We start from the raw sequence: 922,746 nt of genomic DNA on the forward strand, positions 1-922,746 counted from the left end.
AGTAACTCCCAAAGGGCAATCGGGAAACCCAAAAAAGCGTTTATTCCGCTTAAAAAGCGACCAAGGGATTATTAACCGAATGGGTTTTAATAACGAAGGGGTAGAAGCTGCCATTTTGCAATTAAAGAAAAACAAGGGCAGACTTATAATAGGAGGTAACATTGGAAAAAATACGGGTACCAAACCAGAGGATTATACTAAAGATTATCTAGAGTGCTTTAATGCCCTGCACCCCTATGTAGATTATTTTGTGCTGAACGTTAGTTGTCCTAATGTAGATAGTCATGCAAAATTGAACGATAGAGATTATTTAGAAGAATTGATAAGTGCCATACAAAAGGCTAATCAATCCTTTAAAAAGTCAAGACCCATCCTTTTAAAAATAGCCCCCGACTTAAACAATACCCAATTAGATGAGATTGTAGAGCTTGTTGAATCTACCCATTTAGATGGCGTAATAGCCAGTAATACATCTACAGATAGAACAGGCCTTAAAGCCACAGAAGCGCAGTTGGAAGCTATAGGACATGGGGGATTGAGTGGCCAACCAATAAAGGATAAAAGTACCAGGGTTATAAAATATTTAGCAGATAAAAGCAACAAAGCCTTTCCTATAATAGGTGTAGGTGGCATACATTCGGCCAGTGATGCCCTGGAGAAAATTGATGCCGGAGCCGATTTGGTACAGATATACACGGGGTTTATTTATCAAGGTCCGGGTTTGGTAAAAGCCATCAATAAAGCGATACTTGAAAAACAACAACTTTAACCATCTTAGCTTTTAAAATTATAGTATTTTTATCATCCTGTAATTTAAAGTAGCGCATGTTAAACCCAGTAAAGATTATAGAATGTCCGCGCGACGCGATGCAAGGTATAAAAAGCTTTATTCCAACAGCTAAAAAGGTGCAATATATACAATCGTTATTGCGTGTTGGGTTTGATACGATAGACTTTGGCAGTTTTGTATCGCCTAAAGCCATTCCTCAAATGGTAGATACCGCAGCAGTTTTATCAGGATTGGATTTAAGCACGACTACTAGTAAATTATTGGCCATTATAGCCAATACACGTGGTGCTAAAGATGCCTGCAAGCATCCCGAAATAGATTATTTAGGGTATCCGTTCTCTATTTCTGAAAATTTCCAAATGCGTAATACCCACAAAACCATTGCGCAATCGGTGGTGGTGCTCTCTGAAATTCTGGAAATAGCCAATGCATCCAACAAAGAAGTGGTTGTATATATTTCCATGGGATTTGGTAACCCATATGGCGACCCGTGGAATGTGGAGATTGTAGGGGAGTGGACTGAAAAGTTGAGCCATATGGGCGTAAAAATCTTATCATTAAGTGATACGGTTGGAACTTCTAACGCTGAGAATATCAATTATCTATTTTCCAATTTAATACCATTATATCCCAACATAGAATTTGGGGCACATCTACATACAACGCCATCCACATGGTTTGAAAAAGTAGATGCTGCTTATCGTGCAGGCTGTAAGCGTTTTGATGGTGCCATTCAAGGGTTTGGTGGTTGCCCTATGGCCAAGGACGAATTAACCGGTAATATGCCTACCGAAAAACTACTTTCATATTTTACTTCAAACAAAAACAACACCTTAAATGCACTAAGTTTTGAGAGTGCTTATAATGAGGCCTCTAAGATTTTTAATGTCTACCATTAATTTTAACATTTTTAAGTTGTTGTAATACAGTAACTTACATTTGTGTTAATACTTTATTTAAAATTAATCTTAATAAACTTTGTGTAATTGATTATCTGTTTTAAATTTGCGGCTTTAAACAAATAGTTATTTGTAATAAGTCTAAATAAACACAATCAATTAAATTCAGCAATGAAAAAAATCACCTTAATTTTAGCAATTTTTACTGTAGCATTGTCAAATGCACAAACATCACCAGATTCACTTAGTATGAATCCGCAAACCCAAATTAATGCCGCACAGCGTATTTTAACAGGAAACATTAACACCGGAGTAACCGTTGGGGGATATGGTGAAATGGTATACTATCAACCAGAGGGCGATAACGGAAAGTTAGATGTACACCGTTTAGTAATGCTTTTTGGATATAAATTTAACGATAAAGTTCAGTTTGTTACAGAGATTGAATTTGAGCATGTAAAAGAAGTCTATATTGAGCAAGCTTTTTTACAGTATAGCTTAAGTGATAATGTAAATTTACGAGGTGGTTTAATGTTGGTGCCTATGGGTATAGTAAACGAATACCACGAGCCTACAACGTTTAACGGTGTAGCTAGGCCAAGCTCTGATAATGCTATTGTACCATCTACCTGGAGAGAGTTGGGTGTTGGTGTTTCTGGGCGTTTTAACGAGGCGTCATTGCGCTATCAAGCTTATATTTTTAATGGATTTAAATCTGTTAACGGTACTAAGTATTTAGGCGGCAGTAGCGGTCTTCGTAACGGAAGACAAAAAGGAGCAGAGTCTACCATTAATACCCCAAACCTTTCCGCTAAGTTAGATTACTATGGTTTACCTGGATTACGTTTAGGTTTGGCGGGCTATGTAGGGCGTACCCAAGCGGAAGATGATGTAGATGATATTGAAGGTGCCGATGTAGGTGTTTCAATGGTTGGTTTAGATGCACGTTATGCATTTCAACGTTTTACAGCACGTGGCCAGTTTATATATGCCAGTTTAAAAGATACCGAAGCTTACAACACATTATATGGTGCCGATTTGGGTAGCAGTTTGCAAGGTTGGTATGTAGAAGGCGCATACAATTTATTGCCACTTAAAAGCAAACAACAATTATTTGCATTTGCTAGATATGAAGATTTTGACACGCATGCCTCAGTAGATGGAAGCTTGTCTAGAAATGATGCTTATAATAGAGATGAGTGGACTCTAGGTTTAAGTTATAAAGTAGCCCCAGGAGCTGTTATTAAAGGCGATTATCAAATTAAAAACAACGCCTCGGATAACGATATCCCTAACCAATTGAATTTTGGAATAGGCGTTTGGTTCTAAAAGCACCAAAGGTGTTTTAGGTACTTAAAAGTAGAATATTAAGTACTGGATGTTATATAATATAAACCAAAAGCTAAAACAATTAATTTTTGTTTTAGCTTTTGGTATATTAATTGTTTTAAAAAGCAAATAAATCAATATTTTTGCAGTATGAATTTTAAACAGGTATTCTTTTTATTAGCACTATTTATACTAGGATCTTTTACCAACCACAAAGGGTTTAGTAAAAAAGTAGATAAAGAGATTAAAGAAGCCTTTAATATTGAAAGCTATGCGTGTACTTCTGTGGTCATAGCAAAGGATGTAAAGCAACAATTGCCAGCAACCATTACCGACAATAATTTTTTTAAATTAGAGGTTGATAACAAGCTTATTGGCTATGTGTATTTAGGAAGTGCACCCAGTAAAACAGATACTTTTGATTATTTGGTATTGCTAGACACCGATTTAATTGTGGTTAAAACCAAAATACTGGCATATCGTGAAGATTACGGGGGAGAAATAGGCAGTAAACGTTGGCTAAGGCAATTTACAGGCAAGACACAAGACGATACCTTAACCTATAACAATAGTATAGTGGCCATTTCTGGGGCTACCATATCGGTACGGTCTATGACAACTTCAATGAACAACCTATTAAAGTCTTTAAAAATACTTCACAAAAAAAACATACTCTAAATGCAGTTTAACGGTTTAATACTATCACTTCCAAAAGAAATTAAGCTATTAATTGGGGTCTTTGTTATAGTGTTAAGTATTGGATTTTATACGGGGCTATTGTTTGTTGGCGAAACCTCTTCGGCAAACCCCAATGGCATTGAAGAACAATATTTAGGAAACGAGGATGATGAAAATGCCACGGTTATGCGCTTTAAAAAAAGCGAAAAAGAAATGCTTACTTTGGTGCACAACCATATATTATCAATGTCCATCATCTTTTTTTTAGTGGGCTTGCTTATCTCCATAACCAAACTCAACAAGAAACTAAAATTGTTTTTAATGGTAGAACCTTTAGTATCAGTTATTCTAACATTTGGCGGGCTCTATCTGCTCTGGACTGGTATTTTATGGATGAAATATGTAGTTATGTTTTCAGGAACCCTCATGACATTAAGTTATACCCTGGCCGTTATTATTATTTTAAGTCAGGTTCTTCAAAAAAATAACACCTGATTTTAAAGTTCGTTTAAACTATTGGTCCATTGTTAAGTCTAAATGGGTAATATAATATAAGAACTCAATCAGAAAAGACACATTGAAGGCCCTAACTTATATCCTACTTTTTTTCACATCATTTGCATTTGCCCAAAAATTCACTCTAGAAGGTCTTGTTAAAGATCAAGACTCAATAGTCTTAGATGGGGCTACAGTATATCTACAAAGCGTAAGTGACAGTGTTCCCATTTCCTATGGTATTACAAATAAAGACGGTAAATTTTCATTGCAAGTGAATGCGGAAGACGAGACCAAAGCCATTTTCAATATCGCCTATTTAGGCTATAAACCTTATCAAAAGGATATTGCCGTTCCAGAGGGCAATCTGTTTGATATGGGCACCATTATTTTAGAAGACCAAGTCGAGGAACTAAATGTGGTTTCTATTATAGGAAAGGCACCACCCGTAGTTATTAAAAAAGACACTATTGAATATAATGCAGATAGTTTTAAAACCATGCCTAACGATAAGGTGGAAGACCTGTTAAAGAAGCTTCCAGGTGTAGAGGTAGATGTTGATGGCAACATTACAGTAAATGGAATAGAAGTAGAAGCCGTAAATGTAGATGGTATGCGCTTTTTTGGAGAGAAGAAAGGCGATATTGCCGTGAAGAATATCCCCAGCAACGTCATTAGTAAAGTACAGGTAACCGATTATAAAACAGACCAACAAAAGTTTACAGGGGAAGAATCAGATTCTGGTACCAAGGAAATCAATCTAAAAATAAAGAAAGGTAAGAACAAAGCCCATTTTGGAGATGTTAATTTAGGTTATGGTACTGATGAGAAATACCAGGCAAACACCAATGTGTTTCAATTAATAGAAGGAAAACAGTTGGGTCTTATTGCCGGTAGCAATAATATTAATATGTCTAGGGGCTTTAATTCGTTGCCAGATGCCAATTCCAGTACAGGTTATATAGAATCGGATTTTATTGGGGCCAATTTTTCAAAGGGCAAATGGAATGAAACCAGTATTAGTTCAAATTACAGATACAGTGCCCAAAATACAGATAATGCCCAAAAAAGCTACACCGAAAACTTCTTGCCCGATTTTAATTATATTACAAATGCCACTAGCAGTGGGTATAATGATTCAGATAAGCACAATGGAGGACTGGTATTAAAGTTTATGCCAAAGGCAAAAAATAAAATAGAAAGGCAAAGGCTTGTACAGATATTAAACAAAACCAGTTTTGATTTGGGGAACAATGAATCATTCTCAACAGTAAACAGAACATCTGAATATACCAATGGCGATTTAGTAAGCGATTATTTTTCTACCAGTGCCTCTAAGCGTTCAGATTATAGCATTAGCAACGAATTTGAAGTAACTGCTATAACAGGAGAGAAGCATGATTTTTTTAATATAGGACTTAGTACCAATTTTGGTAAACAAGACAGTGAGAGCTCTAATTATTCCTTAAATGCCTTAGAGAGTAGTGCAGAAGATATTGTTCAAGACCAAATTTCAAATGCAGATAATACAAACTCCCGAATTGGTGTAAATGCACGATGGCGAAAAGAATTGTTGCCCAATTTTAGAGTAATGCCAAGATATAATGTATCTGTAAATACACAAAAGGATAAAAAGGATATATATGATTATGATAGTGATACAGATGCGTATACTGATTTTAACGACCAAATTAGTATAGATAGTCGTTACATAGCTACCACCGTGAGGCCAGGATTAAAGTTGCAATATGATTATAAAAAATTCCGTTTTGAACTAGAAGGCACCTACACAAATACTTTTAGGAAGTATGAAGATTATATTATCGCAGCTCGAAATTTTAAAAATGATTTTCAATATACTACCTTATCAGGGCGTATTCGTTTTGGTGAAAATGATGATTATCAAAGAATTACTTTAGATTATAACCAAGGTGTAGACTTGCCCTCAATTGGTCAGTTACAACCCATTGCCAATGTTAGTAACATTACCCATATTGTAACAGGAAATCCACTCTTGGAACCTGCCGTGAGGCATAATATTAATTTTAGGTACCAAAATAATTTAGCCTTTTATAACATTAACATTACGGCCGATGCCCAAGCAGAACTTGTTCAGGATAAAATAATAAATTCAACTATTACCGATACAGATCTCATTAAATATACCACCTACGAAAACATTGATGGTGACTACAGTGTGTCGGGTAATGCAGCCATATCCAAATCCTATTTCAGTAAAAAAACAAATTTCAGCATCAATTTAAGGTTTAATACCAATTACAGAAACATAAGGTCTATACAAAATGCTGTAAAATACACTGCAAAAACAGGACTTGTAAAGCCCGGCATATCACTAAGCTATTCTTATGATAAAAAGATTGATGTTGATGCCACATATAGCTATGCATTAACCAACACACGTTACGATACCGATACGTTTAACAACAACACCTATTTTGTTCAGTACTTAAGGCTTGGGTCTTCCTTGTTCTTTCTTAAAGATGCTTTTTTAACCAATAAATTAACCTATAGGTACAATAGTAGAGTAGGAGACGATTTTGATGGCGCAGCTATTTTTTGGAATGCCGGCTTGGGCGTAGAACTATGGAATAATAAAGCAACATTAACACTGGTGGGATATGATATCCTTGGCAAGAACAATGGTTATAACAGATCTGTTACAGAAAGCGCCATACAAGATGTGGAAAACAAAATACTGGAACAGTACTTTATGCTAACCTTTAGTTACAAGTTTGGCCGTTTTGCAGGACAAAGAATTAATGTTGGGCATGTAAGGGGTAGAGGGCGTTAGGGTAATAATTAATAGCCACAAACAAAAAGCAACGGTATTTTCTTGTATTTTTAATGAGTATGAAACCGTATTGCTTTTTATTAACAATAATTTTAAGTGTTTCCATGTATGCCAAGGAATGGAAAAGCTTGGGCGCCTATCAAAAAGCAACAAAACAACAAAAACTTTCTCCATCAGATTGGTTAAAATTTGATAGAGTGCATAACACCTTAGTATGGCAAAACGCAAATCGTTACAACCTAAATAATAACCTACCAGAAGCGTATCAACGCATTAAAGAGCGCCGCGATTTTTATAAGTGGCTAAACGAAGTCTTAGAAAACAAGGGCCATGATATTGTTTGGGTAAAAATGGCTTATTTTATTTCGAGTAAATTGCATTTGGTAGAAACCTTTCCTTATGTTTTGTTTTCCAGTAAAAGTGCATTGCATTATGCTAGGTTGGGAAGTGTATCGGTGTTTAACCATGCTTTTCCAATGCTTAAGTCTGCATATAATCTAGAAGCCCCCTTAACGGGTAACGCAGCTAAGACATGGGATCGCTACATTATACATCAGGAACAATACGTGTGGATTGCGCCTATTTATGATAAAATGGATCGTAGGAGCCTAAAGAAATTGGAAAACATCGCCAAACGAAAATTTATTTATGCTTGGTTTGTTCCCAAAGATCTCATGTTTAAAGGAGATTTATCTAATGTAGCATCCAGATTTAAGTATGCCATGGAAGTCTTAAAGCCCTATTGTGAAAACAGCTTTAAATAATGCTTTTAATTTGCGTTTTAAAACGAAAAAAAGTGTAAATTTGCACGCAATTATAACGTAATTGCATCATGACTGCACATCAAAATAAAATACTAGGAGAAGGGCTAACCTACGACGATGTTCTTTTAGTTCCAGCATTCTCAGAAGTACTTCCACGCGAGGTTAATATTCAAACAAAGTTTACACGTAATATCACCATTAATGTCCCGATTATTTCAGCAGCTATGGATACTGTTACTGAAAGCAAAATGGCCATTGCCATGGCGCGCGAGGGTGGCATAGGTGTATTGCATAAAAACATGACCATTGAGGCGCAGGCCCTTAAGGTAAGACGCGTAAAACGTGCCGAAAGTGGTATGATTATAGATCCCGTAACCTTACCATTAACAGCTACCGTACTAGATGCCAAAATGAACATGGCCGAACACAGCATTGGGGGTATTCCCATTGTAGACGAAGCAGGTACCTTAAAGGGTATTGTTACCAATCGTGATTTACGTTTTGAGCATGATAAAAAGCGTCCTATCGCTGAGGTTATGACCAGTGAAAATTTAGTAACCGCAGGTGTTGGAACGTCGTTAAAAGATGCAGAGATCATTCTTCAACAACATAAAATAGAAAAGTTACTCATTGTAGATGATGACTATAAACTTTCCGGATTAATTACGTTTAGAGATATTACGAAGTTGAGCCAGAAACCTTTTGCCAACAAAGATGAATACGGACGTTTACGCGTAGCCGCAGCCATTGGTGTTACTGCCGATGCGGTGGACCGTGCCGAAGCGCTTGTAAACGCGGGTGTAGATGCCGTAGTAATTGATACAGCACATGGCCATACCAAAGGTGTGGTAGGGGTGTTAAAAGCTATAAAGGCTAAGTTTCCGGAGTTAGACGTTATTGTTGGTAATATTGCAACAGGTACTGCTGCCAAGTATTTAGTAGAAGCCGGTGCCGATGCGGTTAAAGTGGGCATAGGCCCAGGGTCTATTTGTACCACGCGTGTGGTTGCAGGTGTCGGGTTTCCACAGTTTTCAGCCGTATTGGAAGTAGCTGCAGCCATTAAAGGCTCTGGTGTACCAGTAATAGCCGATGGCGGTATTCGCTATACAGGCGATATCCCTAAAGCCATAGCAGCAGGTGCCGATTGTGTGATGTTAGGATCTTTGTTAGCAGGTACCAAAGAATCGCCGGGGGAAACCATTATATATGAAGGCCGAAAGTTTAAGTCCTATCGTGGTATGGGTTCTGTAGAAGCTATGAAAGAAGGTAGTAAAGACCGTTATTTCCAAGATGTTGAGGACGATATTAAGAAACTGGTTCCGGAAGGGATTGTAGGTCGTGTACCGTACAAAGGTGATCTTTACGAAAGCATCCACCAATTTATAGGCGGCTTACGTGCTGGTATGGGGTACTGTGGTGCTAAGGATATTGAAGCTTTGAAAGAAAACGGACAATTCATTAAGATTACTTCCAGCGGTATTAATGAGAGTCACCCACACGATGTGACCATTACCAAAGAATCGCCTAATTATTCCAGATAATAATGCAAAATAAAAGAAGGGAGCTTAACGATAGGATCGACTCCCTTCTTTATATACTTTAAATCCTAATTTCAACCATTTTTTAATCTTTGTAGACGGTTGAAAATTCAAATGGAATTTCTTAATACTTTTCTTAACGGACAGGTTCTCTGGATTAGATTCGGCTTTACATTTAAAACCGATTTTAAATTTCCCAAGATTATCTAGGTCTACAATCTTGCCTTCTTCTAAATGTTGCTGCAGTTTATCAGCCATGGCGTGCAGGGCAAACTTAACATCTATGGAGGTTAAAGAACATTCTCTACTAATTTCTTCGCAAATATCATCAATAGTCACTACACCTCTGCTAACAGCTTGCATGATGTATTGCGTCTTTTTTTGGTTGCCAATGGTATTTTTTCGTCTTGTGATTCGGTAGCGTAAGGACATGTTTGTAATTTTATAATTTGTGGTCCTAAAAATACAGATTGTATATGAAATTTGAAATAAATTTCGTATATTTAAGATACACCTAATGTTTTAGGTACTTTCCCAATGTTTCCAAATTATTGTAGTATTTCTTAAAAAATATACTAGTATAAACTTAAAAATATACTAGTATTTTTTATGTAATTATACTAGTATATTTAAATCGGTACCTAGTATGTCCGGAGTCATAACATAGTAAGGATGGAGTCATGCATACGTAAGGAGTAAACGCGTGATGCCTATGTAGTGCTTTACGCGTAAGCCCTAAAACTTAATTCGAAAACTAATATTGGGTGTAAGACCAATGGACAGATTGTCAATTTCAATCGCACGGTTGGAGTCTTCAGGGTCCACTTCATAATAGCGATTGATGGTATTTTTTTTATCCGTTAAATTGATAACTCCTGCGGTTAAAGACCCACGCGTTTTTTCGGATACATTAAAACTGTATTTTAACGATGCATCCAGTCTCATAAAATCATCTAAATTTTCGCTATTTGGGGTATCGTAATTTACCACTGTATTATTACCGTCCTGTATAGTCTCATTACCTGCAACAGGTTTTGTATAGGGTTGTCCCGAACGCCAAATACTGCCCAACGATACTTCTAAATTTTGTAAAACATTATAATTAAATGCAAACGATGCCGAATGCCTGATGTCTACATTATTGGGAAATACCGACGGTGTTAAACTTTTAAACTCATAATCGTTAACACTGTAAGTGTAACTTAGCCAAGTACTATAGGTTTGTGCGGTTTTGTTAATTAAAAACTCCACGCCTTTAGCCGTATAGCTGCCCGTAGCATCCAAATATTGAAAGTTGTTATAAAATCCTTGATTAGAAACAGTAATGCCATCTACAACCTTATAAAAGCCCTCAAGATCAATAAGTAGATTGTTGTGGTTAAATTCAAACCCAAAAGATCCTTGCTTACTTTTTGATATGGGGATGGTTTCCTCGTTGGCCAAAATCCAACGGCGGTTCTCAACCCCAAGAAAATCGTCTTGAAAATCTATAATTTGGGTAGCCGATTGGTTTTTAAATTCCCCTTGCAGCTTTAAGGCAAATAGATTGCTTAGCTTTTGCCTAAAGTTTAACCGAGGTTCTATAATAAATTTGCTGAACTTTTGAAAGTAGTTGCCCCGCAACCCCAATCTTAAATAAGTACCGTTTTCTTTGTATTCCAACTCACTAAACAGGGCATGATTAAGCAATACGCTCTTTTTGGTTTTATCATAAGATGGCGCACTTACTGTAGTTTCATTTAAAATACCCAACTCGCTAAACTGGTAACCGTTTATAAGGTTAAGGGTGTTGTTTATTTTTAATTGGGTTTTAAGCTTAATACCCGTTTCTATTACCTCATTGGCCTGGGTTAATTTTTGGTCAGTTTCAATTCTGTAATCTGTAGCATCCACATTGTATTTAGAATAAAACGCATTCACATCCATAGTTAGCCTAGAGTGCCATTGCGCATGCCAACTGGCGCCAGCCCCTAAGTTTTTCTGTCTTAAATTACTGGTTTTAGATTCTGTTTCATCATTACTATTCGTGTAACTTTCTTTGTAATCCAGATTATTGTTAATACCAATAAAGTTAACCCTAAAAGTATGGTGGTCGTTGAGGTCGAACAATAACTTAGCCGTATAGTCGTAAAAATAAAATTCTGATGCCCGGTTGCTCTCACTAATATTATCGCTATTGGTGGTTATTTCACTGTCTTGAAAACTACGCTCAAAATAATTATCATAGGTTGGCGACGTCACTAGGTCTGTAAACGAGCGGCGGCCCGACACATGTATGGCCAATTTTTTACTAAGGGGAATTTCCAGAAAGGCATCGGCATGAATAAGATTGGCCCCAATACCACCAGTAAAACTTTCCCCGATATCATTTTTAGTAAACATATTTATGGTACTGGACACCCCGTCGCTAAATTCACTGGGCGTACCATTTTTAGTTACTTCCACCTTGTTGGTTAAATTAGGGTTGTATGCTGAAATAAGACCGAAGAAATGTCCTGAATGGTACATTTTAATACCATCCCACAAGATCAGGTTTTGATCGTTCGTGCCACCCCTAACATTAATGTTGGCAATGCTTTCGTTAACACTTTCCACACCGGGTAGGGCTTGTATAGACTGCAGGATGTCTGGGTCGGTTAAGCCAGGCAAGATTCCAAATTGCTCTGTATTTAAAACCGTACTTCCATCAAGCTTCTTTTGGAGCCCCGTAGTTAAAAACTTAGATATTAATATAAGATTAAGGGCTTCTTGCTGCTCTGCCATAACCAGTGTTTTACAAGTTTTATTGAACCATAGGTCTTTGGCATTTAATGTAAGTGTTTCATAGCCCAAAAACGATATGATTAAGGTTTGGTCAATGCCCACACCTGTCAGTTCAAAATGGCCGTTTACATCGGTAATAGCGCCCTTGGTTGTATTAGCTATTAGTACAGATGCCCCTACCAAGGGGGTATTATTGGTAGTAGCAAGTAGGGTACCACAAATGGTAATGGTTTTGTTTATAGTAGATACAGTAATGTACCGTGCATCCAAAAATTTAAAATTCAGTAGGGTACCGTCGTTAAGTGCCTGTATAGCTTCTTGCAGTGTAGCCGTTTCACTGGGGGCAGTTACCAAAATGCCGTTAACATCATTTAAAGAATAGGAAAACTTAACATTAAACTTAGCCTCAATACCTTGCATAGCCTCCAATAGGGGTATGCCTTCTTGCGTTTGTAACCCCAAGGCTGTGTTAATGCATAACAAACAAGCAACCAGTATCTTTGTACTATTCATAGTTATAAAACTGTACGTTGTTACCATTTATTTTATAGCTAAGCTTTAATGGAATAGTAACAGCTTGTAAAGCTATATTTTTATCGGTGTGTGTAAAACTTCCTGAAAATGGTTTAGACACATCAACTTTTGAAGCATCGATGGTTAGGCCGTACTGTATTTCCAGTTCGTTAATTACTTGCCAAAGCGGAACATTATCAAAAGAAGACTCTTTGGTTAGCCATGAAGGACTAGCGGCATTAAAATCATTTACCAAAACCACGGCACCATTTACTACCCTAAAGGCTTTACCGGGTGTTAATAGCGTTTCTTTGTTGTTATAAGTCACCTTAACAGCCCCCTCATAGCATTGCACTTCAAAGTACTTGTCACGTTCCTTTACGTTAAATTGCGTACCTACAACTTGTACAGTACCGGCACTGGTATTTACTGTAAAAGTACTTCCCTTGGTAACCTTAAAGAAGGCTTCGCCTACCAAGCGCAAGCGCCTGCGGCGTTTCCAATCCTTTTTGTTAAAGTCTAGTTGAGAGGCAGCATTCAATATCACTTCCGATTGGTCGGGGAGGTTAAAAGTCTCCGTTTGTGCTACTGCGGTAGTATAAGATTTTGTATTGTTAAAGAACACAAAATAAGAAGCCGTAAGTAGAATTGCCAACATAGCGGCTATCTTTAAAAACGATCTAGCGTTTAATGGGATAACTTTTGGGGCTGTCTTTTTAAGCGAGCGTGTTTTAAAATCGGCCAAGGCTTGTTGGGCATCCACTTTAGGCACCGCTATTTGCTTGGCATAAAAGCCTAGCTTTTCAAGGGCCTTAAAATCTTCTTCAGGATACCGTTGCTTCATGGTTTCTGTAGAAAGCTGGCCTTCAAACCATTTTAATATGTCTTTTTCCTTGCTCACTTTTCGTTTTTAGTTTTTCACCTGCCTTTTCGGCAGGCAGGCTTTTCGTTTTTAGTTTTTCACTTTTCACTACTAAGACACCTACACCCTAATTTACCCTACGCTAAATCCTAAATCGTTACGCCTTCTAACTTATTTCTCAGTATTTTAAGGGCGGCAGACATCTTTTTTTCTACCGTTTTTTGTGATATATCAAGCATTTCGGCAATTTCTCTATATTTTTTATCTTCAATTCTGTTTAACAGAAAAATTTCACGTTGGTCATCACTTAAATCTGCAATCGCTGCATTAAGCTTTTCTTTAAACTCTTCTTCTTGCATTACGTACTCGGGACTTAAATTTGTTTTATCCATATAAGGTGCTTCCTTGGCATAATTAAAAACGACCTTTTGGTGGCGCATGGCATTTAAAAACAAATTATTAACCGTAGTAAATAAATAGGTCTTAGCCTTATTAAAGTCTATTTTAGAACAGTTTTCCCATATTTTGGCAAAGGCATCCTGCACATAATCTAACGCAGCAGCATGGTCGCCACATTTATAAAAAGCAAAATTATTTACAGCTTGTATATGTTCTAAATAAAAAGCGTTAAAATGTGATTCTTCGCAAAGTTTATGTTTAGGGGTGTTCATAAATTACTTATATCCTGTAGATTTGTCACAAAAATAGGAATAAATATTTTGGAAACAATAATAGCCACGAACCCGCCTGCCGGACGGACAGGTACACGAATCTTTGGTTTTTTTATACGGTTTTCCACATCTTTGGCGTAACCTACCAAGAAGTTATTTGTGTATCTGCCTGCAGGCAAGGCAGGTTTGTGGCACTTTTAGAGATGTATGCACACAGAGGTAAAACAAAAAAAAACAGCATGCTTTAAATAGGTGTATATGTCTGTAAATCAGCGTAAAACGTAATTTGGGTTAAAAAAAAATAAAAAAACCGTAGGGTAAATTAGGGTGTAGGAGTCTTAAGGACAGAAAAGCGAAACAATCGCTGTGAAAAAGAAACGTTTAATATAAACCCTAAAAAAACAGAATATCATGAAAACTTTAAAATTATTTACAACATTAGTATTCATATCAATTTTAACACTAACATCTTGTCAAGATGAAATTGATAATGAAAACGGACAAAACCCGAACACCAATTCGGCAAACTCTGAAACCGCCAGTAATTTAGAACGTACTTCTATGTACGATGGTAGTTTTGATGACTTTTTAGATGGACTTTCTTGTGCTTCTATCGTATTACCTGCTACCGCCACAGTAAACGGTATTGAGGTGAATTTGCTTAGCCAGGTAGATTATACATTGGTTACCAATATTCTTGGAGAATTTAGTAATGATAACGATGAGGTAATCTTGCAATTTCCATTAACGGTTAAATTAAGTAACTATACCGAAGTGGAAGTTGCTAATCAAACCGAGTATGATGCCCTTTTAGATGCCTGTGTTGAGGCTGAAAACCAAGCAGAAGACGCTATAAGCTGTCTGGAGATCGATTTTCCTATAACCATTTTAACTTATAGTTTAAACTTAGAACAAACAGGAAGTGTTATTATTGAGTCTGAACAGCAATTGTATGGCTACATTAACAATTTGGACGAAGACGATAAGTTTGGTATTAACTACCCCATTACCGCGACCCTAAACAGCGAAACGGTTGTTGAGATTACAAGTGATATGGATTTAAAAAGTAAAATTAGCGAATGTTTGGCCCAAGACGCTATAATGGATGAAGCCAAAGAAGATGCCGAAACCATTAAAACCATTATGGCAGAAAGCACATTTAAAGTGCAATCTTTTGTAAATGCTGGCGTAGACAAGGCTAATGATTATGCCGACTATACCATAGAATTTGCAAACGACTTTACTTGTAAAGCCATTAATATAGTAAATGCATTAGCTAGTGATGTGGAAGGTACTTATGAAGTAGCCTCAGAAACAGAGGTGTTTGTAACTATCATGTTTAGTAACAATGCCACATTTCAATTGCTAAATAGTACATGGGAAGTAACGAATTACACCGAAAATTCCATTTCCCTTAAAAGCAGTACAGATGCTGCTGTAACTCTAGTTTTAAATAAGGTTTAAAAAACTAGATAGCCATCTGCTACTTATGGTTAGGTTAGGTGCAGCCGTCAAAAAATACTTTGACGGCTGTATTATTAGTATAAGTTTAAAAGTTATAATGATGTCAGCCTGACAATTGAAATACATTTAGATGCTTTTAAAATTAAATTTTTTAATCTTTGTATATTTGAATCCTTGAATCCAAATCAAATGAAAATAAAATATATCCCCTTACTGCTATTAATCCTATTTATAAGTGCCTGTACCAGAGATGATATGGGTAACGGAGGTGATAACGCCGATATCACCTTAGCTAATAAAAAAACAACAGGAACTTCGGGAGCCGACCTTTTAACGGATATCACGTTTAAAAGCATGGTTATAGAAGCCGTATATGTAGAAGGTTTTGGGCCTACGCAAACAGCACTGGATAATTTTAAGGCTTTTATAGAAGCCCGAGCTTATAAGCCCAACGGGATAACCATTCAAAAAAGAGCCATTGCATCTCCAGGAAATACAGCGTATTCTTTAGAGTCCATTAGAGATATAGAAGACGCCAACAGAACACAATATAATACCGAAAGCACTATTGCCGTATGGGTGTTTTTTACAGACGGGAAGTCTGATAAAGATACCAACGACAAAGTGGTTTTAGGAACCGCCTATAGAAACACCTCCTTTGTTATCTTTGAAAAAACCATTCAAGGTTTAAGCAATTCGCCCTTAGAACCCAATAGAAACTTATTGGAAACTACGGTTATTACCCATGAATTTTGCCATATTCTGGGTTTAACAAACTTTGGCACCCCTATGCAAACCGACCATGAAGATACAGAACACTCTAACCATTGCAATGTTGAAAGTTGTTTAATGCATTGGACAACCGCAACAGGATCTGGACTTTCTAACATGGCAGGGGCTAGTGCTCCACAATTAGACGCACAATGTATTGCCGATTTACAGGCCATTGGGGGGAAATAAGATTGTATGTTAGACCGCTTCGCTACTAGATGTTAGATCGCTTCGCTACTAGATGTTAGACCGCTTCGCTACTAGATGTTAGATCGCTTCGCTACTAGATGTTAGACCGCTTCGCTACTAGATGTTAGATCGCTTCGCTACTAGATGTTAGACCGCTTCGCTACTAGATGTTAGATCGCTTCGCTACTAGATGTTAGACCGCTTCGCTACTAGATGTTAGATCGCTTCGCTACTAGATGTTAGACCGCTTCGCTACTAGATGTTAGATCGCTTCGCTACTAGATGTTAGACCGCTTCGCTACTAGATGTTAGATCGCTTCGCTACTAGATGTTAGACCGCTTCGCTACTAGATGTTAGATCGCTTCGCTACTAGATGTTAGACCGCTTCGCTACTAGATGTTAGATCGCTTCGCTACTAGATGTTAGACCGCTTCGCTACTAGATGTTAGATCGCTTCGCTACTAGATGTTAGACCGCTTCGCTACTAGATGTTAGATCGCTTCGCTACTAGATGTTAGACCGCTTCGCTACTAGATGTTAGATCGCTTCGCTACTAGATGTTAGACCGCTTCGCTACTAGATGTTAGATCGCTTCGCTACTAGATGTTAGACCGCTTCGCTACTAGATGTTAGATCGCTTCGCTACTAGATGTTAGACCGCTTCGCTACTAGATGTTAGATCGCTTCGCTACTAGATGTTAGACCGCTTCGCTACTAGATGTTAGATCGCTTCGCTACTAGATGTTAGACCGCTTCGCTACTAGATGTTAGATCGCTTCGCTACTAGATGTTAGACCGCTTCGCTACTAGATGTTAGATCGCTTCGCTACTAGATGTTAGACCGCTTCGCTACTAGATGTTAGATCGCTTCGCTACTAGATGTTAGACCGCTTCGCTACTAGATGTTAGATCGCTTCGCTACTAGATGTTAGACCGCTTCGCTACTAGATGTTAGATCGCTTCGCTACTAGATGTTAGACCGCTTCGCTACTAGATGTTAGATCGCTTCGCTACTAGATGTTAGATCGCTTCGCTACTAGATGTTAGACCGCTTCGCTACTAGATGTTAGATCGCTTCGCTACTAGATGTTAGATCGCTTCGCTACTAGATGTTAGATCGCTTTGCTTTTAGATAAAAGACTCGATCTGTATTAGACCTTTGGTATGGACCAAAACGCTCTCTATTCTCTTCTCTCTTTTCTCTTTTTTTAAAACCCCCGTAGGGTAAAATGCCTCAAGGGTGTCTTACTAGTGAATAACAATAAAATTTAAAGTTATGAAACTTAGAAAGACATTAGTATGCATATTGGTAATCGTTGTATCAAGCACCCTATATGCCCAGGACAAAGAAAACACGAAAGTAGAAAGCAAGACTTCATATTACCAAAAGCGAGCGATGGAAGATGCCAAATACGAACAGCAATTTACAGCAGAAACCAAAGCTGAGGAAGAAGCTTTTTGGGAGGAGCAAGAAGCCTATGAAAAGAATCTGAAACGCAAGGACAGAAAAGCTTATAGAGCCTATATGAAAGGTAAGCGTGATGCCTATGCAGAACACTATGAGCATTGCAACCACCACTGTCATCATAGTGATTACTATTACCACCACGCATCCTTTTATTATTACAGATATGATGGATACTATTACAATAGATACCCAAGAAGATCTACCATTAGCACAGGCGTGCGTGTTAGTACCCCAAGTGTACGGTTAGGGGTGCTGTAGTACTTGATAGTTAGTTTGATTTAAAAAGCCTTCTGTTTTTTTTGGAAGGCTTTTTTAATTTTCATAAACCTGTCCTCTGTGCGGTTTTAAGGCATCCCGAATGGGTTTCATGGCATTTTCATTTACAACCAGATAGGCCGTGGCGTGCATGTTATTTAGGACTTCAAACCCGGTAATGGAAATATCCAATTGTTTTGCTTGAATATATTCTTTGAGGTGTATTTCATGGTGTTTAGCAATATGTAGTGCATTAGGGCCATGAAAGTCCCAAATTAATTTAAGTTTGCGCATATATAAAGTCTATTGATTGAGCTTTGCTCTGCGAAGTTTGTAACTTCGCAGCATTATTAACTGTAAATTAGCTATTGAATTACGAAGTTGCAAACTTCGCAAAGCAGATTTTTTATTGGGCATATATCAAATGTTTAGAATTATCAATATTTTGACGGATGTATGGGTTTTTTATGGCTTTGTTTTCTAGTAAATCAATGGGACGTTTCAATAAATCCTGCAAAGCAAATTTCAAATTAAAATAGTAATCAGCATAATCAAGGGGATCGGTGGAGTCTATATCTACTACAAGGTCAATATCACTTTCATCGTTAAATTTATCTGTTAAAACAGAACCAAATACCTAGAGTGATTTCACTTTGTTTTTTTACAAAGCCTTCTCAAGGGTTTTATATAATTATCCAAATACATATTTTGAATTTTATCCAAAATTAATCAATTCTACAAGAACATCTAATAGGCCAACAGGATATGATTCAAGTACTAAAATTTTAAATGCTTAAATTTTTATGCAATAGTCCAAAACTTTAAAAGAGTTCTTACTATTTTTGTGGTTACGACATCATTTTCATGAACTATGAATTTTAAATATTTGCCAAGAATTGTTTTATTAGTGTGCTTTATAAAGTTAAGTGCACAAGACACAAATAAAGAAGTACTTTTTAGTGTAGATGATGCCCCAGTCTATGTTTCGGAATTTGTTAGGGTTTATAATAAAAACCTGGATTTGGTTCAAGACGAATCGCAAAAGGATGTAGATGCCTATTTAGAGCTTTTTATCAATTATAAGCTTAAGCTAAAAGAAGCTATGGCTTTAGGGCTTCAAAACAAACCGTCTTACATTAGGGAGCTAAGCAACTACAAAAAGCAATTGGCTAACAGTTATATGAAAGATACCAAGGCTTCGGAAGCACTTATAGAAGAGGCCTACGATAGAATATCGCAGGATGTAAAGGCCACCCATATTTTAGTAAAGGTAGCAGAGAATGCAAACCCAGCAGATACCTTGGCGGCATACAACCAGATTTTAAAAATACGCGATCGGGCTACCAAGGAAGGCTTTGAAACGGTGCGGGACCAAGTGCATAACGGACAAACCATTTTTGGAGAAGATCTTGGTTATTTTTCAGGCTTTAAAATGGTTTATAAGTTTGAAACGGCTGCTTATAATACGCCTGTTGGCAGCATATCGCAGCCTTTTAGAACCCGTTTTGGATATCACATTGTTTACGTACAGGATAAAAGAAAGTCCAGAGGCGAAATAACCGTAGCCCATATCATGCTGTTTAACAAGCCTGATAGTGTGACCGTTGATAGCCCAGCAGATAAGATACAGGATTTATACAAAAAATTACAGCAGGGAGCAGATTTTGAAACTTTGGCCAAGCAGTTTTCAGAAGATGCTAGTTCTGCATCCAAAGGTGGCTTGTTGGCACCATTTTCTGGCGGTCAGCTAAGTTCTAAAGTATTTGAAGATGTTGCATTTGGTTTAAGCCAATTAGGTGATATATCCGAACCTTTTGTAACGGAATATGGTTGGCATATAGTAAAGCTTTACAATAAAAAGCCCGTTGCCCCTTATGAGGTTATGAAACCCATGTTAGAACAGCAGGTGCAACGCGACGACCGTTCTAAATTAATAGATAAAGCCTTATATGCCAAACTGAGAAAAAAATACCATGTGGACGAAAGTCCTAAAGCCCTGGACTATTTTGCAAAGTTATTAAACGACGATTATTTTAAACATACATGGAAATTGCCAGTAGATTTTGAAGCTGAAAAAACCTTGCTAAAGCTAGGGAACGATTCAGTAAGCTTTAAGGATTTTGGTGATTTTTTAGTGAAGTACCATCACAACATTTCTAGAAGAGATACGTTTGATGACATAGTAAAGCAAGCCTACGATGCGTTTTTAAATACGCGTTTGGTTGCCTATCAAGAAGCACATTTGGAAGAAGAGAACGAAGCATTTGCCCATATTGTAGAGGAATACAGGGATGGTTTGTTGCTATTCGACTTAATGCAAACAAACATATGGAATACAGTTGCGGCAGATTCTGTAGCCCTAAAGGATTTTTACAATACAAATAAAAGTAAGTATATGCTTCCTGAGCGTATTGATGCTGTGGTGGCATCATCAACATCCCAAAGAACACTTAAAAAAGTGTCTAAGTTATTAGAGCAAGATATGCCATTAAAAGTTATTGAAGGATTGGTAAATAGTGATAATAACATAGATGTTATTTTTACATCAAACATTATGGAGGTTACACACCAGGCACTTCCTAAGGGGTTGGAAGTTAAGGAGGGCCTATCAAAAATACATCGCCATAACAATGCCTTTGTGCTTGTACAAATAAAATCCATATGGCCCCAAAAGCAAAAAACCTTTGAAGAAGCCAAAGGTTCTGTAATTAGCGATTATCAAGTTTATAAAGAAGATAACTGGGTGCAAGCGTTACGGAAAAAGTATCAAGTAACCATTAATCAAGGAGCTTTAAAAAAGGTAAAGGCTCAATTAAAAAAACAATAAGTGCGATTCAATATTTTTAGTATGGTACTGCTGTTGGCAGCAACCTCATGTAATTTTTTTAAGGAGACAGACGACCGTGTTCCTATTGCCAGGGTAAACGAGGCCTATTTGTATTATGATGATATTAAGGACTTGGTTTCTGAAGACACCTCAAAAGAAGACAGCATTCAGGTGGTACAAAATTTTATAAATCGTTGGGCTACCCAGCTATTATTGGTAGATGGAGCCAAACGAAATTTAAATGAAACCAAGCAAGCCGAATTTAACAAGTTAACAGAACAATATAAGAACGACCTATACGCAAAAGCGTACCTAGAGGCTTTGGTAAACAGGAGTGTAGATACCAATGTAGATATAAAAGAAGCAGAAACGTATTATAACCTAAACAAAGATGTGTTTAAATTAAATGAAGAGCTCATAAAGTTTAGGTACATTCATTTAAATGAAAACATCAATAATTTTAGTGATATAGAAAAGAAGTTTAAGCGCTATAACAAAAAAGACAAAAGCGAATTAGATTCTATATCCATTCAATTTAAATCCTATTCCTTAAACGATTCTATTTGGATTAAAGTAAGCCAGGTGGTCAATAAAATTCCAGTCATTAATTCAGAAAATAAAGATCAACTGTTAAAAAAATCTAATTTTGTACAGCTCAAAGATTCATTAGGAGTATATTTGATGCAAATTAATGATGTGTTGCTGCGAAATGATACGGCCCCCTTGGAATATGTAAAGCCAACTATAGACCAAATCGTTATCAATAAGCGCAAGCTTGAACATATTAGACAATTAGAAAAGGATATTACTAAAGATGCTATTAAAAACAAACAATTTGAAATTTACGATTAATTTGAAACACATATTGGTTTTATGCATAACGTTACTAGGTGTAAATGTTATGATCTCTCAAGAAATAATTGAAGATGAAGTTAAGGAAGAAACCTCAGAGAAAGCAGTCCCCACAAACCCCCAAGATGCCAAAAAAGTAGATGGTGTTGCCGCTGTGGTGGGGGATTATATCATTTTAGATTCAGACGTTGATAAATCGTATTTACAGCTAAAGGCACAGGGTGTTAACATTAGTGAGATAGAACGTTGTGAGCTGTTTGGTAAATTGTTGGAAGACAAGCTTTATGCCCACCATGCTATACAGGATAGTATTCAAGTATCTGATGCAGAGATTAGAAGCAATGTAGATTATCAAATAGAGCAGTTTTTGCAAAGTACCAATGGTTCTATGGAGCGCCTTTTGGCATTTTACAATAAAGAAGATGAAAAGTCTTTTAGAGAAGAAATGTTTGAAATTAACAAAGCCAACCAATTGGCTGCCAAAATGCAGTCTAAGATCGTTGAGGATGTTGAAATTACGCCTGAAGAGGTTAGGGAGTTTTTTGATAAAATACCCAAAGACCAACGCCCAACATTTGGAACCGAGCTAAAGGTGGCCCAAATAGTGGCAGAGCCCAAAATATCAGAAGAAGAAAAGCAACGCGTTATTAACCGGTTAAAAGAATTTAAGGCCGATATTATTGAAAATGGAGCCAGTTTTCGTTCTAAAGCTGTGTTGTACTCAGAAGACCCAGGATCGGCCAGTAAAGGCGGGAAATATGTTTTAAACAGAAAACAACCCCGCATGGTAAAGGAATTTAGACAAGTGGCTTTTTCGTTGCAAGAGGGTGAAATATCAGAACCTTTTGAAACGGACTTTGGTTACCATATTATCTACTGTGAAAAAATTAGAGGACAGGAATACGATGTTGCCCATATATTGTTAACGCCCAAAGTTTCGGATGAAGCTGTAAAAGAGGCTAGGGAACGTTTGGAAAAAGTAAGACAACGTATAGTAAATGGTGAAATTTCGTTTGCCGATGCTGCTAGAGAAGCCAGTGATGAGAAAGAAACCCGTGGCGATGGTGGCCAACTTATAAACCCACAGACCCAAGATTACAACTTCGAGCTAACCCGAATGGATACAGAACTGTACACCCAAATACAAAACCTAAAGGACAATGAAGTTAGCTTGGTATTAAAAGAAGAAGACAGAACAGGAAAAGTTAAGTTTAAGATTTTAAAGGTAACCGACAGAATTAATGAACACGAAGCCGATTATGCCCGAGACTACTTAAAAATAAAACAATTGGCTTTGGATGAAAAACGCATTAATACCATCTCTAAATGGCAAGAAGAAAAGATTTTAGATACTTACATAAAAATTAGTGGTTCTTATAGAGATTGTGATTTTGCTAGTAACTGGTTAAAAAAATAATCGCCTATGTCTGATGTGAAAGCTATTGAGCAATTTGTTAAGCAGTATAAAGACCTAAAAACCGAAATAGCCAAAGTAATTGTTGGCCAAGAAGCAGTTGTAAACCAAATACTTATCTCTATATTTTCAGGAGGCCATTCGTTATTGATTGGGGTTCCTGGTTTAGCAAAAACCTTAATGGTTAATACCATTGCACAAACCTTGGGTTTAGACTTTAAACGTATACAGTTTACGCCAGACCTCATGCCCAGTGATATTTTGGGGAGTGAGATTTTAGATGAAGACAGACATTTTAAGTTTATTAAAGGGCCCATTTTTGCCAATATTATTTTAGCGGACGAGATAAACCGTACACCGCCTAAAACACAGGCCGCTTTGTTAGAGGCCATGCAAGAGCGAGCGGTTACGGTAGCGGGGCACCATTATAAATTAGATTTACCTTATTTTGTACTGGCTACCCAAAACCCTATAGAGCAGGAGGGCACCTACCCACTGCCTGAAGCACAGTTAGACCGTTTTATGTTTGCCATTAACCTGGGTTACCCTTCATTTGAAGAAGAAGTAGAGGTTGTAAAAGCTACAACAACAGATGCCCAAGCTAAAGTAAGTGCCTTGTTTACAGCACAGCAAATTATTGATTTTCAGCATTTGATACGCCGTATACCTGTGGCAGATAATGTTATTGAATATGCTGTTGCAATGGTGGCCAAAACAAGACCCAATAGTTCGGCGGCAAGCGATTTGGTGAATAACTATGTAGATTGGGGTGCTGGGCCCAGAGCTTCACAAAATCTTATACTAGCAGCAAAAACGCATGCAGCCATTCATGGTAAGTTTTCGCCAGATATGGAAAATGTACAAGCTGTAGCGCATAGCATTTTAAGGCACCGAATTATTAAAAACTACAAGGCCGAAGCTGAAGGTATTTCTGAAGCGCAAATCATTAGCAGTTTATTCTAATAAAACACCAATATCCTGTATTAACTTATTGAGGGATTGTTTGTTTAGCACATCATAAAACCCTCTAATCCGTTGCTTTTTATCCACCAAGGCCACAAATGACGAGTGGTAGAAATCTGTACCGTTATTTAAGGGCTTAAAGCTGGTTCTAAAAAGTTGTGCCATGTGGTTTACTTCTGCATCCGTACCATTTAAAAATACCCATTTGGTATGCGGTATTTTGGTAGTATTGGCATAAGTTAGTAGCGCTGGTACAGAATCGTTTTTGGTATCAATGCTTATAGATACCATCATAAAGTCTGTATGGTCTTTAAATTTGTTGGCAACCTGAGTTAATTCAACCTTCATTTTAGGACATATGCTAGGGCATTTAGTAAAGAAAAAGTTGGCAATGTAAATTTTATTAAGCGTGCTTTGGTGACTAAAAGCATGGTTGGTTTGAGTGGTAAACTCAAAGTCCGTAATAGTATAATCTACTTTCTTTCCATCATCAGCAATATAATAACTAAGTATGGGGAGTTCTTTGTTATTTATGCAGGAACAACACAATAACAGCAGTAGAAAAAATGGCTTAAGGGGCATGTTGGTAGGCTTTAATTTTTGTGTCCATTTCCCCATCATAAAAAAACAAGAACATACTGGCCATCATATCTTGTAGTGTAGGGGTTGTATTGTGGGTTGTTAGGGTTATTTCATAATCGTGGTCGGGGTACAAAAGAACCCCTTCAACGCTGGAAAAGGATGGGGTTTTGGCCAGTCCTATACGGTCTTTGTGGTTACTAACTTGGCAATTGTAAATCAAGCTATCCGTTGTTTTATCTCTTAAGTTAAACTGTGTGGCAAAAGGATGCAAATGGGGCACAATTTGATGCAACCTTAGGGTATCTGTAAGTGCCAGTTGCTCAGTAACATTACATGAAAATGTTTGCGTTCCTTTATTTATTTTCCAGTGCCCGGAAAGCATTTGGCCCTTACTATCATAATACGTATGGTTTTTGGTTTCAACAGGTATGCAAGCATTGGCGGTAACATTATTAATAGCATCAGCCTCCATAGCCTCCATATCTATGGGCAATTGCATAAAAATGGTTCTGGGCATTAAGGATTTTAGTTTTTCAGAACTAAAATCTATGGAAATATCATGTTTAACCTGAAATATAGAATCGGTTATATTGTGGTTTAAAGCTTGTGTTATTACAAAGAACTGCTCATTTCCAAAAAAAGGTACGCCAAAGCCTTTTGGAAACGTAACGGTTTCTACACCATGCGACAATGAGATGAGCCTGGGGTATTGTGAGTTGATTCTGTTTAAAAGATTCCAGCGTCCATAATGTTCCTGATCAATATAGTCAATGTTCATATGGCATATAAAATCATTGGAAATCCTTTCATTAGCTTTGTTTTTAGCGGTAACATGAAATCCCGTCATCCAGAACAATTCCAATTCAGGTTGGTTAAAATTAAAATATCTAAAAGCCTTAGGGCCCTCCATAGATTTGTAAATGTTGTCAATTAAAAGGGCTGGGGATTCCATGTTTAATTTGGTAGGACGCGCTTTAATGTCCCAGCTGGAATCTATGACATTAAAAAAGTGTAAAAGCCTTGTTTTTACAATAGCTTTGTGTCTGTTAGATAAATTAAAATAGTATATTAGGCCAATGGTACTTATTGCCACAAGAATGAGGACTGAAATTTTATGCCATTTTTTTAGGGTCATATATTTATTACGATAGTTAAAAATACTATTTTTTTATTTTAGTACTATAAAAGGAGTCAATGAATTATCTGGTTGTATTAAGTCGGTTTAAAAGCGATACCCTATTCTGGGTTAGGCTGGCTGCTTTTTTATCGTTTTCCATACCATTTATAATGGTACCCCAAGTATGGTTTTCGGAGCGTTTATTCCCTTTAATTCCACTTTTTGATAACCTTCCTGTACCAGGTTTGGCAGGAGACATTGCTTTAATGATTGTTTTTTTTATGGCGTTTCTGGCGTTTGTTTTAAAGCCTCATTGGATATATGGATTGCCCGTTGTGGGCATTTATGTGTTTTGGGCGTTGCTGGACCAAAACAGGATACAACCATTTTATTTTGAAATAATATTTATGGTTTTGGCCCTAACACAATTTAAAGAGCGTCCTGTTGTTGCTAAACAATGTGTACTTTTAATTTTGATAGGCACTTATTTTTGGAGCGGTATTCATAAATACAATGCACATTTTTTTGAATTTTGGTCTAACGGACTGGCAAAAAAAATACCATTTGTACCGTATTGGATGCGCCAACTTTTTACCTATGCTGTACCCTTTTTAGAAGCTTCGTTTGGACTGATGCTGATATTCCCTAAAGCCAGAAAATGGGGTATTTGGTTACTTACATGTATGCATGCCATGATTCTAGGCACTTTTGCTATTGGAGGCTTTGGGTATGTTGTTTTTCCGTTAACCTTATTTAATATTTTTACCCTATTCTATTTATTTTACAATAAACCCTTTAAGGCAAAAGCGGTATTTGTACTGAATACCCCCAAAAGCCTATTGTTTTTTTGCGTAGCCATTATATTGCCCTTGTTTAATTTTTTGGGGTTTTATGATCATTTATTGGCATTCAGTTATTTTTCGGCTAAGCCAAAGTACTGTAGATTGTATTTTTCACAAGAGAAAGACACTAACAGATTGCCCGCTAATATTAAACAACTTGTTAGAGAGTACAATGGAGAATACTACATTGATTTTAATGAATGGTCGGGTAACACGATACGGGTTATGGTATATCCTGAAGACCGGGTTTATAATAAAATACAGAATCATATAAACACGTATTTAGAAACCCCTAATACCCGTTTAGAATACTATTGATGCAAAAGCAACGTACAAGAATTTTTGGATTAGACTGTTTACGGGCCATAGCTATAAGTCTGGTTGTGCTTTCTCATATAACCCTATTGTTATTTCCAGATAGAGAGGACGTTTTACTATTAAATGCCATACGCTTAATGGGCGCCGTGGGCGTTGATTTGTTTTTTGTGTTAAGTGGTTATTTAATAGGAGGGTTGTTACTGAACAGTTTGTATAATGATGGTATAGGATGGTCGCATTTACTGCGGTTTTGGAAAAGGCGTTGGCTTAGAACCTTGCCCAATTACTTTTTAATCTTGTTTTTAAATGTGTTACTAGTACTTGTATTATATGGCAAGGTATTTAAAGTTCAGATGCTCTATGTCTTTTTTGTTCAAAACTTGGCTTGGGAACATCCTGATTTTTTCACTGAGGCCTGGAGTCTGTCTATAGAAGAATATGCTTATTTGTTATTGCCCTTCTGTATTTATCTAGGCACTGCAATGTTTAAAAATGCCAGCAAAAATAAAGTGTTTATTGCCGTAACGCTTTTGGTAATTGTTTTATTGAGTCTATTTAAGGTATGGTATTTTTTAAGTGCCCATATTGAAGATTATAAAGCTTGGAGTGCTTCTTTTAGAAAAGTGGTTATCTATAGAATGGATAGTATCTATTTAGGTTTTATTATGGTGTTTTTAGTGCAATCTTATGCCAACTTTTTTAAGAACCACAGCAATAAGTTGTTGCTTTTTGGGGTGTTGTTATTTTTGGGGCTTCATTTGGTTATTTATGTAGAACACCTATTACCGCAAACGGCCTTGGGCTTTTTTACCTTTTGGTATCTGCAATTGCTATGCATAAGTATTGCTTTGGTGTTTCCGTTTTTTTTAAGTCTCAAGCAAGAGAATAAATGGAAGTCTATTATAGAGTATATAAGTAAACGCTCTTATGCCATCTATTTAACAAATTATTCATTGGTCTTGTTAACCATACAGCATTTTGTTGATGTTTCTGCTGCATCAAAATGGCACCGATTCCTGTTGGTTTTATGCTACCTTGCGGTAACCTTGATAATGTCGCATATCATTTATCGCTATTTTGAAGCTCCCATATTAAAATTAAGAGACCGTAAAATACCCAGAAGTGTATGAATATGACTCATAGGATATTTGGTTTAGATGTTATGCGGGCTACTGCCATTGTATTGGTAGTCTTGGCCCATTGTTGTAGTTATTTTTTTGGAAGCTTTAACAATATCTTTACCGATGCTATGCAAATGGTAGGTGTTTTGGGGGTTGAAGTGTTTTTTGTGTTAAGTGGTTTTTTAATAGGTGGGATGCTTATGAAATTATTTCAGTTAGAAGCTGTTTCATTTAAGCATGTCTTACATTTTTGGGTCCGGCGTTGGTTTAGAACCCTACCTCTATATTTTTTGATGTTATTGGTAAATATTGGTATAGCATATATAGCAGGGTATAACTTGCCTAAGGATTTATGGAAATACGTGGTTTTTTTACAGAACTTTGCTTATGAATATATTTTGTTTTTTCCTGAATCCTGGAGCCTTTCGGTTGAAGAATATGCTTATTTGTTAGCACCCGTATTCATTATGCTGTTCTATAAAGGTTTTAAGAACAACTATGTTTCGGATAGATCGCTTCTATTTTTAATGGCTTCCATTTGCCTGGTTGCTATATTTTTAGCTACCAAAGTATACTATCATATAACATATGCAGAAGACTTTAAATCCTTAAAAAAGTGGAATTTACACTTAAAAGCTATTGTTGTTTATAGACTGGATGCTATTTTTTATGGGTTTATAGTTGTTTACTATTTTAACAAGTATAAGGATGTACTAAAGAAGCACAAACTAAAAATGCTTGTATTGGGGATTATGACTATTATGGTATTTATGGGGATTTTTCCATTAGTGGGGATAACTATTGAAGATTATCCGTTTTATTGGAATGTGTTATGCTTACCTTTACTTTCTATTGGGATTGGGTTGACCATTCCATATTTATATTTTGTTGATTTGAAGTATGAAAAGCTTAAAAATGAAGTTACAAAAATCAGTTTATACTCCTACAGCATGTACCTGTTGCATTATTCATTTATGCTTTACTTAGTGGGGCAGTTTCACGATATTATAAAACTATCTATTGGCCATCGACTTGTTTTTGCCATATTTTATTTAGTGTTAACTTATGTGTTATCTAGGTTTATATTTAGGTATTTTGAAAAACCCATGACCGATTTAAGGGATAAAATGGCTATAAAAGCTTATTTTAGGTAAAAATAGCTTGTTAAATAATCATTTTTACTTAGAAATTTATGAAAAAAATATAATCATATTAATTAAAAATGTGACTATAACAAATTAATATAAGTGCAAATTGTATTACTGGGTTTATTTTTAAAACTTTGTATTAATTTTGTAATTTGCATAACTTTTAAAAAACCAAAAATTAAAATAGAACATATGGCATTTGACATTGACATGATTAAAGGGGTTTACTCCAAAATGGCAGAGAACGTTGATAAGGCACGTGAGGTAGTAGGAAAACCATTAACCCTTTCTGAAAAAATATTGTATAACCACCTTTGGGATGGAGCCCCAACGAAGGCGTTTGTAAGAGGTAAAGATTATGTAGATTTTGCTCCAGATAGAATTGCATGTCAAGATGCCACAGCTCAAATGGCGTTGTTACAATTTATGCAGGCTGGTAAAACAAAAGTGGCAGTGCCTACTACGGTACATTGTGATCACTTAATACAAGCTAAAGATGGCGCTGTAGCCGATTTAAAACACGCAAACAGTGTAAGTAGTGAAGTATTTGATTTCTTGGAATCTGTTTCTAATAAATATGGCATTGGTTTCTGGAAGCCGGGTGCCGGTATTATTCACCAAGTGGTCTTGGAAAATTATGCTTTTCCAGGTGGTATGATGATTGGTACCGACTCTCACACCGTTAATGCCGGTGGATTGGGTATGGTAGCCATAGGTGTTGGTGGTGCTGATGCTGTAGATGTGATGGCAGGAATGGCTTGGGAATTGAAGTTTCCAAAGTTAATAGGTGTTAAGTTAACAGGTAAACTATCTGGATGGACGGCACCAAAAGATGTGATCTTAAAAGTAGCCGAGATTTTAACCGTAAAAGGTGGAACAGGTGCTATTGTAGAATATTTTGGACCTGGAGCAACCTCTATGTCTTGTACAGGTAAGGGAACTATTTGTAATATGGGAGCCGAGATTGGTGCTACCACTTCAACATTTGGTTACGATGACTCTATGGAACGTTATTTAAGATCTACAGATAGAGCAGATGTTGCCGATGCAGCAAATGCTGTTAGGCCTTACTTAACAGCCGACCCAGAAGTGTATGCTAACCCAGAACAATATTTTGATGAGCTTATTGAAATAAACTTATCTGAGTTGAATCCGTTGTTAAATGGTCCGTTTACACCAGATTTATCAACGCCTGCAGGAAAAGAAATGACCGAAAAGGCCAAAGCTAATGATTGGCCTATTGTTGTAGAATGGGGATTGATAGGTTCGTGTACCAATTCATCTTATGAAGATTTATCACGCGCATCATCCATTGCACAACAAGCTATAGATAAAGGCGTTAAAATGAAAGCTGAATTGGGTATTAATCCTGGTTCTGAGCAAGTACGGTATACCGCAGAGCGTGATGGTATTTTGGATGTGTTTGAAAAACTGGATGCCAAAATATTTACCAATGCATGTGGACCATGTATTGGGCAATGGGCACGTTATAGCGATCCTAAAAATGCACCTAAGAACAGTATAGTCCACTCGTTTAATAGAAACTTCGCTAAACGTGCCGATGGAAACCCAAATACGCACGCTTTTGTAGCATCACCAGAGCTTACAGCAGCTATTGCTATTTCTGGACGTTTGGATTTTAATCCGATGACCGATAAATTAATTAGTGAAAATGGTGAAGAGGTTATGTTTGATGAACCAACAGGATGGGAATTACCTCCAAAAGGTTTTGAAGTAAAAGACAATGGGTATCTGGCTCCAGAAGAAGATGGTAGCCATGTTACGGTACAAGTGGCTGAAGACTCAGAAAGATTACAGCTTTTAACCCCTTTTGAACCTATAGGCGATTCTATTACAGGAGCCAAGTTATTGATTAAAGCCTTTGGTAAATGTACAACAGACCATATTAGTATGGCGGGACCATGGTTACGCTTCCGAGGTCATTTAGATAATATTTCAAACAACTGTTTAATAGGTGCTGTAAATGCATACAACCAAAAAACAAACTTTGTAAAAAATCAACTGACTGGTGAGTATGGTGGTGTACCAGATGTACAGCGTCAATATAAAAAAGAAGGTATAAAAACCATTGTAGTGGGCGACCATAACTATGGAGAGGGGTCTTCTAGAGAGCATGCTGCCATGGAACCTAGACACTTAGGTGTTGCTGCCGTTATAGTAAAATCATTTGCCCGTATTCACGAAACAAACCTTAAAAAACAGGGTATGTTAGGATTAACGTTTGACAATGAAGCCGATTACGATTTAATTCAAGAAGACGATACATTTAACTTCTTAGATTTAGATGCATTTGCACCAGATAAGCAATTAACTTTAGAGGTTGTACATGCTGATGGTAGTAAGGATACAATTAAATTAAACCACACTTATAACGATGCGCAAATTGCGTGGTATAAAGAAGGTTCTGCGTTAAACTTAATTAAAAAGCAAAACGCATAACGCATAACATACACATACATATACATATACTATTGGTATGTTAAAATGATAAAAAATCCAGCGCTACAGCTGGATTTTTTATTTATGTACTATAAACATTAAGTTTATAACTTAAAACCAACTTGATTATAACTTATGGACAAGTTGTCAATAACTTACAAAGGACTTGTTCTTAGCTTATTAAGAAGTTGATTTTATAATTGTATTTTTACCAAAATACTTTAAATGAATACAAGAGAACAACAACTTAAAGCATTCGATAGATTATTGACCATTATGGATGAGTTGCGTGCGCAATGCCCTTGGGATAAAAAACAGACTATGGAAAGCTTACGCCATCTTACCATAGAAGAAACATATGAGTTAGGTGATGCTATTTTAGATAACGATTTAGAAGAAGTAAAAAAGGAATTAGGCGATGTGCTGCTGCATATTGTATTTTATTCGAAAATAGGTAGTGAAACAAACGATTTTGATATAGCTGATGTTTGTAATAGTATTTGTGAAAAATTAATAAGTCGGCACCCCCACATTTACAGTGATGTAAAAGTTGAAAATGAAGACGATGTTAAACGTAACTGGGAAAATTTAAAGCTTAAAGAGGGCAAGAAAAGTGTTTTAGAAGGCGTACCCAATAGTTTACCTGCTTTGGTAAAAGCAAATAGAATACAGGAAAAAGTGGCAGGTGTTGGTTTTGATTGGGAACGGCCTAATCAGGTATGGGAAAAAGTACAGGAAGAGCTTACTGAATTTAAAGAAGAAGTAGATCATGGTAACCAAGACGCTATGGAAAGCGAATTTGGTGATGTATTGTTTTCTATGGTAAATTATGCCAGGTTTTTAAACATAAACCCTGAAAATGCTCTAGAGCGTACAAACAAGAAGTTTTCTAAACGTTTTCAATATCTAGAAAATAAAGCACAAGCCCTTAATAAATCACTAAAAGACATGTCTTTGACAGAAATGGATGTGTTTTGGGATGAAGCAAAAAAACTATAGTAGGTTGGTTTTAATAATAGCTTTGAATGAATAAATCAAAAAAGACATTCTTAAGTGTACTGTTTTGTACGTTACTACCTAGTTTAATGTGGTCGCAAAATATAGCGCCAGTATTGTCGGCTTCAGGAAATCAACCCTATTGTCCTAATAGTCAAATTAATATTGTAACGGATTTTGATGTAGTTGATCCCGATGATACGGAGTCCGATGCCATTTACATACAAATATCTGAAGGCTATGTATCTGGTGAAGACACCTTAATGCTTTTGGGCACACACCCCAGTATAGTGGCTACATGGAGCACACTGGAAGGTAAATTGGTTTTGGAACCTGCCACATCTAATCCGGTGACCTATGTGGATTATATAGCAGCAGTAAAGGATATTGTTTTTGAGAGTACCAGTAGTACCCCTACTAATAAGAGCTTTTCCATAACCGTAGGAGATGCTAATTATTTACCTAAAACGGACCATTATTACGAATACGTACCCTCTTTGGGCATTACATGGTCGGCCGCTAAAGCAGAAGCTGCTTCCAGAACTTATTTTGGATTACAAGGTTATTTAGCAACCTTAACTATGGAAGAAGAAGCACAGCTAGCAGGAAAACAAGCAGCCGGTGCTGGATGGATTGGTGGTAGTGATGAAGAGACGGAAGGTGTTTGGAAATGGGTTACGGGCCCAGAAGCAGGTACTATTTTTTGGTATGGTAATGGGGATGGTTATACACCTAATTATGCTTTTTGGAATACCAATAACTATGAGCCCAATCAAGCAGGAGATGAAGATTATGCCCATATTACAGCTGCAGGGGTAGGTATACCAGGATCATGGAATGATTTATCTAATACAGGAGCTGTGAGCGGTAGCTACCAACCCAAAGGCTATATTGTAGAATACGGTGGTATGCCAGGAGATCCGGTCTTAAATATATCCGCCAGTACCAGCATATATACGCCATATATTGAAGAAACCAAATCGGACGCTATATGCGACGGTGGTATGGTAAATCTGGAGGCTACAGCATCTTTTGGGGGTAATGTACTGTGGTTTGATGTTCCAACAGGCGGTACGCCTTTGCATAGTGGTAATGTTTACAATGTAACTATAAATGCAACCACAACATATTATGTAACGACTACTATTGGTAGTTGTGAGCCCAGTAGTAGGGTGGTGGTTACAGCAACAGTAACGCCAACACCGACTATAGATTCGGTGACCCATAATTTTAAGTGTGGTAGTGATGACGAGATGCTTTATGCAACAGTATCTGCCGGTATTGTAAAATGGTATGATGCTCCAACAGGGGGTAATTTGTTGTATACAGGCACATCTTATACCATTTCAGGTATAAATACCACAACAACGTATTATGTTGAAGCCGAACATAATAACTGTGTTAGCGGTACAAGAACACCAGTTACTTTAGAAGTGTATGATGTACCGGAATTTGAAGTGACTGCATCTCCAGTAAATTACTGTTTGGGTACTACGGAAACTCTAACGACCTTCAACCCTAAAGGTGATTATACTTATGAATGGATAGACAATGGCGGACAGGTTTTAAGTGATTTACCATATTTAGAAATTAGTTTAGGTGGATTATACACCGTTGTTGTTACTTCGAGTAAAGGTTGTAGTACTATAGCATCTGTTTTAGTAGAGGTATCTGATAAGGCAATTATTTCTGATACGGATATTATAATTGTTGAAAACTCAAACAATAACAGTATTACTATTGATAATTCTAACCAACGTTTGGGTATAGGTGATTATGAATTTGCTTTAGATAGTGAAAGCGGTCCCTACCAAGAAGAAGCTTATTTTGATTATGTACAGGCAGGTGCACATACGGTTTATGTGCGGGATAAGAATGGTTGTGGAATTACTTCAATTGATGTTTTTGTACTTGGGTTTCCTAAATTTTTTACTCCCAATAATGACGGAAGAAATGATAGATGGCAAATTATTGGTTTAGGAAATATATATACAAGTGTCTCTAATGTTAAGGTTTTTAATCGTTACGGTAAATTAATTAAGCAGTTAAGTGCCAATAACGGTTCTTGGGATGGCCTGTTTAATGGTGAGGTATTACCAAATTCGGATTATTGGTTTTTAGCTGAGTTGGTTTCTGTAAATGGCGAGGTTAAAATATATCGTGGGCATTTTAGTTTGGTACGATAATTTAATTGAATAAAAAATAGCACACAATACATTGTTGTGTGCCATAGTTCAAGTTTATAGTTATGTATTAGTCTGCTGTAAACTAATACAGTTCTTTAATTTTACGAAGCTTTGTTTTCCATAGCTTTAAAGATTCCTTGTGTAATTTAATATTATTACGAACCTCTTTAACTACAGGGTTATCATCATCAACATTGGTGAAAAACTGTAAATTGTTTTCCAATTGGTTTATTTGGCTTTTTACTTCATCAATTTTTTTACGGATAAAAGAACGTTCTTGATCTAAATCTTTGTTATCAATAGATGTATCAATATGGTCTAATTTGTTTTCAAACTTAATCATTTCAACCTCATTCTTGTCCATTTTTAAACTCGATAGTAAATCATCCACAGCCTTATTAAATTTACCTTCTATGTAGCGCTTATCATTGGGGACTTTACCTAAGGTTTTCCAATTATTTATAAACTCTTTGATCGTTTCTATGTCCTCGTTTTTATCTCCAGATAATGTTGTCTTCTTAAGCTTTTCTAAAAGCGCTATTTTTTTGTTGAAAGCATCTAAGGTTTCTTTGTTTGCAGCATTTCTACTAGCGTGTAGCTTGTCAAAGTAAAAATTGCAGGCGGCTTTAAAGCGTTTCCAAATTTTATCACTATCTCTGCGGGGCACATGGCCAATTTTTTTCCAATCGCTTTGAATTTTCTTCATCAGCGGTGTGGTAATATCAAAGTCTTCACTGTCTTTATTATCCTCAGCAATTTTAATTAAGTCTAATTTTTTCTGAAGGTTTTCGTATTGTTCTTTTTTAAGGCCTTTGTAGAACGCATTTTTTTGCCGGTTAAAAGTCCTTACAGCTTCTTTGAATTTGGCCCAAGTGTCTTCATTGACTTTAATGGGAACTTTCCCAGCGTTAAAAAAGTCCTCACGCAAAGCTTCTACTTCCTTGATTTTCTTTTGCCAAACACTATGGGTATTACTTTCTTGTGCTGTTACAGCTTTTATGTTTTCAATGATTTCAAGCTTTTTCTCAAGGTTTTTTTCGTAAACTTTATCAATTTCTTGATAGTAGGCTTGGCGTTTATCATTTATCTTTTTTGTTGCAGCTTTAAACTTTTCCCAAATTTCTTCGCGATACTGTTTGTCTACCGGACCAAGTTCTTCTTTCCACATTTTATGAAGTTCTTGCAATTCCCTAAAGGCACGCATTACATTACTGTCTTCTGCCAATTCCTCAGCACGTTCAATAATCATTAACTTTCTTTCCAGATTGTGCTTAAAGTCTAAATCGCGTAAGTCTCTATTTAGATGTAGAAAATCATAAAACATCTCTACATGGTGGTGGTAACTGTTCCATGCATTGTTGTATTTATCTCTTGGAATGGGGCCAGTATTACGCCATCGTTCTTGAAGCTCTTTAAAGTGTTTGTAAGTGGTATTGATGTTTTCTTCAACATTTATTAACCCTTTTAATTCTTCAATAATTTCAAGCTTTTCAGCTAAGTTTTGTTTTAGGTTTTTTTCAATATTTTGATAATGCTCGTTAAGCTTTTTTCTATATTCTTTATAGGCTGTTTTGTAACGTTTTTGAACAGGTGAGGAGTAATAGAAATCAATTTCGTTTCCTCCATCATTTAAGAAATCTTCCTTTTTTTCATCTAAGAGCGCTTGGAATTTACTTTTAAATTCACTGTTTATGCTATCAACATGCGATCTAATAGCTTGAACTTTTTCAACTTTTAAAAGGCGTTCCAATTCAATGGCAAGTGCTTCCAGCGACATGGTATCGTAGGCTTTCACCTCAATGGTATGGCGTTCTTTATTGCCTTCGTCTTCTGCATCTTCGGCATTAGACTCCTCAATTTCATCAATGCCGTCACCATTTGTGTCTGAATTGGCTGCTTTATCCGCATGCGTTTCTTTAGCAACTTTTGAGGCATCAGTATCCTCGTCAGCAGAATTATCTATTGTTTCTGTGTCTTGGGGCTCTACTGATTTTTGCTCATCTATGTTTGAATTAGATTGGTTTTCGTTCTTGATACCATCATCTTCTCCATCTGCGTTTGGCAGTTTATTTATATCAGACATTTTAAAAAATGTTAGGGTTCGTACAATTTCTTTTGAGTTAAAGATACTAACTAGTAAATTATTTACAAAGTAATTTGTACAGTACTAAAGCCGATTGTGATAATAAATTACAATTTTTATACTAAACCCCATATATCCCAAGCCTTTTCTGCCTGTAGTTTTAGCATATTTAATCCATTAATACAGGTTGCTTGGTTTTGCTTTCCGAGTTTTAAAAACTGGGTTTCTTCTGGATTGTATATTAAATCGAATAAAATATGATTGCTCGTAATACCACTGTAGGGAATATTGGGGCAATCCTTAATATTGGGGAAGGTGCCTAAAGGCGTGCAGTTGATTATGATTTGATGTTCGCTAACATTAGCTTCAGTTAGTGTGCGGTAGGTGAAAGCGATGCCATTTGATAGCTTTCTAGAGACGTAATGGAATGGAATGCCCAGTTTTTCTAAGCTGTATGCAATGGCTTTACTGGCACCTCCTGTACCTAAAATTAAAGCGTTTTTATGGTGCGCTTTTAAGAAAGGTTGTAATGATTTCTCAAAACCGTAGCAATCTGTATTATAACCTATAAGCTGTCCGTTTTTAGCTATTTTTATGGTGTTTACGGCCCCTATGGCTTGGGCTTTATCATTTACCTTATCTAAGTAAGGTATAACCGCCTCTTTATATGGAATGGTAACGTTTAAACCTTTTAGGTTTTTGGTGTTCTGTATAATGGAAGGGAACTCTTCTATAGATGCAATATCAAAATTCTCGTAAGTTGTATTGGTAATTTGTTCGTCTTCAAACTTCTTCTTAAAATATGCCCTTGAAAAAGAATAGGAAATATTTTTCCCTAAAAGCCCTAATTTATTCATGTATTCTCCTGGTTTTTTGTCCGTAATATTCCAATGCTAAAACTATAGCAATTCCAAGAAAAACAAAAGCTATTGCATAATAAGTTTCACTATTTAATTCGGGAATGTAACGTTTGTAATTTTCTATTATTTTTTCTCCTGTGGAATCTAGAAGAAAGTCGCCGTTGGGGTTAAGTTTATAGATGGTCTCTTTCCAGGGCCAAACAACACCCAAAGAACCAATTATAAAACCTATAATGGCCGAAATGGTAATACTTTTATAATGCTTTAAAATGTAGCTTAATATATGTGAAAATGCCACTAAACCTGTAACCGATCCTAAAGTGAACACAATTAAGACTTCCAGCAGTCGGATACGCTCAGAATTATTGATAAACTCGAAGTTGCCTCCTAAAACTTCATAAAACGTATCGAATAAAGCATTAACGGAGTCTACCAGCAGCAATACGTAATTTCCTAGGAGAATGAGAATGAAAGACCCTGAAAAACCGGGCAGTGTCATACCCGATACGCTAATGATACCACAAAAAAACACAAACCATAGGTTGTCATTCTGTGTAGCGGGATTTAAAAAGCTAATACTTAAACCAATTACTATACCTATGGCCAAAGTAATGTAGGTTTTATAATTCCAGTCTTTAAAATCTTTATTTATATAATAAATGGAGCCGATAATCATTCCGAAGAAAACGCTCCAAACATACAATTCGTAGTATTTTATCAAGTAATCTAAAACCTTTGAAACACTAAAGTAACTAATGACCATTCCTAAAAACAAAAGACTTAGAAAACGCCCATTTATATAATTGAAAAAACTTTTATAACGCCCATTGAACAATAGTTTAAAGGCTTTTCTGTTCACTTTTTTCAGTGAATAGATGAATTCTTCGTAAAAACCAGCAACAAAAGCAACAACGCCTCCAGATACGCCAGGAACCTTATTGGCTGCGCCCATGCCCAGACCTTTTAAAACGAGGAACATTTTATCTTTAAGTGTACGGGTACTTTCCATTATTGTTTTTTTGATCCTATTTTTTCCAAAATAAAAATAGTTAAAAATCCTAGAACCATTAAGATAATGGCAAATACAATTTGGTTATCGCCATCAAATGAAAACGGTGAAACACTTTCTTGCAGTAGAGGCGATTTAATACCTTTTGAATCGGTATGCCATGATAAGGTTTTTTTCCAAGGCCAGACTTTGTTCAATGATCCAAATATAAACCCAGTAAGCAATGCCAGCGTAATGTTTCGGTAGTTCTTGAAAAGCCATTTTAATATGTGGCTGAAACTTAGCAACCCTATAACGGCCCCTGAGAAGAAAATTACCAACTTCTTAAAGTCTATGTCATGAATGGCATCACTTAGCGCTTTATATGCTCCTAGAATAATTAGAATAAAAGAGCCCGATATGCCGGGCAATATCATGGCACATATGGCTATGGCTCCTGCAACGAACATAAACCAGGAATGATTATTGTTTGACATGGCAGGTAACATGGTGACGTAAAAGGCAATGCCCGTACCTATTAAAAGCGCTATTGCGGCCATGGCGTTCCATTTTGTTATTTGTTTTCCAACAAAAAAGATACTGGCAACAATAAGCCCGAAAAAGAATGACCAGATTAAAACCGGTTCGTTTTCTAAAAGGTATTTGGCAAGTTTCATAAATGACACGTAGCTTATAATGATGCCGCCTAAGAGTGCCAAAATAAAATTACCATTTACTTGTTTCCAAAAAGCTTTTATGCCATCTTTTAATAGGGTATTGATAAGTGAGGGTTTAATATTGCTAATGGTAGAAATTAATTCTTCATAAATACCGGAAATAAAAGCAATGGTACCACCAGAAACACCAGGAACTGCATCTGCAGCACCCATGGCCAATCCCTTTAAGGTGATAATAAGGTAATCTTTGAAACGCCTTTGCATGGTTTGAATTTTAAGCCAAATCCAAAGGTATGGATTTTAGGCAGACGTTTATCTATTGATTTTCTTTTAGTAAATTTTTAACAAGTAGTTTGTTGGCTACCTCTGGAAAAAGTTCGTCGATTATAAACGAGTAGTCTTCATTATATTTAATGCCATTTTTTAGATGAAATGTGCCTTTGTCGTTTTCGTTTAACAAAAAGTATAATCCAGCCAAACGGTATTCCAGTTCGGCATTTTCTGGGTAAAATTCTGTGGCTTGCTCAAAATTATACGCAGCAGCCTCCATTTCACCTAGCTTTATCAATAGGTCGCCACGGGAAAGCCATGTACTAAGCTCATAATTACCTAACTCAAGTGTTTTTTTGAATCCGCGCTCAGCCTCTTCATAGAAGTTTAGGCGTTGGTTAATTTGCGAATACAATTTCCAGTAGTTAACATTTTCAGAATCAATGTTAATGGCTTTATTTATATAATATAAGGCTTTTTGGTAGTTTCTTTTTCTGTTGTAATATTTTGTTATAGCAATCCAGCCCTTGTCAAGAAGTGGATCTTCATGTACAGTTTTGTAATAGTATTGTACAGCTAACTCATCATTTTTCAATTTTTCATAACAACTTCCAATTCGCAATAGTGCAAATGATGTGGGTTCATCTAATTTTAAGGTTAGACTGTAATTTTCTATGGCTTCTTCAAAACGTTTAAGTTTTTCCAGTACTTTGCCGCGTTCTAGATAAGCACCTACAAAGGTATCATCTGAAATGATAGCAAAATCAAATGCAGCTAATGCCTTTTTGTATTTTTTAAGCGCGTAATATTGTTTGCCCAATTGATGCCAGGCAACTTCGCAATACGGATTTTTGTCTAAGAAAACACTAAGGTACTCTATAGCATTCTTTGTTTGATTTAAATAATCAAAACAATAAATAATGTTGTATAGTGCCGAGTAGTCCTCTAGGTCTTCTTCCAGGCACTTCATGAAATATTCCTTAGCTTCTTCAAATTTGTCCAAAAACAGGTACTCCATACCTATTAAAGAGTAAATATCCACCAAATCATCAGTTAGCTCTAAAGCTTTTTTCAAGACTTCAATAGCTTGTTCATGTTTGTCTTTTTTTGAAAAAATATTGGCTTTTTGAATATAAATCTCCTCGTTGGCAGGATCTAGGCTGTAGAGCTCATCCAATAAAACATCTGCTTCAACAAGCTTATTTTCAAACACGTAAATTTCAACTCGAAAAAGCTTTAGGTTGATAGAGGTGGGGTGTTGGTCTAAACCTAATTTTATAGCCTTTTTAGCTAAAGCTACTTTTCCTTGATTTAGATAGTAATGAATGATGTTTTCAAATTCCTCAGAATCGAAGAATAACACGTGATTGGTTTTTAACATCGATTCAAACTTAGTTAGCGGCAAATTGTTGTTGTCATCATGACTAAACTCCATAAGCACATTTGTAAATGTTCTACATGAATAAATTTAAGCTTCTATTCTTTTTTTTGAGGTAGATTGAACAAATGTTTTTAACAAAGTAATGAACAGTTGTAGTTTTGGTACTAGTAAACCAGTCTTTTTTATTGATTTACAGTGTTTTGAACAACTATATTTCTTCCTGAATTTGATTTAAAACGGTCGTGATTATGGTGCATCCTTTAACAATTTCGTCATTTGAAATGGTTAAAGGCGGGGTGATTCTTGCAGATTTTCCTTCAAAAAGCAACCAAAATAGTACTAAACCGGCGTCTTGACACTTTAAAATTAAGGCATTTGCAATCGTTTCAGAAGGTAATATAAGTGCGAGCATTAATCCTTTGCCCCGTATTTCCTTTATTAGCGGATGTACCAGTAGTTTTCTAAAAAGTAACTCTTTTTCTAAGGTTTGTTGGATTAATTGACTTTCGGTTATTTCTTTTAGTGTTGCTAGTGCTGATGCGGCAATAACAGGGTGGCCCCCAAATGTGGTTATATGCCCCAGTTTTGGGTTTTCTTTTAGTAGGTCCATTAGTTTAGTGGATGCTATAAACGCCCCTATGGGCATACCACCACCTAAACCTTTACCAATAACCAATATATCTGGTATGCAATTGTAGTTTTCAAAACCAAAGAGTTTGCCCGTTCTACCAATGCCTGGTTGAATTTCATCTAGAATTAACAGGGCACCAACGGCTTGGCAACGTTTTTTAACCTGTTTTAAATAATCGTCTTTTGGCTCTATAAAACCAGCGCCACCTTGTATGGTTTCTAAAATAACACAGGCCGTTTTGGTGGTTATTTGTGATAGCTCTTCATTGTTGTTGAATGTAATAAAAGAAACATCGGGCAATAGTGGCCTAAAAGCTTGTTTACGTGCTTCATAGCCCATAACACTCATGGCCCCCATAGTATTGCCATGATACGCTTTGTGGGCCGCTATAATTTCACTGCGTCCTGTAGCGCGTTTGGCTAGCTTTAATGCACCTTCTATGGCCTCGGTACCTGAGTTTGTTAAATAGGTTTTGTTTAAGGTGTTTGGTAAATGCTTAGCTAAAAGCTTAGCAAGTTCTATAGGGGCTTTTTGTGCGTATTCCCCATAGACCATCACATGCATATAGTTATCCAATTGTACTTTAATGGCATTGATAACTTTGGGATGGTTGTGACCAAGCGGGGTGGCCGATACACCAGCTACAAAATCTAAGTAAGCCTTGCCATTGGCGTCATAGATATAACTTCCTTTAGCATGGGATATTTCCATAGCTAAAGGATGGGATGATGTTTGTGCTTGATATTTTAGGAAGTCTGACTTCATGGCTATTATTTAGAGGCTGCATTTGGTTTTGCTTGCGGTCTCTTTTTCTGTATGTTCTTTGGCAGATTTCTTGATGCTTTTGGTGTTTCGCCTTGAGCATCGTTGGCTTCTTTATCGGCCTTGTCGATACGATCTAATAAATCTTTGTCAAAAAAGTCTTTTTCAGGAACATAGTCATCCAAGCCTTTAATAATTGGCAATTTTATAGGTTCATCATCTTTAAATAGATCCTCTACACTTAAAGGGCGTTCTTCTTCGCGCCAATCAAAGCCTTTTAGGCGTTTTTCTTTTGGAGGGTATTTGGATTCTGGATACAAGTTGCCATCTACTTGGTTAAACCTTGTGTAATCTTCTATATCGCCATTGGCAAAAAGTATGGATATGCTTCCGGATTTTGCTTTGTCTATACCAATAAGTTCTTGCTTTTCGTTACGGGCGTAGAAAATGGATTGGGCGTTTTTTGTAATATTGACTTTGTGTAATTCGTTATCATCATTAAACAAGCCTACCAACCGCATTCCTGAAATTTGATTGTAGCCATCGGTACTTAGCGTGTCTTTACTAATTATAAATGCATTGTTAAAAACAAGCAAGGAATCCAGTTTTTCTGTTTCTGTGTTTGAAATTAAGTGAATGGTGTCTCCAGTCATTTGATTTTCAATATTCCATAAAATAGGTCTGCGTTTGGTAGCGAACTGATCGCTTGGAGCAAAACGCTCTAAATTTATTAATTGTGTAAGGCCTGTTTTTTGGTTTGAGTGAATGGAATCGGCTTTGCCACTAAGATCCGATTTGTATATTTTGGCATTGTAGTATGCTTTTAAAATTCTGTTTTCGGGTTTGCCCGTAACCATTATTTTGTCGGCATGAATATATATGGAATCGTTTTCCTGTTTGGTAACGGCCAAAGCACGCTTGGTAATGAAAAGCGAATCTTTTTCCTTAAAGACTTCAGCATAATGTCCTCTAACCACAGTATTATTAATAGTATCCGTCACCTTAATATTGTTGGTTGCTGATGCAAAGCTGGTATTATTGTCAAAATACAGACTGTCGCCTTCAATAATACGGTTGTCGTAGTTTATTTTCGAGTTTTTTAAAGCATAACCTATTTTGTTTTCGGTATCATAAAAGCCTTTTTCGCAATAGGTTTTACTGGTTTCTGTAACAATGGTAGAGGGCCCGTATAAATAAGCGTGGCCGGTATCAGAATAAAAATCGAAAAAGTTTGAGTTTATTGTGGCATCTTTATTAACCAAAACAACATCTTCTACAAATCGGTATTTTTTTATTTCCATAAGATAGCGCCCTATCCTACTGGTTATGGTACCCGAGGTGTCTTTTACAACGGTACCGCCACTTCTGTAAAAGGCTTCTTGTTTTATCCGATCAAAATACAAGGTGTCTGTTGTAATGGTAGAGTTAGGGTCTTTTAAAACCACATTACCACTGGCGAATGCTAATTGGGATTTGCCACTGTATTCCACATATTTAGAGGTCATGTTAATGGTGTCACCTTGAATCATTTTTACGTTCCCGTAAGCTTCAATAAAATTTTCATCGCCGTAATAAATGGCTTTGTCTGCCCACATATTAATACTTTCGTGTGCAATATGCACTTGCTGCGATTCGTCACGCGTTAAAACTTTTGCACCTGGATAATTTATTTCGTCTATATCCAATCTACCAGAATACTTGATTTCAATTTTTCTTTTTTGTTGTGCATTTACTTGTAATGCTGCAAACAGGCAGATAAAAAAGATGAAGTATAAGTATTGTAGTTTGTTCAAAATATAAAAAGTTTGTCGCAAAAATAACGATAATTATGATGTATAATTGTTTTGGTCAAAAAAATCATGCCTCCCGGAAAAAAATCGTTCCTCCCGAAAAAAAATGGCACTGCACCATCAAAAAACGGCTCGTACCGAAAAAAAAATGACATTGCACCACTAAAAAATGATTCCTCCCGAAAAAAAATGGGAGGTAACCACAAAAAAATGGTTCCTCCCGGAAAATAATGACATTGTACCAGGAATGCATATGATATCCTGGGATTTAATGATGAAAAATGCGTTTATTAAACCAATTGTTTCCTAAAAATGGTTTGTTTTCTATCTGGCCCTACAGAAACTATTGTAATGGGGATTTCCAGCTCTTTTTCTAAGAAATCGATATATTCGTTTAAGGTTTTTGGTAATTGATCTGCTTCAGACATGCCTGTTAAATCCTCATTCCAACCGCTAAGTTCTGTATAGATTGGCTCTACATTTTCTGGTTCAATATTATAAGGGAAATGTGAAATCACTTCACCTTTATATTTGTAGGCAGTACATACTTTTAGGGTTTTAAATCCAGAAAGTACATCGCCCTTCATCATCATTAATTGCGTAACGCCATTAACTTGGCACGCATATTTTAAGGCTACAAGGTCAAGCCATCCACAACGTCTTGGGCGTCCTGTGGTTGCGCCAAACTCATTACCAACACGGCTCATGGTAGCACCATCTTCATCGAATAGCTCGGTAGGAAATGGACCAGATCCTACACGGGTAGTGTATGCTTTAAAGATACCAAACACTTCACCAATTTGGTTGGGCGCTACGCCCAAGCCTGTACAGGCACCGGCCGCAGTGGTGTTGCTTGATGTTACGTATGGGTAGGTTCCAAAATCGATATCTAGTAAAGAGCCTTGTGCGCCTTCTGCTAGTATGGATGCTCCTGATTTTTGTGCTTGGCAAATGTATTCTTCGGAATCGATGAACTTTAATGTTTTTAGCACTTCGATGGCTTTAAAGAATTCGGTTTCAAGCTCTGCCAGGTTATATTCAATATCTACATTGTAGAAGGCAATCATGGATTCGTGTTTATCGGCCAAAGCTCTATAACGCGCTTTCCAATCGCTTAATTCTAAGTCTCCCACTCGAATACCATTTCTACCTGTTTTATCCATATATGTAGGGCCTATACCTTTAAGTGTTGAGCCAATTTTGGCTTTTCCTTTAGAGGCTTCACTAGCGGCATCTAGAATACGATGTGTTGGTAAAATGATGTGCGCTTTACGTGAAATGACCAAAGATTTTTTATAGTCTACGTTTTGGGCTTCCAGCTTGTCTAATTCCCCTTTAAAAATAACGGGATCTATAACAACGCCATTGCCAACTAAATTAGTGGTGCCATCGTGAAATATCCCTGAGGGAATGGTGTGTAAAACGTGTTTTTTTCCATTAAAAACGAGTGTGTGCCCAGCATTGGGACCGCCTTGAAAACGCGCAATGATATTGTAGTTGGAGGTTAGTACGTCAACAATTTTTCCTTTGCCTTCGTCACCCCATTGCAATCCTAGTAGTAAATCTACTGCCATTTTAAAATATTAAATTTAGAGTTATTTGTCCCGATTGCTATCGGGCGTTTTTCTATTTCCGTAAAAATAAAGTGAATGATTGTTAATTTTTATATCGAAAACTTCTTCGATTGTTTTTTTTATAGATTGAATTCGTGGATCACAGAACTCAATAACTTCACCGGTATCGGTTAGTATTACATGATCATGCTGTCTATCGAAATAGGACTTTTCATAATGCGCTTGGTTTTGACCAAATTGGTGTTTTCTTACCAGTCCACATTCCAAAAGTAATTCTATGGTGTTGTAAAGAGTGGCTCGAGATACCCGATACTTTTTGTTTTTCATATTGAGGTATAGGGACTCTATATCAAAATGATCTTTATTATTGTAAATTTCTTGCAGTATAGCGTAGCGTTCGGGCGTTTTTCTATGTCCGTTATTCTCTAAAAAGTTGGTAAAAACACTTTTTACGATTTCTTGGTTTTTAATATCAGCTTCTGCACTCATAATTTCGTTGCAAATTTACACTTTTTTTACACTCTAGTAACTTTATCTATACCATTAATTTTTTTTAGTTTTTCTAAAAGCTTTTTTAATAGGGTATTGTTTTTTACCACAACATTGATTTTTCCTGAAAAAATACCATCATCACTTTCAAAGCTGATGCTTTTCATATTGACGTGCATGTTTTCGGAAATTATTTTGGTGATGTCGTTAACAAGGCCAATATGGTCTATACCAGAAACAACAATGTTTGCCATAAACTCTTGTTGTGAGGAATCTATCCATTTGGCAATCATAATTCTATAGGCATAATTGGATTGCAGGCTTAAGGCATTCGGGCAGTTTTTTTTGTGGACTTTTATGCCTTCGGAAACAGTTAGAAAACCAAAAACATCATCACCTGGGATGGGGTTGCAGCAATTCGCCAATTTATAATCTAATTTTTCTTCTTCTTTGCCAAAAACCAAAGAGTCGTAGTTGGAAGTAACCTCTTCTTTTTCTATGATCTCTTTATTAATGCTTGCGGGTGTTTTTCTGGTGATCTTATTTTTAAGATAGCCCATGAGGGTATTTCCTCGTGATGCGGCATAATCTTTAAGCATAGTATTATCTATGGTGCCAATGCCAACCCTGTAAAATAAATCTAAGCTGGTTTTAAGCTTAAAATAACTTACTAATTGGTTTATGGAAGACTCATTAAGTGTTATTTTTAACTGCTTTAATTTTCTTCTAAGTAACTCTTTGCCTTCTTCACCAATACGTTTTTTGTCTTCTCGTAAGGCAGATTTTATTTTGCTTCTTGCCCTTGCCGTTGTAGCGTAGTCTAGCCAATTCGCATTGGGTTTGGCACTTTCGGATGTTAGGATGTCTACTTGATCGCCACTTTTGAGTACATAACTAAGTGGTACTAATTTTCCATTAACTTTTGCTCCGCGGGTTTTCATACCTATTTCGGTATGGATACTAAATGCGAAATCTAAAGGCGTGGCATCTTTTGGCAGTGATTTTAGTTCGCCTGTAGGGGTGAAAACAAATATTTCTTTAGAATATAAGTTTAGTTTAAATTGTTCTACAAAGTCTACCGCATTGGTTTCAGGACTTTCTAGGGCTTCCTGTAATTTGTTAATCCAGTCCTCTAGGCTATCTTCTTTCTCGTCCTCTTGTTTATACTTGTAGTGCGCTGCATATCCTTTTTCTGCAATTTCATTCATGCGTTCACTACGAATTTGTACTTCTACCCAGCGTCCTTTTGGCCCCATAACAGTTATATGCAGGGCTTCATAGCCAGTGGATTTTGGTGAGGATATCCAGTCGCGTAAGCGTATGGGGTTTGGCCTAAAATGGTCGGTTACTATAGAGTAGATTTTCCAAGCCAAAAACTTTTCACTATCGGAATCACTTTTGTAAATAATTCTAATGGCAAATTTGTCGTAAACTTCATCGAAAGAGACGCCTTGTTTTATCATTTTCCGCCTTATAGAGAAAATCGACTTGGGCCTTCCTTTAATTGTGTAGTCTAGTTTTTCCTTATCTAAGGAGTTTTTTATAACCTCACTAAATTGTTCTATATAAAGATCTTGCTCTTCTTTGCTTTCTTTTATTTTGTTTAGAATGTCGTAGTAAACATCTGGTTCGGTATATTTTAAGCCTAAATCCTCGAGTTGGGTTTTAATGTTGTAAAGCCCTATTCTGTGAGCTAATGGCGCATAGATATACAAGGTTTCTGAGGCTATTTTTTCTTGCTTATCGGTACGCATAGCATCCATGGTTTGCATATTGTGCAAACGATCGGCTATTTTAATAATGATAACACGTACATCATCATTAAGTGTTAACAACATTTTTCTAAAGTTCTCGGCTTGCAAGGACACGTCCATGTCTTTTTCCTTGCTTAGGGAGGATATTTTTGTGAGTCCGTCTACGATGGTTGCCACGGTTTTGCCAAATTGTTTTTCAATATCTTCAATTTCGTAATCGGGACTGTCTTCTACAACATCATGCAATAGGGCAGAGGCTATGGAAGTGGCATCCAATCCAATTTCTTGGGCAACAATTTTGGCAACGGCAATGGGGTGGAATATATAGGCTTCCCCAGATTTTCTCCGTTGATTTTTATGACCATCTAAGGCTACTTCAAAAGCTTTACGTATTAGTTTTTTATCGTCGTTTGTAAGTGTGGTATAACTAACTTTTAATAACTCTTTGTAGGCTTTGGTGATAGACGCATTTTCTTTTTCTATTTCTTCCTCTGTCATAATTTAAAATTAACATAAAGAATATTAACAACCAATAGCATTTAACTTTTTTGTAATTATTTTTTAAGAATTTAAAAATGCAACAAGTCGGTTGATGGCTTTTCCGCGGTGTCCAATACTGTTTTTAAGACTTAAATCCATTTGGGCAAATGTTTTTTCGTGACCTTTGGGTTTAAAAATAGGATCGTAGCCAAAACCACTGGAGCCTTTTTTGCTTGTAGTGATTTCACCTTTACATATACCCGTAAAAGTTTGCAACTTGTTGTTTAGTTGCAAGGCTATAACTGTTTTAAACTGTGCGTTACGGTTGTCTTTATGCTTTAAATTGGCAAGTAACTTGTCCATATTGTCGTTTGCATCACGTTGTGTGCCAGCATACCGTGCAGATAACACACCAGGTTCGCCATTTAAAGATGCCACTTCTAGTCCTGTATCGTCTGCAAAGCAATCATAACCATAGTGTTCTTTAATGTAGTTGACCTTTTGAATGGCATTGCCTTCAATGGTATTTTGGGTTTCGGGAATGTCTTCTAAGCATCCAATATCTTTTAGGCTTAAAAGCCTAATGTGGTTAGGTATTAAGGCTTGTACTTCCTTTAGTTTATTTAAATTGTTAGTTGCGAAAACAAGTTGCATAGTAAAGTGTTTTGCATCAAAAATAAGGTTATGATTTTAAAATAATCAAAAAAATAAACGAAATACTGTAAGTCCTTTGTCTATACAAAGACAAAGGTTTAGTATTTTTAATATTAATGTAACCACAAATCAATGAAAACAAAATTTTTAGTAGTAACAGCTTTTTTAATAGCATTAGCAGGAAATGCACAAGTACCCACCAAGGCTGAAGATGTTAGTCCATTGTTAATAGGGGAAACACTACCCCAGGCAACTTTACAAGATACTGACGGTAATATGGTTTTTCTTCAAAGCCTTATCGCTGAAAAGCCAACAGTTCTTGTATTTTACAGAGGAGGATGGTGTCCTTATTGTAACAGGCAATTGGCTGGTTTGGCTTCTGTGGAAGATGATATTTTAAAGTTAGGCTATCAAATTGTAGCTGTTAGTCCAGATAATTACATGCGCTTAAAACCGACTATTGAAGATGCGGATGCCAATTACAAAGTGTTTTCAGATAGTGGCGCTAAATTGATTCAGGATATGGGTATTGGTTTTTCAACCCCCGAAAGTGCTAAACCCTATATTGAAAGAAAAACGAAATTTGAAGCCACCAACATTTTACCTGTCCCTAGTGTTTTTGTGGTGAATACAAAGGGAGAGATTTTGTTTGAATATACAAATGTAGATTATAAGCAAAGATTGAGCGATACGGTATTGCTAGCGGTTTTAAAAGATTTGAAATAATTTAACATCAAAGATACCAATAGGATTCATTTTAAAAGTTTATATTGTATGACGAAAATCATCTAAAATGAATAAACACCTAACTAAATTTGATAAGATAAATTAAACTATAATTATTATGACTACTAATTTCCAATATGTTGATGTAGATGTAAGTGAAACACTAACAGCTTTTACAGAAGAAAAGTTAAGAAAGCTATTTGATAGGTATGAATTTCTTATTAGTGCTTCAGTTCACTTTAAAAAAGAAGATAATGATAATGATGCTGGTAAAATTTGTAATATAGAGTTGAGTTTACCTGGTCCAAGAGTTTTTGCAACTTCAAATGAGCATAATTTTGAAGTAGCGGTAAGAGAAACTATAGGAGACTTGGAGCGTCAATTGAAAAAAAGAAAACAAGTTTATAAAACCTATTGAAGTTACCGATGGTGATAGGGCTCGTTTTTTAATATTGTAAAACCCCTATAAAGTTGTTCGGTAAAAAACAAACGAACCATTTGATGGGAAAATGTCATTTTAGATAAAGATATTTTCCCATTTGCTTTTTTATAAACGGCATTTGAAAACCCGTAAGGCCCACCAATAACAAATACGAGTTGTTTAATACCTGAATTCATCTGTTTTTGTAAATATTCGGAAAATGTAACAGAATTAAATTGTTTGCCATTTTCATCCAGCAACACTAAAAAACCGGTTGCAGCTAGTTTTTTTAAAATAAGCTCACCTTCTTTAACTTTTTGCTGTTCTTCATTTAAGTTTTTTACATTTTTGATATCTGGAATTATATCAATGGTAAATTTAATGTAAAAGCCCAATCGTTTTTTGTAAACATCAATTAAAGATTGGAGATGCTCATTATCGGTTTTTCCTATAGCTATGAGTTTGATGGTCATAATAACAAAATTAGCATTTAGTATTTATGAATATTGAAATTAAATGAGAAAAATTTATAAAAATCGTAAATGTAAAATTTAATAAAGTAAATCAATTTCTTATTTTTGTTGCAAACCAACTTTAAATTATGATAACACAAGAGCAGTTTGATCAGGAAGTGAAGTCTATAATTGCCAATGCCATTAGGGAAGATGTGGGCGATGGAGATCACAGTTCGTTAGCTTGTATTCCAGAAAATGCAAGAGGTAAAGCCAAGCTTTTAGTTAAAGATAAAGGTATTATTGGCGGTGTGAATTTTGCAAAAAAGGTTTTTGCATATGTTGATAAAAATTTAAAGTTAGATATTCTTATAGAAGATGGGTCGGAAGTAACGTATGGAGATATTGTTATGTATGTTGAAGGACCTTCGCAATCCATTTTAAAAGCGGAAAGAACCGTATTAAACTCTATGCAACGTATGAGTGCTATAGCAACAAAAACTAAAATGTTTGTTGATTTGCTAAAAGGCACTAAGACCACAATTTTAGATACCAGAAAAACTACGCCAGGAATTCGTGTTCTAGAAAAATGGGCCGTTAAATTAGGGGGCGGAGAAAACCACAGATACGCTTTGTACGATATGATTATGCTCAAAGATAATCATATAGACTTTGCTGGAGGTATTACCAATGCTGTTGAAATGAGTAAGCAGTATTTAAAAGATACAGGTAAAGATTTAAAGATTATGGTTGAAGCCAGAAATTTAATTGAAGTTGAAGAGATTTTGAAGCTTGATGGTGTTTATAGAATTTTGTTGGATAATTTTGATTATGAAGATACCAGGAAGGCTGTAAAAATGATTGGGGACAAATGTCTTACTGAGTCATCAGGAAATATAAATGAGTCTACCATACGGTTTTATGCAGAATGTGGTGTTAACTTCATCTCATGTGGTGCGTTGACTCATTCTGTCCATAACATGGATTTGAGTTTAAAAGCCATAAAGTAGTTTCATGCTTTTAACAGGTTTATTAATTCAATTATTCTTTTAGGGTAATGGGTTTAAATTTTAATAACTTTGCTTTATTCTAAATGCAAATTATTAATGACCAAACCTATCGAAGACAAACTGGATAAAATCCCGGTTCTTAATATCTTAGTAAGGATTTTTAAGCAACTTAAATTACCGGGACTAGAAGGGTTGTCTTTTTACGATTTATTAGAGTTATACATTACAGGCATTGTAAAAGGCGCTTTAACAACAAGGGCCAGTGCTATTGCGTTTAGTTTTTTTACTGCGCTATTCCCTTTTTTATTATTTGTTCTAATTGTAATACCGTATGTGCCTATTGATGATTTTAAGATTGAGTTTTTACGATTTTTAGAGTCTTTTTTGCCACCTACTACATCAGATTTTTTCTTTCAAAACATTTTTGAAAATATAGATCAAACACAGCGGGGGGGCTTATTGTCGTCTGTTTTTATACTATCCATAGCACTAATGGCCAATGGTGTTAATGCTGCGTTTTCGGGGTTTGAAAACTCTTATCATGAACAGCTTACGCGTAATGTGTTTCGACAGTATATATATGCCTTAGGGGTTGCTTTAATCTTGGCCTTTTTGCTTATAGTTACTATTGTTGTATTGGGGTATTTTCAAATTTACATTGTACAAAAGCTTTTAGACACTTTGCACGACAAGGGCTTTGAAGTTGATACGCAAAGCGTGTTTTGGTTTAATTTAGCCAAATATGTATTTTTTGTGATTATGGTATATATAGCTACAGCTACTTTGTATTATTTCGGTACTAAAGAGGGGAAGTATTCTAAGTTTTTTTCTATTGGTGCCTTATTTACAACTTTGTTGATACTTTTATCTTCTTATTTGTTTGGTGTTTATATTGAAAACTTTGGTCAGTATAACAAATTATATGGTTCTATTGGAGCGTTGTTAATTCTTCTTTTTTATTTGTGGCTTAATGCCAATATCCTTTTGCTTGGACATGAGTTGAATACATCTTTAAATAAATTAAGAAAAAGGAAGTAGTTTATGCAGTATTATATAGATGTTATTATTCCTGTTCCACTGCAAAAATTGTTTACTTATAGCATTACTGTGAGTGAATCTGATTTTTTGAAAATTGGAATGCGAGTAGCCGTTCCTTTTGGAAAGTCTAAAATATACACAGGTATTGTCTATAAAATACATTCCCAAACCCCAACAGCTTATGAGGCTAAGGATATTCATCAGATATTAGATGAAAGCCCTATTGTTAATGAAACGCAATTGCACTTGTGGCAATGGGTGTCAAATTATTATATGTGTACCTTAGGAGATGTAATGCGGGCAGCACTGCCAAGTGCTTTTATTTTGGAGAGTGAAACAATTATAACAAAAAACAAGGATAAATCTATTGACGAATCTATTTTGAAAGATGATGAGTTTTTGGTTTTTGAAGCTTTACAATATCAATCCTCATTAAAAATCCATGATGTATCCAATATTTTAGGAATAAAAAATGTACTTCCGGTAATCAACCGCTTGATAGAAAAAAATGTTATTTGTGTAGAAGAAGAAGTTTATGAAAAATATAAACCTAAATTGGTTCGTTATGTGAAGTTGCATGCTAATTTCTCTTCAGAAAGTGCGCTTCAAAATTTATTGGATGATTTGTCTAGAGCGCCTAAGCAGCATCAAGTTGTTATGACGTTATTTTCAGTTTCTGCAATAACAAAAAAGCCTGTTAAAGTATCTGATTTATCTAAGGAGAGTGGGGCATCCCCTGCTATTATAAAGGCGTTGATAGACAAGGGGGTTTTAGAAGAATACTATATTCAAACGGACAGGGTGCAGTATTCTGGCGGAGATAATGAATCTTCTAAATATCTTAATACCTATCAAGAACAGGCGCTAAATGAAATAAGAAATTTATTTGATGTGCATAATGTTGTATTGCTGCACGGGGTGACTTCTTCTGGAAAAACAGAAATTTATGTAAAGCTTATAGAAGAAGCATTAAATAACAAGCAGCAAGTATTGTACTTGTTACCAGAAATAGCTTTGACTGCACAATTGATAAAGCGATTGCAAAACTATTTTGGGGAGCAAGTGGCAGTATTCCATTCTAAGTACTCTATGCAAGAACGCGTTGAGGTTTGGAACCATGTTTTAAATAATAGCACAAAGGCACAAATAATATTAGGAGCAAGATCTTCTATATTCTTGCCATTTAATAATCTAGGTTTGATTGTTGTTGATGAAGAACATGAACAATCATTTAAGCAATTTGATCCCGCTCCACGATATCATGCGCGCGATACAGCTATTGTTTTGGCTAATCTCCATAAAGCAAAAGCGTTATTAGGGTCGGCGACACCAAGTTTAGAGAGTTATTTCAATGCTAAGCAAAATAAGTATGGGTTTGTAGAGATAACTCAGCGTTATAACAATGTGTTAATGCCAGATATAGAGTTGGTCGATATCAAAGATAAACTCAAAAGAAAACGCATGAAAGGGCATTTTAGTGATCGACTTATTGAAGAAATCACAGAAACCCTTTCAGAAGGCAATCAAGTGATACTGTTCCAAAATCGTCGTGGGTTTTCGCCTATTGTAGAGTGCAATTCTTGTGGACATGCCCCCCAGTGCCCGAATTGCGATGTTAGTTTAACATATCACCAATATAGAAATCAGTTGCGATGCCATTATTGCGGATATACTATGGCGATGTTGGAAACATGTATGGCTTGTGGCAGTCCCGAATTAGATAGTAAAGGTTTTGGAACAGAGCAAATTGAAATAGAAGCTAAGGCCTTATTTCCAGATTTTAAAGTCGCAAGGATGGATTTAGATACTACAAGGGGAAAGTATGGCTATGAAAAAATTATAACAGCTTTAGAGCAACAAGAGATTGATATATTGGTAGGAACACAAATGTTAACTAAAGGTCTGGACTTTAGGAATGTAAAACTTGTTGGTATCATGAATGCAGATAATATGTTGAATTTTCCAGATTTTAGAGCTCATGAACGAAGTTTTCAACTAATGTTGCAAGTGTCTGGAAGGGCAGGGCGTACAGATGAACGAGGAAAGGTTTTAATACAAACGTATAATCCACACCATAATATATTACAACAAGTATCTACCAATAATTATATCCAGATGTTTGATGAGCAGATGAATGACAGGTACAATTATAAATATCCACCAGTATTTAAGCAAATTAAAATAACTTTAAAACATAAGGACTACTCAAGAGTAGATAGTGCGGCTATTTGGTTTGCCAAGTCATTAAGGCAGGTTTTTGGCGATTTTGTTTTAGGACCAGAGTCTCCTCCTATTGGAAGGATTAGAAACCAGTTTCATAAAAATATTTTAATTAAAGTGTCTAAAAAGCAATCATTATCAAAAACTAAAGAAGCTATTATTAAAATAAATAACAGCTTCTTTAGTATTAAAGATTTTCGGTCGGTTAAAGTAATTTTAAATGTCGATAACTTCTAACTTTTAAAATTCAAGGTTGCTTTTAGATATTGTTTAAAGCGTCTACCAGTTGGGTTTTCTTATTCCTGCTTAAAGGAATTTCATAAGCACCAACTTCAACATTTTTACTGTTAAACCTGTCTATTTTATCAAGATTGACAATATAGGATTTGTGAATTCTCAAAAATTTATTTTCTGGTAATTCTTTTTCAAAAGATTTCATAGTAGATAAGACTACCAAACTATTTTCTTCTGTTACAAGTTTTACATAATCACCTAGCGCTTCAATCCACTTTATATCTTTTATGTAAACCTTACGTTTTTTAAGGTTACTTTTAACAAAGATGTGTTCCCCTTCCTCTTCATTAAAGTCCTGGGTTAATTTGTGCTGCTCTAGGGCTTTTTCTACAGATATATTAAAACGCTCTCTTGTAATTGGTTTATGTAAATAATCGGTAGCATCATAATTAAATGCTTTAAAAGCATATTCAGTTTTACCGGTTACAAAAATAATTTGAGGTTTGTTGTTCAATACATCTAAAAGTTCAAATCCGTTCAACACTGGCATTTCAATGTCTAAAAAGATTAGGTCTACTTGGTGCGTGTTTAAACCATTCTTGGTTTCTAAGGCACTACTGTACTCTGCTATTAAGTTTAGAGCGGGGTGATTCTCTACAAGCTTAACAATAGAGAGACGTTGTATTGCGGAATCGTCTACTACTACACAGTTTAAAGTCATAACATTTATATTATTTCGGTTAAGATATCGACAATAGTACAAAAAATTCGGGTAAAAACCAAAAAACATCGTTAAACTGCGTGATTTAACAAAATTTTAACGTTTTTCACAACATAGCAAATATAGTGAAATTATTGTTGTATTATATGTAGTAAATGATTATTTTTGCAGCCAATTTTTAACAATAAAAACGATTTTTATGAATCATTATGAAACTGTTTTCATCTTAAATCCCGTTTTATCTGAAGATCAGATAAAGGAAACAGTAAAGAAATATGAAGATTTTCTTGTTTCTAACGGAGCTAAGATGGTAGCTAAAGAAGATTGGGGGCTGAAAAAATTAGCCTATCCAATACAAAACAAGAAAAGTGGATTTTATCATTTATTTGAGTACACTGTTCCCGGCGACGTAATTGGTGCCTTAGAATTAGAGTTTAGACGTGATGAGCGTTTTATGCGTTATTTAACAGTAACACTTGATAAACATGCTATTTCTTGGGCGGAGAGAAGAAGAGAAAAACTTAAACAAAAAGCTTAATTATGTCATCATCCATAGAACAACAATCTAAAGGAAAAAAAGACGGAGAAATTAGATATTTAACTCCGCTTAATATAGACACAAACAAAACGAAAAAATATTGTCGTTTTAAAAAATCAGGAATTAAATATGTAGATTATAAAGATCCAGATTTCTTATTAAAGTTTGTAAATGAACAAGGTAAGATTTTACCAAGACGTTTAACAGGAACATCATTAAAGTACCAAAGAAAAGTATCTGTAGCTGTAAAAAGAGCTCGTCACTTAGCTTTAATGCCATATGTAGCAGATTTATTAAAATAAAATACCAATAACAATGGAACTTATATTAAAACAAGACGTTGAAAATTTAGGATTTAAAGACGATGTTGTAACAGTTAAGAACGGTTATGGTAGAAATTTTTTAATTCCACAAGGTCAAGCTATTTTAGCGACGCCTTCTGCTAAGAAAGTTTTGGCAGAAAATTTAAAGCAAAGAGCTTATAAAGAAAAGAAAATTGTTGATGAAGCTAATAAGATGGCAGAAGCAATAAAGGCATTGGAAATTAAAATAGCAGCAAAAGTAGGATCGGGTGATAAGTTGTTCGGTTCTGTAAACAATATAGATGTTGCGGCTGCTTTGGAAAAAGAAGGCCATGAAATCGATAAAAAATTCATTACAGTTACTACTGTAAAGCGTACAGGTAAATATAACGCTGTTGTACGTCTACATAGAGAAGTAACAGTCGATTTACCATTTGAGGTTATAGCGCAAGCGAACTAATATCAAATAGTTAAATATTAAAGCCTCAACATATAGTTGGGGCTTTTTTTATAACATTCATTATGAAGTATTCTAGACTTACAAAAGAACAATTTGAAGAATTGCACCAAGAATTTATAAACTTTTTAGCCACACAATCTATAACGGCTGATGAGTGGGACAATCTTAAGGCTAATAAACCAGAACTAGCTGAAACAGAATTAGATGTTTTCAGCGATTTAATTTGGGAAGGCGTTTTAAACAAGGCTGAGTATTTGGAACATTTTTCAGCTCAACATATGTATTTGTTTCGATTGGGTAAAGACAAAATGCATGCAATTGTGATAAATGTGAAAAATGAAGCAATAGACATTACTACTACTGAAGGGTATGATTGGTTACGAGAAAATTTAATGGATGAAAGTGTTGAGTTTTTACAAGCTGATAAAGATTATACCGAAGATAAAAACCTTGATAAATTCAAAATGATTGAACAAGGAGCTGTGATTACTAAAGGTGATTTATATAGATACTTTGATAATCTAATAAATTAAATCTAACTATTCCTGTACAAGCAGGAATCTATTTTCAAATTAAACTGTTATTTTTGTTTCTTTAAAGTTTATTAATTAATTAAAGATACCTGTTTTTTATAGGTAGTAGATATGGCCCAAAAACCAAGCATTCCAAAAGGAACCAGAGATTTTAATCCAGAACAAGTTGCAAAACGCAATTATATATTCGATACCATTCGTAAGACCTTTGAAACATTTGGTTTTCAACCCATAGAAACACCTAGTTTTGAGAACTCCGATACCCTGATGGGAAAATATGGAGATGAGGGGGACCGACTTATTTTTAAAATTTTAAATTCTGGGGATTACTTATCTAAAGCAGATGAAAGTGCCTATACTGATAAAAATTCAAATAAGTTAACAGCCAGTATATCAGAAAAAGCGTTACGCTACGATTTAACTGTCCCTTTTGCCCGATACGTTGTGCAGCATCAAAATGATATTGAATTTCCATTTAAGCGCTATCAAATCCAACCTGTTTGGCGTGCCGATAGACCTCAAAAAGGCCGCTTTAGGGAATTCTACCAATGTGATGCTGATGTAGTAGGAAGTAATTCTCTATGGCAGGAGGTGGAGTTTATACAATTATATGATGTTGTTTTTACAGCATTAAAGTTAGAAGGCATAACCATAAAGATAAACAACCGGAAAATACTATCGGGCATTGCTGAAGTAATAGGTGCTAGTGATAAGCTTATTGATTTCACTGTTGCATTAGATAAATTAGATAAAATAGGAGAGGGCAAAGTAAAGGATGAGATGCGTTCAAAAGGTATTTCAGAAGCGGGTATTTCCAGGTTACAGCCTCTATTTGCATTGTCAGGAACATTTGAGGAACAGATAAACAGCCTGAAATCTATATTGGCTACCTCTGAAGAAGGTAAAAAGGGTATTGATGAGTTGGCATTTATTAATGAAGCGATTTCAGAATTAGGTTTAAAAACAGCAAAACTTGAACTAGATGTTACTTTAGCAAGAGGGTTAAACTATTATACGGGTGCAATTTTTGAAGTTTCAGCCCCCAAAAAGGTAGCAATGGGATCTATTGGAGGCGGTGGACGTTATGATGATTTAACAGGTGTTTTTGGTTTAAATAATGTTAGTGGGATTGGCATTAGTTTTGGGTTGGATCGCATTTTTTTGGTTTTAGAAGAACTGGACCTATTTCCAGAAACTGTTACCAAAAACACAAGGGTTTTGTTTATAAACTTTGGAGATAAGGAAGCGTTATTTAGCTTAAAGGCTATTAAGCTGTTACGCTTAAAGGGAATTAATGCCGAACTATACCCTGAAGCAACTAAAATGAAAAAACAAATGAATTACGCTAATAAACGCGCTATACCATTTGTGGTTTTAGTAGGAGAGCAAGAAATTGCCTCCAATACTTATACTTTAAAGAATATGGTTTCAGGAGAACAGTTTAAAACATCTTTAGAGGTATTAATAGAAAAAATAAAATAAAAAGCCCTAAAATTTATTTCAGGGCTTCCACTAACTAGGAATTGTTAATGATTGATTTGGGAGCGACTAACTCAAATAATTATTGTATAATAAGCTGTTTACTTACTTGTCCTGCTTCTGTTTCGATATTTACTATAACCAGTTTGGGCATTGTTCTATTAAATGGTCTTTTTATATAACTGGTATTTAAATTTGCTGTGCTGTAAATGTTTTGTCCTAAATTATTGGATATACTTATCTTTTTAATTTTAGTTAAATGGTTACTGTTAATATATAATTCATTCGAATTTCTTAGGTATTGTATTTTAACTTTTTGTAGAATTTCATCGTTGGTGGATAAACTTTTGGCATAGCTGGGATTGTTTTCTTCTTTAAAAGCAATATAAAACCGATTTAAATAGTTGCCACTTTCCATGGTATTGGCGTAGCTACTATCATTAATTTTAGTGTATGTGTTTAATAAAGCATCATATACAAAAACATTTATAGGTGTTTCAAAGTTTGATAGTGAATTTAAATCAATTTTAATAGCACCGGCATTTCCTAAGAACATACCCAACGGATATTTTTTTGTATTATCAAATGGACCAACACCTTGTATTACATAACGTTCATTTTCAATCATCCAGTTTAAATCATCTGGAAACGTATCCATATTTAGTGCATCATACCCATAATCAACACCATCAGTAGCAGCACCATCAGGAGTAAACCCTAATAATAAGTGTCTAACATAGCCATTAGGCATTGTAAAATCAATTCGCACCCTTTGTATATTATCAGCAAATAGAGATAATGTGCTTATTAGCATTAATGAGAAACATATTAAATGTAGGTGTATTTTTTTTGCCATTAGATTTGGGTTTAATGAACATTCAGTTATTTACTCTTGCAATATACGTTAATTTTATATATTTAATCGTTTAAAGTTAAAATAAATCGATGAAATGCATTAATTCGAAAGAAAAAACATATATTCACTTTGATTTTTGAGTGAATTTAGACCCCGAACGAAGTATTGATATTTACACATTTGGGTAAATAGGGGGTAAGACAAACAAATAAAGGAGGCCATAATAGCCTCCTTTATTTGTTTAAAATATTTTTTATTAATACAGTTTTATTTGTTGATGATTATCTTTTTATTAACTAACCCCATAGATGTTACAGCTTTTATGATATAGCTACCATCAGTTACATTAGGTACAGTTAGTTTAATATCTTGATCATGAGGGTTTAAAGTATTGCTTGCTGCACTCCAATATTTTATGGTTTGTCCTAAAATATTAATTAAGTATACTTGTTTAACCTCTATTTCTTGTGGAGTTTTAATATGAATGTCTCCATTATTGTGTAAGTAATTAACAGAAACTTGACTGGCTATTTCATTGTCTTCAACAGATAGTGAGTTATCCTTAAAGAATGAAATATAAAATCTGTCTAGATGATTACCAACATCAATGGTCATTTCAAAGCTTTTGTTGTTAATTTTTGTATAAGTACCAAGTAGTGCATCATAAACATATACTTTGGTATTAGCCTCTAAACCTTGTAGTTCAATTATAGATATTTCAATATCACCTCCCGTTTTTGAATAGATGCCTAAAGGATATTGTTTGGTTTCATCAAACGCACCTACACCTTGTATTACATATGGTTTATTTTCAATCATCCAAAGCATATCATTTGGAAATATATCATACTTAGGTGCATCGTACCCATAGTCTGGACCATCTGTTGCTGTACTATTTGCAACAAAACCTAGCAATAATTCTCTTTTTGCACCTTCTGGAGTTTTAAACCCTATTTTCAAACGTTTAATACTAGCATCAGGTTCGGCATTTTTACTATAATCAGCAGTACTATTTTTACCTTTTGTATTGCCAGGTTTTATGAATGTAGACCCATCATTACTGCCAGATACGGTCTCTCGTTGAAATACACGCTGACTATTTTTAAATACAATTTGACCACCAGCACCTGTACCATAGGCGGTAGGTGTAGCAGTAACAAAAAATCCTTGCCCTACTGGGACATAACGTTCAGGAACCTTTGTTCCAACACCACCAATAATAGTATAGCCTTCTGCAGTTGGCGGAGGTGTAGTGGCAGCTATACCACCTGTTAAATTATATACAGCGTAACCACCTAAATAGTCTCTTAAAACATGGGTGTTATTACCTACGTAATGTTCCCAGAAATATAAAGCTCCAGAAATACTATTGGTTCCAGAAGGCCCATTATCTATTATAAATGCATTGGCATCAATCGCTGAAGGATAAGGATTCCCAATTAAAGCATCATTGCCAGAATTTATATAAGTACTAATATCACCATTATTAGGTTTACCAATAAACACATAATTTTGGGTGCCAATAGTGTAGGCTACATAGTTTTTGCCACTGCCTTTCATAATATGTCCAAGACCGGCTGCAAAATTTGCACTACTTCCTAAAGCACGCCAATTAGCATAAGTATTTGTTACATAGTTTTCGTATGCGTACGTCCAACGTGTACTTAATGTTATAGGGTTGGTAGCCGGTGGCGTTAAACTACCAGTCCATGAAATTGTTTGTGGATTGGAAGATACAGAACCGTCTCGCATTACACCACTAATACTTCTAGGGTTATTATTTGTACCTACTGTTTGCGGGCCAACAGGAGATCCCCAGTAATTGTAATTAAATGGATTATTGGTCCCTTGTTGGTCGCGTTCTAGATATCCACTACTATTTACATCCAGCACACTTTCATTAAACTGTACCGTAGGATTACCTGAGGTGCTATAGCGTTTTTGCACAAGTTGTGATTCGCCAACTAAGTCTATGTGGCCGTCAAGTTTTAAATAGTGGGTTACCCAAAGTCCTTGACCGTTATTGGTTTCATTATTAGCTCCAGAAGGGTTTTTAATGGTAAATGTAGCTCCATTATCAACTAGAAGTCCTAAAACCGTAATATCATTGTTGCCAGATTCTATACTATGGGATACCTGAACTATATTCCAATCGATTTTAGTGCCATTTACGGTACTGTTTGGCGTGTACCAAACGGTTGGTTGAGTCCATGTAGTATTCGTGCTCCAAACACCTGTATTTGCTGTAGTATAAGGGAGTGGGGCGGTTTCATCCTGAGCGGAGTAGATGTTTCTTAATCGTCCATTCAAACTACCTTTGGTTGGGGTTAAATATCCGCAACCGACATTCATACGGTAATAGCCGTCCAGATTAGACCACAACAAGGGATCATCGTCAACACTATCTTGTGTGGCATCAGGGCCATATACTTTTATAGGTATAATTTCACCCATTACATCATCCCCACCATTGAGTTTGATTTCCTGATTCATCATCTGGCGGATGTGCTCTACCTTAAGGTCTTTATTCCAAATTCTTAACTCGTCAATCCAACCGTGATAATAGTCCACCGGTTTATTAGGCGGATTATTAGCCTGATCCATAGCGCCTAAGATGCATTCCATATTATTATCACCCGGCGCACTCCCCGAAGCACTCGCTTTTTCAACACCATCGATGTAAAGGGTATAAGTACTGCCATTAAAAGTAACCGCCACATGGTGCCATCTTACGGCATCAATAGCATTACTTGAAATAGAACCGCTATTGCCCCAACGGAATTCTATGTTGCTTCCGTTAAGTCTTAAATCATAACCTGTTGCAAGATTATTGGCATCACGTTTTGAGAATATGGTTTGCGTACCGTTTAAGTCTTCGGCTTTCACCCACATTTCAATACTGAATGGGCCGGTTCTATCGTAGTTGTCTTTAAAGGTAATGTAATCGTTATCGCCATCAAAATCGATTTGACTACAACTGTTAATCGTTACTTCTACGGTGCTGGCACAACCATTTACCGTCCAGGTAAGAGTATAAGTACCAGGCTCTCCGGTAAAGGTTGAATTTGGGTCGTTAACATCAGAAAAACTATAGGTAGCGGCCACACCTGTTGTACAGGATATTGGTGGATTTTGAACACTCCACGTGCCTATTTCACCGGTGCCAGGATAATTCGGTGATGCAGGTGCTGCATTGGGTACTTTATAGCTGCCGTCGTAAACACCGTTATCGAAATTTTCTTGTGCTGAGATTGTATTGTCGTAAGCATGAAGGGTTACCGTATCTTCACCACACTCATTGGTAATTGGTGTAATATTTTCACCGGCATAAGATAAGGTGGCCTCTATGGTAATGAACTCAGTACCGGAAGTGTCTTGACTTCTACAACCATTAATTAATGAAGTTGCTCCGTAATTTTGAATACCTGGCGTTACAGGATCAATATTTACTGTAGATCCGGTAGCTACCACAACGCCATTTGCATCGGTCCATTCTATCACCTCGTCAATAGGATTATTAGGGATTTGAATATTATCTAAAGCCCAGGAACTTCCGGTAGAGCCGCCGCCTTCAAAGTAAAAGCGAAGCCTTACATTATCTAGTCCTACGTAATTTTGTAGATCAATGGAGATATTGACAAAATTTTCCATATGTGTGCCTGCTCCGGAAGTAGAAGGGCCCGTAAAATCATGAGGCTGTCCGTCAAATGTATTGATGCCGGGATCTAATGGGTTTACCAACGGATCATAAGAGGCTCCACCATTAGTGGAAATCTCTACTCTAATCTCAGCACCTGCTTCTAAGAAATAAGCCGTATCAAATGTCAGTGTCGCATCTGCCAACCCATAGGTGCTAAAAATAGGAGTCTCTAATGAAGACCATGTTTGTCCCCAGGAAACACCTTGTCTTTTAATTTTAGGGTCTGTTAAATCACCATGTACAATAATATATTTGGGGTCAGCAGCATTATAAAGGGTACCGGCTGCATTTCTACCACCACTTTGGTTTGTTATTTCTGCCCAAATAAAGTTTTTCTCATTGCTGTTACTTGCTGGTAGTTTCCAGTCGTCAATGCCATTAATACGCCAGCCTTCAGGGTTTGCAAAATTAAATAGTCCACCCTCATTAACTTCTGAACCTACACCATATTCACTTTCCACTACCACCTCGACGGCATCACCTAAACAGATGATATTATATTCAGTACCGTTCACAATGGTTGGCGGTATATCAGGTGGTATCACGCTAATGATGGCAATAGGTGAAAAGCCTTCACAATCTCCCACATCTATTACGGCTCGTACCAGAGTGGTGACTTGGACATCCATGACAGTATAGGCCGTTGTGGTATTGGTTATACCAGTAAAACTAGACCAGGTAACGCCACCATTGATAGAATATTCCCAGCGATTGATATCATCCGTCAAGGCAGGGTCAATACTCGACAATGTTAAAGCCACGTCTTGTTGGATGGTATTACCATCGGCATCAACAGGACAGGCAGTAATTTCTATAATATTAGACGCATCTGCAGCGGTTTCTGTTTGTACATTATATCCTGTAAGTAAACCACTATCAATGGTTGGTGCATCCACCGTGATGATGGTCTGACAGGTATCAAAGTTCCCTTGGCTATCGGTTACGGTTAAAGTCACCGTATTAGTACCTATATCATCACATCCGAAGGTGCTTTTATCTAAGTTAAGTATAGGATTGGCATCACAATTATCAGTAGAACCATTGTCAATTTGACTGGGTAGTATACTGGCCTCACCAGTTACGCCATCCAAAGTAATGGTTAGGGTATATGGTGCAATACAACTTACTATAGGTTTAGTGGCGTCGTTGACGGTAATGGTTTGGGTGACATTGATGCTATTTCCGTAATTATCAGACACACTATAAACTCTGCTAACGGTAGTTGGACAAGAGCCTGTAGGTGTGTCACTTACCCAAGCCACAACAGGAGTAGCAGTACAATTATCTGCTTCATCTGTAACCACATTAATATCCGGATCTGGAGCTGTGCCGGAGACGGTGATAGGCGCAGGGTTAGATGCTGTCGGAGCTTCATTATCATTTACAATTACATCGAAAGTACAGGAAGCGGTTTGTCCGTTACCGTCGTTTGCAACAGCGGTTACCGTTGTGGTTCCAATTTGGAAATTGTATGGGAATGTAATTAAAGACCCACCTATATTATAAGTTATTGTGGGGGAACCACTACCACAGTTGTCTGTAGCGGTGGCAATAAAAGATAGTTCAGCGTCACATTGCCCGGGATCTGTATCGTATGATGCGTTTGGTGTTGGGCATGTGATGGAGGGAGCGATGTTGTCTTCCACAGTTACAGTCGCAGTACAGGTATCTGTGTTGCCATTGTTGTCGGTCACCGTTAATGTTACGGTATTCGCTCCTATGTTGGTACAGTCAAAGCTTGTTTTGTCCAGAGCTAAGGACGCAATGCCACAGGCATCGTTGGAGCCGTTGTCGACCTGAGCAGGTGTAATGGTTGCACTGCCCGAAGCGTCAAGCTGTACGGTGATGTTCTGGCACACGGCACTGGGATCCACATTGTCCTCTACGGTTACCGTTGCGGTACAGGTATCTGTGTTACTATTATTATCCGTTACGGTCAGTGTTACGGTATTCGCTCCTATGTTGGTACAGTCAAAGCTTGTTTTGTCCAGAGCTAAGGACGCAATGCCACAGGCATCGCTGGAGCCGTTGTCGACCTGTGCTGGTGTAATGGTTGCACTGCCCGAAGCGTCAAGCTGTACGGTGATGTTCTGGCACACGGCATTGGGATCCACATTGTCCTCTACGGTTACCGTTGCGGTACAGGTATCTGTGTTACTATTATTATCCGTTACGGTCAGTGTTACGGTATTCGCTCCTATGTTGGTACAGTCAAAGCTTGTTTTGTCCAGAGCTAAGGACGCAATGCCACAGGCATCGCTGGAGCCGTTGTCGACCTGTGCTGGTGTAATGGTTGCACTGCCCGAAGCGTCAAGCTGTACGGTGATGTTCTGGCACACGGCACTGGGATCCACATTGTCCTCTACGGTTACCGTTGCGGTACAGGTATCTGTGTTGCCATTATTGTCGGTCACCGTTAATGTTACGGTATTTGCACCGATATCGGAACAGCTAAATGTTGTAGTGTCCAAAGCAAGGTTTGCAATGCCACAGGCATCGCTGGAGCCATTGTCAATCTGAGCAGGTGTAATGGTTGCACTGCCCGAAGCGTCAAGCTGTACGGTGATGTTCTGGCACACGGCACTGGGATCCACATTGTCCTCTACGGTTACCGTTGCGGTACAGGTATCTGTGTTGCCATTATTGTCGGTCACCGTTAATGTTACGGTATTTGCACCGATATCGGAACAGCTAAATGTTGTAGTGTCCAAAGCAAGGTTTGCAATGCCACAGGCATCGTTGGAGCCATTGTCGACCTGTGCTGGTGTAATGGTTGCGCTGCCCGAAGCGTCAAGCTGTACGGTGATGTTCTGGCACACGGCACTGGGATCCACATTGTCCTCTACGGTTACCGTTGCGGTACAGGTATCTGTGTTGCCATTATTGTCGGTCACCGTTAATGTTACGGTATTTGCACCGATATCGGAACAGCTAAATGTTGTAGTGTCCAAAGCAAGGTTTGCAATGCCACAGGCATCGCTGGAGCCATTGTCAATCTGAGCAGGTGTAATGGTTGCGCTGCCCGAAGCGTCAAGCTGTACGGTGATGTTCTGGCACACGGCACTGGGATCCACATTGTCCTCTACGGTTACCGTTGCGGTACAGGTATCTGTGTTGCCATTATTGTCGGTCACCGTTAATGTTACGGTATTTGCACCGATATCGGAACAGCTAAATGTTGTAGTGTCCAAAGCAAGGTTTGCAATGCCACAGGCATCGCTGGAGCCATTGTCAATCTGAGCAGGTGTAATGGTTGCGCTGCCCGAAGCGTCAAGCTGTACGGTGATGTTCTGGCACACGGCACTGGGATCCACATTGTCCTCTACGGTTACCGTTGCGGTACAGGTATCTGTGTTACTATTATTATCCGTTACGGTCAGTGTTACGGTATTCGCTCCTATGTTGGTACAGTCAAAGCTTGTTTTGTCCAGAGCTAAGGACGCAATGCCACAGGCATCGCTGGAGCCGTTGTCGACCTGTGCTGGTGTAATGGTTGCACTGCCCGAAGCGTCAAGCTGTACGGTGATGTTCTGGCACACGGCATTGGGATCCACATTGTCCTCTACGGTTACCGTTGCGGTACAGGTATCTGTGTTACTATTATTATCCGTTACGGTCAGTGTTACGGTATTCGCTCCTATGTTGGTACAGTCAAAGCTTGTTTTGTCCAGAGCTAAGGACGCAATGCCACAGGCATCGCTGGAGCCATTGTCAATCTGAGCAGGTGTAATGGTTGCGCTGCCCGAAGCGTCAAGCTGTACGGTGATGTTCTGGCACACGGCACTGGGATCCACATTGTCCTCTACGGTTACCGTTGCGGTACAGGTATCTGTGTTGCCATTATTGTCGGTCACCGTTAATGTTACGGTATTTGCACCGATATCGGAACAGCTAAATGTTGTAGTGTCCAAAGCAAGGTTTGCAATGCCACAGGCATCGCTGGAGCCATTGTCAATCTGAGCAGGTGTAATGGTTGCACTGCCCGAAGCGTCAAGCTGTACGGTGATGTTCTGGCACACGGCACTGGGATCCACATTGTCCTCTACGGTTACCGTTGCGGTACAGGTATCTGTGTTGCCATTATTGTCGGTCACCGTTAATGTTACGGTATTTGCACCGATATCGGAACAGCTAAATGTTGTAGTGTCCAAAGCAAGGTTTGCAATGCCACAGGCATCGCTGGAGCCATTGTCAATCTGAGCAGGTGTAATGGTTGCGCTGCCCGAAGCGTCAAGCTGTACGGTGATGTTCTGGCACACGGCACTGGGATCCACATTGTCCTCTACGGTTACCGTTGCGGTACAGGTATCTGTGTTGCCATTATTGTCGGTCACCGTTAATGTTACGGTATTTGCACCGATATCGGAACAGCTAAATGTTGTAGTGTCCAAAGCAAGGTTTGCAATGCCACAGGCATCGTTGGAGCCATTGTCAATCTGAGCAGGTGTAATGGTTGCACTGCCCGAAGCGTCAAGCTGTACGGTGATGTTCTGGCACACGGCATTGGGATCCACATTGTCCTCTACGGTTACCGTTGCGGTACAGGTATCTGTGTTACTATTATTATCCGTTACGGTCAGTGTTACGGTATTCGCTCCTATGTTGGTACAGTCAAAGCTTGTTTTGTCCAGAGCTAAGGACGCAATGCCACAGGCATCGCTGGAGCCGTTGTCGACCTGTGCTGGTGTAATGGTTGCGCTGCCCGAAGCGTCAAGCTGTACGGTGATGTTCTGGCACACGGCACTGGGATCCACATTGTCCTCTACGGTTACCGTTGCGGTACAGGTATCTGTGTTGCCATTATTGTCGGTCACCGTTAATGTTACGGTATTTGCACCGATATCGGAACAGCTAAATGTTGTAGTGTCCAAAGCAAGGTTTGCAATGCCACAGGCATCGCTGGAGCCATTGTCAATCTGAGCAGGTGTAATGGTTGCGCTGCCCGAAGCGTCAAGCTGTACGGTGATGTTCTGGCACACGGCACTGGGATCCACATTGTCCTCTACGGTTACCGTTGCGGTACAGGTATCTGTGTTGCCATTATTGTCGGTCACCGTTAATGTTACGGTATTTGCACCGATATCGGAACAGCTAAATGTTGTAGTGTCCAAAGCAAGGTTTGCAATGCCACAGGCATCGCTGGAGCCATTGTCAATCTGAGCAGGTGTAATGGTTGCGCTGCCCGAAGCGTCAAGCTGTACGGTGATGTTCTGGCACACGGCACTGGGATCCACATTGTCCTCTACGGTTACCGTTGCGGTACAGGTATCTGTGTTGCCATTATTGTCGGTCACCGTTAATGTTACGGTATTTGCACCGATATCGGAACAGCTAAATGTTGTAGTGTCCAAAGCAAGGTTTGCAATGCCACAGGCATCGTTGGAGCCATTGTCAATCTGAGCAGGTGTAATGGTTGCACTGCCCGAAGCGTCAAGCTGTACGGTGATGTTCTGGCACACGGCATTGGGATCCACATTGTCCTCTACGGTTACCGTTGCGGTACAGGTATCTGTGTTACTATTATTATCCGTTACGGTCAGTGTTACGGTATTCGCTCCTATGTTGGTACAGTCAAAGCTTGTTTTGTCCAGAGCTAAGGACGCAATGCCACAGGCATCGTTGGAGCCGTTGTCGACCTGAGCAGGTGTAATGGTTGCACTGCCCGAAGCATCAAGCTGTACGGTGATGTTCTGGCACACGGGTGTTGGATCAGTAGTATCAACAACATTAACAGTCCTAGTAACCTGTGTAGCAGCATTGCCACTAGCATCAGTAATATCATAGGTTAAAGTATAAGTTCCAACAGTGCTAGAATCAACAGTATCACCACCAATAGTTACAGATCCGATAGACAGGCAACCGTCATCAGCAGTAGCGCTAAGTTCGGTGTAAGAAGCACTACAAGCTTCAACATTAACAATAGCATCCCCGTTAAGTGTTATTGTCGGCGCAGTAGTATCCTCAACAGTAACAATAAGCGTCTCAACATTAGTATTCGAATTATCAGAAACTTCAAAAGAAACCAAATAGTCCCCTAAAATAGTAACAGGTAAACTAGCAGTTGTAGTAGTGCTTATTGTTACGGAAGAAACCCCATCTGGATCAATATAGCTCCAGGCATAGGTCACAGTTCCGGTAGTAGTACCAGTAGCTTTACCTACTAATGAAACATTAGTACAGGCTTCAGCATCATAAGGGTCATTAGCTGGGGTAGTAATTTCTGCATTAAAACTACCTCCAGCCGCTATCAAGTTACCAAATGAATATGTATTTGAACCACTACCAACACAAGTAGCATATTTTTCTGATCCAATGAAAATTTCATCATTATTAGAACAACTTCCGTCTATGGTTCCTGAAGGCTTTATAACTATTGCAGCATTTGTATCCGGTAAATTTAATTGCACTTTAACGCCGTTAAAGGTTAGGGTTCCAGTGCCTGAAATGGTCAGGATACTCGTGGTTAATGTGTATGTGTGTTGCGTAGATGTGCCATCACCTAATACTAAAGTTCCATCAATTATAACATCGCCCATGGCATTAGTTGATAAATTAGATGGAATGCTAATCGTATGTCCAGTTTCAATTAAAACATTATTGGTGCCTGTAAATTGTCCTGGATACCCAATTAAAGCAGTAGGGGTAATCCAATTTGTACCATCAAAATACAACCAAGAACTTAAACTGGTCCAATCACCTGATCCTGTAGACTGGTAATCACCAGCAACAGGAGTAAAAAAGACTATGTTGTTTAATGGACCCAAGTGCTCTGTAGCCAAAACATTGTTTAAAGAGAATGTATTTTGCTTTAAACTAGCATATTCCGAAATAACACCATAATAAGGCGTAAGCGAAGATTGGGGCGTGGTTATTTTATTGAGATAGATACTGTTTGCGAATACCTGATTGTTCAGGATGATTACACAAACAACAAAAAGAAATTTTAAAAAGTAATTCTTCTTCATAATTAGTTAATCTTTAGGGCATTGCACAAACATAGACAACCTGCCAAAGGATACATTGTATTCAGAGACAAAGTTATTTATGGTTTAACGTGCTATTAACCAGTTCTATGAGGGAGTTGTAAAATTAGGACTAACCGTACACTTATATCAAAAATACTCGTTGAAATACAATTTTAATCTATTGTATGTTAGTTTTAATTTTACTTATGAATTAATTAATATTTTCTTTTGTAAAACAGACAGTTAACACAATAGTACCATAATTTTATTTTGGTTTTTTGTTGCTGACTATTTTCACAGGGACGAATATAGTATAAAAATTTTAAAAAACATCCATGAAATGCAAAAAAATACGATAAAATGCAAAAACATAATAGAATCAATTATTTAATATACTGAAAATCAGTTTTTTCTGTTTTGTGACTAAAAACAATATGTTGGCTTTTAAAATAATGGTTTTATAATCTTTTTTATTAAAAGAAAGTCTATGTCTATTGAGTTTAGTGTTTAATCGTTACTGTATGGTGTTTACTAAGAATATAATGATAGGTATCGTATCCTTATTGGATAGACATTTTGCCTTTACTAGATAGACAATTTGCCTTTATTGGATAGACATCTTATCATTATTATGGCAAACACTTTATCCCTATTGTATATAGATGTAGAATGTAAAATAAAAAGAATTAAAAGCCTTTACATACTATGAAACTCAATTAAATTTGCTTCGTAATATTGATCGCCTAGTTTTGAAAGCAGGTTTTTAATGATATGGCTATCGCCATCTATTGCTACTGCAGAATAGCCTATATTGTTCAAATTACCTAATCTTAAATCTATAATGTTAATTTGTTTAGAGGCTAATGCAGAAAGGAGTATTAGTAAGACGCCAGGAGCATTATGGTGTTTGGTTAATATAACTTTTTCACTTAACGCTAAATTGAGTTCTACACCATCCATCTCCAATAAGTAAACACCTTCACGATCGTAATTTGGCAACTCAGCATTTTCTTTATAAATTAATTTAGTGAACAATGCAGCATCTGTACCATTTATAAAATCGATAGCGCTTTTAACATTACCATTGTTGTTTTCAATAGTAAGGAATGCCACAGCAGTGCCATCATTATTAGATTTTAAGCGTGCTGTCTCTACATTAATGCCTTCAGAAGCCAATGTATTGAAGAGCGATGACATAGCACCCGGTTTATCTAAATGTTCAGAAAATAAACCATTTACTTTTTCTTGGAAAACTTTTGGTGCTTTATTGGTAACAGTAATGGATTTACCCCATTTACGAATTCTAATAGCATCATAATCCCCCATACCTGTAGAGTTCTTATAGATGTCTACAAACTCAAGAAACGACCCACCAAATGAAAAGTCTGGAATAATCCTTCTTTCAGAAAGGTGTAGGCGTTGGTTTAATAACTCAATGCCTTTATTTAGTACTGTATATTTTACTTTCAATTCATGCTCATCAAAAATAGTACGATTTTCAGGAATTAATTTGGAATAGCTTACATAGCTCTCATAGCCAGCCTCTTGTATATATTCAAGGCTTTCCCTAAAATTTAAACCGTAATAGCGTACATGATGTGTATCGGTCCCAACACAAACAGGTATTTGAAGCTCATTGGCACGTCTTAAAATGCTTTGTGTAGGATAAACACCAACACCTTTAAATTTTCCTGCCATGTTTACATCTAGTGAGAGGTTGCGATCGGCTATAAGCTCTAAAAGTGTTCGAAATTTATTGGCTAGGGGATGTGAGCTTGTTTCAAAATTTATTAAGGGTTCTGGCATATCAACATTCAGTTTCGGTAAATCGATATGTCCGATAATTTGTATCATATCCCCAAAGCATTCAATCATTTGTATCATTTCATTGAAATAGCCATCCCAATACGCTTCTAAACTTCCTCTAAGTTTTAGTAGTTCTAGAGCTTCTTCTTTAGAGCCATCATAGGGAAGGCCCTCGGGAGCAAAATGTACTGACCCTATAACGTAATCGGCTTCTTCGGCTTGAAATATTTTAGATCTACTCCATTGCAATCCCAGACCGGGGCCCATCCATTCTAATTCAACGCCGTATTTAATATTAATTTTACCTGCATATTTTTTACGAAGGTTGGCAATACGTTTGGGGTAATTTAAATATGATCTATTACCACGAATAAATTTCACATTGGTATCTCTTTCAGCGGTATAGCGAAAACTTGTAAGTCTGGGTGAATGTATTATAAAGGTAATGCTTGGGTGCTTGGCTTCTATAGCTTTGTCAACAATATCTTCTAATTTATCAATTCCATGCTTTACGTGGTCTTGTTCTGTACCTGCATGTATGCCATGTGTTTCCCAAATAAATTCATTGAGTTTTCTCATTACCCTAAATACTTAAGTTTTGCTTTTAAACTCCAAATTTAACTATTGGAATAGAATTATCAGCTAAAAATTAATTGTTTTGAATATATTTCAAAAGGAAATCTTTATTGCTTTAAAAAACACTCTTAAAAAGCCAAGATATTATGAATTTAACAACAAAGGAAAGATTAAGTATAAATTAAGCACTTTATATAAACCCATAAAGACTTTATATTTTATCTTGTTGCTAAGAATTGCTATATAAAAAACGGTTTAGAATATGCTAAACCGTTTGTTTTTTTAAGTAAAATACTTTAGTAGCGAGAGCGGGGCACGATCCCGCGACCTCCGGGTTATGAATCCGACGCTCTAACCAACTGAGCTACCTCGCCTAATTTAAGGCTGCAAATATAAAAACAATATTGTTGTGCACAAATATAAGTGATGCAAAATATTATTAAAAATAATTGTTATACTTCTTAATTAATGTATATATTGGGCGTTATAAATTTTTAAGGTACTTATGGACGATAAAATAAAATTTGATATTGAATTTACAATACAAGCTTCACCACAACTAATATATCAATATATATCTACCCCATCTGGTTTGTCTGAGTGGTTTTCAGATAATGTAAATTCCAGAGGCGAAATATTTACATTTATTTGGGATGATAGTGAAGAACAGGCCAAGTTGATTAGTAAAAAAACGGGGGAGCGTATTAAATTCAGGTGGCTAAATGATGAAGATGACCAAGTGTCTTATTTTGAAATAAAAATTCAGGTTGATGAAATTACGAAGGATGTATCTTTGATAGTTACCGATTTTGCTGAAGAAGATGAAGTTGATGAAGCTAAAATGCTTTGGGAAAATCAAATTTCCAGTTTAAAGCAAGTATTAGGATCGGCTTAACTCTAAATCATATATTTAAATTATATTTGTCCCGTTTTCTTTAAAAGTTGAAAACGGGATTTTTTTATGATAAACTATAACGGTAATATCTTAGTAGAAACCAACCTATTATCTACACAAAACAGAGGCTATGCCTATGGTGATGCACTTTTTGAAACCATTAAGGCATCACATGGTAAGTTGTTGTTTTGGGAAGATCATTATTTCAGGCTCATGGCGTCTATGCGCATTATGCGCATGGAGATACCCATGAATTTTACAATGGAATTTTTGGAAAGTCAAATACAAGAAACGCTCAAGGCCAATAATTTATATAAAGCTTCTGCAAGAGTAAAATTGATGGTTTACAGAAATGAAGGAGGTTTGTATTTGCCTAACAATAACAGTGTGAGTTTTAATGTTTTAGTTAAGCCTATTGATGATGATTTTTATGTTTTAAATAATTCTTTTTATGAAGTTGATCTCTTTAAAGATTACTATGTAGCGCCAAGCTTATTATCTACTTTAAAAACTAACAATAAAGCTTTACATGTGGTTGGAAGCATTTATGCCAAGGAGAATGACTTGAATAATTGCCTTATTTTAAACACCAATAAGCATGTGGTAGAAGCGCTTAATGGTAATGTATTTGTAGTTAAAGGCAACACTGTAAAAACTGCACCGCTAAGTGATGGCTGTTTAAAAGGGGTTATGCGCAAGCAAGTAATAGATATTTTAAAAAGCTTTCCAGAATATAATTTAGAGGAAGCTTCTATATCGCCTTTTGAGCTTCAAAAGGCAGATGAAGTTTTTATCACGAATGTAATAGTGGGTATTAAACCTGTAACTAAGTATAGAAAAAAAGTGTTTGATGCTAAAGTAGCTGAACTATTATTACAAAAATTGAATGTAAAGCTTAGATTGGCTAATTAAAGTTAGGGTTTTCTGGAGCATTGGACCATATACTGTACTCATCTCCAAATTCCAACATTTTTTCTTTCCAAAAAGATTCATAGTCCTTTTCAATAATACTGTTTTTGTAAATGTTCTCTGTAACAACCCAAGAATTGCTTTTAAGTTCATTCTCTAATTGATTCGCATCCCAACCGGAATAACCTAAAAAAAAACGTATATCATGTTCGCTAATACTTTTGTTGGCAATCAGTTCAGCAACTTTAGTAAAATCGCCTCCCCAAAAAACGCCAAGGGAAATTTCTATACTATTGGGAATGAGATTGGGTACTTTGTGTATGAAGTACAAATTATCTTGTTCTACGGGCCCTCCATTATATACTCTAAAATCAGCTTCCACTTCAGGAACTAGATCATTAATATTATAGTCTAGAGGCTTATTTAAGATAAATCCGATAGAGCCTTCTTTGGAATGGTCTGCTAATAACACTATAGACCTATTAAAAGACATGTCGCCTATTATGGTGGGTTCTGCGATTAACAAATTACCTTTTTTTGGTTTTGTTGTAATCATACTGTTAAGTAATTAGCAACTAAATCTAATATTTATTTATTAAATAAGCAACAGTTTTAATGATTTATGAAAAAAAATGCCTTCAGATACTGAAGGCATTTTTAATATTAAATAAGATATCTAATTAGTTTATTGCGTTAGATAAATCTGAACCTGCTTTAAACTTAACAACTTTTTTAGCTTTAATTTTTATAGTTTCACCAGTTTGAGGGTTTCTACCTTCTCTTGCAGCTCTTTTAGAAACTGACCAAGAACCAAATCCTACTAAAGAAACTCTGTTTCCTTTTTGTAAAGCACCTTCAATTTCTATAAGTGCACATTCTAATGCTTTTTTAGCTGCTGCTTTAGTAATTCCAGCATGTTCTGCCATTGCATCAATTAAATCTGTTTTGTTCATAATATAAAATTTAATTATTAATAAATTGGTTAAACATTTTTGTTAAATCCTTATACAAATTTATACGGATTATGAAACCACGCAAGTAATAGTAAGGGAAATACAGACTATTGTTGATAACTTGCGGCTTTTGTTAATAAAGGGCGTGCCTTTCGTCGATTATTTTGAAATATCACTATTGATAAGGGTTTTAGAGCATTTTTGAATCTTCTTTAAATTGATAACCGTTTAAAAGTGATTTTGTATCCATAGTTCGTTTGCCAGGGAGTTTAATTGCCTTGATATTAATGTAACCGTTTTTTACGGCTACCTTTAGTTCATTTTTATTTGTTAGAATAGATCCTACGGCGTTTGCGTGAGAGCTATTTTCTTTTTCAGCAGCATGTATTTTTACATCCAAATGCTCATCTCCGTTTATTAAAGTGCACCAAGCTGCAGGATAAGGACTTAAACCTCTAATTAGATTGTAAATATTATTTAAAGAATCTTCCCAATTAATCTTGCAGTTTTCCTTATTTAGTTTGTAGGCTGTTTTTATGTTTGAAGGCTCTATTTGCGGAATGGTTTCAACTGGCCCATTTTCTATTAAAGCTACTGTCTTTAAAACAAGATCACTGCCTTTTACCATTAATTTATCATGTAGGCTTCCAGCATTTTCATTAGGGTTTATTTCTACAGATTCTTGAAGGATCATATCGCCAGTATCGATTTCTTCATCAATGAAAAATGTTGAAACACCAGTTTTTGATTCCCCATTAATAATAGCCCAGTTAATAGGTGCTGCTCCTCTATAATTGGGCAATAATGAAGCGTGTAAATTAAAAGTGCCATATTTTGGCATTTGCCAAACTACTTTAGGTAACATCCTGAAGGCCACAACAATTTGAAGGTTGGCATTTAAGGCTTTTAGTTCGCTTAAAAAGGCTTGGTCTTTTAAATTAGTAGGTTGTAACACGGTAAGGTTTTGCGAATTGGCAAATTGTTTTACAGCACTTTCATTAAGCTTTCTACCTCGTCCTGCGGGCTTGTCTGGAGCTGTAATTACCCCAACAATAGTATAATTGTTTTCAATTAAAGCTTTTAAGCTAGCTACTGCAAAAACAGGGGTTCCCATAAATATGATTCTTAAATCCCTCATAAATGACTTAATTTATATGTGTTTGTTGACGTAATATTAATAATGTTGTGCTCTAAAAGTAGGCTTAAAACTGTTTTTAAATCGGCTTCGGAACAATCTATACTATTAGCTAAGCTTCTTGAAGATTGATCGCCGTTTTCTAACAATTCTATAATATGGTTTTTTAGTTTGCTAAGGTCCTTTGGTTTATTACTGTTTTTGCCACTTATGCAAACAGAACATATGCCACATGGTTTTGTGTTCTTTTCACCAAAGTAGGTGAGTAACTGTACACTCTTACAAACAGCATTGTTATCCACATAATCTAACACAGCTTTAACTTGTACCTGTTTTAGTTTGTTTTGCTGCTCTATAACATCGGTAATTCTATTGATGGTTTTTTCGTCTTCACGCGGCTCTATAAAAGTAATTTGAGCGTCAGTTTTAGCTAAATTTAATGTAATGATTTCATCACTTTCTAATTTAAGAAGTGTTTGGGTAACTTTACTTTCGGAAGCAGATGCTTTAGTAGCAATTTTAGCAAGATCTATCTTGGTGTCATGATCAAAAATACCGCCATACATGCGTAATATGGATTTTACAATAAAATTTAAGTTTGCATGTCTTTCTAAATAGCTAAATAAGGAAGCACTAGAGATTATAAATTGAGCAGAGACTTTATTCTTGAATTGTTTTGAAAGTACTATAATACTGTTTCTATCTAATATTAACAATGCATTATAGGCTAAAACCGTATTAAAATTATACACTTTGCAAAACGCACTAAAATCGAAGTCGAATGTTTGGTATGCTCCTTCACCATAGGGTATTTGGAAATAGCTGCAAAGTTTTCGGTACATAATTTTAACAAAATCAACTGTAGGTAAAACATTTAGAAATTGATTCTTTGCCAATAAAGCATCACTGTTGTTTTTTAAAATAACAGCAAAAGCCTTGTTCCCATTGCGCCCAGCTCGCCCGGCTTCTTGAAAATAGCTCTCAATGCTTTCTGGAAGGTTAATGTGAATAACTGTTTTTACATCAGGTTTGTCAATACCCATACCAAATGCATTGGTAGCAACCATAACTTGTTTCTGGTTGCGGGTCCACTGTGCCATATTCGTTTCTTTTTTATCATTCTCTAAACCTCCATGATAATAGGTTGCAGAGATATTCTTTGAGTTTAGAAAAGAACTAATATCTATAGTTGACTTTCTGTTTCTAACATAAATAATTGAGGATTGCTTATGCTTTTTCAAGATGGTTTCTAGACGATAATATTTATCGTTCTCATGAAATACCATATAGCTTAAATTGGGCCGTAAAAAAGTTTCTTTGAAAATTTTGGGTTGAATAAAATCAAGTTCTTTAGTAATATCATCAACCACATTTGGTTTGGCCGAGGCAGTTAAGGCAACAATGTTTACAGACGGATGTAATTGACGCAATAGAGAAATATTTTTGTATGCTGGTCTAAAATCATTACCCCATTGTGAGATACAATGTGCCTCGTCTACTGCTATTAAGTTAATGTTCATTTGTTTAACACGGTCTTGCACCAATTCTTGTTGCAATCGTTCTGGTGACATATAGAGAAATTTATAGTTTCCGTAAATACAATTATCTAAAAGTGTATCTAGTTGACTATAAGGTATGCCGCTGGTAATAGCCATAGCTTTAATGCCTTTGTTGTTAAGTTGCTTAACTTGATCTTTCATTAATGCAATTAACGGTGAAATTACAATACAAATACCGGGTTTGATTAGTGCCGGTATTTGAAAACATAAAGACTTGCCACCACCAGTAGGCAATAAAACAAATGTGTCTTCACCTTCAAGAACAGCATTTATAATAGCTTCTTGTTTTGGTCTGAATTCTGTAAAATTCCAATAGCGTTCTAATATGTTTATGGGCTGCTCCATTTACATGTTTAGTGCTTTTAAAATATAATCAGTTCTGTTTTTGATAGTATCATGGGGGACTTCAATAATATTATATTGGAATTTTTTATATACCTTTTTTAATAAATTGTAAATTTCTACAGCTTCTTCAAAACTTTCTAAGCGTTCGCTGTCTGATTTATAAATAGATTCCCAAGGAGGAAGTAAAAATACTTGTGAATACCTGTTGTTTAGGCAAGCACTTAAAAACACATTGTTGTAAGACTGATTAAAAAAATCCATATATGCCAAAATATCTGGAATTCCCCGATCAAAAAAAACAATAGGTTTTTCAATGTTAAACGCTTCCTTAAATTGTTGTAATCTTCCCTTTAACAATTTTGTATTGAAATCTATAGGATCATTAACAAAGGTAATTGGATTCGATCTATGAGAGCTTGCATCAGTCTCTTTTTTGGCTTCTATGGTTAGGGTTCTAATAACTTCGTCAAAGCAAAAATGATTTTGATGCTTCAATTCATTTATGATAGATGTTTTACCTGTGCTAGGCCCTCCAGTGATAACAATAGTTTTGGTATTCAAAAGCATAAATTTATGCTGTAAAATTCGGAATTTAACTGATATAAAAAAAATGGGAACACTAACTATATCTAAGTAAAGCCTTAATTAAGTTTATTATTGATTGCTTTTCATGTTAAATCTGAACCTAAAAGTTTAAATAAGTATAATGAAAGTGTATATTTGCAGTATATAAAAATAATATGAGTACATCACCCAATTCTGAAGCATTTTATGAAAAGCTAAAAGAACAATTATATGAAACCAATAGCTGGCCTGCTGAATACCTATATAAATTCATTATTAAGTCTGATATCGAAAAAATAGCATTGTTAGAAGCTATATTTAATAACATGGGAGCTGTAATTAATACCAAAGAATCTAAAAACGGTAAATACACAAGTATATCAGTTAATCTTCTGATGAGAAACCCAGATGCTGTTATAGAAAAATACAAAGAAGTTGCAGAAAAAATTGAAGGAGTTATTAGTCTTTAAATTTTTTTATGTATTTTGCGCTAGTATAGAAAAGTAACTACGTACAAGTAAATTTAAATCTACATATTTATATTTTGACAATAGATCATTTAGAATACAATACAGAACGTGAGCATTTAATCATTCCTGAATATGGACGTCATATGCAGAAAATGATTAATTATGCTAAGACACTAGAAAAAAAAGAAGAACGCAATAAAGTGGCTAAGGCTATAATTGCTGTAATGGGCAACATGCAGCCCCATTTAAGGGACGTTCCAGATTTCCAGCACAAACTTTGGGACCAACTATTTATTATGTCCAATTTTGAATTGGATGTCGAGTCTCCATATGAGAAACCTACCAAAGAACTCTTTGAGGAGCGCCCTGACCCTTTAAAATATCCACAAAACTTCCCTAAGTATCGCTTTTATGGAAATAATATAAAAACGATGATAGATGTAGCTAATACATGGGAAGATGGAGAGTTAAAGGATGCACTAACTTACACGATTGCTAATCACATGAAAAAGTGCTTTTTAAATTGGAATAAGGACACAGTTGAGGATGATGTGATTTACAATCATTTATATGAGCTTTCGGAAGGTAAGATAAACTTAAAGAATGTTGAAGGAGATTTAACCGATGCTTCAAGTTTAATGCGTACTAAAAGTAAATATTCTAACAGTAAAAAAGGACATCATAAAAAGAATTCGTCTAACCGTTCAAGAAAACGCTTCTAATAACATTTATGGGAACATTTAAGATTGAAGGAGGCCACCAATTAAAAGGTAGCATTCAGCCTCAAGGTGCAAAAAATGAAGCACTACAAGTTTTGTGTGCCGTTTTATTAACATCCGAAAAAATAACTATTCACAATATTCCAGATATTGTAGATGTTAATAAACTTATTAAATTATTAAAGAATTTAGGTGTTAAAATAGAGAAATTAACACATGGAACTTACACATTCCAAGCTGATGATATTAATTTGGAATACTTGGAATCTGACGCCTTTAAAGTAGATGGACGTGGCCTACGTGGTTCAATAATGATTGTGGGGCCCTTATTGGCTCGTTTTGGTAAAGGGTATATCCCCAAGCCAGGAGGCGATAAAATTGGGCGTCGTAGATTGGATACACACTTCAACGGACTTGAAAGTCTAGGAGGGAAATTAAGATATAATTCCGAGGAACAGTTTTATGGTGTTGAAGCCGAAAAACTGAAAGGAACTTATATGCTTCTTGAGGAAGCCTCGGTAACAGGAACTGCTAATATTGTTATGGCAGCTGTGTTAGCAGAAGGGCAAACAACCATATATAATGCTGCATGTGAGCCGTACTTGCAACAGTTGTGCAAAATGCTAAACCGTATGGGGGCAAAAATAAGTGGTGTGGGTTCTAATATGCTTGTTATTGATGGGGTTAATAATCTAGGAGGCACAGAGCATACCATGCTACCAGATATGATTGAAATTGGAAGCTGGATAGGTTTAGCAGCTATGACTAAGAGTGAGCTGACCATTAAAAATGTAAGTTGGAATGATTTGGGAATTATTCCTAATGTATTTGAAAAATTAGGCATTACGATTAAAAAGGAAGGTGATGATATATATATACCTGCCCATAAAGATGGCTATGAAATAGAAAGCTTTATAGATGGGTCTATTTTAACCATCTCAGATGCTCCTTGGCCAGGGTTTACGCCTGATTTATTGAGTGTTATTTTAGTGGTTGCTACACAAGCAAGGGGAAGTGTACTTATCCACCAAAAAATGTTTGAAAGCCGTTTATTTTTTGTTGATAAATTGATTGATATGGGTGCTAAGATTATACTTTGTGATCCGCATCGTGCTACAGTTATAGGGCATGATTTTAAATCGACTTTAAAAGCAATGACCATGACGTCTCCAGACATTCGTGCAGGGGTTTCATTATTAATTGCAGCACTTTCTGCAAAAGGTACTTCTACAATTCAAAACATTGAACAAATAGATCGAGGTTACGAGCGTATAGATGAACGTTTAAGAGCTATTGGAGCCAAGATTGAGCGTATAGATTAATAGTGTAGAGATGCACTATTGATCTTACCCTTCTTCTACCCAAAATTCTATGGCATAATTGTACATAAGTCCTATAAGTATTGCTAGTCCAAAGCTTAGCAATGTACCAATTAGTATGTACTCTGTAAGTTTACGGTCTTTAGCTTTGGATAGGTCTCCAAATCTAAAGACTGATTTTGCTGCTATTAGAAAACCTATGGCCTGCCATTGGTTAATTATAATGAAGCCAAAAACAAATAGCCTTTCTAGAACACCAATATATTTCCCGGCTTTTTCTAGAGAATCATTAGAATCGTCTTCATCCAAACGCCATTTACTCATCATTAATTTCATTACAATAGAAGCTATGGAGGTTATTGCTAGTATTGCTAGTATTAAGATTAGATATTTTGGACTGTAAAATTGGTTTATGTTTATTTGGTATGGCTCATAGTAATAAACCACTCCACTTATGACTAAAAGGTGGGCAACTTGGTCTAGAACAAAAAGCAATCGTAGACTTATTTTTTTACCCAGATTTAACTTGATTAAATCGATTATAAAGTGGCTTCCAACAATAATAAGAATAGCTAGCCAATAAGTCCAATCAAATTGTAAAACCAAAAGTAGCGCTATGGTGTGAACAAGTAAATGTAGATACAAATAAGGTGACCTGTGCTTTTTTTGCTTTTTGTCGTGTACCCATTTATCCGGTTGTATAACAAAATCGCCTATAGTATGGGCAATTAATAATTTTAATAATAAAGCGATCATATATTAGAAATTTGGGTTTTAAAATATTTATTTAGACTCATTATTTCTTCATAACCGCCACGCTTTAGAGCTTCGCTTACGCTGCTTTGAGACTTGCTTAATAGTTCTGCAATATCTTTTTGATGCTTATCGGGATTTTCTATAACGGCTGTTATTACTTCTGCAACGGTACTACTCCAATTATTGGCTGTAAGTAAGGCTAGGCTTAACATTAGGTTTACTAATTCATCCCATTTTGGATTATCCGATTTTATAGCAAGTGTTTGTTTTTTTAAAGATTCAAAGGTGTCTCCAGAATATATGTAAGCAGAACCGTTAGATTCGGTTATTTTTTTTGCGCTATGAGTCTCTAGTCCTAATCCAATTGCTATTCGAACATCTTGGGTTTGATTTTGTTTTATTGTACTCTTTATATGAATTGCGGCTAAAAGAGCACTCTTAGGTTCTACCGATAGCTGAAAACTATCTCCTCTGTATATTTCCCATTGTTGAGGAGAATCACCATATGTGTTAAGTACTGATTTAAGCTTGCTTAACCAGTTTTGTGCCTTGCTTTCTCTTGAGTTTATGATATCTCCTGTTAGTACTGCAACCATTTCGCTGTATTTTGTTTTTCAAATATATCGGTTTTTAATACGATATGCAATAAAATCGGCTCTAGACCCGATATTTTACGAAATCGGCTCTAGACCCGATATTTAGTTATATAGGCTTTAGAACCGATATGGTCTTTATTATTTAACAGCTTGTTAGTTTAAAGCTTCTTTATATGTTTTTAAACAGCGCTCTCTAGCAAATTTATGATCTACAATTGGGACTGGGTAAGTGAGTTCTTGAAAATCGGGGACCCAAGTTTTAATGTATTCTAGGTTTTTATCAAATTTTTCTATTTGGGTGGTTGGATTAAAAATCCTAAAATAAGGGGCAGCATCTACACCGCACCCAGCTATCCATTGCCAATTACCAATGTTGCTTGCCATATCATAATCATGGAGCTTTTCAGCAAAGTAAGCTTCGCCCCAACGCCAATCTATAAGTAAATGTTTGCATAAAAAACTACCTACTACCATACGCACACGGTTGTGCATATACCCTGTTTTATTTAGTTGGCGCATACCAGCATCAACTAGCGGGTAACCAGTTTGACCTTTACACCAAGACTTGAATTCATTTTCATTATTTAGCCATACAATATGGTCATATTTTGGTTTAAAACTTTTAGTAACTGTTTCGGGAAAATGCCAAAGTATTTGCATAAAAAATTCACGCCAAATAAGTTCTTGCCAAAAAACTTCATTGGTTTCAGAAATGGCCTTTTTTACCATGTTTCTAACACTCACAGTACCAAACCGTAAATGTGGACCTAATCTGGAAGTGCCGTCCTTGGCAGGAAAATTTCTAGTATCTTCATAATGTTGTATTAGTTTTGGAGTGACACTATAAGGCTCTATTTGTTGATTGGAGATTTTAAACCCAATGTCTTTTAAGCTTAAATTGGGTAAGGTGTCATTTTTATGAGTGTTTTTTAAAACTTTATTAGAACTATAAGGGTTTAGCATGCTTTCCTTAAAATGTGATTTCCATTGTTTCATATATGGGGTGTATACCAAGTAAGGGCCCCCATCACTTTTAACAATATCGTCTTTTTCAAAAATAACTTGATCTTTGAATTTTTTGAAAGTAATGTTGTAGCTATCTAAAAATGCCTTAATCTCAGCGTCTCTATTTTTGGCGTATGGTTCGTAATCATCATTGGTGTAAACAGCTTTAATAGTATAATCTTTAATAAGTTGCTTGTAAATGTCCAAAGGATTACCATGAAAAGAAGCAATACCGCTACCATGATTCTTTTTAAGCGTTTCATGTAAATGTTGAAGGGTTTGATGAATAAATGTAACTCTGGCATCATCTTCCGGAAGTTTGTCTAAAATGTTTGAGTCGAAAATAAAAATGGGAAGCACTGGATATTTGTCATTTAATGCTTCGAAGAGCGCATGGTTGTCGTCAAGGCGTAAATCCCGTCGAAACCAAAATATATTTACGGTATTATTCATTAATAAACTTTATTAGGGTTATAAATACCAAATAGTCCCTCTAGTTTTTTTGCCCGATAGTTAAAGATTTCTTCCAGTTTAGATTTAACTAAAAAGGGATGCACTAATTGACCAATTATTCCAAAAGGCATTTTGTAGTCAATAATGTCTTCCATTTCAACCCCGCCTTTAATTTCTTTTATAAAATGTTTATGATGCCAGAGTGCATAAGGCCCAAAGCGTTGTTCGTCAACAAAATATTCTTTATCAACACTATGAGTTATTTCAGTAACCCATTTGGTTTTTATACCCAGAACTGGTGTGACTATGTATTGTATAATTTGACCAGCAAACATGGGTCTATCTGCTCCAGAGAGTATGTTGAAACCCATGTAGCCTGGCGTAATTTTTTTTAGGTTTTTTGGATTAGATAAAAAACTCCAAGCGATATCAATACTTATAGGAAGGTTTTGTTTTTTATGTAATTGGTAAATTTTCATCGTAGATGTTTAGTAATACTATCACTTAAGGGCTCAATTGCCGATACATAATAATCAATTAAATGCCCATTGGGGCCCACTAAGTACTTTTGGAAATTCCACTTTACAACCGAATTGGTCTTACCATTTTTTGACTTTTCAGTTAACCAATGGTATAACGGGTGTTGGTTATCACCTTTAACATCAATCTTTTCAGTCATTAAAAAAGTAACTCCATAATTTACTTCACAAAAGGTTTGGATTTCTTCTACTGTACCAGGTTCTTGATTTCCAAATTGATTACATGGTGCTCCAATGATCATTAATTTATCGTGATACGTGTTGTACAGTTTTTGTAAATCTTCATATTGATTCGTAAATCCGCATTTTGAAGCTACATTTACAAACAAGATATGTTTGCCTTTGTAAGTAGATAAATCTATAGGTGATCCATCTAGAGAATTAATCTTTATGTTATATATTGATTCTGAGGGGTTTATTTGTGCCATTGTGTCTTGAAATGTGGTTAATAAAAGTGCGATACTGAATAAAATTATTTTTTTCATAAGGTTTTATATTTTAAAAGATACGATTCCACTATCCAACGGGAATATTTGTCCAGAAAGTGAAGATGCTTTATTAGACAATAAAAATACAGCCATTTCAGCAACTTCTTTAGGGTTTAATATTTTTTTTAAAGGATGGCGTTCTGTAATACTATTAATCATTTTTTCATTACGAAGTAGCTTTGCTGCCAATTGAGTATCTGTAACAGTTGGTGCTATAGCATTAATTCGAATATTAGGGGCTAACTCAGCTCCCAATGATTTAACTAAACTCTCAATACCTGCTTTAGCCGTTGCAATACTGGCATGAAAGGGCATGCCTAGTTTTGTGGCTACGGTGCTGAATAATAAAATAGATGGATGTTTGCCATTTTTAAGGATAGGTAAATACTTTTGTATGACTTTCACAGCGCCCATAACATTAATTTCAAAATCCTCACGAAATTCATTTGGCGATAATCTTGAAATAGGCTTTAAATTGATGCTTCCAGGACAATATACTAATGCGTCTGCTTCAGCTATTTCTGGTAACTCATTATTCAGAACATTACAACTTAGGTGTTGTAAGTTGTTATGTGTTATATCTGGTGCTGTTCGACTTATATTTATAACCTTGATGCTTTCTATTAATTTGGAAACTATTGCACGACCTATACCTTTGCTGCCACCAACTATTATAATTGTTTTCATCTGCTCATTTTTATTGTCAAAAATACAAAATGTTTAACATTTACTATTAATTCTAAAACAAAATTTCAATATAACTTTTAACATGTTATAATTATCATTATATTATAAAGTGTAAGTTATTATGCATTGGCTAGTTTATTTATCATGCCATTAAAAATAAGCCCATGGAAAGGTAAAACGCTATACCAATAGAATCTGCCTCCTAACCCTTTTGGTCTAAAAGTAGCACGTTGGTATACTTTGCCTCTAGCAACTTGAAATTCTAACCAGGCTTCTCCAGGTAATTTCATTTCTGCAAAAAGAACAAGGCGTTTTTGTTCTTTATCGGCCAGTAATACGCGCCAAAAATCAAGGGCATCTCCCGGCTTAATGTCTGTTTTACTGGTACGTCCACGACGTAAACCAATGCCACCTACGAGTTTGTCTAAAAAACCTCTAATTTTCCATAGTGTTGTGCCATAATACCAGCCATTTTTACCACCAATAGCCCAAATTTTTTCTAGGGTACGTTGTTCGTTTTTCACTTTTCGTTCTTTAATATCTTTAAAGCATCCATGTTTGGGTACTTTTAAATATTGAGTTGATATACGTTTTTTATTACGGCTGCTAACAAAAGCGTCTTTCCAACTTGATATAATTTCATTGCCTTCAATTTTCACAAAAGCAAATTGAACGGCTTCATTGTAAGTCATGGGTTGGATATCTAATAATGTGTTGATATTGCTTTTTTTGCCAATTATCTCAATGCCCATGCTATTCACTAAACTACGGGCTAATTTAAAGGACGTTGAGGTTACAAAATACAACCAGTAACTGGACAGTTTGGGAGTCATAACTGGTACTGTTACAATGTAACGCTTTAATTTTCTAATGTTTGCAAACCGCATTAGCATTTGTTTATAGGTTAAAACTTCGGGTCCAAAAATATCATGAGATGTGTTGTATAGCTCCTTTTTTCCCAAACCTTTGGTTAAAAAAGCTAAAACATCACGAACACCTATGGGTTGTGTTTTAGTATTAAGCCATTTTGGTGCAATCATAACAGGAAGTTTTTCTACTAAATCACGAATAATTTCAAAGCTGGCACTGCCCGAACCTACTATGATACCTGCTTTAAAAACGGTTAATGCATACATATTGGATTTAAGGGTAGTTTCTACATTTTTTCTGGATAACAAATGTTTTGAAAGTTTTGTGTCGTTGGTAATACCACTCAAATAGATAACTTGTTCAACTTTAGTGGTTTCCATGTAATGCTTAAAATTATCAGCACAGTCCTCTTCCATCTTATGGAATTGGTCTACAGAATTAGACATAGAATGGATTAAATAATAGGCAATATCAATATCCTTTGGGATGTTTTTTAAAGTATTTGGTTTTAAAAAATCTGCTTCAACAATAATTAAGTTTTCTTCCTCGGAATATTTATGCACGGTTCTAAGTTTCCCGCGAACTGCACAAATAACAGTATGCCCTTGCTGTAATAGTAATGGTATTATGCGCTTGCCTATATAACCTGTAGCTCCTGTTACTAATACTTTCATCTAATTTTAGTTTTAAATGATGAAGATACAAAATGTTTAACTTATTTATTGTATAATTAAACAAAAATTAACAAATTACCATGGCAAAGGTGCTTATTACTTCAGGGTAATGTTTTTTCATAGTTACTATGTGTGAAAATATTCAACACCTTAATTTAAGGTTTTGTTAACAAATTACAGATTAAGTTTAGTTAATTTTAGTACCACACTTAAAACTATAATAAAATGAAGAAACTGCTATTAATTTTACTTACAATTACAACTACTTATGCTGTTAAAGCACAAATACAAACACCACAACCTAGTCCTTTTAGTAAATTGGAGCAAAAGGTTGGATTAACAGATGTAACACTGGAATACTCGCGACCATCCATGCGGGGAAGAACCATTTTTGGAGATTTAGTGCCTCATGGAATACTATGGCGTTTTGGAGCCAATAAAAATACCACCATTACTTTTAGTACAGATGTTACCATTGATGGACAAGCTATTAAGGCAGGGTCATATGCTATTTTTGCAACACCAGGTGCAGAATCGTGGGATGTTGTTTTTTATTCTGATGCAGAAAACTGGGGAACACCTCAAAATTGGGATGATACAAAAGTAGCAGCAAATGTTACTGTAAAATCACACCCCATTCCATTTGATGTACAAACATTTACTTTAGATATTAATAATATTACCAACAATAGTGCAACTATTGATATGATTTGGGAAAAAACTTATTTGGCTATTCCGTTTATGGTGCCGACAGATGAAATAGTTTCTGCCTCAATTAATAGTGTTATGAATGGCCCTAGTGCAAATGATTATTTCTCGGCAGCAGTATACTATTTACAGGAAGGTAAAGATATTAATCAAGCAAAAACCTGGATTGATAAAGCTATTGCTATGGCTGGAGATAAAGCCCCTTTTTGGCAATTAAGACAACAATCCTTAATTTATGCTAAAGCTGGTGATAAAAAAGGAGCTATTACAGCTGCTAAAAAATCTTTAGCAGCAGCTGAAGCTGCGGGTAATGCCGATTATGTAAAAATGAATAAAGACTCTTTGAAAGAATGGGGGGCTATTTAGGATTTTAGTCAATTTAGTTTCAAGATATAAGCGTGACCTATATAGGTTACGCTTTTTTTGCGTAAAAAAATCATTAATAATTTAGATTGATGAGATTACGGACATCGTCTAATGTTTTAATAAGGGTTTTACTGAAATCAAATGTCATGATATCGCTTTCTATTTTACCCTCTCTTAAGAGTTTATTAAAATGAATGGTCTCAAAATTGTACCCAATGGTATTGTAATTAAAATCAATAATATCTTCTTCTTTACCTTTTTTAATAATTGAGACTGTTGTTGGTGCGTGAAATTGCGTGTTTATCTTTATAGTAGCATCATCACAATAAAAAATAGCTTCAGTAGGTAATACTTCCTTTATTGAGCTTTTTAATTGTGCTTCAACATCATCATTATACCTAAATGTCATACTACAGGAAGAATCGGTTCCATTCTCAAAAAATGTAGCATTGGCATCAATAGTATTGGGCAACCCCATTGTAGATAGTGAAGTAAAAATAGGGTAGATGCCAATATCTAATAGACTTCCACCTCCAAGAGATTTAGAAAATAAACGTTTGGTTGTATCGTACGGACGTTGAAAACCAAAGTCACAGACTAATTTTTGGATGTTGCCATACGTTTTTTGTTTTAATGTTTTTAGAACAAATTGGTAATGTGGCAAGAAGTAGGTCCATAGCGCTTCCATGAGCAGCACATTATTTTCTTTGGCCTTAGCTATCATAGCTTCAACCTCTTTAGCATTCATGGCAAATGGTTTTTCACATAATACAGCAATACCATTTTCTAAGCACATAAGTGTATTATCTTTATGTAAAGTATGTGGAGTGGCTATATAAACAGCATCTACATTAGGGTCTTTAGCCAAATCTTCATAACTGCCATAGGCTTTTGTGGCTTTATGTTTTAAGGCAAAATCATTGGCTTTTTCTTGATTTCTTGATGCAACGGCATACAGTTCAGCATCATCAATGGTTTCTAAATCTGTTGCAAAACTATTGGCTATCCTGCCTAAGCCAATTATGCCCCAACGGATGTTGTCTTTTTTTAAAGAGGTTTTCATTAGTAATTTAAAACAATTAGGTAACTAAAGTATGATAAAATGGTAAGCAATAAAACTAATATGCTTTTATCTCTGTTTAGTATATTTTTAATGTCTATAAGTAGACTTATGATTATGACCAATATACAACCCACAAAATTTAGCCAAAGAAACGGTAGATTGATAATGTTGTATACATCTAAAAAATATAAGCCAAAAACAATACATTGTGTTATTATGGCGCTAATAAAAACAGCATTGCCTTGTACTTTTTTAAAAAAGAATGCTAACAAAAAAACACCCAAAACATTACCGTAAAAAATAGATCCAATGATGTTTACTAGTTGAATTAGGTTTTCAGCCAAATTGGCAATGCAGGCTACAGCTATGGCTATAATGCCCCAAGCAAAGGTAAACCATTTAGAGGCTTTAACCATTTGTTCTTCAGTCTTTTCACTGGTATTGCGTTTGTATAAATCTATTGTAAAGGTAGAGCCCAATGCATTGAGTTCACTAGATGTGCTGGACATTGCAGCACTTAAAATAACAGCTAGTAGCAAACCTATAAGTCCTCGAGGTAAATTGTTTAATATAAAATGTATAAATACATAGTCTTTGTCATTACTTTCAACTTTTATTTGTTTGCTTTCAGCTGCTTTTTCAATAAGCAGTTTAGCTTCGTTTCTAATATCGGTATGGGCTTCATTTGCTAAAGACATATACTTTGAAGCATTTGTGCTTTCAGTATTTAAAAATGACTTGATAATCGTCTGTTTATCATTAAAAACGACTTTTAGTTCTTCCTGTAATGTTTTGTAGTCTTCTGCATATTCAGAATTTAAAACAAGTTCGGTTGTATTAGGATTAAAATTTATAGGTGCTTCATTAAATTGGTAGAAAACAAAAACCATAACACCCACTAACAAAATAAAGAATTGCATGGGCACTTTTAACAAGGCATTAAAAATTAAACCCAATCGCATTTCCTTAACAGATTTACCTGAAAGGTAACGCTGTACTTGGCTTTGGTCGGTTCCAAAATAGGAAAGCATTAAGAAGGTTCCTCCAATAATGCCACTCCAAAATGTATAGCGGTTGTTTAAATCGAATGAAAAGTTTAAAATATTCATTTTACCATTTGCACCGGCAATATCAAGGGCCTTTGTAAATGTAATATCTTGCGGTAACTTGCTTACAATAATGAAGAATGCCACAAGCATACCAATAAAAATGACCACCATTTGATGTTTTTGCGTTACGTTTACAGCACGTGTGCCACCAGAAACAGTATAAACAATAACCAGCGTACCTATGATGATATTCAAGTACAACAAATTCCATCCTAGAACAACTGATAAAATAATAGCAGGTGCAAATATGGTAATACCTGCAGCTAGCCCACGTTGAATTAAAAATAGAATGGCGGTTAGTGTTCTGGTTTTTAGGTCGAATCTGTTTTCTAAAAACTCATAGGCCGTATAGACATTTAAACGGTGAAACAACGGTATAAATACCATGCAAATAACTATCATGGCCAATGGTAAACCAAAATAAAATTGTACAAACCCCATACCATCATTAAAAGCTTGTCCAGGCGTTGATAGAAATGTGATGGCACTAGCTTGTGTAGCCATAACCGATAGCCCTATGGTCCACCATTTGGAGGTATTGCCCCCTTTTAAATAGTCCTGAACATTTTTGCTGCCTCTGGTTTGCCATGTGCCATAGACTACAATGGCTAGCAATGTAATAGATAATACAACCCAATCTATAAAGCTTAAATTTTGCATATTAAAAGGCTTGCATGATTAAGTAAAATATAATGATGTAGATTGCATTAGCAATTAAAACTAATGAGTAGAGTTTTAGCCACGATTGTTTGGGGGTGTTGTCTTTACTCATAATTAATTATTTAGTTTAGTATCTTGTTTTAAGTCTTCTTTTCCAATGGATAGCATGTTGGCAAATAATCTATAAGCGCCAGATACGCCTTCTGGGAATTCCCTAAAGAAACTCAACCCTGTATATATATAATATCCTTTACCATGCTTAGCTACTAAAATGCTGCCATCCTTGGGAGATTCACCTTTATCATTCATAGATATGATTGGGGTGAATTCACTAGACCATTCATCGGGAAAATACAATCCGCGTTCCTGGGTCCAGCCTTCAAAATCCTTTTGGGTTATTTTGTTTGGGTAGTTTAACAGGGGATGCTGTGGGTTTAAAACTCTAACATCTGCGTTTTCATCCGTTACGCGATCTCTAGACAATGACATAGCATAGGGTGCCAATTGGTCTACTATTAAATTGCGATTAGTATTGTATTGCACAATCATATTACCCCCTTGTTCAACAAAATCGAATAACACTTGTTGTTTATATTTTAAGGCGTCTACAGTATTGTAGGCTCTAATGCCAACAACAACGGCGTCAAATCTGTTTAGGGATTTGGTAGTTATTTCATCGGGTGAAATGGTTAATACATTATAGCCAATTTGTTTTAAACTCTCAGGAACAACGTCCCCAGCACCTGCAATGTAAGCAATGTTGTTACCCTTTTTATTGATGTCTAAGCGTACAACCTTACTTTGGTTGGGTAACAGTACGGTTTGAAATGGAATATGTTCATAATCAATTTCAATAAGCTCTTTATCATAGCTTTTATCAGCTATATATACCTTTGGACTTATATAGCCTTCGCTGTCATTTTTTGGAGGTATTACAGTAAAAGTGAGTGTTTGTTCTTCACCTTTATGGGCAATACTTACGTTTTGTTTTTCGGGGTAAACATTCCAATCATTTGGATGGGAAACTTCAACATATCCATCTAGTTGGTCACGTCCAGCTTTAACTATAACGGTTATATTTCGCTGCGTGTCATTTTCAAAAATAATGACCTTCTCAGAAATCTTTGCAGATGCTTCGGGGATTATTTCAAACGGACGATACAATTCACCTTTATCTGGTTTAGCATACCTGTACACAACAGGTTTGGATATTGTAATGGGAACGTTATTAATGTTTAGGTTAAAATGAATAACTACACTTCTTGGGGTTTCGGGTTTGCCTATTAAACTCTTGTCGTCAACCAAGTACATACCTAGGGTGACTTTTTTGTTTAACCAGTACGGAGTGGTATAGTTTTCTTCTGCCCCAATTTGATATTCGGTTTCAAAGGTTTTTGAGATGTTGTTATTTAAATCTAAATCTTTTAGTATAATTAGCCCATTACCTTGAGTAATAGTTTTTAGTACAATATTTTGATTGCTTCTGTTTAAGGCTTCAATAGTAACTTTAACAGTTTGGTTTGTAGTAGTTGAGGGTATTTCAGCTGAAGCTTCCAAATATAAACCAGCACACATTTCAATAATGGATTTCAGTGCCTTGGTTTTTTGAGTTTTCCAGTGCGCATCTTCAATTTTTTGTAGCAGTTTATAAGCTTCTAAAAGCTGTGGTATGTGTACGGAAGGGTCTTGAAAGTTGAAGTTGGCTTCAATGGCATTAAGTATACTGCCAATAGCTTTCCCTCCTTTTATACGGCTCCAAGAGGTGTTAATACCTTCAAATATGTTTTTGTTGTTGTTTAGTGGAATTCCCTTTAAAAATTCTATATATTCATTCTGGGAGCTTCGTTGTGATAGCCGTCCGAATCCCTGACTTAAATGCTGGCTACTGGCCATAGCGGCAACCTCGTTATTGGAAAGTCCCTTTAATGGATAGTAGACCCCAATATCAAAGCTTAGCATATTGCTTTTGTCGGCTTTGTTAAAATTATCTTGACTGCCATAAAACCACCAGCCCGTATTAAAAAACAAGCGTTTAGGTTGCCAGGTATCAGCATGTTTTAGTAATTCAGGGTATGCAGTGGGGTTGTTGGCCAAATCAAAAGCTTCATAACTTAACATAGCCGAACTGGTATGATGCCCGTGTGTAGAGCCAGGTGTTCTATGATCAAATCGGTTTATTATAATATCTGGTTTAAATGTTCTTATGGCTAATACCACATCACTTAACACTTCGTCTTTATTCCAAATAGATAAGGTTTCGTCTGGATGTTTAGAAAACCCAAAATCATTGGCTCTGGTAAAAAATTGTTCGCCTCCGTCAATACGTCTGGCAGCAAGTAGTTCTTGTGTTCTTATTACACCCAAAAGTTCTCTTATTTCGGGGCCAATAAGGTTTTGCCCTCCATCACCACGTGTTAAGGCCAAGTAGCCTGTTCGAGCTTTTTCATGGTTGGACATATACGAGATAAGCCGTGTGTTTTCATCATCTGGATGTGCAGCTATATATAAAACGGATCCTAAAAAGTTGAGTTTTTGGATGGATTCAAAAATTTCCGAAGCTGCTGGTATTGTGGGTTTTTGGGCTTGTAAAGTTAAAAGCGTAACTATTGTTATTAGAAAAGAGAGAATAGTTTTTTGCATGGGTTAAATAGGTTTGCTCTACCCAAATATAATAAAGTAAAGTAGGGGAGTAGGTGCTTTTAATGTTTCTTTAACGAATCTATTTAGTTAACAGCTAAGCACTAAAAGCTAATAGTAAAGAAGAACTGTTAGATTTTAGCTTTTAGTTTTTTACTTTTTAAAGCCATTTTTTGCGTTTAAAATAGATGAGCATACTAATAAAAAGTACAATCATGACGCCCCATAAAATAAAATAGGAATACTTGTAATGCAATTCTGGAATGTAGTCGAAATTCATACCGTAAATGCCTGCAATAAACGTTAGTGGAATAAAAATTGAAGCCATGATGGTAAGCACTTTCATAACCTCATTCATTTTGTTGCTTATGGTTGTCATGTACATATCCATTAAGCTCCATATCATTTCACGGTAAATATCAATGTTTTCAGATACTTGAATTAAATGGTCGTATATATCTCTGTAATAGTTCTTTGTCTTTTTTAAAATAAGAGAGCTTTCGTGCTTTTCTATTCTACTAATTACTTCCCGAAGCGGAAAAATAGCCCGACGTACCCTAAGGATTTCTTTTTTTAAGTCGCGGATATCCTTATTGATTGAGGTATCAACATCACCTAAAAAGATACCCGATTCCATATCCTCAATTTTATCACCCAGAAGCTCTATAATGCTAAAATAATGGTCTATAATAGCATCCATTAAAATGTATAGAAGATAATCGGCTTGCATGGTTCTTACTCTCCCTTTACTCTGGCGGATACGGTCCCTTACAGCATCAAACACATCCCCTTCAGCTTCTTGAAAGGACAGCACGTAATTTTTTCCCATCACTAGGCTAACCTGTTCACTAACTATATTTTCATTGCTGTCCAGATAAAGCATTTTTAAAACCACGAACAAATAATCATCATATTCATCTATTTTTGGGCGCTGGTTGGTGTTTACTATATCTTCTAGCACCAAGGCGTGCAAATCATAGTGGTCACCAAGTTTTTCAATAGCTTCCACATGGTTTAAACCATTTACGTTTATCCATGTTATGGTGTCGGTGTGTTTGTATTCAAAGGTTTCATCAATGTTGCTTAATTCCTTTTCAATGTACTGCTCTTTGTCATAATCAAAGACATCGATAAACAATTGTTTGGTAGATTTTTCTCCGGTATAGATAACACTACCAGGGGCTTGCCCTATTTTCTTTTGGTATTTTTTATTTCTTAGTTTAATGATGTTGTTTTTCAGCTTTACCATGTTATAAATATAAAGGATTTAAATGGCATTACTATCATCATCGTCATCGTCAATGGCATCCTTTTCAATTAAAGTCACGGCCTTTTGCAGCATAAGGTTGTTAGGGTAAGTTACTAAGTCGCCATTTTCTAAGCGTAGATGCAATTGAAAGGCTCTAATGTCTTCAATAATAGCTGTAACAGGGAAGTCGTTGTCGTGAATGGCAATTTTATCTCCTACTTTATATGGAAAGTTAAAAAACATGATAATTCCTGAAGTTATATTGCTAAGAATAGACCAAATGGCAAATAGGCCAATGCCTATAACGGCAAAAACAGATGAAAATATTACAGCTAGATCCTTAAAACCAGTACCAAAAATAGAAGCTTCAATTAATAAGGCTATTAAAAAAAGTGTAACGGTTACATAGCGACGAATAAGCCGAATACGTGCATCATTAATACCTGTTTTTCTTCCAACTTTGGTTATTGTAAAATGAACTATGGCCCTAACAATAAGTAAAAAGAGAAGGATAAATCCAGTTGCTATTAACTGTGTTTGGTATGTTTTTAAAAATTCTAAGAGCATAAATAAAATTAAAGTTTTAACAAAGATATATCACAAAATGGAAAAAAGCAGTTAATAAGTTGTAAACTTATACACCGTTGGCAATGTCACTAAGGGTTTTATATACGGCATGTATGGGCAATCCCATAACGTTAAAGTAAGAGCCTTCAATTTTTGTAACCCCAATTTGCCCAATCCACTCTTGAATACCATAGGCACCTGATTTGTCAAAGGGTTTAGAGGTTTTTATGTAGTATTGAATTTCTTCGTCCGTTAGATCTTTAAAGGATACTTTTGTTATATCGTGCAACGTTTTTTCAAAATTTGGAGTTGTAAAGCAAACCGAAGTAATAACCTCATGCGTTGTATTGCTCAAGGATTTTATAATATGATAGGCTTCGGCGTCATTATTAGGTTTTCCGAGCGCTTTATTCTTGTGCCAAACAATGGTGTCACTAGTAATTAAAATGTCATTGGCTTTTAGTTCTTCTTTAAACGGTAAAGCTTTTAGTTGTGCAAGATAATTGCTTATCTCAAAATGCGTTAATCTATTTGGGTATTCCTCTTTTACAGGTTTAAGGCGAATTTCAAAACTTAAATCCAGTTGTTTGAAGAATTCTTGCCTTCTAGGCGAGCCCGATGCCAATATAATATGATAATTCTTTAATTTTTCGCTAAGCATATTTTAAAGGAGTAAGTACTTGTATAAAAGTAAGGAAAGCATTCCAGAAAGCATAACCCATTTAAGCATGTTGCTTATGTTGCGGTAGTGCTCTTTGGTATTGGCGTTAAGTATTTTAATACCTATATAAAATAATGGACCTATAATTGCGATTAGGAAATATAAAACTGCCATAGGAGTTCTATACAAAACATTGATAACATATAGTATTATGGCCAAAGTTGTAATAGCGGTTAAAACAAATACAATCATGTTGGTCCTTTTTTTTCCAAAAATAATAGGCAGTGTTTGTATACCAATGGCATCATCACCTTTAATATCCTCTAAATCTTTAATTATTTCGCGCAATAAATTAATGGCAAAAGCAAATAAACTGTATTTAAAAACAATTTGAAATACGGCTAATTGGGTTGACTGATTATATTGTGTAACAACAGGCAATAAATCGAACATACCAACAATTAAAATACTTAATGCCACTAAAACCGAAACGATAATATTTCCAACAATAGGTACTTGCTTTAAATAAGTGGCATATACATAAAGGAGTACTGAGGTAATAACAAATATTGAGAAGAAAGGGCTGCGATTAATCAAGTGGGAAACATAAAACCCAATACCCACCCCCAATACGTTAAAAATGATAAAGAGATTGTAAGCTGTTTGCTCAGAGATAGATTTGTTAACAACAACTTTATTGGGTTTGTTAATGGTATCGGTTTCAATATCGCAAATATCATTAATAATATTACCTGCAGCTGCAATACAAATAGTTGCAAAAATTAATAGGATTATCCCCAAACTGTTTAAAGTTGTTGCCACCCCAAAAGGTTGTAAAAGCGCATACTTAATAAGGACTTGCGCCAAGGCAATCATAAGCAGGTTTTTCCAGCGAATTAGTTTTAGAATGTTCAACATACTGTATTATATTCTAGACATAAAAAGGTCTATTAAAATTTTAATAAGGTAAAGTATAAAAATGAAAACAATAAAAAAAACCGTAATAGATTTTACCAGTCGTTTTTTTTCACCTTTTCTTAGCTTATTTTTAATAGCCTCTTTTTCAGCTTTAGTTAAGTTTGTGTGTAAAAAGTCTAGCTTATGTTGTAAATGTGTTTCTTTATTAAGTTTTTCTTTAAGTGCAGAAAATGGTTTGTTTGCTTTTTGATTAAATACACTTTGGTTATTTCCAAAACCAATATAGCCAAAGCCATTACCAATTCTACGTTTAGTCCTTTTCAAACAACCTTCAATTTATTTAAAATAACCACTTGTTCTGTACTTTAAGTACTTGTTCAATAACATCACGTACAGCACATTCGCCGCCTTTTTTATGCGAAATGTACTTGGCAACACTCTTGATTTCTGGAACAGCGTCCTGTGGGCAGCATGGAAGCCCCACGAGTTTCATAACGTGGTAATCTGGAATGTCATCTCCCATGTAAAGTACATTTTCTTTCTTAATACTATGGGTTTTTATATAGTTTTTAAAAGTCTCCACTTTATTACTGGCACCTAAGTGTACATGTTTAACTCCCAAACCTTCTAAGCGTATTTTCACGCCATCATTAGTGCCTGCCGAAATAATGGCCACATTATACCCAGCATTAACAGCAAATTTAAGGGCATAGCCATCTCTAACATTCATAGTTCGTAACAATTCGCCAGATGATGTAACATTTAAAGACCCATCAGTCAATACACCATCTACATCAAAAATAAAAGTGGTAATGTGTTGTAAATATTCTTTATAGCTTTTTTCTTCCATGTGTTTGTTGTATAGAGGTGGTTAGTAGGTTGTAAATATCTTTATGGTGCTGGTTATGCAGCAGTTTTAAATGTTTTTTAATGGTTTTAGTATCTTGGCGTTTAGCAGGGCCAGTTTGTGCCATGTAAGGCGATAAGTGCTGTACTTTCTTGGCTGTCTCAAGTATTAGTGGTTTCAGAAGTTCGAACTCTGCACTTTCACTTTCTGTAATTTCATGGGCTACTCTATAGAGTTGATTGGTGAAATTATTAACAAAAACAGCCGCTAAGTGCAAAACCTTCCGTTGCTCACTGTTCACTTTTTTAGTTGGACTACCAATGGCAATGGCCAAGTCTTTTAGTAAATGATAATCTGCACTATTAATAGCCTCAATGCAAAGAGGTACCTGGCTAAAATCTATTTCGGCATCCTTACTAAACGTTTGCAATGGGTAAAACACACCACGTTTATGCTTTTTATCAATGTCATGAATATTAACACTCCCAGAGGTGTGTACCACCAATCGGCCCTCAAAAGGCAACTGCAAAGCAAGCGGTGCAATTGCATCATCACTCACGGCCAATATATATACATCAGCGTTCTTAAGTTGGGTTAAATCATCCGTAGTGGCTACATTATTTTTATAGGGTTTAATCACGTCCATACGTCTGTTATACCACTGTATTACAGAAACGTCCTTAGCTTTTTTAAAAGCTTTGAACAAATGTGTTGCCACATTACCAGCCCCAAGGATTACTACTGATATCATCTGGCAAAAATAAGTAATATTACTAGATTTAAAAACCTAATGAATTATCTTTGTCTATTATGGTAAAAAAAGATATTAAATCCAGAGATGATGTGTATTTATTGGTTGCTTCGTTTTATAAAAAGGTAAGGAAAGATGCCGTTCTAGGACCATTTTTTAATGAGGTTATAACGGATTGGGATGCTCATTTAGAGCGGTTAACAACGTTTTGGGAATCGAGCTTATTTTTAAAAACCAAGTATTTAGGAAACCCATTGGAAGTTCATGTAAAGGTAGATAGTGCAAATAACAACAGTATAACCGAGTTGCATTTTGGTTTGTGGCTAAACTTGTGGTACCAAACCATCGATGAGCTTTTTGAAGGCGATTATGCTGAAAATGCTAAGCGGCGTGCACGCAAAATGGGAACCTTTCTTTATCTGAAAATTTTTGAAGCTAGGAGTAAACCATAATGTTGGCACTTTTTCAATTATTCTAGCATTTTAAATCAACTTAAATACTTAAATTTGCACGATCTTAAAACGGGCTTATATTATGCAGGATAAACTATCCAAAATTCTTTTCTCTACGCGCCTTACGGCCATTTTGTTTATCGCTTTTGCAGCAGCTATGGCAACCGGTACCATTTTAGATGTTGGACAAACAACATCACCAACAGCATATACTAGAACACTAATTTATAATGCATGGTGGTTTGAAGCCATAATGGTATTATTCGTGGTAAATTTTATAGGAAATATTTTTAGATACAAACTTTACAAAAAAGAAAAGTGGTCTACACTTATACTGCATTTGTCATTTATTTTTATTTTGTTTGGAGCTTTTATAACGCGTTATGTAAGCTTTGAAGGTATGATGGCTATAAGAGAGGGCGCTACCGAGAACACCTTTCTTTCACAAAAAACCTACATAACCGCTTATATAGATGGCGATTACCAAATAAATGGCGTGGCACAGCGCTTACCTATTGAACGTGAGGTCGATTTTTCAGCAAGGCTGGACAACGATTTAAAAATAGAGACCCAATACGATCAACAACCTGTAACCATCGAGCTTGAAAAGTTTATAAAAGGCGCTGAAGAAGATATTATTCCCAATGAAAATGGGGAATCCTATTTAAAGCTTGTAGAGACAGGTGGTGCAGGGCCACACAATCACTTTTTAAAAGTAGGGCAGGTGCAAAGCATTCACGGCGTGTTAATGGCGCTTAATAAACCTACCAATGGTGCCATTAATATTACCTATGAAAATGGAGAACTAACTATTAAATCGCCTTTTGAAGGTGATTATATGACTATGGCAACCCAAGCTCGTGGCACATTAGTAAAAGACAGTTTGCAGCCTTTAAAATTACGTTCACTTTATACCATTGGCAATATGAAAATGGTATTCCCCAAGCCTATAGTTAAAGGGTTTTTTGATATCGTTCAAAAATCAACGATTTTAAAGAATGATGAGGACGGCGTGGTACTAAAAGTAACCACAAATGGCGAAACCCAGCGTGTGGGTATCTTAGGCGGTAAGGGCATGAACAATCCCTTCAAGCAAATACAAGTTGGCGGACTGGATTTTGCCTTTAAGTACGGGTCAAAAGTTTTGGAACTGCCATTTGCTATTAAGTTGAACGATTTTGAAGCCGAACGCTACCCAGGAACCGAAAAAGGTTATTCGGCATACTCCAGTAAGGTAACCGTTATAGACGAACAAGAAGGCAGCTTCGATTATAAAATATATATGAACAATATTTTGGATCATCGGGGTTATCGTTTCTTTCAATCAAGTTTTGATCCTGATGAAAAAGGAACGATCCTTTCTGTAAACCATGATTATTGGGGTACTTTGCTAACTTATATTGGTTATTTTATACTGTACTTTGGGCTAATGGCCATTTTATTTAGTAAACATTCACGCTTTGGTGACTTAAAAGTCATGCTAGAAAAGGTCAAGGCAAAAAAAGCCAAGCTGCTTGCAATATTGGTATTGTGTTTTGGGCTACAAGCTTTTTCACAAGAGCAGCATACCGAAAATGACGGACACAACCATAGTAAGCCTACCAAGGCACAAATAGACTCCATTTTAAAAGCTAATATTACACCTAAGGCACATGCCGATGCGTTTGGGCATTTGGTTATTCAAGACTTGAGCGGCCGTATGATGCCCGTTAACACCTATGCATCTGAAATGTTAAGAAAACTAAGTAAGCATGATACTTACGAGAATTTCGATGCCAACCAAGTATTCCTGTCCATTCAAGAAAGCCCCATGCTATGGTATAATGTACCAATCATTTATTTAAAGCCCAAAAAAGCAGATACCATTAGAAAACTTATTGGCGTAGACAAGGAAGTGAAATATGTAACATTGGCCGACTTTTTTACTAACAACGGGGCGTATAAATTAAGCCCCTATTTAGATGAAGCTTACAAAGCCATGGCCCCCAATGCGTTTCAGAGAGAATTTAAAGAAGCCGATCAACGGGTTAATTTGTTGTACAATACCATAGAGGGTATGTCCTTAAAAATATTTCCAATACCTGATGATGCTAATAATAAATGGGTGTCTGCCTACGATTATCGCTTTGGAAACTATCAAGTAAACGATTCGCTTTACAGCAATTTCATTAAAAATGGTTTTAAGGCCTATTTGTTTACCTTAAACAAAGCCAAACAAACAAGCGATTTCTCTGAGGCTACAAAACTTCTAGAAGCGTTCAAAAAAACGCAGCATCAGTTTGGGGGTAGTGTTATGTTGAGCGACGATAAAGTAAATACCGAAATTCTTTACAACAAATATGATATCTTTAAAAAACTCTATAGTTGGTATTTGTATGCAGGAACCCTATTGTTCATTGTATTGATGGTACAGATTTTTAAAGAAAGAAGTAAAGCTGTCAACTTTATGGTCACACTGTTTAAAGGTATTGTACTATTGTTGTTCATTATGCATACTGCTGGTTTAATTGTTAGATGGTATCTTTCTGGGCATGCACCGTGGAGCGATGCTTATGAATCTATGATATACGTGGCTTGGGCTACCATGTTTTTTGGTTTGGCATTTGGTAGAAAAAGCGATTTAACCATTGCATCTACCGCCTTTGTAACGGCTATGATTTTGATGATTGCCAGTTGGAATTGGATGGATCCCGCCATAGCCAATTTGCAACCGGTTTTAAATAGTTATTGGTTAATGATACATGTAGCTGTTATTGTAGCAAGTTATGGACCATTTACCCTGGGGATGATTTTAGGGCTGGTAGCTTTGTTGCTTATGATTTTTACTACCAAAAAGAACAAGAGAAAAATAGATTTAAACATCCAGGAGCTTACCATAATTAATGAAATGTCCTTAACCGTTGGTTTGGTTATGCTTACCATAGGAAATTTTTTAGGTGGTATGTGGGCCAACGAAAGCTGGGGGCGTTATTGGGGTTGGGACCCTAAAGAAACCTGGGCACTCATAAGCATTATGGTATATGCTTTTGTAATACATATGCGTTTAGTACCGGGACTTCGCGGGCGTTGGTTTTATAACCTTATGTCTATAGTGGCCTATGCAAGTATAATGATGACGTACTTTGGCGTAAACTTCTATTTATCAGGCTTGCACAGTTATGCCAGTGGCGACCAAATTGTAAGCGTTAAGTTTATTTCCATAGCCTGTGGTATTATAGCCATAGTTGGCTTTTTTGCCTATAGAGGTTATTCCAAATACTACAAAAAATAATTTATTTCCATAGTATTTGTAATGTTTTTATAGATGCTTCGACAAATTTTTGAGAAGCTATTAAAAAACGCACCGCTATGAAACATCTATTTATAATTGGTTTTGTATTATTTTCATTATGTTCCTGTTCTTCATCAGATGCTCCTGTATCAGGCAATAGCGACATGTCCATGAACATGGAAGACGACATGGAAGAAACCCCTTTATACACAGGCGATTTTGTAGAAAGTGCCCATCAAACTTCTGGTAAAGCATTTATTAATAAAGAAAAAACCGTACTATCCTTTGAAAACTTTAGTACCGATAGTGGTCCGTTGTTAGAAGTTTATTTAGCTACTGATACTTCTGCCAGTAATTATATAACACTGGGCGTTTTAAAAGGCACCAATGGTGATTATCAATATGACCTTCCTGAAAATGTAGACTACAAAGTATACAACCATGTTATTATATGGTGTGTAACGTTCTCTGTAAACTTTGGCTATGCCGTGTTAAAATAAATTAAGAACTTTTTGTTAAATTCACGAGTCCATTCGGTAAAAGGGCCAGTGCAATTCGCAGTAGCACCAGTACAATTCGCAGTAGCACCAGTGCAATTCACAGTAGCACCAGTGCAATTCACAGTAGCACTAATGCAATTCGTAAATCCCCTAAGATCATCTATCTAAATAGCGCCTTTACTTCATTAAAATAAATGGCCTTAAAGTCTTTGATAACCAGGTTGGCATGGCTATAATCTTGGTTTTTAGAATGAAAACTATCATACCCAACGCAAAAAATATTTGCAGCATTGGCCGCTTTAATACCATTGGTAGAATCTTCAATAACCATACACTCATGTCTTTCAAAACCCGAAACTTGTGCAGCTTTGATAAAGATTTCAGGATGTGGTTTTGATGCTTTTAAATCGGCACCACTTAATTTTGCCACAAAATAGTGGTTCAAATCAAAGCGCTCAAAAATTTGGTTAATGCTGCTCATAGCAGCCGAAGACCCCAATACAAGCTTTAACCCGTTGGCATGATAATTTTTAATTAAATCCAGCACACCATCAATAAGTGTTAAATGGCTGCTAGTTTCAAAAAAGTGTTTATAGTGTTTGCGTTTTAAAGCCACAAGATGTTCGGGCGTTGTTTCCAGGTTAAAATGATCGCACAGGCGTTTGCAAATATTAATGGTAGATTGCCCCGTAAACGATTCATACAATTCATTAGAAACATCAATGTCCATTTCGGTAAACATATTGTTGTAGGCGCTTCGGTGCAAGGGTTCACTATCAATAATAACCCCATCCATATCAAAAATCACAGCTTTTAGCATCGTTATTTTTTTTGCGAAGATATAAGAATACAACAAAACAGCCCAAAAAGTATTTTGCAGTATTAAATAAAATAACCATATTTGTTTCTATGATTGTTTAAAAATAAACTTATAGACATTTTCGGGTAAGTCTCGAACAAAAAGGGTCTAGCATTTACATGTTAGGCTAAGTTTATATATTATGATATGATTTAAAATGCAATCAAATAAAATTTCCTTTAAACAATTTCTTCAATATTTTAAGATAGCCGTTACAGGCAAAGAACAAGAATTTACCACAAGCAGTATACGACGTGCCGTTTTTATGTTGGCCATTCCTATGATTTTAGAAATGCTCATGGAGTCGGTTTTTGCTTTGGTAGATATTATGTATGTAGCTAGAGTAAGTGTTAATGCCGTAGCTACTATTGGTTTAACCGAATCTGTAATTACCTTGGTATATGCCGTATCTATAGGTTTAAGTATGGCGGCAACAGCTGTTGTGGCTAGGCGTGTTGGCGAAACCGATATACAAGGAGCAGCCAATGCCACTGTACAGGTTATTTTTCTTGGTATTTTTGTGGCAGCCATCATCAGTGCCATAGGTATTATATATCCTAGGGAAATACTGGAACTTATGGGTGGCGAACCAGATTTGATAGCCGAAGGCTATGGCTATACCAAAGTGCTTTTGGGTGGTAACTTTACCGTAATGCTTTTGTTTTTAATCAATGCGGTGTTTCGCGGGGCAGGTAATGCTTCGGTAGCTATGTGGACCTTAATTTTATCTAACGGCCTAAACATTATTTTAGATCCCATATTTATCTTTGGTTTTGGTCCTATAAAAGCCCATGGTGTGGAGGGAGCGGCCATAGCTACAACCATTGGGCGTGGTACTGCTGTATTATTTCAGCTGGGTATCCTGTTCTTTGGATTTAGTAAGATAAAAATTGGTATTAAAGATCTGGTACTTCGCTTTAAGATCATGTTTAATTTAATAAAAGTTTCCTTGGGTGGTATTGGGCAGTTTTTAATAGGTACGTCATCCTGGGTGTTTTTAATGCGTATTATGAGCGAATTTGGCAGTGAGGTTTTAGCTGGTTACACCATTGCCATTCGAGTTATGATGTTTACACTCATGCCCGCTTGGGGCTTGAGCAATGCAGCTGCTACGCTGGTTGGGCAAAACCTAGGGGCTAAAAAGCCCGATAGGGCAGAATTATCGGTATGGAAAACCGGTAAGTATAGTGCTATATTTATGGGTATGGTATCCGTTATTTATTTACTGTTCGCTCCTAAAATAATTGCATTGTTTAACACCACCCCCGATGTTGTAAAATATGGAAGTTTGTGTTTACGTGTTATCGCTTCGGGATATATATTCTATGGGTACGGTATGGTTGTTATAAATGCTTTTAATGGTGCTGGCGATACCAAAACACCTACGTACATAAATTTTGTGTGCTTTTGGTTGTTGCAACTTCCTTTTGCTTACGTTATGGCACTTACCTTGGATTTTGGACCTGCTGGTGTATTTTGGGCCATTACCCTGGCAGAAATATTAATTGCTATTGTAGCAATTGTTTGCTTTAAAAAAGGTGCTTGGAAAACGGTTGAAGTATAGTGCCTTTGCTTTTTTAGGTTACATATGTTTACCCTAGCAGGTTACAGCAGGATAGCCTTAATAAAAATATTGGTGATTTTTACAAAACACATGGAGAACGATGATATGACATGGAAAGAATAACAGCAACTTACCTTATTGAAACCCCTTATGAAGTTGAACAAGCTGCAGCAGTATTGGCAGGGGAGCAGTCTAGTGGAACATTTGTTTCGGTACCAGGAGAAACCGATGCGCTTAAAACACGTTTTGCAGCCAGGGTAGAGCATATTGAACTGTTGGATGAAGTAGACACACCCAGTATGCCCGGCGATGCCATTACAGGTAAAGTTTATAAGCAAGCCAAGGTAACTGTATCTTGGTCTATTGAGAATTTTGGCTATAATGTACCCATGCTTGTGTCAACTTTACAAGGTAATTTGTATGAGCTGAAACAATTTACCGGACTTAAGTTGGATGATTTTAAATTACCAGATTCCTTTAAAGATCACTTTAGAGGCCCTAAGTTTGGTATGCAAGGCACTAAGGATTTGGCTGGTGTGGGTTCAGAACGTCCTATGATTGGTACTATTATTAAACCCAGTGTAGGTTTGACACCCGAGTACACCGCTAATTTGGTAAAGACCCTGGCCGAGGCGGGGATTGACTTTATTAAGGATGATGAGCTTTTAGGGTCTTCAGCCAATTCGCCTTTTATGGAGCGTGTGGAAACTATTATGGCAGTTATTAACGCCTTTGCTGATAAAACCGGGAAGCAGATTATGTATGCATTCAATATCTCCGGTGATATTCGAACCATGCAATCCAATTACGAAACCGTATTAAATGCAGGAGGTATTTGTGCAATGGTAAGCATTAATAGTGTAGGGTGGGCCGGTGTTAGAGAGGTGTGTCGTTGGGGAGGTCTTAGTATTCATGGCCATAGAAATGGCTGGGGCATGCTAAACCGCCATCCGCTTTTAGGTATTAATTTCCCGGCATATAATAAAATATGGCGTTTGGCAGGTGTCGACCAAATGCACGTAAATGGTATTAAGAATAAATTTTGGGAGTCAGATGACTCTGTAGTGCGTTCCATTAAATCATGCCATACACCCTTTTTAAATAATCCGTCCGTGTTACCTGTAGTGTCTTCGGGACAGTGGGGCGGACAAGCCTTTGAAACTTACCGCCGTACACAAACCACCGATTTGCTATATATGGCCGGGGGTGGTATTATGGCACATCCTTCCGGTCCTACAGGTGGCGTTAAAGCGCTACATCAGGCCTGGGATTCCGCAGTAAAAGGTATGAGCTTGGAAGCCACGGCCAAACAATACAAGGAATTTAGGGAATCGGTTGTTAAATTCGGAAGTTAAAAACCTATGCGACAGAAAAACAATCTTTTATTGGCCTTTTATGGTGATGATTTTACAGGCTCTACTGATGCTTTGGAGTTTTTGAGTCGCGCCGGAGCTAAAACAGTACTGTTTCTTGAAAATCCAACCCCCGAATTATTGAAGCAATTCCCGAATTTAGATGCTATAGGTATTGCGGGAATGACCCGGGCGATGGCTCCTGAAGCGATGCAAAAAACTCTGAATGAGTCGTTTAAAGCTCTGAAAGCATTAAAACCCAGACATGTGCACTATAAAGTGTGTTCTACTTTTGATTCATCACCTGATATTGGTAATATAGGAACAGCTATTAAAGTGGGACAGCAGGTTTTTAAAAATAATATAATACCCATTCTAGTCGCTGCTCCCAATTTGGGACGCTATTCAGCCTTTGGAAACCTTTATGCGCGTATGGGGATTGGTAGTCAGGGAACTATTTATCGTTTGGATAGGCATCCGTCTATGAGCAAACATCCCACAACACCCGCTACAGAAAGCGATTTAAGAAAGCATTTGGCTAAACAAATTGATGTACCAATGGGACTGATTGATTTGGTAGATTTAGAAAAGTCGGTACCCGATATTGAAACAAAACTTCAAAACGAAATAAACGATGGGAAATCCTTGGTGTTCTTTGATGCCATGTACGAAGCCCAAATGCAAACCATTGGCCAAGTAATAGATGGCTGTGTTGTTAAAAATAAACCGCTATTTTTAGTAGGTTCTTCTGGTGTTGAAAAAGCTCTGGGAGACTTTTGGGAAACCCAAAATAAGCTCCAAAAACATTATGATTGGACACTTTTAGAAGAAAGCAAACCGCTTTTGGTATTGTCTGGTAGTGTATCGCCTGTTACAGCATCACAAATTGATTGGGCTATTGCCAATGGTTTTGAGGACATTCCTGTAGATATGGCAGTTTTAGAGAATGACGCTACGGAAGCCCGGTTAATTGAGGAATACCAAAACCGTATTGCCAATGCTTTGAAGATTGGCAAAAGTGTGGTATTGCATACATCTAAAGGTCCGGACGATCCGCGGGTAAAAACCGCTTCCGTCCTGCGCTCCCAAACGGCGAAACGCTTTGGTAAAATATTGGGGCAATCGGCCAAAGGGGCTTTAGAACAAATATCGGTAGATCGGTTGGTCATTGCGGGCGGTGACACCTCTAGTTATGTAGCTAGGGAGCTGGGGATTGTTGCTGTAGAAATGATCGCACCTATTTATGTAGGAGCGCCCCTGTGCCGGGCTTATGCCCCCCATTCACCAGTTCATAATACCGAAGTTAATTTAAAAGGCGGTCAAGTAGGTGATGCCTCTTATTTTGGCGCATTACAACGAGGAAAAATAACAGTATAAATTATTAAATAAATACAATTATGTCAAAAACATTAGCACTCATACATACATCGGCTACCTTGGTACCTGTGTTTCAGGAGTTGATAGATAAACATTTAAAAGGGAAGGATATTAAAATATTTAATATTGTAGATGATAGCCTGATTAAGAATACGATTGAGCGTGGACAGGTGACTCCGGATACCTCCCGACGTGTTGTGGATTATGTCGGGTCGGCAGAACAAGCCGGTGCCGATTATATTATGGTAACCTGCTCGTCTATAGGAGCAGCTGTAGAAAGTGCGGCGCCACTTACCAAGGTGCCTGTATTGCGTGTAGATCAACCTATGGCAGATAAAGCGGTATTGTCCGGGAGTCGGATTGGGGTTATTGCTACACTGCCCACAACATTAGAGCCTACCAGCGATTTGGTAAGAAGACGTGCTATTGCCTTAGGAAAGGAAGTAACAATTATATCTAAGCTCTGTGAAGGCGCTTTTGATGCACTCATGGGGGGTAAACCAGAAGTGCATGATACCATGGTGGCCAAAGCCTTAAAAGCTTTAGCAGAAGAAGTAGATGTTATTTTATTAGCACAGGCATCTATGGCCCGAGTAGTAGGACAATTGGATGAAGCTGATAAAAAAGTACCTATTTTAGCGAGTCCGGATATTGCCATGGCTTACCTGGCAGAAGTCTTGTAACCGGATGCAGCAGCTAAGAAAATATACGTTATGGTTAGCAATGGTAACAGTTGCCTTGCTGGCAGTGGTTTTGATAATAAGCCAAGAAACTCTGGTGGCACCTTTGGCTGTTGCTAGTGCAGTATTATTAGCTATTGGGATAGGTGCTTTGGAAGCCCTCAAGAGTTATCAATATACCGCCTGGATTCTTGTAGCTATTGTATGTGGTATGTTTTACCCGGATGCGTTTTTACATTGGGGTGATTTCGATTTACGTAATAAGTGGTTAATCCTCATTGTGGTGCAAGTGGTGATGTTTGGTATGGGAACACAAATGAGTATCCAGGATTTCTATGGGATTAAAACCATGGGGAAAGGTGTGCTTGTGGGGGTGCTTTGCCAATTTACTATCATGCCCTTTGTGGGATATGGTTTAACACGGATTTTTAATTTCGAACCAGAGATTGCAGCAGGGATTATATTAATAGGATCATGTTCCAGTGGTCTGGCATCGAACGTTATGGTGTTTATAGCACGTGCTAATTTAACATTGTCTGTTACCCTAACAGCTGTAGCAACTTTACTGGCACCAATTATGACGCCTTTAATGATGAAACTGTTGGCAGGAACCTATGTGGAAATTGATTTTCTTACTATGTGTGCGCAAATCATCAAGATTGTTATTGTGCCTATAGGAGCTGCTTTATTGTACGATGCTTATGCAAAGAACTTTAAGAATTCCAGGAAACCTATTGTAGTGTGCTTTTACATTGCTCTGGGCTGGTTAGCTATAATGGGCTTTGGTATGTGGGATTATTTATCAGAACACCTCTCGGAAGGTACTATGCTTATTGTAAGTCTTATTAATTTTATGTTTGGAGCTGTCATTGTAGGGAAACTGTATTACAATTTGGTTTCATGGCGTTCAGGTATTCATGGTTTTATGCCCATACTATCTATGTTCGGTATTATCTATTTTACAACGGTTACTACAGCCGCCAGCAGGGATAATATCTTAACTGTAGGTGTGTTTATTTTATTAGCATCTATTTTGCACAATACTTTGGGGTATGTCTTTGGCTATGGTATTAGTAAAGCTTTGGGTATGGACAAGAACTCCTGTAGAACAGTAGCTTTAGAGGTGGGGTTGCAAAATGGTGGTATGGCTTCCGGTTTGGCAGGTGCTATGGGTAAATTGGCTACGGTTGGTTTGGCTGCAGCTATCTTCAGTCCGTGGATGAATATCTCAGGCTCTTTATTAGGAAACTATTGGCGGAAAAGAAAAGAAGGTGAATTGTAAAATTTGTAAATTAGAAGTCTTAAAACCGCATTTCTTGATGTTTAATAATCTTTACTATGATGACTAAAGGAAGATTAGAAGCTTTTACAGATGGTGTTCTGGCCATAATAATTACCATTATGGTATTGGAGTTAAAAGTACCACACGGAGGTACTTTTGAAGATTTGATACCCTTATTACCCGTATTTAGTAGCTATGTATTGAGCTTTATTTATATAGCCATATACTGGAACAACCACCACCACATGATGCAAACTGTAAAACACGTTACAGGTAGTGTGCTTTGGGCTAATATGCATTTATTGTTTTGGTTGTCTTTGGTTCCTTTTGTAACCGGGTGGATGGGAGAAAACCATTTTACTTCGGCCTCAGTATTTTTATATGGTATTGTACTACTGGGGGCAGCCATTGCTTATTTTATACTTCAGTACTTGATTATAAAAAGTCATGGTGCCAATTCCATATTAGCCAAAGCATTGGGGAAAGACTTAAAAGGTAAAGCTTCGCCTGTACTCTATATTATAGGCATTGTTTCAGCTTTCCTGAATGTGTGGATTAGCGGTTTTATGTTTATATTGGTAGCTGTTATATGGCTTATACCTGATAGGCGGATTGAAAATGCGCTTAAAAAGGAACTTGCGGGTAAATAACTAAGTTTTTTTTCTAAGATCGGTTTTAATGTATAACCCAATTTGAAGCCTATGTAGGTTTAAACCATTTATCTTATGGTTTAAATAACCTATTTGAATATGATGGCTTTTGGATAGGTGTGCACCAAATGCCATGTACAATCGGTTTTCGGTAAAAACATCACCTTTTAGATTGGCAAAGAATTCATTGTTTATATTTAAGAACAACCAGTTATTCAATTTTATTTTTGGCCCTAACCTATACCGTATGCGGTGTTCGTTATTATGCTCGTGTGTAAAGTTTAAAAAGCGATGCTCTAATCGTAGTCTATGAAGGATATTGAATTTTACTAACAGATGTTTGTAGCTTAATTGCTCATAAAACCTATTTTCATAAAGGTGTGGGTAGCCAACAGAGGCAAATGTTTTATCAATATCTAAATAGCAATATGCTAGGGTTAATGTGGTATTCTTGCTAGGATAGTACACTGCGCCAGTATAATAAAGAAGAAGGTTCATGTTATTAATAACTTCAAATGAGCGTAGTTGAAACCCTGTTTTTATACAAAATTTATCAGCAACTCTATGATTAACATCGAGCATGTACCATGTGCCTAGTTTGTTTTCTGGCGACTTTTGTGCATGGCTAACATGGATGGCTAAACAAAGAAAAATGCTAATTAAAACTTGCTTCATGGTTTTATTATTGAGACTAAACAATATAGAAGGAGCTCTATTGCGGAGCTCCTTCTAAAGCTATCTATGAATCTTGATTATATGTGTTCTTCTAAATGATGATGCTCATCAATTAAAGGTCCACCTTCAATAATTTGCTGAGATGCCTGATGAGCAAATTTCTCAAAGTTTAAGTGGAATGAGTGTGCTAATTGAATGGCTTTGCCAATATAGGCACCTTTTTGCAGCCAAGTATTCATAGGATCTAGCATTTCTGATGGTACATGAGGGCAGTATTTAGGCATGAATAATCCAAAAATGGGGTTTTGCTCATAATCTACATGATCTAATTCACCATTAAGAATAGCTGTAATCATGGCTCTGGTATATTTTAACTTAATTCTAGAGCCAACACCGTAGGGACCAGCACTCCATCCTGTATTAATAAGCCATACATTAACACCAGCATCTTGCATTTTTTTGCTTAGCATTTCACCATAAACAGTTGGATGTAGTGGCATAAAGGGTTCTCCAAAACAAGCAGAGAATGATGGGACAGGTTCTGTAATTCCCGCTTCAGTTCCTGCTACTTTGGCCGTGTATCCAGATATAAAATGGTATGCTGCTTGGCCAGGCGTAAGTTTAGATACAGGAGGTAATACCCCAAAGGCATCACAGGTTAAGAAAAAGATATTCTTAGGATTGTTTGCATACAAGGTTTCCTGAATATTGTCTATATGATAAATGGGATAGCTAACGCGTGTGTTTTGGGTAATACTACTATCCATATAATCTACTTCGCCATTGTCTTTAATTACCACATTTTCAAGTAAAGCACCTGGTCTTATTGCTCTAAAAATATCGGGTTCTTTTTCTTCTGATAAGTCAATGACCTTTGCATAACATCCGCCTTCAAAATTAAAAATGATATTGTCTTTGGTCCAGCCATGTTCATCATCACCTATGAGCTTTCTCTCCGGATCTGCAGAAAGCGTTGTTTTTCCTGTTCCAGATAATCCAAAGAAAATAGCTGTATCCCCTTTTTTGCCTACATTGGCAGAACAATGCATGGGCAGTACATTTTTTTCGATGGGTAAAATCAGATTAAGCGCAGAGAAAATCCCTTTCTTCATTTCACCGGTATAGGCAGAGCCTCCTATAAGAGCTATTTTTTCGGTAAAGTTTATAATTGAAAAGTTTCCTTGGCGTAAACCGTAATCCGATGGATTTGGACAAACATACCCTGGGGCACAAAGAATTAACCAATCTTCTTTGAAGTTTTTCAATTCTCTTTTACTGGGGCGCAGAAACATATTGTAAACAAACAGGTTAGACCAAGGGAATTCTGTTATAGTACGGATGTTTGTTCTAAATTCGGGATCGGCACATACATAACCATCTCTGGCGTAAAGTTCTTTTCCTGAAAGGTATTTAATAACCTGGTCTTTAAGTTTTTTAAAGTTTTCATTAGAGATAGGTTTGTTGGTTTTTCCCCACCAAACTTTTTTGTTTGTGTAGTTGTCTTTTACTATAAAACGATCTTGAGGTGATCGCCCAGTAAATTTTCCTGTATTGATGGCAAGTGTTCCATTTGCAGTTTCTTTACCCATATTTTTTTCTATGGTAATTTTTTGTAACACCTCGGGAGGTAAGTTCCAATGCACATCTACATTTTTTAAGCCATATGATTCTAAACTCATATGTGTTTCTAAGGTTTGTAAATCATTCATTTTACTAATATTTAAGTTCTTAATAATTTATTTTAAAAAGGCCATATAATTGGCACAAGTATTAACGTAATGATGAATAGAAATAACAATAAAGGGGCTCCAACTTTAAGGTAATCTATAAACTTATATCCTCCGGCAGTCATTACCATAGCATTTGTTGTAGTGCCAATAGGGGTTAAAAATGCTGTTGATGCGCTTATTGCAATTACAATCATAAAGGGTTCTGGAGACAAGTTTAGTGAACTGGCGGCTAGCATAGCTATTGGTGCCATTAATACAGCTGTTGCTGAATTGTTGATAACCTGACTAAATGTTGTTGTTAGTAAAAAAATACCTCCTAATAATACAATAGGGTGTATAGTGCCTAAATTGTTCACCAAACTAGTGGCAATTAATTGTGCAGTGCCTGTTTTTTGTAGTGCAATGCCCATGGGTATCATGGCTGCAATCATAATAACACTTGTCCAGCTAATACCTTTGTAAGCCTTTGCAATAGGAACACAACCTGTTAGCATAACAACACCTGCAGAGATTAGAGCAGCTATAGCTCCAGGCACTACTTTAAACACCATTAATAGAATCATTAACACTAAAGAAGCTAATGCTATATAAGACTTGATATTCAGGTTTTCAACATTTTTAGCCATGCCCTCTGGACTTCCAATAATTACTAAGTGTTCGTGTTGTTTTTTTAGGTCTTCTATATGTTCCCAAGTGCCACGTATTAGAAAAGCATCTCCAGCTTTTACAGTAATTTCCTTCTCTTGTAATGGTTTATTGTTTCTAGAAGCTGCCAGTAATTGAATGCCAAATCGTTTGAAGTAGTCTCCTAATTTGTACTTCCTACCAACTAGCATTGAGTTTGGGTTTACAATCACTTCGGTCATGCCAACCTCTTGGTTAATTAAATTATGTTTTAATTCATCTGTAATTGGCTCAAGAGGTAATAAACCCAACCTAAATGTTATCATGAGTTTGTTAATGGCCTCTGTTTCGCCTTTCACGGTTAGGATGTCATGGTAATAAAGAGGCGTTTTTGGATTGGGGAATTCTTCAAATGTATGGATGCCTTTTAGAACATTTGGGTGCCTACGTTTAATTCGGATAATGGAAACATTATATGTTTTTTCAAAATGCCAGTCTTCAAGTTTGGTATTAATTAATGGAGATAGAGATCGAATACGTAACCTGTAATAATCGTTATCAACTTTATACGCATCTATCCAGTTATGCATTGTAGATTCTATGTTTACAGGTTTATTGTTTGTTTTGTTTTTTGGAAGGAGTTTATAACCTATATATCTAAAATATAACAAGGCAATAACTAAGATAGGCAATCCTATTAAAGCAAATTCAAAGAATGAAAAGCCTTCATACCCAGCATCGACTAATGCGTTGCTAGCTATAATATTTGGAGGCGTACCAGTAAGTGTTAACAATCCGCCAGTATTAGATCCGAATGCTACTGGCATTAGCATTTTAGAGGGTAAAGTACCTATGCTCCAAGCAGATGATATAGTGAGCGGCATTAATGTGGCAACAGTACCGGTGTTACTTACAAAACCAGATAAAACACCTGCGCCAAGAGTTATTATTATTAGTAATTTTGGAATGCTTTTACCTGCCCATTCAACAAATTTTTTTCCGGCCATAGCTGTCCAGCCAGTTTGTGCGATGCCTTCACCAATTATAAATAAGGCTGCAATCATAATAACGGTTGGGTTGCTAAAGCCACTTAGTGTTTCATTTGCGTCTAGAATACCTGTTAAAAACAAGCTTAACATAGATATAAGAGCTACAATATCTGGTGTGAATTTACCCCAAACAAATAGACTTATTGTGATAACTAAAATGAGGAGCATTAAATAAATCATATCTAAGGATTGTTTGTTAATTTTACACGATATAATGTGTCAATTGCTTACTATAAAGTTACAGACTAGTATGGCTTGAAAGCATGACGAATGTCATGCTTTTTTAGAGTGATTCATTTTTAATATATTGTCGTTTTAAGATGTAAAAATGTATGAATTAGGTAAACGAAAACGTATTCGTAATTAAGATTTTGTAGTATTATAGTAAATTTGCGTAAAATTAAGAGCTGCATAACATTATAAGTTTTAAAATAAAACAAAAAGTGTTGTTTAAGTAACATCAAATTTCAATAAATTTAGAGTGGGTTTTATTACCAGAATGAATTAATAATCAACAGTATGAAACTAGATATACTTGCTATTGGGGCGCATCCCGATGATGTTGAACTAGGTTGTGGTGCAACTATAGCAAAAGAAACAGCAAAAGGTAAAACTATAGGGGTTATAGATTTAACTCGTGGTGAATTGGGAACACGTGGTACCGTAGATACCAGAAATGAAGAGTCTGAGGAAGCAGCAAGGATACTTAATGTGTCTGTACGCGAGAACATGGAGTTTGCTGATGGTTTTTTCGTTAATGATAAAGAGCACCAGTTAGCACTTATAAAAAAAATACGCCAGTATCAACCAGATATAGTAATTTGTAATGCCATGGACGATAGGCATATAGATCATGGTAAAGGTGGTAAGTTAGTTAGTGATGCTTGTTTTTTAAGTGGTTTGGTTAAAATTGAAACAAAATCTGAACAAGGAAAATTGCAAGAACCTTGGCGCCCAAAGCAAGTATATCACTTTATACAATGGAAAAATTTAGAACCTGACTTTGTGGTAGATGTCTCAGATTTTATAGACATAAAGATGCAGGCAGTAATGGCTTATAAAACCCAGTTTTATAATGAAAATAGCAAAGAGCCTACAACCCCTATTTCTAGTAAAAACTTTACAGATAGTATTAAGTATAGAGCTAGGGATTTAGGGCGTTTGATTGGTGTTGAACATGCAGAAGGATTTAATGTTGAACGTTACGTTGCTGTTGATAGCTTATTTGATTTAAAGTAAGTACTAGAACTAAGTTATTAAAATATTAAAAAAGGTTTTGTAGAAAAACTGAAATCAGTTACATTTGCACTCGCATTTATAATGCATGCTACATGGTGGTTGTAGCTCAGTTGGTTAGAGCATTGGTTTGTGGTACCAAGGGTCGCCGGTTCGAGCCCGGTCTTCCACCCAAAAGTTAAGCCTTTCAAGAAATTGAGAGGCTTTTTTTGTGTTTTTATTTAAGAAAAGCCCCCTCAGTTTTTAAAAACTGAGGGGGCTTTGTATTATAGCGATTAAGAGTCTTTATTTTTTATCGACTTTAATGCGTTCTTCTCTATTAGCTAATTCCCAAGCCGTACAGAACACCAAACGGGCACGTGTTTCCAATAAGTCATATTGGATTTTATCAGGAGTATCTGTTGGTTTGTGATAATCGGCGTGTGTTCCGTTAAAATAGAAAATCACAGGGATATTGTTTTTAGCAAAGTTATAATGGTCGGAACGATAGTAAAAACGGTTCGGGTCATTATCATCATTATATGTATAGTCTAAATCAATATTGAAGTACTTAGAGTTTACCGCTTCGGAAATATCGTGTAATTCTTGACTTAGTTTGTCAGATCCTATTAAATACACATAATTACGATTGTTTTCGTGTTTCGGGTCTACACGCCCAATCATATCAATATTTAAATCAGCAACGGTATTTTTTAAAGGAAAGATAGGATCTATATCCGTGTAGTAGCGCGATCCAAATAAACCAATCTCTTCACCTGTAACATGAAGAAACAAGATGCTGCGTTTAGGACCATGTCCTTCATCAGCCGCTTTTTTGAATGCCTGGGCAATCTCTAAAATAGCAACGGTACCAGAGCCATCATCATCAGCTCCATTGTTAATGTCACCATTTTTATTAACTCCAACATGGTCTAAATGCGCAGATATAATAATAACTTCATCAGGTTTTTCAGAACCTTTTATATAGGCCAATACATTTTCAGAAGCTTTTGCTTTGCCTGAAAAAAAAGACTCTGGGATTTCCTGGAAGTAGTCTCCTTCAGAAATAGGGGACGGGATACCCCATTTTACATAGTGGTCTTTCAAAAACTCGACAGCTTTCTTTTGCCCTGGTTCACCAGTTTCTCTCCCTTCAAATTCATCTGAAGCATAAGTGTAAAGTGCTTCCTTTAAATCTGAAGCAGTTATGGTATTGGCATAATCAATAACATTGGCATGGTCTTTTATACCATTTTTGTTCTGGGATGAGCTACAGGACATTATAAAAACTGTAGTCATTAGGATAATGAATATTCTTTGCATTTATGTAATAATTTATGTTTTTGCGATATTACAAAAATGAATCTATAGAAATAGGCGTTTTTTAGTTATTTTAACAGTTGGTTATCTTTATCGGGTAATAATCGATGTTCTTGGTTAGCTATTTGCCATGCAGTAACAAATATAAGTTTTGTTCGCTTTTCTAGGAGGTTATATGCTATTTTATCTGGAGTGTCTGAAGGCAAGTGATAGTCTTCATGTTCACCATTAAAATAAAAAATAACAGGTATGCCGTGCATTGCAAAGTTGTAGTGGTCTGACCTGGAATAATAATTATTGCTATCATTTTCTTCATTATATCTATAGTCTAAATCGATGTTAAAATGGGTGTCGTTAATTTTTTCTGAAATATAATGCAGCTCTTTACTTAATCGGTTAGAGCCTATTAGATATATATAGTTTTGGTTGTTTTCGTGTATTTTATCTATACGACCTATCATGTCAATATTTAAGTTGGCCAGAGTGTTTTCTAATGGAAATACAGGGTAATTAGTATAAAAAGCTGATCCTTTAATGCCAAGCTCTTCACCTGTTAAGTGCAAAAACAAGATACTTCGTTTAGGGCCATGACCTTCTTTTTTTGCCATATTAAAAGCTTGTGCCATTTCCATAAGTGCTACTGTACCAGAGCCATTATCATCTGCGCCATAGTTAATTTGTCCATTTTCATTAATGCCAAGATGGTCTAAATGAGCTGAAATTATAATTATATCTTCAGGATATTTTGTTCCTTCAACATAGGCTAGGACATTTTGGGAGGCATTAACTTCTTCAGATAAAAATTTCTTTGGAACGGTTTGATAGTAGTTGGAATTCCCAAAAGGAGAGGGTATGTTCTCAGTTTGATAATACAATTTTAAAAGCTGCGCTGCTTTTTTATGGCCTGATTCACCACTTTTCCTGCCTTCAAATTCTTTTGATGAAAATTTGTATAAATGTGTTTCTAGCTCTTTTGCAGTAATTGTATTAGCATAGTTAGTTACTACTGTACTATCTGTTAGTTTAATACTGTCCTTAAGATTCTGGATTCTTGTAGAGTACTTGGGAGTTGCGCAAGTGCCTATTAATATAAATGCTGAGAGTATGCAAAAGGTTTTCATGTATGTGTAAACATTTTATTGATAGCAACTTACAATAAAACATTCTCTGGGACAGGAAAACGTTTATTTTGTTGATTGTTGATTAGCAGCGACAAATATACAACAAAAGACGAAATTACTTACTAAGTTTTTGTCTTTTGTAAAATTAATTTTCAGAGTCCAATTCATCTATTTCAGTAATGTCAATATCAATAGCCTCATCATCAAGGCCTTCAATATCCAAATTTTCCAATTCCTCAATGGCCTCTTCTTCAAATTTCGTCTCTTTGGCTTCCAACATTTGTGTATCAGTTACTTCGGAAACTGAAAATATGGCTTTATAAATGGTAATGGATAAAGCTACAATGGTTAGTAAAAAGGTGAATTGAATAATTTTTTTTACATGGCCGGACTTTTTTGATAAGTAAAAAGCAACCAAGCCAAAAACAAGGGCCCCAGCAGCAGGAATGATGGCTAAATTTGAAATGGGGAGCACTGATAATATAATAGCCAATACAGATGCTATTATAGACAGAATGGTAAATGTTTTTTTCATTTTATACTAGTTTTTTAATCCTGTTGCCGATTTAATTTTAAGTTCACCATTGCCAACGGGAATTTTAAATTTGCCGTAAACAAGAATTTTATTATCATCGGCTGTTAACCAGATTAGATTGCTGTTTTTTCCTTGAAGCACATTTGATTCGCTAGAACCAACAACCAGTTTATAACATTCTTTTTTACCTATGGCAGTACTTAAGGTCTCCTTTCCCAAATAGGTGATTTGACCTTTAATTTCTTCTCTATCAAATAATATAACAAATGTTTTTTTTGTACCTACAGATAGATTTTTATAATCGATAAGCCTAATGGCGTATAAGGTAGATACAATATCTTTGGTCCCAGAATTAATGGGTATTGTTTTGGCTTCTTCTTTATTATTTCTTTTTTTCTGTAAGGATTTCACCGTTTTGGTCTTATGGCTAAATGTATATTTCATGTACTTGTAGTAGCTGCCCTCATTAATATCTCTTGTGTATAGATAAGGAGTTAGGCTACTGGGGCTTACATAGCTTTCATATAAATCTCTAATTTTAAAAAAATTATCCCATTTACTATAGGTGGCTGCAGTACATTTAAGTCGCATTAAGGTTGCTTTTGAAGTTTTAACGGTACTGGTTTCCATGGTTATCTGGGCAATATCTGTTAAAATACCAGACATATTATAAGAAGCTGTGTAGGTAAGTGTTTCTCCAGCTGCTATTGCATTGTTTTGGGCACCAAGTATATAAGTTACCAGTAGGGCAAAAAGTAATGATATACGCATCATGTAGAATTAAGTTATAGGTTATAAGTAATAAATTAACATTTATTGTGCCGAAAATACAATGCTTTAAGATATTATACTAATTTTTATTTATACATATAGGTGTTATTCTTTATACCTGATAATTATCATAGTTTTTTTTTGTTAACCTCTTTATTTTTACATAGTTGATACAGGTGCTTTAAATGTTTGCAAAAAGTCGAAACATTTGTGGTAGACTTTTAAGGTGGAAAACAGAATCAAAATTTTAGCCATGAAAACAATATTATTGCCTACGGACTTTTCTAAAAATTCGATAAATGCCATAAACTATGCTATGGACATGTTTCGGGAAGTGGAATGTGATTTTTGGTTGCTTAATGTGCAAAAAGCCTCGTCGTTTATTTCAGATGATTTATTGGTGGTTAATTCATCAGCAACAATATATAGTACTATCGTAGATGCTGCAAAAAAATCATTAGCCAATATTATTACTAAAACACAAAAAAAGTACAATAATGATAAGCATACATTCCATGCTTTGGTTGATTATGATAATTTCATTGATTCTATAAATCAAGTTTCAGAAACCCATCAAGTGGATTTAATTATTATGGGTACCAAAGGTGCTACAGGTTTAAAGCAGGTTATTTTTGGAAGCAATACAGCGAGTGTGATGCAACGCTGTGAAATACCGGTGTTGGCTATACCAGACCAATGCACGTATTCAGGTTTAAAAGAAATTACGTTTACTACAAGCTTTCAAACACCTTATGTAGACAATGATATTTTACCGCTTAGAGACCTAGTTAGGTTAAATAAAAGCAAACTAAGTGTTTTGCATGTTATTTGTGACGGTAATTTTGCCATGGAATTAGATCAGAACATTGACTTTTTTAAATCACATTTTAAAGACGCCCACTATAAATATATTAACTCAGACACCAAAAATGTTTTTAATGTTATTAATAATTATATTGTAAACAATAATGTGGAATTGATAAGTATGGTTAATAAAAAACATTCATTTTTTGAGCGCTTGTTCAATCGTCTTATAGTTGAAACTTTTGCGTTTAACATCAATATTCCTTTCTTGGTTATTCCAAAAAGCACATAGAATATATGGATTTGGCTGTAATACAGTATTTTGTGGATAAAAGTTGATAAATAATTATTTTTATAGTATTAACTTTAGGCACATTATCAACCAAACCGTATTCTCAATGAAATGCAAGCTATTTATTTTGGCTTTGCTTATTTGCTTTTGCAAAGCACACGGACAGAATTCAACCCTTGATAGTTTACAAGTAACTTTTAAAAACACCAAGGTAAATGATTCTTTGAGGTTTGAAGCTGGGCTAGATGCTTTTATGCTACTGTTTAGGCAAAATATAGATAGTGCTAGGTCTTTTGGCAATAGTGTATTGGATTATGCTATAGATAAGAACAAAAAATCTTGGGAAGCTACGATACGGCGTTATATTGGTAATACTTATGCATTTCAAGGCAATTTTATAGAGGCTTTGAAATTATTTTATGAAAGCCATTCAATTGTGGAGGCTTTAGGTGATAAAAAGGGAATGGCCACCACATATAACAATATTGGAACTGCTTATTATGAGTTGGGAAATTTTACAAAGGCTTTAGAGTACGAGTTAAAAGGTTTAAAATTAGCCGAAGCTATAAAGGATACCGTTAATATGGCGCGTCTTACTAATAACTTAGGTAATGTGTTTATACGGCAGCATAACCAAGACAAGGCTTTGGAATATTACAAGTATAGTTTAGAGTTAAAAAAAAGGTTAGGTGATAAGCGAGCCTTATCTAATGCTTACAATAACGTAGGTTTGGTTTATAACAATGAGAAAAAGTTTGATTTAGCACTCGATAACTTTTTGTTGAGCATTGAATTTGCAGAGAGTTTGAATGATAAAAGGCTTATAACTAGGGCATATAGTAATATAGGAGAGTTGTATAACATGAAAGGAGAACCTTTAAAAGCTTTAGAGTATTTAAATAAAAGCATAGATATAAAAAGCAGTATTGGTGATAGAGAAGGGCTTATAAGTGCGTATTTGTATAGAGGTGGAGGTTGCTATTTAAGATTAAAAAAGTACACACTGGCTAAAGCTGATTGTGAGAAGAGTTTGGCTTTAGCCAAAGAAATGGGGGTATTGATTGCTATTAAAGAATCGAGTGAATGTTTAAGTACCATTTGGGAAAGGTTAGGAGATTATAACAAATCACTGTTTTATTACAAGCAATCAATTACAGCAAAAGACTCGTTGTTCAATAACGAAAAAACACAGGCCATTACTCGACAAGAAATGCAATATCAGTTTGCAAGACAACAAATGGCTGATAGTATAGCGTTCAATAATCAAAAAGCAGCACAAGAATTGCGTCATGCTGAAAACTTAAGTAAACAGCGTAATAAAGTAAACCTAGTTATTTTTGGTACTATTGGATTGTTGTTTGTAGGCGGTGTTTATTGGCGTTCTAGGCAGAAGAGTATTAAATTAAAGCAAGAGCGTAACGTTATTGCCAAATTAAAGCAGATAGACCAACTTAAGGATCAGTTTTTAGCTAATACATCCCATGAATTACGTACACCCCTTAATGGAATTATTGGACTTTCAGAATCCTTAAAAGATGGTGCAGCAGGCAAATTACCACCTCAAGCTATTGAAAATTTGGATATGATAGCCAATAGTGGAAAGCGCCTGTCTAATTTGGTAAATGATATCCTTGATTTTTCAAAACTGAAGAATAAAGACTTAGTGTTATCTTTTCAAGCAGTTGATTTGTATTCAGTAACTGATTTGGTTTTAAAAGTTTCAGAATCCTTAGCTAAAGGTAAAGCGCTTAAACTATTAAATAGCATTCCTAGAGATATTCCCTTGGTTGAAGCCGATGAAAACAGACTTCAACAAATATTATACAACCTTATAGGTAATGCCATTAAGTTTACCGAAAAAGGAACCGTTGAAATTTATGCAGAAGTAACGAATGGGATGCTATCGGTTTCAATTTCTGATACAGGTATAGGCATTTCAGAAGATAAGTTTGATACCATTTTTAAGTCTTTTGAACAAATTGATGGTTCCATTGAAAGGCAATATACAGGAACAGGTTTAGGGTTGTCTGTTACAAAACAACTGGTAGAATTGCATGGGGGAACTATTGCGGTACGCTCTAAATTACATAAGGGATCAACATTTGTATTTACTTTGCCTTTAAGTAAAAAAGAGCGCATAGCTATTGATCAGAGAATTGTAAACAGCTTGGATGCACCCGTTCAAAATATAAAAAACGACATTGTCGAGAATGAAATTGCAAATACAGATAAACAAAATTCTAATATCACAATATTAGTGGTAGATGATGAGCCTATTAATAGGAGAGTGCTGGAAAATCATTTAAAAGTAGCTGGTTATAGTGTTGTTGAAGCAAACAGTGGTAAAGAAGCTTTAAAACTTATAGATAATAAAAGTTTTGACTTAATACTCTTGGATATTATGATGCCAAATATGTCAGGGTATGAAGTTTGCGAAACCATAAGAAGAACATATTCTGCTGGCGAATTACCTATTGTGCTATTAACTGCTAAGAATAGAGTAAGTGATTTAGTAACGGGCTTTAACGTTGGGGCTAACGATTATTTAACAAAACCATTTTCTAAAAATGAATTGTTGAGCAGAATTAAAACCCATCTCAATCTTAATGGTATTCACAAAGCGACTAGTCGCTTTGTGCCATCAGAATTTTTAAAATCGGTTGGAAGAGATGCTATTACAGAAGTTGTTTTGGGTGACCATATTGAAAAGAAAGTAACCGTTTTATTTACCGATGTTAGAGATTATACCAATTTATCTGAATCTATGACACCAGAACAAAATTTTAAGTTTGTTAATGCCTATGTGGGTAGAATGGGGCCATTGATACAAAAAAATAAAGGTTTTGTAAATCAGTACTTAGGTGATGGTATTATGGCATTATTTCCTGAAAATGCAAATTATGCACTTCAGGCTTCTATAGATATGCAGAAGATGGTTATAAAATATAATAAAAGACGCATTGCAGAAGGCTATGAGCCTATATCTGTTGGAATGGGCTTGCATACAGGAACACTGGTTATGGGAATTATAGGCGACACATACAGAAATGATACTGCTATTATTGCTGATACTGTTAATACAGCGTCACGTATGGAAGGCGTAACTAAATATTATGGAGCCAATATTATTATTAGTGCCGATGGCTTACAAACCATTACAAACAAAGAAGCTTATCATTTTAGATTTTTAGGAAAGGTAAAGGTTAAAGGGAAAAATCAGGTTGTTGGTATTTATGAATGTTTTGATGGGGATGAAGATAATATTATAGCTCTTAAGTTAAGCACACTTGAAACTTTTGAAACGGGTATGAAACACTTTTTTAATAAAGAATTCCCCAAAGCATCCGCGTTATTTGATAATGTACTAGCTAAAAACCCAAATGATAAAGTGGCAAAATATTTTATGACAAAATCGGCTGAATATACAATTTCAGGAGCACCGGAAGATTGGGACATGGTTAATACCATGCATGTAAAATAATTCCTTATAATTGGAGGCTAATCTGTATTGGCATGTTTTTTCATTTCAGATGTCACGATGGTCAAGGCTTTTTCCCATGCTTGCATTAGATTTTTATTGCTCAGCTCTCCCAATTCTTCACGAATAGTTTCAAGCATTGCTTCAAGAACAATAGGGTAGTGCGCTTCGGTTACACCATATCTAGAATGGCTTTCCCCTAACATTTTTAACCCCAAGTTTAAATGTTCTGGTCTGCTCATAGAATACACAATACCCCCTAACATATGGGTTAATAACCTACCTTGCGCAGTTATACTCTTTGAGAATAAAGATTTTAACGCTGGTTCTTTTTCAAATACTTTATTATAAAATTTACTAGCGAATTCATCTTCGTTTCTAAGTAAATAATCAAGGGAATGTTGTAATTCTAATTGAACATCCATGCCCTTAAACCCCTTAAGTTCATAAATTTTAGTTTCGTGGCTATGGCCGGCCATTTGTGTGTTAAACTCCTTGCCAATATCTAAAAAGTCATTTTTCACACTTGAGAGTATGGATGCGGATATTAGAATTTTGGTTTGGGCTTCTTTATTAAAAGATTGAATGCGACTAGCGGTATTAACTGGGTCGCCAACAACGGCAAATTGTTTATGTTTGGGGTGTCCTAAATGCCCAATGTAAGCCTTCCCAAAATTTATCCCTATACCTAACCTTAGCGAAATATCAAAATCAACAAGTTCCATACGGTTTAGTCGTTCTATAGCATATTGCATGCCTAGTGCAGCTCTTATGGCATCGGTACAATTTTTTTCACGTAGACCACCAGAAACACCAAAAAGCCCAATAATTTCGTCACCAACATACTGATAAATAATACCATTATTAATTAAAATGGGATCCCCAAGTACAGTATAAAATCGATTTAAAATGTGGGCCATATCAAATGTGGTATTTTCAGAAGCCATTTTAGTAAAACCACGAATATCACAAAATAGAATGGCTATAGCGCGCTCTTCAGCAGTACCATCCGGAACAGTTTCTAGTTGGAGTTTATTTACTTCAGAACTTGTCCATACAAGCCTTTGAATACTAACATCGCCCTTAACGTAGCATTGGCAAGCAAGCCTAATAGAAGGGTCCCATTTTCGTGATCTAGCTATTTCTTGTTCGGAAAAACTACGAGGGTTTATGTTGTCATGACCTGATAATACCCGAATACGGCAAGTAGTACATTTGCCATTGCCTCCACATTCATGAATATGAGGGATTTGGTTTTTTATAGAGCATTCTAATATGGTGGAATCGGGGTCATCATAAGTTATTTTTTGATTGATACCACTATATGTAATGATTGGTTGGGTAACTTCAGCCATTATTGTTTTAAGATTAAAAAGTTAATTAAAGGTTTTGGAAAGTTACAATATAACTTTTAAACCTAGAAGGGGAACTTGTTTTTTGCCAAGTTCCCTTATAGGATTTATAGTGCAATCTTTCATTGACTTTCTTTAATGTATCCCCAGCCTTCCTGCTGTTTCGATACAATTTCTAGAATACCATCTGGTACGGTTTTAACGCCTTCAATAAGATCGGATGTATCTGTTTTATGACGCTTCATTGTACCTTCGCAAATAACAAAATCGATATTGTCTTTTTCTACGAGTTTGGCTATATCTTCCGCAACAGCCGATTTGTTTTTAAGTACCATGTCCATAGCACCGCTATACATAACAACTTCAAACTTTGAATTTGGATAGGCATTAGACATAGCTTTTACATGTCTTACGGTCGATTTATGAACATTTGTATTGTCACTTGTAACATCAAATACAATTTTAACAGGCTTTTCTTGTGCAAAGGACATGGTAGTGATTATACATGCCCACAATAAATTTATAAATAGTTTCATAATATTGAATTTTAATTATTCTCCTGCAAAAATGTAACCACATCCATGTTTTTGAGCTCTACCAAGAGCCCAAACTCCTGATGGTACAAGTTGTATATCGGGGAGTATACCACTTACCCAATCTTCATAAACAGCTTTAGGGTCTAAGTTCATTTTTGTAGCAACGGCATTGCTGTATACTTTGGTTGCTAAGTCACATACGCAAAACATAGCGCCTCGCTCTTGCATACGTTTTAGACCTTCAATTTGAGGAAGCGGAAAATCACCTTCTTGTGGTTCATAGTAAGGGTTTCTGTCATAAAACTCACCACTGGCTTTAGTCATTTCAAAAACCTCTCCCAAAGGGTATTTTTTCCATAAGCGATCTTCAAAGGCTATAGGTATGGCCTTGTGTCTTAATACAGTCATGGCAGTCATGTCTTCATCTGGTGTACCTGTACCGTTGTTAGACAGGTAAAAAGCCCAGTTCCATGTTATTGGAAACCCTTTATGGGGTGTAGATCCGTCATAAACAATGCGGTGGGTTCCTTTAATGTTGTCAAACCAATTATCTGCTTCATTTATTTTTTTTGTGTCAGATACTGGTACATTGGCATAGATAGGATTTGTAAGTACCGACAAAGTACTTGCAGTTGCACCAAGTGCAAGAGCTCCTAAAAAATGGCGTCTTGAATTGCTTTCTGTTGTTTTCATAATTACTTAGTTTTAGTTATGTTATATGTTTTTTTGTAATACTCCATAATAGGTTGAAAAGGTCCTTTTTGATGTTGCTCAATAGAGAAATTGTCGGCATATGGGGGATAAGGTGTAGAGACGGGTTTCTTTTTTCTGTCCGGGAAATCGTTTTCTGGATTTGATTTCTTTGGGCGTTCTTGTTGATTAATGTATCCAGCAACATCATAGGCTTCCTCATCGGTTAAGAGAGGGTTCAAGTAGGTTGTTCCAAAGGGCATATTGGCTTTTATAAACTGAGCAGCCGTAATTACTCGAGTCATACCCGCTCCGTTATTATAGGAATCGTCACCCCATAATGGAGGGTATTCATAGGTTGATCCATCTAAAGATTTTTTACCTTTTCCGTTTACTGTATGGCAAACAATACAGTTTTTCAAGAAAACTTGTTTTCCATTCTCTAGGTTTACCGCTCGCTTTGGAATTTCAATTTCCATAAACCCTTGACCTTCAATTTGCCCATTGTTTGGGGCATATCTGCTTAACCATGCAAGGTATTTTACTAAGGCTTGCATTTCTTTGCCATATTCAGGCAGTATACGTCCATTCATGCTACGTTCCATACAGCCGTTGATTCGTTCTTCTATGGTGCCCATTTTATTTTCCCTACCTCTAAATTGTGGAAATCGTTGAATAATACCAATCAGTGGCCCAGAATAAGGCTTTGTGCCTGAATTAAGGTGACAGTTTGTACAGGCTAGCCTATTGCCTTGATATACCATATTTAGATTACCATTGTCTGGTCCAATATATTTTGGGGTTTCTGTAAAAAGTTGATAGCCATATTTAATATCTAAGTTTTCTTTCGTGTCATTTAAGTTAGATACATCATAATTCATATAGTAGATATCGGGTAGCTTGTTTGAAGGGGTAGTAGACAATATACCTAAAACAAAAAGGGATAGAATTATAGATAATGCCAGAATAGCTCCAAAGCATAGGAGTGATTGCCATCTTAATTCATTATATGTGATTAAAGCTTTTTTTGCCATAGCAGCATATTTAAAATCAATAATGATTAAGAAGAGGAGCAAAATGGGAAACAAACAAAGTAGGATTAAATTTTATAGGCGTTGTTCGTTAGAATTCTATAGAACAAAAGTTATAAAGGAAGAATGATGCATCAATTAACTTGTAATTTACAAAAAAAAGAGATGCACTCCCTTAAATTATTTTCTTATTTTATTATTGAATTGCTAAATTTTATTTAGAATATGTCAATTGTTTTAAAATGTTATTATTTTGAAGGATTTTACTTCTGCCATAGTTTTGTTGAGAAGACAATCGTAAATACAAGTCAAACCGCTTGTCAACCTGTTTTTGATAATTATTAGTGACAGTTATAAAAAGCTGTTTATCTTTTAATAATTTAGAAAACCGCTTTTCCAGTTTTAGATAGTCTTTAATAGGTATTGTTGGTGTTTTAGAATCTAATTGTAAGGCGTTTTGTCCTTTGTCTAATCTTCTGGGATCATTTCTATATAATAGCCATTGTCCGGAATTTACAGCTGCTTTATGGTATATGCTGGGTTGTTTCATGTTAATGCCATGTGATTCGCTATGGCAGTAAGCTATAATAACAGAAGGTCCATCAAAACTTTCGGCATCATTGAAGGCTTTTAGAGCTTGTTCTTGATTGGCACCTATGGCTACTGATGCAACATATACATTGTTATAATTCATGGCCATAAGGCCTAAATCCTTTTTCTGTTTTTGCTTACCATTGTGCGCAAATTTTGCTTGAGCTCCAAAAGGAGTGGCTTTTGATGCTTGACCACCAGTATTATCATAAACTTCATTGTCTAAAACTAATATATTGACATTTTTACCGGAAGCTAAAACATGGTCTATTCCACCATAACCTATATCGTAGGCCCACCCGTCTCCTCCAACTATCCAAACACTTTTCTTTACTAAGGCATCACATACGGCTAATAGTTGATTGGCCTCAAACGTATTTATGGTCTTAAGTAGTTGTTTTAACTGATTAACTCTTAAGCGTTGTTGGTTGATTTCAGATTCATTCTTTTGCGTAGCATTTAGAATATCACACACTAAATCAAAATTTAGTTTAGGCAAAAGTGTTTCTAGTAAAGTTCTTGCCTGTTGCACTTGTTGATCTAAGGATAGTCTATAACCCAACCCAAACTCAGCATTATCTTCAAACAAGGAATTAGACCAAGCCGGCCCTTGTCCGTTTTTATTTTTACTCCAAGGTGTGGTTGGTAAAGCACCACCAAAAATAGAACTGGCTCCAGTAGCATTCGCTACAAGAAGTCTATCTCCAAAAAGTTGGGACATAAGTTTTAAATAAGGCGCTTCACCACAACCCTTGTCTCCCATGGCATATTTAAACAATGGTTCTTGTAGCTGTTGTTGACTTACTTTGGAAACATCTATACGGTTTCTGTTAAATTCTGGAATGGTTTCAAAATAATCCCAATTTTCATTTTCTTCCTTTAAAATGTTTTTTTTGCTAGCCATTTTTAAAGCTTTTACAGAACATGCGTCTATACAATTGTTGCATCCGTTACATTGTTCTGGGTTTATTTGGATAGTATAATTCAAGATATCTACTTCCCAATCGGTTTCCTTGGATTTGACTGACTTGAAACTTATCGGGGCTTCATTTAAATAGCTATCATCATAAACTTTTGATCTTAATGCAGCTTGCGGACAAGCCATGCTGCAAGCTCCACATTGTGTACACGCATTTATATTCCATTTAGGTATATAGTCTGTAGGTTGAACTGTGTTATATTTTGATGTATCTGTTTGATAGGTTCCATCATTAGGTAATAAGCTTACAGGGATGTCTGAAGCATTTTCAGATAATAGTTTGCCTGTAAGTGTTTGTAAAAATGTATCTTCTTGTTTAACAGTTTCAATATGTTTATTGGCTTCAATATTAGTATTCACCTCATAAATATATTCTTTTATGGAGGTTGTGAGTTCTATATTGGTATTTTGATTTGTCAATGCTAAAAAGCAAGCTTGCAAAGCAGAAATATTATTGTTTATAAGTAGTTTGTTTGTAAAAATCTCTTTAGTATTAACAATAAATACGCGAATCTTTTTTTTATTAATTTGCTGCTGTTTTCTAAAGGATAAAGCTTGCCAGAATTTCTTTGAGGTCATTTCGGTATTAACTAGCAGTATGCCATTGTCTTTTAAACTACCAAGGGTGTTATCGTTTTCTGTAAAATTCACAGTTTCACAAGCAATAAAGTCAGCATCTTCAATGAGATAAGGCGCTTTTATTGGGCTGGAATCTATGCGTATATGTGATATACTTCTGGAATTTGCCTTTTTATAATCACATTCTATGTAACCCTGTACAAAAGTTTTCGGGTCGTTGCCTATAGTTTTAAGAGTATTGTCTAGATACCTTCCAATGTTTTTATGCTTGTATTCGTAAAAAATAGCTTGGTGCATAGTGTCTATTGCCAATGGAGATGTTACATTCAAACTTAGATTTGTAACGTCGTCTATAATACCTATGGTAAAGTTGTTTTTTGGTTGATCTTGTTTTAGATTATTAAATATAGCTTGAACCATGGTAGGGGTGAATTCTTTTGATGATAAGCCATATCGACCACCAATAATTCTAGGCATACTATTTATTTTATTAGTTTGATATGCTTCTAATATGGATTGTAGCACATCCAAATAGAGTGGCTCCCCAGTAGAGCCAGCTTCTTTGGTACGGTCTAACACGGCTAAACTTCTACATGTGGAAGGCAAAATTTTTATAAGATGTTTGGTGCTGAATGGTCTGTATAGACGAACTTTTATAAGCCCCAATTTTTCACCATTTTTGTTTAAATGATGAACGGTTTTCTCAATGGTTTCTGTAGATGAAGCCATTGAAACAATAATGTGTTCAGCTTCTGGGTGCCCAATAAAATCAAATATTTGATAATGTCTACCAGTTAGTTTCCCAAAAGTATCCATAGTGTTTTGTACGACCTCTGGGCAAGCTTTATAAAATGGGTTTATGGATTCTCTACTTTGAAAAAACACATTGGCACCTTGAGAAGTTCCTCTAATAACTGGTTTGTTTGGATTTAAAGCTCTTGTTTTATGATTTTTAATGGCTTTAAAATCCAACATGTATTTTATAGTTTCATCAGTAATTAGTTCAATCTTAGACATTTCATGAGAAGTTCTAAAACCATCAAAGAAATGAACAAAAGGAACTTTAGATTGTAATGTAGCTACTTGAGAAATAAGTGCAAAATCTTGGGCTTCTTGTACAGAAGCACTTCCTAGCATAGCGTATCCAGATTGTCTGGCTGCCATAATATCACTATGGTCCCCAAATACAGAAAGGGCATGTGTTGCTATGCTCCTGGTTGCTACATGAATAACATTGGGGGTTAATTCCCCCGCTATTTTATACATATTTGGAAGCATTAATAAAAGCCCCTGAGATGCTGTGAACGTTGTTGCTAACGATCCTGTTTGTAAGGCGCCGTGCATAGCTCCAGCTACACCAGCCTCACTTTGCATTTGAAATACGTTAGGTGTGTTTCCTAAGCAGTTATACTTGTTTTCAGCTTGCCATTGCTCTGCCAAGGCACTCATCTCTGATGCTGGCGTAATGGGGTATATTGGAACTACTTCATTGGTTTTATAGGCAATGTTTGCTACTGCTTGGTTTGCATTTAATATATGATGTTTTGAAGGTTCCATTTTGTGACTGAATTATTAAAAAAATGGCTGACCCTTAATATTTGGACAGCCATTTTTTTAGGTTGTTACTATTGTTTTACAATTTCTATAGAAACTGGTGTAGGTTTAGTAATGATATCGAATACTGGAGAGAATTTTGCTAAATTTTCCAATTGTTCTGCAGTAGCATCCGATTTTACTCTAAGTGTAACTGTAATACCATTAAAACCAGTTCTTACTTCAGGTTTTAACCCTAGAAATCCGTGTAAGTCCATACCGCCTTTTACGTTAGAGTCTGCACCTTCAATGTCTATACCATTGGCAGCTGCATGGTATACCATAGCACCTGTTAAACAAGAACCTAAAGCGTGTAATACAACTTCTGGTGGTGTAGCGGCTTCATTTTGTCCTAATAATACTTGAGGATGGCTACATTCCATAGTGAATGTTTCTTCTCTAGAGGAGTCTTCTTGTCCAGCTCCATAAAAGCTTTTAATACTTGATACACAATGACCACCATCAATCCAGTTGTTTTTAGCTCTAAATTCAAAGTTTGCTAATTCTGGTTGTTCTTGGATGTGTCCAATAGTTTCTACTAATTGATCTACGTTTACTCCGTTTTTTACATTTGCTGTTGTAATCATGTTTTCTAAATTTTTAATTGTTAAATGATTTGTTTGGCTTATATAATGCATTTGGCGTGCCAAAACAATTAAATATCTGAAAATCAATTTGTTAAATAAGTTTTATGTAATTGTAAGTGTAACGAAAAATCATATATTCACGATATTTCGCTATATTATTTATGAGATTTCGTGAATTTATATAGGGCGTTCTATTCCTAAAGCTTTAATTCTAGAAGTAAGTGTTGTAGGAGGGAGTTGTAATAGTTCAGCAGCACCATGTTTACCGGATATTTTCCATTTGGTCAGTTTCAGCGCTTTTAAGATATTCTCTTTTTCTAACTGTATGAGTTCTTTAGAGTTTAGAATTTTCTCAGTAATATCATCATTACTGCTATGAGTTTGTTGGTTTGGATATATAGGTATAATTTCTTGCCAATTTATGTTTCCGTTTTGTGATACAATGACGGCCCGTTCTATTAAGTTTTGAAGTTCACGAACATTCCCAGGCCAATTATACGATGTCAATAATAATTTGTCTTGCTCTGATAATACAATTTTAGGCTTGCTAAGTTTGTTAGAGAATTGAGTAAGCATTTCTTGAGCTATTAAACAAATATCGCTGCCTCTATCTCTTAGTGCAGGTACATTTATAGGAAAAACATTGAGCCTGTAATATAGGTCTTCCCTAAATTTTCCTGATTTAGAGAACTCTAAAAGGTTTCTGTGTGTAGCAGCAATAATACGAACATCTACTTTAATGGTTTCAGAACTTCCAACAGGGTCAAACTCTCCTTCTTGTATAATACGTAATAGTTTTGGTTGCAGTTCTAAAGGCATCTCGCCAATTTCATCTAAGAAGATAGTGCCTTTATCAGCTAATAAAAAACGACCTTTCCTACTTATAGTAGCTCCGGTAAAAGCGCCTTTTTCATGACCAAAAAGTTCACTTTCTATAAGATTTTCAGGTATCGCCCCACAATTAATCCTAATTAGGGGTTTGTCACTTCTATTGCTTTCACGATGTATAGCTCGGGCTACTAGTTCTTTTCCCGTACCCGTCTCACCTTGTATTAAAACTGTGGCATCAGTTTTTGCAACTTGGTGTACAAGATTAAGTGTGGCCTTCATTTTTTTGTCTTCAGCAATGATGCCATAACTACTTGTAAGCTCTTGAATTTCTTCTTCTAGATACTGCGTTTGTTTTGTAAGTAGATTTATGGTGTCTTCAGCAACTAAACGGTCTTCTATATTCCTTAGTATAAGTGTAAAAAAGGTTTCCTCTCCGTTATCATATTTACTTAAAGTGCCTTCATTGAAGGTTTCAGTATTGTTAGAGCCTATTACTTTTACAATATTAGGTATGTATTTACTGGTAGAGTTTTCACTGTTTTTTAATTCAGATTTAACTGAAGATTCAATTAAACTAGAGCTTTCATCATTAAAAAAGAAAAGTACATTACGCTGGGAAACATCATCATTTTCTAATAATCTATTGGCAGAAGGATTGGTAAGTATTATTCTAAAATCACTATTAAACATTATAATCGCATCCATAGCACCATTAATGAGTCCGCTCATTTTAGCATTGGCTATCTCAATTTCCTTTTTTGATGACGCAAGGTTTTCTTGAATATTGTCCAATTCACGGTGGCGTTTAATCATAACAGAAAGAATACCTTGGGCAAAGCCTCTATCGTGATGCATTAAATCTAAAAAATGTGATCGATCTATTTTTAAAAGGTTTGTTTTTTCTAAAGCAGTCACGGTTGCAGAGCGTGTTTCGTTATCAATTAAAGCATATTCGCCAAAGCAACCTCCAGTTTCTAGAGAATCATATATATGGTCCTTATCATGAATTTTAACTTTACCACTTACAATAACATACATAGAATCTCCTATATCGTCTTTTTTAAAAACTACTTCATTTTTTATAAATGTTACTTCAGTTAAGTTGTCAAACAACCGATTTAATGATGTTGGTGATAATTCTGAAAAAAAAGGAATTTCAGATAAAAAATCAATAAGGTTCTTTGATGCTTGTTTAGACATAGAATAGAATCAATAACGTGTTAAAGATATTAATAAATTATATGAGTTAATAGTCTAACTATTTAGAAATTGTGCTTTTTGTATAAGAACTTGTAACATTTCTTTGTGTTATCCGTCGAATATATGTCAATCAAAAAAAATATATAACCATCATGAGAGAAGACAATCAACTTTTAGTCATTACCCATTTAAGTCAATTAATCACTTTAATAACAGGATTTGGAAGTCTATTGGTACCACTAATTATATGGATTACACAAAAAGAAAAAGTATATCAAATGGATACCCATGGCAAAAGCATCATTAATTTTCAATTGAGTTTAATTGTATACTGCTTATTATGTATTCCATTAATTCTGTTGTTAGGTTTGGGGTTGTTGGGCTTTGTGCTTTTAGGTATTATTTCGTGGGTATTCCCTATTGTCAATGCCATTAAAGCCAGTAAAGGGGAAGTACCTCAATACCCTCTGTCTTTTAATTTCATTAATTAATACATTTGTTTTTTAAATAAACAAAAAGCTCACCAAATTTTGGTGAGCTTTTATATTACTAAAATATAGTCTTATTTAGTTTAGTTATTGGTTTTTAAGTTTATAAAATATTTTAGCAATAAATTAATTAGTTGTTTAACATCACTGGCATAACCAGCATAGTAATATGTTCGCCATCATCAAGGCCATCTACTGGTGTTAAAATACCTGCTCTATTGGGTAAGCTCATTTCTAGTTGAACTTCGTCAGCGTTTAAGTTGCCAAGCATTTCGGCTAAAAAACGTGAGTTAAACCCAATTTGCATATCGTCACCTTGGTAATCACAGGTTAATCGTTCTTCGGCCTTATTGCTGTAATCAACATCTTCAGCTGAAATATTAAGTTCGGCACCTGCAATTTTTAAACGTATTTGGTGTGTTACTTTACTGGAAAAGATACTCACACGTCTTACCGAGTTTAAAAATTGATTTCTATCAATCACTAATTTATTCGGGTTTTCTTTAGGAATTACAGCATCGTAGTTTGGATATTTGCCATCTACAAGTCGGCATATCAATTCTATATTGTCAAATGTAAATTTAGCGTTAGAATCGTTGTATTCTATTGTAACATCTTCTTCACTTCCTGCTAATATACCTTTTAAAAGGTTTAGAGGTTTTTTGGGAACAATAAACTCTGCCGCTTGATTGGATTTTATATCTGCTCTATCGTATCTAATTAGTTTAAAAGCATCTGTAGCAACAAAGGTTAGACCTTCTGTAGAAAATTGGAAAAACACACCACTCATTACTGGACGTAAATCATCATTTCCAGCAGCAAAAATAGTTTTGCTAATCGCCGTTGCCAAAACATCTCCTAGAATGACTGTTTTGCTCGGATCTTCTACAGCAACAGCTTTTGGGAATTCATTTCCATCGGCATATGCCAACGCGTATTTACCATGATTGGAACTTATTTCAACAGTATTATTGTCTTCAATAACAAATGTAAGAGGTTGTTCAGGAAATGTCTTTAAAGTATCTAACAACAATCGTGCAGGAATAGCAACACTACCTTCACTGTCACTTTCTACTTTTAGAGCGGCTGCCATAGTGGTTTCTAAATCACTGGCTGAAACGGTTAGTTTAGATTGTTTTAATTCAAATAAGAAATTATCTAAAATAGGCAAAGTGTTCGAACTATTAATAACACCACCTAAAACCTGTAATTGTTTTAATAAATAGGTACTTGATACAATAAATTTCATTTGTTGGATTATATTTTTTTATGGTCAAATGTAACATTTGTTAAAAAATAACAACCATAGCAGTGAGCAGTTGGTTGCAAATGTTTCATTTAAATAGCTTAGTTTAAGTTTTAATTATGTTACCTACAAATATATTCCATACGAACTAATATTGGAAACAAACTTATTAACATTTAGGTTGAATATTTTTTCTTTCTTACATAATTAAATACAAAACCAAAACCTAACAGCAACACCAATGGTAGTAAGATGTTTACAAGTTGCCATGCGGTTTTTTTTGCTGCTATTTTTTCCTGATCTAAAAAGGCTACGGCTATTTCTTTAGAGCGAATGTTTATAAGTCCGTTATCGTCAAGTAAGTAATTAACGGCATTCAATAAAAATTCTTTGTTACCATAGGTTTGTCCTGTCCATCTATCAAATCCTAATTCTTGGGGTTTATTCCTAACAATATCATTTTTTATAACATCCCCGTCAGCAATCACAATGATCTTGGTAGGGACGCTTTTTTGCTTCTCGTCAGCAATTTTGAAAGGTTTTATGCGGTTATTGTACACGGAAGGAAATTCGCCTTCCAATAAAACGGCCAATGACTGATTGCCCTTATTAAATAACGCAGGGTCTTGCTGTTTTGTAACTAAATTTAAGCTTACTTCCCTAGGTGTACCTTCCAATTTTGTTAAAGGAGCACTTTCTAATAGGATGGTTTTAGAGACATTGTTTTTTAGAGTATCTATTTGATTGGCAAAATCAAATTTTACCAAATTTATATTATTAACAATTGGATTAGTGCTATTTGAAGCTGCTAATGGAGAGTATGGCCATTTCAAATGTTGAAATTGTGACTCACTGCCTTCACCTATAGCTAAGGTAATTGGTGCAGAATAAAGTGTACTAACCATTACGGGATTAATGCGAACGCCATACTTAAAAAAGAAGTCGGTTAAGTTTAAATCACGACTAACGGCAAAGTTTCTCCCAGATTCGTTGTATAGGCTATCTTTTTCCATGGCCACTGCATCAATAAGCCATAGGCTTTTACCGCCATTCATGGTGTATTGGTCTAATACGAACTTCTCATCTTCAGTAAAAGGTTCAATAGGCTTTGCAGAAATGATTAGATCATACCCTTCTAAATCCTCAAGCGTTTTTTGTGGGTTGTTGGCAACACTGTCTAAAGTAAAAGGCGCAATAAAATAGTATTCCCCTAGTTTTTTAATAAAATCAGCAATATACTTATCGGCCAATTGTTTATTGCCTTTTAAGACAGCTATTTTGCGGTGTTTAGGTCTAGTTAGCTTGCTAATGCCATCAGCAAAGGCATATTCTAAGTGTTGTACAGAGTTGGTAACCAGCTCTTGCTGTGTACTGCCAATTTTATTTTTTATTAATGGTATGGTAACCGTTTGGTTATTATAACTAGCTAGTGCCCACGGAAAAATAATAGCTTGTGTGGATTTTCCATTTTCTTGTACACTTAACTGCATTGGGGTTAATCCACGTGCATTTAGTTGTTGTATATTACGGTCGCGAGTAGCATCATCTTCTATAGGATTTATAAAATTAAAAATAATGTTACTGTTTCTTGCCGATAATTCTTCAACTAACTGCTTGGTTTCACTTTGTAACCTTCTAAATTCCGAAGGAAAATCATCACCGCTTAAAAATACATCCACAATTAGAGGGGATTCTACATTCTTAACAATGTTAACAGTGGCAGCACTTAGTGTGTAGCGTTTATCTTCTGTTAGGTCAAATCGTTTAAAAATAAGACTGCTTAAATAATTAATGGCCACTAGGGCGATAAGCAAAGCCCCTATATGTTTTATTTGGTTATTCAAACTTTGTTTCTAATTGATATTGTTTAACACTTGTAACTTTGTTATTTTTAAACACCAACTCTAAGCATTCTTGGTTCATGTTAAAAGCACCGGGCTTGTATCCTAAATTATAATTCCATTTATCGGGCGAATTCGCCTTAATGCTATCATCCCATCCATACCACTCGCTTTTTCCTAAAAGTGTTTCAATGTCATTCTTGGTCTTTCCTAAAAATAGGCTGTCCTCAATAATTTCATCGCTCATTTCATAACGCAATGCAGGTCTGTTTTTCCATGCAGAGCCATCAAAGTGCTTTTCGTGGTGATAACTGCAAAAAATATTTATAAGAGGGTAAAACACATAAAAGTAAACAAGAGGTGTTAAAACCAAACTCATTATAAAACTTAGCCATTTACGTTTGTCTATAGTATTTGTAAATATCCAAACCAAAATAAATACAATAATAAAAAAGACAGCAAATAAAGGAGTTATAATCATTTCTTTGCGTTGTTAATATTTAGTTTAGTAAGCACTAAAAAAAACAAGGTAATGCTTAAAAAATATACAATGTCTCGTGTGTCCAGTACACCCCGGCTCATGCTTTTAAAATGAGAACTCATACCCATTTGGTCTATAAAAGTACTTGAAGTGAAGTCTGCAATACCTTCAAAGCCAATATAAAACACGAAACAAATAAACACCGATGCTATAAATGCCACTATTTGACTATCAGATAGTGTAGAGGTGAAGACTCCAATGGCAGTATAAGAGGCAATTAAGAATAACAAGCCAAAATAAGACCCTAATGTACTGCCAAAGTCTATATTGCCTGTTGGATTTCCTAATTGATAAACAGTATATACATACAATAGGGTTGGGGTAAGTGCTATTATAATTAAAATAAAAGCTCCTAGGTATTTACCCATAACGATATTAAAGTGCGATATGGGTTTTGTAAGTAAGAGTTCTAAGGTGCCTTGTTTTTTTTCGTCTGAGAAACTACGCATGGTTACAGCAGGGGTTAAAAAAAGCAAAATCCAAGGTGATAATAAGAAGAAGGACGATAAATCGGCGAACCCATAATCCAAAATATTGAACTCACCTTTAAATAGCCATAAAAATAACCCGTTAAGTAACAAGAAAATGGCAATAACCAAATATCCCATGGGGGATGCAAAAAATGAATTTATTTCTTTCCTTAAAATGGCAAACATTTATTTAGTAAAAAGTTATTATCAAAACATCTTTATCCATCAATTCAGGGTTTCCAATCTATCCACACTCCAAGCTTCGGGTTTTATGTTAAAAAGTGGTTTGGTATTAGCCCAAACCGTTTTAAACAATTTAGAGTGACGATAACACTCTAAAGCCACTTCATCTACCCAATAACTATAAGTAAAGAACTGAGTTGGATTATTTCTGTCTCTGTACAATTCTAAAAGCAGACACCCTTCAAAAGCCTTAATGCTATTTTTATTAGCCTCAAAATTACTAAGAAAAGCATCAATGTTATGCTCGTGAAACCCCATTTTTACAATTCTTATTAACATAGCAGTGTTTTTAATTATCTAAATTTTAGGTAACAAGGATGACGAAATAAAACCAATACTTACAGTATCCATTAAATTCAACCCCATTAAAGTAGATGCACTTCCAACGGTTGCACTATTACTTTTATAAACAGCAATCTCTAAAAATCCACCAGAATTAAACACCACTAGTCCACGACCTTCATTATGGCGTTTTTCCTCTGGAATTTCAAAGTTCACTATATCACTATACTTTCCATATATTTTTTTAAACTTATAATTTCTAGCTGAAATTTCAAAAGCGCGTCCTTTTTGTATGGTTTCAAAAAAGTGACGTTTAATGTTCGTTATTACGTTTCCATAATTATCAATATAGATAACGCTACCAATAATTTGCGTTTTATCGTCATTTACGTAAGGAACAATATTCTTAATAGGTTTTATTTCTGGAATATTCTTGCCTATTACATCCAAAGTGCCCCCACGGGCAATATGGCAAGCTACCTTAACAAATACGTCTAGTACAGGGAAGCTGGTTTGTATCTTATCATGAATATTTATTTCTACAATCTTTTCAGGAGCAATTTCAGAACATATCATACTCATAATGCCATTATTGGCACAAATAAAATAGTGATCATCTAGTTTAATGGCAATGTGTTTGTTTTCCTCATTAAGTTCGGAGTCTATGCCAATAATGTGTATCGTGCCTTTAGGAAAACTTTTGTAAGCATTTTGGATAATGTATGCTGCTTCAGGAATGTTAAACGGCGATACACTATGTGAGATATCAACAATTTCAACATCGGGTAATTCACTGTATATAGCGCCTTTTGTTGCACCAGCAAAGTGGTCTTTTTCTCCAAAATCAGTTGTTAAAGTTATTATCGCCATTGGCAAAATTGTTGATATGTTTTTAGCGTTAGGTCACCCAAATTTATGTATTTTTGGGTTTTAACTGATACAGAACAAAACTAATAAATCATTTCATCTGAATAAATATTATTTTAATTAATTCAGAAGTAATTTTAAAATTAAATCGACGCATTTGAACGAAATTATTATTGAACTGGAAGAAATCACTCCAAAGGAATTTTTTGGAGCACAAAACACCAACATAGAACTTCTTAAACAACACTTTCCAAAGCTAAAGATCGTAGCGCGAGGTAATAAGGTAAAGGCCTTTGGAGATGAAGAACTACTCGAAGAATTTGACCGTAGAATGACGATGCTGCTCAAACACTTTGCTAAATACAATAAATTAGATGAAAATGTTATTGAACGTGTGCTCACTAGTCAAAGTAGTGATGATTATAATACATCTGAGCAAAGTGGAGAGGTAATTGTGCATGGTGTAGGTGGTAAACTAATTAGGGCTCAAACGGCCAACCAGCGCAAGTTGGTGGAAAGCATGCGTGCTAACGATATGGTGTTTGCCATTGGTCCTGCTGGAACAGGAAAAACCTATACAGGTGTAGCCTTGGCGGTACAGGCTTTAAAAAACAAGGAGGTTAAGCGTATTATTTTAACCAGGCCAGCAGTAGAAGCAGGAGAGAACCTTGGATTTTTGCCAGGTGATTTAAAAGAAAAATTAGATCCGTATATGCAGCCCTTGTATGATGCTTTACGGGACATGATACCCGCTGAAAAATTAGCACATTACATAGAAAATGGCACTATACAAATAGCACCTTTGGCTTTTATGCGTGGACGCACTTTAGATAATGCGTTTGTTATTTTGGATGAAGGCCAAAATACAACGCATAACCAAATGAAAATGTTCTTAACCCGTATGGGGAAAAACGCTAAGTTTTTATTAACAGGCGATCCTGGACAAATAGACTTGCCGCGTCGTACTATTTCCGGACTTAAGGAAGCTTTATTAATATTAAAAAATGTGGATGGTGTCGGAATGATATTTTTAGATGATAAAGATGTTATTCGTCACCGTTTGGTTAAGAAGGTTATTGAAGCTTATAAGAGTATAGAGAATAGGGAGTAGATTTTTAGTGAAAAACTAACAGCTAACAACTAACAGTTATGAGTTCAGAGTTATGAGTGAGCAACTTTTAACTTTTAGTTTTTAACTTTTAACTTAAAAAAATGAATACAATTATAGATACCAATTTTAATTTTCCTGGGCAAAAAAGTGTTTACAAAGGAAAGGTTAGAGAAGTATATAATATTAATGATGAGCAATTGGTAATGATAGCTACAGATAGGCTATCGGCTTTTGATGTGGTAATGCCCAAAGGTATACCATATAAAGGACAAATATTGAACCAAATTGCAACAAAAATGATGGCAGCAACCAAGGATTTAGTTCCAAATTGGTTGGTGGCCACTCCAGACCCAAACGTGGCTGTAGGACATTTATGCGAACCTTTTAAGGTAGAAATGGTTATTAGAGGTTATATGTCGGGCCATGCCGCTCGCGAATACAAAGCAGGAAAACGTTTCCTTTGTGGTGTTCCTATGCCCGAAGGTATGAAAGAAAACGATAAGTTTCCAGAGCCCATTATCACGCCAGCTACCAAAGCAGAAATGGGCGACCATGATGAGGATATTTCACGTGAAGATATTTTAAGACGTAACATTGTGAGCGAAGCTGATTATTTGGTTTTGGAAGACTATACCCGTAAATTATTTCAACGCGGTACTGAGATAGCAGCTTCACGAGGTCTCATTCTAGTAGATACCAAATATGAATTTGGTAAAACCAAGAATGGACAAATTGTGCTTATTGATGAAATCCATACTCCAGACTCATCAAGGTATTTTTATGAAGATGGTTATGAGGAACGTCAACAAAAAGGTGAGCCACAAAAGCAACTTAGTAAAGAGTTTGTCCGTCAATGGTTAATAAGCAATAATTTCCAGGGCTTAGCAGGGCAAACAGTACCATTTATGAGCGATGAGTACATTGAAACCGTTAGCGATCGCTATATAGAACTATACGAAAACATTACAGGTGAATCTTTTGAAAAAGCAGATGTTAGTAATATTCAAGCACGTATCGAGGCTAATGTATTAGCATATTTAAAGGAGTCTTAAAAAGCTTATTTTACTTCTTCTTTTTGCTAGCCTTAGCCAATGGATTATAGGCTAAGCAAAGGTCTATCCAATATGATAAATCAGCATCACTATCAAAACCTTCAGGAGTTACAAAAATATAGCCTTTCATGGGCCTGCCCGTAAAGTCCATAGGTAAACAATGTGGTTTGGTTAGCTCATTCATGTAAACAGCTTCGCCAATACGTGCCATTAAAAGATTGTCACCATATTTTTTGTCTAAATGAATTCCACAAAGCATTTTGCCATCAACTTTAAAGCATAAACCGCCCATCATTTTCAATTCTTCAAAAGGTTTGTGTTTTTCTTTTAATAATTGCCGAATACGATCGGCTAAAAAGTCATCATAAGCCATAATTATTTTTTTAATCTATTTGTTATTTTACTAGCCAATGTATAAACAAAATGGTTGGTGCGTGCATAATAAAAAGAAACAAAGCAAACAACAACAATGAAAAGTAGAGCTCCAATAATCGCTTCAGTTGGGTTTAGTGATTTGTTAAAAAACCGTTTTAAGCCATAACCTGTAAAACTTCCAAATAGGATAATGAAATGGAAGACGTAGATAGATAGTGTTTTTTCACCAATTTTGGTAATGATAGAGTGCTTTAAAAACCGTTCAAAGGTGTAGAAAACACCAAATAGAATGAGCACATTGCCCAAGCGTGTAAACAAGTAATTATAATCGGCACTTAATTTTAAAAGATCAATATCAGTTATTCGATGCATTTTTAACAAAAACCAAGACGAATAATACATAAGCCAATACCCCGTGATAAAAAATGTAACAATAGTAAAAAGTTTAAACCTAGTACGGTGCGCGTGCCTGAAAAATACAGTAGAAATAAAAGCGCCAAAAGCGGAATAACCAAACCATGGCAAAATAGTAAAAATCGACCCATTTACTTTTGTCATATAATTTGCAATTACCAGGGTAAATTGTCTATTACCAGATTTCTGTATAAAGGTTCTGAAACAAAACAAATGCATCCAATAATAAAAAGTATAATTGAGAATATATATGAATAGTTTTTAAACAAAATGTGCAAACAAACTAATATTATAAGCGATAAACCAATACATTGCAAAACATCAATAACTAAAAAGTAAGTATTAAAGCAACCATTAAACCAATTAATGAGATTAATACGCAAGCTATAGCCAATAAACAATAGTAGAAGTCCTCTAAACAATCCTTTTTTAATACGGGGTCTGTCATTACCTTTAGCATGGGCCCGCAATAACAAATAAGTGAATACCAAACCCGAAATAGTAAAAAAGGTAGGTGCGGTAATGCCCCTAAAATCTGACCAGATGTTATAAACAGTGCTAGTATCTACCCGATATATAGGGTTTATAAGTGTGTCAATAAAATGACCTTGGAGCATCATTAAAATAGCAAAAGCTCTAACAGCATCAATAAAATATAAGCGTGTGGTATGCACTAAAGTTTGGTTTGGTTACTATAAAGATATTTTAAATATTTAGAATAAAAAGCACCTTAAGCTGTTATTTTATTCTCTAGCTTTAATTTTTATACCCATATTTTAACGGCTTGGTATATAGCGTAATTGGGAGATTATGAACAAAAAATATTGTTCGTTGCTACAGTTTTATATTCTAAGTACTATATTAGCAGAATGAGATTTTTTTAAAAGCTATTTGGCGCAATCGATTATTCTTTTTATAGATTAACCAACTATAATTTTAAGATTGTACAAGATGATAATAACTAACTAAACATTATAAATGATGACAAAAAACAATGCAACAGCCTATTGGAAAGAGAACATAAGGTATGTCCTTATACTTTTGGCAATATGGTTTCTAGTATCTTACGGAGCGGGTATTCTATTTAAAGACACCTTAAATCAAATAAAAATAGGCGGGTTCAAACTAGGCTTTTGGTTTGCACAGCAAGGGGCCATGTATGTGTTTGTAGTGCTCATATTTGTTTATGTACGTCTTATGAATAAACTCGATAAAAAATACGGATATGATGAATAGTTTGTTTTTTGCAGGATTGATAGATGTACAAAATTGGACCTACATATTGGTAGGCGTAACGTTTACACTTTATATTGGTATAGCCATTTGGTCTAGGGCAGGATCTACCAAAGATTTTTATGTAGCAGGTGGTGGCGTTTCACCATTAGCTAACGGTATGGCAACTGCAGCCGATTGGATGAGTGCCGCATCCTTTATATCCATGGCTGGTATTATATCCTTTGCAGGTTATGATGGAGCTGTGTATTTAATGGGGTGGACAGGAGGCTATGTGCTCTTGGCTTTACTACTGGCTCCCTACCTTAGAAAATTCGGTAAGTTTACAGTCCCAGATTTTATTGGGGATAGATACTATTCCAATACAGCGCGCTTTGTTGGGGTTATTTGTGCCCTTTTAGTATCCTTTACCTATGTAGCTGGTCAAATGCGCGGTGTAGGGCTCGTGTTTTCAAGATTTTTAGAAGTAAACATCAACACGGGGGTTATCATTGGTATGCTTATAGTACTGTTTTATGCCGTACTTGGTGGTATGAAGGGGATAACATATACCCAGGTGGCACAATACTGTGTATTGATATTTGCCTTTATGGTTCCCGCAATTTTTATATCTATACAAATGACGGGCAATCCCATTCCACAATTAGGGTTTGGAAGCGAATTGAACGATGGTTCGGGTATGTACTTACTTGATAAATTAGATGGCCTAAGCACCGAACTTGGCTTTGCTGAATACACCGAAGGCTCAAAGTCTATGATCGATGTTTTTGCCATTACCTTAGCATTAATGGTTGGTACAGCTGGGTTACCACATGTTATCGTGCGGTTTTTTACAGTAAAGCGGGTTAAAGATGCACGTAAGTCGGCAGGGTATGCTTTGTTGCTTATTGCTATTTTATATACAACAGCACCAGCCGTTTCTGTATTTGCAAGAACCAATATGATTGAAACAGTATCTAATAAGCCTTATGCAGAGGTTCCCGAATGGTTTAAAAAATGGGAAACAACAGGTTTAATTACATTTACCGATAAAAACAATGATGGTAATATCCAATACCTGGCAGATACCACTAAAAATGAATTGGTTGTAGACAATGACATTATGGTGTTGGCAAATCCAGAAATAGCACAATTGCCCAATTGGGTTATTGCTTTGGTAGCAGCAGGCGCTTTAGCAGCAGCATTATCAACAGCAGCGGGATTGTTGCTGGTTATTTCCTCATCGGTGTCACACGATTTAATCAAGAAAATGATTAACCCTAACATATCTGAACAGGGAGAGTTGATAGCAGCACGTTTATCAGCAGTAGTAGCTGTTTGTGTTGCAGGGTATTTTGGAATCAATCCACCCGGATTTGTGGCAGCCACAGTTGCATTAGCATTTGGTTTGGCAGCAGCTTCCTTTTTTCCGGCTATCATTTTGGGGATTTTTTATAAGAAGATGAACAAAGAAGGTGCTATAGCTGGTATGGTTGTGGGCATCATTACGATGGTACTTTACATGATTAAATATAAATTAGGATGGTTTGATGAAACCGTGCCCGATAAAAGCGAATGGTGGTTTGGTATTTCACCAGAAGGCTTTGGTACTGTTGCTATGATACTAAATTTCATAGTGTCTATCGTTATCATGAAATTTACACCAGATCCACCAGAGGACGTACAGGAAATAGTTGAATTGATACGTATACCAAGTGGTGCAGGCGAAGCATCTAATCATTAAAAAACTACGTCTTATAATTTTATATTTAATAGAAATCTTAATATTTTAGACTTTTAACTAAACAAGCATATTTCAAAAGAGAAGCATGAGTAATTATCACATTAAACATTTAGAAGAATATTATCAGGTCTATAGAAAATCCATACGAGAACCAGAAAATTTTTGGGAAGAAGTAGCCGAGGAGCACTTTATGTGGCGTAAAAAATGGGATCAAGTTTTAAGTTGGGATTTTAGTAAACCAGAAGTTAAATGGTTTGAAGGTGCCCAGCTAAACATTACTGAAAACTGTATTGATAGACATTTGGCCACTCGAGGTGATAAAACAGCTATTTTATTTGAACCTAACGATCCAAAAGACCCAGCAGAACATATTACTTACAAGCAATTATCTATACGTGTAAACAAGTTTGCTAATGTTTTAAAAGCGCAAGGGGTACAAAAGGGAGATCGTGTATGTATCTATTTACCTATGATACCAGAATTGGCAATAGCTGTTTTGGCATGTGCCAGAATAGGAGCCATACATTCGGTTGTGTTTGCAGGATTTTCATCAACAGCATTGGCTACGCGAATTATTGATAGTGATTGTAAAATGGTTATTACAAGTGATGGTTCTTATAGGGGTTCTAAAACTATTGATTTAAAAAGCATTGTAGACGATGCGCTTAAAGATTGCCCAGGGGTAGAAACGGTTTTGGTAGCCAAGCGCATCCATTCTGATATAGAAATGAAAAAAGGACGTGATCTTTGGTTACAACCACTTTTAGATGAAGCATCAGAAACCTGTCCTGCAGAACTAATGAATGCCGAAGATCCGTTATTCATACTTTATACATCTGGTTCAACAGGTAAACCAAAGGGTATGGTACATACAACGGCTGGATATATGGTTTATACGGCATATACTTTCAAGAATGTGTTTCAATACAGAGAGCACGATGTTTATTGGTGTACGGCAGATATAGGATGGATTACTGGGCATAGTTACATTGTTTATGGCCCTTTGGCAAATGGAGCAACTTCGGTAATGTTTGAAGGCGTACCAAGCTACCCCGATTTTGGTCGCTTTTGGGAGATTGTTGAAAAGCACAAAGTCAACCAATTTTATACGGCTCCAACTGCTATTCGTGCATTGGCAAAAGAAGGTGTCGATCTCATTGAAAAACACAACCTATCTTCATTAAAAGTTTTAGGTTCGGTTGGAGAGCCCATCAACGAAGAAGCTTGGCATTGGTACAACGATAATGTGGGGAAAAAGAACAGCCCTATAGTAGATACTTGGTGGCAAACCGAAACAGGGGGCATTATGATTTCTCCTATCCCATTTGTAACACCAACAAAACCCACCTATGCAACTTTGCCTTTTATTGGAATTCAACCGGCGCTTATGGATGAGAATGGTGAGGAATTGAAGGGTAATCAAGTGGATGGTCGTTTATGTATTAAATTTCCGTGGCCAAGTATGGCACGTACTATTTGGGGAAATCATCAAAGGTATCGGGATACCTATTTCTCGGCATTTAAAAACAAATACTTTACAGGAGATGGTGCGTTGCGTGATGAGGTTGGGTATTATAGAATTACAGGGCGTGTAGACGATGTTATTATTGTATCGGGTCACAATTTAGGTACCGCTCCCATTGAAGATGCCATTAATGAACATCCAGCGGTTGCAGAATCTGCTATTGTAGGCTTCCCACACGATATTAAAGGAAATGCACTTTATGGTTATGTTATATTAAAAGATACAGGAGAAAGTAGGGATCAAAACAACTTGCGTAATGAGATTAACCAGATAATTACAGAGCACATAGGCCCAATTGCTAAGTTAGATAAAATACAATTCACCAGTGGTTTACCTAAAACACGTTCTGGAAAAATCATGCGTCGTATTTTACGTAAGATAGCTTGTAAAGATACTAGTAACCTTGGGGACACCAGTACACTATTAAATCCAGAAGTAGTACAGGATATTATAGATAATGCTTTATAGTTATAAACTCCAATAATACCCTTAACGACTAAGCAGATACCCCCAGTTTAGGTGTTTTCTTTTGTCTAATCGGGCAAGAATTTTTAAAAAAGCAAAGGCCGTAATCAGGGCATCGCCTGTGGCGGTGTGCCTGTCAACGGTTGGTACATTTAATTCTTTACACAAATAATCTAAGGTATAGGGTTTATCATTTTGTCTGTAAATAACATGAATGGATTTTTTGTATAAAACCCCAGTATCAACAACCTTGTTTTTCAGTTTTCCTAAACCATGTCGCTGTAGCATAGCATTTATCATGGACATATCAAAATGCGCATGGTGTGCAATGAGCACATCATCCTTTATATAGGCTAAAATTTTTTTGATAGCCTCTAATTCGCTTACCTTTTCTAAGTCACTATTTCTCATTAAGCCATGAATGGCAACTGTTTCAGGATTAAATATGTCTTGTTCTAAATACAGTTCAAGACTATTGTTAACATTAATGGTTTTACCAACAAACGATACAGCTCCAATAGATAGAATACGGTCTTCTTTTTTATTAAAACCAGTCGTTTCAGTATCAAATGCCACAAAGCGCGTGTTAGATATGGAAGTTTCCTTTTTGGTTTTAAAACAATCTAGGTATACCTTCCAAAAGTCTGGATATTGCTGTTTTTTTTTAAATAACCAACCCAACCACATTTATATAAAGTTTTTTAGGTCGAACTTAAGCTTTAAAGCTTCTTGAATTTCATTGATAGGTTTAAAGCAACGCCTTAGTTTAAGTTGTTCTTCTTTTGTTAAGCTTTCAATTTCAATAAATTTACCAGAATTGTTATGTAGCAAGCCTTGTTTGGCTTTAAATTTAGAAAGCGCTTTAAAGGCATACGAACAAGACTCATAGAGTTCTTTATTATTGGGCTCTATTTCGGCTAATTTTTCATACCGTTCATAAGTATTGTTTACGCCTTTTATCTTATTGCTTAAAATAAGCAATCTGGCGGCATCAATAAGCGGCATTAGTGCTCTACTTTTAATATTAAAAAGGTCTTTTTGTTCACCATTCTTTTCAACTAAAAACTGTTTAAAGAAACTCAGGGGTGGAGGATTTTTAAGTGCATCACTACCTAAAAACTTAAAAAACAGTGCAGTTTCATTTAAGGTTTTATAAATAGAGTCGGTTAACGCATCGGTTAATTTTGTATCGCCATAAACACAACTAAAATCAAAAAATATAGAGGATAGTAAGATGGCCTTTTCATCAGGTTGTAAAATCCAATGGTCAAATTGCTTTTTCCATTCCGAAATCGACTTGCACCATTCTACATTACTGGCCATCATGTCCGCTTCACAATATTCAAAGCCAATTTTGTTTAAGGCTTTTGTAACGTGCTTAGCTAAATCTAAAAAATAAGTTTGAGTCGCTTTATAGTCATTTTTAGTTACATCTTGAAAAATAATGGCGTTATCTTGATCGGTAAACAAAAGTTGTTCTTTTCTGCCTTGGCTTCCCAGTGCTAGCCAAGCAAATGGCACTAGTGGTTTTTTAGGCATTTTTTTTATGGCAAGCTCAATGGCACGAACCGTAACCGCATCATTTATTTGTGCAATAAGCTTTACAATATGTGCTAGCGGAATATTTTGTTCTAAATAACTTTTAATTAATGTGTTGGCCTTTAATCGGGCAGTACGCAACGTTTTAGTTCGTTTAGCACGCTTTATCTCTTTTAGTATTACCGAGGGATTATTACCTAAAGTTACCAAAACATCATGGTGGGTTAGTACACCAATAAGCTTCGAATTTATAGTGCCATCTTTGGTAATGCACAAATGGCCTATATTATGCTTAATCATTTGTAATTGGCCATCGGCTACTGTTAAACCTTTTTTATTGGTAATAACAGGGGAACTCATAATATTACTCACTGGAGTATCAATAGGATACAATCCTGTGGCTATTTTGTTTTTAATATCGCTGTTGGTAATAATGCCTACAGGAAACATATTGCCGTCAACAACAATAATACACCCAATTTTGTGTGCGCTCATTTTTAAAGCAGCATCTTTTAATGACGACTTGATGTTGCACGTAATGGGGTTTTTGGTATAGTTTGCCGTTTGAAAGGTTACAATATCTTGAGAATTGTTGGGAAGATAATCCACGAATATCTTATCAGTTTCCTCTGCTGTATACGGATCATAGGCATTGGTGGCAAAGGCCGTAATTAAAAACTTATAAACGCTGGCATTGTTATCTGTTACTTCTTGAAAAGTATTAATGGGTATGGCGTAAACAATAGACTCTTCGTTTGCAATAGCTGTTAGCTTGTAATCTTCCTTGGCAATGAGGGGGCGCACACCAAAAATATCACCTGAATCACTAATATTTATAATTTCTTGTGTATTGTTTTTTCCAGTATGGAATAAGGTAATGGCTCCATTTCTAACCATATAGAAATGTTCATTAAACGGGTCGCCTTTTTTAAATAACGTATCACCTTTTTCTAGATATACTATGGTTACTTCCTTAGAAATTTTTATTAAACCCTCTGGTTTTATAATATTAAAAGGCGGATAGTTTTTTAGAAAATCGTTAACGCGTTCTGCAATAGAGTTTTTCATGTCATCTTAAAATCCAAAAGCAATTCCCCTTCAACATATGCCTGTAAATGATCTCCCTTATGGATTTCACCAGCCCCAATAGCAGGTGTACCTGTAAAAATAAGATCTCCAGGCTCTAAAGTCATGTATTTTGAAGTAAAAGCTATAATGTCACTAAAATTGTAAATCATAAGTGCTGTATGGCCTGTTTGTTTTTCTAATCCATTAATGCTCAAGCTAAAATTAATGTTGTCCAACGCAGGAAAATCTGCTATGGGTTTAAAGCTTGAAATGGGGGCTGCACCATCAAAACCCTTGCCCAAATCCCAAGGGCCTTTGGTTTCTCTACAAGCATTAAAAATATCTTTTGCAGTAAAGTCTATACCAACACCAAGCTCCGAAATATACGATGCCGCATCTGCTAAGGAAATGTCCTTACCTGTTTTACCAATTTTAATGACCAATTCCACCTCATAGTTCAATTGCTTTGTAAAGCTTGGATACACAACATCTTGATTGTGTTTTACAAGACTGGATTCAGGTTTAGAGAATATAATTTGATTACCCGTTTTATGGGTGCTAATCTCTTCTTTGGCGGTCACATAGTTTTTGCCAATAGCCAATATTTTCATAATGCGTTGTTTAGTTAAAGTTAAGGAAGTAAATTTAATAAAATAACAGCTTATGCGGGACTTGCTAAAACAGATTTTCGTCTTAAAGACATAAAGACTAAAAGCGATAAAACCCCAAAAAAGGAAAACCCAATAAATAAAGGTAGTACAGAGGTTTTAACAAAGCTACCAATATAATTTGCAATAGGAACAGCCATAACTGTAGAAATAAAACCATTTATAGCAGCTCCCACACCAGCAATATGCCCCAATGGTTGCATGGCCAAAGCTCTTAAATTCCCAAACAAAAAGCCTACAGCAAAAAACTGTAAAGCAAAAAAGCCAATTAAAACAAAAATACCAGGGTTATTACCAGACCAAAACAAAAGCACATATAAAAGCGAAACAAGCGCATATCCAATAGCAGCTGTATAGGCAATACGCATCATGCCATACCGTACTACCAGTAAACTATTTAAATAGGTTGCAAGACCTATTGAAATGGCTAAGCTGGCAAAAATGTAGGGAAACATATCTGCTAAGTTATATTGATTTTCAAAAATTTGTTGCGAGGTACTCAAATACACCATAAAGGATCCTGTTATAAAACCAGAAACCAGTGTAAAGGCAACAGCTTCACGGTACTTAAAAAAGGCTCTTATGCCATTAATAAAAAGCATGGGCGTAAACTTAATGCGTTTTTCTTTAGGTAAGGTTTCTGGCTGCCGTTTTAAAAACCAAAACATAATAAGAACCCCAAAAACCAAATTAAAGTAAAAAATGGCCTCCCAATTAAAGAAGTGTAGTAAGAACGTCCCCAAAGTTGGTGCTACTACAGGTACCAAAATAAAAAACATAACCACAATAGAAACTATTTTCGCCATATAATCACCACTGTAAGCATCCCGAATCATGGAAATACTAATGCTTCTGGGCGAGGCCAACCCCATGCCTTGAAATACACGTCCTAATATCATAATTTCAAAGCTTTTGGTAGTTACACACACAAGACTGGCAGCTATAAAAAGTAAAAAACCAATATACACGATGGGTTTTCTACCAAAACTATCCGAAAGCGGACCAAAGACAAGTTGACCTACACCTATACCCAAAAATATCATGGTAATGAGTAATTGGTTATCGTTTGGGTTGGTTACTTGCAGTGTGTTTCCAATATCTGGTAGGGCAGGTAGTAAAGCATCAATAGATAGGGCTACAATGGACATTAATGATGCCATTAAGGCCACAAATTCAAGTTTAAAAGTTTGTGTTTTTTGCATCCTGCAAAAGTATGGCAATTAAATTTGTTAAAATTTAAAATCTAGTTAATAAACCATTTTTATTGTTAAATTTGTTTAACCGCTTTTTGAAAAAGAATGACCATAGCTCCATTAATAACATACATCAATAACTATATCAATTTAACCGAGGCCGAGATAGCCTTTTTAGAATCCAAAGTTTCGATTAGAAGGTATCTTAAAGGGCAATACATTGTACAACAAGGCGATATTTGTAAATACGAATGCTTCGTATTATCTGGTTGCACCAAAACCTTTCATGTAGATGCCGAAGGGCAGGAGCATATTGTCATGTTCTCCATAGAGGATTGGTGGACGTCCGATATGGGTAGTTTTATCACCCAAACCCCGGCCGATTTTAATGTGCAATGCCTAGAGGACACCCAACTGGTTATGTTTTCTTATGATGTTATTGAGGATCTGTACAAAGAAATTCCCAAATTAGAGCGTTTCTTTAGACAAATTATAGAGCGTGCCTTTGTGGCATCGCAAAAGCGCATTGTTAGGAACTTTAGTTTATCGGCTAAAGAACAGTATCTGTTTTTTAGAGAGCAATACCCCCAAATAGAACAGCGTATCCCACAATACATGATTGCTTCTTACCTCGGGATAACCAAAGAATTTCTTAGTAAAATAAAAAGCCAGCTCATCTTAGAGCAGTAAAATAGGCGTAATGTTAATCTAGTTTAACATGATTTAATAAACTATTTCATTTTATTGAAGTCTAATGTTTATGACCTTTGTATTGTAATATTAAAACAGTAAAAAATGAATACATTAATTGAAAAAATAAGCACTGTTAATGATATGATTTTACAAGGTAGAGCCTTAGAGGCTTTTGATAAATATTATCATGACGATGTTGTTATGCAGGAAAACGACAACCCTGTAGTTGTTGGAAAAGATGCTAACAGAAAACGAGAAGAAGACTTTTTTGCTGCCATCACAGAATTTAGAGGTGCCAAACCCTTAAAGGTAACTGTAGGCGAAAAAACAACCATGGTAGAATGGCATTTTGATTATACACATAAAGATTGGGGCGAAAAGAACTATACCCAAGTAGCTGTTCAAGAATGGCAGGATGGAAAAATAATTAAGGAAAAATTTTATTATGGCTCTTAGTTAGAATAGAGAGCAATTTAAGTGACAATAAAGAATAACAATAGAAAATAAATAATAATAGTAATAATAAAAAAATAAAGACAAATGAAAACAATGAAAAATTTAGCAATCGTAGCATTAGTAGCATTTACAACATTCGCTTTCACGGGCATAGACAAAGTGAAAAAAGAAATAAACTTAGAAAAAAGTGAATTGGTTTGGAAAGGTTATAAAGTAACAGGATCCCACGAAGGAACAGTTGCTATACAATCAGGTTCTTTAATCTTTGAAGATGATGCATTGGTAGGTGGCGAATTTGTAATAGACATGACCACTATTGTTTCTACCGACTTAGAAGGTGGTATGAAAGGAAAACTGGAAGGCCACTTAAAATCTGATGATTTTTTTGGTGTTGAAAGCCATCCTACTGCCAAGTTGGTGTTTACAGACGTTAAGGCTTCTGGAAAAAATGCTTACGATGTAACAGCCGATTTAACCATTAAAGGAAAAACAAACCCTATAACTTTTAAGATTTCTGTTTATGGAAGCAAAGCAACAGCATTTTTAAAAGTAGATAGAGCTAAATATGATGTACGTTACGGTTCTACTAGCTTTTTCGACAATTTAAAAGATAAAGCTATTTATGATGAGTTTGATTTAATAGCAGATTTAGAATTCTAATTTTTAAGAGTGACTGATTAATAGTTAGAGTTCAAGGCGTCCAGAAATGGGCGCCTTTTTTTATCTATAGCGTGTTTAAAACCCTGCAAGTTTCGCTTTAACATGGTGTTAAACCCATCTTAAAGTCTGCCCTTTTTTAATGAAGATGATTAACTTTATCTTTTAACTAACAGTATTACCTATGGTATTTAAAACGTTTTCTATTGCTTTACTACTGCTCCTATCTTTATCAATAACCGCACAAGACATATCTTTTGAAGATTACAATCCCACATCCACCTTGGTGGTTCCTAGAAAGGTCATTAATAGGGCCAAGTTTCCATTTATTGATGTCCACGGCCATCAATACCGTATGGCAACACAAGATTTAGCACCTGTTATTGCTGCAATGGACTCGCTTAATCTACAAATCATGGTAAATTTAAGCGGACGCTCTGGCGACAACCTAAAGCAAGCTGTTAAAAATGTGGCCGACCATTATCCCAACCGTTTTGTGGTTTTTGCCAACGTCGATTTTAATGGTGCAGGAGGCGCAGGCTGGATAGAAAAAACAGTAAATCAACTTAAGGAAGATATTAATAATGGGGCCCGGGGCTTAAAAGTTTACAAAAGTTTGGGTATGTACAATAAGGATGTAGATGGCAACCGATTGGCAGTAGACGATCCGCGTTTGGATCCTATTTGGGAAACCTGTGGCGAATTGGGCGTACCGGTGCTAATCCACACAGCCGATCCCAAGCCTTTTTGGGATGATTTTAATGGGGACAACGAGCGTTGGCTGGAGCTAAAAACACACCCCCGCAGAAAGCGTAGCGCTACCGATCCCGCACCCTGGGAACAGATTATTGAGGAGCAACACCGTATGTTTAAAAAACACCCCAATACCACGTTTATTAATGCCCATATGGGGTGGCATGCCAATAACCTTGGCAAGCTAGGAGCCTTGCTAGATGAAATTCCCAATATGAATGTTGGTATTGCTGCTATTATTGCTGAGCTAGGTAGGCAACCGCGTTTTGCAAAAGCCTTTTTTATTAAATACCAAGACCGCATTCTTTTTGGTAAGGATAGTTGGGTGCCCGAAGAATTTCCCACCTACTTTAGGGTGCTGGAGAGTGCCGATGAGTATTTTCCGTACCACAAAAAATACCATGCCTTTTGGCCTATGTATGGTATGGATTTACCCGATGCCGTTTTAAAAAAGGTCTATTATAAAAATGCACTTCGCATTGTACCCGGTCTGGATTCCAGTTTGTTTCCAGAGTAATAATGTTTTTATAGCGGAATGTTACCGTGTTTACGCTTGGGTGGTTCTACATGTTTATCCTCAAGCATCGAAAAAGCCTTAATAAGCTTGCGCCTGGTATTTTTGGGTAATATCACCTCGTCAATAAACCCACGTCGGGCTGCCCTGTAGGGGTTCGCAAACTTCTCGGCATATTCGGCTTCCTTTTCGGCCAGTTTTTTGGCAGGATTTTCAGCCGATGCAATTTCTTTTCTAAAGATAATTTCGCTGGCACCCTTAGCACCCATAACAGCAATCTCGGCACCCGGCCAGGCAAAATTCAGGTCGGCACCAATGTGTTTAGAGTTCATCACATCATAAGCACCACCATAGGCTTTTCGGGTAATAACGGTAACTCTGGGCACTGTTGCTTCACTTAGGGCATACAGTAGTTTGGCGCCATGTACAATAATACCATCCCATTCTTGGTCGGTTCCCGGTAAAAAGCCCGGCACATCCACCAATACCAATAGCGGTATATTAAAGCAATCGCAAAAACGCGTAAATCGCGCTGCTTTTTTAGAGCTGTTAACATCCAATACACCCGCTAAAAACATGGGTTGGTTGGCTATTATGCCAATGCTTCTGCCACCCAATCGTGCAAATCCAACAATAATATTTTCAGCATAGTCCTTATGGATTTCAAAAAAAGAATCGGCATCAATAATGCCTTGAATAACATGGTGCATGTCATATGGTTTGTTGGCATTATCAGGAACAATATCCGATAAAGCGTCCCTAATCTCATCACCCAAATGATAATCCAATTTCTTTGCAGTCTCTTTATTATTTTGCGGCAAATAGCTTAATAAGCGCTTTACATCCTCTAAGCAGGCAATATCGTTTGTAGAGGTTTTGTGTGCTACGCCCGACTTTGAGGCATGGGTAAAGGCTCCGCCCAAAGCTTCGGAAGTCACAGTTTCATTAGTCACGGTTTTTACAACATTGGGTCCCGTTACAAACATATAACTGGTGTTTTCAACCATAAAAGTAAAATCGGTCATGGCCGGTGAGTACACAGCACCCCCAGCACAAGGCCCCATAATGGCCGATATTTGGGGAATGACCCCCGATGCCTGCACATTTCTATAAAAAATATCGGCATAGCCTCCAAGGGAGCGTACTCCTTCTTGAATACGGGCCCCGCCAGAATCGTTCAAACCAATAATGGGAGCACCTACCTTAACCGCCAAATCCATGACTTTACATATTTTCTCAGCATGGGTTTCAGATAGCGCTCCACCAAATACCGTAAAATCTTGGGCATACACATAAACCAGTTTGCCATTAACGGTACCATAGCCCGTAACAACCCCATCACCATAATAAATGTCATTTTCCATTCCAAAATCGGTGGTTCTGTGCGTTACCAAAATACCAATCTCTTCAAAAGAGCCTTCGTCCATTAAATAGTCAATGCGCTCTCTAGCAGTTAATTTTTTATTGGCATGCTGTTTATCAATACGCTTTTGTCCTCCACCTTGGTAAGCCAAGGCAATGCGTTCGTTTAATTTGTTTATTTTATCTTCTTTTGAACTCATTGGTTTTGTCTATTTTAACTATGTTAGGCTAAGCGCAGTCGTAGCATTTTGACTGTGCTTCTACGTGGCATTATTTATGTTTTGGGTAATCTTAATAACTTTTGGTCTTCTAAATATTGTTTTACCGCAATTAAGGCTGCAATGTGTGCCTCCTGCTCGGTTTGGTTATGCAATACTTCTGGCGAATAGTATTTTTTCACAAAATGGGTATCAAAATCCCCAGAACGAAAGGCATCATGCTCACAAACGTATTTACCAAAGGGTAGGGTGGTTTGTACCCCTTCTACATGGTAATCGTCTATAGCCTGTATCATTAATTGTATGGCTTCTTCACGTGTTTTGCCATAGGTAATAAGTTTTGCTAGCATGGGGTCATAATAAATAGGGATATCCATACCAGCTTCAAAGCCATTATCTACCCGAATGCCCGGGCCAACAGGAATTTTGTAAGTATCTAAATGCCCCACACTGGGTAAAAAATCATTTAGCGGATCTTCAGCATATACACGTAATTCCAGGGCATGCCCCTTAATTTTTAAATCATCCTGACTAATGTGCAATGCTTCGCCACGCGCTATTTTAATTTGAAGCTCCACCAAATCAACCCCAGTTATCAACTCTGTAACAGGGTGTTCTACTTGAAGCCGGGTGTTCATTTCTAAAAAATAGAAGTTATGGTCGGCATCCAATAAGAACTCTACAGTACCAGCACCCAGATAGTCACAGGATTTGGCAACTTTAATGGCCGCTTGGCCCATATCGTGGCGTAATTGGGGAGTTAATACCGACGAAGGTGCTTCTTCAACCACTTTTTGATGCCGGCGTTGTATACTGCACTCGCGTTCAAAAAAGTGTAGAACGTTCCCGTGGCTATCTGCTACAACCTGAATTTCAATATGTCTGGGTGAGGTCACGTATTTTTCAATAAACACAGAACCGTCACCAAATGCCGAGGTAGCCTCGCTAATGGCCCGATTCATTTGCGATTCCAGATCACTTGCTTTATCCACCACGCGCATACCCTTGCCGCCGCCGCCAGCCGAGGCTTTTATAAGGATAGGAAACCCAATATCCTTAGCAATGGCTTTAGCTTTGGTAACATCGGTAATGGCTTCATCTATACCCGGCACCATGGGGATGTTATATTGTTTTACAGCATCTTTGGCCGCTAGCTTGCTTCCCATAATTTTTATGGCCTTAGAACGGGGACCGATAAAAATAATATTGTTGGCTTCGCATAATTCTGCAAAGGCTGCATTTTCACTTAAAAAGCCATAACCTGGGTGTATGGCATCTGCCTTAAGGGCTTTAGCAACTTCTATAATGGTATCGCCTTTAAGGTAAGATTGATTAGATGGGGGTTCGCCAATACAAACCGCTTCATCGGCAAACTTAACATGGGGTGCATGTCTATCAATTGTAGAGTATACGGCCACAGTTTTAATACCCATTTTTTGGGCGGTCTTCATAACCCTTATGGCAATTTCGCCTCGGTTGGCAACAAGTATCTTTTTTATCATGATGTTATTCAAAGGCAATTAATAATTGATTTTTATCTACGGCATCTCCTTTTTTTACGGCAATGGATTTAATAATGCCATCACGGGGCGAGGTGATAATATTTTCCATTTTCATGGCCTCTAGGATAAGTAGGGGGGTGTCTTCACTTATAGTATCACCAACGCTTACGGTAATATCCAAAATTAACCCGGGCATGGGTGCTTTTATAGAATCGAGATGTTTTAAGGCACTTTGTGCTAAGCCCATGGCTTTTATAAGTGTATCTAAATCATTAGAAATGGTAACCGTATAAGGGTTGTTATTAACGTTTACTTTGTATGTTTTTTGGTGAAAATGGGCTGTTTCAATGTTAGCTTTATACGATTTGCTTTCTTGTAACACATGAAACGAGGTGTTTGAGGTGGCTACAACATCAAGATTTGAAACGGCTTCATTGGTAATATCAAAATTAAATGACTGGTTTACATTAGTTTTGAAGGTTTTACTCATAAGTACGGTCCTTTTTTAAAATATAAAGATAATAATTTTTATACCCTTAGTAGGCTTTTGCTAGTATAATGATTAAGCCTAGTGCCATGATTGGTAAAATAAATAGTTGTGATGTCGTGGCTAAAAAAGCAGCTCTAAATTTTAAAATTAGAGTTCTCTTGGTGTTTTTGTATGGCCTTTCTAGAAAGCACGATGCCTATAAAGAGCGATATAAAAGCGCCTACCCAAATACCCGGTACAAAATCGATAAACAAGAAAAAGTCGTAAGCCCCATGGAATAAAATGGCTAGAAACAGTCCTGTAAAGTTTAAAAGGATCCTATTGTTTGAAAACTTGGCCTTGCCCATATAGTACCCCATTAAAATAGCAAAAGTAGCATGTGCTGGTATGGCGGTAAAGGCCCTAAGAATGGCGGTAGACATACCGCCTTCTATCACGTAAAAGATATTTTCGGTAGCGGCAAACCCCATAGATACCATAACGGCATATACAATACCATCAAACGGTTCGTTAAAGGCCGCATGCCGTTGGGCATAGTATTTAATAATGATGTATTTGCTAAACTCTTCGGTAAAGCCCACTACAAAAAAGGCTTTAATAAACTGTTGAACAACACTGGTGTGTTCGGTTAAGGGTAAAATAGCATCAAAGCCATAGTACATAACCGTAGTAATGAAAATGCTTAAAAAAGCTCCCAGTAAAAAGCAGTAGAGCAGCACATCTCTGGGTTCTTTTTCATATTTGTCCTTGTAATAAATGTATAGAATTACAATTGCAACAGGAACAATGGCTATAAGTAACAAATTCATTGTATAATGGTCGTTAAGTTATCCAGGACCACCTTGTAATAACTTTTATTGGAAGGCACAAAATGATTTGAGCTACCAATCGTATCTATAAGGGTTTTAAAGGTATTGAACGAAACCAGCTTTAAAGCTTCAACCTCTTCCTCTTGGGGCTTTAAATCTTGAATACCAACCTTTAGCTCGCACAGAAAGGTATGGTGAAATTCATTGTCCTGTATACCATTGTTATAGGACTGGAAGCACTCAAACACCCCAATTTTATGCAAGTCGTTTTCTTGAATGGCAAGTCCTATTTCTTCCTTGGTTTCCCTAATGGCTGCTTGTGTTACAGTTTCACCCGCATCAATATGCCCGGCAACAGATACGTCCCACATAAGCGGACAAATGGTTTTTTGGGCAGAGCGTTGCGATAGTAACACCTGTTTGTCTTGAGTATAAAACCAAACATGTGCCGTATTGTGATAGTGGCCCTTTTGGTGTATAACAGATTTTAGTTCAGATTGCCCCGTGGGGTGTCCATTTTTATCAACAATATCTATATATTCATCCATAACAATTAACAAAAGATAATTGACAGTTAACAATTATTAATTGTCCATTTTCAATTTTCAAAATAACTAAACGTCTCGCCGTCTTTCATGCTAATTAAAGTTTCATAAATAAGTTTAATAACGTTTTCAACATCATCTTGATGTACCATTTCTACGGTAGTGTGCATGTAGCGTAATGGTAACGATATTAGGGCCGATGCCACACCACCATTGCTATATGCAAAAGCATCTGTATCCGTTCCAGTGGCTCTAGACAGGGCACTGCGTTGGAATGGGATGTTTTTGGCCTCGGCGGTATCGGTAATTAAATCGCGTAATTTTTGTTGTACAGCAGGGGCGTATGCCACTACTGGGCCTTTGCCAATTTCTAAATCCCCTTGCACTTTCTTTTCAATCATAGGGGTTGTGGTGTCGTGGGTTACATCGGTCACAATAGCCACATTGGGCTTAATGGTTTGGGTAATCATTTCGGCACCACGCAGGCCAATCTCTTCCTGTACAGCATTCACAATATAAAGTCCGAATGGCAAGGTTTTCTTGTTTTCCTTAAGTAAGCGTGCCACTTCGGCAATCATAAAGCCTCCCATTCTGTTGTCTAAGGCACGGCATACAAATTTATCGTTGTTTAAAATATGAAACTCATCGGGGTAGGTAATAACACAACCTACATGAACGCCCAGTTTTTCAACATCTTCTTTGGTTTTGCAGCCACAATCTATAAAAATGTTGTCCAGTTTAGGGGTTTCTTCTTTCGATTTATCGCGGGTATGTATGGCAGGCCATCCAAAAACACCTTTAACAATACCTTTTTTGGTGTGGATATTAACCACTTTACTAGGCGCTATTTGGTGGTCGCTGCCACCATTTCGTATCACGTATATTAAACCGTTATCTGAAATGTAATTAACGTACCATGAAATTTCATCGGCATGCCCTTCAATAACAACTTTGTATTTAGCCTTTGGGTTAATAACGCCAACGGCCGTACCATAGGTATCTGTTATAAATTCATCTACATAAGGCTTTAAATAGTCCATCCACAGCTGTTGCCCCGTCCATTCATAACCCGTAGGTGCTGCATTGTTTAAATAAGATTCCAGGAAATTTAAAGATTTTTTGTTGAGAATACGTTTCATTTATTTTATGGTTTATACTTTATTATTTATGGTTAAGCTTTATTCTTACTTAAATTATACATGCTGTATAGGCTTGCGCCTTATTCCTAATCCTTAAGAATAAAATTTGCACTAAAATAATAATATAAATGTGAAAAAAATGTTTTACAGAATGAAATTAGTAATTTTGAAGGATTATTGCTCCAGTATTTATAAGATGAAATTTATTGCATACATAATACTCCTTTTTCCGGTTCTTGTTTTGGCACAAACAAGGGATGTGGAACAAGATTCTACCCAGGTAACCTATTTAATTATAGATGGCGATTCCATTCCAAGAACCATTATTAATCTGGATGAGGTAATGCTTTTAAACAAGCTTAAGTTTGATAGTAATGCCGATAGGAGACGCTATTTAATATTAAGGCGAAAAACCATTAAGGTGTACCCTTATGCAAAATTGGCAGCCGAACGTTTAGATTCTATGAACAGCAGGCTTGCCAGGCTAACAAGGAACCGCGATAAAAAGCGTTATACCAAAATGATACAGAAGTATATAGAAGGGGAGTTCTCTGACGAATTAAAAAAGCTTACCCGTACCGAGGGCCAAATATTGGTAAAGCTAATCCATAGACAAACAGGTACCACTACGTTCGATTTGGTGAAGGAATTGCGGAGTGGGTGGCGGGCCTTTTGGTACAACACCACGGCCAGTATGTTCGATATTTCCTTAAAAACAGAATTCGACCCCTATAACGTTAAAGAAGATTATTTAATAGAAGACATTTTACAGCGTAATTTCCAAAATGGGGTATTAGAACGGCAAAAGGCAGCTATAGAATATGATTTTTACGATTTAACCGATAAGTGGTTAAACCAAAAAACGGAATAAACCGGCATGCGCATTCAAACACCTTTTGAAGAAAGACTTAATGCCTTATCGCATGCCATAGGTGCTTTGTTTGGAGTAGCAGCTTTGGTATTGCTTATTGTTTTTAATACCCATAAAACGCCGTGGAGCTTGTTTAGTGTAATTGTTTATGGCCTGTCCATCATTATTTTGTTTACCGCTTCTACTGTATACCATTCCACCAAGAACCAAACCCATAAGCACTATTTTAGAGTAGTAGACCATATAAGCATTTACCTTTTAATAGCAGGCACCTATACGCCCGTTACCTTAATAACGCTTACCAATAGTTTGGGCTGGCCCTTGTTTTATACAGTATGGGGCATTGCAGCGTTTGGCGTGGTATTAAAACTGTTTTTTACGGGTAGGTTTAACGTTTTGTCAACCTTGTTGTATTTGGTAATGGGGTGGCTTATTGTATTCGATTTTGAAAACCTAAGTCACCAGATGCATAGTCATGGTATTTTATTGTTGTTTGCAGGAGGTTTGGCCTATACATTGGGCATTGTATTTTATGCCATAGAAAGAATTCCCTATAACCATGTTATTTGGCATGTGTTTGTACTTGCAGGTGCTTTATGTCATTTTTTTATGATTTTCTTTTATGTCATTTAATGTGGATATTTTAGTAAGGAAAACACATTATTTTAAGTCATTTTTCTGTAAAAATCCGTTAAAAGGTATAAAAAACAGGATGTATAACACCCTAACTTAAGTAGGTGAACAGGTCAACTTGCACTGGCCGTCAGCATCGGTTTACCAGGCCACCAACTCAACCTTACCTACCCAGTATGTAAGGTTGAGTTGTCCAGTAGGTAAGGTTGAGTTGTTCGTTTCTGCAAGTTGCAAAAACCGTCTGGGCAAGTTGATGCTGCTTTTTGCTTAAATTTTGGGCTTTTTATATTTGGTTTAATTATAGAATATGGGGGTATTGTTATAAGTCAGGTTTATTAAAACTTATATTTTCTGCTCATACCCAAAAATACAAAAAGCTACCCTAAAAAATTATATTGAATCAATTTTAGATGGAAGAATACCATACTTTTCCTTAAATAATTTTCTAAAATGTTTTACACTATTAAAACCAACTTCAAAGGAAGCTTCAGAAATATTTAGATTACCATATTTAATAAGATGATATGCTTTTTCTAATCTTGCATCTTGTATTAACTCATTTACAGTTTTACCAGTAAGAGCCTTTATTTTTCTATATAATGAGGTTTTACTCATCCCTATTTCATTAAAAATATCTTCAGTATTCGATTTGTTTTGTGAAATAAATTCACTGATTATCTTATTAAATCGTTCTAAAAAAGCTTTTTCAGAATCAAATAGTTTTTTGTTATCTCCAATGAACTCAGATTTTTCTAATCCATTACTAAAGTAATCCTTAAGTTTTAAGCGATTTTGAATAAGGTTATCGATTCTAGTTATTAATATTTTAGAATTAAAAGGTTTCGTGATATAATCATCAGCACCTTCCTTATAACCTTCATTTATACCTTCAGTATTACCTACGGCCGTTAAAAGGATAATTGGAATATGAGATGTTGTCTGTTCAGACTTAAGTGTTTTACATAAATCAATTCCATTCTCCATAGGCATCATAACGTCAGATATTATTAAATCAGGAACATATTTTATTGCTTTTTTAATACCTTCTTTTCCATTTTCTGCTAATATTAAATCATAATCATCTTCAAGAATACTAGATAAAAATTTAAGTAAATCATTATTATCATCAACAACTAAAATAAGCTTTCTGGTTTTGTCTGATTTAATATTACTTTTTGGCAATTTATTATCTAAAAATTGATCTTGATATTCCCAAATTTCTGATACATTATTTATTTGATCTTCATGATTGACTTCCATTAAAGGTAATTGATTCAAATTTTTTGTCTCTTCTAAAAAAGCATCTTTAGGTAAGGAGAGTGTAAATTTTGTTCCCTTATTTAATTCACTTTCAACTGAAATTGAACCCAAATGTAATTCAGCAAATATTTTAGATAAAGCTAAACCAATACCTGAACCTTTCTTTTTTGATTTTATATTGGATTGATAGTACCAATCAAAAATATGGGGAAGATCTTTTTTTGAAATTCCCATTCCATTATCAGATATGGTAATTAACAAGTGATTATTATCTTCCTTAATTGATGTAAGAACAACATCATTTCGCTTAGAATATTTAAATGCATTAGAAAGTAGATTATGAATAATAATTTCAATTTTTTCTACATCACACAAAATATAAATATCCTTATCAGGTTTTTGTAATTCAAGTTTTATTCCTCTAGAATTGGATAAGGGTTCATAATTTAAAAGTATTTGATGAAGTCGTTTCGAAATATTTATTTTATCAATCGAAATTTTATTCAGGCCTATTTCAGACTTTCTAAACTCTAATAATTTTTGAATGTTTTTTAACAAATACTTAGAGTTTCTAAGTACCATTTTCAATTGTTCTTTTTGCTTCTTTTTATCAATTTTTTCAATGAGATTTTCGACCGGGGCAATTATTAAATTTAGTGGTGTCTTTAACTCGTGGGAAAAGCTGGTGAAAAACCTAACCCTTTCTAAATTAAGCTCATTTTCCAATTGACGTTGCTTTTGTTCGAACAATAATGAGTTTTTCAGTTTTAAACGTTCAGAATAATACTTCATACCCAACCATATTATGCAAATAAAAACGATTAAATAAATTAAATAGGCAGGAAGAGTTTTCCAGAAAGGGGGGTTAATTGTAATTAAAAGATTATTGCTTACTGTTTGTTCAGGATTAATAATTCCCTGAACTACTAAATTATAATCCCCTGGAGGAAGGTTACTTAAATTTATAGAATTACTAGTATTAATATTTACCCATTGATCCTGATAACCTTCTAACAAATAAGTGTATTTTATATTGTGAGCATTTGGGTATTTTAAAGTACTGAAATTAACCGTTATTAAAGTTTCGTCATAGTCTAAGGCGACATGTTTTAAATAGGGGAGAGACTGGCTTAATTTACCGCTACCTTTTGATGCGCTTACTGGTACCTTAGTGTTGGATACCTCTAATGTTTCGAAAATTAAATGAGCATCGATTTTAGAAGTAAATAATTTATTGGGGTTAACAACATAGAGCCCATTATTACTTCCAAAATAAAGGAGGCCTTCACTTGATTTAAAAGAGGCGCCAACATTAAAATCTGTTTGGGGAATATTATCAAATGAATTAAGGTTTTTTACAGATTCTGACATTTTATTAAAATAACTTAAGCCATTATAGGTTCCTAACCAAAAATTTTGGTCATCACCAAGAACAATACTGTTAACCGTATTATTACTTAATCCTTCTATCTCTGTATAGTTTATTGCTTTTCTTTCTAACGGTAAAAACTTAAACAATCCGTTATAACCAGTCCCTATTAGAAAGGTTTCATTAAACAATGGCTCTATGGCATAAACAATGTTACTATCTAACCCTGTAACGTCACCTATTTTAAACATATGGTATTGGTGTGTTTTAACATCAAATTTTGTTACACCATCACCATATGTAGCTAACCATAAATTCCCTTTTTTATCATCACAAATATCCCTGATATCAATTTTCCCCAATTCATTTACATAATCAAAACTATCTGATAACTCATTGTATTTGTAAAGACCTCCTCTATTAGTGCCTACCCAAATGTTACCTAAGCTATCTTCAATAATCACGTTTACTTTATATCCATCTTCGACCGATCCCTGCAAATACTTTTTGGTTTTGCCTGTTATGGGATCCAAAAGGTTTAAGCCGCCCCTATAAGTGCCAACCCAAACACGCCTTTTACTATCTTCCAATACACAATATACGTGATCATTAGAAAGACTAAGCTTATTGTTTTCCTCATGCCTGTAATACTTATATTTACCTGTTTTAGGGTTATAAAGGTTTAATCCACCTCCATCTGTACCAATCCACAATTCTTTATTGAAACGTTCAGTTATACTTCGCACATAATTGCTAGTAATCGTTACTGGAGATTCGGTGAACTTCATTTTAATGTGCTCAATGGGTTCTTCCTTGGGGTTAACGTAATACAAACCGTAAAAAGTGCCAATCCACATATTGTCCTGCGCATCTTTCATGATTGTTGATACAGCCCTGCCTTGAAAATTATTTCCGTTATGATTAGGCAAGTAACTTTTAATATACCTATTCCCGTTTCTATAGGCTTTGAAATCTATAATATTTAAGCCGCCATTTTGTGTACCAATCCAAATATTACCTAAATAATCCTCCTCAAAAGATAGAATTTCCGCGTCGCTTAAACCTTCACCTTCATTATCGCTAGAGTTTATATGTAAGTACTCATTATCTTTGGTTATAACAAGAATACCATTACGTGTTCCAACCCATAAATTTCTATCGCTATCTAAATACAAGCAATTTATTTGTTGTAACTCTTTATTGTCCCTTTCTCCTAAATCAATACGTTTTACATCCTTGGTTTTATAATTTATTTTATTTAAACCATTATTAAAAGTACCCACCCATAAAGTATTCTCCCCATCAAGAAGTATACTGGATATATAATTTGAGGAAATACTATTTTCGTCGTTTGGTTTGTTTTCAAGTAAAATATTCCCTTTAGGAAAGTTTGGTGTAAAAAACTGTAGGCCTACTCCATAAATCCCTAATATGAGCTCATTATTTAGTCCCTTTTCCATACAACTTAGACTAATTCTTGCCAATCCATTAGATTCATCAAATAGGGTAAATACTTCGGATTTAGGATTATAAACATTTAGCCCTCTTCCGGTTACAATTAATAACTCCCCTTTTTTGTTAAAACTTATTTGTTCAATTAAATTATAATTTAAGCTATTTGTGGTATCACTTTCTTTTTTAAAATTATAAAATTCATTCCCATTATACCTGTTAAGTCCATTAGATGTTGCAACCCATATATAACCTAAAGAATCTTGTGCTAAATCAGTAATTAAATTATTAGAAAGCCCAGATTGCACATTGAAATATTCAAATTTCAAAATACTTTTTTCTTTGATAAGGTTATTAGTTCTTACCTCTTGGGCAGAACAAACAGATATTATCATAAAAAATAATAAGGCAAAATAAAATCTAAATACTCTCATGCGTAATCATAATTATGTGCAAGTAAAACAAATCTTTTTAAAAAATTGAAGGATTTAAAATTAAACTTTCTATAATCGTATACAGCCTAAAATAACTTCTTGGAATTTCGTTGTTTATTAACTTATTGAAAAGCAGTCTTTTTGGGTATGTTGTGGTAATTGGTACTATTGTGCCCCATATTTTAACCAATTTTACCCGTACTAACCAACTGATTTAAATGAAATTTGTTGAAGCTATTGTAAAAATTTTCATTTTACATCTATTTAAACAAAGCCACAAACTAAATTAATTCTTTTAACAATATTTTATTTAATGAATAAACATTCTCTTCTATATATAATGTTTCTAATTATACTTGCGTCATGCTTAAATAAGGAAAGACCCAAGGAAAGACCCTTAGACTCCAAAATAAAAACTACTTTAAAAATGGCTTCTGAGCGTTATAAATATATGATGACTCAGGTTACTAATGGTAATTACCCTAAATCCTATGATGCCGAATCTGATTATTTTGAAACTAGCAATTCTGAATGGTGGTGTAGCGGTTTTTATCCTGGAACACTTATATATATAGATGAAGCCCTTAAACAATCAGATTTTGAACATGAGGTCGAAGGTGTTTTAAAGGATTTAAGTAGTGAACAATATAATACATCAACCCACGATCTTGGTTTTATGATGTATTGCAGTTTTGGTAATGCTCAAAGGTTAAATCCCAATCCTAATTATGAGCAAATTTTAATGAATAGTGCCAAATCTTTAGCTAGCCGCTATAACCCCGTTGTTAAATGTATCCGTTCTTGGGATAGTACTTTTTGGAATAAGGCTGGTGATGATGATCTAGTCGTAATCATTGATAATATGATGAATTTGGAACTTTTGTTTTGGGCAACAAAACATAGCGGAGATAGTCTATATTATAATATTGCAGTCAATCACGCCGATAAGACTATGGAAAATCATTTTCGTGAGGATTATAGTTCTTATCATGAAGTAATCTACGATGAAGTTTCTGGAGATGTAAAAGCAAAAATTACTAACCAGGGAGCAGCAGATGATTCATCATGGGCGAGGGGACAATCTTGGGGATTATATGGTTATACTGTAATGTTTAGGGAAACTAAAGATTTAAAATATTTGAAGCATGCAGAGAATATTGCAAATTATATTTTGAACCATCCTAATTTGCCAAAGGATCTCATCCCGTATTGGGATTTTAATGCACCTAACATTCCAAATGAATTAAGAGATTCTTCTTCCGCTTCAATAAATGCTTCAGCATTGTTAGAGCTTTCTACGTTTTTTAAAGGAGAAAAACAAAAACGATATTTTGATTCCGCTTTAAAAATTTTGAGTTCTTTATTAACTACTGAATATTTATCTTTTAATGAGACTAATGGAGGCTTTTTACTTAAACATGGAGTGGGTAATATGCCAAACAAGACTGAAATAGATGTTTCCCTGAGCTATGGGGACTATTATTTTATTGAGGCCATGGTGAGATATCAAAAAATACGGAAAACTTTAAACTAAATATATGACATGAAAATTAATTACAATTAAAGAGTGAATTCTATTAAAAATAGAATTAAGAATTATCAACAACTACTAATACAATTAAACTAAAATGAAAAAAATTATTAAATACAAGAAGCATTGTTTTTATGGATTGCAATTTAATTTATCCATATTATTAGTATTTAGCTTCATTTTTCAAACTCAAGCCTTTGAAACAGTAGGTATAGAATTGAAATATGAGACAAAGCAAAACCAACAAACCCAAATTTCTGGAACTATTATGGATGCATCTGGCCAACCTTTACCTGGTGCAAATATTATAGAAAAAGGAACGACCAACGGTGCCCAAACAGATTTTGATGGAAACTTTTCTTTAGATGTATCAAATTTAAATGCTACAATAATTGTTTCCTATATAGGTTTTAAAACAAGAGAGATTGTTTTAAATGGTGAATCAACAATTAATATAACTTTAGAGGAAGATGCCTCTGTATTAGACGAAGTTGTAGTTGTAGGGTATGGTACACAAAAACGATCGGACATAACCGGTTCTGTTGTATCGGTTCCAAAAGATAGGTTAGAAAACCTACCTGTTACTAATGTGCTTCAAGCCATTCAAGGAACAACAGCAGGTTTAAATATTTCTCAAAGCTCTTCTGTTCCAGGTAGTTCTGCCAATGTTTTGGTAAGAGGTCAAAATTCCATTAATGCCAATAATGACCCTTTAATAGTTTTGGACGGCGTTCCGTTTTTTGGTACAACCAATGATATAAACCCAAACGATATCAGTTCTATTGAGGTGCTTAAAGATGCTTCGGCAGTGGCTATTTATGGTACCAGAGGTAGTAACGGCGTTATACTTATAACTTCGAAACGTGGTAAAAGGGATGGAAAACCAACGGTTAAGATTAATAGTTATTTTGGTTTTGAGGAAATGGCCAACCCTTTAACACCAATGGGACCTGATGCCTATGTGCAAAAATATGCAGATTTTTTAACAGCCAATGGTTTGAGTCAAACTGCAGTATTGCCAAACGCTTCTGAAGTAGAAAATTATGATGCAGGTTTAACTACTAATTGGTTAAACGAAGCAACTAGAACAGGCGTAATACAAGAACATAATATTAGTATATCTAGTGGCAATGAAACTTCTCAATATTACATATCAGCTTCCCATTTAGAGCAAGAAGGTGTTGTAAAGGGGTATAATTATAAGAAAAACTCCATTAGGTTTAATGCAGATTCCAAAATTGTGGATTGGTTAAAAGTTGGTACATCAGCATTTTTTACAGAGAATAATTATAGTGGGGGCAGGGCTAATTTTCTAAATGCTACCGCTATGAGTCCCTATTCTTTGCCAAAAGATGAAAATGGAGATTATGTAATATATCCAATGAGTCCCGAACTGTTATTTAGCAACCCACTATTAGGTTTAACAACAGATAGAGAGGATAAAGCTAGAAACTTAACAGGTACAGGTTTTGTTGAGATAACACCACTTGAAGGCTTGCAATATAAAATGAATGCTTCATATACCTATAATTTTGGTAATGAAAGACGTTATTCAGGGAGAGCGGCTAATGACCAAAGTGGTACCGGAGAGGCAATAAATTCTGAAACAGGAAACTGGGTTATCGAGAATATTTTAACGTACTCTAAAGACTTCGATAAACATCACTTTGATGTAACGGCATTGTACAGTGCCCAGGAAGTAGATTATTTTAAATCGGAATCTAAGGCTGTAGGTTTTGTAAATGATGGTTTGTCTTATTATGACCTGGCCTCAGGTACCACACAATCTGTCAATTCTGAAGGGAATTCATACTCATTGATATCCCAAATGGGTAGAATTAATTATTCTTACGATAGTCGTTATTTATTAACACTTACAGCAAGACGAGATGGGTATTCTGCTTTTGGTTCTAACACAAGCAAGATTGGTGTTTTCCCTTCGATGGCTTTAGGTTGGAATATTAAAAATGAAAATTTTTTAAAGGATTCTGACTTTGTAAACGCATTGAAATTAAGGTTTTCTCATGGAACAACCGGAAATCAGGCTATTAGTGTAAACCAAACGGCAACAACCGGAAAATCGGTGAAACAAACTTTTGATGGTAATGCCTATACAGGTATTATATATTTAACAGAGAACGATTTCAACTCTTTAGGTAATGCCAACCTTAATTGGGAATCAACAACATCTTCAAATATTGGTGTTGATTTTGGATTGTTAAACAATAGAATATCAGGTACGGTTGAGGTTTATAAATCTAAAACCAAAGACATCTTATTAAAAAGAAATCTACCAAATATTACAGGTTATGGGAACATTTGGTCGAATTTAGGAAGTATGCAAAACCAAGGTCTAGAAGTTACTTTAAATACAATTAATGTTGACAATAAAGATTTTTCATGGAGATCTACCATAAATTTTTCAATCAATAAAAATAAAATATTGGAACTTTATGGTGATGGAAAGGATGATATTGGCAATAGATGGTTTATAGGAGAGGCTTTAGATGTTTTTTATGACTATGAAAAAGAAGGCATTTGGCAAGAGGGCGAAGACATTGCCTCTGTAGATCCTAATGGAAACCCTGGAGATATTAAATTTAAAGACCAAAATGGTGATGGACAAATAGATAATGATGATAAAGTTATTTTAGGAAGAACAACGCCAGATTGGGTTGGTGGTTTTACCAATACTTTTCGTTATAAAAATTTCAACTTAAGTATATTTATCCAAACTTCTCAAGGCGGGTTAAAAAGCAATAGAGACCTTACTTATGCCGATGAAGCAGGAAGAAGAAACCTGCCTGCCGATTTTAAATATTGGACTCCTGAGAATAAAGACAACTATTGGCCTTCACTGTCCGCTTATAAAAACTATAAGGGCTATGGCTTTCCAGAAGATTATAGTTATATAAGAATTAAAGATGTGCGTTTAAGTTATTTATTCCCTTCAGAAGTTTTAGATAAAATAGGGGTTCAAGGATTAACCGTTTATTTAGCAGGTAGAAATTTACATACATTTACCAATTGGTACGGGTGGGATCCTGAAGTTAATTATTATTCGAGAGGTTCTTCAGATAGTTCTGGAAGTTGGGAAGATAATTACCCACAGACAAGAACCATTTCTTTAGGATTAAATGTAACGCTTTAATTCTTAATTAAAATTCAAAAAAAAATGAAAAAACATATAAAATTTTTATTTAGTATAAGCATGCTGGTATTAGTTACCTATGCATGCAGTGATTCTTTTTTAGATGAAAAGGTGTTAGACAGGCCGGCACCAGAAACCTTAACAGACAAAGCGGGATATAATGCTGCTGCAATTGGATTGTACGAAAGGTTAAGCAGTGGTTTTTATACCACGACTTCTGGCGGGCAAGCTTTTACAGGTATGTTTCAAGTAGGAACAGATGTTGTATGGGCACCGGCAGGTAGAGCCAATGGCGTAAGAGGGTATTTTGATTATGCACAGCTAATATCTACTGATGGAAACGCTAGAGATCTTTGGGCTAGACTGTACAATATAATTAATAATGCCAATATTTTAATTGCTAATGCCGAAGCAGGAAATGCTATTGGTATGACCCAAGTAGAGATTGATGCTTTTAATGCAGAGGCAAGGTTTTTTAGAGGCTATGCCTATAATATGCTGGCGACCTTATATGGAGGAGTTCCTTTAATTTTAGAGCCTGTAAGTGGCCCTAAAACAGATTTTACAAGAGCTTCTTTAGCAGAGGTAAATGCCATAATTGAAGACGATTTAATAATGGCTGTTGCCAATTTGCCTGAAGTGGGGCAAGCTGCTAATTTTGGAAGGGCCAATAAAGATATGGCGCGTCAGCTTTTAGCGGAGGTATATTTACGAACAGGAAAGCCTGATTTAGCAGAACAACAATGTACAGATATTATAAATAGTGGCAATTATTCCCTTGTTAAAGAAAGGTATGGTGTGCGTGCAGGAGAACCGGGCGACTATTATTCGGATATGTTCCTTAATGGAAACCAGAGGAGGTCACAAGGAAATACAGAAGCCATTTGGGTTTTAGAGCAAGAAAACCCTACCGATGTAGCTGGAGGAAGTACTGGGTTTTCTCAATTTAGAAGAGTTTGGGGAGGATCTTATCATGATTTACCGGGAATGCAACCTACAGACACTTTAGGGGGTAGAGGCCTAGCCAGAATTAGATTGAATAATTGGGTGCTTTATGATCTGTATGATGACGGCGATATACGTAATTCAAAATATTCAATCCACCGTCAGCACTATTTTAATAATACCAATGAAAAGTATGATGCTATTAGAGGAACCGCTGTGCCTTATGGAGAAGATGCGATTTTCCTTTTACCGGATGGAAGTGAAGTGAAAATATTCGCTGCAGATACCATATACAAATATGCGCCTTATACACTAAAATGGGGACAGTTTGATGAGCGGGATGTTTTTGGGTATGGAATGTTTAAGGATTTTATTTTAATGCGTTTTGGGGAAACTTATCTTTTAAGAGCTGAAGCCCGATTTGAACAAAACAATTTAGATGGAGCTGCCGATGATATTAATGTACTTAGAGATAGAGCTAATGCCCCAACAGTTAATCCTGGCGATATAACTTTAGATTTTATTTTAGACGAAAGAGCACGGGAATTAATTGGAGAAGAAAACAGAAGAATGACTTTAGTAAGAACAGGAACCTTGGTTGAAAGAGCTAAAAGGTTAAATGGAACAGCTCCTTTAGCTGGAGGTAATATTGAAACTACAAATGGATTGCAAGAGTTTCACGCACTTTTACCAATTCCTCAAAGTGAAATAGACCTTAATAAGGATGCTGTTTTAGAACAGAATAATGGATACTAAAAATAATTAATTTTTTGTTGACTTAGTTTAGTTTTTTGGAAGGAAGAAGATTTTTAGTCTTCTTCCTTCTTTATTAACTATATTGGAGGGGTTTTTAATTATGTAAATAAATTTATGGTACACATAGCTACATTAAATGTAAATATTTTAAATGTTTTGGTATTGAAAAAAACAATTTTAGTTTTAGGTGTTTCTTTGTTTTTTGTAAACCTTAGTGTTTACTCCCAGAATGCTGAAATTCAAGAAAGAAACCCGGAGGAAGTCCGTCAGTTTTTTGTATCGTCTTTAATTAAAATAGGAGACCCTGTTTTAACGGCATTAAGTAAAAACGAATTAAAAAAAACAATGCCTGTTGAAAAATGTCCGGGTGCATGGGACGATCGTACACATGTTACTTATTTAGAAGCATTTGGAAGATTGTTATCGGGAATGGCTCCGTGGCTAGAGTTGGGGCCAGATGAAACGAGCGAGGGGCTATTAAGAGCTAAATATATTAGCTTGGCTAGAAAGTGTATTAAGAATGCAACCAATCCTGAGGCCCCAGATTTCATGAACTTTAATAAAGACAAGCAACCACTTGTTGATGCAGCTTTCTTTGCTCAAGCCTTATTAAGGGCCCCAAAGCAATTGTGGGAACCATTAGATCTTACAACAAAAGATAATGTTATTAAAGCATTAAAGTCTACCAGGGTTATAGAACCTTATTATAGCAATTGGTTACTGTTTTTGGGAATGATTGAAGCGGCACTTTTAAAGTTTAGCGCAGAACCCGATATGATGCGTTTGGAATATGCCTTAAATAAACATAAAGAATGGTATTTGGGAGATGGAATGTATGGTGATGGTCCTGAATTTCACTGGGACTATTACAACAGTTTTGTAATTCAGCCAATGGTATTGGATATTTTAAAAACGATTAATGAAGTCACCAATCGTAAAGCATCAGATTATAACGAGGCCATTGAAAGAGCTGTGCGATACGCATCTATTCAAGAACGATTAATTTCACCAGAAGGAACATACCCTCCTATAGGCAGGTCGTTAGCCTATCGTTTTGGTGCATTTCAATTGTTATCTCAAATTGCTCTATGGAAACAATTGCCAGCAGAAGTAGCACCCGAACAAGTAAGATCGGCTTTATGCAAAATGATACATAATCAATTAAGTGCTGAAGGTACTTTTGACCAAAATGGATGGCTACAGGTGGGGTTATATGGCCATCAAAATAATATTGGAGAAGGATATATTTCTACTGGAAGTTTGTACTTGTGCTCTGAAGTGTTTTTGGTTCTAGGTTTATCAAGTGACGATGTATTTTGGAAGCATCCGTATCAACCCTGGACTCAGAAAAAAATATGGTCTGGTAAAAAAATACCAATAGACCATGCCATTAAGAATTAGTTGATTTTTTAAACTGATAAAAGTTGCAATTACCTATTTTATTGCTTTATGGATATTTTGAACCCATTCTATCCTCCTCTTTTATTTTAGATGTTATTTTAAAACTTATTAAAATGAAAACTACAAAACAAAATTTTGACATAAACTTTAATGATTATTAATAAAACAACCATATTAGATAGCAAGTTTGCCATACTATGTTTATTTATAGTATGTTTAGCTTCTTGCGCTAAAAATATTTCATATACATATATAGGGGAGGGCTGGAGCAAGAATTCTGTAAATACGGTGAAGTTTAGAAAACATGCTATTACAACCCATTCAGGTTATCAGTTTGTGGGCTATTACGACCAAGAAAGCTATTTGGTTTTAGGCAAACGAAAAGTGCACGCTTCTAAATGGGAAACTTCTAAAACACAATATAGAGGTAATACAAAGGATGCACATAATAGTATAAGTATCGCGGTTGATGGTGAGGGGTATTTGCATGTAAGCTGGGACCATCATAATACGAAATTAAGGTATGCCAAGAGCAAAAGGCCTTTAAGTATAGAATTAGGAAAAGAAATACCTATGACCGGGAATCAGGAAGATAAAGTAACCTATCCTGAGTTCTATAATTTACCAAATGGAAACCTAGTATTTCTATACCGTTCAGGAGAATCCGGGCGAGGTAATTTGGTTATTAATACTTACGATGTTAATACAAAACAATGGTCCCAAATACAAAGTAACCTTATCGATGGAGAAGGACAACGAAGTGCGTATTGGCAGGCTGCTGTAGATGAGAAAGCTGTTATTCACCTGTCCTGGGTATGGAGAGAAACATGGGATGTAGAAACGAACCATGATTTATGCTATGCCCGCTCGCTGGATGGAGGAAAAACTTGGAAAAAATCAACTTCAGAGGTGTATAATTTACCAATAACCTTGGAAACAGCAGAATACGCTTGGAAAATCCCTCAAAATAGTATTTTAATTAATCAAACTGCCATGATTACAGATAGCAAGGGCAATCCTTTTATTGCAAGCTATTGGAATGAAGGTGCAATACCTCAATATCAAATTGTGTATTTAAAGAATAATAAATGGTGTAAGGTAAATACTGGGTTTAGAAGCGATTCATTTGTGTTGGGTGGTAGTGGTACTAAAAATATACCAATTTCAAGGCCAGATATCTTAATTAATGAAGACATTGTTGCTATTCTTTTTAGAGAGGAATCAAGAAATAATAAAGTTTCTATAGCCTATTCAGCAAATCTTGAAAATGATAAACCTTGGCACGTTGTTGATGTTAGTGAATTGTCTCTAGGGCAATGGGAACCCAATTATGATATTGCTCTTTGGAATAGCAAAAAGAGACTTCATGTATTTTTTCAAAATGTAACACAAATTGATGGAGAAGGTGTAGCTAACACCAACTCATCTCCTGTGAAAACCTTGGAAATAAAAAAACTGAACAGAATATTCAAAAATTTATAATATTTTAGAAAATTCCATGCATAAATTAGCTTTATCACCACTATTTATACTTCTTGTTCTTTTAAGTTTTGCACAAGCCAACACAAACGAATGGAAAATGCTTTGGTTGTAGACAGAAACAAGGAGGCAGGAAGAGCATCTTTCATTTTATATAAAGATAAAGGTTTAGCATTAGCAGATGTAGCAGAGAAATCTAATTATTACAAAAGCTTAAATGGTACGTGGAAATTTAACATTGTTAAAAAACCAGCAGATAGCCACTAGATTTTTATAAAGTTGATTTAAACGATTCTAATTGGGAAACAATTAAATGTGCCTTCTAACTTAAAACGTATCGAGGATATTGAACAGCTTGACGACGAGACAAGAAGCAAGCTCTTTTTCCTTATCGATAATATCATACAGAACTTTAAAACCATAAAATGTTTCGTAATCAAAAAAATTACCGAAGGCTTTTATCATAGAAATCGGGGGTTTGGCCTACACATTGGGCATTGTATTTTATGCCATAGAAAGAATTCCCTATAACCATGTTATTTGGCATGTGTTTGTACTTACAGGTGCTTTATGTCATTTTTCTGCAAAAAATCCGTTAAAAGGTATGTAAAACAGGATGTATAACACCCTAACTTAAGTAGGTGAACAGATCAACTTGCACTTGTAGCCTTCCCTAAAAATAAGACAGCATAAAATTCAAATTTACTAATTTTAAATTTTAAACTGTCAGATGAAAAAAAGTAGATTTACCGAGAGTCAGATTATCAAGGTCTTGAAGGAAAACGAACAAGGTCGTGCCGTAGGTGATATAGCACGAGAATTAGGTATCGACAAGAGTACCATTTATTATTGGCGCAAAAGGTACGGAGGTATGGAAACGAGCCAATTAAAACGCTTAAAAGAGTTGGAGGAAGAAAACCGCAAGCTCAAGCAGATGTACGCAGATGCTAGCTTGGATAACCAAATGCTTAAGGATATATTGTCAAAAAAGTTCTAAGGCCTTCCGACAAGAAGCACAGGGCGGTTTATTTAATCAAGGAATATCAGGTATCTATACAAAGGGCCTGTGGTGTTGTGGATTTAACCCGTTCAATGTGGTATTACCAAACCAAGCGTGATGACCGTGAAGTAATCGACAAACTCTCTGAATTGGCTTCGGAACTTCCAACCAGAGGATTTGATGAGTATTACAAACGGATTCGTCGCGAAGGCCATAGGTGGAACAGAAAACGTGTACTACGAGTATATAGGCAAATGAAACTTAAACTGAGACGTAAACACAAAAAGCGTATAACGGGCAGGGTGAAACACCCTTTGGAAGCACCTGAGTCATTAAACATGGTTTGGAGCATGGATTTCATGTCTGATACACTTTCCGATGGAAGAAAGGTACGGATACTGAACATTATGGACGACTGTAATCGCGAGGTATTGGCCATAGATCCAGGATTGAATTATCCGGCTAGAAAGGTAGTAGAAACCCTAGAACAGTTAGAAGAAGAGATTGGCCTGCCACAAACAATTCGTTGTGACAATGGACCTGAATTTATATCCAAAACCTTAAACGCTTGGTGCAAGCGAAAACGAGTAGAAATACGGTTCACCCAGCCAGGTAAACCTATGCAAAACGGATATATAGAACGATTGAATAGATTTTATAGAGAGGATATACTGGATGCGTATTGGTTTAACGATTTGCACCAATTAAGAACATTAAGCAATCAATGGATGGAAGATTATAATAGTAATCATCCACACCAATCACTAGGGAACAAGTCTCCTAGAGAATATAAACCTAGATTCGGTGAAGAATTCTTCATCGAATCTGATGATATTAATGAAAATTTGTTGAATTTAGTAGTGTCTTAATTTGGGTAAGGCTACACATGCTACACACTGGCCGTCAGCATCGGTTTACCAGGCCAACAACTCAACCTTACCTACCCAGTAGGTAAGGTTGAGTTGTCCAGTAGGTAAGGTTGAGTTGTTCGTTTCTGCAAGTTGCAAAAACCGTCTGGGCAAGTTGATGCTGCTTTTTGCTTAAATTTTGGGCTTTTTTACTTGTTTTTATCACGGAAATTGGGGCTTAGGACATTATCCCATTTAATGAATTTATTAAGTACCAATTTAGTACATTAAGCTTTAACAAACCCAGGTTTTAAAACCTCTAACAAGTTTTTAATCTTTCAATAAACAAGAAATAAGCTCCAATTAAGAGGCTTATCATTTCAGTTTGAACCATTTTTAAAAGCGCCAGTTTAGGACATTACCTGTTTTAGGCATAATTCTATTTTTTCTTTTTATTTTGTAATAATACTTTCATCAATATTTAAGTTAATTAGGTTTATTCCCTCAAATACCTCATAAGAATCACTACAGAATTTTTGAGCATTGTAATTAATACAGTCTTGAACATAATTATTGGGTGTAATAATAATTTCTTCCCCATTGACAGTCATACTTCGAGGCTGACTATTATCTTTCTTATGGGTAAGTTGTTTTAATTTGAAAAAATAATTTTCACCTATTTCAATTTTGTTATTCGTTTTAATGTTATTCTCTTTTTTGGATAAAACCTGATACTTTCTGTCCAAAGAATCCTTTACCATTAAAACATATACGGCTTTATCCAATTTTATTGATTCTACTTTACCTATTATTTCTAAAACTAAATTATAATCATCTCCTTTTTTTAAATTAGGTTGACCTAGCAAATTATTGTTATTGGAAGATTTACATCTTATAAAGAGAGAAGAAATAATCAACAATATTAAGATTTTTATTTTATTCATAGCTTTTGTATTACTCTACCATTTGATCTCCATTCGACTCCAGTAAATGATTGCCCAAAATTGTACTGTCCTGTAACGGGATTCTTATAAGTAGATGATTCTACGTGAAGTGGACTTGACCCCACTCTAATATATTCCCTAACTGTCCCTGTCTGTGGTGTTGCTCTATTATGTGCTTCGTTATATACTGAACCTTGCGCCCCAGCCTTTGGTGAAGAAACTCCTGCTTTTTGGCTTATTTTCGCTCCTTGATAAGCTTCCGTAACCTCATGCAAAACGTCTCCTCCTGGGTTATTATTGGCTTCGCTCATATTACCTAAAACATTAGGATTTATTTCTTGATTGGCAACAACTGTACCATCCCCTTGTACAGTATTACCCATAAAACTCCCTCCTATTCTTAACGACCTATCACTATTAAAATTATCATTCTGAGCATCAACTTTTACAGTAATACTACTATCATCAATCGCATCAACTAACTGTTTAGCATCGCTCGATAATTGCACTGGATTTCCTTCTCCATCATCATTTATACAATATGTCACTTTTCCATTTTCATCTTGAGTTAATGTCAATTCGCTACTTACAGATTTTTGTAGTTCATTAAAGGCTTTTTCTCTTTCTTCTCCTTCTATTATTACATCGTCAGGAGCCATTCCATCAGGATCAATAAATCGTAAAGGATTATCAAACGCATAATTATAAGGGCTATGTCGTCTCATCTGCTCTGCCAATGGGTCAATGTTCATCCATCTACCCAATGCAGGGTCATAATTCCTTGCCGTAATATCATACCAGTTCAAGTCCAGTTCATCCTGAAGCTCCTTGCCACCAAACTTTCTCTTAAGGGCAATGTTGGTACTTGCAACGTTCGTATTGTAACCCTTATGTTTAAGACCAAAAGGATAATAATTGTTTTCCTCCAAGATTTCGGTGGAGGTAGCAATACTGCCATTGCCGTTCAGGTCACTATAGCTTAAACGAACGTTCCCCAAATGGTCCTTGTACTGGTAGGTGTACTTATAGGTACTACCGTTAACATCCACATAGCCTTCTGCATGATTAAAGAATTTCAAAGAACCGCCCACGTACACATAGTTGCCCGCATACTCCGTTGTGCTGCCACCGCTCACAATCTTCTTTAGCTTGGTGCCAACGGCATCGTAAATATAGGAAATATTTCCCCTCGTTAGCACTCGTTTGCATCTTATGCATTACAGAATTTTTGCCGTGGTAAAACGACAAACCCCATATGTGGACACAATGAGGTTTGTTGCTTAAATTTTAACAAAATATATTTGTTTTAATCATAGAATACGGGGTAACCTCCTGTTGTATAATAAAAAAAACAGGCATACCTAAATATACCTGCTTATGTGTTTTTATGTTTAATTACTATCTTAAAGCTTGGCAACCTCTAATTTGAGTTACTACCATCTATCAATATAGGGATAATTGCATAATCAATTTTATTTTTGATTAAAACATCTTTTAACTTTACATCAAAAACATCTAAATCAACATTATCAGAACAAGTATTATAAAAATTACCATTCCTAAATCTTATGAAAATAAGTTTAGCACTATCATTTAATTCGGGAATAGTAGGATTTATTAAAAGCTTGTAAGGTCTAATCTTTTCTTTTAATTCTTTTTCTAGCTGACCTGACACTCTATTATTTCCTTGATAAAACACATATGATTGTGATAGTAAAATTAAAAGTTTATCATTTGAAAACGATTTTCTATTTACACATAAATAATCTTCGCCAATTGATGTTTTTAGTAATAATACGTCTCTACCCCTAGTTTTAAAAATATCCCAAAAACCCCAATCATCTATGACATCATTTTCTCCAAAAATAGTATGCTCAATAGTTGATGTGGAATATGAAGGGTTCTCTAAATTATCATCAGTTTTATCAATTCCAAAAGAATAGATTGAAAGAGATTGGTCAGAACTATCATATTTGAAATTTATTCCATATTCCAGAATATTTTGAAGTCCATCAATATTCTTTAACCATTCAAGCATTTTATTAAAATCTTTTTTATTATTTGGGATATTATCTAACCTATTGATTGAATAATGTTCTATCCTTTCAGCTAAAACTGAAGATTCATCATTATAAATATTCACATACTTGTTAAAATTGTAGTATTTGTAAAAAATATAACCACATATTAAAACTGTAAGAATTAATAAAAACTTTCTAATTAGTTTCATGAATTATTATATGTTATAGTTATGACTCATTTTTATTGACTTCCAAAATTTAAATAGCCTTGCTTATTTTTTTCTCCGAAAATTATTCTTACTGCCTCTCCTGACCCTAATCTATGCTGATAGTAATTTGTAGTACTCCCCTTAAGAACAGCACTGTTTCCGTGGGAGGGCAAACCAACAAAGTTAATTCTATCTGCTGACCTCTGTTCAGTTGGTACATTTTGTATCCTAACTTTTACATCATATGATTCACCTCCCCATTCTACTGTGGTATCAAAAGAAGTATAATTCTGACCTACTGGGAATTGTGAAGCAAAGCTCAAATCAACAGGCTCAAATGTAATTGGAGACTCAAGAATATCTTCATATCCTGCCACATCATTATTTTCCCTAGCAACGTCCAAACTCACTTTTCTTTCTTTTTGAGCTTCAACTTGTTTATCAAGGGCTTCATTGTATGCTTCTTTGACAGGAGCATCATAATAGCTTTTAAAATCAAACTCTGGTTGTGATTCAAATGCATTCAATATCCAAGGGCTATCCTCCTTTTTAACTACTTCACTAACTGTCTTACCTCCATATTTAACGCCTGCTTTATTTGCCTGTTCTTCTGATGTTATATTTGAATCCCAATAATATGTGTCTCCTCCGTCTTTACTTACCCAGTCATTAGGTCCCATTCCAGTAGGGTCACCATATCTTAAAGGGCTGTTATATGAATAATTATATGGAGACCATTCATAATAATCTTCTGCAAGAGGGTCAATATTCATCCACCTACCCAAAGCAGCATCATAATTTCTAGCACCAAAATCATACCAATCCAGTTGTGAGCCCCCAACGTTGTCGTCCTGAAGCTCCTTACCACCAAACTTATATTTAAGTGCTAAGTTAGTAGAATTTACTGTACCATTATACCCTTCATGTTTTAATCCAAAAGGATAATAATTATTCTCCTCCAATATTTCAAGAGTTCCATTGTTATCCATATAGCTCAACCTTACATTCCCTAAATGGTCCTTGTACTGGTAGGTGTACTTATAGGTACTCCCATTAACATCTACATAGCCTTCTGCATGATTAAAGAATTTCAAAGAACCGTTTTCGTACACATAGTTGCCCGCGTACTCCGTTGTGCTGCCACCGCTCACAATCTTCTTTAGCTTGGTGCCAACGGCATCGTAAATATAGGAAATATTTCCCCTCGTTAGCACTCGTTTGCATCTTATGCATTACAGGATTTTTGCCGTGGTAAAACGACAAACCCCATATGTGGACACAATGAGGTTTGTTGCTTAAATTTTAACAAAATATATTTGTTTTAATCATAGAATACGGGGGTATTTGGTAGATTTGTGAAGATTCTAAAGCGTTTTATTTATTATGAGTTTCGGCGAACGCCTAAAAAAGGCAAGACAGGATAAAGGATTTTCCCAATCAGAGTTGGGTAAAATCGTGGATGTGCATTACACACAGATTGGTCGTTACGAGAGCAAGGGCGTAAAGCCCTCTGGTGAAGTGTTATCTAAAATCGCGAGTGCGCTCGGGGTTACCTCTGATTTTTTAATGAGCGGTTCTAACCACGAACAGGCAGAAGCTTCTTTAAACGACCGTGAACTACTTGACCAGTTCCAAAGGGTGGAACAGCTCCCACAGGATAAAAAGAACATCGTAAAAGAGCTATTAGAGTCTTTCCTCCTTAAATGCGATTTGCAAAAACGTATGATATAAAAAAAACCGCCCGAAGGCGGCTTTTTCATTTAATTATTACTTTGGTCTCATTTTCTTTTTTACAAACATCAAAACAGGTATAGCCCTTTTTCTTCCTTTTCTTTTTGTTTAACTCAAAATATTCATACAGACAATGAATATCGATACCATCTACTTCATCTCCTGATATTCCTTTAAAAATGGTTAACTCTCTTAATTTTAAGTCATTGAAAAAATCATCTATATCTACTGTTCCAAAACCTCCCAATTTATAGAACCGAGAGTCCACAATACTAAATGCGAGATAATAACTACAAGCCCTATTTAAAGTGGAAGTGCTAAGATTCAAATGCCTATATGGTTGAGAAAAATCCACTTTTATAAAAACAAACTGCTCATATAGAGTTTCTAAAAAAACCGCTTTTTGCTTTTCAATATCTTTCACTATTTGCTCTTTGTCAGCAATCCCATATTCGCTAACTGAAAACAATTTCGCCTTGAATAATATATTCGTAGAATCCCTGGTGCTTAGTGTTTGGGAACTTGCCATAGTAAACACTAAGAGCAATAATGGTGTTATTAGTGTTTTCATATTATAAATCATTCTTTGTTTCCCATTCCTCGGCCCTTTGGCCACTCTTGTCGTCCTTTCTATGACCAGCTTTAAAATTCTTTGCATTCTCCTGATAATACTGCTGATATTCTTGCACATTTTTTATTGTATAATTTGCGTGCCCCATTTCGTGTTTAACCGCTTCTAAAGTGGTTGGCACGGTACCTCTGTAAGATTTCTCCATTACCGGGTCTATCTGTATCTCTAAGGTATTTATGCCAAACTCAGCTGTGGATACTCTAAATTCTGCATTATCGGCGTCTTCGGTGAAAGAAAAGGCATTTTGACCATTGGCATCAGATAAAGATTCTGTGGTCATCATAATATCTACTTCTTCTCCAAATTCATTTTGAATATTATCCATAGCTGCAAACATTTTTGGCGAATTCGTTTTGAATTCATCAATTTTAGCTTGAGTTTCTTTAGCTCTAGCTGTATACTTTTTTACTGCTCTTTCAGACTTATTGACATTCCCCTTTGCTTGCTTGTATCGCTTATAGTCTGTTTTATTTTTAAAATCTCCCTTTTCAGTACCATATTTCGATTCTGCACTAGCTACAATGTCTTGGTTTTTCTTTAGCTCTTGCTCCGCTTTTTGTTTTCGTTCTTCATCAGCATTTCGGACTTTTCTACCATCTGGGTCAACAAAGAACAAAGGATTGTTTAAAGTATAAACATATGGTGAAGTTGCAGAATAGTTTTCTGCGAGTGGGTCAAGATTCATCCATCGTCCTATCGCTGCATCATAGTTCCTTGCACCGAAATCGTGCCAATTTAAACCAAGTTCTTTGTTTAATTCCTTACCTCCAAAAGTCTTATGGTTATTTTCTGTTCCTATGACTACATTGTTATATCCACGATGTTCGAGACCGAAGGGATAATAATTTCGCTCCTGTAGGATTTCGGTCGAAGCGTCGATAGACCCATTGTTGTCAAGGTCCGCGTAGGACAGTCGTACGTTCCCCAAATGGTCCTTGTACTGGTAGGTGTACTTATAGGTACTACCGTTAACATCTACATAGCCTTCTGCATGATTAAAGAATTTCAAAGAACCGCCCACGTACACATAGTTGCCCGCATACTCCGTTGTGCTGCCACCGCTCACAATCTTCTTTAGCTTGGTGCCAACGGCATCGTAAATATAGGAAATATTTCCCCTCGTTAGCACTCGTTTGCATCTTATGCATTACAGAATTTTTGCCGTGGTAAAACGACAAACCCCATATGTGGACACAATGAGGTTTGTTGCTTAAATTTTAACAAAATATATTTGTTTTAATCATAGAATACGGGGTCTTGATTCCGCCTAAAATGTGGATTTCTAAATGCTTGGTTGTGTAACTGTAGTTGTTCGGGTTGGTTGTGTCTAACATTATTTAAAAATATTTTATTCCTACATATATGTAGCAAAACTATAATATCTTTATGAAACGACCAAGCATAACTTAATTTTATCCTACAAATATTGTTTGTATATTTGATCTTTATTAGATAATACTGTATAAAAACATACATTTATGACCTTTGGCGAACGCTTATCCATTGTTAGAAAAAGACGTAAGATGTCCCAAGCTGATGTTGGTAAAATCATCAACATTAATGGCGATGCCTATGGAAGATACGAGCGTGATGAAGTAAAGCCAACCATTGAAATGGCCAACAAGATTGCTAATGCTTTAACGGTTAGTTTAGACTTCCTTGTTGGAAATACGGATTTAGAACTCGATACAGAGACTTTAAAACGAGTAGAGGATATTTCTAAATTATCCAATGAAAACAAAAAGCACATCTATATTTTGTTAGATGCGCTTATTCGTGATTTTAAAACTAAAGAAGCTTACGCATAAAAAACCACTCCGAAGAGTGGCTTTATATAGCTGTGTGTTTATATTTTTAGAATACTATAACTACCTACATCTAAAGATAAACTGTAGTTTACATTTTCTTTGAGCGGCTTATACTTCTTTCTATATTTTCTCTTATCTAAATTAAATATCTTCAACACGTTAAATGGTTCACTTAACCATTTTGGATTATATTCTATCTCATAGAAATAGTTCTTCATTTTCTTTTTGCAAGTTTGAGAGTATGAAAAAACTATTTTTAAAGACTCTATATCTTCTGACTGTAACTTACTGTATATAGATTTGTCAAAAGCCAAATTACCTGGGTGATAATTCGGCGATATAGAAGTTGTTTCTCCGTTACCTTCTTTAACTTGGATTGACAAACCTTGAACAGCATTAACAATCTCATCATCTATTACAATTACAAAATCTATTTCTTCTAATTCTTGAGAAAAGCTTGTAAAAGTTACAAAAGTAAAAACCATTAAATATATTATTCTGCCCATAATCAATTTTGCAATATTTTAGTTACAACTCTTTTAGGTAAAGATATTTGCAATTGTGACCTGCTATTAAAAATAGATATTCCTAAAGTTCTACTATCATTTAATGTTCCATTGGCATTACGTGTAACATTGCCTGAAATAGGCCCTACAATTATATTTGTTGATTGCGTTTTAAAACTGCTTTCATCTACACTTGAAGGAATATTAGCTGAAAAAGGAAAAACCAACCCATTTTTCTCTAAAGCTGTTGTAGGGTGAGAGTGAATTAATGCCGTAACTTTCTCATTACCAAATAAAGGCGCTGCTTCTGATTTAGTTTCTGCCGTAGCAACATAACCTCCTTTACCATCCGATTCTATTGTAGGTGCAGTTCCTGTTTTTGAACGATGAATCCTTTTTCCAAAGTCTACTACTTTACTTGTTTCTTCTTTCAAACCACCATTAGCAACCTGTCTATCGAGTACATTTAAACTCTCACTTAAAGTAGCCTCGTCTGGCAAAACTGTAATATCCGAACCATTAAAAGAAAATTGGTCGTCCAATAAATCTACCTTGCCATCTTTTTTATTTACTTTCTTAACCTGTTTAACTAAATTCTCATTGTTAACCACGACATTAACCCCATTGTCCACACCGTCTGAACCGATTTTATTTCCATTTTTATCGAATAAGTCTGTAAATGGTGCCATTCCATCTGGGTCTGTAAAAACCAAAGGATTATTAAACGCATAATTATAAGGACTCCATCTTCTCATCTGTTCTGCCAATGGGTCAATGTTCATCCATCTGCCCAAACTCGCATCATAATTTCTTGCTCCGAAATCATACCAATCCAGTTGTGAGCCCCCAACGTTGTTGTCCTGAAGCTCCTTACCACCAAACTTATATTTAAGTGCTAAGTTAGTAGAATTTACGTTAGTGTTGTACCCCTTATGTTTAAGCCCAAAGGGATAATAATTGTTTTCCTCCAAGATTTCGGTGGAGGTAGCAATACTGCCATTGCCGTTCAGGTCACTATAGCTTAAACGAACGTTCCCCAAATGGTCCTTGTACTGGTAGGTGTACTTATAGGTACTACCGTTAACATCCACATACCCTTCTGCATGATTAAAGAATTTCAAAGAACCGCCCACGTACACATAGTTGCCCGCATACTCCGTTGTGCTGCCACCGCTCACAATCTTCTTTAGCTTGGTGCCAACGGCATCGTAAATATAGGAAATATTTCCACTAGACAAAGGCGGGTGAATTTAAGTGATCATTTTTGTTATTAGGGTAATGTTACAGATTTTTTAAGCACCAATTTAGTACATTAAGCTTTAACAAACCCAGGTTTTAAAACCTCTAACAAGTTTTTAATCTTTCAATAAACAAGAAATAAGCCCCAATTAAGAGGCTTATAATTTTATAATTTACTGATTATCAGAGTTAAATTTTAAACATAATTCAAAAGTGCCAGTTTAGGACATTACCAGCAACTTTTAAGGCGCTTCCAGGCCATACAGGATATGGACAATGAGGACAAGGCTATGGTCTTGAAGTTCCTCGACCTCGCCATCAGGGATGCCAACGCTAAAAAAGCTTACGCATAAAAAAACCGCCACTTGGGCGGTTTTCCTTATACTTATTTATGTTCTCTATTTTTAATCACAATCCATATCTGGCGCATCATAATAACCTACTGCTTTGTTTGTAGTTACCTTCTTGTATTTCAGTAAATTACTTTTGCAAAAATAGTAATGTACTCCTTTTTGAGCGTCATTAATCGTAAAATCAGGGAACAAAACCGTGCCATCTTCATCATCTTGAAGAAGCCTATACTTACCGAATGTATCAAGTGCTTCTTGCGTTAAAGGGTAATCATCATCCCACCAAAAAAAGAGTTTTCCATCTTTTTCAATGTGTCGAGTAGGTATCTTAACTCCTTTCTTGCCTATTTCTACACTATCAGTTAATAACATTTTCATATTATTCTTACTAATTCTCACAACCAACAAATCTTTGTTTTTGTCTAATTCCAATACATCTACTGAAAAAACAGTATCTTTTTTATAAAGACTGCTGGTATTTGAAAAATCTACGATAGAATTATGTATAACCACATCTATTTGATTTCCCGTTTGCTTAAAATCTTTTTTAAATGAGCCACAACTGACACAAATAAAAAGCACATTAAGTATTAATATTAATTTTTTCATTACAATATCGTTTAATGCTAATCTAAAGGTATTCTATTGCTAGTTATCGACTTCTTAAAATGGCGTTCGAATAGCACAAAATAAAACCAATGCTTGTAAACGTTGTTTGTAGAACATCAATATAATGGACTAAAAGAAAAAGGAAAGTAACTCAAGTTACCTTCCTCCTTTTAATTTGTACTATTTTTATATTTTATATAACTATTTCATTTTCATTTAATTCCCTTATAAGGGACAGTTGTTTTAAAATGTGCTTGGGAATAGCAGGGTAGCACATACTAGGGAACAGCGGGGACAGTTATTGTCCCCTATTGATATTCAAATCCTTTTTTTGATTGTAAAAACTTAATTGAATCACGTTTATATTTATAAACTCCAATATATTTTCCTTCATTTATGTAAAATTCTTTACTAAAAACCTTATTATTATATTTTATACATAATTTGAGCTTCTGATTTATAGTTAACTCTTTTAAGTAAATTGTTTCTGACTTAGTCATAGATAAATTTGCATATTCAAATATTAATTGTTTTTGTTTTGATTCTACTATTCTTGAAGATGTAGAAAGGCCTAATACTACATTACTGTTCAAATTCAAACCTTCAATAACTTTAAAATCATTTATGATTAAGCTGATAGTATCATTCTTAAAATTACCCTGAAAATCAATATTTACTATATGTCTTTGCGCAAATAAGCTGTTTACACATATCATGAAGAATATTAATAATTTAACCCTTCTCTTTAGCTGTTTTCCACTATTAAGTTGTCTATCATCTAGCCGTTTGTATTCCACTATTAAGTTGCCCATTATTAAATGCTTTTTCTATTTTTAATATTTGTTGTTCAGTAACCTCAGTTCCTGCTCCTGAATTTGGATAAACCCAATGCATTATGTTACCAGGCATAGTACCAGGTGCTGGATGATCACCTGGAGAATCAGGCCCCCCTTCTAATGTTCCTGAATGCCCAAGCTCATGACTAGTAGCTCTTCCTATTGTGTCTTTTCCTGTATTGCTAATTCCAGTTCCCCCATATTCTCCTTCTTTAGCAGGGACATTACCAATTAAATCACTAGAAATGTTTACTGAATTATCTCCAGGATTTGCATAACCAGTTGGTAAAGAAGGTAGTAATTTTGCAAATGCAGGAGTCATTCCAGGAACAACATTCATTGGATTTTGTATTCTTATAGCATGATCCGTAGCTTTCAAATTATTAGAGTTTCCAAGTTTAATATTAGCTCTTGCAACAAATTTAATATTCTCTCCTTCACCACTATATGACTGCTTAATTTGGTTTTTTATATCATTTTTAATTCCTCTCATTTGTTTATTAGATAATTTTGTTGAAGAATTATTAAATAATTTACCTCTAAATTTTATTACAACTTTGTCTTTCCCCCGCTAGCGCTCGTTTGCAACGAGTGCTTCTAAATAATTATCCCAAAAACCCAGCATCATCTATTTCTAAAACCGTACTGTCTTCTTGAAAATTTTTGGCACTTGAGTATTTCCAATCTACAGGATCTGTAACAAAACCATTTTCCACGGGATTGTTATGTATATAATCTATTTTTTGTTTTATAACCGATTCACTCCATAATTCTATAGGGTTATTGTGATGTTGCCAAAATTTATATTTATTAACGTTGCCCTGTTTTTTCCCTGCCCGTTCAAACATCCACAACAACCATTCTTTTCTGCTTTCTTGCGGATTGTTTTCAATGGCTTCTATTACTTTTTTTGCTGTGTGCTTTTTAAATGCCTGTAATAGTTCCATGGGCTGTTCGTTGCTGGATCGAAATATAAAATGAACATGCCTAGGCATAAAACAATAGGCATACAATTCCATGCCTTTTTCTGCCTTACAATAATTAATACTTTCTTCCAAAATGCTAAAATAAACTTGTCTTGTAAAAATGTCAAGCCAATATACTGTTGCGAACGATACAAAATATAAGCCAGACTTATTATAGAATTTATATTTTCTGCTCATACCCAAAAATACAAAAAGCTACCCTTACATCATTTAGGATAGCTTTGTTGTTTATATTTTCTTGTCTTACTCGGTACGGCACTCGTTGCAAACGAGCGCTAGCGGGGAGGGTAGGTTGACTCTGCAAGAAACTCATTACCCAAAAGATAAGTAATAATACTTAGCTTGATGATTGCAAGGAAAAAACGAGCATACCTAAGTACACTCGCCTTTAATCTTTATAAACCTATCATATTCATTTAATTCCCTTATATGGGACAGGTTGTTTTAAAATGTGCTTGGGAATAGCAGCGCAAAGACCAAAAAGGCATACGCATAAAAAAACCACAACTTTTATATTGTGGTTCTTGTTTTTTCTTACTCGTAACGCCACCAGTTGCAAACTGGCGGTAGTGCATACTAGGGAACAGCGGGAGTAGCAGAGCTATTACTTATTTGAATAATCACAAATTCGATAATCTTTTCCATTCATCATATTTATTAACTCAAGTTTCTTTTTACTCTTATTTACAATCTTAAAATTAACAGCTGTAAGCATATTATTTTTTAATGTAAACTGAACAAGATAGTTATTTTGTCCCAACAGGTACTTAGCATCTAATGTTGGTTCTACAAATTTAACTTTATCTATTTTATAGTCTGTAAAATCATATCGTAAAATAACATAAACATTCTCTTCTTTAAGATTTAAATCACTTTTAAATTCATTAATATGCTTTTGCATTATATTATCCAAGAACATTTGCTCATTTTGAGCGTAACAATTTTCCAATGCAAAAACCAAAACAAAAAATAAACTTAAATTAAGTAGTGTTTTCATAGATATTATTTTATTTAAAATTAACAAAATTCTTATGTGGTAAAGTAGCCTGAACTCCCGTTTTAGAATTATAAATATATACTTTACCATTCTTTCTTGCAAAGGTATAATTTGTTGTCCCTGCATTATTCTTGTTCACGTCTAAACCAGAGCCGCTTGAAGGTGCATTAGAAAAGCCATAGGTATATACAGTACCACTCATTTGTATTGTGTTTGAATCTGTACTATTACCCTCTACTATTGTTCCACTAGGATGACTATGAAATGTGCCTTTGGTGTTTTTATCAGTTGTATGCGATATGGTGGCAACAGAAGATTCTTTAGGATTTACAACATCTCCTGCTGGTGATTCGCTAACCGCTCCATCCTTAGAAATAGTGCCTCCATATTCTCTATTATTAGCGTCTCCCGTTCCACCACGTCCATTATCCTGCTCAACAATATCAACCATAGATTGCCTTGTTTTAGCACTTCCCTCGATTTCAACACTATTATCGTATGCGATACTGTTTTCTTGAAATGCAGCCGTGTTTCCATCGTTCGCTTTAATAAACTTTTTAGTGGCTTTTGCATCAGCTTTTGATATTCCATCTCCTTTAACTCCGCTATCAAAATCTGTTTCTGTAGTTTTAACTACATAAACTTTACCATCGTTAATTCCATCGCTACCAATTTTTTTACCATCCTCATCAATAAAGTCGCCAAATGGAGAGGCTAACATCCCATCAGGGTCTATAAAGTAAACAGGATTATTAAGAGCATAAGTATAAGGCGAAAATCTTCTTGACATTTCAGATAAAGGGTCTATATTAAACCATCTTCCCAGTGCAGGGTCATAATTACGAGCCATATAATCTATCCAGCCAAGTTCTAATTCATTTTGTTCTTCAAAACCGTTGTATCCATAAGGATGGTCTGTTCCGTTTATCACAAAGTTATACCCTTTATGTTTTAATCCAAAAGGATAATAATTGTTTTCCTCCAAGATTTCGGTGGAGGTAGCAATACTGCCATTGCCGTTCAGGTCACTATAGCTTAAACGAACGTTCCCCAAATGGTCCTTGTACTGGTAGGTGTACTTATAGGTACTACCGTTAACATCCACATAGCCTTCAGGATGGGAATACCACTTGTACCTTAAAACTACGCTATTAAAACGTTTCTTTTTGCACCATACTTCAAAATAAAATCTCAACGTAGCTATGGCTATGTTTCTATTTTCTTTTTCGTCTGGCACAAAAATTATCCGTTTTCCTTACGAGTACTTTTAAGGCACAATTGGTATATAGAATTTCAAAGAACCGCCTTCGTACACATAGTTGCCCGCGTACTCTGTTGTGCTGCCACCACTCACAATCTTCTTTAGCTTGGTGCCAACGGCATCGTAAATATAGGAAATATTTCCACTAGACAAAGGCGGGTGAATTTAAGTGATCATTTTTGTTATTAGGGTAATGTCACAGATTTTTTAAGCACCAATTTAGGACATTAAGCTTTAACAAACCCAAGTTTTAAAATCTCTAACAAGTTTTTAATCTTTCAATAAACAAGAAATAAGCCCCAATTAAGAGGCTTATAATTGTGTAATTTATTGATTATCAGAGTTAAATTTTAAACATAATTCAAAAGCGCCAGTTTAGGACATTACCAATAATAATATTTAATCTGAAAACTTATGAAGATTTAGCTCTTCAAAAATAAATTTTTTTGATTTAAAAAAAGTTAGAATTAAAATCAGTAAATAATAAATTAAAAATAAAACTGCAATTAACAGTATACCTATACTTTTAGGATTAAATAAATTCAGCAAAAAAGATAAAACCGTTCCACAAATTAAAAATAATATTGAATAAAATGCCCTAGAAATAAGAACGTAATTAATAACCAATTCATTTTTATCAAACATAATTGAATAATAGTAATTTACACTCGATTTACTTTTTGAAACAAAAGGAAAAGATGTCTTAAACTCAGGAAAAACGTTAAATAAATCATCTTTTTTCATTGATTTTACCAAATTGTCATTATTTATTAAAGTTTGCTTAATTTTAAAAATGTTATCTGAACTCGTATTTATAACTGTCTTTGAAATTATCATATTAAAATATTACCTCCTAAAATACACTCTTTCTTTCTGTTCTTTACTAGGTTTCATTAACCCATAATTATATTCCATTTTTTCATCGTTATAAAACGGTTTATTAAATCTCAACTCCACATTACCTGTAAACCCCATCATATCAACTCCGCTAGCGCTCGTTTGCAACGCGTGCTTCTGTTAAAACACCCTTAAAAGTCATTGCTTTCTATTTTCTTTTAAGGTACTATAGGCTGTACACGTTATAAGTTTATACTTTTTACGCCTGCCTAAAGTACAAAAAGCTACCCTAATGGTTTAGGATAGCTTTGTTGTTTATATTTTCTTGTCTTACTCGGTACGGCACTCGTTGCAAACGAGCGCTACGGGGGTGATTTCATTTCCAAAATAACAAGAGATATTAGCTCTTTATTTCAACAAGCCTTTCCGAAATTTCTATGCTCAAATCTTTCAAATAATCTTTAAAACATTTTTCGCAGGCACCAGGGTCACCTGCAAAGCTTGAAAATATTGATTCAAACTCTTCTTCATTTGACACATTAATTAAATTATCTATATCCTCATCTGAGGAAAAGTAATGTATAAAATCTGGAAAATCTTTTAATTGAAAAATTAATTTTACTACACCAGAATACTCATTGTCTATATATTTCTCATGAAGCATGCTACTCATTTGTACAATAAAACTCCCTTCATGCTTTTCACATACTATTTTTGCCATTTAATTTGTTTTTATTTAAATAATGATAAAATAAATTTAAACTCTCCAAGTGTACTTGTTGGAACTTCAGCTCCTCCTTTTCTCAGAACACCTCCCACATGATTTACGCAGGAATTACATTGTTTATTGTATGGTCCTAATTGTTCGCCTACCATACTTTTCTGATAACTTTGTGCAGCTTTAGCATTTGGAAGTTTAACTGTTGCCGTACTTGCTACTTCACTTGTAGCAGTTTCTGCTATGGTAGTGGTGGACAAGTCACTGCTTGTTATTACTTGTTCAGTAGATAATTTATTTCCTTTGAAATTAGTCTCTACAGTATAATGTCCAAAAGGGTTTTCTGAAGTGCCTTCGAATTTGGATACTGTAGCAGTACCCTCGGTTTTAGCAGCATTATTTATTTTAGCTTTAGCACTTTTGACTATTTTAGGTCCACCAAATAATAATCCAGCATCTACAAGAGTTTCTCCAGTTGTTTCTGGATTGGTAACAGCTTTTTTCAATCCTTGAGGTGTAGCTATACCTAATGTATTATTAATAGCTTCTTCACTACCAAACATACCTTTTACCATTGAAACAAGTCCTTTACCATCAACAGGGCCAATTAATGCTTCAGGAGTTAAATAAGACTTAACTCTGCTTTTTGCTCCATTCCAAACTCTACTTAACCAACTAGGAGGGTCATCAGGACCACTAGGCTTCATTCCATCATAATCCATGAAATAGATAGGACTATTAAACGCATAATTATATGGACTATGCCTTCTCATCTGTTCCGCTAATGGGTCCAAATTCATCCACCTACCAATAGCAGGGTCATAGTTCCTAGCCGTAATATCATACCAGTCCAAACCATGTTCATCCTGTAGCTCCTTGCCGCCAAACTTTCTCTTAAGTGCAATATTGGTAGAATTCACGTTATAATTGTACCCCTTATGCTTAAGCCCAAAAGGATAATAATTATTCTCCTCCAATATTTCAAGAGTTCCATTGTTATCCATATAGCTCAACCTTACATTCCCTAAATGGTCCTTGTACTGGTAGGTGTACTTATAGGTACTACCGTTAACATCTACATAGCCTTCTGCATGATTAAAGAATTTCAAAGAACCGCCTACGTACACATAGTTGCCCGCATACTCCGTTGTGCTGCCACCGCTCACTATTTTTTTCTGTTTTACGCCAGTGGCATCGTAAATATAGGAAATATTTCCACCCGACAAGGCCACATAGGTGGGTAAATTTAAATGGTTATAGGTAATATTCGACGAAATGCCCTTGTTGTAATCGCGCAGCATGTTGCCATTGGCATCATAGGTGTACTCGGTGGTAATGTTGGAGCCATCGCTAAACCCATAGGTGTCGTTACCGTTGTCCAGTACCTTTTTTAGCTTGTTGCTGCTGGTCTCGTAGGTGTACACCAAATTGTCCATCACCCCAAAGGCGGTCGCCCCGCTATTGGTGTGCCCACGTCTTTCCAACGCGGTGATGTTGCCGTTCTTGTCGTAGGCCACAGAGGTCAGGTTGTAATTGCTGCTGTTGGCAGTTCCACTGGTAATCCGGTTAAGGGCATCGTACCCGTACCGGTACCACTTAAGCCCAGTATCGGTATTGGCGGTCCGCCACTCGGTCTCGGCAATGTTGCCGTTGTATAGCTTGGTGCCACTGTGGTCCACGGTATTGTAATTGAGCTTAAAAGCAAAGAGGTCGGTGCCCAGACTGGCGGGGTTGTTAATCTGTTTGAGCCAGCCCCTTACGTTATAGGTATAGTTTACCGTTTGTAAACGGCTCTGGGTGGTCTTACCGCCCACGCCCTTGCTTATCAATTGGCCGCGGTCGTCGTAGCTGTTGTCCACAATAACCTCCAGCACATTGCTGTTGTTGAGCTCTTGGGTCTGTTTTTTCAAACGGCCCATGTGGTCGTAGGTAAAGAGGTCTTCGGTAATAACGCTGGTGGCCCCCTTAACGTGCGAGGTCTCGGTTTTGTCGGTTAGCCCGGTAAAGTCCAGGGTGTGCTTAACAATATCGGTCGTGCCCAGATAGGCATTTACGCTCTTGGTGTATATGGGCCTTCCCTTAACATCGTAGCCCGTGGTGGTGGTAATCCAGTTGCTGGTGCCCAGTACGCGTACCTTGCTGCCCGTGGCGAGTCCCTTGGTAAGCTTTTGCGTGCCAGCAGCGTTGTTGTAGTTGATAATGGTCTGCCCATTATGGCTGGAGGGAAAGCTTGTAAAGCCATCAAAGGTATAGTTGTCGTAATAATTGATGGTATGTACCTCCGAGATGCTGGTGGGGTAGGCCCCGTTGTTGTAATAGACGGTCGTACCCGCAATGGTAGTGGACGAGCCGCTCTTGGTAACATACTGTGCACTTATGCCATTTACGGTGTTCTGTAGGCTGGTCCTGCTACTGCCATTGCTTGTAAGCCCGGTGTAGGCCACCCTGCCAAAGGCATCGTACTTGGTAAAGAGCCATTTGCTCTGTGCATTGAGCAGGGCGTCCTGGGTAAGTATGGGTTGGTTTAGCTTGTTGTAAACAATATACTCCCAGCCCTTGCCGGGTATCTTTTTTTCTACCAGCCTACCACGGTGGTCATATCTATATTGGTAGCACAGTTCCGATAGTTCGGTGGCATCGGGCAGGGCACTGTGGGGCTCGGCCTTGGGAGGCAGTACATAGCTTAGGTTGCCATAGGTATCGTAAACATAGTACGTATCGTGTGCCGTACTGGCATTGTAGGTACGCTTTAAAACAACCCGCCCCTGTTTGTCCTTAAATTCCTCGGTGGTATGGTTGGTACCGCTGGTCCAGTTCTCGTCCTTGGTAATGGTCTTGAACAAAGTATTGGCGGTATAACTACCATTGAGCACCAAGGTAGGGGTAAATACTGTTATGCTATTTACGGTAGACTGCGAAATGGAAACCTCATATTTCTTGACTTCGGTACTGGTATTGGATTGGTACTCGAATTCTATTTCGTTGCCATTGCCCAGTTTCCAGTCCTTCCCAGGGGCACCTTGCTCAAATACCCTACCCAGCGGTGAATCTTCCAGTTCCTTTTCGGAGTAGGGGTTTATGTTGGCCGTGGTCATGCTGGGGAAATCGGCATCAAAGCTAGTTGCATCGTAAAAACTAAGCGTGGAAGCTTCTGCCCCAGTGCGGTACAGGCCATCGTTGGTGGCTGCCGTATAGGGCAGATACTCCTTGGTCTGTCTGCCATAGGCATCGTAACCAATGTGGGTCACCACATCCTCGCTATCGCCACCTGCCCGTATGCCCACGCTTTGCATGGGCCTGCCCAGTCCGTCAAAATAGGTCACGGCCTCTATTTTATCGTCATCTTGGGTAAGCTGCGACATACTGGTAGCTGCTTCCTGTGGAGTAATGGTATAGATATAGTTTTGGTCGCTAAGGTTAAACACGGGGGGTACCTTAAAGGTAACGCTGCCTGCCCCTGAGCTCCAAAGGCCACTGGTGTTTTTGGCCCTTATGTAGTACACACTATAGCCCTCGTTTACTGTTTTGGTACTGCCACTTCCATTGGTTGTACTGGTGCCAGTGGGGCTGGTCTGCCAGTACCAAGTAACACCACTGGGCGGGGTTCCTGTTCTCTGCAAGGTTACACTGCCCGGGGAACTGCTCTGTACTGTTGGGTTTGCCGGAGTGGCTGGTGGTGTGGCTGCCACATTTACCGTTAAACTGCCATAGTACCAATCTTGGGACGATTCCACCTCGTAATCGATATAGGTGTTTCCGGTAACATTTACCCAGTATATCTGTATGGTGGTTTCGTCTTCGTACTGAGTCTGGGCACTGGTATTCCATTCGTAATATAAAAAATCTCCCGGGTCGTAGAGCCCAAGGGAATTAAGATCGGAAGTATTCAGGTCGTAGGTTTCTGTATCGCCATAGGTTACACTGGTATCGCCAGTAATTTCTATATCCTGTGCCTGCATTTGGGCAATGCCCAATACTAAAGCAAAAAATACCATAGCCAGCTTTAACTTGCTTGTTTTGGTAACATTATATTTTGGTTGTACCTGTATCATGATCATTTGCTTTTAGTTGTTAGACTTTTTTAAATACCATTTGCCAAAGAGCCTTTTTGCCGATTGGTTGCCCCCCAGGTTAAGGCACAGTGCCGTGGCATTGATACTCTCAATACGCTGGGACAATTCCCTACCATTGTCTAAGGTTATATTAAGACTGGTTTGGTCGCTTAAAAGCTGCCAGGTACCGTGTACACTTTTTTCCTGGTTGATTTCAAGAATATAGGTGCCGTTGGCCATGAACGTAATCTTGCGCTTGCTGAAGGAGTTCTTTATACGGCTTTTCTTAGCACTGTCCAGGCTGTTGTAATAGGCCATGGATTGGGACCGGATGTTGTCTATGCTCTTGTTAAAATCCAATGTCCAAGTACCCAAGAGCATTTCGGCATTGCTAGTACCTTGCTGTGCCCCTGCTAAATGGACTGTGGCCAACATGAATATTATGACTGTACTGTTTAATAGATGTCTCATTTGGTGTATGTTTTGGTATATATTATTGTATTGACTTAATGGTTTTTAGTGATTATTGTTTATAATGGTATTCGTTTCTGCTCAAGATTTTCCCCTGGGCATCTTTTACATACTCCAAGCGGTTGTAAACATCGTACTCGTAGTACATGGTATACCCCTTGGGATCGGTCATGCTGGTCATGCCTATGAGTGGATTGTAGGTATAGGTAGTTACCATGGCATTGGGCAATCCTGTCCTAATTTTGTTCAAGATTACAATCATGGAGGCTTGGCTATAAGTACCGTTTTTTATATTAGTGAGTTCTGTGCTATTTAAGGTTGCCAAAACGCCACTCTCAGTTGCATTTTCTACTTTAGCAACTGGGTATGCCTCGTTGTATCCCCAAAGGTATACTGCACTTGTGCCGTCAGCCTGTTTGTATTGAGTAAGTTTTCCTTTATTATTATATTCTTCAAATTCAACTTTCTTTTCGTAGCTGGTAGAACCTCGCTTTAAAGTTTTAACATTCAGGGGAAGGTAAGTACCTGCTTCTGCTTGGAAGTTATTTATTGTACCACTTACAATACTACCATCTACAGTGGTTTCTGTTTTTAGAACGGGATTAATAATATAGTCTGTTACCATTCCTGAAACGATTGTGGAACTTGTTTCATCATTGGAGGTTACATCCTGTGGGTATTTGTTTGTTGTTATAACAGTGTCTCCAAGACTATTTGTGGTAGTAACCTTGGTTACATTTTTATGATCTGAGTTTTCATAATCGTAATTGGTAGTGGTAACAACAGGATTGTTGCCATCTTTATCATAGACTGTCTCTGTAACGGAAGAGGTAACCCACCATTCTGAAACATTATCATAATACCTTAAACCCTCTTCTAGGTCACCTAACCAAGCGGCATCACTAAATGGTACATTGTAAAATTTGATGCCTTTTATATAATCATATTCTTTTCGTAGATAACTATTAACCGTCTTTTTTAAGGTTACGCCTTGAGAATTTTTTTCTTTAACCGATAAAAGCTGCCCATTTCTTGGGTGGAACATATTGGGCAATTCTGGGAATTCCGGATCAAGAAGAACACCATACTCTTCAGCATCAAATATTTCATTATAGTATTCATAAGATGTAGAACCTATATCCCCATTTAAGCCCTCTTGTACGGTAACCATAGTATATCCTATTACATTTGCGCTGGAATAAAATCCAGGGGGTATACATGAGTTTAATGTTTTAACTTCATATTCACCTGTTAAAATCCAAGTAACATCAATTTCAGACTCCCATTGATTGGATCCTATGGTATATCCTGCATATTTAATTTCTTTTTCATAATGGGTAAGCGGACTGGTTAACAACTCTCCAGAACCAGAACTGGTTTCTGCCCCGTCTACGGTATATATAAAATGTTTTAACCCAACCTGTGTGTCGTTATGATCGTAATTAGTAATATTCTTTATTCTAAGCCCCTTTCCTTTATTAGCAGTTCCTGTGAGCAATTGATAAGATGCCTGTAAGTAGGCTTCCTCTCCAGATTCATACCCTGTAGGGAAAGCGGCAACTTCCATAGTATACGTCCCAGCAGCTAAAGTTGTTGTATAAGTAAGTTGCGTAGGCGTAAAAGAATGCAAAAGTACTCCCGAAGAATTTTTCAACCGGGCTACAACCGTATAATTGGGATCTGAAAACGTTGTGTATGCAACAAAATTAACTGAAGTTGATGTATTTAATGTAAATGTTTCTGTTGGTTCAATGACATGGTGTTCTGGATCTGGATCGGTATAATCTAACCATGCCAAGGGCATTATAGTTGTATAAGTATTATTAGCTGAGGTAAAAGCATGTGGCTCATACTCAAATTCTGTCTTTCCCTTGGTTGGATATGTCATCGATTTCAACATCCCACGTTTTACGTATGATCCGTTGGTATCACTACGCTCATCTGGAATAGGATTTGTTGAGAACGGATAGGTATAATACCCTAGCTCATCATATTGGGTTGAGTATTTACTTGGTAAAGTATTGGGGGTTTCATATTCAAAGGTATATTTATTGTCGGGGTTATCGTCCATTTGGATGGCTTCCAACTTTAACCGCTTTTCATAATAATTGGTCTTTTGAGTATTAAAATAGTCATGTGATAAACTTATGGTTTTAACCAAATTATTCAAGGTGTCACTTACCTTAATGGTAGATAGCTTTTGGGGTTTATCAGAAACCGACGAAACTTTTTCAATATCGTTCCTATCTGATGTTGTAAAATCTATGTATCCATTTTTAAAGGTTATCTTTTTTAGATAAACATCCAATATATGCTGTCTTGAAACCAAGTGGTCTGTATGACTGTAAACAGCTGGGACAGTTGGTCCAGGATCACAATTTGATGGAGTATAAGAATACGAAAGCGTATTTTGATCTAGCGTATAACTTCTTTGAGTTTTGGTAATTAAACTTAGACTTTCTCCTATGTCGTACTCAAAAATAATTTCATCACCATTTGGGGCTATTATGCTATCCAAATACCAAGAAGTTACAGGTGATAAATTACCTTGATTAAAAGATGTTAGCCCTACTATATTAGAAAAGTCATTACCAGTAATATTTTTAGTATACTTGTTAAATGTAATCTCTTTGGTGCCAAATGTATAGACTGTTCCATCCGGGGTGGTTACTTTAAAAATAGTGCTGGAGGCACTGTATTGTGTTTCTATTTTGAGATTATTACTTTTTACACAAAACTTTTCACCATTAATGGCGCTTTTATCAATAATAAAGGTGCCTGAATAACCACCAAAATTATAGGAGAAAATATCTGGTTCTGCATCTATACCACCTTCTTGAACACCAGCGTAATAGGAGTGGTTTGTTATTGTATTACCTGTGGAAACATTGCTGTTATCGCCACTACCAACTGGTGGTAAGACTGGATAATTGTAATAGCCCCATCCACTAAAATCATCACCTCCTCGAACCACGCGTGAAATGACCCCCCCTGCTGATAAGGACCACCCCAGACCAACCCAACTGGCATCTTGTGCTACCCGTAGTCCTGTGGATTGGTAAGATATGGTTATGGGTAGTGTTAAACTGCCCGATTTAACCTCGTACAGGGGTATGGAAATGTTGGGTGTGCCTGTATAATATCCAACGGGAATATCTCCAAACTGCCCAAGTGAAGCTGCTGTGGGCGATGGCGGAATAGCCTCGGTATTATCCAATTGGCCAAATGTGGCCATGGACAAGAGCATAAAAACAAGTAAACTTGATTTTTTTAATAAGGGTGTTTTTAATAATTTCATGACTTTAGTGAGTATTTGTAATTCTTAATTTTTTAGATTTAGTAGTAATGTCTCAACTTCTTTAAGACGCGCATTCAATGCTTTATTTATTTCAGCCTGCTCTTTTAATTGCTTGTCCTGCTGGATGGTAGATGAAGTGGTTGTTTTATTTAACATCTTAATGTGGTTTTAATTAATATTCAATTTTAGCACTTTTTTTTTAATTGACAGTAAGGGTTATCCGCAAAATAAGTAAGGGTTAATCATTACTTTTTTACGGTAAATCTGTAAAAATATGGCTGGTAATATTTAGATTTATAGCAAAATGAGGAGAGGTATTTAAAATATTAGTATGCTATAACACCGTATACTATTTCCTTGTAAATTTGTGCTAATGCATGATAATCTATTAATTAAATAACCAAGTTTAGGTGAAATACTATGATTAAAATTAACCAAGCCCTAACAGTACCAGATTTTGAAGTAATAGCCAAGTTGGCCGATAGTATTTGGCGCGACCATTATATACCTATTGTGGGGAAGCCACAAATAGATTATATGCTTGATACATTTCAGTCGGTAAGTGCTATTGAAGACCAAGCACGTAACGGATTTGAATACTTTATAATTCTTTACAATAATGAACCTGTTGGGTATATTGGTTTTAAAAAAGAGCCTGAAGTATTGTTTTTAAGCAAGATATATGTTTTTAAGTCGCATCGTGGTAAGGGCATAGGCAAAGCAGCCTTGCAATTTGTTGAAGACAAAGCGAAGCACTATCAGTTAAAAGGGGTACGGCTTACTGTAAACATTAATAATATTAGTTCTATTAAAGCTTATGAAAAATGGGGGTTTGTTAACAACGGCCCTTTGGTAACCGATATTGGTAATGGCTTTATTATGGACGATTATGAAATGGTTAAATTAGTAGTTAGTAGTTAGTAGTTAGTAGTTAGTAGTTGGTTGTTAGGTGTAAAGCCTTAAGCCTTAATTAATAAAGTCTTTAAATTCGTTCTTCCAACCACTTCCTAAACTCATAAAAATTTTGTGGGGCTACACCATGGCCTACTGGGAATTCAGAGTACTCATGGGCTATGTTTAACGCACTTAAAAAGGGTGGTGTTTGTCTTGCCCAATCAACAGGAATTACTTGGTCTACACTGCCATGCGAGCAATAAAAATCTAAATGGGTATAATTGTAATCATGCAGGTCTTTTGGCAGGATGTCTTGGTTAATATAACCACTTAGCGCAATAATGTTTTTAACTTTTTTAGGGTAAGTTAATGCTACAGCATAGCTTAAAATACTGCCTTGGCTAAAGCCCAAAAGGGACACGTTGTTTTTATTTACAGGGTAGGCCTCAACAGCTTGGTCTATAAATTCAGCAATTAAATCTCTAGACTGTTCGGCTTGCTCGTTATCGTTCCATTTTCCTTTATCGGCATCAAAATTAATGGCATACCAAGCATTACCGTAGGGTTGCATGGAGTAGGGAGCCCGTACGGAAATAATAAAAAGCTCCTTGGGCAATTCTGATGCAAACGAAAACAGATCGTTTTCATCACTGCCATAGCCATGCATCATGATAAGCAATGGTGCATTTTCGGTTAAAGAGGATGGTCTGGTAATATGGTATAGGGGAAGCGATGTGTTTGTCATTTATTTTCCAATACTTGCAAACCATTTTTGGAAATACTCACCCAATAAAGGGACTGTTTGAGCTTTTCCGCCAATGGCATTAATAAATCCGTAAATAAACAATACGCCAAAAAATATCCAAAATCCTAAGGTAGCTAGCCAACTGTTGGCTGCACTAACAACCCAAGCCAGTATAAAATAGGTAAGCCAAAGCCCAAAGGATTGCCTAATGTGAAAACTGGCAAAATCATTTTTCTTGTCGTTGTTCATAAAGTAAGCTATAATGGTACCTATAATAGTAAGGTAGCTTATTATAGCCAAGCCTTTACCTTCTTCAATGTCGTTTGCTGTCATAACTACAAATTTAAATACATATTATTATTTGATATAATACCGTACACAGAGCCTTTTAACGGTTCATTTTCAAAAATGGTGTTTTTGGATTTAGAAACCACTTTATCTATCGTGAACGTATGTTTAGCATCTGGGTTAAAGAGCGTTATGTTACTATTGTTGCCAATGGCTATAGGCAAAGATTCTATACCAAAGCGTGTTTTACCTTTGGTTAAAATATCGATGGTCTTTTTGGTGGTAAATAGGTTTTGTAAGGTGCCAAAAGCACTTTCTAGACCTATGGTACCATAAGCGGCATGGTCAAATTCTACTTTTTTGTGCTCAACATCCATAGGGTTGTGATCGCTGGTAACCATATCTATGGTGCCATCTTTAATACCGGCTATAAGGGCTTCTACATCGGTTTGGCTTCGTAAAGGAGGTAACACTTTAAAGTGGGTGTTAAAATCGGTTATGGCCGTATCGGTATAATACAGATTGTGTATGGCCACACTACAGGTAACATCTAAATTTTTGTCTTTTGCTTCACGAATGAGTGCCACAGACTTTGCTGTAGATATGGTGGGGATGTGCAATTTGCCGCCCGTATATTCAAGTAGGAATAAGTCGCGAGCCACTTGCATCTCTTCGGCTAAAGCGGGAATACCTTTTAAGCCCAACTGCGTACTGGTAACGTGCTCGTTCATAACTCCAAGGCCAGCAATTTTGTTTTCTTGGGGGAACGAACATACAAGTCCGCCAAAATTGCTCGCATATTGCAGGGCAATTTTCATAAGGTTAGGATTGGTAATGGGGGCTTTATAGTCGTAGAATGCTACAGCACCCGCCGTATGCATGTCGTACAGTTCTGCCAGGTCTTCGCCTTTACTACTTACGGTAAGGGCCCCAATGGGCAATAAACTAACGGCATGGTTGGCTGCTTTTGAGGTAATGAAAGTAATATCGGTATTGCAATCAATAACAGGGTGGGTATTGGGGTTCATGGCCACCGCAGTAAAACCTGAAGCTGCTGCTGTTTTTAATCCGTTTTTAATGGTTTCGCGTTCTTCAAATCCGGGTTCTCCAAAACACACACTGCTATCAAACCAACCTTGTGAGATATGAAGGTTGTTATAGGTTACTACTTGATACTTGTTTGGATTTTTTAGGTTACTGCCAATCTTGGAAATCACCCCATTTTCAATTAATAGATCTTGAGTGGTATTGTGAAACTCACTTTTGGGATCTATGATGGTGGCAGATTTTATTAGTATGTTCATTTAAAGTATTTTAAGATGCCCATTTCAATAATCAATAGCGTTAGTGCAAAAATAACAAACCATTTCCATAAGGCGTTAACTTTTGTGTCACTTTTTATGCTATCAAAAACTTCGGCAATGGAATTGCTTACAGATATATTATTTAATGTGGATAGGTTTTGATATACCAGCTCACTTTCATTTCTATTGTAGTTATAGCTAACGTTTTTTATGTGTTCATTTTTATTGTTTATGGAATAAGTGGTGGCAACTGTAGGAGTTTCAAATGTAGTAACAACCACTTTTTTATTTAGGGATTGTTGTTTGGGAATGATGTTTATACCCTTAGCTACTAAAGATAAAATGGCATCCTGCTGTAAGGTGGTTTCCACATCAAAGGTGTTTTTGTTGCCTATGGTATAGTAAATCTCAGGAATCTTTAAACTATTGGTACCTATATTATATAGAGTAGGTACAATAAGCGGTGAGTTTTTAAAATTGGAGTTATCTCTATTTAAGGCAGCAGTAAACACAAAAATAGTATTACTTTGAAACAAGAAAGGTTTTCCGTCTTCAAATTGAAGCGCAGCCGAGGGAGTGTTTGAAGCTATGGTGTAATAGCTGTTTACTTTGGGGTATTGAAAATTACGGACTTCTTTTTCAAAAACACCATGATTGTACAAGGGGTGCGAATAATTAATAGTAGTGATACGTTTTTCATTGGCAATGCGGGCAGTGATATTGGAAGCATATTGAATGAGTAAGTCGTTATAGGATGGTATGTTAGCATTTGTTGCAGGCACAATCACAACAAAACCACCTTGGTTGGTAAAGGCTCTTAGGGCCGCTACCAAGGCATTGGGGATGGTCTCTAATTCGTTTAAAACGATAAGATGTTGCTGTTCTATAATATTATAATTCAACTGATTGCTAGCTGTGGCAGTATAGTTAAACTCATCTGCTGAAAAAATGCGTTTTAAAAAGGTGTCGTCTTGAGCGTTTATGGCCAGTACATTTATTTTGGTACCTGCGTTTATATTAAAATAGAGGGTGTTGTCAAATTGCAGACTGGCATCTTCTATGGTGATTTTACCATTAATGGTTTGATTGACAGGAAGTGTAAATGTGGTCTCAGCTTCCTTGGTTATAGTTACAGATGTTTTTGCTATTAATTGGTCATTGTTAAATAAGGACACTGCCATATTATCGATAGGGGAGCCACTGTTTTTTAAGCGTACATGCAGTAAGATGGCCGTAGCATTAGTTTCAGAAATATAAGCCGTATCAATAGCTACATTGTTTGTGTTTACGGGGCTTAACTTAACAATGTGTAAGTTAACGAGCGAATCGGTAGGTATTTGCCACGGATTGTTTTCTTCTTGAAAATCTGAGATATATACTAAGTTCTTTAACACACCTTTTTGCTTACTGAACAAGGTTTTGCTCTTTAAAAAAGCGGCTTCATGCGATAGGCTGTTTGCTGCATAATCCAATTGCAGTAAATCATTTTTAATGGCTTTTATATTGGTGTTTCTAAAGGTATTGTTATTTGTAACCAGTGTAAAAGGTTCTGTTTCGGGTATGTTGGCTATTAAATCCTGTACTGCACGTTTTAAGAGTTCGCCATGATCGCCCTTAACCTGCATACTAAAGGAGTTGTCTAGGTAAACAATGGTTTCTTTTTTAGTGTTAAGCGCCTTATGGTTTGTGGTAAAAGGCTGTGCAAAGGCTAGCACTATGGCAGCCAGTAATAAAAGCCTTGTAGCTAAGATTAACCACTTTTTTAGTTGGGAGCTTTTACGGGTTTGTATGGTAACCTTTTTTAGAAAGGCAACATTGGTAAAAGGTACTTTTTTAAAGCGTCGGAGTTGAAATAAGTGAACAATAATAGGGATGAGCAGTAAAAATAAAGCATAAAGAAGTTCGGGGTGTTTAAACTGCATACCTTTTTAGATTTGTCAAACCTACATAATTTTTTTTAAAATCAAATCAGCAAAAGAAAAAATAATCTTCCATCGGCTTCATGCCCTGCGTTTTAAAATAAGCTTTAATAGCATCTTGCGCCTTTGGGTTGGCAACGGTTACAATGCTCTGTGGTGTTTTAATAGTCTCTAAATCTGTAAACGGCCTTAATATTTGTCCATAAACCATTTTTCCAATCTTTTTAGGATTGTCACAAATCCATTCAAAAGGAATATGCTTATCTACTAAACACTTGGCAATTGTTTTGCCTTTCCACCCAGCACCCCAAATAACCAATGGCCTGGCATTATCATACTCTAACATTAAAAAGTAATGCAATTTAATATCCAGAAAAGTATTTTCGGCATAATTGGTATGGGTACGTGAGGTGCGTGTTTGGTAATCGCGCCAATAGTGCAAAATGTTTTCACAAGGAATAACTTTTAGCCCATGTTTGTAAAACCGAAACGTTAAATCATAATCCTCGGGATAGCGGTTAGGATTAAAGGCATCTACAGCTATTAAGTCCTCACGATGCAACATCCAACAGGGGGAAGGTATAACGCATTCCTTATAGATCTCGGAATAGTTACTACCTGTTTTGGTTAATTGGTTTAACCAATCTTCATATTTTTTATAGCCATCACTTATGCCATGTTCAGAAAAATAAGCTACCAGTCCGGTTGCTACATGCTGTTTGCCGGCTTGTAGTAGTTTGCCAAGCAAAACCTCCAACTTGTTTTCAGGCATCACATCGTCACTATCCATGCGGGTAATATAATCACCAGAACTAGTTTTAAACGCCAATCGTAAAGCCTCAATAATACCTTGCCCTGTATTTTTTAATAAGGTAATGCGGTTGTCTTCTTTGGCATAACGCGCAACCAAATCATAACTACCATCGGTAGAACCATCATCTACAATAATGAGCTCCCAATGGGGGTAGCTTTGGCTTTGAATGGAAAACAAACAGTCGTCCAAAAAAGCCGCAGTATTCTTAAAAGGCGTAAGGATGCTAATTAAAGGTTGTTGCATTTGGCGAATATACACAATTAAGCTTTTTAACAAAACCTTAAGAGGTGTATCTGTAACATAGTGGTATTTTGGTCGTCAATTTAAAAATTATTAAAACGAATTTGATGAATACTAAAACCTTAGCCGCACTATTTGCGGGTATTATGTTAGCTAGTTGTGGAACTTCAAGAACATCTAGCAATGATTTGGCCGTAAGCTTACCTATAGAAACATCGATAGATTTAACACAAGTACAAAACGATAAGGCTCCTGTAACCATTGATCCAGGACGCTTTACAACAGATAAAGTGACCTATAGATTGCCCAGAGTGGTACAAGGCACTTATTCGGTAAGCAATTTTGGAAAGTATATTGCCGATTTTAAAGCGTTTGATTACAAAGGCAATGAAATGCTTGTTGTGAAGGAAGACGTAAATACGTGGACCATTGCCAATGCAAAGCAATTGGATAAAATTACCTACTTGGTTAATGATACTTTTGATATTGAGGAAGTGGGTGGTATTGGCCATGAGCAACCGTTTTCGCCTTCGGGGACTAATATTGAACCTACTAATTATGTGCTTAATTTACATGGGTTTATTGGGTATTTTGATTCTTTAAAGAACAACCAATATAAATTGGATGTAACAGCACCAGCAGATTTTGTTCGTACGTCTGCATTGCAAAATGTGGGAACCACCACAAGTCCAGATGGCACCAAGGTAACGACAAGCTATTATGCACCCCGCTATTTTGATATTACAGATAACCCTATGTTTTATGGCGATTTAGATGTTGAAAGGTTTAAGGTAGGTAATATTGAAATTGTTTTAAGTGTATATTCTCCCAATAAGGTGCATTCGGCAAAATCTTTAAAAGAAACCGTTTATAAGATGATGCAAGCCCAAAAAATATTCTTGGGCGACATTAATTCTACTCCCCGATACGATATTTACCTGTATTTATCTGATGGCAGTGAAGGCGCACCAAAAGGCTTTGGGGCATTGGAGCATCATACATCTACCGTGGTTGTGTTGCAAGAAGATATGGATGAAGCTGCTTTAGCAGAAGCTATGATTGATGTGGTATCGCACGAGTTTTTCCATATTGTTACGCCTTTAAGTGTGCATTCTGAAGATGTTCATTATTTTGATTACAACAACCCAACCTTCTCTAAACATTTATGGATGTATGAAGGGGTTACGGAGTATTTTGCCACTCTATTTCAAGTAAACCAAGGCTTGGTTGATGAAAACGATTTTTATAATAAGATTGCAACTAAAATTAAGCGCTCTAAAACCTTGGATGATGCCATGAGTTTTACCATTATGAGTGAAAATGTTTTAAAGGAACCTTATAAAGACCAATATTTAAATGTGTACCAAAAAGGTGCCTTGATAGGCATGTGCATTGATATTTTAATGCGTGAAGAGAGTGATGGCCAACGCGGTATTCTATCTTTAATGAAAGAACTATCCAATAAATATGGTAAAAACAAACCGTTTGATGACGATACCATTATTGATGAAATTGTGGCTATGACGTATCCATCATTGCGTGAGTTTTTTGATATGCATGTTATTGGTGATGTGCCTATTGACTATAACGAGTTTTTTAATAAAGTAGGTTTGGAATTGGGTGTAGGTAGAGTTGAAACCAATTATGTGATGAATGGTGTTGAATTGATATTAGGTGCCAATCCGGAAAAAGGAGAAGTCTTCTTTACGGAAATGGTAAATGACAATAGTTTTTGGCATGATAATGGGGTACAACCCAATGATGTTATTAAATCTGTTAATGGTACGGCAATGACCATGGCCAATGCCAATCAACTTTTACAAGGTATGTTTACATGGAAACCAGGTACCGATATAGAAGTAGAACTTAATAGAGATGGTGAAGAGGTTGTAATAAAAACCACTACCACCAAATCGTATACAACAGGCGAGGGTATTATGGAATTACCAGATGCTACGCAAGAACAAAAAGCCTTACGTGAAGCTTGGTTGAAAGGCTAATGTCTTCATATTGTCAGCTTGAGCGCAGTCGAAATTGAAAGCCAGAAAAGGCAAACACTTCAACTGCGCTCAGTGCGACAATTAATTATTGTATAGAATCCGTTAAACTTTCCATAAAAGCAACCAAATCGTTAATTTCTTGTTTGCTTAAATTTAAGGGGTCACTTGGCCAAGTCTGCAACTCCAAGTCCATACCCAAACCATTACCACCACCACGATTATAAAAATCTATAACACCTTCTAAGGAGGAATAAACACCATTATGCATATAAGGTGCTGTTTTGGCTATATTGCGTACAGTAGGTGTTTTAAAGAAATGCTTTTTTTGTACCGTATTATACACATGGTAACGCCCTAAATCGACATCTATTTCAGCCTTAAGAGTATCCTGTGTTTTTGGAACACCAATGAGCTCCATTTCACTTTCCTTATATATAATGGGCACAGTACCGTTAAAGGTTGGCGGAAAATGACAGGTGGCACATTTGGCCTTTCCCATAAAAATATTAAACCCATTTATTTCTGAAGGGGTCAACGTTTCCAAATCACCATTAATGTTTTGGTCAAATTTAGAGTTAAAGGGCGTAAGGCTTCTTATGTAAGTGGCTATGACATGTCTTATATTGGCCTGCGTTACACTGTCTCTGTATAGCTTTGAAAAGGATTCACTGTAATGTTTTTTGGTTTTTACAACCGTTTCTAAGTGATTTAGGTCACTATGAAATTCATTGGTGTTGTTAACAACAGACACAATTTGGCCTTCAAGACTGCCCGCTCGGTTATCATAAAAGAATTTTTTCTGTAATGCAGCGTACAATAGGGTAGGACTGTTTCTGGTAACGCCCTTGGAAATTTTTAAGCCATCTGTAAAATAGTTATCTGCTTGGTGACAGGTTGCACAGCTAATACGATTGCCTTTAGATAGAGCTTTCTCATAAAACAAGGCTTCTCCAAGTGCTATTTTAGCCTTTGGTAGGCTATCAAATGTTTCAGAAGAGAAATAACTCATGTTAAACGTTTGCTTTGAGAATAATGAAGTCGTATCATTATTAAGAGCTAGTGTATAAGGAAATTTAACATGCCAATCTTTCTTGGTTTTCACAAGAAGTTCCAATTGTTGGTGTGTATGGTTTTTTATAAAGCGAAAGCGATCAAAAGTATTAAAATCGCTATCGAGAACCATCTGGGTTTGGGTTATTTCCAAAGTCCATGCATCGTATAAGGCTTCCGTTTTAAAATTGGATTTATACGTTTTTAGAATATCCAGAATGGTTTGGTAGGCAATGGCCGATTCGCTTAAAGCATGCTCCAAAACAGGAGAGTCAAATCCTGTAATACCAGTTAGTGCAATACGGGCTATTTCATCACGAATTAACCAAAGTACATGGTATGCCTTAAACTTTAAGTGGGTGTTACTGTGTATAAACGCCAATCGGTTTTTGGTTTTAAGGGCTATACGCTGTATATCTTGCTTGTTATAGGGCGTTTCGTGTATAAGCTCTTCTATAACTTGAAAGCCAAATGGATTAAGAATTTTTATGTCGGTAGCATCTTCTTCTTCAACTTTCAGAATGTTGGGTTGGTTCAATGCTTTGTAATTCTCAGGATCAGCAAAAGCCAAAATAGGTTCACAAGCTTTAAAATGGTGCCGTGCCTTTAAATAATGTGTTAAGGCTACTTGTTTATCTGTACAGTAGCTTAGAGTATCCAAATACAACATGCATTGGTTTAAATGGTCTTTATAAGTAGACTCTAAGCTGTCTAATGGGTCGGTTACTGTTATGGTGTGTGTTTCTTTTTTACAAGAACTTGCTAAAACAGTAAAAAGACACACGAAAATAACGTGTGCCTTTTTAAATTTTAAAAAGGGTTTAAGCATATATTATCTATCTAAACCTTGAATTAAATAAAGCATACTACCTTCTCTTGAATTTCCTAGGTCTGGGTTTGCCTTAGGGTCGGTAAAAGAAGATCCGTCTGCAGGCACCCAACCGTGGTTTTGTGTAATTAATAAAAAGGTATTATCGTAATCTACAATATCTGAAATATCAATCATACCTGTAATTTCCCAAGCGGAGTTGGTAGTACCATAACCAGCTGCTGCCGCTGCTGTTTGGTCGCACTCCAAGACGGTTTTTAGTTCACCTGTATTTAGGTTATATTGGTATAAGCTGGCAAAGTGTTGCTTGTCTGGTGTATCGAAGTATCCGTTTGGATCTTCTTGTATATAGATGTAATTTTCGGTAGCTAAAATGTTATCAGGACTGTGAAATGCCTTGGCTTTACCATCTACAATATCACCATCTAAAATACAGGTAATGGTTCCTGCTTTTGTAGGATCGTTTTCGTTTAGTACCACTTTGTAAACACGGCCATAGAATGTTCCTTTTCCTAATAAACCATTTTTTTTGCGACCTGTAACACAAAAATAGATTTCTCTATTGTTTTCAGCAGAACCGCGTCTCCAATCAATATCTTCTAATCTTGAAAAGCCCATAACGCCTTTTGCTTTGGCTTCGGCATCCAGTAAGTCTATATTGGTTTCATTTAAAGCCACAAACTCTATAGGGTACGATTGTCCTTCTACCATTTCAGCTTCATAGGTAATGGCTGCATCGGTTACTTTTAAACCGTATAATTGCCCGCCATATAAATCGCCATGGTTTCCAACATACATCCCCAACTGCCCTGAAGGCGTGCTGTCATCAGAATGATCATCTCCAATAAACGCAACCGTTTTACCTGGAAAAGCGTCTTTACCAATTACAACAGCATTTTCGGTAGACCATTGCCCGAAAGCAGATAATAAATGTGATACACTGGCTTCTTTAGTAGTTTTGTAAGGATCGGTTAAGAATACACCTTTTGAAGAACCGCCCCATTCGCCACCAGAAAGGTACAAAGGTCCAAACCCATGCTCTTCAGGTGAAATAAGCGACCCCGAACATTGTGCAGTACTTGCAGTTGCTTGGGCATTTAAAATATATTCACCACGTACGGGCTTAAAAGTTTTGTCTAATGTTATTCTAGCTATGGAATAATCGGCTTCAATGTTATTGATCAATGTGTATTTACCATTGGTTTCTCTTATAAGTCCGGCACCATCGGCCATACTTCCATATACGAAATCTGCAGACTGTTGTAAAACATCTTCAGACGATAGTAAGGTATTTACGGTTACATTGTTAAAACCTGGCTTTAAATCTAAGAAACTTGGTGTTACAGAATGATTAACGAACGCAATACCATCCTTTTTTTTACTAGAAGAAGCATCAGCACTTAGTAGGTCGTTTTGGGTTTCTGCAATATCCTTATCACAAGAAGTAAAAAGTGCTAAAGCAGCAAATGTTAATACCATTGAATTTTTCATTGAATATAATTTTAGTGATTATTTGTTTAGGGTAAAATTATCCTTAATAATCCTCAATGATGTTATGGGAACTTTGGCTTTAAATGAAGAATTGGTTACCTAAATGTTAATAATTTAAACAGAATATTAACGGAGTGTTCAGTAATTAAAAACCTTCAAAAACCCCAAGGCCAAATAAAGCAAAATCATACTTCACGGGGTCGTTTGGGTCTAGTTTTCGCAGTGATGTATCCAGCTCTAATAAGGCTTTTGCATCGTTTTGTTTTCTTTTTAACAGCCCTAATTTACGTGCAACATTGCCGGAATGTACGTCTAACGGACACGATAGTTGGGCAGGTGAGAGGCTAGGCCAGATACCAAAATCTACTCCAGTGTGGTCATTGCGAACCATCCAACGTAAAAACATATTAATACGTTTTGCAGCAGAGTTTTTAAGTGGGTCGCTTACATGTTTTTGGGTTCGTTGTAAATGTGGTACTTCAAAAAATAGGTTTTTAAATTTAGAAATGGCTCCTTGCATGGAATGGGGTTGTGCATATTTGGTAAAAACGGCTGCTAAACCGTTATGGACTTTATATATGTGTTGTAAGGAAGTTATAAATTGCATGGCATCGTTACCATTAAAGGTACGGTGCACAAAGGGCTGTAGCTTCTCCAGATCGGTTGTTGTGTGATTGATAACAAAATCATGGGGAGCATTGTCCAATAGCTCCATAAAGCGCTTAGCATTATTGATAATGCTTTTTCGGTTACCCCAAGCAATGGTGGCCGTTAAGAAGGCAGCAATTTCAATATCTTCTTTTAGAGTAAATTGATGTGGTATTTGAATGGGATCACTTTCTATAAACCTGGTATTGTTATATTGGTTAACCTTGGTATTTAAAAAGTCCTTTAGCTCTAATGCATTCAATATATCCAAACCTTTCAACTTCTACTATCTAACTTCTAACATCTAATATTTTAACCAACCCCTGTGCTATTTAATCTTTCCATCTACCATAAGCAGTTTTCTATCTGCCAAGTTCGCCAGTTCTTCATTATGGGTAACAATAACAAAGGTTTGCCCAAACTCATCACGTAGTTTAAAAAATAGACTATGCAGGTTTTCGGCACTTTCACTATCAAGGTTACCAGAAGGCTCATCGGCAAAAATAAGATCGGGGTTATTAATAAGGGCCCGGGCAACAGCAACACGTTGCTGCTCACCTCCTGAGAGTTCATTGGGTTTGTGGTTATAACGGTGTGACAAGCCTAAAAAATCCAAAAGTTCTTTGGCACGGCTTTCAGCTTCTGTTTTCTTGGTTCCCTTTATAAATGCAGGCAAGCATACATTTTCCAATGCTGTAAACTCTGGTAGTAGTTGATGGAATTGAAAAATAAATCCAATATGCTCATTTCTAAATTTGGCTAAGGCCTTATCGTTTAATGTATTTATATTGGTGTTGTTAATATTTAGCTCAAAATTTTCCTTGGAGGATGCCCTATCTAGCGTTCCCAATATTTGTAACAAGGTTGTTTTTCCAGCACCAGAGGCTCCTACAATGGAAATAACTTCTCCTTTTTTTACATGTATATCCACGCCTTTAAGGACTTGTAGGTTGCCATAGAATTTATGAATGTTCTTTGCTTGAATCATGACTGTAAAATAACAGCCGTGAATTTACTACATTAAGCTGTGATGTACAATTATGAACCGCTTTTCTTGATAAAAGCTTTTTTAAGACTTGAATAATCTATAAAATACTGGATACGTAATGAAAAAGTATTTTCTATGGGTTGTTTAAATAAGGTGCTTAAACTAGTGCTATAAGAATCGGTTGAAGCATTGTCTATATTGAACAGTTGATTTCTAAACAATGCAGTTAAAAAACTACCTGGAGCAAATTGCCAAGAGTAATTAAGATCTAAATTCCAAGTATTATAATTAATGTTTGGATTCTTTTCTAAGCTATCAGTTGTGTAACCTGAGTTTTGGTTTAAGCGCCCGTTATTTTCTAGTGTAAAAAACTGTTCTTTATAATTGACAACAGACCAATAGTTTCTAAAAGTCAATAATAAACCATGAAACGAATTGAATATATAATTAGCAGAAAAGCTATTTATATAGGTTTTCCTGTTGCGCTCACCAAAAACAATATCATCATTAACTGTTGCAGTATAGCCTCTATCGTTAAACGCTTTATTAAAATCAAAGGAAAGTTTTACCAATAAGTTTTCATTAAAACGGATTCTTGGACCTATCCCAAACCAAAAATCATTTGAGTCTCTATTTTTTTCAAAAAAAGTAGCGCCTCCAATATTGGTATCTATAGCAAACGTGTTATTGTAATTTGATGAAAACCAAATATTGGAATTTATTCTGTTTTCATATATAAAAAAGCGCCCTTCGGTTCTTGGCTCAAAATAATCATATTGTTTACCTACTTGAAAATTAATATTTCCTCCAAAATCGTGTAGTGTTTTAGTCTGTGCATTATATGCAAATCCAAAATTAGTACCAGTATAGGCACTTGGACTTGCCAATCTTTTATAGTTTATAAAAGTACCAATGTAATACCTGTTTAGTTTTTTTGTGGGCTCAAAAACCCTGTAGGACATATCAAACCCAAAGTTGTTATAATTATTTCTTAGTAACAACCCTAAGTCATTAATATCATATTTGGTGTCGGCATAGCTATGATCAAAGCTGTACCTAAGATTGCCATGTGACTTTTTGGCTGCAAAGAAAGAACTTAATCCTGTGGAATTGCCATCGACTGAGTTTAGGCTACTCATTTTCACTTCGCTAAAAATATTATAGGTATTTCTTTTGTTCGATATGTCCATAATTAACCCTGTAACGTTAGCATCTCTAAAATGGCCATTTCTTGTAACATTGGTATTTATTAAGCTTATGGATGAGTTTTTGTTGAATTGTTTATCTAAAACCAGAATATTATAATTGGCTATAGGTTCAACAACTTCTTCCCTTATTTCTCCAGTAACACTGTCTCTTATGGTTGCTTTTGTTTTTTCTGTGACGGTATTAAATATCCCTACCCCAAATCCGTTTTTTGTTCTACCAGAAACTTTTACAGCATTTAAAACCTTAACAGTATTGGGGTAATCTTTTAGTTCCTCATTATTGTTTAGTGTTACTTTACCAGTAGGACGACTACCAATACGTCTTGAAAAAAACAAATCTCCTTTACTAAATAAATCAACACCTTCGGTAAAGAATTGGCGCTGTTCTGAGTAAGTCTGCTCAAAAGGGCCTAAGTTTAGCTCCAGATTATCAAATCCTGCTTGGCTAAAATCAGGAATTAAAGTTGCATCTAAAGTAAAATTTTCAGTAATTCCGTATTTTACATCCAAACCAAAATTTAAATCTGTATTTGTTTTTCCCTTGTAGGTGTTTACTAGTCCAGAAGTAAATGGATAAAAGCTCAATCTGGTAGGCGATTCGATATTGTCCAAACCTTTAAGCTCCCCATGATACAGACCAATGTTTCCTATTGTTCTGTCTATTGGATTCCATGAATATTGAGACCGGTGCCTTCTAAAATGCCTGTGAAATTGTAACCCCCAAGTTTGTACTTTTTCATTTGAAAACCGAAGTGCTCTATAGGGTATTTTTACTTCAACAATCCACCCATCATTTACCATGTTTACTTTACTTTCCCATACAGCATTCCATCCAAAATCTTCTTCAATACCCGGATTTACAATGGCATCGGCTTGGGTGCCCGAACTTAATATGAAAAACTCAGTATCGTTTTGCGCATCGTTATTAGGGTTTATCACAATGCCAAAAAAATCAGATTGTCCAAAATTATCCCTTGTGGTAAATTGGCGCATTATTTTTGTTGGATCATCATATAAATAAGCTCCAAAATAAATGGCATTGTCATCATAAGTGATTTTTACAATTGTTTTAATGCCAATGGTGTCTTTTAAGTTCATTTCTGGCTTAAATTGGGTAAAGTCTTTGGCCTCATCGGCATTTTCCCATGCTTCGTCATCTAAAACACCATCAATTTTTGGTGCTTTTAATGCGCGCTTAATTGTATATGATTTTTTATTTTGCCCGATAGCAAAATAGTTACATGCAAGGAAAAAGGAGATTAATAGATAAAACCTCATTGATTTTGATTTGATTGATGTTAAAAAGCCACAAAAATCATAAATAGGTTGCTGTGCCTAACAAAAATAAATTATGTAGGGTTCGTTTTTCATAATTTAAAGTTAAAAGTTTCTTCATATGGGCTTTTCTATGTTGAACATTAAAAATTTACTTAACTTTAAAAGCTATGAATTATGGTTTTAAGTAGTTTATAATAAAAATAAATACCAACTTTGTTACAGTTTATAAAATACTCTTAAACTTAAAAAGTTATAAGCGGCTTATTTAAATAAGTTATAAATCAAATTAAAGTATGCAATACAAGAATTTTGAAGAATATAACATGCAGGTTACTGAAGATGTTAAAAATAGATATAAAAGCATCATTGAAGACTTGGGTGAAAATGTAACACGCGACGGTTTATTAAAAACCCCTGAGCGTGCTGCCAAAGCTATACAGTTTTTAACACAGGGCTACCACCAAGATCCTGTTGAAATCCTTAAAAGTGCTATGTTTAAGGAAAGCTATGACGAAATGGTGATTGTTAAAGATATTGAATTGTACTCATTGTGCGAACACCATATGCTTCCTTTTTTTGGCAAAGCACATATTGCCTATATACCCAATGGTCATATCGTGGGGCTTAGCAAATTGCCACGCGTGGTAGATATATTTGCTAGGCGTTTACAAGTTCAAGAGCGTTTAACCGAACAAATTTTAGATTGTATAAATAATACGTTACGACCACAAGGTGTTGCAGTTGTTATAGAAGCATCGCATATGTGCATGATGATGCGTGGTGTGCAAAAACAAAATTCTATAACTACTACATCTGGGTTTAGAGGACAGTTTGAAAAGATTGAGACCCGAAATGAATTCTTAAAGCTTATAGGGAAGTAGCGGTATGATGGACGGCATGAACAAATACAAAAAGCTGATTTTAGGAATTATATTAGATGCCATAGGTTATGTGTCTTTTATGATTCCTGGTGTTGGGGAGTTTGCCGATATTGTTTGGGCGCCACTTTCTGGTTGGCTCATGACAAAGTTGTATAAAGGGAAACCTGGTAAAATAGCGGGGGTTGTTAACTTTGTTGAAGAAGCATTACCAGGGTTTGATATTATTCCCACTTTTACTTTAATGTGGTTATATACCTATGTATTTAAGAGAGAGCAGAAATCTTAGATAATAATCCCATAATTATAAAGAGGGGTTTGAAAGTGTTAAAACATTCTTTCAAACCCCTTTTTTTAGTAATTTAAAATTGTACTACAAATGATAGGTGAAGCCAATATTAATATTTGTACCCATATTATAGATGTTATCGGGCTTTAAGCGCGATAGATGATTTATATAGGTTTTGTTTGTTAAATTGGTTCCAGACAGGGTAATGGTAGCTTCATTTTTAAACAAAGAAAAAGTGCCTCCAAGCCCCACACTTAATAGATTGTAGCCAATACTTGGAGTTTCAAATGCACTTACGTTATTTTGTTTGAAGGTAGACATCAATTTTACAAAGGCATAGCCGCTTTTTAGCCATGGTCTTTCAAATTCTACCCTTAAAATGTTTGTTAGTGAATTGGCAGGGATAAGCGGTAAATAATCTCCATTGCTTTGTTTGCCCGTAACAGATTCAAAATTTGTTTCAATATGGAACCAGTCGAGTGGATGGGGGTGTATATGTACGCCAATCTCACCTCCGTATAGCTTGGCATCGTTTTGTTGGTAAATAAATACGGGGTCTTCTCCAACAGTCATACCGTTAGGAGACAGGTAAATGTAATTGTTAACCTTGTTGTAAAACCCATTAACATATAGCTCTAAATGGTCGTTTTTGTATTCTAGGGCTATGTCCGTTTGGAAGTTTTGTTCGTATTCTAGGTCTGGGTTTCCAATTTCATACCTATTGGTGCCTTCATGAGTACCGTCTGAAGTCAATTCGGCCAAGTTAGGTGCTCTAAAACCCGTAGCCAAATTAATGCGCGCTGTTAAATGGCTATCTAAATTGAATTTAGCTCCCAAGGCACCATTAAAACTATTAAAATGTCTTTGCAATCCAGATGTAACAGCTATCTGCCTATTATCGTAACGCGCCCCAAGTTGTATATCTAAAGATTCAAAATGAACGTGCGAAACGCCAAGAACTCCAAAATCATTTGTTGTGGCATTCGGAATTAGGGTTTCTTCACCATAATTGGTGTTTACTTGATTCATGCCTTGTATGCCAAAAACGGTTTCAAACTTACCTAGTTTGGGCATATGGTATTTTATATCGTAGTTTGCCGTTTTAAGTTTCATATGAAGGGCAGCTTCCAAGGTTTCATCGCTATGGTCTTCCGCTTCTTCGTCTTCTTCGTTTTCTCCTTCCTCATGATGGTGTTCTTCAAATTCCTTTCGGTCATTGTATATATACCCTAAATTGATATCTAATTTAGAGTTGTTTAAGAACCATGTGGATTTAGAGCTGAATATATGATTGGTAATATTTTGATAAGGCATTTGCGGAGCCTTTCTAGTGGTTTGTTGTGCAATTTCTTCGGGAATACCCAATTTGGAATTGTTAACATTATACCTAAAATCGGTTTTAAAGGCATTGGTTTGATAGCCTATTCCTGCTTTAAAATCTTGTTCTCTAAAACGTGTATTGGTTACACGGTAGGTGTTTGTTTTATAATCGGCATGTTCGGTTAAACTCCCCCTAAACAAGAATTTAAAACGATTGGTAGAGGTTTTGTAACCCGCATTGGTATTAAAGCCCTGGGTATTACTAAAATAGTTGCCACTTACATCACCTGCAGAAGTATGTGCCTGTGCAAACCTTTCCGGATTTAAATACAGTACACCACCAAGTGCATCACTACCATAGAGTAAGGAGGCAGGTCCTTTAATAACTTCAACACTCTCAATGCCAGAGGCACTAATACCCAAACCATGTTCGTCACCAAATTGCTGGTTTTCCAGTCTAACACCTTGGGTATAAACCAAAACGCGGTTAGAGCTAAGGCCTCGTATAACAGGTTTTCCTATGCTTAATCCTGTAGAAATGCTTTCTACACCGGGTATATTTGTAATGCCATCTGCTAAATTTACAGCACCATGGGCTTTTAGGTTTTTTATACTTTCTTGCTCCACTTTCATAACATTGTCGCTTTGCAACTTATGAAAGGGTGTTGAAATAATAATACCTTCCATCTCAATGGCCGAGTGTTTTAGTGCGATGGTAAGAAGGGAATCATTAGATGTGTTTATTTTAACCGATTGGGTTTCATAACCAAGGTATGAAATAAGCATGGTATAGTTTCCAAGCGGTAATTCATTGATGGAAAAGCGCCCTTCTTCATCGGTAGAGGTCCCTTTTTCAAGTTCTGTAATATAAATATTTACAAAGGCCAAATGCTCTTGTGTATTAGCATCTACAACTTGACCTTTTATTGTGTTTTGAGAATATAAATTAGTAATTGCTAGCCATAGCAATATGTTTAGTATAATACGCATTATATATATGTTTAATTTAAAAAATAAATGGATACTGAATGGTATTCAGTTTAACATGATTATTTAAATTAAACCAGGCGGGCCGCGAAGCGCTGTTTGTAAGCGTTGGTATTTGCTAAGGAATTGATACTGTGATACAGCTTGTAAAGGTTGTTCTTTTGGAACAAATAAAGTGACTATAAACTGCGGTAGCGTATAGGAATTGTTTAATTTAAACTTGTAAAAACTACAATCGATATTTAATTCGTGCAAGTGGGTGGCTTTTTCCCCAAAACAAATATCATGTTTGTGGTCTGCAAACATGTGTGCAAACTTTTGAACCGTTGGCGCCAATAAGGTAACCGCCAACAGGAGCGTTAATACTTTAAAAAGGATATGTTCTTTAATTGTTTGCACTAATTTAAAAAACGTTTAAGGCCGATGCGCTTGAGCATCTTTTTTTCAAAGTTCCAGAAAAATTTATATTGACCAAATACCCAGCCAAAAAAGACAAGCATGAATTGGTACATAACAAATAATAGGATGATGCGTAATACCCAATACCAAAAACCTCCAAAGTTTTCGGAAGTAATACTTAAGAAATTTAAAATGGGTTTTCCTATGTATGAAGCCGACGAACCTGTAATGGCAAATACAATTAAAATAACAATAATTTGCCAATTACTATCAATACCCCAACGTTCTTTTAATTTTTTCAAAAAAGTATCTATTTGGATGCAAAAATAGTTAAAAGGGATTTAAATTCTAGGAACAAATCCAGCTAATCTTTGTTTGTAGGTAAGCTGGAAGTAAATAAAATAATTGTAGAGCTTATAATTTACTTCGTAACCATAATCTATACCCTGTTGGTAATCTATTTGCATTTCGTATAAATTAGGATTGTACACTTGAGGTTGCAGGACTCTATTGTTCCATTCGTTTACATAAATAATATTCCTGTTTTCTAGGAATTGTTGTGAATAAAAACCCTCTGGGCGGGCTCTGCTTGCTAGCCAAGAATTAAATCCGGGTTCTATAATAATGATTTCATACTCCAATTCGTCATTGGCTATAGTTACGGTATCATTATCTTTAACGTTAGCAGTTCTTTCATCTTTGGGGGTTGTGGTGTTTTTTGTGCTATGGCAACCTAGTACTAAACCACAAATTAAAAGTATATATATAAGTGTTTTCATTTGTATAGTAAATTTACTATTGAAAATACAAAAATTATTCCACACTTAAAACCGCTGCACGTTAATATGCTTATATATTAATATTATGTAAATTAAAAAGAACTATAATTTAGCTTTTTTTCGTATATTATATAAACCCTAATATTTTAGAGGTCTTCCCGAAGTTTCCAAATTATTGTAGTATTTATTAAAAAATATACTAGTATTATTTTAAAAAAATAGTACTATTTTTTATGTATAAATACTAGTATTTTTATAAAGTTTCTAAGTGAAAAGCATAAAAACCCTAAGCATGAGATGTAAAGTTTATGCGCTTAGATTATAAAAAAGAAGGGCGTCTAGCAATTTTGCTTTTTAGACGCCCTTCTCTATTTTGTAATATTGGTATGTATTAACCTAGAATGCTAATAATTTGATCGGCTAATTCGGTACCAATTCTATCTTGCGCTTCATTGGTGGCAGCTCCTGTATGTGGCGTTAGCGATAATGCAGAGTTCATTAACAGTTGCATTTCAGGTTTTGGTTCGTTTTCAAAAACGTCCAGTGCAGCTCCAGCTACTTTTCCTGAATTTATAGCATTTACCAGTGCTACTTCATCAACTACACCGCCACGTGCTGCGTTGGCAATAAAAACACCATCTTTCATAAGTTCAAATTCTGGCTTGCCAATTACGTATTCTTTTTGTGCAGGTACGTGTAGTGTTATAAAATCAGATTGTTTTAAAACAGCTTCCTTAGAGATGGTGTTAATTTCAAAGTTCAATTTTTGACCATCATAAAAGTCTAATTCTAAATTTACTTTATCTATAAAAGGATCAAAAGCGATGACTTTCATACCAGCGCCCAATGCTACTTTGGCAGTTGCTTGGCCAATGCGACCAAACCCTAAAACACCAAGTGTTTTTCCTTTTAGCTCAACACCTTTAGCGTATGCTTTCTTTAAAGCTTTAAAGTTGCTGTCGCCTTCTAAGGGCATTTCCCTATTAGAGTTATGCAAAAAACGGGCTAAGCTGTAAAAGTGACCAAAAACCAACTCTGCTACAGAGTGCGATGAGGAGGCTGGGGTATTAATGACTGAAATTCCTTTTTCGCGTGCGTATTCAACATCTATATTATCCATGCCAACACCGCCGCGGCCTATAATTTTAATACTTGGGCAGGCGTCAATAAGCTCTTTTCTTACTGTTGTAGCACTACGAACCAATAGCACACTAATTTCTTTTTCATTAATGTAATTGATAAGTTGTTCTTGGGCTACGGTGGTTGTTATTACCTCATAACCACCTTTTTCCAGTGCGTCTTTTCCTGTTTGTGAAATTCCGTCGTTTGCTAATACTTTCATTTTAAAGTTAAAAGTTTGTAAAGTTAAAAGTTTATAAAGTCTATGCTTTGCTTTCTAGTTCGCTCATTACCTCTACAAGTGTTTTTACACTATCAAGTGGTAAGGCATTGTACATGGATGCCCTGTAGCCACCAACACTTCTATGGCCATTAACACCACTAATGCCAGCTTCTTTAAGCATAGTATCAAATGTTTCTTTTAAATTGTCGCTTGTTAAGTTAAAAGTAGCATTCATAAAAGATCGGTCCTCTTTCATTGCAAACCCTTTAAACAATGGGTTTAAGTCAATTTCAGAATACATAACACTTGCTTTTTTCTCGTTTTCTTTTTCTATGGCAGCAATACCTCCCATACTTTTAAGCCATTCTAAGGTTAGCATAGAAGTGTAAACTGCAAATACAGGTGGTGTATTAAGCATACTACCGCTTGCAATGTGTTTTTTGTAATCCATGATAGAAGGTATTTTACGCGATACTTTGCCAAGAATATCCTCTTTAACAACAACAAGTGTTGTACCGGCAGGGCCCATATTTTTTTGAGCACCAGCATAGATTAAATCGAATTGAGAAAAATCCAAGACACGCGAAAAGATATCACTACTCATATCGCAAACCAATGGTATGGGTGAGCTTGGGAATGATTTCATTTGGGTACCTACTATGGTATTGTTTGATGTACAGTGGAAATAATCGTAATCCTCTGGAATTGTGTATCCTTTAGGAATATAATTAAAGTTAGCATCTTTTGATGATGCTACTTCATAAATATCGTCCAACATCTTAGCTTCCTTAATGGCTTTTTCACTCCATGCACCGGTATTTAGATACCCCGCTCTTTTTTCTAAAAGATTCATGGCAACCATTAAGAATTGCGTGCTAGCACCTCCTTGTAAAAACAAGGCTTTATAACCTTTACCTTCTAGGCCAAGGAGTTCTAAAACTAAAGCTCTGGCTTTCTCCATAACATCGACAAAATCTTTGCTTCTGTGCGATATTTCAATTAAAGATAAGCCTGTATTGTTATAGTCTATAACCGCTTCAGATGCTTTCAGTAATACTTCTTGTGGTAAAATGCTTGGTCCTGCACTAAAATTATGTTTTTTCATTTTGTGTTGTAGAATTTTAAGTTGCAAAGTTGCTAATTTATTAGAAATTTAGTGTTATAAATTCAATAATTTTTTCATGAAATTGATAATAAAAATTCAATAGAATCGACCCGATCCGCATAATCCCAAAGATGTGGTTCTTGTGTGGCCCCAAATGCAATCTCATTTTCGGAAAATCCTTTAGACACAATACATTGAATTTGATTTTTGTCGGCTTCAAGCTTTTTGGCCAATTCTTCTTTGCTATCGTAATATTCATAAAAAACAGTAGCAATGGGCGATGCATAGTTGGTATCTTCCTTTATCATTAAAAAGCCATTTTCAAGCATATCAAATTCACTCATTAAATACACTGCTTTGTTATAATCATAGTTATTGGCGTATTTGGCTTTTTCTATAATGGGGTGCCAATGGTACATGGCATTAAAAAAGGCATCAAAATGGTAGTTTTTGGGCACAAATAGTTTAGATACATTACGGCACCCCAACCCATAATACCTAAAAATGTCTTCAGCCAGATTTTTTAAATCGTCTTCTGTTTCATGACCTGTTAGCACAGCTACCGAGTTGCGGTTGTTTCTAATAATGGCAGGTTTGTTTTTAAAATAGTACTCAAAATAACGCGCGGTATTATTGCTTCCTGTAGCTATAACAGCATCAAAATCTTCAATTTTAGCTTCGGTAAAGGTAATGGTGCCTTTAAATCCAGGTTCAACATATTCCAAGTACTTACTTAGGTAAGGCAATATATGTTTATCGCTTGAGGATTGTTTTACCAATACATGATGCCCAGAAATCAATACCGACAAAAAGTCGTGAAACCCCACTAGTGGGATGTTGCCAGCCATGATAACAGCTATGCGTTTTGGGGCTACATGAGCTATATTGTAAGGCGTTAACCATGTGCTTAAATTTGTTGCTGTTAAAGCACTTGACCAGCTGTTGATTGCAAAGCTTAGATTTTCAGGGGTAAACCAACCGTTATGCGCTTCAGCCAATTTTAATTGGTGCTTAAAACCATCAAAGAATAGATCGTTATGTTCCACATTATCCTTTTTTTGAACAACATCGTTAGAAAATTGACTTAAAAAATCTCCTAATTTTACAAAAGCGTTAATTCTTTGTTGTAAATCCATCCTGCATTTGGTTATGAATAGTTTTGGCTTTATTTTTGTGCAAAGTTAGAAAGAAAAAACGCTATGGCAATTATTATAACAGACGAATGTATAAATTGTGGTGCTTGTGAACCTGAGTGCCCAAACACAGCAATATATGAGGGTGCGGACGATTGGCGCTACAAGGATGGCACAAGCTTATCTGGAAAAGTGGTTTTAACCAATGGTACTGAAGTAGATGCCGATGAGGCCCAAGAACCAGTAAGTGATGAGCTTTATTATATTGTACCCGACAAATGTACCGAATGTAAAGGGTTTCATGACGAACCACAATGTGCAGCTGTTTGTCCGGTAGATTGTTGTGTACCAGACGAAGACCATGTTGAAACTGAAGAAGAGTTGCTTGCTAAACAACGTTTTATGCATCCAGATGGATAGTAGTAAACACCACTAATTTTACTCAGTACTACCAAACGCTTTCATTTCGGCCAAGGGCTCTATAATTTCTTCATTTTCCCAAATGGTTTTCTCAAACTTATTTAGGGTTTGATAGCTTAGGTTTTTTTCTTGTTGGATGGCTTTGTAGGTTTCTAAAGTCATATTATTAGTAGCTGTAATAAGTATTTCTTGTTTGTTGCGGCTATTGCCTTCAATTGTAAAATCGAATGCAACTTTATTTTTGGCAGGACTGTTTTCTATAAATTTCAAACCTCTGCTTACATAAAAATAGCTACCACTTTCTTGCTTTATATATTTGGGTTGGTAGGTGTTGTCGGCATTTTTTTGGTACAGTACAATACCTTGGTCTATATTCTCTATAAACTTTACGCCAAGAAGTAATTTTAGGTTGAATTTGTCACCGTGCCTATTTTCATAGTAGGTATAGTCTACTTTAGTAATGGCATAACTGCTATCTGCCACAAAGATTTTTCCAGTGTATTTGGCTCTGCCTCTACGAGGATGGTATTGTATAATATAAGTTAGTACATTATTGTTAAAGGCAATATCCTTAAAAGTGTACTCATACAATCTGGTATTTAAAATACTGTTTAAAAATGAATTATCGTAAAACTGTGATACGTTTAAAAGGCTCTTGGTCTCATTTTTTAAGTCCTTAACATGATATTCATGCGGTTTGTCATCCTTAAACTCACCCTCTTTCATAGATAAAGAATCTTCAACTTTAAAAATACCTGTTTTTACTTTATAGGTTTTAGAGGTGTCTAAGTACTTAAGTACAATGTTTTGTGCTCGTTTTTGGATGTCATCAACCGAGAAATCCTTTTTTTGGTCCAACAGTTTGGTGGCTTTTGCAACAACAAGCTTGCTATTATCTGGGTTTTGTGAGTATAAGGTACCTTTAAAGTCTGTAAAATGAATGGTTTTACTGTTAATGATATCACGCGTTAAAGCGTCTAGGTCATTATTGGCATTTGCGATTTGCTGCTTTTTAACATGTGAAGCCTTTTCAATATCAAAATTTAAATTTTTAAAATCGACATAATCTGTAGCACGATAAAACACATCATATTTTTTAAGGGTAACGGTGTAGTTTTTATAAAGGTTTCTTTTTACCCTAGCAATAATAGAGTCGGCATTGGGTTTTCTATTGCTTACATACACTTCGTTAAGTTGATTGATGGCTTCATCCAATTCAACAATAAATTGATGGGCTTTTATATCGTCTACTGTTAGGGATTTGCTTTGGTAACCAAGGCATGAAATGGTTAGCACATTGTTTTTTACCTTTTCATAAATTAAAGTAAAATAACCTTCTTCATTGGAAATCAAACCGTTATACTCATCTATTTTAACGGTTGCATAAGGTATAGGTACTTTGGTGTTCTTGTCAATTAACTTAGCGGTTATGTTTTGGGAAAAAACATTGAAACCACTAATAGCAATAAAAAGGAGTACTAAAATATGTTTCATTATATGGAGGTACATTATAAAAACACAACGACTGAACTGCCATAATGTTACATGATAATTATTAGGCTTTCAATTTATTTAAAATAATGATGGAAATAACTACATTTGCAAGCGCTAAAAAGCATTAGGCTATATGCTCTATGCTTTAAGCTTTAGTAGAGGATAAACTCATAAACCTATAACTCATAAACTCAAGATGAAAGCAGGCATCGTAGGATTACCAAATGTTGGAAAATCGACTTTATTTAATTGTTTGTCAAATGCTAAGGCACAAAGTGCAAACTTCCCATTTTGTACAATAGAGCCCAATGTGGGTGTTGTAAATGTGCCCGACCCAAGATTGGAAAAATTAGAATCGTTGGTTAAGCCTGTACGTGTACAACCAGCAACTGTTGAAATTGTTGATATTGCAGGATTGGTAAAAGGAGCTAGTAAAGGCGAGGGATTGGGAAATCAATTTTTGGCCAATATAAGGGAAACCGATGCAATTTTGCATGTATTGCGTTGTTTTGATAATGACAATATTGTACATGTAGACGGTAATGTAAACCCCATACGTGATAAGGAAACTATTGATATGGAGTTGCAGCTTAAGGATTTAGAGACCGTTGAAAAGAAATTGGACAAAGTAAAGCGTGCTGCTAAGACAGGTAATAAAGATGCCCAGAAAGAAGAAGCGGTCTTATTGAAAATAAAAGCGGGACTAGAAGCAGGAGTATCTGTTAGGGCTTTAGAGTTTGGTGATGATGAATACCATGATTTTGTAAAGCCATCGCAGTTTATCACAGATAAGCCCGTGATGTATGTTTGCAATGTGGATGAAGCTTCTGCAGTATCGGGAAACAATTACGTAGAGCAAGTAAAGGAAGCTATTAAAGATGAAAAAGCCGAAGTATTGGTACTGGCCGTTGGAACGGAGGCAGATATTAATGAACTGGATGATTATGAAGAGCGCCAAATGTTCTTGCAGGATATAGGTTTGGACGAAGCCGGTTCAGCCAAATTAATTAGAGCAGCCTATAAACTCTTAAACCAGCAAACCTATTTTACCGCGGGTGTTAAAGAAGTACGCGCATGGACCATTGATGTGGGTGCTACGGCACCGCAAGCAGCAGGCGTTATCCATACCGATTTTGAAAAAGGCTTTATTAGAGCTGAAGTTATTGGTTATGAAGACTATGTAACTTATGGAAGTGAATTAAAAGTAAAGGAAGCGGGTAAAATGCGTGTAGAGGGTAAAAACTACATTGTTAAAGATGGCGATGTCATGCATTTCCTGTTCAATGTGTAATTAGGCAATATACTTTCTTCATATTCTTAAGAAACATATACCTTCACAGGCCTATGTTCTCAACAAAAACAATACATATATTGTTAATTACTTTGTGTAAAGGCTGTTTCATTTTTTGCTTGGTTGTGTTATATTAGCAGCCTATCACGAAATCTTACTCTTAATTTATGGCTGAACAAACCAATTACACGGAAGACAATATACGTTCGTTAGACTGGAAAGAACACATTCGTATGCGTCCTGGTATGTATATTGGTAAATTAGGGGATGGTTCTTCGCCAGATGATGGTATATATATTCTTCTAAAAGAAGTATTGGATAATTCCATTGACGAATTTGTAATGGGTGCCGGAAAAACCATCGAAATTTCTATACATGGTAACCGAGTGACTGTTAGGGACTATGGTCGTGGTATTCCTTTGGGAAAGGTGGTAGATGTGGTTTCAAAAATGAACACCGGTGGTAAATATGATACCAAAGCCTTTAAAAAATCAGTAGGCCTTAATGGGGTAGGTACCAAAGCGGTTAATGCCTTGTCGTCTTACTTTAGGGTAGAATCTACCAGAGATAGTAAATCTGCATCAGCTGAGTTTGAACAAGGGAACCTTACCAACCAAGATTTATTAGACGATACCTCACGTCGTAAGGGAACCAAAGTATCTTTTGTGCCAGACGATATCATTTTTAAAAACTATAAATATAGAAATGAGTATATCGTTAAAATGCTAAAAAACTATGTATACCTTAACCCTGGCTTAACCATTGTTTTTAACGGCGAAAAGTATTTTAGCGAGCACGGTTTAAAAGATTTATTGAGTGAAAATATTAATGAATCAGATAGATTGTACCCAATCATTCATTTACGGGGTGATGATATAGAAGTTGCCCTAACCCATAGCAAAACACAATATAGTGAAGAATACCACTCGTTTGTAAATGGGCAGAATACCACGCAAGGCGGTACACATTTAAACGCCTTTCGGGAGGCCTTAGTAAAGACCATACGTGAGTTTTATGGCAAAAACTTTGATGCTTCCGATGTTAGAAAATCCGTAGTCAGTGCCATTGCCATCAAAGTTATGGAACCTGTTTTTGAAAGCCAGACCAAAACAAAATTGGGCTCAACAGACATGGGTGGTAATTTACCAACCGTAAGAACATATATAAACGATTTTGTAAAAACGTATTTAGATAACTATTTACATAAAAACCAAGAAACAGCCGAGAAACTTCTGCGTAAAATATTGCAGGCAGAGCGCGAGCGTAAAGAGCTTTCTGGTATTAGAAAATTAGCAAAAGACCGCGCCAAGAAGGCGAGCCTTCACAACAAAAAACTAAGAGACTGTCGCATTCATTTTGGCGACACTAAGACCGATAGAAGTTTAGAGTCTACCTTGTTCATTACCGAGGGAGATTCTGCATCAGGAAGCATTACAAAATCAAGAGATGTTAATACACAAGCCGTTTTTAGTTTAAAGGGTAAACCATTAAACTGCTATGGACTAAGTAAAAAGATTGTTTACGAAAACGAGGAATTCAATTTATTGCAGGCAGCGTTGAATATTGAAGAGTCCTTAGAAGATTTACGCTATAACAATGTAGTTATTGCTACCGATGCCGATGTTGATGGTATGCATATTAGGTTGTTATTAATAACATTCTTTCTTCAGTTTTTTCCAGAAGTTATAAAAGAGGGGCATCTGTACATTTTGCAAACACCATTGTTTCGCGTGCGAAATAAAAAAGAAACCATTTATTGTTATTCTGAGGAAGAGCGTATTGAGGCCATTGAAAAATTAAAACCAAAACCAGAAATAACAAGATTTAAGGGATTGGGAGAGATATCGCCCGATGAGTTTAAGCACTTTATTGGAGATGATATTCGCTTAGATCCTGTAATGCTGGATGAAAACATGTCAATAGAAGAATTATTGTCGTTTTACATGGGTAAAAACACGCCATCGCGACAAGAATTTATTATTGATAACTTAAAGGTAGAATTAGATATTATAGAATAATTAGGGGCAAAAATTATCGTTTTTGTATTTATAGTTAATAAAAATGAGAATATGGTTATAAAGTTACGTTAAAATAAAGCCAATATACAGAAGTTTAGGCTTAAATTTGCATCGCAAAAAGTAATTATTACCTGTTTTATACAGGCCTAAAACCTAAACAAGATGTTATACAATAAAGACAAAAAAAGTACAGAAAAAAGATCTTATGCTCATTTACATGTAGCTCCTACAACAATTGGAAGACGCATAAAAGAATTTAAAAGAAAAGGAAGGGTGATGCTTAGTGGCAAACCCAAAATAAACATAATTAATTAATGATAGAAGACGGCGACGATTTAATTAACGAACAAGACGAACAACAACCTACTGAAACCATTACCCGAGTTACGGGCATGTACAAAGATTGGTTTTTAGATTATGCTTCATACGTTATTTTAGAGCGTGCCGTACCGGCCATAGAAGACGGATTTAAACCCGTACAGCGACGCATTATGCACTCCATGAAAGATTTGGATGATGGTCGCTATAACAAAGTTGCCAATATTGTTGGTCATACTATGCAATACCATCCACATGGCGATGCCAGTATAGCCGATGCCATGGTGCAAATAGGCCAAAAAGATTTATTAATTGATACCCAGGGAAACTGGGGAAACATCCTTACGGGCGATAGTGCAGCAGCGTCCCGTTACATTGAGGCACGACTGTCTAAATTTGCACTGGATGTTGTTTACAATCCTAAGATAACGGAATGGCAGGCTTCTTATGATGGCCGTCGTAAAGAGCCTGTTAATTTGCCAGTTATGTTTCCACTGCTATTAGCACAAGGAGGAGAGGGGATTGCAGTAGGATTGTCTACCAAAATATTACCACATAATTTTATAGAGCTTATCAATGCGTCTATAAAGCATTTACAAGGGAAACGATTTACCATTCTACCCGATTTTCCAACAGCAGGTATTGCCGATTTTTCTAATTATAATGACGGACAACGAGGTGGGCGTGTGCGTGTTCGGGCAAAAATATCCCAACTGGATAAGAATACTTTGGTCATTACCGAATTGCCTTATGGCACCACAACATCAACACTTATAGATTCCATTTTAAAGGCCAATGATAAAGGAAAGATCAAGGTTAAGAAAATAGAAGATAATACGGCTGCCGAAGTTGAAATTTTAGTGCATTTACCATCTGGGTTATCGCCCGATAAAACCATTGATGCCTTATATGCATTTACAAGCTGCGAAAGTTCCATTTCGCCTTTAGGGTGTGTTATTGAGGATAATAAGCCCTTGTTTATTGGTGTTACCGAAATGCTTTGTCGCAGTACAGATAATACGGTACAGCTTTTAAAACAAGAACTGGAAATAAAGTTAGGAGAGCTTGAAGAACAGTGGCATTTTGCATCGTTGGAACGCATTTTTATCGAGAACAGGATTTATCGCGACATTGAAGAAGAGGAAACATGGGAAGGGGTTATTAGTGCCATAGATAAAGGCTTGCAACCTCACATTAAGCATTTAAAACGCCCCGTTGTTGAAGATGATATCGTACGTTTAACAGAAATACGTATTAAACGCATTTCTAAATTTGATATTGACAAAGCACAACAAAAAATAGATGCATTAGAAGAACAGATAGCAGAAGTAAAACACCATTTGGCGAATCTTATCGATTATGCTATAGCCTATTTTAACAGACTTAAAAAAGATTACGGCGCTGGTAGAGAGCGTAAAACAGAAATACGCACCTTTGATGATGTAGATGCTACCAAAGTGGTAATACGAAACACTAAATTGTATGTCAATAGAGCCGAAGGCTTTATAGGCACTTCACTACGCCGTGATGAATATGTATGCGATTGTAGTGATATTGATGATATTATTGTTTTTACAAGAGAAGGGAAAATGATGGTAACCAAAGTAGATACCAAAACCTTTGTAGGTAAGGATATCATCCATGTTGCCGTATTTAAAAAGAAAGACAAACGTACCATCTATAACATGGTTTATAGAGACGGTAAGGGTGGCCCATCCTATATAAAGCGTTTTGCTGTTACCAGTATTACCAGAGATAGGGAGTATGATTTAACAAACGGAAACAAGGCTTCAACGGTGTTGTACTTTTCAGCAAACCCAAATGGAGAAGCTGAGGTTATCACCATTTTGCTAAGGCAGGTAGGAAGTATTAAAAAGTTAAAGTGGGATATCGATTTTGCAGATATTCTAATTAAAGGCCGCGTATCTAAAGGAAACTTGGTAACCAAATATTCAGTTAAGAGAATTGAGCTTAAAGAAAAAGGCGTTTCTACCTTAAAACCACGTAAAATTTGGTTTGATGATGCCGTACAACGTTTAAATGTTGATGGTAGGGGCGATTTGGTAGGTGAGTTTAGAGGGGAAGATAAAATATTGGTAATCAATCAAAAGGGTATGGCAAAAACCATTATACCAGAGGTAACTACCCATTTTGATGACGATATGATCGTGATGGAAAAATGGGTGCCCAAGAAACCCATATCGGCTATTTATTTTGATGGCGAAAAAGAACGTTACTTTGTTAAGCGATTTTTAATAGAAAACGAAAACAAAGAAGAAAGTTTTATTTCTGGTCACGAAAAATCACATCTGGAAATTGTTTCAACCGATTGGAAACCTATGGCAGAGGTAGAGTTTACCAAAGAACGTGGTAAAGAGAGAAAAGAGAACATGGTTGTTATTTTGGAAGAGTTTATAGCTGTTAAAGGTATCAATGCCTTGGGCAATCAATTAACAAAGGAAAAGGTTAACCAAATTAATTTATTGGATCCATTACCTTACGACGCGCCTGAAGAAGTTCATGCCGAAGACTTAGAAGTGGTTGATGAAGAGACCATTGAAACTGAAAAGGCACCACAGAAAGAAGCAACCGAAGCAAAAGAAGAAAGTGGCAAGCCCTCTAATGATGATGATAAAGGGCAGCCAACATTGTTTTAACTCAGACTTCTAAACCATTCTGTTACGTTTTTTTAAGCTGCTTTTGTATTTTTTTAATAGCAGATTCTATTGACTTTTCAGGCTCAATAATATTGTATTCTCCCCAAAACTCTGGATCTGAAAAACCAGACACTTGATCTGTGAGCACTGTCGTGGGGCGAATTATTAAGTTGTCTTTTAACCTAGAAGTTTTAGAATCTTTTATTTTCCAATCTGTTACAGCCATTTCACTATTTAACGTGTAAACACTATTAAACAGTTTGCCTTTCCAATTAACTTTAAAGGTTAATAGAATATTGCTATACGAGTAATACCATCTGCCATTTTGGGTTCGGTAATTTACACGGTAATTTGCTTCAGTAGGATACACATCCACTCTGGCAGGTTTTTTTCGAACGTACATTTGGCTGGATAATATCTTGTTTTCAACATTCAAGCTATATACAGCACTGGTAAGTGCTAGTGTATTGGCATCAATATAAAGTTTGCCATAGTACATGGGAACTTTTACGCCTGGCTTTTGTTTAAAATTGATAACATATACCAGATTGTCATTAATTTGTGTAGCTTCTCCAAAGCTAAAATCATAGTACGGAAGGTCCTCTTCGGTAAATATGTATTCGGGATACTTAATAATATCAGTATACAAATTACTAAACGGTCCGCCCTGTAATTTTAGAGCAATCGTATCCAACCGTGAGTAATCGGTATTTTTACGAGCTTTTACAAGATGTATATTGTCTTTTTTTAAGTTATTGTAAGGCTGTTTATGTATTTGTACCACGGCTTCAGAAAGTGAAGCATTTTTACGTCTTTTTTTTATGGTTTCTCTATAGAAAGCAGTCATTAACGTATTGTTTGTATTGTAAATTTCATGCTTTTTTCTTAGGGTGGCCATAAATAAAGACCTAGCATCTTTAGAAGTGGTTGTAATTTTTATTTCGTTTAGTTCGGTAACGGCAGGTGCTAAAGTAATCTTCTCGTTGTCTTTGATGGTATTGATCTGTATTTCTTTTTTTTGATAGCCTAGGCGGGAAACAATAAGCGTAGCATTTAAATACGTTTCAGGAATTTTTAAAACGAATTCCCCATCCGAGTTTGAAATGGTACTTATGTTAGAACCATCAATTACCAAATCTGAAAAGATTAGTGGTTCATTGGTGTTTTCGTCAATGATCTTTCCTTTAATTTCCTTAAAAGGCATCGTATCTTGAGCATTTGTAAAGCAGGTGCTACTAATAAAAATAACACAGCATATAACCAACGGCAGGAACAAGTTGTTTTTCATGATTTCCAAAATTTAATATAGAATAGCATTAAAATACAAAAAAAATAAATCTCAATTGCGAATTTTAAGTTAATTTTTATGTTAAAATACTGTTTTACAATTAATTATGGGCTAGTGTACATTTAGATGTGCGTGCATAGAACTCTTAACTATTTTTTTAGATTTTAAAAAACATATAAACTGTATATTTACATACCTATAAATTTTTATAAAAACTATGCAGCCAAACGGAATTACTTTTAAAAACACAGGCTATTTCTCTTCACTTATTTGCGATTATCTAGATGAAAAGCCTGAGTTAAAACCGTTTTATAACCGTTTTCCAAATCTTGAGAATTTTAAGGAGCAAATAGATGAAAAAGGAGCAAGGTTTAATGCCTCATCCAGAACGGTATTGGTAGCAGCCCTTAAGGAGCAATACAAAGCTGTTGAGACATCGGAAGCAACTAGGCAAAACATAGAGGCATTAATACATTCCAATGCATATACGATTACAACGGGCCATCAATTAAACTTATTTACAGGACCATTGTATTTTTTATATAAAATAGTTTCCACGATCAATTTAGCCGAAGCTTTGAGGAAAAGGTATCCAACGGACTTTTTTGTTCCTGTATATTGGATGGCTACGGAAGACCATGATTTTGAGGAAATCAATTATTTTAATTTTAAAGGTAAAAAGGTGCACTGGAACAAAGCTGCGGCTGGAGCCGTTGGCGACTTGTCAACCGAAGGTCTAGAAGCCGTTTTAGAGCTTTTTGCTTTAGATTTAGGGCATAGCAAGCATGCAGAAGACCTAAAGACATTATTTAAAGAAGCTTATATAAAACACACCAATTTAACCGAAGCCACACGGTATTTGGCAAATGAATTGTTTAAGGCATACGGATTGGTTATTATTGATGCCAATTGTAGCACATTAAAAAAGCAGTTTATTCCTTATATGGCTGAAGAGCTAAAACACCAAACCGCATTTAGTGCTGTTACAAAAACCAGTACCCAACTTAATGAATTACCGGGTCATTCCTATAATATTCAAGTTAACCCCAGAGAAATAAATCTATTCTATTTAAAGGATAATCTTAGAGAGCGCATTGTTTTTGAAGATCAGATATATAAGGTGTTGAATACCGAGATTAGCTGGACAGAAGCCGAAATAATAGCACATCTTAACCAAGCACCAGAACATTTTTCGCCCAATGTTATTATGCGCCCCTTGTATCAAGAAGTCATTCTCCCAAATCTTTGTTATATTGGTGGTGGTGGCGAATTGGCCTATTGGTTTCAGTTAAAGGACTTTTTTAATCAAGTAGGTGTGCCTTTTCCTGTGTTGTTACTTCGTAATTCCGTTTTAATTCAATCAAAACAACAGCAAAAGAAACTTCAAAAGTTAAACATTACCAATCAGGACATCTTCTTAAAACGGGATGCTTTTATCAATAAAAAGGTAAGGGAGATATCTAATATAGATATTGATTTTTCTACCCAAAAGAAGCATTTACAAGAACAGTTTAAGGCCTTGTATGATTTGGCCAAGCAAACCGATAAATCATTTTTAGGAGCCGTTAAAGCTCAAGAAGTAAAACAGCTAAAAGGATTGGATAACTTAGAAAAGCGTTTGTTGAAAGCCCAAAAGAAGACGTTGCAAGATCAGGTTTTTAGAATGACCGAGTTGCAAAACGAGCTGTTTCCAAACCAAAGTTTACAAGAGCGCAACGCTAATTTTTCTGAGTTTTATTTGGAATATGGTGAGGCACTTATACCTTACTTAATAGAACGATTAGATCCTTTAAAAAGCGAATTCACAATTTTATCAATGTAATAGAGGGTGTTTTTAAAGCACCCTCTTTACATGATCTTATTTAAGAACAAGCATTTGGAATATCTCTTGTTTCGGTTGAGGTTTGTATAAGTTGATCTATGGTGGTAATGCCTTTTACACTAACTTCAATATAATCTGAACCAATTTCTGTAACAACTCCAGAAAAGCCATTAAAATTAAATTGCGTCATAATTTCTTCACCGCTTAGTGAGCTGTTATCAGAGAATTTTGCACGCACTCTATATTTTTGTACATACGGAATCCTGATATTATAATAAACTTGGTATATATCAGCCGCACTTGTGCCTCTTCCCGGGGGTACTGTTATGGTTCTTTTGGTACCTACGGTTATTGTTTTAGAAGTAGATACTTCAGAGGTCTCTGTTTTGGTTTCGGTTGTACTATGGGTATACGCTACACTACTGGTAGAGGATGCTGTAACAGACGTTGAAGTTCCAAAAAACTGACAATCTACACTAGCTTCCACTGTTGTTGAAATACTAGATGATTCACTGGACTCCTTACTACTGGATACTTGTATAGATTCGCTCCACTGGTAGGTGTCCGTTCTTGTTTTACTTTCTTCAATACCAACTTCCTGACTTAATTGGCCACTGCTACAGTTTTTAAGTGCCGTATTATAAGAGGCTAAGGTTTGGGCAGGTGGCAGGATAGGATTTTGAAATTTTGTGCTTATGGATTGTATATCCCATTCAATATCAAAATTTAAAATCCTAAAATAAGAAGCATTTGTGCCTGAGGTATTAAAAACGACTTGACCCGCTGGCGCATATAATGGATTTCTGGATGGTATTGAAATAATAATATATTTTCCAATACCAACTTTTTGAATTTTGAATTTATATCTATCAATTTCAGAAGCGTTTGTGTTACCACCACCATTGTATGTAATATTCGCTTCAGATTGAACGTACAGTTTATTATCACTAGCATTCAAAAACAGGTAATGTTTTTTGCTACCATTGGGATTGTAAATATTGTATATATTATTGACTTGGTCAACAACCTCAAAACGGAATTTGGTAAATGGAATGGTTTGGCTTGTATCATTAATGTAATCAAGGTCAGAACTAACACGTATTTTAATCTCAGTACTTAAATCAGATGTAGATGTTCTTAAAGTAGCAGAGGGTGCACCCCGTACAGCATTGGCATCATCACTTAATACTTGCATGTAATAATCAACTTGGTCATCAAGTATTATTGGGTTGATATCAAGTTTATTCTCGTCATCAACTTCGGTGTCATCGGGACTGGATTTAAACGTAATTTTAGAATTGCTATATGCAGCAAGTTCTATGCCTGTGGCGTCTTGTATTACAACATCAATGGGCACTCCATTTTTAAGTTCGGTTTTGGCTGTTTCACTTAAATCCTTATTGTTAAAGGATAACAGTGCCAAATTGGTATCTGCATCCAAATCAACTTCATAACTACCAGATTTTTCACCATCGTTTATTGTTACAATAGCTTTAGTAGGGGCATAGCCCTTTCTGGTTAAATTACGAGAACTTATACTAAGGCCCAGTTGGCCTTCGTCATATTCAAAATCTGCTTCGTTAATATTAGACGTAGTGGCTTCTAATTTTCCATTAGAGCCCCCGCCATCAGGTGCATCCATATCACTTTTGCTGCATGCCATAGCCATTAGGAAAAATGATAAGACAAACCATGGTTTTAATAAGTTGTTTTGTGGTTTCATGATGTTTGTATTTTATAGGTTTAACATTTGTTTTGTATGGCCTCACGCCCTAGCGGTCTGCAGCCCAAATAGGCGTAAGACACCACAAAACGGTTATTGCCAAACTAATGGCAAAACAAACCTATACTATAAAATCGCTGAAGGAAAAAAAAGCAGGTGGACAACGGGTGGACATTCTTAAATTAATTTAGAATGTATGCAGGAAAGCCCTGTAAATATGGCTTTAAAGGCTTAGTACTAAATCTTGAAGGGAATCGTCGGTATTAATGTTTAATTTTTTTCTAAGACGATAGCGCGCTTTTTTTACACCCTCTTGAGAAACATTTAAAATACTGGCAATTTCTTTAGAGGATAAATTCATTTTTAAAAGTGACATGAGGCGTAGCTCATTGGCAGTAACATCTGGAAATTTTTGTTTTACATTGCTGTTAAAGTCTTTATGGACTTCCTGGAAATATTTGCTGAAATTTTTCCAGTTGTTATCATCCTGTAAATCAAAATTAATGGTTCTAATAAGTTGTTGATAGCCATTAGAATTATCAGTTGAGGCTTTAAATTCTTTCGCTTTTTGCTTTAAGCCTTCTAGCACTTCATTTTTCTTTGCCAAGTGCAGGGCATGGGTGGTTAACTCTTTCTTTTTAAAGGCCAGCTCTGCATCAACTTTTTCTTTTTCCAATTGGTTTCTTTTTAATTTTTGGCGAAACCCATAAAACCCAAAAACAACTATGCCTAAGCTTAGTAGCATACCAACGCTTAGTAATAATTTTTGTAGTTTATTTATTTCATCTTTTTGTTCTAAGAGTTCAATCTTGTTTTCCTGTAAGGTAATTTGCTGTTCTTTTTTTTCGGTTTCGTAAATGGTTTTTAATTCTTCAGTTGCCTTAGTTTGTTCTATTGTAAAAATGGAATCGCTTATAACTTTGCTTTTCTTAAAAAAAGTAAGGGACTCTTTAAAATTGTTAAGGTTTTCAAGAACCTGAGATTTTTCCAAAAAAGCTTGCTTTAAAATTTCTGGTTCTTTAATGGTATTTGATATTTTAATGCATTTATTTAAGTGGTAAAGTGCTTTTTGGTAATCTTGCTTTTTTGAAAACGACCTGCCTAAGTATAAAAAGGTATAAGCTTCATTGTTGGGGGAGTCAATAGCTTCCCATAAGCGTAAACTTTTTTCAAAAAAATCAATGGCGTTGTTATATTGTTCATTTGAAAACTCTAGAAGTCCCCAATTGGTATATACCCGGGCCGTATTGGCTTTATAATCCAAAGCTTGGGAAATGCTTAAAGCTTCATTTAAATTTTTTAGTGCAAGCGTATCATTTTTTAGCTTAATGTAAGAATCGGCTATGTAGTTTAAAGCTTGGGCAATACTTTGTTCATTATTGATCTTGCCATAATATTCAATACTTTCGTTAAAAATATCAATGGCTTTTTTATGTTCATTGGTTGTTTGGTACATAATACCTATTTGAAATAAGTCTTCACCTATTCTAAAAGTATCGTTTATCGATTTATGGATTTTTAATGCCTTATAGGTCTCTTCAATAGCAATGTTATAATAGCCGTTGGTCATCGCTATTTTACCATTCATTAAATAAGCATTACCAAGGTGAAGTGAATCGTGGTATTTTTTAAAAATAAGAATATTAGTAGCCATAATATTTTCGGCATTCTCGGTGTTGCCCTGGTAGTGGTCTAAAATGCCCAGGTTATGCCTTATAACAGCAGCTCTAAGAGTGTCTTTTACTTGCAGCGACTTTTGTACAGATTGATTAAGATAAAATCTAGCAGAATCGATTTCACCCAATCGATAGAAGTAATTTGCTTTTTGTGCATATAAATTAGCTAGGCCTTTATAGTTATTGGAATTGCTGTAAAGAGAATCGGCTATTTCTAGATATTGAAATGTTTTCTTTTGGTCGTTATACAAAGTCAGGTCAGACAGTTCCAAATAATACCTAGCGTTTAGGGTGTCGTTATCAGTGCCCCTTATAAGTTGGGTTAAGCTATCTATTTGTTTATCGTTTTGGGAAAAAACACTCAATGTAATTAAAAAGATGATTGTAAATACACTGTTTTGCGTCATATGCTTTTTTTTTAGATATTAGACTGACAGCTATTAAACTTTTCAATTCTCGTCCCCATCTCATCTCTTCTCTCTTTTCTCATCTCTAATTCACCAAGATAAAAGTACTTATTTGTTAATTGTAAATCAAATAGTTATTAATTTACTATGTAGGATTTAAAGGTTTTAGGACAAAAAATCCATTACTTAGCATTAAATTTATGCACCTTTTTAAATGAAAGCGTTTAAATTTACTAATATAAGTTAATATGCATAAAATAGACATGGAGCTTGTTGAAATGACATTAGATGTCATGAAATATGCCATAGACAGAATATCATCTACAGATAATAAAATAGGAAAACCTAAAAAAGAATCCGAATTAAAAGCACTTGTTGGAGAAACCATTACAGAAACAGGGATAGGCGGGGAAACAGCGTTTAATTTATGGAAAACCCATTTAATGAAAGCCAATGTGGCGATTGACCACCCAAGGCATTTGGCATTCGTACCTGCATCGCCAACCCGAGCGGCCGTGATGTTCGATTTGGTAACATCGGCATCCAGTATTCATGGCGCTTATTGGATGGAAGGCGCTGGCGGTATTTTTTGTGAAAACGAAGCCATGAAGTGGATTGTGTCCCTAACGGGATTGCCAAAAGGTGCTTTTGGTGTATTTACAAGTGGCGGTACGGCGGCAAACCTTTCAGCAATTGTAACAGCCCGAGAGTATTGGCGTAGTTTAAATAGCCAAAACCAAGGAGAGAAAGGGCTTATCATTACTTCCATAGGTGCCCATTCGTCTATAAAGGCTATGGCAAAAGTAGCTGATATTGATGTGCTATTGGTAGATACAGAAGATAAAATGGAAGCCAAAGCCTTGCAAAGTACCCTGGCAGACTTATCGCCACATCAACGGCAACGGTTGTTTGCAGTTGTAGCTACAGGAGGCACTACCAATGCGGGTATTATTGACGACTTACAGGGTATTGGTAAAATCTGCCAAAAAGAGCACCTTTGGTTTCATGTTGATGCTGCATATGGTGGCGGTGCTTTGGTGGCCGATTCTGTAAGGCATTTGTTTACGGGTATTGAGTTGGCCGATAGCATAACCATCGATCCCCATAAATGGATGTTTTCACCTTACGATTGTGGTGCTGTAATTTACAAACAACCAGAATTAGCCAAAAATGCCCATGCACAAGAAGGCTCTTATTTAGATATATTTAAAGATGAAGGGGCACAAGGGTTTAACCCGACCGATTACCAAATTCAGTTAACCCGACGTGTTAGGGGATTGCCATTATGGTTTTCTCTGGCTATGCATGGAACCAATAGGTATAAGAAAGCTGTAGAGCGGGGTATAGAATTAGCCCAAATAGCAGGGAAAATGATTGAAGAAAGACCCTATGTGGAATTGGTAAGGGCACCCAGCCTGTCCTGTGTTTTATATAGAAGAATAGGATGGCAACCAGAGGATTACACCCATTGGACCTATACCAACCACAAAGCAGAATTTGCATTGGTAACACCCACAAAATGGAAAACCGGTGATCGTTATGAAACGGTATCGCGCTTCTGTTTTATCAACCCAGATACCACAGAAAATGATATCGCTATGATTTTAGATACGATGCAATAAAATTTTAAAAAAATCACGAATCCTAATTCGTCATTAAAAAATCAATTACTATTTTTGCGCATGCAACATGACAAGGTACTAATTTTAGACTTCGGATCGCAATACACCCAGTTAATTGCCCGTAGAGTTAGGGAACTCAACATATATTCCGAAATACATCCATTCAACAAAATTCCGTCAAATATTGAAAGCTACAAGGCTGTAATTCTTTCAGGAAGTCCTTTTTCTGTAAGAGGTGAAGAAGCATTGCATCCAGATTTAAGCAACATTAGAGGTAAAAAACCCATGTTGGCTGTTTGCTATGGTGCTCAATATTTAGCTCATTTTTCAGGGGGTAATGTAGCACCTTCAAATACTAGGGAGTATGGTCGTGCCAATCTGTCTTTTATAAAAAAGGAAGAGCCTTTTTTCGATCACATCCAGGAAGGCAGTCAGGTTTGGATGAGCCATAGTGATACCATAAAGGAATTACCAACAAAAGGTGTGCTAATAGCCAGTACCAATGATGTAACAAATGCAGCATATAAAATTGAAGACGAGCAAACGTATGCCATTCAATTTCACCCTGAAGTGTACCATACTACCGATGGCAAACAATTGCTTCAAAACTTTTTGGTAGCTATTGCTGGTCTTAATCAAGACTGGACACCAGATTCTTTTGTAGAGGAAACTGTTGAAGCCATTCAAAAAAAAGTTGGTAACGACAAAGTAGTATTGGGTTTATCGGGGGGTGTAGATTCTACGGTAGCAGCAGTGCTTTTAAACAAGGCCATTGGTAAAAATCTATACTGTATTTTTGTCAATAATGGGTTGCTTCGTAAAAACGAATTTGAAAGCGTTTTAAAACAATATGAGGGCATGGGGCTTAACGTTAAAGGCGTGGATGCTTCCAAGCGCTTTTTAGATGCTTTGGCAGGGGTGGATGACCCCGAGAAAAAGCGAAAAGCCATAGGTAATGCCTTTATAGAGGTGTTTGATGATGAAGCCCACCAAATAGCAGATGTTAAATGGTTGGCACAAGGTACCATTTACCCCGATGTTATAGAAAGTGTTTCGGCAACAGGCGGACCCTCTGCCACCATAAAGAGTCACCATAACGTAGGTGGCTTACCAGATTTTATGAAGCTTAAAATAGTAGAACCGCTTAGAGCTATTTTTAAAGATGAAGTAAGACGTGTGGGGGCTACATTGGGTATAAATCCAGAGTTATTGGGGCGTCATCCATTTCCAGGCCCAGGGCTGGCTATTCGTATTTTAGGGGATATCACTGCAGAAAAAGTACGTATCTTACAAGAAGTTGATGCTATATTCATTAATGGCCTAAAAGCATGGAACCTATATGATAAAGTATGGCAGGCAGGAGCCATGTTGTTGCCCGTAAACAGTGTAGGGGTGATGGGCGATGAGCGTACTTATGAAAAATGTGTTGCGCTTAGAGCTGTAGAAAGTACCGATGGTATGACAGCCGATTGGGTGAATTTACCATATGAATTTCTTCAAAAAACATCCAACGATATAATAAATAAGGTAAAAGGCGTTAATAGAGTAGTTTATGATATAAGTTCGAAGCCGCCGGCAACTATAGAGTGGGAGTAATACGTATATAGGATGTTTAAGTTCACTTTTGGCATGTTTGTTGTCATTTTTATGGTAAATAAAAATTAAAGTATAGATGATTAGATTTTTTTCCGGTTTATGTTTAGTGTTGTTATTTAGTTTTAATACAATTAGTGCACAAAATTTTAGTACACACCAAGTAAAAAAAGGAGAAACCCTAGAAGGGATTACAGCACGCTACCATGTAACAAAATCTCAACTTTACACCCTAAATCCCGATTTAAAAAAGGGACTAAAGCCCAATACCATATTAATTATCCCCATTTCAAAAGCCAACCCACCTAAAGTTACAATAACCAAAGAACTGCAGGGCTTTAGAGATCATAGAGTTAGTAGAAGAGAAACGCTGTACAGCTTAGCAAAGCGCTATAACATTACAGAAGATGATATAAAAAAGTACAACAAATTTTTATATGCCAATACACTGCAAAAAGGCGATAAACTTCAAATTCCAATATTTAAAATAACTGAAACAGAAGAAGTAGTAGAGGCTACAAAACCTTATATCGTACTTCCCAAAGAGGGTAAATGGCGTATTGCGTATAAATTTGGCATTACCATAAAAGAACTGGAGGAGCTTAACCCTAATATGGGCGAAACACTGCAAGAAGGACAGCAAATTTATGTACCAAATTTGGACGATGCCAGTAAGAAAGAAGTAGATGAAAGGTATAGTTATTATAAAGTATTGCCCAAAGAAGGGTTTTACCGTTTAAAAATTAAGTTGGGCCTCGAGCAAAGTGAGTTAGAGACTTTAAACCCAGAATTAAAAGAAGCCGGTTTAAAAGAAGGGATGATATTAAAAATACCGTATTCCAGTTCGGGTATTGGTGTCTTAGAACGTGAACCGGAAAAGACCAACTTAAGTAATAGGATATCAGATTTTAGTACCAAGCATATAGCAGTTATGCTACCGTTTAGATTAAATCGTGTTGATTTCGATTCTGTTTCAGGAACCAAAAGAAGCATAAAAAAAGACCCTTACCTTAATGCATCCCTTGATTTTTATTCAGGCGTGTTAATGGCTATAGATTCCTTAAAAGCCTTAGGAGTGTCGCTTAAAGTAGACGTTTACGATACCAAGCACCAAGTAAGTGAAGTTAATAGGATTATTAATGAAAATGATTTTGAAGATGTAAATGCTGTTATAGGGCCGTTAACCCCAGAGACTTTTGATAAAGTCGCTACAGCATTAAAACCATACAACACCCCTGTAATATCGCCAATTGGCACCAATTTAAAACTGTATGACAATGTATTTCAATCAAGGCCAGCTGATAATTTATTGAAAACTGAAATTATAAATTTTGTAAAGGCCGACACATTGCCTAAAAACATCATCATTATTTCAGATTCCAAGAACGCAACCGTTGCCAGCGATCTTAAGCGGGAGTTCGCATATGCTAGATCGGTATATTCAAGAAAGAACAAAGAAGGTAAAGATGAAAACTACGTTTTAGTTGATGATATAAAGAATGTTCTAAAGCCAGGTAGGAACATAGTATTTTTAGAAACCCAAAATGATGGTTTTGCATCTAATGCAACTAGTATTTTGGCTTCTTTAATCCAAAAAGAAGATAAGGACAAAAAACTGGAAGGCATTGAAATTGTATTGGTTACAACCAATTTTAATGGCGCTTTTGAAAGTGACGATATTTCTAATGAGCACTTATCCAGACTTAAATTTCATTTTGCTACATCTGCAAGAAGTTATAATGAAGCAGATAACAATATGTTTGTTAAAAAGTATGAACAAACGTATGGTGTAACACCAGATAAGCGTGCTACTAAAGGGTTTGACTTAACTATGGATGTTGTGCTGCGTATGGTTACATCAGAAGATTTATATATGTCGGTAAACCAAACACCGCTTACCGAATATGTAGAAAACAAATTCAGTTACAAAAAACAACTGTTTGGCGGGTATTATAATGCTTCTGTCTATTTGGTTAAGTATGATAACCTGTCCGTTGTAGAAGTAAAACAGTAAGTTTGCTGCCCGATAAACAATTCCTTATAGATTTAGCGCATACCAAAATGCCTTTTGGTAAATATAAAGACCGCTATTTAATAGACCTGCCCGAATATTACATTGTTTGGTACCACCAAAAAGGCTTCCCCAAAGGAAAATTGGGTAATATGCTTCAACAGGTTTACGAGCTTAAATTAAATGGCTTAGAGGATTTGGTACGAAATATTAGAAAGCAGTATCCTAAATGAATTTCAAAGTTTTAACTAGTTAGGGGTGTTTGCATTTAAAATTTTCGGTCTTCTATATTGTTAATAACAACCTATTAAATAACTAAAAAACAATTCGGAATTAACTATTTTAATTTTGTAAATTTGCCTGCGTTTATAAGCGCAACATGACAACGACAGCAAAATTTATATTCGTAACCGGTGGGGTTACATCATCACTAGGAAAAGGTATTATAGCGGCATCTCTTGCCAAGCTATTACAGGCACAAGGATACCGAGTAACCATTCAAAAATTAGACCCTTATATTAATGTAGATCCAGGAACACTAAACCCCTATGAACATGGGGAGTGTTATGTTACAGAAGATGGTGCAGAAACCGATTTGGATTTAGGGCATTATGAGCGCTTTTTAAACGTAGCAACTAGTCAGGCAAACAATGTAACTACAGGACGCATCTACCAAAGTGTTATTCAAAAAGAACGTCGCGGTGAATTTTTAGGTAAAACGGTACAGGTTGTTCCGCATATTACCGATGAAATAAAAGAGCGTATTCAACTTTTAGGACAATCGGGCGATTACGATATCATTATAACAGAAATAGGCGGAACGGTTGGAGATATTGAATCGTTGCCTTATATAGAAGCCGTGCGCCAATTGCGTTGGGATTTGGGCGATAATAACGGTATTGTTATTCATTTAACCTTAGTGCCGTATTTAGCGGCTGCAGGCGAATTAAAAACCAAGCCCACACAGCATAGTGTAAAAACATTAATGGAAAGCGGTGTGCAGGCCGATGTTTTGGTTTGTAGAACCGAGCACGACTTACCAGCAGATTTACGAAGAAAACTAGCCCTATTCTGTAACGTTAGGGAAGAGGCTGTGATACAGTCTATAGACGCTTCCACCATATACGATGTACCAAACCTAATGTTACAGCAAGGATTGGATAAGGTTGTATTAAAAAAACTGGCCCTAGAAAGTTCGGAGCCAGATATTACCAGATGGAATCAGTTTTTAGAAAGACATAAAAATCCTAAAACCGAAATAAACATTGGCCTGATAGGGAAATATGTAGAATTGCAAGATTCCTATAAATCCATATTGGAAGCCTTTATCCATGCTGGTGCCGAGAATGAAGTACGTGTGAATGTAGAATCCATACACTCTGAATACATCAACAAAGACAATGTTAAGCTTAAGCTAGCGCACTTAGATGGTGTTTTGGTAGCACCAGGGTTTGGCGAGCGTGGTATAGAAGGTAAAATAGATGCCGTACAATATGTTAGGGAACATAAAGTACCTTACTTTGGTATTTGTTTAGGTATGCAAATGGCCGTTATTGAATTTGCCAGAAATGTTTTAGGAATTAGTGATGCCGATTCTACTGAAATGAGCCCGAATACCAGCAATCCGGTTATCGATTTGATGGAAGACCAAAAGAATATTACCGATAAAGGTGGTACCATGCGTTTAGGGGCTTGGGATTGTGATTTAAAAATGGGAAGTGCTGTTCGCGACATCTATAAGTCTGAAAACATTAAAGAGCGCCACAGGCACCGTTATGAGTTTAACGGTAAATACCTGGCTTCTATGGAAGAAGCGGGTATGTTGGCAACGGGCTTAAACCCAGAAACAGGATTGGTGGAAATTATAGAGATTCCAGATCATCCTTGGTTTGTAGGGGTACAATACCACCCAGAATATAAGAGTACCGTAGCAAATCCACACCCCTTATTTGTGGCCTTTGTTAAGGCCGCTTTAAACTATAAAAAGAGACATGTGAATGCCAGAATGGCACAAAATTAATATTGGACAGCTTTTTGACAGATGGGGTTGAGCTAAAATTGAAATAAATGGAAGAAAAAAAAATTGATATTAATTCGATAATAGGGTTTGTACTTATTTTCGGAATTTTAATGTACATGCTCTGGCAAAACCAACCTACGCCAGAAGAACTTGAGGCCCAAGAAAAGGCCAAACAAGAACAGGTTGAAGCCGATAAAAAAGCTAGCAAACCACAAGACAACGAAACACTTGTTACAACTGCCGATGACTTTTCAGCAGGAACAGACTCTTTAAAATTAGAGGCCTTAAAAAATAAATTAGGGGCTTTTGCTTATTCTGCAGCCAATGCCTCTGATACGGAAACTACTGTAGAAACAGATTTGCTTACCTTAAAATTCAATAACAAAGGGGGCTACCTTTCAGAAGTTAAGCTAAAGAAGTTTGTCGATTTTAGATCAGAACCCATCTACATTATAAAAGACAACAATGCTGCTTTTAATATCAATTTTGGAACAACCGATAGCAGAATTCTAAATACAAAGGATTTATATTTTGAGCCTACAGTTACCAAAAATGGTGATCAAACAGTGGTTTCTATGAAGCTTAAAGTATCAGAATCTAAGTTTTTAGAATACCGCTATGCTTTGAAGGATGATGATTATATGATGGATTTTAATATCCGTTCACAAGGGTTAAGTGATGTTATCAATAGTTCACAAGACATTAATTTAGATTGGACCCTTAAAACGTACCGTCATGCCAAAAGCTTGACCTACGAAAACCGTTATACCGAGGTGGTGTTTGAGTATGAAGACGGTAAGGATGATTATTTAGGGCAGCGGGAGCTTACAGAAGATAACGCAGAAGCCGTTACGTATGTAGCCTTCAAACAACACTTTTTTACCTCCATATTATTAACAGACACGCCTTTTAAAACGGGCTATTTTAAGTCTGAAAACTTAGTCCAGAATGAAGATGTAGATACGGTATATACCAAAGCCTTTGCCACAAAATTACCTATTGAACTTGCAGGTGGCGAGATTAATAAAAATATGAATTGGTATTATGGGCCCAGCGATTATAAAATATTAAAAGCCTATGACAGGAATTTAGACGAAATCGTGCCTCTTGGATGGGGTATTTTTGGTTGGATAAACAAACACCTGTTCATTCCGTTTTTTGCACTTTTGGGTAGCTTCTTGCCTTACGGCATAGCTATTATTGTGATGACCATTGCCATTAAATTATTATTATCCTTTGTGCAATACAAACAGTTCTTATCGCAGGCCAAACTTAAAATCTTAAAGCCAGAACTGGATGCTATCCGCGAAAAGCACAAAAACAACAAAATGAAGGCACAACAGGAAACCTTGGCCTTACAAACCAAGGCAGGAGCAAGCCCTATGGCTGGGTGCTTACCGGCATTAATACAATTGCCCGTATTTTATGCCTTGTTCCAGTTTTTCCCTTCAGCGTTCGATTTACGCCAAAAAAGCTTCCTTTGGGCCGAAGATTTATCGTCGTATGATACCATTGCCGAACTGCCATTTAAAATTCCATTTTATGGTGACCACGTAAGTTTATTTCCGTTATTGGCATCAATTGCCATATTCTTTTACATGCGTTTAACCACAGGGCAACAGGTAGCCACACAACCACAGCAGGAGGGGATGCCCGATATGGGTAAAATGATGAAGTACATGATGTACTTTTCACCCGTAATGATGTTGTTCTTTTTTAACAATTATGCTTCTGGGTTGAGTTTGTATTATTTTATTTCCAACATCATCAGTATCGGTATTATATTGGTCATTAAAAACTATATCCTAGATGAGGATAAGATACATGCCCAAATTCAAGAAAAGAAAAAGAAACCGAAAAAAGAAAGTCGTTTCCAGAAGAAGATGAAAGAAATGATGGAGCAGGCCGAGCAACAAAAACAGATACAAAAAAAGCGTAAGTAATAGGATATAGCCGACTGTTTAACTTAATCAGTTCAAAACTTTAACCTAATTAGTTCAAGACTTTAACTTAATCAGTCCAACAGATTAACCTAATCAGTTGGACTGATTAACTTTTACCAACTAGTCAATGGCATAGAGGTCATAATCAGCGCTTTAATATTTGGTGACTTATGGATATTGTTTAATTTTGATACAAATTTAGTTGCATTTTAGATACTTAAAAAAGTACATATGAAACACCCACTAATCATTATTTTATTTTTAACAACCTGTTTGGTAACGGCCCAAAACATAAATCAGTTTGACGGGCAAGGCAAACGCCACGGTATTTGGAAAAAGTATTTTGAGGATACAGATGTGCTAAGGTATGAAGGAGCCTTTTTCCATGGCAAGGAAGTGGGACTGTTTAAGTTTTACAAGTACATAAATAACAAAGCGGTGCTTACGGCCACAAAATTATTTAGTAAAGATAGTAACATAGCGGATGTGAAGTTTTTGGCTTCAAACGGAAAAATTATCAGTGAGGGACAAATGGACGGGAAGTTATACATAGGTACCTGGAAATACTACCAAAAAGATTCGAAAAAGCTATTAATTTTAGAAACCTATAATAACGTGGGGCTTTTAGAAGGCGAGCGTTTTGTTTACTACCCTGATGGACAAGTAGCTGAGCACCAAAATTATAAATCGGGCAAACAGGATGGGCTTACAACAACCTATTCGGAGAAAAATGTGGTTTTAAGTGAACTGGTTTATGCAAATGGAGAACTGCATGGCATGTCTAAATACTACGCCCCAACAGGTGAATTAATTGTACAAGGCGCCTATAAAAATGATAAAAAGCATGGTATTTGGAAATACTATGAAGATGGCACCTTAGTTGATGAAAAGGATTTCACTTATTAATGCTATAATTAAAAAGCTCCTTAATTTCTTAAGGAGCCTCTTTTTCATAGGCAATTTTTGCTATTAATCAATTGCCAAACTAAACCAACTACAACTACTAACTAATATTTTAATGTTCCCTATTTAAGGTAAAATTACTTTATCAATAACATGCACTACACCATTGGTTGCTTGTATGTCTACCAAAGTGGTTACAATATTGCTTACCCTTCCGTTGCCATCTGTTAAGGTAAATAATGAGGCATCGGCAGTAATATCGCCACCAAGGGTAGAAACTGTACCACTTGTTAACTGGCTGGATTGTACATTAGCATTAACAATATGGTGCAATAAAACAGCATCTACCGTAGATGTTTCAAGATCTGTTAAAGCCGTCTTTTCTAATTCAACTAGTACAGATGCAAAGGCATCATTGGTTGGAGCAAATACAGTAAATGGCCCAGCTGTTGCATTAGAAACGGTTTGTATATATGGAACCGTTGGCGAGCCTGTATCTGCATACGCAAGGGCTTCAACTAAAATAGATAATGCAGGATTTGAGGTGGCAAATGTAGCAATGGTGGGTAAATCTATAACCTCATCAACAATATGTACAATACCGTTGGAAGTTTCTACATCGGCCGTTATAACTGAGGCACCTCCATTAAAGGAAACCCCAGAAGTACCGTTAAAATAAAGACTTAACTTTGTAGCATTGGGTCCATCGGCCAAAGTATTTGCATACCCTGTATTACCTAAAAGTACCGATGACTCAATATTGGCATCGGGAATAACGTGGTTTAACAAGATTTGGGTAAGGACGTTATTAGGCACTTCAGATAGCGAACTAAAGCCTTTAGCGTTTAAAAAAGCTGTAAATGCTGCATTAGTTGGTGCTAAAACGGTTTTATTGCCTTCGGCGGTTAGAGCATCTACTAAACCAGCTTTAACTACGGCATCAACCAGGATGCTTAAGTTTGACACAGATTGTGCTGTTTCTACAATGTTTAATTGTTCGGGAGTTGAATCGTCATCATCACTACAAGAAAATATGACCACAAGGCCAATTACTAACAGTGCTAATTTCTTTAAATCTTTTAACTTTTTCATATCCATATATTTTTTTGTTTAACAAATATAATATATAATTAAACAAAAAGTCAAATTTTGTTTAACTTTTTTTTAAAATAGTAAAACATTTAAGTATACAGATTTGTTAGATTACTCTTAATTATTGATTAAATTTTATAATAATACGTATCTTTGTGCACTAATTTTTTTTTTGATGAAACGAGTTATAATAGGGTTATCTGGAGGCGTAGATTCTAGCGTTGCAGCTTATTTGTTAAAGCAGCAAGGTTATGAGGTTATTGGCTTGTTCATGAAAAACTGGCATGATGATTCTGTAACGATTTCAAACGAATGTCCGTGGCTGGATGATAGTAACGATGCCATGTTAGTTGCCGAAAAGTTGGGCATTCCTTTTCAAACAGTCGATCTAAGTGAGCAATATAAAGAACGTATTGTAGATTATATGTTTCATGAATACGAACAGGGACGTACACCAAACCCCGATGTATTGTGCAATAGAGAGATTAAGTTTGATGTTTTTATGAATATTGCATTGGAGTTGGGAGCCGACTATGTGGCTACGGGCCATTATTGTAGAAAAGGGGTTATTCAAAAAGATGGTAAAGCCATCTATCAATTACTGGCAGGTGTTGATGTTAATAAAGACCAATCTTATTTTTTATGCCAGTTATCACAAGAGCAGTTGGCAAAATCCTTATTTCCAATAGGGGAGTTAACAAAACCAGAAGTAAGGAAGCTTGCTACGGAATTGGATTTAGTGACTGCCGAAAAGAAAGATTCTCAGGGACTTTGCTTTATTGGTAAGGTAAAGTTACCAGATTTTCTTCAACAGCAATTAAAGCCCAAAGAGGGGGTTATTGTAGAAATTCCTAAAGAACAGACGATTTTTAGTGAGGAAATACCCAGTTTTAATTCTGAAGAAGAAAAGCTGCAATACCTATCTCGTAAAATAGATTATAAAATAGATTATGGTAAAGTTGTAGGCAAACACCAAGGCGCCCATTACTTTACCAAGGGGCAGCGCAAAGGCTTAGCGGTTGGTGGCACTTTAGAGCCTCTATTTGTTATAGATACCAATGTAGAGGAAAACGTTATTTATACCGGGCAGGGAAAAGAACACCCTGGTTTATTAAAAAAGGCCCTATTTGTAACCAATAAGGAACTGCATTGGATAAGAACAGATTTGGCATTGCGAGTTGATGATACTATGCAAGTTAAAGCAAGAATACGTTACAGACAGCCATTACAAAAGGCCACCTTGCACAAAGTGTCAAGCGGATTATATGTTGAATTTGAGGAATTTCAGTCTGCCATAACCGAAGGGCAGTTTGTGGCGTGGTATATAAATGATGAGTTGGTAGGTTCGGGAGTAATTTCATAACTTGCAATAGCTTAAATCGTTTTGTAATGAAAATAATCCTGCTTTTTGTCATGCTATTTAGCTATCAAGCAATGCTTTTGGCACAAGAAGATGCATGGATTTATTTAACCGATAAAGCTAATGTAACCAACGCCATAGCCAATCCCATTACCATTTTAACACAAAAGGCCATTGATAGAAAAAATGCGCATGGTGTTGTTATAGATGTCCGTGATGTTCCCGTTAACGAAACCTATATTTTACAACTTAAAGCCCAAACAGGTATTACCGTATTAGCGAAGTCTAAATGGTTTAACGCCGTGCATGTTAGGGGAAGCCAATCTGATATTAATGCACTTACAGGTTTAAGCTTTGTAAGTGCCATAGATTTTGCAAATAAAAACTTGAATACCTCTAAAATGGTTAAACAGAAAACCATATCTAAATTGGAAGTGGTAACAACCGATTTTAATTATGGCAATGCGGCCAACCAAATAGAGATGATTCATGGTAATGATTTGCATTTAGATGATTATACTGGAACAGGTATGACTGTGGCGGTATTGGATGCAGGATTTCCTAACGTAAATACCATGGCAGCGTTTCAAAAACTAAGGGATGATGGAAACCTTTTAGATGATTATGACTTTGTTAATCGGGATGATGATGTATATACCAATGCCCTAAGCAATCATGGCACCTTGGTTTTAAGTACTATGGCCGGTTATATAGAAAACCAGTATGTTGGTACGGCACCAGACGCCTCTTATTACCTATTTGTTACCGAAGATAGTGCTAGTGAGAACCCTGTAGAGGAAAGTTATTGGGTTGAGGCTGCCGAACGCGCAGACAGTTTGGGGGTAGATGTAATTAATACGTCCCTGGGATATAAAACTTATGATAATCCTAATTATACACATCCCAATACCAGTCTAGATGGTTATACAGCTTTTATTACCAAAGGAGCCAATATCGCTTTTGAGAAAGGATTGCTACTGATTAATTCTGCTGGAAACGATGGCGATAATGGTGTTAATGCACCAGCCGATTCGCCTAATGTGCTGTCCGTTGGAGCTGTAAACGCCTCAGAAGGATATGCTGCATTTAGTTCTAAGGGAAGTGCCATACAGCCAACCCAAAAGCCTGATGTGGTAGCACAAGGACAATCCAGTTATGTTATAACACAAAACAATGCCATTGGAACAGCAAACGGAACATCTTTTAGTTCTCCTATATTAGCGGGAGGTATTGTTTGTTTGTGGCAAGCCTTACCTAATAAAACCAATGCCGAGATTATGCAATTGGTTAGGGAATCGGCATCACAATACAGTGCACCCGATTATTTTTTGGGGTTTGGTATTCCCAATTTGTATTTGGCTTACAATTTAGGGATATCAATGGATAGTGACGAAGCCATTATCACAGATATTACCTTGTATCCTAATCCCACAAGTGGTGAGGTATTTATTATGATACCATCGTCTGCAAAATATGCATCAGTAACTTTATTTGATGTTTTAGGAAAAAAAATAAATGACTATATGGTTTCTAAAGACCATAACAAAATAGATATATCTACATTATCAAAAGGTATGTATATTGCAAAAATTGAGACTACAAGTGCGTATAAGACCTTTAAATTAATAAAGAAGTAATGGCTAATAGAATTACCCAATTATTTAATATTAAGTACCCCATTGTTCAAGCAGGAATGATTTGGAACAGTGGTTGGCGGTTGGCATCTGCAGCCAGTAATTCAGGTATTTTGGGACTTATTGGAGCAGGGTCTATGTACCCAGAGGTACTACGAGAGCATATTCAAAAATGTAAAAAAGCCACGAATAACCCCTTTGGTGTTAATGTACCCATGTTATACCCAAACATAGCGGAGGTTATGGACATAATTGTGGAAGAAGGGGTTACTATAGTGTTTACTTCTGCAGGGAACCCAAAAACATGGACCTCTTGGTTAAAGGAACGAGGCATAACGGTAGTTCATGTGGTGAGCAGTTTAAAGTTTGCATTAAAGGCGCAAGAAGCTGGTGTTGATGCTGTTGTGGCAGAAGGTTTTGAGGCCGGAGGACATAATGGGAGGGATGAAACAACCACATTTACGTTGATACCTATGGTGAAAGAGCACATTACCATTCCTTTGATAGCTGCTGGAGGCATAGCCACTGGAGCTGCGATGCTAGCTGCGATGGTTTTAGGAGCCGATGGTGTACAAGTAGGCAGTCGTTTTGTGGCTAGTGAAGAAAGCTCGGCGCATGATGCTTTTAAGCAAATGGTGGTTCAGGCTAAAGAGGGCGATACGCAATTAACATTAAAAGAGTTGGCACCAGTACGTTTAATTAAAAATAAGTTTTATGATGATATACAGTCGCTTTATAAAACAGCACCAACAGTTGATGATCTTAAGCAACTATTGGGGAGAGCTCGTGCCAAACAGGGTATGTTTGAGGGGAACTTAGAAGAAGGGGAACTGGAAATAGGACAGATTTCTGGTTTAATTCATGATATAAAGCCTGTGTCGCAAATTGTTGAAGATATGGTTCTGGAATTTAAACAGGCAAAAGATCGTATGTCGCACCTGTAAACAGAATAAAAAAGGGGAAAACTAGTTTTCCCCTTTAATTATAGAAACGGCAAGCCCCGAATATTTTTAATCCCTTATAAAAATCAAGCTATATGTTTCTCATTGCTATTAATTATTTATCAGAGAGCATTTTTAAGATGACGCAAGTTAAGAAAATACTGTCTTTATTTAATCGAAAGTTGTTTAGAGTTATTAACATTTGTTAAGATGTACCTAATCTAAAGTTTACTTTTGCTGCATGCAAATAAAAAGTTACACAAAAGAATTTAAATATAACTGGCAGTTGTCAGCACCAGTAATACTAGGTATGTTGGGGCATACTTTTGTTAGTTTTATTGATAATATTATGGTGGGGCAGCTAGGAACAGCTGAACTCGCTGCCGTTTCCCTAGGTAACAGTTTTATGTTTATAGCCATGTCTTTAGGTATAGGGTTTTCAACAGCCTTAACACCTTTAATTGCAGAGGCAGATGCCGAAAAAGATATTAAAAAAGGGAAATTAATATTTAAGCATGGTCTATTTTTATGTACGGTTTTAGGCATTCTACTTTTTTTAATGGTATTTTTTGCAAAACCACTTATGTATTTAATGCAGCAACCCCCAGAGGTGGTTGCATTGGCGATACCTTATTTAGATCTGGTAGCCATATCATTAATACCTTTAGTTGTATTTCAAGCATTTAAGCAATTTAGTGATGGCCTTTCTATGACGCGCTACCCTATGTATGCTACTATTTTGGCCAACATTATAAATATTGTTTTAAACTATGTATTGATTTTTGGTAAGCTGGGACTTCCAGAAATGGGCATTGTGGGTGCAGCCTATGGCACACTCATATCTAGAATAATAATGGCTTGGCACCTTTGGGTATTGCTTGCAAGAAAAGAAAAGTCTAAAAGTATGGTTACAAACATTAAGTTGTGGACTTTAAATAATGCCATGTTTAAAAAGATATTGAACTTAGGAGCTCCCAGTGCCATGCAAATGTTTTTTGAGGTGGCTATTTTTACTGCAGCTATATGGCTAAGCGGACTTTTGGGTAAAAACCCCCAAGCAGCCAACCAAATAGCTTTAAACCTTTCATCCATGACCTTTATGGTTGCTATGGGGTTAAGTGTGGCATCTATGATTCGTGTTGGTAACCAAAAGGGCCTACAAAATTACATAGATTTAAGACGTATAGCATTTTCAATTTTTCTTTTGGGTATTATTCTAGCCTCTTGCTTTGCTGTTATGTTCTTTTTGTTTCATAATCAGTTACCAAAATTGTATGTGGATTTTGATGATGTTGATAATTTATTAGATAACACCGAAGTAATTGGCATTGCTTCTAAATTGTTAATAGTGGCAGCTATTTTCCAGATAAGTGATAGTATTCAGGTAATTGTATTAGGGGCATTGCGAGGGTTGCAAGATGTAAAAATACCAACGCTTATAACATTTATATCTTATTGGCTCGTTGGGTTTCCCATTAGCTGGTTTTTCGGGAAATCATCTGCGTTAGGCAGCTTCGGTATATGGTTAGGTTTGTTGGCAGGATTAACTACAGCAGCGATTTTATTGTATATTCGGTTTAATTATTTAACGAAAAAGCTAATTTTGTCAACTAACAACTAACAACTAACAACTAACAACTAACAACTAACAACCATTATGGCGTTACCAAAATTCATACTAGGCGATAACACCGATTACCCCAATGCTATTTTTGTTATCCATACCGAATTTCCCAGATTTATTATTAATCTTGAAGATGACGAGATTGAATGGTTTGAGGATTTTGATGCAGAGGATGAAAAAGAATTACTTGCAGAAACTGAGAACATGGTTAAACTAGCCACAGAATTTTATGATTCTGAAATTGCTAAATATGAAGAATAGCACATATTTTTTTAATTTTAAGCCAAAATTAAGGTTACTAAAATAAATTTGAATGATTGAGCAACTTTTAGAATATGATACCGAACTGTTTTTATTTTTAAACAACCTAGGTTCACCAACATGGGATAATTTATGGTTAACCATAACACATAAAATAACATTTGTTCCGCTGTATTCTATCTTATTGTTTTTGTTGTACAAAAAGTTTGGTGTTAAGTCCCTTATTGTTTTTGTAATTACTGTGGCGTTGATGATTACGTTTACAGACCAGATAACCAATGTTTTTAAACGTGGTTTTGCCAGGCCCCGTCCTTGTGGTGAAGCCGATTTAATAGACCAGATGCGTTTTATTGCTGTACGTTGTGGTAAGTACGGATTTTTTTCGGGGCATTCGTCTAATTCTATGGCTGCGGCTGTTTTTGCAGGGTTGTTACTAAGACCCTATTTTAAAAATTTAATCTTTATACTCTTGTTTTGGAGTGCTGTAGTTGCATACAGTAGGATATATGTTGGTGTACATTATCCACTAGACATTATTTGCGGATTAACCTTTGGTGCTATTTCTGGGTACGTATTTTATAGGTTGTCCATATACCTGTTAAAACGCTTTGGGATGGTAAATGTCTAGTAGAAGCTCTTAGTTTTAAATTGTTCTAAGCATTTTTTGTGTCTAGGTTTAACAGATAATCAGCAGCTGCAAAGGGTGTTGTTTTATTTGTTTCAATAAGCTTTAATTGTTCTTCTAGAGCTGTTTTTATAACAGGGTTATTAAAAAAGGTAGTTTTTAAGGTATCTTTAATAGTTTCAGTAAGCCAAAATTTATTTTGTTCGTTTCTATGGGTGTTAAAGTAGCCATTTTGGGTTGTTGTTTCTATATAGTTTTCAATCAAACTCCAAATATCATGAATACCTTCATTTTTTAAGGCACTACAAGTGGTTACTTTAGGTTGCCAACCCGAAGCCTTCACAGGGTATAAGTGTAAAGCTCTAGTGAGCTCAGTTTTGGTTAATTTAGCAGTTTTTACATTATCACCATCCGCTTTATTGATAGCTATGGCATCAGCCATTTCAATAACGCCGCGTTTAATGCCTTGCAGCTCATCACCAGCACCGGTAAGTTGCAGCAGTAAAAAGAAATCAACCATACTATGTACTGTTATTTCACTTTGGCCTACACCCACGGTTTCAATAATAATTGTATCAAATCCAGCAGCTTCACATAACGTAATGGTTTCTCTGGTTTTTCTGGCTACACCTCCTAGTGTTTCTCCAGTGGCAGAAGGTCTAATAAATGCATTCTTGTTTTTTACCAAAGCTTCCATGCGAGTTTTGTCTCCCAAAATGCTACCTTTAGTTATCGAACTACTAGGATCTATGGCCAATACTGCCACACGCTTTCCAATACTAGTTAAATAGGAACCAAATGTTTCTATAAAGGTGCTTTTTCCAACACCCGGTACGCCTGTAATACCAATTCTAATGGATTTATTGGCATGGGGCAAACATGCCTTTAATATGGTATTGGCTTTTTTAAGATGTGTGGGGTTATTGCTTTCTACTAAGGTAATGGCCCTGCTTAAAGCCACAATATCTTTGTTTAATAGGGCTTTTACCAGCATTTCGGCATTTGGTACAGCATGGCGTTTTTCTTTAATGTTTTTAATAGAATTGTCATTAGTGGTTTCCACATTAGAAACCCCTTTGTTTTCCCGTAAAGCTGAGTCTTTATTTTTTGCCACTACAATACGATTGTTTTATTACAATTTACAATTTTATTTTTTAGTAGGAAGCAGAAAGCACAGGGATGAATGTGGTTATTTAAGCGGTACAGCAATTTTTACATCGTCCCAAGCCATAGTTAGAAATAAATTATCTGTAGAATTATCAAAAGCGATGGTAAACTGCTCTACAATGGTATCTAAGTCATGCACAGGAACCTCAATGTCAATAACATCATAATTAGGGTCCCACATGGGTTGCATTTCAGAGTTAACTCCCCAAGAGTATTGTTTAGAGTTAAAGATTACCGTCCAAACCGAATCCTTAGGTACGGTCCATAATGTATACTTTCCAGCAGGTAGCGGAATACCTTTAACCTCTAAGGGCTGGTTGGTTTCAAAAGTGGTAGCTTCATTGGCACCAGTACGCCACACTTGGTTATAGGGTACCAAGCCACCAAAAATCTCTCGGCCTTTTTTATATGGCCTGTTGTAAAAAACTTCCAGTTTTAGATCGTTTAGCTTAAATTCAACAGTATCTTTAGGGCTTAAGCGGTTATCAAAAATATTTTCAACAAAAAAGGAGTATAAAAATAGCCCTACTGCTACAATGGATAGTAGAATTAAAACACGTTTTAAAAATGTATTCATAAATTGAATTTTTTTCGGATATAAAGATACTTTAAAAAGTCATAATTAATAAAATGCAAACGTACATTTCTTTAGTTTTGTTTTATTTAGGTAAAAAAAATATTTTTTTGCAACACAGCACTTTTTTAGTCGTCTTTATAAATGAACTAACTTAAACCAAAAGTAAAATCAAGTATGTTTCAGGTTGACATTATTGAGCAATGTAAACAAAACAATCGGAAAGCACAATTGCAGTTATACAACCAGTACTGCGACGGGATGTATATTGTTGCCAAACGATTTTTGAAAGATGCTGAAGATGCCGAGGATGTGGTACAGGAAGCTTTTATTAAGGCCTTTTCTAAATTACATCAATTTAAGGCAGAAGTTACTTTTGGAGCCTGGTTAAAACGTATTGTCGTTAATAAAAGTATAGACTTCTTGAAATCTAAAAAACAACAACTTGTTGAATTAGAGGAGGTGCACCTAAAAGTTGTAGATACTTCATATGATGACAAATGGTTGGTAGACGATGCAATTACATTAAACGATGTAAAAGAAGCAATTAATAAGTTACCTGATAAATACCAGTATGTTGTGATGCTGTACTTGATTGAAGGATATGATCATCAGGAAATTTCAGAAATATTGAATATTACCGAAGTGGCATCGCGCACAAATTTATTTAGAGGTAAAGCAAAATTACAAGAACTGTTAACACTTAAAAAAAATGGCACAAGATATTAGAGCGTTGTTTAAGGACGACCAGACGAAGCATGAAAAGATGCCTGAAAATCATCAAGCACGATTTATTGAGAAATTGGATAAAGCATTGCCTGTTAAAAGTAAATCGAATTACAGTTGGTTAAAAATAGCTGCTAGTATTGTGGTTCTTCTTGGACTTGGTTTTGGAGCGTTTAAGTTTTTTAAACCCACTGCAGTACCTGTAACTAATGTTGCGACAACCAATAATACAGTTGAGACTAAGACTTTGGGAGATGTGTCTCCAGGGTTGAAGAAAGTGGAAGACTATTATTTGGCGAGCATTAATTTAGAACTGTCAAAAATAAAACCCACTGCCGAAACCAAAGAATTGTTCGATGGTTATTTAAACCAATTAAATGAGCTTGATGAAGAATATAAGCGCTTATCATTAGAGCTCACAGAATCTGGACCTAGTGAATTAACGGTTAATGCATTGATTGACAATTTGAAGTTTCGTTTAAACTTATTGTATCGCTTAAAAGCACAATTAAAAACATTAAGCACTTCTAAAGACAGTAAGGTTGAGGAAGTGACACAATCCATCTAAAAAAATCAAAAAATGAACAGATCAATTATAAACAAACTAGTATTTGTTTTAAGTTTTTTTATGGCTGGGCACATGGGTGCACAGCAAAAGCTAACAAAAGTTTCACAATCTATAGACGTTAATAAAGATGTTACTATCAATTTAAATACAAGCTATAGCAATATTGTATTCGATACATGGAATAGAAATGTTGTTGAAATTGAAGCCTATATAGAAGGTGAAAAATTAAGTAAGGAAGAACTTGAAGCAGTGTTAAAAGCTTGGGATATAAATGTAGATGCTACTAAAAATAATGTAGCAATTACTACAAAGGGCAGTGGCCATAACTTGTGGACACATCGCATTGCAGGTGATGAAAATGATGCCGTACATGCTGTGCTAAGAGAATTAAAGTTTGAACTCGCAGACATGCCAGAAATGGACTTTGATTTTGACTTTGTAATGCCTCCTATGCCACCAATAACTGAAATCCCCGATTTACCAGAATTGCCAGAATTGCCAAACGGTATTAATAAGATACAATTTGATTATGAGGCCTATAAAAAAGATGGTGATAAATATTTAGAGGAGTATTCTAAAAAGGTAGAATCTACTTTTGGTAAAGATTATGAAGAAAGAATGGCCGCTTGGGGTGAAAAGTTTGAAAAAGAATGGAGCGAAAAATATGCTGCACAAATGGAAGCTTGGGAAGAACGTTTTGAGAAGCAAATGGAAAAACACCAAGATAGGCTAGAAGATCAAAAAGAACGTGCCGAAGCTATGAAAGAACGCCATGCTGAGCGCCATGAAACCCAAAGAAAGATTCATGAAGACCGTATGAAAGAACGCGAAAAACTGGCTGACAAAAGGCGGGTTTTAATTGAAAAACTGGTGCATGAAAAAAACAATTCTAATGTAAAAAAGACCATCAAGATCAAAATACCTAAAAACGCTAAGTTAAAAGTAAATGTTAGGCATGGTGAAATTGAATTTGCATCGAATGTTGATAATTTGAAAGCAGACCTGTCTTATACCAAACTAACAGCAAACAGCATTAATGGAAGTTCAACTTCCATTAATGCTTCTTATTCGCCCATCCATATCGTGTATTGGAACTTGGGAGAGCTTAATTTAAAGTATGTTAAAGAGGCTAGAATAGATCAGGTAAAACAGATGGTTTTAACTTCAAACTCTTCTAATGTTACCATTGGAAAATTGTATGGTAATGCTATAATTAATGGTACTATTGGTGAATTAAATGTTATGGGTATAGATGATACGTTTTATAACTTAAATATTAGTTTAGAAAATAGTAATGCAACCATAAACCTTCCTAAGGTTGCTTACAACTTGCAGTATACGGGCAATCGATCTATACTTAAACACCCAAAAAAAGCTGCAAATAATACCAACGCTTCGTTTTCTACTGGAAATTTAGATAGTGGTAAAAGCATTATAGTTAATGCCAAATACAGTAATGTTATTATGGAATAGTACTACTATAACTTTAATTATCATTGATTTTCACCTCACAAGCTTCTATAATCATTGATGCATCTGTTAAATAATCAAACCATATAATAGCCTCATTCTTCTTAAACCAAGTTAATTGCCTTTTAGCAAATCGACGGGAATTTTTTTTTATTTCAGATATTGCAAAATCCAGAGTCCATTTACCATCCAAATAATTAAACAGTTCTTTGTATCCAACAGTATTTAAGGCATTAAGGTCTTTATGGACATGTAATGATTTTACTTCATCTAACAAGCCCTGTTGCATCATCATGTCCACACGTTGGTTAATTCGGTTGTAGATAATAGGTCTATCGGCAGTTAATCCAATGCTAATGGTATTAAAAGCTCTGCTAGATTTTTTCTTATTTAAAAATGATGAATAAGGTTTACCAGTGCCTATGCAAATTTCCAACGCACGAATTACACGATGGGGGTTATCTATAGCGATACTCTCATAGGCCACAGGGTCTAATTGTTTTAATTGGTTTTGTAAATAGGGGAGCCCTTCATTTTCTAAGGCAGTGTTTAAATGGGTACGTATGGTTTTATCAACATCGGGAAAATCGTCTAATCCTTTTATAATAGCATCAACATAAAGGCCAGAACCTCCAACCATAATAACAACATCGTGTTTTTTAAATAACGTATTAATGCCATTTAGAGCCTCTTTTTCAAAGGCACCTACATTATAGTCGTCTTTAATGGATTTGTGGTGAATAAAGTGGTGCTTGGCAGCTGCCAATTCTTCTGTAGTCGGTGCGGCTGTACCAATTTGCATTTCCTTAAAAAACTGTCGGGAGTCTGCCGAAATAATCTCTGTATTAAAATGTTTGGCAAGTTTAATGCTCAAAGCCGTTTTTCCAATAGCAGTAGGACCAACTATAGAAATTAAAAATTTATCCATGATTTAATTTATGGCCACAATTATAGCAAAACCCGGCATGGTCTTTATGGTTTTCAGCTGTACAATTTCCGCATGCTTGTGTATTAAGATGCATTCCAGTTTCTTCTGGCCTTTTTTTGTCTTTAGTTTGGTTGGTATATTCCGCCGATACAATACCTGTTGGTACTGCAATGATGCCATAACCCAGTATCATAACCAAAGAGGCTATAAATTGCCCTAAAGCTGTTTGTGGAGCAATATCACCAAAACCAACGGTTGTTAACGTTACAATACACCAATACACACTTTTAGGAATATTGGTAAAGCCGTTTTCCTCACCTTCAACTAGATACATGATGGTGCCAAGAATAATAGCAACAATAATAACTGCAAATAGAAACACCGATATTTTGGCCCTACTAGCTTTAATGGCATTTAACAAGTTATTAGAAGCTCCTAAATACCGGGCCAGTTTTAAAATCCTGAAAACCCGTAACAAACGTAAAGCACGTAAAGCAGCTAGGGCATGCACCCCGCCAACCAATAGCGAGATATATTTAGGAACGGTAGATAAGAAATCTATAATGCCATAAAAGCTAAAAATATATTTTATTGGTTTTTTTACACTAATAATTCGGGCGATGTATTCCAAACTAAATAGAATAGTAATAATCCATTCTGAAATGTTAAGAAAATTATGGTACCGATTATCAAAACTAGTAATGCTTTCCAGCATTACAAGTAGTATGCTTGCTAAAATAGCAAACAACAAAACAATATCAAATAATTTACCTGCAGGCGTATCGGCCTCGTAAATAATTTCATGAAGTTTTTGTTTCCAGTTGGGTTGTGTTTGGTTGCTCATTTAAGTTCAAAATTAAGAAAAGATAAGCTATTTTTTCTTAAGTAGAATCATTGAATTGGTTTGTACATCAACAATCTTGCTCATAAACTCCTTTAGGTAGGGGTAAAATTCAGGTGGGTATATAGCTTGTTTAAAGTTTATTTTCATCACAATACTAACCGAATTTCCCAATACGGTGGTAGACAAAGTAAGTAAACCTTCGTTATTGGGTAAGGCCATAACAATATTCTTTGGGTGTTCCAAAAGCGTATAATTGTCACCAAAATCTAACTTGTACATATATAGGTAATTGTCTTTATAACCAAAATCAATGGGATAGGTTCTTTCTTGTAGTTTAAAAGGGTTTTCTTTAAAAAATTTAACAAAGAAAGGGTTAAGGTATATATTGTCTCCCGTTTCATCAGAGGGGTATGTTACGGTATAGCTTTCAGAAAAATCATTACTGGTCATCCCATCACTAGTCACTTCATAATCGGAAATGTCAACATTATGGTTTCTGGCGTCAAGCTTTTCAATATAAGCATCAGGGTTTGGGTAATAGGCTTTTTTATAACCTAAAGCATGATAACCTGTTCTTTTAGAAACTATTTTTCCAGTTAAAAGGTTTTCAGGGTCTAGGGTTAATTGTACATTGTATAGTACAGAAGATGGTTTGGTGGGGGCAATATCTAACCACTCACTACCTTTTTTAAAATCCAAGACCCTGCCATACTGGTTTAAACACCTAAACGGTATATCGCCAAAGTGTAAATATTTGTCAGTGGCATCAAGTAAATAAGTTTTGTTGTTAATATTGGCTTGGACAATTAGGTAATTGAACTCCGATAAAACTGGAAATATTTTTGTTGCAAAACCATTATTTCTTGTAGACAGTAATACGGGTTTAACATCAATATTACAAGCTTCCAAGAGGTTGTGCAATAAAATGTTTATGGACGAAACATTACCCGATTTATCCTTTATAAGATCTTTTACTGAAACTTCATTGAATATTTTGTAATCACCATTCCAAGTATAATGGTCTTGTATATATTTGTAAACTGCTTTAGCCTTTTTTAGAGGGTCTGTTTCATCAAGTATTGCTTTGCTAAGGAGTTCATTAGCTTCAACAGATTTTGTGAGTTGCTTGCCAATATCGCGATCGGTTTTAAGTTCTTTATCAACAGTCGCCCAGGTTTTGGTATAATCATTCTTTCTACCATCAAATTGAATGAAGGTTTTTAATTCGTATTCAATTCTGGCCAAGTAATTGGATCTACTGGTCATATAGTCTTCTTCAATAAAAGCAGGAATGTCTTTCATGGCATATTGTGTTTCTAAACAATTTGCAACACCGCCATTGCCACCTGTTAAGCAAGCTTCCTTTACTTTGGCTTCATTAATAAAAAGCTGTTTTCCTCCTATTAATTTAATATTGTACTCCCAGTTTCCAGGAATACTGGCACGGTATTCACTATATAGTTTTGGAATATCACCTTGAAAGTTCCATCCTTTGTAATTAAACATATAGGGTGATATTAAATCGTAGCTGTAGGCTATAACAGAGCCTTCCTTTATATTGGGTAAAGTGAATTTAACCAAGGTATGGTGTTCATCATATTCTTCTCGGTAAATATTGTTTTCATCTAGTTTGGTGATTATAACATCTTCTCCTATTAAGTTATAGGTTGTAGCTGTAATGTTTTCAACCTTTTCATACCTGTTATTATCAGTTTTATATAAATAAATAGTTACGTTGGCATTATTAAAGCCATCTTTATTAAAAATCTTTACTTTATGTTTTTCATGCGTTCGTAAATCATAATCACGTGCATCTACATAACTATTGCCATGTTCATATAATACTAGAGCATTTGCGGTGGAGTCTTTACTGTAAGAGCTCATTTTTAAATCGGCTAGTGAAACTCTAAAGTTTGCTTCAGTGTCACTGTTTTGTGCTTTGATAGTAGTGGTGCATACTATAAATAGTATGAGAAGAAAGTAATGTTTCATTTGGTTTGGTTGAATGTAATAACTTTTAATCGCTTATTTCGTCTTAAGTAGCTTTGAATGATATGCTGGGTATCTCTATTGTTTTGCATGGGTGTTATAATAGATTCTAAAACCTCTATATTGTTTATTTGATAGTTTAAGTTGAAAAAGCCAATGCCTTTAAAAACACCATTTTCAATTAGTATGGCACTGCGCTCATCAATATCGCGGCCTTTATCTATAATTACCATGTTTTTATTGGCATAGCTATTCTTTTCTATAAGTACACTAACACGTTTATTGTATAATTCTGAAGGTTCTTTTTGAATGCAGGCACCATAGCAGGTCTTGATGTCGTAATTAAAACAGCTGGTTTTCGTTTTATACAAACCAGCTAATTTTTGGCATAGCGTATATTCTTCCACAACCTTATTCATAAAGCTTTTGCCACTCTGTCTGTTACTAAATGTCGTTATAGGTTTTTTGCGACCATCGGCAATATCAATTTTTAAATTTATATAGCCATCCTCGTCCTTAAAACTATACAGTGCATGTGTAAAAATGGTACGGCGCAATGCCCTGTTGTATACAGGTTTAATACGTTTTATAGCTTCACTTTCTTTTAATAGAGCAACCAACTCACTGCCTGTGGCTTCGTATGTAACCGAGTGTACCAGAGCCTGTATTTTCTTTGATTTTTGGTTGGTACTGGTAAAGTGTTGGTTAATGCGTTTTTTTATATTGTTGCTTTTTCCAATATAGATAATATCTCCATTCTCCCTATGTATATAATAAACCCCAGTAATAGCCGGTAAGCTATCAATGATGTCCAAATGCTTGGGTTCTAATTGGTATTTGGGATTTAGTTTTATGGACTGCTGTATGATGCTTTTCGAGGCATCCTTATCCAACAACATTTTAAATAGTTTTACAGTAGCTAGGGCATCTCCAGAAGCCCGATGCCTATCAGTAACAGGAATACCCAACGATCTAACCAGTTTGCCCAAACTGTAAGAGGCTTGCCCAGGGATTAAATCTTTGGCCAGTTCAACCGTACAAAGAGACGGCCTAACAAACTCAAAACCTAAACGGCTGAATTCTGTGCATAGTATTCGGTAATCAAATTGGGCATTGTGGGCCACTAAAATACAGTCTTCGGTAATTTCAACAATACGTTTTGCCACCTCATAAAATTTGGGAGCGTGTCGTAACATGCTATTGTTTATGCCAGTAAGGTTAACCACAAAAGGTTGTATATCACGCTCTGGGTTTACAAGGCTTATAAATTGATCTACCACTTTATGGCCATCATATTTATAAACAGCTATTTCTGTTATGCCTTCCTCATTATACTTACCGCCAGTAGTTTCTATGTCTAATATTGCGTACAAATTTCAGTTAAAAGTTAAAAGCTAACAGTTAAAAACAAAAAACTATTAAGCATTAGGTTTAGATTTCATGGTTTTAATTGTTGAAACTAGCATTTTAATAAGTTCTTTATTAGAAGCGTGTAAGTTATTAAAATGATTTGGGTTTAAGAAATTAGTATCCTTTAGTAGTAAAAACCAATACGCTGTTTCGTTGGCTTCTTTTAAAGCAATGCTCATTTTACTAATAAAGTCTTTACTAGATTGAGCAAATTCGGCCTCTCTAATATTGGCGCCTATAGATGTGCCACTTTTTAACAGTTGTTTGGATAAAGTAAACTCTTTTTGTTCGGTGCAGATCGTTTTATAGGTATTTACAATTAATATAGCGAAATTATAACTTTTACTTTTTAGTATAGATTCTCTCATAAATTTCATAAGCTTAACTTATACTGTTTGCCGTTAGCCGTTAGCCGTTAGCCGTTAGTTGTTAGTTTTTAATTTTTAGTTGTTAATTAATAATTTCTTTCTCCAAAAATGCTACTTCCAATTCTCACCATGTTGCTGCCACAAGTTATGGCCAATTCATAATCGCTACTCATGCCCATAGAAATGGTTTTAGGTTTAAAGTTAAAAGTTTCTAGCGGTTTTAACGCGTTAAAAACGGTTTTTAATAATGTAAATTCCTTTTTTATTTGGTTGGTATCATCAGTAAATGTTGCCATGCCCATAACGCCAACCACTTTAATGTTTTTTAATGCTGAGAAACCATCAGAAGTTATAATATTTGAGGCCTCCTTAGGTGCCATGCCAAATTTTGAATCTTCTGAAGCAATTTTAATTTGCAGTAAACAATCAATCACCCGATCATGTTTTATAGCCTGCTTATTTATTTCCTTCAACAGTTTAAAATTATCAACACCATGAATTAAACGTACAAATGGTGCCATATATTTCACCTTATTGCTCTGTACATGACCAATCATGTGCCACTCAACATCTTTTGGCATGGTTTCATACTTGGCTACCATTTCCTGGATTTTGTTTTCGCCAAATACCCGTTGCCCCGCGTTATAAGCTTCCATTAATTCACTTACAGGTTTTGTTTTAGAAACGGCTACCAGGGTAACGTCCTTAGGTAAGGCTGCTTTTATGTAGTTAAGGTTTTTTTGTATAGACATGGTTTAAATTTTACTGGTCTTGTAAATATCTAAACCCCAAAACAAATAACCAAATAAACCTCTTTTAAAATTCATAAATGGTTACCCCGCTACGCATTTTAGGTTCTATAAATGTACTTTTTGGAGGCATAGTTAAGTTATCGTCTGCTATAGCTTTCATCTCTTCTATGGTAATAGGGACCAGACCAAAGCCAACCATAAAATCACCTTTGTCTACCTTACTTTTAATAGTTACCAGGTCATTTTTTCCATGAGAGTATTCTATGCGTGTATTGTTGCGTAAATCGGAAATACCCAAAATAGGCTCTAAGATTGTTTTGTATAGAATCTGCGTATCTAAAGCATCTAGTGAGGTTTTAAATTCACAAAGGCCCTTGCGTAGGTATAGTGAATAAAACTCCCCATCTAAATACATACTAAAATGGTGTTTTTTTGTGGGTTTATACAATTCATTGCCCCGATTTTCTATCCGGTACATCGTATCCAGTTGAATTAAAAATTCCTCTTTAGACAAACCATTCAGGTCCTTTATCAGTCTGTTAAACTCATGAATCCTTAAGCTCGACTCAGGAATTAAGTAACTCATAAAGAAATTATAGGGCTCCAGGCCAGTGTGTGCACTATTTTCAGATTTTAACTCCTCTGCCAGTAGGCATGAGGAAGCCGACCTATGGTGCCCGTCGGCTATATAAATAGTTTCAAAACTATTGAATTCGTTCTTTATACGCTCAACAAGTTTGGGGTCGTCTAAAATCCATAGATAATGGGTGTCCCTAAAATGGGTAGTAAACTCAAACTCTGCTCTTTTTTTTTGGGTATTTTTAATAATATCGCCAATAACGGCATTATCAGGATAGGTTAGCAGTACGGGTTCTGCATTAAACCCCACAATTTTTAAATAGTCCTTAAAGATGTTTTCACGATATTCAATAGTATCCTCGTGTTTTTTTATAATATCCTTTGTATAATCGTTTGCACTGGTCGCAGCAATAATGCCAGAAAACGAATACCCATCCCGGTTTACTATTTTGTATATATAATAATTGGGTGTAGCGTCTTGCGTAAAAATGCCATCTTCCTTAAACTCCATATACCTGTTTCTTACCAATGTATAGCGTTCTTCACCATGAAGTTTCTTTTCATACTTATAACCGGGGTTAACAATATGAAGAAAAGAAAAGGGGTTGTAATTTAAGCGTGCTTCCAATTCTGGTTGCGTGTAACTTTGGTAGGAACGCGATGCTACCAGGCTTACTTTATCTCTAGTTGGTCTAACCGCTTTAAAGGGTAATACAATTGCCATGCTTTCATGAAAGTTTAGAAAAAAGATTAAGTGAGGTCTTTAACCTTTTTACTGGGATTATACAAACTGTTTAGAGACCTTCTCTGCCTTTTTGCTTTCGGAATAGTCATAAAAACCCTCACCAGATTTAACGCCTAGTTTACCCGCACGAACCATGTTTACCAATAACGGACAAGGCGCATACTTAGGGTTTTTAAAGCCATCGTACATAACGTTTAAAATGGATAGACAAACATCTAGCCCGATAAAATCAGCTAACTGTAAGGGGCCCATGGGGTGTGCCATTCCTAATTTCATAACCGTATCTATTTCACTTACACCAGCTACATGATTGTATAGGGTTTCAATAGACTCATTAATCATGGGCATTAATATTCTGTTGGCAACAAACCCAGGGTAGTCATTTACTTCTACAGGGACCTTGCCAAGTGTTTTAGAAAGTTCCATAATAGTGTTAGTAACAGCATCACTGGTATTATAGCCCCTAATGATTTCAACTAATCTCATAATAGGTACAGGGTTCATAAAGTGCATACCAATAACCTGCTCGGGTCTTGTTGTAGCTGCTGCTATTTGCGTAATGGATATAGAGGAGGTATTGGTTGCAAGAATTGCAGACTCTTGGCATACATCATCCAATTGTTTAAAAATATTAAGCTTTAAATCAACATTTTCGGTAGCCGCTTCAACAACAAGGTCTGCCATTTTTACGCCATCTGTAACATTTGTAAAAGTAGTTATATTGGCCAGTGTTGCTTCTTTTTGCACCGCTGTAATGGTTTCCTTGGCAACCATTCTGTCAAGGTTTTTAGTAATGGTATTTAACCCTTTTGAAAGGGAGGATTCGTTTAAATCTATAAGTTGAACTTTAAATCCGCTTTGCGCAAAGGTATGTGCAATGCCATTACCCATAGTGCCTGCGCCGATTACTGCAACGTGTTTCATGTATTTAGTTTATTGGTTTTATTAAGTTTACAGGTTTATAGGTTAGAGCAATCAATTCTAACATTTTACTTTTAACTTTTAAAGCAATCTATAATTTGGGTTGCCACCCTTAGTGCCTCGGTGCCATCATGCAGTGTTACAACAGGCGCTTTATTCTCGTTAATGGCTTCGGCAAAAGATTCGAGCTCATCAAGAATAGAGTTGTTGTTTTCTATATGGGGATTGTCAAAATAAATTTGTTTTTTAACCCCTTCAGCATTTTGTAGTACCATATCAAAATCTCCTGGGTGTTCAGGCGCATCCTTCATTTTTACAACTTCACATTTCTTTTCAAGAAAGTCTACAGATATGTAAGCGTCTTTTTGGAAAAAGCGTGTCTTGCGCATTTTTTTAAGCGATATTCTACTGGCCGTTAAATTGGCAACGCAGCCATTTTTAAACTCAATGCGGGCATTGGCAATATCTGGCGAGCTACTAATAACAGCCACACCACTGGCACTTATGTTTTTTATTTCAGATTTTACAATGCTAAGAATAATGTCAATATCATGGATCATTAAATCTAAAACCACAGGCACATCAGTACCACGTGGATTAAACTCTGCCAATCTATGGCATTCAATAAACATTGGCGAATTAATATGCTCCTTAACCGCCAAGTAAGCAGGATTAAAGCGCTCTACATGGCCCACTTGGCCCCTTAGGTTGTGTTCTGCTAAAAGCTCCCTGATATGTTGGGCTTCTTCCACAGTGTTGGTTATGGGCTTTTCTATAAAAATATGTTTTCCTTTAGCAATGGCTTGTTTGGCACATTCATAGTGCGATAGTGTAGGCGTTACAATATCTACCATATCTACCGCATCAATAAGGGCATCAATAGAATTGAAAAATTTATAACCAAATTCTGCTTCTACTTTTTTGCCATTGGCCTCATCGGCATCATAAAAACCTATTAAATTGTATTTCTCAGATTGCTTGAGAAGTTTTAAATGAATTTTACCTAGGTGGCCAGCACCTAGTACACCCGCTTTTAGCATAATTTTTTACGTTTTCAACAAAAATAAGATATTTAAGAGACGAATTTGCTTATTTTTCATGAATTTTTTAGTTAAAACTTAGAGAAAATAAAATATGCTTAAATTGTTTTTAAGCTATAAAATGTTTAACTAATTTTATCCGGATAAACTTCACAGAAATTGAAAGACACTTTTAGGCATAAAGGATTAAGGCAGCATTTGGTTAATGTATTAAAAAGCAAAGGAATAAGTAATAAAGCCGTACTAAACGCCATTGGTAACATACCAAGACATTTGTTTATGGACTCTGGTTTTTTAGACCATGCCTATCAAGATAAGGCATTTCCCATTGCGGCAGACCAAACCATATCGCAACCCTATACCGTGGCTTTTCAAACGGAATTATTGCAAGTTAACAAGGACGATAAAATACTGGAAATAGGCACAGGCAGTGGTTACCAAACAGCTGTGTTGTGCGAGTTAGGCGCTAGGGTATATAGTATTGAGCGTCAACAAGAGCTCTTTAAAAAAACCAGCAAGTTTTTGCCACAATTGGGCTATCGTGCCAAAAAGCTTGTTTTTGGCGATGGCTATAAAGGCTTACCAGATGAAGCACCTTTTGATGGCATTATAGTAACCGCAGGCGCTCCTTTTGTGCCCAAACCCTTGTTGGGGCAGTTAAAAATAGGGGGTAGGTTGGTTATTCCTATTGGGGATGATATACAGACCATGACCCTGTTTATTAGAACAGACACTAAAGCATTTGAACAGCACGAGTTTGGAGAGTTTCGTTTTGTGCCTTTACTAGAGGATAAGAATTAAGCCGCTTTTGGTCTCAAACAATTGTTAAATACCTTAAGGCTGGTACCGTTTAGGTATGGGGTGTTTTTTAGTTTCTTGTGCCCAATATACATTAATAATCCACCAGCGGTCGCCGTCGTTAAACAATTGAATGCTATTAATGCCCCGCATAAAAGGTTTTTCATCATTTTTGCTGTGGTAGGACTCGTAAGTACTAAAAGCCTGTGCCATGGGGCCAAAGTAATTAATAGTACGGTGTATTTCCTTTTCAATAAATCCGTTTTCAACAAGCCATTTGCCCGAACTTTTAATATAATCATTGGGGTTCATATAACGTACCTGTACTTCACCCATTTTATTCTTTCCGGCTGCAATTAGTTTTGCATTGGGGTAAAATAAAAACTTAAACAAATCCCAGTCCCTTTCAACACCCTTTTCGCCCGATATAACAGTATATAAGGCTTTTATAGCACTATCAATAGATTGTACATGGGCCGAATAGTCTTTTTTAACATCCTTTTTGGGGTCTTTTTTTTCTTGGGCATATGTTGCTAGGGGCAACCATGTTATAAGCACCAATACTAAAAACTTTCTCATTAAATACATTTTAATTGTGTTACAAAATAAAACTTTACCAAATGTACAAGCGTTAATGCTTTCTTAAATTATCGGTAGTTTTTTTTAATTCGGTCTAAATCCCGCTTATTGTCACGATCCTTTATGGTTTCTCGCTTATCATACAGTTTTTTACCCTTTGCCAGTGCAATGTCCATTTTGGCATAACCCCTATCGTTAATAAACAAGCGCAAGGGTACAATGGTAAGTCCTGTATTCTGCACCTCTTTAAGCAGTTTTTTTAACTCTCTTTTGTTTAGTAACAATTTTCGTTCCGCCTTTGGTTTATGGTTGTAATAATTTCCAAAAGCATATTCTTCAATGGTCATATTAACAACAAACAGTTCTCCTTTATCATTAAACTCACAAAAGCTTTCTGCAATAGAGGCTTTACTGTTGCGTATAGATTTTATTTCTGTTCCAGTAAGCACAATGCCCGCTGTGTACTTGTCTAGTATCTCATAGAGAAAGCGTGCCTTTTTGTTCTGTATGTTTATATTTTTTTGCATGGGGCACAAAATTACATAAATTTATGAAGTTTGCATTTTTAATTTTGTAGTGTTTGTGCCAAGGCGGGTTTGTAAAATATTGTGTTGGTGCATAACAAAGGCCTCAAAGCAAGTCTTGCTTTGTTTTCTTAAGGGGAGTAATGGTTTTAAAAGATTACTGACTCATAGTAAAGCCCACTTTTAGGGTTACTTGCCACATGGCTACTTGGCCATCTTCAATATTGCCCCGTGTTTCAACAACTTCAAACCATCTTAAATGGTGAATGGATTTAGCTGCTTTTTTTAGTGCGTTTTGTACAGCATCGTCACTAGATATAGGCGATGTGCCAACAATCTCAATTTTTTTATAAATATGTGCGTCCATAATAAAAGGTATTAAACAATACCATTATAAGATACAAAATATATAGGAAACAAGGTATTTTATAAGTATTAGTACTTAATTTATACGTATTTTTTATGCGTTAAATGCTATAAAAAGAAGTGTTCAAATCATTTTTAGTAAATATTTACCCCTATTATTACAGAAATTATAAATTCTTTTATAATGCTTTATTTTTTATTGCCTTACAATAAAACATTCGTATTTTTGATGTTCTATTTATAACAACATTTCAACAATATAATATGAATTCATACGATGTAGCCGTTATAGGCTCTGGACCTGGAGGATATGTAGCGGCCATACGCTGTGCACAGTTAGGCATGAAAACTGCCATAATAGAAAAATACAGTACACTGGGAGGTACCTGTTTAAATGTAGGGTGTATACCAAGTAAAGCCCTATTGGACTCCTCACACCATTATGAAGATGCCGTTAAGCATTTTGAAGAGCACGGTATTGATATTCCCGGAGCTATTAAAGTGAATTTAGAAAAAATGATTGCCCGTAAACAAGCTGTTGTAGACCAAACCACAGGGGGTATTGACTTTTTAATGAAGAAAAATAAGATAGACGTTTACGAAGGCTTAGGAAGTTTTAAAGACGCCACACATATTACAATTTCTGGAGAAGAAACCACCGAAATTGAAGCCAAGAACACAATTATTGCAACTGGAAGTAAACCTTCAAGTTTACCATTCATAGATATTGATAAAGAGCGTATTATAACATCTACAGAGGCTTTAAAACTTAAAGAAATACCCAAGCATTTAATTGTTATTGGTGGTGGTGTTATTGGTTTAGAGCTAGGCCAGGTTTACAAACGACTGGGTGCCGAAGTATCTGTGGTAGAATATATGGATCGCATTATTCCAACTATGGATTCCGGACTTTCCAAAGAACTGAACAAAGTATTAAAGAAACAGAAATTCAATATCAATATATCGCACAAAGTAAAATCTGTAGAACGTGATGGCGATACCGTTATTGTAAAGGCCGATAACAAGAAAGGCGAAGAAGTTGTGCTTAAGGGCGATTATTGTTTAGTATCAGTTGGGCGTCGCCCATATACCGATGGCTTAAATGCCGAAGCAGCAGGCGTTAAAATAACCGATAGGGGGCAAATAGAAGTTAACGACCATTTGCAAACCAGTGTATCAAACATCTATGCTATTGGCGATGTGGTAAAAGGTGCCATGCTGGCCCATAAAGCAGAAGAAGAAGGGGTGTTTGTGGCCGAAACCTTAGCCGGACAAAAACCGCATATCGATTATAACTTAATTCCAGGTGTGGTTTATACCTGGCCAGAAGTTGCTGCCGTAGGTAAAACCGAAGAGCAGTTAAAAGAAGCAGGTGTGGCATACAAATCGGGACAATTCCCAATGCGTGCTTTAGGTAGAAGTAGAGCGAGTATGGATATAGACGGTTTTGTAAAAATATTGGCCGATAAAGACACCGACGAAATTTTAGGAGTACACATGATTGGTGCCCGTGCCGCCGATATGATTGCCGAAGCCGTTGTTGCTATGGAATTTAGAGCCTCGGCTGAAGATGTTTCGCGTATGTCGCATGCGCATCCAACATTTACCGAAGCGATTAAAGAAGCGGCCTTAGCTGCTACCGAGGATAGGGCGTTGCATATTTAGTTTTAGAAATAAATCATTACATAAAAGGCCTCATTTAATTTTAAATGAGGCCTTATGCTTTATTAAAGTGTTAACAATTAGTGTGTTATGTTGTAGTTTAAAAAAAGTTTTATTACATTTAAGCTTCAACAAATTGCTGTGTAGAACTTTTAATAGCGTAGTTCTCAAATCCGTACACCAAGTATTTATTCTCGTAGGTTCTTAAACTTTATCTATACGTGTTATGTTATTTTATTAATCCTTAAAATAACATCTTATGAAAAAAGCACTACTACTAACAGCCCTCATTGTTTCATACACAACAGTTTTTGCCCAATGCCCAGGGGGAACACCTCCCGCCAATTACACCTGTATTCCAGATGCTAATTTTGAACAGATACTTATAGACCAAAATATTGATAGCGAAGGTGGTACTACCGACGGACAAGTACTTACGGCCGATATTAGCGGTATCACTAACCTAGCTTTTGGGTCTGGATTAGGGGTGACAGATTTAACTGGTATTGAGGCTTTTACATCATTAACCAGGTTAGTGTGCGCCGGTAACGATATTGATGTTTTAGATTTATCTAGCAACACACAACTGGATGAAGTAAATTGCAGTAGTAACGGTATGTCATCGCTTACCCTGCCAAACAGTAATTTATTAAGGGACTTAAGGTGCTATAGCAATGATTTAACAAGTATTGATGTTTCCAATAATACAGGTTTAGAACTTTTTTGGTGTTATAGTAATAACATCATCAACACCCTAGATGTTTCAAGTAATACAGCCATGACCCATTTTCAATGTCACGGTAACAATATACAAACCTTGTTGCTACCTGCATCATCAACTTCGCTTACTTGGGTTAAGTGCGATTTTAATTCATTAACCGCTTTAGATGTTAGTGGCCTACCCAATTTAGATTATTTGAATTTTACCCAAAACGCCATTTCAAGTATCAACCTTACCAATAATACCAAGCTAACCAGATTGTTCTGTACCTTGGCGGGCTTAACAGGAACACTAAATTTATCTACAAACGTTTTATTAGAGCGTGTAGATTGCGACAGGAACTCACTTACAGAATTAACCTTACCCACAACAGCTACGCTTACCGAGTTAAGGTGTTGGACCAACAGTTTAACAGCCTTGGATGCCCAAGGGCTTTCTGGCTTGGAGTATTTAGATTGTTGTTGTAATGATATAGCCTCGCTATTATTGCCCAATACCACATCCTTAACCCAATTATGGGCCTGTTGTAACGAATTGGCTACTTTAGATTTTACTAATAATACCGCCCTGCAACGTTTAGATATCGGGATTAATAATTTTACCAGTATAGATGTTAGTATGCTGCCCAGTTTAGAACGGTTTTGGTGTAACGATAACCAGCTAACCTATTTAAATGCAAACAACAACAGTAATGATATCTTAGATTATTTTTATGCCGATACCAATCCAGATCTCGATTGTATCCAAGTAGATGAAGCACCCCCAGTAAATACAACCAATTGGACTAAGCCCTCTGGAGCCAGTTATAGTACAAGTTGCCCTGGTTTGGCTGTAGATATTTTTGCTAAATACCACATAGCCATTTATCCCAATCCTACTTACAGTTATTTAAATGTGCATTTAAAAACCGAGGCCCGCTATAACGTAGTTAACATTATTGGTAAAAAAGTTATGATCGGCCAATTGGTTACTGGTAATAACATAATAGATTTAGGCAACTTGTCTAAGGGGCTTTATTTCTTTAAAGTAGAAACCGAACAGGGGAGTGCAACCAAAAAAGTAATAAGAAACTAAGTTTAAATTAGGAACTGTCTAAAAAGCACATCTATTTAGGCAGTTCCTAAATATATTATTAAAGCTCAATATCGGCATGTGCCCAGCTTTCAGCAATTAGGGCTTCCATTTTTTTAACATTCTGGTTGTCATTAAGCGCTGCATAGGCTTGCTTTAAGCCGTGGTGTGCCCAGCCGTTTTTTGGGAAATGTTCCAAATCGGCTTTATAGGTTTTAATGGCTTCTCTATACTGTTTTGCCTTAATTTGCACAGCACCTAAGTGGTGGCGTATAGAAAAGAACCAATCTGGCGGTTCGTTGTAATTCAGTGCATCTTCCATAACAACAGCCTCTTCCAATAAAGCAATACTGTCCTTATAGTTGCCCTCATGGGCCAATATTTCGGCTTCCAACACCTTCTCGGCAATAAGTACCAGGGCGTGAACCGAATTAATATCCCAAATGGTAATATCCTTTAAGCTATCGTCATACGTTAGTACCGTTAGCGCCTGTAATTCACTTTTGGCCTTATCAACATACCCCATGCCCAAGTACGCCATACCTTCAGCATAATGCTTAATGGCTTTGGGATAGTTTAAATCGTAAGTTTCCATTTTCATGCTTAGAATTGTATCCCATTGTTTTAGCTTAACAGCCACATAATAGGGGATGGTGTAGTAATGCTGTAAAGTACCCCAGCCAGGTTGTTTCATAATATCGGGGTGTACATGTTTAGATACCTTATTGGCGCCAACCATGGCCCAATGGCTATTGCCCTCTAAAGTAGCCGTAGCAGCCATAAAGTGGTAGTTATGCGGATAATACCCCAACGGATACGCCCCTTGCGCATGGCAGGCCGTTACATAGGCACTATCGGCTTTTACAGCGGCAATGTTAGACAGGGTGCCTTTATGGTATTCGCCCGTTCTAATATACGTATGCGATGGCATGTGCAATAAGTGGCCAGAGCCCGAAACCAAACCATCATCAAATACTTTGGCAGAGGCATTGGAGCGCTCTGGCGTTTTAGAAGCCTCCACTGCATGAATGTAAAAATGGTGCGCCCCCGGATGTTTGGGGTTTTGGGCAATCAGCTTTTCTAAAAGCGCTACAATTTCTAAAGTCCAAGATTTTTCAGTGCCATCCTTTTCGTTAAGGTCCCAGGGTGCAGATTCATAATCGACTCTGCATACAGCGCGCTTATCTCGGTATCATTTGGATACTTTTTATAGAGCTTTTTCATGGCCTCGGAATAATTGATGTCTAATTGGCTCCGGTCTTCAGGTGGCGTTTCGGCATAGCGCAAAGCCATGGCACTTATAAATTCCCGTTCCTTATCCGTAGCTTTCTTCATAGCAAGCTCCTTGGCCTTTTGTATAGCTTTATAGGCCCGTTCGTAATTATCGGGTTCCATACCCGCATTGTAATTGGGCCCCAATACATAGGCATAGCCAAATTGGGCCATGGCACATTCGGGGTCTAATCGCGTGGCGTAGTAAAAAGACCGTGCCGCTTCGGCATGGTTAAACGCATAGGCCAATGCCATACCTTGGTTAAAGTAGCGCTGTACCAATACATTATCGGTACTTATGGGATAATCTATAACATCATACCCTTCCAGTAAAGGGGCTATGTGGTCTTCCTGATACCATTCAGCATCAGTAACAGCAGGAATGCAGTTGTATTTAGAGGCTATGGTGGGCTGTTCTACCATAACTTCGTCGGGTTGTTTACTAGTTTGTTTACAAGAAAAAAATAGATTTAGAGCCATTAAAGATAGTATGACCTTTTTCATTGTTGTAAATTTTAGTTGATTAGCTTGTTGTGCAACAAGTTACGTTTTTTTGAGTTTTTTTTGAAATATCTTTGGCGTTAAATTTTATCGTAGCTATTTATGTATTTAAAAATTGCAAGTGCCCAGACCGTTTTTTTTATAAAAATATCCGATAAACGGTATTAAAAAAAAGATGTAGAACACCTCAACTTGCACAGACCATCTATGCAAGTTTACCGGGCCACCGACTCAACCTTACCTGTTCAGTACTAAGGGTTGACCTGCCCAGTAGGTAAGGTTGAGTTGTCCGGTAGGTAAGGTTGAGTTGTTCGTTTCTGCAAGTTGCAAAAACCGTCTGGGCAAGTTGATGGTGTTTTTTCCTTAATTTTTAGGCTTTTTTTAAGAAATTGTTATACTTGTTTACGATTTTAAAAGATGTTAAAAACGTTGTATTAAATACAAAAAGCTACCCTAATGGTTTAGGATAACTTTGTTGTTTATTATAGCTTTCTTTGACTTACCCTGTACGGCACTCGTTGCAAACGAAGGCTAGGGTTCAAAAGCGCCAGTTTAGGACATTACCTATTCTAAAAAACAATAAGCCTCAATTAAGAGGCTTATCATTATATAATTTTCTGATTACCAGAATTCAATTTGAACTATTTTTCAAAAGCGCCAGTTTAGGACATTACCCAGTTTAGGACATTACCATAGCTCGGGTTATTACTTTTTAATTTTCAGTTATACTTGCCCTGTAAATTCGAAATCTGTAATAGACAATTAATCCTATTGCAATAAAAGTAAAAAAATGTAAAAAGAGATTTAACAAATTATTTTCAAAAATAATAAAAATAGGTCTTACATAATCGGAATCAAGGCCTCTAAAAAGAAGGAACGAGATTAAAAATATTATAAAATATTTTATCCAATTAGCTTTAATATAAAAATTGAATAGCAATGATATTAATGTTCCTCCAAAAATTGGAATATAATACATTGCCATATTTAAAACAAACCTCTTTTCTAAGAATTGGTTATTGGCAAAATCAAAATCTCTAAAAAAATCATCTTTGAAAATCAATATTATAAGGCCTAGTGACCTAACAATAGTAAATATAGAATATATCAATATTACTATTAGTAGTGTTTGATAATTGCTTTTATTTTTTATCATTTTATAATTTTTTTAAATAATCTTCATTAAAATTACGTTTGTCAACACCTTCTAAAAGATTTTTAGCTGCGTCAACAGCTGTATCTCTAAAACTCTTAATGTTCGAGTTGACTTCATTAGTAGCATAATCTTTTAATTCTTGATTAACATCATCGAAATTTATATTTGTCATGGTAGATTCACCTGAAACAGTTTTCCCATCGTTAAGTTGCTTGCCATCAAATGAGTTCATTCCCGAACCACCTTCTAGGTTATAAGTAGTAGTCGAAGACTCTGTAGCTCTTGTTACAGCAGATTCACCATCACTAATTCCAAATATACCAATTTTAACAGTCGTTGTGGTGGTTTTCTGAGTAACAGAAAATGAACTAGCATTTTCAATGCTATTTACTTTATTGCCATCTGAATCATAATATTGACTGTTTATTTCAGTTACACTGTGGCTAACAGAGTAAGTAAACTCATTTGCACCTCCAGTAATTAAACTTAATTTATTAACACTTGAGAAATCATCGGCAATTTTAGAATACTCTGAGACTCTTCCAGAACTGCTTTTTCCAGAAGTAGGTAGTGTGTGGCTATGAACTCTTGCAGTCGAACTAAAATCTAAAGCCCCTTTTCTTTTTGCACGATGTGGAAAAAAGTAGGTTTTTGTTGGGGATGTATTACCACTTCTATTAGTTTTTATTACTTTTTTTACTGGATCATTAGCAAATGGAGCCATACCATCAGGGTCAATAAAATAAATAGGATTATCAAACGCATAATTATAAGGGCTATGTCGTCTCATCTGCTCTGCCAACGGGTCAAGGTTCATCCATCCACCCAACGCAGGGTCATAGTTCCTAGCTGTAATATCATACCAGTCCAAACCATGTTCATCCTGTAGCTCCTTGCCCCCAAACTTATATTTTAAGGCAGGATTTGTAGAATTGACCACAATATTATACCCTTTATGCTTAAGCCCAAAAGGATAGTAATTGTTTTCCTCCAAGATTTCGGTGGAGGTAGCAATACTGCCATTGCCATTCAGGTCACTATAGCTTAAACGAACGTTCCCCAAATGGCCCTTAAACTGGTAGGTGTACTTATAGGTACTACCGTTAACATCCACATAGCCCTCAGGGTGGGAATACCACTTGTACCTTAAAACTACGCTATTAAAACGTTTCTTTTTGCACCATACTTCAAAATAAAATCTCAACGTAGCTATGGCTATGTTTCTATTTTCTTTTTCGTCTGGCACAAAAATTATCCGTTTTCCTTACGAGTACTTTTAAGGCACAATTGGTATATAGAATTTCAAAGAACCTCCTTCGTACACATAGTTGCCCGCGTACTCCGTTGTGCTGCCACCGCTCACAATCTTCTTTAGCTTGGTGCCAACGGCATCGTAAATATAGGAAATTTGTTATTTGGGTGATATCAAAGATTTTTTAAGACCTTATAATTAGTCACAGTTCTTAAAAAACAATAAGCCTCAATTAAGAGGCTTATCATTTTATAATTTTCTGATTACCAGAATTAAATTTGAACCGTTTTTCAAAAGCGCCAGTTTAGGACATTACCAGCAATCTTTTTCAAGAGTAAAATCAATCCAATTGCTGCTATTACTATTATAATCCAGTATCTCCAATCAAAACTTAAATGTTTTAATATTTTATTATATTCTAAGGAAAATAATGCGATGATAGATATGATAAAATTGTAAAAGGAATGAAATAAAACAGCTCCTTTTAATTTAAATTTCAAATATATAAAGGCCAATAGGATTCCAAACAAAAATGCAACTAATATTAGCTCATAGTTTAAATTTAAGGGATTCACATGGCTCATTGAAAACAGAAGACTTGAAATCACCATAGATATCACCATATTTAAATTATACTTAAGTAATATACTGAATATTAAACCTCTAAATATAATTTCTTCTAATATTGGAGATAATATAACTGAAGATGTAATATTTGCCCAAAATTTAAGATTTATATTTCTTGTTTTATCTGTCAATACTATATCTTCTCTGTTGAAAACATAATTACTATTGATAATAAAATCGACGAAGGCCCTAAATAATATAACAACTATAATTGCACCAAAAACCACCTTTAGGTCTATATTTGTTTTATCATAAAATTTAAACTTAAAAAGGCTTGAACTTATTAAACATACTAATATTATGAATACTAAATATAGAAGCGGCTTGGCAAGAATAATTAGGTCATAGTGTTCTTGTGGTAGAATATCAAGACCTAACCCTATGAGATAAAAGCTTGCATAATATAAACCGAAATAAAAAATTAAAGCTATTAAAATTGATACAAAAATAGCTTTAATTTTTTCTCTCTTAGTCTTTTTCAATTTACTTTTCTTTTAAGTTTTTCAAAGAATCTTTTTTCTTAACAAGACGTTTTTTAGCCCTATCCAATTTTATACTATCTGTCGTGAGCATTTGGATTTGTTTCCCTGTTGCATATTCCCATGCGAGTGGATTCAACGGATCGCTATCATCAGGTCCCATATCTCTCATGCCTTTAGTTGAATTAATTTGATTCACCTTGGCTTCTATTAATTGATCAATAGAATCCAATTGTTTATCAATTTTTTTATCCTCTGCTACAATCTCATTCTTTTGTGCTTCTTTAATTTCAGCTTGTTCTTTATCAAAAGCAATAACGTCCATTTCTCCTTGAACCTTAACAACATCTCCTTCATCAATATTAGATTTCTCAATTCCATCCTCAACTCTATTTTCCCCATATTGCTCTTCTACCATTGCATCGGTTTCTTTAAAAGTATATCCTCGAGCTTCTAAATGTTGTGTATGTAATGTAGAGGCGCTATCTCCCTTTTCAGCAGTAAAAGTTCCGTCACCATTATCAATCCAATCGGGTCCCATAGGAGCCATACCATCAGGGTCAATAAAATAAATAGGATTATCAAACGCATAATTATAAGGGCTATGTCGTCTCATCTGCTCTGCCAACGGGTCAAGGTTCATCCATCTACCCAATGCAGGGTCATAGTTCCTAGCCGTAATATCATACCAGTCCAAACCATGTTCATCCTGTAGCTCCTTGCCCCCAAACTTATATTTTAAAGCAGGATTTGTAGAATTGACCACAATATTATACCCTTTATGCTTAAGCCCAAAAGGATAATAATTGTTTTCCTCCAAGATTTCGGTGGAGGTAGCAATACTGCCATTGCCATTCAGGTCACTATAGCTTAAACGAACGTTCCCCAAATGGTCCTTAAACTGGTAGGTGTACTTATAGGTACTCCCATTAACATCTACATAGCCTTCTGCATGATTAAAGAATTTCAAAGAACCGCCTTCGTACACATAGTTGCCCGCGTACTCCGTTGTGCTGCCACCGCTCACAATCTTCTTTAGCTTGGTGCCAACGGCATCGTAAATATAGGAAATATTTCCACCCGACAAGGCCACATAGGTAGGTAAATTTAAATGGTTATAGGTAATATTCGACGAAATGCCCTTGTTGTAATCGCGCAGCATGTTGCCATTGGCATCATAGGTGTACTCGGTGGTAATGTTGGAGCCATCGCTAAACCCATAGGTGTCGTTACCGTTGTCCAGTACCTTTTTAAGCTTGTTGCTGGTGGTCTCGTAGGTGTACACCAAATTGTCCATCACCCCAAAGGCGGTCGCCCCGCTATTGGTGTGCCCACGTCTTTCCAACGCGGTGATGTTGCCGTTCTTGTCGTAGGCCACAGAGGTCAGGTTGTAATTGCTGCTATTGGCAGTTCCACTGGTAATCCGGTTAAGGGCATCGTACCCGTACCGGTACCACTTAAGCCCAGTGTCGGTATTGGCGGTCTTCCACTCGGTCTCGGCAATGTTGCCGTTGTATAGCTTGGTGCCACTGTGGTCCACGGTATTGTAATTGAGCTTAAAAGCAAAGAGGTCGGTGCCCAAACTGGCGGGGTTGTTAATCTGTTTGAGCCAGCCCCTTACGTTATAGGTATAGTTTACCGTTTGTAAACGGCTCTGGGTGGTCTTACCGCCCACGCCCTTGCTTATCAATTGGCCGCGGTCGTCGTAGCTGTTGTCCACAATAACCTCCAGCACATTGCTGTTGTTGAGCTCTTGGGTCTGTTTTTTCAAACGGCCCATGTGGTCGTAGGTAAAGAGGTCCTCGGTAATAACGCTGGTGGCCCCCTTAACGTGCGAGGTCTCGGTTTTGTCGGTTAGCCCGGTAAAGTCCAGGGTGTGCTTAACAATATCGGTCGTGCCCAGATAGGCATTTACGCTCTTGGTGTATATGGGCCTTCCCTTAACATCGTAGCCCGTGGTGGTGGTAATCCAGTTGCTGGTGCCCAGTACACGTACCTTGCTGCCCGTGGCGAGTCCCTTGGTAAGCTTTTGCGTGCCAGCAGCGTTGTTGTAGTTGATAATGGTCTGCCCATTATGGCTGGAGGGAAAGCTTGTAAAGCCATCAAAGGTATAGTTGTCGTAATAATTGATGGTATGTACCTCCGAGATGCTGGTGGGGTAGGCCCCGTTGTTGTAATAGACGGTCGTACCCGCAATGGTAGTGGACGAGCCGCTCTTGGTAACATACTGCGCGCTTATGCCGTTTACGGTGTTCTGTAGGCTGGTCCTGCTACTGCCATTACTGGTAAGCCCTGTATAGGCCACCCTGCCAAAGGCATCGTACTTGGTAAAGAGCCATTTGCTCTGGGCATTGAGCAGGGCATCCTGGGTAAGTATGGGTTGGTTTAGCTTGTTGTAAACAATATACTCCCAGCCTTTGCCCGGTATCTTTTTTTCTACCAATCGGTTTTTATCGTCGTACTTGTACTGGTAGCACAGTTCCGATAGTTCGGTGGCATCGGGCAGGGCACTGTGGGGCTCGGCCTTGGGAGGCAGTACAAAGGTTAGGTTGCCATAGGTATCGTAAACATAGTACGTATCGTGTGCCGTACTGGCATTGTAGGTGCGCTTTAAAACTACACGCCCCTGTTTGTCCTTAAATTCCTCGGTGGTATGGTTGGTGCCGCTGGTCCAGTTCTCGTCCTTGGTAATGGTCTTGAACAGGGTGCCAGAGGCATAGCTGCCATTGAGTACCAGGGTGGGCACGTAAGTGGTTACGTTATTGGTGGTGGTAACCGATATGGTTACCCCATATTTTTTCACCTCGGTACTGGTGTTGGATTGGTAATCGAATTCTATTTCGTTGCCATTGCCCAGTTTCCAGTCCTTACCAGGGGCACCTTGTTTAAGGACCCTGCCCAAAGGAGATGCTTCCAGTTCCTTTTCGGAGTAGGGGTTTATGTTGGCCGTGGTCATACTGGGGAAATCGGCATCAAAAGCAGCGGCATCGTAATAGCTTAGGGTGGCAGCCTCGGCATTGGTTTTATAATTACCCCGATCGGTTGTTGCCGTATAGGGCAGATACTCCTTGGTCTGTCTGCCAAAGGCATCATAGCCTATATGGGTAATAACATCCTCGTTGGCACCGCCTGCCCGTATGCCAATATTCTGCATGGGCCTGCCCAGGCCATCAAAATAAGCCACGTTTTCTATCTTTTGGCTATCGGTTAATCCAGAAACACTGGTGGCCGCTATTCTGGGCGTAATGGTGTGTATGTAGTTTTCGTCGTCACTGGGACCACAGGCATCCTGTGTTATGGTGTAGTTTACCGTGCGTGCCGTGCTCCATTGCGCCGAGCTGGTCTCATAGGCCCTTAGGTAGTATACGGTTCCCGAGGTCCTGTCTACATAGGTTGCCGAATTGCTTGTACTGGTTCCCGTAGAGGTACTTTGCCAGTACCATACCTCGCCACTGGGGGGTGTGCCCCTGGTAAGCCGGGTACTGTTGCAGTAATTGGTAATGGTGGGCATGGGTGGGGTGTCCGGCCCCGATGCCTGAATGGTAACGTTCATGCTTTCCAATACCGTAGAGTTGGACTTGCAGGTCACGGTCCCGGTACCTGCCGCTCCCCATTGTACGGTTACATAGTACTCTATGCCCAGGGCTCCCGACGCAACGATGGTACCGCCCGATATTACCCAGTTAACGTTAATGTGCGATACCCCGTCCCAATAGGAATAGCTTTGGGTACTGCCGGCAGCTACCGGTGTGGGCCCAAAAAGGTTTTGGCCCACGGCCAGTTGGCACCATGCCAGCAATATAAAAAGGCCCAGGCTGTATTTTTTATGCGAAATGTTGTTCAATACGTTTTTCATCTGTTTATTTTTATTGTTTTTTAATTGTCAGATGGAACACTTAGATAATCATACTCGTGTGTGTCAAGTGATTTGTCATGGGTGTTTCATGATCTTAATTTTTATTGATAGGTAATGGTGTCAATCTTAAAGCTGTACACTTCGGGGTCTATATTGGGTATCTGTATGGTGAGTGTAGCTGTTGTGCCCTGGGCCTCGCTTCCCTGTACCACTAGGGTGCCCTGGTAGCCCTCGGTGGTAATGTTAAAGGTCAAGCTACCCAGGTTAAGGGTGGCCTCCCAGTTGGTTGCTTCTGTACCGGTTACCGTAAAATTGGTGGTGCTGGTTTTGCCGTTGTTCTGTTGTTTCCATGCCAATAGCCCCCCTGTTTTGGTAAAGGTTGAATGTATTGAAACGGGCTCGCCCTTAATGCTCAGCTCGTTACTGGTAAGGGTAAGGTCTAAACTTGTGCTTTGCGCGCTTAGGTTGGCTGTGGCGCACACAAACAGTATGTGTATTAAAAATAGATATTTCATTTTAAATGTTTTTAAGGGGTTATTGGTCTTTGTAGTGGTATTCGTTTTGTGAAATAATCTTGCCATCGGCATCCTTTACTTGATACAGGCGGTTGTACACATCGTACTCGTAGTACATGGTATAGCCCTTGGGGTCGGTCACACTGGTAACCCCAACCAGAGGGTCATAGGTATAGGTTGTTACCATGGCATTGGGCAGGGCCGTCCTAATTTTGTTCAAGGTGGTTATCATGGTCGCTTGGCTATAGGTGCCGTTTTTAATATTGGTAAGCTCGGTACCTGTTAAAGTGGCCTTTACAGCGGTTTCGGTAGCGTTCTCTACCTTGGCAACGGGATATTGCCCGTGGTAGCCCCAGAGCACACTGGTATTAATACCGTTTTCGGTATGGTATTGGGCAATGTTGCCATCGTCGTAACTATCAAAAGTAAGCACCCGCTCATCACTGTTGGCGGTGTTTACCAAAGCGCCCTTTTTGCTAAAAATTTCCTCGGGCAGGTAATACCCAGAAAAGCTTGCATAGTTGGTTTTTCTATGTGATACAATCTGTGCCCCTTCCAACACTTTTGTTTCTAGGGGTATGGCAATGCTATTGGCATTGATTAACGTGGTATTGCTCAAATCTTGCGCATACTTATAACTGGTTTCAATGGTATTGCCCTTTGAGTCGGTCGTAGTGGTTTTCAATACCTCTTGGTTGGAGCTGTTATAGGTATAATCGGTTGTCGTTAAGGTTTGGTTTACCAGGGTACCACTGCTATTGTAAAAATATTGCGTAAGCTTGGTTTGGTCTTTTTTGTACCAATAAATGGGCAGGTTGGTACTTAGCATTTCTTTAGTTTCTCCTAAATTAAAAGGAGGCGTAATACAGGATGGTGTTGATGTAATGTTGGAGTCCCCATGGCTGTACATCTTAAAATCTTGCCTGCTGTTGCTAACGCTTTGGTTTTCGGTATAGGTGTTCTCCTCTTTGCTTAACAGTTTGTCCTGTTCATTATAGACTTCCTTTTTAAGCAATTGGCCCCGTTCGTGTGCCAAGCTAAGCCGAATAGACCCATGATTGTCATCTGCAACATAATCGGGGGTGGTGGTATATTTATAGTCTGTCCTGCCAATGGTATTGCCAGAGGCATCCTTATCCAGTTCGGTAACATACTCGTAGGTAATGCTGTTGTTTTCCATACCTGAGCGTGAGGAAGCCCCATAAGTGCCTGTATTGGATACTGTCCACTGTTCTGAAGACGGCCAACAATTTCCTACATTAAAATAGTCAAAATCCGAGAAGCGGTCGTACATAAAATGGTCGTTTACAAATTTGCCACTGGAATTGCTTGTACCGGGCGTGTTGTACAGGTACGATTTCTTGCTTACAAAGGTGTCGTCATCATCATAGTTGGTAATATCCTTAATGCGCAGCCCAAACCCTTGTACATTTTCATTGGGTAGGTTGCCCAGTTTGTTAAGATATGATGCCGCAATATGGCCTTCAATTAAACTGCCAAACACTTCTAAAGTTACATAAACACTGCCTGCACTTAATGGAACTGCTTGTGCATAGTTGTTGCTGTAACCGTTAAAATACAATACCTGATTGCTGTTATTGATTACCGTAATCCTGGCATAAGCATATTTACAGGTTGTAGGGTCGCAGCCCGTGCTGGTGAGTTCTCCCGTAAGATATAGGGTCGTGGCTTCGTTTAAACTAAAGCTAAAGGTCTCTTCTTGCATATCGGGAATGGTGGGTGTGTTGGCGGCATTTCCCGTACCTACAATATCCAAGTATTCAGTTACCGTTTCGTCCTTTATAAAAAGGTTTTTACCATAAAAGGAGTTAGGCTCATAGGTAAATTGGGTATAGCCCTTGGTGGGATATTTTATCTTGGTTAGCATACCAGCCTGCATTTTACTAAGATCTATAGAACGATTGGCAGCTCCAATGTCGGTAATGGTCCCAGAACCTGGTATTTGAACCGTCCGTTTAGGGATTAGGTTGCTGTTGCTCTTACCATTGTAATTGCCAAAATAGTCCATAGCATAGGAGGTTAGCGCTGGAAGCTGTACAGACGAATATTCTAAATTAACAATGTCCTTATCATCACTGGGGCCATAGGTTTCATAAACACGATCCAGTTTAAAACGGTATTTACTATTGGTTACCGTACCTGTGGTACTGTAAACAAAACGGATGGTCTTTACTTCAGAATATCCAGAAGATGCATCGCCTTCCTCAACAATAATCTTATCTAAATATACCCCATTGGTACCATCGCCCCCAGCATATTGGGAGTTGCTTGCCGTGATAAAGCGTACCCGACCCCCAGAAAAATTGATTTGCTGCAACTTATTGGCATACGAAAGGGAGGTGGAATTGTTTGATGCCCAACCATATACCTGGGACTGGAAGTAATGTTGGGTATCTTCGGATGTTGATGAAAAAATCTCACTGTTGGTATATTTTTGAGAGTGGCTTTCACCATATGAGATGGCCGTATATTGTGTGCCATAGCTATAGGTAATGCTATCGCCTTTGGTGTTCTTTATTTTAGTGAGCAGCCAAGCCGATTTATAAGCGGTGTTGTGTATGTGTGTGGCACCACCACCAGTAGGCTTGTTTAGTTTGCTTTCCTCATAGTCTGCAAAGTCGTATTGGGTGCCCTGCTTGTCTATAATTCTATAGAAGTATTCGTTTTGTAGGTTTACTACATTATGCCGGTATATCTTAAATTTATCCGGTGGGAATATGTTGGTTACTTCACCGTCATTCTCCGAGTCCAGAAAAAATGTACCGCTTACAGTGGGCAAACTTATATGGTAAGCATCTTTAACCCAGGAATATTTTAAGGCATCTCCAATGTCTGGATGTGAAAAATAATAAATATTGGAATTTATGGTATCTGTTAAATCTGATACATTTGGAAGTGTATAAGGATCGGGTTCCAGTTCATCCGGTGTGTCCCGAGTTTCCAGACTAATAAGCCCCCCGGTATCCAACGACCAGCCCAGGCCTACCCAGGTAGGCATTTGGTTTACCTTAATGCCCGAGGCATGGTATTTTAAAGTAATGGGCACTTGTACATCTCCAGAGCTTAACGTGTAAAGCGGAACCTCAATACGTGGCAACCCAGAAGCGAGGTCAACAGGGTAGGTGCCGTACTTGCCCAGTTCGGCAGCCGTGGGTGCCGGAGGGAATATATCGGGCAAATCTTCTTGTCCCAATACATGGCCAATAGTTAATAGAACCAAAGCGAAAAATGTTGCATATGTTTTCATCTTACAATACAATTAAAGGTGAATGTGTTTAAAAATGTCAGGGATAAATCTATGGAACATTTTTTAATTAACAGTAAGGGTTATCCGCAAAATAAGTAAGGGTTAATCATTACTTTTTTACGGTAAATCTGTAAAAATATGGCTAGTGGCAACTGTATTTGTTTATTGGGCGGTATATTTATACAAACAACAATTTTTTTAATCCTCCATAAACAACTAATTTAGTGCCCGAACTTTTAAACTTTATAACTAAAAACAAACTAATGAAACACCCATGAGGATTACATTCACACACACGATGATGAATATTTGGGTGTTCCATCTGACAAATAAAAAACAATAAATATAAACAGATGAAAAGACACTTTATAACCTTGTTAGCCATTGTATGTTTGGTTGCCTGTGTACAAACTAAAGAAACCAAACAAGCCGAAACCCTCTCTGAAGTATCGGCTAGTACCGTAGGTATGTCTTACGTACGGCTCAGTCAAATAGACTCCATGTTAACTAAAGCTATAGCCAACCAAAACATTCCAGGAGCTGTTGCCCTGGTGGCTAGGCAGGGACATATTGTGTACCATAAAGCCTTTGGCATGGCCAATAACACCTTAAAGGATACCTTACAAACAGATGCTATTTTTAGAATTGCTTCACAAAGTAAGGCCATTACATCTACAGCTGTAATGATGCTGTGGGAAGAAGGTAAATTTAGTCTAGACGACCCCATAGCCAAATACATACCAGAATTTGGACAGGCTAAACTGTTGGACTCCTTTAACCCGGCAGACAGTTCGTACACCACCAAACCAGCAGAAACCCAAATAACCATTAGAAATCTGCTTACCCATACTTCTGGGATTGGTTACGGACAAATAGATGCCGATGCACGCTTTAAAAAGCTATACGCCAAAGCAGGTATTGTTGATTTATTTACAACCGATACTGTGCTTATAGCAGATAATATTAAGAAACTGGCAACCTTACCATTACACCATAATCCGGGCGAAGGCTATACCTATAGTGAAGGCCTAGATGTATTGGGGTACTTTATAGAGGTTGTTTCTGGAATGCCTTTTGACGAGTTCTTAAGGACCCGTATTTTTGAACCACTAGGTATGAACGACACCCAGTTTTACATACCGGAACCTAAACACGACCGTTTGGTAACGGTACAGACCAAAAACGAAAACGGAGACTGGATAAAATACCCCGTAACATTTTATGACACCGATTACCCCATTAAAGGGGCCCAAACCTTTTTCTCGGGCGGGGCAGGGTTAACCAGTACAGCAAAAGACTATGCCACATTTTTACAAATGTATTTAAATAAAGGGGAGTTGAATGGCGTGCGCCTATTAAGCCGAACCACTGTAGAGACCATTTTAACCAATCAAATACCATATATTTCCAATAAAATAGATCGCTCCTATGGCCTGGCATTTGGCTTAGTCGATAAAAAGACACATGATTTAGGTGGCACGGGTAGCGAAGGTAGTTTCCAGTGGGGGGGCTATTTTAATACCAGTTATTTTGCCGACCCTAAAGAAGGGCTTATTGGTATTATTTTGAAACAAACCCGCGATGTGAGCAATGACAATTCCTCAGCAATATTCCGTCGCTTGGTCAATCAGGCTATTGCAGACTAAAATAGTTTAAGAGCAATTATAACTTGTAAGTATAGATATTTCTAACTGAAATTTCAATTATTTGAAACTTATTCTTACAGAATGGCTCAATTTGGGACGATTTGGGACGATTTGGGACACATTGGGAAGACCCCCTAAAAAAGCAGGGGTTTTGTTCGAGGTTTGTTCGAGGTTTGTTCAGCCATTGGTCGGGGACATTTTTTCTTGATGGGAGTTTGGCTGAACAAACCCCGAACTAAGGTGCTATGAAACCAAAGCAAATTATATAAAATGGTATAAAATAATTACATTAGAGACTCTAATTCCTCAATGAAACCATACTTAGATAGTTGTTTAAAAACGCAATAATTTAAATCATGGAAATAAAAAAACAAGGTACCGTTATGCAAATCGTTAAGATAAAAACCAAATTATCTGAAGCAGATATACTTAAAATAGCTAAAGAACGTGAACCACAGTTTAAGGCCATTCCGGGCATTGTTCAGAAATATTATGTAAAAATGAAAGAGCCAGATATGTACGGTGGTGTTTATATATGGGATTCTATGGAGTCTTTACAGGTTTTTAAGGCATCTAACTTGGCAGCTACGATTGCTAAGGCTTATGAAGCAGTAGAGCCTCCTAAGGTAGAAATTGTAGATATTATGTTTCAACTTAGGTCATAACAGTATAAAAACACAGATATTTCAAATAAATAATCAATAAAATTTAAATCTATGGCATCTAGAAACCTATTTTTGTTATTTATATGGGCGCTTATGGTAAGTGCCTGTTCCTCTACTAAAGCCAACCCGTTATACCAAACCACCTGGGAACTTGAGTATATGTCGGGCATACGCATAGCTTTTAATGGGCTGTACCCCGATAAAAAGCCTAAAATAGCCTTTGATAAAGACACCCATAAAGTAACGGGCAATAATAGCTGCAATGGATATTCGGCAGATTTTACCATAGATGGGAATATGATTTCCTTTGGCGAGCCCGGGCCCACAACCATGATGTTTTGTGGCAATGGCGAACAGCAATTTTTAAACACCATTAAAAAGGTAAACCGGTACAGTATTGACAGCGAAGGCAAATTAAACTTAATGATTAATGATATTGCCATGATGCGCTTTAAACCCATTAAAGAATAGAACTCATAGCAGGAGCCTTGGCAAACAAAGAGTGTAATATATTGTTTACCTCTTGGTTTTTTAACGAAAAACTTATTCAATATATTAGTGTAACGCTTAATTTTTGTTAAATTAGCTAAAAGAGGGGTGTATTGGATAGTCAAAGATGTTGACTATCCATTACACCGCATATTTTTTAGAACCAAAATCTAATAGACTAAAAAGCATCGTAAATAAACAATAGTTTTTAGTTTTTAACTTAACTTAAAGCATGGAGAAGCCAGTCTTTTCAGAGAAAGAAAACAACCATTATTTTAAAAACATTCCCTTGAAAAAAATAATGCACTTCCTTGAAAAAAAAGAATACGGTTTTCTTACCAAAATGGCTTCAGGAATTTGCAAAACAGACACCCTATTGGTTGGTATATTAGATACAGAATTCCAATATATTGAATTGTGTAACCACCTAGAAAACACCACGTCTATAAAAGCATTTTCTGTTTTTGCCAATACCGTTAATAACACTTCAGAAATACATATTGTAAATGATGTTAGAAAAGATGAACGCTTTAAAAATGCACCATCCCATAATGGTACACCTCCCATTGTTTTTTATGCAGAAGTACCATTGGCAACTCCCTCTGGAACCCATGTAGGTACATTGTGTATTGCTGATGATAAACCCAATGTATTAACCAACAAACAAATAGAATCTCTTGAGCAGCTAGCTATTCATATAGTGGGTTGTTTAGAACTAAAAATAGAAAATAAGGAAATAGGGAAAGACAAGGAACGTTTTGATAGGTTCAGTAATTTGTCGCCCGACATTATATACCGCTTTTCTTCTGATAATAGTTTAAACTACCATTCTAAACGAGTGATAGACATATTGGGATATACGCCTGAGGAATTAATTGAAAACCCAGATATCTGGATAGATAATATCCATCATGAGGATAAAGACCATGTTAACAAAAGCATAGAAAGGGCTATTGAAGGAGAACATATTGATGTTGTTTACAGAATAAGAACAAAACAGGGTAAATGGAAATGGCTTCACGACAGAAGCATAAACCTTTCTAAAAAAGAAGGCAACATTGTTATAGAAGGGATTGCTTCGGATATTACACTGCAAAAGGAAATAGAAAACAAACTTTTAAAAACCACCAACTTCTTAGAAAAAACAGGTGAAATGGCCCATGTTGGGGCTTGGGACTTGGATGTTATTAAGGGGACTATTTTTTGGACCAGTGTTACCAAAAAAATTTACGGGGTAGCTGCCGATTATGTACCCACCTTAGAAACGGCCATCGAGTTTTATAAAGAAGGAGAGAGTCGCCAGTTGGTAGAGGAAACCATAAAAAAAGCCATGAAAGATGGCAAGTCGTACGACTTAAAATTACAAATAGTTACCAAGAATGGAGAGGAAAAGTGGGTAAGGTCCATCATTAATTCTGAGTTTGTTAGAGGCGTTTGTGTACGTTTGTACGGTACTTTTCAAGATATAGACGAACAGGAAAAGCGCCGTATTGCTATTCTACAAGAAAAAGAGAAAAACCAGAATATTATTGAGGGCACCAATGTAGGTACATGGGAATGGAATGTACAAACAGGGAAAACGGTGTTTAACGAACGTTGGGCAGACATGGTTGGATATACGTTGGAAACCCTAGAACCTATAGATATTAATACTTGGATTACACTGATACATCCCGATGATTTGGTAGAGTCTGAAAAAAGATTGCAAGCCTGTTTTAAAAAAGAGACCGATTTTTATGAGATGGAAATGCGAATAAGGCATAAAGATGGGCGTTGGATTTGGGTGTATAACCGAGGTAAGGTATTTAATTGGAGCATTGATGGTAAACCCTTAATGATGTATGGAACCCAACAAGATATTACCAAAAACAAATTGGCCTTTTTGCAATTTGAATTGTTTATTAAACAGGCGCCTTCTGCCATGGCTATGTTCGATATGAATATGAAGTATCTTTCCGCTTCTGGTAAATGGATAGAAGAATATGATTTAGAAGGTAAGGACATTATTGGCCGTTCCCATTACGATATATTTCCCGAGATTAGCGACGATTGGAAAAAAATACACCAGGAATGTTTAAAAGGTGCCATTGATAAAAAAGACGAAGTCTATTTTTTAAGAGAGGACGGCACAGAACAATGGTTGTCCTGGGATATTAGGCCTTGGTACATTTCTGAAGATAACATAGGAGGAATTATTATGCTAACGGCCAATGTTACTGAAAGTAAAATGGCTAAGCAGGAAATTATTAAAGCCAATCGCGAATTAAACGCTATTTTAGATTCTAGTAACGTATCTATTATGGGTACCAACTTAGAGGGAGTAATTACGCACTTTAGTAAAGGGGCTGAAGGCCTTTTAGGCTATAAAGCTTCTGAAATGATTGGCATACATACCCCTGCTTTAATTCATTTGGAAAGCGAAGTGGTACACCGAGGCAAGGAGTTAAGCACTTTGTTTAACAAGCACATTGAAGGATTTGATACCTTTGTGGAATATGCCCGTCAGGGTAAATCTGAGTCTAGGGAGTGGACCTATGTAAGGAAGGATGGTACGCAAGTACCCGTATTGTTAAATGTTACAGCCATTAAGAGTGGTGAAAATATTTCTGGGTTTTTAGGTGTGGCTATTGATATTAGTGCCTTAAAGAAAATTGAAGGCAAACTAACGCAAATGTTGGAAATAACAAATAACCAAAACAAGCGCTTAAAAAACTTTGCACACATTGTGTCTCATAACCTAAGAAGCCACTCAGGAAATATGAGTTCGTTATTAGAAATTCTGTTAGAAGAAAAGCCCGAGCTTAAAACCGATGAGTTGATAGCGTTGCTGTTAAATGCTGCCAAAAACCTTAAAGAAACTATTGAGCATTTATCTGAGGTTGCTATGTTAAGTGCTACGGGCATTAAACAACTAGAAAAAGTTGATTTATCGGAAACCATTAAAAACGCCATTGGAAGTGTTGGGGCTTTATCTAAAAAAGCAGATGTAAGCATTGTTAATGAGGTGGAAGAGGGGATTATGGTTTTGGGTATTAATGCTTATGTTGATAGCGTGGTGCTTAACTTTTTAACTAATGCTATTAAATATTGTGCTGATGAACGGGAAAGTTATGCTAAATTGTTCATTACAAGAAACAATGGTTATATTGTTTTAAATATTGAAGATAATGGTAGGGGTATAGACCTTGAAAAGCATGGTAATAAGCTTTTTGGCATGTATAAGACCTTCCACAAGCATGAAGACGCGCGTGGTGTTGGCTTATTTATATCTAAGAACCAAGTAGAAGCGATGGGAGGCTTCATTGATGTTGACAGTGAGGTTAATATTGGGACTACTTTTAAAATACATTTTAAACATGAATAAAATTGATATTGTTTGTATCATTGATGATGATCCGGCCCATGTATTTATTACAAAAAAGGCATTAAAGCTTAGCGATTTTTGTGATTCTATAATGGTCTTTAAGAATGGTAAAGAGGCTTACGATATGTTTTCGGCTATTTGTTTGGGGGGAGAAAAGTTACCAGATTTAATACTTTTAGATCTTAATATGCCTATATGGGATGGTTGGGATTTTTTAGATGAGTTCACTAAAATAGAAGTTCCTAAAAAGGTTGTTATTTATATTGTTACCAGTTCTAACGATCCTAATGATTTAAGAAGGGCAGAGCAATATGAAATGGTAAGTAATTTTATAGTAAAACCCATTACCATGAACAAGCTTAAGTCTGAACTGGAAAAGCTAAATTAGGCCTGCTTACTTTTTTCGGCGCTTATTATAATTTTTATCACCACGGGTTTTGGGCTTTTTGTATTTTTTGGCAATCTTAAATTTATAAGAACCTCCTAGATTTTCTTTTTGGTTTTTGGCTTTCTTTTCATGAAAAGCAGGACCGGTTATAGCTTCTTCGGTACGTTTGGTTGGGTTGTTGCGCTCTTTTATTTGTGGACGCTCTTCTTCAATAAGCTCAGTGGATATTTCAACAACATCCGGTAGCTCCAATAAAGGAATAGGCATGTCCATAAGGGTTTCAATGCGTTTTAAAGCGTCGTTTTCCTTTTCTGTTGAAAACAGTACAGCTTCTCCTTTGCGTTCAGCACGACCGGTTCTACCAATGCGGTGCATATAATTTTCAGGGTACTCGGGTGTATCAAAGTTTATAACATGCGATATATTGTCTATATCCAACCCACGGGCCATTACATCGGTAGCAACTAAAATACGGTTGTCGCCATTTCTAAACTGCTCAATACTGCGCAAGCGGTAGTTTTGTGTTTTGTTGGAATGGATAACACACAATGCCTCTTTGTAATGTATATCCAATTTTTCAAACAAACGGTCTGCCATTTTTTTATGGGCCACAAATACCAAGACTTTATTAAAGGTTTCGGAGTCGTTTAACAAATGTATTAATAGATTAACTTTTGTATAAAAGTTGGGTACTTGGTAGCGGGTCTGCTCTATATTTTCAAGCGGTGTACCAGATACGGCAATGGATACACGTTGTGGGCTTTTAAAGAAATCGTTAATCAGTAAATCAACATCGGCTGTCATTGTTGCCGAAAACATGATGTTTTGTCGCCGCTCGGGCAAGATGTCAAAAATATTGATAAGTTGGTGCCTAAAGCCCAAATCGAGCATCACATCCACTTCATCAATCACCAATTTCTGTATGGATTTTAGTTGTAAAACACGGCTTAAAGCCAAGTCGTACAATCGGCCAGGAGTGGCCACTAAAATATCCAGGCCTTCAGCAACGGCTTGTTTTTGGGTGTTGATGTTGGTACCACCATATACGCCTAAAACTCGGGTATTAATGTATTTGGTAAGCGCTTCAATATCATTTACCACCTGTACTACCAATTCACGTGTAGGTACCAATATTAAAATACGTGGGGTATCCTGTTTAGAAAACTTTAAATGCTTTAAAATGGGCAACATATACGCGTAAGTTTTACCCGTACCCGTTTGTGCAATCCCTACCATATCTTTACCAGAGCTTACTACATTAAAGGCTTCGGCCTGTATAGGCGTAGGTGTTGTAAAGCCCAAATCGTCCAGGGCATTATACAAGGGCGTATTTAAATTTAAGTCTTGAAACGTCACAAATAGTTGTTTAGCTTGCAAAGTTAACCTTATTTATCCTAATTAGGTTAAGTGCTCGTTATGTATTTCTATGTGGTAACTAGCCGTAAAGGTTTTTTTTGGAGCCAGTTTTAAGATGCCTTCTTTAGTTTTAAAGTTTTGGTTGGTATCCTCATGGTCGGCAATACCTAGCCAAGGTTCTATACAAACATAGTTACCATTGGGTTTGGCCCATATGCCCAAATATGGAAAGTCCTTATAGCTTACGGTAAGTACGTGTCCGTGCAATTTGCTGGTTAAAGTTGTTTTTTTGGATATAAGGTCTTTAAAAATAAGAGCATCGTCATTAAACAGCTCATGTGTTAAAGGGAGTTCATTAGTATTGCTAAGCATTGGTTTTGTTTTGGATGAAATAAGGCCATTGGAGGTATTGATTAAATGGGTGTTAGAGGTTTCTTGGTGTTCAAATGTTAAGGTATAGTCTGTATAGGTTTCGTCACTATACACAGGGCATTTAAAAGCAGGATGGCCCCCAACCGAAAAGTACATTGCTTTATTGTCGGCATTTTTAATAAGGTATGATATACTAATGCAGTTATCTAGAAGTTGGTAAGTAATATAAAATTCAAATTGAAAGGGGTATGCTTTTAAAGATTCAGAGTTATATATTAGCTTAAAAGTTAAGCTATTTGAAGTCTCTTTATGTAAACTAACAAAGGGATTGTTTCTAACCAAACCATGCTTAGGTAGGCTGTATATACTACCCTCAAATAGATAGTTGTTTTCTTTTAAGGCTCCAATAATAGGAAATAAGTTAGGGGCGTGACTACCCCATACATCTGGATTGGCATCCCACATAAACCCGGTGTTGTGTTTTGTGGATGTTATTTGGCATAGCTCTGCACCAATTGGGTTAACAGCTATTTTAAGCTTGTTGTTTTGTAATGTAAACATGGAAATAAAAGTATAAAGGCGTTCTAAATATACAAAACTTGTCATTTTTTAAGGAATCTGACTAACTTTGCGCAGTAAATTTTAAGGTTGAGAACAAAATATCTATATAAAACAGAGACTATCCAGGTATTCAAGCAAAACTTGTTGGTATGGAGTCAGCAATTTGAAGATGCAGTTTGGTTAGATTCTAATAACTACAAACAAAAACATGCGAAATACGATGCGGTTTTAGCCGTAGATGCGTTTACGAGTATTAAAACCGATTACCAAGATGCTTTTATGCAATTAAAGGACTATCAAACCTTAACCAGCGATTGGATTTTTGGATATTTAACTTATGATTTGAAAAATGATGTAGAGCAATTGCAATCAAACCATCAGGATGGTTTAAAGTTTCCAGACCTCTATTTTTTTCAACCTAAGCGTTTGTTCTTGTTTAAGGGAGATCAGGTAGAGATACAATACTTAAAACTGGTTGATAATGCCATTGAAACTGATTTAAAGGCGATTGAAAATATTGAAATCCCAAAAGACAAGCCACAAACAGACCCTATTAAGATTAAGCTTCGCATTCATAAAGATGCGTATTTTGAGAAGATTACGGCTATGTTGGATCACATTCACCGTGGGGATATATATGAGGCTAATTTTTGTCAGGAGTTTTATGCTGAAGATACCCACATAAACCCTTTGGAGATTTACAATAAATTGAATGGTATTTCCAATCCGCCATTTGCAACTTTTTTAAAGTGCACCGATAAATACTTGCTGTCGGCATCGCCAGAGCGCTATTTAAAAAAGGACGGCAATAGACTTATATCACAGCCTATTAAAGGTACAGCCAAGCGTTCTTTAAATGGGGAAGAAGACCATGCTTTAAAACAAGAGTTGCGTAATAATGCAAAGGAGCGTAGTGAAAACATTATGATTGTGGATTTGGTAAGGAACGATTTGTCTAAAACAGCTATTAAGGGTAGTGTGGCGGTAGAGGCCTTGTGCGAGATTTACACTTTCGATCAGGTGCATCATATGATTTCTACAGTAACTTCAAAAGTAACCCCAACTACACATCCTGTAGATATTATTGCCAGTACATTTCCTATGGGTAGCATGACCGGGGCGCCCAAGATTTCTGCCATGAAGATCATTGAGGCTTTAGAAGAAACCAAACGTGGGCTTTATTCGGGTGCGGTAGGATATTTTTCACCTACGGGTGATTTTGACTTTAATGTGGTTATTCGAAGTATTCTGTACAATGAAACCAAAAATTATGTGTCCTACTCTGTTGGAGGGGCTATTACGGCTAAAAGCGACCCTTTAAAGGAGTATGAGGAGTGTTTGGTAAAGGCCAAGGCTATGCGCGAGGTGTTGGAGGGGTTTTAAGAAACCGACGCTCACTGGCTACTAAAATACGTTCCACTAGTTGTGCTTCAATATTTTTGACTTTGGCAATATCTATAGGGCTTAGTTTTCCAAAAACAAACAAATCAACAATACCAGTAATGCTAAGTGGTGATTTGCTGTAAAAATCGCTAAGCAGTTTTTTAGTATGTTGGGTTTTCTTTTTGGGGATTTCAAAAGCATTGAGTACAGAGGTGGCTTCATCATCATATAAAAAGACACGTGGTTGGTTGTTTGGTTGGTGGTATGAAATATCATTGAGTTCCTCAAGCATAATATAGTCCATGTCAGAGTCAATAGTAAACCGTTCTTCCAAGTCTTGCAGTTCTTCTTTTAAAATGGCATCTGTACTAAGGGTGTTTTTGTGAAAAGCTTCCTTTTTAAAGAGTGCATCTAAATCGGTATCTACAATTTTAAAGAGCTTTAGTTTAATTTGCATGGCATCCATATCAATATCATAACCATTCTCATAGAACTTGGCAATGGCTTCATCGGTCATGTCGCGTGTTGTGTACATGTTTTTGGGAATAATGCCTGTAGATTCTGCAATGTAAAGTCTGTGCTTAATATAAGCCTGTAAATGTTGGGTGGCAGACACCAATTTTTTATTAAAATTTATTTGTGTTGCTTTATCATTTAGTTTTTCTAGAGTACACATGGCTATATGAATTATGGTTACTCCTTAAAGATACAAAATTTAGAAAGGATGGTATATGACAATTATCATTTCAACTCTTTGTGTTTTTAGCTATTGCCTATTTACAAACAGGTTTGGTTAATAATAGACCCTTAGTAAAGCATGGCCTACTCTTTATTCTCTATTCACTACAACCCAATGGGTGCTTATAATAATAAAAATGGTGGGTATTTGAATAGGCAATGTTGTATCTTTGAGGCATGTTTAAACAATTCCAAAAGCATATAGATTCTCATTTGTCTTTTTTAAAAAGCAAGCGCTTGCTCATTGCTATTTCGGGAGGTATTGACAGTGTGGTTTTAACACATTTATGTAACAAGAAAGGCTTAAATATAGCTCTGGCACATTGTAATTTTAATTTAAGAGGACAAGAAAGCGATGCTGATGAGGATTTTGTGGTAGCATTGGCAGACGACTTGGATTTGGAAGTGTTTGTTGAAAGTTTTGATACAAAAACGTATGCTATAACCAATAAGCGTTCTATACAAATGGCTGCACGGGAACTACGCTACAATTGGTTTAATGAATTGGCAACCCAACTTGCATTTGACTATGTTTTAACGGCCCACCATGCCGATGATAATTTGGAAACGTTTTTAATAAATTTTACTAGAGGGACGGGGTTGGAAGGTTTAACGGGTATTCCCGAGGTTAACGATTATTTTGTACGCCCTCTTTTGCCATTTTCTAGAGAAGCTATTGCAGCTTATGCCAAGGAAAACAAGATTACATGGGTAGAAGATAGTGGCAATAGCACAACAAAATATTTACGTAATAAATTGCGGCATGATGTGATTCCTATTTTAAAGGAAATAAACCCTAGCTTGTTACAAAGCTTTCAAAATACAATGGGGTATTTGAATGATACGTCAACCATTGTAAAAGACCATATAGATGCTGTTTTAGAGCAGGTTATTGAAAGCGCAGACGAAACAGCTATTAAGTACAACATAGCAACACTTAAAAGCCTGAGTTCGCCTAAAGCCTATTTGTATGAACTATTTAAAGCTTATGGATTTACAGCTTGGGATGATGTTTTAAGCTTGTTGGATGCACAACCTGGTAAATATGTAGTTTCTGAAACGCACCGCTTGATAAAGGATCGGGACGTTTTAATTTTAAGCGGTTTGGGGCCAGTAGAAACCAATACTATACATGTTTTAAAAACAGATGTGCATGTTGAAACACCTTTGGGTGTTTTGTTTTTTGATAAGACAGATACTCTTGAAAATGTACAGGCCAATACGATTTATGTAGATAAAGCACTATTAGAATACCCATTAACCATAAGAAAACGTAAAGAGGGAGATGTATTTTATCCGTTGGGAATGACGGGTAAAAAGAAGTTGAGTAAATATTTTAAAGATGAAAAGTTTTCTTTGCTAGATAAGGAAGCTACTTGGTTATTGTGTTCGGGAGACCGTATTGTTTGGGTAATAAACCACCGGGCTGATGACCGGTTTAGGGTAACAGAGCGTACCAGGGACATTTTAAAAATTACATTGCATAAATGATTGTACAGGGGCACATAGTAGATATACACAACAAGCGTATTTACAAAGGTGAAATTACGGTTAAAAGCGGTAAGATTGTGTCTGTTATAGAAAAAGCACATGCTGTAAATAACTATATTATTCCGGGCTTTATAGACGCTCACATACATATTGAAAGTTCGATGCTCGTGCCAAGTGAGTTTGCCCGTTTGGCAGTAATGCATGGTACGGTAGCTACAGTATCTGATCCGCATGAAATAGCTAATGTTCTTGGTGTGGAAGGGGTTACGTTTATGATTGAAAATGGACATAAGGTGCCCTTTAAATTCAACTTTGGAGCACCTTCGTGTGTACCGGCCACTACTTTTGAGTCGGCGGGAGCAGTTATAGACTCCAATGCCATTAAAACACTTCTAGAAAACCCTGAGATAAAATATTTAGCTGAAATGATGAACTACCCGGGCGTTTTGTTTAATGACGCAGAGGTTATGCAAAAAATAGCTTGGGCCAAACATTACAACAAACCTGTTGATGGTCATGCACCAGGGCTAAAAGGGGAAGCCATTTCAAAGTACATACAGGCAGGTATTACTACCGATCATGAATGTTTTACCTATGAGGAAGCCTTAGAAAAGCTCCAAAAAGGCATGAAGGTTATTATTCGAGAGGGAAGTGCTGCTAAAAATTTTGATGCCTTGATAGATTTAGCCAATACCCATTTTGAGGCTATGATGTTCTGTAGTGACGATAAGCATCCAGACGATTTAATGCTAGGACATATAAACCAACTTTGTGCTAGGGCCGTAGCAAAAGGTATTGATGTATTTAGTGTATTACAAATGGCCTGTACAAATCCAGTAAACCATTATAACTTAGATGTTGGTTTACTGCGTGAAGGGGATTCTGCGGATTTTATTGTAGTAGAAGATTTGATAGATTTTAAAACGTTACAAACATATATAAATGGCGAACTGGTTTTTAATGATGGTACATCATTAATACCTCGGGTTTCATTTAAAATCTTGAATAATTTTAAATGCACCATTAAAGCGGTTACGGATTTTAAACAGAAGGCTTCGGCAAAAAAAATACGTGTTATTGAAGCCCTGGAAGGGCAATTGGTTACTAATCAACTTACAATGGATGCCTTTGCTGTGGATGGTAACTTGGTTTCTAATACCAATACCGATGTTTTAAAAATGGCTGTGGTAAACCGTTACAATAATAGTAAGCCGGCATTGGCCTTTATTAAGAATTTTGGACTAAAGGAAGGTGCCATAGCATCATCTGTAGGTCACGATTCACATAATATCATTGCAGTTGGAGCTACCGATGCAGCTATATGTAAAGCGGTTAACTTACTTATAGAAAATAAAGGTGGTATTTGTGCTGTCTCAAATACCGATAGTAGTATACTACCACTACCAGTAGCTGGTATTATGAGTGATAAGGATGGAAAAACAGTTGGAAATGCCTATGCCCAATTGGACAAGAAGGCTAAACAGTTGGGAAGTACCTTAAATGCCCCTTACATGACCTTATCGTTTATGGCTTTATTGGTTATTCCTGCTTTAAAGTTAAGCGATAAAGGTTTGTTTGATGGTGCTAATTTTAAATTTATCCCTTTAGAAGTTCATTAAATATGCCCATTATAGAATCTACTTACAAGCCTTTCTTTCTCTTTAAAAATGGATTTATCTCTACAGTGTATTCGGGATTGGTTAGGCGGGTTACATTAAAGCAAGAGCGCGAACGTATCACATTAAGTGATGGAGATTTTCTAGACCTAGATTGGAGCCATTCCAAAACAAAAACCGATAAGCTTATTTTATGCTTTCATGGATTGGAAGGGCACGGACAACGACCTTATGTTACGGGTGTGGCTAAATTATTTAACGCTAATGGTATTGACGCTATATGTGCAAACTTTCGGGGCTGTAGTGGTGAAGATAACCTAAAATATAGAAGTTACCATTCTGGTGCTACAGAAGATATTGAGGACATTGTTGCACATGTGCTAGCTTTAAAAAAATATAAAGTAATTTATTTGTACGGTATAAGTTTGGGGGCTAACCTGATTTTAAAGTATTTGGGAGAAAACAATAAACTTCCGGTAGAAATTAAAGCAGGAGTTGCCATTTCGGTACCTGCTGATTTAAATGGTTCTTGTATGGAGCTTCTTAAATCTAAAAACAGGTTATATGCCAATCGCTTTTTAAATCATTTAAAGAAAAAATTGATTAATAAGTTGGTAAAGTATCCTGACGACCTCTCTGTTGAAGACTTTTGTTCCATTTTAACCTTGAGGGATTTTGATGACGTTTACACGTCTAGAGCCCATGGTTTTAAAAATGCTACCGATTATTATAAAAAGTGTAGTTGTTTGCAGTTTCTACAAAATATAAAAGTCCCTACTTTGATAATTAATGCGCTAAACGATTCGTTTTTATCACAAACCTGTTATCCTGTAAACGAAGCCAAACAAAATCCCAATTTGTTTTTAGAAATGCCAAAATATGGCGGGCATGTAGGTTTTATCGCTAGCAATAATGTGTATTATAATGAGCGAAAGGCACTTAAGTTCGTTATGGATTCATAAAAAAAAGTTAAAATCCTTAAGTAAGCAGGCTTTTTTGTAATTTTAAAAGAAAACGGTTTTATACACTAAGTGTAACACGTTTTTGCTATTACTTAACATAAAACACCAGTAACATGCCAACTTACAAATTAAACGTTAATGAAAAGACACATACAGTGGATGTTGATGAAAGCACGCCATTGTTATGGGTTTTAAGAGATGCTCTAGATTTAGTTGGAACCAAATATGGGTGTGGTATTGGGCAATGTGGTGCATGCACCATACATTTTGATGGCGTAGCCACCAGAAGCTGTCTAATACCCGTATCAGCCGTTGGGGACACTAAGATTACGACTATTGAAGGATTGTCTGAAGACAATAGTCATCCCGTTCAAAAAGCCTGGAAGAAGTAGATGTACCACAATGTGGTTACTGCCAAGCAGGCCAAATAATGACCGCCTCTGCATTTTTGGAACAAAACAGCAGTCCAACTGTAGATGAGGTAAGAACAGCCATGCACAGCAATATTTGCAGATGCAGCGCTTATAATCGGATTGAACAGGCGGTATGTCTTGCTGCTAAAATAGAAACTAAATAACGGGAATTATGGAAACAAGCACAAGCAACATAACGTTTAGTAGAAGATCTTTTATAAAAACAGTAGGCTTATCCAGCGGCGGTATCTTATTTGGGTTTACCTTGCTAGAAGCCTGCAAAGATAGTAGCAAGGTTTTATTGGATGCTGAAAACCTAAACTTTCAAGATTTCAATGCCTTTATAAAAATTGCTGAGAATGGTATGGTAACTATCTATTCGCCCAACCCAGAAATAGGGCAAGGTGTTAAAACCTCTATGCCTATGCTAATAGCAGAAGAATTAGACGTGCCTTGGGAACATGTTTTTGTAGAACAGGCAGGGTTAGATACAGAGAATTTTACCAGACAGGTAGCAGGTGGTAGTAACTCTATAAGACATTCTTGGATGCCCCTAAGGCAAACAGGAGCCACCGCTAGACAAATGCTAATAAATGCTGCAGCCATTAAATGGGGTGTTTCTCCAGATGAATGTTATACAGAACAGGGCATTATAAAAAATGCCAAAGGCGATACCTTAGGGTATGGCGATGTAGTTGCAGAAGCAGCAAAATTAGAAGTACCTGAAGATGTTAAACTAAAAAGTGTTAAAGGTTTTAAAATTATAGGGAAAGACATTAAAAATGTAGATATAGATAAAATTACGTCTGGCGAGCCTTTATTTGGCTTCGATTACAAAAAAGAAGGCATGGTTTACGCTACGGCCTTAAGACCGCCTGCTTTTGGACAAGAGCTTGTAGGCTTTGATGATACAGAAGCTAGAAAGGTAAGTGGCGTTATAGATGTCTTTCAATTTGGAAATAAAATTGCTGTTTTGGCAAGTAATACATGGGCAGCTATTTCGGGAAAAAAAGCCTTAGAAGCTACTTGGAGTTCAGATGAAAACCTTATGAGTACAGAGGATCATGACAGAGAACTTGTAAAACTATTTGATTCTAAGGCTCTAAATGAAGTAATATCTGATGGTAATTTTAAAATGGCCAAACGCCAAGCCGATAAGGTTGTAGAGCACATATATGAAGCGCCTTTTATACCTCATAATTGTATGGAACCCATGAACTTTTTTGCGCATGTAACCGATTCGCATGTTGAGTTGGCAGGGCCTATACAAACGCCAGAAGGCACGGCACGACAAGTAGCTAGGCTATTGAATAGGAATGAGAATGATATTTCTTTACAGATGACAAGAATGGGGGGTGGTTTTGGAAGACGTTTGATAGGTGACTTTGTTTTGGAAGCGGCAGAAATTTCCAATATATCTAAAAAACCAATTAAATTAATCTACACTAGAGAAGACGATATGACATCTGGTATTTACCGCCCCATGGTAAAATATAAAATAAGTGCCGCTATTAAAGATTCTAAAGTCATTGGCTACCATTTGCAGGAAGCTGCTATAGGCAGCGGTATAAACAAATCGCGAGCGAGTTACTTTCCTGCTGGATCGATAGAAAATTATCAGGTAGATGCGGCTAGGCTTGATAGTGAAATTACTACCGGACCTTGGCGAGCGCCAGTTTGCAATTTCTTGGCAAATGCCGAACAAAGCTTTTTTGATGAACTTGCAGAGGAATTAAACCAAGATCCTGTGGCACTTCGTTTGGAATTGCTAGAGGAGGCCAAGAAAAATAAAAGTGATAGAATGCAGTATTCTCCAGAACGTATGGAAGCTGTTATAAAAATGGCTGTAGAAAAATCCAATTGGGGAAGTCCTAAAGAAGGGGTCTATCAAGGGTTTAGTGCTTATTACAGTCATAATTCCCATGTTGCAGAAGTTGCCGAGGTTGTTTTAAAAGATAACATACCTGTAGTTACCAAAGTGTATTGTGTAGTAGATTGTGGGATAGTTGTTAACCCATTAGGTGCTAAAAACCAAATCGAAGGAGGGGTTATAGATGGTATAGGCCATGCGATGTATGGTGAAATAACATTTAAGAAAGGGGCCCCAGAGCTTTCCAATTTTGGAGATTATCGTTTAATTAGAATGGCCGAGACCCCAGTTGTGGAAAGCTATTTTATTGATAGTGATGAAGCCCCAACAGGATTAGGGGAACCTACCTTACCACCTGCCGGAGCAGCAGTTGCCAATGCTATATATGCAGCAACAGGTAAGCGTTTAAGAAAACAGCCTTATATTAAAAACATGAACCTTTCATAAGCTTTTATGACGCATGAGTTTAAAGACATAGTGCAGCAAGCTTTTGCAGCCAATAGCGAGGGGTTAAAATCTGTACTTGCTACGGTTGTAGCGCTAGATGGTTCATCCTATCGTAGACCAGGGGTAAGAATGCTTATCTTAGAGGATGGCAGTATGGTTGGAGCCGTAAGTGGTGGCTGTGTAGAAAAAGAAGTATTGTTGCAGTCGCAATCAGTTTTCAAAACAGGAACTGCTAAAATAATGACTTATGATGGTAGATACAGATTGGGCTGTGAAGGTGTTTTGTATATATTATTGGAGGCATTTACCCCCTCTAAAGCGTTTCATGAAGCTTTTTCCAATTGTTTAGAACAACGAGATGTTTTTCAAATAACATCTTACTATATAAAGGAGGCCGGTGTTTATTTGGATATAGGTTCTATTGTTAAAATAAACACCCTTGAATTTCCCATTCAAGGAGACAGGCATAAAGTAAACAAAAGGCATTTGAATTTTGTGCAAAATATGCCCCCATGCTTTAGATTAATAATCATAGGTGCCGAGCATGATGCTGTGCAATTGTGTAAATATGCTAGTTTAACAGGCTGGGAGGTTACAGTTATTTCTGGGGTTAATGCTTCAAAATCCATTGCAAATTTTCCTGGTGCCAAAGACTTTCATGCTATAGAACCAGAAGCTTTGAATTTGATTTCTATAGATGCACAAACAGCCATTGTTTTAATGACGCATAGTTTTGCAAACGATTTACGTTATTTGGTAGCATTGAATAAAACATGTCCTAACTACATAGGTATCTTGGGGCCAACAAAGCGAAGAGAAGATTTGCTATCTCAGTTTATAGAATATTGTCCAGACGTTGAAGAAGCATTTTTAAATACAATTCATGGTCCAGCGGGCATCGATATTGGTTCTGAAACGCCACAAGAAATAGCGGTCTCTATTGTCTCAGAAATTTTGGCTGTTACACGTAAAAGAGATACCATATCTTTAAGCAAAAAAAGAGGAAAGATTCATTCCAGTCCCTAATGACGGCCAACCATGTAAAACCAAATATTGCAATTGCCATATTGGCGGCGGGTGCATCCAAGCGTATGGGAGAAGCTAAACAGCTTTTGCCTTGGGCAGATGGTACACTTTTAACTCATACAATACAAAACGCATTACAATTAAAAGTTACTGAGGTAAGCGTAGTATTGGGGGCCAATTACCATACAATTTATAATGCTATTAAAGCATATCCCATTAAGGTATTAAATAATAAAGATTGGCAGATGGGTTTAGGCAAATCCATTGCTAATGCAGCTACCTATTATAAGAGTTCAGCATTAAACATTGGCGGACTATTGATTGTTTTGGCCGATCAACCATTTATTACAAGTGCCTATTTAGAGGAGATGATTGCAAACTTTGAGCCTAACAAAAACCAGATTATTGCAACACTTTATGAAACTGGAAAAAGAGGTGTGCCTGTACTTTTTGATAAAGCATATTTAAAGACGTTATCTGATTTAAATGATGACCGGGGCGCACAGCATTTATTGAAAACTTACAAATCTTATGTTAAGGCTTTACAAGCTCCTCAAAAAAACATAGATTTGGATTCAAAAGAAGACTATATAAGTGCTTATAAGGCGAATTTTAAAAAATAACGATGCATTCATCACCTGAAGACAAGGCCAAGACACCTGAAACATTTTCAGATTTGAAAACAACAGCTCCACCAAAAAACAGTGTAGGGTTTCCCGCTATGGGGTCAGTTATAAAGCAGGTATCAAAGTACATGAATCCAGTAGATGCCTTAAAAATATCATTAAAACTTAATCAGAAAGGTGGATTTGATTGTCCGGGATGTGCTTGGCCAGATCCTGATGATGAGCGTTCAGTACTAGGCGAATATTGTGAGAATGGCATGAAAGCCATGGCAGAAGAGGCGCAAAATAAAACCATTGGTGCAACCTTTTTTAAAACACATGCTATAGATACATTGGCAGGGTGGTCAGATTTTGAGTTAGGTAAATCAGGACGTTTAGCAGAACCTATGTTCCTAGAAGCCGGGGCTACACATTACCAACCAATTACATGGGAGGCCGCTTTTAAAATGGTTGGGGCACATTTAAATGCGTTGGATAGCCCTGATGAAGCTGTATTCTATACTTCAGGAAGGACCACTAACGAAGCTGCATTTTTATACCAATTGTTTGTTAGGGAGTTTGGAACAGCAAATTTACCAGACTGTTCTAATATGTGTCATGAGGCCAGTGGTAAGGCATTATCTGAAACTTTAGGCATAGGCAAAGGATCGGTTACTTTAAGCGATTTGCACAAAGCCGAGTTAATTATGGTAATAGGGCAAAACCCTGCAACAAACCATCCAAGAATGTTAACAGCCTTAGAGAAATGTAAAAAGCAAGGCGGAAAGATTATAGCAATAAATCCGCTTCCTGAAGCAGGCTTGGTAAAATTTACAAACCCACAAAGTCCAACTAAACTAGTAACAGGAGGCACCAAAATAGCCGATGTGTTTGTACCTATTACTATTAATGGTGATGTTGCTTTTATAAAGGCCATTCTAATTAAATTGCTTGAACAGGAAACACAACAGGGTGGTGTTTTTGATAAGGATTTCATTAATGAATACACACATGGTTACCAAGCTTTTATTGATGATTTAAAACAATATGACTTCGATACATGCTTAAAACTATCGGGTGTTGCTAGAGACGTATTTGATGCTGCTTACAATTTAATACTCAATAATGAAAAGATTGTTATTTGTTGGGCTATGGGTTTAACACAGCATCAAAACGCTGTTGATAATATTCGCGAGTTAGTCAATCTACTACTCTTAAAAGGAAGTATTGGTAAAGAAGGTGCAGGTACATGTCCCGTTAGAGGGCATTCTAATGTGCAAGGTGATAGAACGGTAGGAATATGGGAAGCCGCCCCTCAAGCATTTTTAGATAAAATTGAAGCTAAGTATGGATTTAAACCAACCACAAAGCATGGCTATTCGGTTATAGAAGCCATTAAAGCCATGTATAAAGGTAATGCCAAAGTCTTTTTTGGCTTAGGGGGTAATTTTATATCGGCAGTTCCAGATACCTTATATGCAGCCAAAGCATTGGCTAATTGCAATTTAACAGTTCACGTAAGCACTAAATTGAACAGGTCGCACTTAGTTACAGGAAAAGAAGCGCTTATATTGCCATGTTTGGGAAGATCGGAGAAGGACTATCAAAAAACAGGTATGCAAGTGCAAAGTGTAGAAAACTCTATGGGTATTGTGTCTTCAACAAAGGGTATTCTAGAGCCATGCTCAAATAAATTACTAAGTGAGGTGGCTGTAGTTTGTGGAGTAGCCCATGCCACATTAAAGGGTCGCTCTAAAATAAGCTGGTTAAATTATAAGGACGATTACAATTTAGTACGTAATGATATTCAAGATGTTGTTACAGGCTTTAACGATTATAATATACGCTTGCAACAGCCTGCAGGGTTTTACCTGCCCAATGGGGCTCGTATTAGGCAATTTAATACCAAAACCCGAAAAGCTAATTTTTCCATAAACAAATTACCAACATGGAAGCTGAAGGGCTTGGAGTTGATGATGATGACCATACGTAGTCACGATCAATTCAACACAACCATTTATGGCTTAGATGATCGATATCGAGGCGTTTATAATGAACGTCGCGTTATATTCATGAATCGTGAAGACATGAAAGTTAGAAAATTACAGGAGCACCAAGTGGTCAATTTAAAATCTGAATTTAATGGCGTTATTAGACAAGCAAATCAATTTAAAGTAGTGGGGTATGATATGCCTAAAAACTGCTGCGCTACCTATTTTCCTGAAGCTAATATATTAGTTCCATTAGATAGTTATGCCCATACAGCCAAAACACCTGCCTCTAAAAGTGTAGTCATAACCATAGAGGCTATTTAATATTCTTTATTTATTTGTATTTCTAGAAGCTATATATTGCTTAATATGTAGTAATGGATGTATCAATTTGTGAAATCTACAAAAATTCACTACTTACGTAAAAAATCAGCACAACTACGTAATCAAAATTAAGTATATTTACTTATATTTGTACTTTAAATACGTAGTTATGAAAAAAATCATTGTTATAGGTAACGGTATGGTTGGTTATAAATTCTGTGAAAAGTTTGTAGCCAAGTCTGGTAGTAACGCATATAAAATAACTGTTTTTGGTGAAGAACCCAGACCAGCGTATGATCGCGTACATTTAAGCGAATATTTTGAAAATAAAGACGCTAAAGCCTTAGAAATGGCTCCTAGGGAATGGTATGAGTCCCATAACATTGAATTGATAACCAATGAGCGTATTACAGACATACACAGGTCTTCAAAAAAAGTAACCTCCTCTAAAGACATTAATTATAAATACGATTATTTAGTATTGGCAACAGGGTCATCGCCCTTTGTACCCAATATTAAAGGAATAGAGAAAAAAGGCATATTTGTTTATAGGACCATAGAAGATTTAGAAGGTATGCTTGCTTATGCCGATGCTATTCAAAAAGGAAGAACCGATAAAATAAAAGCTGCGGTACTGGGTGGTGGTCTATTAGGGTTAGAAGCTGCTAAGGCGGTAATGGATATGGGGTTTGAACCTCATGTGGTAGAATTTGCCCCTAAATTAATGCCTAGGCAATTAGACACAAGATCGAGTAAGGTTTTAATGGAAAAAATAGAGTCTTTGGGTATAAAAGTGCATTTATCTAAAGCCACAAATAAAATTCTGGGAGATGATGCCATAACCGGGATGGAGTTTGGAGAATATGACAAAATAGATGTTGAAATGTTGGTTATCTCAGCAGGTATTAGGCCACGGGATGAGTTAGGAAAGACCTGCGACCTGGAAATGGGTGTTAGAGGAGGTATTGTAGTGAATGAAAAAATGCAAACCTCAGATCCAGAGATTTATGCTATTGGAGAAGTAGCACTATACAATCAAATGATTTATGGGTTGGTAGCTCCTGGTTACGATATGGCTGAGGTTGCCGTTAATCAAATATTGGGTAGTACCGATGTGGTTATGAGCAAGGATATAGATATGTCTACCAAACTCAAGCTTATTGGCGTGGATGTGGCCAGTTATGGAGAGCCTTTTATGCCTGTAGAAAAAGGATATTCCATTATTTATGAAAACAAAACCAAAAACTTATATAAGCGTATCAACGTTAGCCATGATGGCAAAAAGTTGTTGGGAGGCATTTTAGTTGGTGATGCATCCGATTATAATATGTTCCATCAAATATACTTAAACGGCTTACCAATTCCTGAAGATGCTGAAGAATTGATTATAGGAAGTCGAGGAGAAGGCGGGGCGTCTTTTGGTAGTGTTATGGATATCCCTGATGTTGCACAAGTATGTTCTTGCGAAAGTGTTACCAAAGGAGATATATGCTGTTCTATAACAGATGGTGATTGTGAAAATCTGGGAGATGTTGTTACAAGAACAAAGGCAACTACAGGATGTGGAGGCTGTAAGCCCATGGTAGTGGATTTGGTTAATGAAACTCTAAAATCTTTAGGTAAAGAAGTTAAAGAAGTGCTATGTGAGCACTTTAGCTTTAATAGACAAGAATTGTACGACTTGGTAAAAGTCAATAAAGTTAAAGATTATGATGAGGCATTAAACTTGTTTGGAGAAGGTGATGGTTGTGAAATATGTAAGCCAGCCTTGGCGTCCATCTTTGCAACCATAACAATGGAAACACCTAATAAGCAAGTGGGTATTCAAGATACGAATGATCGTTTTTTGGCAAATATCCAACGTAATGGTACCTATTCGGTAGTTCCCAGAGTTGCTGGTGGAGAAATTACCCCCGATAAATTAATAGTATTGGGGCAAGTTGCCAAAAAGTATGATTTGTACACTAAAATAACCGGTGGACAGCGCATCGATTTATTTGGTGCACAGTTACATGAATTACCACTAATTTGGGAAGAGTTGATTAACGCTGGGTTTGAAAGTGGACATGCCTATGGAAAATCACTTAGAACAGTAAAAAGTTGTGTGGGCTCTACATGGTGCCGCTATGGTATGCATGAAAGTGTAACCTTTGCCATAGAAATAGAAAACCGCTATAAAGGTTTACGCTCACCACATAAATTAAAAGGTGGTGTATCTGGTTGTATTAGGGAGTGTGCAGAAGCAAGAGGCAAAGATTTTGGATTAATAGCTGTTGAAGGTGGATGGAATTTGTATGTATGTGGAAATGGTGGCGCAACCCCCAAACATGCTGTTCTTTTTGCCGAACAATTGGATGATAAAACAGCGATCAAGTATTTAGACAGATTCTTGATGTTCTATTTAAGAACTGCAGGTCCTTTGGTTAGAACAGCACCATGGCTAGATAAGCTAGAAGGCGGTATAGAGTATTTAAAGCAAGTAGTAATAGAGGATTCTTTGGGTATTGCCGAAGAGTTAGAGTTAGAAATGCAAGGTCTTGTAAACAAGTACGAGTGTGAATGGAAACAAGCCATCGAAGACCCTAACATGAGAAAGCGTTTCAAGCACTTTGTAAATTCTGATGATACCGATGACAACTTGGTTTTTGTGCCTATGCGTGATCAAAAAATGCCAAAAGCTTGGACATAATAAACAAACCATAAACAGTAAAATATGCAAGATATACTCAATCAATACAAAACAGTAGCAGAGGCCGAGGTGGTTACTTGGTTTAAGGTAGGAGCCGTTTCAGATTTTCCAGAAAACAGTGGCGCCTGTATAAAATATAAAACCAAACAAATCGCTGTTTATAATTTTGTTAGAAAAAACAAGTGGTACGCTTGCCAAAATTTATGTCCGCATAAAATGGAAATGGTTTTATCACTTGGTATGATAGGCGATAAAGAAGGCATAGCTAAAGTGGCATGCCCTATGCATAAAAAGAATTTTTCATTAGAAGATGGAACAAACTTAGGTGGCGACGATTTAAAAATAGCCGTGTATCCTGTTAAAATTGAAGCTGAAAATGTGTATATTGGCTTTGTAGATTAACATATAACAAAGCCATATGAAGCCAACAAGATTTGAAACAGCCATAGCATTAATAGATAAGAGAAATTCAGAAGATATAAATACGTATCACAGCCATGGATTGGAATTCCCAAAAGAATTGTTGTATTCACAGCGTATGTCTCAAAAGTTGTTGCAATTTAAGCCCAATGCCTCCAGAGCGTTACAAATTGCAGCAAGAGCGCAACATATTTGCCGTTGGAAAATAGCCAGAGACGAATATCCTATGGATCGTGTAGGGTACTTAAAATGGCGCGAAACCCTTAAAAAAATGCATGCCGAAATTACGGCCGATATTTTAAATGAAGTAGGTTATGATAAAACGTTTATAGATAGGGTAACGTTTTTAATTAATAAAAAACTAATAAAAAAGAATGAAGAAAGCCAAACCTTAGAAGATGTTATTTGTTTGGTTTTTTTAGATTATTACTTTGAAGAATTTGCTGCTAAGCATGAGGATAAAAAAATCATCGATATTCTTCAAAAAACATGGAAAAAAATGTCTGAAGAAGGACATGCAGAAGCCTTAAAGATTAAGTACACAGATAAAAGTTTAGCATTAATTAAACAGGCTATTTCTTAACAGTAACATTACAATGACAAAAAACGGTAATTCATTAGACCAGCGTACGTTCGATAAATTAAGCCGTTTATATATTATAGCGTTAAGTACCATAGCGCTATCGGTAATTATAAGTCAAATATTAATACGTAAGCACCTTAACGACCAGCAAAGTGATTCTACAGTTATAAATGTTGCAGGTAGGCAACGCATGCTTAGCCAAAAGCTTACAAAAGAAATCTTAACACTTTCATCAGAAAACAATACTGAAGAAAGAATTCGCCTTAAAAACAAAATCAAACAAACCTTAGAGTTATGGGAAACCTCGCATTATGCCTTGCAAAAAGGAAATGACAGCTTAGGGTTACCAGGTAAAAATAGTGCTATAATTGTAAATAAATTTAAAAGCTTAAATCCAACGTTTGATACCATTAGTACAGCTACAAAAGCCATTATAGAGAAAATTGAAAATGTACCACCATTACCTATATCGTCGTTCAGTGAAGACATCGAGAAAGTAAAAGCTAACGAAGGCGATTTTTTGTTGATGATGGACGATATTGTAAACCAATACGATTTAGAAGCCGATAACAAAGTAAGTTGGTTGCGTAAGTTAGAGCTTTTGTTAACAGCCCTAACCTTAATTATTTTACTCATTGAATTTATGTTCATTTTCTGGCCGGCAGCAAAAACAGTTAAGGCAACACTTGCCGAGTTACTGGTAGCCGAAAAGAAAGCAAAGAAAATGGCTATTGATGCCGATGAGTTAAGCGCAGCAAAAGAAAAGTCGATTAAAGAACTACGGGCATTGAGTTATGCCATGGACGAAACTTTATTATTTGCAAGGGTTACACAAAACGGAACGCTATTGCATATGGGTAAAAAGTTCTCTAAACTTTTTAAGTACACACAGCTTAATATCAATGCCCATTTATCGGAAGTCCTGTCTATAAACGAAAACGAACAGCTTTTCATTGAAAACATCATATCCAAGTTTAAAAAAACCGGTTGGCAAGGCGAAGTAAAGGCCACTACAAAAGACAATAAGGATATTTGGCTGGAAATGGCCATAATTCCATTTAACCCAACCGATGACAAATCTGAACTGCTCATCATAGCATCAGATATCACCTCCCGTAAAGCAGCTCAAATAGAAATAGAGCGTTTAACAAAACAAAGCTTTGAGGAAAAAATGAATCAGCAGAAGGTTATTTCCAGTAAGATTATTGAAAATCAAGAGAAAGAGCAAAACCGTATTGCTAAAGATGTTCATGATGGTATAGGACAAATGCTAACAGGGCTTAAGTATAATTTAGAAAGCATTGATATTTCAGATATAGAAAAGACCGCCTCAAAAATCGAGCATTTAAAGGCACTTACATTAAACATTATAAAAGGGGTTAGAACAGCCACCTTTAACTTAACACCGCCAGAGTTGTCAGATCATGGTATTGTTCCTGCCATAACCAAGCTGACCAGTGAACTGACTAGGCTTACGGGTAAGAACATTGTGCTTTTCAATAAAACGGACTTTAATCTACGACTGGATTCACTTGTTGAGATCAATATTTACCGTATAGTACAAGAAGCTATTAACAATGCTATAAAATATGCCGATTCTACACATATTTTAGTGTCTTTATCGCACAGTGAAAACATACTTAGTATAGTAATAGATGATAATGGCAAAGGATTTGACCCCAATAAGGTTAAAAATGTAAAAAATGGCGATGGTGGTATGGGAATGACTTTTATGAGAGAGCGTATTAAATATATAGAGGGCCGTTTATTTTTAAACTCTGAGATAAATAAAGGTACACGCGTAACACTAAACATTCCAATTAAGGATTAAGTATAGTTACGTAAAATTTCATACTTTTGCTAAGTAAATCAATTGAATTATGAGTGTAATAAATGTAGTTTTAGCAGATGACCATGTTCTTGTAAGAGATGGCATTAAGGCATTATTAGAAGACCAAGATGGTATCCAGGTAATAGATGAGGCATCTAATGGTCTTGAAGCTCTTGAAGTAATTAAAAACCATGAGCCTAACTTATTAATTGTTGATATACGTATGCCAGAACTCAATGGCATTGAGGTAGTAAAACAAATAAATGCCAAGCACCCAAATGTTAGAACTTTGGTACTTTCCATGCACGATTCTGAAGAGTATGTTGTAAAGGCCATTCAGGCTGGGGCAGACGGATATTTGCTTAAGGGTGCCAGTAAGGAAGAATTTTTAAAAGCGTTAAACAAGATTGCCTCTGGAGGTAAGTATTTTACAGGAGATATCTCTGCTATTATCATGAACAATTTTGTTAATGGTAACGTAGCTTCAGAACCGCTTGCACCTAAACCAAAAGCAGACGACCCTTTTAAATTAACCAAAAGAGAACGCCAAATACTCGGACTTGTTTTACAGCTTAAAAACAATAAGGATATTGCTGAAGAATTAGAGATAAGCAAACGCACAGCCGAAGTGCACCGTTTTAATTTAATGAAAAAATTAGACGTAAAAAACCTTAAGGAACTAAGTAATAAGGCCCAAGAATATAATTTAGTATAATTCCACCCACCAATCTTTATTGCTAAAAACAAAATATGCACGTTAAAACCGCTTGGTTTTTTGTTATATTCCTAATATGGCAATAGCATAATTACCAATATCATATTAATTCAATAATACGTACTTTTAATTTATTAAATTAAGTATTTATACTTATTTTTGTACGTATAAAAAGTAATTATTATGATACATTCAGAATCGCTTAAAGCAACAAAATTAAACTTATTTAAGATTAAAGAAGTTCCAATACGCACATTTTGGATTACTTCCATATCGTTTTTCTTATGTTTCTTTTCTTGGTTTGGCATTGTTCCATTCATGCCAGACGTTGTTAAAGATTTAGGGTTAACTCCAGAGCAAAAATGGAATTCAATCATTCTTGCAGTTTCAGGAACTGTATTTGCAAGATTACTTATAGGTAAATTATGTGATAAATATGGGCCAAGACTATGCTATACATGGTTATTAATGCTTGGAGCCATACCAGTTATAGCATGTGGTTTGGTGCAAACCCCCTTACAATTTTTAATATGTAGATTGTTTATTGGTTTTATTGGGGCATCATTTGTAATTACACAAGTGCATACATCACTTATGTTCGACTCTAATATAGTTGGTACAGCAAATGCTACATCGGCGGGTTGGGGTAACTTAGGCGGCGGCGCCAATCGTTTAGGTATGCCATTAATAGCGGCTGCCGTAGTTAGTTTTGGCATAGCAGATTCTGAAGCATGGCGTTACTCTATGGTTATAGCAGGGCTTATATGTTTTTTAATGGGCTTGGTATATTACTTTTTTACACAAGATACTCCTAAAGGTAATTTCAAGGATTTACGAGAAAAAGGAGAAAACGTAACAACTAAAAAGAAAGAAGAAGGCTTCTTAAAAGTTATTAAAGATTACAGGACTTGGGTGCTGTTTTTTGTATATGCTGCTTGCTTTGGTATAGAGCTTACGGTTTACGGTACTATGGACGATTACTTGCAAAACACCTTTAAATTAGAGCGTTTAACGGCGGGTAACATTGTATTGTCCTTTGCCTTAATGAATATTTTTGCCCGTACATTGGGGGGCTTTTTTGGTGATAAATTTGGTAAGCTAAAAGGTCTAAGGGGGCGTGTGCTGTTTTTGTCGTTTATCTTAACAATACAAGGAGTTATGCTTATTACGTTTTCAACAACGGCTAATATAGTTATGGCCTTTATGTTCTTAATATTATTTAGTCTGTCAGTTCAAATGGCAGAGGGTGCTACTTTTTCGGTAGTTCCTTTCATTAATAAAAAAGCTGTGGGATCGGTGTCTGGAATTGTAGGTGCAGGAGGAAATGTAGGCGCCTTTCTTGCAGCATTTTTGCTTAAAACCAAATCGGCTGCAGCCGAGAAAGCTGCTATAGTTGCCAACCAGGGCTTAGGAGCCGATGCTGTTAATTCTGCCCAAGCGGCGGCGGCATCAAGTGCGGTTTCAAATGGCTATTTTATAATTGGTGTTATGGTTATATTGGCAGGTTTTGTGGCTTTGTCCATTCGTTTTTCAAATGAAGAAGAGACTGTTCCAAAAATCGGTATAAGAAAATCAATTAAAAAATTGGTTACCGTTAGAAGCTAATTAAAGTGTAAATTTTAATAAATTAAAAATAAACAAGGCGCATTTTTATAGTATTATGAATATTGTTGATGTTGCTTGTTTGGTGTTGTATATTTGTCTTAATTCGTATAAAGCTCTAGTGTAAATGTTTAAAAATGAAGTAAAAACAACATGTTCCTATTGTGGTGTAGGATGCGGTATTATTGTTAAGAAAGATAACAATAATAAGGTGCTTGTTGAAGGGGATAAAGATCACCCCGTAAACAAAGGCATGCTGTGTTCTAAAGGCATGAATTTACATTATGTGGCAAACGATGTGTCCGACAGAATATTATATCCAGAAATGCGCTGGAGTAGATCGCACCCAAGGGAGCGCGTTAGTTGGGATGATGCTTTAGATAGGGCCAGTAGTGTTTTTAAATCCATTATAAAAAAACATGGGCCAGATAGTGTGGCATTCTATGTATCTGGGCAAAGTTTAACCGAAGAATATTACATAGCCAATAAGTTAACCAAAGGTTTTTTAGGAACTAATAATATTGATACAAACTCCAGGTTATGTATGAGCTCAGCCGTTGCAGGCTATAAAAAAACCTTTGGGGAAGACAGTGTGCCCATTTCTTATGAAGATATCGAACTGGCAGACTGTTTTTTAATTACGGGAGCCAACCCCGCTTGGTGCCATCCTATTTTGTTTAGGCGTATTGAAAAGCACAAAGAACAAAACCCAGACGTTAAGATTATTGTGGTGGATCCTAGAAAAACCGATTCAGCCAATTTTGCAGATTTACACCTGCAATTAATTCCAGGAACCGATATTATATTGTACAATGCCATTGGTAGGTGTTTATACCAAAGAGGCTTAATAGACGAAGCATTTATACAGAATTATACCGAAGGATTTAAAGCCTATAAAGATCATATATTTTCAACATCCATAAAACAGGCCTCTCAATTGTGTGGGGTGCCTGAAAAAGATATTAGAAAGGCAGCAGATATTATTGGCTTGTCTAAAGGCTTTATAAGCATGTGGGCCATGGGGCTTAACCAAAGTGTGGTTGGTACCGATAAAAATGTGGCCTTACTAAACCTATCGCTAATAACAGGACAAGTGGGTAAACCGGGCTCTGGGCCATTTTCGTTAACAGGACAGCCCAATGCTATGGGCGGGCGTGAAGTAGGGGGCATGGCTAATTTATTGGCTGTGCACAAAGATTTACAGAATGAAGAGCACCGTAGGGAGGTTGCACAATTTTGGGGTGTAGAAAAGATTTCTCCCAAGCCAGGTTTAACGGCCACCGAAATGTTTGATGCCCTTGAGTCTGGCAAGTTAAAAGCTGTTTGGATAGCTTGTACAAACCCTTTGGTGAGTTTGCCCAATACCAACAGCATAGAAAAAGCAATGGCCAGTGCAAAATTTGTGGTCGTTCAAGATATCTCATATAAATCGGATACTGTGGCGTATGCCGATTTGGTTTTGCCCGCAGCAGGATGGCTAGAGAAAGAAGGTACGATGACCAATTCAGAGCGGCGTATTTCATATTTGCCAAAAGAAATCAATGCACCAGGCGAAGCAAGGCCCGATGTAGAGATTTTTTGTGACTTTGCACAACGTATGGGCTTCCGTGGGTTTAATTACAACAGTACAGAAGAAATCTATAACGAGTATTGCTCCATGACCAAGGGCACCAATATAGATGTATCGTTCTTAAACTACGACCGTTTAAAAAACGAAGGCACTTTCCAGTGGCCAGTTCCCGATTATAGACACCCAGGTACACCTAGGCTTTTTGAAGATAAAAAGTTTTACACACCATCAAAAAAAGCCATATTTAATGTACCTACAACTATTAAAAACACATCGTTACAACCCAATGAAGACTATCCTTTAATTTTAACAACCGGTAGGGTGCGCGACCAATGGCATACCATGACCAAAACAGGAAAGGTATCTCGATTAAAAACCCATTACCCCACACCAGTACTGGAAATAAATCCAGTTGATGCTTACCTGTGTAAGATAAAAAACGGAGACATTACCGAAATTAAAAGTGAAAACGGCACCGTAAGAGTACGTGCCCAAGTAACCGATAATATTGCCAAAAGCGTGGTGTTTTTGCCTATGCATTGGGGCAAACAACTGCAAAGTACCTTAAACAGGGCCAATAACTTAACCAATACACATGTAGATCCAACATCAAAAGAACCCGATTTTAAGTTTACCAGGGTTGCTGTTGCAAAATATAAAAAACCTGTTGAAAAGATTATTGTAGTGGGTGCTGGAGCGGCGGCATTTAGGTTTGTTCAAAACTATCGAGAAAATAATGAAGTAGATGAAATACACGTGTTTTCAAAAGAGCCCAACCTGTTTTACAATAGGGTACTGCTTCCAGAATATGTTACCGAAGAGCTTAGTTGGGACCAACTTCTTAAAATAAAAAAAATTGAACTAAATAAGCTTCATATAAAAACCTACCCAGAGACGTTTATTGATAAAATAGACTCCAATAACAAAGTGGTTACAGATAGCCATGGTGTACAGCATACCTACAGCAAGCTTATTTTAGCAACAGGCAGCCGGGCGTTTATACCCAAAGATGTTCAAATAAACCTGCCAGGGCGTTTTACCATGCGTAATAAAAGCGATGCCGATAGGTTTAAGGCCTATTTAGACGCTACAGGCTTACCGCCCGAAGAACAGCATGTTGTTATTGTTGGCGGCGGATTGCTTGGCTTAGAATTGGCAGCAGCCATGAAACACAAAAACGTTAAAATAACTATTGTACAAAGGGCCTCTAGGCTTATGGAGCGCCAGCTGGATAAAGTTTCCAGCAAACTTTTGTCGCTAGATGTACAAGAGCGCGGTATTCAAATTTATTTTGATAATGAAGTAAGCACGGTTTTTGATGATGAGGATACTGGCGAGCTAAACATTACATTAAAAAGCGGTAAGTTTATTACTGCCAATGCCATTGTTTATGCCATAGGTACCATTCCCAACGTAGAAATAGCCCGCGAAAACGGTATTGTTTGTGGTCGTGGGGTAAAAGTGAACCAATATTTACAATCGTCGCACCCAGATATCTTTGCCATTGGTGAAATAGCAGAATACGACAATCAGTTATTCGGTATAACATCTGCAGCCGAAGAGCAAGCCTCAATATTGGCCAACTATATAGCGGGCGATGTAAGCTGTTCATACAACGGATCGGTATTGATGAATATCTTAAAATTCAACGACCTTAATTTATGCAGTATAGGCAATATTAATGTTCCAGAAAACGACGACTCTTATGAAGAAGTGATATTTACAGACATATCTAAGCGCTATTACAAAAAATGCATTGTTAAGGATGATTTATTGATTGGCGCTGTTTTAATGGGCGATAAGAACGAATTTGCCGAATTTAAAACCATGATTGAAAGTAAGATAGAAATGTCTGAAAAGCGAAACACCTTGTTGCGCGGAGCCTCTAACGATGTGCCTGTTTTAGGAAAACTGGTGTGCTCTTGCAGCCAGGTAGGAGCAGGAAATATTGAAGAGGCCATACAAAATGGCTGTACAAATTTTACCGAGCTTTGTAACAAAACAGGAGCAGGGTTAGGCTGTGGCAGTTGTAAAACCGAGGTTAGGGAAATACTTAATAACACTAAAGTGGTATCGTTATAATGAAACAGTTATATAGATTAATAGTAAACGGTGGTGTGCTTTCTCCAGGAGAGTTAAAATACATTTGCGAAGCTGCTGAAAATTTAGGACTAGATGCTATTTCTTTTGGTTCAAGACAGGATATTATTTTTCCTGATAAAATAGATGAACGTAAATTAAAGGCCTTTGATAAGCTTCAAATAGTTAAACCCAACGACAAGACCATAGAAAACATGATGTCGTCGTATGTTTCGGCCGATATTTTCCCAAGTACATCCTGGCTTACCAGCGACAGGTATTTATATATCTTAGAGCAATTTAAACACGAACTAAAATTACGGGTAAACATTACCGACCCCAAGCAACGGTTGGTGCCTTTGTTTACAGGGCATATTAACTTTATTGCTTCAGAGCATGAAGACTATTGGTACCTGTATGTGCGATTACCAGAATGGAAAAAAACACAAATGTATCCGGCTTTGGTTTACAGCTGGGACATGGATAAGATTGAGTTGGCCATTGAAACTATTTTAAAAGAAGAGCCCGAAACCATTGATATGGTTTTTGAGCTGGTTAACGATGCTATAGATACCAACAATAGAACCGTTGATAAGCCCCTGGAAGTGCCCTTTTATCCATTTCCGTATTATGAAGGCATGAACCGTATAGGCGATAAATATTGGTTGGGATTATACTGGAGAAACAACAGGTACAGTATTCCTTTTTTAAAGGCCATGTGCGAGCTCTGTGCCGAAAACAAAATAGGTAAAATAACCATTACACCCTGGAAATCATTTATTGTTAGGGGCATACCAATAAAATCTAAGTTACAGTGGGAGAAGTTTTTGGGTAAATTTGGTATTAATGTTAGGCATTCTATGCTAGAGCTTAATTGGCATTTGCCGGTAAACGATAAAGATGCCATTAATTTAAAAAAATACTTGGTTACCAATTTTAACCAAAACGACATTAGTACCTATGGTTTAACATTTGGTATTGCCAATTATGCCAGTAATGCCTATTACTTTACATCGGTAGTTATAGAAAAGAATACCCGCCCAGAAACCTTAGGCGATTTTGTTATTAGAGATACTTACAACTTGTTGTATGCCAAGAATTTTGACCCGAATACCAGAGAATATATTATGCATGTACAAGACGTGGATATGGTAGAATTGCCCGGATTGTTAATGGAATTAAGTCAGCTATATTTTGAAGAATTAGGAAATGAAAGAGAAGAAGAAGCTGTAGAAGATACCAAGGTAGATGTTGTAGAAGAAGAAGTGTTTCAATGCAAAGCCTGCTTAACCATCTATAGCGAAATTTATGGCGATGTTACCCAAAGCATACCGCCCAATACCCCTTTTGAAAGCCTTCCAGATACCTACGAGTGTTCACTGTGCGAAGCCCCAAAAAGCAGTTTTGAGAAAAAAATATTAGTCAAGTAAATAAAAACATTAGGCAGATTAATCAATTCGAGTGGTTTAAGTTTTAATACCGTATTTGTAGAAGTTTATAAGTTAATGGTTAATAACTCCTTAAATTTTAAAATTATTTAAAACCCTCGAGTTGATATGCCTATTTTGTGCCTAGGTTTTTTAAGTTTCTACCCATAAAAGCATTTTTTCTACCCATAAACTTGAAGTTTCTACCCATAAAAACCATTTTTCTTTTAAGAAAATCCAGATTTCTTATAAGAAATGGCAAATTTCTTTAGAGTTTTTTTCAATTTCTACCCATAAATTTGGAGTTTCTACCCATAAAAAAACTTTTGCAACCCATAAAACAGGCTTTTTTATCCATAAAAACCATTTTTATACCCATAAATTTTAGCCCCCAATAGTAATCATGCTACGATTGTTGGTATGTAGCTTAGGTTCTTGTAACTTTTTAAGCGTATCCATACCACCACGAACTTTTAGTTTGGCCTTAACGGCCTTTTCAATAACAGGTTCTATGGATTGTCCTGCACGTAGTGTGGTTAACAGATCTGATTCGGTGGCAGAAAACAAGCAATTTTTTAATTGCCCATTGGCCGTTAGGCGTAGGCGGTTGCAAGAATCGCAAAAAGGGTTGGTTACAGAGCTTATAACAGCAAAGCTTCCTTGGTAGCCTTTAATTTTATAGTTCTTAGAAGTATCGTTGGGAGCATCTTGCAGGCGTTCAATTTGGTTTTTAGTAAAGGCTTGGTTTACATAGGCCATAATGTCCTTATAGGAAACCGTTTTGCTTAAATCCCATTTATTGCCATCAAAAGGCATAAACTCTATAAAGCGTACCGAAATGGGAAGTTTTTTGGTAAAGTGAATAAAATCAATGATCTCATTATCATTAAAGTCCTTCATCAACACCGCATTCACTTTTACATGAAAGCCCTCTTTTACAAGCAATAAAATGTTATTGTAAACCTTTTCAAATTGGTCTCGGCGTGTAATGTGCTTAAATTTTTCTTTGTTTAGCGAATCTAAACTAATGTTAATGCTTTTAATGCCGTGCTGTTTTAAAACATCTATAAATTTATCTACAATAACAGCATTAGAGGTTATGGATAGTTCTACAGGAAGGCTGGCCAGTTTTTCTAAAATAATGGGGATGTCTTTTCTAATTAAAGGTTCGCCACCTGTTAACCTTATTTTTCTAACCCCATGTTTTACAAAGGTTTTAGCAATTTCAAAAATCTCTTCGTAGGTCATTAAATGGCTTTTGGGAGATAATTGCACGCCTTCCTCTGGCATACAATACGAACAGCGTAAATTACAACGCTCTATTAACGAAATGCGTAAATAGGCATGGTCTCTGCCAAAGGTGTCCTGTAATATGTTTTTTTCTTTTTCCATTAATCGTGTCGGGCGTTTTTTAGTATTCCAAAAACATGCAGTACCGCCGGAAAAATAGCATCCATAGATTCCCTGGCACCATTGGTAGAACCGGGTAGTGCCAGTACTAGGGTGTTATTTATAGTACCTGCAACACTTCTGGATAGCATGGCATACGGTGTACGGTTTTGTCCGTAATCGCGAATGGCCTCTTCAATACCAGGAATACGCCTATCTAGTAAGGGTATTATGGCTTCGGGGGTAACATCTCTTTTAGAGAGCCCAGTGCCACCAGTATAGATAATTAAATCGAGACCTTCTTGTTGGTAGCTTTTTGCTTTGCTTTGAATACTGTCTTTTTCATCGGGAATGATATTGTAATGGGCTATTTTTACGTTACATTCCTCTAGTTTTTTTATAATGGCCTTTCCGGCTTTGTCTTCTTTTTGTCCTGCTGAAATAGTATCAGAACAAACTATAACGGCTGCTGTTAAAGTATTTCTAAATCGGTCTTTAAAATTCGATTTACCGCCTTTTTTGTCCGATAACTTTATATGGTGTATTTCTATGCCCTTATCTATGGGTTTTAGCATATCGTACATGTTTAGGGCCACTATACTGGCACCATGCATGGCTTCTACCTCTACACCTGTTTTATAGATGGTTTTTACAGTAAATAGAATGGTAATTTCTAAATCATTTATTTGGTATTCAACACTAGTAAACTCAATAGGTAAGGGGTGGCAATCGGGTAAAATATCGGGGGTGCGTTTTACACCCAATAGGCCAGCAGCTTTGCTCATGGCAAATACATTGCCTTTTGGAACGGTGTCGTTTTGTATGGCAACAATGGTTTCGGGTTTGCTAACCTTTACTGTGGCCTGGGCAACGGCCGTTCTTAGTGTGTTATTTTTATGTGTAATATCTACCATGTTGTTCGTTTAACTATTTACTTTCCATTGGTGTGTGTCATCTTCAAAAATTTCCTTGCCAAAAACAGGAACTTGTGCTTTTATAGCTTCCACAATATATTCTAATGCTTTAAAAACAATAGCACGTCTTGGGGCCGATACAAAAACGAACAGACATATTTCTCCTGCTTTTACAGTTCCTAAGCTGTGGTAAATGTGCATGCAGGTAAGGTCGAACTTTTTAAAAGCTGCCTCGCGAATGTCATGAAATTTGTTGTTTGCCATGGTTTCGTAAGCAGTGTACTCTATGGCAGAAACGGTTTTGCCATCAATAACATCGGCCCGTACTTGCCCTAAAAAAATATTGTGGGCACCTATATTGGTTTTAGACTGGTGTTTGGCAATGGCCTCTCCTATAAATGTGGATGGTATTGCGCCTTCCTTAAAAACGTTTTTGGGTTTCTTATTGGTCATTTTGCAATTGTTTTGTCATGTTCGTTTTTTCTTTTATAATATTTAAAGCCCCTTCTTTAATGCTGTAGCAGTTGTTTATATTAAGTGCTTTTAGTTTTAATACGGCTTGCTTGCTACGTATGCCCGATTGGCAAAATATAGCTTTAGCCTTATGGGGGTTAATCTTGTTTAGGTTTTGTTCTAGGCGGCTTAAAGGGATGTAGGTTACTTGTAAGCTCTCTACTTTGGGGTGTTCGTTGGGTTCCCTAACGTCTATAAACTGTATGTTATCTTTAAGAAGCACATCTTTAATAGATATTTCAAAACGGTCCCATTCACAAAAATCCTCTAATTGTTTTGTACTAAAACTGGACTTGCTATTTATAACCCGTGAAATGTTTTTTTCTACCCTTTGTATATTTAAAGTGGTGTTTTGAAGTGTTAGTGCATTGTAGCAATACAGTTTTCCTGACAGTACGTTGCCAATACCCAAGACAATTTTTAACACTTCGTTGGCCTGCATGCTACCAATAATGCCAGGCAAGACTCCTAAAACCCCAATATCGGCACAATTAGGCACCGCATCTTTTTTAGGTGGGTTGGGGAATAGGCACCGGTAACTGGGTCCGTTTTGGTAATTAAAAACAGCTACCTGCCCCTCAAATTTATAAATAGCACCAAACACCAGTGGGGTGTTGGTAATAATGCAGGCGTCGTTTATTAAATAGCGTGTTTCAAAATTATCGGATCCATCAACAACAATATCATAATCATTGAATAGGTTAATAGCATTTTTATAGGTTAGTTTTTCAGGATAGGCATGTATGGTAATGGCATCGTTTAGGTCTTCCAGGCGGTTTTTTGCAGCCAGGGCTTTGTTTTGCCCTAAGGATGTTTTACCAAATAGTACTTGCCGTTGTAAGTTGGAAATAGCAACCGTATCAAAATCCATAACCCCAAGGGTGCCAATACCTGCTGCAGCTAAATATTGCAGGGCAGGGCATCCCAGGCCACCAGCCCCAATAACCAGTACTTTGGCTGCAGCTAGTTTGTTTTGACCGGCTTGGCCAATTTCAGAAAGGACGATATGTCTGCTATATCTACTCATACTATTTATCCGCCTGCAAAGGGTGGTAAAAGGGCTATTTCTTGTCCTGTTACTTGGGAGGTGTTAGAAACCAACTCTTGGTTTTGGGCCACTTTAAAATCTTTATGCTTTAAATCGGGGTATTTAAGGTATAATGCTTCGGTAAGTTCAGATATTAAATCTTTAGAAAACTCAAAAGTTTCTTCACTTAGCTTGGTTACTTCAGCAATTTGCCCCAGATATTTTATTTTAATCATCATTTGCTAATGGCATTTAATTGTTCTGGTGTATTAATGTTTTTGGTAAGCGCGCTTTGCGAGGCACTTAATACAATGTTTTTTACTTTGCATTGTTTAACGGCATTTTGCAAACGGCGCTCTCCCATGTTCAACTGTTTAATAAATAGGTGTTGGCATTCGTTTTTATACAGTGCTATTAACGGCATGGTTTTATTAAAGGCTTCAACTTGTACTATATCTACATTTGGGTTCATGTTATCTATTAGTAGTTTTAGTATTTTAGAGGATACCATTGGCACATCGCAACTTAAAACAAGACTGTAAGCTGTTTTAGAATGTTTTAGGCCAGAGTAAAGCCCGGCCAAAGGGCCTGCATTTTTTATTACATCTGCTACGCGCTTTAACTTAAAACAATCATAATCGATATTGTTTGATACAATAATGGTTTCTGCAACCCATGGCTTTAAAGCATCTATGCTATGTTGGGTAAAGGGTTTGCCGTTTAGGTACAGCATACCCTTATCGGTACCCATACGGCTACTTTTTCCTCCAGCTAGGATAATACCTGTTATGTCTTTTTTTTCTATCACTTTATGTAAAAAACAGTTTAAAGCAAGCAATTACTAAAACAAGCGCCAGTATATAGCGTAATTTTTGGTTATTGATTTTTTTGCTTCCCAAATAGCCACCAAGCGTACCCCCAATAAGTGCTATGGCTACCAATAAGAAGGTTCCTTTTTCTAAGCTTACCCCACTTATTAGTTGTCCGGTTAGCCCCGATGCGGAATTTACCCAAATAAATAGGGCCGATACGGCTGCAGCTTCTTTCATTTTACCCCAATGCAATAACAAAATAATAGGGGTTAGTATAATACCCCCGCCAATACCAATAAGGCCCGAAAAAAAGCCTATAACACCACCTATTACAAGGCCCTGCCAAAGTTTTACCTCTTTTATAGAGGTATGTTCCTTTCCAAACACATTTAACATCTTTAAAATGGCAAATACCAATAATAGGGCCAGTACTTTTTTGTAAATGTTGGCATCTACTTCTATAGTGCCTCCCAAAAAGGCTAGGGGAATGGATGTTAGTGCAAAAGCAAGGAACAGTTTTTTGTTAAAATGCCCAGCCTTATAATAATAGTAAAAGGATATTCCGGCAACAAAAAGATTTAGTAAGAGCGCTGTGGGTTTCATAATATCTGGTGTAAAGGAAAATAACGCCATTAAGGCCAAATAACCACTAGCGCCACCATGGCCAACACTGGCATATAGGAATGCTATTATGGGTAGCACCAATAAAAACAGATAGATATGTTCGTTTTCTAAAATCATGCTATATGCAAGAAGGTTTTACAGGTTTATAATTTTATCTAATTGCGCTTCTAAAAATGTGTTGCAGTTTTTGTTAATATCGTCGTACACCTTAATAAGGGATTTGCCGTATGCGGTTAATTCTGCACCGCCACCGCCTTTACCGCCCGTACTTGTTATCGTTACTGGTTTTTTTGCCGATTTGTTTACAGAATCTATTAACTGCCATGCTTTTTTATAAGATAAATTAAGCGATTTGGCTGCTTTTGATAGCGACCCTGTTTCATCTATTGCTTTAAGCAATTGTACTCTCCCTTTCCCTAGAAGTACGTGGTCTTCAAACTCAATCCATATTCTATTTTTTATCTTAAAACTCATAGCTTTTCTTGTTAAACTGGTAATAAAATAACTTCTACAGCATCACCTACTTTAATTTTAGATTCAGATTCGGGCATAAATACCAAGGCGTTTGATAGGGCAAATGTTTGTAACATGGCCGAGCTTTGGCCTTCTAAAATGGTAACCTGGCCGTTATTGTAAATGGCTTTTAAAAATTGGGGGCGATCGCCATGTTTGGTAAATTTTGAAAGTGATGTTGCTTTAACTCTAGGCAGCTCTGCAGGTTCATTATCCATCATAATTTGTAAAGCAGGATACACATACATATAAAAACAGGTAAGCGATGCGGCAGGGTTTCCTGGCAGTGCAAAAATGTAAGTGCTGCTTTTTGAACCAAAAAACAAGGGCTTACCGGGTTTTTGTTTTACCTTATAAAAATGTTGCGTTACATTTAGTGCGGTAAGTGCTTTGCCAACAAAATCATAATCGCCCACCGAAATACCGCCAGATATAATAACTAAATCATTATCATTAATAACGTCATTTAATTTTTGGAGTGTTTTATGATAATCGTCTTCAACTTTGTGAATGGTAATGTCGTAGAATTTTAAGCTGTATAAAGCGCTGATAAGCATTTTGGAATTGCTTTCGTATATTTTTCCATATGCTAAAGGTTCATCAGCTTCAATCAATTCATTACCTGTAGTAACAATAGCAATAGTTGGTTTTTTATGTACAGATACCGCTTTAATGCCTAACGCACTTAAAAAGCCAATGGTAGCAGGCAATAATTTTGTGTGCTTAGCTAGTGCTTGGACTCCTTTTTTTATTTGTTCGCCTTTAGGACGAATATTAGCGTTTTCTAAAATGGCGTCTAAGATGGTTATTGAGTTTTCTTTGGCAATTACCTTTTCTTGCATAATTACGGCGTTGGCAGAATCTGGCACAGGAGCTCCGGTAAATATCCTAACAGCTTCGCCTTTTCTTAGAATAGGTTGGTGGTTGTCTCCCGTTTTTACTTCTCCAATAAGCTTATAGGAAGGGGCATCATGTATTCTTACAGCATAGCCATCCATAGCAGATTGCCTAAAGGGTGGCATATCTATTGGCGAATAAATAGATGCACTCAATTTATACCCACCAGCTTTAGCTACAGGCTTTTCTGTGACTTGTAAAAGCGGCTTTACTTGATTTTTTACTATGTTACGAGCATCATTAATGGATATCATAATAACATCGTTATGTTTCAGCAAATATAACGTTATTTTATTTGAGAAAAAATAAATACTTATTTTTTGCTTAAATTAAGTATTAATACTTATATTTGTCTAAAATTAAGATATTTCAAGTAACCTTAGAGTTTATTATTTGCAAACAAATACAATACATACAATATCTACGGCAAGCAGAAAGCGTACACTATATGATATGTCCTGCCAGTCATGTGAAAATCAATTGTGTTTAATCAAGCAAAACTTACCAAGTTTAATTAATAACAAACTTGTTGTCGAAAAAAATAATTTAAAGTGCAAAAAAGGCCAACAGTTCATTATGGAAGGTGCTCCAGTTAATGGATTGTTTTTTATTTTAAAAGGAAAGGTTAAGGTTTTTAGAACTGGTATAAATGGCAGGGAGCAAATAGTAAGGTTTGCTAAGGCGGGCGAAATTATTGGCCACAGAGGTTTTGGAACCGAGGAATACTATTCTATAGGTGCTATAGCCTTAGAAGATACTACATTATGCTACTTCTCAAAAAACAATATACAAAGTGCTTTGCTGGGCAATCCTAAATTTGCATATGACTTTATGCTCTTTTATGCCAACGAATTAAACAGAAGTGAGTCTAAGGTAAAGTCTATTTCACAAATGACCGTTCGAGAACGTGTTATTGATACTTTATTATATATCCACAGAAAATTTGGAGACAACAAAGGGTTTCTAGACATTTCCTTAAGTAGAAAAGAATACGCAGATCATGCAGGAACTACAGAAGAGCAGGTTATTAGGGTGTTTTCTGCTTTAAAAAAGGAACATCTTATTACCGCCAAAGGAAAAAGAATAGGTATTAATAGTATACAACTACTTAAAAACGAAATTAGCGAACACAATTTCTACTTAGATAGCTAAACTTTCAATAGGGTTTATGTAGTAAAAGCAGTTTTTTTACAATGTTTCATCATTTTAAAGTATGAATTAAAAGGTGTTTTTACCTGATGTAACCCATACTTAATTAAAAAAAGTCCATTTATTTTTGTTCCATAAATAAGTATTAATACTTACTGGTTATTAATATGCAAATACAATGTAATTATGGAACAAAAAACAATCACTTTAGTACAAGAATCTTTTGAGAAAGTAAAGCCCATAGCTTCTACTGCTGCAGGGATATTCTATTCAAAATTATTTGAATTGGATCCTGCTTTAAAATCATTATTTCCTAATAGCGAAGCAGCTATGAAAGAGCAAGGAAATAAATTAATGACCATGTTGGCTGCAGCCGTAGCTGGATTAAGCAATTTAGAAGCTTTGGTGCCCGTACTGCAAGATTTAGGAAAAAGACATGTGGCATATAGGGTAGAGCCATCACACTATACTACTGTTGGGACTGCTTTATTGGGAACTTTGTCTGTTGGATTGGGAGACGATTTTACGCCAGAAGTAGAGGAGGCCTGGACATCGGTTTACACAACAATGTCTACCGTTATGATTGAGGCATCTTACTAAACCCAATTACTTAACAACAAACAAATCAACAAACCAATAATCAAGAATTATGAAAAACTATATTTTACATACAGGTGCAAAATCCTTTTTACTAATAGTGTCATTAATAAGCCTTACATCTTGTGGCGGTGTTGCAGAGGAATCTTCTGAGACAACTTCAGCAGAAAACGTGTTTTCTGTAGATGAAGTTTTAGAAATGGTGGCCAAAGAAAATGATGTTACCAGAACTCTATACACAAAGGCCATAGTTGGAAAAGGAAAGCTACAGGGGATGAAGTTTGATGAAGATTGGAGAAAAGATGATGTAGAGGCAGGTCCACTACCAGCTTTATTTTTAAGAGGTGTGGCTACAAGCATTAGGAAAAGCCCAGTGCCATTGGGGCTTTACTTGGGATCTGATTTTCCAATCAATTCGGCAAATAAGTTTGAAGGTAAGCAGGCTGAACTTTTTGAAAAAATAAAAGCAGACCAAGAACCCCAGTATTTTTATGATGAAGACCAAAAGTTACACACAGCTATGTTTGCCGATTTGGCAAGTGCAGGTGCTTGTGTGTCTTGCCATAATGGTCATGCACAAACATCTAAAAGCGATTGGAAGTTGGGGGATGTTATGGGAGCTACAACTTGGCAATATCCTAAGGACTCTTTAACCTATAAGGAAACGGTTGCGGTACTTAATTCGTATGCAAAAGGAACTGTAGACATTTATTTGGAATATTTAGATGAAATAGCAGCCTTTAAAGACAGCGAAAAACCTGTTGTGGGCAACAAATGGCCTGCTGAGGGTATGTACCTGCCAACAGCAGAGGTTTTTTTGGATAGTGTTAGAAAGATAGCATCCTACGAAACCATGAAAAAGCTTATGGCTAAAAACTAGGTGTAACATTTGTTCATGAAGCATAATAAATCAACCATACTTGGTATTCTATTGTTGTCTCTCTTTTTTATCCAGTTTTTTTTAAAATGGGAATGGGACTGGTTAATAGCTATGCAAAAACAAGAAATGTACAAGCGCTGGTCTGGTTTAGGTTTGGCGCTTTTTATAACATTTCAATGGGTTTTAACGCTAACAAGGGTGGTTAAGAGGTTTAGAAAACATGCCGTTAATATGACCGTTGTGCATAAATGGTTGGGGGCTTTAAGTCCGCTGTTTTTCTACATACACAGTGTAGGGGTTGGATATGGATATTTAGCATTACTTACCTATGTATTTTTTGCCAATGCCCTTATTGGCTATATGAATTTGGATGTTATTAAAAACAATAGTGATTTGCTCTTTAAGGGGTGGATGGTTTTTCATGTTATGTTCTCAATTATAATTACCATACTAATGGTTTTTCATATTGGTGTCGTGTTTTATTATAAATAGTAGAAATGAAATTGTTAATAAAGAAAATTATAAAAGAGACGGACGATGCTTTGAGTGTATGCTTTAAAAATGGGGGTATATTCAACAGTATTAAATATAAACCAGGTCAATTTTTAACCATACATGTTCCTATTGGGGGTAGTGTACATAAAAGAGCTTATTCATTTAGTAGTTGCCCATACACCGATAAGGATTTAAAAATTACCATAAAAAGAGTGGATAAAGGCTTGGTTTCAAACTTTGTGCATGATAACCTAAAGGCCGGGAGTAAGCTGGAGGTTGATAAACCAATGGGCTCGTTTTATGTAGAGCCAAAAAAGGACAACAATAAAACCTATGTGTTATTTGCTGGGGGCAGCGGTATTACACCTATTTTTTCAATAGTTAAATCTGTGTTGGTAAAAGAACCCCAATCTAAAATAGTTCTTATTTATGCAAACCAAAATGTTGATGCAATTATTTTTCATAATGAAATCAAGGTTCTATTAGAGCAATACCCCAATCATTTTTCAGTTGAACATATCGTGTCAAACTTAAAAATGGAAAGTGAAAACTACCATGCAGGATTAATAAATCAGCAACTATTATTAAATATCTTCTTAAAGCATAATATAAAGTTTGAAAACCATGCTTACATGATTTGTGGGCCATTTGGTTATATGGAGAAAGTAAAAGCGCTTTTAAAGGAAAATGGCATTTCTAGGGAGCAAATTAAAATAGAGGTTTTTAAGATTCCTAAAGTAAAACTATCTGGAAAAGACTTGATTAGTAATGTAACCATTAAAAGTAATGGTAAAGTACATGCCATTAAGGTACGTGGTGATAAATCTATTTTACAGCAAGCGATGTCTAACAATATTGCCTTACCTTATTCTTGCAGGTCTGGAATGTGCTCTACTTGTAAAGCGACCTGTGTTTCTGGTGATGTTAAGATGATAGAAGGTCATTTTCTTGAAGAAAGTGAAGTGAAGAATGGAAAAATACTTACCTGTGTTAGTTATCCAGAAAGCGAATCGGTAGTTATTGAATTATAATTAAAACAAGCATGTATGTTTAAAGTAAGTCCGTTAAGAAAAAGACAATTTATAGGAGGGGTATCTGGTTTGTTGCTTGGTGGTGTTGCTTTTTTTGTTTTAACACTGGATGTTTCTGAAAAATATATATCCATAGGCCCTATGAACACTGGGCATAACGATTTGTCTTGTGTTACTTGCCATGCAGATGCCAAAGGGAATTTGTCACAACAAATACAATCTAATATATCCCATGCTTTTGGTTTTAGAAAGCGGGGCGTTGATTTTGGAACTAAAGATGTTACGGTTGATAACTGTTTGCAGTGCCATGATAGGCCCAATGACAGACACCCAACTTACCGTTTTTCTGAACCGCGATTTAGTGACGCTATTAAAGTGATAGATGCCACTACATGCATTACCTGTCATTCTGAGCATCATGAGGAGCGGGTTTCGGTAGTTTCTATGGATTACTGCATGAATTGCCACCAAGATTTAGTGGTAGAAGATGACCCTGTTGACACCAGTCATGAAAAATTGATTGCCAATAAGCAGTGGACAACCTGCATACAATGTCATGATTTTCATGGGAACCACACATATAAAGTTGCTACTAAACTAAAAGATACAATTCCAATACTAACCATTCAAAAGTACTTTCAGGGTGATAAGGACCCTTATGGATTAGACAAAAAGTACATAGGTCTGTCTGAATTAGAATGGTTGAATAAGCTTAAGGTTAATTAATACGTATTTATTGTTTGTTAAATACGTATTTATATAGCTTAAAAAGAAGTTTATTAAAAAAAATCACCTTTAAGACTCTAAAAATCACGTTTTATACTTAGGTTTTACTATGGTTTTAAGTAATTATTTGTCCAATTAACTTTTTGTTTTTCAGTCTGTTATAACCATTATATGTCTTATGGCAGTTTTTTATATGGTTAAAAAGTGGTATTAACATGGCATTTATCATTGAATAGAAATGTTTCTACGTATATATTTGCTAAAAATAAGTATAAATACTTAAATTAATATTTAAAACTATATAACATGAAATCATTATTAACAAAATCAGTGTGGATATTATCGATTTCTCTACTATTAGTCTCTTGTGGAGGAAAAGGTTCTAAAAAAACAACAGAAGCAGAAGACGTATCAGCAGAAGCTTCGAAAACCAAATTATTAGACATAGAAAAACCTCAGTTAACATTTGGTTTCATAAAATTGACAGATATGGCGCCATTAGCAATTGCTAAAGAAAAAGGCTTTTTTGAAGATGAAGGCTTATTTGTTTCTGTAGAAGCACAATCTAATTGGAAGAATGTTTTAGACAGGGTTATAGATGGGCAGTTAGATGGTTCCCATATGTTAGCGGGTCAGCCCATTGCGGCAGGAGCTGGTTTTGGTAGACAAGCAGATTTGGTTACAGCATTTTCAATGGATTTAAACGGCAATGGTATTACTGTATCAAACGATGTTTGGTCTAAAATGAAAGTTAATGTACCAACAGGTCCTGATGGCAAACCAGTGCACCCTATTAAAGCAGATGCCTTAAAACCTGTTATTACAGAGTACAAAAATAGTGGCAAAGCTTTTAAAATGGGTATGGTGTTTCCAGTGTCTACCCACAATTATGAAATTAGATATTGGTTAGCAGCAGCAGGAATTCATCCTGGTATGTATACGGCTGACAATGTACAAGGACAAATTGATGCAGAAGTACTACTATCTGTAACACCACCGCCACAAATGCCTGCGACATTAGAGGCAGGAACCATTTATGGATATTGCGTAGGAGAGCCCTGGAACCAACAAGCGGTATTTAAAGGAATTGGTGTACCGGTTGTTACCAATTATGATATTTGGAAAAACAATCCAGAAAAAGTATTTGTAATGACAAAAAAGTTTGTTGAAGAAAACCCAAATACTGCCATTGCAGTAACAAAAGCATTAATCCGTGCTGGTAAATGGTTGGATGAACCTGGTAATAGAGCCGAGGCTGTAAAGATATTGTCAATGCCACAGTATGTAGGAGCCGATGAGGTTGTTTTAGCTAACTCCATGACTGGAACCTTTGAGTTTGAAAAAGGTGACAAACGTGAGATGCCAGATTTTAATGTGTTTTATAAATACAATGCTACATATCCTTTTTACTCTGATGGTATTTGGTTCTTAACACAAATGCGTCGTTGGGGACAAATTCCTGAAACTAAACCAGCTGCATGGTACGAAGAAACCATTAAGGAAATCTATAGGCCAGATATTTGGAGAAAAGCGGCCGATCTTTTGGTAGAGGAAGGACAAATACCAGCCTCAGATATTCCTAATACAGATGGATACAAGCCAGCAACCACCGATTTTATAGACGGTACTGAATACGATGCTAAAGATCCAATAGGATATATAAACAGTTTTTCAATAGGCAATAAAGACAAATAATCATTTAAATATTTAGTCATCATGAAGCAAAGCATAACATTAACAAAAGTAACCAAGTTTGTAGGGTTGGGATTTATTTCAACATTGAAATCCTTATTCACTGGGAAGCTTGAAAAAGAAGATTTTAAAAACTTCTTAAGAAAAGTGGTCGTGCCACTTGCTTCCATAGTCTTATTTATAGGGTTATGGCACATGGGAGCTAGGTCTTTATATAATGTTGAAGCAGAATATAAAATAAACAAAGCGTTAACCGAGCAAGGGCAGGAAGCAGCCGATGCCATGAGAGCTTGCATAGCATCTGGAGATATAAGTTGCCAACCAAACACATTACCATCTCCTGCCCAGGTTTGGGATTCTTATAAAACCCTGCTTAGGGATCATAAAATTATTAGCGCAGATAAAAAAGCCTTTATAGAAAAAACAGCTGTATTAAATGCAAAGCGTTTGGCAGAGGGCAAAGATGCCATTACCTATACGGGTAGGCCATCATTTGTAGATCAAATATTTACAAGTTTAAAAACAGTGTTTGCAGGATTCCTGTTGGCCTTGTTTATAGCAGTTCCAATAGGGGTTATAATAGGACTGAGCAAGACCTTGAGGAGTTCAGTGAATTGGTTGATACAAATATTTAAGCCTGTTTCTCCTGTAGTTTGGTTGTTATTGGTTTTTATGATTGTAAAGACCATGACAAAAAATTCAGAATCAGATAGTGCCTTTATCATTTCATTTATAAGTGTTGGACTGTGTTCTATGTGGGCAACCTTGGTAAATACAGCAGTTGGGGTATCCTCAGTAGATAAAGATTATATCAATGTTGCTAAAGTATTGAAATTAGGACCAGTGCAAAAGATTTTTAAGGTGATTTTACCGTCATCACTGCCTTTAATATTCACAGGTTTAAGAATCACATTATCTGTAGCTTGGATGGTGCTTATAGCCATAGAGTTGTTGGCGCAAAGTCCAGGTTTAGGCTCCTTTGTTTGGGAGGAATTTCAAAATGGTGCTAATGATTCCAATTCAAAAATCATTGTAGCCATGTTTGTTATTGGTGGCATTGGTTTTCTTTTAGATAGGCTAATGCTTACCATTCAAAATATGGTATCATTCAATAAAAACGACGGAATTTAAAAACATAAAACCATGGCATATTTAGAGCTAAATAATGTTTATAAAACTTACGGACAAGGCGAACATGCTACTGAAGTACTGTCAAATATCAATTTATCGATAGATGAAGGCGAATTTGTAGCTATAGTAGGGTTTACTGGAAGTGGAAAAACAACCTTGGTAAATCTTATTAACGGACTCTTGCAACCAACAAAAGGTGAAGTACTTTTTAAAGGTGAGCCTGTTGCTGGAACAAGTCATGAACGCGGTGTTATTTTTCAAAACTATTCATTGCTACCATGGTTAACAGTTGGGCAGAATGTGTTTATGGCTGTTAAAGAAGCCTTTCCAAAAGAAAGTAAATCTGTATTACATAAAATTGTAAACGATTATGTTGAAATGGTAAATCTTACGCCAGCCATTAACAAACGTCCCAAGGAATTGTCGGGAGGAATGAGGCAACGTGTTGCAGTAGCAAGGGCATTGGCCATGAAACCAGAGATGATAATAATGGATGAACCATTAGGGGCTTTAGATGCTTTAACCCGGGGTAATTTACAAGATGAGATTTTAAATATATGGGGTAAAGATAAGCGTACAGCTTTATTGATTACAAATGATGTGGACGAGGGAATCTATATGGCAGACAGGATTATTCCTTTACGCCCAGGACCCAATGCAACCTTGGGGCCAGAGTTTAAAATTGATATAGATCGCCCAAGAGATAAGACAGATTTAAATGACAATATCAATTTTAAAGAGACGAGGAACGCTATTATTGAGTATTTGATGGATATAGGGGACGAACGCAAATCAGTTTCAAAGGAAGCATTTGTATTGCCAGAACTAAGCCCTAAAAGTTTTGTTGGACGCTTTTAAAAAAAGAACAAATGAATACAACGGTAAATTATAAAACAACAGATGTAGTAAGTGAAAATGGTATTTTATTTCCATCTAATGTTATGCTAGATCTAAAAAACCTTAAGAAAGTGTATCCAACACCCAAAGGGGATTATACGGTTTTAGAAGATTTGAACCTTCAAATCATGAAGGAAGAATTTGTTACCATTATTGGGCATTCGGGCTGTGGCAAAACCACCATGCTTTCAATGATTGCGGGACTTAATGAAATATCTGGTGGTAATATATCCATTTTAGGAAGACATATTAAAGGGCCGGGCCCAGATAGAGGCGTGATTTTTCAAGCGCCCAGCTTAATGCCCTGGATGACATCTCTTCAAAATGTTATGCTTGGGGTTAATCAAGTGTTTCCACACGCAACTAAAGCACAGCGAACAGATATTGCTAAATATTATCTTCAAAAAGTGGGCTTGGAAACCGCCTTTAATAAAAAAGCTTCAGAATTATCTCAAGGAATGCAACAACGTGTTGGTATTGCTCGAGCCTTTGCCATAAAACCCAAAGTATTATTGTTAGACGAGCCCTTTGGTATGTTAGACTCTTTAACCAGAGGGGAATTACAGGATATTCTAATTGAAATTTGGAATAAAGAGAAAATTACGGCAGTGATGATTACCCATGATGTGGATGAAGCTATTTTTTTAGCAGATAGAGTGGTGATGATGACCAGTGGTCCTAAAGCGAAAATAGGAGATATTTTGAATATTGATTTTGAAAGACCAAGAACCCGAAAAGCAGTATTAGAACATGACGATTATTATAAATACAGAAAGCATTTAATAGACTTTCTAGAACACTAAATACCTTAAAAACAAATCAATATAACTTAAAACAAGAACAATGAAGAAACAATACGTAGTACTAGGATTATTATTGGGGTGCTTACAATTTGCACAAGCTCAATTTACATTAGATGGCGAATTTAGACCACGTACAGAATATAGACATGGCTTTGGAAGCCTAATTGCTGATGATGCTGATGCTGGATTTGGAATATCTACAAGAGCTCGCTTAAACGCAGGGTTTGCAACAGAAAGCTATAAATTTTATTTGAGTTTGCAAGACGTGATGGTTTGGGGAGAGAACAGACAAATATTGCCTTATGACCAAAACAACTCTTTTGCTGTGTTTCAAGCTTGGGCAGAGCTTGCTTTGGGCAAAGGGTTTTCAACAAAACTTGGACGTCAAGTAATCTCTTATGACGACCAACGTATTTTTGGCGGACTGGATTGGGCGCAACAAGGGCGTAACCATGATGCTGCTTTGTTAAAATACAGTAAAGGTAAGTTTATGCTAGACTTTGGTTTGGCTTTTAATCAGGATTATTCCCATCCAACAGGGTTTGTAAGCACTGGAACCACATACAATACTACAGGTTTCTTTTCGTATAAAACCATGCAATATCTTTATTTAAAGCAAGCTTGGGAAAATTTCTCTGGAAGCCTATTGTTATTGAACACCGGGTTTCAAGAAACAGATGGAGTAAGCAACCTACAAACTTTTGGAACGCATTTAGGGTATAATGCAGGAAGTCTTGGTTTTGCGGCAAATGCTTTTGTGCAAACAGGAGAAAGACAAGGGGAGGTAGATGTTAAAGGCGCCTATCTTTTAAGCTTGGATATGTCGTACAAAGCTTCTGCCAAAGTTGGATTAGGTGCTGGTATAGAAATTATAAGTGGTAACGATGGCGATGCTGGTGAAACAGGTGCGTTTTTCCCTTTGTATGGTACAAACCATAAATTCAATGGTTTTATGGACTATTTCTATGTAGGTAATCATGCAAACAGTATTGGTTTGTTTGATGTACATGTAAGCGCTAACTTTAAACTAGGTGAAACGTCTAGTCTTTTAGTAAAGGCATTAAATTTTAGTGGTGAACAGGAATTGACCAGTGGAGAAAAATCACTGGGAACAGAAATCGATTTGGTGTATTCTAAAAAATTCAAAGGATACAGTTTGGTTTTAGGGTACTCACAAATGTTCGCTGCCGATGGCATGTATGAGCTTAAAGGTATTTCAGAAGATGCAGCAGCAAGTGGACAAAATTGGGCTTGGGCCATGTTGGTCATCAAACCTAAATTTATAAACTAAATAAAAAGTAAAAGATATCTTTTAAATTAAAGATGAGTTAGTTAAGTGTTTTTTATCCTTAAGAATCCCACTATATATAGTGGGATTTTTTTTATGACAGGGTTTTTGTAACGCTTTTTAAAATGTTAAAGTAGGTTAGAAATTTAAATAATAATACATTTTTCTTACATTTGTCGCTCAAAAATAATATATGCTTAAAAAGGTTTTTGGTAGTGCCGTTTTTGGCGTTGAAGCTACCACAATTACTGTAGAAGTTAATATCAATTCAGGAATAGGGTATCATTTGGTAGGATTACCAGATAATGCTATAAAAGAAAGTAACTTTCGTATTGCAGCAGCACTGCAAAATATTGGGTACAAAATACCAGGAAAAAAAATTACGATAAATATGGCGCCTGCCGATCTTAGAAAAGAGGGTAGTGCTTATGATTTAACTTTAGCCATAGGTATTTTAGCGGCTTCTCAACAAATTCAAGCGGATAATTTAGAGCATTATTTAATTATGGGTGAGTTGTCTCTAGATGGTAGCCTGCAGCCTATTAAAGGTGCTTTGCCCATTGCGGTTAAAGCTAAAGAAGAAGGTTTTAAAAGTTTCATTTTGCCAAATCAGAATGCAAAAGAAGCTGCCATTGTAGATGGTTTAGAGGTTTATGGTGTTGATAATATAGAACAGGTTATTCAATATTTTGATAAAGGAGTTCCATTGCAACAAACCATTGTTGATACACGAAATGAGTTTTATAAGAAACTGGAATTCCCTGAGTTTGACTTTAGTGATGTTAAGGGGCAGGAAGGTATAAAGCGCTGTATGGAAATTGCAGCAGCTGGAGGTCACAATATTATATTGATAGGCCCACCTGGTGCAGGAAAAACTATGCTGGCAAAGCGTTTGCCAAGTATTTTACCACCAATGACAATGCATGAAGCTTTAGAAACCACTAAAATCCATTCTGTGGTCGGTAAAATAAAGGACTCAGGGCTCATGGCCCAACGCCCGTTTAGGAGTCCGCACCACACCATAAGTAATGTTGCACTAGTTGGAGGGGGCAGTTTTCCACAGCCAGGAGAGATCTCGTTATCACATAATGGTGTTCTGTTTTTAGACGAATTACCTGAGTTTAAACGTGATGTTTTAGAAGTTTTAAGACAACCTTTAGAAGACAGGGAGGTAACTATTTCCAGAGCTAAGTTTACTGTTACGTATCCAAGTAGTTTTATGCTAGTGGCAAGCATGAATCCAAGCCCTGGTGGCTATTTTAATGACCCTGATGCACCAGTAGTATCCAGTCCTGCAGAAATGCAACGCTATTTAAGCAAAATCTCTGGACCATTACTAGATAGAATTGATATACACATTGAGGTAACACCGGTGCCTTTTGAAAAGCTTTCAGAAGAAAGAAAAAGCGAAACATCCATAGAAATTAGGGAGCGTGTAACCAAAGCCAGAAAAATCCAAACAGAGCGTTATGCCGAGAGCAGTACGGTGCATTACAATGCGCAAATGAACACCAAACAAATTCGAAAATATTGTATTTTAGACGATGCTTCAAAAGGATTGCTAAAAACAGCGATGGAACGTTTAAATTTGTCAGCTAGAGCATACGATCGCATTTTAAAAGTGGCACGTACCATTGCAGATCTTGAAGGTGTTGAAAATGTTAATGGCTCGCACATAAGTGAGGCGATTCAATATAGAAGCTTGGATAGAGAAGGCTGGCTGGGATAAACGATATAAAATAATGAACAAAATTAAAAGTGCCATAAAAAATATGGGGCCAGGATCTTTGGTGGCTGCCGCATTTATAGGTCCGGGAACTGTTACGGTTTGTACTTTGGCGGGAGTTAATTTTGGCTATTCATTGTTATGGGCTATGGTATTGTCTGTAATGGCAACAATTGTGTTACAGGGCATGTCTGCAAGATTGGGGCTTATATCTCAAAAAGGGCTTTCGGAGATTATACGAACAGAAATAAACACCCCTATTTTTAAAACAATGGCTATCATTTTAATTCTTATGGCCATTGTAGTTGGAAATACAGCTTATGAGGCCGGTAATATTACAGGTGGCGTTTTGGGCTTAGAGGCTATTATGGAAAATCCAACGGTTCATGTTTTAGGTTTGCATATAAAAGGCGTTAATGTGCTAATTGGGTTATTTGCTTTTTTGTTGCTGTATGTTGGGAATTATAGAATTATTGAAAAGGTTTTAATGTCCTTTGTAATTTTGATGAGTTTGGCGTTTTTGATTACAGCTATTATAACAAAACCCAATCTTATTGCTGTTTTTAAAAGCATTTTTGTCCCTAAGATTCCAGATAGTAGTCTTTTAACAATTATTGCTTTAATAGGTACTACTGTGGTGCCATATAATTTATTTTTACATGCTTCACTGGTTAAAGAAAAGTGGCAGCATGCATCCGATTTGCCTTTCGTAAAAAAGGATACAGTTATTGCCCTTGTTTTTGGCGGCATCATATCGATGAGTATCATTGTTTGTGCGGCATCAGTAGATGTAGAACAAGTGTCTAACGCTTCGGATTTATCAAAAGGACTTGAGCCATTATTTGGAGGCTTTCTAGCTAAATATTTTTTAGCAATTGGTTTGTTTGCAGCAGGTATTACAAGTGCAATTACAGCACCCTTGGCAGCAGCTTATGTAGCATGTGGTTGTTTGGGATGGCCAGCCGAAATGAAAAGTAAAAGATTTAAAAGTGTGTGGATTTTCATACTATTATTTGGGGTTGTTTTTTCATCATTGGGTATTAAACCAATTGATATTATAAAATTTGCCCAAATAGCTAATGGTATTTTATTGCCTTTAATTGCTGGTTTTTTAATTTGGGTTGTAAATAGGCCATCTGTTTTAGGGGTTTACAAAAATAATATGTTTCAAAATATAATAGCATTCCTTATACTGGGTATTAGTATATTGTTGTCCTTTGTAACAATTAATAATGTGTTTAATCTAAACTTGATTTAGTGGTTAGTTTTGCAGTTGATATTAATGCCGATGTAGGTGAAGGTGTTGGTAATGAATCCCAATTGATTCCTTACCTGTCTTCATGTAGCATTGCCTGTGGAGGGCATGCTGGCGATGTTGAAACCATGACATACGTTGTTCAGCTTGCAAAAAAACATCGTGTTAAAATTGGCGCGCATCCATCGTTTCCAGATAAAGAGCATTTTGGGCGTTTAAATATGGATATATCTTATGCCGATCTATTTTCGTCTTTAAAATATCAAGTAGAAAGCCTATTGGCTATTACTCGTAGCGAGCAGGTTAATTTGCATCATATAAAACCTCATGGGGCACTTTACAATTTAGCTGCTGTTGATGAAAAGGTAGCTTTGGTGATTATTGAAGTGCTGAAAAGCGTTGCACAACCAATAAAATTATATGTTCCTTTTAAGTCTGTTATTGCAGAAATGGCTAATAAAAGTAACATTCCAATAGTTTATGAAGCTTTTGCTGACAGAAATTACAATGATGACCTATCATTAGTTTCAAGAACAAAAAAAGAGGCTTTAATTACTGATGCCGAAGCTATGTTTAAGCATGTATATAGTATGATTGTGAAGCAAAAAGTGGTAACCATAACAGGTAAAAGTTTACCTATTAAAGCAGAAACATTTTGCATACATGGCGATGGCGAAAATGCAGTTAGCTTGTTAAAAAGCTTACGGCTAAATTTAGAAAAAGAAGCTATAAAAGTGCACTGAATTAATGGCATATATTTTAACATATAAACCTTATGGAGAACGGTCTGTTTTAGTGGAGTGGCCTTCAAGAATAGATGAAAAAATTCTGAAAGATATTTTAATTTTTAAAAATAAAATTGAAAACAGTAATATTGAATCTATCATTGAAGTGAAATCATCATACTGCTCATTATTAGTTATTTATGAATTATTAAATATTGATTTTAGTAATGAGGTGGATAAGCTTAAAGCTCATTATATGGAGAATAGTAGTACTATGAAATTTGAGTCCAGGTCATGGATTATTCCTGTGTGCTATGATGCTGTATTTGCAATAGATTTAGAAACTATTTCTAAAGAAAATAGTATGTCTAAATCCGAAATAATTGAACGCCACAGCAATGCTGTTTATACCGTTTATTTTATAGGTTTTTTACCTGGGTTTTTATATTTAGGAGGTTTGGATGAATCGTTATCATTTCCAAGAAAGCAAACACCACGATTACAAATAATGAAAGGATCAGTTGCCATAGGGGGGAGTCAAACAGGCGTGTATCCTCAAGAGAGCCCTGGTGGCTGGAATATTATTGGTAACACGCCACTTGAGTTTTTTAATCCGCAACTAAACCCACCTTGCTTTGCAAAAGCGGGCGACAAAATTGTTTTTAAGCCCGTAACTTTAAAAAAGTATAACGATATTAAGGTATTGGTCGAATCAGGGGTTTATCAAATAGAGAGTGAGGTGGTAAATGATTAAGGTAATTGCACCAGGGTTTTATTCGTCCATTCAAGATTTTGGGCGTTTAGGTTACCAAGCATATGGTGTGCCTTATTCGGGGGTCATGGATCGGTTTTCAGCATCATTGGCAAATACTTTATTGGGGAACAATGCGGATTTAGCTGTTTTAGAAATTACCATGATGGGACCCAAACTTCAATTTTCTACTAATACATTTATATGTATTTCCGGTGCTGATATATCGCCACAATTAAATGGGGTGCCTACTAAGAATAATAAAGTTGAACAAGTAAAAGCGGGAGATGTGCTTTCTTTTGGAAAATTAAAGTATGGATTTCGTTGTTACTTGGCTGTTTTGGGAGGTTTCCGTTCAGAAAAAGTAATGAATAGCCAAAGTATGTACAAGGGTATTACAAAGAACCCTGTATTGTTAAAAAATGATGTGTTGCAAATTCCTGAAAATAATACGCCATTAAAAACAAAACATGCTTCGGTTAAAATAAATACAGACCAGTTTCGTACTACTGAAATAGCGGTATTTAAAGGTCCTGAATTTGAGCTTTTGTCAGCAGCTCAGCAAAAACTTTTAATAAAGCAACAGTTTACCATCTCTAAAGACCATAGTAGAATGGCTTGTCAATTAGAAGAAACCTTGACCAATAGTTTGGATTCCATAATAACTTCACTGGTCTTGCCAGGAACAGTGCAGCTTACCCCTTCAGGAAAACTTATTGTCTTAATGCGGGATTGTCAAACTACGGGAGGGTATCCTAGAGTATTACAGCTAAAGGAATCAGCCTTAGATACATTGGCACAAAAATTTAAAGGAGATAAAGTGGCCTTTAAATTAATTTCAAACTAATTCTATAGCAATTTCTATCATATCCTTAAAAGTAGTTTCGCGTTCTTGACTTGTAGTACGTTCACCCGTTACTAAGGAATCAGAAATAGTTAATATGCTTAGAGCATTTACATGATGCTTGGCAGCAACCGTATATAAGCCAGCGGTTTCCATCTCAACACACAGCACACCAAATTTAGACCATTTTTTGTAGGCTTCTATATCATCAGCATAAAATTCATCCGAGGTAAAAATATTACCAGCCTTTATGGGGATGTTTTTGGCCTTAGCTGCTTCTACAGCTTTTTGAAATAATTCAAAATTTGCAGTGGGAGCATAGTCGGCACCGCCAAAGCGAATTTCATTAACTCCTGAATTTGAAGACGCCGCCATAGCCAAAACAATGTCACGGATTTTAACATGTGCTTGGTAAGAACCAGCACTACCAACACGAATTAGGTTTTTTACGCCATATTCTGTTATAAGTTCATGGGCATAAATGGATATAGATGGAACCCCCATGCCTGTTCCCATAACAGAAATGCGTTTACCGTTATAGAATCCTGTATAGCCGTACATGCCTCTTATTTTATTAAAACAAACAGGAGTTTCAAAAAATGTTTCAGCAATCCATTTAGCGCGCAATGGGTCACCTGGCAGTAAAATGGTTTCTGCTATATCGCCTTTTTTCGCTTCAATATGAACACTCATAACTTAATAGTTTTTTTCTAAAGAAGATTTCCCCGTTACTATGGCAATGCCAGATGATGTGCCTAAGCGATCAACTCCCAAATTTATATATTCAATGGCTGTTTTAAAATCCTTTATGCCCCCAGAAGCTTTTATTTTAGCACTATTCTTAGCTACTTGTTTCATGAGCTTAACGTGATGTACGGTAGCGCCACCTGGCCCAAAGCCAGTAGAGGTTTTTATATAATCAGCCTCACATTGTATGGCCAATTCACTTGCCTTAATAATTTCTAGGTCATCTAAGTAACAGGTTTCTATAATAACTTTCAGGATATGATGGTGAATGCTTTTTTTTACGGCTTCAATATCTTTCCATACAGCATCAAAATCTTTACTTTTCAACAGCCCTATATTAATAACCATATCTATTTCGTCAGCACCATCTAAAACAGCCTGCTTGGCTTCAACAACTTTGGCTTGCGTGCTCATGGCGCCAAGAGGAAATCCAACCACACTGCATATTTTAACAGCACTGTCTTTTAAATGTAATTTAGCTACTGGCACATAGGAGCTATTAACACACACAGCATAAAACTTATATTTTTTAGCCTCTTCACAAAGTTGTATAATTTCATCTTTCGTGGCGTTTGCCTTTAGAAGGGTATGGTCTATATAACTACTTAAATGCTTCATAGTGTTTAAGCAGTTTAGGGAAAAGGCATAAAAAGATCAACGTTTCTTATGGAATGCGTTTAAAAATAAAATCTGCTTATATATCAAAGGTAAAAACATTTACTCAATTACGTAAATATTTTTACCTTTTAAGAGAGGTTTAAAAAAACAAATAAGCTAACTAAGTGTACGGGGCGCTTTTGGTGTGTTATGCAGTGCTGAAATACAAATTCTATGAACCCCAGCTTCTAAGTATTTCATTCCGGTTTCAAAATCTACAATACCTCCAGAGGCTTCAATCTTCGCCCTATCTTTTATGGTCTTCTTTATTATTTTTGTAGCAGTTAATGTTGCCCCTTTTTTTGAAAAACCACTGGATGTTTTAATATAGTCTGCTTTAGCGTCAAGGCAAATTTCACAAGCTTTTATAATTTCATTTTTATTAAGTTCGGAAATCTCTAGAATGACCTTTAAAGGCGTATTGCCTATGGCCAGTTTTACATCTATGATATCTTTTAAAACCAGGACATAATTTTTGCTTTTCAGGAAGCCTAGGTTTATTACCATTTCTATTTCATCGGCCCCATCTTCAATGGCTTTCTTGGCTTCAAAAACTTTGGCATCTGTAGACATAGCTCCTAGTGGAAATCCAACAACAGTACTTACCTTAGTGTCTTTTTTGTCTAGCAGTTGTTTAGCCAATGCCACATAGGAACTGTTAACGCAAACAGCGTAAAAATTGTTTTGAATAGCTTCATAGCAAAGGTCAATGATTTCTCTTTCAGTAGAGGTAGGCTTTAACAGCGTGTAATCTATATGTCTAGATATGTCCATAGTTATAAATAGGTTTTAAAAACTTAATTACAAATTAAATTAAATAGTCTATTGTAGTATTTGGGACTAACAATAAATGCTAATTTAGTTATTTTTATTGATTTTTTTTGTTAAAAAATAATTTTTAAAACAAGTTTTAAATGCTTTAAGTAGTAACTGATTTATTTTCATGATATTGTACCTTAACTGTGTTAAAATTTGTTAATGCAAGTAAATAAAAAGAAAAAGCAATGTGGCTCCATGATAAACAGAGGGAGCACATTGCTTTTTCACTAACCAACCAACTAAAAAAACTATTTGTTTATGTTATTATTGCTTTAATTCAGATCTTTTTCGGAAACCAAATCGCTTTGGTTTCTAAATACTAAATGGTCATCAAAAGCGTCGAGTAAAATAATACTGTCTGTAGAAACTTTGCCTGCTAGTATTTCTTTACTCAATGCATTTAGCACCTCTTTTTGTATCACTCGTTTTACGGGTCTTGCTCCATATTCAGGGTTATAACCTTTTTTTGCAAGATATGCTACAGCTTCAGGGGTGGCATCGAATGTAATGCCTTGCTGACCAATCATTTTTGTAATATTCTTTAGTTGCAAGCCAACAATATCAATAATATTCTCTTTACTTAATGGCGTAAACATAATGGTATCATCTATACGGTTTAAAAACTCAGGCCTTACACTTTGTTTTAAAAGAGCCAGTACATCTACTTTTGCCGTTTTAATTGCAGAGTCTATATTTTTAGTAGCTTCAAAATGTTGTTGTATAATATCGCTACCCATATTTGATGTCATGATAATGATTGTATTTTTAAAATCGGCTACTCTACCTTTGTTGTCTGTTAAATGACCTTCATCTAATACTTGTAGTAAAATATTGAAAGTATCTGGGTGTGCTTTTTCAATTTCATCTAGCAAAACTACAGAGTAAGGTTTACGTCTTACGGCTTCGGTAAGTTGTCCGCCTTCATCATAACCAACATAGCCTGGAGGTGCTCCCACTAATCTACTCACAGAGTGCCGCTCTTGGTACTCACTCATGTCTATTCTTGTCATGGCATTTTCATCATCAAATAAATATTCTGCTAATGCCTTGGCTAACTCTGTTTTTCCAACACCAGTAGTTCCTAAAAACAGGAAGGTGCCAATTGGTTTTTGTGGGTTTTGTAAACCTGCACGACTTCTTCTAACGGCATCACTAACAGCTTCAATAGCTTCTTCTTGACCTATAACACGTTTATGTAGTTCATCTTCCAATTTCAATAGCTTTTCACGTTCACTTTGAAGCATTTTTGTAACGGGTATACCAGTCCATTTTGCAACAACTTCAGCAATATCATCATAAGTGACTTCCTCTTTTATCAATGAGTTTTCAGATTGTTCTTGTAGTTGTTTTTGAAATGTTTCCAGTTGCTCTTGTGCTTCTTTTATTTTTCCGTAACGTAATTCAGCCACTTTACCATAATCGCCATCACGTTCGGCACGCTCAGCTTCTAACTTGTAGTTCTCAATAGCCTGTTTGGTGTTTTGAATGTTGTCAACCACTTCTTTTTCGCTTTTCCACTTAGCATTTATTTCATTGCGTTGCTCTTTTAAATTGGCTAAGTCCGAGCGTAGCGATTTTAATTTATTTTCATCCTTCTCGCGTTTAATGGCTTCAATTTCAATCTCCAATTGCATAATCTTTCTATCCAAAACATCCAGTTCTTCAGGTTTGGAGTTAATTTCCATACGAAGTTTAGATGCTGCTTCATCCATTAAGTCAATGGCTTTGTCTGGTAAAAAGCGGTTGGTGATGTAACGTTGTGAAAGTTCTACCGCACCAATAATGGCATCATCTTTAATACGCACTTTATGATGGGTTTCATATTTTTCTTTAATGCCCCTAAGTATGGATATGGCACTTTCGGTATCCGGCTCATCTACCATTACTTTTTGGAAACGACGCTCTAAAGCTTTGTCCTTTTCAAAGTATTTTTGGTATTCATCTAAAGTAGTCGCTCCAATGGCACGTAGTTCTCCACGGGCTAGGGCGGGTTTTAATATATTGGCTGCATCCATAGCGCCTTGTCCGCCTCCGGCACCAACTAAGGTGTGAATTTCGTCAATAAACATTACAATATCACCGTCACTGGCTGTAACTTCCTTTATAACGGCTTTAAGGCGTTCCTCAAATTCTCCCTTGTATTTGGCTCCTGCAATGAGCGCTCCCATATCCAAAGCAAAAATTTGTTTGTTTTTTAAGTTTTCAGGAATATCACCATCTACAATCCTATGGGCTAAACCTTCAGCAATGGCCGTTTTTCCAGTACCTGGTTCGCCAACTAAAATAGGGTTGTTTTTGGTTCTACGTGAAAGAATTTGCAGTATTCTGCGTATTTCTTCATCACGCCCAATAACGGGGTCCAATTTACCATCTTTAACAAGTTGATTTAAATTTTTGGCATATTTGTTAAGCGAATTGTAAGTGTCCTCTTGGCTTTGCGATGTTACCTTTTCTCCTTTGCGTAGCTCTTCAATACTAGAAGTAAGTCCTTTTTCGGTAACCCCTTGGTCTTTAAGCATCTGTGCTATTTTGCTGTTAGATTTAAATACAGCAAGTATTAAATGCTCTATAGACACAAAGTCGTCCTTCATCTTTTTTGCAATAATAGAAGCTTCATTTAAGGTTTTTCCAGCCTCCCTAGAAAGCATAAGTTCACTACCGGTTACCTTTGAAAAACTTTCCAGTTGTTTTTCCAAGGCTTGTTGTAACATAATAATGTTTACATTGAGTTTTTTTAATATAAATGGTAATACATTTTCATCAACCTCTGAAATACCTTTAAAGATATGCTCATTTTCTATTTGTTGATGGCCATAGCCTTGCGCAATTTGCTGCGCTTGTTGTATGGCTTCCTGCGATTTTATTGTATAATTATTTAAGTTCATGATGTATTATTTTGTTATTCCTGTTGTTACAGGTTTTTAATTTTATTTTCTTTACACGTTAGTTAGGTCAATAATCTTACCATGGCATTTAACAAGACAAAATGTCGTTTAAATCCTGTGATAGCGTGACTTTTAGTCATGTGTAAGTTTTAATCCCTATTGCGACTTAGTGCTCTATAAAATATACAAAATGAAATTATTTGATAGGTTATTTAAAAATAACAGCAACGAGAAAGAAGAAAATGCATTGCCTTGGTTGGCATTAACAGAATTGTCCCAATTACAGGAGCTAGAAATTAAATCTACAACAAAGCCCCAGATTGTTTTTAAGCATTCTACGCGTTGTGGTATAAGTAGAATGGTTTTGAACCAGCTTGTTAAAACCTTGGAAGCTTTTGAGCATAAAGTAGATATGTATTATTTAGATTTGTTAAGTTACCAAAACATTTCAAGCGCAATATCTAATAGGTTCCAGGTTGTACATGAGTCTCCTCAATTATTAGTTATTATGAGTGGGAAAGTGGTCGTACATAAAAGTCATGGCGCTATTAACGATTTGGATTTAAACCAATTTTATAATAAATAAGCCATGCCTGAAAGCCAAGAATATCTATTTGTTTACGGAACATTAATGAAAGATTCTAACAATGATATGTCTCGGTTTTTGGCTGAACATTCTGAGTGGGTTGGGGACGGATATTTTTTGGGTAAACTTTTTGAAGTATCTCATTTTCCTGGGGCTATTTTAAGCAATAATCCAAAAGAGCTTGTTTATGGTAGTATTTATAAAATTTTTGATGTCCAGTTGGTTTTTGGGGTGCTGGATGCTTATGAAGGTATTGAAGCAGCAAATCCAGATCCAGACTTGTTTAAGCGACTAAAAACAAAAGCGTATTTAAAATCAGGAATAGCAATACATACATGGGTGTATCTATATAACTTGCCAACAACACATTTGGAATTAATTCCAAGTGGTAAATATCTTCAGCTATAGTCAATATACATTATTGGTTTATTGCTACTCAAAATTTTGTTTCTTTGCAGCATTTTAAAGATACCATAATACAATGCCCAACTTTGGTACGGCCTTATTTCACCCATTACCCTTAAATTTGGAGGTTGAACTTCCAAAGAGCTTTACTTTTCCCTTTTATTACAAGCCACATCCATTATGTGTGCTAGCTGCATCACATTTACAGGCCTACCTAGTACAACAGCATGATTTTGTTCATAATTTTGGATTGAATCCAGAAATGGAAGGCCTACAAATTGGGAAAATGTTTGGCGTTATGGTGGTTAAGGACACCAAGGGTGCCCTGGGGTATTTAGCTGCTTTTTCAGGAAAATTGGCAGATAGCAATACCATAAAGGGGTTTGTTCCACCGGTGTATGATACTTTAAACAAGGCAGGATTCTACAAAAAAGGAGAGGCCATATTAAATAATATAAATGCAGAGATTGAACTTTTGGAATCTGCAAGTGCATTAAAGCAATTAAAGGATGCGTTGAAAGCTTTTACTATTGATTATCAAGATGAATTAAAAACCCTTAAGCTCAAAATAAAAATAGAAAAGCAAAAGCGTGATCAAAAACGGCTTATTGCCAAATCGACTTTAGAAGCTGTTGCTTACAAAACATTACTGGAAACCTTAAAACAACAAAGCATTCAGTATCAATTACAATTAAAGTATTTAAAGCATCATTGGGAGTGTAAGATAGAAGCTGTAAAAACAAAAATAAGTCAATTAGAGCAGCCCATTTTGGAATTAAGGTTAAAACGAGCTAAACTGTCGGCTTCATTGCAAAAGCGTATACATGAACAGTACCGCTTTTTAAATGCTAAAGGAGATATTAAAGACTTGCTTAACATTTTCAACACGACTCCTTCACCCATACCGCCAGCAGGGGCAGGAGAGTGTGCAGCTCCAAAATTGTTTCAATATGCTTATAAAAATGCCTTGCAACCAATTGCCATGGCCGAATTTTGGTGGGGTGCTTCTCCAAAATCCGAGATACGTGTGCACAAGCAATATTATCCTGCTTGCCGAAGTAAATGTGAACCTATTCTAGGGCACATGATGAAAGGCTTGTTGGTAGATGAAAATCCCTTGGATAAGCCTATCACATATCATAAAGATTTGGATATTGTGTTTGAGGACGACTACTTGTTGGCCGTTAATAAACCCCATGAGTTTTTGTCTGTTCCAGGAAAAAAGCAAAGCGAGTCGGTACTTACCAGAATGCAAGACTACCTTCCTAATGCCACAGGGCCATTATTGGTACACCGCTTGGATATGTCTACTTCAGGACTGTTGTTAGTAGCAAAAAATAAAAAGGTCCACAAGCAATTACAAAAACAATTTATTGAGCGTACCGTAAAAAAGCGCTATGTTGCTTTATTGGACGGGGTGCTAGAAAAGGCTTCTGGACAAATAGACTTGCCCTTACGTGTGGATTTAGATAATAGACCACAACAGTTAGTCTGTTATAAACACGGTAAACCAGCAGTAACCCATTATGAAGTTGTTGCCATCAAAAATGGTAAAACCCGTGTATACCTATATCCTCTTACAGGCAGAACACATCAACTGCGTGTGCATGCTGCTCATGTGAGAGGCTTACAAACACCTATTGTAGGGGATGATTTATACGGTGTTTTAGGCGATAGACTACATTTGCATGCAGAGCGCATTCATTTTATTCACCCTATTACCAAAAAAGATATTACAATCATATCTCAAGTTCCTTTTTAAACATTATCGAAATAAAGTGTTAATTAACGTATAAATAATTTTTAATAGAACATAATTAAGTAACTTTAACTATACATTTATTTAATTAAAAACAAATCATTATGAATAAAATTACATTCGCTCTCGCGTGCTTTATTTTAGCAGCTGTGAATGCGCAAACAACAACATTCAACTGGGATTCAGGCAATGTTACTACTGGAAGCTCTCAAGTAATAGAAGTTATCAGTGGTCTTACTTGTACATTTACAGGAACTGCATCTTCAACAATAACTTCGGCTCATGGTGGCGCAGGTGGGGCTACAGGCAATATTGTTGTTTCATCTTCAGGAACTCTATCAACAAGTGTGACGTTCAGTTTTAGTGAGGCCGTTAACATAACTTCAGTAATTGCAATAGCGGGGAATGTTTCAGATGATACAGATTTTACATTTAGTACTAGCGACGGAGGCAATTCTAATGTTGATGTAACATTGTTAGGCACTGAAAGTTATGCGACAACAGTTAATCTTAATTGGACTAACGTAACGACCTTTACTGTATCGACACCTGCACCAGGATGTGCTTTTGGTTTTGATGACTTAGTGGTAGATAAAGTGCTGTCTGCTGAAAACGCTGCCTTTGCTAAGACACTTAAATTGAAAAACCCTGTTCATGACATGCTCTATCTAAATCAAGTGAAAAACTTGAAATCAACTAAAGTGTACGATATGATGGGAAAAGAAGTTTTGAAAACGGAAGGCGACGAAATCGATTTTAGTGTTTTTGCGAAAGGCATGTACCTAGTACAAGTGTCTACCGATAAGCATATAGCGACTAAGAAAATTATCAAAATGTAACTATATTAAACAAAAAGAGCCTCCTAAATTTTAGGAGGCTCTTTTTGTTATCTAATGCATGCTATACGAATTGATAATCTGTTTAAGCTGTGCCTTTAAATCTTCACCAGTATCATAAATCATTTGTTCCTCGGTTGGAAATGGTACTTGTTTATTATTTAAATAAGATATTAAATTGGTTTCAAGAGCTCTACGGTCACCACGGGCATTAGCATAAATATGTTGAAAAACAAACTCACTTGCTACAGGAAATGCATCTTCAAGCTGTTTGGTGTTTAGGTTAACGTATTCAACATTACCAGTAACTTGTACAGATTTAAACTGTGTAAATTCATAGTATTCACAACGTACCGTTTTTAGGTTGTCTACCTGTATAGCATTTCCTAAACTGTCTTTAACTTGATTGCCATTTTCGTCCAGTAAGTTCTTTTTGCCATCAACAATTTGTTTCTCTTTAATAATTTGGCGTTCCTTTATTTGCTCTGGCGAGGTATTGATCTGTCTTAAATTAACGCGCATATTATAGTCGTAAGTCACATTGCTAACAGCATTGTTGTGGTATACGGTCCATAAATTATTAAGGCCATAAGTGCTAAAGTTCAATAAATCATCCTCAAGGCGCTGTGGAATCACTTTTTGGGTATCGTTTACCATGTCCACTAAAACAAAATCAGTTCCTTTAATATGCGCTTGTTCCATAAGTTGGCGCACATCTTTAAAGTTTGGGTTAATGTTCTCTATTTCACTAAAGTTGTTGTAAGCGTACCTAAAGTCCATTTTGTTGTTGGAATTTAAAAGCTTTACGGCATTATCATACATTTGTGAAGAAGCACTGTTTTTATATGTAATTATTTGGCTGGAATAATCTTTGGTACCAAATCGCACCTCCTTACCATTAACATAAAGGGGCAATAACGGTTTAATTATTTCTTGGCGTTGATTTAAGCCAACGTACATATCATAAACACGAATGTAGTTTTCGGGATTGTTTTCCTTTTTAAGGAAGTCTATGGTATTTAAATCGCGCTCATTGGCTTTTTTGTAGGCATCATGGAGCATGATAATAAAATCAGATTTCCCTTTCCTGTCCTTGTTGGTCCGTAGCTTGCTTACAGCATCAGCTATGGCTTGGTCATAATTACCAGTGCTTACAGCTTTTTCTATTTGTTTGCTAGTACTACAAGCTACAATAAACACTAATAATATTGCTGAAAGTAATAGTTTCTTCATATGCTTAAAATTTGGGTTATTGAAATGGTTATTCCAATTGTAGTGCCAAAAATATAAAAATCCTTTAAAATAGCGGTAAAATACTGTTTTACAGATAATTATTTTTTGCTGTATATAGGTAATAGTTTTGTTGAAACTTCACCAAAACCAATACGTGTACCATCCTTTTCACAATACCCACGCATAATAACCGTATCATTATCATTTATAAATTTACGTTGACTACCGTCTTTCATTTTAAGGGGTTTTTCACCTTTCCAGGTCAACTCAAGCATGGAGCCATAAGAGTCTGGTGTAGGTCCAGAAATGGTGCCACTTCCCATCATGTCCCCTGAATTTACAGGACAACCATTAACGGTATGGTGTGCCAATTGCTGTGCCATGTTCCAGTACATGTATTTAAAGTTAGACTTGCTAACAACAGTTTCTTTTGCACCTTCAGGCTGTATGGCAACCTCTAAATTTATATCGTAACTCCTCTTGCCCTTGTATTGCAAATAGGGAAGTTGGGGCTTTAAAGGTTTTGGGCCTTCAACTTTATAAGGTTCTAGGGCGTCAAGCGTTACAATCCATGGTGAGATGGACGATGCAAAGTTTTTAGCCAAAAACGGTCCTAATGGCACGTATTCCCATTTTTGTATGTCGCGGGCGCTCCAATCGTTTAAAAGTACCAATCCAAAAATATATTCATCGGCTTCATTAACAGGAATGGGTTCTCCTAAATCGTTGGCAACAGTTGTAATGAAAGCCATTTCCAATTCAAAATCCACCAATTTACTTGGTCCAAAAACAGGATCTGTGGCTCCGTTGGGCAAAGTTTGGCCTTGTGGTCTATGTACAGGAATACCTGATGGAATAATAGATGAGCTTCTACCGTGGTACCCCACAGGAATGTGCAACCAGTTTGGTAACAAGGCATTATCAGGATCCCTAAACATGGTACCAACGTTGGTAGCGTGTTCTATACTAGAGTAAAAATCGGTATAATCGCCAATTTGTACAGGTAGTTGCATTTCAATTTCGTCTAAACGAAACAATACAATTTCTTTATGGCTTTTATTATCCTTTAATGTATTGTTGTTACTATCAAATATATGGGCTATTCTATTTCTAACGGCACGCCATGTTTTTCGCCCGTCTGCAATAAAATCATTTAGCGTGTCTTGTAGAAAAATATCATCGGTTAAAGGAATGTCGTTAAAATACCCTAATTGATGCAGGGCTCCTAGATCTATAGCGGTATCGCCTATACGTGTGCCAATGGTAATAACATCATCTCGTGTTAAAAAAACACCGAAAGGGATGTTCTGTATTGGGAAATCAGAATTTTTGTCGACATGTAACCATGACTTTCTATCTGGATTGTTAGCTGATAATGGCATAACTTTTTGTGTTTACTGTATTATTAAATTATATTCAAACCTACACATTTTTTTCATTTTAAATGAATAAAAAGCTTAAAAAATGGGTTTCTTTCATAGGTTAATAAAATGGTTAAAAACTTGGTGGTAAATATATGTTTTTTGATGAATTTAAATAATCTATTTGTTATTTTTGCCGAATATTTAACTAGAATTTAATTTTATATGCAACGCGACGAACAAATTTTTGAACTTATACAAGCTGAAAAAGAGCGCCAACTTCATGGTATTGAACTAATTGCTTCAGAGAATTTTGTAAGCGAACAGGTTATGGAAGCTGCCGGATCGGTACTAACAAATAAATATGCTGAAGGCTATCCGGGAAAACGTTATTATGGCGGTTGTGAAGTGGTAGATGAAGTTGAACAAATTGCTATTGATAGAGCAAAAGCATTGTTTGGTGCTGCATATGTAAATGTACAGCCACACTCTGGAAGTCAGGCCAATACAGCAGTATATCATGCCTGCTTAAAGCCTGGAGACAAGATCCTAGGGTTTGATTTGTCGCATGGAGGCCATTTAACACATGGGTCGCCGGTTAACTTTTCCGGTAAACTTTACAATCCGGTATTTTATGGTGTAGACGAGGCTACAGGCGTGTTGAACTATGATAAAATTCAAGAAATAGCTACTAAAGAGCAACCCAAATTAATTATTGCAGGTGCTTCGGCTTATTCTCGTGATATTGATTTTAAGCGCTTTAGAGAAATAGCCGATAGTGTAGGGGCTATTCTCATGGCCGATATATCACATCCTGCGGGGTTAATTGCAAAAGGCATTTTAAACGATCCGCTTCCATATTGCCATGTTGTTACAACAACTACCCACAAAACTTTAAGAGGGCCGCGTGGCGGATTGATTATGATGGGACAGGATTTTGACAACCCATTTGGCATTAAATTAAAAGACGGTAGCTTAAGAAAAATGTCATCATTATTGGATTCTGCAGTATTTCCTGGTAACCAAGGTGGACCTCTAGAGCATATCATTGCTGCAAAAGCGATTGCTTTTGGAGAAGCGCTTACAGATGACTTTTTACACTATCAGCTACAGGTAAAACAGAATGCTGCTGCTATGGCTAAAGCTTTGGTTGCTAAAGATTACCATATTATTTCTGGGGGTACCGATAACCATTGTATGCTTATAGATTTACGCAATAAGGATATATCGGGTAAAGACGCCGAGCAAGCTTTGGTAAAAGCCGATATTACTGTAAACAAAAATATGGTACCGTTTGATACGCGCTCGCCATTTGTAACATCAGGCATTAGAATTGGTACCGCAGCTGTTACTACCAGAGGTATGAAAGAAGCAGATATGGTGGAAATTGTTGAATTGATTGATGAAGTTATATCCAATTACCAAGATGAAGCAGTGATTGCTGCTGTTAAAACTAAAGTAAATTCTATGATGGTGGGGAGGCCCTTGTTTCAATAATGAACATAAGTCTAGCCTAACCCCTAAAATTTAAATACTTACTTATGTTACATTATGCGCTATATGACAACAGTTTTATAGAAGACACAGATGAACAGTTTGCACAACCTATAGATGTGGTGACACATTCGTTTGAAGATTTGATTGATGAAATCGTCATTCCAGGGTCTATTTTAAAACCAACTGAAGTACGGGCGGTATTGTATGCTTATTGGAATAAGATAAAGGACTTTACCCAAAGAGGTGAGGCCTATAGTGATGATTTTTTAAGAACACGCTTTAAAATAGGAGGCACATTTAATGATAAGGAAGATAGTTTTGACCCGCTTCGGCACACACTGTGTATAGATGCTGTTTTAAAGAAACCCATTTTAGAGGTTCTTGATAAAGTTGAACTTAAAAAGGTTGAGGCGCAAAGCAAAACTCCAGAAATTAGTGAGATATATAATTGGGGTACCGATAGCTATAATGTTGCCTTAACCCCAGGAAATGTTTTAGAAATAAGTGGTAAACAATTAAAAATGCAAAATACCCTAGAAGATGAAGAAGGGGTGTTTTTCATTAATCAGGTAGATGGTACCGAGTACCGTCAAAATGAATTTCGTACCAATCAGCCCAAAACACTGGTGTTGCGTATCCCAAGCCTTGTGCCAGGGACTTACCGCTTGGAAGTGCGCAATACAAGTTATCGAGGCAAAAGCTTACGCATTGGTCATTTCGCATCTGCGCTTACTGTAAGTTAGTCGTTTTTTACATTATAGCATGGGTGTTTCTCTATAGACATATTGAGCATGTCCGCATGCGGACATGCGTCATGTCCAATACTGGATATGCACCATGTCCAGTAGTGGATATACTGTGCATCCAGTTATGGGTATAGGGTATTGTACTAGGGAGTACTTGCTTAAAATAACCATATCTAAAGGTTACTCTTCTGGAAAGGTAATATGTTGATAAGCCCCTAAATCGGGTGCTGCGGTACGGTCTACATTTAAAATATCATTAGGCACTTGATTTGCAAACAAAGCCAGACCTTTGTTTATGGCAGCAGAATGGTCTCCTATAATAAGCATATTATTATTGGAATCCATAAAATCGGGTGCTTCGTTAAAAATGGTATTTTCATAGTGGTTGGTATTATTTAAATCGTAGTTGGGCCCTGTAAAATTATTGGCTGTATCTTGAAATTGGATTAAACAGTTGGTAAACTTAAAATTAAAGTTAACAGCAGAGTCTTCTATCTCATCTAATAATATTTCCGCATCGTTATTGCCGTAGATGATACAATTGTTAAAATTGGCTTCAGCAAGATCGGTAATAGTTGCATTGCCTGCTTCATCAACAACAAAATTGTTTAGTAATAGGGCGGGGAACGGCCTGCTGCTTTGGTTCCAATAATTAGCAATGGTACTGTGTGTAAAATTATATGCGCCCCCAAAGGTACCGGCAAACGATGCTTGCCCACTATTGTTAATCACCACATTTTCACCTTTAATGGAAGTATTTCTACCCAGTAAACCAAAACTACTTGAATTATAGATTTGGGTGTTTGATAGCTGTAATTTTGCTGTGGCATCCTCGGGATTGCCATCGCATAAAACACCTACAGTTGCATTTTTAATGGTAGCGTAATTAATGGTGTTATCTACACTGCCGTCAAACAACCAAATGGTGCCCCATTGCCCGGGAACATTAGAAAAAGCAGGTTCTAAACGGTCGCCTTCTAAAATAACTTCGTTTTCTAAAGCTTCCGTATCATTGCTCAAGGCGCCATTAATATGCAGCGAGGCCCCATTGGTAACGATCAAACCGGAATTGTCGTGAAAATGCAAACGTGTCCCAGCCTCAATGGTAAGGGTTTCATTATTAGGCACAGCAGCAAAACCATAAATCACATAGGGTTTTTCATTTGTAAATGTTAGTTCACTAGGTAATAATTCACGGCCTTGTAAAGTGGTTTCAACTGTTTCGCCATCTACCACAAGCTGCAATGTTTCTATTACTTTAGTTGTATTGTCTCTATTAGGATAGATAAAAATAGCATCTTGAACCAGCGTTACTAGCGCCACTTCTTGCAAGTTGGCACCAGTATCAAACTCAATTTGATCGGTGTATAAGTAGTTGCCGTTGGGGTTAGAAAAGTCGTTGAAATCTATGGTTGTTTCAATAAAAACATAAAGACTATCCTTTGCCAGTATTTTAACATTCTCAAATTGTTTTCCAGCCATGCCATCTACATTCAGGCGGTAGTTAGAGGCTTCTCCCAAGGCCAATTTAACCTCCGGAATTACAATATCTTTATTGCTGTTGTTGTATACTTTTAGGTTGTAGGTGCTAGATCCTATATTGGTAAATACAGTATCTAGATAAACAGTGTCTTTAGAAAACTCTAAGCTGCCAGTACTGGGCGCAAAGTCAAAATCTTTACGGCAAGAACTCCAAAGCATCAAAATAAATACAGTTGCAATAAAATAAATAGGTCGTTTCATTAATGCGCGATAGTCTTAAAAACAATTACAATTCAAAAATATAACTTTTGAATTTATGAAATCGTATTGTTGGGGATGTTTCTTTATTTACGGGTTAGCTATTCTACAATGGTGGTGCCATTGCCAAGCTCTACATCATAAAAGGTGCAATTTCTATTAAAGGCACTTAAATAGGCTTTAGAAATGCTTTTCTTAAAGGCTTCAATAGCATCGTTATGAATAAGGTTAATGGTACAACCTCCAAAACCAGCCCCCATCATTCTGGCGCCAAGTACCTGATTGTTCAGTTTGGCTTGTTCTACTAAAAAATCAAGCTCTTTACAACTTACCTTATATTGGTTTTGTAAGCCAGTGTGCGAACTATAAAGTAAAGCGCCGAGTGCTTCTAAGTCGTTTGATTTTATGGCTTTGGCAGCCAAGAGCACGCGATTGTTCTCTTGAATAACGTAAAGTGCTTTTTGGTAATCATCATCATGCACTTTGTGTTTTATGCGTTCTAAATCGGCTTCCGTGGCATCCCTTAGCGCTTTAACTCCCAGTAGTTTAGAAATGTTTTCACAAACAGAGCGCCTATCATTATAGGCGCTTTCAAGCAAACTATGCTTTATATTGGTATCAATAAGCATAAATTGATAATCTTTAAAATCAATTTCAAAGGGTTCAGCTTCTACAGTTCTACAATCTAAAAGAAAAGCATTGTTTTTTATACCAAACATACTGGTGTACTGGTCCATGATACCACATTTTACATCTACATAATTGTGTTCTGCTCTTTGCGATATCAAGATCATTTCCTTTTTTGTAAAGCCTAAATCGAAAAGTTCGTTTAATCCATATACAATGCTGTTTTCCAGAGCGGCAGACGAGGATAAACCAGCACCAATAGGGACATCACCATCAAAGGTCATGCTAAAATCCTCTAAAGTCTTGCCCATTTTTTGAATCTCATAAATAACACCTAAAATGTAATTCCCCCAGCCGTTGTTTTTTAAGGGTTCTATATTTTTAATGGAAAAAACGATGGCCTCGCCTAAAACAATAGCACATACTTTTGATATGTTGGAGTCGCTTTTTTGCATGGCCACGACCATGCCTTTGTTTATGGCAGCAGGAAAAACAAAGCCATCATTATAATCAGTGTGCTCGCCAATAATGTTTATTCTACCAGGAGAAAATATAAGTAAAGGATCGTTTTTAAACTTATTTATGAATTTACTTTTTACACTATCTATTAACACTTGGTTCATTACATTATAAAATTTATTTGAGCATTTTTATGTTCCAGTTTATTTGATAAGTGTCCTTTGGCTTTAGGGTTTGTAATCCCATATTGTTGTTAAAGCTATTAGAGACTCCTGTGGTTGGTTCAATGGCTATGGTATGCGCTTTAGGGGGGGTGTATATTTGTAGATAACTCTCTTTGGAAGATGCACTTATTAATAGCGCGTAATCGGGTGTGTTAAACTGTATTTTATTAGTGTTCAATACAAAACAGTCATCAAGTTTTTTATCCTTAATTTTAAAATCTTTGGTATTGTGTGCTTTTATAGTTCCTGTGGTAATGGCTTGTGCATCAAAAACCAATTGCTCATCACTATTAAAACTCAAGCTGCTGTTGTATAGGTCCTTACTATTAAAATAGGGGTGCCAGCCTATGGTAAAAGGAAATGTATTGCTATCGGTATTGGTAATGGAAACATTTAAATCTAGGGCATCCTTTTTTAATATATATTCCAAAACAATACTATAGGTGTAAGGAAAGCCAGAGGGTTTACTGGTTTCGTCGTACATTAACTTCACCGAAGTAAAATCATCAGTTACAGCACTGTCAATCACCTTAAACGGTTTATTAAAAACAAAACCGTGCAATGCATTGTTTTTGGCCTTTTCGTTGATGTTAAGTTGGTATGTTTGGCCGGCATATTGGTACTTGCCATCTTTTATTCTGTTGGCAAAAGGGAAAAGGATGGAGGAGGCGTATGTATCACTATAGGGCAATGGGTGTAAGTCTGCTATAACCGTTTTGCCGTCTAGGATTAATTCTTGTAAACTTGCTCCCAATTTTGAGTGTATTTTAGCAGAACTGGTATTACTTGAAGTTTCAATTTGAATATAATCCTTATCCAATGTCATGGTTTTTTTAAATTTTAAGCAAACATAAATAATATATTTATCTTTTTCTTTCTATAACATTATTCTTTCTATAACATTATATAATAGCACTTGGCTAATTAACTGTTCTGGTAAGGGGGTAGGGAAGGTTGTTAAAGCCCATTGCCAACTTATTAGTAATGGGCTTTTAATACTAAACGTTCCTTTTTTGAAAATATTTGCTAAAAAGAAGGAACAGGACGCCACATGATAACCAGGTTGGAAGCGTTACGAACGATAAGAACACTTCAAACTGTATGGATATAAAGTAGAATACCCCAAAACTTATGGCCCAAGCCAATAAAACAGACTTGTTGAATTTAATATTGGCGTATTCGGCATAATTTTTAATAATGCCGAACTTTTTATAAAAGAAATGCTCAAAAACAATTACAGCGCCCACAGGTGCTAAGATAAATCCGTACAGTGCTACAAAATCCAATAATTTCATGGCAAATGCTGGAAAAATACCAGCAAGTGTTGCCACACTACCTGCAATAATGGTTACCCAAAATGTAGAGGCTTTTGGCATGATGGCTTGAAAAGCCAAACCAGCACGGTATATAGTGGGGTTGGCTGTTGTCCAACCAGCTAATATTACAGCAATAATTCCAAAAACTCCAATGGCGTTATATGCTAAGGGCCCAGGTGCTACCGATGGTGCTTCACCATTGGATAGAAACGCTTGTGCCTCGGGCGATCTTAAATATACAGCATATAATAAGCAGGCGGCTATCCATGCCATATAATGGCCTACATACATTCCTGCGGCAGTTGTCCAACCAGAACTTGCCTTTTTGGCAAAGCGAAAAACGGATAGGTCGGACATTCCTATGTGCATAGCGGCATTAGCAAACCAAGACCAAATAACCACATGCCAAAAGGTATATTTTATTTGTCCAGGGAAAGGCTCTGAACCTGTACCCCAAATATCCCAAAAATCTGAGAAGCTACTAACGCCTAATTGGCCTAAGGCAACAATACCACAAGCTAAAAAGGCCAAAACAATGATGGGAGACATCCAGTTGGCTGCTTTTGAAACCATATCATAACCACGCGCAGCAATTAAAGAAATTACAGTACCAAGTGCTATAACAATAACAACCCAAGTAACACCGTTGGGCATGGTGTCCGATAATTTGGGCATAGGCATATCAAACGGTATTCCAACTGCAGTGGCCGAAACCGTTATCATAGAGCCTGCTAAAAAGCAAAATAGTATACCATTGGCTAAGTTATAGCCTGTTACAAGGTTTTTACCGCATATCTTTTCAAGCTGGTAGTATAGGGTTAACCTGTTTTTAACAGCAATTTCGGCTGTTAAAAAACGCCAGCTTAATACAGCTAAAAAGTTACCTATTAAAAGACCAATAATTAAATCGAAGGCGCTAACGCCGGCTGTTAAGAATAATGGGCCTATTATAAATTCTGTTCCTGCGGCATGCTCGCCGGCATACATGCCAAGAAAGCTTTTCCAGCTTTTTAATTTAGATTCTGGTACAGGGGTTCTTTCAAATTCCCCGCCTACAATGTCTTCTATAACATCTTCTTCTTTGTGGTACTGTGTCATTGGTGGTAATGTTTATTTAGTTAGTAATAGGTGTTATTTTATAATAAAAGGGACATGTTTTTTTAATGAATAATTCTTTTTAAGGAACTTAGAGTTCAATTTCTTGTCTGATATCGAAATAGCAGCGCCTAATGCCGACCCCAAAGAGGAGTCTGTAGTACGCAGCTTTTTGTCCCTAAAGTAATGTGACAGTAACTTTATGTACAGGTCGTTGTCGCTAAAACCGCCATCTACGTAAAGGCGCTTTATGGCATCATTGCCAATAACGTCCTTAATACTCTTTATCTGTAATAGTACCAGTTCTACCATAAGCTGGTGGTAGGCGTGTTCAAATTTGGTGTAAGGTATCTTGGTTTCGCTCGGCATGTTGGGGTCCACGATACCCTCCCATTTAAACATATGCTCAAAGTTTTTGGTGATCTCAAAATAGGTATCATAGTCAAATTTTACGTGACGGTGGAAGTCTTCGGCAACCCCAAAGTGGGCATCCAGTTTTTTTACCTGTATCTTGTATTCGTTCCCTAGGAACAAGCGTGTGGCCTTAACGGGCTTGCCGTTAATACGCATGTAATTAATAGAGTCTTTGTTTTTACCATCATCATTAATAGGGTGTTCTGTAAAAGGATTTAAAGCAATGCTCCAAGTTCCTGTTGAGACTAAAACAAACTTTTTCTTTACGCTTCTAACGTAGGGCAGTAACGCTGCAGAGCTATCGTGTATACCCACGCCAATTTTAATACGCTTGCCATTGTAGTTCATGTTTATACTAGTCTCTGTAGATACAATAGTGGGCAGGATACGGTCCAGACCCTCTGTGTATACCCATTGGTGATAATCTTTCTTGGTATAGTCCCAAAGCGCCGTATGGCAACCAATACTGGTGTACTCACTAAGAGGTATCCCTGTAAAGATATAACTCAGGTATTGAGGCAAGTGCAGTGAATATCTTATCTTTTTAAACACTTCGGGCTTGGTGTGTTTTATCCAGTAGAGTTGTAGGCCCGAGTTTAAAAGACTCAGGTCAAAACACCCCGTGGTGCTTAAAAAATCTTCTTTTGGACCATATTTTTCAATAAACGAATCAATAATGCCTTGGTCTATGGGCTTGGTATAATTGTAAAGTGGAGTTAGTACATCCCCGTTTTCGTCTAAGTGCACAAAACTAGCGCCATAGGTTGAAAAGTTGATGGCCTGAACATTGAATTCAGATGCCTTTAGGATATTGCTAAAAACACGCTTCAGCCAATCCTGAAGGGCTTCCAAGTTTTCAGTTGGATAGCCATCCTCGTCTTGAACCTCATCAAAATGGATATATTCCTTGTGTACCTCCTTGTAATCCTTATCAAATAGAAAGAACTTTTTGTTGGTTTTCCCAATATCAAAAACAGCTGTTACGTCAATCATATAAATTATTATAATCCTGTTGCCACGGTGTTCTTGCCGCGTTCTTTAATAAGTTCGTTCCTTACCTGTAATGTGCGGTAAGCATTTATAGGGCTTAGGGCGCCACCTGCCTCTAAACGTGATTTCTCAAGTAAAGGCCTTACGTCGGTTCTATAAGCGTCCTGTAACAGCTCCTGGCACTTCACCACATCATTAGCCTGCTGTGCTGCTTTTAGTGCTTCTTGGTCAACCAAAAGTGCCTTGGCATAGGCTTCTTGTATGGCCTCAAGGGACTGTATCAAATCCTCTAAGGGGTCCTTTACGTTATGACTGGCATCAATCATCCATGCCAGATCTGGGTTTTGCGGATTGTTCTGCATGCCGTACACCAGTTCATTAAAGATCAGGAAGAGGGCATAGGGCTTAATACTGCCTACGGTTAGGTCGTCATCGCCATACTTGCTGTCGTTAAAGTGAAACCCGCCCAATTTGCCTTTTAGCATGAGTATAGATACAATTTGTTCTATGTTACTATTTGGTAAATGGTGCCCCAAGTCTACAAGCGAATATGCTTTTTCACCACAGGCATTGGCAAGCATGAAAGAGGTACCCCAATCTTGTATAACCGTACTGTAAAAGTTAGGCTCGTAGGGCTTATATTCAATAAGCATGCTCCAATCACTAGGGAGTCCCTTGTAAATGGACTTTAAACTGTTTTCGGTATTTTGAAGGGCCGTTTGGAAGTTGTTCTGTCCTGGAAAACAGGAACCGTCTGCCAACCAAACTGTCAGGCTTTTAGACCCCAATTGGTTGCCAATGTTTATAACATCCAAGTTGTGCTGTATGGCCTGTTGCCTTACGGCTTCGCTGGTATTGCTTAATGAGCCATATTTATAACTTTCTTTAGCATTTGCTTGGTCTTGAAAGGTATTGGAGTTTACCGCATCAAACTTAATGTCCAAGCCGTGCGCTAGTTCTTTTATGGCTTTATAATCTTCTGGAATGTCCCAAGGGATGTGCAGGGACACAGCACCAGCAGTTTTTGTAAGGGCATGAAGTACTCCTATGTCCTGTATTTTTTGTTCTAGGTTTGAGGGCTCCCCATAAAATGAGAAACGTCCAAATCGGGTACCACCAGCTCCCAAGGCCCAACTTGGAATGGCTACTTGAAAATCTTTTAGCCTGTCTATAATAGCATTAACGTTCATGCCTTTATTGGTCAATTGGTTTGCTAAAAAATCAAAATGCTCATGATGCGATTTTAGCGTTTTGCTATTGGTGTCCTGTATTTTACCCTGTTCTATTTTCATACGTTTATTATTGTTTAGATTCATCGGTCAACCTCTCTATTCTCTATTCTCTATTCTCTATTCTATACTCCCCATCCATTATTTAAAAAAAAACTTCCATATATAACTTAATATGCTATGGAAGTTTTTACAAATTAAAACTAACTCAAATTTTATTATCTTACAAATGCATTTGCCATTCCACCATCAACATTAACAATGTTTCCAGTTGTTTTGTCTAGTATGGCCACCAATGAAAACACACCGTTGGCAATATCTTCAGGGTAAATGATCTCGTTCAATAAATTTCTTTTTGCATAATGTGCGGGCAGTTCATCTACAGAAATACCATAGGCTTTGGCACGTCCTTCGGCCCAAGCGCCTTCCCATATCTTGCTACCAACAATAACGCCATCAGGGTTTACCACATTTACACGTATTTTGTCTGGTGCCAGTTCTGCTGCCAAAAGGCGCGACATGTGCTGCTGTGCAGCTTTGGCGGTTCCATAGCCTACGTTGTTGGGCCCAGATACCAGTCCGTTTTTGCTGGCAATGCTAATAAAGTTACCACCCAATCCTTGCTTACGCATTATTTCAACACCGGCCTTGGCCAGTTCAAATTGTCCCTTTACCAGAACGTTCTGTAGAATGTCCCAGTCCTTTTCTGTAGTCTCTTCGATGGGTTTAGATATAGCCAACCCAGCACTGTGAACAATAATGTCTACACCACCAAATTCTATACAGGCCTTTTTATAAGCCGCTTTTATAGAATCATAGTTAGTAACATCGCATACCGCATAGGCAGCAACATCACGTTTATAGGTTGTATGTGCTTCTTTAAGGCTATCCTCGTTAATATCGGTAAGTACCACATTGGCACCTTCAGCGGCGAATTTATCTGCTATGGCTTTACCAATACCACCACCGGCACCGGTAACCAAGGCTACTTTACGGGATAGTGGTTGCTCTTTGGGCATACGCTGTAGTTTGGCCTCTTCCAATAACCAGTATTCAATATCAAAAGCCTCTTGTCTTGGCAACGATGTATAGGCCGAAATGGCCTCGGCACCGCGCATTACGTTTATGGCATTAATATAGAACTCACTGGCTACACGCGTAGTCTGTTTGTTTTTTGCAAAGCTGAACATCCCCACACCAGGGTAAATGATTATCACCGGGTTAGGATCGCGCATGGCGGGACTGTTGTCCCTTTTGCAAGTATTGTAGTAATCGGCATATTCTTGTCGGTATTGCTCAAATGCAGGTTCTAGTTTTTTAAGAATTGCATTGGCATCCGATAGGTCCTCGTTGGCATCCAATGTAAGTACCAAGGGCTGTATCTTTGTTCTTAAAAAGTGGTCCGGACAGGAGGTGCCCATAGGTGCCAAACGCTCCAGGTCGTTACTGTTAATGTACTCCATCACCACATCGCTATCGGAAAAGTGCCCAATCATTTGGTTTTCAGATGAGCACAGACCTCTTAATAGGGGCATTAACTGTGCTGCTTTTTCCAAGCGGTCCTCTTTTGGAAGACTTTCCACTTTTTGGCCACCAAATACGGTGCCTTTTTCTGCTATTTTGTTTGCTATATATTCAGAAGCCTTTTCAATAACTTCCAGGCTGTTTATGTAACATTCGTAGGAGGTATCTCCCCAGGTAAAGAGTCCGTGACTTCCCAATACAATACCTCTAATACCAGGATTGTCATTCAGGCATTTCTCCAATTGTAGGCCCAGGTCAAACCCAGGTCGTTGCCAAGGCACCCATCCCATAGTATCGCCCCAAATCTCTTTGGTTACCTTTTCACTGTCCTGTGCGGCAGCTACGGCTATAAGGGCATCGGGGTGCAAATGGTCTATGTGAGCAAACGGCAGTAGGCCGTGCAATGGCGTGTCTATAGATGGCGCTTTACTATCTAGGTCATAAATACAATGGTTAAAGAGTCCCACCATACGGTCCTCGTCCTCCAGGCCGCCATAAACATTCTTCAGGTCGCGCAGCCTGTTGGTGTAAAGTCCGGCAATGCCCGAACGTGTTAGGGTACCAATGTCTCCACCAGAACCTTTTACCCACATCACCTCGACATCCTCATTGGTCAACGGGTCTTTTTCTATGGTTTTACAACTGGTGTTCCCTCCTCCGTAATTAGTTATTCTTAGGTCGGCACCTAATATATTAGATCGGTACAAAAATAAAGCTACTTGGTCATCACCTAGTGCATTGGCCTTATCGTCGTCCCAAAGATAGTCTACGTACTTAAAATTTTTTACAATTGTATTCATGTGCATTATTAAAATATTTCAAAGCGAAATTAAATCAAGAATTAAATGTTTCTATCCTGTACTGTACTGTAATCAAGCAATTAATTAGCTTTTTAAGTTATATTATAAGAGAAATTAAACAGGATGTCAAGCCCAAAGTTTTTTTGTTTCGTATTGATTGTGAATTTATTATGAATTGATAGGTAGTTATAACCTAATATAAAAATGTTTTTCCCTAATTTTGGGGCAGTATAGTACAGGGCAGTATTCCTTTGGGTTATATATAAATTTGTTTTTGGAACGGACGAGAGAAGAGAATAGAGAATAGAGAATATATATTATAGAAAAGAGAAAAGAGATATGAGTTTATTTAACATAGAAAACAAAGTCGCCTTGGTAACAGGTGGCGGGGGCGTATTAGGGGGTAGTATAGCAGAATACCTACTGCAGCAAGGAGCAATCGTTATTATTTTGCATTATAAACAAAAAACGGTAGATGAAACCGTTAAGCGCATGGCGGCCATTAGTGATAAAGTGGATGGCTATGTTTGTAATGTGGTAGACGAAGCTAGTCTTGAAGCTGTATCTAAAACCATTATCTCTAAATATGGCACCATCGATATTTTGGTTAATGCTGCAGGAGGCAATATGCCCGGGGCTACTATTGGTCCTGACCAATCGATCTTTGATTTAAAGTTAGACGATTTTAAGCAGGTTGTAGATCTTAATTTATTTGGAAGTATTTTGCCATCAATAGTATTTGGTAAGCATATGGTTAATAAAAAAGCGGGTAATATTATCAACATATCCTCTATGGCAGCCGATAGGGCACTTACTCGTGTAGCGGGCTATTCGGCTTCTAAAGCGGCCATTAGTAATTTTACTAAATGGTTGGCTGTAGAATTGGCCCAGAAGTATGGGGATGGTTTACGGGTTAACGCCATAGCACCAGGATTTTTTATCGGTAATCAAAACCGCGCTTTATTGCTAAATGAAGATGGCAGCTATACCGATAGGGGCCGTACCATTATTTCAAATACCCCAATGAAACGTTTTGGCCATGCTGATGAGTTGAATGGCGCCTTACATTATTTGTGTTCCGATGCCTCAAAGTTTGTTACGGGCATTGTAGTTCCAGTTGATGGTGGCTTTGGAGCTTTTAGTGGAGTTTAAAAAAAAATATAAGCATGCAAGAAACATTTAGGTGGTTTGGCAAATCAGACCCAGTTACATTATCACATATAAAACAAGCAGGTGCCACAGGTGTGGTTACTGCATTGCACCATGTAGCCAATGGCGAGGTTTGGGAAGTTGCAGAAATTTTAAAAGTAAAGCAGGCTATAGAGGCCGAGGGCTTAACCTGGGCATTTATAGAAAGCATTCCTATTCATGAAAATATAAAACTAAGGACGGGCGATTATTTACAGCGTATAGAAAACTATAAGCAGAGTTTAATAAATGTGGCATCTTGTGGCATTAAAAACGTATGCTATAATTTTATGCCTGTGTTAGACTGGACGCGTACGCACCTCTATTGGTCGTTGCAAGATGGCAGTACAGCCTTGCGGTTTGATAAAGTGGATATGGCTGTGTTTGAATCCTGTATTATGGAGCGCCAAGGGGTGGAAGCATCGTATACGCCGGAGGTTTTAGACGCTGCTAAAGCACGTTTTAAAACCATGTCTCCAAGTGCTAAAAACCGGTTGGAAGCTAGTGTGTTAAAAGGGTTACCGGGTACGGTAGACGATTTAACCATACCCGTATTTAAGGAGATGATTGCACAATACGATCATGTATCGCATACCGATTTAAAAGCAAACCTGTCTTATTTCTTAAATGAAGTTATACCTGTTTGTGAAGCTCACGGTATTAAAATGGCCATTCATCCTGATGATCCTCCTATGGATATTATGGGCTTACCCAGAATTATAAAATCTGAAAAGGATTTAGAGGATTTGGTAGGCTTTATTGATAGCCCGGCAAATGGTATTACGTTTTGTACAGGATCTTTAGGGGCCAACCCAGACAACGATTTACCAAAGATGATCCGAAAGTTCAGTGATAAAATTCATTTCCTGCATTTAAGAAATGTAAAGCGGGAGGCCGATGGGAGTTTTTATGAGGACAATCATTTGGATGGTTCTTCGGACATGTATGATATTGTTAAGGCTGTTTTAGAAATTGAACATGCACGCCAGGTACAATTGCCCATGCGTCCGGATCACGGACATCAAATGTTGAATGATTTAGAAACCACAAGTGCTTATGCTGGCTACACAGCCATAGGGCGCTTAAGAGGATTGGCAGAATTACGGGGACTTGCGCTTGGCATTTCTAGAAGTAATGAATGAGTTGTGGGTTTTGATAAGCTAAACCCAAAAAGAGATAATGAACAATAGAAGTAATAATGTCAGGTTTAGCATTTTGTTAAATGAATTTAACTAGTGTATGAAATGGACATGTTTAGCCAGCAATCCCATTGTCACCTCGAGCGCAGTCGATAGGTTTAACTGTCAAAATTTCAAAACCATTAGTAAAAGATGTTAAAGATAGCAAGCGAAGCTTAACGCGATTTTTTAAATGATATCTGTTCAAGGTTCTCGACTGCCTGCCTGCCGGACAGGCTGGCGCTTGAACTGGCAATACGCAAGTAAATGAATTATGAAGCAATAAAACATAACAATAAAAAATGAAAGTCGGTTTATTTATACCATGTTATATAAATCAATTATATCCCCAAGTTGGAATTGCCTCCTTAGAGCTTTTAGAAAAGTTAGGGGTGGATGTTGACTACCCCATGGGGCAAACATGTTGCGGACAACCTTTGGGGAATTCGGGTTATGAAACCGATTCTAAAGGGGCTTGTCAATTATTTGTAGAAAATTTCAAGAATTACGATTATATCGTAGGGCCTTCGGGTAGCTGTGTGTATCATGTTAGAAAGCATTTTGATATTTTAGAGCAAACCCCCGATGTGGTTAAAGTTAGAAACAACACCTACGAGCTTTGCCAGTTTATATACAAGGTGCTTGGTAAAACCGATCTAGGAGCATCCTTTCCGCATAAAGTGGGTATTCATAAAAGTTGTCACGGACTCCGAGGCTTGCGGCTAGGGTCTTGTTCGGAGCGTATGGACGCACCGTATTCTACTGAAGAAAGTCTGCTTAATGCCGTTAAGGGCTTGGAGCTAAAAACCTTGCACCGTACCGATGAGTGCTGTGGTTTTGGCGGTACATTTTCGGTATTTGAGGAAGCCATTTCCGTTAAAATGGGCAAGGATCGCATACAGGATCATCTAGATAGTGATGTTGAAGTCATTACCGGGGCAGATCACTCTTGCTTAATGCATTTAGAAGGTTTGATAAATAGAAACAACCAACCGCTTAAGGTTATGCACATTGCAGAAATTTTAAACAGTAGCATTTAATATGGCACACGCAGAAGAAGCAGCAATATTCAATAAGGACGAAGCTAAAGTAAATTGGCACGACAAAGCCCTGTGGTTTGTTAGGCAAAAGCGCGATAAGGCAGCCCATAATGTTAAAGGTTGGGAAACACTTAGGGACCTGGCATCGGGCATAAAAGCCAATGTGTTGTCCAATTTAGACAATTACTTGGTACAGTTTGAAACCAATGCCCAAAAAAACGGGGTTACCGTACATTGGGCAGCCAATGCTGAAGAGCACAATAAGATAGTACACAGTATTTTACAAAAACACCAGGTAGAAAAGATTGTTAAGAGCAAATCCATGCTTACCGAAGAATGCCACTTAAACCCCTATTTAGAAGCCCAAGGTATGGAGGTAGTCGATACCGATCTAGGTGAGCGCATTGTACAATTGGCCGAAGAGCCACCCAGCCATATCGTGTTGCCAGCCATACATAAAACCAAAGAAGATGTTGATGTTTTGTTTCAAGAACATTTGGGTACAACACCCAGTAATGGCGATCCGCAGTATTTAACCAACGAAGCCAGAAAACATTTGCGCCATAAATTCTTAAAGGCCGATGCAGCCATAACAGGCGTTAATTTTGCCATTGCCGAAACCGGGGGCATTGTAGTTTGCACCAATGAGGGTAATGCCGATATGGGAGCGCACTTAGCAAAAGTGCATATAGCCTGTATGGGTATGGAAAAAATCATCCCCGAAGAAAAGCATTTGGGAATCTTTTTGCGCTTGTTGGCAAGAAGTGCTACCGGACAACCCATAACCACCTATTCCTCGCATTTCAATAAACCAGCACCCGGTACCGAAATGCACATTGTTATTGTAGATAATGGAAGGACGGAGCAGCTAAGTAGAGAAGATTTTAGGCGATCCCTGCACTGTATTCGCTGTGGTGCCTGTATGAATACCTGTCCTATTTATAGGCGCAGTGGGGGGCACAGTTATAAATCGACCATTCCAGGGCCTATAGGCTCTATTTTATCTCCTGGGATAGATCTAAAAAAACACAGTTCCTTGCCGTTTGCATCCACCTTATGTGGCTCCTGTTCTGATGTTTGTCCTGTAAAGATAGACATCCACGAGCAACTATATAAATGGCGTCAAATTATAACCAAAGACGTTCCACAGCCCGTCGTTAAAAAATCCATTTTAAAAATGGCTGGACATGTACTGTCCAACTCCAAACTGTATGGGTTTATAGGGAGATCGGCGCGATTTATGCTAAAACACACCCCAAGGTTTTTAATATATTCCAAATTAAACGCTTGGGGAAAAGCTAGGGAATTGCCAAAAGTAAAACAGGATAATTTCGATCAATGGTACCAAAAAAGAAAGAAACATGAGTAGTAGAACAGCCATTTTAAATGCCGTTAAGAAAAACAAACCCGATTTGTTGCCTTTACCTGAAATCGATCTAAACGTTTTTGCCGAAACTGTTGATTTGGTAGAAACATTCAAAAACCATGTTGCACTTGTAGGGGGGGAGGCCATCGAATTGGAAAATGCATCTCAAATAGATGCCGAGATAAAAAAACGGTATCCAAATGCCGAAAAAATTGTATCTTGTGTAAAGTCGTCGCAACTGGGTACCATTTCCATTTCCAAAGATACCCCGCCACACAGTTTAGAGACTATCGATTTAGCCATATTGCAAGGTGAATTGGCTGTTGCAGAAAATGGGGCGGTTTGGGTACCAGAAAACGAGTCTACAATTCGTGTCTTGCCATTTATTACCAAGGATTTAATTTTGGTAGTTTCAAAAAATGACATTTATTTGCATATGCACGATGCTTATAAGGCTATTTCAAAACGTGATCGTACCTTTGGCGTATTTATTTCTGGGCCATCAAAAACAGCAGATATAGAACAATGTTTGGTTATTGGAGCTCAAGGTGCCATTAGTTTAACGGTTTTGGTGGTTTAATGCGTGTAGAAGTTATGGGGTTCAAAGTTTTATAATTATATTGCAGGGTAATCGATTGTATAACTACCAATAACGAACAACTAATAAAAATAAATTAAAATTATAAATTATGTCAATCACTTATGAATCGCGTTATGCATCAAGCCCACAAGGGGTAAAAAGTTATGATACAACGCAATTACGAAATGAATTTTTAATAGAAACACTCTTTGAGTCTGATAAAATAAACTTGGTGTATTCGCACTACGACCGTTTTATTGCAGGCGGGGCTATGCCCGTTGGAAAAACAATTGCTTTAGAAACTATCGATCCGCTAAAGGCTCCGTATTTCTTAGAGCGTAGAGAGTTGGGTATTATTAATATTGGCGAGAGTGGTACGGTAACTGTAGATGGAACGGCTTATGAGCTAAACCATAGAGAAGCACTTTATATTGGACAAGGCAATAAGGACGTAACATTTTCAAGTAAGTCCGGTAGCAGCCCAGCCCTGTTTTACCTTAACTCAGCACCCGCACATAAAGCCTATCCAGTTAAGAAAATAGGTGTTGACGATGTGGAAGTAATCGAGTTGGGATCTGCTGAAACGGCCAATGCCAGGACCCTTAGAAAATATATTGTAAACAGTGTGGTAGATGTATGCCAATTACAAATGGGTATGACGACCATTAAACCAGGAAGTAGCTGGAACACCATGCCAGCACATGTGCACGACCGTAGAATGGAAGTGTATTTTTACTTTGAAATTCCCGAAGGCCAATCGGTATGTCACTTTATGGGACAAACCAATGAAACCAGACATATTTGGATGCAAAACAACCAAGCGGTTATTTCACCACCTTGGTCTATCCACGCAGGATCTGGTACCAGTAATTATTCCTTTATTTGGGGTATGGCTGGGGAAAACCTGGATTATGGCGATATGGATGTTTGTGCCATTCCTGATTTGCGTTAAACTTTTATAATAGAGTAGAGAGACGAGAATAGAGAATAGAGAGTAGAGAGGTGCTCACTGTTGTGGAATGGATTAACGAACAATAATAGAGATATAAACCCTTCAGATTTTAAAGCCTGAAGGGTTTTTTTAAAATACCAACTTAATATGAAATATACCTGTTATATCATTCTTTTAGTGGTAGGAAGTCTTTATGCACAACCTAATCAGCGTTTTGAAAATGAAGTGTCTGCCATTACAAAGCGTTATAACAGTAGTGATACCGTGCATGGTATTGCTAATAAAGAAACCGTTGTATTTACAGGAAGCTCTAGTGTAAGGCTGTGGCGCAATCTGCAAGACCTGTTTCCTAATTACTATGTTATAAATTCCGGATTTGGTGGCTCGCATGCTTCCGATTTATTGGGGTATAGCGATTCCCTTATTTTAAAGTACCATCCCAAAAAGGTGTTTATCTACGAGGGGGATAACGACCTCTCTGCCAAGAAGCGTCTTAAAACCATATTAAGTGATTTTGAAGCTATTATTACCAAGATTAAAGCGCAGGACCATGCCACAGAAATCATCATTATCTCTCCTAAACCCAGTATTGCCCGTTGGCACCTTAGGGGCAAATACAAACGCCTTAACAGAAAACTAAAACGGATTTGTGATAAGGACCCCAATTTAGAGTTTGCCAATGTATGGGACATTATGCTCCACAAAAGAATGCCAAAGCGGGAGCTTTTTATTAGTGATGGCCTGCACATGAATGTCCAGGGATATGCCCTTTGGTATGCGGTTATAAAGGGTTATTTGGAATAGGCCGTTGTTTTAAGGCAACGTTAATATTATCTTAATTCATCGAATTTGTGCCAATAAATTCGTTATACCCCTTATAAATTAATAGTTTTGTACACATACAAAACAAGAAACAATAATTATGAGTCAAGTAAAAGCGAATGATACCGTAAAAGTTCATTACACAGGAAAATTAAGTAATGGTCAAGTTTTTGACAGTTCTTTGGAACGTGGTCCTTTAGAAGTAACCTTAGGGGAGGGCAAACTTATTCCTGGTTTTGAGAAGGGTATCATCGACATGAAAGTAAACGATAAAAAAACCATTAATATCCCTGTGGCCGAAGCTTATGGCGAGGTACAAAAGGAGTTGTTCCATGAAGTAAAAAAGGAGCAGTTGCCACAGGAAATCACACCAGAAGTAGGTATGGGCTTAACGTCTAGAAATCCCGATGGGAGCGAGGTGCAATTTCGTGTAGCCGAGGTTCATGACGAACATATTGTTATAGATGCCAACCATCCTTTGGCAGGCCAAGATTTAACGTTTGACCTGGAGTTGGTTGAAATTAAATAATTGATTTTAACTTCACAGTAAATTACTTTTAAAACAGCAAATAAAAACCATGGTAGTCTATGCCGTTTGTGCATATGGTTACCATGGTTTTTTTAAGAAGCAACGTTGTAAAAATAGGGTGGTGTTAAGCAACCCCTAGGGTATCATCTAAAACACCACTACGCAGGTTGGCACCTTTACCATAGCCCCTGCTCACTTCCAAAATGTAGCTATCCGCTATTAGTGTGGCCAGGTATGCCAAACTACAAACGAAACAGGGTTTCATATACCACCGTTTCGCCTTCTTTTAGGAGGTTGAAAAAGGAGGGTGTATGCGATTGTTTTGGCCGCAATGGATTAGCGGTTTTGTTACTGCAAAATAATTGAAGTTCATTTACAATAATTTCATGTTTTATTTATAAATATCTGAATAACAATATTTTGTAAGCGCATGTTCTTTTATAAAATTTTTTATAAACATGATAATTATCATTTTAAAAACAGGATTTAGGTTGTAAATTAAAGGGCTAAAATATTTGTTTAACTATTAAATTTTAAGGTATGTCTCTTATTAAATTTAACAACCGAAAAAGACTATATCCATGGTCTGAAGACGGCTTAAAAGGCTTCTTAGGATTCGATGATTTATTCGAAGAAGAAAACCTGGTACCAGCCGTGAATGTTATAGAGCACAAAAACGATTTTGAAATTGAATTTGAAGCTCCGGGGTTTACAAAAAATGACATCAAAATTACCATTGATGACGATGTGCTTACTGTACATGGTGAAAAGAAACAGGAAGACGAAGCAGAAGAAGATGGCTATACCCGAAAAGAGTTTAGCTATAACTCTTTTCAACGTTCTTTAAAGCTTCCTAAAACCATTAATACCGACCAAGACGTTAAGGCTGTTTACAAAAATGGTATTTTGAAGTTAAATCTGAAGAAAAAAGAAGCTGCTAAAGAAGCTTCTAAAAAAGTGATTGAAGTTGTTTAGATAACGCTATGGAAACTTTGCCCAAAACACCAAAATATGATGTATGGTTAAGTGCTGATAATATACATGAAACCATACAGAAATGGCTATCGGAACTCTTGTTTATTGAGGACGAACAGCTATTTTTTGATGATCTTGTAAAGCACTACACTTTACAACTTATAGACTCTAAACATTTTGAAGAAAGTAAGCGTATTATAAATACGCTAAGCCAATTACAAAAGGAAACTAACACCCATATTAAAGCCATAAAGCTCCATGATAGGGATTTTAAAATCCTGGTTGATGGGAAGGACCAGATTATGGAGGAAACTGCATATAAAAAGCAGCACAAAACACTTGGTGCAACCATACAAAACTTTGTAAAAGACTATCAAGCGTTTAAAAGGCAATTGTTCCAGCTTATAAAAGATATTATAAGAGAACAAAAGCAAAAACGGCTATTGCAGTAAGCGCTTGGTGGGCGTTAGGGAAGGCCATCTAAAACATTGTTTTGGGTGGCCTTTTGTATTGTTGGTATATGCTGTATGGGCATAAAACATTTAAGCTGTAACGTTTTTGTTTTACAATCGTCATACTGTTTTATGGAAAGAGATATACCATTACTACTTAATACCATTGGTGTAGGGAATTTATTTTTATTGTCGGTGCACCAATTAACAAGAAGCCAAAAGCAGTCTAGTAAGCGCTATTTTTTGGCCGCTGTTTTTTTTATTTTAAGCTGGGTAACTTTAAATACGATATTAAACCACAGTGGTTACAGTAAATTATTTAATGGGTTTGAACCTGTATCTAATGCTTTACTTTTTGCATTGGCTCCCACACTTTACCTGTATGTTAAAACATTGCACAACAAGGTTGCTATGCTTTCATGGATAAAGCACTTAATACCCTTTTTTATCTATTCACTACTATCACTTTTTTCTTTTTTAACGGCACATTACCATATTTTTGGGACAAACACTATTATTAAGGTTGGAGGATTGCCATACCAAATTGTTTGGAATGCTTATTTCTTTGTTTACGTAGCTGGTATATTTGCTTTTATAAAAAAGACCAATCTGCCTTTAAGTTTTTTTTCTAAAGTATTGGTTGTTGGTGTTATGCTTACCTGGAGTATTAATTTAATTTTATTCTTATATCGGTTTTTTATAGCTCCCTTGCCTTCTAACTTATATCTTAATATTACCTTGTTTTTTACAGGAATAAGCATTGTGTATTTATATGCTACTTTAAAGGAAGTACCACAAAAAAGAGCCCGCTTTTTAAAAGCAGATTTGGATATTGATATTACGCCTAAAGTGTTTGTTAATAATATTATTGAACAAAATATATACACAAAACCTGATTTGAGCATTCGAACTTTATCTAATGAAATAGAAATTCCATATTATAAACTAAGTACATTTATTCACAATGAGTTTAATCAAAACTTTAATGAATTTATAAATAGCATTCGCATACAAGAATTTATTAAAGAGGTCAACAAGAATGGTCACGAGTCCCTTACCATTATTGGGCTAGCCGATAAAGTAGGGTTTAAATCCCCATCTGTTTTTTACAAGGCCTTTAAAAAAGAAACAGGTACTACACCAACAAAATATATTGATGCCCTAAAGTTATAATTTGTATTGTTCTGATTTTAAAATCGAAACAAAACTTATTTGGTTATAAACCTTACCTGCCATTATTTTGCTTGCATCATTAATCAAAATAAATCAAAATTATAACATGAAAAAGCTCTTAACCTTTTGGGTCATTTTTTCTATTTCTTATTCTAGTTTGGGAAGTACTTGCTCTAATGAAATATCAATTACAGATGACCAAACAACAAAATATTCAATAACCATTAATAACCTTGCCGAAAAGAAAGCATACATAGAAGTTTCCTTTATACCCAGTAGCAATACCTTATATATGGCACCCGGAGCAAACCAATTGCCCAATAGATGGGCTACTTTTGTGTCGGACATGAAGTTGTATAATAGTGAGAAAGCGCTATTGGACGTCCAAGCGTTGGGTAGTGCCCAATGGTTAATAAAAACACCGCAGAATGAAAGACTGGTTTTAAGATATACTGTTAACCTAACCCATGAAGATTATGAGTGGGACAGTGGTTTAGACGGTGTTGCCTTTAACACAGATTGGGGTGTTTTTTGTACAACAAGGGCTTTGCTTATTCTTAATGAAGATGATAACAGCAATGCGATTGTAAATATTAACATACCAGATTCGTGGAAACTAACAACTTCGTGGGCGCCTATACCTAATACAAAAAACACATTTAACGTAAAGAATCATGAAGCATTGTCCCAATCGATGTTTTTTGCGGGGACACAAGAAGAAGTGATTATCGATAAAGAAGGGTTTAGATTAATTTTTGCGCTTGGGGGAGCCGATATTGTTAAAAGGAAAGCATATTACGCTTCTATGGCTTCTGGAGTATTGAATTATTACGAAACATTAATGGGTGGCTTGCCAAAACTAGAATCTGCTACATTTACGGTCTTTATAAATGCTTCCAATAAAACTGATGGCGAGGTTATTGGCAATAATATAAGCATATTGGTGGAAAAAGGGGGCGACGATATGTCCAAAAACATTTCCAATTTTATTTTCTCTCATGAGTTTTTTCATTTGTGGAACGGCAAAACATTTCTTCCGCAAGATGAAACTGCTGAATGGTTTAAAGAAGGGGTTACCAATTATTACGCCCTTAAAGCATTGTATGATATTGGCTATTTAACAGAGGCGTCCTTTGCTAGTGTTTTAGATGGGCTATTTTTTAATAAATATATAACAGATAGTGGATTGGGTAAGTTGGCCTTAATTGCAGGGCATGAAAAGCATGCCCATTGGGGACTGATTTATGCTGGTGGCCTTTTTGCTGGTATGGCACAAGACATACAAATACGTTTAAAGTCTAAGAATACTAGAAGCTTGGACGATTTAATGCGGTATCTTTATAAAAACCATTCTGGGAATGATAAGGCCTATACTTTAGGCAATTTAGAGCAACTTTTGTCAGACTTAAATAAAGAAAACCAAAGCTCTTTTTTTAAGAACCATATCTATGGTACAGAACCTATTCCTATAGCAACGTACTTGTCTAAAATAGGATTTGAGGCACATGTGGAGAACAATAAGCTGATTATTGACAAGAAAGCGACCCTTTCGGAGCTTGAGCGCCAAATGATTAATGGCATGTACGGTATTCTTGAATAGACTGTTTTTATAACCAAACTTTTAAATTAAAGAGATGTTAAAAAAAATACTGTTACCAGTCGCATGTTTGTGTTTTGTATGTTGTAAATACCAAACAGACAATGTACAATTGATAGACCTTAAGACCAGTTCTGGACATAGTTTTCAAGGTGAATTAAGGACGATACATGTAAAAGAGAACAGGGAAAAGAACAATTCCCCTTTAATTGAAATCCCCTTTCTTAGAATTAAAACAGGATATTCAAACCCATTGCCCCCCATTTTTTTACTAGCGGGAGGACCGGGTGATGATCCATCAGTTTTACAAGAATTAGAGGCCATTGCACCGCTTTTACATGAGTTTACTTTAAAAAGTGATGTGGTTGTTATAGAACAGCGCGGTAATGGCCTTTCTGTGCCAAACTTAAAATGTCCTGGAGTATTTAATTTACCTTTGGATAAACCTTTGACCTTGGCGTCCTTCACACAGGTATATAGAGATTTTATTGCTTCATGCAGTGATTATTGGGAAGAAAACCAAAGGGACTTGTCTGGTTATAACGTTATTTCCATGGCTGATGATATTGATGCTATTAGAACACGTTTAGGCTATGATAAAATCATGGTTTTTGGTGGTAGCTTTGGTAGTCATCATGGTCTTACTTACACCAAGCGCTATCCAGAACATGTAGATAGAATTTTGTTGGATAGCCCCGAAGGGCTTACACATACTGTAAAGTTGCCATTAAATGCAGACATTATTTTAAATCAACTTTCCGATATGGTAGCAAATACCCCAACTTTAAACAAAGAAATACCTTCTTTTGTTAACTTGGTAAAGAACCAGTTATCTCATTTGGAAAGCTCTCCCCAAACCGTTAAAGTAAAACACCCCAATACCAATAAGTTGGTAGATATAGTTGTTGGGAAATACGACTTGCAATTAATAACGGCCTTAATGCTGGGTAGAAAAAAGTATAGAACACTTCCTTATCGCTATCTACAAATGAAGCGAGGGGATTACACTTGGCTTGCAGAAGAAGCTATTGGAATACGGGTTAACCAAGAAGAAAATATGATGGCTGTATTGACCGATTGTGCTTCGGGGGCTACTGCCAAAAGGTGGTCGCGAGTTAAGAAGGAGACAACTGAAGCCGTTTTAGGAGATGCGCTTAATAATATTATCTTTTCTGCCTGCGATTTACTTCCCAACAAAGACCTGTCTGCAGAACTATCCAGCCCCTTTTATAGTGATAATATTCCCCTTTTATTGATTTATGGCACTCAGGATGCAAGAACACCTCCTAGCAATGCCAAAGAAATTATGAAACATTTTAAAAAGGTTAAAACAGTATGCGTAACTAATGGCTCACATGATTTGTTTAAAGAAGTGCTAAAGGATATAAAGCCTATTATGATAGGTTATTTAACCGCATTAAATCCTGAAACATTTCCTATACCAGCACATATTACAGCACCAATTGACCTTAAACTGGACTAAGGGATAAAAAACATGCCAAAGCCTGCCAAGCGGTAACAGGTTAAGGCAGTTTTAACAGGTTTTCTGATCGTACCACCCAATCGCCATTTTTAGGAAACCCAGGAGCATGGTCGTCCGGACCATCATCCCAACCCGCAGCCATAAGCCCAACAGCTTCAAGAAAGGCACCATTTACGGGTAAATAACAAGGGTTGTTAATGCCTTCTTTGGGTCTGGGAACATAGCCTGTTTTATTAAAATGGGCTTTAGGTGCATTGTTTGTAACAATATCCACTGCGGTCTCACGATTGCCCAATCGTGCTGCTGTTAAGGCACCTTTGCCCATACTCCAGCTAACAAAACTGTTAAGGCCATTACGTTCCATAATGGCATTGAATGTATTTTGCATGATTTGAGGATCGATAAACTCGGTTTCTGGTAGGTAACCCAGAGCCATAATCATGGCGGACGAATAGCCTCTCTTGCGATCATACATTTTAGGATCAGATTCCAATTCTACATATTTACCATCTTGTATGGTGGGTCTTGCCAATTTCTCAAGAATGGTATCCCATAAAGGGTTTCGTGCCATACCAAGACGTTCGCGCCAGTCTTGAGCTACTTTAAGCCCATAGTACCATTGTGCCAGTTCGAAAGTTGGGTTCATGGTGGTGTTTTCTTCAGTGCTTTCATTCACACTTTTTATGGGCGGCCCCAGAATATAGCGATCGGTATTTGAATCATACCAAGCGTAAGATGCCAAAAAATTGGCCGACTCAAAAACGATGTCCCTATACTTGTTAAGTGTTGCTTCGTCTGGATGGGCTCTATAGACCAACTCAGATAAATAGATGGGGTTTGAGGCGTTCCATATAATAAAGGGGTTAATGTCTCCCGGACTGATGCGGCCATTAATACCAGACATTTTGGGCCAACGGGCACCTTCAAACCCTTTACTTTTAGCATCGGCCATAGCCGTTGGCAAAATATTTTGGTACCAGCCTAGGCCTTTTTCAAGTAGATCGGTATGGTTCCATTGGTAAAACTGTGCAGCATGAATCCAATACACCTCAGAGTTATGCTTACCATACCAGCTAATATTGGCCAATCCAGTTTCTTGAGGAGGAAAGGCTCCCGAATAGTTTACTTTAACAAGGTAAAGCGACAGTATAGTTCGGCGTTCCAGTTCGTTGGCCCGTGGGTCTTTACTGCCACTAAGATCTATAATGCCACCTTTTTCCCAGTAAGTTTTCCAGGATTCTGCACTGGCACTTAGGGTTGTTTTAAAGTCAGCCATATTTGTTTCCTCTAAAGATGTTGTATATTGGCAAGTCAGTTCCAGATTATTAGTCCCCGTAGCATCCAATACAAATTCATGAGCGTTTAGTTGTTGCCATGTAGCCATACCTTTCCATTGTATTTTAACGTAATACATACTGGTATCGATGTGACGTTTTAATACAACGCTATGATTGGTTTTTAAAATGATTTCAGTTTGATGTTGATCTGGTTTACTCCAATCGAATGCAGGTTTATTTTTTTTAGAAAGGTCATAAGCATAAGGAAAACGAAATGTAGGCTTTAGGTCGCCAGATTTTAATAAATCTGATTTAAGATGAAAGGCTACCAGGCTTAATTCTGGGTGGCTAACGGTTTGCACTGCTACCGCTTGGTTATTAATAGTAAATTGACTGCTTATGTTGCCTTTCCAAATATCCAGTTTTTGTTGAATGTTTTGAATCATTTCAGGTTCTAAAGGCTTATTGTCACCCGTTCTTAAACTTATTTGCCCCATAGCAATAGGGTGGGGGTTCATCCTGTAATAATCGCCTGCTTCGCTTTTTTGTAAACTGGCATAATGTATTTCACGGTCGTGAAACTTAGTGGCTTTGGTGGCATCTTTTAACTGTAGATTTTTAGGGTTTGGAAAGGCATGCCATGCCCATGTGGTACGGGTTTCTAAAGGGATACCATTGTTGTAATAATAGTTTTCTAACGATTGCATACCTGTTACATCGGCAGTATATGCAAAATCACCATTGCCCACCGTCATAGCTGCAAGCGGATCAATTTCCTGTAAGGTTACATTATGGCGGTTTACAATTTTAAAACGGTTTAATGTAGTGTCTTGGGTGGGTTGTTCTTTTTTAGATTGGCAAGCAGTAACTAATAATGCATAAAATATGGCAATGGTGGTTAGAACCTTGTTTGTGTCTTTCATTTTACAGTCTTGTTGGAGTTATTTAAAAGGGTACTAAATATATAAAAAAGATGGATGCCCTTGTTTATAATCCATTTAAACTACAATAAAATTAAGTAACCTGATTAAAATCATGGTTTTCGTGCCAATACTTAAATAACTTACGACATTAAAAGCATAGGTCATGATTAAAAATTTAAAAACAAAATCATGCAAAGAAATTCTTAGGGATCATTACATTGGTTATTTGTCTTACATCCACAACAGCAAACCTTATGTAATCCCTATTACATATTTTTTTGATGAAGAAAACGTGACCATTATTTGTTATTCTGGGGAAGGACAAAAAATTATGGCCATGAGAAAAAATAAATGGGTTTCTTTGCAGGTATCGGAAATACAATCTACCGACAAGTGGAAATCGGTACTCGTTCAAGGTGTATATGACGAAGCTTATGGAAGCGAATCAAAACATTTGTTACACCTTTTTGCACAAGGGGTTAAACAAACAATAGCTAGAAAGGAAAAAATAAAAAAAGACTTTATAAGTGAATTTTCCAGTAAAGTTTATAATGAAGAAATGCCCATTGTTTTTGTTATAAGAATAGAAGAAATAACGGGTAAAGAAAGGCGGTATTGATAAAAAATCCCACTCAAGTACACCTTGGTGGGATTTTATCTGCGGAGGAAGAGGGATTCGAACCCCCGGAGGTGTGACCCTCAACAGTTTTCAAGACTGCCGCATTCGACCACTCTGCCATTCCTCCTAATGCCCAATACTATTATAAATTCAGCGGGCTTGCTCACCGAAGCCCTACCAAGGGCCTAGGCGGGTGCAAATATAGAACCCTTTTTTAATTCTTTCAAATAAATCCTTAATTTTTTAGAAAATAAATTCTAATGGTTTAGCCATAAAATTATTTTATAGATTACATAAGGAAAAAGATAATTTCAAACCTTATTTTTGCTTAAACATATTACAATATGAGCATTATTAAGCAGTTAAAATGGCGTTATGCCACTAAAAAATTTGATAAAACCAAAAAGCTACCTGCTGAAAAACTGGATATATTAAAACAGGCCTTTAACTTAACGGCAACCTCTTATGGTTTACAAACCATTAAATTGGTTGTATTGGATAATGAAGCTTTACGTACAGAATTGGTACCACATGCATATCACCAAAAACAAGTACTGGAAGCATCTCACTTATTAGTGATTTGTATTCATGAAGATGTTTTAAGTGATGATGTGGTAGATTACTATGATAATATTAAGCTTACCAGAAATACTTCGGAAACCATCTTAAAACCTTACAGGGAGAACCTTATAAAGATGATGCAGGCCATGACCATTGAAGAACGCCAGCAATGGTCTAAAAATCAGGCTTATATTGCATTGGGGAACTTAATGACCGTATGTGCTGTAGAAGGTATTGATTCTTGCCCCATGGAAGGCTTTGTTGCAGAAGCTTTTGACGATATCCTGGAATTGGGAAAAAGTAAATTAAAATCGGTGTTATTGCTGCCCGTAGGGTATCGTTCTAAGGAGGATATATTCTCTGAATTTGAAAAGGTTAGAAAACCTATTAGTGAATCTGTAATTGAACTTTAAGAGTATTGATTTATTATTGATTTTAATTGTAGATTTGAACCTAATTTAGAAACTATATTATGCCAGGATTTGAATTATTTGGAGATTTAGAACGTAAAGAAGTTAATGATGTTTTAGAAAATGGTGTACTGATGCGCTATGGCTTTGATGGCATGCGAAATGGCCATTGGAAAGCCAAAGCCCTAGAAGCTGCTTTAGAAGATACATTTAATGTAAAACATGTGCAATTGGTTTCAAGCGGTACAGCAGCCGTGTCGGTTGCATTGGCAGCAGCTGGTGTGGGTGCTGGCGATGAAGTGATTATGCCTACATTTACTTTTGTTGCTAGTTTTGAAGCCGTTATGATGCTGGGTGCCATCCCCATTTTGGCTGATATTGATGATACGCTAACCTTAAACCCTGAAGCTGTAGTGGCCGCCATTACACCTAAAACCAAGGCGGTTATGGTGGTGCAAATGTGTGGTAGTATGGGGAATATGGACGCTTTACAAACCATATGCAAAAAACACAATTTGTTATTGGTAGAAGATGCTTGCCAGGCCATAGGGGGTACTTACAAAGGTAAAGCGTTGGGCAGTGTAGGTGACTTGGGATGTTTTTCGTTTGATTTTGTAAAAACAATTACCTGTGGTGAAGGGGGGGCTGTGATAACCAATAATACAAACTATTATTTGAATGCAGACCACTATAGCGATCATGGTCATGACCATGTTGGTAATGATAGAGGGGCAGAAGGTCATCCGTTCCTCGGTTATAATTTCAGAATTTCAGAATTACATGCTGCGGTTGGCTTGGCACAAGTAAAGCGCTTACCGGAATTTATAGCCACTCAAAAGAAACATTACACCATCTTGCGTGAGGCCTTATCCCAAATTCCAGAAGTGACGTTTAGGACCGTTCCTGAAGGCGGTGAAGAAAGCTATGCGTTTTTAAATTTCTTTTTGCCAGACCTAGAATCTGCCATCAAGGTTTCTGAAGCTTTTAAAGCTAATGGTGTTGATGCCTGTTTTCAATATTATAATAACAATTGGCATTATATTAGAAAATGGGAGCACTTAAAAGAACTTAAGTCGTTGTTCCCAATATCCAACGAAGTTAAAGAAGGCTTGGAATATCTAAAGACAAAAACATTTAAGGCATCAGACCATTATATTGGTAGAAACATATCATGTTTGATTAAACTGTCGTGGACAGAAACTGATGTTAAGCAACGTGCAGAGACAATGGTAAATGTGATTAAGTCCATACTTAGATAATTACTTTAATGGTATTACCAAAGAGACTTTAGTACCTACGGGCATCTCATTGTTGTACAAATCCTCGAATATAATGCTGTGCTTGCTCTGATAGTTTTCACTGAAGTGCAGTAAGCGTTCTTCGGAAAGTTTGATACCGTAGGAGTTACGACTATGCAGCTTCTTCTCTTTGATTTCTCTGGACTTTTTTCTGCCAATACCATTGTCTATAATATCGATTTGCAATTGGGAATCACTAATTTTAAATATATTTAGGTTTAATATTCTATGGCCTTTTTTTAAGGAAAGTCCGTGCCAAAGTGCATTCTCTATAAAAGGTTGCGTAATGAGAGACGGTAATTTTACAGATAACTGGTTGATGGACTTCTCAACATCCACTTTAAAATCAATCGTGTTATTAAACCGTATGTTCTCAATATTCACATATAATATCATGGTTTCCAGCTCTTCTTCTAACGTGGATTCTTTTTCTACTGTAGAGGCTAAGATTTTCCGGATGAGTTTAGAGAATTTGTTCAGGTAGAAAACCGCATGTTCTTTTTCGTTATCAATAATATACCGTTTTATGGAATTGAGGGAATTAAAGATGAAATGTGGATTCATCTGACTTCGCAATGCGGATACCTTAAGTTCTGCCAGTTCTTTATCATAGCGTATTTTTATAGTCTTTAACTTTTCAACTTCAGCTTGTTTATTTAATAATTCCACCTCTTTTTCCAGTTGTTCTTGAATTTTATTTTTAAGTTTTTCATTTTCTTTAAGCTGGTGGATGAGTGTTTTTTGGGATTGGTTTCGCTCTTCCAAGATGAGTTTTTGTTTGTGTCCTAACCCCAGTGAAAACATTACATTCTCCAAAATAAAGCCCAAGTATAAAATGCTGTATGCAGGTTCGATGGATTTTTCCATGGTTTTCAACTTCAAATAGTAGACTAACGACACTACTGATGTAAGTAATAAGATTAGAGAACCAATGATAAGATAGTATTTTAACGGACTTTTCACTTTAAAGAAAGGAATGTACATTACCAATCCAAAAAGAGTCATAGGGACTGTAAAAATCAAATAGCCATCCAATAGTATATTATAATCTCCCGTAATCAGGTAGGCCGAAAAGTTGATAACACAATAGGCTATAATACCATACAATGCTATAAAACTCCACCGGTACCATTTCGGCAAATGTGTTTTAAGGTTCAAAAATTTATAGGCGAATAGGGTATAGATGATAAAGTAGATTTCTGTGGCTACCATCGGATAGCGGGTCACGTCCTTGATAGGTAAAAAGAGCTCGTATAAAAAGCCGTCTTCTAGATGGTGCAACTGTGAAAAGATTATAAAAAATGTATAGCCGCTGTATAACAGGTACAGTTTATCCTTGTGTTGAAAATAAAGTAAAAAATGAAATACGGTAAGTATAAAGAGAATACCAATGGTAAACGTAATGAATCCGTTTTGAAACGGGGTGCTAAAAAAGTACGTTGTTAAATCCTGTTCCAAGTGTTACCTAACTATTTAGTAATTGCAATAATTCTTGCTTCTTTGCTCTGGAAATGGGTATTGAAGCCCCATTTTTAAGCACCAGATACTGTCCGTCCGTTTTCACAAATTCCTTAATAAAGTTGATGTTTACCAAATAGGAGTTATGTACCCTAAAGAAAGAGTCATTAGTTAGGGTTTCTACCTCCTTAAGCTTTTTTGAAAGCATTTCCATTTGGTCCTGCACCATGTATATCTCAGTATAATTCCCATCCGATTTACAATACATAATATCTTCCATATTAACATAAATGGTCTTGCCTGTTAATTGCATTGCCAATCGTTTAGGTTGTTTAATAGGTGCTATATCAGCAATAAGTTTTTTTAATTCACTACCTAGGACATTGTTTTTTTGGTTATTACGAATGCGTGCTACCGTTTTTAATAAATCTTCGGAGTCAATAGGCTTTAGTAAATAATCCAGTGCGTGTTCCTTAAAGGCTTTAATGGCGTAATTATCATAAGCCGTGGTGATGATCAGGTCGAAGGATCTGAATGTTAATTTTTGGAGGAGCTGAAAACCATCCATTTCCGGCATTTCAATATCCAGAAACACACAATCTGGTTTCAAGTAATTAATAGCAGAAATGGCTTCTACCGGGTTGGTAAAGGTATCGCATATCTCAATATCACTACAAAAATTCTCGATTTCCCATTTCAAATTCTTGATAGCATTCAACTCATCATCAACTATAATAGCTCTAATCACAACTATGCATTTATACCAAATATAAAGACATTTTACTTTTTTAGACTCATATAGTGTATAAATGGCTGATTTTAATGTATCAGGTGACTGATTTTTGGTGTCCTTTACTGTAGTTAAACTTTGGTTGTTAAAATGCTAATAATACTATATATATCCCCATCTGTAAAGCCATTGTAGCAATACATACAAAACTGCCTGGGCTTAAGTGTGCTAATCTTTAATTTTAGCAAAAATTATTTAAATAGCTTATCTTTAGAAACATACATGATAAAAATTATAACCGATACCGGTGTAGAGACTAAAAGTATAGTCATTAAATAACCAAAATTCATTAGACTTTAAGGCATGAAAATACGATTTACCATTTTAGGGTTGTTTTTCATTTTTAGCATTCAAACAACCCAGGCCCAATTCTTAAAGAAATTAAAACAAAAAGCACAAGAAGCCGCAGAGCGAACCATCCTAAAAAAAACAGATGAAGTCGTTTCTGAAAAAACAGAAAAGACCATTGACGACGTTACACAAGGAAGCGGCCAAACTGATGAAAATAAAGAGATTACATTACCTAATATCATTAATCCACAAGTAAGTGAAACCAGGGAAACGCCAGCAAATGCGAGTTCAAAGTCTGTTCCGGTTGGAGTAGATAACAATGTAAAGCTACCGGACACCTATAGCTTTTCATACCACACAACGATGCAAGTTAACAATAGTAGTGGACGATCTCAAACGGAATATTATTTAGAGCCTAAGCAAACCTACTATGCTAAAAAGCTTTCTAAAACGGGTCCCATAGAGCATGTGGTGTATGATACCGAACGCAACAAGCAAGTGTATTTTACAGAAATAGAAGGTGAAAAGAGACGCGCCCATAAAACGATGGACATTTTTACAAAAGCAGCTATTGTAGGGGCTTTTAAAGATACTCCTAATAATCAAGTGAAAGTTATTGGTGAGCAAAATCTATTGGGGTACAACTGTAAGGGTTATGAGATTATCACTGATACCGGTACCACCCAACTTTGGATTACCGATGAAGCGCCCGCCACGTTATTTGGAGCTATGTTTGCCAATCATACAAAGGTTTCCAATAGCATATTTAGCAAAAATGCTATGATAATGAAGCTTTCCTATAACTCTAAGGTTTCACCTAATAAAAACTACAACATGCAATTTACCCAACTACAGCCTACGTCTTTGGTATTTAATAATAGTGAATACACGGAATAATATTATAGAAGATGACACGACACCTGTTAATAATTTTAGTTTTAATAAGCTCTCCTTTTAAAGGTTTGGCTCAAGATAGTATGAGTAGCTTTTTTGATGGTTTTCAAAACAGCTTAAACCATTTTATAAATGGTTATGAGATGCCCACAGAGATGTCTGAAATAATACGCCTGGTCATGCTACGAAAAGAGGATATTCGTTTATACATGTTTGCCAAAGAAGAGCGTCCCGACCAAAAAATTATTTTTACTAATGCCGGTGAAACAGGCGGTTATGCTATTGCTTACGCAGAAGCTCCCAGAGAAGGCTCTATTTATGCGACATTTGACTGGGATAATAAAGCGCTTGCTATGCATGTAAAAGGAAAGAGTGGGGGCTCTATGTTGGGATTGATTGGTGCCGAAGGGGGGATACCTTTGTCTGAACAAGAAAAGACTGATCATGTTCAGTTTACCGATAAAGAAGGCTATTGGTACGTGCCTATTGAATTGAAATCTGGAGATTTTACTTATGTAAAATTTAATGCCAAACGAATGGTAGCTACAGGATTACAGGCGCTTGTTGATATAGCCGTGGAAATTAATACCGATAAATTCGCTTTATTAATACTGGGTATGCTGGATACGGTGACTTTGGATTTTTTAAAGGAAGGAACAGATGATATCGCTTCCTTATTAAAAAATGAGGCCTTTGTTAAGGCCATGACAGAACGTGGCGAAAATGCCAATGCAAAAATACAGGAAGAATTGAAGAAAGTGATTGCTGCTTTGCTAAACGAAAAATATAGTCAGGCCATCGGCTTTCCAGTTTTTATTCATTGGGCATTGTTTTACTCTCCTGATGTTATAAAAGCAAAATACAGTGTGAATGAAAAGAAATACGATTGCTATGGGATGCCCAATGCCTGTTTGGAGTTAACGGTAGCTTCTGGTCCTGAAAAAGGAAAATCCATGTTGTTCGATCCTTTTAATAGGCTTGTTTTTATCAATGCCCTTAAAGAGGGCGGTGCGTTATTCCTTTATGATAAGGATGTAACGGTTAACTTGCCGGAGGCTTTTACCATGTCAGATTTAATGAGTGGTAGAGTGATTTTACCGGAATAGAAAGTAACTAACAATTAAATATATAACTTATGAAACTACACAAACAATTTACGCTTTTAATACTAGGACTCGTTTTGGTCTTCAGTTGTAAAAACGAAAAAAAGCAACAAGTAAAAGCAGATACTCCAGAAGAAGTTAAAAATAGTTACATTGAAATTGTAACAAATGTGATGGACTTCCAGTCGGTTGACACTATACCATCGGGATGGAACACCTTCAAGTATAATAATAAATCCACACAAGCACATTTCTTTCTTTTAGACAAGTACCCAGAAGGTAAAACCATGCAAAACACTATAGAAGAGGTTGGCCCGCCATTTGATAATGGTATGGAATTCATTATGCAAGGAAAAATGGAAGAAGCTATGGCTGAGTTTGGGAAATTACCTGAATGGTTCGGACAAATAGTTTTTACCGGGGGGTCTGGATTGGTTTCTCCAGGACATACTAGTATTACAACGGTAAAATTAGAGCCAGGGCTTTATATTATGGAATGTTATGTAAAAATGGCCAATGGTAAGTTTCATACTTCTATGGGTATGGCTAAAGAACTCCATGTGCTGGACGCTGATAGTGGTAATGTGCCACCAAAAGCAGATATAGATATGAGCATTTCAAGTACAGAGGGAATTACCTATCAAGAGCCCATTACTAAAGGAAAACATACTTTTGCGGTTCATTACAAAGACCAAATTGTACACGAAAACTTTGTTGGTCATGATGTAAATCTTGTAAAATTGGATGATACTGCCAATTTAGAGGCTCTTGAAGCTTGGATGAATTGGGCAACGCCAACAGGTTTGATGGATCCTTTACCTGAAGGGGTTACATTTTTAGGGGGTACAAACGATGCGCCTGCAGGAACAACTCAATATTTTGAAGCCAGTTTATCGCCTGGAACTTATGCTTTTATATCAGAGGTTCCAGCTTCTGTAAGCAAAAATATGTTTAAGGTGTTTGAGGTTACTGATTAATACTTTACATATTCAACAATCTCTAAGCCATAACCAATAAGTCCAACACGTTTGGTTTGTTCTGAATTAGATATAACGCGTAGTTTATGAATATTTAAGTCGTGTAGTATTTGAGCACCAATTCCAAAATCTCTGGCATCCATATCAATTCTAGGCGCCTTAGCTATCTTATTGGTCTTTTGGTTTTTCTTTAAAAAATCCAATCGCTTTAAGATATTCATAGACTGCGATTCTTGGTTTATAAATATGATGGCTCCTTTATCTTCTTTATTAATAACCTTGAACATAGCATCTAATTGGCGGTCTACATTATTGGTAAGTGTTCCTAATATATCATTGTTAACCAAAGTAGAATTTATTCTAGTAAGAATAGGCTCATCATCCTTCCATTGCCCTTTTGTTAAGGCTATATGTATTTGATTGTTAGTTGTTTGTTGGTACGCTCTTAATCTAAAACTTCCAAACCGTGTTTCTATTTGAAAATCTTCTTTTTTCTCAATCAATGAGTCGTGCTGCATGCGGTAAGCCACTAAATCTTCAATAGAAACAATCTTTAAATCTAATTTTTTTGCCACCTCAATAAGCTGTGGTAAGCGTGCCATGGTACCATCATCATTCATAATTTCCACAATCACGCCAGCAGGATTTAGTCCTGCAAGTCTAGCAAAGTCTATAGCAGCTTCAGTATGCCCTGTACGTCGTAATACGCCACCTTCTTTGGCTACTAATGGGAAAATATGCCCAGGTCTTGCTAAATCGAATGATTTGGTTTGCTTATCTACAAGTGCTTTTACGGTTTTAGCGCGATCGCTAGCCGATATTCCGGTACTTACACCTTTACCTCTTAAATCGACTGAAACAGTGAAAGCAGTCTCCATATGGTCTGTATTATTACTAACCATCATGTTAAGGTCTAATTCCTTACAGCGGGTTTCGGTTAAAGGCGCACATATAAGTCCTCTACCTTGTGTTGCCATAAAATTTATCATTTCTGGTGTTACTTTATCGGCAGCAGCAACAAAGTCACCTTCGTTTTCGCGATTTGCGTCATCTACAACAATAATAACTTTACCATTTCTTATATCTTCTATGGCATCGTGGATGGTATTAAGTTTTACCTCTGTAGTTGTATGTTTTGTCATGGGTTCCATTATCATTTTGCAAAGATATTGCTTATTTTAAAGAATCTAAACAATTTTGTTTTAAGTCTTCTTTTATCTTTGAATTTAAAAAAATGTATGTAATAAAATATAGGGGTAGGCCAATGATTAAAAGTACAATATTGGGGGACTTTCTTTTTTTATTGATTTGGTTATAAAACTGAAAAGTGTTTATTAAGGATTTTATATAATATACCGCATATAAAAATAAAGACACCAAGCTAAGCTGTATGGATGCAGAAGCCAAAGAGGGCAGTTTGTTATTTTTAAAAACAAAATGCAGCACCAACAGCACCACGCCAATACAATATAGTGTTATCGCAAATTTAGTATGCTCTTTATAAGTAGTGGTAATTTGCTCTGCGGTTTCATATTTGGGATGAAAGACAACACCATTTTGCCTTATTTGATTGTTGGTTATGCCTCTACTGTTTAATACTTTTATGGCTTCATAACGGCAGGTTTCATCATGCCCTAGTGCTTCATAGTCATTAATAACATTTATTAATTCGTCATTTTTATACGATTTAAGAAAAGTATAGCTAACACTGTCTTTGGGTTTTATGTTGAGTGCTTTTTTAAGAGGTTCAATAAGATGGTCGAACTCAAACAGGCCTTTGTCGGCTGTAGCACGCTTTGTTAAGAATATGCCTAATGGCAGCATAACCAATGTAGAAAACCAACTGGCCACTATAGGGTTAAAACTACCATTTTTTGCACTGTTGGTGGCAAAAATACCTATAAAGTGATAGGTTAAGAACAATAATATGGCAATAACCATGGGGAGTCCTATACCGCCTTTGCGGATTAAAGCACCAAGTGGAGCGCCAACAAAGAACAATATGATGCATGCGAACCCCAAAGCAAATTTTTCATGTAATGAAATGATATGTTTGTTAAGCCATTCTTTAGATATCTTTACGGTAGCTTTTCGAGTTCTTATAAGCTGTTCTGCACTAGAAACGGTTCTGGCAGCTATATCAACTAAATCAGACTTTCTTTTTGTGTCAAAAACATCTAAAATAGAGCCTTTGTAAATGGAATCTAAAGGTTGTGCGGTTTCGGTCGCTTCATTTTCTTCACGATCCAAACTTTTTAAAATACTTGAGCGCTGAGACAAATTGTTGGCAAACGTATTGTGTTGCCATTCTTGTTTATCAGACAAGGAGTCGATGGTTTTTTTTAGATCTACAACATTAAGCATGTTGTATTTGTCTGTTTGCGACTGTTCATCAAAATCGACGTTATTGATTTCTGAAAGATCTATATTGATAATGTACGTTTCAAAAGTACTTTTTGCAAAAGGCAGTTTTTCTCTGGCTTGTATGCTTTTAGGCTTAACATCGCTGTAATAATTACCATCCTTTAAAATGAGCTTTAAAACATTAGAATCCTTTTCACTGGCCAATTCGCCTGTTTTAGATTTAATGGTAGTAGCATTGGTTCTGCCATCATTACCTTTTATATGTATGGTAACATCTTCTAGGTATTGGTCCCGATCACCATGTTTGTTGGCAAATTTAATATTATAGGTGCCCACGGGATTGAACTGTCCTTCGGCAAGTAGCATAGCGGGTTTTAACTTGGCTATATTTCGCCTTAGATTATAAGAGTTCAATTCTGCCCACGGTATAACGTTGTTGGAGAAAAAGAAGGTGGTAATTCCTAAAATAACTATAAAAATACTAAGCCCCTTCATGGCACGTTGCAGGGAAATACCTGTGGATTTCATGGCTGCAAACTCATAATTTTCAGCAAAGCTACCAAACACCATAATGGATGCCAATAGAATGGTTAATGGAAGTACTAATGGAATAAGTTTGGGCATGAAGTATAAAAGAAACTTTATAATAACGGCTATGTCCAAATCCTTGCCCGCAAGTTCTTTTATATACAACCAAATGGTTTGCAAAACAAATATCAGCATGAGTATGATAAACACACTGAAAAAAGTTTTAAGGTAGGAGGTTAGTATGTAACGATCTAATATTTTCAAGCGTCTTGGCTAATTAATCTAAATTATTGATGTAATAATCTTTATATTTATTAGCGTCAAAGGTAAATAAGGATTTTGATAACGGCTCATTTGTTTTAAAAGAATTAACAGTAAGCGTTGTTTTTGTTCCGTTTTTACCAACTTGAATAAGGTTGTAGATATGCTTGGTTTGCTCATCAATACCTAAATAGATGTTCTTTATTTCTGAGTTAGAATCGATAGGTGTTAATTTTACCAATTGTATTTTTCGTCCGTTGATGTTCTGTACAATATCCATCTTATATGTGTAACCGTCTTCATAGAAGGATAGCATTTTGCTAGGGGTTATGGCATCTTCATCTTCACTGTTTTCAGAAGAAATAGTAACCTCTTCATCTTCTATACTAATATTGTAAAGTTTTTTTCCATCGAAAAGACGGGTTACACCTAAAATATTAAGCTTGTATTTTTCACCTTGTAGAATGACATCTCCTTTGGTTTCTTGTTTGATGTTTTCGGCTGTATTTTCTAAAACATACTTAAAGGTTATTTCAATATTATCATAACTCTTGACCTTTTTTGAAACATCGCTAAGTAGCTGTTTAGCATCACTTTGTGAAAAGCTACTTAAAGATATAGTTATAAGTAATAAGGTTGCTATTATATGTTTAGTATTCATTTTTATGTTATAAGTTTTCATTTTCTAGATGTTTGTCTAAAGCTGTTAAATCTGCTATTAGTACCTGTCTGGCTTTACTGCCTTCGAACGGACCAACTATGCCTGCTGCTTCTAATTGATCGATTAACCTACCGGCACGATTATAGCCTAATTTAAGTTTTCGTTGCAATAGGGACGCAGACCCTTGTTGTGCTGTTACAATCACAATGGCTGCATCCTTGAACAGTTTGTCTCTGTCTTCTATATCTACATCAAGACTTGTGCCACTTTCTTCACCAACAAACTCTGGTAATTGGTAGGCTTCGGGATAAGCTTTTTGTGCACCAATATAATCGGTTATACGTTCTACTTCAGGTGTATCTACAAAGGCACATTGTACACGTATTAAATCATTACCTTGCGTAAATAGCATATCACCCCTACCAATCAATTGGTCGGCACCAGAGCCATCTAAAATCGTTCTAGAGTCAATTTTAGAAGTCACCCTAAAGGCAATACGTGCAGGGAAATTGGCTTTTATAATACCTGTAATAACATTTACCGATGGCCGTTGTGTAGCTATAATTAAATGAATACCAATAGCACGGGCCAATTGTGCTAAACGCGCAATGGGTGTTTCTACTTCTTTACCTGCCGTCATAATTAAATCGGCAAACTCATCTACAACCAATACAATATATGGTAAAAATTGATGCCCTTCATTTGGGTTTAGTTTGCGAGCCTTAAACTTGGCATTGTACTCGGCAATGTTACGGCACATGGCATTTTTAAGGAGCTCATAACGGTTGTCCATTTCAATACACAAGGAGTTTAATGTATTTATAACCTTGGTATTATCTGTAATAATGGCATCTTCACTATCAGGTAATTTGGCTAGGTAATGGCGCTCTATTTTATTAAAAAGCGTGAGCTCTACTTTTTTAGGGTCTACTAAAATAAATTTTACTTCTGCTGGATGCTTTTTATACAGTAAGGACGTTAGTACGGCATTTAGACCAACCGATTTACCTTGTCCTGTAGCACCAGCCATAAGTAAGTGGGGCATTTTTGCCAAATCTACCACAAAGGTTTCATTACTAATGGTCTTTCCAAGCGCAACGGGTAACTGCATGTCTGAATTTTGGAACTTCTTGGATGCGATTACGGAGCGCATGGATACAATGGTAGCATTTTTATTGGGCACTTCAATACCAATGGTGCCTTTTCCTGGTATGGGAGCAATAATACGAATGCCTAATGCCGAAAGGGATAATGCAATATCATCTTCTAGGTTTTTAATTTTTGAAATCCTGATTCCTGCTTCTGGTACTATTTCGTATAAGGTTACTGTTGGACCAATGGTGGCTTTTATGCTAGCTATGCCAATATTGTAGTTTTTAAGGGTGTCTACAATTTTATTTTTGTTTTCTTCTAATTCCTCTTGGTTGATGGTAATGCCTTCAGTGTCATACTTTTTAAGCAAGTCTAATGGAGGAAATTGGTATTTAGATAATTCCAATGTTGGATCGAACTGACCAAAATCCTCTACCAATTTGTTAGAAAGATTATCTTTTTCTGAAAGTTCTTCGGCAACTTCTTTCACCTCCATTTCCAATTCATCATCGTCTTCGTCTTTAGAAGCCACACTAACTTCTAAGGGTGTGGTTTCTAAAGGCTCTGATGAATCCGCTTTAGATGTCCTTTTGTCATTATCATCATCTACTGGTATGTGGTAAGCCGATTTAATGGCTTCAGCTTCTTCTGAAAGGTTGTTATCTAAAGCAACAATGGCTTCCTCATCATCAGAGAATTCTGTTTTTATGTCTTTTTTAGCAGATTTAAAGAAACTTAAAATTTTATCGAAGGTTAGTTTAAACCTAATAGCAAGGTAGGTTATCAATCCAAATAAGAGCAGAAGTGAAGTACCTATCTTCCCTATGTATTCCTGCAAAAAGGAATTGATTTCAAAACCAACGGTACCACCAAGCACATCATTTGCTTCACTAAAGAATCCAAAAAACACAGCAAGCCAAATAATGATTGAAATACCCCAAAACCAATGCTTTCTAAGTTTGGCTTTGTTTAAGTTCATCAACACATAAATACCCGATAAAAATATAAGCCCGGCAAATATAAACGATGCAATGCCAAACCCACGTTGTATGAAGAAGTCACTTAGCCAGGCACCTGATTTGCTTAGCCAATTTTGTGTTTCAACATTTCTAGTGGTAAAATTAGACAGACTACTTTGGTCTGCTTTCCCCGTAAAAAAAAACGAGATGAAGGCTATGAAGAGAACAATCCCAAAAATAACCAAAAAGCTACCTAAGACCAACTTTTGTTGGCTGGATAATTTAAAACTAGGCATTTTAAGTTTTGGTTTTGATGATTTAGTTGTCTTGGTTTTTTTCTTCGCCATTAATAAGCAGTTAGATTAAACAAAAATACAAATTACTAACGTTTATCCTAAGAGTTATTGTATTTTAAAAAATCTTTGGAAGATATATAATTAACCCAATAACAGAAGCAAATACAGAGGCAATAAACACGGCCCCTGCCGAAATATCCTTTATCAAACCAATTTTGTTATGGTGCTCTGGGTGGATAAAGTTTGCAAGTTCTTCAATAGCGGTATTAATGCCTTCAATACTCATAACCAATCCAATTGCCAAGAGCTGTAAAACCCATTCTGTAGCTGTAATATTAAAAAAGAATCCTGCAGCCGTAACAATCAAGGCTATAAAAAACTGGATTTTTATACTGGCTTCGGTTCTTAAAAGCAAAATAGCTCCCTTAAAAGCATATCCAATACTTTTAATTCTGTTTCTTAAAAAAGACTCTTTTTTAGGCATGTCATAGGATTAGAGCGTTACTGGTGTATAAATTTTAGATAAAAATAGCAAATACCTGCCAAGTAGGCCGTATTTTATATTTTTTTTAATTCTGTGCATTTAGCTATGGTAATAAATTAGAAAAAATATTCCTAATAAATTTTATCAATTTGTTTATAACATATAAAAATAAATGGGCATGTTATTTTGATTTGTAATTGTTAACTTTATGTCAATTCTAATCTATATAAACATTAAAAAGAAAACAATATGCATTCACACACATCATCAAACGGAGAAAGTAAATGTCCGTTTTCAGGAGGAGCTCCTAAACATTCTGGAGGCGGTGGAACCAAGAATCAAGATTGGTGGCCCAATAGATTAAAGCTAAATATTTTAAGGCAGCAATCTGCTTTGTCCAATCCCATGGATCCAGATTTTAATTACGCAGAAGCATTTAAACAACTAGATTACAAGGCCCTTAAAAAGGATTTGTTGGATCTTATGACCGATTCACAGGACTGGTGGCCAGCAGATTTTGGTCATTACGGTGGCCTGTTTATTCGTCTGGCCTGGCACAGTGCTGGTACCTATCGTATAGGAGATGGCAGGGGAGGTGCTGGTACTGGACAGCAACGCTTTGCGCCACTAAATAGCTGGCCAGACAATGCCAGTCTTGATAAAGCACGCCGATTATTATGGCCAATAAAGCAGAAATATGGAAAGCACATCTCCTGGGCAGATCTTATGGTGCTTTCAGGAAACGTAGCTTTAGAATCCATGGGCTTTAAAACTTTTGGTTTTGCGGGTGGCCGCGCCGATGTATGGGAGCCTGAGGAAGATGTTTATTGGGGCTCTGAAACCAAATGGTTGGAAGATAAGCGCTATTCTGGTAAACGCGACTTGGAAGATCCGCTAGCGGCGGTGGTTATGGGGCTTATTTATGTTGACCCAGAAGGCCCTAATGGTAATGGAGATCCACTATCTGCAGCAGTAGATATTAGAGAGACCTTTAAGCGTATGGCAATGAATGATGAAGAAACGGTAGCTCTTATAGCTGGCGGCCATACTTTTGGAAAAACACATGGCGCTGCCGACCCAGGGAAATATGTAGGGCCTGAGCCAGAAGCAGCACCTATTGAAGAACAAGGCTTTGGATGGAAGAATAGCTTTGGTTCTGGAAAAGGTCCCGATGCTATAACAGGTGGACCGGAAGTAATTTGGACGCAAACACCTACCAAGTGGAGCAATAACTTTTTTGAAAACTTATTTGGTTATGAATGGGAGCTAACAAAAAGTCCTGCAGGTGCCAAGCAGTGGGTTGCCAAAAATGCGGAGGCTACCATACCCGATGCTTTTGATAGCTCAAAAAAGCATTTGCCAACTATGTTAACAACCGATTTGTCATTGCGCTATGATCCTGAATATGAAAAAATATCAAGACGCTTTTATGAAAACCCCGATGAATTTGCTGATGCCTTTGCACGTGCTTGGTTTAAGTTAACACATCGTGATATGGGGCCTCGTGCTCGTTTTTTGGGTCCAGAAGTACCTAAAGAAGAACTTATTTGGCAAGATCCGATCCCTGCAGTTGACCACGATTTAATAAATGCACAGGATATTGCAGCACTTAAAGCTAAAGTATTGGATTCTGGCTTATCTGTTTCCCAATTGGTTTCTACGGCTTGGGCTTCGGCTTCCACATTCCGTGGTTCGGATATGCGAGGCGGAGCCAATGGTGCACGTATTCGTTTAGCGCCTCAAAAGGATTGGGAAGTTAATAACCCAGAGCAATTATCGAACGTATTAAATACGCTTGAAGGCATACAAAAAGAATTTGACAAGCCAGTTTCTATGGCAGACTTGATTGTATTGGCGGGTTGTGCAGGTGTTGAACAAGCTGCTAAAAATGCAGGCCATGCTATTGAGGTGCCTTTTACACCTGGACGTATGGATGCTACTTTGGAACAAACAGATGTAGATTCGTTTACATATTTAGAACCATACGCAGATGGCTTTAGAAATTACCGTAAGACTACATTTCCAGTGTCAACCGAAGAATTATTGGTTGATAAAGCACAGCTTTTAACCTTAACGGCCCCTGAAATGACGGTTCTTGTTGGTGGTATGCGTGTGTTAAATACCAATTTTGACCATTCTAAGCATGGGGTGTTTACTGATAATCCAGAAGCGCTTACTAATGATTTCTTTGTGAATTTGCTTGATATGGGTACAGTATGGAACAAAACAGATACTGAAGAAGTCTTTGAAGGGCGTGACCGTTCTACTGGTGCTGTACGATGGACGGGAACCCGAGCTGATTTAATTTTTGGATCCAGTTCTGAACTTAGAGCTTTAGCTGAAGTTTATGCGAGCTCGGATGCCAAAGAGAAGTTTGTGGCCGATTTTGTAGCTGCATGGAACAAGGTAATGAACTTAGACCGCTTTGATTTGAATTGATTTAAGATTGAAAATTAATCATAAAAAACCACCTTGGTTATGAGGTGGTTTTTTTATTGTAGTAAATGTTTTTATTTATCTATTGAACCCAGTACGCGTGACATAAACATGTTTAAGGCTTCTTTTTTTGGGGTACCTTCCTTAACCATTTTGTTAACTTCAATGGCACCATACATATTTGAGATAAGTTCACCTATAACATCCAATTCATCATCTTTTAACGACGGAACTTCGGTTAGGGCTTCTAAGGTCTCAATAGCTTCAATTACAAAGTCTTCATCATTGTCCTCTATAAATTGGGTAAGATGTTTTATAACGGGTAATTTCATTTGTTTTCAGATTAAGTGTTAGGGGTTGGTGGCTACTTATGGGGTGAATTTTTGTGCTTTTCCTACAAAATAATGCTATAGTCATCCTATAGTGATCCTTCGGTGATCCTATAGTGAAGCTATAATCATTTTTTATTCTTACAAGTTGTAGATAAAAACTTATATTTTAAACAGCTTCGTCTACCAAACCTTTTAAAACTTCAAATTTGTTGGTCTGTACTTGGTTTACAAATGCGCCATTTTTAAATACGGCAAAAGTTGGTAAATTATCAACAGTTGCTAATTTACGGCTTTCGGGAAACTTTTCTGCATCTGCTATTACAAATGAAACAGATTCGTTTTCTGAAGCTAGTTTTTTGAATTTGAGCTTCATAATTCTACAGTTGCCACACCATGTTGCTGAATATTGTACAACAACGGTGTTGTCTTTAGATATGATGTCTGATAGGTTATCTTGATTTAATTCTTGTACCATAATATATTAGGATTAAATTAATGGGACTGCCTAAAATATACTTTTGGCAGCCCCATTTTATTGTTTATAAACGCTTAGTGAGAGGCTAGGTAGTTAGAAACACCATCTCTATTGGCATTCATAGCATCTTTACCTTCTTCCCAGTTTGCTGGGCAAACCTCACCTTTTTCTTGTACATGCGTTAAAGCATCAATAAGTCTTAAATACTCATTTACGTTTCTACCTAAAGGCATGTTGTTAATGCTTTCGTGCTGTACCAAACCATCTTCATCTATTAAATAAGTGGCTCTATAGGTTACATTATCGCCTTCTACTTGCACAGTGCCAGTTTCTTCATCGTAAGTTTCTTTTGTAATATCTAAAATACCTAAGATGCTAGATAGGTTTCTATTGCTATCAGCAAGAATAGGATACGTTACACCTTCTATACCGCCGTTATCTTTAGAAGTGTTTAACCACGCAAAATGAACTTCAGGAGTATCACAAGAAGCACCAATTACTACAGTATTACGTTTTTCAAATTCACTTAATGCCGCTTGGAATGCATGTAATTCTGTGGGACATACAAAAGTGAAATCTTTTGGATACCAAAATAAAAGTACTTTTTTCTTGTTGTTAACTGCTTCTTCTAGAACGTTTACTTTAAAAGTATCGCCCATTTCATTCATTGCGTCAACGTTTAAATCTGGAAATTTTTTTCCTACTAATGCCATGTGTTTTATATTTATTTGTTATTAATATTAGACAGTGCAAATATAAAATACAGCATGAAATTATTAGTGTTACAAAATTTTAATTATTTATTTAGTGATAGATTTTTGTTATCGACTTTGGTTTTTACAATAATTTGACTCTATTTAGAGGTGAGTTGCCTTATTTTAATTGATAAGGCTGCGAATATTAGGGTGGTAAACGGACTTAACCAATTGAATATGGCATAACCCGCATAGTGTAATGTATCTACACCTAAAACACTGCTTTGATAGGCGCCACATGTATTCCAGGGTACTAGCACAGAAGTTACGGTGCCACTATCTTCTAACGTTCTAGATAAGTTTTCTGGAGCCAGTCCTTTTTCTTCAAAGGCTTTTGCATACATTTTTCCTGGTACTACTATAGCCAAGTATTGGTCACTGGCAGTAATATTAAGCGCTAGGCAACTTGCAACTGTGCTTGCAAATAAGCCAAAGGTAGTATGAAACAATTTTAGTAGTGACTTTGTAATTCTGGACAATGCTCCAACGCCATCCATAGCACCACCAAAAACCATGGCACACATAACTAAAAAGATGGTCCAAAGCATGCCTTCCATACCGCCTGCACTAAACAGGTCGTTTAATTTATCATTATCTGTTGCAATTTGGGTTTCAGTAATGATTGCATTGAAAACACCGTTGATTTTAGAGCTTGACAGCTGCACTAAAACATCTGATTGGAATAGGAATGCAAAAATAGCGGCCAATAGTACGCCTATACTAAGTGCAATTAATGGTTTGGTTTTAAACAAAATTAATGCAATAACCACAAGGGGTACAATAAACAGTATTGGAGTAATATTAAAAGTGGTGCTAATGGTTGTAAGCAAATCACTAATATCTGCGCTTCCAGAGGTATCCATATTTAAACTTATAATAGTAAAAACCAAAATGGTGGTTATTATAGTTGGCACAGTAGTTATAGACATGTATCTAATATGCGTAAACAAATCGGTTCCAGCCATAGCAGGGGCTAGGTTGGTGGTATCACTTAATGGAGACATTTTATCTCCAAAATAAGCGCCAGAAATGACTGATCCCGCAATCATAGCGGTATTAATTCCTAGTGCAGACCCAATACCTATTAGAGCGATGCCCACTGTTGCAGTGGTTGTCCAAGAGCTTCCGGTTGCTATAGAAATGATGGCGCATATAATTACCGATGCTGGTAAAAATATACTAGGATTCAATATCTCCAGACCATAATATACCATAGCAGGTATTACGCCACTAATTAACCAAGTACCCGCCAAGGCACCAACGAGCAACAGGATTAAAATAGGGACAAAAACGCTTTTTAGGTTTTCCCATATTTCTGTTAGAATTCTTTTAAAGTTTACTTTATTAAAAAAACCAACTATGCTGGCAATAAGTCCTCCAAGCAATAATATAATTTGATTTGTGTAAGTACCAAACCATTCCTGGCTTTCAACAAAAACAATATTATAGAACAGTAACCCTATTAAAATAACAACGGGAATTAATGCTTCCCATATGCTTAGTTCTTTGTTTTCAATAATATGCTGGTTATCTGCTTCTACAACAGAAATATTTTTGTTGTCTTCCATTTTAAATAAATTGTGTTGTAATGTTACAACTTTACACAATACTTTGCAAATGGAAAAATTGTATTTTCTATGCTGTTTCTACGGAGACTTCCAGAATGTCAAGTTGTTCCATACATAGTCGCATCTTTTTATAGGTACGCTCTATATCGGCATCCAGGCCAATTGAGAATCGAATTAACCCATCACTTAAGCCCATAGTTTTTTGTTCTTCTTCAGGAATTTCAGAAGATGTTGAGCTTCCTGGTGCACTAAACAGGGTTTTATAAAACCCTAAGCTAACAGCCAAATACCCCAAGTTCTCATTTTGCATGCGTTCCATGAGTTCATTGGCCTTATTTACAGACCCTACATCTATAGTTAGCATGCCTCCAAAGCCGTATTGAGCGTTCATCATGCTTTTAAATAGTTTATGTGATGGGTGCGATTTTAACCCAGGATAAACCGTCTTTAAACCATCGGCTTCAAATTTTTCAGCTAAAAACAATGCATTTTTGCTATGTTGTTGCATGCGTATATGCAAAGTTCTTAAATTCTTTAAAATGGAGGCAGCCCTCAAGCTATCCATGGTGGCACCCAATAGCATAGAAGCGCCAGTATTAACATTACGCAGGTTATTAATAAAATCTTGCGTACCACACACTACACCACCAACGGTATCACTAGACCCATTAATAAATTTGGTTAGACTATGTATAACCACATCGGCCCCTAAAACTGCTGGTGAAATGGACAGCGGTGAAAACGTATTGTCTACAACCAATTTTAAATCGTGCTTTTTTGCAATTTTAGCCAGCCCCTTAATATCTGCAACTTCTAAAAGCGGATTGCTAACAGATTCACAATAAATTACTTTGGTGTTTTTGGTTATGGAAGCTTCAACGACCTTTAAGTTGGTAATATCAACAAAAGTAGTTACAATGTTAAGTCTGGGAATAAAGTTCTTTAAAAAGGCGTATGTACCGCCGTAAATCGTTCTGCTGGAAACTATATGGTCACCAGCCCCACAAAGCTGTAATAATACAGGGGTAATGGCACCCATGCCAGATGCTGAAACATTGGCGGTTTCTGTACCTTCCATAGCAGCTAAGGCCTCACCTAAATATAAGTTGGAAGGCGAGGAGTGGCGTGAGTATAGATAACACCCATCGGCATTGCCTTCAAAGGTATCGAACATGGTTTTTGCAGATAGAAACGTATAGGTTGAGGAATCGGATATAGAAGGGTTTACCCCGCCAAATTCCCCAAAATATTGTAAATCCTGTATATTGTTTGCAGGTTTAAAAGCCATTATTTTGGGTTTTTATATTATAACAAATTTCGATATTTTTAGATTTAAAAACAATTGATAAACCATTTTGTAGAATTTAAAACTAATTAAACTAATAATTGTAGATTATTTTATTGTATTTTTGTTGCTATTATATGGTTTAATGAAAAATTTTCTTCTATGGTATTTGATGCTATTGATAAAAAACTGTTAGAGTATTTGCAGGAGGACAGTAAGCAAACTAACAAGGAGCTTTCCAATAAATTGAATTTATCTGTAACGGCTGTATATGAACGTATAAAAAAACTTGAAAAGGAAGGGTTTATAAATAAGTATGTAGCGCTGGTAAAAAAGGAGTTGGTTGATAAATCGTTTGTTGCATTTTGCCATGTCAAATTAACTCAACATTCACAGGAGTATGTTGTAAGGTTTGAAAAAGAGGTTACCAGCTTACATGAGGTTTTGGAATGCTATCATATTAGTGGCGATTATGACTATTTATTGAAGGTTTTAGTTAGTGATATGCCTGCATTTAGAGAGTTTATGGTAAAAAAGCTAACATCTATTAGTCATATTGGAAGCACACATAGTATGTTCGTTATAAACGAAGTAAAGCATACTACCGCCATTAGCTTTTAATAAAAACCACAGTATTTGTGATATAACACTCATTTTTATCAATAGTTTTGTTAATTTTAACCAGCTATCACAATTTTGTTCACTATGAAAAAACTAAGTTACATTATCTTAGGCTTTGTTATCGGAGCTGTATTGACTTATTATTTTTGTCCAAGAAAAGCCGACAAAAACACTACGAAAATTATAAAACCCAAAGGCGTTATCACTCCAGTTCAAGCTAAGGAGTTGAATGCAAATTGGACCTTGTACAGAAAGCCAGCAGTCGATTCGGCCGCTCAAAAACAAGGTCGTAGTCAGGATGACCGTTCTACGTACTGGTCGTTGGAAGATATAGAAAATTACCTAGGGTATGCACAAGCTCAAGCAGATAGTTTGGGTTATGAAATGTCAGGAATACGTGTGTATTTAGGTGTGTATGGTAAAAACGCCGGACAGTTGAAAAAGAACTTAACAACGATGTTTATTGTACCGACAGGAAGAAAAGTGAGAGCCGAAGCAAGTATGATGCCATTTACTTTGGTGGGAGATGATGAGGACATGCCGGTAGATCCATTAAATGAAGGTCAAGGAGGTCCAGAGTCATATCCTAAACCATGATTGAATTTTTAGCAGAATATAAACGCCATATAACATTAACTATAGAGATTTCTTCCGTGTTTACCGGATGGCTGCTTTATAAACATTATAAGCTGACCAACTATAGGTATTTTATATGGTTTTTAACTGTTGTTATTTTTTGTGATATTTTAAGTGGCTATTCCCGACATGCCTATGGAAATCATTTCCTGAATTTTTTGGAAGGGACTCTTATTGCTGAAAATTATTGGTGGGTTACCTTATATTGGAAAATAGGAACGATTGTGTTTTTTGCATATTATTATCAAAAAGTTTTAAAGAATCACACATTCAAACGTATCCTAAAATATGCCCGCTATAGTTTCTTAATCTTTTCAATTAGTTATATTCTATGGCATTGGGATGATTATTTTAGAACGTTTTTTCCGGTTATAAGTATTTTTGGCGCCATCATCATTTTTTTATGTACTGTTTTTTACTTTATAGAAGTCATGCTAAGTGATCATATATTCACTTTTTACAGAACATTAAATTTTTATATCAGTGCGGCTATATTTATATGGTGGCTTATTATAACACCTATTGTTTTTTTTGATATTTATATGACACATATAGATTCTGTTTTAATTGATTTAAGACGACTCATCTATTTATTTGCAAACATTTTTATGTATTCAACCTTTATATTCGCTTTTATATGGTGCAGACCCCGGAACCAATAGCCTCAACCGCTTCAGAGCGTTATTTGTTAGTTTATATGATCATTGTTTTAGTAGCTGTAACATCACTGGTTATTGCCTTTTTGGTCATGTTTTTAAGACGGAAAAATAAATTAATGGTTGAAAAGATGAATCAGGCGCAGGCATTTGAAGCCGAGATAGCACAGGCACAGACAGAAACCCAAGAACAAACCTTAAAGAATATAGGTTGGGAGCTTCATGACAATGTGGGACAGTTACTTTCTTTTGCCAGTATGCAACTAAGTATCCTAAAAATGCAAATGCCAGATGTTGAAAAGGATAAGTTTAAGGACACTACTAATGCATTAAAAGAAAGCTTGGCAGAAGTTAGGCAATTATCTAAGGTACTCAATAACGAAGTGGTGCTGAATGTTGGTTTTGAAAAATCTATTACAAATGAATTGAATCGTTTAAAAAAAATGAAGTTTGACTCTGCCGAGCTTCAAATAATTGGTACTAAAGTAGCGTTTGCAAACAAAAAGCATGAAATTATCCTGTTTAGGATTATTCAGGAATTCTTATCGAATTCGGTTAAATATTCTGAAGCGAAAAACATCCACATCATTGTAAATTATCAATCTAGCCATATAACTATTACTGCAAAAGATGACGGTAAAGGTTTTTTAATCGATAAAGTAGAAAAAGGATCTGGGTTGCTTAATATGAAGAGTCGGGCGGCACTTATAAATGCTACATTGAAATTAGATTCAAAACCAGATAAGGGCGTCACTCTAATTTTAAACTATCCAATGCCAAAGATACCTAGCGACAATTAATCCAAACAGGCGTTCCAAAGCATATCTTTAGGTAATGGCGCTGTAATGCTAATTTGTTCTTTTTTAACAGGGTGCATAAAACTAATATGCCTGGCATGCAAATGTATACCAGCATCTTTATTACTTCTATCAAACCCATATTTTAGATCGCCCTTTATAGGGCAGCCAATAGCACTTAATTGTGCACGTATTTGATGATGCCTACCTGTTTCTAAATTAATTTCCAGCAAGTGGTAATTATCCAGCACTTTTAATAGTTTGTAGTGAAGGATGGCTTTTTTACTATCGTTGACTTCTTTAGAAAACACGGAAGCTTTATTGTTTTTAGAATTCTTTTTAAGCCAGTTCACCAAGGTGTCCTGCTGCTTGGGAGGTTCGTTTTTAACAATGGCCCAATAGGTCTTGTCAATGTCTTTAGAAGCAAATAAGGCATTCAAGCGAGGTAAAGCTTTGCTGGTCTTGGCAAACATAACAAGCCCTGTGGTTGGTCTATCTAACCGGTGTACCACACCTAAATATACATTACCAGGTTTGTTATCCCGTTCTTTAATAAAGGATTTAACAACCTCACTAAGTGGTTTGTCCCCTGTTTTATCGCCTTGTACAATATCGCCTGCACGTTTGTTTACTATAATGATATGGTTGTCCTCGTATAGAATTTGAAGATTGGATGAATCGCTTCGATCATTAGATGGTTTGATTGTTCGATTGTTCGACATTCTGATATTAGACTTGTTTTAGAGTTGTCATGAATTTGGATGTCATTTTTATAACGGTATCTAATTCTTCAAGAAGTAAGTTTAATTGAGGCTCTTGTATAAAACTTAAATCGAAGGCAATCAACAATTGTGTTTCTATCTCGTAAGCAGAGCCCAAGGTTATATGTAGAAACCGTAAAAATTCTTTATTGGATGTTCTTGATGTACCTTCAGCAATGTTTGAAGGCATAGAAACAGATGCTCTACGAAGCTGATTAGTTAATCCAAATTTTTCAGATTCAGGAAAACCAGAAGTAGTGTCATAGATTTTAGAGCAAAATAATCGACTCCGTTTCCAAATGTCTAATTCCTTAAATCTATGCATGCAATCTAAATTTCAGTCTTATCTAACTATCTAATAATCGAAAAATCTAATCTAGTATTGCTCAGAGTCATTAGGGAAATCAACTGACTTTACATCATCAGCGTACTGTGAAATTGCTTGCGTCATGTCCTCATAAAGGTTCATATAGCGGCGTAAAAAACGTGGATGAAATTCATGTGTCATGCCTAACATATCATGAAGCACCAAAACTTGTCCGTCTACACCATTACCGGCTCCAATTCCTATAATGGGAATGCGTACACTTTGGGCCACTTCTTTTGCTAATTTGGCAGGTATTTTTTCAAGTACTATGGCAAAACAACCAATACGCTCTAGCATTTTAGCATCTTCAATTAAATTGGCAGCTTCCTCTTCCTCTTTAGCTCTAACAGTATAAGTACCAAATTTGTATATAGATTGTGGTGTTAATCCCAAATGTCCCATAACAGGAATTCCAGCATTTAAAATACGCTTTATAGAATCTTTAATGCCCTTACCGCCTTCAACTTTTACGGCATGTCCACCACTTTCTTTCATAATTCTTATAGCAGAACGTAAGGCTTCTTTGGGATCACTTTGGTAACTTCCAAAAGGTAAATCTACAACAACCAAGGCACGATCTACAGCTCTAATTACCGAGGATGCATGATAAATCATTTGGTCTAAGGTAATAGGGAGTGTGGTTTCATGGCCAGCCATGACATTACTGGCCGAATCACCAACAAGGATAACATCAACGCCTGCGCCATCAACAATTTTGGCCATGGTATAATCGTATGCTGTAAGCATGGATATTTTTTCACCATTGGCTTTCATATCCACTAAGGTTTTTACTGTAATGCGCTTATATGCTTTTTTGGCTACAGACATGATTGTGTTCAATTTTTAGATAGGCTACAAAAGTAGTAAAACAAATTTGTTTGTACAGTAAATTTTATTGAATGGTCTGGTTGTTCACCTTAACATTTTTAAATGTAATACCATCAACAATAGATGCATCGTACTCAGCATTTTTAGTTTCAATGTTTAGATTTTCAAAAGTGAAGTTAGAAAGTTTATCATATTCGGTAATCTTCATGTCATAAAAAATGTCACATTTTAAGTCAATATTTTTCATGGTAATATGATTGCTATAAGATAGTGGTACGTCCTCACGACCTTTTAAATCAAAAAACTGTGTCCATGGTTTTATATAAATAAAGCTATGGGCTTGACCTGTAATATTTTCGACGGTAATATACTCGTATTTTTGAGGTGTGTCCGGACGCATTTTTAGCCATAACAAGCGTTTGGCTTCATTTACAGTACAATTGCGCATCACTATGTTTCTGTTATGGAGGGATTCGCTACCGTTGGTTAGTGCCGCATGGCAAAAACCAAATTCACAATCTTCAATAATGATATTGTAGTTACCACCATTGCTAAAGTTTTTATCGGCCCAAGGACCTTTTCCGCCTTTTAAAGCAATGGCATCATCATTAACAGCCATATAACAACCTTTAACAAGCACATTGGAGCAAACATCTATATCGATAGCATCTGTACTTGGAGCTTTTATAGGCTCGTGGGGAGACTTAATATTTAAGTCAAGGATTTTAACATTATTACATTGGTAGTAGTGACTGGTCCAAAAGCCGGAATTGTGCAATTTAACATCTTGTACTTGCACGTCGTCACATTTCCAGATGAATACTAATCGGGGCCTAGACACTTCTAGATTAGTACATTTGGGGTTTTCCTCTCGTCTTTGCCAAAATGCTTTCCAAAATTTTAACCCATTACCATCTATTGTACCAGTTCCTGTAATGGTAAAGCCATTAATTCCAAAGGCATTTACTAAAGCAGAAAAATAGGAAATACTTTGGCCTTCTATTCTAGAGGGTATTTTGGGATAATCATTAATATCATCCGATCCCTTTAAAACACCACCTTCCATAACGTGCAAGTGCGTATTGGGCTTAAAGAAGAGGGCCCCGCTTAAAAAGGTGCCCTGAGGAACAACTACAACACCGCCACCATTTTTGTAAGCTTCATCAATGGTGTTTTGAATGGCTTTGGTTTGCAGCAAAGTACTATCGTTTGTTGCTCCATAATCTGTTATCTTATAGAACGTTCCCAATTTGGTTGGATTTATTTTGGTAGTGTCTCTAAACCAAGCAGGTATTTCGGTACCATCAGGAAATGTATCGACTTTGGCAACAGTTTGTTTTGGTTCTGGTTTACAGGATACTAAAGTAATAGCAAATAATAATAAATAAAAGGTTCTCATTAGTTTAAGTTGTTCTGTTTAGTTTAAAAAAAATTCAAGAGAAACAAAAATACTAAATAGACCGCTAATGCTGGGTGTTTTAATCGAGAAATCTAGCAATCTGATACATGCACCCCAACAGCCAAACCGCCTTCTGATGTTTCTTTGTATTTAGAATTCATATCCTTAGCTGTTTCCCACATGGTATTAACGACTTTGTCTAGTGGAACTTTGATGTTTTCAGGGTTTGTTTCCAGTGCTAATTCTGCGGCATTAATGGCTTTTATGGCTCCCATGGAATTACGTTCTATACATGGTACCTGCACCAAGCCTGCAATAGGATCGCATGTTAATCCCAAATGGTGTTCCATGGCAATTTCAGCGGCTATTAAAACTTGTTCTGGTGTACCACCAAGCAATTCGGTTAGGGCGCCAGCTGCCATGGCAGAAGACACGCCTATTTCGGCTTGACAACCACCCATGGCTGCCGAAATAGTAGCTCCTTTTTTAAAGATACTGCCTATTTCACCTGCTACCAATAAGAACTTTTTAATATGCTCAAAATTGGCCTGATGATTTTCAATTACCATATAATACATGAGTACGGCAGGAATAACGCCAGCACTTCCATTGGTTGGCGCTGTAACCACACGCCCTAGTGAGGCATTGACTTCATTAACGCTCAATGCAAAACAGCTTACCCATTTTAATATTTGACGAAACTTAACTTCGGTTTTACGAATCACTTCCAACCATTCTTGGGGAGTACTATATGGTAAATTTCCTTTAAGGTTATTGTGTATATCGTTTGCACGCCTTCTCACATTTAAGCCGCCTGGTAAATTCCCTTCGGTATGGCATCCAATGTACATACATTCTAGCATAGTATCCCAAATGCGTTGCAGTTCAAAATCTATGTCTTTTGCTGTTCGAATGGATTTTTCATTTTCTAAAACAACTTCAGATACAGGTAAGTTAAGCGTTTTACAGTAAGTGAGTAGCTCTGCTCCCAATTGTACAGGGTAAGGAAAGGTTTGGAAAATTTCTTTGTTTCTCTTGGCATTTTTGCGTTCTTCTTTAACTACAAACCCACCACCTATAGAATAAAATGTCGATTTTTTGTTTTTTCCATTTACAGTGGCTGTAAATACTAAAGCATTAGCATGGAATGGAAGGAATTTAGCGTTAAAAACGATGTCGTTTTCTGGATTGAATATAAGTTGCTTATTACCTCCAAAAGTAATGGTTTTATTGTTTTTAATAGAATCAATAATAGTTTTAATAGCTTCTATAGGTATTAATTCTGGATTAGCACCACTTAATCCAAGCATAATGGCCAGATCTGTAGCATGGCCTTTTCCTGTTAATGATAAAGAACCGTACAAATCCACTTTAACTTTTTCAACACCGTCGAACATATTGGCTTGTTTCAATTCTTTTATCCACCGCTCGGCAGCTCTCCAGGGGCCAAGCGTGTGTGAACTAGATGGACCAATCCCAATTTTTAGCATATCGAAAACAGAAATACATTCCAAAATTATATATATTATAGTTGGTTGTAAAAATAGGTTTTTCGAGAATATAACTTTAAAATAATTCAAAGTTTTAAAGTAGACCTGCTTTTGAACTCGGGCTACTTGCCAAAGAACTACGTCGTCTTACTTTAGAGGTGCGTCAGCCTAGTTCAAAGGTTGTTCAATTCAGTTCAGAACATCGCCGACCGAGTTCGGAGCTACGTGAGCCTAGTTCAGAACACTGGCAACCGACCTCTGAACTCCGCGGACCGAGTTAAAAGGTGCGTCAGCCCACCTTTAAAGAGGACCAACTTAGTTAAACGCCAAAAATGACACCTTGTCAGTCTTTTTTCTGTTGGCATAATCATTGACTTTAGTAAAAAGAATTTTAAAACGAAACATTCAACACAATAAATAAAAAATATTATGAGTAAAATTATTGGAATCGATTTAGGAACAACCAACTCTTGCGTTTCTGTTATGGAGGGTAACGAGCCCGTTGTGATCCCAAACGCAGAAGGTAAGCGTACTACGCCATCTGTTATCGCTTTTGTAGAGGGTGGTGAAATTAAAGTTGGTGATCCTGCAAAACGACAAGCAGTAACAAACCCATTAAAAACGGTTTATTCTATAAAGCGTTTTATGGGCAATAAATATTCTGAGTCTAAAAAAGAAGCCGAACGTGTTCCTTATAAAGTAGTTAAAGGAGATAATGATACACCACGTGTAGATATTGATGGCCGTTTGTATACACCTCAAGAGTTATCTGCCATGATTCTTCAAAAAATGAAGAAAACAGCTGAAGATTATTTGGGACAAGATGTAAGTGAAGCGGTTATTACTGTACCTGCTTACTTTAATGATTCACAACGTCAAGCCACAAAAGAAGCTGGTGAAATTGCTGGCTTAAAGGTTAGACGTATTATCAATGAGCCTACCGCAGCAGCATTGGCTTATGGTTTAGATAAAAAAGGTAAAGATCAAAAAATTGTAGTATTTGACTTTGGTGGCGGTACGCACGATGTATCTATTTTAGAGCTTGGTGATGGTGTTTTTGAAGTATTGTCTACCGATGGTGATACACACTTAGGTGGTGATGATGTAGATGAAAAAATAATCAACTGGTTAGCGGATGAATTTAAAAAAGATGAAGGTATGGATTTAAGAGAAGATCCTATGTCGCTTCAACGTTTAAAAGAAGCTGCCGAAAAAGCTAAGATTGAATTATCATCTTCTGCACAAACTGAAATAAATTTACCTTATATAACAGCAACTGCAAGTGGACCAAAGCATTTAGTACGTACATTAACACGCTCTAAATTTGAACAATTAATAGACGATTTAGTAAAGCGTACTATAGCACCTTGTGAAACAGCATTAAAGGCGGCTGGTATATCTAAAAGCGATATTGACGAAGTGATTTTAGTAGGTGGTTCAACACGTATCCCTGCCGTACAAGCAGCTGTTGAAAAATTCTTTGGAAAAGCACCTAGCAAAGGAGTGAATCCAGATGAAGTTGTATCGTTAGGAGCTGGTATACAAGGTGGTGTATTAACAGGTGATGTTAAAGATGTGTTACTATTAGATGTAACTCCGTTATCACTTGGTATTGAGACTATGGGTAATGTAATGACTAAACTTATAGATGCCAATACAACCATTCCTACCAAGAAATCACAGATATTTTCTACAGCAGCAGATAATCAGCCATCTGTAGAAATTCATGTATTACAAGGAGAAAGGGCTATGGCTGCTGATAACAAAACAATTGGACGTTTTCACCTAGACGGTATTCCACCAGCAAAGCGTGGTACACCACAAATTGAAGTAACGTTTGATATTGATGCGAATGGTATTATCCACGTAACAGCTACAGATAAAGCAACAAATAAAACACAAGATATTCGTATTGAAGCGTCATCTGGATTAACAGAAGAAGAAATCCAAAAAATGAAAGCTGATGCTGAAGCCAATGCGGAAGCTGATAAAAAAGCAAAAGAAACAGCTGAAAAGCTAAATGCTGCTGATGCTATGATTTTCCAAACAGAAAATCAGTTAAAAGAATTTGGTGACAAATTATCAGATGATAAAAAGAAACCTATTGAAGAAGCATTAGAAGAACTTAAAAAAGCTTTTGAATCTAAAGACTTAGCGGTTATTGATCCTGCTTTAGAGAAAATTAACGAAGCGTGGAAAGCTGCTAGTGAAGAAATGTACAAAGCGCAAGCAGAAGCACAGCAAGGTGAGGCACAGCCTGGACCAGATGCGAGTCAAAATGGACAGTCATCAGAAGGCAGTGATGTTGAGGACGTAGATTTTGAAGAAGTGAAATAATCACTTTAAATCTATAATACATTTAAAAAGAAGCAATCCAGTATTTGGGTTGCTTTTTTTATGGATGCATTTAGTATATTTGATGAAATCAATTCCTCAACATGGCCACAAAACTTACCGAGTTATTGCACATAAAACATCCGATTATACAAGCGCCGATGTTCCTCGTGTCGAATACGGCAATGGTTATAGAAGCTATGAAATGCGGCATTGCTGGTTGTATACCAGCACTTAATTACAGAACTTTAGAAGAATTGCGAGCTGCTATCCAAATCTTAAAAAAAGCGAAAGTATCGGGTGGTGCTTTTGGGTTTAACCTTATTGTCAATAAATCTAATATCAAGTACAAGGATCAATTACAAATCATTTGTGAGGAAGGCTGTGATTTTATAATAACCTCTCTAGGTAGTCCTGAAGAAACAATACGAGAGGCTCACAAGGTTGGTATAAAAGTATTTTGTGATGTGGTCGATTTAAAATACGCACTTAAAGTAGAGGAGCAAGGCGCCGATGCCATTATCGCGGTCAACAATCAAGCTGGAGGCCACAGGGGAAGCATAGACCCTAAGGATTTAATTGAACAGTTGACAAGTCATTGCAAGATTCCCATCATTTCAGCAGGCGGTGTAGGTTGTAAAGCAGATGTAGATAAGATGTTAGGCTATGGAGCTGCAGGAGTTTCTGTAGGAAGCCCTTTTATAGCCTCAGAAGAGGCAACTATAACAAACGAGTACAAACAGGCCTGTGTAACCTATGGCGCTGATGATATTGTTATGACAGAGCGAATTTCTGGCACACCTTGCACTGTAATAAACACACCCTATGTTAAAAAGATAGGCACGAAAGCCACATGGTTAGAATCCATTTTAAATAAAAACAAAAAGCTAAAAAAATGGGTGAAAATGATTCGGTTTGCTATTGGTATGAATGCTACAAAAAATGCAGCAACCAAAGCTACTTATAAAACAGTTTGGGTTGCTGGACCAAGCATAGAACACACTCATGCTATATTACCTGTAAAAGCTATAGTTTCCCGTTTAATTTCCTAATTTACTAGAGCTACGTTTTTCTTTTTTCTCTTTTTTTATTACCTACAAATAAACTAATTGTTGCGCTCATTGTTAATCCTCCCAATGTTGTTGCAACCAACTCACCAGTATCAAACCTATTATTTTCCTTACCACTATCATAAACTTCTTTAGCAAGTCCTGCTAAGGCAGAAGCACCCAAACTCATCCAAAAGGCTTTTTTCTTATTTTTTGTTGTGGTATAAACAACAGCGTAAGTAGTTCCAGAAATCAAGGCACCTGCCCCAAAGTGTAGTTTGTCATCAGTTGAAATAAACTGAGCTTGACACATCAAACTTCCTGCAAAAAATAAAATAAATAGGGTCGTTACTGTCTTCATAAACTGTAATTGTGAGGGTTAAATATCAAATCTATAAGTTTATATTTCAAATAAAGCATAAATTCGATTTTATATAGTTTTTATACGATAAATAGATTAGATATATTTTAGGAATAATGTATAAGTTGCACACGTTTAAATATAATCCTATTAAATTGGTATGCTTTAAAATATATATATTAATTTTAAAGCACTAAATTAAATTAATGAAACAAAGAGCATTAGGGAACAACGGTTTTGAAGTTAGTGAAGTAGGCTTGGGCTGTTGGCAATTAGGAGCAGATTGGGGGCAGGATATCTCAAACGAAGCGGCTCACAATATTTTAAATGAAGCTGTTAAAAATGGAATCACGTTTTTTGATACTGCAGATGTATATGGCAACGGTAAAAGTGAAGCCATTATTGGGGAATTTATAAAAACATGTGAAGTACCTATTAGAATAGCTACAAAGTTTGGAAGGGCTGGCAACGCCTATCCAGATAAATACACTAAGGATGTTTTGCGTAAAACTATTGAAGGCTCATTAAAGCGGTTAGGGGTGGATACATTAGATTTATTACAATTACATTGTATACCAACACGCTATCTAAAACAAGGCGCCATTTTTGATTGGCTTCGTGAATTACAGCAAGAAGGCCTCATTGCACATTTTGGTGCTAGCGTAGAAACGGTAGAAGAGGGTTTGATTTGCATACAGCAAGACAACCTATTGTCTTTACAGGTTATCTTTAATGTTTTTAGACAGAAGTTAATTACCCATTTATTTCCACAAGCTCAAGCAAATGGTATTGGTATTATTGTGCGTTTGCCATTAGCTAGTGGCTTATTAACAGGGAAATTTGATTCTAATACTACCTTTGCTGAAAATGACCATAGAAACTTTAATAGAAATGGAGAGCTTTTTAATGTAGGGGAAACTTTTGCAGGTTTACCATACGAAAAAGGTCTGGAGTTTGTAGATAAAATTAAAACAAGCATACTGCCTAACAATTTAACTATGGTACAATTAGCTTTACGTTGGATATTAGACCACCAAGCTGTAAGTTGTATTATTCCCGGTGCAAGTAGCCCCAATCAAGTGTTATCTAATGCTGAAGTATCCAATATAAATAACTTGACCAAAGAAACACACACGGCATTGACCAATTTATATGAAACTGAAATAAAACACCAAATACGTGGTGGTTATTGACCGATTATTACCAGACTAACTAATTAAAAATCATTAAAAAGATTATATACATGAAGATAAGAAGCTTGGGGATAACTTTAACGTTATGCTGTTTCGCCATGTTCAATTGTACAAAAGCGCCTAATCTAGAAAAAGTAGGATTGTATAGAACATTTGAGCATACCATAGAAAACAACAATGCTTATAGCAATAAGTTTACTGATGTTGATTTGAAAACAACATTTATCTCGCCTTCAGGAGTCGTAACTGATTTTTTTGGATTTTACGACGGCGATGGCAAGGGTGGTGGTGATATGGCTACAGGAACTATTTGGAAAATGCGTTTTATCCCTAATGAGATTGGAACATGGCTCTATAAATGGTCATGGAGTGATGGCACTAAAGGAGGCGAAGATCAGTTTATCTGTAGTACAGAGAACGCAGGAAAAGGTATTTTAAAAGCCTATAAAGAAAACCCTAGGTGGCTGGCATATAATGGAACAGATCCTGTTTGGTTAAAGTCGTATTACGAAAGCGGTCATGGCTCTATTGGGCAGCCTCTGGAATGGATAACCAAAAACGTCTATCAACCTATTATAGACCGCGGTTATAATCATTTTCAAGTTAACTGGTTGCTGTCACTTTGTTGTTTTGAGCAGTATTACCATGATGGCCCAGAACCCATTGTTAAAGATTTAGCGCTCTACGAAGACGGAAACCCGTCCAGTACAATGCGTTTAAAGGTATGGAACCTCATGGAGCAGCATGTAACATGGTTAAACAATCATGATATTGGTTTGCATATGTTTCTGGGGTTTGATGGCAGTAGAAATGGCGGTCCCAAATGGTCAAATTTAAGTAATCTTGAGAAAGATTTTTATGTGCGCTATGCAGTAGCACGTTTGGCACCTTATGCCAATATAGCAGGCTGGAGTTTTGTTTGGGAGGTTCCGGGCGATAGGATGGATCATGAGCTTGGATGGGCACAATTGGTAAAAAAATATGATGTTTTCAATCATTTGCGTACATATCAGGATGAGCACCCGTTAAAGAATGAATATCAGCGTTCAGAATATAATTTTGCCGCGATAGAAAACCATTATATAGCTTCGGAAGATCGGGATATAGACCGTTTACAATGGAAAACGCCTTGGACACACCATGAAGCATGCTTAGTTGGGTATGTACCAGGCAAACCAGTATATATGATTGAGGGTAATGCCCTTTGGAGACGTTATTGGCAAAAACGTAGTAAGGCTACACAGGATGATTTACGGCGAGCGGCTTGGGGTTGTGTTACAGCAGGGGCTTCTTTTAATTGGTGTGGACACGCAGGGGAAGACTCCTTAGTGGCTTTTGGGCCTGAAGGGTTACCATTTTTTGAAGATGACAACCCTTATACAGCTTCAGCCAAGGCTATAGATGTTTTAAGTGACATAATGAATGATGAAGTGACCTTTTATAGCATGGAGCCATCAGATTACTTGCTTTCAAACCATGATGCTAAAAATGTTTGGTGCCTGTCAGAAATAGGTAGTCAATATTTGGTGTTCTCAGTAGCTGGCAGTCCATTTGCAATACAACTTGAAGCAGGTGAGTATCTTAGCATAAAATGGTTGGATGCCAAAACAGGTAAAGCCAACAAACAAGATACTATTACTGTGAAACATACTAATAGTTTGAATTTTACACCACCCGATAACTTAACCGATTGGGTATTAGTGATAAAAAAGAATTAAAGCCTTAAAATATTATTTTTGCAAAAATGCTTTAACTTAGCATACTTAACTTTTTAGACAAGGTGGCCTTAATATTAGGCCACTCTTCTTTTAAAATCCCATAGCAGCAAGAGCTTCTTTTAAATCCATCAAGCATCAAGATGTCTTTTCGCAAAATACCTTCAAGTTTAGCTCCCAGTTTTTCAACCGCTTTTCTAGATTTAATATTGCGCTCATCAACCCTAAATTCAACTTTGTCAAATACTAGGGTTTCAAAAGCATATTGAAGCATTAAAAATTTCATATGTAAATTCAACCCAGTTCCTTGAAATTGGGTACCTATCCACGTCCAACCGATATGCATAACCTTATGGTGCCAATTAATAAACCCAAAACGGGTGCAACCGGCATAGGCATTGTTTAGCTTATCGAATACAATAAAAGGTAGGGCTGTTTTATGATAATAATCATCAACAGCCATTTGCACATAGGTTTTTAAATCATCTGCAGTGTCAATCTTGCTGGGAGAATATTGCACTAAGTTAGGCTGTTTCGAAATATCGCTTAAGTGTTTATAATTACTTAAATCCAATAAAGATAATTTTACACGGTGGTTTTCTAAGGTTGGCGCTTTCATAGTAATACTTTCCTGTAAAAACAGGAAACTGGTGGTAATTTTAGGTTAATTTTTATTTTCATTCATCTGTCATTTTGTACTTTTACAGCCGCGATTAAAAATACGATATTTTATGCCATTAACTAAAGAAACTATTATAGCGAATGCAAATGCTGCTTGCAAGAACACCTTAATGGAAACCTTGCAAATAGAGGTTGTAGATTATGGTGAAGATTTTTTAGTAGCTAAAATGCCTGTAAATTCTAGGGTTCATCAACCTGATGGGGTATTGCATGGAGGTGCTACTGCAGCATTGGCCGAAAGTGTAGGTAGCTTTGCGTCAGTAATTTTTATTGATGCCGAGAAGTTTTTTGTAAGGGGCATAGAAATTACGGCAAACCATTTGAAAAGTATAAAGTCTGGGTATATATATGCCAGGGCCACATTTATCCATAAAGGAAAGACAACTCAATTACTGGATATTAGAGTAACGGACGACGCTGACAATTTAATATCGGTTTGTAAACTAACCACTATTTCGTTGCCAAAAAAAGTTAGTTGATGACTTCAAAAGATTTTTTTAAACGTATTGAAACCCAGTATCATTCCCATTTACCTTTTGTAATTTATAGAAAGCCCAATGCGGTTAAAATAAATGCTTTGCTTCAACAAGATAACATGCTTCACGTAGCAAAGACTTTTACCGAAAAGGGGTTTGTGTTTTCTCCATTTGACGATGCTCTAGATACTGTTTTAATACCATTTGGGAATTCAGAAACTTTTAGTTTTGATTTTAAAATTGATACGCCTATTCGTTTTGGGACTAAACCGTTAGATATAGAAAACAACAAAGGTGCGAAACAGCAACATATAGAACTTGTAAACAGGGGCATTGAGGCCGTAAATAGAGGTGAATTTAAAAAAGTTGTGTTATCGCGTGAAGAGCGTGTTCCAATGACTGATTCCAATCCTATAACTATTTTTAAATCTCTGCTAAACCAATATATTTCTGCCTTTGTATATTGTTGGTATCATCCTCAAGTGGGGTTGTGGTTAGGAGCTACACCAGAAACACTTATAAAGATTGATGGGCAACAATTTTCAATAATGGCGTTGGCAGGAACACAAGACTACAATGGTACGTTGGATGTTGTTTGGCATGACAAGGAAATACAAGAACAAAAGTTTGTTACAGATTTTATTGTTGATAATTTACAACCTACGGCAGAGCGCTTGCGGATTTCTGATACAGAAACTGTAAAGGCCGGTAATTTACTGCATTTAAAAACAATAATTTCGGCTCGTCTTAAACCCAATGTAGTACTTAAGGAGGTTTTAGAAGCATTGCACCCTACACCAGCTGTCTGTGGTTTCCCGAAGCTGAAAGCGAAGCAATTCATTTTAAAAAATGAACCTTATAACCGTTCTTTTTACACAGGCTTTTTAGGTGAGTTGAATTTAAAAACCACCAATGCCGTTAGATTGGGTAAGCGAAATATTGAAAATAGGGCCTATGCTATAAATAAGAGCAGTACTCAATTATATGTTAATCTAAGGTGCATGCAGATGGTTAACAGTACTGCTATTGTGTACGTGGGTGGAGGTATAACGGCCAATTCTAATGCCGAAAGAGAATGGCAAGAAACCGTTTCAAAATCCTTGGTTATTAAAAATGCATTGTAGTTAGTATAATTACCAAGCTATTTATTACTTTTACACATAGATTAAGAACATATGATTTACCCAAAAATCCCACTTGCACAAACCGTTGTGCAACTTTGTAAATCTAAAGGAATCAAACACATTGTTGTTTCGCCAGGCAGTAGAAATGCACCTTTAACAATAGGCTTTACAAACGATTCATATTTTAAGTGTTATAGTATTGTAGATGAGCGTTGTGCTGCCTTTTTTGCTTTAGGAATTGCCCAACAAACACAAAAAGCTACCGCAGTTGTTTGTACGTCGGGTAGTGCGCTGTTAAACTACTATCCTGCTATTTCTGAAGCTTACTACAGCAATATTCCTTTGATAGTACTATCGGCAGATCGACCAAAGCACTTAATAGGTATTGGAGATGGACAAACCATCAATCAAAAAAACGTGTTTGAGAACCATATTTTATATTCAGCCAATCTTAAATTAGATCTAAAAGATGAGAAGAATGTACCTGGCAATGAAGAATTGCCCATAATTAAGAATATTGAGGATAAGTTGGAACGCTTTCTGGGGTTACAAAAAGATATTCAAACCTTTAATGAGGAAGAAATAGATACGGCTATTAACTTTTCTGTTTTAAAGAAAGGCCCTGTACATATCAATATTCCTTTTGATGAACCCTTGTACCTAACAGTTGATAAGTTAAGTGTTTCTCCAAAAGCAACCGAAGTTAGTACTAAACCTAAAGCCATAGAAAGCTATATTATCCAGGAATGTTTGGAAGATTGGAATTCGGCTTCCAAGAAAATGGTATTGGTAGGCGTAAACCAGCCCGACCAGTTACAAAAAAAATGGTTAGAAGATTTAGCCCAAGACGATAGTGTTATTGTATTTACCGAAACCACTTCAAATCTGCACCACAGTAGCTTTTTCCCAAGTATAGACCAAATTATAGCACCTTTAACTGAAGAAGAGCAAAAACAATTACAACCGGATATTCTAGTGACATTTGGAGGTTTAATTGTATCTAAAAAAATTAAGGCGCTGTTAAGAAAGCACCAACCCAAACACCATTGGCATATTGATGAGAAAGAGGCCAATGATACTTTTTTTTGCTTAAACAATCACATTGAAACGACTCCCGATGCATTTTTTGAAATCTTTTTACCTAAGATAACACATTATGTAAAAAGTAATTATAGTGCACATTGGGCAGCCATTAAACAAAAGCGTTTAAAAAAACACGCACAATATCTAGACCAGATACCATTTAGTGACTTATTGGTGTTCGATAAACTTTTAAAGGCCATACCCAATAACTATATTTTGCAGGTTGGAAACAGCTCTGCCATTCGATACACGCAATTATTCCATTTAAACAAAACACTAGATGTTTTTTGCAATCGTGGTACAAGTGGCATAGATGGCAGTACTTCCACAGCTTTAGGTTGTGCTGCTGTAGCTAGTAAACGAACAGTTTTTATTACGGGCGATTTAAGCTTTTTATATGATAGCAATGCTTTGTGGAATAATTACATACCTAACAGTTTTAGAATTATTGTTGTTAACAATGGGGGTGGGGGTATTTTTAGAATTCTTCCAGGGCATAAGAACACCGAAAACTTTGACACCTATTTTGAAACCAATCATCAATTAACGGCCAAACATTTAAGTGTCATGTACAATTTTGCATATAAGCAGGTATCAACAAAATCGGGATTGAATATGGCATTAAAATCGTTCTATGATGACAGCACCCAGCCTAAATTATTGGAAATATTCACTCCTAGGGAGTTAAATGACGAGGTACTTTTAAATTACTTCGAATATCTAAAATAGAAATAAGCCGAAAGCATTTAATTTTTTAGGTGTTAGTGGTTATACCTGTTAATATTATTACCTTTGTTGCATGATAAACATAGGTCAAGTTAATACATTAGAAATACTGCGTGAAACAGATCATGGAGTGTATTTGGTAGATGCTGAAAACAATGAAGTTTTATTGCCAAACAGATATGTGCCAGAAACATTTAAGATATGGGACAAAATAGATGTATTTGTTTATCTAGACAATGAAGAACGCCCCGTAGCTACTACTGATATGCCATATGTTATGCTTAATGATTTTGCACTATTACGATGCAACGCCGTTACGGAATATGGTGCGTTTTTAGATTGGGGGTTGGTAAAGGAACTATTTTGTCCGTTTAAAGAACAGGCATTTAAGATGAAGCCTAAAGGATGGTATTTAGTGTATTGTTATTTAGATGAAAAAACAGATAGGTTAGTAGCATCCAGCAAAACAAATCGGTTTTTAAGTAATAAAGAACTCACCGTTAAACAATTTGATGAAGTCGATTTAATAGTGTCCCACCCATCCGACATTGGAATGAACGTTATAGTAAATAAAACCCACCTAGGTTTGATATATAATGACCATATTTTCACCGATTTGAGCGTAGGTGATAAGCTAAAGGGCATTGTAAAAAAAATACGTCCAGGAAACAAATTAGATATTGTATTGGGCCAAATAGGTTATAGAAACATAGAGCCCAATGCTGAACGCATTCTACAAGAACTAAATGATAATAGCGGTTATTTAAGCCTTACGGACAAGTCAAATCCTGAAGCAATTAAAGTGGCATTGCAAATGAGCAAGAAAAATTTTAAAAAAGCCATTGGTACTTTATATAAACAACGTCAAATAGATATTAAACCCGATGGTATTTATTTGGTAGAGTAATGTAGCATTTCCTATTTTAGCCTTATGATTTATCAGGATACCATAGTAGCTTTAGCAACACCCTCTGGAGCGGGGGCCATTGCTATTGTTCGCTTATCTGGTCCAGATGCCATTTCATTGGCCGAAAAGCAATTCAAATCTATTTCGGGAAAGTCGCTATCAAAGCAAAAGACCCATACCATTCATTTAGGACATATTGTAGATGGTGTAAAGACCATTGATGAAGTTTTGGTCTCTCTATTTAAAAACCCCAATTCCTATACAGGGGACGATGTTGTTGAGATTTCTTGTCATGGCTCAAATTATATTCAGCAGGAAATCATTCAATTATTTCTTAGAAATGGCTGTCGTATGGCCTCGCCAGGTGAGTTTACACTGCGTGCTTTTTTAAACGGTAAGCTAGATTTAAGCCAAGCGGAAGCTGTTGCCGATTTAATAGCAAGTGATAATGAAGCTTCACACCAAATAGCTATGCAGCAAATGCGTGGTGGCTTTTCTTCAGAAATAGCAAAACTAAAAGAGGAATTATTAAACTTTGCCTCTTTAATAGAGCTTGAGTTGGATTTTGCTGAAGAAGACGTGGAATTTGCCGATAGGTCTCAATTCAATGCTTTATTAGAACGTATAAGCTTTGTCTTAAAACGTCTGATAGATTCGTTTGCTGTTGGTAATGTTATCAAGAATGGTATACCTGTAGCAATTGTAGGAGAGCCCAATGTAGGTAAATCTACTCTTTTAAATGCACTGTTAAATGAAGAACGTGCTATTGTTTCTGAGATTGCGGGGACTACCAGAGATACCATAGAAGATGAAATCTCCATAGGAGGTATTGGCTTTCGTTTTATAGATACCGCAGGAATTCGAGAAACCCAGGATGTGGTAGAGAGCATTGGTATTAAAAAGACCTTTGAAAAGATAGATCAAGCTCAGGTGGTTGTATTTCTTTCTGATGGGACCAATTTGAAAAATGACGCTGCTATTAATGCCTTTAAGGTTGAAATAGAAAAGATCAAGAACAAGTATCCGCAAAAACCCTTGGTAGTAATCGCCAACAAAATAGATAAACTATCAAAACAAGAAACTTCTAGGCTTGAATCTCAAATAACCAACCTTCACTTATTATCAGCTAAAACGGGCTTGGGAGTTGAATCCTTAACGGATAAATTGTTAAGTTTTGTAAACACAGGCGCTTTAAAAAACAATGACACAATAATCACAAATACAAGACATTACGATTCTTTATTAAAAGCTTTAGAAGAAATTAAAAAAGTAAAGTATGGTTTAGATTCAGGGCTTTCGGGAGACCTGTTGGCCATAGATATAAGACAAGCACTTTATTACTTTGGTGAAATTACAGGTGAGATTACTAATGATGACTTACTGGGTAATATTTTTGCTAATTTTTGCATCGGGAAGTAATTATCCTTCTTTTACTTTATAAGTATCTGTTTTTATTGATATTATAGATTTTTATCTTCTTTTATTTGTTGCCTTTTTGTGTTTTATTACCTAAATATGTTGCTAATATGCTGCTCTAAAGGAATTTTTGTTGCTTTTTATTTTACTTTTTAATCAATTACGTTATATATTCATTAATTTCAATATCTTTAATATTCTCTGCTGGTAATGAAAAAAAGAACGAACTTCCTTTTCCTTCAATAGATTCTAACCAAATATTGCCGCCTAGAAGATTTATTAATTTTTTTGTAATGGTTAAACCTATACCTGAACCTTCATACTTTCTATTAAATGCCCCGTTTACTTGCCTGAAAGCCTCAAAAATTACTTCTTGATGGTTTTTATTAATTCCTATTCCTGTATCAGTTACATAAAACTTTATATAAGTTTTATCACCTTTATTACAAAGATTAAACCCATAATTAATGAACCCTTCTTCAGTAAACTTAAAAGCATTTTTTAATAGATTTAATAAAACGTGTTTTAGTTTAAGAACATCTACCTTAACAACAACGGTCTTATAATTTGATGGAATTAATAAATTAAAATCTAGATGATTTTTATTAACTCTTTCCTGATGAATTTTCATTAAATCATGAATTTCATTCAGAAAATCATACAAATCAATATATTTTTTAACGACTTTAACTTGCTCGGATTGAATAAGGGACATATCAAAAAGGTCTTCAATTAATTTAAGCAAATTTTCTCCACTACTGTTAATGATTTTATTGTATTCAACAACATCATCTATCTCTGTGTCTTTATCTATTAAGCTTGACAAACCTATAATAGAATTAAGAGGTGTTCTTAATTCGTGAGACATGGTCGCTAAAAATTCAGATTTTAATCTATCAGATTCTTCAGCCTTTTTTAGAGCAGACTCTAATTTAGAAACATAAGTAATACGCTCTGTTATAACATGCTGAATACCTAAAAACCCTATAATGTCTCCTTTATCATTTAAAATAGGGTCTATAAAACTTTCTACATCTAAAAGACTACCATCCTTTTTTTTGTTTTGATAATGGGACAGTTCAACACTTTTCTTGTTTAAAATTGCTTTCCATAATTGTTCAAAACGTTCCTTGTTTTCTTTTGCTTTAAGAATTCTTGGGGTATGTTTCCCCACAACTTCATAAGCCTCGTAGCCATACATTTTAGTAAATTGCGGATTAACAAAAGTAATAATCCCCTCAGGATCGGTCATTAATACGATTTCGGTAGAGTTTTTAATTGCCGAATGCAATTTTTGTAATAAAAAATCTTTTTGTTTTCGCTCTGTTATATCTCTAAAAATTCCTGTAAAATAGCTATTTTCTTCAAATTCCCATTTTGATATAGAAAGCTCGACGGGAAATTCTGTTCCATCTTTTTTTTGTGCTAATAATTCAATTGTTTGTCCAAGCCTTCTATTTAATCCTATATTTAAAAATCGCTGTAAATGTGCTTCATTTTCTGAATCAATATTATTACTTGTTATAATCTCAAGGATACTTTTGTTTAGTATTTCATTAGAATTATATCCAAAAATGTTTTTTGCCGCCAAATTCCATGATAAAATAAAACCATAATTATCAATAGTAATTATAGCATCGGTAGCCGTTTCAATAATAGATTCATTTAGTTTCTCGAATTTTATTACCTTTTGTTTAAGAATTTCAATCTCAGCTAAAAGTTGCTCTATTGTTTTATCTTCTGTATTCATAATGGGTAGCTTTTAACTGAATATTTTAAATACTTTAGTAATATGTTTTCTATGGTTACTTACGGTTAAAGAATGCGTATACATTTCTTCAATGCCCCTATTTGTATTATTTAATTGGAAAAAAGCTAGTATACCTAACAAGAAAGTAAAAAGCAATAGTATGGTAAGACCAATATTCAAATGTGTTTGAAACCGTAGATTTTCCATAAGAAAAGAGTTTATCCTAACAAAGTTTAAGTATATATCAAAAATAAACTATGATGAATGTCAGGTTTGAAAATGAAGAGATTAATTTCATCAAAAATTACCATAAAAACAAAAAAGCATCAAATTTTTCTAATTCTAATACTAAAAGGTTCGACATTTTTTCTGTTCGCTCTACTAAACCGGGTTCAAGTACATTTTATATTTGAGTTTTTTATCTTTAAAATGGACTAAATAAAAAAACAAAAAACCTTAACTAATTGATTAAGCATATAACTTTTTATTTTTTCTGTATTTACTGATTTTTACTAATATCTGTTGTCATTTTGTTGCCCCATATTGTGTAAAGTCCTTTAAAAACAGTAAACTTCAAATATTGCATCAGGAAAATAGATTTAAGAATTTTTATACCACATTAAATAATTTATATATTTGCTGTAATGAAATTTTTAGCAACCATATTAGCAGTATATATATTAGCACTTAACATAATGCCTTGTGAAGATACTGTGATGTTTGATGATGATGCTAAAACAGAAATTTCAAAAACTACCGACGATAAACACCAACACCAAGATTCAAGTTTGTGTTCACCTTTTTGTTTTTGTCAATGCTGCCACATTAACGTAGCGCATTTCAAAATAAGTAATGCAAGTCATACTGTAAGCTATATTTCAGCTCAAGATTTTTTCTATTTATACAGATCAGAGAAAAAATTTAGTGCTTCTATTTTACAACCACCCAGAGTATAATTCAGTTTTTAAAGGATAGCCATATCCAATTCTAATCTTATACATTTCGATTGATTCTATTTCTTAAATGAGAAGAGGATCAAGAAGTTTAACTGAATTAATATATTTTCTATGATTAATAAAATCATTGATTTTTCAATTAATAATAAATTCATTATTGGTTTACTAACGCTCACCATTATAGGGACTGGTATTTGGAGCATGACAAAAGTTCCTATTGATGCTGTTCCAGACATAACCAATAATCAAGTACAGGTAATTACACAATCTCCAAATTTGGGCACAGAGGATATTGAGCAAATTATCACTTACCCAGTAGAGGTGGCTATGAGCAACCTGCCACATGTTAAAGAAATCCGTTCTATTTCACGTTTTGGATTATCAGTTGTAACAATTGTTTTTGATGATGCTATAGGAACCTATCTGCCTCGTCAATTAGTTGCAGAAAAACTCAACAAAGTAAGAGACCAAATTCCAGATGGTTTTGGAGACCCTTCCATGGGGCCCATTTCTACTGGGTTAGGAGAAATTTACCAATACACCTTAAAAGTAGAAAAGGAATATCAAAATCAATATTCTATAACCGATTTGCGGACTATGCAAGATTGGATTATACAGCGCCAAATGGCTATGGTAAAGGGTGTTGTTGAAGTTAATGCTATTGGTGGAAAAATTAAGCAATATGAAGTTGCTGTCGATCCAAACGAACTCAAGGCCATAGGATTGACTATTACTGATGTATTTGAAGCACTTGAAGCCAATAACCAAAATACAGGAGGGGCTTATATAGAAAAAAATCATCAAGCCAATTTTATTAGAGGAGAGGGTTTAGCACGTAGTTTGGAAGACATCAAAAAGATTGCCATTGAAAACACAAACAACATTCCTATCACTATTGATGATATTGCTACAGTAAGCTATGGTTCGGCCATTAGGTATGGTGCTTTAACGCAAGATGGAGAAGGTGAAGTTGTTGGTGGATTGGTAATGATGCTAAAGGGAGCCAATTCTAATGCTGTAATAGAGCATGTTAAGCAACGAATGGCACAAATTCAAAAATCATTACCAAAAGGTGTTGTTATAGAGCCTTTATTAGATCGTAGTAAATTAATTGGTAAGACAACATCTACTATTACTACAAACCTAATTGAAGGTGCATTAATAGTTGTTTTTGTTCTTATCTTCCTATTGGGGAATTGGCGTGGGGGATTAATAGTAGCTTCTACTATTCCGTTATCCTTGTTATTTGCATTTATTCTTATGAATGCATTTGGTGTTTGGGCTAACCTTATGAGTTTGGGAGCTATTGATTTTGGTATTATAGTAGATGGCGCTGTAATTATTGTAGAAAGCACAGTGTTTCTATTAACCTCCCAAGTATTGAAAAGGAAAAAGCAATTAACAACCAAGGAACGGAATGATTTGACTTCAAATGCCTCAAAGAAAATGATGAATGCCGCCTTTTTTGGTCAATTAATTATACTAATTGTTTTCCTTCCTATTTTGGCATTGCAGGGCATTGAGGGGAAAATGTTCAAACCCATGGCCTTGACTTTTATCTTTGCAATGATTGGTGTTATGGTGCTTTGCCTTACTTATGTACCTATGATGTCTGCCTGGATATTAAAGGCTCCCGAATCTGAAAAACAGTCCTATGGCGATAAATTTGTGCATGGGGTAGAGCGTAAGTATTACTATTTACTGGAGAAAGCTCTAAAAAAGGGGAGATTAATAGTAGGTATTGCTATTGTGCTATTTGGAATGGCCGTTCTTATTTTTTCAAGAATGGGAGGTGAGTTTATTCCACAACTTGATGAAGGCGATATTGCTTTTCACGCTATTTTAAAGCCGGGTAGCTCTCTTACCGAGACCATTGAAACGACCACTAAAATAGAAAGACTAATAAAAGCCAAATTTCCAGAAGTGGTAAAAGTTGTAAGTCGTATTGGTGTGGCAGAGATCCCTACAGACCCTATGCCCATGGATTTAGCAGATGTATTTGTAATTCTTAAACCTAAAGATGAATGGACCTCTGCTGAAACAAAAGATGAGCTCATTGAGGCAATAAAACAGACTGTTAACATCATACCTGGAGTTAATTATGAATTTACGCAACCTATAGAAATGCGTTTTAATGAATTACTTGAAGGTGTGCGGGAAGATATTGCCATTAAATTGTATGGTGAAGACATTGATATACTATCGCAAAAAGCAGAAGAAATAACTCAGATTATTGCAGGCACAAATGGGATAGGCGATATGAAAGCAGAAGCCACAACAGGCTTACCTCAAATGACAATAGCTTATAACAGAAGTAAATTAGCGCAATATGGCCTCCATATTAAAGCTTTAAATAAAATTGTGCAATCGGCATTTGCTGGTGGTACTGCAGGGGTTATTTTTGAAGGCGAGAAACGTTTTGATTTAGTTGTACGCTTAGATGAAGCAAACCGAAAAGATATTTCAGACATCAAAAATTTATTTATAAACCTGCCCTCTGGAGTTCAAATTCCTTTGCGTGAAGTTGCCGATGTTAGTTACAAGGCGGGCCCTATGCAGATAAGCAGGGACAATACCAATAGAAGAACCTATGTGGGTATTAATGTAAGAGGCCGCGATGTAAAGTCGTTGGTAACAGAAATAAAATCGAAGTTAGATACTAATCTTAAATTACCTTCAGGTTATTTTATTCGTTACGGTGGTGCATTTGAAAATTTAGAACGTGCCAGCAATCGTTTAAAAACCGTAGTACCTATTGCATTATTACTCATATTTGTTTTAATCTATTTCGCATTAAAATCTATACCGCAAACCTTAATGATATACATTGCTATTCCAATGGCAACCATTGGAGGCGTTATAGCATTATGGTTACGGGATATGCCTTTTAGTATTTCTGCAGGTGTAGGTTTTATTGTCTTATTTGGTGTTGCGGTATTAAATGGTCTGGTAATGGTTAGTGGATTAAACGAACTAAAAGAAGAAGGTATAACCAATTTAAAAGATAGAATTTTGGAAGGTACAAAACGAAGAATAAGACCTATTATGCTAACGGCTTTAACAGATGTGTTGGGCTTTTTGCCAATGGCTGTTTCGGCATCGGCTGGGGCAGAAGTACAGCGTCCATTGGCAACCGTTGTTATAGGGGGCTTATTAACAGCCACATTGCTAACCTTATTTATATTACCTATTTTGTACCATTGGGTAGAAAGTAAATCATTTAAGTTTAATAAAAAGTTGGCTGTTACGCTAGTTATTGGATTCTTAACAGTTGCTTTTCCGTCAAAAACAAGTGCTCAATCAGTATTAGATACCTTGCCAAAAATAACTCTGGATGAAGCAGTTAAAGTATCTAAGAGTAATTATCCGCTGTTAAGACAAAAGCAATTGGAAGTTAACAAACAGGAAAACTTAATGGCTACAGCCTATGATTTTGGTTTCACACGGTTATTTACTGGCGGTGAGGAAATCAATGAAGAAAACGCCATTTACACCACAATTGGTGTCGGTCAGTCTAATATCGACTTATTTGGAATTGGAGCAAAAAGAAAACTGCAGGAGCAACGCATTCAATTGTCTCAAAAAGCACTACAATTATCTGAATTGGAATTAGAATTGGAAGTAAAAAAAGCTTGGGCAAGATGTTATCAGGCCAAAAGAAATTATCAGTTATACAGTGAATTGGATTCAATCTATGGTAACTTTGAGCGGGCCGTAGCTTTAAATTTCGAAGTGGAAGCCATTTCAAAACTGGAGTATTCGGCAGCTACAAGCCAAGTGTTTCAAATTCAGAACAAAAAAGCGCAAGCCTACAGAGATTATAGAATAGCCATACAACAGCTAAACCTTTGGTTGTTTGTTGATAAAACCTATACGGTTGTTGATGTGTTTGATGCCATAACGTTATTTAAAATGGAACCAATTTCATTAAATGAACACCCAGCTGTTACAATTTCTGATAATCAAGTTCGCTTAGCAGAAGCAGAATATAAAGCAGCTAAAGCTAATAACTTACCAAAATTCAATATTCAAGGAGGGTTGCAAAAAGTGAACGGAGAATCAGGGTATTATAGCTATCAGGCAGGGATATCTATTCCTTTTTTATCTGGCACAAATAACGCTCGAATTAAATCGGCAAAAATTGATAAAGAAATAGCAATAAGTAATTTGCAATTCAAAAAACAAGAGATGCAATCTAGGTTTATTCAAGCAAAAGAGCATTACTTAAAATGGAAAACTACGTGGGAATTTTACAAAAATCAAGCATTGCCATTAACGAAGAACCAAAAATCCGGGGCCCTTTTAGCGTACAAAGAAGGTGAAATAGATTACTCGACATTTACGCAATTGGTAAAAGAAGCAGTGCAAATAGAATTGGATGCCCAAAGCGCATTAATTAACTATTTAGAAAGTGCATTTCAACTACAATATTTTAATTTATAATACAATGAAACATACCATATATAAATATTTACTCATAGTCATTACTTTATTCTTAGCTGCTTGTGGCAATAAAGATGGGCACTCACATTCTCATGGTGAAGCTAACCAAACAAATCAAGGTAAGGAACAACATAAAACAGGACAAGTAACACTTACAAAGCAACAGTTTGAAGCTTTAAAAATGCATATTGATACACTTTCTCAACGACAGATGAGTGGTTATGTTAAAGCCAATGGTACTTTAGAAGTACCGCCGCAAAATGAAGCTTCCATTACAACAATGGTGGGAGCCAATGTAACATCTATTAACGTTATAGAAGGGGACAAGGTGGATAAGGGACAAGTGGTAGCTTATCTATCCCATCCAAACATCATAGCCTTACAAACAGATTATTTAAATGCTTACAGCAACAGTGAGTTTTTAAAAAAGAATTTTGAGCGTCAGAATAAATTGTATGATGCAGGTGTGGGGTCTGGTGCCAATTTTCAAAAGGCAGAAGCAGCGTATAACGCATCAATAGCTTTGGCAAATGGTCTGGCTGCTCAATTAAAAATATTGAATATCAATACGGCCTCGGTTCGTAATGGCACTATTGCTCAACAGACTGCATTACGCAGCCCCATAGAAGGTTATGTGCAAAAGGTAAAAGTGAAAACAGGACAGTATGTTGAACCACAAACCGAATTGTTTGCAATTGTAAATACACATCACGTTCATGCTGATTTAATGGTGTTTGAAAAAGATGTTTATAAAGTAAAAAAGGATCAAAAAGTAACTTTTAATGTTCAATCCATACCGGGAAAAGAACTTACTGCAGTAATTTATTCTGTGGGGAAAACTTTTGAAGACAATCCCAAAGCAGTGCATGTACATGCCGAAATAGAGAACAAAAAAGGAAGTTTAATTCCTGGAATGTACATTCAAGGTAGAATACAAATTGAAAACACGAAAGTTAATGCGCTGCCCGAAAGTGCTATAATAAAGGATGGAAACAAATTTTATGTTTTTTTAGCTGAACAAAAGGATGAAGATTGGAATTTTAGACCAGTAGAAGTGTTCTTAGGAGAAAAAGATGATAATTGGGTTGCCATAAAATTTGTTGAGACATTAAATGGCAATCCTAAATTTGCTTATAATAATGCTTATTATTTAATTGCTGAAATGAAAAAAGGAGAGGCAGAGCACGTGCATTAGTGCTAACAAGCCTACTACTCGCTCGAGAAGTAGGGTACTTACCACTAGGTGAGTACCCTACTCGTCGAGAGGTGAGTAGCCTATTCGCCTATAGGGGAGTGATCTACTTATTGTTTTTCAACAATTTCCACTTCAAATAATTTATCCCACCGCTTACCGGTTACAAACAATGTTTTTGTTTCTGGGTTGTAGGCAATACCGTTTAGAACATCTAAGCCTTCATGTTGTGTAACTAATTTTTTAAGTGGCGAAAAATCTATCACACCAACTACAGCGCCATTTTTGGGGTTAATAATAGCAACACCGTCTTTTTGATACCTATTGGCATAAATATATCCATTAACCCATTCCATTTCATTAATGCCAATTATTTTGCCTTTATTGGTATATACTTGTATAAAGCTTTCTTCTTCAAGGGTTTTGGTGTTTAGTAGCCATATTTTTTCAGTACCATCACTTTTATAAATGGCTTCATTGTTGTTGCATAATCCCCAGCCTTCTTTACTGTTTTCATATTTAAAGCTTCCTGTTCTTTCAAATGTATCAACATTATAAGTAAAGCCGGTTCCAGACTTCCAAGTAAGTTGATAAATAGTATTATTGATAATAGTAAGACCCTCACCAAAATATTCATCAGCTAAGTTTATGTTTTTAACTACTTCACCCGTTTTATAGTTTAGCATTCGTAATTTAGATTCTTTGTATTGCCCTGTGCTTTCATATAAATTTCCATCGTGAAACTCTAAACCTTGTGTGTACGATGTAATATCGTGCGGGTACTTATTAATAATATTGTAAGAATAAATTTTGGGAGACTCATTGTTTAAAATAGTTATGGATGTAGTAACAACTTGTTTTTCGTTATTAAAATATACCGTTGCTTCTATGGTTTGTTTGCCTAATTTAAAATCTTGTAACGGTATGCTTTTACCAATTTTAAGCCCGTCTATTTTGTAGGTTACAGAATCTATGTTGTAACCTTTTTTATTTTCCATAGAGAGCAAGAGCGTTTCATTACTTGAAATATCCCCTTTTTTTGCATTTGTGTTTATTGAAAAGCCTTTTTTATTTTGGCCATTATTGGAACCACACGTACTTATAAGAGTACTTAAGAATATGATTGTTAAGTAATTAATTATTTTCATGAGTAAAACTAAATTTCAAGCAAGATATTTATTAAAAATCAGTTTAAAAAATCATTGTGAAAATTTTAAAAGATCGTATCTTTGCACTTGGCAAGTCCTACACAACCAGCTCCTGTTGAATCCTCCAGGGCGGGAACGCAGCAAAGGTAAACGGTTGTAGCGGTGTGATGTAGGTAGCTTGCCTTTTTTTGTACCCTATAGGCAAATAAAAGGCATGTTTTTTCTACGATTCTCAAATTCATTGTTAATTTTACGGTATCAATTATAAATTGAAATATGTCTAAAGTTGTTTTAATTACTGGAGGGTCTTCAGGTATTGGGAAATCGGTTGGGGATTACCTCACGGATCATGGGTTTATAGTTTATGGTACTAGTAGAAGCCCTGAAAAGCATACAAATTCTAAATTTCCTATTTTAGAACTGGATGTTAAAAAGACTGAAACCATAACAAACACGGTTGACTATATTATAGACCAACAAGGGCGCTTGGATGTTGTTGTTAATAATGCTGGAGCAGGAATTACTGGACCTATAGAAGAAATACCTGAAGTGGAAATTAAAGCGAATTTTGATACTAATTTTTTCGGCCCCATTAATGTTATTAAAGCAGTGCTACCTCAAATGCGAAAACAAAAGGAGGGCTTAATAATAAACATTACATCTATTGCTGGCTATATGGGGTTGCCTTATAGGGGCATATATAGTGCCAGTAAAGGTGCACTTGAACTAATTACCGAGGCTTTTAGAATGGAACTCAAGGATTTTAATATTAATATGACAAACATTGCTCCTGGTGATTTTGCTACTAATATTGCCGCGGGCAGGTATCATGCACCACTACTTAAAGAGTCTCCTTATGCTAGGCCTTATGGTGACACTTTGAGTTTAATGAATGCACATGTTGATAGTGGGAGTGACCCTAATATGATGGCCAAAGCAGTTTTAAAAATTATCAATACTAAACGGCCCAAAATTCATTATAAAGTAGGAGCCTTTATGCAGAAGTTTTCAATTGTACTTAAATGTGTTTTACCAGATAGGATATATGAAAAGTTATTGCTAAACCACTATAAGTTATAGGTTATGCCTATTAATAGCCCCCAAGAGCTGTTCTTCAAAATTAATTGAGAAAATATTGGTATTGCTGTTTACTATCTTGTGGTTTTGGTCTATTACTATTGTTTTTGTCATAGGTTGAATAGCCAACACCTCCATAGACTCCTTAGGGTTTTTAAATTGGTATTCATTAGCAAAAGCAAACCTATTATTTATTAATGATTCTCTAGATTTTTCTAAGCCAAAATCATCGACATTTATAACAATAAACTTAACTTCTGGGTATTTTTCTTTTAGTTCTTTAAGCTTATAATGACTTTCCTTAAAGTGGTCATAATATATATGAGACCAAAAGCAGATAACCGTTGGAGAATTGATTAGGCTATTTAATTCGTATTCTGAACCATTATAATCAACCACCTTAACATTTGGAAGGTCGTATCCTTTTTGCAGGTTGTTTAATGACGATGCAAAACGTTTCATTAAAGTTTTATTGGCGTCATTGGTACTTTTACTTAAATAGGAATCCAGAATAGCATTATTGTTTTTAGCATCAGTGCTTTTGGATAAATAATTCAATGCAAAATGGTATAGTAATTCGTTTTTTATATTAGTGTTGCTTACAAGGCTATCGATCAATTTTAATCTATCTAAATTATAGCAAAGGGATTGTCTTATAAATGATTTGCTTTCACTATGCTTTAAATGATCATAAAGCGACAAGTTATTAATGCTATGCCTTAAGAAAGAATTGTAATAATGATAGTCTTTAAAAAAATCGTTATTATAATTAACATCTTTCCTGTAGTTGTAGAAGTGACTTGGAATGGATTCTAAAATATCAGCTTTGTTACTGCCATAGTGCACAAATGGATACACTTCCTTACTAGAATAGTAATTATAATTTATGTTGGCCAGAGCAATTTCTTCAAAAAGTTTACTTGTATGGTATTTGCTTTTAAAGTTCTTGAATTTTTGAAGCTTTAAGGTTTTTATGGAATCTACTCTGTTTTCATAAGATACAGGGTTGAGTTGGCAGTACTTAAAAATCTTTCTTTCCTGCGTTTCATTTTCTAAAAACTCATTGATTAAATAATTGTTTTTTTTATCGCCATTACCTGTAAACACCAGCGATTCGTCAAACTCCAGAGTATTCAGTCTAAAAAGAATGCTATCTGTAGGTTCTAATAAAACCATTTGAATTTCACCTCCGTGATGAAAAGTGTAAAGACCAGATTTTAGATTTTCAATTTTATAAAGGAATCTATTTCTCCCATCAAGTTTGATGGTATCTAATACGGTGTCTGCTTTAGATATAACAACAAAATCGTTGTTCGGATTAATAATTTCGCCTCCTAAATAGGCATAATTATAATCCACTTGCTTGCTGTCTTTTTTGCAGCCAAGCAAAGTAAGCACTAATAGTATAACTAAAGAATATAGTTTCATAAACCCCTCGTCAATGTTCTACAGCTATATACTGCAGTTGTAAATTAATATACAAAAATATATCTTGTATTTATAAAGTGCTGTTAATGCGCTGTTAAATGTTGTGTTTAGGGCAATTCACTAAATTGAGTACTAGACTTAAAATAAGCTTGCTAAGTTTCGACTTATGACTTGAATTTTCTACTTTTGCAGCAAAATAAAAAAAGCTATATGTTATCAGTATCTAATTTATCCGTACAATTTGGCAAACGAATTTTGTTTGATGAAGTAAGTACAACATTTACAACAGGAAACTGTTATGGGGTTATAGGGGCCAATGGTGCGGGGAAATCCACTTTTTTAAAGATTATATCAGGTAAACAGGAGCCAACCTCAGGACAGGTGCATTTAGAGCCCGGTAAGCGTATGTCTGTTTTAGAACAGGATCATAACTTGTATGATGAGCATACAGTTTTAGATACGGTTTTAATGGGTAATAAACCTCTGTATAATATTAAAACTGAAATAGATGCTTTGTATGCAGATTATTCTGATGAAAATGCCGATAGAATAGGGGAACTTCAAGTACAGTTTGAAGAAATGAATGGCTGGAATGCCGATAGTGATGCAGCAGCTATGCTATCCAATTTAGATATTAAGGAGGAATTTCATTATACATTGATGAAAGACTTGGATGGAAAACAAAAAGTACGTGTACTTTTAGCTCAGGCTTTGTTTGGAAATCCGGATGTACTTATTATGGATGAGCCTACTAACGATTTAGATTATGAAACCATTTCATGGCTAGAGAATTTCTTGGCAAATTATGACAACTGTGTTATTGTAGTATCGCATGACCGCCACTTTTTAGATGCAGTATGCACACATATATCGGATATTGATTTTGGGAAAATAAACCATTATTCCGGTAACTATTCGTTTTGGTATGAGTCGTCACAATTAGCAGCTCGGCAACGCTCACAGCAAAATAAAAAAGCAGAAGAGAAGAAAAAAGAATTGGAAGAGTTTATTCGTCGTTTCTCTGCAAACGTAGCGAAAAGTAAGCAGGCTACCAGTAGAAAGAAAATGATTGATAAGCTAAATATTGCCGATATAAAACCTACCAGTCGTCGCTATCCTGCCATTATTTTTGAACGCGATCGCGAAGCTGGTGATCAAATATTGAATATTAACGGATTAGCTTCATCAATAGATGGCGAGGTTTTGTTTAAAAATATTGATTTAAACTTGGCAAAAGGTGATAAGGTAGTTGTGTTTTCAAAAGATTCGAGAGCTACAACAGCGTTTTATCAAATATTAAACAACAAACAAAAACCTGATGCTGGAAAGTTTTCTTGGGGAATTACCACAACGCAATCTTACCTTCCTTTAGACAACAGTGAGTTTTTCAATAATAGTTTAACTTTGGTAGATTGGTTGCGTCAATGGGCTACTACTGAAGAAGAGCGTGAAGAGGTCTATATCCGTGGTTTTTTAGGTAAAATGATTTTTAGTGGGGAAGAGGCCCTTAAAAAATCTAATGTACTTTCTGGGGGCGAAAAAGTGCGTTGTATGTTAAGCAGAATGATGATGGTACGTGCCAATGTTTTGATGCTGGATGAACCTACAAACCATTTAGATTTAGAAAGTATTACAGCGTTTAACAACTCTTTAACCAATTTTAAAGGAACTGTTTTATTTACTACACACGATCATGAATTTGCGCAAACGGTAGCAAATAGGGTGGTAGAATTAACGCCTAGTGGTGTGATTGATAGATATACTACATTTGACGAGTATATGCAGGATCCTAAAATAAAGGAACAACGCAATAAGATGTATGCTGTAACAGCGTAGTAGTTTTGTATTAAGAAGTCAGTTCTTCAATGATGGCCTTGGCCTTATCAATCTCATCCTTGTGGACATATATTTCTTGAAAACCAGGAAGAATACCACCACCAAAACCTGCCAGTCTTGCTGATTCGGTAGGGTCTTTTACAATAGCGTTAATATCAATATCTTTTAATTCTGTTACAATACGTTGCGCCATGATGGCATCTCCAGTAAATATTTTTAAATAGTTTGAGTCTTTCATAGCCTTGTTTGTTTAGAAGTCCTTTAATAAAATTACAAATTTTATCATTAGTAAACAAGCGCTTTTACTTGTTACATATGATAATAATCAGTTAATAGCAATTTGGTTTTGTGTACTTTTATTTAAATCATTTTGTTTTGAAACATTTAGAGTACACGTTTTTAATCTTAGCTTTAGTTGCTGAAGTTATTGGAACGGTTGGCGGATTTGGATCCTCTGTGTTTTTTGTACCAGTTGCTAACTTCTATTTTAATTTTCAAACGGTTTTAGGAATTACTGCTTTGTTCCATGTAGCCAGCAATTTGAGTAAAATAGCACTTTTTAAAAAGGGAATAGACAAAAAGCTTGTTCTTTATATTGGAGTGCCAGCAGTATTGTTTGTTATTATAGGTGGCTATATAAGTAAATTTTTGAATGTCACATTTCTTGAAATCGTATTAGGCGTATTTCTGGTAGCTCTAAGTTTATTATTCTTAATCCACAAGAATTTAAAAATTTCACCTAATAAAAAGGAAGCGGTTTTAGGAGGTACATTGTCTGGGTTCATTGCTGGTATTTTAGGGACGGGTGGTGCCATTAGAGGACTAACAATGGCTGCATTTAATCTTGAAAAAAGTGTTTTTATTGCCACATCTGCTATTATAGATTTTGGAGTTGATTTTAGCAGGACCTTGGTTTATATCTACAATGGTTATATAACAAAGGACATTCTTATTTATATTCCTTTTTTGGTACTTATTGGCATATTGGGCACTTATATTGGCAAACTACTTTTAAATAAGATATCACAAGAGTGGTTTAAGAAAATCTCTTTGTTTTTAATACTTGGTATTGGCATAATTACCATTTTAAAAAGCTTATTTTAAACACAGTAAGTCGTTTAAAATAAGCTTTTTTATTGGTTAGTTGTAAACTGATTGCTTTATCGTAATTCTGCCCCTAATTGTGTTTTAAATTGGGTTTGTAACTTGCCCATAATCTTATCGATCTGCTTGTCTGTTAGGGTTTTGTTTTCGTCTTGTAACGTAAAACTTACCGCATAGCTTTTTTTGCCTGCTGGCAGATTTTTACCCTGATAAACATCAAATAGGCTAATGTTTTTTAATAATTGTTTTTCTGTTGTTTTGGCAATTTTGTAAATAGACTCAAAAGTTACATGCTTGTCAAGCAATAAGGCAAAGTCCCTACGTACTTCTGGGTATTTAGGTATGGCCTTAAATGTTATTTTGTTTCTTTTAACGATCTCTAAAATAGCGTCCCAATAAAAGTTGGCAAATAAAACTTCTTGGGTGATGTCAAATTGCTTTAAAATGGACTTCTTAACGGGACCAAAATCAACCAATTTAATGTTACCTAGGCTTAAATTAACACCCTCACTAAATAAATCATTTTCTACTGGGCTTTCATTATGTCTAGAAATACCTAAGCGTTCCAATACACTTTCAACATACCCTTTAATATAAAAGAAGTTGCTTTTGTCATGAGCGGTATTCCAATTTTCTTGGGTTTTATTTCCAGTTATAAATACAGATAAATGTTTATATTCTTCTCGCTTAGTATCATACCCATGATAGGTTTTTCCAAATTCGAATAGTTTTAAATCAGAACGCTTTCTGTTAATATTGAATGAAACAGCTTCTAACCCAGAAAATAAAAGTGATTGCCTTAACACAGATAGCTCTTTACTTAGAGGGTTTAGCATAGTAATATTGTGCGTTTCGCTCAATTGCTTACTCAGTGCAGCATAATTAGGTGTTGTTAATGAGTTAGAGAGTATTTCATAAAACCCTTGAGAAGCCAATTGGTTGCCAATAATATTTTGAACCTTATGGTCTTCAAATCGTGTCGAATTTGAAACGGAAGCATTTAACTTATCGGTGGTTTTAACATTGTTGTAGCCATAAATCCTTAAAATTTCTTCAATAACATCAGCTTCTCGCTGTACATCATTTCTATATGCAGGTACAGTTAAGCCCAACCCAGCTTCGGTTACATTATTTACTTTAATCTCCAAGGATGTTAAAATGCGTTTTATGGTTTCTTTTGGAATTTCTTCACCTATCAACTTTTTAGCATTTTCAAAACTCATGCGTACTTGAAAATCCTCAATCTTATTTGGATATACATCAATAATATCACAAGTTACTTCACCTCCAGCTATTTCCTGAATAAGTAAGGTGGCACGTTTTAACGCATATTCAGTAATATTAGGATCAATACCGCGTTCAAATCTAAAAGAAGCATCTGTGTTTAACCCGTGTCGTTTTGCAGATTTACGAATGCTAACAGGGTTGAAATAAGCACTTTCTAAAAAGATACTTGTAGTTTTTTCGGTAACTCCAGAGTCTAAGCCCCCAAGTACACCAGCAATACACATAGGGTTTTCAGCATTACAAATCATTAAATCGTCTTCGTGCAATTCGCGCTCTATACCATCTAATGTTATAAACTTTGTGCCCTTTGGCAAGGTTTTAACGTTGATTTTATTTCCTGAAATTTTTGCAGCATCAAATGCATGAAGTGGTTGTCCAAGTTCATGGAGCACATAATTGGTAGCATCAACAATGTTGTTTATAGGATTTAGACCAATAGCTTTTAAGCGATGTTGTAGCCAAGCTGGGGATGTTCCAACTTTTAAACCTGAAATGGTAATGCCGCAATATCTAGGTGCCAATTCTTTATTTTCTACTTCAACGTCAATTTTAAGGGTGCGGTTATCTGTATGGAAAGCACTAACAGATGGTGTTATAAGCTCTAAGTTGATGTCTTTTTGAACTAAACCTGCTTTTAAATCGCGAGCAGTTCCTAAATGGCTCATGGCATCAGCACGATTGGGTGTTAACCCTATTTCGAATATTTGATCATTTTCAATTTCAAAAATATCGGCACATGGTGTACCTATTTTTGTGTCATTGTCCAAAACCAATATACCGTCATGTGATTTACCTAAACCAAGTTCATCTTCAGCACAAATCATCCCATGGCTTTCTTCGCCTCTAATCTTTCCTTTTTTAATTACCCAGGCTTCACCTGTTTCAGTATATAAAGTGGTTCCAATGGTAGCTACGGGAACCTTTTGTCCAACAGCAACATTTGGCGCACCACATACAATTTGTAGTGGTAATTCGGCACCTATATTAACAGTGGTTATTTTTAACTTATCGGCATTTGGGTGTTTTGTACAAGTAAGAACCTCGCCAACAATTACACCTTCTAGTCCGCCTTTAACCGATTGGTATGTATCTATACCTTCAACTTCAAGCCCTAAATCTGTTAGCAGTTCCCCCGTCTGCTCTGGCGTCCAATCCGTCTTAATAAATTGCTTTAACCAATTATATGAAATCTTCATAAATCATTTACTGTTTGAGTGTGCAAACCTACATATTTTTTTTCATTTTTCCTTTTGAAAATGTTGTTGAAAGTGCGGGTATTATTCGTTTGTTTCTAGATTAGCAATCATTAGGGAATAGTCGTACTGTAAATCTTCATGCAAAGTTGATACTATTTTTTTTACTAATTCTAATTGCCTGGAGTAGATGTTTACTAAGGTAACATTTCGCTTTATGCTAGGTTTAAAATCTTTCAACTTCTGGCAAAAATAGATTAACAATTCTACTTCGGTTTCTTTTTTCAAAGAATAGCGCGCAAATTTTTTAATGTTTCTCAATATTTTGCGAATGCTTTTTTTGATGTAGAAATAACTATTAATGTTAATAAGTTGGAACTGTTCATCAATATATTGTTTAACAGTTTGTATATATTGATCTTCGTCGTGCGATTCAAAGATTAGATAGGAGAGTAGTTCTTTGCTATCTTTCTTAAACTTTGCCAGACGCAAACAAATTTCAACTAATTCATCATTAGATTTGTGGTTTAATTCTTTTTTTATATCTGCAATAGAAGCTGCTTTCAATAGGTTTTTATTTTTTCAATCCATCTATGGCATATTTTCCAGCGCCTGTAAAAAACAGTGCTAAAAATCCGATCATGTAAAGTAGCGCCTTTTCTTTGGTACCTATGGGATCGCTAATATGTATAACAAATGCTGCAACACCCATGGTTATAATAGTGGGTATGGTAGCCAACTTTGTTTTGTACCCAATTAATACTAAAATGGGCGCTATAACTTCGCCTACTAAGGTTAGTACCAATGAGGTTGTTTCTCCAAGTCCAATGGGATCGGCAAATTTTATAGGGGTGGCCATTAGTAATTTAAATTTTGGTATGCCATGTGTTAGCAACAATCCAGACAAACCAATTCTAAGTATCAATAATCCTAAATCTGTAGCATTTTTTATCATAATATAGTAAGTTAAAATATGTTATCTAAGTTTTGGGTAGTCTTCAGGGCTTAATTCATGCATAACTGCGTAAACAGCCTCAAAAATATCCTCGGCTGATGGTTTGGAAAAATAGTCCCCATCATTCCCGTATGCAGGCCTGTGGTCTTTTGCAGTAAGTGTTTTAGGTTGGCTATCTAAATATTCATAGGCATTTTGAATATTTAAAATTTCGTTTAGAATATATGCTGAAGCCCCATTTGGAACATCTTCATCAATAATCATAACACGATTTGTTTTTTGAATACTCTTAAGGATATCGTGATTTAAATCAAATGGCAATAAAGATTGTACATCAATCACTTCGGCATCAATGCCTACTGTTAATAATTCTTTAGCAACTTCTTCTACAATACGAAGTGTAGACCCATAGGACACCAATGTAATATCGGTACCTTCTTTTAAAGTTTCAACGACACCAATAGGTGTTTTAATGTCACCCAAGTTGTTAGGCATTTTCTCTTTAAGCCTATAGCCATTCAAACATTCTACTACTATGGCAGGGTCATCACCTTGCAAAAGTGTGTTGTAAAAGCCAGCAGCCTTGGTCATGTTTCTAGGTACTAGAACATTAATTCCCCTAACAAGGTTTACAATACCGCCCATTTGCGAGCCCGAGTGCCAAATACCCTCTAATCGATGCCCACGTGTTCGTATAATTAATGGGGCTTTTTGTTTGCCCTTTGTTCTGTAATGTAGTGTAGAAAGGTCATCACTAATAATCTGCAGTGCATATAATATATAATCCAGGTATTGTATTTCGGCAATAGGTCTTAATCCCCTTAGGGCCATACCAATACCTTGACCAATAATGGTTGCTTCTCTAATACCTGTATCGGCTACTCTTAACTCACCAAATTTATTTTGTAAGCCTTCTAAACCTTGGTTTACATCACCTATATTACCGGTGTCTTCACCAAAAATTAAGGCTTCGGGATATTTGGTGAAAATTTCTTCAAAATTATCACGTAGTATAATACGCCCATCTACTTGGGCTGTATTTTCAGAATAGGTTGGTTTAACCTCTTTGATAAGGATATTAGACCTTGATGTTTCGGAATATAGATGCGAACTAAATTTAGGCTGTGCATTTTCAATGGTCTTTGTTATCCAATCACTTAAAAGCTTCTTTTCGGGAAATGTTTCTCCTAGAGTATATCTTAAGGCTTTTCTAGCATGCGATAGTATGTCTTTTCTAGTAGCTTCTTCAATGTTTGCAAGATTGTCTTTAAGCTTTTTAATAAAAACACCATTAACACTTAACGATTCTATTTTTTGCAATAGGCTAAGCAGTTCTTGCTGTTCGTCTAAAATAGGTTTTAAAAAGGTGTTCCAAGCATTTCTTCTGGCGTCTTTTACTTCGCGTTTTATAAGCCTTTCAATTTCGGTAAGAGCTTCATGTGTGGTAATACCACTTTCAATAATCCATTCCCGCATTTTTGTATTGCAGTCATGCTGTGCTTCCCAATTTAGACGTTCGGAACTTTTATAGCGTTCGTGCGACCCTGATGTTGAGTGTCCTTGAGGTTGCGTAAGTTCGGTAACGTGTATTATAATAGGCACATGTTCTTCTCGTGCTATAGAAGCTGCTTCTTGGTAGGTTTCTACTAAGTTTGCATAATCCCATCCTTTAACGCGCAAAATTTCAAAGCCTTTTGCTTTCCCGGTTCGCTGAAACCCTTTTAGTATTTCTGATATATTCTCTTTTGTAGTTTGGTGTTTAGCATGCACTGAAATACCGTATTCGTCATCCCAGACACTTATTATTAAAGGAACTTGCAGTACGCCTGCAGCATTTACGGTTTCAAAAAACAAACCTTCACTGGTACTGGCGTTTCCAATGGTTCCCCAAGCAACCTCGTTTCCCTTTATTGAAAACTTAGCAGAATTAATATCTTTAACTTCCCTAAAAATTTTTGAAGCCTGTGCCAAGCCCAATAGGCGTGGCATTTGTCCTGCAGTAGGGGAGATATCTGCACTGGAATTATATTGTTTGGTTAAATCTTTCCAGCTACCATCACTATTTAGACTGTGTGTTGCAAAATGGCCACCCATTTGACGTCCTGCAGACATGGGCTCTAATGTTACATCGGTATTGGCATACAAACCTGCAAAGAATTGCTCCATTGTTAGTTCGCCAATGGCCATCATAAAGGTTTGATCTCTATAATAACCTGACCGCCAATCACCTTTAGCAAATGCTTTGGCCATAGCTAATTGCGGAACTTCTTTGCCGTCGCCAAAAATTCCAAACTTAGCTTTTCCCGTTAAAACCTCACGGCGACCTAACAAACTACACTCCCGACTTCTTACCGCAATTTTGTAGTCATTTAAAACTTCTGCTTTAAAATCTTCAAACGAGATATTGTCTTTTAACTCTGGAATAGTTTGCATAATTTATAAGTGCTTTAACTTCCGCAAAAGTAGTTAAAGTTTACGGTTTATGCAATTAAATTTTATTGTAAAACACTGCTTAATTTTTAAAAATATGGAATATAAAGACTTTTAATTATGTTTTTAATATTAAAAAGACAAAAACAATGATAATTATGCAATTGTTTAACATTTTTAATACCACCGTCTTCTAAACAAGCCCAAAAGCACTTGAGGGTCTATCGTAACCTTAAAACGTATTCTTTGGTCGTAATCTGGTTTGCCTATTTCCCAGCCCAAACTTGAGTATACGGGGAAGTATATTTCAAAATAATCAGTTACTAAATTAATCCGAATACCAGAATCATAAGCAAAGCTAGGACTGTTATGCCTGTTTTTTAACAATCCCATATCTCCATAAGCTAAAACATATTTCCAGAGTGTAGTACTTACATTAACAGTAGACATCCACTGGTTGGCAAACGGTGTTTCTAACTTCGATTTAAAACCGCCCTCTGCATCGATGTATTGCTGACTAAAGATTCCTGTGGATTCAGACCTGCCTAAATACGGATAGTCAAACAAATAATCGGTTGGCCTGTCTAAAGCAAAACTAAAATAGTCGGATGTTGGGTCATTTCTGTTATTTAAAAAAGCCCCTGTATAAAACCTTAAATTTAATTGCCTGTTATTTTCAAATAACCGCCTGTATTCATAATTAAAAGCAATTTTAGTAAACTTTTTGGCGACTTGAAAATCGGTATACCATTTACTGTAATTAATTAAATTATCGTTAGAATTAAGGTAGCGTATGTTTAATATACTGTAATTTGGCTCACTGGTTGTTAGTATGTTATTAAGATCTCTATCTCGATTAATAGTGACATACCTAAAAATAAGGGATTGCCGTTTGTTAGAACGTAAATCATTGTCTTCCCTAAATAAAAAGGTAATAGAGGGTGTTATTTGTCTAACAAATAAATCTTCTGCATAGGATGTATAGCTACCAACAGCGCCATAATTGATGTAATACAAATTACTGTTCTTTAGGTAATGGGTTTTTGAGATTGAGGCAGACCCTGTTAGGGTTTTTGATTTAAACGCATAAAGTGGCTCAATCTTATAATTGAAAAGCTTTCTTAAAACAGTTGTATTGTAAGCCCGCATGCCCAATGTGAAGCCATCATAGATATTATTGAATTCGGCTATGGGCATAAAAAAAACCTGATTGTAATAGGGGTCTTCTATATCTTTAAAAAGCCTGAACTGTAAAGGCTTGTTGTTAAAAAAGAAACCTTTTAATGATTTCCAATTATCGCGAGCATTAACTTCAGGTATAACATTCTCATAATTTAAAACAAGTTTATCGGCATTGTTTCTTGGTATGGTTAATGTCTTGCTTTTAGTGATATTTTCTACCCATCTTTTTGATATAATGCTATCGTTGCTCAATGTATACAACGAAATGGGCATAGTGTTATGCTCTTTATTTTTAATGGTAAGGGTTATAGAGTCTTCTGTTTTTACAACATTCTTAATTTTAAAATCAATGGCCTTACGGGTTTCTAGATAATCTGTAAAAAACCAATCAATATTTTTATTGGTTTTGGTCTTTAAAAAGTCTTCAAAGGCTTTTGTGGATGTTTGCTTTAGTTTTTGCTCTTTTACAAAAGCTTCTATGGTATTTTCTAAAATGTGACTATTGATAAAATCGTCTAAATAGTCTAAACCAACACCTGCTTTGTATTTATTGGCTATGCTATAATTAAACTTTAACAATGAATCTTTGGCCATGGTTAGCGGCTGGTCTCTATTGGTTCTTGCCATAAGCATATAAGCCAATATGTATTTATCGTTAAACTTCATATCAGCTGCATGAAAAGACCGTACACCCCAAATATTGGCTAAAGAGCCTAAGAATTTCATATTTGGGTAATAGGTTTCCACATAATTCATCAAATAGAAAATTTGAATGCCATCCAAGAGCCATTGTTCCTTTCTGGGATTGATAAGCAATGTATTCTCCAAATAGTTACGTAAGGCTATTTTTAATAGCTTTAGTTCATATTTAAAATGGCTGGGGTAAGGTTTTATAAAGTTTGGCAAAAAGTTTAGACCATACAGGGGGTCTTTGTCATAATCTATCTGTGTTAAAAGCAATTTTTTATGCGGATACGGGCCAAAGCTTTGGGTAATGAATTCGGTGATTTGCTCAGTAATTAACACTTTGTCTAAAACATTCAGTTCTTCTCCATTAATATTGGATATTAATGCAAAATCTTCGGTTTGAATGGTATTGAAATGCGGTGCTTTGTTTAAGAACAGCTTTGTGTTTATACGCTTTTCCCCATGTAACTTGGCTGTTTTTTTTGTGGGTAACAGCTGTTCTTCTATAACGTCTAACTCACTGGTTAATTTATGTGTTTCTGGATATTCTATGTCTAGGTTTAAAGTAGCTTCTGGAATAAATAAATCATCCAAACCCTTATTGCTGTAATACTGCCATTCACCATTATAAACCGCGGGGGTAATGTACCAATATCGCAAGTTTAAATCACCTGTTTCTGTAATACCATAGCTGGTAAATTTATCACTAGGTATGTGTACAATGTACTCTAAATAGATGTTGTAAGATTCATTAGGTTTTAGTGGTGTTTCAAGTGTAACCTCAATAACATCAATATGGTTTTTTAGTTGTTTAAAACTTAATTCGTTACCATTTTGTCTTATAGAGGTTATCACAGAATAACCTCTTTCTTCATTTTTGGCTAAATGAAAGTCATTTTTGTATTCATCTGCAATTCTAACAGCTAGCGGCGTTTTTTTTGTGGAATAGCTTTTATTCCAATCATTCAAATAAATAACATCTAAAACATCTGAAGTGGTGTTTTGATATTGAATGGTTTGCGAAATGGCTATTTCTCGATTTTCAATATCGAAAACAGCTTTTAAGTCAATTTTGTTCTGACCAAAGCTACAAAAGCTTACAAGCATACATATAGAAAAACGTAAAAGACTTGGTTTCAATTTTTATTTTAACATTTTAGGGTTCATATATGTTAAGGCGCTGCAATATAGTAAAACTAGGTTAACTAAATATAGTTAAATGTTTGGCAGTCATTAACATTAACGTAATATGCGGATTTGTGGTTTTTTAAAAATTAGGACTTAAGGCTGTTTCTTTATAAAATGCATCGAGTATCGTTATCACTTCCTTTTCTGTATCTACTACATGAATTAAATCTAAATCCTTTTCACTTATATTGCTATAGTCTTTTAAAAGGGTTTGTTTTATCCAATCTATAAGGCCTTCCCAAAATTTAGTGCCAACTAGTATAATGGGGAATTTTTCAATTTTATGGGTTTGTATTAATGTCATGGCTTCAAACAATTCATCTAAGGTTCCAAAACCGCCAGGCATAACAACAAAACCTTGCGAGTACTTTACAAACATAACTTTACGAACAAAAAAGTAATCGAAATCTAAGTTCTTGTCATGGTCTATATACGGATTGTCATGCTGTTCAAAAGGTAATTCTATATTTAAACCAACTGATGTACCCCCACCAATATGGGCTCCTTTGTTACCAGCTTCCATAATGCCAGGCCCGCCACCTGTAATAACACCATAACCCGCATTTACAATACCAGTGGCAATTTTTTCTGCCAGTTTGTAATAAGGATTATCAGGTTTTGTTCTTGCTGATCCAAAAATAGATACACATGGACCTATTCTGCTCATCTTCTCAAAACCATTTACAAACTCGCCCATAATCTTAAATATGGCCCATGAGTCGTTTGTTTTTATTTCATTCCATCCTTTATGGTGTTGTTCTGTTATCATAATGAAAATGTTTATTGTTCTAACCTATTTTCTCTAATCTTCCAAATGTAGTTTTCTATCTAGCTTCTTGCAAACAAGTGTTAATAAATTATCTAGTCTTTAATTAATTCTTTTTTAAGAAACTTGGCCGTATAGCTCTTTTTGTGTTGGATAACGTCCTCGGGAGTGCCTTCTACAATAATCTTACCACCACCTTTTCCTCCTTCATAACCAATATCAATAATGTGGTCAACGGTTTTAATGACATCCAAATTATGTTCTATTATTAATACGGTATTACCCTTGTTGGCTAATTTATTAAGTACAATCATTAAAACACGAATGTCTTCAAAGTGTAAACCTGTTGTTGGCTCATCTAAAATGTAAAAAGTATTTCCGGTATCGCGTTTACTAAGTTCGGTAGCCAGTTTAATACGTTGTGCTTCCCCGCCAGAAAGCGTAGTGCTTTGTTGTCCTAATGTAATGTAACCTAACCCAACATCTTTAATGGTTTTAAGCTTTTTATGGATTTTAGGGATATGTTCAAAGAAATCTACGGCTTCATTAATGGTCATATCTAGTACATCACTGATAGATTTTCCTTTGTAACGAATTTCTAAAGTTTCTCTATTAAAGCGTTTTCCTTGGCAGGTTTCACATTCTACGTAAACATCGGGAAGAAAATTCATTTCAATAACTCGTAAGCCACCGCCTTGGCAGGTTTCACAACGACCGCCCTTAACATTAAAACTAAAGCGTCCTGCTTTATAACCACGAATCATGGCTTCTGGTATTTTAGCATAAAGCGCTCTTATTTCGCTAAAGGTACCTGTGTAGGTAACAGGATTGCTTCGAGGTGTTCTTCCTATGGGAGACTGGTTAATGTCGATTACCTTATCAATGTGCTCTAGGCCCTTAATACTTTTATAGGGCATGGGTTTTTTAACGCCATTAAAATAATGAGCATTTAAAATGGGGTAGAGGGTTTCATTGATTAAGGTTGATTTGCCACTGCCAGAAACCCCTGTAACACCAATCATTTTTCCTAGAGGAAATTTAACCGATACGTTTTTTAAATTGTTACCTGAGCAACCAATGAGTTCTAAAAACTTACCATTGCCTGCTCTACGCTTTTTAGGGACTTCTATTTCTTTAGTACCGTTCAGGTAATCGGATGTTAAAGTGTGGTGCGTTAAAAGTTCTTTTGGCGATCCTATACTAATAATTTCACCACCATGCTTACCTGCTTTGGGGCCGATATCAATTACATAATCGGCACGTTCAATCATGTCTTTGTCATGCTCAACTACTATTACAGAATTTCCAATATCCCGTAACGAGGCCAGTGAGTTAATCAGTTTTTCGTTATCCCGTTGGTGTAAGCCAATACTCGGCTCATCTAAAATATATAGCACGCCTACCAGTTGCGAACCAATTTGTGTTGCTAAGCGTATGCGTTGGGCTTCACCACCAGACAGTGATTTAGAGCTTCTGTTTAAGGACAAGTAATTTAGGCCAACATCTAGCAAAAATTGTAATCTAGACCTTATCTCTTTTATGATTTCCTCTGCAATTTTAAGCTGTTTATCAGATAGGTGTTTGGGCAAGTCTTTAAACCAATCTGCCAATTCAGAAATATCTGTATTGGCCAACTCTGCAATGTTTTTATTGTTTATCTTAAAATAGAGGGACGCTTTCTTTAGTCTGCTACCATGGCACTCCGGGCATTCAATTTTGTCCATATAGTTCTTGGCCCAACGCTTTAGGGAAGTAGATTCGGCTGTTCTATATTGGTTTTCAATAAAATTGGCTACACCTTCAAAATCTATTTTGTAATCGCGCGTTACACCCAATGTTTTGCTTTCTACCGAAAATTTTTCATTTCCCCCATACAGAATCATTTGTTTAGCGTCCTCAGGAATATCTTTATAGGCATCGGTTAATTTAAAGTTAAAACGTTGTGCAATGATTTCAAACTGTTTAAATATCCAACTTTTCTTTTCTGGACCATGTGGTGCTAGGGCACCATTTTTAATGGAAATGGAATCGTCAGGCACTATTTTTTTCTCATTGACCGTGTATAAGGTTCCTATACCATTACAATTGCTACAGGCGCCTTTGGGTGAGTTAAATGAAAAATTATTGGGTTCTGGATTGGGATATGATATTCCAGAAGTAGGGCACATTAAGCTTCTACTAAAGTAACGGGTTTCGTTGGTATCTTGATCTAAAACCATCAATACATCATCACCATGGTACATGGCAGTGTTAATGGTTTCCGTTAGGCGTTTGTCGTTATCAATAGTATCAGTTATAACCAATCTATCAATAACAATCTCTATATCGTGTGTTTTATAGCGGTCTAGCTTCATGCCCTTAACCACTTCCTTTATTTCACCATCAGTACGCACTTTTACAAAGCCTTGCTTGTCAATTTGCTCAAATAATTCACGATAATGCCCCTTTCTAGAACGAATTACTGGGGCCAAAACGTTAATACGTTTGTCCTTAAAGTCTTTAATAATGAGTTCTTTAATTTGTGCATCACTATAGCTTATCATTTTTTCACCCGTATTATAACTATAGGCATCACTGGCCCTAGCATATAATAGCCTTAAAAAATCATAAATTTCGGTAATGGTGCCTACAGTAGAGCGTGGTGATTTGCTGGTTGTTTTTTGCTCAATAGCAATAACAGGAGAGAGCCCTTCTATTTTATCAACATCTGGGCGTTCCAAGCCGCCTAAAAACTGACGGGCATAAGCCGAGAAGGTTTCAATATAACGGCGTTGTCCTTCTGCATAGATGGTATCAAAGGCTAATGACGATTTTCCGCTACCGGACAGGCCAGTTATAACGACAAGTTTTTCTCGAGGTATGGAAACATCTATGTTTTTAAGGTTGTGAACTCGGGCACCTTTTACTTCAATAAAATCATCAAAATGGTTCATATAGTGGCAAAAGTGCAAAGTTACAATTTTAGTTGTTAATTTCTTGTGAAGTTTTATTTCAGAATTATTATCATTGTAAATGAAATAAAGCCAAGGATAAGAATAGGCAATAGGAGAAGCGCTTTAATAGTTTAAATTTATAAACTTCTATGCCTCTAAATAAGTAAAAACAAACATTATGAAATTACTAGGAATAGGATCTCGTATAAATCATTCAGAATATGGCAAAGGGGTTGTGACCAATGTAACCTCACAACATTATTGGGTAACGTTTATTGAAGGTGGTTTAGAGACCATTGATTTAGATAGCGATTTTGAAGTTATTGAAGCTGCTGATGGTGATGTGGATACGGTTAGCTTTTTTGATGTTGAAAGCAGTTTAGTGGAAATTTTAAAGACCTGGAGTGATGTTAGTGAAGTAGTGCCCATAGCCGATAAATATAAGGGAGGAAAGCTTATTCTAGAACCAGGGGATGCCAGTTTAAAACCGTATGAATTGCCCATTGATACATTTTTTCATAAAATAACGATGGTAAGGGACCGCTTGCGTGTTATGGAACAACGCATTAATGCCAGTAATTTGGATGAGCAGGGTAAAATAGACCTGCAGCAGTACATTACTAGAATTTATGGTAGTCTCACCAGTTTCAATATCTTATTCAAATCCAAGAGCCATAACTTTGTTGGGCAACGGGGCAACAAATAAAGACCTATTTGTGATATAATTTTATTTTACCCCCCTAATGTGCCCTAATTCAATACCAATAATAAATAATTTGTGGAATGTGGGTAATTTGGCACCACTTTCGGTAGTAGTCCAATCGCTCCATGAAGCTTCTAATCCTTTAATAGGCAGTATAGAGGCCCATATTTTAAAAGCTTTAGGTTTTCCGTTTGTGTCAAACAGCCACAAATATGAGTCACCGGGCGTAGAACCTCCCGTGGTATAGGTTACCAGTAAAGCTTTTTCATTATTTTCTAGCGTTACTAATCGCCGTTCGACACCAGCATCAAATACTTTATAAGGAGCTACCAGCCAAAACGAATCGTTATTAAAATAACCCATAGCTTCTTCTATAAGTTCTTTGGCTAATTTGCCATCTACTTTAAAACTGTGCACATAAGCCTTGCTTTTAGCATGATCATTTAAATTGAGGGTCACTTTGTATTCTTCCCACTGTACATTGCAAATATTATTGGCTTTTTCCCATTTGTAATGGTGTCTCATTTTAAAGGACCATTCAATATAATTAGTGTTTTTATAGGCTTCGTAATTTAATTGGGCAAGCATTTTATGTGCCAGTGCATCTGCTTCTTTACCCAAGGCGCCTTGTGGAAGATCTTCATTGTACTTAAAGAACACAAAACAGAAAAACAGAAAACTGGGTAGCGTTAAGAAAACAATAACGCCCGCAACAATTTTAAATGTTTTTTTAAATTTCATTAAATAGCGGTTAAGAATGGTTGTCTAAAATATTAATTACTAGTGGTGTAATCAAAGAAAACCATTAAAAAACGACAGCAGTAACTTCCCTTCGGATAATCGGTAATCCCATATGCCTTTAATCTTGCAAAACGGACTTCTATCGAATGGCGTTTTTCTCTACGTTTTTTGTGTGTTCTTCAAGTTTTATTTTAGAAAAATGGATGAGTTCACTAAAAAAGCCTGAGAATTCAGTTTCAAACTCAGAATAAAATATTTCTAGTTCGTTAACAGCTTCATCCATACCAGAACGGTTCTTGGTTCGTCTGTTCATACCATCCAAAACTTTTGCTATGCCTTGTATAGAAGCGTAGTTTAGCAACCAATTATCGGCCATCATGTAAGGCATCATTTTCTGTATGCGTACAGGTAGTATGTCGTAATGGGCTTCTAGAGAATCATAAAACGCCTCAACATAATCTTTTAATGGTGTGCTATGGTATTGGTGCCAGTTTTTTGCCAAAAAATGGTCATATAGAATATCAACAATAACTCCCGAGTAATGGCCATACTTTTCATGTAAGCGTTTGGTACTTTTTCTAACAATTTTATGGGCATCTGTAAAGGTATCGATACTTCTGTGCAATAAAATGCCAATTTGGATGTTCTTGGGGTACTTTTTATAGGACTTTCCTTTAACACCATCGGCCATAAAATTACCAATAGTAATTAGGTCGTTTTCACCAGAAAGGTAAATATGTGCTAAATAATTCATTTGTGAAATTTACGAATTCCGTTTTAAGAAATACAAGTTTGTAATTGTATATTTGCTTTTGAATTTCAAAAATTAACGTAATGACGCTTATAAAATCGATTTCAGGAATTAGAGGTACCATTGGTGGCCAGATAGGTGAAAATTTAACACCCATTGATGCTGTTAAATTTGCAGCAGCTTATGGGGCTTGGATCAAGCAACAACGCAATAAGAAAGACTATAAAGTTGTTGTTGGAAGAGATGCCCGTATTTCTGGGCAAATGATACAAAATTTAGTTATGAACACATTGGTTGGTATGGGTATCCATGTGGTCGATTTAGGGTTATCTACAACACCAACGGTTGAAGTAGCCGTACCTATGGAACATGCCGATGGTGGTATTATTTTGACTGCAAGCCATAACCCGAAGCAATGGAATGCACTCAAACTATTGAATGCTAGTGGGGAGTTTTTAGATAGTGAGGCAGGAGCTAAGATCTTAGAAATTGCCGAAAGCAATTCGGTGGATTTTGCCGACGTGGATAATCTTGGTAAAGTTACCAAGAATAAAGCTTACATGGATTTGCATATTATAGAGGTGCTGGATTTATCTCTGGTAACTGTAAAGCCTATTGAAGAAGCTAAGTTTAAGGTGGTGGTAGATGGTGTAAATTCTACAGGAGGTTTAGCCATTCCACTATTATTAGAGCGGCTAGGAGTAGATGTTGTTAAGTTGTATTGTGAGCCTAATGGACGTTTTCCGCACAACCCGGAGCCATTAAAAGAACATTTATCCGAGCTTTCCAAAAAAGTAGTTGAAGAACGTGCCGATTTTGGTATTGTAGTAGATCCAGATGTAGACCGCTTGGCTTTTGTAGACGAAAACGGCGAGATGTTTGGCGAAGAGTATACCTTGGTAGCTTGCGCTGATTATGTGTTAAGCAGAACCCCGGGCAATACTGTTAGCAATATGAGTTCTACTAGAGCTTTGCGCGACATTACAGAAAAATATGGCGGCACCTATGAAGCCAGTGCTGTTGGCGAAGTAAATGTGGTTAAATTAATGAAGGCCAATAAGGTAGTAATAGGTGGCGAGGGCAATGGCGGTATTATTTACCCAGAATCACATTATGGGCGCGATGCTTTGGTTGGTGTGGCACTTTTTTTAAGCTTGTTGGCTGATAAGGGTCTTAAAGTTAGTGAACTTAGAAAAACCTATCCTAACTACTTTATGAGCAAAAAGAAAATAGAATTAACGCCTGAGTTGGATGTTGATGCCATTCTAAAAACCATGGAACAACAATACCAAAACGAACAACTGACTACCATTGATGGCGTGAAGATAGATTTTTCTGAAAGCTGGGTGCATTTGCGTAAAAGCAATACAGAACCGATTATTAGAATTTACACTGAAGCCAAATCGCAAGAAACGGCTGATGCTTTGGCTGATAGATTTATTAAGGAAATTAGTGAAATTGCTAAAAATTAACTAGGCTTTTTATTAGCATGTTTCCAGCGTTTGTGCGTCCAGAAATAATACTCAGGAGCTTCCTTGATTTGGTTCTCAACCTCACGCAGAAACAGGTCGGTTAATTCATAATCTATATAGCTTTTGGGATTTTCTGCCAATGTGATAATTTCAGCTTCGTAATGGCCTCGTTTTACTTTGCTAATTTTTAAATAGGAAATCGATAGATCTAACTTTTTTGCCAAACGCTCGGCTCCAGTAAAGCAGGGCACTTCAATCCCCATAAATTTACCCCAATAAACATCATTGGTAAGCCTAGGGGATTGATCGCTTAAAAAAGCTGTAATGCTTTTTACTCCATGAGCTTCGTTATCGGTAATTGTGGTTATAGTTTCCTTGGTACTTATCAATGTTGTGTTAAATTTAGAACGGATATTCCTTACCAATTTATCAAAATAAGGATTTGCCAAACGCTTATAAACAGCATAACCTTTAAAGTTTATATGGTTTTGAACTTCAATAGCCCACTCCCAACTAGCATAGTGCCCAAACATTAAAAGAATACTTTTGTTTAGGGATTCTAATCGCTTGAATTCTTCAGGATTAACAATCTTAAAACGTTTTTTAAGTTCTTTTTTAGAAATGGTTAAGGTTTTGGTCATTTCTAAAAACATATCACATAAATGCTTGTAGAATGTTTTAATTATGCCGTTAATTTCAGCATCAGTTTTGTTAGGAAACACCAATCTTAAATTAGTTAACACAACCTTTTTTCTATAACCAATAATATGGTATAACAAAACATATAAACCATTTGAAACAAGGTAAAGAATCCTAAATGGCAAGATAGAAATTACCCATAAAAGTGGATAAACAATAATATATGCTAGAAATTGCATGAATTAATTTTAGATTTGTAGGCGCAAAGATATACTAATTTGAAATTAAACGTTTATACCATATGGGCAATTTAGATTTAATTACCATTATAATTATAGCAGCCAATGTTATTATCTCTTATAAAGGATTTAATGATTATGCTTTTTTTGATACCTACAAATTTCATATAGGAGGTGTGCAACGTGGTGAAAAAATACGCTTGTTCAGTTCGGGTTTTTTGCATGCAGACACACAGCATTTATTGTTTAACATGCTAACTCTGTACTTTTTTGCAGGCACCGTAATAGCCTATGTTGGTACTGTTCGTTTTTTGTTTATATATATAGGGAGTTTGTTTTTTGGGAATTTATTATCACTGTATTTTCACAAAGACGAGTACCATTACAGTGCCGTAGGAGCTAGTGGAGCTGTAATGGGCATATTGTATTCAGCTATTTTATTTGAGCCCCAAATGCGTATTAATTTTATACCCGGATACTTGTTTGGAATAGGATATTTATTATACTCCATTTACGGAATGAAGAAGCGTATAGGTAACATTGGGCACGATGCTCATTTTGGAGGTGCGATAGGAGGGTATGCCATAACTTTGATTTTAGCTCCTTGGCTTTTTCAAACGGATTTACTTATGATAGGTTTATTGGCAATACCAATTCTTGTCCTATTTATTTTGAAGAAACTTGGAAAAATATAACACAAAGGATACCTGAAAAAGCTGAAAGCCCTAATTGTTATTTATTCATTACCAATTTTCAATTGAAAAGTGGCATAAGTATTGACTTATTGTTACGCATAAATAGACTAATGTGTTGCGAAACCACTGGTATTCATGGCGGTTATTTATTTATGTAATTATAAAAAAGTTAAAGAACAGTTTGTTTTTGTGACAGATTGACTTAAAAAATATATATGAAGAAATCCAATTTTATAAGCCTTGACAGTTTGTCATTACAAGATTTTGATGAAAACTCAGAATTAATTCCACTGATGACACCTGAAGATGAAGAAGAAATCAATAATGAGGGTTTGCCAGAAACCTTGCCCATTCTTTCTTTAAGAAACACCGTATTGTTTCCTGGAGTTGTAATTCCCATTACGGCAGGTCGCGATAAATCCATAAAATTAATCAACGATGCCAATAAAGGAGCTAAAGTTATTGGTGTGGTGGCTCAAAAAGATGAGTCTGTAGAAAACCCAACAGCCAAAGAAATCCATGAAATTGGTACGGTAGCGAGAATATTGCGTGTACTTAAAATGCCCGATGGCAATGTAACAGTCATTATTCAAGGCAAAAAACGCTTTAAGGTAGCCGAGGTGATTACCGAAGAGCCATATATGAATGCTACGGTTAGGGAAATACCCGAAGCAAAACCAGCTATTAAAAATAAAGAGTTTTCGGCTATAATAGAATCTATTAAAGACCTAGCGCTCAATATTATTAAGGAAAGCCCCAATATTCCTAGCGAGGCTTCCTTTGCCATAAAAAATATAGAAAGCAACTCTTTTTTAATCAACTTCGTATCCTCTAACATGAATCTTTCAGTAGCTGAGAAGCAAGCGCTTTTAGAGATTAATGATCTTAAGAAGCGTGCGATGGCAACACTTAAATATATGAATATTGAGTACCAGAAACTGGAATTGAAGAATGATATTCAGTCGAAGGTGCAAATGGATATGAGTCAACAACAGCGAGAGTATTTCCTACATCAGCAAATGAAGACCATTCAAGAAGAGTTAGGAGGTGTTAGCCATGATGAAGAGATTGAGGAAATGCAAAAACGTGCTGAAGAAAAGCTTTGGGACGAAAAAGTAGCTAAGCATTTTGAAAAAGAGCTTTCTAAAATGCAACGTATGAATCCTCAAGTTGCAGAATACTCCATACAGCGTAATTACTTAGAGCTATTTCTGGATTTACCATGGAACGAGTTCAGTAAAGATAAATTCGATTTAAAACGAGCCAAACGTATACTGGATCGGGATCATTTTGGATTGGAGGATGTTAAACGACGTATTATTGAATATTTAGCCGTATTAAAATTGCGTAACGATATGAAGTCGCCCATCTTATGTTTATACGGTCCTCCAGGAGTTGGTAAAACATCCTTGGGAAAATCTATAGCCGAGGCATTGGGTAGGGAGTATGTACGCATTTCTTTAGGAGGCTTACGTGATGAAGCAGAAATACGCGGTCATAGAAAAACCTATATAGGTGCCATGCCTGGACGTATCATCCAAAGTTTAAAAAAGGCTGGTACCTCTAATCCTGTCTTTGTTTTAGATGAAATTGACAAACTTTCTAATTCCCATCAAGGAGACCCTTCCTCAGCCATGCTAGAGGTACTGGACCCTGAACAGAACAGTGAGTTTTACGATAACTTTTTGGAAATGGGGTATGACCTCTCTAAAGTTATGTTTATTGCTACCTCAAACAGTTTGGCAACTATACAACCTGCATTACGGGATAGAATGGAAATAATTAATGTAACGGGTTATACCATCGAGGAAAAAGTTGAAATTGCCAAGCGTCATTTATTGCCAAAGCAATTGAAAGAACATGGTTTAAGTGAAAAGCACCTTAAAATTGGGAAACCACAACTGGAAAAGATAGTAGAAGGCTATACTAGAGAATCTGGTGTACGTGGCTTAGAAAAGCAAATTGCTAAAATGGTACGCTATGCGGCCAAAAATATTGCGATGGAGGAAGACTACAATATAAAAGTCACCAACGAAGATATTATAGAAGTGCTGGGCGGCCCTAAATTGGAACGTGATAAATACGAAAACAACAATGTAGCTGGAGTGGTTACCGGATTGGCATGGACCAGCGTTGGTGGTGACATTTTATTTATAGAATCTATTTTATCCAAAGGCAAAGGCAATATGACTATTACAGGAAACCTAGGTAAAGTCATGCGAGAATCGGCTACCATCGCTATGGAATATATAAAATCCAATGCCGATGCCTATGGTATTAATCCAGAGGTTTTTGACAAGTATAATGTACACATTCACGTGCCAGAAGGAGCTACACCAAAAGACGGTCCAAGTGCTGGCGTGACTATGTTAACCTCATTAGTATCGTTGTTTACACAGCGAAAAGTAAAGAAAAGTTTAGCTATGACCGGTGAGATTACGCTTCGTGGTAAGGTGTTACCAGTAGGCGGTATAAAAGAAAAGATATTAGCAGCTAAGCGTGCCAGAATTAAGGAAATTTTACTTTGCGAAGAAAACCGTCGTGATATTGAAGAAATAAAGCCTGAGTACTTAAAAGGATTAAAATTTCATTATGTAACCGATATGGGCGATGTGATAAAAGTAGCTCTGACCAATCAAAAGGTAAGTGGTGCAAAAAAGCTTTAATAGCCTAATTATAAAGCTCCGATATATATTCGGGGCTTTATTAATTTAAAATAAATGATACATGCTATCGTTTTAAGATAGATTTACTTACTTTGTATCGTAATATGCTAAAGAAAATCATTGCGTTTAGTTTGCTCCTCAGTACGTTTGCCAATGCCCAGGTTGGTGGTGAATCTACCTATCAATTCTTAAACTTAATAGCATCACCACGCCAAGCAGCGCTTGGAGGCAAAGTATTCACTAATGTGGATTACGATGTTGCACAGGGTCTTTTTAATCCGGCAACTATTAATGAAGATATGGATAACCAGCTTGCCCTAAACTATACCAGTTATTTAGGAGGCATTAGCTACGGCACTGCTGCCTATGCCTATACTTTTGATAGACACACACAAACATTTCATGCAGGTATTACATATGTTAACTATGGCTCATTTGATGGTTATGATGAAAACGGTAATTCCACAGGATCTTTTACAGGTAACGAAGCCGCTTTATCTTTAGGGTATGCTTTGCAAATTGGCTATTCAGATTTTTATTTTGGAGGTAATATAAAGCTTATAACTTCTAAATTAGAACAATATAATTCCTTTGGTGCTGCGGTAGATATGGGTTTGCTATATATAAACACTCCCATAAATTTTAATGCTGCTTTGGTAATACGGAATTTTGGAACGCAAATAACAACCTATGCCGGGCTTAACGAAAAATTACCTTTTGAAGTTGCCTTTGGTATGTCACAACGTTTAGAGAATGTCCCTATACGTTGGCATGTCACCTTTGAGAATTTACAGGATTGGCCCATAGCCAGGCCAAACCCAGCAAGGGTTGTAAGTGATTTAGGTGGTAATCAATCCGAAGAGAAAATAGGTTTTTTGGGCCAGGTAATACGCCATACCATTTTTGGGGCCGAAATTTTTCCCGAAGGTGGATTTAATATTAGATTGGGTTATAACTTTCGAAGAGCCGAAGAGCTTAGAATTGTAGATCAGCGTAATTTTTCAGGATTATCAGCTGGTTTTTCAATAAAGATGAATAAAATGCGCTTTAGTTATACGCACGCCAAATATACTAGTGCGGCCAATTCTAACTTTTTTGGCCTGCAGATAGATTTAAGGTAAACTTTTTCACAACAAAACTTTAAAACTTTATAACTTTACAGCTTTTAAGCTTAAGCTATTCTTATGCCAAAAATAACCATAGCCATAGATGGGTTTTCTTCAACAGGAAAAAGTACAGTTGCAAAACAGCTAGCAAAGCATTTAGGCTATGTTTATGTAGATTCCGGTGCTATGTATAGAGCCATTACCTATTATGCCATGCAAAAAGGATTGGTAGATGCACAGCATTTTGATGTAGAGGGGTTAATATCCCGTTTAAATGACATCCAAATTAGTTTTAAGTTTAATGAGCAATTAGGGTTTGCTGAAGTATATCTAAACCATGTTAATATAGAACAGCAAATACGCACCCTGGAAGTTTCTGGATTTGTTAGTAAAATTGCTGCAGTACCAGAGGTGCGTCATCAATTGGTCAAGCAACAAAAAAATATGGGCAAGGATAAAGGCGTTGTTATGGATGGCCGTGATATTGGTACTGTGGTATTTCCTGATGCAGAACTTAAACTATTCATGACCGCATCGGCAGAAACAAGAGCTAAACGACGCTATAAGGAACTTTTAGATAGAGGGGAAGATGTAAACTATGAAGATGTTCTAAACAATGTTCAAGAGCGTGATTATATTGATTCTCATAGAAAGGATTCACCATTGGTTAAAGCAACCGATGCTATAGAAATTGATAACTCTAACATGAGCTTACAAGAGCAGTTTGATACCATTCTAAAATTGGTTCATAAGGTCATGGATAGCTAAAATTAAGATTCTTCGCTACACACTGAATGACACTAAGTCCACTTATAATGACAAAGCCTAATCTTCTAAACATCTAAATAACCTAAAAATTAGGTAGATATATACAAATTATGTATTTTTGCACTCCTTTTAGCGATATACGGAAAGATAAAAGGAATGACAATCAATTATTTATAACACTTCTGTGTGTTATCGCATCAATCTTCCGGAACATACAGGATACAAAATTTTAATCAGCACATGGCTGAAGAAAAAGAAAAACAAGCTGAAGTAGTTGAGGCAACAACAGAAGCTGTAGAAACGCAACAAGCACCAGAAGTATCTGAGGCTAAAGCAAACCCCGAAAAATTCTTAAAAGACTTTAACTGGCACAATTACCAAGAAGGTATTGATGAAGTTGATGAAAAACAATTGCAAGAATTTGAAAAATTAGTAGAAGAAAATTTCGTTGACACCTTAGATGATGAAGTTGTAGAAGGCACTGTTGTACACATTTCTGATAGAGATGCTATCATTGACATCAACGCAAAATCAGAAGGTGTTATATCTCTAAACGAATTTCGTTACAATCCAAACTTAAAAGTTGGCGATAAAGTAGAAGTATTGATTGATGTACGTGAAGATGCTACAGGACAATTAGTATTGTCTCACAGAAAAGCACGTGTTATCAAAGCATGGGATCGTGTTATCAAAGCTAATGAAACTGGAGAAATTGTTAACGGTTTTGTTAAGTGTAGAACTAAAGGTGGTATGATTGTAGATGTTTTTGGCATCGAGGCATTCTTACCAGGTTCTCAAATTGATGTGAAACCTATTAGAGATTATGATCAATATGTAAATAAAACTATGGAGTTCAAAGTTGTGAAAATCAACCACGAATTTAAAAACGTAGTAGTATCTCATAAAGCGTTAATTGAAGCTGATATTGAAGTACAGAAAAAAGAAATTATTGGTCAATTAGAAAAAGGTCAAGTATTAGAAGGTATCGTAAAAAACATTACATCTTATGGTGTGTTTATCGATCTTGGTGGTGTAGATGGTTTAATCCATATTACAGACCTTTCTTGGTCTAGAATAAACCATCCAAACGAAATTGTTGAGTTAGACCAAAAGCTTAATGTAGTAATCCTTGATTTTGATGAAAACAAATCAAGAATCCAATTAGGATTAAAACAATTGAGCAAGCACCCATGGGAAGCATTGGCTGATGAAGTACAAGTTGGAGATAAAGTAAAAGGTAAAGTTGTTGTTATAGCAGATTACGGTGCGTTTATTGAAGTAGCCGATGGTGTAGAAGGGCTAATTCACGTATCAGAAATGTCTTGGTCAACACATCTACGCTCTGCACAAGATTTTGTATCTGTAGGAGACGAGGTTGAGGCAGTTATCTTAACTTTAGATAGAGAAGAACGCAAAATGTCTTTAGGTATCAAACAATTAACTGCTGATCCTTGGACTGACATTACTGAGAAATACCCATTAGGTTCTAAGCATACTGGTATTGTACGCAACTTTACAAACTTTGGTGTATTCGTTGAATTAGAAGAAGGTATCGATGGCTTGATTTACATTTCAGATTTATCTTGGACTAAGAAAATTAAGCACCCAAGTGAATTCTGTTCAGCTGGCGACAAACTAGAAGTGATTGTTTTAGAATTGGATGTAGAAGGTCGTAAACTTAGTTTAGGACATAAGCAAACTACAGAAAACCCATGGGACACTTACGAAACAGAGTTTGCATTAGAGACTGTTCATGAAGGCGAAATCTCTGAGATTGTTGATAAAGGCGCAACTGTAGCGTTCAATGAGGATGTTGTAGCATTTATACCATCACGTCATCTTGAAAAAGAAGACGGTAACAAACTTAAAAAAGGAGAAAATGCCAAGTTCAAAATCATTGAGTTTAATAAAGAGTTCAAACGTGTTGTAGCATCCCATACTGCTATTTTTAAGGCAGAGGAAATTGCAAACGTAAAAGCAGCTGCTAAAAAAGTAGCCGATCAAGCTGCAGAAGCAAAACCAACCTTAGGTGATGCCAATGAAGCGTTACAAGCTCTTAAAGATAAAATGGACGGAAAGCCAGCAAAAAGCAAAGCAAAAAAATAATTGTTATATGCTTTTAAATGGCAATTCATTTATAATATTAAAGCCTTCAATTTCTTTGAAGGCTTTTTTTATGAAACCAATTTAAAAAAACAATAAGTTTTAAAATTTTGCATTACCTTTGTATACCAAATACGTTTGGATAGTATATGAGTCAAAAAGTTTTACTTAACGCAAAAGAGGTAAACATCATTCTTCATCGATTGGCTTGTCAACTTATTGAAAAACACAACGACTTTTCAAATACTGTATTAATAGGGCTGCAACCACGAGGTGTGTTTTTAGCAGATAGACTGGCTAAAATACTAAAGGACGACTATAAGGTTAAGAATGTACAATTGGGGCATTTAGACATTACCTTTTTTAGAGACGATTTTCGTAGAGGTGAAAAAACCTTAGAGGCTAACACCACTAAAATCAACTTTTTAGTTGAAGAAAAAAACATCGTTTTTATAGACGATGTGTTATATACAGGCAGAAGTATTAGGGCTGCTCTAACAGCCATACAATCTTTTGGCAGACCCAATGAAATAGAATTACTAACGCTTATTGATAGGCGATTTAGTAGGCATTTGCCCATACAGCCCACATATAGAGGCAGGCAGGTAGATGTTATAAACAGCGAAAAAGTAAAAGTAAACTGGAAAGAGAACGATAATGAAGACGCTGTTTACTTAATAGAAAAATAATCAATTGAAAAATTAAAAGATTGAACTTTTTAGGAGCAACTTTTAACTTTTAACTTTTAACCTAAGAGAATGAGCGAATTAAGTGTCAACCACTTATTAGGAATCAAATATCTAAATGAACAAGATATTCAACTTATTTTTGAAACTGCCGACCATTTTAAAGAAGTGATTAACAGACCCATTAAAAAAGTCCCTTCGCTAAGAGATATTACCATTGCCAATCTGTTTTTTGAAAATTCAACTAGAACCAAATTGTCTTTTGAACTAGCGGAGAAGCGTCTATCGGCAGATGTACTTAACTTTTCATCATCACAATCCTCAGTAAAAAAAGGTGAAACTTTAATAGATACGGTTAATAATATCCTGTCTATGAAAGTTGATATGGTTGTTATGAGACATCCCAATCCTGGGGCGGGTGTATTTTTATCGAAACACGTAAAGGCCAGTATTATTAATGCAGGTGATGGTGCACATGAACACCCTACACAAGCGTTGTTAGACTCGTATTCTATAAGAGAAAAGCTAGGTGATGTAAGTGGAAAAAAAGTAGTGATTGTTGGTGATATTTTACATAGCAGGGTAGCACTCTCTAACATCTTTGCACTACAACTACAAGGTGCCGAAGTAATGGTATGCGGACCAAAAACATTGCTTCCAAAGTATATAGATAAACTTGGAGTTAAAGTTGAAACAAACTTACTTAATGCTTTAAAATGGTGTGATGTAGCAAACATGTTGCGTGTGCAGAATGAGCGTATGGATATTAATTATTTTCCATCCACAAGAGAATATACCCAACAGTTTGGTGTTAATAAAGAACTACTAGATTCTTTAGATAAAGACATAACCATAATGCACCCAGGACCTATCAATAGAGGCGTTGAGATTACAAGTGATGTGGCAGATTCAAAGCAGTCCATCATTTTAGATCAAGTACAAAATGGGGTAGCTATAAGAATGGCAGTCATTTATCTACTGGCCTCAAAAATTAAACAATAAATCATGATTTTAGATCAAGACGGTAATATATCTATCATTACACAGGAAAAAGCCACTATAGTAGAGCTGGTTAAAAAATTACAAGCATTATATCCAAAATTCAAAAATAACAATATCATAGTGGTCCTAACCACATTAAAAACATTACATGTTAGTGATATTGTAGAATTTCTTCAGGTATCAAACACACATAGAAGTTCAAAACAATCTTTTGTTATCGTTACCAATAAAATTGATTTAGACGAGGTACCTGATGAGATTGTAGTGGTACCAACACTTCAAGAAGCCTATGATATTATTGAAATGGAAGAAATGGAACGTGATTTAGGAATTTAATATGCAAGAATTTCATTTAGCACAAGTAAATATTGCTAGAATGTTGGCGCCAATGGACGATCCAATAATGAAAGATTTTGTAGATAATCTAGACAGGATCAATGAAGTTGCAGATCGTAGTGAAGGATTTGTTTGGCGTATGAAAGATGAAGACAAAGATTTAGGGAAATCCATTTTTAAAGAGGATGCCTTACTCATTAATATGTCCGTTTGGAAAGATTTAAAATCACTTTTTAATTATACCTACAATTCATTACATATTGAAGTTTTTAAACGCCGCAAAGAATGGTTTAGCAAATTAAAAATGATGCACATGGTTTTTTGGTATGTGCCAGTAGGGCATAAGCCCAGTTTACAAGAAGCCAAAACCAGATTGGATTATTTACACAAATTTGGAGAAACGCCCTACGCCTTTACTTTTAAAAGTAGCTATACACCTAATGATGCATTAAACTATAAACCCCAAGAATAAAATGAAGCTCACAATTTTAGGCTGTTTTAGTGCTACACCAAGAGCTTTAACCAATACTACATCCCAAGTATTGGAAATAAACAATCATATGTTTTTAATTGACTGTGGTGAAGGAACCCAAGTACAATTACGAAAGCACAAAATTAAATTCAATCGTATTAAGCATGTCTTTATCTCGCATTTACATGGCGATCACTTTTTTGGCTTAGTAGGACTTATATCTACATTTAGACTACTAACTAGAGAAGCTGATTTACACATTTATGGACCTAAAGGCATTAAAGAAGTTATTACACTCCAAATGAAATTGGCCGATTCATGGACCAATTACAATTTAATTTTCCATGAACTGGAATCAACTGCATCTGAATTGATTTTTGAAGATGAATCTGTTGAAGTGCATACCATTCCATTAAATCATCGTATATATACCAATGGCTTTCTTTTTAAAGAAAAAGAAGGAAATCGCAAGCTGGAAATTAATAAGGTAAAAGCGGCCAATATAGATATTGCTTACTACCGGAAATTAGCACAAGGGTTTGATGTGGTAAATGAAAATGGTAAACTCATTAAAAATGAAGCGGTTACCAAACCAGGACCAAAACCAAAAAGTTATGCATTTTGTAGTGATACTATGTATAAAACAGATATTGTTCCGCTTATAAAACATGTAGATGTGCTGTACCACGAATCTACTTTCTTGGAAAAACATGCCCATCTAGCTGCTAAAACAAAACATTCTACTGCGAAAGAAGCGGCCAACATTGCTAAACATGCCAACGTAGACGTATTATTACTTGGACATTATTCAACCAGATATGATGGTTTAAAAGCCTTTAAAGAAGAAGCACAAGAGGTTTTTAAGAACGTAGAGCTATGCGAAGATGGAAAAACCTTCCAATTTTAATTCAACTCCCTTAGCTTTAATATCCAAGTCATGGCCTCGTCCAAAGACTCACAGCGTTTAATACTTTTAGAAGAAAACCGTTTTTCAAGTGTAGCGTTCAGGTAAGCCATATTACTGTAAATAACTAAAGCACTAGCAACAATAACATTATAGTTATCATGTACCTGTTTCCATGTATGCGGATCAAGAGAGTAGGAGTTAACTCTGTTGGATATATATCCTACCTTAGCATCCTTTCCATAAAATGCCACTACCTCTTGCATGATCATTTCAATCATGTTCCAATCAAAATGTATGCCTTCATGTATTTCAGAAATAAAGAAGCGATCACATAAGTAAAAATCACCAAAATCCATCTTAATGTGGTAAGACTTATGTATTTTGTAATATGTAGACTCCTCGAATGTCATGGGTCATTTTTTTAGGGTTTGCAAAAGTAGTATATTTTTTAATAAAATAATCATAAATTGTTGTTATTTTGCATATTATGGAAAAAGATCTAAGCAATTACAGAAAATCTTATGAGAAAGGAGCATTACTATTAGAAGATGCTCCAGAAAACCCGATTGAGTTATTCCAAAAATGGTTTTATGAAGTAGACCAATTCTTTCCAGAAGATGAAACCAATGCTATGACCATTGCTACCGTGGGGCTCGATGGCTATCCTAAGGGTAGGGTTGTACTGTTAAAACGCTATACGTACGAAGGCTTTATTTTTTTTACAAATTATAATAGCGAGAAAGGTAAATCCATAGCAAACAACCCCAAGGTATGCCTATCATTTTTTTGGCATGGTGCCGAACGTCAAGTTATCATTAAGGGCAAGGCAGAAAAAATAGCCGAAAATTTAAGCGATGGATACTTTGAATCTAGACCAAGAGGTAGTCAACTAGGAGCCATAGTATCTAACCAAAGTGATGTTATAGAAAACCGTACTTATTTAGAGAAGAAGCTTTTTGATCTTGAAAAAACATACGAAGGTAAAGACGTACCTAGACCCGTATATTGGGGAGGCTATATTGTAAAACCTATTGAAATGGAGTTTTGGCAAGGCCGTGCTAATAGGTTACACGATCGCATTCGATATACTTTACAACCTGATTATAATTGGCTAAAAAATCGACTATCTCCATAATAATACCGATGTAATACATTTTAAATCTTTTTAAAGTTGCATTTTACCGATTAAAAACATTTAATATCGATTAAGTGCGTGTTTTTAATCGATTTTAACATTTCATTAACACTCTCTTCTAAGTAGGTTGCTAATTTTACAGGACCAAATCTAAATTTAACCTACTTATGAAGTTATTAATTAAACTGCCTTTACTGGCATTGTTGGCTATGCTCACATTTTCCTGTGCCACAGATAGCCTAGATGACAAAGCTGATGCTATTGAATTAAGCTTAATCATACCTGAGGAAAAACCCATAGAAGTAGAAATACTTGAACTTATTAACAATCACAGACTATCTAAAGGTCTCAAACCGCTTAATGACATGACACTTGTTAAGTCCGTAGCATTTTCACATACCGATTACATGGTTGAAAAGAATGAAGTATCGCATGCTTATTTTTATAAAAGAAGCGAATACTTAAAAGCTAATGCCGGTGCTACTAAAGTATCAGAGAATGTCGCTTATGGTTACAGCTCTGCATCGTCCGTAGTAAATGCCTGGCTTAAAAGTGATGGACACCGTGCAAATATAGAAGGCGATTTTACCAACTTTGATGTAGCTGCTGAAGTCAACACCGAAGGTAAGTGGTATTACACCAATATATTTATAAAGAAATAATGGAATGGGATGTCATTACGAACATTACCGAAAAACAAAATATATTTTGTTTTAAAGGTAGCAACGTAGTTGAGAAGTAATCTATTGTTAATTTACAGATTGCTTTGTGTCTCGAAATGACAAACATACCAAACAACATAATCATTTGTTTCATGTTTTACTTGTGATTGGTAACAAAGTACAGTGTGGTTATTGTACTTTGATGAATACAATGGTTATATTAATAACTTAATTGTTATTGAATTTAGCTTTAGGTATAAAATCCTCTCAGTTTTATCTGAGGGGGTTTTTTATAACATAGCCTATCAATTTAGGAGTTATATCCGTTTTAATTATTTAAGCTTTGTTGTATATATTGCTCAGGTATGTAATGTACTTTATATAGGGCATATAACGTGCTTTACATAGGGTATGTAACGAGAGTTACATGGGGTGTGTAATGCCTGTGGTTATGTGGTGGGGAAGACAGAGGAATTTACAAACAAAAAAACCACCAAAAGTATACACCTTTGATGGTTTAATTATTATTGAATTTAGGTTTGTTTTCTATTTTATATTAATCTCAGTTTATATGTTAATTTTTTAGCGTTTCGACTGGTCGCGAACTAACAATCTAACAATCCAATTATCGAATCATCTAATCTACTTCATCTTTATCACAATAAACTGTGTACGTCTGTTCAATTGGTGTTCGGCTTCTGTACATGGCGGGTTGCCATCACAACCGTTTACTAATTGGCGTTCACCAAATCCTTCACGAGCTGTAATCCTAGAGGCCTCTACACCTTTAGATATTAAATATTCGTAAGTGGCATTGGCACGATCTAATGATAACTGGTCGTTGTATGCCATAGTACCTCTAGAGTCGGTATGCGATTCAATTCGAATGGTCATTTCTGGATAGGTATTAACCATTAGGTTAACAATTTTATCAAGCTCTAATGCCGCATCTGGACGAATGTTATACTTGTCAAAATCAAAATAAATCGTATTTAATTTTGCCAGTACCACAACATCTTCAATAGGTTTTAGTGTTATATCTTGTCTAATACTTGTTACAGCAGGTTCTAAATTTTTAGAGCTGAACGCTACGGAAGCATCGGTATAATCTGCTTTGCTAGCTGTTATTTTATAATCGGTATCACGATCAATATTGATTTCGTAGAAACCATCTTCATCCGTTTCTAAACTTACAATTTCATTACCATTGGCATCAAACAATGTTACTGTAGCATTGGCAATGGGCTTTTCATTAACATCATCAATAACTGTCCCTTCTACATGCAATTCAGGAATACGTCTGTAGCTATAAATATCATCGCTACCTATACCACCAGCTCTATTAGAGGCAAGGTAACCTGTTAGGCCATCGCTATTCATGGTAAATGAAAAATCATCTTTACTGGAGTTAACGGGCACACCTAAATTAATAACGCTCACAATGGCCGCTTCTTGATTTGTTGTAGTAACAAAAACGTCTAGCAAACCAAGTCCTTCATGACCGTCGGATGAAAAGAACAATATATTTTCGTTGTTTATAAATGGAAATACCTCATTTCTTTTGGTATTTACAACATCCCCAAGGTTTTGCGGGGTTCCAAAGGAACCATCGGTATTAATATCAACATAATAAATATCGGAATCACCTACGCTCCCTGGCATATCTGATGCGAAGTATAACTTAGTGCCATCTGTATTCAATGCAGGATGGCCACAGGAGTAATCATCACTATTAAAGGGTAATTCTTCTATATTGGTCCAGGCACTATCTACTAAAGTGGCTTTGTATATCTTAAGGTTACTAATACCATTTTTATCTTTTCCAAGGGTTCGCTTTGTAAAATTGGTTCTGGAAAAATACATGGTATTACCATCGGGTGTAATAGTTATAGGGCCATCGTGGTACAGACTGTTTACATCGCCTTTTATTTTGTTTTTATGCTTAATATCTACACTGGCTGTATCTTTCTTTACATAAACATCTAAAAAGGGTTCGTTATTCCAGCCATAAATATGCTTTGTTGAAACGCCCTCATCTCTAGATGATATATAGTAAACATCATCGCCGTATTTATAAGCTCCAAAATCACTGTACTTGGAATTAAAATCAACGCTTGATAAAAAGTAATTTTGCTTAGCATTAAAAATGGCGGTTATAAAATCGTCATCATCAAGGTATTTTGCATCATTGATAGCGCCTCCTGCTTCTTTAAAGCGTTTAAGCCACTGGCGTGAGGCTTTATAGTTTTTAACACCTCTTAAGGCTTGGGCGTATTTGTAATAATACGTTATTGGCACTTGGTCTTGCGCAACAACTTTTTCATAATATACCACAGCACTATCAGGATTTCTCATGTAGGCATAACAATCGGCCAATTGCCTAGTGGCATAATCGGTATTATAGTCTTTTTCAATGAGCTCATGATATACTTCAACAGCATGGGCAAAGGCAAATTTATTGAATAGATTATCAGCCTTCTTTTGTTTACCTTGCTGGGCGAATGTTGCTGTGCTAAGCAAGAACGCGATACAGACTATGATGTGATTCGTTAGTTTCATTTTTTGTTTTTATTAGCACTTGTCACGTTGAGGGGCGTCGAATCCTCCAGTTGCAGGGCTTCGGACTGCGCTCAAGCCTGACATTCGTCTTATTATTCCATTTTAACAACTATAAACTGCGTACGTCTATTTAATTGATGAGCAGCTTCCTCACAATTTTCACCGTCTTCACAACCATTTGTTAATCGGCGTTCACCAAAACCTTCATGCGATGTAATTCTAGCTGGGTCAATACCCTTAGAAATTAAATATTCATAAGTTGAATTGGCTCTATCTATAGATAGTTTGTCGTTATAGGATAATGTTCCTCTAGAATCGGTATGTGATTCTATGCGAATAACCATTTCTGGATAATCGTTTTGCATTAAATTAACGATTTTATCCAATTCTAAAGCGGCATCAGGACGGATGTTGTGTTTATCAAAATCAAAATAAATAGTATTCAATTCTGCCAATTTTATAACATCTTGTACAGGATTCAATAACAGATTGGCTGTAATGGTTGTAAGCTCGGTTTGAATGTTTTTTGATGTAAATGTTCTATAGTCGTCAATATACTTTTCTTGACTTCCAACAATTTTATAATCTTGATTTCTGTCTATGTTAATTTGGTAATAACCATTTTCATCGGTTTCCATATAGGCAATTTGTTTGCCGTTACCATCAAACAATGTAATGATTGAATTGGGTATGGGTTTGGTATTGATGGCATCGGATACTACACCCTCAACTTTCAGCTGGGGTACTCTATGATAGGCATATACATCATCATCGCCACGCCCTCCAGATCGGTTAGAGGCAAAATAACCCGTAATACCGTTTGGGTTCATGGTAAATGAAAAATCATCTTTATTGGAGTTTACAGGAACCCCAAGATTAATAACATCTACTATAACATCATTCTCGTCTTTAACAGTACCAAAGATATCCAATAGACCTAAGCCTACATGGCCATCTGATGAAAAGAAAAGTGACCCTTCGTTATTTATAAAAGGGAAGCCTTCAGCGCCCTTTGTGTTTACAACATCTCCTAAGTTTTGTGGTTCACCAAGACTACCGTCTGGTAATATATCTACCATGTAAATATCAGAACCGCCTTTTCCACCGGGTCTGTCTGATGTAAAATACAGTTTTGTATCATCACTGTTTAAAGCAGCATGCTGGGTAGAGTAGTCGTCACTATTAATAGGTAAGTCCACTACATCTGTCCAAACACTATCCTTATAAGTTGCTCTATAAATTTTCATGGTAGTTAAACCGTGTTTATCTTTTCCTTCTACGTTATCTTTAAAGTTGTTTCGGGAAAAATACATGGTTTTGCCATCCTTTGTAATGGTTACGGGACCATCGTGGTAAATGGAATTGATATCACCTTTTATTTTTGCGGTATGGTCTACATTTTTTTTACTGCCAACTTCTGTAACATAAACATCCAAAAAGGGTTGTTCATTCCATCCATACAGGCGTTTTATAGATACTCCTTCGTCTCTAGAAGATGTAAAATAAACGTTTCCATCATGCTCAAAAGCACCAAAGTCACTAAATTTAGAGTTGAAATAGACTTTATCTAGAAAGTATTGTTGTTTAGCATTGAATACACTGCTTATAAAATTAATATCTTTTGAAAAATCGTTGGCATTAACTACACCGCCAGAATCTTTAAAGCGTTGCAGCCATTGCTCGGATGCCTTATAATCTTCAATACCTCTTAAGGATTGCGCATATCTATAGTAATATTCGATAGGTGCGTTATCTTGCTCTACAACTTTTTTATAGTATTTAGAGGCATTTTTAGGGTCACGCATCAATGCATAACAATCGGCTAATTTTCTAGTAGCATAGTCTACATTATAGTTATTTTGAATAAGTTCTTTATAAACTTCAGTAGCTTTTACAAATGAAAATTTATTGAATAAGGTATCGGCCCGTTTTTGTTTGCCTTGCTGTGCGGTGACAGTAAAGCTTAACAAAAGGATGATACTGGCTAGTATGTAGGTAGTGATTTTCATAGGATAGGGTTCTAAAAATATCTTGGTGATTTTAATTTAGAGCTTATGAACTTAAATTCATAAATAAGCAATACCTCGTGTGTACCATTTGTATATCTTGAGATATCTGAAATAGGCTTTTCATAGGCATACCCCACACGTAATTGTCTTGATACTTGAAAATCTGCAAATCCACCTATAGCACCAGTAGATTCATTAAGTCGGTAAGAACCACCCAACCAGAATTTTTCGTTAAACAGGAAGCTACCTGTAAAATCGTATGATATAGGGGCGCCATTAGTTGCTTTTACTAAAACAGCTGGTTTAAGCTTAACGCTTTTGCTTAAATCGAACACATAACCACCGGTAAAGTAATAACTTAAACGTTCTAAAGCTTCAAAGCCTTCTTCAGTATTTCTATCGGTATTTAATACTCTTGGTGTTGATAGACCTAAATACCATTTGTTGGTACTCCAATATACACCAAGACCAATGTTTGGTGTCCAGCGGTCTGCAATACCATAAATTAAGGGGTCTGAACTTTCAGAGGCTCTAAAATCTGAATCTAAACTATATTGTGTAAATCCTGCTTTTATACCAAAGGCCAGTTTTCCATTTTTTCCTGTTGGAATGGCATATGAGAAGTCGCCATATAGGTATGTAAAGTTTTCAGGACCCAAATCGTCTTCAATAAAAGATAACCCTAAACCAATTCTATCATTCCTAAGTGGAGTGTGTATAGAAAGGGTTTGTGTAATAGGACCACCATCAAAACCAACCCATTGGCTTCTATGCAATCCAACAATGCTTAAGGCTTCTCTACTACCTGCATAGGCAGGGTTCACAGAGATGGTGTTAAACATGTACTGCGTAAATTGTGGCAACTGTTGTGCCACAGAAACTGTACAGCCAAACAACGCAATCGCGATTATGTTATATTTTATAAGTTTCATCTGTTATAGGTTAAAGTTTTTATTTGGTTCCTAAGTAAACTGGTCCTGTAAATGGGGCCAAGCCACTTTCTCTTAATATTATGATATAATAGTACGTACCGTTAGGTACTTTGCCTGCACTACCGATAGATGATTTTGGAGCTGAGCCGTCCCAATCGCCCATACCGTCTCCAATTTGGTAATTATTGGATTCGAACACTAGGGCACCCCATCTATTGAATATTTTTACTTCGGCTTCAAAGCCACATAATTCTATACCTTTAATGTCGAATGTTTCATTATAACCGTCACCATTAGGTGTTACAGCTTTAGAAATCACAACATCATTTTCACCACAAGGTAATACAATACAATCAGCATTGATATTTAAGGTTACTTCATACACACTTAAACAACCATTTTCTGGTACGGTATAAGTAAGCATATAATCGATACCGCCATCATAGGGCACTAGATCCTCACCAACTGTTAATTGTGTTGGATTGAATATATTGCCGTCTAAGATTGCTTTAGAATTTCCTGAAATAAACTCCCAAGTACCACTGGTATTGTTAGTGTTAACAAGCGTATTTAAATCTACCACACCATCATCGTAACATCTGGTTCCTGCATCTACTTGTGTTACTACTTCATCAAAGCTTACAATAATTGTTTGCGTATAGGTTTCTTCATTATTACAATCGTCACTTACCGTCCAGGTTCTTACTATTTGGTAGTTAGATAAAGCACTTTCATCATAAGTACTGGTTTCTTCAAATGTAACTGTTACGTTTGATGAACAATTATCAGCAAATTGTAAGCTTGGCACACTTGGTATATTTGTACAACTTGCATTTACTGTAGTAGCAAAGCTAGCTGTAGGGGTAGGTGCTGTTGTATCTTGTACTGTAATGGTTTGTTTGTGCTCTACAGAAGATCCACAAATATCGGTTGCTTTCCAAGTACGCTCTAGAGTGTAGCTTGATGGGCAATCGCCATCTATTCTAGTTTCAGTATATACCACCGCTACATTGCCGCAAGAATTTGAAGCTGTTAATGTTGATGCAGCTGGTACAGCATCACATTCTACAGTAGCATCTGCTGGTAATGCCGTTTGGTCGAATGCTGTGGCTGTAGGTGCTGTTAAATTAAAGTCGGCACTAACAGTAATAGTTTCACATACATCAGTAATCGTCCAAGTTACAGTTACTGAGCCACCTGTACATAGGGCAGGGATGACTGCAGAACTGCTATCGTTAGACAATTCTGGTGAACATCCACCTGTAGGTGCAATGGCAGCAGATTGAGCATTTACCCAACTGGTAAAGGCCGCATCTACGCCTGCTTGATCGCTATAGCTACATGCCGTTGCATTGGCTGCGACCGGTGCAGTATAAGTTACTGCTGTTGGTGCTGTTAAGGTATATGTTGCTGTTAGATTGGTCGTTCCACAGATATCTTCAACGGTCCATGTAATGGTTACGGTACCACCGGTACAGAAATCGATGGATTGGTCAACATAATCATTGGTCACTGTTGGTGAACAACCACCAGTAAGACTGGTGTTGATAGCATCTGTTTGAGCCACTACCCATGCAGCAATGTCTGCGTCCAGATTGGCTTGAGCTGCTGCGGGATCGGCATTATCGAACTCACAAGAATTGGCCGTATCGTTGGCAGGTGCTGTATAAGCCACGGTTGTTGGTGCTGTTAAGGTATATGTTGCTGTTGGATTGGTCGTTCCACAGATATCTTCAACGGTCCATGTAATGGTTACGGTACCACCGGTACAGAAATCGATGGATTGGTCAACATAATCATTGGTCACTGTTGGTGAACAACCACCAGTAAGACTGGTGTTGATAGCATCTGTTTGAGCCACTACCCATGCAGCAATGTCTACATCCAGATTGGCTTGAGCTGCTGCGGGATCGGCATTATCGAACTCACAAGAGTTGGCCGTATCGTTGGCAGGTGCTGTATAAGCCACTGCTGTTGGTGCTGTTAAGGTATATGTTGCTGTTGGATTGGTCGTTCCACAGATATCTTCAACGGTCCATGTAATGGTTACGGTACCACCGGTACAGAAATCGATGGATTGGTCAACATAATCATTGGTCACTGTTGGTGAACAACCACCAGTAAGACTGGTGTTGATAGCATCTGTTTGAGCCACTACCCATGCAGCAATGTCTGCATCCAGATTGGCTTGAGCTGCTGCGGGATCGGCATTATCGAACTCACAAGAGTTGGCCGTATCGTTGGCAGGTGCTGTATAAGCCACGGTTGTTGGTGCTGTTAAGGTATATGTTGCTGTTGGATTGGTCGTTCCACAGATATCTTCAACGGTCCATGTAATGGTTACGGTACCACCGGTACAGAAATCGATGGATTGGTCAATATAATCATTGGTCACTGTTGGTGAACAACCACCAGTAAGACTGGTGTTGATAGCATCTGTTTGAGCCACTACCCATGCAGCAATGTCTGCATCCAGATTGGCTTGAGCTGCTGCGGGATCGGCATTATCGAACTCACAAGAGTTGGCCGTATCGTTGGCAGGTGCTGTATAAGCCACGGCTGTTGGTGCTGTTAAGGTATATGTTGCTGAAGGCGTAAGGGTCTCACAAATATCAGTGATAGTCCAAGTAATGGTTACGGCACCACCGGCACAGAAGTCAATAGACTGATCTACAAAGTCATGTGTTACTTCAGGAGAACCTCCAGTTAAGCTGTTGTTTATTATCTCAGTTTGATTGGCTACCCATGTAGCAATATCAGTATCCAGTGCATTTTGGGCTGCTACAGGATCAACATTGTCAAATTCACAAGCATTGGCTGCTTCATCAGATGGTACTGTAAAGCTAATACCGTCTGGTTGTGTAAAGCTATAAGTTGCTGTTTCAGTTGTTGTTCCACAAATATCTTCAATAGTCCATGTAATGGTTATAGAATTAGAACCACAGAATGCAATAGATTGGTCTGTAAAGTTATTGGTGACTGTTGGAGAACATCCTTTATCTAAGCTGTTGGTAATAATATCGGTTTGATCGGCTACCCATTGTGCAATATCGGCATCTAAATTAGATTGCGCTACAACAGGATCTGGATCATCAAACTCAGCAGCAGTACTAGAATCGTCGCTAGGAGTTGTGTAAGTTACAGTCTCCGGAGCGGTTAATCGATAAGTAGCAGTTTCCGTAGTGGTACCACAAATATCTGCAATGGTCCAGGTAATGGTAAGCTCACCACCGTCACAGAAATTAAGTGTCTGACCATTGAAGTCGTTCGTAACAGTTGGAGAACATCCACCATCTAAATTTCCGGTAATAGTTGCTGTTTGCGCGGTTACCCATGCAGCAATATCATTGTTTAATGCATCTTGTGCTACTGTTGGGTCTTCGTTGTCAAACTCACAGGAACTGGCCGCATCATCAATTGGCTTGTCATAGGTTACCGGAGTCGGCTTGTTCAAGGTATACGTAGCCTCGTGGGTATGGCCTTGACATAAATCATGTACTGTCCAGGTAATAGTAACATAACCACCTGTACAGAAATCAATAGACTGATTGGTATAGTTATTTGTAACCGTTGGAGAACAACCACCTTCCATATTCATTGTTGTACGGTTTTGTTCTTGGGCTACCCAAGCAGCGATGTCTGCATCCAGAGCCTGTTGAGCTAGGGTTATATCGTCATTATCAAACTGACAAGCATCTACAGTAGTACTCTCCGGTTCGTCATGACCAAGGTCTATTTGTTTTTTAAGCTTAAAGGTTGCCGTTAGTGTATTAATAGTTTCACAAAGATCTGTAATGGTCCAAGTAACAGTTACTTCACCACCGTTACAATACAGCGGTGCACTATAATCACCACTGTTATTGGTTAATACAGGAGCACATCCGTTTGTTGGAGCTATGTTTGTAGATTGTTCGTTAACCCAATCTGTAAAGGCTTGGTCAATACCCGCTTGATCAGCGAAGTCACAAGAGTTTACTTCGGTGTTGGATGGGGTGTTGTATGCAAGGGCTGTTGGAGCCGCATACTTAAAGCTTACCTCTACAGAGTCGTTAGTACATCCGTCATCAGCAGAATAGGTTAAAGTAATATCCACATCCGAACAAATGCTTAGCGTATTGGCAGCCGGAGGCGTTACGTTGAACTCCCCGGTAGCATTACATCCAGCTTGTGTCACTTCAAACTCAGTTAACCAATCGGTATATGCTTGTTGTAGAGCCGTATCATCGGCATAGGCACAAGCCTCAGTATCTATTGCCAGAGGTCCTTTTACTTGTACTGTAGGAGCAGCCGTAGCTTTAAATGAAACAGTAATATCGTCGTTAGTACATCCGTCATCAGCAGAATAGGTTAAAGTAATATCCACATCCGAACAAATGCTTAGCGTATTGGCAGCCGGAGGTGTTACGTTGAACTCCCCGGTAGCATTACATCCAGCTTGTGTCACTTCAAACTCAGTTAACCAATCGGTATATGCTTGTTGTAGAGCCGCATCATCGGCATAGGCACAAGCCTCAGTATCTATTGCCAGAGGTCCTTTTACTTGCACTGCAGGAGCAGCCGTAGCTTTAAATGAAACAGTAATATCGTCGTTAGTACATCCGTCATCAGCAGAATAGGTTAAAGTAATATCCACATCCGAACAAATGCTTAGCGTATTGGCAGCCGGAGGTGTTACGTTGAACTCCCCGGTAGCATTACATCCAGCTTGTGTCACTTCAAACTCAGTTAACCAATCGGTATATGCTTGTTGTAGCGCCGCATCATCGGCATATTCACAAGCCTCAGTATCTATTGCCAGAGGTCCTTTTACTTGCACTGCAGGAGCAGCCGTAGCTTTAAATGAAACAGTAATATCGTCGTTAGTACATCCGTCATCAGCAGAATAGGTTAAAGTAATATCCACATCCGAACAAATGCTTAGCGTATTGGCAGCCGGAGGTGTTACGTTGAACTCCCCGGTAGCATTACATCCAGCTTGTGTCACTTCAAACTCAGTTAACCAATCGGTATATGCTTGTTGTAGAGCCGCATCATCGGCATAGGCACAAGCCTCAGTATCTATTGCCAGAGGTCCTTTTACTTGTACTGTAGGAGCAGCCGTAGCTTTAAATGAAACAGTAATATCGTCGTTAGTACATCCGTCATCAGCAGAATAGGTTAAAGTAATATCCACATCCGAACAAATGCTTAGCGTATTGGCAGCCGGAGGTGTTACGTTGAACTCCCCGGTAGCATTACATCCAGCTTGTGTCACTTCAAACTCAGTTAACCAATCGGTATATGCTTGTTGTAGAGCCGCATCATCGGCATAGGCACAAGCCTCAGTATCTATTGCCAGAGGTCCTTTTACTTGCACTGTAGGAGCAGCCGTAGCTTTAAATGAAACAGTAATATCGTCGTTAGTACATCCGTCATCAGCAGAATAGGTTAAAGTAATATCCACATCCGAACAAATGCTTAGCGTATTGGCAGCCGGAGGTGTTACGTTGAACTCCCCGGTAGCATTACATCCAGCTTGTGTCACTTCAAACTCAGCTAACCAATCGGTGTATGCTTGTTGTAGCGCCGCATCATCGGCATATTCACAAGCCTCAGTATCTATTGCCAGAGGGCCTTTTACTTCCACAGTTGGACCTGTAACATTAATGGTTTGAACAGCAGTGTCTGTATTACCACAACCATCCGTAATGGTAAAGGTTCTGGTTACAACGATAGGGCATGTGCTACCAGGTGTCATCACGTCTTTGTAAGTGATGCTCACAATAGTACCATCATCAGAAGCGATATAAGAGCCACTTACATAGGAGTCTTTAATATCTGCAGAGTCCGTTGTGCTGTATGGATAACGGGCATTGGCTACGTTAATTACTGAGGTATCACAGCCTTCTAAATTAATAGGAGATGGGGCGGCTATGGAAGGTGCATTATCTGTAATGGTAATGTCTTCTGTAGCAACCGCTACATTACATGGTGAAATACCATTAGGATCCGTTACCTTAAATTCAACTGTATACGTACCACTGGATGCATAGGTGTGTGTGGGATTTAATTCGATACTGGTATTTCCATCACCAAAATCCCATTCATAGGTTGTATTGGCACCTCCATTAGTAGTTGATCCAGTAAAATCTACAGTTAAATTACAGTTACTACCGCTGCCGGGTGTTACCGACATGGTACCAGCTGTTACACCATCTCTAAAGACAATTTCTATATCGTTATAAACCGTTACTGTTTGATCAAGACAATCAACACTTAAAGGAACGGTTACAGATATTCTAAGTACATAAGTGCCCGGAACACTAGCTGTTACAGTAGTTATAGCATCATTATCAGGTGAGAATGTTATTGTTCCTGGACCAGATATTTGTGTCCAAGCATATTGTGGTGTTCCTTCGTAATACCCATTAAGCTCAATTGCAATTTCTGTAGGCTCAAAACATACCTCATTATCAGAACCACCAATAACGGCAAAATCGGGATCAATTTGAATAGTCCCGCCATTTTCAATTAAATCTTCAAAAATAACACAAACATTACCACCACCTTCACAAGCTGCATACTTAATAGTACCTATATAAATCGCTCTGTTATTACTACAGGTTGCGGATGTAGAACCTAAAGCTCCAGTTGTTTTGCCTATATCGGTTGTATTTTCAATAACAATATTGGCATTAGGTTGTAAATTGAGGTTTACATTATTATTAGCCCACAAAATTTGAGCTCCATCCTTTATAATAATTTTATCAATAGAACTGGGAATAGTTACACTAGAGTAAAGAATAATATCTACTGGTGAAGCTATTGTTAATGTCCCTGAACAGCTGTTGTCATTAATATAAGTTAATAATTCTGCACCTGTCATAACATTGTCACCACCGGTTGCAGCGGTATCAATTGTACAGTCTGCATTGACATTTAAAAGTCCTATAAATAGAAAAACAAATGCAAATAAAGAACGCTTTATTTGTAAACTTGTTTTTAATAACAGATTAGAGGTAGTTGTTTTCATAAGCCAAAAATTGGTAACAAAGTTACTTTAGTGTTAATTAGGTATTAGATAATTATTACAAATTTGTTGCAATCTAATTCTATTCTTATAAAAGTAGTGAGGGAAGAGTATCGGCTATGCGATGCTAAAACTTAAAAAGTGAAATTAGATTTGGGATCATAATTTTTTAATTTATACAACAAATGAACATACACATATCTGTCTTTTCAAAAAAAAATGTTTAAAAACTTAAAAAAACGATAAAACGTACACCACATACAGTTAATCCTGTTTAATAAGTTATTCAACGACTCTTAAATGAATATTAATCGGCAACATATTTATTAATTCTAATACTTAAAACATTCAAAATACCTTATTTTATATATTTTTATAACATAATTAGGAGCAAATAAAATGAATTTTATCGATAAAAACAACATTTAGTCGATAAAAATTACACTTAATCGAAATATTATGAAATACCGTCATATACATATATTCTAAAAATTAGAGTAATTTTATAAGGTATTCTATCTGACAATTAAAACAACAAATAAATGAAACAGATAAAAAAACTGATTTTAATACGACATGCTAAATCGTCTTGGGAATATAATGTTATTGACCATGAAAGACCATTAAAAAACCGTGGGTTTTTGGATGCTAAATTGATATCCAGTTATTTAAGCAAAAATGAAATACCCATTGATTTGGTAATGTGCAGTGATGCTATGCGTACAAAAATGACAGCTAAAATATTTATTGACGCCCTTAATATTGCTACTGAAAAAGTACATTACAACCATGAATTATATGATTTTTCAGGGCAGAGCCTTATTAAGGTTATTAGATCCTGTGACGATTCTGTTGATAATTTAATGGTTTTTGGACACAATCATGCCATTACGTATTTTGTAAATACTTATGGAGATAAGTATATTGATAATGTACCTACCTGTGGTTTAACCTCTATAATATTTAATATTAACAATTGGAAAGATTTAGATAAAGGACACACGGACAAGACTTTATTTCCCAGAGATCTAAAAAATTAAATTCTGCCAAAATTAACACTTTGTAAACTTTTACAGGAAGTAAGCTAATTCGCTATAAATAGAATATATTTGTTGAATAATTCCAGTATAAGCAAGCGTATGACGAAACATGAAGTTCACAACAATAGTTATATAAATAGAGAAATAAGTTGGTTGCAATTTAATGCAAGGGTTTTACAAGAAGCTTCAGATGAGACAGTCCCATTAATAGAAAGGTTACGATTTGTAGGGATATTTTCCAATAATCTTGATGAATTTTTTAAGGTACGCTACGCTACTGTTAAACGTATTGTTGAGGCAGGTAAAGGCGGTAAGAATGAGCTTGGAGGTATTAAAGCCCAAGAACTTCTGGAAATTATTACCAAAATTGTTATCGATCAGCAAAGCGAAAGCTTGGTTGTATTGGATAGTATACAAAAGCGATTGGAAGCGGAAGGTATTTATATTATTGATGAAACTAAAATTAACGCATCGCAACATGATTTTATTAGGCGCTACTTTATTAGAAAGGTAAGTCCTGCTCTGGTTACCATTATATTGAATGATCTTGTAGTGCTACCAAACTTAAAAGATAGTGCAGCATATCTAGCAGTAAGGATGCTGATGAAAAATGGTGAGAAACAATTTGCGCTCATCGAAATCCCTAAAAATATTAACCGGTTTATAGAATTACCCAGTCAAGGAGGTAAAAGCTATATAATTATGCTTGACGATTTATTGCGTCATTGTCTTAGTGATATTTTCAATATTTTTGATTATGAGAGCATTTCGGCCCACATGATCAAAATTACTAGGGATGGAGAATTGGATTTTGAAAGCGACCTAAGTAAAAGTTTTATTGAAAAAGTATCTGACAGTGTTAAGCATAGAAAGATAGGTGAACCTGTACGCTTTGTTTATGATAAAACAATAAATAAAGAAACATTGGATTATTTAATGTCTAAAATGGGCATTGATGATACTGATAGTATTATTCCTGGTGGGCGTTACCATAACAGACGTGATTATATGAGCTTTCCAAGTTTAGGTAGAACCGACTTGCTGTATGACAAGATAGAAGCATTACCAATTATAGGGCTTAGTTTAGAGGATAGCATTTTTAAAGCTATTGAAAAGAAAGATTACTTATTGCATGCACCTTATCAGACATTTTCTTATGTTGTTAAGTTTTTACGCGAAGCGGCTTTAGACCCGAATGTAAAGACCATTAAAATTACCATTTATCGCTTGGCCGAGATTTCGCATATTGCCAGTTCATTAATTAATGCTGCCATTAATGGAAAGTCTGTAACAGTTTCCATTGAATTACGGGCCCGATTTGATGAACAAGCCAACATAGACTACGCCCAGCAGATGGAGGATGAAGGTATCAACTTAATTTTTGGAGTACAAGGCTTAAAAGTGCATAGCAAAATGTGTGTAATTGAGCGTGAAGAAGGAAAAAAACTAAAACGCTATGGTTTTATAAGTACAGGAAACTTTAATGAGTCCACAGCAAAAATATATACGGATTTCACGCTCTTTACATCTAACCAAAAGATTTTAAAGGATGTAAATAAAATATTCAGCTTTTTTGAAACTAACTATAAGATTTTTAGATACAAACACTTAATTACATCACCACACTATACAAAAAAGGCTCTTTTTAAGCTAATTGATGCCGAAATTGAGCAAGTAAAACAAGGCAGAGAGGGCTTTATTAGGTTAAAATTGAATAGTATTTCCAGCTATACCATGGTAGATAAACTTTATGAAGCCAGTAAAGCAGGTGTAAAAATACAAATGATAATAAGGGGTATTTGCTGTTTAATACCTGGTGTTAAGGGGATGAGCGAAAACATTGAAGTTATTAGCATTGTAGATAAGTTTTTAGAACATTCCAGAGTTTATATTTTTGGGAATAATGGCGACCCCAAAGTCTATATCTCATCTGCAGATTGGATGACGAGGAACATAGATAATAGAGTAGAGGTAACATGCCCCATTTATGATAAAAATATTAAACAGGAAATAATAGATATTTACGATATTAGTTGGCGAGACAATGTAAAAGCTAGGATATTAAACAATTCACAAGAAAATAAATACAAAACAAATAATAAGGAAAAAGTAAGATCACAGTTTGCTATTTATAATTATTATTTAAACCAAATAGACCATTAATATGCTTTCAATAAAGAAATATGCTGCCATAGATATCGGTTCGAATGCTGTTAGATTGCTTATTTCTAATATCATAGAACAAAAGGGGAAACCTGTGAAATTTAAAAAAAACTCATTGGTTCGTGTACCAATTCGTCTAGGTGCAGATGTTTTTGTAAACAAAAAAATATCCAAAGAAAATACGAAACGCATTATAGATACCATGCTGGCATTTAAACTGCTTATGAAATCCCATAAGGTAGTTAAATATAAGGCCTGTGCAACATCAGCAATGCGAGAATCTACCAATGGCAAACAAGTAGTAGATTTGGTTTTAGAAAATTCAGGTATTAGTATTGATGTAATTGAAGGTGAAGAGGAGGCTGCTATTATTGCCGCTACCGATTTAAACACGTATATAGATAGTAGTAAAACCTATTTGTATGTTGATGTGGGTGGTGGTAGCACCGAGTTTACAGTTATTCATGAAGGTAACCCAGTAGCTTCAAAGTCCTTTAAAATTGGTACAGTACGATTGCTAAACGACATGGTATCTAAAGAATCCTGGCAGGAATTGGAATCCTGGATAAAAACGTACACAAGTGGCTATGATAAAATGTCCGTGCTAGGATCGGGTGGTAATATTAACAAAATATTTAAAATATCTGGAAAAGCTTTGGGCAAGCCTTTAACTTATTTTTATTTAACGACTTACTACGACTTATTACAAAGCTATTCCTATGAAGAACGTATAACCGAATTAGACTTAAATCAAGATAGAGCTGATGTTATCATACCTGCTATGCGTATTTATCTCTCTTCAATGAAATGGAGTGGTGCCAAAAACATATATGTACCAAAAATAGGATTAGCAGATGGTATCATTAAAAGTATCTATTATGATACGGTTTCAAGCAATACACAGTAAAATTGTGCACTTCACCTTTTAAAATTGCTTAATTTTAAGATTATCATATATCTTCGTGTATTATAAATTGTACTAAATTTATTAACCCAAGCCTATTAATTATGAAAAAAATATTACTATTAGCAATACTACTTATTACATCATCTTACTCTTTTTCCCAAGATGTAAAATATGGTGTTAGAGGCGGTTACAATATATCAAACTTAAGTTTTGATGATGAGCCTACTATGCAAAACAAGCATAGAAACAGTTTTTATATTGGTTTTTTTGCAAACGTTGGTTTGTCCAAAACAGTATCCTTAATGCCAGAATTACAATTTTCTGCTGAAGGAGCCAATGCAGAGGTGCTTCATTTAGATTACATCCAAGCTCCTATTTTCCTAAGATTTAGATTGAGTGAAAAGATACATATGGGATTTGGTCCTCAAGTTGGATTAAAAGTACACAAATATGAAGATGGTATTAGAAACTTTGCATATTCTGGAGTAGCTGGACTGGAATACAAATTATCACACGTGCTATTTGCTGATTTGCGTTATACATATGGATTTTCTAATATTTTTGACGAATACTTAGATATTACTGCAAAGAATACAAATATTCAAATAGGCATTGGTTATAAGTTTTAACCGTGAATAGCCTCTGTTTTTCCTAAATTAGAAATAATTTCACTTTCATATACAAGAAGTTGTTGCCATTTGGTATCAACTTCTTTTTTATTTCCATATTTTCTGGCAAACCCCAAAAACATGGTATAATGATTGGCTTCACTAACCATTAAGTTTCTGTAGAATGTTGCTAATTCCTGATCCTGTAATTCTTCTGACAACAATCGAAATCGTTCACAGCTTCTCGCCTCAATTAAAGCGGCGTACAATAACCGATGAACTAGTTGTGTGGTTCGGCTACCGCCTTTTGGAAAAAATTTCAAGAGTTGTACTACATACTCATCACGACGATCACGTCCCAGTGTCCAGCCCCGCTCTATAATTTTATCATGCACCATTTTAAAATGACTGATTTCTTCTTTTACCAAAGCAGTCATTTCTTGAACTAATTCGGTATATTCAGGAAAACTTACAATGAGTGAAATAGCCGTACTAGCTGCTTTTTGTTCACAAAAAGCATGATCGGTAAGAATCTCTTCTATATTTTTTTCAACAATATTAACCCAACGTGGATCTGTTGGTAATTTTAGTCCTAACATAATTTAAACATCTAAATCAAAAGTTTTTCTCAAAACATCAATGTTCGGGTTCTTTTCTTTTAGTTTTTCATATTTTTCAAATGGGGTATAAGCATATTGCTTCTCCATAACTTCGTTAACAGTAACTGATAAATTAATGTCAAAATTATTTAACTTCTTTCTTAAATGTGCTAAAAGATCATACTGATTGCGTTCCAATTCAACTTTATTGGTCTCATTAGGAAACTCTATATGTGCCGTTGTTCCTTTAACTTTTGGAGTATCTATGGACAAAATAGAAGCTAAATTGTGTTGTCCTTTTTTTCTAAGTTTGGCAACATAATCATTCCAGCTGGCTACCAATTCCTTTTCGGTAAAGGGGTCTTTTGGTAAGCTTTCCTCATCTACCACCACATCCATTTGCTTAATAAAATGTTCCTTTTTAGCTTTAATACTACTTAAAGAAAGGCCGGAAGTACGCTTGCTTTCTTGTTTTAAAACTATTTTGGGTGGCTCTTTAGCTTGGAAGGCTGTTACATTTGAATCTGTTTTTGGTGTTTCTTGCTTTGCTACTTCGGCTGCTGTGTCACTATCAACTTCCTTTTTGGGCGTTGAAACAGGTATTGGGGTAATGCCTTTCTTTTTGAAAAATGATGCAGGTATTATGTAATGCCTGCTATTTTTTTTTTCTCCATCAAAAGTGATAGAGGCTAATTGCATTAAACATAATTCAACAAGTAGGCGTTGATTTTTACTGCTCTTATATTTGAGGTCGCAGTCGTTCGCCAATTGAATGCCCTGTATTAAAAACTCTTGTGTAGCTTTTTCGGATTGTTCTAAGTATTTAGCTTTGGTTTCTTCACCTACCTCTAATAAATCTATGGTTTGTGGTGTTTTACAAACTAACAGATCCCTAAAGTGCGAGGCCAATCCAGCAATGTAATGGTGACCATCAAAACCTTTAGACAATGTATTATTAAATTGTAATAATAAATCAGGAATCTTATTCTCTAAAATTAAATCGGTACTTGTAAAATATGTTTCATAGTCAAGGACATTTAAATTTTCCGTAACAGCTTGTCTGGACAAGTTTTTGCCCGAAAAACTTACAACCCTATCAAATATTGACAAAGCATCACGCATAGCACCATCTGCCTTTTGTGCAATAATATGCAACGCATCGTCATCAGCTTCTATGTTTTGTTCTTCTGCTATGTATTTCAAATAGGTTTTAGCATCTTTGACGGTAATGCGCTTAAAATCAAAAATTTGACAGCGGGATAATATCGTTGGGATGATTTTATGTTTTTCTGTGGTAGCTAAAATAAAAATACAGTGCTTTGGAGGTTCTTCCAAGGTTTTTAAAAAAGCATTAAAAGCGGCCTGAGATAGCATATGAACCTCATCAATAATATAAACTTTGTATTTACCTATTTGTGGAGGTATACGAACTTGATCTGTTAAATTTCTAATATCATCGACCGAGTTGTTTGAAGCAGCATCCAGTTCAAAAATATTGAAGGCAAAATCTTCATCACTTTTTTCAGAGCCATCACTATTAATCATCTTAGCTAAAATACGGGCACAGGTAGTTTTTCCAACCCCTCTAGGACCGGTAAATAATAATGCTTGTGCTAAATGATTGTTTTCAATGGCATTTAATAGGGTATTTGTAATAGCTTGCTGGCCAACAACGTCTTTAAACGTTTGCGGTCTATATTTCCTAGCAGATACTACAAAGTGTTCCATTGAAATGTATAATGAATAACAAAGTTAAAAATTCAATTCAGAATTCAGAATTCAGAATTCAGAATTTAACAGGAGTTATTAACAAATTTTAGTTATAAGTACTTAAAGCTTTAAACGCCTAAAATTGCAAGTAGATAGTGCTATGTTTCTAAAGTTTACAATGCCATTATATATTTGTGTATTTTTGCAGACAAGTAAATCGCCTTATCGCTGTTTTAATTTATTAAAATGGAGGAAAGTCCGAACACCACAGTGCAACATAGTGGTTAATGGCCACCAGCCGTGAGGTTAGGAAAAGTGCAACAGAAAGGATGTACAGGTAATGCTGTAGTGAAATCAGGTAAACTCTATGTGGTGCAATGTCATGTAAACCAGCGCTTGAAGGCTGCACGCTTAATGCTGGAGGGTAGGCAGCTAAAATGTATTGGTAACAATGCATTTAGATAAATGATAAGGGGCACGCTTTGGCGTGATTACAGAATTCGGCTTATAGATTTACTTACATATAAAACCCTTCTTATGCATAAGAAGGGTTTATTTTTTTGTTTTGGTAAGGAGTAACTATTCTTCAGCAGTTGTATCTGCAGCTTCCATATCACTCATTTTAGCAGCTTCTATGGCTTGCATAGCTAGTACTATAGGCGCTGTATTATAATAGGCATACTCCTGCACAATTTTACCATCAATAAATTGGGCCGTTATATGTACTGGAACAGTCAATTCTTCACCAGTCTCTACTAAGTTACCTTTCCATAAACCCCAGTAATTAACCCAAGTCTCATCATCTTTATCTATAACCATTTCTGAGAAAGCACCTTTATCTTGAAATCCATAAGTTGAAAAGTTAATTAACATGTCTTGCATATCACTTACAGTTTCGTCTGGAGTCTTTCCTTTTATGGAATTGTGGTGAATTTTAGCAGTATCTGCAAAATTTGATTTCCAGGTATCCCAATCTTGACTTTCATAAGCATCAATACCAGCTTTTAGAGTTTCAATTTCAGGGGATTCTTCAAAATACCGTTGGGGCTTTTCTTGACATGCAACGAATAAGCATATTGCAAGTCCAAATAAAAAAAGTTTTTTCATTGTTTGTAGTTTTAATTTGTTGATGTTGTTAGTTAATAGCCACTAACACAAGAAAGCACAATAAAAATGACTGTTTTGCTAAGTAAAAGTTAGAGTTGGGCACTCTTAATAATTGTTGCTTAACGTGGAAGCTTTCTAAAGTACTGAAAAAAAAGCAATTACTAAAGAAAAGTAAATTTTTAATGATATTCAAAAAAGCTAAAAACATTACTACCATAGCTTTTTGCATACAAATAATAATCTAATTTAGACAAATCCGTATGCTTTGAATGTTCAATGATTAACAAACCATTTTCTAAAAGTAATTTGTTCTTAAATACCATTTCATGTATTCTTGAAAATGCTTCTTCAGAGAAATTGTATGGAGGATCGGCAAAAACAATATCGGTTTTTATTGCGGTTTTTTCTAAAAACTTAAATACATCGCTTTTAATGATGTGGATAGGCATATTAAAAGCTGAGGCTGTTTGCCCAATAAATTTTATACATCCATAATCTTGGTCTACACTGGTAATTTGGGTGGCGCCCCTAGAAGCAAATTCATAGCTAATATTTCCAGTGCCCGCAAAAAGATCTAGTACCATAATTGCATCAAAGTAAAAATGATTCCCTAAAATATTGAATAAGGATTCTTTGGCCATATCGGTAGTAGGGCGCACAGGTAATTTTTTAGGAGCAATAATTTTTCGTCCTTTATGTGTTCCAGAAATAATGCGCATTATAAACTGTTAATTAAAGTAAAATTAGCATGCTTTGATGCCGGTGTTTCAATGTATTTGTAAGTTTCGTTTCGTTTACCAAAGCTCACATTACGAACGTACTTATATGCAACTTCATATAATTCATCATTCTGGGTAACGTGCCCCAGAAATATCAAGTGGAATGTTTCAGGGTTTAAACTTAATTGCTCTGTAGCAAACAGTATGTAATAAATAAAGTCTTCTTTTGTTTTATATTCAAAAGTATTGTAAAGCACTAATTTCTCTTTATCTACTACAATTAATTCAAAGTGGTCTTTGCTAACATTCACATATACTTTAGAGTCTTTTGCATTCTTCTCTACATGTAAAATTTCTTCAATGAGTACTGTAGATACATGTTTATAAGTAAATGATCCAAATACATCATAGATAAAGTTATTGATATTTATATAAGGCACATAAACATTAACACTGTCGTTTAAAAAAACATCATCATAAGCTATATAATCAGACTTTAAAATCTTGGCATTGAATTTTAAATAATCTGCAAGGTAATCTTCATTAAATAATGGCTTTGGTACTAATGTAGACAACTCATTGTCGTGCACAATGGTAATGGCACTAAAGGTATTTTTTAAAACATTTTTTGTATCAAGCAACTTTTTTAAGGCATCCAATACTTCTATTGGATTTAACTTTTTCTGAAAGTAGATTTCTTTAAGGGTAATTATGGTATTGGTATCTTTTTGTAGTATACAAAAAGAAAGTCCACTCAAGCTTATTTGAATGGACAATTCTAGATTAGTTAGTTTGTTTGTAATTTTATTCGTTTGCGCCATAAGTTTTTGGCCAGTTTCCAGTCGTGTTAACTTCTTCCATCGATCCTACTTTTAAAGCATCACCATTTACACCATCAACCGAAATAACTTGATTTTCTTGAGCAAGAAGATCTTTATCTTGGTCGTACAAAATAATGTTTTTAGGAACAGACGCTTCAAAAACTGGAATATTGATATTGTTTTGTTGAACAAATCCTGCTTTTAATTCAAATTTAGCACCTGGCTTTCCTACCGGTACATTCATCATTTCCTTGTAACGGTTCGAGTTCTTAAATAAAGAATCTTTTACAGGTACATACCCTAAAGTATCTATTACAACTATGTCCTTGTACATATCTACACCAAACAGCTTAGTTTGTTGCACATCCAGAATACTGGAATCACGACGTTGCGTTATGGTGTATTTAGCAGTATCAACAAATTTTATTAAATTGTCAAAGCTATCAGTGAATTTTCCAGTAACTTGTTTGTGAGCTAGTTCAGAATCTCTAATGTCAATTAATCTTTCAATTACTTTTACATAGCGCTTGTTTTTTTCTTGGTTAAATAATATTGGTGTGTAGATAGACATATATGTTTGGTACCCGAGAAAAATAATAAGTATCCACAACGCTATATTTAAAATAGGCTTGAATTTTGAGGGGATAAATTTATCAACTAACTTAACCAAGCCAATTGTAAGCAGAATTACTGCAACAGCAATAAGAATAAATTTTAACATAGTTGTTTTTAATTAAAAAGTTTAATAAAGGTCTTTCGCAAATCTACAATTTTTTTTTAATCGTAAAAACCTATTCAGAATAAAATCATTTCTATATTTGAATAATTTATAAATTTGTCAACCCTTTAAATGACTTCATCAGAATTTTATTCACTTATAAAGCAACAGTTTCCTTTTCAACCTACCTTAAAGCAAAATATTGTTTTACAACAGTTGTCAGAATTCATTTTTAGTAATACACCAAATGAACTTTATGTATTAAAGGGATATGCCGGTACTGGTAAAACAACTATAATAGGCACCATTGTAAACAATTTATGGAAAGCAAAAAAAAGTGCCGTTTTAATGGCTCCAACAGGTAGGGCAGCCAAAGTAATTTCAAATTATTCAGGAAAAGAAGCTTTTACTATACATAAAAAGATATATTTTCCAAAAAAAGACAAAGGTGGTGGTGTTTCATTTGTTTTACAACCCAATAAGCATAAAAATACGGTTTTTATAGTTGATGAAGCATCCATGATACCCGATGCACCAGATGATTCTAAACTCTTTGAGAACGGGTCATTGTTGGACGACCTTATGCAATATGTTTACTCTGGGTTTAAGTGTAAGCTTCTGTTAATTGGTGATACAGCTCAATTACCTCCTGTAAAATTGAATTTAAGTCCAGCGCTTGATGAAAATTTATTGGCTCTGAATTTCAATAAAGAAGTGACCAAAATAGAATTGGATGAAGTAGTGCGCCAAGAACAAGATTCTGGAATTTTAGCAAATGCTACAATATTGCGTGAGTCATTATCACAAAATAACTTTGATGGTTTTAAGTTTGATCTGGCTCATTATAAAGATATTGTTAGACTTATAGATGGCTATGAAATCATGGATGCCATAAACGATGCCTACAGCAGTTTAGGCAATGAAGATACCGCTATTATAGTACGCAGTAACAAACGGGCCAACCTTTACAATCAAAATATTAGAAACCGTATTTTGTTTAACGACAGTGAACTGTCTGCAGGCGACTATCTTATGGTTGTAAAAAATAATTATTTCTGGGTTAAACCAACCACCGATGCTGGTTTTATTGCTAATGGTGATATTATTGAAGTCCTTGAGATATTTAAAATAGAAGAACTCTATGGGTTCCGATTTGCTGAAGTTAAAATACGTATGGTTGATTATCCCAAAATGCGACCTTTTGAAACCGTACTTTTACTAGATACCATCTCATCTGAAACACCATCATTATCTTATGAAGATTCCAATAAGCTGTATCAAGAAGTTATGAAGGATTTTGAAAATGAAACCAGTAAATATAGAAAGTTTCTAAAAGTAAAAGGCAGCAAACATTTTAATGCATTGCAAGTTAAATTCTCATATGCCATAACTTGCCATAAATCGCAAGGGGGCCAGTGGAATACCGTGTTTGTAGAACAGCCTTATTTGGTTAATGGGGTAGACAAAGACTACTTACGTTGGTTATATACTGCTATAACAAGGGCCAAGGAAAAACTGTACCTTATAGGCTTTAAAGATGATTTCTTTGAAGTCTGAAAATTGAAAAAAAAGATTCCATTATTTAAAACCAGTACCTTTAATAAATATGCTATTTTTGTACAGAAATTGATTTAATTCTATGAAAATAATCTCTATGATTCCAGCACGTTATAGTGCAACACGTTTTCCAGGAAAGCTCATGCAAGATTTGGGAGGCAAGCCCGTGATTCGCCGTACCTATGAAGCAACTGTAGCCACCAATTTATTTGATGATGTTTTTGTAGTAACCGATAGCGATATAATTTATAATGAAATTGTAGATAATGGCGGTAAAGCTATTATGAGCAAAAAAGAACACGAGTGTGGCAGTGATAGAATAGCAGAAGCTGTTGAATTTATGGATATCGACATTGTAATCAACGTTCAAGGCGATGAACCCTTTACAGATAGGGAATCATTAACAAAACTTATAGAGGTATTTAAAAACGACCCAGAAAAAGATATTGATCTAGCGTCGTTAATGGTTCATATAACAGATTTAGAGGAAATTAACAACCCAAATACCGTTAAGGTTATTGTAGATCAATCTAATTTCGCACTTTATTTTTCCAGAAGTCCTATTCCATATCCCAGGGACATAAATGTAGATGTACGATATTTTAAGCACAAGGGTGTTTATGCCTTTAGAAAACAAGCCATATTGGACTTTTATAGGCTACCTATGCTAACATTAGAAGCTTCAGAAAAAATAGAATGTATTCGCTATTTGGAATATGGCAAACGCATTAAAATGATAGAAACCAATATACAAGGTGTTGAAATAGATACACCAGAAGACTTAGAACGCGCTCAAAAAGCATGGAAATAGATTATAAACACATAAAAGTTATTGGCTTTGATGCCGATGATACACTATGGGTAAACGAAACTTATTTTAGAGATGCCGAGGTAATGTTTGGTCAATTGTTATCAGATTATGAAACGCTAAACACCATAGATCAAGAACTTTTCAAGAAAGAAATTGACAATTTACCCCTTTATGGTTATGGTGTAAAAGCTTTTGTTTTATCCATGGTTGAAAGTGCTTTAGAGCAATCTAACTACAATGTATCTCCAAAAACAATTGAGTCCATTTTAAATATTGGAAAAGACATGCTTAACAAGCCTGTTGAATTACTTGACGGTGTAGAAGAGGTCTTAGAAGCGTTGTCAAAAAAATACAGATTGATTTTAGCCACTAAAGGTGATTTACTTGACCAAGAACGCAAACTTGAAAAATCAGGATTAACAAAATACTTTCATCACATAGAAGTGTTGAGTGATAAAAAAGAAGTCAATTATTCTAAATTATTGAATCATTTAGATATTATGCCTTCAGAATTTTTAATGATAGGCAACTCATTAAAGTCCGATGTTTTACCTTTAGTAAACATAAAAGCACATGCTATACATGTACCATTTCATACTACTTGGGCCCATGAACAGGTAAGTGAAAATGAAACGAATGGCAAAGCTTATAAAACTGTTGGTAGTTTAAGGGATGTTTTAAGACTTCTACATTAACTAGACTAAAAGAGCTGTGTTAAAATTCTTAAAATCTAATGCTGTTTATTAGGTAAAATTTAAAATAACACTATTTTTGATTTTTGTAAAAGAAAATATATTAAATGAGTTATAAAAACTTTCCAATGGTGCCAAGAGTTATTTTTGGCAGAGGTAGTTTCAATCAATTAAATGATATTTTAGCCCCAAAACGTTTAAATGCTAAAGCACCATTTATTTATTTGGTTGACGACGTATTTAAGGGCAATATTTGGTTAATCTCTAGGATTGCTTTGGCTTATGACGACAGAATCATTTACATATCATCCAAAGAAGAACCTAGAACGGAGCAAGTTGATGCGCTTGTTGAAGATATTATATTAACCACAAAAGAGCGACCCTCTGGAATTATAGGCATAGGAGGGGGGACCTTATTGGATTTGGCAAAAGCAGTATCTATTATGCTTACCAATGATGGCAAAACAAAAGATTATCAGGGTTGGGATTTAGTAAAGAACAAAGCCATTTACCATGTAGGTATACCAACTATATCGGGTACGGGTGCAGAAGTATCTAGAACAACCGTGTTAACAGGTCCAAATAAAAAACTTGGCATCAATTCAGATTTTACACCTTTTGACCAAGTGATATTAGATTCTGAACTCACTAAGGATGTGCCAAAAAACCAATGGTTTTATACAGGTATGGATTGCTATATCCATAGTATAGAATCTTTAAATGGTACATATCTCAATACATTTAGTGAAACTTATGGAAATATGGCTTTAGAATTGTGCAAAGAAATTTTCTTGGGAGATACGCTTACAGCTACTGAGGCCCAAGAAAAACTTATGATGGCTTCTTGGCATGGTGGTATGAGTATTGTTTATTCTCAGGTAGGGGTAGCACATGCACTTAGCTACGGTCTGTCATATTTATTGGGAACTAAGCATGGCATTGGTAATTGTATTGTTTTTGATCATTTAGAAGCTTTTTATCCAGAAGGTGTAAAACTTTTTAAAGCTATGAAAGCAAAGCACAATATTATATTGCCACAAGGTATCTGCTCAGGACTCAGCGATAAAGAATTTGATGTTATGATAAACATTGCATTAAGTTTAACACCACTTTGGGAGAATGCTATAGGTAAAAATTGGCAACAAACTATTACTCATAAAAAGTTAAAGGAACTTTATGAAAGAATGTAATAATATTCTGTTTCTCAAAGACTTTGGCATGAATATTGAATTATTTATAGTGATATAGTGAGTTAGGTATGAAACATAAAGTAAACGATTACCTTTGTCCCTAAAAAGAAACATCACTAACCCACTAAAAAGCTACTTTTTTGAGTAGCTTTTTCTTTATAGAACCCCTAAAATTTTATCCATAATCCAGTTGGTGTGAAGTCCAGAATCTCCCAACGATGGATGTGTGAAATTTTTATTAATTAACATGTCGCGCATGCCTTCTACATGGTGTATTTGGATATGTTCAGGATTGTCAATAAAAAGTGTTTCATTTTTACTGCTGCTTTCTAGCACGATAGGATTTTCATGGAATATAGAAAACTTTATTTGGCCTTCACTTCCATAAATTGTAACATCATCTAGGTGTTCGTGGCTATTAAAGTTCCAAAAAGCAGTACCTGTAGCATTATTTTCGTGTAACCAACATGCCGTAATGGCATCTTTAGCTGAATAATTGTTTTGTTGATTTATGCTGATACCCTTTACCATGTTTATATCACCCAAAAAATAAGTAAATAAATCAAGGCCATGACTTGCTAAGTCATCAAAATAACCACCTGGGGCAATTTTAACATCCGTTCTCCAATTATATGCTTTGGATTTATCGATATCGCTAGCTGGCTTACAAAACGACCAGCTTATATGCCTAACAGCTCCAATATAGCTTTTCCTTAACCAATCGTTAACTTTAGTATATCGTGGTAATGAACGTCTGTAATAAGCAACAAATAATGGAATTTCTTTTTCTTTAAATGTATTATATATAATCAAGCTATCTGCATAACTAGGTGTCATGGGTTTTTCTATACAGCAAATTTTGCCAGCATTAGCTACTTTTAATGCATAAAGCTTGTGGGTGTCTGGAGGAGTAGCTATGTAAACAGCATCCACTTCTTCATCATTGATTAAATCGTCGGCATCGGTATAAAACTTTTTAATGGCATGTCTTTTAGCATAGTCTTCAGCCTTTGAGGCATTTCGTCTCATAACAGCAACCAATTCAAAACCTTCAGTTTTTTTATAGGCAGGACCACTTTTAACCTCTGTTACATCACCGCATCCAATGATGCCCCATCGTATTATTTTTTTACTCATTTAGTATTTAATTTAGGAGGTTAACCTACTTTTATTCTAATTTACATTATTCTTCACTTTCCTGCATGGTATGGTAAACGTTTTGTACGTCGTCATCTTCTTCTAACTTTTCTAAAAGCTTTTCAACGTCTGCTACTTGTTCTGGAGTTAGTTTTTTTGTAACCTGAGGAATCCGCTCGAATCCTGAAGACAGTATTTCTATTTCTTTTTCTTCTAATGCTGCCTGTATGGCTCCAAAACTTTCAAAAGGGGCATAAATCAATATCCCATCTTCATCTACAAAAACTTCTTCAGCACCATAATCAATAAACTCCAATTCAATTTCTTCGGGGTCTATCCCTTCTGCATTTATTCTAAAATTACAAGTATGGTCAAACATAAAAACCACGGAACCAGATGTTCCCAAACTACCATCACATTTATTAAAATAACTACGGACGTTTGCTACGGTCCTAGTATTGTTGTCGGTTGCGGTTTCTACCAATACGGCAATACCGTGTGGTGCATAACCCTCAAAAATGACTTCTTTGTAATCACCCTGACTTTTGTCGGATGCCCGTTTAATAGCACGCTCTACATTATCCTTAGGCATGTTTACCGATTTGGCATTTTGAATAACAGCTCTTAATCGGGCATTGCTAGCTGGATCTGGCCCGCCTTCTTTTACAGCCATTACAATGTCTTTGCCTATACGAGTAAATGCCTTACTCATAGCAGACCAACGTTTCATTTTACGTGCTTTTCTAAACTCAAAAGCTCTTCCCATATATTTGAAAGTTTATTTTTTACTTCTGCTTAAAAAGAGAATCTAGTTATTGTATTATTTAATTTAATCAAGCAAAGTTAAAAACCTAGCAAAGAAAAACAAATTATTCATCAACGGGTTCAACTATAGCCTCAATTGCTTCAGCCAATTTAAAATCTTTGTCCGTAACACCATTAGCATCATGTGTAGACAAGGAAATGGTAAGTACATTGTAAACATTAGACCAATCTGGGTGATGGTTCAATGCTTCACATTCAAATGCAATTCTGCTCATGGCACTAAAACAATCTTTGAAATTTTCAAATTCAAATTCGGCGTGTATGGCATTATCATAGTAATCCCAATCTGGAAAGTGTAATAATCGCTTTTCAATATCCAATTCAGATAATTTATTCATAATGATAAAATTTTATTGATTTTAATTTGCTTCAATGTACTAATTTCAAGTGGCAATATCAATTAAATTTCAAGCTCTGTTAGTATTTCTTGACTAAGTATTTGCAAGTTCTTGGGAAGCTTGTTAAACTTAGGCAATACTGCTAGGTAGCGATCATCATTTGTTGTATATACGTGTTTGTAAATGGCGTTAGTTATGTTTAAGGATTTTATTATTTCCTTGATAAAATCATCGTGGTGTACCAAATCTGTACTTCCCAAATGGAAAATGCCCGATTTGTTTCTATTAATTATATAATGGATTTGCTGGGTAACTTTTGTATCGGTAGTAACATTCATTATTAAATTAGGAAATATTTCAATAGGTTCTTTGGCTTTTGCGTTTTGAATAATTTCCTGTATTCTTGGTGATTGGGAGCCAAAAACCATAGGCAATCGTAAAATAGCTACTTGATTTTTGGGCATGCGCAATAGCATGTTCTCTACTTTTATTTTAAAATGACCATAAATACTATTGCTTAGTGTTTTGTCTTCTTCATAGCTCGGGTATTTGCTATAGGCGTCAAATACGTTGGCAGAGGATAAAAAGATAAGCTTTAATTTGTTAGTAAACACATATTCGGCAACATGCTGGTGTGCTACAAACTGTGTTGCAAAATCACCCCTGAGTGCCGAAATAATAACAGTAGGTTTAACAAGGTCTAGGATTTCATAAACATCGTCTTCTTCAAAATTATATTGAAAAAAATGCTTATTCTTTTGTAACTGGTTATTGCTAGTGCTATAAGTACCAAAGGTTTTAAAATAGGGGCATAGCTCCTTGTAAATGGCTCCTCCTAAAAAGCCACTAGCTCCTAAAATTAAAATTCTATGTTTACTTCCATTCGCCTTCTGCCTCATTAAAACCTTTAAATTTTAATTATTTGTAAAAAGGTAATTTTACTACCGTTGCTGGCACTGCATTTTTTCTTATTTGAATATTTATTTTACTACCTATTTCTGATAATATAGACGGCACATAGCCTAAACCAATGCCTTTACCTAGACTGGGAGACATGGTACCAGAGGTTACTTGTCCTATTTTGTTACCTTGTGCATCAACAATATCGTAACCATGACGGGGAATGCCTCGTTCATCCAATTCAAATGCAATTAATTTTCGTTGGGGACCATGCGCTTTTTCGGCTTTTAAAGCTTCAGAATTGGTAAAATCCTTAGTGAATTTTGTAATCCAGCCTAAGCCAGCTTCAATGGGCGAGGTGGTATCATCAATATCGTTTCCATATAAACAGTAACCCATTTCCAACCGTAAAGTATCACGAGCTGCTAAACCAATAGGCTTAATGCCATAACTGGCACCTGCCTTAAACACCCTATCCCAAATCTGTTGTACTTCACTGTTTTTACAATAAATTTCAAAACCTCCACTACCTGTGTATCCAGTTGCAGATATAATGACATGCTCAATACCCGCAAAATCACCAACAACAAAATTGTAGAATTTTATTTCGGATAGATTGTGACTGGTAAGCGACTGCATGGCTTCGATAGCCTTGGGGCCTTGAATGGCAAGTAGTGAATATTCATCACTTAAATTACGCATTTCTGCACCTATACTGTTTTTAGATTGAATCCAATTCCAATCCTTTTCAATATTACTAGCATTAACAACCAATAAATAGGTGTTTTCCTTTACTCTATAAATAATCAAATCGTCTACAATACCACCATTATCGTTTGGTAAACAACTGTATTGCGCTTTGCCTATAGTTAACTTAGAAGCATCGTTGCTGGATACTTGTTGTATTAATTCTAAAGCATGTTCACCTTCTATTAAAAACTCACCCATGTGTGAAACATCAAATACCCCTACGGCATTTCTAACAGTTTCATGTTCTAAAGTAACACCCTCATATTGTACGGGCATATTAAAACCTGCAAAGGGTACCATTTTGGCTCCCATTGCTTCATGGGTTTTTGTTAAGGCTGTATTTTTCATTTGCGTATCTATAATATGGAATTTTGTTGCGCAAATGTATATAAAATTTATAGATATATTTTTTAAGATAAGTTAAAATGCCAGTGCAATCGGTTGCTCTATATAAAAGTAACTTAGAGTTTTATTTTGTACTTATTCGCTGTTTCCATTCTGGGTATTGTTGCAATATTTGTTCTGGTGCGGTTGTATACCAACTGTAGCCATTACGACGCTCATAACTTATTTCTGCCAAGGTATTTCGCTTTATACCATCTCGACTGCAAAAGAATGGCTTCCCTGTTTCTAAATCATTAAAGCGCCCCCACATGGCTGGTGCATTTTTATCTTTAACAACAATACGGTTTCTTCTACCATCTGCCTCAGTTATACGTTCTATTTTAATGCCTTCTATTTTATGACTTTGGTACCATGCTACCGCACCATCCACAGCTTCAATAATTTTCTTGGATGGGTTGTCTATCTCCATAAGTAGCATAACTACGCCTACGGATTCTGAACCACTAAAAGAAGCAAGCTCGTAGCTACGGGCATTTTCTGGGACCAGTGTTACAGCATTGTGTTGAGCACACCAAACAGTAGGTTTGCCTTCAATTTTTATTTGTGTTGCAAGGATACAATCTATACCCTTATTAAAAGCAGTTTTAGCTTTTTCTTTTAATTCTGTAGATAAGTTAAGTGCTGTAAAAGTTTCATCATTTGTATAAATATCTTTTAAAAAGCGCATCGTGTTAACCATAGCATTATCATTATAAGTAATATGCATTGAATAAGGCTTGGTTTTATCTGTCATGATTTCTTCTTCAGGATCTTTAACGGGGTAATATTGTGGCCAGCCTCCATTATTATACTGTGAAGTAAAAATATAATTTAAACCAACCTCAAAAGCCTGCTTATAGCGCTCATCCTTTATATGGGTATACACTTTGGCTAGAAACCGTAATTCGGTTATGGTCGACCCATTATCAAATGTACCTCCTTTTTCAGATTTTCCATTTAAATATTCTGCCTTTTCTTCTTCGGTAAACACATGATGATAGGGTTTATTCTTGGCCCAGCCACCAATCGCTTTTTGGGTAAGTATCACATTATCGGCTACTTGTTTGGCTTCTTTAGAACCATACCATGCGGTAGGCATTCTACTGGCCACATAGCGCCAACTTCGTTTTAAATAATCTGGAGCAGTATCTTGATTGTCTTGAGAAAAGCTATAAGTTATTGTTGTTAAAGCTAATACTACAATTAAATTAGCAATCTTCATAGTTAAATTGGTTAGTTACTATGCTTAGACTCTTTAACCCCTTATAAGTTTAATATGAATTCCTATAATATTCAAGATTTACCATCTAGTAAAAAGCTTTTTAAATCTTCGTAAGTTGTTATTTTTACAGATGCTTTTTCCTTATCCATTACCGATACTATTTGAGGAGGAAGTGGTTGCTTTTCTGCAATCACATCTTCAACAACATCTAAAAACTTGGTAGGGTGTGCTGTTTCCAAAAATACGCAATGCGCTTTTGGATGCTCCTTTAAATATGCTTTGCACCCCAGATAACCTACAGCTCCATGTGGGTCGGCGACATAATGATAAGCATTATAGATTTCTTTCATGGCTGCTTTGGTTTCATCATCAGAAAAACTATAAGAAGATAAATTGTCTTTTAGTGTTTCAAAGTTATTTTTATAAATTTCCTGAATCCGGATAAAATTGCTGGGAGCACCAACATCCATAGCATTGCTAATGGTTTGCACAGAAGGCTTGGGTTCGTACAACTGCGATATTAAATACCGTGTTACTACATTGTTGGCATTGTTGGATGCAATAAAATGGGCAATGGGCAAGCCTAACTGCTGCGCCATCATTCCTGCACAGATATTGCCAAAATTTCCACTGGGAACAGAGAACACGATGTCTTTATAATGATTATGCAACTGCTTATAAGCAAACATAAAATAGAACAATTGAGGTAACCAGCGTGCTACGTTTATGGAATTGGCAGAAGTTAACTGCATTCGGCTTGTTAGGGTTTTATCTAAAAAGGCCGTTTTCACCATAGTTTGGCAATCATCAAATGTACCATTTACTTCTAATGCTACTATGTTTTGTCCTAAGGTGGTGAGCTGTTTTTCTTGGATGTCACTTACTTTACCACTAGGGTAAAGTATAACAACATTAACGCCTTTAACGCCTAAAAAACCATTAGCTACAGCGCCACCTGTATCACCAGAAGTTGCAACCAAAACAGTTACCTCTTTTTCATTGTCTTGGTTAAAATAACCTAAGCAACGAGCCATAAAACGTGCTCCAACATCTTTAAATGCCATGGTAGGACCATGAAAAAGTTCTAGTGTAGAAATATTTTCGTTTAACTTAACAACAGGAAAATCAAATGATAGGGTCTCTTCTACAATGGTTTTTAAAATAGATTCTGGTATTTCTGGGGAAACAAATTGTTTAATAGCATTAAAAGCAATTTCAGAATGTGATAAATGATCTATATTCTCAAAAAAAGATTTTGGCAAAGGGGTAATTTTCTCAGGAAAGTACAACCCTTTGTCTGGTGCCAACCCTTTTATAACGGCATCTTTAAATGATGTATTTGCAGCTTGATGGTTTAATGAGTAATAATTCATTGGTGTTTTTATTGACCGATAACGACTATTAATTTAATATTTTGATTCCTTGAGTGTTGATTTTCGATACGTGTATATCAAAATCGATTCCTGTTTTTGAATATACACTTTCCATAGCATCTTTTACATTGTTAGCTATCTCGTAGCCCTTACTTAATGAAAATATAGAAGGTCCAGAACCTGAAATCCCTGCGCCTAAAGCACCAGCATTAAGTATCTCGTTTTTAACCTCCTTATAATACGGGATAAGCTGACTTCTGTATGGCTCTATCACAACATCATGTAGTGATTTTTTTAACAAGTCATAGTTGCCGGTATGCAATCCGTGTATTAAGCTTCCAAAATTGGCCCATTGTGTAACGGCATGTTGTAAAGGAACATCTTTAGGTAATATAGCCCTAGCTTCGGATGTTTTTATTTCTATTTGGGGATGAATGATTGTAGCATATAGATCATCCGGAGATGGAATTTCCAGTATTTCTAATGGATTAATACTTTTAACCAGAGTGAATCCCCCAAACATAGCAGGGGCTAGGTTATCGGCATGATCACATTTACTAGCCAGTGCTTCACCTTTTATGGCAAATGCTATAAGCTGGGTTTTAGTATATGGATTTCCCAAAAGAGCATTCATTCCAAAAACACTTCCCACGGCACTAGCTGCACTGCTTCCAATACCACTGCCAGGTTTAATATTTTTATAGATTTCAATTTCAAATCCGCAATCTGGCTTCGCTGCTTCATACATGGCCAAAGCAGAAACACCTGCAACATTCTGTTCAGCTTCAAGAGGTAAGTCAAAGCCTTCAATTTTAGTAATATAAATGCCCTTTTTATCTGTTTTTCTAATAACCATTTCATCACCAATACTGTCTAAGCAAAAACCCAAAACATCAAAACCACAAGCCACATTGGCAACGGTTGCTGGTGAAAATATTTTTGTCTCGTTTTCCATTTATCAATCATTTCCAATTCTAATAATATCAGCAAATAACCCAGAAGCCGTAACCTCTGCACCAGCACCGGCACCTTTAATAATCATAGGCTGCTCTGGGTAGCGTTGTGTGTAAAACATAACGATATTATCTTTTCCTTCTAAATTATAAAACGGATGTCCGTTAGGTATTTCCTGTAGGCCTACATTAGCTTTGCCATTGTTAAACTGGGCTACATACTTTAATTGGCACCCCTTAGCTTTTGCCGAGGCATATAAACTTTGGTAATGCGCTTCGTCTGCAATCAAGGTTTTGTAAAAATCATCAACAGAATCACTTTTCAATCCCGAGTTAGATAGAAACGATGTGTTTTCAATGTCTTCCAAATTCATTTCAACACCACTTTCTCGTGCAAGAATTAAAATTTTCCTTGCAACATCTACACCACTTAAATCAATTCTTGGATCGGGTTCGGTATAGCCTTCAGCTGCCGCTTGTTTAACCACATCATAAAACTTAGTGCTATCGTTAAAGTTGTTGAATACAAAATTAAGACTCCCTGATAATACGGCTTGTATTGAAGTAACTTTATCGCCTGAAGCAATTAAGTTGTTTAAAGTATCAATAATGGGCAATCCTGCACCTACATTTGTCTCAAACAGAAAGGGTGCATTGTATTTTAAAGATAATCTTTTTAATAGTTTATAACTGTCCAAATCGTTAGAACAGGCAATTTTATTGCAAGCAACTACACCAATACTTTGGCGAAGATATTTTTCATACAGTCCAGCTACCTCTTTATTTGCCGTAACATCTACAAAAATGCTGTTTCGTAGGTTTAATGATTTTGTTTTTTCAAAAAAACCATCCAAACTCGCTTTTTCTCCAGCTGCCAATTGTGCTTTCCAATCACTTAAATCAATGCCATCCGCATTAAAAACCATGGTTCTGGAATTAGATAATCCCGCTATACGTAAATTAATTTTTAAATTCTCCTTTAAATACTTTCGTTGTTGCTTGATTTGCTCTACCAATTTTTCACCAACGTTACCAACACCTGTAATAAATACATTGAGTTGCTTTGTTTTAGACTCAAAAAACTGTTCATGTAAAGTATTAAGTGCTTTTTTTACATCCTGCTGTAATATAACGGCCGATATATTTCTTTCTGAAGCACCTTGGGCAATGGCACGAATGTTAATGTTGTTTTTTCCTAGGGCACTAAACATTTTACCGCTTATACCTTGATGGTTCTTCATATTATCGCCAACCAAAGCAATGATAGAAAGTTCTTTTTCAATAATAATAGGATCAATTTTATGCAGTGCAATTTCATTTTCAAATGTAGCATCAATAACAAGTTTTGCTATTTCGGCATCACCTTCGTCAATACCTAAACAAATTGAATGTTCAGAAGATGCTTGCGTAATCAATATCACATTTATTTTCTCTTGTGAGAGTGTTTCAAACAAACGTTTAGAAAAACCAGGAATGCCAACCATGCCGCTTCCCTGTAAAGTTAGCAAAGCAATATTTGAAATATTACTTATACCCTTAACAGGTGAAACCGATCGGGCAACATCATTGGAAATGATGGTTCCGGCAGCTTTTGGCTCTAGTGTGTTCTTTATGTGTATAGGGATATTTAAATCCAATACCGGTTGTACGGTTGGTGGATAAAGTACCTTAGCACCAAAATGTGATAGCTCCATGGCCTCTTCATACGATATTTTTTCAATAGGGTAGGCCTGTTTTACCAATTTCGGATTACATGTAAACATACCACTCACATCGGTCCATATTTCCAACTGTTCAACTTTTAAAGCAGAAGCTATGATGGCCGCAGTAAAATCTGAACCACCACGACCTAATGTAGTTAGTTCTTCTGCTTGCGACTTTGCTATAAACCCAGGTAGAATGGTTATTTTCTGTTTAGCACTTTCAAAATAATCCTGAATATTTTTATTGGTAATACCATATTGAACTTCAGCTTTGGTAAAGTTTGAATTAGTAACAATGAGCTCTTGCGCATTTTTAAATTCAACATCCAAACCACGATTTTTCATGGTTTCAGTAATGATATAAGAGGAGAGCAGCTCACCAAAACTTACAAGTTTATCTGAAGTTTTAGGTGATAATTCATTGATTAGGTAAATACCATCCAATAAACTCTTAAGTGCATTCAAATGGCCATCTACACAATCCGCTATGGCTTTGTTATTGTCTGGATTAAGCTCGTTTATAATGTTAAAGTGAATCGCTTTTAACGATTTAACGGTATCTATATATTGTGTATCCTTATTTTGCGCCTGTTTACCTGCTAGAAGTAGTTTATCCGTAACACCACCCACGGCTGAAACCACACACACAACAGTGCTTTTTTTAGCATAATCCTCTAAAATGCTGATAACATTATTTATGTTGTTTGAAGAACCTACAGAAGTCCCTCCAAATTTTAAAACCTTCATTTGTTAATGAATTGATAATTAAAAAAATATTTAAGATATTGTAATTAAAATAATTACAAAAATAGCCTGAAGAATATATAATTAGCAACCCCAAAGGGTTGTAATTGTTGTAGTTGTTCCAAAAATAGAAGTGATCCCTTTTGAATAAAAAGAAATTGAACAAGTACTTATATTTTTGTTTAAATGATACATTATAACAGTAATAATACAAGTCAAAAGTATTACTTTTAGACTAATAAAAAAACAAAAACTTTTTTTTTACAGTATTCTTATATTGTGCCTGTATTCTTTTAAAAAAATTAGTAATTGCATTTAAGAACTGAAAAATCAATAATACCAGATGAAAATATTTTCCAAAGAACAAATCTATGAAGGCGATAAATTAACGGTAGAGCGCCAAAACATCACTTCAACAGATTTGATGGAGCGCGCCGGGTCGCAAATTTTCAACTGGATGCATTTACGTATGCAAGGTGCCCAGGTGCCTATACATGTATTCTGTGGTATTGGCAATAATGGTGGTGATGGCTTAGTACTAGCTAGGCATTTAATTTTAGATGGCTACAATGTTAAGACCTATATTGTGAATTACAGCGACAAGCGCTCTAAAGACTTTTTAATTAATTATGACAGGATTAAGAACGTCACCAAAGATTGGCCCATACTTTTGGATTCTGCAGATGACTTTCCAGAAATAAACCAAGACGACATTATAGTAGATGCCATTTTTGGTATTGGCTTAAATAGGCCTCCGGTTGATTGGGTAAAAGCACTCTTCATGCATTTTAAAAATTCGCATGCCTTTACACTATCTGTAGATATTCCGTCGGGCCTTAGCACAGATAAAGTACCCGAAGAAGAAAATAGTGTAGTAAACGCTAACTACACACTTAGCTTTGTAACTCCAAAATTGGTTTTCTTTTTGCCAGACACCTCAAAATATACAGTACAATGGGAAGTGTTAGATATAGGCTTTGATCCAGAGTTTCTGTACAAAACCATAACCGAAGCCGACTTAATTGGTAAGCACGAAGTGTTGCCCATGTATATACCACGTGATAAATTTTCGCATAAAGGCGAATTTGGACACAGTTTAGTTATAGGTGGCAGCTATGGCAAAATAGGGGCTGTTATCTTGGCCAGTAAAGCAGCTTTGTGTACAGGCTCGGGGTTAGTTACTGCCTTTGTTCCACGGTGTGGGTATGTACCATTACAGGCATCATTTCCAGAAGCTATGGTAATAACCGATAATGCTGAAAACTATATCTCCAATATTCAATTTGATTTAGAACCAACCGTAATAGGTATTGGAGTAGGCATAGGCACTAACGCACAAACTATAGAGGCATTCAAAACCTTTTTAAAAAATAATAAAGCACCATTGGTTATTGATGCAGATGGCATCAATATGCTTTCAAAAAACAAAAGCCTAATAAAGTTGTTACCAAAAGAAACCGTTATAACACCACACCCCAAAGAATTAGAACGACTAATAGGGGCATGGAAAGATGATTTTGATAAGTTAAGAAAAGTCAAAGCCTTTTCAAAAAAACACGATCTCATTATTGTTGTTAAAGGCGCTAATACCATTACCGTTTATGAAAATAAACTATATGTAAATACTACTGGAAACCCAGGATTGGCTACCGCAGGTAGTGGTGATGTACTAACAGGTATTATAACTGGATTGATTTCACAAAAGTACAGTCCGTTATTGGCCGCTATTTTTGGTGTTTATTTACATGGAGCCTCGGCTGATATAGCTGTAGAGGATTTTGGATACCAAAGTTTAGTAGCCAGTCATGTTATAGATTATTTAGGAGAAGCATACAAAGACTTATTTAAACAGCCAGAATCACCAGAAATTTCAGAAGCACAACCAGAGGCTTAATTAGCTCCTAGTGTATCTTTTTATTTGTGCAGGTTATATAGTTATGTCTACATAGCTTTAACGCTTAAATTTATTGTAGAACTTTTTCAAAAAAAAACAGTATTTTTATAAAGACCATAGTTAAACACAATAAAACCTTTGCGGTATCCTTATAAAAGTCAAAACTAGAAAACAATTGCCAATAGGTTTCTTACTTTTCGACCCAGAAATAATAATGTTTATCAGGTATATTTATTAATTCAATAAATAGGATGTGCAGATGGTCTTAAAAAAAACACTGATTATCTAAAAGGTTGAAAATAAAATTGATATGTCATTAATAATTTACTAAATTTGATTTTCCTCAATATACCAAAATTATATCCTTTCTTATTTTATAGTACTCCCTAACGAAACGCATTTTTGATTAATAGCAGATTTGAAGATGCCCTCGTCTCACCTTTTATTTAACTATTTAAGTCTATAAGGGATTTAAAATAGTGCACTACCCATTGTTATGTTAACACATTTATTAATTAAAACAAATGTTATGTTAATGAACAATTTTACTCAAAAATTTAAGAACAGTGTATTTGCAAATTGCTTTGGCAATTGGTGCAAATCACATTTAAAAAGCATGATGGGCTTTAGCTTGTTGATGCTTTTTTTGTTGTCTGTAAATAGTTTGCAGGCGCAGGTACCTTGTATTGATGGTGATCCTGCTGAATGGGGAACCGATCCTATTATAGGTCACCCAAATTATTCATATGTTCCAGATCCTATTAGTGATTCGGACCATGATGGCAACAATGACACCGCATATCATACCAATGCTAAAGACATTTATGATTTTGGAGTAGGGGGTAATAACTGGACAATTACTTCTACATTACCCAAGGGTGATATTATGAATGCCGCTGCTGTTGTTGCAGTAGCTGGTCCTCCAGATCCAGGAGATCCATGTATAGGTGCCCTAGATTACATAGAAGGCAATACATATTTATTCTTTTCTGGTGACAGAAGAGAGTCGAATGGGACGGCATATATGGGATTTTGGTTTCTTGTAGGCGGTTCTACTCCTGTAACCCACATGGGTGAGCAAATTTTTATGCCCCCACATAATGATAATGATTTACTAGTATTGGCAAATTTCTCAAATGGAGCTAAGTTTGCTGATATTTTAATATACAGATGGGATGGAGGTGCTCTTACAGATATTACCGCTACAGTACCTGGGGTTGCAGCACAGAATAATGAAGCGACTCTAATTGACGTTCCTCAAGTTTATTTGGATTATGATGAGTATGGCGATGGTACTAATGCAGGGCATGTAAAAACCGGGCAAACCAAATATCAGCAATACGAGTTTTATGAGGGAGCCATTGATTTGACTAGTGTTTTTAACCTTTCACAAAATCCTTATTTACTTTGTAATGCCTCTTGGTTATTAGAAACAAGATCCTCAGATGAGTTAACAGCTAAATTAAAAGATTTTGCCGGAGGTAGTTTTAATTTATCTCCTACAGTTCAGGTAACAGATGATACTGTATGTGAAGGTAAATCTGCAACACTAACAGCTACTGTATATTATGAGGGCGAATTGCAACCTGCTGGAGATTTTAGTTATGAGTGGAGAGACCCTAGTGATGCTATCGTTGGTGGTGACTCAGCTACACTTACTATCAATCCTGCAAACTTATCTGATGCAGGTGCATATACAGTTACAGTAACAGATAATGTTAATGGATGTGATCCTTCTGGCCCAGGAACTGGTAACATATATGTTAACCCGAGCCCAACAGTGACGGTGAACAGTCCGACCATATGCGCCTCTGACGGCAGCGCACAGATTACGGCGACCCCCGCAGGAGGTGTTGGACCGTACAGCTATGCGTGGACCGTTCCAGTGGGACAGGCAGACCCGGGTGATGTGGCAAGCTTCAGCGCCAGTGTGGCCGGTGTATACAGTGTTATCGTTACCGATACCGGTAATGCAACCAACTGTACCGGAACCAACAGCGGCACCCTGACCATCAACCCGAACCCAACAGTGACGGTGAACAGTCCGACCATATGCGCCTCTGACGGCAGCGCACAGATTACGGCGACCCCCGCAGGAGGTGTTGGACCGTACAGCTATGCGTGGACCGTTCCAGTGGGACAGGCAGACCCGGGTGATGTGGCAAGCTTCAGCGCCAGTGTGGCCGGTGTATACAGTGTTATCGTTACCGATACCGGTAATGCAACCAACTGTACCGGAACCAACAGCGGCACCCTGACCATCAACCCGAACCCAACAGTGACGGTGAACAGTCCGACCATATGCGCCTCTGACGGCAGCGCACAGATTACGGCGACCCCCGCAGGAGGTGTTGGACCGTACAGCTATGCGTGGACCGTTCCAGTGGGACAGGCAGACCCGGGTGATGTGGCAAGCTTCAGCGCCAGTGTGGCCGGTGTATACAGTGTTATCGTTACCGATACCGGTAATGCAACCAACTGTACCGGAACCAACAGCGGCACCCTGACCATCAACCCGAACCCAACAGTGACGGTGAACAGTCCGACCATATGCGCCTCTGACGGCAGCGCACAGATTACGGCGACCCCCGCAGGAGGTGTTGGACCGTACAGCTATGCGTGGACCGTTCCAGTGGGACAGGCAGACCCGGGTGATGTGGCAAGCTTCAGCGCCAGTGTGGCCGGTGTATACAGTGTTATCGTTACCGATACCGGTAATGCAACCAACTGTACCGGAACCAACAGCGGCACCCTGACCATCAACCCGAACCCAACAGTGACGGTGAACAGTCCGACCATATGCGCCTCTGACGGCAGCGCACAGATTACGGCGACCCCCGCAGGAGGTGTTGGACCGTACAGCTATGCGTGGACCGTTCCAGTGGGACAGGCAGACCCGGGTGATGTGGCAAGCTTCAGCGCCAGTGTGGCCGGTGTATACAGTGTTATCGTTACCGATACCGGTAATGCAACCAACTGTACCGGAACCAACAGCGGCACCCTGACCATCAACCCGAACCCAACAGTGACGGTGAACAGTCCGACCATATGCGCCTCTGACGGCAGCGCACAGATTACGGCGACCCCCGCAGGAGGTGTTGGACCGTACAGCTATGCGTGGACCGTTCCAGTGGGACAGGCAGACCCGGGTGATGTGGCAAGCTTCAGCGCCAGTGTGGCCGGTGTATACAGTGTTATCGTTACCGATACCGGTAATGCAACCAACTGTACCGGAACCAACAGCGGCACCCTGACCATCAACCCGAACCCAACAGTGACGGTGAACAGTCCGACCATATGCGCCTCTGACGGCAGCGCACAGATTACGGCGACCCCCGCAGGAGGTGTTGGACCGTACAGCTATGCGTGGACCGTTCCAGTGGGACAGGCAGACCCGGGTGATGTGGCAAGCTTCAGCGCCAGTGTGGCCGGTGTATACAGTGTTATCGTTACCGATACCGGTAATGCAACCAACTGTACCGGAACCAACAGCGGCACCCTGACCATCAACCCGAACCCAACAGTGACGGTGAACAGTCCGACCATATGCGCCTCTGACGGCAGCGCACAGATTACGGCGACCCCCGCAGGAGGTGTTGGACCGTACAGCTATGCGTGGACCGTTCCAGTGGGACAGGCAGACCCGGGTGATGTGGCAAGCTTCAGCGCCAGTGTGGCCGGTGTATACAGTGTTATCGTTACCGATACCGGTAATGCAACCAACTGTACCGGAACCAACAGCGGCACCCTGACCATCAACCCGAACCCAACAGTGACGGTGAACAGTCCGACCATATGCGCCTCTGACGGCAGCGCACAGATTACGGCGACCCCCGCAGGAGGTGTTGGACCGTACAGCTATGCGTGGACCGTTCCAGTGGGACAGGCAGACCCGGGTGATGTGGCAAGCTTCAGCGCCAGTGTGGCCGGTGTATACAGTGTTATCGTTACCGATACCGGTAATGCAACCAACTGTACCGGAACCAACAGCGGCACCCTGACCATCAACCCGAACCCAACAGTGACGGTGAACAGTCCGACCATATGCGCCTCTGACGGCAGCGCACAGATTACGGCGACCCCCGCAGGAGGTGTTGGACCGTACAGCTATGCGTGGACCGTTCCAGTGGGACAGGCAGACCCGGGTGATGTGGCAAGCTTCAGCGCCAGTGTGGCCGGTGTATACAGTGTTATCGTTACCGATACCGGTAATGCAACCAACTGTACCGGAACCAACAGCGGCACCCTGACCATCAACCCGAACCCAACCTGTACAGCTGGAAACGACCCAGCACAATGTCCAGGAGCATTGGATATTAATGTTTGGGTAACACCAACAACAGGTGCAGTAGGTGACTATACATATTTGTGGTCAGGTCCAGGTGCAGCATATTTAAGTGACCCAACAATTTATAACCCAGTGTTTATAAATGATGGATCAGCATTACCAGGGGATTACTCTTTAACGGTAACTATAACTAATATAGCAACCCAATGTAGTAATACTTGTGGAACTACTGTAACCATTCAAGAATGTGTTGTAGATTGTGGAACTGCATTTGGTGTAGCGCTTAATGAAGCAGGTGATGCCATAGACGATGACATCAGTAGATGTTTCCGCCAAGATGACTTTAGCCGTTGGGGTTGGACTAACTTCATCCCAAGCTTTGGCACCTATACATTAGATCTTTATAGAGGTGCAGGTAAATGTGATCTTAATAAAGGCACTTATGTAGGTAATGTGATTATTGAGTATACACAAATAGGCGAGTCAGATCAAGGTAATGTAGAAGTTACTTACGACATGGCACCTGGTTATGGTTTGGACGAAGTACACTTATATATTGATTGTGAGATGTATCCAACCACCAAAAAAGGTGAGCCAACTGTAGCTCCAGGACAATATACCTTTGTAGCTGGTAACTTAGCACATGCCGATATGTGGACAACTGATAATGCTGATATTACGGCCACGGGAGGTTTCTATGTGATAGCACATTCTGTAGCTTGTGGTGAAGATATTCCGGAAGGAAGCTTTATACCAGAATCACCTGAAAATGGTGGTAGCTTTAATGGTGGAATTGATCCAGATTGTATTGTTGATGTTGTTTGGGGTAAAGCACCAAGCAAAGAATCCATTACTTTCAAAGCGTATCCAGTACCATTTGAAGACGAAGTAAGCATTAGCTACAAGTTTGATTATGACACTAAGGTTGGTATTGATGTCTATGACACTAAAGGAACCCTAGTAAAACAAGCTGTTGATGAAAGCTACATGAAAGGAACAATTGGAACAACGAAACTAGATCTTTCAAGAACAGATAACCAAATGTTCTTTGTAAGAGTCACTACGGCCAAAGGCACACTTGTTAAGAAAATAGTGTCTTCTAGCACGTACCAGAGATAATAATTATAATTTTAATTCATAAAAAAGAGCGGTTCTATTAGGCCGCTCTTTTTTATTTTTGAGTATTTAGAATCAATATTTCAAAAACTTGATTGCTTTTGTACTATCATTAATTTCCACTTGAGCAATATAAATACCATCAACCATTCCAGACAAGTCTATATCCCCACTGGTATTAGATAATTTGTTATCAATAATTTGTTGTCCCATTAAATTATAAATTTTAACAGCGCTGATGGGCATATTAAAGGATTTTAATGTTAACATTTTATCAGAGGTGTTATAATAGTGCTTAAAATTTTCTTTATTAAAATCTTCTACACTCAATGTTAAATTACTAATAGAAACATCATCTATGTTAAGAATATATTGCGAGCCTGAAATGTTTTGATGCCTAAAAGCAACATAAATCATATTTCCAGCCAATGATGAAATGTCTAAAGTTCTGGTTACAAAAACACCTGATGCACCGACTTCATCAGCATATTCTCCTCTTTTAACTGCACTTGATTGAAAATCTGATATATTGTTGTTGGTAGCAGCATAAACTGTATAATATTCATGAGCCAAATCACTTCTTTCAGCTCTCACTTTCCAAGAGAGTTCAATATTATCTGAGGTATTAAAAGAAGTTAAATCGATACCATAAGAATATATCCAATTATCTGGGGTTAAATCTAAATCGGAAGAATTCCAAGACCTAGAGGTTAAACATTTATGCCCGCCATAAAAAGAGCCATAGTCTCTCCAATACCAATCATATCCGTCACCATCTACATCGTCCACCTGCCAGCACACACCTATGGAGTTCTCATCAAAATGTTCCATAACAGGTAGATTGCTATCACACTGTCCATTTAAATCATAAGCAAAGATACCTACCATTGCTAAAAGTATAATTTTCTTCATAACTAATTAGGTTAAATCGTTGATAAATATATAAATAAAGATGCAAATAAACTGATTTATATGCTTTTTATCGATGAAATACATGTTTTAATAATAAAAATGAAAGTATTAGAACACAAAAAACAACGTTTACATTTAAAAATTTGGCAAAAATAGCTATCTCATTGAATAATAAACAATTAAAAAAAGTAAGTTATTAACAAAAAAAATGGATTATAAACAATCTAAGTGGTTAAAACACAGTCAATAAGAAAAAACAACTGATGCCCTTGTGAATTTAGACAGTAGCATATCAACGAGGTTTTTCAATCCTTTATCTATTATCTTATTACATCAAAAGTTTAATCTATAAATTTAAATAATTGACTCTTAAATGATTATAGAGTTAAAGCTATTATCAAAAACCTATTAGTTATCTTTTTGTTATTATAAAGTCATTACTATGAAAAATATTACTTGTTTATTGGTTGGCTTATGCTGCTCTTTATTTTCATATTCTCAAAACTGTATAAATTCAATTCTAAACACTTCAACAACGTCTACCCCAAATAGTGGGTTTATAGAAGTTATTGCCACAAATCAAGAAACAAATGAATACACCGTTATAACAGGCTTAACTGCAGGCCATAACTATCGCTTTTCAAGTACGCACAGCAGTGGTACAGTAGGTGATTATATTACCATAACCGACACTGATGACACCCCAATATTATCTGGCAGTTCACCTTTAGACATTAACAATATAGCTTATACAACCGTTAGGATGCATATTCGGGTAGATTCTGGCTGTAATACAGATTTCTCTTTTCATGAAACCACTATTGAGGATTTAACCAATGCACCGTTAGCATGTTATAAGCCTACTGTTACACCTAGTGATGTTACCTATAAATCTGATGGGCGCATAGACTTTTCATGGAGTGCTCCAACTATGAGTACACCAGTTGGTTACGATTGGGAAATAGGCTTGTCGAGTTTTACTCCAAATACAGGAAATCATACGGTAAATGGTTCAACAGCAGCATCAACATTAAATGCAAGTTCTGGAGATGTATTGAACAGTGGAACTACTTACGACTTATACATTAGGTCTAATTGTGGATCTGGAAATACAAGTGATTGGTTAGGCCCACTAACTTTTACAACAAACACCATATCGCCACCAGAAAACGACTATTGTAGTGGCTCCATTAACATATTAGAACAAACAGGAAAAGATAACGCTGGTTTGGCTACTGCTACACTAGGTGATTTAGATGGAGGTGCCGGCACCGATGTAGATGCAGAAAACTGTAATGGAACTACTGGAAATGCTAGAGACGATATGTGGTTTTCATTCGTGGCACAAACAACCAATATTAATATAACTGTAGAACCCACTTCTAGCGTAAATTTTATTGTAACATTATATTCTGGAGATTGTAATTCCCTAAATTATTTAGATTGTAGTGACTCCAATACCTCAACTCCTTCTTATGAAGAAATTAATTATAATGGACTTACCATAGGTGACATTTATTATGTTCGTGTATATTACTTTAATACTACAACAAATGTTGATCGCTCTTTTGGGTTAAAAATTTGGTCATCGACAACCACCACTGATAGCGATGGTGATGGTTATAGCAACCATGTTGATGTAGATTGTGATGATACAGACGATACCGTTTACCCCAATGCCCCAGAAATTTGTGACGGTAAGGATAATAATTGTGATGGGCAAATTGATGAAGGTTTAACAAACACATTTTATGCCGATACCGATGAAGATGGCTATGGCGACCCAGACTCTACAACAACAGCTTGCTCTGCACCCACAGGGTATGTAAGTGACAATACCGATTGCGATGATACCGATGATACTGTTTACCCCGATGCACCTGAGTTGTGCGATGGCAAGGACAATGATTGTGACGGACAAACCGATGAGGGTGTCAAGAATACCTACTATGCCGATAGCGATGATGATGGTTATGGTAACATTAGCTCTAGTATATTAGCCTGTTCAGCACCCACAGGGTATGTAAGCGACAATACCGATTGCGATGATACCGATGACACCATATACCCCAATGCCCCAGAGCTTTGTGATGGTAAGGACAATGATTGTGACGGACAAACCGATGAGGGTGTCAAAAACACCTACTATGCCGATACCGATGAAGATGGTTATGGTGACTCAAGTACCACCATACAGGCTTGTTCCTCTCCTGCGGGCTATGTAAGCGACAATACCGATTGCGATGATACCGATGACACCATATACCCAAATGCCCCAGAGCTTTGTGATGGTAAGGACAATGATTGTGACGGACAAACCGATGAGGGCGTCAAAAACACCTACTATGCTGATAGCGATGATGATGGCTATGGCAATCCAGAGGATAGTACACAGGCATGTTCTGCTCCAATGGGTTATGTAAGCGACAATACCGATTGTGATGATACCGATGATACTGTTTACCCCGATGCACCTGAGTTGTGTGATGGCAAGGACAATGATTGTGACGGACAAACCGATGAGGGTGTTAAGAACACCTACTATGCCGATAGTGATGATGATGGCTATGGGGACCCAGACTCTACAACAACAGCCTGCTCTGCACCCACAGGGTATGTAAGCGACAATACCGATTGCGATGATACCGATGACACCGTATACCCAAATGCCCCAGAGCTTTGTGACGGCAAGGACAACGATTGTGACGGACAAACCGATGAGGGCGTTAAGAACACCTACTATGCCGATACCGATGGAGATACTTATGGCGACCCAAATGAAAGCATACAGGCTTGTTCCGCACCAACAGGCTATGTAAGCGACAATACCGATTGTGATGACACTAAGGCAGGGGTAAACCCAGGGGCTATAGAAATATTGGACAATTTAATAGATGATGATTGCAACCCTGCAACTTTAGATAGTTCGGCAGATGTAGATGATGATGGGGATGGCCATACAGAAAATGAAGGGGATTGTGATGATACCAAGGACACTATCTATCCTGGAGCCACTGAAGTTTGCGATGGCATTGACAATGACTGTGACGGGCAAATAGATGAAGGTGTCAAAAACACCTATTATGCCGATAGTGATGGGGATGGCTATGGTGATCCCAGTGAAACTGTACAGGCATGCTCTGCACCCACAGGGTATGTAAGCGACAATACCGATTGCGATGATACCGATGACACCATATACCCAAATGCCCCAGAATTGTGTGATGGTAAAGATAATAACTGTGTTAATGGCATTGATGAAGGCGTTACTACAACCTATTATGCCGATAGTGATGAAGATGGTTATGGTGACTCAAGTACCACCATACAGGCTTGTTCCCCTCCTACGGGCTATGTAAACGACAATACCGATTGTGATGATACAGACGATACCGTTTACCCCAATGCCCCAGAGCTTTGCGACGGCAAGGACAACGATTGTGACGGACAAACCGATGAGGGTGTTAAGAACACCTACTATGCCGATACCGATGATGATGGCTATGGCGACCCAGATTCTACAACAACAGCCTGCTCTGCACCCACAGGGTATGTAAGCGACAATACCGATTGCGATGATACCGATGATACCATATACCCCAATGCCCCAGAGCTTTGCGACGGCAAGGACAATGATTGTGACGGACAAACCGATGAGGGTGTCAAAAACACCTACTATGCCGATAGCGATGATGATGGTTATGGTAACATTAGCTCTAGTATATTAGCCTGTTCAGCACCCACAGGGTATGTAAGTGACAATACCGATTGCGATGATACCGATGACACCATATACCCAAATGCCCCAGAGCTTTGTGATGGTAAGGACAATGATTGTGACGGACAAACCGATGAGGGTGTCAAAAACACCTACTATGCCGATACCGATGAAGATGGTTATGGTGACTCAAGTACCACCATACAGGCTTGTTCCTCTCCTGCGGGCTATGTAAGCGACAATACCGATTGCGATGATACCGATGACACCATATACCCAAATGCCCCAGAGCTTTGTGATGGTAAGGACAATGATTGTGACGGACAAACCGATGAGGGTGTCAAAAACACCTACTATGCTGATAGCGATGATGATGGCTATGGCAATCCAGAGGATAGTACACAGGCATGTTCTGCTCCAATGGGTTATGTAAGCGACAATACCGATTGTGATGATACCGATGATACTGTTTACCCCGATGCACCTGAGTTGTGTGATGGCAAGGACAATGATTGTGACGGCCAAACTGATGAGGGCTTTGATTCTGATAGCGACGGTGTTGCTGATTGCTATGATATATGTGAAGGCTATGACGATTCAGTAGATTCTGATACTGATGGTGTTCCAGATGGTTGCGATCTTTGTGAAGGTTATGATGATAGTATTGATACAAATGGAAATGGCACTCCTGATGGTTGTGATAGTCTTGGTGTGGAAGATTTTAATATCAACACTGTTTTAGTCTACCCAAATCCCTTTAGCAACAAACTATCTATTAGCTTACCACTGGAGTTCAACAATCAAGATTTTAAAATTAGTATATGGGATATCAATGGTCGTGTTATTTTTAAAACTACACATAAAAGTATCAATGGAAAAATACAAGTATTAAATTTAGAAGCTGTAAAGCAAGGTATCTATTTTATCAAAATTACAAATCAAACCCAAGATAGGGTAATAAAACCATTGATTAAGCAATAATAATAATAGGCTCCTGTTTTTTACAGGAGCCTATCTAAATTATAAACCATTTAAAGGATTACTTTACAACAAGTTTTTTAGTTACCTCGTGCTCTCCATCAAAAATTTTAAGGAAATACAAACCACTGTTTAAGGAAGATATATCTAAATCACTTTTATTGTTCTGAAGCCTTTTGCTAGTAGAAAGCACTAATTTTCCTTGAATATCATAAGCTTTTATCGAAATATCATTATAGGATAAATTACTAAATTTAAGATGCACATTGTTTCTTGCGGGGTTAGGGTAGAGGACAAAATTAGCTATAGCAACATCTTTAGTGCTTAGGCTAGAAATATCAGTAGCACAAATGTTAAACGTGCCTGTTTCAACATTATCTATTGCCCAAACACGGACATATAACGTTTCATTTCGGCGCCCCAATAATTCAATTTTAGAGAAGTTTCCACTACCACTATCATCATCACAATCAATTTCAGTAAGTCCTGCTGAACAATCTCCTGGAGTGTTTTCAGTATAGATAGCAAGAGCAGCGTCCAAAATAGAACCATCGTCCTCTGAAGTTTCCACAGCTATGTCATAATCTTTGGCATCATCCAATACAATTTTATACCAAACATCATCACCTAAATAATATCCACATGTAGGATCAGAATCAACAGAGCTTGTAGCTCCAAAATTAGTGCCAACCACAGGGTTGCAAGTTACTTCCAAATCCAGAAGTGTTGCGTCGCTACAGTCATCATTAGTAGCCTCAGCAGGAGGATCTACTTGGTACACACAAATTTTATGAGTTCCGGCATTATCGACAACATTTTTTTGCCATAATCTAATATATATGGTTTCTCCATCAGTTCCAACATAAGTTATTTTTTCAAATTGCGCTAATGCAGAATTCCCATCATCATTACACTCATACAAGGCTAAATTATTACAATCTCCAGTATAAATAGCCATACCACCATCATCAATCCTATTTACTGCACCAAAATCATCCTGATTCGTTTCAACAGTAACAGCACCAGTGGGAGGAACTACAACTTTATACCATAGGTCATCACCTATATACGAGGCACACCCAGGATCTCCAACCCCAGAATTGGTTTCTTCACCATTAAACGAAACTATAACATTGTCACAATCTCCATCAAGATTAACACTCAAAGAAGTAGCACCACTACATTCATCATTTACAGGAGCTTGTGTAAAACCAGTGTGTGCGCAGATTAAAAAAATAAAGCCAAAAAGAATACGTGTAGTTTTTTCCATGCGTTTCAAATATTAGATAAACTTATCATACTAATAAAAATATAAAAAAGGTGAACAACTTACATCTTTTATAGTTTAACTGCTTAATTTATAGCTTGAAAGGGAGAATTATTAAGGCTTTTATTTTTAAAACCAAATGGAATAATGCTTACTACAACTTTTGTATTTTATAATTTATCTAATGTATACTGTATAAGATTTTCAATGGTTTGGGCAGGATGCTTGCTAAAAGTTCCCAAAGCCCTATTGGCAATAATAGCATTTAAGGACATGGCATGGTGCCCAAGAAGTTGAGATAACCCATAAATAGCAGCCGTTTCCATTTCTAGATTGGTAACCTGCAATCCTTTAAAACTAAAGGTATCCATAGCATGGTTTAGTTTGCTGTCTTGAAGCGGTAATCGCAAAACTCTACCTTGAGGGCCATAAAAACCGCCAGCAGTGGCCGTAAACCCTTTGTATATATTGTCGCCATCCAACTGCTTTTCTAAAATGCTGCTTCCCCTAATAACAATGGGACGCGCTTTATTTGGGTGCCAATGGGTATGTTCTATAAAAGCGTCTTCAATATCGGGGTGGGTAACACCATCCAAATTATAGGCATGTAGCATGCCATTAAGATCTAAACCAAACCTACTTAAAACAAAAGCATCTACAGGAATATCCTGTTGTAGGGAACCAGAAGTGCCTATTCTAATAATATTTAGGGACGTATGGACAGCCTTAGGTGTTCTTGTTTTTAAATCAATGTTAAAAAGGGCATCCAATTCATTTAGTACAATATCAATATTATCTGGCCCAATACCTGTGGATATGACGGATACTGGCTTTCCTTTGTAAGTACCTGTATGGGTTTTAAACTCGCGCTTTTGGGTTTTAAATGTAAGGGTGTCAAAATGCTTGGAAACCTTTTCAACACGGTCTTGATCGCCAACAAACAAAATAGTTTTGGCAACTTGTTCGGGTTTTAGGTTTAAATGGTAAATACTACCATCAGTATTTAATATAAGTTCAGAGTCTTTAATGGGCATTCATTACCGTTTTTATGAGTTTGTTTTGTTGCATGTTAAACTGAAAATCGAATTTATGCACACCACCGTAAGTCATACTATTATTTAATTCTAAAGCCACATTAAATTTTCCCAGCAAAGCTTCATGGCCTTTTCGGTTTAGTTTTAAACTGTTTTCTTCTTCTATAATAAAGATACTGAGTTTTTCTATAATTCGTAAAATCTGTAAGTCGCCATACCCATAATAACCTTGGTAATTAAGTGCATAACCAAGGAGGTGGTGCTTAGATTTTATACAGACGTCTCTCAATATTTCTAAAATATTTCTTTCAATATTGTTTAAGCCACTTATCGCATTTGGAAAACGCTCTAGGTGTGCCTTTAAACAACTGTTCAAGTATGTAAATGACGAGCTTTTTACAATAATGGGCTTAAAAAGGTTGTGGTCTTTACCACAATAAATACCCCAAACGGTAGTGGCCAGATCTATAGCTTCGGGTGTAAGCTTTATTTTATCTTGGTAATGCTGTAATAGTTGTTTAGAGTCTAGCTCTCCTAAGCCCTTTAAATTTTTACTGCCCGAAACTTTACCGCTACAAACTAAATAGAGGGGGAGCTCTATATGTTTTTGTTGAATTAAGCTAATAACAGCCATAAGGTTTATATGGCAAAAGAGATCGTATTCAAACCAAAGTACAATTTTAGAATAACGGTCAATACGACTTAGTTTATTTAATTCTGAATTGATTTTTGAAACGTCTAAATCTATATCATAATACGAACTAAAGAAAGACTTTCTAAGCTTTAAAAAAGCATCTGAATAGACTTGCTCTAGGGTAGGGCCTTCACATAGCATTTCTTGCCAACTAAGGGTTTCGCCTTCAACACCCAATTCGCTTAGTCTATTGGTTAAAGCACTTCCGTTGGTTATATGCAAGGGTTGCTTGGTCATCTTATCCACCAACACGTTTCACTAAAAACCCTTTATCCTTTAGCATATCCATAATTTTGTCACGATAATCGCCCTGAATAATAATTTTATCATCTTTAAAACTGCCCCCAACACTTAGGGCTGTTTTAATGGTTTTTGCCAATGCCTTGAAATCCTCATTGGCACCGGTATAGCCTTCTATAATCGTTATGGGCTTGCCTTTTCGTTTTTCATATTTGCAGATTAAGGGCGCCTCTTGCATCCATATATCTGAAGCTGCATCTTGGGGGGCTTCATCAGGAGTTTCATCAATATGGTCTGGAAATAACTTTTTTAGTTGATCTTGTAAATCCATACATTACTTTTTAATAAGTCCCAATTCAATTAAGCGTTCCGTTAAAAATTCACCCGCTGTAATATCGTCATATGCTTTTGGGTTATCTTCATCAACACAACTGTCCAGTACATCTAGTTTCATATCACTTATAGGGTGCATAAAAAACGGGATGGAATAACGTGATGTACCCCAAAGTTCTCTTGGTGGGTTAATAACACGGTGTATGGTAGATTTTAATTTATTATTGGTATGTCTGGATAGCATATCGCCCACATTAATCATCAGCTCATCAGGTTCAGCAATTGCATCTATCCACTCACCCTTATGGTTTTGCACTTGCAAGCCTCTTCCTTGAGCCCCCATTAACAAAGTAATTAAGTTAATATCGCCATGTGCTGCAGCACGAACAGCATTATTGGGCTCTTGGGTAATGGGCGGGTAGTGTATGGGCCTTAAAATAGAATTGCCGTTATGGATATAATCATCAAAATAAGTTTCTTCCAAATCAAGATGTAAGGCCAAGGCCCTTAAAACGTACTTGGCTGTTTTTTCTAGCATCTTATAGGCTTCCTTACCTATTTTATTAAATTCCGGCAGTTCTTCAACAATCACATTGCTAGGATACTCGGCTTTTAGTTTTGGATTGTCTTCTACGTATTGTCCAAAATGCCAAAACTCCTTTAAATCACCTTCCTTTTTTCCTTTAGCACTTTCTTTACCAAACGATACATAACCGCGTTGCCCACCAATGCCGGGGATTTCATACTTCTGTTTAACTTCAACAGGTAAATCAAAAAAATTTTTTACTTCTTTATAGAGGTTTTCAACGAGTGCATCATCTAAAAAATGGCCTTTTAGTGCAACAAAACCAATATCTTCATAGGCTTTTCCAATAGCATCAACAAATTTTTGTTTTCTTTCAGGATCACCAGAAATAAAATCACTTAAATCTACACTAGGTACTTTATTCATTGGAAAATAATTTAATTAATGAGTATATACAAATGTACAAAAACATTGTCAAGATTAATCTAAATTCTAATATCCACCTTCTTCTATTTAACTTTTAACATCCAACTTCTACTATTTAACTTCCAATATTATAATATATTTAATAAACTTTGAAAAACCCCATATTCTAGATTAAACCAAATATAGATTGTTAAAAATTAAGCAAAAAGCAACATCAACTTGCCCAGACGGTTTTTGCAACTTGCAGAAACGAACAACTCAACCTGACCTACTGGGTAGGTCAACCCTTAGTACTGAACAGGTAAGGTTGAGTTGGTGGTCCGGTAAACTTGCATGGATGGTCTGGGCAAGTTGAGATGTTCTACATCTTGTTTTAAATACCATTTATCGAGTATTTTTATAAAAAAACGGTCTGGAAAACGAGCAGTAGTAGCCCTTAATTTTTTAATTATATGATAGGCCTCATTGCTTAGGCACTAGATTCTAGACTTGGCCTGTACCTGTCCTAATTAAAATGTTTAGAGGGTTACTTATAATGCCTTATTTTAACTTCCAATATCTAATTTATAGTATATTTGGTAAACTTTGAACAGCAAGTTAATGGAAAAAACAAATGTTTCTAAACACATGATTTACTATTTAAATGATTTAGATACAACCATTATTATGGGTTTGTACAAGAACATGTTGAAATCGAGGATGGTAGAGGATAAGATGCTTGTTTTATTGCGACAGGGAAAAATAAGCAAGTGGTTTTCGGGTATAGGGCAAGAAGCTATTTCGGTTGGGGTAACCCTTGCATTACACCGCGAAGAATATATCCTTCCCATGCACCGTAATTTAGGTGTTTTTTTATCACGTAACATTCCTTTACATCGTTTGTTTGCCCAATGGCAAGGCAAAGCTTCGGGGTTTACCAAGGGTCGGGATAGGTCCTTTCACTTTGGTAGTCAAGAATATAAAATTGTGGGCATGATATCCCATTTAGGTCCGCAGTTAGGTGTGGCCGATGGTATAGCCCTAGCATCTAAACTAAAAAACAAAAACCAAGTTACAGCTGTTTTTACCGGTGAGGGGGGTACCAGCGAAGGGGATTTTCATGAAGCATTAAACGTGGCTTCGGTTTGGCAACTTCCCGTTTTATTTTGTGTAGAAAATAATGGCTATGGGTTGTCTACCCCCACAGCAGAGCAATACAACTGTAATGATATAGCAGATAAGGCCATAGGCTATGGTATGGAATCGTTTGTTGTTGATGGTAACAATGTTATTGAAGTTTTTAAACTTGTTAGAAAACTGGCTGAAAGCCTTAGAAAAAAACCACGCCCTGTATTATTGGAATTTAAAACGTTTAGAATGCGGGGGCATGAAGAAGCCAGTGGCACCAAATATGTACCAGATGCCCTTATGGATAGTTGGGCCAAGAAAGACCCGCTATTGAATTACCAGAATTTTTTATTGGATGAAGGCATCTTATCAGAATCGCTTATTGCTTCCATTTCCAGCGATTTTAGCAAAGTCATTAAGAAGAATCTAGACATTGCCATAGAGGAACCCCCTATTGTTCCTGATGTAAGTAATGAATTAAATGATGTTTTTAAACATCTTGATTACGAGGAGTTTAAAGAAAATGATGCTTTTGAAAACATCCGCTTTATCGATGCCATTTCCAATGGCTTAAAGCAGAGCATGGAGCGCCATGATGATTTGGTGATTATGGGTCAGGATATAGCCGAATATGGCGGTGTTTTTAAAATTACCGATGGGTTTGTTAACCAGTTTGGCAAGGCACGTGTACGCAACACACCCATTTGCGAATCTGCCATTATAGAAACAGCCATGGGCTTATCTATAGCAGGTATGAAGAGTGTGGTAGAAATGCAGTTTGCCGATTTTATTTCCTCGGGCTTTAATCCTGTAGTTAACTATTTGGCCAAATCGTATTACCGCTGGGCACAACATGCCGATGTGGTTATTCGTATGCCCTGTGGTGGTGGTGTAGCTGCTGGTCCTTTTCATTCACAAACCAATGAGGCCTGGTTTACCAAAACGCCAGGGCTAAAGGTGGTATACCCAGCGTTTCCGTATGATGCGAAAGGATTGTTAAATACTGCTATTAACGATCCTAACCCGGTATTGTTCTTTGAACACAAGGGCTTATATAGAAGCATTAAGCAAGATGTTCCCACAGGGTATTATACTTTGCCTTTTGGTGAGGCCTCGGTTATAAGAGCAGGGGAGGATGTTACCATCATCAGTTACGGTATCGCAGTGCATTGGGCCTTAGAAACTTTAGATAGCAATCCAAACATTCATGCAGATCTCATAGACTTAAGAACTTTACAGCCTTTAGATACAGCTACAATATATGAGTCCGTTAAAAAAACAGGCCGTGCCATCATCTTGCACGAAGACACTTTATTTGGAGGCATTGCCAGTGATATATCGGCGCTTATTATGGAACATTGTTTTGAACATTTAGATGCCCCAGTAAAGCGGGTTGGGAGTATAGAAACCCCTATACCTTTTGCCAAACAGCTTGAAGACAATTACCTTCCAAAGCACCGATTTGAAACAGCCCTAAAAGAACTTATGGACTATTAGTTTAACATTTTATTGTATATTTAATAAAATGGATGGGCTTTGAGAGGGTTGTTATGTATCATATTATTAAGTATTATTAGTTGCAAAAAGGAAGCAATACCCTTTGAAGCACAATACAACTGGCACAAAATGGAAGTTACAGCTACGGCATACAACTCCGTAACTTACCAAACCAATACCAATCCACACATTACAGCTTTTGGAGATAGTTTATATCCTGGATTGCCATATATAGCCGTGTCTAGAGATTTATTAAAAAAAGGATTTAAACACAACACCCCCGTTAAAATTGAGGGTTTTGACAGTATTTATTTTGTTAAGGATAAGATGCACTGGCGTAAAAGAAACCAAATAGATATATACATGGGCTTAGATGTTAAAGCTGCAAAAGCATGGGGCAGAAAAAAGGTAACTGTTTCCTATGGGGTTTTAAAGGATAGTATTTTAACCGAATAAATTATTTGGTTTCTGCTTCAGAGAGTATAAAAGGATACGCTTTTTTAACTTCTAAAAGTTCTTTATTTGTTAATTCACTAGATGTTTTTTTTAATATCTCTTCACAATATGTATTTCGCAATTCATAATAAGCCTTGGTTAATTCATCCTGTACCGCAATGAATTGCCTGTAAGAGGTTTGTTGCCCATTTTGTAATGAAACTACAGCTTTACTCGGGTTTTCAGATGCATGAATGTTTTTCACACCATGACAATAGTTACAGCTACCATCTCCATTATTATCAATGAAATTTTTAGCAATATCCTTTAATTCATCAATAGCAATAATATTGTCTTCTACCATAATCTCATCATTATTGTTTACACGTATGCGAAGAATATTGCGTTCTTTAATAGGGTTGGAACAATCTGTCCCTGGTGGGCATTCTCTTGGAAGCAGTCTATTAATGCCTTGATCAGATGAAATAGTAGCGGTTACCAAAAAGAAAATAAGTAATAAAAATGCAATATCTGCCATAGATCCTGCATTTACTTCGGGCATTAGTCTTGAATGTCTCATGTTATGGATTTATTTGTTAATGTAAATTTAGCCTCACAAAAACAATACCATAAGTATTAGATAATCAATATTTTAATGCGCATACCGCATGGCGCCTTTCCATACCGCTTCGTAAGTATTACTTAAGCTTAGAGTCGTTTTGTTTTCTAAAAAGGTAGTACGGTCTATGCGTTTTAACCGTTTTGATATGTCTATTACTGTTCGCATGTTTTTTTTGATTGATGTTGATGGTAATTTAAAAAGACGTTACTTATCTGTAACGTCTTTTACTGTTCCACAAATAACTCTTAGTGTTCTTAGGAGTATCTGATACTTGATTGGTGTTTAAAGTTCTCATAATTGTTGTTTTTTAATTGATTTATACTTGAAAGACGATTAAGTTTAAAAAACGTTACAGTACTATGCATAACAAAGTAATAATTAACATAATTTTATGATTAATGGGTAGGGGAGTTGGTAGGCTAAAGGGTTTAGGTTGTATATAATAAAAACTAGAAAAGCGATAATTTAGGAACGGTTTTTGTTAAATCCTTCTAAAATATACCTGTACAGTAAGCCATTTTAATATAAAACAATATCTTTGATGATAGCAATTAAGTTACTTACCACAGGTAGTAAAGTAATAGGAGAGACCCAAAACTTTATTGACGCTATGAGATTACTTTTTGTTTGCCTTATTATTTTTAGCATGACAATATCGGTACATGCACAGATTGACAATAGAAATAATTCCGTTTCCATTCCTGCTATTGAGAGTGAAAAAGATTCTACCGATTTACCTATAATAGCTCCTGAAACTCCTAATAATAACCCAAACTTTGGAAGTTTAAATGTTCCAGACCTTACTACAGATATCAATACTCCTAAAAAGCAGTTTTCGTTATTTGGTGAAGCATTTGGAAATCCAGGGGAACATTATATAAAACAGATTAACAAAAGTATTGCCGACACGAAGCTAAGCCCTAAAGAGGTTGAACAATTAAATGGCAGTACAACAGACCAATATTTTGGTGATTTTAGAAGTAATGCGGCATTTGTAAATGTGGTTTATCGCGACCACGGTTATGTGGATGGCGATTTAATTCAGGTTTTGGTTAACGATGATGTTGTACAGGCCCGCGTATTTTTATCTGGTGGATTTAGGGGCTTTAAACTCAATTTGCAAAAAGGGTTTAACAAAATTGATTTCTTGGCACTCAACCAAGGGGAATCGGGACCTAACACAGCCGAATTTCAAGTAGTAGACGATGCCGGCAATTTAGTTTCCAGTAACCGCTGGAACCTGGCTACGGGCGTTAAAGCCACCGTTATTATTGTTAAAGAATAAAATGGCTTTATTATTACCGAATGGCATCAATTAAAGTCAGTTCCTCATCACTAAAATCCAAACAATCCAAAGCCTTTACATTTTCCTTTAATTGATTGGGCGAACTAGCACCAACCAATACAGAGGCCACTTGTGGCTGTCTTAAGATCCATGCAATCGCCATTTGGGATAGTTTTTGCCCGCGTGCATTGGCTATTTTAGATAGTTGCTGGATTTTGTCAATTTTATCAGAAACTGTTTCTTCATTTAAATACGTATAGTTTTTAACAGCTCGCGAATCTTTTGGAATCCCTTTCAAATACTTATCGGTAAGTAGGCCTTGGGCCAGGGGAGAAAAGGCTATACAGCCAACACCCGTGTTTTCTAAAGTGTTTAAAAGGCCCGCTTCAACCCATCGGTCAAATATCGAATAGCGTGCTTGGTGTAATATAAAAGGCACCTTAAGCGCTTTTAAAAGTGTAGCTGCTTCTTGGGTTTCAGCAGGTTGATAATTTGAAATTCCAACATACAATGCTTTGCCCTGCCGCACAATATCAGCCAAAGCACCCATAGTTTCCTCTAAAGGCGTATTAGGGTCTGGCCTGTGGTGATAAAACACATCTACATAGTCTAAGCCCATACGTTTTAAGCTTTGGTCTAAGCTGGCTATAAGATATTTTCTAGATCCCCAGTTACCGTAAGGACCGGGCCACATATCATACCCAGCTTTTGAGGCTATAAACAGTTCATCCCGATATGCTTTAAAATCGTTCTTAAAAATGGTTCCAAAATTCGATTCGGCCGAGCCGTAGGGCGGGCCATAATTATTGGCAAGATCAAAATGGGTTATGCCCAAATCAAAGGCTGTTCTTAAAATATCCCTGCCGTTTTGAAGGCTATCAACAAACCCAAAATTATGCCACAGCCCTAGGGATATGGCTGGCAAAAGCACACCACTATTACCGGTTCTGTTATAAACCATAGTTTCATAGCGTTGTGGGGCCGCTAAGTATGTTTTTCTTCCACTTTTATCGTTAATCTGCATGCTTTATAAATATAAGAGTAAATATATAAATTACTTTATAAGTGCCAGGAAGTTTTGTGCAAAATAACATTCTTCAAAAATTTTCATGGCAATCATTCGGTATAAACGCTTTAAGGTGTTATTTTTGCACGCTATAAAGCTAGATACATGTCCATATCAAAAACAGAACTAGAAGAAAGAAAAACCGGCAAAGATCTCTACAGTTATCAAAAAGGGGCCATCGATAAAATTTTTAAAAGCTTTGAAGAGTCACCTGATGATTACCACTTACTTTACCAGTTACCAACAGGGGGTGGTAAAACTGTTATTTTTTCTGAAATAGTAAGGCAGTATTTAAAGCACCACAAAAAAAAGGTGTTGGTCATGACACACCGTATTGAATTGTGCAAACAAACATCTAACATGCTTACCGAGTTTGCTGTTGTAAACAAGGTTATTGATAGTAAAGCCGATTTAAGCGACCAAGCCAACTACAGTTGCTTTGTGGCCATGGTAGAAACCCTGAACAACCGATTGAATGACGACAAACTGGATATTTCTGATATAGGTTTGGTGATTATAGATGAAGCACATTACAACTCCTTTACCAAACTGTTCAAGTTTTTTAGTCAATCTTTTATTCTTGGAGTCACCGCAACCCCATTAAGTTCGAACATTGAATTGCCCATGACCGATAATTATGATGAATTGATTGTTGGTGAAAGTATTGAATCGCTTATAGAAAATGGCTTTTTGGCCCGTGCCGACATGTATACGTACAATGTTGGCTTAACATCATTGGTGGTTGGAGCCAATGGGGACTATACGGTAAAATCTTCGGAAGACCTGTATACCGATACCGATATGCTTAGTAAACTATTACAAGCTTATGAAGAGCGTTCTAAAGGAAAAAAGACTTTGATTTTTAATAACGGTATTAATACATCGTTGCATGTTTACGATACCTTTAGAAGGGCTGGATACCCCGTTGCGCATTTAGACAATACCAATACCAAAAAAGAACGCGCCTTAATTTTAAAGTGGTTTAAAAAAACACCCGATGCCATTTTAACATCGGTAAGTATATTAACTACGGGGTTTGATGAACCATCGGTGGAAAGCATTATTTTAAATCGAGCAACAAAATCCTTAACCCTATATTACCAAATGATTGGTCGTGGGTCGCGTATTTATAAAGATAAGAAGACCTTTACCGTGGTAGATTTAGGAAATAATTTTTACCGTTTTGGGCCTTGGGGCGATAATTTAGATTGGCAACGCATTTTTAGGTCGCCCAATTATTATTTAGATTCCATTTTAAGTGATGACGAACTGGAGAGCAATTTTAGGTATGAAATGCCGGAAGACCTACGTGCAGAGTTCTCAAACTCAAAAGAAGTGTATTTTGATATCCAGAAAACATATGTAGATTCCATTAGAAATGGCGAATCATCCAAAGTGGTTTTAGAACGATCTATTGCGCAACACGCCAGAATTTGTATAGAAAACAGTGAAGACGTTTACGATGCTTTGGCACTGGCTAAAAAACTGGGAGATGATGTTGATTTTAGAGTACAGCGGTACACCAAGTGCATAAGTAAGAGTACCTACAATTTTGTTGAGTGGTTAAAAGACGATTACAAGAAAAAATTGAATTCGTATTTAAGGGTTAATTTTGATACAGTATTTGAGGACATTTTTGGGTATCCTCCAGAAGATTAGCACAAGGCACTAAATTTACATTATATAATTTTAATGTGCTTAAAAAATAAGTGTACCTTTACGGTAAATTAGCATGCTAAGCAATTTTTATATAAACTTCTCAACACTTAAAGTATTTCTTGTTCAAGATTTTACATAAAAATTACCTCATGGTATTAGCAACAGTAATCATTTAAAAAAACCGATTTATTTTTTATGGCAAAATCGCAAGTCACATTTAACAAAATTGAAAAAGAAAAAAAGCGCTTAAAAAAACGAGAAGAAAAACAAAAAAAGAAAGAAGCTCGTAAGGCAGAAGCTAAAGAAAACCCACAGGGTATTCAATTTGCATACGTAGATTACAACGGAAATTTAACCGATACACCTCCCGACCCATCCATGAAAGTAAAGGTTGAAGCGGAAAACATTGAAATTGGTATTCCAAAGAAAGAAGATAGAGACGAAGAAGTGCCTGCTGCAAAAGAAGGTAAAGTATCGTTTTTTGATACCAAAAAAGGGTTTGGGTTTATTATAGATAGCATAAATCAAGAAAAATATTTTGTGCATGTAAGTGGGTTGCTTGAACCGATTGCTGAAAATGACAAGGTGACTTATGAGTTAGAGCGGGGTTTAAAAGGCATGAATGCTGTTCAAGTAAAAAAAATATAGTCTTTTCAGTTTGTTATAGTTTTAAAATATATGAATGTTTCTCGTAAAACCATTCTTATCATATTAGCATTTTTTGCCATTTATGTCATTTGGGGTTCTACTTACCTTTTAAACAAAATTGTTGTTCAGGAATTGCCTCCTTTTAAATTAGCCTCCATACGTTTTTTTACAGCAGGGGTCCTTATTTTTATTATCTGTAAAATACTAAGGGTTAACATTTCCATTACCAAAGGCCAACTTAAAAACACTATTATAGCGGGTTTTTTATTCTTAACCTTTGGCAACGGCGTTGTTGTTTGGGCGCTTAAATATGTAGACAGTGGCTTTACCGCTCTGGAAATTTCGGCACAGCCATTGGTTGTACTGATTTTAATGCGCATTTTGCAAGGAAAAAAAATATCCAGCATGTCCTACATAGGTGTTGTATTGGGCATTATTGGTATTTATCTTTTAGTGAGCCAAAAACAATTGGTGAGTCAAGAAGGGCAAATAATGGGCATGATCATGATTTTTGCTTGTATGCTTAGTTGGGCCTATGCCAGCTTATTTGTTGGAAACGCTAATTTACCCTCAAACTTTTTTGTTAACACAGGCTATCAAATGCTTGCAGGGGGCATTATGCTGGCCATAGCAAGCCTTTGCTTTGGCGAAACTTGGTCTGCACCCACAACCTGGAGTGTAAACGCACAGCTATCTATGCTTGCGCTCATTATATTTGGTAGTATTATTGCCTTTACGGCATTTAACTATCTTTTAAAAGAAGTTTCTCCAGAAAAAGTAGCCACATCTACCTATGTAAATCCTATTATAGCCTTAATTTTGGGGTGGTGGATACTAGACGAACAAATTACCACACAATCCATAATAGCAGCAGTTATACTGTTAACGGGCGTTTATTTTATCAATTCTAAACGCGTTATAAAACCTAGAAGTATTGGGCGTTAAAAATGCTATAAAATATATGATTATAAGTGCCGTAGCCTTTGCATGTATGAATGCAACTGTAAAGTACTTAAAAGATATCAACACCTACCAAATTGTGTTTTTTAGATCCTTTAGTTCTTTGTTTTTTACTTTTGGGTTTTTATTGAAAAACAAAATCCCCATTATAGGGAAAAAGAATAAGCTTCTTTTTTTAAGGGCTATAGTTGGTGCCACCTCTATGATGCTGTTTTTTATGTCGGTTAAATACCTGTCGGTTGGTACAGCTGTTTCATTGCGCTACATAGCCCCCATATTTGCGGCTATTTTTGCTATTGTTTTTTTAAAGGAAAAAATAAAGCCCCTGCAGTGGGTATTTTTTGTAATATCATTTTTTGGTGTGCTGGTTTTAAAAGGCTTAGACACCCAATTAAACAGTACAGGGCTTTCGCTTGTTTTAATGGCTGCGGTACTAAGTGGTTTGGTGTATATCTTAATCAATAAAATAGGCAATAGTGAACATCCCGTGGTTATTGTTAACTACTTTATGGTATTTGCAACTATTATGGGGGGTGTGCTTTCTATAAACCATTGGGTAACCCCAAAGGGTATAGAGTGGGTTTTATTATTTTCACTGGGTGTATTTGGGTATTTTGGACAAATATTTATGACCAAAGCCTTCCAAACAGCGTCAACCAATCTAGTGGCCCCTTTAAAATATATTGAAGTCGTCTTTACAGCATCTATTGGGGTTATGCTTTTTGGTGAAATTTATACATTTTGGAGTTTGCTGGGCATAGCCTTAATAATAGGGGGTATGGTATTGAATGTTTGGTATAAATCGCGTTTTAAAACTTGATCAATCTATTCTCTCAATTTTAGAGTCTGCGGTAAGATATTCGTGAATAATGGTTGCATCTCCTTTATATCTTAACAAGCAATCTGCCGTTGCATTAATGTCGATGGTGTTGAGAATTGTTATATAAGCATCACAATCTGCTACCATATCTATTTTTAAATTTTCAACTTTTAAACCATAAGAATAAAGTTTCGCATCTGCTCGTAGCTGAGCATTTAATACATCAATGGTTCCAAATAGATTGGCTATAGCATCAGCAGAGGCATTAAGCTCTAAATAATTGGTAATGACTTCTCCTTCAAAAGCACTATCAGCAGTTACATTTATTTTTGCAATATTGGTAATAAGTGTATTTTCTAAATACATATTTGTATTGGCAATGGCACTAAAGTCTGTAAGTGATTTAGTAGTTATATAGACATTTAATGTTGGATGTCCTTTTATATTTATATTGTTTCTTAGTTTTATTTTTAACTTGTTATCATGAACTGTTACCACGATAAGATCATGCAAATTATCATTGGCCTCTATTTCAACGGATTCTTGATTTTCAGAAAAATTTATATAGGCATTAAACCCTCCCGAAACCTCTACAGCAGTAAAATCCTTATAATTTATACTACGTGTGGTAACCAAATCGCTATGCCTAACATCTATAACATCTATGCTACATGAAGATAATGTAAAAGCTAAAATGATGAGTTTTATATAAAGTCTGTTCGTTTTCATTTTGATTGATTTTATTTATTCATTTATTTAATTTGGAGGTGGCAACCCATTGAAAATTTACCGGGTGCCATATGTTGGCGTCATTATCTAATTTAATTGACACTATATTGTTTTCTGAAAATACATGACGTGCATTTATAGCGTTTGTACGTTTTTTATTTTCCATTTTAATTATCTTTTTGTTTGTACCGATTTCTACCCATGTTAAAAACACCTATCTTAATACCAATACCTGTAGAAAATCCATTAATATTAGAAATAGAATATTCTGGCTTAAAGTCAACATTACTCGTTAAACGCTGCTTTATACCAACCTCAAGCTGTATATATCTTGAAATATTGTATAAGATGCTTATCCCTGGCTCAAAAACAAAAACAGGTTGCCAATCATCATCTTCAATAGTATAATCAATAGCATCATCAAGCAAACCAACAGCACCTCCTCCTATAAGTATAGGAAATGACAGGTTTAGCTTAGATTTACTAAATAGTATAGGCTCTAAATGCAATCCTCCATAAAATCCAACCAAATCTCTATCATTAAAATCTAACCCTTGCTTATTCAAATCTGAATAAAAGCCAACCCCCACAAAACCAACTTCAAATTGCTGATTTGCTACATAAGCAACTTGAAAGCTCGCTAAATAAGTATCGGCATGATTTATTTGCCCATATAGCATCCCTAATCCTAAATACACTCCATGAACCGTATTTTTTCTGTCATTAAATTCAATATAATCATCAGATTGTTGGGCATTGGTTGTATAAATACAACAGAAAAATGTTAAAAAAAGGTAAGTAAGAATGTGTTTCATTGTTTTTAATTTTAATTGTTATTGGTATAGACAACCTAGCAGCAAAGAAGTTGCATATATTTCCAATTAATTTTTAAAAAATTTATAATTTAATCTGTATTGAGCGGTAGTGATCTAGTCTTTTAAGGTAATAATTCCTTTTTTACCAGTTATAGTAATAATACCAGAGGTAGGATTTCCATAATTAGCTGTTATTTTTCTTATTCTATTGCTTTTGTCTATAACATTACTTTTAACATTTGTAAATGTTTTTGGAAGTCTTAACAAACCTTCTTCTAAAGTAGCATTGAATTTGAAATCTAACCCATCGATAGTTATGCCAATATCTGAAGATTCTTGATTAATAGTAACATAAGTAGCGGGTTCATTAATTTTAAAAATTCTTAGTTCGACTACTTTTAGTTGAAGATTAATTTGTTTTTCAATACTTTTCACTTCCATATTTGTAAATTTTAAATCGCCTAAAAAATTATCAATATGGTTAATGTAAATTTCATCCTTACTGGATATTATATCAAGATCTAAGATGTTTTGGGCATTAATATAGCTTCCGCTTGTTCTTAGCATCATATTTTTTGAATCTTCAATATCAATGCTTCCATTTTTTAAAGTTATAGATCCATAAGAAATAGATTTTGCTCTAAGTTTGCCAAACTTCATATCTATGTTGGCATTGGTTAGGTTCTTATTAATCCATAAATCACCATGTTGTAACTCAGCTTTAAGCTTTCCTGTCCAATTATCTATTATTACATCACCAAAGGTGTTTTTTACATTAATTTCAGCATTTGTTGGTAAATAAATCGTGTAATTTATTTCAACATTGCTTTTATCAAGAGTAAAAGGATTTACTTTATTAAAGTGCTTTGCAAAAAACCCAACATTTTTATCCGATATTTCCGAAACAACACTTATATAATTACCTGACTCTCTAATATTTGCTCCTATACGATCAAATAGTTCTTTGGCCTTTTCTTTTTTGTCATCGCTAACAAGAATATCCATTGTGATGACTATTTTATTTTCACCCCATCCATTAATAGTTATATTACCATACTTATTTTCTAAGTACAATTCGCCAATATTTGTCATTTTAAATGTTTTCTCTACTTTTTTTGTGAAAACTTCTTGCGAAAACATGGAAAAGCAAACCATCAATAACAGAAGCAGTATGCTTTTTTTAAAGTATGTATGCATCTTCATTATGTTTTTGTTGTTTTTTAGAACCATTAATTTGTTTTAATAAATTTTCGATCAATTCAATTCGTTTCTTATAGTTTGTCACAATGGCTTCTAGTACAAGCTCGGTATCTAAACTGTTTTGCAATTCTAGTTTTAGTGCATCATATTCAACATCGAGTTCGTCCATAAATGATAAAAACTCTTTTTTCTCTTCATTTGACAACGCTGGATTTTCATCTAAGCGTTTTACTTGAAAAGCTAGTAACCCTTTGTAATACATATCTATATCAATTAATTCTTTAGCCATTTGGTTATGCTCTGATGGAGTAGAGGACTTAATGATTGTGGTTTTTATAATTGTAAACAGACCAAGACCAATAACAAGTACAGCCGCGACTTTAAATATGGTTGACTGCCATAGCTTAATTACCTTAGGTTTAGGTTCTTCTTGCTTGTCTAATGCAGTTTCAATACTTATCCATAACCTATTTTTATCCACTTCATGACAGTCAAAAAGGGCTTTGTTTTCTTTTATATGCTTTTCGAAATCGTCCATTATAATCTATTTAGAATTTCAATTAATTTTTTCTTAGCCCTGTGGTATTGTGACTTTGATGTCGAGTCTGTTATCCCTAAAATCTCGCTAATTTCTGCATGGTCATAACCTTCTATTAAATAAAGATTAGTGATTTGCTGGTAGCCAATGGGTAACAACCCAATACCTCTAATAATCTTTTTTACGTCCATTTTAGTATCGCATACTTCTTCATTTTCATCTTCATACTTAATTCTATTCATTTCGGTTTCAATAGGAATTATGGGTATTCTTTTCTTTTTTAAGTGATTGATGCTTTTGTTAACAACAATTTTTTTTAACCAAGAGCCAAACGTACTCTCATACCTAAATGATGAGATATTTTTAAACGCCTCAACAAAACTATCCTGTAAAATATCTTCTGCGTCCTCTTTAACCTTAACCATACGCATACTTACATTATACATAGCATCTACGTATAACATATACAACTTATGCTGTGCCATTCTATTTCCGAGCTTGCATTCTTCAACAAGATCTTTATGAGTATATAAAATACTGTTTTTCAATTAAATTTTGTTAGGCATATTTCACGCAAAAAGCACTTAAATATGTTGTGCTACTATTGTATAGACAACGGCAAAACTAATTAGTTGCATGGATATTAAGAAAAAATTAATTATTTATAATAAATTATAATGAAAGGGTATTTGCTTAAGTCGTTAATATTATTTGTTCAATGTAATCCTTGTTTGTATTTTTGCTCGCTTTACATTGATTTATAACACAGCATGTCTTTTAAAACATCCATCAATAAAATAAGAAGGCGTTTCATGCACAGCATCACCAAGCATGTGGGCAGTTCTTATGCTGAGCCTAAAGTGGGATCTATCAAGCCAACCGACATTAAGAGGGTATTGATTATTAGGCCCAACCACAGGTTAGGTAATCAATTATTACTAACACCTATTGTTCAAGAAGTTATAAACACCTTTCCAAACTGTGAAATCGACCTTTTTGTAAAAGGTGGTGTGGCCCATCCGGTGTTTGAAAACTACAAAGCGGTTAACAAAATCATTCAATTACCCCGAAAACCGTTCAATAATCTGTTTAAATATATCAAGAGCTGGATTTCCATTAAAAATAAAAAATACGATTTGGTGATTAATGGTGACAAGAATTCATCTTCAGGGCGGTTATTAACGCAACTTTCTAGAGCCACTGTTAAAGTATTTGGGGATGTTAATGAAGCTATCCAGCAGACATATCCCGATTATGAACATATTTCAAAATACCCCATTTACAATTTAAGAGACTATTTAACAAAGCTTGGTTTTCCAAAGAATGAAACCCCTTTACCACTATTGGATATTAAACTAAATGCAGAAGAACTTGCTAAAGGCAAAGCGATTTTAGACGGTATCATTAAAAATGATAAAAAAACTATTTGCATTTATACCAATGCCACAGGAGATAAATGCTACTCCGAAGCTTGGTGGAATGCTTTTTATGAACGTTTATTAAAAGCGTACCCCAATTATAATATCATTGAAATGCTGCCCATTGAAAACATTTCGAAAATAAACTTTAAGGCCCCCAATTTTTATAGTAAAGACATTCGTGAAATGGGAGCCATTATTAAAAACACAGCTATTTTTATTGCTGCAGACAATGGTGTTATGCATTTGGCCAGTGCGGCATTAACACCTACTGTAGGATTCTTTTCAGTGACTAATCCAAATGTTTACGCACCTTACGGCAATGGTAGTGTGGCTTTAAACACCAACCATACAACTATGGAAGATTGGATGGCAGCCATACACGATATACTACAAGACAAAGCCTAAATAGGGGGTAAGCACCTTAAAAAATACAATGTTGATTATAATTTGAATTTCAACAACATATTTGTACATTGTATCAACTAAATACTAATGGATAAAATTATAATTATATTATGAAAACACGTTATCACATACTTGCCTTTGCTGCCATATTTAGTTTGGTAATAAGTTCATGCAAAAACAAAACAAAAAATCAAGATACCATAGAAAAAGACCAACCTGTGGCTGTGGCCATAGAGGGAAAAGAAGTTACCTATAGTACCGATAGTACTCAAATGAAGGGGTACATTGTATATGATAAAAATAAGGAAGGAAAACGTCCGGGCATTATTGTAGTACACGAATGGTGGGGCCATAACGATTACACCCGCCAGCGTGCCGATATGTTGGCCGAATTGGGTTATACGGCCATTGCCATTGATATGTATGGGGATGGAAAACAAGCTGCACACCCACAAGATGCCGGGAAATTTTCGGGGATGGTTATGCAAAACATGGATGAGGCCCAAGCCCGCTTTGATGCTGCTTTAGAGGTGTTGAAAAATCATCCATCAGTTAACAGTGAAGATATAGCAGCCATAGGCTATTGTTTTGGTGGTAGTGTGGTTTTAACCATGGCAAATGCAGGTAAAGACCTAGATGCTGTGGCCGCTTTCCACAGTGGTGTACAATTGCCCATTATGCCTAACGACAGATTAAAAGCCAAAGTATTGGTAGCCAATGGTGCTGAAGATCCGTTTGTAGCACCAGAGTCCGTTGAAACCTTTAAAAAAGCGATGGACAGTATTCATGCCGATTATGAATATATTGCATATACAGGGGCCAAACATGCCTACACAAGCGAAGGAGCTACCGCTTTAGGAGAAAAATTCAATTTACCATTAGAATACAATGCTGAAGCCGATGCAAAATCATGGGAAGCCTTACAGCATTTGTTAAATGAAACATTTTGATTATAACGAAATAGTAAAAAAACTTTTAATAACTTTAAAACTTAAATATGAAATTTACAAGAAAAGCCAAAGCCCAATGGAAAGGAACAGGAAAAGAAGGCAAAGGAACATTAACCTCTGCCAGTGGCGTATTAAATAACACCCCATATTCGTTCCATACACGTTTTGAAGATGGTGAAAAGGGTACAAACCCAGAAGAGTTGGTTGGTGCAGCACATTCTGGCTGCTTTGCTATGAAACTCAGTTTTTTACTAAATGAAGCTGGATTTACAGCAACTAGTTTAGATGTAGATGCCACCGTTACATTTGAAGACGGCAGTGTTACAAATATACTTTTAGACCTTGTTGGAGATGTACCCAATATAGAAGCTGCGCAATTTCAGGACATTGCAAATAATGCCAAAGCCTCTTGTCCCATATCAAAATTATTGAACGCAAATATAGAACTAAAAGCAACACTTGCTTAAAATAGTAAACAACAATATCTTTTAGTTTAAACCAGTATGCGCAAAGCATACTGGTTTTGTTTTATGAAGAGTTCTATATTTTTCGTATTTTAGAAATAAAAATGAAAAATTTAAAATACGTCTTGGGTTGTATTATAGCGTTTATAGTGCTATCCTGTGGAACATCCAAAACCATTTCCGCTGAACAAATAGAAGTTCTGGATACTTTAGTTAACAAGAAACAATTCCGAATTGAATCCGATTGGGCCTATCCACAAACTACGGCCGCTTTGCAACAAGTTTTAAACTCTGGCTTATTACAACCGGGTAGCAGTTCTGGGAGTATTAGCTTGGTGGGTAATACTAATTTTTTAAGTATTTCGGGAGATAGTATAGCTTCCTATCTGCCATATTTTGGAGAACGTCAAATGCAAGTGGAGTATGGCAGTACAGATACCGCCATACAATTTAAAGGTCTTGTACAAGATTATAAGGCCGAAAAAAACAAAGACAACAGTTACACCATTACATTTGAAGCCAAAAGCAAATCTGAAAACTTTACTGTTTACATTAAACTATGGCCTACACTAAAAAGTGATATGACACTTAATAGTGCGTCACGATTTCCTATACGGTATTCTGGTACTGTAAAACGGAATGATATGGAATAGTCCCTCTTTTTATATTCTTAAAAGCCATGCAATAGCACATGCCCATACTTTTATAGAGCATACATAATGATGTTCATATAAAAATATACTTAACTAACTATGTAGTTAACTAACTATTTTTTATCTTTACAATAAAAGTAATCAAAAATGGAAAAAGATTTTATTAAAGAGCTTGGTTATAAGGCATTAGACAATCGTTTAAAACGCATAAGTGATAGAATGACTCATGACACTAGAAAATTCTTTAAGCAAATCGATATAGATGTGGAACCTAGCTGGCATTTAGTGTTTAAATTATTAAAAGAGCATGACATGCTTACTATGGTTGAAATTGCAGAACAATTAGGTTATACACATCCTTCCATGGTTGTTATGCTAAAAAAAATGACTGCTAAGGGGTATATAGTATCTGAAAAAGACCCTATTGACAAAAGAAAACAAAACATAAAACTAACTCAAAAATCTTTAGATCTTATCCCCAAATTAGAAACTATATGGAACAGTTGCGAGTATGCCATTTACAAAACGCTAAATAAAGACCTTTCTATAATTAAGTATCTTGATGAAATAGAAATAGCATTAAAAACCGTTCCTCTTAATGAACGCTTTTATAACGAATATGTAAAACAAACAATCAAAAACACATAGTATTATGTTAAACTCAAGAAATGATTCAGAAATATCGCGTAGGGGAATGATCAAAACATTGGGATTAGGATTAAGCCTTACAGCACTTCCTTCCTTTGCAATGTCTTCAATGACAGAAGTCTCAATAGATGCATTAGAGCATGGAGAACGCATTATTCCTGTAAAGGAAAACGAACTCATTGAAATGCAAAAATTTATTGAAGATTGTATTGCTGCTAACAAAGAGTCTAATCCACAAGAGGCCGTTAAAGACGTTTTAGCAAGAGGTGTTTCTAATCCTTCAGCAATGTTAAAGGCCATTGGTGAACCAACCGAAGCTGGTTTAAAGGTTTTTCTTCGCTCAAAAGAATTAACAATTTTTGCCGCATCATGGACACCACAAATGAATCTCATGCCCCATAACCACCTCATGTGGGCAAATATTGGCATATATACAGGACGGGAAGACAATATCCTTTGGGAAAGGGATAAGGATGGATTGGAGGCCAATAATGTAAGATGCTTATTTGCAGGAGATGTTGCAACCCTAAATAATAATGCCATTCATTCAGTGACTAATCCATTACAAAGATTTACTGGAGGACTTCATATTTATGGCGGTGATTTCTTTGCAACAGAACGTAGCCAATGGGATCCAGAAACCCTTGAAGAAGAACCTTCAAATGGAGCTGTAATCCGTGATATTTTCAAAAAAGCAAACGAACAAATGCGTAGAATGAAAACCGATTAGTTTATGAAGCGTCAATTAATATCCAGTGGAAGTCCTTATGAAAACATTATAGGTTTTAGCCGTGCTGTTCGGGTTGGACCATATATTACAGTGGGAGGTACAGCGCCAATAGACAAAAACGGAAATACTGTTGGAGTTGGAGATATTTCCATACAAACCAAACAATGCTTGGAAACTATTAAAATGGCATTGGAAAAGGCAAGTTCTAGTTTGGATGATGTTGTTAGAACCCGAATGTTTTTAACAAACATAGATGATTGGAAAATTGCTGCTGAAGTAAGGGCTTCTTATTTTAAAACCATCAAGCCTGTAGATACCATTATGCAGATTTCTAGTTTTATTGATCCGAATTGGCTGATTGAAATTGAAGTGGATGCTATTATAACCACATAAAATTCAACTACTATACACACGAATTGCTTTTTTTAGTATTTCATCGTATATTCGTGACCTTACATCCTAAATAAACCATTTTTAACTAATGCAGCGATTGAAACTATTGGGAATACCAATACTTGTGATTTTTACGATTTTTGTACTTTCATCAAGTATGCTATCTACTTCCAGCCCTGTGGTAGGGGAAACCGTCCCGGTCCATGATACTGAAAAAGCTTTAATAGACCAGGAAGCAATTAAATTGTATGAATTGCATAAACAAACATTGAGAGATGCCATTTCTGCATATTTTAAAAAAGCCATTGCTTCAGGGGATATTGTGGGAGTAGGTGTTAGTATTGTAAAGGGAGATTCTATAATGATCTCCGACGGTTTTGGAAAGCGGAATATTAAATTTAACGATGCTGTAAACGGGGAGACCGTATTTAGGTTAGGATCGTTATCAAAAGGATTTACAGGTGTTTTGGCCGCCAATTTAAAGTGTGGTGGGAAATTGGATTGGACAGACAAGGTACGTGATTATATTCCCAATTTTCAGTTGGGAGATTGCAATAATACAGAGCACATTACATTATCTACTATTTTATCGCAAACATCTGGGGCTCCTTACCATAGCTTTACCAACTTGGTCGAGGCCGGATTACCATTAACAGAAATTGCCACGCGTTTTAAATCGATACAACCCATAAGCAAACCAGGTTCAATATACAGTTATCAAAATGCCATGTTTGCACTTTCTAGTGAGATAATGCATAAAGCAACAGGTCAAGATTTTAAAACCTTATTAAGTACCAAATTTTTTAAGCCTTTGCATATGGATCACACATCAATGGATTATAAAACGTTAGCGCAAGAGGACAATGTAGCCATGCCACATACCAAAATACGTTATGGGTGGTCTCCTCAAAAACTCAATGATCATTATTACAATGCCGTTGCTGCAGGAGGTATCAATGCCAGTTCTAGTGATATGGCAAAATGGATGCAGTTTTTGTTGGGTCATCATCCAGAAATCATGGATAAAAATGCTTTACAGGAGGCGTTTAACCCTTTTATAGAAATTAAAGGCCGTAGCAAATATTATCAACGCTGGCCAGGACATGAGAGTTCCTACTATGGCTTTGGATGGAGAATTCATAAATTCAATGACCACGGTAAAAAAAGAACTATGGTGCATCATGGAGGCAGTGTGAACAATTATCGAAATGAAATCGCAATCTTTTCTGAAGATGATTTAGGGATTTGTGTGTTGATGAACAATAATTCCCGACTTGCAAAAACAGTGATTCCTGACTTGTACAAGATTGTAAAAGAGGTATTTAAGATTTCTTAACTTTATTAACCAAAATTATGCTTACTATTATTTATAAATTAATATTTATACAATTACCCATAGGTACGCAAAATCCTGATGACAATAAGCCTCTGGATTTTTCGGATCCCTTTGAAGTGATTGTATTTGTTATTCTACCAATACTCTTTATCATACTGTATATTTTATGGAGAAAAAAGAGAAATAAAAAAGATTAATAGTTTTTAGTCTAAATTATAGCAAGTATTGAAATGTAGCTATTTGTGGAATGTTTCGTTTGAGCTATAATGGCTTGAGCTTTGGTTGTTTAATACACTTTTTCTTTGTTCTTTTCTTTCTAAGAATTTCTTTAAAAAATGTAATGGAATACGCTTTGCCCGAAGTGACGATAGGAGTGAAGTGGGAATGTGTATGGAATGGAAATAAATTAACCTATATCGAAATATTTATTGTTTAAAATATATTTACATTACATGCATCAATTATTTAAAACGAGATAATTAAATTGTCGTTTATAATCGTAATAATCACCTAAAATATCATCCTCTTTTGATGTCATTTGATCAAGCCAATCTGCTTTAGCCTTTGCCCATTCTATTCAATTTTATAAATCATAATATGTCCATGCATTTGGATAATATATCTATACCAGCACTAGGTGTTATCTATAATTTTACTATTTCTATTGATTTATAATTTTGAAACTTTCGTTTAGTTGGATCATTAGGGGAGATATTTTTCATCTTCCCCTTTTCAAATAATTTGAATTTGTTTATGAGAGTAATGACACCAATTTTTATTAACAACTCGATTATACAATCTGTTTTATAAGAGAAAATCCATTTCAAAGTAAAATAATAATAACATGAAAAAAATCATTTTTTATCTATTGGTAATAATCGTTAGCCAATATATGTATAGTCAAAACGATTGGGAAAATCCTGGCATGTTCCAACAGAACAGAGAAAAAGCAAGAGCTTCCTTTTTTACATATGCAACATTAAATAAAGCCAAACTTGATAAACCGGAAAATGAAGCATACATCAAGTGTTTGAACGGTAAATGGAAATTCAATTTTACAGATCATTCAGATCAAGGTGTCGCAGATTTTCAGAATGTAAATTTTGATGATAGTACATGGGATGAAATTCCGGTACCTGGGAATTGGGAATTATACGGGTATGGCTACCCTAATTATACCAATATGGATTATCCATTTGATAAAAATCCACCGTTTATAAAAGCATCTCAAAATGCCGTAGGGTCTTATATAACATATTTTACTGTAGATAAGAATTGGTCAGATCGAGAGGTTTATATCCAATTAGGGTCTGTTAAATCTGGTTATTATTTATGGATAAATGGCAAAAAAGTGGGCTACAACCAAGATTCTAAATTGCCTGCAGAGTTTAATATTACATCTTATTTAAAAGAAGGAATCAATAAGTTAGCAGTTAAAGTATTAAAGTTCACAGATGGTAGTTATTTAGAAGATCAAGATTTTTGGAGGTTATCTGGAATCCAGCGCGATGTCTATCTTTTTGCTAGACCAAAAGTTCAAATAAGAGATTTTTATGCTAAAGCATTATTAGACGCCAGTTATAAAGACGGTGTATTTAGTTTAGAAACAGAAATTAAAAACACGTCCAATAAAAGAGCATCTGGTTTAAAATTACAATATCAAATTCTAGATACTCATGGAAAGGAAATATTATCTAATACATCGACTTTTTATTCTAAAGGTTCTAGGACAAATACATTAAATTTTACTGGCAACATTCCCAATGTCAATAAGTGGTCTGCCGAAAACCCATATTTATATACCTTATTAATCAATCTATTGGATAATGAAGGGAAAACGATTGAAGCTACTTCAGTGAAAATTGGATTTAGAACCACTGAAATTAAAGACGGACAATTGTTGGTAAATGGGAAACCCATTCTTTTAAAAGGTGTTAATAGACATGAGCACAATCAAGATTATGGGCATGTAGTTAATAAGGAAGATATGTTAGCAGATATCAAAATGATGAAGCAGAATAATATTAATGCGGTTCGTACCTGTCATTATCCAGATATGCCTTTATGGTATAAATTGTGTGATCAATATGGTTTATATTTGTATGATGAAGCTAATATTGAATCCCATGGTATGGGTTACAAACCTGAGAGTACATTAGCAAACAATCCAGCTTGGAAAGCGGCGCATGTAGAGCGTATTACAAACATGGTAAAGCGAGATAAAAACCATCCATCAATAATCGTTTGGAGCATGGGCAATGAAGCAGGTGATGGACCTAATTTTTTAGCTGGCTATAAAGCCATTTTAGAATTGGACAAAAACAGACCAATACATTACGAACGTGCTGAGAGATTATCGGATATTAAAGAACAGCATACAGATATTATAGGTAACATGTATCAATCTATAGAAGGTGTTCAACAATGGTTAGGGTCCGATGCTAAAAGACCATTTATTTGGTGTGAATATGCCCATGCTATGGGAAATAGTACCGGTAATTTTAAAGAATATTGGGACTTAGTAAGAAGTAATAAGCAACTTCAAGGCGGTTTTATTTGGGATTGGATGGATCAAGGTTTAACAAAATATAACGATGAAGGTGTTAAATTTTGGGCTTATGGAGGACATTTTGAACCAAAAGGTGTGCACCATGATGGGAACTTTTGTTTCAATGGATTGGTCGATCCAGACATGACACCACACCCCGGTTTGTATGAAGTTAAAAAAGAATATCAAAATATTCATTTTAAAGATTTAAAAATTTCAGAAGGAAGTATTACCATAGGAAATGAAAACTTTTTTTCTGATTTAGAAAATTATATCATTCGTTGGGAATTAATGGAGAATGGCACCGTAAAACAAAAAGGTGTTTTCAACCCAACAGGTGTTTTGCCACAAACAGACAAAGCATTCAAGTTAGACTTAAAAGATTTTAATCAAAACAAGGGGAATGAATATTTTTTAAATATGTATGCTTTGCAGGGCAAAGAAACCGAATTGATTCCTTTTGGTCATCCTGTCGCTTCGCAACAGTTTGCATTATCATCTTTTGAGAAAACAGCTGTTAAACCAGTAACTTCAAGCCAAATTGAGATTAAAGAAATGCCTGAAGCCATAGCCGTTACTGGCGAGGACTTCACTATTCAAATATCTAAAAAAACAGGAGCCATTACATCTTACAAATTGAATAGTTATGAGTTAATGAATAATCCTTTGGCACCAACGTTTTGGAGGGCTCCAACAGATAATGATTTTGGTAATAAACTACCTGAGCGCGCTGAAGTTTGGAAGGAAGCAATGAACAATGCAGTGTTAGAAAGTATAAGTTCCAAAAAAGTATCACCATCCGAATTAGTAATTAATTCAAAGCTAAAACTACCAACTGTAGAAGGTGAGATTGCGATGGAGTATACTATTTATGGTAATGGCAAAATAGATGTTAATTATAAATTTGAAACTTCTAAAACCGATTTGTCTGAAATCCCACGTATTGGTATGGTTTTCAAAATGCCTAAAGAATTTAGTAATCTTGAATACTTTGGTCGTGGTCCTTGGGAAAATTATATAGATAGAAATACATCTGCATTTGTGGGACACTATAGCTCGAAAGTAGCAGATCAATATGTTGCCTATGGGAGACCACAAGAGAATGGACATAAAACAGATGTTAGATGGTTTACTTTGAAAAATCAAATAGGTTTAGGCTTCGAAATTGAGGCAATTGGCGAAACCATAGAGTTTAATGCGTTGAACCATAGCACCAATGATTTAGATCCTGGAAAGAAAAAACTGTTGAGAACACCTGCTGATGTAAAGGACAGAGATTTTGTAGAAGTCCATATAGATCATAAAATGATGGGTGTTGGTGGCGATACTAGTTGGGGATCCAAACCACATGCGCCATATATTTATTATGCTGATAAAGTTTATGAATATTCGTTCTCTATAAATCCAAAGTTTTAATCAAGCAAATAATAATTCAATAAAAAGTAAATGATGATTAAATTTATTCAGCAATCAAAAAGACTTCAGACTGTTTCTTATATATGTATCTTGTTTTTAGTAGCATGCAGTTGTAAACAAAAAACGGAATCTAAAAAAGAAGAAAAGCCTGCATTAGTAAAAATAGCCAACCCTATAGTTGATGGTTATTTTGCAGATCCAACCTTAGTAAAATATGAGGGTAAATACTATATGTATGCTACGATAGATCCTTGGGGAGGCGATGAGTTAGCTGTATTTGAATCATCAGATTTTAAAAATTGGGAACGTAAACATATCAATTGGCCAACAAAAGAAGCATGTACGAGTTCAACTTCAAATGGAAGCATGGTTTGGGCACCTTGCGTTATTCAAGCGCCTAACAAGAAGTTTTATATGTATGTATCTATAGGAAGTGAAGTTTGGGTTGGTGTAAGTGATAAACCATTAGGACCTTGGAAAAATGCAAAACCTGATGGAAGCCCATTCGTTAAAGGCGATATGTTCCCTGAATATCATATGATTGATGCTGAAGTTTTTGTAGATGACGATGGTAAATCTTATTTATATTGGGGATCTGGCTTAAAATGGAAAAACGGACATTGTTTCGCGGTTCAGTTAAATGGAGACATGATTTCTTATGATGCGAATGCTATTAAAGATATTACGCCTCCACATTATTTTGAAGCACCATTCATGATAAAGCGAAACAATAAATATTATTTAATGTATTCTGAAGGAAAATGTATCGACAGTACATATAAGGTATGTTATTCGGTGGGTGAAACACCTTTTGGTCCATGGAAAGAAGGCGTAAATAGTCCTGTTTTAACTACATCAAAAGATTCTACCACCTTAGGCCCTGGACACCATGCCATGTTTAAAGAAAATAATCAAGATTATATTTTATACCATAGGATTAAAGATAACAATGATACACTTTTAAGAGAAATAGCCGTGGATAGTTTGAACTTTGATTCAGAAGGAAATATGTTAAAAGTGGAGCCAAAAGGAGGGATAATAAGTTTTATAAATAAGTAAGCACGCCTTAATTATACAAGGAATGAAAACAGATGGATTACAAGTAATTAGAAATTAATGTTATTAAGATGGGTTTAAATTTAAAAAGAGTTTTTTTAATAGTTTTTATTCAATGCTATTCGTCGGTTTTTAGTCAGATCTCATTTGGCAACTCAATAAAGATAAATGAAGATTGGAAGTTCATTCTTCAAGAAAATGAAGAATTTAAGCAACCTAAATATAATACTGATGCGTGGGAAACAGTTAATATACCACATGATTGGAGTATAAAACAACAGTTAAGTCCTACTTTGGCAAGCGCAACAGGCTATCTGCCAGGAGGTATTGCTTGGTACAGAAAAACTATACATGTTCCATTAGAGAAGGATGGACAAAAAGTGTACTTATATTTTGAAGGTGTTTATAATAGAAGTGAGGTATTTATTAATGGCAAATCTTTAGGAAAACGTCCTAATGGATACATTTCTTTTGCATACGATGCTACACCCTATATTAAGTATGGTGAAGCTAATGCAATTGCTGTACGTGTTGACCATAGTCAAAGTGCCGATTCGCGTTGGTACACTGGATCGGGTATTTACCGTAATGTTTGGTTAGTATATTCAAATCCTGTGCATATAGCACAGTGGGGCGTATATGCATATCCTGAAGTTGAAAAACATTCAGGAACACTAAACATTGAAGTTGAAGTAGCAAATGATTCGGATAATAAAGCAAGCTTAGTAGTAGTTAATGAGTTAATTACAAATTCAGGAATAACAGTAGCTAAAAGCTCAAACAAAATTAGAATAGCTTCTAACGAATTAGCGAAGATTTCAACTAAATTAAAAGTTAACAATCCTAAATTATGGAGTATAGATGCGCCAAATTTATACCAACTTAAAACAATGGTCTTTAAAGATGGTAAGGTAATAGACCAATCTATTACACAAACAGGGTTTCGTAAATTTACTTTTGATACCAATAAAGGCTTTGCACTTAACGACACTTGGATGAAAATAAAAGGCGTATGTCTTCATCATGATGCAGGTGTTTTAGGTTCGGCAGTACCACGGGAAGTTTGGGAAACCAGATTGCAAACCTTGAAGGACATAGGTGTAAATGCCATAAGAACGAGCCATAATCCACAAGCACCAGATTTTTATGAACTTTGCGACGAATTAGGCTTATTGGTTTTAAATGAAGCTTACGATGAGTGGGAATTTCCTAAACGTAAATGGTTGGAAGGCTGGAACCAAGGGACACCAGGGTACGAAGGCAGTTATGATATTTTTGCTGATTGGGCTGAAAAAGATCTAGAAGACATGGTGCGCCGAGATAGGAATCACCTGTCTGTTTTTGCATGGAGTATCGGTAATGAGGTTGATTATCCTAACGACCCATATTCACATCCTGTTTTAGATGGAGGCGGTGGTACAGGATTTTCACAAGCGATATATGGCGGTTATAAAAAAGATGCTCCAGATGCTATGCGTCTTGGTGCCATTGCAAAACGTTTGGTTGCAGCAGTGAAAAAATATGACAGCTCACGTCCTACTACTGCTGGTTTAGCAGGGGTAGCTATGTCCAACGAAACGGAATACCCAGAAACTTTAGACATTACAGGGTATAATTATACAGAAAGCAAATATCAATCAGATCACGAGAAATACCCTAACCGTATCATTTATGGTAGTGAAAATAGACACGATATCGAAGCGTGGTTAGCCGTAAAAAACAACGAGCATATTTTTGGGCAATTTTTATGGACAGGTATCGATTATCTTGGAGAATCTGGTAGGTGGCCTTCTAGAGGATTTTATTCAGGATTATTGGATTTTTCAGGAAGCATAAAACCAAGAGGATATTTTAGACAATCACTTTGGTCTAAAAAACCAATGATATATATAGGAACCTATATTTTAAATGGAAGACTATCTATGGATGCGTGGCCATCATGGAATTATCAAGAAGGTCAAATAATAAAAGTGGTTTGTTATACCAATGCATCTAAAGCACGTCTGGAATTAAATGGTGAAATTGTTGGAGAGGAAAAAAACTACAATCCGGAAACGGGAATTATTTCATGGGATATTCCATATCAATCAGGAAAATTGGAAGCAATAGGTATTAATGATGATGGTAAAGAAGTGAGTCGCTATGTAATGAACTCATCAAAAAGACCATATGCTCTAACCGCTAAGGTTGAAAAGAATATTATAAGTAAAGATAAAGGAGTTGTTCAATTAATGGTGGAGGTTGTAGATGAAAATGGCGTACCTGTTATGCGCTCCGATGATGAAATTAAATGTAGCATAAGTGGTCCAGGTAAATTATTAGGATTGGAAGCAGGTAATAATAGTGATATGACCGATTACACAGATAATAAGCAACGGGTTTTTCATGGAAAAATAGCAGCCTATATTCAAGCTGTTGGAAAAACAGGCCATATAAATGTTGAGTTTACCAGTCCTTGGTTAAAACCAGTCAGTGTTGTGTTGGAAGTAAAATAAATTTTAGTACATGACAAAAATAAAAGCGTGTCACATTGAGCCTTTTGGAAACTGCGCTTTTATCTTCAAATAAAAATATATTTGAATTTTAGTCATGTACTAAAAAAGTAAATAGTTACTACAAGTTAAGATGAACCATTCATGCTAAGAATATTTATAACATACAGGAGCGCATTGATTATCTAAGGTGTTTCATGTGGATATTAAAAAACAATAAATAAACGAGTTCAATATAAGAGCCTAAAAAGAAGCCATACATCAAAAAAAATAGAATTAATGTAAAATAGTATCTATAATAATCTTTATATTTGATAAGTGTTATTTATACGCTTATAAAATGGTTTTTTCATTTTTTACAATAAATATTAAAACAAGTAGTAATTCACCATACCAAAAAACCAAACAATAATAACTATAAACATTTAAAAATGAAACTAATAAAGTCAGGATATAGGCTTATTTTGATATGCTTTACAGTGGCAATTTTGTTTTCTTGTAAAAAAGAAGGTAAATACACTAATTATCTATTTACCTATTTCACAGGAAATGGACCAGGAGAAGAATCCATTCATTACGCTTTAAGTAGTGATGGGTATAATTTTTACGCATTAAATAACAATCAACCTATTATAGATTCTAAGGCAATTAGCTCATCGGGCGGCGTTCGAGACCCTCATATTTTACGTGGTGCAGATGGAAAAACGTTTTATATGGTGGTTACAGATTTGTATGTAACAGAACAAGGTTGGAATAATTATGCCATGATTTTAATGAAATCAACTGATTTGATTAATTGGTCGTCAAGCATTATAAACATTCCTGAAACATATCCACAGGAATATGGTGACATTAAGCGTGTTTGGGCACCACAAACCATTTATGACGAAAAGACAAATCAGTATATGATATACTGGTCTATGTTAGGCAACGAAGGACCGGATATTATTTACTATGCCTACGCAAATAAAGATTTTACAGGATTAGCAACAACCCCAAAACAATTGTTTTATAGCCCATCAAACAGTGCTTGTATAGATGGAGATATTATTTATAATGATGGGAAGTATCACCTGTTTTTTAAGAACGAAAGTGCTGGAGGAGGTATTAGGCAGGCCGTGTCTGATAAAATAAATGAAGGTTATGTTCAGTTAGATGGCTTTTTCGATCAAACAGATGCTGCAGTAGAAGGCTCTGGAATTTTTAAATTGATTGATTCAGATGAATATATTTTAATGTACGATATGTATACATCAGGAACATATCAGTTTACTAAAACAAAAGATTTGCAAAACTTTACTATTATAGATGACGAGATTTCTATGAATTTCCATCCAAGACATGGTACAGTTATTAGAATTACCGAGGCAGAAACGCAAGCTTTAATTAAAAAATGGGGTCTGTTAGAGAAAAGTGCTTTTGTGAATTTTGATTCCGATGCCGTTAAAAAGCATAATATTGATATAAATGACGAAACAAGTACGATCTACATTCCTGTAAAATTAGGAACTGACATAACAAATTTAGACCTAAACATTCAAACGGTGCCGTGGGTTAATTTAAAAACTACAGGTGCACAGGATTTCTCTAAAGGTACTGTAGATTATGTTGTTGAATCAGCAGTAAAATCAAAAATATATAAGGTTTCGGTTCATGAAGATAACAATCCCGTTTTAAACGGGTTTTATGCCGATCCGGAAATTATTTATTCCCATAAAAACAACAAATATTATATCTATCCAACAAGTGATGGTTTTACAGGATGGTCCGGTACGTATTTTAAAACATTCTCATCACCGGATTTAATTAATTGGACAGATGAAGGTGTTATTCTTGACTTAAAAAAAGATGTAAGTTGGGCAGACAGAAATGCCTGGGCGCCTTGTGCTATTGAAAAGAAAATTAATGGCGACTATAAATACTTTTATTATTTCACGGCAGCACAAAAAATAGGGGTAGCAGTATCAGACAACCCAACAGGACCTTTTGTAGATTCTGGAGAACCATTGATTTCAGAAAGACCAGAAGGTGCTAAAGGCGGTCAAGAAATAGATCCAGATATTTTTACTGATCCAGTATCGGGTAAAAATTATTTGTATTGGGGCAATGGCCATATGGCGTGCGTTGAGTTAAATGACAATATGGTCTCTATAAAGCCAAACACCATAAAACTTTTAAATCCAGGTAACACTTTTAGGGAAGGTACCGAGGTGTTTTATAGAAACGGAAAATATTACTTTATGTGGTCTGAAGACGATACAAGAAGTCCAAACTATAGAGTAAGGTATGCCACTTCAGATTCACCAACAGGGCCATTAAATATTCCGGAAAACAACATTGTGATAGAAAAAAGACCAGAAGATGGTATTTACGGTACTGGGCACAATAGTGTGATACAAACGCCAGATACCGACACATGGCATATTGTTTATCATCGTTTTAACAGACCTAACGGCATTACAATGGGAAGAGCGGCAGGGTTTAACAGGGAAGTCTGTATAGATAAATTGGAATTTAATGCCGATGGAAGTATCAAGCCTGTTAAACCAACGGTGACCGGAATAAAATCAATAGAATAAGTTTATGAAAAAAGTAATTTTAAGTATAATCGCATTAGGATTTGTCTTACTCACTTCATTCTCAAATGAAAAATATAGTAAATCAGAAAATGGAATCATTGCAACCATTGGAGAAACCAAGATCCAAATTCAATTTTATTCATCTTCAATTGTTAGGGTATTAAAGACTCCTTCCAGTTCTAATTTAAAGAAAGAATCGCTAACAGTCATTAAGCCGTTAGAAGATCTAAAACTAAAGATATCAAAGAACAAAGATGTTGTTATTCTAAAATCAAAAGACATTAAGGTTCAATTAAATTTAAAAACAGGGGAGGTTTTATATGAAGACTTGAATGGAAATAGTCTGTTAAGTGAGCAAAGTGTAGAAAACCAATTTACACCATTTAATGATGCAGGGAAACAAAGCTATATGGTAAAGCAATCGTTTCAGCTTGCTGCAGATGAAGCCATATATGGTTTAGGACAATTACAAAATGGAAACCTCATGCAAAACAATCAAGAGGTCATGTTAAAAAACAGTAACCATAATATTACCATACCATATTTTTATTCTATAAAGGGTTACAGCGTTTTTTGGGATAATTATGCCGAGACAAAGTTTGTGGACTCCAGCCAAGAAACATCGTTTGAATCCTTGGGAGATTGTGTTGATTATTATTTTATGTATGGAAAAGGAGGTGCAGGAACCATATCAAAAATGAGGGATTTAACAGGTCAGGCTCCCATGTTTCCTTTATGGACTTATGGATACTGGCAATCGAAAGAACGTTATAAAACTCAAGACGAACTATTAAATGTTGTAAAAAAATATAGAGATTTAGAAGTGCCTTTGGACGGTATTATCCAGGATTGGAGATATTGGGGAGAAGACAGCTTATGGAATGCGATGAAATGGGATGTGGAAAGGTTTCCAAACCCAAAAGAAATGGCTGACAAGGTACACGCTATGAATGCCCATTTAATGGTCGTTGCGTGGCCAGGTTTTGGACCGTTAACAGAACAATATGCTGAGTTTAAAGATAAGGATATGCTGATTGATTTTGATACGTGGCCACCAAAGAGTGGTACAAAGCCATACGATGTCTATAACACGGAAGCTAGAGATATTTATTGGGACTATTTAAATAAAGGGGTGTTTTCAAAAGGAATAGACGCCTGGTGGCTAGATTCCACAGAACCAGACCATATTAACGTAAAAGACAGTGATTTTGACCAACAAACAAAATTAGGATCCTACCGCTCGGTATCAAATGCATTTTCTTTAGAACACACAAAAGGTATCTATGAACACCAAAGAAAAACCACCGAAAGCAAAAGGGTATATATATTAACCAGATCGTCATTTGCAGGGCAACAACGCCATGCAGCAAATTCATGGTCTGGCGATGTTCAATCCTCATGGGATGCTTTAAGAGAACAAATTCCTGCTGCACTAAACTTCACCATATGTGGGATACCTTATTGGAATGCAGATATAGGAGGCTTTTTTGCAGGAAGACATCGTAAAGCAGGCGGTGTAAAAAATCCTGAGTTTAAAGAACTGTATGTGCGTTGGGCACAGTTTGCAACCTTTACGCCTATGATGCGTTCACATGGTACAGACTTGCCAAGAGAAATTTATCAATTTGGAAATAGAGGTGATTGGGCTTTTGATGCCATTGAAAAATCAATCAAACTAAGGTATAGATTGTTGCCTTATTTGTATTCGACCGCTTGGAAAGTAACAAATCAATCCGATTCGTTCATGAAAGCACTTCCATTGGAATATCCAAAAGACGAAAAAACACTAAATATTACAGATGAATATATTTTTGGAAGCTCATTTTTAGTTGCTCCAGTAATAAATCAAATGTATTCCAAAGGGAAAGATGAAAATATAGTTGAAGATTTTAGTAAAGTTAAAAATCGTTCGGTTTACTTGCCTGAATCAAACAACTGGATTGATTTCTGGACAGGAGAGACCATAAAAGGAGGTCAAGAAATAGTTAGGGAGACCCCTATTGATATCATGCCATTATATGTGAAAACTGGGTCTATCGTTCCTTGGGGACCAGAGGTACAATATGCCGAAGAAAAGAAATGGGACTCTTTAGAGATACGGGTTTATCCAGGATCTGACTGCGAATTTACCCTATATAGCGACGAAGGGGACAATTATAATTACGAAAAAGGAAAATATAGCACGATTAACTTTAAATGGGATGACAAGTCTAAAAAATTAACAATAGGAGAACAACAAGGGGATTATAAGGGTATCATAAAGCAATATGACTTTAAAATTGCTTTAGTTGGTAATGATAATGGAGTTGGTTTGGAGAGTTCAAAAAAATATGAATTAGTTTCCTATAGTGGCGCTCAAAAAACAATACACCTAACTGGAAAGCAATAAATATTTTTTGGGAGTATCCTGATTCTTTAAGAACTTAAAATAAAAACCCATTCATAGAAAAATGAAGAACTTAATAAGTATAAATCTATTACTTGCTATAGTGGTTTTCTTTAATTGTAAATCAACAAGAGAAGGAATAAAAAACACTAAGGAAGAACCAAAGGACATGAGTGCTTATTTGATGGTTTATTTTAAAGATGACGATCATAGTTTGCACATGGCTTTAAGTACAGATGGCTATAGTTTTACCGATGTAAATCAAGGAAAAGCTGTGGTGTCGGGCGATACCATTGCAAGTCAACAAGGCATTCGAGATCCTCACATCTCTAGAGGACCCGATGGTGCTTTTTATGTGGTGATGACCGATCTTCACATCTTTGGCAAAGAACAAGGTTTACGAGACACCCAATGGGAAAGGCCAGTTGAAAAATACGATTGGGGCAATAACCGTGGCTTTGTACTTATGAAATCGTACGACCTGATTCATTGGACACACAGTAATTTCCTGTTTGATGAAGCTTTCGAAGGTTATGAAGATATGGGTTGTGCCTGGGCGCCTCAAGCGATTTACGATCCGAAGGAGAAAAAAATGATGGTGTATTTCACCATGAGAATGGGGCACGGATTAACAAAAATGTATTATGCTCACGCCAACGAAGATTTTACAAAATTAATTACCGAACCTCAACTGTTGTTTGACTACCCAAATGAAAAGATTCAAGTATTAGATGCCGATATTACGCCTTTACCAGACGGTCGTTATTGTATGATGTATGTTGCGCAGGAAAATCCGGGAGGTATAAAAATGGCGTTTTCAAACGAAATAAACAAGGGATACGAATACAATCCGGAATGGATTGATAAAGAACCAGGTTCTTGCGAAGCACCCAACGTATGGAAACGCTTGGATAGCGAAACATGGGTGCTTATGTATGATATTTTTAGTATAAAACCACACAATTTTGGTTTTGTAGAAACTACAGATTTTAAAACCTTTAAAGACTTAGGGCATTTTAATAAAGGTAAAATGAAAACAACAAATTTCACGTCACCTAAGCATGGTGCTGTTATTCCTTTAAATAAATTAGAAGCCATTCGATTGGCAAATCATTGGGGAATGCCACCTTTATTTCAAAATGAATAATTATGAAGAAATTAGTGTTAAAAACAGTTGTTTTATCAATAGTGTGTGTCTTTACTTTACAGGCACAAAACACGAATTTTGAAGGTTATCTATTTGCCTATTTTGAAGGCGCTTCGGAAAGCAGAAAAAGTGAAGAACAATTGCGTTTTGCAATCAGTGAAGATGCGATTAACTGGACGGCCTTAAATAATAACAAACCTATATTAAATTCAGATGAAATTTCACAATCCGGAGGCATTCGCGACCCACATATTTTAAGAGGCGAAGATAAAAATTCATACTTCATAGTTGCTACCGATATGTCAACAGCATCAAATGGTTGGAAGGAAAATCCGGGAATTGTATTGTTGAAATCTAATAATCTAACTGAATGGAAACACAGTAAAATCAATTTGTCAAAAGATTATCCAGATAAATTTACTGATGCCTATTGGGTTTGGGCGCCACAAACCATTTATGATCCTACGGTCAAAAAATACCTGATTTATTTTACGGTAAAATTTAAAGATGATGATAAATTAGATTTTTATAGTGCTTATGCCAATAAGGATTTTTCAGGATTTGAATCTGTTCCAACATTAATGTTCCGCGCTAAAGACGGCGCTATTGATGGTGATATTATTTATAAAGACGGAACGTACCATTTATTCTACAAGGGAAATACCAAAGATGAAAAAGGTAAAGAAATTAAAAACGGGATAAAACAGGCTACCAGCAAATCGTTACAAGGACCGTGGAAGGAATCGTTTGTGTATCTTGATGCTTATGCCAATAATAAAACAGCGATTGAGGGATCTTCAGTTTTTAAATTGAACAATTCTGAAGAATATATTTTAATGTATGATTTATATTCCAATGGACGCTATGAGTTTCAACGTAGTAAAGATTTATACAGTTTTACTCAAAAACCAGAATCCTTCACCAAGAATTTCCATCCAAGGCATGGAAGCGTTATAGGGATTACCAAGGAAGAATTAAACCGACTTAAAGACCAATGGGGAAACGTATCTGAAAAACCAAAGCATTATAAGTCACAAGGCAACCCCATTTTTACCCATAAGTACACGGCCGATCCTGCCGCCATTGTAGAAAATGACACCTTATGGTTATATACAGGCCATGATTTCGAAGGTGGTCAAAAAGGCTATAAAATGAAAGATTGGTGCGTGTTTTCCACTACCGATATGCAAAGCTGGACAGAGTACCCTGTTCCGCTTAAAATTACAGATTTTCCATGGGCAAAAAGCGGAGACGCTTACGCTGGTCATGTTATAGAGAAAAATGGAAAATATTACTGGTACATAAGTACCAATTGGAGTGGTATAGGAGTAGCTGTTTCAGACAAACCTGAAGGGCCATTTAAAGATGCTTTAGGAAAACCTTTATTAACAAATAAAGATTGTTTTGCTTCAACGCATTCTTGGGCGTGTATTGATCCGGCAATCTTTATAGATGACGATGGTCAGGCTTGGATTTTCTGGGGAAACAGACAATGTTACTATGCCAAACTAAAAGAGAATATGATTGAAATTGATGGAGAGGTAAAACAATTAAATTTTGAAGGTTTTGAATTTACGGAAGCCCCTTGGATACATAAACGTAAAGGGAAATATTATTTAACTTACGCTACAGAATTCCCTGAAAAAATAGCCTATGCCATGGCCGATAGTATTGAAGGCCCTTATGAATACAAAGGAATCTTAAATGAAATAGCTGGAAATAGCAATACCAACCACCAGGCTATTGTTGAATTTAAAGGGCAATCATATTTTATATACCACAATGGCGGCATACAAACTGATGGTGGGAGTTATAGTAGGTCGGTTTGTATCGATAAATTAGAGTACAATAAAGACGGTTCCATTAAACCGATTGTCATGTCAACAAAAGGAGTTGATAGATGAATAAATAATAAAACCAATATTATAAACAGATGAAATTATACAAGGTATTCATATTAATTGTTGCCACTACAATTTTGTTGACCTGTAAAAGCAGTACAAAAAAAGAAGTAGGCGTAAACGAAGCATTTAAAGAGGAGGTGAACTTTAAGGCATGGGCACAAACACCACCAATGGGTTGGAATAGTTGGGACTGTTATGGCCCTACTGTAACAGAAGATGAGGTAAAGGCAAATACAGATTATATGGCAGAAAAGCTAATGGACTATGGCTGGGAATATGTTGTAGTAGATATTCGATGGTTTGTAGAAAATACAAAGCGCCATGGCTATAATCAAAAAGATCCCATTTATGTAGTTGATGAATACGGCCGATATATGCCTGCAGTGAATAGATTTCCATCTGCAGGTAATGGAAATGGTTTTAAAGCCTTAGCAGATTATATTCATAAAAAAGGTTTAAAATTCGGAATTCATATCATGCGAGGAATTCCAAAAACTGCGGTTGAAAATAAACTTCCCATAAAAGGAACCAATGGCATTACAGCAGATCAAGTGTATTCAACCGAAAACCAATGTAAATGGTTAAAAGATAATTATACCATTGTAGCCAACAAGCCTGGAGCTCAAGAATATTACAATTCTATTTTTGAGTTATATGCGAGTTGGGGTGTAGACTTTATTAAGATAGACGATTTATCGGCACCTATTTACCATGAAAAAGAAATAGAACTTATTCGAAATGCTATAGATAACTGTGGGCGTCAAATTGTATTAAGTACTTCTCCAGGGGAAACACCCGTTCAAGCGGGACCTCATGTGAGCGAACATGCAAATATGTGGCGTATGGTAAACGATGTTTGGGATAGCTGGTGGCATATTGAACACTTAATGGGGGTAAGTCTAGATTGGTTCGATTATATTAAACCAGGCACCTGGCCAGATTGTGATATGATTCCTTTGGGAAGATTGTCTATTAGAGGTGAAAGAGGCGACGATAGGATGACCAATCTAACAAAAGACGAGCAATATACGCTCATGACATTTTTTACCATTTTTAAATCCCCATTAATGTTTGGAGGTGATTTGCCTAGTAACGACGCGTTTACACTGTCGTTGTTAACCAATAAGGAAGTATTGAAAATGCATGCAGAAAGTACTAATATACGTAAACTGTATTTTGAAGATGATAAAATGGCAATCACTTCTAAAAACGAAAACGATCAAATAACTTATCTAGCCTTGTTCAATATTTCTGATGAACTATCCCAAGACCTTAGCATTACATTTGCCGATTTAGGAATTACAGGAAAAGCTAAAATTACAAATCTTTGGAGCGGAAAAGAAGTTGGAGAGTTTGAAGCTAAGTTTAGTCAAAACATGCTGCCACATGCATCAGGATTATATAAAATAGAGATCATCCTATAGGCAGATAGATAAAACATGGTTAATAGAGCAAGATTATATAAAAGTTACAGAAAACAACGAGGCTTGTGCTTATTTTTAGGCTTATGTCTTTTAAGTATAGCATATGGTTTTTCCCAAAAAGGGTTGCAAGTTAGGCATAATGTTCCTATAAGTTCCATTCGTTTAAGCGATCCTTGTGTTTTGGCAGACAAAGCGTCCCAAATGTATTATATGACAGGAACAGGAGGTATGCTTTGGAAAAGTAAGAACTTAAAGTTTTGGGAAGGTCCTTATCGTATAGCAGAAACCGATTCGGACTCTTGGATGGGCCCTAACCCCATGATTTGGGCGGCAGAGCTTCACCATTACAAAGATAAGTATTATTACTTTGCTACATTTACTAATAGAAGCGTCATCATAGATACCGTAGCAGAAAATGTAATCGAGCGTCGTGCAAGTCATATTTTAGTAAGCAACAAACCCGATGGTCCTTACATTCCTATGGAGGACACTATTTATTTACCTGCCACTATGCCAACGCTAGATGGTACTTTTTGGGTAGATACTAATGGAAAACCATATATGGTTTATTGTTATGAATGGTTGCAGAATGGTAATGGAACGATTGAAAAAATTGAATTAAAATCCAATTTAAGTGGTTCAGTAGGAGAAAGCAAGTTATTGTTTAAAGCTAGTGATTCGCCTTGGAGCCGCGAAAAAGATAGTCAAGGTAATGATAAGCCAAATAAAGTAACCGACGGTCCTTTTTTGTTTAGAACGGAAACAGGACGTTTGGGAATGCTCTGGACAAGCTGGATTTATGATGTTTATGTGCAAGGTGTTGCTTATTCTGAAAGTGGCACTTTAGATGGCCCTTGGATTCAAGAAAAAGAACCTATAACGCCACCAAATTTTGGTCATGGGATGCTGTTTAATACTTTCGAAGGGAACACATTAATGGCCATTCATAGCCATAAAAAGATAGGAGAAAAAACAATTAGAATCCCACATTTGTTTGAAGTAGACTTATCTGCTGATAAATTGGTAGTAGTAAAACCTTTTATTCCCTAGTGAATAGTATGTGTTAAAAATTCAGTCCCAAAAAGCACAAGATAAATTCAAATGCATTGGTTTTTATCAAACTTTAAAATCTTTTTTGTAGATACACATCCGTTATTATAAATATCCTTGATAATATAAATCCCTTTTTTAAAGTTTTAAATTATTTAATTGTTCATCGTCTAGAATACTTAATACTCACTCACATGATCTAACATCAAATTAAGATAAGCGTTTATAATGCTGAATATTACGGATATAAGTAAATAAGCAAAGAAAAATAAAATACGATTTGTCTATGTTTTTGATTAAAGCGTCCATTTCAAAATTAATAAGTGCTTGTAATTTTATCATGAGTTATTAAAGCTTAATAAATAGAATGTTTAATGTAAATATTAGTTGTTGAATTTGGTTTTATTTAAAAGGGAGATGATTTGTTCTCCCTTTTTTTACAATCTTTTCAACAATATAAATTGCATTAATTTTTTATAAAAAGTTTTATAAATCTTCATATCATTTCAAAAATTAAATGATATCAGTTTAAATTTATTTTCAAAATGAGAAAACACGCTTTAAATAATAAAGTCTATAATACGCTTAAAATTTCTGTTCAATTTATTTTATTGCTGTTTTTTTTGTTCTTCAATATATCATGTAAAAATACTGAAGACACAAAAAGTTCATTAGCCGTCATAGAAAAGCTTATAGGTAGTCGTGTCAATGAATTTGAACTGAATATTGTTGAAAATGCACAGTCAAATAATACAGATTGGTTCGAAATCAAAACTACAGCAAACAAAGTAACCATTCAAGGAACGTCTAATACAACTATTTGTTATGCAGCCTATAGTTTTCTTAAAGATATTGGAGCAGTTTTGGTCAATTGGGAAGGTAACAGAATTGACTTGCCCAAAACATGGCCAGTTTATTCTAAAAAAGGATCGACACCTTTCAAATATAGAGAATATTTAAACGCCTGCGCATTTGGTTATACAACACCTTGGTGGGATTGGGAACGTTGGTCGCAAGAAATAGATTGGATGGCATTACATGGTATTAATTTACCAACGGCACTCGAGGGGCAAGAAATTGTTTGGCAACAACTATGGAAAGAATATGGACTAACTGAAGGTCAATTGCAAGACCACTTTGCGGGGCCCGCTTTTTTGCCATGGCAAAGAATGGGCAATATAAATAGTCATGAAGGGCCATTGCCACAAGAATGGATTGATAAAAAGTCAGAGATTCAGAAAAAAATATTGCAGAAAATGAGAGCCTTGGGTATGCATCCCGTAGTACCGGCTTTTAGTGGTTATGTACCAAAGGCATTTGCGGAAATGCACCCTAACTCAAAAATAAGTGCATTAAGCTCTTGGTCTGGTGGCGGTTTTGAAAGCACCTATTTATTAGATCCCAAAGATCCGTTGTTTAAAGACATAGGAAAACGTTTTATTGAATTATACTCTAATTTATATGGGAAATCCGATTTCTATTTGGCCGATTCCTTTAATGAAATTAAGCCTCCCGTATCTGAAGACCACAAATATGAAGAACTATCAGATTATGGGAACATTATTTATGAAACCATAGATGAGGCAGTTCCAGGGGCAACTTGGGTCATGCAAGGTTGGCTTTTTGGTAGTGATAAAGAATTTTGGACTAAAGAAGCTACCGTGGCGTTTTTAAGTAAAGTGCCTAACGATAGACTCATCATTCAAGATTATGCCAACGATAGATATAAAGTGTGGGAAAACCAAGAAGCCTTTTATGGTAAGCAATGGACCTATGGCTATGTGCATAATTATGGAGGCTCAAATCCTGTTTATGGCGACTTAAACTTCTACAATCAGGAACTTAAAAGTTTATTGAGTCATACCAACAAAGGAAACCTTGTTGGTTATGGAGTGATGCCAGAAGGATTAAACAATAATTCTGTTGTTTACGAATATATTTATGATCTTCCTTGGGCACAAGGAAAAGAACCGGTCAGCCATTGGTTAAAAACCTATTTAAATGCTAGATACGGAAAAACGCCAGAACCAGTTTTTAAGGCATGGCAATTACTCATAGAATCTATATACAGTACCAAATATTGGGAAACGCGTTGGTGGGACAGTAGAGCAGGAGCATATTTGTTTTTTAAACGACCCACATTAAAAATAACTGAGTTTGAAGGAAACCCTGGAGACAAAGAAAAGTTAAAACAAGCTTTAGATATTTTGGTTGAGGAATCAAAAAACTATGATGAAAACAGTCTTTTCCATTATGATTTAATAGAAGCATCCAGACAGTATAACTCTTTAATTATCGATGATTTATTAATAGAATGTGTTAAAGCCTATAATGAAAAAGATATAGAAAAAGCAGATTTACTATATAGTAAAATAGAGCAGTATGCCTTAGGTATAGATGACATGCTGTCGGGGCAACCTTTGAATAATCTAAACAATTGGTTAACATCAGCTTGGAATTATGGAGAGTCTCCTGAAGTATCTAAAATTTATTTAAAAAATGCTAAAATGTTAATCACGATGTGGGGAGGTGAGGGCCATTTAAATGATTATGCATCTAGAGCATGGCAAGGCATGTACAAGGAATTTTATTGGCCAAGGTGGAACATGTTTTTGCAAGCACTTAGAATATCTTCAGTAAATAATAAACCTTTCGACGAATTAAAAGAAAGACAATTAATAAAAGAATGGGAAACAAATTGGTGTAAAAATGATGACATGCATTAGTTAAATACTGAAAATTTTCAATCATATTAAGAAAACCAAAAAGGTTTTTAAAAGAAATATATAATCAATAAAGCAAAAGCAATGTTAAATAGTAGTATAGATAAAGCAACAAGTTTTGAAAAACGATTTGAAAATGTAGAAACTATAGTTTACGAAAATTCAACAGAAGCTTCTAAATCTGTATCCAGAGAAATAGCAGATCTAATAAGAGTTAAACAAAATCAGAAACAGCCCTGTATATTAGGATTGGCAACAGGATCTTCCCCTAAAGGATTGTATGCCGAATTAGTAAGATTGCATAAAGAAGAAGGTTTAAGTTTTAAAAATGTGGTGTCATTCAATTTAGATGAATACTATCCTATGGAGCCAGATTCTATAAACAGTTATGTCCGTTTTATGAAAGAACAGCTGTTTAATCATATCGATATATTGCCGGAAAATTATCATGTGCCAGACGGTTTACTTTTAAAGGAAGACATAGCCGAATATTGTAATACTTATGAAGCAAAAATTGAAGCTTTAGGAGGTTTAGATTTGCAAATTTTAGGTATTGGTGGTAATGGTCATATTGGGTTTAACGAATCAGGATCACTTCAAAATTCCAAAACTAGATTGGTAGCTTTAGACCACATTACAAGAGTAGCGGCTAGTAATGATTTTTCGGGATTGAATAATACACCCAGAACAGCTATTACGTTAGGTGTCAAAAAAATAATGGAAGCCAAACGCGTTATACTCATGGCTTGGGGAGAAGGGAAATCCAATATTGTCAAAGCTTCTGTAGAAGGAACCGTCACCAATTTAGTGCCAGCTTCTTTTCTGCAAGAACATAATAATGCCACGTTTGTGTTGGATAAATCTGCTGCATCAAAATTAACGCGTATCAATACACCTTGGCTAGTTGAAAAGGTTGATTGGTCAGATAACCTCATAAAAAAGGCTGTTTTAGGTTTAGCGTTACATTTAAAGAAACCTATCTTGATGCTTACCGATGCTGATTATATTGAAAATGGAATGAGCGATTTATTAGCAGATTCAGGTCCTGCTTACGATATTAATATTCAAATATTTAATAAATTACAAAATACCATTACAGGTTGGCCAGGTGGTAAACCAAATGCAGATGATAGCAAACGGCCAGAGCGTGCCGAACCAGCCAAAAAGCGAGTACTCATCTTTAGTCCGCATCCAGATGATGACATTATTAGCATGGGGGGGACTTTTAAACGTCTACAAGAACAAGGACATGAAGTGCATGTAGGTTATCAAACTTCGGGCAACATAGCAGTAGCAGATGATGAAGCATTAAGATTTGCGAGTTTTGTATGTGACTATAACGATAAATTTGGAATTGAAAGTGAAGATGCGGTTAACATCTATAAAAAAGCAATTTCTTTTCTTAAAAACAAAAAGGCTAGTGAGATAGATATTGAAGAAGTAAGATATATAAAAGGTTTAATAAGAAAAGGAGAAGCCCAATCTACTTGTTATTTTGTTGGTTTGCCAGATAGTCAAATTCATTTTATGGAGCTTCCTTTTTATGAGACAGGCAGTATTGAGAAAAAACCTTTAGGAGAAAAAGACATACAATTAACCATGGATTTAATAGAAAAAATTAAACCTCACCAAATTTATGCAGCAGGCGATTTAGCAGATCCACATGGTACCCACAAAATATGTCTTGATGCCATTTTTGAGGCTGTAAAACGATTGAAGTCTAGGAAGTTTATGAATGATTGTTGGGTTTGGTTGTACAGAGGCGCATGGCAAGAATGGAGTATTGATGAAATAGAAATGGCGGTACCCATGGGGCCCGACCAAGTACTTGAAAAACGTAAAGGAATCTTTAAACACCAATCGCAAAAAGATGGTGTGGTATTTCAAGGGACAGATAGCAGAGAATTTTGGCAACGTGCAGAAGACAGAAATAAAGAAACAGCAGATATATACCATCAATTAGGATTATCGCATTATGCTGCCATGGAAGCTTTTGTAAAATGGGTGTATTAGGTCAATAAACACAAGGGGTAGTAAAAATGTCCATGTTTTGGAATGAAATGTCCATTAGGTGAAATAACAACAACTGTAATTTTAACAAAAAAATTTATGATGAAAGTAATTAAACTAATTTATTAACTAAACAAATTAAAATGGAGAAACTTAAACTTTTATTATTGGCCTTTTTAATAGGCTTTTCATCAACATCTTGGTCACAAAACCAAGTGACAGGTGTTGTAACTGATAATCAAGACGTTCCTATACCTGGTGTTAATGTTGTTGTTAAAGGGACTTCAACTGGTAGTGCCACAGATTTTGATGGAAAATATCAAATTAAAGTAAACCCAGGTGATGTACTGGTGTTTTCTTATTTAGGTTACCAAACAACAGAGGTTGCTTTTAATGGGGAGTCTACATTGGATGTTAAATTAGAAGAAGATGCAGCCAAGCTTGACGAAGTCGTGGTTATTGGTTATGGTTCTGTAAGGAAAAGTGATTTAACGGGATCTGTAGCTACAATTAGTTCCAAGCAATTGGATCAAGCTAATAAAGTCGATGCTATTTCTGCATTACAGGGACAGACACCGGGTGTTGTCATTCAGCGTACCGATAACAAACCAGGAGCTGGAGGGTTTAATATTCGTATTAGGGGTGCTAGCACCATTAATACAAACGAAACGACAACAGCTGGAGGTTTTACCCCAGGTCAGAATCCACTTTTTATAGTGGATGGTATTTTTGTCGATGATATTTCTTTCTTGAACCCTGCAGATATTAGTAGTATGAATATCCTTAAAGATGCTTCAGCAACTGCAATATATGGATCTAGAGGTAGTAATGGGGTGGTTTTAATAGAAACCAAGCGTGGTAAAAGTGGAAAATTAAAAATTGAATATAGTAATTATATTGGATTTAAACAAGCCTATCATTTGCCATCAATCTTTAATGCATCTGAGTATGTTGAATTTGTAAAAGATGTTGCAGTAGGTGTTCAATTCAGTTCAGGAAATACCAGTTATAGAGCTAGTGATGTAGATTTAGCTGCAGATAATATTTTTGATGCAGAAGAATTACAGAATGTTGCTGATGGTGTTAATACCGATTGGGTAGATCTTATACTAAGAAATGGATTTCAAACCAATCATACCATTAACCTGAGTGGGGGTAACGATAAAAGTGTTTATTCTTTAGGTTTAGCTTATACAAAGGATGAAGGTACTTTAAAAGGTGAAGAATTTAGTAGATATAACATAAGAGGAAGCTTAAAAAGCGATCTAACCAATTGGCTTAGCTTAAGTGTAAGCAATTATATTACGACAGCACTTCAAGACACTGGAAGCTGGGAAGGTTTTAGAAGTGCTTATAGACTTAAACCTATTGGGCGTCCATATAACGACGATGGTTCTTTGCGTTTCTTCCCAACAAATAAAGAGACTCAAATAACCAATCCATTATTTGAAGCCGATAATATTACTAAAGAAGAAAAATACTTACAATATATAGGTGATATAGCTTTGGAAATAAAGCCTTTAGATGGATTGACGATTACCACAAAATTTTCGCCAAACATTAGGTATGCAAGATATGGGGAGTATAGAGGATTATACTCAAAAAGTGTTAGTGGAAATGTGTCAAACAGAAGAGCTCAAGTTAATAATTCTAATTATTTCTCCTATTCTTGGGATAACGTTTTTAACTATAAGTTTAATACAGGGGATCATGCTCTTGATGTTACAGGGGTAATCTCAAGATATTTGGAACGCTTTGAAGGCTATTATACTCAAGTTAGAAACTTTACCACTGATGATTTTAGTTTTTATAATCTTGGGGCAGGTACCGATATAAGAAATGTGTCAAGTAGTTTTTCTAAACAAACTTTAGAATCTTATACAGGAAGAATAAATTACACCTTTATGGATAAGTATTTATTCACTTTAACAGGACGTTATGATGGAGCGTCTATTTTAGCAGAGAATAATAAATGGGAATTTTTTCCTTCAGCAGCCTTTGCATGGAAAGTAATTGATGAAGGTTTTATGCAAAACCAACAGTTATTTTCAAACGCTAAATTTAGGTTAAGTTATGGTAAAACTGGTAACAATGGACAAGGAGGTGGTCTAGGACCTCTAGGGTCACAATCATTATTGGGTACTAGTGCTACCAATTTGGGAGATTCATCTGTTCCAACTTATTATATAACAGGTTTAGCTAATAAAAACCTTAAATGGGAAAAGACTTCTGAAGTAAATTTTGGTTTTGATTTTGGTTTTTTAGATAATAAAATCAATGGATCTATTGATATATATAATAGAAAAAATTCTGATATCATATTTAGAAAGAATTTGCCAGCCGTTACAGGTTTCCCTGCTGGGGCTTATACTAATATTGGAGAATCCACAAATAAAGGTATAGAGATTGGACTTAATACGATAAATGTTGATAACGGAACTTTTAAATGGACCACCAACTTTAATTTTGCATCCAATAAGAATACAATAGATAAGCTTTATGGAGATGGAAATGATATTACATTTGGAGTAAGTGGCACTAATATGATTCATAGAGTGGGAGAATCTATTGGTTCTATTTACGATTATGAGTTTGCGGGAATTTGGCAGCTAGAAGAAGCGGCTGAAGCTGCAACTTACAATCAACTTCCAGGACAAGTAAAAGTAACCGATGTTAACAATGATGGCCAGATTACCGATGCAGATAGAAAAATAATTGGTCAAGTTACCCCAAAATGGACGGGAGGTATTACAAGTACCATGAACTATAAAAACTTTGATTTTTCTTTCTTTTTAAACATAAGCCAAGGTAATATGTATAGGAGTAATTTCCACAGTGCTTTTGCATGGAGTTGGGAAAACGAACCTAATAGAACTTTTAATGGCTATAATGTAGATTATTGGACGCCAGAAAATCAGTCAAATACATGGAATCAGCCAGGTAATCCTGGACCATATGGTTGGGTGATACAATACAGAGATGTTTCTTTTGTAAAAGTAGGATATATGACTTTAGGATATAATCTACCGTCAACCATGTTGGATAAACTTAAGGTTAATAAATTAAGAATTTACACAACCGTGCAAAATCCATTCATTTTTACAGATTATGATGGATGGGATCCAGAAAGTGCTGGAAGAAATCATTGGGGAGCAGCTTTTATGTCTCGTACGTTTATGGCAGGGATTAATTTAAGCTTTTAAATAACCGTTAAATTAAATTTAGGGAAAATGAAAAACATTAAATATAAATTAATTATAATTCTACTTACAACTGGGTTTTTGAACACTAGTTGTGAAGATTATCTTGAAGAAGAAAACAATACAGCGATAAGTATTGAGACAGCTAGTTCATATCCAGAGACTTTTGACCAATTGGTGGCCAATATTTATGAACGGGCAAGGGAAACAACAACACACTATGCCCCTGACTTGTATTATGCCCTTGAAGATTTAGGGACTGATATTGTAACAAGGGGAAGCGCTATTGCAGGTGTTAGCGATATAAATGATTATGTAAACCTAAATTCGCTCAATTGGGCAGCTGGTGCGTATTGGACAAATCAATACAGTATTATTTCTGCCGCCAATGTAGCCATAGACAATGCAGATGTAATTCAAGGTCTTGATGATGCAGCTAAAATGACAGGAATTGGCGAAGCTAAATTTTTTAGAGCTTTGGCTTACTTTAATTTAGTAGAAAACTATGGAGGAGTGCCTTTGGTTTTAAATCAAGTTACTACAGCAGCTTCAGATTATACACGTGATAGCGAAGAAGCAATTTATGTACAAATAGAGCAAGATCTTCAAGATGCATTAGCATCTGTGGAGTCAAGCCCTAGTGCTTATGGAAGAGTGTCTAAAGATGCTGTAAGACATCTTTTGTCAAAAGTATTGCTAACTAAAGGATATAAACCTTTTGGCTCGGGAGCCGATTATACAGATGCAGTGGCTTTAGCTGAAACAGTTATTAGTAATCACCCGTTAGTGTCCTCATTTGCATCATTGGTTGATATCAACAATCAAAGAAATTCAGAAGTTATTTTTGCTTATTTATTTGGAAACAATTCTGTTAGTAGAGGTTGGGGTAATTCTAGGCATATGATGTACAAATTTAGGTTTTTTGATTATCCTGGTTTAACAAGAACTGTAAAAGGTCTGGGACCAATGCCAACACCGTTTTTCTATGATCTTTTTGATGATAATGATCAGAGAGCTGAAGCCACTTTTGCTAGAGAAATCTTTGCAACAGAAGACTATGTAGGTAAGAATGGAGAAAATGTATCTGCTGGTGAACGCGCTATATATTTCCCAAAAACAGCATGGACTCAAGCCGAAATAGATGCGGTTCCTTATGCAGTAATCAATCCAGGAACCTATTTTGAAAGTGATGGCGTAACAGCTGTTCATTATCCACAGTTTACCAAATTTGATGATCCTGGAGTGCCTTTTTCACAACCAGACCAGTCTTCACAAGGTGAAAGAGATATGGTAATGATGAGAAGTGGTGAAGCGTATTTAATTGCTGCTGAGGCTTATTTGCAATCTGGGAATACTACAGATGCTGCAGCACGTCTTACTACACTAAGATCTCGTGCGGGGTTAACTATAGATGTAGATCCTGGAGATGTTGATATTGACTTTATTCTCGATGAAAGAGCTAGAGAGCTAACAGGGGAAGTAAACAGATGGATGGATTTAAAAAGAACAGGAAAGCTAATAGAGCGTACTTTGTTACATAATCCGCATGCAGCTTTTAATAATGCGCTTCAAGAAAAGCATCTTTTAAGACCTATTCCGCAAGCAGAAATAGACCTTACGGGAGGAAGTATTACACAAAATCCTAACTATTAATATTATTCAAATATCTTTTTTGAGTTAGTTTAATTGAGTTGTTAGTTTGATTTATAGGCAGGCGAGTTTTTGTCTGCCTATATTTTTAAAATGACATGATTATGATCAACTAAATAGTATTTAACTCAATTTCAAAAATCCCATAGCTTAAATTATCCATGAAATTGTATAGAGCCTATTTTATAGAATTTATTAATATGTTATTGATATTCCTTTTTTTAATATCATGTGAAAATGATAGAAACATAGTTGCTAAAGAGGAACAATTTGTAGATAAGGTGTATCCATTACTTGATACCGAAAACTCAAGATGGTTTTTCTTTTCATCTGCTAGCCGTCCATTTGGAATGGTTAATTTAAGTCCGGATACGCAAATTGAAGGCGATTGGGGCACTGGGTATCGCTACAATACGGACACCATAAAAGGTTTCAGTCATATTCATGCTTGGCAAATATCAGGTTTGTCGGTAATGCCTGTAACCATTTCCCATAAAAACAAAGATCATATTTTTACCGATTTTTTCTCAAGTTTTAAACATCAAGCAGAAACAATAACGCCAGGATACCATTCAGTAGAGTTAGATAGATATCAAATTAAGGTTGCATTAACAAGTACAAAACGAGTTGGGTTTCACCAATATTCGTTTCCGAAAAATAAAGAGGCAGGTATCCTTTTCAACTTAAATACCATATTGGGACCCTGTGAAAACATAGAGGGTGTCCTAAAGCAAACAGGGAAAAGCGAGTTGTCGGGTAAATTAGTAGCAGCTCCAACACACAGACGCCCTAAACCATTAACCATATATTTTAAAGTACAACTAAATGTTCCTGTGGCTGCTTTGGAAGAAGATGCTGAAACAGGAAATTATTTAATCAGCATAGAAAATACTGAGAAAGCCGTTTTAATGAAGGCTGGGATTTCTTATACTTCAACAGAAAATGCAACTAATAATATTCAGCAAGAATTACCTCATTGGGATTTTGATAAAGTAGTCACGGAATCGAAAACCGAATGGAATAATATGTTATCAAGAATTCAAGTGGAAGGAGGAACCGGTACAGATCAAAAACGATTCTATACCGATTTATGGCACGCTTTACAAGGTAGAAGAATTATTAGCGATGTTAATGGAGCCTACCCAGATAATACAGGTAAAACTTTTAGGGTTGGCCAGTTGCCATTGAGTGCAGATGGTAAACCTAAATTTAACCATTACAATTCCGATTCGTTTTGGGGTGCACAGTGGACTATCAATACGCTTTGGGGATTGGTTTATCCAGAAATTATGGAAGAATTTGTACATTCCCTAATGCAATATTATAAAGATGGCGGTATGATTCCACGTGGGCCTTCTGGGGGTAATTACACGTTTGTAATGACAGGAGCTTCCTCAACACCATTTATTGTAAGTGCTATTCAAAAAGGAATCATAAAAGAAGATTTAGAATCTATTTATATCGCGCTCAAAAAAAACCATATGATTGGGGGTATTATGGGAAAAGCAGGTTACGAGCATACTATGGATATAGGAGGTGGTTTAAAATATTATTTAGAAAAAGGCTATGTGCCTTATCCTATTCCTGAAGGGAACTTTGGATTGCATCAAGACGGCGCTAGCCAAACCTTGGAATATGCTTATCAAGATTGGACTTTGGCGCAATTGGCTAAAAAATTAAATAATGATGAAGATTACGATTATTTTATGGCTAGGTCTAAAAATTATAAACAAGTGTTTGATACTAATATAAATTGGATGCGACCTAAAAATACTGAAGGGAAATGGTACGAAAACTTTGATCCTTATCAATACGAACATGGATTTATAGAATCAAATGGGGCACAATCTACTTGGTTTGTTCCACATGATATCAATGGTTTAGCAATATTGATGGGAGGAAAAGACAAAGCTGTTGAAAAATTAAATAAGCAATTTGAAACAGCCAAAGCGTTAAAGTTTACTTCAGGGGTATCACATGATGCCGAATTACATCCAGAATATAGCCGCATACCAATCAATTTCGGAAATCAGCCCTCTATCCAAACCTCATTTGTATTTAATCAATTAGGTAGGTCGGATTTGACACAATATTGGACAAGGACAGTGATTAATAAAACGTTTAGTGGTTTGGCTCCTAACACAGGTTATAATGGTGATGAAGACCAAGGATTAATGGGTAGTTTAAATGTCTTGTTTAAAATGGGTTTGTTTCAAATGAATGGTGGTACTGAAGAAAATCCGGAGTATCAGATAGGAAGTCCTGTTTTTAATAAAGTTACCATACAGTTACATTCAAAGTATTACTCAGGTGAAACATTTATTATTAAGGCAATAAATAATAACGATGAAAATATTTATGTAAACAAGCTTAAATATAATACTACTACTTTGCCTGCTTGTAGTATTTCTCATAAAGATATTACAAATGGAGGAGAGTTAATTTTAGAGATGTCAAACCAGTCTATAAATAATTTATAAAGTATTATGATAAAACCTTTTATTAATAATCGGCATATTGAATCAATAAAAAAAATAATATTTTTTGTGTTTTTGGTATTTCTTTTTAATAGTAGCAATGCTCAAGAAAAACACCATACTTATGTAGATCCCATGATTGGCTCAGAGGGAGATGGACGCGTATTCATCGGTCCGTCATGCCCATTTGGAATGGTGAAACCAAGTCCAGATTGTACCGTAAGTCCGAATAGTGGTTGGTTGCCCATGCCAAAAGAAGTAACAGGATTTAGTCAAGTGCATGTTAGTGGTACTGGCGGCGGACCAAAATACGGAAACATACAAATCATGCCATTTTCGGGCGAATTAAATAAGATAGACCAAACCTCATTTAGACAAGAAGAAAATGTAAAACTGGGATACTATGAAACTGTTTTTAAGGAAAATCAAATAAAAACAGAAATAACTACAGGAGAAAAAGTATCATTTTATAGAATTACTTATCCTGAAAAAGCAACTAAAGATCTAAAGATTGATCCAGGTTTCTTTTTAGGAGAACCAAAAGAGCCAAATCCAGATGCTAGAGAAGCACAACAATTTGTAGGCTCTCAAATTGAAGTAGTTTCAGATACAGAAGTTAGAGGTTACAGCCGAATTAGAGGTGGTTGGAATAATGGTAGTGCTTATACTGTTTACTTTTGGGCTACTTTCGATCAGCCAATAGCAAATTATGTCACTTGGAAAGATGGTAGGTTTTATGTTAATCAACCATCTCAATTTGATTCAGGTAAAAAAACAGGTGCTTTACTCTCTTTTGGTAATCAAGGAAAAAAAGAACTCAATGTTAAAATCGGGATCTCGTTTTTAAGTTCGTTAAAAGCAAAAAATAATATTGAGGTAGAGATTCCGCATTGGGATTTTAATGTTGTTTTGTTAGCGTTAGAAAATAAATGGGAACACTTGTTAAGCCGTATCACACTATCGCCAGATACTTCGGAAGATTATAAAAAAATGTTTTATACAGGTTTGTATCACACCATGATCATGCCTGTTGATAGAACTGGAGAAAACCCTTTATGGACTAATGATGAACCCTATTACGATGATTTTTATTGTATTTGGGACACGTTTAGAACATCTAGTCCGTTAATCACACTTATAGATCCAGACCGAGAAGTTGAGATTATTAATGCGATGTTGAATATTTATAAGCGTGACGGCTATTTGCCAGAAGGCAGAAGCGGAAACGAAAACGGACGAACTCAAGGTGGCTCTAATGCTGAAACAGTAATTGCCGATGCCTTTGTAAAGAATTTAAAAGGTATAGATTATGAATTGGCACTAAAAGCCATGCTGAAAGATGCTGAGGTACCTCCTGGAGGTAATGAAGAAAAAGAAGGACGCGGTGGATTGGTAGATTATTTGCGCTTGGGGTATATTCCTTACGGTATAGACAGAGCCGGTAACAGAACCATTGACTATGCTTATAATGATTACAATATCGCTACAGTAGCCAAGGGTTTAAACCAAACCGCTATTTATGATAGATATATCAAGCAGTCGGAATACTGGAAAAACCTTTGGAGAGCTGATTATGAAGATAATGGTTCTAAAGGATTTATTATGCCCAAAGATGTTTCAGGAAATTGGTTAGATGATGTGGTTTTTGGTGAATCAAAAATTCAGAAACCAACTTTTAGATATACGCCAACAATTACAGAATCTCCTTGGTATGTTTGCCACTGGTGTGTGTTTTTTTATGAAGGAACTTCTTGGGAATATTCTTTAAGCATCCCTCATGATATTCCTGAAGTTGTTGCTAGGTCTGGAGGAGATTTAGCTTTTAAAAACAGATTGGATACGTTTTTTGAAAAGGAATTGTATGATGTATCGAACGAACCTTCTTTTTTAGCACCTACCATGTACCATTGGATTGGTCGTCCAGACTTAAGCAGTGATAGGATACGTACTATCATCAAAAATAATTTCAATAGTTCGCCAAAGGGTTTGCCTGGTAACGACGACTCTGGAGCTATGTCTTCTTGGTTGGCTTTTCACATGATGGGATTGTATCCCAATGCTGGTCAGCCATATTATTTAATAAATACACCTTTAATTAAGGAAACCACGTTACAGCTAGAAGCAGGCAAGTCTTTTAAGATTTCCACTAAAAATTTGAGTGATAAAAAGAAGTATATCAAATCAGCCTTATTAAACGGAGAACCCTATAATAAAGCATGGATTTTACATGAAGACATCGTTAATGGTGGTGAATTAACTTTAGAAATGACATCAAAACCATCCACTTGGGGAACCACTATGTTGCCACCAACAAAATAATTAAGATATGAGAAACATCATTATAGCAATCATTTTTTGTACAATGTATCATATATGTTTGGCACAAAATAATATACCATCAATTAAAAATAATACGAACTTACATTATATCTGTAAGTTGCATGGACAGACAAGAACGTTGACGCTAACTACAGAAATGACTTCGGATACGTTGGTGCTAAACTTGGAAACGAGAGGCGTAAAAAGCAGTATCAGAACGATGCCCGAAGCGGTTAAAAGCGGCACGGAATTGAGTTTTAACCAAGGTGAAAATACGCCAATTTTAGTTTTGAAACCCACGGAAACGTTTTTTATGATTTCGCAATCAGCTTACCAGGATTTATTAAAAAACAATCAATTTGTTTATAATAATACTACGTATGTATTAGATAAAAGAGAAGAAAAAAATCCTGTAGTCATAGACGGAAAAGCAATACCAACTTGGCATGTAGTGGCTCAGATTGATGAAACTGAAATCTGGATTTTACAAAATCCTAAACTTCCCTTACTATGTAAAATGACTAAAAACCCATTGGGGATAAATTTTACATTAACAGAAATTGCAAATAATTGACGATTTTAGAAGTAATGAAGGTAATATGTTATATTGAGAATACTTTTTAAATGTAATACGCCAAAGAGAATAGTTTGAAAAATCAAATAAGTCGTAGTGAATTTATAAGATTAAGTAGTTTAACATTGGCTAGTAGCTTAGTTGCTGATGTGACTTTTGCAAATAATACATTTTTTAAAGAATATACTAAAGAAGTGGATATTCAATTAATGAAAAAACTTCTTTTAAATAATGATGCTAGTGTTAAAGGCATTTTAGAAAAAGGATGGTTTAAATCAAAGCGTAAAATAAATAACTTTAGACCATTAGCAGCAGAGGTTTCCATGATGTCTGCTTCTTTATCTCATTCTAAATCGGTTTACTATGAATCAAAACCTCTTGAAGAAAGGTTGAATCAAGTCTTAGATGTTTTGTTAGATAATCAATATGATGACGGAACTCTAGATGCTGGAGGCAATAGACAATCACCACCAGATACTGCTTTTGTCTTAGAGTATTTATGTGCCGCTGCGACCGTTTTAAATATAAATAAACAAACAGAATCACAAAGTCTTAGAGATAAATTAAAAGCCTTTATTGTAAAAGCAGGAGAAGCCATGATAACAGGTGGTGTTCACACACCAAATCATAGATGGGTTATTTCAGCTGCATTAGCGAATATCAATTCGTTATATCCTGACGCCAGATATATTCGAAGAATTAACCAATGGCTAGCAGAAGGCATCTATTTAAATGCTGACGGACATTATTTGGAACGAAGTGGTGTGTATTCGAACGTTATTAATAAAGCGTTTATTACTATGGCTAGATTGCTAAATAAACCAGAATTATTAGATAAAGTACGAGCAAATCTTACAACTTACTATTATTATACCGAAACCAATGGCGATTTAGTAACTGTTGATTCAAGAAGACAGGATCAATTTATGGAACTAGATGTTTCAAAGTTTTATTTGCAATATAGATATATGGCTATTCAAACCAATAATCCAATATTTGCTCATATGGTTCATTTAATAGAGCATCTTCCTGAATTTTCTAATAATATTTTATCACATGCTTTGGTACATTTTATGGAAAACAGTGAACTTCAAAAACAAATTTCAGTCCGGAATTCTATAGAAAATGATTTTGAAAAGATTTTTGCAGTCTCTAATTTAGCTAGAATTAGACGCGGAAAAACATCAGTAACCATATTTGGTGGAAATGACAAACCAGTTATGATTATATCTGGTAGATCATCAAATCCTAATTTTTTAATGATGCGAAAAGGCGAGGCGATACTTAAGTATGTGCGACTTTCTACGTCGTTTTTCAGAATGGGGTATTTTAGTAGTGATGGTCTGGTTAAAGTAGGTAATAAATATATCTTAAAGGAAACTAAGGAAGCCGACTATTACCAACCACTAGACCCAGAATTTCATAAAGCCGATGGAGATTATAAATTATCTCCTTCACAAGATAGACGTTTTTGGAATAAGATGGCCTTTAATTCAAGAACAAAAAGCAATGTAAAAACTCAAGTTTCAGTTATAGAAATTACCGAAAACAATGGAAAATTAAGTTTAGATTTTAAAGTGGATGGACCTCCAAAAGTTGAAGTTACTATAGAAATGTGTTTTAAAGAAGGAAGTTTGATTTCTGGAGCAAAAAAGGATGAATATGGTAATTATTTCTTAAAATCGGGGTTAGGTGAATTATCTATGGGATCTGATGTAATTCAGTTTGGTCCTGGAAAAATGGAACATAGTAAAATAAATAATCTAGACAGTGAGCAATATACATATCATAAGGGTAGTTTACGAACAGACGGTGTGCATGTTTACCTTACAGGATATACGCCTTTTCAACACTCTATGTTTATTGGTTAGTAAGTTTAATGATTTAGAATAACATGTTGAAATTAGCAAATTAAGTAATTATGGAATGGCCCGAAAATAATCAGGATGTATTGATTAAATCTTTATCAACAAAAAGTCCTTATTATAATGAAAAATATGAAAAGGTAGATATGTTGGGAGGAAAAGTTGGGTCGTATAAATTCAACAAGAAAGGATTAAGCGTTAGTCTAGAAGAGAAAAACAATAAAGTTACACCTATTGTGCTTAAGATTTATTAATTCTAATTTTAGTAAAAAAAACTATCAAATATATTTAAAAAGGTTGGTTCATCATTTTCAGACAATGATATGAAAGATCAAAAAATTGAAATTATTAATTAAAAACTCAAATGAACTGTACTATTCGAAAACAGTATTTTTTTCTATTTATCATAGCTACATGTATTTATAGTTGTGGTAATAGTGATGTGCGTTTAAATGATATACAGGTTATAGGAAGTCATAATTCTTATAAAGTTGCTATTGAAAAACCTTTATTTAATTATATATTTCAATTAGATTCTTCCAAAGCAAAATCATTACAATACACACATTTAGCATTAGAGAAGCAATTAGATTTAGGTTTACGGAATTTAGAATTAGATGTTTTTTACGATCCCAATGGTGGTTATTATTCGAATCCTAAAGGATTGGAAATAGTGAAATCTTTGGGAGAGGAACCCCAAGTTTTTGATAAAGAGCAGAAACTTAATGCGCCAGGTTTAAAAATCTTTCATATTCAAGATATTGATTTTAGAAGCCACTTTTTGTTATTTAAAGATGCTTTAGTCGTTCTAAAAAAATGGTCAGACACTAATCCAAATCATACTCCAATTTTCATTTTAATGAATACAAAGGATCAAGTGATAGAAAATTTGCGAGAGCCATTACCATTTTCGGCATTGGCTTTAAGTAGTATTGATACCGAGATTAAAAGTGTGCTTCCGCAAAGCCAATTAATTACCCCCGATTTGGTTAGAGGTAATTATAAAACATTAGAAGAAGCAATTCTTAAAAATGGTTGGCCTGAATTGACTGGTGTTAAAGGGCGTTTTCTTTTTGTCTTAGATGAAAAAGAAGATAAAATCAATATGTATTTAGATGGTCATCCTTCGTTAAAAGATAGGATTTTATTTGTAAATAGTATAGAAGGACGCCCAGAAGCAGCCTTTAGAATTATAAACGACCCTATTAAGGATTTTGATTATATAAAAGAATTAGTTGCCAAAGGATATATCGTTCGTACAAGAGCTGATTCTGGCACTAAAGAAGCGAGAACTAATAATTATATCCCTTTTGAAAAAGCCAAAGAGTCTGGAGCACAAATAATTTCAACGGACTATTATATACCATCAACCTTATTTCAATCCAATTTTATAGTGTCCTTTGATAATGATACTTTTGAAAGAATAAAAAATAACCATGAAGATATTTAAAGTTTTTATTCCCTTGCTTTTGTTTCAAATAGCTTTTCTTAATGCTCAAAATACACTTGACTTTTCAATTGTAAAAGCGACGGAGTCCTGCAGCATTGTCATCGATAAAAAAGATGCGAAAGTGGTTGAAATTGCCGCGAAAATGTTGGCATCCGATATAAAAAACACCACAGGAAGAACTATTAAGGTTTTGAATGAATTAGGTGATAATATTATTCTAGCTGGGACTATTGGCAACAATAAGCTTATAGAGAAACTCATTAAATCGAACAAAATAAATGTTTCAATCATAAAGAATACTTGGGAGCGTTTTAGTATTCAAGTGGTTAAGAATCCTTTTAAAGGCGTCAATCAAGCCTTGGTAATTGTAGGGTCAGATAGAAGAGGAACAGCATATGGTATACTTGAAGTCTCCAGAATGATTGGAGTTTCCCCTTGGGAATGGTGGGCAGATGTGACTCCAGAAAAACGAGATGAAATAATACTTTCAGTTCAAAATGAAGTTTCTAAAGAGCCATCCGTGAAATATCGTGGAATTTTTTTAAATGATGAAGATTGGGGGTTACAACGATGGGCAGCTTTAAATTTCGAACCCGAAATTGGAGATATCGGACCAAAAACCTATTCCAAAGTATTTGAGCTTTTATTGCGTTTACGAGCAAATACCATTTGGCCTGCAATGCATAGAAGTACCAAACCATTTTATTCCTACCCAAAAAATAAGCAGGTAGCAGATGATTATGCCATTATTATTGGTTCATCGCATGCAGAACCCATGTTGAGTAACATTAACACAGAATGGAATCATGAAACGATGGGTGAATATCGCTATGATACCAATTCTGAAATCATAAAAGGCTTATTTACAAAACGCGTAAAAGAAGCAGCAAAATTTGAAAATATTTATACTACAGGAATGCGTGGAGAACATGATTCCCCAATGATTGTTGGAGAAGATGATACAGACCAACAAGTGCAATTATTAGAAAATATAATATCAGACCAGAGGGCGATTTTAAAAAAGGAAACCAAGAAGCGTCCTAATACAATTCCACAAGCCTTTGTGCCATATAAAGAAGTTTTGACTTATTATCAGAAAGGTTTGCAATTACCGGAAGATATTACGCTGGTATGGACTGATGATAATTATGGTTACATGCGTCAGTTTAGCAACGCTGAAGAGCAAAGGCGTTCTGGTGGAGCCGGCGTGTATTATCATACGTCCTATTGGGGGCGTCCTCATGATTACTTATGGCTAAATTCTACGAATCCTGTTTTAATGTGGGAAGAAATGTCTAAAGCTTACGAATTTCAATCTCGTAATTTATGGATTTTGAACTGTGGAGACATCAAACCTCATGAATACAATATAGAATTGTTTTTAGATATGGCTTGGAATATGGACACTTTTGATAAAAGTAGTTCTATAAGAACACATCTGAAATATTGGGCAGCCAGAGAATTTGGAAAAGAAAATGCTACTGAAATCACCAATTTAATGTTTGAAAATAATCGACTGGCTTATATTCGTCGTCCGGAGTTTATGGCTTGGAGTCAGGTAGAACCAGTTACTAAAGCTGGCGAAACAGAATTGACACAGTATCATTATGGTGATGAGGTAACGAGTAGGATAAATGCCTATGGACATTTAGTTGAAACCACAGAACGCCTATATAATACTATCACAGAAAGTCGTAAAGATGCTTTTTATCAGTTAGTGTATTATCCAGTAATTGGTGCTTCAAAATTAAATCACAAATGGCTCTATCATTATAAAAATAAGTTTTCGGCACAACAGGGAAAAGCAAGTGCTCATTTTTATGGAGAGCAATCAGCAAATGCTTATAATCGCATTTTAAAAGAAACCAATTATTATAACAAAACGCTAGCGCAAGGAAAATGGAATCACATCATGACGATGCAACCTAGATTTTTGCCAGTGTTTTCCAAACCAGTTTATTCTGTTGTTGATTCAAAAGAAAAACCCGCATTAGGTCTTGCATTAGAAGGTTATGAAATGGAAGTCAATCATGATATAGTAAATAGTTATGCTGATGTTTTACCTGTTTTTAATAGTTATACAGACAATCATTATTTTATTGATGTCTTTTTAAAAGGTAAAGGCAATGTAGAGTGGAAAGCAATTCCGAAAAATGATTGGATTAAAATTTCAGAAACAAAAGGCGTTTTAACAAATGAATCTGGTGAACAACAAAAACGTTTATGGGTAAGCATTGATTGGGATAAAGTACCTAAAGGACAAAACCAAAAAGAAGCGCCTTTAGGTCATGATTTTCAATTGATTCCTCCAAGTTACAAAGTGAATAGCGCTATAGATTTTGTTAGTGGAGATCATACTGTAACTATAGGTGTGTCTGTCTATAATCCTAAATTTGAAGCGTTGGAAGATTTCTCAGGTTTTGTTGAAGATAAAGGCTTTGTATCTATAAATGCTGAAAATTTTTCAAGAAAAGTAAATGGGTTAGAAGCTTCTTGGGAATTATTTGAAGGTTTGGGGTATACAGGAAAAGTAATTACAGCCTTACCTAGAAGCGTAAATTCTGAAACAGATTTAAAATTGATTCAGCAAAATAGTCCATTACTAGAATACGATTTTTATGCCTTTAATTTTGGTGAGGTTGATGTAAGAATGCAAGCTGTTCCTACACACGCTAACTATGAAGGAAGAGGTGTGCGTTGTGCTGTTGCAATCGATGATGCCGAACCTGTAATAGTTGATTTTCAAACTTTTGGAAGAAGTGATGCATGGAAACAAAATGTGCTTAAAAATGCCAGTGTACAATCTGTAAAACAGATTGTAAACAAAGCAGGAAAACATACATTAAAAATCTGGATGGTCGATTCTGGGGTTATGTTAGATCAAATTTTAATTGATTTGGGTGGCTGGAAAAAATCATATGCTTTTCCGAAAGAAACTAAAATTAAAGATTAAAGTGTAAAACATGTTTAAGTAAAGAATAAAATTAAACCAGTATTAACAAATACAATGAAGCATAAAATTTATAAGTTAATATTTCTACTGTTTAGTGTATTAGTAGTCACAAATTGTAAAGACCAATCTTCTAAAAAAATAGTAAATAAAGAACCTAATACAGCATTAATATCTCTTGATGGTAATTGGGATTTTGCAATAGATTCAATAGCAACAGGCTTAAAAGAGAATTGGAAAAATGGTATTCCAGCAAAATCATCTTATGAAGTAAAAGTGCCTCATACTTGGAATATTGAAGAAGGTACCGAAGACTATGCAGGATTAGCATGGTATCAAAAAGAAATTAAATTGCCTATAGATTGGAAGGGTAAAAATGTGAGAATTAAATTTGAAGCTGTTTATCATGATGCTGTGGTTTATGTAAATGGAGAAAAAGTTGGAGAAAACTTAAATGCAGGATACACCCCTTTTATAATTGATATAACAAATTTTGTGTCGTTTGAAAAAGCAAATACAGTTGTAGTATCTGTTAACAATGAATTTTCAGAAAATAACTTGCCATACGACACTTCTTTTGATTGGTCGAACGACGGTGGAATTATTCGTTCGGTTTCACTTGAATCTACAGGAAAACCATCTTTTAAATATGTGCATATCAATCCAGAAATAAATTTACAAGACAGTTCAGGAATTATAAAAATAGCTGTCAAGTTTTGGGAAAAGGATATAGGCAACGTAGCTCTAAGCTTTATTATTAAAGATAAAGAAACAGGAGAAAGCATTAAATTTCTTGAACAAGAATTACAAGCGATAGATGGCGAGTGCTCATTAAATATTCCATTAGGAAAAATAAAACCATGGCATTTTGATGCGCCTAATTTATATGAGCTTAAAAGTGTTATTACCACCGAAGAAGGTGTATCCGATAAAGAAGTTTCTGTTTTCGGTTTTAAAGACGTGGAAATTATAGGTGAACAATTTTTTCTAAACGGAGAACCAGTTAGGTTACCAGGATTAGAGTATATGCCAGGGAGTAATCCTAAATACGGTATAGCTGAACCACGTAGTTATATGGATTCCATTGTTCGTAGCATGAAAGACTTAAATGTATGTGTTACTCGTTTTCATTGGCAGCAAGATGATTATATGCTAAGTCTCCTGGATAAGTATGGTATTTTGGTCCAAGAAGAATTGCCTTGGTGGCAAAACCCTAAAAGGTTAACGCCCGAACTTGTTAATACGGCACACAAACAATTGACAGATATGATAGAAACACATTATAATCATGCAAGCATTTTTTCATGGGGTATTAGCAACGAAATAAATGGAGATACAGATAAAAGCGCCTATATAGAACTTCGTGATTTTGTAAAAGCAAAGGATTCAACAAGGTTTGTAACCATTATTTCTAATCGTATTTGGCAAAAGCAAAAAGATGATGAATCTTTACTTTGCGATATTCCTACTTGGAATGAATATATTGGTACATGGCATGGAAAAGATCGAAATGAATTGCCAAATAAATTTGATGTAGTTAAAAATGCCATTGGAAAAAGACCATTACTTATAACAGAAAACGGCTTGTGTGAACCAGCAAATTCTGGAGGCGATACGCGTAGAATTGATGATATGCTTTTTCATATAAAAGAATGGAGCAGCCATCCTTATGTTATGGGTTATATTTATTTTTGTTTGAATGATTATCGTACTCAAATGGGGGAAGAAGGTTTTGGTAAATTTAAAATTAGAAGACACGGTATTACAGATGTTGCCTTAAACCCAAAGCCATCTTACTATGTTTTAAAACAATTAGCGTCTCCAATAGATATAACTAAAGTAGAACGAGTAAACAGTTCAACAGCGAAAATAGAAATCAAAGTCAAAAATAATATTCCTGCTTATACACTTAGAGGTTATAAATTACAATATCAAACAAACGAAAATAAGTTGGTTGAAATAAATTTACCCACTTTAAATGCGGAAGATAATTTTACCACAGATTTGAAACAAATAAATCCAAAGTTTGCTTTTCAAATTATAAGACCAGGTGGGTTTGTAGTAATTGAATATTGATAAAACTGAATTTATGAAAACGAAAATTACTTAGATGTTCAGATTATTATGTATCATATTTGTTTTTTTAATTTCTTGTAAACCAAAGCAAAAAATAGCGGTAGAGAATGTTCAGATAGCCTTTATAGCCGATGCTCATTTTGCTGATATTTATGGTGAATTTCAAGATAGTAGTTACAAAGGAATCCAAAATCCAGAAACTGGTGAATATGCAAATATCAGAACCATGCGTTCGCAATTGCAATCTACCCGAATTTTTAATGAAAACTACTTTGCTTTTTTAGAGGCATTGAATGATATTTCGAGAAGAGGAATAAAAACGGTAGTCCTTCCTGGTGATTTTAGTGATGATGGGCAACCTATTCATATTAGAGGATTAAGACAAATATTTAACGAATATTCCAATAAGTATGGAATGTCTTTTTTTGTTACAACAGGAAATCATGATGTGGTAAGACCTTTTTCTCAAGATGCTGGCAAAACCGATTTTTTGGGAAAAGGCGGTAAAGAACAAATCATTATAAGTTCAAGAGCTAAATTAACGGTCGGAGAAGACGAATTAGAGCCCATAATCACCTCGGATATCAAGAACTGGGGCTATAAAGAAATGACACAGGAAATGGCTGATTTCGGATTCTTTCCTCAAAAAAAATATGTGTATTGGGAAACTCCTTTTACCAATTATACTTATGAAGACTATACGCTTAATAAAGCCTTAAAAGAAGCGTCATTGGATAAAAGAACTTATGCTATCAAAAACACTAATCTGTTTCTTCCGGATGCGAGTTATTTGGTCGAACCGCTAAAAGGAATTTGGTTATTGGCTATCGATGCCAATGCTTACGTTCCTGTTGAAGAATTATCGGGAGATCTGGATAGTCCAAAAAATTTTTCGGGAGCAAGCATAGGTTATAATAATGTGCTTTTATATAAAAGCCATCTGGTTGATTGGGTGAAAAAAGTTTCGACTCAAGCCAAGGAAAAAGGGAAGCTATTAATTGCTTTTAGTCATTACCCTATGGTCGATTTTAATGATGATGCTTCAGCAGAAATGGAATCACTTTTTGGGGTCAATAAAATACAACTACAAAGAGTCCCAAATGAAGATGTCGCCAAAACATTTGCCGATGCAGGCATTCAAATTCATTTTGGTGGACACATGCATATTAATGATACAGGTGTGAGGACAACAGCACAAGACAATACCTTGTTTAATATTCAAACACCTTCGTTAGCCGCTTATATGCCTGCCTATAAAATACTTACTATTCATTCTTCTTCAGAAGTTGAGGTAGAAACAGTCGTTGTGGATTCTGTTGCTAAATTTGATAATCTTTTCCCCTTTTATGAAAAAGAATATGCCTATTTACAAGATTTGGAAAATTCAACTATTTGGAATAAAGACATACTTAAGTCTATAAATTATAAAGATTTTACAGCATGGCATTTAAAGGAATTGGTGCGACTTAGGTTTTTGCCAAACGATTTTCCTATTGAATTTTTAGAATCAATTGTTAAACTTTCGGGTAAAGATTTACTATTATTAAATAAAAATGTTTCAGAAATTGAGACGCAATTATTAGCTAATAATTTAACGATTCAAGATTTTGAATTGTGGACAGGCTATGATATGATTTTTGATTATTACAGATTGAGGAGTGCCGATGAACTAGCCTTTCAGGAGATTGGGACTAAAAGATTAAAACAATACCAAATGGTTTGCGGGCAGCTTGAAAAATCAAATAATGAAAATTTTGTTTTATGGTCTAAAATATTTTATAAAGCAACAAAAGGTCAACCTTCGAAGCATTTTAAAATAAACTTAAAGACAAACCTAATAGAACGTATAGCATCTTAATAAATATGAAGTATAATTATTTTAAATTAGCAAATCACACAGTACAATTCATTTTATGAACAAACATGCATTCATTTTGCTTTTTTTCTTAATTAATTTTTGTGTTTCCAATTCGCAGAACATAAAATTTGAGCATTATAATGATGATAATGGGCTTTCCCATAATTCGATAAGACATATTGTGCAAGACAAGCAAGGTTTTTTATGGTTAGGTACTTTTTCCGGACTCAATCGTTTTGATGGGTATCATTTTGCAAATTATTTAAGCTCTACTCAAGAAGAAAATAGCATATATAGTAATGATATAACGGCTTTGGAGTTGGACGAAAAATCCAATAATCTTTGGATTGGCACAAGAGTAGGGCTAACGTTATTAAAACTGGATACTCAAGAGTTTACCACTTTTTTGCCAGAAAAAAATAATCCAAACAGTTTGCCTGATGAAGAAATTCGTTCTGTTTATGTAGATAAATTTAATAGAATTTGGGTAGGCACTAAAAGCGCAGGTGTTTATTTGTTTTATAAAGAAGAAAATAAATTTGTAAAGATTGATCTCCCAGGATTTAATTATGTCAAGGAAATTTATGAAGACAGTAAAGGGAATATTTGGATAGGGAGTTATGATACTGCTTCGGTTGCAAAGATTTCTTTAGACAATACCGGGAATATTGTAGAATTAAGAACCTATACATTATCAATTCCAAATTCAAATAATATAAATCCCTATTTAAATTTTATATATGAAGATTTCAAGTCGGATATTTTTGTAGGTACTAGAGAAGGTCTTTATAAGCTGGATAAAGCTTCTAATACTTTTATAAATATATATGTTAAAGACGATTTGCTTAGAGAAAAAATAGGTCCTTATTTCGTATCAATAGCACGTGCTCCTGATGGTAAATTCTGGATTGGGACTTTAGGAGGGCTTTTAGTATGTGACCAATTGGAAGATATTGAAAAGGGTGAGTTTCAATGGTACTATTCCATATTAACAGATAATACATCTTTAGTAGATAACTTGATTTCTGTTCTTTATTTTGACGCTTCAGGGGTTTTGTGGATTGGTACGGAAGACGGATTGGATAAGTATGACCCTTATGAAAACCAATTTAATATAAATAATGATATTGCTTTCTATACTGGCGACCAAATTCCTAGGGTTAGAGGGTTTGCTAAAACGTATGATGAAAAAATCATTGTAGCCACTTGGCATAATGGGCTTTTTATTTCTAAAGGAAAGACTTTCTTTCCCTTACATAATGCTAAGATGGATATTTCGTGTATTTATTCTGAAGATGGTAACACCTTTTATTGCGGTTTATGGAATGGGGACATATTAGTTTACGATTACATAAAAAACACATCAAAAGTCGTTGATCCAGGTTTTGCCAATGCATCTGTTTCTACATTTTTAAAATACAATGACAATACCTTGCTTGTGGGATCTTTTGGTGAGGGTGTTGTTGTTTTAGATTCTAAAACGCTAATTCCAAAACGATCTAATGGGAGATTGTTGCCTAATTTTGAAATTAATACTATAAAAAAAGTTGATGATGATTTGTGGCTTGCAACTGAAGGAGGTTTGGTAAGACATCATTTTGTGACAAAAGCCACGAAATTATTTAAGTATGATCCGGAAAAGAAGAATGGACTGCCGCAAGACAATTTGAGTGATATTTTAATTGATTCAAATAAAAAAGTTTGGGCGGCAACACGAAATGGAATGGCTATTTATGTGCCAGAAAAGGATGAATTTGAGCTTATTTCTGAACCGAAGGAATTGCGTGGAAAATGGATTACGGATATGACTTTAGATACTAATGATAATTTATGGTTGAACATAAATAACAATAGTATCGCGAAATATAATCCAACGCTAAAAACAGCAAACGTTTATCATGTAATGAGCGGTAATAGATTAGATGTATTTAGTTCGAAAGGGTTCTATAATTTTAATAATTCACGGATTTATGTGGGTGGCAAATATGGGGTCATTTATTTTTCGCCAGATAATATAAAAGACAACACCTATTCGCCAAAACCAATGATTACCGAATTTAAAATACAGAATAGGGAAATATTTCCAGGCATGAATATTAATGGGCAAGTGCCGCTTTTGAAGAACTTTAATTATACTAAAAATGTAGAGCTAAACTATGCGAATCGTAATTTTTCATTACAGTTTTCAGCACCATCATTTACAAACGAAAGACTTAATAAATTTCAATACATGTTGGAGGAGTTTGATGAGAATTGGATAACGACCAACAGTAATTCCAGGACTGTGCAATACACAAACCTGTTTCCAGGCGATTATGTGTTTAAAGTAAGAGCAAGTAATAGCTACGGTTATTGGAGCGAGGTTGCTTCTTATCAAATAAAAATAATGCCCCCTTTTTGGTTAACGCCCCAAGCATTTATCTTATTCGTAGTTGTTTGCCTCTCTCTTTTCTATTTTATAAGAAGAGAAGTTAAAAACAGAATTAGATTAAAACAAGAATTACTTACAGAGAAAGTAAATAGAGAGCGCGATGTGAAATTAAATAATGAAAAACTTCGGTTTTTTACCAATATATCACATGAATTAAGAACCCCATTAACACTTATTCTAGGGCCTGCTAAACAGTTAATGGAAGAAGGAAAAGAAACTGCTACAGATTATCAAAAAAGCAGATTTAATCTTATTCATCAAAGCGCCAGTAGGTTGTTGACGTTAGTAAATCAAGTGCTGGATTTTAGAAAAGCACAAACGGGGGAATTAAAACTTAAAGTTTCAAAAACAGATATCGTAGGTTATTCCAGAAATATTTTTGAATCGTTTAAAGAACTGGCTTACAATAAGAAAATCCAGTTGAATTTTATTTCGGAAAATGAAAATATTGTGGGTTGGGTAGATAATGATAAGTATGACAAAATCCTTTATAACCTATTGTCAAATGCTTTAAAGTTTACAAATAAATATGGTAATGTAGACTTGTTTATTAGGTTAAAAAACGGCAGTGAAGATTCTTTAGTTATTGAAGTCATTGATGATGGCATAGGCATTCCATTAAAGAGCCAAGAAAAGATTTTCACGCGATTTTATCAAGCCAGTAATAGTAAGGAAAACAACACGGGTTCTGGTATAGGTTTATCGTTAGTAAAATCGCTGGTAGAACTTCATAAAGGAACTATAAAAGTAGAGAGTAAACCAAACAAAGGAAGTGTGTTTACAGTGGAGATTCCTATAGATCGTAACCTTTATAAAGACAAAGAAGTTTTTGAATATAATCTAAAAGATGGAAGTGAACCAATAATTCCAGTTTTGCCGGCTAAGAAAATAATTCAAAGTACAGAGTTAAAACAAAAAATATTAGTTATTGAAGACAATAATGAACTTAGAAAATATTTAGTTGACTATTTATCTGATTATTACAAGGTTTACGATGCAGAAAATGGCGACGAAGGGTTACGGATTTGCAGACAAATTAAACCTATTATTTGTGTTGCCGATATCATGATGCCAGTTATGAACGGACTTAATTTTTGTGAAGAATTAAAAAAAGACGAGTTTATAAGTCACATCCCTGTTGTTTTGTTAACAGCACTTTCTGAAAACGAAGATAAAGTAAAAGGGTATGGTATTGGAGCAGATGCCTATTTAGTAAAACCTTTTGATCCTTCACTTTTAAAAACAGTAATTGAGAACATTATTAAGACACGGTTGGAATTGAAAGCTAAATTTTCTGGTGAAGTGGAAAGCGAAGTAGGATTGCTGACCCATTCCCCAATTGATGAAGAGTTTATGAAAAAAGTCACGACTTTAATAGATGATAATTTAAGTGAATTAGACTTATCTACTTCATATTTATGTAATGAATTGGGAGTGAGTTCTTCAAAGCTATATCGAAAAATAAAAGAATTAACCGATTTGGCACCCAATGAGTTTATTAGAACCATGCGTTTAAAAAAATCGGCTCAACTTTTAAAAACAAAAAAATATAATGTTTCAGAAGTTACAAGTTTAGTTGGTTTTAATGATCCCTTATATTTTAGCAGATGTTTTAAAAAACAATTTGGTTTTCCACCTAGTAAGTTAATTAATTAGTGCTTTTTATTAAAACATAGACAGATTATAATAAATCCATGTTTTTGATGTATTCATCCATTTCCTTTAATCTTATAAATTTTATTTTCGAAATCAATAATAAGTCTTTTTAATCATTGAGCTTTTAGAATCACGATTTATAGTTTTGTTTATTATAAAGATTTCAAAATAAACTGGATAAAATGAATAAAAAATTACTAAGCCTTGCCATAGTGGTTGCTATAGCTTTTACAACCTCTGCACAAACAACAAATACAGCAACCATAGATGCTACAAGTGACAATAACAATATTATTAGCAAATACATATATAGTCAGTTTTCTGAACATTTAGGGAATTGTATTTATGATGGTATTTGGGTAGGGAAGGACTCTAAAATTCCAAACCAAGCAGGTATTAGAACGGATGTTGTGGAAGCTCTAAAAAAACTACATGTACCAGCATTGCGTTGGCCTGGTGGTTGTTTTGCTGATGAATACCACTGGAAGGATGGTATCGGTTTAACAAAAGACAGACCAAAAATGATAAATACCAATTGGGGTGTTGTAACAGAAGACAATAGTTTTGGAACCGACGAATTTATGGATTTGTGTCAAAAGCTAGATTGTGAAGCTTACATAAGCGGAAACTTAGGAAGCGGAACGGTTCAAGAAATGTCTCAGTGGGTTGAATACCTTAATTCAGATAACGTGAGCCCAATGACTGATCTGCGTAAACGGAACGGTCGAGAAAAATCATACGGTGTTAAATTTTGGGGTGTTGGTAATGAATCTTGGGGTTGTGGTGGAAAAATGAAAGCACAATACTATGCAGACAAAGCACTCCAATTTTCTACATTTCTTAAAAATTATGGTTCCAATAATTTAAAGCAAATTGCAGTTGGTCCAAATGCGACCGATTACAATTGGACCGATGTTTTGATGCGAGAAACAGGTACTCATTTTTGGGGAATATCACTTCATTATTACACAACTTTGAATGGTTCGGCCACAAATTTTAAAGAAAGTGAATGGTTTAAGGTGATGCAATCTACGCTTAAAATGGAGGAAATTATAGAAAAACATGCCGCGATTATGGATACGTATGATCCCTATAAAAAAGTAGGACTTGTGGTAGACGAGTGGGGGACTTGGTTTGACGTCGAGCCAAATACAAATCCTGGATTTTTATATCAGCAGAATTCATTACGTGATGCGTTAGTCGCAGGCGTCAACCTGAATATATTTAACAATCATAGCGATCGCGTTAAAATGACTTGTATTGCGCAAGTCGTTAATGTGCTTCAGTCCATGATACTTACCAAAGGAGAAAACATGGTGCTTACACCAACGTATTATGTTTTTGATATGTTTAAAGTTCACCAAGATGCTTATTTGGTGCCGTCAGAATTGAGTTGTGAAAATTATATGTATGAAGGTGCATCTGTTCCTGCACTTAATATGTCATCTTCAATCGATAATGATGGTAAAATGCATATTTCCATTTGTAATTTGCACGCCACCAAAAACGAAAAATTAGTATGCAATTTAAAAGGATTCGATCCGCTAGGCATAACAGGTAAAATTATAACAGCCAATAAGCTGAATGCCTACAATAGCTTTGATGATCCTATTCAAATTAGTGATAAATTATTCTCAGATTTCAGTTTTAAAAAGAATCAGTTAACTATAAATATACCACCACATTCAGTAATAACACTGGAGGTAGATGGTAACTTAAATTTAGATAACGAATCCGTTAAACTTAAAAAGCCAGTAAAAGGCATTAAGTACAAACTTTATGATGGTGATTGGGAAGTGCTTCCCGATTATAAAAATTTACAACCTATAAAAACGGGCTTGGTAAACAATATTGTATTTCCTGAAGATATTCCTGGAAGTAATTTTCTATTGATTTATGATGGTTTTATTAAAATTGAAAAGGATGGATTATATAACTTTTCATTAGCCTCAGATGATGGTGCTAAACTGTTTATAAATAATAATATGGTCATTAATAATGATGGTCGCCATGGGACAGTAGAACGTGAAGGAATCAAATATTTAGGAAAAGGATTTTATCCTTTCAGGTTAGAATATTTTCAAGCAGGTGGAGGTAAAGTTCTAGAATTAAATAAGCTTGTAAAAGTGAACAATAGTTATGAGCCCGTGAAATTTAAAGATGAAGACTTTTGGCATGAGAAGTAGATTGTAAGCTGTTTTTAAGGGTAATTAATTGAATTGTATGGTTTTAATTTAAATTTTATCCATGTTTTTGATGGAATTATCCATTGTAATATTTATTTCAATTTATAATTTGGTCTTCTAACTTTTTAATGTAATTCTTATGAAAAAACCAATAGATACAGACAATCCATTACATAATTTAGATGCGTGGGAAGATGATTTACTAAAGAGATATCCGGATCCATCTGTTAAGAAAAAGGAAAAGGAGGAATTTAGAAATTATGTAGATTCTGATAGACAGGAAACAGTCAAGGAGTTTTATAGAATAAATCACACCTATCAAACCTATGATTTTGTTTGTAGTAAGGAGGAAGAATTTTTGAAGTTTAACAAAAAGGAAATGTCCATTTGGGAGGCCGTAGAATTTTTAAACACGTTGGTAGATGACAGTGACCCAGATATCGATTTAGATCAAACACAACACCTATTACAAACTTCTGAAGCCATTAGAGCCGATGGACATCCAGATTGGTTTGTACTTACTGGTTTTTTACATGATCTTGGAAAAGTTTTATGTTTGTTTGGTGAGCCACAATGGGCCGTTGTTGGTGATACATTTCCTGTTGGCTGTGCATATTCAGATAAGATAGTGTACCCAGAATTTTTTAAAGATAATCCTGATTATAACGACGAACGCTTCAATACTAAGTTTGGTGTTTATTCAGAAAATTGCGGACTTGATGAAGTGAAAATGAGTTGGGGGCATGATGAATATCTATATCAAATAATGAAAGATTACTTACCTGAACCAGCTTTATATATGATTAGATTTCATTCTTTTTATTCACAGCATAGAGATAATGCTTATGCACATTTAATGAATGATAAAGATGTTGAAATGTTTGAGTGGGTAAAAAAGTTTAATCCTTACGATTTATACACAAAGGCTCCTGTAAAACCAGACGCCAAGGCATTGCTTCCTTATTATAAAGAATTGGTAGCGAAATATTTGCCAGAGAAACTAAAGTTTTAAAATAAGAGGGCTGTCTTCTAAAAAGTCAACCTTAGTGTCAGTTTGAGCGTAGTCGAAAACCTTGTTAGTCAGACTACCAACGTATTTCGACTGTCCTCAATGTTGCAATTACTTATAAATGGACTTTTCAGATAACCTCTTTTTAGAATGCAAATATGATTCCTATAAACCCAGGAATCTAAATCAACTAACCAAAAAACGAACTAACTAAGCATGTATACTGTTATTACTTTTGTAGCCTTTACGGCATTTGTCGCCTTTTATTCTTGGTTTAAACTAAGAAAAGAAAAACTAAACTCACAAGATGGTTATTTTCTTGGAGGTAGAAGTTTAACGGGCGTAGTCATTGCAGGATCCATGTTACTTACTAATATTTCAACAGAACACCTCATAGGAATGAACGGATCATCCTATAAAAACGGATTTATTATTATAGCTTGGGAAGTAACATCTGCACTAGCCTTAGTAGCGGCCGCTATTTATTTTATCCCAAAATATCTAAAAATGGGACTTACTACAATTCCCCAGTATTTAGAAAAAAGATTTGATAATACCACCAGAACTTTAGTGGCATTATTTTTAATGATTTCGTTTATAGTAACTTTAATCCCCATAGTTCTTTATACGGGTGCCATAAATATTGAAAGTATCTTTAATATTTCAGAAGTTTTAAATGTTTCAAAAGAAGAAGGGTTATGGATTACGGTCGTATCCATAGGTGTTTTAGGCTCTGTTTATGCCATTTTTGGGGGTTTAAAAGCGGTGGCCATATCAGATACTATTAATGGCTATGGCCTTTTAATAGGAGGGCTTCTTATTCCTTTATTGGCTCTTATAAGTATTGGAGATGGCAATCCTCTGGAAGGTTTAAGTAAAGTATATAAGCATCGCCCAGAGAAATTTAATGTTATAGGAACTGAAGATTCGGTATTACCATTTAGTGTTCTTTTTACGGGATTGATTATTAATCAACTTTATTTCTGGAGTATGAATCAAACCATAATACAACGTGCGTTTGGTGCAAAAAATTTGGTTGAAGCTCAAAAAGGATTACTTTTTACGGGCGTTTTAAAAATATTGGTTCCCATTATTATCATTTTGCCTGGCGTTATTGGGTATTATTATTTTGGTGATGCTTTATATGATAATCAAGATATGATTTATCCAGAACTAATCAAGAAAGTGTTGCCCATTGGGTTGGTTGGTGTTTTTGCTGCCATTATACTAGGAGCTGTTTTAAGTACCTTTAATAGTGTTTTGAATAGTGCGGCAACCATATTTAGTATCGATATTTATAAAAGGCATTTGGATGAAAATATCAGCGACAAAAAATTAGTTCGAGTCGGAAAGCTAATCTCTACCATTCTAGCCGTTTTTGGAATATTAGCAGCGCCTATGGTTGCTAATGCTCCAGATGGTTTATATCAATTATTACAACAATTAAACGGGATCTTTTTTATACCAATAGCCTCTATTATGTTAGCAGGGTTTTTTCTTAAAAAAGTCTCAGCTATGGGAGCAAAAGCATCACTTTTTGTAGGACTCTTATTTTATGTTTTAACAACGTTTGTTTTTAAAGTTGATATTCACTTTGTGCATCTATGGGGTATTGAGTTTTTATTGAATTTAGCCGTCATGTTTATCGTGTCTTATTATTATCCTGCTAATTCTGATTTTCAACAGGAAGATTTACACATAGTAGATATGAAAGCATGGAAGCATACCAAAACCATGTCTATTTTACTTTGCTTTGTTACCTTACTTATATACGTGCTATTGGGTAAAAATTAGATTATCATAATAAATTAAATGGAAGAAATACTAAGAAAAGAGTCCAAAAGGTTTTTGTCTCTTGATGTTTTTAGAGGGTTGACAATTTGTTTAATGATTGTTGTAAACACACCAGGTACAGGAGCCAATTTATATCCTTATTTGGTACATGCTAATTGGTTTGGTTTTACGCTTGCCGATTTGGTGTTTCCTTCATTTCTATTTGCAATGGGCAATGCCATGAGTTTTTCAATGGGAAAACTAAGATCTGCCCCATCAAGTTTTGTTTGGAAAAAAATATTGAAACGCACCTTTCTTATTTTTTTGATTGGGTATTTAATGTATTGGTTTCCATTTTTTCAACAAACAAATGGCTCATGGGAACTAAAACCATTCAGCGAGACTCGTGTTATGGGTGTATTACAGCGTATTGCTTTGTGTTATTTTTTTGCATCCATTATTTTTTATTATTTATCACAAAGGGTTGCTTTAATTTTGTCGGGGAGCATTCTGCTGGCCTATTGGGTGATTTTATATGTGTTTGGGGAGCCTGATGGCGTTTTGGATATGGCGACTAACGCTGTAACTAAATTGGATTTAAGTTTGTTGGGTGAGGGGCATATTTATAAAAAAGACAGTATTCCGTTTGATCCCGAAGGTGTTTTAAGTACGTTGCCAGCTATAGTAAATGTACTGGCGGGATATATGGCAGGAGTTTTTGTTCAAAAAAAGGGGAAGACGTATGAGGGGATTTCCAAATTACTTATAGTAGGATTTCTTCTGGCTTCATTGGCGCTTTGGTGGGATTTAGTATTTCCAATTTCAAAAAAACTTTGGACAAGCTCATTTACTCTTTATACTATAGGATTGGATTTATCTATAATGGCTATTTTGATTTATGCTATCGAAATACAAAACGTAAAGTCTGGTGTTAAGTTTTTTGATGTTTTTGGCAAAAATCCATTGTTTATTTATTTGTTTTCAGAGTTGTTCTATGTCTCTTTACGTCAAATGAAAACAAGCTCTGGGCTAGACCTTTTTGAATGGATAAGCGAAAAAGTTTTTCAAAATATATTCCCAGGATCTTTTGGGGCTTTAGTTACAGCATTAGTGTTTATGCTATTGTGTTGGTGGTTAGGATGGTGGCTTGATGAAAATCGGATTTATATAAAAATATAATTACATTAAATGGAAGCAATTAAAAAAGTACCTGTAGTATCAAAAAAGGTGTTAATTCCCTTTATTTTAGTCACCTCCCTTTTTATGTTATGGGGCTTCGCAAATGCAGTAACAGATCCCATGGTACAAGCATTTAAAAAAGTATTGGAATTATCTAACTCACAAGCAGCTTGGGTGCAAATGGCGTTTTATGGAGGTTATTTTTGTATGGCTTTGCCAGCAGCTATGTTTATGCGTAAATATTCTTATAAAACAGGTGTTTTAATTGGTTTAGCATTATATGCCATAGGCGCTTTGTTATTTTATCCGGCTGCCCAATCAGAAAGTTTTGTGTTTTTCTGTATAGGATTATATATTCTAACTTTTGGATTGGCATTTTTAGAAACAGCAGCAAATCCATACGCTTTAGCAATGGGAGCCAAAGAAACGGCAACTCAGCGTTTAAATTTAGCACAAGCTTTTAATCCGGTAGGTCTAATATTAGGTTTGTTTGTAGCACAACAATTTGTTTTGAAAAATTTACAATCAGATGATATAAAAGATTTTAGTGCCTTGGATGAAGCTTCAAAAGTTTTAATTAAAACCTCAGATTTATTAGTGATACGAGATCCCTATGTTATTTTAGGATTAGTCTTAATAGGTGTTTTTGTTCTATTCGTGGTAAGTAAAATGCCTCAATCAAAAGAGGAAGGAGGGATGCCAAAAATAGGGGATACCTTTGTTGTTTTAAGCAAAAATAAAAAGTATGTATTAGGCGTTTTAGCCCAGATTTTATATGTGGGCGCTCAAATTATGTGCTGGACCTATATTTATCAATATGCAGAAGCGATACTGATGGATAGCGTCACTGCGGGATATTACCAAATGGGGGCTTTTATAATATTTACTATAGGTCGTGCTGTTGGAACTTACTTACTGCGCTTTATAAGTTCTGGTAAACTGCTCATGTACTTTGCTATCCTAGCCATTATTTTTACTGGAGGAACTATCTGGATACAAGGAATAGTAGGCTTGTATAGTTTAGTTGGCATCTCCTTTTGTATGTCTCTAATGTTTCCAACTATATATGGTATTGCTTTAGGCGATTTAACAGAAGAACAATCTAAAGTGGGTTCTGCTGGCTTAATTATGGCTATAGTTGGAGGTGCTTTGATGCCAAAACTTCAAGGTATAATTATAGACGTAGGAGGGAATGGTGTCGCCGATACTAAAATATTAGGTGTGTATGAAGTTAATTTTTCGTTTATACTTCCGCTTATTTGTTTTGTTTATATTGCTTGGTATGGCCTAAGGGTTTATAAAAGATATGAAACTTATGATAATGAATTATAGAACATATAATTATCAATAACCAAATTGTAGATTTTTTGAACTATTATGGCTTGAACTCAGTTTCTAGAGTCGCTACCTTATCTACAATTATGTATAAATAGCCTAAAAAACGGCTATACAGAAATTACTATATATTTGGACTATAATGTTCTGCGTTATGTAACTTGAACTTTGCTTAAAAGCGAAAGTTGTTACTACAGTTTCTTGAAAAAATTTGAATCCCAAAAGTTTCTTAAAAAATGTAATGGAATACTCTTTGCCCGAAGCGACGATAGGAGCAAAGTGGGAATGTGTATGGAAAGGGATGGGATAGAGAACGGATCTGTACAATGTTAAAATCCTGTAAAGGGCCTTATAATTATAGATATTTTTATTTAATTAATTACCTTCTGCAAAATAATGGATGGTCATAAATAGTAACTTTGAATATCTTTCCATATCAATATATTAATTTGAACACGATACTATGAAATCACTGAAAACAAAAATCACATCTTTATTGCTATTACTACCAATAATCCTGTTGAACGCTCAAGGGGAGCTGAAATCAGTTCAGGGCTATTCGCCAAAGATTGGAATAATGGTCTACATGTTAGAAGATTTAAAAGATAGAATTACCCAACAAGTTAAAGACCTGGACCAATATTTGGATTTATGGGATGAAGTCCGTGAAAGAACCCTGAAAGAACTCAAAACGAAAGATGATGATTGGTTCACTTCGAATTTAGAAGAGGGACTCAACTACCATTTATAAAGAATCGATTGCCCAAATAAAACTATAAAATTCAAAAAAAAATCAAAATTTGAGTAACACAAATCCCATAATTTGTATATTATATATTAGGAAAAAGTTCTACATAAATTTTATACTCTTGTGGCAATCCACGAGAATCTCGTAAAGAAATAGAATTATGATGCTTCTTGAGAAATGCTTTTTTGCATTCATGAGTCATCTAAAAAAATATTAACCTTGTGAATACTCGCGTATTTAAAAATTGATTGATGATTGTACAGAATATTAAAATTATACGAAGAGAATTATAGCTACACAGTTTTAAATACAACTACGAAGCCACAATTAGCTTGACATAATTACTATCGATATAAGTCTAAAGACATTATATCTTCAATTATGTCAAATATCGCCCAAAAGCGCTATTTCGCTAATTGTTGCAAAATGCACTATAATTGATATTATTGTTAAACTAAAATCCTTATTTTACTTGGGTTCAGAGCAAAAAAGTGTAATTACACCTAAAAAGTTCAAAGAAAGTCTTTGAACTTAAAATAGACCGTCTGGTCACATTAAAAACCCCTATTATTGGGATTTTTAATTTAATATTAACGCATACCGCCTAAAAATTTTCCGTACAACGAAAAGTATTTCTAAATCGCTTTTCTTTCAATAAGTTGAAGACATTTTTTACTAAAATTGATAAAAAATGAAACAACTTAAAATTGAAATTTCCTTATCAGAGTATCATGAGAAACATTACATATACCTTGGTAACAAGGAATTTTTAAAACATCATTCAAAGACTTTTTTAAAAAAATATGTATCGACCTATAAAAGGGTCATTTTGGATAACGTAAGGATATTGAATTCCTATAACGCTCAAATCTATACACTCTACCGTACCTTTTATTTTGATCTTTCCGATAGGGATGTTGCGTTTGTATGCCAACAGTTTGAACACTTCAATAAAAGCTTTAATTGGATGTTTGATAACATAGGCGGTTGTCAAAACTCGATAGTTTTCTCAAAAATGAACCAATGCATTTATGCGTGTATTGACATTTTACAATTGCTCAAGGCTTTCTCGCATACCCATAAAAACTATTCTTTGAAAAACCAATCTGAAAGTTATTTAAAGATGGTTCTGAATTTTCAATCCAATTTTGAGAACGAGAAACGCAGCTTAGACTTAAGCAGGGATTATACTAAGGACAATCTTAGGTTCATAAACAAGAAATTAAAAGAAAGGGATAATGCATAAAATAGAACTAGTTACATATCCCGTGCATTTTCAGGACACGTTTCTTTTGATACTGCCGATGCGAAGTTATTACGAAATAGGCCAACAATTTACTTTTATTGAGTGGTCAAGCAAGGAAATTGTTTGTGTAAAGTATTTGGTGTCTAAAGACACCTGTAAAATATCTGATTTGACAGATGCGCAGACATATTTGGCCAAGAATTGTGATGCAAAGCTTTTTTATTCGATAATCAAGAATCAGTACAAAAAAAGGGGAGGGGATGGCAAGCTTTTTACTTTTATCGATAAAGATACTTTGGTTGATGTCATGGTATTTACCGATAAGGGAAATATTAAGGCCATGAACAAATTTCAATCGCTTTTACCAGAGGATTTGACCAAATCCCTTTTATCGAAAAAGCCCGCTATTTCCAAAAATTATTGTCATCCATCGAACTGGAACAGGGAAGCGCATCGCCCATATACAGAACAGGAACTAGAACGGTTAAAGAAAAGTATATGATTGAGTATTTGACTGATTTAATGTGGTTCTCTATTTCGTCCAAATTGAAAAGGAATGTTGAGCAATCTAAGGTCATTATCAATAATATGAACCATAGATTTGAGAATGACAAGGATTTTAGGCTTTTGGAACATGATAAAAATTTAATTGACGCTTTTGAATTTTATTTAAAATCTAAAAAACCATTGAATCTTGATTGATACAATACATTTAAGATTTCATGGAATATTAGCAAAAAAAACAGATACATTAAGCGAAATACAGGCACAGAATGAAGCTTCAAGCATTTTTGTGGTTGATGAACATCATCAGCTTTACAAAAAGATGTTGAAGTACAAGGGCAAGTTTTTCAATATGGTCAAGATAGTTACCAAAGAAACTACTTCTACCGAGGTTATGGATGAGAGCGATTTTTTGCACCATGAAAATTCAATGAAAAAAACTGGCTATTCAAATATTAGGCAGGTAATGCGCTTTGTGGATGAAACGGAAGTTCGCGAAATGGTCATGAGGATTAATGGAAAGTTCAATAGCCCGAGTTCTTTGGCTGCCGTTGTTTTTAATATTAATGAAAATGGTGGCTTTATTGACTTTAATGTTAGTATTCCAAAATATCTTTACGATAATTCCCTTGCCGAGTTTGTACCGCAAACATTGAGCAATAGGTACATTGAAATGTCTAATCCCGATAGCATTAAGGTGCAGCGGAAATACATTTATAAACGCTTGATGAAGTTCATCAATAGGTTTATAACGGATATTGCACATATGTTCCATTTGGACGCCCTACCAAATCTTCATTATATAGAATTGAGGCGTATAGACCTTTGTTGGAACCAGCATTTTAAGAGCAGGGAGGAGGCGCTCATGTACCTAAACCACCAAATGAAATTGGCTAAGGTCAAGGAGATAAGGACCAATAATAAGTTTAGGGAGTATGAAACATCCTTAAATTATTTTACGCAGAACGGTGCTTTTTTCAAGATTTACCATAAAGGCTCAGAATATGTTTCGTCACAGTTTGGGGATTTGAAAAAGCACCAGGACTTTAACAGGGCTTTTTTGGATGATTATTTCAAAAGATTGGGCGACAGGTTTAACAATGATGAAATATCGTTCGAGAGTTACAAATCGATAAAGGAAAAATTAAAGAATAAGGATTATGTCATGGGTCTTTTTGATAATCAGATCAAGGGCAAAAAGATTGAGATAAACAATGATATTGTTAGAAAGAAAGCGAATGAAAGTGCCAGGTTGATTAAAAAATTGCAGCCTTTCAAGGTGCATTTTTTAAAAGAGGAAATGGACAAGGTATTGCGTTATGAAGTTTCTTTAAGGGGTGAATATTTTTCATATCACTATAAGAAAAAGGTCTTTAGAAAGGATTGCCCTGTTTTTAGGAATTTAAAGGATAATTATGATTTTGTGCATTCCGTGAACCAATCGAAGGACCCTAATAAACCAGTATTGACCAAATGGCAAAACAGGGACCATAAAATGATGGACAAATTTTATAAGCGCCATATTGGTTTGGTATTATCTGAAAATACCGCTTTGAAATCTTGGTGCAAGCGTTCAAATATGCAGCATAATTCCCTTAACAGAAAATATGATATCAATGCAAGGTTTTATAAGTACACGCTCTTATCTGAAAAGGATGTTGGCATTTTTGACAATGAATTTTTACAGGTCTGCTTTGATGGCTTTTTTAGGATAGTAAAAAGCTTTCAGCCCAAAAAACTGGATAATTATGATACCACCTTGGCAAAGATTACCGAGTACAATAATAAGGCCATTGAAAGAAAAAACAATTATGATAGGGATAATCATTTCTTGACCGTTGATATACACGGTAGACATATACTAAAGGGCAAACGCCTCATAACCCGTGCTTCTGAACTTTTGACGCAAAAACAGAAAATAGAAAAGGGTTTTAAGACCGTGCATCCTACGCGCATAATGCAGGTTTATGCAGAACTTCAAAAGGGCAAATCATTAAAGGAAATAAGGAACGATTTACAGATTAAACCAAGTGCTTTCTCGAAATTAAAAAAGGATTTGCACCAGTTCGAAATTTTCGAGAACACTTTGGAAATGGAGACCGATGTTGTTGCGGATATATCATATCGTGAGTATTATTTTAAAACATCGGGTGAGGCATATTTGAACAATTTATTTAGAACGGAAAAACAAAAACGATATGGCTAAAGATAAACTTATTAGAGTTAAAGAAAGACAGTTTCTACAATTGCAACAATTGAAAGAAAACAGTGATTTTGTAAACAATTGGCAGGTTATTGATTTATTGTTAAGAAATCAAAAACGCTTTGAAGACCTTGAAAACAGGGTGAAACATGTGCATATGATAACCAAGCTTTAAAAAATTCTTGTTTACATTTTAATAAACCCCTCTTTCTGAAATTAATTTTGCTTAGAGCGAAAATTAAATTTTAAATCATTTTGATATGGCAATGAGTCGGACAAAAAAAAGAGGTTGGTTTGTAACAATACTGGTTCTGGTAGGAACTGCTATTTTGGCTATCAACCATCAGGAAAAAGTAAAAGAGTGGGCTGCCAAAGTGCCCTTTATTGCTAACCTAATTAAATAGTACTTACAATGAAGCAGATTATACAGTTTAATTCGGGGCAAGTAGTAAAGATTACGGAAGAGAACATTAGCGGTATTTTGATAGATTTCAAGGCGTTGCAAGCCGATGGTGTTACCGTCGCAGCAATAAAAGACTTGAACGTAATCCCTTTACAGATTACCCTTAAGCGAAAAGGTAGCCAAAAGCCCGTTGACATCGTTAACGATTATTTTGATTACGCTTTAAGGGGGTATCATGGTGGCACTACCCGTTATGACCTATCTATAACTGCAAGGGATGCGGGTTATTTGGTAAAGATACCTTTCAATGGTGACCTGAATTTACATAAGGGCGATGAGCTTTGTGTGGAAATGAAAGCGCCAGTTGCTGCATTTACCCTTTTAGATGCTACAAAATCAGAGATTTCCATCGAGACCGTTCCTGCGATGAAGACCAGTAATCCACATATTACTGTGTTGCGGTCGCATACATATGCAGGTGGTAGTGACCAGATAAATGAAACGATAGGCTCTAACATTGTTAAGGCCGTATTGGTTCATGACCTTGCTGCCGATTATTTTGCAAGTGCCGAGGCCAAGCCAACCAACGGTATTATTATTGAGGCTCAAAATTTTTCTAAGGATGCGAGTGAAAATTTGTTGATACAGGAAAATCTTGAAATGTTACAATTGAATCCTGAAACGGCGATACAGGATTTAGTGGTTTACCTTGGTCATCCCTTGATGTTTGCCAAGTACCGGGCCAAGTATAATAAGGCCGTGTTAGCATCAGCTAGAATCATGATGTTGCAACGTGTAGTAGTTTAAGTCTTCAATTTTTTAGTAATTATATTTTTTAAATGCCGTATCGCTTGTTCGGTACGGCATTTTTTTAAACATCAAACTTGAAAAAACATGAATTTATTTAGCGTAATATTAAAACTCATCAGGCATTTTAACCTCACTTCAGATGGTGCGGAATATCAAACTTTGCACAATGATGTAAAGAAATGGGAAACAGAAAAGGCAACTGAGGACAGTGAAGACCAATTAGGTAGGTTGTATTGGAAATTGCACCAAGGTCCATTATTTAGACTTGCAACCCCTTTCTTGTACTATTTTGCTGTAAGAGAGGTAAAAAGCATGATGTCTCCTGATGTTGAGGGAGACGATTTTTAACAATATAATTTTTTTAAGCTATGGAGATAACATCCGTTAATCAACTTTCGCCTTATGGCGGTTCTTTATTGACTACCGATGGCATTAGTTCACCAGAACTTATGTTTACCAGTACTACTGGTAGTACGGGCATAAGTGGTTCTTTGGTTGGAACTGGTGTTGGCATTTTGGATTCGGTTTTTGATATTGGATTGGTCGATAACATTTCAAATGTTTTGACCTATGGCCTTAACTCGTGGGGTGCAAGTACCAACCCAGAGAAGTCGATGCAATTTTTTCAAGGTACGATTAGGCCTGCTATTGCTTCCTTGCTTACCGATTATAGTCCTGACACTTTGCAGGACAACTTAAAACAGGCATCTAAGATACTGGCGCATGGTATAGCGCTTTACAAACATAAGCTTGCAAGGCATTTTAAGGCCAATTCAAGTATAGAGGCTGCAAAACAGAATATACAGATGTATTCTGATTTAAAAAGAGAAACCTTGGATAAAATTGTAGCGCAGTTAAAATCTGCTGGACTTGTTACCAAGACGGTACAGGCAACTGCCGACGATTCAGAACTTGCTTCGATGTTGGCAGGTGGTGATGACCCGTATTTACATCAAGACGGTCCATTGAAGTATGAGTACTGGATTATTGATATTGATAAGATTTACAGTTTAGCCGAACAGGCATCGGCGTCAAATCAATTGGGAGATACCCCAAAGATAAACCAGGCAGGTTCAGGCAGTTGGGTATTGGGTATTATAGTGTCTGCCGTATTAGGTAAAATTTTTAAAGTTTTTTAAGATGAGAATATTAGATGATTTAACTAGAACATTGGGCGATTTGGTAAAACCAAAGCCAAAAAAACGTAAAAGTAGACGTAGAAAACCTGTTTCTCGTCGTAGACAAAGAAGAACCCGTAGAAAAAGATATTGATATGCTGTCCAGTAAACAGAACATAATCATTATTGTGTTGCTTTTTTTGTTGTTCAACAAAAAAGGTGATTGTTCTTGCGAAGAACAAGGGGGCAAGGTTATAGACGGTAGTGATGATACTGCAGATATTGATAACAGCATAAATATACCAGATGCATTGCCCGATACTGGTTATGATTTTAATGAATATACGGAGCGAGCGTTTGAGCAGGATCCCGAATTAGTTAGAAATTATTATGGTTTTCCTTAGAAAGTATTTTAGAGAGATATTTATTTTCCTGTTTGGAATGTATGTTCTTTCAAAGTTTAGGGGGGCTTCTGGCGATAATGATCAACCATTGCCAGGTACAACACTAGATGATGGTTTAAGCATAGGTGGTGCAACATTGACCGATTCGCAAGCACGTGCAATTGCTAATTCGTTGTATGATGCCTTGGCGAATTATACGCAATTTGGTTTTCCTGCTACGGATGAAGAGACTATTTATTACCAGTTGTCCTTATTGAAAAACCAAGATGATTTTAATCTTGTTTACAAGGTTTTTGGTTTAAGAAAATACAGTAAGGATTTTGGCAGCGCCTCTGGAATAGTTGTGCATAAAATTAACCTCATTGAGATGATGCGGTATGAGTTGAATGATAAAGAGGTAAAATATATTAGGGATAATTACCCGCAGATTAACATCTTTTAATTGGATGTTAATTTTAGAAGTTCATTGAAATTTTTGATTTGATTTACCTTTTCAATTTTGAATTTTTTCAGACTTGATTTGCTTATTTTATTATTTCTTAGTTCGCTAAATGGTAGTAAGTAAAGGTCTTCTACATGTGTTGGAACAATGTCTACACCAACTATATAAAACACGTTTTTAAGTTTTTTATATCTTTTGTATTGACTTTCTGTAATTTCTACATAATCATTATCATATAGAAAACTGTCAATTCCTTTGAATTTGCATTCAATCCAAAAAAACTTGTTTGATTCTTTACAGTAGAATTTAAAGTCTGGATTCAGGTTTGAGCGAATAAAACTATAATGTTTAGAATAACTATGAGTTTTTTCTATAATCTCAAAATTTTTAAAAATGTTTAGGTAACAGAACAATTCAAATTGATCACCGATGATATGGTTAACTATTTTATCTATCATTTATAAAAAATATAATAATTGGAAAACGAAATTAAGAAAAAAATTACAAAGGGGGTTGCATTAAGTAATAAAGCAATGTTTTTGATATTTCTTTTATCTCCTTTGATTATTGTTTTATTAATTTTTCTAGTTCCATTTTTAACTGTTGGATTAATTTTTTATTTCTATTGTCAGTATAAAAAAGAGTATAGAATAATTAAGCAAAAACATGAAAGGTATTTGAAGAGTAATTTTTTAAACAATCAAAATGAGTAAAAAAAGAAAAAAGAAATATGTAGCCAATTATTGGGTATTGAAACAGAAGGCTTTTAAAACTAAGAAGGAGTGTGATGCCTTTGTAAAAGGTTATAATAAGGCTATAATAGATAATAATTTATAAATCATATTAGTATGTGGAATTTTACAGCTAGAACCAAGAATAACAATTTAATAAAATTAGGTTCGAAAAAGAATACCAGTATAAAGAAGGTTATTGGTAGAAAATCTAATGGCAAAGGTTTTGTCATGGATATTATTGAAAAAACTCTTCCTAGTTATGGAGACCCGTTAAGAGCTTTTGGAATAAAAGGTCAGCCAATTTCTATTCGTAAGACAAGAAATGGAGGTAAGTTGATGAAATTTAAAAGAAAGTATAAAACTATGGTTCTTTATGTTAAAAGAAAGAGCAATGGTAAGCTTTATTGCAAATTAACATCTCAAAGGGTATTAAGATAAATTTAAAATCATGTCAAAAAAAGCAAAACCAGTTTATATAGCGAACAGGGTAAAGAATTTACCCAATTACAAGAGCGCTGATGTAAAGTACAATGATTTGGAAAAAGCTAAGCACCATGTTGGTAATCATGGAACTGTTACTTGGCTTTGTAAAAATGGTCAAAAAAAGGTTGTTTACCAAATGCCAAAAAAAGAGGATTAATGGCAATATTATTTGAGGACAGGGTAACCCCACAGTTTTTGGAAAAGGCACAGGTTGTGGCCGATAAATTGGCCGTACCGGTTAACTGGTTGATGGCCGTTATTGAATTGGAGACAGCCGGCACGTTTGATGCGCAGATTACCAATTCTTTAGGTTACGTGGGCCTTATACAGTTTGGCCCTGAAGCTGCCGAACGGATGGGAACCACGCAGTTTGAACTTGGCCAAATGGACGAAATCGATCAATTGGACTATGTTTATAAATACTATGTTATTTATAAGGATAGGATTAAGAGCTATGTAGATTTATACATAGCGACCCTGTTTCCCGCAGCGCTTGGGAAACCCAGTGATTATGTATTGAAAACTTCGGACTTACCTGCCGAGCGTGTTGCCAGGGCTAACCCGTATTTTGATTTGAACAAGGATTTAATGATAACGGTGGGGGAGATAGAGGCAAAGCTTCTGGAACGTGTACCTGCCGATTTTAGGGATGGATTAAAAAAAAAATCGTTGCGGTGTCCTCACTGTTCACGCTTTTTTTGATAGTAGTTATATGGATATATTCAAGACGTTCGGCCTAGCCGTTTCAGCGATTTATGTAAACAATTTAGATACGATACACTGGACCATCCAGATAATAATAGGATTGCTCACTATCGTTTATTTGGTGAAAAAGCTTTTCACAAAACCACCAAAACCAAAAAAATGAAAGACATCCTTTCTTTAATAACAAGCCTTTTGGGCTTTTTGAACTCCAATACAGAAAGCAATCCGTACAGGAGTTTGCGCATTGTCAAGAAGACCTATAAGGAACTTAAGCGTGAGTTTAAAAAGGATGGCTTTACTGACGAGGAAAAGGCAGCTTTGAAACAATTGAGGGATGAGATTTTGAAACGAACAATTAATTTAAAATAGTTATGATAAAAACGATATCAGAAAACATCAAGACGACCGTAGTAGGGATAGTGACGCTATTGCTATCGGTTGCGACCGCTTTAGGTTGGGTGAACCTTGAGCAACAAACGGCCATTATTGATGGTGTGCCCGTAGTAATAGATTCCGCAAATTCTGTGATAAACGAGGTTTCGGGCATAATAGAGCTTGTTGTAGGTATTGGTTTTTTGTTTGCGAAAGACCATGATAAGGACGTTAATTCTAAATAGTTTATAGATATGCAGGTATATACAAGGCGTGGCGTAACGAATATTTACAACATTATACAACAGTACTTTAGTGATAATAATGTTGGTGGTTTTCCACCGCCTTATTTACGTGAGGTTGTTCCAGACAATTCAAGGCCGTCAGTACAGACCAATTATACCTTGTATGGTGCTTTTTTTACACCTGATATGACCGTGACCTTTGAGGGCCAGACAGTAAATGGCTTTGTATTCATAGATTCAACAGAGGTGCAGGTTGCTTGTTTGAATGGTGCAGCTGAGGGTTCGTTTGATATTACTCTTAACAATGGTTCCGAGTCTGTATTTGTGGACCAGTTATTGATAGTTCTTGGTGATGTGTATCAACCTTTGACTGCTGATTACATTAATACTACAGGTGATATAACTATCCAGGATGATGATTTGAGGATTAAGGTAAATGAGTCTTTGGGTTCAACTGAATGGAATAAGACTTTTGATGTTGGTTTGGATTTTAGGATGCTCTTTGATATAGTTTGGTCTCCTTTGGCTACTGCAAGTGGTTTTGTGAATCAAAACAATGTTGTACTTCATGATGCTACGGCTGTTGTTGATTATAAGTTTCAGTTTGGCTATGCAGGTAGTGGTAATAAGTTCATAAAGATATTTAAGGATGCCACTAATTTATTGAATCTTACATTTGAACCATATCAAACAACTGTTTTTTGTCGTTTGGATTTTGATGTGGCCACCAATGTCATGAAATTCTATGCAAATGATGTGCTCAAGTACACTTTTGCAAATACTGAATTCACGAACAATGTAATGCCCAAGTTTAATGTTAAGTATTTTTGGGATATTGAAAAGATTAAGTACATAGAACTCGATTAAATTATTTATATATGGAATTTACTTTAGATAGTGTAAAACAGGCAATAGAATCTTTAAAGGATTTAAAGAAACCCGATCGGGTTGAACATAAGCCAATCTTGGTAACGGACCTTGATGAGTTAAAGACCAATGTGCCAAAACAGTATTATTTTGGTGTTTTGACCGTTGGTACTGATGTGGCCAAGGCCATATTGAAAAATGAAGATGATAGTGAAATATTGACCATTGATGAAAACACACAGATAATTGAATGTTTTTCGAGTGTACAGTTTAAGGATGCTGCCGATGCAGACATCGATTCCCCTAACGGACAGTTTAGGGGATTTGAAATAAATATACGCTAAAGTATATTTATGTTTTTTTATGGTAAGGCCACTTTAAAAAAGTGGCTTTTTCGATTCAATTATCTGTTCCAATACGTTTTTGTATAGAAGTTCCGGAGTTTTTTGTCTTTGTGTTTTCGTCATGTTATTAAAAGTACCAGGTACTTTAATTTTTGCGCCTCTGCCGAAACTATCAAGCTCTTTAAGTTTTAGGTTTTTGAAGTTTGTTATTATGTTCGTCGGTTTGGTTGTTGGAAACCCATAACTTGATAGTGTGCATTCAAAGATGTGCCCGTTGTTTTTTTGCAAAAATTCTTTTAGTCCTGGATACTTTATTAGTTTTCCTCTGGGATTTTCTATAACCCAAAACTCTGGCATACTTTTTTCTATTATAGAAAATGTTTTGTATAGTATTTTAAGGTGTTCTTTTGCTTTTTCTGTTTTTGGGTTGAAATGTTTATCTAAATGGAAACCACCACTAGCATTGCTCCATATGTCACATGGTAGCCCAATCCACATAACAAAGGGCCTGGTACTTTTAAAGAAAGAGCTGCGCACTTTTAGAATATCCATTTTTAAATGAGGTTCACATATCCCTTTTCTTCTTCTTATATCTACGGATATACATTCCATGCCTAAAGACCTGGATATTTTTGTAAAACCACTTGAACCGCTATAAAGTTCAATATTTATCATATTAGGTTTTCTTTTCTTAGTGCCTTTATAATAGCGTACCTTCTTTGTGTATCCATTTCATAGAACTTTTTGACTATATTGGCCCGCTGCCTTTTTATGGCCTGTCTTTCTATAAAATCATTACCAAGGGCATTATAGTTCATTAGTTCTATATCTGCAGTACTAAAATTTGTATATAATGCATCCTTGAAAATTCCACCCCTGGTCATATATTCAAATTCTTCTATACTCCAGTCCTTTAGTTTTTCATCGTACAGTTCGCATCTTGGGTGTGTGATGCTTATTTTAGCGGGGCATGATATCATATAGTTTAAAAATTCTATATGATCTTCATGAAAAAATTCGTGTTCGTAGTATTTGGTTCTTTTTCGCCTAGTAGAAAATAAGTATGGGGGATCTGCGAAAATGTAATCATCTTCAGTAAATACATTATCTTCTATAAGGTCCTTGTAACACTCATATATAAAGCCTTTAGTGTAGTTTTTCCAAAGGGACTTGTTTTTTTCAGCGCATGTAAAATAGATATCTTGAGTATATACAGAATTCTCTAGCCCAGCTCCACCCATAAAAAGCGAAAAGTATCTGTTACTTTTTGGGATTCTGTTTATTAAAAATTCTATAACCCCAGGTATATTTTTATTTCCTGCGTAACCTACCAAGTGTAACCAATTTTAATAAACCCGCTTTTTCTCCAGTACGGCTCACAGCCCCATATGATTGCATCACTTCTGTAATCATACGAAACAATGCCACCTATAAAAAATTTTCCGAAATAATGTTCGTACTGTATTTCACCCCCAACCGTACCAAAAAAGCCGTTGTTGCTTCTATAGATTGTACCTATTTTAAAACCTGCACTTATCCTGTCGGTTTTAAAATATCCAAGATGTTTATTGAACCCCAATACCGTACCTGTAAGTTCTAGGTATGTGCGACCCCTAAGGTCTGGAAAATAAAAAACAGTCGCTTTGTTGTACATGGTTTCACGTTGGTAATCAATATTGAAACCAATATTGAAACCATCTTTCAAGGTTGCGTTTGGGTCAAAGAAGATGCTGCTTGTTGTCCGCACATCCTGTGCCACCAATGTAAAGGTGATTAAGTTGAATAATATCAGTAATTTTTTCATCGCTATTTTGATATAAAATTGATTTCTAGCCCTCTTCTTAATTTAAAGGTGGTAATGTCCTCACCTTTGTTGTAAGCTTCCTCAAAGTGCTTATTTGCGGTCTTTGACCCAACGAGCAGGGCATATGTCCTTGCCGAGTGCAATGATGTTTCATTTGTGTAAATGTCTTTTACACGAATTAGAAACTCCCGATTGATGTCTGTATAGCTTATCATGTTTCTATGGTTTCAAATTCTACGTTTAAGTTTCGTGTTTCCACATCCTCGATAATGTCGAAGAGTGTTATTTGATAGTTATTGTAGCATATGTACATATTTTCATTTTTAATCAATTTGTTTATTATTCTCTAAATCCCAATCTATACAATCAGGCCTTTTATTAATCCCAAATATTATCCCGCTTCTGTAATAGTTATACCCGTAATAAGTTTTATCCCTTTCACATCCACATCTTTTACATTTATTATTTATCCAAATGTGATTCATGTTATTTATTGTTTTAGTATTTAATAATTTGATACAGTTCTGTATATTTTCCTTTATTTCAATGGCGTTGGTCTAAGCCTAGCCTTGAATATGGTCCTGCTTTTCACTTTTGAGAAAACAGGGGGCATGTCTCTTTTTTTCTTGTCCTTTCTGATGACGTACAGTTTGTACGAATAGCTTCTTTTGCTCTTGGCATAAGCCTTTGCTCTGGTTTCGGATGTGAATACAGAAGTATCTTTGTTGATTACCCTGTATGTAACATTGATGTTGTCCTGTGTGTGGAAATGGGAATTCCTTTCCAGTTCCTTTTTTACAATTGGTTCCATATGTCAAAGTGTAAGATGTTAGCTGTGATTACTGCAATCACGATTATTATTGTAATTGTCATAAGCAGGGCTTCGCCTTTGTTTTGGGTCTTTTTGTCCATGATTATTATTTAAATCTGTTTCTAGTGTATTCTTTTCTTGAATTGTAAATACTGTTTTCGCCATCTTTTGAAGAAATAGCTTGTTTAATCAAGTTTAGTTTTCTTTTTTCCTCGTTGATAGCATCTTCTATTTTTGCATTTAACAAAAATGAGTGTCTTTTTCTTTTGATGTCAAATGAATCACCTGTATGTTCTTCAATTTGTTTGATAAATGTTTTTAATGTTTTCATGAGTTATATTTATTTTTAAAAGGGTCGATACGACCCAACTTTTTCGTATCAAAAAAGCCCCAATAAAGAGGTTATGCTTTTTCGATGCTACCGTTAAAAAACACCTATGCGGAGCGGACCAAATAATTTCATATAGCTTTGCAGCCACAGAAAAACAAGCGCATTAGCGCGTAGCTTTTTCGTGGAATGCACAGTTTATGCTGAAATTTTTGGATAGGTGTTTTAGGTTTGCTGTCGAAAAAGCATAACCTCTTTAGGGCTTGTCCCCAATTTGATTTTTTGTGCGTAAGCAGCGGGGCGTTCCCCCGCTGTTTGCGTTACAGCAATCCGACAGGATTAGCGCAAAAAATAAAATGTTCCGTTGGAGCGAAGCGAGTTGCGCACGCAACGTGAGACACTTCCGCTTTCTTTTGAATGCTGTTGTTTTTCTTGGCCGCGGAATGGCCAGAAAATGACAACTGCATTATGTTGCATTAGCGATAGAAACGGCATCCTTTTGCACTTTTGCGGAAGATATAGTGCATAGCGCGTCAAAGCTCTTTTAAGTTTCTTAAATGTGCTTAAAATGCCATGAGGAAAAAAATCCCTTTATTTTGGATGGGATTCATGGACTGATTTGAGAGGGTAGGAGAACGCCCTATATAACATGTTCTCCTAGGTTTCCATATCGAAACTTTTTTAGGCTTAAAACTCTTAAAATCAGATAATTAACTTTTTTTGACCCGTTCAAAATTAATATGCTGAAAATCAACGATTTAGCTTTTTTAAGTATTATTTTACTAAAATACTGTAAATCAGTTATTTGCATATTTTTAAAATTTTCCGTTTTCTTTTTTGCGAAAAAAGCCTTAACATTGTTAAAAATATGAATGTTCTTTGACTTATTGGATACGGAATTTTTTTTAGGCCTAAAAATCTAAAAAATATAATGAAAAATTTACAAATTACAGGGCATCTGGGAAAGGATGCCGAAGTCGTAGAAACACAGAACAAAGATTACAATACCGTAATGTTTTCTGTTGCACACACAAAAAATTATAAGAACGCTAAGGGCGAAGATGTTCAACAAACAGATTGGATAACTTGTTTTAAACGTTACAAAAAAGACCCTAAAAAAGTTTTAGATGTTCTAAAAAAAGGGATTAAGGTTTACGTGGACGGAGAGCCGAGTTTTGGAATCAACAATTCGAATAACGCTGTGTACGTTTCAATTTCATTGAACGTGAACAATCTTGATTTTATGACTAAAAAGGATTGATATGGATAATATTATTATTTCAATAGTATTGGGTTTTTTGAATTTTGTTTTTCTTATAGCTCTTATTTTTATGTTTTATTTTAAATCTTTTGATATTTCTCTAATATCAAAATCCATTGAGGAAAATGTAATGAAAAATCAATCTCATTTGGATTTACTAAAAGATAAGTTTGTTGGTCTTCATGACCAAACTAAAAGAATATTGCATAATCAAAAACTACAGAATGATTATGATTTTCATGAATGTGAATTCATTTTGAAGTCTAAAGACGGGTTTTTAAATTGTGCAAAAGATATCAATAAATTTTATTTTGATAAATTGAAACATGATGAAAATCAGGAGTATGTTATTCGTATAACACCGTTTATGAAACCTTTAAAAGAAAGTGAGGTGCAAAGTTGAAAAATATACAATGTAATATATGTGGATGGATAAAAATAGAACCGTTTGGTGAACCAAAATGCCCAAATTGTGGAAATAAAGATGGGCTTCCAATTCATCTTAAATTAAAAGAAAGCGAGGTGAATAATGATTGATTCAATTATTGTTAATTTTAAAGATGGTTCTAATGTAAAATTAGAACATATTGGTAAATTAAGATTTCACAATCATATTACTGATTTTGTTTACAATTATGATTTAATTCAAAATTCATTAGAACATATTGAAAATAACAAAAATTAACCCTAAAAGGGTTTTATTTTTGTATTATAATTGATATTATGTAAAATAGATATTTTAAACCCTTCCCTTCATCTAAGAAAATAAGCAGTACGTCCTATTTATAGCAAGAATCCCTAAAAAACTGCTTTTTAGCAGAATATTTATTGAAATTATTATCTATATTAACAACCTAAATAACCAACCAACTAAGTTATATTTGACATTTAGGTCTGCAATAATACATTGCAGACCTTTCTATTTAATAATAAATTCTTTACTAAAACTATGTTAATTAGATTTCTCAATACGTTAAACCCTTTTTGATATTGTATATTTGCACTCTTACTTTAGTGCCTAATCCATGAAACCTAAACAAAAAACCAAAACAGAAAAATCTCGTTTGCAACTGTTGCATCAGTATTACAGTTATACTGGATTTTATTCATTTGTTTGGCAAGCTATAAAAAAGGCAATACCTTATATCATATTGGTTATTATTGCCATCTATACAGTAAATCATTATTTTGATATTAATACTGCTTTGGTGCAGTTAACCAAAACACTTCCTGTTTATGGTGTTTTGGTGTTCTTCTTTGTTTCTGAAACTTTGCTAGGGCTTGTACCACCAGAAATATTTATTGCATGGGCAGGTAAAATGTACACACCTTGGCTGTATCTAACTCTTCTAGCATTTCTATCCTATATTGGGGGCCTTTTTTCTTATCATATTGGAAAGTTTATCACAAAAACACCTGCCATACATAGATATTTAGAGGTTAAAATGAAAAGCCAATTAAAAAATTCAAGGAAATGGGGTGGTTTTTTAATTGTTGTTGGCGCCCTATTGCCTCTACCCTTTTCTATTTCATGCTTAGCAGCTGGCATCATAGATTTTCCCTTTAAAAATGTTATGGCTTATGGCTCTTTGCGCTTATTGCGCTTTTTATTGTACGGACTTGTAATTTTCCACGTCTTTTAAAAAAGTTTTAAAGTCTCTGAGTTTTTAATTACAGTGTAGTATTTTTGCATTTAAATTTAAATCTATGTTTTCATTCTTGAATATATTTAGAATTGTTGCCTTTCTTGAGGGTGTTTCATATATTTTACTTTTGTTTATTGCTACGCCGGTAAAATACCTATTGCATGATCCTAGTTATGTAAAAATGTTGGGCATGCCACATGGGTTATTGTTTATCGCGTATTTGGTGGTAGCTTTTATGTTTAAATCTGAAGCGAGTTGGAATAGAAAACAATTTGGAAGGGTGCTATTGGCTTCCATCATACCTTTTGGAACATTTTATGTAGACAAAAAGTACCTTAAACCGTTGACCAATGGATAAATTAAAGCATATTGTTTATGACTATTTCATGACTTTGGGAGCCTCTGAAAATTTCGCAAAATACCTGAACATGCTGGCTTTGCTACTAGCTCTATTAATTATTGTTTTTGTTATAGATTTTATTATACGAAAACTGCTTATAGGTTTGTTTTCGAAGTTTGCATCGCAGTCTAAAACGAATTTTGATGACTTATTAGTATCTAATAAAGCACCTAGGAATATTGCCCATATTATTCCGCTATTAATCACGTTAAAGTTTATTCCCTTTGTATTTTACGATTTTCCGGATTTTGAAAACTTTATGGAACATGCCTTAAAGGTATTTGCCATTGTGTTAACACTTTGGATTGTACGTAGCTTACTTAACACCATTAAAGATTATTTTAAAACACTCCCTAATTTTAAAGACAAGCCCATAGATAGCTATATCCAGGTATTTATGATTTTTGCCTGGATTATTGGTGTTTTTTCAGCATTTGCCATTATAACGGGCATTCCATTTTTAAAGTTTATAACCGGCTTGGGGGCCGCCTCTGCAGTTATCATTTTAGTGTTTAAGGATACCATACTTGGTTTTGTGGCCAGCATTCAAGTGTCTATTAACGATATGGTTCGTATTGGGGACTGGATTACTTTTGAAAAGTATGGTGCTGATGGTGATGTTATTGAAATCAATTTAGCAACCGTTAAGGTTCAAAACTTTGATAAAACCATTACAACCATTCCTACTTATGCTTTAATTTCTGATTCTTTCAAGAACTGGCGAGGCATGACCAACTCTAATGGAAGGCGCATTAAGCGTGCCCTATTTATTAAACAAGACGGCGTAAAGTATCTTACTGAAAAAGATATAGAAAAGCTTAAAGGCATCCAACTTATCACTGCTTATTTAGAATCTAGGCAAGCTGACATCAACTCATATAACGAAACCAATAATATTAATAAGGAATTATTACTAAATGGTAGGAACCTAACAAATTTAGGGGTTTTTAGAAAGTATATTGACAGTTACTTAAAAAACCATTCTGCCGTGAATAAGGATATGATGATTATGGCACGCCAGTTAGCACCAACAACACAAGGAATCCCGTTAGAAATTTATGCCTTTAGTAGTGATAAACGCTGGGAAAATTACGAGTATATTATGTCTGACATCTTTGACCATCTTATAGCGGCCCTGCCCTATTTTGACTTAGAGATCTTTGAGTTGCCCAGCAACTCCAGTTTTAAGGCGGCTATTACTTAACAACAAGTTTCTGACTATATTGATTGTTTATTTTAAGGAAATATAAACCTGGAGGAAGAATAGATAAATCTAGTTTTATTGCATTCACATCCTTAAAACCTTCTTCCAATAACATTTTGCCTAAAGTCGAATATAATCTGATGTGATTGATGTTTTTTCCCTGTATGGTTAATTTATCAGTAGTCTTTAGAGCCAAAGGATTTGGGAATATTTTGAAACTTTCAGCTAAAATGTTATGGTTCACCGATAACGACGTCCCTAAATTTTCATTAAGCGCAATCACTAGAGTAGTACCTTTGTTGAAATCAACAGTACTGCCAGTAGCATCAGTCTGATTAGCAAGATTTCCAGAATCCGGATGTTGAATGGACATGAACAGGTATTTATAATCTGGTGTAAACGTAATACCGGTAGGTTCAGAACCCGTAGGTGCGATACCAAAAATTTCAACATCGGGACTTGCTTGAGTATGTCCGCTTTTAACTACCCATATATAATTATTACCACCATCCTGTAGTACCCATAAATTACCATCGCCATCAAACGCTAAATTATCGTTGCCGGCTCCCCAGGCCACAGAAGTCGTTGAAGTTCCATCATTGATATCATAATTCATGGCTCCAACAAAAGTTTCCATGATTACTGTCGATGCTGAAGTTTCTAAAGGATCTGAATCCTGAAAACGATAGACCCTTTGATCCGGAGCTCCTTTAACTGCAAAATAAATCCAACCATCAGGTCCAATTTCAACATCTTCAATGCCTGCAAAATTTGTTGCACCTGCATTTGTACTTAGCGTGATAGTATTGTTTTGATGACCTGGTAAATCGTGGGATGCGTTAGAACTATCATTTATTAGAACCCAAGAACCTGTTCCTTCTTTAAGTCCGATATAAACATACAAGTTACCTGAACTCAGATCTTCAGCATTATCTGCTACAAATTTATATAGATAACCAACACCACTGGTATCATCAGCACCTTGGTAAACAGTACGATTATTGGAGTGAATGGTAACATTTTCATGCCTAAAATTGCCCATAGCCCAAAGTTTTTCGTTGTTTACAATAGTTTTAGTTGCCGGATCGATTTCAATATTCCATCCGGTATCATAATAGGAGTCAGCATTCAGATCTAAGGTCACAGCAAATTCTTCAGAAGAAATAACGGTTCCCCATGGTGTTACTGTTCCGGAGCAATTTGCTCCAGTTACATATACCGGAGAAAAATCAATAGCTTCTGAAGCTGTGGTTTCCCATAATTTACTTGTCGTGTTAAAATTAACATCAAAAATAGTAACAGCCCCTGGTGCAGATTCATGATTCAGGCTCAAATATCCGTTGGTACTACTATCTGATATGGGAACAAATCCGGTAAAATCCGGACTATCGGGCAGCGTACCACCTTCAGAGATGACGTCACCAGTTTCAGCTATCTTTTGAAAAGTATGCGATGCTGGTATGATAAATTGGTCTGTTTGAGTTGACGGGGAAACCGACGTGAAATCCCCAATATTTTGTGACAAGGAAATTAAAGGAATAAATAATACTAGTAAAATTGATTTCATGGATTGGTTTGTATTAGTTATATTTTATCCTTGAGATATATAACACAAAAGGATTCAATATAAAAATACTAAATCCTTTTATTGAAACGGTTATTAAATCGTTAACTTCTATATATTAGCAGCAACCCAATTCCCTACTTCCTGAGTGCCGTAAGCTTTTTCACCACTTGCTAAATCTTCTGTTACAATACCTTCTGCTAATGCTTTATTAACTGCGTCTCTAATGGCTTTGCCTTCTTCTGGTAAGTTGAATGCCATTTCAAACATCATAGCAGCTGATAAAATAGTTGCCATGGGATTGGCTATGTTTTTTCCTGTAGCCTGCGGGTAAGATCCGTGAATAGGCTCAAACAAAGCAATGTCGCTCCCCATGGATGCTGATGGCATCAAACCCATAGATCCAGAGATTACAGATGCTTCATCTGTTAAAATGTCTCCAAATAAGTTTTCTGTAATCAAAACATCATAGCTATTTGGCCATTGTACCAAACGCATGGCTACGGCATCTACAAATTCATAGCTCACTTCTACCTCTGGATAATCTTTTTCCATAGCTTGAACCGTTTCACGCCATAGTCGTGATGTTTCCAAAACATTGGCTTTGTCTACACAACATAATTTTTTTGAACGGGTCATTGCCAATTCAAATCCTTTTTTAGCCAAACGTTGTACTTCTGCTCTAGTATAAACGCAGTTATCAAAAGCTGTTTCCCCTTCATCTCTTCTACCCTTTTCACCAAAGTAAATTCCGCCGGTTAACTCTCTTAAAAACACCAAGTCCGTTCCTTCAATACGTTCTTTTTTTAAGGGGGATTTATCTATTAATGATGGAAATGTAAAGGTAGGACGCACATTGGCAAACAATCCTAATTTTTTGCGCATTTTAAGCAGTCCTTGTTCTGGTCTAACAGGAGCTGATGGGTCATTATCATATTTTGGATGTCCTATGGCACCAAACAAAACGGCATCGGAAGCTTGACAAACCGCATGTGTTTCATCCGGATAAGGTTCGCCAACAGCGTCAATGGCCGCTGCACCTGTTAAGGCTGGTTTCCATGTTATATCATGTCCAAATTTTTGGGCAACCGCATCACTTACTTTTACCGCTTGTTCTATCACTTCAGGCCCTATTCCATCACCTGCTAAAAGTGCTATGTTTAATTTCATTCTTTTTAGTTTATTTGTTTACTAGTTTATAGGTTTTTCAACCATAAACTATATTGTTTATTTTCTAACTAATTATGTTTAACATTTTTTCCGTTGCTTTGATGGCCGATACAGTTTGATCAGAATCTAAGCCCCTTGTTTTAAACTCCTTATTGGTATTCTTCCATGTTATGACGGTTTCACACAAAGCATCAGAATGACTTCCTGGAGGAATCCTAACGGCATAATCTATTAAATCTGGTAAGTGGAGTTTTTTGTTTTTGTAAATACGTCTTAAAGCATTCATAAAGGCATCAAACTGTCCATCTCCTTGTGCATTTTCTTCAAAGGTTTCACCATGGATGGATATGGAAATAGTTGTTGAAGGCTTTAGTCCCTTAGAATGTGTTAGTACATACGAATTTACCTTAACATTCTCTTTGTATGAATAACTATCTAAAACATCCGATATTATATAAGGTAAATCTTCTTTAGTAACTACCTCTTTTTTATCACCTAACTCAATAATACGCTGTGTAACTTTTTTTAAATCTTCATCATTAAGTTGGAGTCCTAATTCTTGTAAATTCTTTTGAATATTGGCTTTCCCTGAGGCTTTTCCTAAAGCATACTTACGGGTTCTACCAAAACGTTCTGGCATTAAATCGCTAAAATAGAGATTCTTTTTGTTGTCGCCATCGGCATGAATACCTGCTGTTTGTGTAAACACATTAGCACCAATGATGGGCTTATTGGCAGGAATCATGACGCCTGAAAAGGTTTCGACCAACTTACTTACTGTATATAGTACTTTTTCATTTACATCGATTGCTATGTGCGGCATAAAGTCGTTAATAACAGCAATTGTACTCGCCATTGGCGCATTACCTGCACGTTCACCCATGCCATTTACAGTAAGGTGTAGACCATCGGCCCCTGCATTTAGAGCGCCTACAACATTTGCAACTCCTAAATCATAATCATTGTGCGCATGAAAATCAAAATGTAAATCAGGATATTTGTCTCTAATCTCTTTTACAAAATCATAAGATTCGTTGGGGGTTAATATTCCCAACGTATCTGGTAACATAATACGCACAACAGGTTGCGTTTCTAAAAACGCTAAAAACTCAAAGACATAGTCTTTAGAATTGCGCATACCGTTGCTCCAATCCTCTAAATAAACATTGGTTTCAATGCCCTTTTCTTTAGCTAACAGTATGGTTTCGGCTATTTCTTTAAAATGCTGATTAGCAGTTTTTTTTAGTTGGTATGTTAAATGATTTAATGAACCTTTAGTTAATAGGTTTTGAACCTTAGCTCCTGCCTCAACCATCCAATCAATAGATATGCCTTTATCAACAAACGTTAATACTTCAACCTTATCTAAATACCCATTTTCCTTGGCCCATTGGGTTACGTTCTTAACGGCTTGAAACTCGCCTTCAGATACTCTTGCCGATGCAATTTCAATACGGTTTACCTTTAATTCTTCTAAAAGAAGTTTAGCTATTGTTAACTTTTCTGAAGCAGAAAACGACACACCTGATGTTTGTTCGCCATCACGTAATGTCGTATCCATTATTTCAATTCGCTTTGCTGTCATTTATAGTAGCAAACCATTTGCAAAGGTTTCTATTTCACCTTTTATATTTTGTAAATAATCAATATCATCAAACCCGTTTAGCATATTTTCTTTTTTATAGCTATTGATCTCAAAAGATTCTTGGGCTCCTGTTGAAAGAATGGTAATAGTTTGATTTGGTAAATTTACCTCTATTTCAGTGTTTGGGTCGTCGTAAACAGCATTGAATATCTGTTCTGAAAACTCTGGACTAACTTGAACCGGTAGTACACCAACATTTAAACAGTTGTTTCTAAAAATATCTGCAAAGAAGCTAGATACCACACAACGAAAACCATAATCATACACAGCCCAAGCAGCATGCTCTCTTGAAGATCCCGAACCAAAGTTTTTACCTCCTACCAATATTTTTCCAGAATAAATAGGATTGTTTAGAACAAAACTTTCTTTTGGAGTATCGTCATTATTATATCTCCAATCGCGAAATAAGTTATCACCAAAACCTTCTCGCTTTGTCGCTTTTAAAAAACGTGCTGGTATAATTTGATCAGTATCAACATTTTCTAGCGGTAACGGTACCGCAGTACTTGTTAGTATATTAAATTTATCGTAAGCCATTATTTTTGCTTTTGGCCATTGGCTTTTGCCTCTGGCTAGTATTATTATTTATAATTTATCTTTATTGCTTTATGGCAAATGACTAAATGTCAATAGCGCCACAACTATTACAATAATTCTCTAGGATCTGTAACCACGCCTGTTACAGCAGCAGCGGCTGCCACAAGTGGACTTGCTAATAAAGTTCTAGATCCTGGTCCTTGTCTTCCTTCAAAGTTTCTGTTTGAGGTACTTACCGCATATTTACCAGCAGGAACTTTATCATCGTTCATGGCCAAACATGCCGAACATCCTGGCTGCCTTAGTGTAAACCCTGCTTCAGTAATAATGTCCAGAATTCCTTCTTCTTTTATTAAAGCCTCTACTTCATGCGACCCTGGTACTAACCAAGCCGTAATATGATCTGCTTTTTTCTTGCCTTTAACAATTGATGCAAAGGCCCTAAAGTCCTCTATTCTACCATTGGTACAGCTTCCTAAAAATACATAATCGACTTTTTTGCCAATCATGGAATCGTTTTCATTGTAGCCCATATACTCCAATGATTTTTTATAAGTTGCTACCCCACCTTCAACAGCCTCTGCATTAGGGATTTGTTTTGAAATACCAATACCCATCCCTGGATTGGTTCCATAAGTTATCATGGGCTCTATATCTGCAGCATTCAGTGTTAACTCTTTGTCAAAAACAGCATCAGCTTCTGTTTTTAAGGTTTTCCATTGTGCAACAGCGGTATCCCAAGCTTCACCTTTAAGTGATAAGGGCTTATCTTTTAAATAATTAAAAGTAGTTTCATCAGGCGCAATCATACCACCGCGGGCACCCATTTCTATAGATAGGTTACAAACAGTCATACGACCTTCCATGGTCATATTTTCAAAAACATCTCCAGCATATTCCACAAAATAGCCTGTTGCACCAGAAGTTGTTAATTGCGATATAATATATAACGCAACATCTTTGGGCGTAACTCCTTTACCCAATTGCCCATTTACATTAATACGCATCTTTTTGGGTTTAGGCTGCATAATACATTGTGTTGACAATACCATTTCTACCTCCGAAGTTCCAATACCAAATGCTATGGCACCAAAAGCTCCATGTGTAGATGTATGCGAATCACCACAAACTATAGTAGCTCCCGGAAATGTAATACCGTTTTCAGGACCTACCACATGCACAATACCATTTTTTTGGTGGCCAAGGCCCCAGTGGCTTATACCATATTCATTAGAGTTGTCTTCTAAAGCTTTTAATTGTTTTGCCGATAATGGATCCTCGACTGGTAAGTGTTGGTTTATGGTTGGTGTGTTATGATCGGCCGTGGCAAATGTACGCTCAGGGTATAACACTTTTAGCCCTCTACTTTTTAAGCCTAAAAATGCTACTGGACTCGTAACTTCATGGATAAAATGACGGTCTATGAAAAGCACATCTGGTCCGCCCTCAATTTTCCTGACTACATGTGAATCCCATACTTTATCGAACAATGTTTTACTCATATATATTGTTATTTAATTTTAAATCTTGATGAAATTAGTTTTGGCCAAGGTTTATAGTGCCAAAAGGCTGACAAAGTTATGAAAAACTCCTTCTTTATTTAGCATTTAGCAATACTTAAGAGGCTTAGGGGATATATTTTTATAAAATTATTAATGGAATTAAAAAAAATCGATGATATTTTAATAGAATAGCATTATTGGTTATAAATTTTAATGTTGCATATCTATTCGTTATTTTAATCTATCGGCGACATATTCTACTTCTGTTTTTCCATGAGGTTTTGATTTTCCATCTGGCCCTAAATTCACCATAACAATATTAGAAATTGTAATAATGGTTTCGTGGGTCATTTTATTTCTTACTTCGCTACTTAGTACTATGGAGGCTTTGCCAAACTTAACTACCTCAATACCAATTTCTACAATATCACCTTGCCGAGCCGATGCTTTAAAATCTATCTCACTCATGTACTTGGTAACTACTTTTTGATTTTCTAGTTGTATAATAGCATATAAGGCGGCTTCTTCATCAATCCATTCTAATAATCGTCCTCCAAACAAGGTGCCATTGGGGTTTAAATCTTCGGGTTTAACCCATTTTCTAGTGTGAAATTTCATTGATTGTTGTTATTGTTTTTATAATAGTTTTACTTGTGGGTCTTCATTAGGTATTTTAAGTGAATATCCCATAGTGGCATTTACCTGTTTTATAAAATACGCAGAAAGTAGCGGCGATTCTTTTTCGATATTTTGATGGATGAAAAAATTAATTTCCTTGATACCTTGGTTTTTCCAATCTGCCAACCGTTCTAACCACGCATCCAATCTGCTATAATCACTAGCATGGTTTGCACCAACATAACGCACAAAGGCAGTTGCATTGGTCAATCGCATATGCATAATATCCCGCCTTCCAGCAGAATCAACAATTATATTGGATATATCATTAGATTCCAAAAGATGGTACAAATCGTTTGCAACAGCTATATCATTGTACCAATCGGTATGTCTAAATTCAATTGCCAGTGGAATCTCCTTTGGCCAGCTTTCAACAAACCCCACCACCCTATCAAAATCTTTAGGAGCAAAATTATTGTGCATCTGTAAAAATACAGTTCCTAATTTTTCTTTTAAATTAGAGGCGTTGTACAAATAATGCTCAACAACTGTTTTAGTGTCCTGCAACCGTTTCCAATGACTTATTTCTTGATTTAGTTTTGGAAAAAACTTAAATCCTTCAGGGGTTTTATTATACCAAGTAGCAAATTGCTCGGCTGGGAAAATCCTGTAAAATGTGGCATTTAATTCAATGGCATTAAACTGGCGCGAATAATATTCTAATTCATCTTTAGTGCCCCGTGGATAAAACCCTTTTAAATCAGCTTTATTCCATTTAGCGCATCCAACATATAGCTCTGGGATGTTGTCGTCCTTAAATTTACCCAGCACCCTCACTGTTTCTGGATGATCTGGTGGCAAGGTAAAGTCTATGTCTTGAGGATTATCTACACGTCCGAATTTCATGGTTTTACTTTTGTAGCTAGATTACAAAGATACAAAGTGATACCAATTTCATTGGCAGATAGTCCATTTTGTTGATAAACCAGTTAACAATTATAACGCCCACAAATATTTTACACTTCAATATTCAATATTTTTAACAAAACTCTTTTGATTATGAACTCACGACAACTTAGCTTAAAAACCATTCGCCCTGAAATTATTAGCACAACAATCAATGAGAACATGAGTAATGATGAGCGTTTTCAAAATTTAGTGCTACGGCCCATCGTTAAACTTCAAAACGATTTACTCAATGAAGTTTTTAGAAATTATGTTTCAAAACACAAAATGGTATTTTATGATTTATCTCTAGAAAAACGGATTGACTACATTGAAAATGCCATTATAAAGGATATGAAATTTCGTAATTCTTTGAAAGGCATGATTATAGGCATGTTTACTGTTGAAGAATATTTAATTTATATACAAAACTCATCCGCCTTGAACAAGCGTATGATGCAGATTGTAAAAGAACGCCTAATTAGCAACATTCAACTATTTGAAAGACCGGAAATTCTTAAGGCTATTTGATTAAAAAATCAACATGATTTTTTTACCAAGTTGCTTTCCTAAAATGACATGCGCATCTTAGGTTGCCGTTATGCTTATGTCTCCGCTGTGATGTGCGCACATGGCGATGGAGACTTGCGCATGTCTCTTAGTGCCTATAAACACTAATGCTTTCAGAGGTTTTTTTGGTTTTTTATTCTATATCAAAGATACGCCATTTAAGTCGGTAGTAAGTACTTCACTCATATAATCAAAATATGGCCGAATGGCTTTAAAGGAACTATTTACATCATTAATAAATTCTTCGCTTAGCACTTGTTTGTCTGTATACTTCTTAACAAAAATATATTGTTTCTTCTTTATTAAATCAATGGCTTTATGGTCTTTACTAAATCCCTTTGGAGCTGTCTTCACTTCGTCGCCAACAATATCACCCCAAATGCTTTTAATAGATTTATTGTTAAGTACCTTACGCATAAAGCTGTCGTCTATCTCAAATTCTTTTCTAATACGTAACAAGTCTGCAGGTGCTGGCTCCCAAAAGCCTGTTGCTATAAAACTTTCATTATTAGGCTGAATATGCAAATAGTACCCTCCTCTCAACTTTGGTTTGGTTCTATGGAAAGCACCACCAAAATGAGTTTTATAAGGTAGTTTGTTCTTTGAAAAACGCACGTCTCGGTAAATACGGAACATTTTTAGCTTATCTATGTCATCATGCGCCTTTAAATGTTGTAATACATTGCTGTAAAATGATTTTACATCTTTTTCTATACTTTTAAATTCTGATTTATGATCATTAAACCAGTCTCGATTATTATTTTTTTCAAGTTTTTTTAAGAAATCAAATACGGAATTAGAGATTGTTGTGCTCATTTTATTAAAGTAATTTATGATATTTCGCTGACCATTGAATAGCTTGTTTTAATACTTTTCTATAATTAGAATCTGTATATGCACTAGGGCCATGTCCGCTTTGTATATATACAATTTTGGACTTTCCATAGCTATTTATCCATGCTAAAAAAGGAATCGAACTTTTGTTATTTGTTTTTAAAATAGGTATTACATCTGGCAATAGAATACAATTACCATAGGTTTCGTCCATTATTGTCCAATCATTTATGCCTTTAACAATTGGATGGCTTACATCTGCAATGGTAATGTCTATGGTAACATCATGCTCATAAGTTGAGGCATGCTCTCCCTTGTGTGTAAACTTGCCTCCAATAATATTAGTGAATTCTGGCCAATCTTGGTAAGATACTAAGCTATGATGCAAAAATATCATAGCAGTACCTTTATTTAATAAATCTATGTATGCACTTTTTTGAGACTCATTTATATCATTATACATATCATAAAATACTATGACATCAAACTTATTAAGGTTTCCTTTTTCAATTAAAATATTACCTTGTGGCTGGATGACCTCCTCATAAGTAATGTTATCAAAATCATTAAATATGTCAAAAAATGCTGTTTGTTCAAAATCATGCCCTCCAGTTACAATTAATATGTGCAAAGATGGATTACTCTCCTGGGAAAAACCAAAAACCCAAAAAAATATAAAAAACAACTTTAGGATATATTCCATTTAAAGTTTGATTTAACATTACAGTTGCCTAAAAATACAAAAAGCTCAGACTTATTAGAGCTTTTTAAGATTGTTTTAAGTTTAAGTAACTTTCTGTTGCCAATAATGCGCTCCTTGTTGTTAGCAACGGGCTACCGGTTATTGATAATGTAGTACTCGTTACCAATAACGCCTTGCTTGTTATTAGTAACTACCTGTTTGTTGCCTGCAATGCTTCTTGATTATTGATAACGCAAGGCTTGTTACTAACAACGTCCTGCTCGTTATTAACAACCACTTGCTTGTTAACAATAGCATTAAAACATTATTAGCAACACATTCCAGATTGGTGTTAACGTAAAGCTTGTTACTAATAACACAGACAGCAAATGTAGTTGTCAACTTTATTGAAAGTCAATGTTTTTAAGAATAAGTCCTGATGCTGGAGCAATATACTCCATTTTAACAAAGTGATCTTGTTTTAAGCTGTATTCTATGTCAGATAAAGTGAGTTTGTGTTTGCCTAAATCAATTAGGGTACCCATCATCAATCGTATTTGATTGCGCATAAAACCCTTTCCTTTAACGCGAAGTAAATATGAGGTTTCGGGAAAGTAGTTTGCAGTATAGATGGTATTCTCTACAATTTCACAAGTTAATATGTTTCGGGTATACACACCGTTATCAGTTGGCTTAAAACAATAGGATTTAAAATAGTGTTCCCCTTCAAAGCACTTGGCGCCTTGTTTCATAAGGTCTATATCCAAATCCTCTAATATAGTTGTCATGATAGGTGCGCAAAATGGATGGCATTTTTCACCAAATGTAAATAGATATAAATACTCTTTAGTCTTAGAATGGTTTATAATATTAAAGTTAGCATCAACCTCTTTGATGGCAAGGGCTCGAATATCTTGTGGTAAATTATAATTGAACAGTTTTAAAAAAGCCTCTTGGTCTTCTAGTGGCTCGGACAAAAACAATTCAAAAGCAGCACTCTCGGCTGAAACCATTGCGTCGGTTCTACCTGAACTTAGACTTTTAAAAGGCTTGCCTTCTAAAATAAAGTTTAGGGTTCTATCTACCATTAGGTGCAATGTTTTAACATCGGGTTGCTTTTGCCAGCCATGAAAACGGTACCCTAAATACTGAATGGTAATAACGTAAAAGTATTTTTTCATCATTTTAAGAAGCTGGAAAAGTAAGTTATTTATTATTTATGGCAAAAAATTTATAACTTGTATTCCATTAAATTAATCAACTAAAATTTAAATTATGACTACAAGCACAAAAAACAAACCGCCATTTTGGTTTTGGATTGTTAGCGCTTTTGCATTGTTTTGGAATGCCATGGGCGTTAACCAATATTTAGGACAGGCTTATAACACAGAGCGTTGGCGCTCTGCCTTAACGGATGAACAGTTAGAAGTTATTTCGAATATGCCCGCATGGCTAACGGCTGCTTTTGCCATAGCTGTTTTTGCCGGTGCTATAGGAAGTTTGGGGCTTTTGCTTCGAAAAAAATGGGCCTATTCATTATTGGTTTTATCATTATTGGCCGTTATCATTCAAATGGGCTATATTATAATTCAAGGACATTCTGAGAATATGGGCATGACCTTAAGTATTATCGTATTTGCTATCTTTTTAGTTTGGTTTTCTAAAAAGTCCGTTTCTAAAGGCTGGATTGCCTAGCTAAATATCCAAATAAAAGCAAAAAGGCATTGGAGTTTCCAATGCCTTTTTGCTTTTATTTGTGACGCCCTTTTAATTCCTTTTCTATATCTTTTAAAGTAAATCCTTTGGCTTGTAACAACATCAAATAATGAAACAACAGGTCAGCAGACTCATATAAAAACAAGTCGTCGTTATTATCCATAGCTTCAATGACCGTTTCAACAGCCTCCTCGCCTACTTTTTGTGCAACTTTATTAATGCCCTTAGAAAAAAGGCTCGCCACATACGAATTACCAGTATCTTTGTTTGCAACACGTTCTGCAATAACAGTCTCTAAAGTTGAGAAAAAACCGTAAGTCGATTTATTTTCTTCTCCCCAACAATTATCGGTACCCTTGTGGCACACGGGCCCTACGGGATTCACCAACACAAGTAAGGTATCGTTGTCACAATCATTTTTAACAGCAACAAGATTTAAAAAGTTACCACTTTCTTCACCTTTAGTCCAAAGCCGCTGTTTGCTTCTACTGTAAAAGGTTACTTGCTTTGTCTCAACTGTTTTTTTATAGGCAGCTTCATTCATGTACCCCAACATTAATACTGTTTTGGTAGTAGCATCTTGAATAATGGCAGGAACCAGTCCGTCTGTATTGTATTTAATTGTCATAACCGTATTTCTATATGGTGTTTTTTTAATTCTTTTTTTAGATCAGGAATGGGTATTTCACCAAAATGAAATACACTAGCTGCCAACGCAGCATCTGCTTTACCATCCTTAAAAGCATCAATAAAATGCTGTACAGTACCAGCGCCTCCTGAAGCAATAATGGGAATGTTCAACATTTCAGATAATTTAGCTAATGCTTCATTGGCAAATCCATTTTTAGTACCATCATGATCCATAGAAGTAAATAGAATTTCTCCAGCGCCACGTTTTTCTACTTCTTTGGCCCATTCAAACAAATTAATTTCGGTAGGTATACTGCCACCTGCTAGGTGCACTTTCCATTGACCATTTATTTGCTTGGCATCGATGGCAACCACAACACATTGGCTTCCAAATTTGTCTGCCAACTCATTAACTAATTCTGGCCTTTTGACGGCTGACGAATTGATAGACACCTTATCGGCACCACACTGTAACAAATCGTCCACATGTTCAATGGAAGATATACCTCCACCAACAGTAAAGGGTATATTGACTTGTTCTGCTACATGCAATACCATGTCCAATGTTGTGGCTCTACCTTCTAAGGTAGCCGATATGTCTAGAAAAACCAGTTCGTCAGCACCAATATCTGCATATTGCTTGGCTAATTCTACAGGGTCTCCAGCATCACGTAAATCGACAAAATTAACGCCTTTTACGGTACGGCCATTTTTAATATCTAGGCAAGGTATTATTCGTTTTGTCAACATTCTTAAACAAATTTTTCCAATTGTTTTAAACTTATTCGGTTTTCATATATCGCTTTCCCTATAATAACACCTTCGCAACCTATAGCTTTAAGTACTGGTAGCTCGTCTATAGAAGAAATACCACCAGAGGCTATAAGTTTAATAGATTGATCATTGCTACTATTGGTGCATTCTGAAATGATTTGCCTATACAAATCCACCGATGGCCCTTCTAGCATACCATCTTTAGATATATCTGTACAAATAACATATTGAATACTTTTCTTTTGATAGGATTTTATAAACGGAATCACATCTTCCTGGCTTTGCTCCATCCAACCACTTATGGATACTTTGCCATTATCGCTATCTGCTCCTAAAATAATTTTGGTTGCGCCGTATTTTGATATCCAGCCTTCAAAGGTTTTAGGGTCTTTAACGGCAATGCTCCCTCCTGTTATTTGCTTGGCTCCAGAATTGAATGCTATATGTAAATCTTCATTGGTTTTTAAACCTCCTCCAAAGTCAATCCTCAAACTGGTTTTAGATGCAATTTGTTCCAATACCTTATAGTTAACAATATGTTGGGCTTTGGCACCATCTAAATCCACTAAATGTAAATATTCGATACCCGAAGCTTCAAACATCTTAGCAACTTCTAAGGGGTTTTCGTTATATACTTTTTTGGTTTCATAATCGCCTTTGGTAAGGCGTACACACTTTCCCTCTATAATATCAATGGCTGGTATTATTCTCATTTTATAGTTCTAAAAAGTTTTTTAAAATTTGTTCACCTGCTAAACTACTCTTTTCTGGATGAAATTGAACCCCATAAAAGTTATTATGTTTTAAAGCCGATGCATAATTCAATCCATAATCAGTTGTGGCAATGGTCTCAGTGCAATGTTCGGCATAATAGCTATGTACTAAGTACATATATGCATTTTCCTTGACACCCTTAAACAAATTAGATTTAAGATCTTTTATAACATTCCATCCCATCTGTGGAACTTTTACTTGATTGTTAAAACGTTTCACCTTGGTTTTAAATACACCTAAACCTTTCGTATCACCTTCCTCGGTATATTCACATAACAATTGCATGCCTAAACAAATACCTAATACGGGCTGTTTTAATATTGGTATAAGAGCATCCAAACCTGATGCCCTAAGCATGGCCATAGCACTACTCGCTTCACCCACTCCCGGAAAAATAATTTTATCGGCTGCTAGAATCTCTTGCGGATCATTAGACAATACCGCTTCTACACCCAATCGCCTAAATGCAAATTGAATACTTTTTATATTCCCAGCGCCATAATTTATTATAACTAATTTCATTTTATTTACGAGTTACAATTTTAGATTTACGATTTGCAGTAAATTGTAAATCTGAATTCTAAATATTAAAGCATTCCTTTTGTTGATGGCAAAATCATTTTTTCAACATCACGTTTCACGGCCATTTTTATGGCTTTGGCAAATGCTTTGAATATGGCTTCAATTTTATGGTGCTCATTGGTGCCTTCAGCTTTTATATTCAAATTACACTTGGCACCATCGGTAAACGATTTAAAAAAGTGATAGAACATTTCTGTTGGCATCTTACCAATCATTTCACGTCTAAATTCCGCTTCCCAAACCAACCAATTTCTACCTCCAAAATCAATAGCAGCTTGTGCATAACAATCATCCATAGGCAAGCAAAAGCCATAGCGCTCTATGCCTAATTTGCTGCCCAGTGTTGAATGAAACAATTCACCAAGCGCAATAGCAGTATCTTCAATTGTATGGTGCTCATCTATCTCTAAATCACCATCTACATTAATCTCTAAATCCAATTGCCCATGTCTAGAAATTTGATCTAGCATATGATCAAAAAAGGCCAAACCGGTATTGATGTTACTTGTACCCGTACCATCTAAATTTAATTTGATGGCTATTTTGGTTTCATTGGTGTTCCTTACAATTTTGCCAGTACGAGCTTCTACTTTTAAAAAGGTATAAATGGATTCCCAATCATTAGTCTCAAGAGCTATATAATCATTTAAGGCTTCATGCTTTACAGTAATTTCATCGGTTCCTAAATAAGTTCCATCATTAATATAGATGCCTTTAGCGCCTAGGTTTTTAGCTAATTCTACATCTGTAAGACGGTCTCCTATTACAAATGAGTTCTCTAAATCATAATCTTTTGAGAAATACTGAGTCAACAAACCTGTATTGGGCTTTCGTGTGGGTGCATTGTCCTTAGCAAACGTCCTATCTATAATTTGCTCTTTAAATTTAATTCCTTGATCTTCAAAACTTTTTATAATGAAATTGTGAACAGGCCAAAATGTATCCTCAGGAAATGCTTCAGTTCCTAACCCATCTTGATTGGTAACCATTACCAATTCAAAATCCAATTCTCTAGCTATTTTTCCTAAATATTCAAATACTTTGGGGTAGAATTCCAATTTTTCAAAGGCGTCTATTTGCTCATCTGCAGGTTCTTTTATAATGGTTCCGTCTCGATCTATAAATAATATGCGTTTCATTTGCTATTTTATTGTTTTTTATTTGGCCTCCCGATAACTATCGGGAGGAACACCTTTAATAATCATATTTATACAATACTAATGTAATTATCATGAATGTTTCATTCTATGTCTTTTAAAGTCTTTATTAATTGGCTATTTTCTTCTGGTGTTCCCACGGTAAAGCGTAAAGTGTTTTCACAGCCTGGCTGCGTGGTTCTATTTCTAATCACTATCCCTTTTTCAATCAATTGGTTGTAGCGTTTATTAGCATCATCTACTTTCACTAATACAAAATTGGCATCAGATGGATATATTTTTGAAATGTAACCTATGGATTCCAATCCAGCAACCATGGTTTTACGTTCTTTTAAAATCTTTTCTATTTGATTTTTGGCTAAATCCTTAATACTTAAAACGTCTATAGCTTTTTGCTGTGTTAACTCATTGATGTTGTATGGTGGCTTAATGGTATTTAAGACAGAAATGATATATTCTGATGCGTAACAAATTCCTAAACGAATGCCTGCCATACCGTAAGCCTTGGATAAGGTTTGTGTGACAATTAAATTAGGGTATTGTGTTAATTTGGTAACCCAACTGGTTTCTCTTGAAAAATCAATGTAAGCTTCATCGATCACAACAATACCTTTAAAATTTCTTACTAAGGTTTCAATGGCTTCTGCACTAAAGCTATTTCCAGATGGGTTGTTGGGAGAACATATAAACAATAATTTGCTACTGCTATCAGCAGCTTGCAATATGGTTTCAACTTGTGGTTGAAAATCAATATCTAAGTTAACTTTCTTAATACTTATAGCATTTAAATTGGCTAGCACTTCATACATGCCATAGGTTGGCGGTAAAGTAATAACGTTATCTTGATTGGGCTCACAAAACGCTCTAAATATTAAATCCAGTACTTCATCACTTCCATTGCCCAAAAGTATATTTTTAGTTGGTATCCTTTTAATTTTGGACAATAAGGTTTTGAGTGACCGCTGCTGTGGATCGGGATAACGGTTTACACCATTTTCAAAAGGATTTTCGTTTGCATCTAAAAATACCATATTACTTGGCACGCCTTGAAATTCATCACGAGCGGATGAATAAGGTTTCAATGCCTTAATACTTGGCCTTATTAAATCTTGAATATTCATTGTTTTAAATCCTTTAGTCTAATTGATACTGCATTTTTGTGTGCTTGCAACCCTTCTGCTTCTGCCATAAGCTCTATAGTGTTTCCTATATTTAACAACCCTTCTTTGGTAATTTTTTGAAAGGTCATACTCTTTAAAAAACTATCTAAGTTAACACCTGAATAGGCTTTTGAAAACCCATTGGTTGGCAAAGTATGATTAGTTCCTGAAGCATAATCTCCCGCACTTTCTGGCGTATAATTACCTATAAACACCGAACCTGCGTTGATAATTCCATTAATGTAAAAATCTTCATTTTCTAAACATATAATAAAATGCTCTGGTCCATATTCATTAATTAACTCCAGTGCCAAGGCATCATTTTCTACATAAATCAATTTAGAATTAGCAATCGCTTTCTCTGCAATGGCTTTACGAGGAAGCTCTTGTATTTGTACTTCAACTTCCTTTGCAACACGCTTAATCAATTCATTGGATGTTGACACCAAGATAACCTGACTATCTGTGCCGTGTTCTGCTTGACTCAGTAAGTCTGATGCAATATACGATGCATTAGCTGTTCCATCGGCCACTACCAATAACTCACTTGGTCCTGCAGGCATATCAATAGCCACCCCATATTTGGTTGCTAATTGTTTGGCTACCGTTACAAACTGGTTGCCAGGACCAAAAATTTTATATACTCCAGGAATGGATTTAGTACCAAAGGTTAATCCTGCAATAGCTTGTATTCCCCCAACTTTTATAATTTTGGTTACACCACATATTTGTGCTGCAAATAAAATTTCTGGAGCCAATGTGCCCGCTTTGTTTGGTGGCGAACATAGTACAACCTCTTTACAACCTGCAATTTGGGCCGGTACGGCTAGCATTAAAACGGTTGAAAACAATGGTGCTGTTCCTCCTGGAATGTACAAACCTACTTTTTCAATAGGACGTTTTTCCTGCCAGCATTTTACACCACTTGTGGTTTCTACCTTAAGCTTTGGGGTTTTTTGTGAAGCGTGAAAGGTGCTTATATTTTGCTTTGCTGCTTCAATGGCTTGCTTTAGCTCCTCTGGAACACTAGCAATGGCCTTTTCTATCTCATTGGTGGTAACGATGTTAGACTCCAATGAAACTCCATCAAACTTATAAGTATATTGTTTTATGGCCTCATCACCTTTATCTTGTACATCAGCAAAAATTTGATTTACAATAGTTTCAATATCTCCAACTGTTTGCGTTGGTCTTTTCAATATTTGTGACCATTCTTTTTTATTTGGACTTTCAATTATCTGCATAGCAACTTCTATTAAAGTACCATTTTTTCTATAGGACATACCAAGATGCCTTGAGCTCCTTTGGCTTTTAACTCGTCAATAACATCCCAAAACTCATTTTTACTAATAACCGAGTGAATTGAGCTCCACCCTGCTTCGGCTAAAGGTAAAACGGTTGGACTCTTCATTCCTGGCAATACATTAATAATATCTTGAACTTTGTCATTGGGTGCATTTAGCAATACATACTTAGATTCGCGTCCTTTTAAAACAGATTGAATTCTAAATTGAATTTTATCGAGTATTGCTTGCTTTTCTTTATCTATGATTGGGGACACCGCCAATACAGCCTCTGATTTTAAAATGGTTTCAACTTCTTTTAAATTATTTTTAAACAAAGTGCTTCCACTGGAAACGATATCACAAATAGCATCGGCAAGACCAATGTTTGGAGCAATTTCTACCGATCCGTTAATGATGTGAATATTAGCAATAATACCATTTTCATCTAAATAGTTTTGCACGGTATTAGGATAGGACGTTGCGATACGTTTGCCTTCTAAATCGCCAATTCCTTTATATTTCATAGCTTTTGGTACCGCTATACAAACACGGCAGGTTGAAAAACCAAGTTTTTCGGCAATGCCTATGCCCTCACCTTTTTCTATTAAAACATTTTCACCAATAATAGCGGCATCAACTACGCCATCTTTTAAGTATTGTGGAATGTCTCCATTTCTTAGATAAAAGACTTCTACGGGAAAATTTCTTGCAGATGCTTTTAATTGGTCTTTTCCATTATCAATAGAAATACCAATATTTTTCAATAATTCCATGGAGTCATCGTGTAAACGACCTGCTTTTTGTACTGCTATTCTTAATTTACTCATTGTTAATTTTTTATGAGTTTGAAACAATCTTACGGGGTTAAAAATTAAAAACCCGTTTGATTGTCTCAAACGGGTTTATAAAATATGTTGAATTTATTCAATACATTTTCACTTCGCTTGAGGGCAAATTTGAAAATGATGGTGATGTGATTGAATAAAAGTCATTCTTTTGTTTTTATTTCTATGCAAATATCTATAATTAATGTTAATTTTTCCAAATTATTTTTAAAAATATTATTCGTATTTATTATTATTTAGTTTTAGGGCTTAAATATTATTTAAAATTCGAAAAAACACGAATAAACACTAAATTATTTTATTGCTAAAATTATTGATTTCCTAAAATAATAGGCATACCACTATCCCCAGAACCTATAACAATTACTTTACTGTTTGATGATTCTGATAATTTAACGGTTGCTTCTATACCTTTATCTTGTAAAATTTTATCTGTTAAGGAAGCACTTAATATTCTATTAGCATCGGCTTTACCTTGTGCTTCAATAATAACTTTTTCGGCTTCTTTTTGTGCGGTAACCAACCTAAACTCATACTCTAATGATTCTTGCTCTTGTTTCAACTTACGCTCAATGGCATCTTTTATGGTATTTGGCAAAGTAACATCACGAACTAATATTTCGTTTAATTGTACGTATTGATTTTCTAAAATCTTCTTGGTTTCAACAAATATTTCATCTTGAATAGCATCTCGCTTGCTAGAATATAATTGTTCTGGTGTATAACGCCCAACTACACTACGTGCTGCACTACGAATAGCTGGCTGTATAACACGCTGTAAATAATTTTCCCCTAGCGATTGGTGCAATCTGCCTAAATCGTTATAAACAGGTTGGTACCATGCTGATGCATCAATTTGAATTTCCAATCCGTTAGAGGATAAAACTTTCATTTTTTCAAAAAGTTCCTGTTGGCGTACTTCATAAACTATAACTTTGTTCCATGGTGCTACAATATGGAATCCCTCTCCTAAAGGCGGTTCGTCTACAACCACACCTTTATCAAATATTTTGTACAAAACACCTGCCTCTCCTGAGCCTACTGTGACCGTAGATTTGGATAATAGTATGATTACAACTATGAGTGTTAAAATTATTGGTAATGCAATTTTTGGTAATTTTTCCATTATTATATAGTTTTAATTAATTTCTATTTATATTCAAAAGTCGATCGTTAGGATATTAAAGCTTACCTTGATTAACTAATTGTCCTCCATCTATTGTTAATATTTGTCCTGAGGTTGTGTTTGCGTCTGCTGCCAAATAAACTATACCTTTTGCAATGTCTTCAGGTTGGGATGTTCTATTAATAAGAGAAGCCTTTTCAATATCTTTTTTAACGGATTCGTATCTTTCTCCCAAAAAACCCCTAGTCCATCTAGTTTGAATAAAACCTGGGCAAATACCATTTACTCTAACATCTGGCGAAAGGGCATGCGCAAGAGACAGAGTCATGGTTGACAACGCTCCTTTTGAAGCAGCATAAGCAATAGAGCTCCCTACTCCAGATATAGCACTAATGGAAGATATATTAACAATAGAACCATTTACTTTTTTTAAAAAAGGCACAGAGAATTTAACCATTTGATAAGCTCCAATTACATTCACTTCGTATACCTCTTGAAAATCATTTTTATTAAGCCCTTCCAGATTATTGTAATTGCAATATTTAGTTGTTCCTGCATTATTGACTAATGCATCAATTCTTCCAAAAGTATTAATTGTTTCTTCAACTATTCGCTTACAATCTTCTTCATTAGCCACATTTGCCTGACATACAAAAGCATCAACCCCAATCTTTTTACATGTTTCTGCTAACTCGTATGCTTGAGTTTTATTTTTGGAGTAATTGATAACAACATTCCACCCTCTTTTAGCAAATTCAATACAAGCTGCTGCACCAACTCCAGACGACGATCCTGTTACAAGAGCAGTTTTAATTTCTTTATCCATTATATTAATCCGTTATATTTTCGTAACAGCCATTCTATAGCTAGACTTATAGCTATTATAACCAGTAAGTATTTCCAGTCTATCAAAGGTAAACTATTTTTATGGCTTTTTTGAATACTAGCAAACCGATTGTCATTTAGCAAGCGTTCCTCTAGTGGTTCCAAGTGATCTATGAAAAAGGTTTCACCATGGGTATTAGTAGCAAGTTGCTTTAGTTTTGTTACATTAGCATTTAAGAATTGTTGTTCTATGTTATACTCCAATATCCTAAAATTGCCTGATTGGGATATATTTTCATTGGTAGCACGTACCGTAAAACTGTATTCCGATGGCGGTAATGTACTTAAATCTACCTGATAATTATTGTTTTTAAGTATAAAAGGAAAGGTCTTGGAAACGTTGGAACTTTTATTTTTGACTGTTATGTTTAAAGTTTCCCTAGCATCAAACACATAGTTTTTATCAAAAAACCCAGCTTTTATAATAATATTGGAATTACCATTATAAAAAGATTCATATTCTAAAGTCAACCTGCTTTTTAACTTATTAGAAGCTAGATATTGAATGATTTTACCAATGAAATCATCAAATTGATTAAAAGACATTGTATTTATATAGCTTTGGGCACGCCACTGCCAAATATTTTCTCCAAACAATACAGCTTCTCTCCTACCATCGATTTCAAAAGTAGCCAACAACGGATCATCAAGTTCAACATTATTTATGCTTTTGTATAAAATGGTCTCAAATGGCACATTAAATGACGTTGAACCATAATGTGTGTTTAATGGCGGAAAGGACTCAAAATCAATATTATCAATAAGAAAGGGTGTGTAGTTTTGATTTAATATGGCTTGGTATTCCTCTGTTTGATTTGTTATTTCATAAACATAATAGGCATTGTTGCTGTTTAGAAAATTCAAATCGGTTTTAGTACCAATAATAGAAAACCTGTTTTTGTTTTCTGAGTTTAAAAGTGACAAAATTTTATTAAATCGACTATTTGGCTGATACAAAACAACTAATTGAAAGTCGTTTATTTGATTTATTATTTCTAGCGAATTAAAAAATTCAACCGAACGTTGCTCGTTACTTTCAATACTTTTTTTTAATGCTCCTAAATCTGGGTGACTAAAATCGCTAACTATAGCCACTTTTGTTTTTTGGTTAATAACTTCAACAGCAAAATTTTTAATATTATTAACTGTGTTCTTTTCACTTGCCAATGGCTCTATGGTAGCCTTGTAAACTTGTACCCCTGTTTTATTGGCAGGTAAGGTAAAATTAATAAGTTTTGAATTATTATCTTTAGTAAAATTAACTGCCTTGGAATACACAATGGCATTACCACTTCTAACTGTAAATTGTGAGTTGATTGATTTGTTTCCATTATATACAAGGATAACCTCAATTGGAAAATTATTTTTTAAATAGGCGTATTTATTAACATTTAATTGCTGAATCTTTAGGTCGGTATAAGTAATTGTATCTCCTAAAATAACAGGGAATATAGGTTGCTTGCTGATATCTGATTTACTTATCCCATAATCGCTGCCATAGGTTTGGTTACCATCGGTAATAACTAATATAGGCGCTATGGATTGTTTATATATTTGGGATAATTGATTAAGAGCTTGACTTATATTTGTTTCTTTTTCACTAAAACTTAGCGAGTCAAGAATTTTCAGGTTTTCACCTAAGGTATAATAATCTATTTGAAACTTGTTACTTAATGCAGCATTATTGGACAGCTTTTCAACTAATGCGGTAACCTTTTTATCTTGTTCTAAGTACTTTACAGATTTTGAATTATCTATGGCAATAGCCAAATGGGGTTTTTCGGTTGTTAGAACTACTTGTTCAAATTTCGGATTTATTAACAACAGTACTATTGAAAAGATTGTAATAAACCTTAAAAACAAAAAAAGCACGTTTAGTTTTGTCATGCTTTTTTTGTTTTTTATATACTGTAATTTTGCCAATATAAATGCACTAACTGCAGCAAGTATAATATATAATAGCGTTTCTATTTGCATTTATGATCAGCGATTTTTTTGCAACTTATTATTAAGTTAACATACCTCCATCTACGTTTAATGTTTGTCCTGTAACATAAGCACTCATGTCACTGGCTAGAAAAACACAAACATTTGCAACATCTTCTGGTGTTCCTCCTCGTTTTAAGGGAATCCCAGCACGCCATCCTTCAACAACGGCTTCGTCTAATTTTGCTGTCATTTCTGTTTCTATAAAACCTGGAGCTACTACATTGCTTCGTATGTTACGCGACCCTAATTCCAATGCTACAGATTTTGAGAAACCAATAATTCCAGCCTTTGATGCTGCATAATTTGTTTGTCCTGCATTTCCTTTAACTCCAACAACGGAACTCATATTAATTATAGATCCTTTGCGCTGTTTTAGCATGGTACGCTGTACGGCCTTTGTCATGTTAAAAACTGACTTTAGGTTGACTTCAATAACTGAATCAAAATCTTCTTCGCTTATTCGCATTAATAAATTATCTTTTGTAATACCAGCATTATTTACCAATACATCAATACTTCCAAATTCGGCTACAACATCTTCTGCTAATTTTTGTGCTTCATCAAAACTAGCTGCATTACTTTTATAGCCCTTGGCTTTTACACCCAATGCATTTAATTCTTTCTCTAGTTCATTGGCGGCTTCTACTGAGGAACTGTAGGTAAATGCAATATTGGCTCCTTGGGCTGCAAATGTTTGTGCAATCCCTTTACCAATACCCCTACTGGCTCCTGTTATTATAGCGGTTTTACCTTCTAATAATTTCATGTGTTTTAATTTAGTTTATGAATTTATGGGTTTTTAAATTTACTTTTCCAAATGCAATCAAATATAACAAATACTCATTGCAACAAATAAAAAAACCTCACAAATTCTTGTGAGGCTTATGAATATTTATAGTTGTTGTTAAGCCAACACCTCTGCTACTTTTTTACCAATTTCGGCAGGAGAATCTACAACATGGATACCACATGCTCTCATAATTTTTTTCTTGGCTTGCGCAGTATCATCGCTGCCACCAACGATAGCACCGGCATGCCCCATGGTTCTTCCTGCTGGCGCTGTTTCGCCTGCAATAAACCCGACAATTGGTTTTTTACTTCCACTTGCCTTGTACCAGTTGGCTGCATCTGCTTCCAATTGTCCACCTATTTCACCAATCATTACAACTGCTTCGGTTTCTGGATCATTTATCAATAACTCTACAGCTTGCTTGGTTGTTGTTCCTATAATAGGATCGCCACCTATTCCAATGGCCGTAGTTATTCCTAAGCCTTGCTTTACAACTTGGTCTGCCGCTTCATAGGTTAATGTTCCAGACTTAGAAACGATACCTACTTTTCCTTTTTTGAAAACAAAACCTGGCATAATACCAACTTTAGCTTCTTCTGGTGTGATTACCCCAGGGCAGTTAGGACCTATTAATCGACAGTCCTTATTTTTTATATAATTTGATGCAGTAATCATATCTGCAACAGGAATTCCTTCTGTAATTGTAATAATAACTTTAATGCCGGCATCTGCAGCTTCCATAATGGCATCAGCAGCAAATGCTGGTGGTACAAAAATAATAGTAGTATCTGCTCCTACTTCATTTACAGCATCTAAAACGGTATTGAATACCGGTCTGTCTAAATGCGTTTGACCTCCCTTTCCTGGTGTTACACCACCTACTACATTCGTTCCATACTCAATCATTTGGCTTGCATGAAATGTGCCTTCACTTCCCGTAAAGCCTTGAACGATTATTTTTGAATCCTTGTTTACTAAAACACTCATTTTTTTATTATTTATTTGAATAAAGCTGCACAAAAATACTTTTTTTGATTATACTTTTAGCAGCATTTCAGATTTATTTTTTTGTTTTTAAATGCTCAATAATTTCTGGTATTTGCCTTATAGAGGCCAACTCTTTATATTTCTTCCTAATATCTTCTGCTGGTGTGCCAAAATAGCTTTTACCCCCCTCTAGAGATTTGCTTATGCCTGCTTGTGCCAAAAGCACCGCTTTACTACCTATTGTAATTCCGCTGGTTATGCCTACCTGTCCCCAAATGGTAACTTCATCTTCAATAACCACGCAACCTGCAATACCTACTTGTGAGGCTATTAAGCATTTTTTTCCAATAATGGTATCGTGACCTATCTGTACTAAATTATCAATTTTGCTGCCTTCTTTTATTGTGGTATCACCTGTAACACCTCTATCTATAGTACATGAAGCTCCTATATCAACATTGTTTTCTATAACAACCCGCCCACATGATTTTAATCTATCAAAACCTTCTGGTCTATTTTTATAGTAGAATGCATTAGCTCCTAAAACAGTACCCGCATGGATGGTAACGTTATCACCAATAATTGTATCGTCATATATACTTACATTGGAATGTATTATTGAGTTCTTACCAATAACTACATTATGACCAATAAAACAATTGGGCTGAACAATCGAACCCACTCCTATGGCAGCAGAGTCTGAAATTTGACTCGAAGCATGTTTAAAGGGTTTAAAATGGTTGGTTAATTTATTGAAATCCCTAAAAGGGTCATCACTCACTAACAAAGCTTTGCCTTCTGGACATCCCACTTGCTTGTTAATCAAAACAATGGTTGCGGCTGAATTTAATGCCTTGTCATAGTATTTTGGATGATCTACAAATACGATATCTCCAGCCTCAACAACATGGATTTCATTCATTCCCAAAACGGGAAAATCTTCGCTTCCAACAAAATCGCAATCTATTAAACTTGCTATTTGCTTAAGGGTGTATGCTTTCGGAAATTTCATTCGTATTCTCAATTAGTTTAAATGAGCCATTTATGTATTCAAAGGAGTTTTCAAATTTACCAATACGTTCGTACAATGTCCAATTCATCAACATAAATATCTCTGCTTCTCCTTCAATGAAGGCCACAACATAAGCAGCCTTTACTTTTTCTATTTCACCAAAAACTTTTATCTGTCTAGCAGGCCTATTATTTATTTTTGCTAAACCATATTCTTGAATACTAGCATTCAATAAGTTTTCACCAAACATTATCTTTTGGACATTTTTATAATTTTCTATTAATGGTAAGCCATCATCATACTCTCCAAATTGCTTAAACGTATCTACAAAAACATTTTTGTCTTCCTGTATTATAACAAAATAAGCCTCTTTGAAAATGTTAGCATATCCAAATGAAGCGTCTGGATGCAATTGAGTTGCTGGCTTCATATAGTTAGGCAAATCTATTTGAAATAAACTATCTACACCAACAGTCATGTAATTAGACTCAGATGTGGATACTAGTGTTTTATTTGACTCATTTGAAATTGCATTTCCTGCCTCTCTAATAAGATCTACACATGAAGCAAAAAGAATAAAAAAGAGTAAACTTAAAACGCCTTTTTTCATGAATGCTATTCCTTAACGCGTTCTTTGTAAGTGCCTTTATCGGTTTCAACCTTTATTTTGTCTCCTTCATTGATAAATAAGGGTACATTTACGGTGGCCCCTGTTTCAACGGTAGCTGGTTTAGTTGCGTTGGTAGCAGTATTTCCTTTAACACCAGGTTCGGTAGCTGTTACTTCTAAAATAACACTTGCTGGCATCTCAACTGAAAGAGGCATATTGTCTTCTGTATTTATGATAACAGTAACAACTTCTCCTTCTTTCATTAAACTGGGATTATCTAAAGCTGATTCTGTTAATTGGATTTGCGTGTAATCTTCAGTATTCATAAAGTGATAGTATTCTCCATCATTATACAAAAACTGAAATTTATGGGTTTCTACACGAACATCATCTAGTTTATGACCTGCCGAAAATGTGTTATCAATGACTTTCCCATTGGTAACGCTTTTCATTTTTGTTCTAACAAAGGCTGGACCTTTGCCTGGTTTAACATGCAAAAACTCTATGATTTTATAAATATCATTATTATATCTTAAACACAATCCGTTTCTAATATCACTTGTTGTCGCCATATTGCTACTATATAAGTTTTTATTATTAAAATTAATTTGATTTGAAATATCCCTTCATGATTCCACGATGCGAGTTTTTAATAAACTGCAGTATTTCATCACGCTCTGGTGTTGCTTCCATTTCTGCTTCTATAATTTCTGAAGCCTGTGTATTATTATAGTTTTTCTGATAAAGAATTCTATAAATATTTTGGATTTCCCTAATCTTTTCAGTTGTATAGCCACGTCTTCTTAGCCCTACGGAATTAATTCCAACATAAGAAAGTGGTTCTCTTGCAGCCTTAACATAAGGGGGCACATCTTTCCTTACCAAAGACCCTCCCGTTACAAAGGCATGGTTCCCTATGGAGACAAATTGATGAACGGCGGTCATACCAGCCAATACAACATAATCGCCAACGGTAATATGTCCAGCTAAAGTACTGTTGTTTGAAAAAATACAATTGTCGCCTATCACACAATCATGTGCTATATGGCAATATGCCATAATTAAACAATTATTACCAACTACGGTTTTCATTTTATCTGCTGTACCTCTGTTTATTGTAACACATTCCCTTATAGTAACATTATCACCAATTTCTACAGTGGTTTCTTCATCGTTATATTTTAAATCTTGTGGAATGGCAGAAATTACAGAACCAGGGAAAATGCTGCAGTTTTTTCCAATGCGGGCACCTTCCATAATGGTAACGTTGCTACCTATCCAGGTTCCCTCACCAATTTTTACATTGTTATTAATGGTTGTAAAGGGTTCTATAACAACATTCTTTGCTATTTTAGCGCCTGGATGGACGTATGCTAATGGTTGATTCATTTTTTATAGTATTATTTTACTTTTGATATTTGAGCCATAAGCTCGGCTTCTGCACAAAGTTTACCATTTGCATAAGCGTACCCTTGCATGTGGCATATACCACGACGAATAGGTGTTATTAATGAACATTTAAATATAAGTGTATCACCTGGCATTACTTTTTGTTTAAACTTAACATTATCCATTTTCATGAAAAAGGTTAGGTAGTTTTCTGGATCTGGTACGGTATTTAAGACTAAAATACCACCAGTTTGTGCCATTGCTTCTACAATTAAAACTCCAGGCATTACAGGTGCTCCAGGAAAATGACCTGCAAAGAAGGATTCATTCATCGTAACATTTTTAATGGCTGTTACATAACTATCCGTTAACTCAAAAACTTTGTCTATTAACAAAAATGGCTGCCTGTGTGGTAACATGGCCATAATTTGATTAACATCCATTAATGGCGGTTGGTTTAAATCAATATTGGGTACATTATTACGGCGATCGTTCTTTATTAATTTTGATAATTTTTTAGCAAACTGTGTATTTACAAAATGCCCTGGTTTATTGGCTATTACTTTACCTCTAATTCTAGTACCTATTAATGCTAAATCACCCAATACATCCAGCAACTTATGTCTGGCAGCCTCATTGGGGTAATGAAGCGTTAAGTTATCTAATATACCATTTGGCTTAACTGCAATAGAATCTTTTTTAAACGCTACTTTTAGCTTCTCCATAGTTTCAGGAGATAGTGGCTTATCTACATAAACTATGGCATTATTTAAGTCTCCTCCTTTTATTAAACCGTGTTGTAAAAGCATTTCTATTTCATGCAAAAAACTGAATGTTCTTGCATTGGAAATCTCTTCCTTAAAATCTGAAATTTGGTTTAATGTTGCATTTTGTGTTCCTAAAACTTTAGTCCCAAAGTCTACCATCGTAGTAATTTGATACTCTTTTGATGGCATTACCAAGATTTCGCTTCCAGACTCTTCATCTATATAAGAAACTATGTCTGTTATAACATACTCTTCTCTAAAGGCGTCAAGTTCTAAAACGCCTGCTTTCTCAATGGCTTCTACAAAAAATTTAGAAGAACCATCCATAATTGGTGGTTCTGATGCATTTAATTCTATGATAGCATTATCAATATCTAAACCAACCAATGCTGCAAGAACATGCTCAGACGTTTGTATGGTCACCCCATTTTTTTCTAAACAGGTACCACGCTGTGTATTGGTAACAAAACTTGCATCGGCTTCTATAACAGGAGTTCCTTCCAAATCTACTCTTTTAAAAGCCAATCCGGAATTTGCTGTAGCGGGTTTAAAAGTTAATGTAACATTTTTACCTGTATGCAAACCAACACCAGTTAAAGAGACCTCTTTTACAATGGTTTTTTGTTTAATTTCAGTATTTACTATTCCCATTTATTTTTTTCTAAATCATTAATATTTTTAACAATCTTAGGTAGGTTCTTGAAATGAACGTACGATTTATTATAATCGCTATATGCTATGGCTGGTGACCCTTGAAGGACTTCATCATCTTTTACATTTCTAATGATACCGGACTGAGCCTGGATTTTAACATTATTTCCTATAGTTAAGTGACCTACTATGCCCACCTGCCCACCTATTTGGCAATTTTCACCAATTTTAGTAGAACCTGCAATACCTGTTTGGGCGGCAATAACGGTATTTTTACCTATCTCTACATTATGGGCTATTTGTATTTGATTATCTAACTTAACTCCTTTTCTAATGATAGTTGAACCTAAAGTTGCCCTATCAATAGTTGTGACAGCACCAATATCTACATAGTCCTCTATAATCACATTACCAGTTTGTGGTACTTTATTATACCCTCCTTGGTCGTTTGGCGCAAAACCAAAACCATCAGCTCCAATAATGGCACCCGAATTAACAACACAACTATGACCTATAACTGTATCAGAATATATCTTTGCCCCAGAAAAAACAATAGTGTTATCACCAACAACAACATTGTCTCCTATATAAGTGTTAGGGAAAATCTTAACATTTTCTCCTATCTTAACATTTTCTCCTAAGTATGAAAAAGCGCCAATGTACACATCCTCTCCGTAAATAGCAGATTCAGAAATAAACGAAGGCTGTTCTATACCTGTTTTATTTGGTTTAACGGAATTATAGTATTCAAGAATTTTTGAAAAAGCCAAATAGGCATCGTCTACCTTAATTAGTGTGGTTTCAACTTTGCTTTCAGGGACAAAAGTTTTATTAACAATAGTTATAGACGCTTTTGTTGTATAAATAAAATGCTTGTATTTTGGATTGGCTAAAAAGGTTAAAGAACCTTCAAAACCTTCTTCAATTTTTGCTAGTTTTGATACTTCAGCTTCAGGATTTCCAACAACATCACCTTCTAATATACCTGCTATTTGTTGTGCTGTAAACTTCACATTTTAAAATTTATAGTTTTGCTTAGTTTGGCAAAAATAGGAAAAATGTCCTAAAGTTTACCTTTGGGATAACATATATAATATTTTGTTACTGGTTTAGACAACGCTTTTAAATTAAGCTGATCTGATGCCTTCACAATGTCTTCAATCTTACCAGATTTGTGTAATATATTTATACTCTTATGCTTAAGTTGATATGCCTGGTTAAAAATTTTACCTGTAAACACAAAATATTGCGCTTCATTTCTAGTTATGCCATGCTTATTTGTTATACTTTCTATGTGCTTTTCTAAGTTTTGAGCTTTTATTGGCTTTTTTTTAATCTTAATGGTCAATAAATTTCTATTAATAATCATTTGGCTTAATTCACTTAAGACAAAATCATTGTGGTACTGCCAATGTTTCATGGCAGAAATAATATCAAAATCATCTAATTCAGCAAAAACATCTAATGTTTGTTTAGTGAAATTATCAAGAGTTATTTTATTCTCTAAAAAATACAGCAGAGGTTTACTGGCGTGTAACTTATTTCCAGCATCAAAAAGTTCTTTGGCACGTTGCAAAACCCTAATCATTAATTGCTCTGCGGCCAGCCCCGTTTTGTGCAAGTAAACCTGCCAATACATAAATCGTCTAGCAATGATAAATTTTTCAACACTATAAATCCCCTTTTCCTCAATTACCAATTCATCATTAACCACATTTAGCATTGTAATTAAGCGCTCGCTATTAATATTGCCCTCGGCTACACCTGTGTAAAAGCTGTCCCGTTTTAAATAGTCTGCTCTATCAATATCAAATTGCCCAGAAATTAGCTGGCACAAAAACTTTCTAGGGTGTTCGCCTTTGAAAATTTGGATGGCAAGCGTTAAACTTCCGTTAAATTCTTCATTTAAACGTTCCATGAAAAGCAAAGAAATTTGCTCATGAGATACCCCTTCTGCTATACTATGCTCCATAGCATGAGAAAAAGGACCATGACCAATATCATGCAATAAAATGGCAACATAAAGCGCATTTTCTTCCTCTTTGGAAATCGTAACCTCCTTAAAACGAAGCATGTTAACCGCTTGCTTCATTAAATGTACACAACCAATGGCATGGTGAAAACGCGTGTGGTGAGCTCCTGGATAAACTAGATACGACATACCCATTTGGGTAATTCTACGCAAACGCTGAAAATATTTATGCTGTATTAAATCAAATATTAACGAATTTGGAATCGTAATAAATCCGTAAATTGGGTCGTTTAATATTTTAAGTTTGTTCAAACTTTAACAGTTAATAAGGTTTTAATGACACAAATATAATATTATGATGTTTATAATAACAGGTAATATTCAAAACAAATTATATAACACAAGTGCTAAACTATTTAAATGAATATGAATACTATACAAATACTTTGGGTTGATGATGAAATAGATTTACTTAAACCACATGTATTGTTTTTAGAACAACGAAATTATAAAGTAACCACATGTAAAAGTGGATCTGAAGCCATTGATGTTTTAGATAACAAGAAATATGACATTGTTTTTTTAGATGAAAATATGCCAGGGCTTACGGGGCTTGAAACGTTAAATGAAATTAAAGAAAAGCAGGATAATCTTCCCGTTGTAATGATTACCAAAAGTGAGGAGGAATACATCATGGAAGAAGCTATAGGCAATAAAATTGCCGACTACCTCATTAAACCGGTTAATCCTAACCAAATATTATTAAGCTTGAAAAAAAACTTAGACCATTCAAGGTTAATATCAGAAAAAACAACATCAAATTATCAGCAGGAATTCAGAAAGATTGCTATGGATTTATCTATGGTAAATTCATATGAGGAGTGGGTCAATTTATATCAAAAACTTATTTATTGGGAAATTCAATTAGAAAACATTGAAGATGCAAGTATGTTTGAAATATTGGAGTCCCAAAAAAATGAAGCCAATATCCAATTTGGAAAGTTTATTGAGAAAAACTATTCCAGATGGTTTCAGGGTAATACCGACGCTCCAATTATGTCGCATACAATTTTTAAGGAAGGTGTAGTTCCTGAACTCAGCAAAGAGCAGCCAACAATTATGATAGTTGTTGATAATCTAAGATATGATCAATGGAAAGTTTTTGAGCCTATCATTAGCAACCATTATAAAAAAGAAAAGGAAGAAGCTTTTTATAGCATATTACCTACTGCTACCCAATATGCCCGAAATGCCATTTTTTCTGGGTTAATGCCCAGTGACATGGAAAAATTATTTCCTAAATATTGGAAAAATGATACAGATGAAGGTGGCAAGAACTTGCATGAAGCAGACTTTTTAGAATCTCAAATGAAAAGATTAGGCCTAAACCACTTTAATTATGAGTTTCATAAAATAACTAATCTAAGAAATGGCAAAAAATTAGTAGAAAAATTTAAAAAGCTAAAAAACAACGATTTAACAGTTATTGTGTACAATTTTGTGGACATGCTTTCACATTCAAAAACCGAAATGGAGGTTGTTAAAGAATTAGCTTCAAATGATAAGGCATACAGGTCATTAACAATGAGTTGGTTTAAAAACTCACCTCTAATTGAAATGATTCAACTAGCACAGCAATTGGGTTTTAAGCTTATTTTAACAACGGATCATGGCACAATAAATGTTAAAAACCCATCTAAAGTAATTGGTGATCGTGAGACCAGTTTAAACTTACGCTATAAAACTGGACGCAGTTTAACTTATGATGACAAAGATGTATTGGTTTTTAAAAACCCAAGCGAGGTACACTTACCATCAATCAATATGAGTAGTTCTTACATATTTGCAAAAAGCGATTTATTCTTTGCTTATCCAAACAATTACAACCACTATGTCAGCTATTTTAGGAACACTTATCAGCATGGAGGTGTATCGTTAGAAGAAATGATAATTCCATTTGTAGTATTTAACCCTAGATAATCCACATAATACCAAAAACATCGATAAAATACACTTTTTATTAGTTTTTTTCATATTTTATTAGTAATATTGTGCATAAATTAAATAAATTGAGAATTAATTATAAGCTTGAAGATGTTAATGAAGTTGCTAAACAAATATTGTTAAAGCTCAAGACAAAAACATTGTTACTTTATGGCAATATGGGCGTAGGAAAAACAACTTTAATTAAAGCTCTAATTAAAGAATTGGGAAGCAATGATGAAGTGAGTAGTCCTACTTTTTCAATTGTTAACGAATATGAATTAAAAGATGAAAAAGCATATCACTTTGATTTTTATAGAATTAAGGATATTGAAGAAGCTTATAATTTTGGAATTGAAGATTATTTAGACTCTGGAAACTGGATTTTAATTGAGTGGCCTGAAAAAATAATACCAGCTTTATCTAATGATTTTGATAGCATAAACATAGATTTAGGCAAAAATAAAGATAGAATATTAAGTTTAAGATAACCTAATAAAAACAGTAAGCCTCAATGAAAAGATAACATATAAACTCCGAATTTTGAAGTTTTACGGAAAACCCGCAGCATAAATTTAGCAAAAAGCTGTTTTTAACATTTTTTTAACATTTAACGGAATTCTTCAAAATAACCTTTAGTTACATTTGGGTAATTAATTAATTAAATCCCTTATAAAATGAAAACTAAAAAGTATTTAATCGCAATCGCGATTTTCGGAGGAATGTTGTTTACGGCTTATGCAGCTAATGCAGTTAACCAAGATGGACAACAAACAGCAAAAATTGACAAAACCAAAGTCAAAATATAAGAATTTAGTAATGGGTAGCATTATTGCTACTTTAATTGCTATAACTCCTTATTTATTTTATTTACATGAAAGTGTTCCAGAAGGTAAAACCTGGAACACTTTTTTATTTACGTATCATAGCGGATACTACGAAAGTGCCAATATTGCTATATGGGTACTTTTAGGTAAGCTTATCCCTTTATACTTATTGTTTTTATGGTTTTTTACTTGTAGACATTGGTGGTTTCATACTCTGTTAGTTCCCATTGCTATGTATGCCTACCAAATATTTGACGTGCTAAATAAAGACGTAAAATACTTTGACTCAAATCAATTAATATACTTAATACCAATAATGGCTATTATAATTCCTTCCATTTATTTAATTAGGGCCAAAATATTCAATGAAATTAATGAGGCTAATAAATCTATGCAAGAATTAGAGGATGAATTTAAAATGTCTCCTAAAAGTTTTTGGGAAAAAATCACACAATACTTTTAGTCAGCAGCATTAAGTCTTTCACGTTCTTCCAAGTCAATTTCTTCTTGATTGGTTTTTAATTTATTATTCCCAAACTTATAATTAAAACCTACTGTAAATAGCCTGTTTTCTAGTCTAGACCTTAAGGCTAAGTCTTGATTAAAGTATTTGATAGTCTGGGAATAATTAGATTTATTGAAAATATCTACAACTCCAACACTAACGGAAGCCTTATTATTAAATAATGCCTTGCGTATATTAACATCTAAGCTAGATCTTGTGCTTATAATTGATGGACCTTCCAACCAAGGCCCTATATTTAGATAAGATATATCCGCGCTCAAACTTTTGTCTTTTAAGAACGTAAAGTAATTTATTATTTGAACATAAGATGACCAATTTTCTGATGTATAAATTTGGCTATCACTTTCTAATGCATAAAATTGATTATCATAGTAAAAAACTGATGCCGCTAAATATAAATTCCAACCATTAAGCAATTTAGTATTAGTAGTCATATCCAACCCGTATGATATACTTTTATTAATATTGGTACTTATATATTTTAAAATGTTTTCTTCGTTATCCTGGAAAGAAAGCTTGAGAACTGGATTGGATTCATATCTATAATATAATTCAAAACTATAAGCTTTATTTATAGAGTACCCCAAAGTAATTTGATCATCAATTTGGGGTTTTAAGTTAGGGTCTCCAGCAAAATATTCATTGTCATTTAAGTAAAACTTAAATGGATTTAATTGGCTATATCGTGGCCTATAAATACGCTTGTTATAATTAAGGTATACCTCATCATTACCTTTTATCTTTTTTAATAAGTAAACTGAAGGGAAAAATTTTAGATAATCTGACTTATTTATTTGATTAGTTGATATAGAATTGCCTTTAATATTAGTATACTCCAATCTGACTCCTGATTTAAAGCTCCAATGTTTCCAGTTTTTTGAATAGCTTAAATAGGTTGCATAATTGACTTCATCATATAGAAAAACATCAGAATTCTGCAAATCCTCTACCCGCTCACCGTTTTCAAAATTGTATTGAGTTAAAACGTTTTCTGAATTAATACTTGAAATTTTAGCGCCTGCTTGAAATTCGGAAGTATCCTCAACGGGTAATTCATAATCCACCTGACCGGTATATAGCTTAATTTTCTGACTGGAAAATGTTTGAAATTTATTTTCTGTAAATGGTGTGTTGTCACTTGGTAAAAAGTACTCTGTGTCTACATCTTGAAAAATGGAAAAATCATAACTTGTGTGGTGAACATTTGCTGAAAGCATCTCCCCCTCTTTTTTAAACTTATGCATATAATCTAATGTAAAGGCCAAATTAAATATCTCTGTTACAGAATTATTTGAAGTATTGAAATAGGATTCCAAATCGCCATCAGGATTAAACACATCTGTTCTTGAATTTATGCGGTTTTTAGTATTATCTCTAGGGGAAATTAAAATATTGGTGGAAAAACCTAATTTGTTTTTGGAATTGAAATCATAATCGATATTTGCATTAACACTTTGGTCGTTGGACTTACTTTTTTCAACAGAATTACTTTTCCAACGAGATGTTATGGCATCATTTTCTATGAAATTTATAGATGCAGTATTGTTTTTATAATCTTGACGTGGTGATAAATTATAATTAATATAAGTACTTAGTTTTTCTGTTTTAAAAAAATGACTTGTTCCAAAAGCATACTTTGGAAATTCTTTTCCTTGCTTAAAGTTTCCAAAAATACTGCCGTTATAACCTGCAATGATATTTTTCTTTGTAACTATATTGATAACAGCACCTCCTTCAGCTTCATACTTTGCAGGTGGATTTGTAATCACTTCAATAGATTTAATGTTAGTTGCCGAAGTACCTTCCAGTAGTTGCTTTAATTCATTAGAAGACAAATGTACTTTTCTATCATTTAAATAAACCGTGACACCAGCACCATTTACTGATATACTTTCTTCACTAACCAATACTTTTGGTGTGTGTTTTAATACATCCAACACATTGTTATTAGATAATGTGGTGTTTTCAACATTAAAAACCAGACGATCCACCTTTCGCTGAACAGTGGGCTTATTAGCCACCACCGTAACACCATCAAGAGATTGAAAGCTTTCCTTTAAAACAATAGAACTTAAGGCAATGTTACCATTTATATCTATAGGTATAGTGGTTTCTTCATACCCTAAAAAAGTGGCTTTTAGAAAATAGTGCCCCGCTTTTAAGTTTTCTATTATAAAATAGCCTTGATCGTCCGTAGTACTTCCTGTTAAAATTTTAGAATCATTCTCATTAGTAAGTAAAAAAACATTAACATACGGCACTGGAGTATTATTCTCATCAAAAACATGGCCGGTTAAAACAAAATCTTGAGTATAACTCGATAAAGAAATCAAGAATAAAAAATAAGGAGCTATTTTTTTTGCCATATATTAGATTCTGAATACAAACTTAAAATAATTAATTAAAACCCCTTTGTGTTAAACCTATATTTCTTAATTTAAATTTTCCTGTAGTTTGTTAAAAAAATGTACAATTACAAATAATTAATCATAGATTAAATGTTAAAAATAGTTATTTTTGATTTGAACATATTATTAATACTATTATTTGTATTTTCAGATTCAATTAAACTAACCAAGCATGTCTAAGCAACTATCTCCTTTTACAAAGCAGCAACTTTTACCGCAGGAAGAAACATTAGAGATTTTTAAGCGAAAAGGAGAACTATTCATTGGTATACCTAAGGAAACCGCTTTTCAGGAAAAACGCGTTTGTTTAACACCAGATGCCGTTTTTGCCCTAGTTAGTAATGGGCATAGGGTATTACTTGAATCTGGAGCTGGTGATGGCGCCAATTTTAGTGATAAAGATTACAGTGAAGCTGGTGCAGAAATAACCAAAGATTCTGCTAAAGTTTTTGCCTGCCCTATGATTCTTAAAGTAGAGCCGCCAAGCCTTGAACAAATAAAGTTAATTAACCCGCAGACCATTTTAATTTCTGCACTGCAAATAAAAACACAATCAAAAAAATATTTTGAAGCCTTAGCCTCAAAACGTATTACTGCCTTAGCATTTGAATTTATTAGAGATTCAGATGGCACATACCCCGCTGTAAAATCCTTAAGTGAGATTGCTGGTACTGCTTCTGTTCTTATTGCATCCGAATTACTGTCGGAAACCAAAGAAGGAAACGGGTTAATGTTTGGTAATATTAGTGGTGTCCCACCGTTAGAAGTGGTAATACTTGGCGCGGGTACCGTAGGTGAATTTGCTGCAAGAAGTGCTATTGGCCTAGGTGCAAATGTTAAAATATTTGATAATTCCATAACCAAGCTAAGACGCATACAAACCCACCTTGGCAGGCCTCTTTTTACATCTACCATACAACCTAAAAATTTAACAAAAGCCCTAAAACGCTGTGATGTTGCTATAGGCGCTGTTAGAGGCAACAATAGGGCTCCTGTAGTTGTATCAGAAACTATGGTAGAATCCATGAAAAAAGGCGCTATAATAATAGATGTTAGCATAGATATGGGTGGGTGTTTTGAAACTAGTGAAGTTACTTCCCATAAACAACCTACATACATTAAGCATAATGTTGTGCACTATTGTGTGCCTAATATACCCGCAAGGTATTCACGTACGGCCTCCGTATCCATTAGCAATATTTTTACACCATACCTATTGAAAATTGCAGAAGATGGTGGTTTAGAAAATTCATTAAGATTAGACAAAGGTTTAAAAAATGGGTTGTATTTTTACCACGGAATTTTAACCAGTAAATCTGTAGGGGAATGGTTTGATCTAAATTATAGCGATATTAATTTAATTATTTTTTAACTCCTCAAATAAAACCTGTCAAATTTCAATCTAAATATAAACAGATGAAACGCCTATCGATAATTACATTCGCACATTTGGATGATTATTAAAGGTGTTCCTCCCGATGTTATCGGGAGGACAATTAAAAAACAATAAAACAAACATGAAATTAATTCAACGTATTGGCTATTATCTAGGTGGTTTTTCTATAGGGTTGATAATTTTAGCTTTTTTTTTTAATGGCAAAAAAACATCCTGCAGCTACGGTCCCGATGCCCGTGTTTTAAAAAACATAAGGTTGAAAAGAATTGTTTATACAGATGCCATAAAAGAAATTCTTGATAAAAATAATATCGATTCTACATCAGTTCAGTACATACTAAAACATGGTAGTGTAAATTTTTCAGAAAGCAAATCAAGGCAAGAGCCTTGTGGCATTTATATAGTTGAAAGTAATTTGAATGAAAAAGAAGTTGTATTAACAATAGAAAATTGTGATAGTATTGCTACCATAACCCACCTTAAATATAGTATAGCGCATTAATGATAGTGAAACGTTGTTTTGATATTATATTCTCAGTCATTGGACTCATTATTCTAACTCCTCTCCTATTAGTAATAGCCATCATAATTAAATTAGATTCCAAAGGACCTGTTTTATTTATTCAAGGTCGAGTAGGTAAAAATAATAAAGACTTCAACATTTTTAAATTCAGAACTATGCATGTGCAATCTGAATCAAAAGGCTTATTAACATTAGGTAACCATGATTCCAGAATTACTAGAGTTGGTTATTTTTTAAGACGCTATAAAATTGACGAATTTCCACAATTGATAAACATTTTAAAGGGAGACATGAGTTTTGTAGGTCCTAGACCAGAATTACGATATTATGTTAATTATTATAAAGAAGAAGATTTAGTCATATTCACTGTAAGACCGGGCATAACAGGACTTGCTTCATTAAAGTATAGAAATGAGGTCGAACTTTTAAAAGCTGCAAAAAATCCCGAAGATTTTTACGTCAATATTGTTATTCCAGATAAATTAAAGTACAATAAAATGTATATTAAGCAAAGAAATTTTGTTTTCGATTTAAAGCTTATTCTTTTAACCATAATTAGGGTCATTACCAAATAAATGCCTTCATTTTATTTTGCTTTGCAACATCTTTTAATATTTCTATATTACGAGTGCTTTTAAAATACACAAATGAATGTATCTTCAAATGATTATATTGAACAATTATTAAATGATTCTACCTTGTTCAACACAAGTAATGATCAGGCACAATATAAAGACAACCAAAACTTTGATTTCAAGGATGAGGTTATCTTAATAACTGGTGCAGCCGGATCTATTGGTAGTGAACTAGCCAAACAGTTGCTTATTTGTCCATTCAAAAAACTAATTCTAGTTGATATAGCTGAATCTGCACTTTACGACTTAATTATAGATATTGAACAAAAAGAAACAGGAAATATCATCTTCTTGCTATTAAATATAGATGAAAAAGACGCTGTTGACCGGCTATTTAAAGCATATAAACCAAGTTTAATTTTCCATACCGCAGCTTATAAACATGTCCCTTTAATGGAACAGCAACCATACAAAGCTATAAAGACAAATATTTTAGCTACTAAAACACTTGCTGATATTTCCATTAAAAATAAGGTTAAAAAATTTGTATTCATTTCAACAGATAAAGCTGTAAACCCCAAAGGTGTTATGGGAATGTCTAAATATATTGCCGAAAAATATTTAAACAACATTGCAACCAATAGCAAAACCAAGTTTTCAATTGCCAGATTTGGAAATGTTTTCAGATCTAGTGGTTCGGTTTTTCATGTTTTTATGAAACAAATTCAAAATAATATTCCGCTAACTATTACTAATGAAAAAATGACGCGGTATTTTATTAGTAAGCATAAGGCATGTAAACTTATATTGGAAATAGCTACCTATAATAAGCTAGAAAGTAATACATATACTTTTAATATGGGAGAGCCAATAAAAATAGTGGATTTAGCAAAAAAGATGATTGCGGCTTATGGCAGTAGTACAAGCACTATGAAGATAACAGAAATACGTCCAGGGGAAAAATTAGAAGAGTGCATATTGGCTAATGACGAAAGTTTATTGCCAACAACAAACAAAGACATATTTTTGGTGAAACAAAATGCGGGAACAACTAATTTAGACCTTACTATATTAGAAAGCATAACACCTTATTATTCAGTAAAAACCATAAAAAATATTTTAAAAAGCCTGCTTAGACTATAGCGATTTTCTACGATTCTTTTCTTTGGTAATTAATGCCAATTCCCTACTAGTTTGTCCAGCTACAGAAGTATTTTCTTCAGCCCTTCTTATTAAATAAGGCATAACATCTTTTACAGGACCGAAAGGAACATATTTAGCAACATTATAACCTCTACTTGCTAAATTAAAACTTATATTATCACTCATACCGTATAATTGCCCAAACCAAACACGAGAATCACCATTTTGCAACCCTTTCTGGGCCATTAAACCCATAAGCAAATACGAGCTTTCCTCATTGTGGGTTCCAGCAAATAGTGACATACTATCCAAATTATCTAATACATAGCTTAAACCATCATTAAAATTTTTGTCAGTGGCAGCTTTATTTTCACAAATTGGTGATAAATACCCTTTTTTATCAGCTCTTTCATTTTCTTTTTCCAAATAAGCTCCACGAACCAATTTATAACCAAGAAAATATCCTTCTTTATTTGCCTTTACATGCTCTTGCCTCAAAAAATCGAGTCTATCGTGCCTATACATTTGCAATGTATTAAAAACAATAGGCTTTTCTGTATTATACTTTTTCATCATTTTTGTAACCAATGCATCAGCAGCATCTTGCATCCAACTTTCTTCTGCATCAATTAAAATGGCTACATCATTTTCTTTGGCTCTTTTACAAACAGCATCATATCTATCAACAACTTTGTCCCACTGCACTTGTTCTTTTTCAGTTAGCTTTTCTCCCTTTCCTATTTTTTCATATAAATGAAGCCTTCCAAAACCTGTTGGTTTAAATACCGCAATAGGAATAGCATCAATCTCTTTTGAAAAATCAATTATTTTAAGTGTTATATCCTTGGCTGCATCAAACTCTTTCTCTTCTTCCTTTCCCTCTACTGAATAATCAAGTACAGAACTCACGCCCTTTTCATACATCTTATCTATAACGGGTAGACAGTCTTCTTCGTTTACCCCACCACAAAAATGATCGAAAACCGTGGCACGAATCAATCCTTCAACTGGCAAGTGTGCCTTAATAGCAAAATTTGTTGCTGCCGTACCAATTTTAACCAATGGTTCAATTGATATCATTTTAAAAAGAAAATAAGCACGCTCTAACTCAGAGTCGCTTTTCAAAGCAAAAGCTATTTCAGTATTATCAAATATTCGTTCTGTTACCATAAATAAAATTTAAGGAAAGATAATGGCGGCTAAGTTATCATTTTATCTAAAATCTCCTTAATTTCACATCCTTAAAAAAAAGTTAATTTATTTTATGAATTCTATTGTAGCAAATAACTGCACCATCCATTTTAACAACACATGCTATATAGCTTTAAATGAGTACTTTAATAAAAATAATTTTTCAAAAATATTCATTTTGGTTGATGAAAACACTCATCAATTTTGTTTGCCTTATTTTCTAGAAAAAATAGAAGTTAATACGCATATAGAAATCATTGAAATAGAATCGGGTGAAATAAATAAAACAATTGACACTTGTGTTGGGGTATGGAATACACTATCTGAACTAGACGCTGATAGAAAAAGCTTGTTAATAAATATTGGAGGTGGTGTTATTACTGATTTAGGTGGTTTTGTTGCCTGCACTTTTAAGCGTGGTATTGCCTATGTTAATATTCCCACTACCCTATTATCGATGGTTGATGCCTCTGTGGGGGGCAAAACAGGCGTTGATTTAGGTCATTTAAAAAATCAAATAGGTGTTATTAGCAATCCCGATCTCGTACTTATAGATACCTATTTTTTGAATACACTCCCTAAAAGCCAAATGCGCTCTGGGTTAGCAGAAATGCTAAAACATGGCTTAATAAGTGATGAAAAGTATTGGAATAAGTTCCAAAATTTATCTGAATTAAAGTTTGAAGCTTTAGATAATCTAATATATGAATCGGTTTTGATCAAAAAGCATGTTGTTGATATAGACCCCTTTGAAAACAACTTACGAAAAACATTGAATTTTGGGCATACCCTTGGGCATGCCATTGAATCGTATTTTTTAAGCAATTCTCAAAAAACCACTTTATTGCATGGTGAAGCCATTGTGATTGGTATGATTATGGCAGCTTTTATATCAACCAAATTAGCAGGTTTTCCTGAAAAAACAGCTTTAGATATTAAAAACCTATTCATTAGTTATTATGGCAGAGTTGATATAGACAAATCTGAATACCCTACCATCATTGAACTGCTTAAGTATGACAAAAAAAATAACCACGGCAATATTAATTTTGTGCTACTAGAATCCATAGGAAAACCAAAAATTGATTGCTTGGTGGACGACCAAGTTATTATTGATGCTTTTGAGTTTTATGCAGCATCATAGATAATTTTTTTAATGTTTTCTTTTAAAAGGGTTGAAAGATTTTCTTTCTGGCGCACCATAATAACCATATTTGGCACCATAGCCAAAGTTTGCCTTATCAACGTCATTAACAACCATCATCATACCGTTAAGTTTCTTTCCAGCATGCAGTTCTTTAGCAAAATTTAATATTTCCTTTTCTGTGTAATCGGCACGCGTTAAATAAATGGTGTGGCCTGCATACTGGCTAAACAATAAGGTGTCTGTAACTAGCATAGATGGTGCCGTGTCGACAATAACGTAATCATATTGCTGTGACACCTTGTCAAATAAAGGTTTCATACGGCTGCTCATTAATAACTCTGCTGGGTTTGGAGGTATTTTACCTGACAATAAAACATCAATCTTATTGTCGCCAACATCATAAGCATCAATAGCTTCTCCAACTAATATAGAATCATCACTTAAATATTCTGTTAATCCAACAGTTGATGCATTTTTTTTCTTTTGGTTTAATGGGCCTAAATCCGTTTTTGGATTTCTAATGTCGGCACCAATCAACAATACACGCTTGTCTGTATTGGCTAAAGTTAATGCCATATTTGTGCTGAAAAAAGATTTGCCTTCCCCATTTATTGTCGATGTTACAAAAATGATATTATCATAGTCTTTTACATTTCTACCTCGCCTCACATAATCAAAATTTGTCCTTATGATTCTGAATGACTCAGACAATAAAGACCTGTCATTTCTATGTACAAGTGAATTTAACTCTTTACCTTTTAGTCTTGGTATCTCACCTAATACAGTAATATCTTTAATTATTTTTTCTAAATCTTCTTTATTATGGATTTTAGTATCTAATAAATCATTAACATAAATAAATGAAAAAGGGATTAACAATCCTATAAATATGGAAGCTATAAAAATTAGTTTTCTATTTGGGAAAACCGGTGTTGAATTACCGAAGGCCTCGTCAATTACAACGGCACTTGGTGATGTAGCCGTTAGTGAAATTGTGGCCTCTTCTCGCTTCTCCAACAAATATAAATACAATGCTTCTTTTGTTCCCTGCTCTCGCTCAATATCTCGCAACTCTCGTGTTTGACCAGGAACAGCATAAATTTTAGAATTGATTTTATCCAATTGACTTTGCAAACTTCTAACCTTAATACCAACGGTTTTCGAGGAATTATCAAGGCTTTGCCTTAAACTGTTCCTAAGATTGTTCAACTCTTGATCAAGATTAACAATAATGGGGTTTTTCTCACTGGAACTCTTTAGGCGTGTTTGCCTAACATTTAACAACTCATTGTATTTTGCAGCAATGGCACTGACCGATGGGTCGGACAAACCTATATTTGAAGGAATTGGGTCAAATTGAGAACTGGAATCATCAACCTGACTTTTCATGTAGTTTATCATGCTGAGTTCATTCTTACTCACATTTAGTTCTTGTTCATTTTGTGAACTAAAATTTAAATACATATCTGCTTCAGATGTTATATCTGTAAGCTTATTTCCTGTTTTGAATTTTTCAGCACTATCGTCAACATCCGATAAATCTGCAGCAATTAATTTAATACGAGCATCAATGAAATCTGCAGTGTTTTTAGATTTTTGATTTTTTTCTTTTATTGTAGTTTTATTATATACCTTAATTAATGTATTAATAATATCCACAGCCTTAGACCTAACATTGTCCTGAAGATAAATCATAACAATGCTAGAAGATTTGTCCTTTTGATCTATACCTATTTTAGCCTTATAATATTGAACCAGATTATTTACTGGCGTAATTTGAACCCTAACAGTTTTCCCCACTAAATCCTTAATATTATCATTTTTTGGAGTAATGACCATACCGCTAAATTTAGTAACAATATTTTCTCCAAAAGAGCTTTTCTTTGGAACATCATCTTCATTAATCCTATAATTAAAATTCACATCAGACAATACGTCTATATAAAAATTAAAACTGGTTTTATTGATTATTGAATCTGAAGCAATAAAATTGATATTGAATGGTATATTACTATACAATTCCGTTTCGTATATCCTTCCTTGCAAAAAATATTGCACATTAAGATCTAATACATCTATAACATCACTTAGTATAGATCTAGATTTCATAACCTCAATTTCGTCATCAACTCTTGAATTTTCAGAATCAGCAAATATTGATAAATCTTTAAAAACCGCATTGGGATTGGAATTGTCATTATCATCCAACAACTTAATTTTTGCAAATGCCTGGTATTCTGGCGCTGTGTAGCGTATATAGGAATATGCAATGCCGACAGCAACTAACAAACACAAAACAAACCATTTCCATTGCTTTGTGTACATTGTTATTGTTTTCTTCAAGTTAAAATCCTGTGAAGCTGAAGGAGCAGAAAAAGAATTGTTGTTATTTAAATCCATAAACAAAATAAATTAACGTGTAAGCAATACCACTATCCCAAGAATAAATGATGAAACCGATAAGATGGTTCCTAACCTTGCATCAACAAAATAGCCTGATGATGCAGAATGGTTGGGCTCTACATACACAATATCGTTTTGAGTTAAATAATAAACTGGGGAATTAAAAACTTCTTTATTGGTTAAATCAACACGCGTATAGGTTTTAGTGCCATTAAAATCCCTAACTATTAATATATTATCTCGCTTTCCTTTTATAGTTAAATCTCCCGCAAGAGCAAGTGCCTGTAATATGGTTACACGTTCTCCATTAATAGTATAGGTGCCAGGATTTCTAACCTCTCCTAGCACAGAAATTTTAAAATTTAAGATCCTTATGTTTACAACAGGATCTTTTAAGTAGCCATCTTCTAGCTTTCTTTTAATAAGTGCTTTTGCCTCTTCTACAGTCAATCCCAATAATTTAATTTTACCCAAAACGGGAAAATCTATGTTACCATCAATATCAACTAAATAATTAACAATTTCACCTCCTGAGCTACCCACTTCCCTAACTAGATTGAAAGGTCTTGCCGCTTCCAGATCGTATGTGGAGATAAATATACTCACATTGTCATCTACTTTAAACCTTGGTACAAACGTATCAGTATCTACGACTGTTTCAAAATTCTTGGCGTTTTGGAAATAAGTGACCTCTTTTTTAGGCGAACAAGATGTTAATAATAGCATAAATGCCATTTTAAACATAAACAAGTTCTTTACTGTAACTGGTGTAACTGGTGTATTCATTCTCAATATCATCATTTTGGAAAAGTAATAAAAATTTAGACAACTTATATGTTACCGTAATTTTTATCCTTTTTTTCTTGAATAAGGCCTTTTGCTTTTTTAAAAACTTGAACCCTTCTATCGAAACGTTCGTAATCGGAATTATTAGATTTGTACTCTGGAATTAATCGTTTTATTTTTAAAACTATATTATTGTTTTGGAAACGGTTGGTAATACACAACTCATCTATTTCAGATTTTATAAATGCATAATCAAGCTCTCGAGTTTTGCTTATCATTATTTTTTTATGATATGTAGATAACGTGTTCTCACCATTAGCCAATAACTCTTCATAAAGTTTTTCACCAGGTCTTAATCCTGTTATTTCAATATCAATATCTTCAGGGTAACGCAACCCAGATAGTTTGATCATGTTTTTAGCTAAATCAAATATTTTTATAGATTCTCCCATATCAAATATAAATATCTCACCACCTTTACCCATAGTACCTGCTTCTAATACCAATTGAGAGGCCTCAGGTATGGTCATGAAATATCGAGTAATATCTTTGTGGGTTAATGTTAATGGACCTCCACTTTCTATTTGCTTTTTGAATAAAGGAATTACCGATCCATTTGACCCCAAAACATTTCCAAATCGCGTTGTAATAAATTTTGTTTTGCTCTCCTTTTGCAAGCAACTAATATACATTTCTGCTATACGTTTGGTAGCTCCCATAACACTTGTTGGATTAACAGCTTTATCTGTAGATACAAAAACAAATTTTTTAACATGGTATCTGGAGGATGTATCTGCCAACAACTTAGTACCATTAACATTAATTTTAATAGCTTCATAAGGCGAACTTTCCATCAAAGGAACATGTTTGTAGGCTGCCGCATGAAAAACCATAGTTGGTCTATATTCTTGGAAAATGCTATCTATTCTTAAGCCATCCCTTATATCTGCTACAATAGCGGTAAAATTGAATTTTCCATTTTGGTTTAAATTTTGCTGAATATCATATAGGGATGATTCTGCTTGATCTATTAAAATTAAATGCCTTATAACTGTGAAATTAGACAGTTGATTCACCAATTCACTACCAATAGAACCTGCTGCTCCAGTAATTAGAATTGTTTCTCCAGTAAATTCATTTAAAAGATTAGGATTATCTACTTGAATTGGAGCTCGTCCCAAAAGGTCTTCAATTTGAAATTGCTTAATTTGGTTAGAACTCAATTCACCATCGATCCATTGTTCTATTGGTGGCACTTTTTTAATCTTGACATTTAAGTTAACCAAACTGAACAAATTTTCCTTGTTAATGTTTTCAGAAGTAACAATAACCTCATCAATAGCATTTGTATCAATATAATCTTGATCTATTTTTTTATTAGGAACAATAGAAATACCATTTATTGATTTTCCGTTATTTCTGTAATCATCGTCAATAAACGCTACCACTTGAAAAACTTCCTTGGTATTACTAATTAATGCATTATACGTAAAGATGCCTGAATCTCCTGCACCATAAATAAGTATCCGCTTTGATATTACATATTTACATTTTAAATGGTTATAACCCATTTTGAAAAGTAAACGACATCCAGATAAGGCTACAAAGTTAAAGAATGCATGAATAACGATAATTGACAGCGGTATAGTGAACTTGGAAATCAAGTTGAGTTCTTTATTGATCAAAACAAAGAAAACTACCATAGAGGACATGATTGTCACTGCTTTAAAAACATTAACAATATCTGTGAACCCTGTATGCCTTATAACACTTTTAAAAGATCCAACACTTAAAAAACTAATGGATGCAATAGTCAATATGATAGGTGTTTGAAGAATAAATTGACTCAAATTAAAGTTTAATGTAAAATTAAAGCGCACAAAATAGGCAGTAAAAAATGTAATTAGTACAATAGATAAGTCTATACCAAAAACGAGCCATTTAGAAGCATATTTTCCAGAATAGTAGGCGAAGTAATCATTTTTCATGTTGAGGAATTTTAAAAAAATTAATAGTTATGGGGTTTTTAAAATTATTTTCGTGATTCTGTGTAAATCATCCTGGCTTAAATTAGAGCCACTTGGTAAACAAAGACCTTGTTCAAAAAGCGCTTCAGAAACACCATTAACAAAATGCAAGCAATCTTTAAAAATAGGTTGCTTATGCATCGGTTTCCATAAAGGCCTAGATTCTATATCATCTTCCAATAGCGCCATTCGTATCCTTTCCCTTTGTTCATAAGATTTGGTTTTAATACAGGTAATCCACCTATTGGAAAAACAACCTTTTGGTTCTTCCAAAAAAGAAATACCACTATGTTTAGACAAGCTACTTTTGTAAAAATCAAAATTTCGACGTCTAGCCAAGACTCTATCATCCAGCACCTCCATTTGTCCGCGACCAATACCCGCCAAAACATTACTCATCCTGTAATTAAAACCTATTGATGAATGCTCGTAATGAGGTGCGTTATCTCTTGCCTGTGTTGATAAAAAGATAACCTTATTTTTATATTGCACATTATGGGTAATTAATGCGCCTCCTCCAGAGGTTGTAATAATCTTGTTACCATTAAATGACAATATACCTATATCTGAAAGTGTTCCACAAGACTTTCCAAAATAAGTACTTCCTAAAGCTTCAGCACTATCTTCAATAACCGGAATGTCATACTTTTTTGCAATAGCATTAATCTCATTTACTTTATAAGGCATCCCATATAAATGAACAGCAATAATAGCTTTAGGTTTTTTGTATTTTTCTATCCTATCCTTAATAGCAATCTCGAGCAATTCAGGAGACATATTCCATGAGTCTGTTTCACTATCAACAAATACTGGTGTGGCACCTTGATATACTATGGGGTTTGCCGATGCCGAGAAAGTAAAACTTTGGCACAAAACTTCATCTCCCTTTTCAACGCTCAAAAGCTGAAGCGCTAAATGAATAGCAGCTGTACCAGAGCTTAGTGCTGCAACAAAAATGTTATCACCTAAATAGCTCTGCAAATCGTTTTCAAAGCCATCAACATGTGGCCCTAAAGGAGCTATCCAATTCGTTTCAAAGGCATTTTTAACAAAATTTTGTTCAGAACCACCCATATGTGGAGAAGACAAGTATATTTTAGTTTTGGGTTTAGTCAACATCTCAAAATGTTTATTCAAACTTTAGTGCATAAAATCTTAAGCATTGAATACAATTCATGCTTTTTAATATTGTATAGTTTATTGATAACTCTCTTTTATGCATCTAACAAAATTTATTTTAATTATTAGCTTAATATGTATTTATGTTAACGTAATGTATATCTGTAGATAGATTTAAATTGAGAGTTTTAAAAATTACTCTAACATTTAATACAATTAAATTAACGAGGCTATTAATCAATTCAATTTTGTATTTGTTGTGTAAATTTAGTAATTGTTTTATAGTAAAAAGATAAGATTTTAGTTAATTCGCTAAAACAGTAATTAAAATCGGTTAACGACATTTTTGACTTTTAAAGTTTGTATTTTAACCCTATCTACTTTCGTGCAATACAAGATAATGTCTCCATTGAATGTATCTCTATACCTGTTTAAATATCCAGCTACTCTCAACAAGATGTATTAGTACCCTATACAGAACATATTAATACCCTCAATAGAACCCTGTTATCAATATATCTTTGAAGCATTACAAACCATTATACATATATCACCTAGTAAAGCTCCTTACAAGACCTAATGCCAACACATCACAGATAGCTATGATCCTATATAAACCCTTAATGGAATCTATTGCAAATAGATCCAGAATCTATCTCCAACTATAACGAAACACGTATGTACTTGGTTCAATCTTTATGAAAAGTTTATTTATATGCATTCTGGATCTATTTTTATCTTCTACTTAATTTATCTACTTAATAATTTCATAGTATTTTAACACATTGCATTAAAATGTTAGTTTTTCAACTCCAGAAAGTATAATTTTGAATTTCGTCGGAAAAATTAGAACCTTGATATAATTAGTTAAACTATTACATTTATTTTTCTAATATTTGTTAGCGCTTAATTAAAACCCCAAATTTGAATGACAAAGCAACAATTAAACATACTAAAAGGAAAAAAGATTCTCATTACTGGGGGTGCTGGATTCATAGGCTCTAATTTGTGCGAAACATTCCTAAACAATAAAATACAAATTGTTTGTCTGGACAACTTTTCAACTGGTAAGCGCGAGAATATTGAACCTTTTTCAACAAACGAGAATTTCACTTTAATAGAAGGTGACATTAGAAATCTAGATGATTGCAAAAAAGCTTGTGAAGATATAGATTATGTATTACATCAAGCCGCTTTGGGGTCTGTACCAAGATCCATAAAAGATCCCATTACCACGAATGATGTTAATATCTCTGGGTTTTTAAACATGCTTCTAGCTGCTCGAGACGCTCAAGTAAAGCGTTTTATTTACGCCGCAAGCTCTTCTACCTATGGTGATCATGAAGCGCTACCAAAAGTAGAAGACGTTATTGGAAAGCCTTTATCACCTTACGCTATTACCAAATATGTTAATGAATTATATGCTGATATATTTAAAACAACATATGGTTTAGACACTGTTGGTCTTAGGTATTTTAATGTGTTTGGGAAAAGGCAGGATCCTAATGGCGCTTATGCAGCAGTCATTCCTAAGTTTGTACAACAATTTATCAACCATGAATCCCCATATATTAATGGAGATGGTAGTTATTCCAGAGACTTTACCTATATAGACAATGTGGTTCAAATGAACATATTAGCGTTGACAACAGAAAACAAAACAGCTTTAAACACTGTTTATAATGTTGCTTATGGCGAGCGAACAACCCTGTTGGAGCTAGCTGGCCTGTTGAGAGACTATTTATCAAATTTTGATGCAGCAATTCAACATATTGAAATTAAGCATAGAGAAAACAGAAAAGGGGATATTCCACATTCACTGGCGTCTATTGACAAAGCAAAACAACTTTTAAACTATAATCCTAGATACAATATTAGTGACGGATTAAAAGAAGCCATCGACTGGTATTGGAAACACATAAAATAAAAGAAATGGATATAAAAATTGCTATTATTGGCTTGGGGTATGTTGGACTGCCTTTGGCTAGGTTATTTGCAACAAAATATGCTGTTGTTGGTTTTGATATAAATATGAAAAGAATTCAGGAATTGCATTCTGGGAATGATACTACACTAGAGGTTGAGCCAGATATTTTGAAAGCGGTTTTAAAAAGCGAAAATAATTCTGAAATAGGCTTGTTCTGTTCCTCAAATTTAGAAGATATTAAGAATTGTAATCATTATATTGTTACCGTTCCTACACCAATAGACAAAAATAATAGGCCCGATTTAACACCTTTGTATAAAGCTAGCGAAACTGTTGGAAAAGTGCTTAAAAAAGATGATATTGTTGTTTATGAATCAACCGTTTATCCTGGGGTTACCGAAGATGAATGTGTGCCTGTTTTGGAAAAAATAAGTGGACTTAAATTTAACGAAGATTTCTTTGCAGGATACTCACCTGAGCGCATTAATCCCGGAGATAAACTACATACCGTTGACAAAATATTAAAAGTTACTGCAGGTTCTACACCCGAAATTGGTAAAAAAGTCAATGATTTATATGCCAGTGTCATTACTGCTGGTACACACTTAGCACCTACTATAAAAGTGGCTGAAGCTGCCAAAGTCATTGAAAACTCACAACGCGATATCAATATTGCATTTGTTAATGAATTGGCCAAGATTTTCAACCTTATGGGTATAGACACCCACAGTGTTTTAGAAGCTGCCGGAACCAAATGGAACTTTTTACCATTTAAACCGGGATTGGTTGGTGGGCATTGTATTGGTGTAGACCCTTATTACTTAGCCCAAAAAGCACAGGAAGTGGGATACCATCCTGAAATTATTTTAGCTGGACGACGTGTTAATGACAGCATGGGGACTTATGTTGCCTCTGAAGTAATAAAGCTTATGGTACAAAATGATATTAATATCAAAAGTGCAGAAATATTAATTATGGGTATTACCTTTAAAGAAAACTGTCCGGATGTAAGAAATACTAAAGTTGTAGATGTAATAAATCAATTGAAGAGTTATGGTACTAACATAACAATCTATGACCCTTGGGCTAATCCAGAAGAGGTAATTCACGAATACAATCTAGAAATTACCAAACAATTACCTGACAATAAGTTTGAGGTCATAATTTTAACTGTAATACACAATGAGTTTTTAAATTTAGATATAAGTGCATTATCTAAACCTAATCATATTTTTTATAACATTAAAAGAGGATTTACAGAACTAAATAAGTTATAATAACATAATGGCTGCAAATACTACTCATTCTTTTCCAACCGTTTCTGTCATAGTTCCCATATACAACTCTGAAAAATTCCTGTCCAAATGTTTAGAAAGCATAAAAAGCCAAACATACAAAAATTTACAAATCATATTAATTAATGATGGATCGACTGATAAAAGCTTGGATATTTGTGAATCTTTCAAATCATCAAACAACAATGTCATATTAATCAATCAAGCAAATCAAGGCCAAAGTAAAGCTAGAAATGTAGGTCTGGACATAGCAAAAGGCAAATATATATCGTTCATAGATAGTGATGATTGGATTGAAAAAGACATGATAGAAAAACTTATGAGTTTTGCAATCCAGAATCAATTAGATATTGTTGAATGTGATAACATTAATACATCATTTAATGATAATTTGAACAGTTCAAATGCTCGATTTTCAATTGAAACAAATGAAAATGCTTATGAAAGAATAATTAAAAAGTTAAAGTTTTCTGTTTGGAGAAGAATATATCTAAAGGAAATAATTGGAGATTTCAGATTTAGTATAAATAAGATTCATCAAGATGTTCCTTTTACTTTGGAAATGATTAGTCGGGTGAAGCTAATTGGCTATACATCCGAAAAACTTTATCATTACAACACTACAAATGAAAGCACCATTAGAAGCCCTTATAGTGAAAAAAAAATTTTTTCTATAGACCAAGTTCTTTGTTTAAATAAATACAAAAAGTATTATAATTTTGAAACAAAAAAAATTTCAAGCCATGTTATATTAAATTTTCTTAAAGGTCATTACAATTCATTAAATGAAAATAAAAATAAATATTTAGATCCAGATTTTTCTTATAGAAAAAAAGTAAAATCACTAATAATGGAAAATAGTGAGCCTAAGAGTATAGATTTGGTATATCTGATTATTAGATTTTGCCCTATGCGACTTTATAGCATTTTATATAATTTAAAATTAAAATAATGTCAAGAGTTGCAAAGCAAATTAAAAATTTTAAGGTTAATACCTCCTTTTATTTAATAACAATTTTTGTTTCTTTCTTTTCTAGAAAAATATTCTTAGAATACCTAGGTGATGAATTTGTTGGCTTGACCGGAACGTTAAAAAGCTTTTTAGGATTTTTAAATTTAGCAGAATTAGGGGTTGGAACAGCAGTAGGTTTTTTTTTATATAAACCCTTATATAATAAAAATCATAAGCTCATCAATGATATTTTCAAACTATTTGGCTATTTATATAAAAAAATTGGGATCATAGTTATTATAGCTTCAATAATTCTATCCCTCTTCTTTCCTTTGATTTTTAGAAATGTAAGTATTAATATCTACATTGTATATCTAGCTTTTTTCTCTATACTATTTACATCAGTATTAGAATATTTCTATAATTATCATCTATTTATTTTACAAGCAGACCAAAAACATTATATAGTTAATAAATATTTCCAAACAATCAATATCATTAAAATAATCTTTCAAGTTGTTATAACTTATTTAACTCAAAATTATTTTTTGTGGATATTAATGGAAGTTGTGTTTGTAATCATTTATAGTATTTTATTGAAAAGGAGAACAAAAAAAGAATACCCGTGGCTTATTTTTTCCAACAAAACAGACAAAACAATACTAAAAGAGTTTTCTTATGTCATAAAAAAAGTTAAACAGATATCTGTCCATAAAATAAGTACGTTTATAACTCACGGGACCGATAACATTTTAATTTTCACATTTATTAATATTGAAAGTGTTGCCTTTTTAAATAATTATAAACTAATAATAGGTAGTTTTTCTTCATTATTAAACAATGCCTTATTTGGAATTGGTTCTGGGGTAGGAAATTTAGTAGCTGAAAATAACACAAAACAAATTAAAAAAGTTTTTTGGGAAATGATAGCTTTAAATTTTTTTATTGCCGGGGTCCTATTCCAAATTTTGATATTACTAATTAATCAATATATAATTTTATGGCTAGGTGAAAAATATTTAATGTCTAGTTCAATAATTTTGGTTTTATTATTAAACCTATTCATTATGCAAGTAAGAGGGCCTATTGATAATTTTATACAAGCATATGGCTTGTATTCAGATACTTGGGCTCCAATTGCACAAAGCACTTTAAATCTCGTTATTTCAATAGTTTTAGTACAATATTGGGGAATTAATGGAATTTTAATTGGAACTTTCATTAGTACCTTTGTAATTATATTAGGATGGAAATCTTATTATTTATTCAATAATGGCTTTAAACAATCATTTATAAGCTTTTGGAAAGGATTTTTAGGACATGTAATTATTTTTTTAATTTCATATCTGACAATTAATTACTTTTCGAGTCTAATTACTCTAGACCAAACGGAAGATTACTATTCATTAGCATACAAAAGTGCCTTAATTAGTTTTGCTGTATTTTTTTGTTATGGAATATTTTTATACGCACTTAGCAAAGGATTTAGAGATTTCATTAAACGAATTGTGAAATTAGCTATTATTAAATTAAGAAAACTAAAAAATAAATAATGCTGCAAAAAATAATATATAAAATAAGATTATTTCTCTGGAAAATTTTAGGCTTCGACTACAATCACTCTCTTAAAATTTATGATTATCCTTTTTTAAAAAATGACAGGTATTCTAAAATAGGGCACAAAACATATGATAATGGTGCTCTTGTTTGGCGTTGGACGGATACACCTCTAGTAATTGGAAAATATTGCTGCATAGCTAATAATGTTAATTTTATAGTAGACGAAGGACATCATAATTCTTCTCAAATAGCTTCATTCCCTATTGTAAATAATTTTTTCAAAAACGAAAACATTCTACCTAATGGTATTTTAAAGAAGAGTTTTTTAAGCAACTTGGGTCAAAAAGAGGGTATCACTATAGGAAATGATGTTTGGATAGGTATGGGGGCTTATATAATGCCCGGAGTCTCTATTGGAAATGGTGTTACAATTGGTGCAAATTCCGTAGTCACTAAAGATATCCCAGATTATGCTGTTGTAGCTGGAGCACCTGCCAAGTTATTAAAGTTTAAGCATAGCAAAACAAATATTGATAAGCTAAACAGTATAGCTTGGTGGAATTGGCAAGATAATCTTATTAAAGATCGCTTTAAGGATTTCTATCTTAAAATTGATGATTTCATAGATAAATATTATAATACCAATAATTGAAAAAAATAGCTTTTATAATAGAATCATTGCAATGTGGTGGGGCAGAAAAAAGTCTGGTTACATTGTTAAATTTATTAGACAATAAAAAGTTTAATATTGATTTGATAGTATTTAAAAGAGGTGGAGAATTTGAAGATTTCATTCCTGAGCATGTGACTTTAAAACATCTACCATTATTTAACAATAACCATTATCTGTTTCAATTCTATCTCCGAATCAAATTTTGGGTTTTAAAAAAAATAACATCTGGTAGATTTCACTTAGCACAAATCCATTGGTCTACATTCAATCCTATCGTAGTAAATTTCAACAAAAAATATGACATAGCCATTGCATACAATCAAGGGTTTGCAACCTATTATACTGCCAGCAAAATTTTATCTAAGAAGAAATTTGCGTGGTTAAATACAGACTATAGTAATGCCGGCTATGATATAACTTTTGATTACCAATTTTACCAATGTTTCGACAAGTTGATTTGTGTTTCTAATGAAAGTGAAATTTCAATAAAAAATGAATTAAAAAAAATTAATAAAGAGCTGCAAACCATTGTGATAAAGGATATATCAGATATAAACTTTATTAATAAAATGAGTAATGTTAAAGTGGATTTTGTTCAGAATGAAAATTGCATCAGTATACTTACTGTTGGCAGATTAGCAAAAGCAAAAGGTTACCATTTAGCTATTGAGGCTTGTGAATTTTTAATTAATAAAGGCTACCCTGTCAAATGGTTTATTATAGGCGATGGTCCGGAGCGTAATGAAATCGAAAAGATGATTAAAGAAAAAAAGCTCGAGGAACACGTCATCCTTTTAGGTTTTAAAAAGAATCCATATCCATACATAAAATCATGTAATATATACGTGCAAACATCTCTTTTTGAAGGTTTAGGGTTAACAGTCATTGAAGCAGCTGTGTTAAAAAAACCCATTGTAACAACTAATTTTCCTACCGCATCATCAATTATTAAAAATGGAGAAACAGGTTTGATTTGTGAAATGAATTCAAAATCCATTTCTGTAACAATAGAAAAATATATTAATAACAATGAGTTTAAAAATAGGGTTATAGGAAATTTGTCACTAGTAAAAAATAATGACAAAGAAATTTCCATAACAAGAATTCATGAATTATTAGATAATCAAAAATGAAAATAAAAACGATAACATGCCACGAAGTATACAATCACGGAGCAAGTTTGCAAGAATACGCATTGCTTAAATATTTAGAACAGATAGGTCATGACGCTGAGACAATACATTACAAACCTCCTTATTTAAGTAATCATTTCAAATTATGGTTGGTAACTAACAATTTTTTCAATAAAAATGTATTCTTAAGGTTTATTTATCGATTTTTAAAATTACCTAAACGTTTGATCCATCTCAAAAGAAAAAAAAGTTTTGATACCTTTTCAGAGAAGTATATTAAAACAACAAACACATTATATAAGTCTAATGCTGAATTAAAATTAAATATTCCTCCAGCTGATGCTTACATATGCGGTAGTGATCAAATATGGAATTCTTTTTTTGAAAATGGTAAAGACCCAGCTTTTTATTTAGACTTTGTACCGAACCATAAACTAAAAATATCATATGCAGCAAGTTTCGCAATTGATAAACTTGAAAACCATATCAAGGATTTTGTTAAAGAGAAAGTTAAACGTATAAATCATATTTCCGTAAGAGAAGAATCAGGAAAAAAAATACTCAATGAATTGGGCATAGAGGCTGTTCACCAAGTATTAGATCCTGTATTTTTATTAGAAACTGAAGACTGGCTATCTATAGCTTCTACAGAAACAGAAACAGAAAAATATCTTTTTATATACGATTTTGATTCTAACCCACTAATCAGGCTGATGGCAGAAAATTACAAAATAAAATTTGGTTGGAAAATAATCACTGTCAATGAACTTATTAAGTATGCTGACAAAAACTATTTTTTAAAAGGTCCTGAGAAATTTTTATCGTTAGTTAAAAATGCCGAATTCATAATATCTAACTCTTTTCATGCCGTTGCATTTTCAATTATTTTTAAAAAAGATTTTGTGGTCTTTAACAGAAAGGATAAGATCAACACAAGAATGAGAGATTTACTAAAATCTATAGGACTAAGTAAGCTATTAATTTCAAATACCTCAGACTTAGAATCTCATGAGTTGAATACCATTAATTTTGAAGAAGTTTATATCAAGCTAAGTACAATGAAAACGGATTCAAAGAATTTTTTAAAAAATGCTCTCAAATAAATGACAACCCTGTTATACATAACAAACCAAATATGTGGCCCAGGAGGTTTAGAGCGTGTATTATCTATTAAAGCTTCATACTTGGCAGACGAACTAAATTATGAAATACATTTAATTACCCTTAACCAACAAAGTAACGATATATTTTATACATTTAGTGAAAAAATTATTTTTCATAATATTACTGCAGAAGGTAATTTTATACAATATATACGTGCTTATCGAAAAGGTATTAAGCAAGTTATTAAAAAAATATCTCCTAAAATAATTTTGGTCTGTGACGACGGTCTAAAAGGATTGTTTTTACCTTTGATAATAGGCAAACCTTGTGTTATGGCTTATGAACGTCATGTTTCAAAAAACATAGAAAAAAAATCAGACAAATTATATCCTATACAAAAGGCACTAATTTATCTAAAGTTTAAAAGCATGAATTTTGGAGCATCTATGTTTGATGCATTCATAGTATTAACCAATGGGAATAAAAAAGAGTGGTCCACTAAAAACTTATATGTAATACCAAATCCATTATCCTTTTACCCTCCGGAAACTAACACGCTAATTAATAAAGTTGTTATATCAGTAGGAAAGCAAAGCTATCAAAAAGGCTACGATCGATTATTACAGAGTTGGAAATTAGTTTCTAAAAAACATCCAGATTGGAAACTAGAAATTTACGGTACTTTTAATCCAAATCTTCAATTAGAAACACTGGCGCAAAACTTAGGGATTGAGAAGTCAGTATTTTTCTTCCCTGCTACCAAAGACATAGATAAAAAATACCGACAAGCATCAATTTACACTATGTCTTCCCGATATGAAGGATTTGGAATGGTATTGACAGAAGCGATGTCATATGGTATTCCTTGTATATCATTTAATTGTCCCCATGGCCCTTCTGATATTATAAATGATAAAATAGATGGCTACTTAGTAAATAATGGAGATATCGATTCTTTTAGTAATAAAATTATAGAACTCATAAATGATAAAAATCTAAGATTAAAAATGGGACAAAATGCAAGACAAAATGTTAAACGCTATTCTCCTAAAATCATAGTTCTTGAATGGGATAATCTTTTTAGATCATTATTAAAAAATAGGAAATTTTATGAGTAAAAACATTATAATACTTACTGATCAAATTTCTCAAATAGGTGGCATTAATAGTCTAATTCATTTAAAGGCAAATTATTGGACCAAAAACCAAGGGTATAAAGTATCAATAATTACTACTGAGCAACAAAACGCAAAACCTTTTTATGAACTAAATAACCATATCCAATTAATAGACCTTGCCATCAATTATAATAGAAAAGACAGTTATTTTAAGCCTGGTAATTTTTTAAAGATAATAAAAAACTACTTTAAAATCCAACTCAAAATCTATAAACTGAAGCCTGATTTTGTTATTGTGGCAAACAATATTCCTGTAAACTTTTTTTTTAAGTTTCTCTTTACTAAAGCTAAATTTATAAAAGAATCTCATAATTCTAAATACTTTTCCAATCTGAATAGTAAGTCATTAGTAACAAAAATTGAAAACTACTTGGATCCGCTATATGATTTTTTAGTTGTACTAAGTCTGGAAGAAAGTGGTTTTTATAAGTGTAAAAATGTAGTAACCATACCAAATCCGATCACATCAAAATTAGCAACTTGTCCCAACCTTCAAAGTAGAGAAAAAATAGCATTGGCAGCTGGTAGAATAGCAAAAGTTAAACGATTTGATGTATTAATTGACATCTGGTCTGAGTTCAATAAAATAAATAAGGAATGGAAACTTGAAATATATGGCGATGGTGATAAAGATTATGTCAATTCATTAAAAAGAAAAATAAAAACATTAAAACTTAATGAATCTGTTTCAATCAAAAAACCCATCAACACATTGGAAGAAAAGATGCAAACTTATGGAATGTACTTAATGACATCCTATATGGAATGTTTCCCTATGGTTTTACTTGAAGCTCAAGCTTCGGGGCTACCCATCATATCCTATGATTGTCCAACAGGCCCCAGAAACATCATTACTAATGAAGAAGATGGTATTTTGGTACCTATGGACAATGTTAATGAATTTGTAAAGTGCATTAATGATTTGGCCACTAATGACACAAAAAGAATTCTTTTAGCTGAAAATGGATTTAAAAATTCAAAAAAGTATAAGCTTGAAAAAGTCATGTCTATTTGGGATGAAAAGATATTTAATAATTAAAATATAAATTTTTAAAAATATGCTTGAGGGACTACTAGACAATTATTATCCATTATACTTAAACATTACATTAGGGATTGTTGTATTTACTTTGATTCACGCACTAATTCTTAAAATTGATGACACTAAAAATATTATCTACATAAACAACATGGGGTATATACTTTTAGCATTTACTATTCTCTATATAGGGCTTCGACCTGTAAGTGGCAAATATTTCGGAGACATGGCCACTTATAATAGGATTTTTCAATATTATGCTTCTGGTAACCCTATAACAGAGAAAAAAGATATTGTTTTCCAATATTTCATGAAATTCTGTTCACAAATCATGTCTAATAGGTTTTTTTTCACTCTATGTGCTTTTATTTATATTATGCCACTTTACAGAGTTTCAAAAATATTTTTTAAAGAATATTGGTTTTATTCGTTCTTAATGTTTGTAGTTTCTTTTTCCTTTTGGTCTTACGGTACTAATGGCATAAGAAATGGCATTGCAACATCTTTATTTTTACTGGCTATATCCTATTACAATAGAAAAACAATCATGTGGCTTATAATTTTACTCTCGATTTTAATACACAAAACTTTGCTATTACCAAGCCTAGCATTTTTATTAACTTTTTATTATCAAAACTCTAAGTTTTATCTGACATTTTGGTTGCTAAGTATTCCTTTATCTATCGTTTTGGGTGGGTTTTGGGAAAATTTATTTACAAGTTTAGGATTTGGCGATGATAGATTAAATGCCTATTTGTTAGGTGCAGAAACAGAGACTGAATTAAAAACAGGTTTTAGATATGACTTTATACTTTATAGTGCCGGTACTGTTTTTGCCGGGTGGTATTTTATTTTTAAGAAATACTTCAATGATAAAATATACAAACAACTTTTTCACACTTACCTGATATGCAACGGTTTTTGGGTTTTAGTCATTCGGGCTAATTTTTCTAATAGATTTGCATATTTATCCTGGTTTATGATGGGTATCATTCTTATTTACCCATTTTTAAAAGAAATTTTATTCAAAAATCAGTATTTGCAGCTAACAAAAGTGCTTATAATATATTTTCTCTTTACTTACTTAATGCTATTTTTTTACTATTCATAATATATTAAAATGAAACTAATAACAGTTTTTACACCCACATATAATCGAGCCTATTGTCTAACCCAATGCTATGAGAGCTTAGTAAAGCAAACCAATAAAAGTTTTATTTGGTTGGTTATTGACGATGGTTCAACAGACAATACACAAGAACTAATAAAAAGTTGGATAAATGAAAATAAAATAGAAATTTTCTATCATAAACAAGAAAATCAAGGCATGCATGGAGCTCATAACAGTGCATATGATTTGATTAAAACTGAACTTAACGTTTGTATTGATTCCGATGACTTCATGGCAACAAATGCCATTGAGCTTATTGTGAATTTTTGGAAGAATAGCAATATTGATGATACTATTGCCGGTATCGTAGCATTGGACTCTTATAAAAATGGGAGTATTATTGGAAAAAAAATGCCTAAAGACTTAAAAAGCACTACTCTTGAAGAGTTGTATAACGTTTATAAAATTCCCGGAGATAAAAAATTAGTACTTAGAACCGATATTGTAAATCAATTCCCTAGATATCCTCTATTTGAAAATGAACGCTTTGTTCCTTTAGACACGCTATATTTGATGATAGATAAAAAATATAGATTGTTATGCTTAAACGAGATATTATGTGTTGTTGAATATATGGAAGATGGATCCTCCAGAAATATTTTTAAACAATATTTGAGACATCCTAGGGGATTTATTTATGCTCGAAAAGTTGCTATGGATAAAAGCAATTTTTTTAAAGTGCGCATTAAAAACAATATACATTTCATATCACATTGTTTATATCTACAGGATTTCAAACAATTAATAAAATCCCCAAAACTATTCCAAACTATACTATTAATGCCATTGGGGATAGCTCTATACTTATACGTTAAATTCAAAGTAGGAAATAAAATCTAGTCTCTTATGAAAGTGCTACATATAATTAATTCACTGAATATTGGTGGAGCTGAAAAACTTATTGTTGACTCCTTACCCCTATACAATACCCTTGGAATTAAAACAGAACTTCTATTGCTTAATGATTCGAAAACATCTTTTTATAAAGATTTAAAAAGCAATGATGTTAAAATATTAACTACAAAATTTTCGAAAAACTTATACAATCCACTTCATATTTTTATTTTAACCAAATATTTAAAAAAATACGATCTAATTCATGTTCATTTGTTCCCGGCTATGTATTGGGTTGCTTTTTCAAAAATGCTAAGTTTTTCAAAAACTAAAATAATTTTTACCGAACATAATACCACTAACAGGCGAATGGATAATGCTTTATTTAAAGTTGTCGATCATATTGTATATAGGCAATACGATCAAATTATTTCTATATCTGATGCTGTTGATTTAAAATTAAAAAAATATTTAGGAAAAAAATTCACCACTATCTCTAAAATTTATAATGGAATAAACTTAGAAAAATTTAGTCAAGCTATCCCTTATAACAAAAAAGAATTAGATATCGAATCTAATGATATTGTACTTATGCAAGTATCCCGTTTTTTTGAGCAAAAAGATCAAAAAACTTTAATTATGGCTTTGAGTCTATTACCCGATAATTATAAATTATTATTGGTTGGAAATGGTCCTTTACAAAAAGAGTGTATTGATTTAAGTGAAAAATTAAATATTGCAAAAAGAGTTAAATTTTTGGGTGTCAGATCAGATGTCCCACGTCTTTTAAAAACATCAGATATAATTGTTTTATCATCACATTATGAAGGTTTGTCTTTGTCCTGCATTGAAGCTATGAGTTCAGGAAAACCTTTTATTGCCTCAGACGTCCCTGGTCTAACTGAGATAGTTAAAAATTATGGACTTTTATTTGAATCAAAGAACGCCAATGAATTGGCTTCACAAATTGAAAGCTTGATTAATGACCCCATGCTTTATAGAAAAACAGTTGACTCCTGCCTGGAGAGATCTAAACTTTTTGATATCAACTTAATGGTTGCAAATTATATTAGTATATACCAAAAATTATCTACTACAAGCCAACAACAAAAATAAAGGAGCATGTTTTTATTTGCTCCTTTAACTATTTAAGTTATAAATTAATATCTAATTTTAATTGTTAATACAATTATTATTTATTTGGACAGAAGTGGACAGAGATACTCCATCTTTAACCTTAACACAATTTATAGCTAAAGGCGTTTCAGAAGTATAAATAGTAATTTGGTTTTCAGTAAATACAGAATTTGGACAATCGGCGTTAAAAACCAACCCATCTTTGTGGAAATCGGCATCTATGCTATTATTTTTAAAGTAAATGTCACTTCCTCCTGTAACTAAAACAGCTCCAAAACTATTATTAATAACAGATATAGAATTAGCTCCTATGAGACTTGCCGGAGCACCGGTAGCATTTTGTTTTGTGCCAGTAACAGTATTATTTGAAACAATAAAATTAGAGCTACCATCACCAGACCAGTCATTGTATAAATTGAAAGCAAAAGTACTACTCTCAGACATATCAAGTGAATTACCTTCTATAGTAGTATTCAATGTTGTGTTAATTGCCATAATACCTCTACTGGTAGCTTTTATTAAATTGTTTTTGATAATACAATTTGATGTACCTAAACTTTTACTAGTTGCGCCTGCACCTAAATAAATACCATTAGCACCTTCAATAATATTGTCTCTAACTAAAGTTCCATTACCGGCCACAACAATACCGTTACTTATTTTATTCCCATATACTTCGTTTCCATAAACAAAATTGGTCCTATTGATATTCTCTGCATTACCTGCGTTTACTCCCGCATTTATAATGTTGTTTCTAATAATTAGTCCGTCAACAGTACTAAAAGAAACTACTGAATTAACTTCATTATTTTCAAAAACAATAGGCCCATTACCATGAGAAAAATAAAAACCTCCTGCTCTTGGGTTTGCCGCTGGATCAGTAATAGACTGATAATTATTAGCCATAGTAATATGACTCACTCGCTCATATTCAATTAGAGTTCCATTATCCCAAGCCCTAACTGGTTCCATATCAAAATCACAGGATGGAGCTACTCCTTTAGAGTTGGCCATATCAATCCCTCCATCGATAAACTCATTGTTTTCTATGGTGACTTCTTCGCAGCTAACTAATGCTAAATTCATTCGGCGACCACGAAGAAATTTATTGTTTATAAGTTGAATGTTTTTAGATGCAATATGACGGGAATCATAATAATGATATATACCCGATATAATTAAACCATCACCTGCTGCATCCTGAAAAGTTACACCATCAACAATAACATTTTCTCCTCCTTTAATACACATTGTATTTACCCACTCATTAGTTGGACCAGTGGATCCATCGGAGTCAACATATCCTGAGCTATAATTATGTGATTCTCTATCTCCATGCAAAACTCCTCCAGATACTGTTATGTTTTTTGCATTATATATTGATAATAAGTTAGCTCTAAAATGTCCATTAGGCTGCATTCTCAAATGTGTTTTATCCGACATTTTTAAATCAAAATCTGAGGGAATATTAATTGCTAGAACTTCAGGCACGCCTTCACTTAAAGATCCATCTACTTTAAAATAAGCGTCCATCTCATCAATTCTAAATGTTGTAATACCCAATTTTTTTACATCCAAAAATATTCTCTCAAGAATATCTCTATTCCGTAGTGCGACTTCATCTGAAACAACCCCCTCAATAATACCCCATCTACTTGGTCGGAAAGTAAACTCTCTGTCTCTCATCTGTGGTGTAGAACCTGTCATACTTAAAGTTTGGTTCAACAAATCACCATCAATTACATTACTATCCGAGAAATTAATTGTTCCATTAATAATTTCCCCTCCATTATACAATATCGTGACATTTGATGGGACTGTTATGGTTTTCCCCTTTAAATCCATGACACAATCGATAGTGATAGTATCACCCGATTGAGCATCTTCTAGACTAAATAAACATGGTTCTGTAGTACTATTTACAACTTCCTCTTCATCTTTATCCTCAGGAGAAGTAACATCTACATTAGATTCGTTAATAGGTTCTATAAACAATTCTTCATTGTTACAGGATTGAAATATTAATAATAAGCAATATAGAGTTGCGGTAGACATTTTAAATAGTTTCATAACTTAAGTAGATTGGGTAGGTTAAACTCTGATACAATATTAAAAAGAAATAGACAATAGTCGCTGAAATGAATCTTTTTTTCGATGAAATACATTAATAAAATAAAAATTTAATCGTTGAAAGGGTTTGTTTTGTCGATAAAAAAGTAATTTACACTATAAAAAACATATATACGGTATAAAACTTGTTCCAGACGCTTTTATTATGTGATTGGCAAAAATATTTATATAATTTTCTTAAACTATGACTTGTTAATAACTTGTAACAACTTAATAATCAAGTAAGAATAGACACATAGACTCAATAATTAAAGACTTAAAAAAATACTATTTATTGTAAAAATAAAAGTGAAATCTCTTGCATGTGAGACTAAACAATTTGAAGACTTTCTCTATATTTGCTCTTACTGATAAATAATGCCACCAAATTTCGATGAAGAAAAAAGTCATTCGCGCCACAACTATCCCTGCTTCATTTGTTTTACTTAAAGGGCAATTAAAGTTTTTAAATAATTATTTTGAAATCATTGGAGTATCATCTCCTCAAGAAGAATTAATTCCAATCATATCCGAACAAGAAGGGATCCCTATTCATACCATTAAAATCAGCAGAAAAATAAGCCCTCTTCAAGATCTAAAATCTTTATTTAAACTCTACTGTTTTTTTAAAAATGAAAAACCTTATATAGTACATTCTATTACACCCAAAGCAGGCTTACTATCCATGACAGCTGCTTTTTTTGCTCGAGTACCTCATCGAATACACACATTTACCGGACTCATATTTCCAACAAAGCGAGGCATCACTCAAAAAATATTAATTCTTACAGATAAAATGCTTTGTTGGTGTGCTACCAAGGTATATCCGGAAGGAAATGGAGTAAAAAACGATTTAATAAATTACAAAATCACTTCCAAACCCCTAAAAATCATAGCCAACGGTAATGTAAATGGTATAGATACCAACTACTTTTCTCCCAATAGAATTGATAAAGAACACCTAATTACTTTAAAATCCGAATTAAATATTTCAGAAAAAGATACAGTTTTTGTGTTTATAGGACGTATTGTAAAAGACAAAGGTATAAATGAGCTTATTGAAGCCTTTGTGAAGCTTTGCAAAACAAAAAAAAACATTAAGCTCTTGCTGTTAGGTGCTTTTGAAGAAACATTAGACCCTGTTTCAAAAGAAACCTATCAGGAAATAAAATCAAATACTGATATCATATTTACTTCTTGGGTAGATGATGTAAGGCCCTATCTAGCTATATCAGATATATTAACTTTTCCAAGCTATAGAGAAGGATTTCCCAATGTAGTACTACAAGCAGGCGCTATGGGTATTCCCAGTATAGTTACCGACATTAATGGCTCTAATGAGATTATTGTTGAGGGTAAAAACGGTACTATTATTCCCTCTAGGGATATGGAGAGTTTGTTTCAAAAAATGTTATGGTTCTGTGAGAACAAAGATTATTACGCCCCTAAAATCTGTCGAGAACTTATAACTTCTAAATTTCAACAACAATTTGTTTGGGAATCAATTTTAAAAGAATATCAATCTTTATAAATCCTTTTATCATTGTAAACATATAATAGCCCATTGTAAACATACAATGGTTTATTCTAAGTTTCCATTTAGACAGAAATAATAACATTTCAACAATAAAATAGGTACAAAATAAATTTATATGATAATTTAGCTTCAAATTAAAACCCCCAAAATGTATAAATCTTTTTTTAAAAGACTTCTTGATTTTTGCCTGGCACTTATAGGCCTCATTATTTTATCGCCTGTTTTTTTACTAACCCTTATCTGGCTTTTGTTTTCTAATTCAGGAAAGCCGTTCTTTTTTCAAAAACGCCCTGGAAAAGACGAAAAGATTTTTGCCATTATCAAATTTAAGTCCATGAACGATAAAAAAGATTTAGATGGCAATCTATTACCTTATGAAGACCGTATTACCAAAGTTGGTACTTTCATTAGAAAGTACTCTCTAGATGAAATACCCCAATTACTCAATGTTCTTAAAGGTGATATGAGTGTTGTAGGTCCCAGACCATTATTAATTGAATACCTTCCTTTATATAATAAAGAGCAAAAAAAACGTCATTTTGTTAAACCGGGCATCACAGGATGGGCGCAGGTGAATGGGAGAAATACTATATCTTGGGAACAAAAATTTGCATTAGACACCTGGTATGTAGACAACCTTTCTTTTTTATTGGATATTAAAATAATTTTATTGACCATTAAAAAAGTTGTAAAAAAAGAAGGCGTAAATAACGCTGCCAATTTGAATATGCCCTTATTTACAGGCACCCCTAAAGAATAAAACCTATGTCTAAAACAGAAAGACCTAATATAATCATTATTGGAGCATCCGGCCATGCAAAGGTTGTAATTGATATTATTGAGTTAGAAAACAAATACAACATTATTGGCTTAATCGACTCCTATAAAGCAAAAGGAAAAAATATATTTCAATATGATATCTTAGGAACAGAAGACGATTTACCTGAATTGATGGCACAATTCGATTTTAATGCCGGTATTATAGCCATTGGCGATAATTGGATTAGAAAATTAATGTATGATAAAATTAAGAACCTGGTTCCTGATTTTAAATTCATCATAGCAAAGCACCCTAATGCGATTATTGGAAAAAGTGTCGAAGTTGGAATGGGCACTGTTATTATGCCTGGTGTTGTAATTAACAGCAGTTCAAAAATAGGTAAGTTCTGTATTCTAAATACTAAGTCATCTATAGACCATGAGGGGCATATGAAAAAGTTTTCTAGTTTGGCTCCCGGAGCCATTTTAGGAGGCAATGTAACCGTAGGATCCTATAGTGCGATATGCCTAGGGGCTAATGTTATCCAAGATATTACCATAGGCAGACATTCAATTATAGGTGCTGGTGCAGTTGTCAATAGAAATGTAGCAGACTATAAAATGGCTTATGGGATTCCTGCTAAAATTGTCAAAACCATTAAAAAAGGAGAAAAATACTTATATCATATATCAGATTTCACCAAAGATGTAGATATAAAACCAATTACCAGCCACCACCATTTAGAGGTTATAACCGAAAAAAACGATTGGGATCTTTTTTTAAGAAAAATTGACCATTATGATTTTTACCATACGTACGATTACCACATGCTATCAAAATTAGATAGTGAAACAGCGATACTACTTACTTATAAAGAAAAAGATATATTAATAGGCATCCCCTTACTTGTAAGAGATATTGAAGGAACTCAATACAAAGATGCCACTTCTGTTTATGGCTATTCAGGTCCTATAGGCAAAGGGATTACAAAAAATTTTGACAATAATAAATTTATAAAAGCTTTAAAAAAATACTTTAAAGACAACAACTACGTCTCCGTATTCTCTAGACTCAACCCCTTCATTGAAAACCAATGCCAGATTCTGGCCGATTTAGGTTACATCTCCAACCAAGGGAAAGTGGTTAATATAGATATTACTCAAGATATTGACACCCAACGAACTATTTTTCAAAGCCGACTAAAAACACATATAAATAAAGCAAGAAGACTTTGCTCCGTAAAAAAGGCAACCACAGAGGCCGACCTCAAAGAGTTCATGGATATTTACTATGAAAACATGAATCGGGTGAACGCTAAAAAATCCTATTATTTCAGTAAGGCCTATTTTCAGAAAATAGCCAATTCAAACGATTTTGAATCAGAGATACTCATGGCTGTTGATAATGAAACCGGCCAAACCGTAGCGGCATGTCAATTCATTATTACCAATGGCATTGTACAATACCATCTTTCCGGTACCAGAAATGATGCGCTACACCTCACTCCTACCAAGTTGCTTATTGATGAAATGCGCCTGATAGCTTCCGAAAAAGGATATAAATTCTTTAACTTAGGAGGTGGCTTAGGGGGTAATGACAATGACTCACTATTCCATTTCAAGGCCTCATTTTCAAAAGACTTTAGGGATTTTAATTTATGGAAACTCATCGTTAATGAAACTGTTTACAATGAACTGATTGCACGCAAAGGCATCAAATACGTTTCCAATTATTTCCCGCTGTACCGATCTCTGGACGATTTAAATATTGATTTGTGATACAACAGAACCCTTTCACATCTGCATCATATACAAAACTATGGGCCGCTCACTTCAAGAAGGAACCTCAAAACATACCATGTATTGAGGACATTCTTTTTTATGAATCTAAAAAAGGACTCATTAATACCAATTTTGGAGGAAGCGTTTCTAAAGGCATGTCTTATAAAATAAATAGGCGTGCCGATGGTTTAAAAAAAAAGGTTGCCCTTATTTATGATGTCCCACAATATTTTAATGTTCAAAACAGCGACCTCCCTCCTCACGTCAAGCTGTTGAAAACAACACAATATTCAGGTTTTTTAACACAGCTAGACACTTATAAAGATTTTAATACTTATTTAAATGCCAACTTTAGTAAAAAAAGTCGGTATAAGTTTAAAGCCTACCAGCGTCATCTGGAAAAAGATTTTGATATCCGTTATGAAAATTATTTGGGCGCTATGTCAAAAACGGAATACGATCGCGTTTTTGAGGCATTCCATAATATGTTAAAAAAGCGCTTTGATGAAAAAGGTGAATCTAATAATAATTTAGATCCGCAGGAATGGGCCTTTTATCATGAATCTACTTATCCTTTAATTTTAGAAGGTAAAGCATCTTTGTTTGTTATTTATCACAACGATCAGCCCATAGCTATTTCCCTGAATTATTTATCTGAAGAGGTGTTGTTCTTTGCCATGACCACATTTGATACCGATTATTACAAATATAATTTAGGAAAAGTTCACCTTATGGAACTTTTTAAATGGTGTTATGAACATGGCTATAAAATATTCGATTTCTCCAAAGGGTATTATGACTATAAAGACCGTTGGGGTACATTGCAATATCAATTTGAATATCATATTTTTTACGATTCCAAATCATTGAAAGCGACAGTAACTGCTCACGGTTTGGCATATTTTTTTAGATTTAAACAGTTTCTAAGAGATAAGAATATTAATAAAACATTAAGCAAGATAAAGTTTGCTTTGAAAAACAGACAAGCAACCGGAAAAGAATAATTGAAATATTATGCTAGAAACCATACGCTTCAAAACCAATTTTTATTCCAACCTCTATGAAAAAGGAGCGATTTCCCCTGTTTTTGAAGCCATCACTATAAAGCATACTAATAAAGCCATAACTCATTTAAAAACAGCAAAAAAGAGCAATACAAATGTACATGTGGTTAGTCTCCTCCCCGATTATTTGGAAACTACACTAAAACCAGGCCTCATCAGCAATAAAATAGTTCATAAAAAAGGGCATGCAGTCCTTATGGAAGGCATTACCAATATAGATTCCTATCTAAAAACAAATGCCGGCAGTAACTTTAAAAAGAACACCACCCGACTGCTAAATCGCTTAGAACATTGCTTTGATGTTCAATATAAAATGTTTTACGGAGCCATCGATAAAGATAACTATTTGCATCTAATGAATTGCTTAATAGAAATGATTATCAAGCGATTCCAACAGCGTGAGGGAAAAAACAGGACTATTGAGCATTGGGATTATTATAAAAACATAGCTTTCCATTTAATTAATCAAAAAAAAGCCTCCCTTTTTGTCATTTACAATAATAACATCCCTATTGAAATTTCACTAAATTTTCATGTTGATAGTATTATGTATAGCGCTATCTCATCCTATAACCTCGACTATTCCAAATTCAGTTTAGGAAATATTGAAATCTATAAACAGTTGGAATGGTGTATGGAAAACAACATAACTTTATTTGATATGGGTTATGGCGATTTCGATTATAAAATAAAATGGAGTAACCTTACTTACAATTTTGAGACCCATATCATTGCGAAGCCCGGTAGTGTTGTAGCGCAATTTTACAAAACCTATTTGGTACAAAAATACAACCTTATCCATTATCTTATTTCTAAAAACATTCCCGATAAATACCGAGCTCTTAGGGATAGTCTCAGCCCAAATAAAAAGAATGCGATTGATAGTGAACGCATTTACGACTCAGAAATTATTGAATCTCATGCTGCCTTTACCGTAAAGAATATTGATTACAATGCGATGGCGTTTTATTTTTTAAGAAAACCTCTAAACGACTTTCTTTATGCGTATTCTGAAAAACTTTCTGAAGTAAAATTGTTTCAGGTTATTAACGAAACCAATACCTTTATCGTTCAAGGACAAAGCATTGCTGTAAAATGGTGTTTTAAATAAAAATTGCATGGCTATTCAAAGAAATATATTCATTTGGGATTTCTATAAGAATGCAAAAGCTGCTATTCCAAAATGCTTTGAACAGGTGCGTTACAAACAACACATCTTTGTAAATGACAACACCGTAATGCTTCCCAAACAACCACTCATATTCTATACCAGTTTGTTTCCTAGTTTTATGGATGCTAAATTAGTAAACAGCTCTGATTATAAATTAAAAAGAATTAAACATTATGGCTTTTCTGGTGTTGCAGTCACCCTCGATGATAATGACCATACAAGAAAAACCTTCATTAAAAAACTAATAAAAACGCATCTTATAAAAAACATCAAGCGTAATACAAAACGTCTGGAAAAGGTGTTTACCATTACTTATGAATACAACTATGGAGCTATTACGGACGATAAGTGCAATCAATTGTTAGGAGCATTGCATGAGATGATTACCGAGCGATTTTCCGGCAGAGTAAACGATCATGTATTTTTGATGGAGTGGAAAGATAATACTAAAAACCTAGCGGAGTTGATCCGACAAAAAAAATCATCTTTATTCGTTATTTATGCTGATAATAAGCCCATAAGTATTTCTGTTAACAGGCATTTACACAACACCATCTTTTTTGGTGAAACCCATTCTTTTAACTCTGATTTTAGTAAATTCGGACTGGGCAACTTAAACAATTATATGCGCTTGGATTGGTGCTTTCAAAACAAGTTTTCTTTTTTAGACTTAGGTATGGGGGTTACCGATCATAAAAAAAATTGGGGCAATACCATTTATGACATGGAATATTTAGTTTATTACAAAAAGAATTCCATAGCTGCCTATTTTCTGGCACATATAGAAATAGGCATTATAGTCTTGAAGAATACTGTAAAACGAATTTACAACCAATTAAACTTACGTTTCAATTAAACCCTATGTCGCTTTTAATAAAACAAGATTTTTACAACACGTTTTATCTCAAGGATAACATACCAGATTGTTATTCTAAAATACAATTAAAACACAATGAAAAAATCTTTTATAGGGCTGATAAAACCCATGCAAAGAACATTCAAAGCAAGGCTTACGCTATTTCCTTATTTCCTAAATACTTATCGGTAAACAAAACCAAAGACACCTACAGCCTAAAAAGAATAAAACAGTATAATTTAGATGGATTTGCCCTTAACCTAACGGGGCACAATACTATAGATACTTATTTAAAATCTAATTTTAAGTCACAGACCCGATCGCCTATCCTCAGACGGATTAAGCGTCTGGAGGCTTGCTTTAACGTGAGCTACGAATTGTATTACGGAAGCATACCGGAAGCCACCTATCAAAAAGCCATGAAGGTCTTAAAAGGGTTTCTAAAGCTAAGGTTTGCCCAAAAGGAAGATACTACTGAGACATTGGATAAATGGGAGGCCTATGCTAAGGAAACCTACCAACAAATATGCAATAAAGAGGCTTCGTTATTTATCATTACAGCATCAGGAGACATGGTTGGCATTTCCATTAATTACCATATTAACAGCGTCTTTATTGGTCATGTATTTTGCTACGATATTAGTTACTCTAAATTCAGCTTAGGCAACACCATGGTTTATAAATTGCTGGAATGGTGCTTGGAGAACAACTATTCTATACTAGATATGGGTAATGGCGATTTGGAATACAAACAAATATGGTGCAATCTACCCTATCAATACGATTATCATTTTGTGTATAACCCCAAACACTTCAGCAGCTTCATAGCAATACGTTTGGAAATTTTTAAGATTACCCTTAAAAACACACTCAAGCAACTAAAGGTAGACACATTAATAAACAAACTAAAAAACAAGTATGTAAAGGAGAATGATAACGCCAATCCGTTATTTACACCGTTTAAGTTTGAAACTATTAACGACCACGATTTTAAAGAAAATAACGCAAATCAAATCACATTTAACGAAGACGCATACAGCTTTCTAAAGAAGGCTATCAACGATTTTTTATATCTTAACAAAGAACATTACAACAACCTCAAAGTCTATAAAATTACCAACAAGGCTTTTATTTTAAAAGGTAAAGATAATATTCAAAAAGTAGTTATAGCATAGCCCATGACCCTAGTAACCCATAAAGATTTTTACAATACGCTTACCGAACACCACCAGGTGCTACCCTATTATGAAAACTTAATATTAAACACCCACGATACCCTTATATATTCCGGGGGTCCGGGTCAAGACAACCTTGGGGCTATCTCTATTAAATTATTCCCCTCCTATTTAACCCCTGTGTTTTCAAAAAAAATCCCGTTTGAAATAAAAAAACAATCTCAAAAGAAAATAGTCGGTTATGCTATTACACTAAACAAAGAACAAGGTATTCAGGAGTTTATGAATAGTGCGTACAGCAAGAGTTTTCGTGCCAACATCAAACGACTCAACAAACGCTTTGAAGAATGTTTTAATAGCACCTACAAAATGTTTTATGGTCACATTTCGCAAGAAGACTACACCTACTATATGGAAACCTTGCACAGCATGTTAACCACTAGGTTCAATCAGCGCAATGAGAAAAATGACATTCTGGAAAACTGGACATTTTATCTAAACAGCACACGGGAGCTTATCAATTCCGGTAAAGCTTCCATTTTTGTCATTTATCAAAATGAAGTACCCGTACACGTATGCATCAATCACCACTACCAAAATATTTTATTTGTTTCCATTCCTTCCTACGATATTGATTATGCCAAGTTTGCCTTGGGCAACATCTCTATTTACAAACTGTTGGAATGGTGTCTCGATAACAAATATGACATGTTGGATATGGCCTATGGCACTTTGGAATACAAAAGACGATGGAGTACACTGATTTACAGCTTTGAACATCATATTATTTATAGTAAATCTAAAGCATCTGCTCGCTTGGGGAGCTGGATAGAAACCAATAAAATCAAACTTAAAAACATCCTTAAAGCATATAATATAGACGTGTTTATAAAGAAGCTAAAAGCGTCTAAATACAAAACAGACGATAACGACACAGAAGCTGTTATCTTTGAAACTATCGATCACAACAACTTGGATAAAAACACCATGACGGCAATAGATTTCAACTCCACCACCTATACCGGACTTAGGAAAACCGTTTTCGATTTCCTCTACGCCAATAAGGAACACATCAGCAACATCAAAGTCTATAAATTAGAAATGGAAAACACCTTTCTAATTGTCGGTAAGAACAGTCAACAAGCCATAAAATACGCTTAAGGCTTCTAATAGTGTATGGATTATCCAATTAACTAACAATTTATCGATTATAACACCCAATCATTATAATTAGATGAATATTTATTTTACTTTTAGTATCAGATTCCAATCGTCACGCCTATAAAAATGAACATACTAAACGATATACTCGAACAAAGCAAACCACTTGAAGAAGTTACAGCCTTAGACTCTAAAACATTCAAAAAGAAATATTTTAACAAGCGCCCTGTTGTTATGCGAGGTCAAGCCAAAAACTGGAATGCTACTAAACACTGGGATTTGGATTTTCTTTTAAATCTTGATGGCGACAATGAAATCCACCTGCTGTCCGGAAACTTCATTCAGGACGACAATCGCTATACCAAATCGTCGTTTCACGACTACATTCAGAAATTAAAAGATGCCGAAACTAATAAAGAAGCTATTAAAGACTACTTGACTACTTTAGATATCTTTAAATATTTCCCAAAACTTAAAGACGATATTGATTTTTCATTCTTTGAAACCCATACAGAAATTAACGATGTAACCGCTTGGATTGGACCGGCCGGTACTGTTTCCGGTTTCCACAACGACACCGGTAAAAACATGTACGCTCAAATAAAAGGTAAAAAAATGTTTATCATCGCCTCTCCCAAATACAACAAAAAAATGTATCCCAGTGAGAAATATATCAATGGAGGCGCTGCTAGTCTGGTAGATATCAATAATTTTCAACCTGAAAAATTTCCTAAATTTAAGGATGTAGAATTTCTAAAGGTTATTTTAGAACCGGGTGATATGCTCCATGTACCTTCTAAATGGTGGCACTATGTACAATCACTGGAAACATCTATAAGTATTAGCGATTTTGGTTTCTCCAAATTAGAAATGTTTGGCATTCGAGCCATAGATTACCTGCACAGAAGAGGCTATTATAAAGCTAAGAATTGCTTTTGCTGCAACAAATAAAAACTGCCAATAATAACTAAGTGTTCGTGTGGTCGGTACGGCCAAACATGAACGCCGTGTTGACTGAACCGGTAGTTGGTCGGTTAGCCTACTATGGGGATTGGTTTGTTTTTTTAAGAGGGGTTTAAGGAGTTGTTTCAGGCCTATTTCTATTTGGTGTTCAACTCAACAATCGTTTTCAGTCTTTATCTTAATAAGTAAGGTAAACATTTAGGTTTTACAGAGGTTTATTTCTTTCATAATTTAAAATTTAGACAATATCTGCCTGTTACGTGCTTGGCAACGTTTTTTTATTGAGGCTTATGTAACTGTTTTATCCAGTGTTTTGGCGGGCCTCGAGCTGTAAATGTTGTAATGGTTATTAACCGTCCTTGTCGGCATTTAGGGCATATATTGTGTAATAAGGGAGCTTTTTCTTTTAGCTTTACCGGAACAAGTGTTTTCTTTAATTCAACTAAGCTTAGCCTTTTATGGTAAGAACTGAGCATACCATAATGCCTGATACGAACAAAACCTTTAGGCAAAACATGTAAAGCAAAACGTCTGATGAACTCGGCATCGGGTAAGCACATCATTTTACGTTTACCGCCATGCCGATAATCTTTTACCGAGAAGGTTACAGAACCATTCCCGATAGCCAGTATGCGATGGTTACTGATGGCTATTTTATGGGTGTAGCGCCCCAAATATTCTACCACCTGCTCGGGGCCTAAAAAGGGACGTTTACAATACACCACCCAAGGCTTTTTAAATAGGTCATTATAAAAATCTGATGTGATTTCTAGATTTGATGATTTTCGTAATTGCGCCACAAAGCGTGCTCTAAACACCTTACTCATGGCTTTTACCGGGAAGAGATATTTTCCTTTATGTTTTACAGATTTCCATCGTCCATAAGATGTTATTCCTCCTCCAGGTACAATACAATGCAGATGCGGATGCAACGATAGGTTTTGCCCCCAAGTATGCAGTACAGCAATCATTCCTGCGCGAGCGCCTAAAAACTTTGGGTGACACCCAAAGTCATAGATAACCTGCCAGGCCACTTTAAAGAGTGTGTTATAAAGTGTTTTAGGTATGTAAAGACACAAGCGGTTAAGTTCTTGTGGTAAGGTGAACACCACATGAAAATAAGGCACGGGTAACAGTTCAGCTTCACGAGCCCGTATCCACTGTTCTTTTTGATGTCCCTGGCACTTGGGACAATGACGGTTTCTGCAACTGTTATAACTCAGGTGTAAAGTGTTGCATTTGGGGTTATTGCAGCGGTCTATATGCCCACCCAGCGCTAAGGTTCTACACTTTCGTATGGCATGCAAGGTTCTTAGCTGCCAACTGCTATGGCTATAGGCTGATAGTTGATTTTGATTGCGTTCTAACACCTGAGCTACTTCATAGGTAGCACGTTTCACAACTACTAACTATATAACCGATCTAGAGGACTAAAAGGCTTTTGTCTACCTAATTGTGCCACATGAAGGTAAACCAATGTGGTTTGAATGTCGGCATGCCCCAACAGCTCTTTAATGCTAATAATATCCAGTCCCATTTCCAGTAAATGAGTGGCATAACTATGCCTGAAACTGTGGGTGGTGACCTGTTTCTTAATCCCGCTATGTTTACGGGCTTCACGTATAATCCACTGTATACCCCGGGTGGATAACGGCACAGGTGTACCTTCAGCATGATTACCGTTAAAACACCAGATACGAGGGTGTTCGGCTGAAATATAGCTTTTAAGACCACGAATTTGCAGAGCAGATAAAGGAACGTAACGGTCTTTATTGCCTTTTCCCTGACGGATATGCAGCATCTTGCGATCGAAATCCAAATCCTTTAATTGAAGGTTGCGAAGTTCGAAACAACGTAAGCCACAGCCATACAACATAGCCAGAACTAAACGGTGTTTTAATAGTTTAGGCGTTTTAAGAAGTAACTTAACCTCTTGACGGCTTAATACCACCGGCAATTTGTTGGGACGCTTGATCGATGGAAGCACGACGCGCATCTCTTTTAGTTCATAGATGCGATACAGATACCGTAAACCATAAACGGTATGCTTAAAGAAGCTTCCTGAAGGTGCTTTAGATTGTGATTTTAAAACATGTAGGTAGTCTAAAACCTGTTCTTCATCTAAATCTAAAGGACTACAATTAAAATGCAAGGTGATGTGAGCCAGACAACGGGCATAATTGGTAAAGGTACTGATGCTTTTGCCTGAAAGGGTTACAGAGCGTTCTAACTTGCGGTATAATTCTGTAAACTCGGGTACAGATTTACACGCTTTTTCAATGAGAGTAATGCTTTTTTTTCATAATTTTAAAATTATAAGATTTAACATTACTTAAAGGTAGCCAAAAGTGAGTGTATTTCACTGGAAAGCTACCTTTAGGTTTAGTTCAACAAGTTGTTATTGGCAGTCTCATAAATATTTTATGACTCTAATGATTACTCTACATATCATTAAAAATAGAATGCATTAAGCGTTTTTTATCATTAATGCTCTCTTCTAAGGATATCATGGTTTCTGTTCTATATACACCTTCAATATCATCCAACAAGAAGATAACCTCTTTAGCGTGCTCGGTGCTTCTAGCCCGTATTTTACAGAAAATATTAAACTTGCCAGTAGTAATATGCGCCACAGTTACATAAGCAATTTCATTGATTCTTTCTAAAACAAACTTGGTTTGAGAAGTGTTATTTAAGTAAACACCAACATATGCTATGAAAGAATATCCTAGCTTTTTATAGTCCAACATTAACGAAGAACCTCTAATAATACCCTGCTCTTCCATCTTTTTTACACGTACATGTACGGTACCGGCAGATATTAATAATTTTTTTGCAATGTCTGTAAACGGAATTCTTGTGTTATCGATTAACATGTCAAGAATTTGATGATCAATTTCGTCTAATTTAATTTTCCCCATAATTAATTATTCTTAAATATTAGGCAAAATTAATACATTTTATTCAATATTTGTATATAAATACTATGCTTTATTTCGAAAATAACGATATTTTTTCATTATTTATTATTACGAAAACGTTTTCGTAACCTATATCCACAGGTTTTCCATCCATATCAAAAACCACTAACTCATTGGCATTAATTATTTTATGTGCAAAATGATCTTTCAAATCTCCTATTTTTTCAACTTTTGGAACAAAACCTATTTTATCTTCACTTAACATTTCTTGATACAAAATACCAATATCAACCAAATCACTTTCACCAGTTCCTTCTTGTTTTACATTCCTTATTATCACATCAAAAAACAGTTTTTCATTTTCAGGGATATCAAAATAAGGCTTATGTCCAGTTCCATCAATAGTATGTTTAGATATATAATCTAATGAGGCTATATATGACATGTAAATATACTCTCTGGTTTGCTCTCTGGCATAATCATTGCCAACATGGCCCGCCTCAAATAAAATGGTTGGTACATTTTCACTTTGAAACGTATCCCCCACACAATTTAAATTAAAGGCATCATCATAAACACCTACTTGGTTAGGTATTACCTCTTGCAACATAACATTCATTACAGCAATTATCTCCATTGCAACCATTCTATTTGGTGTTACTGTACAAGCCGCATCCTGTGCAGGTGCCAAAAACGATACCGTAGCAGGCTTGTCTACTTTACCTGCACTAAAAATAGTCCGTTGTCCATGCAAATTATAGCAAAAATGAGGTTTAAAACTCTCAAAAACAGCACGCAGAACATTACTCTCTGGTTGCGATAAATTTTGGGCATCTCTATTTAAATCAACCTGATTGGCATTAACGCGCGTGTAGGCTTTGGCTCCATCAGGGTTTAAAATGGGAATAATATATAGTGTACAGCTATTTAAAATAGGGCTTATTTGATTATTTTGGGATAATAATGTATTTAACAAATCAAATAAAGCCTTAGTTGTTGTGGACTCATTACCGTGCATTTGAGACCACATTAATACCCGTTTTTCTCCATGACCAATTTTAAGTCCGTAAATAGGATTGTCTAAAACAGAATATCCAAGAGTTTCTATATTTAAGTGATCACGCAAATTATGCAACAAAGGCTCAATATGAGCATTGGTTATATATCGGTGATTTAAACGTGTTTCCTTGTTGTCTAAATACAACGATTGTAAGGTCTCTAAATGCATTGTGAAATTTTGTGTACAAATGTAAACATTTACTAATTTACATTTGTAAACAATACAAACACCTTTTTTGTATATTGATGTATACATATTCGTTTTCTAAAATTGTTTTTTGTAAACAAAAAACTAATCAATTTGTAACTCTTGCTATAAAATGCTTTATTTCAGGCATTTAATTGTTTTAGTATGAACTTTAAATTTAAGTAAAACTCATGTTTTCATGCTAATTATAGCCTTATGTTAATCCTTATTATTACATTTGTAAAGGATAAGTGCTACCAAAAGATTTACAATGATAAACACAGAAGATTTTTCAAAAAGACTGCAAAAAGTAATTGATTATTACGGTGAAAATGCTTCCTCGTTTGCTGAAAAAATTGGGGTACAACGCTCAAGCATCTCTCATATTTTAACCGGAAGGAACAAACCAAGTTTAGAGTTTGTTTTGAAAATATTATCCGCTTTCCCTGAAGTTGAATTGTATTGGTTGCTTAATGGAAAAGGAAACTTCCCTTCTACCCAAGAAAACGATTATGCCAAGAAAGAAATTATCAAAGAAGTGCCCAATGATTTAGTTCCTGAAAAAGAGATCACAAATACTAATACCGAAAAGTCTATAGAACGCATAGTTATCTTTTATTCTGATGGAACTTTTAAAAACTTTAAAAATTAAACGAATCTTTAGTAGTTTTGCATTTCAAAACCTAATAATGAAATTCCTTTACATCCTTTTATGCTTCAGTTTTTTTAGCTGTTACCAAACCACACGTCGGTGCAATGATTATAAAACCGGTGAATTTTATAGCGAAGTGACTATAAACGGACAAGTATATAAATCAAAATTTAAACGTACTGAAGACCTACAGGTAGAAGTTTACAACAATAAAATAGATTCATCAAAATTACGCTGGATAAACGATTGTGAAGTGGTTTTTAAAACCATCAACCCTAAAAGCATGATTGAGCACAAAGATATCCATTTAAAAATCTTAACAACAACGGACTCATCATATACTTATGAATACTCGTATGTTGGAGAAACCAAAAAGCAAAAAGGGATTGCTTACAAGGTTAAATAGTTCTAATTAAAAGGATATAAAAACGATTCTGCTAAAGTAAATGTAAGCTGTTTATCGTCAGAGATATCATAAGTTAAAAATACCTCACCCCAATATTCCCCATCTGAAAAATCAGCAATAATCCATTTATGGTTAAGTAGTCTCACAGTGTTTATAAGCATTCTTCTGCCCTCACTAGAAGCGTACGGTATTATGGGGTGTTGCCCTCTGGTTTCGTTTGACCTATAAAGCTCATCTTTTATATAAGCTTCTAACCCATTTACATTAATGCCCCTGTTTTCAAAATAACTAATAGCATCTTCGTTTCTTGAATAATTAAAATGATCCAAATCTGAAATCTCATGTTGCATAGAACCTACCGAATCTTTATAATGTTCCAATTGGTCTTTATAACTGTCTATTTTTGTGCTCATATCTTCAAATACACGTTTACTGTTTACATATTGAAACAATACGAGTAGTATTGAAAACACAAATAAATACATAAAAATTCGCTGCTTCATGTTTTATTGATTTTAAACTATTATTTGTAAATTATCGTAAGCCAAAAATACGTTTTCTGGCAATGTTTTTTCAACCTCATCATGAAATCCCAATAAATGGCTAATGTGTGTTAAATAAGCCTTTCCGGGGTTTACCTCTTTAACAAATTGCAATGCTTCCTCTAAGTTAAAGTGAGACCTGTGTGGCTCAATACGCAAAGCATTAATAACCAAAACCGGCACGTTTTTTATTTTTTCCACCTCAGAGGCTTTAACCGTTTTCATATCGGTTAAATAGGCAAAGTCCCCAAACCTGTAACCAAATACCTGCAAACGATCGTGTTTTCCTTTTACGGGTGTAACCTCTAAGTTTTTTAACATAAAGGGCTTGTTCTTAATACGATTGGATATAACAGATGGCGCTCCTGGATATTTGTTCTTTGTGGCAAACACATAGTCAAACCGCTTAGTAAGCGATTTTAAAACACGTTTATGGGCATATATTGGTATATTGCCTTGCCTAAAGTAAAAAGGCCGTATGTCGTCCAATCCCATAACATGATCTGAATGTTCATGTGTAAAGACAATGCCATCAATTCTCTGGCAATTAGCCCGTAACATTTGATATCGAAAATCCGGGCCACAATCTATAACGTAGGTAAAAGCATCCCACTCAATCAAAATAGACACACGTAGCCTTTTATCCTTAGGGTTTTTGCTTAAACAGACTGGATGGTTGCTTCCAATAATAGGAATTCCTTGCGAAGTACCCGTACCAAGAAACGTTATTTTCAAAATATCTTAAATTTTAGACAAAAATAAGGTTATTTTTTTGTTTCATATAGTTATTTAATATCTTTACTTTTTATTGAATTTAACCTGTGTAACATGGAGATTAGCATAAAAGGCGATAAAGAATTTGATGATATTCCCTCATTAAAAACTAAAGCTCTAAGAATAAATTTAAACGAAAATATTTACGGGACATTTGCCGAAATTGGTGCTGGTCAAGAAACATGTAGACACTTTTTTAGAGCAGGTGGCGCATCGGGTACCATAGCAAAAGCCATGTCTGCTTATGACAAAGACTTTAGTGATGCTATTTATGGTGCAGAAGAAGATGGCAGGTATGTAACCGAAGCACGTTTACGAAAAATGCTTATCCACGAGATGAACCTCATGGAAAAACGTATTACACGCGACAAGCACCCAAATAAAATATTCTTCACCTATGCTAATACAGTGGCCACCATAGACTTTGCCAAACAATATAAAGGTCATGGATGGGTTGGTATAAAATACCAGGTAGAGGCCAATGGTGCCTATAATGAAATTATATTGCACTTACGTTTTAAAGAAACCGATGCCAGACTACAACAAGAAACGCTAGGTATCCTAGGCACAAACCTTATATATGGTGCATTTTATAAATATAACGAGCCAAAAAAATTACTCCGGTATTTATATGATCACTTAGACAAAGACCAACTGGAAATAGATACGATAAATTTTTCTGGTCCTGTTTTTAAGAATGTAGATAACCGATTAATGAGTTTGCAATTGGTAAAAAATGGCATGACCGATGCCGTGATGTTTGGCCCTGATGGTACCAATGTACTACCGGCAAAAGTATTTTACAAAAAAAACATATTGGCACTTAGAGGAAGTTTTAGGCCTGTAACCAAGGTAAACATGGCGATGTATGAGAAATCATATGAAATGTTCATCAAAGAAAATAAGGTAGATAAAGATAAAACTGTTGTGGTTTTCGAGATAACATTATCAAATCTAAGGGCCGAGGGTGAAATTGACGAACAAGATTTTATTGACAGAGCAGATCTTCTATGCTCTCTCGGGCAATCCGTTATGATTTCCAACTTCCAAGAATATTATAAAGTGGTTGAATATTTCTCCAATTACACCAAAGCAAGAATGGGATTAGCAATGGGGGTTAGCAACCTTGTTGATATCTTTGACGAAAAATACTATAGGCATATTAGTGGTGGTATTCTTGAAGCCTTCGGAAAGCTGTTCTTCAAAGATCTGAAAGTATATCTATACCCTATGCTCGATCCAGATACGGGCGAATTGATTAATAGTGAAAATTTAAAAGTCTACCCCCGTATGAAAGAATTATACAAATTCTTTAAATACAATGGAAAAGTAATCGACATTAAAGATTATGATCCTAACATTATGGGCATTTTCTCTAGAGAGATTTTAAGGATGATTGCTGAAGGCGAGCGTGGTTGGGAAGATATGGTGCCTGAAGGCACTGACGACCTAATAAAAGACTACAGGCTCTTCGGTTACACTCGAAAACCCCTGACTATTAACAAACGAAGAAAACCAAGATAATAAAAAAAACCAGCTTTAATAAAGCTGGTTTTTTTTATTCTATTCCAATATCTGTGCGGCGTGATCCTTAGTATTGACTTTATCTATAACACGCTCCACAACCCCAGTTTCATCTATAATAAAGGTTTTTCTATGAATTCCATCAAATTCCCTACCCATAAACTTTTTAGGGCCCCAAACACCAAAAGCATCAATAACCGTTCTATCAACATCTGCCAAAAGCGGAAATGGAAAATCAAACTTCTTTTTAAAGTTTGATTGTTTTCTAGAGCTATCTGCACTAACACCCAATAACTCATACCCAGCATCCTTTAAAGCTTTATAATTATCCCTTAAATTACAAGCTTCTAAAGTACATCCTGGCGTATTGGCTTTAGGATAAAAAAATACAATTAGTTTTTTTCCTTTAAAATCATTTAATGTTACAATATTGCCTTGTTCGTCTTTAGATGTGAAATTAGGAACCGAATCCCCTTGTTTTAGTGTCTTCATATAAGTTTCTTTAACATCACCAACTTGTATTACAAAGTCAACAAATACAATGTGATCAATTTTAAATTAATTAGTTATGTTTATTAATAATAGTAACTTTGTTTTTTACAAAAATACGATATATGACCAAGGAAAAAAAAGTAGAGTTCATAATAAAAACATTGCAGGAATTATATCCTACAATACCTATTCCTTTAGAGCATAAAGACCCCTATACCCTATTAATAGCTGTATTGTTATCAGCTCAAAGCACCGATGTAAGAGTCAATCAAATAACCCCCTTGTTATTTGAAAAAGCAGACAACCCCTTTGACATGGTTAAACTCACTGTTGAAGAGATTAGAGATATTATAAAGCCAGTGGGTTTATCCCCTATGAAAAGTAAAGGCATTCACGGGCTTTCTAAAATACTTATTGAAAAACATGATGGCAAAGTCCCAAAAAGTTTTGAATATCTAGAAGCGTTACCAGCGGTTGGACATAAAACTGCTAGTGTGGTTATGTCACAAGCCTTTGGTGTCCCCGCATTTCCTGTAGACACCCATATACATCGTTTAATGTACCGGTGGGGGTTAAGCAACGGAAAAAATGTTACACAAACAGAAAAAGATGCTAAACGTTTATTCCCTAAGGATATGTGGAATGATTTGCATCTTCAAATTATTTGGTATGGTAGGGAGTACTCTCCAGCCAGGGGATGGAATCTGGAAAAAGACATCATTACAAAAACTATAGGTAGACAATCCGTAATACAGGACTATTATAAATCAAAAAAGTCCTAAATATAAATTTAGGACTTTAGAAAACTTAGTTTAGAAGCGCTTCAAACTTCAATTTATTACAATTTATAACACTTAAAGCCTTAGAGTAGTTCAAAAGAAAGTCGACCGTTTCTTTTTTTGGTCTCATTTCATTTAATTTTTCAATAGAATTTTCAGAGTAAAGTTTTGCCATTTTAATAATTTATGGGTTTATAGATTATTAACGTGGCAAAAAATACTTTATTGTATCAATTAGTTAAAATTATATTGTGCTTATCAATAATTTTTCTAAGATTGATTAGTGCATAGCGCATACGCCCTAAAGCTGTATTAATACTTACACCCGTTTTATCTGAAATCTCTTTAAAACTTAAATCTTCATATATCCGCATTAATAATACTTCCTTCTGGTCATTAGGCAACTCGTCTACCAAACGCCTTACATCACTTTCCACCTGCTCTTTTATAATACTAGATTCTGCATTTAAGCTCGAATCACTCAAAACAGAAAAAATATTAAATTCGTTTGTATTATCAAATTTCGGCATCCTGCTGTTCTTTCTAAAGTAATCAATTACCAAGTTATGGGCTATGCGCATAACCCATGGCAAAAATTTACCTTCTTCATTATATGCACCACGCTTAAGGGTACGTATTACCTTAATAAAGGTATCCTGAAAAATGTCTTCAGCAACATCTTTATCATAAACTTTTGAATAAATAAAACTGTAAATTTTTTGTTTGTGCCTGTGTATAAGGATTTCTAAAGCACTTTCATCACCTTTAATATAACTGCTAACTAGAGTAGCATCATTAATAAAACTGTTTTGCATAATCATTACTTTTTACGCATAGAAATAACTTCTTTGCTTGGGGTTATTAGTTTAAAAGTAATGTTTTGCTATAGGCGAAAGTTGAATTATGTTATTGATTAATGAACCAAATATAACAACAATCGTTCCTAAAAAACAACTATTAATGATTTTTTTTAGCTTTTATTATAGAAAAAGTGTGTTTTTTATGACGAACGACCTGATTTTCAGGAAACAAAACACATAATATACATGTACAAAACACATTTTAAACATTTGTATGACAATAAATTCTACAAAAAAAATACTTATAGTATCTTTGTAAATTATCCTTATTAAAATCTATGAACACCCATATTTCTGAAGTAAATCCGAAAGAAAACATCATCATCAAAGGCGCAAAACTGCACAATCTAAAAAACATTGATGTTGTTATTCCCAGAAATGAATTAGTCGTTATTACAGGGTTATCCGGATCGGGTAAGTCTAGTTTGGCTTTCGATACGTTGTATGCTGAAGGTCAAAGACGCTATGTAGAAAGTTTATCAAGCTATGCACGTCAATTTTTAGGAAGATTAAACAAACCCAAAGTAGATTATATTAAAGGAATAGCACCCGCCATAGCCATTGAACAGAAAGTGAATTCTACCAACCCACGGTCTACAGTAGGGACTACCACCGAGATTTACGACTACCTAAAACTATTATTCGCCAGAATTGGAAAAACGTATTCACCTATTTCGGGAAATGAAGTAAAAAAAGATACCGTTACCGATGTTCTAAACTATTTAAAAACATTCCCCGAACGCGAAAAACTACTCCTACTGGCGCCCATACATCTAGAAGAAGGACGTACTATCGAGGATAAACTTAAAACATTGCAACAACAAGGGTACGCCCGGATAAAGGTTAATGATGCTGTTGTTAGAATTGATGAATCTAAAACCATCAATAAAAAAGACGACGTAGCTCTGGTGGTAGACAGAATCATCATTAAAGACGAAGAAGACTTTCTAAACCGATTGGCCGATGCTATACAAACTGCCTTTTTTGAGGGCAAAGGTTCCTGTATTATCCAAACCTTGGCAGATAACAAACAACGGCAATTCAGTAATAAATTTGAATTGGATGGTATGGCCTTTTTAGAGCCCAATGTCCATTTGTTTAGCTTTAACAATCCTTATGGCGCCTGTCCAAAATGTGAAGGCTATGGTGATATTATTGGCATTGATGATGATTTGGTAATTCCAAATACCGGGCTTTCTGTTTACGAAAATGCTATTTTTCCATGGCGGGGCGAAAGCATGAGTTGGTACAGAGACCAATTGGTTAACAACTCCCATAAATTTAATTTTCCCGTACACAAACCCTATTTTGAACTCTCAGAGGCACAAAAACAACTCATCTGGAACGGTAACCAATATTTTGAAGGTCTTAACGACTTTTTTGCCGAACTAGAGGCTAAAGCCTATAAAATTCAAAATCGTGTTATGCTATCACGATACAGAGGAAAAACCAAATGTAAAACCTGCAACGGTAAACGCCTACGTGTTGAAGCCAACTATGTTAAAATTGGTGGGGCCACCATAACCGATTTGGTTGAAATGCCCCTTATAAAACTCGCCCAATTCTTTAAAGAACTGGAATTAAACGATCACGACACTACTATTGCCAGTAGACTATTAAAAGAGATCAATAACAGACTCTCATTCCTTGCCAATGTAGGTTTGGATTATTTAACATTAAACAGAAAGTCCAATACCCTATCTGGTGGCGAAAGCCAACGCATTAACTTAGCAACATCGCTAGGTAGCTGCTTAGTGGGCTCTATGTACATATTAGATGAACCTAGTATTGGACTGCACCCAAAGGACACTGAACGCCTTATATATGTATTAAAACAACTGCGCGATTTAGGCAACACTGTTATTGTTGTTGAACATGATGAAGATATCATGAAAGCAGCAGACAGTATTATAGATATAGGCCCCGAAGCTGGCACCTTTGGTGGAAATGTTGTTGCCAAAGGCACCTACAATGATATTTTGGCATCGAATTCATTAACAGCAAAATACCTAAATGAAAGCCTGAAAATTGAAATTCCAAAAACCCGCAGAACGTCTAAATACCATGTAGATATTATCGGGGCACGGGAAAACAATCTAAAAAATATAACGGTCCGTTTTCCTTTGGGCATGCTTACTGTAATAACAGGGGTTTCTGGTAGTGGCAAAAGTACGTTAGTGAAGAAAATACTATTCCCTGCATTGCAAAAAAAATTAACAGACTTTAGTGATAAGCCTGGTCAATTTACAGCACTAGAAGGTCATTTTAGCAACATAAAACAAATAGAATTTGTAGATCAAAATCCCATTGGCCGTTCTTCTAGGTCTAATCCCGTGACCTACATCAAGGCTTATGACGATATCAGGGCCTTGTTTTCTAAGCAGAAATTAAGTGCCATACGAAATTACCAGGCAAAGCATTTTTCATTTAATGTAGATGGGGGGCGTTGTGAAACCTGTAAAGGTGAAGGCGAAGTTACCATTGAAATGCAGTTTATGGCCGATGTACATTTAGAATGTGAAACTTGTAAAGGCAAACGTTTTAAAAAGGATGTTTTGGAAATTACATTTGCCAACAAAAACATTGATGATATCCTAAACATGACCATCGATGATGCCATTATCTTTTTTGAAACCAATAAGCAGAGCAAAATAAAAAATAAACTCCAACCGCTACAGGATGTTGGTCTGGGCTATGTTACTTTGGGGCAAAGCTCTTCTACCCTTTCTGGTGGAGAAGCACAACGTATTAAGTTAGCATCCTTCTTAGGAAAAGGCAACAGCAAAGACAAGGCGCTTTTTATTTTTGATGAACCTACTACTGGCTTACATTTCCATGACATCAAGAAACTGCTCAAGTCATTTAATGCTTTAATAGAAATTGGGCACTCCATCATTGTTATAGAACATAATATTGAACTTATTAAATGTGCAGATCATATTATCGACTTAGGGCCCCAAGGTGGTGAAAATGGTGGCAATGTTATAGCAACCGGAACTCCAGAAGCGATTGTAAAAACAGAAGCTTCTGTAATTGCACCTTATCTAAAGGAAAAACTTCTTAATAAAACAAAAACGTAGCAATGCCAACAATCACTGCAGCTGCTGGTATTACAAACAATAAAAACAACACCGTAGTAGTACAGGCCTTAAAAAAGCTAGTAAACCAGCCCTGTTTGTAAAACCGCTTTAAAGCCAGCAATAGATAAATAAAGGTTGAAAGCAGGCCAAACATAATTATGTAGCCCGGAAGTTCATAAATAAAATTGGCTATAATAAGAATACTGAATGCCGTGAATAAAAATGCAAAAAAATAAAAACTAAATACTAAGTGAATAGAAAAACGAGCTTTCCTAAAATACAGTAATTTCAAGATAAGTGCAAAAATGGGTAGCAGTACAAACATAGCAATGGGTATACTATCATAAAAGCCCTGCAACAAAGACCCACCATCATGTTGCTTATAAAACTTTAGCATTTGAGAATAAAATTTTCTACTTAAAAACCCAGCATCATCACTCATTCCCATGGCTTTATATATAGTGCCGTCATCCGCCCCAATACCAATCAAAGAATCTACCTGTTTTTTATCAAAACCAAAAGACAACTTTTTGTTTAATTTCTTTTTATCAATAGTATCAAGTGCCGCACTACTATGTATCTCTACCCCTTTTAGGTTTAGTGCTTCAACATTAACAGAATCATTTGCCGACAGCACCTCCAAATCCTCTTTAAAAACCTTATCCACTGCTTCAACCTGATTGCGACTTATAAAAGAAAATAAAAAGAAAAACACCACCGAAATAAACAAATACATTTGTGCAGGGTGTAAATACAGCAACCGCTTCCCCGCCACAAACCGCTGTGCCAAGTAACCTGGTTTTACCAAAAGCGGTATAAAGCTTTTAAAAAAACGGGCATCTACCGAAAAATAATTACTAATGGTGTTATAAAACAAGACCCTTAGCGTAAGATCTTCTTGAGCGTTTTGTCCACAATGCGGACAAAAAGCAAACCCCGTTTCAAAGGTTTTTTCACAGTTTTCACATGTGGTAAGTGCTTTTGACATTAATTAGGATTGGTTTTTATAAAAATAGAAAAAAGTTTTTATAAATATAAAAACATAAATCACTGGCATGCAGATGCTTGTATTTTTGGCACGCAAATTGAAAACCAAATAACACAGCGGAAACCGAAAAGCTAATGAGTAGGTGTAATCTTAAATTATATGATTATGAAACGATTGATACTTTTTATTACAGCTATGCTAATAAGCATAACAACTGTAACAGCAGGAGAAACAAACTCCAAAAAAAATGAAACTGTTTTGAATTCCACAAAGCATTACCGCTATGCACAGCCCATTGTATTTGTTGAACGCGGTATAGAATTTCTAATATTCCCAGATGGTAGTTTTGATTTTAACACCAATTATCACAATACATATTATAACTCAAACTCCAGAAGGAATACCATCAATGCTACTTACAACAGCCCAAGGCTTAGCATTAGATATACATCATCTAGGCCGCACGGAACTTACATTTCACGCGATAGAAATGGCATGATTAGAAGTATTGGGAATGTATATCTTAATTATGACAGGTATGGTAAAATTACACGTGTTGGTTCCGTATTTATTAAATACGGCCGTGGAAGAAATGCTACACTAACACAAGTAGGTGGCTTACGTGTAAACTATAATAGATGGGGTGCTCTTGTAAACGTTCGTGGCTTTGTTAATCAATACAACCGATTTAACGATTACCACTTTGATAACAACAACAGCAGGGCTTATAATAGCAACCAGCACTATAACAACGATGATAACTTCTACTATTACAAACAAAATGGTAAAGTAAAAAAGCAAAGAAAAAGAAAATAGATTTTTTTATTAGTTGAAGTGAAAATCCTGAACACACTTAACCCATGTGTTTGGGATTTTTTTATTACTCATTATCAACAAGTTACCTATGAATTGTTTTTTTGGCACGCTGTTTGTAATTAGTAAAACGTATCACATTAAAAACAAATAATTATGAAAAAGTTTATATTTTTATTAGCAGGTTTGGTCCTAATAGGATTTACTGCTAATGCAGCCACAACTACCAATACAGAGTATAATAACACTATTTACAACAGGGGTTATGGTAACTCTTTCATTTTTGTTGAAGATGGGATAGAATTCTCCGTTTTTCCTGATGGTCAATTTGATTTTAATTTACTTCGCAACAACTCACATTTAAGGGTTTCTATTGGATCTCCTAATTTAAACATCAGTTTTAATTCAGGTTACGATTATAATGCTTATGTACAATATGATGAATACGGAGCTATCATTCAAATAGAAAACACACCTATTTATTATGACTACTATGGGCGCATTATACAAGCTGGAAATGTTAATATAAATTATAATAGTTATGGGTATGTATCAAATGTAGGTGGGTTACATGTATACTATAACAGATATAACGTCTTTACACATTATACTGGTTTTATAAATATTTATAACAGACGTTATGTTTACAGACCATGGCACAGGTACTATAGCATTCCTGCTTACGACTATTGTGTAGTTTATAACAGACCCTACAGACAATATTATAACCCGGTACGTTACACCTATGTACGTCCTTTTTATAATAATTATAGACCAAGAACAGCTGTAGCTACAAGACGTGGTAATACCATTAACAGAAACACCAGCTATGCTACTGTAAACAGAAGTTCTAGAAATGTTACCAGAATAAATAGAAATGCAACAACAAGACGTAACATTACACAAAACAACTCTAGTACAAGACGTTATAATAATAACACTTCTGTTAACAGAAACTCAAATACCAGAAATTCGAAAACTGTAGACAGACGCTACAATGCACCAAATAACAGCGTGAGCAGAAACAATTATGAAAGCAATAACTCTAGAAATAGAAGTACTGTTAATAGAAATGTGGCGCCTAAAAACAATAACACAAGAAATGTTGAAACAAGACGTTATAAAGAAAATAGTGTTACCAGAAAACCAAATAACAATAACACTCGTACATATACAAAAAGGAACACAAATACTAGAAACACACCTCAAGTAGCAAAAAGAAGTAGTTCACAAAACCGATCTATGGTATCTAGATCTACACAAAAAAAGCAAATGGCTACTAAAAGTAGAAGTCATTCTAGTAATAACAATACAAGATCGGCTAACAAAAAAGGAAGACGATTTTAAGATTTTGGTTGGTTAGTTTGGAAAGCCCTACGATAAGTTCGCCTCAAAGCAACATCGCGGGGTTTTCTGTTTATTAGGATTACTTGATAGTTAGAAACCCAGTGCATCCAACAATCTAGAAATCCAACCACCGAAAAAATCTATCCAACATAGAAGATATGTTGTCGGAAAGTTTAAACCTATGCACTACATACCAATACCCAATACCTATTAAGCCAGATTTCAATATAATATTTATGATGGGATGGAATGTGAAATCCCAAAAATAGAATACCAAAACACTAATAAAAATAATAGCGCCTGCTTTAACCGTATTTATAGTAAAAGGCAATATTTTAAACTTCCTGTATACAAATAATAACTTTATAGTATTGTACAAAAACATAGCTAAAAATGTAGCCAATGCAGCTCCATTAATACCATATATAGGAATAAAAACAATGTTTAGCATTACCATTAAAACCACCAATATTACGCCAAGTACCAATACAGCCCTGTAATAATCGCTATTAAACAAAATAGCATTGTTACTGCCCAAAAGCGCATCGTATAGCTTTGCTAGGCTAACAATAAATACAACAAACAAGGCATCACTGAATTCTTCTGGTATTATCTGGTATAATTGTTTAATGTTCAATACAATCAATAAAAAAATAAATCCACTGACCAGAAATAACGTTAAAGAGCTGCGCTTTGATAGATCGTCTAAAGCGTCATGGTTCCGTTCGTTAATATATTTAGCTGATAATGGTAATAAAATTTGGTGCATAGACCGTAGTGGTACTGCAATAACGGCTGCAATAAAAATAGCCACGTTGTAATAGGCTATTTCTTCAATGGGTATATAATGCCCCAACATAACTTTATCCACATCCAATAAAATGGTGGAAACAGAACCTGCAATAATTATTAAAAATGAATATTTTAAAATACTTTTTAAGTTATTGATTTTTTTAAACACAAAAACAGGTAATAGAACACTAAATGCATAAACATTCATAATTAGCATTCTTACTATATAAACAACTACCAAGCCCATCATAAATTGCTCAACACCAATTACTTTAAAGTATAAAAGGAATAACAGCAACATAGTTCCCACACGATGAAAAACCTCTTTCATAAAATTCCCGAACACAGTAAGCATCTGCACTTTAGCCCAAGCAAAAAACACTTCAAAATAAGCCAATGCAATGGCAATAATAAAGGTATGCCATAAATAGTTTTCTATAATGGGGTTTTCTTTTGATAAAAATGCACCAATGGCGCCATGGCAAACATACCCCAGCAAGGTTATTGGAATTATTACTGCAATAGGCAATAATAGCATAAGCGTTAAAAAACTGTGCAAGGACACCCGTGTTTTAAAAGAAGAGTAAAACTTAACGATGGTATTGTGCACACCAAAAGCCATCACAGGCATAATAACATAGGCCAACGACAACATGTATCCCACCATACCATAATATTCGTCACTTAAAAATTCCGTGTAAAGAAATAGCGTATTGATTGCTCCAATAAAAAACCCAAAATATGTTGAAATAATGTTCTTAAAAGACTGTGAAGCAACTATTCCCATTTAAATCAGTTTAGATAAAGATGCTGTAAGCGACTTTCTACTATATTTTTGCAATCCAATAGCATGCACCTGTAACGCATCATTTTTATATGCATTATAATACTCTAATATAACTGTTTTTAACGATTTGTAATCATCATAATAAAAGTAGTTACCCGTGTTGGTGTCTTTAATTATTTTCTCAACATCCGATCCCTTAGGGCCAATAGCCAATATAGGTCGGTTAGAAACCATATACTCAAACAACTTACCCGGTATAATGCTTTTGGTGTCTTCAGAATTTATCTCAATCAACAACAAAACTTGTGATTTTTTTTGAAATACAACAGACTCTTTATGTGAAACATAACCTACCTTTTCTATATAGTTACTTAAACCGTAAGACTTCGCAGTACCTAACACTTCTTCGCTAACAGCACCAATAAATTTAAGCTGAAAATCTTTAGAAAAAGAGGTGTTTTCCTTAACCAACTCTCCCAGTGCTTGCCATAAAACCTTTGGATTACGTTTTGGCAATAAAGATCCAATATGCGAGATGGTAAACTTAGTGTCCATTGTAAACGCTTGCAAAGGTTCATAATCATAACCATTTGTTATCACATCAATGGGTTTGTTTGTTAGTTTTTTAAATGCTTCTTTTGTCACAAAACTTGTTACTACTATATGGTCTGCAGTATTTAAAACCTGTGCCTCAAGGGCTTTATGCTTGGTTTTAGAGGTTTCTGTAAGTCGCAACTGTTTGTGATAACCAATGGTGGTCCAAGGGTCTCTAAAATCGGCCAACCATTTTACACCTAAGCTTTCTTTTAATTGAAGCCCAATTAAGTGCATGCTATGCGGTGGCCCCGTTGTAACAACAGTCGTTATACGCTCTTTTGAAATATAATCAGAAAGAAATGCCACTGATGGTTTTACCCAGGCTTTTCGGGCATCTGGTATAAAAAAGTTACCGCGAACAAACAACATTAGTTTTTCAATAAAACGCTGCTTTTTCTGCTCTGGAATAATGCCTTTGCTTATTGTTTTTGAGGATGACCTTGAAACTAGCCCTGCCAATTTATAAGGCTCCCTAATTGGTTGCTTGATAATCGTTAGGTCTTTTGAAACCTCTTCCAACAAGCTTTCATCTAAAAGCGGGTAATTGGGGTTTTCAGGAATATAAACTATCGGGTCAATATTAAAATCGGGCAAGTACTTTACAAACTTTAGCCAACGCTGCACACCTGGCCCACCAGCTGGCGGCCAATAATACGTAACTATGAGTACTTTTTTATGCATTTTTTGCTCCCTATGTATTAAGGCTTTCTTCTAAATCCATAAAACAAGCCTCCAAGCAGCAATATGCCCAATAGTATGGAACTTGCCAAGGCAATACGGCTTCCTGTTTTAACCACATCGGGATCAAACTTAAACTCAATGGTGTGCTTACCTGCGGGTATTGGCATACCGCGCAAGGTGTAATTAACACGCATATGATTGGTTTCTGCTCCATCAATAAATGTTTTCCAACCATTGCCGTAGTACACCTCAGAGAAAACAGCAAATCCATCGTGTTCATTATTAGATTGGTACTTCAAGTAGTTTGGTTTGGTTTCAACCACCGTAATAGCAGCCAAAGAATCCACAATATAACGAGACTTAATGTCCGCCAATGTTTTAAGCGCTTTTTGCGGCGTGTAAATAGCTTTGTGCTTTGTATTTAAGCTATCCAAAAGCTTTATTTCTTCGTTAGCAGACGGAACCTGTTCTAGGGACTCAACAAACCATGCAGCACCATTAGCTTCTTCATTAACATAAGGCACGATCTTACCCGCGTTCTCAAAAATAATGTACTTAGTATTTAGCATATTAAGCACATTCAAATTGTTACGTGCTATATAAAAATCAAACAACTCATTATAGCGTTTTAATTTTGCCGCACTGTAACCATTTAAGGAGTTATGGAAATAAGATGGCTTAGCAGGGCCCGACACCAAGTCGTATACTCTAAAATATGTAGTGTCATTTAAAATCTCCTTATCAACCTCATTGGCCACAAAAGGTTTATTGACCTGGATGGCCGACACAAAATCATCATTATTAACATAACGCCTATCCACCCCAACCAAATCGATAAGAATAAGAATACCAAAAGCAACAATACCCCATTGTTGCTTGATTTTTTCCTCTAAAAACATAAATATCATACCTGCGGAAAGCAGTACGAATACTAAAGTACGTATCGTATCTGAGACAAAAAGTGCTTTTCTATCTTCTCTAATGGCATCTATAAAGGCCTGACCGTAATTCTGACGATAAACCCCATCATTAGCACCCACAAAATCGAATAAAACAGAGTTAAACAACAGAAAAGCCAATGCAAGCCCCCCTGTTATAGCAGAGGCATACTTCAAGGCCTTCAATTTTTCTTCTTGCTTATCAAAATCGTTAAACAGTTTAACCAATCCAAAAACAGCCAAGACAGGAACGCACAGCTCTAAAATAACCTGAATGGATGTCACGGCCCTAAACTTATTGTAAAGCGGTACATAATCAATAAAAAAATCGGTTAAAAACCCTAAGTTCTTACCGTAAGACAATAGTAACGACAGCACAGTGCCCCCCAAAAGCCACCATTTTAAACGGCCTTTCACCAAAAACAGGGCAAATACAAATAAAAAGAGTACTACAGCTCCAATATAGGCCGGCGCCTCTACAATAGGCTGATCGCCCCAGTACATAGGGGCACGTTTTACCTCTTGTGCCGCTTGTGCCGTGGTAGCTCCTAATTTTCTAAAAGCTTCATAGGTAGCCGAGTCCTTGCCAACATCTTCACCATTACCACCTCCCATAAATCTAGGAATGTAAAGATTGAAGGTTTCCCAAAACCCATAACTATATTGTGTAATATAATCCTTGTCTAAGCCCGAAGTTATTTCTTTTGCCGTTCCGTCGGGGTTTATGGTCAATTCACTTTTACCACGCGTACTTTCTTTTGCATACTCTTGTGTAGCCATAACGCCTGTAGCATTTAAAGCTACAGATAACATCACGGCAGCCACCAATATGCCAACCGATTTAAAATAATGTGGTAATTGCTGCTTTTTATAAGCATCTATTAAATAAGCAATACCCAATACAATGACCAAAAACAACAAGTAATAGGTCATTTGAAAATGGTTTGCCACAATTTCAAGCCCCATAGCTATAGCGGTAAGCAAAAAGCCTGCAATGTATTTTCGCCGAAAGGTGAGCAGGATACCACTAAGCACCAAAGGCATATAAGCAATGGCATGGGCCTTACTGTTGTGCCCCACCCCAATGATAATGATTAGATAGGTTGAAAACCCAAAGGCCAAGGCACCTAAAGCAGCTAACTTAAAATCGACCTTTAAAACCAACAAAAGGATATAAAACCCAAGTAAGTAAAGAAACAAATAATCGGCTGGTCTAGGCAAGAACCGTAAAGCTAAATCCAGCTTTTTAATATAGTTATGCGGATATTTAGCACCTAATTGATAGGTAGGCATACCGGCAAAAGCACCATTGGTCCAGTAGGTCTCTTCACCTGTTTGCTCCCTAAAGTCATTTTGCTGTTTACTCATGCCTATATACTGCATGATATCGCTTTGAAAAAGCTGCTTCCCGCTTAGTACAGGATTAAAATAGGCTAGCGCTACAATAATAAAACCAACAACTATTAATAAATGTGGAAGTCCTTTTTTTAGTGAGAATTGCATGAAAATAGATTAAAACAATGAACGTGAAAATTAGTCAATTTCTTCGTAATCTACATATTCCCCTACATCTTTGTTTGAAGTTTTTTTGTTTGGCATTTTATCAATAATCACTTCCCCCTCCTTTTTTGGTGGGTTTTGCGTGGTTTGTTGTCTAAACTGTCCAAATTGATCCCCAAACCGTTGTTCGGCCTTTTTGGATACATATTTTATAAGTAAAGGTGCAAATAGCCTAGAAAGAATTTTAACTCCAAAATAAATAAGGAGAATTATCAAGATCATTCTAACAAAGCCAGTTACAGATGCTTGTTGTAACATACAAATTTATTTTTTAACAAAAATACAATTCTATATGCTTAAAAAGCGTTCAAAAATGATAAAAAAAGTATAAAATATCTATATTTGAAGAGCCTTAACGGGTATTTTTTAAGCATTTATTTACTTTTTATGGGATATGATAACTAAAATCAAAATTTATGAACCCGATCAAATCTACTTTATTTTTATTGCTTAGTTTATTAACCACTCAGGCCTTTTCACAGTATACAGACGTTATAAATTCCAATCGCCCAGGAGTGTCCAGAAGCGCCTTTTCTGTAGGTACCAATGTGTTACAATTTGAGGTAGGCCCTTATATTGTTAAAGAAAAAAGAACACCTATTACTTCTTATGAAGTATCTGGTTTTGGTGTTGATTTTGCTGCACGGTACGGTTTACTACTGGAAGAGCTGGAATTGAATATAGAAGGAACCTACCAAAATGATACCAAAACCTATACTTCCTTTTTTTCGATTGAAGAAGACCGTGCCAATTTTAAGTTCCTGAGTGTTGGAGCCAAATATTTGGTATTTGATCCTTACAAAAACTCTGAAGACGACAAGCCTAATCTATATAGCTGGAAAGCAAATCATCGCTTTAAATGGAGTTCTTTAATTCCTGCTGTATCAGTATATTTAGGAGCTAATTATGATACCGATAACAACCCTTATACTGCACCAGGTACTGAAGGTTTTAGCCCCAAGGTTATGATAGCCACACAAAACAATTTTGCAGGGGGCTGGGTATTTGTTATGAACCTGATTAAAGATAGAATTGGTACCGACCAGTCCGATTTTCAATACATACTTACCCTCACCCATTCATTTAGTCCGCAATGGGTTATCTTTGGTGAAACACAGGGAATTAAAAGTGACTTTTATGCAGATAATCTTTTTAGATTTGGTGGTGCCTATCTTTGGAGCAAAAACTTCCAACTGGATACGGCACTTACTTTTAACACCAAAGACACCCCTTCTGTATTTAGTGTTAATTTTGGGATGTCGTACCGATTGGATTTTCACAGAGATAAGGAAATAGATGAAGATAATGGCACTTCTGCGCTTGACGAAGGCAAAAGACGCTCCAGGCGCAAGAGAAAAAACAACAACCCAGAAAGCAACATTAAAAAACAAAAACGTGATGCTGTAAATTTTAATTAATATATCATACCAACCAACTATATGATTACCATTAAGGAAGTAACCACCAAAAAGGACTTAAAAACGTTTGTAAAGTTTCCTTTTACTTTGTACAAAGATTCAAAATACTGGGTGCCTCCCATTATTAGTGAGGAGTTAAAAACATTCAACAAGAAAGAAAACCCGGTTTTCAATGATGCCGAAGCTACTTTGTTTTTAGCTTATAGAGGCAAAGAAGTGGTAGGTCGTGTGGCAGCAATCATCAATTGGTTGGAAGTAAAAAACCAAACCTTAAAAAAAATGCGCTTTGGTTGGTTTGACTTTATAGACGACCTAGATGTTTCCCAAGCATTGTTTGATAAGATAGAAAGTATTGGCAAAGCTAATGGCTTGAAATATGCCGAAGGCCCTGTGGGGTTTTCCAATCTAGATAAAGTTGGGGTTATAAGTGAAGGGTTTGAATCCCTGTCTACAATGATAACTTGGTATAATGCCCCTTATTATATAAAACATTATGAGTCGGCCGGTTATCAAGTTGAAAAATCATATTCTGAAAGCAGGTTTCCATTCTCTAATGTTAAACCCGAATTCTTCGTGAAAGCGAATGAACTCATTAAACGACGGTACCAGCTTAAGGCTTTGGGCTTTACTAAAACAGAAGATGTTATGCCCTATGCCGATAAAATGTTTGATTTGTTTAATGAAGCATACGCCTCTTTATCATCGTTTGTGGCGATAACAGATATTCAAAAAGCGTATTTTAAGAAAAAGTTCATCAGCTTTATAAACCCTGAATACATAAAGTTTGTGATTGATAAGGATGACAACCTTATTGGTTTTGCTATTGTAATGCCTTCTTTTGCTAAAGCATTGCAAAAAGCAAAGGGTAAATTATTTCCTTTTGGGTTTAAGCACATACTGGATGCCAAAAAGAACAGTAAGGATGTTATCTTTTATTTAATAGGCATTCACCCCGATTACCAAAACAAAGGGGTACATGCCCTTATTTTTAACGAGTACTATCAAACCTTCAAAGCAAAAGGTATACAAACCTGTATTAGAACACCTGAACTGGAAGACAATTATGCCATCCATCAAATATGGAAACATTTTGACCCCGTGGTTTACAGGCGCAGAAAAACATTTAGAAAAGATCTATAAATAAATTCTGGAATCCAGAATTTATTCCCCCATTGCCGCCATAACAGCTGCTGATAAACGTTGGTAAGTACCATTTTCTAAACGGGACCTAATAGCGTCAAAAGCATCCAGGGTTATTTTCACATCCTCTAGCGTATGGGTGGCCGTTGGTATCAATCGTAATAAAATCATCCCCTTAGGAATAACAGGGTATACAACGATAGAACAGAAAACACCAAAATTTTCCCTTAAATCCTTAACAAGTGCCATCGCTTCTGGAATACTTCCCTTTAAATACACTGGTGTTACACAACTTTGGGTCGTACCAATATCAAAACCACGCTCTTTAAGTCCAGATTGCAGTGCTGTAACATTTTCCCAAAGTTTTTCTTTTAGCTCTGGCATGGTTTTTAACATTTCCAAACGTTTTCTAGCACCAACAACCAATTGCATTTGCAAGGACTTGGCAAACATTTGTGAACGCAAGTTGTATTTTAAATAGTCGATAATCTCTTGGTCTGCAGCAATAAAAGCACCCGTACCGGCCATAGATTTAGCAAATGTAGCAAAGTACACATCTATGTCGTCTTGCACCCCTTGCTCCTCGCCTGTTCCAGCACCTGTTTTTCCTAGGGTGCCAAAGCCGTGGGCATCATCCACCAAAAAGCGAAAGTTATATTTCTTTTTAAGGGCTACAATTTCTTTAAGCTTTCCTTGTTCACCACGCATTCCAAATACGCCCTCAGAGATCACTAAAATCCCACCTCCTGTTTGCTCTGCCATTTTAACGGCACGCTCTAAGTTTTTTTCTAAGCTTTCAACATCGTTATGCTTGTAGGTAAATCGTTTGCCCATATGCAAACGAACCCCATCAATGATACACGCATGCGCATCTACATCATATACAATAATATCATTTTTTGTTACTAGGGCATCTATGGTCGAAACCATGCCTTGGTATCCAAAATTCAATAAATAAGCGGCTTCTTTGTTAACAAACTCTGCCAATTCATTTTGAAGTGTTTCATGAAGATCTGTGTGTCCGGACATCATTCTGGCACCCATTGGATACGCCGAACCATAAGCAACTCCTGCTTCTCCATCCACCTTGCGTATTTCGGGGTGGTTGGCCAGCCCTAAATAATCATTTATACTCCAGGTTATAACATCTTTTCCTTGAAATTTCATTCTATTGGAAATCTGTCCTTCCAATTTAGGAAACACAAAATAACCTTCGGCCTGAGACGCCCATTTTCCTAATGGCCCCTTGTCTTTATAAATCTTTTCAAATAAATCTTTCATTTATTATAATCTTGTTGCTATTAAAGTTTAAGACATAACTCACCACCTTGAAATGGTTTATAAAACCAAAACGCTTTATTACAATTTACTAAAGTCAATGAAAAGCTTCTTTTAGTTTTTAGTTAGTTGATGCAAAATTAAATATTTATATTCTTTGTACATAATTTTTATCATCCAATTATTTCAAAAAGAACAAAGAAATGAAGAGAAAAGAACAAAGACAGATTGTGGCTTTACCAAAGGACAAACACAGACTAAGTTTTTTATGTTTTATGTATCAGTAAAACGCTCTTGTATCTAAAAAAATAGATGAAATTTTACTTTATATACTGTATCTTTTGTGCAGAAACCTCGTTAACACTATCAAAAAAGCCTTGTTCCTGCATCCATTTATCGCTATAAACCTTACTCATGTAACGCGAGCCATGGTCTGGGAAAATAACAACTACATAGTCGTTTTTCTTAAACATGCCTTGATCGCCCAATTGGCGTACGGCTTGCATAGCGGCACCAGAAGTATACCCTACAAACATGCCTTCTGTTCTGGCCAATAACCTAGCAGTATGGGCACTTTCTTCGTCGGTTACTTTAACAAACTCATCTATGATATCAAAATCTGTAGCGGTAGGAATTAGATTTTTACCCAAACCTTCTATTCTATATGGATAAATTTCCTTTTCGTCAAACTCTCTGGTTTGGTGGTATTTTTTTATGACAGAACCAAAAGCATCTACACCAATGATTTTAATATCTGGGTTTTGCTCTTTTAAGTATCTAGCTGTACCTGAAATAGTGCCTCCAGTACCACTACAAGCTACCAAGTGTGTAATTTTACCTTCGGTTTGTTTCCAAATTTCTGGACCTGTAGATTTGTAGTGTGCATCAATATTCAGTTCATTAAAATATTGGTTTATGTAAACAGATCCTTTAATTTCCTCATGCAATCGCTTGGCTACTTGATAATAGGATCTAGGGTCGTCTGCGCTTACATGTGCAGGGCACACATAAACTTTAGCTCCCATAGTTTTAAGCATGTCTATCTTATCTGCAGAGGACTTAGAACTTACTGCCAATACACAATCATAACCTTTTATAATACTCACCATAGCAATGCTAAAGCCTGTATTACCAGAGGTGGTCTCTATAATGGTATCACCTGGCGATAATATGCCTTTCTTTTCTGCTTGTTCTATAATGTAAAGGGCTATTCTATCTTTGGAAGAGTGTCCTGGATTAAAAGATTCTACTTTTGCGTAAAAGTTACCTTTAAACTTGGAAGCGACTTTATTAAGTTTAATAAGTGGTGTTTTACCTACTAAATCTAATACATTATCAAAAACTTGATTTCTGTGTTTCATAAATGCTTTTTATAAGCTACGGTAATATTACTAAAAATATTTGTAACCTAAAACCTGACAAAAATAAAACTTTTTTTTGTATTAGCCATGTATTCCCTCTAAATCTAGTAAAAAGGCATATTCTAAAGCCACTTCTTTAAGGCTTTCAAAACGCCCTGAAGCCCCGCCATGCCCAGAATCCATATCTACATGCAGCAAGAGTTTATTGGTATCGGTTTTTAGGTACCTTAACTTAGCTACCCACTTTGCGGGTTCCCAATACTGTACTTGCGAATCGTGCAAGCCTGTGGTTACCAGCATATTTGGATAGGCTTTGGCCGCTACATTATCGTAGGGTGAGTACGATTTCATATAGTGGTAGTATTTTAAATTGTTGGGGTTGCCCCATTCATCATACTCGCCTGTGGTTAATGGAATGGTATCATCTAGCATGGTGGTTACAACATCTACAAATGGTACTGCTGCCAATACACCATGGTACAGCTCGGGGTTCATGTTAATAACGGCTCCTATTAATAAGCCTCCAGCAGACCCTCCATAAGCGTACAGGTGCTTTGGTGATGTATAACGCTGGGCGATTAAGTATTTAGAGCAATCTATAAAATCATTAAATGTATTTAATTTGGTCAATAACTTACCGTTTTCATACCAATCCCTTCCTAAGTATTCACCACCACGCACATGGGCAATGGCATAAATAAAACCGCGATCTAATAAACTTAAGCGCACTGTAGAGAAATAAGGGTCTATGGTAGACCCATACGAGCCATAGGCGTATTGCAATAGTGGGTTGTTGCCATCTAGCTTAATGCCCTTTTTATATACCAAGGATATGGGTACTTTTACCCCATCGCGTGCGGTAGCCCAAATACGTTTAGATTCGTAGTTTTCTTTTTTAAACGTACCGCCCAAAACCGCTTGTTCTTTTTTAATGGTTTTCTGTTTGGTCTTAAAATTATAATCAATAACCGCACTTGGCGAGGTTAACGAATTAAAGCCATAACGCAGCACATCGCTATCAAAATCTGGGTTGTTGCCTATATAGGTTGTATACGTTTCACAAGGAAATGGCAGGTAATAATCCTCGGTACCATCCCAGCTCATAATACGCAAATTATTAAGGCCGTTTTCCCGCTCATTGAGCACCATATAGTCTTTAAAAATTTCAATGTCCTCTAACAACACATCTTTTCTGTGTGGTAGTACTTCTTGCCAATACTTGGCTTCGGTATGGGTTTCTCTTGTTTTTAGCAATTTAAAGTTGGTAGCCCCCCCTTGGTTTGTAATAATATAAAAGTGGTCTTTATAGTGTGCAATACTATACTCTAGTTCGCGTTGGCGTTCTTGGAACACTTTAAAATGTCCCTCGGGATTATTGGCATTTAAAAAGCGATATTCGGAAGTTAATGTACTAGAGGCCCCAATAACAATATATTTTTTAGACTTTGTTTTGTACACATAGGTATTGAAAGTTTCATCTGTTTCATGAAACACCTCTACATCGTCTGCAACATCGGTATGCAATATATGCTTGAATATTTTATTGGCACGCAAGGTTACTGCATCTTTTTGCGAATAAAACAAGGTTTTATTGTCATTGGCCCAAGTACAGGTACTGGAAGCGTTTGTAATTTTATCATCATAAACAACCCCTGTTTCCAGATTTTTGACCTGTAAAGTGTATTGCCGCCTACCCACATCATCAATTGCAAAACAGGCCAGTTTGTTATCGGGACTTATATTGATACTTCCTAAGTTAAAAAAGGATAAGCCTTTGGCCATGTTGTTACAATCGAACAAGACTTCCTCGGGTGCATCTAAGGTTTCTTTTTTTCTAATATAAATAGGATAATCTTTACCTTTTTCATAACGGGTTATATACCAATAACCATTTAATTTATAGGGCACGGAATTGTCATCCTCTTTAATTCTGCCCTTCATTTCTTCAAATAATTGCTTTTGAAAGGCTTCGGTATGCTTCATAACCTTTTTTGTATAGGCATTTTCAGCCTTCAGATAGTCTATAACTTCTGGATTTTCTCTATCGTTTAGCCAATAGTAATTATCTATTCTTGTATCATTATGTATGGTTAATTCCTCAGGAATTACTTTAGCTATTGGAGGTTGTGCTACAACATTCGGTTCTGCCATGGTTTGTTTCTTTTTAAAAGAAAGCCGCAAAAATAGGGTTAATGAAGAATAAAAACAATGTTTATAAAAGGTATATCACCTACATAGGGTTTGTGTAAGCACGGCATATTAACTTTTTTCAGCTTATGTTTTGTATGTTTCGTACTTATGTCTTTTATGTTTGTAACTTGAAGTTTGCAAAATATAACTAGTATATTTACCTAAAAAATAGTACTATTTTCTTGAAATAATACTAGTATTTTTTTTAAAATATACTACAATTTTTTAGTGACCGGGAATGGTCTGGGGAATTATGAAGTTATTTTAATATACAAAAAAAGCACGATAAAAGCAAGTGGACTATAGGCTTTTTAAGTATGTTAAGAGTGTATCGTGCATGGCATTGGTATAGTCTAAATGCGTCATCATTCTTAACTTGCCACTTCCCATACCAATAATATGGATGTTTTTATCCTGTAATTGCTTTATAAAACCGTTTTCATCGATACCATCTTGTAGCTGAAAGATAACAATATTGGTCTCGGTGGACTCTACAGTTTTTATGATGGGTAACTGACTTAGCACCTCGCCTATTTCCCTAGCCTTTTTATGGTCTTCCACAAGTCTATTTACATGATTATCTAAAGCATAGAGCCCAGCCGCAGCCAAGTACCCTATTTGGCGCATATTGCCTCCAAACACTTTTCGTATTCTAATGGCATGTTTCATAATATGGGCATCACCTACCAATACGGAGCCTACAGGGCAGCCTAACCCTTTACTTAAACAAACAGAAATAGTATCAAAAACATCGCCATATTGCTTTGGGGTTTGGTTGGTTGCTACCAAAGCGTTCCACAAGCGGGCACCATCTAAATGAAAACCTAACTGGCGATCTTGGCAAACGGCTTTAATTTTTAAGATCTCATTAAAATCCCAACACGCCCCCCCACCCTTATTGGTAGTGTTTTCAATTTCCACTAAACTTGTTTGGCTATAATAGAAAGCTTCTGGGTTTATGGCATCTATTACCTGCTGGGCGGTAAACATGCCCCTGTTACCATCAATTAGGTGGCAAGACACGCCACTGTTAAAAGCAACCCCACCAGCCTCATAGTTGTAAATGTGTGCATACTTATCGCATATAACTTGCTCTCCTGGATTGGTGTGGAGTTTAATGGCCGTTTGGTTGGCCATACTCCCACTTGGAAAAAAAAGGGCATCACTTTTTCCAAACATTTTGGCTATACGTCTTTCTAATGCGTTTACAGTCTCATCTTCTTTAAAAACATCATCCCCAACATTGGCTTGCATCATGGCTTCAAGCATGCCTTGGGTTGGCTTTGTTACGGTATCGCTTCTTAGGTCTATCTTCATAAATTTACTTAAATAGGCTTTTTATCTTGGTAAAGACCATATACACCAATGGCAATGGGTCTTTTTTATAAAATTTAACAGATGTGTTGTTTAATATAAATTTTAGCCTAAAGATAAAGAATATGTTACTTTTTATGGTTTTAAACAGTCCTACTAAATTCAGGAACTTGGTGTTTTTATATGTTGATGGCCCCGAGGCCATACCAAGGCTTTCTTGCAAATAAGCATATGGGAAATTAATACCTGCTATTTCAGAGCCTTCTATAGAGCTCCAAAATCTAGGGTTCATTTCCAGTATTTTAAATGTATTGTCTGTTTCATCCCAGCGAATATCTATATTGGTTACTCCAGACCAATTTAAAGATTTTAAAAGTTTTTGGCACAGCGCATATATATTTGCTTCTTGTATAAACACTTGCCCTGTTTGTGTTGAAAATGGTACACCATCCCACAATACACTTTTTTGTATGGTGTACAACTTAATTTCGCCGCCTTTAGCTAAAACATTAAATCCGTAATCTAAACCCTTAAAGTATTTTTGAACAATAAACTCAAACCCCAATTGGTGTTTCGACAAATAGGTTTTTAATTCTTGAAAATTATCAAATCTTACAATGCCCTTACCCCCCAAAAAACCCGATACGGGCTTTATTAATACAGGATATGTTGTTATAACATCTTTTAGCAATTCCTCTTTGGTATAAAAAAATGTATCAGGACTACTAATATGTGCTTGTTGCAAGTGCTTAGCCAGTAAGGCTTTGTTATTGGCAACCTCAAAAGCGTCCAGTGCAGGCAAAATACCAATTTTATTAGAAAAGGATACCTGGTGCTTGTGCTTTATTAAAGTTCTTATATTATTGACATCTATGGGAATAATTAAATCTATATGAAATTTACTCAGCTCGGCTTCAATATTGCCCAACCACGCAGCTTCGGTTTCGGTTTTGGGATAATAGGAAAAGTTTGTAATTTTATTGGAACGGCTTATTTCAGAATGGGGTAAACTGGAAATAACATAAATACTAATGTGCTTTATTTGCGACAAACAATTTAAAACCGCAGTCATTAAGGTATTGTCCCCTTCCGGCAAAAGCACCGATAAATGCCTTATATCGTTCACCTCCCCTTTCATGTTTTTATTAATATATGTGTAACACAAATAAAGTAATTTATAAACAATTATGCATAACTGGTTATGAGTATTTTTATAGATTTAGCCCTAGGTTACTAAATTTCCGATAAACGAAAATCAAATCAAAATAAGTTCATTCTTTAATCTATAAATTCTATTTTTGTCTAAAATTGAAACAACTTATGATAACTACCGATCAAATTAAAGATCTTAATACCCGCCTTGATAAACTAAGGCACTATCTTTGACGTAGATACCAAACTTATAGAGATACAAAACGAAGAAGAAAAAACCTTTGACCCCCATTTTTGGGATGATCCCAAAGCTGCCGAAATAATCATGAGATCCTTACGCAGTAAGAAAAAATGGGTAGAAGACTATAATACGGCCAAAACCCTTATTGAGGACCTAGAGGTACTTTACGAATTTTATAAAGAAGGAGAATCTACCATTGAGGATGTTGAAGAGCAGTATAATAAAGCCGCAACTTTGCTTGAGGATATTGAGTTTAAAAACATGCTTTCTGACGAAGGTGATAGCTTAAGTGCCGTGCTACAAATTACAGCCGGCGCCGGTGGTACCGAAAGTTGCGATTGGGCCAGTATGCTTATGCGTATGTACTTAATGTATGCCGAAAAAAGTGGCTTTAAGGTTAAAGAGCTTAACTTTCAAGAAGGTGATGTAGCTGGTATAAAAACGGTGACCTTGGAAATTGAAGGCGATTTTGCCTTTGGTTGGCTAAAAGGTGAGAATGGTGTGCACAGGTTAGTGCGCATTTCCCCTTTTGATAGTAATGCCAAACGCCATACCAGTTTTGCATCGGTATACGTATATCCATTGGTTGATGATACTATTGAAATAGAAATAAACCCAGCAGATGTAGAGATTACCACAGCGCGCTCCAGTGGTGCTGGCGGACAAAACGTTAATAAGGTTGAAACCAAAGTACAATTGACCCATAAACCCACGGGGATACAAATATCATGTTCTGAAACACGATCGCAGCACGACAACCGAACCCGGGCCATGCAAATGCTTAAGTCGCAACTTTACGAAATTGAATTGCAAAAACAACTGGCACAACGGGAAGATATTGAGGCGGGCAAAATGAAAATTGAATGGGGCAGCCAAATACGTAACTATGTTATGCAACCCTATAAATTGGTTAAAGATGTACGCACCAACCACGAAACCAGCAATGTAGATGCTGTTATGGATGGAAATATTGGACCGTTTTTAAAGGCCTATTTAATGATGATGGGACAAAAAGCTGAAGACACAAATACCCTATGAACCAAATAAACACTATTATTTTTGATTTAGGAGGTGTGTTAATAGACTGGAACCCCGAATATGTATTTTTAAAGGCTTTTAATGGTGATACTGAAAAAACAAAATGGTTCTTAAACCATATCTGTACCAGTGACTGGAATGAAAACCAAGATGCTGGCTACCCATTGGCACAGGCCACAGAAGACCTAGTTGCTAAATTCCCTGAATACGAACATTATATTCGTAAATTCTATGGAGATTGGGAAACCATGCTTGGTGGTGCTATTACCGGTAGTGTAAAAATCCTTGAGGCCTTGCTTGCACAAAACACCTATAAAATAATAGCCCTAACCAATTGGAGCAGCGAAACATTCCCCATTGCAAAAAAGCGCTTTGCCTTTTTGGATTGGTTTGATGGTATTGTGGTTTCAGGCGAAGAAAAAACCAGAAAACCTTTTAAGTCTATTTATAACATTACTTTAAAACGTTTTAATGTAAGTCCTGAAAAGGCTATATTTATTGATGATAACTTAAGAAATATAGAAGCAGCCAATGCTATGGGTATTAATGGAATTCACTTTAAAAATCCAGAGCAACTTATTGAACAATTAAAAACTTACAATATATACCTGAAATGATTAAAATATACCACAACAACAGATGTAGTAAATCACGTAACGGCCTTGCTTTATTGGAAGCATCGGGGAAACCTTTTGAAATTATTAAATATTTAGAAGACACCCCCTCCTATGAAGAACTGAAAGATTTGATTGCTCTTTTAAACATAAAACCCATAGACTTAGTTAGAAAAAACGAAGCCATTTGGAAAACACAATTTAAAGATAAAGCCTTGAGCGATAAGGAACTTATTGAGGCCATGATAAATAACCCCAAGCTTATAGAGCGCCCTATTGTTATTAATGGCAATAAGGCCGTTATAGGCAGACCCCCTGAAAACATACTGGAAATACTGTAAAAAGCGGACTCTACAAGCTTTTTAATTAACGTTTTTTTAACAAAGGCAGGCTAAACCATATAGGGTATTTGCAGTCTAAGTGTAAAATATAACTTAACAATGACCAAAGTTTTAATCCCTTGCCTTGCTTTATTAATGGGCATAGTATCTTTATCCTTAACTGCACAACCAAAAAATAGCGACTTTGTAGACGATAAAAAAATTGTTGTAACAGGAACCGTTATTGATAAAGAAACCCAAATACCATTAGAGTATGCTACTATTGCATTTTTTAGCAAAAGTGAAAATAGGATTGTAGATGGCGGGATTACTGATGTAAATGGTGAATTTAGCATTCCCATTCCCAAAGGCACATACGATATTTCAATTGAATATATTTCATACAAAAAAATAACGCTTACCAATAAAAATTTAGAACAAGATGAAAATCTTGGTAGCATTTATCTACAAATTGATTATGGCGAACTAGATGCCGTAGAGGTTATAGCTGAACGTACTACCGTTGAAATAAAACTGGACAAAAAGATATACAATATTGGTAAAGACCTTACCACCGCTGGTGGAACCGTGAGCGATGCTTTAAACAATGTTCCATCAGTATCTGTAGATATTGAAGGCGCCATTAGTTTAAGAGGTAACGAAAATGTTAGAATTTTAATTAATGGAAAACCTTCTGCCATGGCTGGTTTTGGAGATACCAACATATTAAGCCAGTTACCAGCAGAAGCTATTGAACGCGTTGAAGTTATAACATCGCCTTCTGCAAGATATGATGCCGAGGGTACAGCAGGTATCTTAAATATTATATTAAGACAAAAGGAAACTTTAGGCTTTAATGGCTCGTTAAACACAACCGTTGGAAACCCAGATAATGTTGGTGTTTCTGCTAACATTAACTATAGAACAGAAAAATTTAATTTGTTTTCTAATTTAGGATTCAGATATTTTAACTCCCCTAGGAACAGTTTTAATGACACCCAATATTTCGATAGATTTGTAGATAACATGGTTATTGAACCTGAGTACGAAAGAATTAGGGAAAAACAAGAAGTGCAGCGTCTTAACCGAAACTATAATGCCAGTCTAGGCATGGAATATTTTCTATCTAAAAAAACATCTATAACCGGTAGTGTTTTTTATAGGTATGGGGAGGATGCCGATAGGTCGCTTAATAATAGTGACCGCTATAATGGCGGCAGTATTGTAGAGGAAACCCTAAGGACTGAAGAACAAAATGAAGATGGCAACAACTACCAATTTTCATTAAACTACATAACAAAGTTTAATGAAGATGGCCACCAATTGACTGCCGATGTACAGATTGAAAATGGCTCTGAAGATCAGTTTACCTACATCATGGAAGATTATATTACCACAGATCAAACCAGTCCTGAGCCCTTTCAAGAGGAAAAAGTATATACTGCAGAAAAGGAAAAGGAGTATCTATTTCAAGCAGACTATGTTTTACCTATTGGTGAAGATGCACGTTTTGAAGCTGGATATCGAGGTGATTTTGAAAACGATTTAACAGATTACACTTTAGAGCAAGAAGACATTAGTACGGGCGATTTCTTTGTAAATGATACAATAACTAATGTTTTTGATTACAGTGAAAATGTAAATTCGCTGTACACACAATATGGAACCAAATTTGGAAAATTTTCATTTTTATTGGGGCTAAGACTGGAAAACACCCAATTAAAAGGAAAAATAAATTCCAGATTAACAGACCAAGAGCTACAAAACGCTTTTGGCTTTCCTATTGATACCGATTTTGACAAAAATTACCTGGGTTTATTCCCCACCCTAAACCTTATTTACAACTTGTCTGGTACCGATAGTGATGCCGAAGAAAGCATCACTTTTGGATACAACAGAAGGATTAACAGGCCACGCGGATGGTTTATAAACCCATTTCCATCACGCTCTAGCCGAACCAATGTGTTTCAAGGTAACCCTAACTTAAATCCAGCTTTTTCAAGCGCATTTGATGTAGGCTACCTAAAACGCTGGGATAAAATGACCTTTACTACATCTGTTTATTACCAACATGAAACAGACGCTTTTGAGCGTGTACAAGAAAATACAGGACAACAAACATCGGACGGTATTGATATTATTAGAACCATTCCCGTAAACCTATCCACTAACAAACGTACTGGTGGTGAATTTGGGATTCTTTACAACCCCGAAAAATGGCTTAGACTAAATACTAGTTTTAATGTATTCCATTCAAAAACCGAAGGCGACTTTAATGGCGTAGATTACAGTGCCCAAAACACCAGTTGGTTTGCGCGTTTTAGTGGTAAGGTAACTCTACCTTCCAATATAGATTGGCAAACCAATGCCAACTACCGAGGCGCTAGACAAGATGCACAAAGTGAGAGTAAGGGGATTTTTTCATTGGACCTTGCCTTTAGCAAAGAAATCTTTAACAACAATGCCACAATATCGTTAAATGCCCGTGATGTTTTTAACTCAAGAAAAAGAAAATCCTTGACTACTACGGAGTTTTTTGAGAGAGAAAGTGAATCGCAATGGCGCCAACGTCAAATCAATTTATCGTTCATATATAGATTCAATCAACAAAAGAAACGCAATGAGCGTAGTAGAAATAACTTAAACGGTGGCGGCGATGACGATATGGATTTTGAGGGTTAAATAATTAATGAAAAAGAAGAAAACAAAAAGGGGAAGCTTTTAATTAAGCTTCCCCTTTTTTATTTTGATAATATAAGTTGACCGTTATGAGTTTTGACGCTTAGCCTTTTTTGCTTCTCTTATTTCTTTTAATCTTTCAATTAAAGAACCCCCAATCCAATAAGGAATAACAAATGTCAATAAAAAAATCATTAACCAAAATCCTATAGTAAGAATGGTTAAGAAAGCTAAAAATCCTAAGTATTGGTCAAAATCAAACATAATTGTTGTGTCTTTAATAAATCTCCTGCAAAGATAATGCAACAGATTTTGTTAAACAATAGCTAAACTTAAATTTATTAACAAGGTTTTAATTTAAATCTGGCTGTGGCGTTATGCGCAAGTAAGGTTTCACTTCTTTAAACCCTTTAGGGAACATTGCTGGAATATCCTCAGTCGCTACCGCTGGTACCACAACACAGTCGTCTCCAGTATTCCAATTGGCCGGTGTAGCCACTTTATGATAAGCAGTAAGCTGTAACGAATCGATTACACGCAATAACTCATCAAAGTTTCTACCAGTAGATGCTGGGTATGTAATAATGAGTTTAACTTTTTTATCTGGGTCTATTATAAATACCGAACGTACAGTTAATTTATCGTCTGCATTAGGATGAATCATATCGTAGAGTTCAGAAACTTTTCTATCCTCATCTGCAATAATGGGGAAATTAACTGTGGTGTGTTGGGTTTCATTAATATCATTAATCCAACCCCTGTGGGACTCCAAACCATCAACACTTAATGCTACTACTTTAACATTACGTGTATTAAATGCTTCCTTGTATTTTGCCACTGTACCTAACTCGGTAGTGCATACAGGCGTATAATCAGCTGGGTGTGAAAACAAAATGCCCCAGCTATCCCCCAGCCATTCATGAAAATTAATATCGCCTTCTGTAGACTTTGCTGTAAAATTTGGAGCAACGTCTCCTAATCTAATTGTTGCCATAGTTATAATGTTTTTAATTTTAAAATTAGTCAACTACTAAGATACTTATTTTTACCGAGGCCATTAAAATATAGACGTTATATATCTGTTAAAAAAACTTGTAAAAACTAGCTAACATATTACCTATAAAAACTGAAAACGATTAACTTTGTAACTCAATTCAAATCACTAATTACAATGAGTTTTAGAATAGAAAAAGATACTATGGGCGAGGTAAAAGTACCTGCCGATAAACTTTGGGGTGCACAAACAGAACGCTCAAGAAACAATTTTAAAATTGGTCCGTCGGCATCCATGCCACTGGAAATAGTTTATGGGTTTGCATACCTAAAAAAAGCTGCAGCATATACCAATTGTGAACTGGGTGTTTTGCCTGTTGAAAAACGTGATTTAATAGCGACGGTTTGTAACGAGATCCTAGAAGGAAAGCACGATGATCAATTTCCTTTAGTTATTTGGCAAACTGGGTCTGGCACACAAAGCAATATGAACGTTAATGAAGTAATAGCTAACAGAGCACAACAACTAGCGGGTAAAGTAATTGGTGAAGGTGATAAGGTTATCCAACCAAATGACGATGTAAATAAATCGCAATCGTCCAATGATACTTTCCCAACGGGCATGCATATAGCTGCATACAAAAAAATAGTAGAAACTACTATTCCTGGAGTTAAGCAATTACGGGATACTTTAAAGAAAAAATCAGATGCATTTAAGTCTGTTGTCAAAATTGGGCGCACCCACCTTATGGATGCAACGCCTTTAACACTAGGCCAAGAACTTTCTGGTTATGTTGCACAATTAAACCACGGATTAAACGCTTTAGAAAACACCTTACCACATTTAAGCGAACTGGCATTAGGAGGTACAGCCGTAGGTACTGGGTTAAATACCCCAAAAGGTTACAGCAAACGTGTTGCTGAATTTATTGCAGAGTTTACAGGATTGCCTTTTATAACGGCACCAAACAAATTTGAAGCACTTGCTGCCCATGATGCCTTAGTAGAAACCCATGGTGCTTTAAAACAGTTAGCCGTTTCGTTAAATAAGATTGCGAACGACATTAGGATGATGGCATCTGGACCAAGAAGTGGTATTGGAGAAATAACCATTCCGGCCAATGAACCTGGAAGTTCCATTATGCCCGGAAAAGTGAACCCAACACAATGTGAAGCACTAACAATGGTTTGTGCACAGGTTATGGGTAATGATGTGGCTGTTTCTGTTGGTGGACTTCAAGGACATTATGAGCTTAATGTGTTTAAACCTGTTATGGCTGCCAATGTTTTACAATCTGCTCAATTAATTGGCGACGCTTGTGTGAGTTTTGATTTAAATTGTGCCGTGGGTATTGAGCCCAACCAAGAAGTTATTACAAAACTGTTAAACAACTCTTTAATGTTAGTAACGGCATTAAATACGAAAATAGGTTATTACAAAGCTGCTGAAATAGCAAATACTGCTCACAAAAATGGCACTACCTTAAAAGAAGAGGCCATTAACTTAGGTTATGTTACTGCAGAAGACTATGATGCTTGGGTAAAGCCAGAGGATATGGTTGGAAGTCTAAAATAGTTTTAGTTAACATATTCATTAAAATAAAAAAACAGGTAATTAATGTTACCTGTTTTTTTTGGTTGGTTAGCTATCAATCCTTCGTATTTAACTTTGAAAAGGAAATCAGGACAAATATATAGTTTCACTTAGTCATTGTTATTAACAAATGTTAATAACCGTCAATTTTTTTTCTAATTCTACTTAATTGTACTGGTGTTATACCTAAATATGAAGCAATATGGTATTGTGGTATAAGCTCTTCTACGTTAGGAATTTGTTTTTGTAATTCCAGATAACGGGCTTTAGCGTCTAAAGAAATTAATTCTACAAGGCGTTCTTCATATTTTTCATAAACAGTTTCTAAAACCTTAGAATACAACAAATTAACTTCTATGTTCTTTTTGCAAAGCATCATGAACTTAGAGAAATCTGTTTCATAAATTTTGCATTCTGTAAGTGCTTCAAAAACAAATAACGATGGTTTTCTTTTCAATAAAGCCGTTAACGATCCCACAAAACAAACGGGCAAATAAAAACTTTTGTTAAATTCTTTTCCCGACTCTGTATTTAAATAACATCTTATAGTACCCGAGACAAGCATATAAACTTTAGAGGGTACTTCGTTTAACTTTACGAGCTGTGTACCTGCCTTGATTTTCTTTAGCTCAGATATTTTTGAAAGTTCCTTAAGTGTTTTATCGGAAACATTGGTAAATGAGTTTAAAAAATCTAAACTAGAATTCATTAATCGTAGTTTTAAGTTTTTGTAAAAAATTAATAATTGATTTTGCCAACAGGAAGGTACTGTTAAGGTAAAATTAAGCCTTTATTGGATTGCAAAAATTTGTTTTCTACTATTTACATATAAAATTGTTAAGATGTATTTGCCATAAGAATTTATCAACAAAGCACTTTAGTACTATTTCAGGATAGTAAGAATTTCTATAATTAAACCTTTTTAGCTGATTAATAGCTTAAAATTTGCCACAAAAAAACCCCAAGTTTTAAAATAACTTGAGGTTTTAAGATTAAGTGTTATAAATAATTACCTTAGAGTAAACTCAGAAGTAGATACTAAATCTTTTTCATTAAATACATTTACAATATAACGTCCTTCTTCAAAATCTGCATCGCCTTTTGGGGTTACAAATTCGCAAATATTTAAATTTGCATTTTCGTAATTAAACTTACTAATTACACTATAGTTTAATGTAACATCTTCAAACTGTACTTGTTCATTTAAACCTAAGATGTTGTTTTTAGGATCGATAACCTGAATGTATAACTCTTGGTCACCTGCTTGTACTAGTTTATTTTTAGCTACTATAAAGCATACTCTTATTTTATCGCTACGACCTGCTCTTTCTGTTGGAATAACTTTACCAGAAGTTCTAACAATAACACCTGAAGCTTTTAAATCTACTGCAGATAATACGGCAGCATCTGAAACTACCTCTGCTAAAGCATTATTTTGTATTAATAAAGAATCATTGAACATGGTACGCTCTTCTAGACGAACTCGTGTACTATCTAAAGATGTTGCTAAATAAGAATTTTGAACTTTAAGTGAATCGTTTTGGGCCAATAATACATCCATTTCTTTTTGCAAAGACACGTATTTTTGTTTGTATCTCCATAAACTTTTAACGTTCGTTTCAGAAATCTTTAAAGAGTCTATTAATCCTTGAATTCGTGCTCTGGCTTCCGTTAAGTTTTTGTTTGCCACATCATTTTCGCTAATAGCTTCATCATATTGTTTAGCCATGGCGTTAAGGTCGTTCATCACTAATTGTTTTTGTTCTTTTAAATCTTTTTGGACTTTAGAACTTGTAGAATACAAATTCATAGTATAGAATGCTGTTCCTAAAAATAAAACCAAAGCAATTCCCAATGCTATTTTAAGTCCTGTGCTACTTTTGCTACTTTCCATAATACCTGTTTTTAATGTTTTTTAAATGTTGAATTTTTGTTCTTTAATTTTTAATGCTTTAAATAAATAATAATGTATTTTTATTTTAAAATTTATTTACTCACATGGATAAACTTATTTTATTTAATAAAAGTACTCTAAATAAACTATTAAACAAAAGGTCTGGTGAATCCAAGTTTGGTCAACATATTAAAATATTAACCAGCATCTCCAATATATACGAACAACTTAAAAATTTGGATGTCAGCTATGTAATAATTGGTTTGCCAGAAGACGTTGGTGTATTTGCTAACCATGGTAAAATAGGGACTTCAAAGGCATGGGAAGCAACATTAAAAGTTTTATTAAATATTCAAAGTAATGCTTATACTTCAGCTGATAAAGTTTTGATTTTAGGTCATCTAGACTTTTCTAAAGAATTACTAGAAATCTCTAAACTAGCTCCCAATAAAAAGAAAAGCTTTTTAAAGGCGAGAAAAATTGTTGCCAATATAGATAAAGATGTTACCGATATTGTTAGGCAAATAGTTGCATCTGGAAAAAAACCAATTATAATTGGTGGCGGACATAACAATGCCTATGGTAACATAAAGGGGGCTTCTTTGGCCCTTAAAAAACCTATTAATGCCATTAATTTTGATGCCCATTCAGATTTTAGATCTGAAGAAGGCAGGCATAGTGGTAATGGGTTTAGTTATGCCTATGCAGAAGGCTTTTTGAAAAATTATTTTATTTTTGGGTTGCATAGTATCTATACCTCTGACAACTTGTTTAAATCATTAAACAAAATAAAATCCATAAAATATATTAGGTTTGAAGATTTAGAAGTTAATAAAAATTTAAAGTTTAATGATGCTTTACAACAAGGCTTAAATCACATATCTGATGCCCCCTTTGGTATTGAAATTGATTGTGATGCCATTGAAAATATTAACAGCAGTGCCATGACACCCAGTGGTTTTTCAGTAAATTCCGCAAGAAGGTTTATAAGCTTTTTTGCGACCGAAAACAATGCCTGCTACCTGCACATTTGTGAAGCTACACCTAATGAATTTAATGCCTTACAGATAGGAAAACTTATCACCTATTTGATTACAGATTTCATTAAACCTTAATTAATTATTTGCATTAAAATAAAAAATATTTACATTTGCATAAGCACTTATATAAATACTTATCATATGGATGTACTTCAAGGTTTTGGCGAATTAGGGATGGGATCGAGGCTTAAAAGAATTAGTGAGCTCTTGATGAAAGAAACCCAGTTGGTCTACAATCACTTTAATGTTGACTTTGACCCCTACCTTTTCCCTATATTCAAAATCATCACTAATAAAGATGGCGTTACCAATACTGAAATAAAAATATTATTGAATGTAACACAACCAGCCATTACTCAAACAATAAATAAATTATTGAAAAAAAAATTAATTGTATTAAATGATGATAAACTGGATAAACGAAAAAAGATCATTCATTTATCCAATAAAGGAAAAAACTTGGTGCAAGACATAAAGCCCATTTGGAAGGCTATCGACAAAGTAATTAAAGCATATACCATGGAGACAACCCATGCTACTTTTATTGAACATTTAAATAAACTTGAAGAAAAATTAAACACACAAAGTCTAAGTAAAACCATTATTGAAAACGTAGAGATGAATGCAACAGACACATTAAAAATAATCGATTTTAAAAAAGAATATGCTCGTGATTTTTACAACTTAAACATTGAATGGTTAGAAACTTTTTTTTATGTAGAACCATACGATGAGGAAGTGTTAAGCAAACCTGAAAATTATATTATAAACAAAGGCGGACACATCTTCTTTGCAAAATTAGATGATTCCATTGTTGGTACAGTAGCTTTAATGCCATTGGCGAACACTCCTTATTTTGAACTAACAAAAATGGCAGTATCTCCTAAGCATAGAGGCCATAAAATAGGTCAAAAAATGATGCAACGATGTGTTGATTTTGCTAAAGAAATGCAAATGCCTAAACTTATTATTTACTCTAATAGAAAACTGGAAAATGCCATTTATATATATAAAAAATATGGCTTTGTTGAAATTCCTGTTGAACCTAACAGTCCTTATAAGCGAGGTAATATTAAATTGGAGTTGGTTTTAAACCGTTCCAATTAATTCAATAACTTTTTAATTATTGCATATTGTAGCAATACAATTGTTCTCGTATCGTGAATCTCTCCATTGTTTAGCATATTTACAGCTGTGCTAAAAGGGAGTTCCAATACTTCAATATCTTCATGCTCACTAGCTACTCCTCCTCCTTCATTAACTTTCATAGCATCCGTATATTCTCCAACAAAAAAGTGCATCTTTTCAGTCATGACCCCCGGCGATGAATAGGCTTCATAAACTTTTTCAACGGTTTTAATCCTATAGCCTACTTCTTCTTCACTTTCTCTAATTATACAAGCTTCTGGATTGTCTTTGTCTAACATACCTGCGCATATTTCAACCAAAAAACCGTCCTCATTTCCATTTAAATAGGTAGGCATTCTAAACTGTCTCGTTAAAATAATTGTTTTCTTTACTTTATTATAGAGTAAAATCCCAGCACCATCACCTCTATTATATACCTCCCGCATTTGTTCTACCCAATCCCCGTTCTTCATTAAGTAATTGAATGTAAACTTTTTTAGAATGTAATAATTATCAGATAGCAGTTCACTCTTAATATTTTTAATATTACTTTTTTTCATTTAATAAACTTTACATCTCTTATAAAATATCCTCTATATCAACACAGCTATAATAACATTGAAAACTTACTGTGATTTTATTGTAAAACCCTTAAAACAAAGACAATAGCTAAAATTAATTGTGTTATACGCCTTACATAATATGTTATAATATTTCTCATTTTTTGATTGTTTTGTGAATAAAATATATTATATTTGATTAAACGTATAACTCATTATTGCGCTAATTATGGCTTCAATTATATTTTCCCTTTTTTTAGTAAACACACCGCTGATAATTAGCCAAACCAGTATTGTAACTGTTTTAATTATTGTTGTTTTATTTTTTTCTATTCTTTTAATATTAGGTATTCGAAAGTCCTATAAACTTAAAAAAGAAAATGAACGCCTTGACAAAATCAGTCAACAAATGGCAGAAGAGGAAAAAAAATATACAGATTTTACTGAAGGCCACATGTACAATAATAACTAAACAAAGCCATATATTTAAAAAAAGCCTGTGTTGTACAGGCTTTTTTTATGGCTTAACTGCGCACCAGTTTTTTATACTTAATACGTTTAGGGGTTAAATCACCTCCTAATCGTTTCTTTTTATTTTCTTCATATTCACTAAAACTACCTTCAAAAAAGTATACTTGGCTATTTCCTTCAAAGGCTAAAATGTGGGTACATATTCTATCTAAAAACCATCTATCATGCGATATTACAACTGCACAACCCGCAAAATTCTCCAAACCTTCCTCCAGTGCACGCAAGGTATTAACATCAAGATCGTTGGTTGGCTCATCCAATAATAGCACATTACCTTCCTCTTTTAGTGTCATAGCTAAATGTAAACGATTCCTTTCGCCTCCCGATAACAGTTTAACTTTCTTATTCTGTTCACCACCGGAAAAGTTAAACCGACTTAAATAAGCACGGGAATTTACTTCCTTACCTCCCATTAAAATAAGCTCTTGTTCATCACTAAAGTTTTGCCATATGGTTTTCTCAGGGTCAATGTTAGAATGACTTTGGTCTACATATGCAATTTTTGCTGTCTCCCCTACTTTAAATTCTCCTTTGTCTGGAGTTTCCTCCCCCATTATCATTTTAAAAATAGTTGTTTTACCAGCACCATTAGGACCAATAACCCCAACAATACCTGCTTGCGGGAGTTTAAAATTTAGATCTTCATACAGCAATTTATCTTCATAGCCTTTGTTAACACCTATGGCTTCAATAACATTGGTTCCTAAACGGGGGCCATTAGGTATATATATTTCTAGCTTTTCGTCCAATTGTTTTTGGTCTTGGCTTAGTAACTTGTCATAGTTATTTAAACGCGCCTTTTGTTTGGTTTGGCGCCCTTTGGCTCCTTGCCTAACCCATTCTAGCTCACGCTCTAAAGTTTTTTGACGCTTAGATGCTGTCTTACTTTCCTGCGCCAAGCGCTTGGATTTTTGATCTAGCCAAGAAGAGTAATTCCCTTTCCAAGGAATGCCCTCGCCCCTATCTAACTCCAATATCCAACCAGCTACATTATCTAAAAAGTACCTATCGTGCGTTACAGCAATAACAGTTCCTTTATATTGTGCCAAATGCTGCTCTAACCAGTGTACCGATTCGGCATCCAAATGGTTGGTTGGCTCATCCAATAATAAGACATCAGGCTCTTGCAACAATAAACGGCAAAGTGCTACACGACGTCTCTCCCCTCCAGATAAAACACTTATCTTTTTGTCTCCCTCGGGCGTACGAAGTGCATCCATGGCAATCTCTAACTTTGTATCCAACTCCCACGCATTAGCGGCATCAATCTTATCTTGAAGTTCAGCTTGCCTATTCATAAGCTTTTCCATCTTATCGGGATCAGAATAGACTTCTTCCAAACCAAACATGTCATTTATTTTGTTGTATTCGTCTAAAATGGCAACCGTTTCAGCAGCTCCTTCTCTAACAATTTCAATAACAGTTTTACTTTCATCTAGCTTGGGTTCTTGTTCAAGGTAACCAACTGAATAATCCTGGGAAAAAACTACATCGCCCTGATAGTTTTTATCCACTCCAGCTATAATTTTTAACAAGGTAGATTTACCCGAACCATTTAGCCCTAAAATTCCAATTTTAGCACCATAGAAAAAACTCAGGTAAATATTCTTTAGCACTGGTGTATTGGCTCCTTGAAATGTCTTGGTTAAACCAGACATTGAAAAAATCACTTTCTTATCGTCACTCATTATACTCTACCTTTTAAAGCATTAAACACCCAAGCAATTGCAAAAAAACCTATACCAACAGCTGCAAACCCCCATCCTGCAACTTCATCATACCTAAAAGCGCCGAGAGCAATTAAACTCAATCCTACTATAATCATAATTGTTGTGGCCCAAGCGAGCACAGTATTTTTATTCATTGCCATATTTGATAATTTAATGTTAGCATAACCCAGACAAGCACCGTGTAGTTATGTAGGTTACACACAAACCGAAACACAAATATCGCATTTTTAAATAAAAAAGCATTCAAAAATTGAATGCTTCTTTATTATCCTAACTATAATTACACTAAAAATCCATTGGAACTTCAATAAATAGTAAACCAGAGTTTGCATTTGCCGTAATTTTAAAGGACTTAGTTTCTGAAACTCCAACCGCATCTCTTGTTTCAAGCTTTTTGTTATCTACAAGTATTTCACCAAATATGGTCATGACGTAAACACCGTGATTTTCACTTTTAAGCGTATAGCTAAATGTTTGTCCTTCATCCAAATCTATTCTAGATATCACAGCGTCTTGATGAATTTTTAAACTCCCTTCATGGGATTCATCTATAGATGTCACCAATGTTTGCAGCTTATTTTCCCTTGCTTTTGCATCAAATGTTTTTTGATCATACCGTGGTTCCACATTTTGTTTGTTAGGCATTATCCAAATTTGAAAAAGTCCCAAATGTTCATCTGAAGATCCATTTATTTCAGAATGCTGAACACCGGTTCCTGCCGACATTACCTGGACTTCTCCTGGCAATACAGACTCCCAAGTATTATGCATAGAGTCACGATGCTTCAAAACCCCTTTTAATGGAATAGTAATTATTTCCATATTGTTATGTGGATGTGTTCCAAATCCCATTTTAGGGGCAATCATATCATCATTTAGAACACGTAAGGCTCCAAAGTGTACTCTTTCTGGGTTATAATAATTGGCAAAACTAAAGGAATGATTTGCTTGTAACCACCCATGATTTGCAAACCCTCTACTATCGGCTTTATGTATTATTGTTTTCATCTGTTTATTTTTATTGTTTTAGAGGTCAGATGGAACACCTTGAATAATCATCTTTGTGTGTGAGTGCAATTATCATGGGTGTTTCATCTGTTTATATTTTAGTATTTCCTATCTCATTTTATCTAATAGATTACTTAATTGCTCTGCTTCAGTTTCATTTAAATTCTTTAATAAGTCAATATTTAAATTATCTGGTATAGATTCCAACAGCTCTAAACCTGCTTTTGTTATAGCTATTTTTACTACACGCCTATCACTTTCACTGGGTAAACGATCAATATAGTTTTTTGAACATAATTTATCCATTAACCGAGTAGCATTGGGAGCTCGTTCAATCATTCGGTCTTTTACCACCTGTACATTTATAGGTTCACCTGCACCCCTTAATATTCTTAATATATTATATTGCTGTGGTGATATCCCATAAGGCTTAAAAAACTCATTTTGGTAACTCGATATCCAGTTAGCTGTGTATAGGATATTAAGTAGTGCCTTTATTCTATTGTTGGCAAATGTTGAATTAATATCTTTACTTATATCTCCCATAACTAAAGTTTTTAAAGTTGTTTTTGAAATTGTGCTACCGCATTTTTTAATTGTGCATCAAGATCTTCGTTAACGATCTTTCCATTTGCAAAATTGTCGTTAAAAAAAGGCAGTGAAAATGATTCAACAATATCCGCATTATGAAAAGGAAATCTGTTTTTTGCTATTTCTAAAACTGATTTACCTCCCCTACTACCTGTAGAAGTTGCCATTAATAGCATGGGTTTGCCAAAAAACGTTTTACCTTCAATTCTGGACATCCAATCCAAAAGGTTTTTAAATACCGTAGCATAGGCACCATTATGCTCTGCCAACGACAGAACAATGCCATCAGTCGTTTTTATTAATTCTAAAAATTTATGTGCATTTTCTGGAATACCTGCTTCTTTTTCCAGGTCTACTCCAAAAACAGGCAACTCAAAATCGTTTAAATCCAAGATTGTCACATCTGTACTATTTAATTGCCTTGAGGCATATGTTGCCAATTGCTTATTAATGGATTGTTTACTATTAGAACCTGCAAAGGCTATTATATTTTTCATATCAATGTTTTTCTTTAATTATGCCACAAATGTACAATAAAATAATTTATTTTCCAAGGAATATATTTCCATGTTATATATTTAATAAAACATTAACACTATTCTGCTTTATAAATTTGAAACTTTTGTATTTTAGCTTCAAACTAATATTGAATGGATTTAAACTTCAACAAAAACGAAGATCACAATAAACTTTTAGTATCTGAACTAAATAAGCGCTTAGGAAATGTACATCTAGGGGGCGGTAAAAAGAATATAGAAAAGCTACATGCCAAAGGAAAAATGACAGCTCGCGAGCGTATTGATTACCTTTTGGATACTAATTCTAAATCCATAGAAATTGCTGCCTTTGCTGGCGAGGATATGTATTCTGAACATGGTGGTTGCCCATCAGCAGGTGTTGTGGTTAAAATAGGGTATATTAAAGGAAAACAATGTATTGTTGTAGCTAATGATGCTACCGTTAAGGCTGGAGCATGGTTTCCCATTACTGCTAAGAAAAACTTAAGAGCCCAAGAAATAGCCATCGAAAATAAAATACCTATCATTTACCTTGTAGACAGTGCGGGTGTGTATTTACCTTTACAGGACGACATTTTTCCAGACAAGGAACACTTTGGCCGTATTTTTAGAAACAATGCTATTATGAGCAGTATGGGCATTACGCAAATTGCTGCTGTTATGGGAAGCTGTGTTGCAGGTGGCGCTTACTTACCTATTATGAGTGATGAAGCTCTAATTGTTGATAAGACCGGTAGTATTTTTTTAGCGGGAAGCTACTTAGTAAAAGCTGCTATTGGCGAAACTATAGATAATGAAACCTTAGGGGGTGCAACTACCCATTGCGAAATATCTGGTGTAACCGACTATAAGGCTAAAGACGATAAAGACGCCTTAAACACCATTAAAAATATTGTTGATAAAATAGGCGACTATACCAAAGCTGGTTTTAATAGAGTAGAACCACAAAAACCCAAAGAAAACCCCGAGGATATTTATGGTATTTTGCCTAAGTCGAGAGCAGACCAATACGATATGCACGATATCATTAAGCGTTTGGTAGATAACTCTGAATTTGATGAGTACAAAGCTGGTTACGGTAAAACCATTATTACTTGTTATGCCAGAATTGATGGCTGGGCGGTTGGCATTGTTGCCAATCAGCGTAAACTAGTAAAAACCAAACAAGGCGAAATGCAATTTGGTGGTGTTATATACAACGATAGTGCCGACAAGGCCACTCGCTTTATTGCCAATTGCAATCAAAAAAAGATACCCTTAGTGTTCTTACAGGATGTAACAGGCTTTATGGTAGGAAGCAAAAGTGAACATGGTGGCATTATAAAAGACGGTGCTAAAATGGTAAATGCTGTTAGTAATTCTGTGGTTCCAAAATTTACAGTTATTATTGGCAATAGTTATGGTGCAGGTAATTATGCCATGTGTGGCAAAGCTTACGACCCCAGACTTATAGTAGCCTGGCCTAGTGCCGAGCTTGCTGTAATGAGTGGCAATAGTGCTGCAAAAGTACTATTACAAATTGAAAAAGCCTCTTTAGAAAAAAAAGGTGAAAAAATCACTAAAGAAAAGGAAGAAGCACTTTACAGCAAAATAAAATCAAGATACGATACACAGGTATCTCCTTACTATGCAGCGGCACGTATATGGACGGACGCTATTATCAACCCTCTAGACACCCGAAAATGGCTTAGTATGGGTATTGAAGCGGCCAACCACGCCCCTATTGATAAAAAATTCAACTTGGGTGTTATACAAGTTTAATTGGGTTTTTGTTGTTTTTTTACGTATCTTAATAGTTGTAAATCAACAACTTTCTAAATTATGGAAACCATTAAACCTCTTAATAAGTGGGCCAATAGGCATACTTATATTCCGTTAGACTTATTACGCATTGCCTTGGGGGTCTTTTTATTCATTAAAGGCATTAGCTTTATTTCCAATAGCGAAATGTTAATAGAACTTTTTAAACCTTTTCAAAATATGGCAGGTGGCATGTTAGTTATTCACTATGTAGCACCGGCACATTTTATTGGAGGTATTTTAATTGCCTGTGGATTGCTAACCCGATGGGCTATTATAGCACAACTCCCTATATTAATTGGAGCTATACTAATAAATTTTGTGGGAGATATGAATACCGCTAATTTATATTTAGCCATTATAACCCTAATAGTTTGTGCTTTCTTTATGCTTTATGGTTCAGGTAAACATTCTTTGGATTACTACTTTAAAATGCAACAATAAGTTTGCAACCAGTCCTTTTTAATATGGAAACACCTTAGTGTTGTAACAACGCTAAGGTTTTTTTACGTTGAATTTTGCCCGTAGGTGTCTCTACAAATGCTGATACATTATATATTTTCTTCGGAATTTCATATTTCTGCAATTTTAAAAATACCGAATCGTCTAAGACATTGGTGTTGCCCTCTAAAACCAAAATAACCTGTGCCCCCAGCACATCGTGCGGTTCAGATGCTATAAAAAAACGTTGCCGTATGGTGTTTTGAAGTTTTGTCTCTATTTGTTCAGGAAATAGTTTAATGCCTCCAGAATTAATAACATGGTCATAACGTCCCAACCACTCAAATTCGGTTTTAGAATGTATTGTTACCACATCGTTTGTTATAATTTTATTTTCTGAAAGTCTTGGCGCATCAATAACCAAACAGTCGCGGGTATCTTGCGAAATAGAAACATGGGGAAGTGTTTTAAAAAATGATGGGTTTAAATTTTTACTTATTGATTTAAAACCATTAAGCTTTTTTAGGGCTATATGGGTAACGGTTTCCGTCATGCCATAAGTTTCATATACCTGGCATTTTAATTTTTTAATTTTTGTTCGTAATGTATGCGAAACTGGGGCACCTCCAACTATAATAATTTGAATATGGGAACAATCCATTAGTGTGCTTTCTAATTGTAAAGGTACCATAGCACAAAACTTATAGTGTTTACCCTTATCAATAATAGGTGTTGATGTTGGTTTAACCAAGTCAAGTTCCAAACCTAAAACCAGGGCTCTTACTAACATCATTTTACCAGCAATATATTGGGGTGGTAAACAATGTAATGCTGCATCGCCTGGGTTTAAATTAAAAAAATCGCCCGTAGCTATAGCAGAGTTTACCATAGCCTGCTTTTTAATTTTAATGGGTTTGGGTGTTCCGGTAGAACCGGAAGTATAGACATTTATATATGCTTTTTCGTCCAGCCAATCAAGCAAAAAATTTCCAATGTTTTTTTGATAGGAAGCACCTTCTTTTACAAAGTCATAAGCAACCTCTACAAGGTCTTCATGCGAGTAATGAAAACCATTTAGTTTAAAACGGTTATGGACTTTATTATAGTTGGGTATCACTGGCTCCTATAGCTTCTATATTTTGTTGAACTTCTGGTACTGGCTTTTCAACGGCCCCAAACAGTTTGCCCTTCCAATCGGTCCATTTATATATTTTGGATAGTATAAACAACAGTATGGGAAACACGACAAATACCGGTACAAAAATTTCCATGAGCCCCATTTCTTCAGGATTAGACATATCCTTTAAAACGGAGTGTGTTTGAAATGCCGTCCAATCTGCTGTTACCAAAAGTGCCGTAAACAAATTATTAGCAGCATGAAAACCTAGTGATAATTCTATGCCTTCATCCATTAGCGTCATAATCCCTAAAAACAATCCGGTTCCTATATAATAAACCATAATTACATAGCCTAATTTGTCTACTTCTGGATTTGCTATATGCAATAAGCCAAAAACCAATGAAGTGATAATTAAAGGCACCCACTTGTTTTTTACAATAACTCCTATACCTTGCATTAAATACCCTCTAAACAAATATTCCTCAAAACTTGTTTGTAGTGGCACAAAAATAATGGCTATAACACAAAGTATTAAAAACGGCACTAAATTAAAATTCACTACATAATCCTCTGGGGCCATCATATAATCCAACAATACCAACCCACTAGAGCCCAACCCCCAAACAAAAAATACCAACCAAAAGCGCTTCCAGTCTATTTTCTTTCTAGTAGTAGTTAATTGTGTAATGGATTGCTTGTGCAGGTATTTAACCACTATTAGCAAGGCTACCAAACCTATGGCAAAAGACAGCAACATTAAAAACAAATTTAAATTGGGTTCTAAAAGCGACATCATTTTAGTTTCGTCCAATTTGGTTAAATCATTACCGCTTTTAAATGCCTTAAGCATAACTGCTATTGTAAAGGGTACTTGCCCTATAATAACGGCCATAATAACTATTGCCAATCCTATTAAATACCGCCACCATTCGTGCAATGCTTTAAATGCTTGTGCTATGTACATATATTATAAATTAAAATTCCAATCAATGTCTTTGTTATACTGCAATGTGCCACTAACTACTTGTAAAGGCGCATCAAAATTATTTGTAAATAAACCACCAGTTCCTAAACCCTGCGGTAATTTGCTTTGCTTTGTATAAGTATATTGGGCTATGGCATTAAGCCCTACATTACTTTCTAAAGCACTGGTAATCCACCACCCTATCCGTTTCTTTTCGGCTATGGCAATCCATGAATCACTACCCCTAAACCCTCCAACCAAACTTGGTTTTAAGATAATGTATTGCGGACAAATGGTTTGTAGCAATTTCTCTTTTTCTGTTACAGCAAACACACCAATTAATTCTTCATCAAGAGCAATGGGCAATGGCGTTTCATTACACAACTTAGCCATGGCATCTATTTGCCCCTGTTTAATGGGCTGTTCTATGGAGTGTAGTTTAATATCTGATAAAATTTTCAACTTTTCTAGGGCTTCCTCTGCTGTAAATGCACCATTGGCATCTACACGTAACTCAATATCACTTACCGAAAATTCCTTTCTAATGGATTTTAAGAGGTTAACTTCTGTTTGAAAATCAATAGCACCAATCTTCATTTTAATGCATGTAAAGCCTGCATCAATCTTTTCCTTAATCTGTTGTTTCATAAAGGTTTCTGTGCCCATCCAAATCAAACCATTAATGGGAATGGCATCGGTACCTTCAGTAAAGTAGGACGGAAATAATTTAAAAGGGTCTTGACTTTCTAAAGATCTAAAGGCCGTTTCTAATCCAAACTGTATACTGGGGAATGGCATTAGGGCATCTAACAAGGCATCTAATCCTAAATGCATGTTTTGGCAAACCCATTGCAAAGTGGTTTCATAATCGGGTCTATCGTCTGCAGATAGGCCCCTAAACAATCCACACTCTCCAATTCCCAATTTGTTTTCCGACCTTAAAATAAGAAACCAGGTTTCCTTGGTTTTTAAAATGCCCCGCGAAGTACCGCTGGCTTGTTTAAAGTTTAAAATGTACTTTTTGTAAGTTGCTTCTATCATTTATAACTCTATGCTTTCACCTATTTCCAACAACATTAAATCTTTTCCTTTATCAAAAAATTTGCGCTTGGCCTCTTCATGGTCTATTTCTATATATCCAAAAGTATCGTAATGGCAACCCAGTATTTTATCGCATTGTACAAAATCGCTTGCTGTAATAGCATCGTCTATCCCCATAGTAAAATTATCTCCAATGGGTAAAATAGCCAAGTCTAGTATAATACCTTTAGGAATTAACTTCATGTCAAAAGACAAAGCCGTATCGCCAGCTATATAAACATTTTTGTGCTCGCCTTCTATTACAAAACCACCAGGTTGTCCGCCATAACTTCCATCTGAAAAGGACGAGGAATGAATAGCATTTACATATTTAACAGTACCAAACTCAAAATCCCAACTACCGCCATGGTTCATAGGGTGCCCTTCAAATCCCTTCGCTTCGTAATACATAACAATTTCAAAATTTGAAATAATAACGGCATTGGTACGCTTTGCTATGGCTTCTACGTCCAGCACATGGTCGCGATGTGCGTGTGTTAATAAAATGTAATCTGCTTTAAGAGTGTGAATGTTAATATGAGCAGCTTTATCGTTTGCAGTAATAAACGGATCTACAAGAATATTTACATCGCTTACTTGTATGCCAAAACTTGAGTGACCGTAAAATGTAATCTTCATGTGGTTATAAATTAAAAAGATTAAACAATTAAAAGATTAAAACTAAGCACCTTGTTACTAGAAAATTAATTTTTTTGATGGTAGCTCTAAATGCCAACTTAAAATACAAAAAAATTATAACAAATAGCCCACCCCCATAAGTACAGCCAAAAGCACCGTAGATAGTGCCACCTTCTTTAATTCAGGGTCTAATAAACTGGAATCTTTATTGTTTAATACTGTCTTAACATGTAACAATAAGGGAATGTATGCAATAAAAAATATTAAATCATAAAAGTCTGTATAATACAATAATGCGTGCAAAATAGATAAGCCAATGGCCATGAATATTAATGCTAGGTGATATTTTTTAGCATTAGATATTCCCAATTTAACAGCCAATGTTATTTTATTCGATTTCGCATCTGATACAATATCACGCATGTTATTAAGATTTAAAACGGCAACACTTAACAAACCAATGGTACAGGCAGGTAGAATTACCAAATGGTCTATGGTTTTGGCATATAATACATACCCACCAATAACACTAATCAACCCAAAAAAAACAAATACAAATAAGTCTCCCAGGCCCTTATACCCATAGGCATTATTACCAACGGTGTAACGAATAGCAGCAACAATACTGGCAATGCCTATTAAAAAAAATACAAGCGTTAAAAAAAAGTGCTTTACTCCAAAGGCCGAGAAAATAAGGAAGAAGGACAACCCTATAGAAATTAAAACGCTTATTTTTATGGCATTAAACATATCATCAGGAGAAATTTGTCCCGTTTGTATAGCACGGTCTGGCCCTACCCTGTCATCATTATCGGTGCCTTTTACGCCATCGCCATAATCATTGGCCAGATTAGAAAGAATTTGAAAACTTAAGGTTGTTAAAATAGCCAAAACACAAATTTTCCAATTAAAATGACCATTATAACTTGCATAACAAGACGCCAAAACAATACCGGAAATGGATAGTGGAAGCGTTCTTAAACGCATACTTGAAATCCAAACAGAAATATTTTTCATATTATAATTAAGGGATCCATTTTTTAACAAAGTTGGGCTTACGTTTTTCCAGGAAAGCATTTCTACCTTCAACGGCTTCATCGGTCATGTAAGCCAATCGTGTTGCCTCTCCTGCAAATACTTGTTGGCCCACCATACCATCATCTGTCAAATTCATGGCAAACTTAAGCATTTTAATAGAGGTTGGCGACTTAGCTAATATTTCTTGAGCCCACTCATAGGCCGTAGCTTCTAACTCGTTGTGTGGTATAACGGCATTTACCATGCCCATTTCAAATGCTTCTTGTGCCGAGTAGTTTCTACCCAAGAAAAAGATTTCGCGTGCCTTTTTTTGCCCGACCATTTTAGCCAAATATGCCGAGCCGTATCCACCATCAAAACTGGTAACATCAGCATCGGTCTGTTTAAAAATGGCATGCTCTTTACTGGCCAGGGTTAAATCGCAAACCACATGCAAGCTATGGCCACCACCTACAGCCCAACCTGGTACAACAGCTATAACAGCTTTGGGCATAAATCGAATTAAGCGTTGTACCTCTAAAATATTCAAACGGTGGTACCCATCTTCACCAACATAGCCTTGATGGCCACGAGCCTTTTGGTCGCCTCCAGAACAAAAGCTCCAAACACCATCTTTGGTTGATGGCCCTTCTGCCGATAGTAAAACTACACCTATATTTACATCTTCATTGGCATCGTAAAAAGCATCGTAAAGTTCGCTTGTAGTCTTAGGCCTAAAGGCGTTGCGTACATTAGGGCGGTTAAACGCTATACGCGCTACACCATTGCACTTTTTATATGTAATATCTTCGTAGGTTTTTGCAGTAATCCAATTAACCTGATCCATGTTTTTAATTTTAGTCAAAAATAAATTTTATTTAATAAAAACACTGCTTTCGCCTTAAAAAATAAAAATCTTCAAAATAAAACTTAAAAAGCGTAACCTTTAACTTGAGTAAATTCTTGTAAAATCAAAAAAAAGACTACTAAAAAGCAAATAAACTCTTAAAAAAACATCAAATACATAAAATAATAGGCTGTTTTTTATGATTTTAAAATAAGTACAAGTACGTATTTGATTGTAGTCTTTTATTTATTACTTTTGTGTAAAATTATTTTTTACTGACAAAATATGATTTTTTATCGTTTTTTTTTGTATCTTGTCGACCATTTAATCCCAATCATCCTATGATAGCTATCGTTATAATTTCAGTTTCAGCGCTTGTTGTTATCAATTTTTTGTTATTAAAATTTAGTTGTAACAAAACCCCAAAAAGAAATAAAGTAAGTGAAATGCCTGTAATATTAAAGCCCGATACTGCTTTAAAATTAGATTTAAAACCCGAAAGGTTAGCACCTACAGGCAGTTAAATCTAAAAATCACTTTCTGTTCTTTTACTAGCAGTTACAGTAAGCCACTGTAACGCCACACTTTCTTTCTCTATAACTACCACATTATTGTTGTATTTCCAGATTTTTCTAGCAAGTCATTTGTTTTACTAAAATGTTTGTTTCCAAACCAATACCCTCTATTGGCACTTAATGGCGATGGGTGGCCGCTGGTTAATACCCAATGTTTGCTTTTATCTATTAATGTTGCTTTTTGTTTGGCATACCCACCCCAAAGCAGAAAAACAACACGCTCTTTTTGGGTACTTATGGTTTTTATTACGGCATTGGTAAATGTTTCCCAACCTTTATTTTGATGACTACCTGCTTGGTGGGCCCTAACGGTTAATGTAGCGTTTAGCAATAATACACCCTGTTGCGACCAGCGCAGTAAGTTTCCGCTTTTTGGGTACGGTACACCCAAATCGGTTTCTATTTCCTTAAAAATATTGATTAAGGATGGCGGGTGCTTTATGCCTTCCTTAACAGAAAAACAGAGTCCGTGCGCCTGCCCCACATCATGATACGGGTCTTGCCCTATAATAACCACTTTTACATCATTAAACGCACAATGGTTAAAGGCATTAAAAATCTCATTACCGGGTGGAAAACATTCGTGGGTTCTATATTCATTTTTCACAAATGCTACCAACTGCTCAAAATAAGGCTTATTGAATTCTGGCTGTAAATGGGGTTGCCAGCTTTTGTGTATATCTACTTGCATGGGTTTTATTTTTAAGAAGCACAAAGTTAAAAACTATAAGCCTACGGCTACCTATACACCATCATTTTTAATATAAATTTTAAAAAATGAAAATTTACAAAAACAAGTAACCCTCAATAATAGAACAAGTTACGTTGTTTTAAGATGTTAAATTTTGTTAATATTTGTCCAAATTGTGGTTAACCGTAAAATTAAGTGAATAGCTTGTTTTATTTTTATTCTATATAAAAAGCCCCAAGCTTTATGAAACGAATAGTTACACATTTACCTATACCATCTTTAAACTTTTTATCCTTTTCTAAGGGCTGTTGCACAAGTCTTGTTGCCAAAGCTGTATGCTCCCTAAAAATTACTATAAGAAACATGGTTTTTATACCCATAACTTTAAAATTTATGGGTAGCTATTTATGCTTTATGGGTAGAATTTTAAAAATTATGCATAGAAAAACACATTTTATGGGTTTAAAACTAAAAACTATGGGTAGAAAAAATGTTTTTATGGGTAGTAAAGGCAAAGTTATGGGTAGAAAAAACATTTTTATGGGTAGAAAATCCAAAAACCTTTATAGAAACTCTGGATTTCTTATAAGAAATTTAAAATTCTTTCTAAAAAATACCGCATTTCCTTTAAAAAATGGAACATATTATTTGGTAAAAGGCTTTTTTAAAAATAGAAAATTAGTAACCCTTAATACATAATTATAATTAATGAAAACACAAAAAGTAATTATTGATACTAGTAAGTACAATGATGCAGAATTAGATCAATTAGTAGAAAGCATTATTACGTCTATGACAGGTAATGCCAATTTTACCACACCAGACCCAACACTGGAGGATGTTGGAACAGCACTTGATGCCTATAGGGTTGCTTTAAATGAAGCAGCCACAGGCAATCATGCAGCAATTGCCGATAAGGCACAAAAACGTGAAGCGCTAGAAGTGCTTATAAAAGATCTAGGGCTTTATGTTGAAAAAATATGCAAAGGCGATGTGGTAAAGATTATTAGCTCTGGATTTAAGGCCAGTAAGGCCCCGGCTCCAGTGGGGCCACTTCTAAAACCATCATATTTTGTAGTAAAACCTAAAAATAAGGGTGAAATTTTTATTGATTGCAACACTGTTAAAGGTGCCAAAGCCTATCAATTTGAATATAAGGAAGTAGGAGCTACTATTTGGAACATTATTGTTGAAACCAAATCGAAACTCTTGCTAACGGGACTTACCAGTGGGCAAGAATATATTTTTAGGGTGCTACCCATTGGAGCCAGTTCTACTAGAACATACAGTGATGAATTAAGAAGTTTTGTACTGTAACCCAAACTGATTTTTAAATAGGATAAATTAACACCGGTTACTAATTTTAGGCAAATCAATACCATTTGATTTGCCTTTTTTTATTGCTATACCATACTGCCCAAACGGCAGATTTTTGAATTTAAGCCGTAGGCGAAATAATCTTTTATCTTAAACAAATTTTATCGTTATTTGCTTTAAAGACCTTTACATGAGAAAATTAAAATTCCCTACGGCACAAACGGTTCTTATTATTATTGCCGGATTTGTTGCTTTGCTAACCTGGATGGTTCCTTCAGGAAAATTTGATTCACTAGCCTATAATAAAGAAACCAATACCTTTACCAAAACCAGCTTAGAAAAAACAACCAGCTTGCCCGCTACCCAAGAAACTTTAAAGGACTTAAATATTAAAATTCCACTGGAAAAATTTACCAGTGGCGATATTTGGAAACCTATTAGTATACCCAACACTTATAAAAATGTTGAAGCCAGCCCCCAAGGGTTTGTGGCTTTTATACAATCGCCCATTAAGGGTATTATTGAGGCTTCGGATATTATTTTTCTAGTATTGTTTATTGGGGGGCTTATTGGTATTATGAACTATACAGGCGCTTTTGATGCTGGTATTACTTGGCTGGCAACTGTTTTAAAAGGCAAGGAATATTTGCTCATTATTTTGGTAACAGCATTAATTGCCATTGGGGGCACTACCTTTGGTTTGGCTGAAGAAACCATTGCCTTCTACCCTATTTTAATCCCTATTTTCCTGGCAGCTAAATATGATGCCATGGTAGCTCTAGCTAGCATTTATATAGGCTCTTCTATAGGCACTATGTGCTCTACTACCAACCCATTTAGTGCCATTATTGCCTCAGACGCTGCTGGAATTAATTGGACTACGGGCTTAACCGGGCGTTTTATTATGCTTGCTTTAGGTACCTTAATCTGTATTATTTATATTATATGGTATGCACAACGGGTTAAAAAAGATCCTTCAAAATCGGTTATCTACGATCAAAAAGCAGCTATTGAAAAGGCCTTTGGCAATACCACAAATGCTAAAATATCTTTAAATGTACATTTAGGGAGCATGCTGTTTGTTTTTGCTATGTGCTTTGTGGTGATGATTTATGGTGTATCGCAATTGGAATGGTGGTTTTTAGAAATGAGCGTGGTATTTTTTGTTGGTGCCGTTCTTATTGGTTTTATTGGTAACATTAAAGAATCTACATTTGTAGATGTATTTGTTAAGGGTGCCAGCGATTTGCTTGGGGTTGCTCTAATTATAGGCATTGCCCGTGGCATTACGGTGTTAATGAACGACGGACAAATAAGTGACACCATGCTATATTACGCCAGCAGTGCCACCAATGGCATGAACAAAGGCTTGTTTATTAATGCCATGCTGTACATTTATGGAGCCTTATCCTTCTTTATTCCGTCATCTTCTGGAATGGCAGTACTAACCATGCCCATTATGTCGCCTTTGGCAGATGGTGTGGGTATAGGCAGGGAATTGATTGTAAATGCCTACCAATATGGTATGGGGCTATTTGGTTTTATTAATCCCACAGGGCTAATTTTGGCCTCTTTGGCTATTGTTAAAGTAGGTTACGATAAATGGTTAAAGTTTGTAATGCCATTAGTAATTATATTAACCTTGTTTACTATGCTGGTGCTAACGGTTTCGGTCTATTGGTAAAATTAGGCTAGAATTTTAACCAATAATTCTTTAAGCAAGTCCCCTTGTGGCACAGCATTGGAACCTACCCCCTTGCTTTTTACATCAAACTCCCTAAGTGTGGCCACTACGCCACTAACTTTACGCATGGGGTAATTTTTGGCTGCTGTAATGTACTCATTAACAAAGTAAGGGTTAATTTTAAGTGCAGATGCCACTGTGCGTGGCGATTTATCACTTAATCCATGAAAATGGAGCAATTGCGAAAAGAAATTAAACAGTAAGGATACTGTTACCACCATAGGGTTGTCTTTTGGGTTTTCGGCAAAATAATTAACAATCTGGTGGGCTTTCACCACATTTTTATTACCTATGGCCTTTCTCAGCTCAAAGTTATTATAGTCTTTACTTATTCCTATATTTTCTTCTATATGTTCTGGTGTAATCTGTGTGTTCTGGGGCAGGATAATTTGAAGCTTTTCAAGTTCGTTGTTAATCTTGCTTAAATCTGTGCCCAAAAACTCCACCAGCATTTGCGCTGCTTTAGGCTCTATACTATATTTTTTTGAAGCCAGTATCCGCCTAATCCAATCTGCTACCTGGTTTTCATATAGCTTTTTGCTTTCATAAACCACGCCTGTTTTTTGAAGGGTTTTATAAAGCGCCTTGCGTTTATCAATGGTTTTGTATTTATAATTAATTACCAATACAGTAGAGGGTTGTGGGTTTTTAGCGTAATCGGCCAATTTTTCAATACTGCGCGATAGGTCTTGTGCCTCCTTAATAATAAGTACCTGGTACTCTGCCATCATAGGATAACGTTTGGCATTGCTTACTATATCGTCTATGGTTACATCGCGCCCATAGAGCAGCATTTGGTTAAAGCCGCGTTCCTCTTCTGCTAGTACATTGGCTTCAATAAACTCCGATATTCTATCAATATAATAGGGTTCTTCTCCCATTAAAAAATAAATGGGTTTTAATTGCTTGTTTTTAATATCGGTTACCAATTGCTTTACTTCGTCCAACTTCTATGTGTTTTTATTATGAAATTCATTGGGCCCTTGCCTGCTTTTTGAAACGACAAAACCTGTTTGTATTTTGCAAGTTTACACTTGGTAGTTTACCTTTGAAAAAATATAAACCCACTATATTGCAAGCACTCAATTTTCCAAAGTTTTCGTTTCGATTCAAAAATAGCGAAAATAAAATTTCTATTTTTGATTGCATCCGCAAAAAGTTTGTGATCTTACAACCTGAAGAATGGGTACGTCAACATTGTGTTTTATACTTAATAGAAGTAAAAGGGTATCCAAAATCATTAATTAATGTTGAAAAAGAACTGGTTGTTAATGGTTTAAAAAAACGCTATGATATTGTGGTGTTTCATTCTAATGGCAACATCCATATTGTAGTAGAGTGCAAAGCCCCCGCTGTTTCTATTAATCAAACTACTTTTGACCAAATAGCGCAATACAACCGCGTTTTAAATGCCAAGTATTTAATGGTAACTAACGGTTTAAATCACTATTATTGCCAAATGGACTTTGCAAACCAACGCTATGATTTCTTAAAAGACATACCTCATTATAAATGAAAATAGCCATTGTAATATTAAATTGGAACGGAAAACACCTTTTAGAACAGTTTTTGCCGTCGGTTGTGGCATTTTCTAACAATGCAGCTATTTATGTGGCAGATAACGCCTCTACAGACAATTCAGTAAGTTTTGTGAAAACTACATACCCCAACATTCAAATTATTCAAAATAGAGAAAATGGTGGCTATGCCCAAGGATATAATGATGCGCTGCAACTTATTGATGCTGATATTTTTTGTTTGCTAAATAGTGATGTTGAAGTGACCAAAGACTGGTTAGCCCCCATTATAAATGAATTTAAAAACAACCCAAACACTGCAATCATACAACCTAAAATTTTAGATTACAACCAAAAGGATACATTTGAATACGCTGGTGCCGCAGGTGGTTTTATTGATAAATATGGCTATCCTTATTGCAGGGGACGTATTTTTAATACTATTGAAAAGGATTTGGGACAATACAATGATACTACCGATATTTTTTGGGCTTCGGGTGCCTGCCTTTTTATAAGAAGTGAAATTTTTAACGTATTAAAGGGTTTTGATACACACTTTTTTGCACATATGGAAGAAATCGACCTATGTTGGCGTGCTAAAAATAGAGAGTACAATGTTGCTTATGTTGGAGCTTCTACCATTTATCATGTTGGGGGTGCTACATTAAGTAACAGCAATCCTAAAAAAACCTATTTAAATTTTAGAAACAGCTTGTTTACGCTCACAAAAAATGCTGCAGGACATTGGTTCTTAATTATTATGGTACGTCTTATTTTTGATGGTATTGCTGGTATAAAATTTTTACTTGAAATGAAACCAAATCATACCGCCGCCATTTTAAAAGCGCACCTTAATTTTTATACCCATATAAAATATCTGCTTAAACAGCGAAAACAGTCAAAAAATAAAATAAAATATTTTCAAAGAACATCCATTGTTGTTGATTATTTCGTAAATAAGAAGAGCACTTACGAAAGTTTATGAATAGTTCGTAAAAGTTTTGTTAAGAACGTTAAAATTAATCCATTTTTACATACTTTTGTAGGTAAACAAGAAAATATTAATCCTTAAAATAATTATGAGAAAAATTCTATTACTTAGTGCATCTGCAATGTTGTTACTAAGTTCGTGCGTATCAAAAAAACAATTCACAGATCTTGAAACAAAGTACAAAGAAACTCAAGACTTACTTAATTCCGCAACCGTTAAATTAAATGCTTGTTTAGAGGACAGAGCTTCGGCAACTGCTAGAGCAACCGCATTGGAAGAGCAAGTAGCTGATTTAAGAAAAAGCAATGACAATTTACAAGTATTATCTGCCAAAGGAGCTTCTAACGTAGAGAAAACTCTAGAAAGCATTAAAGAGAAAGATTTAAAAATTACACGTTTACAAGATGCGCTTACTAAAAAAGACAGTGTAACACTAGCTTTAGTAACAAGCTTAAAACGTGAAGTTGGTATTAACGACCCAGACATTGAGGTAAATGTTGAAAAAGGTGTTGTATTTATCTCTATTGCTGATAAATTATTATTCCAAAGTGGTAGCTACATTGTAACTTCTAGAGCTAAAGAAGTTCTTGCTAAAGTAGCTAAAGTTGTAAACAGCAAGCCCGATTTTGAATGTATGGTTGAAGGTCACACAGATAACGTGCCTTACAGAAAAGAGCCTTTATTGGATAACTGGGATTTAAGTGTTAAGCGTTCTACTTCTATTATTAGAGTATTACAGGACTTAGACGTAAACCCTGCACAGTTAATCGCTGCTGGACGTAGTTCTTATGTGCCTTTAGTTGATAATGACACTGCTGAAAACAGAGCTAAAAACAGACGTACACGTATTGTTGTATTACCTAAAATCGATCAGTTCTACGACATGATTGAAAAAGAAATGAAAAACTTAGAAGCTGGTAATTAATTATCTGTTTCATTATAAGACAACTTATAGAAAAGCCCGATTTTTTTTAAATCGGGCTTTTTTTATTTAGTGTTTTGTTTATATTAAAAAGCACTTCTTAAAGGATATCTGACCAAACTGCAAGCTCATTACCCGCAGGGTCTTTAAAATGAAATCTTTTACCTCCAGGGAATGAAAAGATATCCTTAGATATAGTACCCCCATACTTTATAATAGCATCTTGTATACTCTGTAAATCCTTATGGAACAAAACCACTAGTGCTCCAATAGTGATTTCTACATCCGATCTTTCAAAACCACCATCTAAACTACCGTCATTAAATGCTGTATAATCTGGTCCGTAGTCCGTAAAACGCCAATGAAAAGTATTGATATAAAAGGCCTTTACCTTTTCAAGGTCCTTAGCCTTAAACTCAATATAATTAATACAATTGTTCACTAAAGCCATTTGTATAATGTTTTGGTTATTAAAAAATTTCTAAACTCCCCTTGCCTTCTCGTACAATAATGGGTTCGTCCTCAGACAAATCTATAACGGTTGAAGGCGCATTATCACCATACCCGCCATCTATGACCAAATCGACCAAATCATCCCACTTTTCTAAAATAAGTTCAGGATCGGTTGTGTATTCTATAACCTCATCCTCATCACGTATAGAGGTTGATATAATGGGATTTCCAAGTCTTTTTACAATTTCTAAAGCTATATTATTTGAAGGCACTCGTATTCCAACGGTTTTTTTCTTTTTAAAAGGATTGGGCAAAGTTTTAGACCCCGGAAGAATAAATGTATAAGGTCCTGGAAGCGCTCGCTTTAATATTTTAAAGGTAGATGTATCTATTTGCTTCACGTAATCACTTAAGTGACTCAAATCGTGGCATACAAAAGAAAAATTAGACTTTTCTAATTTAACTCGCTTTATTTGTGCCACACGCTCAAGGGCTTTTAGGTTGTTAATATCGCAACCTAAGCCATAAACGGTATCGGTAGGGTAAATAATGAGTCCGCCCCGTTTTAAAACAGCCACCACCTGCTCAATCGCTTTCGCATTGGGGTTTTCTTCATATATTCTAATAAACTCAGCCATAGTATAGCTAAGTTAACCTATTACTTCAAGTTTAGCAAAACGCAACAATAGTTTTTTAACACCACCGTGTTGAAATTTAATTTCTGCTTTAATATCGGCCCCAGTTCCTTCTATTTTTAAAACTTCTCCTGTACCAAAACGCATGTGTTTTACGGTATTGCCTACGGCTAATTTGCTATCAAATAAATTCGTGTGCTTAACGGCATCTGTATCGGCAACAGGTTTTAGTTTTTTAGGAGTGGTGGCTTGAAACTTGGCTGGGTCTTCTTTTTTATTTCCTTTTTTTAATATTGCTTGTTTGGCTGGCTTAAAACGTATTTTGTTAGGTTCTACATCCCCAAAAATATCGGCATCTAACATTGGGTTAAAACGGCGTTCCTCTACAGGTGTAACCACATCTAAATATTGCTCATCTATTTCCTCTATAAATCGGCTAGGTTCAGAATCCACTAGTTTGCCCCAACGGTATCTTGACAAAGCATATGTTAAATAAGCTTGTTTTTCGGCACGGGTTAACGCCACATAAAATAACCGGCGCTCTTCTTCTAGCTCACTCCGCGTACCCAAGCTCATGGCACTTGGAAATAGATCTTCCTCTAAGCCAACAATATATACATAAGGAAACTCCAAACCTTTTGCCAAGTGTATGGTCATGAGCGCTACATGATCGGTATCACCCTTATCGGTATCTAAATCTGTTGCCAAGGCTACATCCTCTAAAAACTCTGCCAAAGAACCTGTGGTGTCTGCCACTTCTTTTTGTCCTTCTACAAAGTCTTTCATACCATTTAAAAGTTCTTCAATATTTTCCATGCGGGTAACTCCCTCTGGTGTACCATCCTTTTTAAACTCCCTTATTAAACCACTGGTTCTGGTTACATGTTCTGCCAATTCAAATACATCGGCTGTTTGGTTCATAACTTGATAGCTTTCTATCATAGTAACAAAGTCCATTAACTTGCCTTTGATACCAGAGTTTACTTTAACATCGGTTTTATCGATGTTTTTCATCACTTCAAAAATGGAGCGCTTGTAACCATTGGCTGCTACTACCAACTTATCTATTGTGGTATTACCAATACCACGGGCCGGAAAGTTAATAACCCGTTTAAGTGCTTCCTCATCGGCGGGGTTAATCACCAAACGTAAATATGATAGTACATCCTTAATCTCTTTTCGTTGGTAAAAAGAAAGACCACCATAAATTCTATAAGGAATATCACGCTTTCTTAGGGCATCTTCAATAGCTCGCGATTGCGCATTGGTTCTATACAATACAGCAAAATCGCTGTTCTTTAAATGGTGTTGCATTTTGTTCTCCCAGATAGTGCTGGCAACATAGCGGCCTTCATCACCATCAGTCAACGATCTATTCACTATAATTTTTTCGCCCTCATCATTGGCCGTCCAAACCACCTTATCCAATTTGGTTTGGTTTTTATCAATAATAGAGTTGGCCGCATTTACAATGTTTTTTGTAGACCGGTAGTTCTGCTCTAAACGAAATACCTTAACATCATCATAATCTTTTTGAAAATTCAATATATTATTGATGTTCGCTCCACGAAAAGCATAAATACTTTGCGCATCGTCCCCTACTACACAAATATTTTGAAACTTATCTGACAAAGCCCTGACGATTAAATATTGTGAGTGGTTGGTATCTTGGTACTCATCAACCAAAATATACCGAAAACGGTTTTGGTATTTCATTAGCACCTCTGGAAAACGTGTTAACAGTTCGTTGGTTTTTAAGAGCAAATCATCAAAATCCATCGCACCTGCTTTAAAGCAACGCTCTACATATTCTTTATATATATCACCCAATCTAGGTCGCCTAGCCATGGTATCGGCTTCTATCAATTCAGGGTTTTGAAAATAGGCCCTAACGGTAATCAAACTGTTTTTATAAGAGGATATTCTAGATCTTATTTGTTTGTATTTGTATATATCTTTATCCAATTGCATTTCCTTGATAATGGATGCAATCAACCTATCAGAATCTTGGGTATCATAAATAGTAAAGTTGCTTGGATATCCCAATTTATCAGCTTCAATACGCAATATTTTGGCAAAAACAGAATGGAACGTTCCCATCCATAAATTTTTCGCTTCACTGTCGCCAACAATACTTGCAATACGCGCTTTCATCTCACGAGCTGCTTTATTGGTAAATGTTAAAGCTAGAATATTAAAGGCATCTACCCCTTGGTGCATTAAATAAGCAATCCTATAAGTTAATACACGTGTTTTGCCCGAACCAGCACCAGCTATCACAATCATGGGACCTTCTTTTTGCAGAGTGGGCTCTAACTGCGCGTCGTTTAACTGATTTAAATACTTCTCCAAATTACATGTTGTTTTTAAAGGTTAAAAATAGCCATTGTTGGTCGTTAAACTAAATGGAATTATCAATAATTATAAACAATTGCATACAATTTTTGCTTTGTTAAATTTTGAATATCTTTAAACAGCCTAAAGAAGGGCAAAATCCACAAACAACTTGCTTATGAGGTATTTTTTATTGTTTTTAGTGTACTTTGGAATAACCACGTGTTACGGCCAAAGTAACCTTAACATAGTATTTAAAACCATTGAGGACAAAGTAATTACGTGGCGGCGTGATTTTCACCAAAATCCAGAATTATCTAATAGGGAACATAAAACAGCCGAAAAAATTGCAACTCATTTAAAAGCCCTGGGCATGGAAGTGCAAACTGGTATAGCCCATACAGGTGTTGTTGGCATTTTAAAAGGACATTACCCTGGAAAAGTTATAGCCCTTCGTGCAGATATAGATGCCTTACCTGTTACCGAACGCAATTCGCTTCCTTTTAAATCGGAAGTCAAGACTACTTTCCTTGATACCGAAACGGGTGTTATGCATGCTTGCGGACACGATGCCCATACTGCTATTTTAATGGGTGTGGCCGAAATACTTGCCAAGCATAAAAAGGATATACACGGCACTGTGAAATTTATATTTCAACCTGCCGAGGAAGGTCCACCACCCGGTGAAGAAGGTGGTGCCAAGCTTATGATAAAAGAAGGTGTTTTAAATAATCCAAAAGTAGATGCCATTTTTGGGTTACACGTTCGTTCGGGTGTTAACGTGGGCGAAATACATTATAAACCAGGAGGCGCTATGGCAGCTGTAGAGCGTTTTTCCATTCATGTTAAAGGTAAACAAACACACGGGTCGGAACCTTGGTTGGGTGTAGACCCTATACTAATTTCTGCCAAAATAATTGATGGCCTACAAACCATTATCAGTCGCGAATCAGAATTGACCAATGAAGCTGCCGTAATTAGTGTTGGAAAAATAACCAGTGGTGTTCGTTTTAATATTATTCCTGAAAGTGCCGATTTAATAGGCACCGTTAGAACCCTAGACCCCAAAATGAAAACCTATATTATTAAACGAATGACCGAAATGACCGAAACGATTGCTAAAGCGTATGGTGGTGAAGCTACCATCAATTTTGAAAACTTTACGGCGGTTACTTATAATGATGCCCCTTTGGTTTCTAAAATGCTACCATCCTTAAAAAAGGCTGCTGGTGATGATAAAGTTATTCAGATAAAAGCTGAAACTATTGGTGAAGATTTCTCATACTACCAAGAGATTGTGCCTGGCTTTTACTTTTATATAGGTGTAAAACCTACAGATGCATCGGCACCACCCCTTCATCACACACCAGACTTTATGATTGATGAAGCTGGTTTGTTACTAGGTGTAAAAGCATTAACACATATAACTTTCGATTTTTTAAATAATTAATGATGGATACTGTATTGGATTTTTTATCAAACATTACTTGGTGGATGTGGGTTTTAATAGCCTTGGCATTAATAGCCATTAGAGATATTTTTATACAACGCAAACACACCATAAGCCACAACTTTCCCATTGTTGGACATTTGCGCTATATGCTAGAAAAAATTGGTCCAGAACTAAGGCAATATCTTGTAGCCAATAATAGAGAGGAATTGCCTTTTAACCGTATAGAACGGGGTTGGATCTATGCCTCTGCAAAAAAAGAAAACAATTACGAAGGCTTTGGTACAGATAGGGATATTTATGAACACCTGCATATTTTTATAAATAATGCAATGCTTCCGTATAAGATTGATAAGGACCACCCTAACAGCATAGATAAAAACTTTTTACCCTGTGCCAAAATTATGGGGGAATTTAATAAACGTAAAAAGCCCTACCGTCCAGCATCTATTATTAATGTTTCTGCAATGAGTTTTGGCTCATTATCTGCAAAAGCCGTTGAGTCCTTAAATAAAGGTGTAAAACTTGCAGGCGCTTATCACAATACCGGTGAAGGCGGTTTATCGCCTTATCACAGTCATGGTGGCGATGTTATCTTCCATTTTGGTACAGGTTATTTTGGTGTTCGTACAGAAGATGGAAACTTTGCTATGGATAAATTGATACAATTGGTAGAGACGTACCCCTTTATAAGAGCCATAGAAATTAAATTATCGCAAGGTGCCAAACCTGGTAAAGGCGGGGTGTTGCCTGGTGCCAAAATAACCAAGGAACTTGCTGAAATTAGAGGTGTTAAAGTTGGTAAGGATGTTTTGTCTCCACCTAACCATACAGCATTTTCAACCGTTCCTGAGCTAGTGGATTTTATAGAAGCTATTGCCGAAGCAACAGGTTTGCCAGTGGGTATTAAAGCAGCCATAGGCAAACTAGACCAATGGAAAGAACTCGCCGAGGTGATGTTAGAAACAGGAAAGGGTCCAGATTTCATTACCGTTGATGGCGGTGAAGGCGGCACAGGTGCGGCCCCTCCCAGTTTTGCAGATCATGTTTCTTTACCTTGGGTTTATGGATTTAGTGATCTTTATAAATTATTTCAAAGTAAGGGCCTTTGTGAACGTGTTGTATTTATTGGTAGTGGTAAACTTGGGTTTCCTGCCAAAGCAGCCATGGCATTTGCTATGGGGGTCGATTCTATTAATGTAGCCAGAGAGGCTATGATGAGTATTGGCTGTATACAAGCACAAATATGCCATACCAACCGATGCCCCAGTGGCGTAGCTACCCAAAACAAATGGTTGCAAGGTGGTATTGACCCTACTTTAAAATCTGAACGCCTAGCTCAATACTTTAAAACCTTTAGAAAAGAATTGATAGAGATTACACATGCAGCAGGTTACGAGCATCCATGCCAGTTTAAAATGAGTGATATTGAAATTAATGTTGATGACCATAATATCTCAAAAGAACTTGGTAGAACTTATATGTACCATAAAACCCCTGTACCGTTTACCAGTATGCAGCATTTAAAAGATTGCTTATATTTGGGTGGTGTTAAACCTAATTAACCCTTTAATTTATTAATGTTATGGATTCTGAAAGGATTATTGACCTCATTTTATTTGCTATTCCCTCATTAATTACTGGGCTCATTGCTTATTACTTCTTTAAAGAGCACACAAAAAATGAAGATGGTAGAAGACGCTTTTTATTGCATAAAGACCTGCAAGTTAATGCCCTGCCTTCAAGACTTCAAGCTTACGAGCGTATGGCTTTGTTTTTAGAACGTATTTCACCTTCAAAGCTGCTTATACGAATCCCTCCAAAATCGGCAAACAAAGAAGCTTACGAAACCTTACTCATTCAAAATATTGAACAAGAGTTTGAGCATAATCTTGCCCAACAAATTTACGTAAGTGAAAGATGCTGGAATATTATAAATACAGCTAAAAATGCTACCATTCAATTGATACGAAAAGCTAGCCTTTTGGAGAAAACAAATACGGCAGATAAACTTAGGGAAGTTGTTTTAACAGAAATGATGGAACGACGCTCACCCAGTGATGCTGCACTGTCATTCTTAAAAAGTGAAGTTGAACAAATTTGGTAGTTAATCTTCTAACTGGCTTAGCTCTTGGTTTTTATATTTTGCAAACTCATATCCGCTTTGCCACCATTCAGACATCTTTTTTTTGTTAAAAATTAAGGAATTAGTGGTTAATACTGTTGGTGTGTAGTAAAAGTTTATAATAGCATTATTATGTGCAGCTACATGCTTACCTATTTTTATGTTTTGCGATTCAATTCTATCTAACATAAACGTAAACATATTTGTCATTAACGAAAAAGGGTTTCTTGATGGCATTCTGTTATACTGTGTTACCTCTGTTTGCAATATAATGGCATCAACCTCTTTGGCTCCTCTGTTAATAGCTTCTTCAATGGGCACCATGTTTCCCAGTCCGCCATCGGCATATTCACAACCATTCTTTTTTACCAACGACATAAACGGTGTATAATTACAGGATATCCATACCCACTCACAAAAGGCATCATAATCATAATCCTTTAAGCTTTTATATTCAACATGGTTAAGCGAAAGATTAGAAACCGTAACAACAATATCTTTATCAGAATGCTTTAAGTCCTCAAAATCTGCCTGTGTTAAAGTCTCTTTTATAAGCTTTTTAAGGTTATAGCTTTCACCAAAGGTTTTACTGCCCCTAATAAAGTTTATAAGTACGTTAATATGATTTATCGCAATGTTTTGGCTACCATGTTTTTGTTTAACAACAAAAGGGCACACATTAAAAATACTATGGTTGGTTACATTCGTGTAAACCGATTTTATTTTAGCTATTTTATTCAATGCCAAATGCGATACCAACAAACTTCCCGTAGAAGTCCCGATATAAATTTGGTAATCCCGGTTTAACTCCTTAATAAGGTATTGTGCCACACCGCCAGCAAATGCTCCTTTACTACCACCTCCTGATATCACTAATGCCTTCATCTTTAATGTTATATTTACTGTTTAGTTGTTGTTTTAGTTAACATGGCCTTGGCAAATTTTGAAAACTGCCAATTATGATGCGTCGTTGCTTGTTGTAAATGTTCCAAACATGTATTGTTGCAAGCCTGAATCAAATTTAAGTATTGAAACGCGTTTAACCTTACTTCAAAACCATATTTTGGCGACGTGTATTCTAATAACTCTTTAAAATACAATTTTTTACTGTTTGTTTCAAATGCTTCGGTCACCAACGCAAGTGCCAACCAAAGTGTACGAACGTTTTTATTATTAAACCCTACAAGATTACGTGTTCTTTCTAAATACGCTACTCTATCTTCGGGATAGTTATTCCACAAATTATACAAAGCCGTCTCTATAGTTATATAGGATTTGTCATTTAAAAGTGACTCATATGAAGCCTTTAAGTTCTCAGGTATTTTAGTTAAATGTTTAGCTATGGCCTGGCGTACCTTTATGCTATTTTTAAAATCTGCGTTAGTTATTTCATCTGGGGCTTGCGCCATCACTTTGGCTTTAGCTTCTTCCGAAATTCCAGAACTTAGATAGTCTTTACAGCGCGATGTGTAAACCTCACAATCTACCATTTGATACTCTTGAATGAATGTGGACTTGTTTAAACTGGCAAATACTTTTTCCTTATCAAATTCCTTGCTTATTAACCATTGGTCTACAAATGCCTTTAAATTTTGTCCGCTAGCCTGCTCAACCTCCCATATAAAATCATTGGTCTCTACGTTTTTAAATTGATGTTTTAAAAGATAGTTCTTCACAGCGGTCTTAAAAGCGGTATCCCCAACCTTTTCACGTAAAATATGCAATACCCAAGCGCCCTTTTTGTAAAATGTTGTGCTACTCGATTTTGGGTCTAATAGTGACGTGCTTTGTCCTGCTAAGTCTTGTTCAATCAATTCGTGTGCATATTCATATAAACGCCAGTAGTAATAATTATCTCCAAACACGGCCTTTTCAGCCAGAAGCGCATAATAGGTAGCAAAACCTTCTTGTAACCAATGGTGTGTTCCAGAAGTTTCTGTTACCAGATCGCCAAACCACTGGTGTGCCAACTCATGGGCATTTACATTTACATAATTTTTATCTACAAATCCAATAGAATCAATTACGTACCCATCCGAAAATATCGTGGCACTCGTATTCTCCATACCTGCATATAAAAAGTCTTTTACCGGTACTTGCTTATAGTTTTGCCACGGGTATGGCACCCCAATTTCTTCTTCTAAAAAATCGAACATCTTCTTGGTATAGCGGTATGTAGGCTCTACCTTTAAAGAATCCTCTGGATAATAATACATTTCTAAAGGCACTCCACTATTAGAGCTTACCGTATTTTTGGTATAATTACCAATGGCCAAAGCCAATAGGTAGCTAGACATGGGTTGTTGCATATCATAGTGCCAAGTTACAATATCGTCATTAAACTCTTTACCCACCAGTTTCCCATTGGCAATAACTTGGTAGGCTTTATTAAAAGTAACAGTTAAATCAAACACAACCTTCTCGTCCATTGCATCAAAACTAGGCAGCCAATTACTAGTGTACTTGCCTTGGCCCTGTGTCCAGATTTGTTTATTGCCTTCATCAAACTCCCAATCAATAAAATACATGGCTTTTTTAGGGGTGGTTTCCCAAGCAATCTCTAAGGTGTGTGTACTATTTGCTTTAAATGGGTGTTTTACAATCAATTGCTTACCATTATATAAACTGTCTTTAAACTGTCCATCAAGCAGGTATTCAATATGCCTAAACCCGTTGGCATCAACAAATACAGAATCTGTATCCCTTAACACCTTAAACTCATAAACAATCGTACCACCAACCGTTTTTGCTTTTAAATCTTTAAAAATAATATCTGCTTTACCCGTTACAAAATCAACATCACGGGTTTGCTGTGCCCCAATAAAACTGGCAATGAAAAGCAATTTAATAAGTAGGAGCTGTTTCATACAATAAAGGTAGCAATCATTAAGCCAAAATACATAAATTTTCTATTTTCTGAATTGCCTGAAAAGGTTTAAATTCGTCTTCTATGACTACAAATCTTCAAACTCCCATAGACTATTTAAAAGGCGTTGGTCCTAATAGAGCCGATTTGCTGCGCAAGGAGTTAGGCATACACACCTACCAGGATTTGATAAATTTATTTCCTAATAGATATTTAGATCGTACCCAATATTATAAAACCAACCAATTACAACGCAATAATGCCGATGTACAGGTTATTGGTAAAATAGTAGCCTTTAAAGAAGTGTCGCAAAAACAAGGAAAGCGTTTAGTGGCAACCTTTCAAGACGATACTGGTAGCATGGAACTTGTTTGGTTTCGAGGCCACAAATGGATTCGTGAAAACCTAAAACTAAATAAACCCTATGTAGCCTTTGGGAAAACCAATTGGTTTAACGGTAAGTTTTCCATGCCCCACCCCGAAATGGAATTGTTGGAAGAACATGAAAAGAATTTACGTTCGGCTATGCAACCGGTTTACCCTTCTACAGAAAAGCTTTCAAACAAAGGCATTACCAACAGGATAGTGAGCAAAATTATTCAACAATTATTTATAGAAACCAACGGGAAGTTTTCCGAAACACTTTCAAGCAACATAAGATCTGAATTAAAATTACTCCCAAAAAGTGAGGCCCTGTTTAATGTGCACTTCCCAAAAAGCCAAGAACTATTATCCCGTGCTCAATTTCGTTTAAAGTTTGAGGAGTTTTTTTATATCCAATTACAACTCATTATTAAAAACCATATTCAAAAAACAAAAATAAAAGGCTTCCCTTTTAAAAAGGTTGGCGACTACTTTAATACATTTTTTAATGCGCATTTACCCTTTGAATTAACCAATGCACAAAAACGCGTTTTAAAAGAAATTAGAGCCGATTTAGGAAGCAATGCACAAATGAACCGTTTATTACAAGGTGATGTAGGTTCTGGGAAGACCATTGTTGCACTCATGTCAATGTTAATCGCACTTGACAACGGTTTTCAAGCTTGTTTAATGGCGCCGACTGAAATTTTGTCAGTTCAACATTATAACAATTTACATGAACTGTGTAATGAATTGAATATCAGTATAAAACTATTAACTGGGTCAAGTAAAACTTCAGAACGTAAAGCAATTCATGAATCTTTAGAAAATGGCTCATTACAAATCCTAATAGGTACCCATGCGCTATTGGAAAACAAAGTAAAATTTAAAAATTTAGGGCTAGCCATTATAGATGAACAACACCGATTTGGAGTTGCACAACGTAGTAAACTGTGGCATAAAAACACCTCGCCACCACATGTTTTAATTATGACGGCCACCCCTATTCCCCGAACATTGGCTATGTCTGTTTATGGTGATTTAGACATATCGGTGATTGATGAACTCCCAGCTGGAAGAAAACCTGTAAAAACAGTACACCGTTATGATAAAAACAGACTCAATGTTTTTAAGTTTATAAGAGATGAGATCGCTAAAGGCCGACAAATTTATATTGTATATCCGCTTATTCAGGAAAGCGAAACCATGGATTATAAGGATCTAATGGATGGTTACGAAAGCATTGTTAGAGATTTTCCCATGCCCAATTACCAGGTATCTATTGTACACGGTAAAATGAAACCTGCCGATAAAGATTATGAAATGCAGCGCTTTGTTAAAGGAGAAACGCAAATTATGGTAGCCACTACCGTTATAGAAGTAGGCGTAAATGTGCCCAACGCTTCTGTAATGATCATTGAAAGTGCTGAACGATTTGGGTTATCGCAACTCCATCAGTTACGCGGACGCGTAGGCCGTGGTGCTGAACAAAGCTATTGTATATTAATGACCGGCCATAAGTTGAGCAACGATAGTAAAATTCGTTTGGAAACTATGGTAAGGACAAGTGATGGTTTTGAGATTGCCGAAGTAGATTTACGCCTACGAGGCCCTGGTGATATTATGGGTACCCAACAAAGTGGGGTGCTTAATCTAAAGATTGCCGACATTATAAAGGACAAAGACATCCTGCAAACCGCACGCTTTTATGCCAAGAAAATTATAAAAGAAGACCCTACGCTTTCCAATAGTGACAATAAAGTTATTCTAAGCACTTACAAAGCTTTAAGTAAGTATAGGAACATCTGGAATTACATTAGTTAAAACCAAAATAAACATATAATAAAGCCCAGCTAAAAATAACTGGGCCTTTAGAGTGACTGTTAGTAGTTTGATTAATGAAATTTATAATGCATCCAATTCAGCTAACAGTTTTTCCGAATTGGCTTTTACATTCGCAGGAGGATTGAGTGATAATGATTTTTTTAAGTTCTTAATAGCATTTTTCTTGTCGCCCATAGTTTTATAACACTCCCCAAGGCTATCATAAGAATTAGCATCCGTTGGGTTATTGGCAACATTTAATTTAAAATATTTCAAGGCACGGTCATAATCCTTAATACCTAGCATTTGGTAGCCTAGAGTGTTTAGCTGATTTTTATTGGCCATTGCAGCAGCCTCATCCATTAAAGCCGCATATGCATCCGGTTTACCAAGTTTATTAAGGATTTGACCTTTAAGTGCCAAGTTGTTAAATGTTTTCTGGCTGTAAAAATTACCCGCAATGGCTCCATCTACCCATCCAAGGGCCTCATTTAAATCGCCACCATTATTCAAAGCAAAGCGTGCAGCCTGTTCCCAGTTTTGTCGGGTAAAGCCTTTTTGCCCTTTTAATTTATGTCTAAAATCGTTTAAAACAATTTCGGTCACATTAAATTCAATCTTAAAAGGAATGGCTTTCTTTTCCCAAATTAATGAAGCCTCGGTAACATTAGGACTTACAGAAGTAAACTCATAAGTTAGTAATTCTTTGTGGGGCACTGTTTTTGTTTCCACATCGGCCCGTAATGCATCTTGGGATTTGTCATAAAAAAAACTTCCCCAAGCATCGGCATCATGTGATAAAATAATTGTTGCGTGGTTATCATCCTTTACATTTATATGAAAACCATAAGTTCCTGCCTTAATAGGCTTGCCTTCTACCTTGGCATCATGTGTAAAAGTAATAGTTGTATTCTCGTCTGCTCCAGCACGCCAAGGCGCTTCAGTAGCCGTTCCAAAACCTAAATTGTTCATGCCAAAAGGGACAAGTTTGCCCCAAATTTCACGTCCTTTAACACTAGGTCTGGAATAATTTATAGTAACATCGGAAATACCAACCCGTTGCGATACGGTGGCATGTTGACTCCCCCTTGGAGCATCTAATTGAGCAAATGTGCTATAACTTGCAGCAAGCATAAAGCACACAAAAAGTGAGGTAATGCAGTTGTTTTTCATATTGATTGACAGTTTATTGATTTGATAAACAAGTTATTGACAAAAACCCACCATAGATGTTATCGTTTTGTTAAAGAATAGGACCACACTGTTAATTAACTATTTCTTAAGAACAATTTAACAACCTAAAAAGTATCTCAATCAGAATGTTTAACTTTGCCTGTTTTTATATTTTACCTAGCGCTTTAGAATGATAAACATTCATAAAAAAACATTACAGGATTTAGAGTTCCCAACCGTTTTACAACAGGTTAGCGAGCATTGTATTACCCCATTGGGTCAAGAAAAAGCATTACAAATAGCCCCCTATAAAACCAAAGAAACCTTACTTACCAGCTTGCAGCTAACCAACGAGTACCTAGCGTCTTTTTATAACGATAACCGTATTCCCAACCACGGTTTCGATTCCATTACAAAAGAAATTAAGCTATTACATATAGAAAACACCTATCTGGAAGTCCATAGCTTAAAAAAGATTGTGGCCATTTCACAAACTACAAACGACATTATTATCTTCTTAAATAAGTTTGAGGAATACTACCCCAACCTAAAAGATTATGCCTCGCATATAGAAGTCACTAAAGTACTTATTGAAAAGATTGATGCCATAGTAGACCGCTTTGGAGATATAAAGGACCAAGCATCTAACTTGCTTTTTGATTTAAGGCAATCCATTAACAGTGTTAAAGGCAAAATAAATCAAAGCTTTGCTACTGCACTAAATATGTATCATGGGCTGGATTATTTAGATGAGATCCGCGAATCGGTTATCGAGAATAAGCGTGTACTGGCCGTAAAAGCCATGTACAGGCGCAAAGTAAAAGGCAACATTATGGGCAGTAGCAAAACAGGTAGCATTGTTTATATGGAGCCCGAAACCACGCTTAAGTACTCCAGGGAGCTCAACAATCTAGAATACGAAGAACAAGAAGAAATAACTAGAATACTAAAAGAAGTCACCAATTATATTCGGCCATTTTTGCCCTTACTGGAACAGTACCAGGCATTTTTAATACACCTAGATGTTATTGCTGCCAAGGCAAAATACGCCCGTTCCATGAATGCCATTCTCCCTCAACTATCTGAAGAAAAAAGCATGTATCTGCGGGATGCCTACCATCCACTTCTCTATTTAACCAATTTAGAGAAGCAAGAAAAAACATTTCCGCAAACCATAGGATTAAAGCAAGATAGCCGTATTATAGTTATTTCTGGCCCCAATGCCGGTGGCAAAAGCATTACCCTTAAAACCGTTGGGCTATTACAGGTTATGCTACAAAGCGGTATGCTTATTCCTGTGCACGAACGCAGTAAGGTATGCTTATTTGATAGGGTTTTAAGCGATATAGGCGACAACCAATCCATTGAAAACCATTTAAGCACCTACAGTTACCGCCTAAAGCAAATGAATTACTTTTTGAAGAAGTGCAATAAAAGCACCCTTTTTTTAATAGATGAATTTGGTACTGGTAGCGACCCCGAACTTGGTGGGGCTTTGGCCGAAACATTTCTGGAGGAATTTTACCATCGGGAAGCCTTTGGTATCATTACTACCCATTATTCCAATTTAAAAATATTGGCCAATGAGTTGCCCTACATGCTCAATGCCAATATGTTGTTTGATGAACGTACCCTAGAACCCCTGTTCAAGCTGGTTATAGGCCAAGCAGGAAGCTCGTTTACCTTTGAGGTTGCACAAAAAAACGGCATTCCTTATGGATTGATAAACCGTGCTAAAAAGAAGATAGAACGCAGTAAAGTACGCTTTGATGCCACCATAGCAAAACTGCAAAAAGAACGCTCTAAGCTTGAAAAAACAGGTGAATCCCTAAAACAAAATGAAAAAAAGACCAGCGAAGAAGCCAACCGATTAGAAGAAATAAATGCCAAAATACAAAAGAAGCTAGAAAGCTACCAAGAGCTGTATGACAGTAACCAACGCTTAATTTACTTAGGCCAAAAAGTTAATGACCTGGCAGAAAAGTATTTTAACAACAAGCAAAAGCGCGAGCTAATGAGCGAACTATTTAAAATAGTACAGATAGAAAACTCCAAACGCAAACGCACCACTGCCAAAGAGACCAAAGCCATTAAGGCCAAAGAGCAACAAGTAAAGCAAGAAGCCGAGAAAGTTGTTAAAGTTATCCGCAAGAAGAAAAAAGAAGCCAAAAAGAAAGCCGTTGAAGCACCCAAACCCAAAGTGACATTAAAGGTAGGCGACAGGGTTCGTATGGAAGATGGTCGTGCCATTGGCAGTATTGATAAAATAGAGAAAAACAAAGCCGTAGTTAATTATGGCATGTTTACCACCAATGTAAGCCTGGAACAATTGGAATTGGTAGAAGCTGTAAAAAAATAAGCCATACCTTTACAACATGCATATCCAACTCCCCCAACATAAGAAACTCATTTTGTTTGATGGCGTTTGCAACCTCTGTAACAACAGTGTGCAATACGTGATTAAGCACGATAAAAAAAATGTATTTATGTTTACAGCATTGCAAAGCGATGCCGGACAACAACTTATAAAAGCATATGATATTGATACTGCTAAAACAGATTCCATTATTCTCTATACACCCAATAAGGGGCTTTGTTTTAAATCTACCGCTGCTTTAAAAATCGCTTACCATTTGGGTTTTCCCCAAGCGTTACTAAGTGTATTTTTAATTGTACCGCCCTTTATTCGCAATGCGGTTTACGATTACATAGCCAAAAACCGCTATAAATGGTATGGCAAAAAAGAAGCTTGCATGGTACCCACCCCAGAATTGAGAAGTAAATTTTTGGAATAGCCTATTCAGGCACCAAACTCACCCATTCAGTCCAAGAGCCATCATAAACCGAAAGATTACTATAGCCAGAAACTTCTGCTCCCAAAGCTAAAACACAAGCCGTAATGCCCGCACCACAAGAAAAGATAATGGGTTCGTCTTGCTTTGCCAAAGTTTTAAATAAGGGTTGTAGCGCTTCTTTGTCCTTAAGTAAACCATCTGCTAACAACGTTTCATAAGGCAAATTTACCGAGTTTGGTATATGTCCGCTACGCAAACCTTCACGGGGTTCGGGGGCTACCCCGTCAAACCGACCCTTTGAGCGTGCATCGATAATAATATGTGACTTTTGCAAAGATGCTGCCTTTACACCTTTAAAGTAAGTCATAAGTGCAGGTTTATAATGTGCCACAAAGTTACCCAAAGCTGGCACTATATTTTTTTTATCCGTTGTGGTATAGCCCGCTTTTAACCATGCTGGGAGTCCACCATTTAAAACAGCAACTTGGTTATGCCCCATAGCCTTAAATAACCACCAAGCCCTTGCACTGGAGTAAATGCCCTGGTCGTCATACACCACAATAGCACTATCTTGATTAATACCCAGCTTTTGGGCAGATTCTGTAAATTGCTTTTCTGAGGGGAAGGTTGTTGGAAACGGCGCCGAAGTATCACTAAAATCCTGTTTTAAATCGAAAAAAAGGGCATGGGGTATTTGTACATCCAATACTGTATCAGAACCCGTAGGCACTGCTTTTTTAATAGTAGCATCTAAAATTACTAAATTATCTGCATGAAGATGCGTGTGCAACCAGTGTACAGAAACAAGAGGTTGTTTTAATGTAATATGTGCCATGAAAGACTTACTTTTTATAATTATCGTTCCAATCTTTTACTTTAGGCTCTCCTAGTTTTCCAACCGACTTGGCTACCAACATAGACACAGCCGCATCGCCTGTAACATTTACAGTGGTTCTACACATATCCAAAGGCCTATCAATTGCAAAAATAAGCGCCAAACCAGCCTCAGGAATACCTGCCTGTGCCAGTACTATTACCAACATGACCATGCCTGCTCCTGGAACAGCAGCACTACCTATAGAGGCCAATGTAGCTGTAGCAATAATACCCAATTGCACACTAAAACTTAAATCCATACCAAAAGCCTGTGCAATAAATACTGCAGCAACCGCCTGGTACAAACTAGTTCCATCCATATTAATGGTAGCACCTATGGGCAGTACAAAACTAGTTACTTCCTCTTCTACACCCAAATGCTCTTCAACACGCTCCATGGTTACGGGTAAGGTAGCAGCACTAGAGCTTGTTGAAAAAGCTAAAAGCTGTGCCGGACTAATGCCTTCAAAAAAGAACCTGGGCGTTTTTTTGGTAAACACATATACAATGGTTACATATACCATAATCATTAAGAACAAGCCCAAAACAACACACATGGCATACCAGCCTAAAGCCTTAAACAAATCGGCGCTTGGGGCTTCAACCACCAAAGCGGCCAATAAAGCAAACACCCCATAAGGGGCCGTTAGCATAATAATATCAATCAGTTTTAAAATAACCTCATTAAACCCATCAAAAAAAGCTTTAACGGGCTTTGCTTTTTCTTCTGGAATTAAAATTAGCCCCAATCCAAAAAAGATAGCGAAGAATATAACCTGTAACATACTGCCATTATCACTGGCCGAAGCAAAAATGTTACTGGGTACTAAATCCTCTAAAGCTTGTAGCGGACCTGCTTCTTTTTGTTTTTCAGCTGCTGCTATTTTAGAGCCTGCATCGTCCTTATAGCTTTCTACTAACTCCGTTCTAGTCTCCTCACTTATAGATTTTTCAGGTTTAATAGTGTTTACCACCAGCAAACCAATAGAAACCGCTATAACTGTTGTAACAATATAAATACCTATAGTTCTACCTCCCATTTTGGAAAGCTTGGAAATATCCTTTAAATCGGATACCCCTTTTATTAAAGAGGCCAATATTAAAGGCACCGCAATAAGTTTAAGGGCATTTATAAAAATATTCCCAAAAGGTTTAATCCAATCTGCAACCAACTCAGCACCACCATCAAAATAACTCATTAGTAAACCCACAACAACCCCAAGGGCCATGCCTAAAAGTATTTGCCAATGTAATGCTAGTTTTTTCATATGTTTATTTTTATTGTTTTAGAGGTCATATGGAACACCTAGACAATCATACTCGTGTGTGTGAATGCAATTCTCATGGGTGTTTCATCTATAGTTATTTATTATAATTTAAAACTTTACTCATGAGTAAAAAATCGGCAATTACCAGCGCCGCCATCGCTTCTACAATGGGCACAGCTCTTGGTACCACACAAGGATCATGGCGTCCCTTGCCCTGCATTTCTACCGTATTGCCGTCTTTATCAATGGTCTCGTATTTTTGAATAAGTGTTGCCACTGGCTTAAATGCCACATTAAAATAGATATCCATACCATTGCTAATACCGCCTTGAATACCACCCGAATAATTTGTTTTGGTCGTACCATCGTTATTAAACGCATCATTGTGGTCGCTACCATACATGGTACTACCTTCAAAGCCACTACCATATTCAAAGCCTTTAACGGCATTAATAGATAGCATAGCCTTACCCAATTCGGCATGCAACTTATCAAAAACAGGCTCTCCCAGACCAACTGGTACATTTTTAATTACACAGCTTACAATACCACCTACAGTATCACCCTTACTCCGCACTTCTTTAATATAGGCTTCCATTTTTTTAGCCATAGCGGGGTCTGGACAACGCACAGCATTTGTTTCCGTTTTCGTTAAATCCAAGTCTGTGTAAGGCTTATCCAGCTTCATGGTTCCCACACTAGATACGTAAGCCGTAACCTCAATACCTTGTAACATTTGCTTGGCAACCGCACCAGCTACAACGCGACAAGCCGTTTCTCTGGCCGAACTACGTCCGCCACCCCTATAGTCTCTAAAACCATATTTTTTATCGTAAACATAATCTGCATGGCTAGGTCTGTAACTATCCTTTATATGTGAGTAATCGTGCGATTTTTGATTGGTATTTTCAATAACAAAGCCTATAGAGGTGCCCGTGGTTTTACCTTCAAAAATACCCGAATAAAACTTTACGGTATCTGGCTCCTTACGCTGTGTAACAATGGCCGATTGCCCCGGTTTTCTTCTATTAAGTTCTGCTTGTATTGCATCTAAATCTAATGCAATGCCAGATGGACACCCATCAATCACCCCACCTAATGCTGGCCCATGAGATTCGCCAAATGTTGTTAAAGTGAATAATTTTCCAAAGGAATTCCCTGCCATATGTAAAATTTTGTTGCTAAAGTAAATCTATTCTTAGAGAAACAAAAATGAAATTCTATAAAGACTGGTAAAATATTGCAAAACACTCATAACATTTGTTTAACGTTAAGCTGATATTTATATAATTATTACATAATACCTAAGTAAAATAAAAACTGGTAATTTGTAATAATTAACCTAATAGCTTGAAGATTAAACGTAAAATAGAAGTTGCTGTTATATCAGATGTTCATTTAGGCACCTATGGCTGCCATGCCAAACATCTGTTAACTTACTTAAACAGCATAGAGCCCAAAAAGCTTATTTTAAATGGTGATATTGTAGATATTTGGCAGTTTAGCAAACGGTACTTCCCCAAATCGCACTTAAAGGTCATTAAAAAGATTATGGACATGGCGGGCGATGGTGTAGAGGTTATATACATTACCGGCAACCATGATGAAATGCTTAGGAAGTTTAGTGGCATTAGCATAGGAAACATTTCTATTGTAAACAAACTGTCGTTGGAGTTGGATGGCAAAAAAGCATGGTTTTTTCATGGTGATGTGTTTGATGTGTCTATACAAAACGCAAAATGGCTTGCCAAACTGGGCGGATATGGCTACGATTTGCTAACCTTACTAAACCGTGTGGTTAATTGGTATTTAGAGTACCGGGGCAAAGAGCGTTATTCGCTATCTAAAAAAGTGAAAAACGGGGTTAAAGGCGCCATTAAGTATATTAACGATTACGAAAAAGTTATCTCAGACCTAGCTATTGAAAATGGTTATGATTATGTGATTTGCGGCCATATACACCAACCCAAAATGGCCTATGTAGAAACCAAAAATGGTAAAACCATGTACTTAAACTCTGGAGACTGGGTAGAAAACTTTACCGCCCTAGAATACCAGTTTAAGCGTTGGAAGATTTATAACTATAACAAGGACAAGCTATCCCCTTTTTATATTGACGATGATTTTAAAGATATGGAGATAACAGATCTTATTGCCGCCATTACTATTGTAGATAAGCACTCTAAAAAATCAAAGTAATGCTTCCCTTAAAATAGTCACTGGATGTTTAGGTTCCCGCTTAGTTCCATCCTTAATTTGATGCCTACAACTAGTGCCATTGGCGGCAATTATTGTACTATTTGAAGCTTTTCTAATAGCTGGAAATAGGGTTTGCTCGCCCACATTCATACTCACCTCATAATGTTCGGCTTCATACCCAAAACTGCCCGCCATACCACAACATCCACTAGGTATAATGGTTACTTTATAGTTTTTAGGTAGGTTTAACACCTCAAAACTAGATAGTTGGTTACTTAATGCTTTTTGGTGGCAATGGCCATGAAATTTAATGGTTTTGGCCTCTTGGGTAAACTGCTTTGAAGTAATATGCCCCAAAGCTATTTCCTGCTGTAAAAACTCCTCAATTAAAAGCGTATGCTGTGCTATCTTTTCAGCTGCCAGTTTATCGTCCGCCAACTTTATATACTCATCTCGAAACGTTAATATGGCCGAAGGCTCTATACCAACCAAAGGGGTTTCTTTCGAGATTAAGAACTTAAAGACTTCAACATTTTTATTGGCACAGGCCTTGGCTTGTTTAAGCAGCCCTTTAGAAAGAAACGAACGTCCAGACTCGGCATGCTTTACCAATTTTACATCGTAGTTTAAAGCCCTTAAAAGCTGGATGGCATCTACACCAATAGACGTATCCAAGTGGTTAATAAACTCATCATTAAAGATATAAACCGTCTTAATCGGGCTTTTTATATGTTTTTGATTTTCAATATATTGAAACACCTTTTCTAAACTTTTATTAGAAATTAAAGGCAGGTGCCTTTCCTTGGCAATTCCAAACCCTTTTTTTAAAACAGATGCCGTTAGGGTATTAGAAAACATAGCATTGGTTAGCCTAGGCATTAAACTGCCGTACTTATTAAATGTATTGTTGTAAGCAAACAATTTAGTGCGTAACGAGGTGCCGTTTGCTTTTTGGTATTGGTATTGAAACTCGGCCTTTAAACTGGCTACATCCACACTACTGGGGCACTCACTGGCACAGGCTTTACAACTTAGGCATAAATCGAATACGGCTTTTAGCTCCTTGTGGTTAAAAGGGTTTTGTTTATTAGAGTTGGTTAAAAACTCACGCAAGGCATTGGCCCTGGCACGTGTAGTATCTTTTTCATTTCTGGTAGCCCGATAACTGGGGCACATGGTACCGCCAAACTCAGGCAGTTTACGGCAATCGCCCGAACCATTGCACTTTTCGGCCTCCCTTAAAATACCTTGCGAAGCCGAGAAATCCATTACCGTTTCAATCTCTGGCTCTACTCTATCCACTTTATAGCGCAACGATTGGTCCATTGGGTAAGCATCTACTATTTTGCCCGGGTTAAAGATGTTATCTGCATCAAAAACCGTTTTAATACGCTTTACAATATCATAATTAGCTTGGCCTATCATCATTGGGATAAACTCTGCCCTAACAATACCATCGCCATGTTCGCCACTCATGGCTCCCCTGTATTTTTTTACTAAATGAGCCACATCGGTCGTTATTTTTCTAAACAGCGCCACATCTTCAGATTTTTTTAAGTTAAGTACCGGGCGCAAATGCAGTTCGCCCGCTCCGGCATGGGCATAATAAATGGCTTCTTGGTTGTAGCCCTTCATTAATGCCGTAAACTCTAAAATATAGTTGGCCAAATCGGGCAAAGCCACAGCGGTGTCCTCTATACAGGCTGCCGATTTTTTATCGCCAATAATATTGCCCAATAAGCCCAAACCGGCACTGCGCAAATTGTTGGCCTTATGTATATGTTCGCCTTCTAGCGTTGGGTATGCATAGCTTAAGCCAGAAGCTGCTATGGCTGCTACCAATTTATCTGCCAGTATAGTAACCTTTTCCTTGGTATGGGCGCGTACCTCGCACATTAAAATGGCTTTAGGGTCGCCCTCAATAAAACGCCTGTTTTCCTGTTGGGTTTTGTTGTGCTTAGTACAATCTAAAATGGTTTTATCCATCATTTCACAGGTGTACAGGTTGTGCTCCATTACTAAGGTAACCGCATTTAAGCAACTTTCTATACTGCTAAAATGTGCGGCCACCATAATAGCCTCATCAGGAGGTAACTTATCCAGTTTTAAGGTTATTTGTGTGGTAAATGCCAAAGTGCCCTCACTGCCCGAAAGCAATTTACACATGTTAAAGGGGGTATTGGTATTGGTAAACACATCCGTTTTAATCAACTCATCAATAGCATAGCCCGTATTTCTGCGGTGTATTTCAGGCTTAGGGAAATTATCAACAATGCCTTGTTGTACAGCCTTTGGGCGCAATTCTTCATAAAGCGTTTTATAAATCTGCCCCTCAAGTGTGTCTTGTTTTAATTTGTCTTGGAAGTCTGCAGCCGTAATATCCTTAAAAACCACCTCACTGCCATCACTTAAAATGGTATGCATTTCAATAACCTTATCGCGCGTTACACCATATTGAATGGATGTGGTACCCGATGAGTTGTTACCTACCATACCGCCTAACATACACCTATTGGATGTAGATGTATTGGGGCTAAAAAACAACCCAAATGGCTTTAGGTAATTGTTTAGGGCATCTCTAACCACACCGGGTTGTACGGTTACTGTTTGTGCTTTTTCATCAACATTAATAATATTGGTAAAGTATTTAGAAACATCTACAACAATGCCTTCACCCACACATTGACCCGCTAATGAAGTACCCGCCGTTCTGGGAATTAAGGATGTTTTTTGTGTTTTTGCAAACTGTATAAGTTGCCGTATATCTTCATTGTTTTTAGGGTAGGCCACGGCCAGCGGTAGCATTCTGTAAACCGATGCATCGGTAGCATAAAGCGATTTTATTAAATCGTCAAATAACAATTCGCCCAAAAGCGTTTTGCTTAATGCTTGTAAATGTGCAGTTAAGGTCATGTATAGATAAAATTGTTTATAATTCTAAAAAGATGTTAAATATAATTAGATTTTAGGCGTTATTTTTGTAAAAACGATCTGATTTATAAAAAAGAACGTATATTAAATTAATAAAACAAAACTTACACTTTATGAAAAAATTATTTTTATTATTTGTTGTAGCATTAGGATTTGCTTTTACATCGAATGCCCAAGAGATTTCTAACAATGCCATTGGTTTACGTTTGGGAGATAGCGATGGCTTAGGCGCCGAGATCTCGTACCAACATGCTTTAGGTAGCAATAACCGATTGGAAGTGGATTTGGGCTGGCGAGACGGTAAAAACTACGACGGTTTTAAACTTACCGGTTTATACCAATGGGTATTTTACTTAGATGGCGATTTTAACTGGTACGTTGGTGCTGGTGGCGGTTTAGGTTCTTTTAGCTTTGACAATGGAGTAAATGACGATTATACGGATACCTTTATATTTGCTGCCGGAGATATAGGTATTGAATACAATTTTGACATCCCATTATTATTGTCTTTAGACTTTAGACCTGAAATTGGTTTTGGTGATGACACTTATGAAAATAACGATTTAGATTTTGATATTGCCTTAGGTATTCGTTACCAATTTTAAAATATTACTAAAATGCCAATGTAGCATTTTGTTTAGCCACCGTGCATGAATCTCTTTTCATGCACGGTTTTTTGTTAGTATATATTCCACAAGGTCTTTTTTAAATTACATGGTTTTTTATATAAAAAATATTACGTATTTATTGTTTATTTATATGTAATTTATTAATTATGTATAAGTTTTTACATGTTTAGGTGTAAATTAATAATAACTAAATACAATATTAATTAACTATTTACCCCAAATTAAAATGCCAGATTTATTTAACAATCATCGTTTTAAGGAAGAGGAATGGATGACGAATAATGAAGTACAAGAATTTTTTAAAATAACAAAAAGCACCGTATACCGCTGGTGTAAAAAAAACATTTTACCATATACTACCATGGGAGGAACACGCTACTTTCCGCGACACTTTATTCAAAAAAACATGGCACACAGGTTATGCAATAAGGTACGCATGCCTAAAGACCCAGAGCATAAAACATAAAAAAAAGGTGCTTTAAAAAGCACCTCTTTTTAACAACCAATTGGTTTAAGTAAGTGTTACTGTACCTAAATAAGTACTGGTTGCGGCCAACTTTTTATCAGCCGTAACAAACGTAGCCCATACCTGTACATCTAAGCCAGCCCAATATGTAGGCAGTGGCATTTGTACCGTTGTTAAATCGCGAGTACCAGCAGGATTGGCCGTTTCAAACAAATCTAGAGACTCACAATACACTGCCAATACCAGCTCATCAGTTGCTCCAGCATTGCCCTGTCCGCTATTGTCATCCCAGGCAATTGTTAGTTCCTGGTTAACATCTGGCGTTACAGAACCATTGGCAACACCTCTTAAATCTCCTTTAGAAATCAAAACCTTTGGATAGTCTATTAAGTAACCACCCAATGGATCTGGCAATAAGGCCTCTTTAATATGATAACCTGTTGCCAGATTAAAAGGCGACTTATCATCTTGTTGTTTCCCAAAGTATGCCGATAGAATAAACTTAATTGGTGTTAAAAACAATATTACTGTTTTAAACCGATCGCGTTGCTCTATCTGAGCCTCTGTTGGTGTGTAAGTTCCGCGCTGAGGTAAGCTGCGCATTATATCTTTACCTCTCCAACGTACACCCACTACGTTGCCTACTTTTCCGGAGAATCCTCCGAGGATGCCTTTTGAAAATTTTCCCATGTTATAATAAATTTAGGGTTTAACATGCCACGAAACTAAAACGCCGTTTTTTATTTTACAAAACTGTGGGACGCATTGGAACTAAATGGGACGATTTGGGACGGTTTGGGACTATTTGGGAATACCCTTAAAAAAATAGGGGGTTTTGTTCGAGGTTTGTTCGGGGTTTGTTCGTCCTTTACTCAGGGTTATTTTTTTTAGATGGGGGTTTGGACGAACAAACCTTGGAGCAAACTAGATTTAAGCTTGAATAAATGCTGGGGTTTGTATTAATTTTTCTGATTTTGGAAAAATCAGTGCCTTTTATATTCTAAGAATATTTAAAATTTTATAAATAATAAATTTAAATTTGTGGGTGTAAGCCAAAATAAATGGATAAAGTTGTAATTGTTGGAAGTTCCAGAAACGACGGAGATACCACTACCCTAGTAAACGAATTAATTGAGATCTCTAAATGGGATGTTATAAACTTAAACACCTATAATTTTAGCTATTACGACTACGAACACCACAACCGCGATGATGATTTTTTGCCTTTAATGAAACAAATCATTACACGCTACAATACCCTAATTTTTGCAACCCCGGTATATTGGTACGCTATGAGTGGCATTATGAAAGTGTTTTTTGATAGATTGACCGATTTACTGACCATTGAAAAAGACCTAGGGCGCAAATTACGTGGTAAAAAAATGGCTGCGATAAGTAGTTCTATGGGTGGTAATCTAGGCGAACATTTTTGGCTTCCCTTTACCGAGTCTGCAAACTATTTGGGCATGCATTATCTTGGCAATGCACATACTACCATTGGAGAAAACAATTCGCAGAAAATAGCACAATTTATAGCTCTGGTTGAAGAATGAAAATCTGTATGGTTCAAATAAAGCCCCATAAGGGAAACATTGAAGCAAACATCAAAGACCATTTGCTATGGATTGATAAAGCTATTTTGCATAAAGCAGACTTAATTATTTTTCCCGAGCTATCATTAACAGGCTATGAACCTGAGCTTGCTAAAGCATTAGCAACCGATATGTATGATTCTAGACTGGATGTGTTTCAAAAAATAAGTGATGTTAGTAACATAATTATAGTTGTAGGGTTACCTACCAAATCTGAATCCGGAATTTTAATAAGTTGTATCCTTTTCTCTCCCAACGCACCCAGACAAACCTATTCCAAACAAAAACTGCATGCCGATGAAAAGCCATATTTTATTGAAGGCACTAAAGATATTATATTAAATATAGACAATTGCGGGATCGCTTTGGGAATCTGTTACGAAGCGTTACAACCCGAACATTTTGAAAAAGCTAAAACCTTAGGTGCAAATGTGTATTTGGCTAGTGTTGCCAAATCCCAAGCCGGTATTGAAAAAGCTTTTAATCATTTTCCTGAAATGGCAAGAATGTATAACATGTCTGTTTTGATGTCTAATAGCATTGGTTATTGTGACAATTTTGAGAGTGCGGGGCAATCAGCAGTATGGGATGGAAATGGGATTTTGAAAATGAAGCTTAATCATGGCAAGGAAGGCATGATAGTTTATGATACAATAATTTATAATGAAAAAACTGGATGAAAAATTTAACATTGTGAATTAATGAAAAATAGTAAAGCTCTTTTAATAATAGACATGCAGAAAGGTTCTTTTACCACAAAAACACCCCGTTTTGATACTAATGGGGTTGTTAAGCGAATAAATGCGCTTTCTAAATTATTTCGTGAATTAAAATTACCTGTTATTTATATTCAACACAATGGCACTGGAACAGGAGAATTTGAAAAAAACACAACAGATTGGGAGATACTAGACGCTTTAATTGTTAAGCCCGAGGATATTATGATTGACAAATATGTTAATGATGTGTTTTATAACTCTAAACTACATTCTAAACTAAAAAAACTTAACGTAAATGAGTTGTTTGTTACTGGGTGCGCAACCGATTTTTGTGTTGAGGCTACTGTACAATCTGCTTTAACCAAAGATTATAATATAACTGTTGTTAAAGATGGGCATACTACTGCTGAAAGACCCCATTTAAAAGCCAAGCAAGTAATTGACCATTATAATTGGGTCTGGCAGAATATGGTACCAACTAAAGGGCTTATTATTGTAAAAACAACTGATAAAATAAAAAAAGCATTAATACCTTAAACTCATAAAATGAAAACCCATAATTACGAAATCACTATGGAGTGGACCGGTAATGAAGGCCAAGGCACTAAAAATTACAGGTCTTATAACCGAAACCATACTATTTACTCAAACGGGAAATATGCTGCCATAAACGGTTCTTCAGACCCCGCTTTTTTAGGAGATAAAACACGCTATAACCCAGAGGAACTACTGGTGTCTGCCCTATCCTCTTGCCACATGCTGGCATACTTGCACCTTTGTGCCGTAAACAAAATAGTGGTTACTGAATATATTGATAACGCCAGTGGCATTATGGAAGAAACCCCGGATGGCAGTGGTCGGTTTACAAAGGTTACACTACACCCTAAAGTAACGGTTACAGACGCCGGTATGGTTACCAAAGCTAATGCATTGCATGAGGAAGCCCATAAAATGTGTTTTATTGCAAATTCTTGTAATTTTAGGGTTGGGCATGAGGCTGAGGCTTTGGTTGGATAAAATAACTTAACATTTGAAAACAATGGATAAGATAAAATTAGAAAAATTAGCTTTATCTTTTCGCAAACTTATGGCACATATTAGCTTTTATAAAATATCATTTTGGAAATGGGGTTGGGCTACCGGTTGTAAAACTATTGATAGTAATTTAAGCGGGAGAGTTTATTGAATTTGTTAGCTTCTTGAATATATTATTGACATTAAAACAAATACCACTTAACTAATTATAAATAAACAACTTAAATTTCCATCTTATAGTTTTAAATTATACATTTAGAACTAATTACTCTTTAATAATAACTAAACCTAGATGAAAACAATAGTTTTAACCTTATTTTTTGCTTTAACTATATGTTACTGCAAAGCACAATCTCTAGACAATTACACACCCTTAGACCCTAAAAACCCCATTACGTTTCATGGGGACTATATAACTTATAATGGCAATAAAATAGCATTAGGGCCTCGTTCTTTTTTTATTGACGGGCAGCTCTCTAATGCAGAAGTTAGTAAATACCCCTATGTATTTAACTCTATTAACGAAGCAGCCAAACAACTTACAAACGGCACTGAAGAAACTCCCATGGTATTAAACCTAGCGCCTTATGTGTATTGGATTGACGACCCGGACGATCCTGCTATACGTACTGCACAACCGGGCGAACGTGCCCCTTATGGTTTGATCATAGCTTGTGAATGGCTACGTTTTAATGGTCTTACTGATAAAGCTGAAAATGTAGTTATTGCTGCTAATCGCGGACAAACCATTGGCTCTAAAGGTAATTTTACACTGTTTAAGTTTATGGGCGATGGTACCAGCTCTGAAAACCTAACCTTTGGCAACTATTGTAATATTGACTTGGTGTACCCGCTAAAGCCTGATTTAAATAGGGAAAAGCGTGCTTCTGCTATTGTGCAGGCACAGCTTATTCATTGCAATGGCGATAAAATAGTGGCTAGAAACACCTATTTTTTAAGTCGGTTAAATTTATGTCCGTTTACAGGTGGTAAGCGGGTGCTATTTGATCAATGCCACTTTGAATCTACCGATGACGCCCTTTGCAGCACGGGGGTTTATATAGATTGCTCTTTTGAGTTTTATAATTCTAAACCTTTTTACAGAACAACCGGTACAGGTGCTGTTTTTCTTGATTGTGACATTAAATCGTTTACAAAAGATAATCAATATTTCGTAAAGGCTAGTGGACAAATGGCCGTAATAGATTCTCGCTTTGATTTGGAACCTAACACCTATTTAGGTTGGAGAGACCAAACACCTATTGAAATGGTAAGCTATCAATACAATGTAAGTAATGATGGTGAGGCTATAATGATTGGAGAAAAAGCCCCTGCATCTACTGTAATGATGGCTAATAAGCCTGTTTTGAATGCCTATAGATTTGAATACAATAACCAAGTAGTTTATAATACTTATAATTTACTTAAAGGGGATGACGATTGGGACCCTATGAGCCAAAAAACATTGGTTTTGGAAGCTGAAAAAGCACTTGATAAGCCTTTAACTGAGCTGCCAACGCAATTGCTTATTGGCCCAACAGATGTGACCATTGAAACTGAAAAATCACAAATTACACTAACTGCCAAAGTAAACCGCTTTGGTAACTATCCTAAAGGTGGCGAAACCATATCTTGGTCTGTAGCACCAGAATATGAGGCTTTAGTACAATTAGTGCCTAGTGCAGATGGACAATCTTGTGATGTTATTCCAACAAACAACCATAACGACACTAAGGATGTTATTGTGGTAGCCCATACGGCTTCTGGCTTAAAAGCGGCCAGTGTAATACATGTAGCGCCTTCCATTCTTGAGGCGCCTTTTTTTAATACATTTCCAAAGGTTACAAAAGAAAACGGAACGCTTAGTGTGGCTTATGAGCTGGATACAGATTTTAAGGATGAGTCGCTTGTGTCTTGGTCCCGCTGTATAAATGATATGGGGGACTCTCCTATAGAGATAGCGGTTTCTAGATTTGATAAGCCCATGCTCTCTTATAAATTAACTGCTGGTGATATTGGATATTATATTAAAGCTAGTGTAACACCTAAACACATTCGATCTGAAATTGGAAACACTATTGGATATGTAATGTCTAAACCCATATCTAAAAAAGATGTGAAAACGGATTTAAATACCTTGCACGAGGATTTCAAGAATCTTTCTACAAGTAATCAAACACTTGTTATTCCCGGTTTTTGGACACTGGATTATTTTGATCCTGAAACCGCTAACGTTAATGAAGATGCCTGGTATTATGGTGAAGGTAGAGATGGCGCCACCAATGTATGGGGGCTTTTACAAGGCCGTAGTGGTCGCCTAAGCTATACGCCTACCAACAAGCGGTATAAGGATATGGATATAAACCTTGTTGTTGCGCCCTTTAAATCTGATGGGCAAGGGTTTGCTGTAGCTCCATTGTATATGGATGTACTTATAAAATACAATGCGCTAACAAAAAGCGGTTATGGCCTTAGAATAATAAGAACAACTAAATACCACAATGCTGTAGATTTCATCTTAATAAAATACAACTATGGTAGTGTTACAGAAATTAGCGATCCGGTTTCTTCTTTATGCTATAGAACACCTTGTTACATAAGTTTAGCTGTTAATGGCACTGAATTGACTGCCCATGCTGAAACAAAGGCTACGGACTTTGACGAGGCATCGTACGGGCCTGAGGTTGCAAGAAAAGTAAATTTAAAAGCCACTATTGATCCCAATGCCTATGGCGGATTGGGTATTGAATACAGCGGTGGTGCACCTTGTGTTATAACAGAAATACAAGCAAAATGGCAATAATAACCTATACGGCTATTTATAGCATTAAACACCTAGAAAGGGTGTTTTCGTAAATAGTCTCGTATTGTGGTACTATTTCATGCAAATCGAATTTTAAGGCTTCTTTTCTGGCGTTCTTTTTAAACGTTATCAATTGTTCTGGATCACTCAAAATATGAAGTGCATTTTTGGTCATATCTGCTACATCACCAACATTGCTTAAAAAGCCTGATACACCGTGTATGTTAACTTCTGGTAAACCACCAGTATTACTAGAAATAATGGGCACTCCAGAAGCCATGGCTTCAAGGGCCGCTAAACCAAAGCTTTCTGATTCTGAAGGTAATATAAACAAATCGCTAAACCACAATATTTTGTCTATCTCATTACTCTTACCAAAGAAAATAACCTTGTTTAAAATGCCTAATTCTTGACATTGTATTTCTATATGTTCACGCTCTGGCCCTTCTCCTACCAACATTAATTTAGCTGGCATTTCTTTTTGAATGTTGTAGAACACTTTTATAACATCCTGTACGCGCTTTACGGGCCTTAAATTACTAATGTGGGTAATGATTTTTTCTCGATCACTGGCCATCATAATACGTTGGCAATCTGTAAAACCATTATTATACTTGTCTAAGTCTATAAAGTTTGGCACCACATTAATCTCATTTTTAATATCGAACAACCGCAAGGTATCATCTTTTAAACTTTGTGACACTGCTGTTACGGCATCAGATTTATTGATACTAAAGGTTACTGCCGGTTTGTAAAAGGGATGGTTCCCTACAAGGGTAATATCGGTTCCGTGCAATGTGGTGACTATGGGAACATAAATATTTTCTTCTATAAGCATTTTTTTAGCCATATAAGCCGCATAAGCGTGCGGTATGGCATAATGCACATGAAGAATCTCTATTCTGTGGAGTTTTACCATATCTACCAACTTACTAGATAGCGCCAGCTCATAAGGTTGGTAATGAAATAATGGATACTCGGGAACGGTTACTTCATGGTAATGTACATTATTACTTAACAGTTCCAACCTTACGGGTTGGTTGTAGGTAATAAAATGAACTTCATGACCGCGTTTAGAAAGTTCTAAACCCAGTTCGGTAGCTACCACACCACTACCCCCAAACGTAGGGTAACAAACAATACCTATTTTCATCTGTTTATTTTTATTGTTTTAGAGGTCATATGGAACACCTAGATAATCATACGCGTGTATGTGAATAATAATTATCATGGGCGCTTCATATCTCTATTTTTTTACTCTATTATGGCTTCGTATATCAAGCTTTGTATATTGGTTCTAATATTTTCTTTTAATAATAAATTTTGTCCGGCATTGGGATAAGTTCTATTTGCCAAAAACACATAAACAAGTTCGGCTTCTGGATCGGCCCAAGTATAGGTACCTGTAAATCCAGAATGACCAAAACTGGTTAATGATACACAACCACAGGTTGGCCCCTCGCCTTCTAGCTGGGGTTTATCAAATCCTACGCCACGCCTATTATCTTCTGCACAATAATAACACATGTTAAATTTATCTATAGTTTCTGGTTTTAAGTAACGCTTACCACCATAAAATCCTTTTTGCAAATACATTTGCATAATTTTAGCTACATCATTAGCATTACTAAAAACACCTGCATGGCCCCCAATGCCATTCTGCATAGCAGCCCCCATATCATGTACATAACCATGTACTTCTTGGTACCTGTAATAATCATCTATTTCAGTTGGTATTATTTTCTTGTTACTTATTTTATGATACGGATTGTACATAGTATAATTGGCTCCTAAAGATTCATAAAAATGACTTTGTGCTAATTGCTCTAGGGTTCTGTCGTAATAGTTCTCAATAAATTTCTTTAAAATGTAATAAGGAAAGTCGCTGTAACGGTATTTTAGGGTTTCAAGCAACTCGGAATCCCTTATGATTTTTTGTATAGAGTCTTGGTAATCAGAACGTAAATAGAGGTTTTTATAAACTTCTATATTAAATTTATTGCTCTTAACGGTACTGTAATATTTGGCACTTGGCCGCTTAGTAACAGAGTCTAATGTATGATAATAAAAGGGTTCCCAAGGGCGCAATCTTGCATAATGCGACAACATGGCCTTTATGGTAATATTTTCTTTGTTAGAACCTTTGTATTCTGGCAGTATATCTGAAAGTTTACTATCTAAAGATATATCACCCATTTCTTCCAGTTCCATAACCAAAGGTAAGGTAGCCAGAATTTTTGTTAGTGAAGCTACATCATAAATATCATCAAAAGCAACTTCTTCTTTACCCTTATAAGTATGCTTACCAAAGTTTTTATTGTATATCACCTTACCCTTTCTAGCTATTAAAAGCTGGATGCCTGGTGTCATCTTTCTATCTACGGCACTTTGTGCTATGGAGTCTACTTTCTTTAGTTTTTCAGAGTCCATCCCTACCCGTTCTGGAATACTGTAGGCCAAACGCTTGATAGCATTATTGTAAATACCATCACCTACTTTAAAATAGGTACCGACTGATACTGGTAAAACTCCTTTAGATGCTATGGCACCAAATATAAGCTGCGCAGATTTTTGTTGGGCTACGATACTATTTTGATAACTAACAATAATACTTTCTATGTTTTCAATAGTTTGTAAATGAGACAAAGCATAGGGCTTTACAAATACATCTAAAACCACTTTGTGGGATTTGGCTATTGCTTCAATCCACATTAATTCGTCATTAGAAAACTCATGGGGTTTCCACGGGCTATCATTGGAGCGGTGTAAACCTATAATTACGGTGTTATAATCTTGAAGCCTTGCTAACAATTCATCAATAGTATCAGCTTTAATTTGATGTACTCTAGCATATTTTTTTAATTCATTAAAAAAGATAGAACCATCATCATCTCCCAAACCTACATAAGCGATATGCTTTGTTTCTAGATGTGTAAACGGTACTAAATCGGCATCATCTTTCACTACGGTAATGGCGCTTTCTACAAGTTCTTCAGATAGAACATGGTCTTTTATTCTGTTTAAATCGGCTACTAAATTGGGTATAGCTACTGGCTTGTAAGCATTCAATCCCACCTTGTATTTGGCCATTAATATCTTTTTAACGGAGTGTGACAAGCGTGCTTCTGAGATGGTACCATTATGATACGCTTCAACTATTTTGGAAATACCAGTTCCAACATCTTCAGACATAAGCATAACATCATTGCCTGCCATAAAGGCTGCTAAATCTATAGCTCCAGATTCACTAAAATTGGAGGCGCCTTTCATGGTTAGAGCATCAGTAAATATAAGACCTTGAAACCCTAGGGAGTCTTTTAGTATATTGGTTACAATGTGTTCGGACAATGATGATGGATAACCCTCTCGCGGTTCTAAACTTGGTACATTTAAATGGGCTACCATAACACTGGAAAGCCCCGCTTTGATTAGCTTTTTATAAGGATATAACTCAATGGAGTCTATACGCTTTTCATTAAAGCCAATGGTTGGTAAGGTTTTATGTGAATCTTGATCGGTATCACCATGTCCAGGAAAGTGCTTGGCATTGGCCAATACACCGGCGCTTTGCATGCCTTCCATGAAAGCTAAAGCTTTGTTGGTGACATTATCCCGGTCTTCACCAAACGACCGATTTCCTATAATTGGATTTAGTGGGTTGGTATTGATATCTACCACAGGAGCAAAGTTAAAATGGACCCCTAAACGTTTACAGTGCTCACCTATTTGCCTGCCTGTTTGTTCTATAAGCTTGTTGTTTTTTATAGCGCCTAAGGTCATGTTCCAGGGAAATGCATAGGTAGAATCTAAACGCATACTTAACCCCCACTCGGCATCCATACCTATTAGTAAAGGCACATTTGATAATGCTTGTAGTTCATTATTCAATTTAGCCTGCCTTACTGGTCCACCATTTGAATATATGAGTCCGCCAATATGGTAAGCTCGTATCTGCTTTATAATCTTATCTTTTGTCTCTTGGTCTTGGTTAGACATGACCTGAACCATATATAATTGCCCAACCTTTTCTTCAAGGCTCATGGTATTATAAATACTGTCTACCCATTTTTTTTGTGCTTTGGCATCAACCGTTCGTAATGGATTAGTCGTTTGTGCAAGCGTAAATATTGGTGTTAAAGAAAGAATATATATTGCAATGAAGATTTGACGCATAAATAATGGTTCTTTAAGCTTATTAATAATGGTATATAGTATTAATAATCGTGCCAAAATAATACTTTTAGCAAGAAGATAAAAAGACTTTATGATAGATTTATAATTAGGTTGTGAACAACTTAATCCATAACGAATTTAAATCCAGCCGAAATAATATTGGCTGTTAAACCTATATTACGCTTGTAATTATTATATTTTATGTCGATGCTTTTCAAACCTAACTTCCATAAATGGAACTTTGAAAAAATATCAGTGTAGCTTACCCCCAAGCCGTATTGACTGGCATTGAATTTAGACAAATCGTAATCTGAGGTATAAAATGCATCGGTAACTACATGTACTTCATAAGGCGCAAAGTAATCGGCTTCCGTTTGGTTATAGTAACGATAGGAAGGATACAATGTAAATTTACTGAAAATTTTAATGGGTAATTCTATTTCTGCTGTATGTGACGTAATACCCCAATCGTCTAAATAATAACGATAATAGGTTCTAAGTGTAAAGATTTCGCTTAAATAATAGTTTAGGCGAATACCCACTGGAATTTTAAACCGGCTATCGGGCAGACGTTCAATATCATCTGCTAATTGAAAAACATCCTTGTTTGTAGGTGATGTGTAATTGGGAATGGTTGCTGGACTGCCTATGTAATAATTAGCAACATTGGCAAAGTAAACCCGTTGCATGGGGTTTGAAAGCCATCCTTTTTGTTGTACCAGATCAAAAAACATAGAAAACCGGGCATTTTTACTAAGTATTTGAGAAAAACTAAAGGACAGTGAATAAGAATTCCGCGCCTTATCTTGTATAATGGGTGACTTTACCGGGGTCCAAACATCACTACCATTTTTATCTATAGCATTACCATTTTGGTCATATATATCAACATTCGCAAAAAAGCTGTTGTTTAAATTTTCATTGGCATCAACAAAATAAGTATCCAATTCTGTTGGGTATCTTGGTCGCCAGGTATCTAAGTACACTTTGGCACTTAAATTAAGAGTGGTATTTTTATCGTTAAAAAGCTTTGTAATGCCACCGCCAAAACCAACTGAGGAATAATCGAACTCTGTAGCAAACGACACATCGGCATTAACAACAGTGTTTCTATCATTAAAACTATGACTGTAATCTACATTTACATTACCCCAAACATCGGCACTAGATGCTCCTGAAGAAGCTGCCCATGGTGTTGGTTGTACAACAGTAACATACGATGTAGATGTACTTGTAGAACTTGATGAAGCTCCAGTTACAACTGTTGTATTCGTTGTTGCTACACGTTTGGTTCTATCAAAAGGGTCTAAATTACTGGAAGATGCTGATGTATATGCCGATATTCCTGCATCAACCGTTAAAACATCATCTGCATTTAATGGTAAACTAACTACTATGGTTGGGGTAAAATCTGTTAATTTTTCTGTACCTATACCTCCCGTAACAGAAGCATTATCACCATCCTGAGAATAATAACTTGTTAAAAAGTCTACTTCGGCAGTTTCCAAAACACGCTTTTTGTATCCTATTGTTGCGGTTTGGTTATTATTTTGTGCAAATCCTATAGCAACAAAAAATAAAATGGGGACTATTAATAATTTCTTCATTCTATATAATTAATTACAGCCACAGCCTCCACCTGATTTTCCCCCATTAGCCCCTGATGCAGCTTCTCTATATACTTGAAAATTTGTAGTGAACCTATCTGAACTTTTTTTAGTTAAAGCCATATCGGGGTCATTCAAATTAACTTTTTCATATTCTTTAACTACGGCACACGAAGTTAAAGACATGATTGCTATTAAAATCATTAAGAATCTTACCATATTACTTGGTTTGTTTTAAGTTTATATCTTTTGATGTAATAATCTTATTATCCTTATCTATAATAATACATTCTACACCTTTTAATTGGTTTATAAAATCCAACCCAACATCAACACCCATTACAAAAACTGCTGTCGCTAGTGCATCTGCCAATTCTGCATTTGCCGTAAAAACCGTGGCACTTAAAATGCCTGTACTCGGATAGCCTGTTCTAGGATCGATTATATGTGTGTACAATTTACCATTAAATTCTACATACTTTTCGTAGTTACCAGATGTAACCACTGCACTATTATGCACTGGTAACCATGAAAAAACGTTGTTTTTATTTAAAGGATTAATAATTGCTACCGTCCAATCTTTACCATTGGGTTGTTTACCCCAAGCATTTAAATCGCCAGAAGCATTGATTATCCCTGAAGTTACTCCTTGTTTTTGTAGTAGGTTCTTAGCTTTATCGGCCGCATAGCCTTTTCCTATGGCACCAAAACCAATCTTCATCCCTTTTAGCTTTAAAAACACTGAGTGGTTGGCCTCATCTAAAATGATATTTTTGTAACCCACTTTTGCTATAGAGTTTTTTATAACCTCTTCTGTTGGCATCATTGTCATGCTACCATCAAACTTCCATACTTTATCCATAGATGCATAACTAATATCAAAAGCCCCTCTGGTTAATTCAGAAATTTTTAGGGCTCTTTTTATAAGTTGAAACAATTCATCATCTACAACAACGGGTTTTATCCCAGCATACTTGATGATTTTAGATGTTTGAGAGTCTGAATCCCACGATGAAATTAGTTTTTCTATTCTTGAGATTTCAGCAACGGCCAGATCGATGTATTGATTTCCTACTTCAGGTGTGTTTGCTACAATCGATATATCGAAGCGACTTCCCATGAGCTTTAATGTTCTTTGATAGGCCACTTGCGAAAAACCTGTGGCCATTACAAAACCCACTAACAAAAAGCTTATGATATATTTAATTTTCAAAAGTGGTCAGTTTTTTAAAATACACAGCTGGTGGTATCTTTTCATAACCCATTTTCCCTAAAACGCCACCATTTTGGTCCAAAACTACTACTAAAGGGAAATAGCCTTGCTCGTTATACATTTCTGCAAGTTTAGCATTTTGTTGGGTAAGGGTTTCTGGCAATTTGTTGGCTTTTTTTCTAGGAAAATCGGCCTTTATCATTACAAAATGATTTTTTGATAGTTCTTGAAATTCTTTGGAACTCCAAATTTCCTTATCTAATTTAATACAAGGTATGCACCAATCAGATCCTTGAAATACTAAAATAATATTTTGATTGTTTTTGGAAGCTTCTTGTTTTGCTTCTTCAAAATTGGTGAGCCAATTTTGACTTAATGCACTAAAACTTAAACAAAACAGCAGTGCACTTAAGGTGATTGTTCTTTTCATAAAATAATTAAAAAGATAAAGCTAATATTATATTACCATGTAATAAGTAACATAGGTTACGTAAACCTTACAAATACAATCAACTTAACGTGTTTGTTGTTTAAATATTTTAAAAAGAACATACTAAATTACTTTAAAAAGCGGCTGTGCCAACTCTCGCTTGCAGGAACTTCCCAGTTATCATTAAACTCGGCAATATTAGTAACTAAATTATTGAACACAATGGTGTTTTTTGAAACGGCTTTGTCTTTTGCCATTTTCTTAAAATCTGTAAGTGGTTTATAGGCTATATAATCACCTTGTTTATAGGATACATTCATTTTGTCCATTAAATCTACATTATATTCCTTTTCTAATTGCTGAATAAAATGAACCGATGCATCTATAGAACAACCGGTAGCATTATTTAGGTTTTGGTTTAAACCTATTACAATAAAGCGTTTGTACTTTATTAGGTAACCAGCTTGTAAATCGCCACCATGTGCTGTCCAATTTTCAATAAAAACATTTAATTTAGACTTTATAGCCTCTATTTCATCTTCGGTAAAGGAGCGATTGGCTTGGTATATCCAAATGCGGGATGCTTCTGGTAATGTGTTAAAATCTACTAGCATTTTTTATTTGAAATAAGTTATTTAAAATTATAAGTCTTGAGCATTGGCTATAAGCTCGGCAATATCCATAATAGCGACTTCAGACTCTTTTTCTTTTGATTTTATGCCGTCGGTCATCATGGTATTACAAAATGGACAGCCAGCTGCAATAATTTCTGGCTTAACGCTCAAAGCTTGCTCTGTACGTTCTACGTTTACATCTTTGTTGCCTTTTTCTGGCTCTTTAAACATTTGCGCGCCTCCTGCACCACAGCACAGACCATTACGTTTGCAATTTTTCATTTCTACAAGCTCTGCTTCTAGCTTTTGTATTAAATCACGGGGTGCTTCATAAACATTATTGGCACGCCCTAAATAACAGGGGTCATGAAAGGTGATGCGCTTGCCTTTAAATTTACCACCCTCTACCGTTAAACGCCCTTCACTAAGCAAGGTCTTTAAAAATTGTGTATGGTGCATCACTTCGTAATTGCCCCCTAATTCTGGGTACTCATTCTTTATGGTATTAAAGCAATGCGGACAAGCAGTTACAATCTTTTTAACCTCGTAAGCGTTAAGTACTTCAATATTAGTCACGGCTTGCATTTGAAACAAAAATTCATTCCCGGCACGTTTGGCTGGATCGCCCGTACAACTTTCCTCTGTACCTAAAACAGCAAACTCTACTTGAGCCTTGTTTAAAAGTTTAACAAATGCTTTGGTTATTTTTTTTGCTCTGTCATCAAAACTTCCAGCACAGCCAACCCAAAACAATACTTCTGGCTGTTTGCCTTGTGCCATAAATTCTGCCATAGTAGGTACTTTAAGTAATTCGCTCATGTTATCGCGTTTATTCGTTTTTCCAATTTAATCTATCCATTTGATTATATGGCCAAGGAGCACCATTGTTTTCTATATTGGTCATCATAGTATTTAATTCTACGGGAGCTGCACTTTGCTCCATAACTAAATAACGACGCATTTCCAGAATAATGGATAATGGGTCTATACTAACGGGGCAAGCTTCTACACAAGCATTACATGAGGTACAAGCCCATAATTCTTCCCTCGTTATATAATCATCTAAAAGTTGTTTGCCATCAGGCTTAAATTCGCCTTTATTGGCATCAATGCTTTTACCCACCTCTTCTAAGCGATCACGGGTATCCATCATAATCTTTCGTGGGGATAGTTTCTTTCCTGTTTGGTTAGCTGGGCATTCACTGGTACAGCGTCCACATTCTGTACAAGTATATGCATTGAGCAATTGTATTCTGTTTAGGTCCTGTACATCACTAGCACCAAACTTTGCAGGCACATCGGTTGCTTCACCTTCTACAGGGGCTGCAAATGGATCAACATTTGGGTCCATCATCATCTTCACTTCCTTGGTTACGGCTTCTAGATTATTGAATTGTCCTTTGGGCGTTAGCCTACCATAATAAGTATTTGGAAATGCCAACAAAATATGCAAATGTTTTGAAAAATATAAGTAATTCAAGAATATAAATATTCCTATAATATGTAACCACCAAGCAGCCCTTTCAATAATATGCAATGTACCGTTGGGCATATCGCTAAACCATGGAGCTATAAATTGACTGATAACATTACCCGAATTGGCCATTTGAAAGTCCACATCGGTAGCATTCATAACTAAAAACAACGTCATTAATATCATTTCAAAATATAAAATGAAATTACCATCATTTTTAGGCCATTGGGTCATTTCTGGCTTCCAGAATCGTTGTAGTTTTATAATGTTTCTTCGTATCCAAAAAACCGTAACAGCAATAAATACCAATAATGCCAATATTTCAAAAGTGCCTATTAAAAACCCATAAAGGCTACCTAGGGATGAAAATATACGATGGGTACCCAATAAACCATCAATTATAATTTCTAAAACTTCTATGTTTATAATAATGAAACCCAAATACACAATAATATGCAGTAAACCTGCAATGGGCCTTCTTACCATTTTACTTTGCCCCAGGGCAATCATGGCCATGTTTTTCCAACGTTCAGATTTATTATCGGTAGCATTTACTTTATGCCCCAGCTTAATATTACGAATAAGCTTTTTTACATTTTTTGTAAATAAACCAATGCCTAAAACTAGTAAGGCTGCAAACAGAATATTTGGCAAGTATTGCATTTAAAATGATTTAGGTTACTCCTTTTTATATGGGATTTCCTTTTTGGATAAAATTCTAAAGTAGCGTTTTGGGTGCAGTTTAATATCCCTTAACAATTCTTCCATTTCTTTAGTAGCACCTTCTAAGTTATTGTAAAGCGCTTCGTCCTTAAGCAGTTTCCCCATAGTTCCTTCACCACTCTGCATAGTAGCCAATAGATTGTTTAAGTTATTTAATGTTTTATCTAAAGTAGCAACGGTGGTACTGATATTAGCTTCTTTTAGTTCTGCTGTCAATAAAGATAAGTTTTCACTGGTTGTTTTAAATTTTTCAAGAATTTCAGCAATGTTATCATCGTTTTTGGTAATAACATTATTGACTGAATTTGATGTATTCTTAAACGATTTTAAAGTTAAGTTAAGCTCGGCTATGGTTTGTTTTAAACCTGTTTGTGAGTCATCATTCACAAGCCTGTTTAAACTTGCCATAAGCGTATCTGTTGATTTAAGGGTTGAATTTAAATCGGTACTTAATCCAGAAAAACTTTTTGATAAACTTGTTACCAGTCCGAACTCTACTTCAGACTGTAAAAAGTCCCCTGGCTTAGCCATTTCACCTTCTTCGCTAACAATAATAGCTAGACCATTCCCGCCCATTAAGCCAGTTTCGTACATTCTAACTACGCTGTTTTTTGAAAACCTTAAAGCCTCATTTACCGAAAAAGATACTCGGGTTTTGCCGGTTTTATAATCGTAGACTATATCTTGAATTTTACCAACTGTATTACCCTTAACGGTAACCACAGAAGACTTGGTTAGTGCATTGTAATCGAACTCAGTGTAATAAACATTAGTTGATTCTAATAGATTTTTTCCTTTTAGATAATTGAAACCAAATATGAAAAGAACAATTCCTAAAATTACTAATACGCCTGTTTTAACTTCTTTTGATATTTTCAAAATAATTGTTTTAATAAAAACAAATTTAAGATAAATTTAAAAAGAACACGTTTAATTCGTTGTTGTTTTTAATGCCTCGGTAAGAGTTATCTTTTTATCGTCTTTAAAAGCAACAATAAAACAGGACTTATAGCCCTTATTTCTAGCTTCTTGCTGTAGTGCCTTAGCCTGATTATAATTGAAGGTATTGCCATAGTAATACTTGAATAGATTGCCCACTTTTAATCTTGACACATCTTGCAGTCCATTAAAATTATAAGGCTTGGTCTCTAAAGCTTTTGCGCCGGCTGCTATTTGTACTTTAAAGGAGACTCTGGGAGCGGCTTGAGTAGAAGAAGTATTATCGTCTTCAATGGTAGCGTCATCAAAAACATACTCGCCTAATTTCCCTTCGAGATTATGTTTATACTCTAATATAGCATTAGCTATTGTAGAGGCCATTTCATTTTGTCCCTTTTGAGAATTTAAATACCTGCCTTCAATGTTATTTGTTAAAAACCCTAATTCCACCAGCACACTAGGCATAGCAGTAGCGTGCAACACCCAAAATACATCCTGTTTTACTTTTCTGTCTTTTCTTTTTAAATTATTAACTAATCTTTTTTGTATTAAACTAGCTGCAAGAATACTTTGATCTAAATATTCCTCAACAGCCAAAGATGAGCCTATTAATGACTCAGGAGAACTGGGGTCAAAACTTCCATATTTCTTTTCTATATTATCTTCTAGAAATATAACTGAGTTTTCATTTTTTGAAACTCTAAGGTTTTGAGAAATTTTACCAATAGACATAACAAAAGTACCTGCCCCATAGGCTTGACTTGTGTGTGAATCACAATGGATTGAAACAAACAAATCTGCATTTGCATTATTAGCAATTTTAGGCCTATCATATAATTCAACAAAAACATCTGTTTTACGGGTGTATACAACTTTTATGTTTGGATTTTTGCTTAATTCCTCGCCTATTTTCAAGACAACACTTAAAGCTATATTTTTTTCTTTATAGCCATTCCCTAAATTCCCCGGGTCTTTCCCACCATGCCCGGCATCCAACACCACAACAAACTTGTGGGGCTGATTGTTAGCATCGACATTAACAAAGGATGAAAATGTTAATGCTAGTATAAAAAATACGAAAAGTAATACTTTGTTCGTTTTCATGTGGTAACTCAATATTTTAACTATTTTTATTTTATGTGCCCTTATATACAGACATATAAAAAACGCATTTGTTTAACAATTAATATGCGTACCTGTTTAATTTTAAATTTTAATTGAATTATCAATCAATCACAGAAAAATATATGTAATTTTGGCTTTTCAAAAACCGAGCCATACTTTTACAAAAATACATTTAAAAGCGTTGCACACAAACAACTTTAAAATACTTTTTGCATTAAGTTTTACAGTGTTTATTAACACGTTTAGCTTTGCCCAAGACATTCCTCCAGCAAAAAAACCTATTAAAAGAACTGCTAAGGATAGCGTTGTGGTTTCGGCCGACAGCTTGCTTGTTCCTCCTATTTCTGAGAAAGTTCAAGACACGACTTTAACAGATTCAATAAAACCAAAAAAAGAGCTTCTAGAGCATATTGTAAAATATCATGCCACAGATTATTCCAGTTTTAATCAAAAAGAACACAAACTTTATTTATATAACGAGGCTACTATAGATTATGGCGATATGAACATTGCTGCTGGTAGTATTACAATAGACTATACCAAAAATACCGTTTACGCCAAAGGTATTACCGATTCAGTTGGGGGTTATACCCAAAAACCTGTCTTTACACAAGGCACTAATGTGGTAGAACCCGATTCTATCATCTTTAATACCGAAACCCAGAAAGCCCTTATCTATAATTCTAAAACCGAACAAGGTGAAGGCCATGTTATAGCCTCTGTTACAAAGAAGGAAAACGATTCGGTTTACTTTTTAAAGAATGCCAAGTATACCACTGCTGAAGATATTGAAGACCCAGAGTATTATATAAAATTAAGAAAGGCTAAAATTGTGCCTGGTAAAAAAATAGTAACTGGATTGGCTAACCTATTTATATATGATGTGCCTACACCCATTGGCTTGCCTTTTGGTTTTTTCCCTCAATCTGAAAAACAAACATCGGGGATTATCATTCCAACCTTTGGCGAACAAAACAATCGAGGTTATTTTTTGCAAAATGGTGGATACTATCTAGCTATTAGTGATTATGTGGATTTAGCCATGTTGGGCGATTATTATACAAATGGGAGTTATGGTATGCGTTTGGAGAGTACCTATGCAAAACGATACAAGTTTAGAGGTAATTTAGGGTTTAGGTATGAAAGTTTAATTACTAGCGAACGGGGTTTTCCCGATTATGCCAAAAACACCATTTACAATCTGCGGTGGAGTCACAGCCAAGACTCTAAAGCTAGTCCTAATTCCCGTTTTTCGGCATCGGTGAATTTGGGGAGTAGTAAATATTATAGAAACTCTTTAAACCAAGTGAACTCTGGTGCCTTTTTAAACAACACCCTATCATCATCTGTTTCTTATTCCAAAACATTTATGGGTGAGCCTCAAGTGAATTTCAGCTTAACGGCCACACATTCCCAAAATACAAACACACAGCAAATAAATATGACCCTACCTACCTTTCAAGGAAGTGTTAGCAGGGTTTATCCCTTTGCACCAAAGTCAGGTTCAAAAAAAGGGATCATACAAAACATTAACCTACAATATAATGTGAGAGGTGAAAACAGGATTCAAACTACCGATTCACTCTTCTTTAAAAAGGAAATGTTTGACGATGCCAAAGCTGGATTTCAACATACCATTCCTTTAACCACAAACTTTAAGCTATTCAAGTACTTTAGTGTGAGTGCCAGCACAAACTATAATGAGGTATGGACCTTTAAGACTATTGAGAAGTCATATAACCAAACCACACAAAAAGATTCTATTCAAACCATTAATGGGTTTGACTCTTATAGAACTTATAATTTTAGTACCAGTTTAGGAACGACTATTTACGGGATGTTTAATTTTGAAAAAGAAGGTCAGAATAAGAAAATTAAAGCAATTCGGCATGTGATGCGTCCTTCCATTAGTTATAATATCAACCCGGCGTTCGATAAGTATTATGATACCTACGAGGTTATAAGTGCCGACGGTTTAACCACCACCGATGTGGAGTATACTAGATTTGAGCAGGGTGTTTTTAGTGTACCCAACAAGAATTTTTCAAGTTCCATGGGACTGTCCTTATCCAATAACATTGAAGCTAAAGTTCGGGATAGGGACACTACAGCTACCGAACCTAAAAAAGTGACATTACTCAATAACCTTAACTTCTCTACATCCTATAATTTTGCAGGCGACTCCCTAAAATGGAATTCCGTTAGGATGACCGGAGGCACACAACTATTTAACAATAAAATGAGCGTGAATTTTGGGGCGACTTTAGACCCCTATGCCCTGGATAACAACAATAACAGAATTGATAAGTTCAATATAAATAATGGCGGAAGCCTTTTTAGGCTAACTAGTGCCAATCTTACTACCAGTTGGAGCATCTCCAACAAAGGTGGAGCCAAAGATAAAAGAAAAGAAAGAGGTATTGAGGAAAACGTACGTAGTGGTGGTCGTGATGATGATTTATTTGGGGTTTCTGAGGACTTTGCCAACGAACAAATTAATGAAGATGAAGACGAGGATACAGCTGTACAAAGTGAGTTGTACAATTACCAAATACCTTGGAGTTTGCGTATAGCCTATGCTGTTAATTATTCCAACTCTAGGCGACAAAACGAAATATCTTCTCACTCCCTGATGTTCTCTGGCGATATTCAATTATCAGAAAAGTGGTCTATAGGTGCTTCGTCTGGTTACGACCTAAAGAATGCAGGATTTACCTATACCCAACTACGCTTTGAACGGGATTTGATGAGTTGGCGCATGAACTTTAGTTGGATTCCTTTTAGTACACGAACTTCATGGAATTTCTTCATTGGCATTAAATCCAGCTTGTTAAAAGACTTAAAGTATGAAAAACGCAAGCAACCAGATATTCAATTATAAAACATATGGAACTGAAAGGTTTGTGATTTACCATTAAAGCACAAACGGGTAAGATAAACTTATAAACTAAATATAGTAATGAAAAAAATAATTAACACCCCAAAAGCACCAGCACCTCTTGGTCCTTACAATCAGGCCATTTTAAGTGATAACACCTTGTACATATCTGGGCAAATTGCCATAGATCCAGAGAGGAATGTATTGGTTTTAGATAATATAGTGGCAGAAACTTCGCAAGTGATGCGTAATCTAGAAGTCGTTTTAGAAGCTGCCGGTATGACCTTTGATAATGTGGTTAAATCGAGTATTTTTATCAGTAACATGGATAACTTTGCGCAAATTAATGACGTTTATGGTAACTATTTTGATGCCGATCTTGCTCCAGCACGCGAAACCGTTCAAGTGGCCAAACTACCAAAAAATGTAAATGTGGAAATTAGTATGATTGCTATTAAATAACACCTACCCGTTACGCATTAGGTGATTTAGCTTTAGCATACTTAATCAAGATGCTTTTTAACCTCTCCATATCAATGGGCTTGGCCAAAAACTCATCAATACCAGCAAGTTTGGCATTGGTAATATCCTCCTTAAAAGCACTGGCAGAAACAGCTATAATGGGGGTTTTGTTGGCTTTATACTTATCTGTTTCCCTAATGGCTTTGGTGGCTTCATAACCATCCATATCTGGCATATATATGTCCATAAAAACCATGTCAAAATCCAGTATCTTATACAACTCTACAGCTTCCAATCCATTTTTAACAAACGTACAGTCTGCCCCCTGCTGTTCCAATAAAAATTTAATGGCTTTTTGGTTCATCCTGTTATCTTCTGCAACAAGCACATTAAACTTTTCTACCAATACAGGGTTATAGGCTTCTTCGTCGGCTTTAACATTAAGTGTTTTTTTCAACTGTAAACTAAAGTAAAAGGTAGTACCCTCTTGTTCCTTACTTTCCAGTTTTAATTCTCCACCCATTAATTTTACTAGTTGGTATGAAATAGAAAGCCCTATACCACTACTCCTATAATCCCTTCCCGAAGGAGTATTAAATAGTTTTGTGGTATTAAATATCTGCTTAACAGCCTCTGGTGGCATTCCAATACCTGTATCCTTTATATAGAAACTTACAATTTGGTCATCATCAATATTAACCGTTTGGTCTACAATTATAGAAATCTGGCCCGAGTTGGTAAACTTAATTGCATTGCTAATTAAATTAATAAGCACTTGTTGAATTCTAATAGCATCTCCCACCAATAAAAATTTACGTTTGTTGTCTACCAAAAACTTAAAATGGAAAGCCAAACCCTTTTCCCAAGCTTGGTATTCAAACACCTTGAATATATGGCTAAGGTCCAATTTTAAATCCATGGGCTGTAAATTTAGGCTAACATTACCAGCATCAACATCCGCATTATTGGTAATGGTATTTACAAGTTGCAGTAAGTGCTTAGAAGAATATCGTGCTATTTCAACCTGTGCCTTTTGGTCTGTATTTAATTCTGTTTGATCCAACATGTTAAGCATGCCCAAAACAGTACTAAGGGGCGTTCTAATCTCGTAACTCATATTGGCCAAATACACCGCTTGGTAGTCTGCATCCCTACTCGCATTAGCGGCAGTGGTTTTTAACGCTTCAATTCTTTTGTTTAGATTAGACTTTACAAGGTCATTCTTTAACTGGTTCTTAAAGAAATATTGTAAAAAAAAGATTTGCAAAATAACTAATCCAAAGAAAATAAGAGCAATGGTTTTTATGGCAATAACATTGCCTACAAAACAATACCCCAAAAAAAGAACTAGGGCTATAGAAGCAAAAATAACAAACGACAATAATTGCTTTACTTTAATTCGTCTAATACGTGAGGTAATTCCCATAGCTTATAGTCTCTTAAACAAACATATCTATAATTATAATAAATAGCAAAAGTATTATAGCGAATTGAATATTATATGTTGTTTTGTTTTTTTAACTTTATAATCTTGTAAAATTTACGTTTTTTATAAATACAAATTAACATCGCATGCGTATAGAATATGATATAAAGTTAGGGTTTAAAGATGTTATGATCCGGCCCAAAAGGTCTACATTAAAAAGCAGATCGGAGGTTAGTTTAGAACGGGAGTTTAAATTTTTACACAGTCCGCTAACTTGGACAGGCATTCCTATTATGGCGGCCAATATGGATACTGTTGGTACTTTTGAAATGGCCAAGGCCTTATCCTCAAAAAAACTTTTTACAGCCATTCACAAACATTATACAATTACAGATTGGAATGTATTTGCCACAAACCTACCTAAAGGTATAGAAAGCTATATGGCTGTTAGCACGGGTATAAGCAGTCAAGATTCAGAAAAATTAGCTACCATCTTTAAATTCAATCCATATCTGAAATTTATTTGTATTGATGTAGCCAATGGTTATTCAGAACATTTTGCCGATTTTGTAAAGCATACCCGCCAACTCTATCCAGACAAGGTTATTATTGCCGGTAATGTAGTTACTGGAGAAATGGTAGAAGAGCTCTTGCTTTCTGGAGCCGATATTGTTAAAGTAGGTATAGGACCAGGTTCGGTTTGTACAACACGGATAAAAACTGGGGTTGGCTACCCACAACTTTCTGCTATTATAGAATGTGCCGACGCTGCCCATGGCCTTGGTGGACAGATTATAAGTGATGGTGGTTGTACCATACCTGGCGATATTGCTAAAGCTTTTGGAGCAGGAGCCGATTTTGTTATGCTGGGTGGCATGCTAGCTGGGCATACAGAAAGTGGTGGCGAATTGATAGAAAAAAACGGCGAACCATATAGAAAATTTTACGGTATGAGCTCTGCTACTGCTATGAAAAAACATATTGGTGGTGTGGCTGAATACCGTGCCAGTGAAGGCAAAACTGTTGAAGTGCCCTATAAAGGCGATGTTGAAAACACCCTACAAGATATTTTGGGGAGCCTAAGAAGTACCTGTACCTATGTTGGAGCAAGACGTTTAAAAGAATTAACCAAACGTACCACCTTTATTAGAGTAAATGAGCAAGAAAACAGGGTTTATGATTGAGACGGGGAGATTAACGAGTAACAGCTGTTGATGCTTATACCAAGTAAGTCTTATATATTTTGTCTTTTATCTCATGTCTTGTACCTTATATTGCCCTTATTTAACAACTAACGGTCTAAAATCTAAAAAATGAAACAAATAATTACATTCGGTGAAGTTTTAATGCGCCTGTCTCCAGAAGGCAACAAAAAATTTATGCAGGCCAACCTATTGGAATTTTATTTTGGAGGCACCGAAGCCAATGTAGGCATTTCCATTGCCAATTTTGGGGGTAAAGTAAAACATATAAGCTGTGTTTCTAATGATTTTGTTGGTGACACAGCCATTTCCTACCTCCAAAAATTTGGGGTAAGCACATCAGCCATTGTACGTTCTAACAAACCATTAGGGGTTTATTTTTTAGAGGTAGGTGCTGTTATGCGTCCGAGTGCTATTTCATATAACAGATCCCATTCTTCTTTCTCTGATATTCGCCCCGATATGGTAGATTGGGAAAAAATTCTGGGAAAAGCCAAATGGGTACATTGGACGGGTATTACACCTGCCCTATGCCAAGGAGGTTACGATACGCTTAAGGCAGGACTAATAATTGCTAAAGAAAAAGGTATTCCCGTTTCAGCCGACCCTACCTACCGTAACGGACTTTGGAAATATGGAGAGAAACCCAAAGAAGTACTGTCTGACCTCATATCCTATTCCACTATATTCATAGGTGGCATTAATGAAATAAATGAAGTTCTAGAAACCAACTACAACTACTCTAACGAAGATTTCATTGAAGCCAGTAAAAAACTTATGGAACGATTTCCCAACATTGAAAAGGTGTTTGACAAAATTAGGACATCGATTAATGCCTCATGGCATAAAATAAGGGCTCGAATGTGGAATGGCAAAGAATTTAGAGAAACGATTGATTTCGACATTACTCACATTATAGATAGAATTGGTACAGGCGATGCCTTTGCTGCTGGTTTAATTTATGGACTCCAAACATTTGATGATTATAAATCTATGGAGTTTGCCAGTGCTGCCTGTGCACTTAAGCATACTTATGAGGGTGATGTAAATTATGCCACCGTTGATGAAGTTACTGGTATTTTAGAAGGCAATACTTCTGGTAGGGTAAAACGCTAGGCAAAACTAATTCCCTTTACACTATACATATAAAGATCCAGATACATATTAAATCAAGGGTAGCCTTAAGGAAAATTATGGCGCCATAGTTTCACCTAAAGATACCCCTGCCACATAACTACCATCCATAAACAATAGTACAATACTCTCATTACGAGAAACAAAAAGAAATAACACAATTTTTATTAACACATCAATTTAAAATGATAAAAAATATGTATTTTATATTCTTTAATTATTTTAATTACAACCACTTTATTTCAAATAAAAAACACTTAAATTGTACTAATAAAAGTATTGTAAATGGCATTAAAAATTGTAATCTCACATAAAACCAAATATAAGTACGACCGTTCTGTATCTTTATCTCCTCATATTTTCAGGCTCCGTCCTGCACCACATAGCAGAACACCCATAGAGGCATACTCCATTAAAATAAAACCCGAAAATCACTTCTTTAACTGGCAACAAGACCCATTTGGAAACTATATTGCAAGACTTGTTTTCCCCGAAAAAACTACAGAGCTTTCTGTAGATGTTGAAATTATAGCAGATTTAAAAACAATAAACCCTTTTGACTTTTTTGTTGAAAAATATGCCGAAGAGTATCCGTTTCAATATGAAGAAGGCACCAAAAAGGAACTATTACCCTATTTAGAGATTACAGATCATGGGCCCTTGTTGCAGGGATTTCTTAAGACTATAGATCGTACTCCTAGAAAAACCATTTACTTTTTAATTGATATAAACCGAAAAATATATGAATACTTAAGCTACAACATTCGTATGGAACCAGGTGTACAGAGCTGTGAAGAAACTCTGGAAAAGAAAAATGGTTCTTGTAGGGATTTTGCCTGGCTTTTTGTACAGGCACTTCGCCATTTAGGGTTTGGTGCCCGTTTTGTTTCTGGTTACCTAGTACAACTAAAATCTGATGAAAAATCACTAGATGGCCCCTCTGGACCTGAAGAGGATTTTACAGACTTGCATGCCTGGGCAGAAGTATATATACCGGGTGCTGGATGGATAGGTTTTGATGCCACCTCTGGGTTATTGGCAGGTGAAGGACACATTCCGCTGGCCTGTACCCCTTCTTTTGAAAGTGCCGCACCTGTATCGGGGATGACTGATGTTTGTGAAACTGAATTTGAATTTGAAAATTCAGTAAAACGCATTTTTGAATCACCAAGAGTTACCAAACCCTATACAGAAGAGCAATGGAATGCCATATACAAATTAGGTCATAAAGTTGAAAAACAATTGGAAAAAGGAGATGTAAGGCTTACCATGGGAGGTGAACCTACCTTTGTATCTATAGACGATATGGAAGCACCAGAATGGAATACCGAAGCCGATGGTGAACATAAAAGAGACCTAGCCAAAAACCTTTCGGGGAGATTATATGAAGCATTTGGCAAAGGGGGCGTTTTACACCAAGCTCAAGGCAAATGGTACCCTGGAGAGCCCTTGCCAAGATGGCAAATAGAAATATGTTGGCGCAAGGATGGTAAAAATATTTGGCATGATAAAACCCTATTTTCGTTGTTTTCCAACAACCCAAAAACACCCAAAAATGCCGATAAAAAATTCCTAAAAACACTTACCAAGTATTTGGGCATAACCGATAGTACCATCAGGCCCACTTATGAAGACAGTTTCTATTTTCTGTGGCAAGAAGGTAAAATACCGCTGGATGTAGATCCTACAAAAGAAAATGGTAATATGCTGGTTAAAGACAAACTTCAGGAAATTTTAAAAGAAGGGACTTCTAAAGCTGTTGGTTATGTATTACCTTTAAACAATTCTAGGGGTGATTGGTACACGTGTCATTGGGATTTTAGAAGAGAGCATTTGTTCTTAATTCCCGGTAACTCTCCTGTTGGTTTGCGGTTACCACTTGATTCCTTATTAGAAAAACCCGAGTATGAAGAGTTTCCTATATACCAGCCAGATCACTTTTCCAATAAAAAATCCTTGCCAAGCTACAAACGAATTGTTTCTAAGCGGGTCAAAGAGGTTAAAGACCATGGTTTAAAAAATACCAAAACCAATTATTTTATTAGAACAGCTATTTGTACAGAAGTTAGAGATGGCAAACTACACCTGTTTTTACCACCATTGGATAGTGTCGAAATATTTTTAGACTTAATGGCTTCTATTGAAGCTACTGCCAAAGAGCTTGCCATTCCTATTGTTTTAGAAGGCTACGACCCTCCTAAAGACTACAGGTTGGAAGCTCTAAAAGTAACTCCAGACCCAGGTGTTATTGAGGTAAACGTGCACCCTGCTAAAAACTGGGAAGAACTCACTCACAACACTTTAACCCTTTACGAAGAAGCAAAAAAAGCGCGATTGGGCACCGAAAAGTTTATGCTAGACGGCAAACACACTGGTACCGGTGGTGGCAACCACGTAACACTTGGTGGCATTACACCTTCTGATAGTCCGTTACTACGAAAACCTAGTCTGCTACGAAGCCTATTAACATTTTGGCAACACCACCCAGGGCTTTCGTACTTGTTTTCTGGAGCCTTTGTTGGAGCCACTAGTCAGGCTCCAAGAATTGATGAAGCCAGAATGGAAAACCTTTACGAATTGGAAATAGCCTTTAACCAAATACCCAAAAAAGGTAAAGTACCCTTTTGGTTAACTGATAGGCTTTTTCGTCATTTGTTAACAGACCTAACAGGTAATACACACCGTGCCGAATTTTGTATTGACAAACTATACTCTCCCGATTCTTCCTCTGGAAGGTTGGGTATTTTAGAACTGCGGGCTTTTGATATGCCCCCACACCCACAAATGAGCTTAATGCAAAACTTATTGGTAAGAACCCTTATTGCATGGTTCTGGAAAAAACCATATGAACATAAACTCGTGCGTTGGGGTACAGAACTGCATGATAAATTCCTTATAGAACATTTTGTTAGGGAAGACATAAAGGATATTGTTGCACAACTCAACAAAGCAGGCTACAGGTTTAAAGAAGATTGGTTTGATCCATTTTTTGAATTTAGGTTTCCGCTTCATGGTATGGTAGAAATCAATAACATCCACTTAGAACTCAGAGCCGGCATTGAGCCTTGGAATGTTCTAGGCGAAGAAGCTACAGGTACAGGTACAGCCCGGTATGTAGACTCGTCCGTAGAACGCCTACAGGTTAAAGTTTCTAATTTTAATAACGAACGTTATGTGCTAACTTGCAATGGCATTAAAGTAGATTTAAAAAGTACATCGGTAAAAGAACAATATGTTGCTGGGGTAAGATATAAAGCTTGGAACCCCTACTCTGCACTGCACCCAACTATAGATGTAGACACTCCACTTGTGTTTGATATTGTGGATACCTGGAACCGACGTTCTATTGGTGGATGCACCTATTTTGTATCACATCCTGGTGGTCGGTCATATGATACACATCCTGTAAACAGCTTTGAGGCAGAGTCTAGAAGAATTAATCGTTTTTGGGAGTTTGGGCACTCACAAGGCGATGTAGAGAACATTTCTCAAGATATTGATAGCTCTAGCAAAAGTGTTAAACAACAGGGCGGTTTAAAAAAATTCAGATATAAAGTACTTCCAACTAATTTTGAATTCCCAAATACATTAGATTTGCGGAAAAAATAATTTATCTATTGTATGACCATAGATTCTAACATATTATTTCAAAATTATTTTTCCAGCAGGAAAAATTATGATGAGGTTTTAAAGCCTAATATGTCCATTAACCCCAATTGGGAAAAACTGCTTAGCAATTTAACTAGTATGGGTCCCGAAGTTTTGCAATCAAAACAAAACGAGATTAATTGGCTAATGGATGAAAATGGTGTAACCTATAATGTGTACAACGACCCTAAGGGCATGCACCGTGCATGGGAATTGAATATCATTCCTTTTTTAATAAATAAAGAAGAGTGGTGCAACGTAGAAAAAGGCATTAAGCAACGTGCTGAATTATTAAACTTAATTCTTAAAGATATTTATGGCAATCGTAAACTTATAAAAGATGGTATTATACCTCCAGAAATTATTTTTGCTCACCGGGGTTTTTTAAGACAATGCGACCAAATACAATACAAGACCTCTAAACATTTATTAATCTATTCGACCGATTTAGCTAGAGGACCAGATGGTCGTATGTGGGTAGTAAACGATCGTACACAAGCACCATCGGGCATGGGGTATGCTTTAGAAAACAGGTACTCCATGAACCGCATACTTCCTGATGTTTTTAAGGGTATTAATGTAAAGCAACCGTCTAGTTTCTTTTATGATTTCAACCAAATGCTTATTGAAGCAGCACCGCAAAACAAAGAGAACCCTAACATTGTTATTTTAACACCCGGACCGCTTAATGAAACTTATTTTGAGCATGCCTATATGTCGTCATTTCTAGGTTATCCATTAGTAAATGGTAACGACTTGGTGGTTAGAAATGGTAAAGTATGGTTAAAGTCATTAAAAGAGCTTAAACAAGTTGATGTGATTTTAAGACGGGTGGACGATGTGTTTATGGACCCCTTAGAACTTAGGGAAGACTCCTACCTAGGGGTTACAGGATTATTGGATGTTATTAGAAACCAAAACGTATCAATTATAAACCCTATTGGTAGTGGTATTCTGGAAAACTCTGGTTTAATTCCGTTTATGAATGCCATTTGTAATTATTTTTTAAAGGAAGATTTAATCTTGCCACAAATAGCCTCTTGGTGGTGCGGACAGGAAAAAGAGCGCAATTATGTACTTAACAATCTTAAAAACTTAGTAGTTAAGCGTATAGACCGCTCTAATCGCGAAAGTATCTTTTTTTGTGAATTTTTAAATGCTACAGCATTAGAACATTTAAAAGCCAATATTAAAAAGAACCCCTATCGTTTTGTGGCCCAAGAAAAAATATCATTTTCAACAGCACCAGACTTTGTTAACGAGAAATTAGAACCTAGAAAAGTAATGTGCAGGACTTTTGCCATCGCTAAAAAAGGTGACTATAGTGTTATGCCTGGTGGCTTGGTAAGAGTTGCTCCAGAGCGTGAAACATTGTTTGTGTCTAACCAACGTGGTGGTGTAAGTAAGGATTTTTGGATTATAACAGACGAACCGCAAACCAGTATACAAAACTACGCCTGGGATAATACCTGTAGAATTTCCATTTCTGATATTAATGATTTACCTAGCAACACCGCAGAAAACCTATTCTGGTCTGGTAGGTATTTAGGCAGAGCCCTAGTAACAGCCCGCTTTATACGGATGGTGCTTAACAAATTGAACAACGAGCAATACAGCAATAGAAAAACAGAATCTAAAAGTTTGACATTTTTACTGCAATCGCTTACCAATATTACTTCTACCTTTCCTGGATTTGTTGGTAAAGGTAGTGAAGCTCGATTACAAGATCCTGTAAAAGAAATTGTGTCGTTAATGATGGATAAAAACCGTATGGGTAGTTTTGCACAAACCATGACTAGCTTTAACAATTCATACTATTCGCTTAGAAACTTATGGTCTAAAGACATGTGGCGGGTGTTTGATAGCATTCAAAAACTATGGTCTAAATTTAAAGAAGATGATGTTTACACCATTTCTACACTTACCAAATTATTAGATCGTATTATTACTCGTCTTATTGCATTTATGGGACTTATTGAAGAAAGTATTTTGGTGCAACAAGGCTTACTTTTGTACTTTATTGGTTTACAGTTAGAACAAGCCATGATGCAAGTTGCCAAATACCGATCGCTTTTAGTTTTTAATTATGAAGAGCGCTTGCAATATGAAGTTTTAGAGTCGCTGCTATCTACCGATGAAAGCCTGAATATTTATAGATATAGTTACCGATCATACCTAAGTCTTGAAAATGTGATCAACCTTATTTTATTAGATAATGAATACCCAAAATCGTTAACATATAGATTGAAACGTATTCAAAAGGATATTGATAGATTACCACACTCCAAATCGATAGCTGTTACAGAATGTGAACAATTTATTAATAAGGCAAATCTTGAGATTCATAGTTTAAAAATTGATGATTTGGTGACTTTGAACAACGACCAAACATTAAGACAGCATTTGGATGATGTGCTTTCCAATTTAAGCGATTTGCTTCATGAAACGTCGTTGTCCTTATCTAACACTTATTTTAACCACTCATACCAACAAACCCAATTAGTTAACCAAAATTTCCCATTATAGTTATGGTCTTTCAAGTGTTACATACTACTAGTTACAATTATGATAGCGGTGTTACCTTTTGCCATAATATTGCTACCTTAAAACCCAAAACCTTACTTGGACAAACCTTATTGGAGTATAAGTTAGAAATTACCCCAGAGCCAACAGAAATATCTGAGCGTTTAGATTTTTTTGGTAATTCGGTTACACGTTTTTCCATTCAGCAACATCACAAAGAGCTTAAGGTTACAGCCATAAGTAAAGTATTGCGTGATTATAGCTTACAGCCCAATATTCTTGAATCTACTAAGGGGAAAAACATGACCCTACAACAGGGGTTAGAAATATTGAAAACAAAAAATGATTTGGATATTATTAACATCCGACAATATATTTTAGAATCTATATTAATCGCAAGGATTACGGATGACATAAAGGCGTATGCTGAAGTTTCTTTTAGACCAGAGCGATCTATATTTGAAGCTGCCTATGAGCTGATGCAACGTATTTATACGGACTTTGATTTTGATCCTGAGTTTACCAACATAGCAACACCCATCCATGATGTCATGCGAGAAAAAAAAGGTGTTTGCCAAGATTTTGCACAAATAGCCATTGCGTGTGTTCGTTCTGTTGGATTGCCTGCCCGTTACATAAGTGGCTATATAGAAACTTTACCACCCCCAGGCAAGGAAAAAATGATAGGAACAGATGCTTCCCATGCTTGGTTTTCAGTTTATATTCCAACCTTTGGATGGGTGGATTTTGATCCTACCAATAACCAAATGCCAAAAGATCAACATATTATAGTATCCTGGGGAAGAGATTATTACGATGTACCACCCCTTAAAGGTGTTATTTATAGTACTGGAAAAAACAAAATGAAAGTAGCTGTTGATATTAGACCCGCTGAAGAAGTAGCAAATTAAGTAGCTTGTAACTTCCTGCCTTTAGACCCTGTGGAATTTGGGATTAATTCATAAACAAAATCGGGATTTAACAATCCTTCTTCTTTTCTATGTGAAACATAAAGAATGGTAGTGCCACTCTCTCTAGCTATTTTATTTATTAATTCTGAAAACAATCTGGCATCAAAATCATCCAGTCCGTTGGTAGGTTCATCCAAAATAAGGAGGGGTGGGTTTTTAACCATAGCCCGCGCTATCAGTACTAAGCTTTGATGCCCTCTTGATAATGATAAAAAACTTGTTTTTCTAATATCAAACATGTCCAAAATATGCAACCATTGATGGGCTATTTTTATTTGCTGATTGGTAGGGGTTTTGTACAAACCTATGGTATCAAAAAAACCAGATACAATCATATTTCCTATTGAATCCAGGCGCTTAAACCCTCTTAGCATTTCAGAAGAAAAGTAACCAATTTTCTTTTTTATGTCCCAAACACTTTCGCCACTCCCCTTTTTAATTCCAAACAGAGTAATATCCTGTCCATAAGCTTTAGGGTTGTCACCAAATATCATACTTAAAATGGTGCTCTTTCCAGAGCCATTGGGGCCGATTAATTGCCAAAATTCGCCAGAATTGATTTCCCAGTCAATCGCATTTAAAATACATCGCCCACCATATGTTACTGAAACATTAGTAAATTTTGCAATAGGATTTAATTGCTTTGCAGAAGGCCCTTGATATATTGGTAAGGCTACCATAAAGCTTTGGGCGTTATTCGTATTGGGGCTAATTGTGTCTTTTAACCTTACCAACGTCTTATCCTTCAATACATAAGTAGTATTTATAAAATGTAAAATGTCATTTCTTCTATTGGCAATTTGCACAATGGGTATACTATAACTTAATGTTTCTAATGTTTTAGCTATATGGGCTTGTGCCTTAACATCTAAATTTCCAAAAACATCATCAACAATTATATACTCTGGTTTTTGTAATATGATATGGTTAAGCAGGGCTTTTTTGCGTTCTCCCTGTGACGATTTTTGCAAACTGTTTTTGGTTTGGGTAGCAACATCATAATGTCCGTGCTTAATTTCCTCTTCAATGAAGGCATTTAATGTGATTTCAGAAAAAAGAGCGCCTTTTAAGTTTGAAACAGCCTCAATCAAATTGCCATTTATAATACACTCAATAAGCACTTTTTTATTGTCTTTGTTAGAAATGTAAAGTGCTATATGTGTATCCAATGATAGTTCTCTTTTGGTGTAATATTATAATTTGTTAATATGGAAAGATACTAACCCTTCAATGGGTCTGCGTTCAATATTCCCAATAGTAAAACCCATTTCCTGTGCCACTTCCTTTATTTCGTCTTGAGCAAAAAAAGCAATGGATCCTGCAAAATGAACGGGCACTGTTTTTAGTACGTCATTATATTGAAAAATCATGTTTTTAGCAAACTCTCTAATCCCTTTTTTAATAAGATCCTTAATATAATCTGACTCTTTATTTAAAAACATGAATTCTGCAAAATGCGCCAAATAGGCATTGGGGCTGGGTTGCTTATAGATATTATATTTAATATAATCGGAATCCATATTATATTTACTGCCAAAGGCTACTTTAATGTCTTCTGGCATGTGGTTAAAATAATAATCTCTTATTAATAGGCGCCCATAGTAATTGCCCGAGCCATCATCCATAATGGCATACCCTAGTGAATCTACACGTTGGTGCAATTTATGACCATCAAAATAACTACAATTAGATCCTGTTCCTAAAATACATACTACTGCAGCCTCAGTGTCATGATTAATAGTTGCAAAAATGGCGGCCATAGTGTCCTCATGCACATGTACCTCGGCATTAATAAAGATTTCCTCCAAAACCATTTTTACAACTTCCCTGGGCTTTTCTGTACCACAGCCAGCACCATAGAAAAAGACATGGGAAACCGTTTTTTTATTAGCTTTTAATTCTGCATTGCCTTTAACAATTTTCTTTATTTTCTTGCCTGATATAATTTCTGGGTTAAGACCTTTTGTACGTATCTTTTCCAATAATTTATTCCCGTTTTCATCTACTGCTATCCAATCAGACTTTGTAGAACCGCTATCAACAATTAATATCATAAGCTTATATATAAAAACTCCACAGACTATGTTATACGTTGTACAATAAATCTGTGGAGTTATTAATAAATATGTGTTTTTAATTAAATTTTACTAATATGTTGGGCAAGATCAATTAATTTAGTTGAGTAACCAAACTCATTGTCATACCAAGATACTAATTTAAGGAAATTATCATTTAAAGCAATACTAGCTCCAGCATCAAAAATACTGGTCATGGATTCTGAAACAAAATCTTGTGATACTACAGATTCTTCAGTGTAGCCCAAAATACCTTTTAATTCATTTTCTGAAGCGTTTTTTAATGCAGCTTTTACTTCATCCCATGATGCTGACTTTTCAGTTCTTACTGTTAAATCTACTACAGAAACATCAGGTGTAGGAACTCTAAATGCCATACCGGTTAACTTTCCATTTAATTCTGGAATTACTTTGCCTACAGCTTTTGCTGCACCTGTTGATGATGGAATAATATTGGCCAAAGCACTTCTACCACCTCTCCAGTCTTTTTTAGAAGGCCCATCTACTGTTAATTGTGTAGCTGTAGTAGCATGTACCGTGGTCATTAATCCTTCTACAATTCCGAAGTTATCATTAATAACCTTAGCTAACGGTGCTAAACAGTTTGTAGTACAAGAAGCATTTGATACGATGGTATCTGCAGCAGTTATTTTTGTATGGTTTACACCCATTACAAACATTGGTGCATCGGCTGATGGTGCTGAAATAGCCACTTTTTTAGCGCCAGCGGTTATATGTTTTTGAGCGCCTTCTAGTGTTGTAAAGATACCTGTACAATCTAGTACAACCTCAGCTCCTACGGCATCCCATTTTAAATCTTCCGGGTTACGCTCTGCGGTAATTCTAATTTCATTTCCATTAACCACAAGGTTTCCGTTTTTCACTTCAACAGTACCACTAAAACGGCCGTGAACTGAATCATATTTTAATAAATACGCTAAATGATCTACATCTAAAAGGTCGTTAATACCTACTATTTCAATATCAGGTCTACCAACTGCTACTCTAAAAGCAATCCTTCCTATTCTACCAAACCCGTTAATTCCTAATTTTAATTTTGACATAATTTTTGTTATAAATGTTAAGTGCTCATAATATCTGACACACGCAATAGTTCTAAATTTATTTTTGATTTTCCTTTTATGGCTTTTTCTAATGGGGTTAATTCCATCTTACTGTTTATTAAGCCTACCATATAGTTCGTTTTGCCTTCTATTAAAGACTCTACAGCCTTTACTCCCATTCTACTGGCCAGTACTCTATCGAAACACGACGGTGCACCACCCCGTTGCATATGACCCAATACGGAAACCCTAACATCATAGCCCTCCATATTTTCATCTACATAATCTTTTAACTGAAATATGTTTTTACCAATTTTATCACCTTCGGCCACTATAACGATACTTGATGTTTTTCCAGATTTTTTACTCTTGTTAAGAGAGTCTACCAATCTGTCCAGTCCTAAATCTTCCTCTGGTATTAATATCTCTTCGGCGCCACCTGCAATTCCTGCATTTAAAGCAATATGTCCAACATCACGCCCCATAACTTCTACAAAAAATAACCTGTTGTGGGAACTAGCGGTATCCCTAATTTTATCAATGGCATCAACTACAGTATTTAGGGCTGTATCAAAACCCAGCGTGTGAGTTGTACCAACTATATCATTATCTATGGTTCCCGGAATTCCCATAACAGGAAAATCAAACTCATGATTGAAAATCATGGCTCCTGTAAATGTTCCATCACCACCAATGGCAACCAAACCATCTATTTCGGCTGCTATTAGCTGGTTATATGCCTGTTGCCTACCTTCTTTGGTTCTAAATTCTTTGGAACGTGCCGATTTTAAAAACGTGCCCCCTTTATTTATAATGCCTTTTACACTCCTAGCATCCATAGGTGTAAAGTCGCCTTCTATCAGACCTTCATAACCTCTATATACACCTATACATACAATATTATGGTATGCACATGTTCTTACCACAGAACGTATGGCTGCATTCATTCCAGGGGAGTCTCCACCAGAAGTCAAAACAGCCACCTTTTTTATTTTTTTTGGCATAAAATTTTCAATTATTAGGAGTAAAATTACTAAACTAAAACTATATATTATAGCTTTTATCCTATTAAAATCAGACATTTGACACTATAACGTTTTAGTTATTAAAAAATAAGATTATTAAAAAATAATTCCGTTTTTTTTTGTTAAAAATGAAAGATTCGTAGCTTGAAATTCTAGTTAGAAGACTTATAATTAATGTAATCGGGTAGCGCATTATCCCCTTCAGTTTTTTCTTCTTCTATAATAATAACGTCTTGTTGTTCTGGTTTCTTAAAGAAGTTTTGTAGTAACTCTTTAAAGGTATCAAAATCTACGCTATATGAAATACCTACACCTTGAGTATAACCTATTGCTTCCCCAAAATTGCGAATGCTATTTTCCCTATTGAAGACTTTTGCTGTTAGAGTTCCCTCTTCGTTTAACAAGAAGTCTATTTCAACATCACCCGCAATAACCGTTTGTGTAGCACCGGCACCACCAATGGGCACCCCCACTTTACCATTTATTAATACACGATCACTTATTTGTGTTTGCAAGGTTACCCCAAAACGATCTTCGGACTGGTAATCGGGTCTGTTTTCACCAGCTTCATAGTTTAAACCAATATTTAACTTGCTATCTCCCGAGGTAAATATACCATTAATAATGCCATTTAGGCGTTCTGCAATGGTTCCAGAAAAATTAAGCTCGTTTAAACCTCTAGAAAAAGCTCCTGTAGATATTAAGTACAAGGCTTGATTTTGCCTATCGTCTTCAGATTCTAAACGGTATTGCAATTCAGAGCGTATTGTTGAACTTACGTTAGGGAATTTAAAATCGTATATGGGGTCTGGGCGTTCTAAGTCGCCTGTTAAATTAATATTGAGCTCTACAGGAATACTTCGATTAATAGGGTTGTCGAGTAATGGCGATGGGTTGGCCTGTGTTTTATAAACAGCCAACATGTTAATTTGCGCTTTTAACGGGTCACCTTCCCAGGAAATGGTGCCACCTGGTTGTACTATAAACTCTTTTTGAATTAGACCACCATATGCAAAATTATAGACCCCTTCAAACACTGAGAAATCCCCCCACATATTAAACTTACCATTAGTATTTATTTCAACTAAGAGTCCGCCACTACCTTTACCTTTTAAAGAGTGCCCTGAGTTTTTATCTATAATGATTTCCAATTCAGCATCTTCTGTAACATCTAAATCAAAATCCAATTCCAAACCTTTTATTTCATTAAAAACAAAGTCGCGACCCTGTTGTTTTGCTAATTTTTCTTCTTTGGTAATGAAATGAATATACGTGTTATCTCCAAACGATTCGGTATCATTCAAAGGAATTTTAAATACCGTGCCTGGTTTTGTTTCACCTACAACACTAATTACCAATTGTTCTGTAGGACCTTCTATACTTGCTCTACCACCAATAAAGGCAGTTCCATAATACAGCGCTTCATCACTGGCCTTGGTATCTAAAACCAATAATTTAGGAGTACTTAAATTTAAATCCAAACTCCAATTGGAAAAATTAACATGACTTAGAGACCCCCTTAACTGGCCTTTAGAATTAAACTTGGTATCTATTAGCTCAATTCTATTAAAAATAAAGCTTTGTTCTTTTAATGTTACGGACGATTTATCTTCAAAATCATAATCTACATTTAAATAAGGAATGCCTAAGCCTGCTTTATCTAAAGTTAGTTTTCCATCGATATCTGGTTTCTTAAGATTGCCAGACACATTAACGCTACCAGTGGCTAAGCCCCTAATATTGGTTAGAACGTTTTCTAATAACGGGTTTAATGGTATAAGGTTAAACTCATCAAAATTCAAGTCAACATCAATGTAAGATTGATTTCTGGCTATATTGATATCGCCCAGGGCCCTAAATGTTTTTTTAACCTCATTCTTAATAGTTAAATCCACATTATAGTTAGTCAGATTATCATTGCCTGTTATGGTAGCATCAAAGGAGCCTAAATTAAAATCATTAACTTTAAAATCGTCTATAACAATTGTTGAATTGGGTAAATAACTACCGTTTTGCTGTAGAATATCCAATTTACCATTTACAGTCCCTGCTAAAGACAAACTGTCAATATCTGGTGTAATTTTATCCAAATCAACGTCCTTAAAGTTCAACCTAATGTCTTTTTGTGTAGAATCTTGTATAACCCCAGAGAGCTTAATTTCCTGATGGTGGTTGTTAACAACAAACCTTTCTATATTAAACTTTGATAATGCTTTATTAAAAGATACTTTATTAAATTGGTCTTGTGCCTCATTAATGTACCACGTATTGTCCTTAATGGTAAAATCAGATTTTTTAAAGCCTATTACCGATTCGTTATCTTCATTAATGGTATGGTAAAAACTTAGGTTATAGGCATCCTTGTTACGTTTGCCCCCCTTAAATTCAGAACGCATAAACAAGGTATCGTTTACAGTAACGTTAATTAAATTAAACTTAGAAATATTGTAATATTTCGTCTTCAAACTATCGGCTTCTACATAGGTATTAAAAACGGGGTTACTATTATCTACTTGCAGTTCTATATTGTTTACAAAATAATCCATGAGTTTAATTCTGGGCGATTTAAATGTTAATCTAAATTGCCTTTCATCACTTTCTACACGCCCTCTAATAAATGTGTTTTTACCCAATTCTACTTCGGGAAAAATCACCTCAATAATCTTGTTGTAAATTTTAAAATTAAAATCAATGGACTGGTTTGTTTTTACTTCATGGGGAATATAGTTGGTATAAATGTGCCCCAATGAATTTTCAAACAGCTTTTTTAAATCGCGAAACACAAAACGGCCTTTTAGCTCACCTTCAATAATATCGGGCGATTTTATTTCTATATGACGCACACCAGATTCAAATCTAGATGAAATATCCAATTGGTCAAAATAATAAATATCGTTTTGGTTTTTATAAGAAGTATTGGTAAACGCTATTTTTCCAACAGCATCATCGTAGTTGCTGCTGTTCATATTCATTCGTACTTTACTTTTAAAAATTGAAATACTGTCCTTTTTAATAAAATTAAGCACGTTTAGGTTAGCATAGTCTACATTGGCTTCAAAATCATATTTATTAACGTTTTCGGAAAAATCAACCAACCCTAAAAAGTTTAGTCTTAAATTTTTATCAGTGGATATTAAGTTACCATCAAAAATGTTGTTCCTTACATTCCCAGCTACTTTAATACCCTTATAGTTATACTTGTTATACTCTATTTCAAAAATATCGCCCTTTACTTGGGTATCTAGATTTGCAGCAAGAAACCCGCTGCCTTTTACATCAAAGTTCAAAGAGGCCAAACCTACCATAGGGTCGTTTAAAAAGATTCCAAAATCAAAATTCTCAAAGGCAACACTTCCCTTATAGGAAGCATTATCAATATCGTTGATTTTTGTTATCTGTAAATTGGAGTCTACAAAACCCAATTCTGTATCAATTTCTATGTCGGCATTAACAGTAGATGCTGTAATTTGGGTGTTTCCAACTATAGAGAACCTGCCTAACCTATCAAATGAAGTTGGTATGGAAGCTCCCAATACATTGGGCAACAGGGCTTTTAAATCTTTATAGGTAGATGACAGGTCTGCAAAATTACCATCCATATAAAAATTTCCTTCTTCCTTATTAAATAGGTTTTTAAACAAAATATCACCATAAACCCTAGTTGCACCATTGGTATATAGTTTTAAATTGGTGGCCTGTAGATTATTCATAGTACCAGACATATCTACACTTAAGCTCGCTGTTTGCCCCGCACCAAATTCGTTATAAAATGTATTGAGCTCATCAAGTAGCACACTAGAATCTTCAAAACTTGCGGTTACCAAAACCTTGTCGGTAAAGTACTGTAAGTCTTCACGATTGTACGAGAATTTTAAATCCCCCTTTAAAACAGAACTGGGCGTTTTTATATCTAAATTGGCAAAGGTCATGTCGGTAAGTGTATATGAAAAATCTGTTATTAGGTTTTTCATATCCAAGCCCCTGCTATCCTTAAAGGCCAAAGTATTAATTCTGGCACTTACATCGCTACCATTAATTAAAAAATTGGTAGCATTGATATTTAATTCAGTAAACTCCAATAGTTTTGTAGTTTCCCTGTTTTCATCCAAAAGTTTAAACACCCCATTATAAATAGAAACATCACTGGACGACAATAAAAAATCACTCTTTTCCTTTCTGGGATTGTCATCTTCAAACTTTTGAACAAAAATATCTAAATTAGTTTCATTGGCATCTTTGTAGGTTTTAATATTAAATACCAAATCAATAATATCAATATCCCCAAAAGCTAATTTATTATTAATTAGGTTCCTTATGTTAATAATGGAGGTATTTAATTCCACTATGCTTATTAAGGTATCCTGCTTGTAATCTTCTATATAAATATTCTTAAGCTCTACATCGCCATTAAACTGTAAGCTAACTTTTTCTATGTCTATGTTGGTTTTAAACTCATCATTAAGGCGCTTGGTTGCATATTTGCCCAAACTTGTTTGAACATAGGGAATAGAAAGGACCAACACCAAGATGATGAAAAGCAGTAGCAGGATAGCTACAATTTTAGATAGTATTTTAAGGATTTTCTTGATACTTGGTAAAGTTATAGTTTTATTAAGAAAAAGCTCTGTTTTTCAAGTCTCTACTTATTTTATTCATTTCATTACCATTAAAAATTTATTTAAGTAATTTTGCGCGTATGAAACCAATAAGTTGTTAGACATTTAATGATGTTTCAAAATTAACAATTATTATGCCTAATTTTTATTAATGACCTCACAAAATATTTACATTCTTGGTATTGAGTCTTCTTGTGATGATACTGCGGCCTCAGTAATACACAACGGATATATTTTAAGCAATGTTATTGCCAACCAAAAAATACACGAGGCCTATGGTGGTGTGGTACCAGAACTGGCTTCTAGGGCGCACCAACAAAATATAGTGCCAGTAGTAGATCAAGCTCTAAAAAAAGCAAACATTACCAAAAACCAATTGCATGCTATAGCATTTACAAGAGGCCCTGGACTTATGGGGTCGTTGTTGGTAGGTACTTCCTTTGCAAAGTCGTTGGCTTATGGCCTAAATATCCCCCTTATAGATGTTAACCACATGCAAGGACATATTCTGGCCCATTTTATTAATGAAGCAGGTTACAGCAAACCACCCTTTCCATTTTTGGCCATGACCATTTCTGGCGGACATACACAAATAGTCCTTGTAAAAGGTTATTTTAATATGACCGTTATTGGTGAAACCATAGATGATGCGGTTGGCGAAGCGTTTGATAAAAGCGGAAAAATACTGGGCTTGGGCTATCCTGCAGGACCAGAAATTGACAAACGTGCCAAACTGGGAAACCCTAAAGCATTTAAGTTTACCAAGCCAAAAGTATCGGGACTAAACTTTAGTTTTTCTGGTTTAAAAACGGCTGTGCTTTATTTTATCCAAAAAGAGGTTAAAGCCAATCCTAATTTTATTGAAGAAAACATAAATGACATTTGTGCTTCCATACAACACACCATTATTGGTATTTTAATAGACAAATTAAAACTGGCCTCTAAACAAACAGGTATTAAGCATATTGCTATAGGGGGTGGTGTTTCTGCCAATTCGGGTATTAGACAGGCTCTTAAGGATGGTAAACAAAAATTTGGATGGACCACGTACGTCCCTAAGTTTGAATTTACTACCGATAATGCTGCCATGATAGCCATTACTGGTTATTTAAAATATTTAGAAGGCGATTTTGCAAAGCAAAACATTGCAGCTTCAGCGCGATTAAAAATTTAAAAACACACGCTTATATACCATGCAACTTTTTTACAATCCAGATATTACCGAAAGTACCACACAATTTTCTTTCAACAAAGAAGAAAGCAGGCATATTGTAAAAGTATTGCGAAAAGATGTTGGAGACACCCTGTACATTACCAATGGTAAGGGTTGGTTGTTTACAGCCCAAATAACGGGTTCCAATATCAAGAACTGCGTGGTACAAATCGTTTCAAAAGCATTACAGCCAAAGCGCAATTACTATTTACATTTGGCAGTAGCTCCCACAAAAATGAATGACCGGTATGAGTGGTTTTTAGAAAAGGCCACTGAAATAGGTATAGATGCCATAACCCCTATTTTTTGTGACCATAGTGAACGGAAAATCATTAAGCCAGAACGATTTGAAAAAATCTTACAATCGGCCATAAAACAGTCCCTAAGCTGCTACTTACCAAAGCTTAATGATGCTATGGTGTTTAAGGATTTTATTGAGCAAGACCATACAGGCAGTTTATACATTGCCCATTGCGAAAACACCAATAGAAAATCCTTAAAACAACAATTAAAACCTCAAGATACCATTACCATTTTAATTGGACCCGAAGGCGATTTTAGTGTTAAAGAAATAGAAACCGCTTTAAATACTAATTTTATTCCTGTAACTTTGGGATCAACCAGACTGCGAACTGAAACAGCTGCTATAGTTGCTTGTCATTCTGTGGCATTTATAAACGAACAATTATAATGTGAGATGAGAAAAGAGAATAGAGAGAAGAGAAAAGAGAGTTTTACCAAATGCTCATAGTTAATATAAACCAAGTCTTTCATCTTTTATCCCTGCCTACCGGTAGGCAGGTAATAGTAAAACGGTCTAATATCTAAAAAATGAGAAAAGTCATTATAACCATAACTTTAAGCTTTTCACTTTTAACTTTTAACTCCCTTGCCCAAGAACTGGCAGTACTAAAGTACAAGGGCGGTGGCGATTGGTATGCTAACCCTACAGCTTTAAAAAACCTTATTGCCTTTTGTAATCAAAACATCAACACTAAAATAAACACCAAACCGCAAGAAGTGGAAGTAGGCAGTGTTGATATATTTCAATATCCCTTTTTGCATATGACAGGGCACGGCAATGTGTTTTTTAGTGATGATGATGCAAAAAACTTACGTAACTACCTTATATCTGGGGGCTTTTTGCATATAGACGACAATTACGGTATGCAACCCTATATAACCAAAGAACTAAAAAAAGTATTTCCAGATAAAGGTCTTATAGAACTTCCCGCAAGCCATACCATTTTTAACAATGCCTTTATGTTTGCTAACGGCTTGCCCAAAATCCATGAGCACGACGGAAAGCGCTCGCAAGCATTTGGTATCTTTTATGAAGACCGATTGGTTCTTTTATTTACCCTTGAAAGTGATTTAGGTGATGGTTGGGAAGATCCTGAAGTGCATAACGACCCTGCAGATGTTAGACTAAAAGCCTTAAAAATGGGGGCCAATATTGTTAAATACGTTTTTGAACATTAAAACTCCTCATTAAGTACCATTGCAGTTAACCCACTACAATACTCATTTTTTAAGCAGAATATTCCCTATTGTTTTGGTTTGCGATAATGTTAGCAATGCCCCCAACATTGGTAGCTTATTTAGAACTGCAGATGCCTTTGGTGTTGAAACCCTTATATTATGTGGAGCAAATATTACCCTGGGTAGGAAGGCCATGAAAACATCACGAGCAACCGAAAAAGTAATAGATTATAAAATTTGTGAGTCGGCAATAACAATTATCAAAGATTTAAAAGCCAAAGGTTACCAGATCATTTCATTAGAAATCACCAATAGTAGTACCCCGCTCCACACCTTTAACCTTTCAACCAAAAAACCAGTGGCTCTTGTTGTTGGTGATGAAAATTTTGGGGTGTCAGATAACATTTTAAAACTATCGAATGCTATTGTGCATATAGATATGTTCGGACAAAATAGCAGTATGAATGTAGTGCAAGCAACAAATATTGCTTTATACGAAATTACCAAGCAACTTTTGTAAACGGTTTTTATATCTTTACTAAATGAATTCAAAAATAATTGCCAACGGTATTTTAAGGGCAGTTGCCATTATTTTGGGCATTGCCTTAGTGTTGTTCTTTCTTTATAAAATACAATCGGTTATAGGCTATATAGCCATTGCTGCCGTTATTTCACTTATAGGTAGGCCCATTGTGTTGTTTTTAGAACGCCGGTTAAAGTTTAGCAATACCTTGGCTGCCATTATTACCATAGCCTTTCTTTTAGCTCTGTTTTTAGGGTTAGTAAGCTTATTCATTCCGTTGGTTATTGAGCAGGGGCATAACCTATCACTCTTAAACATTGAAGAACTGCAGGGCAACATTGAGGATCTGTATACCGAAATCATTAGCTATTTCAATATCCATCAAATAGATTTGGAACAATCCTTTAAAGAGTCTAACCTGCTCTCTAAAATAGATTATTCATTAATTCCCAACTTTTTAAATGCTATTTTGGGTGGCTTTGGAAGTTTTAGTATTGGGCTCTTCTCGGTTATATTCATATCCTTTTTCTTTTTAAAAGATAGTCGTTTGTTTGAAAACGGACTTATAACCTTTGTTCCTGATGATAAGGAATCACAATGGAAAACCTCCTCCACAAAAATTAAGGACTTGTTGTCCAGATATTTTGTTGGGTTAATACTTCAAATATTCGTTCTCTTTGTTATTTATACGTTAGGACTACTTATTATAGGGGTAGAAAATGCCATTGTTATTGCCTTTTTATGTGCCTTGATTAATTTAATCCCTTATATCGGTCCTCTAATAGCGGTCTTTTTAATGGTTACGCTAACCATGACAAGCAATCTTGGGGAAAGCTTTAATGACGTTATTTTGCAAAAAACATTTTGGGTGTTCATCGTGTTTTTAATTGGACAATTGGTTGATAATTTTTTCAGTCAACCCATTATTTTCTCCAAAAGCGTGAAGTCGCACCCGCTAGAAATCTTTTTGGTAATACTTATTACGGGTATTCTTTTTGGCATTATTGGCTTAATACTAGCCATACCAGCCTATACAGCAATAAAAGTGATTTTAAAGGAATTCTTGTCTGAAAACAAAATTGTAAAGAAACTGACTAAAGACTTATAATTTTCTTGAACATAGCCATTTTAAATACTGAAATTCAAGAGTATATAAATACCCATTTACATACTAATGTAACTTCCTTACTATTAAAAGGCATCCCATTCCCTACTGTAGAAAGTAAGGTGGTAATAGAACAAATTGAAGCCAAAAAACGCTGTGAACATAAATTACCCACATGGTTTCAAGGCAAAAACATATACTATCCCAACAAATTAAATATAGAACAAACCTCCTCTGAAACCACGGCCCAATATAAATCCAGTATTATAACGGGGAAAACCCTTATAGATTTAACTGGAGGGTTTGGTGTTGATTGTTTGTATTTCGCAAAGACCTTTAAAGCAGTTACCCATTGTGAAATAAATGAATCGCTATCTAAAATAGTTAGCCATAACTACAAGCAATTAGGCGTACAACCTATTAAAACAATTGCAGCAGATGGCATGGCCTATCTAAAAACTTTAAACGAGATGTTTGATTGGATTTATATAGATCCATCCAGAAGGCATGACAGTAAGGGCAAGGTGTTTTTTTTAAAAGATTGTTTGCCCAATGTTCCACAACATTTAGAGCTGTTGTTTCAACATACAAAGAATATCCTTATTAAAACATCACCACTACTCGATTTATCGGTTGGCATTAAAGAATTAAAAGCTGTTAAAGCCATTCATGTGGTAGCTGTAAACAATGAAGTTAAGGAATTGCTTTGGATTTTAGAAGCTGGGGTTTCGGGTAGCATATCAATAGAAACAATCCATTTTAAAAAAGATAAAAAAACGGTTTTTAGTTTTTTACTTGAAGCAGAAAAACAGGCCGAAGCCAAATACCATAGCCCACTAACCTATCTGTACGAACCCAATAGTGCCATTTTAAAAGCTGGTGGCTTTCATTCCGTTGCCAAACAATTACAGGTGTTTAAACTCCATAAACATGCGCATTTATATACCAGTAATACAATCATTGATTTTCCCGGTAGGCGCTTTAAAATACACCAGGTTTTAGACTACAACAAAAAGACCCTAAAAAAACTGAGGATTGATAAAGCCAATATCACTACCAGGCATTTTCCCGAATCTGTTCAACAAATTCGCAAGAAACTCAATATAAAAGACGGGGGCAATTGCTACTTATTTTTTACAACAAACCCCAACAATACTAAAATTGTAATAGTGGCCAAGCCTATCGGCGCCTCCTAATGCTTATATTTGTTTCTTTGTTTTCAATGGTAACCACCTGCATACGGTCCCAAGGAAAACTTAAAGTAGGCTTATTGGCATAGCGCTTGGTATAAACCGCTATTTTAGTTCCTGTGCCTGGCGCTAAACGCACTGTAAAATATGGAGCATCTACCAATGTTTTTTTACCATCTATTTCAATATAGGTACATTGGTGCTCGGCATAACTTCCCATTTGCACGATCAATTCACGAGATTCCAATTGGTTAACATTTACTAAAGTAACTGCTACATGGTCGGCAGTCATTTCATCAATCAAAGCGGCCACATCGTCAGGAATCCCAGCTCTATGGTTTACAGGATCAAAATACCGCAAACGGGCGTACAGGGGGGCGCCGCCTCTACCAGGATCTAGTCCCGCCATCATCAATTGCCGTAAGGCATCAACCGTTGCCGGATTGTATTTCATAGGGTCGTCTGCCAAGCGGGTATCTGGAGTTGTTGTATCTTCCAACATAGCAGCATGTTTGTAACGTATTCTTGCTAGGTCTCTACGCAAGGCTTCTTCTGCATATCCTGGGTTCTTGCCATCCAAAAAGTCAATCCAGTTATGGCTACCCAATCTGGCACGGTCCTTTGGTGCGCAGGTAAAGAAGTAACAATCCAACACGCCCCAATTTACTGGATTAGGGCTAAAGGCATACCAACCATCATCTCCATACATGTGGGGGTATTGCATTTTACCATCTATCTTTTTACTGTTGGAGTTCACTTTATCAATCATACTCCCCCAAGCATCAATGTATTTATAATCACCCGTTAATAACAGGGCGTTACTAAACCCTATTAAACCTCTATACACACGTGTACGATGTTGTACTTGCCCTGTTTGTGGTACAATAGGCGAAAACCCCCAACCGTAAGTGCTACCATACCATTTGCCATCTGCAGCACCACCAATGGTACCATCCAACCCTATATTGGTAGGTATAATACCGTTGTTGGCTTTCATGCGTCCTAACCAAGCATCTACATATTCCACAAGCCAATCTTTATACTTGGCTTCACCGGTTAACATATAAGCATTCGCTGCCAAGGTGGTTGCACTCATATTTTGCGGATGGTCTCCTATAATATCTGTATAGTCTTTAAAATGTGCCAGCATTTCCTCGTAGGTACGTTCGCCATGCCCAGCATTAAATCGGTGTTCTATTTGAATGGGATCGCCTGCCCAATCCAAGCTAGTCGCTTTACGCATTAATGGTCCCTTGCTACCATTAAACATACTTTTAATAATCTTATGCTCGGGGTCGTAGTTATCAGCTTCGGGATCTTCATTCATATAAAAGCCTGCAAACCGTCTGGCACGCTTTTCAAAATCCAGATCATTTGGGTCTGAAAGCCCCTGTAGGTTAAACACACGCAAGCCTTCTCCATTGTGCATCCAGTCCATCATTACCGGAAACTCCTTATAGTACATCCCTTCACGAGCAAAAGGCACATCAACTGTTTTAGCTTCGGTGTACTGGCGTAAGTGACCTTCCCAAGCTTTCTTGTATAAGTATAGAATGTCATTTGGTGCCCCCAGAGCATGTAAAATGGGCCAATCGGCTACATTTTCAATAGCATCATCAGGACCGTCATTACCGCCCCAACGTTCTACGGCCAATAAGTACCCCCGCTCATCAAAATATTTATCAAAAAAAGCACGGCATGCTACCGTATTTTGTTCTAAAAGTTCACGTTCCAAAAACGCCCACGTAGGTGGTGTCATAGGAGTTTCTACTGAAATTGTTACCCCATTGGTAACCGATGTTTTCGCCTGCCCATAATAAATTGTAGGTAACACAAAAAAAAGCGCAAGAAAAGCTGCTTTGCAAGAAGAATGCCTCATACTGTGGTGTTTAGTTAGTTGATTACAAAGTTATAAAACTTAACCTTATGTGTATTGGACATCTAACCTTACAAATAGTTTAATTGCTTTATTATTTTTTTGCAACAAGTACAGTTATAAGCGTTTAACCTAATCCTGCTTTTCTTTCTTTTTAAAAACATAACTAATGCCTACCATAACCATAGATGTTGTCATATCATAAGACACTTCACTTCCTGGAATGGCACCATAAGGTGGATAACTAGATATATACATGGGGTTAAGTAATTCACCAGAAGTTTTATTGCCACTATCGCCATAATGGTAAACAGCATCTAATATAATTTTATCGCTTGCATGATAACTAAGCCCAAATTGAAATGCATTTTTAATAATTGCAGTGGCAGGAATATTAAAAAAAGTAACATCTTCATTAATTGGGTTAGAGCTATAGGTATAGCCTAAGCGTAAGGGTATTTTATTTATACCTTTATATTGTATACCCGCAGATATAATGTTAATATTCTTCCATCCAAAGCCTGCTACTGATGCTGTTTGTGTCCATCCTGTACTAGAAAAACCATCGGTATTTTCATAATCAACCAATCGGTAATCCAATGCCAGGTCTATATTTCCTTTAGAATACCCCAACCCAAACGATAATATAGCTGGATAATCCATATTAAAAGTATTTTTACTTGTTGTATTATCTAAGTAGGTGTTTTTAAACTCGAAATCGTCAAATACTTGTGTAGATTTATAGGATGCACCAGCCTTAAACCCCGTTCCTGAATTAAAGAAAATACCCAATTGAGCACCAAACCCTATGGCCGTTGCCTTATCGGTTGACGGGTAGCCTGCGCCTGTTGGGCTTGCTGTGGGATTTGGCATTAACTGTAAAGTAGCATAATTAAATGTAGGCTCTATGCCTATAGATAGTTTATCTGATAGTTCATAAGCATAAGAAAAACCCATTTGCAGTAATATGTAATCAGACTCTATATGGCCAAATCCTCCCATATTTTGGGGCATGTTAATTGGGTTTGTCATGCTTTCTGGAAAAGTGACACCAAACCCACTAATACCAAAAGCAGAAGCTCCAAAAGTATGTTTGCTGTTCTCTTTACCCCAAACCATTGCCAATGCTGGCATAGGAGACACCCCCCTATCGTCTTTTGTATTACCACTATAAAAATTACCTGTTGGCATACCATTGCTATCAAACTCAGGTACTGTAGAATACAATTCTGGTGAAGAATAAAATAAACCTATGTCAAACTTTAATATTTTGTCGTTAAAGGTTGAAATAGCAGCAGGGTTCCACTGCAGTGCTCCAGATATATCTAACGGTTGCCCCGTTGAGGCACCCCCCATAGACATGTTAACTGCACCTATGCCCTGCATAATATGTCCAGCTTGAGAAAAAACAGCAGTTGAAAATAACAATAAAAAATAATTGATAAAATTGGTTTTCATAATTAAAATATTTGAAAATATGCTGCAAAAAAAGTTTTAAGAACAAGCACCTCCTTTTACAGCATATTACGGTTTAAAAAAAGTTTTACCAAAACTACCTTTACCAAGCATTAATAACAATGACTTATGTCATGATATCCTGCATTTATTTAAATAATTTTATCAATTTTTAATATACTCCAACCTTCTGTAACCTTTGTTACACAAGGGTTTACATGACTTATGTCATATTTTGTTGTTGGTTTTTACTTTACTTTTACTCGAAAGTTAAACTATTAACACATTAGCCAAAAGGTAACCTTAATTCTATACAATTTTAGCACTCTTCAAGTATGATTGTTAACTATAAAATAAAGAATAGAGCATGCCGACTGGCAGGTAACATTTAAAAAGTTTAAACAGATGAAAAATTTAATAATATTAGGCGCAGGAACATCGGGAACCATGATGGCCAATCATTTAGTTTCTAAACTTCCTAAAAAAGAATGGAAAATCACTATCATAGACCAAGAAAAGACACACTATTATCAGCCTGGGTTTTTATTTCTTCCTTTTGATATATATACCACAAACCAAGTAAAAAAAGAGGGTAAAAAGTTTATTCCTAAAAGTGTAGACTATATACAAGAAAAAATCAATCTTATTGAACCCGATAAGAATAAAGTAAATTTAAATAATGGTGACGTTTTAAGTTACGATATTTTAATTGTGGCCACTGGTACCAAAATTGCACCTGATGAAACAGAAGGCATGAGTGGTCCCGAATGGCACAAAAGCATATTTGATTTTTATACCTATGAAGGTGCTAAGGCTTTACGAGATAAGCTGCGCGAATGGAAAGGTGGCAAGTTGGTAATACACATAACAGAAATGCCCATTAAATGCCCTGTAGCGCCATTGGAGTTTGCATTTCTGTCCGATTCTTTTTTTAAACAAAAAGGCATGAGGGATAAGGTAGATATTACGTTTGTTACCCCCCTTGATGGTGCTTTTACCAAGCCTAAGGCAACGAAAGCCCTACATTATTTATTAGAAGAAAAAGGCATTAAAGAAATTACCGATTTTAATATTGAGCGTGTTGACTATAAAAACAATAAAATTATTGATTATGCAGGTACCGAAGTGGTATACGATTTATTAGTTACAGTACCTACCAATATGGGTGATGCACTTATAGAACGATCTGGTATGGGAGACGATCTTAATTTTGTTCCCACTAATAAGGCAACGCTACAAACCAACGATTATGAAAACATTTTTGCCATAGGCGATGCAACAAATTTACCAGCATCAAAAGCAGGATCTGTAGCACATTTTGAAGCTGAAATATTAACTGAAAATATACTTCGCTTTATAAAAGGCGAACCATTAAAAGAAGCATTTGATGGGCATGCCAATTGTTTTATAGAAACCGGAGGTGGTAAGGCCTTACTAATTGATTTTAACTATACACACGAACCCGTAGAAGGCACATTTCCGTTTCCTGGTGTTGGCCCACTTAAACTATTAAAAGAAAGTAAAACCAACCATATGGGGAAAATGGCTTTTAGATGGATTTATTGGAATATGCTAATTAAAGGCATTCATATACCATTTGTTTCTGCCACTATGAGCGAAAAAGGAAAACATTTTGAACAAGCAATATAGTAATAACTTAAAAACAAATAATAATGGAAAAAACAGTAGCAAATAAAGCCATTGATGTAAATGAAGAAGGCTATTTAACAGATTTTAAACAATGGAGTAAAGAAATTGGCGTTGAACTTGCCAAAGAACAAGGTATTGACATGTCTGACAAACATTGGGAAGTCATTGATTATATACATGATAAATACCACAAAGAAGAGCCTTTATCTATTAGAGGTATAAAGAAAAGTGGCGTTATTAATATTAAAGAGTTTTACAACCTATTTCCTGGCGGACCACTTAAGAAAGCAACTTTAATTGCGGGAATACCAAAACCAAAAAGTTGTATTTAAAATTAGTGACTCAAGTATAAATTAAAACCATAAATTATGAGTACTAAAGTAAAAAAAATGCTTTTTATACTATCTAAAGCAACAATAGAAAATGCCTATGCGGCCTTTATTATGGCTAATGGTGCTAGAATGGAGGGTATAGAGTCTGAAATATTTTTCACCTTTTTTGGATTGGAAGTTATCCAAAAGAAAAAATTAGAACACTTGCATGTAGCAACCGTTGGAAATCCGGCCATGCACATACCAACCATGCTTGGCGGCTTACCAGGAGTGGAAGCACTAGCCACAAAAATGATGAAAAAAGAAATGGAAAAACTAGACATGCCCCCTATTAATGAGTTTATAGAAATTCTTTCAGATTCTGGATGCAAGCTCTGGGGGTGCAAATTGGCTGTAGATATGTTTCATCTAAAAGAGGATGATTTAATAGACGAACTAGACGGAATTTTAACTATTGGCGATTTTTATAGTAGAGCAGATCAAGAAGGTTGTCAACTACTTTTTATATAACATAAACAGATAGTTTTTGTGGTTTCTGTTTTTTTAACAGCCGTTTTCCAGGTACATATACAATCTGGTTAGCGGCTGTTTGCATGGCTAAAATTAGAGCACTTTATTTAGGCTTACCCAGACCAATAGGCTTATAAATTGTCTGTTACTCTTACTTTTACAGGAAACTACAGTTTAAAGGGGCTTATGAAGCAACTAAACATTTAATTAGCCAAGGCTGTAAACGCATTGCCCATTTAAGCAATGATAGAAGTTTAGATATTTTTAAAAATCGTTATCTGGGCTATAAACAAGCTATTGAAGATGCCGGACTAGAATATGACGACCAATTAGTTATTGAAACAGAAAGTAAAGTTACCGAAGGAAGAAAAAGCACTAAAAAATTATTAAACTTAAGCAATCGGCCAGATGGCATTTTTGCATCTTGCGACTTTTCTGCCCTAGGGGCTATTAAAGAAATAAAGTATCATGAACTAAACATTCCTGAAGATATTAGTGTTGTTGGTTTTAGTAATGAGCCTTTTGCACAATTTATGGAGCTCTCCATTACATCGGTAGACCAATCTCCTATGGAAATGGGTAGAATTGCTGCCAATGTGTTTTTAGATGAAGTAAACCGTAACAGAAATACCGTATCTAAAAAACAAGTGGTATTAACTCCTAAGTTAATTATTAGAAACTCCTCTTTAAAAACTTCTGTTTTTGTAAATTAATCAATACTAACACTAATACACGTTACGGATAGGGTTATATTAAGAACGTATGGCATACCTATAAAAGAGCAACCACAGGCCCTATGTAACCTATGGTTGCTAATCTATTAATACAAACTGCCGCTTTATATTCATGTGTTTACCTATTACAACTCTTATTGACAATCAAAAATCTAAACACATGTAGCGAAAAACAGTTTAAGCTCAATAAAAAACCCACTAGATCTTTAGGCAATTATGTATATTTGGGTGTATATAATTAAAATAGACACACTGGTGTGTTTATACATTTGTTATAGTGCATTTTGACCAACCAATAACTATGATAAAATTCTTTAGAAAGATTCGACAAAAACTACTTTCTGAAAACAAATTCAGTAGGTATGTAATTTACGCCATTGGAGAAATAATACTTGTGGTTATTGGAATTTTAATTGCACTGCAAATCAATAATGCCAATGAAGCCCGTAAAAATAGAATTAGGGAGATTAGTTATCTTAATAACCTAAAGGAAGATATAAAATCAGATTCATTGTTTCTTCAAGGAAGTTGGTTTAAAAATGCTCCTAGAAAAATAGCAGGACTAAAAAAAGCTAAAAACTATTATAAAAATAATGTTGTTCCATATGATACAGTTCAATTTATAAACGACATTTCTTTAGGTGGAATCTATGGCATAGGTGAATTAACCGTCAATAATAGAACCTATGAAGAATTAGTGAGTACAGGAAGTATTAGCCTGATATCAAATGATGAATTACGTTCAAGGATTAGCAACTACTACCTAGAACAAGAATTTTTGAAAGCTTATGGAATAAAATTACAAAGTGGATTCTCGAATTATTTCAATTCTATCAAAGTTTTTGACCCAAATTATCCCGACAGTATTAATGCGGATGAAATTCCATTTATTCTTAAAATGATGAAAAATGATGCGTTTTATATGCTCGCCAATAGGGAATTAACATATGCTTATTCTTTCTTGAACAGGTTAAAGAATTCCAAAAAGGAATCCTATCTTTTATGTCTAAAAATCGAAGAATATTTAAAAAAGGAATAGAAATAACGAAAGCGCAACACTGAAAACCAACCACACAAATAGCACATTTATTTTTTTACCTACACATAAAAAATTTGAACATTAAAATATTAATCGTAATATTGCAATTAATAAATAAAGGACAGATATGGGATTAGCGAAAACCGAAATGTTTACCGACCAACAAAACGAAATTTCTCTTTTTGCAAAAGTATTCGGGCATCCTGCAAGAGTTGCAATTTTACAACATTTATTTAAAATGAACACTTGTGTTTGCGGAGATTTGGTAAATGAAATTGGCTTAGCCCAACCTACAATTTCACAGCATTTAAAAGAATTGAAACATTTAGGCTTAATTAAAGGAAGCGTAGAGGGGACCAGTGTTTGTTACTGTATTCATAAAGAAAATTGGACAACAATGAAAACTGTAATGGAGGAATTTCTTAATCAAGACGTAACTAAAAATCAAGATTGCTGCTAAAAAATGACAACTACTAGACCAACAATATTTTCAGAAATAGAAAAAGTAATTAAAACATTAAACCCACAAACTATTTCAACTGAGCGTAAAGAAGTTTTACAACCGCTAACGGAGTTTATTCAATCCAAAGTTTTAAATAATCAAGATATTAGAATCAATTTCATTTGTACTCACAATTCACGAAGAAGCCATTTATCACAAGTTTGGGCACAAACAATGGCAAATTACTTCAATATTAAAAACGTGTTCTGCTATTCGGGTGGTACAGAAGCAACAGCATTATTTCCCATGGTTTCTAAGACCTTGCAAAATTCAGGGTTTCAAATAAGTACCATTTCAAAAAACGAGAATCCTGTTTATAGCATTAAATATGCTGATAACGCGCATCCAATTATCGGATTTTCAAAAAAGTTAGATGATGATTTTAACCCAAAATCTGAATTTGCTGCAATTATGACTTGCGATTCGGCTAATGAAGCGTGTCCGTTTGTTCCAGGTGCAGAAAAACGGATTCCTATAACTTTTGAAGACCCCAAAGTCTTTGATAACACACCGCAACAAGCAGAAAAGTACAAGGAAAGAAGTCTGCAAATTGCAACGGAAATGTTTTATATTTTCTCTCAAATAAATTCATAAAAATGAGCTCAAAAAAATTAAGTTTTCTCGACAGAAATCTAACGCTTTGGATATTTGTTGCCATGGCTTTTGGTGTTGGGCTTGGGTATTTTATTCCAACATTCCCAAACATCATAAATTCGTTTAGTAGTGGCACTACAAATATTCCCATTGCCATTGGTTTAATTTTAATGATGTATCCTCCTTTAGCAAAAGTCAATTATTCATTATTGCCTAAGGTTTTTAAAAACACCAAAATCCTATCTATTTCACTTATTCTAAATTGGATAATAGGCCCCGTTTTAATGTTTATTTTGGCAATTACATTTTTAAGAGATTATCCGGAATATATGGTCGGACTCATTTTAATAGGCCTGGCTCGTTGTATTGCTATGGTTTTGGTTTGGAACGACCTTGCAGAAGGCAGTAGCGAATATGGAGCAGGTTTGGTTGCATTGAACAGTATTTTTCAAGTGTTTACTTATAGTTTTTATGCTTGGATTTTTATTACAATACTTCCACCCTATTTCGGATTTGAAGGAGCAATTGTAGATATTTCAATTAAAACAATTGCCGAGAGTGTTGCTATTTATTTGGGTATTCCGTTTGTAATGGGAATTTTAAGTAGACTAATATTGGTAAAGCAAAAAGGAGAAGATTGGTACACAAAGAAATTTATTCCCACTATTTCGCCAATGACCTTAATAGCATTGTTGTTTACCATTGTAGTTATGTTCTCGCTAAAAGGAGAGTTGATTGTAGAAATACCCATGGATGTTCTAATAATTGCAATTCCTCTTTTAGTGTATTTTACACTCATGTTTATTATTGGTTTTATCTTTACCAAAGCTATGGGGGCAGAATATGACAAGACAGCATCAGTAGCTTTTACAGCAGCAGGAAATAATTTTGAATTGGCCATTGCAGTTGCCATTGCCGTTTTCGGGCTGAATTCAGGGCAAGCCTTTGCAGGTGTTATTGGTCCTTTAGTTGAAGTGCCTGCCTTAATTTTATTGGTTCGAGTTTCCTTTTGGTTACGGAAAAAGTATTATGGAAAAGCCAACGCTGTAAAATAAACATCAAAACTAAGCAGAATCGAACCTATCTTAGATAATAGTAGGGGTTTTATAGTTAATTAGGAGTGGTTATATTTATTAACTTAATAAACCCAAGCCTAGGCAATAAACCGTACATAACATCAAGATAGAAGCTAATATTATTAAATAAATTATGGGAAAAAAGCTAGATGCGATTACGCCAGAATTGAAAACATTCATAGAAAACCAAAAGATCTTTTTTGTGGGAACCGCCGCTGCCGAGGGGCGCGTTAATGTGTCTCCAAAGGGGACGGACTCCTTTCGGGTGATTGACCAAAATAAAATTGTATGGCTTAACTTAACGGGAAGCGGCAATGAAACGGCGGCCCATCTATTGAAAAACAACCGCATGACCATTATGTTCTGTGCCTTTGAAGGCAAACCACTCATATTAAGATTGTATGGAACGGCAACCATATACCACACCAGAGATGACGGGTTTCAACAGTATGCTCACCTCTTTGACCTTGATGTTGGAGCACGACAGATTATTGAAATGACTGTAGATTTGGTGCAAACCTCCTGCGGTTATGCCGTGCCTTATATGGACTTTAAGGAGGAGCGAACCATCCTCCATGATTGGGCCGAAAAACAAGGGGAAGAAAGGATTCACGACTACTGGAAAAACAAAAATACCAAAAGTATTGACGGGTTTGAAACCAAGATTCTTGGGGAGTAACCAAGACTATAACTAAGAAATCCTTAGATACAGCATTGATTGAGCACGTCTTTACCAACACGATAAAGAAGCCTTGTTCATGATTTATAAGCCCTATTTGGAATGTATAAAAATAGTAGTCAAGATTTACACTAACTATTGTATTTTAGTGTTTTATAATCAATACTTTTAACATGCCCTAATGTGATACTGTAAGCTTCCCCAAAAATCGAACTGTTTAGAAGTAGAAAAATAGTTTTAACTTTAAGCAGTAATTATGAGAAAAAGCAAATTCAGTCCGCAACAAATTGCAAAGATTTTAAAAGAGTTTGATAACGGGAAAAGTGTTGAACAGATTACCCGGGAATATGGGGTTAGTTCATCTGCCTTCTATAAATGGCGTGAGCGCTATGCCGGGATGAACGGCAAAGAACTAAAGCGCATCAAAGAACTGGAGGAAGAAAACCGCAAGCTCAAACAGATGTATGCCAATCTGGCCTTGGACCATCAAATGGCCAAGGAGATCATCGAAAAAAAGCTTTAAGGCCCTACCGTAAAAGAGTAATAGCCAAAGAACTTATTCATTACGGTATTAGTAGGGCGTGCCGTGTTTTAAATATGAGTAAAAGTGTCTATTATTATAATGCGATAAATAAAGATGACACAGAGATTGAGCAGGCATTGCTTATAAAAGCAGAGGCACACCCAGAAGAAGGTTTCTGGAAAGCCTTTGACCGCTTAAAGGCAGAAGGGAAGCCCTGGAACCACAAACGCGTTCATCGTGTTTACCAGTCCATAGGCTTACCGTTAAGACGCAAAGCCAAAAAGCGTCTGCCCACCCGTGTTAAAGAGCCTTTAGAAGTCCCCAATACACTTAATCATACTTGGAGTATGGATTTTGTAACAGACGTACTGGAAAACAAAAGACGATTTAGAGCATTTAATATAATTGATGATTATAACAGGGAGGCACTGCACATAGAGATAGATTTTTCCTTAACCAGTAACCGTATAGTATGGGTTTTAAATCATTTGGTAAACAGGAAAGGAAAGCCTAAAAAAATACGTATGGATAATGGCCCTGAATTCATAGCAAATATTACTTCGGTTTGGAGCAAGATGTATGGTATAGATTTTCAATATATCCAACCGGGAAAGCCAACCCAAAATGCTTTTATAGAACGCTTTAACGGTTCTTATAGAAGAGGTGTTCTAAATAGATATATTTTTGAGACTCTAGAACAGGTTCGTGAACAAACTCAGATTTGGATACATGATTATAACTATAACAGACCTCACGATGCGCTTGGAAAATTGTCCCCAAAAAAATATGCAGAAATCAATTGTAATGGGGGTAACCCCATTACAATTGAAAACAATAACTTTATAGAAATTTTAGACAATTAAACAGTTCTAATCTGGGGAAGCTTACAATACATTATCGGTTTTTAGCAGTTGTTTTTATTCTAAAAAAATGGAATTTGTATGCTTTTAGAGTCACTGTTATCTCTATTTTCTTTAACAGTCACATAACTCAATTCACCATTAACATGCTTTCCTAAATTACAGCATCTTTACAACTCTAAAGCTAAAAATTAAGGTATCTATTACTAAAATTAATGCTATTTTAATTTTCACTCTTTATAAGCTTAAATTCATTGCCTTTTCTCACCACCTTCCAACTTGGTTTTAACTCTAATTTCCAACCATCGCCTTTTACAATTTTCTTTGAAACTTCAGTAGGAGCAGAAACAATTGCCTTGCTCCAATCTGATGCTAAAAGCGCACCATTATCAACAGTTAAAACTCCCCAATTATCAGTAATTCTTAAATTAGGATAAACTGTACCAAAATTTCCAATTGGTGTAATGTTTCTTGGGTCAAAAGAGATGTTCATATTTTGAAATGGAAGTTCTAATGTTGGGTTCTCAATAAACTTGATTTTTAGTTTAGATAACTTTTCTTTTCGGTCTTTTTCCCTTTCAGTTTCTACATTAACAATGGATTGGTATTCATAATCATTATGTTTTGCAATTTCAGTAATTGACCAATCGTTTTTTAGCTCAAATTGAAAGGCATTTATTAAATAGTCTGTTAAATTAGTGTTTCTATCAACAGCTTTATGCCAGTTTGGGTTTTTGACAGACAATAAATAACCATACATTGGAATGGTTTGATACGCAAAAGACCTTACAAAGGTAGGATTTGCATAAAAATTATTTTTACTTTCTATTAAATGTGTTTCTATCTCACTTTCATTTCTACCACTTAATATAAGTGCTGTGAATTCAGCAAGCCCTTCATTTAATTCTAAAGAATTTTCTGCGTTTTTAATTTCTTGTGTTTCCTGTCGTTTCTGTCTAAAAGTCAATGCATTTTTAATATGCACTAATCTTGTACTGTTTTCATTACTCTTTAAAGCTTGTTCCAATGCTTGTAGTTCTAGCTTTAATAATAATCGCCCATTGTAAGTGTCTAAATGAGCATTATCTAATTCTTGAAGGTTTTCAAATCCAATATCTGGTTGCAGCCTATGAAACAATTCATGTATAATTAAATGATTTCGTGACATTCTATCTGTTGGCAATGGCAACATTACCATAGACCATCTTTCATTATTCCAGTTAAGAGCTGTGTTTGCTATGTTTATACTAGTTGGTAGACTGTCTTTGTATATTGCACCTATCTTGTCAAAACTATTTGTTGCATTATTCTCATTAGCATAAAACACTCTTGTCTTGGGTTCAACAAAAATTATTGGACCATAAAGTTGTTTGTTCCAAAATTCACCATTATCAATGGCTAATAAGTGTTCTACGTCTAGATAAGTTTGAAGAATGTTTTTTTCTTGAGTAGACAGGTTGCCATCAGTTGCTTTGGATTGTTTAGATTTTTCATTGAGACATGAACATAAAACAAGTAATATTAGTATGTAGAATATGTTTTTTACACTTTCCATTTTTTAAATAATGATAAATATTAATCCAAAACAAATTTCATGAGCCATCGTCTTAATATTTTACATTTCATGAATTTGAATATCTTTACTTTAATTGTTAATTCTTTTCTTGTTCTTTAAATGTAGTGATTTTTTTGATTAACTCCTTTTACAAAATCTGCACTTGGTTTTTCTTTTTTATTTAAAATTAATTGCTTCATTATAAGCTCTATCAAGATTAATCCCAAACAAATTTCCAAGAACCATCATCTTGACGTTTCCAAACCGAGTGAAATACACCTTTGCTCTCCACATCATTCCCAATAGAATCTTGATAAGTAAATGTATAGTAGCCATAGGTATAGCCTAAATCTCCTGATTTGGACACCTCAACAAAGTCTGGTTTCCAAGCCAACCCTTTTGAGACTTGAGGTTCCATAAATTTAGCGATGGCTTCTTTGCCTTTTATAAGTTGGTTGCCTCGCATTAAAACGGCACTATTGGCTGCATAGGCTACAAACGCCTTGTTCATACCCTCTTCTTTTGCTATTTTTGCAAAAGCCGCTTCGGTATCTATAATTTCTTGTTTCCATTGCTCAATAGTATTCTTGTCTGGTGTATTAGAACAAGAAAACAACAATAAAGCTCCTAAAAAATAACATGCTATTTGTTTCATAATCGTACTTTATTTTAATGATTTGGATCCCATTGTGGTTTAATTTCATTTCCTTTAGCATTATAAGTTTTTACGCTTTGTAATTCCACTTCGTTTTTATATTCATATACAAAACGTGCTATATCAAAATCCTGATTGTCAACCAAGTTTCCATTACTATCCAAGTATTTACACTCTATAATTCTTCCTTTTTCATCAAAAACCAATTCTTCGGTTGCATAACCATTCCAGCCATTAGCTATGTTACCGTTTAAATCGTAAAAAGATGATCGTACTGGTCGGTTTTGGTCATCAAACTCCACACGTAGTTCATGAACTTGATTCTCCCCAAAGCCAATTGGCTTTCCGTCTTTATCAAAGTAAGTACTTGATTTTAGGTGCTTTCCATTATCTGTATAGGTAGATTTTAAAATGCCAAGGCCACTTCTTGAGTTTGTTGGTTGGTTTAAGGTATCTCTTAAAGTTCTTTCAATTTCATTTCCATGGGTATCAAACTTGTATGAAATTTTATGTACACCCCAATTTGAGTTTTGCGGTTTATTATTCTCATCAATAAAAATGGCTACTGCTTCAGAAAAATATGCTGAAGGTTCATACACAATTTTAGCGAGGTTGGTCATTCCTTTTTTAGGATTTCCATCCATATCAAAATTTGCCCATTCAATGAATCTGCCTTTTTCATCATACTTAATTCGTGTACTTATCACTCCAGAATCATCTGGTGTGGGCTGTTTACCATCTAACCCAAGATTGGTCATTTCTGTAAGCATGTTGTTCTCATCAAAAACAAATTTTGTAATCATGTATTGAAATTCTGGTCTGTTTCTTACTAATTCTCCTTTCAAGTTGTATCTAGACTCTATAACCGTCCTGTTGGGTTGTGTTTTCCAATGATACCTTGCTATTCCAAAATCGTTTTCAATAGACTTACCATCCAAACCGTAAAACATTAAAGCTGTTCTTTCTCCATCATCATTCAATGTAATTCTAGTTTCGTAAACATCACCCGTAACTAAAGTTCTATGACCATACTCATTATAGAATGTGCGAATTTCCAAGTTGTCTTTATAGCTGATTTTAATTTTTGGAGCTCTCACAAAACGATCATTGAATGCTATTAATTCATCATTAAGCACATATCGGCTTTCAATTAACCGACCTTGATCATCATAATCAAATTCAAAATGTTTTACATTGTTAGCTTCTTCCTTGGTTACATAATTGGCACCTTTAATATTTAAATATGGTGTTTCTCTAAACACAATGCTCATAGCGTATTTAGTGGTTACTTGAGCTTTCTCATTGTTTTCAGTTGAATTTTTTTTCTCTTTTGAAACACAACTATTTAATGTTTGTACACTAATAACTATTAGAAATATCCACTTTATTTTTTTTACCATAATACCTTTCAGGTTATATATTATTTGATTCCTACTTTAATTTTTTTTTAAATTCATTGAGGTTAAATTAGGTAACATACAAGTCCAACCCATCATCTAACTGCTGTGGATTTGGTGAATATCTCGTTGATGTGAAAAATAAGTATTGATAGTTTGTGATTGTAAACAGCAAGCCTTTCTTCTGTAGAAGAACAACTTATGAACAGAATAAAAATAAAAAAAATGCAGTGCTTTTTTCAAAAACTTTTAGAGTAAACAATTAAGCTCTAAAATATATATGTAGCCGATAATAGAATTGTAAAAAAGAGACTGTGAGCGTTAAGCTATGTTAACTTAAATTAAGATCTAACATTAAATTTGAAACTTCACATCAAAACCATTTTTTAATATCTCTTTTTTACAATTTTTTTTAAACTTAAAAAAATCCATGTCCTAATTTGATACATCACCATATCCAGGCATGATTTGGCAAGTGTAGCCGGTATAGCTACAGAAACATTAATAAGGTCCTTAACCAAATTAAAAAAGCAAAGCATTATAAAAGCAGACTGAAGAAATATTTAAGTTCTTGATATTGAAAAATTAAAAAGTATAAGATAATGATGCTAAATGACAAATATCATTTCATCTAAAATAACCTATTTATACCTTAGCAAGGTATATATTATAGAATCCATAGGAAACTGTATAGATGACAAGAAAATAGACCTTGTGATGAAAAAAACAAAACTAATTTTACTCTTTGCAATAATTTCAGGCATTTGTCTAGCACAAAAGGAAACGATAAATATCGACTTCACATCTAAAGACTGGAAAACTTTTGGCTCAGAAATAACAGAATTTGATTCAATATTAACAACATTTATCCCTAAAGGAACGGGAATTGCATATTTGGATGGACTGGATTTTCTAAATGGAACTATTGAGTGTGATTTATATTCTCCATCAGATAAAGCATATTTAGGAATTGTTTTTAGAATTACATCGTTGAATAATTTTGAATACATTTATTTTCAACCGCATACTAGCGGAAAATGGGATGCCGTGCAATACGACCCGATTTTTAATAGCTCAGCAACATGGCAACTTTACAATGGCACAGCATATCAATCTGTTGCAAATATTCCAACTAGGGAGTGGTTTCATGTAAAAATCCAAGTTGTGGGAGACTCAGCAAAAGTCTATCTAGATAATAATCCAAAACAAGTAATGTCGGTGAAATTAAAACATGATTATGCTTCTGGAAACATTGGTGTTTGTAGTTACCATCCTGCATATTTTGCCAATTTTAAAGTGACAAAACTTGATACCGTTGTATCACTTAAACCCGAACCAAAAACTGCTTTTAATAATACATACATTTCAAATTGGTTGATTTCTGAACCATATGATAACTACAATTTCAAAATTGAAAAACCATTTTTAAATGATAGTATCGTAAGTAAATGGCAAAATATAAATACCGAAGAAAATTATTTAATGAACCTTAACAGGTATTTTAGTTTATCTAAAACAAAAAACACTGTATTAACAAAAGTGATAATAAATTCAAAAAAGGCACAAAAAAAGAAATTGTATTTTGGCTATAGTGATAAAATAAGAATTTACCTAAATACAGAAAGCATCTTTACAGGAGACAATAGCTTTCATGAATCAGACAAATTTAAAGATAGAGGCTATGTTTTAGATAAAAATCAAATGATAGAACTTCCATTAGAAGAAGGTAAGAATGAGTTGGTTTTAGAAATTTCAGAAAAAAAGTTCGGATGGGGTTTTATCGCACAGTTAGAAAATTTAAAAGGCATTGAAATTATAAATCAATAATGGAGATTCATCAACTCAAACAGAATTAATTTCATATTGTGTTTTTTTTGTGGAGCATGCCCCAAATTCACTAAAGGACAATGCAAAGGATGCAAATAAAATATCGAGATACCTGTGATATATACAACTATGAAATAGTGTTTTACAAGCAATTCTCTTAAGAATTAACCACCTTTGTTATAACTTTTCATAACCTTTAGTTGGTTGGTTAGGTAGTTTGAAAAGGCCAAAAGTATCTCAGCGATATTTGGTAGTAAAGAGCAGGCTTACCAGTCTGCTTTTTGTTTTTACAAATTCAAGGAAACTAAATTACGCTTTTTTAAAAACAATTGAAATTGGAATTACAGTTTACAGTACATAACCCATAAATCATCTATTAAAAATGACGAAAAGAAAAAAAGAACATACCGACTCTAAAAAAAGTTCACAAGAAAAAAAAATCGTGCCAAAGCTCGAATCCAGACTTTCAGATGCCTTTAATTTGGAACAAGAGAAAGGTAAAACCTTTATTGTTTTAGAGATCATTGAGTATATCCCAAATTCTGTGGTTATTAAAACGATAATAAAAAAAACCACGGGCAATGTAACCGTTTCATCATTTGATTCAGGCGAAGCCCTAACGGAAAAGAACTCACCTTTCGACACCTTTATCCAAGTGATCGATGGAAAAGCTGAAATTGTAATTAATGGTAAATCCCATGGATTGGATACTGGAGAATCTATCATTATTCCTGCACACGCAAACCATATTTTTAAAGCTAATACAAGATTTAAAATTATTTCAACTGTCATTAAAAGTGGTTATGATGAGGTTTCCCTGTAAAATAAAGTCTATACTGATAGCATAAATTAAGCAACAAAGGAAACTTTGAGTGCTAATACGATACTTATTTAATTGATTTTCAATAAAATATGACTTAAAAACCCAATTAATCCTTAAATTAGTGTATCCAACCAAAGCAAGAAACAACCTTTCAAATACTTTTTTATGAAGTTGTATGTAAAATATATGGTAAGTTTAAGATGCAAGCTAATGGTAAAATCTGAGCTAGAAAAATTAGGGCTTCATTTTACGAATATTAATCTTGGGGTAATTGAAATAAAAGAAACGATTAGCGAGGAACTAAAGCTAAAGCTAAAATCAAATTTGGCGGTCTCCGGCTTAGAATTATTGGATGATCAAAAAAGCATTCTTGTGGACAAAATAAAAAATGTAATCATTGAAATGGTTCATTATGCTGATGAATTCCCGAAAGTAAATTATTCAGATTATATCAGTGAAAAATTAGGTTATGATTACACTTATCTATCCAATCTATTTTCGGAGGTTAAAGGGATAACCATTCAACATTTTATCATTAATCACAAAATAGAAAAAGCCAAAGAACTTATTCTTTACGACGAACTAAACCTAACCGAAATATCATATAGGTTGAATTACAGTAGTGTTTCACATTTGTCAAATCAATTCAAAAAAGTTACCGGACAAAGTCCTTCCTTCTATAAAAAAATAGGACAAAAAAGAAGATATAATTTAGAGAACCTGTAACTTATGTAACCATAAATTTTTCTTGTATAACACCCTCGGTCCAAATTAGTATTAGCTTTGTTTTGGTGCAATTATGCACTGTTTAATACATTATTATTATGGACAACAAGAATAAAGTTGAGGAAAAAAAATCAAGTGAACTTTTCAAAGTGAAAGGCGATTGGAATAAACAATCTGATTCTTTAAAAACAAAATATCCAAAACTTACATCCGAGGATTTAAAATTTGAAACCGGAAAAGAAACGGACTTACTTAAAAAACTGGAAACAAGGTTACATAAAAATCGTCATGAGGTAGTAACTATTTTAAAAAACAATCACGAAGCCTGTGCTTAACCTACTGTAATTGACCAAACATAAGGTTGATTATTAGAGCTGTTATAACAATATAACAGCTCTTTTTTTATCCTACCTGTGATTTATATAAATCATAGTTGTTCTTTTATAACCTTACTTGTACTTAATTAACAACCTTTGTAAAGCTATTAATCTTTTCAGTTGGTTATCATCTAAGTACCAAATGAAAGTTTCATGTGGTCTTGGGAAGCAGACTTAAATGTCTGCTTCATTGGTAACTCACTTTAGAGGAAAACTTAATGAAATATAACTACTAAATAAGCAAAATTATGAGAGATTTATTATATATCATTGCAATTGTATTAGTCATCGGTTGGTTATTGGGGTTTTTTGTTTACAGTACAGGAGGATTAATCCATATTTTATTAGTGCTCGCTATTATAGCCATTTTGTTTAGAGTTATTGGCAGCAAAAGGCTTTAAAAAGCTTTCTGAAAATTGTTAATACCTAAACAAAAAAATGAAATCAAAGAATGGTCTATTAGGTTTAATATCAGACTTATCCCCAGTAATTATTTTAGGCGTTTTAATAGCACCCCAGAAAGGGAAAAAACCAGAAAAAAATAACCTCAAAAACTGAAGAAACCAAGGATACCTTAAAAACATGATTTTGATGATTTTACAGGAAAGATCATTCATTCCAACAAATCCTTAAAACAAGAGGGAGAAGAATTGCTTAAGAAAAAGAAAGAACCCACGGATGTAAAAGTGAATAAAGCTTAAATACCAAGAACACCAAAACACTTCAAGTAAAAACGATTAAGAATTCGTAAAACTTACGAAGCCTTTTCTAACATCCTATTATAGCAGGTGCATAAAAATTCAATCATTATGACATCAAAAAAAATTAGACTAAGCGGTTTGCTTATTTTATAGTTCATACGCATAAGGCGTAACTTTAAAACAACACACCTCTCTAAAGAATCTGATTTATAAACTTTTATAGGTCTCTTAAGGCTTTAAAAAAAATAGCTGAATAGTCAAATACAGTTAATTGAAGCTAATTGGACATGCAGTCCAATTTATCGAAACTAAAATAACATTAAAATTCAAAATTATGAAAACAATACCAATTACACTCGCATTTTGCGCCTTAGGCTTTGCCTTCACCTCATGTAAGGATGATAAAATGAAAATGGCCAAAGACCAAGTAGAATCCTATGTAATATACGTAGATTCTGTTACTCACCTTGATTTAACAGATGCCAATTCCCATTGGGAAAACATTGAAAGCAGCAGCTATGAACACAAAGAATTAGCAATGGTAAATATCGATATGATTAAAACAGATAATACCTTAAGAGCTGATATTGATGATGCATCACTGCAGTTTGAAACTTTTAAGAAAAAAGTTATCGCTGAAAGAAATTTGAAAGCCACACTAGAGTATAACAATAACTTACGCATAGCGCTTTTAGGAAAAAATTATTCTAACGACGACATGAAGTTTGAATGGATTAACAAAGACAACATCCTTAGCGTTTATCAAAATTTTGTTGATACAGTAGAAGCAAATAAAGACGATTACTCAAGAGAGGATTGGGACGAAATAAAACTGCTATATGAAGCCATAGACAATCGAAAAAATACAGTTGAGAAGGAGGGCCTTACAAGCGCAGACAATAACAAAATAGCAGGTTTAAAACTGAAATTTGCACCGATGTACACTTTTAACAGAATGGGTGCAAAATCGGAAGAAAATGCCGAAGCTAAAAAGTAAAGTCAACTAATCTTTTATAAATCACCAAATATTATGAAAACAATACTAATAACGCTAATTCTATTAATTTCCTGTTTTAGCATACAGGCACAAGACATTTCAAAAAACGCACTCGGTTTACGTTTGGGTGACAATGATGGATTTGGTGCTGAAATATCATACCAACCTCGTTTAAGTCCTAACAACCGTTTAGAATTTGATTTGGGTTGGAGAAATTCTCATAATGTAGATGCTTTTAAACTGGTCGGACTTTACCAATGGGTCATGCCAATAGAGAACCGTTTTAATTGGTATCTCGGTGTGGGTGGCGGTGTTGGTTCTTTTGATAATGGAAATATAAATGGTTCATTTGCTCTGGTAGCAGGAGATATTGGTATCGAATATAACCTCAACATTCCATTACAGCTATCTTTAGACTTCAGACCGGAATTAGCTTTCAATGATAATTACAGAGATGATTTGGGTTTGGATATCGCTTTAGGGATACGCTATAGATTTTAAGTATTCGCATGATAATTCTATATAATATTAAATACACCAAAACTTATGTTACGATGGTCCATGTCTTTTATAATTTTTGCAATCATAAGTGCAATTATTGGATTTATTAAGGCAACAGGCATCTTTTCAGAAGTTTGTCAACTATTATTTTACATATTTATCTTATTCTTTCTTTCATCTCTTTTGATAGATAAACTCTTTTTTTAGACATAATTTTAACAATACAAGAAGAAAAAGCCGAACCTTTTAACTTTAAAATAGGAAAGGCTTTTAGCTTTTTATATTTTAAACATTTTTATTTCAGTTCTCTTGAAGTGTATTTATATTTAAGGGTTTTGTTAAAAATCTTTTCACATAAGAGTAGCGTGCTGCCCTATTGTAGCCTTACCCCTTTATTTTTTTTCAATGTTATTCATCTTAAAATCAACATCATTCTCATTTAATTGTTCATTTTCGTTTAAATAGTTAGAATTGAATTCAGATTTAACATCTTCTAATTTAGAAGGGCTTGTAAACATCATGGCATATGCTTCTTTTAATGAGCGGCTTTTAATTACATCAAAGGACATATCTTGCCATTCGTGAAAATTTAAAGTAATCGGGTTATAGGAGTTAATAGGTTTCGTAATGCCATAAAGAGCTTGCTCTTCTTCTGCTTGAAAAGTTCCAAATATTCTGTCCCAAATAATAAATGTCGATCCAAAGTTCTTATCTAGGTATTTATCATTTGTAGAATGATGTACTCTGTGATGAGATGGTGTAACAAAAATGTATTCAATCGAAGCCGGTAATTTTCTAATATATTCGGTATGAATCCAAAATTGATAGAGCACTTCGATTTGATGACATATAAAAAAAATGACAGGATCAAACCCCATTAAAACAACAGGAATAAAGAAGATGAATTTAATGTGTTGTGTCCAACCCAACCTGAACGCCACAGACAAGTTGTATTTTTCTGAATTGTGATGCGTAACATGTGTTGCCCACCAAAAACGATTAACATGGGTTAATCTATGTGACCAGTATCTACAAAAGTCTATAGCAATAATGCAAAGAATATATGCCCACCATTCATTCGGGATATGCCACGGAACGATATTATAAAAAAACAGAATAATTCCAAAAATTCCTATTTTTAATAACGCTGAAATACCAACATTTACAACACCTATAAATGTGGCCGATATTGTATCTAACTTATTATAATAGTCTTTTTTTTTAGCAATAGTAAGAATCCATTCCAATACAACGAGCAAAATCATTGGAATGGCTGCAAATTGAATAATGTCAAATCCCGTTAGTCGATCTAACAGCATTTGCATAGTCAAGGTATTTTCATTCATATAGTAAAATTATAATAGCGCTTTTTTTATTAAATTTTCATAATCATTCTTCCTTTATTTTTTCCATCAAACAAATCAATAAAAGCCTGGGGAATGTCGTCAAACCCATCAACACTGGTTTCGCTAAATGTTAGTTTACCTGCTTTAATCTGGAATGTTAGCTGTTTTGTGGCAGTAAGAATCTCTTCGCTAGTGATTTTAAAAAGTTAATATATATATTTTATGTTACAATTCCTGTTTTCTGTGGGTTTAATTATGGAATTAACACTATTGTAAATTTTGTGCCTTGGTTTACTTCACTTTACATACTTATTTTCCCACCCAATTTTTCTACTTGCACTTTTACCATATACAATCCCATTCCTTTTCCTTCAGCCTTGTCGGTATGAAAGCGTTTGTGTATTTCTTGTGGAATTAAACTAGGATAAATATTAAGTTTATCAGTACAAATAATTTTGGGATCTAGCATCAACAATTTATTTATTAATGGTCGAAAATTGTCCATGGTTTTTCTGCCTATAACAAAATCAATTACCTGCTTTGTTTTTCTTTCTATGGCGTAGGTTATCCATGAGATATTTTCAAAACTCCATAGTTCGTCCACTTCAAATTCACATCCTTTTGCATGAAATTTTGGTTTAATATTTTTGGATATCTCTAACATCCTTGACAACACAATATTTTTTGAAATACCTATAATTCTCGAAATACTTCTAATATCGCTGTAGCCTTACCCCCATAGCACGAAATCACTACCTAGAATTTAAAAAAATGAAAAAAGGTAAATATTATTATGACAACAGATTTTGAATTTTTAGATTATTCTTTAGCTAGCAGGTCTTTGCCATGGAAGGCTATCGGCGCATCACTTATTGCATGAGAAAGTAACTAGCACAAACTATATCCAATTAAATCAATTTCAAATAATGAGAAAATCGTTAATGTTACCTTATTTGGACTGAGGTATATCTAAACGAATTAATGTCGAATAGGCCCTGCATTTATGATTGCTTGGTTTGTTTCAGACTCAAAATGTTTAAAGTTATTTTTAAATTCGCCAGCAAGTTCATAAGCCTTTTTATAATAAGCTTCATCATTATTCCAAGTTTGTCTTGGACTTAATACACTATCTGGAACATTTGGACACTTTCTTGGTTGTGCTACTTTAAAGACACTATGGGTATGATAATCTTTAGGATTAATATCAGGGAAATACCCGCTCAAAACGGCATTAATCATCGCTCTCGTGTATTTTAACTCCATGCGTTTGCCAACACCATAAGGTCCACCAGTCCAACCTGTATTAATTAACCATACTTTAACTCCTGTCTCTTTAATTTTATTATTTAGCATATTTGCATAAACAGATGGGTGTAAAGGCATAAACGGGGCTCCAAAACAGGCTGAAAACTCTGGTTGCGGTTCTTGTATGCCTTCTTCCGTTCCTGAAATTTTAGCTGTATAACCCGATATAAAATGATAGGCCGCTTGCTCTGGGGTCAATTGGGACATTGGAGGGAGAACGCCAAAAGCATCTGCGGTTAAGAAGAAGATGTATTTCGGATTCTTACCAATAGATGGTATTTGGATATTTTCAATATGGGAAATTGGGTAGCTAACTCTCGTATTTTTTGTAATGGCACTATTAGAATAATCAACATGGCCTTCATTGTCTATGATGACATTTTCTAATAAAGCTCCTTTTTTTATAGCACCAAAAATCTCAGGTTCTTTGGATGCTACAAGATTAATTACTTTTGCATAGCACCCTCCTTCAAAGTTAAAAATTTTATTTTCGGGAGTCCAGCCATGTTCATCATCACCAATTAGTTTTCGTTTTGCATCGGTAGATAGCGTGGTTTTACCTGTACCACTTAAACCAAAAAATATAGCCGTTTCACCATTGTTGCCTACATTGGCACTACAGTGCATCGGTAGCACATTTTTTTGGATCGGAAGTATGAAATTAAAAACAGAAAACATGCCTTTTTTAATTTCACCTGTATATCCAGTACCTCCAATTAAAATTATTTTTTCAGTAAAATTAATGATTGAAAAATTTTCATTGCTTGTGCCGTGCTTTTCGGGAATGGCTTTAAACCCAGGGGCATTATAAATGACCCATTCAGCTTCAAAATTTTCTAACTCAGAAGCAGTAGGTTCTATAAACATATTTCGAATAAATAAATCGCTCCAGCTATATTCAGCATAAGTTTTTATAGAAACTTGGTAATTAGCGTCTGCTCCTAAAAAAGAATCTCTTATAAATACCTCCTTATCTTTAAAATAATCTAACATATCTACTTTAAGGCTATGGAAGTGTAAACTTGAAAAGGGAATATTAACAGCACCCCACCAAACCTTATCTTTTGTTAAGGAGTCTTTAACTATATAACGATCCTTTGGAGATCTACCAGTAAAGCTGCCAGTTTTAATGGCCAGAACATTGTTATATGTTAGGTCTTCGTTTAACTGATTGACACTATGATTAATCAAATTTGTTTCTGATTCTTGGTAATGGTGTTTTTTATAAAAACTCATTTTGAATATATTTGTAAATATTAGTATAATCTTTGAGGAATAAAACCACCTTTTATAGCTTAAGGTGATTTTAAATGTTGAATTGAAAAGTATATCTGTTGTGGGTTATTATCTTTTTATAAAAGTTGATAATCTTATCTTTTAATTTAAAGTACTGATGTTAATTTAGACACATTCATTTCCTTTTAGAGTTTATATTGAAGACCTAGAAAGCATGTAAATGAATGACTCTTTTATAATAATTTTAGTTATAGTGACATTTTTTTGAGCAAAACTCGTAAATGACATTAAAAAAAGTAAAAAACAAAGTTTTTTCATAATAATTGAGTTTAAGTTTAATACCAATTAGAATATAAAATGTCGTATTAAAGCCGAAGTTATTTTTAAATATAAAAACGCTGTGATTAGATTGCATAGTGTAGCTACGGAATTTATGAACAAGGCATTTAAATTTAAAAAGAACGAGTCGACATGCGACATTTTATATTCTAATTGGTAATAGGTTATAAAAAAAATAAGGGGGCATTAGGCTATCTTTCAATCTATCTTCACAAGATTATAGCTTCAAAATTATTGATGATCAATTAAGTATTGTTTAAATTCCGAAGAGTTATACATACCATTGGCATCATGCCCTACATTATTAACAATGATTTTTTCATGGTTGTTTGTCGCCCCATAAAAAGTTTGCATATATAAGTAGATGTTTTCGCCTCGTTTTAATCTATTTCCCCCCAAAAGTGTAGCTTGACAATCTGTTGTATTCAATGAGCCCTCGGTTGAGGTGTCATTACTGCCTAAAAAGTACGTTGTTTTTCTGGTTACTTGTTGCTCAGTTATTACAGACTGCTCAATGCCATCTAGGTATGGTATTGAAAATGCATATCCGTAAGGCCAAAAATCATACCCCGAACAACCTGTAGGTGTTATAAATTGTTGTGAGTTTTCATCATATCTTAATCCATCTGGATAATAAAAATATTGATTGTTAGCGATGCTGTATTCAAAATTAATATCTGCATAGGTATTTTCGGCTCTATTGGCCAAAGCATAATGTTGTACAAACGCTGCTCCAGAAGAATGTCCTGTTACAAATATGGTTGTTAAATTTGGGAAATTACCTGAAGCAACTATCTTTTCAATGATAGCATCTATAACTGTGAACGAACTTATTGAAGCACCGGGATTACTCGAATTTGCACCTTCTCTCCATCCATTATCCCAATATAAATCATCGCCAGTTGCTGCTGAATTATCTTTAAAATGCGGCGATATAAATAATGTGTTTTCCTCCATATCAAGACTTTTTAAGGAAGAAGCCATATATGAGAAATAATCGTTTGCATTTCTTTGTAAACCATGTACAACAATAACAAGCTGGTTTATTGAATTATAAGTGAAAGCTGTATCATCTACAAAATCATAATTACTATACATGTCAAAATCGAATTCTGCTCCAGAACCATTAGATAGCGGCATCGATTGTATACAAGCATCGCTTCCGTTTAAACAGGGTGTTTTTCCTAAGTTGGTTACATAAGATAGTGCTATACCACTTTGAAAAAATTCACCATTTGGTCCTAAATCACCTGATGGTATTGATAAATTGTATGTTGCATTAACTTCCATTTGAGCAAGCATTATTGTTGCCTTTGTGGTAGCATTCGAATATGAAATTGTATAATCAAGCGCTACAGATCCATCTGTTATTGAAAGTAATCCTTCGAATTTAGAAGGTTCAATTTGTGAGGAAAAGGCGATCTCTATAATTGAATTTACGGGGATGTTTATGGCACCGTCTTCAAGAGGATTGCCATTTGCAGTGATGGACAAAATGGACAATGACAGCAAATTATTGTCATCATCATTACAGCCAACCAAAAATGATAAGCAGAAAATGAATGAAAATACACGAACCCTATTAAAAATATTTCTTGTTGTATTCATAAAGTATTTTAGTTTATAAGATGTAACCATATTTAGTTACCATGACTTAAATTTATAATTCAAATTAATTACAAGCAGGATAGATACATGCTGAACTTTGTGTACTTGTTGAACCAGCAGCACAATCTACACCACCGGTTATCCAGTTACCATTTAGTTTATATGCCCAAGAACCTGCATATTCCCAACTTTGTCCTGTGCCATCTACATTCGCATCACCATAGGTCTCAATAACATCATTACCTTGAAAAAGTTCTATGGCATCATCCCCATTTTGATTCATTGAGCCAGTCTCAATGATATGCTCAAAACTATTGATACATGACCCAAAATAACCAGCAATCGTGGCTTGTTCTCTTGCTAAAAGAATATCATCTCCCTCTGATACAGACATAACAGGAAATGTGAATTCTATACCATCGGTTCCACCGCCATTATTGGCAACACCAATACTATATAAGCTTAAATCTGCAATATTTTTTTGTACTTTTAAATGAACAGCTTTACCGCCATTAGTACCACTTCCATCCCAAGAAATTGCCATTATACCTTGAAGTGTTAATGCTGGTGAACAAATTGGGTATACACAACCAGAACTCTGCGAGGTTGTAGAGCCTATTGAACAATCTATGCCTCCATAAGTCCAAGTGTCATTAAACTTATAGGCCCATGAGCCACTATATTCCCATACCTCACCTGTTCCATCAATATCGGCATCACCATATGTTTCAATAACCGTAGTACCACTAAATAATTCTATAGCATCATCACCATTTTGACTAATGGATGTATTTGCCTGTAGTATATGTTCAAATTCGCTGATACAACCACCAAAATAAGCTGAAATTAATGCAGGCTCCCTAGCTACAAGAATATCGTCCCCTGCTGAAACAGACATTACTGGAAAAGTATACTCTATACCATCAGTACCACCACCATTATTGGCAACGCCCAAACCATATATGCTTAAATCTGCAATATCTTGATTTGCAATTAAATGAATAGCTTTTCCGTCATTAGTACCCGATCCATCCCAAGTTAAAGCCATAATACCCTTTAATGATATTGCCGGTAACTGCTCTTTTAATAGGATTGTTAACTCTTGAGAGTCACTATTTGCATTTACAACACTACTCAGCGATAAGGATATAGTTTCATCTCCTTCATTTTCACCATCCACTATTGTAGTTAAAGAAATAGTTGCAGATGTGCTTCCTGCAGGGATAGTGATATCCAGACTTCCAGTAACATTATAATCTAAAGTTTCTGATGCTGTTCCTCCTAACACAATAGTTGCTGTTACATCATCTTGAGATACTTTATCAAGACTAGCTGTTATAATTGCTGTACTGCCATCTTCCTCTAAATCGGTTACGTCGCTTGAAAGACTTAATACTGGTGGTACAAAAGCAGCTGTTGTAAAACTAAGCGATAAAGATGTTTCTAAAGATTCTCCTGTTAAACCATAATCTCCCGTGGGTAGCATTAAAGTATAAGTTGTTTCATAATCCAAAGAACTGGTTGGAGTTATTGTAATTGTTGAATTTGTATTCGAAAAATCCAAAACGTAATCTACTGCTCCCGAAGTTGAGCTAAATGTTAGAGAAGATGAGAGTAAATCGGTTTTTAGTGTATGTGAAAAAATAATTTCTATGGTAGCGTTTATATTTACATTTTCTATACCATTAACAAATTTTACATCATTAATGGTTTTAGCCATCGCTACTATAGTATTGTCAACAATAGTATTAGTATCATCGTCTTCACACCCTACAATTAACGTAGAAAGTATTCCTAAAGGGATAAGAAAGTAAAAAGTAATTTTTTTAATGAATTTCATGATATGTTTAGTTTTAGTTTTTTTAATATTTCTTTTCAATTTAAGGGCTTTTTGGTTTTATAAATTCAGTAAAATCACTTGAATCAAAGCCCCAAATTGTAGGTAAAAAATAATAGACCATAATGGTTAAAAATAAAATCGATATGATGTTCATCCAAACACCACTTTTTATCATATCTGGGATTCTTAAATAACCTGATCCGAACACAACCGCATTTGGTGGTGTGGCGACTGGCATCATAAAAGCACAAGACGCTGCTATGGTACAAGAAACCATGAGTATGTATGGATTTATGTTTAATGATATAGCAATGGGAGCCAAAATGGGTAATAACATGGCTGTTGTTGCTAAGTTAGAAGTAAACTCTGTAAAAAAGTTTACTAAAGCTATAATTACAAGTATCAGTAAAATTAACGATAACCCTTTAAGCATGGTCATTTGAGAGCCTAACCATGATGCCAATCCTGTAATTTCAAACCCTGCAGCAAGTGCCATGCCTCCTCCAAATAAAAGGATAATACCCCAAGGTAATTTCACTGCATCTTCCCAAGTAATTATGCGTTTTTTAAAATCGCTAGCTGGTACTATAAACAATAGTACACCAGCAGCCATAGCTATAATGGTGTCATCAATAAAAGGGAAAAAATTCTGCAAAATAAAGGATCGAGTTATCCAACAAAAGGCTGTTAATACAAAAATGACCGATACTATTTTTTCTTCTTTCTTCATCGGTCCAAGCACTAATAACAACCTATTAATCTCTTGTTTTCCTCCTGGAAATTCATTTTGCTTAAACTTAAATGCAATTTTGGTTAAAAATAACCATGCTATGATCAATAACGGAATTGCTATAGGTAATCCAAATTTTAACCATTGTAAAAAGGTAATATCAATGCCATAAACTTCTTCCACGTACCCCGCAAAGACCAAATTTGGCGGTGTGCCAATAAGTGTTGCCATACCTCCTATGGAAGCACTATAAGCGATACTGAGCATAAGTGCCTTGCCAAAAATTAAATTTTCATTCTCAATGGTATTGGGGTTATCTTGAAGCTGTGCCACTATAGACATTCCTATAGGAAGCATCATTACTGCTGTAGCAGTATTAGATATCCACATAGAAAGAAATGCTGTAGCTACCATAAACCCTAAAATAATTTTGGAAACATTAGTGCCTATTATTTTAATAATATTTAAAGCAATACGCTTATGTAAGTTCCATTTTTCAATAGCAATGGCAAGTATGAAACCACCCATATATAAGAAAATATATTTATGACCGTAAGATGCTGTTGTTGTTTGTAAGTCGACTGCTCCTGTCATTGGAAATAATATAATAGGTAGTAAAGCAGTAACAGCTATTGGAACAGATTCAGTTACCCACCATAGCGCCATCCACAATGTTATTGTAAGTAAGTTGTAAGCTGCATCAGACATTCCAACAGGAGGATTAAAATACTGCAGAAGAATAAACAGTAAAGGTCCAGAAATTAGAAATAAACTTTTTTGTATGGACTTCATTTCTTTTCTGTATTAATAGATTCAATATTGGATGCTTCTACGAGTTGTTTGTAAAAGGCCGCATTTTCAGGTAAAACAAAAGAGAGATATAGTTTCTCACCGTCTTTATCTGTGGTTGTCACTCTATTTGGTATATCGGATACTGATTTTCCAGTAAGTGTTTTATAAACAATGAGTGCTATTAAATAGCTACCATCAGAAGATGGGTGTTTATCATCAAAATATAAATTTAAATCAGGTCTTAATTCTCTAGCTTTCATCCAAATAGGTCCAACAGGAATAACTTTGGTATTCAACGCATTTGCTAACTTTAAATATTCTTTTGTAATAGTAGGTTGCATTAAAGGATTTGATTTATATGCCCATGTTAAATAAAAGATTGGTTCAGCTCCAAGCGAGCGAACTAATTCTGAAAATTTCTTTGCATATGCTTCAAAGCGTTCTGGTGTGTCTATGGTACTTAAGCTATGATCTCCTAGAATGACATAATCCCAATGACCTTCTTTTAAAAGTTTTCTTGTAACAGTTCCTTTTTCCTCGTTCCAATGCTGTTTAAGATTACTGCCCCCAACTGTAGATTGATGAATATCAAGTAAAACATCTTGAGTTTCTCCCATGGCTTTTACCAATTGAGGCATGTTCCAAAAAAATGTAAAACTGTTTCCTACAAATAGTATTTTAAGGGGCTCTTCCTCTTGTGCAAATGCAGCATTGGGTAATAGTAAAACTATTGCAATAATTAAAAGGAAATTCTTTTTTATAATTATAAATGGTGTCATATTCTTAAAATGGGATCTATTGGTTTATTGGTGTTTTATCAAAAAAGTCGGGTATGGGATTAGGGATATTACTATTTCTATCAATTTCTGATTGTGGATAAATAAAACGTTGAGGTAAAGTACTTCCTGTATTAGGTACAATAGGGACTCGAACTATCGACTCGCTTTCTGTTCTTCGAGTATCATTAAACACTTCTATCTGTCCAAATAAGGTAACGTAACGCTCTTGAAGGATCTCTCTTAAAAGCGCATTATCAGCACTAATGCTATCTGGGTTTTCAATGCCACCAGAAGCAAAATCTGCTCCAATATAGGCGTCATACAAAATATCAGAAGTATTGACATTCGTTAAATAACCACCACTAGCCATAAAGGCCCTAAAATTATTTAAGTGGGATAAACCATTATTAAAACCATTTGTTCTAAACCCAGCTTCGGCTAAAATTAAAAGATTTTCTTGATACGTTACTAAATTTGCCGGTGCAGATTGAGCAGCATATCCGTTAGTAATATTAGGTTGAACACCTAAAGAGTTTGTTGTAAAGTAGAAATTATTTCTTCCTAATTCATTCGTTTTAGAATTTCCTCTGTATGTGGAGCTTGCTGGGTCTGTTAAACCAGCCATGAAATCTGATACAATAAGATCACTTTGTCTTACTTCAATAGCAAAAAATTGATAATTTAAATTCGAATCTTCAGCAGCTGTACCATGAGGTCCAAGCATGCTATTGTTTAATGAACTAATGCCATTTTGCGCAGCAGCATAAGCGCTTCCATAATCTTTTATGTGCATATAAAATCTAGCTTTTAAGGTATATGCACATTCAATCCAAGCTTGCGCATTACCGTCAAAATAAATATCAGAACCAATTGCGGGCCTTCCTGAACCTTGTTGTAAATTTGAAATGGCATTATCTAATAGTGTTTGTACTTTAGAATAAACCTGCGACTGATTTTCGAACATAGGGTTTTGAGTTTCTGCATTAACGGCCTCATCATATGGAATGTCTCCATAAAGAGAAGCCAGCGTTCCAAAAGTTTGAGCTTGTAAAACTTGTGTAATTCCAATGGTTATGGCTCCAGCATTATCATCTTGTGCTGTTTGTTCTGCTACAATGGCATTTCTTAATGCATCATTAAATCCATCATTCCAAAGGGCATCAAAATCACTTGTGGTTACCGAGTATTGACTAAAACCAAGATGTTGTCTATCTATTCCTGTGTACTGTCCTGCAAAAATACTAGCCCTTCTAGCATTTTCTCCAGTTTGAAAAAGCATATTGCCAACCTCAGCCCCAGTTAAAATATTTTGATAAGCACTTTGAGTTTGGTTATTAGGATCATTATTGAGGTCTTCTACCAATTTACTACAAGACTGTGTTAGAATAAGTATAAAGGATAATAAAATAAATGATTTCATAAGTAAATATTTATTATGTGTTTTTTTATATGAAGTCGCTTTACCTTCATTTGTGTTTGCGACAAAAATTTGTGATAACGCTTTCATAGTACTAAAGGTTTAATGTTACACTAAAAAGAAAAGACTTTGTGCCAGGGTTGTTAAAGTAGTCTAACCCTCTTGCTGCACTAACTCCAGATAAATTAGTGTCTGGGTCATTTCCTTCAAAATCAGTCCATAAAAATAAATTTCTTCCTGTTGCAGTAAATTCTACAGACTTTAAACTTGTTGATTTTTTTAACCAATCGGACTTCCATAAGTAAGATAGGGCAAGCTCTCTTAATCTTGTCCAAGAGCCATCTTCGATGTATAGTTCATCATTGCCTCCACCAAAAAAGCCACCATCGCCATTATACCAAGTTTCTGTTAATGCTACAGGCCCTGCTCCAAAATCAGCTATATTACCACGAAAGGTTTCGCCAATATTTATGATGTTGCCATTGGATTCAAAATAATTTCTTGTGGCTGTTACTTCATTACCAGTATCGTACCAAGTACCTAAATCTCTCATTACAGATTTTGTTCCTGCATAAATATCAGCACCTTGATAGGTTTCGAATAAAACAGATAACCTGAAATTTTTATATTTAAATGTACTTGTAATACCACCTTGCCAATCTGGATTTGGGTCACCAATAACGCCTTCTAATTGATCTTGTTCTGGGAAACCAAATTCATCGTAAACTATCGATCCATCATCATTTCTAAGTGTTCTTGAGCCCCATAAAACACCTAAAGGCTGGCCCTCAACAGCTCTGGAACTTACCGCTGCTAACCCTCCTAAATTTAAGGATTCTGCACCAGCTAAATCTGTAACTTCATTTTTTACTTTTGTAAAGTTTGCATCAATAGACCAAGAAAAATCATTGGTATTTAATATTTTATATCCTAAATCTAGTTCTAGACCTTTATTTTCTATTTCTGCTCCATTTGTGTAAATTGTGGAATACCCAGTTGAGTTCGGTACAGGAAAATCCAAAAGAACATCTTCAGTTACATTTTCAAAATAGGTTAAACCAAAAGATAGTTTATTATTAAAAAACCTTAAATCTGCCCCAATTTCAAATTCTTTTTTTCGTTCTGGTCTAAGTAATGGATTTCCTCTATTAGTACTTGGCACAAATGCGCCATTACCAAACAATCCAGAATTTAAACCGCCGCCTAAAGCATCACTATATGTTGGTGATACAAAAATATTAGAGGTATTATAGCGTGCAGGTTGAACACCTACTTCTGCATAAGAAGCTCTTATTTTACCAAAGGACAATATATTACTTTCTTTAAACATATCTAATTGAGAGAATTGCCATGCTAAAGATGTTGAAGGAAATAAAAAGGGGGTGTCTGAATTGTCTCCAAATGTAGATGCGTTTTCAATTCTAATGGTACTATCAATATAAAACATATCATAAAGTGAAAATGATAATGAAGAATATAATCCTGCTGTTCGCTCTTGTCCAAACGTACTGCTTACAACGGTATTTTCGATAAGCGTATTATCAATATCCCGGATACCACTATCTACATCTAAAAATTGAATAAAACCATTGCCTTCAACACCATTAACGGTTCTAGATTTACTATTATAGTTAAATCCTAAGAGAAAAGAACCGTCAACAATGTTTTCCAAATTAAAAGTGGTTTTTGCTATAAAATCAGTATTAAAAATGGTATTCGAAGCTGTAGATTGATCTATAAAACCTGCTGTAAAATCTCCTGCTGCAGATCCTGGTGTTATAAATTCAGATCTTGTTTCGTTGTAATGGTCTACACCAGCTCTTGCTATGAATGTTAGCCAACTATTTGGCGATGTCATAAACTCAAAATTTGTGATAAAGCGATCTACCTTTGCTTTATTTTCTTGTTCATTAATGGTCCAAAGCGGATTATTGTAAGTAGCAGACCCATCTGCGCCCAATGGTTCTCTGTAAGACCTTTGCCTATTAGGAATTGGAGAACTATCGCTTGATGCGTAGTAATCGCCTCGATAACCAGAAATATCAAAATCTGCAGGATTTCTAAGTAGTCCTAAATACAGCCCAGATGAATTAGCACCTAACCTAATACGGTTTGATGAGGTTCTTGAATAAGTTGAGCTTATTTTTAAACTCGTAGCTTCAGTAAAATTTTGCTTTGCATTAAACCTAACTGTAGATCTTCGGTAATCGGAATTATTTTTTATAATTCCTTTCTGGTCCAAATCACTCAAACTAAAAAACATCGTACTTTTTGCAGTTCCTCCGCTTAAGCTCAAATTATTTTCTAAAAAATGCCCATTGCCAAAAATTTGGTCAAAGTTAGAATCGTTGTATATGGCTTGCGAGTTTTTATTTAAAATAGGATAATAAATGCTTCCGTTCTGATCTAAATAAAATTCTCCTGAAGTATCAAAGTCATCATTACCACCCGAACGATCAGATATTAAATCTCCCCAAGAGTCTCTTGCTCTTTGGTTATAAACGCCATTATCTCCTTGCCCATATTTTGTTTGAACTGGGTATTTCACATTAATCTGATCTAAAGAATACGTAGATTTTAAACTTACATTAAGCTTACTATTGTATTTACCGCTTTTTGTTGTAATATTAATAACACCACCTAAGGCTTGTGTACCCCATAAAGCAGCAGCAGCGGCACCTTTTAAAACCGTAATGGATTCTATGTCGTTAGGGTTAATATCGTTAAGTCTTGACTCTTGACTAACACCACCTCTATCACTATTTCCACGAACATCGTTACTTATGGGGATGCCATCTAAAATGATTAATGGTTGGCTATTTCTAGTTATTGATGAAAGTCCTCTAATTTGGATAAATGATCCAGCTCCAGGATCGCCAGAATTTCTGGATATTCGAACTCCAGATGATTTACCCGAAAGCGCATTTAAAACATTAGCCTCTCCAGATTCTGCAACAGCTCCTCCTTTCACAGTAGAACTGGCATAACCTAAATTATCTTTTTTCTTAGTAAAACCTATAGCATTTACAATAACAGCATCCAAATCTTCAATAGCTTCCACCATGATAACATCGATAACATTTTTCGTGCCTACATCTATGGTTACTGGCTTAAAACCTATAAAGCTAAATGTTAAACTAGGATTTTCTGTTTTTGGCGATATTGAATAAAGCCCATCAAAATCTGTTATGGTTCCGTTAGATACATTGCTCTCTATAATACTGACACCAGCCAAAGGGAATCCTTTTTCATCTGTTACAACACCCGTAATAACATTTTGGGATAATAATGTTTGAAATGAAAAGAGGAATAGAAAAAATATTGTTTTAATTATACATTTCATCTTGTTTTAGTTTTAAAAGTTTAGTTTTACGGCTAAAATTACCCTTTAGTCGAATGTGAAGTTCAATGTTGAATCACTAATCTTAAAGGTAATTTTTTGTCAATTATATAGTTTTTTTGATTAATTATTGATGTTTTAGCAATTTTTATCAATTTTTATCAATTTTAATTAGTTTTAACTAAATTTAATTCTTTACAATTTTAAGTGGAAAGTCATAAAAACACCGAAGAACTGCACAGAAGTTTTATTGATAAACTATCAATAAGATATGGTGTATTTGATGGTTTAAGAAACCAATTTGAATCTACCAGTAACTCTATTATAGCAAGGGATTTATTTTATAGTGATTCTCAGTTTTCAAGATTAATTAATGGCACTGCATCAGAAGGAGAATTTAAAAGAGCTTTAGGTAATATTGAACGCTTACTTGATTTAGATAAACTAAAAACAAGTAAACCTAGTGATTTGGAAAACACTAAAAAAAAGATTGTTATAAAGCGTCGTTTTTTAATCGTTGCTACTGGTGTTATTTTTTCTTTAGCAATAGTATCATTTTTATATTTTAAAGAATATTTTTCTACAAAAATGGCTAAAGTCATAGTTAGTGATTCGAAATATGATATGCTAAAATGGAGTTTTGAGAATAACTTTATTCAACCTTATGTTAAACTAAAAGAATTACCGGATGATTGTTATTACCCATGTTATAAATATCAAGGTAAATGGATTTTAAAAAATGAATATAAGATTCCATTCTATAGAGAAAGAAACGGATTTCATTATGTAGCAAAAGAAGCTATAATGTATGCTAGATGCATGGACGAAAGAGGGGATAGAGGTGAATCTTTTGAAGGTTATGAATATCAAAAACATGAAATTTGGTATGATAAAAGAGAGTTTCCTATAGATTCTTTTTTGACCAAAGGTTCCAATACCCAAATAAGAGAACTATATAATTTTTCAAATTTAGATGAAGATGACAACTTTGTGAAAATAGCCTACGTTCATACATTCTTTAGAACAGAATTCAAAATAGATAGTAGTTTTATACAACGAACAGGAAAAGCGCTTGGTAGAGATATTGAATTTGTAAATGATAAAGTGTTAACAAACCAATTGAATAATGAAAATTCTTTAAACAGTATTAAAAATGAAATTAAAGCAATTTCTATAAATCGTTTGGAAGATTATTCTAAGCCAATTACTTGTAACCCAGCTTTAGCACCTGATGCTAATTTTAACCTCATTGAGGAAGGGGATGAAATGAGTTTTAATTGTCATTTTAGTATTGGTAATTTTATAGTGAATTATAAAAAAACGTATGTTTTTAACGATCAGTATATTAATAATTATTGTAGATAAATTGCTGAGTCATATAGAGATTTACACCTTAAGAATTCGCCGTATTTATTATAGCTTTTTACTAATAATTTATAGTCATTAACTTTAATAGCTAAGTCAATGGATTGCAAGGCATTTGTTGTAGTTTTTTATTGGAGGGAAGGCTACATTTTTAGGGAAGGCTACAATTGTATATCCTCCTCTGGACAAGACGACATCTACATCAATGTTATCCAGTTTTAAAATTCCATTTACACCATCGATACCTTCTGTCTGGTTTGGTCGTCCTCCTGAAGGTTCGCTGCTATGCGAAGTTTAAAACTTCGCATTATATCATAATACTAAAGCTGTACTTAGTTTTACTTAAATACAGCTTGTTTTATAGTTATAGCCCGAAGTTACAAACTTCGGGCAGCGGGGATAATCTTTCTATTTGTCGGGAGTAACCCTTCTCCTTCTATCTAATGTTCCATCATCATTTTTTGGTTTTGGACCTGGCTTGATAGCTTCAATTGTAATCATGATAATTTTTGTTTGTTATTGTAATAGTAATTTTTTAACCCAATCTAATATCCTTTTGAATATTGATTTTTTCTTTCTTTCTGTATCTAATTTATCATAGTAAGCTTTTCGCTTTTTGTTCTTGTAATCTCAAATGAATTTTTCTTCCTTCTTTAATTATAATATCAATACTTTCTTCAATGTCTTTTTTTGAGGTTCTAAAATTTACAATACAAGCCCTTAAACAATACATTTTATTAATAATAGCATTTGATAAAAACAACTCACCTCCAGTTTGTAATTCGTTCAATAAATCCTCATTAAGTTTGTTTAAATATTCGTTTCCTTCTCCTCCGTTTAGAGGAATGTATCTAAAAGTTGTGATACTTAAATTTTGTGAAACTTCTTCTAACTCAGGATGCTCTTTAGCTAAATTAAATAACATTTCTGCGAGTTCAATGTCTTCGTTAATGAGTTTTTCATAACCATTTCTACCAACTTGCTGTAATAACAACCAAACCTTTAAAGCTCTAAAGCCACGCGAATTTTGAAGTCCATATTCATAAAAGTTTTGAGCTACATCATTTTCTTTATTATTAAAGTTGTAATATTCAGGGTGTGAACTATAAGTATCTATTAGATGCTGAGGATTTTTGACCAAAACGCAGCCTGCTTCAAGTGGACTATATAACCATTTATGTGGGTCAAGGGCAATAGAATCTGCTTCTGTAATACCTTTAAATAGCTCTTTATATTTTGGGATAATTACTGCAGGAACACCATAAGCACCATCAATGTGGAACCATAAATTATATGTTTTACAAATTATTGAAATACCCTTCAAATTATCCACAACACCTGTACTAACATCTCCAGCTGTGCCTATCACCATTATGGGTTGAAAACCATTTTCAACATCTTTTTGAATGGTTTCCTCCAAAACTCTATTATTCATTCTATTTGAAGAGTCCGTTTGAATCCAACGAACAGATTTTGTGCCCAAACTGTAGCCTTCCCTAAAAATAAGACAGCATAAAATTCAAATTTACTAATTTTAAATTTTAAACTGTCAGATGAAAAAAAGTAGATTTACCGAGAGTCAGATTATCAAGGTCTTGAAGGAAAACGAACAAGGTCGTGCCGTAGGTGATATAGCACGAGAATTAGGTATCGACAAGAGTACCATTTATTATTGGCGCAAAAGGTACGGAGGTATGGAAACGAGCCAATTAAAACGCTTAAAAGAGTTGGAGGAAGAAAACCGCAAGCTCAAGCAGATGTACGCAGATGCTAGCTTGGATAACCAAATGCTTAAGGATATATTGTCAAAAAAGTTCTAAGGCCTTCCGACAAGAAGCACAGGGCGGTTTATTTAATCAAGGAATATCAGGTATCTATACAAAGGGCCTGTGGTGTTGTGGATTTAACCCGTTCAATGTGGTATTACCAAACCAAGCGTGATGACCGTGAAGTAATCGACAAACTCTCTGAATTGGCTTCGGAACTTCCAACCAGAGGATTTGATGAGTATTACAAACGGATTCGTCGCGAAGGCCATAGGTGGAACAGAAAACGTGTACTACGAGTATATAGGCAAATGAAACTTAAACTGAGACGTAAACACAAAAAGCGTATAACGGGCAGGGTGAAACACCCTTTGGAAGCACCTGAGTCATTAAACATGGTTTGGAGCATGGATTTCATGTCTGATACACTTTCCGATGGAAGAAAGGTACGGATACTGAACATTATGGACGACTGTAATCGCGAGGTATTGGCCATAGATCCAGGATTGAATTATCCGGCTAGAAAGGTAGTAGAAACCCTAGAACAGTTAGAAGAAGAGATTGGCCTGCCACAAACAATTCGTTGTGACAATGGACCTGAATTTATATCCAAAACCTTAAACGCTTGGTGCAAGCGAAAACGAGTAGAAATACGGTTCACCCAGCCAGGTAAACCTATGCAAAACGGATATATAGAACGATTGAATAGATTTTATAGAGAGGATATACTGGATGCGTATTGGTTTAACGATTTGCACCAATTAAGAACATTAAGCAATCAATGGATGGAAGATTATAATAGTAATCATCCACACCAATCACTAGGGAACAAGTCTCCTAGAGAATATAAACCTAGATTCGGTGAAGAATTCTTCATCGAATCTGATGATATTAATGAAAATTTGTTGAATTTAGTAGTGTCTTAATTTGGGTAAGGCTACAAAACCAAATAAAATTGCAGCTTTGTCTATCCAAGTATGTGTCGTTTTTGAACAATAAACTGTTAGTCTTTTAGATGTCTTTGATAGTCCTTCTTCTTTTATAGTTTTGGGCGATTTCGCAGTTCTGGCTGCCAAAAAGGCTGTAAAATTGGCCATATTTCCACCGCTAACCAAAATTCCACTGTAGCTTGTTGAAACTCCAATAAATTCAGCTAACCATCGCACTGTTTGTTTCTCTATTTCAGTTGCCATAGGGCTTAAAATATGAGCACCTACATTCGGATTTACAGATGCTGCAAGTAAATCAGCCAATGCTCCAATTGGGGCAGCGGATGAAGTGATATATCCTAAAAATTTAGGATGTCCATTAAATAATGAATGGTTAAATAATAATGGTGTTACTCTAGATATCAATTCTGCTACTGGTTTACCATCCTCTGGTAAAGAAGAATTTCCTAAAATAGATTGTAATTGATTTGGACTTTCATTAAATGTAACTGGTTTTTTGTTCATATTAGAAATGAAATTCGAAATATCGTCTATTAATTGATATCCGATATTTCGAAATTCTTCTTTGTTGATTTCAATTGAATTAACTCTCTTCTCTGTCATAATATTTTGGTTGTAAAAAGTTTTATTTCAAATATTTCTTAAGAAAATTAATTTGGACATGGCTTGATTTATTAAACAAGTCACTTAGATAATATAATAGTCCAAAATGCCCTCCGTCAATACTTACCCATTTTTTTGGTTGTTTTATTAGCTCAAAGACTTTTTGTGTAACCTCTTTGCTCCTGTCATTTCATCATTATAAGCAACAACCATAAGGATGGGAGCTTTTAAGTAGTGTGCGCATTGTCCAATATGAAATAGCTCTGGAGTTACAAGAGTTGAAATAGATACTGCATTTTGCCAATTTGTACCTAAACGACCGCCGTATTCTATGAACCAACGATAGGCCGTTAACTCTATTAAAGCTGAAGTGGCACCTATTTGGTCTGCTGTCATTCCTACTATAGTAGAAGTAAAACCATGAGCCATGACTATAACTGGATAGTTTTGAGCGTCATGTTCCAGTACGTATAATACTCCTCTTAAAGTTACACCCTGCGATCTAAATTCTATATCTAGTATCATGGTATTTGATAGCCCTAAGCTAGTAAAGTATTAATTCCTTTTTGAGTTCGTAGTGATTTGCTGTTTTATCATATTTAAGCAAAACACGTCGGGCATTCTCTGGAATATAAGCGGTTTCGTAATTTTCTCCTGCAAAAGTTTTTACGGAATCAAGACAATCGAATTGAAGAACCAGAAAGAATTCAACTTCATCTTTTTTACGCTGAATAGAAATGCTCACTTTTTCTAAACCATCTATTCCTTTCTTTTTAACCTCTGGAAACACTTCATTTACAAGCATATCCTCATAGATTGGCGCATTCTCATGAGTAGTCCAACCGCTCCAAGTTCTTATAATTTTCTGTTCGTTGTCCATTTTTTCACTACTTTTTGAATATTGGTATTACAATTTAATAATGTACTATACTAGTTTCCACCAATACTTTACAACGTATTATGTGCAAGTAGAATCTATAATCGCTCTTTTTACAAATACTTTTCGACTTATAAAGTACAAAATTTAAGGAATAACGACCTGAATAAACACCCAAAACCCTATTATTCAACCCTATTGTTATACGTTATTCCTTCTTTATTAAAGGAGAATGGTGTTCGTGAACCATCTTCCACCCATCTTTTGTCTTAACAAACAACAAGGTTATTTGATCGTTAACAACAACTAAATCTTTGTCAAATTTCAAATGAAAATCGGAGTGAAAGGTTAGATTTGCAACATCTCCGTACACAGCTATTTTCAAATCGTTAGCATCAAATTTTATTACTTCTGAAACAGAACCAAATACATTACGTTCATGTGCCTCATTGGCTTTATCACCATTTCTCGGTTCTCCATTTTTGAATTCTGTAAATTTCGGCCCATAAGCATGGAAAGAAATAAGTTTATCTAAGTCTTTTTCCTTTATACTTTGTGCTATTTCGCCAAAAGTTTGCATAACCTCTTGTTTTGCTTCTGGAAATTCATCATTTATAAGATCAACTTGTGCATTGCAGCGAATAAATAAAAAACCTAAAGCTATTAATGTAAGTGTTAGTCTTGTTTTCATAATAAAATATATGTTTGAGTTAGACCATAAATTTCATTACAATTCTGTTCATAAAACTTTCAAAAACGTTCAAATAACATTCTGAAACGTCCAGTATTAATTAGAACAAACTAGGCAATAGAATTAGATTTACGGAATTGATTTGGAGTAGTATTGTATTGCTTTCTAAAAGATTGAGTATAATGTGACGAATTAACAAAACCACATTCGTAGCTAACTTCATTAATATTTAGACCACTTTCGAGAAGCAACTTCTTGGAGTATTCCAAACGTTTCAATTTTACCCATCTGGAAGGAGTAGTATTATAAATGGTTTTAAAATCTCTTTTGAAGGCTGAGATACTTCTACCGCAAAGTCTAGAAAACTCTTCAACCGTTAAATTATATAAGAAATTATCTGACATTATCTTTTTAATATCAATTCCTGTTTTTTTAAATTTTGAATTTTGAAATTCCGATCTGCTCGGGCGAATACCTGTAACAAACTCTTCCATTTCAGCTAAAATTGGATAAGTATCTCCTGTCCAAAATAAATGATCCGTACCTCTAAACTCTATTAATTTTGAATTTGGTATTCGTTCTGCTATATATCTACCCTCTTCAACTCGAATTTCGATGTCGCCTTTTCTAAAAAGTAAAAGAGTTGGTACTTTAATTAAGCCTAAAATATCAGTTACATCAATAAGTGTACATTGTTTGTGCAGAATCAAAGCAGCTTTTGGACTTCCTCCAGAACGTAAATAACTGGCTAGCCAATCCATGAACCTCTTATCATATTCGAGAGAAGGTACAAGCGTACGTAATTCTTCTAAGTTGCCATGTGCCCAATTATCTTCAATTAATTTATTTGAAATCTCACGCTGTTCTTTTGTTGGTGCCCACGGGTAGTCTTCAGAAAACCTTCGTTTAGCAAAAATTCCAAATCCTATAACTCCCAACGTCTTATTGGGATAATTTAAAGAGAACAACAGACTAACAGAACCTCCTTCTGAATGGCTAAATAAGAATGCTTTTTCTGAATTAGTAGCCCTCATAACAGATCTTATATCATCCATCCTGTCATCCATTGTAGAATACTCATCTGTACGATCTGACAGTCCTGTCCCTCTTTTGTCAAATAAAATTAGTCGAGAGAACAGTGTAAGTCGAGTTAAAAAGCCTGCCAATCTTGGTTCTGTCCACATCATGTCAATATTAGACACCCAGCCAGGAATATAAATAATATCTACTGGACCACTTCCCACAACTTGATAGGCTATATTAAATTCACCACTTTTAGTGTATTTGGTTTTTGGTTTCACTTGGTTAAATCTTAATTCAAAATAATAGGACCTTTATTCAGGACTGGGGCATAATATTAGTTATGAGTTTAGGTCCCTAATTTAGCAAATACAAACCGAATAGAAAATTTACAGGTATTTTGTTAACTAGTCGAGTACTAGCAATCATACACGTCTTTGTTGCAACAGTAATTTATAAATAGCTTAACCACTTTTTATCTTTATTGTTCATTTTGTATTTGTCCAGTTTTTTGTTGCAAGTCCAGTTTCTCTAAAGATATGGTTTTTAATCGATTGAGATCCTTAATATTGAAGTAAAACGGTCTTGTGTATGAAAAGTTGGGAGTTTGCGCGCGCGGGTTTTCTGCCGTAAACCAAAGATAGCAAATTTGCGAGGACTTTCCGATAGGAAAGTCAGAAGCAATGAACTATAGCCGGTGTTGTGCTTTCGTTATTTTTACAACCTTGATTTCAATTCAAAATCAATCATATCAATGGTTTTATAAACTTCTTTTTTGACTTCGGGAGCTGTTCCCTCTTTTAGGAGTGTAGACATCAATGAAGCTGATTTTTGGTTGTATCTAAATGAAAAATCGCTTTTAAGCTCGTCCAAATTTTTAAACAACAATTTCTCACCAGGAAATCCATGACCATTAAAATATCGTGCATAATCAGATTTAATTGTTCGTAGATCTTCATTTAGCAAATTATTATAATCCATGTATTTTTTGTAATGATATTCATAAAGTTGCGAAATTTGATTTCTTAAAGAATCATTACTAACATTTCTTAGTCCATACTGTTTTAAATTCTCGTAGGCGCTTCGATTAATAAATATATCTGAGGGAAACGAAGTATAAAATATAGCGGTTTGAAGTGAATCTTGAAAACCATGATTACTCTCTAGCCATTTTATGATATATTCATGGCTTTTGGCTTTCAGGGCATAATTAGTAATGTTCTCATCTAAATCCTCAAGATCTGTTTGAAGGTTATTTTTAATCTCTAACAGAATTTTTGTTTCAACTTTCACCTCTTTCCGTCCTTCATTCCAATTGTTGATTCCAAGAGCAATCAAAATTCCGATAACGACTAGAATGATTTCTCCTATCGCATATTTCAAATACTTTCCAGTTTTATTTTTTTTCAAAAGGTCAAAGCGAATTTTTCGAAAGAATTTTATCATTAGAGGTTGGTTTCTCTAAAGATATGATTTTTAATCGATTGAGAGCCTTAATAATAAAGTAAAACTAAGTTATATGACTTATTGAGTGACCTATAACGTTCCATTCTGGAGGTACATGGATGATTAATGCAGTACTTAATCATTCTTATCAATTATGTACAAACAGTTTCTTTGCGAATATTAATATTAATGTTTTCTTACAGATTATAAAAAAGATTTATTATGGCTACTAAATTTTAAATTTTAATAACATAGATCCAATAAAGTTCCCCAAGAAACAATTAAAGCTATATTTATTATATGTGTACAAATAAATTATTTTGAGCAAATGAGTAAAAACAGACCTATTTAGCACACCCCTTTTATTTTTAATACAAATTTTAACTAAAAGGTAGCATCCGAGCTAATTATAAAGCTCAAGGATGCGACCAAGTTTTATTGAATATATTAAGCAGTACTTACTATATTTTTGCACGGTACCAGAAGAAATTGTGAAAAAACGATGGTGTTAATTTCATATTTCTAGATTTTTTGAAACTAACCTAATCAATAAAAAAGGTGTTTTATTGCGAATAATGCAAAGCCATTTTTTGGAATGTTAAAAAATGGTGTAATATAGATCAAAAAGGGACTAATTTTTAGCCATATAATGCAACTAAAATTCTTATTGAAATATTCGTAAAAGCGTTGTAACAGATTGACTGGTATAGTGTTGCATAATAACTTTGCAGTTACCCAGGAAGTGAATAAAGATACAATTCTTAATTATGAAGAAATACAAAAAATTAAAAATTATGAATTTAAAAACTGAAAAAAACGAAACCTTAAATAGTGAGTTAAGTAAAAAATATCGCTTAACCGATATATTACTTACTGACAAAAAAAGAGAACAATACAGCAATTAATTGATAAGTCTCCATTGTATCTCTGGAACAAAATACACGCTAAACATAGTAATGTATCATTAGTTAGAGAAGCGTATGCAAAACTAAAAACTAAAGTAGCTAACAAAAGATCAGATTGGGTAAAGCAAGCAGAAAAAGAATTTGAAAATTATAAAGCCAAGAAGCGATTAACAAAAGAATTAAGAAATGGTACACTAGGTACATCTAGTAGTCGCTTTAAAAAAATAGCAAGCAGAAAGATTATAAAATAATCTATTGTAATCTATTTTAACGAAATCACATCCAAATGCATAGCATCAATTTTGTTTGTATCAAATGCATCCAAATAAATGTTTGTTGTTTTATTACCATACTCATGTCCTAATGCTTCTGCAATCATTTCATTAGAATAGCCCAAATGCTTAGCAATAGTAGCGAAAGAATGTCTGCTGCTATAGGTTGTAATAGTTGTTTCACTTTGTAACTCCAGTGAAGAACGCTTGAGATATTTATTCGTTGTTTTTATCCACTGTTTTACAATTCGTTTTGCATCTAAGCTATCTTCAATAATATCATTTGGCAGAACAGGCAACAAATAATCACCACCTATTTGATGCAAATTGTTTATGATTTTCTTCGCTGGAGGAAATAGCTTTACGCTATAGTTTTTATGTGTTTTCCGCCTAGTGTAATACACCCTACCATTCATAATATTAGACTGCTTTAAATAAGCCATATCTGTAAAACTAATACCTCTCAAATAGAAGCTTAGCATAAAGTAATTTAAAGCTTTCCATGAAGCTGAATTAATTTCTACAGGTAAACTTATCAATCTCTTTAAATCTGCTTTTGTAACAGCCTTATTTGCTGTTCTTTGGGACTTGATACTAATATCATAGAAGGGATAATTTGCTCTGTCAACTAGTTTATGCTTAATGGCTTTATTGTAGATGGCTCTAATAGTCCGCAAATAGTTTGATATACTATTTTGTTTAAGGCCTTTTAATTGCAAGTGATGAACGAACTTATCCAAAAGTTTATAATCTAGGTCATCAAACATTATATCCTTACCACAAAATTCCAACAGTCTATTAGTAGCGGTTCTGTAAACAATGGCATTACCTGTTTTATTTATGGCTAATAGTTCATCTATCAATTTTTGTGCATAGTTTTTAAACGATTTCGATCTATTTGATGCATTTACTTTAATGATATTTCTAAGCTTTTCAATAGTGAAATCATCATCTAATATGAGAACTGCCTTTTCAATTTTAAGGTAATCTTTCAATAATTTTAAGTTAAGCAGTTTAGCATTAGGATAGTGTTGTGAAATTTTAGAATGTTCACCATCCCAGTAATGCTCTAGGATTGATGTGCTAGAGTTTAAAGTATAGACCTTATTATGATGCCTAATTTTAAAAATGATATTGTACGTACCATCGGCTTTAACTCTTCTAGTGTCTAATTGAATTTTTACGGTTGCCATAATTAGAAGTATTATGGTCAAAGTGTGCGTCGTATTGTGCACGTTTTAGCGTGAAAAAGTAGCAAATTTATCTTCTTCCCTGGAAAAGTAGAAACTAGTAAAAACAAAAAAACCTCCTGATAATCAGAAGGTTAATTTGTGATCGCGACAGGATTGTATATCCCCAAAACGTTCCGTTTTGAAAACAAAAAAACCAAACTTACAAATTCAAACAAGCTTGATTTGACGTTTGGTTTTTTTATTTATCTGTGATCGCGACAGGATTCGAACCTGTGACCGTCTGCTTAGAAGGCAGATGCTCTATCCAGCTGAGCTACGCGACCAGTCCGGATTATATAAAACTAATTTTAAATAATCCATTTATGGAAATTAAATTTGTAAGAACGTACCTTTTCCTAAAAGGCGGTGCAAATATAAAATTAACTGAATATCTATCAAAGATAATTCTTTATAAATTTCACCTTGCTTTTATTTTAACTTATTATGCACACAATGTGCACAATAATACCCCTTTTCTTGGTATATAAATAATAATTTAACCTATATAAAATCGTAATATTCATTTTTAGTGAATATCTTTATAGTTCTAAATGCGTTTTGAATATGATTACCGAGCTTAAAGAAAACTATGGCTATTTGTTTGATGACGATTTATTAAACGAAATCAACAATGTAGGAACATTTAAAGAAGTTCCCGAGGGCTTTAAACTTATAGATATTGGCGATTATATTAAATCCATGCCACTTTTGGTAAGTGGTGCCATAAAAATTTTACGCGAAGATGCCAATGGCGATGACCTACTACTCTATTTCATTGAGCGTGGCGATACCTGTGCCATGACCCTTTCCTGCTGCGTAGGCAAGAAAAAAAGCGAAATAAGGGCCATAGCCGAAACACCCACCAGACTTATCATGATCCCTGTTGAGAAAATGAGCGAATGGATGTGCAAGCATAAAAGTTGGCAAGAGTTTATCCTGCAAAGTTACCATGATAGAATGACCGAGCTCTTGGAGGCAATCGATACTATTGCATTTTTAAAAATGGACGAACGGCTTATTAAATATCTAAGAGACAAAGCTATGGTAAACCACAACGATACCATACAAGTAACCCATCAAGATATTGCTTTTGATCTCCATACTTCCAGGGTTGTTATTTCTAGATTATTAAAAACATTAGAAAACAATGGTAAAATAAAACTGTATAGAAATAGCATAAAAGTACTGGACATATAATGTATGTAACTTATGTTACTTAGTACAATTTACAAGAAACATAGTTTTGTAATGTAAATGACAACTATGGCTATTACTGATTTTTTAGGTTTTTTTGGGGCATTTTTAATTGGTGTTGTATTAGGCCTTATAGGTGGTGGTGGGTCTATATTAACAGTGCCCTTACTGGTATACCTTTTAGGTTACAACCCTGTAGTGGCAACGGCCTATTCCCTGTTTGTGGTGGGAGCTTCTTCGCTTGTGGGGGTTGTTCAAAAGCACAGAAAAAAGTTGGTAGACTTTAAAACGGGCCTTGCCTTTTCGTTTCCATCCTTCTTGGCGGTTTATATTTCCAGAAGATTTTTGGTGCCTAATATTCCTGATAACATCTTTACCATAAATTCCTATACACTTACTAAAGAAATGGTTATTATGGTGTTTTTTGCCATTGTAATGCTGGTGGCAGCTACATCGATGATCAAAACAAAAAAAGATACCGATATAACCTTTGAAAAACAAGCTTATTACAAAACCTTTGTTCAAGGTTTAATTATTGGTGTTATTACAGGTTTAATAGGTGCAGGTGGTGGTTTTTTATATGTACCCGCACTGGTACTTTGGGCCGGTTTATCCATGAAAAATGCTGTGGGTACTTCGTTGGTTATTGTTGCCATTAACTCGCTTATCGGGTTTACGGGCGATTTGCATCTATTGGAAGTAGATTGGCTATTCCTGTTAACCTTTACACTCTTAACTATTTTTGGTATATTATTAGGGGGGTATCTATCAAAGTATATCTCAAACAAAAAGCTTAAAAAAAGCTTTGGTTGGTTTGTACTGCTAATGGCAATTTACATTATTTACAAGGAGTTTTCACAGTAAAATTATTGTAACTTATGTTACTATCAAGCTATATAAAATAAAGTATTTTTACGAAACAAAATTTTAGATTATGAACATAGAACAAATATATACAGGCTGTTTGGCACAAGGAGCCTATTATATTGAAAGTAAAGGCGAAGTAGCTATTATAGACCCCCTTAGGGAGGTAACACCTTATATAAAACGTGCAGAACGGGACAAGGCACAAATAAAATATATTTTTGAAACCCATTTTCATGCAGATTTTGTAAGTGGGCATGTTACCCTGTCTAAACAAACAGGTGCTCCCATAGTTTATGGGCCAACAGCCAATCCTACATTTGATGCCATTGTTGCCAAAGATGGACAAGTGTTCCCATTGGGTGATATTACCATTACGGCACTACATACCCCAGGGCACACCATGGAAAGCACAACCTATTTGCTAAAAGACGAAACTGGTAAAGACCATGCTATTTTTAGTGGAGATACTTTATTTCTAGGTGATGTTGGTAGACCCGATTTGGCACAAAAAGCAGCCCACATGACGCAAGAAGAACTGGCCGGCCTTTTATATACCAGTTTACGCAGCAAAATTATGCCACTGGCTGATGATGTGATTGTATATCCTGCCCACGGCGCAGGATCTGCCTGTGGTAAAAACTTAAGCAAACAAACCATAGGTACCATTGGCGAACAAAAAAAGACCAATTATGCTTTACGTGCCAATATGACCAAAGAAGAGTTTGTTGAAGAAGTAACCGATGGCTTATTACCACCGCCACAATACTTCCCCCTAAATGTAAAAATGAACAAGGAAGGTTATGATGATATTGATGATGTGATTGAGCGTGGCACCAAACCCCTAACGCCAAAGGAATTTGAGCTGGTTGCCAACGAGTCTGGTGCTATTATATTAGATGTTCGCCACCAAGAAAAGTTTGTAAAGGGCCATATACCCCGATCTATATTTATAGGAATTGATGGGAGTTTTGCTCCTTGGGTTGGAGCCCTTATTGCCGATGTTAAGCAACCCATACTTATTGTGGCTCCTAAAGGACGGGAGGAGGAAACCATCATACGTTTATCGCGAGTTGGGTTCGATAATACTTTAGGGTATTTAAAAGGTGGCTTTGAGGCCTGGAAACATGATGGTTTTGAATATGATACTGTTTCATCCATACCAGCAAAAGCCTTAAAAGAAAAAATAGAAACCGAGCATGTACCTGTGTTTGATGTTAGAAAGGAAAGCGAGTTTAAATCTGAACATGTTAAAGACGCTCACCATACAGCCTTGGATTACTTAAATGATCATTTGGCAGAGTTTCCAGAAAATAAGACTTTTTACTTGCATTGTGCAAGTGGATACCGCTCTGTTATTGCTGCCTCTATATTAAAAAGTCGGGGAATACATAACTTGGTGGATATTGCCGGAGGCTTTGAGGCCATAAAGGCTATAGGCATAACTGTTACCGATTATATTTGTCCAACAACACTATAAGCGCTATGGGACTTTTTTCTTTCTTACTGGGTGATACTTCTGCAAACGATGCTATTAAGGTTATTCCGCCTGCGGAGTTTAAATCGCTAATTCAAAAGGCACCTGTACAACTTATAGATGTTAGAACACCATTGGAATTTAAATCGGGACATATTAAAGGTGCAAAAAACATTGATTATTATACCGCTAAATTTTCTAATGCATTTAATAACTTAGACAAGGACAAACCTGTTTTTGTGTATTGCAGAAGTGGTAACCGTAGCTTTAATGCCGCAAAAAAGTTGTCTAAAATGGGATTTAAGGTTATTTACGATTTAAAAGGCGGGTATCTAAACTGGAAATCATAGTCATATTATGGGAAATTTTTCTAAACTAGTAAATCAAGACAAACCTGTTTTAGTAGATTTTTTTGCAGAATGGTGTGGCCCTTGTAAAATGATGGCTCCCATTCTTAAAGAAGTTAAGGATACTATGGGTAATGCTGTATCCATTATTAAAATAGATGTGGATAAAAACCAATCCATAGCTGCAAAATACCAAATTAGGGGGGTTCCTACCCTATTGCTTTTTAAAAATGGAAAGCAACTGTGGCGCCAGTCTGGTGTGGTTCAAAAAAACGACTTAATTGCCTTATTACAATCCCATTGCTAGTAGTATGTAACAAATGTTACACAGTACTGTTTTGATTTTAAATACATTTGCTTTGTATATAGCATGTACATCTCTCATACATAATTTATACTCTAAAGTGATTAATAGCAAAAAAGCATTCTGTAAACAGAATGCTTTTTTAATTAAACAAAATCAAGAAAGTCACCTCACCATTATGATGCTATTAATCTTTTAACCAAGCGGTTCTAATTTTTAACTGTTGCTCGGTAGCATTTTCCATAGGGCGTATTACTTTTTCAACATCATAAAAGGGCGTCGTAACGGTTTTAATTATTATCTCTTGGCCAGCACGCTCCAAAACTACTTCTATGTCTCTACCAGGTTTCCAGTTAGCAACACCTTCTGCAAATATTTTTTCGGCATTTTCAAATGTAATGGCTACACCATCCACTTCTTTAATAATATCTTCTGGAAGCGCGCCCTGTTCGGTCCAAAAACCATTGCGCTTTACAAAATCATGAAAACGCACTACCTTATTTTCCCTATCCAGTTTTACAATGGGAGGTCCATTGCCTCCACGTGTTAAAATATAGTTTCCAAGAACTTTTTCATCTCTAATCTCTACACCAACCTTATTCAATATAGCATTGTAATCTATAGGAGTACTGCCAATAACGTGGGTTTTAAAGAATTGGTCGACTGCTGGATAGGTCATCGCCACAATCTCATCTATAAGAGCGTCATCTTTAAAAGGTTTGTGCTTGCCATACTTTGCCGAGAGTGCTTTCATCAGCGATAAAACACCCCGTGCTCCATCACTTTCTTCACGTAAAATAATATCTAGGCACATGCCTATCAATGCGCCTTTTTTATACACATTGCCATAATTTTTGGCGTAGGGCTCATCAACTATATTAGCACTCATTTCTGTAAAACTCATTGCATCGTCAAAATACCCTCTAGATTGCTTTATGGTTTTGTCTAATCTGTTATAATAAGCTTCTTCTGTTATTAGACCTTCGTGAACTTGAAAATGATTTGAAAAATACTCTGTAAGCCCTTCATACATCCATAAATGCTTTGAAAAGATGGGGTCATTATAATCAAAATAATGTATCTCTTCAGAATGTACATTTAGGGGCGTAACAATGTGGAAAAATTCATGAGATACCACATCGGTTAAAAAGCGTGCTAAATTTTCTTTAGATTGGTCCTCTCTGGTTACCACAACGGTAGAGGTATGGTGTTCTAAAGCACCTGTTTTATTTAATGCCTTATCCATTAAATGCAAAAAGATATCATATCGCTTCGTGGTATTTAAATCTCCCAAAAAATGTTTTTGGGCTTCCATCATGGTATGTATGGTTGCTTTAATATCACTGGCCTTGTGCTTTTTATTGGGCGAATACACACTTAAAACTATTGTAATATCACCAACTTGAAAGCTTTCAATATCCAAATCACCATACATCATTGGGTTATCTGTAATATCAAAATACCTTGTTGCATGATACGCTGTTTCAACATAGTTACCATCGGGACTTAGGGTTTCGCCTCGAGATTCTAAAGCCGAGGTTCGCTTAAACGTTGCTGGAGCATGCACTTTTAAATCGTAGGCATTGGATTTTAAAACATCAAAATAGCCCACAAAACCGTGTAAATTCAACACATAATTATCGGGTTCTATATTGGTGCCCCCTGGTGGGAATATTTCAGGTTCGCCATGGTCGTCCAGAACATCAAATGTATCGTTTACCTCATACGTTATTTTATCTAGATTGGCGCCATTGGTAATTACCCAACTACTGGAGCCCTCTTTTACCACTTGCAATTCATTGCCTTTATAATCCAGTGCTTTAAAGTTTTCTATATAATTACCAAAGTGTTTCATGCTGTACGACCCTGGTATGGCTCTAGGTATTCTATAAGTTACTGTTTGGGCAGTAAAACGCCCCGGGTTAATAGTTACAGGCACCTTATCGTCATGCATTTTAACAAGGTCTATATAACAATCTATAGACGTGTTGGTTGCTAAATCGTTATTTGTTGTTTTGCTAGCACTACACCCTAATAATATACTAAGCAGGGCTGTTAAAATAATAGATCTCATAGGTGGTTAATTATTTAATTTGGCCTCAAAAATAGGCGATGCTGTAACAAGAGAATTGTAAAAAAGAGACAATGCTGTTTATAGGCACTTTTTTTAGGTAAAAATGTGTGTTTGTATGGTACGGTCTATGCCAAAATACTGCCGCGGGGTCATGCCCGTAAAATGCTTTACTTCTTTAATAAAATGGGCTTGGTCAAAAAAACCATGATCCAAACCAATAGAGGATAGCTTTAAATTATTGGACTGTTTCGGAATTTTCAAGGCGTTAAATATTCTAACAATCCTGCAATACTTTTTGGGGGTTATTCCCAGCTTACTTAAAAACTTGCGTTCAATGGTTTTTTTAGAAACCCGACAGGTATCTGCCAATGCTTCAATATTAACATTCCCTTTATTGGCTATGATATTTTTTATAAAATAATTAAAAACTGTATCGGTTTCATTATTAACTTCCTTAAACTTTCTAAAAAAGTAGGTTTCTATTAGGTCCAATTGCTCTAAATCGGTCTTGCAGTTAAACAAACGCTCCTCTAAAATTAAAATATCCTTCCCAAAAATATCTTGGGGCATAATAGAGGCATCTACGGTTTCATTTAAATCCACTTTCGAAAAAGGAAACAAGCCATAAGGCTTAAATCTAACAGATAGCAATACATCGCCATCCAGTTTTATGTTTTGTGGTACCGTTTTTAAGCCTGATAAGTGACTCTTAATGGTTTGTGATGTGGATTTACCATGCACTTGATCTCTTTCAATGGTATTAGAAGTAAAAATAAGTTCTACGGTATTGTCTGGTACTACAAGATGCGAAGCGTTTTTAGAGGCGGCCATACAACTGTAACTTTCTTTCCATACACAGTCTATATAGTTGTCTAAATGACTTTTTAGTGGATATTCCACATAATTGCTATTCATACTAATCTGGCTTTTAAGTTGGTGGATATTGTAATTAAGAGACTCCTAAAATCCTAACTTGTTACTTAACTAAATGTTAAAAGTTAATTAAAATGCACTTGTTGTTTTACTTAGCCTTACTAAATGCCTGAAAAATTAAATTCTACATACTACATTTAAATTGCTTAAATTCGCCTTTAAAAATTTTATCTTATTATGAAATACCAATTTTTAATAGCTAGCGTTATCATGTTTACCATTTTATCCTGCAAACGCGAACCGTACTACCGTACTGAAACTGGATTAATCTATCAAATTAAAAAAACAGATACCACCCTACCCGTCGCCTCTATGGGGATGACCGCTAAAATCAATTATACACAAAAAGTAAAAGATTCGGTTATTTCAACTACTTATGGCAAAATGCCCTTATATTATATGGTCATGCCAAAAAGGGCCCATTACAACCCACTAGAGGTTTTTGACTATGGCGTACGTGAAGGCGATAGTATTAATGTAATACAGCGTGTAGACTCTATGATAGCTAAAAAGATCTTTGAGGAAAAAAAGGACTGGATGGATGATGATGATGAGTGGATTTCTTACCTAAAGGTTGAAAAAATTTTTAAAAATGATAGTTTATTGCAAGCTGATAAACGCATGGAGAGCGAAAAAGTTGTTAAAAAACAAACCCAACTTGGCATGGAGCGTTTGGCTGCCTACCTAGATAAAAATGATATTAATACCAAAACCCACGAAACCATGTACAGCGAAATGATTAGTGAAGGTACTGGTGCTGTTCTGGATAGCGGACAAACCATATGGATGGATTTTGAGGTAAAAACAATTGATGGTAAAATTATTAACAGTACCATAGACAGCTCTTCTCAATATATAAGACCCTTAGAGGTTACTATGGGCTCTGGTGCCTTTCCTAAAGAGGTTGAAGCTTTTCTTATGACACTTAAAATGGGAAGCAGCGTTAAGATTTATTTACCAGCTGCAACACTTTATGGGGCAACACCAGAAAAACAAGGGCTTAAGGTTGATGACGATATTAGTATTTTTATGAAAGTGAATGAAAAACAGGAAACAATTGATTTTAATGTACAATAGATAGTTGAACTGTTTTTTATATCCATTTTAATTTTGGTTCTTTTTACAGCAAGTAGCCTACTACCCGCCCGTGTAGTAGACCACTCCTCGAGTGGTGAGTAGACCACTTCTCGGGCGAGAAGTGGTCTACTTAGCTTTAAGACATTAATTGCCTTAGGTTAACTTACCGTAAGTAACGGCAAGAATATGCCCGTACGCAAGGATTTGCCACCATAACGGGTGTTACGCACCTCTATGCGGTAATCGCCCACTGGTAAGGCGGGAATACGTAAGGTAAGTGTTTTGGGCTGGTTGGTACGCAGTTCGGTTTGGCGGTACTCGCTGCCATCGCCTTGATTTACAAAAAACACACCCTCGTCGTCGGGGAGGTTGTTCTCTATTTTCAAGGCATCGCCACTTATTTCCAGTACATCGTTGGGTGTTAGCACATCGTCGTAGCTATCGGTACCCCAATTGTACACGCCCTCAATTTGTGGGCGTATGGTGTTGCCATCTACTTTTTTAAGTACCACCTCGTTTGCTGCGCGGGATACATCACCCCTTAACTTGGCTGTAATACTTAGGGTGTGCCGGTTCACATCAAAATAATCATCCTGGTTTACAAACACCCCCGTAATATTAAACTGGGTACTAAAGTAATCATCACTATAGGCCTCGCCCCGTTTGGCCATTTCTGTAATGCGCCGCCAAAAGTCGTTTAAAACGGCATTGATCTCGGTTTTTTTAAGAATGGACCCTTCACCACTCATGGCGGTAACAATGTCCGCACGTTTGTTAATTTTTACGTTTACCGGTTTTCCCATTTGGTCGTCCGGATCATCAACAGTCAATTTGTTGTCATACAATGCATATTCTAGCATAATAAAATAATTTGTGGCCTGCTTTTTATTTTTTTTTAGCAGACCTGGTTAATAAAAAATTCGTTTGCCATTAATCTTTCTTAGATATTAGAGATCTTTACCGATGATGCATTTTTAGCATCTCTATTTTAATCTATTCACTTTTAGTTTTAGATTTCTCGATTATTAGATTTTTCGATTTTTAGACGCTCTGAACTCTGAACTCTTAACTTGTTTAAAATGTTTAGTTGTTTGTTGTAGAGTTGGTTAGTTGTTGCTTACTCTTGTGTGCTTACTGTTGCTGTATAACTCCCCTGATTGCTGTTTTGCAATTCCAGCGCGCCACCAGGCACCTTCGCTGAAAAAGTCCACTGGATTGTTTCTTGACGCTCGGTCCCCCACTCTTCAAAAGAAGCAGGGGAACCAGATTCGTCTGGCTTTTTAATTTCGTCTGAGTAAGCAAACTCTGAACTCTTAACTTGTTTTAGTTTTTCACTTTTCACTTTTCACTTTTAGTTTTAGATTTCTCGATTATTAGATTTTTCGATTTTTAGACGCTCTGAACTTTGAACTCTTAACTTGTTTAAAATGTTTAGTTGTTTGTTGTAGAGTTGGTTAGTTGTTGCTTACTCTTGTGTGCTTACTGTTGCTGTATAACTCCCCTGATTGCTGTTTTGCAATTCCAGCGCGCCACCAGGCACCTTCGCTGAAAAAGTCCACTGGACTGTTTACTCACGCTCGGTCCCCCCTCATATGGTGGACAAACCGCCACAATAGGGGAGCCAGATTCGTCTGGCTTTTTAATTTCGTCTGAGTAAGCAAACTCTGAACTCTTAACTTGTTTTAGTTTTTCACTTTTCATTTTTAGTTTTTCACTTTTAGTTTTAGATTTCTCGATTATTAGATTTTTCGATTTTTAGACGCTCTGAACTCTTAACTTTGAACTCATAACTTGTCTAAACTTTTCACTTTTAGCTTTTAACTTGTTTAAAATGTTTAGTTGTTTGTTGTAGAGTTGGTTAGTTGTTGCTTACTCTTGTGTGCTTACTCTTGTGTGCTTACTGTTGCTGTATAACTCCCCTGATTGCTGTTTTGCAATTCCAGCGCGCCACCAGGCACCTTCGCTGAAAAAGTCCACTGGACTGTTTACTCACGCTCGGTCCCCCCTCATATGGTGGACAAACCGCCACAATAGGGGAGCCAGATTCGTCTGGCTTTTTTAATTTCGTCTGAGTAAGCAAACTCTGAACTCTTAACTCATAACTTGTTAAAACTTTTAGTTTTTAACTTTTCACTTTTAGTTTTTCACTTTTCACTATTCACTGTCTCGTTCAATCAAATACCCCGTAAGCCCATCCAGGGTCTCCATGCACTGGGCCATGTTGAACACCTGGGCCCAGCCACCGGACAGGCTTAGGATCATGCAGCGCTTTTTAAAGACGATGCTCTTAAGGGTAATATTGGTGCGCCGCTCTATAATGCCCAGTACCGAGGGGAGTATGTCCTCGATATTGGTGGCGGTAATGGTCATCTTAAAGTCGGGGGTGTGCTTATTGCTGCTCATGGTCGTTCAATTGGCTTTTAATGTGCAACAAATCGTTTCGCCACTGCTCCAACAGGGAGGCTATCTCGGAGTCTATGCTGGCCTCGCGGGCCTCGAAGGCCTTGAGGTCCAGCTCCATCTCCATAATGTAGCGCTGGGCACTGTCCAGGGTCGCACGGGCGTTCCTTATGTGCTGTTGGGTGTCCTCCAGCTTGGTGGCCATGCTCTGGGCGCTCTGGAACTGTAAAAAGTTTAACAATAACATGAGCAGGGAAACGACCCAGCCCAGGGCCCGCCATAGCGCGCGGCCCAACTTGGGCCAAAGCGATAGCTTGCCCACGGATTGGTTTAAGTTAGATTTCAATATCTTATTTTTTTAAGTTATAGTTTAATCGGTGCTATTAATCAAACGTGTTCTTTCTTAGAGAAAAAATATAGATGTTGAGAACCGGCTGATAAAAGTGAGGGTTCTTTTACTGTTGGTATGGTGGTGGTGGTCTGGTGGTCATATATGTTGTGTGTTGTTGAGTCGACTGTCGTAGAGTCGACTGTCGTAGAGTCGGTTGTTGTTGAGTCGACTGTCGTAGAGTCGGTTGTTGTTTAGTTGGTTAGTTGTTTAGTTGGTTGTTGTTTAGTTGGTTGTTGTTTAGTTGTTTCTTACTGTTGTGTGCTCATTTGCTCGTTTTCAACCAAAAGGGGGTGCCTGGTCTTTGGTCACCTTTCCGACAGCGGTTTTTTCGGAAAAACCACTGCCACCTTTCCTCAAGGAAAGGAATTCCCCGTCAGTCATGGTCCGTTCTGATTCCATGTTCTTTAGCTGTGCGATCAACCTATGGCATGGCCATGCGTATGGTTTAATGCCCGCAACCGTGAGCCATTCATAATCCTGAATTCTGAATCCATAATTGCCCCTCGCAACAGTGAGCCAACTCTGAACTCTGAACTCATAACTTGTTAAAACTTTTAGTTTTTAACTGTTTCATTCAAGCTGAGATTCTTCGGTCGTTGTCTCCCCCTGAATGACAGACTTATCACTTTTCACTTTTAGTTTTTAGTTTTTAACTGTTCACTGTTCACTGTTCACTTTTCACTTAATGGATAAGAAACCCAATCACCATGCCCAGGGCCACGCCCCCGGCGGTAAAGCCTATAGTTTGCATGTTGTTTATCTTGTGCTCTTCCTTGAGGGCCTCTTGGGTGAGGAACAGTTGCTGCTGGGTCTCGGATAGCTTGATGTCGGTGAGCAGCATGTGGCTGCGGGTCCATATCATGTTGTTGCGCACCAGGTCGAGCAGCTGCTCGGTATTGGTGCTCTTGGCCTGCAGCAGGGGCTCGAGCTGGTCCAGCATGCGCAGGTTGTAGTTAATGATGCTGTCCACCAGCTTGTTGTGCAGGGGCCGCGGTACCTGGGCGGTATCGGGCTGTTTGTTTGTGTTGGCCTGGCCGTGGCTTGGCGCCATGGCCGCCAGTAACAGGAGTGCTGTTATCTGTCTCATGTTTTTTTTAATTTTTTTGGGCATGCCCCTGCCGTTACGGCAGGGGGCGGGCCCTGTTAACATTATTTTTTGTGGGAGAGACCTGTTTTTTTAGCAATTCCTTTCTTTTCCAGATAGGCTGGCCCTAGAAAGGCAGGGTTTGGTGAAGGGTACGGTTTTCTCGGGTACCGTACAGGGGGTGGTTACATACCGCCCAGCCCACTTTTTTTTTTTGAGCTTGTTTTCTCCAACTTGAACAAATACTTGTTAAACATTGTTTTTATTGGTTGGCGGGCTGGGGGCAGTGTGTTTTACATATTGTGTACTTTATTAATTATCATTTTTGGATTATTGTTCCAAAGGTTTTAGTTTGGGGTCTCTAAAGACTACACATTCCAATTCCTTTTCTGCTTTTTTCAAATAGAGTCCATTTTTCAGTAGAGCTCTTTTAATATCCTCAAAATCAGTCATTATAGCGTCTAAAGTTATATCAATATCGTAATTTATACCTGTATCATCTATTATTGGTGGCTTTTCCTGATTATATGCCCAAATTAAATTTATAAGTTGACTAACAGGTATATTTTTCATAGCATATCCAGCATGACTACCTTTAATACTTGATTTTTCACTTTTACTTCTGAGAGGTATTTTAGAATTTACAGAATGTCTCAGACTCCAATATGGAACAATCCTACTTTCAACTTTTACATCATATCCAAAATAATTTTCAAGATCATTTTGCATAAATTTTTGAAGAGAACTTTGTGTTGAGTTTTCTAGAGGCACCATTAAACTATAATTAAAAATATTTTCTCCGGTTCTAAAATCGTATTCAAACAAAGATGAATCTCTGGCTAAGATGACTGGTAGATGATAAAATTTTCCGTAATAATTAACATCCATATTAGTCCCTAGAAAAGCAAATTTATACAAAGTCCATAAAGGAGCGCCTATAACATCAAACCTGCCTCTATTTTCATCTCTACCTACAAAAGCATCTATGCTCACAGGAATAGATGTGTTTAATTCCATATTCCATTTAGACAGGAGCGACCTAAAAATAAAATCTGTTTCTTGCCCTCCATTTCCATTAATCAAGTATGGCTCATTATAACTATAAGCACTGTCCCTATTAATCTTACTACTATAGCTTACATCTCTAAAGTCAAAATCCTTACCTTCTATAAAAAGTTGAATGTTCTCAGAGGTTAAATATGAAGATGTTGTTATTGCTTTTACAATTCCTTTTTCATTAACCCAAACAACATAAGGTGTGTTGGATATATTCCATTCCTTATGAAGTATTGAGTCGTATACTACTGGTATATCTAAATTTTGCTTTTTTCTAAATGACTCATAAACATCTCTTATCTTTTCATTTTCTATTCCCACTAAAAAAATATTTATTTTATCCTGGAAATTTTCGTTTAACTGATTTACTTTAGGAAAGCTTTGAAAACATACTTTACATCCTATTGAAAAAAAGTCAAGAATATAGGGAGTTCCTAAGAGACTTTTTTCAGATTCACTTACTTTATTACCATATTTAATACCTTGCAGTACAAATTCTGGAATTGGTTTGCCTATTTCTGGAATTATTTTCTTTTGCGTCTCTTGTGAAATTGAAAGCTTAATAAATCCAAGAAAGATTATAAACAAGATTTTTATATTCATTAATTTCATTTTAATTATAAATATTTAAACAATCTTTTAAAAGAATTATTGATATCCTTGATTTTGCGTAAGATTGGAATTATTAATTATTTCAGTTTCTGGAATTGGATATAAAACATCTGTTGTTTGCCAAGTTGTTTTTATATTACTTAGGATAGTATTTGCTCTACCTGTTCTTTTTAAATCCAACCATCGATGTCCCCATTCAGTAAATAATTCAACTTGTCTTTCTTTCTCAATTGCTGAAGTTAAAGTCAAAATATCTATTGCAGAGGTGTTATCCAATCCTGCTCGATTACGAATTGTGTTCAAGTCTGTAACAGCACCATCAAAGTCATTTTGCTTAGCTCTGGCTTCTGATCTTATTAAATAAACTTCTCCTAACCTAAGCACCATTACATATTCTTCAAAAGTAGAGGCAAATTGAATTTTATATTTGAATGGATAGTAGAATAGTTGACTTCCACTATCATAACTATTAACCCACATATCAAGCCGAAGGTCATCTTGCTCAAAAGAATTTATTTGATTATTGGAAAGAGCTACATTTGAAGGTGTAAAACTAATTGTAAAAAAGAATCCCTCATATGTATTTAATCCAGGAAACATTGGGTAAAATTGAAGAATAGCTTCTCTACTATTGGCTAAAAAAATATTGTTTAAGTTACTTTCTAAACCATACAACTCTGTATTATTAATCACTTGAGTTGCTTCTAATTCAGCTAGCTCCCAATTTTCTTGATATAGATACGCCCTAGCTAAAAGTGCCGTTGCGGAAGATTTATTTGCTCTAACCCTTTCTCCAGAAATATACCCTTCATTTAATAGTTCTTTTGCGCTAATTAAGTCTTCTATAATTTTATCGTATACTTCATTTGTTGGACTTCTAAACTTTACAGAATTCAACCTATAATCAGTCGTTGTAACAATTGGTATATCTCCAAAAAGGTTAACTAAATAAAAATGGCAGAATGCCCTAATAAACTTAGCCTCGCCTTCAAACTGTAATTTAGTAGATTCCGTTAATTCAGAAGAATCTCTAAGCCCTTCTATGATAGAATTTGATGTAAAAATAATATTGTACATCTGATTCCATAAATTATTTTGGATCGTTACGTTATCAGGAGTCAATTCATTTTCAAAGAATTGCTGCTGATTATCATCGGTTGAATAATTATCAAATTCATCTGATGACAATCCTGTCAATCTTGCCATTTCATATCCGAAAGTCCAAAGTTTAAAATACATTCCAGTAACTGCAGCTTCTGCCGTAGATTCATCTGAAAAGACTAAATCTGGAACAAATTCTTTTGTAGGACCATCAGTTTCAATAAAGCTATCACAAGAATTTAAAGATATTACTGAGAGTACGCATAATATCAATAAAAACTTATTGATGGTATGAGACTTAACTAACTTTGTTATATTGTGTTTTATATTTTTCATAATCTTTTAATTTATAATGTTAGTTGCACACCTAATGAAAGTGTTCTTATTGGAGGTAAAGAAGACGCATATGTTTCTGGGTCAAGTAACTTATACCCTGTTATAGTAAAAAGATTTTGTGCTCTAGCATAAATTTTGAAATTCTTTATTCCTGATTTTAAAAGAAATTGAGACGGCAACTGATAAGTTAAAGACACATTTTTTAATCTTATAAAAGAACCATCTGTGAAAGAAGCATTACTACTTTGAAATCTTGTATAAGCTGTACTTACAGAGCCTCCTCTGGTATATTTTTGCACAAACTCCTCGTCTCCTGATGTCTGCCAACGATTCAATACATACACCGGTTGATTAGAAAGGCGACCAGGCGCATTGAAAAACCTTTGATAATCACCACTTATTTTTTTCGTAAATTGAAAAAGAAAATCTAATTCAAGATTCTTATATGTCAGCGTATTTTGAAACCCACCATAATATTTAGGAGCTAAATTGACAACATACTTTCTGTCTTCTGTAGAAGATAAAGCCCCATCGTTATTAAAGTCTTTGAATTGATAAATACCCGTTTGAGAATCTACTCCTTCAAATTCATAAGCCAAATATATGTCAAGTGGTTCACCTACCATATACTGACTTGCATAATTTGAACCTTCAAGATTAGGAAACTTTATTAATTTGCTATCCGGGATGCTAATGTTAAAACCAGATGACCAATTAAAGTTTTTTGAATTAATGATTTTAGTACTTAATTCAAATTCAAAACCTTTATTTTCAACTATAGCATTTAGATTTGATGTTATGGAAGTAAACCCGGAAAGACCAGGTAAAGGATAATTTACAAGTTGATTGGAAGATCGGTTTTTGTAAAAATATGAGTTTAATCTAATTTTATCATTAAATAGTCCTATTTCTAATCCAATCTCCAATTTCTTCACAACTTCCCACTGATATTCAGGATTCCCCAATCTATTAGGGATTAATGGATTAATTGATTGATAGGGTTCGTTGATAGCTCTGTAAGTACTTAAATATTGATAATCTCCTATTTGGTCATTTCCTACTACTCCATAACTAGCTTTTAGCTTTCCAAAACTTAGAATTGAAGAGTCCTTTAATAACTCTTCTTTTGAAAAAATCCATGATCCGGCAATTGATCCAAAATTAGCAAACCGATTATCCTCTCCAAATCTATTGGAACCATCTCTTCTTCCTGTTACATTGAAAAAATATTTCCCATTGTAATTATAACCAATACGGGCAAATAGTGCAGCATACTTATATTCTACATAAGCATCACTAATAATGTTAATAAAAGAAGCTACAGTTAAATTTCCAACTAAAGCATCACTGCTAAATCCAGTTGCCTCTGTTGTTATCCTGCCCTGGCTAGTTTTTCTTAAAGTACTACCTAACAAAATATCTAACTTATTTTTGTTGAATTGTTTGGAAAATGTTATTTGGGGTTCCAAAATCCAAGTTTTTAACTCATTGTTAGATATTTGTGTTAAACCTGTTGATGGTGATGTTGGACTAGAACTTGAGAGAGGTTGTATATTTGTTATATCATTATTTATTAAATTATAACCTGAATTAATTTTAAAGCTAAGGTTTGGTGTTATATGATAATTAAAAGCAAAGTTTGTTGTTATATTTGTTGTTATACCGCTATAATCTGTTAAAATTGCTGCATATGGATTTTCCCAAGTTCCATTCTCCCAATTTAACTTACCATCTTCATTAAAAATTCGAGGTGCATTAGGAGGTAACTGTAAAGCTGTACTAGTGAGATCTACGTAAGGTAATGAACTATCTTCTCTAACTAAGTTCGTATTTAAAGAAATATTAATTTTTTGATCCCTTGATGAATGAGTCCCTGATAAATTTAATGACCCTTTTTGATAAGGAAAATTTCCTGGAAAAACAGTAGTTTCTCTGTAATAACCACCACTAACAAGAAAATTTGTGTACGCATCACCTCCAGAAAAAGATAATTGTGCATTTGAAATCTGAGCTGTACCTCCAATTAAAATATCTTGCCAATCAGTATATCTAGAAGCATCCCATAATAATAAATCTGGAGCAGTTCCCATACTGGGTGTTCTACCATCATTTATAAAAGCCTCTCCCCTCATTTCTAAATATTGCTCAGTATTAAGAAGTTCAACTCTTTGAGTTGCTTGACCTATACCACTGTACATATTTAAATCAACAGTTAATTTTCCTGATTTAGGTCTTTTTGTTGTGATTAAAATAACTCCATTTGCCCCTAAAGAGCCATATATTGCAGTAGCATCACTATCTTTTAAAACTTCTATACTTTCAATATCTGATGGATTTATAGCATTAAGGGGAGTTGGGCGAATACCTCCTGTAAAAAGATTACTTAAATTCTGAGAGGGATAGGGTATTCCATTAATAACAAATAATGGCTCATTTGCATCAGTATTAAGACTATTTTGTCCTCTTATCTGCAAGTTTATAAAGGCTCCTCCGGGAACCCCTGATGCTTGTCTGATATTAAGACCCGCTACTCTGCCTTGTAAAGCTAGGATTGGGTTATTTACAGTTTGTTTTTCTATTTCTTTCGATGTAACCTTAGAAATATTTCCTGTAGCCTCTCTTTGTTTCACATTATAATACCCCGCATTCAACACAACCTCTCCCAACTCACTAATTTCTTCTTTAAGTGTTATATTAATAGTTTTTTGAGTGCCTACCGTAATTTCTTGTGTTGCAAACCCCAGTGCAGAGAATACCAATACGTTTTCGGGGTTGGGTACGGTAATATTGTAATTCCCATCTAAATCGGTTGCCGTGCCCTTGGTAGTACCTTTAATAAGTACGGTGGCGCCGGGTATGCCCAGGCCCTGGGCATCGGTTACCGTACCTGTTACCTGTATTTGTTGTATGGTATTTTTATCTTTTATAAGAATGGCGTTATGGGCGGTTAAAATAATATTAAGCTTGCCCGGGTTTAGGCTTTGCTGTAAGAGCTTGTTAAGGCTTATGGTGCCTTTTTTTAGGTTAATGTTTGGGTAATTTTTAAACAGGTCTGCCCGGTACACAAAGGTGTAATCGGTTTGGTTTTGAATGATATCAAACACCTCATCAACGCTTAGGTTTTTATCGGTATCGATCACTATTTTGGTGTTTTGGGAAATACCGTCTATAGGCGATAAACTAAAAACCGTGGTGCATACTAAGAATATAAATGCCCTCATAAGCAACTTTAATAGCGGTTTTGTTATCCCGTTAACTATTGGGAGCAAACGCGCGTTAGTTAATTTAAATTCCATAAATTTACATTGTTATTAATTGGTTAAACTTTCCTGCCTACCGGCAGGCTGGTAATTAATTAGTAATTATAAAGGGATGTAGTTTCGGACTGTCCAGGTGCGACTGCATTCCTTGTTTTTTTGGTTAATTCTGAATCCTGAATTCTGAATGTTTTAAGTTGGATGTTTCTTCATATTGTTTCGATTATTAGATTGTTCGATTATTAGATTGTTAGACTTTTCGATTATTCGACTTTTGGATTGTTAGACTTTTAGACGCCTTGGTTTTTGACTGTAAATCTACTGCGACTGCGACCGCGACCGAGACTGCGACTAAAACCGCGACTATCCACTTTTCTATTCTTTTACTTAAGAACAATTGTTTTTCCTCTAATTTCATAATTAAAGTTACTGGTGCTTTTTATAACGGCCATGACTTCTTCTATGGGTTGGTTTTTATTAATTACACCTCTAAAGGTGATATGCTTTAAGGCTTCTTTTTCGAAAATAATCTCGCTATCGTACCATCTGGATAATACTTTCATAATGTCGCCCAATGAACTGTTTCTAAAACTAAAAATGCCCTCGCGCCATGCGGTGGCGTTGTAGGTGTTAACTTGGGCTATTTGTATGGTGTTGGTGGTTTTGTTTAGGGTGGATTGTTGGTTAGGTTTTAAGATTTGAGTATTGGGTATTGCGTATTGAGACTTCTCAACTGTACTTGGGGTGACTGCTACTTTGCCTTCTACTAGGGTGGTGTATATGTGGGTTTCGTCTTTGTAGGCTTTGATGTTGAACTCGGTGCCTAGGACTTCGACGATTTGGGTTAAGCCATCCCGCCGGCTGGCTCCTTCGCTAAAATAGTCCACTGGACTATTTTTTGACGCTCGGCCCGGGTGCTGGGTGTTGGGAGATTGCTTCGTCGTACCTCCTCGCAATGACAGCGACGGGGACAATACTCTAAATTTGGAGCCACCGTGGTTGGTGCTGGGGCTTACGTCGAAGTAGGCTTCGCCGTAAACGAGGGTGACTTCGCGGGGTTGGCCTGTTATAAAGTTAACGGGGTATTGTATTTGGGTTTCGGAGTTTAGCCATACTTGGGTGCCATCAGCCAATGCTAATTGGTATTGCCCGCCTCTGGGAACCGTCAAGGTGTTGACTGCTCGCTCTACGCTATAGGCTTTAGGCGGTACGCTACTTTCGGCCGAACTGTAAACGATTTGCTCGCCGTTGCTATTGGCGTATGTTGTTTGGTATGAGGTACCTTTTTCCAAAGGTACTGTGGTACCGTCCTCTAGGGTTAGGGTGGCTTGGTTGGTGCCAGGTGTTATTTGGTTGTTAACGATAATTGGGTGTTGGGTACTGGGTGTTGGGTCTTGGGTAAACCAATAGCCAACAGCTAACAAGCCAACTAAAATGGCTGCGGCGGCATATTTGTATATGGGCGGTGTTTTAAGTTTGTGCACCCAAGTGCTGTCTTGGCGTATGGTGCTTATAAGTTTGTTTAGGGCCTTTTTGGAATCTGGGTTGTTGAGTCCGTAAGTGATTATATAATGCGATTGTGCATAATTTTTAAACTGCTGCAGGTTGGCCGGTTTTTTTATCCATTGTGATAGTGTATCCAAATCGGTTGCCGTGGCCGACTTGGTAAGGTACTTTACAATGATTTTTTCGATTTTTGGAGTCATCTTTTATTATGATTCGTTTCTTATATTACAAGACAGAAATTAATAACCCTTACTTTTTTATGACATTTTTTTAGTTTTTATTAATTTTTTTGTGACTTTTACACATCTTTTAACTGGTTTTAATGGATTTTTATTAATGTTTGATACTTATAAAGATAATACAGAATTTATTGCGCTACTTAAAAAAGGACATGAAAATGCGTATACTTATTTGGTAAAAACTTACCATAAACCCTTGTTTGTTTATGTTCTAAGCCTAACCAACGATGCTGCTACTGCCGAGGATATTGTGCAAGAGGTTTTTATTAAAACCTGGGAACACAGGAGCCGCTTGAATACGCTGCAATCTATTAAAAGCTACTTGTACAAGATTGCTTATAATGAGTTTATTAACCTGTACCATAAAAACAAAGCGCTGTCTAATTTAGAAAGTGCGTATGTAGAAGCTATTAATGAGGCTGTTGCCGACCATGATACGGAGGTGCTGGACAGAAAAATGGCCCTTGTTAATGAAGGTATTGCGCAATTGCCCCCTAAATGCCGTGAGGCATTTTTATTGAGTAAAAGGGAGGGCCTGACCAATATTGAAATTGCAGAATATATGGATATTTCTATTAAAACGGTTGAAGGGCAACTTACGAAAGCTTACCACCTACTACGCGAACGCCTGGCTAACCAAATTAAAAACATTTGGTTTTTATTGGTTGGGGTTTGGTCGCGGTCTTAGGTTTGGTCTCAGTTGCCTTTTATTTAATCTTCCAATATATCTTTAAGCCAGGTAATTACTTGATCTTGATAGTTGGGTAAATATTGATCCCATTGGGTTAACCGATGTGGTGCGCCGGGTAATGTTATCAGGTCGCAGCGTATGCCCAATGTTCTTAACTTGTTTTGGTACAATAAAGATTGTTCGTAAGGCACCGAATTATCGGCATCGCCATGTATAAGTAAATAAGGCGGCATGCCAGCACGAACATGGTTTATGGGTGACAGGGCTTTTAGCATACCCAGTGATTCCATAGTTAGTTCTTGTGGGCGATTTAAAAGACTGCGTTGTGCCTTGCCCAATATATTACCGCGTTTAGGAAGCTCTTGTACAAAATCGGTAAGTGGCGCATACCCTATTACGGCTTGTACTGCTATGCTTTCGTCTACCACTGTTGAGGCATAGGTAGCTAACTGCCCCCCAGCTGAATACCCTATAAGTACTATTTTTGAAGGATCGCCTTTGTACTGCTTGGCATGGGCTTTTACCCAACGAATGGCCGTTTCTACATCATTAAGGCCAGCAGGCCAACGATGCTCTGGCGCTAACCTATAATTAATGGAAAACCATGTAAAATTCGCTTTGGTAAGCATTTCTAAAACAGGCGCGTCATCTGGGTTGGCTTTGTCGCCACCTATCCAACCACCGCCATGTACATAAATGGCCATGGGAAAAGGTCCTTCGCCTTCGGGCTCGTGTATGTCTAGCAAGCGTTTTTCATCAGCTTCTTGGGTATATGCTACATTGCTATGGGTAACATATGGAGCGGTTGGTTTATTTGCTTGTATGGCAGGTTGGTTTTGGCTGTTTACTGCTGTTGGCACTATAAACAATAGTGCTGATATATATAATAATAAGTGTCTTATTTTCATGTTGCTTAGTGTTCTATTACTTCTATAATGACTCTTTTGTAGTTTGCTGGTTGATTACCATAGTGGGCCATTGATTGTATATGTTCTTTATTTATTGTTTGGCCATTCACTTTTTAAAAGAAAGTGAAATGTGCTGTTTCTCGCATTGGGTTTGGCTGGCTTAATTTCAATTTTATCGTTTTGCAGCAAGCGAATCATTTCTGCTCCAGCATATAATACTGGACCATAGCCATGAGTGGCATGAATACTCGCCCCACGATGGTAATAGTATGTGTTATCATGTGCAAAGGTGGTGCCTTCACACGTACCATCAACGGCACCATTTTCCAGAACACGTGTTTTTATTGCGTTCCATCCCGTAATGGCCACCGGGCCATAAATATGGTTAATCCATCCTTCGTTGATGCCTTTTGCAATTGCAAATGTAAACATGGCCGTACAGGAGGTTTCTAAATAGGTGTCGTTTTTGTCTAATAGATTATGCCAAAAACCCGTACCGTGTTGCAGGTTTGCAAAGCTTCTAATCATTGAACGGTATAAATGAAGAATTTTATCGCGGCCTGGATAAGCTTCTGGTAATATCTCCAGAACTTCGGCCATAGACATGATGGTCCAACCGTTGGCCCTTCCCCAATAAAATCGCGGGTCGTAATCGCCCGAGGTTACATTCCAACCGTGGTCAAAAAGTTCCTTTTCAGGAATATACAAACGCTCTGCCATTTGCAAAATTTGTTTTACGGCATCATCGTAATATTTATGATCTCCCGTTAATTTACCCATGTTTATCAAAAAAGGCACGCTCATATAAATATCGTCGGCCCAAATAGATTGATATTGTGGCCTATGGCGTGCTAAAGTACCATCACTTAAACGGAATTGATGGTTCGAAATATGCTGGGCTGTACGGTTGATAAGCTCTAAATACTTTTCATTTTTATTTTTTAAATACGTTTTTATTAAAGCAGCACCAATAGAACCACAGTCGTCAAGAGCATGAAACTCCAAAATTCGGTTCCAACTGTTTATTTTTTCTTTCTGACCGAATTTTTTTGCCTGCTTTTTGAAATAAGGCAAATGCTCAACCACAAAATCGAAAAACCTGATATTGTTCTTAAAAAAAGCCTCATCGCCTGTAACATCATCGATATATTCAAAGGCCGAAAACACTACGCCATTGGTATACGAATATTCGTTTGCAAAACCACTAGCCACCTGCGCATTTTTATTTACTTTGGCGAAATCTGTGATTTTTTCACCTGTTTCTTTATCTTCAATTTGCAAGGTGCCTGTAGATTCATAATACTTCCTAACCCGATCTATAACTGCTTTGGTATTTTCTACAGTAGGCATTTGATAAGCAACGGGATATTTTGGGATTCTTTTAAATTCTGTTTCTTGAGCTGATGATAGTAATGAACTGTTTACAAATACTATCAAAAACAATACGGTGAAATAATGGTTGGTACTTTTCATTTAAATTTTACTTAATAATTGTTTTTTACTTTACTATTCTGCTTTTAAAACCAAGATGGCATCTTCCCATTTGCTTGGTGGCGCCATTACTTTTGACTCATTAATATTAAACGAACCATTTCCTTTGGTTTCTCCGTTTCTTGGATTAAACCAATACGAATCAGCCACTTTAGGCAGCATATTTTTTACCTGAGTAAAAGAATTGTTTGAAAAATATACCAAAGCCATATCGCCTGATTTGGTTGTAACCGCAGTTTTTAAATCGTCTCCTTGACCTGTATCAGAAATAACACTTCCGTCAGGAATCCACTCATTCCATTTGTGGTTCAATAAAAATGTCTTGGCTATATCTGCCACTTGTTTCGCACCTGGAAAATCTAGAGCTTGTTGCCAAGTATAACCACAATTATAATCGCCCTCGTTACCACGCATGGCCCAAATTGGCCCAGCACCGTAAGTATGTCCTGCACCTCCAGCAAAAAATGTTTGGTAAAATTGACGGCGTACCATAACTGGTGTTACCCATCCGCACTCATGGCGATAGGTACCGTATTCGTATGAGCCTTCCAAAAACAAGCTTGGTTTAATTGGGTCGGTACGCTGGTAATCGTCCAACATAGTCCTATACACATCGTTCACCTCTTTCCAAACCTCAACACCATTGGCATCTAACCACACATCTTCATGAAACCATAAGGATGAACCATAGGGGTAATCGCCATTAGGGTGATAGGTGAGAAACACCTCGTTCCATGCCGTGTTCTTTTCATTCCATTTTAAGTTTTTACCCGTTACTCCCTTTCCTATTCCTTCTGCCATGGCACGGTACACATCTCTATAATCGTACTCGCTATACTTTTGGTTTTTATCATAACCTTTAAACTGTGCTTTAGTATCACCCCCAAGTACCCAGATAATGTGAGGTTCGTTCGAGTAACGCTTACCTAAAAATTCACCAAAAGTTTTCGCTTCTTCAACGGTATATTCTCCGGTACCAGTAATTAATTGTGATGCCCAACATGGTAAAACCGCTAAGTACAGGTTACGTTTTTTTGCAGCTTCAATAACATAATCGACGTGGTCCCAATAGTCGTTTGGAGATTGCATACTTCCACCTTTTACCGTTAAAGGCTCTGACGTGTTTGGAGATTTTTCATTGCCTGTAAATGGACTGTGACCATACGCATTTGGGGCATTATCTGGGCTTCTTTGTAGCCCACCACCATGAGGCGACCAATGGGCTACGGTTTGAATAACGGTAAACCCTAATTCTTTTCTGTTGTCAAGATATAAATCAATCTCTTCTCGGGTTAATTGCTGCATCATGCCCCAACCTGTATCACCAATCCATAAAAAGGGGGTTTTGTCTTGATGCTGGATGTAATGCCCCTTAGCTGACGTTTCTAATTTGCCATGTGCTTCCCATGGAATCTGAGCCTGCAATAATGCATTTGTTGTTATGACCAGTATTAGCAAAACGCTTTTATACTTTGTTATCATTTTCATTATATTATTTAGGAATTTTATTTTCAATATCTCCAAAACCATGCAATGTTCCTAGTTGGTTTGGTGTTAAATTAAACTGTTTAAATAGACTTCCAACATGGTATATCCACTTGGAGTCAGAATATTTCTATCATCAGGATTGGTTTTATCCAATTGGTTTTTGTCTTCCCAATAATCGGGCATACCATCATGGTCGGTATCCATGGGTGCCGGATTGCTTTTAAGTATGGGCCAAGCTCCCACATCCTTTTGAGAATCAATGATACCTGATTTTTTGGATGTATCGGCTAACGTTTGCTTTTGTTTATAGGTAGTCCCTTCATAAGTTGCATATCCTTTTTGGGCTTCTTCTACAATACGACTATCTATGGGATCGCGCTTTGGTAAAACAGCCCCTGCCTTTTCTAATACAGATATGAAAGCCTTATTGGCCGTTTCTTGATGTATTGGCATGGATGGCCATGGTGACTCCATTTTAACCAATTCAAGATTTGTTTCTCCTCCTTGAGGCTGTACACCCCCATTCCAATTGTTAGTAGTTACAGCAGGGTAACCCTCAACAACATTATTGGCTATGTACCACAGTCCAAAATCTGTTACATCATTACGCATAGAGGGACTGGCAATTCGGTAAGACACATCTCCAGACTTTGTAGCAGGTCCCGGTTTATAATAATTAGCTACTATATTAAATTTGGAGAAATTGAATTTAGGATTACCTACTTGTTGGTTTTCTCCTCCATAACAACTGTTATAACCCCAATTATATATTACATTGTTTCTGTAATCGGTATAACCAGAACCCGAAGCCATACGCGGATTGCGACTGCCATGATGTGCTAATAGATTGTGATGGTAGGTTCCATAATTACTCCCCCAAATACCTCCAAAGCCATGAGACCCCTTCACATGATTTGAATTATACATGCTTTCTGAGATGATGCTCCATTGTACAGTTATACTATCACAGTGGTAAATAGACATGGTTTCATCCACACTCCAACTGGCTGACAGGTGGTCTAAAATAATGTGTTTTGTATATCGGCTGGACACAGCGTCATAGTCATTTCCTGAAACATCGCCCGGCCTTACACGTATATAGCGTACAACAACATGATTGGTATTAATATTAAGGGGGTGATTTTTTAAGCATATCCCATCTCCTGGAGCGGTTTGCCCAGCAATAGTTATATAAGGATGCTTAATACTTAAAGGGCTTTCCAACTCAATATTTCCGGAAACTCTAAAAACCACGGTTCGTGCTCCTTCAGCTTCAACAGCTGCTCTCAAGCTACCTTTTCCGTTATCATTTAAATTTGTTACTTCGTAAACGACTCCGCCTCTTCCACCTTTACTATATTTACCATAGCCCTCTGCGGTTGGAAAAGCCAATTGCTGTGCTAACATTTGGATGGTGCTAAAACTAAATATCATTAAAGCATACATTCTAATTATCGATTGCATATGTTTTTATTTAATAGTTATTATAGTACGTTGGTACCTAGTAAGTTTTGGAATACCATTATCTATCACTTCACATACAATGTGAATGGTATCGCCTTTTAAAACGTCTTTAGGTATTTTGAATATCATAATTTGTTTATGAGGATTATTTATGGATATGTGTCCATTATAGGTATCTGCTTCTGTGTATTGCCACCATGTATAATGTAAGGTATCGCCATCAGGATCTGTTGTGCCTTTGGCGCTTAACTTAATTGTATCGCCTGGACCTGCCATGATATCTAAGGCATTTTTTAATTTAACTATAGGTGGATGGTTGGCTTCACTATAGGAACTAACACACCAGTCGGCCCGTGCAGCAAAATCGTTTTGAAAAGCATCGACCCAGCGGGTTATGGGATTAAAATAGGCGTGCATAGCATCTGTATGCTCTGGGTAGGTATCCCGCATGTAGCGCCTGCCCCAAGCAGTACTAGTATACCATCTTCCCTTTGGATAATTATAATTAGGGTCATTAACTGGATCTAGCCAAGTATTTTCACGGACTTTAATATAACGCCCACCCCAACCGCCATAATCCGGAGACTCTAAACTGCGTAACCCCGTATGGATGGTGTGTATAAATGCTGGTGAGTCTCCTTCTGATCTAAAATCGCCCGTGCTAAATTCGGTATCACCCGACAAACCATGACTTCCCGGCACATGTGCTTTGTATAATGAGCACAATGAACCATGGTCTTTTAATATATTTGATACCATCCAATTGCTCTTAAAATATGCTTGCTTGTCCTTTGGTAAGATTTTGTTCCATTGATAAGCAACGGCCCAGAACTGATCGCATATAATAGTTGGAATATTGTATTTACCCCAATGCGGCCTGATATAGGTTTGATAGGTATCATCTTGTTCCCATATAAAGAAAAAGCGAAGTTTTTTGGCAATGCGCTCCATTTTTTCCGGATAATTATCTTCAATGGTCTTTAATGCCCTTGCAATTGTGTTGGTACCACCCCATGCTTGAATCCAAATGGGTTCGTCATCAAATTCCTCTAAAAGCACCTTAACAATATGTTCAGATCCCGGGGTGACTTTTTTCATTTCACCTTCAGCTTCAACATTCCCTAAAAAAGTAATCGATTTTAAGTAGTCTGGGGATGGATACCCCTTACCGTGCTTAATAAGATTAGGGTATACCTGAGCATAGGCTTCTAAGTAAGGATCTATCCAATCATCACCAGCCCAATTGTGGCCATGCCAGTGGTACTGGGAGCTGGATGTAACTATCCCTTTTACGTCCCATTCATTGGTATATAATAAAAACCGAACCATGGAACATTCATCATCAATTTCCCCATCCGATGTTACAATAATATTGGGTTTAGAGTCTTGACTATTTACCGCCATGGGCACTATAAATAATAGTGCCGTTATACTTAATAATAATTGTTTTATTTTCATTGTGATTCATGTTTTATTCTACAACCTCTATAATAACACGTTTATACCGTGTTAATCGTGGTGACCCATGATCGGTCACCGCCAATATAATGTGCATGGTTCCAGTGCCTGGTGGCATTACGCGGCTGGTTTTTACTTTAAGGGATGCTTTGGGCTGATCGAACCCATAGATATCGTGCTTTACCCCCGTTCTTGAATTGGACATGGCCCGTGTACCGGCTTCTTCGTAACAAAACCACTCAAAAGATAGGGCATCGCCATCGGGGTCGGTAGTGCTGGTAGCACTTAATAATACTTCTGCTCCTGCCCTGGCCTTAATGTATGCCGGGTGGTCTAGTTTTACTTCGGGGGGATGATTGGCTTTATGGTATGGTTTTATGGTCCAGTCCATACGGGCTGCAAAATCATTTTGGTAGGCCTCACGCCAGCGCCAAATAGTCGCATGGTTGGTTGTGTGCCAAGCGCCATCTTTGCCCAAAACCTCATCCTGTACATTGGTCCATATAGGACGTGTTTCGGGTTGTAAAAACCACTTTTCGGTTTTTGGGGTGTATAATTCGTAACGGCCGCCCCAACCGCCCCATTCGGGGTGTTCCGGACTATTGAGTCCGTTGTTTACAAGGTATAGAAAGGACGGGGTATCACCTTCCATCATAAACTCCCAATGGGGATAGATAGCCCCCAAGGGGCCTTTGCTTCTAATGTGTCTTTCGAGCCACTCGTTGGTGACCAGTGAAAAATCGGCCCCATCAAACCGCCCGTGAAACTTGTCGCCACCAATGGCTATCCAAGTGGCGTGGTGAAAGCCGCCTCCGGCATTAACCCCCGGTGTTACAATGTAAAATAGCTCTGGGAAGGTTTCTCTTATCCAAGGACCACTATTATCTTGGTCGGATATGGCATAAACACGAAGCTTAGTCACAAATTTTGCCAAAGCTTCTGCAGACCTTGTTTTCTGTACTTTCCAAAGGGCCTGTGCCAATACATTGGGACCGCCCCAAACGGTTACCCATACAGGACGCTTGTCGGCCTTATCAACTGTTTTAATAAGCAACTCGGAGCCCGGGGAATCTTTGCCTTCCCCAACACCTTCCATACCATCCAACGCCAGACCTTTTGAAATATGTTGTGCTAAATAGGCAGCGCTAGGATATCCCGGCTCATGAGTTTCCAGATTGTCACGCACCTTACCGTAGGCATTCACGATGTTGTGGATGTATTCGGGTTCTACCAGATTGTCACCGCCGTGGGGTGTGGCTATAAGGCCTTCTATATCGAAATGGTTGGCGTAGGTCATAAGGCGAATTAGAGACATTTGGTCATCAGGATCGCCACCTATATCAGTCAGGACAACTAAACGAGGCTTTTCCTGTGCTTGGGCAGCACCTAGCGAAAATACCAGAAATAGTATTGCTAAGTTGTTTATTATTCTCCTACTCCGTTTCATTTTAATTCTGTTAGTTTAATTGTTTACTAATCTAAAACCTCCGCTTTTATATTAGCGTTTTCACTTTCTTGGCTCACAATCCAAGGCATTTTATCTTTTGGCCATTTACCGTTTACAATAGGAAATGTTTCCAATTTATTGAGATCTAAAACTACATGCTTAATACGCTTTCGGTGCCAAGAATAGGTAATATGTACCAAACCATCTTTTGTTTGGATAACCGCCGGGTAAGAGTATTGCACCGCCCCCGTTCTGTACTCTAAAACAGCAGCAGCTTCCCAATTAACACCGTCATTGGAAATGGCAACCGTTAAAATGCCCCGACCTTTGCGCCCGCCAAAGGGGTCTTCGCGCGTGGCGTGGTTATACACCAGTAAATGCCTACCATCTTTTAAGGTGACGGCATCAATGGCCGAATTGTTATTAGGTAAATTGGTATCTGTAACGGGCGACCACGTGAGTCCGCCATCATACGACCACGCTTGTGCTATTTTGGTGTCTTCACCACTACTATTAGGACGCGCCAATAACTGTAATTTTTGTTGTGAATGCACTAAAAGCGTTGGTTGAATAATTTGGTATTTGGTATTTACGGGATCGCTTATAGATGGGGTACGCGTCCATGTTTTTCCATTATCGGTACTGCGCTCTACATGAATGCGTTTTCCGGGGGCGCCCTGTAAACTAGCGCCGGCAATAATGGTTCCGTCGTCCATATAAACAGGTTTGTTTACAAGAGGCCCGGTAAATCCTTCTGGAAGTTTTTTAGGCTTGCTCCAGGTATGACCGTTATCTGTGGATGTGGTTACCTGACCATCATCAATTTCCGGACTCAAGAAATAAATTTGAATAGCGCCGCCTTTTAACTGAACAAGCACGGGGTTGAACAAGGTGTTTCCATCGCCATCATAAACCACCTCGGGCGTTTGCCAGTCTCCACCTTTGGGTTTTCTGGATATCCAAAGATTTACATCGGGATGCCTTTCTCGTGTTCCTCCAAACCACACGCACAGCAAATCGCCATTTTCCAACTCTAAGATAGAGGACGCGTGGCAGTCTCTGGTGGGTTGTTTTGTAAACACAAATTCCTCTAAAACAATCGCTTTTTTTGATGGTGATTGTGCATAAGACAAATTAATTATTGCAATTAATACCAGCAATAATGGCCGTTTATATAATTTCATGTGAATGTTGTTTAGTTATTAAGCCACGCCCAACGCTTGGCCCAATCCATTAAAAAGGCTTCGCGATGTTTAGAAACGGTTTTGGCACCTTGTTGTTCCCCAATAAACAATACAGGGTTTGGACGATCACTGTACCAGTGCGATCCTAGCTCATAATCGTTTGGTGTTTTAGGTCCCGGCCAGGGATTGACGCTTACAAATTGTCCTGTTAGGCCATCCAGTTCTGAAATAGTGCTAGCCGTTGTGTATGTACAAATTTCTGGTTTTTTAGAAGCATAGCGTATGCCATAATTACCATCACCAAGGTAATACCCAGACCAGATTTGTTTGGATATTTCCATGGTAAAGCATGCGGAATCTCTAGGGATTTCTAACTCAGGGCCTTTTAAATGCCATTCTATAACGCCATAGGTCGTCACGGTATCGGCTATGGTTGTGTGACGATTAAAAATAGATCGGGAACTATGAGTAATAGGAACAAAACTACCACCCCAACTTTCGCCTTCTGGTATGTTGGGATCGCCGTCCATAAGATAGGCCAAAGAGGGCGTGTCGCCCATTTTTATATGGCCCTTATAATAATTTATAAAAGCTTTACCCAAAGCACCTCGCCCTTGTATGTAGTTATCGTAATAGGCATCGCCTTTTAGGGTTTCTGGGGATGCTTCGTCCATAAACCAACCACGGTAGGTAGCGTTGGCTTCAATCATCCACAAATCTGGATGGTTTTTAACGATGTAGGCATAGGCGTTTACACTCCATTTTTTATTAGGACCACCAATCCAATACACCCGTATGTTGTTTTTAATTTCAGGAGCATCGTGGAGGGCTTGTGCCAGGTCTTCCAAACCGCCCCAAACCAAAACCCAAAGGGGTTGATCGCTTTCTTTTTTAGCGCAGGTAATAATCCAATCGGAGCCTTCGGTAGCTGAGCGGTAGCCTTTATAGGGCGCTTCGGGAATAGCACCTTGCTTGGTAATGCTACGTAAATAGTCCGGGCTGGGCAATTGGGGCGCCTTGGCTTTTAGGGCACTTAAATCCTGCGCATATAAATCTATCATCTTAAGTATCTCTGATTTTCTACCGGGACCAAAAGGTGACGATACCAAACCTTCTATTTGAAACAGATTGGCATACATTAATAAATGTATCATGGATTGGTTATCATCAGGATCGGTGCCTCCTATATCACTACTGATCAATATGCGGGGTTTTACAGGTTCTGGCTCCAGGGTTTTGCAGCTTACAAGTATTAGTGAAAAAAGTATAGCCAGATAGCTCCAGATTGGTAATTTCAGCATGGAATATGTTTTATTTAGTTGTTTAGTTGTTTAGTTGTTAGTCCCTTAGAACTAATATATTTACGAATATATGCATTTTAAACATAAAAAGAAAAAAAACGAAAAAATAAATAAAAAAACGAAACATTTTATTTAATGAACTATAAAAGGGGTTATTGAAAACAATAACCCCTTTTTGATAGATTTAAGAACGACTAACTCAAATAATCTACATGTATATTTAGTTTCTGCGGCGTCTTATTAAAATAGTACTCCCAATAACCGCTATAATTAGTGGTATTACAGCAAACAACACGAATTTTAACCAAGTAATGCCTGTCCTGCTCAATAATATTTTGGTATCGATTGAAGCTGGTCTTTTTGCAGATACAGGATATTCCCCGTCACTAAACCATTTAAATGCCCTGAGTGCAAAAGACGTGTTAATATTATTTGGTGTTCTTCTACTAATTTGGGCATTGCTCATAAAATCGGCATCCCCCACCACTAGTATTTTTTGCTCTTTTCCTGTGGACAGCTTTTTGGTAAGTGCTACAGCTATGGGCTCTTCTACTTTGGTATCGGTTATACTATCAAAAACAATCTTTTGGGTATTGAGGTCATAAGGTTCTAAACGTTGCCAAGTGTTCGCTTTATTACTTACCACCAATGGTGTTACCTTAAAATCGGTGGTTTCCTGATAAGCTATCGGTACAGCTTTGAGACCTACTAGTACAGAACCGTTCCGCATTTTAAATTCGGGGATGGCTTGTTGATTGGTTACCAAACCTTGTACTAAATCCAATTGAAAGTTGTCACTTTCCTGTAACAGTGTACCCTCCATAAAGGCGAGTCCTAAAGTATCCAATATAGGGTTTAGGAGCTCTTGCTTTCCCGGATCTCCGGCAATAAGCAAATTACCACCATCTTGTATATACTGCTTAATTTTAGTTAATTCTTCATCGGTATAAGCGCTATTGGGATCTGATATAACAAGCACATCCATAGCGGTGTCCAGACTATCGGCCGTTTTAAGATTGACATCCAATACATCAAAACCAGAATTGATGAGTGAACCCCGAATGTTTACCCCTTTTGTTATGAACTTATAGGAGTCGTCGCCATTTTTATAAACATCACGCTCTCCATGTCCCGTTAACACCCCTACAATACCTTGCTTTTGCACAAGTCGTTTTAGTGTAGATGTAATATCCGTTTCATTAGGATATACAAAAATATCATCAAACATCCGAAGGGGTATGGTTTGGTTGCCATAGTGTATAAACCTCACAAAACGATTGCCTTCGGGCTTTAAATCGATACGCGCCTGTATTTGTTCGGGCGACAGGACTTCATCAAAGTCAATGTGACGTACATCGGCCGCTTTACGTGCTAATTGCAATAAGGTTTTGGTAGTATCTATACCGGGTACAGAATCGTAATAGTGCACATAGTCCATAGTCATTTTAGGAATGAACCGTCGGTACATCTCAAAATGCTGTAAATCTTTCATACGTTCTTCTGGTGCTCCGTAACTTGCCGTGTAATGTAATAGATTGTTATAACTGGTGATGTGTATGTTATGCTTTAGCTTTTTGATAATCTCCTGGGATGTTTCGGTCAGTGTCCTGTCCTTAAACCGTGTGGTATCGTAATATCCATTAATGGTCGGTAACGAGGTGATATACCCTAAAACCATCATGGATATAATGAGTGATACATACTCCCCTGCTTTTCTAGCGGACGATTTAGTCTTACGTTCGTTACTCAACTTTAAAATACTGAGCATTAAAAAGAGCCCAATGACCAACACAAAATAAATAACATCCTTAGAGGCTATAAGGCCATTTACAAAATCATCGGCACGGCCGCTTATCGATAACCAATACGTTAGTTCGCGAACCAAATCGTAAGACTGCCCTACACTACCTATAAAGCTAAAAAAGGCCAGCACTGCCAACGTGCTAATGGCTGCTACCACCTGATAATTGGTTAAACTGGACATAAACAAACCGATAGCTGCATAGGCACACATAAGCAGGTAAATACCCAGTATACCACCCAGAACAAAAGGAATGTCTAAAGACTCTATGGATACCATACCCACAATGATAAAACTAGCCAAAAGTCCGGCGAGCAACAGGTTATAAACCAACATAGCCAGGTACTTACCGAGTACAATTTGCTTAATAGTTACCGGTGATGAATACAGAAGTTTTATAGAGCCGCTACTGGTTTCACGACTCATAAGTCCCATGGTTAAAAGGGGGATGTATAGATACAAATAGTTTTGAACAATGGCCAAAATACCATCCTCTCCCGCAAACAAGACTTTGGTTAGTACTTGTAGCGGACGGCCCAGCTGTTGGTTGGTTTCAAATTTATAAAGCACCTCGGTAAATGTTACCCCGGTCTGGATGAAAAAAATGATGAGTACAATCCAGGCAATGGGTGAAAAGAACATAATGCTAAGCTCAAGCTTTGCTATTTTTAATATCTTCTTCATGAATCAGCAACATTTTTTTTATTGGACAATTGTGCAAAAATGGCATCTAGAGAACTTTTCTCCAATTGAATTTCCGTAAGCCCCCAGTTGTTATCTAAACTCATCTTTATGATGGTTTTAGTAATATCTGGTTCGGTATTGAACGTAAGGCGGATGCTGTTTGGGGTTACAAAATCTACTTCTGTAATACCCGGGATTTCTAAAAAGTCTGCTCTACTTGGTGGTGTATCCATAGACACCAACAAGGTATTGGGCTGTATATAGTTATTAAACGCATGCATGGTGTCCTGAAAAACCGTGTGCCCATGCTCTATCATGACAATGGTATCGCAGGTAGCCTGTACTTCAGACAGGATATGTGTAGAAAGAATAACCGCGCGATCTTCTGCAATGGTCTTAATAAGCTTTCGTACTTCTGTTATTTGGTTGGGGTCTAATCCATTGGTTGGTTCATCTAGTACTACCAATTTGGGGTTATGGATAATGGACTGTGCAATCCCTACCCGTTGTTGATACCCCCCAGATAAGTTTTTCAATACACGCTTACTAAAGTGCGCTATACCACATTTTTCTTTAGCGGCTTCTACGGCTGCCGCAATGTCTTGTGATGGTATAGAACGCATGTAAGCACAGTGGGTTAGGTATTCATCCACGGTAAGCTCTAAATGTAATGGCGCTTTTTGTGGCAGGAAGCCAATAAGTTTTTTGGCCTCTACCGGGTTTTCCCGAATATCAATACCATCAATAAGTGCCACCCCTTCTGTTTGGTTAATGACACCACATAAAATATTCATTGTGGTGGATTTTCCGGCACCGTTAGAACCTAACAAGCCTAAGATACCACGGTTTTTTATTTCAAAGTTTATATTTTTTATAGCCCAATCTTTTGTATATCGGTGGGATAGATTCTGAATTTTTGCAATACTTTCTTCCATTATATTATATCATTAAACAGGTTGTCGTTTTTAGTTTCGCATACGCCTTACGATGGTTACTATACCCAATAGTGCCAAAAAGAGCGGAAACCCTCCAACAAACAGAAGTTTCATCCAGGACAATTGTGTTTGGTTTACTAATATTTTGTTGTCTATAGGGTCTTGCTTGCTGGCATCGACAGGGTATTCGCCATCGGTAAACCATTTGAACATATCTTTGGCAAAGGTGTAGTTCTCTTGTTTTTGCAGGTTGTTTCTGGAGAGTTCTTTATTACTCATCACATCGGCATCGCCTAACACCATTATTTTTTGTGTTTTACCTTGTATGGCTCTTGTAAGTGCTAAGGCTATGGTAGCGGCTGCTCGCTTATCGGTAGCCGGGTTGAATACGATGGAATCCATTTCTATATATCTGTCTCCTGTATAATTCCAAGTGGTAGCCTTATTGGTCTTTAATATAGGTGTGGCTTTAAACCCTAGGGTATCTTTATAGGTTATCCCCATGGCATTGGGCATGCTTATCACACTATTTTTTCCTACGGTAAATCCAAGCTCCGATGCGGCATCGGTGATACGCCCTTGTATTAAATCGGCTTTATAATCGTCGCTCGTTTCCATTAACATCCCTTCGGAATACTGTACACCCAGTGTTTTTAATATGGGATTGAACAAGGCTTGTTTATCTGGTTCCATGGCCAGAATGGCATTGCCTCCTTGTTCCAAATAGGCTATGATTTCATCTTGCTGTGCTTGGGTGTAGGCTTCAATGGGATCGGCTATAATTAACACGGTAATATCCAACGGTAAATTGGTAACGGCATCCCAAGGCATGTCTGAAATCTCAAAACCCTGGTTTATTAAAGAACGTCTTACATTGAGTTCTTTAAACAACGACTTATAACCTTTATCGCCTTCTTTATCGGAACTACGCTCGCCATGTCCGGTCAACAACCGTATTTGTGGGGTACCGTAGAGAATATTTTTAATGGCTGCTGAAATCTCAGCCTCTTTTGGGTACCAGATATTATCAAAGAACATGCGGAGTTTGGCTTTTTTGCCATCATACTCCAAAACCCTTACAAAGCCGTTTCGCTCGGGTGCCATGGGCATGATACTATCCATTTCTTCGGGAGTCATAACCTCGTCAAAGTCATATCCATAAGCAATGGATGATCGTAAAGCGCGTTCTCTTAAAGGTTTATCTGTATTGTCTGCGTTATTTAGTGTGTAGTTGTAGTAGGCTTTATAATCAATTTCCAGATTGGGTAAAAAGCGGGTATATTCATCAAACTGCTTGAGGTCGTAAATCCTGAACTTTGGAGCGCCTATATTAGCAAAGACATTAATTACATTGGGGTATACCGTAATTTTTACAGGTTTATCCAATTGTTTTAGTAACGCTTGGGTACCTTGGGTTAGCGTATTCTTTTTAAATCGTGTGGTATCGTAATAGCCATTAATATGGGGCAAGGAACTGAGGTAACCCACTAAAAGTACGGCTACAATAACGGCCATATACCGTAAGGCTTTGGTAGCACTGCTATATGTTTTTCTCCCGGCATTGAGTCGCATGATGGTCAGCGTTAAAAACAAGCCTATAATAAGCAAGTAATAAATAACGTCTTTACTACTAATAAGACCAAGAATGAAATTATCCACCCGATCGGACAGGGACATCCAATAGGTAATATCGCGCACAAAATCGATACTCTGCCCTACAGAACCCATAAAATTTAAGGTGGCAAAGATGGCCAAAGTACATATAGCCGCCACCACTTGATAGGTGGTTAAACTGGACATAAACAACCCAATGGCTGCATAGGCACAGGCTAATAAAAAGAGTCCAAAAATGCCTCCCAATACATAGGTGATGTCGAGTGATTCTATAGCAATGCCTGCCATAAACACCACCCCAAACAACACCAATACCAACAATAGGTTATACAAAACCATAGCCAAGTATTTACCTAAAATAATCTGGTTGTTTTTTACGGGAGAAGACAACAATAGTTTTATAGAGCCACTACTGAGTTCTCTACTCATCAACCCCATAGTAAGCAGGGGAATGTATAAATACAGGTATTTTTTTACGGATTTAAAAAAGGAACTATAACCCCCAAAGACATCAAAGGTTAAGGATTTTAAGTTGTTTCCCAATTCCTGGGAAGCCACACGGGCTTCCAGTAAATTTGAAATACCCAATCCGCATTGAATGATAAAAATAATTAATACCAACCACGCTATAGGGGAATAAAATAGGATGCTCAATTCTGTTTGAGCAATCTTTAATATCTTTTTCATCTGGTGCAAAATATTCGTGTATTATTTCCCCATTGCCTGTAAAGGCAACGGGGAAAATACTTCAATTTAAAAGTGACTATTAGAGTTGTGTACCTAACGCCGTGATACGGCCAAAACCGGTGAAGGTTTTGATATTAGGGGTATCAATGTTTCCAACGCCTGTATTGATAAATGGTAACAAGTACACTTTACCCTCAGTACCGTTGTAGGTAGCCATCATTAAAGCCTTATTGTTTAAGGGTAAATAACTGCCAGAGCTTCGGAATGGATAATCGGCTTGTTGATAGATTTGTAAAACACCGATTTCCTCGCCTGCAGGGGCTGTATAACGTTCTTGTACCGTTGCGGTAGCAGTAGCATAAAGCACCGCATATATCTTATTAGCAGTGGCATAATACAAGATTCTTTGATCATTTAGAAACACAAACGATGTGGCTTGTGCAATATCGGGCGCACTGGTTAAATCGTAATATCCAATAGCTTCTGGTGGTTCGGGACTTGGAAACCCGCTCACACCACCGTTAAAGATATAAAGTCCAATAGCACCGGTACTTTTATCTTTAAGTAAGTGTCTAAAATCACCATTGGTTCCTACACCGGCCGCTAGATTCTCCATATTGGGGACTGCTGCAGGATCGAAAGGTGCCGTAGCATCGGCTGCGATCTCATAATTGGTTCTGTCACCAAACTGGGTGATAGAAGGTTGGTAAATAAATTTACCAATGGTTTCCTCATAATAATTTAACACCACTGGAGGATTGGCTACTGGATTGGTTGCAACAATACTTGGTATAGTGTAATCTGAGGAAAAAGGAGCTCCAAATCGACGCGAAGCACCAAAATATGTGGATGTTAATTTACCATCATTAATAAATAAACTGCCTTGGGTTACTTGGTCCAATGCCTGAGGTGCATAGGTTGGCTTTGCTGTAAAAAACAAATCATCATTAGTGCCTACCAAAGTATAATCTAAGGTTTGGATTCTATAAATACTCTCATCTGTAATACCTAGCAAGGCACTTACACCGTAAATTT

General features: G+C 35.7%; 780 protein-coding genes, 4 tRNA genes, 2 other RNA genes and 4 pseudogenes (2 of these 790 running past the window's edge). 393 read left to right on the top strand and 397 right to left on the bottom strand.

The genetic code is table 11. The annotated features are described in order from the left end of the window. From AC5SR4_RS12685 to guaB, 8 genes are all read left to right on the top strand, one after another. On the top strand, positions 1 to 769 hold the 3' portion of the coding sequence (locus tag AC5SR4_RS12685; protein WP_495356640.1) for a quinone-dependent dihydroorotate dehydrogenase. The gene continues 272 nt to the left of window position 1, outside the view; only the last 769 of its 1,041 coding nucleotides appear in the window; its start codon lies off the left edge, out of view; it ends in the stop codon at positions 767 to 769. 56 nt (positions 770 to 825) lie between these two features. Beyond that, on the top strand, positions 826 to 1,689 hold the full coding sequence (locus AC5SR4_RS12690) for a hydroxymethylglutaryl-CoA lyase (protein WP_495356642.1): 864 nt from the start codon (positions 826 to 828) through the stop codon (positions 1,687 to 1,689). Between the two features lie 171 nt (positions 1,690 to 1,860). Next, positions 1,861 to 3,018: a porin gene (locus AC5SR4_RS12695; protein WP_495356644.1), complete on the top strand. Its 1,158-nt coding sequence runs from the start codon at positions 1,861 to 1,863 to the stop codon at positions 3,016 to 3,018. Between the two features lie 150 nt (positions 3,019 to 3,168). Beyond that, a complete protein-coding gene (locus AC5SR4_RS12700; RefSeq protein ID WP_495356646.1) occupies positions 3,169 to 3,696 on the top strand; it encodes an FMN-binding protein in 528 nt (175 codons plus the stop codon). Then, positions 3,697 to 4,191: an Aq_1264-related membrane protein gene (locus AC5SR4_RS12705; RefSeq protein WP_495356648.1), complete on the top strand. Its 495-nt coding sequence runs from the start codon at positions 3,697 to 3,699 to the stop codon at positions 4,189 to 4,191. Between the two features lie 82 nt (positions 4,192 to 4,273). After that, positions 4,274 to 7,003: an outer membrane beta-barrel protein gene (locus tag AC5SR4_RS12710; protein ID WP_495356650.1), complete on the top strand. Its 2,730-nt coding sequence runs from the start codon at positions 4,274 to 4,276 to the stop codon at positions 7,001 to 7,003. 59 nt (positions 7,004 to 7,062) lie between these two features. Further along, complete coding sequence (locus tag AC5SR4_RS12715) at positions 7,063 to 7,767, top strand: Insecticidal toxin complex protein (RefSeq protein WP_495356651.1); 705 nt, start codon at positions 7,063 to 7,065, stop codon at positions 7,765 to 7,767. A gap of 68 nt (positions 7,768 to 7,835) precedes the next feature. Next, positions 7,836 to 9,308 (top strand): IMP dehydrogenase, encoded by a 1,473-nt coding sequence (gene guaB / locus AC5SR4_RS12720; RefSeq protein ID WP_495356652.1) that lies wholly within the window; start codon positions 7,836 to 7,838, stop codon positions 9,306 to 9,308. Positions 9,309 to 9,332: 24 nt separating this feature from the next. On the opposite strand, the gene AC5SR4_RS12725 is transcribed toward guaB, so the two are convergent. The 4 genes from AC5SR4_RS12725 to AC5SR4_RS12740 form a co-directional block, all read right to left on the bottom strand. Next, positions 9,333 to 9,737, bottom strand: coding sequence for an HU family DNA-binding protein (locus AC5SR4_RS12725; protein ID WP_495356653.1), 405 nt, complete (start codon positions 9,735 to 9,737; stop codon positions 9,333 to 9,335). A 303-nt stretch (positions 9,738 to 10,040) separates the two neighbouring features. Next, positions 10,041 to 12,581, bottom strand: a complete 2,541-nt coding sequence (locus tag AC5SR4_RS12730) for a TonB-dependent receptor plug domain-containing protein (RefSeq protein WP_495356654.1) — start codon at positions 12,579 to 12,581, stop codon at positions 10,041 to 10,043. Then, complete coding sequence (locus AC5SR4_RS12735) at positions 12,574 to 13,482, bottom strand: FecR family protein (RefSeq protein ID WP_495356655.1); 909 nt, start codon at positions 13,480 to 13,482, stop codon at positions 12,574 to 12,576. The genes AC5SR4_RS12730 and AC5SR4_RS12735 overlap by 8 nt, the downstream gene beginning before the upstream one ends. A 110-nt stretch (positions 13,483 to 13,592) precedes the next feature. Then, positions 13,593 to 14,114 (bottom strand): RNA polymerase sigma factor, encoded by a 522-nt coding sequence (locus AC5SR4_RS12740; RefSeq protein WP_495356656.1) that lies wholly within the window; start codon positions 14,112 to 14,114, stop codon positions 13,593 to 13,595. A gap of 411 nt (positions 14,115 to 14,525) precedes the next feature. Between AC5SR4_RS12740 and AC5SR4_RS12745 the strand changes: the two genes are divergently transcribed. From AC5SR4_RS12745 to AC5SR4_RS12755, 3 genes are all read left to right on the top strand, one after another. Next, positions 14,526 to 15,578, top strand: a complete 1,053-nt coding sequence (locus AC5SR4_RS12745; RefSeq protein ID WP_495356657.1) for a hypothetical protein — start codon at positions 14,526 to 14,528, stop codon at positions 15,576 to 15,578. A 189-nt stretch (positions 15,579 to 15,767) separates the two neighbouring features. After that, complete coding sequence (locus AC5SR4_RS12750; protein WP_495356658.1) at positions 15,768 to 16,538, top strand: membrane metalloprotease; 771 nt, start codon at positions 15,768 to 15,770, stop codon at positions 16,536 to 16,538. 1,277 nt (positions 16,539 to 17,815) lie between these two features. After that, positions 17,816 to 18,265: a hypothetical protein gene (locus AC5SR4_RS12755; RefSeq protein WP_495356659.1), complete on the top strand. Its 450-nt coding sequence runs from the start codon at positions 17,816 to 17,818 to the stop codon at positions 18,263 to 18,265. Positions 18,266 to 18,319: 54 nt separating this feature from the next. Here AC5SR4_RS12755 and AC5SR4_RS12760 read toward each other — a convergent pair whose 3' ends face one another. After that, entirely contained in the window at positions 18,320 to 18,556 is a 237-nt protein-coding gene (locus AC5SR4_RS12760) for a hypothetical protein (RefSeq protein ID WP_495356660.1), read from the bottom strand. A gap of 112 nt (positions 18,557 to 18,668) precedes the next feature. Beyond that, positions 18,669 to 18,854, bottom strand: coding sequence for a hypothetical protein (locus tag AC5SR4_RS12765; protein ID WP_495359187.1), 186 nt, complete (start codon positions 18,852 to 18,854; stop codon positions 18,669 to 18,671). Positions 18,855 to 19,133: 279 nt separating this feature from the next. On the opposite strand from AC5SR4_RS12765, the gene AC5SR4_RS12770 reads away from it, so the two are divergent. From AC5SR4_RS12770 to AC5SR4_RS12785, 4 genes are read left to right on the top strand one after another with little or no spacing between them, the layout of a single operon-like run. Next, positions 19,134 to 21,089, top strand: a complete 1,956-nt coding sequence (locus AC5SR4_RS12770; protein ID WP_495356661.1) for a peptidylprolyl isomerase — start codon at positions 19,134 to 19,136, stop codon at positions 21,087 to 21,089. Beyond that, entirely contained in the window at positions 21,090 to 21,941 is an 852-nt protein-coding gene (locus AC5SR4_RS12775) for a peptidyl-prolyl cis-trans isomerase (protein ID WP_495356662.1), read from the top strand. After that, on the top strand, positions 21,904 to 23,358 hold the full coding sequence (locus tag AC5SR4_RS12780) for a peptidylprolyl isomerase (protein ID WP_495356663.1): 1,455 nt from the start codon (positions 21,904 to 21,906) through the stop codon (positions 23,356 to 23,358). The genes AC5SR4_RS12775 and AC5SR4_RS12780 overlap by 38 nt, the downstream gene beginning before the upstream one ends. A gap of 6 nt (positions 23,359 to 23,364) precedes the next feature. Then, complete coding sequence (locus AC5SR4_RS12785; protein WP_495356664.1) at positions 23,365 to 24,318, top strand: AAA family ATPase; 954 nt, start codon at positions 23,365 to 23,367, stop codon at positions 24,316 to 24,318. On the opposite strand, the gene AC5SR4_RS12790 is transcribed toward AC5SR4_RS12785, so the two are convergent. Next, positions 24,310 to 24,900, bottom strand: coding sequence for an SCO family protein (locus AC5SR4_RS12790; protein WP_495356665.1), 591 nt, complete (start codon positions 24,898 to 24,900; stop codon positions 24,310 to 24,312). The two genes, AC5SR4_RS12785 and AC5SR4_RS12790, sit on opposite strands and share 9 nt — an antisense overlap. Beyond that, a complete protein-coding gene (locus tag AC5SR4_RS12795) occupies positions 24,890 to 25,852 on the bottom strand; it encodes a hypothetical protein (RefSeq protein ID WP_495356666.1) in 963 nt (320 codons plus the stop codon). The genes AC5SR4_RS12790 and AC5SR4_RS12795 overlap by 11 nt, the downstream gene beginning before the upstream one ends. Before the next feature lie 242 nt (positions 25,853 to 26,094). Between AC5SR4_RS12795 and AC5SR4_RS12800 the strand changes: the two genes are divergently transcribed. From AC5SR4_RS12800 to AC5SR4_RS12825, 6 genes are all read left to right on the top strand, one after another. Continuing rightward, on the top strand, positions 26,095 to 27,177 hold the full coding sequence (locus AC5SR4_RS12800) for a MauE/DoxX family redox-associated membrane protein (protein ID WP_495356667.1): 1,083 nt from the start codon (positions 26,095 to 26,097) through the stop codon (positions 27,175 to 27,177). Beyond that, positions 27,177 to 28,307, top strand: coding sequence for an acyltransferase family protein (locus AC5SR4_RS12805; protein WP_495356668.1), 1,131 nt, complete (start codon positions 27,177 to 27,179; stop codon positions 28,305 to 28,307). Before AC5SR4_RS12800 ends, AC5SR4_RS12805 begins: the two co-directional genes overlap by 1 nt. Beyond that, on the top strand, positions 28,304 to 29,452 hold the full coding sequence (locus AC5SR4_RS12810) for an acyltransferase family protein (RefSeq protein ID WP_495356669.1): 1,149 nt from the start codon (positions 28,304 to 28,306) through the stop codon (positions 29,450 to 29,452). Before AC5SR4_RS12805 ends, AC5SR4_RS12810 begins: the two co-directional genes overlap by 4 nt. Before the next feature lie 186 nt (positions 29,453 to 29,638). Continuing rightward, positions 29,639 to 31,906 (top strand): aconitate hydratase, encoded by a 2,268-nt coding sequence (locus AC5SR4_RS12815; RefSeq protein ID WP_495356670.1) that lies wholly within the window; start codon positions 29,639 to 29,641, stop codon positions 31,904 to 31,906. A 225-nt stretch (positions 31,907 to 32,131) separates the two neighbouring features. Beyond that, on the top strand, positions 32,132 to 32,905 hold the full coding sequence (gene mazG / locus AC5SR4_RS12820) for a nucleoside triphosphate pyrophosphohydrolase (protein ID WP_495356671.1): 774 nt from the start codon (positions 32,132 to 32,134) through the stop codon (positions 32,903 to 32,905). 26 nt (positions 32,906 to 32,931) lie between these two features. Next, on the top strand, positions 32,932 to 35,088 hold the full coding sequence (locus AC5SR4_RS12825; protein ID WP_495356672.1) for an Ig-like domain-containing protein: 2,157 nt from the start codon (positions 32,932 to 32,934) through the stop codon (positions 35,086 to 35,088). An 82-nt stretch (positions 35,089 to 35,170) separates the two neighbouring features. Here AC5SR4_RS12825 and AC5SR4_RS12830 read toward each other — a convergent pair whose 3' ends face one another. The 11 genes from AC5SR4_RS12830 to AC5SR4_RS12880 all read right to left on the bottom strand — a co-directional run bounded on the left by AC5SR4_RS12830 (position 35,171) and on the right by AC5SR4_RS12880 (position 49,481). After that, on the bottom strand, positions 35,171 to 37,171 hold the full coding sequence (locus AC5SR4_RS12830) for a DUF349 domain-containing protein (protein ID WP_495356673.1): 2,001 nt from the start codon (positions 37,169 to 37,171) through the stop codon (positions 35,171 to 35,173). A gap of 116 nt (positions 37,172 to 37,287) precedes the next feature. Further along, positions 37,288 to 38,028: a shikimate dehydrogenase family protein gene (locus AC5SR4_RS12835; protein WP_495356674.1), complete on the bottom strand. Its 741-nt coding sequence runs from the start codon at positions 38,026 to 38,028 to the stop codon at positions 37,288 to 37,290. Then, on the bottom strand, positions 38,021 to 39,040 hold the full coding sequence (locus AC5SR4_RS12840) for a DUF368 domain-containing protein (RefSeq protein WP_495356675.1): 1,020 nt from the start codon (positions 39,038 to 39,040) through the stop codon (positions 38,021 to 38,023). Before AC5SR4_RS12840 ends, AC5SR4_RS12835 begins: the two co-directional genes overlap by 8 nt. Continuing rightward, on the bottom strand, positions 39,040 to 39,960 hold the full coding sequence (locus tag AC5SR4_RS12845; RefSeq protein WP_495356676.1) for a polyprenyl-phosphate transporter: 921 nt from the start codon (positions 39,958 to 39,960) through the stop codon (positions 39,040 to 39,042). Before AC5SR4_RS12845 ends, AC5SR4_RS12840 begins: the two co-directional genes overlap by 1 nt. A gap of 52 nt (positions 39,961 to 40,012) precedes the next feature. Continuing rightward, positions 40,013 to 41,401 (bottom strand): tetratricopeptide repeat protein, encoded by a 1,389-nt coding sequence (locus AC5SR4_RS12850; protein ID WP_495356677.1) that lies wholly within the window; start codon positions 41,399 to 41,401, stop codon positions 40,013 to 40,015. 154 nt (positions 41,402 to 41,555) lie between these two features. Next, entirely contained in the window at positions 41,556 to 42,743 is a 1,188-nt protein-coding gene (locus AC5SR4_RS12855; protein WP_495356678.1) for an aspartate aminotransferase family protein, read from the bottom strand. A 5-nt stretch (positions 42,744 to 42,748) separates the two neighbouring features. Continuing rightward, entirely contained in the window at positions 42,749 to 44,533 is a 1,785-nt protein-coding gene (locus AC5SR4_RS12860; protein WP_495356679.1) for an OstA-like protein, read from the bottom strand. 287 nt (positions 44,534 to 44,820) lie between these two features. Then, positions 44,821 to 46,104, bottom strand: a complete 1,284-nt coding sequence (locus AC5SR4_RS12865) for an adenylosuccinate synthase (protein ID WP_495356680.1) — start codon at positions 46,102 to 46,104, stop codon at positions 44,821 to 44,823. A gap of 21 nt (positions 46,105 to 46,125) precedes the next feature. After that, a complete protein-coding gene (locus AC5SR4_RS12870) occupies positions 46,126 to 46,593 on the bottom strand; it encodes a Fur family transcriptional regulator (protein ID WP_495356681.1) in 468 nt (155 codons plus the stop codon). Between the two features lie 26 nt (positions 46,594 to 46,619). Continuing rightward, positions 46,620 to 48,845, bottom strand: a complete 2,226-nt coding sequence (locus AC5SR4_RS12875; RefSeq protein ID WP_495356682.1) for a RelA/SpoT family protein — start codon at positions 48,843 to 48,845, stop codon at positions 46,620 to 46,622. Positions 48,846 to 48,908: 63 nt separating this feature from the next. Next, positions 48,909 to 49,481: a non-canonical purine NTP diphosphatase gene (locus AC5SR4_RS12880; RefSeq protein ID WP_495356683.1), complete on the bottom strand. Its 573-nt coding sequence runs from the start codon at positions 49,479 to 49,481 to the stop codon at positions 48,909 to 48,911. Between the two features lie 132 nt (positions 49,482 to 49,613). Between AC5SR4_RS12880 and AC5SR4_RS12885 the strand changes: the two genes are divergently transcribed. Then, a complete protein-coding gene (locus AC5SR4_RS12885) occupies positions 49,614 to 50,207 on the top strand; it encodes a peroxiredoxin-like family protein (protein ID WP_495356684.1) in 594 nt (197 codons plus the stop codon). Between the two features lie 118 nt (positions 50,208 to 50,325). After that, positions 50,326 to 50,625, top strand: coding sequence for a ribosome hibernation-promoting factor, HPF/YfiA family (gene hpf, locus AC5SR4_RS12890; protein WP_495356685.1), 300 nt, complete (start codon positions 50,326 to 50,328; stop codon positions 50,623 to 50,625). A gap of 2 nt (positions 50,626 to 50,627) precedes the next feature. Here the strand turns inward: hpf and rlmH are convergent, their stop codons facing one another. Beyond that, on the bottom strand, positions 50,628 to 51,101 hold the full coding sequence (gene rlmH / locus AC5SR4_RS12895) for a 23S rRNA (pseudouridine(1915)-N(3))-methyltransferase RlmH (RefSeq protein ID WP_495356686.1): 474 nt from the start codon (positions 51,099 to 51,101) through the stop codon (positions 50,628 to 50,630). A gap of 128 nt (positions 51,102 to 51,229) precedes the next feature. On the opposite strand from rlmH, the gene nadC reads away from it, so the two are divergent. From nadC to priA, 3 genes are all read left to right on the top strand, one after another. Beyond that, positions 51,230 to 52,090 carry a carboxylating nicotinate-nucleotide diphosphorylase gene (gene nadC, locus AC5SR4_RS12900; RefSeq protein WP_495356687.1) on the top strand — a complete coding sequence of 287 codons (861 nt, stop codon included), beginning with the start codon at positions 51,230 to 51,232 and terminating at the stop codon, positions 52,088 to 52,090. 96 nt (positions 52,091 to 52,186) lie between these two features. Beyond that, positions 52,187 to 53,128: a YihY/virulence factor BrkB family protein gene (locus tag AC5SR4_RS12905; protein ID WP_495356688.1), complete on the top strand. Its 942-nt coding sequence runs from the start codon at positions 52,187 to 52,189 to the stop codon at positions 53,126 to 53,128. A gap of 3 nt (positions 53,129 to 53,131) precedes the next feature. Next, positions 53,132 to 55,585 (top strand): replication restart helicase PriA, encoded by a 2,454-nt coding sequence (gene priA, locus AC5SR4_RS12910; RefSeq protein ID WP_495356689.1) that lies wholly within the window; start codon positions 53,132 to 53,134, stop codon positions 55,583 to 55,585. A gap of 22 nt (positions 55,586 to 55,607) precedes the next feature. On the opposite strand, the gene AC5SR4_RS12915 is transcribed toward priA, so the two are convergent. Beyond that, positions 55,608 to 56,303 carry a LytR/AlgR family response regulator transcription factor gene (locus tag AC5SR4_RS12915; RefSeq protein ID WP_495356690.1) on the bottom strand — a complete coding sequence of 232 codons (696 nt, stop codon included), beginning with the start codon at positions 56,301 to 56,303 and terminating at the stop codon, positions 55,608 to 55,610. 199 nt (positions 56,304 to 56,502) lie between these two features. On the opposite strand from AC5SR4_RS12915, the gene rpsF reads away from it, so the two are divergent. The 5 genes from rpsF to hisS all read left to right on the top strand — a co-directional run bounded on the left by rpsF (position 56,503) and on the right by hisS (position 59,618). Then, entirely contained in the window at positions 56,503 to 56,841 is a 339-nt protein-coding gene (gene rpsF / locus AC5SR4_RS12920) for a 30S ribosomal protein S6 (protein WP_495356691.1), read from the top strand. 2 nt (positions 56,842 to 56,843) lie between these two features. After that, a complete protein-coding gene (rpsR, locus tag AC5SR4_RS12925) occupies positions 56,844 to 57,143 on the top strand; it encodes a 30S ribosomal protein S18 (RefSeq protein ID WP_495356692.1) in 300 nt (99 codons plus the stop codon). A gap of 13 nt (positions 57,144 to 57,156) precedes the next feature. Then, on the top strand, positions 57,157 to 57,603 hold the full coding sequence (gene rplI / locus AC5SR4_RS12930) for a 50S ribosomal protein L9 (protein ID WP_495356693.1): 447 nt from the start codon (positions 57,157 to 57,159) through the stop codon (positions 57,601 to 57,603). 62 nt (positions 57,604 to 57,665) lie between these two features. After that, entirely contained in the window at positions 57,666 to 58,136 is a 471-nt protein-coding gene (locus AC5SR4_RS12935) for a DUF6495 family protein (protein ID WP_495356694.1), read from the top strand. A 111-nt stretch (positions 58,137 to 58,247) separates the two neighbouring features. After that, positions 58,248 to 59,618: a histidine--tRNA ligase gene (hisS, locus tag AC5SR4_RS12940; RefSeq protein ID WP_495356695.1), complete on the top strand. Its 1,371-nt coding sequence runs from the start codon at positions 58,248 to 58,250 to the stop codon at positions 59,616 to 59,618. 79 nt (positions 59,619 to 59,697) lie between these two features. Here hisS and AC5SR4_RS12945 read toward each other — a convergent pair whose 3' ends face one another. The 4 genes from AC5SR4_RS12945 to AC5SR4_RS12960 all read right to left on the bottom strand — a co-directional run bounded on the left by AC5SR4_RS12945 (position 59,698) and on the right by AC5SR4_RS12960 (position 73,892). After that, positions 59,698 to 60,471, bottom strand: coding sequence for a DUF8693 domain-containing protein (locus AC5SR4_RS12945; RefSeq protein ID WP_495356696.1), 774 nt, complete (start codon positions 60,469 to 60,471; stop codon positions 59,698 to 59,700). A gap of 267 nt (positions 60,472 to 60,738) precedes the next feature. After that, entirely contained in the window at positions 60,739 to 71,136 is a 10,398-nt protein-coding gene (locus AC5SR4_RS12950; RefSeq protein WP_495356697.1) for an HYR domain-containing protein, read from the bottom strand. 696 nt (positions 71,137 to 71,832) lie between these two features. Next, positions 71,833 to 73,521: a histidinol-phosphatase HisJ family protein gene (locus tag AC5SR4_RS12955; RefSeq protein WP_495356698.1), complete on the bottom strand. Its 1,689-nt coding sequence runs from the start codon at positions 73,519 to 73,521 to the stop codon at positions 71,833 to 71,835. A gap of 297 nt (positions 73,522 to 73,818) precedes the next feature. Next, positions 73,819 to 73,892 (bottom strand) — tRNA-Met (locus tag AC5SR4_RS12960). A gap of 131 nt (positions 73,893 to 74,023) precedes the next feature. On the opposite strand from AC5SR4_RS12960, the gene AC5SR4_RS12965 reads away from it, so the two are divergent. Both AC5SR4_RS12965 and AC5SR4_RS12970 read left to right on the top strand, forming a co-directional pair. Beyond that, positions 74,024 to 74,413 carry an START-like domain-containing protein gene (locus AC5SR4_RS12965; protein WP_495356699.1) on the top strand — a complete coding sequence of 130 codons (390 nt, stop codon included), beginning with the start codon at positions 74,024 to 74,026 and terminating at the stop codon, positions 74,411 to 74,413. Between the two features lie 66 nt (positions 74,414 to 74,479). Further along, the gene (locus AC5SR4_RS12970) at positions 74,480 to 75,325 is read left to right on the top strand and encodes an aminotransferase class IV (protein ID WP_495356700.1); all 846 of its coding nucleotides are present in this window, start codon (positions 74,480 to 74,482) and stop codon (positions 75,323 to 75,325) included. Here the strand turns inward: AC5SR4_RS12970 and AC5SR4_RS12975 are convergent. From AC5SR4_RS12975 to AC5SR4_RS12995, 5 genes are all read right to left on the bottom strand, one after another. After that, positions 75,318 to 75,878, bottom strand: coding sequence for a YqgE/AlgH family protein (locus AC5SR4_RS12975; RefSeq protein ID WP_495356701.1), 561 nt, complete (start codon positions 75,876 to 75,878; stop codon positions 75,318 to 75,320). The two genes, AC5SR4_RS12970 and AC5SR4_RS12975, sit on opposite strands and share 8 nt — an antisense overlap. Positions 75,879 to 76,002: 124 nt before the next feature. After that, complete coding sequence (locus AC5SR4_RS12980; protein ID WP_495356702.1) at positions 76,003 to 76,275, bottom strand: HU family DNA-binding protein; 273 nt, start codon at positions 76,273 to 76,275, stop codon at positions 76,003 to 76,005. Between the two features lie 190 nt (positions 76,276 to 76,465). Beyond that, positions 76,466 to 77,413: a methionyl-tRNA formyltransferase gene (fmt, locus tag AC5SR4_RS12985; protein ID WP_495356703.1), complete on the bottom strand. Its 948-nt coding sequence runs from the start codon at positions 77,411 to 77,413 to the stop codon at positions 76,466 to 76,468. Further along, positions 77,410 to 79,314 carry a RecQ family ATP-dependent DNA helicase gene (locus tag AC5SR4_RS12990; RefSeq protein WP_495356704.1) on the bottom strand — a complete coding sequence of 635 codons (1,905 nt, stop codon included), beginning with the start codon at positions 79,312 to 79,314 and terminating at the stop codon, positions 77,410 to 77,412. Before AC5SR4_RS12990 ends, fmt begins: the two co-directional genes overlap by 4 nt. Next, entirely contained in the window at positions 79,315 to 79,881 is a 567-nt protein-coding gene (locus AC5SR4_RS12995; RefSeq protein ID WP_495356705.1) for an AAA family ATPase, read from the bottom strand. Positions 79,882 to 80,054: 173 nt separating this feature from the next. Here AC5SR4_RS12995 and AC5SR4_RS13000 point away from each other — a divergent pair, with 173 nt between their 5' ends. The 3 genes from AC5SR4_RS13000 (at position 80,055) to murA (ending at position 82,389) form a co-directional block, all read left to right on the top strand. Then, positions 80,055 to 80,348, top strand: a complete 294-nt coding sequence (locus AC5SR4_RS13000; RefSeq protein ID WP_495356706.1) for a DUF493 family protein — start codon at positions 80,055 to 80,057, stop codon at positions 80,346 to 80,348. Between the two features lie 74 nt (positions 80,349 to 80,422). Then, positions 80,423 to 81,070, top strand: a complete 648-nt coding sequence (locus AC5SR4_RS13005; protein WP_495356707.1) for a DUF4290 domain-containing protein — start codon at positions 80,423 to 80,425, stop codon at positions 81,068 to 81,070. An 8-nt stretch (positions 81,071 to 81,078) separates the two neighbouring features. Further along, positions 81,079 to 82,389 (top strand): UDP-N-acetylglucosamine 1-carboxyvinyltransferase, encoded by a 1,311-nt coding sequence (gene murA / locus AC5SR4_RS13010; protein WP_495356708.1) that lies wholly within the window; start codon positions 81,079 to 81,081, stop codon positions 82,387 to 82,389. Positions 82,390 to 82,413: 24 nt separating this feature from the next. Here murA and AC5SR4_RS13015 read toward each other — a convergent pair whose 3' ends face one another. The 7 genes from AC5SR4_RS13015 to AC5SR4_RS13045 all read right to left on the bottom strand — a co-directional run bounded on the left by AC5SR4_RS13015 (position 82,414) and on the right by AC5SR4_RS13045 (position 88,454). Further along, complete coding sequence (locus AC5SR4_RS13015; protein WP_495356709.1) at positions 82,414 to 83,142, bottom strand: DUF3307 domain-containing protein; 729 nt, start codon at positions 83,140 to 83,142, stop codon at positions 82,414 to 82,416. Further along, on the bottom strand, positions 83,139 to 83,738 hold the full coding sequence (locus tag AC5SR4_RS13020) for a SatD family protein (RefSeq protein WP_495356710.1): 600 nt from the start codon (positions 83,736 to 83,738) through the stop codon (positions 83,139 to 83,141). Before AC5SR4_RS13020 ends, AC5SR4_RS13015 begins: the two co-directional genes overlap by 4 nt. A gap of 153 nt (positions 83,739 to 83,891) precedes the next feature. Beyond that, complete coding sequence (locus tag AC5SR4_RS13025; protein WP_495356711.1) at positions 83,892 to 85,196, bottom strand: cryptochrome/photolyase family protein; 1,305 nt, start codon at positions 85,194 to 85,196, stop codon at positions 83,892 to 83,894. Further along, positions 85,196 to 85,675: an SRPBCC family protein gene (locus tag AC5SR4_RS13030; RefSeq protein WP_495356712.1), complete on the bottom strand. Its 480-nt coding sequence runs from the start codon at positions 85,673 to 85,675 to the stop codon at positions 85,196 to 85,198. Before AC5SR4_RS13030 ends, AC5SR4_RS13025 begins: the two co-directional genes overlap by 1 nt. Then, positions 85,672 to 86,163, bottom strand: coding sequence for a glutathione peroxidase (locus AC5SR4_RS13035; protein WP_495359188.1), 492 nt, complete (start codon positions 86,161 to 86,163; stop codon positions 85,672 to 85,674). Before AC5SR4_RS13035 ends, AC5SR4_RS13030 begins: the two co-directional genes overlap by 4 nt. A gap of 63 nt (positions 86,164 to 86,226) precedes the next feature. Beyond that, the gene (locus AC5SR4_RS13040) at positions 86,227 to 86,910 is read right to left on the bottom strand and encodes an SDR family NAD(P)-dependent oxidoreductase (protein ID WP_495356713.1); all 684 of its coding nucleotides are present in this window, start codon (positions 86,908 to 86,910) and stop codon (positions 86,227 to 86,229) included. A gap of 119 nt (positions 86,911 to 87,029) precedes the next feature. Further along, on the bottom strand, positions 87,030 to 88,454 hold the full coding sequence (locus tag AC5SR4_RS13045) for an SDR family oxidoreductase (RefSeq protein WP_495356714.1): 1,425 nt from the start codon (positions 88,452 to 88,454) through the stop codon (positions 87,030 to 87,032). A gap of 225 nt (positions 88,455 to 88,679) precedes the next feature. On the opposite strand from AC5SR4_RS13045, the gene AC5SR4_RS13050 reads away from it, so the two are divergent. Further along, the gene (locus tag AC5SR4_RS13050) at positions 88,680 to 89,528 is read left to right on the top strand and encodes a DUF2911 domain-containing protein (RefSeq protein WP_495356715.1); all 849 of its coding nucleotides are present in this window, start codon (positions 88,680 to 88,682) and stop codon (positions 89,526 to 89,528) included. A gap of 73 nt (positions 89,529 to 89,601) precedes the next feature. Here the strand turns inward: AC5SR4_RS13050 and AC5SR4_RS13055 are convergent, their stop codons facing one another. From AC5SR4_RS13055 to AC5SR4_RS13100, 10 genes are all read right to left on the bottom strand, one after another. Beyond that, a complete protein-coding gene (locus AC5SR4_RS13055) occupies positions 89,602 to 90,591 on the bottom strand; it encodes a Gfo/Idh/MocA family protein (RefSeq protein ID WP_495356716.1) in 990 nt (329 codons plus the stop codon). Beyond that, positions 90,591 to 92,360 carry a sodium:solute symporter family protein gene (locus tag AC5SR4_RS13060; protein WP_495356717.1) on the bottom strand — a complete coding sequence of 590 codons (1,770 nt, stop codon included), beginning with the start codon at positions 92,358 to 92,360 and terminating at the stop codon, positions 90,591 to 90,593. Before AC5SR4_RS13060 ends, AC5SR4_RS13055 begins: the two co-directional genes overlap by 1 nt. Positions 92,361 to 92,474: 114 nt before the next feature. Next, the gene (locus AC5SR4_RS13065) at positions 92,475 to 95,000 is read right to left on the bottom strand and encodes a PIG-L family deacetylase (protein ID WP_495356718.1); all 2,526 of its coding nucleotides are present in this window, start codon (positions 94,998 to 95,000) and stop codon (positions 92,475 to 92,477) included. Positions 95,001 to 95,157: 157 nt separating this feature from the next. Further along, positions 95,158 to 96,246, bottom strand: coding sequence for a magnesium/cobalt transporter CorA (corA, locus tag AC5SR4_RS13070; RefSeq protein WP_495356719.1), 1,089 nt, complete (start codon positions 96,244 to 96,246; stop codon positions 95,158 to 95,160). An 18-nt stretch (positions 96,247 to 96,264) separates the two neighbouring features. After that, positions 96,265 to 96,813, bottom strand: a complete 549-nt coding sequence (locus tag AC5SR4_RS13075) for a mechanosensitive ion channel domain-containing protein (protein WP_495356720.1) — start codon at positions 96,811 to 96,813, stop codon at positions 96,265 to 96,267. A 67-nt stretch (positions 96,814 to 96,880) separates the two neighbouring features. Then, positions 96,881 to 97,474, bottom strand: coding sequence for a Maf family nucleotide pyrophosphatase (locus tag AC5SR4_RS13080; RefSeq protein ID WP_495356721.1), 594 nt, complete (start codon positions 97,472 to 97,474; stop codon positions 96,881 to 96,883). 3 nt (positions 97,475 to 97,477) lie between these two features. After that, complete coding sequence (locus tag AC5SR4_RS13085) at positions 97,478 to 98,392, bottom strand: geranylgeranylglycerol-phosphate geranylgeranyltransferase (protein WP_495356722.1); 915 nt, start codon at positions 98,390 to 98,392, stop codon at positions 97,478 to 97,480. Positions 98,393 to 98,398: 6 nt separating this feature from the next. Beyond that, positions 98,399 to 98,716, bottom strand: coding sequence for a hypothetical protein (locus tag AC5SR4_RS13090; protein ID WP_495356723.1), 318 nt, complete (start codon positions 98,714 to 98,716; stop codon positions 98,399 to 98,401). 16 nt (positions 98,717 to 98,732) lie between these two features. Beyond that, a complete protein-coding gene (locus tag AC5SR4_RS13095) occupies positions 98,733 to 99,242 on the bottom strand; it encodes a KdsC family phosphatase (RefSeq protein ID WP_495356724.1) in 510 nt (169 codons plus the stop codon). After that, a complete protein-coding gene (locus tag AC5SR4_RS13100; RefSeq protein WP_495356725.1) occupies positions 99,223 to 99,990 on the bottom strand; it encodes a Rossmann-like and DUF2520 domain-containing protein in 768 nt (255 codons plus the stop codon). The genes AC5SR4_RS13095 and AC5SR4_RS13100 overlap by 20 nt, the downstream gene beginning before the upstream one ends. Before the next feature lie 59 nt (positions 99,991 to 100,049). Here AC5SR4_RS13100 and AC5SR4_RS13105 point away from each other — a divergent pair, with 59 nt between their 5' ends. From AC5SR4_RS13105 to AC5SR4_RS13115, 3 genes are all read left to right on the top strand, one after another. Further along, positions 100,050 to 100,442, top strand: a complete 393-nt coding sequence (locus AC5SR4_RS13105; RefSeq protein WP_495356726.1) for a group III truncated hemoglobin — start codon at positions 100,050 to 100,052, stop codon at positions 100,440 to 100,442. Positions 100,443 to 100,524: 82 nt separating this feature from the next. Then, on the top strand, positions 100,525 to 103,713 hold the full coding sequence (locus AC5SR4_RS13110) for a cytochrome c biogenesis protein (protein WP_495356727.1): 3,189 nt from the start codon (positions 100,525 to 100,527) through the stop codon (positions 103,711 to 103,713). Positions 103,714 to 103,790: 77 nt separating this feature from the next. After that, positions 103,791 to 104,213 (top strand): DM13 domain-containing protein, encoded by a 423-nt coding sequence (locus AC5SR4_RS13115; protein ID WP_495356728.1) that lies wholly within the window; start codon positions 103,791 to 103,793, stop codon positions 104,211 to 104,213. Between the two features lie 160 nt (positions 104,214 to 104,373). Here the strand turns inward: AC5SR4_RS13115 and AC5SR4_RS13120 are convergent, their stop codons facing one another. Continuing rightward, positions 104,374 to 105,033: an HAD family hydrolase gene (locus AC5SR4_RS13120; RefSeq protein WP_495356729.1), complete on the bottom strand. Its 660-nt coding sequence runs from the start codon at positions 105,031 to 105,033 to the stop codon at positions 104,374 to 104,376. A 196-nt stretch (positions 105,034 to 105,229) separates the two neighbouring features. On the opposite strand from AC5SR4_RS13120, the gene AC5SR4_RS13125 reads away from it, so the two are divergent. The 6 genes from AC5SR4_RS13125 (at position 105,230) to AC5SR4_RS13150 (ending at position 111,977) form a co-directional block, all read left to right on the top strand. Then, on the top strand, positions 105,230 to 106,636 hold the full coding sequence (locus tag AC5SR4_RS13125; RefSeq protein ID WP_495356730.1) for an MATE family efflux transporter: 1,407 nt from the start codon (positions 105,230 to 105,232) through the stop codon (positions 106,634 to 106,636). Between the two features lie 110 nt (positions 106,637 to 106,746). After that, a complete protein-coding gene (locus tag AC5SR4_RS13130; RefSeq protein ID WP_495356731.1) occupies positions 106,747 to 107,991 on the top strand; it encodes a ribulose-bisphosphate carboxylase large subunit family protein in 1,245 nt (414 codons plus the stop codon). A 6-nt stretch (positions 107,992 to 107,997) separates the two neighbouring features. Further along, a complete protein-coding gene (locus AC5SR4_RS13135) occupies positions 107,998 to 109,365 on the top strand; it encodes a four-carbon acid sugar kinase family protein (RefSeq protein WP_495356732.1) in 1,368 nt (455 codons plus the stop codon). Between the two features lie 20 nt (positions 109,366 to 109,385). After that, on the top strand, positions 109,386 to 110,048 hold the full coding sequence (locus tag AC5SR4_RS13140; protein ID WP_495356733.1) for an aspartate/glutamate racemase family protein: 663 nt from the start codon (positions 109,386 to 109,388) through the stop codon (positions 110,046 to 110,048). A 4-nt stretch (positions 110,049 to 110,052) separates the two neighbouring features. Next, complete coding sequence (locus AC5SR4_RS13145; RefSeq protein ID WP_495356734.1) at positions 110,053 to 111,327, top strand: bile acid:sodium symporter family protein; 1,275 nt, start codon at positions 110,053 to 110,055, stop codon at positions 111,325 to 111,327. A 56-nt stretch (positions 111,328 to 111,383) separates the two neighbouring features. Further along, positions 111,384 to 111,977: a TMEM175 family protein gene (locus tag AC5SR4_RS13150; RefSeq protein ID WP_495356735.1), complete on the top strand. Its 594-nt coding sequence runs from the start codon at positions 111,384 to 111,386 to the stop codon at positions 111,975 to 111,977. On the opposite strand, the gene AC5SR4_RS13155 is transcribed toward AC5SR4_RS13150, so the two are convergent. From AC5SR4_RS13155 to AC5SR4_RS13165, 3 genes are all read right to left on the bottom strand, one after another. Further along, positions 111,978 to 112,652 carry a DUF2490 domain-containing protein gene (locus tag AC5SR4_RS13155; protein WP_495356736.1) on the bottom strand — a complete coding sequence of 225 codons (675 nt, stop codon included), beginning with the start codon at positions 112,650 to 112,652 and terminating at the stop codon, positions 111,978 to 111,980. A 77-nt stretch (positions 112,653 to 112,729) separates the two neighbouring features. Then, on the bottom strand, positions 112,730 to 114,361 hold the full coding sequence (pckA, locus tag AC5SR4_RS13160; protein WP_495356737.1) for a phosphoenolpyruvate carboxykinase (ATP): 1,632 nt from the start codon (positions 114,359 to 114,361) through the stop codon (positions 112,730 to 112,732). Between the two features lie 32 nt (positions 114,362 to 114,393). Beyond that, the gene (locus AC5SR4_RS13165; RefSeq protein WP_495356738.1) at positions 114,394 to 116,235 is read right to left on the bottom strand and encodes an SLC13 family permease; all 1,842 of its coding nucleotides are present in this window, start codon (positions 116,233 to 116,235) and stop codon (positions 114,394 to 114,396) included. 339 nt (positions 116,236 to 116,574) lie between these two features. Here AC5SR4_RS13165 and bshB1 point away from each other — a divergent pair, with 339 nt between their 5' ends. Then, entirely contained in the window at positions 116,575 to 117,294 is a 720-nt protein-coding gene (gene bshB1 / locus AC5SR4_RS13170; RefSeq protein WP_495356739.1) for a bacillithiol biosynthesis deacetylase BshB1, read from the top strand. Positions 117,295 to 117,388: 94 nt separating this feature from the next. Then, positions 117,389 to 117,464, top strand: a tRNA-His gene (locus AC5SR4_RS13175). 112 nt (positions 117,465 to 117,576) lie between these two features. Here the strand turns inward: AC5SR4_RS13175 and AC5SR4_RS13180 are convergent. From AC5SR4_RS13180 to AC5SR4_RS13195, 4 genes are all read right to left on the bottom strand, one after another. Continuing rightward, positions 117,577 to 118,593 (bottom strand): M28 family metallopeptidase, encoded by a 1,017-nt coding sequence (locus AC5SR4_RS13180; protein WP_495356740.1) that lies wholly within the window; start codon positions 118,591 to 118,593, stop codon positions 117,577 to 117,579. A 65-nt stretch (positions 118,594 to 118,658) separates the two neighbouring features. Next, the gene (locus tag AC5SR4_RS13185) at positions 118,659 to 119,711 is read right to left on the bottom strand and encodes a M28 family peptidase (protein ID WP_495356741.1); all 1,053 of its coding nucleotides are present in this window, start codon (positions 119,709 to 119,711) and stop codon (positions 118,659 to 118,661) included. Positions 119,712 to 119,856: 145 nt separating this feature from the next. Then, complete coding sequence (locus AC5SR4_RS13190) at positions 119,857 to 120,246, bottom strand: FUSC family protein (protein WP_495356742.1); 390 nt, start codon at positions 120,244 to 120,246, stop codon at positions 119,857 to 119,859. Between the two features lie 6 nt (positions 120,247 to 120,252). Continuing rightward, positions 120,253 to 121,020 (bottom strand): DUF3108 domain-containing protein, encoded by a 768-nt coding sequence (locus tag AC5SR4_RS13195; protein ID WP_495356743.1) that lies wholly within the window; start codon positions 121,018 to 121,020, stop codon positions 120,253 to 120,255. 250 nt (positions 121,021 to 121,270) lie between these two features. Here AC5SR4_RS13195 and AC5SR4_RS13200 point away from each other — a divergent pair, with 250 nt between their 5' ends. Further along, complete coding sequence (locus tag AC5SR4_RS13200; RefSeq protein WP_495356744.1) at positions 121,271 to 122,113, top strand: universal stress protein; 843 nt, start codon at positions 121,271 to 121,273, stop codon at positions 122,111 to 122,113. A 106-nt stretch (positions 122,114 to 122,219) separates the two neighbouring features. Continuing rightward, a complete protein-coding gene (locus tag AC5SR4_RS13205; protein WP_495356745.1) occupies positions 122,220 to 125,594 on the top strand; it encodes a tetratricopeptide repeat protein in 3,375 nt (1,124 codons plus the stop codon). A 17-nt stretch (positions 125,595 to 125,611) separates the two neighbouring features. On the opposite strand, the gene AC5SR4_RS13210 is transcribed toward AC5SR4_RS13205, so the two are convergent. The 7 genes from AC5SR4_RS13210 to AC5SR4_RS13240 all read right to left on the bottom strand — a co-directional run bounded on the left by AC5SR4_RS13210 (position 125,612) and on the right by AC5SR4_RS13240 (position 135,560). Further along, the gene (locus AC5SR4_RS13210; protein ID WP_495356746.1) at positions 125,612 to 126,946 is read right to left on the bottom strand and encodes an adenylate/guanylate cyclase domain-containing protein; all 1,335 of its coding nucleotides are present in this window, start codon (positions 126,944 to 126,946) and stop codon (positions 125,612 to 125,614) included. A 119-nt stretch (positions 126,947 to 127,065) separates the two neighbouring features. Beyond that, on the bottom strand, positions 127,066 to 127,479 hold the full coding sequence (locus AC5SR4_RS13215; protein ID WP_495356747.1) for a DsrE family protein: 414 nt from the start codon (positions 127,477 to 127,479) through the stop codon (positions 127,066 to 127,068). 15 nt (positions 127,480 to 127,494) lie between these two features. Next, positions 127,495 to 128,172: a Tat (twin-arginine translocation) pathway signal sequence containing protein gene (locus tag AC5SR4_RS13220; RefSeq protein ID WP_495356748.1), complete on the bottom strand. Its 678-nt coding sequence runs from the start codon at positions 128,170 to 128,172 to the stop codon at positions 127,495 to 127,497. A gap of 2 nt (positions 128,173 to 128,174) precedes the next feature. Then, positions 128,175 to 129,203 (bottom strand): c-type cytochrome, encoded by a 1,029-nt coding sequence (locus AC5SR4_RS13225; protein WP_495356749.1) that lies wholly within the window; start codon positions 129,201 to 129,203, stop codon positions 128,175 to 128,177. Positions 129,204 to 129,414: 211 nt separating this feature from the next. Further along, positions 129,415 to 132,906: a thiamine pyrophosphate-dependent enzyme gene (locus tag AC5SR4_RS13230; RefSeq protein WP_495356750.1), complete on the bottom strand. Its 3,492-nt coding sequence runs from the start codon at positions 132,904 to 132,906 to the stop codon at positions 129,415 to 129,417. A gap of 68 nt (positions 132,907 to 132,974) precedes the next feature. Then, positions 132,975 to 133,529 carry an OsmC family protein gene (locus AC5SR4_RS13235; RefSeq protein WP_495356751.1) on the bottom strand — a complete coding sequence of 185 codons (555 nt, stop codon included), beginning with the start codon at positions 133,527 to 133,529 and terminating at the stop codon, positions 132,975 to 132,977. Between the two features lie 177 nt (positions 133,530 to 133,706). Beyond that, the gene (locus AC5SR4_RS13240) at positions 133,707 to 135,560 is read right to left on the bottom strand and encodes a sigma 54-interacting transcriptional regulator (protein WP_495356752.1); all 1,854 of its coding nucleotides are present in this window, start codon (positions 135,558 to 135,560) and stop codon (positions 133,707 to 133,709) included. A gap of 152 nt (positions 135,561 to 135,712) precedes the next feature. Between AC5SR4_RS13240 and AC5SR4_RS13245 the strand changes: the two genes are divergently transcribed. After that, positions 135,713 to 136,051, top strand: a complete 339-nt coding sequence (locus AC5SR4_RS13245; RefSeq protein ID WP_495356753.1) for a DUF4870 domain-containing protein — start codon at positions 135,713 to 135,715, stop codon at positions 136,049 to 136,051. Positions 136,052 to 136,178: 127 nt separating this feature from the next. Here the strand turns inward: AC5SR4_RS13245 and dnaN are convergent, their stop codons facing one another. The 6 genes from dnaN to AC5SR4_RS13275 all read right to left on the bottom strand — a co-directional run bounded on the left by dnaN (position 136,179) and on the right by AC5SR4_RS13275 (position 141,541). Further along, positions 136,179 to 137,297, bottom strand: a complete 1,119-nt coding sequence (dnaN, locus tag AC5SR4_RS13250; RefSeq protein WP_495356754.1) for a DNA polymerase III subunit beta — start codon at positions 137,295 to 137,297, stop codon at positions 136,179 to 136,181. A 173-nt stretch (positions 137,298 to 137,470) separates the two neighbouring features. Then, entirely contained in the window at positions 137,471 to 139,138 is a 1,668-nt protein-coding gene (gene gldG, locus AC5SR4_RS13255) for a gliding motility-associated ABC transporter substrate-binding protein GldG (RefSeq protein WP_495356755.1), read from the bottom strand. Further along, complete coding sequence (locus tag AC5SR4_RS13260; protein WP_495356756.1) at positions 139,131 to 139,616, bottom strand: hypothetical protein; 486 nt, start codon at positions 139,614 to 139,616, stop codon at positions 139,131 to 139,133. The genes gldG and AC5SR4_RS13260 overlap by 8 nt, the downstream gene beginning before the upstream one ends. Beyond that, positions 139,613 to 140,332: a gliding motility-associated ABC transporter permease subunit GldF gene (gene gldF / locus AC5SR4_RS13265; RefSeq protein WP_495356757.1), complete on the bottom strand. Its 720-nt coding sequence runs from the start codon at positions 140,330 to 140,332 to the stop codon at positions 139,613 to 139,615. The genes AC5SR4_RS13260 and gldF overlap by 4 nt, the downstream gene beginning before the upstream one ends. Positions 140,333 to 140,371: 39 nt before the next feature. Then, a complete protein-coding gene (locus AC5SR4_RS13270) occupies positions 140,372 to 140,668 on the bottom strand; it encodes a putative quinol monooxygenase (protein WP_495356758.1) in 297 nt (98 codons plus the stop codon). 18 nt (positions 140,669 to 140,686) lie between these two features. Beyond that, positions 140,687 to 141,541, bottom strand: a complete 855-nt coding sequence (locus tag AC5SR4_RS13275; RefSeq protein WP_495356759.1) for an SAM hydrolase/SAM-dependent halogenase family protein — start codon at positions 141,539 to 141,541, stop codon at positions 140,687 to 140,689. A gap of 154 nt (positions 141,542 to 141,695) precedes the next feature. Between AC5SR4_RS13275 and AC5SR4_RS13280 the strand changes: the two genes are divergently transcribed. Together AC5SR4_RS13280 and AC5SR4_RS13285 are read left to right on the top strand one after the other, a co-directional pair. Continuing rightward, entirely contained in the window at positions 141,696 to 142,649 is a 954-nt protein-coding gene (locus AC5SR4_RS13280; protein WP_495356760.1) for a PhoH family protein, read from the top strand. A gap of 101 nt (positions 142,650 to 142,750) precedes the next feature. After that, complete coding sequence (locus AC5SR4_RS13285; RefSeq protein WP_495356761.1) at positions 142,751 to 143,701, top strand: phosphoribosylaminoimidazolesuccinocarboxamide synthase; 951 nt, start codon at positions 142,751 to 142,753, stop codon at positions 143,699 to 143,701. Positions 143,702 to 143,711: 10 nt separating this feature from the next. Here the strand turns inward: AC5SR4_RS13285 and AC5SR4_RS13290 are convergent, their stop codons facing one another. From AC5SR4_RS13290 to AC5SR4_RS13300, 3 genes are all read right to left on the bottom strand, one after another. Then, positions 143,712 to 144,074: a TfoX/Sxy family protein gene (locus AC5SR4_RS13290; protein WP_495356762.1), complete on the bottom strand. Its 363-nt coding sequence runs from the start codon at positions 144,072 to 144,074 to the stop codon at positions 143,712 to 143,714. 2 nt (positions 144,075 to 144,076) lie between these two features. After that, positions 144,077 to 144,448, bottom strand: coding sequence for a hypothetical protein (locus tag AC5SR4_RS13295; protein ID WP_495356763.1), 372 nt, complete (start codon positions 144,446 to 144,448; stop codon positions 144,077 to 144,079). A gap of 197 nt (positions 144,449 to 144,645) precedes the next feature. After that, positions 144,646 to 145,164 (bottom strand): heparan-alpha-glucosaminide N-acetyltransferase domain-containing protein, encoded by a 519-nt coding sequence (locus AC5SR4_RS13300; RefSeq protein ID WP_495356764.1) that lies wholly within the window; start codon positions 145,162 to 145,164, stop codon positions 144,646 to 144,648. Between the two features lie 307 nt (positions 145,165 to 145,471). On the opposite strand from AC5SR4_RS13300, the gene AC5SR4_RS13305 reads away from it, so the two are divergent. The 3 genes from AC5SR4_RS13305 to acs all read left to right on the top strand — a co-directional run bounded on the left by AC5SR4_RS13305 (position 145,472) and on the right by acs (position 149,439). Beyond that, positions 145,472 to 145,726 carry a DUF4212 domain-containing protein gene (locus AC5SR4_RS13305; protein ID WP_495359189.1) on the top strand — a complete coding sequence of 85 codons (255 nt, stop codon included), beginning with the start codon at positions 145,472 to 145,474 and terminating at the stop codon, positions 145,724 to 145,726. 19 nt (positions 145,727 to 145,745) lie between these two features. After that, a complete protein-coding gene (locus AC5SR4_RS13310; RefSeq protein ID WP_495359190.1) occupies positions 145,746 to 147,446 on the top strand; it encodes a sodium:solute symporter family protein in 1,701 nt (566 codons plus the stop codon). 85 nt (positions 147,447 to 147,531) lie between these two features. After that, positions 147,532 to 149,439 carry an acetate--CoA ligase gene (gene acs / locus AC5SR4_RS13315; protein ID WP_495356765.1) on the top strand — a complete coding sequence of 636 codons (1,908 nt, stop codon included), beginning with the start codon at positions 147,532 to 147,534 and terminating at the stop codon, positions 149,437 to 149,439. 21 nt (positions 149,440 to 149,460) lie between these two features. Here the strand turns inward: acs and AC5SR4_RS13320 are convergent, their stop codons facing one another. From AC5SR4_RS13320 to AC5SR4_RS13335, 4 genes are read right to left on the bottom strand one after another with little or no spacing between them, the layout of a single operon-like run. After that, positions 149,461 to 150,123 (bottom strand): 3'-5' exonuclease, encoded by a 663-nt coding sequence (locus tag AC5SR4_RS13320; protein WP_495356766.1) that lies wholly within the window; start codon positions 150,121 to 150,123, stop codon positions 149,461 to 149,463. Further along, a complete protein-coding gene (locus AC5SR4_RS13325; RefSeq protein WP_495356767.1) occupies positions 150,124 to 152,043 on the bottom strand; it encodes a DUF294 nucleotidyltransferase-like domain-containing protein in 1,920 nt (639 codons plus the stop codon). It lies immediately after the preceding gene. After that, positions 152,040 to 152,654: a fumarylacetoacetate hydrolase family protein gene (locus tag AC5SR4_RS13330; protein WP_495356768.1), complete on the bottom strand. Its 615-nt coding sequence runs from the start codon at positions 152,652 to 152,654 to the stop codon at positions 152,040 to 152,042. The genes AC5SR4_RS13325 and AC5SR4_RS13330 overlap by 4 nt, the downstream gene beginning before the upstream one ends. 50 nt (positions 152,655 to 152,704) lie before the next feature. Next, on the bottom strand, positions 152,705 to 153,913 hold the full coding sequence (locus AC5SR4_RS13335) for a multidrug effflux MFS transporter (RefSeq protein WP_495356769.1): 1,209 nt from the start codon (positions 153,911 to 153,913) through the stop codon (positions 152,705 to 152,707). Between the two features lie 96 nt (positions 153,914 to 154,009). On the opposite strand from AC5SR4_RS13335, the gene AC5SR4_RS13340 reads away from it, so the two are divergent. The 4 genes from AC5SR4_RS13340 (at position 154,010) to AC5SR4_RS13355 (ending at position 156,980) form a co-directional block, all read left to right on the top strand. Then, complete coding sequence (locus tag AC5SR4_RS13340; protein ID WP_495356770.1) at positions 154,010 to 154,594, top strand: Crp/Fnr family transcriptional regulator; 585 nt, start codon at positions 154,010 to 154,012, stop codon at positions 154,592 to 154,594. A gap of 105 nt (positions 154,595 to 154,699) precedes the next feature. Beyond that, positions 154,700 to 155,053, top strand: coding sequence for a SnoaL-like domain-containing protein (locus AC5SR4_RS13345; RefSeq protein WP_495356771.1), 354 nt, complete (start codon positions 154,700 to 154,702; stop codon positions 155,051 to 155,053). A gap of 84 nt (positions 155,054 to 155,137) precedes the next feature. Beyond that, positions 155,138 to 155,713, top strand: a complete 576-nt coding sequence (locus AC5SR4_RS13350) for a YceI family protein (protein WP_495356772.1) — start codon at positions 155,138 to 155,140, stop codon at positions 155,711 to 155,713. Positions 155,714 to 155,894: 181 nt separating this feature from the next. Beyond that, positions 155,895 to 156,980 (top strand): amidohydrolase family protein, encoded by a 1,086-nt coding sequence (locus AC5SR4_RS13355; RefSeq protein WP_495356773.1) that lies wholly within the window; start codon positions 155,895 to 155,897, stop codon positions 156,978 to 156,980. 8 nt (positions 156,981 to 156,988) lie between these two features. Here AC5SR4_RS13355 and AC5SR4_RS13360 read toward each other — a convergent pair whose 3' ends face one another. The 6 genes from AC5SR4_RS13360 to AC5SR4_RS13385 all read right to left on the bottom strand — a co-directional run bounded on the left by AC5SR4_RS13360 (position 156,989) and on the right by AC5SR4_RS13385 (position 163,042). Then, positions 156,989 to 158,539 carry an acyl-CoA carboxylase subunit beta gene (locus AC5SR4_RS13360; RefSeq protein ID WP_495356774.1) on the bottom strand — a complete coding sequence of 517 codons (1,551 nt, stop codon included), beginning with the start codon at positions 158,537 to 158,539 and terminating at the stop codon, positions 156,989 to 156,991. A gap of 74 nt (positions 158,540 to 158,613) precedes the next feature. After that, on the bottom strand, positions 158,614 to 160,056 hold the full coding sequence (gene accC, locus AC5SR4_RS13365) for an acetyl-CoA carboxylase biotin carboxylase subunit (RefSeq protein ID WP_495359191.1): 1,443 nt from the start codon (positions 160,054 to 160,056) through the stop codon (positions 158,614 to 158,616). A gap of 7 nt (positions 160,057 to 160,063) precedes the next feature. Next, a complete protein-coding gene (locus AC5SR4_RS13370) occupies positions 160,064 to 160,549 on the bottom strand; it encodes an acyl-CoA carboxylase biotin carboxyl carrier protein subunit (RefSeq protein WP_495356775.1) in 486 nt (161 codons plus the stop codon). Positions 160,550 to 160,683: 134 nt separating this feature from the next. Beyond that, the gene (locus AC5SR4_RS13375) at positions 160,684 to 161,358 is read right to left on the bottom strand and encodes a PrsW family intramembrane metalloprotease (protein ID WP_495356776.1); all 675 of its coding nucleotides are present in this window, start codon (positions 161,356 to 161,358) and stop codon (positions 160,684 to 160,686) included. Continuing rightward, entirely contained in the window at positions 161,355 to 161,906 is a 552-nt protein-coding gene (locus tag AC5SR4_RS13380; protein ID WP_495356777.1) for an NUDIX hydrolase, read from the bottom strand. Before AC5SR4_RS13380 ends, AC5SR4_RS13375 begins: the two co-directional genes overlap by 4 nt. Before the next feature lie 50 nt (positions 161,907 to 161,956). Next, positions 161,957 to 163,042 (bottom strand): M42 family metallopeptidase, encoded by a 1,086-nt coding sequence (locus tag AC5SR4_RS13385; RefSeq protein WP_495356778.1) that lies wholly within the window; start codon positions 163,040 to 163,042, stop codon positions 161,957 to 161,959. A 151-nt stretch (positions 163,043 to 163,193) separates the two neighbouring features. On the opposite strand from AC5SR4_RS13385, the gene AC5SR4_RS13390 reads away from it, so the two are divergent. Together AC5SR4_RS13390 and trhA are read left to right on the top strand one after the other, a co-directional pair. Further along, a complete protein-coding gene (locus AC5SR4_RS13390; RefSeq protein WP_495356779.1) occupies positions 163,194 to 163,913 on the top strand; it encodes a DUF4294 domain-containing protein in 720 nt (239 codons plus the stop codon). A gap of 6 nt (positions 163,914 to 163,919) precedes the next feature. Then, entirely contained in the window at positions 163,920 to 164,546 is a 627-nt protein-coding gene (gene trhA, locus AC5SR4_RS13395) for a PAQR family membrane homeostasis protein TrhA (RefSeq protein ID WP_495356780.1), read from the top strand. A gap of 390 nt (positions 164,547 to 164,936) precedes the next feature. Here trhA and AC5SR4_RS13400 read toward each other — a convergent pair whose 3' ends face one another. After that, the gene (locus AC5SR4_RS13400; protein WP_495356781.1) at positions 164,937 to 169,061 is read right to left on the bottom strand and encodes a hybrid sensor histidine kinase/response regulator transcription factor; all 4,125 of its coding nucleotides are present in this window, start codon (positions 169,059 to 169,061) and stop codon (positions 164,937 to 164,939) included. A 427-nt stretch (positions 169,062 to 169,488) separates the two neighbouring features. Here AC5SR4_RS13400 and AC5SR4_RS13405 point away from each other — a divergent pair, with 427 nt between their 5' ends. The 8 genes and pseudogenes from AC5SR4_RS13405 to AC5SR4_RS13440 all read left to right on the top strand — a co-directional run bounded on the left by AC5SR4_RS13405 (position 169,489) and on the right by AC5SR4_RS13440 (position 180,193). Further along, on the top strand, positions 169,489 to 170,595 hold the full coding sequence (locus AC5SR4_RS13405; protein WP_495356782.1) for a glycoside hydrolase family 88 protein: 1,107 nt from the start codon (positions 169,489 to 169,491) through the stop codon (positions 170,593 to 170,595). Between the two features lie 94 nt (positions 170,596 to 170,689). After that, the gene (locus AC5SR4_RS13410; protein WP_495356783.1) at positions 170,690 to 173,743 is read left to right on the top strand and encodes a SusC/RagA family TonB-linked outer membrane protein; all 3,054 of its coding nucleotides are present in this window, start codon (positions 170,690 to 170,692) and stop codon (positions 173,741 to 173,743) included. Positions 173,744 to 173,767: 24 nt separating this feature from the next. Further along, complete coding sequence (locus tag AC5SR4_RS13415; RefSeq protein ID WP_495356784.1) at positions 173,768 to 175,444, top strand: RagB/SusD family nutrient uptake outer membrane protein; 1,677 nt, start codon at positions 173,768 to 173,770, stop codon at positions 175,442 to 175,444. 162 nt (positions 175,445 to 175,606) lie between these two features. Next, positions 175,607 to 176,845 (top strand): DUF2264 domain-containing protein, encoded by a 1,239-nt coding sequence (locus tag AC5SR4_RS13420; RefSeq protein WP_495356785.1) that lies wholly within the window; start codon positions 175,607 to 175,609, stop codon positions 176,843 to 176,845. A 150-nt stretch (positions 176,846 to 176,995) separates the two neighbouring features. Next, positions 176,996 to 178,327: a BNR repeat-containing protein gene (locus AC5SR4_RS13425; protein ID WP_495356786.1), complete on the top strand. Its 1,332-nt coding sequence runs from the start codon at positions 176,996 to 176,998 to the stop codon at positions 178,325 to 178,327. Between the two features lie 90 nt (positions 178,328 to 178,417). Further along, positions 178,418 to 178,591 (top strand): hypothetical protein, encoded by a 174-nt coding sequence (locus tag AC5SR4_RS13430; protein WP_495356787.1) that lies wholly within the window; start codon positions 178,418 to 178,420, stop codon positions 178,589 to 178,591. Between the two features lie 202 nt (positions 178,592 to 178,793). Continuing rightward, positions 178,794 to 178,934: pseudogene (locus AC5SR4_RS13435) on the top strand (hypothetical protein); the annotation flags it as partial. A 120-nt stretch (positions 178,935 to 179,054) separates the two neighbouring features. Continuing rightward, positions 179,055 to 180,193 (top strand): IS3 family transposase gene (locus tag AC5SR4_RS13440; RefSeq protein WP_495355978.1). Its coding sequence is split into 2 segments (ribosomal slippage): positions 179,055 to 179,316 and positions 179,316 to 180,193, totalling 1,140 coding nucleotides; the frame shifts between segments, so codons are not numbered across the junction. Between the two features lie 431 nt (positions 180,194 to 180,624). Here the strand turns inward: AC5SR4_RS13440 and AC5SR4_RS13445 are convergent. From AC5SR4_RS13445 to AC5SR4_RS13460, 4 genes are all read right to left on the bottom strand, one after another. Further along, positions 180,625 to 181,116, bottom strand: coding sequence for a hypothetical protein (locus tag AC5SR4_RS13445; protein WP_495356788.1), 492 nt, complete (start codon positions 181,114 to 181,116; stop codon positions 180,625 to 180,627). Beyond that, complete coding sequence (locus AC5SR4_RS13450; protein ID WP_495356789.1) at positions 181,113 to 182,315, bottom strand: RHS repeat domain-containing protein; 1,203 nt, start codon at positions 182,313 to 182,315, stop codon at positions 181,113 to 181,115. The genes AC5SR4_RS13445 and AC5SR4_RS13450 overlap by 4 nt, the downstream gene beginning before the upstream one ends. A gap of 221 nt (positions 182,316 to 182,536) precedes the next feature. After that, positions 182,537 to 183,346: a hypothetical protein gene (locus tag AC5SR4_RS13455; protein WP_495356790.1), complete on the bottom strand. Its 810-nt coding sequence runs from the start codon at positions 183,344 to 183,346 to the stop codon at positions 182,537 to 182,539. A gap of 32 nt (positions 183,347 to 183,378) precedes the next feature. Continuing rightward, positions 183,379 to 184,560 (bottom strand): RHS repeat domain-containing protein, encoded by a 1,182-nt coding sequence (locus tag AC5SR4_RS13460; RefSeq protein WP_495356791.1) that lies wholly within the window; start codon positions 184,558 to 184,560, stop codon positions 183,379 to 183,381. Positions 184,561 to 184,729: 169 nt separating this feature from the next. Between AC5SR4_RS13460 and AC5SR4_RS13465 the strand changes: the two genes are divergently transcribed. Beyond that, positions 184,730 to 185,077: a helix-turn-helix domain-containing protein gene (locus AC5SR4_RS13465; RefSeq protein ID WP_495356792.1), complete on the top strand. Its 348-nt coding sequence runs from the start codon at positions 184,730 to 184,732 to the stop codon at positions 185,075 to 185,077. 25 nt (positions 185,078 to 185,102) lie between these two features. On the opposite strand, the gene AC5SR4_RS13470 is transcribed toward AC5SR4_RS13465, so the two are convergent. Together AC5SR4_RS13470 and AC5SR4_RS13475 are read right to left on the bottom strand one after the other, a co-directional pair. Then, on the bottom strand, positions 185,103 to 185,648 hold the full coding sequence (locus AC5SR4_RS13470) for a hypothetical protein (protein WP_495356793.1): 546 nt from the start codon (positions 185,646 to 185,648) through the stop codon (positions 185,103 to 185,105). 1 nt (position 185,649) lies between these two features. After that, entirely contained in the window at positions 185,650 to 186,837 is a 1,188-nt protein-coding gene (locus AC5SR4_RS13475) for an RHS repeat domain-containing protein (RefSeq protein ID WP_495356794.1), read from the bottom strand. Positions 186,838 to 187,186: 349 nt separating this feature from the next. Between AC5SR4_RS13475 and AC5SR4_RS13480 the strand changes: the two genes are divergently transcribed. Continuing rightward, on the top strand, positions 187,187 to 187,516 hold the full coding sequence (locus AC5SR4_RS13480; protein WP_495356795.1) for a helix-turn-helix domain-containing protein: 330 nt from the start codon (positions 187,187 to 187,189) through the stop codon (positions 187,514 to 187,516). A gap of 38 nt (positions 187,517 to 187,554) precedes the next feature. On the opposite strand, the gene AC5SR4_RS13485 is transcribed toward AC5SR4_RS13480, so the two are convergent. The 15 genes from AC5SR4_RS13485 to AC5SR4_RS13555 form a co-directional block, all read right to left on the bottom strand. Continuing rightward, the gene (locus AC5SR4_RS13485) at positions 187,555 to 188,022 is read right to left on the bottom strand and encodes a hypothetical protein (protein WP_495356796.1); all 468 of its coding nucleotides are present in this window, start codon (positions 188,020 to 188,022) and stop codon (positions 187,555 to 187,557) included. A 2-nt stretch (positions 188,023 to 188,024) separates the two neighbouring features. Next, positions 188,025 to 189,260, bottom strand: coding sequence for an RHS repeat domain-containing protein (locus AC5SR4_RS13490; protein WP_495356797.1), 1,236 nt, complete (start codon positions 189,258 to 189,260; stop codon positions 188,025 to 188,027). Positions 189,261 to 189,665: 405 nt separating this feature from the next. Beyond that, positions 189,666 to 190,220 (bottom strand): hypothetical protein, encoded by a 555-nt coding sequence (locus AC5SR4_RS13495; protein ID WP_495356798.1) that lies wholly within the window; start codon positions 190,218 to 190,220, stop codon positions 189,666 to 189,668. 308 nt (positions 190,221 to 190,528) lie between these two features. Next, on the bottom strand, positions 190,529 to 191,032 hold the full coding sequence (locus tag AC5SR4_RS13500; RefSeq protein ID WP_495356799.1) for a hypothetical protein: 504 nt from the start codon (positions 191,030 to 191,032) through the stop codon (positions 190,529 to 190,531). Beyond that, the gene (locus AC5SR4_RS13505; protein ID WP_495356800.1) at positions 190,995 to 191,549 is read right to left on the bottom strand and encodes a hypothetical protein; all 555 of its coding nucleotides are present in this window, start codon (positions 191,547 to 191,549) and stop codon (positions 190,995 to 190,997) included. The genes AC5SR4_RS13500 and AC5SR4_RS13505 overlap by 38 nt, the downstream gene beginning before the upstream one ends. Positions 191,550 to 191,661: 112 nt before the next feature. After that, a complete protein-coding gene (locus AC5SR4_RS13510) occupies positions 191,662 to 192,219 on the bottom strand; it encodes an REP-associated tyrosine transposase (protein WP_495356801.1) in 558 nt (185 codons plus the stop codon). Positions 192,220 to 192,646: 427 nt separating this feature from the next. After that, the gene (locus tag AC5SR4_RS13515) at positions 192,647 to 193,039 is read right to left on the bottom strand and encodes a hypothetical protein (protein WP_495356802.1); all 393 of its coding nucleotides are present in this window, start codon (positions 193,037 to 193,039) and stop codon (positions 192,647 to 192,649) included. 10 nt (positions 193,040 to 193,049) lie between these two features. Further along, positions 193,050 to 194,276, bottom strand: a complete 1,227-nt coding sequence (locus AC5SR4_RS13520; RefSeq protein WP_495356803.1) for an RHS repeat-associated core domain-containing protein — start codon at positions 194,274 to 194,276, stop codon at positions 193,050 to 193,052. Between the two features lie 30 nt (positions 194,277 to 194,306). Beyond that, positions 194,307 to 194,453, bottom strand: a complete 147-nt coding sequence (locus AC5SR4_RS13525; RefSeq protein WP_495356804.1) for a hypothetical protein — start codon at positions 194,451 to 194,453, stop codon at positions 194,307 to 194,309. A 246-nt stretch (positions 194,454 to 194,699) separates the two neighbouring features. Continuing rightward, a complete protein-coding gene (locus AC5SR4_RS13530) occupies positions 194,700 to 195,044 on the bottom strand; it encodes a hypothetical protein (RefSeq protein ID WP_495356805.1) in 345 nt (114 codons plus the stop codon). A 493-nt stretch (positions 195,045 to 195,537) separates the two neighbouring features. After that, complete coding sequence (locus tag AC5SR4_RS13535) at positions 195,538 to 195,858, bottom strand: hypothetical protein (RefSeq protein WP_495356806.1); 321 nt, start codon at positions 195,856 to 195,858, stop codon at positions 195,538 to 195,540. Positions 195,859 to 195,869: 11 nt separating this feature from the next. Then, complete coding sequence (locus AC5SR4_RS13540) at positions 195,870 to 199,907, bottom strand: DUF6443 domain-containing protein (RefSeq protein WP_495356807.1); 4,038 nt, start codon at positions 199,905 to 199,907, stop codon at positions 195,870 to 195,872. 12 nt (positions 199,908 to 199,919) lie between these two features. Beyond that, on the bottom strand, positions 199,920 to 200,378 hold the full coding sequence (locus AC5SR4_RS13545) for a hypothetical protein (protein ID WP_495356808.1): 459 nt from the start codon (positions 200,376 to 200,378) through the stop codon (positions 199,920 to 199,922). Positions 200,379 to 200,430: 52 nt separating this feature from the next. Further along, positions 200,431 to 203,676 carry an RHS repeat domain-containing protein gene (locus AC5SR4_RS13550; RefSeq protein WP_495356809.1) on the bottom strand — a complete coding sequence of 1,082 codons (3,246 nt, stop codon included), beginning with the start codon at positions 203,674 to 203,676 and terminating at the stop codon, positions 200,431 to 200,433. A 24-nt stretch (positions 203,677 to 203,700) separates the two neighbouring features. Next, on the bottom strand, positions 203,701 to 203,832 hold the full coding sequence (locus tag AC5SR4_RS13555; RefSeq protein ID WP_495356810.1) for a hypothetical protein: 132 nt from the start codon (positions 203,830 to 203,832) through the stop codon (positions 203,701 to 203,703). Positions 203,833 to 204,096: 264 nt separating this feature from the next. Here AC5SR4_RS13555 and AC5SR4_RS13560 point away from each other — a divergent pair, with 264 nt between their 5' ends. Next, on the top strand, positions 204,097 to 204,597 hold the full coding sequence (locus tag AC5SR4_RS13560; protein WP_495356811.1) for a GNAT family N-acetyltransferase: 501 nt from the start codon (positions 204,097 to 204,099) through the stop codon (positions 204,595 to 204,597). A gap of 61 nt (positions 204,598 to 204,658) precedes the next feature. Here AC5SR4_RS13560 and AC5SR4_RS13565 read toward each other — a convergent pair whose 3' ends face one another. Genes AC5SR4_RS13565 through AC5SR4_RS13585 form a run of 5 tightly spaced genes read right to left on the bottom strand, consistent with a single transcriptional unit; the run spans position 204,659 to position 209,883 of the window. Next, positions 204,659 to 205,315 carry an alpha/beta hydrolase gene (locus AC5SR4_RS13565; RefSeq protein WP_495356812.1) on the bottom strand — a complete coding sequence of 219 codons (657 nt, stop codon included), beginning with the start codon at positions 205,313 to 205,315 and terminating at the stop codon, positions 204,659 to 204,661. Then, complete coding sequence (locus AC5SR4_RS13570) at positions 205,316 to 205,648, bottom strand: magnetosome magnetite crystal formation protein family (protein WP_495356813.1); 333 nt, start codon at positions 205,646 to 205,648, stop codon at positions 205,316 to 205,318. Positions 205,649 to 205,650: 2 nt separating this feature from the next. Beyond that, on the bottom strand, positions 205,651 to 206,907 hold the full coding sequence (locus AC5SR4_RS13575; protein WP_495356814.1) for a dihydroorotase: 1,257 nt from the start codon (positions 206,905 to 206,907) through the stop codon (positions 205,651 to 205,653). After that, complete coding sequence (locus AC5SR4_RS13580; RefSeq protein WP_495356815.1) at positions 206,904 to 208,829, bottom strand: BatA domain-containing protein; 1,926 nt, start codon at positions 208,827 to 208,829, stop codon at positions 206,904 to 206,906. The genes AC5SR4_RS13575 and AC5SR4_RS13580 overlap by 4 nt, the downstream gene beginning before the upstream one ends. Positions 208,830 to 208,875: 46 nt before the next feature. Further along, the gene (locus AC5SR4_RS13585; protein ID WP_495359192.1) at positions 208,876 to 209,883 is read right to left on the bottom strand and encodes a glycosyltransferase family 2 protein; all 1,008 of its coding nucleotides are present in this window, start codon (positions 209,881 to 209,883) and stop codon (positions 208,876 to 208,878) included. A 104-nt stretch (positions 209,884 to 209,987) separates the two neighbouring features. On the opposite strand from AC5SR4_RS13585, the gene AC5SR4_RS13590 reads away from it, so the two are divergent. Then, a complete protein-coding gene (locus AC5SR4_RS13590; RefSeq protein WP_495356816.1) occupies positions 209,988 to 211,880 on the top strand; it encodes a M61 family metallopeptidase in 1,893 nt (630 codons plus the stop codon). 85 nt (positions 211,881 to 211,965) lie between these two features. On the opposite strand, the gene AC5SR4_RS13595 is transcribed toward AC5SR4_RS13590, so the two are convergent. From AC5SR4_RS13595 to AC5SR4_RS13615, 5 genes are all read right to left on the bottom strand, one after another. Next, complete coding sequence (locus AC5SR4_RS13595; RefSeq protein WP_495356817.1) at positions 211,966 to 213,759, bottom strand: cytochrome-c peroxidase; 1,794 nt, start codon at positions 213,757 to 213,759, stop codon at positions 211,966 to 211,968. Positions 213,760 to 213,762: 3 nt separating this feature from the next. Continuing rightward, positions 213,763 to 215,250, bottom strand: a complete 1,488-nt coding sequence (locus AC5SR4_RS13600) for an alkaline phosphatase PhoX (RefSeq protein ID WP_495356818.1) — start codon at positions 215,248 to 215,250, stop codon at positions 213,763 to 213,765. A gap of 145 nt (positions 215,251 to 215,395) precedes the next feature. After that, positions 215,396 to 216,160 carry a TIGR02757 family protein gene (locus AC5SR4_RS13605; RefSeq protein WP_495359193.1) on the bottom strand — a complete coding sequence of 255 codons (765 nt, stop codon included), beginning with the start codon at positions 216,158 to 216,160 and terminating at the stop codon, positions 215,396 to 215,398. A gap of 66 nt (positions 216,161 to 216,226) precedes the next feature. Then, positions 216,227 to 216,886: an ABC transporter ATP-binding protein gene (locus AC5SR4_RS13610; protein ID WP_495356819.1), complete on the bottom strand. Its 660-nt coding sequence runs from the start codon at positions 216,884 to 216,886 to the stop codon at positions 216,227 to 216,229. A gap of 50 nt (positions 216,887 to 216,936) precedes the next feature. Beyond that, positions 216,937 to 219,372 (bottom strand): DUF5916 domain-containing protein, encoded by a 2,436-nt coding sequence (locus tag AC5SR4_RS13615; RefSeq protein WP_495356820.1) that lies wholly within the window; start codon positions 219,370 to 219,372, stop codon positions 216,937 to 216,939. Positions 219,373 to 219,665: 293 nt separating this feature from the next. Here AC5SR4_RS13615 and folE point away from each other — a divergent pair, with 293 nt between their 5' ends. Together folE and AC5SR4_RS13625 are read left to right on the top strand one after the other, a co-directional pair. Beyond that, on the top strand, positions 219,666 to 220,253 hold the full coding sequence (gene folE, locus AC5SR4_RS13620; protein WP_495356821.1) for a GTP cyclohydrolase I FolE: 588 nt from the start codon (positions 219,666 to 219,668) through the stop codon (positions 220,251 to 220,253). Between the two features lie 16 nt (positions 220,254 to 220,269). Beyond that, entirely contained in the window at positions 220,270 to 220,539 is a 270-nt protein-coding gene (locus AC5SR4_RS13625; RefSeq protein ID WP_495356822.1) for a hypothetical protein, read from the top strand. 84 nt (positions 220,540 to 220,623) lie between these two features. On the opposite strand, the gene AC5SR4_RS13630 is transcribed toward AC5SR4_RS13625, so the two are convergent. From AC5SR4_RS13630 to AC5SR4_RS13660, 7 genes are all read right to left on the bottom strand, one after another. Further along, a complete protein-coding gene (locus tag AC5SR4_RS13630; RefSeq protein WP_495356823.1) occupies positions 220,624 to 222,849 on the bottom strand; it encodes a TonB-dependent receptor in 2,226 nt (741 codons plus the stop codon). A gap of 63 nt (positions 222,850 to 222,912) precedes the next feature. Continuing rightward, positions 222,913 to 223,245, bottom strand: a complete 333-nt coding sequence (locus tag AC5SR4_RS13635; RefSeq protein ID WP_495356824.1) for a hypothetical protein — start codon at positions 223,243 to 223,245, stop codon at positions 222,913 to 222,915. After that, the gene (locus AC5SR4_RS13640) at positions 223,245 to 223,547 is read right to left on the bottom strand and encodes a DUF6787 family protein (RefSeq protein ID WP_495356825.1); all 303 of its coding nucleotides are present in this window, start codon (positions 223,545 to 223,547) and stop codon (positions 223,245 to 223,247) included. The genes AC5SR4_RS13635 and AC5SR4_RS13640 overlap by 1 nt, the downstream gene beginning before the upstream one ends. A 39-nt stretch (positions 223,548 to 223,586) precedes the next feature. Then, positions 223,587 to 224,024, bottom strand: a complete 438-nt coding sequence (locus AC5SR4_RS13645; protein WP_495356826.1) for a DUF6146 family protein — start codon at positions 224,022 to 224,024, stop codon at positions 223,587 to 223,589. A 391-nt stretch (positions 224,025 to 224,415) separates the two neighbouring features. Continuing rightward, entirely contained in the window at positions 224,416 to 225,366 is a 951-nt protein-coding gene (locus tag AC5SR4_RS13650) for a D-2-hydroxyacid dehydrogenase (RefSeq protein ID WP_495356827.1), read from the bottom strand. A 40-nt stretch (positions 225,367 to 225,406) separates the two neighbouring features. Then, a complete protein-coding gene (gene serC, locus AC5SR4_RS13655; protein ID WP_495356828.1) occupies positions 225,407 to 226,471 on the bottom strand; it encodes a 3-phosphoserine/phosphohydroxythreonine transaminase in 1,065 nt (354 codons plus the stop codon). Between the two features lie 74 nt (positions 226,472 to 226,545). Beyond that, complete coding sequence (locus AC5SR4_RS13660) at positions 226,546 to 227,607, bottom strand: acyl-CoA reductase (protein ID WP_495356829.1); 1,062 nt, start codon at positions 227,605 to 227,607, stop codon at positions 226,546 to 226,548. Positions 227,608 to 227,670: 63 nt separating this feature from the next. Between AC5SR4_RS13660 and AC5SR4_RS13665 the strand changes: the two genes are divergently transcribed. Beyond that, positions 227,671 to 228,024 carry a 4Fe-4S dicluster domain-containing protein gene (locus AC5SR4_RS13665; RefSeq protein ID WP_495356830.1) on the top strand — a complete coding sequence of 118 codons (354 nt, stop codon included), beginning with the start codon at positions 227,671 to 227,673 and terminating at the stop codon, positions 228,022 to 228,024. An 18-nt stretch (positions 228,025 to 228,042) separates the two neighbouring features. Here the strand turns inward: AC5SR4_RS13665 and AC5SR4_RS13670 are convergent, their stop codons facing one another. Continuing rightward, a complete protein-coding gene (locus tag AC5SR4_RS13670) occupies positions 228,043 to 229,518 on the bottom strand; it encodes a carboxypeptidase-like regulatory domain-containing protein (RefSeq protein ID WP_495356831.1) in 1,476 nt (491 codons plus the stop codon). A gap of 196 nt (positions 229,519 to 229,714) precedes the next feature. On the opposite strand from AC5SR4_RS13670, the gene ychF reads away from it, so the two are divergent. The 3 genes from ychF (at position 229,715) to AC5SR4_RS13685 (ending at position 235,802) form a co-directional block, all read left to right on the top strand. Beyond that, positions 229,715 to 230,809, top strand: coding sequence for a redox-regulated ATPase YchF (gene ychF, locus AC5SR4_RS13675; RefSeq protein WP_495356832.1), 1,095 nt, complete (start codon positions 229,715 to 229,717; stop codon positions 230,807 to 230,809). A gap of 167 nt (positions 230,810 to 230,976) precedes the next feature. Then, the gene (locus tag AC5SR4_RS13680) at positions 230,977 to 232,827 is read left to right on the top strand and encodes a DNA topoisomerase IV subunit B (protein WP_495356833.1); all 1,851 of its coding nucleotides are present in this window, start codon (positions 230,977 to 230,979) and stop codon (positions 232,825 to 232,827) included. 314 nt (positions 232,828 to 233,141) lie between these two features. After that, entirely contained in the window at positions 233,142 to 235,802 is a 2,661-nt protein-coding gene (locus tag AC5SR4_RS13685) for a DNA gyrase/topoisomerase IV subunit A (protein ID WP_495356834.1), read from the top strand. A 22-nt stretch (positions 235,803 to 235,824) separates the two neighbouring features. Here AC5SR4_RS13685 and AC5SR4_RS13690 read toward each other — a convergent pair whose 3' ends face one another. Next, entirely contained in the window at positions 235,825 to 237,090 is a 1,266-nt protein-coding gene (locus AC5SR4_RS13690; protein WP_495356835.1) for a carboxypeptidase-like regulatory domain-containing protein, read from the bottom strand. Between the two features lie 217 nt (positions 237,091 to 237,307). On the opposite strand from AC5SR4_RS13690, the gene bshC reads away from it, so the two are divergent. Next, the gene (bshC, locus tag AC5SR4_RS13695; protein WP_495356836.1) at positions 237,308 to 238,912 is read left to right on the top strand and encodes a bacillithiol biosynthesis cysteine-adding enzyme BshC; all 1,605 of its coding nucleotides are present in this window, start codon (positions 237,308 to 237,310) and stop codon (positions 238,910 to 238,912) included. A gap of 40 nt (positions 238,913 to 238,952) precedes the next feature. Here bshC and AC5SR4_RS13700 read toward each other — a convergent pair whose 3' ends face one another. Both AC5SR4_RS13700 and AC5SR4_RS13705 read right to left on the bottom strand, forming a co-directional pair. Continuing rightward, positions 238,953 to 240,635, bottom strand: coding sequence for a hypothetical protein (locus tag AC5SR4_RS13700; RefSeq protein ID WP_495356837.1), 1,683 nt, complete (start codon positions 240,633 to 240,635; stop codon positions 238,953 to 238,955). Positions 240,636 to 240,858: 223 nt separating this feature from the next. Next, positions 240,859 to 242,718: a tetratricopeptide repeat protein gene (locus AC5SR4_RS13705; protein ID WP_495356838.1), complete on the bottom strand. Its 1,860-nt coding sequence runs from the start codon at positions 242,716 to 242,718 to the stop codon at positions 240,859 to 240,861. A gap of 248 nt (positions 242,719 to 242,966) precedes the next feature. On the opposite strand from AC5SR4_RS13705, the gene AC5SR4_RS13710 reads away from it, so the two are divergent. The 7 genes from AC5SR4_RS13710 to AC5SR4_RS13740 all read left to right on the top strand — a co-directional run bounded on the left by AC5SR4_RS13710 (position 242,967) and on the right by AC5SR4_RS13740 (position 252,813). Further along, complete coding sequence (locus AC5SR4_RS13710; protein ID WP_495356839.1) at positions 242,967 to 244,340, top strand: pyridoxal phosphate-dependent decarboxylase family protein; 1,374 nt, start codon at positions 242,967 to 242,969, stop codon at positions 244,338 to 244,340. 60 nt (positions 244,341 to 244,400) lie between these two features. After that, on the top strand, positions 244,401 to 245,936 hold the full coding sequence (gene guaA, locus AC5SR4_RS13715; protein ID WP_495356840.1) for a glutamine-hydrolyzing GMP synthase: 1,536 nt from the start codon (positions 244,401 to 244,403) through the stop codon (positions 245,934 to 245,936). Positions 245,937 to 246,012: 76 nt separating this feature from the next. Next, positions 246,013 to 247,947, top strand: coding sequence for an amino acid ABC transporter substrate-binding protein (locus AC5SR4_RS13720; protein ID WP_495356841.1), 1,935 nt, complete (start codon positions 246,013 to 246,015; stop codon positions 247,945 to 247,947). A gap of 2 nt (positions 247,948 to 247,949) precedes the next feature. Next, complete coding sequence (locus tag AC5SR4_RS13725) at positions 247,950 to 248,177, top strand: DUF3820 family protein (protein ID WP_495356842.1); 228 nt, start codon at positions 247,950 to 247,952, stop codon at positions 248,175 to 248,177. A 146-nt stretch (positions 248,178 to 248,323) separates the two neighbouring features. Further along, complete coding sequence (pyrG, locus tag AC5SR4_RS13730) at positions 248,324 to 249,964, top strand: CTP synthase (RefSeq protein WP_495356843.1); 1,641 nt, start codon at positions 248,324 to 248,326, stop codon at positions 249,962 to 249,964. A gap of 47 nt (positions 249,965 to 250,011) precedes the next feature. Further along, entirely contained in the window at positions 250,012 to 251,907 is a 1,896-nt protein-coding gene (yidC, locus tag AC5SR4_RS13735; RefSeq protein WP_495356844.1) for a membrane protein insertase YidC, read from the top strand. A 231-nt stretch (positions 251,908 to 252,138) separates the two neighbouring features. Continuing rightward, positions 252,139 to 252,813 carry a toxin-antitoxin system YwqK family antitoxin gene (locus tag AC5SR4_RS13740; protein WP_495356845.1) on the top strand — a complete coding sequence of 225 codons (675 nt, stop codon included), beginning with the start codon at positions 252,139 to 252,141 and terminating at the stop codon, positions 252,811 to 252,813. Between the two features lie 123 nt (positions 252,814 to 252,936). Here the strand turns inward: AC5SR4_RS13740 and AC5SR4_RS13745 are convergent, their stop codons facing one another. Further along, entirely contained in the window at positions 252,937 to 253,902 is a 966-nt protein-coding gene (locus AC5SR4_RS13745; RefSeq protein WP_495356846.1) for a fasciclin domain-containing protein, read from the bottom strand. A 175-nt stretch (positions 253,903 to 254,077) separates the two neighbouring features. On the opposite strand from AC5SR4_RS13745, the gene mnmA reads away from it, so the two are divergent. The 6 genes from mnmA to AC5SR4_RS13775 all read left to right on the top strand — a co-directional run bounded on the left by mnmA (position 254,078) and on the right by AC5SR4_RS13775 (position 260,350). Next, positions 254,078 to 255,265, top strand: coding sequence for a tRNA 2-thiouridine(34) synthase MnmA (mnmA, locus tag AC5SR4_RS13750; RefSeq protein WP_495356847.1), 1,188 nt, complete (start codon positions 254,078 to 254,080; stop codon positions 255,263 to 255,265). 26 nt (positions 255,266 to 255,291) lie between these two features. Then, a complete protein-coding gene (locus tag AC5SR4_RS13755; RefSeq protein WP_495356848.1) occupies positions 255,292 to 256,899 on the top strand; it encodes a S8 family serine peptidase in 1,608 nt (535 codons plus the stop codon). Beyond that, the gene (locus tag AC5SR4_RS13760) at positions 256,899 to 257,840 is read left to right on the top strand and encodes an NAD(P)H-dependent flavin oxidoreductase (protein WP_495356849.1); all 942 of its coding nucleotides are present in this window, start codon (positions 256,899 to 256,901) and stop codon (positions 257,838 to 257,840) included. The genes AC5SR4_RS13755 and AC5SR4_RS13760 overlap by 1 nt, the downstream gene beginning before the upstream one ends. A gap of 238 nt (positions 257,841 to 258,078) precedes the next feature. After that, positions 258,079 to 259,458 (top strand): MATE family efflux transporter, encoded by a 1,380-nt coding sequence (locus AC5SR4_RS13765; protein ID WP_495356850.1) that lies wholly within the window; start codon positions 258,079 to 258,081, stop codon positions 259,456 to 259,458. Between the two features lie 36 nt (positions 259,459 to 259,494). Next, positions 259,495 to 259,722: a DUF8828 family protein gene (locus AC5SR4_RS13770; RefSeq protein WP_495356851.1), complete on the top strand. Its 228-nt coding sequence runs from the start codon at positions 259,495 to 259,497 to the stop codon at positions 259,720 to 259,722. A gap of 52 nt (positions 259,723 to 259,774) precedes the next feature. After that, the gene (locus AC5SR4_RS13775; RefSeq protein WP_495356852.1) at positions 259,775 to 260,350 is read left to right on the top strand and encodes a phosphatase PAP2 family protein; all 576 of its coding nucleotides are present in this window, start codon (positions 259,775 to 259,777) and stop codon (positions 260,348 to 260,350) included. A 25-nt stretch (positions 260,351 to 260,375) separates the two neighbouring features. Here the strand turns inward: AC5SR4_RS13775 and meaB are convergent, their stop codons facing one another. Together meaB and AC5SR4_RS13785 are read right to left on the bottom strand one after the other, a co-directional pair. After that, positions 260,376 to 261,461 carry a methylmalonyl Co-A mutase-associated GTPase MeaB gene (meaB, locus tag AC5SR4_RS13780; protein ID WP_495356853.1) on the bottom strand — a complete coding sequence of 362 codons (1,086 nt, stop codon included), beginning with the start codon at positions 261,459 to 261,461 and terminating at the stop codon, positions 260,376 to 260,378. A gap of 75 nt (positions 261,462 to 261,536) precedes the next feature. Next, positions 261,537 to 262,091: a DUF2911 domain-containing protein gene (locus tag AC5SR4_RS13785; RefSeq protein WP_495356854.1), complete on the bottom strand. Its 555-nt coding sequence runs from the start codon at positions 262,089 to 262,091 to the stop codon at positions 261,537 to 261,539. 174 nt (positions 262,092 to 262,265) lie between these two features. Between AC5SR4_RS13785 and AC5SR4_RS13790 the strand changes: the two genes are divergently transcribed. Genes AC5SR4_RS13790 through AC5SR4_RS13800 form a run of 3 tightly spaced genes read left to right on the top strand, consistent with a single transcriptional unit; the run spans position 262,266 to position 264,855 of the window. After that, positions 262,266 to 262,817 (top strand): RNA polymerase sigma factor, encoded by a 552-nt coding sequence (locus AC5SR4_RS13790; RefSeq protein ID WP_495356855.1) that lies wholly within the window; start codon positions 262,266 to 262,268, stop codon positions 262,815 to 262,817. Further along, the gene (locus AC5SR4_RS13795; protein ID WP_495356856.1) at positions 262,801 to 263,382 is read left to right on the top strand and encodes a hypothetical protein; all 582 of its coding nucleotides are present in this window, start codon (positions 262,801 to 262,803) and stop codon (positions 263,380 to 263,382) included. The genes AC5SR4_RS13790 and AC5SR4_RS13795 overlap by 17 nt, the downstream gene beginning before the upstream one ends. 12 nt (positions 263,383 to 263,394) lie before the next feature. Continuing rightward, on the top strand, positions 263,395 to 264,855 hold the full coding sequence (locus AC5SR4_RS13800; protein WP_495356857.1) for a hypothetical protein: 1,461 nt from the start codon (positions 263,395 to 263,397) through the stop codon (positions 264,853 to 264,855). Between the two features lie 13 nt (positions 264,856 to 264,868). Here the strand turns inward: AC5SR4_RS13800 and miaA are convergent, their stop codons facing one another. The 9 genes from miaA to AC5SR4_RS13845 all read right to left on the bottom strand — a co-directional run bounded on the left by miaA (position 264,869) and on the right by AC5SR4_RS13845 (position 274,428). Then, entirely contained in the window at positions 264,869 to 265,780 is a 912-nt protein-coding gene (miaA, locus tag AC5SR4_RS13805) for a tRNA (adenosine(37)-N6)-dimethylallyltransferase MiaA (RefSeq protein WP_495356858.1), read from the bottom strand. Continuing rightward, the gene (locus AC5SR4_RS13810) at positions 265,773 to 266,624 is read right to left on the bottom strand and encodes an ion transporter (RefSeq protein ID WP_495356859.1); all 852 of its coding nucleotides are present in this window, start codon (positions 266,622 to 266,624) and stop codon (positions 265,773 to 265,775) included. Before AC5SR4_RS13810 ends, miaA begins: the two co-directional genes overlap by 8 nt. Before the next feature lie 27 nt (positions 266,625 to 266,651). Continuing rightward, the gene (locus tag AC5SR4_RS13815) at positions 266,652 to 268,616 is read right to left on the bottom strand and encodes a DUF3858 domain-containing protein (RefSeq protein ID WP_495356860.1); all 1,965 of its coding nucleotides are present in this window, start codon (positions 268,614 to 268,616) and stop codon (positions 266,652 to 266,654) included. Further along, a complete protein-coding gene (locus AC5SR4_RS13820; protein WP_495356861.1) occupies positions 268,613 to 269,986 on the bottom strand; it encodes an exonuclease domain-containing protein in 1,374 nt (457 codons plus the stop codon). Before AC5SR4_RS13820 ends, AC5SR4_RS13815 begins: the two co-directional genes overlap by 4 nt. Before the next feature lie 45 nt (positions 269,987 to 270,031). Beyond that, positions 270,032 to 270,400, bottom strand: a complete 369-nt coding sequence (locus AC5SR4_RS13825; protein WP_495356862.1) for a four helix bundle protein — start codon at positions 270,398 to 270,400, stop codon at positions 270,032 to 270,034. 77 nt (positions 270,401 to 270,477) lie between these two features. Next, entirely contained in the window at positions 270,478 to 271,143 is a 666-nt protein-coding gene (locus tag AC5SR4_RS13830) for a YggS family pyridoxal phosphate-dependent enzyme (protein WP_495356863.1), read from the bottom strand. Between the two features lie 64 nt (positions 271,144 to 271,207). Beyond that, complete coding sequence (locus tag AC5SR4_RS13835) at positions 271,208 to 272,446, bottom strand: DUF1015 domain-containing protein (RefSeq protein WP_495356864.1); 1,239 nt, start codon at positions 272,444 to 272,446, stop codon at positions 271,208 to 271,210. 57 nt (positions 272,447 to 272,503) lie between these two features. Further along, on the bottom strand, positions 272,504 to 273,391 hold the full coding sequence (locus AC5SR4_RS13840; RefSeq protein WP_495356865.1) for a 3-hydroxyacyl-CoA dehydrogenase family protein: 888 nt from the start codon (positions 273,389 to 273,391) through the stop codon (positions 272,504 to 272,506). Positions 273,392 to 273,462: 71 nt separating this feature from the next. Beyond that, entirely contained in the window at positions 273,463 to 274,428 is a 966-nt protein-coding gene (locus AC5SR4_RS13845; RefSeq protein WP_495356866.1) for a Gfo/Idh/MocA family protein, read from the bottom strand. Between the two features lie 159 nt (positions 274,429 to 274,587). Here AC5SR4_RS13845 and AC5SR4_RS13850 point away from each other — a divergent pair, with 159 nt between their 5' ends. Next, positions 274,588 to 275,229 (top strand): protein-L-isoaspartate(D-aspartate) O-methyltransferase, encoded by a 642-nt coding sequence (locus tag AC5SR4_RS13850; protein ID WP_495356867.1) that lies wholly within the window; start codon positions 274,588 to 274,590, stop codon positions 275,227 to 275,229. Between the two features lie 33 nt (positions 275,230 to 275,262). Here the strand turns inward: AC5SR4_RS13850 and AC5SR4_RS13855 are convergent, their stop codons facing one another. From AC5SR4_RS13855 to AC5SR4_RS13865, 3 genes are all read right to left on the bottom strand, one after another. Then, positions 275,263 to 275,805: a hypothetical protein gene (locus tag AC5SR4_RS13855; protein ID WP_495356868.1), complete on the bottom strand. Its 543-nt coding sequence runs from the start codon at positions 275,803 to 275,805 to the stop codon at positions 275,263 to 275,265. A 68-nt stretch (positions 275,806 to 275,873) separates the two neighbouring features. Continuing rightward, the gene (gene smpB / locus AC5SR4_RS13860) at positions 275,874 to 276,332 is read right to left on the bottom strand and encodes an SsrA-binding protein SmpB (RefSeq protein ID WP_495356869.1); all 459 of its coding nucleotides are present in this window, start codon (positions 276,330 to 276,332) and stop codon (positions 275,874 to 275,876) included. A gap of 154 nt (positions 276,333 to 276,486) precedes the next feature. Beyond that, on the bottom strand, positions 276,487 to 276,696 hold the full coding sequence (locus AC5SR4_RS13865) for a dodecin (protein WP_495356870.1): 210 nt from the start codon (positions 276,694 to 276,696) through the stop codon (positions 276,487 to 276,489). 263 nt (positions 276,697 to 276,959) lie between these two features. Between AC5SR4_RS13865 and lpdA the strand changes: the two genes are divergently transcribed. After that, positions 276,960 to 278,360 carry a dihydrolipoyl dehydrogenase gene (gene lpdA / locus AC5SR4_RS13870; protein WP_495356871.1) on the top strand — a complete coding sequence of 467 codons (1,401 nt, stop codon included), beginning with the start codon at positions 276,960 to 276,962 and terminating at the stop codon, positions 278,358 to 278,360. A 256-nt stretch (positions 278,361 to 278,616) separates the two neighbouring features. Then, positions 278,617 to 280,152 (top strand): T9SS type A sorting domain-containing protein, encoded by a 1,536-nt coding sequence (locus AC5SR4_RS13875; RefSeq protein ID WP_495356872.1) that lies wholly within the window; start codon positions 278,617 to 278,619, stop codon positions 280,150 to 280,152. Positions 280,153 to 280,210: 58 nt separating this feature from the next. Here AC5SR4_RS13875 and AC5SR4_RS13880 read toward each other — a convergent pair whose 3' ends face one another. From AC5SR4_RS13880 to AC5SR4_RS13910, 7 genes are all read right to left on the bottom strand, one after another. After that, on the bottom strand, positions 280,211 to 281,170 hold the full coding sequence (locus AC5SR4_RS13880; protein ID WP_495356873.1) for a tetratricopeptide repeat protein: 960 nt from the start codon (positions 281,168 to 281,170) through the stop codon (positions 280,211 to 280,213). Between the two features lie 77 nt (positions 281,171 to 281,247). Continuing rightward, the gene (locus tag AC5SR4_RS13885; RefSeq protein ID WP_495356874.1) at positions 281,248 to 281,925 is read right to left on the bottom strand and encodes a hypothetical protein; all 678 of its coding nucleotides are present in this window, start codon (positions 281,923 to 281,925) and stop codon (positions 281,248 to 281,250) included. A 1,154-nt stretch (positions 281,926 to 283,079) separates the two neighbouring features. After that, positions 283,080 to 284,324, bottom strand: coding sequence for an RHS repeat domain-containing protein (locus AC5SR4_RS13890; RefSeq protein ID WP_495356875.1), 1,245 nt, complete (start codon positions 284,322 to 284,324; stop codon positions 283,080 to 283,082). Positions 284,325 to 284,620: 296 nt separating this feature from the next. Continuing rightward, positions 284,621 to 285,439 carry a CPBP family intramembrane glutamic endopeptidase gene (locus AC5SR4_RS13895; RefSeq protein WP_495356876.1) on the bottom strand — a complete coding sequence of 273 codons (819 nt, stop codon included), beginning with the start codon at positions 285,437 to 285,439 and terminating at the stop codon, positions 284,621 to 284,623. 1 nt (position 285,440) lies between these two features. Continuing rightward, on the bottom strand, positions 285,441 to 289,292 hold the full coding sequence (locus tag AC5SR4_RS13900; RefSeq protein ID WP_495356877.1) for a DUF6443 domain-containing protein: 3,852 nt from the start codon (positions 289,290 to 289,292) through the stop codon (positions 285,441 to 285,443). Between the two features lie 101 nt (positions 289,293 to 289,393). Further along, on the bottom strand, positions 289,394 to 289,807 hold the full coding sequence (locus AC5SR4_RS13905; protein ID WP_495356878.1) for a hypothetical protein: 414 nt from the start codon (positions 289,805 to 289,807) through the stop codon (positions 289,394 to 289,396). Positions 289,808 to 289,826: 19 nt separating this feature from the next. Continuing rightward, positions 289,827 to 293,075, bottom strand: coding sequence for an RHS repeat domain-containing protein (locus tag AC5SR4_RS13910; protein ID WP_495356879.1), 3,249 nt, complete (start codon positions 293,073 to 293,075; stop codon positions 289,827 to 289,829). Positions 293,076 to 293,428: 353 nt separating this feature from the next. Between AC5SR4_RS13910 and AC5SR4_RS13915 the strand changes: the two genes are divergently transcribed. The 5 genes from AC5SR4_RS13915 to AC5SR4_RS13935 all read left to right on the top strand — a co-directional run bounded on the left by AC5SR4_RS13915 (position 293,429) and on the right by AC5SR4_RS13935 (position 299,627). Then, positions 293,429 to 294,721, top strand: coding sequence for a serine hydrolase domain-containing protein (locus AC5SR4_RS13915; protein WP_495356880.1), 1,293 nt, complete (start codon positions 293,429 to 293,431; stop codon positions 294,719 to 294,721). A gap of 356 nt (positions 294,722 to 295,077) precedes the next feature. After that, positions 295,078 to 295,386, top strand: coding sequence for a hypothetical protein (locus tag AC5SR4_RS13920; RefSeq protein ID WP_495356881.1), 309 nt, complete (start codon positions 295,078 to 295,080; stop codon positions 295,384 to 295,386). A 51-nt stretch (positions 295,387 to 295,437) separates the two neighbouring features. Then, on the top strand, positions 295,438 to 295,857 hold the full coding sequence (locus AC5SR4_RS13925; RefSeq protein WP_495356882.1) for an META domain-containing protein: 420 nt from the start codon (positions 295,438 to 295,440) through the stop codon (positions 295,855 to 295,857). A gap of 250 nt (positions 295,858 to 296,107) precedes the next feature. Further along, complete coding sequence (locus AC5SR4_RS13930; protein ID WP_495356883.1) at positions 296,108 to 299,239, top strand: PAS domain S-box protein; 3,132 nt, start codon at positions 296,108 to 296,110, stop codon at positions 299,237 to 299,239. After that, positions 299,232 to 299,627: a response regulator gene (locus AC5SR4_RS13935; protein WP_495356884.1), complete on the top strand. Its 396-nt coding sequence runs from the start codon at positions 299,232 to 299,234 to the stop codon at positions 299,625 to 299,627. The genes AC5SR4_RS13930 and AC5SR4_RS13935 overlap by 8 nt, the downstream gene beginning before the upstream one ends. A gap of 6 nt (positions 299,628 to 299,633) precedes the next feature. Here the strand turns inward: AC5SR4_RS13935 and AC5SR4_RS13940 are convergent, their stop codons facing one another. Next, positions 299,634 to 300,983 (bottom strand): DEAD/DEAH box helicase, encoded by a 1,350-nt coding sequence (locus tag AC5SR4_RS13940; protein WP_495356885.1) that lies wholly within the window; start codon positions 300,981 to 300,983, stop codon positions 299,634 to 299,636. Between the two features lie 42 nt (positions 300,984 to 301,025). Then, positions 301,026 to 301,961, bottom strand: coding sequence for an aldose 1-epimerase family protein (locus AC5SR4_RS13945; RefSeq protein ID WP_495356886.1), 936 nt, complete (start codon positions 301,959 to 301,961; stop codon positions 301,026 to 301,028). A 42-nt stretch (positions 301,962 to 302,003) separates the two neighbouring features. Here AC5SR4_RS13945 and AC5SR4_RS13950 point away from each other — a divergent pair, with 42 nt between their 5' ends. After that, on the top strand, positions 302,004 to 303,299 hold the full coding sequence (locus AC5SR4_RS13950) for an anthranilate synthase component I family protein (protein ID WP_495356887.1): 1,296 nt from the start codon (positions 302,004 to 302,006) through the stop codon (positions 303,297 to 303,299). On the opposite strand, the gene AC5SR4_RS13955 is transcribed toward AC5SR4_RS13950, so the two are convergent. After that, the gene (locus AC5SR4_RS13955) at positions 303,271 to 303,975 is read right to left on the bottom strand and encodes a hypothetical protein (protein WP_495356888.1); all 705 of its coding nucleotides are present in this window, start codon (positions 303,973 to 303,975) and stop codon (positions 303,271 to 303,273) included. The genes AC5SR4_RS13950 and AC5SR4_RS13955 overlap by 29 nt on opposite strands. A gap of 239 nt (positions 303,976 to 304,214) precedes the next feature. On the opposite strand from AC5SR4_RS13955, the gene tilS reads away from it, so the two are divergent. The 16 genes and pseudogenes from tilS to AC5SR4_RS14035 all read left to right on the top strand — a co-directional run bounded on the left by tilS (position 304,215) and on the right by AC5SR4_RS14035 (position 327,701). Then, complete coding sequence (gene tilS, locus AC5SR4_RS13960) at positions 304,215 to 305,528, top strand: tRNA lysidine(34) synthetase TilS (protein ID WP_495356889.1); 1,314 nt, start codon at positions 304,215 to 304,217, stop codon at positions 305,526 to 305,528. Further along, complete coding sequence (gene ade, locus AC5SR4_RS13965; RefSeq protein WP_495356890.1) at positions 305,525 to 307,147, top strand: adenine deaminase; 1,623 nt, start codon at positions 305,525 to 305,527, stop codon at positions 307,145 to 307,147. Before tilS ends, ade begins: the two co-directional genes overlap by 4 nt. Positions 307,148 to 307,149: 2 nt before the next feature. Continuing rightward, positions 307,150 to 308,106 (top strand): YheT family hydrolase, encoded by a 957-nt coding sequence (locus tag AC5SR4_RS13970; protein WP_495356891.1) that lies wholly within the window; start codon positions 307,150 to 307,152, stop codon positions 308,104 to 308,106. Positions 308,107 to 308,219: 113 nt separating this feature from the next. Next, positions 308,220 to 308,683, top strand: a pseudogene (locus tag AC5SR4_RS13975) ((2Fe-2S)-binding protein). An 8-nt stretch (positions 308,684 to 308,691) separates the two neighbouring features. Then, entirely contained in the window at positions 308,692 to 310,836 is a 2,145-nt protein-coding gene (locus AC5SR4_RS13980) for a xanthine dehydrogenase family protein molybdopterin-binding subunit (protein ID WP_495356892.1), read from the top strand. Positions 310,837 to 310,842: 6 nt separating this feature from the next. After that, positions 310,843 to 311,862 carry an XdhC family protein gene (locus tag AC5SR4_RS13985; RefSeq protein WP_495356893.1) on the top strand — a complete coding sequence of 340 codons (1,020 nt, stop codon included), beginning with the start codon at positions 310,843 to 310,845 and terminating at the stop codon, positions 311,860 to 311,862. Then, positions 311,862 to 312,485, top strand: a complete 624-nt coding sequence (locus AC5SR4_RS13990; protein WP_495356894.1) for a nucleotidyltransferase family protein — start codon at positions 311,862 to 311,864, stop codon at positions 312,483 to 312,485. The genes AC5SR4_RS13985 and AC5SR4_RS13990 overlap by 1 nt, the downstream gene beginning before the upstream one ends. A gap of 2 nt (positions 312,486 to 312,487) precedes the next feature. Continuing rightward, entirely contained in the window at positions 312,488 to 314,782 is a 2,295-nt protein-coding gene (locus AC5SR4_RS13995) for an FdhF/YdeP family oxidoreductase (RefSeq protein WP_495356895.1), read from the top strand. A gap of 169 nt (positions 314,783 to 314,951) precedes the next feature. Beyond that, positions 314,952 to 317,471, top strand: a complete 2,520-nt coding sequence (gene nirB, locus AC5SR4_RS14000) for a nitrite reductase large subunit NirB (RefSeq protein WP_495356896.1) — start codon at positions 314,952 to 314,954, stop codon at positions 317,469 to 317,471. Between the two features lie 24 nt (positions 317,472 to 317,495). Then, complete coding sequence (gene nirD / locus AC5SR4_RS14005; protein WP_495356897.1) at positions 317,496 to 317,873, top strand: nitrite reductase small subunit NirD; 378 nt, start codon at positions 317,496 to 317,498, stop codon at positions 317,871 to 317,873. Positions 317,874 to 317,889: 16 nt separating this feature from the next. Next, positions 317,890 to 318,474 carry a DUF4202 domain-containing protein gene (locus tag AC5SR4_RS14010; protein ID WP_495356898.1) on the top strand — a complete coding sequence of 195 codons (585 nt, stop codon included), beginning with the start codon at positions 317,890 to 317,892 and terminating at the stop codon, positions 318,472 to 318,474. Between the two features lie 13 nt (positions 318,475 to 318,487). Further along, positions 318,488 to 320,305 (top strand): sensor histidine kinase, encoded by a 1,818-nt coding sequence (locus AC5SR4_RS14015; protein ID WP_495356899.1) that lies wholly within the window; start codon positions 318,488 to 318,490, stop codon positions 320,303 to 320,305. A gap of 49 nt (positions 320,306 to 320,354) precedes the next feature. Continuing rightward, positions 320,355 to 321,020, top strand: a complete 666-nt coding sequence (locus AC5SR4_RS14020) for a response regulator (RefSeq protein WP_495356900.1) — start codon at positions 320,355 to 320,357, stop codon at positions 321,018 to 321,020. Between the two features lie 183 nt (positions 321,021 to 321,203). After that, a complete protein-coding gene (locus AC5SR4_RS14025) occupies positions 321,204 to 322,625 on the top strand; it encodes a NarK family nitrate/nitrite MFS transporter (protein ID WP_495356901.1) in 1,422 nt (473 codons plus the stop codon). Positions 322,626 to 322,749: 124 nt separating this feature from the next. Then, complete coding sequence (locus AC5SR4_RS14030; RefSeq protein WP_495356902.1) at positions 322,750 to 326,274, top strand: molybdopterin-dependent oxidoreductase; 3,525 nt, start codon at positions 322,750 to 322,752, stop codon at positions 326,272 to 326,274. After that, a complete protein-coding gene (locus tag AC5SR4_RS14035) occupies positions 326,274 to 327,701 on the top strand; it encodes a rubredoxin (protein WP_495356903.1) in 1,428 nt (475 codons plus the stop codon). The genes AC5SR4_RS14030 and AC5SR4_RS14035 overlap by 1 nt, the downstream gene beginning before the upstream one ends. Before the next feature lie 381 nt (positions 327,702 to 328,082). Here the strand turns inward: AC5SR4_RS14035 and moaA are convergent, their stop codons facing one another. The 9 genes from moaA to AC5SR4_RS14080 are packed head-to-tail and all read right to left on the bottom strand — an operon-like array spanning position 328,083 to position 334,665. Next, on the bottom strand, positions 328,083 to 329,090 hold the full coding sequence (moaA, locus tag AC5SR4_RS14040) for a GTP 3',8-cyclase MoaA (protein WP_495356904.1): 1,008 nt from the start codon (positions 329,088 to 329,090) through the stop codon (positions 328,083 to 328,085). Beyond that, the gene (gene moaCB, locus AC5SR4_RS14045) at positions 329,090 to 330,001 is read right to left on the bottom strand and encodes a bifunctional molybdenum cofactor biosynthesis protein MoaC/MoaB (protein ID WP_495356905.1); all 912 of its coding nucleotides are present in this window, start codon (positions 329,999 to 330,001) and stop codon (positions 329,090 to 329,092) included. The genes moaA and moaCB overlap by 1 nt, the downstream gene beginning before the upstream one ends. A gap of 9 nt (positions 330,002 to 330,010) precedes the next feature. Further along, entirely contained in the window at positions 330,011 to 330,454 is a 444-nt protein-coding gene (locus AC5SR4_RS14050; RefSeq protein WP_495356906.1) for a molybdenum cofactor biosynthesis protein MoaE, read from the bottom strand. Continuing rightward, complete coding sequence (gene moeB / locus AC5SR4_RS14055; RefSeq protein WP_495356907.1) at positions 330,444 to 331,541, bottom strand: molybdopterin-synthase adenylyltransferase MoeB; 1,098 nt, start codon at positions 331,539 to 331,541, stop codon at positions 330,444 to 330,446. The genes AC5SR4_RS14050 and moeB overlap by 11 nt, the downstream gene beginning before the upstream one ends. Before the next feature lie 5 nt (positions 331,542 to 331,546). Then, entirely contained in the window at positions 331,547 to 331,780 is a 234-nt protein-coding gene (locus AC5SR4_RS14060) for a MoaD/ThiS family protein (protein WP_495356908.1), read from the bottom strand. Next, positions 331,777 to 332,349 carry a molybdenum cofactor guanylyltransferase gene (mobA, locus tag AC5SR4_RS14065; RefSeq protein ID WP_495356909.1) on the bottom strand — a complete coding sequence of 191 codons (573 nt, stop codon included), beginning with the start codon at positions 332,347 to 332,349 and terminating at the stop codon, positions 331,777 to 331,779. The genes AC5SR4_RS14060 and mobA overlap by 4 nt, the downstream gene beginning before the upstream one ends. Before the next feature lies 1 nt (position 332,350). Beyond that, the gene (locus AC5SR4_RS14070) at positions 332,351 to 333,094 is read right to left on the bottom strand and encodes a sulfite exporter TauE/SafE family protein (protein ID WP_495356910.1); all 744 of its coding nucleotides are present in this window, start codon (positions 333,092 to 333,094) and stop codon (positions 332,351 to 332,353) included. 18 nt (positions 333,095 to 333,112) lie between these two features. Continuing rightward, positions 333,113 to 333,451 (bottom strand): winged helix-turn-helix domain-containing protein, encoded by a 339-nt coding sequence (locus tag AC5SR4_RS14075; RefSeq protein WP_495356911.1) that lies wholly within the window; start codon positions 333,449 to 333,451, stop codon positions 333,113 to 333,115. Between the two features lie 11 nt (positions 333,452 to 333,462). Then, positions 333,463 to 334,665 (bottom strand): molybdopterin molybdotransferase MoeA, encoded by a 1,203-nt coding sequence (locus tag AC5SR4_RS14080; protein WP_495356912.1) that lies wholly within the window; start codon positions 334,663 to 334,665, stop codon positions 333,463 to 333,465. A 175-nt stretch (positions 334,666 to 334,840) separates the two neighbouring features. On the opposite strand from AC5SR4_RS14080, the gene AC5SR4_RS14085 reads away from it, so the two are divergent. From AC5SR4_RS14085 to AC5SR4_RS14160, 16 genes are all read left to right on the top strand, one after another. Further along, the gene (locus AC5SR4_RS14085; protein WP_495359194.1) at positions 334,841 to 335,539 is read left to right on the top strand and encodes a Crp/Fnr family transcriptional regulator; all 699 of its coding nucleotides are present in this window, start codon (positions 334,841 to 334,843) and stop codon (positions 335,537 to 335,539) included. Positions 335,540 to 335,722: 183 nt separating this feature from the next. Beyond that, positions 335,723 to 336,136 carry a globin family protein gene (locus AC5SR4_RS14090; RefSeq protein ID WP_495356913.1) on the top strand — a complete coding sequence of 138 codons (414 nt, stop codon included), beginning with the start codon at positions 335,723 to 335,725 and terminating at the stop codon, positions 336,134 to 336,136. Positions 336,137 to 336,185: 49 nt separating this feature from the next. Then, a complete protein-coding gene (locus AC5SR4_RS14095; RefSeq protein ID WP_495356914.1) occupies positions 336,186 to 337,013 on the top strand; it encodes a c-type heme family protein in 828 nt (275 codons plus the stop codon). 15 nt (positions 337,014 to 337,028) lie between these two features. Then, entirely contained in the window at positions 337,029 to 337,505 is a 477-nt protein-coding gene (locus tag AC5SR4_RS14100) for a hypothetical protein (RefSeq protein ID WP_495356915.1), read from the top strand. A gap of 5 nt (positions 337,506 to 337,510) precedes the next feature. After that, a complete protein-coding gene (locus tag AC5SR4_RS14105; RefSeq protein WP_495356916.1) occupies positions 337,511 to 338,539 on the top strand; it encodes a 2Fe-2S iron-sulfur cluster-binding protein in 1,029 nt (342 codons plus the stop codon). A 15-nt stretch (positions 338,540 to 338,554) separates the two neighbouring features. Continuing rightward, on the top strand, positions 338,555 to 339,265 hold the full coding sequence (locus tag AC5SR4_RS14110) for a cytochrome c3 family protein (RefSeq protein WP_495356917.1): 711 nt from the start codon (positions 338,555 to 338,557) through the stop codon (positions 339,263 to 339,265). 306 nt (positions 339,266 to 339,571) lie between these two features. Next, positions 339,572 to 340,960 (top strand): CmpA/NrtA family ABC transporter substrate-binding protein, encoded by a 1,389-nt coding sequence (locus tag AC5SR4_RS14115; protein ID WP_495356918.1) that lies wholly within the window; start codon positions 339,572 to 339,574, stop codon positions 340,958 to 340,960. 21 nt (positions 340,961 to 340,981) lie between these two features. Continuing rightward, positions 340,982 to 342,088, top strand: coding sequence for an ABC transporter permease (locus AC5SR4_RS14120; RefSeq protein WP_495356919.1), 1,107 nt, complete (start codon positions 340,982 to 340,984; stop codon positions 342,086 to 342,088). A gap of 12 nt (positions 342,089 to 342,100) precedes the next feature. Further along, a complete protein-coding gene (locus tag AC5SR4_RS14125) occupies positions 342,101 to 342,946 on the top strand; it encodes an ABC transporter ATP-binding protein (RefSeq protein ID WP_495356920.1) in 846 nt (281 codons plus the stop codon). 11 nt (positions 342,947 to 342,957) lie between these two features. Continuing rightward, positions 342,958 to 343,788 (top strand): ABC transporter ATP-binding protein, encoded by an 831-nt coding sequence (locus AC5SR4_RS14130; RefSeq protein WP_495356921.1) that lies wholly within the window; start codon positions 342,958 to 342,960, stop codon positions 343,786 to 343,788. A 40-nt stretch (positions 343,789 to 343,828) separates the two neighbouring features. Next, on the top strand, positions 343,829 to 345,079 hold the full coding sequence (locus AC5SR4_RS14135) for an alginate export family protein (protein ID WP_495356922.1): 1,251 nt from the start codon (positions 343,829 to 343,831) through the stop codon (positions 345,077 to 345,079). Positions 345,080 to 345,269: 190 nt separating this feature from the next. Further along, positions 345,270 to 346,805 carry a YifB family Mg chelatase-like AAA ATPase gene (locus AC5SR4_RS14140; RefSeq protein WP_495356923.1) on the top strand — a complete coding sequence of 512 codons (1,536 nt, stop codon included), beginning with the start codon at positions 345,270 to 345,272 and terminating at the stop codon, positions 346,803 to 346,805. 13 nt (positions 346,806 to 346,818) lie between these two features. Then, the gene (locus AC5SR4_RS14145; RefSeq protein WP_495356924.1) at positions 346,819 to 348,060 is read left to right on the top strand and encodes an Nramp family divalent metal transporter; all 1,242 of its coding nucleotides are present in this window, start codon (positions 346,819 to 346,821) and stop codon (positions 348,058 to 348,060) included. Beyond that, positions 348,060 to 348,800 (top strand): 5-oxoprolinase subunit PxpA, encoded by a 741-nt coding sequence (pxpA, locus tag AC5SR4_RS14150; RefSeq protein ID WP_495356925.1) that lies wholly within the window; start codon positions 348,060 to 348,062, stop codon positions 348,798 to 348,800. Before AC5SR4_RS14145 ends, pxpA begins: the two co-directional genes overlap by 1 nt. Positions 348,801 to 348,804: 4 nt before the next feature. Further along, on the top strand, positions 348,805 to 349,536 hold the full coding sequence (gene pxpB, locus AC5SR4_RS14155; protein ID WP_495356926.1) for a 5-oxoprolinase subunit PxpB: 732 nt from the start codon (positions 348,805 to 348,807) through the stop codon (positions 349,534 to 349,536). Then, complete coding sequence (locus AC5SR4_RS14160; protein WP_495356927.1) at positions 349,529 to 350,380, top strand: 5-oxoprolinase subunit C family protein; 852 nt, start codon at positions 349,529 to 349,531, stop codon at positions 350,378 to 350,380. The genes pxpB and AC5SR4_RS14160 overlap by 8 nt, the downstream gene beginning before the upstream one ends. On the opposite strand, the gene deoD is transcribed toward AC5SR4_RS14160, so the two are convergent. From deoD to clpB, 4 genes are all read right to left on the bottom strand, one after another. Beyond that, positions 350,372 to 351,070: a purine-nucleoside phosphorylase gene (deoD, locus tag AC5SR4_RS14165; RefSeq protein WP_495356928.1), complete on the bottom strand. Its 699-nt coding sequence runs from the start codon at positions 351,068 to 351,070 to the stop codon at positions 350,372 to 350,374. The genes AC5SR4_RS14160 and deoD overlap by 9 nt on opposite strands. 3 nt (positions 351,071 to 351,073) lie before the next feature. Beyond that, positions 351,074 to 351,742, bottom strand: coding sequence for a deoxyribose-phosphate aldolase (deoC, locus tag AC5SR4_RS14170; protein ID WP_495356929.1), 669 nt, complete (start codon positions 351,740 to 351,742; stop codon positions 351,074 to 351,076). A gap of 156 nt (positions 351,743 to 351,898) precedes the next feature. Next, positions 351,899 to 352,555 carry a deoxyribose-phosphate aldolase gene (gene deoC, locus AC5SR4_RS14175; protein WP_495356930.1) on the bottom strand — a complete coding sequence of 219 codons (657 nt, stop codon included), beginning with the start codon at positions 352,553 to 352,555 and terminating at the stop codon, positions 351,899 to 351,901. A gap of 317 nt (positions 352,556 to 352,872) precedes the next feature. Next, positions 352,873 to 355,485: an ATP-dependent chaperone ClpB gene (gene clpB, locus AC5SR4_RS14180; RefSeq protein ID WP_495356931.1), complete on the bottom strand. Its 2,613-nt coding sequence runs from the start codon at positions 355,483 to 355,485 to the stop codon at positions 352,873 to 352,875. Between the two features lie 190 nt (positions 355,486 to 355,675). Between clpB and ytxJ the strand changes: the two genes are divergently transcribed. The 4 genes from ytxJ to AC5SR4_RS14200 all read left to right on the top strand — a co-directional run bounded on the left by ytxJ (position 355,676) and on the right by AC5SR4_RS14200 (position 359,074). After that, on the top strand, positions 355,676 to 356,071 hold the full coding sequence (ytxJ, locus tag AC5SR4_RS14185) for a bacillithiol system redox-active protein YtxJ (RefSeq protein WP_495356932.1): 396 nt from the start codon (positions 355,676 to 355,678) through the stop codon (positions 356,069 to 356,071). Between the two features lie 3 nt (positions 356,072 to 356,074). Continuing rightward, positions 356,075 to 356,479, top strand: a complete 405-nt coding sequence (locus AC5SR4_RS14190) for a gamma-glutamylcyclotransferase family protein (protein ID WP_495356933.1) — start codon at positions 356,075 to 356,077, stop codon at positions 356,477 to 356,479. A 73-nt stretch (positions 356,480 to 356,552) separates the two neighbouring features. After that, a complete protein-coding gene (locus tag AC5SR4_RS14195) occupies positions 356,553 to 358,238 on the top strand; it encodes an RluA family pseudouridine synthase (protein WP_495356934.1) in 1,686 nt (561 codons plus the stop codon). A gap of 101 nt (positions 358,239 to 358,339) precedes the next feature. Continuing rightward, a complete protein-coding gene (locus AC5SR4_RS14200) occupies positions 358,340 to 359,074 on the top strand; it encodes a T9SS type A sorting domain-containing protein (protein ID WP_495356935.1) in 735 nt (244 codons plus the stop codon). A gap of 51 nt (positions 359,075 to 359,125) precedes the next feature. Here the strand turns inward: AC5SR4_RS14200 and AC5SR4_RS14205 are convergent, their stop codons facing one another. Together AC5SR4_RS14205 and fahA are read right to left on the bottom strand one after the other, a co-directional pair. Further along, positions 359,126 to 360,304, bottom strand: a complete 1,179-nt coding sequence (locus tag AC5SR4_RS14205) for a hypothetical protein (protein WP_495356936.1) — start codon at positions 360,302 to 360,304, stop codon at positions 359,126 to 359,128. A gap of 98 nt (positions 360,305 to 360,402) precedes the next feature. Further along, positions 360,403 to 361,686, bottom strand: coding sequence for a fumarylacetoacetase (gene fahA, locus AC5SR4_RS14210; RefSeq protein WP_495356937.1), 1,284 nt, complete (start codon positions 361,684 to 361,686; stop codon positions 360,403 to 360,405). Positions 361,687 to 361,890: 204 nt separating this feature from the next. Between fahA and glyA the strand changes: the two genes are divergently transcribed. Together glyA and AC5SR4_RS14220 are read left to right on the top strand one after the other, a co-directional pair. Further along, entirely contained in the window at positions 361,891 to 363,162 is a 1,272-nt protein-coding gene (gene glyA / locus AC5SR4_RS14215; protein ID WP_495356938.1) for a serine hydroxymethyltransferase, read from the top strand. A gap of 44 nt (positions 363,163 to 363,206) precedes the next feature. Then, on the top strand, positions 363,207 to 363,905 hold the full coding sequence (locus tag AC5SR4_RS14220) for a DNA-binding domain-containing protein (RefSeq protein WP_495356939.1): 699 nt from the start codon (positions 363,207 to 363,209) through the stop codon (positions 363,903 to 363,905). Between the two features lie 183 nt (positions 363,906 to 364,088). On the opposite strand, the gene AC5SR4_RS14225 is transcribed toward AC5SR4_RS14220, so the two are convergent. From AC5SR4_RS14225 to AC5SR4_RS14255, 7 genes are all read right to left on the bottom strand, one after another. Next, entirely contained in the window at positions 364,089 to 365,651 is a 1,563-nt protein-coding gene (locus tag AC5SR4_RS14225; protein ID WP_495356940.1) for a hypothetical protein, read from the bottom strand. Positions 365,652 to 365,749: 98 nt separating this feature from the next. Then, positions 365,750 to 366,898, bottom strand: coding sequence for a galactokinase (gene galK, locus AC5SR4_RS14230; RefSeq protein WP_495356941.1), 1,149 nt, complete (start codon positions 366,896 to 366,898; stop codon positions 365,750 to 365,752). A gap of 13 nt (positions 366,899 to 366,911) precedes the next feature. Then, complete coding sequence (locus AC5SR4_RS14235; protein WP_495356942.1) at positions 366,912 to 367,784, bottom strand: aldose 1-epimerase; 873 nt, start codon at positions 367,782 to 367,784, stop codon at positions 366,912 to 366,914. A gap of 172 nt (positions 367,785 to 367,956) precedes the next feature. Beyond that, entirely contained in the window at positions 367,957 to 369,372 is a 1,416-nt protein-coding gene (locus AC5SR4_RS14240) for a purine-cytosine permease family protein (RefSeq protein ID WP_495356943.1), read from the bottom strand. 33 nt (positions 369,373 to 369,405) lie between these two features. Continuing rightward, positions 369,406 to 370,776 (bottom strand): FGGY-family carbohydrate kinase, encoded by a 1,371-nt coding sequence (locus AC5SR4_RS14245; RefSeq protein WP_495356944.1) that lies wholly within the window; start codon positions 370,774 to 370,776, stop codon positions 369,406 to 369,408. Positions 370,777 to 370,784: 8 nt separating this feature from the next. Further along, positions 370,785 to 372,065, bottom strand: coding sequence for a sugar isomerase (locus AC5SR4_RS14250; RefSeq protein ID WP_495356945.1), 1,281 nt, complete (start codon positions 372,063 to 372,065; stop codon positions 370,785 to 370,787). Positions 372,066 to 372,220: 155 nt separating this feature from the next. Further along, positions 372,221 to 374,326: a bifunctional aldolase/short-chain dehydrogenase gene (locus AC5SR4_RS14255; RefSeq protein WP_495356946.1), complete on the bottom strand. Its 2,106-nt coding sequence runs from the start codon at positions 374,324 to 374,326 to the stop codon at positions 372,221 to 372,223. Positions 374,327 to 374,665: 339 nt separating this feature from the next. Here AC5SR4_RS14255 and AC5SR4_RS14260 point away from each other — a divergent pair, with 339 nt between their 5' ends. The 8 genes from AC5SR4_RS14260 (at position 374,666) to AC5SR4_RS14295 (ending at position 381,981) form a co-directional block, all read left to right on the top strand. Then, positions 374,666 to 375,478 carry an SDR family oxidoreductase gene (locus AC5SR4_RS14260; RefSeq protein WP_495356947.1) on the top strand — a complete coding sequence of 271 codons (813 nt, stop codon included), beginning with the start codon at positions 374,666 to 374,668 and terminating at the stop codon, positions 375,476 to 375,478. A gap of 14 nt (positions 375,479 to 375,492) precedes the next feature. Continuing rightward, positions 375,493 to 376,656: a mannonate dehydratase gene (gene uxuA / locus AC5SR4_RS14265; RefSeq protein ID WP_495356948.1), complete on the top strand. Its 1,164-nt coding sequence runs from the start codon at positions 375,493 to 375,495 to the stop codon at positions 376,654 to 376,656. Positions 376,657 to 376,994: 338 nt separating this feature from the next. Next, positions 376,995 to 377,732: a (Fe-S)-binding protein gene (locus AC5SR4_RS14270; RefSeq protein ID WP_495356949.1), complete on the top strand. Its 738-nt coding sequence runs from the start codon at positions 376,995 to 376,997 to the stop codon at positions 377,730 to 377,732. Position 377,733: 1 nt separating this feature from the next. Then, positions 377,734 to 379,101: a lactate utilization protein B gene (locus AC5SR4_RS14275; RefSeq protein ID WP_495356950.1), complete on the top strand. Its 1,368-nt coding sequence runs from the start codon at positions 377,734 to 377,736 to the stop codon at positions 379,099 to 379,101. After that, positions 379,094 to 379,678 carry a LutC/YkgG family protein gene (locus tag AC5SR4_RS14280; protein ID WP_495356951.1) on the top strand — a complete coding sequence of 195 codons (585 nt, stop codon included), beginning with the start codon at positions 379,094 to 379,096 and terminating at the stop codon, positions 379,676 to 379,678. The genes AC5SR4_RS14275 and AC5SR4_RS14280 overlap by 8 nt, the downstream gene beginning before the upstream one ends. Before the next feature lie 109 nt (positions 379,679 to 379,787). Next, on the top strand, positions 379,788 to 380,630 hold the full coding sequence (gene kduI / locus AC5SR4_RS14285; protein WP_495356952.1) for a 5-dehydro-4-deoxy-D-glucuronate isomerase: 843 nt from the start codon (positions 379,788 to 379,790) through the stop codon (positions 380,628 to 380,630). Positions 380,631 to 380,777: 147 nt separating this feature from the next. Beyond that, entirely contained in the window at positions 380,778 to 381,434 is a 657-nt protein-coding gene (locus AC5SR4_RS14290; RefSeq protein ID WP_495356953.1) for a GDSL-type esterase/lipase family protein, read from the top strand. Positions 381,435 to 381,552: 118 nt separating this feature from the next. Then, positions 381,553 to 381,981: an FKBP-type peptidyl-prolyl cis-trans isomerase gene (locus AC5SR4_RS14295; protein ID WP_495356954.1), complete on the top strand. Its 429-nt coding sequence runs from the start codon at positions 381,553 to 381,555 to the stop codon at positions 381,979 to 381,981. Positions 381,982 to 382,105: 124 nt separating this feature from the next. Here AC5SR4_RS14295 and AC5SR4_RS14300 read toward each other — a convergent pair whose 3' ends face one another. After that, entirely contained in the window at positions 382,106 to 382,246 is a 141-nt protein-coding gene (locus tag AC5SR4_RS14300; RefSeq protein ID WP_495356955.1) for a hypothetical protein, read from the bottom strand. 275 nt (positions 382,247 to 382,521) lie between these two features. Here AC5SR4_RS14300 and AC5SR4_RS14305 point away from each other — a divergent pair, with 275 nt between their 5' ends. The 5 genes from AC5SR4_RS14305 to AC5SR4_RS14325 all read left to right on the top strand — a co-directional run bounded on the left by AC5SR4_RS14305 (position 382,522) and on the right by AC5SR4_RS14325 (position 387,661). Further along, on the top strand, positions 382,522 to 382,956 hold the full coding sequence (locus AC5SR4_RS14305) for an Hsp20/alpha crystallin family protein (protein ID WP_495356956.1): 435 nt from the start codon (positions 382,522 to 382,524) through the stop codon (positions 382,954 to 382,956). 8 nt (positions 382,957 to 382,964) lie between these two features. Next, on the top strand, positions 382,965 to 383,408 hold the full coding sequence (locus AC5SR4_RS14310; RefSeq protein ID WP_495356957.1) for a hypothetical protein: 444 nt from the start codon (positions 382,965 to 382,967) through the stop codon (positions 383,406 to 383,408). Positions 383,409 to 383,540: 132 nt separating this feature from the next. Further along, complete coding sequence (locus tag AC5SR4_RS14315) at positions 383,541 to 384,581, top strand: helix-turn-helix domain-containing protein (protein ID WP_495356958.1); 1,041 nt, start codon at positions 383,541 to 383,543, stop codon at positions 384,579 to 384,581. Between the two features lie 106 nt (positions 384,582 to 384,687). Next, on the top strand, positions 384,688 to 386,181 hold the full coding sequence (locus tag AC5SR4_RS14320; protein WP_495356959.1) for a M61 family metallopeptidase: 1,494 nt from the start codon (positions 384,688 to 384,690) through the stop codon (positions 386,179 to 386,181). A gap of 34 nt (positions 386,182 to 386,215) precedes the next feature. Continuing rightward, a complete protein-coding gene (locus tag AC5SR4_RS14325) occupies positions 386,216 to 387,661 on the top strand; it encodes an alpha/beta fold hydrolase (RefSeq protein WP_495356960.1) in 1,446 nt (481 codons plus the stop codon). 40 nt (positions 387,662 to 387,701) lie between these two features. Here the strand turns inward: AC5SR4_RS14325 and AC5SR4_RS14330 are convergent, their stop codons facing one another. Continuing rightward, the gene (locus AC5SR4_RS14330; protein WP_495356961.1) at positions 387,702 to 389,861 is read right to left on the bottom strand and encodes a hypothetical protein; all 2,160 of its coding nucleotides are present in this window, start codon (positions 389,859 to 389,861) and stop codon (positions 387,702 to 387,704) included. A 163-nt stretch (positions 389,862 to 390,024) separates the two neighbouring features. Here AC5SR4_RS14330 and AC5SR4_RS14335 point away from each other — a divergent pair, with 163 nt between their 5' ends. Further along, positions 390,025 to 390,480, top strand: coding sequence for a pyridoxamine 5'-phosphate oxidase family protein (locus AC5SR4_RS14335; protein WP_495356962.1), 456 nt, complete (start codon positions 390,025 to 390,027; stop codon positions 390,478 to 390,480). A gap of 42 nt (positions 390,481 to 390,522) precedes the next feature. Here the strand turns inward: AC5SR4_RS14335 and AC5SR4_RS14340 are convergent. Continuing rightward, positions 390,523 to 390,607, bottom strand: a tRNA-Ser gene (locus AC5SR4_RS14340). A gap of 217 nt (positions 390,608 to 390,824) precedes the next feature. On the opposite strand from AC5SR4_RS14340, the gene AC5SR4_RS14345 reads away from it, so the two are divergent. Together AC5SR4_RS14345 and AC5SR4_RS14350 are read left to right on the top strand one after the other, a co-directional pair. Then, positions 390,825 to 391,454 carry an NAD(P)H-dependent oxidoreductase gene (locus tag AC5SR4_RS14345; protein WP_495356963.1) on the top strand — a complete coding sequence of 210 codons (630 nt, stop codon included), beginning with the start codon at positions 390,825 to 390,827 and terminating at the stop codon, positions 391,452 to 391,454. A 59-nt stretch (positions 391,455 to 391,513) separates the two neighbouring features. After that, complete coding sequence (locus AC5SR4_RS14350) at positions 391,514 to 392,710, top strand: DegT/DnrJ/EryC1/StrS family aminotransferase (RefSeq protein WP_495356964.1); 1,197 nt, start codon at positions 391,514 to 391,516, stop codon at positions 392,708 to 392,710. On the opposite strand, the gene AC5SR4_RS14355 is transcribed toward AC5SR4_RS14350, so the two are convergent. Both AC5SR4_RS14355 and AC5SR4_RS14360 read right to left on the bottom strand, forming a co-directional pair. Next, entirely contained in the window at positions 392,711 to 394,207 is a 1,497-nt protein-coding gene (locus tag AC5SR4_RS14355; protein WP_495356965.1) for a sensor histidine kinase, read from the bottom strand. Between the two features lie 7 nt (positions 394,208 to 394,214). Beyond that, positions 394,215 to 394,955, bottom strand: a complete 741-nt coding sequence (locus tag AC5SR4_RS14360) for a LytR/AlgR family response regulator transcription factor (RefSeq protein WP_495356966.1) — start codon at positions 394,953 to 394,955, stop codon at positions 394,215 to 394,217. A gap of 345 nt (positions 394,956 to 395,300) precedes the next feature. Here AC5SR4_RS14360 and AC5SR4_RS14365 point away from each other — a divergent pair, with 345 nt between their 5' ends. From AC5SR4_RS14365 to AC5SR4_RS14375, 3 genes are read left to right on the top strand one after another with little or no spacing between them, the layout of a single operon-like run. Then, positions 395,301 to 396,185, top strand: coding sequence for a DUF4412 domain-containing protein (locus tag AC5SR4_RS14365; protein WP_495356967.1), 885 nt, complete (start codon positions 395,301 to 395,303; stop codon positions 396,183 to 396,185). An 11-nt stretch (positions 396,186 to 396,196) separates the two neighbouring features. Further along, on the top strand, positions 396,197 to 397,288 hold the full coding sequence (locus AC5SR4_RS14370) for a hypothetical protein (protein WP_495356968.1): 1,092 nt from the start codon (positions 396,197 to 396,199) through the stop codon (positions 397,286 to 397,288). Between the two features lie 29 nt (positions 397,289 to 397,317). Next, positions 397,318 to 398,262 carry a hypothetical protein gene (locus AC5SR4_RS14375; protein ID WP_495356969.1) on the top strand — a complete coding sequence of 315 codons (945 nt, stop codon included), beginning with the start codon at positions 397,318 to 397,320 and terminating at the stop codon, positions 398,260 to 398,262. Here the strand turns inward: AC5SR4_RS14375 and ribB are convergent. The 5 genes from ribB to AC5SR4_RS14400 all read right to left on the bottom strand — a co-directional run bounded on the left by ribB (position 398,259) and on the right by AC5SR4_RS14400 (position 404,907). Continuing rightward, the gene (gene ribB / locus AC5SR4_RS14380) at positions 398,259 to 399,404 is read right to left on the bottom strand and encodes a 3,4-dihydroxy-2-butanone-4-phosphate synthase (protein ID WP_495356970.1); all 1,146 of its coding nucleotides are present in this window, start codon (positions 399,402 to 399,404) and stop codon (positions 398,259 to 398,261) included. The genes AC5SR4_RS14375 and ribB overlap by 4 nt on opposite strands. A gap of 31 nt (positions 399,405 to 399,435) precedes the next feature. Next, positions 399,436 to 401,418 carry an LptF/LptG family permease gene (locus AC5SR4_RS14385; RefSeq protein ID WP_495356971.1) on the bottom strand — a complete coding sequence of 661 codons (1,983 nt, stop codon included), beginning with the start codon at positions 401,416 to 401,418 and terminating at the stop codon, positions 399,436 to 399,438. Positions 401,419 to 401,431: 13 nt separating this feature from the next. After that, positions 401,432 to 402,097: an outer membrane lipoprotein periplasmic chaperone LolA1 gene (gene lolA1 / locus AC5SR4_RS14390; RefSeq protein ID WP_495356972.1), complete on the bottom strand. Its 666-nt coding sequence runs from the start codon at positions 402,095 to 402,097 to the stop codon at positions 401,432 to 401,434. Then, positions 402,084 to 404,474, bottom strand: a complete 2,391-nt coding sequence (locus AC5SR4_RS14395) for a DNA translocase FtsK (RefSeq protein ID WP_495356973.1) — start codon at positions 404,472 to 404,474, stop codon at positions 402,084 to 402,086. The genes lolA1 and AC5SR4_RS14395 overlap by 14 nt, the downstream gene beginning before the upstream one ends. 64 nt (positions 404,475 to 404,538) lie before the next feature. Continuing rightward, a complete protein-coding gene (locus tag AC5SR4_RS14400) occupies positions 404,539 to 404,907 on the bottom strand; it encodes a diacylglycerol kinase (RefSeq protein WP_495356974.1) in 369 nt (122 codons plus the stop codon). Positions 404,908 to 405,156: 249 nt separating this feature from the next. On the opposite strand from AC5SR4_RS14400, the gene katG reads away from it, so the two are divergent. Then, on the top strand, positions 405,157 to 407,346 hold the full coding sequence (gene katG, locus AC5SR4_RS14405; protein WP_495356975.1) for a catalase/peroxidase HPI: 2,190 nt from the start codon (positions 405,157 to 405,159) through the stop codon (positions 407,344 to 407,346). 71 nt (positions 407,347 to 407,417) lie between these two features. Here katG and AC5SR4_RS14410 read toward each other — a convergent pair whose 3' ends face one another. The 5 genes from AC5SR4_RS14410 to AC5SR4_RS14430 form a co-directional block, all read right to left on the bottom strand. Next, on the bottom strand, positions 407,418 to 407,675 hold the full coding sequence (locus tag AC5SR4_RS14410; protein WP_495356976.1) for a DUF6952 family protein: 258 nt from the start codon (positions 407,673 to 407,675) through the stop codon (positions 407,418 to 407,420). Positions 407,676 to 407,841: 166 nt separating this feature from the next. After that, on the bottom strand, positions 407,842 to 408,150 hold the full coding sequence (locus tag AC5SR4_RS14415; protein ID WP_495356977.1) for a thioredoxin family protein: 309 nt from the start codon (positions 408,148 to 408,150) through the stop codon (positions 407,842 to 407,844). Between the two features lie 74 nt (positions 408,151 to 408,224). Next, on the bottom strand, positions 408,225 to 408,863 hold the full coding sequence (locus AC5SR4_RS14420) for a peroxiredoxin (RefSeq protein ID WP_495356978.1): 639 nt from the start codon (positions 408,861 to 408,863) through the stop codon (positions 408,225 to 408,227). Positions 408,864 to 409,003: 140 nt separating this feature from the next. Further along, on the bottom strand, positions 409,004 to 410,512 hold the full coding sequence (gene nhaC, locus AC5SR4_RS14425; protein WP_495356979.1) for a Na+/H+ antiporter NhaC: 1,509 nt from the start codon (positions 410,510 to 410,512) through the stop codon (positions 409,004 to 409,006). Positions 410,513 to 410,540: 28 nt separating this feature from the next. After that, positions 410,541 to 411,761 carry an aminotransferase class I/II-fold pyridoxal phosphate-dependent enzyme gene (locus tag AC5SR4_RS14430; protein ID WP_495356980.1) on the bottom strand — a complete coding sequence of 407 codons (1,221 nt, stop codon included), beginning with the start codon at positions 411,759 to 411,761 and terminating at the stop codon, positions 410,541 to 410,543. Positions 411,762 to 411,920: 159 nt separating this feature from the next. Between AC5SR4_RS14430 and AC5SR4_RS14435 the strand changes: the two genes are divergently transcribed. The 4 genes from AC5SR4_RS14435 (at position 411,921) to AC5SR4_RS14450 (ending at position 414,471) form a co-directional block, all read left to right on the top strand. After that, positions 411,921 to 412,379, top strand: coding sequence for an Lrp/AsnC family transcriptional regulator (locus tag AC5SR4_RS14435; protein WP_495356981.1), 459 nt, complete (start codon positions 411,921 to 411,923; stop codon positions 412,377 to 412,379). 84 nt (positions 412,380 to 412,463) lie between these two features. Further along, a complete protein-coding gene (locus tag AC5SR4_RS14440) occupies positions 412,464 to 412,976 on the top strand; it encodes a hypothetical protein (RefSeq protein WP_495356982.1) in 513 nt (170 codons plus the stop codon). Continuing rightward, entirely contained in the window at positions 412,973 to 413,677 is a 705-nt protein-coding gene (locus AC5SR4_RS14445; protein ID WP_495356983.1) for a hypothetical protein, read from the top strand. Before AC5SR4_RS14440 ends, AC5SR4_RS14445 begins: the two co-directional genes overlap by 4 nt. After that, complete coding sequence (locus AC5SR4_RS14450; RefSeq protein WP_495356984.1) at positions 413,653 to 414,471, top strand: sensor histidine kinase; 819 nt, start codon at positions 413,653 to 413,655, stop codon at positions 414,469 to 414,471. Before AC5SR4_RS14445 ends, AC5SR4_RS14450 begins: the two co-directional genes overlap by 25 nt. Here AC5SR4_RS14450 and AC5SR4_RS14455 read toward each other — a convergent pair. From AC5SR4_RS14455 to AC5SR4_RS14475, 5 genes are all read right to left on the bottom strand, one after another. Beyond that, positions 414,468 to 415,190 (bottom strand): RluA family pseudouridine synthase, encoded by a 723-nt coding sequence (locus AC5SR4_RS14455; RefSeq protein ID WP_495356985.1) that lies wholly within the window; start codon positions 415,188 to 415,190, stop codon positions 414,468 to 414,470. The two genes, AC5SR4_RS14450 and AC5SR4_RS14455, sit on opposite strands and share 4 nt — an antisense overlap. 7 nt (positions 415,191 to 415,197) lie before the next feature. Then, positions 415,198 to 415,554, bottom strand: a complete 357-nt coding sequence (locus AC5SR4_RS14460) for a four helix bundle protein (RefSeq protein WP_495356986.1) — start codon at positions 415,552 to 415,554, stop codon at positions 415,198 to 415,200. A 51-nt stretch (positions 415,555 to 415,605) separates the two neighbouring features. Continuing rightward, entirely contained in the window at positions 415,606 to 416,424 is an 819-nt protein-coding gene (gene panB / locus AC5SR4_RS14465) for a 3-methyl-2-oxobutanoate hydroxymethyltransferase (protein ID WP_495356987.1), read from the bottom strand. 64 nt (positions 416,425 to 416,488) lie between these two features. Beyond that, a complete protein-coding gene (locus tag AC5SR4_RS14470) occupies positions 416,489 to 417,823 on the bottom strand; it encodes a rhamnogalacturonidase (protein ID WP_495356988.1) in 1,335 nt (444 codons plus the stop codon). Between the two features lie 92 nt (positions 417,824 to 417,915). After that, entirely contained in the window at positions 417,916 to 419,337 is a 1,422-nt protein-coding gene (locus AC5SR4_RS14475) for an L-serine ammonia-lyase (protein ID WP_495356989.1), read from the bottom strand. A 405-nt stretch (positions 419,338 to 419,742) separates the two neighbouring features. On the opposite strand from AC5SR4_RS14475, the gene dnaK reads away from it, so the two are divergent. Next, positions 419,743 to 421,650 (top strand): molecular chaperone DnaK, encoded by a 1,908-nt coding sequence (gene dnaK, locus AC5SR4_RS14480; RefSeq protein WP_495356990.1) that lies wholly within the window; start codon positions 419,743 to 419,745, stop codon positions 421,648 to 421,650. Between the two features lie 101 nt (positions 421,651 to 421,751). Further along, positions 421,752 to 422,699: an NAD(P)H-dependent flavin oxidoreductase gene (locus AC5SR4_RS14485; protein WP_495356991.1), complete on the top strand. Its 948-nt coding sequence runs from the start codon at positions 421,752 to 421,754 to the stop codon at positions 422,697 to 422,699. A gap of 10 nt (positions 422,700 to 422,709) precedes the next feature. On the opposite strand, the gene AC5SR4_RS14490 is transcribed toward AC5SR4_RS14485, so the two are convergent. Next, positions 422,710 to 423,057, bottom strand: coding sequence for a hypothetical protein (locus tag AC5SR4_RS14490; protein WP_495356992.1), 348 nt, complete (start codon positions 423,055 to 423,057; stop codon positions 422,710 to 422,712). 206 nt (positions 423,058 to 423,263) lie between these two features. Between AC5SR4_RS14490 and AC5SR4_RS14495 the strand changes: the two genes are divergently transcribed. Together AC5SR4_RS14495 and AC5SR4_RS14500 are read left to right on the top strand one after the other, a co-directional pair. Continuing rightward, positions 423,264 to 424,250: an aldo/keto reductase gene (locus AC5SR4_RS14495; RefSeq protein ID WP_495356993.1), complete on the top strand. Its 987-nt coding sequence runs from the start codon at positions 423,264 to 423,266 to the stop codon at positions 424,248 to 424,250. Between the two features lie 50 nt (positions 424,251 to 424,300). Beyond that, positions 424,301 to 425,968: a DUF5060 domain-containing protein gene (locus AC5SR4_RS14500; RefSeq protein WP_495356994.1), complete on the top strand. Its 1,668-nt coding sequence runs from the start codon at positions 424,301 to 424,303 to the stop codon at positions 425,966 to 425,968. A gap of 31 nt (positions 425,969 to 425,999) precedes the next feature. Here AC5SR4_RS14500 and AC5SR4_RS14505 read toward each other — a convergent pair whose 3' ends face one another. Continuing rightward, positions 426,000 to 426,584 (bottom strand): GNAT family N-acetyltransferase, encoded by a 585-nt coding sequence (locus tag AC5SR4_RS14505; protein WP_495356995.1) that lies wholly within the window; start codon positions 426,582 to 426,584, stop codon positions 426,000 to 426,002. 112 nt (positions 426,585 to 426,696) lie between these two features. Here AC5SR4_RS14505 and AC5SR4_RS14510 point away from each other — a divergent pair, with 112 nt between their 5' ends. The 5 genes from AC5SR4_RS14510 to mnmE all read left to right on the top strand — a co-directional run bounded on the left by AC5SR4_RS14510 (position 426,697) and on the right by mnmE (position 432,381). Next, complete coding sequence (locus tag AC5SR4_RS14510) at positions 426,697 to 427,125, top strand: PaaI family thioesterase (protein WP_495356996.1); 429 nt, start codon at positions 426,697 to 426,699, stop codon at positions 427,123 to 427,125. Continuing rightward, positions 427,125 to 428,246 carry a chorismate-binding protein gene (locus AC5SR4_RS14515; RefSeq protein WP_495356997.1) on the top strand — a complete coding sequence of 374 codons (1,122 nt, stop codon included), beginning with the start codon at positions 427,125 to 427,127 and terminating at the stop codon, positions 428,244 to 428,246. Before AC5SR4_RS14510 ends, AC5SR4_RS14515 begins: the two co-directional genes overlap by 1 nt. Positions 428,247 to 428,297: 51 nt before the next feature. Next, positions 428,298 to 430,058, top strand: coding sequence for a 2-succinyl-5-enolpyruvyl-6-hydroxy-3-cyclohexene-1-carboxylate synthase (menD, locus tag AC5SR4_RS14520; protein ID WP_495356998.1), 1,761 nt, complete (start codon positions 428,298 to 428,300; stop codon positions 430,056 to 430,058). A 70-nt stretch (positions 430,059 to 430,128) separates the two neighbouring features. Continuing rightward, a complete protein-coding gene (locus tag AC5SR4_RS14525; RefSeq protein ID WP_495356999.1) occupies positions 430,129 to 430,962 on the top strand; it encodes a CvfB family protein in 834 nt (277 codons plus the stop codon). A gap of 24 nt (positions 430,963 to 430,986) precedes the next feature. Next, positions 430,987 to 432,381: a tRNA uridine-5-carboxymethylaminomethyl(34) synthesis GTPase MnmE gene (mnmE, locus tag AC5SR4_RS14530; RefSeq protein ID WP_495357000.1), complete on the top strand. Its 1,395-nt coding sequence runs from the start codon at positions 430,987 to 430,989 to the stop codon at positions 432,379 to 432,381. A gap of 157 nt (positions 432,382 to 432,538) precedes the next feature. Here mnmE and AC5SR4_RS14535 read toward each other — a convergent pair whose 3' ends face one another. Then, positions 432,539 to 434,128: a PAS domain S-box protein gene (locus AC5SR4_RS14535; RefSeq protein ID WP_495357001.1), complete on the bottom strand. Its 1,590-nt coding sequence runs from the start codon at positions 434,126 to 434,128 to the stop codon at positions 432,539 to 432,541. Between the two features lie 644 nt (positions 434,129 to 434,772). Between AC5SR4_RS14535 and AC5SR4_RS14540 the strand changes: the two genes are divergently transcribed. From AC5SR4_RS14540 to AC5SR4_RS14550, 3 genes are all read left to right on the top strand, one after another. After that, positions 434,773 to 435,084, top strand: coding sequence for a DUF6660 family protein (locus AC5SR4_RS14540; RefSeq protein WP_495357002.1), 312 nt, complete (start codon positions 434,773 to 434,775; stop codon positions 435,082 to 435,084). A 111-nt stretch (positions 435,085 to 435,195) separates the two neighbouring features. After that, positions 435,196 to 439,527 carry a CusA/CzcA family heavy metal efflux RND transporter gene (locus tag AC5SR4_RS14545; protein ID WP_495357003.1) on the top strand — a complete coding sequence of 1,444 codons (4,332 nt, stop codon included), beginning with the start codon at positions 435,196 to 435,198 and terminating at the stop codon, positions 439,525 to 439,527. A gap of 4 nt (positions 439,528 to 439,531) precedes the next feature. Further along, the gene (locus AC5SR4_RS14550; RefSeq protein ID WP_495357004.1) at positions 439,532 to 440,722 is read left to right on the top strand and encodes an efflux RND transporter periplasmic adaptor subunit; all 1,191 of its coding nucleotides are present in this window, start codon (positions 439,532 to 439,534) and stop codon (positions 440,720 to 440,722) included. A gap of 107 nt (positions 440,723 to 440,829) precedes the next feature. On the opposite strand, the gene AC5SR4_RS14555 is transcribed toward AC5SR4_RS14550, so the two are convergent. After that, a complete protein-coding gene (locus tag AC5SR4_RS14555; RefSeq protein WP_495357005.1) occupies positions 440,830 to 441,867 on the bottom strand; it encodes a glutaminyl-peptide cyclotransferase in 1,038 nt (345 codons plus the stop codon). A gap of 88 nt (positions 441,868 to 441,955) precedes the next feature. Here AC5SR4_RS14555 and ffs point away from each other — a divergent pair. Next, an RNA gene (ffs, locus tag AC5SR4_RS14560) (signal recognition particle sRNA small type) lies at positions 441,956 to 442,054 on the top strand. Positions 442,055 to 442,143: 89 nt separating this feature from the next. Then, positions 442,144 to 442,947: an SDR family oxidoreductase gene (locus AC5SR4_RS14565; RefSeq protein WP_495357006.1), complete on the top strand. Its 804-nt coding sequence runs from the start codon at positions 442,144 to 442,146 to the stop codon at positions 442,945 to 442,947. On the opposite strand, the gene AC5SR4_RS14570 is transcribed toward AC5SR4_RS14565, so the two are convergent. Then, positions 442,942 to 444,372: a TlpA family protein disulfide reductase gene (locus tag AC5SR4_RS14570; protein ID WP_495357007.1), complete on the bottom strand. Its 1,431-nt coding sequence runs from the start codon at positions 444,370 to 444,372 to the stop codon at positions 442,942 to 442,944. The two genes, AC5SR4_RS14565 and AC5SR4_RS14570, sit on opposite strands and share 6 nt — an antisense overlap. A 210-nt stretch (positions 444,373 to 444,582) precedes the next feature. On the opposite strand from AC5SR4_RS14570, the gene AC5SR4_RS14575 reads away from it, so the two are divergent. Continuing rightward, a complete protein-coding gene (locus AC5SR4_RS14575; protein ID WP_495357008.1) occupies positions 444,583 to 446,208 on the top strand; it encodes an ABC-F family ATP-binding cassette domain-containing protein in 1,626 nt (541 codons plus the stop codon). A gap of 10 nt (positions 446,209 to 446,218) precedes the next feature. Here the strand turns inward: AC5SR4_RS14575 and AC5SR4_RS14580 are convergent, their stop codons facing one another. Then, the gene (locus AC5SR4_RS14580) at positions 446,219 to 446,446 is read right to left on the bottom strand and encodes a putative signal transducing protein (RefSeq protein ID WP_495357009.1); all 228 of its coding nucleotides are present in this window, start codon (positions 446,444 to 446,446) and stop codon (positions 446,219 to 446,221) included. A gap of 137 nt (positions 446,447 to 446,583) precedes the next feature. Between AC5SR4_RS14580 and AC5SR4_RS14585 the strand changes: the two genes are divergently transcribed. Further along, positions 446,584 to 447,312: a sulfite exporter TauE/SafE family protein gene (locus AC5SR4_RS14585; protein ID WP_495357010.1), complete on the top strand. Its 729-nt coding sequence runs from the start codon at positions 446,584 to 446,586 to the stop codon at positions 447,310 to 447,312. A gap of 56 nt (positions 447,313 to 447,368) precedes the next feature. On the opposite strand, the gene pheT is transcribed toward AC5SR4_RS14585, so the two are convergent. The 7 genes from pheT to uvrA (AC5SR4_RS14620) all read right to left on the bottom strand — a co-directional run bounded on the left by pheT (position 447,369) and on the right by uvrA (AC5SR4_RS14620) (position 459,933). Next, positions 447,369 to 449,795: a phenylalanine--tRNA ligase subunit beta gene (pheT, locus tag AC5SR4_RS14590; RefSeq protein WP_495357011.1), complete on the bottom strand. Its 2,427-nt coding sequence runs from the start codon at positions 449,793 to 449,795 to the stop codon at positions 447,369 to 447,371. An 81-nt stretch (positions 449,796 to 449,876) separates the two neighbouring features. After that, a complete protein-coding gene (locus AC5SR4_RS14595; RefSeq protein ID WP_495357012.1) occupies positions 449,877 to 450,359 on the bottom strand; it encodes a hypothetical protein in 483 nt (160 codons plus the stop codon). Between the two features lie 7 nt (positions 450,360 to 450,366). Further along, entirely contained in the window at positions 450,367 to 450,747 is a 381-nt protein-coding gene (locus AC5SR4_RS14600; protein ID WP_495357013.1) for a DoxX family protein, read from the bottom strand. Between the two features lie 21 nt (positions 450,748 to 450,768). Beyond that, a complete protein-coding gene (locus AC5SR4_RS14605; RefSeq protein ID WP_495357014.1) occupies positions 450,769 to 453,180 on the bottom strand; it encodes an alpha-ketoacid dehydrogenase subunit alpha/beta in 2,412 nt (803 codons plus the stop codon). A 174-nt stretch (positions 453,181 to 453,354) separates the two neighbouring features. Next, a complete protein-coding gene (locus AC5SR4_RS14610) occupies positions 453,355 to 456,186 on the bottom strand; it encodes a gluzincin family metallopeptidase (RefSeq protein WP_495357015.1) in 2,832 nt (943 codons plus the stop codon). Between the two features lie 127 nt (positions 456,187 to 456,313). Continuing rightward, positions 456,314 to 457,003: an LOG family protein gene (locus AC5SR4_RS14615; RefSeq protein WP_495357016.1), complete on the bottom strand. Its 690-nt coding sequence runs from the start codon at positions 457,001 to 457,003 to the stop codon at positions 456,314 to 456,316. 92 nt (positions 457,004 to 457,095) lie between these two features. Further along, complete coding sequence (gene uvrA, locus AC5SR4_RS14620) at positions 457,096 to 459,933, bottom strand: excinuclease ABC subunit UvrA (protein WP_495357017.1); 2,838 nt, start codon at positions 459,931 to 459,933, stop codon at positions 457,096 to 457,098. A gap of 178 nt (positions 459,934 to 460,111) precedes the next feature. Between uvrA (AC5SR4_RS14620) and AC5SR4_RS14625 the strand changes: the two genes are divergently transcribed. After that, the gene (locus tag AC5SR4_RS14625) at positions 460,112 to 460,639 is read left to right on the top strand and encodes a DUF8685 domain-containing protein (protein ID WP_495357018.1); all 528 of its coding nucleotides are present in this window, start codon (positions 460,112 to 460,114) and stop codon (positions 460,637 to 460,639) included. Between the two features lie 21 nt (positions 460,640 to 460,660). Here AC5SR4_RS14625 and AC5SR4_RS14630 read toward each other — a convergent pair whose 3' ends face one another. Both AC5SR4_RS14630 and AC5SR4_RS14635 read right to left on the bottom strand, forming a co-directional pair. Further along, complete coding sequence (locus AC5SR4_RS14630; RefSeq protein ID WP_495357019.1) at positions 460,661 to 461,377, bottom strand: hypothetical protein; 717 nt, start codon at positions 461,375 to 461,377, stop codon at positions 460,661 to 460,663. Between the two features lie 139 nt (positions 461,378 to 461,516). Beyond that, positions 461,517 to 462,131 (bottom strand): acyl carrier protein phosphodiesterase, encoded by a 615-nt coding sequence (locus tag AC5SR4_RS14635; RefSeq protein ID WP_495357020.1) that lies wholly within the window; start codon positions 462,129 to 462,131, stop codon positions 461,517 to 461,519. An 80-nt stretch (positions 462,132 to 462,211) separates the two neighbouring features. Here AC5SR4_RS14635 and glmM point away from each other — a divergent pair, with 80 nt between their 5' ends. Continuing rightward, on the top strand, positions 462,212 to 463,600 hold the full coding sequence (gene glmM, locus AC5SR4_RS14640; RefSeq protein ID WP_495357021.1) for a phosphoglucosamine mutase: 1,389 nt from the start codon (positions 462,212 to 462,214) through the stop codon (positions 463,598 to 463,600). On the opposite strand, the gene AC5SR4_RS14645 is transcribed toward glmM, so the two are convergent. Further along, the gene (locus AC5SR4_RS14645) at positions 463,597 to 464,478 is read right to left on the bottom strand and encodes a lysophospholipid acyltransferase family protein (protein WP_495357022.1); all 882 of its coding nucleotides are present in this window, start codon (positions 464,476 to 464,478) and stop codon (positions 463,597 to 463,599) included. The genes glmM and AC5SR4_RS14645 overlap by 4 nt on opposite strands. Before the next feature lie 62 nt (positions 464,479 to 464,540). Here AC5SR4_RS14645 and AC5SR4_RS14650 point away from each other — a divergent pair, with 62 nt between their 5' ends. The 10 genes from AC5SR4_RS14650 (at position 464,541) to AC5SR4_RS14695 (ending at position 475,219) form a co-directional block, all read left to right on the top strand. Further along, a complete protein-coding gene (locus AC5SR4_RS14650; RefSeq protein WP_495357023.1) occupies positions 464,541 to 465,173 on the top strand; it encodes a rhomboid family intramembrane serine protease in 633 nt (210 codons plus the stop codon). Between the two features lie 215 nt (positions 465,174 to 465,388). Then, complete coding sequence (gene lon, locus AC5SR4_RS14655) at positions 465,389 to 467,839, top strand: endopeptidase La (protein ID WP_495357024.1); 2,451 nt, start codon at positions 465,389 to 465,391, stop codon at positions 467,837 to 467,839. A gap of 104 nt (positions 467,840 to 467,943) precedes the next feature. After that, entirely contained in the window at positions 467,944 to 468,960 is a 1,017-nt protein-coding gene (porQ, locus tag AC5SR4_RS14660; protein WP_495357025.1) for a type IX secretion system protein PorQ, read from the top strand. 63 nt (positions 468,961 to 469,023) lie between these two features. Continuing rightward, positions 469,024 to 469,713, top strand: coding sequence for a (d)CMP kinase (gene cmk / locus AC5SR4_RS14665; RefSeq protein ID WP_495357026.1), 690 nt, complete (start codon positions 469,024 to 469,026; stop codon positions 469,711 to 469,713). Between the two features lie 240 nt (positions 469,714 to 469,953). Beyond that, positions 469,954 to 471,819, top strand: coding sequence for a 30S ribosomal protein S1 (gene rpsA, locus AC5SR4_RS14670; protein ID WP_495357027.1), 1,866 nt, complete (start codon positions 469,954 to 469,956; stop codon positions 471,817 to 471,819). 146 nt (positions 471,820 to 471,965) lie between these two features. Next, positions 471,966 to 472,505, top strand: coding sequence for a bifunctional pyr operon transcriptional regulator/uracil phosphoribosyltransferase PyrR (gene pyrR, locus AC5SR4_RS14675; protein ID WP_495357028.1), 540 nt, complete (start codon positions 471,966 to 471,968; stop codon positions 472,503 to 472,505). Positions 472,506 to 472,574: 69 nt separating this feature from the next. Further along, positions 472,575 to 473,504 (top strand): aspartate carbamoyltransferase catalytic subunit, encoded by a 930-nt coding sequence (locus AC5SR4_RS14680; protein ID WP_495357029.1) that lies wholly within the window; start codon positions 472,575 to 472,577, stop codon positions 473,502 to 473,504. A gap of 3 nt (positions 473,505 to 473,507) precedes the next feature. Then, complete coding sequence (locus AC5SR4_RS14685; RefSeq protein ID WP_495357030.1) at positions 473,508 to 473,840, top strand: ribonuclease Z; 333 nt, start codon at positions 473,508 to 473,510, stop codon at positions 473,838 to 473,840. Between the two features lies 1 nt (position 473,841). Continuing rightward, entirely contained in the window at positions 473,842 to 474,312 is a 471-nt protein-coding gene (locus tag AC5SR4_RS14690; protein WP_495357031.1) for a DUF3291 domain-containing protein, read from the top strand. Position 474,313: 1 nt separating this feature from the next. Next, entirely contained in the window at positions 474,314 to 475,219 is a 906-nt protein-coding gene (locus tag AC5SR4_RS14695; RefSeq protein ID WP_495357032.1) for a ribonuclease Z, read from the top strand. On the opposite strand, the gene AC5SR4_RS14700 is transcribed toward AC5SR4_RS14695, so the two are convergent. After that, positions 475,216 to 475,629, bottom strand: a complete 414-nt coding sequence (locus AC5SR4_RS14700) for a hypothetical protein (protein ID WP_495357033.1) — start codon at positions 475,627 to 475,629, stop codon at positions 475,216 to 475,218. The two genes, AC5SR4_RS14695 and AC5SR4_RS14700, sit on opposite strands and share 4 nt — an antisense overlap. 77 nt (positions 475,630 to 475,706) lie before the next feature. Here AC5SR4_RS14700 and pdxH point away from each other — a divergent pair, with 77 nt between their 5' ends. Next, the gene (gene pdxH, locus AC5SR4_RS14705; RefSeq protein ID WP_495357034.1) at positions 475,707 to 476,354 is read left to right on the top strand and encodes a pyridoxamine 5'-phosphate oxidase; all 648 of its coding nucleotides are present in this window, start codon (positions 475,707 to 475,709) and stop codon (positions 476,352 to 476,354) included. A 167-nt stretch (positions 476,355 to 476,521) separates the two neighbouring features. After that, complete coding sequence (locus tag AC5SR4_RS14710) at positions 476,522 to 477,016, top strand: CAP domain-containing protein (protein ID WP_495357035.1); 495 nt, start codon at positions 476,522 to 476,524, stop codon at positions 477,014 to 477,016. A gap of 642 nt (positions 477,017 to 477,658) precedes the next feature. Here AC5SR4_RS14710 and AC5SR4_RS14715 read toward each other — a convergent pair. The 4 genes from AC5SR4_RS14715 to AC5SR4_RS14730 form a co-directional block, all read right to left on the bottom strand. Then, positions 477,659 to 479,575: an OmpA family protein gene (locus AC5SR4_RS14715; protein WP_495357036.1), complete on the bottom strand. Its 1,917-nt coding sequence runs from the start codon at positions 479,573 to 479,575 to the stop codon at positions 477,659 to 477,661. A 92-nt stretch (positions 479,576 to 479,667) separates the two neighbouring features. Further along, positions 479,668 to 481,584: an OmpA family protein gene (locus AC5SR4_RS14720; protein ID WP_495357037.1), complete on the bottom strand. Its 1,917-nt coding sequence runs from the start codon at positions 481,582 to 481,584 to the stop codon at positions 479,668 to 479,670. 11 nt (positions 481,585 to 481,595) lie between these two features. Continuing rightward, positions 481,596 to 482,516 carry a PorP/SprF family type IX secretion system membrane protein gene (locus tag AC5SR4_RS14725; protein WP_495357038.1) on the bottom strand — a complete coding sequence of 307 codons (921 nt, stop codon included), beginning with the start codon at positions 482,514 to 482,516 and terminating at the stop codon, positions 481,596 to 481,598. A gap of 19 nt (positions 482,517 to 482,535) precedes the next feature. Then, complete coding sequence (locus tag AC5SR4_RS14730) at positions 482,536 to 489,528, bottom strand: T9SS type B sorting domain-containing protein (RefSeq protein ID WP_495357039.1); 6,993 nt, start codon at positions 489,526 to 489,528, stop codon at positions 482,536 to 482,538. A 539-nt stretch (positions 489,529 to 490,067) separates the two neighbouring features. On the opposite strand from AC5SR4_RS14730, the gene AC5SR4_RS14735 reads away from it, so the two are divergent. The 4 genes from AC5SR4_RS14735 to AC5SR4_RS14750 all read left to right on the top strand — a co-directional run bounded on the left by AC5SR4_RS14735 (position 490,068) and on the right by AC5SR4_RS14750 (position 494,264). After that, the gene (locus AC5SR4_RS14735; RefSeq protein ID WP_495357040.1) at positions 490,068 to 490,565 is read left to right on the top strand and encodes a SixA phosphatase family protein; all 498 of its coding nucleotides are present in this window, start codon (positions 490,068 to 490,070) and stop codon (positions 490,563 to 490,565) included. A 99-nt stretch (positions 490,566 to 490,664) separates the two neighbouring features. Next, positions 490,665 to 492,728, top strand: a complete 2,064-nt coding sequence (ppk1, locus tag AC5SR4_RS14740; RefSeq protein WP_495357041.1) for a polyphosphate kinase 1 — start codon at positions 490,665 to 490,667, stop codon at positions 492,726 to 492,728. A gap of 1 nt (position 492,729) precedes the next feature. Beyond that, entirely contained in the window at positions 492,730 to 493,635 is a 906-nt protein-coding gene (locus AC5SR4_RS14745; protein WP_495357042.1) for a Ppx/GppA phosphatase family protein, read from the top strand. A gap of 101 nt (positions 493,636 to 493,736) precedes the next feature. Then, the gene (locus AC5SR4_RS14750) at positions 493,737 to 494,264 is read left to right on the top strand and encodes a porin family protein (RefSeq protein ID WP_495357043.1); all 528 of its coding nucleotides are present in this window, start codon (positions 493,737 to 493,739) and stop codon (positions 494,262 to 494,264) included. On the opposite strand, the gene AC5SR4_RS14755 is transcribed toward AC5SR4_RS14750, so the two are convergent. Both AC5SR4_RS14755 and dnaX read right to left on the bottom strand, forming a co-directional pair. Then, entirely contained in the window at positions 494,261 to 494,842 is a 582-nt protein-coding gene (locus AC5SR4_RS14755; protein WP_495357044.1) for a MiaE family protein, read from the bottom strand. The genes AC5SR4_RS14750 and AC5SR4_RS14755 overlap by 4 nt on opposite strands. 3 nt (positions 494,843 to 494,845) lie before the next feature. Next, positions 494,846 to 496,570: a DNA polymerase III subunit gamma/tau gene (gene dnaX / locus AC5SR4_RS14760; RefSeq protein ID WP_495357045.1), complete on the bottom strand. Its 1,725-nt coding sequence runs from the start codon at positions 496,568 to 496,570 to the stop codon at positions 494,846 to 494,848. Positions 496,571 to 496,761: 191 nt separating this feature from the next. On the opposite strand from dnaX, the gene rnpB reads away from it, so the two are divergent. Then, positions 496,762 to 497,076, top strand: an RNA gene (gene rnpB / locus AC5SR4_RS14765) — RNase P RNA component class A. A gap of 55 nt (positions 497,077 to 497,131) precedes the next feature. On the opposite strand, the gene AC5SR4_RS14770 is transcribed toward rnpB, so the two are convergent. From AC5SR4_RS14770 to AC5SR4_RS14785, 4 genes are all read right to left on the bottom strand, one after another. Further along, positions 497,132 to 497,659 (bottom strand): nuclear transport factor 2 family protein, encoded by a 528-nt coding sequence (locus AC5SR4_RS14770; protein WP_495357046.1) that lies wholly within the window; start codon positions 497,657 to 497,659, stop codon positions 497,132 to 497,134. A 179-nt stretch (positions 497,660 to 497,838) separates the two neighbouring features. Beyond that, on the bottom strand, positions 497,839 to 498,378 hold the full coding sequence (locus AC5SR4_RS14775) for an RsmD family RNA methyltransferase (RefSeq protein ID WP_495357047.1): 540 nt from the start codon (positions 498,376 to 498,378) through the stop codon (positions 497,839 to 497,841). Continuing rightward, on the bottom strand, positions 498,378 to 499,199 hold the full coding sequence (locus AC5SR4_RS14780) for a DUF3822 family protein (RefSeq protein ID WP_495357048.1): 822 nt from the start codon (positions 499,197 to 499,199) through the stop codon (positions 498,378 to 498,380). The genes AC5SR4_RS14775 and AC5SR4_RS14780 overlap by 1 nt, the downstream gene beginning before the upstream one ends. Further along, positions 499,183 to 499,770, bottom strand: a complete 588-nt coding sequence (locus tag AC5SR4_RS14785; protein ID WP_495357049.1) for a hypothetical protein — start codon at positions 499,768 to 499,770, stop codon at positions 499,183 to 499,185. The genes AC5SR4_RS14780 and AC5SR4_RS14785 overlap by 17 nt, the downstream gene beginning before the upstream one ends. A 279-nt stretch (positions 499,771 to 500,049) precedes the next feature. Between AC5SR4_RS14785 and AC5SR4_RS14790 the strand changes: the two genes are divergently transcribed. The 4 genes from AC5SR4_RS14790 (at position 500,050) to AC5SR4_RS14805 (ending at position 504,167) form a co-directional block, all read left to right on the top strand. After that, entirely contained in the window at positions 500,050 to 501,474 is a 1,425-nt protein-coding gene (locus AC5SR4_RS14790) for an ATP-dependent DNA helicase (protein WP_495357050.1), read from the top strand. An 82-nt stretch (positions 501,475 to 501,556) separates the two neighbouring features. Beyond that, positions 501,557 to 502,285, top strand: coding sequence for a 3-deoxy-manno-octulosonate cytidylyltransferase (gene kdsB / locus AC5SR4_RS14795; RefSeq protein WP_495357051.1), 729 nt, complete (start codon positions 501,557 to 501,559; stop codon positions 502,283 to 502,285). Continuing rightward, positions 502,276 to 502,980 carry an HAD family hydrolase gene (locus tag AC5SR4_RS14800; protein ID WP_495357052.1) on the top strand — a complete coding sequence of 235 codons (705 nt, stop codon included), beginning with the start codon at positions 502,276 to 502,278 and terminating at the stop codon, positions 502,978 to 502,980. Before kdsB ends, AC5SR4_RS14800 begins: the two co-directional genes overlap by 10 nt. Positions 502,981 to 503,084: 104 nt before the next feature. Continuing rightward, the gene (locus AC5SR4_RS14805) at positions 503,085 to 504,167 is read left to right on the top strand and encodes an iron-containing alcohol dehydrogenase family protein (RefSeq protein WP_495357053.1); all 1,083 of its coding nucleotides are present in this window, start codon (positions 503,085 to 503,087) and stop codon (positions 504,165 to 504,167) included. A 156-nt stretch (positions 504,168 to 504,323) separates the two neighbouring features. Here AC5SR4_RS14805 and AC5SR4_RS14810 read toward each other — a convergent pair whose 3' ends face one another. The 9 genes from AC5SR4_RS14810 to thrA all read right to left on the bottom strand — a co-directional run bounded on the left by AC5SR4_RS14810 (position 504,324) and on the right by thrA (position 514,499). Next, the gene (locus AC5SR4_RS14810; RefSeq protein WP_495357054.1) at positions 504,324 to 505,304 is read right to left on the bottom strand and encodes a Gfo/Idh/MocA family protein; all 981 of its coding nucleotides are present in this window, start codon (positions 505,302 to 505,304) and stop codon (positions 504,324 to 504,326) included. 46 nt (positions 505,305 to 505,350) lie between these two features. Next, complete coding sequence (locus tag AC5SR4_RS14815; protein ID WP_495357055.1) at positions 505,351 to 506,070, bottom strand: YebC/PmpR family DNA-binding transcriptional regulator; 720 nt, start codon at positions 506,068 to 506,070, stop codon at positions 505,351 to 505,353. A 103-nt stretch (positions 506,071 to 506,173) separates the two neighbouring features. Further along, entirely contained in the window at positions 506,174 to 506,467 is a 294-nt protein-coding gene (locus AC5SR4_RS14820) for a 4a-hydroxytetrahydrobiopterin dehydratase (RefSeq protein WP_495357056.1), read from the bottom strand. Between the two features lie 62 nt (positions 506,468 to 506,529). Then, the gene (locus AC5SR4_RS14825; RefSeq protein WP_495357057.1) at positions 506,530 to 507,366 is read right to left on the bottom strand and encodes a sugar nucleotide-binding protein; all 837 of its coding nucleotides are present in this window, start codon (positions 507,364 to 507,366) and stop codon (positions 506,530 to 506,532) included. Between the two features lie 19 nt (positions 507,367 to 507,385). Next, positions 507,386 to 508,465: a glycine cleavage system aminomethyltransferase GcvT gene (gene gcvT / locus AC5SR4_RS14830; RefSeq protein WP_495357058.1), complete on the bottom strand. Its 1,080-nt coding sequence runs from the start codon at positions 508,463 to 508,465 to the stop codon at positions 507,386 to 507,388. A 121-nt stretch (positions 508,466 to 508,586) separates the two neighbouring features. Continuing rightward, positions 508,587 to 509,723, bottom strand: coding sequence for a pectate lyase (gene pelA / locus AC5SR4_RS14835; RefSeq protein ID WP_495357059.1), 1,137 nt, complete (start codon positions 509,721 to 509,723; stop codon positions 508,587 to 508,589). Positions 509,724 to 509,794: 71 nt separating this feature from the next. Beyond that, the gene (gene thrC, locus AC5SR4_RS14840; protein WP_495357060.1) at positions 509,795 to 511,096 is read right to left on the bottom strand and encodes a threonine synthase; all 1,302 of its coding nucleotides are present in this window, start codon (positions 511,094 to 511,096) and stop codon (positions 509,795 to 509,797) included. Between the two features lie 28 nt (positions 511,097 to 511,124). Next, a complete protein-coding gene (locus AC5SR4_RS14845) occupies positions 511,125 to 512,051 on the bottom strand; it encodes a homoserine kinase (protein ID WP_495357061.1) in 927 nt (308 codons plus the stop codon). A gap of 3 nt (positions 512,052 to 512,054) precedes the next feature. After that, complete coding sequence (thrA, locus tag AC5SR4_RS14850) at positions 512,055 to 514,499, bottom strand: bifunctional aspartate kinase/homoserine dehydrogenase I (protein WP_495357062.1); 2,445 nt, start codon at positions 514,497 to 514,499, stop codon at positions 512,055 to 512,057. Between the two features lie 340 nt (positions 514,500 to 514,839). Here thrA and AC5SR4_RS14855 point away from each other — a divergent pair, with 340 nt between their 5' ends. Together AC5SR4_RS14855 and AC5SR4_RS14860 are read left to right on the top strand one after the other, a co-directional pair. Continuing rightward, positions 514,840 to 516,390, top strand: coding sequence for an NAD(P)H-hydrate dehydratase (locus AC5SR4_RS14855; protein ID WP_495357063.1), 1,551 nt, complete (start codon positions 514,840 to 514,842; stop codon positions 516,388 to 516,390). Positions 516,391 to 516,925: 535 nt separating this feature from the next. Further along, positions 516,926 to 521,797, top strand: a complete 4,872-nt coding sequence (locus AC5SR4_RS14860; RefSeq protein WP_495357064.1) for a T9SS type A sorting domain-containing protein — start codon at positions 516,926 to 516,928, stop codon at positions 521,795 to 521,797. Positions 521,798 to 521,869: 72 nt separating this feature from the next. On the opposite strand, the gene AC5SR4_RS14865 is transcribed toward AC5SR4_RS14860, so the two are convergent. Further along, complete coding sequence (locus tag AC5SR4_RS14865; RefSeq protein ID WP_495357065.1) at positions 521,870 to 522,706, bottom strand: choice-of-anchor J domain-containing protein; 837 nt, start codon at positions 522,704 to 522,706, stop codon at positions 521,870 to 521,872. Positions 522,707 to 523,148: 442 nt separating this feature from the next. Between AC5SR4_RS14865 and AC5SR4_RS14870 the strand changes: the two genes are divergently transcribed. Further along, on the top strand, positions 523,149 to 527,405 hold the full coding sequence (locus AC5SR4_RS14870) for a T9SS type A sorting domain-containing protein (RefSeq protein ID WP_495357066.1): 4,257 nt from the start codon (positions 523,149 to 523,151) through the stop codon (positions 527,403 to 527,405). Positions 527,406 to 527,463: 58 nt separating this feature from the next. Here AC5SR4_RS14870 and AC5SR4_RS14875 read toward each other — a convergent pair whose 3' ends face one another. From AC5SR4_RS14875 to AC5SR4_RS14895, 5 genes are all read right to left on the bottom strand, one after another. Further along, a complete protein-coding gene (locus AC5SR4_RS14875; protein WP_495357067.1) occupies positions 527,464 to 528,672 on the bottom strand; it encodes a T9SS type A sorting domain-containing protein in 1,209 nt (402 codons plus the stop codon). Between the two features lie 167 nt (positions 528,673 to 528,839). Further along, positions 528,840 to 529,703 (bottom strand): nucleoside phosphorylase, encoded by an 864-nt coding sequence (locus AC5SR4_RS14880; RefSeq protein WP_495357068.1) that lies wholly within the window; start codon positions 529,701 to 529,703, stop codon positions 528,840 to 528,842. Next, the gene (locus AC5SR4_RS14885; protein ID WP_495357069.1) at positions 529,693 to 530,634 is read right to left on the bottom strand and encodes a DUF1835 domain-containing protein; all 942 of its coding nucleotides are present in this window, start codon (positions 530,632 to 530,634) and stop codon (positions 529,693 to 529,695) included. The genes AC5SR4_RS14880 and AC5SR4_RS14885 overlap by 11 nt, the downstream gene beginning before the upstream one ends. A gap of 1 nt (position 530,635) precedes the next feature. Beyond that, positions 530,636 to 530,968 carry a translation initiation factor gene (locus tag AC5SR4_RS14890; RefSeq protein ID WP_495357070.1) on the bottom strand — a complete coding sequence of 111 codons (333 nt, stop codon included), beginning with the start codon at positions 530,966 to 530,968 and terminating at the stop codon, positions 530,636 to 530,638. A 3-nt stretch (positions 530,969 to 530,971) separates the two neighbouring features. After that, complete coding sequence (locus AC5SR4_RS14895; RefSeq protein WP_495357071.1) at positions 530,972 to 531,922, bottom strand: isopenicillin N synthase family dioxygenase; 951 nt, start codon at positions 531,920 to 531,922, stop codon at positions 530,972 to 530,974. A gap of 627 nt (positions 531,923 to 532,549) precedes the next feature. On the opposite strand from AC5SR4_RS14895, the gene AC5SR4_RS14900 reads away from it, so the two are divergent. Further along, positions 532,550 to 534,526 (top strand): alpha-ketoacid dehydrogenase subunit alpha/beta, encoded by a 1,977-nt coding sequence (locus tag AC5SR4_RS14900; RefSeq protein ID WP_495359195.1) that lies wholly within the window; start codon positions 532,550 to 532,552, stop codon positions 534,524 to 534,526. 129 nt (positions 534,527 to 534,655) lie between these two features. Beyond that, positions 534,656 to 534,982, top strand: coding sequence for a 3D domain-containing protein (locus AC5SR4_RS14905; RefSeq protein ID WP_495357072.1), 327 nt, complete (start codon positions 534,656 to 534,658; stop codon positions 534,980 to 534,982). 1 nt (position 534,983) lies between these two features. Here AC5SR4_RS14905 and AC5SR4_RS14910 read toward each other — a convergent pair whose 3' ends face one another. Together AC5SR4_RS14910 and AC5SR4_RS14915 are read right to left on the bottom strand one after the other, a co-directional pair. Then, on the bottom strand, positions 534,984 to 535,541 hold the full coding sequence (locus AC5SR4_RS14910; RefSeq protein ID WP_495357073.1) for an ExbD/TolR family protein: 558 nt from the start codon (positions 535,539 to 535,541) through the stop codon (positions 534,984 to 534,986). Positions 535,542 to 535,613: 72 nt separating this feature from the next. Next, positions 535,614 to 535,748 (bottom strand): hypothetical protein, encoded by a 135-nt coding sequence (locus AC5SR4_RS14915; protein ID WP_495357074.1) that lies wholly within the window; start codon positions 535,746 to 535,748, stop codon positions 535,614 to 535,616. A gap of 376 nt (positions 535,749 to 536,124) precedes the next feature. On the opposite strand from AC5SR4_RS14915, the gene AC5SR4_RS14920 reads away from it, so the two are divergent. Continuing rightward, positions 536,125 to 536,868, top strand: a complete 744-nt coding sequence (locus AC5SR4_RS14920; RefSeq protein WP_495357075.1) for a hypothetical protein — start codon at positions 536,125 to 536,127, stop codon at positions 536,866 to 536,868. Between the two features lie 13 nt (positions 536,869 to 536,881). Here AC5SR4_RS14920 and mgrA read toward each other — a convergent pair whose 3' ends face one another. After that, a complete protein-coding gene (gene mgrA, locus AC5SR4_RS14925) occupies positions 536,882 to 537,892 on the bottom strand; it encodes an L-glyceraldehyde 3-phosphate reductase (protein WP_495357076.1) in 1,011 nt (336 codons plus the stop codon). A gap of 147 nt (positions 537,893 to 538,039) precedes the next feature. Between mgrA and AC5SR4_RS14930 the strand changes: the two genes are divergently transcribed. The 4 genes from AC5SR4_RS14930 (at position 538,040) to AC5SR4_RS14945 (ending at position 542,021) form a co-directional block, all read left to right on the top strand. After that, positions 538,040 to 539,593, top strand: coding sequence for a DEAD/DEAH box helicase (locus AC5SR4_RS14930; protein ID WP_495357077.1), 1,554 nt, complete (start codon positions 538,040 to 538,042; stop codon positions 539,591 to 539,593). A 195-nt stretch (positions 539,594 to 539,788) separates the two neighbouring features. Further along, the gene (locus tag AC5SR4_RS14935) at positions 539,789 to 540,241 is read left to right on the top strand and encodes a cold-shock protein (RefSeq protein WP_495357078.1); all 453 of its coding nucleotides are present in this window, start codon (positions 539,789 to 539,791) and stop codon (positions 540,239 to 540,241) included. 30 nt (positions 540,242 to 540,271) lie between these two features. After that, complete coding sequence (locus tag AC5SR4_RS14940) at positions 540,272 to 541,186, top strand: EamA family transporter (RefSeq protein WP_495357079.1); 915 nt, start codon at positions 540,272 to 540,274, stop codon at positions 541,184 to 541,186. Between the two features lie 16 nt (positions 541,187 to 541,202). Then, positions 541,203 to 542,021 carry a DMT family transporter gene (locus AC5SR4_RS14945; RefSeq protein WP_495357080.1) on the top strand — a complete coding sequence of 273 codons (819 nt, stop codon included), beginning with the start codon at positions 541,203 to 541,205 and terminating at the stop codon, positions 542,019 to 542,021. Here the strand turns inward: AC5SR4_RS14945 and AC5SR4_RS14950 are convergent, their stop codons facing one another. From AC5SR4_RS14950 to AC5SR4_RS14975, 6 genes are all read right to left on the bottom strand, one after another. Next, entirely contained in the window at positions 542,022 to 542,750 is a 729-nt protein-coding gene (locus AC5SR4_RS14950; protein ID WP_495357081.1) for a head GIN domain-containing protein, read from the bottom strand. A gap of 19 nt (positions 542,751 to 542,769) precedes the next feature. Further along, on the bottom strand, positions 542,770 to 542,916 hold the full coding sequence (locus tag AC5SR4_RS14955; RefSeq protein ID WP_495357082.1) for a hypothetical protein: 147 nt from the start codon (positions 542,914 to 542,916) through the stop codon (positions 542,770 to 542,772). Position 542,917: 1 nt separating this feature from the next. Next, positions 542,918 to 543,565: a hypothetical protein gene (locus AC5SR4_RS14960; protein WP_495357083.1), complete on the bottom strand. Its 648-nt coding sequence runs from the start codon at positions 543,563 to 543,565 to the stop codon at positions 542,918 to 542,920. Positions 543,566 to 543,679: 114 nt separating this feature from the next. After that, positions 543,680 to 544,762 carry a hypothetical protein gene (locus AC5SR4_RS14965; protein WP_495357084.1) on the bottom strand — a complete coding sequence of 361 codons (1,083 nt, stop codon included), beginning with the start codon at positions 544,760 to 544,762 and terminating at the stop codon, positions 543,680 to 543,682. Further along, positions 544,746 to 545,303 carry a hypothetical protein gene (locus AC5SR4_RS14970; protein ID WP_495357085.1) on the bottom strand — a complete coding sequence of 186 codons (558 nt, stop codon included), beginning with the start codon at positions 545,301 to 545,303 and terminating at the stop codon, positions 544,746 to 544,748. The genes AC5SR4_RS14965 and AC5SR4_RS14970 overlap by 17 nt, the downstream gene beginning before the upstream one ends. Next, positions 545,303 to 545,851: an RNA polymerase sigma factor gene (locus tag AC5SR4_RS14975; protein WP_495357086.1), complete on the bottom strand. Its 549-nt coding sequence runs from the start codon at positions 545,849 to 545,851 to the stop codon at positions 545,303 to 545,305. Before AC5SR4_RS14975 ends, AC5SR4_RS14970 begins: the two co-directional genes overlap by 1 nt. Positions 545,852 to 546,073: 222 nt before the next feature. Between AC5SR4_RS14975 and AC5SR4_RS14980 the strand changes: the two genes are divergently transcribed. The 48 genes from AC5SR4_RS14980 to AC5SR4_RS15215 all read left to right on the top strand — a co-directional run bounded on the left by AC5SR4_RS14980 (position 546,074) and on the right by AC5SR4_RS15215 (position 614,904). After that, entirely contained in the window at positions 546,074 to 547,129 is a 1,056-nt protein-coding gene (locus AC5SR4_RS14980; protein ID WP_495357087.1) for a glycosyltransferase family 9 protein, read from the top strand. Positions 547,130 to 547,239: 110 nt separating this feature from the next. After that, entirely contained in the window at positions 547,240 to 548,079 is an 840-nt protein-coding gene (locus tag AC5SR4_RS14985; protein WP_495357088.1) for a dienelactone hydrolase family protein, read from the top strand. A 47-nt stretch (positions 548,080 to 548,126) separates the two neighbouring features. Next, positions 548,127 to 548,546: an OsmC family protein gene (locus tag AC5SR4_RS14990; RefSeq protein ID WP_495357089.1), complete on the top strand. Its 420-nt coding sequence runs from the start codon at positions 548,127 to 548,129 to the stop codon at positions 548,544 to 548,546. Positions 548,547 to 548,647: 101 nt separating this feature from the next. Continuing rightward, entirely contained in the window at positions 548,648 to 549,196 is a 549-nt protein-coding gene (locus tag AC5SR4_RS14995; protein WP_495357090.1) for a DUF4251 domain-containing protein, read from the top strand. Positions 549,197 to 549,343: 147 nt separating this feature from the next. Continuing rightward, a complete protein-coding gene (locus AC5SR4_RS15000) occupies positions 549,344 to 549,844 on the top strand; it encodes a MarR family winged helix-turn-helix transcriptional regulator (RefSeq protein WP_495357091.1) in 501 nt (166 codons plus the stop codon). 46 nt (positions 549,845 to 549,890) lie between these two features. Further along, complete coding sequence (locus AC5SR4_RS15005) at positions 549,891 to 550,574, top strand: hypothetical protein (protein WP_495357092.1); 684 nt, start codon at positions 549,891 to 549,893, stop codon at positions 550,572 to 550,574. A gap of 3 nt (positions 550,575 to 550,577) precedes the next feature. Further along, on the top strand, positions 550,578 to 550,967 hold the full coding sequence (locus AC5SR4_RS15010) for a RidA family protein (RefSeq protein WP_495357093.1): 390 nt from the start codon (positions 550,578 to 550,580) through the stop codon (positions 550,965 to 550,967). Between the two features lie 88 nt (positions 550,968 to 551,055). Beyond that, positions 551,056 to 552,303: a serine hydrolase domain-containing protein gene (locus tag AC5SR4_RS15015; protein WP_495357094.1), complete on the top strand. Its 1,248-nt coding sequence runs from the start codon at positions 551,056 to 551,058 to the stop codon at positions 552,301 to 552,303. Positions 552,304 to 553,147: 844 nt separating this feature from the next. Next, positions 553,148 to 556,267 carry a beta-galactosidase, LacZ type gene (gene lacZ / locus AC5SR4_RS15020; protein WP_495357095.1) on the top strand — a complete coding sequence of 1,040 codons (3,120 nt, stop codon included), beginning with the start codon at positions 553,148 to 553,150 and terminating at the stop codon, positions 556,265 to 556,267. Positions 556,268 to 556,297: 30 nt separating this feature from the next. Continuing rightward, entirely contained in the window at positions 556,298 to 557,326 is a 1,029-nt protein-coding gene (locus AC5SR4_RS15025) for a family 43 glycosylhydrolase (RefSeq protein WP_495357096.1), read from the top strand. A 68-nt stretch (positions 557,327 to 557,394) separates the two neighbouring features. Next, positions 557,395 to 559,818, top strand: a complete 2,424-nt coding sequence (locus tag AC5SR4_RS15030) for a glycoside hydrolase family 2 TIM barrel-domain containing protein (protein WP_495357097.1) — start codon at positions 557,395 to 557,397, stop codon at positions 559,816 to 559,818. A 380-nt stretch (positions 559,819 to 560,198) separates the two neighbouring features. Then, positions 560,199 to 562,394 carry a glycoside hydrolase family 43 protein gene (locus tag AC5SR4_RS15035; protein ID WP_495359196.1) on the top strand — a complete coding sequence of 732 codons (2,196 nt, stop codon included), beginning with the start codon at positions 560,199 to 560,201 and terminating at the stop codon, positions 562,392 to 562,394. Positions 562,395 to 562,398: 4 nt separating this feature from the next. After that, positions 562,399 to 564,783, top strand: coding sequence for a glycoside hydrolase family 31 protein (locus AC5SR4_RS15040; RefSeq protein ID WP_495357098.1), 2,385 nt, complete (start codon positions 562,399 to 562,401; stop codon positions 564,781 to 564,783). Positions 564,784 to 564,844: 61 nt separating this feature from the next. Further along, positions 564,845 to 565,927: a glycoside hydrolase family 43 protein gene (locus AC5SR4_RS15045; protein WP_495357099.1), complete on the top strand. Its 1,083-nt coding sequence runs from the start codon at positions 564,845 to 564,847 to the stop codon at positions 565,925 to 565,927. A gap of 2 nt (positions 565,928 to 565,929) precedes the next feature. Next, positions 565,930 to 567,831: a family 43 glycosylhydrolase gene (locus tag AC5SR4_RS15050; RefSeq protein WP_495357100.1), complete on the top strand. Its 1,902-nt coding sequence runs from the start codon at positions 565,930 to 565,932 to the stop codon at positions 567,829 to 567,831. A gap of 29 nt (positions 567,832 to 567,860) precedes the next feature. After that, positions 567,861 to 569,255 carry a glycoside hydrolase family 27 protein gene (locus tag AC5SR4_RS15055; protein WP_495357101.1) on the top strand — a complete coding sequence of 465 codons (1,395 nt, stop codon included), beginning with the start codon at positions 567,861 to 567,863 and terminating at the stop codon, positions 569,253 to 569,255. 15 nt (positions 569,256 to 569,270) lie between these two features. Then, a complete protein-coding gene (locus AC5SR4_RS15060) occupies positions 569,271 to 570,305 on the top strand; it encodes a glycoside hydrolase family 43 protein (RefSeq protein ID WP_495357102.1) in 1,035 nt (344 codons plus the stop codon). A 545-nt stretch (positions 570,306 to 570,850) separates the two neighbouring features. Next, positions 570,851 to 573,031: an alpha-N-acetylglucosaminidase gene (locus AC5SR4_RS15065; RefSeq protein WP_495357103.1), complete on the top strand. Its 2,181-nt coding sequence runs from the start codon at positions 570,851 to 570,853 to the stop codon at positions 573,029 to 573,031. 81 nt (positions 573,032 to 573,112) lie between these two features. Beyond that, a complete protein-coding gene (nagB, locus tag AC5SR4_RS15070) occupies positions 573,113 to 575,041 on the top strand; it encodes a glucosamine-6-phosphate deaminase (protein WP_495357104.1) in 1,929 nt (642 codons plus the stop codon). A 140-nt stretch (positions 575,042 to 575,181) separates the two neighbouring features. Continuing rightward, positions 575,182 to 578,241 (top strand): SusC/RagA family TonB-linked outer membrane protein, encoded by a 3,060-nt coding sequence (locus AC5SR4_RS15075; RefSeq protein WP_495357105.1) that lies wholly within the window; start codon positions 575,182 to 575,184, stop codon positions 578,239 to 578,241. Positions 578,242 to 578,268: 27 nt separating this feature from the next. Then, positions 578,269 to 579,891: a RagB/SusD family nutrient uptake outer membrane protein gene (locus AC5SR4_RS15080; protein ID WP_495357106.1), complete on the top strand. Its 1,623-nt coding sequence runs from the start codon at positions 578,269 to 578,271 to the stop codon at positions 579,889 to 579,891. A gap of 158 nt (positions 579,892 to 580,049) precedes the next feature. Continuing rightward, positions 580,050 to 582,368, top strand: a complete 2,319-nt coding sequence (locus AC5SR4_RS15085) for a GH92 family glycosyl hydrolase (RefSeq protein WP_495357107.1) — start codon at positions 580,050 to 580,052, stop codon at positions 582,366 to 582,368. Positions 582,369 to 582,374: 6 nt separating this feature from the next. Then, positions 582,375 to 584,684, top strand: coding sequence for a GH92 family glycosyl hydrolase (locus AC5SR4_RS15090; protein ID WP_495357108.1), 2,310 nt, complete (start codon positions 582,375 to 582,377; stop codon positions 584,682 to 584,684). A gap of 7 nt (positions 584,685 to 584,691) precedes the next feature. After that, positions 584,692 to 585,258, top strand: a complete 567-nt coding sequence (locus AC5SR4_RS15095) for a hypothetical protein (protein ID WP_495357109.1) — start codon at positions 584,692 to 584,694, stop codon at positions 585,256 to 585,258. Positions 585,259 to 585,383: 125 nt separating this feature from the next. Beyond that, complete coding sequence (locus AC5SR4_RS15100; RefSeq protein ID WP_495357110.1) at positions 585,384 to 587,129, top strand: hypothetical protein; 1,746 nt, start codon at positions 585,384 to 585,386, stop codon at positions 587,127 to 587,129. Positions 587,130 to 587,179: 50 nt separating this feature from the next. Continuing rightward, entirely contained in the window at positions 587,180 to 587,377 is a 198-nt protein-coding gene (locus AC5SR4_RS15105; RefSeq protein WP_495357111.1) for a hypothetical protein, read from the top strand. A 110-nt stretch (positions 587,378 to 587,487) separates the two neighbouring features. Beyond that, positions 587,488 to 588,573, top strand: a complete 1,086-nt coding sequence (locus AC5SR4_RS15110) for a phosphatidylinositol-specific phospholipase C1-like protein (protein ID WP_495357112.1) — start codon at positions 587,488 to 587,490, stop codon at positions 588,571 to 588,573. Further along, a complete protein-coding gene (locus tag AC5SR4_RS15115; protein WP_495357113.1) occupies positions 588,560 to 591,526 on the top strand; it encodes a glycosyl hydrolase 115 family protein in 2,967 nt (988 codons plus the stop codon). The genes AC5SR4_RS15110 and AC5SR4_RS15115 overlap by 14 nt, the downstream gene beginning before the upstream one ends. Before the next feature lie 54 nt (positions 591,527 to 591,580). After that, complete coding sequence (locus AC5SR4_RS15120; protein WP_495357114.1) at positions 591,581 to 593,599, top strand: glycoside hydrolase family 2 protein; 2,019 nt, start codon at positions 591,581 to 591,583, stop codon at positions 593,597 to 593,599. 34 nt (positions 593,600 to 593,633) lie between these two features. Continuing rightward, entirely contained in the window at positions 593,634 to 595,457 is a 1,824-nt protein-coding gene (locus tag AC5SR4_RS15125; protein ID WP_495357115.1) for a metallophosphoesterase, read from the top strand. Positions 595,458 to 595,512: 55 nt separating this feature from the next. Then, positions 595,513 to 599,544 carry a hybrid sensor histidine kinase/response regulator transcription factor gene (locus tag AC5SR4_RS15130; RefSeq protein ID WP_495357116.1) on the top strand — a complete coding sequence of 1,344 codons (4,032 nt, stop codon included), beginning with the start codon at positions 595,513 to 595,515 and terminating at the stop codon, positions 599,542 to 599,544. Positions 599,545 to 599,726: 182 nt separating this feature from the next. Then, on the top strand, positions 599,727 to 601,730 hold the full coding sequence (locus AC5SR4_RS15135; protein WP_495357117.1) for an alpha-L-arabinofuranosidase C-terminal domain-containing protein: 2,004 nt from the start codon (positions 599,727 to 599,729) through the stop codon (positions 601,728 to 601,730). Positions 601,731 to 601,869: 139 nt separating this feature from the next. Beyond that, a complete protein-coding gene (locus AC5SR4_RS15140) occupies positions 601,870 to 602,742 on the top strand; it encodes an inositol oxygenase family protein (RefSeq protein WP_495357118.1) in 873 nt (290 codons plus the stop codon). Between the two features lie 213 nt (positions 602,743 to 602,955). Next, the gene (locus AC5SR4_RS15145) at positions 602,956 to 604,533 is read left to right on the top strand and encodes a solute:sodium symporter family transporter (protein ID WP_495357119.1); all 1,578 of its coding nucleotides are present in this window, start codon (positions 602,956 to 602,958) and stop codon (positions 604,531 to 604,533) included. Positions 604,534 to 604,551: 18 nt separating this feature from the next. After that, positions 604,552 to 605,691 carry an acyltransferase family protein gene (locus AC5SR4_RS15150; RefSeq protein ID WP_495357120.1) on the top strand — a complete coding sequence of 380 codons (1,140 nt, stop codon included), beginning with the start codon at positions 604,552 to 604,554 and terminating at the stop codon, positions 605,689 to 605,691. Between the two features lie 9 nt (positions 605,692 to 605,700). Continuing rightward, a complete protein-coding gene (gene fucP / locus AC5SR4_RS15155) occupies positions 605,701 to 607,023 on the top strand; it encodes an L-fucose:H+ symporter permease (protein ID WP_495357121.1) in 1,323 nt (440 codons plus the stop codon). A gap of 466 nt (positions 607,024 to 607,489) precedes the next feature. Further along, entirely contained in the window at positions 607,490 to 607,777 is a 288-nt protein-coding gene (locus tag AC5SR4_RS15160; protein WP_495357122.1) for a hypothetical protein, read from the top strand. Between the two features lie 688 nt (positions 607,778 to 608,465). Beyond that, the gene (locus tag AC5SR4_RS15165; RefSeq protein WP_495357123.1) at positions 608,466 to 609,020 is read left to right on the top strand and encodes a hypothetical protein; all 555 of its coding nucleotides are present in this window, start codon (positions 608,466 to 608,468) and stop codon (positions 609,018 to 609,020) included. Continuing rightward, a complete protein-coding gene (locus AC5SR4_RS15170; RefSeq protein ID WP_495357124.1) occupies positions 609,013 to 609,522 on the top strand; it encodes a hypothetical protein in 510 nt (169 codons plus the stop codon). Before AC5SR4_RS15165 ends, AC5SR4_RS15170 begins: the two co-directional genes overlap by 8 nt. Then, on the top strand, positions 609,519 to 609,722 hold the full coding sequence (locus AC5SR4_RS15175; RefSeq protein ID WP_495357125.1) for a hypothetical protein: 204 nt from the start codon (positions 609,519 to 609,521) through the stop codon (positions 609,720 to 609,722). Before AC5SR4_RS15170 ends, AC5SR4_RS15175 begins: the two co-directional genes overlap by 4 nt. After that, positions 609,715 to 611,730 (top strand): hypothetical protein, encoded by a 2,016-nt coding sequence (locus AC5SR4_RS15180; RefSeq protein ID WP_495357126.1) that lies wholly within the window; start codon positions 609,715 to 609,717, stop codon positions 611,728 to 611,730. The genes AC5SR4_RS15175 and AC5SR4_RS15180 overlap by 8 nt, the downstream gene beginning before the upstream one ends. Next, positions 611,723 to 611,902, top strand: coding sequence for a hypothetical protein (locus AC5SR4_RS15185; RefSeq protein WP_495357127.1), 180 nt, complete (start codon positions 611,723 to 611,725; stop codon positions 611,900 to 611,902). The genes AC5SR4_RS15180 and AC5SR4_RS15185 overlap by 8 nt, the downstream gene beginning before the upstream one ends. 91 nt (positions 611,903 to 611,993) lie before the next feature. Then, positions 611,994 to 612,131 carry a hypothetical protein gene (locus AC5SR4_RS15190; RefSeq protein WP_495357128.1) on the top strand — a complete coding sequence of 46 codons (138 nt, stop codon included), beginning with the start codon at positions 611,994 to 611,996 and terminating at the stop codon, positions 612,129 to 612,131. Between the two features lie 8 nt (positions 612,132 to 612,139). Further along, the gene (locus AC5SR4_RS15195; RefSeq protein WP_495357129.1) at positions 612,140 to 612,937 is read left to right on the top strand and encodes a hypothetical protein; all 798 of its coding nucleotides are present in this window, start codon (positions 612,140 to 612,142) and stop codon (positions 612,935 to 612,937) included. Between the two features lie 87 nt (positions 612,938 to 613,024). After that, positions 613,025 to 613,288 (top strand): hypothetical protein, encoded by a 264-nt coding sequence (locus AC5SR4_RS15200; protein WP_495357130.1) that lies wholly within the window; start codon positions 613,025 to 613,027, stop codon positions 613,286 to 613,288. A 20-nt stretch (positions 613,289 to 613,308) separates the two neighbouring features. Next, positions 613,309 to 614,079, top strand: coding sequence for a hypothetical protein (locus tag AC5SR4_RS15205; RefSeq protein WP_495357131.1), 771 nt, complete (start codon positions 613,309 to 613,311; stop codon positions 614,077 to 614,079). A 134-nt stretch (positions 614,080 to 614,213) separates the two neighbouring features. Further along, the gene (locus AC5SR4_RS15210) at positions 614,214 to 614,462 is read left to right on the top strand and encodes a hypothetical protein (RefSeq protein WP_495357132.1); all 249 of its coding nucleotides are present in this window, start codon (positions 614,214 to 614,216) and stop codon (positions 614,460 to 614,462) included. A 37-nt stretch (positions 614,463 to 614,499) separates the two neighbouring features. Next, positions 614,500 to 614,904, top strand: a complete 405-nt coding sequence (locus AC5SR4_RS15215) for a hypothetical protein (protein ID WP_495357133.1) — start codon at positions 614,500 to 614,502, stop codon at positions 614,902 to 614,904. On the opposite strand, the gene AC5SR4_RS15220 is transcribed toward AC5SR4_RS15215, so the two are convergent. Further along, the gene (locus AC5SR4_RS15220; RefSeq protein WP_495357134.1) at positions 614,901 to 615,362 is read right to left on the bottom strand and encodes a hypothetical protein; all 462 of its coding nucleotides are present in this window, start codon (positions 615,360 to 615,362) and stop codon (positions 614,901 to 614,903) included. The two genes, AC5SR4_RS15215 and AC5SR4_RS15220, sit on opposite strands and share 4 nt — an antisense overlap. Positions 615,363 to 615,380: 18 nt before the next feature. Between AC5SR4_RS15220 and AC5SR4_RS15225 the strand changes: the two genes are divergently transcribed. The 9 genes from AC5SR4_RS15225 to AC5SR4_RS15265 all read left to right on the top strand — a co-directional run bounded on the left by AC5SR4_RS15225 (position 615,381) and on the right by AC5SR4_RS15265 (position 618,654). After that, complete coding sequence (locus AC5SR4_RS15225) at positions 615,381 to 615,617, top strand: hypothetical protein (RefSeq protein WP_495357135.1); 237 nt, start codon at positions 615,381 to 615,383, stop codon at positions 615,615 to 615,617. Next, entirely contained in the window at positions 615,610 to 615,741 is a 132-nt protein-coding gene (locus AC5SR4_RS15230) for a hypothetical protein (RefSeq protein WP_495357136.1), read from the top strand. The genes AC5SR4_RS15225 and AC5SR4_RS15230 overlap by 8 nt, the downstream gene beginning before the upstream one ends. Positions 615,742 to 615,752: 11 nt before the next feature. Then, positions 615,753 to 616,076, top strand: a complete 324-nt coding sequence (locus tag AC5SR4_RS15235; protein ID WP_495357137.1) for a hypothetical protein — start codon at positions 615,753 to 615,755, stop codon at positions 616,074 to 616,076. 10 nt (positions 616,077 to 616,086) lie between these two features. Continuing rightward, positions 616,087 to 616,278 (top strand): hypothetical protein, encoded by a 192-nt coding sequence (locus AC5SR4_RS15240; RefSeq protein WP_495357138.1) that lies wholly within the window; start codon positions 616,087 to 616,089, stop codon positions 616,276 to 616,278. Continuing rightward, entirely contained in the window at positions 616,278 to 616,823 is a 546-nt protein-coding gene (locus tag AC5SR4_RS15245) for a hypothetical protein (RefSeq protein ID WP_495357139.1), read from the top strand. Before AC5SR4_RS15240 ends, AC5SR4_RS15245 begins: the two co-directional genes overlap by 1 nt. A gap of 162 nt (positions 616,824 to 616,985) precedes the next feature. Beyond that, positions 616,986 to 617,195 (top strand): hypothetical protein, encoded by a 210-nt coding sequence (locus AC5SR4_RS15250; RefSeq protein WP_495357140.1) that lies wholly within the window; start codon positions 616,986 to 616,988, stop codon positions 617,193 to 617,195. Between the two features lie 2 nt (positions 617,196 to 617,197). Next, on the top strand, positions 617,198 to 617,443 hold the full coding sequence (locus tag AC5SR4_RS15255) for a hypothetical protein (RefSeq protein ID WP_495357141.1): 246 nt from the start codon (positions 617,198 to 617,200) through the stop codon (positions 617,441 to 617,443). 9 nt (positions 617,444 to 617,452) lie between these two features. Then, a complete protein-coding gene (locus AC5SR4_RS15260) occupies positions 617,453 to 618,310 on the top strand; it encodes a hypothetical protein (RefSeq protein ID WP_495357142.1) in 858 nt (285 codons plus the stop codon). Positions 618,311 to 618,321: 11 nt separating this feature from the next. Continuing rightward, positions 618,322 to 618,654, top strand: a complete 333-nt coding sequence (locus AC5SR4_RS15265) for a hypothetical protein (RefSeq protein WP_495357143.1) — start codon at positions 618,322 to 618,324, stop codon at positions 618,652 to 618,654. 33 nt (positions 618,655 to 618,687) lie between these two features. Here AC5SR4_RS15265 and AC5SR4_RS15270 read toward each other — a convergent pair whose 3' ends face one another. The 6 genes from AC5SR4_RS15270 to AC5SR4_RS15295 all read right to left on the bottom strand — a co-directional run bounded on the left by AC5SR4_RS15270 (position 618,688) and on the right by AC5SR4_RS15295 (position 621,600). Continuing rightward, the gene (locus tag AC5SR4_RS15270) at positions 618,688 to 619,329 is read right to left on the bottom strand and encodes a hypothetical protein (protein WP_495357144.1); all 642 of its coding nucleotides are present in this window, start codon (positions 619,327 to 619,329) and stop codon (positions 618,688 to 618,690) included. Then, the gene (locus AC5SR4_RS15275; protein ID WP_495357145.1) at positions 619,326 to 619,988 is read right to left on the bottom strand and encodes a hypothetical protein; all 663 of its coding nucleotides are present in this window, start codon (positions 619,986 to 619,988) and stop codon (positions 619,326 to 619,328) included. The genes AC5SR4_RS15270 and AC5SR4_RS15275 overlap by 4 nt, the downstream gene beginning before the upstream one ends. Beyond that, positions 619,982 to 620,458, bottom strand: coding sequence for a hypothetical protein (locus AC5SR4_RS15280; RefSeq protein ID WP_495357146.1), 477 nt, complete (start codon positions 620,456 to 620,458; stop codon positions 619,982 to 619,984). The genes AC5SR4_RS15275 and AC5SR4_RS15280 overlap by 7 nt, the downstream gene beginning before the upstream one ends. Positions 620,459 to 620,460: 2 nt before the next feature. After that, complete coding sequence (locus tag AC5SR4_RS15285) at positions 620,461 to 620,673, bottom strand: hypothetical protein (RefSeq protein ID WP_495357147.1); 213 nt, start codon at positions 620,671 to 620,673, stop codon at positions 620,461 to 620,463. Between the two features lie 323 nt (positions 620,674 to 620,996). Then, on the bottom strand, positions 620,997 to 621,269 hold the full coding sequence (locus AC5SR4_RS15290; protein ID WP_495357148.1) for a hypothetical protein: 273 nt from the start codon (positions 621,267 to 621,269) through the stop codon (positions 620,997 to 620,999). 106 nt (positions 621,270 to 621,375) lie between these two features. Continuing rightward, entirely contained in the window at positions 621,376 to 621,600 is a 225-nt protein-coding gene (locus tag AC5SR4_RS15295) for a hypothetical protein (RefSeq protein WP_495357149.1), read from the bottom strand. A 928-nt stretch (positions 621,601 to 622,528) separates the two neighbouring features. Here AC5SR4_RS15295 and AC5SR4_RS15300 point away from each other — a divergent pair. From AC5SR4_RS15300 to AC5SR4_RS15320, 5 genes are all read left to right on the top strand, one after another. Then, the gene (locus tag AC5SR4_RS15300; protein ID WP_495357150.1) at positions 622,529 to 622,858 is read left to right on the top strand and encodes a single-stranded DNA-binding protein; all 330 of its coding nucleotides are present in this window, start codon (positions 622,529 to 622,531) and stop codon (positions 622,856 to 622,858) included. 1 nt (position 622,859) lies between these two features. Next, complete coding sequence (locus AC5SR4_RS15305; protein ID WP_495357151.1) at positions 622,860 to 623,261, top strand: hypothetical protein; 402 nt, start codon at positions 622,860 to 622,862, stop codon at positions 623,259 to 623,261. Between the two features lie 622 nt (positions 623,262 to 623,883). Further along, positions 623,884 to 624,501 carry a YqaA family protein gene (locus AC5SR4_RS15310; RefSeq protein ID WP_495357152.1) on the top strand — a complete coding sequence of 206 codons (618 nt, stop codon included), beginning with the start codon at positions 623,884 to 623,886 and terminating at the stop codon, positions 624,499 to 624,501. A gap of 64 nt (positions 624,502 to 624,565) precedes the next feature. Further along, positions 624,566 to 624,862 carry a DUF3817 domain-containing protein gene (locus AC5SR4_RS15315; RefSeq protein WP_495357153.1) on the top strand — a complete coding sequence of 99 codons (297 nt, stop codon included), beginning with the start codon at positions 624,566 to 624,568 and terminating at the stop codon, positions 624,860 to 624,862. After that, positions 624,855 to 626,108 (top strand): mechanosensitive ion channel family protein, encoded by a 1,254-nt coding sequence (locus AC5SR4_RS15320; RefSeq protein WP_495357154.1) that lies wholly within the window; start codon positions 624,855 to 624,857, stop codon positions 626,106 to 626,108. The genes AC5SR4_RS15315 and AC5SR4_RS15320 overlap by 8 nt, the downstream gene beginning before the upstream one ends. On the opposite strand, the gene AC5SR4_RS15325 is transcribed toward AC5SR4_RS15320, so the two are convergent. From AC5SR4_RS15325 to AC5SR4_RS15355, 7 genes are all read right to left on the bottom strand, one after another. Continuing rightward, positions 626,101 to 627,675, bottom strand: a complete 1,575-nt coding sequence (locus AC5SR4_RS15325; protein ID WP_495357155.1) for an alkaline phosphatase PhoX — start codon at positions 627,673 to 627,675, stop codon at positions 626,101 to 626,103. The two genes, AC5SR4_RS15320 and AC5SR4_RS15325, sit on opposite strands and share 8 nt — an antisense overlap. A 108-nt stretch (positions 627,676 to 627,783) precedes the next feature. Continuing rightward, positions 627,784 to 628,842 (bottom strand): 3-isopropylmalate dehydrogenase, encoded by a 1,059-nt coding sequence (gene leuB, locus AC5SR4_RS15330; protein ID WP_495357156.1) that lies wholly within the window; start codon positions 628,840 to 628,842, stop codon positions 627,784 to 627,786. A gap of 64 nt (positions 628,843 to 628,906) precedes the next feature. Further along, on the bottom strand, positions 628,907 to 630,427 hold the full coding sequence (locus AC5SR4_RS15335; RefSeq protein ID WP_495357157.1) for a hydroxymethylglutaryl-CoA lyase-like TIM-barrel protein: 1,521 nt from the start codon (positions 630,425 to 630,427) through the stop codon (positions 628,907 to 628,909). After that, the gene (leuD, locus tag AC5SR4_RS15340; protein WP_495357158.1) at positions 630,428 to 631,024 is read right to left on the bottom strand and encodes a 3-isopropylmalate dehydratase small subunit; all 597 of its coding nucleotides are present in this window, start codon (positions 631,022 to 631,024) and stop codon (positions 630,428 to 630,430) included. It lies immediately after the preceding gene. A gap of 107 nt (positions 631,025 to 631,131) precedes the next feature. After that, positions 631,132 to 632,526: a 3-isopropylmalate dehydratase large subunit gene (gene leuC, locus AC5SR4_RS15345; RefSeq protein WP_495357159.1), complete on the bottom strand. Its 1,395-nt coding sequence runs from the start codon at positions 632,524 to 632,526 to the stop codon at positions 631,132 to 631,134. Positions 632,527 to 632,757: 231 nt separating this feature from the next. Continuing rightward, entirely contained in the window at positions 632,758 to 633,144 is a 387-nt protein-coding gene (locus AC5SR4_RS15350; protein WP_495357160.1) for an acyl-CoA thioesterase, read from the bottom strand. 18 nt (positions 633,145 to 633,162) lie between these two features. Next, on the bottom strand, positions 633,163 to 634,050 hold the full coding sequence (locus AC5SR4_RS15355; protein ID WP_495357161.1) for a DUF72 domain-containing protein: 888 nt from the start codon (positions 634,048 to 634,050) through the stop codon (positions 633,163 to 633,165). A 153-nt stretch (positions 634,051 to 634,203) separates the two neighbouring features. Here AC5SR4_RS15355 and AC5SR4_RS15360 point away from each other — a divergent pair, with 153 nt between their 5' ends. Continuing rightward, a complete protein-coding gene (locus AC5SR4_RS15360) occupies positions 634,204 to 634,620 on the top strand; it encodes a glyoxalase (RefSeq protein ID WP_495357162.1) in 417 nt (138 codons plus the stop codon). A 177-nt stretch (positions 634,621 to 634,797) separates the two neighbouring features. On the opposite strand, the gene AC5SR4_RS15365 is transcribed toward AC5SR4_RS15360, so the two are convergent. The 3 genes from AC5SR4_RS15365 to AC5SR4_RS15375 all read right to left on the bottom strand — a co-directional run bounded on the left by AC5SR4_RS15365 (position 634,798) and on the right by AC5SR4_RS15375 (position 637,356). Then, positions 634,798 to 635,475: a DUF2461 domain-containing protein gene (locus tag AC5SR4_RS15365; RefSeq protein WP_495357163.1), complete on the bottom strand. Its 678-nt coding sequence runs from the start codon at positions 635,473 to 635,475 to the stop codon at positions 634,798 to 634,800. A gap of 4 nt (positions 635,476 to 635,479) precedes the next feature. After that, positions 635,480 to 636,196, bottom strand: coding sequence for a ThuA domain-containing protein (locus tag AC5SR4_RS15370; RefSeq protein ID WP_495357164.1), 717 nt, complete (start codon positions 636,194 to 636,196; stop codon positions 635,480 to 635,482). 383 nt (positions 636,197 to 636,579) lie between these two features. Then, the gene (locus tag AC5SR4_RS15375; RefSeq protein ID WP_495359197.1) at positions 636,580 to 637,356 is read right to left on the bottom strand and encodes a tRNA pseudouridine synthase A; all 777 of its coding nucleotides are present in this window, start codon (positions 637,354 to 637,356) and stop codon (positions 636,580 to 636,582) included. A gap of 94 nt (positions 637,357 to 637,450) precedes the next feature. Here AC5SR4_RS15375 and AC5SR4_RS15380 point away from each other — a divergent pair, with 94 nt between their 5' ends. Next, positions 637,451 to 637,870 carry a hypothetical protein gene (locus AC5SR4_RS15380; protein WP_495357165.1) on the top strand — a complete coding sequence of 140 codons (420 nt, stop codon included), beginning with the start codon at positions 637,451 to 637,453 and terminating at the stop codon, positions 637,868 to 637,870. A 55-nt stretch (positions 637,871 to 637,925) separates the two neighbouring features. Here AC5SR4_RS15380 and hisIE read toward each other — a convergent pair whose 3' ends face one another. The 20 genes from hisIE to AC5SR4_RS15480 all read right to left on the bottom strand — a co-directional run bounded on the left by hisIE (position 637,926) and on the right by AC5SR4_RS15480 (position 657,589). Beyond that, positions 637,926 to 638,519 carry a bifunctional phosphoribosyl-AMP cyclohydrolase/phosphoribosyl-ATP diphosphatase HisIE gene (gene hisIE, locus AC5SR4_RS15385; RefSeq protein ID WP_495357166.1) on the bottom strand — a complete coding sequence of 198 codons (594 nt, stop codon included), beginning with the start codon at positions 638,517 to 638,519 and terminating at the stop codon, positions 637,926 to 637,928. Further along, positions 638,516 to 639,271, bottom strand: a complete 756-nt coding sequence (gene hisF / locus AC5SR4_RS15390) for an imidazole glycerol phosphate synthase subunit HisF (protein WP_495357167.1) — start codon at positions 639,269 to 639,271, stop codon at positions 638,516 to 638,518. Before hisF ends, hisIE begins: the two co-directional genes overlap by 4 nt. Before the next feature lie 2 nt (positions 639,272 to 639,273). After that, complete coding sequence (hisA, locus tag AC5SR4_RS15395) at positions 639,274 to 640,008, bottom strand: 1-(5-phosphoribosyl)-5-[(5-phosphoribosylamino)methylideneamino]imidazole-4-carboxamide isomerase (protein ID WP_495357168.1); 735 nt, start codon at positions 640,006 to 640,008, stop codon at positions 639,274 to 639,276. Between the two features lies 1 nt (position 640,009). After that, positions 640,010 to 640,591: an imidazole glycerol phosphate synthase subunit HisH gene (gene hisH / locus AC5SR4_RS15400; RefSeq protein ID WP_495357169.1), complete on the bottom strand. Its 582-nt coding sequence runs from the start codon at positions 640,589 to 640,591 to the stop codon at positions 640,010 to 640,012. 65 nt (positions 640,592 to 640,656) lie between these two features. Further along, entirely contained in the window at positions 640,657 to 641,790 is a 1,134-nt protein-coding gene (gene hisB, locus AC5SR4_RS15405) for a bifunctional histidinol-phosphatase/imidazoleglycerol-phosphate dehydratase HisB (RefSeq protein WP_495357170.1), read from the bottom strand. Between the two features lie 101 nt (positions 641,791 to 641,891). Then, the gene (gene hisC, locus AC5SR4_RS15410) at positions 641,892 to 642,929 is read right to left on the bottom strand and encodes a histidinol-phosphate transaminase (RefSeq protein ID WP_495357171.1); all 1,038 of its coding nucleotides are present in this window, start codon (positions 642,927 to 642,929) and stop codon (positions 641,892 to 641,894) included. Beyond that, positions 642,926 to 644,212 carry a histidinol dehydrogenase gene (hisD, locus tag AC5SR4_RS15415; protein WP_495359198.1) on the bottom strand — a complete coding sequence of 429 codons (1,287 nt, stop codon included), beginning with the start codon at positions 644,210 to 644,212 and terminating at the stop codon, positions 642,926 to 642,928. The genes hisC and hisD overlap by 4 nt, the downstream gene beginning before the upstream one ends. An 11-nt stretch (positions 644,213 to 644,223) precedes the next feature. Further along, complete coding sequence (gene hisG, locus AC5SR4_RS15420; protein ID WP_495357172.1) at positions 644,224 to 645,081, bottom strand: ATP phosphoribosyltransferase; 858 nt, start codon at positions 645,079 to 645,081, stop codon at positions 644,224 to 644,226. A 328-nt stretch (positions 645,082 to 645,409) separates the two neighbouring features. After that, complete coding sequence (locus tag AC5SR4_RS15425) at positions 645,410 to 646,225, bottom strand: prohibitin family protein (protein WP_495357173.1); 816 nt, start codon at positions 646,223 to 646,225, stop codon at positions 645,410 to 645,412. A gap of 55 nt (positions 646,226 to 646,280) precedes the next feature. After that, positions 646,281 to 647,051, bottom strand: a complete 771-nt coding sequence (locus AC5SR4_RS15430; protein WP_495357174.1) for an SDR family NAD(P)-dependent oxidoreductase — start codon at positions 647,049 to 647,051, stop codon at positions 646,281 to 646,283. Continuing rightward, complete coding sequence (locus AC5SR4_RS15435) at positions 647,051 to 648,997, bottom strand: VWA domain-containing protein (RefSeq protein WP_495357175.1); 1,947 nt, start codon at positions 648,995 to 648,997, stop codon at positions 647,051 to 647,053. The genes AC5SR4_RS15430 and AC5SR4_RS15435 overlap by 1 nt, the downstream gene beginning before the upstream one ends. Before the next feature lie 121 nt (positions 648,998 to 649,118). Beyond that, on the bottom strand, positions 649,119 to 649,865 hold the full coding sequence (gene fabG, locus AC5SR4_RS15440; RefSeq protein WP_495357176.1) for a 3-oxoacyl-[acyl-carrier-protein] reductase: 747 nt from the start codon (positions 649,863 to 649,865) through the stop codon (positions 649,119 to 649,121). A 138-nt stretch (positions 649,866 to 650,003) separates the two neighbouring features. After that, on the bottom strand, positions 650,004 to 650,876 hold the full coding sequence (gene sucD, locus AC5SR4_RS15445) for a succinate--CoA ligase subunit alpha (RefSeq protein ID WP_495357177.1): 873 nt from the start codon (positions 650,874 to 650,876) through the stop codon (positions 650,004 to 650,006). 73 nt (positions 650,877 to 650,949) lie between these two features. Next, a complete protein-coding gene (locus tag AC5SR4_RS15450) occupies positions 650,950 to 651,888 on the bottom strand; it encodes a UDP-3-O-(3-hydroxymyristoyl)glucosamine N-acyltransferase (RefSeq protein WP_495357178.1) in 939 nt (312 codons plus the stop codon). Next, on the bottom strand, positions 651,860 to 652,498 hold the full coding sequence (locus AC5SR4_RS15455) for a hypothetical protein (protein WP_495357179.1): 639 nt from the start codon (positions 652,496 to 652,498) through the stop codon (positions 651,860 to 651,862). Before AC5SR4_RS15455 ends, AC5SR4_RS15450 begins: the two co-directional genes overlap by 29 nt. A gap of 5 nt (positions 652,499 to 652,503) precedes the next feature. Continuing rightward, a complete protein-coding gene (efp, locus tag AC5SR4_RS15460) occupies positions 652,504 to 653,070 on the bottom strand; it encodes an elongation factor P (RefSeq protein ID WP_495357180.1) in 567 nt (188 codons plus the stop codon). 31 nt (positions 653,071 to 653,101) lie between these two features. Then, entirely contained in the window at positions 653,102 to 653,887 is a 786-nt protein-coding gene (lpxA, locus tag AC5SR4_RS15465; protein WP_495357181.1) for an acyl-ACP--UDP-N-acetylglucosamine O-acyltransferase, read from the bottom strand. 11 nt (positions 653,888 to 653,898) lie between these two features. Next, positions 653,899 to 655,305 (bottom strand): bifunctional UDP-3-O-[3-hydroxymyristoyl] N-acetylglucosamine deacetylase/3-hydroxyacyl-ACP dehydratase, encoded by a 1,407-nt coding sequence (locus AC5SR4_RS15470; RefSeq protein WP_495357182.1) that lies wholly within the window; start codon positions 655,303 to 655,305, stop codon positions 653,899 to 653,901. Next, positions 655,296 to 656,318, bottom strand: a complete 1,023-nt coding sequence (gene lpxD, locus AC5SR4_RS15475) for a UDP-3-O-(3-hydroxymyristoyl)glucosamine N-acyltransferase (protein ID WP_495357183.1) — start codon at positions 656,316 to 656,318, stop codon at positions 655,296 to 655,298. The genes AC5SR4_RS15470 and lpxD overlap by 10 nt, the downstream gene beginning before the upstream one ends. Before the next feature lie 50 nt (positions 656,319 to 656,368). Next, entirely contained in the window at positions 656,369 to 657,589 is a 1,221-nt protein-coding gene (locus AC5SR4_RS15480; RefSeq protein WP_495357184.1) for an HD domain-containing protein, read from the bottom strand. Positions 657,590 to 657,703: 114 nt separating this feature from the next. Here AC5SR4_RS15480 and porX point away from each other — a divergent pair, with 114 nt between their 5' ends. The 4 genes from porX to AC5SR4_RS15500 all read left to right on the top strand — a co-directional run bounded on the left by porX (position 657,704) and on the right by AC5SR4_RS15500 (position 660,550). Continuing rightward, the gene (porX, locus tag AC5SR4_RS15485) at positions 657,704 to 659,257 is read left to right on the top strand and encodes a T9SS response regulator signal transducer PorX (RefSeq protein ID WP_495357185.1); all 1,554 of its coding nucleotides are present in this window, start codon (positions 657,704 to 657,706) and stop codon (positions 659,255 to 659,257) included. A gap of 89 nt (positions 659,258 to 659,346) precedes the next feature. After that, entirely contained in the window at positions 659,347 to 659,751 is a 405-nt protein-coding gene (gene tsaE / locus AC5SR4_RS15490; RefSeq protein ID WP_495357186.1) for a tRNA (adenosine(37)-N6)-threonylcarbamoyltransferase complex ATPase subunit type 1 TsaE, read from the top strand. A gap of 186 nt (positions 659,752 to 659,937) precedes the next feature. Further along, on the top strand, positions 659,938 to 660,069 hold the full coding sequence (locus tag AC5SR4_RS15495) for a hypothetical protein (RefSeq protein WP_495357187.1): 132 nt from the start codon (positions 659,938 to 659,940) through the stop codon (positions 660,067 to 660,069). Positions 660,070 to 660,079: 10 nt separating this feature from the next. After that, positions 660,080 to 660,550, top strand: coding sequence for a hypothetical protein (locus tag AC5SR4_RS15500; RefSeq protein ID WP_495357188.1), 471 nt, complete (start codon positions 660,080 to 660,082; stop codon positions 660,548 to 660,550). On the opposite strand, the gene AC5SR4_RS15505 is transcribed toward AC5SR4_RS15500, so the two are convergent. Next, positions 660,547 to 662,979: an outer membrane beta-barrel protein gene (locus AC5SR4_RS15505; RefSeq protein WP_495357189.1), complete on the bottom strand. Its 2,433-nt coding sequence runs from the start codon at positions 662,977 to 662,979 to the stop codon at positions 660,547 to 660,549. The two genes, AC5SR4_RS15500 and AC5SR4_RS15505, sit on opposite strands and share 4 nt — an antisense overlap. A gap of 214 nt (positions 662,980 to 663,193) precedes the next feature. Between AC5SR4_RS15505 and AC5SR4_RS15510 the strand changes: the two genes are divergently transcribed. From AC5SR4_RS15510 to AC5SR4_RS15525, 4 genes are all read left to right on the top strand, one after another. Next, positions 663,194 to 664,393 carry an alanine dehydrogenase gene (locus AC5SR4_RS15510; protein WP_495357190.1) on the top strand — a complete coding sequence of 400 codons (1,200 nt, stop codon included), beginning with the start codon at positions 663,194 to 663,196 and terminating at the stop codon, positions 664,391 to 664,393. Positions 664,394 to 664,538: 145 nt separating this feature from the next. After that, a complete protein-coding gene (locus AC5SR4_RS15515; RefSeq protein WP_495357191.1) occupies positions 664,539 to 664,919 on the top strand; it encodes a hypothetical protein in 381 nt (126 codons plus the stop codon). Continuing rightward, entirely contained in the window at positions 664,919 to 665,515 is a 597-nt protein-coding gene (locus AC5SR4_RS15520) for a sugar transferase (RefSeq protein ID WP_495357192.1), read from the top strand. The genes AC5SR4_RS15515 and AC5SR4_RS15520 overlap by 1 nt, the downstream gene beginning before the upstream one ends. A 72-nt stretch (positions 665,516 to 665,587) precedes the next feature. Beyond that, the gene (locus AC5SR4_RS15525; RefSeq protein WP_495357193.1) at positions 665,588 to 666,658 is read left to right on the top strand and encodes a polysaccharide biosynthesis protein; all 1,071 of its coding nucleotides are present in this window, start codon (positions 665,588 to 665,590) and stop codon (positions 666,656 to 666,658) included. Here the strand turns inward: AC5SR4_RS15525 and AC5SR4_RS15530 are convergent. After that, positions 666,653 to 667,828, bottom strand: a complete 1,176-nt coding sequence (locus AC5SR4_RS15530) for a proline dehydrogenase family protein (protein ID WP_495357194.1) — start codon at positions 667,826 to 667,828, stop codon at positions 666,653 to 666,655. The two genes, AC5SR4_RS15525 and AC5SR4_RS15530, sit on opposite strands and share 6 nt — an antisense overlap. Positions 667,829 to 667,922: 94 nt before the next feature. Between AC5SR4_RS15530 and aroB the strand changes: the two genes are divergently transcribed. Beyond that, entirely contained in the window at positions 667,923 to 668,993 is a 1,071-nt protein-coding gene (gene aroB, locus AC5SR4_RS15535; RefSeq protein WP_495357195.1) for a 3-dehydroquinate synthase, read from the top strand. A gap of 9 nt (positions 668,994 to 669,002) precedes the next feature. Here the strand turns inward: aroB and AC5SR4_RS15540 are convergent, their stop codons facing one another. From AC5SR4_RS15540 to AC5SR4_RS15555, 4 genes are read right to left on the bottom strand one after another with little or no spacing between them, the layout of a single operon-like run. After that, the gene (locus AC5SR4_RS15540; RefSeq protein WP_495357196.1) at positions 669,003 to 671,396 is read right to left on the bottom strand and encodes a GumC family protein; all 2,394 of its coding nucleotides are present in this window, start codon (positions 671,394 to 671,396) and stop codon (positions 669,003 to 669,005) included. Between the two features lie 12 nt (positions 671,397 to 671,408). After that, complete coding sequence (locus tag AC5SR4_RS15545) at positions 671,409 to 672,185, bottom strand: polysaccharide biosynthesis/export family protein (protein WP_495357197.1); 777 nt, start codon at positions 672,183 to 672,185, stop codon at positions 671,409 to 671,411. A 44-nt stretch (positions 672,186 to 672,229) separates the two neighbouring features. Beyond that, positions 672,230 to 674,173, bottom strand: a complete 1,944-nt coding sequence (locus AC5SR4_RS15550; RefSeq protein ID WP_495357198.1) for a polysaccharide biosynthesis protein — start codon at positions 674,171 to 674,173, stop codon at positions 672,230 to 672,232. 27 nt (positions 674,174 to 674,200) lie between these two features. Beyond that, a complete protein-coding gene (locus tag AC5SR4_RS15555) occupies positions 674,201 to 675,331 on the bottom strand; it encodes a DegT/DnrJ/EryC1/StrS family aminotransferase (RefSeq protein WP_495357199.1) in 1,131 nt (376 codons plus the stop codon). Positions 675,332 to 676,259: 928 nt separating this feature from the next. Here AC5SR4_RS15555 and AC5SR4_RS15560 point away from each other — a divergent pair. The 12 genes from AC5SR4_RS15560 to AC5SR4_RS15615 are packed head-to-tail and all read left to right on the top strand — an operon-like array spanning position 676,260 to position 689,313. Continuing rightward, positions 676,260 to 677,258 (top strand): SDR family oxidoreductase, encoded by a 999-nt coding sequence (locus AC5SR4_RS15560; RefSeq protein ID WP_495357200.1) that lies wholly within the window; start codon positions 676,260 to 676,262, stop codon positions 677,256 to 677,258. 5 nt (positions 677,259 to 677,263) lie between these two features. Then, on the top strand, positions 677,264 to 678,535 hold the full coding sequence (locus tag AC5SR4_RS15565) for a nucleotide sugar dehydrogenase (RefSeq protein WP_495357201.1): 1,272 nt from the start codon (positions 677,264 to 677,266) through the stop codon (positions 678,533 to 678,535). 7 nt (positions 678,536 to 678,542) lie between these two features. After that, positions 678,543 to 679,505: a glycosyltransferase gene (locus AC5SR4_RS15570; RefSeq protein ID WP_495357202.1), complete on the top strand. Its 963-nt coding sequence runs from the start codon at positions 678,543 to 678,545 to the stop codon at positions 679,503 to 679,505. Then, a complete protein-coding gene (locus tag AC5SR4_RS15575; protein WP_495357203.1) occupies positions 679,505 to 681,058 on the top strand; it encodes a lipopolysaccharide biosynthesis protein in 1,554 nt (517 codons plus the stop codon). Before AC5SR4_RS15570 ends, AC5SR4_RS15575 begins: the two co-directional genes overlap by 1 nt. Beyond that, complete coding sequence (locus tag AC5SR4_RS15580) at positions 681,058 to 681,717, top strand: CatB-related O-acetyltransferase (RefSeq protein ID WP_495357204.1); 660 nt, start codon at positions 681,058 to 681,060, stop codon at positions 681,715 to 681,717. Before AC5SR4_RS15575 ends, AC5SR4_RS15580 begins: the two co-directional genes overlap by 1 nt. Beyond that, positions 681,714 to 682,871 (top strand): glycosyltransferase, encoded by a 1,158-nt coding sequence (locus tag AC5SR4_RS15585; protein ID WP_495357205.1) that lies wholly within the window; start codon positions 681,714 to 681,716, stop codon positions 682,869 to 682,871. Before AC5SR4_RS15580 ends, AC5SR4_RS15585 begins: the two co-directional genes overlap by 4 nt. Continuing rightward, complete coding sequence (locus tag AC5SR4_RS15590) at positions 682,868 to 683,974, top strand: polysaccharide pyruvyl transferase family protein (protein WP_495357206.1); 1,107 nt, start codon at positions 682,868 to 682,870, stop codon at positions 683,972 to 683,974. The genes AC5SR4_RS15585 and AC5SR4_RS15590 overlap by 4 nt, the downstream gene beginning before the upstream one ends. Beyond that, entirely contained in the window at positions 683,975 to 685,093 is a 1,119-nt protein-coding gene (locus AC5SR4_RS15595) for a glycosyltransferase family 4 protein (protein ID WP_495357207.1), read from the top strand. Then, positions 685,086 to 686,192, top strand: coding sequence for a glycosyltransferase family 4 protein (locus tag AC5SR4_RS15600; protein WP_495357208.1), 1,107 nt, complete (start codon positions 685,086 to 685,088; stop codon positions 686,190 to 686,192). Before AC5SR4_RS15595 ends, AC5SR4_RS15600 begins: the two co-directional genes overlap by 8 nt. 19 nt (positions 686,193 to 686,211) lie before the next feature. Beyond that, positions 686,212 to 687,303, top strand: coding sequence for an EpsG family protein (locus AC5SR4_RS15605; RefSeq protein ID WP_495357209.1), 1,092 nt, complete (start codon positions 686,212 to 686,214; stop codon positions 687,301 to 687,303). 9 nt (positions 687,304 to 687,312) lie between these two features. Beyond that, positions 687,313 to 688,203 (top strand): glycosyltransferase family 2 protein, encoded by an 891-nt coding sequence (locus AC5SR4_RS15610; protein ID WP_495357210.1) that lies wholly within the window; start codon positions 687,313 to 687,315, stop codon positions 688,201 to 688,203. Positions 688,204 to 688,209: 6 nt separating this feature from the next. Further along, complete coding sequence (locus tag AC5SR4_RS15615) at positions 688,210 to 689,313, top strand: glycosyltransferase (protein WP_495357211.1); 1,104 nt, start codon at positions 688,210 to 688,212, stop codon at positions 689,311 to 689,313. A 57-nt stretch (positions 689,314 to 689,370) separates the two neighbouring features. Here the strand turns inward: AC5SR4_RS15615 and AC5SR4_RS15620 are convergent, their stop codons facing one another. Further along, entirely contained in the window at positions 689,371 to 691,404 is a 2,034-nt protein-coding gene (locus AC5SR4_RS15620) for a right-handed parallel beta-helix repeat-containing protein (RefSeq protein ID WP_495357212.1), read from the bottom strand. 433 nt (positions 691,405 to 691,837) lie between these two features. On the opposite strand from AC5SR4_RS15620, the gene AC5SR4_RS15625 reads away from it, so the two are divergent. The 9 genes from AC5SR4_RS15625 to AC5SR4_RS15665 all read left to right on the top strand — a co-directional run bounded on the left by AC5SR4_RS15625 (position 691,838) and on the right by AC5SR4_RS15665 (position 701,899). Then, the gene (locus AC5SR4_RS15625; RefSeq protein ID WP_495357213.1) at positions 691,838 to 692,974 is read left to right on the top strand and encodes a glycosyltransferase family 4 protein; all 1,137 of its coding nucleotides are present in this window, start codon (positions 691,838 to 691,840) and stop codon (positions 692,972 to 692,974) included. A 154-nt stretch (positions 692,975 to 693,128) separates the two neighbouring features. Then, positions 693,129 to 693,740 (top strand): sugar transferase, encoded by a 612-nt coding sequence (locus AC5SR4_RS15630; protein ID WP_495357214.1) that lies wholly within the window; start codon positions 693,129 to 693,131, stop codon positions 693,738 to 693,740. Between the two features lie 5 nt (positions 693,741 to 693,745). Then, complete coding sequence (locus tag AC5SR4_RS15635; RefSeq protein WP_495357215.1) at positions 693,746 to 695,518, top strand: NeuD/PglB/VioB family sugar acetyltransferase; 1,773 nt, start codon at positions 693,746 to 693,748, stop codon at positions 695,516 to 695,518. Then, a complete protein-coding gene (locus AC5SR4_RS15640; RefSeq protein WP_495357216.1) occupies positions 695,515 to 696,525 on the top strand; it encodes a GNAT family N-acetyltransferase in 1,011 nt (336 codons plus the stop codon). The genes AC5SR4_RS15635 and AC5SR4_RS15640 overlap by 4 nt, the downstream gene beginning before the upstream one ends. A gap of 10 nt (positions 696,526 to 696,535) precedes the next feature. Then, positions 696,536 to 697,696 (top strand): GNAT family N-acetyltransferase, encoded by a 1,161-nt coding sequence (locus AC5SR4_RS15645; RefSeq protein ID WP_495357217.1) that lies wholly within the window; start codon positions 696,536 to 696,538, stop codon positions 697,694 to 697,696. A 7-nt stretch (positions 697,697 to 697,703) separates the two neighbouring features. Further along, positions 697,704 to 698,612 carry a GNAT family N-acetyltransferase gene (locus tag AC5SR4_RS15650; RefSeq protein WP_495357218.1) on the top strand — a complete coding sequence of 303 codons (909 nt, stop codon included), beginning with the start codon at positions 697,704 to 697,706 and terminating at the stop codon, positions 698,610 to 698,612. 5 nt (positions 698,613 to 698,617) lie between these two features. Next, positions 698,618 to 699,787, top strand: coding sequence for a GNAT family N-acetyltransferase (locus AC5SR4_RS15655; RefSeq protein WP_495357219.1), 1,170 nt, complete (start codon positions 698,618 to 698,620; stop codon positions 699,785 to 699,787). Between the two features lie 3 nt (positions 699,788 to 699,790). Continuing rightward, complete coding sequence (locus AC5SR4_RS15660; RefSeq protein WP_495357220.1) at positions 699,791 to 700,948, top strand: GNAT family N-acetyltransferase; 1,158 nt, start codon at positions 699,791 to 699,793, stop codon at positions 700,946 to 700,948. Between the two features lie 126 nt (positions 700,949 to 701,074). Beyond that, positions 701,075 to 701,899 carry a cupin-like domain-containing protein gene (locus AC5SR4_RS15665; RefSeq protein ID WP_495357221.1) on the top strand — a complete coding sequence of 275 codons (825 nt, stop codon included), beginning with the start codon at positions 701,075 to 701,077 and terminating at the stop codon, positions 701,897 to 701,899. Positions 701,900 to 702,189: 290 nt separating this feature from the next. On the opposite strand, the gene AC5SR4_RS15670 is transcribed toward AC5SR4_RS15665, so the two are convergent. The 4 genes from AC5SR4_RS15670 to AC5SR4_RS15685 form a co-directional block, all read right to left on the bottom strand. Then, positions 702,190 to 703,311 carry an IS91 family transposase gene (locus AC5SR4_RS15670; protein ID WP_495357222.1) on the bottom strand — a complete coding sequence of 374 codons (1,122 nt, stop codon included), beginning with the start codon at positions 703,309 to 703,311 and terminating at the stop codon, positions 702,190 to 702,192. Between the two features lie 5 nt (positions 703,312 to 703,316). Continuing rightward, positions 703,317 to 704,063 carry a tyrosine-type recombinase/integrase gene (locus tag AC5SR4_RS15675; RefSeq protein WP_495357223.1) on the bottom strand — a complete coding sequence of 249 codons (747 nt, stop codon included), beginning with the start codon at positions 704,061 to 704,063 and terminating at the stop codon, positions 703,317 to 703,319. Between the two features lie 289 nt (positions 704,064 to 704,352). After that, positions 704,353 to 704,832: an Lrp/AsnC family transcriptional regulator gene (locus AC5SR4_RS15680; protein ID WP_044639001.1), complete on the bottom strand. Its 480-nt coding sequence runs from the start codon at positions 704,830 to 704,832 to the stop codon at positions 704,353 to 704,355. 70 nt (positions 704,833 to 704,902) lie between these two features. Next, positions 704,903 to 706,060, bottom strand: coding sequence for a M14 family metallopeptidase (locus tag AC5SR4_RS15685; RefSeq protein ID WP_495357224.1), 1,158 nt, complete (start codon positions 706,058 to 706,060; stop codon positions 704,903 to 704,905). A 289-nt stretch (positions 706,061 to 706,349) separates the two neighbouring features. On the opposite strand from AC5SR4_RS15685, the gene AC5SR4_RS15690 reads away from it, so the two are divergent. Further along, entirely contained in the window at positions 706,350 to 706,730 is a 381-nt protein-coding gene (locus AC5SR4_RS15690; RefSeq protein WP_495357225.1) for a helix-turn-helix domain-containing protein, read from the top strand. Positions 706,731 to 706,767: 37 nt separating this feature from the next. Then, a complete protein-coding gene (locus tag AC5SR4_RS15695; RefSeq protein ID WP_495357226.1) occupies positions 706,768 to 707,136 on the top strand; it encodes a DNA topoisomerase IV in 369 nt (122 codons plus the stop codon). A 2-nt stretch (positions 707,137 to 707,138) separates the two neighbouring features. Here AC5SR4_RS15695 and AC5SR4_RS15700 read toward each other — a convergent pair whose 3' ends face one another. Together AC5SR4_RS15700 and AC5SR4_RS15705 are read right to left on the bottom strand one after the other, a co-directional pair. Then, complete coding sequence (locus AC5SR4_RS15700) at positions 707,139 to 707,639, bottom strand: hydrolase (protein WP_495357227.1); 501 nt, start codon at positions 707,637 to 707,639, stop codon at positions 707,139 to 707,141. A gap of 12 nt (positions 707,640 to 707,651) precedes the next feature. Then, entirely contained in the window at positions 707,652 to 708,413 is a 762-nt protein-coding gene (locus AC5SR4_RS15705; RefSeq protein ID WP_495357228.1) for an MBL fold metallo-hydrolase, read from the bottom strand. 93 nt (positions 708,414 to 708,506) lie between these two features. Between AC5SR4_RS15705 and AC5SR4_RS15710 the strand changes: the two genes are divergently transcribed. After that, a complete protein-coding gene (locus AC5SR4_RS15710; RefSeq protein WP_495357229.1) occupies positions 708,507 to 709,976 on the top strand; it encodes a TonB-dependent receptor in 1,470 nt (489 codons plus the stop codon). A 39-nt stretch (positions 709,977 to 710,015) separates the two neighbouring features. On the opposite strand, the gene bcp is transcribed toward AC5SR4_RS15710, so the two are convergent. Further along, positions 710,016 to 710,468, bottom strand: coding sequence for a thioredoxin-dependent thiol peroxidase (gene bcp / locus AC5SR4_RS15715; protein ID WP_495357230.1), 453 nt, complete (start codon positions 710,466 to 710,468; stop codon positions 710,016 to 710,018). Positions 710,469 to 710,590: 122 nt separating this feature from the next. Between bcp and AC5SR4_RS15720 the strand changes: the two genes are divergently transcribed. Further along, a complete protein-coding gene (locus tag AC5SR4_RS15720) occupies positions 710,591 to 711,250 on the top strand; it encodes an endonuclease III domain-containing protein (RefSeq protein ID WP_495357231.1) in 660 nt (219 codons plus the stop codon). 227 nt (positions 711,251 to 711,477) lie between these two features. Here AC5SR4_RS15720 and AC5SR4_RS15725 read toward each other — a convergent pair whose 3' ends face one another. Beyond that, positions 711,478 to 712,062, bottom strand: a complete 585-nt coding sequence (locus AC5SR4_RS15725; protein ID WP_495357232.1) for an RNA polymerase sigma factor — start codon at positions 712,060 to 712,062, stop codon at positions 711,478 to 711,480. A gap of 323 nt (positions 712,063 to 712,385) precedes the next feature. Here AC5SR4_RS15725 and uvrA (AC5SR4_RS15730) point away from each other — a divergent pair, with 323 nt between their 5' ends. Further along, positions 712,386 to 715,187: an excinuclease ABC subunit UvrA gene (uvrA, locus tag AC5SR4_RS15730; RefSeq protein WP_495357233.1), complete on the top strand. Its 2,802-nt coding sequence runs from the start codon at positions 712,386 to 712,388 to the stop codon at positions 715,185 to 715,187. Here the strand turns inward: uvrA (AC5SR4_RS15730) and AC5SR4_RS15735 are convergent. Continuing rightward, positions 715,168 to 716,175, bottom strand: a complete 1,008-nt coding sequence (locus AC5SR4_RS15735) for a DUF3667 domain-containing protein (RefSeq protein ID WP_495357234.1) — start codon at positions 716,173 to 716,175, stop codon at positions 715,168 to 715,170. The genes uvrA (AC5SR4_RS15730) and AC5SR4_RS15735 overlap by 20 nt on opposite strands. A 165-nt stretch (positions 716,176 to 716,340) precedes the next feature. On the opposite strand from AC5SR4_RS15735, the gene AC5SR4_RS15740 reads away from it, so the two are divergent. Continuing rightward, positions 716,341 to 716,991: a hypothetical protein gene (locus AC5SR4_RS15740; protein ID WP_495357235.1), complete on the top strand. Its 651-nt coding sequence runs from the start codon at positions 716,341 to 716,343 to the stop codon at positions 716,989 to 716,991. 153 nt (positions 716,992 to 717,144) lie between these two features. Beyond that, the gene (locus AC5SR4_RS15745) at positions 717,145 to 718,335 is read left to right on the top strand and encodes a hypothetical protein (protein WP_495357236.1); all 1,191 of its coding nucleotides are present in this window, start codon (positions 717,145 to 717,147) and stop codon (positions 718,333 to 718,335) included. A gap of 115 nt (positions 718,336 to 718,450) precedes the next feature. Here AC5SR4_RS15745 and AC5SR4_RS15750 read toward each other — a convergent pair whose 3' ends face one another. From AC5SR4_RS15750 to AC5SR4_RS15765, 4 genes are read right to left on the bottom strand one after another with little or no spacing between them, the layout of a single operon-like run. Then, entirely contained in the window at positions 718,451 to 719,914 is a 1,464-nt protein-coding gene (locus tag AC5SR4_RS15750) for a lipopolysaccharide biosynthesis protein (protein WP_495357237.1), read from the bottom strand. Then, positions 719,915 to 721,192, bottom strand: coding sequence for a glycosyltransferase family protein (locus AC5SR4_RS15755; RefSeq protein ID WP_495357238.1), 1,278 nt, complete (start codon positions 721,190 to 721,192; stop codon positions 719,915 to 719,917). A 17-nt stretch (positions 721,193 to 721,209) separates the two neighbouring features. Then, the gene (locus AC5SR4_RS15760; protein WP_495357239.1) at positions 721,210 to 723,633 is read right to left on the bottom strand and encodes a YfhO family protein; all 2,424 of its coding nucleotides are present in this window, start codon (positions 723,631 to 723,633) and stop codon (positions 721,210 to 721,212) included. A gap of 30 nt (positions 723,634 to 723,663) precedes the next feature. Next, positions 723,664 to 723,948 carry a DUF4834 family protein gene (locus AC5SR4_RS15765; RefSeq protein ID WP_495357240.1) on the bottom strand — a complete coding sequence of 95 codons (285 nt, stop codon included), beginning with the start codon at positions 723,946 to 723,948 and terminating at the stop codon, positions 723,664 to 723,666. Positions 723,949 to 724,106: 158 nt separating this feature from the next. On the opposite strand from AC5SR4_RS15765, the gene AC5SR4_RS15770 reads away from it, so the two are divergent. Next, a complete protein-coding gene (locus AC5SR4_RS15770; RefSeq protein WP_495357241.1) occupies positions 724,107 to 725,108 on the top strand; it encodes a transporter in 1,002 nt (333 codons plus the stop codon). Between the two features lie 21 nt (positions 725,109 to 725,129). Continuing rightward, entirely contained in the window at positions 725,130 to 726,248 is a 1,119-nt protein-coding gene (locus AC5SR4_RS15775; protein ID WP_495357242.1) for a GTP cyclohydrolase, read from the top strand. Between the two features lie 21 nt (positions 726,249 to 726,269). On the opposite strand, the gene capB is transcribed toward AC5SR4_RS15775, so the two are convergent. From capB to AC5SR4_RS15800, 5 genes are all read right to left on the bottom strand, one after another. Then, on the bottom strand, positions 726,270 to 727,529 hold the full coding sequence (capB, locus tag AC5SR4_RS15780) for a cysteate-C-fatty acyltransferase (RefSeq protein WP_495357243.1): 1,260 nt from the start codon (positions 727,527 to 727,529) through the stop codon (positions 726,270 to 726,272). Between the two features lie 317 nt (positions 727,530 to 727,846). Beyond that, positions 727,847 to 728,887, bottom strand: coding sequence for a cysteate synthase (gene capA, locus AC5SR4_RS15785; protein WP_495357244.1), 1,041 nt, complete (start codon positions 728,885 to 728,887; stop codon positions 727,847 to 727,849). An 81-nt stretch (positions 728,888 to 728,968) separates the two neighbouring features. Further along, positions 728,969 to 731,038, bottom strand: coding sequence for a S9 family peptidase (locus AC5SR4_RS15790; RefSeq protein ID WP_495357245.1), 2,070 nt, complete (start codon positions 731,036 to 731,038; stop codon positions 728,969 to 728,971). Between the two features lie 339 nt (positions 731,039 to 731,377). Continuing rightward, positions 731,378 to 732,394: a threonine aldolase family protein gene (locus AC5SR4_RS15795; RefSeq protein ID WP_495357246.1), complete on the bottom strand. Its 1,017-nt coding sequence runs from the start codon at positions 732,392 to 732,394 to the stop codon at positions 731,378 to 731,380. A 4-nt stretch (positions 732,395 to 732,398) separates the two neighbouring features. After that, a complete protein-coding gene (locus tag AC5SR4_RS15800) occupies positions 732,399 to 733,529 on the bottom strand; it encodes an ATP-grasp domain-containing protein (RefSeq protein ID WP_495357247.1) in 1,131 nt (376 codons plus the stop codon). Positions 733,530 to 733,711: 182 nt separating this feature from the next. On the opposite strand from AC5SR4_RS15800, the gene prfB reads away from it, so the two are divergent. The 4 genes from prfB (at position 733,712) to AC5SR4_RS15820 (ending at position 738,438) form a co-directional block, all read left to right on the top strand. Continuing rightward, positions 733,712 to 734,822 (top strand): peptide chain release factor 2 gene (prfB, locus tag AC5SR4_RS15805; protein ID WP_495357248.1). Its coding sequence is split into 2 segments (ribosomal slippage): positions 733,712 to 733,774 and positions 733,776 to 734,822, totalling 1,110 coding nucleotides; the frame shifts between segments, so codons are not numbered across the junction. Then, positions 734,819 to 735,439: an HAD family hydrolase gene (locus tag AC5SR4_RS15810; protein ID WP_495357249.1), complete on the top strand. Its 621-nt coding sequence runs from the start codon at positions 734,819 to 734,821 to the stop codon at positions 735,437 to 735,439. Before prfB ends, AC5SR4_RS15810 begins: the two co-directional genes overlap by 4 nt. Further along, positions 735,436 to 735,777 (top strand): arsenate reductase (glutaredoxin), encoded by a 342-nt coding sequence (gene arsC / locus AC5SR4_RS15815; RefSeq protein WP_495357250.1) that lies wholly within the window; start codon positions 735,436 to 735,438, stop codon positions 735,775 to 735,777. Before AC5SR4_RS15810 ends, arsC begins: the two co-directional genes overlap by 4 nt. Positions 735,778 to 735,876: 99 nt before the next feature. Next, positions 735,877 to 738,438: a TonB-dependent receptor gene (locus AC5SR4_RS15820; protein ID WP_495357251.1), complete on the top strand. Its 2,562-nt coding sequence runs from the start codon at positions 735,877 to 735,879 to the stop codon at positions 738,436 to 738,438. A gap of 84 nt (positions 738,439 to 738,522) precedes the next feature. On the opposite strand, the gene AC5SR4_RS15825 is transcribed toward AC5SR4_RS15820, so the two are convergent. Next, a complete protein-coding gene (locus tag AC5SR4_RS15825) occupies positions 738,523 to 738,699 on the bottom strand; it encodes a hypothetical protein (RefSeq protein WP_495357252.1) in 177 nt (58 codons plus the stop codon). A gap of 88 nt (positions 738,700 to 738,787) precedes the next feature. Further along, a complete protein-coding gene (locus AC5SR4_RS15830; RefSeq protein ID WP_495357253.1) occupies positions 738,788 to 739,429 on the bottom strand; it encodes a peroxiredoxin in 642 nt (213 codons plus the stop codon). A gap of 177 nt (positions 739,430 to 739,606) precedes the next feature. Between AC5SR4_RS15830 and fumC the strand changes: the two genes are divergently transcribed. Continuing rightward, a complete protein-coding gene (gene fumC, locus AC5SR4_RS15835) occupies positions 739,607 to 741,004 on the top strand; it encodes a class II fumarate hydratase (protein ID WP_495357254.1) in 1,398 nt (465 codons plus the stop codon). A 151-nt stretch (positions 741,005 to 741,155) separates the two neighbouring features. Here the strand turns inward: fumC and AC5SR4_RS15840 are convergent, their stop codons facing one another. Together AC5SR4_RS15840 and AC5SR4_RS15845 are read right to left on the bottom strand one after the other, a co-directional pair. After that, a complete protein-coding gene (locus AC5SR4_RS15840; protein WP_495357255.1) occupies positions 741,156 to 741,731 on the bottom strand; it encodes a Crp/Fnr family transcriptional regulator in 576 nt (191 codons plus the stop codon). Positions 741,732 to 742,031: 300 nt separating this feature from the next. Then, positions 742,032 to 742,916 carry a DUF8428 domain-containing protein gene (locus AC5SR4_RS15845; protein WP_495357256.1) on the bottom strand — a complete coding sequence of 295 codons (885 nt, stop codon included), beginning with the start codon at positions 742,914 to 742,916 and terminating at the stop codon, positions 742,032 to 742,034. Positions 742,917 to 743,020: 104 nt separating this feature from the next. Between AC5SR4_RS15845 and AC5SR4_RS15850 the strand changes: the two genes are divergently transcribed. Together AC5SR4_RS15850 and AC5SR4_RS15855 are read left to right on the top strand one after the other, a co-directional pair. Next, complete coding sequence (locus AC5SR4_RS15850; protein ID WP_495357257.1) at positions 743,021 to 744,031, top strand: formimidoylglutamase; 1,011 nt, start codon at positions 743,021 to 743,023, stop codon at positions 744,029 to 744,031. Positions 744,032 to 744,097: 66 nt separating this feature from the next. Next, positions 744,098 to 745,063, top strand: coding sequence for a GNAT family N-acetyltransferase (locus AC5SR4_RS15855; protein WP_495357258.1), 966 nt, complete (start codon positions 744,098 to 744,100; stop codon positions 745,061 to 745,063). On the opposite strand, the gene nudK is transcribed toward AC5SR4_RS15855, so the two are convergent. After that, positions 745,060 to 745,644 carry a GDP-mannose pyrophosphatase NudK gene (nudK, locus tag AC5SR4_RS15860; protein ID WP_495357259.1) on the bottom strand — a complete coding sequence of 195 codons (585 nt, stop codon included), beginning with the start codon at positions 745,642 to 745,644 and terminating at the stop codon, positions 745,060 to 745,062. The two genes, AC5SR4_RS15855 and nudK, sit on opposite strands and share 4 nt — an antisense overlap. Before the next feature lie 229 nt (positions 745,645 to 745,873). Between nudK and AC5SR4_RS15865 the strand changes: the two genes are divergently transcribed. Then, the gene (locus AC5SR4_RS15865) at positions 745,874 to 746,116 is read left to right on the top strand and encodes a hypothetical protein (protein WP_495357260.1); all 243 of its coding nucleotides are present in this window, start codon (positions 745,874 to 745,876) and stop codon (positions 746,114 to 746,116) included. Between the two features lie 52 nt (positions 746,117 to 746,168). Here the strand turns inward: AC5SR4_RS15865 and ettA are convergent, their stop codons facing one another. From ettA to AC5SR4_RS15890, 5 genes are all read right to left on the bottom strand, one after another. Next, on the bottom strand, positions 746,169 to 747,863 hold the full coding sequence (gene ettA, locus AC5SR4_RS15870) for an energy-dependent translational throttle protein EttA (protein WP_495357261.1): 1,695 nt from the start codon (positions 747,861 to 747,863) through the stop codon (positions 746,169 to 746,171). Next, on the bottom strand, positions 747,863 to 748,045 hold the full coding sequence (locus tag AC5SR4_RS15875) for a CAL67264 family membrane protein (RefSeq protein WP_495357262.1): 183 nt from the start codon (positions 748,043 to 748,045) through the stop codon (positions 747,863 to 747,865). Before AC5SR4_RS15875 ends, ettA begins: the two co-directional genes overlap by 1 nt. A 145-nt stretch (positions 748,046 to 748,190) precedes the next feature. Further along, positions 748,191 to 748,913, bottom strand: coding sequence for a pirin family protein (locus AC5SR4_RS15880; RefSeq protein ID WP_495357263.1), 723 nt, complete (start codon positions 748,911 to 748,913; stop codon positions 748,191 to 748,193). A gap of 108 nt (positions 748,914 to 749,021) precedes the next feature. Continuing rightward, the gene (locus tag AC5SR4_RS15885; RefSeq protein ID WP_495357264.1) at positions 749,022 to 749,459 is read right to left on the bottom strand and encodes a MarR family winged helix-turn-helix transcriptional regulator; all 438 of its coding nucleotides are present in this window, start codon (positions 749,457 to 749,459) and stop codon (positions 749,022 to 749,024) included. A gap of 11 nt (positions 749,460 to 749,470) precedes the next feature. Beyond that, positions 749,471 to 750,001, bottom strand: coding sequence for an NADPH-dependent FMN reductase (locus AC5SR4_RS15890; protein ID WP_495357265.1), 531 nt, complete (start codon positions 749,999 to 750,001; stop codon positions 749,471 to 749,473). Positions 750,002 to 750,154: 153 nt separating this feature from the next. Between AC5SR4_RS15890 and AC5SR4_RS15895 the strand changes: the two genes are divergently transcribed. After that, the gene (locus tag AC5SR4_RS15895) at positions 750,155 to 751,783 is read left to right on the top strand and encodes an acyl-CoA carboxylase subunit beta (protein WP_495357266.1); all 1,629 of its coding nucleotides are present in this window, start codon (positions 750,155 to 750,157) and stop codon (positions 751,781 to 751,783) included. Positions 751,784 to 751,843: 60 nt separating this feature from the next. Next, positions 751,844 to 752,266, top strand: coding sequence for a DoxX family protein (locus tag AC5SR4_RS15900; RefSeq protein WP_495357267.1), 423 nt, complete (start codon positions 751,844 to 751,846; stop codon positions 752,264 to 752,266). A 34-nt stretch (positions 752,267 to 752,300) separates the two neighbouring features. Here AC5SR4_RS15900 and AC5SR4_RS15905 read toward each other — a convergent pair whose 3' ends face one another. The 8 genes from AC5SR4_RS15905 to AC5SR4_RS15940 all read right to left on the bottom strand — a co-directional run bounded on the left by AC5SR4_RS15905 (position 752,301) and on the right by AC5SR4_RS15940 (position 759,561). Next, positions 752,301 to 753,380 (bottom strand): AMP-binding protein, encoded by a 1,080-nt coding sequence (locus tag AC5SR4_RS15905; RefSeq protein ID WP_495357268.1) that lies wholly within the window; start codon positions 753,378 to 753,380, stop codon positions 752,301 to 752,303. After that, a complete protein-coding gene (locus AC5SR4_RS15910) occupies positions 753,364 to 754,347 on the bottom strand; it encodes a CPBP family intramembrane glutamic endopeptidase (protein ID WP_495357269.1) in 984 nt (327 codons plus the stop codon). The genes AC5SR4_RS15905 and AC5SR4_RS15910 overlap by 17 nt, the downstream gene beginning before the upstream one ends. Positions 754,348 to 754,350: 3 nt before the next feature. After that, complete coding sequence (locus AC5SR4_RS15915) at positions 754,351 to 755,388, bottom strand: o-succinylbenzoate synthase (protein ID WP_495357270.1); 1,038 nt, start codon at positions 755,386 to 755,388, stop codon at positions 754,351 to 754,353. Continuing rightward, complete coding sequence (locus AC5SR4_RS15920) at positions 755,389 to 756,066, bottom strand: metal-dependent hydrolase (protein WP_495357271.1); 678 nt, start codon at positions 756,064 to 756,066, stop codon at positions 755,389 to 755,391. Between the two features lie 114 nt (positions 756,067 to 756,180). Further along, positions 756,181 to 757,083 (bottom strand): 1,4-dihydroxy-2-naphthoate octaprenyltransferase, encoded by a 903-nt coding sequence (gene menA / locus AC5SR4_RS15925; RefSeq protein ID WP_495357272.1) that lies wholly within the window; start codon positions 757,081 to 757,083, stop codon positions 756,181 to 756,183. 7 nt (positions 757,084 to 757,090) lie between these two features. Next, positions 757,091 to 757,930, bottom strand: coding sequence for a 1,4-dihydroxy-2-naphthoyl-CoA synthase (locus AC5SR4_RS15930; protein ID WP_495357273.1), 840 nt, complete (start codon positions 757,928 to 757,930; stop codon positions 757,091 to 757,093). A 600-nt stretch (positions 757,931 to 758,530) separates the two neighbouring features. Beyond that, positions 758,531 to 759,196 (bottom strand): uracil-DNA glycosylase, encoded by a 666-nt coding sequence (locus tag AC5SR4_RS15935; protein ID WP_495357274.1) that lies wholly within the window; start codon positions 759,194 to 759,196, stop codon positions 758,531 to 758,533. Positions 759,197 to 759,411: 215 nt separating this feature from the next. Beyond that, positions 759,412 to 759,561, bottom strand: a complete 150-nt coding sequence (locus AC5SR4_RS15940; RefSeq protein ID WP_495357275.1) for a hypothetical protein — start codon at positions 759,559 to 759,561, stop codon at positions 759,412 to 759,414. A 70-nt stretch (positions 759,562 to 759,631) separates the two neighbouring features. Between AC5SR4_RS15940 and AC5SR4_RS15945 the strand changes: the two genes are divergently transcribed. The 3 genes from AC5SR4_RS15945 to AC5SR4_RS15955 all read left to right on the top strand — a co-directional run bounded on the left by AC5SR4_RS15945 (position 759,632) and on the right by AC5SR4_RS15955 (position 762,197). Further along, a complete protein-coding gene (locus AC5SR4_RS15945) occupies positions 759,632 to 759,895 on the top strand; it encodes a hypothetical protein (protein ID WP_495357276.1) in 264 nt (87 codons plus the stop codon). Positions 759,896 to 759,904: 9 nt separating this feature from the next. Beyond that, positions 759,905 to 760,513: a fibronectin type III domain-containing protein gene (locus AC5SR4_RS15950; protein WP_495359207.1), complete on the top strand. Its 609-nt coding sequence runs from the start codon at positions 759,905 to 759,907 to the stop codon at positions 760,511 to 760,513. A gap of 190 nt (positions 760,514 to 760,703) precedes the next feature. Continuing rightward, a complete protein-coding gene (locus AC5SR4_RS15955) occupies positions 760,704 to 762,197 on the top strand; it encodes a YfcC family protein (RefSeq protein ID WP_495357277.1) in 1,494 nt (497 codons plus the stop codon). Positions 762,198 to 762,199: 2 nt separating this feature from the next. Here AC5SR4_RS15955 and holA read toward each other — a convergent pair whose 3' ends face one another. Beyond that, positions 762,200 to 763,204, bottom strand: coding sequence for a DNA polymerase III subunit delta (gene holA / locus AC5SR4_RS15960; RefSeq protein ID WP_495357278.1), 1,005 nt, complete (start codon positions 763,202 to 763,204; stop codon positions 762,200 to 762,202). A gap of 125 nt (positions 763,205 to 763,329) precedes the next feature. Between holA and AC5SR4_RS15965 the strand changes: the two genes are divergently transcribed. From AC5SR4_RS15965 to AC5SR4_RS15975, 3 genes are all read left to right on the top strand, one after another. Beyond that, entirely contained in the window at positions 763,330 to 763,773 is a 444-nt protein-coding gene (locus tag AC5SR4_RS15965) for a type I restriction enzyme HsdR N-terminal domain-containing protein (RefSeq protein ID WP_495359199.1), read from the top strand. Continuing rightward, a complete protein-coding gene (locus AC5SR4_RS15970) occupies positions 763,770 to 764,759 on the top strand; it encodes a glycosyltransferase family 2 protein (RefSeq protein WP_495357279.1) in 990 nt (329 codons plus the stop codon). Before AC5SR4_RS15965 ends, AC5SR4_RS15970 begins: the two co-directional genes overlap by 4 nt. A gap of 94 nt (positions 764,760 to 764,853) precedes the next feature. Then, a complete protein-coding gene (locus AC5SR4_RS15975) occupies positions 764,854 to 765,690 on the top strand; it encodes an OmpA/MotB family protein (protein WP_495357280.1) in 837 nt (278 codons plus the stop codon). Between the two features lie 97 nt (positions 765,691 to 765,787). On the opposite strand, the gene AC5SR4_RS15980 is transcribed toward AC5SR4_RS15975, so the two are convergent. From AC5SR4_RS15980 to AC5SR4_RS15990, 3 genes are read right to left on the bottom strand one after another with little or no spacing between them, the layout of a single operon-like run. Further along, positions 765,788 to 766,138: a VOC family protein gene (locus AC5SR4_RS15980; protein ID WP_495357281.1), complete on the bottom strand. Its 351-nt coding sequence runs from the start codon at positions 766,136 to 766,138 to the stop codon at positions 765,788 to 765,790. A 19-nt stretch (positions 766,139 to 766,157) separates the two neighbouring features. Further along, entirely contained in the window at positions 766,158 to 766,778 is a 621-nt protein-coding gene (locus AC5SR4_RS15985) for an L-threonylcarbamoyladenylate synthase (protein ID WP_495357282.1), read from the bottom strand. A 12-nt stretch (positions 766,779 to 766,790) separates the two neighbouring features. Next, positions 766,791 to 769,127 (bottom strand): ATP-dependent helicase, encoded by a 2,337-nt coding sequence (locus tag AC5SR4_RS15990; protein WP_495357283.1) that lies wholly within the window; start codon positions 769,125 to 769,127, stop codon positions 766,791 to 766,793. Positions 769,128 to 769,287: 160 nt separating this feature from the next. On the opposite strand from AC5SR4_RS15990, the gene AC5SR4_RS15995 reads away from it, so the two are divergent. The 3 genes from AC5SR4_RS15995 to AC5SR4_RS16005 are packed head-to-tail and all read left to right on the top strand — an operon-like array spanning position 769,288 to position 772,666. Further along, positions 769,288 to 770,559 carry an amidohydrolase gene (locus AC5SR4_RS15995; RefSeq protein ID WP_495357284.1) on the top strand — a complete coding sequence of 424 codons (1,272 nt, stop codon included), beginning with the start codon at positions 769,288 to 769,290 and terminating at the stop codon, positions 770,557 to 770,559. Between the two features lie 2 nt (positions 770,560 to 770,561). Beyond that, entirely contained in the window at positions 770,562 to 772,124 is a 1,563-nt protein-coding gene (locus tag AC5SR4_RS16000) for an FMN-binding glutamate synthase family protein (RefSeq protein WP_495359200.1), read from the top strand. Between the two features lie 20 nt (positions 772,125 to 772,144). Beyond that, the gene (locus AC5SR4_RS16005) at positions 772,145 to 772,666 is read left to right on the top strand and encodes a DUF7935 family protein (RefSeq protein WP_495357285.1); all 522 of its coding nucleotides are present in this window, start codon (positions 772,145 to 772,147) and stop codon (positions 772,664 to 772,666) included. On the opposite strand, the gene AC5SR4_RS16010 is transcribed toward AC5SR4_RS16005, so the two are convergent. Then, on the bottom strand, positions 772,667 to 773,569 hold the full coding sequence (locus tag AC5SR4_RS16010; RefSeq protein WP_495357286.1) for a patatin-like phospholipase family protein: 903 nt from the start codon (positions 773,567 to 773,569) through the stop codon (positions 772,667 to 772,669). A gap of 14 nt (positions 773,570 to 773,583) precedes the next feature. After that, positions 773,584 to 775,551, bottom strand: a complete 1,968-nt coding sequence (locus AC5SR4_RS16015; protein ID WP_495357287.1) for a M1 family metallopeptidase — start codon at positions 775,549 to 775,551, stop codon at positions 773,584 to 773,586. A gap of 83 nt (positions 775,552 to 775,634) precedes the next feature. Here AC5SR4_RS16015 and recG point away from each other — a divergent pair, with 83 nt between their 5' ends. Next, entirely contained in the window at positions 775,635 to 777,737 is a 2,103-nt protein-coding gene (gene recG / locus AC5SR4_RS16020; RefSeq protein ID WP_495357288.1) for an ATP-dependent DNA helicase RecG, read from the top strand. 81 nt (positions 777,738 to 777,818) lie between these two features. Here the strand turns inward: recG and AC5SR4_RS16025 are convergent, their stop codons facing one another. Continuing rightward, complete coding sequence (locus AC5SR4_RS16025; protein WP_495357289.1) at positions 777,819 to 778,910, bottom strand: DUF2911 domain-containing protein; 1,092 nt, start codon at positions 778,908 to 778,910, stop codon at positions 777,819 to 777,821. Positions 778,911 to 779,100: 190 nt separating this feature from the next. Here AC5SR4_RS16025 and AC5SR4_RS16030 point away from each other — a divergent pair, with 190 nt between their 5' ends. After that, complete coding sequence (locus AC5SR4_RS16030) at positions 779,101 to 781,269, top strand: endonuclease MutS2 (protein ID WP_495357290.1); 2,169 nt, start codon at positions 779,101 to 779,103, stop codon at positions 781,267 to 781,269. A 16-nt stretch (positions 781,270 to 781,285) separates the two neighbouring features. Beyond that, a complete protein-coding gene (locus AC5SR4_RS16035) occupies positions 781,286 to 781,705 on the top strand; it encodes a thiol-disulfide oxidoreductase DCC family protein (protein ID WP_495357291.1) in 420 nt (139 codons plus the stop codon). A gap of 1 nt (position 781,706) precedes the next feature. On the opposite strand, the gene AC5SR4_RS16040 is transcribed toward AC5SR4_RS16035, so the two are convergent. The 3 genes from AC5SR4_RS16040 to aroC all read right to left on the bottom strand — a co-directional run bounded on the left by AC5SR4_RS16040 (position 781,707) and on the right by aroC (position 785,014). Then, a complete protein-coding gene (locus AC5SR4_RS16040) occupies positions 781,707 to 782,540 on the bottom strand; it encodes a sulfurtransferase (RefSeq protein WP_495357292.1) in 834 nt (277 codons plus the stop codon). A gap of 7 nt (positions 782,541 to 782,547) precedes the next feature. Then, a complete protein-coding gene (locus AC5SR4_RS16045) occupies positions 782,548 to 783,849 on the bottom strand; it encodes a dicarboxylate/amino acid:cation symporter (RefSeq protein ID WP_495357293.1) in 1,302 nt (433 codons plus the stop codon). A gap of 94 nt (positions 783,850 to 783,943) precedes the next feature. After that, positions 783,944 to 785,014 (bottom strand): chorismate synthase, encoded by a 1,071-nt coding sequence (gene aroC / locus AC5SR4_RS16050; protein WP_495357294.1) that lies wholly within the window; start codon positions 785,012 to 785,014, stop codon positions 783,944 to 783,946. Positions 785,015 to 785,199: 185 nt separating this feature from the next. Between aroC and AC5SR4_RS16055 the strand changes: the two genes are divergently transcribed. Continuing rightward, the gene (locus tag AC5SR4_RS16055; protein WP_495357295.1) at positions 785,200 to 786,048 is read left to right on the top strand and encodes a UDP-2,3-diacylglucosamine diphosphatase; all 849 of its coding nucleotides are present in this window, start codon (positions 785,200 to 785,202) and stop codon (positions 786,046 to 786,048) included. Here AC5SR4_RS16055 and AC5SR4_RS16060 read toward each other — a convergent pair. Then, positions 786,040 to 788,961 carry an FAD-binding and (Fe-S)-binding domain-containing protein gene (locus AC5SR4_RS16060; protein ID WP_495357296.1) on the bottom strand — a complete coding sequence of 974 codons (2,922 nt, stop codon included), beginning with the start codon at positions 788,959 to 788,961 and terminating at the stop codon, positions 786,040 to 786,042. The two genes, AC5SR4_RS16055 and AC5SR4_RS16060, sit on opposite strands and share 9 nt — an antisense overlap. 131 nt (positions 788,962 to 789,092) lie before the next feature. Between AC5SR4_RS16060 and AC5SR4_RS16065 the strand changes: the two genes are divergently transcribed. Together AC5SR4_RS16065 and AC5SR4_RS16070 are read left to right on the top strand one after the other, a co-directional pair. Next, a complete protein-coding gene (locus AC5SR4_RS16065) occupies positions 789,093 to 789,584 on the top strand; it encodes a hypothetical protein (protein WP_495357297.1) in 492 nt (163 codons plus the stop codon). Positions 789,585 to 789,834: 250 nt separating this feature from the next. Then, positions 789,835 to 790,074, top strand: coding sequence for a helix-turn-helix domain-containing protein (locus AC5SR4_RS16070; protein ID WP_495357298.1), 240 nt, complete (start codon positions 789,835 to 789,837; stop codon positions 790,072 to 790,074). 45 nt (positions 790,075 to 790,119) lie between these two features. Here AC5SR4_RS16070 and AC5SR4_RS16075 read toward each other — a convergent pair whose 3' ends face one another. Next, positions 790,120 to 790,764 carry a DUF6266 family protein gene (locus AC5SR4_RS16075; RefSeq protein WP_495357299.1) on the bottom strand — a complete coding sequence of 215 codons (645 nt, stop codon included), beginning with the start codon at positions 790,762 to 790,764 and terminating at the stop codon, positions 790,120 to 790,122. A gap of 371 nt (positions 790,765 to 791,135) precedes the next feature. Here AC5SR4_RS16075 and AC5SR4_RS16080 point away from each other — a divergent pair, with 371 nt between their 5' ends. The 6 genes from AC5SR4_RS16080 to AC5SR4_RS16105 all read left to right on the top strand — a co-directional run bounded on the left by AC5SR4_RS16080 (position 791,136) and on the right by AC5SR4_RS16105 (position 796,223). Beyond that, entirely contained in the window at positions 791,136 to 791,627 is a 492-nt protein-coding gene (locus AC5SR4_RS16080) for a flavodoxin family protein (RefSeq protein WP_495357300.1), read from the top strand. Positions 791,628 to 791,635: 8 nt separating this feature from the next. Continuing rightward, positions 791,636 to 792,346: a carbon-nitrogen hydrolase family protein gene (locus AC5SR4_RS16085; protein ID WP_495357301.1), complete on the top strand. Its 711-nt coding sequence runs from the start codon at positions 791,636 to 791,638 to the stop codon at positions 792,344 to 792,346. 21 nt (positions 792,347 to 792,367) lie between these two features. Then, positions 792,368 to 792,922 carry a cysteine hydrolase family protein gene (locus AC5SR4_RS16090; protein WP_495357302.1) on the top strand — a complete coding sequence of 185 codons (555 nt, stop codon included), beginning with the start codon at positions 792,368 to 792,370 and terminating at the stop codon, positions 792,920 to 792,922. A gap of 9 nt (positions 792,923 to 792,931) precedes the next feature. Further along, the gene (locus tag AC5SR4_RS16095) at positions 792,932 to 793,402 is read left to right on the top strand and encodes an OsmC family protein (protein WP_495357303.1); all 471 of its coding nucleotides are present in this window, start codon (positions 792,932 to 792,934) and stop codon (positions 793,400 to 793,402) included. A 22-nt stretch (positions 793,403 to 793,424) separates the two neighbouring features. Further along, positions 793,425 to 793,571: a hypothetical protein gene (locus AC5SR4_RS16100; protein ID WP_495357304.1), complete on the top strand. Its 147-nt coding sequence runs from the start codon at positions 793,425 to 793,427 to the stop codon at positions 793,569 to 793,571. 141 nt (positions 793,572 to 793,712) lie between these two features. Beyond that, positions 793,713 to 796,223, top strand: coding sequence for a pectinesterase (locus tag AC5SR4_RS16105; protein ID WP_495357305.1), 2,511 nt, complete (start codon positions 793,713 to 793,715; stop codon positions 796,221 to 796,223). Between the two features lie 16 nt (positions 796,224 to 796,239). Here the strand turns inward: AC5SR4_RS16105 and bshA are convergent, their stop codons facing one another. The 11 genes from bshA to AC5SR4_RS16160 form a co-directional block, all read right to left on the bottom strand. Continuing rightward, positions 796,240 to 797,376: an N-acetyl-alpha-D-glucosaminyl L-malate synthase BshA gene (gene bshA, locus AC5SR4_RS16110; RefSeq protein WP_495357306.1), complete on the bottom strand. Its 1,137-nt coding sequence runs from the start codon at positions 797,374 to 797,376 to the stop codon at positions 796,240 to 796,242. Between the two features lie 101 nt (positions 797,377 to 797,477). After that, positions 797,478 to 800,396, bottom strand: coding sequence for a serine hydrolase domain-containing protein (locus AC5SR4_RS16115; protein WP_495359201.1), 2,919 nt, complete (start codon positions 800,394 to 800,396; stop codon positions 797,478 to 797,480). 122 nt (positions 800,397 to 800,518) lie between these two features. Beyond that, complete coding sequence (locus AC5SR4_RS16120; RefSeq protein ID WP_495357307.1) at positions 800,519 to 802,003, bottom strand: DUF3570 domain-containing protein; 1,485 nt, start codon at positions 802,001 to 802,003, stop codon at positions 800,519 to 800,521. A 9-nt stretch (positions 802,004 to 802,012) separates the two neighbouring features. Further along, entirely contained in the window at positions 802,013 to 802,222 is a 210-nt protein-coding gene (locus AC5SR4_RS16125) for a DUF4266 domain-containing protein (RefSeq protein ID WP_495357308.1), read from the bottom strand. A 1-nt stretch (position 802,223) separates the two neighbouring features. After that, positions 802,224 to 803,210, bottom strand: coding sequence for an FAD:protein FMN transferase (locus AC5SR4_RS16130; RefSeq protein WP_495359202.1), 987 nt, complete (start codon positions 803,208 to 803,210; stop codon positions 802,224 to 802,226). Continuing rightward, positions 803,206 to 803,646, bottom strand: coding sequence for a thioredoxin family protein (locus tag AC5SR4_RS16135; protein WP_495357309.1), 441 nt, complete (start codon positions 803,644 to 803,646; stop codon positions 803,206 to 803,208). Before AC5SR4_RS16135 ends, AC5SR4_RS16130 begins: the two co-directional genes overlap by 5 nt. Positions 803,647 to 803,774: 128 nt before the next feature. Continuing rightward, the gene (locus AC5SR4_RS16140) at positions 803,775 to 804,260 is read right to left on the bottom strand and encodes an ABC transporter ATPase (RefSeq protein ID WP_495357310.1); all 486 of its coding nucleotides are present in this window, start codon (positions 804,258 to 804,260) and stop codon (positions 803,775 to 803,777) included. A gap of 27 nt (positions 804,261 to 804,287) precedes the next feature. Further along, positions 804,288 to 805,079 carry a (Fe-S)-binding protein gene (locus AC5SR4_RS16145; protein WP_495357311.1) on the bottom strand — a complete coding sequence of 264 codons (792 nt, stop codon included), beginning with the start codon at positions 805,077 to 805,079 and terminating at the stop codon, positions 804,288 to 804,290. Between the two features lie 10 nt (positions 805,080 to 805,089). Further along, a complete protein-coding gene (locus AC5SR4_RS16150) occupies positions 805,090 to 806,397 on the bottom strand; it encodes a 4Fe-4S dicluster domain-containing protein (protein ID WP_495357312.1) in 1,308 nt (435 codons plus the stop codon). A 15-nt stretch (positions 806,398 to 806,412) separates the two neighbouring features. After that, complete coding sequence (locus tag AC5SR4_RS16155; RefSeq protein ID WP_495357313.1) at positions 806,413 to 807,336, bottom strand: MlaD family protein; 924 nt, start codon at positions 807,334 to 807,336, stop codon at positions 806,413 to 806,415. Positions 807,337 to 807,387: 51 nt separating this feature from the next. Next, on the bottom strand, positions 807,388 to 808,500 hold the full coding sequence (locus AC5SR4_RS16160) for an N-acetylmuramoyl-L-alanine amidase family protein (protein ID WP_495357314.1): 1,113 nt from the start codon (positions 808,498 to 808,500) through the stop codon (positions 807,388 to 807,390). Positions 808,501 to 808,651: 151 nt separating this feature from the next. Here AC5SR4_RS16160 and AC5SR4_RS16165 point away from each other — a divergent pair, with 151 nt between their 5' ends. Together AC5SR4_RS16165 and AC5SR4_RS16170 are read left to right on the top strand one after the other, a co-directional pair. Next, positions 808,652 to 811,402: a putative LPS assembly protein LptD gene (locus AC5SR4_RS16165; protein ID WP_495357315.1), complete on the top strand. Its 2,751-nt coding sequence runs from the start codon at positions 808,652 to 808,654 to the stop codon at positions 811,400 to 811,402. 78 nt (positions 811,403 to 811,480) lie between these two features. Further along, the gene (locus tag AC5SR4_RS16170; RefSeq protein ID WP_495357316.1) at positions 811,481 to 811,861 is read left to right on the top strand and encodes a Rid family detoxifying hydrolase; all 381 of its coding nucleotides are present in this window, start codon (positions 811,481 to 811,483) and stop codon (positions 811,859 to 811,861) included. Positions 811,862 to 811,871: 10 nt separating this feature from the next. Here the strand turns inward: AC5SR4_RS16170 and AC5SR4_RS16175 are convergent, their stop codons facing one another. Continuing rightward, positions 811,872 to 813,287 (bottom strand): ATP-binding protein, encoded by a 1,416-nt coding sequence (locus tag AC5SR4_RS16175; RefSeq protein WP_495357317.1) that lies wholly within the window; start codon positions 813,285 to 813,287, stop codon positions 811,872 to 811,874. 146 nt (positions 813,288 to 813,433) lie between these two features. Here AC5SR4_RS16175 and AC5SR4_RS16180 point away from each other — a divergent pair, with 146 nt between their 5' ends. The 5 genes from AC5SR4_RS16180 to AC5SR4_RS16200 all read left to right on the top strand — a co-directional run bounded on the left by AC5SR4_RS16180 (position 813,434) and on the right by AC5SR4_RS16200 (position 822,705). Continuing rightward, positions 813,434 to 814,471, top strand: coding sequence for a GMP reductase (locus AC5SR4_RS16180; protein WP_495357318.1), 1,038 nt, complete (start codon positions 813,434 to 813,436; stop codon positions 814,469 to 814,471). Positions 814,472 to 814,600: 129 nt separating this feature from the next. After that, the gene (locus AC5SR4_RS16185) at positions 814,601 to 815,605 is read left to right on the top strand and encodes a sugar kinase (RefSeq protein ID WP_495357319.1); all 1,005 of its coding nucleotides are present in this window, start codon (positions 814,601 to 814,603) and stop codon (positions 815,603 to 815,605) included. Between the two features lie 303 nt (positions 815,606 to 815,908). Continuing rightward, on the top strand, positions 815,909 to 819,232 hold the full coding sequence (locus tag AC5SR4_RS16190) for a transglutaminase family protein (RefSeq protein ID WP_495357320.1): 3,324 nt from the start codon (positions 815,909 to 815,911) through the stop codon (positions 819,230 to 819,232). 12 nt (positions 819,233 to 819,244) lie between these two features. Next, the gene (locus tag AC5SR4_RS16195) at positions 819,245 to 821,797 is read left to right on the top strand and encodes a circularly permuted type 2 ATP-grasp protein (protein ID WP_495357321.1); all 2,553 of its coding nucleotides are present in this window, start codon (positions 819,245 to 819,247) and stop codon (positions 821,795 to 821,797) included. Between the two features lie 2 nt (positions 821,798 to 821,799). Beyond that, positions 821,800 to 822,705, top strand: coding sequence for a transglutaminase family protein (locus tag AC5SR4_RS16200; RefSeq protein WP_495357322.1), 906 nt, complete (start codon positions 821,800 to 821,802; stop codon positions 822,703 to 822,705). Here the strand turns inward: AC5SR4_RS16200 and AC5SR4_RS16205 are convergent. The 5 genes from AC5SR4_RS16205 to AC5SR4_RS16225 form a co-directional block, all read right to left on the bottom strand. Continuing rightward, positions 822,702 to 823,934, bottom strand: a complete 1,233-nt coding sequence (locus tag AC5SR4_RS16205) for an ATP-binding cassette domain-containing protein (RefSeq protein ID WP_495357323.1) — start codon at positions 823,932 to 823,934, stop codon at positions 822,702 to 822,704. The genes AC5SR4_RS16200 and AC5SR4_RS16205 overlap by 4 nt on opposite strands. A gap of 24 nt (positions 823,935 to 823,958) precedes the next feature. Beyond that, positions 823,959 to 824,819: a BadF/BadG/BcrA/BcrD ATPase family protein gene (locus AC5SR4_RS16210; protein WP_495357324.1), complete on the bottom strand. Its 861-nt coding sequence runs from the start codon at positions 824,817 to 824,819 to the stop codon at positions 823,959 to 823,961. Positions 824,820 to 824,902: 83 nt separating this feature from the next. Then, positions 824,903 to 825,904: a type I glyceraldehyde-3-phosphate dehydrogenase gene (gene gap, locus AC5SR4_RS16215; RefSeq protein WP_495357325.1), complete on the bottom strand. Its 1,002-nt coding sequence runs from the start codon at positions 825,902 to 825,904 to the stop codon at positions 824,903 to 824,905. 17 nt (positions 825,905 to 825,921) lie between these two features. After that, positions 825,922 to 826,908, bottom strand: coding sequence for a 6-phosphofructokinase (gene pfkA / locus AC5SR4_RS16220; protein ID WP_495357326.1), 987 nt, complete (start codon positions 826,906 to 826,908; stop codon positions 825,922 to 825,924). Positions 826,909 to 827,081: 173 nt separating this feature from the next. Continuing rightward, positions 827,082 to 831,416, bottom strand: coding sequence for a translocation/assembly module TamB domain-containing protein (locus tag AC5SR4_RS16225; RefSeq protein WP_495357327.1), 4,335 nt, complete (start codon positions 831,414 to 831,416; stop codon positions 827,082 to 827,084). Positions 831,417 to 831,696: 280 nt separating this feature from the next. Here AC5SR4_RS16225 and tsaD point away from each other — a divergent pair, with 280 nt between their 5' ends. The 6 genes from tsaD (at position 831,697) to AC5SR4_RS16255 (ending at position 837,064) form a co-directional block, all read left to right on the top strand. Beyond that, complete coding sequence (tsaD, locus tag AC5SR4_RS16230; RefSeq protein ID WP_495357328.1) at positions 831,697 to 832,719, top strand: tRNA (adenosine(37)-N6)-threonylcarbamoyltransferase complex transferase subunit TsaD; 1,023 nt, start codon at positions 831,697 to 831,699, stop codon at positions 832,717 to 832,719. Positions 832,720 to 832,738: 19 nt separating this feature from the next. Beyond that, positions 832,739 to 833,449, top strand: coding sequence for a 16S rRNA (uracil(1498)-N(3))-methyltransferase (locus AC5SR4_RS16235; RefSeq protein WP_495357329.1), 711 nt, complete (start codon positions 832,739 to 832,741; stop codon positions 833,447 to 833,449). Between the two features lie 140 nt (positions 833,450 to 833,589). Beyond that, a complete protein-coding gene (locus AC5SR4_RS16240; RefSeq protein ID WP_495357330.1) occupies positions 833,590 to 834,240 on the top strand; it encodes a DUF4159 domain-containing protein in 651 nt (216 codons plus the stop codon). A gap of 19 nt (positions 834,241 to 834,259) precedes the next feature. Continuing rightward, on the top strand, positions 834,260 to 834,760 hold the full coding sequence (locus tag AC5SR4_RS16245; protein ID WP_495357331.1) for a TrmH family RNA methyltransferase: 501 nt from the start codon (positions 834,260 to 834,262) through the stop codon (positions 834,758 to 834,760). Positions 834,761 to 834,782: 22 nt separating this feature from the next. After that, positions 834,783 to 835,871, top strand: a complete 1,089-nt coding sequence (locus tag AC5SR4_RS16250; RefSeq protein ID WP_495357332.1) for an AI-2E family transporter — start codon at positions 834,783 to 834,785, stop codon at positions 835,869 to 835,871. A 5-nt stretch (positions 835,872 to 835,876) separates the two neighbouring features. Beyond that, positions 835,877 to 837,064 (top strand): THUMP-like domain-containing protein, encoded by a 1,188-nt coding sequence (locus AC5SR4_RS16255; protein ID WP_495357333.1) that lies wholly within the window; start codon positions 835,877 to 835,879, stop codon positions 837,062 to 837,064. Here the strand turns inward: AC5SR4_RS16255 and AC5SR4_RS16260 are convergent. After that, the gene (locus AC5SR4_RS16260; protein ID WP_495357334.1) at positions 837,048 to 838,937 is read right to left on the bottom strand and encodes a DUF8034 domain-containing protein; all 1,890 of its coding nucleotides are present in this window, start codon (positions 838,935 to 838,937) and stop codon (positions 837,048 to 837,050) included. The genes AC5SR4_RS16255 and AC5SR4_RS16260 overlap by 17 nt on opposite strands. 129 nt (positions 838,938 to 839,066) lie before the next feature. Further along, entirely contained in the window at positions 839,067 to 840,392 is a 1,326-nt protein-coding gene (locus AC5SR4_RS16265) for an OmpP1/FadL family transporter (RefSeq protein WP_495357335.1), read from the bottom strand. A gap of 402 nt (positions 840,393 to 840,794) precedes the next feature. On the opposite strand from AC5SR4_RS16265, the gene sqr reads away from it, so the two are divergent. The 10 genes from sqr (at position 840,795) to AC5SR4_RS16315 (ending at position 848,891) form a co-directional block, all read left to right on the top strand. Beyond that, positions 840,795 to 842,039 (top strand): type III sulfide quinone reductase, selenoprotein subtype, encoded by a 1,245-nt coding sequence (sqr, locus tag AC5SR4_RS16270; protein ID WP_495357336.1) that lies wholly within the window; start codon positions 840,795 to 840,797, stop codon positions 842,037 to 842,039. Between the two features lie 23 nt (positions 842,040 to 842,062). Next, positions 842,063 to 842,371, top strand: coding sequence for a TusE/DsrC/DsvC family sulfur relay protein (locus AC5SR4_RS16275; RefSeq protein WP_495357337.1), 309 nt, complete (start codon positions 842,063 to 842,065; stop codon positions 842,369 to 842,371). Positions 842,372 to 842,407: 36 nt separating this feature from the next. Next, on the top strand, positions 842,408 to 842,881 hold the full coding sequence (locus tag AC5SR4_RS16280) for a DsrE/DsrF/DrsH-like family protein (RefSeq protein WP_495357338.1): 474 nt from the start codon (positions 842,408 to 842,410) through the stop codon (positions 842,879 to 842,881). Between the two features lie 137 nt (positions 842,882 to 843,018). After that, the gene (locus AC5SR4_RS16285; protein ID WP_495359203.1) at positions 843,019 to 843,594 is read left to right on the top strand and encodes a substrate-binding domain-containing protein; all 576 of its coding nucleotides are present in this window, start codon (positions 843,019 to 843,021) and stop codon (positions 843,592 to 843,594) included. 322 nt (positions 843,595 to 843,916) lie between these two features. After that, a complete protein-coding gene (locus AC5SR4_RS16290; RefSeq protein WP_495357339.1) occupies positions 843,917 to 844,654 on the top strand; it encodes a DUF6090 family protein in 738 nt (245 codons plus the stop codon). A gap of 127 nt (positions 844,655 to 844,781) precedes the next feature. After that, positions 844,782 to 845,114: an ArsR/SmtB family transcription factor gene (locus AC5SR4_RS16295; RefSeq protein ID WP_495357340.1), complete on the top strand. Its 333-nt coding sequence runs from the start codon at positions 844,782 to 844,784 to the stop codon at positions 845,112 to 845,114. Between the two features lie 3 nt (positions 845,115 to 845,117). Beyond that, positions 845,118 to 845,750, top strand: a complete 633-nt coding sequence (locus AC5SR4_RS16300; protein ID WP_495357341.1) for an arsenate-mycothiol transferase ArsC — start codon at positions 845,118 to 845,120, stop codon at positions 845,748 to 845,750. A gap of 2 nt (positions 845,751 to 845,752) precedes the next feature. Next, a complete protein-coding gene (arsB, locus tag AC5SR4_RS16305; protein ID WP_495357342.1) occupies positions 845,753 to 846,805 on the top strand; it encodes an ACR3 family arsenite efflux transporter in 1,053 nt (350 codons plus the stop codon). A 154-nt stretch (positions 846,806 to 846,959) separates the two neighbouring features. Continuing rightward, positions 846,960 to 847,505, top strand: coding sequence for a pyridoxamine 5'-phosphate oxidase family protein (locus AC5SR4_RS16310; protein ID WP_495357343.1), 546 nt, complete (start codon positions 846,960 to 846,962; stop codon positions 847,503 to 847,505). A 256-nt stretch (positions 847,506 to 847,761) separates the two neighbouring features. Further along, positions 847,762 to 848,891 (top strand): IS3 family transposase gene (locus AC5SR4_RS16315; RefSeq protein WP_495356007.1). Its coding sequence is split into 2 segments (ribosomal slippage): positions 847,762 to 848,023 and positions 848,023 to 848,891, totalling 1,131 coding nucleotides; the frame shifts between segments, so codons are not numbered across the junction. A gap of 220 nt (positions 848,892 to 849,111) precedes the next feature. Here the strand turns inward: AC5SR4_RS16315 and AC5SR4_RS16320 are convergent. From AC5SR4_RS16320 to AC5SR4_RS16330, 3 genes are all read right to left on the bottom strand, one after another. Next, a complete protein-coding gene (locus tag AC5SR4_RS16320; RefSeq protein ID WP_495357344.1) occupies positions 849,112 to 850,443 on the bottom strand; it encodes a hypothetical protein in 1,332 nt (443 codons plus the stop codon). 217 nt (positions 850,444 to 850,660) lie between these two features. Then, entirely contained in the window at positions 850,661 to 851,098 is a 438-nt protein-coding gene (locus AC5SR4_RS16325) for a YybH family protein (RefSeq protein ID WP_495357345.1), read from the bottom strand. 14 nt (positions 851,099 to 851,112) lie between these two features. Then, positions 851,113 to 852,498, bottom strand: coding sequence for a hypothetical protein (locus AC5SR4_RS16330; RefSeq protein WP_495357346.1), 1,386 nt, complete (start codon positions 852,496 to 852,498; stop codon positions 851,113 to 851,115). Between the two features lie 444 nt (positions 852,499 to 852,942). On the opposite strand from AC5SR4_RS16330, the pseudogene AC5SR4_RS16335 reads away from it, so the two are divergent. From AC5SR4_RS16335 to AC5SR4_RS16370, 8 genes and pseudogenes are all read left to right on the top strand, one after another. After that, positions 852,943 to 853,050: pseudogene (locus AC5SR4_RS16335) on the top strand (helix-turn-helix domain-containing protein); the annotation flags it as partial. Positions 853,051 to 853,107: 57 nt separating this feature from the next. Next, entirely contained in the window at positions 853,108 to 854,322 is a 1,215-nt protein-coding gene (locus AC5SR4_RS16340) for a hypothetical protein (protein ID WP_495357347.1), read from the top strand. A 382-nt stretch (positions 854,323 to 854,704) separates the two neighbouring features. Further along, entirely contained in the window at positions 854,705 to 855,145 is a 441-nt protein-coding gene (locus tag AC5SR4_RS16345; protein WP_495357348.1) for a cupin domain-containing protein, read from the top strand. A gap of 165 nt (positions 855,146 to 855,310) precedes the next feature. Further along, positions 855,311 to 855,871 (top strand): helix-turn-helix domain-containing protein, encoded by a 561-nt coding sequence (locus AC5SR4_RS16350; RefSeq protein WP_495357349.1) that lies wholly within the window; start codon positions 855,311 to 855,313, stop codon positions 855,869 to 855,871. Positions 855,872 to 855,969: 98 nt separating this feature from the next. Beyond that, the gene (locus tag AC5SR4_RS16355) at positions 855,970 to 856,206 is read left to right on the top strand and encodes a hypothetical protein (RefSeq protein WP_495357350.1); all 237 of its coding nucleotides are present in this window, start codon (positions 855,970 to 855,972) and stop codon (positions 856,204 to 856,206) included. 290 nt (positions 856,207 to 856,496) lie between these two features. Continuing rightward, complete coding sequence (locus AC5SR4_RS16360) at positions 856,497 to 856,649, top strand: lmo0937 family membrane protein (RefSeq protein WP_495357351.1); 153 nt, start codon at positions 856,497 to 856,499, stop codon at positions 856,647 to 856,649. A gap of 634 nt (positions 856,650 to 857,283) precedes the next feature. Beyond that, on the top strand, positions 857,284 to 857,946 hold the full coding sequence (locus AC5SR4_RS16365) for a DUF6565 domain-containing protein (protein ID WP_495357352.1): 663 nt from the start codon (positions 857,284 to 857,286) through the stop codon (positions 857,944 to 857,946). A 33-nt stretch (positions 857,947 to 857,979) separates the two neighbouring features. Then, complete coding sequence (locus tag AC5SR4_RS16370) at positions 857,980 to 858,447, top strand: hypothetical protein (RefSeq protein WP_495357353.1); 468 nt, start codon at positions 857,980 to 857,982, stop codon at positions 858,445 to 858,447. 392 nt (positions 858,448 to 858,839) lie between these two features. On the opposite strand, the gene AC5SR4_RS16375 is transcribed toward AC5SR4_RS16370, so the two are convergent. The 9 genes and pseudogenes from AC5SR4_RS16375 to AC5SR4_RS16415 form a co-directional block, all read right to left on the bottom strand. Continuing rightward, positions 858,840 to 859,793, bottom strand: coding sequence for a sterol desaturase family protein (locus tag AC5SR4_RS16375; protein ID WP_495357354.1), 954 nt, complete (start codon positions 859,791 to 859,793; stop codon positions 858,840 to 858,842). Between the two features lie 352 nt (positions 859,794 to 860,145). Next, positions 860,146 to 860,511, bottom strand: a pseudogene (locus AC5SR4_RS16380) (IS1 family transposase); the annotation flags it as partial. A 260-nt stretch (positions 860,512 to 860,771) separates the two neighbouring features. Further along, complete coding sequence (gene pckA / locus AC5SR4_RS16385; RefSeq protein WP_495357355.1) at positions 860,772 to 862,334, bottom strand: phosphoenolpyruvate carboxykinase (ATP); 1,563 nt, start codon at positions 862,332 to 862,334, stop codon at positions 860,772 to 860,774. Positions 862,335 to 862,904: 570 nt separating this feature from the next. Next, positions 862,905 to 864,281: an Ig-like domain-containing protein gene (locus tag AC5SR4_RS16390; RefSeq protein ID WP_495357356.1), complete on the bottom strand. Its 1,377-nt coding sequence runs from the start codon at positions 864,279 to 864,281 to the stop codon at positions 862,905 to 862,907. 64 nt (positions 864,282 to 864,345) lie between these two features. Continuing rightward, the gene (locus AC5SR4_RS16395) at positions 864,346 to 866,121 is read right to left on the bottom strand and encodes an Ig-like domain-containing protein (RefSeq protein WP_495357357.1); all 1,776 of its coding nucleotides are present in this window, start codon (positions 866,119 to 866,121) and stop codon (positions 864,346 to 864,348) included. Positions 866,122 to 866,161: 40 nt separating this feature from the next. Next, on the bottom strand, positions 866,162 to 867,643 hold the full coding sequence (locus AC5SR4_RS16400; RefSeq protein WP_495357358.1) for an SLC13 family permease: 1,482 nt from the start codon (positions 867,641 to 867,643) through the stop codon (positions 866,162 to 866,164). Then, entirely contained in the window at positions 867,640 to 868,422 is a 783-nt protein-coding gene (locus tag AC5SR4_RS16405; RefSeq protein WP_495357359.1) for a hypothetical protein, read from the bottom strand. Before AC5SR4_RS16405 ends, AC5SR4_RS16400 begins: the two co-directional genes overlap by 4 nt. A gap of 16 nt (positions 868,423 to 868,438) precedes the next feature. Further along, positions 868,439 to 869,842, bottom strand: coding sequence for a SusD/RagB family nutrient-binding outer membrane lipoprotein (locus tag AC5SR4_RS16410; RefSeq protein WP_495357360.1), 1,404 nt, complete (start codon positions 869,840 to 869,842; stop codon positions 868,439 to 868,441). A 91-nt stretch (positions 869,843 to 869,933) separates the two neighbouring features. Continuing rightward, on the bottom strand, positions 869,934 to 873,182 hold the full coding sequence (locus AC5SR4_RS16415) for a SusC/RagA family TonB-linked outer membrane protein (protein WP_495357361.1): 3,249 nt from the start codon (positions 873,180 to 873,182) through the stop codon (positions 869,934 to 869,936). A gap of 204 nt (positions 873,183 to 873,386) precedes the next feature. Here AC5SR4_RS16415 and AC5SR4_RS16420 point away from each other — a divergent pair, with 204 nt between their 5' ends. Then, a complete protein-coding gene (locus AC5SR4_RS16420; RefSeq protein WP_495357362.1) occupies positions 873,387 to 874,544 on the top strand; it encodes a hypothetical protein in 1,158 nt (385 codons plus the stop codon). A gap of 595 nt (positions 874,545 to 875,139) precedes the next feature. Here AC5SR4_RS16420 and AC5SR4_RS16425 read toward each other — a convergent pair. Beyond that, a complete protein-coding gene (locus AC5SR4_RS16425) occupies positions 875,140 to 876,027 on the bottom strand; it encodes a pyridoxal phosphate-dependent decarboxylase family protein (protein WP_495357363.1) in 888 nt (295 codons plus the stop codon). Positions 876,028 to 876,097: 70 nt separating this feature from the next. Here AC5SR4_RS16425 and AC5SR4_RS16430 point away from each other — a divergent pair. After that, a protein-coding gene (locus AC5SR4_RS16430; RefSeq protein WP_495355978.1) for an IS3 family transposase occupies positions 876,098 to 877,236 on the top strand; the annotation gives its coding sequence in 2 pieces (ribosomal slippage) (positions 876,098 to 876,359 and positions 876,359 to 877,236; 1,140 coding nt in all). Here AC5SR4_RS16430 and AC5SR4_RS16435 read toward each other — a convergent pair. The 6 genes from AC5SR4_RS16435 to AC5SR4_RS16460 all read right to left on the bottom strand — a co-directional run bounded on the left by AC5SR4_RS16435 (position 877,222) and on the right by AC5SR4_RS16460 (position 881,897). Beyond that, positions 877,222 to 877,863 carry a pyridoxal phosphate-dependent decarboxylase family protein gene (locus AC5SR4_RS16435; RefSeq protein ID WP_495357364.1) on the bottom strand — a complete coding sequence of 214 codons (642 nt, stop codon included), beginning with the start codon at positions 877,861 to 877,863 and terminating at the stop codon, positions 877,222 to 877,224. The genes AC5SR4_RS16430 and AC5SR4_RS16435 overlap by 15 nt on opposite strands. A 147-nt stretch (positions 877,864 to 878,010) precedes the next feature. After that, positions 878,011 to 878,388, bottom strand: a complete 378-nt coding sequence (locus AC5SR4_RS16440; protein WP_495357365.1) for a hypothetical protein — start codon at positions 878,386 to 878,388, stop codon at positions 878,011 to 878,013. A gap of 19 nt (positions 878,389 to 878,407) precedes the next feature. Beyond that, the gene (locus AC5SR4_RS16445) at positions 878,408 to 878,743 is read right to left on the bottom strand and encodes an antibiotic biosynthesis monooxygenase (RefSeq protein ID WP_495357366.1); all 336 of its coding nucleotides are present in this window, start codon (positions 878,741 to 878,743) and stop codon (positions 878,408 to 878,410) included. A gap of 205 nt (positions 878,744 to 878,948) precedes the next feature. After that, positions 878,949 to 879,431, bottom strand: coding sequence for a YybH family protein (locus AC5SR4_RS16450; RefSeq protein WP_495357367.1), 483 nt, complete (start codon positions 879,429 to 879,431; stop codon positions 878,949 to 878,951). 110 nt (positions 879,432 to 879,541) lie between these two features. Next, positions 879,542 to 880,732, bottom strand: coding sequence for an AraC family transcriptional regulator (locus AC5SR4_RS16455; RefSeq protein ID WP_495357368.1), 1,191 nt, complete (start codon positions 880,730 to 880,732; stop codon positions 879,542 to 879,544). A 436-nt stretch (positions 880,733 to 881,168) separates the two neighbouring features. After that, positions 881,169 to 881,897, bottom strand: a complete 729-nt coding sequence (locus AC5SR4_RS16460; protein WP_495357369.1) for a DUF6090 family protein — start codon at positions 881,895 to 881,897, stop codon at positions 881,169 to 881,171. A gap of 767 nt (positions 881,898 to 882,664) precedes the next feature. Here AC5SR4_RS16460 and AC5SR4_RS16465 point away from each other — a divergent pair. Then, the gene (locus AC5SR4_RS16465) at positions 882,665 to 882,802 is read left to right on the top strand and encodes a hypothetical protein (protein WP_495357370.1); all 138 of its coding nucleotides are present in this window, start codon (positions 882,665 to 882,667) and stop codon (positions 882,800 to 882,802) included. A gap of 14 nt (positions 882,803 to 882,816) precedes the next feature. Next, positions 882,817 to 883,053: a hypothetical protein gene (locus tag AC5SR4_RS16470; protein ID WP_495357371.1), complete on the top strand. Its 237-nt coding sequence runs from the start codon at positions 882,817 to 882,819 to the stop codon at positions 883,051 to 883,053. A gap of 11 nt (positions 883,054 to 883,064) precedes the next feature. Here AC5SR4_RS16470 and AC5SR4_RS16475 read toward each other — a convergent pair whose 3' ends face one another. Together AC5SR4_RS16475 and AC5SR4_RS16480 are read right to left on the bottom strand one after the other, a co-directional pair. Continuing rightward, positions 883,065 to 884,267, bottom strand: a complete 1,203-nt coding sequence (locus tag AC5SR4_RS16475; RefSeq protein WP_495357372.1) for a tyrosine-type recombinase/integrase — start codon at positions 884,265 to 884,267, stop codon at positions 883,065 to 883,067. Between the two features lie 249 nt (positions 884,268 to 884,516). After that, positions 884,517 to 884,590, bottom strand: a tRNA-Arg gene (locus tag AC5SR4_RS16480). A 280-nt stretch (positions 884,591 to 884,870) separates the two neighbouring features. Between AC5SR4_RS16480 and AC5SR4_RS16485 the strand changes: the two genes are divergently transcribed. The 5 genes from AC5SR4_RS16485 to trxA all read left to right on the top strand — a co-directional run bounded on the left by AC5SR4_RS16485 (position 884,871) and on the right by trxA (position 888,495). After that, positions 884,871 to 885,503 carry a Crp/Fnr family transcriptional regulator gene (locus AC5SR4_RS16485; protein WP_495357373.1) on the top strand — a complete coding sequence of 211 codons (633 nt, stop codon included), beginning with the start codon at positions 884,871 to 884,873 and terminating at the stop codon, positions 885,501 to 885,503. Between the two features lie 66 nt (positions 885,504 to 885,569). Further along, positions 885,570 to 886,364, top strand: coding sequence for a sulfite exporter TauE/SafE family protein (locus AC5SR4_RS16490; RefSeq protein WP_495357374.1), 795 nt, complete (start codon positions 885,570 to 885,572; stop codon positions 886,362 to 886,364). Positions 886,365 to 886,434: 70 nt separating this feature from the next. Continuing rightward, complete coding sequence (locus AC5SR4_RS16495; protein ID WP_495357375.1) at positions 886,435 to 887,844, top strand: MBL fold metallo-hydrolase; 1,410 nt, start codon at positions 886,435 to 886,437, stop codon at positions 887,842 to 887,844. Positions 887,845 to 887,849: 5 nt separating this feature from the next. Beyond that, positions 887,850 to 888,191 (top strand): rhodanese-like domain-containing protein, encoded by a 342-nt coding sequence (locus AC5SR4_RS16500; protein ID WP_495357376.1) that lies wholly within the window; start codon positions 887,850 to 887,852, stop codon positions 888,189 to 888,191. Between the two features lie 7 nt (positions 888,192 to 888,198). Next, the gene (trxA, locus tag AC5SR4_RS16505) at positions 888,199 to 888,495 is read left to right on the top strand and encodes a thioredoxin (RefSeq protein ID WP_495357377.1); all 297 of its coding nucleotides are present in this window, start codon (positions 888,199 to 888,201) and stop codon (positions 888,493 to 888,495) included. Between the two features lie 184 nt (positions 888,496 to 888,679). On the opposite strand, the gene AC5SR4_RS16510 is transcribed toward trxA, so the two are convergent. After that, positions 888,680 to 890,566, bottom strand: a complete 1,887-nt coding sequence (locus AC5SR4_RS16510) for a M61 family metallopeptidase (protein ID WP_495357378.1) — start codon at positions 890,564 to 890,566, stop codon at positions 888,680 to 888,682. A gap of 93 nt (positions 890,567 to 890,659) precedes the next feature. Next, on the bottom strand, positions 890,660 to 891,481 hold the full coding sequence (locus AC5SR4_RS16515) for a helix-turn-helix domain-containing protein (RefSeq protein ID WP_495357379.1): 822 nt from the start codon (positions 891,479 to 891,481) through the stop codon (positions 890,660 to 890,662). Positions 891,482 to 891,676: 195 nt separating this feature from the next. On the opposite strand from AC5SR4_RS16515, the gene AC5SR4_RS16520 reads away from it, so the two are divergent. Next, positions 891,677 to 892,576, top strand: a complete 900-nt coding sequence (locus AC5SR4_RS16520) for an FKBP-type peptidyl-prolyl cis-trans isomerase (protein ID WP_495357380.1) — start codon at positions 891,677 to 891,679, stop codon at positions 892,574 to 892,576. A 158-nt stretch (positions 892,577 to 892,734) separates the two neighbouring features. Here AC5SR4_RS16520 and AC5SR4_RS16525 read toward each other — a convergent pair whose 3' ends face one another. The 9 genes from AC5SR4_RS16525 to AC5SR4_RS16565 form a co-directional block, all read right to left on the bottom strand. Further along, a complete protein-coding gene (locus AC5SR4_RS16525) occupies positions 892,735 to 893,436 on the bottom strand; it encodes a DNA-binding domain-containing protein (RefSeq protein WP_495357381.1) in 702 nt (233 codons plus the stop codon). A gap of 257 nt (positions 893,437 to 893,693) precedes the next feature. Then, positions 893,694 to 893,918 (bottom strand): hypothetical protein, encoded by a 225-nt coding sequence (locus AC5SR4_RS16530; protein ID WP_495357382.1) that lies wholly within the window; start codon positions 893,916 to 893,918, stop codon positions 893,694 to 893,696. Positions 893,919 to 894,730: 812 nt separating this feature from the next. Then, positions 894,731 to 894,979 (bottom strand): hypothetical protein, encoded by a 249-nt coding sequence (locus tag AC5SR4_RS16535; protein ID WP_495357383.1) that lies wholly within the window; start codon positions 894,977 to 894,979, stop codon positions 894,731 to 894,733. Next, positions 894,966 to 895,322, bottom strand: coding sequence for a hypothetical protein (locus AC5SR4_RS16540; protein WP_495356445.1), 357 nt, complete (start codon positions 895,320 to 895,322; stop codon positions 894,966 to 894,968). The genes AC5SR4_RS16535 and AC5SR4_RS16540 overlap by 14 nt, the downstream gene beginning before the upstream one ends. A 727-nt stretch (positions 895,323 to 896,049) precedes the next feature. After that, positions 896,050 to 896,478: a hypothetical protein gene (locus tag AC5SR4_RS16545; protein WP_495357384.1), complete on the bottom strand. Its 429-nt coding sequence runs from the start codon at positions 896,476 to 896,478 to the stop codon at positions 896,050 to 896,052. A 303-nt stretch (positions 896,479 to 896,781) separates the two neighbouring features. Continuing rightward, complete coding sequence (locus AC5SR4_RS16550; protein WP_495357385.1) at positions 896,782 to 898,110, bottom strand: TlpA family protein disulfide reductase; 1,329 nt, start codon at positions 898,108 to 898,110, stop codon at positions 896,782 to 896,784. 45 nt (positions 898,111 to 898,155) lie between these two features. Next, a complete protein-coding gene (locus tag AC5SR4_RS16555; protein WP_495357386.1) occupies positions 898,156 to 899,556 on the bottom strand; it encodes a RagB/SusD family nutrient uptake outer membrane protein in 1,401 nt (466 codons plus the stop codon). Between the two features lie 11 nt (positions 899,557 to 899,567). Further along, the gene (locus AC5SR4_RS16560) at positions 899,568 to 902,777 is read right to left on the bottom strand and encodes a SusC/RagA family TonB-linked outer membrane protein (RefSeq protein WP_495357387.1); all 3,210 of its coding nucleotides are present in this window, start codon (positions 902,775 to 902,777) and stop codon (positions 899,568 to 899,570) included. Positions 902,778 to 903,196: 419 nt separating this feature from the next. Then, on the bottom strand, positions 903,197 to 904,519 hold the full coding sequence (locus AC5SR4_RS16565; protein ID WP_495357388.1) for a FecR family protein: 1,323 nt from the start codon (positions 904,517 to 904,519) through the stop codon (positions 903,197 to 903,199). A 91-nt stretch (positions 904,520 to 904,610) separates the two neighbouring features. Between AC5SR4_RS16565 and AC5SR4_RS16570 the strand changes: the two genes are divergently transcribed. Beyond that, positions 904,611 to 905,246 carry an RNA polymerase sigma factor gene (locus tag AC5SR4_RS16570; protein ID WP_495357389.1) on the top strand — a complete coding sequence of 212 codons (636 nt, stop codon included), beginning with the start codon at positions 904,611 to 904,613 and terminating at the stop codon, positions 905,244 to 905,246. A 23-nt stretch (positions 905,247 to 905,269) separates the two neighbouring features. Here AC5SR4_RS16570 and AC5SR4_RS16575 read toward each other — a convergent pair whose 3' ends face one another. The 12 genes from AC5SR4_RS16575 to AC5SR4_RS16630 form a co-directional block, all read right to left on the bottom strand. Beyond that, the gene (locus tag AC5SR4_RS16575) at positions 905,270 to 906,157 is read right to left on the bottom strand and encodes an alpha/beta fold hydrolase (RefSeq protein ID WP_495357390.1); all 888 of its coding nucleotides are present in this window, start codon (positions 906,155 to 906,157) and stop codon (positions 905,270 to 905,272) included. Between the two features lie 87 nt (positions 906,158 to 906,244). Beyond that, the gene (locus tag AC5SR4_RS16580) at positions 906,245 to 907,630 is read right to left on the bottom strand and encodes a glycoside hydrolase family 88/105 protein (protein WP_495357391.1); all 1,386 of its coding nucleotides are present in this window, start codon (positions 907,628 to 907,630) and stop codon (positions 906,245 to 906,247) included. Between the two features lie 33 nt (positions 907,631 to 907,663). Then, on the bottom strand, positions 907,664 to 909,130 hold the full coding sequence (locus AC5SR4_RS16585; protein WP_495357392.1) for a glycoside hydrolase family 140 protein: 1,467 nt from the start codon (positions 909,128 to 909,130) through the stop codon (positions 907,664 to 907,666). 72 nt (positions 909,131 to 909,202) lie between these two features. Then, positions 909,203 to 910,600: a pectate lyase family protein gene (locus AC5SR4_RS16590; RefSeq protein ID WP_495357393.1), complete on the bottom strand. Its 1,398-nt coding sequence runs from the start codon at positions 910,598 to 910,600 to the stop codon at positions 909,203 to 909,205. A 6-nt stretch (positions 910,601 to 910,606) separates the two neighbouring features. After that, a complete protein-coding gene (locus tag AC5SR4_RS16595) occupies positions 910,607 to 912,058 on the bottom strand; it encodes a nucleoside hydrolase-like domain-containing protein (protein ID WP_495357394.1) in 1,452 nt (483 codons plus the stop codon). A gap of 13 nt (positions 912,059 to 912,071) precedes the next feature. Then, positions 912,072 to 913,505: a DUF1593 domain-containing protein gene (locus AC5SR4_RS16600; RefSeq protein WP_495357395.1), complete on the bottom strand. Its 1,434-nt coding sequence runs from the start codon at positions 913,503 to 913,505 to the stop codon at positions 912,072 to 912,074. A 26-nt stretch (positions 913,506 to 913,531) separates the two neighbouring features. After that, positions 913,532 to 914,689 carry a sialidase family protein gene (locus tag AC5SR4_RS16605; protein ID WP_495357396.1) on the bottom strand — a complete coding sequence of 386 codons (1,158 nt, stop codon included), beginning with the start codon at positions 914,687 to 914,689 and terminating at the stop codon, positions 913,532 to 913,534. An 11-nt stretch (positions 914,690 to 914,700) separates the two neighbouring features. Beyond that, positions 914,701 to 915,990: a nucleoside hydrolase-like domain-containing protein gene (locus AC5SR4_RS16610; RefSeq protein WP_495357397.1), complete on the bottom strand. Its 1,290-nt coding sequence runs from the start codon at positions 915,988 to 915,990 to the stop codon at positions 914,701 to 914,703. A gap of 220 nt (positions 915,991 to 916,210) precedes the next feature. Continuing rightward, entirely contained in the window at positions 916,211 to 918,475 is a 2,265-nt protein-coding gene (locus tag AC5SR4_RS16615; RefSeq protein ID WP_495357398.1) for a DUF4350 domain-containing protein, read from the bottom strand. Next, positions 918,472 to 919,410 (bottom strand): ABC transporter ATP-binding protein, encoded by a 939-nt coding sequence (locus tag AC5SR4_RS16620; protein WP_495357399.1) that lies wholly within the window; start codon positions 919,408 to 919,410, stop codon positions 918,472 to 918,474. The genes AC5SR4_RS16615 and AC5SR4_RS16620 overlap by 4 nt, the downstream gene beginning before the upstream one ends. Positions 919,411 to 919,440: 30 nt before the next feature. Next, positions 919,441 to 921,711 (bottom strand): Gldg family protein, encoded by a 2,271-nt coding sequence (locus tag AC5SR4_RS16625; RefSeq protein WP_495357400.1) that lies wholly within the window; start codon positions 921,709 to 921,711, stop codon positions 919,441 to 919,443. Positions 921,712 to 921,790: 79 nt separating this feature from the next. Next, positions 921,791 to 922,746 carry the 3' portion of a PKD-like family lipoprotein gene (locus AC5SR4_RS16630; RefSeq protein ID WP_495357401.1) on the bottom strand. It continues 577 nt past the right edge of the window, so only the last 956 of its 1,533 coding nucleotides appear in the window; the start codon falls outside the window, past its right edge — the gene reads right to left on this strand; the stop codon is at positions 921,791 to 921,793.

The organism is Aestuariibaculum scopimerae (assembly GCF_059428085.1).

Bases quoted from the DNA above. Each gene is read 5' to 3' on its own strand.
- AC5SR4_RS13285 (WP_495356761.1), top strand. From the start codon at position 142,751: ATGAATACAATTATAGATACCAATTTTAATTTTCCTGGGCAAAAAAGT.
- AC5SR4_RS15610 (WP_495357210.1), top strand. From the start codon at position 687,313: ATGAAACTAATAACAGTTTTTACACCCACATATAATCGAGCCTATTGT.
- tilS (WP_495356889.1), top strand. From the start codon at position 304,215: ATGTTTAAACAATTCCAAAAGCATATAGATTCTCATTTGTCTTTTTTA.
- AC5SR4_RS14315 (WP_495356958.1), top strand. From the start codon at position 383,541: ATGGAAAGAGATATACCATTACTACTTAATACCATTGGTGTAGGGAAT.
- AC5SR4_RS15795 (WP_495357246.1), bottom strand. From the start codon at position 732,394: ATGAAGATAGACCTAAGAAGCGATACCGTAACAAAGCCAACCCAAGGC.
- AC5SR4_RS16195 (WP_495357321.1), top strand. From the start codon at position 819,245: ATGACCATAGATTCTAACATATTATTTCAAAATTATTTTTCCAGCAGG.
- AC5SR4_RS16370 (WP_495357353.1), top strand. From the start codon at position 857,980: ATGAAAACAATACTAATAACGCTAATTCTATTAATTTCCTGTTTTAGC.
- AC5SR4_RS14345 (WP_495356963.1), top strand. From the start codon at position 390,825: ATGAGCATTATTAAGCAGTTAAAATGGCGTTATGCCACTAAAAAATTT.
- AC5SR4_RS15850 (WP_495357257.1), top strand. From the start codon at position 743,021: ATGGATAAACTTATTTTATTTAATAAAAGTACTCTAAATAAACTATTA.
- AC5SR4_RS15530 (WP_495357194.1), bottom strand. From the start codon at position 667,828: ATGGTAACAGAACGAATATTTGATAATACTGAAATAGCTTTTGCTTTG.
- AC5SR4_RS13245 (WP_495356753.1), top strand. From the start codon at position 135,713: ATGAGAGAAGACAATCAACTTTTAGTCATTACCCATTTAAGTCAATTA.
- AC5SR4_RS14715 (WP_495357036.1), bottom strand. From the start codon at position 479,575: ATGAAACTAACGAATCACATCATAGTCTGTATCGCGTTCTTGCTTAGC.
- AC5SR4_RS14890 (WP_495357070.1), bottom strand. From the start codon at position 530,968: ATGGATTTACAAGATCAACTAAAAAAGTTATTTCCAGACCATATTGAT.
- AC5SR4_RS12950 (WP_495356697.1), bottom strand. From the start codon at position 71,136: ATGAAGAAGAATTACTTTTTAAAATTTCTTTTTGTTGTTTGTGTAATC.
- uvrA (WP_495357017.1), bottom strand. From the start codon at position 459,933: ATGAACCATTTTGATGATTTTATTGAAGTAAAAGGTGCCCGAGTTCAC.
- AC5SR4_RS14815 (WP_495357055.1), bottom strand. From the start codon at position 506,070: ATGGGAAGAGCTTTTGAGTTTAGAAAAGCACGTAAAATGAAACGTTGG.
- AC5SR4_RS16035 (WP_495357291.1), top strand. From the start codon at position 781,286: ATGCATATCCAACTCCCCCAACATAAGAAACTCATTTTGTTTGATGGC.
- AC5SR4_RS15005 (WP_495357092.1), top strand. From the start codon at position 549,891: ATGATCAAAACATTGGGATTAGGATTAAGCCTTACAGCACTTCCTTCC.
- AC5SR4_RS14940 (WP_495357079.1), top strand. From the start codon at position 540,272: ATGAATGTTTCTCGTAAAACCATTCTTATCATATTAGCATTTTTTGCC.
- AC5SR4_RS16170 (WP_495357316.1), top strand. From the start codon at position 811,481: ATGAAAAAAATAATTAACACCCCAAAAGCACCAGCACCTCTTGGTCCT.
- AC5SR4_RS14035 (WP_495356903.1), top strand. From the start codon at position 326,274: ATGAAACAGTTATATAGATTAATAGTAAACGGTGGTGTGCTTTCTCCA.
- hisB (WP_495357170.1), bottom strand. From the start codon at position 641,790: ATGAAACGCATATTATTTATAGATCGAGACGGAACCATTATAAAAGAA.
- AC5SR4_RS16105 (WP_495357305.1), top strand. From the start codon at position 793,713: ATGAAAACAATAGTTTTAACCTTATTTTTTGCTTTAACTATATGTTAC.
- AC5SR4_RS15570 (WP_495357202.1), top strand. From the start codon at position 678,543: ATGGCTGCAAATACTACTCATTCTTTTCCAACCGTTTCTGTCATAGTT.
- AC5SR4_RS14235 (WP_495356942.1), bottom strand. From the start codon at position 367,784: ATGACATTGGATAAGGATTATATTCAAATTGAAACTTCAAGTAATACC.
- AC5SR4_RS14110 (WP_495356917.1), top strand. From the start codon at position 338,555: ATGTTTAAAGTAAGTCCGTTAAGAAAAAGACAATTTATAGGAGGGGTA.
- AC5SR4_RS13040 (WP_495356713.1), bottom strand. From the start codon at position 86,910: ATGAAAACAATTATAATAGTTGGTGGCAGCAAAGGTATAGGTCGTGCA.
- hisD (WP_495359198.1), bottom strand. From the start codon at position 644,212: ATGCAGATAATTGAAAGTCCAAATAAAAAAGAATGGTCACAAATATTG.
- AC5SR4_RS13375 (WP_495356776.1), bottom strand. From the start codon at position 161,358: ATGAATTTGTTACTTATAGCCATTGTTCCTGTTGCAATTGTAATTCTA.
- AC5SR4_RS13985 (WP_495356893.1), top strand. From the start codon at position 310,843: ATGACGCATGAGTTTAAAGACATAGTGCAGCAAGCTTTTGCAGCCAAT.
- AC5SR4_RS16005 (WP_495357285.1), top strand. From the start codon at position 772,145: ATGGATTCTGAAAGGATTATTGACCTCATTTTATTTGCTATTCCCTCA.
- AC5SR4_RS15520 (WP_495357192.1), top strand. From the start codon at position 664,919: ATGATAGTGAAACGTTGTTTTGATATTATATTCTCAGTCATTGGACTC.
- AC5SR4_RS13970 (WP_495356891.1), top strand. From the start codon at position 307,150: ATGCCCATTATAGAATCTACTTACAAGCCTTTCTTTCTCTTTAAAAAT.
- AC5SR4_RS14010 (WP_495356898.1), top strand. From the start codon at position 317,890: ATGAAGCCAACAAGATTTGAAACAGCCATAGCATTAATAGATAAGAGA.
- gldF (WP_495356757.1), bottom strand. From the start codon at position 140,332: ATGTTTGCCATTTTAAGGAAAGAAATAAATTCATTTTTTGCATCCCCC.
- AC5SR4_RS13120 (WP_495356729.1), bottom strand. From the start codon at position 105,033: ATGCTAAAAGCTGTGATTTTTGATATGGATGGGGTTATTATTGATAGT.
- AC5SR4_RS14770 (WP_495357046.1), bottom strand. From the start codon at position 497,659: ATGAAAAAACTTTTTTTATTTGGACTTGCAATATGCTTATTCGTTGCA.
- AC5SR4_RS13000 (WP_495356706.1), top strand. From the start codon at position 80,055: ATGAGTACATCACCCAATTCTGAAGCATTTTATGAAAAGCTAAAAGAA.
- folE (WP_495356821.1), top strand. From the start codon at position 219,666: ATGCAATACAAGAATTTTGAAGAATATAACATGCAGGTTACTGAAGAT.
- AC5SR4_RS13585 (WP_495359192.1), bottom strand. From the start codon at position 209,883: ATGCAACAACCTTTAATTAGCATCCTTACGCCTTTTAAGAATACTGCG.
- AC5SR4_RS15195 (WP_495357129.1), top strand. From the start codon at position 612,140: ATGAAGCAGATTATACAGTTTAATTCGGGGCAAGTAGTAAAGATTACG.
- nadC (WP_495356687.1), top strand. From the start codon at position 51,230: ATGATAACACAAGAGCAGTTTGATCAGGAAGTGAAGTCTATAATTGCC.
- clpB (WP_495356931.1), bottom strand. From the start codon at position 355,485: ATGAACTTAAATAATTATACAATAAAATCGCAGGAAGCCATACAACAA.
- AC5SR4_RS14855 (WP_495357063.1), top strand. From the start codon at position 514,840: ATGAAAATATTTTCCAAAGAACAAATCTATGAAGGCGATAAATTAACG.
- AC5SR4_RS13240 (WP_495356752.1), bottom strand. From the start codon at position 135,560: ATGTCTAAACAAGCATCAAAGAACCTTATTGATTTTTTATCTGAAATT.
- arsB (WP_495357342.1), top strand. From the start codon at position 845,753: ATGAGCTCAAAAAAATTAAGTTTTCTCGACAGAAATCTAACGCTTTGG.
- deoC (WP_495356929.1), bottom strand. From the start codon at position 351,742: ATGAAGCATTTAAGTAGTTATATAGACCATACCCTTCTAAAGGCAAAC.
- AC5SR4_RS13790 (WP_495356855.1), top strand. From the start codon at position 262,266: ATGTTTCAGGTTGACATTATTGAGCAATGTAAACAAAACAATCGGAAA.
- AC5SR4_RS15895 (WP_495357266.1), top strand. From the start codon at position 750,155: ATGGATTTAAACTTCAACAAAAACGAAGATCACAATAAACTTTTAGTA.
- AC5SR4_RS15160 (WP_495357122.1), top strand. From the start codon at position 607,490: ATGAAATCACTGAAAACAAAAATCACATCTTTATTGCTATTACTACCA.
- AC5SR4_RS16600 (WP_495357395.1), bottom strand. From the start codon at position 913,505: ATGAAACGGAGTAGGAGAATAATAAACAACTTAGCAATACTATTTCTG.
- AC5SR4_RS15260 (WP_495357142.1), top strand. From the start codon at position 617,453: ATGCAGGTATATACAAGGCGTGGCGTAACGAATATTTACAACATTATA.
- AC5SR4_RS13100 (WP_495356725.1), bottom strand. From the start codon at position 99,990: ATGATATCAGTAGTAATCCTTGGGGCTGGTAATGTGGCAACACATTTG.
- AC5SR4_RS14020 (WP_495356900.1), top strand. From the start codon at position 320,355: ATGAGTGTAATAAATGTAGTTTTAGCAGATGACCATGTTCTTGTAAGA.
- AC5SR4_RS16585 (WP_495357392.1), bottom strand. From the start codon at position 909,130: ATGATAACAAAGTATAAAAGCGTTTTGCTAATACTGGTCATAACAACA.
- AC5SR4_RS15825 (WP_495357252.1), bottom strand. From the start codon at position 738,699: ATGTTTGATTTTGACCAATACTTAGGATTTTTAGCTTTCTTAACCATT.
- AC5SR4_RS13845 (WP_495356866.1), bottom strand. From the start codon at position 274,428: ATGCTAAAAGCGGGTGTACTAGGTGCTGGCCACCTAGGTAAAATTCAT.
- AC5SR4_RS13575 (WP_495356814.1), bottom strand. From the start codon at position 206,907: ATGAACATACTAATAAAATCTGCCACCATCATAGATCCCAAAAGTGAG.
- AC5SR4_RS16360 (WP_495357351.1), top strand. From the start codon at position 856,497: ATGAGAGATTTATTATATATCATTGCAATTGTATTAGTCATCGGTTGG.
- AC5SR4_RS13150 (WP_495356735.1), top strand. From the start codon at position 111,384: ATGATGACTAAAGGAAGATTAGAAGCTTTTACAGATGGTGTTCTGGCC.
- AC5SR4_RS14905 (WP_495357072.1), top strand. From the start codon at position 534,656: ATGGAAGTTACAGCTACGGCATACAACTCCGTAACTTACCAAACCAAT.
- moaA (WP_495356904.1), bottom strand. From the start codon at position 329,090: ATGGAAAAAGAAAAAAACATATTACAGGACACCTTTGGCAGAGACCAT.
- pyrG (WP_495356843.1), top strand. From the start codon at position 248,324: ATGACAACGACAGCAAAATTTATATTCGTAACCGGTGGGGTTACATCA.
- AC5SR4_RS15590 (WP_495357206.1), top strand. From the start codon at position 682,868: ATGAAAATAAAAACGATAACATGCCACGAAGTATACAATCACGGAGCA.
- AC5SR4_RS13330 (WP_495356768.1), bottom strand. From the start codon at position 152,654: ATGAAAATATTGGCTATTGGCAAAAACTATGTGACCGCCAAAGAAGAG.
- AC5SR4_RS13185 (WP_495356741.1), bottom strand. From the start codon at position 119,711: ATGAAAACCTTTTGCATACTCTCAGCATTTATATTAATAGGCACTTGC.
- AC5SR4_RS16330 (WP_495357346.1), bottom strand. From the start codon at position 852,498: ATGGTAAAAAAAATAAAGTGGATATTTCTAATAGTTATTAGTGTACAA.
- AC5SR4_RS15980 (WP_495357281.1), bottom strand. From the start codon at position 766,138: ATGGCTTTAGTGAACAATTGTATTAATTATATTGAGTTTAAGGCTAAG.
- AC5SR4_RS14015 (WP_495356899.1), top strand. From the start codon at position 318,488: ATGACAAAAAACGGTAATTCATTAGACCAGCGTACGTTCGATAAATTA.
- AC5SR4_RS15270 (WP_495357144.1), bottom strand. From the start codon at position 619,329: ATGATAAATATTGAACTTTATAGCGGTTCAAGTGGTTTTACAAAAATA.
- AC5SR4_RS13470 (WP_495356793.1), bottom strand. From the start codon at position 185,648: ATGAAAACACTAATAACACCATTATTGCTCTTAGTGTTTACTATGGCA.
- AC5SR4_RS16140 (WP_495357310.1), bottom strand. From the start codon at position 804,260: ATGCTAGTAGATTTTAACACATTACCAGAAGCATCCCGCATTTGGATA.
- mnmE (WP_495357000.1), top strand. From the start codon at position 430,987: ATGATTTATCAGGATACCATAGTAGCTTTAGCAACACCCTCTGGAGCG.
- AC5SR4_RS12955 (WP_495356698.1), bottom strand. From the start codon at position 73,521: ATGAGAAAACTCAATGAATTTATTTGGGAAACACATGGCATACATGCA.
- AC5SR4_RS14240 (WP_495356943.1), bottom strand. From the start codon at position 369,372: ATGACACAGTACCACAAAGAAGAAGATGTTATAGAAGACATTGTAGGC.
- AC5SR4_RS15265 (WP_495357143.1), top strand. From the start codon at position 618,322: ATGGAATTTACTTTAGATAGTGTAAAACAGGCAATAGAATCTTTAAAG.
- AC5SR4_RS16560 (WP_495357387.1), bottom strand. From the start codon at position 902,777: ATGAGGGCATTTATATTCTTAGTATGCACCACGGTTTTTAGTTTATCG.
- AC5SR4_RS14720 (WP_495357037.1), bottom strand. From the start codon at position 481,584: ATGAAAATCACTACCTACATACTAGCCAGTATCATCCTTTTGTTAAGC.
- AC5SR4_RS14260 (WP_495356947.1), top strand. From the start codon at position 374,666: ATGAGTTTATTTAACATAGAAAACAAAGTCGCCTTGGTAACAGGTGGC.
- AC5SR4_RS12715 (WP_495356651.1), top strand. From the start codon at position 7,063: ATGAAACCGTATTGCTTTTTATTAACAATAATTTTAAGTGTTTCCATG.
- lpdA (WP_495356871.1), top strand. From the start codon at position 276,960: ATGAATTCATACGATGTAGCCGTTATAGGCTCTGGACCTGGAGGATAT.
- AC5SR4_RS15145 (WP_495357119.1), top strand. From the start codon at position 602,956: ATGTATACTGTTATTACTTTTGTAGCCTTTACGGCATTTGTCGCCTTT.
- AC5SR4_RS16460 (WP_495357369.1), bottom strand. From the start codon at position 881,897: ATGATAAAATTCTTTCGAAAAATTCGCTTTGACCTTTTGAAAAAAAAT.
- rplI (WP_495356693.1), top strand. From the start codon at position 57,157: ATGGAACTTATATTAAAACAAGACGTTGAAAATTTAGGATTTAAAGAC.
- AC5SR4_RS15290 (WP_495357148.1), bottom strand. From the start codon at position 621,269: ATGGAACCAATTGTAAAAAAGGAACTGGAAAGGAATTCCCATTTCCAC.
- AC5SR4_RS13925 (WP_495356882.1), top strand. From the start codon at position 295,438: ATGGCATCTAGAAACCTATTTTTGTTATTTATATGGGCGCTTATGGTA.
- AC5SR4_RS14880 (WP_495357068.1), bottom strand. From the start codon at position 529,703: ATGCCCATTAAAGACTCTGAACTTATATTAAATACTGATGGTAGTATT.
- AC5SR4_RS13140 (WP_495356733.1), top strand. From the start codon at position 109,386: ATGTCAAAAACATTAGCACTCATACATACATCGGCTACCTTGGTACCT.
- deoD (WP_495356928.1), bottom strand. From the start codon at position 351,070: ATGAGTGTTCATATTGAAGCGAAAAAAGGCGATATAGCAGAAACCATT.
- AC5SR4_RS13455 (WP_495356790.1), bottom strand. From the start codon at position 183,346: ATGAAACTAATTAGAAAGTTTTTATTAATTCTTACAGTTTTAATATGT.
- capB (WP_495357243.1), bottom strand. From the start codon at position 727,529: ATGAAAGATTTATTTGAAAAGATTTATAAAGACAAGGGGCCATTAGGA.
- AC5SR4_RS15950 (WP_495359207.1), top strand. From the start codon at position 759,905: ATGAAAACACAAAAAGTAATTATTGATACTAGTAAGTACAATGATGCA.
- AC5SR4_RS15935 (WP_495357274.1), bottom strand. From the start codon at position 759,196: ATGCAAGTAGATATACACAAAAGCTGGCAACCCCATTTACAGCCAGAA.
- AC5SR4_RS15255 (WP_495357141.1), top strand. From the start codon at position 617,198: ATGATAAAAACGATATCAGAAAACATCAAGACGACCGTAGTAGGGATA.
- AC5SR4_RS13210 (WP_495356746.1), bottom strand. From the start codon at position 126,946: ATGGCTGAAGTTACCCAACCAATCATTACATATAGTGGTATCAATCAA.
- AC5SR4_RS12745 (WP_495356657.1), top strand. From the start codon at position 14,526: ATGAAAACTTTAAAATTATTTACAACATTAGTATTCATATCAATTTTA.
- AC5SR4_RS13135 (WP_495356732.1), top strand. From the start codon at position 107,998: ATGCGACAGAAAAACAATCTTTTATTGGCCTTTTATGGTGATGATTTT.
- AC5SR4_RS13225 (WP_495356749.1), bottom strand. From the start codon at position 129,203: ATGGCAAAAAAAGCTTTAATCACATATAATGAATTAAGATGGCAATCA.
- AC5SR4_RS13535 (WP_495356806.1), bottom strand. From the start codon at position 195,858: ATGGCAAAAATAGTATGTGAAAAGCATGAAGGGAGTTTTATTGTACAA.
- lpxA (WP_495357181.1), bottom strand. From the start codon at position 653,887: ATGAATCAACCATTAGCATACGTCCATCCAGGCGCTAAAATAGCAAAG.
- AC5SR4_RS15045 (WP_495357099.1), top strand. From the start codon at position 564,845: ATGAAGAACTTAATAAGTATAAATCTATTACTTGCTATAGTGGTTTTC.
- moaCB (WP_495356905.1), bottom strand. From the start codon at position 330,001: ATGGTAGATATTACACATAAAAATAACACACTAAGAACGGCCGTTGCC.
- AC5SR4_RS15375 (WP_495359197.1), bottom strand. From the start codon at position 637,356: ATGAAAAAATACTTTTACGTTATTACCATTCAGTATTTAGGGTACCGT.
- AC5SR4_RS14125 (WP_495356920.1), top strand. From the start codon at position 342,101: ATGGCATATTTAGAGCTAAATAATGTTTATAAAACTTACGGACAAGGC.
- AC5SR4_RS15230 (WP_495357136.1), top strand. From the start codon at position 615,610: ATGAGTAAAAAAAGAAAAAAGAAATATGTAGCCAATTATTGGGTATTG.
- AC5SR4_RS15175 (WP_495357125.1), top strand. From the start codon at position 609,519: ATGATTGAGTATTTGACTGATTTAATGTGGTTCTCTATTTCGTCCAAA.
- AC5SR4_RS14920 (WP_495357075.1), top strand. From the start codon at position 536,125: ATGATAGCAATTAAGTTACTTACCACAGGTAGTAAAGTAATAGGAGAG.
- AC5SR4_RS15940 (WP_495357275.1), bottom strand. From the start codon at position 759,561: ATGTTTCTTATAGTAATTTTTAGGGAGCATACAGCTTTGGCAACAAGA.
- AC5SR4_RS15720 (WP_495357231.1), top strand. From the start codon at position 710,591: ATGACCAAGGAAAAAAAAGTAGAGTTCATAATAAAAACATTGCAGGAA.
- AC5SR4_RS14030 (WP_495356902.1), top strand. From the start codon at position 322,750: ATGTTTAAAAATGAAGTAAAAACAACATGTTCCTATTGTGGTGTAGGA.
- AC5SR4_RS14775 (WP_495357047.1), bottom strand. From the start codon at position 498,378: ATGCGCATTATTTCTGGAACACATAAAGGACGAAAAATTATTGCTCCT.
- AC5SR4_RS14515 (WP_495356997.1), top strand. From the start codon at position 427,125: ATGACTTCAAAAGATTTTTTTAAACGTATTGAAACCCAGTATCATTCC.
- AC5SR4_RS14750 (WP_495357043.1), top strand. From the start codon at position 493,737: ATGAAAAAAATATTACTATTAGCAATACTACTTATTACATCATCTTAC.
- AC5SR4_RS13660 (WP_495356829.1), bottom strand. From the start codon at position 227,607: ATGGATTTACAACAAAGAATTAACGCTTTTGTAAAATTAGGAGATTTT.
- AC5SR4_RS15380 (WP_495357165.1), top strand. From the start codon at position 637,451: ATGACTACAAGCACAAAAAACAAACCGCCATTTTGGTTTTGGATTGTT.
- AC5SR4_RS15250 (WP_495357140.1), top strand. From the start codon at position 616,986: ATGAAAGACATCCTTTCTTTAATAACAAGCCTTTTGGGCTTTTTGAAC.
- AC5SR4_RS16135 (WP_495357309.1), bottom strand. From the start codon at position 803,646: ATGAAAAGAACAATCACCTTAAGTGCACTGCTGTTTTGTTTAAGTTTT.
- AC5SR4_RS16075 (WP_495357299.1), bottom strand. From the start codon at position 790,764: ATGGGAAAATTTTCAAAAGGCATCCTCGGAGGATTCTCCGGAAAAGTA.
- AC5SR4_RS16210 (WP_495357324.1), bottom strand. From the start codon at position 824,819: ATGATATTAATTGTTGATAGCGGTTCTACAAAGTCTGATTGGATAGCA.
- AC5SR4_RS13645 (WP_495356826.1), bottom strand. From the start codon at position 224,024: ATGAAAACACTTATATATATACTTTTAATTTGTGGTTTAGTACTAGGT.
- AC5SR4_RS13685 (WP_495356834.1), top strand. From the start codon at position 233,142: ATGATAGAAGACGGCGACGATTTAATTAACGAACAAGACGAACAACAA.
- AC5SR4_RS15840 (WP_495357255.1), bottom strand. From the start codon at position 741,731: ATGAATTCTAGTTTAGATTTTTTAAACTCATTTACCAATGTTTCCGAT.
- AC5SR4_RS15745 (WP_495357236.1), top strand. From the start codon at position 717,145: ATGAAAAAGTTTATATTTTTATTAGCAGGTTTGGTCCTAATAGGATTT.
- AC5SR4_RS13050 (WP_495356715.1), top strand. From the start codon at position 88,680: ATGAAGAAACTGCTATTAATTTTACTTACAATTACAACTACTTATGCT.
- AC5SR4_RS15170 (WP_495357124.1), top strand. From the start codon at position 609,013: ATGCATAAAATAGAACTAGTTACATATCCCGTGCATTTTCAGGACACG.
- AC5SR4_RS16340 (WP_495357347.1), top strand. From the start codon at position 853,108: ATGACAAATATCATTTCATCTAAAATAACCTATTTATACCTTAGCAAG.
- AC5SR4_RS13200 (WP_495356744.1), top strand. From the start codon at position 121,271: ATGAAAACAATATTATTGCCTACGGACTTTTCTAAAAATTCGATAAAT.
- AC5SR4_RS13915 (WP_495356880.1), top strand. From the start codon at position 293,429: ATGAAAAGACACTTTATAACCTTGTTAGCCATTGTATGTTTGGTTGCC.
- pfkA (WP_495357326.1), bottom strand. From the start codon at position 826,908: ATGCCAAAAAAAATAAAAAAGGTGGCTGTTTTGACTTCTGGTGGAGAC.
- AC5SR4_RS15055 (WP_495357101.1), top strand. From the start codon at position 567,861: ATGAAATTATACAAGGTATTCATATTAATTGTTGCCACTACAATTTTG.
- AC5SR4_RS15665 (WP_495357221.1), top strand. From the start codon at position 701,075: ATGAACATACTAAACGATATACTCGAACAAAGCAAACCACTTGAAGAA.
- AC5SR4_RS16435 (WP_495357364.1), bottom strand. From the start codon at position 877,863: ATGACAGAGAAGAGAGTTAATTCAATTGAAATCAACAAAGAAGAATTT.
- AC5SR4_RS12885 (WP_495356684.1), top strand. From the start codon at position 49,614: ATGAAAACAAAATTTTTAGTAGTAACAGCTTTTTTAATAGCATTAGCA.
- AC5SR4_RS15600 (WP_495357208.1), top strand. From the start codon at position 685,086: ATGAGTAAAAACATTATAATACTTACTGATCAAATTTCTCAAATAGGT.
- priA (WP_495356689.1), top strand. From the start codon at position 53,132: ATGCAGTATTATATAGATGTTATTATTCCTGTTCCACTGCAAAAATTG.
- AC5SR4_RS13320 (WP_495356766.1), bottom strand. From the start codon at position 150,123: ATGTGGTTGGGTTGGTTATTTAAAAAAAAACAGCAATATCCAGACTTT.
- nirD (WP_495356897.1), top strand. From the start codon at position 317,496: ATGCAAGATATACTCAATCAATACAAAACAGTAGCAGAGGCCGAGGTG.
- AC5SR4_RS13545 (WP_495356808.1), bottom strand. From the start codon at position 200,378: ATGAGACATCTATTAAACAGTACAGTCATAATATTCATGTTGGCCACA.
- AC5SR4_RS15515 (WP_495357191.1), top strand. From the start codon at position 664,539: ATGAAATTAATTCAACGTATTGGCTATTATCTAGGTGGTTTTTCTATA.
- AC5SR4_RS12755 (WP_495356659.1), top strand. From the start codon at position 17,816: ATGAAACTTAGAAAGACATTAGTATGCATATTGGTAATCGTTGTATCA.
- AC5SR4_RS13095 (WP_495356724.1), bottom strand. From the start codon at position 99,242: ATGGAAGAAAAAAGCTATAAAGAATATTTACAACACATTACCACTTTT.
- AC5SR4_RS14190 (WP_495356933.1), top strand. From the start codon at position 356,075: ATGCCTGAAAGCCAAGAATATCTATTTGTTTACGGAACATTAATGAAA.
- AC5SR4_RS13565 (WP_495356812.1), bottom strand. From the start codon at position 205,315: ATGACAAACACATCGCTTCCCCTATACCATATTACCAGACCATCCTCT.
- AC5SR4_RS13355 (WP_495356773.1), top strand. From the start codon at position 155,895: ATGGTATTTAAAACGTTTTCTATTGCTTTACTACTGCTCCTATCTTTA.
- AC5SR4_RS15235 (WP_495357137.1), top strand. From the start codon at position 615,753: ATGTGGAATTTTACAGCTAGAACCAAGAATAACAATTTAATAAAATTA.
- AC5SR4_RS14060 (WP_495356908.1), bottom strand. From the start codon at position 331,780: ATGATGATTAAAATAAAATATCTGGGGCAAATTGCTGAAGTAACCAAG.
- AC5SR4_RS15680 (WP_044639001.1), bottom strand. From the start codon at position 704,832: ATGGGGAAAATTAAATTAGACGAAATTGATCATCAAATTCTTGACATG.
- AC5SR4_RS16125 (WP_495357308.1), bottom strand. From the start codon at position 802,222: ATGGTAAGATTCTTAATGATTTTAATAGCAATCATGTCTTTAACTTCG.
- AC5SR4_RS15560 (WP_495357200.1), top strand. From the start codon at position 676,260: ATGACAAAGCAACAATTAAACATACTAAAAGGAAAAAAGATTCTCATT.
- AC5SR4_RS14990 (WP_495357089.1), top strand. From the start codon at position 548,127: ATGAAATTTACAAGAAAAGCCAAAGCCCAATGGAAAGGAACAGGAAAA.
- AC5SR4_RS12835 (WP_495356674.1), bottom strand. From the start codon at position 38,028: ATGAATAAATTAGGGCTTTTAGGGAAAAATATTTCCTATTCTTTTTCA.
- AC5SR4_RS14400 (WP_495356974.1), bottom strand. From the start codon at position 404,907: ATGCCTAAAAAAGAGTCTTTTTTAAGAAACAGAATTAAAAGTATTGGA.
- AC5SR4_RS15930 (WP_495357273.1), bottom strand. From the start codon at position 757,930: ATGGATCAGGTTAATTGGATTACTGCAAAAACCTACGAAGATATTACA.
- rpsR (WP_495356692.1), top strand. From the start codon at position 56,844: ATGTCATCATCCATAGAACAACAATCTAAAGGAAAAAAAGACGGAGAA.
- AC5SR4_RS12855 (WP_495356678.1), bottom strand. From the start codon at position 42,743: ATGAAGTCAGACTTCCTAAAATATCAAGCACAAACATCATCCCATCCT.
- thrC (WP_495357060.1), bottom strand. From the start codon at position 511,096: ATGAATTATTACTCATTAAACCATCAAGCTGCAAATACATCATTTAAA.
- AC5SR4_RS14195 (WP_495356934.1), top strand. From the start codon at position 356,553: ATGCCCAACTTTGGTACGGCCTTATTTCACCCATTACCCTTAAATTTG.
- AC5SR4_RS13665 (WP_495356830.1), top strand. From the start codon at position 227,671: ATGGCAATTATTATAACAGACGAATGTATAAATTGTGGTGCTTGTGAA.
- bcp (WP_495357230.1), bottom strand. From the start codon at position 710,468: ATGAAGACACTAAAACAAGGGGATTCGGTTCCTAATTTCACATCTAAA.
- AC5SR4_RS14450 (WP_495356984.1), top strand. From the start codon at position 413,653: ATGGTGCAGACCCCGGAACCAATAGCCTCAACCGCTTCAGAGCGTTAT.
- mnmA (WP_495356847.1), top strand. From the start codon at position 254,078: ATGAAACGAGTTATAATAGGGTTATCTGGAGGCGTAGATTCTAGCGTT.
- AC5SR4_RS12995 (WP_495356705.1), bottom strand. From the start codon at position 79,881: ATGCTTTTGAATACCAAAACTATTGTTATCACTGGAGGGCCTAGCACA.
- AC5SR4_RS13795 (WP_495356856.1), top strand. From the start codon at position 262,801: ATGGCACAAGATATTAGAGCGTTGTTTAAGGACGACCAGACGAAGCAT.
- AC5SR4_RS13190 (WP_495356742.1), bottom strand. From the start codon at position 120,246: ATGAAAAAAACATTTACCATTCTGTCTATAATAGCATCTGTATTGGCT.
- AC5SR4_RS14780 (WP_495357048.1), bottom strand. From the start codon at position 499,199: ATGGCGCAAACGAATAAAATTACAAACAAACTAACTAATCTAGAATTG.
- AC5SR4_RS16090 (WP_495357302.1), top strand. From the start codon at position 792,368: ATGAAAAATAGTAAAGCTCTTTTAATAATAGACATGCAGAAAGGTTCT.
- AC5SR4_RS14605 (WP_495357014.1), bottom strand. From the start codon at position 453,180: ATGCAAACTATTCCAGAGTTAAAAGACAATATCTCGTTTGAAGATTTT.
- AC5SR4_RS14440 (WP_495356982.1), top strand. From the start codon at position 412,464: ATGAAAAAACTAAGTTACATTATCTTAGGCTTTGTTATCGGAGCTGTA.
- AC5SR4_RS15350 (WP_495357160.1), bottom strand. From the start codon at position 633,144: ATGAAATTTCACACTAGAAAATGGGTTAAACCCGAAGATTTAAACCCC.
- AC5SR4_RS16265 (WP_495357335.1), bottom strand. From the start codon at position 840,392: ATGAAAACCAATTTTATCAATTATTTTTTATTGTTATTTTCAACTGCT.
- AC5SR4_RS14485 (WP_495356991.1), top strand. From the start codon at position 421,752: ATGGCCACAAAACTTACCGAGTTATTGCACATAAAACATCCGATTATA.
- AC5SR4_RS15000 (WP_495357091.1), top strand. From the start codon at position 549,344: ATGGAAAAAGATTTTATTAAAGAGCTTGGTTATAAGGCATTAGACAAT.
- AC5SR4_RS12975 (WP_495356701.1), bottom strand. From the start codon at position 75,878: ATGATTACAACAAAACCAAAAAAAGGTAATTTGTTAATCGCAGAACCC.
- AC5SR4_RS14800 (WP_495357052.1), top strand. From the start codon at position 502,276: ATGGAAATAGATTATAAACACATAAAAGTTATTGGCTTTGATGCCGAT.
- AC5SR4_RS15830 (WP_495357253.1), bottom strand. From the start codon at position 739,429: ATGGCAACAATTAGATTAGGAGACGTTGCTCCAAATTTTACAGCAAAG.
- AC5SR4_RS14650 (WP_495357023.1), top strand. From the start codon at position 464,541: ATGGGCAATTTAGATTTAATTACCATTATAATTATAGCAGCCAATGTT.
- pdxH (WP_495357034.1), top strand. From the start codon at position 475,707: ATGGAAAAAGATCTAAGCAATTACAGAAAATCTTATGAGAAAGGAGCA.
- AC5SR4_RS14960 (WP_495357083.1), bottom strand. From the start codon at position 543,565: ATGAAACACATTCTTACTTACCTTTTTTTAACATTTTTCTGTTGTATT.
- AC5SR4_RS14335 (WP_495356962.1), top strand. From the start codon at position 390,025: ATGATTAAAAATTTAAAAACAAAATCATGCAAAGAAATTCTTAGGGAT.
- AC5SR4_RS13510 (WP_495356801.1), bottom strand. From the start codon at position 192,219: ATGAGCAGAAAATATAAATTCTATAATAAGTCTGGCTTATATTTTGTA.
- AC5SR4_RS16240 (WP_495357330.1), top strand. From the start codon at position 833,590: ATGAGAAAAGTCATTATAACCATAACTTTAAGCTTTTCACTTTTAACT.
- AC5SR4_RS15690 (WP_495357225.1), top strand. From the start codon at position 706,350: ATGATAAACACAGAAGATTTTTCAAAAAGACTGCAAAAAGTAATTGAT.
- AC5SR4_RS16365 (WP_495357352.1), top strand. From the start codon at position 857,284: ATGAAAACAATACCAATTACACTCGCATTTTGCGCCTTAGGCTTTGCC.
- AC5SR4_RS16350 (WP_495357349.1), top strand. From the start codon at position 855,311: ATGAAGTTGTATGTAAAATATATGGTAAGTTTAAGATGCAAGCTAATG.
- AC5SR4_RS12830 (WP_495356673.1), bottom strand. From the start codon at position 37,171: ATGTCTGATATAAATAAACTGCCAAACGCAGATGGAGAAGATGATGGT.
- AC5SR4_RS12725 (WP_495356653.1), bottom strand. From the start codon at position 9,737: ATGTCCTTACGCTACCGAATCACAAGACGAAAAAATACCATTGGCAAC.
- AC5SR4_RS14575 (WP_495357008.1), top strand. From the start codon at position 444,583: ATGTTATCAGTATCTAATTTATCCGTACAATTTGGCAAACGAATTTTG.
- fumC (WP_495357254.1), top strand. From the start codon at position 739,607: ATGAGTTTTAGAATAGAAAAAGATACTATGGGCGAGGTAAAAGTACCT.
- AC5SR4_RS14645 (WP_495357022.1), bottom strand. From the start codon at position 464,478: ATGCAATTTCTAGCATATATTATTGTTTATCCACTTTTATGGGTAATT.
- AC5SR4_RS16415 (WP_495357361.1), bottom strand. From the start codon at position 873,182: ATGAAATGTATAATTAAAACAATATTTTTTCTATTCCTCTTTTCATTT.
- AC5SR4_RS13650 (WP_495356827.1), bottom strand. From the start codon at position 225,366: ATGAAAGTATTAGCAAACGACGGAATTTCACAAACAGGAAAAGACGCA.
- AC5SR4_RS13990 (WP_495356894.1), top strand. From the start codon at position 311,862: ATGACGGCCAACCATGTAAAACCAAATATTGCAATTGCCATATTGGCG.
- AC5SR4_RS14915 (WP_495357074.1), bottom strand. From the start codon at position 535,748: ATGCGAACAGTAATAGACATATCAAAACGGTTAAAACGCATAGACCGT.
- AC5SR4_RS15315 (WP_495357153.1), top strand. From the start codon at position 624,566: ATGTTTTCATTCTTGAATATATTTAGAATTGTTGCCTTTCTTGAGGGT.
- AC5SR4_RS15505 (WP_495357189.1), bottom strand. From the start codon at position 662,979: ATGGCAAAAAAAATAGCTCCTTATTTTTTATTCTTGATTTCTTTATCG.
- murA (WP_495356708.1), top strand. From the start codon at position 81,079: ATGGGAACATTTAAGATTGAAGGAGGCCACCAATTAAAAGGTAGCATT.
- AC5SR4_RS12795 (WP_495356666.1), bottom strand. From the start codon at position 25,852: ATGGAATCCCCAGCCCTTTTAATTGACAACATTTACAAATCTATGGAG.
- trxA (WP_495357377.1), top strand. From the start codon at position 888,199: ATGGGAAATTTTTCTAAACTAGTAAATCAAGACAAACCTGTTTTAGTA.
- AC5SR4_RS14205 (WP_495356936.1), bottom strand. From the start codon at position 360,304: ATGAAGAAACTATTACTTTCAGCAATATTATTAGTGTTTATTGTAGCT.
- AC5SR4_RS14395 (WP_495356973.1), bottom strand. From the start codon at position 404,474: ATGGCGAAGAAAAAAACCAAGACAACTAAATCATCAAAACCAAAACTT.
- AC5SR4_RS13900 (WP_495356877.1), bottom strand. From the start codon at position 289,292: ATGAAAAACGTATTGAACAACATTTCGCATAAAAAATACAGCCTGGGC.
- kduI (WP_495356952.1), top strand. From the start codon at position 379,788: ATGTCAATCACTTATGAATCGCGTTATGCATCAAGCCCACAAGGGGTA.
- AC5SR4_RS13405 (WP_495356782.1), top strand. From the start codon at position 169,489: ATGGCTTCTGAGCGTTATAAATATATGATGACTCAGGTTACTAATGGT.
- thrA (WP_495357062.1), bottom strand. From the start codon at position 514,499: ATGAAGGTTTTAAAATTTGGAGGGACTTCTGTAGGTTCTTCAAACAAC.
- AC5SR4_RS13295 (WP_495356763.1), bottom strand. From the start codon at position 144,448: ATGCATCGAATAACTGATATTGATCTTTTAAAATTAAGTGCCGATTAT.
- AC5SR4_RS14755 (WP_495357044.1), bottom strand. From the start codon at position 494,842: ATGTTAGGACTAAAATTACCAACAGATCCACGTTGGGTTAATATTGTT.
- AC5SR4_RS12760 (WP_495356660.1), bottom strand. From the start codon at position 18,556: ATGCGCAAACTTAAATTAATTTGGGACTTTCATGGCCCTAATGCACTA.
- kdsB (WP_495357051.1), top strand. From the start codon at position 501,557: ATGAAAATAATCTCTATGATTCCAGCACGTTATAGTGCAACACGTTTT.
- rlmH (WP_495356686.1), bottom strand. From the start codon at position 51,101: ATGACCATCAAACTCATAGCTATAGGAAAAACCGATAATGAGCATCTC.
- AC5SR4_RS14255 (WP_495356946.1), bottom strand. From the start codon at position 374,326: ATGAATACAATTGTAAAAAATTTTAAGTACGTAGACTATCTTTGGGAC.
- AC5SR4_RS13555 (WP_495356810.1), bottom strand. From the start codon at position 203,832: ATGTTAAATAAAACAACCACTTCATCTACCATCCAGCAGGACAAGCAA.
- AC5SR4_RS15065 (WP_495357103.1), top strand. From the start codon at position 570,851: ATGAGAAAACACGCTTTAAATAATAAAGTCTATAATACGCTTAAAATT.
- AC5SR4_RS14300 (WP_495356955.1), bottom strand. From the start codon at position 382,246: ATGAAACCCTGTTTCGTTTGTAGTTTGGCATACCTGGCCACACTAATA.
- AC5SR4_RS15360 (WP_495357162.1), top strand. From the start codon at position 634,204: ATGAACTCACGACAACTTAGCTTAAAAACCATTCGCCCTGAAATTATT.
- AC5SR4_RS14225 (WP_495356940.1), bottom strand. From the start codon at position 365,651: ATGAAACGACCTATTTATTTTATTGCAACTGTATTTATTTTGATGCTT.
- AC5SR4_RS12825 (WP_495356672.1), top strand. From the start codon at position 32,932: ATGAATAAATCAAAAAAGACATTCTTAAGTGTACTGTTTTGTACGTTA.
- AC5SR4_RS16525 (WP_495357381.1), bottom strand. From the start codon at position 893,436: ATGCTAGAATATGCATTGTATGACAACAAATTGACTGTTGATGATCCG.
- AC5SR4_RS13155 (WP_495356736.1), bottom strand. From the start codon at position 112,652: ATGAAGCAAGTTTTAATTAGCATTTTTCTTTGTTTAGCCATCCATGTT.
- AC5SR4_RS14290 (WP_495356953.1), top strand. From the start codon at position 380,778: ATGAAATATACCTGTTATATCATTCTTTTAGTGGTAGGAAGTCTTTAT.
- AC5SR4_RS15190 (WP_495357128.1), top strand. From the start codon at position 611,994: ATGAGTCGGACAAAAAAAAGAGGTTGGTTTGTAACAATACTGGTTCTG.
- nirB (WP_495356896.1), top strand. From the start codon at position 314,952: ATGAAAAAAATCATTGTTATAGGTAACGGTATGGTTGGTTATAAATTC.
- AC5SR4_RS13515 (WP_495356802.1), bottom strand. From the start codon at position 193,039: ATGAAAACACTACTTAATTTAAGTTTATTTTTTGTTTTGGTTTTTGCA.
- AC5SR4_RS12840 (WP_495356675.1), bottom strand. From the start codon at position 39,040: ATGGAAAGTACCCGTACACTTAAAGATAAAATGTTCCTCGTTTTAAAA.
- hisF (WP_495357167.1), bottom strand. From the start codon at position 639,271: ATGTTGACAAAACGAATAATACCTTGCCTAGATATTAAAAATGGCCGT.
- AC5SR4_RS13325 (WP_495356767.1), bottom strand. From the start codon at position 152,043: ATGAAAAACTCTATTGCAGAACGCGTTAACGATTTTCTAAAAAACTAT.
- AC5SR4_RS16260 (WP_495357334.1), bottom strand. From the start codon at position 838,937: ATGAGGCATTCTTCTTGCAAAGCAGCTTTTCTTGCGCTTTTTTTTGTG.
- AC5SR4_RS15875 (WP_495357262.1), bottom strand. From the start codon at position 748,045: ATGGCAATGAATAAAAATACTGTGCTCGCTTGGGCCACAACAATTATG.
- AC5SR4_RS12780 (WP_495356663.1), top strand. From the start codon at position 21,904: ATGCTATTAAAAACAAACAATTTGAAATTTACGATTAATTTGAAACAC.
- AC5SR4_RS13815 (WP_495356860.1), bottom strand. From the start codon at position 268,616: ATGAAACATTACTTTCTTCTCATACTATTTATAGTATGCACCACTACT.
- rpsF (WP_495356691.1), top strand. From the start codon at position 56,503: ATGAATCATTATGAAACTGTTTTCATCTTAAATCCCGTTTTATCTGAA.
- hisA (WP_495357168.1), bottom strand. From the start codon at position 640,008: ATGAGAATAATACCAGCCATTGATATTATAGAGGGAAAGTGTGTACGC.
- AC5SR4_RS12815 (WP_495356670.1), top strand. From the start codon at position 29,639: ATGGCATTTGACATTGACATGATTAAAGGGGTTTACTCCAAAATGGCA.
- AC5SR4_RS13530 (WP_495356805.1), bottom strand. From the start codon at position 195,044: ATGAAAAAAGATGATTTATTTAACGTTTTTCCTGAGTTTAAGACATCT.
- AC5SR4_RS14600 (WP_495357013.1), bottom strand. From the start codon at position 450,747: ATGATAAAAAATGCTACAGATTTAGGATTATTGATACTTAGAATTGGT.
- AC5SR4_RS14805 (WP_495357053.1), top strand. From the start codon at position 503,085: ATGAGTTATAAAAACTTTCCAATGGTGCCAAGAGTTATTTTTGGCAGA.
- AC5SR4_RS15910 (WP_495357269.1), bottom strand. From the start codon at position 754,347: ATGTACATAGCACAAGCATTTAAAGCATTGCACGAATGGTGGCGGTAT.
- pyrR (WP_495357028.1), top strand. From the start codon at position 471,966: ATGAGTCAAAAAGTTTTACTTAACGCAAAAGAGGTAAACATCATTCTT.
- hisH (WP_495357169.1), bottom strand. From the start codon at position 640,591: ATGAAATTAGTTATAATAAATTATGGCGCTGGGAATATAAAAAGTATT.
- AC5SR4_RS13485 (WP_495356796.1), bottom strand. From the start codon at position 188,022: ATGGGCAGAATAATATATTTAATGGTTTTTACTTTTGTAACTTTTACA.
- AC5SR4_RS15855 (WP_495357258.1), top strand. From the start codon at position 744,098: ATGGATGTACTTCAAGGTTTTGGCGAATTAGGGATGGGATCGAGGCTT.
- AC5SR4_RS15015 (WP_495357094.1), top strand. From the start codon at position 551,056: ATGCAGCGATTGAAACTATTGGGAATACCAATACTTGTGATTTTTACG.
- AC5SR4_RS15425 (WP_495357173.1), bottom strand. From the start codon at position 646,225: ATGGAAAAATTACCAAAAATTGCATTACCAATAATTTTAACACTCATA.
- AC5SR4_RS16625 (WP_495357400.1), bottom strand. From the start codon at position 921,711: ATGAAAAAGATATTAAAGATTGCTCAAACAGAATTGAGCATCCTATTT.
- AC5SR4_RS15645 (WP_495357217.1), top strand. From the start codon at position 696,536: ATGCTAGAAACCATACGCTTCAAAACCAATTTTTATTCCAACCTCTAT.
- rpsA (WP_495357027.1), top strand. From the start codon at position 469,954: ATGGCTGAAGAAAAAGAAAAACAAGCTGAAGTAGTTGAGGCAACAACA.
- AC5SR4_RS14930 (WP_495357077.1), top strand. From the start codon at position 538,040: ATGTCCATATCAAAAACAGAACTAGAAGAAAGAAAAACCGGCAAAGAT.
- AC5SR4_RS12970 (WP_495356700.1), top strand. From the start codon at position 74,480: ATGATAAACTATAACGGTAATATCTTAGTAGAAACCAACCTATTATCT.
- AC5SR4_RS13495 (WP_495356798.1), bottom strand. From the start codon at position 190,220: ATGAAAAAATTAATATTAATACTTAATGTGCTTTTTATTTGTGTCAGT.
- AC5SR4_RS12845 (WP_495356676.1), bottom strand. From the start codon at position 39,960: ATGCAAAGGCGTTTCAAAGATTACCTTATTATCACCTTAAAGGGATTG.
- AC5SR4_RS13765 (WP_495356850.1), top strand. From the start codon at position 258,079: ATGCAAATAAAAAGTTACACAAAAGAATTTAAATATAACTGGCAGTTG.
- AC5SR4_RS15325 (WP_495357155.1), bottom strand. From the start codon at position 627,675: ATGAAATCAATTTTACTAGTATTATTTATTCCTTTAATTTCCTTGTCA.
- AC5SR4_RS16510 (WP_495357378.1), bottom strand. From the start codon at position 890,566: ATGAGATCTATTATTTTAACAGCCCTGCTTAGTATATTATTAGGGTGT.
- AC5SR4_RS13335 (WP_495356769.1), bottom strand. From the start codon at position 153,913: ATGCAAAAAACACAAACTTTTAAACTTGAATTTGTGGCCTTAATGGCA.
- AC5SR4_RS14635 (WP_495357020.1), bottom strand. From the start codon at position 462,131: ATGAATTATTTAGCACATATTTACCTTTCTGGTGAAAACGACCTAATT.
- AC5SR4_RS15765 (WP_495357240.1), bottom strand. From the start codon at position 723,948: ATGTTACAACAAGCATCTGTAACTGGCTTTGTTAGAATGATCTTGATA.
- AC5SR4_RS16495 (WP_495357375.1), top strand. From the start codon at position 886,435: ATGAACATAGAACAAATATATACAGGCTGTTTGGCACAAGGAGCCTAT.
- AC5SR4_RS14490 (WP_495356992.1), bottom strand. From the start codon at position 423,057: ATGAAGACAGTAACGACCCTATTTATTTTATTTTTTGCAGGAAGTTTG.
- AC5SR4_RS14075 (WP_495356911.1), bottom strand. From the start codon at position 333,451: ATGAGTTTTAAGATAAAAAATAGAATATGGATTGAGTTTGAAGACCAC.
- lacZ (WP_495357095.1), top strand. From the start codon at position 553,148: ATGAAAAAAATCATTTTTTATCTATTGGTAATAATCGTTAGCCAATAT.
- AC5SR4_RS15040 (WP_495357098.1), top strand. From the start codon at position 562,399: ATGAAAAAAGTAATTTTAAGTATAATCGCATTAGGATTTGTCTTACTC.
- AC5SR4_RS15685 (WP_495357224.1), bottom strand. From the start codon at position 706,060: ATGCATTTAGAGACCTTACAATCGTTGTATTTAGACAACAAGGAAACA.
- AC5SR4_RS13625 (WP_495356822.1), top strand. From the start codon at position 220,270: ATGAACAAATACAAAAAGCTGATTTTAGGAATTATATTAGATGCCATA.
- AC5SR4_RS16070 (WP_495357298.1), top strand. From the start codon at position 789,835: ATGCCAGATTTATTTAACAATCATCGTTTTAAGGAAGAGGAATGGATG.
- AC5SR4_RS15790 (WP_495357245.1), bottom strand. From the start codon at position 731,038: ATGGCAGAACCGAATGTTGTAGCACAACCTCCAATAGCTAAAGTAATT.
- AC5SR4_RS14945 (WP_495357080.1), top strand. From the start codon at position 541,203: ATGATTATAAGTGCCGTAGCCTTTGCATGTATGAATGCAACTGTAAAG.
- AC5SR4_RS13110 (WP_495356727.1), top strand. From the start codon at position 100,525: ATGCAGGATAAACTATCCAAAATTCTTTTCTCTACGCGCCTTACGGCC.
- AC5SR4_RS15820 (WP_495357251.1), top strand. From the start codon at position 735,877: ATGACCAAAGTTTTAATCCCTTGCCTTGCTTTATTAATGGGCATAGTA.
- AC5SR4_RS14375 (WP_495356969.1), top strand. From the start codon at position 397,318: ATGAAACTACACAAACAATTTACGCTTTTAATACTAGGACTCGTTTTG.
- AC5SR4_RS13590 (WP_495356816.1), top strand. From the start codon at position 209,988: ATGAATACTAAAACCTTAGCCGCACTATTTGCGGGTATTATGTTAGCT.
- porQ (WP_495357025.1), top strand. From the start codon at position 467,944: ATGCTAAAGAAAATCATTGCGTTTAGTTTGCTCCTCAGTACGTTTGCC.
- AC5SR4_RS14555 (WP_495357005.1), bottom strand. From the start codon at position 441,867: ATGAAAATAATTAATTACTTAACAATCATATTCTTAAGTACTCTTATA.
- AC5SR4_RS15880 (WP_495357263.1), bottom strand. From the start codon at position 748,913: ATGAAAACAATAATACATAAAGCCGATAGTAGAGGGTTTGCAAATCAT.
- AC5SR4_RS16190 (WP_495357320.1), top strand. From the start codon at position 815,909: ATGGCATTAAAAATTGTAATCTCACATAAAACCAAATATAAGTACGAC.
- AC5SR4_RS16390 (WP_495357356.1), bottom strand. From the start codon at position 864,281: ATGAATACAACAAGAAATATTTTTAATAGGGTTCGTGTATTTTCATTC.
- AC5SR4_RS16620 (WP_495357399.1), bottom strand. From the start codon at position 919,410: ATGGAAGAAAGTATTGCAAAAATTCAGAATCTATCCCACCGATATACA.
- AC5SR4_RS15985 (WP_495357282.1), bottom strand. From the start codon at position 766,778: ATGGCTGAGTTTATTAGAATATATGAAGAAAACCCCAATGCGAAAGCG.
- efp (WP_495357180.1), bottom strand. From the start codon at position 653,070: ATGGCGACAACAAGTGATATTAGAAACGGATTGTGTTTAAGATATAAT.
- uxuA (WP_495356948.1), top strand. From the start codon at position 375,493: ATGCAAGAAACATTTAGGTGGTTTGGCAAATCAGACCCAGTTACATTA.
- AC5SR4_RS16040 (WP_495357292.1), bottom strand. From the start codon at position 782,540: ATGGCACATATTACATTAAAACAACCTCTTGTTTCTGTACACTGGTTG.
- AC5SR4_RS16545 (WP_495357384.1), bottom strand. From the start codon at position 896,478: ATGCCCAAAAAAATTAAAAAAAACATGAGACAGATAACAGCACTCCTG.
- AC5SR4_RS15565 (WP_495357201.1), top strand. From the start codon at position 677,264: ATGGATATAAAAATTGCTATTATTGGCTTGGGGTATGTTGGACTGCCT.
- AC5SR4_RS12740 (WP_495356656.1), bottom strand. From the start codon at position 14,114: ATGAACACCCCTAAACATAAACTTTGCGAAGAATCACATTTTAACGCT.
- AC5SR4_RS14710 (WP_495357035.1), top strand. From the start codon at position 476,522: ATGAAGTTATTAATTAAACTGCCTTTACTGGCATTGTTGGCTATGCTC.
- AC5SR4_RS14680 (WP_495357029.1), top strand. From the start codon at position 472,575: ATGAGCGAATTAAGTGTCAACCACTTATTAGGAATCAAATATCTAAAT.
- ribB (WP_495356970.1), bottom strand. From the start codon at position 399,404: ATGACAAAACATACAACTACAGAGGTAAAACTTAATACCATCCACGAT.
- AC5SR4_RS14735 (WP_495357040.1), top strand. From the start codon at position 490,068: ATGAAACAGATAAAAAAACTGATTTTAATACGACATGCTAAATCGTCT.
- AC5SR4_RS13025 (WP_495356711.1), bottom strand. From the start codon at position 85,196: ATGAATAATACCGTAAATATATTTTGGTTTCGACGGGATTTACGCCTT.
- AC5SR4_RS14690 (WP_495357031.1), top strand. From the start codon at position 473,842: ATGCAAGAATTTCATTTAGCACAAGTAAATATTGCTAGAATGTTGGCG.
- AC5SR4_RS12875 (WP_495356682.1), bottom strand. From the start codon at position 48,845: ATGACAGAGGAAGAAATAGAAAAAGAAAATGCGTCTATCACCAAAGCC.
- AC5SR4_RS15955 (WP_495357277.1), top strand. From the start codon at position 760,704: ATGAGAAAATTAAAATTCCCTACGGCACAAACGGTTCTTATTATTATT.
- AC5SR4_RS16445 (WP_495357366.1), bottom strand. From the start codon at position 878,743: ATGGACAACGAACAGAAAATTATAAGAACTTGGAGCGGTTGGACTACT.
- gcvT (WP_495357058.1), bottom strand. From the start codon at position 508,465: ATGAAAAATACAGCCTTAACAAAAACCCATGAAGCAATGGGAGCCAAA.
- fahA (WP_495356937.1), bottom strand. From the start codon at position 361,686: ATGCCATTATCAGCTAACAATCCAGATAGAAAGTCATGGTTACATGTC.
- AC5SR4_RS15725 (WP_495357232.1), bottom strand. From the start codon at position 712,062: ATGCAAAACAGTTTTATTAATGATGCTACTCTAGTTAGCAGTTATATT.
- AC5SR4_RS14140 (WP_495356923.1), top strand. From the start codon at position 345,270: ATGCTTAAAAAGGTTTTTGGTAGTGCCGTTTTTGGCGTTGAAGCTACC.
- AC5SR4_RS14550 (WP_495357004.1), top strand. From the start codon at position 439,532: ATGAAACATACCATATATAAATATTTACTCATAGTCATTACTTTATTC.
- AC5SR4_RS13215 (WP_495356747.1), bottom strand. From the start codon at position 127,479: ATGAAACTATTTATAAATTTATTGTGGGCATGTATAATCACTACCATG.
- AC5SR4_RS13905 (WP_495356878.1), bottom strand. From the start codon at position 289,807: ATGAAATATCTATTTTTAATACACATACTGTTTGTGTGCGCCACAGCC.
- AC5SR4_RS14995 (WP_495357090.1), top strand. From the start codon at position 548,648: ATGAAAAATTTAAAATACGTCTTGGGTTGTATTATAGCGTTTATAGTG.
- AC5SR4_RS14070 (WP_495356910.1), bottom strand. From the start codon at position 333,094: ATGATTTTAGAAAACGAACATATCTATCTGTTTTTATTGGTGCTACCC.
- fmt (WP_495356703.1), bottom strand. From the start codon at position 77,413: ATGAGGGATTTAAGAATCATATTTATGGGAACCCCTGTTTTTGCAGTA.
- AC5SR4_RS16475 (WP_495357372.1), bottom strand. From the start codon at position 884,267: ATGGCAACCGTAAAAATTCAATTAGACACTAGAAGAGTTAAAGCCGAT.
- AC5SR4_RS13720 (WP_495356841.1), top strand. From the start codon at position 246,013: ATGATTAGATTTTTTTCCGGTTTATGTTTAGTGTTGTTATTTAGTTTT.
- uvrA (WP_495357233.1), top strand. From the start codon at position 712,386: ATGAACACCCATATTTCTGAAGTAAATCCGAAAGAAAACATCATCATC.
- AC5SR4_RS15635 (WP_495357215.1), top strand. From the start codon at position 693,746: ATGTCTAAAACAGAAAGACCTAATATAATCATTATTGGAGCATCCGGC.
- AC5SR4_RS12865 (WP_495356680.1), bottom strand. From the start codon at position 46,104: ATGGCAGTAGATTTACTACTAGGATTGCAATGGGGTGACGAAGGCAAA.
- AC5SR4_RS15525 (WP_495357193.1), top strand. From the start codon at position 665,588: ATGAATGTATCTTCAAATGATTATATTGAACAATTATTAAATGATTCT.
- AC5SR4_RS12690 (WP_495356642.1), top strand. From the start codon at position 826: ATGTTAAACCCAGTAAAGATTATAGAATGTCCGCGCGACGCGATGCAA.
- AC5SR4_RS16160 (WP_495357314.1), bottom strand. From the start codon at position 808,500: ATGAAAACGAACAAAGTATTACTTTTCGTATTTTTTATACTAGCATTA.
- AC5SR4_RS15890 (WP_495357265.1), bottom strand. From the start codon at position 750,001: ATGAAAAATATAATAGCCTTTGCAGGTTCTAATAGTAAACAATCCATT.
- AC5SR4_RS15320 (WP_495357154.1), top strand. From the start codon at position 624,855: ATGGATAAATTAAAGCATATTGTTTATGACTATTTCATGACTTTGGGA.
- AC5SR4_RS16185 (WP_495357319.1), top strand. From the start codon at position 814,601: ATGAAACAAATAATTACATTCGGTGAAGTTTTAATGCGCCTGTCTCCA.
- AC5SR4_RS13130 (WP_495356731.1), top strand. From the start codon at position 106,747: ATGGAAAGAATAACAGCAACTTACCTTATTGAAACCCCTTATGAAGTT.
- nagB (WP_495357104.1), top strand. From the start codon at position 573,113: ATGTTAAATAGTAGTATAGATAAAGCAACAAGTTTTGAAAAACGATTT.
- AC5SR4_RS12695 (WP_495356644.1), top strand. From the start codon at position 1,861: ATGAAAAAAATCACCTTAATTTTAGCAATTTTTACTGTAGCATTGTCA.
- AC5SR4_RS14510 (WP_495356996.1), top strand. From the start codon at position 426,697: ATGCCATTAACTAAAGAAACTATTATAGCGAATGCAAATGCTGCTTGC.
- AC5SR4_RS16310 (WP_495357343.1), top strand. From the start codon at position 846,960: ATGGGAAAAAAGCTAGATGCGATTACGCCAGAATTGAAAACATTCATA.
- fucP (WP_495357121.1), top strand. From the start codon at position 605,701: ATGGAAGCAATTAAAAAAGTACCTGTAGTATCAAAAAAGGTGTTAATT.
- AC5SR4_RS12730 (WP_495356654.1), bottom strand. From the start codon at position 12,581: ATGAATAGTACAAAGATACTGGTTGCTTGTTTGTTATGCATTAACACA.
- AC5SR4_RS14790 (WP_495357050.1), top strand. From the start codon at position 500,050: ATGACTTCATCAGAATTTTATTCACTTATAAAGCAACAGTTTCCTTTT.
- AC5SR4_RS13350 (WP_495356772.1), top strand. From the start codon at position 155,138: ATGAAAACAATGAAAAATTTAGCAATCGTAGCATTAGTAGCATTTACA.
- AC5SR4_RS13705 (WP_495356838.1), bottom strand. From the start codon at position 242,718: ATGACGCAAAACAGTGTATTTACAATCATCTTTTTAATTACATTGAGT.
- AC5SR4_RS15150 (WP_495357120.1), top strand. From the start codon at position 604,552: ATGGAAGAAATACTAAGAAAAGAGTCCAAAAGGTTTTTGTCTCTTGAT.
- ychF (WP_495356832.1), top strand. From the start codon at position 229,715: ATGAAAGCAGGCATCGTAGGATTACCAAATGTTGGAAAATCGACTTTA.
- AC5SR4_RS13400 (WP_495356781.1), bottom strand. From the start codon at position 169,061: ATGAGAGTATTTAGATTTTATTTTGCCTTATTATTTTTTATGATAATA.
- AC5SR4_RS13615 (WP_495356820.1), bottom strand. From the start codon at position 219,372: ATGAGGTTTTATCTATTAATCTCCTTTTTCCTTGCATGTAACTATTTT.
- AC5SR4_RS16535 (WP_495357383.1), bottom strand. From the start codon at position 894,979: ATGAGCAGCAATAAGCACACCCCCGACTTTAAGATGACCATTACCGCC.
- AC5SR4_RS15245 (WP_495357139.1), top strand. From the start codon at position 616,278: ATGGCAATATTATTTGAGGACAGGGTAACCCCACAGTTTTTGGAAAAG.
- AC5SR4_RS13930 (WP_495356883.1), top strand. From the start codon at position 296,108: ATGGAGAAGCCAGTCTTTTCAGAGAAAGAAAACAACCATTATTTTAAA.
- AC5SR4_RS13935 (WP_495356884.1), top strand. From the start codon at position 299,232: ATGAATAAAATTGATATTGTTTGTATCATTGATGATGATCCGGCCCAT.
- AC5SR4_RS13180 (WP_495356740.1), bottom strand. From the start codon at position 118,593: ATGCAAAGAATATTCATTATCCTAATGACTACAGTTTTTATAATGTCC.
- AC5SR4_RS15125 (WP_495357115.1), top strand. From the start codon at position 593,634: ATGTTCAGATTATTATGTATCATATTTGTTTTTTTAATTTCTTGTAAA.
- AC5SR4_RS14325 (WP_495356960.1), top strand. From the start codon at position 386,216: ATGTTAAAAAAAATACTGTTACCAGTCGCATGTTTGTGTTTTGTATGT.
- AC5SR4_RS15650 (WP_495357218.1), top strand. From the start codon at position 697,704: ATGGCTATTCAAAGAAATATATTCATTTGGGATTTCTATAAGAATGCA.
- AC5SR4_RS15030 (WP_495357097.1), top strand. From the start codon at position 557,395: ATGGGTTTAAATTTAAAAAGAGTTTTTTTAATAGTTTTTATTCAATGC.
- AC5SR4_RS15865 (WP_495357260.1), top strand. From the start codon at position 745,874: ATGGCTTCAATTATATTTTCCCTTTTTTTAGTAAACACACCGCTGATA.
- AC5SR4_RS14310 (WP_495356957.1), top strand. From the start codon at position 382,965: ATGGAAACTTTGCCCAAAACACCAAAATATGATGTATGGTTAAGTGCT.
- AC5SR4_RS16000 (WP_495359200.1), top strand. From the start codon at position 770,562: ATGGATACTGTATTGGATTTTTTATCAAACATTACTTGGTGGATGTGG.
- AC5SR4_RS15970 (WP_495357279.1), top strand. From the start codon at position 763,770: ATGAAAATAGCCATTGTAATATTAAATTGGAACGGAAAACACCTTTTA.
- glyA (WP_495356938.1), top strand. From the start codon at position 361,891: ATGCAACGCGACGAACAAATTTTTGAACTTATACAAGCTGAAAAAGAG.
- capA (WP_495357244.1), bottom strand. From the start codon at position 728,887: ATGAAACACAGAAATCAAGTTTTTGATAATGTATTAGATTTAGTAGGT.
- AC5SR4_RS14730 (WP_495357039.1), bottom strand. From the start codon at position 489,528: ATGAAAACAACTACCTCTAATCTGTTATTAAAAACAAGTTTACAAATA.
- AC5SR4_RS15845 (WP_495357256.1), bottom strand. From the start codon at position 742,916: ATGGAAAGTAGCAAAAGTAGCACAGGACTTAAAATAGCATTGGGAATT.
- AC5SR4_RS15630 (WP_495357214.1), top strand. From the start codon at position 693,129: ATGTATAAATCTTTTTTTAAAAGACTTCTTGATTTTTGCCTGGCACTT.
- AC5SR4_RS14435 (WP_495356981.1), top strand. From the start codon at position 411,921: ATGGTATTTGATGCTATTGATAAAAAACTGTTAGAGTATTTGCAGGAG.
- AC5SR4_RS14565 (WP_495357006.1), top strand. From the start codon at position 442,144: ATGTCTAAAGTTGTTTTAATTACTGGAGGGTCTTCAGGTATTGGGAAA.
- AC5SR4_RS15165 (WP_495357123.1), top strand. From the start codon at position 608,466: ATGAAACAACTTAAAATTGAAATTTCCTTATCAGAGTATCATGAGAAA.
- AC5SR4_RS13610 (WP_495356819.1), bottom strand. From the start codon at position 216,886: ATGATTCAAGCAAAGAACATTCATAAATTCTATGGCAACCTACAAGTC.
- AC5SR4_RS16120 (WP_495357307.1), bottom strand. From the start codon at position 802,003: ATGAAGAAATTATTAATAGTCCCCATTTTATTTTTTGTTGCTATAGGA.
- hisG (WP_495357172.1), bottom strand. From the start codon at position 645,081: ATGAGTAAATTAAGAATAGCAGTACAAAAAGCAGGTCGTTTACACGAT.
- AC5SR4_RS16030 (WP_495357290.1), top strand. From the start codon at position 779,101: ATGATAAACATTCATAAAAAAACATTACAGGATTTAGAGTTCCCAACC.
- recG (WP_495357288.1), top strand. From the start codon at position 775,635: ATGACTACAAATCTTCAAACTCCCATAGACTATTTAAAAGGCGTTGGT.
- AC5SR4_RS14135 (WP_495356922.1), top strand. From the start codon at position 343,829: ATGAAGAAACAATACGTAGTACTAGGATTATTATTGGGGTGCTTACAA.
- AC5SR4_RS14875 (WP_495357067.1), bottom strand. From the start codon at position 528,672: ATGGAAAAAACTACACGTATTCTTTTTGGCTTTATTTTTTTAATCTGC.
- AC5SR4_RS16095 (WP_495357303.1), top strand. From the start codon at position 792,932: ATGAAAACCCATAATTACGAAATCACTATGGAGTGGACCGGTAATGAA.
- AC5SR4_RS16465 (WP_495357370.1), top strand. From the start codon at position 882,665: ATGAAGAAATACAAAAAATTAAAAATTATGAATTTAAAAACTGAAAAA.
- AC5SR4_RS14415 (WP_495356977.1), bottom strand. From the start codon at position 408,150: ATGGTACAAGAATTAAATCAAGATAACCTATCAGACATCATATCTAAA.
- AC5SR4_RS14570 (WP_495357007.1), bottom strand. From the start codon at position 444,372: ATGAAACTATATTCTTTAGTTATACTATTAGTGCTTACTTTGCTTGGC.
- AC5SR4_RS13015 (WP_495356709.1), bottom strand. From the start codon at position 83,142: ATGATCGCTTTATTATTAAAATTATTAATTGCCCATACTATAGGCGAT.
- AC5SR4_RS12980 (WP_495356702.1), bottom strand. From the start codon at position 76,275: ATGAACAAAACAGATTTAATTGATGCAATGGCAGAACATGCTGGAATT.
- AC5SR4_RS13260 (WP_495356756.1), bottom strand. From the start codon at position 139,616: ATGATTATAACTCCTTTATTTGCTGTCTTTTTTATTATTGTATTTATT.
- AC5SR4_RS14320 (WP_495356959.1), top strand. From the start codon at position 384,688: ATGAAAAAGCTCTTAACCTTTTGGGTCATTTTTTCTATTTCTTATTCT.
- AC5SR4_RS12750 (WP_495356658.1), top strand. From the start codon at position 15,768: ATGAAAATAAAATATATCCCCTTACTGCTATTAATCCTATTTATAAGT.
- AC5SR4_RS14895 (WP_495357071.1), bottom strand. From the start codon at position 531,922: ATGAATAAAGTACCTAGTGTAGATTTAAGTGATTTTATTTCTGGTGAT.
- AC5SR4_RS13740 (WP_495356845.1), top strand. From the start codon at position 252,139: ATGAAACACCCACTAATCATTATTTTATTTTTAACAACCTGTTTGGTA.
- AC5SR4_RS15115 (WP_495357113.1), top strand. From the start codon at position 588,560: ATGAAGATATTTAAAGTTTTTATTCCCTTGCTTTTGTTTCAAATAGCT.
- AC5SR4_RS13865 (WP_495356870.1), bottom strand. From the start codon at position 276,696: ATGGACGCACATATTTATAAAAAAATTGAGATTGTTGGCACATCGCCT.
- AC5SR4_RS16065 (WP_495357297.1), top strand. From the start codon at position 789,093: ATGAAAAAATTATTTTTATTATTTGTTGTAGCATTAGGATTTGCTTTT.
- AC5SR4_RS13220 (WP_495356748.1), bottom strand. From the start codon at position 128,172: ATGAAAACAACAGAAAGCAATTCAAGACGCCATTTTTTAGGAGCTCTT.
- AC5SR4_RS14745 (WP_495357042.1), top strand. From the start codon at position 492,730: ATGCTTTCAATAAAGAAATATGCTGCCATAGATATCGGTTCGAATGCT.
- AC5SR4_RS14860 (WP_495357064.1), top strand. From the start codon at position 516,926: ATGAACAATTTTACTCAAAAATTTAAGAACAGTGTATTTGCAAATTGC.
- AC5SR4_RS15695 (WP_495357226.1), top strand. From the start codon at position 706,768: ATGAAATTCCTTTACATCCTTTTATGCTTCAGTTTTTTTAGCTGTTAC.
- AC5SR4_RS16115 (WP_495359201.1), bottom strand. From the start codon at position 800,396: ATGCGTCAAATCTTCATTGCAATATATATTCTTTCTTTAACACCAATA.
- menD (WP_495356998.1), top strand. From the start codon at position 428,298: ATGATTTACCCAAAAATCCCACTTGCACAAACCGTTGTGCAACTTTGT.
- AC5SR4_RS12850 (WP_495356677.1), bottom strand. From the start codon at position 41,401: ATGGAGTTTAGTCATGATGACAACAACAATTTGCCGCTAACTAAGTTT.
- AC5SR4_RS14410 (WP_495356976.1), bottom strand. From the start codon at position 407,675: ATGAAATTACCCGTTATAAAACATCTTACCCAATTTATAGAGGACAAT.
- AC5SR4_RS14535 (WP_495357001.1), bottom strand. From the start codon at position 434,128: ATGAATACAGAAGATAAAACAATAGAGCAACTTTTAGCTGAGATTGAA.
- AC5SR4_RS13980 (WP_495356892.1), top strand. From the start codon at position 308,692: ATGGAAACAAGCACAAGCAACATAACGTTTAGTAGAAGATCTTTTATA.
- hpf (WP_495356685.1), top strand. From the start codon at position 50,326: ATGACTACTAATTTCCAATATGTTGATGTAGATGTAAGTGAAACACTA.
- AC5SR4_RS14280 (WP_495356951.1), top strand. From the start codon at position 379,094: ATGAGTAGTAGAACAGCCATTTTAAATGCCGTTAAGAAAAACAAACCC.
- AC5SR4_RS16440 (WP_495357365.1), bottom strand. From the start codon at position 878,388: ATGATACTAGATATAGAATTTAGATCGCAGGGTGTAACTTTAAGAGGA.
- AC5SR4_RS14120 (WP_495356919.1), top strand. From the start codon at position 340,982: ATGAAGCAAAGCATAACATTAACAAAAGTAACCAAGTTTGTAGGGTTG.
- AC5SR4_RS13570 (WP_495356813.1), bottom strand. From the start codon at position 205,648: ATGACAGCAAACGACATTGAAGAAGGTAAAGGCTTGGCTATAATAAGC.
- AC5SR4_RS13500 (WP_495356799.1), bottom strand. From the start codon at position 191,032: ATGGGCAACTTAATAGTGGAATACAAACGGCTAGATGATAGACAACTT.
- AC5SR4_RS14970 (WP_495357085.1), bottom strand. From the start codon at position 545,303: ATGGACGATTTCGAAAAGCATATAAAAGAAAACAAAGCCCTTTTTGAC.
- AC5SR4_RS16565 (WP_495357388.1), bottom strand. From the start codon at position 904,519: ATGACTCCAAAAATCGAAAAAATCATTGTAAAGTACCTTACCAAGTCG.
- AC5SR4_RS13775 (WP_495356852.1), top strand. From the start codon at position 259,775: ATGATTGAGCAACTTTTAGAATATGATACCGAACTGTTTTTATTTTTA.
- AC5SR4_RS12965 (WP_495356699.1), top strand. From the start codon at position 74,024: ATGGACGATAAAATAAAATTTGATATTGAATTTACAATACAAGCTTCA.
- AC5SR4_RS16080 (WP_495357300.1), top strand. From the start codon at position 791,136: ATGGATAAAGTTGTAATTGTTGGAAGTTCCAGAAACGACGGAGATACC.
- bshC (WP_495356836.1), top strand. From the start codon at position 237,308: ATGCAGCCAAACGGAATTACTTTTAAAAACACAGGCTATTTCTCTTCA.
- AC5SR4_RS14105 (WP_495356916.1), top strand. From the start codon at position 337,511: ATGAAATTGTTAATAAAGAAAATTATAAAAGAGACGGACGATGCTTTG.
- AC5SR4_RS14935 (WP_495357078.1), top strand. From the start codon at position 539,789: ATGGCAAAATCGCAAGTCACATTTAACAAAATTGAAAAAGAAAAAAAG.
- AC5SR4_RS14700 (WP_495357033.1), bottom strand. From the start codon at position 475,629: ATGACATTCGAGGAGTCTACATATTACAAAATACATAAGTCTTACCAC.
- AC5SR4_RS16200 (WP_495357322.1), top strand. From the start codon at position 821,800: ATGGTCTTTCAAGTGTTACATACTACTAGTTACAATTATGATAGCGGT.
- AC5SR4_RS14250 (WP_495356945.1), bottom strand. From the start codon at position 372,065: ATGAAAATAGAACAGGGTAAAATACAGGACACCAATAGCAAAACGCTA.
- AC5SR4_RS13840 (WP_495356865.1), bottom strand. From the start codon at position 273,391: ATGAAACACGTTGCAGTAATCGGCGCAGGCACTATGGGTAATGGCATT.
- pckA (WP_495356737.1), bottom strand. From the start codon at position 114,361: ATGAATGATTTACAAACCTTAGAAACACATATGAGTTTAGAATCATAT.
- galK (WP_495356941.1), bottom strand. From the start codon at position 366,898: ATGAACCAAGTGTTAATAGATAGTGTAAAAAGTAAATTCATAAATAAG.
- AC5SR4_RS15280 (WP_495357146.1), bottom strand. From the start codon at position 620,458: ATGAAAAAATTACTGATATTATTCAACTTAATCACCTTTACATTGGTG.
- hisC (WP_495357171.1), bottom strand. From the start codon at position 642,929: ATGAATATTCAAGATTTAATAAGGCCAAGTATTAAGGCATTGAAACCT.
- AC5SR4_RS15625 (WP_495357213.1), top strand. From the start codon at position 691,838: ATGAAGAAAAAAGTCATTCGCGCCACAACTATCCCTGCTTCATTTGTT.
- AC5SR4_RS12990 (WP_495356704.1), bottom strand. From the start codon at position 79,314: ATGGAGCAGCCCATAAACATATTAGAACGCTATTGGAATTTTACAGAA.
- trhA (WP_495356780.1), top strand. From the start codon at position 163,920: ATGCGCATTCAAACACCTTTTGAAGAAAGACTTAATGCCTTATCGCAT.
- AC5SR4_RS15305 (WP_495357151.1), top strand. From the start codon at position 622,860: ATGGATAATATTATTATTTCAATAGTATTGGGTTTTTTGAATTTTGTT.
- AC5SR4_RS15085 (WP_495357107.1), top strand. From the start codon at position 580,050: ATGAAATTGTATAGAGCCTATTTTATAGAATTTATTAATATGTTATTG.
- AC5SR4_RS14330 (WP_495356961.1), bottom strand. From the start codon at position 389,861: ATGAAAGACACAAACAAGGTTCTAACCACCATTGCCATATTTTATGCA.
- AC5SR4_RS16550 (WP_495357385.1), bottom strand. From the start codon at position 898,110: ATGAATATAAAAATCTTGTTTATAATCTTTCTTGGATTTATTAAGCTT.
- AC5SR4_RS13825 (WP_495356862.1), bottom strand. From the start codon at position 270,400: ATGAAATTTATGAGAGAATCTATACTAAAAAGTAAAAGTTATAATTTC.
- AC5SR4_RS13710 (WP_495356839.1), top strand. From the start codon at position 242,967: ATGCATAAAATAGACATGGAGCTTGTTGAAATGACATTAGATGTCATG.
- AC5SR4_RS16015 (WP_495357287.1), bottom strand. From the start codon at position 775,551: ATGAAACAGCTCCTACTTATTAAATTGCTTTTCATTGCCAGTTTTATT.
- AC5SR4_RS16280 (WP_495357338.1), top strand. From the start codon at position 842,408: ATGAGTACTAAAGTAAAAAAAATGCTTTTTATACTATCTAAAGCAACA.
- menA (WP_495357272.1), bottom strand. From the start codon at position 757,083: ATGAAAAATATTTCTGTTTGGATTTCAAGTATGCGTTTAAGAACGCTT.
- AC5SR4_RS12945 (WP_495356696.1), bottom strand. From the start codon at position 60,471: ATGGCAAAAAAAATACACCTACATTTAATATGTTTCTCATTAATGCTA.
- AC5SR4_RS16235 (WP_495357329.1), top strand. From the start codon at position 832,739: ATGCAACTTTTTTACAATCCAGATATTACCGAAAGTACCACACAATTT.
- AC5SR4_RS14495 (WP_495356993.1), top strand. From the start codon at position 423,264: ATGAAACAAAGAGCATTAGGGAACAACGGTTTTGAAGTTAGTGAAGTA.
- AC5SR4_RS13800 (WP_495356857.1), top strand. From the start codon at position 263,395: ATGAACAGATCAATTATAAACAAACTAGTATTTGTTTTAAGTTTTTTT.
- AC5SR4_RS13445 (WP_495356788.1), bottom strand. From the start codon at position 181,116: ATGAATAAAATAAAAATCTTAATATTGTTGATTATTTCTTCTCTCTTT.
- AC5SR4_RS15700 (WP_495357227.1), bottom strand. From the start codon at position 707,639: ATGAAGCAGCGAATTTTTATGTATTTATTTGTGTTTTCAATACTACTC.
- AC5SR4_RS15215 (WP_495357133.1), top strand. From the start codon at position 614,500: ATGTATGTTCTTTCAAAGTTTAGGGGGGCTTCTGGCGATAATGATCAA.
- AC5SR4_RS14305 (WP_495356956.1), top strand. From the start codon at position 382,522: ATGTCTCTTATTAAATTTAACAACCGAAAAAGACTATATCCATGGTCT.
- AC5SR4_RS13745 (WP_495356846.1), bottom strand. From the start codon at position 253,902: ATGAAAAAGTTAAAAGATTTAAAGAAATTAGCACTGTTAGTAATTGGC.
- AC5SR4_RS16010 (WP_495357286.1), bottom strand. From the start codon at position 773,569: ATGAAGGCATTAGTGATATCAGGAGGTGGTAGTAAAGGAGCATTTGCT.
- AC5SR4_RS14545 (WP_495357003.1), top strand. From the start codon at position 435,196: ATGATTAATAAAATCATTGATTTTTCAATTAATAATAAATTCATTATT.
- pheT (WP_495357011.1), bottom strand. From the start codon at position 449,795: ATGAAGATTTCATATAATTGGTTAAAGCAATTTATTAAGACGGATTGG.
- AC5SR4_RS16025 (WP_495357289.1), bottom strand. From the start codon at position 778,910: ATGAAAAACAACTGCATTACCTCACTTTTTGTGTGCTTTATGCTTGCT.
- gap (WP_495357325.1), bottom strand. From the start codon at position 825,904: ATGTCAAAATTAAAATTAGGAATTAACGGGTTTGGTAGAATAGGAAGG.
- AC5SR4_RS16555 (WP_495357386.1), bottom strand. From the start codon at position 899,556: ATGAAAAATATAAAACACAATATAACAAAGTTAGTTAAGTCTCATACC.
- AC5SR4_RS14095 (WP_495356914.1), top strand. From the start codon at position 336,186: ATGAAAAACTATATTTTACATACAGGTGCAAAATCCTTTTTACTAATA.
- AC5SR4_RS14160 (WP_495356927.1), top strand. From the start codon at position 349,529: ATGATTAAGGTAATTGCACCAGGGTTTTATTCGTCCATTCAAGATTTT.
- hisIE (WP_495357166.1), bottom strand. From the start codon at position 638,519: ATGACAATTAAATACAATACAGACGGACTGGTTCCTGCCATTATTCAA.
- AC5SR4_RS14685 (WP_495357030.1), top strand. From the start codon at position 473,508: ATGATTTTAGATCAAGACGGTAATATATCTATCATTACACAGGAAAAA.
- leuB (WP_495357156.1), bottom strand. From the start codon at position 628,842: ATGAAATTAAACATAGCACTTTTAGCAGGTGATGGAATAGGGCCTGAA.
- AC5SR4_RS14900 (WP_495359195.1), top strand. From the start codon at position 532,550: ATGATTTACTATTTAAATGATTTAGATACAACCATTATTATGGGTTTG.
- AC5SR4_RS14350 (WP_495356964.1), top strand. From the start codon at position 391,514: ATGCCAGGATTTGAATTATTTGGAGATTTAGAACGTAAAGAAGTTAAT.
- AC5SR4_RS13785 (WP_495356854.1), bottom strand. From the start codon at position 262,091: ATGAATACATTTTTAAAACGTGTTTTAATTCTACTATCCATTGTAGCA.
- AC5SR4_RS13855 (WP_495356868.1), bottom strand. From the start codon at position 275,805: ATGAGAAAGTTTTTAGTATTGGTGCTTATAACATGGTTGCCCCTAGCA.
- AC5SR4_RS12785 (WP_495356664.1), top strand. From the start codon at position 23,365: ATGTCTGATGTGAAAGCTATTGAGCAATTTGTTAAGCAGTATAAAGAC.
- AC5SR4_RS16485 (WP_495357373.1), top strand. From the start codon at position 884,871: ATGATTACCGAGCTTAAAGAAAACTATGGCTATTTGTTTGATGACGAT.
- AC5SR4_RS13145 (WP_495356734.1), top strand. From the start codon at position 110,053: ATGCAGCAGCTAAGAAAATATACGTTATGGTTAGCAATGGTAACAGTT.
- AC5SR4_RS13830 (WP_495356863.1), bottom strand. From the start codon at position 271,143: ATGTCTATACAAAAAAACCTTAACTACATAAAAGCAGCCTTACCTAAG.
- dnaN (WP_495356754.1), bottom strand. From the start codon at position 137,297: ATGAAATTTATTGTATCAAGTACCTATTTATTAAAACAATTACAGGTT.
- AC5SR4_RS15755 (WP_495357238.1), bottom strand. From the start codon at position 721,192: ATGCATAAAAAAGTACTCATAGTTACGTATTATTGGCCGCCAGCTGGT.
- AC5SR4_RS16100 (WP_495357304.1), top strand. From the start codon at position 793,425: ATGGATAAGATAAAATTAGAAAAATTAGCTTTATCTTTTCGCAAACTT.
- AC5SR4_RS14445 (WP_495356983.1), top strand. From the start codon at position 412,973: ATGATTGAATTTTTAGCAGAATATAAACGCCATATAACATTAACTATA.
- AC5SR4_RS15365 (WP_495357163.1), bottom strand. From the start codon at position 635,475: ATGAGCACAACAATCTCTAATTCCGTATTTGATTTCTTAAAAAAACTT.
- AC5SR4_RS15760 (WP_495357239.1), bottom strand. From the start codon at position 723,633: ATGCAATTCTCACTAAAAAAAGGACTTCCACATTTATTAATAGTTGTT.
- AC5SR4_RS16300 (WP_495357341.1), top strand. From the start codon at position 845,118: ATGACAACTACTAGACCAACAATATTTTCAGAAATAGAAAAAGTAATT.
- lolA1 (WP_495356972.1), bottom strand. From the start codon at position 402,097: ATGAAAACTTATAACATAAAAATGAATACTAAACATATAATAGCAACC.
- hisS (WP_495356695.1), top strand. From the start codon at position 58,248: ATGGCCCAAAAACCAAGCATTCCAAAAGGAACCAGAGATTTTAATCCA.
- AC5SR4_RS13835 (WP_495356864.1), bottom strand. From the start codon at position 272,446: ATGGCAATTGTATTACCCTTTAAAGCGGTTAGACCAACTAGAGATAAA.
- AC5SR4_RS13755 (WP_495356848.1), top strand. From the start codon at position 255,292: ATGAAAATAATCCTGCTTTTTGTCATGCTATTTAGCTATCAAGCAATG.
- AC5SR4_RS13680 (WP_495356833.1), top strand. From the start codon at position 230,977: ATGGCTGAACAAACCAATTACACGGAAGACAATATACGTTCGTTAGAC.
- AC5SR4_RS15200 (WP_495357130.1), top strand. From the start codon at position 613,025: ATGAATTTATTTAGCGTAATATTAAAACTCATCAGGCATTTTAACCTC.
- AC5SR4_RS13370 (WP_495356775.1), bottom strand. From the start codon at position 160,549: ATGAGTAAAACCTTCAAAACTAATGTAAACCAGTCATTTAATTTTGAT.
- AC5SR4_RS14865 (WP_495357065.1), bottom strand. From the start codon at position 522,706: ATGAAGAAAATTATACTTTTAGCAATGGTAGGTATCTTTGCTTATGAT.
- AC5SR4_RS13305 (WP_495359189.1), top strand. From the start codon at position 145,472: ATGACAAAAAACAATGCAACAGCCTATTGGAAAGAGAACATAAGGTAT.
- AC5SR4_RS15555 (WP_495357199.1), bottom strand. From the start codon at position 675,331: ATGTTGACTAAACCCAAAACTAAAATATACTTGTCTTCTCCACATATG.
- AC5SR4_RS13125 (WP_495356730.1), top strand. From the start codon at position 105,230: ATGCAATCAAATAAAATTTCCTTTAAACAATTTCTTCAATATTTTAAG.
- AC5SR4_RS13465 (WP_495356792.1), top strand. From the start codon at position 184,730: ATGAGTTTCGGCGAACGCCTAAAAAAGGCAAGACAGGATAAAGGATTT.
- aroC (WP_495357294.1), bottom strand. From the start codon at position 785,014: ATGGCAGGGAATTCCTTTGGAAAATTATTCACTTTAACAACATTTGGC.
- AC5SR4_RS16410 (WP_495357360.1), bottom strand. From the start codon at position 869,842: ATGAAATCATTTATTTTATTATCCTTTATACTTATTCTAACACAGTCT.
- AC5SR4_RS16405 (WP_495357359.1), bottom strand. From the start codon at position 868,422: ATGACACCATTTATAATTATAAAAAAGAATTTCCTTTTAATTATTGCA.
- AC5SR4_RS14870 (WP_495357066.1), top strand. From the start codon at position 523,149: ATGAAAAATATTACTTGTTTATTGGTTGGCTTATGCTGCTCTTTATTT.
- AC5SR4_RS14885 (WP_495357069.1), bottom strand. From the start codon at position 530,634: ATGACCAAGCAACCCTTGCATATAACCAACGGAAGTGCTTTAACCAAT.
- smpB (WP_495356869.1), bottom strand. From the start codon at position 276,332: ATGCAAAAAAATATAAACATACAGAACAAAAAGGCACGCTTTCTCTAT.
- AC5SR4_RS16180 (WP_495357318.1), top strand. From the start codon at position 813,434: ATGCGTATAGAATATGATATAAAGTTAGGGTTTAAAGATGTTATGATC.
- leuC (WP_495357159.1), bottom strand. From the start codon at position 632,526: ATGAGTAAAACATTGTTCGATAAAGTATGGGATTCACATGTAGTCAGG.
- AC5SR4_RS15655 (WP_495357219.1), top strand. From the start codon at position 698,618: ATGTCGCTTTTAATAAAACAAGATTTTTACAACACGTTTTATCTCAAG.
- AC5SR4_RS12905 (WP_495356688.1), top strand. From the start codon at position 52,187: ATGACCAAACCTATCGAAGACAAACTGGATAAAATCCCGGTTCTTAAT.
- fabG (WP_495357176.1), bottom strand. From the start codon at position 649,865: ATGAAATTATTAGAAGGTAAAACCGCTATAATAACAGGAGCCAGTAGG.
- AC5SR4_RS15540 (WP_495357196.1), bottom strand. From the start codon at position 671,396: ATGGATTTAAATAACAACAATTCTTTTTCTGCTCCTTCAGCTTCACAG.
- AC5SR4_RS14785 (WP_495357049.1), bottom strand. From the start codon at position 499,770: ATGTCTATCTACACACCAATATTATTTAACCAAGAAAAAAACAAGCGC.
- AC5SR4_RS13030 (WP_495356712.1), bottom strand. From the start codon at position 85,675: ATGAAAATTTACCAATTACATAAAAAACAAAACCTTCCTATAAGTATT.
- AC5SR4_RS15920 (WP_495357271.1), bottom strand. From the start codon at position 756,066: ATGAAGATTACATTTTACGGTCACTCAAGTTTTGGCATACAAGTAAGC.
- AC5SR4_RS13085 (WP_495356722.1), bottom strand. From the start codon at position 98,392: ATGTTGAACATTCTAAAACTAATTCGCTGGAAAAACCTGCTTATGATT.
- AC5SR4_RS16145 (WP_495357311.1), bottom strand. From the start codon at position 805,079: ATGAGCGAATTACTTAAAGTACCTACTATGGCAGAATTTATGGCACAA.
- AC5SR4_RS14810 (WP_495357054.1), bottom strand. From the start codon at position 505,304: ATGAGTAAAAAAATAATACGATGGGGCATCATTGGATGCGGTGATGTA.
- AC5SR4_RS15900 (WP_495357267.1), top strand. From the start codon at position 751,844: ATGGAAACCATTAAACCTCTTAATAAGTGGGCCAATAGGCATACTTAT.
- AC5SR4_RS14100 (WP_495356915.1), top strand. From the start codon at position 337,029: ATGAAGCATAATAAATCAACCATACTTGGTATTCTATTGTTGTCTCTC.
- AC5SR4_RS14505 (WP_495356995.1), bottom strand. From the start codon at position 426,584: ATGAAAGCGCCAACCTTAGAAAACCACCGTGTAAAATTATCTTTATTG.
- AC5SR4_RS15545 (WP_495357197.1), bottom strand. From the start codon at position 672,185: ATGAATACACCAGTTACACCAGTTACAGTAAAGAACTTGTTTATGTTT.
- moeB (WP_495356907.1), bottom strand. From the start codon at position 331,541: ATGAGTAGATATAGCAGACATATCGTCCTTTCTGAAATTGGCCAAGCC.
- AC5SR4_RS15355 (WP_495357161.1), bottom strand. From the start codon at position 634,050: ATGAAATTCGGACGTGTAGATAATCCTCAAGACATAGACTTTACCTTG.
- AC5SR4_RS15450 (WP_495357178.1), bottom strand. From the start codon at position 651,888: ATGAAATTTCCGAAAGCATACACCCTTAAGCAAATAGCAAGTTTAATA.
- AC5SR4_RS13230 (WP_495356750.1), bottom strand. From the start codon at position 132,906: ATGGAACCTTCAAAACATCATATATTAAATGCAAACCAAGCAGTAGCA.
- AC5SR4_RS14615 (WP_495357016.1), bottom strand. From the start codon at position 457,003: ATGATAACAGAACAACACCATAAAGGATGGAATGAAATAAAAACAAAC.
- sucD (WP_495357177.1), bottom strand. From the start codon at position 650,876: ATGAGTGTTTTAGTAAACAAGGATTCAAAAATAATCGTTCAAGGCTTT.
- AC5SR4_RS13770 (WP_495356851.1), top strand. From the start codon at position 259,495: ATGGCGTTACCAAAATTCATACTAGGCGATAACACCGATTACCCCAAT.
- katG (WP_495356975.1), top strand. From the start codon at position 405,157: ATGCATTCACACACATCATCAAACGGAGAAAGTAAATGTCCGTTTTCA.
- AC5SR4_RS14630 (WP_495357019.1), bottom strand. From the start codon at position 461,377: ATGAAATTTAAAAAAACATTTAAAATTGTTGCGGGCGTTATTGTTTTC.
- AC5SR4_RS13430 (WP_495356787.1), top strand. From the start codon at position 178,418: ATGGAAAATGCTTTGGTTGTAGACAGAAACAAGGAGGCAGGAAGAGCA.
- AC5SR4_RS14220 (WP_495356939.1), top strand. From the start codon at position 363,207: ATGTTACATTATGCGCTATATGACAACAGTTTTATAGAAGACACAGAT.
- AC5SR4_RS13560 (WP_495356811.1), top strand. From the start codon at position 204,097: ATGATTAAAATTAACCAAGCCCTAACAGTACCAGATTTTGAAGTAATA.
- AC5SR4_RS15135 (WP_495357117.1), top strand. From the start codon at position 599,727: ATGAATAAAAAATTACTAAGCCTTGCCATAGTGGTTGCTATAGCTTTT.
- AC5SR4_RS13595 (WP_495356817.1), bottom strand. From the start codon at position 213,759: ATGCTTAAACCCTTTTTAAAATTTAAAAAGGCACACGTTATTTTCGTG.
- AC5SR4_RS15575 (WP_495357203.1), top strand. From the start codon at position 679,505: ATGTCAAGAGTTGCAAAGCAAATTAAAAATTTTAAGGTTAATACCTCC.
- AC5SR4_RS13945 (WP_495356886.1), bottom strand. From the start codon at position 301,961: ATGACAAGTTTTGTATATTTAGAACGCCTTTATACTTTTATTTCCATG.
- AC5SR4_RS15620 (WP_495357212.1), bottom strand. From the start codon at position 691,404: ATGAAACTATTTAAAATGTCTACCGCAACTCTATATTGCTTATTATTA.
- AC5SR4_RS13060 (WP_495356717.1), bottom strand. From the start codon at position 92,360: ATGCAAAATTTAAGCTTTATAGATTGGGTTGTATTATCTATTACATTG.
- AC5SR4_RS14085 (WP_495359194.1), top strand. From the start codon at position 334,841: ATGTCCTGCCAGTCATGTGAAAATCAATTGTGTTTAATCAAGCAAAAC.
- AC5SR4_RS16175 (WP_495357317.1), bottom strand. From the start codon at position 813,287: ATGGGAATTACCTCACGTATTAGACGAATTAAAGTAAAGCAATTATTG.
- AC5SR4_RS15775 (WP_495357242.1), top strand. From the start codon at position 725,130: ATGATTACCATTAAGGAAGTAACCACCAAAAAGGACTTAAAAACGTTT.
- AC5SR4_RS16355 (WP_495357350.1), top strand. From the start codon at position 855,970: ATGGACAACAAGAATAAAGTTGAGGAAAAAAAATCAAGTGAACTTTTC.
- AC5SR4_RS14365 (WP_495356967.1), top strand. From the start codon at position 395,301: ATGAAAATACGATTTACCATTTTAGGGTTGTTTTTCATTTTTAGCATT.
- AC5SR4_RS14200 (WP_495356935.1), top strand. From the start codon at position 358,340: ATGAATAAAATTACATTCGCTCTCGCGTGCTTTATTTTAGCAGCTGTG.
- AC5SR4_RS14025 (WP_495356901.1), top strand. From the start codon at position 321,204: ATGATACATTCAGAATCGCTTAAAGCAACAAAATTAAACTTATTTAAG.
- AC5SR4_RS13065 (WP_495356718.1), bottom strand. From the start codon at position 95,000: ATGCAAAAAACTATTCTCTCTTTTCTAATAACAATAGTTACGCTTTTA.
- tsaD (WP_495357328.1), top strand. From the start codon at position 831,697: ATGACCTCACAAAATATTTACATTCTTGGTATTGAGTCTTCTTGTGAT.
- AC5SR4_RS15205 (WP_495357131.1), top strand. From the start codon at position 613,309: ATGGAGATAACATCCGTTAATCAACTTTCGCCTTATGGCGGTTCTTTA.
- AC5SR4_RS14470 (WP_495356988.1), bottom strand. From the start codon at position 417,823: ATGAGAACCTTTTATTTATTATTATTTGCTATTACTTTAGTATCCTGT.
- AC5SR4_RS14115 (WP_495356918.1), top strand. From the start codon at position 339,572: ATGAAATCATTATTAACAAAATCAGTGTGGATATTATCGATTTCTCTA.
- AC5SR4_RS13345 (WP_495356771.1), top strand. From the start codon at position 154,700: ATGAATACATTAATTGAAAAAATAAGCACTGTTAATGATATGATTTTA.
- AC5SR4_RS13415 (WP_495356784.1), top strand. From the start codon at position 173,768: ATGAAAAAACATATAAAATTTTTATTTAGTATAAGCATGCTGGTATTA.
- AC5SR4_RS15495 (WP_495357187.1), top strand. From the start codon at position 659,938: ATGAAAACTAAAAAGTATTTAATCGCAATCGCGATTTTCGGAGGAATG.
- AC5SR4_RS15140 (WP_495357118.1), top strand. From the start codon at position 601,870: ATGAAAAAACCAATAGATACAGACAATCCATTACATAATTTAGATGCG.
- AC5SR4_RS13080 (WP_495356721.1), bottom strand. From the start codon at position 97,474: ATGCTTAGCGAAAAATTAAAGAATTATCATATTATATTGGCATCGGGC.
- AC5SR4_RS14270 (WP_495356949.1), top strand. From the start codon at position 376,995: ATGAAAGTCGGTTTATTTATACCATGTTATATAAATCAATTATATCCC.
- AC5SR4_RS15810 (WP_495357249.1), top strand. From the start codon at position 734,819: ATGAACCAAATAAACACTATTATTTTTGATTTAGGAGGTGTGTTAATA.
- AC5SR4_RS15605 (WP_495357209.1), top strand. From the start codon at position 686,212: ATGCTTGAGGGACTACTAGACAATTATTATCCATTATACTTAAACATT.
- AC5SR4_RS14500 (WP_495356994.1), top strand. From the start codon at position 424,301: ATGAAGATAAGAAGCTTGGGGATAACTTTAACGTTATGCTGTTTCGCC.
- lon (WP_495357024.1), top strand. From the start codon at position 465,389: ATGAAGAAATCCAATTTTATAAGCCTTGACAGTTTGTCATTACAAGAT.
- AC5SR4_RS15310 (WP_495357152.1), top strand. From the start codon at position 623,884: ATGAAACCTAAACAAAAAACCAAAACAGAAAAATCTCGTTTGCAACTG.
- porX (WP_495357185.1), top strand. From the start codon at position 657,704: ATGAATACTATACAAATACTTTGGGTTGATGATGAAATAGATTTACTT.
- ppk1 (WP_495357041.1), top strand. From the start codon at position 490,665: ATGACGAAACATGAAGTTCACAACAATAGTTATATAAATAGAGAAATA.
- AC5SR4_RS12800 (WP_495356667.1), top strand. From the start codon at position 26,095: ATGAATTATCTGGTTGTATTAAGTCGGTTTAAAAGCGATACCCTATTC.
- AC5SR4_RS13600 (WP_495356818.1), bottom strand. From the start codon at position 215,250: ATGAAAAATTCAATGGTATTAACATTTGCTGCTTTAGCACTTTTTACT.
- AC5SR4_RS16500 (WP_495357376.1), top strand. From the start codon at position 887,850: ATGGGACTTTTTTCTTTCTTACTGGGTGATACTTCTGCAAACGATGCT.
- AC5SR4_RS15110 (WP_495357112.1), top strand. From the start codon at position 587,488: ATGAACTGTACTATTCGAAAACAGTATTTTTTTCTATTTATCATAGCT.
- AC5SR4_RS16345 (WP_495357348.1), top strand. From the start codon at position 854,705: ATGACGAAAAGAAAAAAAGAACATACCGACTCTAAAAAAAGTTCACAA.
- AC5SR4_RS14525 (WP_495356999.1), top strand. From the start codon at position 430,129: ATGATAAACATAGGTCAAGTTAATACATTAGAAATACTGCGTGAAACA.
- AC5SR4_RS15220 (WP_495357134.1), bottom strand. From the start codon at position 615,362: ATGATAGATAAAATAGTTAACCATATCATCGGTGATCAATTTGAATTG.
- AC5SR4_RS13810 (WP_495356859.1), bottom strand. From the start codon at position 266,624: ATGAGCAACCAAACACAACCCAACTGGAAACAAAAACTTCATGAAATT.
- AC5SR4_RS14625 (WP_495357018.1), top strand. From the start codon at position 460,112: ATGAAATTACTAGGAATAGGATCTCGTATAAATCATTCAGAATATGGC.
- AC5SR4_RS16595 (WP_495357394.1), bottom strand. From the start codon at position 912,058: ATGAAAATAAAACAATTATTATTAAGTATAACGGCACTATTATTTATA.
- AC5SR4_RS14540 (WP_495357002.1), top strand. From the start codon at position 434,773: ATGAAATTTTTAGCAACCATATTAGCAGTATATATATTAGCACTTAAC.
- AC5SR4_RS15975 (WP_495357280.1), top strand. From the start codon at position 764,854: ATGAGAAAAATTCTATTACTTAGTGCATCTGCAATGTTGTTACTAAGT.
- bshB1 (WP_495356739.1), top strand. From the start codon at position 116,575: ATGAAACTAGATATACTTGCTATTGGGGCGCATCCCGATGATGTTGAA.
- AC5SR4_RS15885 (WP_495357264.1), bottom strand. From the start codon at position 749,459: ATGGGAGATATAAGTAAAGATATTAATTCAACATTTGCCAACAATAGA.
- AC5SR4_RS13020 (WP_495356710.1), bottom strand. From the start codon at position 83,738: ATGGTTGCAGTACTAACAGGAGATATCATAAACTCAAGAGAAAGCAAG.
- AC5SR4_RS15660 (WP_495357220.1), top strand. From the start codon at position 699,791: ATGACCCTAGTAACCCATAAAGATTTTTACAATACGCTTACCGAACAC.
- AC5SR4_RS15470 (WP_495357182.1), bottom strand. From the start codon at position 655,305: ATGGGAATAGTAAATACTGAAATTAAACAAAAAACCATTGTAAAAGAG.
- AC5SR4_RS16490 (WP_495357374.1), top strand. From the start codon at position 885,570: ATGGCTATTACTGATTTTTTAGGTTTTTTTGGGGCATTTTTAATTGGT.
- AC5SR4_RS14130 (WP_495356921.1), top strand. From the start codon at position 342,958: ATGAATACAACGGTAAATTATAAAACAACAGATGTAGTAAGTGAAAAT.
- AC5SR4_RS16615 (WP_495357398.1), bottom strand. From the start codon at position 918,475: ATGAAGAAGATATTAAAAATAGCAAAGCTTGAGCTTAGCATTATGTTC.
- AC5SR4_RS15995 (WP_495357284.1), top strand. From the start codon at position 769,288: ATGAGGTATTTTTTATTGTTTTTAGTGTACTTTGGAATAACCACGTGT.
- AC5SR4_RS13700 (WP_495356837.1), bottom strand. From the start codon at position 240,635: ATGAAACCACAAAACAACTTATTAAAACCATGGTTTGTCTTATCATTT.
- AC5SR4_RS13505 (WP_495356800.1), bottom strand. From the start codon at position 191,549: ATGAGAGGAATTAAAAATGATATAAAAAACCAAATTAAGCAGTCATAT.
- AC5SR4_RS13385 (WP_495356778.1), bottom strand. From the start codon at position 163,042: ATGAAACGTATTCTCAACAAAAAATCTTTAAATTTCCTGGAATCTTAT.
- AC5SR4_RS14695 (WP_495357032.1), top strand. From the start codon at position 474,314: ATGAAGCTCACAATTTTAGGCTGTTTTAGTGCTACACCAAGAGCTTTA.
- serC (WP_495356828.1), bottom strand. From the start codon at position 226,471: ATGAAAAAACATAATTTTAGTGCAGGACCAAGCATTTTACCACAAGAA.
- AC5SR4_RS15295 (WP_495357149.1), bottom strand. From the start codon at position 621,600: ATGAAAACATTAAAAACATTTATCAAACAAATTGAAGAACATACAGGT.
- AC5SR4_RS15770 (WP_495357241.1), top strand. From the start codon at position 724,107: ATGAACCCGATCAAATCTACTTTATTTTTATTGCTTAGTTTATTAACC.
- AC5SR4_RS13885 (WP_495356874.1), bottom strand. From the start codon at position 281,925: ATGAAAAAGGTCATACTATCTTTAATGGCTCTAAATCTATTTTTTTCT.
- AC5SR4_RS15435 (WP_495357175.1), bottom strand. From the start codon at position 648,997: ATGACAAAACTAAACGTGCTTTTTTTGTTTTTAAGGTTTATTACAATC.
- AC5SR4_RS12790 (WP_495356665.1), bottom strand. From the start codon at position 24,900: ATGCCCCTTAAGCCATTTTTTCTACTGCTGTTATTGTGTTGTTCCTGC.
- nudK (WP_495357259.1), bottom strand. From the start codon at position 745,644: ATGAAAAAAAGTAATATTAAAAATATTAAGAGTGAACTGCTATCTGAT.
- AC5SR4_RS15060 (WP_495357102.1), top strand. From the start codon at position 569,271: ATGGTTAATAGAGCAAGATTATATAAAAGTTACAGAAAACAACGAGGC.
- AC5SR4_RS13290 (WP_495356762.1), bottom strand. From the start codon at position 144,074: ATGGCTTATGATGACTTTTTAGCCGATCGTATTCGGCAATTATTAAAA.
- AC5SR4_RS14910 (WP_495357073.1), bottom strand. From the start codon at position 535,541: ATGAGACATTCAAGACTAATGCCCGAAGTAAATGCAGGATCTATGGCA.
- AC5SR4_RS13690 (WP_495356835.1), bottom strand. From the start codon at position 237,090: ATGAAAAACAACTTGTTCCTGCCGTTGGTTATATGCTGTGTTATTTTT.
- AC5SR4_RS14245 (WP_495356944.1), bottom strand. From the start codon at position 370,776: ATGATTGACGTAACAGCTGTTTTTGATATTGGGAAAACCAACAAAAAG.
- AC5SR4_RS14980 (WP_495357087.1), top strand. From the start codon at position 546,074: ATGTCTTTTAAAACATCCATCAATAAAATAAGAAGGCGTTTCATGCAC.
- AC5SR4_RS16520 (WP_495357380.1), top strand. From the start codon at position 891,677: ATGAAATACCAATTTTTAATAGCTAGCGTTATCATGTTTACCATTTTA.
- AC5SR4_RS15185 (WP_495357127.1), top strand. From the start codon at position 611,723: ATGGCTAAAGATAAACTTATTAGAGTTAAAGAAAGACAGTTTCTACAA.
- AC5SR4_RS15130 (WP_495357116.1), top strand. From the start codon at position 595,513: ATGAACAAACATGCATTCATTTTGCTTTTTTTCTTAATTAATTTTTGT.
- AC5SR4_RS15615 (WP_495357211.1), top strand. From the start codon at position 688,210: ATGAAAGTGCTACATATAATTAATTCACTGAATATTGGTGGAGCTGAA.
- corA (WP_495356719.1), bottom strand. From the start codon at position 96,246: ATGGTAAAGCTGAAAAACAACATCATTAAACTAAGAAATAAAAAATAC.
- AC5SR4_RS14580 (WP_495357009.1), bottom strand. From the start codon at position 446,446: ATGAAAGACTCAAACTATTTAAAAATATTTACTGGAGATGCCATCATG.
- AC5SR4_RS15710 (WP_495357229.1), top strand. From the start codon at position 708,507: ATGGAGATTAGCATAAAAGGCGATAAAGAATTTGATGATATTCCCTCA.
- glmM (WP_495357021.1), top strand. From the start codon at position 462,212: ATGACGCTTATAAAATCGATTTCAGGAATTAGAGGTACCATTGGTGGC.
- panB (WP_495356987.1), bottom strand. From the start codon at position 416,424: ATGTCTGTAGCCAAAAAAGCATATAAGCGCATTACAGTAAAAACCTTA.
- AC5SR4_RS15025 (WP_495357096.1), top strand. From the start codon at position 556,298: ATGATGATTAAATTTATTCAGCAATCAAAAAGACTTCAGACTGTTTCT.
- AC5SR4_RS14275 (WP_495356950.1), top strand. From the start codon at position 377,734: ATGGCACACGCAGAAGAAGCAGCAATATTCAATAAGGACGAAGCTAAA.
- AC5SR4_RS13670 (WP_495356831.1), bottom strand. From the start codon at position 229,518: ATGAAACATATTTTAGTACTCCTTTTTATTGCTATTAGTGGTTTCAAT.
- AC5SR4_RS13995 (WP_495356895.1), top strand. From the start codon at position 312,488: ATGCATTCATCACCTGAAGACAAGGCCAAGACACCTGAAACATTTTCA.
- AC5SR4_RS15750 (WP_495357237.1), bottom strand. From the start codon at position 719,914: ATGGGAATAGTTGCTTCACAGTCTTTTAAGAACATTATTTCAACATAT.
- AC5SR4_RS13035 (WP_495359188.1), bottom strand. From the start codon at position 86,163: ATGGCACAAATAAACCCCTCAGAATCAATATATAACATAAAGATTAAT.
- AC5SR4_RS15335 (WP_495357157.1), bottom strand. From the start codon at position 630,427: ATGACAGCAAAGCGAATTGAAATAATGGATACGACATTACGTGATGGC.
- AC5SR4_RS14050 (WP_495356906.1), bottom strand. From the start codon at position 330,454: ATGACCAATAAGAAACCCAAAAACGTTTTTAAGGAAGGCGCAATACCA.
- AC5SR4_RS16515 (WP_495357379.1), bottom strand. From the start codon at position 891,481: ATGAATAGCAATTATGTGGAATATCCACTAAAAAGTCATTTAGACAAC.
- AC5SR4_RS13550 (WP_495356809.1), bottom strand. From the start codon at position 203,676: ATGAAATTATTAAAAACACCCTTATTAAAAAAATCAAGTTTACTTGTT.
- AC5SR4_RS15050 (WP_495357100.1), top strand. From the start codon at position 565,930: ATGAAGAAATTAGTGTTAAAAACAGTTGTTTTATCAATAGTGTGTGTC.
- AC5SR4_RS12880 (WP_495356683.1), bottom strand. From the start codon at position 49,481: ATGCAACTTGTTTTCGCAACTAACAATTTAAATAAACTAAAGGAAGTA.
- AC5SR4_RS14950 (WP_495357081.1), bottom strand. From the start codon at position 542,750: ATGAAAACGAACAGACTTTATATAAAACTCATCATTTTAGCTTTTACA.
- ade (WP_495356890.1), top strand. From the start codon at position 305,525: ATGATTGTACAGGGGCACATAGTAGATATACACAACAAGCGTATTTAC.
- AC5SR4_RS14820 (WP_495357056.1), bottom strand. From the start codon at position 506,467: ATGAATAAATTATCTGAATTGGATATTGAAAAGCGATTATTACACTTT.
- AC5SR4_RS13380 (WP_495356777.1), bottom strand. From the start codon at position 161,906: ATGGATGAATATATAGATATTGTTGATAAAAATGGACACCCCACGGGG.
- AC5SR4_RS15580 (WP_495357204.1), top strand. From the start codon at position 681,058: ATGCTGCAAAAAATAATATATAAAATAAGATTATTTCTCTGGAAAATT.
- bshA (WP_495357306.1), bottom strand. From the start codon at position 797,376: ATGAAAATAGGTATTGTTTGTTACCCTACGTTTGGGGGTAGTGGTGTG.
- deoC (WP_495356930.1), bottom strand. From the start codon at position 352,555: ATGGACATATCTAGACATATAGATTACACGCTGTTAAAGCCTACCTCT.
- AC5SR4_RS13920 (WP_495356881.1), top strand. From the start codon at position 295,078: ATGGAAATAAAAAAACAAGGTACCGTTATGCAAATCGTTAAGATAAAA.
- AC5SR4_RS14455 (WP_495356985.1), bottom strand. From the start codon at position 415,190: ATGTCGAACAATCGAACAATCAAACCATCTAATGATCGAAGCGATTCA.
- AC5SR4_RS15550 (WP_495357198.1), bottom strand. From the start codon at position 674,173: ATGAAAAATGATTACTTCGCCTACTATTCTGGAAAATATGCTTCTAAA.
- yidC (WP_495356844.1), top strand. From the start codon at position 250,012: ATGGAAGAAAAAAAAATTGATATTAATTCGATAATAGGGTTTGTACTT.
- AC5SR4_RS15370 (WP_495357164.1), bottom strand. From the start codon at position 636,196: ATGGAATATATCCTAAAGTTGTTTTTTATATTTTTTTGGGTTTTTGGT.
- AC5SR4_RS13630 (WP_495356823.1), bottom strand. From the start codon at position 222,849: ATGCGTATTATACTAAACATATTGCTATGGCTAGCAATTACTAATTTA.
- AC5SR4_RS15300 (WP_495357150.1), top strand. From the start codon at position 622,529: ATGAAAAATTTACAAATTACAGGGCATCTGGGAAAGGATGCCGAAGTC.
- AC5SR4_RS13275 (WP_495356759.1), bottom strand. From the start codon at position 141,541: ATGGCGATAATAACTTTAACAACTGATTTTGGAGAAAAAGACCACTTT.
- AC5SR4_RS15800 (WP_495357247.1), bottom strand. From the start codon at position 733,529: ATGAAAGGGGAGGTGAACGATATAAGGCATTTATCGGTGCTTTTGCCG.
- AC5SR4_RS14145 (WP_495356924.1), top strand. From the start codon at position 346,819: ATGAACAAAATTAAAAGTGCCATAAAAAATATGGGGCCAGGATCTTTG.
- AC5SR4_RS14825 (WP_495357057.1), bottom strand. From the start codon at position 507,366: ATGAGGCAGAAGGCGAATGGAAGTAAACATAGAATTTTAATTTTAGGA.
- AC5SR4_RS15210 (WP_495357132.1), top strand. From the start codon at position 614,214: ATGCTGTCCAGTAAACAGAACATAATCATTATTGTGTTGCTTTTTTTG.
- arsC (WP_495357250.1), top strand. From the start codon at position 735,436: ATGATTAAAATATACCACAACAACAGATGTAGTAAATCACGTAACGGC.
- AC5SR4_RS13410 (WP_495356783.1), top strand. From the start codon at position 170,690: ATGAAAAAAATTATTAAATACAAGAAGCATTGTTTTTATGGATTGCAA.
- AC5SR4_RS16400 (WP_495357358.1), bottom strand. From the start codon at position 867,643: ATGAAGTCCATACAAAAAAGTTTATTTCTAATTTCTGGACCTTTACTG.
- AC5SR4_RS16045 (WP_495357293.1), bottom strand. From the start codon at position 783,849: ATGAAAAAACTAGCATTACATTGGCAAATACTTTTAGGCATGGCCCTT.
- AC5SR4_RS14295 (WP_495356954.1), top strand. From the start codon at position 381,553: ATGAGTCAAGTAAAAGCGAATGATACCGTAAAAGTTCATTACACAGGA.
- AC5SR4_RS15455 (WP_495357179.1), bottom strand. From the start codon at position 652,498: ATGAAAAAAGGCGTTTTAAGTTTACTCTTTTTTATTCTTTTTGCTTCA.
- AC5SR4_RS15945 (WP_495357276.1), top strand. From the start codon at position 759,632: ATGCATAGAAAAACACATTTTATGGGTTTAAAACTAAAAACTATGGGT.
- ytxJ (WP_495356932.1), top strand. From the start codon at position 355,676: ATGAAATTATTTGATAGGTTATTTAAAAATAACAGCAACGAGAAAGAA.
- AC5SR4_RS14460 (WP_495356986.1), bottom strand. From the start codon at position 415,554: ATGCATAGATTTAAGGAATTAGACATTTGGAAACGGAGTCGATTATTT.
- AC5SR4_RS12705 (WP_495356648.1), top strand. From the start codon at position 3,697: ATGCAGTTTAACGGTTTAATACTATCACTTCCAAAAGAAATTAAGCTA.
- AC5SR4_RS14845 (WP_495357061.1), bottom strand. From the start codon at position 512,051: ATGGAAAACGAGACAAAAATATTTTCACCAGCAACCGTTGCCAATGTG.
- AC5SR4_RS13075 (WP_495356720.1), bottom strand. From the start codon at position 96,813: ATGCTCTTAGAATTTTTAAAAACATACCAAACACAGTTAATAGCAACT.
- AC5SR4_RS15510 (WP_495357190.1), top strand. From the start codon at position 663,194: ATGTCTAAGCAACTATCTCCTTTTACAAAGCAGCAACTTTTACCGCAG.
- AC5SR4_RS16325 (WP_495357345.1), bottom strand. From the start codon at position 851,098: ATGAAACAAATAGCATGTTATTTTTTAGGAGCTTTATTGTTGTTTTCT.
- AC5SR4_RS15010 (WP_495357093.1), top strand. From the start codon at position 550,578: ATGAAGCGTCAATTAATATCCAGTGGAAGTCCTTATGAAAACATTATA.
- miaA (WP_495356858.1), bottom strand. From the start codon at position 265,780: ATGGATAAATTTTTAATTTCTATAGTTGGTCCTACTGCTATTGGAAAA.
- leuD (WP_495357158.1), bottom strand. From the start codon at position 631,024: ATGGCTTACGATAAATTTAATATACTAACAAGTACTGCGGTACCGTTA.
- AC5SR4_RS13195 (WP_495356743.1), bottom strand. From the start codon at position 121,020: ATGATGCGTATATCATTACTTTTTGCCCTACTGGTAACTTATATACTT.
- AC5SR4_RS12870 (WP_495356681.1), bottom strand. From the start codon at position 46,593: ATGAGTGCAGAAGCTGATATTAAAAACCAAGAAATCGTAAAAAGTGTT.
- dnaK (WP_495356990.1), top strand. From the start codon at position 419,743: ATGAGTAAAATTATTGGAATCGATTTAGGAACAACCAACTCTTGCGTT.
- AC5SR4_RS16060 (WP_495357296.1), bottom strand. From the start codon at position 788,961: ATGACCTTAACTGCACATTTACAAGCATTAAGCAAAACGCTTTTGGGC.
- acs (WP_495356765.1), top strand. From the start codon at position 147,532: ATGAGTAATTATCACATTAAACATTTAGAAGAATATTATCAGGTCTAT.
- AC5SR4_RS16150 (WP_495357312.1), bottom strand. From the start codon at position 806,397: ATGCAATACTTGCCAAATATTCTGTTTGCAGCCTTACTAGTTTTAGGC.
- AC5SR4_RS14420 (WP_495356978.1), bottom strand. From the start codon at position 408,863: ATGGCATTAGTAGGAAAAAAATTTCCAGATTTAAACGTTGACGCAATG.
- AC5SR4_RS16320 (WP_495357344.1), bottom strand. From the start codon at position 850,443: ATGGAAAGTGTAAAAAACATATTCTACATACTAATATTACTTGTTTTA.
- AC5SR4_RS13910 (WP_495356879.1), bottom strand. From the start codon at position 293,075: ATGAAAACATATGCAACATTTTTCGCTTTGGTTCTATTAACTATTGGC.
- pxpB (WP_495356926.1), top strand. From the start codon at position 348,805: ATGGCATATATTTTAACATATAAACCTTATGGAGAACGGTCTGTTTTA.
- AC5SR4_RS16590 (WP_495357393.1), bottom strand. From the start codon at position 910,600: ATGCAATCGATAATTAGAATGTATGCTTTAATGATATTTAGTTTTAGC.
- AC5SR4_RS13360 (WP_495356774.1), bottom strand. From the start codon at position 158,539: ATGAGTTCAAAAGAAGATAAAATAAACAAATTAAACGAACGCATTGCC.
- AC5SR4_RS13205 (WP_495356745.1), top strand. From the start codon at position 122,220: ATGAAATGCAAGCTATTTATTTTGGCTTTGCTTATTTGCTTTTGCAAA.
- AC5SR4_RS13340 (WP_495356770.1), top strand. From the start codon at position 154,010: ATGACCATAGCTCCATTAATAACATACATCAATAACTATATCAATTTA.
- AC5SR4_RS16610 (WP_495357397.1), bottom strand. From the start codon at position 915,990: ATGCTGAAATTACCAATCTGGAGCTATCTGGCTATACTTTTTTCACTA.
- AC5SR4_RS15080 (WP_495357106.1), top strand. From the start codon at position 578,269: ATGAAAAACATTAAATATAAATTAATTATAATTCTACTTACAACTGGG.
- AC5SR4_RS16290 (WP_495357339.1), top strand. From the start codon at position 843,917: ATGATAAAATTCTTTAGAAAGATTCGACAAAAACTACTTTCTGAAAAC.
- AC5SR4_RS12770 (WP_495356661.1), top strand. From the start codon at position 19,134: ATGAATTTTAAATATTTGCCAAGAATTGTTTTATTAGTGTGCTTTATA.
- AC5SR4_RS16250 (WP_495357332.1), top strand. From the start codon at position 834,783: ATGAATTCAAAAATAATTGCCAACGGTATTTTAAGGGCAGTTGCCATT.
- AC5SR4_RS15120 (WP_495357114.1), top strand. From the start codon at position 591,581: ATGAAGCATAAAATTTATAAGTTAATATTTCTACTGTTTAGTGTATTA.
- AC5SR4_RS15595 (WP_495357207.1), top strand. From the start codon at position 683,975: ATGACAACCCTGTTATACATAACAAACCAAATATGTGGCCCAGGAGGT.
- AC5SR4_RS15740 (WP_495357235.1), top strand. From the start codon at position 716,341: ATGAAACGATTGATACTTTTTATTACAGCTATGCTAATAAGCATAACA.
- AC5SR4_RS15240 (WP_495357138.1), top strand. From the start codon at position 616,087: ATGTCAAAAAAAGCAAAACCAGTTTATATAGCGAACAGGGTAAAGAAT.
- AC5SR4_RS13105 (WP_495356726.1), top strand. From the start codon at position 100,050: ATGGTAAAAAAAGATATTAAATCCAGAGATGATGTGTATTTATTGGTT.
- AC5SR4_RS13540 (WP_495356807.1), bottom strand. From the start codon at position 199,907: ATGATACAGGTACAACCAAAATATAATGTTACCAAAACAAGCAAGTTA.
- AC5SR4_RS14725 (WP_495357038.1), bottom strand. From the start codon at position 482,516: ATGAAACTTATAAAATATAACATAATCGCGATTGCGTTGTTTGGCTGT.
- AC5SR4_RS13045 (WP_495356714.1), bottom strand. From the start codon at position 88,454: ATGAAAGTATTAGTAACAGGAGCTACAGGTTATATAGGCAAGCGCATA.
- AC5SR4_RS15285 (WP_495357147.1), bottom strand. From the start codon at position 620,673: ATGATAAGCTATACAGACATCAATCGGGAGTTTCTAATTCGTGTAAAA.
- AC5SR4_RS15500 (WP_495357188.1), top strand. From the start codon at position 660,080: ATGGGTAGCATTATTGCTACTTTAATTGCTATAACTCCTTATTTATTT.
- AC5SR4_RS13425 (WP_495356786.1), top strand. From the start codon at position 176,996: ATGATTATTAATAAAACAACCATATTAGATAGCAAGTTTGCCATACTA.
- AC5SR4_RS14985 (WP_495357088.1), top strand. From the start codon at position 547,240: ATGAAAACACGTTATCACATACTTGCCTTTGCTGCCATATTTAGTTTG.
- AC5SR4_RS16375 (WP_495357354.1), bottom strand. From the start codon at position 859,793: ATGAATGAAAATACCTTGACTATGCAAATGCTGTTAGATCGACTAACG.
- mgrA (WP_495357076.1), bottom strand. From the start codon at position 537,892: ATGCAGATTAACGATAAAAGTGGAAGAAAAACATACTTAGCGGCCCCA.
- AC5SR4_RS15075 (WP_495357105.1), top strand. From the start codon at position 575,182: ATGGAGAAACTTAAACTTTTATTATTGGCCTTTTTAATAGGCTTTTCA.
- ettA (WP_495357261.1), bottom strand. From the start codon at position 747,863: ATGAGTGACGATAAGAAAGTGATTTTTTCAATGTCTGGTTTAACCAAG.
- aroB (WP_495357195.1), top strand. From the start codon at position 667,923: ATGAATTCTATTGTAGCAAATAACTGCACCATCCATTTTAACAACACA.
- AC5SR4_RS16395 (WP_495357357.1), bottom strand. From the start codon at position 866,121: ATGAAATTCATTAAAAAAATTACTTTTTACTTTCTTATCCCTTTAGGA.
- cmk (WP_495357026.1), top strand. From the start codon at position 469,024: ATGCCAAAAATAACCATAGCCATAGATGGGTTTTCTTCAACAGGAAAA.
- AC5SR4_RS12700 (WP_495356646.1), top strand. From the start codon at position 3,169: ATGAATTTTAAACAGGTATTCTTTTTATTAGCACTATTTATACTAGGA.
- pelA (WP_495357059.1), bottom strand. From the start codon at position 509,723: ATGAAGATTGCTAATTTAATTGTAGTATTAGCTTTAACAACAATAACT.
- AC5SR4_RS13165 (WP_495356738.1), bottom strand. From the start codon at position 116,235: ATGATTTATTTAATGCTCCTCATTTTAGTTATCACAATAAGTCTATTT.
- AC5SR4_RS13580 (WP_495356815.1), bottom strand. From the start codon at position 208,829: ATGCAGTTTAAACACCCCGAACTTCTTTATGCTTTATTTTTACTGCTC.
- AC5SR4_RS15915 (WP_495357270.1), bottom strand. From the start codon at position 755,388: ATGATAGAAGCAACTTACAAAAAGTACATTTTAAACTTTAAACAAGCC.
- AC5SR4_RS15735 (WP_495357234.1), bottom strand. From the start codon at position 716,175: ATGTCAAAAGCACTTACCACATGTGAAAACTGTGAAAAAACCTTTGAA.
- AC5SR4_RS16085 (WP_495357301.1), top strand. From the start codon at position 791,636: ATGGTTCAAATAAAGCCCCATAAGGGAAACATTGAAGCAAACATCAAA.
- AC5SR4_RS16450 (WP_495357367.1), bottom strand. From the start codon at position 879,431: ATGAAAACAAGACTAACACTTACATTAATAGCTTTAGGTTTTTTATTT.
- AC5SR4_RS15430 (WP_495357174.1), bottom strand. From the start codon at position 647,051: ATGGATAAAGAAATTAAAACTGCTCTTGTAACAGGATCGTCGTCTGGA.
- AC5SR4_RS16275 (WP_495357337.1), top strand. From the start codon at position 842,063: ATGGAAAAAACAGTAGCAAATAAAGCCATTGATGTAAATGAAGAAGGC.
- AC5SR4_RS12810 (WP_495356669.1), top strand. From the start codon at position 28,304: ATGAATATGACTCATAGGATATTTGGTTTAGATGTTATGCGGGCTACT.
- AC5SR4_RS16575 (WP_495357390.1), bottom strand. From the start codon at position 906,157: ATGAAAATAAGACACTTATTATTATATATATCAGCACTATTGTTTATA.
- mazG (WP_495356671.1), top strand. From the start codon at position 32,132: ATGAATACAAGAGAACAACAACTTAAAGCATTCGATAGATTATTGACC.
- AC5SR4_RS13480 (WP_495356795.1), top strand. From the start codon at position 187,187: ATGACCTTTGGCGAACGCTTATCCATTGTTAGAAAAAGACGTAAGATG.
- AC5SR4_RS12805 (WP_495356668.1), top strand. From the start codon at position 27,177: ATGCAAAAGCAACGTACAAGAATTTTTGGATTAGACTGTTTACGGGCC.
- AC5SR4_RS13760 (WP_495356849.1), top strand. From the start codon at position 256,899: ATGGCTAATAGAATTACCCAATTATTTAATATTAAGTACCCCATTGTT.
- AC5SR4_RS16605 (WP_495357396.1), bottom strand. From the start codon at position 914,689: ATGAAATTATATAAACGGCCATTATTGCTGGTATTAATTGCAATAATT.
- guaB (WP_495356652.1), top strand. From the start codon at position 7,836: ATGACTGCACATCAAAATAAAATACTAGGAGAAGGGCTAACCTACGAC.
- dnaX (WP_495357045.1), bottom strand. From the start codon at position 496,570: ATGGAACACTTTGTAGTATCTGCTAGGAAATATAGACCGCAAACGTTT.
- AC5SR4_RS12935 (WP_495356694.1), top strand. From the start codon at position 57,666: ATGAAGTATTCTAGACTTACAAAAGAACAATTTGAAGAATTGCACCAA.
- AC5SR4_RS12915 (WP_495356690.1), bottom strand. From the start codon at position 56,303: ATGACTTTAAACTGTGTAGTAGTAGACGATTCCGCAATACAACGTCTC.
- AC5SR4_RS14090 (WP_495356913.1), top strand. From the start codon at position 335,723: ATGGAACAAAAAACAATCACTTTAGTACAAGAATCTTTTGAGAAAGTA.
- AC5SR4_RS13955 (WP_495356888.1), bottom strand. From the start codon at position 303,975: ATGTGTACTCTAGAAAAACTAAATGATAAAGCAACACAAATAAATTTT.
- AC5SR4_RS14965 (WP_495357084.1), bottom strand. From the start codon at position 544,762: ATGCATACATACTTTAAAAAAAGCATACTGCTTCTGTTATTGATGGTT.
- AC5SR4_RS13235 (WP_495356751.1), bottom strand. From the start codon at position 133,529: ATGATTACAACAGCAAATGTAAAAAACGGAGTAAACGTAGATCAATTA.
- AC5SR4_RS16295 (WP_495357340.1), top strand. From the start codon at position 844,782: ATGGGATTAGCGAAAACCGAAATGTTTACCGACCAACAAAACGAAATT.
- AC5SR4_RS13115 (WP_495356728.1), top strand. From the start codon at position 103,791: ATGAAACATCTATTTATAATTGGTTTTGTATTATTTTCATTATGTTCC.
- sqr (WP_495357336.1), top strand. From the start codon at position 840,795: ATGAAAAATTTAATAATATTAGGCGCAGGAACATCGGGAACCATGATG.
- AC5SR4_RS16580 (WP_495357391.1), bottom strand. From the start codon at position 907,630: ATGAAAAGTACCAACCATTATTTCACCGTATTGTTTTTGATAGTATTT.
- AC5SR4_RS13875 (WP_495356872.1), top strand. From the start codon at position 278,617: ATGAAAAAAGCACTACTACTAACAGCCCTCATTGTTTCATACACAACA.
- AC5SR4_RS14370 (WP_495356968.1), top strand. From the start codon at position 396,197: ATGACACGACACCTGTTAATAATTTTAGTTTTAATAAGCTCTCCTTTT.
- guaA (WP_495356840.1), top strand. From the start codon at position 244,401: ATGCAACATGACAAGGTACTAATTTTAGACTTCGGATCGCAATACACC.
- AC5SR4_RS14955 (WP_495357082.1), bottom strand. From the start codon at position 542,916: ATGGAAAATAAAAAACGTACAAACGCTATAAATGCACGTCATGTATTT.
- AC5SR4_RS15095 (WP_495357109.1), top strand. From the start codon at position 584,692: ATGAGAAACATCATTATAGCAATCATTTTTTGTACAATGTATCATATA.
- AC5SR4_RS13055 (WP_495356716.1), bottom strand. From the start codon at position 90,591: ATGAAAACCTCTTTAAAAAAAGACAACATCCGTTGGGGCATAATTGGC.
- AC5SR4_RS15105 (WP_495357111.1), top strand. From the start codon at position 587,180: ATGGAATGGCCCGAAAATAATCAGGATGTATTGATTAAATCTTTATCA.
- AC5SR4_RS15090 (WP_495357108.1), top strand. From the start codon at position 582,375: ATGATAAAACCTTTTATTAATAATCGGCATATTGAATCAATAAAAAAA.
- pckA (WP_495357355.1), bottom strand. From the start codon at position 862,334: ATGAGTTTTTATAAAAAACACCATTACCAAGAATCAGAAACAAATTTG.
- AC5SR4_RS13390 (WP_495356779.1), top strand. From the start codon at position 163,194: ATGAAATTAGTAATTTTGAAGGATTATTGCTCCAGTATTTATAAGATG.
- AC5SR4_RS13270 (WP_495356758.1), bottom strand. From the start codon at position 140,668: ATGTTAATAAGAATTGTAAAAATGGGGTTTCACGAGCATAACATTGAT.
- AC5SR4_RS14430 (WP_495356980.1), bottom strand. From the start codon at position 411,761: ATGGCTTTTAAACCTGCAAACAATATACAGGATTTACAATATTTTGGG.